Genomic DNA, 910513 nt, shown 5'->3' with positions numbered 1-910513 from the left:
CCGGTGACGATGACGCGGCCATTCTCGGCAATCGCCTCGCCGATCGCTTCGAGCGACTCCTCCTTGGCGCTGTCGAGGAAGCCGCAGGTGTTGACCAGCACGACGTCCGCGCCGGCATAGTCGGGCGACATCGCATAGCCGTCAGAACGCAGCTTCGTCAGGATCCGCTCGCTGTCGACCAGGTTCTTGGGACAGCCGAGCGACACCATGCCCACGCGGGGCGCCTCGGGGAGTTTGGTTGCCATGATTGGCGCGGCACATAGGGATTTTCGGCGAAATTGCTAGCGCGGGCTTTCCCGCCTATCTTCCTGCCTCTGCAGATTAGGGGAGGAAATCATGCATTTTCACTGGCTGGCGATCGTCGTGGCCGCATTGGCGGGGTTCATGGTGGGCGGGATCTGGTATGGTCCGCTGTTCGGCAAGGCGTGGATGAAGGCGCGCGGGCTGAGCGAGGAACAACTCAAGAGCGGCGCGAACATGCCGCTGATCTTCGGGACGACCTTCGTGCTCAACCTGGTCGCGGCGTTCATGCTCGACCATCTCTATCAGACCTATGACGCGCCGGTGGGGCTGCACCATTCGCTGGTGATCGCATCGATCATCGGCGTGGGTTTCATCGCGACGTCGATCGGGGTGAACTATCTGTTCTCACGCATGCCGCGCGCGCTGTTCCTGATCGACGCAGGCTATTGGATCGTCATCTACCTGGTGATGGGCGCGATCTTCGGGCTGCTTTCCTGACCCGTCAGGCGGGCGCGCGAAACACGAACCACGCGCCCGCCGCGATCAGCGCGAAACCGATCAAATGGTTCGTGGTGATCTTCTGCCCGAGATAGAGCACTGAGAAGCCGGCAAAGACGGTAAGGGTGATGACTTCCTGCATCGCTTTGAGCTGGGCGGCGGAATAGACGTTGCTGCCGTAGCGGTTGGCCGGAACGGCGAGGCAATATTCGAACAGCGCAATGCCCCAGCTTGCAACGATCACCAGCAGCAGCGGCGCCTGCTTGAACTTGAGGTGCCCGTACCAGGCGAAGGTCATGAAGACGTTCGAGGCGGCGAGCAGCAGGATCGGGAGGAGGCGCTCGACCATCAGCGTGCCGGCAACTGGGAGGTGGGGTCCACAGGCGTGCGGCCCTTGCGGATCTCGAAATGGAGTTCGGGCCGGTCGGCGAAGCCGGTGTTGCCGGAGAGCGCGATCTTCTGACCCTTCTTCACCGATTGGCCGCGCTGGACGAGCAGCTGGCTGGCATGGCCGTAGACGCTCGTCCAGCCATTGCCGTGGCGCAGGATGACGAGCCCGCCCAGCGCGGGCACGTCATTGCCGACATAGGCGACGACCCCGTCGGCAGCGGCGAGCACCGGCGTGGCCCGCGGCACCGCGATCTTGATCCCGTCATTGCGCTCGCCGCTCGCGCCCGCGCCGAAGCGCTTTACCACTTGCCCGCGCACCGGCCAGGCGAACTGGCCGACAAGGCGTGGCGGCGTGGCGACCGCCGCGGTGGCGGGCAGCACGCGCCTGGGCGACGCGCTGGGCTTGGCCGGTTTCTCCGTGCGGGCAAGCGCGGGCTGGCTGCCGGTCAGCAGGTCATCGATATCGATATGGAAGGCTGCGGCGCGCTCCTCGCGCGACTGGGTGGGCGAAGTGGACGAGGAGGGGATCAGCAGTCGCTGACCGGTACGCAGGATATAGGGCTCGGCGAGCGCATTGGCGGTGACGATGCGCGACCAGTCCATGCCATAAGCGCGCGCGATCGCGATACCGCTCTCGCCGGCGCGGACCAGGTGATAGCGGCCGCCGGGGATCGTCAGGCGCTGGCCGGGGAAGATGGTATGCGGCGGGACGATGCCGTTGGCGCGGGCGATCGCTTCCGATCCGGCGCCGGTCTTGTCGGCGATGCTGCGCAGCGTGTCGCCGGGCTGGACCGAATAGGTGCTCGCCGCGACCAGACGCGCGTCGGCGGTGACGCGGCGCGCCTCCCAGGCCTGGGGCGGCGCGGGGAGGACGCGGACGTCCTGCTCGGGCGGTGGGGATTGCTGCGGCTGATCCCGGGGCTGGGGAAGCGGCGCCGAAGGTGGCGGGGCAGGATCATATTCGGACCGGGCAGCGCCCGGCGGAATGCAGGCCGAAAGCCCGACAGCCATCATCAGGGCAAGCACCACCCTCGTCATTCTATTTCCCCCTGCACCCGTCTCAACGATAGGCAGCGGCGAGCATATCGAGAGATTCGCGGTGCGTCAGGTCCAGATGCAGCGGCGTGACGGTGACGAATCCCTGCTCGATCGCGTCGAGATCGGTGTCCGGCACCGGCTGGTGGGGCAGGCGGCCCATCGCCAGCCAGTAATAATCGAAGCCGCGCGGATCGGTGCGCTTGTCGAGCCCGACCCGGCCATAATCGCGCAGGCCCTGCGAGACGACACGGATGCCCTGCACCGCATCCGCTTCGACCGGCGGGAAATTGATGTTGATGAGGGTGCGCGGTGCCCATTCGAGATCGAGCAGCGGACGCAGCGTGCGCTCGCCCCAGGCCTCGGCAGTGTCGAACGGTACCTTGTCGCCCATGCCGCTCTGGGCATAACGCTGGCTGAGCGCGACCGAGCGGATTCCCGCCAGCGCGCCCTCCATCGCAGCGGAGACCGTGCCCGAATAGCTGACATCCTCGGCCAGATTGCCACCGCGGTTGACGCCGGAAAGCACGAGATCGGGCGGATTGCCCTTCATCGGCTCGGCGAGGGCGAACATCACGCAATCGGTGGGCGTGCCGCGCACGGCGTAGCGGTTCTCGCCGCGCTTCGAGACGCGGAACGGCTCGGTAAGGGTCAGCGAACGGCTCTTGCCCGATTGCTCCTCGGCCGGGGCGACGATGGTGATGTCGTCCGAGATCGTCCGCGCGATGCGTTCGAGCACGGCAAGGCCGCGGGCGTGATAGCCGTCGTCATTGGTCAGGAGGATACGCATCTGACTTAACTCCTCCCCGAGCTTATCTCGGGGAGGGGGACCGCCGGCTGCAGGCCGGTGGTGGAGGGAAGGCGGTGGAACACCGCCGTCTGCGACTGCGGCCCCTCCACCATCGCTACGCGATGGTCCCCCTCCCCCAGCGGAGCTGGGGGAGGAATGAAGGTGGCACTCAAGCCTTGGGCTCCAGGCGGTTCAACCCGCCGAGATACGCCTGCAGCACCTCCGGCACCGCGATCGAGCCGTCTTCCTGCTGATAATTTTCGACCACGGCGACCAAAGTGCGGCCGACCGCGAGGCCCGAGCCGTTGAGTGTGTGGACGAAGCGGGTGTTCTTCTCGCCCTCGGGACGGAAGCGCGCGTTCATGCGGCGCGCCTGGAAATCGCCGCAGGTCGAGCAGCTCGAGATCTCGCGATACTGGTTCTGGCCGGGCAGCCAGACTTCGAGATCATAGGTACGCGCGGCGGTGAAGCCCATGTCGCCGGTGCACAGCTTCATGCGGCGAAAGGCGAGGCCGAGTTTAGTGAGAATATCCTCGGCGCAGGCGGTCATCCGCTCATGCTCGGTCTCCGATGCCTCGGGGGCGGTGATCGAGACCATCTCGACCTTCTCGAACTGATGCTGGCGGATATAGCCGCGCGTGTCGCGGCCTGCAGCGCCGGCCTCGGAGCGAAAGCAGGCGCTCATCGCGGTCAGCCGCAGCGGCAGCACATCGGCGGAGAGGATCTTCTCGCGTACGGCGTTGGTCAGGCTGACTTCGGCGGTGGGGATCAGCCAGCGGCCGTCGGTGGTCTGGAAGCTGTCCTCGGCGAACTTGGGAAGCTGGCCGGTGCCGAACATCGTCTCGTCGCGGACGAGCAGCGGCACCACGGCTTCCTCATAGCCGTGATCGCGAGTGAGCGTATCGAGCATGAACTGGCCAAGCGCGCGGTGGAGCCGCGCGGCGGCGCCGCGGACGAAGGTGAAGCGCGAACCGGAGAGCAGGGCGCCGGTCTCGAAATCGAGGCCCAGCGCAGGCCCGATCGCGTCATGCTCCCTGGGTGCGAAACCGAAGCTGGGCTGGGCGCCGCGTTCGTGAACTAGGGCGTTGTCCTTCTCGTCTTCCCCCTGGGGCACGTCGGCGAGCGGAAGATTGGGCAATGCTGCGAGCACAGCGTTCAGCTGTTCGCCGAGCGCCTTTTCCTCGGCGTCGATCTGCGGCAGTCGCTCCTTGAGCGCGGCAACTTCGGCCATCAGGTCGGTAGGGTCGTCACGCCGCGCCTTGGCCGCGCCGATCGCCTTCGAGGCCTCGTTGCGGCGGGCCTGGACTTCCTGCACCTCGGTGATCAGCGCGCGGCGGCGCTCGTCGAGCGCGAGCAGGGCTGCGGATTGCGGTTCGAGCCCGCGCTTCGCCAGGCCGGCGTCGAAGGCTTCGGGGTTTTCGCGGATGGCGCGGATGTCGTGCATGGGCATGGCCTATGGCGAGGCCCCGGGGGCCGCGCAACCCTGAGCCGAATCCCGGCGTTATCGTTCCACGGCGAAATCCGAAGGAGACGAACGATGCAGGTCCCGCATGACGCGATGGTCGTTGTGGTCGACGGCCGGAAGATGCTGTTCTTCCGCAACGAAGGCGACGCCGCCTATCCCAACCTCCAGGTGACGAAGAAGCTGATCGACAAAGACAATCCCGATCACCACGAACAGGCGACCGATCTGGCCGGCGGATCGATGGGCACGCGGACCGCTGGTGCGCAATGGGGCTCGGGCAGCATGGACGAAGTCGATTTCCACCAGCTGGAGGAGGATCGCTTCGCGGTTGAGGCAGCGGAGCTGCTCAAGAAGCGGGCGCTCAACAATGATTTCGAATCGCTGATCATCGTCGCGCCGCCCAGAACGCTGGGCGAGCTGCGCAAGCATTATCACGTATCGGTGAGCGAGAAGCTGGCGGGCGAAATCGGCAAGGACCTGACCGGCCACACGGTGCCGCAGATCGAGGAAGCCTTGCTCAAGGCGGAGTGAGGACGCCCTTTCCGACGCGCGGAAAGGGTGTTTGCTCAGGCCTCGACGGTCTCGGCGGCCTTCTTCTTGCCGAACCGCTTGCGCGCGACCAGCGCCGCTGCGGCGCCGCCGAACAGCAGGACCATCGGCGGGGCGGGGACGGGGGCGGGGCCGCCCGACGAGCTGCCGCCGCTGGAACCGTGATGGCCGCTCGATCCGTGGCCGCTGCTGGTGCTCCAGCCGCTCGAGGTGCTCCAGCCGCTGGAATTGCTCCAGCCGCTGGAGCCGTGATGGCCGCTCGAACCCGATGAGCTGGAAGAACCGGAAGAACTACCCGAGGAGCTCGAAGAGCCCGACGAAGAGCCCGAAGAGCTGGACGAAGTCGACGATGAGACGCCGCTCGAGGTCGAGCTCGACGTGGACGACGAGACGCCGCTCGACGTGGACGACGTGCTACTGACCTGGCCGCTGGAGCTGGACGTCGACGATCCGCCGGTCGAGGAACTCGTGGACGAGCCGCCTGTCGACGAGCTGGTCGAGGAGCCGCCCGAGCTGGTGGAAGACCCGCCCGTCGACGAGGAGGTCGAACCGCCGCTGGAAGTCGACGAAATGTCGATCTTGATGCCGCCGCTGCTGCTGCCGCTGCTGGAGCTGCCCGAGCTGCCGAAGAAGCCGCCGGCGAAGAAGCCGCCCATGAAGCCGCCGCCGCCCGAGCCGCCGATGATGCCGCCGCCCGAGCCGCCGGCGGCCGCTGCCGCAACACCGGACGAAGGAGGAAGCGGGATCGGCGCGCCCTGCGCGGTCACGACGACAATTTGGGGCTGTGCCTGGGTGGTCGTGCGGGTGGTGACGACTCGGCGCACGGTGCGCACCGGCTTGCGGACGACCGTGCGGTGCACGACGCGCTTCTTGGCGACCGTCTGGTGCTGGACGACGCGCTTATGCTCGACGCGCTGCGCGACGTAGACGCCGCTGCCGCCGATGACTGCGCCGCCGCAAGCGCACGCGCAGAGTTTCGCCAAAGCCATGCGAACCGACATGATGTCCCACTCTTCCGTTGCTGGCGCTCGCTCCCCACGGGACCGTCAGCAGCTTGTGCGCCCTCAATGCGGAAAAGTGCCGAACAAACAATTAAGCGCAAGTCTATTAACCCCCGTTTACCTTCTTCTTTGCTGTTTCATGGCCTCTCGGAATCGCGTGTTATGGTTAATGTGCATCTTCGGCACAGTTTGAAGATGTTCGGAGGAGAATTTGACGAATTGGTAGCGATAGCAAGGAGCGTCATCGTCTCCCGGTTCAGCCTGCGCTAATTTCCCCTATTTTACGGGGCATTGCCGACAAGGGCTGCAAATGATGCGCTTGTTAACCCGCTCGGGCGAAAGTATAGGGCGCTCGGGCAAGTAGGCGGTCTTCCAGCGGCGTGCCACTGGGATGACCGGTGTGGAGAGTGGGGATGGCTACAGTTTTGGATCGCTACGACGAACCGGGTAAACAGCTTCCGCCAGCGGCAAATGACGGCGACGACGGCTATAAGCCGAGCAATGACGAGCCGTTCATGAACCCGCGGCAGACCGAATATTTTCGCAACAAGCTGTTGGCCTGGAAGGACGCGATCTATCGCGAGGCCGCAGACACGCTCAACCAGCTTCAATCCGATTCGCTGCGCGAAGCCGATCTGACCGATCGCGCATCGAGCGAGACGGACTGGTCGATCGAACTGCGCACGCGCGACCGCCAGCGCAAGCTGATCTCCAAGATCGACGCCGCGCTGCGCCGCATCGAAGAGGGCGAATATGGCTATTGCGAAGTGACCGGCGAGCCGATCTCGCTGGCGCGGCTCGAGGCCCGTCCGATTGCGACGATGACGGTCGAGGCGCAGGAGCGTCACGAGCGGAACGAAAAGGTCTCGCGCGAGGAATAGCCGGGTCGGCACCGGTCCGGATCGCACCAGAATGGTGTCCGGTTAACGGTTTCGATAAGGATTGCTGGTCTATAGGGCCCCACATCAATTTTGCGTTTCGGGCAGCCCGGATGGACCAGCATTCTCAAGACCCCCTGACCGCGCTCTCCGCCGATGATTTCACCGGCCAGCGTAGCGGTGCGCGCGACAGTCTGATGCTGGCGGCGCAGTTTCGCGTCGGCGACAATGCGGTCGAGACCGTGCGCGTGCGCAATCTTTCGTCGGGCGGATTGATGGCTGAATATGCCCAGCCTGTCGCGAGCAGGACTCCGGTCGCGGTGGAAGTGCGCGGCGTGGGCTGGGTGTCGGGACGGATCGCCTGGGCGGCCGAGGGCCGCGTCGGCGTCGCTTTCGATCAGGAGATCGATCCGATGCTCGCCCGCAAGCCCGTGGGTAAGGGCGGCAATACCCCGGCCTTTGCAAAGCCGCCGATTCTCCCGCGGCGCTGAGACGCGGTGCAGCCGGAATTGGGCTGTTTTTCTTTCGATGAATGCAGTTTGCGGGTGCCCGGAGCCCGGCGGCTCCGCGCACCTTCACAAAACTGTGGACAGCCGCGTCTAGCGGGCCATCTCTTCCTTGACGCGCAGCTTTTGTTTCTTCAGTTGGGCGAGCAGCATCTGATCGGGAAGGGGCCGCTGCGACTCAGTGGCGATTCGCTGGTCCAGACTCGAATGCTTGGCCGTAAGTGCCGAGAAATGCGCGTTCTGCATGGAAGCGGTCCTCCTTCGTGGATGGTAGGGGGGACAAACTAAATCATCTTTTCGCACGTCTGTCTCGCTCCGAATCGCTGCTGATCGATAGTCCGGAAAAAAGGCGCGATGGTCCGTTGCGGAGCGATCCAGGCTAGGGCAGTGTCAGCTCTTGCGGGGGTGAAAATGGACGATAGCGAGATCCTGCGGCGGCTCGAGACACTGCGATCCGAGCATCGCGATCTCGACGCGGCGATCGACGCCCTGCTCGCTACCGGATCGGCCGATCAGCTCCAGATCGCACGGCTCAAGAAGCGCAAGCTCAAGCTGCGCGACGAGATTGCGATGTTCGAGGACCAACTTATCCCCGACATTATTGCCTGACCTCTCGGATCGGGACGTAGTGAGCCCATTTTAAGCATTCCGTTGGCGACCGCGCTATGGCAGCGTTTCCGGATGCAGGGCCAAGGTACCGCACGCATCCACCGCAAACTGGTCGACTCGCTCTATGTCGAGGCGATGCTGCTGGCCGACGAGGCGCGTGCCTATTTCGACGAGATCGGACGCAACGAGCGCGACACGCTGGAGGCGCTGAACCGCGTCGCCTTCTCGTGCGAGTCGCTCAAGGTCACTACGCGGCTGATGCATGTCATCGCCTGGCTGCTCACCCAGCGCGCGGTCGATGCCGGGGAGCTGGAGCCGACCGACGCGCTCTCGCCTTCGCGCCGATTGGGGACCGCACCCGAAACCGACGAGGCGCTGCTGCTGGCGATGCCCACACAGGCGGCGTCGATCATCCAAACGAGCATCGAGTTGTATCGCCGTGTGGCGCGGCTCGATTCGTCGCTCGACCTGCCAAGCACGACGGTGAGCCCGGCGCGGCGGATGATGGAACGACTCGCCGGCGCCTTCTAGAGCGCGGCCATTGCCGATTTCGCGGCGGCATATTCCTGCTTCAACCGGTCGATCAGCGCCGCGGCGGGCTGGACCGCGGTGACGGCGCCGATGCCCTGGCCCGATCCCCAGATCTCCTTCCACGCCTTCGCTCCGCCAAAGTTCATCGCGCTGGGATCGCTTTCGGGCAGATTGTCCGGATCGAGTCCGGCATTGACGATCGACTGGCGCAGATAATTGCCGTGCACGCCGGTGAAGAGGCTCGAATAGACGATGTCGGCGGCGCTGCCCTCGACGATGCCCTGCTTATAGGTGTCGACTGCGTTGGCCTCGTCGGTGGCGATAAAGGGCGAGCCGATATAGGCGAGATCGGCGCCGAGCACCTGCGTCGCCAAGATCGAGCGCCCCGTCGAGATCGCGCCCGAGAGGATCAGCGGACCACCGAACCAGCTTCGCACTTCCTGTAAGAAGGCGAAGGGATTGAGCCGCCCGGCATGGCCGCCGGCACCCGCCGCGACGAGGATCAGCCCATCGGCGCCCTTTTCAATCGCCTTGTGCGCGAAACGGTCGTCGATCACGTCGTGGAGGGTGATGCCGCCCCAGGAATGGACGGCGTCGTTGAGCTCGGGCCGTGCACCGAGCGAAGTGATGACGATCGGCACCTTCCACTTAGCGCAGGTCGCGACATCCGCTTCGAGACGCTCGTTTGAGCGATGAACGATCTGATTGACCGCGAACGGCGCGGCGGGGGTATCCGGATGGTCGCGGTCCCAGGCCGCGAGCTCTTCGGTGATGCGGTGGAGCCACTCGTCGAGCAGGCTCTGCGGGCGGGCGTTGAGCGCCGGGAACGACCCGACGATCCCCGCCTTGCACTGCGCGATCACCAGATCGGGCACCGAGATGATGAACAGCGGCGAGCCGATGACGGGGAGCCGCAGGCGATCGAACAGCGGAGGAAGAGCCATTCGAGTTTCATAGCGAAACCGGAATGACTGTCTAGTAATGTACCCGCGGAAATCACGGCGTGGGGATTTGCGGTTGCGCGCCCCACACGATGGGCTAGGGTTCGAGTACCGCTGGCAGTTTCCGTTCGTAGGCGCCACCGGCTGAGAGACCAAAGTGCTCCCGCTTACACCTGGGAGACTTTAGCTTGGACGACACACCGGATCTCTCAGAGCCCGTGGCAAGCGAAACGGCCGAATCGCCCAATGGCGATCCGCCCAAGGCGAAATTCTTCCGCAAGAAGTTCAATGCCGTTCGGCTTCCGGCCGACAGTGCGGTGCGCCAGGGAAAAGTGGCGACGCTGGCATTCCTGAAGCTGGGACGAGAAGCGGCGACCGAATTCCTCAACACATTCGACGAAGCGCTGGGCGGCCGGCCGCTCGATCTCGCGGTGGCGAGCGACGACGGTCTGCGAGCCGTCGAACAGGCAATCGCAAAGCGCGCGGAATCGGGCGGCTGAGCATCGGCTTGCCGTTGACGCCCGCGCTGGCGGACGCACATGCTACGCTGCGCCGGGGGGCGCGCTTCCTGGGTTCAGGCCATTGCGCGGTCGAGGGGCGCTATCGGGCGAAGGTGATCGGCAACGGGCTGCGCGAGCTCGACCGGTTCCTCAACGTGTTGATCGGCGAAGTCGCGCGAAGCTGCGGTATCGCGCTCAAGCGCAGGCAGGACAATACCGCCAATCGGCTCAGGAGTCTTCGCGCGGCGATGGCGGCCGCCGACACCGACTATGCGCGGCTGCGCGCGTTCGGGCGGACGCGCGAATGCTTGTTCCACTGCGCCGGGGTCGTCGGGCGCGGGGATGCACGGGGTGGGGTAATGCTCACCACAGGCTGGCGCGACGCCGCGGGCCTGCGGCGTGTCCCGGTCGGGGACGAGTTGATCGTCAGCGCCGGAGATATTGCAGACGCGTGCACCTATTATGAAGCACTTGCGGGGCAATTGCTTGCAGAGGGCGCGCTGTACATGGCCGCCCGGAAGCAAGTGCCGCGCGCTCGCGGTCCGCGCGAGCGGGATGGCAGAACGGATTTCGGCGGGGCGCAATGGTTCGCAGCATAGAGCATCATTATTCGATCGCGATCGACCCGGCCGACATCGACGCGATGGGGCATGTGAACAATGCCAGTTACCTGCGCTGGGTGCAGGCGGCGGTGGTCAGCCATTGGGAGCATCTGGCGCCTGCGGACGCGGTGGCGGCGCATTGCTGGGTCGCGGTGCGCCACGAGATCACCTATCGCAAACCGGCGTTCCTGGGTGACGAGCTGCGCGCCGAGGTGGTGCTCGAGCGGGTGAAACGCGAGAGCGCGTTCTATGAGACGATCATCCGCCGCGGCGGCGAGACGCTGACCGAAGTGCGGTCGCGCTGGTGCTGCCTGGATGTCGAGACGCTGAAGCCGGCGCGGCTGCCCGACAGCACGATCGCGTGCTTCTTCGAGGATCAGTCGGCGAGCTTGAGCCCGGCCGCATAATCGCGCTGCTTGGCGGTGTAGATCGCGGCGGATGCCCTGAGCATCGCCTTTTGCATGTCGTCGAGCGGACGGATCGCCTTGGCGGGCGAGCCGACAATAAGGTGGCCGGCGGGGAATTCCCTGCCTTCGGTCACCAGGGCGCCGGCGCCGACCAGGCAATCCTCGCCGATCACCGCACGGTTGAGGATGGTCGCGCCCATGCCGATCAGCGTGCGGTTGCCGATCGTGCAGCCGTGCAGGATCGCGTGGTGCCCCACTGTCACGTCCTCGCCGACGGTGCAGGGCGCACCGGGATCCGAGTGGAGCATCGCCCCGTCCTGGATGTTGCTGCGTGCTCCGACGAGGATCGGCGTGTTGTCGGCGCGGATCACGGCGCCGAACCAGACGCTGGCGAGTTCGGCGAGATGGACGTCGCCGATCAGGTCGGCGCCCGGCGCGACCCAGGCGGTCTCGGCGATTTGTGGCTTATGGCCGCCGATTTCGTACAGCGGCATCAGCGTCTCAGAGAAGCGGCGAATCGAAGCCGGTGGGGAGCTGCATGTGCATGCCCAGCGCCAGCGCCAAGCCGACCGCGCCCATCAGCACCGCGAGCGTCGAGGAAAGCGAGAACAGGCCCCAGCCGACCATCGTCACCATCTGCGGATTGGAGCGCTGCTCGCGCTGGTTGCGCCGCATCGCCTGGATCACGAACATCGCGGTCATTGCGTAAACGAAAATAAAGAACTCGGTCATCGAACCCACCCGGTCATCCCCGCAGACATGGGTAGCTTGGCAAGGTTAACGCATCAATGCCGGGAAAATGCGGACTGCCGCATTGCAGCATGGTTTTATCGCGTCAAAGGGTTACGCCGCGCTTCCAGATCGCGATCTCGCGCTCGCCATTGCGCTCGGCAGCGGTCTGCTTGCCCGACGCGATCTCGGCGATCGTGCCGAGCAGCGATACCGCGGCCGCGTCCATGCCCTCTTCGAGCACCTGGCCGGCGTTGAAATCGATCCAGCCGGGCTTGCGCGCGGCGAGGTCGCTGTTCGAGGCGATCTTGATCGTCGGCACCGGGAAGCCGAGCGGCGTGCCGCGGCCGGTGGTGAAGAGGATCGCGGTGGCGCCCGCGGCGGCGAGCGCAGTCGAGGAGACGGCGTCGTTGCCGGGCGCCTCGAGCAGGGTCAGGCCGCGCTTGCGGACGCGCTCGCCATAATGGAGCACGTCGGTGACGGTGGCATGGCCCGCCTTCTGCACCGCACCCAGCGATTTCTCCTCGAGCGTGGTGATGCCGCCGGCGATGTTGCCGGGAGACGGGTTCTCTGAGACGGGTTCGCCATGGCGGGTGAAATAGGCCTTGAAGTCGTTGACCAGGTCGACGATCCCCGCGAACACCTGTTCGTCCCCGGCACGCTCCATCAGGAGCTGTTCGGCGCCGAAGATCTCGGGGATTTCGGTGAGGATCGCGGTGCCGCCCGCGGCGGTGACGGCGTCGCTCATACGGCCGACCAGCGGATTGGCGGTGAGCCCCGAAAAGCCGTCCGATCCGCCGCATTTCACGCCGAGCACGAGTTCGGACAACGGCGCGGGCGCACGTTCGGTCTTCTCGGCTTCGGCGACCAGGTCGCCGACCAGCGCCAGGCCCTCCTCAACCTCGTCGCCGGCGAGCTGGGCGCCGATCGTGCGCAGGTTCGGATTGACGATACCGGGGAGCATCCCACTCATCTGGTTGGATTCGCAGCCTAGCCCGACGATCAGCACGCCACCGGCATTGGGATGGTTGGCGAGTGCGGTGAGCAGCCTGGTGGTGCCGCTGAGATCGTCGCCCAATTGCGAACAGCCAAAGGGGTGAGCGAAGGCATGGACGCCGTCGACACGGCCCTCGTAGAGCTTCGCCGCGCGCTCGGCGATCTTCTGCGCCGTACGGCCGACGCACCCCACCGTGGGGATGATCCATATCTCGTTGCGCGTGCCGACGCGGCCGTCGGCGCGGCGATAGCCGAGGAAGCTCGGGCCCTCGGCGGGGCCGGCCGCATTGAGATGCGGGCTATAGGTATAGCTGCCGCTGGTCTCGAGCGCGGTCGAGACATTGTGGGTGTGGACATGCTCGCCCGGGGCGATGTCGTGTGTCGCGCGGCCGATCGGGAAGCCGAACTTGAGCACCGGCTCGCCCGCCCTGATCGCGCGGATCGCGACCTTGTGACCCTTCGCCACGTCCGCGGAGAGGGTCATGCCGAGCGCCGTCTCGCCGGCGGCAAGATCACGCAGCGCTGTTGCGACGCCGTCACGCGGATCGATCTGGAAGAGAGCGAGAGTCATGGGTGCGATATAGGGTGCTTCCCAGGGGAGTACAGAGTTTGGGAGCCTTTCCCAGACTCTGCGAAAAGATATCGGGGCTAGCCGGCGCGCATGGGCATCGGCACGGGATCCTTGTGGCTCGGCATCCTGGGCAGATCGGGCCAGCGGAGGCCGGTCACGAGGCTGTCGATCCGTACCGGCTGGCCAGTCTCGAAGCATTTGTCGGCGGCGATGCCGATCAGGCACGATGCGGCGCCGCCGCGTTCGTCCGCCGCGCGGAGCAGCGGGTCCTTGGGTGCGGCGGGATCGAAGATGTCGGCGAGCATCACCGCGTCACCGCCGCCATGACCCCCTGCGCCGGTCGCGGGCTCGATGGTTCGGGGTTCGCCTCGCATCGGCACGATGCGGGTGATGATCCGGTCCAGATCGCGCAGGCCGCCGGAACCGGCGACTCCGCCCTGCTCGACGACGCTATGCTCGAGCCGACCCTTGGTGCCGTTGAAGGCGATGGTATAGCCCTCCCAGGCGTTAAAGGCGTTAAGACTGTAGCTGAGGGTGGCGCCGCCGGCGTATCCGACGATCACGTTCATCGTGTCCTCGATGCTGATCTCGGGACGCCAGACGCACTGGTCGCGGTGATAGCCGTCATACTTCTCGTTATCGAGATACAGCGCCTTGAGACCGGGATCCGCAGCGAGATCGAAATAGAAGCTGCATTTGGTCTTTTCGGGGCAGGTGAGGCAGCGCTGATGCGCTCCTTCCAACCCGAAGCGCTTGGCCATGGCGGGGGTGTAGAAATCGCGCTTGCCGACCGCGTTGACGGTCACCGGCATGTCCGACAGCCACCAATTGACCAGGTCGAAATGGTGGGTTGCCTTGTGGACCATCAGGCCGCCCGAGATCGCCTTGTTCGAATGCCAGCGGCGGAAATAGTCCGCGCCATGGACGGTGTTGAGCAGCCAGTGGAAATCGACCGAGAGCACGTCGCCGATTTCGCCCGACATCAGCAGCTCCTTCACCTGGGTGCGGAACGGCGAATAGCGATAGTTGAAGGTGACGCGGATGTGGCGATTGTTGCGCTTGACCGCGTCGAGGATGCGCTGCGCCTTGCCGGCATCCGTGGTCATCGGCTTTTCGGTGATGACGTCGCAGCCCGCGTCGAGCGCCTTGACGATATAGTCGACATGGAAAGCATCGGGCACGGTGACGATCACCGCGTCGGGCTTCTGCTCGTCGAGCATCTTGTCGAAATCGGCGGCGAGATAGGGCTTGGGCGCCTTGGCGCCCGCTTGGATCGCGCGCTTGCCGAGATGGTCGAGCCGGCCGGGATTGATGTCGCAGACAGCGACCAGATCGCCATGCGGCTTGTGCGTGCCCCATAGCGCCTGCTGGTACATCCGCGCGCGGCTGCCCACGCCGACCTGGACATAGCGCTTGCGCCCCGCCGCCGCATTGGCCGTATCGACCATCGAAGCAGCCGCCGCACCCGCGGCAAGACCTTTCATCACATCCCTGCGCTGCATATCGCCTCTCCTGCCAGGCTTTACGCCCTGTTTCGGAGGCAATGGTAACCGGTTTCCCGAAGGGCGCAACCGGCTAGACCATCAGGCGATAGCCGACTCCGGGCTCGTTGCGGATCGAGGAGGGCTGGGTGGCATTGCCCTCCAGCTTCATGCGGACGCCGCGGGCGGCGACGCGGAGATATTCAACATCGGTCTCGTGCCCAGGACCCCAGACGGCACGAAGCAATTGCGGATGCGTGACGACGCGGCCGGGGTGCTTGGCGAGTTCGGCAAGGAAACCGAACTCCTTGGGGGTCAGATGCACCTCCTCGCCGGCCTTGCGCACCATCCGGTTCGACAGGTCGATTTCAACATCGCCCATGCGGACGATGGGTGCCTCGCTTTCGGCGGAGAGGCGATGGCGCAGCGCGGTACGGACCCGGGCGAGCACCTCTTCGGTGTCGAACGGCTTGGTGATGTAGTCATCGGCGCCGAGATCGAGCGCGGTGACCTTCTGCTCGGTAGCATCGCGAGCGGAGATGACCAGCAGCGCCGGGCCGGCCGCCTTGATGAGGGGCACGAGTTCGAGCCCGTCGCGATCGGGCAGGCCAAGATCGAGCAGCACCGCGTCGGGCTTGTCGATATTGAGCGCGCTCAATGCATCGCGCGCGGTCGCGGCCTCAACGACGCGGTAGCCGGCGCGCGTGAGACCGGTATTGAGCAGTCGACGGATCGCGGGTTCGTCGTCGACCACCAGCAGCTTGGGGGTATTGCTCATTCGGCTGCGGATCCCTTGATCAGCTTGGCTTCGGGGAAGCGGATCGTGAAGCTGGCGCCGCTGCGATCGGCGCGGTTGGCGGCGGAGACGGTGAGGCCCATCGCCTCGGCAAAGCCCTTGACGATGGCGAGGCCCAGACCGGTACCGCCCTTGCGGTCGGATCCTTCGATGCGCGCGAAGGTTCCGAAGATTCGCGTTTCCTCGCCAGGGGGGAGGCCGGGACCTTCATCCATTACCGCGAGCGTCATCCCGCCTATCTGGCGGCGCGCGGCGAGAGTGATCGGGGCGCCTGGATCACCATATTTGGCGGCATTCTCGATCAGGTTGATCAGACAATGGTGGAAGAGCTGCGGGTCGACCGAAACCAGGGGCAGCTCGGGCGAGACGTCGAGCTGGATCGGACGGTCGCCGAGCACACGGCGGAGATCGTGGACCGCTGAGGCGACGGCTTCAGCGAGGTCGACCGGCTCGATCGACTGATGGAGCGCACCGGATTCGATACGCACCATGTCGAGCAGGTTGGCGACGAAGCGATGAAGCCGTTCGGCCTCGCTGCGAGCGGCGATGAGCTGGCCTGACTGTTCGTCATTTGCGGGTGTCATCTCCGCCAGCATTCCCAGGATCGTCGTGAGCGGCGTGCGCAGATCATGGCTTACCGATGAGAGCAAAGCCGCGCGCAGGCGATCGCGTTCCTGGAGCTGGGTGATCGTGCTCATCTCGCGCTCGAGCGCAATGCGTTCAAGCGCGAGCGCGGCCTGATCGAGCAGGCTGAGCAGCAGCGGCAGCTGGTCCGATCGGATCGGCGCTCCAGCATCGACATTGGCGAGACCGAACACGCCAAGCGCTCGGCCGCCGGCGGCGAGCGGGTGGAACAGCCATTCGGATGCGGTAAGCGTATCCGATCCGCGTCCGGCGGGCTGGTTGTGATCGAAGGCCCAATGGGCCGCGGCCATCTCGAGCGTCTCAAGCCGATCCTCGGCGGGATAGGCGGCGCTGAGTGTGAGCTGGCCCTTCACCGGGAGGAGCAGCACGGTGTTGACGTCGAGCAAGCGGGCGATTTCGGCGCAGAGCATCTGGCCGAGCTCGTCGCGCTTGCTGACCCCCGTAAGCAGTCGCGCGAAGCCGGCGAGCGAACTATTCTGCGCTGCGCTGCTCTGGGCGAGGTCGGCCTGAGCGCGGACGCGCGCGGCGAGCTGGCTGCTGACCACCGCGACGCCCATCAGCACCAGCACGGTGATGAGGTTCTGCGGGTCCTGGATCGTGAAGGTGTGGGTCGGCGGGATGAAGAAGAAATTATAGGCGAGCGACGAGGCGAGGCCGGTGATGACGCCCGGGCGCACGCCGTAGCGCGTCGCTGCGAACATCACCGGCAGCAGATAGAGCAGGCCGATATTGGTGATGCTGCCGAACGAGAACAGGCTGGCCCCGAGCACGGTGATCAGCACGGTGAGGCCAAGCGAGACGGCATAGGCGCCGGGCGAACCCCAACCGGATCCCGGATTGCGCCGGCGCTGTGGGCGCTCGTCCTTGTCCGCGCTCATCGGCAGGACATGAATGGCAATCCCCGGCGTCTCACGGACCAGCCGATCGACCACCGATCCATGGCGCAGTTCGAACCAGCGCGAACGCGCCGACTTGCCGACGACGAGCTGGGTGGCGCGTGCTTCGGTGGTGAAGCGCTTGAGGCCCTCGAGCACCGATTGCGCAGGGACGGCGGCGACCTGGCCGCCGAGTTGGCTGACCAGGTGGAGCGTGGCGGCGAGGCGGTTGTTCTCTGCGTCGCTCAGATGCGCGGTGCGCGGCGTCTCGATGTGCACCGCGGTCCAGGGCGCGCGCATGGCGTCGGCGATGCGCTTGGTGGTGCGGACCAATTCGGCGGCGCCAGGAAGCTCGCTGATCGCGACGACGATCCGCTCGCCGCCGGCCCAGGTTCCGGCCAGGGCATGCGCCCGCAGATAGTCGAGCATCTGCGTGTCGACCGCCTGTGCGGCGCGGCGCAGCGCGAGCTCGCGCAGTGCCGAGAGATTGGACTTGGAGAAGAAATGGCCGAGCGCGCGCGTCGCTTCCTCGGGTACATAGACCTTGCCGTCCTTCAGCCGTTCGATCAGCTCGTCGGGCGGGATGTCGACGACTTCGATCTCGGCATTCTCGAGCACGCGATCGGGCAGGGTTTCGCGGACGCGGACCTTGGTGAACGAGGCGACGACGTCGTTCAGGCTCTCGATGTGCTGGATGTTGACGGTCGAATAGACGTCGATCCCGGCCACGAGCAGCTCTTCAACGTCCTGGTAGCGCTTGTCGTGGCGGCTGCCGGGCGCGTTGGTATGGGCAAGCTCGTCGACCAGAACGAGCTTGGGCTGGCGGGCAAGAACCGCGTCGAGGTCCATCTCCTCGAGCGTGCGACCCTGATATTCGACCGCTCGGCGCGGGACGATCTCGAAGCCATGGACCAACGCTTCGGTCTCGGCGCGACCATGCGTCTCGACCACGCCGATCACGGTGTCGATCCCTGCGCGGCGGCGGGCGGCGCCGTCGCTCAGCATTTCATAGGTCTTGCCGACGCCGGGCGCGGCGCCGAGGAACACCTTTAAACGGCCGCGGCCCTCCTGCGCGGCTTCACGCAGAAGGGCCTCGGGAGACGGGCGCTGCTCGGGATCGGGGTTCGAACTCACTCCTTCGCTTGTGCCTGCGTACCGCCCATCCTGTCGAGCGCGCGATTGAGTTCGAGCACATTCACACGCGGTTCACCCAGGAAGCCGAGCAGCGGACCCTGCAGATGCTGCTTGACCAGCGCACGGACGGCCTCATTGCCAAGCCCGCGCGCGGCAGCGACGCGATCGACCTGGAAAAAGGCCGCCTCGGGGCTGATATCAGGATCGAGTCCCGAGGCGGAGGTAGTCACCAGATCGGTGGGGACCGAATCTGCTGGTGATTTGCGAAGGGCCGCGATGTCCGTTTTCACACGGTCGGCAAGTGCCTGACTGGTAGGGCCCAAATTGGAACCGTAGCTGTTGTTCGCTTCGTAGCCGGCGCCTGCAGCAGAGGGGCGGGGGTGGAAATAGCGCGGCGAGGCGAAGCGCTGGGCGATCAACTCGGAGCCGACGACCTTGCCGTTCTCGCTGATCAGGCTGCCATTGGCCTGATGCGGGAAGGCCAGCTGGCCGATACCGGTGAGCGCGGCTGGATAGGCCAGGCCGAGCAGGACCGCGAACAGGATCGTGAGCACGATCGCCGGGCGGAGTGCGGTGGTGAAATCCTTGAGCATTTTTCTATCCTCAGGCGAGGTGGAGGCTGGCGACGACAACGTCGATCAGCTTGATGCCGATGAACGGAGCGACCAGGCCGCCCAGGCCGTAGATGGCGAGGTTGCGCGCAAGCAGCGGGCCGGCGCCCATCGGCGTGTATTTCACGCCCTTCAGCGCCAGCGGCACCAGCAACGGAATGATCAGCGCGTTGAAGATGATCGCCGACAGGATGGCGCTCTGGGGAGAGGCAAGACCCATGATGTTGAGCACCGCCAGCCCTGGGTAGAGCACGACGAACATCGCCGGGATGATCGCGAAATATTTGGCGACATCGTTGGCGACCGAGAAGGTGGTGAGAGCACCACGCGTCATCAGCAACTGCTTGCCGAGGCCGACGATCTCGATGAGCTTGGTCGGATCGCTGTCGAGATCGACCATGTTGCCCGCCTCGCGTGCGGCCTGGGTACCGGTGTTCATTGCGACACCGACGTCTGCCTGGGCGAGGGCGGGGGCGTCGTTGGTGCCGTCGCCGCACATCGCGACCAACCTGCCGCCCTGCTGCTCCTTGCGGATCAGCGCGAGCTTGTCCTCCGGGGTGGCCTCGGCGAGGAAATCGTCGACGCCGGCCTCGGCTGCGATGGAAGCCGCGGTGAGTGGGTTGTCGCCGGTGATCATCACGGTGCGGATGCCCATGCGGCGCAGCTCTGCGAAGCGTTCGCGGACACCGGCCTTGATGATGTCCTTGAGCGCAATCACGCCGAGCAGCCGGCCGTCCTGTGCCACGGCGAGGGGAGTCTGGCCCGAACGGGCGATCTCGTCGGTGATGCGGCGCATTTCGGTGGCAGCCGCAGTGACGCCGGCGCCGGGATTGGCGCGGAGCACGGCATCGACCGCGCCCTTCTGGATCAGGCTGCCATCCATCTTCACGCCGGAGATGCGGGTCTGGGCAGTGAAGCGGATGACCTCGGCGTCCTTGGGCAGCGCCCGGGTATCGATGCCGAACTTTTCGCGAGCAAGGACGACGACCGAACGGCCTTCGGGGGTTTCGTCGGCAAGGCTGGCGAGCAAAGCGGCACGGGCAAGCGTGTCGGTATCGACGCCGTCCAGCGTGCGGAATTCGCTGGCATGACGATCACCGATGGTGATCGTGCCGGTCTTGTCGAGCAGCAGCACGTCGATGTCGCCTGCGGCCTCGACCGCGCGGCCCGACTTGGCGAGCACGTTGAAGCGCACCAGACGGTCCATGCCCGCGATGCCGATCGCCGAAAGCAATGCGGCGATCGTGGTCGGGATCAACGTGATCAGCAGCGCCGCGAGCACCGCGACGGGGATGCCGCCGCCCGCATAGCTGGCGAAGCCGGGGATGGTCGCGACGGCGATCAGGAAGATGATCGTGAGGCCGACCAGCAGGATCGTCAGTGCGATCTCGTTTGGGGTCTTCTGGCGCTCGGCGCCTTCGACGAGCGCGATCATGCGGTCGAGAAAGCCCTGGCCGGGCTCCTGCGTCACGCGGACCTTGATCTGGTCCGAGATGACGCGGGTGCCGGCGGTGACGGCCGAACGGTCGCCACCCGCCTCGCGGATCACCGGCGCGCTTTCGCCGGTGATCGCCGATTCGTTAACCGAGGCGACGCCTTCGATGACCTCGCCGTCCGCGGGGATCAGGTCGCCGGTCTGGACCATCACGACCTGGCCCTTCTGGAGTTGCGAGGCCGGGACGATCTTGCCGTCCGGAAGCCGGGCAGTCAGCTCCGACTTGGCGGCGCGGAGCGACGCCGCCTGGGCGCGGCCGCGGCCCTCCGCCAGTGCCTCGGCGAAAGTGCCGAACAGGACGGTGAGCCAGAGCCAGACGATCAGCTGGAGCTGGAAGGGGATGGGCAGGTTCTCGCCGCCTATCGCCAGCAATGCGGTGAGGAGGAGCGCGACCACGGCGGTGGTGAAGAGCACGGGGTTCTTCACCAGCTCGCGCGGGTTGAGCTTGCGGAAGGCGTCGCCGATCGCGGGAACGACCAGCTGGGCCGAGAACATCGAGGTTGGGGTTGTCGTCATGTCAGATGCCTTCAGAAGAGCTGGCCGTTGATCATCGCGAGATGATCGGCGATCGGACCGAGCGCGAGGCTGGGGAAGAAGGTCAGGCCGCCGACGATCAGGATGATGCCGACGAGCAGCCCCACCCAGAGCGGTCCGGTGGTCGGGAACGAGCCCGCGCCGGCCGGCGTGTACTTCTTGGACGCCAGGCTGCCCGCGATCGCCAGGATCGGGACGATCATGAAGAAGCGTCCCAGCCACATCGCGACCGACAGGAGGCCGTTGTAGAAGGGCGTGCCCGAAGTGATGCCGGCAAATGCCGAGCCGTTGTTCGCAGTGCCCGAGGTGAAGGTGTAGAGGATCTCCGAGAAGCCATGCGGACCCTTGTTGAGCGGTCCGGCCAAGCCCTGCGGCAGCACCGAGGCGAGCATCGTCAGGCCGAGGATCGACAGCGGCAGGATGGCAATGGTGAGCACCGCCAGTTTCACTTCGCGGCTCTCGATCTTCTTGCCGACATATTCGGGGGTGCGGCCGACCATCAGACCGGCGACGAACACCGCGAGGATCGCGAAGATGAGAAAGCCATAGACACCCGCGCCGACGCCGCCGACGACGATTTCGCCGAGCTGCATGTTGATCATCGGGATCATGCCGCCGAGCGCGGTGAAGCTGTCATGCATCGCATTGACCGCGCCGCACGATGCCGCCGTGGTGACGACCGAGAACAGGGACGATGCGGCGATACCGAAGCGGACTTCCTTGCCCTCCATGTTGCCGCCCAGGGCGCCAAGATGATGGAGGATCGGGTTACCTGCGGATTCCTGCCAATAGACGACGGCGGTGCCGGCGAGGAACATGGTGAGCATCGCGGCCAGGATCGCCCAGCCCTGGCGGGTGTTGCCGACCGCCTTGCCGAACGTCCAGGTGAGGCCGACGCCGATCAGGAAGATCGACAGCATCTGCACCAGGTTGGTGAGCGCGCTCGGATTCTCGAACGGGTGCGCCGAATTCGCGTTGAAGAAGCCGCCACCATTGGTGCCGAGCATCTTGATCGCTTCCTGCGACGCGACAGGCCCCACCACGATCGTCTGCTTGGCGCCTTCCAGCGTGGTCGCGTCGACCGAGCTGAGGAAGGTTTGCGGTACACCGCTCGCGATCAGGAAGACCGCATAGACGACGCAGAGCGGCAGCAGCAGATAGAGGGTGATGCGGGTGCAGTCGGCCCAGAAATTGCCGATGCCCGAAGCCTGGCGCCGCGCGAAGCCGCGGAACAGCGCGAAGGCGATGGCGATGCCGGTCGCGGCGCTGAGGAAGTTGTGGATGGTCAGGCCGAGCATCTGGCTGAGATTGCTCATCGCGACCTCACCCGAATACCATTGCCAGTTGGTGTTGGTGGTGAAGCTCACCGCCGTGTTCATTGCGCCATCGGCGCCGATGGCGGCCAGCGCACGCGGGTTCATCGGCAGCACGTCCTGCAGGCGCAGGATCGCGTAGGTGAAGAGCAAAAGCGCGAGCTGGAAGAACAGCATGTGCACCGCGTAGCGGCGCCAGCCCTGCTCGGCGTTCGGGTCGATTCCCGCAAGCTTGTAGAAACCGCGCTCGACGGGGCCGAGTACGCGGTGAAGAGGGGTCTCGCGCCCTTCATAAAGCGCGAACATCCACATCCCCATCGGCTTTGCGAGCGCGATGAGGATGGCGGTGAAGACGAGGATCAGCGTCCAGCCTTGAATGGTCATGGCGACAGCCTTCAGAAGCGCTCGGGCCGCAGAAGCACGGCCACGAGATAGAGGAGGAGACCGAGCGCGGTGAGCCCGGCGAGCGCGAGGTGGAGTGTCATGCGGGCCTCCTCACGCGTTGTCGCAGAGGCGGACATAGGCGAGCGTGAGGAGGAACAGCCCCCCCAGTATCCCCAGCCAGAGAAGATCGGACATTGCTGAATTCCTCAGTTCGAAAAGGGAAGGATGGAGCGGCCCGGCACGGGGATCAGGCGGAACAGGCCCGGGCCTTCGCCGAGCAACGCCCAGCCCAGACAACCGCTGATCACCGCCAGCGCAGCGGCGGTGAATTCAAGAAGGGTACCGCTGTGATGCGGAAGCTGGTGGACCGAACGGTGCAGCCACCAGGCCGCCGCGGCGCACAGGCCGAGCAGCGCAAGGCCCGCCGAGCGGACCGCGATCTGCGCCGCCCAGCCAGGCTTGTCCGATTCAAGGCGACGCAAGATTGCGGCCACCGTTACGCTCCCGTTCTTGGATTAACGGCTGCGATGTGGGCGCTGGGGCGGTTAAGGTTCCACGGGAGAGTTGAGGCGCGGCATAAAGAAGGCGTAAAGTTTGTGGCTGGTGGCCCGCTGCGTGCATAGGTGCGCGCGATGGATGACGCAGAAGAGCCGCACGGCCATCACGACAGCCTGCCGACCTTGGCTGTCGGCGCGATCGGTGTGGTGTTCGGCGATATCGGAACCTCCCCGCTCTACGCGCTGAAGGAAAGCTTCATCGGGCATCACCCGCTCTCGGTGGACCGAGCGCATATCTTCGGGGTGCTCTCGCTGATTTTCTGGACGATGATGCTGGTCGTCACCGTCAAATATGTCTTCGTCATCCTGCGCGCCGACAACAAAGGCGAAGGAGGCAGTCTGGCGCTGCTCGCGCTGATCAACCGCAAGCTGGGACAGAATCGCTGGAGCGCGGGCATCGCGCTGCTGGGCGTAGTCGCGACCGCGCTTTTCTATGGCGATGCGATCATCACGCCGGCGATATCGGTGCTTTCGGCCGTTGAAGGACTGACGATCGTGCAGGATGGGCTTACGCCGCTGGTGCTGCCGATCGCGATCGTGATCCTGATAGGCCTCTTCGCGATCCAGGCGCGCGGAACGGCGAGCGTTGGCAAGTTGTTCGGGCCGGTGATGCTCGTCTATTTCGCGGTGCTGGCGGTGCTCGGCGTGGTCGGCATCGCGCGGGCGCCCGAGATATTGTGGGCGCTCAATCCCTGGTATGCGCTCGATTTCTTCCTGATCGACCCGAAGCTGGCCTTCCTGGCGCTCGGATCGGTAGTGCTCGCAGTAACCGGCGCGGAGGCGCTCTATGCCGATATGGGCCATTTCGGGCGCAAGGCGATCTCGATCTCGTGGCTCTATGCCGCTTTCCCGTGCCTGATGCTCAATTATCTCGGCCAGTCGGCGCTACTGCTCCACAATCCCGCTGCGGTGGAGAACCCCTTCTTCCTGATGGCGCCAGACTGGGCGCGGCTTCCGCTGGTGATCCTGGCGACGCTGGCGACCGTGATCGCCAGCCAGGCGGTGATCTCGGGCGCCTTCTCGGTGACGCAGCAGGCGGTGCAGCTGGGCTTCCTGCCGCGGCTCAAGATCCTCCACACCAGCGCCCGGGCGGCGGGGCAGATCTATGTGCCACTGGTAAACTGGGGCCTGCTCGTGCTCGTCATCCTGCTGGCGCTGGGCTTCAAGAACTCGGGCAATCTCGCTGCCGCGTACGGCATCGCGGTCACCGGCACGATGTTCATCACCGCGTGCATGCTCGGCGTGCTGACCTTCGCGGTCTGGAAATGGCCGCCGGTAGTGGCCGTGATCGTCACCGGCACCTTCCTCCTGATCGACGGGCTCTATTTCGCCTCGAACGTCACCAAGATCCCCGATGGTGGCTGGTTTCCGCTGCTGGTGGCGGCGATCGCCTTCACGCTGCTGACGACCTGGGCCACGGGACGCCGGCTGGTGCGCGAGCGGCTGCACGAGGGAGCGATACCGGTCGAGATGTTCATCCAGTCGGCCGGACAATCGGTGCAGCGGGTGTCCGGTACCGCCGTGTTCCTGGCTTCCAGGACCGACGATATCCCGCCGTCGCTGCTCCACAACCTCAAGCACAATCGCGTGCTGCACGAGCGGGTGGTGGTGCTCACCGTGGCGATCGAGCAGGTGCCGCATGTCAGCAAGGAACGGGCGACGGTGACCGATCTCGGCCAGGGCTTCTACCGGATCGTGCTGCGCTACGGCTTCATGGAGGAGATCGACATCCCCGCCGAGCTGGCCAAGGTGACCAGTGCCGGGGCGCCGTTCAAGACGATGGACACGAGCTATTTCCTCGCGCGGCAGACGCTGATCGCATCACGCCGGCCGGGAATGGCGATCTGGCGCGAGAAGCTGTTCGCCTGGATGGTACGTAACGCCGAAAGCGCGATGGAATTCTTCAAGCTACCCACCAATCGCGTGGTCGAGCTGGGCAGCCAGCTCGAGATTTGATGCGGGCCCGGCTCGGGTCGCAAATTCTCCGGGCCCGCATCGTCGTGACGGCGCTCAGGCGAGCGCCGTCACGACTTTCCGGCGCCGGAGCATACCACCAGCGAACGCGAAACCGCCGATCATCATTCCCCATGCCGCCGGCTCGGGCACGCCGCCCGGGTTTCCGGCGCCGATATCGGTGAGGAACACGCCCGATTCCGACGTCCAGCTAAGGCCGTTGGGCAGCGCATCGAAGCGGAACAGGCTGGTATGGCCGAAGTCGCAGATGCTGCCGCCGCGGCAGTCGAGGCCGAGATAGGAACCGATGCCGAGCGAGGATTCGCCAGTGGGGATCAGCAGCGTGGTGCCCATCCAGCCATCGACACCGCCATTGCCGTCGCCGGCACCGAGCGCGGTGAACCAGCGGTCCGACTGCCCGAGTGGAACCGCGCCGGTGGCCTGAGTTGTGAACATATAGGTGCCGGCCTCGTCGAACAGGCCGCTGATGACGTCGCCGACGCCGGTGCCGCTATTGGCGAAGCGGATGTTGCCACAGCTGCCGCAACCCGACAGCGCAAGGCGGACCGAACCGCCGGGATTGGCATCGCCGTTCACGTCGGTGATGTGGCCATCGAAGCTCATGAACAGCGAAAGCGAGAGGTCGCCGCCGGTCGTGTTGTTGAAATAGACGGTGTCGGCGATTCGGCTTTCGGAGAAGCCGGCCGGTGAACCGAAATTGTTGGGCCCCGTCGCCCCGACATAGCCGTGTAGCTTGCCCTGGGCGAGGCTGGCCGATGCGCCCGCTTCGGAATAGAGCGAGACATTGCCGTTGCCGCCATTCTGGTAGGCATAGACGCTGCCGTCGATGGTGCCGTTCGGCGTATGGGCGTTGCCGCCGCCGCCCGAAGTCCAGCTGTCGATGACGTTGCCATTGACCTGGTGGATGGCCGAGCCGGCGACGTTCGGCCCCTGGTGCGCGCTAGCGGCGGCAAAGACGTCGACCGTCGGACCGTAGACGACATAATGCCCCTGCGCGCTGGCGACCGCGGGCGTGATGAGCGCGAGGGTGGCCACGAATTTCAAACCGAGTGATCGCATGAACTTTCCCCTTTTCAGTGTGCTGACGAGGAGAGTGCGTGACGGCCACGGAAAGCGGGCCACGCCTTTCAGAAAAAATTTACTCAGAGGTTCGGACAGTTTCCCGCGATCAGGCCCTGGATCTTCGGAAGCTGGTGCGTCCGGTCGCGGTCGCCCAGATCGCCCCGGGCCTCGATCGCCTTCCACATCGCCTCGCCGCTGCGGGCCGCGGCGCACGCCTCGGCGCCATGGCCGGCGAGCGCCAATATGCGCGCGCTCGGCGCCAGCGCGATCGCCATGTCGCGCATACGGGCGGGATCATTGGGAGCCGCCCGCAATCGCGCGTTGCGCAGGGCGATGCTGCGTGCGTTCGGGACCAGCGCCTCGGCATAGCGTTTCTGCTGCTCGAGTACCGCGGCTTGCTGACCGTACAGGATCAGAAGTGTCTTCTCGGCTGCCCCGTCGGGGCCGGAGGCGAGCAGATGCTCGACCGTCGTGACGCCGCGCTCCGCAGCGACGAGTGCTTCGGGCAGATGGCCACCCATGTCGGCAAGCGCTGCGCTGATGTTGAACGCCTCCTGTCCCTTGGCGATGAGCAAATGGGGGAAGGGACCGCGTTGGGCCAATTGCCGGTCGATCGCTCGGTCGGCCTGCTGGTAGATCGGCAGCGAGCCCGGGATGTCGTCGGCATAATAGGTCGCGTCGCCCAGGATGTTGAGCAGCAGCACCTCGACCTTGGCGGCATCGCCGGTGAGGGGAGGAGGCCAGATCCTGGCGCGGAGATGTTGCAGGGCGGCGCGGGCGGTCGCGATCGCCTCGCGAGGCTTGTCGCCGCTATAGGTGAGCTCATAGGCGGCGATGCGCTCGGCGGCGATCGCGCCGAGCTGGATCGAGGGATTGGCAGGCGCCAGCTTCGAGGCCGCTGCGAAGGATTGCCGAGCAGCGGCGACGAGCCGGGCTGAGTGCTTGCTCCAACCTTGCAGCATCCATTGTTCGATCTGTACCCAGCCGAGCTGATCGAGCGCGTCTGCATCCTGGGGCTGCTTTGCCAGCAGGGCGCGGAGCAGCGCCTCGGCCTTGTCGAGCGAGCGCCCCGCCTGGTCGGGCCGACCCACGTTGGAAATGCCCGGCAGGCCCTGGATACCTGCCAGGCGGCGATAGGAGCGGGCGACTTCGAGATTGAGGTCGCGGGGTGTTTCGCCGGCGAGTTGGAGCCGTTCGAGGTAGCGCGAAGCGGTCTCCGCGATCTGGGCGCGCTTGGCGACGGTGCCAGGGACGCGAGCGAGTTCATCATAGAGATCGAAAAGGATGAAGTTCGAGAGCTGGCGGACTTCGGTGAAGCGTTGCTCGGCGCGAATGCGGGTGCGCTCGGCGCGGACATAGCTCGCAGTGGCGATCACCGAGATGGCGGTGAGCGCAAGCAAGGCGATGGCGGTGGCAATCACGCCAAGGCGGTGGCGGCTGATGAATTTGCGCGCGCGATAGCGCCAATCGTCCGGAACGGCAGTCACCGGCAGATGTGCCTGCCAGCGCTCGAGATCGGCAATCAGCGCGGCCACGCTGCCATAGCGCCTGTTCTCCTCAGGCGCTTTCGCCTTGGCGATGATCGCCTGCAATTCCCGGTCGCTCGTGGCGCCGACGATCATCCCCAATGTCACGCCCAGCGCATAGATGTCGTCGGCGATGCTCGAATGGCCGCCATCCTGGCGGGCTGGGCTGGCAAAGGCGCGGGTCATTGGACGGACGGCGGGCGCCTCGCCCTCGTCGTTAATCAGCCGGGCGATGCCGAAATCGAGCAGTTTTACCCTGCCCGTCGCGTCGACCATCATGTTCGACGGCTTCAGATCGGCATGAACGATGAGCTGGCCATGCGCGAACTGGACCGCGTCGGCCGCCTTGACGAATAGCCGGATCCGATCGGCGATCGGCAGGCCGGCGGCAGCCTCGTCGATCGGGCGGCCGTCGACATATTCCATGACGAGGAAGGGCGTGCCGTCGGCCGCAATGCCGCCGTCGATCAGCCGGGCGATATTGGGATGCTCGAGCCGCGCGAGAATGCGGCGCTCGGCGGCGAAGGCCGCGCCGGCGACATGGATCAGCCGGTTGCGGATGAGCTTCACCGCGACGCGCTGTTCGTACAGCCCATCGTCGCGCTGGCCGAGCCAGACATCGCCCATCCCGCCCTCACCGATCAGACGGACGAGGCGGAAAGGGCCGCACCGCTCCGGCGGAGGCAGGGCCGTGCCGATAGCGTCTCCGGCAAATTCGGTGGGGAGGATGCCGGCGGCATCGGTCAGGGCCGCCTTGAGTGCGGCAACGCGGCGGCGGACCACGTCATTTTCCCGAGCGAGCAAACGTGCCTCGAACCGCGCATCATTGGGGCGATCGGCGATGCGCTCGACCAATGCGAGCGCGCGCCGCTCGATGTCAGCTTGCGATTGCATCGGCCGGCGCGCGGAGGAAATCGTGCAGCCAGGCGCGCGCCGCCTGCCAGCGCCGCTTGACCGTGCGCTCGGGAACCCCGGTGATTCTGGTGATCTCCTCGACCGTCATGCCCAGCGAGAAGCGCATCTCGACGATGGTGGCGTGGTCGCTGGAGAATTTGTCGAGCGCGTCCAGCGCCTGATCCAGATCCTGAAGGTCGACGAGTCGGGTTTGCCGGTCGCCGGGCCAGGCGGTGAGCATTGTCGGGACGTGGCGCTTGGCTGCGCGGAGCCGCCGCGCTTCGTCGATCAGCACGCGGCGCATCGTGCGGGCAGCGAGGGCGAGAAGATGGCCCTGGGATTGGGCGGCGCCGGAAGCTTCGGAGAGGATCAGGCGTATCGCGGCTTCGTGCGCGAGATCTGTCGGCTGGAAAACGCGCCGCATGCCATCGCCAGCCAACATGTTGCGCGCGACACGACGCATATCTTCATAGCAGGATGCGAGCATCCGATCGCCGTCACTGCCCCCCGCCAGTTCCACGCCCACGACCCCCTGCAAGACGAGCCGCGATCATCTCAGTACGAGCGTGCAGGTTCAAGCCTCGATCTGGATCCAAAGCGGGACGGAGTGGATTTCAGCTGAGCAGGATGACGTGGAGATAGCGGGGGCCATGCGCGCCACGAACATATTGGCCCTCGATATCGGTCGTCCCGCTGACGCCGGTCACCCAATAATGCGCGCGGGGCAGGGGATCCGAGGGCGGGATATCCTCCAGATGCGTCACGACCGTCTCGGCGCGCAGCAGCACGATCAGATGGAGGCAGAGGAAATTGGGGAGCATCGGCGCGCTGGGGCCGGTGTCGAAGATCAGAGAGCCGGTTTCCGCGACGCCGCAACGCGCGACCGCAAGCGCGGCCGGCTCGTCGGGGGCCGAGCGATTGTGCAGGGCAAAACCGCCGCTCCAGTCGCAGGGGCCGAGTTGAGGATCGGGGGGCAGGAACAGCGCGCGGGCGAGCGCCTGTCTCGCAAGATAGCGGGCTACCGCGTCGGGCAGCTCGGCGATCGCGGCGATACGATCGTGCGTGGCGGAGACGGTTGTGCCGGACAGCGCCCGGAGGAAGATGTCGATGGTCGCGCCCTGGACGACCGGGCGCTCGACCGCCTCGACCAGGCGCCGGGCCTCGCCCTCGCGGTCGGACGAGGGGTTCGCGTTGCGCAAACGCGCCAGGATCGCGTCGCGCGCGCTCATTTGCCATGCTTTCGGGCGGCATATTGCCCCATGAAGCTGCGACCACTGGGTGCTGGAAGGTCGCGATATTTGGTCCAGCCGCCGGCGAGCGGCAGGCTTCGTATCCAGCGTCTGCGGCCGACCAGCGCTAGGACGCGCACCGCCATCGCCGTGCCGAAGCGATAGAGGCGGGGTCGTGCAGCCACCCAGGCCCAGATTCCCAGGCCGAAGCGCGTGGTCGCCGGCTCCAGCCCCTCGCGCCAACTTTTCTCGCGCCAGCCGCGCAGCAGTGTGGGAAGCGGGATTTCGACCGGGCAGACTTCCTGGCAGCGGCCGTTCATCGTGCAGGCGTGTGCCAGGTCGCGATTGGCCGAGAGACCGTCGAGCGCGGGGGTGAGCACCGCTCCCATCGGGCCGGGATAGGTGCCGCCATAGGCATGGCCGCCGATCTGGCGGAAGACGACGCAGTGGTTCATGCACGCGCCGCAGCGGATGCAGCGGAGCATCTCGGCGAGCCCGTCGGTGCGCATTTTCGAGCGGCCATTGTCGACAAGCACGATGTGCATCTCTTCGGGGCCGTCGGTATCGCCCGGTCGGCGCGGGCCGGCGTAGAAGGTGGTGTATTGGGTCAGCGCCGCGCCGGTCGCCGAGCGGGCGAGCATCCGGAGCATGTGGATCGCGTGCGGCATCGACGGCACGATCTTCTCGATACCCGCGGTGACGATATGGACGCGCGGCGGCACGAGCGATAGTTCGGCATTGCCTTCGTTAGTGACGGTGCAAATCTGGCCGCTATCGGCGATCAGGAAATTGGCGCCCGAAATACCGACATCGGCGCCGAGCATGCCGGAGCGCAGCTCATGGCGGGCGCTTTCCGCCAGTGCGGCGATGCTGTCGTCGACTTGCGGCTCGCGATGATGCGTGCGGAAGAGTTCGGCGACCTGCTCGCGCGTCTTGTGCATCGCCGGCCAGACGATGTGCGAAGGTGGATCGTTGGCGAGCTGGATGATGTGCTCGGCGAGATCGGTCTCGATCCGTTCGATCCCGGCTTCGGCAAGTGCATGAGGTAGTCCGATTTCCTCGCCGAGCATCGATTTGGAGCGCGCTACCGTTCGAGCGCCGCCCGCCTTGCAGATATCGATGACGATTCTGCACGCTTCTTCCGAAGTCTCGGCCCAGTGCACCTTGGCGCCGGCGGCGACGGCATTGGCCTCGAACATCTCGAGATAGTCGGCGAGATCGGCGATCACATGATCCTTGATCGCCGCCGCCCGTTTGCGGGCGCCTGCGAAGTCCGGAAAGGCTGCAACGGCGACGCCGCGCTTGGTCTCGGCGGTGCTCGCGGTACGCTCGATCGCGATCTTCAGGATGGGATCGGCGAGTGCGGCATCGGCGCGCTGTTTGAAGCCCGCGCTCATTCGGGTTCGCCGATCGCGGGGCCGTCGCCCATACCGGCGACCAGCTCGATCGCGTGGAAGGCGCGGACCTTCGATCTGCGGCGGTTGAGCTTGCCCGCCATGTTCATCAGGCAGCCGAGATCGCCGGCGAGCAACAGGTCAGCGCCGCTCGCCTCGATCTGGACGGCCTTTTCCTCGGTGATCGCGTTCGAGATCGCGGGGTATTTGACGCAGAAGGTGCCGCCGAAGCCGCAGCAGGTCTCGGCGCCCGCCAGCGGCTTGAGCTCCAGGCCCTCGACGGCGCCCAGCAATCGGCGCGGCTCTGCCTTGATGCCTAACTCGCGCAAGCCCGAGCAGCTGTCATGATAAGCGGCGCTGGCATGGAGTGCGGTCGCCTCTGGGCGCCAGCCGCGCACGCGATCGAGATAGGAGAGGATTTCGCTGGTCTTCGAGGCGAGGGCGCGGGCGCGCGCGTGCCATGCTGGGTCGTCGGCCAGGATCTCGGGATAGTGTGCGATGATGGTTCCAGCGCATGAGCCCGAAGGCACGATGACTGCCTCATAGGGTTCGAGCATCGCGATCGTGGTGCGCGCCATCTTTTCCGCGGTCTTGCGGTCGCCCGAATTGAGCGCGGGCTGGCCGCAACAGGTCTGGTCGGGCGGGACCACCACATCGCACCCCGCTGCCTCCAGCGCACGGATCGCGGCGAAGCCGATCCGCGGCCGCATCACATCGACCAGACAGGTGACGAACAGCGCTACTTGGGGGCGGTCCTCGCTCATGGCATGCCGTGCCGGCGCGCGAAGGTCATGAACAGTTCGGGCCAGGGCGAAGGGGTGCCGTCGGGCAGCGCGAGGCCGAAGCCGTGGCCGCCCGTCTCGAACAGGTGCATCTCGCTCGGCACCTTCGCGTTGCGGAGCGCAGCGAGCATCGCCAGGCTGTTCTCGGGCGGGACGCTGCGATCGTCGAGCGCATGGGCGAGGAAGCTGGGCGGGGTGCCGGGTGCGATGCGATTGTCCGCCGAATAGGCACGGGCGCGATCGGGTGCGGGCGCTGTGCCAAGCATCTCGTTGCGCGATCCGGTATGGATGTTGGGGCCGTCGAGCAGCACGACCGGATAGAGGAGCCCGGCGACCATCGCGCTGAGGGGCAGGGCGTCGATCGCGTCCTTCGCGAGGTAGACGGGCTTGTCCGAGGTGCTCGCCAACCGCGCCGCGAGGTGGCCGCCGGCGGAGAAGCCGATCATGCCGATCTTCACGGGATCAAAGCCGTCGGCCGCAGCGCGGCTGCGCACGATGCGGAGCGCGCGCTGTGCGTCCTGAAGCGGTGCATCGGGCCCGGCCGTCCAGCCATCGGCGGGCAGGCGATAGGCGAGGATGTAGCAATGATAGCCCGCAGCGGCGAAGCGCCGCGCGATCTCATAGCCCTCATGCCCGATCGCGACGCGACGATAGCCGCCGCCCGGGATCAGCAGCAGCGCGGCGCCATTGGGCTTGGGCGCGCGCAGCATGGTGAGGGTGGGGCGGGTGACATGGACGAAAGCGGTGTCGTCCTTGGGCGAATTGGGTGTGCGGAGCGATTCCTGCTCCTGTGCCGTCACGCCGTCGCTTCCCGGAGGCTTGCCCGGCCAGAGCGGCATGCGGACGAAATCCGCCGGCACTTCCTGCGGCACGGCGCGGGCAGCCGGGGCGAGCCCGAGGGCCGCGCCGACCGCGATCAGCGAGCGGCGATCGATCACCGGCATGCCGTCGTGCCGAGCGGCGTGGTGCGGTGAAGGTCGGGTCGGTAGGGCAGCACTTCTGCGGAGACCGGCAGCTTCAGCTTCGCCAGCCCACCCGCGACGAGATCGGCGACGCCGCGCGCGCCGAGCTCGCTGAAATGCGTGTCGTCGTCGATGCCCTTGGGGAAGGCCGCGAGATGATCCTCGACCGTGTAGTGGAGATAGAAGCGCTTCGCGTTTTCCTCGCCCGCCTGCGCGACCCAAGCGCGCGACAGCGTTTCCAGGTCGATCAGCGGCGTCCTGGTCTCCGCCGCGACGGTGCGCACCACCGCCGAATATTCGGCGAAATTGGCCTTCACCTGGCCGCCCTCGAACATGCGCTGGGCGACAGGGGTGAGCAGCACCGGTACGCCGCCCTTGCCGCGGATCGCCTCGATGAAGTGCAGCAGATTGTCGCGATAGCCGGTGCCGGGCTCGACGAAGCGCTCGGGCTTGGCGCGGTTGGCGTCGTTATGGCCGAACTGGATCAGCACGGTATCGCCCGGCTTGATGGCCGCAAGAATCGCGTCGAGCCGGCCTTCGGACATGAAGGTGCGGGTGCTGCGTCCGCCCGTCGCGCGGTTGTCCACCTGGACGTGCGACGTCAGCCCGCATTTGAGCATCATGCCCCAGCCGCTCTGCGGATAGCGCTCGGGGCCGTAATTGGCCGCGGTGGAATCGCTGGCGATGAAGATGGTCGGGCCGGATGCGGCCTGCGCCCAGGCCGGAATCTGGGGTAGAGCCGCCAGCGCCAGAGCCCATGCGAGGATACGCATCCGCCTGCTCCCAGCTATTGCAGGTTCACGAAGGCGCCGCCATCGACGAGCAAGGCTGCGCCGGTGACATATTCCGCCATGTCCGATGCCAGGAACACGATCGGGCCGATCATGTCCTCGGGCTGGCCGAGCCGGCCGAGCGGCACGCGGCCTTCCATGTATTTGCGCTTCGCCTCGTCGGCGAGATCCTCCTTGTTGATCTCGGTCAGGATCGTGCCGGGGAGCACCGAGTTGCAGCGGATGCCGTAGCGGCCCAGCGCGATCGCGGTCGACTGCATCAGTGAATGGAGCCCCGCCTTGGTGGGGGTGTAGTGCGTCTGATACTCGCCGCCGACTAGCGCCGAGATCGACGAGACCGCGACGATCGCGCCGCCATGGCCCTGCTTGACCATCTGGTTCGCCGCGGCCTGCACCATGAAATAGCCGCCGAGGAGGTTGACCTGCATCGTGCGCTGGACGGTCTCCACCGGCATGTCGAGGAAGCTGTGGAACGGGCAGATGCCGGCGTTCGAGACCATCACGTCGACCTTGCCGAATGCCTCAACTGCCTTCGCCACGAACTCGGTCGCGGTCCTGGCATCGGCGACGTCGCCCTTCACCGCCAGCCCGCGGCGGCCGGTCGCTTCGATCGCGGTGATCACCGCTTCCGCATCGTTATCGCGGCTGTGATAGTTGATCACCACGTCGGCGCCATGCTGCGCAGCGCCGATTGCGGCGGCGGCGCCGATTCCCGTCGATGCGCCCGTCACGAGCACGGTCTTGCCTTCAAGCAGCTTCACCCAATCCTCCTAAGCTAGATTATCGTCTTGTCCTGCGTGGCGGGGCGACCGATTCGGTCCAGCCCAGCTCGTGGCTGATCTTGTTCGCGGTTTCGCGCACCTCGCCGCTAAGCGCGGCCATGCGGTCGTCGTCCATATATTGCGCGGCGCTGGAGATGCTGATTGCGGCCACGATCCGGCCCGAAGCGTCGCGCACGGGCGCGGCGACGCAGCGGATCTGGTCCTCATTCTCCTCGAGGTCGAAAGCAAAGCCGGCGCCGGCATAGCCCTTCATCCGGTCGAGCCACTGGTCGTAATCGGCGGCGGGCGCACCCGCGGCGCGATCGGTTTCGAAAAGGCGGAGCCAGTCCTGCGGATCGCTGTCGAGCAACAGCGCCTTGCCGAGCCCGGTCGAGGTCAGCGGTTGACGATCACCGACACGGCTGGAGATTTCCACGCGGCGGCGACCGGGAATCTTGTCGAGATAGAGCGCCAGATCACCGTCGAGCCGGCCAAGATGCACCGTGTCCTCGGTCTGCATCGCCAACTCCTCGATGATCGGCCGGGCGATCTGGACGATGTCGGCCTGCGACTGGGCGAGGAAACCGAGCTGGAGCAGCTTCGGCCCCAATTGATAGCCGACGCGCGGCAGGAAGGTGAGAAAGCCGCGATCGATAAGGGCATTGGCGAGACGGTGCGTCGTCGAACGGGTGAGCCCCATGCGCTGCGAAAGTTCGGCGAGCTTGACCGGCCCGTCGATCACCTTGTCGAGCATGTCGAGCCCGCGCAGCAAAGTCTGGCTGCCCTGCACGGGGGGCGGAGACGGCTGCGACGGATTTTCCGATTCTTCGTTTGACGCATTCTGTCTCATCTCATAATATCCTATCCCATAAAGTGAGAAAGTAAAGCCATAGGAGTGGTGCTGCCAGCCTTTCGGCCACTGTGCGTGTGACCGATTGCCCGACGGCAGGGAAGGCGTATCACATGTTGGAACGATTTGTCCGCGATTTTGACCGGTCGCGGAGCAATGTCTGGATGTCCTCAGCGGAAAAGGGGAGTGAAGCGTGACGGTTCGGGGTCTGCCGAAGATCAAGCATGTACGCGCGTTCGTGGTGCGCGGCGGCGGCGCCGATTATCACGATCAGGGCGACGGCCATTGGATCGACGATCATATCGCCACGCCGATGGCGCGCTATCCCGAATATCGTCAGAGCCGGCAGAGCTTCGGCATCAACGTGCTCGGCACGTTGGTGGTCGAGATCGAGGCCGAGGACGGCACGATCGGCTTCGCGGTGACCACGGGCGGCGAGCCCGCAGCGTTCATCGTCGAGCGGCATCTGGCCCGCTTCCTCGAGGGGCGCGATCCGGCCGACTACGAGAAGATCTGGGACCAGATGTACTTCTCGACCCAATATTACGGGCGCAAGGGGCTGGTGGTGAACGCCATCTCGGGCGTCGACCTTGCTTTGTGGGACCTGCTCGGTCGGCTGCGGCAGGAGCCGGTCTATCACATGCTTGGCGGCGCGGTGCGCGACGAGCTGCAATTCTACGCCACCGGCGCGCGGCCCGATCTCGCCCAGGAAATGGGCTTCATCGGCGGCAAGATGCCGCTCCATCACGGCCCGGCCGAGGGCGTGGAAGGGCTGCGCAAGAACATCGCCGAGCTGGCCGAGATGCGCTCGCGCGTCGGCCCCGATTTCTGGCTGATGCTCGACTGCTGGATGGCGCTCGACGTCGACTATGCCACGCGCCTTGCGATCGCCGCGCACGAACATGGCCTGAAATGGATCGAGGAGGCGATCAGTCCCGACGATTATTGGGGCTATGCCGAGCTGAAGCGCAACGTGCCCCGCGGCATGCTGGTCACCACCGGCGAGCATGAGGCGACCCGCTGGGGCTTCCGCATGTTGATGGAGATGGATTGCTGCGACATCATCCAGCCCGATGTGGGCTGGTGCGGCGGCGTGACCGAATTGCTCAAGATCTCGGCGCTGGCCGATGCGCGCGGCAAATTGGTCGTGCCGCATGGCTCCTCGGTCTATAGCTATCATTTCGTCATCACGCGGCATAACAGCCCGTTCGCCGAATTCCTGATGATGGCGCCCAAGGCGGACAAGGTCGTGCCGATGTTCCACCCGCAGCTGATCGGCGAGCCGGTGCCGGAGAAGGGCCGCCTGCGCGCCAGTGCGCTCGATGCGCCGGGCTTCGGCGTCGAGCTGAACCGCGACATTTCCATGCATCGTCCCTACACACACTAAGCGAGACCATCCCATGAAGCTTTGCCGTTACGGCTCGCGCGGAAGCGAGAAGCCCGGACTCATCGACGCCGATGGCGTCCTTCGCGATCTTTCCGGCGAAATCGCCGACCTGACCCCCGCGGCGCTGGGCGCCGATGGCCTGGCCAAGCTGACGGCGCTCGACCCGACAGCGTTGCCGGTCGTCGAAGGCCAGCCGCGCTACGGCGTGCCGCTGAAGGGCATCGGCAAGATCGTCGCGATCGGCCTCAATTATGAGGACCATGCGATCGAATCCGGCCTACCGATCCCGACCGAGCCGATCATGTTCATGAAGGCGCTTTCGAGTCTGACTGGCCCGAACGACGAAGTGATGATCCCCCGGGATTCGACGCATAGCGACTGGGAAGTCGAGCTCGCCGTCTTCATCGGCAAGACCGCGCGCTATGTCGAGGAAGCAGACGCGCTTTCGCACGTCGCCGGCTATGCGGTCGCCAACGACGTTTCCGAACGCTTCAACCAGAAGCAGCGCGGCAGCCAGTGGAGCAAGGGCAAGGGCCACGACACCTTCTGCCCGGTCGGCCCTTGGCTGGTGACCGCCGACGAGATCGGCGATCCGCAGACGCTTGACATGTTCCTCGACGTCAACGGCGCGCGGATGCAGACCGGCAACACCAGGACGATGATCTTCAATGTCGCTGAGATCATCGCTTATGTCAGCCAGTATGTGACGCTCTATCCGGGCGACCTGCTGATCACCGGCACGCCCCCGGGCGTGGGCGAGGGCAAGAAGCCCGAAGCCGTCTATCTGAAGGCCGGCGACACGATGACGCTCGGCATCGACAGGCTGGGCACCCAGACCCAAAATGTCGTCGCGTGGCGCAACCTGGGCGACGAGGTGCTCGGATGAGCATTTATGCCGGAAGGTTTGCCGGGCGGGCGGCGATCATCACCGGTGGCGCGTCGGGCTTAGGCTATGCCGTGGCCGAACGCATCCTGGCGGAAGGCGGCACCGTGTCCGTTTGGGACATGGGCTCCAGTCTTGCCGCAGCATGCGTGCGGCTTGGCGGCGTCCATGGCGTGCAGCTCGACGTGTCGGACGCCGATGCCGTCGCGTCTGCGGCGGCAGCAAGCGCCGAGGCGCTCGGCAAGGTCGACATCCTGGTGTGCTCGGCCGGGATCACCGGCCCTACGGTGCCCGTGCACGAATTCCCGATCGACGGCTGGCTCAAGGTGGTCAACGTCAACCTGAACGGACTGTTCTACTGCAATCGCGCGGTCGTGCCGCTGATGCTCGCGAACGGTTATGGTCGCATCGTCAACGTCTCGTCGGTCGCGGGGAAGGAAGGCAATCCCAACGCCAGCGCCTATTCGGCGACCAAGGCGGGCGTGCTCGGCCTGACCAAGTCGCTCGGCAAGGAGCTCGCGGGCAAGGGCGTGATCGCCAATGCGCTGACCCCCGCCACGTTCGAGAGCCCGATCCTGGACCAGCTCCCGCCGAGCCAGGTCGAATATATGCGCTCCAAGATCCCGATGGGCCGGCTGGGCGAAGTGCATGAAAGCGCCGCGATGGTCTGCTTCATGGCGAGCGAGGAATGCAGCTTCACGACCGCATCGACCTTCGATACGTCGGGCGGCCGGACGACTTATTGAGGCCCCGCGATGCGTGACCTGCCGTTCATCGACGCCCATGTCCATCTCTGGGACCTCAAGCGGATCCGCTATCCGTGGTTGATGCCGCCCTTCAGCGATGACGGGCCGAACGGCAGCGTCGAGCCGATCGCGCACACCTATCTGCTCCCCGACTATCTTGCCGATGCGGAAGGGTGGGACGTGCGCGGGATCGTGCATGTCGATGCCGGCGCGGTGCCCGAGGCGGCGCTGGACGAGACCGACTGGCTGCAGGACATGGCCAATGCGAAGGGCATGCCCAACGCGATCATCGCCTTCGCCGCGCTCGACGACCCGAACGTCGACACGCTGCTCCAGGCGCATGCGCAGCGTCGCAACGTCCGCGGCATCCGCCACATCGTCAACTGGCACCCCGATCCGCGGCGGACTTACACGCCGCGCGACGTGACGCGGGACGATGCCTGGCAACAGGGCTTCGCCTTGCTAGCCAAGCATGGTCTGAGCTTCGATCTGCAGGCCTATCCGGGGCAGTTCGCGGCGCTCGCCAGGCTGATCGAACGACATCCCGGGATCCCGGTGATACTCAATCACTGTGGCATGATGGTGCCGAGCGATCCGCAGGGCCGGCGGGAATGGCGCGCGGGGATGACGGCGCTGGCGGCGTGCCCGAGCGTCTCGGTCAAGATCTCGGGCATCGGCTTCGCCTATCGGCCATGGGATATCGAGCAGGCGCGCGGCTATGTGCGCGACACGATCGATATCTTCGGCACGCACCGCGCGATGTTCGCGAGCGACGTGCCGACCGACAAATTGTTCGGCAGCTTCGATAGGCACCTCCAGACCTATCGCACCATCGTATCGGACATGACCACGGAAGAGCAGCGAGCGCTGTTCGCCGACAACGCCAACCGCGTCTACCGGCTCGGGATCGCGCTTTAGGGGGCCGACGCTCTTGCCGCCGTCAAGGCGTTGCGGCCGATACGCTACGCTGCGCGGCGGAAGAGCAGCCAAAGCGCCGAGGTCGCGAAGTAGAAGGCGCCGAATGCCGCATAGGGAGCGACGTCTTCGATGCCGGGCACGGTGTTTTCGAATGCCTGCTTGATGAAAATGCCACCGGCCAGCGCGGACTGCGCCCCGCTCAGGATCATGGCCCACTGCGCGCCAAAGGACTTCCATCGCCGCACGCCGGTGGAAAGCTGGAGAAGTCCAGCAAGGATGGCCCACGCTCCGAAGACGCCTAGCACGGCATTCATGTTCGCGATCACCATCGCGACGGCCACGGCGGTGATGCCGCTCACGGCGACGTTGAGCGCCTGCGGACGGTTGCGTGCCATGCCGCCGTTCCGCGACACATCGATCAGATTGGCGATCGCGTCCCAGGCCGGGTAGGCGATCAGAAGCGCCGCTGCCGCTGAAGGCGCGGCCTTTCCGAGGGTGAAGGCCGCCGCAACCCAAACCGCCGCAACGCCAGCCCGGACGAAATAATAGGTCCGCAATCCGGCGGGGCGCGGCACCGCGGCGCTCGTCTTCCGATCCCGCACGTCATGTTCGCCGACTCGAGAAATCATTGCAATTCTCCTTATCTACCATCCAGTAGGTAGATATAATTTCGGTGCTTTAGGGTGTTGCGACCCGCTTCGCAAGCGATTATCTACCTATTGGAAGGTAGAAGCCAGGATGACAGGATCGACTGCAGAGCGGATCGTCAGCGAAGGCCGACGACTGATCATGACTCGGGGCTATAATGGCTTCAGCTATGCCGATATCGCTGCGGCAATCGGCATCCGAAAGGCGAGCATCCACCACCATTTCGCGGGCAAGAACGACCTGGCGACTGCGGTTGTCGAGCAGTCGCGCGCGATCATTCGGGCGCAGGTCGAACTTTTGGCGCATGCCGAGCTCGATGCCGTCGAACAGCTGCGCGCTTATGCCGGGTATTGGGAGCGGTGCATTGCCGACGACAGTGCGCCGTTTTGCGTAGCCGCGATGCTTGCTGCCGAACTGCCGAGCCTGCCGGAGGATGTTGCCCGCTCGGTCAGGGCGCACTTCGCCGAGTTGTCGGAATGGCTTGCCCACCTCCTCGCCCTGGGCGTTCGCCAAGGAAGCGTGGCGCTGGTCGGTTCGCCGGAGAACGAGGCCGATGCCTTCATGTCGGCGATCTACGGCGCAATGTTATCCGCGCGTGCCTTTAACGATCCGGCTCGCTTCGTTTCCATCACTGAGACATTGCTTGATCGGGTCGTTCGCCTCCATTGAGCCTTCAGTCCGGAGGCAGCCAGATCGCCAACGCCCACCAGCCGACTTTCCCATCATCGTTGGCACCGCCGAAGGCGTCAGTCGCGTTTCACAGCGACGTCGTTGTTGCCCCAGAGCTGCTCGTAGCGCCAGCCGGACAGGTCCTCGACCACCTTCCGCGCCTCGGGGCTGGAAGGATTGGCCTCGCCCTGCCGCAGCCGTTCGATCTCGTGCATCAGTATCGCGTGGGTCTTCGGATTGAGGTGGAAGCGCAGCGACACGAGTACGCCGAGCGCGAGCACGCCGATCGTGCCGATGCCGAGGAGCATGGCGATCGTGTGGATCGCACCCGGCGTCTGTACCGGCGCGCCCGAGACGAACCCGCCCGCCTGCATCACGAAGCCGACGCCCGCCACTGCCGCGGCCTGGGTCGCCTTGCGGACGAAGGTCATCACCCCGGCGAAGCTGCCTTCGCGGCGCTGGCCGGTGACGATCTCGTCGACATCGGCCATGTAGTTGTAGGTCGCCCAGGGGATGTAGTTGAGCGCGCCGCGGCCCAGACCGGCGAGGATGATCGGCACCCAGATCAGCCAGCTGGTCGCGGTGGTGCCGCCGCCCCATAGCGTCAGCAATGCCACCACGCCCAGCCCGAAGCTGAGCGCGGCGATGCGATAGGCGAGGCCGGGCGAGAAGCGCAGCGCAAGGTTGATCGCGGCCATCACCGCGACGAGCTGGACGATGTAGAGCGTGCCGAGCAGCCCGGACGCGGTCGCCATCGTCCCCGCCAGCGCGAAGATCACGAAGAAGGTGAAGGCAGCGTTGAAGATGTCCTGGCTGATATAGCCACCCAGATACATGCCGAGATGGAGGCGGAAGGCGCGGATCTTCATCGTCGAAAACAGGTTGCGGTAGAGTGCCTTGAGCGCGCCCAGCGCGCCGCCGCCCGCGCCCGGGCGGGGCAGGGCTTCCTCGGGCCGGTTCCGCTCCCAGCTGAAGAGGTAGAGGAACCCGGCGGTCAGCATGAACAGCGTCGCAAAGAGGATGCCCATGTAGAAGAAGGTGTCGGCGCTGTCGCGGCCGAGCGCCTTGATCAGCCAGAGCGGCAGGAAGCCCGCCAGGATTGCCGAGACTTGGCCGCACAGGATGCGCGCGCCGGCGAACTTCGCCTTGGTCTTGTAGTCGCTCGACATTTCGGCGGCGAGTGTCTCATACGGGATGATCACCATCGCGTAGACCAGCTCGAAAGCGACATAGCTGACGAGGTAATACCAGAATTGCTGGCCCGGCAGCCACATCAGCGCGAAGCTGGGGAGGAGCGGGATCGCCGCCAGGATGAAGAAGCGGCGGCGGCCGAAGCGCTTGCCGAGCCAGGTGTGGCCGAAATTATCGGAAGTGTAGCCGATCAGCGGCGAGGCGATCGCGTCGAGGATGCGCGCGACGGCGAAGATCAGTGCTGCCTCGCCTGCGCTGAGCCCGCAGAACTGCGTGTAAAAGACCAGGACCCAGCCCGAGACCACGGCCATCGAACCTGCGCCGAGCACGTCGTTCGAGCCATAGGCGATATAGTTGATCAGCCGTACGGGCCGGGCCGGATTCGTCGCCATCAATCCCTCTCTTCCAGCCGGTTCGCTGGTGTTTCTGCCTTGGGGTATCAAGCGCGGAATCGCTTGCCACTCTTCCCAAACAGGCTCATATAGTGGTGCACCATAGCAATATATGGAATAACGGCAAGCGCCGAGGAGAGGGTCGAATGAAGATCAAGGCAGTCGCTGCGTCACTGTTGCTCACGGTTTCGTTCGTTCCGGGGACTGCCATGGTCCAGGCGCAGAATGTTGCACCGGCCGCGGCGCTGGGCCCCAAGAGCTGGGTCGATCCGCTGACGCACCACCGTGTGGTGCGGATCAGCCAGGAGGCCGGCAGCTCGAGTCTCTATTTCCACCAGAACAGCTATACGCCGCAGGGCGACAAGATGGTGATTTCCGTGCCCGAGGGTCTGGCGAGCGTCGAGCTCGCGACCTGGAAGGTGGCGACGATCGTCAAGGGCGAGGATCTCCAATTGCTCTTCACCGGCCGCAAGACGCGCTCGGTCTATTATTCGAAGCGATCCGGACCCGGCGGCGGGGCGACGATCTTCGCCGCCGATATCGACACCGGCAAGGTCCGTCAGATCGCCAAGGTCGAGCGCGGCACGATCGGATCGATCAACGCCGACGAAACCCTGCTGCTCGGCCAATGGGCGCAGGACGACAAGCCGCTTCAGCCGGGCAACTCCACCGCGCCCAAGGATCGCCAGCAGTTCGGCCAGGCGAACTACCAGGCCAACGGCCCCGACGGGAAGCCGCTGACCTTTGCCGAGGCGAAGGAAGTGCGGATGAACGACCGGCTGGAATCGCACATTCCGATGGAGATCTTCACGGTCGACATCAAGACCGGTGCGCGCAAGGTGGTGATCGCGTCCGACAAGGACTGGTTGAACCATATCCAGTTCTCGCCGACCGATCCGAACCAGATCATGTATTGCCACGAAGGCCCGTGGCACAAGATCGACCGGATCTGGACGATCCGCACCGACGGCACCGGCAACAAGCTGATCCACAACCGCGTCATGAACATGGAGATCGCCGGACACGAGTTCTTCTCGCCCGACGGCAAGTGGATCTGGTACGATCTCCAGACGCCGCGCGGCCAGGATTTCTGGGTGGCGGGCTATGAGCTGGCGACCGGCAAGCGCAAGTGGTTCCACCTCGAGCGCAACGAGTGGTCGGTGCACTATAACCTCTCGCGCGACCTGACGCATTTCTCGGGCGACGGCGGCGACAATGAGATGGTCGCGCACGCGCCCGACGGGAAATATCTCTATCTCTTCACGCCGAACGACATTCCCGACGTCGCCGGCATCCACGCGCCCGGCGCCGAGAATTTGATCTCGCCGGGATTCTTCTCGGCCGAGAAATTGGTCGACATGCGCAAGCATGACTATCGCCTCGAGCCGAACATGACCTTCACGCCCGACAACAAGTGGATCGTGTTCCGCTCGAACATGGAAGGTGCGAACCATGTCTATGCCGTCGAGATCGCCAAGGCGCAGTAAGAGGCGCGGGGCATGACGGGCTCGCTCGCGGCGCTGCTGGCGCTGGCAAATTGCGCAGGGGCGCCGCCGGGGACGGGCGGCAGCGCGCCCGCCTTCCGCGTCTTCCAGTTTCCCGCCGACGCGATCCCGCGCATCGACGGGGATACGAGCGACTGGGATATGGTCGGCAAGGACTATGCGATCACTACCGCGGCGCTCGCCGCGGACGACGGATCGGGCCGAAGGCCCGATCCGAAGAGCCTCGATGTCAATGTCCGCGTCGGCTGGGTGAAGGGGCTCAACCGGCTCTATTTCATTTACGAGGCGCGCGACGATTACTGGAACTTCGGCGCGCCGGGACTGACCAACGACATCTTCGAGCTGGTGGTCGACGGCGACCGTTCCGGCGGACCGCTGATCGGCCGCTTCCAGCCCGATCTCGCGCCCGAAGATGCCTGGTTCAACTTCCAGAACATCCACGCGCAGAACTATCATATCTTCACACCCGCCGGGGACAAGGACTGGGCGATGGCCTGGGGGCCGCAGGCGGCGTGGATCAAGCAGCTACCTTATTCCAACATCGCCTATCGCTACGGCTTCAAGCCGGGCCAGGCGGGCAAGCTGGTGGTGGAATTCTGGATCACCCCGTTCGACCGTGCCGATCCTGAGGGTCCCGCCAAGTCGGTTGAGACCCAGCTCAGCGAGGACAAGCTGATCGCGATGGCCTGGGCGGTGATCGACGACGATGGGCCGAGCGGTAAGCGCGGCTTCTGGAACCTGTCGCCGCATCACACCATGTACGGCCAGGCCTCGCAGCTCTGCCCGTTCCGGCTGATGCCGCTGGAGCCCGCGCTCCGGAAGCCGATCGCCGCCGACTGGTCGTTCCGCATCCTCGATCGCAAGCTACGCACCGTCGCTTTCCACGACGATTCCGCCGGCGCCACCGGCTGGAAATGGGATTTCGGCGACGGCCAGACCTCGACCGAGCAGCACCCGGTCCATCGTTATGCCGATGCGGGCAAGTTCGTGGTGACGCTCGCAGTGTCGGGGCCGGCGGGAACCGCAAAATTGTCCAAAGTCTGGGACGTATCTTTCACGGGGGACCCGGCGAAATGACCGACACACTCAATCGCCGCCAGACGATCGGCTGGATCGCCGCGGGGGCGGCGGGCACGCTCGCCGCGCCGGCAGCAGCTGCGGAGAAGGCACGCGTGTTCGACGTTCACGACTATGGCGCGAAGGGCGACGGAGCGACACCCGACACCGCCGCGATCCAGCGCACGATCGACGCCGCAGCGGCGGTCGGAAAGGGCGCTCGAGTACTGCTGCGCGCGGGGCGGAAATACCTGACCGGACCGGTAACGCTGAAGGGCGGGATCGACTTCCATCTCGCAGGGGACGCGGTGCTCCTCGTGAGCGTCAAGGCCGAGGACTATCCCGATCCGCTGGCGGGCGTGCTCCACGCAATGGGCGCCGACAATCTCACGATCAGCGGCACCGGCACGATCGACGGCCGCTCGCCCGAGTTCATGGCGAGCTATGATGCCGAGGGCGAATGGTGGGTGCCCAAGGACTTCCGCCCGCGGCTGGTGGTGCTGGAGAATTGCAAGGACCTGCGCATCCGCGACCTGACGCTCCGCCAGGCGCCGAGCTGGACCGTCCACCTGGTCGGCTGCCAGCGCGTGTTGATCGACCATGTCACGATCCGCAACCAGATGGACGTGCCCAATTGCGACGGCATTGACCCCGACCATTGCCAGGACGTCGAGATCCGCAACTGCCACATCGTCTGCGGCGACGACGCGATCGTGATCAAGGCGACCGCGCGCTACCCGCAATACGGTCCGTCGCGGAACATCATCGTGCGCGACTGTGTGCTCGAGACGCAGGATTCGGGGCTCAAGATCGGCACTGAGACGACGCAGGACATCCACGACGTGCTCTTCGAGCGCTGCGAGATCGTCCAGGGCTGCCGCGGCCTGTGCATCCAGCTGCGCGACCAGGGTAACGTCTACAACATCACCTTCCGCGACATCCGCTTCACCGCGCGCTATTTCTCGGCGCCGTGGTGGGGCAGGGGCGAGGCGATCTCGTTCACCGCGATCCCGCGCAATGCCGAGACCAAGCTGGGCCGGATCCACAATGTGAAGGTGCAGAATGTCCGCGGCCGTGCCGAGAACAGCATCCGGATCGACGGGCATGCGCGCGGCCATGTCAGCGACATCACGCTCGACAATGTCGATGTGACCTTCGAGCGCTGGAGCAAATATCCCGGCGGAGTCTTCGACAATCGCCCGACCAACGTGACCGAGGGGATCGAGAAGCACGGCACGCCGGGCGTCAGCGTCCGCAAGGCCGAGCGTGTCACGCTGAACAACTGCACGATCCGCTGGGGCGAGAAGCGGCCGGATTATTTCACCCACGCGCTGCATGCCGAGGACGCGCCGGGGCTGGTCAATCGCGGCTTCACCGGCGAGGCCGCGCATTCGGGCGGGCAGGCAGTGCGGATCGAGTGATAAACGAAGAAATTCAGCGGTTTCCAGTTCTTCGGCGCGGCGGAGCAATGCCGTTAGGTTGACACGGTTGACACTAGCTATGTCGAAAAATCTTCCTTCCCGGAAAATGGGTTTTTCGAGACCTCGACGATGAGAAAGAGCCGATCCTTCGATCGGCTCTCAAATCCTACATTGCAAGGTGGCTGGCTTGGGCGGCCTAACCGTCTGCGTCTCCGGTATCTTCACCGTCACCCCGGCCGCAGTGCCGGGGTCCACGATGCCGCGCTGTTTTGCCTTTAGGCTCTTGTCCGTCGATTGCCTCGCGGTGGCCCCCGGAACAAGTCCGGGGTGACGAAGAGAGTCTTAGATATACGTCCGAAGGAACTCCGCCAGCGCGACGATCGCCAGGCTCTGGCCATAGGGCATCGAGGTGAGCGGGATGTCCTTGTAGAACTGCATCGTGTCGCCCATCGCGGTGCCGAAGCTGACCTGCTTGAGTTCGCCGGTCTCGTCGATATTGGCGAGCACCGCCCGGATCGCCTTGAACGCCACCACCTCATATTCGGCGGAGATGTAGCGCTTCCGCACCGCCTTCAGGATGCCATAGGCGAAGCCGGCGGTGGCGGAGGCTTCCAGATAGCTGGTCGGGTCGACAATCAGCGTGTGCCACAGCCCGCTCTCATGCTGGTGTTCGGCAAGCGTCTTCACCTGCGCTTCGAGCGTATCGATCAGGAAGGTGCGGAACGCGTCGCCGGGCTCGAGATCGAGCATGTCGAGGATCTCGGGGATCGCGATCGTCACCCAGCAATTGCCGCGCGCCCACAGCGCACCCGCGAAATTGTGGCGGCCCTCGAAGGTCCAGCCATGGTACCAGAGCCCGGTCTGGCGATCGAAGAGATATTTGATGTGGACGAGGAACTGGCGCTTGGCTTCCTCGACATAATGCGGCCGATCGAGCAGCAGCCCGATCTTGGCGAGCGGCAGCACCGACATCATCAGCGTGTCGTCCCACAACTCGCCGGGATTCTCGTCGTTGAAGACGATGTGCTGGAAGCCGCCTTCCTCGGTCTTGGGCAGGCCGTCGGCATCCATCAGCCATTCGGCCCAGCTGTCGAGATAGGGCAGGTAGCTCTGGTCGCCGGTATCCTCGAACAGATAGGCGAGGGTCAGGAACGGCGACATGGTGTTGATGTTCTTGGTCGGCGTGCCGGCCGCGAACCGGTCGCGGAACCAGGCGAGCATCACATCGAGCGCGCGCTGGTCATTGGTCTGCTCGAAATAACGGTACATGCCGAACAGACCGATGCCGTGAGTCCATTCCCAGTCGTTCCAGCCCTTGGTGTCGATCACCCGGCCGTCGTCGAGGCGCAGCAGGAACTCGCCCGTCTCGTCCTTCAGATTGACGAGATTGTCGATCAGCTTGTCGATCGCCGCGCGAACTTCGCTGCGCGGGACGTCATGGGTGAGGGCGGCCAAAGAATGTCTCCTGGTCAAATATCTAGTCGAGATGGAAAAGCGGGACGAGCGGCCACTCCCTGGGCCGGTTGCCGGGCTCGACTTCCATCAGCGGCGCCATGTAATCCCACCAGCGCTTCATGATCGGATGCTCGGGGAGCGCGTCGCGGTTATTTTCGTCGCGCAGTTTGAGCACGGCGAACAGCGCCAGCGTCTCCTCGTCGAGGAAGATCGAATAGTCGTAGATGCCGGCGGCACTCAGCAGCTCAGCGAGCTCCGGCCAGATTTCGTCGTGACGGCGGCGATATTCCTCGACCGTGCCCGGCTTCAACTGCATGCGGAAGGCGTGTGCGGACATGCTTCCCTCCCCTGTTTATTATATGGTACCGATATCCATAATATGGATAGTTGAGGCGGGCCGCCGCGTCAAACTATTAGAGGAGCGGTAATGCTGAAACGGCGCGATTTCCTGATGCTCGCGGGCGCGGTGCCGTTTGCCGGCTGCGCCTTGGCTAGAGATTCGCGGCGCAAAATGTTCAGCGACGATTTTCAGCATGGTCTTGGGCAATGGGTGGTTGAGGCGCAGGCCCAAACGACGGTGACGGCACAGGGCGGCATACTCGACATCGACAGCGCCGAGGGCATCACGCTCTGGTTCCGTGAGCCGCTCGTCGCGCCGGTGACAATCGAATATGACGTGCTCGCCGTTTCCGAGGGCGGCCCCCACGACGCGGTGAGCGACGTCAACGCCTTCTGGATGGCGACCGATCCAGCCGCGCCCGGTGGATCGGTGCTCGCGCGCCGGCGCAGTGGCACCTTTGCCGACTATGACCTGATCCGCACCTATTACACCGGCATCGGCGGCAACCGGAACACCACGACGCGGATGCGCCGCTATATTGGGGCTGCCGGCAACCGCCCGATCCTGCCCGAGCATGACCGCAGCGACGCCGCCGCGTTGCTTGTGCCCAATCGCTGGATGCACCTGCGGCTCAATGCCGATGCGCATGGCGCGACGGTCGAGCGCGACGGTGTGCCGCTGTTCCGGTACGACGATCCCGAGCCTTACACGCATGGCCATTTCGGGCTGCGCACCACAAGGTCGCATCTGCGCGTGCGCAACTTCCGGGTGACGGAAGGCTGAGCGGATCATCGGCCGGACTCGAGCGCGTCGCCGATCAACGCGAGATTGGCGACCGCGGCCAGGCCCCATTGCGCGGTGCCGTTGGTAGAGACGCCCGCCATCTCGTCGATGGGCTTCAGCACATCGGGGCCTGAGATGCGGCGGACCCTGCCGAGAGCGGCAGTATCGTGCCCATCGTCCGATCCCAGGAATTCGCCCCAGGCGCGTTTGGCGAGCGCAGCGTCCTTCCGCTGGACGGCGGCATAGGCAGTGAAACGCGAATGCGCGGCGCGAAGGCCCCGGCCGCGGCCGGGCTGGCCGGTCTTGGCGCGGAACTCCGCGTCGCTCGCATTGTAGAAGGCGCAATAGTCGAGCCAGACTTCGCGATAGGCGGCCTCGTCGAGTAGTTCGAGCAGCTCCGCATGCATCTCGAACACGCCGAACACGCCGTTGAGATGGCTGACGCTCACCTTGTCGCCGGGGCCGAGGAACCGCCCGGTTTTGAGCTCGAACGGCGCGCCGCCGGCGAACCAGCCCTGCTTCAGGGTGGCGATCGAGCGCATGCCGGTCACGATCCGGTCGCGCCACTTGGTGTCGCGCGTGCGCTCCCATTCGGTGAGCCAGGCGGAGATCAGCGAGCCCCAGGTCGTGCCGAACTGGACGAACACCTGACCATCGGGCAGCGCTCCCGCGGCCTTGACCGCGCTGTTGCCGCCCGGCGGCGCTGAACCCGGCGCGCGCTCATCCACCTTGCGGCCGATCTCGACGCGCTGGAGCGTATAGTCGCTGTCGATCAGCGCGTGCATCAGGTCGCCGCAGCGCTCGTCGGCGGTGAGGAAATAATAGATGCGGCGATAGGCGGCGTTGGAGACACGCGGCTGCTTCGAGCTGTCGCTCCAGTGCTGCACGCCGTGGCGGGTGCCGAAGCCGCGATAGGGGCCGATATGATAGACATCGACCTCACCGGTGTGGCGCGTCATCGCCTCGGCCATGCGGAAGACGTCGGCGCGGCCGCTGCGCAGATAGGAATACCAGAGCCAGAGGTCGGTCGAGAGCTCGCTATTGTCCCAGGCATAGCCGCCGATATCGTAGCGCCAGACATGGCGATCGGTATCGTAGCTGTGCATCACGTCGCCATAGTTCCAGAAGCCGTACCAGCGGCGCTGGTCGACCTGGCCGACATAATAATCGAGCAATGCGTCGTTCTGGTCCTCGATCGCCTTGCGCGCGGCGGTCGAGCGATCGACCAGGCTCCAATCTCCGAACACGCCGGCGGCATTGATGCGGGCGGGCGCGCAAGTCAGGCGGGGCTGGCGCGAGACTTCATGCGCCATTTCGACGAGCCGTGCGCGCGGCGGGGTGGCGGGCAGCGCCCAGAGCGTGAACTCGGTGGTGCGCGCGATGCCGTGGGCGGTGCCCCAGCCTTTCTCATAGTCCTCGTAGGTGATGTCGAGGCCCTGATTCTCGGCGACATGGTCGTTCATGCCGAGACCGTCATGATACATGCGCAGATCCATCGCCGCGGCATCGGGCGCGTGGTGCCAGATCGTGAAATGGGCGAGATCGGTGGCGGCGTCGCGGACGTCGAGCCGTACCGGGCAGCGCTGCCAGAAATCCTTCATCCCGAAGGCGACGCCGCCGGAAGGGCCGCCGATAAGGCCGAGCCCCGGCGCGCGGCCGGCGGTATCTACATCGATCCAGCCATGACCGGGTTTGGTGCGTTTGGTGATCGCGAAGCCGTCGGCATTGGGCTGGGCGAGGGTGAAATCGCCCCAGGCCGGGATGTATTGAAGCGTCTCCCGCACCGGCTTTGGCAGTTCGGCGGCGGAAGGCGTGGCGATGCCCGCAACCTGCGTATCGCGGAACTGCTTGCCCGAGTCGCGCCGCAGACCGGTGAGCGGGCGGACTGCCTCCCCCCATAGCCCGCCGTCCTGGCCGGCGAATCGGACATGACGGTCATGCGGCTGATCGCGCATCGGCACCGCGCCGCTAAGGCCCAGGCCGCGGATGAAGTCCTTGTCCGGATCACCGTCGAAGATGAAGCTGTGGACGATCCGCACCGCTTGCGAGCCGGCGTGGAAATAGAGGCGGAGCGTGAAGGGCAGCCAGCCGCGCGCGCCGGCCTTGTGTGTGCCCTCCACCCGGATCACGGCACGGACGGGGCCGTTCTGCTCGATCGTCGTGGAGGTGATGTCGCTGGTGTAGCGCTCGATCGCGGCGTGCGCCCCGTCGTCACTGTCCGGGCCGTTCTGTGCCGTGGCGACCAGGCGTACGTCGCGCAGCGACTCGCGGCCGCCATTCGTGGCCGAGCGCAGGATCGCGTCGCCGCTTTTGCCGATACGCCAGGTGACGGCGCCTGTGCTCACCTCGATCGAGTCGCCGCCGGCCGTGACGCGGACCGGCTGGGCAGGGGCGGGGGATTTACCCGGCGCGACTCGCAGACCATCCGCCAGCGCTTCGCCCGCAGGAATCGCGTGCGCGGTCCATTTGATCGAACCGTCGGGCCACCAGGCGGTGGTCCAGCTCTGCACCGGCACGGACTTGCCGGTGCTCGTCGCGGCCCGGAACTGGGCGCGAGCGGGGACGGTGCCGCGCGGCCAGGGCATGCCCCAGCTCTGCCCTTCGTGAGTCGCGGGTGGGGCACCGTCGAGCCAGGCGATGTCCGCGTCCGGAGACGGCTTCTGGGTCTGAGTCGTCGCGGCGACGGCCGCATCGGTCACCATGGGCACCGCTGCTCCGGCTAGCGCCGCCTGCTTGATGAAGTCACGCCGACTCACGGGAATCTCGGTCATCCAGCCCTCTCCTCGCTCTGTTATCTGGGGCACGGTATAATTCCACCATATGGAACGGTCTACCAATATTTGACTAATGTCGGATTCGGTTGCATGTTGTGCTCGATCAAGCGGCACCAGCGTCGCGTTGCCAAAGTGCGCAGAGACGCACGTTCAGATGGGAGAGCGTAATGAAGATTTTCATCGGTCATCGGGGACGAATTCGAGTCCAAACCTGCGTCTCGATGTTCGCGATCGCGACTGCGGCGTGCTGGGCGAGCAACGCGGCCGCCCAGACCACCGAGCAGCCTGCCGCCGAGCAGGCGCAGGCGGACGACCAGGTCCAAACCGGCAACGAGATCGTCGTCACCGGCCTGCGCGGCTCGCTGGAGAGCGCGCTCAACGTCAAGCGCCAGTCGAACGACATCGTTGACGTCATCAACGCGCAGGACATGGCGGACTTCCCGGATGCGAACGTCGCGGAATCGCTGCAGCGCATTCCCGGCATCTCGATCGAGCGCGACGCCGGCGAGGGCCGCAACATCACCGTTCGCGGCCTGGGCGGCGACTTCTCGCGCGTCCGCCTCAACGGCCTGGAAGCGATCGCCGCCACCACCGGCTCGACCTTGGGCTCCACCGTCAATCGCGGCCGCGGCTTCGACTTCAGCCTGTTCGCGTCGGACCTGTTCAACTCGATCGTGGTGCGCAAGTCGCAATCGGCCGAGGTGGACGAGGGTTCGCTCGGCGCCACCGTCGATCTCACCACCGCCCGCCCGTTCGACAAGAAGGGCCTGCGCGGCGCGGTGAGCGTGCAGGGCGCCTATTACGAGATGGGAGAGCATGTTCAGCCGCGCGTCGCCGGCCTGATCAGCGACACCTTTGCCGGTGACACGATCGGCCTGCTCTTCTCCGCCGCCTATTCGAAGCGCACCGTCGAGGAAGAGGCCTATTCCAACACCGCGCTGTCGGACTATTGGGAGCAGCTCAACGGCTTCTGCCCCGTCGTCCCCGGCACCTCGGTCACGCCGATCAACACGCTGGTCACCACCGCACCGTTCACCCCGAACTGCACGCCCGCGCCGGGCGCCAATCCGGGATCGACTCCCGACGCCTATAACAAGATCGCCAAGGCCGGCGTCTTCATCCCGCGGCTTCCGGGCTATGGCCGGTTCATCAACCGCCAGGAGCGCCTGGGCCTCACCGGCGCGCTCCAGTGGCAGCCGAGCGCCTCGACGCTGCTGACGGTCGACGCGGCCTATTCGCGGTACAACCAGGACAAGAACGACCTAGCGACCAACCCGATCAGCTTCAATCGCGGTAACGGCACCGCCGCAGGCAGCCTCACCGCTGCGCAGGCGACCGGCCGTCCGAACATGAAGATCCGCGACGCCGAAGTCGATGACACTGGACTGCTGCGCTACGGCGTGTTCGACGATGTCGATTTCCGCATGACCAACGCGCGCGAGCGTTCGAAGACGACCTTCTGGCAGCTGTCGGCCAATCTGAAGCAGGACATCGGCGAGCACGGCAAGCTCAACGTCCTCTACGGCCAGTCGCGTTCGCTGTTCGAGATCCCAGAATTCACGCTGATCTCGTTCGACCGGCTCGACAGCGACGGCTTCATCTACGACACCCGCGCGGACAAGCGTCGCGGCCTCCTGAACTTCGGTTTCGATGCGTCGGACCCCGCCAACTGGGGCTTCATCAACGGCTATTCGGACATCCGCGTCCAGCGCCAGCGCGTCGACAACAAGTTCAAGAACGGCAAGGTCGACTTCCAGTGGGAGTTCAGCGACGCGATCACCGGCAAGATCGGTTATGCGTACAAGCAGTTCACGTTCCAGACGATCAGCCTGTCGCGCACCGCGTCGACGATCGTGAACGGGAACATCCCCGCGGGGACTACGCTCGCGAGCCTGAGCCAGCCCATCAACGACTTCGGCCGGCAGCTGAACCTGCCGGACGGCTCAACCACGAAGTTCATCGTGCCGAACATCGATGCGTTCGAGAAAGTCTATGACTTCAACTGTAACTGCGTGAATGCGCTCGGCGACTTCCGTATCAGCACGAGCGCGGCGCTGGGCAACAACCGGTTCGTGCGCGAGACAGACAACAGCCCCTATGCCCAGATGGATTTCAACCTGCCGCTGAACGACAATCTGCGCCTGCGCGGCAATGTCGGTGCGCGCTACGCCTGGACCAGCCAATTTTCGACCGGCTTCATCTCGGCGGCGCTGCCGGCGGTCGAGGCGCGAAGGAAATATTCGGACTTCCTGCCCGCCGCGAATCTGGGCCTGGAAGTCGGCGACAAGTTGATCTTCCGCTTCGCCGCGGCCAAGGTGCTGTCGCGCCCCGCGCTCGGCAACCTGACCCCGGGCGGTGCGGTCACCGTGACGGGCAGCAACTATTCGTCGACGGTCGGCAACCCGGAACTCGAGCCGTTTCGTGCGACCAATCTCGACGCGAGCGCCGAATGGTATTTCCAGCGTGGCGCCGTGCTGTCGGTGGCGGTCTTCCAGAAGCGGCTTCAGACCTTCGCCCAGCAGCTGCTGACCCAGACCACGATCGCCAACAGCGGCATCCCGATCTCAGCCTTCCCGGCAGGCACGGATCCCAATGCGCCGATCAACATCACCAATTTCCAGACAACGGCGGGCGGCACGATCAAGGGCCTGGAAATCAACTATCAGCAGCCCTTCACCTTCCTGCCGGGCTTCCTCAAGAATTTCGGCGCGCTGCTCAACTACACGCACATCGACTCGAAGATCACCTACTTCCTGACCGCGAATTCGGGCGGTCCGAAGCTGACCGACCAGCTGACCAACGTGTCACCGAACTCGTTCAACGCGACGCTCTATTACGACGGCGGCGGCCTGTCGGCACGCCTTTCGGGCGCTTATCGCAGCGAATATCTGCGCACGGTGCCGCTACGCGCCGGCCTTGCCGATGCGACGGGAAGCTATTCAAACTTCAACCTCGATGCCTCGATCTCGTACGACGTCACCAAGAATATCGGCATCAGCATCGACATGCTGAACCTGACCAACCAGGCGACCGATTTCTGGGACGGCAAGACGATCCGTGACCAGCAGGTCTACAGCAAGACCGGCCGCCAGTTCTTCGTCGGCGCGCGCTTCAAGTTCTGAGATCTAAGCTCATAGAGTTTCCCGGCCGGGCAAGGGCTTTGACCTAGCCGGGAAGCCTATTGAGACAATAGGAGAGAGACATGCTGAATCGCCTGATTGGCGGCGCGATGGTCGCCGCCATTGTCTGGGTTGTGCCTGCGCAAGCCAGTGACGTCGGCAAGCGTTTCGCGCCCGAGATGCGTACCGTCGTCGATCGTGTCACCGGCCGTCCGCTCAAGATCCTGACCTCGGGCGTCTCCAGCGATTCCAAGATCTACCCGACGCACCGGCAATGGACGATGGACGGCAACTGGATCGTCTTCCGCTCGTCCAACCGCGCCGCATCGGCCACGCCGCAAGCGTTCGTGGTCAACGAGATCACCGGTGACATCGTCCAGATCACCGACAGCGTGGGCGTCAACACCAGCGGGCTCAACGTCGCCAAGCTTTCGAACAAGGTTTATTACACGCGCCAACCGGGCGAGGGTGTCGGCGCCGAGCTGGTCGAGATCGATCTTGGGCCACTGCTCGAGGACTCGCTGAAGGGCCAGATGCGCGCCGGCGGCTATGAGCGGATCGTCGCGACCATGCCGAAGGATGGATCGGTCACGCAGGGCTTCGGCCTCGATGCCGACGAAAAGACTGCCTATGTCAGCTTCACCCAGCGCAAGGAGCCGCCGCGCGCGCCCGGCGCGCTGGCGCCGCAGGTGCCGAGCGGCATCCGCTCGGTGAACATCGCCACCGGCGCGACCAAGGTGATCCTGAAGACGCCCTGGCTGATCGGTCATCTCCAGGCCAATCCGCTCAAGCCCGGCGAGATCATGTATTGCCACGAGACCGGCGGCGATGCCGACCAGCGCATGTGGCTGGTCAATGGCGACGGCACCGGCAACCGCCCGGTCTATGTCGAGGGGCCGGACGATTGGGTGACGCATGAGCAGTTCGCTGATGCCGACCATGTCATCTTCAACCTGATGGGCCACACGATGAAGCTGCGCCAGCGGCCGTCGGGGATCATGGTGGTGTCGTTGCGCGACGGCCGCATCGAGAATCTCGGCCAGACCGACAGCACGACGGTCACTCGCAGCGAGCTGAAATACTTCAACAGCGTCAACATCCCGCAGGACGCCAGCAACACCGGTGGATATTGGCACAACGGCGTCACTTATGACGGGCATTGGGCCGCGGGCGACGATTTCGACGGCAATGTCCATCTGATCAACCGCCGTACCGGCAAGCGCACCTTGCTCACCGCGGGCCACCGCATGCGCCCCGATCATGCCCATCCCAGCTTCAGCCCGGATGGAACACGCGTTTTGCTCCAGTCCGGCATGATGACCGACGGCAAGACATTGTCGCTCGTGATCGCGCCGGTGCCCGACGACCGGGATCTGTAACCGAACCTCCCCCCTTGGCCGGGGACACCCCACTTCTCGGGTTAGATGGCGTGCCCCGGCTGTCCTTTTTCGAGGAGGTCAGATGTCCGACGAAATCGCATTCACACGCCGCGACGCGGTCAAGTTGACGGCGGGCGGGCTGCTCGCAGCCGGCGCGTCGCCTTCCGTGGCATCCACCGCTGGCCGCGCCGAGCCGATTGCTGTCCGCTGGCTGGGCGGCGATGCGCCGGAGGCCGATTTCGCGCTGACCTGGGGCGTCTCCTGGCCGCGCGGGACATTAAGTCAAGGGACGGCGCTCGCCGCCGGCACCGTGCCGTTGCAGAGCTGGACATTGGCCTATTGGCCGGACGGATCGGTCAAATGGACCGGCCACGCGGCATCGGGGCGCCTCCCCGCCGAGGGCCTGCGCATAGCTCCCGGCAAACCTGCGCTTCCCGCTGCATCGGTTTCGATACGCGAACGCGCCGATGTGGTCGTGATTCGCTCCGGTGCGGCAGAATATGTGATCCCCAGAAGCGGCCCCGCAGTGATCGCCAGCGCAACGCTGGCGGGGCGCGAGACGCTGCGCAACGGCCGGCTGGTGGCGCTGCGTCAGGATGCGCCGGAAGCTACGAGCACGCGAGTACAAAACTTCGAGAGCCTCGTGCAGTCGGTGGCGATCGAGCAGCGCGGGCCGGTGCGCGCGGTGGTGCGGATCGACGGCGTGCATCGCGGGGAGGGCCGGGATTGGCTGCCTTTCACACTGCGCCTCGCCGTGCATGGCGACGGCCGGATGCTGCGCATGGTCCACAGCTTCGCGTTCGATGGCGACGGCACCAAGGACTTCATTTCCGGGCTCGGCATCCGCTTCGACGTGCCGATGCGCGACGATCTCCACAATCGCCATGTCCGCTTCGTCGGGGAAGGCGAGGGGGTGTTCGGAGAGGCGGTGCGCAACCTGCCGGGCTGGCAGCCGGGGCTGTTCGCGCTCGCGGATCGGTTCAAGGACCAGCTCGACGGCAAGCCCGTTCCCGCGCTCGGCGCGATGGATGCCAAGACGCGCGAACAACTGCTCACCGTCCCGAGCTTCGGCGATTTCAAGCTGTTCCAGGGCGGATCGCGCCAGTTCGCGATCACCAAGCGACGCAAGCCCGGGCTCGCCTGGATCAAGGCCGATCATGGCGGTCGCGCGAGCGGGCTTGCCTATGTCGGCGGCATCTCCGGCGGCGTGGCGCTCGGCGCGCGCGACTTCTGGCAGCGCAGCCCTGGCGCTGTCGAGATCAACGGCGCAGATGGCTATGCTGCGACGGTGACCCTGTGGTTCTGGTCGCCCGACGGCGGCGCGATGGATTTGCGTCACTATAGCGACACGGCGCACGGACTCGACATCCAGTATGAGGATTACGAGCCCGCTTTTGCCACCGCGACGGGCATCGGGCGGACCACTGAAATATTCCTCTGGTTGCAAGACGCGACGCCAACCCGCGCGGAGCTGATAAAGGTCGCGCAAATGCTCCGCGAGCCGCCGCTGCTGGCAGCATCGCCCGAGCACCTCCATGCCACCGGCGTGTTCGGCATCTGGAGCCTGCCCGATCGCTCCACGCCGGGAAAGGCGAAGCTCGAGGATCGGTATGACCGGCTGCTGGGCTTCTACCAGCACGAGGTCGAGCAGCGCGACTGGTACGGCTTCTGGGACTATGGCGACATCATGCACAGCTATGACGACGATCGTCATGCCTGGCGCTACGATGTCGGCGGCTATGCGTGGGACAATAGCGAGATGGGGTCGGATCTCTGGCTCTGGACCGCGTTCCTGCGCTCGGGCGATGCGAAACGCTTCCGCATGGCGGAGGCGATGACGCGCCACACCAGCGAAGTCGATTTCTATCATCTGGGGCCGTACGCCAAGCTCGGCACGCGCCACGGCGTGCGCCACTGGGGCGACAGCGCCAAGGAGCCGCGGATCAGCATGGCGCCGCTGCGGCGGTTCCTCCATTATCTGACGGCGGACGAGCGCACCGGCGACCTGATGCGCTTCGTGGTCGATTCCGATCAGGTGATCGCGAAGATCAGCCCGGTGCGGAAGATCATGGAGCCGTCGCGCTACCCCGCGATCGCGCGCAGCGGCCCGGACTGGTTTGCCTTTGCCGGCAACTGGATGACCGAGTGGGAGCGGACCGGCGACATCAAGTGGCGCGACCGCATCCTGAAAGGACTGAAGGCGCTCGCCAACATGCCGGACGGGCTCTTCTCCGGCCCGCCGATGGGCTATGATCCGGCGACCGGCCAGCTCTTTGACATCGGCTATCACTTCAAGGTCTATTACCTCCTGACCATGCTGTTCGGCGGCGCGCAGGTGCTGTTCGAGCTCGATACGTTGCTGGACGTGCCCGAATGGGATGCGGCTTTGGTCCGCTTCGGCGAAAACTATAACCTGCCCGAGCCTGAGCGGGTGAAGGCATTGGGGACGGGGGCGCTCAACCCGCTGTTCGGCGCGGACAAGCTCTACACCACGGTCTGGTACGCGCGGATGACCGCCTATGCCGCCTGGAAGAAGCAGGATCCGTCGCTCGCCCGGCGCGCCTGGACCGAGCTGCTGCACGGCCGGGGCGGGACAATGACCGAGCCGCTGTTCGCCAAGCAACGCGAAGTTGCGGGTCCCACCGCGCTGGAGGCGCGGCGCGAGATCCCAGGGCTCACCACCAACAACACCGCGCAATGGTCGCTTAACTTCGTCGAGCTGCTCGCACTGGTGGGCGATTACGCGCCCGATTGAGCGCTCCTAGTGCGCCTCGATCGGCGCTGAAGGCGCCTGTTTCGGCGGGCGGCACAAAGGTACCAGCACCAGCGCGGCGACGAACAGCCAGGCCATCAGCCGGAACACGTCGTCAAAGGCGAGCGTGAGCGCCTCGCGCCCCACGACCCGCCCCATCATCGCCTGCGCAGTCAGCAGCGCGCGGGCCGGATCGGGCGTCATCTCTCCGACGTGATGGACGAGGCCGGCCATCGTGTCGGCCGCGGCGCGTGGCGCGTTGCCCAGCGCCTCGGCGAGGCGGAGCGTATGCAGGCGGCTCATGTCCTGCAGCCAGGTGGTGGTGACGGCGATGCCGATCGCACCGCCCAGGTTTCGCATCAGGTTGAACAGGCCCGAAGCGTAACGCAGCTCGGGTCCGGCAAAGATGCCCAGCGCGAGCCCGACGCTCGGCACGATGCACAGCATGATCGCGAAGCTGCGTACCAGCTGCGGCCAGAGCAAGGCCTGGAAGCCCCATTCGGGCGTCATCGCCGAGAAAAGCCAGAGGCCGAACGCGAACAGCGCCAGGCCGACGGTGATGACGATGCGCTGGTCGATGCGTTGCGAGAGGGCGGCGGCGATCGGCACACTGATCAGCTGCGAAATGCCGCCAATGAAAACGGTCGTGCCGATCTCGCTGGCATTATAGCCACGCACCCGGCCGAGGAAGAGCGGGACGAGATAGGTTCCGGCATAGAGGCCGAAGCCGATCACCAGGTTGAAGATGCAGGCAAAGGCAAAGGTCGGCTTGGCGAAGGGCGAGAGGCGGACGATCGGCGAGGACGACCGGAACGAGCGCTCGAGGAACAGCAGGAACGCGACCATGGACAACCAGGCGCCGATCGCGATGCCGCTGTCGCTGAACCAGTCGTTCTTCGGGCCTTCCTCCAGCACATATTCGAGCCCGCCCAGGAACACCGCCATCGATCCCAGATGGACCCAGTCGATCCGCTTGAGCATCGCCAGATTGGGCCGGTCGACGCGGATGACGAAGATTGCGAGCAAAGTCACGGCGGTGCCCGGCACAACGTTGACGTAGAAGACCCAGCGCCAGGTCCAGGCATCGGTGATCCAGCCACCGACGGTTGGCCCCAGAGTGGGTGCCAGTACCGAGACCATGCCCAGGATCGCGGGGATCATCGCGCGCTGTTTGCCCGAGAACATCGCGTAGCCGGTCGCGAACACGGTGGGCACCATCGCGCCGCCGACAAAGCCCTGGATCGCGCGGAAAAGGATCATCGATTCGATGCTCCAGGCGAGGCCGCACAGCGCGCTCGATAGCGTGAAAAGGCCTGCGGACAGCGCGAACAGCCAGCGGGTCGACAGCGCCTGCGCCAGGAAGGCCGCGAACGGGATCATCACCAGCTCCGCCATCAGATAGGCGGTCTGCACCCAGGAGATCTCGTCGGGTCCGGCCGAGAGTCCCGCCTGCACTTCGTTGAGCGATGCGGCGACGATCTGGATGTCGATCAGCGCCATGAACTGGCCGAACGCCATGATCCCGAAGATCAGGAACTTCGTCCGGTCGGGCAGTGCCATCGGATCGATCGGCGCAGGAGCCGCGGATTCAACCATTGAAATTCGACTCCATCGTTCTTTATATTATGTGTGTCATATAAACGGAGTCTACAAGCCCATGCGCTATGGCGAGGACCACAAGGAGCAGACGCGGGCGCGGGTTCTGAAGGAAGCCGCGCGCGAGATCCGCGCCAAGGGTCCCGACGGGATCGGGGTGGCGGCGATCATGGCGCGCGCGGGCCTTACGCATGGCGGATTCTATGCCCATTTCAAATCGAAGGATGCGCTAGTCGCCGCCGCGCTCGACACGATGTTCGACGATGCGCAGGCGCGGTTCGAGCAGCGGGCATCGGATGCGAACCCTCGCACGGCGCTGCGCTCCTATGTCGATTTCTATTTGTCGACGCTGCATCGCGATGCGCGCGACCGCGGTTGCGCGCTGCCGTCGCTCTCGGGCGACCTCGCGCGCGGCGATGCCGGTGCGCGCGCCCGGTTCGGTCAAGGCCTGGCCGGGCTCAATGGTCGCGTCGCGGAGAAGCTGCGGCTGATCGGCCATGCCGATCCCGAGCGCAGTGCCGCTTCGCTGATCGCGGAATTGGTTGGCGCTGTCGCGCTCGCCCGTGCGGTCGCCGATATCGATCAGTCGGACGCGATCCTGGCGAGCGCGCATGCGTCCATCGTGGCGCGCTTCGGCTTGGGAGACATGGCATGAGCGACCGCGAAGCACCGCTCAGCGGGATCGAGCAGGTCCGCCACATGGTGGCGACCGACGCGCAGCCGCCGATCGGGCGCACGCTCGGCATCTCGTTGGTCGAGGTCGAGGAGGGGCGCGCCGTGTTCGAAGGCGATCCCGATGCGCGCAGCCTCAATCCAATGGATACGATCCATGGCGGCTACACCGCGACCCTGCTCGATTCCGCCTGCGGTATCGCCACCCATTCGCGGCTGGCGGCGGGGCAGACCTATACCACGCTCGAGCTCAAGATCGCCTATCACCGCGCGATGACGCCCGCGACGGGCAAGGTCCGCGCGGTTGGCACCGTCCTGTCCTTCGGCCGCCGCGTCGCCTTTGCCGAGGCCAAGCTCACCGATTCCAAAGGGCGCCTGATCGCGTCCGCGACTTCAACCCTGCTGGTGATCTCCCAATGAACGCTCCCGCCATGATCCACGCCGAGACGACCACTCCGAAGCGGCGCCTCCGCATCTCGCGCAACCCGCTGATCGCGGGCATCGTCGCGGTGCTGATCGCGCTTGCCGGTGTTGCCTGGCTGCTGTCGCCGCGCTCCAGCGAGTCGACCGACAACGCCTATGTGAAGGCCGACAGCAGTACGGTCGCGCCCAAGGTTGGCGGGCTGGTGACCGATGTGCTGGTGCAGGACAATCAGCTCGTGCACGCGGGCCAGCCGCTGGTGCGGATCGATATGCGCGATTTCAACGCGCGCGTTGCCGCCGCCGAGGCCGATCTGGCCGATGCTGTCGCCGGCGTCGCGGATGCGCGCGCTGCGCTCGCCGCACTGGGCGCCGACCGGCAGCTAGCGATCGCGGGTGTGCGTGCAGTGCAGACCAATATCGGCTCGGCCGATGCCGAATATGTGCGCGCCGACGCCGATCGTGCGCGCTACGAGGCGCTCTCCGCGCAAGGCTTCGCCACGCGCCGCGATGTCGAGCGGATGCGCGCGACCGCGGTGGGTGCCGCCTCCGCGCTCGATCGCTCGCGCGCCGATCGCGATACCGCGACCCGCCAGGTCGAAGTGACGCTGGCCCGCCGCCCGGTGCTCGAGGCGCAGCTTGCCAAGGCGCAGGCCGCCGAAGCGCGCGCCCGCGCCTCGCTCGACCTTGCGCGGCAGGATCGCGACCACGCCGTGGTCCTTGCGCCGATCGACGGAATCGTCGGCAATCGCCAGGTGCAGATGGGCGACTATGTCCAACCGGGCTCGCGGCTGCTGACCCTGGTGCCCGCGACCGGCCTCTATGTCGTCGCCAATTTCAAGGAGACGCAGACGCGCAGAATGCTTCCCGGCCAGGCGGCGACGGTGTATGTCGACGCGCTGGGCGGCGAGACGCTCAAGGGCCATGTCGAGAGCTTCGCGCCGGCATCGGGCGCCGAATTCGCGCTCCTGCCGTTCGAGCCGGGATCGGGCAACTTCACCAAGATCGTTCAGCGCATGGGCGTGCGCATCCGCATCGATCCGGGCCAGCCGCTCGCCCAGCGCCTGCGTGCCGGGCTTTCGGTGACCGCAAACGTGTTGCTTCGCTGATCAGACCAGGACGCGCTGGTTGGCCGAAAGGGTCAGCTTGCGCGGCTTGCGGTCGGGGAGGGTCAGCGTGACCCGCTGACCCGCCGGCTCGATGCCTACCAGATAGGCCGGCTTGCCCGCCTTGTCGGTGACCAGCCGGGCCGCGCCGCCCTCGATCCGTCCAAGCGGCTTGCCTGCGAGTTGGAGGTCGACGCCGGTGCCGGAATAGATCATCGCCGCGCTGACGCCGTCATCGGTGCGCGTTTCGAACCGGGCACCCGCAGCAGCGGAATGGCGCGGCCGCGCGTTCCAGTGGAGCGCCTCCGCTTCCTCGCATATGCCCATCAGCCGCCAGGTATAGTCCACCATCACCAGCGCGGTCGGCGAATAGTCGGGATGATCCTCGCCATGCGTGAACACGCCGGTGCGCGGGTTCATTTCCGGGCGGAAGGTCATGTCGCGCTGAATGCCCTCGCACCACTGGTTCATCAGGATCGAGAATTCCGCCGACCGGCCATAATGATCGAACCAGCGCCCCGCGCGTAGTGCCGTCAGCCCCTGGGTTGCGCCGCCCCAGCTGTTTGCGGGAATTTCAGCGACGAACAGCGGATCGTCGAGTGCGACCGAGGGAAGCGGGAAGGGCGCCCAGAACGCCTTCGGATTATGGAGCTGGCGCCGCCAGACATGGTCGAAGGTCGACTGGTCGACGACATGCTCTCCGCAGACGCGCGAGATGATGTCGCAGCGGATGCGGACGAATTGATCCTGCGCGTCGAGATCGTAGAAAGCACCGTCTTCGGGAACATAGAGTTTCGACAGGATGAGCGCGCGAATCCTGTCCGCGCTTTCGCTCCAGCGATCCGCCTCGGCGCGCTTGCCCAACGCCCGCGCCATCTCTGCCAGCGCGCGACGGGCGCCGTAGGTGGTCGCCGAAAGATCGGGGCAGAGCCGCGGCAGCGACGCGATCGGGTGATGCGTGCGCGCATCCTTGTTGGGGCACTGGTTCGGCATGCCCGCCCAGCGCGGCGAATTGTCGTGGCCCGTGTCGTAGGTGCAGAAACCCTCGATCAGCCCGGTGCCACGTGTATTGCGATAGCGCATCAGCCAGCCGTCCCAGGCCGAGCAGGCGCGGTACGCGGCCTCGAGCAGTTCGGAGTCGCCGGTCGCGCGGGCAAGCTCCCAGGCGGTGGCGGCGATCGGCACCACCATCTGAATCTGGCCGAAGCTGGTCTCGGCCACCTTGTTGTTGGCCGGCAGCTGCCCATCAGCGCGCTGCAGCTCGAAAAAGGTCAGGTGGCTGTTGCGCGCCACGTCCGGGCGGAACTTGCGGTAGACGAGTGACTCGTGCGGACCGCATTCCTGCCAGATACCCTTGTAGACCGATCCCTCGATCAGCACCGGCTTGCTGACATAGGGCATGACCTGGACGTTGGCGGCGAGCACCGCCAATGCCTTGTCATAGGCTGCCTGCCACCGTGCGTTGCCGGTGACGAAGACGGGCGCGTTGCCGATGGCATCCTCGGCCATCGCGCGTTGGGCGTAGGGCAGGGTGGCGAGCGTCGCGGCGGTGCTCACGAGAAACGTACGGCGATCCATCAGTTGCTGCTTCCCGAACGGTCGACATGGAACCAGTCGACATCGATCGATCCGCCTTGTCCGCCGCGATTGAAGGAGAAGAGGCCGGGGCGCGAACCCTTCCACCACGAGAAGCGCGCCAGCCAGGTCGGCTCGCCGAGCGGCTTGAAGCTGCGGCCGTCGTCGAGGCTATAGGCGTAGCGCACGGTTTGGTCCTCGCCGACATCGGCGCGCAGGTCGACCATGGCGCCGGCCAGCTCGGGGCCGGGGGTCTCGACTCCCTCAGATGCGAAGGTGACGCGGGTCTTGCCCTTAACCCGTACCAGCCCGATCCAGCTCGGGCGCACGCCGAACAGGGTGAGCCCTGCGCGCTGGCCATCGGCCATACGGCTTGCGTCGATCCGCGTGGTGAAGCGCGCATACGGCCCCTGCAGGATCTGGGTCAGCGTGTTGCGCGCATTGACGAGGTGCTCGGCGGGCAGGGCGTTGAGCCGCATCCATCCGGCGCGCGCGGTCAGGCTCCAGGCGCTGTCGTCCGGATTATGGTTCCACGACCATTGCAGGCCAAGCTGCGCGTCGGCGAACTCGTCCGAATCCTGCAGCCGTTCGGTCGTCGGCGGGCTGCCCGTATCGGGAACGGGATAGGTGAGCACCGGCTGCCCCGCGAAGCGGTCCGGCATCTGGCGACCCATGATCGGCCAATCGTCCACCCATTTCACCGGCTGGAGATGGACGATGCGGCCGAACGCGCCGGTCGAGTTGAAATGCGCGAACCAACCCTGACCCGACGGGGTTTCGACCCAGCCGCCCTGGTGCGGCCCCTGGATCGGCGTGGTGCCGGGCTCAAGCACGGTACGCCATTCATAGGGCCCGGTGATTTTCCGCGCACGGCCCACCGCCTGGCTGCCGCGCTCGACGCCGCCGATCGGGGCGAAGATGTAGTACCAACCGTTGCGCTTGTAGAGCTTCGGCCCTTCCAGCACCGGCAGGTTGATCTTGTCCTCGGCGATCAGCTTGCCCTCGTCGAGGACCTTCATGCCGTCCGCCGACATGCGATGGAGGATCAGCGGGCCGGCGCCGAGCTTCGAGTGGACGAGCCAGGCGGTGCCGTCCTCGTCCCAGAAAGGGCAGGGATCCTCGAGCCCGGGACCGCCGATCAGCTGGACCGGCGCGCTCCACGGGCCCTCCGGGCGCTCGGCGGTGGCGACGAAGATGCCTTCGTCGGGCGTCGGGAAATAGACGTAGAACAGCCCGTCATGGAAGCGGATGCTCGGCGCCCAGACGCCGCTGGCATATTTGGTGCCGCCGATCGGCTTGGAGATGGTGTCGTCCAGCGTGTGCGGCCCCGGCATGTCATATTCGGGGGCGAAGGGCAGCCTTGGCAGGACATGGCCGACGATGCTCCAATGCACCAGGTCGCGCGAGTGGAGCACCGGAATGCCCGGCGAGAAGTGGAAGCTTGACGACACGAGGTAATAGTCCTTGCCGACGCGGATGATGTCGGGGTCCGAATAATCGGCGTACAGGATCGGGTTGCTATAGGTCTGCTGCGCCGCGGCCGGAGCGGCGAACGACAGGGCGGCTGCAAGAAGGAAAGCGCCGCGCATCATGCCGCAAGCATGTTGCCATAGCCGATGATCACGGTGGCGAAGACGAGCAGGCCCACGCCCGCCCATACCATCGCGCGCACCCGCGTTGCGGCGCCCTTCCATTCGAGGAAGGCGAAGCCCCAGAGCGTGCCGAAGATGATGATCGAGGCCATGTGGAGGGTCCAGGATGAGAAACCGAAGCGCCCCATTTGGCTTTCGCCCATCGTGTAGAAGAAGAACTGGAAGTACCAGAGCGTGCCGGCGATCGCGCAGAGCAGATAGTTGGCCAGCATCGGCGGCCGGCCGGCGCGTACCGGTTCGCTGCCGATATGGCCGGGCTCGAATGCCGCGGCCGCACCGGCGCCGGTGCTTTCGCTCGCCGGCGCGGTCGCACCTGCCGCAGCGCGGCCGAACCACTCGCCCGCGCTGCCATTCCTGGCGATCAGCCAGGTGCACCATACCGCGTTGGTGATCAGCCCACCGAACATGACGAGGCAGAGGATGGGTAGGCCGGACCACAAGGGGCCGGTGCCCGCGGCGGCGGAGATCGCCTTGATCGGTTCGCCCGCAGCGAGGCCGAAAGCGAAGCAGGACGACATGATGCCCGAGAAGACGGCTACGGCGACGCCCTTCCTGAAGTTGAACTCGCTGATCGCCGCAGCCTTCTGCTCCGCCGATAGCGCAGCGTCCTTGCGCGCGCCCGCCATCGCTACGACGATGATCCCTGCCAGCGTTACCGCCAGGCCGAGCAGGATTATGTTGCCGCTGGGGCTGTCGAGGAGCTTCGCGGCGAAATCGCCCTGAAAGATCGGCGGAATCAGCGTGCCGAACACGGTGCACAGCCCCAGCACCACCGCCATGCCGAGCGACAGGCCGAGATAGCGCATGGTGAGGCCATAGGTGAGCCCGCCAAAGCCCCAGAGCATGCCGAAGATCACCGGCCATATGAGCGTGGGCGTCGGCGCGCGGGAAAGCACGCCGAGCAGGTCGTTGGTCTGGATCGAGGCGAAGAACCATGGCGCCAGCAGCCAGGAGAAGATGCCGCCGGTCAGCCAGTAGATCTCCCACGACCAGCGCTTCACGCCGCGATAGGGGACATAGAAGCTGGCCGAGGCGAGGCCGCCCAGCCAATGAAAGACGACGCCCAGAAGGGGGTTGGCGGTCATTGCATCGTCTCCTCGAAGAGCTGGGTTTGACCGGTTATCGCGGTTCTGTCGTTACACGGACAGGACGGTCTTTCCGCAAGCGTCCGGCCATGCTTATTCGAGGTCGGTTGGGGCAAGCTCTTCTCTCCCAGCTCCGGCTGCTACCGGTAACATATTCAGCGATCTGGCGGTGCGAATCCTCAGCCGCAATCGGTTGAATCCCATATTGTGGGAGTAAATGGTATTTGATGAGATTGTTTTCTCAAACGATGATTGTCTGGTCAAGCGCTATGGGAGCGCTAACGCGGCAACACGTTCGAGGTCAGCGCGGCCAAGCGTCGGCTAGCAGGTTCGGCCCTTTCTATAAACCTTTGAAAATGCAAAGAATCACTCTTTGCGGGAAGAGGAGCAATTTGCAATTGACGCACCTGTTCTCACTTATTATGTATTGCTTCCAGCATGTGGAATTTATATGTCTGGAAATGTTAGCGCTAACATTTCCTGCTGTTTATGTGATCACACGCCGCAGATCGCAGCTTGAGCCCGAGGGGCAGCTGTAGAGACGGCGACTAAAGGGAGAGGATTGATGGCGAACTTCATGACGGGCCGGCGTGCGCGCTTCCTGTGCGGAACCACGCTCTTGGCACTGGGTCTCGCTTCGCAGGTGGCGCATGCGCAGACCGCCCCGCAGGCGGCCCCCGCAGCAGCAGCGCCTCAGGACGCCCCTGCAGCCGATGCGACGGACCAGGCTGCGGCCGAACCCGAAATCATCGTCACCGGTTCGCGTATCGCGCGCACCGGATTCGACGCGACGACCCCGGTGAATGTCGTTAGCCAGGACGACATCAAGCGTTCCGGTAACGTCAATATCGAGAAGACGCTGGCGCAGCTGCCCCAGGCGGTCGGGTCGCAGTTCGGCACCGCGACGTCGAACACCGTCCCCGGCGGCTTCGCCGACGTCAATCTTCGCGGCTTCGGCTCGAACCGCAATCTCGTGCTGGTCAATGGCCGCCGCTTCGCCATTTATGGCCCCGAACAGGTCGTCGATCTCAACACCATCCCGTCATCGCTGATTGCCCGTACGGAGATCGTCACCGGCGGCTCGTCGGCGGTCTATGGCTCGGATGCGATCACCGGCGTCGTCAACTTCATCATGCGCGACGATTTCGAAGGCGTCGAGGCGCGCGGCCAGGTCAATATCGACCGACCGACCGGCACGCCGGTCTACAATGTCGACCTGACCATGGGCGGCAACTTCTCGGAGGGCCGCGGCAACATCGTCGTCTCGGGCAACTATCTGAAGCGCGGTTCGATCACGCGCGGCCAGCGCGGCGACTTCGCCTATGACTCGCTGTCCGACGGGTGCATCGTACCCGGCTCGGGCAATTCCAACCATGCCGGCACGCCCTTCGCGATTCCAGCGGGCCAGACCTGCACCCAGGCCGGCGGCCAGCTCGGCTTCATCGCCAGCGGCAGCGGCGACATCCCCAATGGCCGCTTCTCGGGCATTCCGTCGGCCGGCGGCAGCAATGCGGCGCTCAACGCAGCCTATGCGGCGGCGGGCCTGGGCTCGCTCGGCTCGCGCGGCTTCACGTTCAACAATCAGGGCACCGCGGCCCGTCCGGCGCTGACCCCGCAGGACGATTTCAACCTTGGGCCCGACAACTATCTCATCCAGCCGCAGGAACGCTGGATGATCAACAGCTTCGGCCATTACGACTTTACCGATAACATCACCGGCTACATGGAGCTGCACTTCTCGCGGAACACCGTGAATGCGCGCCTGGCGCCGACGAACGTCGGCTCGCCGACGCTGTTCAACATCAACAATCCCTATCTGACGCCGCAGCTTCAGGAGGTGTTCCGGCAGCTCGATCTCGCCGAGACCGCGCCGACCACGGTTACCGCCGGCACCGCGAGCTATACCAACGCGCCGGGCGACGGCCTGGCGCTCGTCACGGCCGGCCGTCGCTATGTCGAGGTCGGTCCGCGTCTGGCCAGCGAACGCCGCAACGTGTTCCGCGGCGCCTGGGGTCTTCGCGGCGATATCGGCAGTGTGTCGGATAACGTGCTGAGCAACCTCAAGTTCGACGCGTACTACACTTATTCGCGCAGCGAAGACACGCTGCTGCTCCAGAACGCGATCTCGCGCAGCCGCCTGCAAGCGGCGCTGCTGTCGCAGAACGGCTCCCCGCCGGTCTGCAACATCTTCGGCGCAAACGTTTCCGCCGCCTGCGTGAAGGCGATCTCGATCAGCGCGACCAACTCGACGGTCGCGACGCAGCAAGTGGCGCAGGCCAGCATCACTGGCGACCTGTTCAAGCTTCCGGCCGGCCCGGTCGGTTTCTCGTTCGGCACCGAATGGCGCAAGACCAGCGCAACCTTCACGCCGGACTCGTTCCTGGCCTCGGGCGATGTCGCGGGCTTCAACCCGGGCCTGCCGACCCAGGGCAGCACGACCGTGAAGGAAGTGTTCGGCGAAGTGCGCGTGCCGCTGATCCACAACACGCCGTTCATCGACAGCCTCGTCGCAAATGGCGGCTTCCGCTATTCGGACTATAATCTGAAGGGCATCGGCGGCCAGTGGACCTATCTGGGCGGCCTGGACTGGCGCGTGAGCCCGGACATCGCGTTCCGCGCCCAGTATCAGCGCTCGATCCGCGCGCCGAACGTCAACGAGCTGTTCGGCGGCACGACCCGCGTCGTGGGTGCGGCGATCGATCCCTGCTCGAGCCGCGCCCCGGTCTCGCAGCAGACGGCGGCGGTGCGCGCCGTCTGCGTTGCCACCGGCGTTCCCGCATCGCAGGTGTTTGGCGCCGGCGTCCAGCCGAACAGCATCTTCCCGTCTGACTCGGGCGGCAATCCGAACCTGGGCGCGGAAAAGTCCAACACCTACACCGCCGGGGTGGTCTTCACGCCACGCTTCGCGCCGCGCCTCTTCGTCAGCGTGGACTATTTCAACATCAAGCTGAACGGCGCGATCGCGCAGCTCGGCGGCGGCGTCCAGAACACGCTCAACCTCTGCTATTACACCATCCAGGACGCGAACAGCGAGTTCTGCCGGGCAGTCATGCGCAGCCCGACCACCGGCGAGATCAACGATCCCTATACCGTCAAGGTGCTCAACGCGAACACCGGCGCGCTGCAGACCTCGGGCGTCGATTTCGCGGCCCGGTACCACTTCGACGTAGGCTTCGGTTTCCCGGGCCTGGCGGAGCGCAGCTCGTTCGATCTCAGCAGCAACTTCACCTATCTCTACGACTTCACCTCGACTCCGGTCGAGGCGCTGCCGAACCTCAAGAACCGTTGTGCGGGTTCGTTCGGGCCGACCTGCGGCCAGCCGCTCCCGAACTGGCGCGGCACGACCCGCGTCACCTGGAACCTGGACACCCTTAGCCTGAGCCTGCGCCACCGCTATCTCGGCGGCGTGACGACCGATCGCTACATCGTCCCGTCGCGGCAGGGTTCGGCCTCGACGCCGTCGCTGGCGAACATCGTCTATCCGAAGCTGCCCGCGCAGAACTATTTCGACCTCTCGTTCAACTATGACATGACCAAGGGCATCGAGCTGTTCGGCGGCGTCAACAACATCACCGGCAAGATGCCCCCGGTGACCACGCAGGGCCCCAACGCCAATACGTGGTCCGCGACCTACGACGTGCTCGGCAGCGAATTCTTCTTCGGCGCCACGCTCAAGTTCTAAAGAGGCGTGTCGGGGCGGGTGCGCGGCCGAAAGGTGCGCATCCGCCTTGCTCCAGCCCTGTCCCCCGATTGCGAGACCATACATGATGCTCGATCGCCGCTCGATCTTATTGGGGGGCGCGGTCGGTGCCCTAGCTCTCGGCACTGCCCCCCCCGGCTTCGCCACGGTGCTCGTGGCGCCGGAGGGTGCCGGCTGGGTCAATGTCCGCCATTTCGGCGCCAAGGGTGACGGCAAGGCGATCGACACGCCGGCGATCAATCGCGCTATCGACCATGCCGCTGCGCGCGGCGGCGGCACCGTCTATTTCCCGGCGGGCACCTATGCCTGCTATACGATCCGCCTGAAGAGCAACATCACGCTCCACCTCGACAGCGGCGCGGTGATCCTGGCGGCAGCGCCCGTCGGCACGACCGGCTACGACCTCGCCGAGCCGATCGATGCCTCATACAAGGACTTCCAGGATTTCGGTCATAGCCATTGGCAGAACAGCCTGATCTGGGGTGAGAGACTCCACGACATCGCGATCACCGGCCAAGGCCTGATCTGGGGCAAGTGGCTGGGCCGTGGCGACGGCAAGGACAATTGGCTCAAGGACCCCAACGGTCCCGGCACCGGCAACAAGGCGATCGCGCTCAAATGGTGCCGCAACGTCACGCTCCGCGACTTCAAGATCCTGGAAGGCGGCTGGTTCGCCTTGCTCGCTACCGGCGTCGACAATCTGACGATCGACAACCTGCTGGTCGATACCAACCGCGACGGCTTCGACATCGACTGCTGCAAGAATGTCCGCGTGACCAACTGCACGGTCAATTCGCCCTATGACGACGCGATCTGCCCCAAGAGCAGCTATGCGCTGGGCGAGGCGCGGGTGACCGAGAATGTGATGATCGCAAATTGCTTCGTCACCGGCAACTATCAGATCGGATCGGTGATCGACGGCACCTGGAAGAAGATGCCGGCGGACTTCGCGCCGAAGATCCACGGCCGCATCAAGTTCGGTACCGAGACCAATGGCGGCTTCCGCAACATCACCATCACCAACTGCATCTTCGAGGATAGCCGCGGGCTGGCGTTTGAGACGGTCGACGGCGCGATAATCGAGGATGTGACGGTCAGCAACCTCACGATGCGCGGGATCGTCGACGCGCCGCTGTTTCTGCGGCTCGGCAAGCGGATGCGAGGTCCCGCGGGCCGGCCGATCGGGACGATGAAACGCATCCTGATCCAGAACGTGGTCAGCTCGAACGCGACCTTGCTGCCATCGGTGATCGCGGGCCTGGTCGATCATCCGATCGAGGATGTGCGCATCTCAGATGTGTATCTCCACCATGTCGGCGGCGCGCCCGTCGCGATGGCCGCGCTGCGCCCACCCGAAAACGAGCTCGGCTATCCCGAGGCGACGATGTTCGGCGATCTGCCCGCGACCGGCTTCTTCGTCAGGCATGCCCGCGGGCTCGAGATGAGCAATGTCGAGATCGCGGTGGCGGTACCCGATCCGCGTCCGGCATTCCGGCTCGAGGATGTGGAGGATGCCGATTTCGCGCGTGTCCGCGTGCCGAAGGGTGCCAATGCCTTCGCGCTCGATCGGGTCATAGGCTTCCGCAACTCCGGAAGCCTCGGCATCAAGGATCTGCGGCTGGACGGTCCCGTTACCGGGAATTTCTAGGCCGCCGCCTCTGGTCAGGCGGGCTGCAGATTGACCGCAGTTGGTTTCGCCGGGGGCAACCCGCCGCTTTGCGCCTGCGCCGTCAGTTCCTGCTTCCGCGCCAGCATCGCGTCACGCAGCGCGACCAGGTCGACATCGGTCTTGCGGCACTGGGCGAACATGCCCTCGCTCGGCATTTCCTCCTCATGGACGTGGTGCTTGATCTCTTCGGAGAGCACTGTGACCTTGGCATCGTAGAAATCATCCTCGGGCTGCCCCGCGACGATGTCGTTGATTAGCACCTTGGCGCCGTCATGCTCGACATAGGCCTCGTCCATGAGATCGTCCTCGATCAGGCCGCGAAACGCCGGGTAGAAGATTTCTTCCTCGATCATCGTGTGGATCTTGAGCTCTGTGCAGATCTGGTTGGCGATCTTCTGTTTCGATGCCGAACTGCGCGCCCCCTCGAACTGCTCGAACAAATCCTCGACTTTGCGATGATCCGCCTTCAACAGGGCAATCGCGTCGGTATAGCTTTGTTCGGCCATGGAAATTCTCCCTGATTGCCCTCCGCTAAAGCATGAGTGGCAACCAAAGTTCCTCGGGCTAACATGGGTCAACGCGAATATTGAATTGCTGGGCAATCAGGAGCGACGATGGACACCGAACGCACTGGTCATAGGCCCTCGCTCACCAAGCAACTCGGCCCCGGGCTGATCACCGGCGCCGCCGACGACGATCCCAGCGGCATCGCCACCTATTCCCAGGCAGGGGCCCAGTTCGGCTTCCAGCTGCTGTGGACGATGATCCTCACCTATCCGCTGATGACCGCGGTGCAATTGGTGAGCGCGCGGATCGGGCGGGTGACGGGGCGCGGGCTCGCGGCGAACATGCGCCAGATCCTGCCGCGGTGGATCCTGAGCTCGCTCGTCATGCTGCTGTTCGTCGCAAACACGATCAATATCGGCGCGGACCTCGCGGCGATGGGCGACGCGGCCGAACTCGTGGCGGGCGGCGGCGGACACATCTTCACCATTGTCTTCGCGGTGGGATCGCTGCTCCTGCAGCTTTTCCTTCCGTATCACCGCTACGCCTCGATCCTCAAATGGCTGACTTTGGTGCTGCTCGCTTATGTCGCGCTGGTGCTGCTGGTACATGTCGACTGGGCGGCCGCCACAAAGGGCATGGTCGTGCCGACAATCGCGGGGGCGGGGGCCGTCACCACGATCGTCGCGATCTTCGGCACCACGATCAGCCCCTATCTCTTCTTCTGGCAGAGCAGCCAGGAAGTGGAGGAGATCGACGGCCATGATGAGGAACATGCCCTGGAAGAGGCGCCCGAACAGGCGCCCCGCGAGCTGGGCCGTATTCGCATCGACACCTTTGTCGGGATGGCGGTTTCGAACATCGTCGCGCTGACGATCATGATCGGCACCGCCGCGACGCTGAATGCCGCGGGCAAGACCGATATCGCCACCGCGGCAGATGCCGCCGAAGCGCTGAAACCGGTGGCTGGGCAATTCGCCTTCCTGCTCTTCGCGCTCGGCATTGTCGGAACCGGACTGCTGGCGGTTCCCGTGCTTGCCGGTTCCGCCGCCTATGCCACCGGCGAGGCGCAGGGATGGCGGATCGGGCTGGAGAAGAAGCCGACCGACGCGCCCGCCTTCTATGCGGTGATCGGCACGGCGATGCTGCTGGGAATCGCGATCGACTGGTCGCCGATTGATCCGATCAAGGCATTGTTCTGGAGCGCGGTGATCAACGGCGTTGTCGCGGTGCCGATCATGGCGGTGATGATGGTGGTCGTCTCGCGCAAGGCGATCATGGGCGAGTTCACCGCACCGGTGCCACTGCTGCTGTTCGGCTGGGCAGCCACCACGGTGATGGCGGCGGCCGCGGTGGCGATGGTCATCCTGTGACGATCCGGCGCCGGAAAAGCGCCGCCGCGAAGGCCAGGATGGCTGCATAGCCAAACATCGGCACGACGAATGCCCAGGCCAGCCCGATATGGTCGGCAACCTGGCCGGCGAGCAGAGGCACCACCGCGCCGGCGCCGATGGCGAGGCACAACAGGCCTGAGACCGTCGCCGGCGGCGCGTCGGACCGTTCCAGAGTGAGCGTAAAGATCGTCGGAAACATCACGGAGTTGAACAGGCCCACCGCCAACAGACACCAGGCGCCGGCCGGCCCGGGCAGGACGAGCGCTGCGGCACAAAGTGTCCCTGCGCTTGCGGCGGCTAGCAACAAAAGCCGAGTGGCGGGCACGAAGCGCAGCGCCCAGCTCCCGGCAAAGCGCCCGACCAAAGCGCCGCCCCAATAGAGATTGGCGACATAGGCTCCGGCATCGGCCAGTGGCAGGCCCAGCGTGCCCGGCGAGGCGAGATGAAGGATCAACAGGCTGCCGATCGACACTTCGGCGCCGACATAGAGCGCGATCGCCCCCGCGCCGGCCATCGCCCAGGGTGAGCGCAGCGCGTCACCTATACGACCGCCACCGGCATCGGGGATGCGCGCGTCGGTCAGCCTGTGCCGGACGAGCAAGACCAGCAGCAGCAAGACCAGCACGAGCATCGCGATGATCTGAAAGGCGTGGGTGACTGCGGCGATCCCCGCCGCCTGGCTGGCGCCCGTGCGCAGGCCTTCCTGCCCAAGGATCACCCGCGCGCCGAAATGCACGCCGCACACCATGCCGAGCGAATTGAACGAGTGCGCGAGGGTCAGACGATAATGGCTGTGCTCGTTTGGCCCCAGCGCCGCGGCGAGCGGGTTGGTGGCGACCTGCAGCGCGACGATCCCGGTCACGAGCACGAACAGCCCGGCCAGCACCATCCCGAACTGCGGCACCAAGGTAGTGAGCTGGATCAGCAGGCAACCGGCGATCATCGTCGCGAACCCCACGAGGATCGTGCGCAGCGCCCCGATCCGGGCCAACAGCGCCGCGGCGGGGAGCGACATTGTCGCGAAGGCGATGAACGAGACGATCTGCGTGAACAGCGCCTCGGTATAGCTCAGGCCGAAGATCGCGCGCATCGCCGCGATCAGCGGATCGTTGTTCGCGCAGATGAAGCCCCAGGCGAAGAATAGCGCGGTGACCGGCACGAATGCCGCATCGCTGCGTGCTGGGCGCGCGGTCATCGCACCTCGGGCCAGCGGAACGTCACGGCGGCGTTGGCGGGGAGGGTGTAGTCGAAATGGCGCCCCTCGGATTCGACCGCCATGTCCGCTGGCTGCCCGCCCGCGTTGAACGCGAGCAGCACTCGCGTGCCGTCCGGATTGCGGAAGGCGACGGTCTCGACGCCATCGGCCTTGCTGTCGGACGCGATCCGCCGGGCGCCGGGCACGACAAACTTGCTGGCATGGCCGAGCGCATAATATTCGGGGTTGCGCGACACCGCGCCGTTGGCGTTGTCGATGGTGACGACGCCGCGGCAATTGTCGCAGCCGCCGAGATGCGGGCCGAATTTCTCGTCGAGCGCGAGGTTCCAGAGGAGCACGCCACGTGCCCAATGGCGTGGCGCGCCGATCACCAAGGTGCGCACCGTCCAGGCCCAGCTGTCGGGCCAGGCCTTGGACCATTCGCCGCCCGAGCATTCGGTGAAGAACACGTCCTTGTCGGGATACCGGTCGCGCACCTGGCTCTGCGCGGCGATGTCGCCCTTGTAGCAATGCCAGGCGACGCCGGCGACATGACTGGCCGCTTGCGCATCGGCGAGAACCCACAGCGGCTGTTCGGGCAGATCCCAATTATGGTCCCAGTCGAGGATTCGCGTCACCAGACCAGCCTTGGCGAGCTCGGGCCCAAGCAATGCGATCGCCCGGGCGCGCTGCGCGGCGCTGAGGCGCATGCCCGGATAGCTGTCCGGCTCGAAATCGGGTTCGTTCTGGATGCTGAGATAGTCGACCGGGCCGACTTCTGCGGCGAAGTCCTGAACAGTTCGGCGCAGATAGGTGGCGAAGGGCAGGTAGGCGTCGTCGCGCAAGGTGCCGGTGATGAGCGAGTCGGTGGTCTTCATCCAGCCCGGCGGGCTCCAGGGCGAGACCATCAGCGCGAGTTTCGGATTGACTGCACGCGCGGCGCGGACCGTGGGCAGCACTTCCATTTTAGCCGGGGCGATCGAGAAATGCGCCAGCCCCGGATCGGTCTCGCCTTTGGGCCGGTCGTCATAGCTGTAATGGCTGCGTGAGAAGTCGGACGCGCCGATGGTGACGCGCGTGAACGACAGGCCGATGCCTTTGGGGCCGAACAATTCGGCAAGCAGCGCCTCGCGCTGCGCTGCGCTCATCCTGCGCTGGAGGAGATAGGCCGATGCGTCAGTGATCGCCGCGCCATAACCGACCATCTCCTGATAGCGCTGCGCGGGGTTGACCTTGATAGCCGTCGGGCCGCCGCTGCCGGGTTCGAGCGCAAGCGAAGGCTGCTGCGCCAGAAGCTGCGACTGGTCGGGCAGTGTGAGCCAAGCTTCGACCATCGGAGCGGCCGGCGTCGCGGCGGGGCGTCCCATCGGCGCGCAGGCGGGAAGCGCGAGTACGCACAGGCCGGCCAGGATCCGCATCTTCTCTCTCCTCAGCATATCGTCAGGAAGCTCGCCACGGTCAGGCGCCCCTTATGGACGTCGCGCGCCAGGGCGGCGGGATCAGGCAGGATCGCGCAGTGTAGCAGGTTGCTCGGATAGATGAGCGCGCGGTTGAACACTGCATCGTACCGCGCGGTTTGTTCGAAGATCGTGGTGTCACCCTGGATATAAGCGGGGAGGGGCTCGCCCTCAGCGCCGAAGTCGGCGCGCAACGCGTTTAGATACGGGCGGTGCCGTGCGGCGTCGATCGTCTCGAACCCGGTCGAGCGATGCCGATAGAAGGCAGTGCCGCCATGTGGTGCGCGCGACAGGTAATGGAGGATCGCGATCCGGCCTTCCTCGACCGTGTCGATATGCGGGATGCGCTGGGCGAGCGTGAGCTCGGCGGGCGGCGTGATCGCCAGCGAATAGAGCGCACGGTTGAACCCGATCCGCTCCTGCGCGCCGAAGACTTCGCGCATCACCGGCCCCAGCACCGCATTCAGCCCTTCGAAATAGGCAGGGGTCACCAGGGCACGAATGCCCGGATAGAATTCGCCCATCACGCTGAAGTCGAGCGTCTCGGCCTCGGCGATCAAACGATCGGGGTCCGGCGAAAAATGCTCGACCACCACCACCGGCACCTGCTCGGCGCCGACGCGGTCGACGCGGATCTGTGGTTGCTCGTTTCTCGGCTGCACTGATACGCTCCTGCGACCATGACCCCCATTCGAACCTGGCACGATGTCACGCCCGCCGGCTTTCAGGAAATCCGCGCGGCCGCCGAACCCGCGGTGCTCAAGGGCATCGCCTCCGATTGGCCGATCGTCCGCGCGGCGGATCCCGCAGCCTATCTGCGTGGGATGGCGACGGCCAACCCCGTGCCGTTCATGCGCGCGCCCGCGGACGTGGAAGGGCGGCTCCATTATGGTACTGAGATCGGCACCCGTAATTTCACAACGCAACAGGCGCCGCTCGGCGATTTTCTCGATGCGCTGGCGGGGGAGGCGGGAAAAGACCGCCCCGATGCACTCGCGTTGCAGGGATTGAGCGCGACCGATCATGTGCCCGGCTTCGCGGAAGCGAACCGGCTGGCGATACTGCCGTCCGCGATCCTGCCACGGCTGTGGATCGGCAATGCCGCCAAGGTGGCGATCCATCACGATCCGTCGGAGAACATCGCCGTCGTCGCGGCGGGCCGGCGCCGGTTCACCCTGTTCCCGCCCGAACAGGTCGGCAATCTCTACATGGGGCCTTTCAACCCCACGCCGGCGGGCGTGCAGGTGAGCATGGCGCACCTGACCGCGCCCGATCTCGCTCGCTATCCGCGCTTCGCCGACGCGCTCGAAGCCGCGCAATCCGCCGAGCTCGAGGCCGGGGACGCGCTCTACATTCCCTATCAATGGTATCACCATGTCGAGGCGCTTTCGCCGTTCAGCATGCTGGTGAACTATTGGTGGGATGCGGCGCCCGCCGGGATCGGATCGCCCTGGGATGCGATGATGTTCGGGATGATGAGCCTGCGCCTGCTGCCGCCAGATCAGCGCCGGGCCTGGCAGGCGATGTTCGATCACTATGTCTTCCTCGCCAATGGCGATCCCGGCGAACATCTGCCCACGGAAGCGCGCGGCATATTGGGCGCGACATCGCTGCAGGACGTCGCGCAGATGCGCAAGGCGCTGCTCGCCAAGCTTCAGGGCGGCTAGGCCGGGCACGTCTTGGCGACGAAATCGGCGTGCGCCGGCATCACGTCGACGCACTTGCCAATGACGTTCTCGATATTGCCGAGGAACTGCGCGACCTGCGCGTCGCTCTTGATGTCGGCCAGCGGATCATAGCCGCGCGGGATGATGCCCTGGCCCAGGAAGACCTGGATCCAGCTCTCCTCGGTGAAGAGTTCGTCGTCCTCGCGGAAAACCCGGCCATTGGCGGCGAACAGGTCGATCTTGCGCTGGAGCGTGTCCGGCACCTCCATGTCGCGGCAATAGCGCCAGAAGGGCGTGTCGTCGCGCTCGGTCGCCTTATAGTGGAGGATGATGAAGTCGCGGATCCGCTCATATTCGAAGTCGGTCTGACGATTGAATTCGGTGATCGTCGCGGGATCGAACCCGCTATCGGGCAGCAATCGCACCATCCGGATGATCGCCGACTGGATGAGGTGAAGGCTGGTGGATTCGAGCGGTTCGAGAAACCCCGAAGCGAGCCCGATCGCGACGCAGTTCTTGTTCCAGATCTTCTTCCGTTTGCCTGTGACGAAGCGGATCCGGTTGGGCTCGGCCATCTGCGCGCCGTCGAGATTGGCGAGCAGAAGCGCCTCGGCTTCGGCATCGTCCATATGAGCGCTCGAATAGACATGGCCGTTGCCGGTGCGGTGCTGGAGCGGGATGCGCCATTGCCAGCCCGCCGGTCGCGCAGTCGAGCGGGTATAGGGCGTGAACGGTTCGATACGCGCGCACGGGACTGCCATCGCCCGGTCGCACGGCAGCCAGTGCGTCCAGGTCTCGTAGCCGGTCTTCATCGCCTGCTCGATGATCAGGCCGCGGAACCCCGAGCAATCGATGAACAGGTCGGCGGCGATGACCTCGCCATCGTCCATCGTCACCGATTCGACGAAGCCATCCTCGCCGCGCAGCGTGACATCGGCGACCTTGCCCTCGCGTCGCTGGACGCCGCGCGCCTCGGCATAGCCGCGCAGAAACTTGGCATAGAGCCCGGCGTCGAAATGGAAGGCGTGGGCGATATGGCCGATCGGCGATTCCGCCAGCTTGGGATCGGCGCGCATGAATTTGTTCTTGAGCGCGGCGGCGGTGTTGATCGAGAAATTGGCGAAGTCCGAAGCACGGCCCTTCGCCCGCATCTTCAACCAATATTGGTGGCAGCGCAGCCAGCCCAGATCCTGTCCGATCACGCCAAAGCCGTGGATATAGCTTTCGCCCTGCCGCCACCAATCGACGAACTGGATGCCGAGCTTGAAGCTACCCTGGGTGCGCTGCATGAACTCGTTCTCGTCGAGCCCCAGCAGCTCGTTATATTTCTTGATCGCCGGGATCGTCGCCTCGCCGACGCCGATCGTCCCGATCTCTTCGGATTCGATCAGCTGGACCTCGTAGAGCCCCTCGAACAATCGCGAGAGCAGGGCGGCGGTCATCCACCCGGCCGACCCGCCGCCGACGATCAGGATTCGCTTGAGCTGTTGCATGCCTCTCCCCGCGCTCAACGCGCCGCGGTCTCGCAGCTCGCCGGGGCGGTGGGCGAGGGAAGCGAGCCTAGGCGCTTGTGGCGGGTGTAGCCCAATCCATAGCCGCGCGGGAACTGGAAGGTGTTGCCGGGCCCATCGCTCGTCGAACAGGCCGAGCCCGGCCAGGTGAAGGAAAGCCGCCCGGTAAAGTCATAGCGTCCGCCCAGCAGTACATCGGCGAGCCCTTCGCCTTCGGTGCCGGGCAAGAATGCCGCGACGAACGCGTCGGAAAGGTTGATCAGGTCGTTGGTGTAGGTCGGCCTGCCCGAATAGAGCACCGAGACGACGGGCACGCCCTTGCCTGAAACCGCCTGGAGCGCGGCGAGGTCGGCGGGGTAAAGCGCGCTGTGCTGGACCGGCTTGGGCGCGCGGACATCGCCATGATATTCGGCATAGGGCGCCTCGCCGAGCACGGCGACGACTGCGTCGAACCGACTGGGATCCACACCCTTGCCGTCGACCGAATAGGTGACCTTGTCCGCGCCGAGCTGCTGGCGCAACGCCGCCAGCAATGTGGTACCGGTGGCGAAATCACGGTTGCTGTTTTCGGTGCCCTGCCAGGTGAGCGACCAGCCGCCGCTCTGGTTGGAGATGCTGTCAGCGCTCGCGCCGACCACCAGCACGCGCTGGCCGGTGCGCAGCGGCAGCCCGCGATCGTTCTTGAGCAACACCGCCGATTTGCGGACCGCCTCGCGCGCCAGCGCGGACGCATCCAGCGCGTCGGCGCGACCATTATAGATGCTGGCGGACACCGGACGGTCGAACAGACCCGCGCGCATCTTCACGCGCAGGATCCGTGTCACCGCATCGTCGATCCGCGCCATCGGAATGCGGCCCTCGCGAACGTCGGCGACCGTGTTGGCGATGAAGGCTTTCCAGTCCTCGGGCACCATGATCATGTCGATGCCGGCGTTGATCGCCTGGGCGCAATGCGGCTTGGAACAGCCCGGCACCTGCTCGATGCCATTCCAGTCGGAGACGACGAGGCCGTCGAAGCCAAGTTTCCCTTTCAGGACATCGGTGATCATTTCGCGACTGCCGTGCATCTTGCCATAATCCCTGCCGGCGGCGGTGTCGTTCCAGCTGTTGTACGAGATCATCACCGTCTGCACCCCGGCCTGGAGTGCGGGATAATAGCCGGCGCCGTGGCGGGCGATCATGTCGCGCAGGCTTGCGCGATTCTCGCCCTGGTCGACGCCGTCGAAGGTGCCGCCATCGCCCATGAAGTGCTTGGCTGTGGCAACGACGTCGCCGTCCCCGGTCAGTCCACCCTGCAGGCCATGGACCATGGCGCCGCCATAGCGCGCTACGATCGCGGGATCGCTCGAATAGCTCTCATAGCTGCGGCCCCAGCGGCGGTTCTCGACCACCGCAAGTGTCGGCGCGAACACCCAGCTGATCCCGGTCGCACGGACCTGCTTCGCGGTCGCCCGGCCGATGCGCTCGATCAGCGCCGGATCATTGGCGGCGCCGAGGCCGATATTGTGCGGGAACAGCGTCGCGCCCGCGACATTGCCGTGCCCGTGTACCGCATCGGTGCCCCAGATCAGCGGGATCTGCACCTTCATGTCGGTCGCCTGCGCGGCGCGCGCGAAGCTGTCCGAAAGCGCGGTCCAGTCGCCGACCTTGGCGTTCTTGCGCATCCCCGGCCAGCTGCCGCCCCCGTTGAGGATCGAGCCGATATAATAGCGCCGCACCTCGTCGGGCGTAATGTAGCGGATCTCGGCCTGGGTCATCTGGCCGATCTTCTGCTCGAGCGTCATGCCGGCGACGATGCCGGCGATCCGTGCCTCCATCGCCGCATCACGTGGCGACGGGGAGCGGAGCGCCGGCCATTCGGTGCCCGAAGGCGCCGTGCGATCGTGCGTGGACATGCAGCTCGCGAGTAAGGGGAGGGAAAGCCACAGCCCCGCGCGAAATCTCTTCATCGGTCAAACTCGCCTGACTCGGCCGGCGGCCGGCACGATCAAAAAATTGGGGAGGCATGAGGTGATCCTCACACCTCCCCATCAGGGTTCCGGAGGGTGATCCGGAGGAGGCTAGAAGCGGTAGTTGAACCCCAGCAGGAACTGGCGGCCGTATTTCTCGTAAGTCTCGGGCAAGCTCTGGCCATCGGCGGTGTGCGTGCCACCGTCGTCGAGGCCGAGGCGGGTCCGATAGGGCGAGTCAGTCAGGTTGTTGACCTGGAACAGCACGCCGAACCCGTTGAGCGACCCCTTCTCGAAGGTGTAGCCGATCTGTGCGTCGACCTGCCTGTCCGCCAGGATCTCGGTTTGGCCGCGCGTCGCGAAGAGCTGCACCACCTCGCCCTTGAAGGCCGAACGGTATCGATAGCTGGCGCGTGCCTGGAAGCCGCCATTCTCGTAATAACCCGTGATATTGTAGACCGTCCCGGACAGGCCCGGGATGCGGACTTCCTGTCCATTGTCGGCGGGATTGAGGTCGGACTCGGTGAGCGACAGGCTGCCGATCACGCCCAGCCCCTCGAGCGGCTTGATCAGCGTCCCGAAATCGAAGGCGCCGCTGAATTCGAGGCCCTTGATCGTTCCACCATTGCCGTTCGCGGGCAGCGTGATCTGCCCGATCGGGCTTATGATCACGCCTGCCGGGATCGAACTCGCGGTGCTCGGCAGCGGGATGCCCGAGAAATCGAAGAGGTCGGAGCGCTGATAGATATAGGTGTGCAGCTTCTTGTAGAAGCCCGCGATCGAGATGTAGGTCGTGCGGTTGACGTACCATTCATAGGCCGCATCGAGTGCATCCGCACGCCACGGCTTGAGGTTCGGATTGCCGCCCGATGCCGACCAGGGATTGACGGTCTGCCCCGGCGCGCATCCGGGACCGTTGCTGCAGACCAGGGCGTTGAAGCCCGGCGTCACGTTCGCGCGCATCTCGTCCATGCGCGGGCGCGCCATAGTCTTCGATGCCGCGAAGCGGAGGCGGTGGCCGCCGCCAAGTTCCCAGATCAGGTTCAGGCTGGGCAGGACGTCGGTATAGTCCGCACCGTCGGTCCGGAGCTTCGGCACGATCGGCTGGCCGGGCTCGAGCCCGTTGATCACCACGCCGGTCGATTCCTGCTTCTGCTGGACGACCTGCACGCCAAGGTTGCCGCGCACCGGCCCGAGCTTGAAGTCAGCCTTGACGAAGCCCGTCAGCAGCTCTTCCTCGATGTCCCAATTTTTGTCGAAATAATTGGCGTCGAGGATGGGTGCGCGGTTCCAATATTTGTCGAGCGCCTTTTCGAGATCGATGCTCAGCACATTGCCGAAGCCCGTATAGCCGAGCGACGTCGGCGCGACGAGGTCGGCCTGGTCGACCAGCACCTGCTGGCGGCCGTTCTTCAGGAACAGATCGAAATCGTCGACCCGCTTGTTCTTCTCGCGGTGCGTGAAATTGAAGCCGGCGGTGAGCTTGGTCAGGAAGCCGTCGAATTCGTGATCGGCCTTGAGGTCGATCGCATAGATGCTTTCCTCGACGTCCGGGAAGCGGATGGCGCCGTCATGGCCCCAGCCGCCCCAGGGCGCGCGATCGCCGAGCGAGACATGCGCCGCGTCGGCATAGTTCAGCCCTTCACCATAGGTGGGGTAGCCGTCGTCGGGGATCTCGAAGCTGATCGTGTCGAAGGTCCGGCCCACGTCCGGCGTCGCCGGGGTGACGCCGCCCACACCCATGCCATAGCCGGCATAGGTCTCGAGGATCTGCTCCTTGCGCTTGTTCTTCGAATAGGAAAGATCGGCGATCAGATGGCTGCGATCGCCCATCTTGAATTCGTTGTTCCATCCGATCGAGAAGATCTCGTCGTCACGCTTGTTGAAGTCGTTGCGGATGATCGGCACGCCGCCGTGCAGCACGCCGCCGGTCGCGAATTTGGTTCCGCCTCGGTCTTCGGTCGTCACGCCGGTGAAGGTCGCGCCGTCAGCCCAGCCGTTTGAGAACCACTGCGCGCCACGTGTGGTCTCTTCCTGATGGAATTTGGAATAATAGATGTCGAGCGTCGAATGGACCATGTCGCTCGGCTTCCATTCCAGGATGGCGATCCCGGCGTCGCGGCGATTGAGGCGCGACGTCGCGAACACTTCCTGGCCGTTCAGCAACAGCGCATCCGCTGCGGAAGCCGGCTGCACCGTCGTCGGGCTGACCCCGCCGAACGATTCATAGCCATAGGCCTTGTAGTGCATGTTCTTCGACGGTGAATCGAGGTGCGCATAGCCTAGCGCGATGCCGAGCGTGCCGTTGGCGAACTGGTCGATATAGCTGATGCTGGCACGGCCGCCCCAACGCCGTACATCGCTGTTGAGCTTGTCGCCTTCGGTCAGCTCGCCGCGCACGTTGAGCGCGATCGCGCGCTTGCCGAAGGTGAGGGGACGCACGGTACGGAGATCGGCGGTGCCCGAAAGGCCCATGCCTGAGATCTCGGCATCGGGTGTCTTGTAGATGACGACGCTCGACAGGAGCTCCGACGGATATTGGTCGAACTCGACGGCGCGGTTGTCGCCCGAACTCGCCTGGGCGCGACCGTTGAGCAGCGTGGTGGTGAAGTCGGGCGCGAGGCCGCGGATCGAGATGACCTGCGCACGGCCGTTGACGCGCTGCGCGGCGAGGCCGGGGAGGCGCGCGATCGATTCCGCGATCGAGACGTCGGGCAGCTTGCCGATATCCTCGGCAGAAATCGCCTCGACGATCGAGGTTTCGTCGCGCTTGATGTTGATCGAGTTCTGAAGACCGGCGCGAATGCCGGTTACGACGATGTCATCCTGGCTCGCCTCAGGCGCGGCCTGGCCGTCCTGCGCGGCCGCTTCCTGCGCGAACGCCACCCCTGGCAACGCTGTCACCAATGCCAGCGCCGAAGCCGTCAAACCGAATGTCGTTTTGATTCCGCGCATGCGACGCGGCTGGCCAAACTGACCCATAATTCCTCCCCATTTATCGCGCCGTCCTTCATAGGAGAGCGTTCTGCGTTGTTATTGGCGCCCTCGTTTAGACTGGAAGCGCTTCCAATTTGCTACGGGGCATGGCGCTGGATTGTCAAACGATTTCGCCAATCAGCAGGAATTCGCGCCGCTTCAGGCGCTTGGCGGCGAGACCGATTCGCGCAACACCAAGTGGTAATCGATCTCGTCGAATCGTGTCGTCTCGCCCGTGGGCCCGCGCAGCAACGTCTCGACAAGCCGCTCCACTGCCCGCGCGGCAATGCGGCGGATCGGCTGATGCACGGTGGTTAGCGGCGGCCAGATGTGCCCGGAGATCGGCGCATCGTCGAAGCCGACGATCGATACATCGCCCGGGATGGCAAGGTTCATTCGGTGCGCGGTGAACATCGCGCCCACCGCCATATCGTCGTTCGCGCAAACAATCGCGGTTGGACCTGGTTTCGCATCGAACAATTGCTGGGCAAGCTCGACGCCCGAGCGGAAGCTGAAGTCTCCGCGCAGCGTGACGACCGCATCGGATCCGAGACCCGCATCGTCCAGCGCCTGCAGGAATCCGGCGAAGCGCTTCTCCGCGGAAAGATGTCCCTCGATCCCGAGCAGATAGCCGAAGCGGCGATGACCGTGCGAGACGACATGCTGCGCGATTTCTCGCCCCGCAGCTTCCTCGTCGAAGCCGACGCCGGGGAGAATGGCGCGCATCTCCGCACTGGGGGAGACGCAGATTGCCGGACAACCATGCTCGATCAGCCTAGCGGCGAGCCGCACATCGTCGGACAAAGGAGGGGCCAGGATCAGGCCCGCGCTGCGGCCGGATTCGAACAGCTCGATCACCTTTTCGGTGCGGCGCGGGTCGTTGACGTCGATGTTGAACGTCGAGAGTTCGAAGCCGGCGATCGCCGCTGCGCGAAGCCCGCCCAACTCGAGCGCGGCGAAATAATAGGAATTGGGCTCGGCATCGAGCGCGGCGCAATTGATCAGCGCCAGCGCATTGCTGCTCCTGCTCGCCAGGCTGCGCGCCTGGGGGTTCACGCGATAGTCGAGCGTCTCGACCGCCGCCATCACACGCGCGCGCATCTTGGCGCTGACATTGGCCTGATCGTTGAGCGCGCGCGAAACCGTCGCGCGCCCGACACCTGCCAGGGCGGCAACATCGTCGATCGTCGGCGCCTTGGCCATGGGCCGTCCTGCGCTGCCGTTCCTGGGCGTCTTGGACATGGATGTCATCGCTGCGCGCGTGCTGACACAGGGACGAACCAACCGGCAACAGCTAAATGCGAAGCCGCGCCTTACGCCCCGTGTCGCTCGAACACCGCGGCGAGCCCCTGGCCGCCGCCGATGCACATCGTCTCCAGCCCATATTGCGCGCCGCGTCGGTCCATCTCGCGCAGCAACGTCGCGAGGATGCGCCCGCCGGTGGCGCCTACCGGGTGACCCAGCGAAATGCCTGAACCGTGCACGTTCATTCGCTCGAAATCGGATGCGGTAAATTTCCATTCACGTGTGCAGGCGAGCACCTGCGCGGCGAACGCCTCGTTGAGCTCGATCAGGTCGATGTCGCCGAGACGGAGGCCGGCGCGATCGAGCGCTTTCGCGACCGAAGGAACCGGGCCGATGCCCATAGTCCGTGGCGGTACGCCTGCGATGGCCCAACTCACCAACCGCGCGAACGGCTTAAGGCCCAGCTTGGCCGCCTTCTCGACGGTGGTGACGATCGCAACCGAGGCGCCGTCATTCTGCCCACTGGCATTGCCCGCGGTGACGGTGGATCCTGGATCATTGGCAACGAGCGGCTTGAGCGACGCAAGTGCTTCCGCCGTGACCCCGCGGCGCGGATGCTCGTCGGAGTCGATCGTCACCGTCGCCCGTTTCGACCTCACGTCGATTGGCACGATTTCCTCGGCGAAGATGCCGGCGTCCTGGGCGGCGACCGCGCGGCGGTGGGACTCCGCGGCGAATGCATCCTGCTCCTCGCGCGGCACGGCATAGTCGCGGCGCAGATTCTCGGCGGTCTCGATCATCCCGCCTGGGACCGGGAAGTTGCAGCCGCCTGCGGTCACGCGGCCGCGCGTCAGCGCGTCGTCGAAGTTCATGCCCGCGGGTGGCGCCCCCCAGCGCATCTTGGTGGAATAGAAGGGCGCATTGCTCATCGATTCGGCGCCGCCGGCAAGGACGAGGTCGGACCCGCCGGTCGCCACCTGCATCACGCCATAGATCAGCGCCTGCAGTCCCGATCCGCATCGCCGGTCGATCTGCAAGCCCCCGGCCTCGACGGGCAGCCCGGCATCGAGCCCGATGACGCGGCCCAGCGCGGGTGCGTCCATCGAGGGGTAGCATTGCGCGAACAGCACATCGTCGACCTGATCGACCGGAAGGCGGGTCTTCGCGAGCAGGCCGCGGATCACCGACGCACCCAACTCGTGTGCGTGGAGCGATTTGAAGACTCCGCCGAAGCGACCCACCGGGGTCCGCAGAGGCTCGCAGATCACCACTTCGCGCACTGTCACTCTCCCGTTTTCATGGTGCCGGTCATGATCGGCACCAGCGCGCTCTGCAAGTGTGCCACATGCTCGGTTGCCAGCAATGCCCGGCGATGCGATGGCGGCAGGATCGTCTCGTCTCGGAGTCAGTCGTGAAGCTGAGATCCCTGCTCTTCGTCCCCGGCGACCGACCGGAGCGTTTCGCCAAGGCCGTAGCGAGCGGCGCCGACGCGCTGATCCTCGATCTCGAGGATTCGGTGGCTGCCGAGAAGAAGCCCGATGCGCGTGCGGCGATCGCGGCATGGCTTTCGGGCGACCGGCAGGTGCCGTGCTTTGTTCGCATCAATCCGCTCGACAGCGAACATGCCCGCGCCGATCTGGACGCGGTTTTGAGCGCACGGCCCGACGGGCTTGTGCTGCCCAAGGCTGAAGGCGCAGCCTCGGTCCGCCGGCTCGTCGAGTTGGCCGGACCGGATTGCCCGGTGATACTGCCGATCGCCAGCGAGACGCCGGCGGCGATATTCCAGCTCGGCACCTATGCTGAAGCGGCCGCACATCTCGCGGGCGTGACCTGGGGGGCGGAGGATCTGCCCGCCGCGATCGGTGCGGCCTCCTCGCGCAATGCCGACGGCAGCTACACCGCACCCTATGAGATGGTCCGCGCGCTCACCCTTTTCGGCGCACATGCGGCGGGGGTTGCGGCGATAGAGACGGTCTATCCCGATATCGCTGACACCGAAGGTCTCGCCGCCTATGTCGCACGCGGGCAGCGCGACGGGTTCACCGGCATGATGGCGATCCATCCGGCGCAGGTCGCCACGATCAATGCCGGCTTCACTCCGGACGAGGTGCAGATCGCGCATGCTCGCGCCGTGGTGCAGGCGTTTGCCGCCAATCCCGGCACGGGCGCTCTCAAGCTCGACGGCAAGATGGTCGATCGGCCGCATCTGCAGCAGGCGCGTGCGCTGCTGGCGCGGGCTGGGCTCTAGATCGAGCGCCCGGGCCATCGGTCCAAAAGCTGGCGATCAGAAGGGAAGCGAGGCTCCGAATGTCACGGCCGTGGCGCTGTGGCGGCGGCCGGAATAGTAATCGCTCCCCGGCCCGGCTCCGGAGAGGCTGGCATGCAGCTCGAGCTTGCCGAGATCGCGACCCAGCGTGGCGCGCCAGTCGTAATGTTCGCGGCGCGCATAGCGGGGTGGATCGCTGAGGTGGGTCAGGAGGCCCGCATGACCGGTGAGCCGCCATTCGGGCGCAAGATTGATCGTGCTTTCGACCTCGGCGTAGAGCGTCTCGATCCCGGGCCGAAGATAGTCGGGCGAATAATAGACGTGCGAGGATATCCCGTGTGCCGTCACGCCGAGATAGAGCTCGGTATAGTGTGTGTCGCCGGCGCCACTGGAATGGCGCGTATACCAGCTCCGGACCGCACCGGCGTCGATCGACACGGTTGGGCTGATCCGTGCCGCATATCCTGCGTTGAGCTGATAAGTGAGCAGAGCCGGATCGGACTGATCGACGCCGACGGTCGCCGAACCATTCAGATAAAGGCCCGATTCATGATCGTAACCAAGGTCGAGCGTCGCCGCAGGATCTCCGCTGCCTAGCGAATATCCCCTGAACCGCGCGTCGCTTTCTACGCTGATGCTGCCGAGTATCTGGGCTTCCGCTGGCGCGATCTGGCTTGTGCCGACGATCGCGATTGGTAGCGCGACATGACAAAGAACGCGGAGGAATTGCCTAACGGGGCTTGGCTCCGGCGACGGCGCGCTGGATAGCGCAACTGCAATTGCAGGTCGCCGATATCGGTAAAAGGGTCGCGCAGGCATCAATCGCCCCTCGCGCACCGAGCGTCGTCGCGACGCGAGGGGAAGCTGTCCTGCGCTCTTCGCGGGTCAAAGCGAGCAACCCGCTCACATGGGCGACCGCGTAGGAACTGCCGTTCACGAAATACCATTTGCCCCCGGGCTGTGTTGTCGGCACGTCGCGGCCCGGGGCACCGTACACTGTGACGGGCCGCGACGGCAAAGCCTGATCTGCAACCGCCACCACGCCTGCCTCGGAAGCGGGAAATCCTCCCTTGGGCAGGCTTGGATCATAAGCTGCTACGACAGAAACGTGGCGCGACAATGCGATCGAGACCAACCGCGCGAGCAACGGGTCGAATGGACCGCTCAGGCTGAGATTGATCACCTGGGCGTCGCTATCGATCGCGAAATGCAGAGCCTTCGCCAAGCTCAACGTGTCGCAGACCGTCCGCGGCGGTGCCGATGGTCCGGTTTGCCAGCAGGCCCGGAGCGCGAGCATTCGCGCGCCCGGCGCCACCCCGGCAATGCCCACCCCATTATCGGACTTCGCACCGATTACGCCGGCGACGCCCGTGCCATGCTGCTCGGCGGTGTCCGGATGGCCGACGACGAAATCGCGGTTCGCTGCGAACTGGCCGATCAGATCGGGATGCTTCGTCTCGACCTCGCTGTCGATCACCGCGACGGTGATTCCGCGCCCGGTCGCAACGCGGTGGAGGTCGGCGAGCCGCCAGGCACCGGCGGCGGGTTGCACGGGATAGAGCGGATCGCCTTGAGTCTGCGTGCTACCCAGTGCACGATAGAGTTGCATCGGTTGGGCCCAGAGTATCCGCGGATCGCCGGTAAGGCGTGTCACCATGGCATCGACGGTGCCGCTTTCCGGCACGCGCATCACGAAACAATCGACACCGAGCAGCGGCATCGGCCAGCTGTCGTCGATCGCCAGGCCGTTGCGGCGCGCGATCGCCTCTGCGATGCGGCGCCGCGCGCTTGCCGAAGCCTTGTCGCCATAGGCACCGGAATAGCTTTTGTTCGGGCGGAAATGGGGCGCCGGCAGCCGCAGCATGACAAGAATTTGCCGGTTCGTCGCCTGCTGCTGAATTTCCGCTTCTTGCGCACGAGCGCTACCCAGCGTCGGTAAGGCTGCCGGAGCACATAGTGCGAGGATAATTCCGAGCAGGGCGATAAGGCGTTTCACGGCTTGCTATTGCCGTCCAGCGGCTCGGCAAGGGCGATGCGCGGTGAGGCGCGGAGCTGTGCCACCGCAGCGTCGCGCCGCGCTCCGTCGACCCGCAACACCCATGCGCCGGTCGTTAGCGGCCCTTCCACTACGCGGGCCTGTGCGCCGTCCAGCAGCGTGCGGATATCGCGTTCGGCGGTTTCGGGGCGGAAGAGAACGACCAGGTTGCCGGTCTGCGCGGCGCCGGCCGAGCCGAGGGCATGATACTCGGCCACGCTTGGCGCGTCCCGAAGCGAACCGAACGCGACGAGCACGAGCGCCGCGGCGGCCGCCTGCCCGGCGATCGCCCAGCCCATGGCGACAGGACGGCGCAGGAAGGGAATGACGCGTGCCGTCGTCGGCATCGGGGCTTCCTCCACGGCCGCTTCCAGGCGTCGCCGCATCGCAGCCCATCCTTGTTCGACGTCCATCGAAAGTCCTCCGACCTGTCGACCCATCACGCTCTCGAATTGCAGTTCGCCCCGGCATTCCGCACACTCGACCAGATGCGCCTCGACCATCGCCGCCTCGGCCGTGTCGAGCGTACCGTTGACGTACCAGGGAAGCAGCGTCTGCGTCTGCTCGTGCGGATCGCCATGGAGTTTGATGACATTGCTCACAGCGATCGATCCTATATCCAATCCGCCAGGCCACCGCCCAGCTTGCGCCGAAGATGGCGCCGCGCATGAAACATGCGAGTCTTCACCGTATCCACCGGACAATCCATGATCCCCGCGATCTCACGATATCCCATCTCGTGGTAATAGGTCAGATCGACCACGGCACGGTGGTCCGGAGACAGCGTCGCCACTGCTTCGGCGAGCAGCGCCTGGCGACGTTCCTGCGCCAATTCCTCGTCGGGGCCGGCCTCCAGCGAAGCGATATTCTCGCTGCGGTCGTCCTCCATCGGTTCATCTTGCCGGCGCAGCGCCTTGGCCGCCTTTCGATAGGCAATCGTGAAGATCCAGGTCGAAAGCTTGCTCGCTCCGTTAAAGCTCCCGGCGCCCTCCCATACCACCATCATCGTGTCGTTCAGCACCTCCTCGATCACCGACGGCCGGCGCAGGAGATTGAACAGGAAGCGCGACAAGCGGCGATGATAGATGCGATAGAGTTGCTCGAACGCCTCCAGATCGCGCTCGGCCACCCGGGCGATAAGTTGCAGTTCCTCATCGTGGCCGCCGCGGGCAGCCACCCTTGCTTCATCTTCCGTCGTGCGCCGTCCTTCCAACGTGCCTTGTCCACCCCGCATGACCCGTTAGTGCGCTTGAGCGGGGGATTGGTTCAAGTGCAGGACGTGATGTTTCTCCGTGCCTGAGAGGTCCGTATCCCCAACGCTCACGGAAGTGGGGGGGACGGCAGGCGTCCGGCTAGCGGCAAGCGTCGCACACTCTGGTCAGTTTGCGCCAAGTCGTCGCACGTCCCTGCAATCAATTCGTGTCCGGGGCGGCCTAGCTGCTGCCGATCTTCCCATCCTGTGTCGGTTTAGGAGCAGGCTGATGTCAAAGGGTGCCAGCGTTCCCCTTTCCTCGTCCGGCCAGTCGTCATTGGCCAATCCTCTCCTTTGGTATTATTCGAGCGGCTGCCTGGTGATTGCGTGTCGGACCAATCCCAAGGCAATCAATCTCACAAGGGGATCGAGCGGGAGAAATTCGGTCTTGGGATGACGGCGTATCCAAACCCGATGCAGCTTTGCCAGCCCGACATGACCGGTGGAAAATGCCATGAACTTTTATGTGGTCACCCTGCCGCTCCTGGCAGCAACGAGTGCGAGCCTCCTGATCGTGCGTTCGCGCTCGGCGCCGGTCAGGCTGGCGGTGGAGATCCTGCTGCTTGTCGCAGTCGGCGCCGAGCTTCTGTGGCAGGGTATTTCTCCGCTACCACGGACAGCAGAGTTACCTTCCGGCAACGAGGCCGCCTGGCTGCGTGCGCTCGCTGTCCTGTGGTGGTTGATCGGTGCGCGGGTGGTCGTTACCGCGCTCGCCCTGCTCAAGGCGCGGGACAGCCGCGCGCGGCAAGCGCGGCTATTCTCCGACCTGCTGGCCGCCGCAATCTACCTCACGGTGGTTCTGATCGTCCTGAACTCGGTTCTGGATCTCCCGGTAAACGGCCTTCTCGCGACTTCGGGCGTCATCGCCATCGTGCTGGGTCTCGCTCTCCAGAATACTCTCGCCGATGTGTTTTCGGGTATAGCCGTCGGCGTTGAACAGCCCTTCCATGTGGGAGATCGCGTCTCGCTTGGCGATCATATCGAGGGCGTCGTCGTCCAGATGAATTGGCGCGCCATTCGCATTCAAACGGACGACAATGATCTTGCGACGATTCCCAACAGCGTCGCAGCCAAGGCGCAGATCATCAACCGGAGCGTGCCCACCGAGCGACGCACGGCCTCGGTGGAAATCACCGTTGCATCGCCATTCCCGCCGGACAGGCTGATCGAGCTCATGCGACAGGCACTTCTTCTCTGTCCCGGCATCCTGTCGGACCCCGCTCCGTGGGTCTATCTGACTCGCCTCGGGCTGCGCAGCTGCACCTATACGATTGGTTTTGTGGCGCCGGGCACGAAGGGCCTCGCGGCGACGAAGAGTCAATTGCTGCGGCAAGCACATCGTTTGCTGCACCATGCCGGAGCGGTGACGGGCGAGCCGCTTTCGCATGCGTCGTTGTTGCGCGAGCTCGCCCTGTTCGAGGGTCTGGATGCAACGCAGATCGAAAATCTTGCCGTCAGCCTGGCTAGCCGCAGGGTCGGGGCAGGGGAGCAACTGTTCGAGCAGGGTAGCAGTGGTTTGTCGTTCTTCATCGTGAAGGCGGGCGTCCTCGAAATCTCGCGAAATCGGTTCGAGGATCAATCCGAGTCGATCGGTCGGGTCGGCCCCGGCGAATATCTGGGGGAGGTCAGCGTCCTGACGGGCGAACCGCGACGTGTAACGGCGACGGCGGTGGCGGACAGCGAAGTTCTGGAACTGCCGGGCGCGGCGCTGGAGAAGTTGATCGCCGAGACTCCTGGTCTGGCCGAGATGCTGGGGCGATCGGTTCAGCGTGGACTTGCGCGCCTCGATCGCGACGAGGCTGCCCGCATCGCGCATCCGCTTGATACGAGCGGGAAGTTGTTCGAGCGTATCAAGGCCATCTTTCGACTATGAAATTCGCGACACCACAACAGGCCGCTCGCCGGGGCCTGATTTCGCTGGTGACCCCTACGGTAGCCCGGAAATCTATACAAGTATCAGAAAACACATGATATTGTTGCTAGGTCGAATCCAGATACCATCGCAAATACCATCGCTCTTATGAGATTTATTGCGTCCGATTGAGATGATGGGCCGGCGGTCGCAACCGTGCTGGACAGTGACCGAGGTTGGGTGCTTAGCTGCCATTCGGCTCGACAGCCAAGACCTCGAACCTCGCGACCTGCGTCGATCCCATTGCCTTGGCCAATTCGCGATCTTGAAAGCCTGACTGCGCACTCATCCACTCGATGAAGTTGTCCCGTCCGGCCGCCTCAAGCGGAAACATGCCAGCAGGGTCAGCTTTGTCCGAATACAGCAGGAATACGACGTCTGCCCCCCAAGGGCCGCTATCGTCGGTGGCAACTACAACCCGCCGTAGCTCATGAAGGGGCATCTTTCGTTCGGTTCCATGACCATCGCTGGTAACGATATCGCCATCAAGGAACCTGACACTCCACAACGTGAGGGGCGAGGGACTCGCGAACTTTTTGCGTAACCAGCCGAGCATGGTCCGCACCATGCACGCTAGTTGCGCTGTCCGCTATTGGGTCGTTACCCGCCTGACCGCTATCAGGCGGGCGGCAAAGGCGCCGCGACGGCTGATTTTCAGTGGAAGGCCGCCATCCGCCAATGCAAGTTTTAGAACCCGACGTTGTCAGTGAACGACCCTATGACCCCAGCTAAAACCGAAAAGCAAATTACGAAGGCGAGCGCACCGGGAAGCGAAACTGAGGCACCAGCGGCTGCGGACACCCCCACCATGATTGGGAGAACGACGAGAGCAATCACGAAATAATCGCGGCCCCTGTCCAGACTGAACCCCTTGGAAGAAGGGTTCGTTGCCGCCCTGAGCTTCTTTTTTTGTCTCTTGCCCATTATTGGCTCCGTTCGACCATTCGCGGCACGATAGTCTGTTTGCCGGAATGTCTGCAATTGGGGCGTGAGCGGGACGGCAGCTTCGGGGCATTGATGCCGCGCAAGCTGCCGTTCGCCTAAGTACAACCTGTCGTCCGCTAGCGACGCCGGAACCGCTGTCCCTCGTACGTCCGCACCGCGTTGCCACGTTCGATTTCGCGGTTCTGGTCCCACAGTGCCCGCTTGCCTCCGGCCTCGTCCGCGCGGCGCCGATCGTCGAGCAGCATCGCCAGCTTCAGCCGTGCGATTTTCTTGTTGGCGAGTTGCGAACGTTGATCCTGCGATAGCGTCGCGAGACCGGTGGGCAGATGGGTCGCGCGGACGGCGCTGTCGGTCTTGTTGACATGCTGTCCGCCCGGTCCCGAGGCGCGGAGCGTCTGATAGCGAATGTCTTCGTCGCGCAGCTCAGGCGTCTCCGCATCCGCCGAAATGCGTTGCACCCCGACAAACCAGTTGTGGCGCTTGTGCAGCGGTCGGAACGGACTGGTGCCGACCCAACGAACCGTGCCGATACAAGCCGAGGCGAACCCTTCGGCCTCCGCCCCCGATAGACGCAGCAGCGCCGATGCGACGGGCCCGGTTATTGGCTCGACCAGATCACATGCCAGCCCCGCCGCCGTACCTTCGCGGCAAAGGGCATGTGCCAATTCGGTAACCACCCATTCGCATTCCCGCGGTCCCTGCCCAGAGGACAGATGCAGAATGATTTCGGTCATGCGCGCCTCGTCTTATAGGTAAGGAGCGGGCGTAGGGTGGCGATCAGGTCGATCAGCCCCGCCTGCTCAAGATCGCGCACGACTTGGTGGATATCCTTGTACGCCTGTGGCGCCTCCTCGCAGATCACGCGACTCCCGAGCTTGGTGCGCTCCAGATCGGCGATGCTAAAGCGTCGGACAAGCTTGTCCTTAGCCTCGCTGCGGCTCCATTTGCGGCCAGCGCCGTGGGCCAGCGAATGCAGCGCCTCGTCCGCCCGCTCCAGCCGGGGACGGACGAGATAGGTCATCTCTCCGCGCGATCCGGGAACCACCACCAGCCCGTTGTCCGCCGGTGCCGCGCCCTTGCGGTGCAGCCAGCCGCCGCGATGCGGCGTGACGCTGTTGTGGCAAATGTCGAGCATCCGTTCGCCAGTGGTGCCGAGCCGATCGAGGAAGCGCTCGGCGATCAGTTCGCGGTTGAGCACGGCCCAGGCCATCGCATCGTCATGCGCGGCCAGATAGCGGGAGCACGCTTCCTCGCCGGCGATCAGACCCAAGACATTGTGCCGGGCCAGATGCCGCTCGAGGATTGCGTGGCCCAGCCCGCGCGAACCGCTGTGCACCATCAGGTAGAGCGCCGCTGGATCGACTTCCGTATCCCCGTGCAGCGTCTCGACCCGAAGCAGTTCGGCGAAATGGTTGCCACCGCCGATCGTGCCGAGCGCTTCACCGACTAGGTCGGGAGATAGTCCGGCCTCGGCCAGGCGCGCGGCATGATCGCCCAGCCAAGGCTCCTCCAAGCCCCGCAGCTTGCGCTCGGCCGCGTCCAGCCGGAACTTGCGCAGCGGTATGGCCACGCGCCACAAGCCCATCCCGCAGCCGATGTCGCTGCCGACAAGGTGCGGATAGACATGGCTGGGCGACCAGAATGCCGCGCCCACCGCGATGCCGCGGCCGGCGTGGAGGTCTGGCAGGCCGACGATGCGGTCGATGCCTTCGAGCCGCGCCGTCTGGTGGAGCTGGTCCACGGCCGCCTGCTCGATCCAGCTCTCGGGCGAGGCGACGATGTGGATGGTTGCGCCGGTCATCGTGCAGCATCCTTCCATCCGAGGTGCCGTTTGCCCGGCGCGACGATCTCGCCCTGATCGCGCCAGAACCACACGCGGTCCTTCAACACCCCGTCACGGGGATCGACATAGAATTCACGGCCACGGCAATTGCGGCGGTCGGGACGCAGAATGTGCCCCTCGCGGAGCAATTCGCCGTGCCGTCCGCGCGAGACCCCGAACAGCACGAAATCGCGCAGATGCTGGCGGACATGCATCTTCACGGTGCTGCCAGTGTCGAGATGCTCGCAGATTTCGCTGAACACATCGTCCCAGCGCCGCCCCACCCGCCGCTGGATGAAGCGGACGAGCGGCGCGAGATTCTCGTTGAGCGATTTCGTGTACGCGGCTTGCTCCTTCGCGTGCCGCTTGAGGCCGATTTGCTTGAAGTCGTTCTTGTCCTTCTTGAGTTTTACGGGAGGCGCATGCCCAGCGCCCCAGCGGGGACGCTCGACAATGATCTTGAACATGTCAGCGCGCATGGCGAACCTCCCTCAAAGTGGAAGCGCCAGTCGTCAGACGAACAATATTGGAAATTGGCGCGGCCCAACGGCCGCGAAAAAGGGTCAGGCGACCGCAGTCACCCGCAAGGGACTTGCCCATGTGATATGTTCCTGAACTCGGAAATAGGGAGTGATGACGGGTGCGGTTGCGGTTCGCATGTGCTCACTCCTTTCCTAGGTTCGAGAAACAGTGCGGTCGCCTGTATGCCAACTGCTCGCAGCAATCAATGGTCCAGCGGGAGGTCAGCTGCATCAGGCGCAATCCAGCCGAACCTGCGGCCGCTTTAGGGGAGTTACTGTGTAGTGCTTATTGGCTGCAATTGGGGCGCGAACCGGTCACCCTGGCGGTTGGTCATCGGCGCTGTAGAACATCGGGTTGTGAAGCCAGGCGCTGACCGCTGACTCACGCCAGCCGGCGCAGCGTTCGCTGATCTGGACATTCTTGGGGAACGTGCCGTTTTGCATCTTGCGGTACATCGTCGAGCGGCTGAGGCCGGTCCTTTCGAGTACCGTCTTGATCCGGAGGATACGGTCGTGGTCGGTTTGCATTGGCATCACCTTAGATCCTGTGCGTCAGCGTGGTGCTCCCCGGGGTAAGTTGGACAGAATTTCATCGGCGAGAAAAGGGCCTCTCTGGTGCCTGTAGGGGCCTGGGCGGTACTTGGCGTGTCTAGGGTAGGATTGAGTAGGAGCCCGATTTTCACGGTGTTGTCCCACGGCGTCCCACGCTTCGCGTGACCGCGCTTTAGGCCGCGAATCGCGGCCCCGAGTCGCTGCGCGACTCGGCCCATTCGGGTGACGATCGCATGACGTAGGCCCCGGCGCTGCCGGGCAGAGAACGCGATATCGGATGCGCGTGCTCTGGCCGGCTTCTGCGAAGCCGCCAGGGTCCGCAGCGCTCTTGTTTTCCGCGTGGCGCGCTCGATCCGGTCGGAGGACGCGGCGGCGGCTGGCGCACGGTTGCGCGCGCACGCCGCCGCGCCGGCCATCCGGCTTCGAGAGAGCGGCATTTGTGGGCTCCTGCGGAGCGGCACCGCTGGCGCGGTGTTGCTGCGGACGCGCCGCTACCGCGTCGCGGCGTTTTGCCTCCGGCACTCGAACTGGGTTGGGGTGGGCCTCGCTATCCGCAAATGACCTCGGGGATCGAGGCTAACTTATCCGGCGCGGATTTTCTCCAGCCGAGCGACCTCTTTTTCGACCGCTTCACGGATGAAGGATGCCCGTTTCTGTTTTCCGACCAGCGCATCGATCCGCTCGCCCAAACCTTGCGGCAGGCGAACTACCGTCGATTTCACTCCGAGTGGCGGCCGTCCCATACGCGATCCCTATCCGACGAAGAAGGGCGCGCAATCGAAACCCGAATAACCGATATCGGTTATTGACCTTGAACGATCATCTGCCTCATAACCGATATCGGTTAATGCTGGCGCGAAAGTCGACCTGCCTCTTGGCGGGTGCAGCTCCGAATCGCGACGGATGAGAAAGCGGAGATGCATATGGCCGATATCGGTTACGCCACATCGCGGCGCTCGCTGCTTAAGGTGCTCTCGGTCGCGCCGATCGCGACGTTGCCGGGAAGCATGGCCGCGTCGCCTTGGGATGCGGCCATTGCGGCTTTGCCTTATCACGACGAACCTGTCGTGCTTGGACGGACTCGTGCCGGGCGCCGCGACAGCCGGTTTCGCTATCACAACGCCGAGAGCTTCTTTTTGGGAATAGAGAAGGGGACCGTCGGGGATCAGCACGATAGGCTTTACCAGACCGGCATCGTCCTTCAGTTAGGGTTGAGTTCGCATCTGTTCGATGTCGGGTTTACCGATCAATGGTGCGCCCGCCATGTCGGCCTCAATGTCGCGAGGTCGCTCGCCTACGCCAATGCAAGCGGCTTCGGCTTCCAGTCAGCCGAGTTCGACCTGCTGGCAGCGATCCTCTCTCCGTATAGCAAGTGGCGCATCCCGCAGCGACCCGAACAGGTCGAAGACCTGCCCTTCATGCCGGAGCAAACTCGGAGCCTAACCCGCGTGTTGCTCGATCATGTGCATCATGTGACCGGCCATTCCCGCCCGCGTGGGTGGAACGCTCGGCATGCCTGACGATAAGCCAAGGCTGACGGACGACGAGCAACGTAACTACGTCGAAGCGCTCGAAACGCTTCCGCTGCTGACGCGGACAGTGTTCCTGCTCGCCAGTCGCGACAGTTTTCCATACGCCGAAATTGGTTGGCGGTGCGGGATCAGCGTTGATGAAGTGCAGGTTCGTGTCGCTGATGCGCTGCTCGGTCTCGATCGGCATATGCGGGTGCGGCCGACCTTCATCGGGCGCATCCGACGCGCGTTGCTGCCGTGGCGTGATGCCTGGGCGACAGCGCGCGCGAGGGAAGGTGATCGGCGGCTGGCGCCTTGGCTTTCGCCGCAAAAAAGGCCGGGAAGACGCAGCGCGATTGACTGGATCGCATGGGCGTTCGAACACACTCTGCGATGATCCGGTTGATTGGGGGGCGGTGTGCCCGTCGTGCGGCGCGTGAGTCAGTAACTACGTCGTATATTCGGTGGATTGCGGACCGGCGCCCTTCGGGCGCGATAGTTTGTCAGGGGACATGAACAGACTCGATTTCTAGTGTCGGTGGTTCTGCGTCGTGGAGCTTGGCATGAAGCGTCAGGTCGCTCACTTCCTCGCTCTGCGTCGTCAGGTCGATCAACAACTGCCAATAGCCACCCATCCAGCGATAAACTGCGTGATCCCATGTGGACGGGTTCAAGGGTGCCAAGCAGTCGCCGTATGCCGAGATGCTAGTGGCAATCGACTCTGCCGTTGAAGGAGCGACTGCGCTCACGCCACCAATGGCGTGATTACGCAGGAGGTAATCTCCCGCCGCGAAGGCATCGGCGATTTTGTGAAATGTGGCATGCAGCTCGGGCGGCACGGGATGCTCGTCATCGTCCTTCGCAAGCATACCCTACGTGTTCCTTCGTCAACTTTCGGCGAACGTGCATTGCCCTCTAAATGTCCGCAAGTGGGTCAGTTGCGGACCGGCGCTTCTAGGACGCGGGATCAGCGCGCGAACGTCCGTCAGTGAGTGGTCAGCCGCCGTCGCGCGCTCGGACCGGGTAGCGTGTTAGAAGCGCACGTAGGCTGTTCGCGGCAGCACCAACCCGATTATCGATCGGGACGTTGAATCCAATTTCCCCGAAATCACTATCGCGCTTGCTCCACGGTGGCAGAGCCTCAAGTGAAAATGCGATACGAACAGCTACGTCCGACACTCGCTCAAAATCGAGGTTCGGTTCAGTAAAGCCGCAAAATGCGTTTTCGACCTTGCCGGAAGACACTTGGTCGAGCCAATCAGCGAGGCGCTCCATTTCGAAGGTGGTCAAGCAGGCGTCACGAAAGGTCCACGACTTGCCATCAAGGACGGCATCGCCATTGATGATTAGCCAATTGGAATCCCAATCGTCGCCTGTGATTTCCGGAAATTGGTAGCGTTCTACGCCAATGCGCAGCGAACCCGTTGGTCCCTCGAAAGTTGCTGGTGCCTCATTCTCCACTATCGCAGCATAACCACCCACTACGATGTCCGCTACCGGGTCGTAAGCAGAACCTCCGCTTGCAGTGCCCACTATCGGCCAGGCGAACGGCGAGGAGTGGGTGGAAAGCGGATCTACGCTCGCCCTTGTGCCAGAATCGTTGAGAGCTCTACCAAGCCGGCCGGCGCGAACTCCCAAAAACCGGACATCTCAGTCGGGAAGCGGTGTTTCATATCGGTCAGGACTGGCGCAGCGTCCGGCTCTAATAAGCGCAGGAGCCAGTGATGCAGCGGCATCTTCGCTCGCGCTGCGCCACACAGCACGCTCTCCGCGTCCGTTCCGACCCAGCCTTCTTCCACCTCGGCCACGTCACTTGCGAGCGCCCACTCGAACCAAGCGTCAACGAACACTTCAATCACGCTCTGCTCAGTCGGAGCCCACGATCGCCAGTGCGCAAGCGGGAGCTTGCCCAGCACAATCTCGGGATCGTTGGAGTTGCCCGGATCAGACACCGATATGTCGAGAATGCGAGGCAGCAGATAACGAAAATCCTGCTCGTCGCCAATCGTCAGGAAGGCGCCAGACACGTAACGCCAGAGCGCCTGACCGGAAAGCTGTCGCAACGGGGTGGTAAGCAGAACATCGGTGCCGCGTGTCGATATGCAGCATGGGCAACCTCCGATCGCTCGGGGAGGCGGTAAGTCGAATGTGCGGTACACTGCCTCCAGCGCCTCCCGGACGCGATTCTCCGCTGGATATGAGGCTGTTCCGCTCATCATCCATAACTGCCCAGCAAAGCGGTCCTACGCAACTTAATCCATTGGTCGTCCGCTATCGGGGAGTAATTTGCCGCCTCATATTCGGCTAGATTTCGTCGTCGAACGCGCGCCGGCCGCGCCGCCGCCACAGCGCTAGATACTGGGTGCGCTCTCCGCTGCGCAGCTTGGCCGCAGCGTCAGCCAGTAGGCCCAACATTACGGCGCGATCATCGTCAGTGAGTTCGACCAGTCCGGCTTTGGCGACCAGACCGCCGAGTTCGATGAGGTATCGAGTCCGTTCGCGGCGCTTCACCTGCCATGCCCGTGTGTCAATTCGTGCTCGTGCCGCCAAAAGGCGGTTGCGCGCTGCCATCGCCCGCCGGAGCGCGGCGCACGTCGCCGCGATTGCGGCGCACGGCGCTCCGGCTTGCTGATTGAAAGAAGGCTGCGCCGCGCTTGCGCCAGACCTCCACAGTCGCCGCGTCTTTGGTTTCGGCCGCCGCCAACATTGCACCGGCCAGCACATCGACCGCGAGCACATCGGCGCCCGCAGCAATCACCAGTTCGCCAAGCTGGTGCAGCTTGCGTTCTTTCAGAAGTTTCGCCCGCTCGTTGAGCGCCTTCATTTCCGAATCAAAGTCGCGGGGTTTTCGCATCACTCGTCCCTCGATTGAGCATCGAAGTGGAGTCAGTTATCGGGTCTATCGATCAGGCTCAATGCCCTGAAATGTCTTGGGATTGCCCGGTCCCGAGATAGATGAAATCTTTCGAGGGCGCGCTTATACGTCGTGCCGACGTGCTCTTTTGGATGTAGATGGATTGCCGTCATGGCGATCTACCATTTCTCGGCAAAGGTCATCTCGCGCGCAGCCGGTTCGAGCGCGCTGGCGTCGGCAGCGTATCGCTCGGCGTCGCGGCTGCACGATCAGCGGCTCGACCGGCACCACGACTTCTCGAACAAGGCGGGCGTCGTTCATTCCGAAGTGATGCTGCCCGACGGCGCGCCCGAGCATCTCTCCGACCGCGAGCGGCTCTGGAACGAGGTGGAGGTAGCCGAGCTGCGCAAGGACGCGCAGCTGGCACGCGAGATCGAGTTCGCGATTCCGCGCGAGATGACCGAGGAGCAGGGCGTCGAGCTGGCCCGCGACTTTGTCCGCGACGAGTTCGTCGATCGCGGCATGATCGTCGATCTCAATGTGCATTGGGATATCGGCGCCGACGGTCAGCCCAAGCCGCACGCGCATGTAATGCTGACGATGCGGGAGGTTGGCGAGGACGGGTTCGGCGGGAAGGTCCGCGACTGGAACCGCACAGATTTGCTGGAGAAATGGCGCGAGCGCTGGGCGGAACACGCCAATCAGCGGCTTGCCGAACTCGACATCGATGCGCGGATCGATCACCGCTCGCTTGAGGCACAGGGCATTGACCTGGAGCCGCAGCACAAGATCGGCCCGGCGGCGTTGCGCATGGCTGCCCAGGGGCTGGAGTCCGAGCGGCTCATTGAGCATTTCGAAATCGCTCGCGCCAATGGCGAGAAGATCATCGCCGAGCCGCGCATTGCGCTCGACGCGATCACCCAGCAGCAGGCGACATTCACCACGCGAGATCTTGCGCGGTTCGTCCACCGGCACAGCGAAGGCAAGGAGCAGTTTGATCAGGCGATGGGCGCGGTCCGCGCATCGCCGGACCTAGTGGCGCTGGGCAAGGGCGGGCGCGGCGAAGACCGCTTCACCAGCCGCGAGATGATCGAAACCGAGCAGCGGCTTGAGCGCGCTGCTCTCCGGCTCGCGGATCGCTCGGATCATAGTCTCCCAGCAGCAGCGATAGACAGAGCCATCGATGCCGCCGGGAGTAACGGCCTTATTCTCGGGGGGGAGCAGAAGGCCGCTCTCGACCACATAACCGGACCACGCGATCTCGCGATAGTCACGGGCTACGCCGGCACCGGCAAATCAGCCATGCTGAGCGTTGCGCGCGATGCGTGGAGTCGGGCCGGCTACGAGGTTCAGGGGCTCGCCTTGTCCGGCATCGCCGCCGAGAATCTCGAAAGCGGATCGGGGATCGCATCGCGCACCATCGCGTCGATCGAGCATCAATGGGAACAGGGTCGCGACCTGCTCACATCGAACCGTGTGCTGGTGATCGACGAGGCCGGGATGATCGGCTCGCGCCAGATGGAACGGGTCATCTCAGAGGCCGAGAAGCGCGGCGCGAAGCTCGTGATAGTGGGCGATCCCGAGCAGCTCCAGGCGATCGAGGCGGGCGCCGCGTTCCGCTCGGTTGCCGAACGGCATGGCAGCGTCGAGATTACCGAGGTTCGCCGCCAGCATGAAGACTGGCAGCGCGATGCCACGCGCCAACTCGCGACCGGCCGGACCGGTGAGGCGATCCAAGTCTATCACGAGCACGATGCCGTGCATGCCGCCGCGACGCGGGACGAGGCTCGCGATGCGCTGATCGATCGCTGGGACCGCGGCCGCATTGGCGATTCGGCCGCCTCGCGCATCATCCTCACGCACACGCGCGACGAGGTGCAGGCGCTCAATGGCGCCGCCCGCGATCGGCTGCGTCCCGGCGGGGCGCTTGGCGAGGATGTCACCATCGCTACCGAGCGCGGCGCGCGCGACTTTGCGTCCGGGGACCGCGTCATGTTCCTGAAGAACGAGCGCAGCCTCGGCGTGAAGAACGGAACGCTCGGGACCGTGGAGAGCACAAGTGCGGTGCGCATGGCGGTGCAGCTCGACGATGGCCGGTCGGTCGCGTTCGATATCAAGGATTACGGGCAGATCGACCACGGCTACGCCGCCACCATCCACAAGGCGCAGGGCATGACGGTTGACCGCACGCATGTGCTGGCGACGCCGGGCATGGACAGCCATTCCGCCTATGTCGCTCTGTCCCGGCATCGCGACAGCGTCGATCTCCATTACGGGCAGGACGACTTCGCGGATCAGGGCAGGCTCGTCCGCACGCTATCGCGCGACCGCGCTAAGGACATGGCGAGCGACTATGCCCGAGAGCCAGACCGCAAGTTTGCCGAGCGCCGCGGCATCACTTTCCGGGAGCGCGTCGCCGAGTTGGTCCGCCAGGTACCGGAGAAGGTGCGCGGCATGTTCGACGGACTGCGCCTGCCGGTCGAGCGCCCGGTTGAACCGGCGAGATCACCCGAGGACGAAGCACGCCAGGCGCGCAGGAATATCGTCCAGCGGCACGCCCGCGCGGTGGTCAGCATCTTCGATAGCTTCTACAAGGGGGACGCTGCCGATCCTGGTCAGGCGCAGGAAATCCGCGAGGCCCGCAAAGACCTTAACGCGCTACGTGAGCACGCCTCGCACGACCTCGAAGCCGCCTACAAGAAGGACCCGCCGCTCGCGAGCGAAGCCGCCGGCGGCAACTTCACTCGCGCGATGCGGGCGATGCAGCTTGAAGCTGAGATTCGCACCGATCCAGCGCGTCGCGCTGATCGCTTCGTGGAGCGCTGGCACAAGCTCAGCAGCATGGCGGATCGTGCCTATGTGACCGGCGACATCGCGGGCCGGAAATCAGCCCAGAACGAGATGGCGGGGCTGGCAAAGAGCCTGGAACGGGATCCGCAGCTGGAATCCCTACTCGCCGCGCGGAAGGTCGAGCTGGGCATTTCGATCGATACCGGGCGTAGGTTGGGGGCTGAGCTTGCCTTCAATCATGGCATCGATTTCGGACGTGGCCGGGGACTTGGCCGTTGACGCTGTTGCGGTCCGCTTCGCGCACCAGTTCCCGCGCTCCGTCAGCCGCAGGTAATCCTAATTGCTGCCGTTCGCTCAATTAAGCCGAGCGTTTTGCCCATGACAAAGTGTCCGCCTATAGATCTGCCGCCATCATCGCTGCGTAGTCATCGATCACGCCGACAATTCTGTCGAGAATTGAACGCATCGCGGTGAAGTCCACGTCTTTGCGGTTCTTTTTGATCACATGCTCAGCGAAGAGCGCCTTTCCGTATTCTTTTGTGATGTCGATGTTTTTTCCAAAGTTCAGAGACTTACCGCCGAGTTGCTCGTCCCGCCATTTCGAAGGAAGAAAATCCTCGATCATCGTTGGCGCATCCGCAGCGCCCAATGGCGTTGGCACGAGATAGAGGTTCTCACCTAGGTAGTAGAAAGGTTGCTTACCATCGCAGGCCTTCTTGGTGGTTGACTTCACACATTCGTAGATGCCCTTCGCGCCGCTATCGTTATCAATCAGAAGGATCACGGGGAAACGTTCGGCGTGGGGAGCGGAAAACGACTTCAGATTCTTGCGGTAATCGTTGATCAGGCCATTAAAGTGACCTGATCCGCCAGCGATACCGAGCAGGCGCTTTGTGTGGTCTGAATAGTTGAACAGCCGTACCTTGAGTTCAACCCCATTTTCCTTCTCCACGGCCACTTTGCATAGTCGGCGACGAAGGCCTGAACCGCACATCGGACGTAGATATTGTCCGTCTTCCCTTCGCAAAGAATGACCGGCATCTGCGACGCATAGAAATGGTGGTACAGAAGGAAGCTTCTGTACAGCCGTTCGGCACCAGAACGCTTGTGATCGCGACCAATCGTCTGCTTGTGGCGCTTAACGCTATCGATGAAACTGAGCGTACCTTCGAGCTGGTCAAGGGTACCATCCAACTCCTCGATGGCGAACGTGCCGTCCTCTTTCCGCAGGAGGTGCTTCGTCTGGTATTTCCCTGTCTTGAAGAGGCGATCGCACTTGGCTCGCGCGTCGCGATAATATTCGGAGCGGATGTTGACCTTCTCGTTCACCACCAGACCGGTCACATCCTGACGGGACTGGCGCAGTTGCATCCTAGTCTTTTTTGGGTTGAGTGCGAACCCGGAACGCTGGATCGCTTTAATCAATGCGGGCCCCGCAGCCCAACCGCCCGCGCCATCATTGATCGCTATCTCAGGCGCGAATGTGCGGCTGTTGGTCGAGAACGTCAGGTCATCAGCGTAGCGCGTGTAGTAGAGCCCAAATCGGCGCGAAAGCTTGGCAAGGCGCACGTCGAGGATATGGGCGATAAGGTTGGACACGACGGGTGAGGTTGGTGCGCCTTGTGGCAAGCTGTTGTCGTCGCACACGATATGCGCGAGCACGGTAGCGGCCCGTTCATGCAGTGCGAAGTGCTTGTTCGTCATTAAGAAGCCGCGCACGCGACCGAAGTTGATGGTCCCGAAGAAATCGGCGAGATCGACGTTGAAGACGAAGCGGCGGCTGCGATGCTGATAGGCATTGGTGATAATCGAATGCCCCCGGCGAAAGCCGTGAGAAAGCTTCTCGGTCTGAGATCGCGCTTCGTTGATGTCGGCGATGCAGTCCTGAAGCAACTCGGCAAGTCGGGCTTGCACGGCTTTCAGTTTCGGTTCGGGCGCCTTGATAACCCGCATCCCGCCACGCGATTTCGGAATCTCGAAAACGCTGTATTTGGCTGGTTGCTTATAGATTACCCATGCGAAGGGTTTCGGTTGAAATCCCAGCAGCAGCGCGACATCGGAAAGCGACGTCGCCAGCTTGAGTTCGTCGATCCGTTTCACAATCCCCGCCCGTAGGTCCGTTGGCTCGCGGACACTCCTTCGCAGTCGAAAGACCCATAGGGATTGCCCGAATGGACCGCAGGAGCAATTCTCCCGCACATTCTTTTCACGTGTCGCGAAGCGCGACAAAAAATCTGTCCGCGAGCCTAATCGGAGACTTAATCTCGATGCGGCGGATGGCAACCGGAAATTCCGATCCGGCCGGCGGTAGCGGCGACGCCGATCCACAGCCTAGCAGCCAAGTGAGTGCGCTGGAGCAGCTACATGAAGAGGCGATACGGATAGACGTTTCGAGGCAGATCCGGGACGTTCGCAATCGTGCGAGCTAGTTTTTGCGAATAGCGGATGCTGACCGGCACGGGGTCGTAAAGCGCGTCGTTGTTCCAATCCATTTTAGTGAGCGCCAACGCCTCATGGGCTGTCAGCTCGAGCGGCCCGCTACCGGCGTGGCGGATCAGCTGCAGCGGCCTCGGGATGCTCTTTTTACCCTGATAGTAATCGCCCTTGGTCGAGACCTCGGGAGCATTGCCCGCCACCCACACCAGGGCAGAATTGCCTGTGCGGACAACCATCGTGCCGCGCGGGACGGGGAAGCCCGACGGCCGCGACGGCGGTTTTTCCACGCCTGACTTTATGAGCCAGACCCCCCGCCAGCACGACGCCGAACTCACCTCGACGCACTCTATTTCCGGAACGCCGGCAAGCGCGTCGAATGCGCCCTCTATTTCGCCCTCCTTAAAAGCCGTCGTCTTGTGAATGACCATGCGCTTCGGCAGGTTGCCACCGTTGCGCCCTTGATAGAGTTCCAGGCTGCGGGCGAGCACCGCGCGCATGTCGTCGCGGCTGAGAAAGGGGTTCCTGCGGGCTTCGGCGACATCGGCCACCGGGTCCCGCGCCTCGAACGCGACGAACTGCATACCTCCGCCGTCCATGTCGAAAACCTGCGAACAGCAAGTTACATAATGCGCGTCTTGCTGATCGCCGCGCAGGGCATAGGCCAACCCGATATAGGCGGTATCGGTCGGCACGCCCTTCAGCGGCGCCAGCTTCCATGGCGTGCCTGCAGCCTTCACATACAATGCGGTCGAGAGACGCCACGCAAGCGACGCCTTGTAGCTGAAGGTGAAGACGCGGTCGTTCAGGACCTGGGTTGGAATGTTATACTTGGCGCCCAGGGCCTTCAGCACGTCATGCGCGTCGAAGAATTTTCCGCGTGTCGCGGTGTCCCAGTTGTCGGGAAAATGGACGAGCACGACATCGAATTCATTGCGCACTGCGTCGAGGCGCCGAAGCGCGGCATCCATGGCAAGGTAGAGGCGGTGCTGCGCGTCGCCATCGCCCGGTAGTTGGTCGAGGCGGTCCGGCCACTTGATGTGCGCACTCGCGGGCGCGGCCTCGAGTGCCACGCGGAACAGGCGCTCGAAACCAGGATATTCCGGCACATATTCCGATCGGTCGGAAGGCCTATGCACGTTGCGCAACAGCTTCATCAGGTCACCGCGACGATGGAAGGCACTCTCCGGGCCGACCGTTGCGATGCGCACACGAGAGGTATAGCCGCTGAAGGAGCCCATCGAATATGGACCGTAATTCACCAGCCCCCGTAGCGGGTGCACATCGACTTGGGTCGCGTCGGATGGCGAAAAGGACAGGTCCGGCTCGTCCAGGAGCGTGAATGGCGGCAGCTCGCTAAGGGCTGGGTTCGCCATCATTTGCTCCTGTCGAAGTAGGCATGGTGATGCGACGGGCGGCTATACCCTGTGACGGGCGACACCTTGAACACGGCATCGAGACCGGCGCCCTCCTCAAGACCGAAGGCGCTCCGAGTGGAGCCTCCAGCTTCGGTTAGAAGCTGGGCCCAGGCTCCAATAATGCTCGCCCAATTTTTGTTATAACGCGGAGCCCAGCGTTCGCGCCGCCAATCACCGGCGGGATCACCTCGGCGCTCGGCCTGCATACCCATTTCAGCTGGGGCCTGGTCGGCGACCAAATCCTCGGCGCCTTGTGGTCGGGGGGGCTCGTGTCGCGGTAGCTGGACGAAGGTGTAGGGCTCGAAGCCGCACCACCATCTCCCGTCGACCTGTTCGAGCTTGATGTGGACACCCTCCTGAAAGGGGAAGCCAAGGTTGGGCACCGCGCCGAAGAGATTGGTCCCATAAGCTTCACGCATCCGAGAGAGGGTCTGTTGCTGGCGCCGCGTTCGCTCAGGATCATCGCCTTCGCGCGGTGCGGCGACGACGAGCGAATGACCTGAACGCCTGTAGCGCGGAATGAGCGGGCGCTGTCGGGCCAGAGACCGCACGAGCGTATCATAGAGCAAGCCCATGGCCCAGCTGTCGGCGGCCGGGTCGAGATCGATCGTTCCAGCGAGCGATGGGCCGAGCGGAGCCAAGGCGTCCAGGATTTCTTGGTCCCGCCCGAACACCGCCAGCTCCCGCCCCAGCGCGGCTGCCGTCGCTCGATAGCCCTTCGCCTTGAAGATCTCGCGCACTTCTGCCGACGTGGTCGATTGGTTCAGCCTGATGCGCCTCGCCGCTGTCGGCATCGATTGGAGCAGTATCGCCGAATAGCGCAGCACCGGAAATGCCCGGGCTTTGGCATTCAGAATTTGAACGGGTACGAGGCGTGGCGTAGGTCGCCCAGCCATCACGTTTTCGTAGAGCGCCCGCGGCAGATCCGTTGTCTTTATAATCTCGGCGACCAGCTCGTCGAACGTCGTGCATTCGACAACCGAAACATCGACTCCAGCCGCCTTCGCGCGATCCAGGAATTCGGCGACGGCGGGAAGCAGGCGGCTCGCTGATGCGGCAACCCAGTAGAGTCCGTTCGGGAACGGAGATGGCGCAGCTAGGACGTCATTCAGCGCCTCTAGGATCGAGGCATCGCGCCCGCTATAACCTACGACCAGCATTCCGAACCGCTTGCCGGCCTCGACCAGCACGTGCCGCATACGGGCATCCTGCTGCTCCAGCTCCGATCCGGTATTCTTAATCGCGATCGACTGATAATCCCCATGGAGCTTTGCAATTAACGGCCAGTCGGATTCATCGAGGCAACGCATGGCGCGATCGGCGGAATCGATCGCCGCCACCGTGGGCCGTTTCTGATCGGCGGCGGGCAGGATTGCGTTCGCGGCAAGCGCGGCATCTTCTGCAAGCGGGTCGAAATTGGTCGTGAAAACGCAGTCGACATTGCCCGCAGCCATCAGGCTCGCAAGCACCTTGTGCCCGAAGCATGGCGTGCCCTTTGCGATCGCATCCGCGATATATTGTCGACGGTGGCGGGGCTCGGGATAGACCGCCTCAAAGGCGGCGGCATATTCCGTGGGATCTCCGTCCGGCGGAAGCAGCGAGGTTCGGCGAAAGAAATCATCGATCCGCTCGATCCAGATGGAGTCCGCGGTATCGATTTCCCGCTTGGAAAGGTTCGTCTCACGGCAGAAGATTTGGGCCTTGAAGTCGCGGATCATAGCATAGCCGGTGGGAATCCCGGATGCGGCCGACGCGCCGGCGCCGAGAAACCATGCCACCAGATTTGGTCGTAGGGCGAAGGCTGTCGCAAACTGAGCGGCGGACATGGTTCGGACGGAACTGATGGGGCTCTCCTTCGACGATGCTCGGATTACAGGATACTCCAGGACTTCCAGATTCAATCAAAGTATATCGAGCGAATTGCGCTCCTCTGCGGCCTTAAAATCCATGATTAGTATGGCAGGCGAGATCAGCGGTAAATCGGCCCATACATGCCCGAATTGACCATCGCCTCGTAGATCTTCTTCATGGCCAACGCGGTGTCTTGGGTGACGAACAGCGACGATCGCGAGCCATGAGGCGAACCCAAAAGGTACGAGCGCATATTCTCCCACGTTTCCCCAACCTCAGACCACCGCCAAGCCGGCACTTCCTTCTCCAACATAAGCGGCACGGCGAGAGATTTCGGTATGGTGAAACCCTCCTCGAGGTCGGCCATCCACTCGCACTTTACGAGGATCGGCGTCGTTCCGGTCGAATAGAAGGGTGCGTCAATCGCCTCGGCGGTCACGTAAATGTCCTTGGGCCCGATAATGTCGTTCGCCGAGCGCATCACTTCTTCACCGTCCCCGTACGGACAGGTGACGAAGCCATGAGCGAAATAAACCGTGTGATCGAGGCCGCGGTATCCGCAGCGTTCGCTGGGGGTAGTGACCTGATCGCTCGCTTTTAGGGATTTTGCGACGAGGGGATGCCAACTTGGGTAGCCTCCCACCGCCGGCCCACATGTGGCGACGATTTCCGCCAAAGCATGCTCTGCCTGTTGCCTTTGGTCTGCCGTCAGGCCGCGCGGTACGAGATACCGTTTGACTCGCTCCAGGCCGACCTCGGCCGCTTCATCCGCTCGAAATGCCACCTGAACCCCTCACAAGTCAAATCGTAGCACACGGTTAACGTTTCACGCATGAGACTGCAATATCGTGCGTGGTATACGAAACTCGCGCGTGAGGGGCATGCGAAGTAGTCGGTCCGGGCACGGCCGATGAGCAGAAAGGGCCGGGTTTTTCTGTTTTTGTTCTTTTTCGTGGGAAGCGGTTGGCGGCCGCGCGTGCCACCCCTAGTGTTTCATCATGAACCGAGGTCTGCTCAACGAGCTTCGAAACAGTCTTGCCGACGTGATTGCGCGCGAGAAAGCGTACAACGTCCCCGCGCTCTGCGCGCGCCTCGGGCTGGAGCCGGGCGACGAATCGGAGGCGATGCGCAGCAAGTTCCGCTACGCCAGCGCACGGATGGCGTCGGTAGCGGGCGACCGCCTCGTCGCGATTGCGAAGCTATTGCTTGAGGAGGAGAACGACTTTGGCCTGGCCGAGCTGGTCGCGAAGGCGTCCGAGGCGGGCACGCCCGCGATCACAGAGCTAACGCGCCGACGGCTGCTCGCAGAGTTCGACAGCGAGTCGCTTTGCACCGAATATGACGAGATCGAGTTTCTCGAGACGATCTGGCCGATCGCCGCGATGCCCGGCAACCAGAATAATGTCAGCTTCGACGACATTGGCTTTCGCTCGCTGAAGGACGACATCTTCCAGCACATGCGTCGCAACGACGACTGGACCAATCGCGAGCTGCTCGAGCGGCTTGGGCTGATGACGGCGTCGCGCGCTCTGCTGTTTCGCTTCCTCGAGGCCAGCGTTCATCCGACCGCGATCGACGACGGTATACAGAAGGCCCGGGTCGAGCGGATCAATGCGCATCTCCAGCATGACGGCTACCGCCTCGCCCGCACGGGCAGCATTTCGGGCAGCGCTGTCTTCACGATCGCCGCGCACGCTGTTGGCTCGCCCGCCGATGCGGCGATCTCCTCGGCGCTCCAACGCTTCGATCCCGACCTAATTCATGGCCGCTGGAGCGCCGCGCTGGATCGACGCGCGCACGATCCGGCGGGGGCCATTACGCTCGCGCGCACCTTGCTTGAGGATGTCTGCCGCTGGCTGCTCGACGAACTCGGCGAGTCGGCGTCGGATCAGGACGACCTTCCCGCACTTTACCGCAAGCTCGCCAAGGCGCTTAAGCTCGCCCCAGACGATCATAGTGAGCAGGTGTTCAAGCAGATCCTCGGCAGCTGCCAGTCGGTGGTGGAATCGCTAGGCGCGCTGCGCAACAAGCTCGGCGACGCGCATGGTGGCGGTCGCAAGCGCGCCAAGCCCGCCGCGCGTCATGCCGAGTTGGCGGTCAACCTCTCTGGCTCGATGGCGACCTTCCTAGTCGCAACCTGGGACGCGCGGTCGACCGCGTCCGGCGCGGGGTCGGCTTCGGCTGGATAGCCGCACAACGTGAAGGCCTCGGGCGGACACCTGTACAGTAGCCTCAACGCCTCATGGGATACCCGGGTCAAATCGCAAGTTACGAGCGGCGGCTAGGGCACCGGCTATCGAATTTAGAAATTCGATCCTTCGATGAATGCCAGCGTTCGTTGCGACAGCTGATAGAACCGCAACGCATCCTCAGGCGTAGTCTGTGCACCATGTGCCGCCTGGTTTCGCATGGAGCGCATTTCCGCCAGCATCTTGTGGATGCCGACTGGCAAAACGCCACTCTGAACAAGCTGGTCGCCTATCCTACTTGGACGCGCGGGGCTATCGACTAAACCGTGATGCTTTCCTAGCTTCCTGATCTCGTTCTCTACCTCGGACCAGGTATCGAGGATCGCAGCGTTCGGCGAAATTGCGAGCAACTCGTGAAATCGTCCGCTCGGTGCTGCTGCTACAGCGGGCGTGTCCTGGCCATCCGTCGCATGGGCGAGCGCCTCGGCCTCGGTTTCGACCTTGTCCAACTTCTCGGTGAAATCGACTGCGGCCTCGCCCCACTTTAAGGTTTTGACTTTCGCAACAAGCGAACCGATCTGCTTGTGAAAGACCAGCGCAATTATGACTGCAGCAAGAGGCCACGCGAGTGAGTCAACCAGCGAGGCGATGAAATCCAACACGCCCATGCCTGTGACAGCCACTTTCTCTTTCATGGTGCTCGCCCCCAGACCAACAAAGTATCAGATTGCATCGGTCTGACAACAAGTCAGCGCATTCAAATTGCTTTATGGATAACTGTGCTGTCGCCTCGCACTCCTAACATTGTCAGGGCCAGAGCGCGCCCGTTAGACTTGAGCGAAGTTGCCTGTGAGCACCTTTGCCCCATCTCGCAGGAAGTCGAGATGATCCGACCAGTGTTGCATCATGCGAACCCGCTCATCCCAATATTCGCCGCGGGTATAGGCGCGCCGGACGGCATTAGCGTCGCAGTGCGCCAATTGGCGCTCGATCGCGTCAGCGTGCCACAAGCCCATCTCGTTAAGCAGGGTTGCAGCCATTGCGCGGAAGCCATGGCCGGTCATCTTGTCCTGCGAGTAGCCGAGGCGGCGTAGCGCCGCGTTGATGGTGTTCTCCGACATCGGTCGGTCAACCGAGGTCCGTGACGGGAACAAGTATTGGCTGTACTCTGCATCGTGCTCGATGGAGCGGACGATCGCGAGAGCCTGGGTCGAAAGCGGCACGCTGTGAGCGCGCCGCATTTTCGTCTTGTGAGGCGGTATCGTCCAGACAGCCTTCTCGAGATCGAAATCGGCCCATTCAGCGAAGCGAAGTTCTCCAGGGCGAACAAATACGTGCGGAAGCAGCCTCAGGGCAGCGTGTACCTCTGAACTCCCCTCGAACGCTTCGATAGTGCGAAGCAGCTCGCCGGCCTCCGTAGCGGTCGTAACGGCCGCGCGGTGGACGGGCTTGGGAACGATCAGGGCGCCGCGCAGGTCGGATGCGACATCACGATCAGCACGCGCCGTGGCGATGGCGTACCGGAAGATCTGCGAACTGGTGCTGCGGAGCCGCTTTGCGGTCTCGTAGCGGCCTTTGCCCTCCATCTTGCGCAACATCAGCAGCAGCTCTTGTGCCGAGATCGAGGCGACGGGGCGCTTGCCGATTGAGGCATTGATGAAGGTGAGCAGCCAGCGCAGCTTTTTCATCGTGACTGCCGAGCGGCCTTCCTTCTCGACCTTTAGCAGCCATTCGTCGGCCACGGCCTTGAAACTGTTCGAGGCCGCGACCGTGGCAGCGATCCGGTCGAGCTTCATGCGTTCAGCCGGGTCTTCGCCGCGAGCGAGCACTTTGCGCGCTGCGTCGCACTCGGCTCGCGCGTCGGCGAGGCCGGTGTCCGGCCAGACGCCGAACGCCAGCGTCTTCTGCTTGCCGAGATAGCGGTAATTCATGCGCCAGTAGCGACCGCCGGTCGGCGTCACGAGCAGGTATAGCCCGTCTCGGTCGCTCAGCTTGTATGCCGTGTCCCGATTCTCTGCGGCTTTGATCGCCACAGCCGACAACGCCATGATGGTACCTCCATCCGAGCGATCAGCGAGCTGCCATCAGAAATACCATCAGATTGCTGGTATGGAGTGGTATTCTGCCGATCCGATTGGGAAGCTTGTACCACAAAAATCCGCAGAAAACAGCCATTTACGGCACATTCTGGGATGCCTTGGGAAGGCATTTTGGTGACCCCTACGAGAATCGAACTCGTGTTTTCGCCGTGAGAGGGCGACGTCCTAACCGCTAGACGAAGGGGCCAAGCGCGGTGGAAGGCGGGCACTTAAGGGCACCCGCCTTGGCCGTCAAGCGCTCACAGTCGCATCGTCATTTCCGCCGTCACCGATCGCTGCGGGAAGGGGTGGAACAGGAAGTATTTGTCGTTGGTGAGGTTATCGACACCGACGGCGAAGCTGTAATGCTCGTTCACGCGAAAGTGCGCGCGCGCGTCGATCACGAGGTATTTGTAGAAGCCTTGCCAAGTGTTCCCGACCACGTCGCTATTGTCGAGGCTGCCCCAGTTCCGGCTGGCATAGCGCGCTGCCGCGGTAAGCGAGACGGCGTCGTCCGGCCGCCAGGTCGCCACCGCGCTGGCTTTCCAGCGGGGGACGCTCGGCAGCATCTTGCCCACCGCTGCGGGGAAAGCCGCGTCCTCGCGCGTTTCGGCATCGGTGTAGGTCACACTGCCCGCGAGATCGAAACGCGGCACCACGTCGCGGCGATCGAGCGCGAATTCCAAGCCCCGTGCGCGGGTGCGCCCGACATTCTGGACATAATTGTAGAGCGTCGCCGATCCCGGCACGAGCGGGGCGGACTGCGAGATCAGCGCATCCTCGACGCTTTCGTTGAACAGCGACAGCCGCACTGAGCCGTGGCGATCGGCATGCTCTATCGCCAGCTCCTCGGACACCGCCTGTTCGGGCCGGAGCGTCGGATCGGGTACGCTCATCGTCGGGCCGGTGGTCACCGCCTGATAGAGCTCCCCGACCGTCGGAAAGCGATAGGCCTTGCCCGCGGAGAGCCGCACCGACCAATTCTCGGCGGGCGTCCACGCGACCGTCGCCTTGGGCGAGAAGCCCTGCGCGTGGCGCTCGGGCTGGGTCACCGCCAGCGCCGGGCTCAGCGAATAATTATACCCGTCAAACGACCGCCACCATTCATAGCGCCCGCCCAAAGTGAGCGTGACCGGCCCCACATCGATCGCGTCCTGCGCCCAGAGCGCGAAGGTTTCGGTCTTGCCGCGCGACACCAGGTTCAGCTGCGCTTCGGCACCCTGGATCCAGTCGGTGGTGGTGTAGCGGTTGCTCGACAAAGTGAAGCGATCCCAATGGCCGCCGGCGCTGATCGATTGGGTGCCGGTCCGCCAGTTCGCCTTGGCATCGAGCGTGCGCCAGCCCGTACCGTCGAGCCGGACGATCTGCCCGGCGCCGCCGGCATTGGCAGCGGGCAGGGCGCCGCTCGGCGTGCGCTGCACGTCGCGGTCGAAATCGTAGAGCGATCCGATGACTTCCCAGTCCAACCCATTCGTATCGCCGCGCGCCGAAAGCGTGTGCGACCAATGCCGCGAGTCCCTGGTGTAGACGCCACCCGAAAAGGCGCTCGCGGCGATGTTGTAGGGATAGCCGCCGATGTTGAGCGAACCCGAATAGACCGGCCCGGCGCTGTTCGAGAGATAGGTCTCCGCCACGGCGTTGGTATCATCGAGGAAAAGCCCGCCGACATAGGTGACGCGGATCTCGCCGGTCACATCGAGCGCGGCCTTGAGTTTGAGCACATCCTGATGCTGCGTCTCGATCCCCGACGCGCCCAGAACCCGGATCGGCGTGCCGGTGCGGTTCAGCGCGTCATAGCCGCCGTCGGTGAGACTGCCGCCGGCGCCGGTCGCCGCCGGGCGATTGGTGGTGACGAAGCTCAGCGGCTGGCCCTTGCTTGCGGTATGCGTCGCGGCGGCAAACAATGAGAGCGGCCCGAAGCGGTCGCCCAGCGTTCCAGCGAACTGGTAGGTCGGGTACAGCGCCTTGGTGCCGTATTGGTCGTAATCCTGGAGGTTGGTCAGTGCGCTCAGCGTGCCCTCCAGCTTGTCGGGCAGTCGTGTCGTGATGTTGACCACTGCGCCGATCGAGTTGCCGGCATAGGCCGCCGAGAAGGGTCCGTAGAGGATGTCGATCCGCTCGATCTCCTCGGGCGCCACCAGGCCCCAGCGCGGGCTCGCACTGGTATTGTTGTTGCCGATCAGCGACGAGAGCAGCGCCCCGTCGGCATAGATCAGGCTGCGCGCGCTCGACCCGAGCCCCGAGGTGCGCGTCGCGAGCGGTGCCTGGGTGTCGCCGATATGGCGCTTCCGCACGACCAGGCTCGGCAGATATTTGATCGTGTCCTCGACATTGACCGCGTTGGTCGTCGTATCGATCCGCTCGGCATCGATCCGCGCGCTGGTGGAGGGGGAATTCTCGATCGTCGCGCGGCTGCGCTCGCCGGTGACGACGATCGCCGGCTTGCGGCTGCCGTCCTGATCCTCGTCCTCATTGGGCGCGGCGTAAGCGGGAAGCGCCAGCAGGGTGGCGAGTGCGAGAAGCGAAACGCGCGGCAGAAACCTGCGGCGTGGCAATGGCAAAGACATGGGTGCTCCGACTGAAAACGGGAAGATTCCGGTTCAGGCGTGGAGCGGTGGTCCTGTGGCGAAGGGAGGCGGGGCAACGAGGCCGCGGCCGGGGAAAGGAAGCAGGGCAGGGTGTGTCACCACCGCCTCGCGCGCCAAGGGGGCGAGCAGCGGGGCGGGATCGGCGTGGGCTATCGGATGCGCGGCTGCCGCAAAGGCGCAGGGCTGATCGGACGAGGGCTTGTGCTTGGGCGTTTCCTTCGCGCCGATGGCGTTGGCGATCAGCGCCTTGGCTTCGGCCGGCGCCGCATCGCCCATCCCGCTGCACCAGGCAAGCGTGACGCCCCGTGCCTGCGCATGCGCCTGCGGCATCCAGCCGGCTGGAACCGCGATCCGGAACAGCAATGCGCACGCGACGAGGAGCAGCGCAACGCGCCGCCATCCTCCGTTTCGCATGCTGGCAGTCCCGATCATCGCGCAGCCTTTCGTCCAGCCAGAAGCCGCTGGCAAGTGCGGATTCAACCGGTGACGGGCAGTCGCAAGGCGCCGTCGGGCTCGTAGTGCAGCTCGCTATAGGCAAGCACCGCGTCGAGCGGCAGCGCGCCATAGATGTGCGGGAAGAGCTGGCCGCCGCGCGACGGCTCCCATTTCACCGCATCGCCCAGCACCTCGAGATCGACCGCCGCCAACCAGAGATTCTTCTGGCCGGCGAAATGCCTGTCGAGCGTCTCGCCCAGCTGATCAGCGGTCGAGAGGTGGATATAGCCGTCCGCCAGATCGATGGGCGCGCCCGCGAACACGCCGTCAGTTTCCAGCGCCGTCATCTGATCGGCGGTGAGCACCTTAAAGGCGGTGTTCGGGGTGTCGCTCACTGGCCGTCCTCCGGCCCCTCCGCCAGATCCTCATTGGTATCGGCATCGGGCGTAGGCGCATCAACGGTCGGGCCGTCCGCCAGGTTCACTTCGGCCTCGTCTTCGGTCTCTTCGATCCGTGCCGCCGAGACGACATGCTCGTCGTCGGCGACGTCGAACAGCTTCACGCCCGCCGAGCCGCGACCGATCACGCGGGTGTCGCCCACGTTCATGCGGATCAGCTTGGCCTGGTCGGTGACGAGCATCAGCTGCTCGCCATTATGCGCCGGGAAGCTCGCGACGACGGGGCCATTGCGCTTGAGGTTGTCGATATTGGTGATGCCCTGGCCACCGCGATTGGTGCGGCGATATTCATATGCCGACGAGCGCTTGCCATAACCATTGGCGCAGACGGTGAGGATGAACTCCTCGGCCCCGGCGAATTCGGCCATGCGCGCATCGTCGAGCTTCTGTTCAGGCTCAGGCTGCCCCTCGCGCCGCTCCTTCCACGGCGCGGCGCGCAGATAATCCTCGCGCTCCTCCGTGGTCGCGGCAAAACCGCGCAGCACCGACAGCGAGATCACTTCGTCGTCGCCGTTGAGCGAGATGCCGCGCACGCCGGTCGAATTGCGGCTCTGGAACTCGCGGACATCGGTGGACGCGAAGCGGATCGCCCGGCCGCCGCGCGTCGCGAGCAGCACGTCGTCGCTCTCGTCGAGCAAAGCCACGCCGATCAGCCGGTCGTCGGCATCCTCGCCTTCGAACTTCATCGCGATCTTGCCGTTCGAGGGGACGTTGGTGAACGCGTCCATCGAGTTGCGGCGGACGCTGCCCTTGGCGGTGGCGAACATGACGTGGAGCGCGCCCCATTCGGTCTCGTCCTCCGGCAGGGGGAGCACGGTCGAGATCGTCTCGCCCGTCGCCAGCGGCAACAGGTTGATCATCGGACGACCGCGCGTCGCCGGCCCGCCCTCGGGCAGGCGCCACACCTTCATCCGATAGACCTTGCCCGCGGTCGAGAAGAATAGGACCGGCGTATGCGTGCTCGTCACGAACAGGTGCGTGACGACGTCCTCGTCCTTGGTCGCCATGCCGGCACGGCCCTTGCCGCCGCGGCGCTGGGCCCTGAAAGTCTCGAGAGGCGTGCGCTTGATATAGCCTTCCATGGTCACGGTGACGACCATGTCCTCGCGCTCGATCAGGTCCTCGTCCTCGATCCCGTCGGCGGCGGCGGCGATCTCGGTGCGACGCGGAGTCGTATAGGTATCGCGGACCAGTACCAGCTCGCCGCGCAGCACTTCGTACAGCTTGGCGCGGTTGCCGAGAATCTCGAGCAGTTCGGCGATCGATTCGGCGAGCTTGGCGAGCTCGTCGCCGATCTCGTCGCGGCCGAGCGCGGTAAGGCGGTGCAGGCGCAGGTCGAGGATCGCACGGACCTGGACGTCGCTCATGCGATAGACGTCGCCGGTCACTTCCACTTCGACCGCTTCGACCAGCCGGATATAGGACGCGATCTCGGCGATCGGCCATTCGCGCATCAGCAGTGCTTCGCGCGCCGCGGTCGGGCTGGACGAGCCGCGGATGATCTTGACGACTTCATCCAGGTTGGTGACCGCGATCACCAGGCCGAGCAAGATGTGCGCACGGTCGCGCGCCTTGGCGAGTTCGAACTTCGAGCGCCGGGTGATCACCTCCTCGCGGAAGCGGACGAACGCCTCGATGATGTCCCGCAGGTTGAGCAGTTCGGGCCGCCCGCCACGAATCGCGAGGATATTGGCCGGGAAGCTCGATTGCGCCGGCGTGTTGCGCCAGAGCTGGTTGAGCACGACTTCCGGAGTCGCGTCGCGCTTCAGGTCGATGACGATGCGGACGCCCTCGCGCGACGATTCGTCGCGGATGTCGCTGATCCCCTCGATCCGCTTTTCCTTCGCGGCTTCGGCGATCTTCTCGACCAGCGCGTTCTTGCCCTGCTGGTAGGGGATCTCGGTCAGCACGATCGAGCGGCGCTCGCCGCGCTGCTCGGTAATGTAGCGCGAGCGGACCATGATCGAGCCGCGGCCGGTCTGATATGCCGATCGGCAGCCGCTGCGGCCCAGGATCGTCGCGCCCGTCGGGAAATCCGGACCGGGCACGATCTCCATCAGCTCCTCGAGCGTGACCGCGCCATTGTCGATATAGGCCAGGCAGGCGTTGATGACCTCGCCCAGATTGTGCGGCGGAATGTTGGTCGCCATGCCGACCGCGATGCCGCCGGCGCCGTTGACCAGCAGGTTGGGGAAGCGGGCAGGGAGGACCGTCGGCTCGCTTTCGGAGCCGTCATAATTGTCCTGGAAGTCGACCGTGTCCTTGTCGATATCGTCGAGCAGCGCCGAGGCGACACGGGCGAGCCGCGCCTCGGTGTAGCGCATCGCCGCGGGCGGATCGGGATCCATGGAACCGAAGTTCCCCTGGCCATCGATCAGCGGCACCCGCATCGCCCAATCCTGGGCCATGCGCGCCATCGCGTCATAGATCGAGCTGTCGCCGTGCGGATGGTATTTACCCATCACGTCACCGACGAGGCGGGCCGATTTGCGATAGGCGCGTCCGGCGACATAGCCGCCTTCCTGCGCGGCATAGAGAATGCGGCGATGGACCGGCTTCAGGCCGTCGCGAACGTCGGGCAGCGCACGCGCCACGATCACGCTCATCGCGTAATCGAGGTACGAGGTCTTCATCTCGTCGACGATCGAGATCGGAGTAATGTCAGAGGGGTCGGCGAGGACAGTCTCGTCGGTCAAGTTATGATGCTTTCGGGTTTTGTGACGTTAAGAAGGCTCTAGCGGGGCAGAGGCTTTCTGCCAACCCCGCGCGCCCGCGCGTACGCGTACGCGCGCGAGGGTCTAAGGTCTCTCAAAAGGGCGCTGCGCCGCATGCGCGCGCCACGCTCTCGGCATTGCCCAGCGCAAGCGATGCCTTGAGTTGGTTGCCCATCGCCACGGCGAATCCGGTGTCCGACGCGATTCCATGTGCTTTGAGCGCTTCATCGGTCAGCCGGTCCGAAACCGGGGCGAGCGCGGTCTCGATCTTGTCGAGCGGTCCGGCGTCGCCGCTGTCCTCCTCGAGTTGGCTTGCCGCGCCCTTGAGCAGCGCCAGCACGCCGAAGCACATCACGTCTCGGTCGAACGGGTCGCTGGGGAGTTTGACGGTGCCGATGCGCCTTGCCAGCGGGAATCGCCGATCGCATTCCGGCATCATCGCCTTGGCGAAATCGGGAGTCTGGCTGCCGGCGGTGGCCTGGTCGGTGAGTTCGCCCACGCGATCAAGGAACGCTTTGGTGCCGGGATCGGCCTTGGCCGCCTGCATCACGAAATGGCTCACCTGCGAGGTGATTCGCATTGGACTCGCGGAGGCGTCGGCGATCGCGACCGACATCGCGCAGGTCAGCGCCGCCTTTGATGGATCGGTATCGAGCGAGGCGGTTTGCGCCAACAAGGCGAGCATGATCAGCACTATTTCCTCCCCAATCCGGTTCCGGACCCTAATCGGCAATCGCGGACAAATGCCAGCAAGGATCGATCGCGATGGATCGCCTGCATTCAATCCGCGTTCATCTATCGATTGGCAACGGCATCACTGGTGCGCTTGAATGGCGCGGGGCACGCAATTAGAGGAGCCGGGACCCCTTCTGCCCGTTCCCCCACGAGGAGAGTTCTACATGACGTTCGTATCCAAGCTTGCGCTGGCCACTGTGCTGACGCTGGGCACCACTGCCTTGGGTGCGGTGCCAGCCGCAGCGCAGAAGGCCGACAAGAAGGCTGACAAGAAGGCGGACAAGAACGCGCTCAACATCAGCGAGGAGTTCCGCAAGCCTGCAGCCCTGGCGCAAACCGCGGTCGAGGCGAAGGACTGGGCAACCGCCGAGCCGAATATCGTTGCCGCGGAAACCGTCGCCAAGAATGACGACGAACGCTATTTCGCGGCGTGGCTGCGCTTCCGCATGGATGCGACGCGCAACAACGAGGCGGGCCAGCTCAAGGCACTGACGATTCTCGTCGTCAACCCGAAGACTCCGCCGACGGACATGGCGGTCTACCAAGGCCAGTACAACTTCCTGCTCGGTCAGCAGGCTGCTTCACAGAAGAAATATGCCGAGGCGATTCCGCTGCTCCTGAAGGCGCGTGAGGTCGGCTCGAAGCAGCCCGACATCGAGATCCTGCTCGCCAACGCCTATGCGGCGACGAACAAGCCGGCGGAAGCGGTGGCTGAGGTGAGCCGGGCGATCAACGCCAACAAGGCGGCCGGCAGCAAGGCGCCCGAGGCGTGGTACCGCTTTGCGATCCCGCGCGTCTATGCGACCGGGGATCGTGCCGCTACCGCCGAGTGGCTCTCGCGCCTGCTGACCGATTATCCGACCGTGCAGAACTGGCGCTGGGGCATCCTGATCTTCCGCGAGGGTGCTGATCGCGCGGGCACGCGCTTCAACGGCACGCAGAGGATCGACCTGTACCGCCTGATGCGCGGTACCAAGGCGCTTGCGGATCTCAACGACTATCTCGAATATACGACCCTGGTCGCGCAGGCCGGCCTTCCCTGGGAAGCCGTGGCGGTGGTCACCGAAGGGCGCTCCACCGGCAAGGCTCCGGCAGGCAATGCCGATCTCGACCGGCTCTATACCGCGGCACAGGCCCGCGTGAAGGCGGAAGGCTCGCTCGACACGCTCGCGAAGCAGGCAGCCACTGCCAAGGACGGCAGCACGGCTTCGCAGACTGCCGATGCCTATTTCGCGTCGGCCAACTACGCCAAGGCACTCGAGCTCTACGACCTCGCGATCCAGAAGGGCGGCGTGAACGCCGACGAAGTGAACCTGCATCGCGGCGAGACGCTCTACTATCTCGGCCGCAAGGACGAGGCGCGCACCGCGTTCGGCCTGGTCAAGGCACCCGGCGCCGCGGATATCGCGCTGCTTTGGACGACCGCGCTGAATCTGCCGCCGCTCGCCTGAGCCGCGCAACGCGAAACCGGAAAGGGGCGGCCTCGTGCCGCCCCTTTTCACATTTCGGGGACAGGAACGCCCGGCAGCGCCTTTGACGTGCGGATCGTCAGCGACGTCTTCACATGCTCGACATTGGGCGCGGTGGTGAGCTTGGTGGTCAGGATCGTCTGGAAGCTCTGCAGATCGGGTGCGACGATCTTCAGGATGAAGTCGATCTCGCCGTTCAGCATATGGCATTCGCGCACTTCGGGGATCTCGGAGACGAGTTGCTCGAAGGCGCGCAGGTCAATATCGGCCTGGCTCTTGAGGCTGACCATCGCGAAGACGGTGAGGTTATACCCCAATGCCACCGGATCCAGGGACGCGTGATAGCCGCTGATCGCGCCTTCCTGCTCCAGCGCCCGAACCCGGCGGAGACATGGCGGCGCCGTCAACCCCACGCGTTCCGCGAGTTCGACATTGGTCATCCGGCCATTATCTTGCAGCAAACCGAGGATTCGCACGTCGATATCGTCGAATCGCATTATGATCCTCGCTCCTGCCTTGGATTCGTTCCTGAGAATGCCCGCTAGCATAATTATATTACGCTGCAACGCAATTGTCCCACATTGCGACGTGCCGAAATGGGCTGTTTCTGATGCCCGTAGCGGCGGTTAATGAATCGTTACGGTCCTCTTCATGGGGCCGGCGAACGGTGGGCCAAGCATTGCGTTTCGACGATACCCTGGAGACGGTGCTCGCTGCCGATCTGAATACGCCCTACGGGGCGCATTCGGCGTGGCGGCAGCTTGTCGACCTGATCGGCCGTCGCCGTGTGGCCGCCGATGCCAGGGCGATGGCGACGCTGCGCGCGATTCGTGCCCAGGTTCCCGCGCAGATCCGCGCCGCCAGTGCCCGCGCGCTCGAATTCGCCAATCCGCCGGCGCCGCTGGTGCGCCTGTTCGCACTCGACGATATCGCGATCGGATTGCCCGTGCTGCGCACCGCCCGGCTGGCTTCGGCCGAATGGGTGCAGCTGCTGCCCGAACTGGCGCCCGCCGCGCGTGCCGTGCTCCGAAACCGCCGGGATCTCGGTCCGGTCGTCAAGCGTGCGCTCGAAAGCTTCGGGCCGATCGATTTCGTGCTTTCCGATGAGAGCGATCCATCGGCACATATCGTTGTCGGGGTGGACCTTACGGCCGCAACGTCCGAAACGGCCGAGGATTATTCCTTCATCGCACTCGTCGGCGGCGGCCAGGCGCCCGCCAAGACCGGCCAGGACGAAATTGCGACCGGTCCGGTCCAAAGCGGGACAGTCGATGCCCCGGCGCCCACCGAAATCATTGCGCAACCCGAACAATCGGCGCAGCTTCCGAGCATGGATCAGGGCGATTTGACGGGGGTCTACGCGCCTGGGGAGGCGCTAGATCTGCCAGAACTCGATGCGGCGACTAGCGGCAACGTCTCCGGCGATGCCGAGGGCCCGTTCGAGATCGCCGAAGTGGTGGCACGGATCGACGCTTTCTGGCGCGATCGCGAGGAAACCGGGCCGCGCCCGTTCCGCGCGCCCCTCCGCGCCGAGGATTTCCGCTTCGAGACCGACGCGAAGGGCATCATTCGCTGGGTTGCCGGCGTCAGCCGCGCGCCGATCGTCGGCCTTTCGCTCGATTTCCAGGGCACGGGGGACGGCAGCAGCGTCGACGGCATCGCGTCGGGCGCTTTCCGCCGCCGCGCCAGCTTCAGCACGGCGCGGATGACGATCGACGGCGACTCGGAGGCGAGCGGCGACTGGCTGATCTCCGCGGTCCCCGTGTTTGATCCAGCTAATGGGCGCTTTACCGGCTATCGCGGCACCGCCCGGCGCCCGCGCGTCGACGAACGCGCCGAGCCGGTCCGGGCGCCCGGGCCGATGCCCGCCGATTCGCTGCGCCAGCTCGTCCATGAGCTGCGCACGCCGACCAATGCGATCGCCGGTTTTGCCGAGATGATCGAGACCCAGATGCTGGGTCCCGTCGCCGATCCCTATCGCGATCGCGCCCATGTCATCCGCAGCCAGGCCCGCGAGCTGCTCGGTGCGATCGACGATCTCGATCTCGCCGCGCGGATCGACAGCGCCGCGCTCGCGTTGGTCCCCAGCCAGGTCCATCTGCGCCCGCTGATCTCGGGCATCGCCGACGATCTCTCCCAGCTCGCCGAGCTGCGTGGCTCGATCATCTCGCTGCCGGTCGACGATCTGATCGTCGATGGCGATCGCCGCGCGGTCGAACGGCTGCTCGCGCGGCTGCTGGCGACTCTGGTCTCGGCGAGCGGCGCGGGCGAGCGGATCGGCGTCCAGCTCGCGCTCGAGAATGACGCCAAGGTCGCGATCACGATCGATCGCCCGGCTGCGCTGGCCGATTATCCCGGCGATTCGGTGCTCGGCATCGACGACGAGCGCGAGGATGCGACCTTGCTCGGCACCGGCTTCGCGCTCCGCCTCGCGCGCAATCTCGCCCGCGAACTCGGCGGTTCACTGGTAATCGCACCCGAGAGCTTGACTTTGCGGCTCCCGGCATCCGTAAACGGCCAGGTGGGACAGGCGCATCTGAGCTGATCGTGGGGCGCACACCCCCGCAAGACCAGGGGCAGGGGTATCGCGCGCCGGCACCGGCGCCCGATGCGCTGCTCGCCTGGCCCCAAGTCTTTGGCACGCGTTTCGCTGTATTTGTCGATACCGAAGAAGAATTCGACTGGGCCGCGCCATTCGACCGCGAGGCGGGTGGCACACAGGCCATCGCTGCGATGCCGGCCGCGCATGCGCGCTTTGCGGATCACGGCGTTCCGCTCACCTATCTTGTCGACTATCCGGTCGCATCGACGCCCAAGGCGGCCGAGATCCTGCGGCGCCTGATCGAGGATGGCCGTTCGGCGGTGGGCACCCAGCTCCATCCCTGGGTCAATCCACCGTTCGAGGAAGAAGTCGGCGATCTCAACAGCTTTTCCGGAAATCTTTCGCCCGAGCTTGAACGTGCGAAGCTCGCGTTGCTGACCGATACGATCGCCGCGAACTTCGGCGCGCGCCCGATCGTCTATCGCGCCGGCCGCTACGGGATCGGTCCCAACACGCTCGGACTGCTCGCCGATCTCGGCTACCGCGCCGACAGCTCGATGCGCGTGGCCTATGACTATTCGGGCGAGGGCGGTCCCGATTTCTCGCGGATCGGCAACCATGCCTTCCGGACGGGGCCGGACGGGTCGATGCTCGAACTCCCGCTCACGACCGTTTTCACCGGCATGGCCAGGGCTGCCGGTGTCAGCCTCTATCGCCGCCTCGGACGGTTCCCGCACGGCCGCGGCATCGCATCCAGGCTCGGCCTGCTCTCGCGCGTAGCGCTCACCCCCGAAGACATGCCGATCAAGGAGGCGCTGGAAGCGGTCCGCGTGGCGGTGGGCGAGGGGGTGCAGCTGCTCAACTTCAGCTTCCACTCGCCTTCGGTCGAGCCCGGGCACACGCCCTATGTGCGCGACCAGGCCGATCTGGCGGCATTCCATCACTGGTGGGATCGGATGTTCAGGCTTCTGGCCAGGCTGGACGTCGCACCGGCTTCGCTGGGCGAGATAATCGCCGCCGCCGACGCGGCTTGCGGCGCGGCCCAACCTTCCGCTAGTGCCGAGAATGCTGGGGGCCTGTAGCTCAACGGTTAGAGCTGGCCGCTCATAACGGCTAGGTTGCGGGTTCGAGTCCTGCCGGGCCCACCAGCGCCTTTTCATCCATCGAGCGGGCAACGAAAAAGGGGCGGCCCGCGGACCGCCCCTTCGTTCGTTCGATGCTTGCCGCGTTCAGGCGTAGCGGACGGTCGTCGTCACCGCCGAGCGGCGCCGGCGCATCGCGCCGCCGACCGCGCCGATGCCGAGCATCATCATCGCCCAGCTAGCGGGTTCCGGCACTGCACCGGCGGCATTCGGCGTATAGTCATAGGTGATCTTGGCCCAGCCGCCGATCTGGGTATCCATGTCGAGCGTGCCGTTGATGCCGAGCATGCCGAACAGGCTGGTCGAGACGAAGGTGAAGGCGAGCGGATCCGAACCGACGAACGCGCTCAGGTTCGACGTCAGCGTCTCGCTGTCGCTATTGGTCGCGTCATAGCTCAGGCCTACCGAGTTGTGACGCGGCACATGCACCAGATCGAGCCCGATACCGAGGCCCTGCATGAAGTTGAAGCCGTTGCCGGTCAGACCCGCGATCGCGCCCGTCGAGAGCAGATAGTTGCGCGGCAGGACGATCGAGTTGTTCGTAAGCGTACCGGACGCATCGAGAACCGACGAGAACATCAGCGTGACGCTGTTGAGCGTGCCGAGCGTCGAATCGAACTTGTCGAAGTTCACCGTCGCCACCTTGGGCGCGCTGCTCGTGACCGTAGCGGTCTGGACATAATTGTCCGCGCTGGCGGGGGCGGCAATGGCGCACGCCGCGACGGCGGCGAGAAGGAACATCTTCATATGGCTTGCATCCTGCTGAACTGAACAATTCCGTGACTGACGCAAGGCATTGCCCGCCGCAACGGGCTCGAACATGAAAAACATCCGTTAACCATAGAAAATCGCCAGGCGATTTCCCGCGCGATCGTTAATGTATCGAAATGGGGCGGCGCGCATCGGCATCCGATGCGGAATCAGGTGCCGCGACATCGTTCGTATTCGATGCTGGTCGGGAATTTCGATCGGAGGCGAATCGTCGGCAGATGCGGCAAAGCTTGTCCATACGCGATTCAATCGCTAGCACGCCCGGCGTCGGGGAGTGGCGCAGCCTGGTAGCGCATCTGGTTTGGGACCAGAGGGTCGCAGGTTCGAATCCTGTCTCCCCGACCATTCAGTCAGGATCGGCCTCCAGCGGCGCACGCGCCGGCAGCGGATCGGGCCGCCCGTTCAGCGCGCGGGCCAGTGCCTCCCGGTCGAGCGCGCCTTCCCAGCGGGCCACGACCAATGTCGCCACGGCATTGCCGACGAAATTGGTGAGACTCCGGCATTCGCTCATGAAGCGGTCGACGCCCAGGATCAGCGCCATGCCCGCCACCGGCACCTTGGGGACGATCGCCAGTGTCGCAGCGAGGGTGATGAACCCCGCACCGGTCACGCCCGCCGCGCCCTTGCTGCTCAGCATCGCAACCGCCAGCAACCCGATCTGCTCGCCCAGCGTCAGCTCGACGCCCGTCGCCTGCGCAATGAACAGCGCCGCCAGCGTCATGTAGATATTGGTGCCGTCGAGGTTGAACGAATAGCCCGCGGGTACGACCACACCCACGACTTCCTTGGCGGCGCCCGCGCGCTGCAGCTTCTCGATCAGCGCGGGCAGGGCCGCCTCGGACGAGGACGTGCCGAGCACCAGCAGCAATTCCGCCTTCAGATAGCGCAGCAGTTTGAGGATCGAGAATCCGGTAAGCGCAGCGACCGTCCCGAGCACCATCAGCACGAAAATCAGCGAAGTGAGGTAGAAGGTCCCGACCAGCGCGCCGAGGCTCCACAGCGTCCCCAGGCCATATTTGCCGATCGTGAACGCCATCGCCCCGAACGCGCCCGCCGGCGCTGCCCACATCACGATGCCGACCAGGCGGAATACCACCAGCGAGAGCCGCTCGAGCAGATCGGTCACGGGCCGCGCCGGTTCGCCGACCAGGGCAAGTGCGACGCCGAACAGCACGGCGACGAACAGGACTTGCAGGATCGATCCGCTAGTGAAGGCCGAAACCAAGGTCGTGGGGATGATCGCCACGAGGAAGCCGGTGACGCTCGTCTCGTGCGCCTTTTCCTCGAAACCGTGGACCGCCGCCGCGTTGAGCGTGCGCGGATCGATATGCATGCCCGCGCCGGGCTGGACGATATGCGAGACGACCAGCCCGACGATCAACGCCAGTGTCGAGAAGAACAGGAAATAGGCGAACGCCTTGATCGCGACGCGGCCGAGCGAGCCCAGCCCATGCGATCCGGCGATCCCCGTCACCACGGTCAGGAAGATCACCGGCGGGATGATCATCTTCACCAGCGCGATGAACGCCTCGCCCAGCGGCTGCAGGCTCGCGCCGATGCCGGGCTGGAAATAGCCGAGCGCCACGCCGGCGACGATCGCGACGAGCACCCAGAAGTAAAGCAGGTGCCAGAAGCGCGGCCGCTCCGTTGTCGCGTGTCCCTGTTTGGGTACCATGCTCATCCCCCGCTGGCCTACCCGTTGGCGCCCCAAAGGAAAAGGGCGCCCCGTGAGGGACGCCCTTCCTATCCTCAGCTTCCAGCCGTCAGGCGGCTGGTGGCCAAATCAGTTCTTGTTGGCCTGCGCAGCGTCGGCAGCGTTCTCTTCCACCGCGGCAGCGTTGTCGAGGACGTTCTCGGCAACGGCGTTGGTGGTGTTGTCAGCGGCTTCCTCGTACATCGACGCGTTCGCTTCGTGCGACGCTTCGGCGTTCTCAGCTGCCGTGTTGGTGGTGCCGCCCTCGCAAGCCGCAAGCGACATCAGGCCGGCAGCAGCAGCAACGATGAGGATCTTCTTCATATTGGTGCTCCTAGTGGAACTCAAACGTTTCGCATCCGGCCCGAATGCCATCGCGAAGCCGTTGAAATAACGGTCGTTGCGGTTGCGTCAATCGCAAATTCACCGCATCGCAAAACTATCGCCTTTTTTCTGCCCGGATGTTGCCATCCGACCGCCGCCAAATCCCTCAGCAACGATTTGGTTCCAATCGCCGCCAAGATATTGAGATCACTCGCCCTGATGCGCCGGCACCGGGCCGATATCTTCGGGCGCATTGGCGACGATCGCGAGCATTGTCGCCCAGGCTGCCACATTTTGACGCAATTGCGCTGGATCGATTTTGTCGAGCGTGTCGTCGGGCGTGTGGTGATAATCGAAATAGCGCAGCCCCGATTGCGACAAATCGACTCCGCCCACGCCGGTCTGGATCACCGGGCCCACATCGGTGCCGCCATGCGCCGCGCCGCGCCCGCGCGAAATGCCCAGCGGAGCGAGGGCTGCCGCCAGCCGGTCGGCGATGGGCTTGGCCGCGTCGGGCAGGCTGGTCTCGAACTTCCAGACGCGGTCAGCACCGAAATCGGATTCCATCGCGAGCACGTGGCGCTCGTTGGCGTGCGCCTTGGCATAGGCCTCGCCGCCGAAGCCGCCTGGCTCCTCCGCGCCGAACCAGACAACGCGGATCGTCCGCCTGGGCTGCCCGGCGGCGCGCACGCGCATCGCCGCGGCGGTCGTGATCGCCACGCCTGCGCCGTCGTCGATCGCGCCGGTGCCCAGGTCCCAGCTGTCCAGATGACCGCCAATCAGCACGATGCCTGCGCTCGGATCGCTGCCCGGCACATCGGCGATGACGTTGCCCGACTCCGCCTGGCCCTTGAACTGCGGCGTCACCAGCAGCTTGAGCCGCACAGGGCCGCGCTTGAGCAGCCGTTCGAGCTGCTCGGCATCGGGAAGGGAGAGCGCCGCGGCTGCGATCGGCTTCACGCCATCGGCCCAGTTGGTCACGCCGGTATGCGGATTGCGGTGATAGTCGGTGCCGATCGAGCGGATCAGGATCGCCACCGCGCCCTTGCTTGCCGCAAGGTTCGGCGCCGAACGGCGAACGCCGCCGTAATAGCCATATTGCGAACCGTCCTGCGTGGCGGTCATCGCGTGGCTGACGAACGCGATCTTGCCCTTCAGGCTGCCCGCGGGCGCCGCCTGCAGGTCGGCCAGCGTGGGGAAATAGGCGACTTCGGCATCGACCCCGGCGGGCCCGGTGGTGCCCGAATTGCCCAGCGCGGCGATCGTCAGCTTCTGCGCCGACGGGCCGACCACTTCGGCGGTCTCGGCACCGCGCACCCAGAGCGGCATCTTGTAGGTCTCGATATGCACGTTCTGGAAGCCGAGCGCGGTCAGCTTCTTCACCGCCCAGGCGCGTGCCCGCGCTTCCGCATCGGTCGCCGCCAGGCGCTGGCCGACTTCGGTGGTGAGCCCCTCGACAATGTCCCAGGCGGCCGTGTCGTCCTGCAGCGCCGCATCGCGGAGCTTGGCGACGTCGGGCGCGGTCTGGGCCAGGGAGGGGAGGGGAAGGGCGAGGACGGCAACGGCCGCGAGCAGCATGCGCTTGTTCATGGCTGCAGGTGCTAGCCACCCCCGAAACATTTGCCAATCGGGATGACGGTTTCCATATTGTGTCTAGCAACGGTCGCGTTGCCAATCGCCCGGCGCGTCGCTACATGCGCGGCCAAACTTCCCGCATTCAAAATACCGATCGGAGACCGCTACGTGGCCGCCCAATACGCCTTCGTCATGAAGGACATGACCAAGACCTTTCCCGGCGCGCCGAAGCCGGTACTGAGCAATATCAACCTGCAATTCTATCAGGGTGCCAAGATCGGCATCGTCGGCCCCAACGGCGCCGGCAAGTCGACGCTGATGAAGATCATGGCCGGCGTCGACAAGGATTTCACCGGCGAGGCATGGCCCGGCGAGTATATCACCGTCGGCTATCTCGAGCAGGAGCCCCAGCTCGATCCGACCAAGACTGTGCTCGAGAATGTCAAGGAAGGCGCGCGCGCGACCGCCGATCTTGTCGATCGATTCAACGCGATCTCGGCCGAGATGGGCGATCCCAAGGACGACACCGATTTCGACGCGCTGATGGAAGAGATGGGCGATCTCCAGGCCAAGATCGACGCGGTCGACGGCTGGACGCTCGACAACCAGCTCGAAGTCGCGATGGAAGCGCTGCGCTGCCCGCCGTCGGATTGGCCGGTCGCGAACCTGTCGGGCGGTGAAAAGCGTCGCATCGCGCTCACCCGGCTGCTGATCCAGAAGCCCTCGATCCTGCTGCTCGACGAACCGACCAACCATCTCGATGCCGAGAGCGTCGAATGGCTGGAGAACCATCTCAAGGAATATGCCGGCGCGGTGCTGATGATCACCCACGACCGCTATTTCCTCGACAATGTCGTCGGCTGGATCCTCGAGATCGATCGCGGCAAATATTTCCCGTACGAGGGCAATTACTCGACCTATCTCGAGAAGAAGTCCAAGCGCCTCGAGCAGGAAGAGCGCGAGGAATCCGGCCGGGCGAAGGCGATCAAGGACGAGCTGGAGTGGATCCGGCAGGGCGCCAAGGCCCGCCAGACCAAGTCCAAGGCGCGTATCGCCAAGTTCGAGCAGTTGGTCGAAGCGCAGAAGAACCGCTCGCCGGGCAAGGCCCAGATCGTCATCCAGGTGCCCGAGCGCCTGGGCGGCAAGGTGATCGAGGTCGAGAATATCTCCAAGGCCTATGGCGACAAATTGTTGTTCGAGAATCTTTCCTTCACGCTGCCGGCCGGCGGCATCGTCGGCGTGATCGGCCCCAACGGCGCCGGCAAGTCGACCTTGTTCAAGCTCATCATCGGCAGCGAGACGCCGGACACCGGCACGATCGAGAAGGGCACCACGGTGCGCCTCGGCTATGTCGACCAGAGCCGCGATCACCTCGATCCGTCGAAGAACGTCTGGGAGGAAATCTCGGACGGGCTCGATTACATGAAGGTCAACGGCTACGACCAGTCGACCCGCGCTTATGTCGGTGCGTTCAATTTCAAGGGCCAGGACCAGCAGAAGAACGTCGGCAAGCTCTCGGGCGGCGAGCGAAACCGCGTCAACATCGCCAAGATGCTCAAGCGCGGCGGCAACGTTCTGCTGCTCGACGAGCCGACCAACGATCTCGACGTCGAGACTTTGGGCGCGCTGGAGGAAGCGATCGAGAATTTCGCGGGCTGCGCCGTGGTGATCAGCCACGATCGCTTCTTCCTCGATCGTCTCGCCACGCACATCCTCGCCTTCGAGGGCAACAGCCATGTCGAATGGTTCGAGGGGAACTTCGAGGCCTATGAGGAAGACAAGCGTCGTCGCCTGGGCGATGCGGCCGATCGTCCGACCGCGCTGTCGTACAAGAAGCTGACGCGCTGATGACGAACCGGGCGCCTGCCTTCTGATGGCTCGCAAGGCGCCCGGCTTCGGCGATACGCTCGACCAATGGCTGGTCGCCGAGGGTCTGGTGCCGGACGAAGCCGGCCCCGGGGCAATCGCCGATGTAGCGCGGGTGCGTGCGATGCTGATCGCCGCCGCCCGCGAACGCCGGGCGCTCAGTTACTCCGATGCACTCGCCGGGCTGGGCCTGCGTTTCAGCCGCCCGAAGATGCGAGCATATTGCCGCACGCTCGATGCGATCGACGCGGCGGGCGCGGCCGCCGGCGAACCGGGGCTTGCGGTGCTGGTGGTCCGCGAGAGCGACCGGCTGCCGGGGCAGGGGTGGTGGAACGGCACGGCCGAGGCTTACGGCTATAAGGGCGCGTGGACCGGGCCCGACGCTGCCGCGCTGGTGAAGCGGTTGCAGGCCGAGGCGTTCGATTATTGGGCGGCGAAGCACGGCGCGGTCAGCTGAGTTTGTTGGTATCAAGCACCAGCAGCGACCCCGCCGCTTCCAGGATCAGCCGTCGCCGCCGATAGTGTCGAGCTCGGCCAGCCTCTCGTCCGGGAGCTTCAGCGCCGCCACCGCCAGATTCTCGCGCAGATGGCCCACCGACGAGGTACCCGGGATCAACAGGATGTTCGGCGAGCGATGGAGCAGCCAGGCCAGCGCCACCTGCATCGGCGTCGCGCCGAGCTTTGCCGCGACGTCCGACAAAGTCGAGGACTGGAGCGGCGAGAAGCCGCCGAGCGGGAAGAAGGGTACATAGGCGATGCCCTTGGCCGCCAGCGCGTCGATAAACGCATCGTCCTCGCGGTGGGCCAGGTTATACTGGTTTTGCACGCAGACCACCGGAGCGATCCGCAGCGCCTCTTCCAATTGCTTCGGCGTGACGTTGCTGAGTCCCAGATGGCGGATCAGTCCCTGGCGCTGCAGCGCGGCCAGCGCCTCGAACTGCTCCGCAATCGAGCCTTCGCTGGTGCCATGCGTCGTGCCGACGACCCGCAGGTTGACGACATCGAGTGTCTCGACGCCGAGATTGCGCAGATTGTCGTGCACGCCCTGGGTGAGTTCGGCCGGGGACATCGCCGGGATCCATGACGCGTCGGCGCCGCGCACCGCGCCGACCTTGGTCACGATGGTGAGCTTGTCGGGATACGGGGCCAGCGCCTCGCGGATCAGCTGGTTGGTGATGTGCGGGCCGTAGAAGTCGCTGGTGTCGATATGGTCGACGCCGCTGGCCACGGCCTCGCGCAGCACGGCAAGCGCGGCATCGCGATCCCTGGGCGGGCCGAACACGCCGGGTCCGGCCAGCTGCATCGCGCCATAGCCCAGGCGGTGCACGGTGCGATCGCCCAGCGGGAAGATGCCGGCGGCAGTGATATCGGTCATGACGGGTCTCCTTGGGAATGCTGTCCGCAAGATGGAGGTCGCCATCGAGAACGATAAGTCGTAGCAATCGGCACAGGTTGTGTGGAAATACGGACAATGGCGACCGAACTCGATGATCTATCGGCATTCGTTTCGGTGGTCCGCGCGGGCGGCTTCCGTGACGCTGCGCGTGCCGGCGGCGGCTCTGCCTCGGGCATCAGCGAGGCGGTCCGTCGGCTCGAGACGAAGCTGGGCGTGCGGCTGCTCAATCGCACCACCCGCAGCGTTGCGCCGACCGAGGCGGGCACACGGCTGTTCGAGCGGCTCGTGCCTGCGCTGGGCGAAGTCGAGGCCGCGCTCGACATCGTCAACGCCTTTCGCGACCGTCCCGCGGGAACGCTGCGGCTCAACGTGCCCGCCAGCGTGTCGAATCTGGTACTCCCGTCGATCGTCACGCCGTTCCTGAAGGCCTATCCCGAAATCCGGCTGGAAGTGACGGTGGAGGATGGGTTCGTCGATGTGCTGGCGGCGGGATGCGACGCCGGCATCCGCTATGACGAACGCCTCGAACAGGACATGATAGCGGTGCCGATCGGCCCGCGCGTGCAGCGCTTCGCCACCGCCGCTGCGCCCGCCTATCTCGACGCGCACGGCCGCCCACAGCATCCGCGTGACCTGCTCGACCATGCCTGCCTGCGTGGGCGCTTTTCGAGCGGGTCGATGCCAATCTGGGAGTTCGAACGGGAAAGCGAGATCGTACGGATCGATCCCATGGGGCCGTTGATCGTCGAGTCCGGCGCGGCGGTGGACCTGGCGGTAAGCGCCGCGATCGGCGGCCTCGGCGTAATCCATCTCTTCGAGGGCTGGCTGCGTCCGCACATCGACAGCGGCGCGTTGGAGCCGATCCTCGAGCCATGGTGGCAGGAATTCTCGGGGCCGTTCCTTTACTATCCCGGGCGGCGGCATCTGCCGGCGCCGCTGCGCGCCTTTGTCGATTTCATCAAGCGCTGAGACGGAACTCAGAACCGTCGCGCCACGCCCACATAGAGTTCGACATCGGGGCTGGCGGCATTCAACCCGGCGACCGCGCCGGTGTCGAACTGCAATCCCTTTTTCGGCTGCCATGCGAATGACAGGCTCGCCAACTCCTCGGTGCTGTGTCCGTCCGGATCCCTGTCGCGTACCGCCTGGAATTCGAGCGCGCCGCTCAATTTGGAGCTGATCGCCGCGCTCAGCCCTATCGCGCTGCCATAAGCAAGGTGGCGCCCGCGTCGGTCGCTATCGACGGCGGCATCGATCTCGGGGGTCAGGCTGATGCCGAAGACATCATTCAGGCTGTAGCTCAAGGGCAGGATCATGCCAGCCCCCCAATCTCCAGCGCCGATCGTCTCGCCGCCGACCGGCAGCGTCGCGAACGGCATCAGCGCGGCAGCAAATCCGGACCCGTCGGGGTGCGAGACATTCTGCCGGACGGCCAAAGTGACATCACCCACGCCGCTGCTCCGCATGGTCGCTCCGGTCACACGATCCCGGGTGCGCTCCGCGCCGAAGGCGGTCCAGCCGGCCTGGATCTCCATGCTGTCGGTAACGCCGACGCGGACCAGAAGATCGCCCGCCGTCCATGTGTCCGAGCGCGTGGCGCTGTCCTGCGCGCGCGTCCAGTCGAGGCCACCCAGCTCGACGATCGCATGACCCGCATCGACGGTGCATGCCGGCGTATCGAGGCCCGGCCGGTCCGCGCAGAAGGGGCGAAGCTCCTGCGCTTGCGCGGTGCCGATACCTGTCAGTGTCGCCAGGGTCAGCCCAATCAGAAATCTCGACATGCGCCCGTCCCGTCCGTGCGGCTGGCCTTCCGCCGTATTGTGCACGTAAAACACTATGGCGCGGCGCCGCAAGCGGCGATAGGAAAAGCGCCATGCCGATCCTCGCCCTGCTCGCCTTCGCCCAAGCGGCCGTGCCCGTCGTCGACGGGTCGGTGCTCAAGCCTTCTACCACCTGCTACGCGATCATGCGCGGCGATGCGGTGATGGGCGCGACCTTCCAGAAGATCAGTGCCACCACCGCCGACGGCGCGCCCGCCTGGGACGTCGTCGTCCACCAGCGCATCGGCGACGGCAAGTTCGACCTGCGCGACCATTTCCTGCTGCGCCGGTCGGATCTCCGTCCGATTGCGATGGACAGCCGCAAGTCCGGGGTCGAGCATGTCCGCGTCGCCTATGCGGCGGACAAGGCGATCACTACGCGCCCCGGCGCGGAGCCGGTCGAAACCGCGTTCGCTGGCCCGGTCTGGGACGGCAATCTCTGGGGCCTGACCTTCGCCGCCTTGCCGCTCGCCCAGGGCGCGCATTTCGAGCTGCCCTTCTACCAATATGACAAGGGGCTCGGCGACTTCACGCTCGACGTGGTCGGCAGCGAACAGGTGGATGGCCGTGACGCCTGGACGGTCGAAGTGACGACAGGCGACCAGCGCAAGATCCGCTACCAGATCGGCAAGGCCGATCGCGCCGAACTCGGCTATTATGGCGGCGGCTTCGCCCAGAAGCGCGGCGGCGATTGCAGCGCGATCCGGCCGCAATGAGGGCCGTCGCCTTCGCTGCGATTACGCTTTTCCTCGCCACGCCGGCGTCCGCACAGGATTCGCTCGAAACCTATCCCCAGCGAAGCTTTGGTGCCTGGAGCGTCTATGGCTTCCAGGGCGATTGCTGGATGGTCAATGATAGCGTGGGCGGTGCATCGGTGTCGTTCTCGACCAACCCGCGCGACACCGATCTCTATATCGCCGTGGAAAATCCGGCCTGGGGCCATATCGCCGCGGATGCGAGCCTCGAGGTGCGCCTGTCGCTCGCGGGTTCTGACGCGGTCTACGCCGCCACCGGCCTGGCGAGGAGAGGGCGGGGGTTCTCGCTGTTCCTGAAGGGCGCCGGCGATCCGCGCCTCACGCCACTCCGGGCCACGCTTGGTCTGGGCTTTGCGGCGCCGAGGATAGCCCTGGACGTGCCGCTCGCCGATGCCGGCCCGGCGTTCGACTATATGCGCCAGTGCACCGAGGAGATCCGCAAATGACGATGCTGCGTCTCCTGCTCGCGCTCCTGCTGGCCGCCCCGGCGATCGCCCACGCACAACCCGTGCCTGCTTTCGCGTCCTATACCGATGCGTTCGACCGCTTCGCTGCCGAGACTGCCACGACGGGACCGGACGAGCGCGTGAAGCTGTTCCGCGAGCGCTTCAATGCATTGGTCCCCGGCTTCTACGAGCCGCGCTACGGCGCGACCGAAGAGAAGTACAATGCCCGTGTCGCCAAGGCGCTGGCGGATTATCCCGCGACCCGCGACAAGTTCCTCGCGACGGCGCGTGATTTCTCCGCCGCCTATGCCAGCGGCACCGCGCGCTTCCGCCGCTTCTTCCCTGATTACGCCCCAACCATGCCGATCTACCTGCTCCATTCGCTCGGCGAGATGGACGGCGGCACGCGCGAATTGCGCGGCAAGACCGTCGCGGTGTTCGGCGCCGACGTGATTGCGCGCATCCACGATACCGCCACCATCGGCCCGTTCCTCGATCACGAGCTCTTCCATTTCTACCACGCCAGCTATTTCCCCGATTGCGAGGCCTTGTGGTGCTCGCTCTGGCAGGAGGGCCTGGCGGTCTATGTCGCGTCGAAGATGAACCCGGGTGCCGACGATCGCGCACTGCTGCTCACCATCCCGCGGCCGATGCGGGCGGAAGTGGAGCCGCATCTCGCGGGTGCGATCTGCCTAACCCGCGCAAAGTTCGATTCGACTTCGCAGGAGGACGCTGGAGAGTTCTTCATGGGCGGGGCAGGCGGCAAGGTCTTCCCGCCGCGCTTCGGCTATTATGTCGGCTATCGCATCGCCCAGCTGCTCGGCGAGAAGCACACTCTCCAGGAACTGGCGAAGATGCCGCCGGCCCAGGTCCGCAAGGCGATGCTCGACACGATGTCGGCGATCGCCCCGTGCGGCGGCAGCGGCTGAGCCCTACCGCACCCGCTTGACGAAAGCGCCGCCGTCACGCCGGTCGACGACGAAGCCCGGCACCGCCTCGAACAGGTCCGACAGGCGCGCGAAACCGTAATTGCGGGTGTCGAAGCTCGATCGGTTGGCGGCGCGCTGGCCCACTTCGCTCAGGCTCGCAAAGCCCTGCGGGTCGCGCTTGGCGTTCTGATAGGCGTCGATCAGCAGCTTGACGACTTCCTGGTCCACCGCGCCTGGCTTCTCCGCCGCCGCGGCGGTCGCAACGCGCGGCACTTCGGCGGCCTTGGTGGTTTCTAGCGTATCGACATCGATGAAGCGGTTGCACGCCTCGCGGAAACCCTCGGGCGTGGTCGATCGGCCGAAGCCATAGACGACCAGCCCGTCCTGCCGCAGCCGCGTGACCAGCGGCATGAAGTCGCTGTCGGACGACATGATCCCGAACCCGGTGACGCGCCCGCCCGCGAGCAGGTCCATCGCGTCGATCGTCATCTTCATGTCGGTGGCGTTCTTGCCCTTGGTCAGGTCGAACTGCTGCTGCGGCTCGAGCGCGAAGCGCAAGGCGACCTCGGTCCAGCCCTTGAGCGCGGGCTTGCTCCAATTGCCGTAGATGCGCCGGATATTGACCGTGCCCAGATCGGCGAGCGCGGTCAGCACCGGGTCGATCGACGCGGGCGATGCATTGTCCGCGTCGATCAACAGGGCGACGTTGCCGGTGGGCAGGCCGTCGATCACCTCACGCCTTGCTGCGCAGCGCGTCGGCACTCCACGCGCCACCGCCGGCAGCGGCGAGATACAGGAAGATGAAAGTATAGAGCAGAATGGTCTCCCCCTGGTTGACCAGCGGGAAGAACTTCATGCCCACGCCCGCGTGCGCCAGGAAGTAGCCGACTGCGCACATGCCCGACGCGATGAACGCCACCGGCCGGGTGAACAGCCCGAGCACGAGCAACGCGCCTCCGACGAGTTCGATCGTGCCCGCCGTGATCAGAATCGGCGGCAGCGGCGATGGAAAGGGTATCGGCGACGGAGGAAAGCCGAAAAACTTGGACAGGCCATGCTGCATGAACGCAAGTCCGGCGACGATGCGCAGCAGGCTCAGCAGTTGGGACGACCAGCTTGCTGGAATGGGCATGGATATCACTCCTGTTCGAGCACGACTGCCGTGCCGTTTCGAGAGTGGAATATGTTCATGCCCCGGCAGCTTTATCAACCCGGCGAGCTGAAACCGATCGTTTCCGTTCGCGCTAGGCCGTGAAGCGCTTGGTGAAGCCCTTGTGTGCCTTTTCCCCGTCCGCAGGGTAGTTCTCGACATGATCGACGCGTGCCAGTGGCGGACCTACGCGGCATCCCTCGACCAGCGCGTTCAGCGCTTCCTCCTCGCCCGAGACCAATATCTCGACACGCCCATCCCTCACATTGCGCACCCAGCCGGTGAGCCCGGTGCGCTGGGCGGTGCGCACCACCCAGTCGCGATAGCCCACGCCCTGCACGCGTCCAGTCACGTAAATTCGTTGTACTGTCATAGACCCCACGCTTACTCGGCCGGGAACCTCGGCCGACGCTACCTTAGCAGCTTGGCGGGCAAGGGGAGGGGGCGCCCATGCGGTTCGCCGCAGCTAAGGCAAGCTCCGTCGCGTGGCGCTCAGGGATAAGCGACGGCAATCACTTCATATTCGCGCTCGCCCCCCGGCAACGTCACGCGCCGTAGATCTCCCACCGCCGCGCCGCGCAGGGCACGGGCGAATGGTGCGCTCCAGCCGATCAGCCCCTTGCCGGCATCGGTCTCGTCGTCGCCGACCAGGGTGATCGTTCGCTCATTATCGTCTTCGTCGGCAACGGTGACGGTCGCGCCGAAATAGACCCGGCTGCGGTCCTGCTGCTGCGACGGATCGACGACCTTGGCCGCCTTCATCCGCTTCGATAGCCAGCCCAGCCGCCGGTCGATCTCGCGCAGCCGCTTGCGGCCATAGATATAGTCGCCATTCTCGGAGCGGTCGCCATTGCCGGCGGCCCAGGAGATCACCTCGACCAGCTTGGGCCGCTCGTCGCCCAGCAGCGCGTCATATTCGGCCCTGAGCACCGCATAGCCCGCGGGGGTGATATAGTTGGGACGGTCCATGAATTGGGATTAGCCCGCCACGCATCCTTCGTCACCCCGGCCGAAGTGCCGGGGTCCACGGTGCGGCTGGGAGCGCCGTTCGACCCCCCTGCTGCTCGAATGCGGATATGTGGATCCCGGCACTTCGGCCGGGATGATGGATAGAATCAACCGGGCCGGTTCTTGCCCAGATACCAGCTGAGGTTCGCCGGCCCGCGGCTGCGCGCGCGCTCGGGGTTCATCAGGTCGTAGACCACGGCGTTCTCCAGCACGCGCTGGACATAGTTCTTGGTCTCGAAGATCGGGATCTGCTCGACCCATTTGACCATGTCACCGCCCGGCAGGCGCGGATCGCCATTGGCCCGGATCCACTTGTTCACATTGCCCGGCCCGGCATTGTACGCCGCCACCGCCAGCGGATAATTGCCGCCATAATAGGTCAGCATCCGCTGGAGATAGGTCGATCCGAGCTGGATATTGTAGTCGGTATCGGCGTTGAGCGAGCCCGGATTGTAGCTCAGCCCCAACTTGCCCGCAGTCTCGCGCGCCGTGCCCGGCATCAGCTGCATCAGCCCGCGCGCGCCGGCATGGCTCACCGCGTCGCGGTTGAACTGGCTCTCCTGGCGGGCGATCGCGTGGATCATCGACCAATATTCCTGCTGCGTCGCAGGCACCGGCACCGAGGGATAGCCCGCGGCGGTATAGTCGGATAGGCCGTTCTGCAGCGCGCTCCGCCCCACCATCACGCCCAGATCGGGCCGCCCGATCGTGCGGCTCAGCTCGGCGGCCAGGATATGGTCGTTGTCGGTCTTGGCGTCCTGCGCGATCTGGCGGATGAACAGCCCCTGGTCGTCGCGATTGCCCATCGTTCCGAGCAGCTGCGCGGCGCGCACCGTCTCCTTGCGATAAAAGGCGTCGCGCGCCGCCGGATCCGCTGCCTTGCCGCTCAGCGCCGGTCCCTGGAGCGCGCGTCCCAGCCGCTCATTGGCGAGCTGGCCATAATAGAGATCGGGGAAACCCGCCGCGCGGGCGAAATAATATTGGGCGCCGGCCGTATCCCCCGCGGCGTCGGCGGCGCGGCCTGCCCAATAGAGTCCCTTGGACTGGGTCTGGGGCGAGCGCGATCCGCGCGAATAGCGGTCGAACATCGCGATCGCGTCGCGTGGCCGGGAAAGATTGTAATAGGCGGTCTGCCCTGCCAGCCACACCAGGCTGGTATAATCGTCGCGCTCGCCCAGCGGCAGCCCGCTGATGTCGGTGCCCGCGGGGAAGGCGTCATCGACCTGCGAGGCGATCTGATAGGCGAGGCTGTATTGCCCGTCCGCCGCCGCGCCGCGCGCCGCGGCGAGCAGGACTTCATACCATTTCTCACCGTCACCCGGGAAGCCGTTCATCTGGCGCGGTTGTGCGAGATATGCGCGCATCGCCGGGCTCTGGTTGCTGTCGCGCAGCCAGCGCGCGCGATCGGCGATATAACCGGGATCGTTTCGCCCCATCGTCTCGGCGGCCGCCGCCTTGATCGAAAGATCCGCTGACTTGGTCCGGTAAGCGATCCGCGCCTCGAACAGCGCACGCTTCAAGGAGGAGGTGAAGGCAAGCTGGCGCTGCGCCGCGCCGATTGCGCCCTGCCAGAGCAGCATATCCTCGCGCGCGTCATGATCCGCGGTGCCGAGCGCGCTGGAGAAGCTCCCGATCAGCCTGCTCTCGTCGCTGGCCCGGAGCTGCCCGGCCCGCCAGGCGCGCCGCGCCTGCTCGTTCGCTTCGCCCTGCCGCCCCGATGCCGAGAGCGCCTCGGCATAGCGCAACCGTCCGGCCGATGTCAGCGGCGGGAATCGCTCGAAGAAACGGATCACCAGCGCCGGCGCCCAGGTGCCGCTGTCGAGCACCGTTTCCGCTGCGGCGCGCCGACCCGTCTCGCCCGGCCAGCCCGGATGCATCAGCAGGAAATTGGCGTAATCGGAAAAGGCGTAATTGTCCGATTGCCGCAGGCGCGTCCATTCGACCAGCGCATCGGAAAGCGAATTGGTCTGCGCCTGTGCTGCCGGGACGAAGCCGCCCGTCAGTGCAGCGCGATACCCTTGCAACTGCTCCTGCGAGAGTTGCGAGGCCGCGAGCCCGGAGACTCCGGCGAGCAATAACGCGCTCTTTATCACCGATCCCAGCATGCTGGACATGATACGGCATCGGGCACTATCTGCCAGTCCCGATTTTCCCCTGGTAAGTAGAAATCCCCGCCCATGTTCTCAGGCTCCATTCCCGCGCTCGTCACGCCTTTCCGTAACGGCAGCTTCGCGGAGGAAGAATACCGCGCGCTTGTTGAATGGCAGGTTACCGAAGGCTCTGCCGCGCTCGTGCCCTGCGGCACCACCGGCGAGGCAGCGACCATGCCCGCGGAGGAGCATTTCGAAGTTGTTCGCGTCTGCGTCGATCAGGCGAAGGGCAGGGTTCCCGTGCTCGCCGGCGCGGGTTCGAACGACACCGCGGTCGCGATCGAGAATGTGAATGCAGCCAAGGCGGTCGGCGCCGATGCCGCGCTGATGGTGCCGCCTTATTACAACCGCCCAAGCCAGGACGGCATCTTCCGCCATTTCGAAGCGATCGCCGAGGCGACCGACCTGCCGATCGTGCTCTATAATGTCCCCGGCCGCACCGTGACCGACATCCAGCCGGCGACGATGGCGCGGATCGTCAAGGCGTTCCCCGGCACGTTCATCGGCGTCAAGGATGCGACCGGGCAGCTTGGCCGCGTCAGCGAGCAGCGCGCCGGCTGCGGCAGCGATTTCCTCCAGCTCTCGGGCAATGACGAGACCGCGCTCGCGTTCAACGCGATGGGCGGGGTGGGGTGCATCTCGGTCACCGCCAATGTCGCCCCGCGCCTGTGCGCCGAATTCCAGGCCGCCTGGGCGGCGGGCGACCACGCAAAGGCGCTCGAGCTCCAGGATCGACTCTATCCGCTCCACATCGCCATGTTCACCGATGCCTCGCCGGGGCCGGTGAAGTACGCGCTGACCAGGGTCCGCCCCGGCTTCCCGATCGAGCTCCGCCTGCCGATGACCGAACCGGGCGAGGCCAGCCGCAAGGCGGTCGACGCCGCGCTGGCGTATGCGGGGCTGATCTAACCGTTCGTCATCCCGGCGAAGGCCGGGATCCAGAGTCCCAGCGAAACATCCGTTTCTTGTCGCGCGTCCGTCTGCCAAGTTGGGCGCATGGAGCGGACACCCGTCGTCTATATCGTCGCGAGCCAGCGCAACGGCACCATCTACACCGGCATCTACACCGGCGTCACCTCCGACCTGGCAGGCCGCATCTATCAGCATCGGACCGGCATTCCCGAGGGGTTCACCGCGAAGCATCGCTGCAAGATCCTGGTATGGTACGAGGTCCACTCGGAGATGGAGTCGGCCATCGTTCGCGAAAAGCGAATCAAGGAATGGAAAAGGCAGTGGAAACTGCGCTTGATCGAGCAGGAAAACCCGACTTGGCGCGACCTCGCCATTGATCTTGGCTTCGAGCCTCTCGACGTGAATGGTGAGTGATCGCCGCCGGCGCATCTTGCAACTCTGGACCCCGGCCTGCGCCGGGGTGACGGGGTTAAGACAGCACTAGAGTTTCCGCCACTTCCTCCCTACATGCCCACCTCCCATGGCCCGTCCTCGCCCCGCCCCTTTCGATAAGGTAAAGACCGTCGCCGAGAACCGGCGCGCGCGGTTCGATTATTTCATCGAGCAGACCTACGAGGCCGGCCTCGCTTTGACCGGCACCGAGGTGAAGTCGCTGCGCTTCGGAGAGGGCTCGATCGCCGAGGCCTATGCCGAGGTCAACGATACCGGAGTGTGGCTGATCAACGCCAACATCCCCGAATTCAGCCACGGCAACCGATATAATCACGAGCCCAAGCGCCCCCGTAAATTGCTCCTTCATGAGCGCGAGATAAACAAGCTCCACGGCGCCGTTGCCCGTGAGGGCATGACGCTCGTTCCGCTCTCGGTCTATTTCAACGGAAGGGGCCGCGCGAAGGTCGAGTTGGCGCTGGCGAAGGGCAAGAAGACGCATGACAAGCGCGACACGATCAAGGAGCGGGATTGGAAGCGCGAGCAGGGGCGTCTGCTCCGCGACCGCGGCTGACATGCCGAGCCCGGGCCGCCTCCGCCGTCTTGCCGACAAGGCCGTGCCCAGCCGCGAATCGATCGAGGGCAATCGCTGGCTGAAGCCGGTCGCGAACCGGGTGATGCATTCGTCGCTGTGGCGCTTCACCCGCCGCTCGGTCCCGCGCGGCGTCGCGCTCGGCATGGTCACCGGCATCCTCGTTCCGATGGGGCAGATCCCGGCCTCGGCGATCCTCGCATTGCCGCTGCGCGCCAACATCCCCGCCGCCGCTGCGACCACCTTCTTCACCAATCCGCTCACCACGCCACCGCTCTGGGTCGCCGCCTATTGGCTGGGGAGCTGGATGCTCGGCCCGCGCACCGAGCAGGCGCTGGCAAAGGCACAGGCCCATGCACAGCAGGGCTGGGGGGACTGGTTCCTCCACCAGGCCGGCCCCGCCACGCTGACCGGGCTCGTCACGATCACCTTTGTGCTCACGGTCCTGGGCTATTTCGGCACCGCGCTCGCCTGGCGACTGTGGATCACGCACAAGTGGCGCAAGCGCCGCCGGGATCGGGCCGCCCGGGCCAATTGACGACCCGTATTAACGGCGTAAGACGGCGCATCCAAAATCCGTAGGGGATTCCGTCGATGCGCCTTGCCTTGCTCGCCACTACCTTCCTCGCCGCGCCGATGCTGCTTGCCGGCTGTGCCCATGATGCCGCCGTCGAGAGTGCCGCACCGGTGACCGAAGCGACTCCGGTCGCCGAAGCGGCTCCCGCGCCTGCACCCGCCCCCAAGCCGCAGATCGGCGACTATGGTTTCGACGTTGGCGGCATGGACAAGTCGATCGCCGCGGGCGACGATTTCTATAATTACGCGAACGGCACCTGGGCGAAGAACACCCCGATCCCGGCGGACAAGTCGAACTATGGCATGTTCACGGTGCTCGACGACCTTTCGCGCCAGCGCACGCACGACATTCTCGAAGGCGCGAAGGACGACGCCAATTCGAAGATCGGCACTGCCTACGCCACCTATCTCGACACCGCGGCGATCGACGCCAAGGGGCTCGCCCCGATCCAGCCCTGGTTGAACCAGATCAAGGCGGTGAAGGCCAAGTCGGGCCTGCCGGCGCTCTATGCCCAGGCCGATCGCAACGGCGTGCGCGTGCCCTTCGGCGACTATGTCGGCCAGGACGACAAGGAGCCGGAAATCTACGCGCTCAACCTGGCGCAGGCCGGGCTCGGCATGCCCGACCGCGACTATTATCTGTCGAAGGACGCCAAGCTCGTTGAGACCAAGGCGGCGTACCTCAAGCACCTGACCAACCTGCTGACCTTGGCCGGGGAGCCCAATGCCGCCGCCCGCGCCGCCGCGATCCTGGCGTTCGAGACCAAGATCGCCCAGGTCAGCTGGACCCGCGTCGAAAGCCGCGACGCCAACAAGACCTACAACAAGATGACCCTCGCCGAGCTGGCCAAGGCCGCGCCGGGCTTCGACTTCAAGGCCTATCTCGCCGGCATCGGCACGCCGGTCGACTATGTCATCGTCGCCCAGCCGAGCGCGGTCGCCGGCATCGCCAAGCTAGTCCAGACGACGCCGATCGGCGTGCTCAAGGACCAGCTCCTCGTCCGCTCGCTCCACAGCTTCTCGGATGTGCTGCCCAGCGCCTTCGACAAGGAGGATTTCGCGTTCAACGGCACCGTGCTCTCGGGCACGCCCGAGCAGGAAGTGCGCTGGAAGCGCGCGGTCGATTTCACCACGAACGCGCTCTCCGACGATGTCAGCCAGGTCTACGTCGCGAAATATTTCCCGCCGGAGACCAAGGCGGCCGCGGACAAGCTGGTCAAGAACATCATCGCCGCGATGGACGAGCGCATCGACAAGCTCGACTGGATGACGGCCGAGACCAAGGTAAAGGCGCATGCCAAGCTCGCCGCCTTCACGCCCAAGATCGGCTATCCCGATCGTTGGAAGGACTATTCGAGCCTCCAGATCGTCGCCGGCGATGCCTTCGGCAACAATCTGCGCGCCAATCAATGGGCGCATGAGGACAATATCGGCCATCTCGGCAAGCCTCTGCAGCGCTGGGAATGGGGCATGACCCCGATGGAAGTGAACGCCTATGCCAATCCGGGCATGGTCGAGATCGTCTTCCCCGCCGCGATCCTCCAGCCGCCCTTCTTCGATCCGAATGCCGATGCGGCGATCAACTATGGCGGCATCGGCGCGGTGATCGGCCACGAGCTGAGCCATCATTTCGACGATCAGGGCGCCAAGTATGACATGCACGGCCGTCTGACCGACTGGTGGACCCCGGCCGATGTCGCAGCCTTCAAGGCCCGCACCGACGCGCTGGCCGCGCAGTATGACCAGTATGAGCCGCTGCCGGGCATGCACGTCCAGGGCAAGCTGACCCTGGGCGAGAACACCGCGGATCTCGCCGGCCTCACCGTGGCCTATGACGCCTACAAGAAGTCTTTGGGCGGCCACGACGCGCCGGTACTCGACGGCACTTCGGGCGATCAGCGCTTCTATCTCGGCTGGGCACAGGTCTGGCGCCGCAACTATCGCGAGGCGAACCTCCGCCAGCGGTTGCTCACCGATCCGCACTCGCCGTCGCAGCAGCGCGCCTGGGTCGTGCGCAATCTCGATCCCTGGTATTCGGCCTTCGCGCCGGAAGCTTCGACGAAGCTGTTCCTCTCGACCGAGAAGCGCGTCCGCATCTGGTGATCCGCATTTCCCCTTCCGCTCCGGCGGGAGGGGATTCGCTTGACCCGCGCCTGACTACCGAACATCGGTAACGTCATGGCGACGCTGCCCGATTCCGCACCTCCCGCGCCCAGGACGCTGCTGCCCGCGCTGGCGGCGATCGTCGCCGGCTTCGCGGCGGGCGCGATTATCCTGCTCACGCTCGACAACCGCGCGATCGCGATCGGTTTCGTCGCGACGGGCGTGCTCGCGACAGGCGCTGCGTTCGCGCTGCGCCGGCTGCTTCGCGCCGAACCCGCCGTCGAATCGCATGTCGACTGGTCGATCGCCTACGCCCTTGCCGCCGCGAGCGACGACGCGCTCGCCGTCACCGATCGCTCGGGTAAATTGGTCTGCGCCAATAATCGCTACGAAGTGCTGTTCGCCGGCTGGCCGACGCCCCCCAATCTGCCGATCAGCGACTCTTCCGTCGACGCGCTCGGCGCCTGTGCCCGCGCCGCCTGGCGCGAGGGCGAGGCGCGCTGCGACGAGGTCCAGGCGTTCGGCGCCCCAGTCTCGGTCCGGATCGCGCGGGTAGGGGAGGAGTCGCTGGTCTGGCGCTTTATCGGCGTCCAGGCGCTCGATCTCGCCACCCAGGTCCAGGCGTTGATCGGCGGCAATACGGGCGATCGCATGGGATCGGCGGGGATCATGGCGGCGATGATCTCGCCCGACGGCCGCGTCCGCACCGCCAACCGCGTGTTCCGCGCCCGCGCGATGGGCAGCGCAGATTCGTTGGTGGAAGGCCGCGACTTCGCGCGCTTCCTCGTGACCGATTCCTCGGGCCTGGTCCGCTTCGAGCGCGAAGGTGTCGAGGGCACGCCGCTTCGGGTCCTCCAGATCCCGTTTCTCGAGGGTGAAGACGCACCCATGCTCGTCACTCTGCTCGACGAGGAACCAAGCAACGCGCCGGCGCCCGCGATCGGCGCCAGCGCATCGGCGCATGTCCGTTCGCTGATCGCGCTGCTGCCCTCAGGCCTCGCTTTGGTCGATCGCGACGGGCGCTTCGTCAGCATGAACGACGCGTTCGTCCGCGCCACCCGCGTCAATGCCGCCGCGCCGCCGCTTTATCCGGGCGACCTGGTGGTGCGCGAGGACAAGGGCGCGCTTGCCGACGCGATCCGCCGCTTCGCCGGCGGCGCGCCGCAATCGGTCGAGATGACCGTCCGACTGGTCGACGCGCCCGAGGAGCCGGTCGCGATCACCATTGCCGGCGCGCGGGGTCTCGGCGATGCGGCGGTGCTCATCAGCCTCAAGGATTCAGGCGAGGAGGGCAAGCTCAAGCGCCAGATCGCCCAAGCGACCAAGATGCAGGCGGTCGGCCAGCTCGCCGGCGGCGTCGCGCATGATTTCAACAACATCCTCACCGCGATCATCGGGCATTGTGACCTGATGCTGATGCGTCACTCGCCCGGCGACAGCGATTATGACGATATCCAGCAGATCCGCGCCAATTCGAACCGCGCCGCGTCGCTCACCCGCCAATTGCTCGCCTTTTCGCGCCAGCAGACGCTGCGCCCGCAGGTGCTCCAGCTCCCGGACGTCATTTCCGAGGTCTCGAACCTCCTGAAGCGGCTGCTGGGCGAGACGGTCCATCTCGACGTCAAGCATGGCCGCAATCTCGGGCCGGTCCGCGCCGATCCCGGCCAGCTCGAGCAGGTCGTCGTCAATCTCGCGGTCAACGCGCGCGACGCGATGCTGTCGACCAGCCCGAATGGCGGCGGCACGCTAACGATCGAGACGATGGGGGTGTCGGCCTCCGAGGTCCGCCAGATGGACGACGATGTCCTGCCCGTCGGCGACTATACCGCGCTGCGCATCTCCGATACCGGCACCGGGATCCCCCTCGAGATCATCGGCAAGATCTGGGAGCCGTTCTTCACCACCAAGGAAATCGGCAAGGGCACCGGGCTTGGCCTCTCGACCGTCTACGGCATCATCAAGCAGTCGGGCGGCTTCATCTTCGCCGAGAATGTGCCGGGGAAGGGCGCCGCCTTCACCATCTATCTGCCCGTCCACACCGCCGCCGAGACTGCGCCGCCGCCGCCCACCAAGATCCCCACGCCGGCCAAGGACAAGCAGCTCGATCTCTGGGGATCGGGCACGATCCTGCTGGTCGAGGATGAGGACATGGTCCGCGCCGTCGCCGAACGCGCGCTCACCCGGCAGGGCTATACCGTGCTCACCGCCGAGAATGGCGAAGTCGCGCTCGAACTGCTCGAGACCGCCGAAAAGCCCGACTTGCTGATCTCCGACGTCGTCATGCCGATCATGGACGGCCCGACCATGGTCCGCCAGGTCCGCAAGCGCTGGCCCGATCTGCCGATCCTGTTCATGTCGGGCTATGCCGAGGAGCAATTGCGCAAGTCGATCGATCTCGACAACGTCGCTTTCCTCCCCAAACCCTTTTCGGTTCAGCAACTTGCCGAGGCGACACGGGACGTTCTCGCTGCGAAATAAGTCCTTGGCGGGAACGAGATTTCCTGCAAAGGGGCGCGCATGCCGGGGGCCAGCAATATCCTCATCGTCGAAGACGAGCCGCTGATCGCGATGATGCTTGAGGATTTCCTTGAGGCTCTTGATCGCGGGCTCGCGGGCAGCGCCGACACTGTCTCGGCGGCGCTCGAGCTGATCGAGCAAGGCGGCGTGGACATGGCGATACTCGACGTCAATCTGCGCGGCGGCGAGCAGAGCTGGCCGGTCGCGGACCGCCTGTCCGAGCTGAACATTCCCTTCGTCATCGCCACCGGCGGCGCGGGCGACAGCATTGCCGAGGCGCATCGCGGCCGCCCGATCCTCTCCAAGCCCTTCACGATGAGCAGCGTCGAAGCCGTTCTGGACGCGCTCCAGGGCTGAGCCCCGGCGCGGGCGGAGCCGGGAATTTCACTTTCCTACATCGGCGGTGTCAGCTATGTTCGCTGAATGTTCCGGTCGGCAGCGCCTCCTCGCACCACCAGCCCGCCGCGTCTGAACGGCATTTGGCCGCGCTTCGGCGCAGCAGTGCCGTTACCTTCGTTACCTTTCGATTCGCGTGGCCATGGTATCCGATGCGCCGCCACTCCCGTGCAGCGCCGCTCGGCGAGGATCGCGCGTTCGACATCGCCAACGAAAAATTTCGTTCCGCTCTTGTTCTGGTAGAACAAATGCGATACATGCTCGTCCAACAGAGTTGAACGCGTGCATCAAACCTTCTAGCGACAGGGACTTCCAATGGCGGCATCTTTGAAGGTCATCGACAACAAAATGGCAGCTCCCAGCACCGACAAGCAGAAGGCGCTCGACGCCGCCCTCGCGCAGATCGATCGCGCCTTCGGCAAGGGCTCGGCAATGCGCCTCGGCTCGAAGGAGACGATGCAGGTCGAATCGATCTCCACCGGCTCGCTCGGGCTCGACATCGCGCTCGGCGTCGGCGGCCTGCCGCGCGGCCGCGTGATCGAAGTCTATGGTCCGGAAAGCTCGGGCAAGACCACGCTCGCGCTCCATGTCATTGCCGAGGCGCAGCGCGGCGGCGGCACCGCGGCGTTCGTCGATGCCGAGCATGCGCTCGATCCGGTCTATGCCAAGAAGCTCGGCGTCAACATCGACGAGTTGATCGTGTCGCAGCCCGATACCGGCGAGCAGGCGCTCGAGATCGTCGATACGCTGGTCCGTTCGAACGCGATCGACGTGCTGGTGGTGGACTCGGTCGCGGCGCTCGTTCCCCGCGCGGAAATCGAGGGCGAGATGGGCGACAGCCATGTCGGCCTCCAGGCCCGCCTGATGTCGCAGTCGCTGCGCAAGCTCACCGGCTCGATCAGCCGCTCGCGCTGCATGGTGATCTTCATCAACCAGCTCCGCATGAAGATCGGCGTGATGTACGGTAATCCGGAGACCACGACCGGCGGCAACGCGCTCAAATTCTACGCTTCGGTCCGCCTCGACATCCGCCGCACCGGCCAGATCAAGGATCGCGACGATATTGTCGGCAACACCACCCGGGTGAAGGTCGTCAAGAACAAGGTCGCGCCGCCGTTCAAGCAGGTCGAGTTCGACATCATGTATGGCGAAGGCATTTCGAAGATCGGCGAGATCCTCGATCTCGGCGTCAAGGCCGGACTCGTCGAGAAATCGGGCGCCTGGTTCAGCTATGACAGCGTCCGCATCGGCCAGGGCCGCGAGAATGCCAAGACCTTCCTCAAGGAGAATGCCGATCTCTGCAATCGGCTCGAGGCTGCGATCCGCAGCCGCACCGACAAGGTCGCCGAGGAAATGATGGCGGGTCCCGACGCCGAGGACGGCGACGACGATCTATAATGAAATTCAGGCCGGCCTGCCGCGTACGCGGTGGCAGTGTCGGTCACGGGCCTAGGTCCCATTGGAAGACCCGGCGCATTCCCCTGCGCCGGGTCTTTCCATTTCTTCCCGGACGCGCAATGAATTGCCAAATTTCCGGAAAATGTGAGAAGTTGAGGCGAGGAGAGGGGAGTGACCCAGCCAGCGCCAGCAGACGATCCGGACACCGGCAGACGACAGGTTGAAGGGTTCATCGACCGCTTCAGCCCCGAGATCGCCGATCGCGTTCGTGCCTGCCGGGCGGCGCTCCGTCGGCGGCTGCCGACCGCCAACGAGTTGGTCTATGACAATTACAACGCTCTCGCGATCGGCTATGCGCCCGCCGAACGCACGTCCGATGCCGTCGTGAGCCTGGCAATCTATCCTCGCGGTATTCTGCTCTATTTCATCCGGGGCGCCTCGCTGCCCGATCCCGATGGCCTGTTGAAGGGAGCCGGCAGTCGCGGCCGGCACGTTCCGATGCCCGGCCCGGAGACGCTGGACGATCCGGGTGTCGCCGCGCTGCTCGCCTCGGCGCTTGCGGAGGCGCCGCGGCCGATGCCCGAAAGCGGCGCAGGCCGCACCATCGTCAAATCCATCTCCGCCAAACAACGTCCGCGCCGTCCCGCTACGCAGGAGCCTGCATGATCATCGTCCACCATCTCGAGAATTCCCGCTCGCAGCGCGTCCTCTGGCTGCTCGAGGAACTGGGGTTTCCCTATGAGATCAAGCGCTATGAGCGGAACAAGGCGACGATGCTTGCTCCGCCCGAGCTCCGGCGCATCCATCCTCTCGGCAAGTCGCCGGTGATCGAGGACGAGGGCAGGGTGATCGCCGAGACCGGCGCGATCGTCGAATATCTGGTCGAGAAGGCCGGCGGCCGCCTCGGCGTGCCCGGGCACCGCGACGAGGCGCTGCGCTACCGCCACTTTCTCCATTATGCCGAGGGCTCGCTGATGCCGCCCTTGTTCACCAAGCTCGTGCTCAGCCGCGTTCCGCTGCTCGGCAAGATGGCGCAGAAGAAGTTTCAGCCGATGGTCGACATCCATCTCGATTATGTCGAGGGCGCGCTTGCGGAGCAGGAATGGTTCGCCGGGCCCGAATTCACCGCCGCCGATGTGATGATGAGCTTCCCGCTCGAAGCCGCGGTCGCCCGCGCCGACGCGCTGGCGGGGCGTCCGCATCTCGCCGCCTGGCTGGCAAAGATCCACGCGCGCCCCGCCTATCAGGCCGCGCTCGCGGCGGGCGGGCCTTACGCTTACGCCTGAGCTTGCTATGTAGGATTTCGCCTGCTTCGTGGACGAGCCGGTTCGTGCCGGCGGCTCTTTGCATTGTCGCGCTTGGTTAGCGAAGGGTGGCGAGGCGTGCCTCGCTTTTCCGACGTTCAGGCCATGAAAATCAGGGCGATCACCAGGACGATCGCCAGCAGCGGCAGGAGCAGCACCAGCGCTGCCGGCAACAGGCCATAGCGCCGGTACGCGGCACCGATCAGGTCGCTTCAAATCCAGTCGATGGCGATTTCGATCACCCAGCCCATCGGCGCAGAATAATGCTGGGGCACGCCCCCGCAACCCATCCCACTTGCGTGATAAGATTACGAGATGGAGCGCGTCTCGCGAACTTAGTTACTTTAAGCCCCACGTCAGCGACCGGGGTAATCCTCGAAGCTCTCGGTATCGCTCGTCGCAGCCGCACCCATCGGAATGATCTCCGGGTCGGGCGGCTGCGGTGTATCGAGTTGTCCCTCCCAGCGCGCCACCACCACGCTCGCCACGGCATTGCCGATCACGTTGGTCGCCGTCCGCCCCATATCGAGGAAGTGATCGACCGCGAGGATCAGCAATATGCCGGCCTCGGGGATGTTGAAGTGCGAGAGCGTACCGGTGATCACCACCAGGCTGGCGCGCGGCACGCCGGCGATGCCCTTGCTGGTGATCATCAGGATCAGCAGCATCTGGATCATCGTCCCCCAGTCGAGATGGATACCGTAAGCCTGGGCGATGAAGATCGACGCGAACGTCATGTACATCATCGAGCCGTCGAGATTGAACGAATAGCCCAGCGGCAGCACGAAGCTGGCGATCCGCGGCGGCACGCCGAACCGGTCGAGCGCGTCGAGCGTGCGCGGATAGGCGGCCTCGGAGGAAGCGGTCGAGAAGCCCAGCAGGATCGGATCGCGCAGATAGCGCAGCAGCGTGCCGGTGCGCGGCCCGACGATCAGGAAGCAGGCGCCGAGCAGCACCGCCCACAGCACGAAGAGGCCGATATAGAAGCTGCCCATGAAGAAGGCGAGGTCGCCGACCACGCCCAGTCCCTTGGTGGCCAGCGTCCGCGCGACGGCGCAGAACACCGCGACCGGCGCGAACAGCATCACATAGCCGGTGACGGTCAGCATCACCGAGACCAGGGCCTCGAGTCCGCCGAGCAGCGGTTTGGCCTTTTCGCCCACCGCCGCCATGCCCGCGCCGAAGAATAGCGAGAAGATGACGAGCTGAAGGATGTCGTTGGTCGCCATCGCGTCGATCGCCGATGTCGGCACGATGTGGGTGAAGAACTTGGCGACGTCGAATGCCGCGCGATCGACTCCGCTCGATGCGTTCGCAGGGGGGAGCGGAAGGTTCAGGCCCACGCCCGGCTGGAGCAGGTTCACCAGGATCAGCCCCAGCGTCAGCGAGATCAGGCTGGCGCAGACGAACCAGAAGAACGCCTTGAGCCCGACGCGCCCGACTGCCCCGCCGGTTCCCATATGGGCGATGCCGACGACCAGCGTCGAGACCACCAGCGGCGCGATGATCATCTTGATCAGATGGAGGAACATCTGGGTGGGGATGTCGAGATAGTAGGCGATGTCGGCGAGCCGATTCGCGCCTGCGCCCGAGCCGCCATCGTCATAGGCCAGGTTCAGCCCCCAGCCGAGCAGACCGCCGAGCAGCAGCCCCGCCAGAATGAACCATGTCAGTCGCTTGCCCACGAAAATCCCCTGGTGATTGCGCGGCGCAAGGAAGGGGATTGTCGCCGCCGGGTCAAGGACCGTATCGCTTGGCGCTCGATTTGGCCGGAGACCCGCATGCCCTTCCTAGCGCGCCGTCAATTGCTCACCGCCGCGGCCGCGCTGCCGCTGCTCGGCCTCCCCGGCATTCTCCGCGCCGCCGAACCCGATCTCTCCGAATTGAAGGATATCACCACCGGCGCCCAGCCGATCTCCGCCGACGAGCGCAAGGCGCGAATCGCCCGCGCGCAGAAGCTAATGGCGGCGAACGGCATCGGCGCGGTGCTGATCGAGCCGGGCTCGTCGCTCGTCTATTTCACCGGCATCCGCTGGGGCCGCAGCGAGCGGCTGACCGCGGCGATCCTGCCCGTCGAAGGCGATCCGTGCATCGTCACCCCGTTCTTCGAGGAGCCGCGCACCCGGGAGACTCTGGGCGTGCCTGCGGAAGTGCGCGTATGGCAGGAGGACGAGGATCCGCTGGTCACCGTTGCCGGCTTCCTCAAGGATCGTAAGCTCGCCGGCCGTCCGATCGGTATCGAAGAGACGGTGCGTTACTTCGCGGTCGACGGCCTCCAGCGCGCACTGCCCTCGACCCGGATCGTCTCGGCCAACCCCGTCGTGCGCGGCTGCCGGATGATCAAGACTCCGGCCGAGATCGCGCTGATGCAACTCGCCACCGACGTCACCATCGCCGCCTATCGCTGGGTCCATCCGCGCGTCGAGAAGGGGATGCGCCAGCGCGACGTATCGGCGCTGATGGACGCCGCGACGGCCAAACTGGGCGGCGATCCCGAATTCAGCCTGGTGCTGGTGGGCGAGGGTGCGGCCTATCCGCACGGCACCAAGACCCCGTCGCCGGTCGCAGAGGGCAAGATCGTGCTGATGGACTGCGGCTGCACCGTCCAGGGCTATCAGTCGGACGTGTCGCGCACCTTTGTCTACGGCACGCCGTCGGCCGAGCAGAGCAAGGTATGGGATCAGGTCGCGCACGGCCAGCAGGTCGCGTTCGAGGCGGCGAAGCTGGGCGCGCCCGCCGGCGGCGTCGATGACGCGGTCCGACGCTACTATACCGCGCTCGGCTATGGCCCGGATTACAAGCTGCCCGGCCTGTCGCACCGCACCGGCCATGGCATCGGTCTGGATGGCCATGAACCGGTCAATCTCGTCCGCGGCGAGAAGACAAAGCTCGCCCCAGGCATGTGTTTCTCCAACGAGCCCGGCATCTACATCCCCGGAAGTTTCGGCGTCCGCCTCGAGGATTGCTTCCACATGACCGAATCCGGGCCGAAATGGTTCAGCGAGCCGCCGGCCTCAATCGACCAACCGTTCCGCTAGGCCGCCGTTCGTGCGGTTGATCGCAAAGGCATTGTTTCTGATCGTCGCCGTGGTGGTGATGGCCACGCTGGGCACCGCCTTTCCCGGCGACGGCGGCTTGCTGATCCGTATTCTGTTGGTAGCGTTGCTCTCCTTCGTTGCGACATTGGTCCATGAGCTTGGCCACGCCGCGGCCGCGCAGGTGCTGGGCGGTCAGATCCGCGAGATTGTGGTGCTGCCGTTTGCTTGGCGCCCGGGCACGCGACGGCTGCGGATGAGATGGCGCGCGCCTGGCGGCGAGATTGGTGGCTACGTGGCCTACGCGCTCGATCGCATTGATGCCCGGCGCAAGCACATGCTGATCGCGCTTGCCGGGCCTGCTGCCAACTTGTTGCTCGCGGCCGTTACTGCCTTCGCCGCATCCTATCTGGCACAGGATCACGCTGCGATTGTACGGCACGCGACTGAGCCAGCTATGTTGCCAAGCGAGGCGCAAGCCCGCGCCTGGCTGGACTCCGTCCATCGCGGGCCGGAATATGGACAGATCATCGCTGTGGCGCTCGCTATCCTTTCGGGCGGGATCGGGCTGGTGAATCTCCTGCCGTTCGACGGCAGCGATGGCGCACATATCCTGCGGCGGATGCGCGCGCGTCCCGTCCGCTAGAGATGTTCGCGCCCGCGCCGCTATGCTATCCTCCGAGGCCGATCTCGGGAGATGGTCGATGCCTTGGGACAGCCTGCTTGCTGGAGCGACCGGTGGCGCGGCGATCTTCATCGTCTTCGCTATGCTGTTCGGCCAGGGTTTGATCAACTCGCTGATCAGGCTGATCGACACGCGCGCCAAGCAGATCGAGCTACGCGGGGAGTTGCTCGTCAAGGCTATGGACGGGTATGACCAGCAATTGTCGAAGACGCGCGAAGCGAAATATCTCGCGCTCTGGGCGCTCACCGCGCCTGTCCCCAAATGGCCGCGTAATCGCGAGCTGAATTTCGCTCGCCTCGAGCAGCTCACCTGCGATCTGCGGGACTGGTATTTCGGCGGCGGTGGCCTGTATCTCTCGCAGGAAGCACGCGAAGTCTATGGTGCGGCGCAAGGCGCCATCGGCGGCCAGCTTGGACCGGATAGCGAAGCCATGGTGCCCGACGAGGCCTATGATCTGATCCAGCAAACTCTTTCCCGGCTGCGCACCACGCTGACGCGGGACCTCGCCACGCGCCGCGGCATCCATGCGCTCGAAGCGATCCAGGAACATTGAGGTTCGATCGATGTGTTTCACTTGAGCGAAGCGCTCTGCGCCCTTAAGTCGCACGCATGACGTCCACGAACGATATCCGCCGCAGCTTCCTCGACTATTTCGAAGGCCAGGGGCATGCCCGCGTGCCCAGCGCCCCGCTGGTGCCGCACAACGATCCGACGCTGATGTTCGTGAACGCGGGCATGGTGCCGTTCAAGAACGTCTTCACCGGCCTCGAGACGCGCCCTTATTCGACCGCGACGAGCAGCCAGAAGTGCGTCCGCGCCGGCGGCAAGCACAATGATCTCGACAATGTCGGCTACACCGCGCGCCACCACACTTTCTTCGAGATGCTCGGCAATTTCTCGTTCGGCGATTATTTCAAGGAACAGGCGATCACCCACGCCTGGGCCCTGCTGACCAAGGTCTGGGGCATCCCTGAGCACAAACTCACCGTCACGGTCTATCACACCGACGATCAGGCGTTCGACCTGTGGAAGAAGATCGCCGGCCTGCCCGAGAGCCGCATTATCCGCATCGCCACCAAGGACAATTTCTGGGCGATGGGCGCCGACGGGCCCTGCGGGCCCTGCTCCGAGATCTTCTACGATCATGGCGACCATATCTGGGGCGGCCCGCCGGGATCGCCTGAGGAAGATGGCGATCGCTTCGTCGAGATCTGGAATCTGGTCTTCATGCAGTTCCTGCAGGAAGCCGATGTCATCGTCGGCGATCTGCCGCGTCCCTCGATCGATACCGGCATGGGGCTCGAACGTATCGCCGCAGTGCTCCAGGGCGTCCACGACAATTACGATACCGACACGTTCAAGGCGCTGATCGCCGAGAGCGGCGCGCTGACCGGCGCCTCGACCACGGGTGAGAACCAGGCGAGCCACCGCGTGATCGCCGATCACCTGCGCGCCTCCGGCTTCCTCGTCGCCGACGGCGTGTTGCCGGCCAATGAAGGGCGCGGCTATGTACTCCGTCGCATCATGCGCCGCGCGATGCGCCATGCGCACCTGCTCGGTGCCAAGGACCCGCTGATGTACCGCATGGTGCCCAGCTTGGTCGCCGAGATGGGCGCCGCTTTTCCCGAACTGGTCCGCGCGCAACCGCTGATCGAGGCGACCTTGCTCCAGGAGGAGACGCGCTTCCGCCAGACGCTCGCGAACGGCCTGCGGCTGCTCGACGAGGCCACGCACGGGCTGATGGCGGGCGATACGCTTCCCGGTGAGACCGCGTTCAAGCTCTATGACACGTTCGGTTTCCCCTATGACCTGACCGAGGACGCGCTGCGCGCCAACGGTATCGGCGTTGACCGCGCGGGCTTCGACATCGCCATGGCCGAGCAGAAGCGCGCCGCCCGTGCCGCGTGGAAGGGCTCGGGCGATAAGGCGAGCGAAGAGCTGTGGTACGATATCGCCGACGAGCTCGGCGGCACCGAATTCACCGGGTACGGCGCGACCGAAGGCGAGGGCCAGGTGGTCGCGATCATCAAGGACGGCGCACGCGTCGAAAAGGCCGGCGCAGGGGACAATGTCACCATTCTCACCAACCAGTCGCCCTTCTACGGCGAATCGGGCGGCCAGATGGGCGATGCCGGCACGATCACCAGCGACACTGTGAAGGCGGTGGTGGAAGATACTTCCAAGCCGCTCGGCCGTCTGCACGCGCACCAGGCCCGGATCGAAAGCGGCGAGCTCACGACGGGCGATTCGGTGCATCTCTCGGTCGATGCCGAACGCCGCGATCGCATCCGCGCCAATCACTCGGCCACCCACCTGTTGCACGCCGCGCTTCGCAACCGGCTCGGCGGGCACGTTTCTCAAAAGGGCAGTCTCGTCGCGCCCGATCGTCTGCGCTTCGATTTCTCGCACCCTTCGGCGCTCTCGCCGCAGGAGATCGCCGATATCGAGGCCGACGTGAACGCCCAGATCCGCCACAACGAGTCGGTCGGCACGCGGCTGATGACGCCCGAGGACGCGATCGCCGCGGGCGCGATGGCGCTGTTCGGCGAGAAATATGGCGACGAGGTCCGCGTGCTATCGATGGGCCGGGGCGACGATGCGCATTATTCGGTCGAATTGTGCGGCGGCACCCATGTCAACGCGACTGGCGACATCGCTATCTTCAAGATCATCTCCGAAAGCGCCGTCTCCTCGGGCATCCGCCGCATCGAGGCGCTGACCGGCGAGGCGGCGCGGCAATGGCTCAACGCTCGTGACGAGCGGCTGCGCGAGGCGGCCGCGACGCTCAAGTCATCGCCCGACGAAGTGCCGGCGCGTGTAGCCGCGCTGATGGAGGATCGCCGCCGGCTCGAACGCGAGCTGGCCGATGCCAAGAAGGCGCTCGCGTTGGGCGGCGGCGGTGCCGCGACTCCGGCAGGTCCGGAGCAGGTGGGCGGCATCAACTTTGTCGGCCAGGTGCTCGACGGGCTCGATCCCAAGGCACTGCGCGGCGCGGTGGACGAGGCCAAGGCGCGGATCGGCACCGGGGTGGTCGCTTTGGTCGCGGTCAACGAAGGTCGCGCCTCGGTCGCGGTGGGCGTCAGCGACGGGCTGGGGCTGAGCGCGGTCGATCTGGTCAAGACCGCGGTCGCGGTGCTCGGCGGGCAGGGCGGCGGCGGTCGTCCCGATATGGCACAGGGCGGCGGACCCGATGGCGGCAAGGGCGCCGAGGCGCTGGACGCCGTAAAAGGCGCACTGGAACAGGCCAAGGCTGCGGCCTGAGCACCCGACGGCATCGGTCGAGCAATAGCTTCCGTTATTGCCGGCGCAGACGCAATTCCAGGTTGCCATCGCCGCGCAGGGTTACCCATTCACCACGAGGGAGCTCCACCGTGTCGTTGAGCTCCACGGTCCGTGCACTTCCGCGTGATCCGCAGCGGCCCGGCGCGGGCCGAGCCCAGCGCACGGTGACGCGCACCAACGTCGCGTCCTCCCGCGTGCGCTGCGCGTTTAGTTGCACGGACAGGTTGGTCTGTTCGGATCCGCCAACATAACCCTCGTCGGGGCATGGGGTCGCGGCCGGTTCGGAGCGATCACGGCGGATGCTGGTGCTTTGATTGGTCGCGACCCGCAACGGCCCGCTCCACAGGATCTCGCTCGAGCCGCGGACCTCGACATCGACCGTGAACCGCTCTGCCGGGGCCGTAGAGATACGCGGCGCCATGTAGGGCGTTGCCATCGGAGGCGCCGGTGGTGAGCGCGGCGACTCGGGGGCGGTCTGCAACAGGAACGGAAGCATGAACGGCATAGGTTGGCCCCCAGAAGATCGGGGGCCTACCTATGGTCCAGGGGTTACGCTTCGGTGAACGGGCTGCGTTGTCTGAACGGACTGCAATCGTGGCACGTCACGGTGTCTCGAAGACGAGGTATCGTGCGAAGAAGGGGAGCATGTCGGTCGCTACGCGGCCGTCGGGCGTCCAGTGCCGCTCGCCCCATCCGCCGCGATACTCCTCCGCCTCATAGGGCACGCCGAACTCGTCGAGCACATGCGTGAACGCCTGGTTCGAATAGATATGGTCCTGGTTGGTGTCACCCCGCGCCCAATCGAACTTGAGTCCACGCAGCTTGCGCAGGTTCGCCGCATGACCAGGCACGAGCCGAGCAAGCAGGAACTGGCCGTGCAGGCGCTCGGTGACCGCCGGATCGATCACCAACTGCCCGTCAACACGCCGTGCCGGCGGATCGAAATACAGCGGCGCGCGCGCTGGATTGGGCAGATGTGCCTGGAAGATCGACGTGAAGATCAGCGAGAAACCATCACCCTTCAGGTCGTCGAGCGACTTGGCGCTGGCGAGCACCTCCCAGTTAGGACGCGACAGCATGGTCTGAAGGCCGGTGCCGGTGCCGATCGGGTGTAGCGCGTAGACCGATCCGAACACATCGGGGTGCGTCATCCCGAAGCGGATAGCGCCATACCCGCCCATCCGGTCGCCGGCCACGCCGCGCGATTCGGCGCGGGGCAGGGTGCGATACTTAGCATCCACATGCGGCACGACTTCGCGAACCACGAAGTCCTCCCAGTTGCCGGTAACCGGCGAATTGACGAACCAACTCCCGCCCATCGGCGTGCCATAATCGGCCGAGACCAGGATCATTGGCGGTATCACCCGATCGCGGATCGCCGCGTCGAGTACCGCCTGCGCACCATGATTTGCAAAGGGCGCGGTGTGGTCCTCGAAAAAGGCCGGGAGATAATAGACCACCGGGAAGCGCCGGCCTGGCGTCTCATAGCCGTCGGGCAGGTACACGCTGATCCGCCGCGCAGTGGGGATGCCGATACCGTTGCCCGCCAGGCTCTTCGCCTCGATCGTCGTCGTGACGACCTGGCTCGCCGCCGCCGGCTGGGTTTGTGTCAGCAGTAGCGCAGCGATCGCCAGCGCGAATCGGTTCCGCATCGTCGTTCTCCCTGTGCGTTACTGCCCCAGCGTGTAGCCATCCTCGGGCTTCACCCAGATGAACTTCTGGCTGAGATCAGGGCGCACGGTGCCGTCGATCGCGACTTCGTTGAACAGCTGGCCGTTCTCCGCGGGCTTGATCGTGGAGCAGGCCATCTTGCCGTCCAGTGCCGCGACTGCACCGGTGAGCTGGCTCTTCACCGCGTTCGAGGTTGCCTCGTCGGCCGGAGCATTGTTCAGGAGGACGATCGCGCCCTGGAAGTCGGTCAGCCTCACCGTCTCGCATAGCTTGCCGTCCTTGGCCGCACCCGTGGTGTGCAGCTCCATGGTGATCGGCGGTGTGGGAGCGAGGAATATCCTGGTCGTCGACTCATAGGTGTTGCCGGTGACCTTGTAGCTGGTCGTGCCGAGGCAGGTCCTTTTCTCCTCGTTCGGCACCACGCACTGATATTTGCCGGCGCGCGCCTCTGCCAGCGGATCGGCGGCCTGGCTGGCAGCGAGGAGAAGTAGAGCTCCAAACATCGTGCAGTCTCCCTGGAGAATCGGTTCAACCGGTGGCTTCGTTCCTGCGCACGCGGCGGAGCCGCGGCTCGCGTTCCATGCCCACGGCTTCCTTGATCGCCTTGCGCATCTTGTCGCGTTCCTCGTGGATCGACGCGATCACCGGCCCCACCGCGATGCCGAGATCGACCAGCAGAGCCTCGGACAATTGCAGCGAGCTTTCCAGCGTTTCGGGCACGGCATCGGTCGCACCCGCCTTGTAGAGCTCGGCAGCATGGCTCGCATCGCGCGCGCGCGTGATGATCGGCAGATCGGGCACCCAGCCGCGCACGCGCCGCGTCAGCCGGACGGTGAGCACCGGATCGTCCATCGTCAGGATCAGTGCCTTGGCGTGGCCCAAGTTCAGCGCGTCGACCAATTCGCTGCGCGTGACGTCGCCGAACAGGACCGAATAGCCTTCCTTCCGCGCGGCGTTGACGTTGTCGACATCGGCATCGACGCCGATATAGGGCAAACCGTGCCGCTTCAGCATGTCGGCAACGGTGCGTCCGACGCGCCCGAAGCCTAGCACCACCGTGCCCGGCCCCGCCGCGTCGATCACCGCCTGCGGCGCCTCGCCGGCCTCGCGTCGCTCGATCATCCGCGAGATGAACTGGCCGATCTTGGCGAGCACAGGGGTCAGCGTCAGGCCGATCGCAGTCACCGTCGTCCAGAAGGAGACGGTGGCCGGCAGGATCAGCCCGGCCGCGCCGGCGACGCCGAGCACGATCAGAGTCGTCTCGGACGGGCTCGCCATCAGGATGCCGGCCTCGGCCGAAGTGCCCATGCGCGAGCCCGAGAGCTTGAGCAGCGCCATCGTCACACCCGCCTTGACGAGCATCACGAGCATGGTCGCCCCCAGCAGCGCCGCCCAGTTGGCGAGCACGAAGCCCAGATCGAGCCGCATGCCGACGGTGATCAGGAACACACCGAGCGCGAGCCCCTTGAACGGCGCGGTGATCGCCTCGACCTCGCCATGATATTCGGTTTCGGCGATCAGCAGCCCCGCGATGAGCGCGCCGACGATGGGCGACAGGCCCGCGGCACTGGTCGCCAGGCTGGCGACGATCACCGCGAGCAGGCTCGCCGCGAGGAACAGCTCGGGGCTCTTGGTCCGCGCCGCCTGCGAGAACATGCGCGGGAGCAGCATCCGCCCGCCCAGGAACAGGATCGCGATCGTCACCAGCCCGATGACGAGCGTTCGGACAAGGCTGATCCACCCTGCATCGGCGGCGGCGGGCGCCAGCGCGCCGAGCCCGAAGATGATCGGCACCAGCGCCAGATCCTCGAACAGCAGCATCGCGAACGCCGCGCGGCCCACCGCGCTGGTCGTGCCGGCAATCGGGATCACCAGCGCGGTCGACGAGAGCGCCAATGCCAGGCCCAGCCCGATCGCGCCGCCGGTGCTGAACCCGGTCAGATAGAGCACCAGTGCCAGGATCGCGCCCGATCCGATCAATTCGGCGGCGCCGACACCGAAGACGAGCGTCCGCATCGTCCAGAGCCGTTTGAACGACAGCTCCAGCCCGATCGAGAACAGCAACAGGATGATGCCGAATTCGGCAAAGGGTTCGATCGAATGCGGATCGGAGATGGTAAGATAATAGAGCCAGGGCTGGCTCTTGATCAGCGCGCCGAGCCCGAACGGACCGACCAGCGCGCCGACCAGGATGAATCCGATCACCGGGCTGATCCGGAAGCGCGCAAAGGCGGGGATCACCAGTCCCGCCGCGCCCAGGATCACAAGGGCATCACTGAAACCGCTATTGGTGAGATTGAGCATGGGGACACTTTGGCGGCTCGATGCCGCGCTGTCACCGTCACGCTCGAACTATTTGCCCGTCACCCGGCTTTTCGCGCGGGATGACGGGCAAAGGCTTGTGTTTAGTTCCAGTCGGCCATCGCCGTTTCGAGATTGACGCGGATCGCCTCGAAGAACTGCTCGGTGGTCATCCAGGCCTGGTCCGGGCCGATCAGCAGCGCCAGGTCCTTGGTCATCTTGCCGCTCTCGACGGTCTCGATGCAGACGCGCTCGAGCGTCTCGGCGAACTTGGTGACGTCCGGCGTGTTGTCGAACTTGCCGCGGAACGACAGGCCCTGGGTCCAGGCGAAGATCGAAGCGATCGGATTGGTCGAGGTCGCCTTGCCCTGCTGGTGCATGCGATAGTGGCGGGTGACGGTGCCGTGCGCCGCCTCGGCCTCGACGGTCTTGCCGTCCGGCGAGAGCAGGACCGATGTCATCAGGCCGAGCGAGCCGAAGCCCTGCGCGACGGTGTCCGACTGGACGTCGCCGTCGTAATTCTTGCAGGCCCAGACGAACTTGCCGCTCCACTTGAGCGCCGATGCGACCATGTCGTCGATCAGGCGATGCTCGTAGATGATGCCCTTCGCCTTGAACTTGTCGGCGAATTCGGCGTCGAACACTTCCTGGAACAGGTCCTTGAAGCGGCCGTCATAGGCCTTGAGGATCGTGTTCTTGGTTGAGAGATACAGTGGCCAGCCGCGGTTGAGCGCGTAGTTCATGCTCGCATGGGCGAAGTCGCGGATCGACTGGTCGAGATTGTACATGCCCATCGCGACGCCGGCGCTGGGGAAGTCGAACACGTCGAATTCGAGCTCCTGGCCGTCGGTGCCGACCCACTTCATGGTCAGCTTGCCGGCGCCCGGCACCTTGAAATCGGTCGCGCGATACTGGTCGCCGAATGCGTGACGGCCGACGACGATCGGATCGGTCCAGCCCGGAACCAGGCGGGGAACGTTCTTGATTACGATCGGCTCGCGGAAGACGACGCCGCCCAGGATGTTGCGGATCGTGCCGTTCGGCGACTTCCACATCTTCTTGAGGCCGAACTCCTCGACGCGGGCCTCGTCCGGCGTGATCGTCGCGCACTTCACGCCGACGCCGTATTGCTGGATCGCCTTGGCCGAATCGATCGTGACCTGATCGTCGGTCGCGTCGCGATTCTCGATCGAGAGGTCGTAATATTTGAGGTCGATATCGAGATAGGGCTGGATCAGTCGCTCGCGGATCCACTGCCAGATGATCCGCGTCATTTCGTCGCCGTCGATCTCGACGACCGGCGTTGCAACCTTGATCTTCGCCATGTGCTCGCTTTCCTGAAAAGGGAGGGTTTGGCGAGCGTCTAGGAGCATGGCGGCCGGGGATCAACACCGGCCGCGCAGAGAGTCCCCCTTCAGTCCTTCCAGCAGGTCCAGATCTGGGCGGGCGGGATGTTAAGCCATTCCATGTCGTGATCGATATGCTCGAAATGGGGGCTGAGGAAGTTCTTCACCGCCGGATTATACTGGTAGACGAGGAAGGCGCCGTTCCGGCGCAGCACCTCGTGGGTCGCCTCGACGATGGCATCACCGATACCGGGCGGCAGCGTCGAGAAGGGAAGGCCTGAGGCGATGTAATCGGCCTTTTCGAAGCCGTGATCGCGGATGATCTGCTGCACGTCGGCCGCCGAGCCCAGCACCGGGAAGAGGCGTGAATCGGTGATCGTGTGCTTCAGATAGCGGATGAAATCGGGGTTGGTGTCGATCACCACCAGCTTGCCGTCGGGCGCCAGCCGATCGAGGATCGGCTGGGTGAAGGTGCCCACACCCGGGCCATATTCGACGAACAGCTTGCAATTGCTCCAGTCCACCGGCGCCAGCGTCTTGCGGATGGTCCTCCCCGAAGAAGGCGCGATCGCGCCCACCATCACCGGGTTCTTGAAGAAGCCCTTGAGGAACATCTTCCAGGGCGAGGGGATACCGGCGTCACGGCGGCTGCTGCGGTCACGTCGCTTCGCGGCTGCGGACGATGCGGGCATGGGAGTCCTTCAAACTGTTACAATACGGCGACAGCGCCTGCGCAAAAACCAACGAACATGCAAGCGCAGCGGTTGCATGTTGCGACGGGACGAGGGGCGAATGCCCGTTCGTCAGCGTCAGAGAGCGCGCCGGAAATAGACGACGCGCTCGGTTTCCGCGAAGCCGATCGCGGCGTGAAACGCATGGCTCGCCTCGTTCTCGATCAACGCATCGGAGGCGAATTCGGCGCAGCCGAACCCGCGTGCCCAGATGGCGACGCGCTCGGCAAGCGCGCGGGCGATGCCGCGCTGGCGATGGCCGGGCGCGACATAGATGCCCTCGAGGAATGCGACCGGCGAGGTGTCGCAGCCATTGACATAGTCGCGCCGGATCGATGCCTCCGCGAACCCCAGAGCCTCGCCGGTATCGGAACGGCAGAGCATCGCGAGCTTGTCATCCTCGGCCAGCATCGCCTCGGCGCCGGCGCGCAGGCGATCCTCATCGGGCCATAAGGCGCGCCGCAGCGTCGCCCAATCGTCGAGATCGCCAAGGGTGCAGACTTGGATATCCATCGGCACAGTGTAGCCTGGCGCCGATGACGCGCAACGATGCCGGAAGGCGAAACAGGCGAGTATTCCTCTGGCTGGTGCTCGCCTTGCTCGCGCTCGGCCTCGCGCTTTCCTGGTTCGCGGGAAGCGTGATGGTGGAAGCGACGCCCTCGCTGGTCGCTCCCGCCCGCCCGCCGGCGCAGGATCTGAAGATCGTCTCGACGGACGACGTGACGCTCGCGGCGAGCTATTGGCCGGGCAGGACCGCACAGGCGCCGGCGGTCCTGCTGCTCCACGGCAACGGCGCATCGCGCGCGATGATGGCGGCGAACGCGGCCTGGCTGGCGGCCGAGGGCTATGCCGCGCTGACGATCGACTTTCGCGGGCACGGCGAATCGACCGCCACGCCGCACAGCTTCGGCCTACGCGAGAGCGCGGACGTGGCGGCGGCGCTGGCCTGGCTGAAGCGCCGCCAGGGCGGCGCGCCCGTCGCAGTGATCGGCGTATCGCTGGGCGGGGCGGCGGCACTGCTCGGATCGCAGGATCCGCTGGCGGCCAATGCGCTGATCCTCCAGGCGGTGTACCCGGACATTCGCCGCGCGATCCGCAATCGCCTCGCGGCGCAGACGGGATCCGGGCCGGCATGGCTGCTTGAGCCACTGCTCAGTCTGCAGGCGTTGCCGCGCTATGGTGAATGGCCGTCACGCATCGCGCCGCTGGCCGCGCTGCGCCGCTATCATGGCCCGGTGTTCGTCATCGGCGGCGGAGCCGATCGCTACACGCCGCCGAACGAAACCCGCGAGCTGTTCGAGGCTGCGCCGGGACCGCGTGCCTTGTGGATCGTCGACGGGCTCGATCATCGCCGGGTCTCGGGGCTCACCAGCGATCTGTATCGTGCCAGGGTGCTCGCTTTCCTCCGCCGATCGATCGGTAACCCTTAACCCGCATTGTATTGACGGGGTCGCATGGCTAGACCGCACGCCATGGCATCGCTCGATAAGCCTCCTGTCGGTACCTCGACGGTGAAATGGCGTTTTCCCGACATCCACCCCGAAGGGCGCAAATATGTGCTGATCGCCGGCGCGATCGCGCTGGCCAGCCTGTTCATTTGGGATTTCATCACCTGGCCGCTGGTGTTCCTGACGATCTGCGTCGCGGCGTTCTTCCGCGATCCGGTGCGCGTCACGCCGCAGGGCGAGGGACTCATCGTCGCGCCTGCCGACGGCCTCGTCACGATGATCGAGCGTGTGCCGCTGCCGCCCGAGCTCACGGGGTCTCAGGCTCTGGGCGATCAGCCGATGATCCGCGTCTCGATCTTCATGAGCGTGTTCGACGTGCATGTGAACCGAACGCCGATCACCGGCACGGTGCGCCACGTCATCTATATTTCCGGCAAGTTCATGAACGCCGATTTCGACAAGGCGAGCGAGGAGAATGAGCGCCAGCACATTCTGGTCGAGGACCGTAATGGCCTGCGCGTCGGCTTCACCCAGATCGCCGGACTCGTCGCGCGGCGCATCGTCAGCTTCGTCAAGCCCGGCGACATGATCGTCGCGGGGCAGCGCGTCGGCCTGATCCGCTTCGGCAGCCGGCTCGATGTGTTCCTGCCCGAAACCTATGGCTGCCAGGTCGCGCTCGGTCAGCGCGCGGTGGCGGGCGAGACCGTGCTGGCGCGCAAGGGCGCACCGAACGTCGCTGGCGTCGCCCAATGAGCCTTCGGAACCCATGAGCATCCGGCCGCGCCGCGAGCGGGGCATACCGCTGCGCGCGGTCGTGCCCAACACGGTGACCGCGCTGGCGCTCTGTTCGGGCCTCACCGCGATTCGCTTCGCGATCCTCGAGAATTGGGAAGCGGCAGTGCTGATGGTGCTCGCCGCAGCGGTGCTCGACGGCATCGACGGCCGAATCGCCCGGCTGGTCCGCGCCGAAAGCCGCTTCGGCGCCGAGCTCGACAGCCTGTCCGATGCGATCTCGTTCGGCGTCGCGCCGGCGCTGATCCTCTATCTCTGGTCGCTCGAGACTCTCGGCCGCTTCGGCTGGCTGGTCGCATTGATCTATGCGCTGTTCTGCGCGCTCCGCCTCGCGCGCTTCAACGCGCAAATCGACCGCGAGCACCAGCCGCACAAATCGGCCGGCTTCCTGACGGGTGTCCCGGCGCCCGCCGGCGCGGCACTGGCGCTGGCGCCGCTCTATCTGTGGCTTTCCACCGAAGAACCGATTCTGCACCTACCGGTCATCGTGGCGATCTGGACGACGTTCATTGCGATACTGATGATCTCCAGCATCGCTACGTTCACGCCCGCGATCCGTCTGCGCAGGAATGTGCGCTTCGAAGCAATTGCCGTGCTGGTGGTGTTCGTCGCTGCCTTGGTCTCGGCGCCCTGGCCGACGCTGGCGGTGATGGCTGCGCTCTATCTCTTCTCGATACCGTTCAGCGTCCGCAGCTATCGCCGGATCAGGCAGCAGCGCGCAGCGGCAGCCGGTTCGGCAGGCGCGCCGGAACCGCGCGCACCGTGACACGACTCAGTCGTGGCGGCAGCACCGGCAGGGCGGAGGCAGGACGCAGCAGCGCGGCGAAGCGCGGCAATTGCGGACGGACGCTCGCCACCAGGGTCCAGATTGCGGCCAGGAACGCGGCGCCGAACAGCATCACAGCAAATGCACTCATCACTCTGGCTCCCAAACCGCGCCGGAACTGGCAAGAATTCAATGATTCCAACCCGCTAGCGCTGCGGAACGTTCCGTGTCCGCTTTATGCACCCTTTATGTTCCGCTAACGTTCCATCGTCAAGCGGGTTTGTTCACTTTTGTTCACTTGCATCGCGTGCCGCTTTCGATTAAGCGCGCCGCCTCAACCCACATGGGAAGCATCATAACCCGGTGCCGGACACGCTGTTCGGTTCCCGCTTCCCAGAGGATCAACCGGAAGGAGTTATCCCTATGGCGGCACCTGTCGTCTCCATGCAGCAATTGCTCGAATCGGGCGCGCACTTCGGTCACCAGACTCACCGCTGGAACCCGAAGATGAAGCCCTACATCTTCGGCGATCGCAACGGCGTTCACATCATCGACCTTTCGCAGACCGTGCCGCTCTTCGCGCGCGCGCTCGAATTCGTCTCGTCGACCGTCGCTTCGGGCGGCAAGGTCCTGTTCGTCGGCACCAAGCGCCAGGCGCAGGAGCCGATCGCCGACGCCGCACGCCGTTCGAACCAGCATTTCGTCAACCATCGCTGGCTGGGCGGCATGCTCACCAACTGGAAGACCATCTCGGGCTCGATCAAGCGCCTCAAGGCTCTGGAAGAGCAGCTTTCGGGCGACACGCACGGCCTCACCAAGAAGGAAGTGCTCCAGCTTACCCGCGAGAAGGACAAGCTCGAGCTTTCGCTCGGCGGCATCCGCGACATGGGCGGCATCCCGGACATCATGTTCGTGATCGACGCCAACAAGGAAGAGCTGGCGATCAAGGAAGCGAACACGCTCGGCATCCCCGTCGTCGCGATCCTCGATTCGAACGTCAGCCCGGACGGCATCGCCTTCCCGGTTCCGGCGAACGACGACGCCAGCCGCGCGATCCGCCTCTACTGCGAGGCGGTGGCGATCGCAGCGACCCGTGGCGGCCAGGACGCGATGCAGCGCAGCGGCATCGATTTCGGCGCCTCCGAGCGCCCGCCGGTCGAGGAAGCGCTGACCGTCGAGGCATCGCCTTCGGTTGCCGAAGACACGACACCTGCCGATATCTCGATCTCGGCGGAGGAGTTCGCCGCTCCCGCAGCGGAGCCCGAGGCCCCCGCAGCGGAGCCCGAAGCTCCCGCCGCTTCGCATGAGGCGGAAGCCGCTGCCGAGGCAGAGCGCCAGCTCGACGCGTAAAGCGCCGTCACGAACACGTAATCGGGGCGGGGCAGGGCGATACGCACTGCTCCGCCCGACTTTTGATTTGAGGAATAGAATATGGCCGAGATCACTGCCGCTTCTGTCAAGGAACTGCGCGAGCGCTCGGGCGCCGGCATGATGGATTGCAAGAAGGCGCTGACCGAGAACAACGGCGACATGGAAGCCGCCGCCGACTGGCTGCGTGCCAAGGGCCTCGCCGCCGCCGCCAAGAAGTCGAGCCGCACCGCGGCCGAGGGTCTGGTCGGCGTTGCCGTCGCCGGTACCAAGGGCGTTGCCGTCGAAGTCAATTCGCAGACCGACTTCGTCGCCAAGAACGATATCTTCCAGAACTTCGTGCGTGATGTCACCGCGATGGCTCTCGAGATCGGCGACGATATCGACGCGCTCAAGGCCGCTCCGCTGCCGACCGGCACCGTCGAGCAGGTGCTGACCGCGAACATCGCTACGATCGGCGAGAACCAGGTTCTTCGCCGCGCCAAGCGGGTCGAAGTGTCGCAGGGCGCGGTGATCCCGTACGTCCACAATGCGGCGGCCCAGGGCCTAGGCAAGATCGGCGTGCTCGTCGCGCTCGAATCGGATGCCGGCGTCGATGTGCTCGAGCCCCTCGGCAAGCAGCTGGCGATGCACATCGCCGCGGCCTTCCCGCTGGCGCTGGACGATACCGGCCTCGACCAGGACGTGCTGGAGCGCGAGCGTCAGATCGCGACCGAAAAGGCGGCCGAGAGCGGCAAGCCGGCCGACATCATCGCCAAGATGGTCGAAGGCGCGGTCAAGAAGTTCGCCAAGGAGAACGCGCTCCTCAGCCAGCTCTTCGTGATGGACGGCAAGACCCCGATCGCGGACGTCGTCGCCAAGGTGGCGAAGGATGCCGGCACCTCCATCGTGCTGAAGGACTATGTCCGCTTCCAGCTCGGCGAAGGCATCGAGAAGGAAGAGAGCGACTTCGCCGCCGAAGTGGCCGCGACCGCCGGTCTCACCAAGTAAGGTCTTCCCGGACCGATAGGGCGGGCGCGATCACCTCGGTGGCCGCGCCCGCTGTCGTTTCCACGCGCCGGAGCGTTTCCCTGGCGGGAACGGGTGCGCCTTCTGCACAGCTTCTCCGCTTGTTCGCGCGTCGCACCGCCTCTAAGGTCCGCGCCGCTCCGCTATCCGCTGCAAACCCAAGGTTCCGATGACTTCTCCCCGCTTCAATCGCATCCTTCTCAAGCTCTCGGGCGAAGTCCTGATGGGGCAGGGGCAGTTCGGCATCGATCCGGCCACCTGCGACCGCGTCGCGGCTGAGGTGAAGGACGCCAAGGAGAGCGGTCTCGAGATCTGCATGGTCGTTGGCGGCGGCAACATCTTCCGCGGCCTTGCCGGCGCGGCGCAGGGCTTTGACCGCGCCAGCGCCGATTATATGGGCATGCTCGCCACCGTGATGAACGCGCTGGCGATGCAGAATGCGATGGAAAAGATCGGCGTGCAGACGCGTGTCCAGTCGGCGATCCCCATGGCGTCGGTCTGCGAGCCCTATATCCGCCGCCGCGCCGAGCGGCACATGGAGAAGGGCCGCGTCGTGATCTTCGCCGCGGGCACCGGCCTCCCGTTCTTCACCACCGACACCACCGCCGCGCTGCGCGCCGCCGAGATGAATTGCGACGCCCTGTTCAAGGGCACCAGCGTCGACGGCGTGTACGACGCCGATCCGAAGGTGGTGCCGACCGCGAAGCGTTACGAAACGCTGAGTTACAACCGCGTCCTCGCAGATAATCTCAAGGTGATGGACGCTTCCGCCGTGGCCCTGTGCCGCGACAACAATATCCCGATCGTCGTCTTCAACATTCGCGGCGAAGGCAATCTCGCCGCCGTTCTCAGGGGCGAAGGCACCTCGACGATAGTCCAGAACGAACAGCAATACGCATAAGAGGAGCCGGCAATGGCCGCATATGACAAGGCAGACCTCGAGCGCCGCATGGCCGGCGCGGTCGAGGCGCTCAAGCACGATCTGCAGGGCCTGCGTACGGGCCGCGCATCGGTGACGCTGCTCGATCCGGTGACGGTCGAGGTGTATGGCGCGCAGATGCCGCTCAACACCATCGCCACCGTCTCGGCGCCCGAGCCGCGCATGCTGTCGGTGCAGGTATGGGACAAGACTAATGTCGGCCCGGCCGACAAGGCGATCCGGTCGGCCGGCCTCGGCCTCAATCCGATCGTCGACGGCCAGACGCTTCGCCTGCCGATCCCCGACCTCACCGAGGAGCGCCGAAAGGAGCTCGCCAAGCTCGCCGGCCAGTATGCCGAAAAGGCCCGTATCGCCGTCCGCAACGTCCGCCGCGACGGCAACGACAATCTCAAGGCCGACGAGAAGAAGGGCGTCTTCTCTGAGGACGAGCGCAAGCGCCACGAGACCGAGGTGCAGAAGCTGACCGACGCGACGATCGCCGAGCTCGACGCCGCCGCTTCGGCCAAGGAAAAGGAAATCCTGGGCAAGTGAAGCCGCTTGCCGCGCCCCGGGGAAAGTCCGGCGGGCCGCAGGCACCGCCGCCGCGCCATGTCGCCATCATCATGGACGGCAATGGTCGCTGGGCAAAGGCGCGCTTCCTGCCCCGCATTGCCGGCCACAAGCAAGGCGTCGAGGCCGTGCGCCGGGTCAGCCGCGCGGCGCGCAAGCTCGGCATCGAGGTCCTGACGCTCTACGCTTTCTCGTCGGAGAATTGGCGCCGCCCCGAAGAAGAGGTGCGCGACCTGATGGGGCTGCTGCGCCACTTCCTGGGAAGCGAGCTCGACGAGCTGGTTTCCGAGGGCGTGAAGCTGCGCGTGATCGGCGATTGGCGCCGCCTCTCGCCCGATCTGGTGGCGATGATCGACGGCGCGATCGCCCGCACCGTGAACAATCCCGGCCCGACCTTGGTGATCGCGCTCAACTATGGCGCCCAGGCGGAGATACTGGCCGCGGCGCGCACCCTCGCCGAACAGGCGCGCGACGGCACGCTCGATCCGGCCGCGATCGATGAGGCCCGGTTCGAGGCGACGCTGGAGACGGCCGATCTGCCACCGCTCGACCTGCTGATCCGCACTTCGGGGGAGCAGCGCCTGTCGAATTTCCTGCTCTGGCAGGCGGCCTATGCCGAGTTGCTGTTCGTCGATACGCTCTGGCCCGATTTCGACGAGGAAACGTTGGAGCAGGCGATCGACCAGTTCGGCCGCCGCCAGCGTCGTTTCGGAGGCTTGTGAGCAAGAATTCCGATCTCGGCACACGCCTTGTGGTTGCCATCGTACTCATCGGCCTCGCTTTCGTCGCTTTATGGGCCGGTGGCCTCGGCTTCTGGCTGGTGCTCAGCGTCGCGGGCATATTGATGATCGGCGAATGGGCGATGCTGATGGGCGCCGACGAACGCCATAAGCGGCTTGCCCAATATGCCCTGTCGGTGCCGCTCGCGATCATGGCGCCCGGCCTCGCCGCCGGCCCCGGCTTCCTGGCGCTGGGCCTGATCGTCGGTGCCGCCTTCTTCCTTGCCGCCGTGACGCGAAACCCCCGCCTTGCCGGTGGTGCGCTCTATGTCGGGCTGCCGGTGTTGGCGTTGCTGGTGCTGCGCGAACAGCCCCAGGGCCTGTTGCTCACCTTCTGGGCGATGGCGTTGGTGTGGGCCTGCGACAGCGGCGCCTTTTTCGCCGGCCGCGCGATCGGTGGGCCCAAGCTCGCGCCGGCGATCAGCCCCAACAAGACTTGGGCGGGATTCCTCGGCGGGCTGCTTGCCGCTGCCGTGTTCGCCTATATCCTGGTCGCGCTGTGCGGCCTGCCGATCCTGCTCGCGGTGGCCACGCCCGGCCTCGCCATACTCGCGCAGCTCGGCGATCTCTACGAGAGCAATCTCAAGCGCCGCGCCGGCGTGAAGGATTCGGGCAATCTGCTGCCCGGGCATGGCGGCGTCATGGATCGGCTCGACGGGCTGGTCGCGGTCGCGCCTATCGCTGCGCTGCTGGTGCTGGCGCTGCCGCGATGAAGACCGTCACCATATTGGGCGCCACCGGTTCGGTGGGCGGCTCGACGCTCGACCTGATCGAGCGTGAGCCTGAGCGCTTCGAAGTGCTGGCGCTCACCGCCAATTGCGACGTTGCCAAGCTCGCCGCCGCAGCGATCCGTACCAATGCCCGGCGCGCCGTCGTCGCCGATGTCGGCTGCCTCGCCGACCTCCGCGACGCGCTGGCGGGAAGCGGCATCGAGGCGAGGGGAGGGGCCCAGGAAATCTGCGAAGCCGCCCGGATGGGGGCCGACTGGACGATGGCCGCGATCGTCGGGCTCGCCGGTCTCGCGCCCGTCATGGCCGCGCTCGAAGGTGGCGGCACTGTGGTGCTCGCCAACAAGGAGCCGCTCGTCTCCGCCGGCGAGATCGTCCTCGCCGCCGCTGCGCAGCATGGCGCGACGCTGCTGCCCGCCGATTCCGAGCATAACGCGATCTACCAATGCTTCGATTTCGCCCGGCCCGAGCGTGTCCGGCGGATCATCCTCACCGCCAGCGGCGGGCCGTTTTGGGACCGGGACCTTGCCGCGATGCGCGGCGTCACGCCCGAACAGGCGGTGGCGCATCCCAATTGGACGATGGGCGCCAAGATCTCGGTCGATTCGGCGACGATGATGAACAAGGGGCTCGAGCTGATCGAGGCCGCCCGGCTGTTCCCAGTGGCGCACGCCGCGCTCGAGATCATTGTTCATCGTCAGTCGGTGATCCATTCGATGGTCGAATATGTCGATGGATCGATCCTCGCCCAGCTCGGTCCGTCGGACATGCGTGTCCCGATTGCGCACACTTTGGCCTGGCCGGACCGGATGGAAACGCCGATGCCGCCGCTCGATTTCGCCGCTTTGGGCCGGCTCGATTTCGCCGAACCCGATCCCGTTCGCTTCCCCGCGCTGCGCCTGGCGCGCGAGGCGCTGGACGCGGGCGGGGCGCGTCCAGCCATTCTCAATGCCGCCAACGAGGTCGCGGTCGCGGCGTTCCTTTCCGGCCGCCTCAACTTTCTTGAAATTGCCGCAATCTCTGCCGATACGCTCGAACGCTATGACCCGGCCGCCCCGGACTCGCTTGATGCCGTGCTGGCCATCGATGCGGAAGCACGGCGTTATGCGGTCGAGCGTGTGAAGGATTGCGTCGTTTGATCGAAACCCCCGGCATCCTGCTCACCATACTGGCGTTCGCGCTGGTGATCGGGCCGCTCGTTTTCCTCCATGAGCTCGGTCATTATCTCGCTGGACGCTGGTTCGGCGTGAAGGCCGAGGAATTCTCGATCGGCTTCGGCCGCGAAGTGGCGGGCTTCACCGATCGCCGCGGCACGCGCTGGAAGTTCGGCTGGCTGCCGCTGGGCGGCTATGTCCGCTTCGCCGGCGACATGAATCCGGCCAGCCAGCCTTCGCCCGAATGGCTTTCGCTCCCGGCGCATGAGCGCGCCAAGACCTTCCAGTCGAAGCCGCTTTGGCAGCGCGCGATCATCGTCGCCGCGGGCCCGATCTCGAACTTCCTCGTCGCCATCGTGATCCTTGCGGGCTTCGCGCTCGCTTATGGGCAAAACACCACGTCCGCGGTGGTCGGCAGCGTGCAGCCTGGCAGCGCCGCGGCTGCGGCCGGTCTCCAGCCCGGCGACAGGATCACCGCGCTCGGCGGTCGCGTGATCGGTGATTTCAACGATCTCAGGACCTTCACCGTGATGCGCGCGGGCGCTCCGGTGCAGGTGGATTTCGAGCGCGGCGGTCGCACCATGCATGCCGATACCGTGATCGGCACGCTGGCGGAGAAGGATCGCTTCGGAAACGTGTCGCGCCACGGCGTGCTCGGCATCGGGCCGGGGCCGCAGGTGTTCACCCCGGTAAGCTGGTGGGAAGCGCCCTTGGTCGGCGCGCGACGGACCTGGGAGATCGTCGAGACGACGGTCGACGGGCTCGGCCAGATCATCATGGGCCGCATCGCAGTCAGCGAGCTTGGCGGCCCCTTGAAGATAGCGCAGATTTCAGGTGAGAGCCTGGCGATGGGGCCGATCTATCTGGTCAACCTGATTGCGCTGGTCTCCATTAATCTCGGATTCATCAACCTGTTGCCAGTCCCGGTGCTGGATGGCGGTCATCTGCTGTTCTACGCAGTCGAGGCTATCCGGCGTCGTCCGGTCGAGCCGCGGGTAATGGAATGGGCGTTCCGCGGCGGCTTATTGGCGATTCTGGCGCTGATGCTGTTCGTGACGCTCAACGATCTCGGCGCGTTTGGCGTGTGGAGAAATCTGGCCGGGTTGATCGGCTGATGACGTTCGGGCAGGGCGATGCGCGCCGAGTAGCCGAACGGCTTAATTTGGATTCCGACTGGGGTGGGATGGTGACTGCGATCAAGGCAACGAAATTCGGCGTGCGCGCTTCGGCGACGCTTCTCGCGGGCACGGTCCTTTCGGGGATCGCGAGCGCGCAGACTGCGCCCGCACCCCAGACGGCTCCCCCGACCGCGCCCACCGCTCAGGCCACGCCTGCTCCCGCTGCTCCCGCACCCGTCACGGCGCCGCAGCAGGTCCGCACGATTCGCTCGCTGCGCGTTGAGGGTTCGCAACGCATCGAGCCGGAGACGGTGTTGTCCTACACCCGCCTGCGCGCCGGTGACACCTACACCAACGAGACCGTCGACCAGGCGATCAAGGACCTGCTCGCGTCCGATCTGCTTGCTGACGTCGCCATCGAGGGTGTCTCGACCGGTGATCTGGTGATCCGCATCCGCGAGAATCCGGTGATCAACCGCGTCGTCTTCGAAGGCAATAAGCGGCTGAAGCAGGACAAGATCGACAAGGAGATCAAGCTCAAGCCGCGCCAGATCTTCACGCGCACCGCGGTTCGCGCCGATATCGCGCGCATCGTCGAGCTCTATCGTCGCCAGGGTCGCTTCGCCGCTTCGGTCGAGCCGAAGATGGTCAGCTTGGACCAGAACCGCGTCGACGTGATCTTCGAGATCCACGAGGGCGCCAAGTCCAAGGTCCGCCAGATCAACATTATCGGCAACGAGGTGTTCTCCGACGGCAAGCTGCGCGGCGAGATGGCGACCAAGACATCCAGCCTGATGCACATCATGAGCTCGAACACGAGCTATGATCAGGATCGCCTGGCCTATGACCAACAGAAGCTGCGCCAGTTCTACCTGACCAACGGCTACGCCGATTTCCGCGTGATTTCCGCGGTCGCCGAGCTGACACCGGACAAGAAGGACTTCATCATCACCTATGTGGTGGAGGAGGGTCCTCGCTATAAATTCGGCGACGTCACCGTCGACAGCGCTATCCGAGACTTCGACGACAAGAAGCTGGCAGAGCATCTCTCGATCAAGAAGGGCGACTGGTACAACGCCAAGGCCGTCGAGGACACGGTCGAGCAGTTGAGCGAGACCGCCGGCCTGTTCGGCTACGCCTTTGCCGATGTCCGCCCCGAGTTCCAGCGTGACAAGGACACGCTGACCATGTCGATGAACTTCCGCATCGGCGAGGCGAACCGTACCTATATCGAGCGGATCGACATCACCGGCAACCGCCAGACCCAGGACAAGGTCATCCGCCGCGAAATGCGTGTGGCCGAGGGCGACGCGTTCAACACCTTCCTGGTCAAGCGTTCGCAGGACCGCATCAATTCGCTCGGCTATTTCCAGGACAAGTTCGAGATTGAGCGCAAGGACGGCTCCGCGCCGGACCGCATCGTGCTGGCCGCGAACGTCGAGGAGAAACCGAACGGCGAGCTGACGCTGTCTGCGGGCTTCTCGAGCCTCGAGCGCTTCATCCTCCAGGCATCGATCCGCCAGCGCAACTTCCGCGGCAAGGGCCAGACGGTCAGCGCCTCGGTCGATTATTCGAGCTATTCGAAATCGGTCGAGCTGGGCTTCACCGAGCCCTATCTGTTCGACCAGAATATCGCGCTCGGCGGCACGATCTTCCGCCGCGACTATAACGCGTTCAATTTTAACGGTCTCGGCGATCGCAACACGACCTACAGCCAGGTGTCGACCGGCTTCCAGCTCGTCGCTGGCGTGCCGCTCACCGAATATTGGACGCTGTCGGGCCGCTATACGCTGTCGAAAGACGATGTGACGCTCGACAGGAGCAGCTTCTACACAGATAGCAATGGCGACGGGGTGCGCGGCAACAGCCCTGGCGACACCTGCGATGCTACCCAGGCCGGCCGTTATTATTGCGAAGCGCTGGGCAATCGCCTGACTTCGCTTGTCGGCCTGTCGCTGATCTATGACAGCCTCAACAGCCGACTGCGCCCGACGCGTGGCACACGTCTGTCGGTCGGCGGCGATTTCGCCGGCCTGGGCGGCGACGTCCGCTATCTGCGCGGCCGCGTCGACGCCGACAAATATTGGAGCGTCGGCGGCGGCTTCATCTTCTCGCTCTCGGCCGAGGGCGGCTATATCCACAGCCTCGAAAAGGCCAGCGGCCCGGGGGTCGATCCGGTGCGCATCACCGATCGCTTCTATCTGGGCGAACCGCAGTTCCGCGGCTTCGACATCCGCGGCGTCGGCCCGCGGGTCCAGCGCATCGCCTATACCGGCGATCCGCTCGCCGGCACCCAGCTGCTGATCACCGACAAGGATCAGATCATTGACGACCCGCTCGGCGGCACGGCCTATTACCTGAGCAAGGCCGAACTGGAGATCCCGCTGGGCGCGGGCGCGGCCGAAATGGGCCTGCGTCCCTCGGTCTTCGTCCAGATGGGTGGCCTGTTCGGCATCAAGCGGCCGGGCAAGACGATCGACTTCAAACAGGCCACGGACAGCCAGGGCAAGCCGCTGTTCAACCAGGATGGCTCGCCGACATTGTTACAGCAGGACAATTTCCTGAAGGACGCCGCCGGCAATCAGCTTTATAGTGGCATCGATCCGACAACCGGTCTCGCGGCCGCCACGCCCTGCAAGGTCGGCTTCGGCGCGACGCCTTCCACGTGCGTGGGCACTTCGATCAATTCCCCGGTCAACAACTTCATCCCGCCCTTCTTCGAGCGCTTCCTGGGCGATTCCGCCCGGCCGCGTCTGTCGATCGGCTTCGGCGTGAACTGGAATTCGCCCTTCGGGCCGCTGCGCATCGACGTTGCCAAGGCGCTGCTCCACGAAAAGGGCGACGATACCAAGCTTGTCACATTCAACGTAGGGACTCAGTTCTAATGACTACCAAGATGCGTATTCTCGCGGCGCTGCTCGCCGCTCCCGCGGCGCTCGCCATCGCTGCTCCCGCCCATGCCCAGGTTTCGGGCATCGCCACCGCCAATCTGTCCGCCGTCGTCTACAAGTCCAAGGCGTTCACCGGCGCGCGCCAGCAGATCTCGACGACCTACAAGGCGTCGTTCGATCAGCGCGAGGCGCGCATCGCGGCGCTGCAGAAAGAGCTCGAGCCGATGCAGGCCCAGCTCCTGGCGCAGTTCGACACCAACAAGGACGGAAAGCTGAACCAGGCCGAGCAGGCCGCGCTGCAGGCTTCGAAGAGCCCGACGCTCGACAAGTTCAAGGCCGCGCAGGATGCCGCCGAGGCCGATGTCGCCAGGCTGACCAATCCCGCGGCGCGCGCGCAGCTGTTCGCGATCGAAGGGATTCTGCGCCAGTATGATGCCGCGCAGCTTCGCGTCGTCACCGCGAAGAAGGTCAACGTCGTGCTCTCGCCCGAGGTGTTTCTCTACGCTCCCGATTCGGCGGACATCACCGACGCGATCGTTGCCGACCTCGACAAGAACGCGCCGACGGTTTCGATTCAGCCGCCCGCCGACTGGCAGCCCTCGCGCGAGACGGTGAACCTGCAGCAGCAGCTCGCCCAGATCGATCAGATGCTCGCCTATCAGGCTGCCGCCCAGCGTGCGCAGCAGGGTCAGGCCGGCGCGGCCCCAGCCGCAGCCGGCACCCGTCCGGCCGCTCCGGCGCCGACGGCACCCAAGCCCGGCGCGAAGCCCGCCGAGCCGCGGTGAGCGAGGAAGCCAGCGGCACGAACATCGGCCCGCTCGATATCGGGCGGGTCCTGGCCGCGCTGCCGCATCGCTATCCGATGCTGCTGGTCGACCGTGTCGAGGAGCTGATCCTCGACAAGTCGATCGTCGCGATCAAGGCGGTGACGATCAACGAGCAATTCTTCCAGGGGCACTTTCCCGGGCGTCCGATCATGCCCGGGGTGCTCCAGGTCGAGGCGCTGGCCCAGGCGGCCGGCGTGCTCGCAGTCGAGAGCCTCGGCCTCGCCGGCTCGGGCAAGCTTGTCTATTTCATGTCGATCGACGGCGTGAAGTTCCGCAAGCCCGTCGAGCCGGGCGTATTGCTGAAGCTCGAGGTCGAGTTCATCCAGAAGCGCTCGCGCGTCTGCAAGTTCGCCGGCAAGGCAACGCTCAACGGCGAAATCGCCACCGAGTGTGAATTCACCGCGATGATCGCGGATCCGCCCACGGCGTGAGCGAATGGACACGCTGACCTGGTTCGGTCTGTTCGCGGTAACGTCCATGCTGGTCACTTACGCGCTGGAGAGCCGTTCGCACTGGTGGATCCTCGCCTTTGCCGGCGCATGTCTGCTCGGATCGGCTTATGGCTTCCTCCAGGGCGCGTGGCCGTTCGGCGTGGTGGAGGCGATCTGGGCGCTTGTCGCGCTGCGTCGCTGGTGGCGGGTCCGCACCTAGTTGCGCCTGGGGCGCGTCTCTGCTAGGCGCGCCCGTCCGCTGCTGGTCGGTAACCAGTGGCATCTCCAAGGAATTCGACGTGAAGAAGAACACTCACCCCGATTACCACATGATCAAGGTGCAGATGACCGACGGCTCGACCTACGAGACGCGCTCCACCTGGGGCAAGGAAGGCGATCTGATGCAGCTCGAGATCGATCCGCTGGCGCACCCCGCCTGGATCGGCGGCCGCGGCCAGATGCTCGACCAGGGTGGCCAGGTCGCGCGCTTCAACAAGCGTTTTGGCGGCCTCTCGCTCGGCAAGAAGTAATCCTGTGAGGGGGCGGGGGCGGCCTGCAGGGCCGTCTCCGCGCCTCCGTATTTCCCGCTCCGGCGTTTAACTCGCCATTAGTCACAGGATGTTAGCCTTTCTCCAACACTTACAGGAGAAGGCACGATGTTCGCAGCGGAGTTCGAAACGGTAGACGGCCATGGCCGCCGCCGCCGCGAACCGCGCGCATCCACCATGCTCGAAGCGGAACTCGCCATCGCCGGCGCCGGCCGCGCGGTTTGTCGTGTCCTCGACTATTCGACTAGCGGCGCCCGCCTCCAGACCTATTCGGAACTCGAGCGCGGCGCGCTGATCTGGCTTGCGTTGCCGGGTATCGGTCGCTGCGCCGCCACCGTCGTCTGGGTACGTAATTACGAGGCCGGCGTCGAGTTCCGGAAACAGCTTAGCGCCAAGGCCATGCAGACACTCACGGCACAATGAGTGTGCGCCGCGCCAGGCCGACATCATTCACGTTGCGCCACGGGGCGTAATACGGCATGATCATTGCTTCACTGGTTGGGGAACGGTGATGTTGAAAACGATATTTATCTGCGCGGTCGCCTGCAGTTCGTCCATTCCCGCCTTCGCGGGTGAGCGGAGCGTCGCTCCTCCCGGCCTCAGAGCCATTCCGCATCGAACCATCCCCGTGCGCGCCATTCCGGTCCGTCCGATTCCGCTACGGACCCTTCCGGCCGCCGAAAGCACCTCAGCGTCGGCAAATGTCCATAAGGTCAGCACCTTCGATCTGCCGCGGCGCGATCGCGCCGCCCCCGCGGTATATGATCTCGGCGCGCCAGCGGCAGCCCGGCATTTGACGGCGACCGATTATGCGCGGCCGGAAACCACCGCTGTTTCGCCCTTCGCCCTGACCGAGCCGCGGCCGCAGCCGGCATGGCGGCTTACCGACAAATTCCCGGAAGTCACCGCCCGTGCCGGCGCGCGTTACGCCGTCGGCGATACGCTGGCTGATCACCGCAGGGTAGGGCCGCCGCGCTCGGCGCTGGATACGATGCTCGTCTTCCGCATCGACGGCAGCAACGACAGCCCCCCGCTCAGCGTGGGCGGCGGAGTCGCGGGCGCGATGTGGAAGGCCGGGGTCACCCGCTAGGACCAACCGGCGCACCGTACGCCGGGCCTCTATATCCGCGTCTCGAACCTGTCTTGGTGGGCATGCCGGCGGGCGCTGCGGCAGTTTGGGGTGACAACCTGGCCGAGACCAGTTTCGCTGGCGGCCGGCAGAACGATCGGCACCGCGTTCTAGCTATCACCGCGCAGGTCGAGACCTCCCTCTGCGACCTCCTGCGGAAAACACGACCCGCCTTGGCCGGGTCCTTGTCCGCGCAGTGCGCCTCCACCATTCGCCGCGTGTCTTGCGGGGATGGGTGACATCGGGGGAGCGCGCGAAGCGCGGGCACGGCTGGGGTCGGCCTGGTATCGGCGGTAACGTCCATATCCGACGGGATTTAATGAATTTTCCCTATCGTTCGACCGAGGCTCCCCGCATCGATGATACGAAGTATCGAGCGAAATGCACAGAGTACCGGTACGACGTCCTAACCCTTAATCGCAATTGCTTGGCCATAGAAGATGGTTAACCTTTGTGACGGTCGGGCGCACCATAACTACGACAAATATTGACATGGCATACAGGCTCAACGCCGTTTGCCATCGATTATGGGAGCACCTTTCAAATGAAGAACTATATCTTGGGGATGTCTTGTGCCTGTGCGCTGACCGCGGTCCTTCCGACCGCCGTCCAGGCCCAGGGTTTCATCAATGGCGGGTTCGAAGACGGTTCGGCCACCGGCTGGACTGAAACTGGGGGTTATCGCGCCGGCTACACCAACGCAGCATTGTCGCCGACACTCTTCACCCTGCCCGGAGGGCGCTCAGCCGTGATCTCGACAGCGTATGTCGATCCCAATGTCGGCTCGGTTATCGGAACGACCGTGTATAGTGGCCAACACTCCTATCGCGTCGAGGACACTACATTCGGCGGCTATGCGTCGGTGGTGTCTCAGCAAGTCAATAACTACACCGACGCCAATATCTTCTTCGCATGGAAAGCCGTGCTCGAGGGTGCACACGGTACCAACGATGCGGCGACGATGCTGATCACGCTCACCGATCTGACCACGGGCATCGAGTTGATCCATCGCCAGTACAATGCGGCCTCGGGTGGCAGCGGCGTCGATCCGCGCTTCACGCTATCGTCGAACAATTATTACTACACGCCGCTGTGGCAGATCGAGCAGCTGGCGATCGATGCTAGCCTTTCCGGTCACAACTTCCTGCTATCGGTGCTTGGTTCCGATTGTCAGCCGACCGGCCATGCTGGCTATGTCTATCTCGACGGCTTCGGTGCGGTCACGCCGCCAGGGGGCGTTCCCGAGCCTTCAGCATGGGCAATGCTGATCGGCGGCTTCGGCCTGGCCGGTGCCGCGATGCGCCGCCGCAGGACGGCTGTCAGCTTCGCCTGACCAGTTGGTCAGGGGTTCCTGGTAATTCCCCGGAAAGGCTCGGCGATAGCGCCGGGCCTTTCTGTTGTTCGGCCTATTTGTCCTCGACGATCATGCCTGGTCAGCGAAGGCGTCAGACGGGGGCGCTGGCAAGCGGCAAGGGACCGGTCAGTTTCAGTCTCGGTGATCATGGTCCCGGTCGTGGTGATGGCCATGTCCGTGATGGTCGCTCGCGTGCCCGGGCCGGCCGTTCTGATAGCAGCCGCTCAACACGGCGCCCGCAAGCGCCAGGGCAACTATCGTTTTCATGATACGCATATTGGTTCTCCTGCGGATCAAACGAACCGCGGTGCGGCGACGTTCCGGCGAGGGCCCGCCTCTATGTGACCTGGGGGCAATAGATCAGGCATCCGCGGCAGTGGGTCGACAGCGGATGCTCTTCCGGCTTCAGAGTTCCGGTGCCAAGCGGTTCACGCGGTCCGTATCCCTATGCTCTGGAACCTCACAACGCCGGCGCCATATTGCAGCGCGATAGGGCCGTCGGAATGCGCAGTGTCCCGGGCGGAATCGACCGTCTTCCGACCGTTCAACTCGACAGAGAAGACGTCGCCGCGCGGATGTTCATGACGTTCCACCGCCCCCGCTTTGGGCATCGGGAAGACCTTGGCCACATCGACGATGGCCCCGGTGCCGTAGTCGGGATCAGGCCCGGGTGTCGAAGATGTTGACCTCGTAGGCGGTCGTGGCCGTGATGCAGATCGCGCCGTCCCTCACCGTCCGGTTGGCGTCGCCAAACTGCGTCCAGCCGTCGAGATTTTTGCCATCGAACAGGGGCCTGAACCGACCTTGGCCGAAAGCCGGTGTCGCAAGCGAGACAGCTGCGAGGCCCAGTATGAAGGTGTGCTGAGAAGGCACGGCAGCGGACTCAGGTGTGAGCGGCAGCGGAGCCGCGACGCCGCAACCCTGCCAGCACGCGACGCGGATCCGGGGAACGGACCGCCGCGAAGGGGCCATCCCCGGCAACGGCCTGAACGGCGAGAAGCGCCAACCAAACGAGCGGCAGTTCGGCTCCAGCCTTGGTGAAGAAGAAGCCGTTGCGCAGCATCCAGAAGTGGGCCGCTCCCAACATCATCGGCATTGCATAAAGGGCGACGTACCTGGTCAGGACGCCCGGGATCAGGAGCAGGGCACCGGCAAGCTCCGCGGAAAGCACGTAAGCAGGCACGAAAGCCGGATATCCAGCCCTGCGCAGGTTTCCCCACCAGGCCTCCACCCCGCCCGCAAGGATCACGAACTTCCAATAAAGATGCGCGATAAAGAGCGATCCCAGCAACAGACGGATCAGCAGCACCGCTCTTTCGGGCGCCGGCACACTGCTCCCCCGTGCATTCATCTTCCGTCCCCCGCTCGCGCTCGCGCGCTGCCACCGGACTAACTCCACTCGGGGAATGTCCGCAATGGGCGCGAAGCCGCCATAAGCTATCGAACTCGCTCATACGGCTCTTCAGCCATCACGTTTGCCACACTGGCATAGCCGCCGCGGCTTTGAGTAGGAAATGGCGGAGAGGGTGGGATTCGAACCCACGGTGAGCTTGCACCCACGGCGGTTTTCAAGACCGCTGCCTTAAACCACTCGGCCACCTCTCCGCACGCCCCCGCTATCGCCTGCGCGCGGGCGGATCAACCGGGCGATCGGGAATTTGCAGCCTGGCTGCGACTGGGCGCGGCCTGAAAACGACTCGTCGAACCTCGCAAATGTTCGTCCAGTCCGGATGCACTCTCCGTGCGGTGCGTGGCCTCATTATACTTGATCTCGATCAATAGTTTCAGGCGGTTGCTTGCACCGGCTGTGGCAATTCCACGAAAAATGGCGCCCCAAAACACGTCCCAAAAAGGAACTACCGGAATTTATGACTAAAATTCGATTAATTTGCCGTTGTCGATCGGGCGGGGGAGGCGTATGTTTCCAATAGAAGTCAGAACACCCCCTAAAGGGTGGAACGAGGGGAAAATCGATGCGTAAGTTTTTCGCGATTGCGGGCGCCGCCATGGCGCTTGCCGTAAGTCCGGCCCATGCTCAGACCTATTTCGGCCCGGCTGACATGAACATCTCGTTCGGTCCCGGTGGCACGATCTCGGCCAACTTCGGCCAGTCGGGCATCGTGTCGGGCATGTTCTGGCACATCTATCAGTTCACGCTGCCGCAGAACGGCACCGCCAGCGGTTCGCTTACGACCAGCGCGGTTCGCTTCCACGGCATCGATGACCTCGACTTCACCACGGTCTATTTCAACGGCGTCCAGCTGACCGGCATCACCGGGGCGATGAACGAAGTCGTGTTCGCCAATTCGGTTCCGATCATCGGCGGCGCGCTGAATTCGATCGAGATCAAGGGCATCTCGCGCGGCAATGGTTCGTATGGCGGCCAGGGCGTGTTCGCCCCGGTTCCCGAGCCCGCCGCCTGGGCGATGCTGATCGGCGGCTTCGGCTTCGCCGGCATGGCGCTGCGTCGCCGTGCACAGGTCAAGGTGTCCTACTCGGCCGCCTGAGTCAGTACGCATCGAAAATCGACGCCGGTGCCCTTGGGGTGCCGGCGTTTTTTCTTGTCCGCCTGCCCAAGCTGTCGATCCGACGCAATTTCGTCGTGAAAGCCGGAGACGGGGCTTCATGCCGCGCCCCGGCTGTGCCACAAAATGCCGATGCGGGGTTTGCATTGGGTACTCAGTAACGTGGCGATGCTGGCAGGCGCGGTGATCGTGGCGGCGCCGGCAGGTGCCCCGGCGGTTGCGCAGGATGAAACCGGCTTCCAGGCTTATCTCGATACGCTCGGCCGCCAGGCGCTGGCGCAGGGCGTGACGCGTCGCACCGTCGACGCGGTGATCCCCACGCTCACCCTGAATCCCCGCGTGATCGAGCTCGACCGGCAGCAGCCCGAGACCCGGCCGAACGCGCCGATCCCGGCCTTCGAGCCCTATCGCCGCCAGCACCTGAGTGCCGCGCTCATCGCGCAGGGCCGCGCCGCCTATCAGCGCGAGCGTCCGAGTCTCGCCGCGATCGAGCGCGAGACCGGCGTGCCCGAATCGATCATGGTCGCGATCTGGGGCCACGAGACCAGCTACGGCAAGGTCATGGGAGGCTTCGACCTGCCCCGCGCGCTCGCCACGCTCGCTTATGAGGGGCGGCGGCGTGACCTGTTCTCGATGGAATTCATCGCCACGCTCAAGATGATCGACCGCGGCGTACCCCGCGAGCGGCTGGTCGGCAGCTGGGCAGGGGCGTTTGGCGGCCCGCAATTCCTCCCCTCGGTCTATCTCCGCCTCGCGCGCGACGGCGACGGCGACGGCAGGGTCGATATCTGGAACAGCGAGGCGGACACGCTCGCCTCGATCGCCAATTATTTCACCAATGCCGGCTGGCGCGCCGGCCAGCCCTGGGGCTTTGCGGTGAGCGTGCCCGCGGATCTCAACCGCGCCGCGATCGCCAGCCGCACGTCCAGTCCCAGATGCCCGCGCGTCCATGACCGGCACAGTCGCTGGAAGACGATGGCGGAGTGGCGCGCGCTCGGGATCGTGCCGCTCCGGCGCGCCTGGCCGGGCGACAATGTCCAGGCGACCTTGCTCGAGCCGGACGGACCCGGAAAGACCGCCTATCTGCTCACCGGCAACTACCGCGTGATCCTCGATTATAATTGCTCGAATTTTTACGCTTTGTCGGTAGGTCTGCTTGCCGATGAAGTCGAAAACTAGCCTAGCCGCTGCCAGCCTTCTCCTCCTCGCCGGATGCGGCGGGGGAGGACATGCCGATTACGGCCCCGAAACCGCCGCGTCGCAGGCCGCGCCCGATGCGCCGCCTCCCGGGCCCGGTGCCACCTATGACACGCCGCAGGATGCCCCGCCGATGGCCGGCGATCCCACGATCGGCGCCACCGGCCCGCGCGGTTCGTCCCAGCCCGCACCCGGCGAGCGCCGCTATGACGAGGTCGGCTATGCCGGGGTCCGCAGCGTCGCCGGCGGCGGCCCGCGCGACGATGCGGTGGCCGCGGTCCATCCGAGCCTGCCCGCAAATTCCTATGTCGAGGTCACCTCGCTCGACAATGGCCGCACGATCCTGGTCGTGATCACCGGCACCGGCAGCTCGGGCCATGCGATCGATCTCTCGCCCGGCGCCGCGCGCCAGCTCGGCTATGACAAGCCCGGCGCCATGCCCGTCCGCGTCCGCGCCGTCATGGCGTCACCGCAGGACCAAGTCGCGCTCCGCTCGGGCCGCGCCGCCGACGCGCGCGCCGACGCGCCGCCCGTGCTGCTCAATGCGCTGCGCAAGCGCCTAAGCGCGCCACCGGCCATTGATCAGGCGGAGGCAGGCCCTCCGCCCACAACGCGCCCACCCGTCACCCCACGCCGTCCGGCGCCGCCGCGCGCCGCACCGCCGGCCCGCCCGGCCGCCGCGGGCCGCTATTTTGTTCAGGTTGCCGCACTTTCTGCCGCCGGACGCGCACAAGCGCTTGCCCAATCCATGGGCGGGTTCGTAAAGGCAGGGGGCGGGCTTTACCGCGTCCAGCTCGGACCCTTCGCCACCGCCGGCGAAGCCCAGGCGGCGCGGGGCAGGGCCGCCCGGGCAGGATATGGGGATGCGCGCATATTCACGGTCCGGTGAGGGTACACACCGCGTCGGGACCTGGATCATGAAGAAGTTCGCTGCCGTTTCCTTGCTGGCGCTGGCCGTCGCCACGCCGCTCACCGCCGCGAACCCGACGTTCGATACGCCCGCGCCGATCGCCTACATGGAGGATCTCTCCTCGGGCGCGGTGCTGTACGAGAAGGACGCCGATCGCCGCATCCCGCCCGCCTCGATGGCGAAGATGATGACGGTCTACGTTGCCTTCGACCTGATCAAGAAGGGTGAGCTCAAGCTCGACAAGCAGATCGAGGTGATGCCCGAGACCTGGAAGAAGTGGCATTCGCAGGGTTCGACCATGTTCCTCGCCGTCGGCGAGAAGCCGACTGTCTCCGATCTCTTGAAGGGCATCGTCACGCTCTCCGGCAATGACGCCTGCGTCGTGCTGGCCGAGGGCATCGCTGGCAATGAGGAAGGCTTTGCCAACCTCATGAATGAGCAGGCCAAGAAGCTCGGCCTCACCAACAGCAATTTCGGCAATTCGAACGGCTGGCCCGACGAAGGGCGCACCTATGTCACCGCGCGTGACCTCGCCCATCTCGCCGCCGCGACGATCCGCAACTTCCCCGACCTGTACAAGCAGTACTACTCGCTGCCGAATTTCACCTGGGGCAAGACGCTGGGCGCGGGCGCCGACATCAGCCAGTCCAATCGCGATCCGCTGCTGGGCCATGTCCAGGGCGCCGATGGCCTCAAGACCGGCCATACCGACGAGGCCGGTTATGGCTTCACCGGCTCGGCCGAGCAGGGTGGTCGCCGCCTCGTCATGGTCGTCGCCGGGCTCGACACCTATAACGGCCGCGCTGCCGAAAGCATTCGCTTCATGAACTGGGGCTTCGGCGCCTGGAAGGCCCGGCCGATCGTCTCGAAGGGCCGCAAGGTCGGCGAGGTCGCGGTCCAGGGCGGCGATGCGAGCGAAGTCGGCGTCATCGCCCCGCGCGACCTCAGCGTCACCATCCCCGCGGGCACCACACCTGCGATGCAGGGCAAGATTGTCTATCAGGGCCCGGTCAAGGCGGGCTTCAAGGCGGGCGACCATATCGCCGACCTGGTGATCGAATCGCCCGGCATGCCCGCGCAGATGCTGCCTCTGGTCGCCGAGAAGGATGTCGGCCAGGCCGGTTTCTTCCGCCGCGCCTGGCTGGGCTTCTGGTCGCTGTTCGGGGCATAATCTCTTTTCCGCCTAGGTGGCGGAGCAGGGCGGGGGCGAAGCATTGGCGGATCTGATCGGCAACATCCCCGCCCGCGAGGCGCTTGCCGCCGCGATGGCAAGCGGTTCGCTGCACCATGCCTGGCTGATCGCCGGGCCCGAAGGCGTGGGGAAGGGCCGTTTCGCCCGCATGGCCGCGTTGCGTATGCTCGCCGAGGCCGCCGAACCGGAAAAGCTTCGCCCTGGCTGGGACACACCCGAGGCCAGCCGTACCTGGCATCTCGCTCAGGCCGGCTCGCACCCCGATTTCCGCGTGCTCCAGCGTCTCCCCAAGGATCCCGAAAAGCCCGACGAGGCACTCGCCCGCTCGATCACGATCGCGCAGGTCCGCAGCCTCCAGCCGCTCTTCGCCACCAAACCCTCCTTGTCCTCGCGCCGCGTTGTCATCATCGATGCGATCGACGATCTCGAGCGCGGCGGCGCCAATGCGTTGCTCAAGAATCTCGAGGAGCCGCCCGCCGGCACAATTTTCCTGCTGGTCAGCCACGCCCCCGGCCGGCTGCTTCCCACGATTCGCTCGCGCTGCCGCCTGCTACGCTTTGAGGCGCTGCCGCCGAACGAAGTCGCCTCCGTGCTGCGCGAGGAACTGCCTCAGGCCAGCGCGGCGGAGATTGACGCGCTGGTGCGGGCGGGAGAGGGCTCGCCCGGCCGCGCCTTGGGCTTTGCCGGCCTCGACATCGCCGCGCTCGAAGTCGACATGGCCCGGCTGGCGAATGGCGGTGACCCCGACAATGCGATCCGCAGTCGCCTCGCCAAGCTGCTCGGCGCCAAGGCCGCCCAGCCGCGCTACGAGGCGTTCCTCGAGCGCGCGCCCACCTTCATCGCCGAACGCGCACGCAATCTGAGCGGCGAGGCGCTCCGCACCGCGCTCGACGCCTACACCGCCGCCCGCGAGCTCGGCAGCGCCGCGATCGGCCTGTCGCTGGACGCGGGGGCGACGGTCTTCGAGATGAGCGGCCTGATCGCGCGACTGGCGCGGTAGGGTTGACCGCGCCTTAGCGTTTTGCCGCGCAAATATGCCTCCCCCGTTCGGAAGAAGCGCAAATGCACGTCGCCAGTATTGCCGGAGCCACTGCTATCCGGTCCGCCGGCAATGTCTCGGACTTCTTTTCCGCACTCGACGCCTTCAGGAAGATCGCCGACGAAACGCCGGCGGAGCGTGCGCGCGATCAGGTGCTGGAGAAGCACGGCGTCGGCGAGGCGGGGTATGAGAAGCTCCCGCCAATGAAGCGCGAGGCGATCGATCGCGAGGTCGTCGAAGCGGTGAGGCGCGCCCTTGCGGCGGATGCGGAGTCCAGGAAGCCCCGGCGCTCGCTAACGGCCCAACTCTTCGATTGAGCTGCGGTTGCCGTCCCCAGCGCCGCGCCCTAAAGCCGCCGCATGGCCGAACCCTATTACATCACCACCGCGATCCACTATCCCAATGGCCGCCCGCATATCGGCCATGCCTATGAGATGATCGCCGCCGACGCGATCGCGCGCTTCCAGCGCCAGCAGGGCCGCGACGTCTTCTTCCAGACCGGCACCGACGAGCATGGCCTCAAGATGGTCCAGACCGCGCGCGCGCGCGACATGACCGCGTCTGAACTCGCAGACGAAATGTCGTCCTATTTCAGCGAAATGGCCGAAGAACTCCATATTTCGTGCGATCGCTTTATCCGTACCTCCGAACCCGAGCATTATGCCGCCAGCCAGGCGATTTGGCAGGCGATAGCCGATGCCGGCGACCTGTATCTTGATCGCTACGAGGGCTGGTATTCGGTGCGCGACGAGGCGTTCTATGAAGAGAAGGAACTTACCGACGGGGAAGGGGGCATCAAGCTCTCGCCCCAGGGCACGCCGGTCGAATGGACCGCCGAGGAAACCTGGTTCTTCAAGCTCTCCAAATACCAGCAGCCGCTGCTCGATCTCTACGCCGAGCAGCCTGATTTCATCCGCCCGGAATCGCGCCGCAACGAAGTGATGCGCTTCGTCGAGGGCGGGCTGGTCGATCTGTCGGTGTCGCGCACCAGCTTCGATTGGGGCGTGCCGGTGCCGGGCTCGCCGGGGCACGTCATGTATGTCTGGGTCGATGCGCTGACCAACTACATCACCGGCGCCGGCTATCCGAACGATCCCGAACGCTTCGCGCGCTACTGGCCCGCCGATCTCCACCTGATCGGCAAGGATATTGTCCGCTTCCACGCGGTCTATTGGCCTGCCTTCTTGATGTCCGCGAAGATCGCGCTGCCTAAGCAAGTGTTCGGCCACGGCTTCCTGCTCAATCGCGGGGAGAAGATGTCCAAGTCGGTCGGCAACGTCGTCGATCCGATGGCGCTGGCCAAGCTCTACGGCGTCGATGCGCTGCGCTATTTCCTGCTGCGTGACGTCAGTTTCGGCAATGACGGTACCTTCAGCGACGAGGCGATCGTCACCCGCGCCAATGCCGATCTCTCGAACAGCTTTGGCAATCTCGCCCAGCGCACGCTCGCCTTCATCGCGAAGAATCTCGATGGTGTGGTCGAAGCGGGAAGGGCGGACGCGGCCGACGATGTTCTGCTCGCCGAAGTTGACACCGCGTGCGAGGGTTTCGCCACTTCATTCGGCGACCTGGCGCTCAGCCAGGGCCTGGAGAGCTGGATGGCCGGCGTCTTCGCCTGCAACCAGTATATCGACGTCCAGGCGCCCTGGGCGCTCCGCAAGACCGATCCCGAGCGGATGCACGCCGTGCTCGGCACCTTGCTCAAGGCGATCCGCCAACTCGCGGTCACGATCCAGCCGGTTGTGCCAAGTTCGGCGGTAAAATTGCTCGAGCAGCTCGGCCCGGAAGGCGCCGCGGACTTCCGCATCGCCCCGCCGACCCCCATCTTTCCTCGACTGGAGTTGAAGGAAGAAGCGTGAGGGAAGCAGCGTGAGACTGGCCGACAGCCATTGCCATCTGATCTACAAGGGCCTGGGCGAGCAGCAGCCCGAGGTGCTTGCCCGCGCGCGCGACGCCGGCGTGGTGGCGATGCTCAACATCTCGACCCGCGAAAGCGAATGGGGTGACGTCATTCAGGTCGCCGAGCGCGAGAGCGACGTCTGGGCCAGCGTCGGCATCCATCCGCACGAGGCCGACACCCACGAACATGTCGACACCGCCAAGCTGGTCGATCGCGCCCGCCATCCGCGCGTCGTCGGCATCGGTGAGAGCGGGCTCGACTTTTACTATGATCATTCGGACCGCGACCGCCAGCGCGCCAGCTTCCGCGCGCATCTGGCGGCCTCGCGCGAGACCCAGCTGCCGATCATCGTCCATACCCGCGATGCCGAGGCCGACACCGCCGAGATCCTGCGCGACGAGATGGGGAAGGGCGCCTTTCCCGGCGTGATCCACTGCTTCACCGCCAGCGACGAATTCGCCGATATCGCGCTCGATCTTGGCTTCTACATCTCGATCTCGGGCATCGTGACCTTCAAGAATGCCCTGGCGCTCCAGGGGACTGCAGCCCGACTCCCGCTCGATCGCCTGCTGATCGAGACCGATGCCCCCTTCCTCGCCCCGGTCCCGCATCGCGGGAAGACGGGCGAGCCAGCCTTCGTCGCCGATACCTGTCGCTTCCTCGCCGGCCTGCGCGGGCAGGATCCGGACGAGTTGGCGGAAGCGACCAGGCAGAATTTCCACACGCTCTTTTCGAAGACAGTTGCGTGAAGCTTTCCACCCGTCGCCCCACCGCCGATCGTCACCCCGGCAAAAGCCGGGGCCCAGGGTCACAGGCGACACCGTTTTTGGCTCTGGGTCCCGGCTTTCGCCGGGATGACGGCACAGCAAAGCGATGAAGATCCGCATTCTCGGCTCCGGCACCTCGTCGGGCGTACCGCGGATCGGCAATGACTGGGGCGATTGCGACCCCTCCGAGCCGCGTAACCGTCGCCTGCGCGCCTCGGTGCTCGTCAGCAGCGCGACGACCAGGATCCTGGTCGATACCAGCCCGGACATGCGCGAGCAGCTGCTTGCCGCCGGCGTCAGCAATTTCGACGCGGTGTTGTGGACCCACGATCATGCCGATCATTGCCACGGCCTCGACGATCTCCGCCAGGTGATGCACGTCCGGCAAGGCGATCCGGTGCGGGGGCTCGCGCGGCCGTTCGCGATGGAGCAGCTCCAGCTGCGCTTCGCCTATGCCTTTTACGGCCGCACCGGTTATCGCGCGACCGTCGCACTCGAGGAGATGCCCGACAGCTTCCGGATCGGCGACATCCAGGTCCGCGTCGTCGATCAGCCGCACGGCGGCATAACCTCTGCCGGTCTCCGTTTTGAATGTAACGGAAAATCAATTGGTTATGCTACAGACTTCCACGAGATGACGAACGAGATGCGCGCGCTCTACCAGGGACTCGATCTCTGGGTAGTCGATGCGCTGCGCCGTGCGCCGCATCCCACGCACCCCAATCTTGATTCGGTGCTGGGCTGGATAGGGGAGCTGGCGCCGCGGCGTTCCACGCTGGTTCATATGGACAACAGCATGGATTATGCGAGGCTGGTGGCGGAACTGCCCGCGGGGGTCGAGCCGGGCTATGACGGCCTGGAGATGACGGCATGAACTCGAGCGACAGCGTCAACCTGATATGGCTGGTCGGCGCGATGGTATTGGTGGTCAGCGCGCTGTCGGTGCGGCGCATGTCGTTCGGCTTCGTCGCGCGGTCGATCGCGATCTGGGCGGTGATCATATTGGTCACCGTTGTTGCCGTCGCGCACCGGGGCCGGATCGGCGCGGTATTCGCGGCGGCGAGCGCGAGCCTGGGGCTCGACGATCAGCAGGTCCAGGGCAAGACGGTGCGCATCCGGATGAGCCCGGACGGCCATTTCTGGGCACGCGTCACGCTGAACGGTGTCGAGCGGCGGATGCTGGTCGACAGCGGTGCGACGATTACCGCGATATCGGATCGCACGGCACAGGCTGCAAACATCAGCGTCCATGATGGTTTGCCTGCAATCATCGAGACCGCGAATGGATCGGTCGCGGCGCGCCGCGGCACGATCGACGAGCTCGCCGTCGGGCCGCTCAAGACCCAGGATCTCGGCGTTGTCGTCGCGGAGAGCTTCGGCGATCTCGACGTACTCGGCATGAACTTCCTGTCGCGGCTGCACAGCTGGCGCGTCGAAGGCAATGTCCTGATCCTCGAGCCCAAGGCCCAGGCCGACGACGACGGCAGCGACGCGACCACCGATCCGGCGGGAGCCAGCCCGAACGGCCGTCCAGGCGCTCGAAAGGACCCATCCACGGGGAGAGAGGGCGCCGAACCCCGAAACCCCGATACTGAGGATGATTTTACATAATGTATATTATCGTCCTGATGGAAACCCCCTCCGCATGACTTTCGCAAACATCGAGCGTCTGGTTCGTATCATGGAGCGCCTCCGCGATCCGAAGACCGGCTGCGAATGGGATACCGTCCAGACCTTCGAGACGATCGCGCCTTACACGATCGAGGAAGCCTATGAGGTCGCCGACGCGATCCAGCGCGGCGACATGGCCGATCTCAAGGACGAGCTCGGCGACCTGCTGCTCCAGGTCATCTTCCACAGCCGCATGGCCGAGGAAGCCGGCCTGTTTGACCTGTCCGACGTCGCGGCCTCGATCAGCGACAAGATGGAGCGCCGCCACCCGCACATCTTCCTGGGCGCCACCGAGGGCGGGCATCACCTGTGGGAACAAATCAAGGCCGCAGAGCGGGGTGCCAAGGCCGGGAATACGGGCGCGCTGGATGGCGTGGCGCTCGGCCTCCCCGCCCTGCTCCGCGCCGAAAAGCTCCAGAAGCGCGCCGCGCGCACCGGCTTCGACTGGCCCGATCCCAGTGGCGCCCGCGCCAAGATCGACGAGGAGCTGGCCGAAGTCGAGGCGGCGGAGACGCCCGAGCACCGCGAAGAGGAAGTCGGCGATCTGCTCTTCGCGGTGGTCAATTGGGCGCGCAAGCTGGGCGTCGATCCCGAGGCCGCACTGCGGGCGGCTAACGCCAAGTTCGAGAGCCGTTTCAAGGCGATGGAGGCCGCAGATGGCCAATTCGCTGAGCGCAGTCTCGACGAACAGGAAATACTTTGGCGTACGGTAAAAGAGCGCAGCTAAGGGCGTTCACAAATGAAAGGTAGACTCTCATTCCGCCGGGCTGCTCGTCGGATATGAAAGCACCTAAGTCACTGCCTGTGACGCTTTATTAGAGAAATCACCATGCATCCGTTACGCAAATTGCGGGAATCCGGCAGCGCTACGCCGGCCCAGGTGAGCGTGTTGCTTGCCGAAAACGTCGTGTTCAACAGCCCGATCCTTGCGCGGTCGATCCAGGGGCGTGAAGCGATCGCGGCGATTTTTGCCCAGTCGAGCTCCACACGCGGTTCCGGTACCTACACGGCCGAATACAAGATCGATGAGCGGACCACCTTCCTACGCTGGGAGGGAACCATGGACGGCCACAAGATCGAGAGCCTGGAGATCATCGTGGATAACGAGCAGGGGCTGATAGTGGAGCGCACTATTGCCCTTCGACCATTTCCAGCGGTGAAACTGTTCCGCGACGCCATGTATGCAACGCTCAAGGACAAGCTGCCACCCGATGTCTGGGACTATCCGACGCAGGCCTGACCCTCAGATCAGCAGCGCCGGATCCTCGCCGCTGTCGAGCGAGTGCCCCGCGTCGCGCCACGATTTCATCCCCCCGTCCAGCGCCACCGCGCGCCGGAAACCGAGCTGACGCAAGGTAGCCGCCGCCAGGGTGGATATTTTGCCGAACTCGCAGACGGTCAGGATCTCCAGCGTCGGATCGGGAAAATTCTCATCGACCTTCATCTCGAGCTGACCTCGCGCCAGATGGCGGGCACCCGGAATATGCCCGCGCGCATAGGCGTCGCGCTCGCGCACGTCGAGCACCACGAAATCGTTGCGCCGTTCACCAATCCTTTCCGCCAGTTCGCTCAAAGACATGAAGGGCGTCCCTGCCGCGGCTTCCGCAAGCAGCTGGCGCACCGTCTTGCCGCCGGTCATGTTGGTGCGCAGCGCCTCGGTCAAATGCGTCGGCGCCGATAGGTTGAGGTTGCGCATCATCTCGACAAATTCGGCGCGATTGGTCTTCTGCAGCCTCGGGTTGGCGGCGAGCTCGGCCCCGATCGTCGTGCTACCCTGGCCCTTATAATCGTGCGCGGGAAAGACCTTGGTCTCGGGATCGATGCGCAGCAGCTTGCCGAACAGGCTGTCGTAGAGCTGGTCTGGATCGCCGGTCGGAAGGTCGGTCCGCCCGGTCCCGCCGATCAGCAGCGCGTCGCCGGTGAAGACGCGGTCCTCCACCTGCACCGACATCGAATCGCGGGTGTGGCCAGGCGTATGCAGCACGCGGAAGCGCAGATCGCCGACAGCAATCAGATGCCCGTCCTCGACGCGCATGTCGACATAGGGCGCGCTGCTGTCGCGGTGCATGACAATCAGCGCGCCGAGCCGTTCGCGAAGCTGCTGCGCTGCCGAGAAATGGTCCGCATGGGTATGCGTCTCGATGATGTAGCGGACCCGCAGGCCTTCGCGATTTGCGATCCCGACATAGCGGTCCGCCTGGTCGAGCGCCGGATCGATGATCACCGCGCTGCAGGTTGCTTCGCATCCCACGACATAGGATTGGCAGCCGCCGTCCGATATCTGCTGGAAGAACATCTCCACCCCCAGGGCTTGTCGCGATGTTCTCTACTCTAGCACGACCCGCTCAGGAGTTACGCATCTCGAACCGCTCGAAGTCACGTGGCGCCATCCGTACCTCGTAGACCGCGCGGTCGTCCTCGACCGACTGTTCCAGCACTTCGCCATGCTGGTGCAGCCAGGCAGCACCCGCGCCGTCCCCTGCATCCAGCTCGATCGTGTAGCGGCGATGCCCGTGGGTGAGTCGTGCCGCAACGGTGTCGATCAAGGCATCCACCCCTTCCCCGGTCACTGCGGAGATCGGCATGACGTCCTCGCGCTTGGCGGCATCATCCAGCAGCGCGGCGCGGTGGTCGTCGTCGAGCAGGTCGAGCTTGTTCCAAGCCTCGAAGCGTGGGGTCTCGGGCGCCACGCCGATTTCGCCCAGCACCTTCTCGACGTCGGCGCGCTGCGCTTCGCTGTCGGGATGCGCGATATCGCGGACATGGATGAGCAGGTCGGCCGACACGACCTCCTCCAGCGTCGCCTTGAACGCCGCGACGAGCTGGGTCGGCAGGTCTGAGACGAAACCCACCGTGTCGGACAGAATCGCCTTGTCGATTCCCGGCAGCTGGATCTGGCGGAGGGTCGGATCGAGCGTCGCGAAGAGCAGATTCTCCGCCATGACGTCAGCGCCGGTCAGGCGATTGAAAAGCGTGGACTTTCCGGCGTTGGTATAGCCGACCAGCGCGATTACCGGCCATGGCGCGCGCTGGCGTCGGTCGCGGTGCAGCGTGCGCGTGCGGCTGACCTGGTCGAGCTCCTTGCGCAGCCGGGCCATGCGGTCGCGGATCAGCCGGCGGTCGGCCTCGATCTGGGTTTCACCCGGGCCGCCGAGGAAGCCGAAGCCGCCGCGCTGCCGCTCAAGGTGGGTCCAGCTGCGCACCAGCCGGCCTGCCTGGTAATCGAGATGCGCCAGCTCGACCTGAAGCCGGCCTTCCGCAGTGCGTGCGCGCTCGCCGAATATCTCCAGGATAAGCCCGGTACGATCGATCACCTTGCAGCCGAGCGCGGTCTCGAGGTTGCGCTGCTGCACCGGAGTCAGCGCTGCGTCGAACACCGCCAGCTGGAGGTCCTCGTCGCGCACCGTCTCGGCCAGCGCCTCGACCTGCCCCGAGCCGATCAGCGTGCCTGGCTTTGGCTGGCGGAGCTTCACCGCGATCTTCTCACGAACCTCGACGCCGATCGCTGCGGCCAGGCCAGCCGTCTCCTCCAGCCGCGCTTCGGGATCGCGCGAGCTTGCGCCCATGTCCGGATAGACGACGAGCGCCCTTGCCCCGCGAGCGAATTCGTCGGGGTCGCGCTCGAAACCGGTGCTCATAAAATCACATCAATCTGCGTCGGAACCGTTGGTTTCCTCGGCGAGGTTCAGCGGGTGTGCGGGCTGGATCGTCGAGACGGCGTGCTTGTAGACGAGCTGTGCCATGCCTTCGCGCTGGAGCAGCATGCAGAACAGGTCGAACGCGGCGATATTGCCCTGGAGCATCACGCCGTTGACCAGGAACATCGTCACATTTTCCTGCGCCTTGCGCACGGCGTTGAGGAAGATTTCCTGCAATACCGGATTCTTGTGCTGATATTCTCCCGCCGCTTCGAGGAGCGCGGAGAGATCGACCGGGCCCGCCGGCATGATCGTTGAGATCGCATGCTTGTAGATGAGCTGCGACTGGCCATCGCGGCGCAGCAGCACCGAGAAATTGTCGAACCAGGTGACGATGCCCTGAAGCTTGACACCCTTGACCAGGAACATGGTCACAGGGACCTTGGAGCGACGCAGCGAATTGAGGAAAAGATCCTGAAGCGAGGTCTGCTTCTCTGCCATGCTATGGTCCTTCTATTCTTGGCGGGATCCTGTCCCGCGTCGCGCCGGTTCCCGGCGTCGGAGGCTGCACGCCACCTCGGCGTGCAGCGCGCGTTTTAAGGGTTTAGCGCGCGCCCGTCCATAGCGCCGGCTATTCGTCGCGCGTGTCGGTGATACCGAGCAGCTTGAGCTTGCGGTGCAGAGCCGAGCGCTCCATCCCGATGAAGCTCGCAGTGCGCGAGATGTTGCCCGAGAAGCGGCGGATCTGGACGCGCAGATATTCGCGCTCGAAGCTCTCCCGCGCCTCCTTGAGCGGCGATCCCATGATCGCGTTCGATCCCACGCCGCCCGCGCTCTCGTTCTGCCGGCCCAGAACCTCGGGGGGTAGCAGATCGATGTCGATCCGCCCGATCCGGTCGCCCGGCGCCAGGATCACGGTGCGCTCGACGACGTTGCGGAGCTGGCGGACATTGCCCGGCCATTCGTAGCTCTGCAGCGCGACCATCGCGTCGGGCGCGATCTCGGGCGTCGGCACGCGACGCTCGCTGGCATAATGCGCGACGAAATGCTCGACGAGCACGGGAATGTCCTCTCGCCGGTCGGTCAGCGGCGGGATCGCCACCGGGACGACGTTGAGCCGGTAGTAAAGATCCTCGCGGAAGCGCCCCGCGGCGATCTCGGCCATCAAGTCGCGCGCCGTGGCGGAGACGACGCGGACATCGACCTTGACGGTGCGCGTGCCCCCTACCCGGCTGAAGCTCTGGTCGGTCAGCACGCGCAAAATGCGCGCCTGGGTCGCCACCGGCATGTCGGCGATCTCGTCGAGAAACAAGGTGCCGCCATGCGCCTGTTCGAGCAGCCCGGTGCGGACCAGGTCGCCCCCCTCCTCGACGCCGAAGAGCTCCTCCTCGACACGCTCGGGCGTCATCCGTGCAGCGCTGACGATCACGAAGGGCGCGGTGGTGCGCTGGCTCCAGCCGTGGAGCAGCCGCGCCGCGACTTCCTTGCCCACACCCGGGCCGCCGGTGATCAGCACACGGCTACCGGTGGAGGCGACGCGCTTGAGCGTCGCGCGGACCGAATTGATCGCGCCCGAGCTGCCGGTCAGGTCGTTCTCGCGCCCCACCGAGGCGCGGAGCGACTTGACTTCCTGGCGAAGGCGATCGGTCTCGGTCGCGCGCTCGACCATCAGCAGCAGCCGTTCGGCCTCAAAGGGCTTCTCGATGAAGTCGGATGCACCGCGCCGGATCGCCGCTACCGCGGTGTCGAGATTGCCGTGCCCGGAAATCACCAGCACCGGAATCGACGAATCGCGCCGCTTGATCTCGTCGAGCAGCTCCAGCCCGTCGAGCCGCGATCCCTGGAGCCATACGTCGAGCAGCACCAGGCTCGGACGGCGCTCGGCGATGGCTTCCAGCGCCGCGGTGCTGTCGGCAGCGCCGCGGGTGGCATAGCCCTCGTCCTCGAGAACTCCCGCGACGAGCTCGCGAATGTCGCGCTCGTCGTCGACGACCAGAATATCGAGGCTCATGATGTACTTCCGGTTCGTGTAAGCGCCGCGGGCCGCGGGTCGCTGCTGTCTTGATCGGCGGTATCGGTGGCGAGGTTGTCGAGCGCCTGGGTGTCGAAGCAGATCGTCACCAGCGTGCCGCCCCCGGGCCGGTCCCCGAAGGCGATGGTGCCGAAATGCTCCTCGATGATCTTCTTGACGATCGCCAGGCCCAGCCCTGTGCCGCGGCTGCGCGTGGTCATATAAGGCTCGACGATACGGTCGCGCTCGATCGGCAGGCCCACGCCATTGTCGCCGACGGTGAGTACTACGCGGTGATCGCTTTCGGGCTCGATCGTCATGACGACATCGCCGTGCGGCAGCGCCTCCCCTTCCCCGCGCGCCTCGATCGCCTCGACCGCGTTCTTGATGACGTTGGTCAGTGCCTGGCCGATCTGGCGGCGGTCGCAAATCAGCGTCGGCGCGGGATCGGGCGCGTTGAATTCAAAGCGGATCGCCGGGTGCGCAACCTCGTGGAGGAACATTGCCTGGCGCGCGATGTCCATCAGCGACTCGCGGCGGAACAGCGGCTTCGGCATGCGCGCGAAGGACGAGAATTCGTCGACCATCCGCCTCAGGTCGCCCACCTGGCGGACGATCGTGTCGGTCAGCCGCGCGAACACCCCGTCGCTCGGGTCGATCTGCTTGCCATAACGCCGCTGGAGCCGCTCGGCGGCGAGCTGGATCGGCGTCAGCGGGTTCTTGATCTCGTGCGCGATCCGCCGCGCCACGTCGGACCAGGCGGCGCGGCGCTGGTCGAGCAATTGCTGGGTGATGTCGTCGAAGGTGAGGACCTTGCCCCCTTCGTCCGAGGTAATCTTGACCGCCAGTGTGCGTGCCTCGCCATTGGTGGTGATCTGCACCACCGCCTCGCGGTCGCTGCCGTCGAGCAAGGCATCGAGTTCGGGCGCGATCTCCGCCAGCGGCCGGCCGGCCGGATCCTCGTCGCTTCGCCGCAGCAGCGCCATCGCCGATGCGTTCATCAGCCGCACCGTATGATCGCCTGCAGTGGAGATGACGCCCGCGGATACGCCCGACATCACTGCCTCGATCAGCGCGCGGCGGCTCTCGATCTGTGCGTTGGCGCTGACCAGGGCGTTGTTCTGCGTTTCAAGGCGGGCGGTCATGAAATTGAAGGTGCTGCCGAGCGCCGCCACCTCGTCGCGCGATTTGGCCACCGGCACGCGCACCGAAAGGTCGCCGCCGGAGACCTGCCGCGCCGCCGCGACCAGCTCGTTCAACGGCCGCACAAGACGATCGGCGACCGTGATCGCAATGAAGACCACCACGCCAATCACGATCAGCGAGATCACCAGCAACGCGATGTTGAACCGGATCTGCAGCGATCGGGTACGGCTGAGCAGCGAGCCATAGTCGCTCAGCACCGCCCGCGCGCGGTCCATGCGCTGGGACATTTCCTTCGCGCCCACCTCCCGGGTGGCATAAAGGAGCAGGTCGGTCCCCAGCACGCGGGTCAGCGAATAGGTGCGCTGCGCATTGGTGCCGACCACACTTTGCGAGGTGCCCTGCAACTTGCGGATATCGCTGAATTCGATGTCCTGCATCGGATTGCGGTCCGAATTCTTGACGATCGCGATCGTGTGGATCTCGCCATTCGGAGTCACGGTGAACAACACGGCATTCGAAAGACTGCGCTGGTAGACGTCCTGCACGAAGGTCGTGGTGAATTGGGTGCTGTCTGGCTCCAAGCGATATTCGAGGAGCATGCGGCGCATGTCGTTGGCCATGGCGACATTCTCGTTGTCGACATAGCTCATCATCTGCGTGTACGATTCTTTGGCGAGCTGCTGCGAATTGTCGATCATCGCGCGCGTCCGTGGCGAGAACCAGAATTCCGCCCCATATTGGAACAGTAGCGACGCGATCACCGCGAGCAGCACCGTGGGGACGCTCGCCAGAGTCGAGAAGATCGCCACCAGCCGGACATGCAGTTGCCCCTCGCCGCCCGCGGGCGATCGCGCCGCCCTGCGCTTCGCCACGCGCCGGCCGAGCAGCACGATCAGCGCACCGCAGGCGAGTAGGTTGGCAACGAGCAGCAGCGCAACCAGCGGCGGCGTGAGCAGCCGCTCCGGCGAGTCGCGCCCACTGATCAGGAGATAAGTGCCGATGGCGATCGCGACGGCGAGCGCCAGTACGCCGAGTTCCATCGCAGGCGTGACGCCAAACCGGCGCCCAGGGGGCGTCAATTCGGCAATCGGCTCGGAAACGGCATCCATCGTTGCTGGAATACAACGCAATTGTTGCCCAGAAAACACATAATATGTGTCAATTTGTCGCTATTCGACGTCGTCCTGGCGGCTGCCCAGATCGATCCCCAGCGTATCGAGCCGCTTGCGCAGCGTATTGCGGTTGATGCCGAGCGCGCGCGCGGCGCGGAGCTGGTTGTGCTGGTGCCGTGCCAGCATCGCCTCGATCAGCGGGCGCTCCACCTCGCCAATGATGCGGTCGTAGAGCGTGCCGTCGTCGAGCGCTGCGGGTTCCTCGATCGCGATCCGCTCGAGTCGCGCGCGCACCGCGGCCTCGATCCCCGCATCGCCGACCGCGGGCATGGCGGCATTGGTCTCGCCAAGCGCCCGGCGGATCGTCGCGGCATCGATCCACTCGTCGCGCGAAAGCGCCGCGATCCGCCGCATCAGATTCTCGAGCTGGCGGACATTGCCTGGCCAGTCGAACGCCTCGAGCACCGCGACCGCGTCGCGATCAAGCTGCTTGCGGGGTAGTCCGTCCTCGGCGGCGCGATCGAGGAAATGGCGCGCCAGCAGTGCCACATCCTGGCGCCGCTCGCGCAGCGCCGGCAGCGCCACCGGCACGACGTTGAGGCGGTAGAAGAGATCCTCGCGGAACTGGCCGGCCTGGACGAGCTGGCTCAGATCCTTGTTGGTCGCGGCGACGATGCGCACGTCCGCGCGGATCGTCCGAGCACCGCCCACGGTGGTGAATTCGCCCGATTGCAGCACGCGCAGCAGCCGCGTCTGCGCGTCCATCGGCATGTCGCCGATCTCGTCGAGGAACAAAGTGCCCCCCGTCGCCTGTTCGAACTTGCCCGCCACCCGCGCCGCGGCGCCGGTAAAGGCGCCGCGCTCGTGCCCGAACAGCTCCGCCTCGATCAGCTCGCGCGGGATCGCGGCCATGTTGAGCGCCACGAACGGCGCGCGGCGGCGCGGCCCCAGTTCGTGGATCGCGCTGGCGACCAGCTCCTTGCCGGTGCCCGATTCGCCGGAGATCAGCACGGTCAGGTCGTTCGAGACGACCCGCGCGATCACGCGATAGACTTCCTGCATCGCCGGAGAGCGGCCGATCAGCGACGTGCCCGCGCCGACATCCGCCTCGGGCTGATCCATGGGCTGGCGACGCCCCTTCGCCATCGCGCCGCGCACCGCCTGGGCCAGCACGTCGAGATCGAACGGCTTAGGCAGATAGTCGAACGCGCCCACCTCGGTCGCGCGCACCGCCGTCGCCAGCGTGTTCTGCGCCGAGAAGATGATCACCGGCAGCGCCGGATGCTCGGCCATCAGCGAGGCGACGAGATCGAGCCCGTTGCCGTCGGGCAGCACCACATCGGTCACCAGCACGTCCGGGAGGCCATTCAGCAGAGCGCGCCGCAGCTCCGCGACGCTGGCGGCGGTGATCACGCGATGCCCCTCGCGCTTGAGCGCGGCGGCAACGACCGTGCGGATCGCGCTGTCGTCGTCGACGACCAGCACCGAACCGGGCGCGTTCATGCGCTGGCCCTGGGGAGCAGAATGCGGAACACCGTGACCTCCGGTTCGCGCTCGCGCGCATATTGAACGATGCCACCCATGTCGCGGACCAGCTTCTCGACCAGCGGGAGCCCCAGCCCCTGCCCCTCTGGCTTACCCGAGACGAACGGCTCGAACAGGTGCTCGGCGATGTCCTGAGGGGCACCCGGGCCGTTGTCGACAACGAGTATCTCGATCGGCAGCGGCTGGCGCGGGCGCCCGGGGGAGGTGCTGATCGACATGCCGTGGCGATAGGCGGTCGAGAGCGTGATGCGCGGCTGGGCCAGCCCTGAAAGCGCTTCGGCGGCGTTCTTGAGCAGGTTGAGCAGCACCTGGAGGAACGCGTCCGGATCGACCAGGACGGGCGGCAGCGAGGGATCGAACCTTTCCTCGATAACCATGCCGCGCGCAAACCCCGCCAGCGCCACGCGCCGGGCATGGTCGAGCAAGGGATAGACATTGGTCGGCGCCAGCTTGAGCGGCCGCGTGTCGGTGAAATCCTGCATCCGGTCGATCAGTGCGACGATGCGGTCGACCTCGGTGGTGATGAGCTCGGTCAGTTCGGCCTCGCTCTCACCGCTGCCACTGCCGAGCAGCTGGGCGGCACCGCGGATGCCCGAAAGCGGGTTCTTGATCTCGTGCGCTAGCATCGCCGCTGCGCCCACCGCGGCACGCGCGCCCGCGGTGCGGTCAGCGCCTTGCGCGATACGGCGCGACTGCGGGGCGTGGTGCAGCGTCACGATGCGCCAGCCGGGATGATCGGCGACCAGGGTTTCGACGAAATCGACGCGAATGCGCGGTCCGCGGACCGCCTCGATCTCGGTATCGAAGGCGGCGAAGCCATGGCCGTCACGCCGCTCGGCATAGTCGGCGGGTGGAGAGAGCACCGCGTCATAGGGCTGCCCGACCATCGTCTTTTCGCTATGGTTCAGCAGAATTTCGCAAGCCGCGTTCGCCCGGGCAATACGCCCATCAGGATCGATCACCAGCACCGCGACCGGCAGCGCGCCAAACAGCTCGACAAAACCGGGGCCGGTGATTGCCTCAGTCTTGGCGCGCCGCAAGGCGGCGGTCAGGCCGCCGCGCGGGAAAGCCATGGCGCGTAGAATTCGGCGAGCATGTCGAGCACGACCCTGGGGTCGGCCTGCTGGTTCACCTTGTTGCGGAACTCGGCCGAGCCGTGGATGCCCTTGGTGTACCAACCGATATGCTTGCGCATCATGTTGACGCCAACCTCGTTCCCATAATGGGTGAGAGTGTCAATATAATGCTCTGTAATTACACGATATTGGTCTTCGAGCGACGGATCGGGACGTTCGCCCTTGCCGCTCAGCCCGTCCATCATCTGCTTGAGGATCCAGGGCCGACCATAAGCGCCGCGGCCGATCATGACGCCATCGGCACCCGACTGGCGCAGCGCCTCGCGCGCGTCGTCGATCGTGCAGATGTCGCCATTGGCGATCACCGGGATCGAGACGGCTTCCTTGACGCGGGCGATGAACGCCCAGTCGGCGGAGCCCTTGTACATCTGGTTGCGGGTGCGGCCATGCACCGTGATCATCTGGGCGCCGAGATCCTGCGCGATGCGCGCAAGCTCGGGAGCGTTGAGGCTGTCATGGTCCCAGCCCATCCGCATCTTGACGGTGACTGGCACCTTGACCGCCTTGACGCACGCTTCGATCAACGCCGCGGCAACCTTGAGGTCGCGCATCAGCGCCGATCCGGCATCGCCGCTCGTCACCTTGCGAACCGGGCAGCCCATGTTGATGTCGACGATCGCGGCGCCGCGCTCTTCGCTCAGCTTCGCCGCCTCGCCCATTTCATGGGGTGTGCAGCCGACCAGCTGCATCGAGACCGGATCCTCGATCGGATCCCAGGCGAATTTCTGCATCGACTGGCGGGTTTCGCGAATGGCGGCCTGGCTCGCGACCATCTCGGTGACGTTGAGGCCCGAACCATAGCGCCGCACGACGCGACGAAACGGCAGGTCGGTCACGCCCGTCATGGGCGCGAGCAGCACCGGCTCGTCGATCCGCACCGGACCGATCTGGATGGGGGCGAGTATAGTCATGATCTGCCTGAAAAATAGGCAATGGCGCCTAGCTTCACAAGCGGCGATTGGCAAGCTGGGAGAGTTTACAGTCCCGACGCCGAAGTTGGCGATGGTTGCGGGCGGCTTGTGTCGCGACGGCCGTCCACATTCATCCAAGGTGAAGGGAGTGCCCGGCTTTTCCGCGGAGTCGGCGTAGCGCCAGCGGACGGACCATCCGCCGAAGTTGGCACCGGTTCGCGCCAGGCGTCAGGATATGATTGATATCATGCCCGAAAACATGCGCTGACTATTGCTTCTACCTTGTCAAAGAGCGGGGTCATCCATTGGGTGACGAGAAAAGGGTGATGGGGCATTTCCTACAAGTCCAGCCCTCCATTTCCCCCGTCACCCCGGCGAAAGCCGGGGCCCAGAGCCAAGCAAGGCACCGCTCGTGACTCTGGATCCCGGCTTTCGCCGGGATGACGAAGGACGGAGTGTGACGGGACGAAAGAGCGCGCGGGGCCCTACCCTGGCTCCCTCAGTTGCGGTACGCGCGCATGATGACCAAGCCGAGAACCGCCGCGCTCCTCGTCGCCGCTGGCAGCGGCACCCGTGCGGGTGGCTCGGTTCCCAAGCAGTTCGCCGCGCTCGCCGGCAAGCCGATGCTGGCGCACAGCCATGCCGCGCTGGCCGCGCATCCGGCCATCCACGAGGTTCTTGTCGTGATCGGCGAAGGCCAGGAAGCGGCGCTCGAAGCCGCGCTTGGTCCGGTGCGCTTTGTGATCGGTGGAAGCAGCCGGCGCGAGTCCGTACGCAACGGCCTGGAAGCGCTGGACGGGTTCGACCGGGTGCTGATCCACGATGCCGCGCGACCCTTCCTCAACCCCACCGTGATCGACGCGCTCTGCCGCGCGCTTGACGAGCATGAAGGTGCCCTCCCCGCCCTTCCGGTCGCCGATACGCTGGCGCGCGGTGCCGACACGCTGGGCGAGACCATGCCCCGCGACGGCTTGTTGCGGATCCAGACACCGCAAGCCTTCCGCTATGCGACGATCCTCGCAGCGCATCGCGCCTGGCCCGAGGATCGCGAGGCCACCGACGACGCGCAGATGGTCCGCGCCCTGGGCCATGACGTCGTGATCGTCCCCGGAGACCCGATGCTCGAGAAGATCACGCACCGCGCCGACTTCGCCGCCGCCGAGGCGCGCCATGCGGCGTCGCTGCGCGTCCGTACCGCCCAGGGCTTCGACGTCCACCGTTTCGCCGAGGGCGAGGAGCTGTGGCTCGGCGGCATCCGCATACCGCACTCCAAGGGGCTCTCAGGCCATAGCGACGCCGATGTCGCGCTCCACGCGATCACCGATGCCCTGCTCGGCACGATCGGCGCGGGCGATATCGGCATGCATTTCCCACCGAGCGATCCGAAATGGCGCGGCGCCGCATCGGCGCGCTTCCTCGAACATGCCGCCTCGCTGCTCGCCGCGCAGGGTGGCGCGATCGACTTCATCGACCTCACCCTGATCTGCGAGGCCCCCAAGATCGGGCCGCACCGCGAGGCGATCCGCGCCAGCGTCGCAGGCATTCTCGGCCTTCCCGAGAGCCGCATCAGCGTAAAGGCGACCACGACCGAACGCCTGGGCTTCACCGGCCGCGGCGAAGGCATGGCGGCGCAGGCGATAGCCACCGTGCGAATGCCGGAAACGAACTGACTCGCTTCGTTAACACGACGGTGGCAAACGCCCCTCCACCATGGACACGATTCTCCCGTCTGTACTGATCGAGGCAGCCCGCAAGGTGCTCGACGCCAATCGCGCCGCGGGCCGCCGCATCGCGGTGGCCGAAAGCTGCACCGGCGGGCTGGTCAGCGCGGCACTCACCGAAATCCCCGGCTCCTCCGACGTGTTCGAGGCCGGGTTCGTCACCTATTCGAACGAAGCCAAGCACGACGTGCTCAAGGTCAGCACCGACGTTCTGGAGACCTTCGGCTCGGTATCGATCGCCGTTGCCTGGAGCATGGCGCAGGGTGCGCTCCACAACACCCAGGCCGATATCGCGGTCGCGATCACCGGCATCGCCGGCCCGGACGGCGGCAGCGAGAAGAAGCCGGTCGGCACGGTGGTGTTCGCCCAGGCCGAGCGTGGCGCCGATCCGCAGCACATCGTGGCGGACGCGCGGCTGCTGGAGAATAACGGTCGCGGCGGCGTGCGCCTTCAGGCGGCTCTGTGCGCGCTCGAACTGCTGATGCCGGGCGCGCCCTCGTCGGACGATGCGGTCGAGGAATCGGCGTAGAGCTTCGCGGCGCGCTCCTCGAACGCGCCGATCATCTTCCTGAGCGCGCGATCGAACACCTGGCCGGCCAGCATCTCGAACACGCGGTTCTTGAAGGCGAAATCGACACAGAAATCGACCAGGCAGCCGCCCTTGCCGTCCGGCCGGAACTTCCAGTCATTGTTGAGGTGTTTGAGGGGGCCCTCGAGATAATCGACGCGGATATGCTCGGGCCGTACCTTCTCGACCTTCGAGGTGAAGGTCTCGCGCAGCCCCTTGAAGCCGACGATCATGTCGGCGACCATCGCGGTGTCGCTGTTCGAGCGCACCCGGATCGCGCCCACCCAGGGCAGGAATTCGGGGTAGCGCGCGACGTCCGCCACCAGATCGAACATCTGTTCGGGGGTATAAGGCAGATGCCGCGTCTCGAAATGCTTGGGCATCAGGCGGTGACGGCGGCCTTGGCCAGCTTGGCCGCGCGGGCCTCGCGCATCTTCGCGAAATCGTCGCCGGCGTGATAGCTCGACCGCGTCAGCGGCGACGAGGCGACCAGCAGGAAGCCCTTCGCGCGGGCGATCGCGCCATAGGCCTGGAAGCCTGCGGGAGGCACGAACTCCTCGACCTTGGCGTGGCGTGGGGTCGGCTGGAGATACTGGCCCATTGTCAGGAAATCGATGTCGGCCGAGCGCATGTCGTCCATCACCTGGTGCACTTCGAGCCGTTGCTCGCCCAGCCCCAGCATGATGCCCGACTTGGTGAAGATCGACGGATCGAGCTTCTTGACCGTCTCGAGCAACCGGATCGAGGCATAATAGCGCGCGCCCGGGCGGATCGTCGGATAGAGCCTCGGGACGGTCTCGAGATTGTGGTTGTAGACGTCTGGCCGTGCCGCGACGATCATCTCGACCGCCGCCTCGTGCTTGTTGCGGAAATCGGGGGTGAGGATCTCGATCGTCGTGGTCGGGTTCGACTTGCGGATCGCCTCGATCACCTTGACGAACTGCTTGGCGCCGCCATCGGGCAGATCGTCTCGGTCGACCGAGGTGACGACGATATGCTGGAGGCCCATCTGCGCCGCGGCATCGGCGACATTGTTAGGCTCCATCGGATCGACGGCGCGCGGCATGCCCGTCTTGACGTTGCAGAAGGCGCAGGCGCGCGTGCACGTGTCGCCCAGGATCATCACCGTCGCGTGCTTCTTCGACCAGCACTCGCCGATATTCGGACAGGCCGCTTCCTCGCACACCGTGGTAAGGCTTTTCGAGCGCATCAGCTCGCGCGTGGCGGCGAAGCCGGCAGAGGTTGGCGCCTTGACGCGGATCCAGTCGGGCTTGCGCTGGCGTTCCGGCCGCGGGAGCGGAGTCAGATCGTTCATAAGGGGGCAGATAGAGGCGCGCGGCGCGTTTCGCCAGCCCTGCATGCGCAACCGCGATGCCCGAAAACGAAAGAGGCGGAGCCGGCATTGCCGACCCCGCCCCTTTTCCTATCCCCGAAGGGAGCCATTCAGGCTGCGAAGGCAACCTTGGTACGGCGCGTGCGCATCGCGGCACCGGCCAGGCCGAAGCCGCCGATCAGCATGCCCCAGGCTGCCGGCTCAGGCACGCCACCCGGCGTTGCCGAGTTGATCGTGATCGCGGCGAAGGCGACCTGGTTGGCCGAACCGCCGAAATCGACCGAAAGGGCGGTACCTGCGAAGGATACGCCGATCGGCACGAACGGGCAGAAGCCGCCGCCGCCGCAAGCCGGATCACCCGGCATGCTGGGCGTCACGGGAAGGTTGAGCGTCGCCAGCAGCGTGCCGGTGCCGTTCAGGCCCGAATAAACGTTGACGAACGCGGGGTTGTTGACCGCGCTGTAGAAGAACGAGAAGCCGGTGTTGAAGCCGCCCGCGACGTTCATCGTCGATGCTGCGCCGGTGAGGAAGAACAGCAGGTTGCCGCCCGTCGGCAGGCCTCCCGAATTGCATGAACCGCCCGGCTGGACGCTGCATGCGATCGCGTTGTTCGAGAAGCTGATGCCATAGTTGGCGCCGGGACCCGAGCCGAGGCTGCCGGTGCCGCCATTATAATATTCCAGGACGAGTTCCTGGGCGTCGCCATTCAGGCCGGCGAAGTTGAGCGACTGGGCGCTCGCCGGAGCCGCAGCAGCCACGGCAAGCAGCGTGCCCGCAAGAGCAATAGCAAGTTTCATGTGAAGTCCCCTCGTTAACTTAATTCGAACTGCCCAAAAGGCAGTGGCTTTTTGCGACCAGATTCAGTGTTTTATTTTTATTGTCTCACATGTGACGATAGAAAGAATCTATCACCGCATATGTAAGAACAGGTCGTGACAAAGCCCGCGAAGTAGTCATGACGAATCAATGACAACGAAGGATAAGCCCGGCAATACTGCATTGTTTAATACATTTTTAAACATCCATAAAGATTTCATCGAGGATAAAGTCTCGATTTGACGCATGTTTTCTTGCCATGGGTCGATAGTCCGGATTCTTGTCCCGGTGCGCCCGGCCGGCGTGACAAGCGATCGGCCTGCGGCTAATTCGCCCGCATGGCAGGCTTCGACACACTTCTCTCCGGCTATCACCGCTTCCGCGAAACCGGCTGGAGCTCGCAGCGCGCGCGCTGGGCCGAACTATCCGAGGGGCAGAGCCCCCGTGCGATGGTGATCGCCTGCTCGGACAGCCGGGTCGATCCCGCGCAGATATTCGATACCTCGCCGGGCGAGATCTTCGTGGTGCGCAACGTCGCCAATCTCGTGCCGCCATTCGAGCTCGACGGGCAGCGCCACGGCGTGTCGGCTGCGCTCGAATTCGCGGTCACCCAGCTCGAGGTCAGCGATATCATCGTATTGGGGCATGGCGCGTGCGGCGGCGTCAGCGCCGCGCTGTCGCGCCGCTTCGAGGGCAAGCCGCCGGGCGCGGGCGGCTTCATCGCGCATTGGGTCGACATGCTCGACGAGGCACGCGATCGCATCGTCGCCGAGCTCGGGACCGGCCCCGAGGCGGTGCATGCGCTCGAACTCGAGACGGTGCGCGTCTCGCTCGCCAATCTGCGCACCTTCCCCTGCATCCCGGAGCGCGAGGCTGAGGGCAAGCTCAGGCTGCACGGCGCCTATTTCGCCATCGCCGACGGCCTGCTCCACGTCATGGACGAGGCGGGGAACTTCGGCCCGGCCTGAACTGGTGTCAGGCGGCGTTCCGCACGCTGGTTAGCGGCGCCATATAGGGGGCGCCCATCGGAAAGCGAGGGTCCGTCGCCGCGACGAGCGGATTGCTATCGGTGCGTCCGAGCAGTTCGCTGAGCGCGGCGGCGAGCAGCGCGCGGCTGCGGATCGCCACCAGGCGGGGACGCTCGGCGCCAAGCACCTCGCGCAGACGACGGTCATCCGCCGCGGCAGCGATCAGTGCATCGACCGCGCGTGCGGCCGCACCGCTTGGAAGATCGCGCCGGGCGGCTTGCGTCGCCGGAACCGACAGCACTAGCGCGCCGCGAAAAATCTGTGTCCGCATGACTTGCTCCTGGTCCTTGCTTGGCTGAAGCAAAGACCCGGCGCCGCCCGCACGACAATCGCGCTGCTACGAAGATGCTGCCGATGCGTCGTCCGGCACGACGAAACTGCGAAAAGTCAGCCGAGCGCCTTGCGCGCGGCCTTCTCTACCTCGGGGTCCAGCGGAGGCGCCTCCATCGGCACATGCTGCTCCAGCCGATCGGCGATCGCGGTCAGTGCGGCGATGCGCGCCGCCTTCTTGTCGTTGCCGTCGATCACGATCCAGGGCGCGGTCTTGGTATCGGTCTCGCGGAACATGTCATGCATCGCATCGAGATAGTCGGCGCGCTTCGCCCGGTTGCGATAATCCTCGAGCCCGGTCTTCCAGCGCTTCCATGGATGCTCCAGCCGGTCGCGCAGGCGCTTGTCCTGCGTCTCCTGCGTCACATGGAGGAAGACCTTGACCAGGGTGGTGGCGGTCCCCGCCTGCTGCTTCTCGAAATCGTTGATCTCAGCATAGCCGCGCTTCCACTCGGCCTCGCTGGCAAAGCCCTCGACCCGCTCGACCAGCACGCGACCGTACCAACTGCGGTCGAATACCGCGATGCTGTGCTGCGCGGGGAGCCGTCGCCAGAACCGCCAGAGAAAATGATGCGCCTTTTCCTCGTCGGTCGGAGCGGAGATCGGCCAGACCTCGAAATAGCGCGGGTCCCATTCGCCGGTGAGGCGCTTGATGACCCCGCCCTTCCCCGCCGCGTCCCAACCCTCGAACAGGATCACTGCGCGGCGCCGGTGGACGATGTGCGCGGTCTGGATGTGGCTCAGCCGCTTCTGTAGCTTGGCGAGCGCCTCGTCATAGTCGCCGTCGAAATGCGCGCCATCTTCATAGTCGCCGAGATCAATCGCCATTACCGTCTCCTTGCAGCCTCCTCCCTGCGGCCTCTCTCGCACGGCGCGTCCGCCATGGGCAATGGCGACGAGAGTGCGACGAAGGTGCGACGAGAGAAACGTGCGCTAATTGACGATAGCGTAACGATAATCTTAATCAGCACCGGTCGGCGGGGGTGCGTCGTCACCATCTGAAAACCTGGCAGGGGGATGCCGTCTCGATCGTATCGGGCGCGGGCGACTGGTCATGCCCGTCTTCCGCAGCGACGCGATGTGGCGCGCGCATCCGCCTGCTGCCCCAAGAGGAGCGCATATGAAGTCCAAATTCCTGAAAGCGTCGGCGGCAATGCTCGCCTTCGCCCTCTCCACCATCCCGGCCGATGCCGCGACCCTGCTCGGCCAGACGATCAAGGCCGGCTGGCGGCTGCCCAACGAGAATGCGCCGTTCGCCTTCGGCTTTTCGACCCCGGGCAACATCTTCACCGTCGGCAACGGGGTCGAGGGCGAGGCCCAGCTCTCCGCGATCCGCTTTCTGGTCGATTTCAGCGATCGTTCGGCGACCTTCACCTTCCTGACCAACGCGCTGTTCTCGACCTATGCGTTCAACGGCATCGTCTTCGATCAGCAGAATGGCGGGTTGTTCACCGACATCGACTCGATCACCGGTATCGCTGCAAACCGCGTGAGCAACACCGGCAATCGCCTGGCGATCAATTTCGCGGGCGCGAAGTTCAACGCGGGCGACAAGATCGTCGTCAACTTCGCTTCGGGCGTGCCCGAGCCGGCGAGCTGGGGCATGTTGCTGATCGGCGTCGGCGGACTCGGCGGCGCGATGCGGATGCGCCGCGACCGCGCCGTGCTCCAGCACGCCTGAGAGGACGTCCGTGCCCGGTCAATGCCGGGCACGGAAGGTCCTTATTGTGGGGTGACGCCCGGCGCCAGCCGGATGTGCAGCTCCTTGAGCTGCTTGTCGTTCACGAACGAGGGCGCCTGCATCATCAGGTCCTCGGCCTTCTGGGTCATCGGGAAGGTGATGACCTCGCGGATGTTCGGCTCGTCGGCCAGCAGCATCACGATGCGGTCGACGCCCGGCGCCGAGCCGCCGTGCGGCGGGGCACCGAACTTGAAGGCGTTGATCATGCCCGCGAAGTTGGTGTCGACTTCGTGCTGGGTGTAGCCGGCGATCTCGAACGCCTTGTACATGATCTCCGGACGGTGGTTCCGGATCGCGCCCGAGCTCAGCTCCACGCCGTTGCAGACGATGTCGTACTGGTAGGCCAGGATATCGAGCGGGTTCTTGCTCTCCAGCGCCTCAAGCTCGCCCTGCGGCATGCTGAAGGGGTTGTGGCTGAAATCGATCTTGCCGGTATCCTCGTCCGCCTCGAACATCGGGAAATCGACGATCCAGCAGAATTCGAAGCGCGCGCTATCGATCAGCTCGAGCTGCTCGCCTGCGCGGGTGCGCGCCAGCCCGGCGAGCTTGGCCGCCTGTGCTTCCTTGCCCGCGGCGAAGAAGATGCCGTCGTTCGGACCCAGGCCGAGCGCATCGGCGATCGCCTTCATGCCCTCCTGGCCATGGTTGTTGGCGATCGGGCCGCCGAACACGCCGTCCTTCTGCGTCGCATAGCCGAGACCGGGGAACCCCTCAGACTGCGCCCAGGCGTTCATGTCGTCGAAGAATTTCCGGCTCTTCTCGTGTGTGTTGGGCGCCGGGATCGCGCGGACCACATCGCCCGCCTCGACCATCGAGGCGAAGCGGCTGAAGCCCGAGCCCTTGAAGTGCTCGGAGACGTCGGTGATCAGGATCGGGTTGCGCAGGTCGGGCTTGTCGTTGCCGTACTTGAGCATCGATTCCCGATAGGGAATCCGCTTGAACGGCAGCGGCGAGACGCTGCGGCCCTTGCCTTCCCAGTCGGCGAATTCCTCGAACACGCCGTGGAGCACAGGCTCGATCGCCGCGAACACATCGTCTTGCGTGACGAAGCTCATCTCGAAATCGAGCTGGTAGAATTCGCCCGGCGATCGATCGGCACGCGCGTCCTCGTCGCGGAAGCAGGGCGCGATCTGGAAATATTTGTCGAAGCCCGCGACCATCAGCAGCTGCTTGAACATCTGCGGCGCCTGCGGAAGCGCGTAGAATCTGCCCGGATGGACGCGGCTGGGCACCAGATAGTCGCGCGCGCCCTCGGGGCTGGATGCGGTCAGGATCGGTGTCTGGAACTCGGTGAAGCCCTGGCCGATCATCCGGCGGCGCAGCGACGCGATGACGTTCGAGCGTAGCAGGATGTTCTTGTGGAGCCGCTCGCGGCGCAGATCGAGATAGCGGTAGCGGAGGCGGATTTCCTCCGGATATTCGGCATCGCCGAACACCGGCATCGGCAGCTCGTGCGCCGCCGACTGGACCGAGACCTGCGCCGCGCGCACTTCGATCGCGCCGGTCGGCAAGTTCGGGTTCACCGCGGCGGGATCGCGCGCAATGACGTTGCCGGTCACCGTCACCACTGACTCGCTGCGCAGCGACTCGATGGCGGCGAAGGCCGGGCCGCTGACGTCGGTGACGATCTGGGTGATGCCGTAATGGTCGCGCAGATCGATGAAGACCAGGTCGCCATGGTCGCGCTTGCGATGCACCCAGCCCGACAGGCGAACCTCCTGGCCGACATGTTCGGCACGGAGTTCTACGCAATTATGGGTACGATAGGCGTGCATGGCTTCCGACTTTTCTGAGGAGAGCCGGCAACACCCAATCACAGACCTATTGTCAAGCGGGGATGGACATGATGACATCCCGCGAGGCGCGTGGAAATCACTGGAGTCGTATCGATCGAAGGGGGCAGGAAATGACGGTCCGCATCAAAGCAAAAGCCGATCCTGACGGAATCATCCGCATAAAATGCGGCAATGATATAATCGAAATCGATTTGAGCGACGACGACTGGCCTTCCACGCCTACACCGGTGTCTCCCTCAAACCCGGCCGATGATCCTTATACCTTCTATGTCGCCGATCCTTTCGCGGCCGACGGAATCGTAAAAATCGTGGAACAACTTAATGTTGTACGTGCCGATCCCACCCAGCTCGATCCGAGGATTGTGAGCTTCGTTCCGCAAGCTGCGCTTGACGTCCATGACGTAGCGCGGCTGGTGCATGGCGTGGAGAGCGTGTTGCCGGATGCGACGCTGGCGTTCGATCTGAGCGGTGGCGGAAAATGAGCGACGGCCCCACTGGATCGAACGGGGCCGAAGCGGCGTCGGCGAACCTGCGTGAGACCGCTAAATGGCTTGTGGGCGGAGTTGTCGCCACCTCCGCCGGCGTGTTCGCCGGCAGCTCGCTGACCCGGCTGGGGTCGCTCGATTCCCCGGAAGATGTTCCACGCCTTTTGATCACGCTGACCGGAGCGCTGGTCGGATTCGCCGCGCTGGGTCTGATCATGGAATATGCGATCGCGGTCCTTCGCGTAGATCGGCTCAGCCTTCGCCAACTCGCCGAAGCCGGCGACAAGGAAGGGGACCTCGTTGCCACGCGCACCCGGATCGAGGATCTGTTCCGAGGGCGGCTGGTCGGAAAGACCACGTCGCTGGCGGAGATGACCGCTCGGATCGACGCCGCGGTGGAAACGCATGAGGATGCCGCTAGCAAGGCGTTGCTCGCCGACGCGAAAACGCGGCTGCCCCAAATCATGGGCATGGCGCAGTTCGTCCATGTACGCCGCCGGTTCGACGCGCTGGTATCGCGTCTGCGGTGGACCAGCGTCCTGGCCATTCTCGGCTTCGGTGTGTTCGCCTGGGGAGCCAACCCGCCCGAACGACCTCCGGCGGCGCGCCCGCCGCTTCTAGTCGTCAATCCACGTTAGCGCGCGGCGGCAATTGTTCCCGCCCGAAGACCGGTCTATGGGCCCTAGATGCACATACATGGCCTGATCGAGGACTCTGCCGCCCTCGCCAATCTCTGCTCCCGCTTCGCCACCAAGCCCTATATCTGCGTGGACACCGAGTTCATGCGTGAAAACAGCTATTGGCCCGAGCTCTGCCTGATCCAGATCGCCGACGATGAAGAGGCCGCCGCGATCGATCCAATGGGCGGCATCGACATGCAGCCCTTGCTCGACCTGATGGTGAACAACGAGGACGTGCTTAAGGTATTCCATGCCGGCGGGCAGGATATCGAGATCGTCTACAATCTCACCGGCAAGACCCCGCATCCGCTGTTCGACACCCAGGTCGCCGCGATGGCGCTGGGGCAAGGCGAGCAGATCGGCTATTCGAACCTGGTCGACACCTATCTCGGCATCACCGTCGACAAGGGCGCGCGCTTCACCGACTGGGCGCGCCGCCCGCTCGACAAGCGCCAGATCGACTATGCGATTTGCGACGTGACCTATCTCTCCGAAATCTTCCCGCGGATGCTCGACAAGCTCCGCAAGACCGGGCGTGGCGCCTGGCTCGACCAGGAGATGGAGCGGCTCGCCGATCCGGAGAATTACCGCAACGATCCCGATCAGGCCTGGCAGCGCGTCCGCGTCTCCAGCCGCAAGCCCGAAGTGCTCGGCCGCCTCAAGGCGCTCGCCCGCTGGCGTGAGATCGAGGCGCAGGGCAAGGATCTGCCCCGCGGCCGCATCATCAAGGACGAGACGCTCGCCGATCTTGCCGGCACGCCGCCCAAGAAACAGGCCGATCTCGGCCGGGTGCGCGGGCTATCCGCCGCCTGGGCCGGCAACGATATCGGCGGGCGGCTGATGGCGGCGCTGGAAGCCGCGACTCCGATGTCGGGCGCCGAGCTGCCCCCGCGCGACGATCGCAAGCCCTCGCTCGGCAAGGACGGGGCGCTTGTCGCGGATCTGCTCAAGCTGCTGCTCAAGATCCGCGCCAAGGAAATCAATGTCGCGGCACGCCTGCTCGCGCGCTCGGAGGATCTCGAGTTGCTCGCCGCCGGCCAGCGCGACAAATTGCCGATCCTCGAGGGCTGGCGTTACGAGCAGTTCGGACGCGACGCAGTGGCTCTGGTCGAGGGTGAACTGGGCTTTACCGTCCGCAACGGCAAGCTCAAGATGACCCGAACGGAGGAACAGCCATGATCCGCTTCGCCATTCCGCTGATCGCGCTCGCAGCGGGCGGCTGCACGCATGACGGCCGTCCCGAGATGCCCGCGCCGGGGGTCCAGTGCGACGCCAACGGCCTGGGCCGTTTCGTCGGCCAGCAGCGCGGGCCCCGGGTCGAGATGCGCGCCAAGCGCGTTTCCGGCGCGCGGACCGTCCGCTGGCTCGAGCCGGGCTCGGTCATGACGATGGATTTCCGCGCGGATCGGCTGAACATCAATGTCGACAAACGCGGCCGGATCACCGGCGCGCGCTGCGGCTAAGCCTCGAGCACCGGCGTCCTGCTGAACGCGGCGGCGAGCGCCTTGTGGCGCTTCTCCACCGCTTCGCCATACAGCGCCTCGTCGATCGGCTCGAGACACAGGGCCAGCTCATCCTCGTCGAGCCGGACATGCGAGCGTTTGAGCGGTGCCGCGACGCCGCCGCTCAACCGCTGGCCGAGCCGCATCGCGAGTCCCCACAATTTGGCGCGGTGCAGCGCCTCGGGTCCGGCAAGCCGGCTGAGCGGTTCGGGCGTCTCCATCGTCCCGCCCAGCGACGTGAACAGCGCCTGGGCGATGATCGCGCGGCCGGTCGAATCCACGCCCACCCAATTGCCGTGCAGGCCAATCTCCATGCCGCGCTCGGCCCGGAATTCCGGGTTCGCGCGCCAGCCGACATCGGCGAGCAGGCATGCCGCATGGCGCAGCCGGGCAAGCTCTTCCGTATCGTCGTCGAACAATGGCGTAACCCATGCGTCGAGCAGGTCGCCATGCTCGGCGAAGCGGCCCAGCCGCTGGCCTTCGTCGCGCGCCGCAACGATCAGCGGATCCTCCTGCCGCTGCTGGATCGACAGGCGCTGGAACAACAGCCCCTCGCGCAAGCCGTACGCCGAAACCACCGTGCCGTTGCTGCCGAGATGCTTGAGCACGCTCCCCAGCAATGCAGTCGCGTTGCCCAAGGTCGGCACGCGCGCGCTGGAGAGATCGGGGATCGACTTGAGTTCGGACTTGGAGACCAGGCCCAGCATCCGCCCCAGCTCGGCGACACGCTCCACCGAGAGCGGGTATTGATGGATGATCGGCAGCGGATAGCCCGACAGGTGCATGTCGAGCTTGGCGAGCGAGCGCCACGACCCGCCGACCAGATAGAAGGGCAGATCCTTGCCCCGCCCTCTCCAGCCCGCCTCGTCGATCAGCTTGCCCACCTGCCGATCGAGCGCGCCCTTGCCCTGGGCGCGGATTGCTTCGAGCCGCAGTACGCCGAGCGGGAACGACACGCGGCCGGTAACGGTGCCCGCCACCACGCGCACCAGCTCGAGCGAGCCGCCGCCCAGATCGCCGACGATCCCGTCGGCATCGGGGATGCCCGAAAGCACGCCCATGCCCGAAGCGGTCGCCTCTTCCTCGCCCGAGAGCAGTTCCACGTCGAGGCCCAGCGCCTCGGCGGCATCGATCAACTCAGAGCCGTTGGAGGCATCGCGCACCGCAGCGGTCGCCACCGTCCGCAGCTCGGTCACCTGCATCTCGCGGGCCAGCAGCGCGAACCGGGCGAGCGCCGCCCGCGCCATCGCGAGGCTCGCCGCCTCGATCGTGCCGGTCTCGCTCAGCCCGCGGCCGAGCCCGGCCATTACCTTTTCGTTGAACAGGATCGCCGGCAGCCGCGCCGCGCCTTCATAGACGACCAGACGCACCGAGTTGGAGCCGATATCGATGATCGCGATGCGCGGCGTGACCGGCGCACTGTCCTGCCGTGGCTTGCGGAGGAAAAGGGTCGTAGCCACCGCGTCAATTCTCCTTCTTGGGAGAACGTCGCCGGCGAAGCGATAGTTTCGGCACCGGCTTGCGCGATTCGAGCGCGGCGCCGCGGCCCGAAAGCGAAGGGTTGGTCATGAAATAGCGGTGCAGGTTGAACGCCCCGTCGGTCGGCTCGATGCGGAGGTAGCGGCCGTCGGACTGGAGCGCCCAGCTCTGCTCGTTGTCTAGCAGATTGGCGACCATCACCTGGTCGAGGATCTGGTCGTGCACCGTCTTGTTGAGGATCGGCAGCATGAACTCGACGCGGCGGTCGAAATTGCGCGGCATCCAGTCGGCCGAGGAAATGTAGAGCTTGGCGCCGTCGCTCGGCAGCCCCTTGCCGTTGCCGAATGCCCAGATGCGGCTGTGCTCGAGGAAGCGCCCGACGATCGACTTGACGCGGATATTCTCGGACATGCCGGGCACGCCGGGGCGTAGGCAGCAGATGCCGCGGATGATCATGTCGACCTCCACTCCCGCATTGCTCGCCTCGTAGAGCTTCTCGATGATCGCCGGATCGACGACCGAGTTCATCTTGGCCCAGATCGCGCCCGGGCGGCCCGCCTGGGCATGCGCGATCTCCTCGTCGATCAGCTCGACCAGGCGGTTGCGCAGGTCGCGCGGGGAGATGCCGAGCAGCTCCAGCCCATGCGGCTCGACATAGCCGGTGACGTAGTTGAAGATCTGCGCGGCATCACGGCCGATCCGCGGATCGGCGGTGAAGAAGCTCAGATCGGTATAGATGCGCGCGGTGATCGGGTGATAATTGCCCGTGCCGAAATGGCAGTAGGTGCGGAAGCCATTGCCTTCGCGCCGCACCACCATCGAGACCTTGGCATGGGTCTTCCAGTCGATGAAGCCATAGACGACCTGCACGCCGGCGCGCTCCAGCGCAGTCGCCCAATAGAGGTTCTGCTCCTCGTCGAACCGCGCCTTGAGCTCGACCACCGCCGTCACCGACTTGCCGGCCTCGGCCGCCGCGATCAGCGCGTTGATCACCGCCGGCTGCTTGCCTGCGCGATAAAGCGTCTGCTTGATTGCGACCACGTCCGGGTCGGCTGCGGCCTGGCCCAGGAACGAGAGCACGACATCGAAGCTCTCGTACGGGTGGTGGACGACGATGTCCTTGGCCTTGATCGCCGCGAAGCAATCGCCGCCATATTCGCGGATCCGCTCCGGGAAACGCGCCGAATAAGGCGGGAACTTCAGGTCGGGCCGATCCTCCTCGACCAGGGTCGCCAGATCGCCCACGCCAAGGAAGCCGCCGGTCTCGGTCAGCAGTGCCTCGCTGCCGCCCAGCTCTTCCTTGAGTACCGCCTCCAGTTCGGGGTCGATGCCGTCTTCCATCTCGAGACGGATCACCCTGCCCCGCCGGCGCCGCTTGATCGCGGAGCGGAAGGTCAGGACCAGATCCTCTGCCTCTTCCTCGATCTCGATGTCGCTGTCGCGCAGCACCCGGAACGCGGCCGATCCGAGTACGTCATAACCAGGGAACAGCACTGGCGAGAAATGCTTGAGCATCGTCTCGACGGTCACATAGCGCGCGGGCTCGCCCGGCAGCCGGACGAAACGCTTCATCGTCGTCGGCAGCAGCACCAGCTCGCGGATCGGCTCGCGGTCCGAACGACGGACCAGGTTGAAAATCACGCTCGAACCCTGGTTGGGGATGAACGGGAAGGGATGCGCGGGGTCGAGCGCCTGCGGAGTCAGGATCGGGAAGATCTGCTCGCGGAAATGGTTGGCGAGCCACTCCTCGGTCTCGCCCTCGATCGCGTCGGGCTCGAGCACGGTGATGCTGGTTTCGGCCAGTTCCGCGCGGATGTCGATCCAGACGCCCTGCTGGCTGTCCGCCAATATCTCCGCCTCGGCCGAGATCGCGGCAAGCTGTTGCGCCGGGGTCAGCCCGTCGGCCGAATGCGCTTCGATATTCTGGAGCTGCTGTCCCATCAGGCCCGCGACGCGGACCATGAAGAACTCGTCGAAATTGCTCCCCGAGATCGACAGGAAGCGTAGCCGCTCGAGCAAGGGGTGCGCGGGATTGAGCGCCTCCTCCATCACGCGGCGGTTGAAGGCGAGCCACGAAAGCTCGCGGTTGAAGAAGCGCTGGCGGGCATCCGCCGGCGCGGTGCGCGGCGTATCCTGCAATTGTCGTGGTGCGGTGGCAGCCTTGGTCATTCGATCTCGCTAGCGTCCGATTGCGTCAAAAGGCTTGCAGCCTCCAATGTGGCGCGCACCGTCGGGATCGACAAGCGTTGGGTGCCTTCGGTTTCGAGGGCGTCCGCCACCCGCAGCACTGCGATATGGCTGCGTTCGACTCGCTTGGCGATCCACGCGATCACATCGGGCTTCGCATGCAGCAGATGCCGCGCGAATGCACGCTCCAGCAATTGCGGGATGAGCGAATCGTCGGGCGGCCCGATCTCGAGCAGCGGCGATGCCGCCAGCCGCGAGCGCAGATCGGGAAGCCGCACCACCCAGGCCGGAGGCGCCGCATCGGCGACGATCAGCAGTGGGCGGTGATCGGCCTGCGCCTGGTTCCAGGCGTGAAAGATATCCGCCTCACGCATCCGTTCAGCATCGTCGATGATCGTCGCGCCGGTCTTGGCCGCGAAGATCCGCGCGAGCAGGCTCCGCCCCGATTTGCGCGGACCGACGAGCAGGGCCGCCATCACCGGCCAGGTCGCCCAGCGTTCGAGCTGTTGGACCGCGCGCAGGTTCGATTCACCGACCAGGAACTCCGTCTCGCTCGCCTCGGGCAGGCCGAGTGGCAGGCGTAGCTGCTGGGTCATTGGCCTCGGGGCGTCGCCGTTGCCCGGGGGGTCGGGCCGCTTCTTGGCGTTGCCGTCGCCTGGGGCGATGGCGTCGCGGCAGGTGCCGGCCCGCCTCTCCGGATACGAAGGACGCCGGGTCCCTCCTGCACACTCCACCCGCGCGCCTCCAGCGCCGCGCGCAGGCTGGCCTGCGATCCGTCATAGGAAACGCGCATCACCGAGATTCCGCCCAGCGCCAGGCTGGTCGTGTTGGCCGAGCGCATGCCCGGCATGCCGCGTACCGCCGATTCAGACGCGGTGAGCGATGCCGCGGTCGGCGTATCGATCTGCACGGTCAGGTTCGTCGTCGCCGCGGCCTCTGCCGTGGGTGTCGGCGTGGGCATGGCTTCCTCGGCGGTGGCCTCTTCCGCAGCCTCGGGCGAAGGCGGCCGCGTGGCGAGCAGCGAATCGGTGCGCAGCGCGCCGCTCGACAGCGCCTGCTGATAGGCCGTGTCCATCCGCTGGATACCCGCGTCGAGCAGAGTGTCGATCGCGTCGCCATTGTCGACGCGCAGCGCGAAGCTGGTCACCGGCCGCCGATCGGGCCCGTGCATCGCCGAGAAGATGCCGACGATCGGCCCGCCCGGATAGTCGCGGCGCAGCTGCACCTCGGCGACGAGCACGTCCGACGCGCCATATTGGTCGAGCACGGTGCGCCACCAGTTGCGCCCGCGTCGCAGCGTCTGCCCGGCATTGATCAGCAGCGAATCGGGGCCGGTCCCGCGCAGCCGCACATAGTCGATCGTGCTGCCGCCGGCGCGGAAGCGGTTCCACGCCCGCGACCAGGCGGTCTCCCGCTCGAATACCTGGCCAGCGCCTCCCGAAAATTGCAGCGGTACCAGAAGCATTGGCGGCGAGCGGGTGAGCGCGACCGAGACGCCGAGCATCTGTCCCGCGCGATTGCGATCAAACAGCACGCCCAGTTTGGCGATATAACGTTTCGGCCCGATCTGCTCGCGCTCGACGACGATGCCGGTGACGAGCGAATCGAGCGTCGAATCGGACAGGCTCGATTCCTTGCCGGTGAGCCGCCGGGCGAGAATCGCCCAGCCCTTGCGCTGTGCGATGCGCCAGCCGCCCAGCCGCGCGGTGTCGGCATCCTTGCCGCTGACGTCGACGGTTACGCCCGAAACCTCGAAGCTGCCCGACGCGTCGATGGGTACTGCGCTGGCGCCGTTGCCCGGCGCTTGCGCCATCACCCCGGCGACTCCGCCAAGGGCGAGCAGCGATGTGATAGCAATGGCGAGGAATGGGCGGCGGAACTGCATGCGGGGGCCCTTTTGACGAACCGGGCGTGGAAATCCAAGCGCGTTGTGGTTAGGGCCTGCGCCCATGAGCGAGAATGAACCGGGCGAAGGCCCCTACACCTATGCCCAGGCGGGCGTTTCGATTGCCGCGGGGAACGCGCTGGTGCGCGCGATCGGCCCCTTGGCGCGCTCCACCCGCCGTCCCGGCGCGGATGCCGATCTGGGCGGCTTCGGCGGCATCTTCGACCTGAAGGCGGCCGGCTTCACCGATCCGCTGCTCGTCGCCGCGAACGACGGCGTCGGCACCAAGCTCAAGCTTGCGATCGATGCCAACGCGCATGACGGCGTCGGCGTCGATCTTGTAGCGATGTGCGCGAACGACCTGGTCGTGCAGGGCGCCGAGCCGCTTTTCTTCCTCGATTATTATGCGAGCGGAAAGCTCGACAATGCGGTCGCCGAGCGCGTCATCGCCGGAATCGCCGAGGGCTGCCGCCAGGCCGGCTGCGCGCTGATCGGCGGCGAGACCGCCGAGATGCCGGGCATGTATGCCGCGGGCGACTATGATCTCGCCGGCTTCTGCGTCGGCGCGGTCGAGCGCTCGCAGCTGCTCGACGGCAGTGCGATCCGTCCCGGCGACGTAGTCCTCGGCCTCGCCTCCACCGGCGTCCATTCCAACGGTTTCTCGCTGGTCCGCCGGCTTGCCGCCGACAAGGGATGGAAGCTCGAACGTCCGGCGGTGTTCGACCAGGACGTGCTGCTGATCGACGCGCTGATGGCGCCCACCCGCATCTATGTGAAGAGCCTGCTCCCGCAGGTTCGCAAGGGCGCGATCCACGGCCTGGCGCACATCACCGGCGGTGGTCTGCTCGAGAATGTCCCGCGCGTGCTGCCCAAGGACTGCCACGCCCGCATCGAGGCCGCCGCCTGGCCGCTCCCCCGCCTGATGGCATTCCTCCAGGCCCAGGGGAATATCGAGCCCGAGGAAATGGCGCGCACCTTCAACTGCGGCGTCGGCATGGTGGCGGTGGTCGCCGCCGCGAATGCGGACGCGGTCGCGGCCGAGCTCAGCGCCGCCGGCGAAACCGTTCACCGCATCGGCACGATCGAAAGCGGCGAGCGCGGCTGCACCGTATTCGGCCCCGCCGAGACCTGGAGCGCGCGCAGCGACTGGTCCGCCACGCACAATGGCTAGGCGCCGGCTCGGAATCCTGATCTCGGGCCGCGGCACCAACATGGCCGCGCTGGTCGAGGCCTCCCGCGCCGAGGATTGCCCCTACGAGATCGCGCTCGTCGCCAGCGACAGGCCCGAAGCGCCGGGCCTGGCCTGGGCGCGCGAGCGGAAGGTGCCGGTCTTCGCCCAGTCGCCCAAGGGCATGCCCAAGCCCGATTATGAGGCCCGAATCGACGCCGCACTCCGCGAAGCCGGCGTCGAGGCCATCGCCCTTGCCGGCTATATGCGCCTCCTCTCCGACGATTTCGTGCACGCCTGGCGCGGGCGGATCGTCAATATCCACCCTTCGCTGCTGCCCAGGTACAAGGGGCTCGACACCCATGCGCGCGCGATCGAGGCCGGCGACAGCCATGCCGGCACCTCTGTCCATATCGTCAACGAGGAACTGGACGGCGGCGAAGTGTTGGGCCAGGCTGAGGTCGCCATCCTTCCCGGCGACACGCCCGAAACCCTCGCCGAACGCGTGCTGGCGGAGGAACATCGCCTCTATCCGAAGGTAATAGCGGAATGGCTGACGCGCTGAGCACCGAACCCGATAGCGCCCTTGCAAAGGTGCGCGAACTCGCGCTCGACTTGCCCGAGACCAGCGAGAAGCTGTCGCACGGCCAGCCCACCTTCTTCGTCGCGGGCAAGCAGTTCGCGCAGTTCCGCCATGACCATCATGGCGACGGCCGCACCATCGTCGCGGTCAAGACCGCCGACGAGGAGGATCTGGCGCTGATCGAGGCCGCGCCCGAACTCTATTCGCGCGTCGCCTATTTCGGTCGCGGGTGGGTCGGCCTTGCGATCGGGCTGCCCGACACCGACTGGGCGCATGCCGGAGACCGCATCGCGCGGAGCTGGGAACTCGCCGCCCCGCGCCGCCTGTTGGAGGCCGGCGGGCGCTGACCTCCCGATCTGCGGCGCATCTCCTTTTATTATTGGGGATATTTTCCCCTCTTCCCGAGTTGAGTTTCCCAAGCGTTTTGCGGCTAAAGGCGCCGCCCGACTGGGAGCGCGCGATGATGGAAGAAGAACCCTCTCCGCATCTGCCCGAAAAGCATGGTGGTGTTGCTGCGGCCGAGGAAGGCCAGGTGATCCTCGACGGGCCCAACGGGGTCGCCGTGGCGATGACTCCCGAAGCTGCCGAGGAAACCGCGCGCAGCCTGTTGTCGGCCGCCGAGGAAGCCACCCACCAGCGCGACGCCGAAGCACATCCCAGCTGAGTCGTCCCCTTGCCCGAAGGCCCAAGCGCCCGCGATAAGAGGCGCCGATGATCAAGGTCGCCAGTTACAACATGCGCAAGTCGATCGGCACCGATCGGCGCCGGCGCCCCGAGCGCACGCTCCAGGTGCTGTGCGAGATCGGCGCCGATGTCGTGGCGCTGCAGGAGGCCGATCGCCGCTTCGGCACGCGCGAGGCGGTGCTCGGCGGCCACCTCCTGGCAGAACATAGTCCGTGGAAGGCGATCCCCTTCGGCGTGCGTGCGCGGTCGATGGGCTGGCACGGCAACGCGCTCCTGGTGCGTCAGGACGCGCAGGTGCTCGATTGCGAGGCGATCCACCTGCCCGCGCTCGAGCCGCGCGGTGCCGTCATGGCGGATGTGCGCATCCACGGAGAGGTGCTACGCGTCGTTGGCATGCATCTCGATCTCTCCGGCCTCTGGCGCCGCCGCCAGGCACATGCGATCCTTGCGCATCTTGCCGCGAGCACGCGACAATATCCCACAGTGATGATGGGCGACCTCAACGAATGGAGCGCGGGCTCCGGGTGCCTGCGCGATTTCGCCGCGCACTTCCAGTTCGCCCCAACCGGCAAGAGTTTTCATGCCCGCCGTCCCGTCGCGCGGCTCGATCGCATTATGGCGTCGCACGACCTGGAGATCTCCGCCGCCGGCGTGCATGACACGCCGTCTTCGCGCACCGCCTCCGATCATCTGCCCATCTGGGCAACGGTCGCACCGCGTTGACCCAGGCCCGCGACAAGGAGCTGCGCCTCGCGCTGGTCTGCTATGGGGGCATCAGCCTCGCCGTCTACATGCATGGCATCACCAAGGAAATCTGGCGGCTGGCCCGGGCAAGCTGTGCCGCGCGCGACGGTGAAGGCCCGGGCGGAGTCTATCGCGAACTGCTCGAGGAGATCCGCGATACCGCCGGCATCAATCTGCGCGTGCTCGTCGATATCGTCTCGGGCGCCAGCGCGGGCGGGATCAACGCCGTGTTCCTCGCCCAGGCGATCGCCAGCGGCCAGTCGCTCGATCCCCTGACCAATCTGTGGATGGAGCATGCCGATGTCGAGGCACTGCTCGACCCCGGCCATGCTCCCGCGCACCGCTTCGCCAAGATCTGGGCGACCCCGATCGCCTGGTGGATGGCCAATCGCAGCAAGACGATCGACGAGACGGTCGAGGCCGGCGCCCGGGCGGAGGTCCGCCACAAGCTCGAACGCTTCGTCCGCTCGCGCTGGTTCGAGCCGCCGTTCGGGGGCAAGCGCCTGCTGGGCACGCTGTTGAATGCCTTCGACGCGATGGCCAAAGGCCCGATCGACCGCCGCCTGCTGCCCCCTGGCCAGCCGCTCGACCTGTTCGTCACCGTCACCGATTTCCGCGGCCATCCCGAAGCGCTGCGGCTCAATTCGCCGCCGCAGGTGATCGAGACCGAGCACCGCCTGGTCTTTGCCTTCACCGATCACGGACTCGAGCGGCGCGATTTCGCGCATCCGGCCGAGCTCGCCTTCTCGGCGCGCGCCACCTCGAGCTTCCCCGGCGCCTTCCCGCCGCTCACCGTCACCGAGATGGACGAGGTGCTCGCCGAGCGCGGCGACGCCTGGCCGGGCCGCGACGCGTTCCTCGAACATGTCCTGCCCCAGCAATGGGCCGACAACCGCGCCGAAAAGGCGGTGCTGATCGACGGTTCGGTCCTCGCCAACGCGCCGTTCGGCCCGGCGATGGAGGCACTCCGCGAACGTCCCGCCCGACGCCAGGTCGATCGCCGCTTCGTCTTCATCGATCCCTCGCCCGACATGCGCTTCGATTTCTACGGCCGCCCGCAGGAGATGCCCGGCTTCTTCCAGACGATCATCGGTGCGCTTTCGGAACTGCCCCGCGAACAACCGATCCGCGACAATCTGGAGGCCATCGCCCGCCGCTCGAACCGGATCGAGCGCATGCTCGCGATCGTCGCCGAGATCCGCGCCGAAGTCGAAACCCAGGTCGAGGGGCTGTTCGGCTATACGTTGTGGCTCGACTATCCGACGCCCAAGCGCATCGCCACCTGGCGTCGCCGCTCGCAGGTCGCCGCCGCCGCCAAGGCGGGCTACGGGCACACCGCTTATGGCCTGCTCAAGGTCGACGGTGCGATCGACCGCATCGCGCAATTGCTCCACACGATCGGCGACCGCCACAGTCCCGAGCGATTTCGCGAGATCCGCGAGGCGGTCGCGCAAGCCGTCCAGTCGCGCGGCGCGGACCGGTTCGGCGCGACGCTCTCCAACGGCGCATCGCCCCATACGCTCGAGTTCCTGCGCAGCCACGATCTCGGCTTCCGCATCCGGCGGCTGCGCCTGCTCGCCCGCCGCCTTACCGAGATCGATCTGCCCAGCTCGCATGCCGAGCTGATGCCGATGCGCGAGGCGATCTACGAATCGCTTGCGGCCTATCTCGAGCTCAAGCGCTCGGACACCTTCGCCGATATGCGCGACCAGATCCGCACGATGACCGACGATGCCGGACCGATCCTCGACGTCCTTGCCGAGCGGATGCGCCTGAAGGAACTCGACGGCGTCACCGATACGCGCCTGTCCCAGGGGTTCAGCGCGCTGTCCAAGGAGCTGCGCCGCCCGATGCTGCTCGCGCATCTCGGCTTCCCCTTTTTCGACATCGCCACTTTGCCCTTGCTCCAGGGCGAGGGGATGGACGAGTTCGATCCTATTCGGGTCGATCGCATCGCCCCCGACGATGCCTGCTCGATCCGCAAGGGCGGCGCCGAGGCGACGCTCAAGGGCATCCAGTTCAACAGCTTCGGCGCCTTTTTCAGCCGCGCCTATCGCGAGAACGACTATCTCTGGGGCCGCCTGCACGGTGCCGAGCGGCTGATCGACATCGTGCTTTCCACCCTGCCGCTCACCACGCGCCTCCCCGAGGAACGCGTCGCCGTGATCAAGCGCAGCGCCTTCATCGCGATCCTCGACGAAGAGGAGCCGAGCCTCAAGGCCATTCCCGGCCTGTTCCGCGAACTGCGTGCGGAAATCGGCTGAGTCTGGCAAAGCGCGCCTCGGCGGCTTAGAGTTGCCCCCGTTTGTGACGCGGAAGGGAGCGGAATGCGGTTTCTCAAGGTGCTGTTCTGGCTCCTGCTCGGCGGTCTGTTCGCCGCGTTCGTGATCTACAATGGTGACGAGCGCGTCAGCATCCAGCTCTGGGGCGGCCTGATCGCCGATTTCAGCCTGCCGCTGCTGCTCATCCTGGTCTTCCTCGCCGGCTTCCTGCCCTCGCTGATCGCCTATCAGACGCTGCGCTGGCGGATGCGGGCGCGTTTCGCGGGGCTGGAGCGCGCGCTTGCCGATCTGCGTGCGGTCAGCCAGCCCACCGGCCCCGTTTTCGAGCCGCTTCCCGCAGACGGCCCCCAGGCGCCGCCGCTGATCAGCGTACCGCAGTCATGAGCTCACGGATCTTCGTTGCGCTCGACACGCCCGACATGGAGCGTGCCAAGCTGCTCGCCAAGCGCGTCCACCACCATGTCGGCGGGATCAAGCTCGGCCTCGAATTCTTCATGGCGAACGGCCGCGCCGGCGTGCACGAAATGGCGGAGATCGGCCTGCCGATCTTCCTCGACCTGAAGTTCCACGACATCCCCAACACCGTCGCCAAGGCGGTGCAGGCGCTGCGTCCGCTCGAGCCGGCGATCATCACCGTCCATGCCGCCGGCGGCCGCGCGATGCTCGAGGACGCCAAGGCGGCCGCGCCGCTCGGTACCAAGGTCGTCGCGGTGACGATGCTTACCAGCCTCGATGACCGCGATCTCGTCTCGATCGGCCTCAGCGGCGATCCGCACGAGCAGGTGATGCGCCTGACCGAACTGGCCAAGTCGGCGGGCGTCGACGGCATCGTCTGCTCGGGCGAAGAGGTCGCCTCGGCCAAGGCGATCTGGCCGCAGGGCTTCTTCGTCGTTCCGGGCGTCCGCCCCGCCAACGGCTTTGCCGGCGATCAGAAGCGCGTCGTCACGCCGCGCGCCGCGCTCGATGCCGGCGCCTCGATCCTGGTGGTCGGCCGCCCGATCACCCAGGCCGAGGATCCCGACCAGGCCGCCCGGGCGATCGAGGCGACGCTCTAGAGACAATTCCAGCAACAGGGGGAACGGCGATGGTGCGGATTGCGGGTTTCGGTGTGCCTGCCCTGTTTCTCGCGATCTTCGGCCTCCACGCCGCCGCACCCATCCAATCGGCCAGCTTCGATTGCGCCAAAGCCAGCCACCCGCTTGAAAAGACGATCTGCGCCAGCTCGAAGCTCTCGAAGCTCGATGGCGAGGTGGCCGCGCTCTACCGCGCGCGGCTCGCGCTGATCTTCGACAAAGAAGGCTTCCGGGGCCAGCAGCGCGACTGGCAGCAGATCCTGCGTACCCGCTGCACCAGGACCTGCGACGCCAAGGCGGTCGAGGCCGACTATGTCCAGCAACGTGACTCGCTCCGCGCGCCGCTCCCGGAGAGTTACGAGGCGAGCTACAAGACCGCCGATGTCGGCACGCTGACGATCACCCATGTCGATGCGCGGCAGTTCGATTTCAGCTTCACGCGCGATCTCGAAGGCGAGACGCTCTGCAAGCTGCCGGCGAATGACAGCGAGCCCGGCGCCATCGCCACCCTCGCCTCTCCCGCCAAGGCGAGCTGGACCTCGGGCGCGTGCAAGGTCGATTTCCTGCTCGCCCGCGACAAGACCGGCCATGTGTCCCGCATCGACACGCTCGCCTCGCCGGGCTGCAAACATTACTGCAAGGCCAATCACGGCGTCAGCGACGTCTTCCTGCCCGCCAACACCTGGGTCGCGGGCAACCAGTAACATTTTTTGGTCAGCGGACGCTCAGGGATGAAATCAACGCCGTTTACGCTCGCTCGTCGCCCGTTCGACCAGCCGCGGATAATACGGCCTCTTGCGCAGCTGTTGGAGCTCGGCGCCACGAAGCGCGACGAGCTGCCGATACGCTTTCGGACAGGCGCTCGCTGGAGAGCCAAGCTGCGGAACCGCATCGGTCCAAAAGCTTTCCAGGGCAAGCGTCACCGGATGTCCGCGGTCGGCGAGTAATTTGGCAGGTCCGGGCGGCGAAGAGGAAACATATGGTTGTGTGACTCGCGCCACGTCTGCGAACTTATAATAGCCTGTCCCACGTTCGCCTCTGTCGCTCAGTAGCAGAAAAGCTTTGTCGCGGTCGGCACGCGGGACGGCCGTTCGCAGACGGCTCGCGAAACCGCTGCGAAACTCAGCGCTGCAGTCATGATTGTAGGAGTCGAGCGGCCCGCGCGTGAACCGCCCGGATATGAAATCTGAGAGCGTGTCTCCGTCGAGGCCGTCGAGCTCGCTTCCCGAGAACGCGCGTAGGAGCATCATCTCCATCGGCATGGACGGCCCATCGCCATCGCCGCCGGGCCCACAGCCGGTTTTGTCCGCATACCATTCGCGAATATTGGGAATAAGTAACACCGCCAGGCCGTTCGCGCTGTCGATCGTTCCCGCTCGAACGCCCTCACGAAATTTCTGCTGCCTGACTCGGACGGCGACGATGCGCTCCCGCTCTTTTTGCTTCTTCCGGGCCGCTACCTCCGCCTTGGTGCCACTGTAGACCGGTGCAACAACGAAGCAGGCGTTTGCGCTTGCGGGAATGAATAATGAGAAGGCGGCAACAGCAATAATCGGGTGCGCGCAGTGGCGAAATGGCAAGGCCTTGAACCAAGCCACGAGAGTTTCGGCGACAATCTACGATAGGAAGCCATGTTGCCAGCCTAGCGCGACGCTGAACCACCGCAAGTAGGTCGCTAGCGGAGATACCGCCAAGTCTCGGCAGTTGTGCCAATGCCCGAATCGATGACGCGCATATGACGGAAGATTCGACCCAATTCCCGATTGGGGACAGGCGTGTCGGGTTGCCGCTCCGTCCGGGCCATGCTGTTGCGGAAACACCTCGTTAACCAAGGATCGCCTCCATGACCCGTCTCTTCGTGCTGCTCGGCGCGCTCTTCTCGCTCGTCAGCGCCGTCCCGGCCTCGGCTGATCCGTTGCGCTACACCGTCACCGGCGCCAGCGGCGTTTTCGCGAGCTTCATGCTTGACGATCACCCCACGCCCGATCCGCTCACGCTCGAAAGCTATGCCTTCTTCCTGTTCGACGCCCCCGGCACCTATGCGGACGGTTCGACCACCGCGGGGCTGAGCTTCTATGACGATTCCGCGCTTGGCGGCATCTCGATCGTCACCTGGAACGGTCTGACGATCGATCTCACCGGTATGGCGCTTTTCACCAGCAGCACCGCGACGCCAGCCCTGTTCGCCTTCGGCCCGACCCAGTTTACCGAAGCCGGCGGCGCCACCTACACCATCTCGGCCGTAGCGGGCGTACCCGAGCCGGCAAGCTGGGCGATGCTGGTGCTCGGCACCGGCATGATCGGCGTCGGCGTCCGTCGCCGCCGCGCGCAGGCCGCGCTCATCTGACCCCAATGCGCAAGCGGAATGGAGGGGCTGCCCGGGTTCGCGCCGGCAGCCCTTTTTTGTCGCGGCCAATCCCAGTAGAGGCGCGGGCATGTCGATTACGATCCGCGTCGCCACCCGGGAGGACCTGCCCGCCCTTCACCCCGTCATCGAGCGCGCCTATCGCGGCGAGACGGCGCGACAGGGCTGGACGCACGAGGTCGACCTGAACATCGACGGGACGCGCACGGACATCCCGACCCTTGCGGCGATCGTTGACGATCCGGCGCAGCGCCTGCTGATCGCAGAAGCGGACGAGCAGCCGATCGGGTGCGTGCAGGTGAGCCACAAGGGCGACGGCCTCGCCTATCTCGGCCTGCTGTGCGTCGACCCCACGCTGCAGTCGGGTGGGCTAGGCAAGCAGCTCGTCTCGGCAGCCGAAGCGACCGCGCGCGACGCTTTCGGCGCCCGGGCCGTGGAAATGACTGTGATCGACCGTCGTGCAGAGCTGATCGCCTTCTACGAGCGCCGCGGCTATGCCGTTTCGGGCGAGAAGCGCGATTTTCCCGTCCCGCTCGATCCACCCCTGTTCATGGACGTCTTGGTCAAGCCCCTCTGATGCCCGTCACCGCCAAGATCTGTGGCCTTTCGACGCCCGAAACGCTCGACGTGGCGATCGCGGGCGGGGCGAGCCATGTCGGCTTCGTCTTCTTCCCGCCTTCGCCGCGCAATCTGGGCTTCGACCAGGCCCGCGCCCTCGTCGCGCAGGTACCGAGCCATGTCACCAAGGTCGGCGTCTTCGTCGATCCCGACGAGGCAATGTTGAACGCCGCCATCGCCACCGGCCTCGACGCGGTCCAGCTCCACAAGGTCACGCCCGAGCGCGCCGCCGCGATCCGCGCGCGCATTCCGGTGTGGGTTGCCGTCGCGGTCAAGACCAGCGCGGATCTCGCCGCTGCCCTGCCCTTTGCTGGTGCCGTCGACCGCATCCTGTTTGACGCCAAGACGCCGGACAGCGCCGCCTTGCCCGGCGGCATGGGCCTGCGCTTTGACTGGAGCCTGCTCCAGTCCTATCGCCACACCCAGCCATGGGCGCTTTCGGGCGGTCTTGACCCCATCAATGTCACCGAAGCGATCCGCGTCACCGGCGCCACTTTGGTCGACGTCTCTTCGGGAGTGGAATCCGCACCGGGCGTCAAGGATGTGGACAAGATCGCCGCATTCCTTAAAGCCGTGTCGCTCTCATGACCGCACCCAATTCCTATCGCGCCCAGCCTGACGAGCGTGGGCATTTCGGCCGGTTCGGCGGACGTTTCGTCGCCGAGACGCTGATGCCTTTGGTCCTCGATCTCGAGCGCGAATATCGCGCGGCCAAGGCCGATCCCGCCTTCAAGGCCGAGTTCGACGATCTGCTTGAACATTACGTCGGAAGGCCGTCGCCGCTCTATTACGCCGAGCGGCTGACCGAGCATTACCGCGAGGGTGCCCCGACCGGCATGGGCGCGAAGATCTATTTCAAGCGCGAGGAGCTGAACCACACCGGCGCGCACAAGATCAACAATTGCATCGGCCAGATCCTGCTCGCCCGCCGCATGGGCAAGACGCGGATCATCGCCGAGACCGGCGCCGGCCAGCACGGCGTCGCCACCGCCACCGTCGCAGCGCGTTTCGGCCTGCCCTGCACGATCTTCATGGGCGCCAAGGATGTCGAGCGGCAGAAGCCCAACGTCTTCCGCATGAAGCTGCTCGGCGCGGAGGTGACTCCGGTCACGTCGGGTGCCGAGACGCTCAAGGACGCGATGAACGAGGCGCTGCGCGACTGGGTCGCAAACGTCCACGACACCTTCTACATCATCGGCACCGCCGCAGGCCCGCATCCCTATCCCGAGCTGGTCCGCGATTTCCAGAGCGTGATCGGCATCGAGACGCGCGAACAGATCCAGAAAGCCGAGGGCCGCCTGCCCGACCTGCTGATCGCCGCGGTGGGCGGCGGATCGAACGCGATCGGCCTGTTCCACCCCTTCCTCGACGATCCGGACGTCGCGATGCTCGGCATCGAGGCAGCGGGCCACGGCATCGAGACCGGCCAGCATGCCGCGAGCCTCACCGGCGGCGCCGCGGGCATCCTTCACGGCAACCGCACCTATCTGCTCCAGAACGAGGACGGCCAGATCACTGAGGCGCATTCGATCTCGGCAGGGCTCGACTATCCGGGCATCGGCCCCGAGCATAGCTGGCTGCACGAGAGCGGCCGGGTGAAGTACGAGCCGGTGACGGACACCCAGGCGCTTGATGCGTTCCAGCTCTGCTGCAAGCTGGAGGGGATCATCCCGGCGCTGGAAAGTTCGCACGCGCTCGCAGCTTTGGAGACCAAGGCCCGGGAAATGCGCGACGACCAGATCATCGTCGTCAACGTCTCGGGCCGCGGCGACAAGGACATCTTCACCGTCGCCGAGGCTCTGGGGTTCGATCTGTGAGGGCGTTACGAACGATTGCAGGCGATTTTGCGCTGTTCTTCGGCGTCATCATCGCTGTCAAACTCTTCGATTCCTTCGTGATACATTGGACAACTTTTACCTCTGCTGCGCTGATCGACGCCTTCGTTATCTCACTTATCGTCGCGGTTGGCCGCTGGCTTGTCTTCGGTAAGCGCGCATGAGTCGCCTCTCCGCCGCCTTTCCGGCCGATCGCGCCGCGCTCGTCACCTTCGTCACCGCCGGCGACGGCCCGACCGCCGCGATCCTCGACGCGCTGGTCGAGGGCGGCGCCGATGTGATCGAGCTCGGCATGCCCTTCACCGATCCGATGGCCGACGGGCCCGCGATCCAGGCCGCCAACCTGCGCAGCCTCGGCGCCGGCACGCGCACCGCCGACGTGCTCGCCATCGCCGCCGCCTTCCGCCAGCGTCACCCTGGCGTGCCGCTGGTGCTGATGGGCTATGCCAACACGATGACGCGGCCGACACCGGAAGCCTTCGCCGCAAAGGCAGCCGATGCGGGCATCGACGGCATCATCTGCGTCGATATCCCGCCAGAAGAGGCCGACGAGCTCGCTCCCTTCGGCGCGCACGGCCTCAGCGTCATCCGCCTCGCCACCCCGACCACCGACAAGGCGCGGCTTCCCGCGGTGCTCGAAGGTGCCTCGGGCTTCCTTTATTATGTCTCGGTCGCCGGCATCACCGGTCTCCAGCAGGCCGCGCAAAGCTCGATCGAGGACGCCGTCGCGCACCTCAAAGCCGCCACCGACCTGCCCGTCGCGGTCGGCTTCGGCGTTCGCACCCCCGAACAGGCCGCCGCGATCGGCCGCGTCGCCGACGGCGTCGTGGTCGGCTCGGCGATCGTCGAGCTGGTCGGCAGGCACGGCGTGGATGCGCCCGCCGCCGTCCGCGCCTATATCCAATCCCTCTCGGCAGCCATCGCTGCCGCACGCAAGGAAGTCGCATGAGCTGGATCAGCCGCGTCCGCAACGCGCTCGCCTATGTCACCACCAAGGGGGCCGATTCCTCCGACTCGCTCTGGCACAAGTGCAAGGGCTGCGGGCAGATGGTGTTCATCAAGGAGCTGGAGGACAATCTCTACGTGTGCCCGCATTGCGAGCATCACGAGCGGATCGGCCCGGCGCTGCGCTTCCGCTATCTGTTCGACGACGGCAACCACACGCTGCTGCCGAGCCCGCGCGTGGTCGACGATCCGCTCAAGTTCCGCGACCAGAAGCCCTATCCTGCGCGCCTCAAGGCCGCCCGCGCCGCGACCGGCGAGCCCGACGCGTTCCTCAATGCCTCGGGCAACATCCTCGGCCACAAGGCGGTGGTCGGCGTCCAGGATTTCGCCTTCATGGGCGGATCGATGGGCCAGGCGGTCGGCGAGGCGTTCATCTCTGGCGTTGAAGCCGCGATCGCCGCGCGCGCACCCTATGTCGTCTTCACCGCCTCGGGCGGCGCGCGCATGCAGGAGGGCATCCTCAGCCTGATGCAGATGCCGCGCACCACCGTGGCGATCGAGATGCTCCACGATGCCGGCCTGCCCTATATCGTCGTGCTCACCGATCCGACTTCGGGGGGCGTGATGGCCGCTTATGCGATGCTGGGCGACGTCCAGATCGCCGAGCCGGGCGCGACTCTAGCCTTCACCGGCCGCCGCGTGATCGAGAACACGATCCGCGAGAAGCTGCCCGACGATTTCCAGACCTCGGAATATTATCGCGACCACGGCCTGGTCGACATGGTCACGCACCGCAAGGAACTGCGCGAGACGCTCGGCCGCTTGATCGGGCTGCTCAGCGACCGCCGGGCGGCAGCGTGAGGCATATTTAAGCCCCTCCTCTTCAGAGGAGGGGTTGGGGTGGAGGAGTCTTGGCAAGCATGGCGTGCGTGAATACTGCCCCACCCCAACCCCTCCCCTAAAGGGCAGGGGCTTCAGAGTTTAGCATGCCCGACTCCGCCTCCTCCTCCGATCCGGCCGTCCAGCGTCAGCTCGATCGCCTGACCCTGCTCTCCCCAGGCGCCGATATCCTCGGCCTGGAGCGCATCACCGAGCTGCTCGCGCGTGTCGGCGATCCGCATCTCCGCCTGCCCCCGGTGCTCCATGTCGCCGGCACCAACGGCAAGGGCTCGACCTGCGCATTCCTTCGTGCCGCGATCGAGGCGTCAGGCCTGACGACCCATGTCTATTCCAGCCCCCATCTCGTCCGCTTCAACGAGCGCATCCGCCTCGCTGGCAGGCTGATCGAGGATGCCGCGCTCGCACCCTTGCTCGAGGAGGTGCTCGATGCGGGTGGCGATATCGGCGCGAGCTTCTTCGAAGTGACCACCGCCGCCGCCTTCCTCGCCTTTGCCCGCACGCCCGCGGACGCGTGCATCGTCGAAGTCGGACTGGGCGGACGCCTCGACGCGACCAACGTGGTCATGCCCGCCGTCACGGGCATCGCCCAGCTCGGCATCGATCATCAGGCGTTCCTGGGCGACACTGCCGAGGCCATCGCCGCCGAAAAGGCCGGCATCGCCAAGCCCGGCGTGCCGCTGGTGACGATGGCCTATGCCCGGTCCATTGCCGAGGTGGTGCATAATGCCGCCACGCGGGCGGGCGCCAGCCTCCACACCGAAGGCACGGACTGGCGCTTTGCTGTGCAGGACGGCACGATCCGCTACGAGGATGCGCAAGGGAGCCTCGAACTCCCCCTCCCCACCCTCGCCGGCCCGCACCAGCCCGGCAATTTTGCCCTCGCCACCGCGATGCTCCGCCACCAGAGCGCACTCGCCATACCGCAATCCGCCCTCACCGCCGCCGCACGCAACACCCGCTGGCCCGCGCGTATGCAAAAACTCTCAGGCGGCCCGCTGCTCGATCTCCTCCCGCCGGGAAGCGAGATCTGGCTCGACGGCGGCCACAATCCCGCCGCCGCCGATGCGGTGAGCGCAACGCTCGCCCAGGTCGCACAGGGCCGTCCCGTCCAGCTCATCCTCGGCATGCTCTCCAACAAGGACGCGGCGGGCCTGCTCGCCCCCTTTGGGCCGCTTGCCACCGGCCTTCACGCCGTCCCGATCCCCGGCCATGAGCACCACGCGCCCGCGATTCTCGTGCAGACCGCGCAGAAGCTCGGCATCCCCGAGGCCGCTCCAGCGCGGGACGTCCCGCATGCCCTGGCGTCCATCGCGCAAGTGGCCGGTCCTCCCCCCGTCGTGCTGATCCTGGGCTCGCTCTACCTCGCCGGAACCGTGCTGGAAGCCAATCACGAGCTGCCCGATTAGAGCTGCGGGCGTTCCTCCAACTGTCACCCCGGACTTGTTCCGGAGCCCACTGTGTCGCGCACGAGCCGCTCCAGGCTCGGTCGCCTGGGCCAGACGCCTGGTGGTCCCCGGCACAAGGCCGGGGTGCCGGTGTGTGATGCGCCGCAAAGGCCGCAAATCACACCTGGGCTTAAACCCCACACCATCTCGTCTTATTGCGATTGACTATTAATTGCAGATTGGCACACTCGACCCGTCCTCAGGGAGAGTCGTGTCCATGCCCGTCGCCAACGCCCTCGCTAGCGCCCTTCCCGAACTCCAGCCGGAGGATCCCGGCGCGCGCCTGCTCCTCTTCGGCATCCGCCAATTGGGCGCGAACGGGCTGCACGACGCCTGCACCGCGCATGCCTTCGTCGTCGCGTTCGGCAAGGGTTTCCAGCGTCCATTGGTGCTGCTGCGCGCGCTGATGCAGGAAATGTCCGCGCTTGCCTCGGGCCCGATCCAGATCGCGCCCTGGTGCTGCCCGCGGATGACCGCTTCGGAGGCGGCCTTGCTCCAGGTCGTCGCGCGCGTCGGCTCCAATCCCCATGCGGCGCAGGTGCTGCTGGCCGATGTGCTGGGTGTCCGCGACGCGACCGGCATCCTGCCCACCGCGCATGCGCTGGCAAACGCCTTTGCCGATCTGGCGCTACCGCTCGGCGACTAGGCCGCGCGCGCGCAATTTCCCCAGCGTCTCGGTCGCCCAGCGATACATGTCGGCGTCCGCCGCCCGCTGCTGGCGGTCGAGCCGCTTCATCCGGCTTTCGACCTCCTCGAGCACCGTCATCGCCTGGCGCTCGCGGCCCTGGTCGAGGAGCAATGCGGCATAGCGGCACCGCGCCTCCTCGCCCGGCACGCGCGTGACGATATCGGCATAGATCGCCAGCGCCTCGTCCTTCTGCGCCAGATGCTCGAAGATCTTGGCGCGCAGCAGTGCCTGGCGGTCCCTGTCGCTCTGGCCGATCGGCACGGGGATCGTGTCGAGCAGCGCCAGCGCCTCGGCGCCATGCCCGGCCGCATAGAGCGACGACGCGAGCTTCATCTGGGTGCGCGCCTCGGGATCGCCCGGCGTCATCCGCAGCGCCTCGCGATAATAGGGCACTGCCTCCTCATGCCGCCCCAGCGCGGCAAAGGCGTCGGCCAGCCGCAGCCGGTTGGCGGCGGTATCGGCGAGATCGAGTGCATCGCGCGCCGCGCGCACTTCGCGATGCGGATCGAGCGTCGCCACCACCTGGGCCCGCGCGGTGCGGACGTGCCGGTTGCTGCCCATCCCCGGCAATATCTCGACGATCAGATAGGCGAGCGCGCTGATCATCGGCAGGAAGATCAAGGCGGTCAGCCACATCGGATTGCGCCCATGGCGCATCAGATGGATGATGCAGAACACCTGGATCGCGATGACGACGCCATAGGCGATCATGCCTTGGCCTCCTCGGCGCGCGCATCCCCCTCGCCCATCGTGCCGGCGGTGCCGATCGACCGGTCGACCAGCCCGGTACGCATCATCCACCAATAGATCAGCACGCCCGGCACCGCGATCGCAGTGGTGAGCAGGTAGAAGTTCACATAGCCCATCGCCTCGATCAGGCTACCCGCTGTCGTGCCCGTGACGAAACGGCCGACGATGCTAGCGCCCGCCGAGATCAGTGCATATTGCGCGGCGGTGAAGCGCAGGTCGGTCAGCGCCGAGAAATAGGCGATGACGACCACGCCGCCAAAGCCGCTCGCGATATTCTCGAAGCCGATCGATGCGGCCATGCCGAAGTTGGAATGTCCCGCCGCCGCGAGCCCGGCGAAGCTCAGATTGGACACCGCCATGAGCACCAGGCTCAGCATCACCGATCGCTTCATGCCCATCTTGGCGTAGAGCACGCCGCCGATGAACACGCCGATCATGTACGCGAAGAAGCCCAGCGAGACGTCGTAAAAGGCGATCTCGTCATTGGTGAAGCCCAGATCGTCGAACAGCAGCCGGAAGGTCAGGTTCGCCAGCGTGTCGCCGATCTTGTGGACCAGGATGAACAGCAGCACGATAAAGGCGCCCTCGCGCGCGAAGAACTGCGCGAACGGCCCCCAGATCGATTTGACGACGGTCCCCAGCCCCTTGCGCTCGGCGGGCGCGCGGTGGCGCGTCGGCTCGCCGATGATCAGCCCGGCGATGATCGCCGGCAGCGCGAACAACGCGCAGACCATATAGGCGGCTTCCCAGCCGAACCGCGCCGCGACCACCAGCGCCACCGCGCCAGCGCCGGCCGATCCGATCCGCCAGCCATATTGCGACATGCCCGAGCCGTAGCCAAGCTGCTGCGGTTCGAGGATCTCGATCCGGTAGCCGTCGATGACGATGTCATAGGTCGCGCCCGCGATGCCGACGAGAACCGCGGCGATCACCGTCGGCATGATGTTCGCCGGATCGGGATCGGTCAGCGCGAGGTTCCACACCGCCGCGACGACCAGCACGCCCGCGACGATCAGCCACGAGACGCGCTGTCCCAGCCTGCCCAGCACGGGCAAGCGGACGCCGTCGACGATCCACGCCCAGAGGAATTTGAAGTTGTAGACCAGGATCGCCAGCGTGAACGCCGTGATCGTCGATTTGGTGATGCCGTCCTGCGCCAGCCTGCTGGTCAGCGTCGCGCCGATCATCGCAAACGGAAAGCCCGAGGACAGGCCGAGCGCGAACGCCGCCAGGGGAGCATTCTCGAAATAGGGCCGCACGCCTTCGGGAAGCTCTGCGCGCCAGTCCGCGGGCGCCGCCGCGCGTCCGGTTAGGAATGCGGCCACCAGCACCGCCATGCCCAGCCAGAGGCCGATCGCGGGCGCGAAGCTCGCCGCCGCCAGTGCCTTGGGCGGCGAGAATAATGCGAACAAAACCGCGAGCAGCAGGAGCAGCACCCCCACCGCGCTTCCGCCCACGATCAGGCTGGCCCCGCCGGTGCGCCGCCACACCACGCTCATCACCAGCGTCGCGAGGAGCACCAGTAGCCCCAGGTTGAACGTCATCGACGGGCTGAGTGCCGCCGTCCCCGATTTCCAGCCCAGCGCGAGGTCGAGTCCGCGCACCGCTTCCGGCGCGCCGCCGGGCAGCGCGACCGTGATCCACGGCAGCACGAGCAGCCCCAGGGCAACCAGCAGCGCGGCTTGCGCGACCAGATAGAGCCCGGCGGGCCTGGATTGATCCTGCATTATCGTCTTGTCCCCGCGACCTTTCGGGCTGAAACTAACCAAAAATAGCGCGAAGGCCAGAGGAAGAGGATCATGAACGCCAGTCTGCCGACCGACGGCCAACTCGCTCTGGCGCGAATGCTGGCAGCCGGCGGCACGCGCGAAGGCGACGCGATCGCGCATGTCGATGCCGCTGCCTATACCAGCCCGGAACGCTTCGCCGCCGAGCAGGCGCGCATCTTCGCCCGCGCGCCCTTGGTCATCGCGCCGTCCGCGCTGCTCCCCGAACCCAATATGGCCGTGCCGCATGACGGCTTCGGCAAGCCGCTGCTGATCACCCGCGACAAGCAGGGCGAGGCGCATGTCTTCCTCAATGTCTGTCGCCATCGCGGCACAAGGCTGGTCGAGGGATGCGACGCCGTTCACGGCCCGCGCCTCGTCTGCCCCTATCATGCCTGGACCTACACGCTCGACGGCCGCCTCGCCGGCCTGCCCCGCCCCGACACCTTCCCGGGCCTCGACAAGTCCGCCCATGGCCTCAAGCGCCTGCCCACCCACGAAGCCGGCGGGCTGATCTGGTTCGCGTTCGACGATGCCGCCAATTTCGCCGAGGCGGACACGCTCGCACGCGACTTCGCCGCGTTCGATCTCGCCGGCCAATATGCCTTCCGCCATCGCACGCACCGGGTGAAAGCCAATTGGAAGCTGATCATGGATGCGTTCCTCGAGGGCTATCACATCCAGCGCCTCCACGCCGGCACGATCGCGCCTTTCTTCAAGGACGGCGTCTCCACCGCCGACGCCATCGGCCCGCACCAGCGCTCCGCCGTGGGCCGTGACGCGACGCTGGCCTCGCTCTCCTCGAAGGACTGGGCGACGCTGCGTGCGGCGATCACGTACACGTACCAGATGTTCCCCGGCACCGTGCTGGTGGTCAGCCCCGATTACATCAACCTGATGGTGCTGATGCCCCAGGCGGTCGACGAGGTGTTGGTCGAGGATTTCATGCTGATTCCCGAGGCGCCCGCTACCGAAAAGGCGCTCGCGCATTGGGAGCGGAGCTGGGAGTTGCTCGACGGCGGCGTCTTCGCGGCCGAGGATTTCCGCGCCTGCGAACTCGGCCAGCAGGGCCTCGCCTCCGGTGCGCTCGACAAGCTCACGCTAGGCACGCTCGAACTCGGCATCCGCCACTTCCACGACGCCGTCGAGGCGCGGCTACGGTAAAATCCCGATTGGGCTCACCCGGATGCGCGGTCCGCATCTCTTCCTACAATGATATCTAGGTCATTGTAGGATCGCGAACATGTCGCTGCCGCCATTGCCTCCGGAGTTTATCGAACGCGACGAGAGCCGCGCGCCGCCCGGCTTCGGCATGCTGCTCGCCTTCGCCGTATCGGCGGTGTTCTGGACGGTCGTGCTGCTCGCTGCGACCTGGCTGCGCTGAACAGCGGGATGGCAAGTCGCCGAGCCGAGGCTGGGCTGAGACGAACCGTGCTCGCACATCGGAACCGGTAGCCTGCGGTTCAGCAACTTCGACCGATAATACGCCCAAGATATTCGCAGGAGTTACCCATGTCCTCTCGCACCTCCGCTCGCGCGGTCACCTATCGCCAGTCCGCCTCAGCGGGCGAGATCGTCGCACGGCTTGCCGTCGTCGCTTCGGTCTTTTCGTGGCTCGGCGTCGTCGTCGCTTTGTTCTGGCGCTGAATGCTCAGCCGGCGGTGCCGAACAGGCTGAAGCTGCCCGGCAGCCGTCCGGGCACCTTGCGGCCTTCGATCACCGCCTCGATCGCGCCGATCGCCGCGAGCAGGTCGCGCTGCGGATAGGGCTTGGACAAGCAGCCCGCCGCCAGCGCCCGCGCCTCGCCCGGGCATTGGCCGGTGACGAACAGTACCGCGATCCCCTGGCCCCGTGCCGCCCGCGCCACTTCGACTCCGCTGCCGTCGGACAAATTGACGTCCACCAGCACCAAATCAATCTCGCCACCGCTTCCGAGTATGCCCATCGCACCCGCAACGGAATCCACCGTTGCCACGATCGCGAAACCCTCGCCGGTCAGGAAATGTTCGGTATCGAACGCGACGAGTGGCTCATCCTCAACGATCAACAGCCTTTCGATCCGACGCTTCTTCTTACCGAACAACATTCGTTTCGCATCCAACCTAACTCGTTTCGCATACGCCTAACGCGCGAAACCCCTTTCAGCGCCGCAATAATTTTTGCCCAATCCGACATAATCGCTATATCGCCGCGGTGTCCGTCTCCAAGCCCCCAAAGCCCGAAGCTGCCCTGCAGCGCATCGCCAAGCTGCTCGCCCGTGCGGGAATCGCGTCGCGCCGCGAGATCGAGCGGATGATCCTCGACGGTCGCATCGCGCTCGACGGCAAGGTCCTCGACACGCCGGCGACCGTGCTGCCTTCGCTCGACGGGGTCACCGTCGACGGCCAGCCGGTCCAGGCGCCCGCGCCCGCGCGCCTGTTCCGCTATCACAAACCCGCCGGCCTGCTCACCGCCGAGCGCGATTTCACCGGCCGGCCGACCATCTATGATCGCATGCCCCCCGGCCTGCCGCGCGTCATGCCCGTCGGTCGGCTCGACCTGAACACCGAGGGGCTGCTGCTCCTCACCACCGACGGCGAGCTCAAGCGCCAGCTCGAGCTTCCTTCGGTAGGCGTCGAACGCAGCTATCGCGCCCGCGCTTATGGCCAGGTCAGCCAGGCGCAGCTCGAGGATCTGATGCTCGGCACCGAGATCGAGGGCGTCCGCTACGGATCGATCAACGCCAATATCGAGCGGCGCACCGGCGCCAATCTCTGGATCGAGATGACGCTGACCGAGGGCAAGAACCGCGAGGTCCGCCGCGTGCTCGAGCATCTCGGCCTCCAGGTCAGCCGGTTGATCCGCACCCGCTACGGCCCCTTCCATCTGGGCGACCTGCCCGCTGGCGATGTCGACGAGATCCGCCAGAATGATCTCGCCACCTTCCGCACCGTGCTGGTGAAGCCGGGCGGCGGCAAGGCGGCGTCAAACCTCCAGTTCGCGGTGCGGCAGCGCGTCGTCGAACCCGCGCCGGCTCCCAGCACCGGACGCGAACCCGAACGCCCGAGCAATCGTCCGGCCCGGGGCCCGGCGCCGCGTCCACGCCCCGTCGGTGCCGAACCCGCACCGTTCGCACCCCGCGCGGCGCCTGGCCGCGCAGCGGAGCGCCCGGCCCGCGAAGGAGATCGCGCGCGGCCGGCTCGCGCCGCCGCGCCACGTCGCGGTCGGGACGAGCTTCCCAACGTGCCTTCCCGCTTCGCTCCGGCGCGACCGCCCGAACGTCCGGGCGAAGAAACGCGCCCGATGGGCAGGTCCGGTCGCCCGGGTCGCACCTCGGCGCCGCGCCCCGCTCGGGACGATCAACCCAAATTCACGCCACGCGTCACGCCCGGCCGTGCTCCCGAGCGCACCGGGCGCGAAGACGACCGCACCATAGCCAAGCCAGCCCGCGCCGCGCGTGCCCGTGCGCATCGCGAGACGCAGGAGCCACGCGCCGGCGAGATCGTCGATCGGCCGCGCGGCCCCCGCAAGCCCACCGCCGGCCCATCCGGAGGTCGCGGTCGCCCCGCGCGTCCGGACAAGCCCAAGCCCGGGCGGCCGCCGAGGACGCGCAAGTAATGCGGATCATCGCCGGTACCTGGCGCGGCCGCCCGATCGTCGCGCCCAAGGGCGACGCGACCCGCCCCACCGCCGATCGCACCCGCGAGGCGCTGTTCTCGATGCTCGCCAGCCGCATCGGCAGCTTCGAGGAACTGGCGGTCGCCGATCTCTTCGCCGGCTCGGGCGCGCTCGGCCTCGAAGCCTTGTCGCGCGGCGCCGCTTCGTGCCTGTTCGTCGAGCAGGACCGCGCCGCGCTCGATGCGCTCAAGGCCAATATCGCCAAATTAGGCGCCACCGGTGCTGAAGTCCGCGCGACTTCGGCGCTGGCGCTCGGCGTCGCGCCCAAGCCGCTCGACCTGATCCTGATGGACCCGCCTTATGGCACCGGCGCCGGCGCGGTCGCGCTCGACAAGCTCGGCCGCCTCGGCTGGACCAGCCCCGCCACCTGGATCAGCATCGAGACCGCCAAGGACGAAACCGTCGAGGTCGCCGGCTTCGCCACGGACGTCACTCGCGTCCATGGCAAGGCGCGCCTCACCTTGCTGCGCGCGGCCTGAGCGACAAGGCTAGAGCCAGGGTCTGAGCATGTAGCGCACCTCGCGCCGCGCGCCGCTGCTTTCGACGGTCAGCGCGACTTGCTTGCCCGGCGGGCCGTTTATCGCGCCCAGCATGGCCTCCAAATTCCCTCCGACCAGCACGTCGCCCTGTTTCAGCCCCGCGGCTACCGCCGGACTGCCGGTCCCGACCGCGCCCACGACGAGGCGCCCCTTGTTCTCGTCGATCCATATGCCGGAGAGCGGATAGCCTCCGCGTCGGGGCTTGAGACCGTTGGGCTTGCCCCATAGCGAACCGGCGCCGCTCACGTCGGTGGTCAGGTCGAGCAGCGACAGCGCCGACAGGCCGAGCAGCCCTTCCTGGTCCGCCGAAACCGTCCCGGGCTTGCTGAGCGTGATCAGCATGCCCTCGAACACGAACGGTCCCACCTGCACCTTGCTGGCGCGCACGATGCGCCCGGGGATGCTCGCGTCGCCGATACCGCCGATCCGCGTCGGCGCGAACGGCTTGCTGTCGTCCCATAGCCCGCTCTTTGCCGCTGCGCGGCCGTTCAGGCTGATGCCCGGTGCGCCGGTATCGGCCAGGAACGCGCCCGAATAGCCATCGATCGTCGCCTCGATCTGGATCCGGGGCGCCTGCCCGCCCTCCTCCTTGGTGAAGCGCCCCGGCAGCCTGGTCAGCCCGTCGAAATTCGGCCGTCCCTTTGGATAAGCGCGCCACTCGCCCTTCACGAAATCCAGGTCGCTGTCATAGGTGGTGAAGAGCCCCGCGCCGAACGCGCCCACCGCGTCCTTGCTCAGGCGCTTGCCGATGCCGGTGAACAGCATGTCGGGAAAGCGCGTGCCGCTCGCGAGCGTCACCTCCCGGGCGACATAGGCGCTATAATCGGCCACCTTGCCGCCCACGCCCGCCATCTGCTTACCGTTCACCTTCTGGAGGCCCAGCGACTTGGCGAAGCTGTCCTCGATAAAGCTGAACGTACCGCCGGTATCGACGATGAAGAAATAGGGGCCCTTCCCCTCGATCTTGGCGGCGATCCAGACGCGGCCGTCCTCCAGCGCAATATGGTTGATGACCACATCGCCGTCCGCCGCGATCGCCCGCCCCAGCGGCACGCCAGCCGCTGCTAGCGCCAGCCCGCCGCCCATCACGCTCCGCCTGTCGATACGCATGCCCAACTCCACTTTGCGAGCGTCTTGGCTATCGCGGGGAAGTTACGGAAGGAAGACGCTATTTACGCCGCAGCAGCATCAATCCCACCAGGCTCAGCAGCGCAGCGCCGGCGAGGTAGAGCCCCACCCAGCCGAGCCCACCTTGTTTCACCAGGGTCTCGGCGATCAGCGGGGTCAGCCCGCCGCCGATGATCCCGCCGATGTTGAAGGTGACCGACACGCCGGTATAGCGCACCCGCGCCGGGAACAGGCTCGGCAGCCAACCGCCCAGCGGCCCATAGACGAACCCCATCGTGAACAATGCGAAGGCCAGCCAGGTGAACACGCTGGCGAGCGACCCCGGCACCAGCAGCGCCGACATGGTCAGCCCAACCGGGATCGTCACCAGGCAGCCGAGCGTCAGGATCCTGCCGGCATTGTGCCGATCCGCGAGGAACCCCGCGGTGGCGATCCCCGCGGCCATGAACAGGATCGCGGCCAGCTCGACACCCAGGAAGAGCTCGCGGTCATAATGCAGCGCCTTGGTGCCGTATCCGATCACGAACAGCGTCGAGATGTAGAAGAGCGCGAAGCACGCGATCGTCCCCATCGTCCCGGCGACCGTCGGCAGCGCATGGTCGCGCAGCAATTCGCCGATCGGAACCGCGGGCGGCGGCGCCTTCTCGCCGGCCTCGACGAATTCGGGTGTCTCGGTGATCCTGAGGCGCACCCACAGGCCCAGCGCCACCAGCACCGCGCTCGCCAGGAACGGCAGGCGCCAGCCCCATTCGCGAAACTGTTCGTCGGTGAGCAGGGCGCCCAGCACCAGATAGAAGCCGTTGGCGAAGATGAACCCCACCGGTGCGCCCATCGGCGGAAAGCTGCCATAGCGGTTGGCCCAGCCCGGCGGGGCGTTCTCCACCGCGAGCAGGCTCGCCCCGCCCCATTCGCCGCCCAGCCCGAAACCCTGGCCAAACCGCATCAGGCACAGCAGCAGCGGCGCCACCCAGCCGATCATCGCATAGGTCGGCAGGAAGGCGATCAGCACGGTCGAGATGCCCATCAGCATCAGCGACGCGACGAGCGTCGACTTGCGCCCGAGCCGGTCGCCGAAATGGCCGAACACCAGCCCGCCCAACGGCCGCGCGAAGAACGCCACGCTGAAGCTGGCATAGGCGCCAACTTGCTGCAGCCACGGCTCCTGTGCCGGAAAGAACAGCGGCCCGAACACGAGCGCCGCCGCGGTCGCATAGATATAGAAATCGTAGAACTCGACCGAGGTGCCGACCAGGCTGGCGAACAGGATCCGGCGATGCGATGCGGCTGGTGCGGTCATTTCCTCTCCCTTTCGCACCGCTATGCGAGAAGCGCGCGCGAGGGGAAAGCCCGTTCATCGGCAGGTCAGTTTCCCGCCCGTATCGAAATGTCACCGGACCAGCGGCCAAAGGGAGATGGACGATGCGCGGACCAACAGCACGGCGCCTCTTGTTCGCGACCCTGTTCGCCCTGCTCGCCGGTCTCCTCGTCGCCTTCGCCAATCCGATGGATCATGTGAAGGCCGATCTGCGCGCCGACACCCACGGCCTCAAACACAGCCTGCGCCTCGCCGCGCACGATCTATAGGTCGCGCGGCCGGGGCTCCCTGCCGGCTAAGTCCATCCATTCTGGTCCGAGTTCGCGGAGAAAGCGGAACCTTAGAGTTCCAAGGGCGCTGTTATAATAGCGCTTTCCAATATCCTGGAATATGGCGCCTGAGAGACGGGTAAATATGCTCTCACTTAAATAGTATGGGGCGTACATACTTATGACACAGTTCAGATGGGTAAGCAAAGCCTTGCTAGGCTCCTGGAAGCCTACCGAGAGTTTAGCTCTTTTCGACGCTTTGGAACATGGCCAAGCTTCCGCAAATCCTGGCGTAGGCCGAATAATTACTTTGCGCGCTTTCGCGTCGATTGAACAGCGCGTGATCGTCAAGACATACCCCACAGGGCAGGTCGAGGCTTGCATGCCTGAAAACGCCCTACCGGGAGTCCGCTCTATATAGCGGACCTAACCCTCTTACGGACTCGCCCGTGAGAGGCATCCCGTATGAAAACCCTATCGCACCGCGATCGCATGCATGAACGCGATGCAGGCCAGCGTCGAGCTGATCGTGCGGACATGGTTCCACAGTGTCCATTCGCGGAGGTATCGCGTCCATACCATGGCGGCATCCGGTCCGCCCGCGGCGGCGGCCAGCGCGTCGTTCAGCGGCACGTTGAGAGCCATCGTCACCGCGAACATGCCGATGACATAGAACAGCCCGCCCGCGATCATCGAGATCGCCCCCGGCTCGCTCCCGTGCACCATGCCGATCACCGCCAGCGCGGCGGCGCTGAGCGTGGTGGCGAGGAACAGGGGAAGGAACACCGAACGCTGGATATCCATATTGATGGCATTCATCGCCGCGATGCCGGCGGGGTGATCGATCCGCCCAAGCGAGGTCATGATGAAGGTCGAAAAGGCGAAATAGAGCCCCCCGATCAGGCCGCAGCCTATCGCCGAGAACCACAGTAGTCCCGGGATGATGAGCGTGCGCATGGCGGTCCTCCCGTCTGAACGGCCGTCCGATGGAGCTCCGGTCGAACCGCACGCGCTTGATCTGCGCATGCCATTCGCTGCGCAAGCATCACGCCTCAGTGCAGTCCGAACGCCTTCACCGCGGTCAGCATCAGCCAATAGAGCCCGCCCGAGAGCAGCATCGCCGCGGGCAAGGTCAGCAGCCAGGCGAGCGCCAGGTTGCGCACGGTGCGCGCCTGCAGCCCCGAGCCGCTCGCGACCGACGCGCCGGCGACGCCCGAGGAGAGGATGTGCGTCGTCGAGACCGGCAGCCCGAAGCGATCCGCCATCAGGATCGTGCCCGCCGCGACCAGCTCGGCCGAAGCGCCCATGCCATAGGTCATGTGCTGCTTGCCGATCTTCTCGCCGACGGTGACGACGATCCGCTTCCAGCCGATCATCGTGCCCAGCCCCAGCGCCAGCGCCACGACGATCTTCACCCAGAGCGGAATGAAGCGCGTGCCGGCTTCGAGCCCGGCCTGGTAATCCTTCAGCGCCTTCAGCTCGGCGGGCTGATAGCCGTCGGCCTTCTTGGTCGCGAGCCGGGTGGTGTCGAGCACCAGATACATGTCGTTGCGCACGTTCGGGGTCGCCTCGGCAGGCACCTTGCTCAGCGAGCCATAGCTCGCGACGCGCTGGGTCAGGTCCGTTGACAGGCTGTCGAGCGCCGCGAACACCTGCGGCCCCTCGGCCTTGCGCTGCTGGAGCGCGCTGGTGAGGATGCCGCGCGCCTGTGCGGGGGCGATGACGATACCGCCGCTGCGCGCCTCATAGGCTGCGTTGGCCGTGTTGGCGGTCTGGACGAAGGCGGGGGTCCCGCTGCTCGGCAGCGTGCGGTTCAGCGCATAGGCCGTCGGCGCGCAGCCGATCAGGATCAGCATGATCAGCCCCATGCCCTTCTGGCCGTCGTTCGAGCCATGGCTGAACGAGACCGCGGTGCAGGTGAAGATCAGCAGCGCGCGGATGCCCCTGGGCGGTGCCGCCTCGCCTTCGGGCGGCTTGTAGAGCTTGGGGTTGCGGATCAGCATGCGCATCACGAGCAGCAGCAGCAGCGCAGCACCAAAGCCGATCAGCGGTGCCATCCAGAGGCCGGTCAGGATCTTGGTCGCCTGGCTCCAGTCGACGCCCGCGGTGCCGCCGCGCGAGCCGGCCGAGATCAGCTGGTTGGCGAAGCCGACGCCCAGCACCGAACCGATCAGCGTGTGGCTCGAACTGTTGGGCAGGCCGACATACCAGGTGCCGAGGTTCCACAGCACCGCCGCGAGCAGCAGCGCGAAGATCATCGCGAAACCCGCCGAGGATCCCACGTTGAGGATCAGGTCGACCGGCAGCAGCGTGATGATCGAATAGGCGACCGCGCCGCTCGAGAACATCACGCCCAGGAAATTGAAGAAGCCGGACCACACCACCGCCAGATGCGCGGGCATCGCATTGGTGTAGATCACGGTGGCCACCGCATTGGCGGTGTCGTGGAAGCCGTTCACGAACTCGAAGCCGAGCGCGATCAGCAGCGCCAGCGCCAGGAACGCGAACACCCCGGTGGCAAGGTTCTCGCCCACCCCCTGCGTGTCGCTCAGCACGCTCCAGCCGGCAAACGCCATTCCGCCCACCACGATCGCGGCGAACAGGAGCTTGGCCAGCGGATGCGTCTTATAGTCGAATCGCGGGCTCCGGGGCGTGTCAGCCGCCGGGGCTTGTTCCATTGCGAGTGATGCCATGATGTGCCGGGGTCTGACCGTGGCGTGTGACAATGTGATGACAATAACGTTACAACGCCGTCGAAAACACCAGCAAAAGCGTCAGTCGAAGCAGCTGATATGCGTGATCTTCACGACCTTGCCGCTCGTGTCCTTCTCCTCGTGCCGTCCGGGCACGCAGGGCGGCTTCTTGCCCACGCTGTCGCCCATCCGCCAGGCGACGAACGCGACGAACACCGCCGCCGCCAGCACCAGCGCCAGTCGCAGACGCCTGTTTCTCCAGTTCACGCTCGCGCTCCCATGATCTTGCCGCACTAGCTAGCCCGTCCCCGCGCCCGCCTCAAGCGCATCCGCCGCTTGCTCCGGACGCCCTCGTTCCCTACTTGTTCACCGATGAGTCTCCCCGCCCCCTCGCCCCAGGACGCCCCCTATCTCCAGGGCCTGAACACGCCCCAGCGCGAGGCCGTGCTCACCACCGAGGGCCCCGTGCTCGTCCTTGCCGGCGCCGGCACGGGCAAGACCGCCGCGCTCACCGCGCGCCTCGCCCACCTGCTCTGGACGCGGAAGGCCTATCCGTCCGAACTGCTCGCGGTCACCTTCACCAACAAGGCCGCGCGCGAGATGAAGGAGCGCGTCGGCCGCCTCGTCGGCGAAGCGGTCGAGGGCATGCCCTGGCTCGGCACCTTCCACGCGATCGGCGCGAAGATGCTCCGCCGCCATGCCGAGCTTGTCGGCCTGCAGTCCAACTTCACCATCCTCGACACCGACGACCAGCTCCGCCTCTTGAAGCAGCTCATCACCGCCAACGATCTCGACGAGAAGCGCTGGCCCGCCCGCCAGCTCGCCGGGTTGATCGATCAGTGGAAGAACAAGGGCCTGATCCCCGCCGACATCGACGCTGGCGAGTCCGAGCTTTACGCCAACGGCCGCGGCCAGGCGATGTACGCCCAGTATCAGGAGCGCCTGCGCACCCTAAACGCCTGCGATTTCGGCGATCTGCTCCTCCACATGCTGACGATCCTCAAGACCGATCGCGAGGTGCTCGCCCTCTACCAGCAGCGCTTCCGCTACATATTGGTCGACGAGTATCAGGACACCAACGCCGTCCAGTATCTCTGGCTCCGCCTGCTCGCGCAGGAGCGCAAGAACATCTGCTGCGTCGGCGACGACGACCAGTCGATCTACAGCTGGCGCGGCGCCCAGGTGGAGAACATCCTCAAGTTCGAGAAGGATTTCCCCGGCGCCAAGGTGATCCGCCTCGAGCAGAATTACCGCTCCACCCCGCACATCCTCGGCGCCGCTTCGGGCGTGATCGCAAACAATGGCGGCCGCCTCGGCAAGACGCTCTGGACCGAGAAGGACGCGGGCGAGAAGGTCAAGGTGCTCGGCATCTGGGACGGCCCCGAGGAAGCGCGCCGCGTCGGCGAGGAGATCGAGGGCCTCCAGCGCGGCGGCCTCAGCCTCGACGCCACCGCCATCCTCGTCCGCGCCCAGCACCAGACCCGCGAGTTCGAGGACCGCTTCATTTCGATCGGCCTCCCCTATCGCATCATCGGCGGCTTCCGCTTCTACGAGCGTCAGGAGATCCGCGACGCGCTCGCTTATCTCCGCGTCGTCGCGCAGCCGGCCGACGACCTCGCCTTCGAGCGCATCGTCAACACCCCCAAGCGCGGCCTCGGCGACAAGGCACTGGCGAAGGTCCACCAATATGCACGCGCCGCCGGCATCCCCCTCACCACCGCGGCCGCACGCATCCTCGACAGCGACGAGCTGACGCCCCAGGCCCGCCGCGCGCTCGGCAATCTGGTCGGCGACATCGCCCGCTGGCGCAGCATGGGCGACACGCTCCCCCATCCCGAGCTCGCCCGCATCATCCTCGACGAGAGCGGCTACACCGCGATGTGGCAGGCCGATCGCACCGCAGAGGCCGCCGGCCGCCTCGAGAATCTCAACGAGCTCGTCCGCGCGATGGAGGAATATGAGAGCCTCACCGCGTTCCTCGAGCATGTCAGCCTCGTCATGGACAACGAGAACAACGCGGAAGAGCCCAAGGTCACGATCATGACGATCCACGCCGCCAAGGGGCTGGAGTTCGACACGGTCTACCTGGCCGGCTGGGAGGAAGGCATCTTCCCCTCGCAGCGCGCGCTCGACGAAGGCGGCCTCGCCTCACTCGAGGAAGAGCGCCGCCTGGCCTATGTCGCGATCACCCGCGCCCGGCGCCAGGCGACCATCCTCCACGCCGCCAATCGCCGCATCTACGGGCAGTGGACGAGCAGCCTGCCCTCGCGCTTCATCGCCGAGCTGCCGGACGATCATACCGAGCAGGAAAGCACCATGTCGGGCGGCGAGAGCCTGTGGCGCGCCAACTGGTCCGAGCGCGCCGATCCCTTCGCCGACGTCCAGCGCGGCACCGGCCGCGGCCCCGGCTGGCAGCGCGCCGCGGGCGTCGATCCGAAGAACCCCGGCGGCAGCTTCACCGCCCGCACCTTCACCCGCGAACCCGCCCGCGTGCTGGAGAGCCGCGCGAGCGCGGTAAGCTTCGGCGCCAAGCCGCGCGGGGATTTGTCGCTGGGCCTGCGCGTGTTCCACCAGAAGTTCGGCTACGGCACGATCGCCGAGATCGAAGGCAACAAGCTCGAGATCGACTTCGAGAGCGCGGGGCGGAAGCGGGTGATGGATAGTTTTGTGACGGTGGGGTGAGCTAATCGCGGGCGCGCCGCCTGTATTTCAAGGAATTGATTTCGCCACAGCAGCTTGAAGTTGAATCTTCGACGCACGCTTTGCCTTGCGAAGCAGATGCTGCGCAAACACGATCAATTCCAAAGCAACATCCGGCTCTTCTACCCAGTTGAACTCGTGTGTAACAGGATTGCGAATGCCAAGCATCGCCCCGGAATAGAGGCGTTGATATCCCTTCTGCTCATCAATCTCCGATTGCGTCACTCTGCCGGACCATGACAGGATCGGAGCGTTCGGACTGAAGGCGACCTCCATAAGTTGCGTGCCAGAAACGCTGAGTGGCCCGACCTTATCAGAGATAAATTTGTCGACCGCTTTGTACGCCTCCTGAACGGCGAAAGAATAATGACCGGAGACAAACAAATCTCGCGCCACATGTTCAATCTCTTCTTCCAGTATCAGGCGCGAAAAAATATTTGGGATCTCGGCGCCTTCCCCCGAAGGAGCCGAGAGAGCCAACATGCGAGGAGCTGGGAGAGCCAACACTGATCGTGCTAAACCTACCTCGAACAGATACTCTTGGAACTTCTTGAGTCCCTCAAGAAGCGGGCGTGTCATACAGATAACGCCTCATGGCAGAGAATATAGATTCGATTTGTTCCGAACCCGCATCTGCACTGATGTGGATTTGCACGTTCACATTCAGAGGCATTATCTCGGGTCCGGTCTTACCCGAGCGATTCTCGTCTCCTCCGCTGCCACCTTTAGCGGAACTTCTTTCGCTCGCTGCGGTACGAGAAGTAGCAGGTTGCGACCGAGGCGCACTGGTGCGAGCAGCTCCCTTCTCTTGAGGCTTGCTATTCTTCACAGCAGCTTCGTTCGGAGTCGCGCTGGTCAAAAGCAGGTATGTGGCTGCCTTATTACCAGCCGCTCCCTGGCCAAGGCCCTCACGCTGAAACCAATTTACAATCTTCTGACGGTCACCCTCACCGGGCGGCGCTACGTGAAGCAGCCCTTCGGGGTAAACCGAGGAAACCAATTCCTCCACCGCCTCTGCATAGGTGTCATCAAGTTTCCATCTTTGCGCTAGAGATGTAGCCCTCCCCTCATCGGTGAGAATACCTACACTTCGAAGCTCATTGATATATGCACGCGCAGCAGCTTCCTGAACGCCAAGCTGAACGCCGAGCAGGCGATCATCGATAGTCGCATTCGGAGTACGCTGGAGAACATTTCTAACTCCCCACCAAACAGTGCTTGGAATTTGAGGGTACCGAGCTTTTTCAGCCATAGCGTGGATTCCTTCTATAGAATGGGGAATACCACACGTTCTGTATATGTTCAAATATATGTATAATTGCTATATATCAGAGATATAAGAGTAAGGTAGGGACGATGGTACCGCTCGTGTGACAACACTCACAAGTCGAGTTCTATCGAGATAGTTCGCCTGCAAAGGCATCGTCCGGTCAACAGCGTGACAGTCTCCGACTGGCCTCCGCCAAGCCGCGTCGCCGGTGAGCCGTTCACCTCTTCCAATGTAGGATTTCGTCTGGGATAGACTCGTCGATGACCGAGTCCCTTGCCGATCCCCTCGCCCTCACCCCGGTCGCCGCCCGCGCGCGCCACGATGGCTGGACCGCGCAGCGCCAGCGCGACTTCATCGCCGCGCTCGCCGAACTCGGCGTGGTCGGCACCGCCGCCAAATCGGTCGGGATGAGCCCCAAATCGGCCTATGCCCTGCGCATCCGCGCCGGCGAGGACAGCAACTTCGCAGCCGCCTGGGATGCCGCGATCGACATGGGCCGCTTCAACGCGATCGATACCGGCATCCAGCGCGCGCTTTCCGGCGTCGCGGTGCCGGTCTTCTATCGCGGCCGCCAGATCGGCGTGCGGCGCGTGTTCAACGACAGTCTGCTGATCGCCGCGCTCCGCGCGACCGATCCCGGCTTCCGCGGCGCCCCCACCGGGCCCGATGCCGAATGGAACCTCTGAGCGCCGGCCGCCGATTCCACCGCACGCCAGCCTCGCTTCGCCGACGTTTCGCCCGACATCCCCGTTACCTTCGTTACCTTTGCGGCCTAGCCGATCCCCGCCCCGGCCTCGCGCAGCACCGCCGCCGAAGCCTTGAGCGCCGCCACCTCGCCGGCATGCAGCTCGGGCACCAGCACGCGCTCCACCCCGCCCGCGCCAAGTACGCAGGGCAGGCTCAGATACACATTTTCGATCCCGAACTCGCCGGTCAGCAAGGTCGATACCGGCAGCACCGCATGCTCGTCGCGCAGGATCGCCTCGCAGATCCGCACGATCGCGGTCGCCACACCGAACGAGGTATAGCCCTTGCCGCTCACGATCCGGTACGCCGCCTCGCGCACGTCGCGCGCCAGCGCCTCGCGGTCCACCGCGTCCGGGGCAAAGGCGTCCAGCCCCATGCCGCCCACGCGCACCCCCGAAAAGGCCGCGACCTCGCTATCGCCATGCTCGCCGAGTACCTGGGCATGGATCGCCCCCGGCGCCACGCCCAGTTCTGCGGAGAGCGCCTGCCGCAACCGGCTCGAATCGAGCAGGGTCCCCGTCCCGATCACCCGCGCCGCGTCGATCCCGCAGCGGCGGAAGGCGGCATGCGCCATCAAATCGACCGGGTTGGATGCCACCAGGATGATCCCGCCGAACCCCGCCGCCATCAGCGAGTCGACGCAGTCCCCGACGATCGCTGCGCTGCGCCCGGCGACCGCGAGCCGGCTTTCGCCGCCATGTGTCGCCGCACCCGCGGTGATGACCGCGATCGCGGCACTGGCGGCGTCTTCATAGCCGCCCGCCCAGATCCGTGCCGGCCGCGCCAGCGCATTGGCGTCGCGCAAATCGGCGGCCTCGGCCTCGGCCAGCCCCGCGTCCATGTCGATCAGCACGATCTCGCGGAACAAGGCGCGCAGCATCAGCGCATAGGCGGCGGTGGCGCCGACATGGCCTGCTCCGATGATGGCGATGCGATGATGTTCGATGATGCCGCGCTCCTGCTGGTCGGCGCCTTCTATCACAGTCCGGCGTCGTCGGGGCTCACGCGATCAGCGGCGCCACCACGCAGATCACCGCCACGCACTCCACCATCCCGACCGATGCCACCCAGAACCCGCGAAGGAACGAGATCCCCAGTTCCTGCGCGAACCAGCGCGACTGGAGGATGCCGTACCAGAGCATCGCCGCGATCATCAGCGCCAGCCCGGCGATCTTGGTCCAGTCCCATTGCAGCTGGGTCGCCATCGCGCCCAGCCCCATCACCAGCGCGAACGGGCCCGCCGGATAGCATTGCGCGTAGAAGGGCGCCCGCAGCGTGTCGCGGGTCAGCTTCCAGCGCTTCTTGTGGACCAGCCGCAGCGCCATGATCAGCGGGAAGATGCTGAAGATCACCAGCCGCAGGATCAGCAGGCTGGTATCGTCGCTGATCAGCCCGGCCAGCCCCTTGTCATTGGCCACGATGCTGCTCTGGCCCACCACCGCCAGCTCTACGCCGTGGCTGAGCAGCAAGGTGACGAGCAGGAAGAGCGGCGGGGTCAGCGTGTCGGGATATTGCTTGTCCTCGCGGTCGGCGAGTTCGGCATCGGAATAGACCATCATCGCCGAAGGCCGGGTGATCGTCCGCCAGAAGGTGACCGGATAGAAGACCAGCCAGGTCATCAGCTCGTAGATCAGGTCATCGAGCGACTTCAGAAGATGCATGAAATGCACGCGCGCTGCCCCCGGTTAGGAGACAGATTTCAACATGAAAATGTCGTCTTGGCTATCCCGCTGCGGGGAAGCGGCGCGGGTTCAGGCGGCCGCGGCCGATGCGTCCGGCTCGACCGCCATCAGCGTCTCGCCCTGATATTTGTCGAGGCTGGCGTCGTACAGGCCGCTGATCGAGAAGGCGCGCTCGAGCACGGTCAGGTCCTTCAGCCCGTCGAGCTTGAAGGTGCCCATCTTCTCCTCGCGCGGCAGCATGCCCTCGCGCGAGACGACCGCGGCATCCATGTAGAGCGCGCCGTGGCGGGTGTAGAGGATGTGCGGGGCCAGGATCATCCGCGTGCGGTTATAGGTCGTGGACAGGCAGCGCTGACGCACGATTCCTTCGAGCACGGTCGGCGTGTTGTTCACAGGCGTGGGCGCGGGATCGGGGGCGAGGCTCAGCTTCATACATACAATTATGGGCATTATGCTGCGATGCAGCAAGTCCAAAAAATCGGATTAATGCACTGCAGCGCCCGGATACGGATCATTTTTCGCGCCGATCGGCTCTATTCAGCCGCCCTTCACGCGCATTGCCGGAACGTTTCAGCGCCTTTAGCCGTATCGGCAGCACCTTAAGGAGAGACACGAAATGAAGATCGTCATCGGCTTCGCCGCATTGGCCGCGAGCTGCTTCGCCATTGCCACCCCCGCCGCCGCGCAGACCGCGCAGCGCTATTCCAGCCAGTCGGACGAGGAAGCCCGGTTCGACGCCGCCCAGCGCCGCTTCGATTCCGAATATGAGGCCTATCAGGCGGCCGTCGAGCGCTATCGCGCCTCGCGGAACAGCCGCGCCGATTACGGTCCCCCGCCGCGCCCCGGCTACAATAATGGCCCCGGCTACAATGCCGGCTATGACGACGAGCGCGACGAGGGCGATTATGACGCCGCGCGCTATTATCGCTCGGGCCCCAACTATCAGGAGCGCGTGCTCGGCCCGAACGACCGCGTCTATCGCGGGCAGGACGGCCGCTATTATTGCCGCCGCAACGACGGCACGACCGGCCTGATCGTCGGCGGCGCCGCGGGCGGCCTGTTCGGCAACGCCATCTCGAACCGCCATTCGCGCACCGTCGGCACTTTGCTCGGCGCTGTCGCCGGCGCGGCGCTCGGCAGCGCGATCGACCGCAACCAGCAGCAGGTCACCTGCCGCTGATGGGTTGGGGGCCGCCCCACTGAAGGCGGCCCCCAGCAACACTTCGTTACAAACGGCCGCCTTGTACCCGTGCCGCTGCCTCACTATCCTTGAAGTGCGGACCGGGCCCCTCTGACGAGGGCTTTCTTGAAGCCCTTGTGATGTCGGACCGCATCGAGCGTGCTCGGTGCTGGACGGTGGCCCCTCCCCCTTAACCGCCCCCTCCGCCGAGCCGCTCGATCGATGCAACCATCGATGGAAAGAGGCTTATGAATACCCTGATCGAGCGGCTGATCGCCGCCCACCGCGTCCTCAACCGCGAGATCCGCCGCGAGCTCGCCCGCCGCATGCCCGATGATCTGCGCCTGCGCCGCCTCAAGAAGGAACGGCTCGCCATCAAGGACCGGCTGTTCCGCTACTTCCCCGACGCCGCCGAGATGCGCAGCGCGACCCGCCTTGCGCTGTCCCGCGCCCGTCCCGTCCGGATCTGAGGAGAACCACCCATGTTCGAACCCGCATCCTATCGCGCTCCGGCCTCCCGGCCCCAGGGCGCCGCGCTGCACGAGGGCCTGCGCACCTACATGCTCGGCATCTACCGGACGATGGCGCTGGGCCTGGCTGTCACGGGCCTCGTCGCTTTGCTCGTCTCGAGCACGCCGGCGCTATACGGTCCGATCTTCGGCACCCCGCTCAAATGGGTGGTGATGCTGGCGCCGCTCGCCTTCGTGTTCTTCTTCACCTTCCGCATCGAACGAATGACCGTAGCGACTGCGCGGGCGACATTCTTCGCCTTCGCCGCAGTGATGGGCGTGTCGATGGCCAGTATCTTTCTGGTCTTCACCGATCTCAGCATCGCCACCGCCTTCTTCGCCGCGGCGGCGTTGTTCCTCGGGCTGAGTATCTGGGGCTACACCACCAAGACCGATCTCTCGCGCTTCTCGACCTTCCTGATGATCGGCCTGTTCGCGGTCATCGCGGTGAGCCTGGTCAACCTGTTCATCGGATCGAGCCTGCTCCAGACTGCGATCTCGGTCGCCGGCGTGCTGGTGTTCACCGGCCTCACCGCCTGGGACACGCAGCGGCTGAAGAGCGAGTATCTCGCTTATGCCGGTAGCCAGAACACCGAGAAGCTCGCCGTGATGGGGGCGCTGTCGCTCTATCTCAACCTCATCAACCTGTTCCAGCTGCTGCTGCAGCTGATCGGCCAGCGCGAGGAGTAAGGGCGATGGAGACGATGAACCAGGGCATGCCCTGCCCCGTCTGCCGCTCCCAGCTGGTGGCGATGGAGCGCCAAGGCGTCGAGATCGATCACTGTCCCAATTGCCGGGGCGTATGGCTCGATCGCGGCGAGCTCGACAAGATCCTCGAGCGCAGCGCCAGCCAGGCCCAGGCCTGGCGGCCGGCTGCGCCGCAGCCCCAACCGCAGCCCGTCGGCCGCGGTTATGACGACCGGCGTCATGACGGCGACCCTCACGGCCATCCCAAGCCGCACCGCCGCAAGTCGTTCTTCGAGGAATTGTTCGATTGAATGCGAGAACCCCGCCGGAGGGTGTCCGGCGGGGTCGATGTTTCTAGTGCCAGAACAGCAGCAGCAGGATGATGATCGGGATCGGAATCCCCAGCAGCCACAACAGGATTCCCTTGCCCATTTCGATCTCTCCTAAAGCGTTGATTTCGCAAGCGTAAGAACCCGCCTACCGCGATCGGGTTCCTTGGGGCTGGAACTGTAGGCAAGTTCGGGCGATGAGCGCCCCGTGACCGACGGCCTTCCCATGCCCCGACGCCTCCGGGCGATCGCCGCAATCTCGTTCGGCACGGCGCTGGTGGTAATAGACGGCGCAATCGCGACCGTCGCTTTGCCCACCATCGCCCGCGACCTCCGTGTCGATCCGTCGGCGGCGGTCGCTGTGGTGACGATCTATCAGCTGGTGCTGGTGATGCTACTGCTTCCCTTTTCGGGGCTCGGCGACCGGATCGGCCTCAAGCGGCTTTACCAGGGCGGCCAGATTGTCTTCACGGTCGCCACCATCCTCTGTTTCTTCGCCCAGAGCCTGCCTTTCCTGCTGATCGTCCGAGCGGCACAGGCGGCGGGCGCTGCGGCGGCATTGAGCGTCTCGACGGCGCTGATCCGCCAAGTCTATCCGGCCAAGCATCTCGGCCGGGGGCTGGGTCTCAATTCGGTGGTGGTGTCGAGCGCCGCGGCACTGGCGCCCACGCTCGGCGGGCTGGTGCTCAGCGTCGGACCCTGGCCCTGGGTGTTCGCTTCGGCGGTTCCCTTTGCCCTGGTCAGCCTCGCGCTCGGCCGCGCGTTGCCCGACGTACCTCGCAGCACCGCCCCGTTCGACGTGCTCGGCGCGCTGCTCTGCGCGGCGATGTTCGGCCTGGTGATCGGCGGGCTCGAAAGCGCCGTCCATGGCGACAGCCCGGTCGTGTCCGCAGCGGTGGTCGCTGCGGGTGCGTTTATCGGCCTGCTCTTCGTCCGCCGTGAACGCCACGAACCCAAGCCGATCCTCCCTGTCGACCTGCTCGGCCGACCGGTGCTAGCGCTCTCGACGATCGGCGCCTTCACTGCCTTCATCGCGACGATGACGCTGCTGCTCTCGCTCCCTTTCCGCCTCCAGCACGGCTATGGCTTCGCGCCGTCGGAAGTCGGCGCGGTGATCGCGCCCTGGCCGCTTACCACCATGGTCGTCGCGCCGATCGCCGGAGCACTGTCGGACCGCTACCCGGCCGGCGCGCTTGGCGGGATTGGCATGGTGATCGCGGTCATCGGGCTGGTGCTGCTTTCGTTCCTCCCCATCCATCCGACCTGGATCGACGTCGCCTGGCGCATGTCGCTTACCGGCGCGGGCTTCGGCATGTTCCTCTCGCCCAATGCCCGGCTGATCATCGGCTCGGCCCCGATCGACCGCGCCGCAGCGGCGGGCGGTCTCATCTCGACGACGCGGATGGTGGGACAGACTGTCGGCGCCACGCTGGTCGCCGCGCTGCTCGCGCTCGGCATCGGATCGGGCTCGGTGCCGCCGCTGGTCGCCGCCGGGCTCTCGCTCGTCGCCGGCGCCTGCAGCCTCGCCCGCCTCAACCCCGCGATCCGCAACCCACGCGGCGCGGAGACGGATGACGTGCAGCCGGCACAGGTACGCTAGCCTTTCGACGATCACGGCCAATCTGTCGTTGCGCCCGCCGACCGAGCGCGCCAAGAGGCCGGGCATGGCCTCGCATCCGTTCGCCGTCCCCAATTTCAGAGCCTATTGGGTCGCTCGCCTCGCCGCCACACTGGGGCAGATGGCGATGGTCATCGTCATCGGCTGGCAAGTCTACGATATCGCCCGCCAGACGATGACCGTGAAGGAAGCCTCGTTCCAGCTCGGACTGATCGGCGTGGCGCAGTTCCTGCCGCTGCTCGTCCTGTCGCTGTTCGCCGGCTGGGTCGCCGATCGCATCGACCGCCGCTGGATCGCCCGCGGCGCCCTCACGCTGGAGGCGTTCTGCGCGCTCAGCCTTGCCTGGCTGACCTATAGCCATACGATCAGCCTTCCCGCTTTGTTCGGCATCGCCGCGCTGCTCGGCGTCGCCCGCGCCTTTGCCAGTCCGGCGCTCGGCGCGCTGGCGCCGAACCTCGTGCCCAAGGCAATCCTGCCCACCGCGATCGCGCTGAGCTCGCTCTCCTGGCAGGCCGGCACCGTGATCGGCCCGGCGATGGGCGGCTACCTCTATGCCGCAGCCGACTGGCTGGCCTATGCCGTTGCCGGAGCGCTGTTCCTGCTCTCGCTGCTGATGCTGATGCTGATCTCGCCGGTGCCGCGCAGCGCCCGGAAGTTCGAGGGAAGCCCCTGGGTGCAGATGGTCGACGGGCTCCATTATGTCCGCCGCAACCGGCTCGTGCTCGGAGCAATCTCGCTCGACCTGTTCGCCGTGCTGCTTGGCGGCGCGACCGCGATGCTGCCGGTCTACGCCCGCGACATCCTCCAGGTCGGCTCCGAAGGCCTCGGTCATTTGAGAGCTGCACCCGCGCTCGGAGCCGTGGTCACAGCGATCTTCTTTTCCTGGCGCCCGCTCAAGACCGAGGTCGGCAAGAAGATGCTCGCAGCGGTCGGCCTCTTCGGGGTCGCGACGGTGGTGTTCGGCCTGTCCGCACCCCTGCTAGTGCCTGCGCTCGGCCCCTCGGCGATCGGGCACGACTTTGCCCCCGCCGTGCTCCTGTCGCTCGCCGCCCTGTTCGTGCTGGGCGCAGCGGACATGGTCTCGGTCTATGTTCGCCAGTCGCTGATCCAGCTTTACACGCCGGATGAGATGCGGGGCCGGGTCGGTGCGGTCTCGACGCTGTTCATCTCGGGATCGAACGAACTGGGCGAGGCCGAGTCAGGCTTCCTCGCCGCGCTGATCGGGCCGGTGGCCGCGGTGGTCGGGGGCGGGGTCGGCGCGGTGCTTGTCACGATACTGTGGGCCAAGCTATTCCCCGAGCTAAGGCGGGCGCGCACGTTCGACCCTCCGGCCAATCTGGAAATCCCTCCCAAGGAGATGACGACATGAAGGCCAACACGATCCTCGACACGATCGGCAACACCCCGCACATCCGTGTCCAGAAGCTGTTCCCGGGCGCCGAGGTGTGGATCAAGTCCGAGCGGTCGAACCCCGGCGGCTCGATCAAGGACCGCATCGCGCTGGCGATGATCGAGGCGGCCGAGGCCTCGGGCGATCTCAAGCCGGGCGGGACGATCATCGAGCCGACCAGCGGCAACACCGGGGTCGGGCTGGCGATGGTCGCCGCGGTCAAGGGCTACAAGCTGGTCCTGGTGATGCCCGAGAGCATGTCGCTCGAGCGCCGCCGGCTGATGCTTGCCTATGGCGCCACCTTCGACCTCACACCCCGCGAAAAGGGCATGAAGGGCGCGATCGAGCGGGCAATGGAACTGGTCGAGACCACGCCTGGGGCTTGGATGCCGCAGCAGTTCGAAAACCCTGCGAACATCGATGTCCATGTCCGCACCACCGCGCAGGAAATCCTGAACGACTTCGCCGACGCACCGATCGACGTCATTATCACCGGTGTCGGCACCGGCGGCCATATCACCGGCGTCGCCGAGACGCTGAAGAAGAGCTGGCCGAACCTCAAGGTCTATGCCGTCGAGCCCGAGCTCTCGCCGGTCATCTCAGGCGGCCAGCCCGGGCCGCACCCGATCCAGGGCATCGGCGCCGGTTTCGTGCCGCGCAACCTCCACACCGACGCGATCGATGGCGTGATCAAGGTCGATGCCGGCGTCGCCAAGGACCTCGCCCGCCGCGCGGCGCGCGAGGAAGGCGTCCTCGTCGGGATCAGCTCGGGCGCGACGCTCGCGGCGATCCTCCAGAAGCTGCCCGACCTGCCCGAGGGCACCCGCGTGCTCGGCTTCAACTACGACACCGGCGAGCGCTATTTGAGCGTTCCCGATTTCCTGCCGGAAAGCTGAGCGCCAGGGCGCCGACGGGCGTCACGGTTCCAACTTGGCAAGTTCTGCGCTATGGGCGGCGACCCCGTCCATGGAGCAGATCTTGCGCTTTCATCGTGCCGCCCCTTTCCGACGCCTGCCTGCGCTGCAGGACGGCTGAGGCGCGTCCGCGAAAGCCATGCTGATGGAAACCACCCAAGCGCCTGCGCAGCGCAAGCCGCGCCTCAGCCCGGCATTGCGGCTGCTGCTCGGGATCATTGCGCTGGCAGCGATCGTTGTCCCGGTGCTGATCGTCTCGAACGCACCGCGAGTCGCTCAGCACAAGCATCCGCCGGTGGTGATCTCCAAGCGCATCGTGCCCCAGCAGGAGCTGCCGCCGGTCGAGCCGGTCGAGCTCCAGGCGCTGGCGCCCGAGGACGCCAAGGCGGTCAACGATTCGATCCCCTTCTCGCTCGCGCCCAACCCGGCGGCGCGTCCCTTCCGCGTCTCGGGGTCGGCTGATAGCCAGGCCCGGGCGATCGACTGCCTGGCCGCCTCGGTCTATTACGAGGCCGGCGACGACAGCACCGGCCAGAAGGCGGTGGCGCAGGTCATCATCAACCGGATGCGGCACCCCGCCTTCCCTAAGACGATCTGCGGCGTGGTGTTCCAGGGCTCCGAACGCAGCACCGGCTGCCAGTTCACCTTCACCTGCGACGGCGCGATGCTGCGCTACGGCCCGTCGGAAGCGGCGTGGACACGGGCGCGGCAAGTGGCGCGGATGGCGCTGAGCGGCACCGTCTACAAGCCGGTCGGCCACGCGACGCACTACCATACCGACTGGGTCGTGCCCTATTGGAGCGCGAGCCTCGACAAGATCACCGAGGTCCACACCCACCTGTTCTTCCGTTGGGCGGGCTGGTGGGGCACGCCGCCCGCGTTCAACCGCGGCTATGCCGGGGTCGAGCCCAACGTGCCGCTGATGGCACGGCTCTCCTCAGCGCATATCGGCGATGCGACCGTGGCGACGACCGCCGCGAACGATCCGGCGGGCCTGGGCGTCAATCTGGCCGCCATCCCCGACAGCGCGATCCCCGCATCGGTGGCGGGCGATCCGAACGTGTTCCTGATCACGCTTCCCAAGGGCATCGTTCCGGACAATTTCCCGGCGCTGGCGATCAAGACCTGCGGCGAGCGGCCTTATTGCAAGTTCATGTCCTGGACCGACGCCAGCAAGAAGCCGGTCAAGCTGCCCCCGACCGGCGACCAGGCCGCCGCGATGTCGTTCAGCTATCTGCGCGACGACAGTGCCGCCTACGCCAAGGCGCTGTGGAACTGCGAGCAGTTCAAGCGGCCAAGCCCGGTCCAGTGCATGCGGCGGATCACCTATGGTATGCCGGCCGTGATTCCACCGCCCGACTCCTTGCCGACGCCCCAGGTCAAGGAAGCGGGGCCGGCCGGATTGAGCGGCGTGCGCCGCAAGGGTGATCCGGCACCCGCGGCCAAGCCGCAGATCATACTCACCCTGCCGGTGGTCAAGCCGACGCCTACGCCTACGCCAAAAAACTGAGGCATTGCGCGTCCACCGGGCGCGATCGTCCAGCGGGCAAGTTGACACGGTTGACACCCGCTATGTCGAAAAACCTTCGTCCGCGAAGAACGGACTTTTCCGAAACGCCGGCGATGAGAAAGAGCCGGTCCTTTGATCGTCGCTCAAATCCTACATTGCAAGGACGAGCCCCCTCTCCGTCCAATCCCGTCATCCCGGCGAAAGCCGGGATCCAGGATTACTCAGCGTAGATCTGCTTGGCTCTGGATCCCGGCTTTCGCCGGGATGACGAGCTGGGAGTCCCCATCCTACGCCGCCCGGAACATCTCCGGGTCGAGCGCCATCACCGCGGCGCTGCCCGCTTCGATCTTGCGGCGGAGCGAGCCCGCTTCGGGCAGGAAGCGCTCGGCATAAAAGCGCGCGGTGACCAGCTTGGCCTCGAAGAACTTGGCGTCCTGTGCGCCCTCGGCCAGCGCGTCGACCGCGGCCTTGGCCATGCGCAGCCACATCAGGCCCAGCGCGACCGTGCCGGTGAGCTGCATGTACGGATAGGCACCCGCGCCCACGTCGTTGGGGTTCTTGAAGCCGTTTGCCGCGAGCCACATCGTCGCGCCCTGGAGGTGCCCCAGCGCCTTCTCCAGGCCCTCGGCGAAGCCCTTGAGCTTCTCGTCGCCCTTGGCGGCGGCGACTTCCTCGGTGACGACGCGGAAGAAGGCCTGGACGGCGCGGCCGCCGTTCATTGCAAGCTTGCGGCCGACCAGGTCCATCGCCTGGATGCCGTTGGTGCCCTCGTAGATCATCGAGATGCGGGCATCACGGACATATTGCTCCATGCCCCATTCGGCGATGTAGCCATGGCCGCCATAGACCTGCTGCGCGTCGGTCGCGATCTTGTAGCCGATATCGGTGCCGACGCCCTTGATCACCGGCGTGAGCAGCCCGATCAGGTCCTCGGCGAGCTGGCGCTCCTCCTCGCTGCCGGCGGCCTTTTCGAGATCGACCTGGAGCGCGCCCCATAGACAAAGAGCGCGAAGCCCCTCGCTCTGCGCCTTGGCCTCCATCAGCATGCGGCGGACGTCGGGGTGGACGAACAACGTGTCCGCCTTTTCCTGCGGCTCGGCCGGGCCAGTGAGCGCGCGGCCCTGACGGCGGTCATGCGCGTACTGGACGGCGTTCTGGTATGCGACCTCGGCGATGCCGAGGCCCTGGAGGCCGACGCCGAGCCGCGCGGCGTTCATCATGATGAACATCGCGGCGAGACCCTTCATCTCCTCGCCGACCAGCCAGCCCTTGGCACCGTCATAGTTCATCACGCAGGTCGAATTGGCGTGGATGCCCATCTTGTGCTCGATCGAACCGCATGAGACCCCGTTGCGCTCGCCGAGCGATCCGTCGTCACCGACCATGAACTTGGGCACGACGAACAGCGAGATGCCCTTGGTGCTCTCGGGCGCGCCGGGGGTCTTGGCGAGGACGAGGTGGATGATGTTGCTCGTCAGGTCGTGCTCGCCCGACGAGATGAAGATCTTGGTGCCGGTGATCGAATAGCTGCCGTCCGCCTGCGGCTCGGCGCGGGTGCGGATCAGGCCGAGATCGGTGCCGCACTGGGGCTCGGTCAAGTTCATCGTCCCGCCCCATTCGCCCGAGATCATCTTGGGGACATATTTGTCCTTCTGCTCCTGCGATCCCTTGACCAGCAGCGCCGCGATCGCGCCGTGGGTGAGGCCGGGATACATGGCGAAGGCCATGTTCGAGGAGATCATATATTCCTGGAACGCAGTGGAGACGATGTGCGGCATCTCCTGCCCGCCGAACTCCGCGGGCGCGCTAAGCGTGCCCCAGCCGCTCTCGACGAACTTGGCATAGGCCTGCTTGAAGCCGTCCGGCGTGGTCACGCTGCCATCGTCGTGACGGGTGCAGCCCTGCTGGTCGCCTGAATAGTTGAGCGGGAACAGCACCTCGGAGACGAAACGGCCGCCCTCTTCCAGCACCGCATCGACCACATCGGGCGTCGCATTCTGGAAGCCCGGCAGGTTCGCATAGCGATCGAGCCCGATCACGCGATCGAGGACAAAGCGCGTGTCGCGCACGGGCGGCGTATATTGCGGCATTTCAGGTTCCTCAGTGTTCGGAGTCGCTGCTCTTTAGCAGTGCGACGAATTGCTGGAGCTCGGCGATATGGGCGTCGATGTCTTGCTTCTGGTTCTCGAGCAGCTGGATGCGATCGAGGCAGCGCTCGAGCGTCACCTGGCGCTGGACGCGGCGGCCATCGCCGACATCGTAGAGATCGATCATCTCCTTGATCTCGCCCAGGCTGAAGCCGACGCGCTTGCCGCGCAGGATCCAGGCGAGTCGGGCGCGATCGCGATGCGAATAGATGCGCGCGGTGCCGCGGCGCTCGGGGGCGATCAGGCCCTCGTCTTCGTAGAAGCGGAGCGCGCGCGGGGTGACGCTGAACTCGGCGCAGAGATCGGAGATGGAAAAGGCGTCGCGGTCGGGGCGCGGCTCGATCGGCGCCAGGGCCTCGATCGGAAAGGCAGTAGCGGGCATGCCCTCTCCTTACTTTACCTTTACGTGAACGTCAACGTGACGACCGCACTCTAAAGTCGCAAAAGTCACAGGTTCCTGCGCGCGAGTCCGATGCGCGAACCTGCTCGCCGAATAAGTCGGTTTTGTTGCTCAGCCCGGCCTGCGCGCAACATCCCAGACCAAATCCTATTTTGCCAGTGTTCCGAGTAGCGCGCGACGGTCGCTTTCCTACCCCGTCACCCCGGCCGAAGTGCCGGGGCCACCCTGCGGCAAGCTGAGCCCTTCGAGCCTCTTTCGGCTCGCCCAGCGGAGGAGTGGTCCCCGGCACTTCGGCCGGGGTGACGATGACGCGATAGCGGGCTTAATTGCCGCAAAGGCGCCGGCCGGTGGCGTCGCGCATCGCCGAGGCTTCGGCGGTCGACTCGCTCAGCCGCGAGACTTCGAGCCCGGCATAGGAGGCCCGCCGCGCGCAGAACCCCGTACAGCCTTCGGGAAGCGCGCCGGGGAATTTGATGTGATCGCCGTCGAAGCGGGCGTCGAAGCTGCAGGCGTCCTTGTCGCCCAGCCGGATGTGGAGCGCCTCCCCCACCCGCGTTACGCTGCCCGCACCGCTGCAGGTGATGCGCTCGCCATAATCGACATAGGCGCCGATCCGGTATCCGTCTTTCCCGGGGACGATGCAGACGCGATCGGTGTCGCGGGCGTAAAGCCCGGCGATCTCGGTATCCTTGGGGTCGCGGACGAGACCGCGCTCGACCGCTGCGGTTTCAAGGTCCTGGGGCTGGGCCGCCTTTTGCTGCGACTGACCGCCGGAGCAGCCCGCCAACAGGACGATCAGCGCCAGCGCCGCCCTCACGCCTCGCGCACCAGTCTGCCGCCCTCGATGCGCCGATAGAAGCAACTCGGTTCGCCGGTGTGGCAGGCGGGCCCTTGCGGCTCAACGCGCAGCCACACCGCATCCTGATCGCAATCGATCCGCGCCTCGACGACGCGAAGGACATGGCCGGAGGTCTCGCCCTTCTTCCATAGCCGATTGCGGCTGCGCGACCAGAAGGTCGCCTCGCCGCTCCCGAGAGTGGCAGCCAGCGCATCGGCGTTCATGTGCGCGACCATCAGGACTTCGCCGGTGGCGGCATGGGTGGCGACGGCGGTGATCAGGCCGGCGGCATCGTATTTGGGGTCGAGCGTGGCGCCCGTCTCGCGGTCATCGGTCACGCAATTGGGTCTAGCCGACCCTCCTACTTTCGTCACCCCGGCGAAAGCCGGGGCCCAGAGCCAAGCAGGGCACTGCTTGTGACCCTGGGCCCCGGCTTTCGCCGGGGTGACGAAGAAAAAGAAGAAGAATCGAGTGGCGCAGGAAGGATCAATGGTCGCGAATCGCGTCGATCAGCTCGTCCTTGTCCATCTTCGAGCGGCCTTCGATGCCGATCTCCTTGGCTTCGTCCTGGAGTTCGTCCTTCGAGCGGCTCTCAAGCTTGCCGCCGGGATGGTCGAGCGTGCCCGCCGCCTTGGCATTGGCGATTCGGGCGGACTTCTCCTTCGAATTCCCCTCCCTGCGCAGATCCTCGTAGAGCTTGTCGTCCTTGATCTGGGGCCATGGTCGTGTCCGGGCATGGAGCGTCTCCTTTCCGCCTGAAAAACCATCAAAAAGCGCCCGGGTTCATTTCTTTGTGACGAACCGGCGACAAATGGCGATGGAGCCCCTATATGGCCTCGACGACACCGAACCCCTTGAGGGCCGATGCTTACCACGCACCCGTTTGACGATGACAAGCTGCGCGAAGAGTGCGGCATCTTTGGCGTTTCCGGAGCGGAGGGCGCAGCCGCGCTCGTCGCGCTGGGACTTCATGCACTCCAACACCGCGGCCAAGAGGCCGCCGGCATCACCAGCTGGGACGGCCATCAGTTCCACACGCACCGCGCGATGGGCCATGTCGCCGGTAATTTCGACCGCGACGAAGTGATTCGCTCGCTGGTCGGCAACACCGCCGCCGGCCATGTCCGCTATTCGACCACCGGCGAGACAGCGATTCGCAACGTCCAGCCGCTCTATGCCGAGCTGGCGAGCGGCGGCTTCGCGGTGGCGCATAACGGCAATATCTCGAACGCGATGCGCCTCAGGCGCGATCTGGTCCGCCGCGGCGCGATCTTCCAGTCGACCTCGGATACCGAGGTGATCATCCACCTCGTCGCGACCTCGCAATACCGCACCTTGATGGATCGGTTCATCGACGCGCTCAAGCGGGTCGAGGGCGCCTATTCGCTGATCGTGATGACCCCCGAGGGCATGATCGCCTGCCGCGATCCGCTGGGCATCCGCCCGCTGGTGATGGGCAAGCTCGATGATTCGGTGATCTTCGCGTCGGAGACCGTCGCCCTCGACGTGGTCGGTGCCGAATATGTCCGGGATGTCGAGCCGGGCGAGCTGGTGATCGTCAAGGGCACCGAAATCACCTCGCACAAGCCGTTTGCGCCGGTGGCGCCGCGGCCGTGCATCTTCGAATATGTCTATTTCTCACGCCCCGATTCGATTAACGAGGATCGCTCGGTCTATTCGGTGCGCAAGGCGATCGGCGCGCAACTGGCGATCGAATCGCCGGTCGACGCCGACCTCATTGTCCCGGTTCCCGATTCGGGCGTTCCCGCCGCGATCGGCTATGCCCAGCAGAGCGGCATCCCGTTCGAGCTCGGCATCATCCGCTCGCATTATGTTGGGCGCACCTTCATCCAGCCGGGCGACAAGGTTCGCCATCTCGGCGTCAAGCTGAAGCACAACGCCAATCGCGAGCTGATCAAGGGCAAGCGCGTGGTGCTGGTCGACGATTCGATCGTGCGCGGCACGACCAGCCTCAAGATCGTGCAGATGATGCACGAGGCGGGCGCGGCCGAGGTGCATATGCGCATCGCCTCGCCGCCGACGCGGCACTCATGCTTCTACGGCGTCGACACGCCCGAACGCGCCAAATTGCTCGCCGCCCAGCTCGACGTGGGCGGGATGACCGACTTCATCCATGCCAACAGCCTGGCCTTCATCTCGATCGACGGGCTCTACAAGGCGTTGGGCGAAGCGCATCGCGCCGATATCCACCCGAAATATTGCGATGCCTGCTTCACCGGCGACTATCCGACCACGCTGACCGATCAGGACGAACTCGCACCGGTTGACCAGTTCGCACTTCTGGAGGAACGGGTCGGCTGACCTGATTTCCCGGAGTTCGAATGACCGACAAGCCCTTCGCCGACCAAATCGCGCTCGTCACCGGCGCCAGCCGCGGCATCGGCGCGGCCACCGCGCTCGCGCTGGGCGCGGGCGGCGCGCATGTTATCCTCACTGCACGCACCGCGGGGGGCCTGGAGGAGGTCGAGGAAGCGATCTACGCGGCGGGCGGCTCCGCCACGATCGCCCCGATGGATCTGACCGAGAACGAAAGCATCGCGCGGCTCGCCACGGCGATCGGCGAGCGCTGGCAGGCGCTGGACATGCTGGTGCTCAACGCCGCATCGCTCGGCACACTGAGCGCCGTCGCGGCGATCGACTTCAAGGAATTCGCCAAGGTGCTGACGCTCAACGTCACCGCCCAGGCGGCGATCCTAGCGGCGTTCGACCCGATGCTGCGCAAAGCCAAGCACGCGCGCGTGATCGGCGTCACCTCCAGCGTGGGGCGGACGCCGCGCGCCTATTGGGCGGTGTACGGTTCGTCCAAGGCGGCGTTCGAGAACCTCGTCCTGAGCTATGGCGAGGAAGTGCGCCATCTGAGCGGCGTTCGCGCCGCGATCCTCGATCCGGGCCCGACGCGGACCAAGATGCGCGCACGCGCCTTTCCGGGCGAGGATCCGCAGACGCTGAAGGCGCCGGAAGCGGTGGCGGAGCGGATCGCGGCGTTGATGGCCTCGGGCTTCGAGACCGGGCATTACGAGCGGGTCGAATAGCTCGCCTTACCGTCATACCGGCGAAAGCCGGGATCCAGAGCCACGCGCGACACAGCAGAGAAACCCTGGGCCCCGGCTTTCGCCGGGGTGACGGTGACTATTTGGTGGTCGCCGTCTCGAACAGCTTGTCGAGGAAAGCGGTGCGCGCGATTCCATAGGCGTCGTCGGTGGCCTTGGCCGCGGCGGCGGAGACGACGATCACCGTCCGGGTCCTGGGATCGATGCGGATCGTCTGGCCGAAAATGCCCTGCGCGCCGAAGCGGCCCTTGGGATAGGTCCACCATTGATAGCCATAGCCGCGGCCCGGCACGCCGATATCGGCATGCGTTTTGGTCGATTCGGCGAACCAGCCGGCGGGCACCGCGCCCTTGCCGCCTTCGAGCACGAACTGCGCCATCCGGGCATAGTCGCGCAGGCTCACCGAGAGGCAGCAGCCGCTGACCTCGTGGCCCGCGGGATCGACCATCCAGAAGGCATCCTGCTCCATGCCATAGGGCTTCCAGACCTTGTCGCTGAGATAGGTCGCGAGCGGCTTGCCGGTGGCACGCATCACCAGCACGCCGATCAGATTGGTCTCGCCGGTCTTGTAGACCCATTTGCTGCCCGGCGAGGTCTCGCGCGGGAGGTTCTTCATATAGTGGACGGTGGGGTCCTCGCCCGCGGGCACGGGCTCGAGGAACATGCGCGCCACGTCCGACTTCACATCGGTATAATCCTCGTTCCACTTGACGCCTGAGGTCATGGTCAGGAGCTGCTGGATGGTGACGCCGTCATAGCCGCTGCCGGCAAGCTCCGGGATATACTTGGTGACCGGCTCCTGGACCGACTTGATATAGCCGTCCCTGATCGCGGCGCCGACCAACGTCGAGGTGAACGACTTGGCGACCGAGAAGCTGGTCCAGCGGCCTTCGGGGCCATAGCCGCGGGCATAGCGCTCCAGCACCACCTTGCCGTCCTTGAGCACGATCAGGCCGGCGACATTCTGGGTGTCGAGGAACGCTTCGATCTCGCCCTCGGCAATCGCCAGCGGCTTTCCCGCGGGTAGCGGATGGACCTTGCCGCCCGCCTTGACGATATGGCCGGGGAAGATCTTCTCCATATGCGGGAAATTGGCGTCGCGCTGGGCCTGGCTCCAGAACAGTATCTCGGCGCCGACTTTCCGGAGCCCCGCATTGTCCTGGGGATTGATCGGCACGTCAGGGGAATCGACCGCCTGCGCCATTGCCGGCCCGCTCGTCAGCAGCGCGAGCGCCGCCAGCCATGTCCTGCCCATCATCCCTCCTTGATCAGCGTCATTTGAATGACGTCTATGCCCCCGCCGCGGAAGCCGCCCTCACAATACATGAGATAGTAGCGCCACAAATCGATGAATCGCGCGTCGAATTGCGCGGGTAGCGCCCTGGCCTTGGCGGCGGCATCGAAATTCTCGCGCCAGCGCTTGAGCGTCTCGGCATAGTCCGGCCCGAAATTGACCTGGTCTCGCCATTCGAGGCCCTGCGCGGCGGTGATTGCACGGAATCGGCTCTCGGAGAGCAGTAACCCACCGGGGAAGATATAGGTCTGGATGAAGTCGACATTGGCGGCATAGCCAAGGAACATCGCGTCGTCGAAGGTGATGATCTGCAGCGCCGCCCGGCCGCCGGGCTTGAGCGCGCGGGCGATCGCGGCGGCATAGGCCTGCCAATATTCCTGCCCCACCGCCTCAGCCATCTCGATGCTGACGACCGCGTCATAGCTGTCGGTGACGTCCCGATAGTCGGTGAGCGAGAAGCGCGCGCCTTCGAAGCCGGCGGTGCGCGCCTCGGCATAGGCTTTCTGCTCGGTCGAGAGCGTGATGCCGTGGAGGCGGCGGCCCTGGCGCAGCGCCAGTTCGGCGAAGGAGCCCCAACCGCTGCCGATTTCCAGAATTGTTTCGCCCGGCGCAGTTGCCGTGCGGGCGAGCATGGCCTCCAACTTCGCTGCCTGCCCCGCTTCCAGCGATTCCGCGGGAGAGGTGAAGAGCGCGCTCGAATAGGTCATCCCCGCATCGAGCCAGGGAAGGTAGAAGTCGTTCCCCAAGTCATAATGGAATGCGATGTTTCGCCGCGCTCCGCCGCGATGGTTCCGCCGCAGCCAGTGCCAGAAGCGCCGCGCCCATAGCGAGAAGCCGGTCGCGCGGGCCTGATCGGCCAGGCTGGCGCGGTTGAGGCTGAACAGCGCGAAAAGCTGGACCGGATCGGGGCTGGCCCATTCGCCTTTCTGCCAGGCTTCATACCAGCCGCTGGAGCCACCAGTCGCGAGGCGGACCAGCGCGCGCCAGCTGCGAAGATCGACGACGGCAGCCGGACCCGGCCCGCGCTCGCCGAGCAGGCGCCCGCGACCATCCGGCGTCATGACTTCGAGACTGCCGGCATCGATCGCCCCGTCCATGCGATCGAGCTGCCGGTGGAAGAAGGGTGCGAAGAGCGCGAGAAGACCGCCGGAGCGCCCTTCCCTCTGGGTTCGATCCTGCGCCGGTGCGTTCATCGGGCCGCTACATGCACGCCCGGATTGGCCGGGCAAGCCCTAACTCGCTTCGACCGAGCGAGGCGGTCACGGCGCGCGAGCGAGATGCCGGACATCGGCGCAGAGCGCTTCCTCCCGCTGCAATATTCCCTGGCCCGCCGGATGCCAGTCGAGCGTTTCGAAATTGCTGCGATCAAGACACGCGACCGTGTCCGCGAAGGCGAAGGTCACCACCTCATAGCGCCCGTATGGAAGGCGCTCGACCACGAGGATCGCAGGGCGGCCGGGCGGTCGCGGGCGCCAGAAGTCCGTCAGTGGCATGTCCGCCGTAGCCATGAACTCGGCAGGCATGGGCTTGCCGAACAGCGTCTCCGTCCGATCGAACGATCCGATCGGTCGGGGGCACCCTTCAGGGTCGCAACCCTGGTCGAACTGCAGTGGCACGATGCCGCCCACGCCGGTGACCCGGGCGATGACAAGCGAGAAATCGCGCGGCGCTGCTTCCTGCGCCGGCGCGCCAACCGGCATTGCGAGTGCGAGCAGGGCAGCTACGCGCTGCATCAGATCGCGTGCGGTTCCTTTTCGACCATCCAGGTCTGGCCCTTGGCGACCAGCTTCTGGAGATCGGGGATCTTGCCCTCGCTCGCGGCCTTGTTCTGCGCGACGACAGCGCTTTCGAAGGTCGGCGCGGGATCATCGTAGAGCACGCCTAGCGCCATCGGGAATGGCCCGAACGGCATCTCGACCAGCATGTGCGCGACCGCGCGATTGGTGACGTTGTGGACGATCACGTTCGCGGCTTCCCAGTCGCCGTCGACGACATCAACTACCTTGAGGGTCAGCCGCTCGATATCCAGCGACAGGCCCTTGGTGCCACCGGCGAAGAGCAAAGGCTTGCCATGCTCGCACCACAGCTGGTTGGCGACCGCATTGGGCTTGGCGGTGAAGGGCTCGAAGACGTCGTCATTATAGACGATGCAGTTCTGGAAGATCTCGATGAAGGCGGCACCCTGGTGCGCGTGGGCGGCCTTGAGGACTTCGGGAAGGCGCTTGTGGACGTCGATCCCGCGCGCGACGAAACGCCCGCCCGATCCGAGCGCGAAGGCGCAGGGCTTGGCCGGATGATCGACCGAACCGAACGGCGTGGAGGGCGAACGCGTGCCCTCGCGGCTGGTCGGCGAATATTGCCCCTTGGTGAGGCCGTAAATCTCGTTGTTGAACAACAGCACCTGGCAGTTCAGATTCCGCCGCAGCAGATGCATCGTGTGGTTGCCGCCGATCGACAGCGCGTCCCCGTCACCGGTGATGATCCACACGTCGAGATCGGGATTGGCGAGCTTGACCCCCGTCGCCACCGCCGGCGCACGGCCGTGGATGGTGTGGAAACCATAGGTCTCCATGTAATAGGGGAAGCGCGACGAGCAGCCGATGCCGCTGACGAACACGGTATTCTCGGGCGTGCCGCCGATCTCCGGCATGGTGCGCTGCACCGCCTTGAGGATCGCATAGTCGCCGCAGCCTGGGCACCAGCGGACCTCCTGGTCGGTTTCCCAGTCCTTGGGGGTGCTGGGGCGGATAGTCGTCAGTTCGTTCATGGATTCACAGCCTCCGGGCTGGGCAATTGCGTATTGTCGGGGCCGATTTCCTCGGCGCCCGCGCCGGCGAGGTGGCGGGTGATCGCGGCCTCGATCTCGGCGATGGCGAAGGGCTGGCCCGACACCTTGTTGAGCGGCACCGCGTTGACCAGGAACTGGTCGCGCAGCACGGTCTTGAGCTGGCCGGTGTTCATTTCTGGTACGAGGACATGCTCGTAACTCTTGAGCAACGGCCCCAAATTCTTCGGCATCGGCCAGATGTGGCGGATATGGACATGGCTGACGTCGAGGCCCTTGTTGCGGGCGCGACGGACGGCCTGGTGGATCGGGCCGAAGGTCGATCCCCAACCCACCACGACGAGCTTGCCGCCCTCCTGGCCCATTTCGACCTTCTGATCGGGGATGTCGATGTTCGCAACCTTGTCGCGGCGGATGTCGGTCATCGCCTGGTGGTTGGCGGGCGAATAATCGATGTTGCCGCTGCCTAACGCCTTCTCGATGCCGCCGATGCGGTGGAGCAGGCCTGGCGTGCCGGGCTTGACCCAGGGGCGCTTGAGCTTCGCGTCGCGGGCATAAGGCTGGAACTTCTCGCCCTCGGCCGGAAGCTCGGTGTGGAATTCCACCGGGAAGGGCTTGTAGGTGCTCATGTCGGGCACCTTCCAGGGTTCGGCGGCATTGGCGATATAGCCGTCGGTCAGCAGCATGACCGGGGTCATGTATTGCGTGGCGATGCGCACCGCCTCGATCGCAACGTCGAAGCAGTCGGCGGCCGAGCGCGCGGCGATCACCGGCATCGGCGAGTCGCCGTTGCGGCCATAGACGGCCTGATACAGATCCGATTGCTCGGTCTTGGTGGGAAGTCCGGTCGAGGGACCGCCGCGCTGGCTGTTGACGATGATCAGCGGCAGCTCGGTCATGATCGCGAGGCCCATTGCCTCGCCCTTGAGCGCGATGCCGGGGCCGGAGGAGGATGTCACACCGAGCTGGCCGGCATAGGAAGCGCCCAGTGCGGAGGCGATCGCGGCGATCTCGTCCTCGGCCTGGAAGGTGGTGACACCATATTCCTTGTAGCGTGCCAGTGCGTGGAGGATCGCTGAGGCGGGCGTGATCGGATAGCCGCCGAAGAACATCGGCAGGCTCGCCAGCTGCGCGCCGGCGACCAGGCCGAGCGAGATCGACTCGGCGCCGGTGACGGTGCGGTACAGGCCCGGTTCGGACGGCGCTGCCGCGACATGGCGCTGCGAGATGCCCATCGCACCGAGCTCGGCGGTCTCGCCATAAGCATGGCCGGCGTTCAGTGCGGCGATATTGGCCTCGGCCAGCTCGGGCGCTTTGGCGAACTTGGTCCTGAGCCATTCGACCAGCGGCGCGCGGTCGCGATCGAACATCCAGAGCGCGAGACCCAGCGTCCACATATTCTTGCAGCGCAAAGCCTCCTTGTTGCCAAGCCCGAAGGGCTTCACGGCATCGAGGGTGAGCTGCGAGATGTTGAGCTTGAGCAGCTGCCACTTGCCAAGGCTGTCGTCCTCGAGCGGGTTCGCGGCGTATTTGGCCTTGTCGAGGTTGCGCTGGCCGAACTCGCCCTCGTCGGCGATGATCAGGCCGCCGGGCTTCAACGCCTCGACATTGGTCTTGAGCGCGGCCGGGTTCATCGCGATCAGCACGTCGGGCTGGTCGCCCGCGGTATCGATCTCGGTCGAGCCGAAATTGATCTGGAAGGCCGAGACGCCGAACAGCGTGCCCTGCGGCGCGCGGATCTCGGCGGGGAAATCGGGGAAGGTCGCGAGATCGTTGCCGGCGAGCGCGGTGGAGAGCGTGAACTGCCCGCCAGTGAGCTGCATGCCGTCGCCGGAATCTCCAGCGAAGCGGACGACGATCGTTTCTGGTGCCGGGTTCGCCGAAGCCTCTTCGGGCGTCAGCTGATGGGCGGCGGTTGCCATGGCCGGTAATTTCCTGCGGTGTTTGTCTATCGTTGCGAGCGCTCTACGCCTCACAGTCACGCAACCCAAAGTAGAAAATGCCTTTACGCATGCAAAGGCTGCTTTGCCGCCGCCAATCCCAAAGCGAGAATCGAGGCGACGTGGCGGCGCGAAACTTCAAGCGCGTCGAGGCCGTAGCCGCCGCCCAGGGCGCTCGCGAAAGGAATGCCGCGGGCCCGCAACGTGGTGGCGATCCAGGTATCGCGTGTGGTCAAGCCATCATAGCTGAGCGCGAGCCGGCCCAGCCGGTCCTCGGCGAAGGGGTCGACGCCGGCCTGGTAGAGCACGAGATCGGGGGCGAACTGGTCGATCAGCGGCGGCAGCGTCGTCGAGAGTGCTTCGAGATAGCCAGCATCATCGGTGCCGTCCGCCAGCGGCACGTCGAGCGTCGAGCGCGCCTTGCGGACCGGGAAATTCTTGTCGGCATGGATCGAATAGGTCGCGATGTCGCTCCGCCCAGCGGTGAGCGATGCGGTGCCGTCGCCCTGGTGGACGTCGCAATCGACGATCAGCACGCGTTCGACCGTCCCCTCCTCCACCAGCCGCACCGCGGCGATGGCGAGATCGTTGAACACGCAATAGCCCGCGCCGGTATCGGCGAGCGCGTGGTGGCTGCCGCCTGCGCTGTTGGCGGCATAGCCATGCTCCAGCGCCAGCAGCGCCGCGAGCCAGGTGCCGCCGGGCACGACTTGCGAGCGCGCCGCGACCTGCGGCGTAACCGGGAAACCGATCCGCCGCTCCTTGGCGGGCGGGACACGCGCCTCGATCACCTCGGCGACATAGTCAGGGTCGTGCACCGCCTCGAGCCAGCGGCGCGGCATCGGCTCGGGCTCGTGCCAGGCGAATATGCCGCCATGCTCGCGCAGCAGGTCGCGGACCAGGCCGTTCTTGTTCCACTGATACTGGCTGCGCGCCGGCGCGGGTGCGACGTAATGAGGGTGATGGACGACGGGAATCACATCCCCAAGCTAGGCGCCGCGCGCCCGCGCAGCTAGAGGGGCGGCATGACTGACATCGCTTCCCTACCCTATCGGCCTTGCGCCGGCGTGATGCTGATCAACCGCGAGGGCCGCGTGTTCGTCGGCCAGCGGCTCGATTCGACGCTGGAGGCCTGGCAGATGCCGCAGGGCGGGATCGATCCGGGCGAGGACCCGCTCGACGCCGCCTATCGCGAGCTGTGGGAGGAAACCGGCGTGGTGCGCGAACATGTCGAACTCGTCGCCGCGGCGCCCGAGGAGCTGACCTATGACCTGCCCGAGGAGCTGGTGGGCAAGATCTGGAAGGGTAAGTGGCGCGGCCAGCGTCAGCGCTGGTTCCTGTTCCGCTTCCTGGCCGAGGATGGCGACGTCGACATCGCCACCGCCGAACCAGAATTCCGCGCGTGGCGCTGGGCCGACCCCAAGGACCTTCCCGAGCTGATCGTGCCGTTCAAGCGTGAACTCTATCGCGAGGTTCTGCGGGTCTTTGCCGGGCAGCTGGCATAGCCCGGGGCTCTACGCTTGCTACAACAGGGAAACACGCTGCCCTTTTGACGCCAAAAACCTGTGGCTAAGGACCTGACGATGCGCGCCCTGCTTCTCGCCCTGCCGCTGCTCCTCGCCAATGCCGAGGATCCGACGATCCCGCCGACGATCAAGTCGATGCTGGATGCGGCGATGGAATCGGGCAGCGAGGCCGATGTCGCGGTGATCGTGAAATATGCCAAGAACGCCGATCCAGCGAGCGCCGACCTGGTGATGCGGATCGCCTCCGATTGGCGCAACGAACGGCAGCAGACCGCGCAGCGCAAGCTCCGCGAGGCGGATTTCCTCGATCTGGTCAAAGGCCATGCCGAGCTCGGCGGCTATGTCTCCACCGGCAATACGGAAAATATCGGCCTGAGCGCCGCGATCCAGCTCCGCCGCGAAGGCATCGAATGGCGGCACAAGCTGCGGTTCCAGGCCGATTACCAGGAGAGCCTGGGCGTCACCACGCAGGACCGTTACCTCGCCGCCTATGAGCCGAACTGGAAGTTCGACGATCGTGCCTATCTGTATGGCGCGGCGCAGTATGAGCGGGACCGCTTCTCGGGTTTCAACAGTCGCTTCTCGCTGTCGGCGGGCGCCGGCTACAGCGCGATCAAATCGTCCGCGATGAAGCTCGATCTCGAGCTTGGGCCGGCATTTCGTCAGACCGACTTCATCGATCAGACCGCGGAGAGCAACGTCGCCGCGCGCGGATCGCTCGATTTCGGGTGGAAGGTGTCGCGCGGAATCTCGGTGACGCAGACCGCTTCCGCCTATCTCGAGCAGTCGAACAGCACCGTTGCGACCAAATCGGCGCTGCTCACCAAGCTGATCGGGCCGCTATCGGCGCAGTTCAGCTATTCGGTGCAGTTCGAAAGCATGCCGCCGATCGGGCGCAAGACCACCGACACGACCAGCCGCGCGGCGCTCGTCGTCGACTTCTGAGCTTGCGGGGCTATGGCCGGATAAACGGGCCAGGGGTGTTCAATCCCGGTCCATCCGGGCTACCAGCCAGGGATGACCAAGCTTTCCGTAGTCGAGCAGGTGGCAGTCGAGCAGGTGCGCGATGCGCCGATGCTCGCGCGGGTCCAGGCCTGGACCGCGATCAACAGTGGCACACGCAATCTTGCCGGCCTCCGGAAGATGGCGGATGCGCTGGCGGAGGGTTTTGCGGCCCTTCCGGGCGAGCTGGCGCTGGTGGACCCGGATCCGGTGGAAACTGTCACCGGCGATGGGCGCATTGAATCGATCGGGCACGGCCGACATCTGCATTTGAAGGTAAGGCCGGAGGCTCCGGTGCAGATCCTGCTGACCGGGCATATGGATACGGTGTTCGGCGCGGATCACCCGTTCCAGCAGGGCCGCTGGCAGGATGATGGCAGTCTCAACGCGCCTGGCGCTGCCGACATGAAGGGCGGGCTTTCGCTGATGCTCGCGGCGCTGGAGGCCGTGGAGGCGAGCCCGCTTGCGGCCGGTCTCGGCTATGAGGTGCTGATCAATTCGGACGAGGAGACCGGTTCGCTTTCTTCGCGCGGGCTGATCGAGCGATCGGCGCGCGGCAAGATTGCGGCGCTCACCTATGAACCGGCACTACCCGATGGCACGTTGGCGGGCGCGCGGGGTGGCACCGGCAATTTCTCGCTGATCGTGCGCGGCAAGAGCGCGCATGCCGGGCGCAATCCGGATGAGGGCCGCAACGCGCTGGTGGCGGCCGCCGCGCTGGCGGTGCGGCTGGCCGACGCCAGGGCGCCGGGCCTTTCGGTGAACCCGGCGCGCATAGACGGGGGCGGACCCAATAATGTGGTCCCCGATCTCGCCATATTGCGCGTCAATTTCCGGCCCAAGGACGCCGACTCGATCGCGCGCGCGCAGGTCGCGCTGGACGAAGCATCGGCTGCCGTTTCCGCCGCTTACGACGTGCAGGTCGAAGTCCATGGCAGCTTCAATCGCCCACCCAAGCCGCTCGACCCGGGCGCCGAGAAATTGTTCGCGCTGGTCAAGCAGGCCGGCGCCGATCTCGGCATCCCGATCGCCTGGAAGGCAACCGGCGGCGTCTGCGACGGCAACAATATCGCTGCGTGCGGCGTCCCCGTGGTCGACACGATGGGCGCGCGGGGCGGTGCAATCCATTCCGCGGAGGAATTCCTGATCCCCGAAAGCCTGCCCGAGCGCGCCGCGCTCTCCGTAGTCACCATCCTCCGCATCGCTGAAGGGAGCTTCCGGCCATGAGCTTCCGCATCCGTGCCGCGCGCGACGAGGACCTGCAGCACCTCTACGAGATGGCGAAGCTGACCGGCGGCGGCTTCACCAATCTGCCGCCTGAGAAGGACGCGCTGCGCAACAAGCTGATCCGCAGCCACAAGGCATTCGAGCGCCCCGACGATGGCGGCGCGCATGACGATCTATATGTCCTGATTCTGGAGAATGCCGAGACGGGCGAGGTGCGGGGCACCTGCCAGATCTTCACGCGGGTCGGCCAGCACTGGCCCTTCTACAGCTATCGCATCGCCACCGAAACCAAGCATAGCCAGGAACTGGAGCGTACCTTCCGCGCCGAGATATTGAGCCTGGTCAACGATCTGGAGGGGTGCAGCGAGGTCGGCGGGCTGTTCCTTCATCCCGGCGAGCGCGCCGGCGGGCTGGGAATGCTGCTCGCGCGCAGCCGCTACATGTTCATCGCCCGCCACCGCGCGCGCTTCGCCGACCGCATTCTCGCCGAACTGCGCGGGGTGATCGACGAGGCGGGCGGATCGCCCTTCTGGGACGGCGTGGCGGGGCGCTTCTTCGGGATGAATTTCCAGCAGGCCGACGAATTCAATGCCTCGCACGGCAACCAGTTCATCGCCGACCTGATGCCCAAGCATCCGATCTACACCGCGATGCTGACCGAGCACGCCCGCTCGGTGATCGGCCTGCCCCACCCCTCGGGCCGCGCGGCGATGCGCATGCTCGAGAATGAGGGCTTCGCGTTCGAGAACTATGTCGACATCTTCGATGGCGGCCCGACGATGACCGCACGCACCGATCAGGTTCGGACGGTGCGCGATGCGGCAACGGTGAAGGTCGTGGCAATCGAGGCGGGTGGCGAGCCTGCGCTCATCGCGATCGGCCATCTTGCCGAGTTCCAGGTGACGCAGGGACGCGTGAAGGCGGTGGAAGGCGGCGTGGCAATCGACCCGGTCGCGGCGGAAACGCTGGGCGTGAACATCGGCGAAGAGGTCATGCATGTCGCGCGCTGAGCTGGTCGAGATCAATTTCGACGGCGTCATCGGGCCGAGCCATAATTATGCCGGCCTCAGCCCCGGTAACCTTGCCGCGACGAAGAACCGGGGCGAGACCGCGCATCCCCGCGCCGCGGCGCTGCAGGGGATCGCCAAGATGCGCGCGAACCTCACGCTGGGCCTGACCCAGGGCGTGCTGCTCCCCCATGCCCGGCCCGACCGGCAATGGCTGGCGGCGCTCGGAACCGGCTACGACCACGCCCCGCCGCACACCCAGGCGCAGGCGCTTTCGGCCTCGTCGATGTGGGCGGCCAATGCCGCCACGGTCTCGCCCGCGCCCGACACCCTGGATGGGCGCTGCCACCTGAGCGTCGCCAATCTCGCGACGATGCCGCATCGCAGCCACGAATGGCCCGAGACGCTGGCGCAGCTCCGCCTCGCCTTCGCCGATGCCGCGTTCGCGGTGCACGCACCGGTACCGCCGCCTTTTGGCGACGAGGGCGCCGCCAATCACATGCGGCTCGCCGCCACGCACGACGCGCCGGGGATCGAGATCTTCGTCTACGGCATCGCCGGCGGGCCCTTCCCTGCCCGGCAACATCCCGACGCAAGCGCAGCCGTCGCGCGGCGCCATGGGCTCGATCCGGCACGAACGCTGTTCGTCCAGCAGTCCGAGCAGGCGATCGCCGCGGGTGCCTTCCACAACGATGTGGTCGCGGTCGCCAACGGCAATGTCCTGTTCGCGCACGAGCAGGCGTTCGAGGACAAGGCGCACTTCTACGACTTGCTACGCCGCGCGATGCCCGAAGTCGAGATCGTCGAGGTGCCCGCGGCACGTGTAAGCTTGGCCGACGCCATCGCCTCCTATCTGTTCAACGCTCAACTGGTGACGCTTCCATCGGGGGAAATGGCGCTGATCCTGCCGAGCGAGGCCCGCGCCACGCCCAGCGTGTGGAACTGGCTGCAGGAGCATGTCGCCGGCAATGGCCCGATCCGGCAGCTCGAAGTGGTAGATGTCCGCGAATCCATGGCCAATGGCGGCGGCCCGGCATGCCTCAGGCTGCGCGTCGTCGCCGATCCGGCGACGATCGATCCGCGCTTCCTGGTGGATTATGCCAGGCTCGACCGCATTGCCCAGGTGGTCGAAGCGCATTGGCCCGAGGAGATCCCCGCCGGTGCCATTGCCGATCCGGCGCTGATCGCGCGGATCGAGGGCGCACGCCGCGCGCTGTTCGAAGCACTCGATCTCCCAGAACTGTCGAATTAACTTACAGGTAACCAAGTCCGTTAACGCGGAAAGACGCGATTCCGCCATTGGTGCGGGAATTGCTTGATGGCTAGCATGCTGTCCCGTGTCGCTAGCCTCTTCAGGATCAAGTCGAAGTTCGAGGGGTTCCTCGTGATCTTCGGTCTCGCCACCGGCGCGGCCGAGCGCGGTGTTCATTATCTCGGCCAATATCCTGGCTGGGGCGGCTGGCTGCTCTTCGCCGCCTGCCCGGTCGCGGTGTTCATGGCGGGCAGCAAGATCATCGAGAGTTTCGACATTCCCGAATGATTGTGCGAGGTTGCCCCGGCTGGAACCGTTTAGGGGCACGCAATTGTTCAGGCGCATGTTCTCGATACTCGCCGCACAGGCCTTTGTGGTCGCGCTGGCAATCGGAGGGCTGCTCTTCGGGGCTTCGCGCTATCCTGCGATCGGCACCAACCCCATCGTCATCGCCGCGATCGCCGCCTGCCTGTTCCTCGCAATGCTGTTCGTCGCCCATCTCCTCGCCAAGCGCTGGACGCGGCCACATCTGGAACTGCATCGTCTCAGCCGTGCGGCGGCCGAAGGCGATGACGAACTGACCTTCGAGGAGATCGGCCCGCCCGAGACGGTGGCGACGATGCGCAACCTCCAGTTCGCCGCCAGCCGCTTCAACCGGCTCGAAAATGCCCGGCGCACCTGGCTGGTGTCGATCTCCGACGAACTGAAGCAGCCTGCAGAGAATTTCGGCGAGCATTTCATCGCGCTGTGCGCGGTCCAGCCGCCGCTGCCGGCGCCTTTGCTCGACGCGATCGAGGAGGATGCTCGCCGGCTGATCAACATCGCCGACGACCTAGACGCAGTCGCGCTCGCCGATCTCGGGCGGTTCGCGGTCACCCCGGCCGAGATCGATGCGCGGGCGCTGGTGCACAATGCCGTGCTAAACCATCAGCCCCGCGCGCGGGCGCTGGGCGTCGAATTGCTGTCCGACGAGCTTCCGGACCATGAGATCCTGGTCGAATGGGACGCGCCCCGGATCGAGCAGGTGACCGACGCGCTCATCGAGAATGCTCTGCGCTACACGCCGCCTGGCGGCAGGATATTGATCGGATTGCGGGGCGCGCGCGACGCCTGGCGGCTGATCGTCGACGACAGCGCGCCCGGCATCGATATCGGCCTGGCGCAGAGTCTGTTCGATCCCTTCTATCGCACCGCAGATCCCGCAAGCGATGCGGGCTCTGCCTCGGCGCTAGGCCTCGCGACGGCGCGGGCGATCATCGAGGCGCATCATGGACGAGTCGAGACCAGCGGCTCACCGCTCGGCGGATTGCGCGTGACTGTGGTGCTGCCGGCCAAGCCCCCCATGGCCTGACCGGCCGACAATTTGTGCTACCGGTGTCATCGCTGCTTTGCTAAGTCCGGACGCAATCAAAAAGAGAATCGACGGAGGCGAGGAATGCGGTCGGCACTTCAAAGGGCCCTGGCTTGGCTGTTCGCGGCGCTTGCGCTGCTGGCGATGGCCCAGCCGGCAGCGGCGCAGGACAAGAAAAGGATCGAGGACACGATGAAGCGCGCGACGCGCTTCATGGTCGAGAAGGTCGCCAACAATGGCGGCTATGTCTGGTCCTATCTCCCCGACATGTCGCGCCGCTGGGGCGAGATGGAAGCCTATCCGACGATGATCTGGGTCCAGCCGCCGGGGACGGCGACGATGGGCCACCTGTTCCTCGACGCCTATCACGCGACCGGCGACGACTATTACCTCCAGGCTGCCGAAAAGGCCGCCGATGCGCTGGTCGCGATCCAGCAGGACAATGGGGGCTGGCATTATTTCGGCGATTTCGGCGGCGAGGCATCGACCAAGCGCTGGTACGAGACGATCGGCAAGAACGCTTGGCGGCTCGAGGAATTCCAGCATTACTGGGGTAACGCGACCTTCGACGATGCCGGTACGTCGGAGAGCATGCAGTTCCTGCTGCGGCTCTATGTCGAGAAGCACGATCCCCGGTATCTACCGGCGCTCAAAAAGGCGCTGAACTTCGTGCTGGAGAGCCAGTATCCGATCGGCGGCTGGCCGCAGCGCTTTCCGCTGAAGAGCGAATTCAGCCATCATGGCAAGCCGGATTACACCAGCCTCATCACCTTCAACGACGACGTCGCGGGCGAGAACATCCAGTTCCTGCTCTATTGCTACCAGGCGCTGGGCGGCGACCAGAAGGTGTATGACGCGATCATCCGCGCGATGAACGTCTTCATCGTCACGCAGCAGGCCGCGCCCCAAGCCGGCTGGGGGCTGCAATATACGCTCGATCTCAAGCCGATCGGCGCGCGCACCTATGAGCCGACCGCGCTGGTGACACACACCACCGCGTCCAACATCCGGCAGCTGATGCGCTTCTACCGGCTGACCGGCGACAAGAAGTTCCTGGCGCGCATCCCCGAGGCGCTCGACTGGCTCGAATCGGTCAAGCTGCCGGCGGACAAGGTCAAGAACGGCCGCGCCTATCCGACCTTCATCGAGATCGGCACGAACCGCCCGCTCTACGTCCATCGCCGCGGCTCGAACGTCGTCAACGGCGAATATTATGTCGATTATGATCCCGAGAAGACGATACAGCATTATGGATCGACCCGCGCGATCAACGTGCCGGCGCTGCGCAAGGAATATGAGACGCTGAAGGCATCGGATCCCGCCGTCATCGCCAAGGATTCACCGCTGACGCCCGGCCCGGCGCATGCCCTGTCCCGCTATTTCCTGGTCGAGGACTTCGCGACGTCGGATCTGAATACCGAAAAGGGCAAGCGCGACACCACGACGCTGGTGAAGACGCTCAACGCCCAAGGCTGGTGGCCGACCGAGCTCAAGGCGACGAGCAACCCCTATATCGGCGACGGCTCCGCCACGCCGCCTTCGGGCGATTTCAGCATGACCCATGTCGGCGATGCGAGCGACACCTCGCCGTACAACACCGATCACCCGGTGATCGGGATTTCCACCGGCACCTATATCGAGAATATGAAGGTTCTGATCGGGGCTTTGGGGAAGTAGATCGAAACCGTTCCCCAGCGAAAGCAGGGGTCCAGGGTAACGAACGCCCCGCTTGCGGCACTGGGCTCCTGCTTTCGCAGGAGCACTGGAAACTAGAGCGCGGCCCAGTCGATCGGGCCGTCCTTGTCGAGCGTGCGCGACTGATCGGCCATCGGGTATTTGAGGCCGGTCGCGCAGTTGAACAACACCGCGCGCTCGTCGGGCGAGACCAAGCCACGATCGACCGCCGCGCGCCATGCCGCCAGCGTCGCACCGCCTTCGGGACAGAGCAGCAGCCCGTCGTGCCGCGCGGCATCGTCGACCGCCTGGACGATCGCCGCGTCGCTCACCGCCATCGCGATGCCGCCGCTTTCGCGCACCGCATCGAGGATCAGGAAGTCGCCCACCGCCTGGGGCACGCGGATGCCCGCCGCGACGGTATGGGCATTCTCCCAGCGCGTCGCGTGGCGCTCGCCGGCTTCGAACGCTCGGACCATCGGCGCGCAGCCCTCGGCCTGCACCGCGATCATTTTCGGGCGCTTCGAGCCGATCCAGCCCAAAGCCTCCATCTCGGCAAAGGCCTTCCACATGCCAATCAGCCCGGTGCCGCCGCCGGTGGGATAGAAGATCACGTCGGGAAGCTGCCAGTCGAGCTGCTCGGCGAGCTCGAGGCCCATCGTCTTCTTGCCCTCGATTCGATAGGGTTCCTTGAGCGTCGACAGGTCGAACCATCCACGCTCCTTCGCGCCCTGCCCGACCAGCTTGCCGCAATCGTCGATCAGGCCGTTGACGCGGTAGACGCGCGCGCCCTGGGCGGCGATCTCGCGGACGTTGATCTCGGGCGTGTCGGCGGGACAGAAGATCACCGATTCGATCCCCACCCGGGTCGCATAGGCGGCCGCTGCGGCGCCAGCATTGCCGTTGGTCGGCATCGCGATCGTCGTGACGCCCAGTTCCTTGGCCATGGAGATAGCCATCACCAGCCCGCGTGCCTTGAAGGAGCCGGTGGGGAGCCGCCCCTCGTCCTTGACCAACAGATTGGCGGCGCCCTTCTCCCGACCGATCTTGTCGAGCGGGATGATCGGCGTGGCGTTCTCCCCTAGGCTGACGATGTTATGCGCGTGGCGGACCGGGAGCAGTTCGCGATAGCGCCACAGGTCGGCGGGGCGCCCTGCCAGCTTTTCCCTGGTCAGTGCGCCGCGCACGCCTTCCAGGTCGTAGCGCACCAGCAGTGGCCGCGCGACGCGCGACAGGCCGTGAAGCCGGTCGGCCTCATAGCGCTCGCCGGTCATCGAGCATTCGAGATGGGTGACGAAGGTGGACCGCTCGGCGGTGAGGTTGGCATCGTGCAGCATGCCGCCCGCCTTAGCGGGGCCACTGCAATAGCCAATCCATGTCGAAGGAAAAATTGACGCACCTGAGCCGCCCCGGTTGCGCTCATCACGCGCCTGCCGCCCGCGGTCGCGCTTCTCACGGATCCAGATAGCGAAGGCCCGGAGGAGTTCTCCTCCGGGCCTCCATTGCTCGTATCTAATTGATTAGATACTCCCTCTATCTACCTGCAATACCATGTTTGCATCGGATTGGGGGCAGGTCAGAGTTCCGTCAAGGTGCCTTTGCTACCGCCCCAACGCGATCGCCGGTCGCGCGGACATGATTGTTGATGTCGACCGGCCACCGCGCCGTCGCGATCGTCCGGCCGCTCCAGGTCGGTGCCCAATAGCCATTTGCGAAGGTAAGCCCGGAAACGATGCCGGTGCTTGCGTTCGTGCCGCCATTGAACCCGGGATCGGTAGTCCTGATCCAATGATTATTGTCGTTCGCGCCGTTGCCATTCCGGCCGAAGCCCTGTTGCGGGAAGGTGCCGGCCGACCAGGGCGAGGCGTTCGTTACCGGCATCCCGTCGTAGCTGTTGCCCTGAATGATCGAGTCACGGACGTAGAAGCCGTCGAGTCCGAATCCGGTACCGTTGCCCGTCCGGAAAACGAATTTCCCGCCCGACGAGGTGCCGGTTGCCGGATCGCCGGCGAGGATGGTCGAATTGACCACATTGAAGTTGATCGCACCGCCCTGGAACTGCGAATAAAACGCCAGGTTGCTGGTGTTCGCAATGATGGCGTTGATGATCGCCACGTCCTTGAGCGCGCCGGGAGCGAAATAGGTCGCGCTGGCGACATTGCTATCGAACGCTTCCGTGAGGGTCCCCGTGCACACGCCGAAGGTGGCGCAATCGGCCGTAGCTACACGACGATACCACAGGGGTGACGCCGCGAGCTGGATCATGTCCTTGGCCCTGATCTTCGGCATGATCAGGGTGTGCATAGTGCGGCTGGTGACGGTCCCGAGGTTTTGGCTCAGCGTCCAGTTATTCGAGAACATCTCCTGAGCGGAGACGGTGCCGGCATCCTGATCCAGCGTCCAGGTGGTGCCGCTGCCCGCCGTGATATGCAGTTCGGCGGGCGCCCCCGGATAATTGACCAACTGGCCGATCGCGAGCGCCGTTCCTGGCGTCACGCTGTTAACGGTCAGGGTCGTACCGGAAATTTGCCCGTTGAACTTCGCATAGGAGCCGTCCGAGACGGTCAGGCTAGCGGGCGCGCCCGAATAGTTGACAAGCTGCCCGATCGCGATCGTCCCGGTTATGTCCGTGACGTTCATCCGAGTGCCGTTGATATAGGCGGTCACGGTCGCGAGATCGGGCACCGAGACGGTGTAGTTGACGTCGCTGGTCGTGATCGTCCCGGCATGTGGTCGGGGGAGGTTGTTCGTCTGATTGAACATCGGCTGAAAAGTCAGCCCGACGGCCTTGTACTTATAGACGAAGACGTTTTCGTTTTGGGAAGTCAGGCTCTCGATTCCGAGCTGTTGAAAGGCGTCGGCGTGGAAGGTGAGATAGGGAAATAGCTTGTCGCCAGGGACCAGCGCGCGGAGATCGCCCAACACGGTGATCCGGCTGGCGAGCACGTCCGCGGCGCTGATGCCGACCGTCCCACCACTATTGATCGGGTAAGCGCACTGGCCTGAATCGCAGTCGGTACCGCCGCCTGCCAGCGCACCGGTCAGCACGCGCATTGAGTGGTTGGGTTGTACGGTGCCAGTGGCGAGCTGTGGCCAAATCTTGTAGTGCGCGCCGCTGATATTGCAGGACGCGGGCGTTGCCATGGTGATCGGGAGCGATCCGGGCGCGGTGGTGCCGGGAAGCGCATATTGGTTGAACAGGTTGGTGTGTTTGACAGTGTAGGTTTCGCCGACCGCGCACCCGTCCGTAAAGGTGAACCGCTGGCCGTTGACGAGTCGCGGCGCGGCACTGAAAAGCGCGCTCAGGCTCCCCGACGCCATGGTGATCGTGTCGGGCGCGGCATAGGGGGCGAGATAGATCGTGGTGCGCGAAACGCCATCCCAGACAACCGCCTGTCCGCCCGGCACGTCGGCGTTCTCTGCGACTCTGACAATCCCCTCATAAGCCTTAGCCGAATGAAATTCGGTCACCGTCTGGTCAAAAGTCAGACCGAAGACGTTCGGCGGCGATGCGGTGAAGGTAAGCCCGTCCGCGCTGTTCGTATAGCTGGAGTTGCGATACAGATTGGCGCCAGTGAAATGTGGGCCGTCACCCGTACTTTCTATGACGTTGAACTGATTGAACGGTACCACATTCGCAATAAAGAATTGCTGATTGAGCCCGTCCGGCCCGTTCGCCGACCAATAGCCAGCGCTGTACCCGTCGATGACGCGGCCGTCCAAGCCGTTGCTGTCGATGAACCGCACATGATCGAAAACGTAGTTTCCGCCATAGGGGTGATTGTTGGCGTCGCCCCCGGTGATCGCCTGAATCTTCGATTGGTCGATCGTTAGGTTGCGGAAGCGCGCATTGGCGATCCGCATGGTCCAGGTACCGAGAAAGATGCGCCGATCGCTGCGGCTGATGACAACCTGATCGGGGGTAAGGCCGTCGTCCGGTTCGACTAGCGTCATGCGGCCGGAATTGGTGAACGCGCTAGAGGTATTATCCTCGTTATAGGTCCCCGCCGCCATCTTGATGACGTAGCGGGCTGTCGGGCTAACGACCTTCGAGAACGCATAGGTGAGGGTCTGGCAACGCTGCGTCGGATTGGTGCAAGGGTTGTTCGCCGGGGCGGTGTTGCTGCCGCTCGGCGAGACATAGAGATATTGGGGAGCGTTCAGACCGTTGGTGTCGAGCGTAACGGGGAGCTTGACCAGGCGCTCATAGCCGCTGTTCGGCACGACGCGGGCATAGAGTATCGCCTCGCCGGATTTGCCGGGCGGTGCCCGTAGTCGGACGTTGTAGAGCCACATATCGAGCCGGGCATTGTACGTCGGCGCGGTCACACGCACAGTGTTGCCCTCAAGCGTGAAGTCGACATAGGCGATGCCGGTGTCGAGATACGCGCCCAAGCCGATCGTGTGATCGGTCGAGTCGATCCACATCTTCTCGGGCTCGGCGAAGCGCGCGATCGCCTTTTGCGGGAAGCTGCCGATCTGGGTCGCGCTTTCGGTCAACGGCCCGCCGCTATTGCCGCTATCCGCGACACCGGTCCAATCATTCCCAGCGACTAGCGTCATCGCTGCGGGTGCGCTGCTGCTGGCTGAGCCAATTTTGATGCGGAAATGCTGCGCCTCCACTGGGGAGGCGAAGCAAGCGAGGATAAGCAGCGCAAAGGCCGCGATCATTCGGATGGTCATGGGATGCTGCTCACATGATAATAGATCAGCGCGTCGCTCGAGCTGCCATATTCGACGAGCGTGGCGCCGGTGATGTCAGGCGTATTGGCGTAAGGATGATTCCAACTGAGTCCGACTTTTCCCTGCGAACTGCTGCCGATGCTCAACGTGCTGGCGAAACCGTAGATATAGGTCGGCGTATTGATCGTGCCGGCGTAAGTCTGGAACGCTGCCGTGCCGCCAGCGGCAGAATCGACCTCGATTCCGACCCAATAGACGCCGCGCGTGGTGATGGAGACTGCGCTGCTGAGGTTGCAGCTTTTGAAACCAACCGTGCCCGTCGAAATCGTGCAGTTGATCGATGTTCCGGTCGGCCGCCCGCCGCTTGAAGCCGACCACAGGTGGAGCCTGGCACTACCCCCGCTCGCCGCGGTTCCGAGATATACCGCAAGGTTGTCGATCGTGATCGGACGCGAAATGACGAGAGGCGAAAGGCGCAGATTTCCGACTGGCATTACCTGGCCACCGGCCACCGTCACCATCATCGACGGGTAATAATTGCTGACGGTATAGATCGGCACCGGGCTCGTGTTCGTCGCCGGTGGTTGTACGACCGTCTGGGCCGCCGCACTCAGCGGCAGCACGAATGCGAGAATTGCTAGCATGCTGCGCATGTCACGGGGTCCTTTCATTGGCGCGAGCGTTTCCGGTCGCAGTGTCCCAGATCATCCAGACTTCGCCGGTCCAATCGCTGGGGCAGATGAATTGCGCGTGGGGTGCGGTGGTCGATCCCAGCATCTCCGCCGTGAAAAGCGTCGTCGAGACGGTGGTCCCCAGATTGATCCTGGCGTTCGATGTGGAATCATTGACGATCGAACAGCCGCTGCGTGCAGCATTGGCGTTCAGCACTTTCACCGCCGATGCCGAGGCGGGCGTAGTCGTGCCCGTCCCGGTCGCGCTCTTGGACGCGACCACGGCTAGCGATCCGGAGTTGGATTTCGGGCCCAGCGAGGTCGGGAACAGCGCGTTGAGCGCAGTTTGGTTCGCGGCCGTCGCGGCGCCGGTAGGCAGGCTGATCGTCCCGCTGATGCCGCCAAGCGTCCAACTGCCCGACTGGGTGACCGCGACGGGCGTCGTATCGACCGAGGAATTGTAGATCCCCTTGAGGATCGCGACCATGCTGGCGGAGCCCGAACCGGTATACGCTCCGTCGATCGGTGTGCCGATGCCGGCTTCAAGGCCGTCGACATAGCCATTCAGCGTGTTCTGCAGCGCGGCTGAAGCATCACCGCAGCCAGAGACGCATTTCACCGGCAGGCCGTTGGTATCGCTGACCGGTGCGGCGGTATCCCCCAGATCGCCGGTCGTGATGGCAACCTGGCGGACGTTGCCGATGTTACTGATCGTTCCAGGGGATTCGGTTTGCGCGAACGCGACGTTCGGCGTCAGGCATTCGAGCGCGCACAGCAACGCCCCTGCCCTTACGAGCATCTTCATCGATCAATTCCTTTAAAAATGGACGAGCGGAATCACGCTGGCACAGCCAGAATCGGGTGAGCCGAGCGTGCCCGTCATGTGACCCTCTGATGTCAGCGCCAATGCAAACGCGACACCTTTGCGTGACGGCCTAGTGATTCCAGACTGAGCGACTGGCCGAGATCAAACGATCGAGGCGAGTTCCCACCATTTCAGGTGTGCGCATGTCATGGTGCTCTCCTTATTTTGACGCGAACCATTTCGCGAACAAAAGAAGAACATTTGAAATCCTACATTGCAAGGGATGTCTTCGGGGACTGGCTTGCGCAGCAGACGTCGAAACGTCTTCGGAGCCGAAAACATAAAAACCCCGCCAAGCCGTTGGGCCTAGCGGGGTTTTTTATTGGCGCGCCCGGAACGATTCGAACGTCCGACCCTCAGATTCGTAGTCTGATGCTCTATCCAGCTGAGCTACGGGCGCGCAATGGAGGTGGGCTCATAGAAGCGCTTGGCGGGGAGCGCAAGCCCGTTGCACCACCTTTTCCACAAGCATAGAGCAGCCGGCATGCGCAGCCTCTTTTTCGTGCCCGTGATTATCCTTGCGGGCTGCACCCAAGCCACGACCCGCTATCCCTCGCTCCTGCCCCGTCCGGTGGAGCAGACGGGGTTTACCGAGCCCGTGCGGCCGATCCCCGTGGCGACGCCCGACGCGGCGCTGGACGCGCGAATCGCAGAGATCATCACGACCCTCGACGCCGCCAATACCCGCTTCACGGCTGCTGCCCGCGATGCCGAGGCGAAGATCGCCGTCGCGCGCGGCGTGCCTGAAGGTTCAGAGCGCTGGCTCGACGCCCAGGCGGCGCTGAGCGTGCTTGACGGCTTCCGGGCGCCGCTGGCCAACGCCATCGCCGATCTCGAGGAACTCGCGATCGAACGCGGCAAGGCCGGGCAGCCGCCCTATCCCGCCGTCGATTCGGCGATCACCGCCGCCGAGGCGATGCAGGCGGCGCAAGAAGACCGTGCCAAGGGCCTGGAAGCCGCGCTCGCAGGCTAGTCGCGCTCCAGCGACGGGTGGAAGGCACGCATCACTGCCAGCACCGAGGCATAATCGTCGGTCCAACCGGTAAAGCCGGGATAGTCCGCCAGCGGCTCCCAGCCGCCGCCCCGGGCCACGAGGCGATCCAGCGTGCCCTTGTCGCGGCTGAGGGCGATCCAGTCGGAAATGCTGCCCTCGTCCTGCTCTTCGAGTGCTGACGGATGATAGACCAACCGCGCGGCATGCCAGCCGCCACCGCGCGCCGCCGCCGAGACGACCGGCCCAAGCGCGAGGAATCGGTTCGAGATATGGACCAGCAGCAAGCCGTTTGGCGCGAGCACCCGGCCATAAGTCCCGAAGGCCTGTGCGGTCATCAAATGCATCGGCACCGCGTCCGACGAGAAGGCGTCGAGCGCCAGCAGGTCGAAGCTCGCGGGTTGCATTTCGGCGAGCCGCAGCCGCGCATCGCCCACCGCGATCTCGGCCTGGGGCGCGCATTGCCGCAGGAAGGTGAATCGGCCCGAATCGCGCGAGATGTTGACCACCGCCGGATCGATCTCGAAGAAGCGCCAGGCCTGGCCCGGCTGTGCGTAGCAGGCGAGCGTCCCCGTCCCCAGGCCGACCACGCCGATCCGCGCCGCGGCTCCGTAGAATAAGGGCGCCGCCTGCATCGCGCGGCCCACGCCCGACCCGGCGACATAATAAGTGGTCGGCAGCCGCGAACGTGCGCCCTTGAGCTGGATGCCGTGGAGCGTCGTGCCGTGCGCCAGCCGGCGCTCGCTAGGGCTGTCGGTGACGGTATAGACGCCGAAATAGCTGCGCGTCCGATCGCCGGCGAGCGTCAGCTGTATCGAATTATATCCGCCGAACAGGAACAGCGCCCCGACCAGCGCAATCATATACGGCACGCGCTTGCCTGTTGCGATCAGGCCGACCGCGACGACGAACAAGAACAGGATCTGGACGTGCATCTCGCCCAGCGCGTCGCCCGGGTTGACCAGGCCGATCAGCACCAGCAGTGCGACGATCAGCGCCGTCGCCAATATCTTGATCCGCAGCACCTGGCCCGTACCGCTCCATAGCCGCGCCAGAGACGGGAACAGGAACGCCTGGGGGACCAGCGCCCCTGCCGCGAGGATCAGCAACGGATATTCATAGGTCCAGTCGAATAGGATCGGCGCGAGCAGCGCGGAGAACACGCCGCCGAGCACGCCGCCGACCGACATCGCCAGATAGAAGCCGGTCAGCCGGTCCGGCGCGGGCCGGAGCTGATACATGCGGGCATGCAGTGCCACCGCGACCATAAACAGCAGCAGCAGTCCGATCAGCGCGTTCATGTACGCGAGTTTCTGATGCCCAGCGATCAGCGTCGCGCCGAACAACAGGATCGTCACCGGCGCGAACTTGGCCAGCAGATCGGGCAGCGTGCGACTGTCGCGGAAAGCGACCGAGAAACTCAGCAGATAGAGGCCGAGCGGCAGCACCCACAGCATCGGCACCGCGACGATATCGGTGGTAAGGAAGGTCGTCGTCGCCAGCATCAGGCCTGAAGGGACGAAGGCGAGGGTCACCCAAAGCGCGACCCTGCGCCAGCCCGGCGCCGGGCTTTCGTGGCGGACATGGGGCGTACCCGCAACCTTGCGCGGCAGCATCGTCGCGCAGCCGGCGACGAGCAGCACGACGAGCACATAGCCGCCGGTCCAGAGCAGGCTCTGGCCCTTCAGCGCCAGCCAGGGCTCGACGATCAGCGGATAGGCAATGAGGCCGCCGAAGCTGCCAATGTTAGAGGCGGCATAGAGGGCATAGGGATCGCGCCCGCCGGTCGCGACGCTGTACCAACGCTGAAGCAGCGGCGCCTGGGCCGAAATCGCGAAGAACAAGGGGCCGATCGAGGCGCCGAACAGCCACGGCACCCAGATCGCGGGCTCGGCATTGGCGGGGAGTTCCATCTGCGTCAGCCCGATCGGCAGCCAGATCGCAGCGACAAGCAGCACACCGATATGGATCGCCGCCTGCATCCGGGGCGGGACACGCCCGAGCCAATGCGCATAGGCATAGCCGCCCAGCAGCAGCGCCTGATAGACGAGCATCGCCGAGTTCCACACCGCAGGCGCGCCGCCGAGCTTGGGCAATGCCATTCGCGCGACCATCGGTTGGACGAGGAACAGCAGGAACGATCCGGAAAGGATCGCAACGACGAACAGCCAGTGGCGCCCGCCTGACGGCGGCGCTTCGGCTGTCATCTCGTCCGCCATGTGCAATTCCTCCCCAGGGGCCGGCTTAGCCCGGCTTGCTTGCCGCAGGCTTAACCTCGCGGACGCGCGATACGATAAGTGATGTGTGGCCGCAGCGATTCGATCGCTTTGGGGTGGTCGAAATCGTCCTCGGGCGCGCGGACCATGCCCAGCCGCTCCATCAGCCCCCAGCTTCGCACATTGTTCGTGGTGGTGATCGCCGCGATCGCAGGCGCGTCGGTGCTCGCCCAGCCCCAGTCGAGGCTCGCCTGTGCCGCCTCGCGGGCATAGCCCCTGCCCCATTGGTCATGGGCGAGGCGCCAGCCGATCTCGATCTCGCTTTCGATCGGCGTGTCCTCGGCGCCGGGCTTGAGGCCGCAAAATCCGATGAACGCGCCGTCCTCGCGTCGTTCGACCGCCCAGAAGCAATAGCCATGGCTGTCGAGAAAGCCGTTCTGCCGGTCGATCGCCGCGTCGGTTTCCGCACGGGTCTGGAGCGGCCCCAGGAACTTCATCACGCGTGGATCGGTGCACATGGCGTGAAAGGCCTGGCGGTCGCTGTCCTTCCAGCGGCGCAAGATCAGGCGTTCGGTCTCGATCATTGCGGGCGCTCCAGTAGATACACAACCATCGCGCCGGTCATATCGTCAGCGGCATAACGCGGATGGTGAAAATCGAGATCGTCGCGGCGTTCCATGCCCAAGCGCCGCATCAGGCCCCAGGACGCCTTGTTGCGGGCCGTGGTCCAGGCGCCGATGGCGTCTGCGGCGAGATTGGCCCAGCCCCATGCGATGCTCGCCTCCGCGGCTTCGCGCGCGAAACCCTGTCCCCAATAGCGTTCGCCGACCCGCCATCCGATCTCCGGCATCCCCTCGACGGGCGCGCCGGGATAGTCGTCGGCGAGTCGGATGCCGCAGCTTCCGATAAGCGTGCCCTCCCCGCGTAGTTCGGCGGCCCAATAACAATGGCCATGGCGCGCCTGGTCGCGCAGGCGTCGCTCGAGCATCGCGTCGATCTCCGTTTCCGATCGCACGCCGCCCAAGTGCGCCGTCATGGCGGGTGTATTGACCAGGTCACCCAAAGCGCGTCGGTCGTCAGCAGTCCAGGGCCGCAGGAGCAAGCGTTCGGTCTCAATCATGCGGGTCTGTCGATCGTATAGACGATCATTGCGCCGAACGGGTCGCCCACGGGATATTCGGGGTGGTGGAAGTCGAGATCCGCGCGGCGGCGCATCCCCAATCGCTCCATCAGGCCCCAGGATCGCGCGTTGCTCGCGGTCGTCCACGCGGCGATGCGCGGGCGATCGGTGTTGGCCCAGCCCCAGGCCAGGCTGGCCTCGGCTGCTTCGCGGGCGATGCCCTGCCCCCAGTGCCTCTCACCGATCCGCCAGCCGATCTCGAGCTCCTCGGGCACCGGGGTATCGGGATGGCCGCCGATCCGCACCCCGCACACGCCGGCGAGCGCGCCGCCGTTCAGCTTCTCGACCGCCCACATGCAATGGCCGAAACGCTGCTGCTGGGCGATCTGCTTGTCGATGATCGCGTCATGCTTCGCGCGCGACACCGGGCCGCCGAAATGCTCCATCATGCGCGGCGTATTGGCGAGCGCGTGGAACGGCGGCTTGTCCGCCTCGCGCCACGGCCGCAGGATCAGGCGTTCGGTCCGGATCACGCGCCCATCAGGCGTGCGGCATGGGGCGCGTGATAGGTGAGCACGCCCGAGCAGCCTGCGCGCTTGAACGCCATCAGCGTCTCCATCACCAGCGCATCGCGATCTCCCGCCCCGGCAGCGGCGGCGGCCTCGATCATCGCATATTCGCCAGACACCTGGTACGCGAATACCGGAACTTCGAAAGCGTTCTTCACACGAAGTATGATATCGAGATAGGGCAGGCCCGGCTTGACCATCACGCTGTCCGCGCCCTCGGCGAGATCGAGCGCGACCTCGCGCAGCGCTTCCTCGGCATTGGCCGGGTCCATCTGGTAGGTCTTCTTGTCGCCCTTCAGCAGTCCGCGCGAGCCGACCGCGTCGCGGAACGGGCCGTAAAAGCCCGAGGCATATTTGGCGGCATAGGCCATGATCTGGACGTTGACGTGCCCATCGGCCTCGAGCGCGGAGCGGATCAGCCCGACGCGGCCGTCCATCATGTCGCTCGGTGCGACGATGTCGGCGCCGGCCTGCGCCTGGACCAGTGCCTGCTGGGTGAGGATCTCCGCGGTGGTGTCGTTGAGCACGTAGCCGGCACCATCGACCAGCCCGTCATGGCCATGGCTGGTATAGGGATCGAGTGCGACGTCGGTCAGCACGCCGATATCGGGAACCGCGTCCTTGATCGCGCGGATCGCGCGGCACATCAGATTGTCTGGGTTGAGCGCCTCGCGTCCATCGTCGGTGCGCAGTTCGCGCGGTGTGTTGGGGAAGAGCGCGAGGCAAGGAATGCCCAGGTCGCGGGCTTCGCGCGCCCGCTCGACGATCTGCCCCAGCGACCAGCGCGAGACGCCGGGCAGCGACGCGATCGGTTCCTCGACCTCGCTTTCGGTAACGAACAACGGCCAGATCAGGTCGGCGGGCGTGAGCACATTCTCGGCGAACATCCGCCGACTCCAGGCGGCTGCACGGGTGCGGCGGAGGCGAAGCGCGGGATACTGACTCATGGCAAAAGCTACTGCGCCATCAGCCGCTGGGCTGCAAGCGCCCCGCGGGCTCGCCGTCGGCATGGGCCTGCTCCTCGGCATCCTCGGGCTCGGGCGGCACCACCAATACTTCGCTCCGCCAGCGGCCGTAGCGATAATAGAGCGCCGCGAGGGTAAGCGAACCGGCCGAACCGATCGGGAACGCCAGCCACAGCGCATCGCTGCCGAACCATGGCTGGGCGAACACCGCGAAGCCGAAGCGGATGGGGAAGAGCGTGATTGCCAGGATCACCAGCGGCGGCACAGTCGCGCCGTTGGCACGGACGGTGGAAAACAGCACCATCGTCGCGCCGAACATCACGAAGGTCCAGCTCGAGATCAGCTGGATGTGGCGCGCGATCGGGATCGCCGGGCTTTCGCCGCCAACAAACAGCGCCATCACCGGGCGATCGAACAGGATGATCGCCGCGATCACCACCAGCGTGATCACGGTGTTGTAGATCAGTCCCGAGCGGGTGATCGCTCCCACCCGGTCCCAGCGGCCCGCACCGATATTCTGGGCCGCCATGCTCGACACGGCGACGCCGATCGCCATCGCGGGCATCTGGATATAGGTCCAGAGCTGCTGGGAGACGGCATAGGCCGCGGCGGTATCCACCCCAAGCCGATTGACCAGGCCGATCATGGTGAGGCCAGCAGTCGACATCACCAGCATCTGCGCGCCCATCGGCAGACCCTTGGCGACGATGGTGCGGATCAGCGCCTTTTCGGGGATCAGGTAGCGCAGTTCATGGCCGCGCAGCCGGATCGGCAGGTCGCGCCAATAAACATAGACCAGCAGTCCGGCCGAGGAGGCGATGCCGGCGATCAGCGTCGCCGTGGCCGAGCCCGCGATGCCCATGCGCGGGAACGGCCCGATCCCCTCGATCAGCAGGGGGTTGAGGCCAGCATCGATCGTGACGCTCAGCACCATGAACCAGAGCGGGGTGATCGAATCGCCGGTGCCGCGGAGGCTCATCTGGATCAGCACGCCGAGCATCGAGAAAGGCAGGCCGAGGAAGATCACGCGCAGATAGTCGCGCGCCATATTCTGCGCCTCGCCGGGCGTGGCGAGCAGGCGGAGGATCTGCGGTGCGAACAGCCAGCCGAGGATCGCGATCAGCACCGCGCCCGCCATGACCAGGCCGATCGCCGAGCCGAACGCGCGCCGTGCCGCCTCGATGTCGCGCCGGCCCATCGACTGGCCGATCAGGATCGTCGCCGCCATGCCGAAGCCGAACACGGCGGAGAACATCAGGAACATGATGATGTTGGCGTTCGCGGTCGCCGCCAGCGCCTGCTCGCCGAGAAAGCGGCCGACCCAGATCGAGTTGATCGAGCCGTTGAGCGATTGGAGGATGTTCGAACCGAGCGTCGGCAGCGCGAACAGAAGGAGGGTCTGGCCGATCGGACCCTGGGTCAGGTCGCGGCGCTGGGGAGGAGTTGCCATTGTCGTATCTCCCCGCTTGCTTCGTTTCTGCCCTACCCTCGCTCGTCATCCCGGCGAAAGCCGGGATCCAGAGCCAAGCAGGACATCGCTTGTGACCCTGGGCCCCGGCTTTCGCCGGGGTGACGGATTTGGCTTATCCCAACCGCGCGAGCGCCGCTGACAGCCGCTCGGCCTCGGCGGCCTTTTCGGCATGATCGGCGCGTGCCTTCTCGACCGCCTCGGGCTTCGCCCGCTCGACAAAGCTCGGATTGTTGAGGCGGCCGGCGAGACCGTCCCGCTCCTTCTCCGCCGCGCCGATCGCCTTGGTGAGGCGCGCGCGCTCGGCTTCGAGATCGATGATGCCTTCAAGGGGCAACGCAAAAGTGACGCCGTCAACGACCAACTGGGCAGCAGCTCCGGCGAGGCCTTGGTTAGTCAGCCGAATTTCCTGAACCCGCGCGAGACGTTGAAGTACTGCCGCGTTTCGTTGCAGGCGCACCCCCACTTCGGGTCCAGCATCAGCCCAAGCGACCAAGTCTACCTTCGCTCCGGGTGGCACGTTGAGTTCGGTCCGTGCCGTCCGGATCTCGCTCACCAGCCGGATCAGCCAGTCGATCTCCTGCGCCGCCGCCGGATCGAGCGCGCGCGCGTCGGCCATCGGCCATTTCGCGACGATCAGCTCATGATCGCGCGAGCCCATCTTCGACCACAATTCTTCGGTGATGAAGGGCATGAAGGGGTGGAGCATCACCAGGATCTGATCGAGCACCCAGCCCGCCACCGCACGGGTCTCGTCGGCGCCGAGGCCGGTCGCGGGCACGCCGCCCTCGCCCTGGAGCACGGGCTTGATCAGCTCGAGATACCAGTCGCAGAAGCGACTCCAGACGAACTGGTAGATCGTGTTCGCCGCCTCGTCGAAGCGCAGATCGGCCAGTGCGAGGTCGAGCGCCTGGACGGTCGCCACCGTCTCGGCGACGATCCAGCGATTGACCACGAGATCGGCCTTGGGCGGCTCGATCGTGGTGCTGGCGCCGATGCCGTTCGACTGGGCGAAGCGTGCCGCGTTCCAGAGCTTGGTCGCGAAGTTGCGATAGCCCTCGATTCGGCGCTCATCCATCTTGATGTCGCGGCCCTGGCTTTCCATCGCCGCCATGAAGAAGCGCAGCGCGTCGGCGCCGTAGCTGTCGATCAACCCAAGCGGATTGACGACATTGCCCTTGGACTTGGACATCTTCTGCCCGTCCGCGGCGCGGACAAGACCGTGGAGATACAGCGTCTTGAAAGGCACCTCTCCAAGAAAGTGCAAACCCTGCATCATCATCCGGGCATCCCAGAAGAACAGGATGTCGAAGCCCGAAATCAGCACGTCATTGGGATAGCGCCCGGCCGCCTTCACGTCCGCATCGGGCCAGCCCATCGTCGCGAACGGCCAGAGCGCTGAGGAGAACCAGGTGTCGAGGACGTCGGAGTCTTGCGTAAGGGCAACGCCCTCACCCGCTTCGGCTTGCGCCTCGGCCTCGCTCTCGGCGACGAAGATGCTGCCATCCTCGGCGAACCATGCCGGAATCCGGTGCCCCCACCACAACTGGCGCGACACGCACCAGGGCTGGATGTTCTCCATCCAGTTGAAATAGGTCTTTTCCCAGCTCTTCGGGACGATCTTGGTCGCGCCCGAGCGGACCGCCTCGATCGCCGGCTTGGCCAGCGTCGCGGCGTCGACATACCATTGATCGGTCAGCCAGGGCTCGATAACCACACCCGAACGGTCGCCATAGGGCGTCGCGATCACGCGATCTTCGACGCGGACCAGGGCGCCGTCTTCCTCCAGCATCGCGACGATACGCTGGCGCGCCTCGAACCGATCCATGCCGATCAGGTCGAGCGGGATCAGCCCGTCCGCGGTCTGTGTGATCGCCGCCTTGGCATCGAGCATGTTGAGCATCTCGCCGGCCTTGAAGCCTGCGCGCTTGCCCACCTCGAAATCGTTGAAGTCATGGCCCGGAGTGATCTTGACCGTGCCTGAGCCCAATTCGGGATCGGCATGCTCATCGGTGATGATCGGGATCAGGCGGCCGGTGATCGGAAGCTTGATCTGCTTGCCGACAAGCGCGGCGTAGCGTTCGTCGGTCGGGTGCACCGCGACCGCCATGTCGGCGAGCATCGTCTCGGGCCGCGTCGTAGCGACCTCGATGAAGCCCGAGCCGTCGGCGAGCGGGTAGCGCAGATGCCAGAACTTGCCGTTGACCTCGGTGGTCTCGACCTCAAGGTCGCTGATCGCGGTGCCCAGGCCCGGGTCCCAGTTCACCAGGCGCTTGTCCCGGTAGAGCAGTTTTTGGCGATAGAGCTCGACGAAGACCTTCAGGACCGCCTTCGAGAAGCCCGGATCCATCGTGAAGCGCTCATTGGCCCAGTCCATCGAGCAGCCGAGGCGGCGGAGCTGCTGGGTGATCTCGCCGCCGCTCTCTTCCTTCCACTCCCAGACCTTCGCGATGAATTCCTCGCGCGTGAAATCGGTGCGCTTCTGCTGCTTCGCGTTGAGCTGGCGCTCGACCACCATCTGGGTGGCAATACCGGCATGATCGGTGCCGACCACCCAACGCGCATCCTTGCCCTTCAGGCGTGCGTGGCGGACCAGGATGTCCTGCAGCGTGTTGTCGAGCGCATGGCCGATATGCAGGCTGCCGGTCACATTGGGCGGCGGGTTGACCAGGGTCCAGGGATCGGCGCCGGGGCGATCGGGCGCGAACAGACCCTTGGTCTCCCAATGGACATACCAGCGGGATTCGATTTCGGCGGGGTCGAAGGTCTTGGGAAGCTCGGACATGCGGCGGCTTTAGCGGCGGCGGCGCCGTTCGCACAACCCGAACAATCACGCGCCCCCTCACCGTCATCCCGGCGAAAGCCGGGATCCAGGAGTCACGAACGATACGGCAGAGAAACCCTGGGCCCCGGCTTTCGCCGGGGTGACGATCACTTAGTATACTTCCCCAGCCAGCCCAGCACCTCGCCATACCATTGCATCGAGTTCTTCGGCTTGAGCACCCAATGGTTTTCGTCCGGGAAGACGAGCAGCTTGGAGGGGATCTCGCGCCGCTGGAGCGCGGTGAAGGCGGCGATCCCCTGGGTATAGGGGATGCGGAAATCCTTCTCACTGGTGATGACGAGTTGCGGGGTCTTCCACGCGGTCACGTGATTGACCGGGTTCCATTTCTCGAACGCCGCGGGGTCCTCGTAATAGGGATGCCCGCCATGCTCCCATTCGTCGAACCAGAGCTCCTCGGTCTCGTAGGCCATGGCGCGGGCGTCGAAGACACCATCATGCTGGACGATGCACTTGAAGCGATCGGGCCACTGCCCTTCGATCCAGTTCATCATATAGCCGCCGTATGAGGCGCCGAGCGCGCAGGCATCGTCGGCGTCGAGCCAGGCGAACTTGTCGGTCGCGGCCTTCAGGCCTTTTTGCAGGTCCTCAAGCGGCCAGCCGCCCCAATTGTTGCGGATCGCATCGGTGAAAGCCTGGCCGTAGCCTGTGGAACCGTGGAAATCGACCGAGACCACCGCATAGCCGGCGCCCGCGAACACCGCCGGGTTCCAGCGATAGGACCAGCTATTGTTGCTCGATCCCTGTGGACCCCCATGGACGATGAAGGCGATCGGCGCCTTGCCGTCCTTCAGACTGGCGGGCTTCACCGCATAGCCCCAGACGGTGTCGTTATTGGCGCCGGTGAAGCTGAACCGCGTCACCGTCGGCAGGTCGATGCCAGCAAGCTTCTCGGCATTCACCTCAGTCAGCCGCATCGGCATCGCCTTGCCGACCAGCTTGTAGAAATCGTCGGGCGCGGTGAGGCTGTTCATCGAATAGATAACGCCGCGATTGCCGAGCGGCACGACCGCGCTGACCGCGCCCTCGCCGGTGAGGCGCACCGGGGTTCCGCCCTTCAGGTCGACGCTCCACAGCGGCACCTGCTGCGTGTCCTCGGCGGTCACGTAGATCTGCCGGCTGTCGGGCGACCAGGTGATCGAGCCCACCGAACGGTCCCACGCTTCGGTGAGGGCGCGCACTTCGCCGGTGGCGAGGTTGCGGAGCATCAACACCTGGCGATCGGCTTCGTAGGTCGGCCGCTTCATCGAGAAATAAGCAAGCCATTTCCCGTCCGGCGAAGCGGTGGGGAGATTGTCCATGCCGTCGCTGTCGGGCGTCAGGTTTGTCGGCGCCGCCGATCCGTCCGCGGGCGCCGAGAAGATGTCGAGATTGGTCGATAGCGGCTCGATCCGGCCGGCTTCACGCAATGCGAAGAAGATGGTCTTGCCGTCTGCGGACCAGCTCAGCTCCTCGCCGCCGCCATAGGGCTTGGAAGGCGTGTCGCCGACCAGACCGTGCTCGATCGGCACCGCGACCGCATTTGCCTGGCCCAGTGACACGACGAAGAGCTGCGAGCGATCGCCGTTCGCCCAGGTGTCCCAGTGGCGGATAAACATCTGGTCGAATACACGGCCCGATCCCGCGTTCGCGTCCTTCTTCTCCATGGCCGGCTCGATCGTCGGGGCACCGGGCTTGCGGTCGGCCCAGATCAGCGCCTTGGTGCCATCGGGCGAGAGCTTGAAGCCGCTGAATCCGCCCTTGGGCGTGAGCAGGACGCGCGGCGCACCGCCGGCGATGCCGACCGACTGGATGCTGTCGTCGCCACCCTTGTCCGACTGGAAGAACACGGTCTGGCTGTCGGTGCCGAAAGCCGGGCTGGTTTCGTTGACGTCGGCCTCGGCGACCAATTTCTCGGGCTTGGCGCCCGGCGTGCGCAGATCGAGCTTCCACAGGTCATAGCGACCTTTGTTGGCAGCAAGGTCGGTTTCGCGCTGCTGCCAGACGAGCCAATGGCCGTCCGGAGACACAGCGGGTGCCCCGACCCGGGAGAGCTGGGCGACGTCTGCGATGGTGAGGTCACGCGCCAGGACAGGCGCAGCGGAAAAGGCGAGCGCGACGCCCGCGAGCAGGATGTGCTTCATGCGCCGAAATAGAGCAGAAGGTCGCAAGCGTTACAATCGCCACGACATCGCTTTTGGAGCGTTATTGCCCGCCGGTGATCCGCGAAATCTCGCGGCTAACCATCGTCTCGACGATCTGCGGCAGATTGGCGTCGAGCCAGTCCCGCAACATCGGCTTGACGAGCTCGCGCACCAGCCCTTCGAGCGTGTCCGAGCCCGGCACTTCGGGCTTCACGACCATCCGCGACAGCGCCTCGAGCTGGCCTCGGCTCGCCTGGGCGGCACGATCGGACAGGATCGGATCGACGGACGGGGGCACTGCCGCCGGAGCAGCGGCCGCCTGCGCAACAGGAAGAGGGTCCTCAGGGGGCGTAACGACAGGCGACGCGGGTTTTTCGTCCGTCACGGGCTCGCTCAGCTCGAGAATCTCGTCCTCGTCCGAATCGTCGTCGTCGCCGATTTCAGGCTTGGGCGCGGGGGTGCCGCGCGGGCCACGGCGCGTACGCGTCGTGACAGCGGCGTCGCCTTCCTCGGCGATGATCCGTTTGATGGACGAGAGAATCTCCTCCATCGACGGCTCGCTGCTAATATCCCCCATCACCAGCACCTATTATGTTTGACGCCCCGTTCGCTCAATCACGGATTTGTACGTGTGGTGTCAACCTGCCGCTCGAGGATTGGATCCATGCCGCCCGGTCCCACCTCGGCGCCCTGTGCGGGCGTTCCGGTGGTCGGCGTGCCGACCGCGGTGGGTTCCTTGTCATCCGCCCAGTCGCTCCAGCGGTTGCGGACGCGCTTGTAATTCGCTTCCGGATCGTAGAGCGGCCCGTCACCCAGGTTCAGGTCCTCGGCCTCGGCGCGGCCCATCGCCGCGAGCAACGTGAAGCCGGCGACATAGGCGTCGCGCTCGGCCGTCACATACTGGACCTGCGAGTTGAGCAGTTCCTGCTCGGCGTTCAGGATGTCGAGAATCGTGCGCGTACCCACGCTATTTTCAGCACGAACACCCTCCAGGCTCAGCCGGTTGGCCTCGACCGCGACGCGCGAGGATTCGATCACGCGGAGCGACGACTGGTAGCTCGCATAAGCGGAACGGGCCTGGGCGATCACGCCGCGCTCGGTAAGAGTCACGCTCTCGATCGCGGCGGCCTGGCGCGCCTGGGCCTGGCGGACCTGCGCCGCGGGACGACCGCCCTGGAAGATCGGCACCGAGACCTGCGCACCGACCGTGGTCGCGAAACCGTCGCGTTGCAGCCCGGTCAGCGCCGCGGCCTGGCTCGATAGCGAGCCGAGATAATTATAATAGGTACCTCCAACGCCCAGGCTCACCTGCGGCAGGCGCCCGGCCTTGGCGACGTTGACATCGTAGCGGCTCGCATCCCGGGCGAGCTGCGCCGCCTCGAGGAACGGATTGTTCGCAAGCGCGGTCTGCTCGGCGGTCTGCACGTCAGACGGCAAGTTGGGTAGGTCCGGCGGCGGCGCGAGCACGCCCGGCGGCGTGCCGATGACACGGATATAGCTCTCGCGGCTGCCGATCAGCTGCGCCTCGGCGTTGCGAAGCTGGCTCTGCGCCAGCGCGAGGCGCGCCTCGGACTGGGCAACATCGGTGCGGGTCAGGTCGCCGACCTCGAACCGATCGCGGGTCGCCTGGAGGTTCACTTCTAGGACATGGACGTTCTGCTGGTTGAGTCGGACGACCGATTCATCGCGCTGCACGTTCACATAGGCAGTGACGACCTGGGTGAAGATATCCGATTCGGTGCCGCGCAGATTGGCACGGCCCGCGCTCACGCGCGTGTCGGCCGCACGCACCGAATTGCGCACCGCACCGCCGCTATAGATCGGCTGGGACAGGTTGATGCCCAAATCCATCCGGCGGCTGGGCGCAACGGTGCTCGAATCAGTGTCGTAGACGCTGTCGTTCACCGAGCCGGTCGAGGAAATGCCGGGCAATCCTTGTGAACGCGCGATCGGCACATTCTCGTCATTGGCGCGCTGATTGGCGCGTTCGCCGGCGAGATCGGGATTGGTCGCATAGGCCTGGACCATCGCGTCGCGCAGCGTCGTGGTCGGCACCGGAGCCGGAGCCGGGGTCGGCGCGGGCGTCGCGGTCTGCACCGTCAAGGTTCGGGTCGTGCCCTGGCGCGTGGTGGTGGTCTGCGCCGCCGCAGGTGTCGAAATCGCGATCAGGCTCACGCCCAGAAGCAGAGGGGAAAGTCGCATGAGCCTCATCTTTTTCAAAATTGGAATGTCTTGGGCCGGCTGAAGCCGGGAAGCTGTGCACACTCGATATCGGTAAAATCCATCAGGCCGAAGCCGCCCTCGGTACGCCGGCCTGAAGCGAGCCGGGTCACGCCGCGATCGACCACCCCGGTCAGCACCCGTCCGCCGGGCTTGACCTGGCCGATCAGCGCCTCCGGAACATGCTCCACCGCGCCGTCGATCAGCAGTACGTCATAGGGCGCGCCCTTGACCCACCCGTTGGCGAGCGGTCCCTGCACCAGCTCAACATTGGCAATGCCAGAGAGCCCACCGCGCGCGATCGCGACCAGCGAATCCTCTTCCTCCAGCGCCAACACCGATTTGGCGAGCAGCGCCAGCACTGCGGCGGAATAGCCGCCCGCCGCGCCGACGATCAGGACATGGTCGCTGGGCTGGATCTGCGCTTCAGTGATCAGCCGGCCCGTCGCGAGCGGCGAATTGTGCTGGCGACCGCCGACCAGCGGCAGCAGCGTGTCGCGATACGCGATGCCGCGATGCTCAGGCGGAAGAAATGCCTCACGCGGTACCTTCGCCATCGCTTCGACCACGCGAGCATCGCTCACGGCATTGGTCCGCAACTGGCTAACCACCATCGCATGGCGCATCGCTTCGAAACGCTGAGTCTCGACGGGCGCAGGATCGACCGAAAGGGCCATCATCACTCCGGGCTTGTTACACAACCGTGTTAGTTGCGCAATACACTTGTTAGGTACGCGGGGTTCTTATCGCGCTGCAGCGTCTCCGCCAAGTTAACCGAGTGCGATTTTGAAACTATGTTGACATGACCACACACCCCTGCGCATTTCGCGCGCCTCGCATCGGTGGCCCGATGGCGGAGTGGTGACGCAGAGGACTGCAAATCCTTGCACCCGGGTTCGATTCCCGGTCGGGCCTCCAGTTCCTGCGACGGAACGTCAATTTCCCAGCGCGGCGTCCAGACGCAGCCGGAAGGCGGCGCGTCCGGTCGGCGTGCTCGATGGAGCGGGCGGAGCGGCGATCTCGTTGCGGGTTCTTTCGCAGATTCGCGCGAGCGTCGATCGCAGGGTCTCGGAGTCGTTGTCGAAATCGCCATGATGGCGCGCGTCCGACAGCGGACTGGCGGGAGACTTGATCCAGCTGACACGATCGCCGTCCCAGAAATTCTCGATTCCGCTGGCGAAACGCTCGAGGCCGAGCAGGGGTTCGCCGACCGCACCCCAGGGAATGCGTGGCGTCGCCTCGAACGCCGCGCTCACCAGGCACAGCAGCGACTTGTTGTAGATATGGGCGCAATCGTCGGCACGTTCGGTGACGTCATCCAGTGTGTAGAGTCCGAATCGCGCGATCTTGCCGTTCTCCACCAGGCCACGATAATAATCATCGAACAGGTCCATCGTGCATGCGGGTGCGAGTAGCGAGGCGCTGTGGATCTGCACGCCGGCATCGGTGAGATAGCGCGCCAGCGGCGCCAGGAAGATCGAGCCGGCGCTGTGGCCGGCAAGGTGGATCTCGATCTTCTTGTCTTTGGCGAGATCGATGAGCAGGTCCGCGGCGAGTCGCGCGGCGCCCTTGGGCTGCTGCGTGGCGCCGAAGGCATTTTCCTTCATCTCGTCCCACATCGCCTTGCCGCCGATCACGCGTGCGACCGGTTCGAGCATGTCATCGATGCGATCGAGCAGGAAATCCTTGGCGCGATCGATCAAGCCCTCGTCGCGCCGCCGCGAAAACGCCTCCTTGAGGATGTTCGCGATGGTGCTCCACGCGTCCGATCGCCAGATGAAAGCGATCGGATAGACTTCGGCGTCGAGCGCGGACTGACGATAGTCGGCGACGGCCTGTACTGCGTTCGTCTCGGAGACGAGGCCGCCATGCGCGTAGAGGAGCACGCGCTTGGTGCCCCACTTTGCCATCCGCCCCATCATCTGGCGGGTCAATATGTCGCGCAGTCCCTCCTCGGTGAGACCATAGGCGCCCTTGAGATCCAGGATCCCGTCATTCCGGGCGGTAATGATGTGAGGTCTAAGCTGCGAGTAGACATAGGCCTGGTATGTCAGCGGCGTCGACGAACGAAGCGTCGCGGACCCCGACGGCTGTTTCAGGCTGATCGGAACGCCGAGCGAGGCGACCCACACATCCGATCCGTTCTCGAGCCAGTCATCATAGCCGATTCGGGCCAGGCCGCCCTTCCCCCAGTCTGTGCCCCAGCTATTCTGGATCCAGAATCCGACATCGTCATAGCCGACGATCGCAAAGGCGTGTCCGCCGATCTTCCGGTCCGAATAGACGATGTCGGACTTGCCGGGCGCCAGGCTCTGCCAGCCTTCGTGCACATCGGCGGTGGCGAGCAGCACGCCGACTTCGGTGATCGCGGCATGCATCGCCACCAGATCGCGATGATTGACGCGGTAATAGGCGCCGAGCGGGCGGCGGATGGCATCGGCAGCGCGCTCGTCGGGGACGGGCTCTCCGGTTAGGTCCTGCCAGAGCCGCATCGCGCAGATCCCGTGCTTATGCCAGCCCTTCATGACGCCGCGTGCGCTCGATCCGCTATAGTCCTCGCCCGGCCATTCGTCGTAACGCTTGGCCATGGCATAGAGCATCCACGCGCTTACCTCCTCCGCATCCGGATTCTTGCCCCGTGCGCGCAGTAAATAGTTGGCGATGGTGGCCAGTGCGAAGCCCGTGCAGGCACCTTCGCTGCCCTGATCGAGAACAGGAATGGCTTTCTTGCGGTATTTGGCAATATCGGAAGCGGGCGGCACCCGGATAAGCGAAGGCAGGTACATGGCGTCGCGGAAATCTACGGTATCAGGCAGAGCGTCCAATACCCTGCCGCCGACCTTCTGTGCCATTGTTCCCTCCCGGAGTCGCTCCTTGGAATTTGCACAATACACTGCCGATGTGCTCGGACCGGTCCACCTCTATTCACACCAATTTGGACGTCGGATAAGCTCGTCTTGCTCGACTCGCCCGGATTGTATCAGATTCTGGCAATTGGACACAAAGAAGAGGCGCCCGCGATCGCTCGCGGACGCCCCTGTTGCCTCCTCCTAGCTCGGATCAGCGGCGGCAGTTGCCGCCGTCGATCTCGCGGCCAGCCAGCGCGCCCGCACCCGCACCGATGATCGTACCGGTGGTGCTGCGGCCGCGATACGAGTTGCCGCGGCCGATTTCACCGCCGAGCAGGCCACCAGCGATCGCGCCAAGGATGGTGCCCGTGGTGCCGCTGCTGCAGCGCTCACCGCGATACTGGCGATAGTTGCGACGGTCGTTGCGATAATGGCGGCGGTCGCGACGGTCACCGCGATACTCGCGATAGCCACGATCCTGGCCGTAATCATAGCCACGGTCCTGATAACCGTAGCCGTAATTCTGGGCCGAAGCCGGGGCAGCGGCGCCGCCGCCGACAAGAACACTGGCGGCCATCGCCGCGGTGATAAGAAACTTCTTCATATCTACTCCTCGCGGTGGCGCTTGTGCCGCCGTCGAATCACTGGATAGGACTTGCGCTATGTTTCGACGCTGAACGCGACTGTTAGCCGCGGTTCATCGCGCGACCGGCTGTGGCTTCCGTGCAACTCATCCACAGAATACAACGCTTCGTCGGCGTTTCTGGCGGAACATAGTGGGATTCGTGGTAGTTTCGGCCCCGGTCACTGGGAGACGACGAATGTACGATTTCGGAATCCGCCAGGCGCATACCGGGTATCGCATCGCCTATCGCCAGCACGAGACGAATCATTGTCCGGGCTGTGGCAACTCGCATTGGATGATCGGACGGCTCACCGCGGAATGCGCCTTTTGCGGCACTGCGCTGCCGCTGATCGGCGGCAGTAGTTCGGGCACCGGTCTGTTCCGTCAGCGTGGGGGTTCCGCCCTTTCCCCATTGGCGGCCTGAAACGCCGGAACGCGCGTAACGGTCGGACGTTGGCCGGCTGACCCATTAGGAGCAGCCGCAATGACCGATATTTCCGTGACGTCGCCCGTGGAACGCATCGCGCGCGTCCTTGCCGCCGAGGCGCTGAGCATCAATGGCGACGGCGAGGACGCCAGCGCCGCGTCGGAAATCGACGCAGTCTGGTTCAGCCAGATCGACCGCGCGATTGCCGTTCTCAAGACACTGCGCGAGCCCACACCCGAGATGGTCCAGGCCGGCCATGAGGCGGCGGGGGATCCCGCCAAGACCTGGAACGCAATGGTCCGCGCGGCGCTGGAACAGGAAGCAACCGCTTCCTGAGACGGTTGCCCAATACGGCGCGCACGCTATGGCATGGCTATGACCGGCCTGACGCTATACAATTCGCTGACCCGCAGCCTCGAGCCCTTCGTCCCGCTCGATATCGACAAGGGCGTCCGCGTCTATTCGTGCGGACCCACGGTCTATAATTATGCCCATCTCGGCAACCTGCGCGCCTATGTCTTCACCGACACGCTGAGCCGCGTGTTGACCTGGAAGGGCTATCTTCTCACCCATGTCATCAACATCACCGATGTCGGCCATCTCACCTCGGATGCCGATGCCGGCGACGACAAGATGGAAGCCGCTGCGCGCGCGCAGGCGAAGAGCATCTGGGACATCGCCGCGCACTATACAGCCGCCTTCAAGCAGAACATTGCCGATCTCAACATCCGCCAGCCCAGCCGCTGGTCGGTCGCCACCGATCACATCGAAGAGATGATCGACTTCGCGAAGAAGATCGCGCCGGAACATTGCTACGAGCTCGATACCGGCCTCTATTTCGACAGCACCACCGTGCCCGATTACGGCAAGCTCGCCGGATCGCAGGACGATACACGCGAGGGCCGGATCGAGGCGGTGGAGGGCAAGCGCCATCCACAGGACTTCGCGATCTGGCGCAAGTCGCCGCCGGGCGAGCAGCGCCAGATGGAATGGGACAGTCCCTGGGGCATGGGCGCCCCCGGCTGGCATCTCGAATGCTCGGTGATGAGCCTCAAATATCTCGGCGCGCCGTTCGACATCCATACCGGCGGCATCGATCATCGCGAGATCCACCATCCCAACGAGATCGCCCAGAACCAGGCCTATTGCGGCTGCGCGGACACGGGCGCGCATTTCTGGTTGCACAACAACTTCCTGGTCGATCGCCAGGGCAAGATGTCGAAGTCCAAGGGCGGCTTCACCATGCTCCAGTCGCTGATCGACGCGGGCGTGCATCCCCTCGCCTATCGCCTGCTCTGCCTACAGGCGCAGTATCGCAGCGAGCTTGAGTTCAGCGCCGAGAACCTCGCCGCTGCGCTGACGAGGCTCAAACGGCTCGTGATGACCGTGACGGCGCTCAAGGCCCGTGCCGAAGGGGAAGGCACCGCGGCGGAGTCCTGGATCAAGCGGCTCGACGAGGCCGTGTCGGACGACCTCAACACGCCCAAGGCGCTACCGGTGCTCGACGAGTTGCTTGCCGAAAAGCGCCTTTCGCCGGCCGATCGCCTTGCCGCGCTGGCGGAGTTCGATGCGGTACTGGGCCTCGACCTGCTGAAGCTCAGCCGCGAAGACCTGCGCGTCCGCCCCGCCGATGCCACGTTGACGCCCGAGGAGATCGAAGACCGTCTCGTCGAGCGCAAGCAGGCGCGCGTGGTGAAGGATTTCGCCCGCTCCGACGCGATCCGCGACGAACTTGCGGCCGCCGGCATCGAAGTGATGGACGGCGATCCGCTCGGCTGGGATTGGAAGCCTCAGCTCTAGTATCCGGCGGATCCCGACGCAGGATCACCCTTGCGCCCCTGCCCCCGACTTCGCCAAAAGCACATCCAACAAGGGAGGCGCGAATGCGGGGACAGGTACTGGGCGTCGATCGTACCAGCGGTGAAGGGCAGATCTCGGGCGAGGATGGCCTGCGTTACGCATTCTCACGCCAGGATTGGAGCGGCGAAAAGGGCCCAGCAATTGGCGTGCGAGTCGATTTCGAGACGAATGGCGCACGGGCGCTTCGTATATTCCGCTTGCCCGAGGCCGAGCCTTTGCCCGCCGGCGGCCGAGCCTTGGCCGCGAACGATCGCAACAAATATGTCGCGGCCCTCCTCGCCTTCTTCTTCGGCGTGTTGGGCATCCACAGATTCTATCTGGGCCGGAACGGCACCGCGGTCGTGATGCTGGTTATTTCGGCGACGATCGTCGGATTGCTGGTCACCAGCGTCTGGGCGTTCGTCGACATGATCCGCTACCTCATCATGTCCGATGCCGAGTTCGCGCATCGTTATGCGCGCTATTATCCATGAAAGCCGTTCTCCCCGCGCTAGCCCGTCCGCTAGTCGAGCCGCACATCCCTGCCGGGCTCAACGTCCAATGGTTCACCACCCGCGAAGAGGCGATCGCAATGATCGGCGACGCCGATATCGGCTGGGTCGACATCAACAAGCCCGCCGACTGGGCCGCCGCAGTGGCGGCGGGCACGAAACTCAAATGGCTGTCCACTATCTACGCGGGCCTGGACGCGCTGGACACGCATGCACTTCGCGAACGCGGCACCCGCGTCACCAACGGCAGCGGGGTCAACGCACATACCGTCGCCGAATATGCCGTGATGGGCTGCCTCGTCGCCGCCAAGCGCTATGACGAGGTCGTACGCGCCGCCGATCGCCACGAATGGCCGCTCGAGGCGCCGGGCAAGCTGGAGCTGTTCGAAACCTCGGCGCTGGTCATCGGCTATGGCACGATCGGCAAGCTGATCGGCGAGCGGCTGGCGGGCTTCGGCGTCACGGTTACCGGCGTCACCCGCTCCGGCGCAGAGAGCACGATCGGCCCCGACGATTGGCGTCCGCGCCTTGGCGAGTTCGACTGGATCGTCCTCGCCGCTCCCGCGACCGAGCAAAGCCGCACGATGATTGGCGAGGCGGAGTTGCGCAGGATGAAACCCTCGGCCTGGATCGTCAATGTCGGCCGTGGCGAGCTGATCGACCAGGCCGCGCTGATCGAGGCGGTCACCAAGCGCCGCATCGCCGGCGCGTTTCTCGACACCGTCACGCCGGAGCCGCTTCCCGCGGATCACCCGCTGCGCACCACGCCCAACATCCTCCTGTCGATGCATCTCTCGGGCCGCAGCCAGACCCGCATGTTCCTGCGCGCCACTGCCCTGTTCGTCGAGAATCTCAAGGCCTTCCTGGAAGGCCGCCCGCTTCGTAACGAAGTCGATCTCGCCGCGGGCTATTGATAGTTTGGCAATGGACTAAGTTTTTTGCTTGCAGGTCGGGCGGCGCAGAGTTAGTTAGGATTGTGCCTAACCAATCTCCCACCGACGCCATGTTCTCCGCGCTCGCCGATCCCACCCGTCGCGCGGTGGTCGAGCGGCTCGGCGCCGGACCCGCGACCGTCACCGAACTCGCCGGTGGCTTCACCATGGCGCTGCCGAGTTTCCTCCAGCATGTGCGGCTGCTCGAAGCCTCGGGCCTGATCCATACCGAGAAGCAGGGCCGCGTGCGCACCTGCACGCTCGAGCCGCTGGCCCTTGCCGCGGTCGAGCGCTGGATCGTCGAGCGCCGCCGCGAGGCCGAGCGCCGCTACGACCGCCTCGCCGCCTATCTGAACCAGCAGGAGACTCCCGATGCCTGACACGCCTGCCGTCCACGACAAGTTCGTCATCGAACGCCGCTTTCCCCAGGCCCCGACCCGCGTGTTCGCCGCCTTCTCCACCGAGGAGGGCAAGGCGCGCTGGTTTTCCGGCCCCAACGAGCAATGGGACGCGATCGACCGGCATTTCGATTTCAGCGTTGGCGGCACCGAGCATCTGGAGGGCCGCTGGAAGAGCGGTACCGTCTCGCGGTTCGACTGCAGCTACCACGACATCGCCCAGGATTCGCGCATCGTCTATGCCTATCGAATGAAGATAGACGGCAAGCCGATCTCGGTCAGCCTAGCCTCGATCGAGTTGTTCCCCGACGGCACAGGCACCCGCCTGATCCACACCGAGCACGGGATCTATCTCGACGGCTATGAGGACAAAGGTTCGCGCCTGCACGGCACCGGCGCGCTTTACGACAAGCTCAGCGAAACCCTGCCAGCCTGAATGATTTGGTCCAGGGTCGTCGTCCCCCGACAGCGACCCTGGACCATGGCGGCGGCAAGACCGCCCGCCTCAAGCGCCGACCGCCTCCGGCGGCGCTCCGGCGCAAACTTCTCCCTTGCCCCAGATCGGCGCCGGGCGCCTTAACGTAGAGAAAGATCGTCCCGTTCAACCATGTCTTCGAATTTACCCAACAAGAGGAATTTTATCACCCGAAACTCGCAAATCGGGCAGATAATCCTTGCGCGGCGTTACCCCATCGGAATAAACGCGCCTCATGACGACTCTGGCCGGTACCAAGATCCGCCGCTTCCGAGAGGAGCGCTCCCTCACCCGCGCGGCATTTGGCGCCTGGTATGATACACCCGGATCGACGGTTCAGGGCTGGGAGAAGGACGGCAAGCGCGCCAATGCCAAGGTGATGAACCAGATCGCCGCCAACGGCATCGCCGATCATGCCGACTGGAACGTCACCGTGCGCGATACGGAGCAGGATATGGGCGCGAACTGGACCCCCGACAGCTGGACGATGGCCGAGGCGCGCCAGCTCCCGACCTATCCGGACAAGGCCGCGCTCCACGCCGCCACCACCACGCTCAGCAACTATCCGCCCTTGGTCTTCGCCGGGGAAGCGCGCGAGCTCACCTCCGAGCTCGCCAAGGTGTCGCGCGGCGAGGCGTTCCTGCTCCAGGGCGGCGACTGCGCCGAGAGCTTCGCCGAGTTCCACCCGAACAACATCCGCGACACGTTCCGCGTGCTGCTCCAGATGGCGGTGGTGCTCACCTTCGCCTCGAAGCTGCCGACGGTGAAGCTCGGCCGCATGGCCGGCCAGTTCGCCAAGCCGCGCTCGGCCGATACCGAGACGATCAACGGCGTCGAGCTGCCCAGCTATCGCGGCGACAATGTCAACGACATCGCCTTCACCCCTGAAGGCCGCACCCCCGATCCCCAGCGGATGGTCCAGGGCTATTCGCAGTCTGCCGCGACGCTCAATCTGCTGCGCGCCTTCGCGCAGGGCGGCTATGCGAACCTGCACCAGGTCCATCGCTGGACGCACGACTTCATGGGCCGCAGCCCTTGGGCAAAGCGCTATGCCGATGTCGCCAATCGCATCGGCGAGGCACTCGACTTTATGGCGGCGTGCGGCATTGATGCCGACAGCGTGCCGCAGCTCAAGGCGACGCAATTCTACACCAGCCACGAAGCATTGCTGCTTCCCTATGAGCAGGCGCTGACCCGCCAGGACAGCCTGACCGGCGACTGGTACGACACCAGCGCGCACATGCTCTGGATCGGTGATCGCACGCGCTTCGAGGGTTCGGCGCATGTCGAGTTCCTGCGCGGCATCGGCAATCCCATCGGCATGAAGTGCGGCCCGAGCCTCGAGCCCGACGCACTGCTGCGCCTGCTCGACACGCTCAACCCGTCGCGCACCGCGGGCCGCATCACGCTGATCACGCGCTATGGCCATGACAAGATCGAGAAGGGCCTGCCCGCTCTTGTCCGCGCCGTGAAGCGCGAGGGGCATCCGGTGGTGTGGAGCTGCGATCCGATGCACGGCAATGTCATCAAGGCAGCCAACGGCTACAAGACGCGCCCGTTCGAGCGCATCCTGGCCGAAGTCCGCGGCTTCTTCGCGGTTCACCGTGCGGAGGGTACCTTCGCCGGGGGCATCCATGCCGAGATGACCGGGCAGAACGTCACCGAATGCACCGGTGGCGCGGTCGACGTCACCGAGCAATCGCTGGCGGACCGCTACCACACCCATTGCGATCCGCGGCTCAACGCGGGTCAGAGCCTCGAGCTGGCGTTCCTGCTGGCGGAGATGCTCAACGCGGAGATGGCCGAAAGGCGACGCGCGGCGGCTTGATCCGGTCGGTGGCCATATGGGTCACGGCCTCGCGGGAATGTGGACAGCCGGCGTCCTCGCGAACCTACCCCTATGCTGCCAACCTACTGGAGACCCTTCATGTCGAGAACCCCTGTCCGCCCCTATCTCATCCTCAAGGACGAGGCAGGCGTGTTCCGAGTCACCGTCCGGACCACCCGCTATAATTCGCAGGGCTATCCGCTGGTGTCGTCGGAGCTGCTCGACGACGGTTTCCCTACCCAGACCGCCGCGCGCAAGTTCGTCCGCGAGACGTACAAGGGCGAGGCCGTCGACATCGCCACCAAATAGCGGGCGAGCAGGCCCGGCTTACTTCCGGGCCTTTCGCGCCGCGTAGCGCGCATCGCGCTCGGCCTTCTTCTCTTCCTCGGTGCGAACCCGCGCCTGCGCCGACTGTGCCTTGGCTTCCTCCGCCCGCGCCTTCGCCTCGCGTTCCGCGACCAGCCGTTCCGCCCTTGCCCGCTCGGCTTCCGCGCGCTTCGCACGCCTAGCCTCTATCTCCGCCGCTTCACGCGCTTCCCGCGCCGCCTTGCGTTCGGCCAGTTCGGCCTCGGTCGCTACCGGCTTGGCGCGCAGCTTCTCCAGCGCCTTCTGCTTGGCCTGGCGCGAGAGCGCGCTGCGCTCGTTAAAGTCGGGAGCTTTGTAGGCGGTCATTCGGTGAAGCACTTCCTGTGATGGTCAAAACGCAAACGGAGCGGACGCGGCCCTGCCGCATCCGCTCCGCTTTAGCAAATAAAGGCTAGATCAGACGGCCTGGAGATTGACTGCCGAGGACTTGCCCCGCTGGTCGTTCTCGACGTCGTACGAGACGCGCTGGTCGGTCGTCAGCGTCGTCATGCCGGCGCGTTCGACCGCACTGATATGGACGAAGCTGTCAGCGCCGCCGGTCTCAGGCGAGATGAAGCCATAGCCCTTGTCGATATTGAAGAATTTTACTTTGCCGATGGTCATAAGATGTTCCTTTCACGAAACATGGGTTGTCCGGGCGCAGTCGCGTCCGGAGCCAAGGAGCGTGAAATGGAAGGTTATGCCCAAGAGCGTAATTTCCGTCGCAGGCGACGATAGCCACGCTAATATGGGGAACCGTGTCCAGAATACAATGAATATTCGTCCGGAGCGACGCGATTATTTCATTTATCTCCAGCCCATCTCGGCGTCGGCAAAGCCGCGATCGGGATTTTCGCTGAACGATGGGTCGTCGTCCGACTCGAGTTCGAGCGGCAAACCGTTGTCCAGGCCGTTTTCCTGGCGGTGGAGCAGCCGCCGCTCGCGCCCCTCTGCCAACAGCGCTTCCTTGGCCCAGGCGGCGGCGGCGAGGTTCGCCACGGTCTTGACGTTGATCAGGGTCGATCCTGCGGCGAGTGCGTGCTGGCGCGCTTCCTGCGCACGGCACAATATGGATGAGGGTCGCATCGGATATACCTTTCGAACGGAACGATTGCGCCGGCGCCCGAGCCGGCTTCGCGGCTAGTCGGCGCGGCCCGCGCGCCAGGGCAGGCCGGGCAACCGCACCATGTCGCGACCGCACCGCGCGCATTTGCTGGCAAAATGCCCGCGATCCCAATGATTGCTGGCCGGATCGGCGACATGCGTGCCGAACAGTCGATGGAGCAGGTCAAACATGCGCGGTCCCCGCGCCCTGCGCGCGGCGAGCCGCCGCGATCGCGTCCTTCAGCGAGCCATAGCGATAGCCGTTCCAATGGAAATAATCGACCGGCACACGCTGGATGCCATAGGAAAGCATCGCCTGCGCTAGCGTGGCGTCGGTCTGCGGCGGACTTTCAACGATCCTGGGAATCATGTTCGTTTCCTCGTCTTTCGCGGTACGGCCCTGCCGTTGCCGAAGGGATGCGTCAGTCGGGGCTTCGCTGTTTCCATGGCTCGCGGGTGACGGCGCCGTTCAGGACGCGCGTGCCATAGGCCTGCGCCACGGCGGCAGCGCCGTCCGCGTTCATGAAGACGACTCGCGTACCCCGGGGCAGCAGCGGCTCGATCGCGCTGATCGCCGCATTGTGCTTGGCCGACATGGCGACGACCGCGTCGACCGTCGCATCGATATTCACTGCGCGGGACATGGCATTTCCTCCACGGTCGGCAGCGTGCTGCGATCGCTCACGTCGAACAGCGAGAGGATTTGCCTCCGTCGTCCGGGATCGAGCGCAGGCGCAGGCCCAGCGGCGGCCACCGCACGCGCGAGCGACAAGCGCCCTGCAGAAGGAATTTCGAAGGATCGACGCATGCACAGCTCCGCGCAAGAGCGGGAGCACAAGCATCTCTCAGTCGCGCCTTGCCCGAGAACGAAGCGACGCGATGATAAGCATATGGGGTGCAAGGACGAAGGTTACTAGGGCCGACGGAGCCGAATAGCGTGTCACTAACATGACACAGTCGGGGCAGGAACGGCGCAATGGAGTCAGTGTGTCCTTGCAATCCCGCGCAATTTTGTTTCTGACTCACTCCAGATTTGTGGATGAAATATTTCTGAGGCGTATCAGGGAGATGAAGTCATGCACGAGATCAAGCTTAGGAAAAGCGCCGGCGTAGCTATTCTTGCCCTTGCCGCGGCGCTATCGGCTCTCCCTGCACATGCGCAGGAGACGCCGGCCGCCGAGGGCGCCTCCCCGGGCGAGGACATTGTGGTCACCGGCTCGCGCATTCGGCGCAACCCGCTCGATCAGGACAAGCCCGTCGTTACCGTGGATGAAAGTGCGATCGCGCGCACGGGCCTTTCGTCGGTCGCCGACGTGCTGCAGCGCCTGCCCAGCGCCGGTGGCGGCCTCAACACCAAGGTCAACAATGCCGGCAATATCGGCGGGCCGCCCGACGGGACCGGCGTCAGCTCCGGTTCGGCCGAGATCGACCTGCGCTATCTCGCCGCCAAGCGCACGCTCGTGCTGGTCGACGGCCTGCGCTTCGTCAACGGATCGGCGGCCGGCGGCATTCCCGCCTCGGTCGATCTCAACGAGATTCCCGCCAACATGATCGAGCGCGTCGAGGTGCTCCAATCAGGCGCTTCGCCGCTCTACGGCACCGACGCGATTGCCGGCGTCGTCAACATCATCACCAAGCAGTCACAGGCAGGGTTGAGAGCGTCGGCGCAGTTCGGCACCTATCGCCAGGGCGACGGCCACACCCAGAATTACGAGGTGAGCTACGGCATCCAGTCGCCGAATACCGGAACCTCGCTCGTGTTCGGCGCCGCCTATGTGAAGCAGGAAGCGGTCCGCACCGCCGACCGGGATATCTCGCAATGGCCGACGCCCGGCGCGAACAGTTGCGCCGCAGGTGGATGTTCCAGCGCGATTCCGAACGGCCGGTTCGACGTTCTCGGCCAGAGCCTGACCTTGATCGCCCCGGTCATCGGGAGGAACCCGGTCTTCCCCACCGACTTCAAGAATTATTCCTCCACGACCGACTCGTTCAACTTCGCGCCGTACAATTATCTGCTGACTCCGTCGGAGCGCTATGGCGGCTTCATCAACTTCAAGCAGGAGCTGGGCAGCGACATCAACATGCGCGCGAAGCTGGTCTACAGCCATCGCCATTCGAGCACCCAAGCCGCATTCCTCCCGCTGTTCATCGGCCCGGACGCCGGCAACGGCAATCTGCTCGACACCATCTCGGTCGACGCGACCAACCCCTATAATCCGTTCGGTGTCACGCTCTCTTCGGGCGCCAACGGCACCCCTGCCAATTATTCGACGATCCGGCGCCGCCTGGTCGAGGCGGGGCAGCGCCAATTCACGCAGGATGTCGACACGATGTCCGCCACGGTGACCTTCGACGGCAGGTTGGAGCTGTTCGGCCACAATTGGTATTGGGACGTCAACGGCGTCTACGGGATCAACGACGCCCACCAGACCTTCACCGGCAACATCAACGCGGCGAACCTTGCCCGCGCGCTCGGCCCAGTCGCCGCGTGCACCGGCGGCTGCGTGCCGTTCAACATCTTCGGCGGCGCGGGCTCGGTGACGCAGCCGATGCTTAACTATGTGGCCTTTGACGAGCGCGACAAGAGCTCGCAGCGGCTATGGGACTTCACGGCCAACCTGTCCGGCGAGCTGTTCGACCTGCCCGGCGGGGCGGTAGGCGTCGCCATCGGCTACGAGCATCGCGACCAGCATGCCAGCTACGACCCGGATCCGACCATCGTCGCCGGCCTCGGAGCGGACGTGCCGACCAGCCCGGCGCGCGGCGGCTTCAATGTCGACGAGGTCTATGGCGAGCTTCGCGTGCCGATCCTTTCGGGCACGCCTTTCTTCGAGAAGCTCGAGGTCGACGGCGCCGTGCGGCATTCGAACTATTCCTCGTTCGGGAGCAACACGACCTTCACCGTGTCCGGCCTGTGGAAGCCGGTACGCGACCTGCTGTTCCGCGGCGGCTATGCCGAAAGCCTGCGGGCGCCGAGCATCGGCGAGCTCTATGCCGGCCTGTCGCGCACCGACCAGACGATCGACGACCCGTGCACCAGCGCACCGGGCGGCTTCTTCCAGACCAATGCCACGGTCCGGGCGAACTGCATCGCGAACGGGGTGCCGGCCAATGGCAGCTATGCCGAGCCGGTCGGCGGGCAGCTCGGCGTCTTCTCGCAGGGCAATGTCGCGCTGCTACCCGAAACGGCCGAGACCTGGACTGCGGGCGGCGTCTATAGTCCGTCCTGGGCACGCGGCGGCTGGGCGAGCGCGCTCAGCCTCGAGGTCAACTACTATAACATCAAGCTGACGAACGCGGTCGACTCGGTTCCCGCGACACTCACGCTTACCCGTTGCGCGTTCAATGCTGACCCCGTCAGCTGCGCGGCGATCTCCCGCACCGCGAATGGCAATGTCGCGGGCATCAGCGGGCGGCTGCTGAACCTCAATGGCATCAACACTGACGGAATCGACGCCTCGCTTAACTATCGCTCGCCCGAATTCCTCGGAGGGACGGTGGGGCTGATCGCCAATGCCGCCTGGCTGCTCAGATATAACGTGATTCCGCCGTCCGACCTGAACGCGCCGACGCTCGAATATGCCGGTACCGAGCGCGGCAGCCCTGACCAAGCCTATCCGAAGTTCAAGCTCAATGCGACGCTGGACTGGTCGTCGCCCGCCTATGGCGCCTCGTTCACCGGCCGCTACATCAGCAAAGTGGACGAGCGCGACGGCGTTCACACCATGGGAGCGGTGTTCTACGGCGATATCCAGGCCTATTTCTCGCCCGGCTGGATGGACCATCGCTGGCGGTTGACGCTGGGCGTCAACAATCTGTTCAATCGGACTCCACCGGCCTGCTTCACCTGCGACAGCGCGAATTTCGACCCCACGACATATGACCTGCCCGGCCAGTTCGGCTATGCGCGCCTGTCGTTCGGTTTCTGACGCTTAGCGGCTCGACAACCGCAAGGGGCCTGGCGTTGCGGCAACGCCGGGCCCCTTGATTCGATAGCCGGACACAAGCCGAAAAACCGACGAAACATCATGCCGCCAACGCCGCAAAGGGTCGCGGCGCCTTCCTCCCGTCTGCGCCCTTCCCTCGTTGACTGGTAGGGCGGTCTGCCCCGGCCGCCCTACCTTTCCCGTATCAATAGGCCATTACGCCGGACGGTGGCACACCGCCTCGATGTTCATCCCGTCGGGATCGAGCACGAACGCGCCGTAATAGTTCGGGTGATAATGCGCGCGGATGCCCGGGGCGCCGTTATCGCGCCCGCCGGCGCTGATCGCCGCCCGGTAGAACGCATCGACCTGGTCCCGCGTATCCGCGACGAAGGCGATGTGCGTGCCCTCTCCCACCCGCTCATTGTCGCCGATCCAGAAGAAGGGCTTGCCATCCCTGCCAAAACCGATCGCGGTGCCGCCCGCCTCGGTCTGCTCGGGCGTCACGGTCATCAGATTGGCGATGCCGAGCGGCGCCAGGGCGGCCTCGTAGAAGGTCTTGGACGCATCGAGATTGGTCACGGCGAATCCGACATGGTCGATCATGGGTGTTCCTCTCGTGGCAACAGCTCAGGGATATAGGTCCACGACTTCCGCCCCCTCGCCTTCGGCAGCCAGCAGGAGCGTGCGGTGGCAATGTTCGGGGTTGCGCTCGAAGCAGAGCAAAGCGCTCGGCTTCTCGGCAGCGAGCTCGCGCATCTGCGCCGCCTGCAGCTGCGCCTCGGGCAGGCCGAGCTGGGCGTCGTACACCGCCTCCAGCGTGGCGACATCGCCCTTCTTGGCGGCATCACGCCCCGCCTTGGGCGTGCCCAGCGCCTTCAAGCCGACATAGTCGATCCCCGCCTCCTTCAGGCTTGCGGCGAGGATGTTCTTGGAAAAGCCCGGCCGCCGCGACAGCGGCACCGCGCGCACATCGATGATCCGCTCCACGCCGGCCTTTTTCAACGCCGCGATGAACTCGTCCATCGTCGTCGCTTCATATCCGATCGTGAAGATCTTCATCGCCTTAGCCTCGCCAGTACCGTCACCACACCCCAAGCGATCAACGCCTGACCGGCGAAATAGGTCGGCCAGATCAGCAGCCCGGGCAGCGGCGATCCAGCAAGCGGCCCCAGCCGCGCGAAGATCAGCAGGTCAGAGAGGACGAACAACGCCGCGCCCAGCGCTGCGAGCGGAAACCGGCTAACCAGCGCGCTCCCCGCCATCGCACCCAGCCCGAGCGCGTATATCGCGATGCCGCCGGCCGCATCCCGGTCCACGGGCAGCTTCCAGGCAAGGAACGCGACGCCAAGCGCGATCGGCACCGCCAGCCAAGCCGGTCGAGCGGCATTGCGGAGATAGAGCAGCACCGCCACCAGGTGCCCCGCCAGAAACGCGAGCGCCCCGATCGTCAGTCCGTGCGTCTCGAGCAGCACGTCGCCCAGCGCCCCCAGCGCCAGCACCGCGGTGATCAGCCAGCCATCGAGACTTCGCGCCTGCAATCCCGTCCATAGCGTCAGCAGGCCCACGCCGGAGCCCTTCCAGACTATCTCCGCCGGACCGTCGATCCCGATCCAGTGATTGGCGTAGTAACTGCCGCCTGCAACAAGCGCGGCGAGGAGGACGGGAATGATGCGAGCGTTCATTGCGCGAGCATACCGAACTCGCGCCCTTTGTCATGGGCGCGTCATCGGGCTATCCGCGCCCGATGACTCACGACGTTCACATCATCGGCGGCGGCCTCGCCGGATCGGAGGCCGCCTGGCAGCTCGCCCAGGCCGGATACAAGGTATGCCTTTCCGAAATGCGCGGATCGGGCAGCATGACGCCGGCGCACCAGAGCGACCGGCTCGCCGAGCTGGTCTGCTCGAACAGCTTCCGTTCCGACGATGCCGAGCGCAACGCCGTCGGCCTACTCCATCAGGAAATGCGCGATCTCGGATCGCTGATCCTGACCCAGGGCGATATCCACAAGGTCCCCGCCGGCTCGGCGCTCGCGGTCGACCGTGACGGCTTTGCCGATGGCGTCACCGCGGCACTGGCGGCGCACCCGAACATCACGATCGTGCGCGAGCGCGTCGATCAATTGCCGTCCGAAGGCCTGGCGATCGTCGCTACCGGTCCGCTCACCGCGCCCGGGCTCGCCGAAAGCATCGGCAGCGCCACCGGCAAGGACCAACTCGCTTTCTTCGACGCGATCGCCCCGATCGTCCATTTCGAGAGCATTGATATGGAAACCGCCTGGTTCCAGTCGCGCTGGAACAAGGGTTCGGGCAAGGATTACATCAACTGCCCGATGACCAAGGACCAGTATTACGCCTTTCACGCCGGGCTGATGGGCGGCGAGAAGACCGAATTCCGCGAATGGGAGAATGTCCCCTATTTCGAAGGCTGCATGCCGATCGAAGTGATGGCGGAACGCGGGCTCGAGACCCTGCGCTTCGGGCCGATGAAGGGCGTCGGGCTGGATCAGCCGAGCACGGGGCGCTGGCCCTATGCCGTGGTGCAGCTCCGCCAGGACAACGCGTCTGGCACGCTGTGGAACATGGTCGGCTTCCAGACCAAGCTCAAATATGCCGCACAGGTCGAACTGTTCCGCACCATTCCCGGGCTGGAAAAGGCCGAGTTCGCGCGGCTGGGCGGGCTCCACCGCAACACGTTCATCAAGTCGCCCGAACTGCTGGATCCGACGCTACGGCTCAAGTCGCGGCCGAACATCCGCTTCGCCGGCCAGATCACGGGTTGCGAAGGCTATGTCGAAAGCTCGGCGATCGGCCTGCTGGCCGGGCGCTTCGCCGCAGCCGAACTGGGCGGCACTTTGCTTGCCCCGCCCCCGCGCGAGACCGCGCTGGGCGCACTGCTGGCGCATATCACCGGCGAGGCGGAGGTCGAGACCTATCAGCCGATGAACGTCAATTTCGGCCTGTTCCCGCCGATCGAGGGCCGTTCGAAAAAAGCCGACCGCAAGCTGATGTACACCAGCCGCGCGCGCGCCGCGTTCCAGGAGTGGCGCGCGGCCTAGCTTTCGTCGTCTTCCTTCGCCGGAGCGGCCGACGGACCGGGACCCGCGCAAACGCATTGCGGCCGGGTCTTGCCCCTGCCAATCGCGGGCGCTGTCGCCACGAATTCCGCGCGGGTGAGCGCGCCCGACTTGTCCTTGTCGGCGCCAACGAACTTGGTCGTGGACTTGAGCGCCCATTCCTCGAATTCGAGCTTGCCGTCACTATTGACGTCGAGCTTGGCGAAAGCCTTGCGGCGGCTGGCGAGATATTCTTCGCGCGTGACCGATGAATTCCGGTCCTTATCGTAGCGATCGAAGCGCTTCTCCTCTCGCGTGCGTGCGCTGGCACTTGGCGCCTCGGCGGGAAGCTGCGCTTCGGAGCCCATCATGGCCTCGGCCCGGGCAGCAGGCGCGCCGGGCAGTTTCACACCGGGTGAAGCCGATCCGCGAAACAGGAACATCCCCGCGAGCCCCAGCAGCAACGCCGCACCCGCCCCGACAAAATAGCGCCACATCGAACGATCTCCGACCGCCTGATCCCGGCGCGAAGGCTAGCGTCCTCCTGCGCGCTGGCAACCTATCGGCCGGTAATTCGGTGCCAAAATAGACGCATTACCCTGCGGGGGGCGCCGACCGGCGCCGGCGCGCCATGTTCCAGCGCAAGATCGAGCCTGGCGCGATGGGCGAGTGCGCCGAGCGCGCGGCCGTTGCGGCTCCATTTCCGGCTCGTCGCCGCCTCCAGCAGCGGTGCGGCAAGCGCACGGGCGCCCGCCGCCTCCTCCGCCGTGTCGAGGTTGTGCGCCAGGTCCGCGAGGGCCCAGCCCCGGCCAGCCTCGACCAGCGGATCGCCGGGGCCGGCACCCAGCGTCCTGCCCGCAGCTTCGAACAAGCTACCCCTGCCTTCGCCGAAGCGCCGCAGCGCATCCTCGCCGAGCGCGTCCTCCTCGATCAGCACTTCCCAGCCGTGCACGATGGGCACCAGCGACGCCCCCGAAATGCCGAGCGGCAGTAGATTTGCCGCCAGCCCCTGCAGCACCTGTTCGGCGGGGGGCGGCTGCGTGTCGAGCCGAGCCAGCGCCTCCCGCCACCACGCCAGGCGAAGCTGCCCCACCGCGGGCTGGGTAGTAGAGCGCAGCAGCGCCGCCAGCGCATCGTCGAGCGCCAGCAGCGCCGCCAGCGCGGCCCGGCCCTCCGCCGGCGCGTAGACCAAAATCAGCGCACGTTCGGGATCTTGCTCTTCAGTCACCGCGCACCCGCCTCCGTACGATCCCTAAAATCCCGTATTAACCAAGCCCCTTCAGCCGCGATTAGCGAGACTTGCCGCATAGCAGCCCACTGATCGGGGACCGGGGCCTGAGATATGATCGAACGCAAGCATAATTGGACCGACGCGCGAGGCTTTCTCGGCGCTCTCGCACGCGATGTGCGAGCAAACACGCTTGCGATCATGACCATGGCGCTGATTCCCCTCGCTGGCATGGTCGGCGGCGGTATCGACATCAGCCGCATGTACATCGTCAAGACGCGCCTGCAACACGCTTGCGACGCCGGCGCCCTGGCCGGCCGCAAGGCGATGGGCGGCGGCATCTGGGACCAGACTATTAACGGGACCGCCCATTACCCCAACGTATCGGCGGAAAAGTTTTTCGACGCCAATTACAACAAGGATGCCTATGGCGCGTCCGGCGTCGCGCGCAGCTTCAGCGAGGATGCCGGCAAGGTGAGCGGTACTGCATCGGCGGTCCTGCCGATGACGCTCATGAAGATCTTCGGACGCACAACCGAGACCCTTTCCGTCACCTGCGACGCCGAGATGCGGCTGCCGAATACCGACGTGATGTTCGTCCTCGACGTCACCGGCTCGATGGCCAGCAAGGCCGTCAGCACGGACGCGCAGACCAAGATCGAGGCGCTGCGGTCCTCGGTGAAGTGCTTCTACGAGATTGTCGCCCGGCTCGACACCGACGAGGTTTGCGCAGGCGGCAACCCGAGCGGAGGCGTGGGCGATCAGGTCCAGGTTCGCTTCGGCTTCGTGCCCTATGACATGAACGTCAATGTCGGCCGCCTGCTGCCCAATAGCTATTTTGCCGACAAATGGAAGTATCAGGCGCGCGAAGTAACGGCGCGATACGGACTGTGGAATCGGTGGGACAGTAGCTCGACGACCAATGCCGGTGCCTGGAGCGCATACGAGAATACCGGGGTTTCGGAGTTCAACAACAGCAACGGTAATTGCAGCGGAACCTCGGTACAGGTTCCCAGCGACACCTATACCCCGACGAGCGGCCAGCCTTATTATCCGGACTCGGGCATGGACCCGAATGCCGAGTGGCGGGCCTATGGCCCTGCCATCCAGGAGAATTTCCGTCGCCAGAGCGGCACCAGCAGCGACAAATATTGCCGCCAGCAGAAGCGGACGCGCAGCATCTATCGCAGGTCGTGGTTCACGCCGGTTTCGGAGGGCACGCCGAACGCGTTGACGTTCCCGGCATGGTCCTACAAGCAGGCGGAGATTGACATCTCCAGCCTGAAGAACGGGACCGACTATAATTCGGGCGTCACGATACCGCTCGGCAATTTCCCGACCAACGCCCCTGTCGGCACGACGCCGCCCAACGCCTCGTTCGCCTGGGATGGATGCGTCGAGGAACGCAAGACCGTGCGCGATACCACCTACAGCCCGCTCCCGGCCGATGCCTACGACCTCAACATCGATATGGTGCCGACCGCGGATGCCGATACGCAGTGGGGTCCCGTACTGCCGACATTGATCCAGCCGCGAAAGGCAAGCTTCAGCAACAGCGGATCCTACACGACCGACACCATCAATACGTTCTATCAGGGCAATTATACTGGCGAAATCTATGACTGTCCGACCGCGGCGAAGAAGCTGCAGAAGTGGCAGGACCCCTCGACGTTCGACGCTTATGTCGATTCGATCTGGGGGGGCGGCAACACCTATCACGACATCGGCCTGGTCTGGGGCTCGCGCCTGATCTCGCCGACAGGCCTGTTCCGTGCGGAGAACGAGTTCACGCCGGGCGGCGGTGAGATCCAGCGCCACCTCATCTTCATGACCGACGGTGAGGCATGTACCAACGAATACAACTACCAGGCATATGGCGTCGCCTGGTGGGATCGCCGCCAGACCGATCCGTCGACGCCACCGACCAGCGGCTGCGTCACCACCGGTACGCTGACCCAGCAGGTCAATGCGCGCACCCAGGCTCTTTGCAGCTCGATCAAGAACAAGAACGTCACCCTGTGGGTGATCTGGTTTGGCGCCTCGAACGCGACGATCGAGAACATGCTCAAGGCCTGCTCGACACCGGGTCGCTATTTCGCCGCGCGCAACCAGGCCGACCTGCAGAAGACGTTCCAGTCGATCGCGAGCGAGATCTCGCAGCTGAGGCTCACAAAGTGACGCGCTTCGCCCTCCTGCGCAGGCTGGCGCGCGAAGAGCGGGGCGCGGCCCTGGTCGAATTCGCGGTGGTGGCGCCGGTAATGGGCCTGTTGCTGCTCGGCGCCTTCGACGTCGGCCACACGCTCTACATGCGCTCCGTCCTTCAGGGCGTCGTGCAGAAGACCGCGCGCGATTCGACGCTCCAGGACGGCGGCACGCCCCAGGAGCAGCAGATGCTCGACGACCGCGTGCGCGCGCAGACGAGCGCGATCGCGAACAACGCCGAAATCAACATCACCCGCCGCTTCTACCGCACCTTCTCCGAGGCCTCGGAAGCGAAGGCCGAAGCGTGGAGCGACACAAACGGAGACGGGCGCTGCGACGACGGCGAGCCCTATGAGGACGCGAACCAGAACCAAGTCTGGGACGCGGACGGCGGCAACCAGGGCCAGGGCGGCGCCAAGGATGCGGTGCTCTACACCGTCACCGTCAAATATCCGCGCATGTTCCCGCTCTACAACCTTATCGACGGCGAACACACGACGACGATTTCGGCGGAGACCGTTCTCAAGAACCAGCCGTTCGGCGACCAGGGAAGCTATGGCGCTCCCACAGTGCGGAATTGCCCATGACCAAATCGAAGCGCCTCCTTCATTCGCTGGCGGCACTGCGCAGCAATACCAGCGGCGTGGCACTGCTCGAGTTCGCGTTCGCGCTGCCGATCCTGCTTACGATGAGCCTGACCGGCGCCGAACTGACGAACTACATCACCACCAAGATGCGGATCAGCCAGATGGCACTGCATTTGGCGGACAATGCCGCGCGCATCGGCACGGGCAGCCAGCTCCAGGCCAAGACGATCAGTGAGGCCGACATCAACGATCTGCTGACCGGCGCGCAGCTGCAATCCGGCGAGCTGGATCTGAAGACCAACGGCCGCGTCATCCTCTCCGACATCGAACCGACCGCTGCGGGCGCGACGACGTACAAGGTCGGCTGGCAGCGCTGCTATGGCAACAAGAACACCTATGTGCCGCTCTATCCGCCGGCCGGGCAGTCCAAGACCAGCATGACGGGTATCGGACCGGCCGGCCGCCAGACCATCGCCCCCGATGGCGGCGCGGCAATGTTCGTCGAGATCTATTACGAATATACGCCGCTGGTGAAGACGTCGCTCTCGCCCTCGACCAGCATGGTCGAGATCGCCTCGATGATGGTCCGCGACCGCCGCGACCTGACCCAGATCTACAACGCCGAGCACGTCATCGCTGCGACTTGCTGACGGGGCCGCCGCTGTGGGCGCGCCCCGTCGCAGGTATCAGCCCTTGTAGGTGACCTTCTTGACCGCCTCGACCACCTTGGCCGCGCTCACCAGCGCGAGCTTCTCCAGATTGGCGGCGTAAGGCAGCGGCACGTCCTCGTTGGTGACGCGCAGCACCGGGGCATCGAGATCGTCGAAGCCCTGCTCCATCGCCACCGCGACGATCTCCGACGAGATCGAGCAGGTCGGCCAGCCTTCTTCGACCACGACCATGCGATTGGTCTTCTTCAGGCTCTCGAGCACCGTCGCGGTATCGAGCGGGCGCAGCGTGCGCAGGTCGATGATCTCGGCATCGATGCCCTCGGCCGCCAGCGTCTCGGCCGCTTCGAGCGCGACGCCGACGCCGATCGAATAGGACACGATCGTCACGTCCTTGCCCTGGCGCACGATCCGCGCCTTGCCGATCGGCAGGACATAATCGTCGAGCTTCGGCACTTCGAAGTGACGGCCGTACATCAGCTCGTTCTCGAGGAACACGACCGGATCCTCGCTGCGGATCGCGGCCTTCAAGAGCCCCTTGGCATCGGCCGCGTCATAGGGCGCGATCACGATCAGACCTGGGACGCTGGCGTACCAGGGGCCGTAATTCTGCGAATGCTGTGCGCCGACGCGCGACGCCGCACCGTTCGGGCCGCGGAACACAACCGGGCAGCGCATCTGGCCACCGGACATGTAATTGGTCTTGGCGGCCGAGTTCACGATGTGGTCGATCGCCTGCATCGCGAAGTTGAACGTCATGAACTCGACGATCGGCCGCAGGCCGCCCATCGCCGCGCCCGTCCCGATGCCGGCAAAGCCATATTCGGTGATCGGCGTGTCGATCACGCGCTTCGCGCCGAACTCGTCGAGCAGGCCCTGGGTGACTTTGTAGGCGCCCTGATACTCGGCGACTTCCTCGCCCATCACGAAGATGCGCGGATCGGTGCGCATTTCCTCGGCCATCGCGTCGCGCAGCGCCTCGCGGACGGTCGTCTTGACCATCTCGGTGCCCGCGGGAATGTCTGGATCGGAAACGGTCGCGGCCTTGTCGCTGGCGAGCTGCTTGGTGCCGCTCTCGGCCTTTTTGGGCGCGCCGTCCTCATCGCCGCCTTCGGCCTTGGGCGCCTCGGCGGGGGCGGGAGCCGGCGCGGGTGTAGCAGCCGGCGTCGGAGCCGGCGTCGAGGCGTCTTCACCCTCGCCCGCGATCAGTGCGATCACGGTGCCGACCTTAACGCCGTCGGTGCCCTCGGCGACCAGGATCTTCGAGATCGTGCCTTCGTCGACCGCCTCGAACTCCATCGTCGCCTTATCGGTCTCGATCTCGGCGAGAATGTCGCCCGACTTGACCGTGTCGCCTTCCTTGACCAGCCACTTGGCGAGCGTGCCCTCTTCCATCGTGGGAGAAAGCGCCGGCATCTTCAGTTCAACGGCCATCTCAGTAGGACTCCACCAGCACGTCGGTATACAGCTCGGCCGCATCGGGCTCGGGCGTCTGCTCCGCGAAGTCCGCGGCCTCGTTCACGATCTTGCGGATCTCCGCCTCAATCGGCTTCAGATCCTCGTCCTTCATGCCCATCGTCTCGAGCTCGCGCCTGGCATGCTCGATCGGATCCGACTTGTCGCGGACCGACTGGACCTCCTCGCGGCTGCGATATTTGGCGGGATCGGACATCGAATGGCCGCGATACCGGTAGGTCTTCATTTCGAGGATGATCGGGCCCTTGCCCGCGCGGACCCAGGCGAGCGCCTCCTCGGCGGCGCCGCGGCAGGCGAGTACGTCCATGCCGTCCACCTGGATGCCGGGAATGCGGAAGCTCTCGCCGCGCTTGTAGAGCTGGTCCTCGGACGAGGAGCGATTGACCGAGGTACCCATGGCGTACTGGTTGTTCTCGATCACATAGATGATCGGCAGCTTCCACAGCTCGGCCATGTTGAAGCTCTCATACACCTGGCCCTGGTTCGACGCGCCGTCGCCGAAATAGGCCATGGCGACGCCGCCATCCTCATTATATTTGTGCGCGAACGCCAGGCCGGTGCCGAGCGAAACCTGCGCGCCGACGATGCCGTGGCCGCCGTAGAATTTCTTCTCGGTCGAGAACATGTGCATCGAACCGCCCTTGCCGCGGCTGATGCCCGCGCCGCGTCCGGTCAGCTCGGCCATGATCACCTTCGGATCGATGCCGTAAGCGAGCATGTGACCATGATCGCGATACCCGGTGATCACCGAGTCCTTCTCGCCGTCGAGCGCGGACTGCAGGCCAACCGCAACGGCTTCCTGGCCGATATAGAGGTGGCAGAAACCGCCGATGAAGCCGAGGCCGTAAAGCTGACCCGCCTTCTCCTCGAAGCGTCGGATAAGCAACATCTGCTTGTAGAATTCGAGCATCTGCTCCTTGGAGGCCTCGAACCGCTCCGGTTCGCTGGGTCGCTCACGATTGGATGCTGCAGGGGGAGTCGGTGCTTTGCGAGCCGGTGCTTTGGCCACGATCAGGAATTCCTCGTCCGGGGAGGGGTAAGGCGGGGTGCCTATAAGCGCGTTTTGACTGCCTGCGCAACTAACGCGCGGACAATGCCTGCGTTCATTCTCCGCTACGGCTCGTGCGCGGCGATCACGCCCTCGCAGAAGTCGAGCAACGCGCGCACCTTGGCGGGTACGTAGCGGCCCGACGAATGCAGCGCGTGGAGCGGATAGCGTTCGTCCGGCCAGTCCGGAAAAAGCTCGACCAGGTCACCCGAAGCCAGCAGCGGCTCGACTCCGAGCGCCAGGGTTTGCGCAATTCCCACGCCCGCCAGACAGGCTGCGAGCATCGTGCCGGCGTCCATCGTGACCAGCCCGCCGCCCACCGCGACGGGCAGTACCTCATCCCCCCGATGGAACTCCCAATCGAAGGGGCGGCCGGTCCGCGGATCGTTGAAATCAATGCAGCGGTACCGGGCCAGTTCCGACGGGTGCGTCGGCCTGCCATGCCGCGCGAGATAGGCGGGCGAGGCTACTGTCAGCACCCGCGTGTTCGCGAGCAGGCGCGTCACCATCGAAGACGTCGCAGGCGGGCCGAAGCGGATCGCGAGATCGAGGCCCTCGCGCACCAGATCATCGGGCATCTCGCGAATCAGCAACTCGAGTTGCAGGTCCGGATAGCGATCGAGGAATTCCGACAGACGAGGCGCGAGCACTGTGCGGCCGAAATGCGCGTCCATATCGACGCGCAAGCGCCCGGTGACCGCGCGGCTGCTCCCGGCAAGCGCTTCAGCCGCCTCGCCGATCCCCGCGAGCATTGGCGCCACCGAGACATGGAAACGCGCCCCTTCGTCGGTCAGGCGCATGAAGCGCGTGGTGCGATCGAACAGCCGGGCGCCGACGCGCGACTCGAGCCGCGAGATCGCGCGCGATATTGCCGAGTCGGTGAGCCCAAGCACTCGCGCGGCGCCGGTGAAGCTCCCTGCTTCGACCACCGCGACCAAAACTCGCACACCCGAGAGTAGCCGTTCGTCGAATGCCATCCGACACTCCTGCAATCGAGTCATGAATGATCTGACAATTCGGCGTTACCGGCAAGAAGCACTCCGCGCCATATTCACCCGCATTGGAAATGGAGGCCTTCATGTACGCAATCACGGGCATCACGGGTCAGGTCGGCGGTGCGGTCGCACGCACGCTGCTGGCCGCCGGCAAGCTAGTCCGCGCAGTCGCGCGCGATCCGGCAAAGGCAGCGGATTGGATCGAACAGGGCTGTAGCTTCACACGCGCCGACATGGACGATTCCGCCGCGCTCACCGCCGCCTTCTCCGGAGCGGAGGCGGTGTTCATCCTGCTGCCGCCGGTCTTCGATCCCTCGCCGGATTTTCGAGAGGCCCGGGCGGTGATCGCCGCGGTGCGCTCGGCACTGTTGGAAGCAAAACCGGACCGGGTGGTGTGCCTGTCGACGATCGGCGCCGACAGCGCGCGGCCTAACCTGCTCAACCAGCTTCGCCTGATGGAACAGGAACTGCGGACGCTGCCGATGCCCGTCGCCTTCCTGCGTGCCTGTTGGTTCATGGAGAATGCCTCGTGGGACATCGCACCGGCGCGCGAAAATGGCGTGATCCCGAGCTTCCTCCAGCCGCTCGACGGCGCGATCCCGATGATCGCCACCGATGACGTCGGCAGCACCGCGGCCGCACTGCTCCAGCGGAACTGGCAGGGCGAGCATGTCGTCGAACTGCAAGGGCCAGCGCTTGTGTCGCCATTGGACATTGCCGCCACGCTCGGCGCAATTCTCCGCAAGCCGGTACGCGCCGAGGCCGTTCCGCGCGAGGAATGGGAGGGCATGTTCCGTGCCCGCGGCATGAGCAATCCCCTGCCCCGCATGCAAATGCTCGACGGAGTCAATCAGGGCTGGATCGCCTTCGGGGCACCGGGCGCCGAGCGGCTGCGTGGCAGCACGACGCTGGAGCAAGCGCTGCGCAAGCTGGTCGAGCGCCCTACTTGTTGAGCGGGACGATCACTTCATCAGGGCGCACGACATTGAGCTGCTTGCGCGCGAGTTCTTCGACCATGTCGGGATCGGCGCCGCGCTTGGGATCGAGCAGGTCGACGCGGTTCTTGATCTCGGCGCGCTTCTTCTGGAGCGCGGCGAACTCCTGGTTCTTCTGCTCCAGATCGTGGCGCACTTCCTTGGCCGCGACGATGCCGTTCGGCCCCAAAACGGCATTGTACGCGAAGAAACAGATCGCAATCAGCACCGCGGCGGGAAGTCCCGCGCGGCGTAGAAGGGTCTGAACAGGAGAAGCGCGCTTCATGAAGTTGATTCTCGCTTAACCAAGTGCGCTAATCAAGGGCCGTATAGCTACGGAAGTGATTATTTGAGAACAGATTTCCCCGCATAGACCGCTGCGTCGCCCAGCTCTTCCTCGATGCGGATCAGCTGGTTGTACTTGGCGAGCCGGTCCGAGCGAGCCAGCGAGCCGGTCTTGATCTGTCCGCAATTGGTGGCGACCGCGAGGTCGGCGATCGTCGCGTCCTCGGTCTCGCCCGAACGGTGCGACATGACCGCGGTGTAGGACGAGCGCTGCGCCAGGCTCACCGCCTCCAGCGTCTCGGTCAGCGTGCCGATCTGGTTGACCTTCACCAGCAGCGAATTGGCATAGCCGCCGTCGATGCCCCGCTTCAGGCGAGTCGGGTCGGTGACGAACAGATCGTCACCGACCAGCTGGACCTTGGCGCCGAGCTTCTCGGTAAGCGTCTTCCAGCCGTCCCAATCGTCCTCGGCCATGCCGTCCTCGATCGAGAAGATCGGATATTTGGCGGCCAGGCCCGCGAGGAACTCGGCATTCTCGGCCGAGGAGAGGGTCTTGCCCTCGCCCACCATCTTGTAGGCGCCGTCCTTGTAATATTCGGTGGCGGCGCAATCGAGCGCGAGCATGACGTTCTCGCCCGGCTTATAGCCTGCCGCTTCGATCGAGCTCATGATGAAATCGAGCGCCTCGGTGGTGGAGGCGATGTTCGGCGCGAAGCCGCCCTCGTCGCCTACGCCGGTCGCCAAGCCTTTCTCGTGCAGCTTCTTCTTCAATGTGTGGAAGATCTCGGATCCGCAGCGCACCGCTTCGACGATGTTCTCCGCGCCCACCGGCACGATCATGAATTCCTGGAAGTCGATCGGATTGTCGGCATGCTCGCCACCATTGATGATGTTCATCATCGGCACCGGCAGGACATGCGCGTTGACGCCGCCGACATAGCGATAGAGCGGCAGGCCGCGGGCATCCGCAGCCGCCTTGGCCGCCGCTAGGCTGACGCCCAGGATCGCGTTCGCGCCCAGCCGGCCCTTGTTCGGCGTGCCGTCCAGCTCGATCATCGCGCGGTCGAGATCGGCCTGGTCCTCGGCATCGAGGCCCAGCACTTCCTCGGCGATCTCGGAATTGACCGCGTCGACCGCGCCCTGGACACCCTTGCCCAGCCAGCGCGACTTGTCGCCATCGCGCTTCTCGACTGCCTCGTGCGCCCCAGTCGACGCGCCCGACGGTACTGCGGCGCGGCCGAAGCTGCCATCCTCGAGCATCACATCGACCTCCACCGTCGGGTTGCCCCGGCTGTCGAGAATCTGGCGGGCGTGGATGTCGATGATTGCGGTCACGTAATGGTCTCCCTAATTAGGGTTGGGGCGCGGGCGTGCCTCTAACGGCTCCGGATGGAACTCGCAAACGCGGCCGTTGTTGTTTCGCACGAGACATGGGAGTTTTTTACATGGCAGACGAAACGACGGGAATCAGCGACGCGACCGATACGCTGGTGAAGGATGCCGCCGCTGAAGCGGGCGCAGCCAAGCGCAGCGCCGCCGACACGATCCGCGAGGAAGCCGGCAAGTTCACCAGCCAGGCCGCCGATCGCGCGCGTGCCTTTGCCGGCGAAGGCAAGGACAAGGCGACCAGCGCGCTCGATGAGGTCGCCAAGATGATGAAGAACGCGGCCGAGGACGTCGATTCCAAGCTCGGCGAGGATTACGGCCGATACGCCCGGTCCGCCGCCGACGGCATTTCGAACTTCGCCGAATCGCTGCGCGGCAAGGATGTCGACGACTTGCTCGCCGGCGCGACCGATTTCGTGAAGAAGAGTCCGGTGATCGCAGTCGGCACCGCCGCGGCAGTCGGCTTCGTCCTCGCGCGGCTGATCAAGTCTGGGATCGATGCGGCAGCCGATGCCGGCGAACCCAAATCCAAGCCCGACGCATAACAGGCGTCGCGGGGGGTGCCGGAGCCGGAACAGCAGGAACAGGGCATCGGCGAGCTGCTGACGCGACTCGCCGATGACGCCAAGGCGTTCGGGCAGGCCGAACTCGATTATTATTACGCGCTCGCGCGCGGCAAGCTGAGCGAGGCTAGTGCTGCTCTTTGGACGGGCGCTGTCGCAGCCGCCCTGGCATTGGCCGCGGCGGTTGCGTTGGTCGTCGGATCGGTACTTACACTGTCACCGCTCGTCGGACCGGGTTGGGCCACGTTGATCGTGGTGGCCGTGGCGCTGGGGCTAGCCGGCATCATGGCCCGGCTCGCCTGGCTCCACGTCAAGCGTGTCCTGAAGGACAAATAGTGAGCGGACCACCCGACATCGGCATCGCCGAGGCCCGAGTAAAGCTCGCCCGCGCGCGCCTCTTCGGCACGCTCGGCGAGGTGCAGACCCGCCTCAAGCCCTCGAACCTCGCGCAGGACGCCGTCGAAAGCGCCGCGCAGGGCGTCGCCTCGGTCGCGCGCAAGGGCGCCGAGGCGGTGCGTAGTCGACCGTTCGCCGTCGCCGCGATCACCGGCGCGATCGGCCTCGTCATGGCACGCGGCTGGATCGGCGACATCGTCGGCGGCCGCAAGCGCAAGCATGAAACCCCTGCCAACCCCAAGGGTTTGAAGCAGGAACACAGACCCGCGAAGACCGCGAAAGGACAATCGAAATGAGCAACGGCACCACGAGCGTCGCCCGCACGCCCGCGACGAAGAAAAGTGCAGCCACCGATACGATCGGCGACAACCCCGCCGTGCTGCTCGCCGGCGGTGTCGCACTCGGCGTCCTGATCGGCATGCTGCTCCCCCGACTCGAGCGCGAGCGTAAGGCGCTCGACCCTGTCGGCAAGAAGCTCGCCGAACGCGCAACCGCGGCTGTGAAAGCGGCCAAGGAGACCGGTCGCGAAGAGATCGATTCGCTCCTCCCAGCCCGCGACGCGACCAGAGAACGCGTCTCTGCGCTGTTCGGAAACATCATCGACGCGGCCAAGGGCGCGAACGCCAAGGTCTGAAACCGGCCTATAAAGGGTTGAGCGCCGCCGCAGACCCGCTAAGGCCTGCGGCGACCGCACCCCAGGAGGCCCAATTGAGCAAGCTTCACCTGGTCTTCGGCGGCCGTGTGGCCGATCCGCAGACTCTCGATTTCAAGGATCCGTCGCAACTCGACGTGGTCGGCATCTTCCCCGATTATGCCAGCGCCGAAAAAGCGTGGCGCAGCGCCGCGCAGCGTACCGTCGACGATGCCGAGATGCGCTATGTCGTGGTGCACCTGCACCGGCTGCTCGAGCCCGATCTGCAGGCTTGAACGCTCAGGCTTTCCGCCAACGCCACCGGAACAGCGGGCCCGCCAGCGCGAGGCCCGCGAAGAAACCGCCGATATGCGCCGCGGCGGCGATCGCCACGCCGCCCTGCAAAAACGCAGTCGCCATCAGCAGGTTGACGAGCGTCCAGGCAACGGCGAGCCACAGGATGTGGATCGCCCGCGCGGGGATCGGTCCAATCGCCTTGGCCTTGGGCTGGCCGTAGAGCAGCGAATAGGCGCCGACCACCGCCGAAGCCGCGCCACTGGCACCCACCATCGGGGTGACCGAAAGCGGGCCCGCCGCCCATTGCGCGAACGCGGCGGCATAGGCGCCGACCAGATAGAGGACGATGATGCCAACCGGCCCCAGCGCGCGCTCGGTGGCGCTGCCGGTAAAGCCGAGCATGAGCATGTTCATGCCGAGGTGGAAGAAGCCGGCATGGATCAGCGCACAGCTGAGCGGCGTCAGCCAGGCCGGAACCGCGGTCAGCCCGGGAAATACCACGGCACCGCTCAGCCGCGCGGGGATGAACCCGGCCAGCACCTGGATATCCGTGGCATAGGGAGACAGCGTCACCAGCGCGCTCACCGCGATGGTGAGCAGCACGATCGCCGTGGTCGCCGTCAGGCGGTCCATCGACATGGTCTCAGATGAATTCGATGCGCGACACCAGATAGTATCGGTCGCCCGCCGGCACCGACACTTCGACTTCCTCGTCGACCTTGCGACCAATCAGCGCGCGGCCGAGCGGCGAGTTGTACGAGATGCGGCCCTTATTGGCATCCGCCTCGGTCTGGCCGACGATCTGATACTTGATCGCCTTCTCGTCCTCGTCGCGCAGGGTCACGGTCGCGCCGAACACCACCTTGTCGCCCGACAGGTCGCGCGGATCGATGATCTGCGCGCGGCTGAGCTTGTCCTCGATATCGGCGATGCTCGCCTCAATCTGGCCCTGGCGCTCCTTGGCGGCGTGATATTCGGCGTTTTCCGACAAATCGCCGTGCGCGCGCGCTTCCTCGATTGCGTCCACAATCTGCGGCCGCTCGATTTTCAGGCGCTTCAGCTCCGCATTGAGCTTGTCATAGCCCTCAGCCAGCATCGGCATCTTTTCGACCGTCGCCATACACTCGTCCTTAAAACGCCCCGGGCCCCAAGCGTCTCACAATCGAGACGCTCGCACACTAACACCGGTTGGGGAGATCAATTGTGCGAATGCGAATAGTAAGACTGCAAAGGGCAAACATCAAGCGTCTGGCGGGAAAGCGCTTCGATGGCCCGTGCCGCAGCCACGCTCGCAGGCGCGGTCGTGAAATACGGTATCTTCTGCGACAATGCCGAGGCGCGGATGCTTGAGGAGTCCTTGAGCGACTGCCAGCCTTCGGTCGAGTTGAAGATGATGTCGACCGCGCCGTCCTGAATCCGGTCGACGATGTGCGGCCGCCCCTGCGCCACCTTGTTGACCCGCTCGACCGCGATCCCCTCGGCGATCAGATAATCCGCGGTACCTCCGGTGGCGATGATGCTGAAGCCGAGACCGGCCAAGATGCGCACGCCGGGCAACACCACGGGCTTGTCGCTGTCCTTGACGCTGACGAACAACGTGCCGGAGGCCGGCAGCACCGTGCCCGCGCCGAGCTGCGACTTGGCGAAGGCGATCGCGAAATCGCGGTCGATTCCCATCACTTCGCCCGTGGACTTCATTTCGGGTGAGAGCACTGGATCGACGCCTGGGAAGCGCGCCCAGGGGAACACCGCCTCCTTGACCGCGATATAATCGATGTTGCGGTCGATCTTCGGCAGGTTCTTGAGCTTCTCGCCCGCCATCACGCGGCTGGCGATCTTGGCGATGGGAATGCCGATCGCCTTGGCGACGAAGGGCACTGTCCGCGAAGCACGCGGGTTCACCTCGATCAGATAGACCTGGCCGTCCTTGACCGCGAACTGGATGTTCATCAGCCCCTTGACCTTGAGCGCCCGGGCCAGCGCCTCGGTCTGGCGCTCGATCTCGGCGATGATATCGGCGGGCAGGCTGTAGGGCGGGATCGAGCAGGCGCTGTCGCCCGAATGGACGCCCGCCTCCTCGATATGCTGGAGCACGCCCGCGACCACCACGTCGGTGCCGTCGGCGATCGCGTCGACATCGACTTCGATCGCGTCGCGCAGATACTGGTCGATCAGCACCGGCGAGGTGCCGGAGACCTGCACCGCGGTCTGGATATAGTCGTCGAGCTGGCCGAGGCTGTCGACGATCTCCATCGCGCGCCCGCCGAGCACGTAGCTCGGGCGCATCAGCACCGGGTAGCCGATCCGTTCGGCCACCCGCACCGCTTCGTCGCGGCTGCGGGCGATGCCGTTGGCCGGCTGGCGGAGACCCAGCTTCTGGACGAGGGCGGCAAAGCGCTCCCGGTCCTCTGCGAGGTCGATCGCATCGGGCGAGGTACCAAGGATCGGAATGCCCGCATCCTCCAGCGCCTGCGCCAGGTTGAGCGGAGTCTGGCCGCCGAACTGGACGATCACGCCGACAAGCGTACCGTTCGACTTCTCGATCTCGAGGATCTCGAGCACGTCCTCGGCGGTCAGCGGCTCGAAATAGAGGCGGTCGGACGTGTCGTAATCGGTGCTCACCGTCTCCGGATTGCAGTTGATCATGATTGTCTCATAGCCCGCCTCAGCCAGCGCGAAGCAGGCATGGCAGCAGCAATAATCGAACTCGATGCCCTGCCCGATCCGGTTCGGACCGCCGCCAAGGATCACGATCTTCTTGCGGTCGGTCGGGTTGGACTCGTTCTCGGGCTCGCCGAAGCTCGGCGCCTCATAGGTCGAGTACATGTACGGCGTCTTCGCCTCGAACTCGGCCGCGCAGGTGTCGATCCGCTTGAACACCGGGCGCACGCCCAGCCGCTGGCGCAGCGCACGCACTTCCTGCTCGGTCACGCCGCCGGTCATCGCCTTGACCACGTCGCGCACCAGGCCCGAGCCGCGGGCGATGCCGCGCTCGGTGCCCTTGGGCAAATTGGCGGACTTGAGCGAGAGATAGGCCAGGCGCTTGTCGCTGAAGCCCATCGCCTTCAACTTGCGCATCCCCGCCGCGTCCTGCGGCAGGCCATGGTCGATGATCGCCGCCTCGGCCTCGATGATCTCGCGGATGCGCTCGAGGAACCAGGGGTCGTACTGGGTCAGCGCATGGACCTCGGCGACGGTGAAGCCCTCGCGCATCGCCTGCGCCGCGGCCAGCAGCCGGTCGGGCGTCCGCGCGGCCAGCGCCGCCTCGATCACGTCGCGGCGCGCGCCGACGAGCGCATCGACATCGTTGAAGCCCGAAAGGCCCGTCTCCAGCCCGCGCAGCGCCTTTTGCATCGATTCATGGATCGAGCGGCCGATCGCCATCACCTCGCCGACCGACTTCATCGCGGTGCCCAGTACCGCTTCGGCGCCCTTGAACTTCTCGAAGGCGAAGCGGGGTATCTTGGTGACGATATAGTCGATCGTCGGCTCGAAGCTCGCCGGCGTCGCGCCGGTGATGTCGTTCTCGATCTCGTCGAGCGTATAGCCCACCGCCAATTTGGCCGCGACCTTGGCGATCGGGAAGCCCGTCGCCTTCGACGCCAGCGCCGAGGACCGCGAGACGCGCGGGTTCATCTCGATGACGATCAGCCGGCCGTCCTTCGGATTGACTGCGAACTGCACGTTCGAACCGCCGGTTTCGACGCCGATTTCCCGGAGCACCGCGATCGATGCATTGCGCATGATCTGGTATTCCTTGTCGGTCAGCGTCAGTGCCGGCGCGACGGTGATCGAATCGCCGGTGTGCGTGCCCATCGGATCGATGTTCTCAATCGAACACACGATGATGCAGTTGTCCTTGCGATCGCGGACAACCTCCATCTCATATTCCTTCCAACCGAGGAGCGATTCCTCGATCAGGACCTCGCTCGTCGGCGAGGCGTCGAGCCCCTTGCGGACGATGTCGCAGAATTCCTCGCGGTTGTACGCGATGCCGCCGCCGGTGCCGCCTAGCGTGAAGCTCGGGCGGACGATCGCGGGCAGGCCGACATGTTCGAGCCCGGCCAACGCTTCCGGCATCGAGTGTGCGATATGGCTGCGGGCGCTTTCGAGCCCGATCCTGGTCATCGCGTCCTTGAACTTCAGCCGGTCCTCGGCCTTGTCGATCGCCTCGGCGTCGGCGCCAATCATGATGCAGCCGTATTTCTCCAGCGTGCCGTCCTGCGCGAGCGCCAGCGCGGTGTTGAGCGCGGTCTGCCCGCCCATCGTCGGCAGCACCGCGTCGGGGCGCTCCTTCTCGATGATCCGCGCGACGATCGCCGGGGTGATCGGCTCGACATAGGTCGCGTCGGCCAGCTCGGGATCGGTCATAATCGTCGCCGGGTTCGAATTGACCAGGACGATGCGATAGCCCTCTTCCTTGAGCGCCTTGATCGCCTGCGTGCCCGAATAATCGAACTCGCACGCCTGGCCTATCACGATAGGCCCTGCGCCGATGACGAGGATGGAGGAGATGTCGGTGCGTTTGGGCATTAGTTTGCTCCCGGTGCCGGGATCATCATCGACTTCACTTCCAGCCTTCCAAATTCTAATGACTTTAGCCGCTTTTCTATGCCCGCCGCCGCATCGGGACTCTTTCCCTGAGTGTAAATGCGGAGAGTGAGGCGATCGCCGGTCTTCCACGGTGCCGTGATAGACCAGTACGAGGATGTGAGGGCATTTTTTACCCTGTCGAGCGCGTCCTGCTCGCCGGTGACCAGCCAACCAACCAATATCATCACCTTGCCGTCCACTGTGATGCAAGGGTCTGACTTGCAGGTCGGCTGCTCAACGGATTCAGCGCGGGCGACGACCAGAGACTGGTGAGGAATGTCAGTCAGCATAGTCACCCGTTCATCATCCCCACGAACCGCTCGAACAGATAGAAGCTGTCCTGCGGCCCTGGACTCGCCTCGGTAAGGCAGGAAATCCCCGCGCCCATTACGATCCCTTCCGCTGCACAGCACTCTGCGGAACGAGGAGCAGCGTGAAGAGCATCAACGACTCCCCTTCAGGCTGCCCACGAACTTCTCGAACAAATAGAAGCTGTCCTGCGGCCCGGGGCTCGCCTCGGGATGATATTGCACGCTGAAGGCCGGCTTGTCGGTCAGCTCGATCCCGGCATTGCTGCCGTCGAACAGCGACACATGCGTCTCGCGCGCGTTGGCGGGCAAAGTCTCGCGCTCGACCGCGAAGCCGTGGTTCATGCTGGTGATCTCGACCGCGCCGTCGCTCAGCCGCTTTACCGGGTGGTTGGCGCCGCGATGGCCCTGGAACATCTTGGTGGTCTCGGCGCCCACGGCGAGGCCCAGCAGCTGGTGCCCTAGGCAGATGCCGAACAAAGGCTTGCCGGTCTCGAGCAGTTCGCGGATCACCGGCACGGCATATTCCGCCGTCGCGGCGGGGTCGCCCGGGCCGTTCGACAGGAAGAAGCCGTCGGGCGCGAACGACATGACCTGTTCGAAGGTCGCGGTCGCCGGCAGCACGGTCACCTTGGCGCCGGCCTGGACCAGGTTGCGGAAGATGTTGCGCTTCGAGCCGTAATCGATCGCGACGACATGGGGCCTGTCATCCCCCTCCCGCAAGCGGGAGGGGTTAGGGGTGGACGCCCGCTCTCCAGCAGCGGTATCGTCCGTGAGCGTGGGCCCACCCCCTGCCCCTCCCGCAAGCGGGAGGGGAGAAGAAGAAGCCTCATAGCCAAACCCAAGCCGCCAGACGCCGCCTTCCCAGCCATAATGCGTCTCGACCGTCACCGTGATCGCCAGGTCCATGCCCTCCAGCCCCGGCCATTCGCGAGCCATCTGCAAGAGCAAAGGGATGTCGAACTCGCCGGTCGGCGAATGCGCGATCACCCCGTTGGGGGCGCCGCCGGTGCGGATGCGGCGGGTGAGCGCGCGGGTGTCGATCCCGGCCAGGCCGATCCGCGCATGCTTCTTCATCCAGCTATCGAGATGCTCGTTGCTGCGGAAATTGCTCGGCTCGGTCACGTCCTCGCGGACGATCATGCCCAGCGCGTGCGGCGTATCAGCCTCGAAATCGTCGGGATTCGCGCCGACATTGCCGATATGCGGAAAGGTGAAGTTGATGATCTGACCGGCGAAGCTCGGATCGGTCATGATCTCCTGATAGCCGGTCATCGCGGTGTGGAAGCACACCTCGCCCACTGCCTGCCCCTCGGCACCGAATCCGCGGCCCCAGACCACGTCTCCTGAAGCGAGCACCAATACGCCGGTGGCTCCTTGAGGCATGGGCATGGGTTTGGCTTCGGCCATTATGGGGTGGCGCTCCATTCAGGTTGCAGCGATGTCGCTAAGTCGCGGCGGCTAGACCCCCTGCCCCCCGCCGTCAACCTGTTCAATTTCCGCGAGCCCGGCTATCGTCGCTCGCTTATCTGCAAACCGAAAGAGAACGCATGATTCGCGACGACATCAAGGCTGCCCAGATCACCGCCATGAAGGCCGGAGACAAGGAAAGCCGGGGCGCCATCAGCCTGATCCAGTCCGCCATCAAGAACCGCGACATCGAGGCTCGCACCGGCAAGGCGCCCGAGGACGACGATGCGCTGGTGGTCGAAGTGCTCCAGAAGATGGTCAAGCAGCGCCGCGAATCGATCGAGATGTACACCAAGGGCGGCCGCCAGGAGCTCGCCGACGCCGAGGCCGCCGAGGTCGCGGTGATCGAGCGCTTCCTGCCGCAGCAGATGAGCGAGGACGAGACCAAGGCTGCGATCGAGGCGATCAAGGCCGAGCTGGGCGCTTCGGGCATGAAGGACATGGGCCGCGTGATGGCCGAGCTGAAGGGCCGCCACGCGACCACGCTCGACATGAGTAAGGCGAGCGGCCTGGTGAAGGCGGCGCTTTCGTGAGCTTCGACGTCTTCTTGCTTCCCCTCCCGCTTGCGGGAGGGGATTGAGGGGTGGGCGCCCGCTCTCCTCAAGGAGATCCGGCGGGAAAAGGCCCTTCCAATCCCGCTCGCTTCCGGCTGGACCGGCCCACGGAGCGCGCGCGCCAACTTCGCAGTGCGCCGACGGCAGCCGAGGAATTGCTCTGGTCGAAATTGCGAAAGTCGCAATTGGGAGGTCTGACTTTCACCCGCCAGCTTCCCGTCGCCGGCTATTTCGGTGACTTTGGCTGTCGCCGTGCGCGACTCATCGTGGAACTCGACGGCAGCCAGCACCTCGATTCCGCTGCCGATGCCGAGCGCACTCGCCGCATCGCGGCCGAGGGCTACCGCGTCATCCGTTTCTGGAACAACGATCTGACGAATAACCTGGACGGGGTGCTCCAGGCGATTCTCATTGCCGCTTCATCGAGCGGAGAGCGGGCGCCCACCCCCCAACCCCCTCCCGCGCGCGGGAGGGGGAGCCAATGAGCCTCACCCCGCAATTCCTCGACGAACTGCGCGCCCGCACCTTGCTGTCCGGCCTCATCGCCAAGTCGGTGAAGCTCCAGCGCGCGGGGCGGGAATTCCGTGCCTGTTGCCCGTTCCACCAGGAAAAGACGCCGAGCTTCTACGTCAACGACGAGAAGGGCTTTTACCACTGCTTCGGCTGCAGCGCGCATGGCGACGCGATCCGCTGGATGACCGACCAGCGCGGGCTGCCGTTCATCGATGCGGTGAAGGAGCTCGCCCAGGCCGCCGGGCTCGACATGCCCGAGCAGGACCGCCACGCCGCCGAAAAGGCCGAGCGCGCCAAGGGCCTGCATGAGGCGATGGCCGATGCCGCGAAGTGGTTCGGCGAGCGGCTGCAGGGCATCGAGGGCGCCGAGGCGCGCGCGGTGCTCAAGAAGCGCGGCGTGACCGAGGAAACCTCACGTGCGTTCGGCCTGGGTTTCTCGCCCGATTCGCGCGACAAGCTCAAGGAAGCGCTCAAGAGCTATGGCGATCGCATGCTGGTCGAGGCCGGGCTGTTGATCCAGGTCGAGGAAAAGGAGCCGTACGACCGCTTCCGCGGGCGTCTCATGATCCCGATCCGCGACGCGCGCGGGCGGACCATTGCCTTTGGCGGACGCATCATCGGCGACGGCGAGCCGAAATATCTCAACTCCCCGGAGACGCCGCTCTTCGACAAGGGCCGCACGCTCTACAATCTCGATCGCGCCCAGGCCGCCGCGCGCCAGGCCGGCCGGATCATCGCGGTCGAGGGCTATATGGACGTGATCGCGCTCGCCCAGGCTGGGTTCGGCGAAGCCGTCGCGCCGCTCGGCACCGCGCTGACCGAACACCAGCTCGAGCGGCTATGGCGCATCGCCGAGGTGCCCCTGCTCTGCTTCGACGGCGATTCGGCCGGCCAGAAGGCGGCGCTCAGGGCGGCGCACCGCGCCTTGCCCATGCTCCAGCCCGGCCGCAGCCTCGCCTTCGTCACTTTGCCCGACGGACTCGATCCCGACGATCTGGTCCGCGCCAAGGGGCCGCACGCCTTCGAGACACTGCTCAAGGCCCCCGAGCCGCTGGTCGATCGCCTCTGGGCCAGCGAAGTCGCCGCCGAGCCGCTTAATACCCCCGAACAGCGCGCGGGCCTCAAGCGCCGGCTCAGCGAGCTCGCGAACACGATCGCCGATGCAAATGTGAAGTCCGAATATCTGGCCGAGTTCCGCCAGCGCATCGACGTGCATTTCGGACGCGGCCCGCGTGAATTCCAGCCGCGCCAGCAACCGCAGGCCGGTAGCCGGACGGCGCGCGGCAGCCGCAATGCGCGCGGCGTCTGGCAGCCGCCCGAGGCGCCGCCGGGCGCAACGATGCGGGGCGTCGGCGCGGGCGGACTCGATCCGATCCTCGCCAAGGCGGTGCTCGCGGGACTGATCCGGCACCCGGCTGAAATCGCGCGCCATATGGAGGTTCTCGGGAGCCTGCGCAGCGCCAGCGGCGCACTGGGCAAGCTGTTCGAAGCGGTTATCAACGTCGCTTTAGAAGATCGTCAGCTTGATAGCGGCAAAGTCCTCACCATATTGGCGAAGTCCGGATTTGATCAGGTAGCCAGCGACCTGTTGAGAGCCGATACGCTCCCCTTCTCGTTCACACGGCCCAACGGGGCTGACGAGTTGAAGGCGCGCGAGGATCTGAACGAGGCCATCGCGGTGATGGTAGCGCAGCCGGTGGTGGATGCGGCGCTTGCCGAGGCGACCCAGGCGCTGAGCAGGGATGGTTCGGAGGAGGCGTTCGCCCGTCAGGTGGCGCTTTCGCGGCAGCGGCAGGAGCTCCAGGCGCGGCTTGCAAACCTAATGCTTGCGGACGACGAAGATTTTGACGATTAGGGCGGCTGTAAAATAGCCGTCATCTGGATTTCGAGGATTTTGATGGCGAAGACCAACGGTGGCGGCGCAGAGGACACGATCGAAGCGGGCGATGCGCCCCTGATCGATCTCAACGAGGGCACGCTCAAGAAGCTTGTCGCTCGCGCCAAGAAGCGCGGCTACATCACCGTCGACCAGCTCAACGAGATGCTGCCGCAGGACCAGATGTCCTCGGAGCAGATCGAGGACGTCATGTCGGCGCTCAACGACATGGGCATCAACGTCGTCGAGAACGAGGACGTTGGCGAGGACGCCGAGCCCGAGGACGACACCCCGGACGAGGTCGATGCCGCCGAGGGCAAGGACGACGAGCCCGCCTTTGAGCTCACCAAGAAGAAGGAAACCGTCGATCGCACCGACGATCCGGTCCGCATGTACCTGCGCGAGATGGGCGCGGTCGAGCTGCTCAGCCGCGAGGGCGAGATCGCCATCGCCAAGCGCATCGAGGCAGGCCGCGACACGATGATCCTCGGCCTGTGCGAATCGCCGATCACGTTCAACGCGATCATCGGCTGGTCGAACGCGCTCAACGAAGGCACGATGCAGCTGCGCGAGATCCTCGATCTCGACGCGATGCTCTCCAAGGGTCCGTCGGCCGAGCAGGTCGAGGGCGCCGAGGAAGACGATAACGGCGAGATCAGCGAGAAGACCGCCGGCGCGACCTTCAAGGAAGAGGAAGAGCCCGAGGAAGTCTCGGCCGACGAGGAGGACGAGGATTCGATGACCGAGCGCCGCACGCCGCGGCCTTCGGACGACGAAGAGGAAGACAACACCCTCAGCCTCGCCCAGATGGAAGAGCAGCTAAAGCCGCAGGCGCTCGAGCGGTTCGCCAACATCACCGCGGTCTACAAGAAGTTCTCGAAGATTCAGCAGGCCCGGCTCGACGCGATGGCGGCGGGCGGTGAACTGCCGTCGGCGCAGGAGCGCAACTATCACAAGCTGCGCGAGGAACTCACGGCCGAGGTCGAGAGCGTCCAGTTCCACAACGCCAAGATCGAATATCTCGTCGACCAGCTCTACAGCTTCAACCGGCGCCTGACAGCGCTGGGCGGCCAGATGCTGCGCCTCGCCGAGCGCCACAAGGTGCCGCGCAAGGACTTCCTCGATCGCTATGTCGATCACGAGATGGACGAGAGCTTCCTCGCCACGGTCGAGAAGCTCGACAAGAAGTGGAAGGCCTTCGCCGAGAACGAAGCCGCCGCGGTCGATCGCATCCGCATCGAGATTTCGGAGATCAGTCAGGCGACCGGCATGGCGCTCGGCGAGTTCCGTCGCATCGTCAACATGGTGCAGAAGGGCGAGCGCGAGGCGCGGATCGCCAAGAAGGAGATGGTCGAGGCCAATCTCCGCCTCGTGATCTCGATCGCCAAGAAGTACACCAACCGCGGCCTGCAGTTCCTGGATCTCATCCAGGAGGGCAATATCGGCCTGATGAAGGCGGTCGATAAGTTCGAGTATCGCCGCGGCTACAAATTCTCGACCTACGCGACCTGGTGGATCCGCCAGGCGATCACCCGCTCGATCGCCGATCAGGCGCGGACGATCCGCATCCCGGTCCACATGATCGAGACGATCAACAAGCTGGTGCGGACCAGCCGCCAGTTCCTCCACGAGCAGGGCCGCGAGCCCACGCCCGAGGAAATGGCCGAGCGGCTGAGCATGCCGCTCGAAAAGGTCCGCAAGGTGATGAAGATCGCCAAGGAGCCGATCTCCCTCGAAACGCCGATCGGCGACGAGGAGGATTCGCATCTCGGCGACTTCATCGAGGATAAGAACGCCGTCATCCCGGTGGACGCCGCGATCCAGGCGAACCTCAAGGAAACGGTCACTCGCGTCCTTGCCTCGCTCACCCCGCGCGAGGAACGCGTGCTGCGCATGCGCTTCGGCATCGGCATGAACACCGATCACACGCTCGAGGAAGTCGGTCAGCAATTCTCGGTCACGCGCGAGCGCATCCGCCAGATCGAAGCCAAGGCGCTCCGGAAGCTCAAGCATCCGAGCCGCAGTCGCAAGATGCGGAGCTTCCTCGACCAGTAAGGTCGCCGGGATCGAACAGAGAAAGGGCGGGTGTCTAGGCCGGACACCCGCCCTTTTCTGTTTGGGCTCATGCGCCGGATTTCAGGATGCTTTCCGGTTGGGGCACGGTGGTTGCGCGGCCATCGGTTACCGGGCGGATATCTCACCCGCAGAGGATTTTCTTACAGTAAATTCGCCGTCAACCACGTCTCTACGCGGTTCAGTATAACCCCTGAGGCTAGATGGACGACGCCGGCATGAACGGCGACGATCTTTGTCACTGGGGGCGAAATGCCGTTTGATTCCGTACAAATTGCGCATTTGGGTGGCGCCTGGGGTGCGATGGGTTCGCTCGCGGGCTCCGACGGCAGCGCCAACCACCCCTATCTCCGCCGCCTGATCGACGATATCGAGCCGCAGCGCGATCTGTGCGACGCGGTCCACTATATCTGCCTGCTGCACGGCCGCCATCCGGGCGTGATCGATCACGCGCTCGAGCATGCGCGCATGCCGATCGAATCGGGCTGGATCGAAGCCGCAGCCGAGGCCTTTGCCGGCGAGCGCGCCTATCTCGTCCGCCTGGTCGCCGCCGCGGGTCCGCTACCCAGCACGCCCGGCCACGCCGAATCGGAAGCCGTGACGGCGGCGCAAAGCCACGCGCTGGACATGCTCGCCCAGTCCGATCGTTCCGGCTGCGCGACGGGCGCCGCGGTCGCGCTGGCGATCGACTGGACCACGATCCGCCAGGTGCTCGATACCGCCGCGCACCGCTTCGGCATCACGCCCTTCCCCACGACACTGCCGCTGGCCGAGGAGACGGTGAGCGTCGTCGACGCGCTGGCGCGCGAATGCGCGATCGAGCGCGCGATGCTGTTCGGCGCGCAACAGGTCTATGCCCAGCATCGCGGGCTGTGGGACCTGCTCGAGGCCCGCGCCGGCGCCCGCAATCGGGGCTGACAAGCCTCTGCCATACCGCTAGTTCGAAGCCATGCGCTTCGAAGGCACCCAGAGCTATGTCGCGACCGATGACCTGAAGGTCGCGGTCAACGCCGCGGTCACGCTCCGCCGCCCCCTCCTCGTCAAGGGCGAGCCTGGCACCGGCAAGACCGTGCTGGCCTATGAGATCGCCAAGGCGGTGGGCGCGCCCTTGATCGAGTGGAACGTCAAATCGACCACCAAGGCGCAGCAGGGCCTGTACGAATATGACGCCGTCGCCCGGCTGCGCGACGGACAGCTCGGCGACGCGCGCGTCCACGACATCGCCAACTATATCCGCCGCGGCAAATTGTGGGAGGCGTTCACCGCTCCCGAAGTGCCCGTGCTGCTGATCGACGAGATCGACAAGGCCGATATCGAATTCCCGAACGACCTGCTCCAGGAGCTCGATCGCATGGAATTCCATGTCTACGAGACCAAGGAGACGATCCGCGCCGCCGAGCGACCGATCGTGGTGATCACGTCGAACAATGAGAAGGACCTGCCCGACGCGTTCCTGCGCCGCTGCTTCTTCCATTATATCAAATTCCCCGACCGCGAGACGATGCAGGCGATCGTCGACGTCCATTTCCCCGGCATCCAGAAGATCCTGGTCAGCAAGGCGATGGATATCTTCTACGACATCCGCGAGGTCCCCGGCCTCAAGAAGAAGCCTTCGACCAGCGAGCTGCTCGACTGGCTCAAGCTGCTCCTCCACGAGGAGATGCCGCTCGACGTCCTCCAGTCGCGCGATCCCACCAAGGCGATCCCGCCGCTCCACGGCGCCTTGCTCAAGAACGAGCAGGACGTGATGCTGTTCGAACGCTTGGCGTTCATGGCGCGGCGGCAGCAGGGCAAATGAGCCACAAGGCGGGGTGCTTGTGCGGCGCCGTCAAGGTCACGATCGACGCCGAGCCGTTGGGCGCGCGCCATTGCTGGTGCCGGCTCTGCCAGTATCTGAGCGCGGGCGGCGGCACGGTGAACGTGATCTTCCCCGCCGATGCGATCGCCTCCGAAGGCGAAATCCGCTGGATCGAGGGCGTCGCGGAAAGCGGCAATACGATGCGCCGCGGCTTCTGCCCGGCGTGCGGCACGCAGATCTTCAGCCAGTCGAGCGGGCGGCCGCATCTGATGATCGTCCGTGCCGGCGCGCTCGACGATCCGGGGCTCGCCGCGCCCGGATCGGTGATCTGGACGGCGGCGGCGCCCGGCTGGGCGCATTTCGATCCCGCACTGCCCCAGGTCGAGCGGCAGCCTCCGCCGATCGCCTGAACGCGCGTCGTTAACCTCTTGGTAACCATTGAAACCTAGGATTTCCGCGGGGGATCGTGGTTTCAGGGTGTGCCAATGCGCGTCTTCCTGTCCTGTCTTGCCCTCGGCCTCGCCGTCATCGCGCCGGCGCGCGCAGATTCGCTGCTCGACTATGTCGGCGAGTGCGTGCCCTTCGCCCGCGCGGCTTCGGGCATCCAGATCTATGGCGACGCATGGACCTGGTGGGACCAGGCCAAGGGACGCTACGCCCGTGGCTCGCAGCCCAGGGTCGGCGCGGTGCTCGTCTTCGCCCGGAGCCCGCGCCTGCCGCTCGGACATGTCGCGGTGGTCAGCCGCATCGTCGAGCCGCGCGTGTTGATGGTCACCCACGCAAACTGGTCGCGCCAGAATGGCGAGCGCGGCCATGCCGAGCAGGACGTGACGCTGTTTGACGTCTCGTCCGACGGCGACTGGAGTCAGGTAAAGGTCTGGTACCGCGACAATGACGGGCTCGGCGGGTCGGTCTATCCCGCCAACGGTTTCATCTACGGCACGCCCGATCCTGAGGCTTCCCACAAGGTGCGCAAGGCGCAGCCGGCTCCCGAACTCACCGGCAAGCAGCCCGATTATGTCGGATCGCTGATCGACGCATACGCGCGCTAGCTTGTGCCCAATCCGTCCGTGAAGCATGAGGCCGCCATGGAAGCGCGCGGGGGCGATCGGCATTGGTGGTGGCTGCTCGGCGCGCTGGCCGCGATCGGCTTTGCGTTGCGGCTTGCAGGCGCCCAGGGCGCGCTTTGGCTCGACGAGGCCTGGTCGGCGGTGCTGGCGCATGATGCGGGGACGCCGCTCGGCATCTTCCTCAACATCAATCACGACAATAATCACCATCTGAACTCGCTGTGGATGCAGTTCGTGGGGTTCGGCGCGCCGCCGCCGCTGGTCCGCGCGCTCTCGATCGTCACCGGGACCGCAGGGATCCTGGTCGCCGGCCTGATCGGCAAGCGCCGAAGCCCGGCACTCGGCCTGATCACCGCGACGCTGTTCGCACTCTCCCCGCTCCTCGTGACGCTCGGCTCCGAGGCGCGCGGCTATGCGCCGATGACGCTCGCGCTGCTGACCGCGATCCTGCTCACCGACCGGTGGCTCGCCGGCGAGGCGGAGCGGAGCCCGGCGACGGCGCTGGCACTCTGCTTCTTCCTCGGCGCGCTGTCGCAGCTCACCTTGTTCTTCGGCTTCTGCGCGCTCGCCGGCTGGGTGTTCTTCGCGCTGTGGAAGCGATCGACGCTCCGGCAGGCGCTGATCGATTCGCTCCGCCTGCTCCTGCCGAGCGCCATCGCGATGGCGGCCGTCGCGGGCATCGTCCTGGGTGCGGCGGCGGCGAGCAAGACCGGTTTCCAGTTCGGCCGCTACGATCCGTTCGACTGGCTGCAATATCTCCACGCGATCGTCGAGATGCTCGGCTATGCACTCGGCATTCCGGTCGTTTCGGTCTGGTGGCTCGCCTTCGCGCCGATCCTGGTCGTGCTGGCCGCAGGCGCAGGCGTCTCCCGCCTCGCCTTTCACCGGCTGGCGATCATCGGCTTCCCCGTCGCGCTCGCGGTGCTGCAATCGGGCAATGTCGGCCATCCCCGCTATTATCTGCTCGCCGGGATCGCGCTGCTGATCCTGGTCGCCGAGATGATCTGGCGCGGATGGGGCATGAACGGGTGGAAGCGCGGGCTCGCCGGCGTGGCATTCGGCGCGATCGTCATCGGCAGCCTGATCCAGGACGTCGACCTGATCCAGAACCAGCGCGGCGACCCCGGTGGCGCGATCCGCGCGCTCCAGGCCCGCGCGCCCGGCGGCACCAGCGTCATCCTCGATCGTTCGACCGGCCTCGCGATGCTCCAGGTCGCCGCCGCGCAGGACCGCTACAAGCTCGATATAATCGAGAACAGGCCCTGCGGCCCTTCCCGCTTCCTGTTCATCGATCGTTTCAAGGGCGAGACCATGCCCGGAGCCTCGATCCGCTGCGGCAAGCGCTACGCCCCGATCGCCCGCGCCTATGCCCGTGGCCTCTCCGGCACCCACTGGACGCTCTACGAGCTCCAACCCTAAAAGGGGCCATGTTCTTCTCCTTCCTCGACGAGCTGCGCGCCGCGGGCATCCCCGCCAGTCTGAAGGAGCATCTGATCCTGCTGGAAGCGCTCGATCGCGACGTGATCGATCGCACGCCCGAGGCCTTCTACTATCTCGCCCGCGCCACCTTCGTGAAGGACGAGGGGCTGCTCGATCGCTTCGACCAGGTCTTCGCCAAGGTCTTCAAGGGGATCGCGACCACCTACGGCGTCGCCCCCGCCGACATCCCCGAGGATTGGCTCAAGGCCGTCGCCGAGAAGTTCCTGACCCCCGAGGAGATGGAAGCGATCAAGGCGCTCGGCTCGTGGGATGAGATCATGGAGACGCTCAAGAAGCGGCTCGAGGAGCAGCATGGGCGCCATGAGGGCGGCAGCAAGTGGGTCGGCACCGGCGGCACCTCGCCCTATGGCAATTCGGGCTACAACCCGGAGGGCGTCCGCATCGGCGGCGAAAGCAAGCACGGCCGCGCGCTGAAAGTGTGGGAAGGCCGCGAGTTCCGGAATCTCGACAGCACCCGCGAGCTGGGCACGCGCAACATCAAGGTCGCGCTACGTCGCCTGCGCCGCTTCGCCCGCGAAGGCGCCGCCGACGAGCTCGACATCGACGCGACGATCGACGGCACCGCGCGCCAGGGCTGGCTCGACGTCCATATGCGCCCCGAGCGGCACAATGCGGTCAAGCTGCTGCTCTTCCTCGATATCGGCGGCTCGATGGATCCGTTCGTCAAGCTCTGCGAAGAGCTGTTCTCCGCGGCGACCAGCGAGTTCAAGAACCTGGAATTCTTCTATTTCCACAACTGCCTCTACGAGGGCGTGTGGAAGGACAATAAGCGCCGCTTCACCGAGCGCACGCCGACCTGGGACATCCTCCACAAATACGGCCACGACTATAAGCTGATCTTCGTCGGCGACGCTTCGATGAGCGCGTACGAGATCAGCCATCCCGGCGGTTCGGTCGAGCATTTCAACGAGGAAGCCGGCGCGGTGTGGATGCAGCGCATGACCAACACCTATCCCGCCGCGGTCTGGCTCAACGTGCTGCCAGAGGCGCAATGGGGCTATACCCAGTCGGTCCGCATCCTGCGCGAGCTGATGAACGACCGGATGTATCCGCTGACCCTGGCCGGGCTCGACGACGCGATGCGCGAGCTCAGCCGCAAGCACTAGAGCACTCAGTCCTTCGCGCCGCTGCGTTCCTTGGCATCCTTGACGATCCGGCTCGCGATCCGGCTCTTCGCGCTGATCCCGCGGGCCGTCGGCCGCGTGTCGTACAGGCCCTGCAGATAGGATCGGTCGACCGACGTCACCGAAAGCGGCGCGGTGGCGTCGGGATCGAACAATGTCAGGATCGTGTCGGTCTGGACGCCCTGCTGCGGCGGCCGGGCCCCGGCCAGCGCCCGCATCGCGGCATAATCGGCGATCTGGGTCAGCGTCTTGCCGAGCGTGGCGTCGTCATCGATCACCACCATCGAACCGATGATCGCGCGCTGGGTCGGCAATTCGATGATCGATGCGCTCTTCACGTTCAGCACATTGGCGAAGGCGCTGCCGCCCTCCGAATCCGAATGCCCCATCGCCTGGCCGTCTTCGTTGCGAAGCTCGGTAGTGTTCCAGACATGGACCGGCCCGTCCTCGAAAGCGCGCTTGAGATCGCCGTCGGCAACGCCCTCGAACAGATTGGGCGTCTTGGTGCGCATCGCCTTCACCAGCGAATCCGCGTCCTTGGCGATCATCAGCACCAGGTTCGCCCGGCATTTCTCCTTGGCGACCTTGACGCCCGCATCGGCGGCAACCGTCCGGATGCGCTGCGCGACGATCTGGTTATATTGCGGCGCGAAGCCGATCACGAGCGGGCAGACTGGCTCGCGGAACTGGGTGAGCTGCCCATCGATGCTCGAGCTGATCTGGCCGACATAGTGCTTCGCAACGGCGGGTGGCACCTCGCGCTGGCCGGTGACGACGATCCCTTCGTCCTGCGGCTTTGCCGGGGCCTCCTGTGCGCCGGCGTTCGCCGAGACCAGCAGCGCCACCACCAGGCCCGGACCAAACAAACGCGCACGCATCCACATCACTCCCCACCAGGTGAGTGATTCATATAACACACCGGCGGATTGTACAAGACGCGGGCAGCGGCTCAGAGCCGCTCGACGGCCCGTTCCAGGCGGCGGAGCACTGCGCTGTCTCCCGCGGTCGCATTGGCGGCCTCGGTGGCCAGCGCCATCAGCCGCACGGCGCCGAAGCTGGCGGCCAGTCCCTTCAGGCGCAGCGCTGCCGCAGTCCATTCCTGGGGGCCCTTCGACGCGCGCAGGCCATCCACGCCGCGCTTCACGCTCTCGAGGAAAGCCTCGCGCAGCTCGGCGATCAGCGCGGGCTCGTCGCCCACCGCCGCCGCCAGCGTCGCATCGATTGCACCAGGATCATACGCCATGCCGAAAGAGATACCCGACGGGCGTTAACCGTTCGTTTCACCACGAGTATTGGACGCGCTGACAAATGTGTTAAACATGCCGGATGATTGGGGGAAACTCGGCCGAAGCCGCGCCCGCGCCGAATGCGGCAGTCGAAGACGAACTGGTATTGGTCGATACGACCGAGCCGGTCGCTGTCATGGAGTTCGAAGACGACGAAGAAGAGGTGCCCACCCGCCGATTCGGCTGGCTGGCCCCCACCCTCGCCTTGCTCGTATCCGCTGCCTGGCTCGGCACGATGCTCTGGCTCGCTCTTCCCTCGATTCGCGCGGGCCTCGAGCCCGTAGCGCTGATCGAGCTTGTCGCCGCGCTCTGCATTCCGCCCGCGCTGATCGGCATCCTCTATCTGCTCTCGCTGCGCACCAGTGCCGCCGAGGCGCGTCGCTTCGGCATGACCGCGCGCATGATGCGGGCCGAAGCCGCCAGTCTTGAGCGCTCCGTCGCCATGCTTGCCCGCAAGATCGAAGAGAATCGCGTCGCGCTCGCCGAGCAGACCACGGTGATGATCGCGATGGGCGACCGCGCCGCCGAGCGGATCGGCCGCGTCGCGCAGGATGTCGGTGAACAGTCGCGCACGCTCGATGTGAGCACGCGCGCGCTCAACGACGCGACCTCGGAAGCCGAGCGGCGCGTCTCGATCGTGCTTTCCTCGCTGCCCAAGGCGCATGACGAGATGCGCGGCATGGCCGAGCGCGTCGATGCCGCCGGGCTACTCGCCAGCCAGCGCGCCGCCTCGCTCGACACCCAGCTTACTGCGCTCAGCGAACGCGGCCGCGAGGCCGATCAGATCGCCAGCGGCGCCGCCGAGCGCCTCGCCGCGCATATCTCGCGGATGGAAGCGACCAGCGAAACCGCCAGCTCGCGGCTCGAACAGGTCACCGGCGAGATGTCGACTGCGGTCGACAGCGTGCTCGATCGCGCCGCCGAGGCGGTGGACGAGGCCCGCAAGAGCATCGCCACGCAGGGCGAGGCGATCCTGGCGATGCTCGGCGCCAACCAGGCCGCGCTCGACCGCGCCGGCCGCGACAGCGCCGAGGCGCTGGGCGAGCGCATGGGCATGATCGAAGACGCGATCATGCGCGTCTCGATACGGCTCGAAGAGGAACAGGGCCGCGGCGACGCGTTGTTCGCCGGCCTTTCAGGCGGCGTCGACCGGCTCGACCGCGAGCTGCAGGTGCTCCACGCCTCCGGCATGGACCGCACCCAGGCGCTCTCCTCCTCGATCAGCGTGCTCCATCAGTCGATGGACGCGATGACCGAGGCGATGCGCACCGGTGAGAGTACCGCCCGCACCGTGATCGGCACGTCGGAAGACCTGCTCACCGCGCTCGACGCCTCCGCGCGCGAGATCGACGAGACGCTGCCCGAGGCGCTCGCCCGCCTCGACGCGCGCATCGCCGCCAGCCGCCAGGTCGTCGCGGGCGCCAAGCCCGAGCTGCTCGCGCTCGTCACCGCCGCCGAAAGCACGCACGAAGCGATCGAAGCGATCGCCGACGTGGTTTCGAAGCAACGCGACACGCTCGCCAAGACCCAGGCCTCGCTACTCGAGACGCTGGCGACCGGCGGCGACCAGGCCGAATCGCTCGGCCGCATCGTCGACGAGACGATCGCCACTACCCAGCGCTTCGCCGAATCGGCCGCGCCGCAGCTGGTCGAGGCGCTGGTCCGCGTCCGCGAGACGTCGGCCGCCGCCGCCGATCACGCCCGCGAGACGCTTTCGATGATCGCCCCCACCGCGGCGCGCGCGATCGAGGAAGCGAGCGGCACCGCGCTCAAGCGCGCGATCGATAGCTCGGTGCGCCGGGAAATCGCCCAACTGACTGAGACCACCGAAGCCGCGGTCAACGCCGCGACCCAGGCCTCCGAGCGACTGTCGCACCAGATGCACCTGATCGCCGAGACCACTGCCAAGGTGGAGGCCAGGATCGACGAAGCGCGCGACGAACGCGAGAAGGGCGACAGCGAATCCTTCGCCCGCCGCGTCTCGCTGTTGATCGAGGCGATGAATTCGTCGTCGATCGACATCACCAAGGCCTTCTCGACCGAAGTCAGCGACAGCGCCTGGACGGCGTATCTGAAGGGCGATCGCGGCGTCTTCACCCGCCGCGCGGTGCGGCTCCTCGATCCCGGCGAAACCCGCGAGATCGCGCGGCTCTATGACAATGACGATGATTTCCGCGAGAATGTGAACCGCTACATCCACGATTTCGAGGCGATGCTCCGCCAGATCCTGGTGCTGCGCGACGGTTCGCCGCTGGGCGTGACCCTGCTCTCATCGGACATGGGCAAGCTCTACGTGGCGCTGGCCCAGGCGATCGAGCGGCTGCGGACCTGATCCTTCCGGAGGCTGTTGTAGGCGGAAGGTCCGCTAGTGGTGGAAAGTGGTCCGGCAGTTTTTGGGGAACTGATCAAGAGCGCTTGGTGCGCCAGGCATCGACCTCGACTTGGCAAGGCAGCGACGGTAATCCCTGGGATCGCACATGTATTTCAGGAACGGCACATGATCGTACTGATGGCACTAGCGCTAAGCGCAGCATCGGCAAAGCCTGGCCCTGACGCCAGAACAAAGGCGGAGTGCGCCCTTGCGCAAGCTGTACTGGCTGATTTGGCGCCTTCCGGGGATTCGGCAGGCAATGAAATCCTAGTGGATCCGGGGGCTGAAGAGAACGGCCCATCGATCTTTACGTTGTGCCCGGACCTACTGAAATCGCTTCCCGTTCATGTGCGGACCGCATCAAGAGCTGAAATTGCCCGTAAGGCAGATTTGACTTCGATAAATCCCGTGACGATTTTCGGCTTGGATGTGCCAAAAATTTCACCGGATGGGCGAACCGCTCGGGTGTCTTACTTCTTTACCTGCAATGGTCTCTGCGGCGCGGGTTTCCAAGTGCGCTACGAACGAAAGCGTGGCATCTGGAAGCGAGTGAGTCAGCCAAAGCGGATGTGGGTTTCGTAAGCGCCACGGCGGGCAATTATGGTGAGGCGCGGAACGACCGGAACTGGATTGTTAGCTGCCATAGCCTCATTGTCACCCCGGCCTTGTGCCGGGGTCCACTGCGCAACTTGGCGAGAGGTTCAAGGCTCTAGCGGCTCGCTCACGGATGGGTGGACTCCGGTACAAGGCCGGGGTGACTGAAAGATAGAAAGGGCGTCAGACAGGCGCCGCAATTCGCAAACAGCCACAGCTTGCAATGTAGGATTTGGCCCGCAATCCTCGGCGGGCTCTTTCTCATCGCGAATATTATCCAGCTACGATGCGGCCTCGCGCGCGCGTGCGCTCGCGCGCGAGGAACCCGTGACTCTTGTGACTTTAGGGTAACCAGCTACCGCTCGACCCGCAAAATTCGGGAAGGAAGGTTTTTCGACATAGCAGGTGTCAACCGTGTCAACTTCCTTGGGCCGCAAGTGGCCGCAGATCCGGCAGATGCGCGGTCTTATCGCGGGCTCGGATGCACCCAGTCGAGCATGTCGGGCGTCACCCAGCCATAATTATAGTTCAGCGCGAAGATCGCGAAAAGCGTCGTGGCGACGATCGTCGTGCGGATCGCGATGCGCTTCATGCTGAAATTGGCTGGCGCGCTCGGCGACTGCCCCGGCACCAGAGGCACGCCCGCCTCCTCGCTGGTGCGCACCCCGAAGGGCAGCACCAGGAAGACCGAGAAGGCCCAGAACAGGACATAGATCGCGAGCGCCGACTTCCACTGCATGGCGCGGCTTTAGGCCTCGATCAGCAGCACGTCGACCACCGGCTTCTTGCCGGTGTAGCGCGTCGCGACGCGGCGCACCGCGAGGCGCAGGCTCTCGCGCAATTTCTCGCGGTCGCGGCTGTCCTTCTTGACCGCTTCGGCGGCGGCATCGGCGGCTTCGTCGAGGAAATCGTCACGATCCTCCTCCACCGGCACGCCCTCGACGCGCACGACGGGGCGCCCGATCAAATTGCCCTTGGAACTGATCGCCACCGCGACCGATATCTGGCCATAAAGTCCCAGCTTGCGCCGCTCGTTCATGGTCGCGCCGTCGGCCGGGAGGATCACGTCGCCATCGAGCACCAGCCGGCCCACGGTCGCCAGGCCGACCTTTTGCGGGCCATCGGGCGCCAGCCGGACGATGTCGCCATTCACCTGGTTAACTGCCTTGGGCACGCCCTGCGACAGCCCGAACCGCGCCTGCTCGTACATGTGACGAACCTCGCCATGGACGGGCACGAGGATCTCGGGCCGGATCCACTTGTACATCTCGGCGAGCTCGGGGCGGCCGGGATGGCCGGAGACGTGGATGAAGGCCTGGCGATCGGTAATAAGCTCGACGCCCAGCCCGGCCAGCGTGTTCATGATCTTGCCGATCGCGATCTCGTTGCCCGGGATCTGGCGCGACGAGAAGACGACGGTATCGCCCGGATGGACCTTCAGCACATGGCTGCCCTCGGCGATGCGGTTGAGCGCGGCACGCGGCTCGCCCTGCCCGCCGGTCGCGACGATCAGCACGCGCGAGGGCGGCAGCGTCATCGCGGTCTCGAAATCGATCGTCTCGGGGAAATCGCGCAGATAGCCGGTCGCCTTGGCGACGCGGATGATCCGGTCGAGCGAGCGGCCGGCGACGCAGAGCTCGCGCCCGGTATCCTGCGCCACTTCGCCCAGCGTCTGGAGCCGGGCAGCGTTGGAGGCGAAGGTCGTGACGAGCACGCGGCCCTTCGCCGCCCCGATCACCTCGTCCAGCCCCTTGCGGACCTCGGCCTCGGACCCCGAAGCCTCGGGATTGAACACATTGGTCGAATCGCAGACCAGAGCGAGGATGCCCTGGTCGCCGATAGCGGTCAGCTCCGCCGCGGTCGATGCGCCGCCCAGCGAAGGGGCCTCGTCGAGCTTCCAGTCGCCCGTGTGGAAGATCTTGCCATAGGGCGTCTCGATCAGCACCGCATTGCCCTCGGGGATCGAATGCGCCAGCGGCTTGTAGGTGATCGTGAATGGCCCGATGTCGAACGGCCCTTCCTCGTCGACCACGTTGAGCTCGATGCGCTCCTCGATGCCCTCTTCCTCGAGCTTGCCGCGGATCAGCCCGGCGGTGAACGGGGTGGCATAGAGCGGCACGTTCAGTTCGCCCGCCAGATAGGGCAAAGCGCCGATATGATCCTCATGGCCATGGGTCAGCACGATGCCGAGCAGGTCGTCTAGCCGCTCCTCGATGAACTGGAGGTCGGGCAGGATCACGTCGATGCCGGGATAGTTCGCATCGCCGAAGGTGATGCCGCAATCGACCATCAGCCACTTGCCCTTGGTGCCATAGAGATTGACGTTCATGCCGATCTCGCCCGAGCCGCCAAGCGCCAGGAAGAGGAGTTCGTTGCCAGGTTTCACAGAGTTCCTATCGAATCATGGAGAGCGCCGTCAGCGGACAGGCCGGACGGCAACAGGTAAGAAAGAAAATTGCGGCCCCGCAACAATGTGGCCATTTCTGCGCCAAAGCGGGTGCCGCGTCACGAATTGATATGGGTACGCCCCCACAGCATCGCCAGCCCCTGGATGGTCAGATCGTCCTCGATCACATCGAAGGCATCGGTCTGCTTCTCGAACAAAGTGGCGAGGCCGCCGGTCGCGATCACCTTGAGCGGGCGGCCAACCTCGGTCTTCAGCCGCGCGACCAGCCCCTCGATCATCGCGATATAGCCCCAATAGATGCCGATATGCATCTGGTCGATCGTGTTGAGGCCGATCACGCTGTTGCTCCGCGGCGCCTCGATCGCGATCCGGGGGAGTTTGGCGGCGGCGGTGACGAGCGCGTCGAGCGACAGGTTGATGCCCGGCGCGATGATCCCGCCCTTATAGGCGCCCTGATAATCGACCACGTCGAAGGTCGTCGCCGTCCCGAAATCGATGATGATCAGGTCGCCGGGATGCCGGGCATGCCCCGCGATCACGTTGAGCGCGCGGTCGGCGCCGAGATTGCCCGGCTCCTCGACATGGAGCTGGAAGCCCCATTCGGCCGCGCCCTGCCCTGCGATCACCGCCTCGGTGCCGAAATATTTGCTGCTGAGCACCTGGAGGTTGTGGAGTGCGCGCGGCACCACCGTGCCGACGATCACCGCAGTCACGTCCTGGCGCCCATAGCCCTCGAGGCTCAGCAGCTGGCTGAGCCAGACGGCATATTCGTCCGCCGTGCGGCGGGGATCGGTGGCGATCCGCCAGCGCGCGTGGATCTGGGCAGCCTGTCCCGGACTTGATCCAGGATCGACCAAAGCGAAGACGACATTGGTGTTGCCGACATCGACCGCGAGCAGCATCGGGCTTCTCCTATTCTAAAGCAGAAACACGTCACCCGCGTGAATGACACGCCGGGTGCCGTCGGCCAAGCGCAGGATGAGCGCGCCTTCGCTCGTCAGGCCATCGAACAGCCCGTCGACCGCACTGCCGTCCGCCAGGCGCGCGGTGAGCGCCGTCCCAGCCGGATGTGCATGGACAAGCCAGCGCTCGCGTACCGAGGCCAACCCCTCGCCCCGCCACCGCGCCACCCAGCGCTCGAAGCTCTCGGCCAGCGTCTCGGCGAATATCGCCGGATCGGGTGCCGGGCCATAGACGCGCATGCTCGTTGCCGCGCGGTCCAGCCCCTCCGGGCAATGCGCCAGGTTCACCCCCAGCCCGATCACGACCGCATCCTCGGTGCGCTCGAGCAATATGCCCGAAAGCTTGGCGCCCTCGACCAGCAGGTCGTTCGGCCATTTGAGCATCGCGGAAACGCCGAAGGTCCGCACCGCCTCTTCCAGCGCCACCGCCGCGACCAGCGCCAGCGTTGCCGCGGGCGGATCGCTCGGCCGCAGCCGGATCAGCGTCGAGACATAGAGATTGCCGGCGGGCGAATCCCAAGCCCGCCCCTGCCTGCCCTTGCCCGCGCTCTGCCGCTCGGCGCGCAGCCACACCCCCTCGGGCGTGCCGCTGCGCGCAAGCTCGGCCATGTCGGCATTGGTCGATCCCGTCTCGGCGACGGTCCGGATGACAGCGGTCAGAACAGCGCCTGCGCCGCGTGGGTCGTCCAGAGCTCGAGCGGACGCAGCACCAGCCAGCCGACCGGCGAGATCAGCAGGGCCGCCACGACGATCAGTCCGCCCTCGATCAGGTCGGTCTTGCCCGTAAAGGCAGGCGCCGGTTCGTCGAAGTACATCGTCTTGACGATCTTGAGATAATAAAAGGCGCCGATCGCCGATGCCGTCGCGCCCACCACAGCGAAAGCGAACAGCCCGGCATGCACCGCCGCCACGAACACCTGCAGCTTGGCGAAGAAACCGAGCAGCGGCGGGATGCCGGCAAGGCTGAACATGAAGATCGCCAGTGCCAGCGCCAGGCCTGGCCGCGTGCGCGACATGCCCGACAGGCTGGAGATCGTCTCGATCGGCTCGCCGTCCGGCCCGCGCATCTGCAGCACGACCAGGAAGCTGCCCAGCGTCATGACGATATAGACCGCCATGTAATACATCACGCTCGCCACGCCGCTCTCGCCCCCGGCCGCGAGGCCGATCAGCGCGAAGCCGACATTGTTGATCGAGGAGTAAGCGAGCAGCCGCTTGATGTTGTTCTGCCCGATCGCCGCGACCGCGCCGAAGATGATCGAGGCGAGCGCCGCGAAGATCACGATCTGGCGCCAGTCATGGATCGCCGGGCCCATCGCATCGACCGCAACGCGCACCGCGAGCGCAACCGCCGCGACCTTGGGCGCCGAGGCGAAGAACGCCGTCACCGGGGTCGGCGCGCCTTCGTAGACGTCGGGCGTCCACATGTGGAACGGCACCGCGCTCATCTTGAAGGCGAGGCCCGCGAACACGAACACCAGGCCGAACAGCAGCCCCATCGAGCGCGGCTCCGCATAGGCCTGGGCAATGCCGCCGAAATCGGTGGTGCCGCTGAAGCCGTATACCAGGCTGATGCCGTAGAGCAGGATGCCCGATGCCAGGGCGCCCAGTACGAAATATTTCAGACCCGCCTCGGCGGAGCGCGTATCGCGCCGCATGAAGCTGGCGAGCACATAGGCCGCAAGGCTCTGCAGCTCGAGACCCACATAGAGGCTCAGCAGGTCGCCCGCCGAGACCATCATGCCCATGCCGCAGACGGCGAGCAGGATCAGCACCGGATATTCGGGGCGCAGATCGTCGCCCGAGGTCCGCTCGAAGAATTTGGGCGCGATCAGGATCGCCACCGCGGCGGCGCCGAAGATCAGCGCCTTGGCGAACGCCGCGAACATGTCGGCCTTGTACAGCCCGCCAAACGCGTCACCGCCGGTCGACGACGGCCCAAGCAGCGCGATCCCCGCGCCCGCCAGCACCGCGATCGAAACCCAGCTCACCAGCTTGGCCGATTGCTGACCGCCCCATGCGGCGACCAACATCAGCACGATGGCGCCCAGGCCCAGCACTACCTCCGGCAGCGTCATCAGCAATTGCATCGAATAGTTCATCAGTGCGCCCCCCCGTGCGCAACGGCTTCGGCGGGCTCATGGCATGCAGCTTCGCCATGATGGCAAAGTTTACCGGGCGTCGGCAGCGAGTCACCGGCGGGCGCGGCACGGTGCACACGATCGACCAGCCGCACGACATCGGCACGCATCGGCTTCACGAAGCTCTCGGGATAGACGCCCATCCACAGCACCACCGCCGCGATCGGCGCCAGCAGCCAAAGCTCGCGGCCCTCGAGGTCCGGCATCGCCTTGACGTCGTCCTTGGTCAGATCCCCGAACGCCACGCGGCGATAGAGATAGAGCATATAGGCGGCGCCCAGGATGATGCCGGTCGTGCCGAGCAGCGCGAAGAGCGTCGAGACCTTGTAGGTGCCGGTCAGCGACAGGAACTCGCCGACAAAGCCACTGGTCCCGGGCAGCCCGATCGAGGCCATGGTGAAGAACAGGAACAGCGCGGCATAGCGCGGCATGTTGATCGCCAGCCCGCCATACCGGTCGATTTCGCGGGTGTGCAGCCGGTCATAGATCACGCCGACGCAAAGGAAGAGCGCGCCGGAGACCAGGCCGTGGCTCAGCATCACCAGCATCGCGCCTTCGATGCCCTGCTGGTTGAAGGTGAACAGGCCGAAGGTCACGATCGCCATGTGCGCGACCGAGGAATAGGCGATCAGCTTCTTCATGTCGCTCTGCACCAGCGCCACCAGCGAGGTGTAGATCACCGCGATCGCCGACAGGCCGAACACCAGCCAGATCAACTGCGCCGAGGCTTCGGGGAACATCGGCAGCGAGAAGCGGAGAAAGCCGTATCCGCCGAGCTTCAGCAGCACGCCCGCCAGGATCACCGAACCGGCGGTCGGCGCCTGCACGTGCGCATCGGGAAGCCAGGTATGGACCGGCCACATCGGCATCTTGACGGCGAACGAGCAAAAGAAGGCCAGCCACAAATAGGTCTGGATATGCGCCGGGAAGTCATACGCCATCAGCGCCGGGATGCTCGACGTGCCCGCGGTCAGCGCCATGTAGAGCATGGCGATCAGCATCACGAGGCTGCCGAGCAGCGTGTAGAGGAAGAATTTGTACGACGCGTAGATGCGGTTGGCGCCGCCCCAGATGCCGATGATCAGGAACATCGGGATCAGGCCACCTTCGAAGAAGATGTAGAACAGGAACAGGTCCTGTGCCGCGAAGGTACCGACCATCAGCAGTTCGGTGGCGAGGAACGCCGCCATATATTCGGGCACGCGCGTCTGGATCGCCTTCCAGCTGGCGCCGATGCAGATCGGCATCAGGAAGACCGAGAGCATGATCAGCATCAGCGCAAAGCCGTCGATGCCCAGCGCCCAGGATAGCGTCACGCCGCCGGGCTTGCCGAAGATCAGGACGTTCTCGACGAACTGCCATTGCGGCGCGCCGGCGCCGGTCTGGAAACTGCCCCACAGCCAGACGCCGAGCGCGAAGTCCACCAGGGTCGCGGCGAGCGCGATCCAGCGGGCGTTTTGCGCGCTCGAGAATAGGCACAGCACCGCGGCGGCCGCAGGCACGGCGAGCATGACGGAAAGGATCGGGAAGCCGGTCATCGCGCCATTACCTCGTGATGACCCAGGTGAGCGCGGCGGTGAGCCCGATCAGCATGACGAAGGCATAGGTATAGAGATATCCCGATTGAAGCCTGACCGCGCCCGCGCTGCCGATCTGGACAAGCCGCGCCGCGCCATTGGGGCCGAAGCGATCGATGGTCTTCTCGTCGCCGCGCTTCCAGAAGAACCGGCCGATGGCGAACGCCGGACGGACGAACAGGAAGTTGTACAGCTCGTCGAAATACCATTTGTTGAGCAGGAAGACGTAGACCGGACGGAATGCGTCGGCGAACTTGGCCGGGAATTCCGGATAGCGGATATAGGCCAGCCAGCCGATCAGCAGCCCGCTGAGCATCGCCACCGTCGCCGACAGCTTCACCCACAGCGGCACGAGATGCATGTTGTGCATCAGATGCTCGTTGAAGGCGACGCTGCCCTTCCAGAACTTCTCGCCCGCTTCCGGCTCGATGAAGAAGCCGTGGAAGAAGAAGCCCGCGAAGATCGCACCGACCGACAGCAGCAGCAGCGGCACCAGCATCGACCAGGGGCTTTCATGCGGATGATAGCCACCGGTTCCCGTCGCGGGCCCATGGTCGTGCGCGCTATGGCCGGCATCTCCCGCCGCGTGATCGTCGTGATGGTCATGCGCGTCGTGGAGTGCATGCTGGATATTTTCCGAAGCGGCCCAGCGCGGCTTGCCGTAGAAAGTCAGGAACACGACGCGCCAGGAATAGAAGCTCGTCAGCAGCGCTACGAACACACCGATCCAGAAGGCGCTCGGCACGCCCGCGGCCCAGCTTGCCTCGATGATGGCGTCCTTCGAATGGAAGCCCGCGAAACCGAACGCCAGCGGATTGCCGAACACGGCCGGCAGTCCCACGCCGGTGATTGCGAGCGTGCCCGCCAGCATCGTCCAGAAGGTGATCGGGATGTGCTTACGCAGGCCGCCATAATAACGCATGTCCTGCTCGTGGTGCATCGCGTGGATCACCGAGCCCGCGCCAAGGAACAGCAACGCCTTGAAGAAGGCGTGCGTGAACAAATGGAACATCGCCGCGCCATAGGCGCCGACGCCCGCCGCGAAGAACATGTAACCGAGCTGCGAGCAGGTCGAATAGGCGATCACGCGCTTGATATCGGTCTGCACCGTGCCGACGGTCGCGGCGAACAGGCAGGTCGCGGCCCCAACAAAGGTGACCACGCCCATCGCCACCGGGCTCATGTTGAACATCGGCGACATGCGGCAGACCATGAACACGCCCGCGGTGACCATCGTCGCCGCATGGATCAGCGCGGAGACCGGAGTCGGGCCTTCCATCGCGTCCGGCAACCAGGTGTGGAGCCCGAGCTGCGCCGACTTGCCCATCGCGCCGACGAACAGCAGCAGGCAGAGCACCGTCATCGTGTCGAAGCGGTGGCCGAGAAAGCCGATCGTCGATCCGGCCATGTGCGGCGCGGCCGCCAGGATCTCGGGGATCGAGATCGTGCCGAACACCAGGAAGGTGCCGAACATGCCGAGCATGAAGCCGAAGTCGCCGACGCGGTTCACCACGAACGCCTTGATCGCGGCGGCATTGGCGCTGGGCTTCTTGAACCAGAAGCCGATCAGCAGATAGGACGCCAGGCCCACGCCTTCCCAGCCGAAGAACATCTGGACCAGGTTGTCGGCCGTCACGAGCATCAGCATCGCGAAGGTGAAGAGCGAGAGATAGGCGAAGAAGCGCGGCTGGTCCGCGTCGTCGTCCATATAGCCCCAGCTATAGAGGTGGACGAGCGCCGAGACGCTGGTGACCACCACCAGCATCACCGCGGTCAGCGCATCGACGCGCAGCGCCCATTCGACGTGCATGTCACCGCTGGTGAACCAGGTGAACACCGGCGCCACGCTCGGCTCCGCCGTTCCCGCCATGTAGGACAGGAAGATCGGCCAGGAGAGCGCGCACGCCGCGAACAGCGACAAAGTCGTCACCGCCTTGGGCATCAGGCTGCCAAACGCCTTGTTCGAGAAGCCCGCTACCACCGCCGCTAACAGCGGCAGAAATACGATGAAATGAATCGCCGACATCAGCCCTTCATCCGATTGACGTCGTCGACCGAGATTGTGCCCCGGCTACGGAAGTAGATTACGAGAATGGCGAGCCCGATCGCGGCCTCGCCGGCGGCGACGGTCAGCACGAACATCGCGAAGACCTGGCCCACCAGATCGCCGAGGAAGTTCGAGAACGCCACCAGGTTGAGGTTCACCGCGAGCAGGATCAGCTCGATCGCCATCAGGATGATGATCAGGTTCTTGCGGTTCATGAAGATGCCCAGCACCCCCAGCGTGAACAGGATCGCAGAGACGACGAGATAATGGGTTATGGAGATCACAGCTCCACCCCCTGCCCAACCGGCGGATTCATGTTGCGGGTCGCATCCTTCGAGCGGCGATTGATCTGGCGCGAGACGTTCTGCGGGCGCAGGTCGCTGCGCTTGCGATAGGTGAGCACGATCGCGCCGATCATCGCCACCAGCAGCACCAGCCCCGCGCCTTCGAACACGAACAAATAGCGCGTGTAGAGCAGGTGCCCGACCGCCTCGATATTGGGCACCGCCGCGTCGATCGGCGCCGCGCGGCGGGCAAGCTGCAGCCCGCCGGCGCTCCACGCCTTCACCGCGACGATGATCTCGGCGATCAAGGCGATCGCCAGCAACACACCCACCGCGGCATAGTGCATGATGCCCGCGCGCAGCTCGGCGAAATCGATGTTGAGCATCATCACGACGAACAGGAAGAGCACCGCGACCGCGCCGACATAGACGATCACCAGCAGCATCGCGATGAACTCGGCGCCGGCGAGCACCATCAGCCCCGCGGCGTTGAAGAACGCCAGGATGAGCCAGAGCACCGAATGCACCGGATTGCGCGACAGGATCGTCATCGCCCCGGAGGCGATCACGACGACGGCGAACAGATAAAAGGCGAGAAGCTGGATCATCGCACAGCCTCCGTCATCCCGGCGAAAGCCGGGATCCAGAGCCGCGAACCGTGTCCTGTGTGACCCTGGGCCCCGGCTTTCGCCGGGGTGACGGTCAGAGCGTGAATCATCATGCGTCCCACTGTTGGCGCGCGCTTAACGGTACGGTGCATCGGCGGCAAGGTTCGCGGCGATCGCGCGCTCCCAGCGATCGCCATTGGCGAGCAGCTTGTCCTTGTCGTAGATCAGCTCCTCGCGGCTCTCGGTCGAGAATTCGAAGTTCGGCCCCTCGACGATCGCGTCCACCGGGCACGCCTCCTGGCACAGCCCGCAATAGATGCACTTGGTCATGTCGATGTCGTAGCGCGTGGTGCGGCGGCTGCCGTCCTCGCGCGGCTCGGCCTCGATCGTGATCGCCAGCGCCGGGCACACCGCCTCGCACAGCTTGCACGCGATGCAGCGCTCCTCGCCATTGGGATAGCGGCGCAGCGCATGCTCGCCGCGGAAGCGGGGCGAGATCGGGTTCTTCTCGTACGGATAGTTGATCGTCGCCTTGGCCTTGAAGAAATACCGCAAGGTCAGCCAGTGCGCCTTGAGGAACTCCCACAAGGTGTAGGATCGGATGATCTGGGCGACGGTCATGCGGACAATCCCACCCGGGTAAACATCAGGAACCCGGAAACGAGGAACACGAAGAACAGCGAAAGCGGCAGGAATATCTTCCAGCCCAGGCGCATCAGCTGGTCGTAGCGATAGCGCGGGACGGTCGCCTTCACCCAGCTGAACACGAAGAAGAAGAACAGGATCTTGGCGAACAGCCAGAGGATGCCCGGCACCAGATAGAGCGGCGCCCAGTCGAACGGCGGCAGATAGCCGCCCCAGAAGAGCGTCGCGTTGAGCGTGCACATCAGCAGCACGTTCGCATATTCGCCCAGCCAGTAGAGCGCGAACGCCATCGACGAATATTCGGTCTGGTAGCCCGCGACGAGCTCGCTCTCGGCCTCGGCCAGGTCGAACGGCGCGCGCTGCGTCTCGGCGAGCGACGAGATGAAGAACACCACCGCCATCGGGAAGAGCAGCACGTTGAAGCCGAAGCCGTTGATCGGGAGGAACGGATAGATCGCCTTCTGCGCCTCGACGATGCCGCCCAGGTTGAAGGTGCCGGCCCACAGCACCACCGCGATCAGCACGAAGCCGATCGAGACTTCGTAGCTCACCATCTGCGCCGCGGCGCGGATCGCCGAATAGAACGGGTATTTCGAGTTGGAAGACCAGCCGGCCAGGATGATGCCGTAGACGCCGAGCGACGATGCCGCGAGCACGTAGAGCAGGCCGACATTGATGTTGGACAGCGCCACACCCGCCTGGAACGGAATCACCGCCCACACGATCTGCGCGACCGTGAAGGTGATGATCGGCGCGATCAGGAACAGGGTCTTGTTCGCGCTCGACGGGATGATCGTCTCCTGCAGGAAGACCTTCAGGCCGTCCGCAAAGCTCTGCAGCAACCCGAGCGGGCCGACCACGTTGGGGCCGCGGCGCAGCGCCATCGCCGCCCAGATCTTGCGATCGGCATAGATGATCATCGCCACCGCCAGCATCAGCGGCAGCGCGATCACGAGGATATCGATGATCGTGGCGATGAACCACGCCCAGCCGAACGGCAGGCCGAGATAGGTGAACCAGGAGGTCATTCCGCTGCCTCCGCGAAATCTTCGCCATGGACCAGTTCGGCCGAGCAGCGCTGCATCGTCGGCGACGCGCGGCAGATGGCGTTGGTGAGGTAGAAATCGGCGATCGGATGGCCGACCGGGCCCGATGCGGACGCGGCAAGCGCCGGCGGCGCCCACTCGTAGCGGACTAGGCCTTCCTCGCCCAAAGCCGGCACTTCATTGGCCATCGCCGCGCGCAGCTCGTCGAAATTGTCGAACGGCAGCGTGTGGCCGAGCTTCTCCGACAGCGCGCGCAGGATCGTCCAGTCCTCGCGCGCGTCGCCGGGGGCGAACACCGCGCGGTCGGCGCGCTGCACCCGGCCCTCGAGGTTCACATAGGTGCCCGGCTTCTCGGCATAGGTCGCGCCAGGCAGGACGACGTCGGCATGGTGTGCCCCCTTGTCGCCATGATGGCCGATATAGACCTTGAAGCTCTTGTCGAACTTCGAGAAATCCACTTCGTCGGCGCCGAGGAAGAAAGCCAGCTTCGGCGCCGCGGCAACCACATCGGCGATGCCGCCCTTCTGCGCGTAGCCGAGCATCAGCCCGCCCATCCGCGCCGCGGCGGTGTGGACGACGTTGAAACCGTTCCAGCCCTGCTTGACCGCATTCAGTGACTTGGCGAGCGCCAGCGCCGGGCCATGCCCGTCCTTGAGCGCGCCGGGCCCGACGATCACGACCGGGCGCTCGGCCTTGGCGAACGCCTCGGCCGCCGCGTCCGGCAGCTTGCCCAGCAGCGCCAGGTCATTGCCCAGCCATTCGAGCTTGTAGGTCAGGTCGACCTCGGGGCCGATGCCGAAGACCTTGGCGCCCTTCTTGATCGCCTTGCGCACGCGCGTATTCACCAGCGGTGCTTCCCAGCGCAGGTTCGAACCCAACAGAAGGATCGCGTCGGCATTCTCGATTTCGGCGATCGTGGTGTTGAACGCCACCGCGCCCAGGTTGGTCACGTCATAGGCCATGCCGGTCTGGCGGCCTTCGAGCAGGTTCGAGCCGAGCGACTTCACCAGCGCCTTGGCGGCGTACATCGTCTCGCAATCGAGCAGGTCGCCGGCGATCGCCGCGACGCTCGAGCCGGCCTTGACCGCGGCGATCGCGTCGAACGCCTCGTCCCAGCTCGCCTCGACCAATTTGCCGCCCTTGCGGATGAACGGGCGATCGAGCCGCCGGCGCACCAGGCCGTCGACATGGTAGCGCGTCTTGTCGTGCGCCCATTCCTCGTTGACGTCTTCGTTGATCCGCGGAAGCACGCGCATCACCTGGCGGCCGCGCGCATCGAGGCGGATATTGGTGCCGACCGCATCCATCACGTCGATCGACAGGTTCCGCTTGAGCTCCCAGGGGCGGTATTCGAATGCCACCGGCTTGTGGGTGAGCGCGCCGACCGGGCAGAGATCGACGACATTGCCCGAAAGCTCGCTCTTGAAAGCCTTTTCGAGATAGGTCGTGATCTGCATGTCCTCGCCGCGATAGATCGCGCCGATATCCTCCACACCGGCCACTTCCTCGCCGAAACGGACGCAGCGGGTGCACTGGATGCAGCGGGTCATGACCGTCTTGACGATCGGCCCCATATATTTCTCGGTCACAGCCCGCTTGTTCTCGGTGTAGCGGCTGTGCCCGCGACCATAAGCCAGGCTCTGGTCCTGCAGGTCGCATTCGCCACCCTGGTCGCAGATCGGGCAGTCGAGCGGGTGGTTGATCAGCAGGAATTCCATCACGCCTTCGCGCGCGGCCTTCACCATCTGGCTGTCGGTGCGGATTTCCTGGTTGTCGGCGGCGGGCAGCGCGCAGCTCGCCTGCGGCTTGGGCGGCCCCGGCTTCACCTCGACCAGGCACATGCGGCAATTGCCGGCGATCGACAGGCGTTCGTGATAACAGAAGCGCGGAATCTCCTTCCCCGCGGCCTCGCAGGCCTGGAGTACCGTGGCGCCCGCGGGCACCTCCACTTCGATTCCGTCTACTTTGAGTTTGGGCATTACTTGACTCTCGAAGGTTCAGAGGCAGCCGCGCGCTTGTAAAGCGCTTCGGCCAGCACCCCTTGCAGCACTGCTCGACTGAATCTTACTTGGTTTGTTGGCGCCACGCAGCCGCCAAGCGACGGACCAAGGCGCGTAATCGCACTACGCTCCGCCTGTGTCGCAGCAGTGGCCAGGACAAGCGCCTGCGCGTCGGCCGGGTCGGCGCGGACGACGCAATCGCCGAATCTCTGAAGCAAATTCATCGGTGTCGTTGCGGCTGCCTCTGCGGCAGCATCCTTGCCCTGCATCCCAATCGTGGCCGGCGCCTGCGATACCTGACCGAAATCACGGATGTAGAGCGCCCGATACACTGCGCCGCGGAAGAGCGACCGCGACATCGTCAACTCGCCGCTCCCGAGGCATTCGTCGATTGCGATCTTCGCCAGAGCGCTATCGATAGCCTGGTCCGTAGGCTGCGATAGCGCGCGCTTGACCGCAACACTCTTCACCTTGACGACGCAAACGCCATAGCGATTCATGGTATCGCGGGCCTGATCCGCTGCCGACACGTCGCGAGTGGAAGCCTCCGCGGCGTGGTCAACGATGATGTGGCCGGTTTGCTGCGCCTGTGCGGCAGGAGCGCCCAGGACGAGGCACGCACCGACAAGCAGCGCATTGAACGAAGTCGACATCGTCATTCCGTCGCCTCCTGCATCCCAATGCGCATTGCCGGACCGGCAACGCCTATCAAGGCTGTCCCTCGCATCATTGCGCTGGAGTCTCGCCGCGCAGCTTGAACAACCCCTCGGCGACCAGCGCGTGAAGCTGGTCGCGATTGAAGCCGAGCTTCGCGCCCTGCGGCGTGCAACGGCCGACCGCAGGGACGACGCGCGCCAGCGCGGCCTTCTCCTCCGCCGTACCCGCAGCGGCGCGGATCAGCATGTCGGCCGCCGCCGGATCGCGCGACGCGGCGCAGCGGGTGACGTCGTACATCGCCTGTGTCGCATCGCCGCTGCCCTGGAAAGGCGCGGGCTCGCCGGTCAGCGCGGCCGGCGGCGTGGCATAGGTATCGAGATAGAGCCGCTCGGCGATCGCGCCGCGCACCTCAGGCTCGCCGGGACGCTTGATCACGCTGCCGCATGCGCCCTTCTTGTCGGCGAGCCGCTTGGCCGCATTCTTCGATTCGGCGCTGCCCGGCGCCAGCGTGAGCAGCGCCCGCGCACCGGCGGCATCGGCGCCGACCGTGCAGCGCGCGAACTGATCGATCGGCTTCTCCGCATCCTGCGCCGCGGCGGGCAGCGCAGCGATCAAGGCACTGAAGGAAATCGCGGCGAGTGCCAAACGCATCATTCCGCTGCCTCCATCATCGGTGCTTCGCCGTTACCGCCGCGCTCGTTGATGCGGCGCTCAAGTTCGGGGCGGAAATGCCGGATCAGGCCCTGGATCGGCCATGCCGCCGCGTCGCCGAGCGCGCAGATGGTGTGGCCTTCGACCTGCTTGGTGACCTGCTGCAGCGTGTCGATCTCGCTGATATCGGCGTCGCCAGTGCGCAGCCGCTCCATCACGCGCCACATCCAGCCGGTGCCCTCGCGGCACGGCGTGCACTGGCCGCAGCTCTCATGCTTGTAGAAATAGCTGATCCGCGAGATCGCGCGGACGATGTCGGTGGACTTGTCCATCACGATCACCGCCGCGGTGCCCAGGCCCGAGCCCAGCGCGCGCAGCCCGTCGAAATCCATTGGGCAATCCATGATTTGCGCCGCCGGCACCAGCGGCACCGAGGAGCCGCCCGGGATCACCGCGAGCAGATTGTCCCAGCCGCCGCGAATGCCGCCGCAATGCTTCTCGATCAGCTCGCGGAACGGGATGCTCATCGCTTCCTCGACCACGCAAGGCTTTTCGACATGGCCCGAGATCTGGAAGAGCTTGGTGCCGCGGTTGTTCTCGGCGCCGAACGACGAGAACCACTCCGGCCCGCGCCGCAGGATCGTCGGCGCGACAGCGATCGACTCGACATTGTTCACCGTGGTCGGGCAGCCATAGAGGCCCGCACCCGCCGGGAACGGCGGCTTGAGGCGCGGCTGGCCCTTCTTGCCCTCCAGGCTCTCGAGCATCGCGGTCTCTTCGCCGCAGATATAGGCGCCGGCGCCGCGATGGACGAAGACGTCGAAGTCATAGCCCGAACCACAGGCATTCTTGCCGATCAGCCCGGCCGAATAGGCCTCGGCCACGGCGGCGAACAGCGTCTCGGCCTCGCGGATATATTCGCCGCGGATATAGATATACGCCGCTCGCGCGCGCATCGCGAAGCCCGCGACCAGCGCTCCTTCGAGCAGCACATGCGGATCGTGGCGGATGATCTCGCGGTCCTTGCACGAGCCCGGCTCGGATTCGTCGGCGTTGATCACCAGGAAGTTGGGGCGATCGGCGCGCGGTTCCTTGGGCATGAAGCTCCACTTCATGCCGGTCGGGAAGCCCGCCCCGCCGCGGCCGCGCAGGCCCGAAGCCTTCATCTTGTCGATGATGACGTCCGCGCCCAGCTCGAGCAGCGCCTTGGTATTGTCCCAGGTGCCGCGCTTGCGCGCAGCATCGAGGTTCCACGGCTGGTAGCCGTAGAGATTGGTGAAGATGCGGTCCTTGTCGGCGAGCATTAGCGGCCCTTCCCCACCATCTTCTGCAAAAGCATATAGGCCGCCACTGCGAGCCCGACCACGATCACGACACCGATCAGCTTGAACGCGACCTTCAGCAGGAAGCCCAGCACGACGATGCCGCCGATGATCGCCAGGATCACGAAGAGGATATTGTCGTTCTTCACGCCCATTCTCCCCGATAGTCGTGGTTTTCCGTGACCATCGCGGTCAGCGTGGTCGGACCGCCGCTCGGCTCCACGGTGTGGCGGCCGGGCTCCTGCGTGCCCGTCTTGGGGCTCTCGCCCCGGGCCAACGCATCGAGGATCGCGATCGTGCGATCGTAGTCCAGATCCTCGTAATTGTCGTCGTTGATCTGGACCATCGGCGCCGAGGAGCAATTGCCCATGCACTCAACCTCGGTGAGCGTGAACAGCCCGTCCTCGGTGGTGTGGCCCTTCTTCATGCCGCGGCTCTTGCATGCCGCCATCACGTCGTCCGAACCGCGCAGCATGCACGGCGTGGTGCCACAGACCTGCACGTGGAAGCGGCCCGTCGGCACCATGTTGAACATGGTGTAGAAGGTCACGACCTCGAACACGCGGATATAGGGCAGCGAAAGCTCGCGCGCGACAAACTCGATCACCGGCACGGGCAGCCAGCCCTGGGTATTGGTCTCCGCACCGACCTGGCGCTGGGCGAGATCGAGGAACGGCAAGGTGCACGACATCTGCCGGCCCGCCGGATAGCGGCTCAGGATTTCCTTCGCCTTCTCGGCATTCTCCGCGGTCCAGGCAAAATTGCCCCAGCGCGCGCGGGTCTCGGCTTCATCGGGGAGTTGGGGTGCGTTAGCCATTTCGAAGTCCAGCGTGTTCTTTGAATCGGCGCAGCCACAGCTGCCTGCCGAACAGAGCAAGGTTTAAGACGCCCAGCACGCCAAGAACGACGGGCATCCATGAGGGCATGTTCACCCCCCTCAACAGCAGCAGCAACGCTGCGCCGATCAGGACGAAGCCAACGACCCCCAACGTCATCGCGGCGCTGTTCCGTGCGTCTTGGCTCACCGGTCGCACTCCCCGAACACAATATCCATCGCGCCCAGAATGGCGGTGATGTCGGCAAGCATGTGGCCCTTGGCCATGAAATCCATCGCCTGGAGGTGGCTGAACGCGGTCGGGCGGACCTTGCAGCGGTACGGCTTGTTGGTGCCGTCGCTCACCAGATACACGCCGAACTCGCCCTTGGGGCTCTCGGTCGCGACGTAAACCTCGCCCGCGGGGACGTGATAGCCTTCGGTGAACAGCTTGAAGTGATGGATCAAAGCTTCCATCGAGTGCTTCATCTCGCCGCGGCTGGGCGGCGCGACCTTGCGGTCGAGCGTCAGCACCGGGCCTTCGGGCATTTCGTTCAGGCACTGCTTCATGATCCGCGCCGACTGGCGGACCTCCTCCACCCGCACCATGAACCGGTCGTAGCAGTCGCCGCGCGTACCCACCGGGATGTCGAACTCCATCCGGTCATACACGTCATAGGGCTGCGAGCGGCGGATATCCCAGGGGATGCCCGCGGCGCGGATCATCGGGCCGGAAAAGCCCCATTTGATCGCGTCGTCACGGCTCACCACGGCGATGTCGACGTTGCGCTGCTTGAAGATGCGGTTCTCGGCGACCAGGCTGATCGCGTCCTCGAACAGCCGCGGCAGCCGCGTATCGAGCCATTCCGCGATATCGGTCAGCAGCTTGAGCGGCACGTCCTGGCGCACCCCGCCGACGCGGAACCAGTTGGAGTGCATGCGTGCGCCCGACGCCCGCTCGAAGAAGTTGAGGCAATCCTCGCGCAGCTCGAACATCCACAGGTTCGGCGTCATCGCGCCGACGTCCATCACGTGCGAACCAAGGTTCAGCAGATGGTTCGAGATGCGGGTCAGCTCGGCGAAGAACACGCGCATATATTGCCCACGCAGCGGCACTTCGAGGTCGAGCAGCTTCTCCACCGCGAGTACGAAGCTGTGCTCCATACCGAGCGGCGAGCAATAGTCGAACCGGTCGAAATAGGGCAGCGCCTGGGTATAGGTCTTGTACTCGATCAGTTTCTCGGTGCCGCGGTGGAGCAGGCCCACATGCGGATCGATACGCTCGATGATCTCGCCATCCAGCTCGGTGACGAGGCGCAGCACGCCGTGCGCCGCCGGGTGCTGCGGGCCGAAATTGATCGTGTAGTTGGCGATTGCGATGTCGCCCGGCTCCGGCTTGCCGCCGTCCGTGCGGCCCTCAATCTCGTCGAGATACTCAGCCATCCGGGTTTGCCTTCTTCGCGCGCGATGCTCGCGGCTTCTTCACGACATCGGGATCGGCGGGCTTCGGACCCGCATCGGGACCGGGCTTGCCCGCGCCGCTCTCGGCCGTACTGTCGGTGGTCTTGGGCTTGCTGACGCGCGGCTTGGTCGTCTTGGCCGCCGGCGCATCGGCCTTGACGATTTCGTCGGCGGTCAGCGGCGTCGGCGCGCCCTTCGCCTCGGGCTGCGCAGCAACGGGGCCCGGCGTAGGCGCCGGAGCGGGAGCAGGTGCCGGCGCGGGAGGCGGAGGCGGCGGCGCGGCCGCCTTCTCGTCGCCCGGCAGCACATATTTCGCGCCTTCCCAGGGGCTCATGAAGTCGAACGTGCGGAAATCCTGCGCGAGCCGCACCGGCTCGTACACGACGCGCTTGGCCTCTTCCGAATAGCGCAGCTCGACATAGCCGGTCTGCGGAAAGTCCTTGCGCAGCGGATGCCCGACGAAACCATAGTCGGTCAGGATGCGGCGCAGGTCGACATTGCCGTCGAACAGCACGCCGTACATGTCGTACACTTCGCGCTCGAGCCAGCCAGCGACCGGCCAGATGCCCGTCACCGAGGGGACCGGCTTTTCCTCGTCGGTCATCACGCGGACGCGGATCCGGTGGTTCCGGGTGAACGACAGCAGCTGATAGACCACGTCGAAACGCTCGGCCCGATCGGGATAATCGGCACCGGCAATCTCGCTGAGCTGCTGATATTCGAGGCCCGGCGTGTCGCGCAGCGCCAGCATCGCCTCGACCAGGCGCTCGCGCGCCACGGTTAGCGAAACTTCGCCCACGGCGTCCTTGCTCTCCACGAGGCTGTCGCCGAGCACGGCCTCGGCCAGCTCGATCACGCCGTCATTGGCGGCATAGCGGGGTGCAGGCGCCCTCACCGCTCGATCGTCCCCGAACGGCGGATCTTCCGCTGGAGCTGCATCACGCCATAGAGCAGAGCCTCGGCGGTCGGCGGGCAGCCGGGAACGTAGATGTCCACCGGCACGATCCGGTCGCAGCCGCGCACGACGCTGTAGCTATAGTGATAATAGCCGCCGCCGTTCGCGCACGAACCCATCGAGATCACATATTTGGGCTCGGACATCTGGTCGTACACGCGGCGCAGCGCAGGGGCCATCTTGTTGCACAAAGTACCGGCGACGATCATCACGTCCGACTGGCGCGGAGACGCGCGCGGCGCGGCGCCGAAGCGCTCCATGTCGTAGCGTGGCATGTTGACGTGAATCATTTCGACCGCGCAGCACGCCAGGCCGAAGGTCATCCACCACAGCGAGCCGGTGCGCGCCCATTGGAACAGCTCCTCGGTCGAGGTGACCAGGAAGCCCTTGTCGCCGATCTCGGCATTGATGTCGTTGAGGAAACCGACATTCGGCAGCGTGCCCGGGGGTGGCGGCACGGAAAGCTCTACTCCCATTCCAGCGCTCCCTTCTTCCAAGCATAGACAAGGCCGAGCGCCAGCTCGACGATGAAGATCATCATAGAGAACCAAGCGGTCCATCCGGCGGCGACACCCATCTTGAAGACGGTGACGGCCCAGGGAAAGAGGAACGCTGCCTCGAGATCGAAGATGATGAACAGGATCGCGACCAGATAGAATCGGACGTCGAACTGGCTGCGCGAATCTTCGAACGCGGGGAAGCCGCATTCATATTCGGTGAGCTTTTCCGGAGTCGGCTGGTGCGAGCCGGTGAGGCGCGACACGGCCATGGGCAGGAACACGAAGGCGCTCGAAAGCACCAGGGCTACGCCGAGGAACAAAAGGATCGGCAGATATTGCGATAGATCGACCAAGATGCCTTCTCGCAGATGCGGAATTTGAGGGGCTTCTAGGACGGTGGAGGGGGTGCGGCAAGGGTTTGAACCCCTGAGAATCACTCGCAATTAGCCGGCGTTCAGCGCGGGGTCGCGCTGGCCTGAATCGCTACGATCGGTGTCGGCTTCTGCACGCCTGAAACCTTGCCGTCCTTGTCGGGCGAATAGGCGCTCCACTGCGAGTCCGCGACGATCAGCAGCTTGTCGCCGGCGCGGGCGATCTGGGTGGGATCGACGATCGCCCCGCCCTGCGCCGCCACTTCAAGCCTGGTCACATGATTGTCGGCGGAGATACGGAAACGCCACGCTTTTCCCGGTATGCTGGCGTTGCGCACGCCGACGAAACCGTCGCCATCGGCCACCATGCCGTCCACGCCCGGCAGCAGCGATCCGTCCTCGAGCGGCACCGGCGTTTCGGCCAATGTCGCCAGGTCCACGCTGATCAGCCCGCGCCCATAGTCCGCGACGAGCAGCCGCTTGCCGCCGTCATAGACCACCGTGCCCTGCGCACTGCCCTTCTGGCGCGGCGCGATCACGACCGTCAGCTCGCGGCAATCGCCCCGACAGCGATAGACCGCGCCATTGGCGCCGTCGCTGACGAACACCTGGTCGCGCCACACCGAAACATCGCCGGGCGTGAACGGCGTGTCCCCCGCGGGGCGAAGGCTGGCGCGCGGCTTTCCCGACCGGTCGATCGCCACCAACCCCGTCCGGCAATCGGCGAGCTTCAGCACGTCGGGGCAATTGGCGGCGACCCACAGCCAGCCGCGGCCGGCATCCCAGGCGATGCCCAGCGGCGCGCCCTCGCCTTTCGGCATCGGCACCGCGCGGAAGCGACGCTTGCGATATTCGACGATCATCCGATCGAGGATGCTGCTCAGCCAGACGGTCTCCCCGTCCGAGGCGACGCCCTCGATCAGCCGGTATTGGGCGGGAACCGCGAATTCGACGGCAGGCGGCGCGTCCTGGGCCAGCAGCCCGAACAGCGCCGCGGGGATCATCTGAGCGCGTTCCCGACCAGCTTGTGGAGCTTGGAGTGGAGCACGTCGTTCGCCGCGAGGAACTGGTTGCGCTGCATGGCGAGGTCCTGCCCGCGGAAATCGGTAATGAAGCCGCCGGCTTCCTTGATCAGGATATAGCCCGCCGCGACGTCCCAGGGCTGGAGGTCCGATTCCCAGAAGCCGTCGAAGCGGCCCGCTGCGACCCATGCCAAATCGAGCGACGCCGCGCCGAGCCGGCGGATGCCCGCCACTTCAGGCGCCACCGCGCCGAAAATGCGGCTCCACTGCGCGAAATTGCCATGGCCGAGGAACGGGATGCCGGTCGCGATCAGTGCGTCTGCCAGGTCGCGCCGCGCCGAGACGCGCAGCCTTTGATCGGTCAGCCACGCGCCGCGGCCCTTCTCGGCCCAGAAGCTCTCGTCGGTCAGCGGCTGGTAGATCAGCCCGTGGGTGATCTCGGGCTTGCCCTGGCTGCCGTGCGGATCTTCGACCGCGATCGAGATCGCGAAATGCGGGATGCCGTGCAGGAAATTGCTCGTGCCATCGAGCGGATCGACGATCCAGCGCGGCTTGTCGGGATCGCCTTTGATCTCCCCGCCTTCCTCGGCAAGGATGCTCCAGTCGGGCCGCGCCTTGCGCAATTCCTCGACGATCGTCTCCTCGGCGCGCTTGTCGGCCATCGAGACGAAGTCGGCGGGCCCCTTGCGGCTCACCTGGAGGTGCTGGACCTCGTTGAAGTCGCGACGCAGGCGCGGCGCCGCCTTGCGGGCAGCGCGCTCCATGACAGTGAGAAGGCCGGAATGGGCAACCAAATCTACTCTCCTCCCCTCCCGCTTGCGGGAGGGGTCGGGGGTGGGCGCCCGCCATCCGCGAGCGTTGAATCATGAGGCGGGCGAGGGCCCACCCCTAACCCCTCCCGCAAGCGGGAGGGGAATGAGAAGATCAATCCGCGCGCTTCACGTAGGTCTGCTCGTAGACATCGACCACGATCCGGGTCCCGGCCGCAATGTGCGGCGGCACCATGATGCGCACGCCATTGTCGAGCACCGCAGGCTTGTAGCTGGAAGACGCCGTCTGGCCCTTCACCACCGCATCGGCCTCGACGATCGTCGCTTCGATCGTGTCCGGCAGCTGCACGCTGATCGGGCGCTCGTCGTAAAGCTCCATCACCACGTCCATGCCGTCCTGCAGGAAGGCCGCGGCATCGCCCAGGATGCCTGCGTCGAGCGTGATCTGCTCATAAGTGACCTTGTCCATGAAGGTCAGCGCATCGCCGTCGCGGAAGAGGAACTGGAAGTCGGTGGTGTCGAGGCGCACGCGCTCGACCGTTTCCGCCGAGCGGAAGCGGACATTGTTCTTGCGGCCGTCGATGAGGTTCTTCATCTCGACCTGCATATAGGCGCCGCCCTTGCCGGGCTGGGTGTGCTGAATCTTGACGGCGCGCCAGATGCCGCCTTCATATTCGATGATGTTGCCGGGACGGATGTCCACGCCACTGATCTTCATGATCGAGACCTGTACCTGAGAAAGAGCGAGCGCGCGCTTTAGCGGGGGAAGGCCATGCGGGCAACACCCCTGCTTCCAAGCCGTCACCCCGGCGAAAGCCGGGGCCCAGGATTTCTCTGACCCGCCGCGTATGGCTCTGGATCCCGGCTTGCGCCGGGATGACGAGGTGAAATCTAACGCACACCCGCAAGCAGCGGGTACGGATTGACGTTGGTCCCCTGCCACCAGGCCTCGCCGGGTTGCATGATCTTGATTTCGAAATGGAGATGCGGCGCGCCGCCGGCGGCGCTGCCGGTATTGCCGACCGTGGCGATCTGCTGGCCCTGCTGCACCACCTGCTTCTCGGCCACGCCGTAGGTGTCGAGATGCGCGTAATAGTGGATGGTGCCGCCATCGGGCGTCCGGACATAGATTGTGTGGCCCCCATTCACGCTCTCGAAGATCTTCTCGACCGTGCCGCCCGCGGCGGCGAGCACCGGCGTTCCCTGTGGCGCCATGATGTCGATCGCATGGTGCTCGCGGGTGCCGCCGCCGCGGCTCTGGCCCCAGGTGTCGCTGAGCTGGTTCGCGCGCACGCCCTGCACCGGAATGATCAGCGACGTGTCCGCGAAGCCCGGCGCGGCGGATTGCTCGCGCACGGCCTGCGCCGGAGGATCGAAGCGGATGCGCACCATCGAGGCGAAGGCAATCGCGAGCACGAGCAGAAACAGCCCGAGTCCCCATCCAACGCGCTTGGCCAGCGTCATGCCGTCACTCCTGGAAGATCACCGGCGTCCCCGGTTTGATCATCAGCGCCAGCCGCGCCGCGTCCCAATTGGTGAGCCTTATGCAGCCATGGCTCTCGCTACGCCCGATATTCTGCGGCTCGGGCGTGCCATGGATACCGTAATGCTCCTTCGAAAGGTCAAGCCACACCACCCCCACCGGTCCATTCGGCCCCGGCGGCAGCATCGCCGGATCGGAATCCTTCTTGGCATCCCAGAACAGTTCCGGATTGTAGTGGAATTTGGGGTTGGTGTCGGCACCGTTGATCTTCCAGCTGCCGACCGGCAGCGGATCATGGCCACTGCCCATCGTCGCGCTGAACTGCGCCACCAGCCGGTCCGCCTTGTCGAAGACCTTGAGCACCTTCTCGGACTTGTCGACGACGAGATGGTCGGCCTCGGGCACGTTCGCCTCGACATTGAGGTCGTTGAGCGTCTTGCGCCAATCGGGTTTGATGTCCGCCGGATAGTCGCGCGACGCGGGCAGCGCGTTCGGGAACGTGAACTCCGCGCCCACGCCGATACCCTTTCCGCCTGGATTGAGCTCGACCAGCACCTCGGGCGTGGTGTGGAACATTTCGGCCAGCTTCTCCAGCGGCCGGCTATAGCCGAGCGACGGCAGCTTGGCCTGTTCCTCAGGATCCTTGGGCATCGGGCTCACATAGGGCCCAGCCAGCGTGTCGGCGGTAAGGCGAAGCTGCCTGACCGGGCGCAGCGACCGATAGGGCTGCAGCGCGCCGAGCGTTCGAGCGTCGAGCTTGCCCGTGGTCGCCAAGCCCCGCGAAGTCTGGAACCCCTTCAGCGCGGCCACCAGCGACTGGCCTTCGCGCCCGTCGAGGATCCCCGGCGAAAATCCGAGATGGTCGAGGATCACCTGCGCATGGAGGATCGTATAGTCGATCGGCGGGCGGGCTTTGGTTCCGTTCCCCTGCGCCAGTGCGGGACCGGCCGAGGCACAAGCGAGGCAAGCGGCAATGATTAGCTTTTTCCGCACCGATTCAATCTCCTGACCAACAATGGTTCGCCAGGAGAACGAGTTAGCGCGCCAGTAGGTCCGTGAACGCCTTTACCGCCGCTGCTTCGTCCTCGCCCCACACCGCATTGGACACCGCGAGGAAGTCCGCGCCGGCCGCCACCAAAGGCGCGGCATTGGCCGGCGTGATTCCACCGATCGCGACGCACGGTATCTCGAACAAGGTCGACCACCACGACAGGATCGCCAGTTCGGGGCGGTGCCGCGTTTCCTTGGTGGCCGTCGGGTAGAAGGCGCCGAACGCAACATAGTCCGCCCCGCCTTCGCCCGCTTCCATCGCCAGATGCCGGCTGTCGTGGCAGGTCACGCCGATCTGGGCGTTCGGCCCCAACACCGATCGCGCCTCGCGCGGATCGCCGTCGCCCTGCCCCAGATGAACGCCGTCGGCGCCCAGTCGCTTGGCCAGGCTGATGCTGTCATTGACGATGAACGCCACCTCGGCATCGGCGCAGATCCGCTGGAGCGGCTCGGCAAGCCGCACCGCCTCATGCTGGTCGACGCCCTTCACCCGGAACTGGAACGCCGCGACGGGCCCTGCCTCCAGTGCGCGCTTGAGACGGTCCGGAAACCCGCCGTCCACCTCGAGCGGCGAGATCAGATAGAGCTGGCACGGCGGCCGGCGGATATCGCGCACGAAATTCTCGGCGAAGCCCTCCAGCGAGACTTCGCTATCCTGTTCGTCGTCTTCGATACCGTTCATGCTCTGCTCCGCCATCCGCGGGGCCTTTCACCCAGCGGCGCGCGCCGTCAAGCGCCGCCTCACGAGAGCGGCGTCCGGTTCAGCGTGTGGATGGCGCGCAACTGGATCTGCGCGAGCGCGCGTTCTAACCCGGCGAACCGCCCGATGATCGCCGTCAATTCCGTTGCCGTGGGCGTTCCGCGCCGAAGGCTATTCGATGTCTCCCGCAGGGCCGCCGCCACCGCCTCGCCCTGCGGGAAGAGGTCGCGCGCGCCGACTTGGATGCGCTGAACCAGATCCAGCCCGCTGGTATCCGCTCCCCTCGCCCGCGCATCGGTGATTTGGCTATCCCCGAGCGAGATTGCGGACTCCAGCAACGGCCGCTCGCGCCCCAGCAGCAATTCCAGCTCGGCGGCAAGTTGGTCCAGGTCGCCGGAGACCTTGCTGTCGGCCACCAAGCCTGCCGGCGTCGCGATCCGCAACATCTGGCGCTGGCCACGGTAGATAATCGCGACGACCTCGAAAAAGACACGGTCCGCGACATGATCGTGCGAGGCAACGGCACGCGCCTTGGTGAGCAGAATCAGCAGGTCGAGTTGCTGTCCGCCCGCGGCCAGCAGCTGCACATTCGCCCGGAGCGCGGCCGGCAAGTCACGCTGCTGAAGCGCCTTCAGGAGATCCTCCATGGCGTCGATCATCTTGGTCCGATTGGCGTTGAGCGTCAGCACGCCGCTCTGGATCGCCGCCGCGCTGAGATCGGATGGAAGGTGCAACTGCTCGAAGGCCGGCGCCTTCAATGCGCTCACCACTGCACTCGATCTCCGGAGCGCGGATCGGGCATTGGCAAGTGCCGCGCGCGCCTCCGCCGTCGCCGCGGGCGCTCCCTTGCTGTTGAGCGCGGCCGCCAGCTTGGGCTGGATCGCCTCGACCGACGCCTGCCCCATCTGGAAGGCCGCCCCCATCTGTTCGATCCAGTTGCTATAGGCCTGGAGCTGATCGCCCGGGGCCGCGTCGCGCTCCGTCACGATGGCCGGTGCCGATTGCGGCACCTGCGCCATCGCAGGCGCCGCCGCCACGATGGAAATAACCGCGCAATAGTGCTTGAGACGCATCGTAAAAATCCCCCGCGTTGATTTCAGCAGAAGGCGCGCCACGTGTCGAGCGTCGGGATTCAGCCTTGAACCACCGCCAGCAGGAACCCGTCCCATTTCTTGGTGCCCACGGTTTGTACCGCGGTCGCGCTCAGCCTGGGCTCGGCGGCGACCGCCTCGAACAGCGCGCGCGTACCGTCGATCCGGGGATCGCCCGACCTGGCATCGAGGATGCCGCCCTCACGCACGACATTGTCCACCACGATCGTACTGCCCGGCTGGGTCAGCGCCAGCGCGGCCTCGAGGTAGGCGACGTTCGAGGGCTTGTCGGCATCGATGAATACCAGGTCGAACGGCGCTTCGCCCGCCGCGATCATCGCCTCCAGGCTCGCGACCGCAGGACCGACGCGCACCTCCACCCGTTCCGCCAGTCCGGCCCGCGCGATGTTCGCGCGCGCCACTGCGGCATGGTGCGGCTCGAGCTCCAGCGTCACCAGCCGCCCGTGCTCGGGCAGCGCCCGCGCCAGCCAGATCGTCGAATAGCCGCCCAGCGTCCCCACTTCGAGGATGCGCCGCGCGCCGCACATCTTCGCGAAAAGATGGAGCATCTTGCCCTGCGCCGCGGAGACGTCGATCGCGGGAAGCCCGCCCACCGCGTTCGCGGCGAGCGCGGCGTCGAGCACCGGATCATCGCCCAGGAGATGCGCGGCGATATAGTCGTCGACCTGTTCCCACTCGGTCGTCATCCGGCACCTCCCCGACGCGTCACGCCTTGATGAAGCTCGCCTCCGATACCGGCCGAGTCTCGGCGCTCATCTCGAAGCCCGCGATCAGCGGACGGCCCTTGGCGATCGCCGCCTTCACCGCCGGAAGCGCAAGCGAGGCGTCATGGCTCGCCTTCCGGTCCCAGATCTCGGTGATCCAGATCACATCTGGCTCCTTGGCGTCCTCGGCGATCAGATAGGCGAGGCAGCCCGGCATGTCGCCGGTGCCCGCCCCCAGTATCTCGATCAGCTCGGCGCGCTTGCCGGGCTGCGCCTTCATCTTGCCGATCATGCCGTAAGGCCCCGACTCGTCTTCCATCGCCGTCCCTTTCGCCAGCGCAGCCCCGCCCAGCAGCGCGAGCGCAAGGCCAGCCAGCACGGGACGGCGCGGGATCATTCCTCGTTCTTGTAGATTCGCACCAGCTTGTCGAGCATCGCCATCGCGTCCTCACGCTTGCGCTGGAAGGTATTGCGCCCGATGATCGAGCCATTGCCGCCGCCGTCGCGAATGTCGCGCGCGTCCTGGTAGACCGCGTCCTCGCCCTTGGCCGCACCGCCCGAGAAGACGACGATCCGGCGCCCGGCGAAGCAGCTCTGCACGACATGGCGGACGCGATCGGACTGCTTCGACCAGTCCGTGCCCTCATAGGCCGGAATGGCTTCCTTCTGCTCGATATGGTCGTTCGGCAGCTTGACCTTGATGATGTGTGCGCCGAGCAAAGCCGCCATGTGCGCGGCATAGGCGCCGACGTCGAGCGCCAGCTCGCCCGACTTGGGCAGCTTGCCGCCGCGCGGGTACGACCAGATCACCGTCGCAATGCCGACCGACTTGGCTTCTGCGGAGAGCTCCTTGATCTGCTCGATCATGCTGAACAGATCGTCGCTGCCCGGATAGATGGTAAAGCCGATCGCCGAGCAACCGAGCCGCAGCGCATCGTCGACGCCGCCGGTCACCGCCTGGTTGGCGCCGGTAGCCCAGCTGTTCGACGAATTGACCTTGAGGATCGTCGGGATCTGCCCGGCGAAAGTGCCAGCACCGGTCTCGATCATCCCCAGCGGCGCGGCAAAAGCGCTCAGCCCCGCGTCGATCGCGAGCTGGAAGTGATAATGGGGGTCATAGGCGTCGGGGTTCACCGCGAAGCTGCGCGCCGGGCCATGCTCGAAGCCCTGGTCGACCGGCAGGATGACCAGCTTGCCCGTGCCGCCGAGCCGGCCCTGCATCAGGATGCGCGCCAGATTGGCCTTCACGCCCGGATTGTCGGACTCATACTTGTCGAGAATGGCTTTGACCGCGGGCGTGATCTGCATGTTGCTTCCCTGATTCGTGTCGCTCGCAGGCGCTCTAACCCAGCGCCTCGAACCGAGAAACCGCTGACAACGCTGACCAGTCCGAAGAAACCTGGCCGCACGCCGAAACGAGGCGCGAATATCGCCGAGCCGTGGGCGCAAAAAAAGGAGGGTGGATTTCTCCACCCTCCCCGCTCTTGGGCCGCTGGAGTTCCGGACCAGCGTCCCGGGAGTATCCCGTCTGGCCGCATCGCTTCTGCGGGCGGCCGAATCAAATTCCTATCGTCCTGCCGAACCACGGCAAGCCAGGAGGATTTGCGAAGCAAGGATCGGAGAATGGGCGCGCTGCGGTCATGAGACCCGCATGCAATGGCCATTTATGCCACGCCTACAAACCGACCGATTCTTCCCCCCAAATCGTCACGAACGTTATCCCATGCTCGCTGGCACAGGCACAAGCCTAAATATCGACAACGTGAATATTTTCCGAATTGTTTCTGTCACGCGAGTGCCGTTTTGGGAATCGAGGTCCCAATAACCGATATCAGGCGAGCATGCGTACCTTGGGCTCGCGATCCCAATATCGCTTTCCGGCCGCTTCCACGAACGCCTTGTCGGCGGCCACCACGCCGGCGTCGGGCACCACACCGGCCTTGTCGAGCAGCGGCTGCGCCTCTGGGCTATGCGCGATCGCCTTGCAATGGCCGAATGCATCCATGACGAACTGGGTGGCGGCGGCCTCGCCCAGCAACGCAGCGCAGCCCTTGTCGGAAACCAGCACCACCACGGCATCGAACAGTACCGACGGCCCACCCGCCAGCTGGAGGTCGGCCTTCTGCACCGATCCGTCGGAAAGTTTGGCGCCGCCCACCTTGGGCGCGACGATCACCGCACGCGCACCGCCGCCTGCAATGGCGCCGGTCAACGCCTTCAAAGCGACCGCATCCGTTCCGTCGGCGATCAGGACGCCGATCGAGCGGCCCTTGATCGTCGCAAGATCGAACGGCCCCTCGATGATCCGCAGCGCGGGCGACGGGTCCAGATCCTGCACCGGCGCCGCGCTGGGCGATGCCTTGGGCAGCGGCATTGCCAGCCCGTTGGCGACGCGTTTCGCCAGATCCGGATCGACGTTGACGAGGTTCGACATCATCCGCACCCGGACATGCTCGAGGCCGACCTTCGACAGTTCGAAGACGATTGCCGACGCCAGATGTGCCTGCTCCGGCACCGCGAGCGAGCGGAAGAACATCCGCGCCTGGCTGTAATGGTCGGCGAAACTCTCGGGCCGAATGCGGAGCTTGTCGCCCTGCTCGTCCTCAGCATCTCGCCCCGGAAACGTGGTGAAGCCCTTGGCCGGGCATTCGCGCGGCCCGCCTTCCTCGCCAGCCTCGCTCAGCGAGTTGGGTTCGTAATTGGCGCGACCCTTGGGCACCGCCATCTGCATGTGCCCGTCGCGCTGGAAGTTCATCACCGGGCATTTCGCCGCATTGATCGGCAGCTGGTGGAAATTGGTCGATCCCAGCCGCTTGAGCTGGGTGTCGAGATAGGAGAACAACCGGCCCTGGAGCAAAGGATCGTTGGTGAAGTCGATCCCCGGCACCACGTTCGCCGGGCAATAGGCGACCTGCTCGGTCTCGGCGAAGAAATTGTCGGGATAGCGGTCGAGCACCATTCGCCCGATCAGCCGCACCGGCAGCACTTCCTCGGGGATGATCTTTGTCGGATCGAGCACGTCGAATGGCAGCGAGTCCGCGAATGCCTCGTCGAACGCCTGGATGCCCAGCTCCCATTCGGGGAAGTCGCCGCGGTCGATCGCCTCGAACAGGTCACGGCGCTGGAAATCGGGATCGGCGCCGGCGATCTTCACCGCCTCGTCCCAGCAGGTCGATGCCACTCCCTGCTTGGGCTTCCAGTGGAACTTGACGAAGGTCGACTTGCCCTTCGCGTTGACCATGCGGAAAGTGTGGATGCCGAAGCCCTCCATCGTCCGCAGTGAGCGCGGAATCGTCCGGTCCGACATCGCCCACATGATCATGTGGGTGGATTCGGGCATCAGCGAGATGAAATCCCAAAACGTGTCATGCGCAGATGCCGCCTGGGGATAGCCCTTATCGGCTTCCATCTTCACCGAATGGATCAGGTCGGGGAATTTGATCGCGTCCTGGATGAAGAACACGGGGATATTGTTGCCCACCAGATCCCAATTGCCTTCCTGCGTATAGAATTTGACCGCGAAGCCACGCACGTCGCGCGGCGTGTCGACCGATCCCGCACCGCCCGCGACGGTCGAGAAGCGCGTGAACAGCGGCGTACGCTTGCCCTTCTCGCTGAACAGGTCCGCCCGGGTGATGTCCGACAGATCCTCGTAGGATTCGAAAAAGCCATGCGCCGCGGACCCGCGCGCATGGACGATCCGCTCGGGAATCCGTTCGTGATCGAAGTGGAAGATCTTCTCGCGCAGCACGAAATCCTCGAGCAGCACCGGCCCGCGCGCACCCGCCTTGAGCTGGTTCTGATTATCGGAAACCGGAATGCCCTGATTGGTCGTCAGGCGATCGCCGTCGTCGGACGTCGTTTGATGGGTCTCGCCGCCATTGCCGGTCTCGAGCTTCTTGGTCGCCATGTCGAAATTCCCTCTGAAGTCGGGGGCTTAACCGCCCGCGCGCGCCGAAGGTCCGCGTCTTGATTAAGGTTATGTCGATTAGGGCGATCGGCATGCCGATGCGGACGCAGGATTGTCCGGCATGCACTCGGCTCATACCAAGATAGCGCTTGCGTCGATACCGCGCGCCGGGCTTTGGGCGCGCATGAGCCATCCGGACAGCCATGACATCACCCCTGCCCTCACCCTGCTGATGGCGGTGGGCTGCGGGATGATGGTCGCCAATATCTATTACGCCCAGACGCTGATCGACACGATCGCTCCCGCTATCGGGATGAGCCCCTGGGCGGCCGGCGCGATCGTTACCCTCACCCAGCTCGGCTACGGCCTCGGCCTGGCCCTGATCGTGCCGCTGTCCGACCTGTTCGAGAACCGCCGGCTGACGCTGATCGCCACCGCCGGCACCGTGATCGGCTGCATCGGCGTGGCGCTCTCGCAGAACGCCCCGCTGTTCCTCGCCGCGTCGTTGGTGATGGGAATCTGCTCGGTCGGCGCACAGATCCTGGTGCCGCTCGCCGCACACCTCTCGTCGCATGCGCGCCAGGGCCGCACGATCGGGCTGGTGATGAGCGGGCTGCTAACCGGCATCATGCTCGCCCGCCCGATCGCGAGCTTCGTCGCCGAGATCGCCGGTTGGCGCGCGGTATTCTTCGTTTCCGCGGGCATGATGACCGCCATCGGCCTGACGCTCGCTCTGTGGCTTCCCGAGCGGCGGCCGGAAACGCGGCTCGGCTACGGCGCGATCCTCGCCTCGATGTTCGAGATGGTCCGCACGCACCGGGCGCTGCGCCTGCGCGCCGCCTACCAGTCGCTGCTGTTCGCCGCGTTCAACCTGTTCTGGACCGCTGCGCCGCTGGCGCTGATCCACCGCTTCCATTTCAGCCACGGCCAGGTCGGGCTGTTCGCGCTCGCCGGCGCAGGCGGTGCGCTGGCGGCACCGATCGCGGGCCAGCTCGCCGACAAGGGCAAGATGCGCGCCACGACGCTCTTCGCGCTGGCGCTGGTGACCTTGTCGTTCCTCGCCGCGGGCTGGGCGGTGGCGCTCGGCAGCGTGATCGCCTTCACCGTCACTGCGGTGCTGATCGACGCTGGGGTCCAGCTCAACCAGATCTCGGGCCAGCGCATCATCTTCGGCCTGTCGAGCGAGGCACGCGGCCGGATCAATGCCGCGTACCTCACGATCATGTTCGTCGTCGGCGCAAGTGGGTCGCTGATCGGCTCGGCCGCCTATCAATATGGCGGTTGGACGCTCGCCGCGTCGATCGGCGCCGGCATGGGCGCCGTCCTGCTGCTCCTGTTCATGCTGTTCGACCGCAAGGCCTAGCGCGCGAGCGCCGAGACCCCCGGCAGTTCCTTGCCTTCCATCCATTCCAGGAAGGCGCCACCCGCGGTCGAGACGAAGGTGAAATCGTCCGCCACGCCGGCCTGGTTGAGCGCGGCGACGGTGTCCCCACCCCCCGCCACCGAAACCAGCGAGCCTTCGCGGGTCAGCGCCGCGGCGGTCTTGGCCAGCGCGACGGTCGCGGTATCGAACGGCGGCGTCTCGAACGCGCCGAGCGGCCCGTTCCAGACAAGCGTGCGGCAATTCTTGAGCACATCGGCGAGCGCCTCGGTCGCTGCCGGTCCCACGTCGAGGATCATCTCGTCGGCCGCCACTTCATGGACATTGACCGTCCGTGTCGCCGGGTTCGGCTTGAATTCCTTCGCCACCACTACGTCGTAGGGCAGATGGACGATGCAATGCGCCTTGTCCGCCGCGTCCATGATCTCCTCGGCAATGCCGGTCAGGTCATGCTCGCACAGGCTCTTGCCGACATCGACACCGCGCGCCGCGAGGAAGGTGTTGGCCATGCCGCCGCCGATGATCAGGTGATCGACCTTCTCGACCAGGTGCCGGAGCACATCGAGCTTGGACGAGACCTTCGCGCCACCCACGACTGCCGCAACCGGATGCTCGGGATTGCCCAGCGCCTTGTCGAGCGCGTCAAGCTCGGCTTCCATCTGCCGTCCGGCGAACGCCGGCAACCTGTGCGCCAGCCCCTCGGTCGAGGCATGCGCGCGATGCGCGGCGGAGAAGGCGTCATTGACGTAGAGATCGCCCAGCGCGGCGAGGCGCTCGACCGCCTCGGGCGCGTTCTTCTCCTCGCCCGGATCGAAGCGGGTATTCTCGAGAATGCCGATCTCGCCGTCCGCCATCTTGTGGATGACGTCGCCGGCCTGCTGGTCGTCGATGAAGCGCACCGGCCGCCCCAGCACCTGCTCGAACGGCTTGGTGACCAGCGCCAGGCTCATCTCCGGATTACGCACGCCCTTGGGACGCCCGAAATGCGCGAGCACGATCACCTTGGCGCCGCGGTCGGCCAGTTCGGCGACCGTCTGCATCGCGGCGCGCAGCCGCGTGTCGTCGGTCACCGCGCCGTCCGCCATCGGCACGTTCAGGTCCTCACGAACAAGTACCCGCTTGCCGGCGATCTCGCCCATGTCGTCGAGCGTCTTGAAGTTGCGCGCCATTATTCACTCCCCTTCCCGTTCCCCTGCGAACGCAGGGGCCCAGGGTCACAAGCGATGTCCTGCGTGGCTCTGGGCTCCTGCTTTCGCAGGAGCACCGGACTTAGAGTCGAGCCATCGCCGTGGCCGTATCGACCATGCGGTTGGAGAAGCCCCATTCATTGTCGTACCAGCTGACGACGCGCACCAGCTTGCCGTCGATCACCGCGGTCTCGAGGCTGTCGACCGTCGAGCTCTGCGGCGTGTGGACGATGTCGACCGAGACCAAAGGCTCGTCCGAATAGACCAGGATGCCCTTGAGCGGACCGCTTTCGGACGCCGCCTTGAGGATCGCGTTGACCTCTTCCTTGGTGGTGTCGCGCTTCGGCGTGAAGGTCAGGTCGACAAGGCTGCCGTCCGGCACCGGGACGCGGATCGCCGAGCCGTCCAGCTTGCCCTTCAGCTCGGGCAGCACCTCGCCCACGGCGCGCGCGGCGCCAGTGGTGGTCGGGATGATCGACATCGCGGCGGCACGCGCGCGGCGCAGGTCCGGATGGATCTGGTCGAGGATCTTCTGGTCGTTGGTATAAGCGTGGACCGTGGTCATCAGCCCACGCTCGATGCCGATCGAGTCGTTCATCACCTTGGCGACGGGCGCCAGGCAGTTTGTCGTGCACGACGCGTTCGAGACGATCGTGTGCCCCGCCTCGAGCTTCTCGTGGTTGACGCCATAGACGACGGTCAGGTCGACATTCTTGCCCGGCGCCGAGATCAGCACCTTCTTGGCGCCCGCATCGATATGCTTCTGGGCCGAAGCGCGGTCGGTGAAGAAGCCGGTGCATTCCAGCACGAGCTCGACGCCGTTCGCGGCGTGCGGCAGGTTCGCCGGATCCCGCTCGGCGGTGACGTGGATGCGCTTGCCGTCGATCACCAGGTCGTTGCCGTCGGCCTGGACGGTGCCGGGATACTTGCCGTGGACGCTGTCGCGCGAGAACAGCCAGGCATTGGATTTGGCGTCGGCAAGGTCGTTGATCGTGACCAGCTCGAGCCCGCAATCGGGACGCTCGAGGATCGCGCGCGCCACCAGCCGGCCAATCCGCCCGAAACCGTTGATCGCAACCTTCGTCATGCCTGTTCTCCGTTCAGTCTCTCGATGATCCGCGGCACGATGGCTCCCGCGGTGAGCCCGTAATGTTCGTAGAGCCTCAGATAGGGACCCGACGCGCCGAAAACATCCACCCCGAAACGCAATCCGTCGCCGGTGTAGCGCTCCCAGCCCAGGGTCGCGCCCGCCTCAATCGAGACCTTGAGCGCGTGGTGCGGCAGCACGTCCTTCTTGTACTGCGCGTCCTGCGCCTCGAACCGTTCCCAGCACGGCATCGAGACGACATCGGCGCCGATCCCCTGCGCCTCCAGTTCCTCGCGCACCGCGACGGCGATCTCTACCTCGGAGCCCGTGGCGATCAGCACGACCTGGCGCACCGCCTCCGCCTCGATCAGGCAATAAGCACCACGGCCGGTGAGATTCTCCGGAGCGCTCGTACGCAGTTGTGGCAGGTTCTGCCGACTGAGTGCGAGCAGCGACGGCCCGTCGGTCCGCGTCAGCGCCAGCGCCCAGGCCTCGGCGGTCTCGACCGTGTCGCACGGGCGATAGACGTGGAGATTGGGGATGAGTCGCAGGCTCATCAGATGCTCGATCGGTTGATGCGTCGGCCCATCCTCGCCGAGCCCGATCGAATCGTGCGTCATCACATAGACGACGCGCGCCTCCTGCAGCGCCGAGAGACGGATCGCCCCGCGGGCATAGTCGGAAAAGACCAGGAAGGTGCCGCCATAGGGAATCACGCCGCCGTGCAGCGCCATGCCGTTCATCGCCGCCGACATGCCGAACTCGCGGATGCCGTAATAGACGTAGCGCCCGGCATAATCCTCGGCGGTGAGCGCCTTCAGGCCCTTGGTCAGCGTATTGTTCGAGCCGGTGAGGTCGGCCGAGCCTCCGAGCGTCTCGGGCAGGATCGCGTTGATCGCTTCCAGTGCCATTTCGGAAGCTTTTCGGGTCGCAACCTTTTGCGGGTTGGTGATCAGATCGGCGATGTACGATTCGAGGATGGTCTCCTGCACGTCGCCGCGACGCTCATAGCCGATCCGGTCGGGATCCGCCGCCAGCCGCGCCGTCCATTCGGCGTGCGGCTTGGCGCCGCGCGCGCCGGCTTCGAGCCAGGCGTTACGGATGTCATCGGGAATCTCGAACGCGGGATAATCCCAGCCCAGCGCCTTGCGCGCGTCCTCGATCTCGTCCTTGCCCAGCGGCGATCCGTGCGCCTTGGAGGTGCCCGCCTTGGTCGGCGCGCCCTTGCCGATGATCGTGCGGCAGCGGACCAAGGTCGGCAACGCGCTCGCCAGCGCCTCGTCGAACGCGCGGACGATGTCCTTCTCGTCATGCCCGTCGCACGCAACAACGTGCCAGCCCGATGCACGGTAGCGCGCGGGAATATCCTCGCTCGACGACAGCGAGACCGCGCCGTCGATCGTGATCCTGTTGTCGTCCCACAAAACGATCAGCCGGCCGAGCTTGAGATGCCCGGCCAGGCCCACCGCCTCATGGTTGATGCCTTCCATCAGGCAGCCGTCGCCGGCGATCACCCAGGTCCTGTGGTCGACGAGCTGGTCGCCGAACTCGGCATTCAGGTGCCGCTCGGCCATCGCCATGCCCACCGCCATCGCCAGGCCCTGGCCCAGCGGCCCGGTGGTCGCCTCGACTCCGGCGAGCTCGAAATTCTCGGGGTGCCCCGCGCACGGGCTGCCGACCTGGCGGAAGGTCTTGATGTCCTCCAGCGTAGGGCGCGCATAACCGGTCAGATGCAGTGCTGCGTAGAGCAGCATCGATCCATGGCCGGCGGAAAGCACGAAGCGGTCGCGGTCAGGCCAATAGGGATCGGCCGGATCGAACTTCAGATAGCGCTGGAACAGGACGGTCGCGACGTCGGCCATGCCCATCGGCATGCCGGGATGCCCAGAATTCGCGGCCTCCACCGCGTCCATCGCGAGCGCGCGGATCGCATTGGCGCAATCGGTGAAGGATGTCGTCACTGGGGCTCCCCAAAAATGCAAGTGGCTCTAGTGCGGCACGCCTTTGGGGGGACAGCGCCCTCGCGTCAACCGGCTGGTGGCACCCTCGGGGGAAACAGGGGTTGCCGCGGGGCCCCCGCATGGTATCGCCTGTAATATCATGGCTGACAGAGCAGACCGCATCGAGCAGGCGCTCGCCCGGATCGAGGCAGCGGCCACCGCCCGCGCCTATGCCAGCGCCCGTCTCGCGCGCCGCCATGCGGTGCTGCGCCAGCGCATGGAGGAAGCCGTCGCGGCGATCGACGCGCTGATCGCCGCCGAAGCCGATCAGCCGGAGGAGGAGTGATGGCCGATATCACGCTCGTCATCGCCGGCCGCAGCTATTCGATCGCCGCGCGAGAGGGCGAGGAGGCGCATCTGCGCAACCTCGAGGCGCTGATCGCCCGCCACGCCGAGACCGCCCACCAGGCCTCGGGCGGGATCAATTCCGAGCGCATGCTGGTCTATCTCGCGCTGATCCTCGCCGATCTGCTCGACGAGGCCGAGCGCAATCCGTCCTCGGGCGTCTCCCCCGTCCTGCTCGATCGCATCGCCGATCGTCTCGAAGCCGTCGCGGCAGCCCTTGAGGAAGACGCACAGGACGGCTGAGGGTCCATTGCCAGCGGCGGGTACACACCCTAGATAGGGAATTGGCGGGCACTGCCCGGTACGAGCCTTGGCATTATCCCTGAGGCTATTCATCATCCATGGGAGCTGTCCCTGTGCAGATCCTGGTCTGCTGCATATGGTTCCCACCTGACGTACCGCGCGTCAGAGGATATTCTGGCAAACGGCCACGGCGGTCCCGCCACCCCGCCCGCAACGCATGATTCTGGATAAACCCGCCCTGCGGGCGCGCTTGCGCGCCGATCGCGACCAGTTCGCCGCCGAATCGAGCACTGCGATCACGGCCCCCGAGGCCTATGTCGCGCGTTTGCGCCCCGGCATGATCGTCGCCACCTATCATCCGATCGGCAGCGAGGCCGATCCCACCCAGCTCGCCGCCGCAGCCGCGGAGCGGGGCTGCCGCCTCGCCTTGCCCCATGTCGTCGATCGGACCGCGCCGATCCGCTTCCTCGCCTGGGATCCCGTCGTGCCGCTCGTCACTGGCCCCTTCAACCTGCGCCAGCCCGACGCCGACAGCCCCGAGGTCGCGCCCGACGTGATTCTCACGCCGTTGGTCGGCTTCGATCGCCGCCTCAATCGGCTGGGCCAGGGCGCCGGGCATTACGATCGCGCTTTCGCGCGCTATGAGGCCGCATGGCGAGTCGGCGTCGCCTGGTCGGTGCAGGAAGTTCCTGCCATACCCGCCGATATCTGGGACGTGCCGCTGAACGCCGTCATCACCGAGGAGGCCATGCTGTGCCACGAGGAAGCGTAGAACCGAGCTGGCGCAAGCCCGCAGGCGCGCTGGGAATCGTCCTGCTCGTGCTGGTATGGGTGGTCGTCGTCGCGACCTTTTCGGCCGAGATCGGCGCATTGCCGGTCATCGCCCAGCTGCCGCTCTATGTGGTGCTCGGCATCCTCTGGATCGCGCCGTTGAAGCCGCTGCTCCGCTGGATGGAGACCGGCCGCTGGCGGGGGTGAACTGGGCGCTCCTATTTCTTCGTCACTTATTTCTTCGTCATCCCGGCGAAAGCCGGGACCCAGGGTTACTCAGCGTAGACCTGCTTGGCTCTGGGCCCCGGCTTTCGCCGGGGTGACGTGAACGAGACGGGGATGACGTTGGAACGAATCGTCACACTTTCTTGACCGGCCCTCCACCGGCATCGTCCTTCTTCGCCGCGTCCCCCTTGTCTTTCCCCTTCCCGAAGGTCCTGACCGCGATCCACACGCCGCCCAGCGCGACGACCACCGCAGCCAACGCGATCAGCCATTTCTCCAGCGCGCCCATCACGCCGGTTCCGCGGCGCAATTTGTCCTCCAGCGCCTTGGCGCGCGCGTCGCGGCGCTGGGCGTCGGTCACCGCCACGTTGATGTCGATCGGCTTCCGCGCCAGATCGTAGCGCGATCGCGAACCGTCGGCCGCGGTCGCATCGACCGAGATGGTGAGCAGCAGCTTTTGCGGCCCCGCCTCCTTCGCGGTGATCCGCCATTGCCAGACCTCGCTGCGATCGGCGGCCAGCGTCTTGGGCTGCGGTCCTGCCGGAGTGATGTCGAACCCGCCGCCGCTCAAAGTCGCGGTCATGAGGTGCCCGATCGGGGTCCGCACCTCGACATGCTGCGTCGCATTGCCGCCAACCGATTCGTGCACTTCGGCGGCATCGGCCTTCTTGCCTACGCCCAGCACCAGGTCACGGCTCTCGCCGACCACCATTTCGCTGGGCGCGTTGAACACGCCCAGCCCCGCCTCCAGCGTCGCTTTTTCTTCGGTGAAGCGGCGGCACTGCGCCGCGCTCGTCGCATAGTCGACTGCGGGGCAATAGGCGTCTTCTCCCGCCGTCGGCGTGCCGGTGCTGCCGTTCTCGATTCCGGCATCGTTCACCGTATCGTCGACCGTCGCGACCGTGTTTTCAGTCGCCCCGCCCGCGGCGCCATCGGCGTTCTTGGAGGTCGGGCTGGGCGGCGCGCCGCAGCCCGAAACCAGTGTCAGCGCCAGCATGGGCAGCAGGACAAGACGTCGCATCGCTTCCTCCCCTGGGAGCAAAGTTCATGCGACCGCGAATATGATTTCCGCTGTGAAGGGAGGCTATGCCCGACCGCGTCCGAGTGCAATCCTCGGCGCGTGGCGCGAGTGACGGGGCTCGAACCCGCGACCTCCGGCGTGACAGGCCGGCGCTCTAACCAACTGAGCTACACCCGCTCATTCCAAGCGAGGAGGCGGCCACTAGCCGCCGGATTCGGGGGTGTCAACCGGATTGGTCGCGGCTAGCGCGACGATGCGGCCGCGCCTCCTCGGGATCGCTCACCAGCGTGCCGTGCTCGAACAGGAATCCCGCGATATCCGGCTTGCCGGCGGCGTTGAGCACCGTCTGGATGATAATCAGCAGCGGCACCGCGAGCAGCGCGCCTGTGGTGCCCCACACCCAACCCCAGAAGCTCAGCGAGATCAGGATCATGATCGGATTGATCGTCAGGCGGTGCCCGACGATCAGCGGGGTCACGAAATTGGCTTCGATCAGGTGCGCGCCGATCATGATCGCCGGCGGTACCATCGCCCAGCCGATATCGGCGAAGCTCATCAGCCCGCCCACAGCCAGCAACACCGCGGCGATCACCGGCCCGATATAGGGAATGTAATTGAACAGCGCGACGATGCCGCCCCACATCAGCGGCGTCGGCATGCCGAGCAGCCACAGTGCGCCCGCGACGATCAGCCCCAACGTCATGTTGATCAATGTGATCGTGCCCAGATAGGCCGAGGTGTCGTCGACCACGTCCTGGATCACCCGCGCGGTCGCCATCGCGCCGCCGAAGCTCGAGCGCGAAGTGATCGCGCCGCGCCGCAGCCGGGTCCAGCCCGAGAGGAAGAAATAGATCACCAGGATCGCGAAGAACATCTCGATCAGCGCCGACGGCGCCGAGGTGGCGAACAGATCGAGCAGCGAGCGCGGCGGCGGCGCCTGCACCGTGGTCGGCTGGCGGATCGGCGCGGCGGCGAAGTTGGTCAGCGTCTTGTTCACGAACTGCTCGAGATTCGCATAGAAGCGAATCAGCGGCTCGAGATTGTGCTGGATCTGCGGGATGCTCTCGGGCAGCCGCCGGATCCATTGCCAGGCCGGCACCACGATCGACGCCAGCGCGACGTTCGCCGCGACCAGGAACAGCAATACGCAGGTGAGCGCGGCAAGCGGCGCCGGCATGCGGTGCCGCTCGAGCCATTCGAGTAAGGGCACCAGCGCGATCGCGATCACCAGCGCTGCGGTGAGCGGCAGGAAGAAGGGCGATCCCGCCTGGAGCGCGAAGGGCAAGGCGAGCAGCAGCCCGATCCCGGCGATCAGCGTCAGCGCCGCCATCAGCCGGTCGCGTTTCAGCCCATTGCCGATGCTCTCCTGGAATTCAGCCGCACCGCGCGACGCACGTTCACCACCCGAAGGGATCCCGTCGTCCAAGGGCTCGCCGCCTATCGTTCCGGGTATGTCGTCCACTTGTGCCCTTTCGTTCCGGCCACCCTAGGGGTCCCCGCGACTCGGAGCAACGCCCCGGTTCCCCAAGTCTTCAATCCCCGCTAGCCTCCCCGAATGGCAGAAAAGATCCTCGTCATCGACGAAGGCACCACCTCGACGCGCGCGATGCTGTTCGCCGCGGGCGGCAAATGCCTGGCTTCGCGTTCCGCCGAACTCACCCAGCATTATCCCGGCCCCGGCCTGGTCGAGCACGACGCCAGCGAAATCTGGCGCCGCAGCCTCCAATGCGCGCATGCCATGGTGCTGGAGGCCGGCGGTGCCGACCAGATTGCCGCGATCGGCATCACCAACCAGCGCGAGACGATCGTCTTTTGGGACAAGGCGACCGGCGAGCCGCTCGCGCCCGCGATCGTCTGGCAGGACCGCCGCAGCGCGCCGCTCTGCCGCAAGCTGCGCGAAGCCGGCGAGGAGCCAGGCGTCCAGGCGCGCACCGGACTGCTGCTCGATCCCTATTTCTCGGGCACCAAGATCGCCTGGGCGATGGAGCACTGGCCGCAACTGAAGGGCGCGGGCGATCGGCTGGCGATCGGCACGATCGAAAGCTGGCTGGTGTGGAAGCTCACCGGCGGCCTGCACATCACCGACGCCACCAATGCCTCGCGCACCTTGCTGATGGGCCTGGGCAGCGGCGGCTGGAGCGACGGGCTGCTCGACATGTTCCACGCGCCGCGCGAGGCGCTGCCGGAGATCGTCGATTGCGCCGGGAAGTTCGGCACCACGAAATTGTTCGGCGGCGAGATCCCGATCTGCGGCATGGCGGGCGACCAGCAGTCCGCGACGATCGGCCAGGCCTGCCTGGAGCGCGGCGAGACCAAGGCGACCTATGGCACCGGCGCTTTCGTCCTCACCAATGCCGGCACCATCCCGCCCAGCTCGAAGCACCGCCTGCTCTCCACCGTGCTGTGGCAGCTGAACGGCCGCCGCACCTATGCGCTCGAAGGCTCGGTGTTCGTCGCGGGCAGCCTGGTCCAGTGGCTGCGGGACTCGATCCGCCTGATCGAGACCGCCGGGGAGACCGAGGCGCTCGCCCGCTCGGTCCCCGACAATGGGGGCGTCTATCTCGTCCCCGCATTGAGCGGCCTTGGCGCGCCCTGGTGGGAGCCCGATGCCCGCGCGTCCCTCTCCGGTCTCACCTTCTCCGCCACCCGCGCGCATATCGTCCGCGCCGCGCTGGAGGCGATGGCGCACCAGAGCCACGACCTCAAGACCGCCTTCGCCGCCGATGGTGCCGATTGGGCGCGGCTCCGCGTCGACGGCGGCATGGTCACCAACGACTGGATCGCGCAGGACCTCGCCGACATCCTCGCTTTGCCCGTCGACCGCCCCGATTTCGCGGAAACTACCGCGCTCGGCGCGGCGATGCTGGCAGGCGTGGGCTGCGGGATGTTCGCGGGGCTGGAGGAAGCGGCAAAGATGCGCGGGGCCGGGTTGACGTTCGAGCCAAAGCTGGATGCCGACGCCCGTGCAGCCCGGCTGGCGGGATGGGACCGGGCTGTCGCCTCTATCGTGACGCCGCGGGTCTAGCCAGCAACGGCGACACCCGCGCCACATTCGCCCGGTTCGCCTGCTCGAAACCCGCCGCCAGTTGCAGGCAGGCCAGCTCCCCATGAACCGGCGCGATGATCTGCACCCCGATCGGCAGCCCGCTCGCGCCAAACCCGGCTGGCGCCGCCAGCGACGGACAACCGGAAAGGGTCACCAGGCAAACCGCCTGCATCCACTCGTGATAGGTCCGCATCTCGCGCCCCGCGACCCGCGCCGGCCAACGCATCTCCCGGTCGAAGGGAAACAGCTGCGCCGTCGGAACGATCCAATAGTCGTATTGCTTGAACAACGCCCTCACCGCCCGCCCCCATTCGCTCCGGATCACCGAATTGGCGCTGACATCGAACCCCGAAAGCGCACGCCCCTGCTCGACCTCGTAGACCGCCTCGGGCTTGAGCATCGCGCGCTTCGCCGGGTCGTTGTAGACGTCCAGCAGCGCCCCGCCCTGCTGCCAGCCGCGCAGTTTGACGAAGGCCTGCCACGCCTTTTCAACCGGATAATCGGGCACCGCTTCCTCGACGGTGCAGCCTATCGCCTCGAACGACTTTAGCGCCTTCCGGCAGACCTCCAGCACTTCGGGCTCGAACGGCACCGCGCCTTTGAAATCCCCTGACCAGGCAATCCGGACGCCCTTGAAGTCTCGCTTCGGGCGCTGACGATATTGCGCCCCATCGCTCTCCATCGCCAGCGGCGCGCTCGGATCGAACCCTGCCTGCACAGACAGCAGCAGCGCGAGATCGGCGACGTTGCCCGCCATCGGGCCAGCGACTCCCATCGAGGGCAGCCATTCGTCCCCCCCGCGCCCCGGCACCCGGCCGATGCTGGTGCGGAAGCCATAGACATTGTTCCAGCCGGCCGGGTTGCGGAGACTCCCGCCATAATCGCTGCCGTCCGCAAGCGGCACCATCTTCAGCGCCAGCGCGACCGCAGCCCCACCGCTGCTTCCGCCGGCCGATTTGGACAGGTCGAACGGGTTGCGCGTCGCGCCATAGACCGGGTTGAAGGTGTGCGAGCCCAGGCCGAACTCCGGCGTATTGGTCTTGCCGATAATGATCGCACCGGCCTTGCGGAGGCGTTCGACCTGGAGCGCGTCGGCCTGGGCAACGAAATCGCGGAAGATCGGCGAGCCCTGGGTGAAGCGCATGCCCTTGACTGGCATCAGGTCCTTCACGGCATGCGGAAAGCCGTGGAGCACGCCGACCGGCTCCTTCGCTGCCAGCTGCGCGTCGCACCGCTGCGCCTGCGCGATCAGCTCGCCGCGGCCCTGCAGCGCGACGATCGCGTTGACCTTCGGGTTGAGCCTGTCGATCCGGTCGAGATAGGCGGTCATCACCTCGACGCACGAAACCGCGCGCGTCCGGATCGCCCCGGAAAGCTGAACGGCGCCCGTGTCCGCGATCTGTGCAGGAAGGCCGGCGGCGAACGCGCGCGCGCCGAACACCGCACCTCCCGCGGCCAGAGCGGCAAGACCCATGAAGTGCCGCCGCGGAATGCTCGGCTGCGAAACGTCTGTCGTGAAGATCATCCCGCCGCCCCCGGCTATTTGCCTAAGCCGCCGCCTCCCCCACGAACAGCGCCTTCAGATCCTTCTTCAATATCTTCCCGTTCGCATTCCGCGGCAGCACCTCCTCAACGAAGCGCACCGCCACCGGCACCTTGAACCCGGCCAGCCGCTCGCGGACCCAGGCCTGCAGCTCGGCCTCACTCGCCTCCATGCCGCGTGCGAGCTGGACCACCGCGACTGGCTCCTCGCCCAGCGTGCGGTGCGGCACGCCGATCAGTGCCGCGTCGCACACCGCCGGATGCGCGTAGAGCACGTCCTCCACCTCGGACGAATAGATGTTCTCGCCACCGCGGATGATGATGTCCTTGGCCCGGTCGACGATATAGACGAACCCGTCCTCGTCGAGCCGCGCCAGGTCGCCGGTCTTGACCCAGCCGTCACGGAAGGTCTCGGCGGTCGCCTCGGGCTTGGCCCAATAACCCTTCACGATCATCGGCCCGCGCGCCCAGAGCTCACCCACTTCACCCAGCGGCAGCTCGGTCTCGCCCTCCAGGTCCATGATCTTGAGGTCGGCCACCGCCACCGGCGGCCCCGCGCTGGTCGGCTTGGAGAGATAATCCTCGGCGCCATGGCTGGTCACCGTCGCCATCGTCTCGGTCATGCCCCAGCCGTTCGAGGGCAAAGCCCCGAATTCCTCATAGATCCGCCGCACCAGCTCGGGCGCCGAGGGCGCGCCGCCATAGGCGATCGTCTCCAGGCTGGAGAGGTCATGGTTCGCCCGCTCGGGATGCTCGAGCAACTGCCATGCGATCGTCGGCACGCCGCCGGTCATGTTGATCTTCTCGCGCTCGATCAGCCCCATCGCCAGCACCGGGTCCCAGCGTCGCATGAAGACGATCGTCGCCCCCGCCGCCATCATCCCCATCAGTCCCGCGCTGCACGCGGTGACGTGAAACAGCGGAATCACCAACAGGCTCACCTTGTGGTCGGGCACCGCCGGCGGGATCTCGCCACGGCGGAGCAGGGTCCGCGCCGCCGAATAGCCGCCCGACAATATGTTGGTCATGATGTTGCGGTGCGTGCCCAGCGCGCCCTTGGGGCTACCGGTCGTGCCGCTGGTGTAGAAGATCGTCGCGTCGTCCTCGGGCGCGATCTCGACCTCGGGAAAGCGAATATCGGGCAGCGAGGCCCATTCGGCCGGGCTGCCGATCAGCCCCTCCAGGCTCGTCGCCGGCATGTCCAGCGCGGTCCTGGCGCGGCTGACCACCACCGTCTCCAGGTCGGGCAGCACGCCATAACATTGCTTCAGCCGCTCGTGCCGCTCGGCATCGACAAACAGGATCTTCGACCCCGAATCCTTCAGCCCATATTCGAGCTCGCCGCCGGTCCACCACGCATTCAGCGGCACCAGGATCGCGCCGATGCTCGTCGCCGCGAAGAAGATCACCGGCCATTCGGGCAGGTTGCGCATCGCCAGCGCCACCCGGTCGCCCTTGACCACGCCCAATGCCTGCAGCTTCGCCGCAAGATGGCAGACCGCGCGGTAATTCGCTTCGTAGGTTACGCGCTCGTCCTCATAGATGGTGAAGACCCGATCGCCATAGGCGCGGACCAATCGCTGCAGAACGGCAAGCGACGGCGGCGCGTTCTTCCACACCCGCGTCGGCACGCCGCGGATCGTCACCGTCTCCATTTCGAAGCGCGCGCCCGGCGCGGTCAGTGCGGCCTTGGCGTCTTCGAGCGACATCTTGGGCCAGGTCGGGTCCAGCGGCACGATCGGTTCGAGGGACAAGCGCGATCTCTCCAAATCTGAATGTTGGGTTTGGCGGGGAAGCCGTACCGTCCGGAACGTTAGTGTTGATTCGTGTCGCGCTCAAGGCAATAGGAGTCGTGCGCACGCAAGAAGGCGCAAGTCCGAAGATTCGAACAAGAGGTATGCCCGCAGCATGAAGATCGCCAGCCCCGAGAGCGAGGGATTCGACAGCGACAGGCTCGCGCGGATCGACGCTTTCGTGAAGGAACGCTATCTCGATTCGGGCAGGCTTCCGCACGCCCAGCTTCTGATCGCACGCAGCGGGCGGATCGTCCATTTCTCGCACCAGGGGCCTGCCCGCGAGGGCGGCGCGCCGGTCGATCACACCACCCTGTTCCGCATCGCCTCGATGACCAAGCCGGTCACTAGTCTCGCCTTCATGATGCTGCTCGAGGCGGGCAAGGTCGCGCTCGACACGCCGGTCCATCACGTCCTGCCCGAACTGAAGGGCGTCGGCGTCTATGCCGGCGGCGGTGGCGGCGTCGCGTTCGAGACCCGGCCGACCGCGAGCCCAATGCGGATGATCGATCTGCTGCGCCACACTTCGGGCCTCACCTATGGCTTCCAGGACCGCACCCCCATCGACGCCGCCTATCGCGAGTCGAAGATGGAAAACTGGCACGGCAATCTGACGCTCGACGAATTCGTCGCCGCGCTCGGCAAGCTCCCGCTCGAATTCTCGCCCGGCGACGAGTGGAATTATTCGGTGTCGACCGACGTGCTCGGCGCGGTAGTCGAGCGCGTCTCGGGCCAGTCGCTCGACCGCTTCTTCGCCGAGCGCATCCTCGCCCCGCTTGGCATGCACGACACCTTCTTCCAGGTGCCCGAGGACAAGATCGATCGCCTCGCCGATTGCTGGACGCTCGCCCCCGGCGGCGCCCGGGTGATGTACGATCGCGGCGCGGCTTCGGCCTGGTCCCGCTTCCCCCGATTGGTCTCGGGCGGCGGCGGCCTCGTCTCCTCGGCGCTCGACTATCACCGCTTCAACACCTTCTTCCTGAACGGCGGCGAGCTCGAAGGCACGCGCCTTGTCAGCCGCAAGACCGTCGATCTGATGACGATGAACCACCTGCCCGGCGGTTCGGACCTCACCCATATGTCGCGCTCGCTGTTCAGCGAGACGACCAACGCCGGCACCGGCTTCGGCCTGGGCTTCGCCATCAATATGGACGTCGCCAAGTCGATGCTTCCCGGTTCGTCGGGCGAATATTATTGGGGCGGGATGTTCTCGACTGCCTTCTTCATCGATCCGATCGAACGGATCACGATGGTCTTCATGACGCAATTCTCGCCGTCCACAACCTACCCGATCCGCCGCGAGCTCAAGACGATGATCTATTCGGCGCTGACCTGACCGTGCTCCTGCGAAAGCAGGAGCCCAGGGCCATGAACGGCCCGCTTGGAACCCTGGACCCCTGCTTTCGCAGGGGAACATGAACGGAGAAAGAAATGACCGGACCCATCACCACCAGCCGCCAGGGCGACGTCCTGATCCTCACCTCGGACAATCCGCCGGTGAACGCGCTCGGCGCCGCGGTCCGCCAGGGCCTCCAGGCCGGGATCGAGGAAGCCAGGAACGACGCGAGCATCAAGGCGGTCGTCATCACCTGCGCCGGCAAGACCTTCTTTGCGGGTGCCGACATCACCGAATTCGGCAAGCCGATGCAGGAGCCGTCGCTCCCGGTGCTGGTCGATGCGATCGAGGCGCTCGATAAGCCGGTGATCGCCGCGGTCCACGGCACCGCGCTCGGCGGCGGCTGCGAAGTCGCGCTGGCCAGCCATTATCGCATCGCCGTCCCCTCGGCGAAGTTCGGACTGCCCGAGGTGAAGCTCGGCATCCTGCCCGGCGCGGGCGGCACCCAGCGCCTGCCGCGCGTCGCTGGGGTCGAGTTCGCGCTCGAGCTCGCCGCCAAGGGCGATCCCGTCTCCGCCGCCCAGGCCCAGCAGGCCGGGCTGGTCGATCGCCTCGCCGGCGAGAACAGCCTGCTCGCCGATGCGGTCGCCTTCGCCAACGAAGTCATCGGCAAGCCGGTCTCGCGCTCCAGCGAGCGTCCGGTCACCGTCGATCCGGCGGTGTTCGAGACTTTCCGCAAGACCAACGCCAAGCGCTTCCGCGGCTTCGAGGCGCCCGCGACGATCATCGACCTGATCGAGAAGACCGCCGGCACCCCCTATGCCGAGGGCGTCCAGCAGGAGCGGATGGGCTTCATGAAGCTCATCATGGGCACCCAGTCGGCGGCGCTGCGCCACATCTTCTTCGCCGAGCGCAAGGCATCGAAGATCGACGGCATCCCCGAGGACATCAAGCTGCGCGACATCAAGCGCGTCGGCGTGATCGGCGCCGGTACGATGGGCGGCGGCATCTCGATGAACTTCCTCTCGGCCGGCGTCCCGGTCACCATCGTCGAGATGGCGCAGGAAGCGCTCGATCGCGGCACCGGCACGATCCGCAAGAATTACGAGGCGACCGCCGCCAAGGGCCGGATGACCGCCGAGCAGGTCGAGGGCGCGATGGGGCTGCTCAAGCCGACGCTCAACTTCGACGATCTCGCCGAATGCGACCTGATCATCGAAGCGGTCTATGAGAGCATGGACGTCAAGAAGGAGGTGTTCGGCCGGCTCGACAAGATCGCCAAGCCCGGCGCGATCCTTGCCTCCAACACCAGCTACCTCAACATCGACGAGATCGCGGCGAGCACCTCGCGGCCGCAGGACGTGCTCGGCCTGCACTTCTTCTCGCCGGCCAATGTCATGAAGCTGCTCGAGATCGTCCGCGGCGCCAAGACCGCCGACGACGTGCTCGCCACCGCCATGGCGGTCTCGAAGAAGATCAAGAAAGTCGCCGTGGTCGCGGGCGTCTGTTACGGCTTTATCGGCAACCGCATGCTGATGCCGCGCCAGGTCGAGGCGATGAAGCTCCTCATGGAAGGCGCCACGCCAGAGCAGATCGATCGCGTCCATGTCGCGTTCGGTATGCCGATGGGGCCGTTCCAGATGAGCGATCTCGCCGGCGTCGATATCGGCTGGCATCGCGACCCGACCCGCATCGAGAATATCCGCGACGCCCTCGCCGCCGAGGGTCGTTGGGGCCAGAAGACCAGCAAGGGCTTCTACGACTATGACGAGAAACGGAACCCGTCGAACAGCCCGCGCGTCGCCGAGATCATCGAGGATTTCCGCAAGAAGACCGGCGCGGCGCAGCACGAGGTCACCGATGAGGAGATCGTCGAACGCACCCTCTATCCGATGGTCAACGAAGGTGCGCTGATCCTCGCCGAGGGCATGGCCCAGCGCGCGTCCGACATCGATGTGGTGTGGATCTATGGCTATGGCTGGCCAGTCTATCGCGGCGGCCCGATGTTCTGGGCCGACACCGAAGGCCTCAAGAAGATCGTCGCCGGCCTCGAGAAGCACGGCTTCGAGGTCGCGCCCCTGCTCCGTGAAAAGGCGGAGAAGGGCGAGAAGTTCAACAAGTGACCCACCCGCGCCGCCTGCACCCTTTCGTCACCCCGGCGAAAGCCGGGGCCCAGGGTCACGGGCGGCGCACTTTGTGACTCTGGATCCCGGCTTTCGCCGGGATGACGGATGAAGAGCTATGGAAGACCTCACCCAATTCCGCCTCGAAACCCGCGCCTGGCTGGAGGAAAACTGCCCACCCGCGATGCGCACGCCCGCACGCGGCGAGAAGGACGCCACCTGGGGCGGCCGCAACCCCGTCTACGCGCACCCCGACCAGAAAGTCTGGATGGACCGCATGGGCGCGCGCGGCTGGACCGTCCCCGATTGGCCGAGAGCCTATGGCGGCGGCGGCCTCAGCCCGGCCGAGACCAAGATCCTGCGCGAGGAGATGGCCCGCCTCCAGTGCCGCAATCCGCTCAACAGCTTCGGCATCTCGATGCTCGGACCGGCATTGCTCAAATACGGCACCGAGGAACAGAAGCTCGAACATCTCCCGAAGATCGCCCGCGGCGAGATCCGCTGGTGCCAGGGCTATTCCGAGCCCAATGCCGGCTCTGATCTCGCCGGCCTGCAAACCTCGGCGGAAGACAAAGGCGATCACTTCCTCGTCAACGGCCAGAAGGTCTGGACCAGCTATGCCGACCAGGCCGACTGGATCTTCTGCCTCGTCCGCACCGACAAGAGCACCAAGCAGGGCGGCATCAGCTTCCTGCTGTTCGACATGGCCAGCGAAGGCGTCTCGACCAAGCCGATCCTGCTGATCTCGGGCTATTCGCCGTTCTGCGAGACCTTTTTCGACAATGTGAAGGTGCCCAAGGCGAATTTGCTCGGCGAACTCAACAAGGGCTGGGACGTCGCCAAATATCTGCTCGGCCATGAGCGCGAGATGATCTCGGGCATGGGCCTGGGCGGTGGCGGCGGCAATGTGCTGGTCGAGGATGCTCTCGCCGCGATCGGCCGCGACGCGCAAGGGCGCCTCGCCGATCCGCTACTCCGGGCGAACATTGCGGTCTTCGAAGTTCGCGCCCGCGCCTTCGCCGCAATGTCCGAGCGCTTCATCGACGAGCTCAAGGCCGGTCGCGCGCACCCCGCCCAGCCGAGCATGATGAAATATTACGGCACCGAGCTGAACAAGGCGCGCCACGAGCTGGTCATGGCCGCGGGCGGCTCCGATGCGCTCGAATGGGAGAGCACTGCGTCGCAGGGCGGTGCCAAGCCGAGGGCCTGGCTGCGCACCAAGGCCAATTCGATCGAAGGCGGCACCTCCGAGATCCAGCTCAACATCATCGCCAAGCGTATCCTGGATTTGCCCTCATAATCGTCATCCCGGCGAAAGCCGGGATCCAGAGCCACAAGCGGCGCACTCCGGGCCCTGGATCCCGGCTTTCGCCGGGATGACGAAAAGAGAGAAAAATGCCCCTCTACCTAACCGACGACCAGACCCTGCTCCAGGAAACCGCCCGCGATTTCATCGCCGAGCACGCGCCGGTCAGCCAGCTGCGCCAACTTCGCGATCAAAAGGATCCGACCGGTTTCAGCCGCGACCTGTGGAAGCAGTTCGCCGAGCTCGGCCTCACCGGCATCCTGATCCCGGAAGGCGATGGCGGCCTGGGCCTCGGCCATGTCGAAGCGGGCGTCGTGCTCGAGGAAATCGGCAGGAATCTCAGTCCCTCCCCCTTCCTCACCACTGCCGTCGCCGCGGTCGAGGCGCTCAAGGGCACCGCCCATGCCGCGCGCTGGTTCCCCGGCATCCTCGCCGGCGAGACGGTGATCGCGGTCGCGACGGACGAGACGCCGAAGTTCACAGATGCCGTGGCGCTCAAGGCGGAGCGTTCGGGCAACGGCTTCCGCCTGTCCGGCACCAAGCAGTTCGTCCAACACGCCCACACCGCCGATCTCATCCTGGTAACCGCGCGAACTTCGGGCTCCACAACGGACAGTTCGGGAATCACCCTTTTTGCGATCGATCCGAAATCCGCGGGTCTGACCCTCGATCCCCAGCGCCTGGCCGACTCCAGCATCGCCTCCCGCGCTACTTTCGACAACGTAAGCGTAAACTCCGATACGGTCGTCGGCGAGGTCGATGCCGGCTCCGATCCCCTCTCCCGCCTGCTCCGCGCCGCCCGCACCGGCGCCTCGGCCGAATTGCTCGGCGTCGGCGGCGGCGCAATGGCGATGACGGTGAATTATCTCAAGGATCGCAAGCAGTTCGGGGTGCCGATCGGCTCGTTCCAGGCGCTCCAGCACCGCGCCGCGCACCTCTATTCCGAGCTGGAGGTCGCCCGCGCCGCCGTCCTCAAGGCGCAGCAGCTCCTCGACGCCGGCCAGGACGCGACAGAGGCCGTCGCAGTCGCCAAAGCGATGACCGGCCTCGCCACCACGCTCGCGGTGCAGGAGGGAATCCAGATGCATGGGGGCATCGGCATGACCGACGAATATGATATCGGCTTCTTCATGAAGCGCGCCCGCGTCCTGGCCGAATTGTTCGGCGACACCAATTTCCACGCCAATGCGCTGGCCGAAGCTGCAGGTTATTGATGTCAGACGAAGAATCCCAACGCGCCACGACGCCTGAGGGCCTTGTCGAGCAGCTCATCACGCTGCTCGACGTCGAGGAGATCGACACCGATCTCTATCGCGGCCCGCGCCAGCCCGGCGGCGTCGGCCGCGTGTTCGGCGGTCAGGTGATCGGTCAGGCACTCCAGGCCGCCCAGCGCTCGGTCGATGACGGCAAGGCCGCCCACTCGCTCCATGCTTATTTCATGCGCGCGGGCGACGAGAACCACCCCATCATCTACCGCGTCGTCCGCGATTTCGAAGGGCGCAGCTTCGCCAATCGCCGCGTGATCGCGATGCAGAAAGGTCAGCCGATCCTCAACATGACGGCCTCGTTCCAGCTGCCTGCCGAGGGGCTGCACCATCAGGAATCGATGCCCGACGTGCCGCCTCCCGAAGCGCTGCGCTCCGAGCGCGAGCTGCGCGACGAGATCCAGGAGCAGGTGCCCGAAAAGCTCCGTCGCTTCTTCCTGCGCGCCCGCCCGATCGAGATCCGTCCGGTCTCTCCCCGCAACTGGTTCCGCCCCGAGCCGACCGAGTCCGTCCAGCACAGCTGGTTCAAGGTCGCGGCGCCCCTGCCCGACGATCCCGCGCTCCACCGCGCGATGCTCGTTTATGCCACCGACATGACGTTGCTCGGCACGTGCATGCTGCCGCACGGCGTGAGCTGGATGCAGGGCAATATCCAGACCGCGAGCCTCGATCATGCAGTGTGGCTGCACGAGCCGTTCCGCTTCGACGAATGGCTGCTCTACACCACCGACAGCCCCTGGTCGGGCCATGCGCGGGGCTTCAACCGCGGCCGCATCTATTCCCGCAACGGGCGGCTGGTGGCCAGCGCCGCGCAGGAGGGGTTGATCCGGGTCAAAGGCTGAGCGCGTTTACTCGCCGTCGCTCGGCTCGGGATGATCCTTGTTCGGCATCACGAAGCGGACGATATCCACGCACCCGCTGCGCCCGGCCTGCGAAGGCGCTTGGCGGGCATCGGCGACGATCGAGCGCGCCTCCTCGCCGAACATGTCGGCCGGCTCCGCGGCCAGCACGCGGACATTGCCTGTCGCGCCCCAGGGCGCGATGTCATAGCCGATGATTGCCCAGCCCTCGATCGACCGGCCCTGAAAACCCTGCGGGAAACGCAGCGCCGGCATGCTCGTCCAGGTGGTCTGGTCCGCGGGACATTTCGCATCGGCCGGCGCGAAGCTCGCGACGTCGGGCGATTTGGGCGCCTCCAGCGGCTCCTTGTGGCGCCGGTAATAGGGATAGGTGCAGCCATGCTTGGCCGAGGGCCCGAAGCGCGAGCGCTGGACCGCGTCGATGGTCGCACGCTCCAGTGCGGTGTTGCCGTCGGAATCGACGATGCGCACGTTGATCGGCTTGCCGTTCGCGTCGATGTCGAAACCCGCCATCGCATAGGACCAGGTACCTGGCGCCTGCGGGATCGTCTCAAACGCAGGAAATGCCCGCAACCGAATCTCCGGGCTGTTCATGCCGATGCAATCCGAGTCCGCGGGATGCATCCGCTTGAAAAGCTGATTTTCCTGGGGACCGCGCGTATGCGGAGACACGAAATAGCGCCGCACCAGCGGCAGCGGCGCGTCGGTCGTCGACATGCCCCTCGCCTCGAAGGTGACGCGGCACTTCGCCTGCGGGCTTCCGGGGGCAAAGCGCCACGTGGCGAAAGCGGGCGCGACATCGCCGTTCTGGACATAGGCGCGCAGGCCCGTTTCGGGCTTGGCGGGTTCGCGTGTGATGCCCAGCGGCCTTCCACTCGCATCGATCCGGAAGGTGAACGTGATCGGGGCGGCAGCCGCGCCCGGTTCAGCGAAGCCGGTCGCGGGAAAGGGCCGCTCCGCCGAACGCGGCGTCACCGTCGCGCCCGCGCATTCCACGCGGCCCGGCACATAATCGAACAACTGGCTGCTCGTCAGCTGCCTCGGCGCAGGCGGAATCACCACGACAGGCGGCGGCGGTGGTGCAGGCATGTGATCCTGCGCCCAGGCGGCGGTGGTGACGGTGCCGCAGCATGCGGCGGCAAGAAGGACGAGGCGCGATTTCATGGTACCCTCGCTGCCGCAGCTTCGTGACAAGCTCAAGACTGCACTTCAACCATTTCAGTTCTTTGGACGAACCACCATATTATACGGCACGTAGAGAAACACGTCGGTCAGCCCGGCACGGGTCCATTCGACCGGTCGGTCGAGCCCCTTGATCTCGACGCCATAGTCCGGCCCCAGCCGCGCGGCGACGCTCTTTGCGTCTCCGGTCACGATATCGAGGATCTCGCCGCGAAACTTGTCCGGGCCGACGATCGAGAGCGTCAGGTCGTCGGAGGAGCCGCGGATCTCGGCGCGCCCCACCACTGGCACCGCCTTAATGAACTTGTTGATCCGATCGCGCGCGGTGACGCCGTCTACACCCGAGCCGAGGTGTACCTTCACCAGGAAACTCGTGCGATCGGTATCGGGGCGGTTGTCGTTCGTAAGGCCCAGGTTGCGATAATTGTCGAGCGTCAGCGGCTCGACCACCTCGTTCCCCGTCGCCAGATCGACGCCATATTTGGGCGCGATGCCGATCGCGCCCTTCACCATGTCGAAAATCTCGCTCCGGCGCTTGGCCTGGTCGCGGGTGTCGCCCGCGATGGTCACGCTGACGATCGCGAAGTCGGCGGCGCGGCGCAGCCCCACCACCGGCCGCGTATCGACGAAATCGCGCGACTCGCGCCGCGATGCCGTGACGACGATCTCGGCCGACGCATAATCCTGTGCGAACGCCTCGACCGGCACCGAAAGCAACGCAATCGGCAGCAACTTCGACAACAGCTTCATGATCCGCTCCCCCTTTGGGAGAGGCTGTCTCCGCCGGCCGACCGAGTCAATCTAGAAGGCAGGCTTGCCGAATTCCTGTCGCGTCACCGGATGGCTCGACGAAAGCCCGCCATCCACGACCCAGGCCTGGCCGTTGACATAGCTCGCCTCGTCGCTGGCGAGGAACAGCGCCACGCGTGCGATCTCGTCGGGCACGCCGGCGCGGCGCAAGGGATTGAGCTGGCCGAGCTTGTCCTCCTTGCCCCGTTCGCGCGCATAATCGAACGCGCGCTGGGTCATGCCGGTCTCGATCAGCCCCGGGCAGATCGCATTGACCCGCACGTTCGAGGTGGAGAGCTGCTGCGCCGCGGTCTGCACCAGGTTGATCACGCCCGCCTTGCTCGCCGAATAGGCCGCCCCGCCCGCGCCCGATCGCAGCCCGGCAACGCTCGCGGTGCAGACGATCGCGCCGCCGCCGCGATCGACGATCTTCGGCGCGCCATGCTTGATCGCCAGGAAGGGCCCGATCAAATTGACCCGAAGCACCTCGGTCCACAGCTCGACCGAGGAATCGAAAATGCCCTCGGCGCCTCCCGAAATCCCCGCATTGGCGTAGAAGATATCGAGCCCGCCGAACCGCTCGCAGGCGGTCGCCACCAGCCGCTCGACATCGCCTTCGTCGCCCGCGTCCATCTGCACCGCGACGGTGCTGTCTATCGCCGCGATGCCGAGCCCTGCGACCGTCTCGTGCACGGCCTCGCTCACATCGGCGGCGACCACCTGCGCGCCCTCCGCCGCGAATGCCCGGGCGGTCGCCCGGCCGATGCCCGAACCCGCGCCGGTGACGATCGCTACCTTTCCCGAAAACCGCATCAGATCGTCACTCCGCCGTCGATCACCATCGCCTGTCCCGTCATGAAGGCACTGGCCCTGCTCGCCAGATACACCACCGCGCCGGCAATCTCCTCCGGCTCACCGATCCGGCGGAGCGGCGTGGTCGAATTGGTCGCCTTGATCCGCTCGGGATCCTCCCACAAAGCGCGGGCGAAATCGGTCTTGATCAGCCCCGGCGCGATGCAATTGACCCGCACATTGTCCGGCCCGAACTCGACCGCATAGTTGCGCGCCAGCTGGAAATCCGCCGCCTTGGAGACATTGTACGCACCGATCACCGGCGATCCGCGCAGGCCGCCGATCGACGATATGATGATGATCGATCCCTCGCACCGCGCCCGCATCTCTGGCGCCACCATCTGGATCAGCCAGTGGTTGGAGACGATATTGTTGTCGAGGATCTTGCGGAACTGCTCGTCGGCAATGTCCTCGAGCGGCCCGTAACAGGGATTGGACGCCGCGTTGCAGACCAGCACGTCGATCCGACCGAATGCGCGCCGCGTCTGATCCACCAAATTCTGGAGCGCCGCCTTGTCCGAGATGCTCGCCGCGATCGCGATCGCCGTGCCGTCGCCGAAGCGCGCGTTGATTTCGCCCGCGGCCTCGTCGCACGCATCCTGCTTGCGGCTGGAAATGGCGACCTTCGCGCCATGCTCCGCCAGCGCCTCGGCCGCCGCGCGCCCGATCCCGCGCGTGGACCCGGTGACGATGGCTACCTTGTCGGTCAGGTCGAACAAGCTCATCGTTTCATTCCTCTATCGTTCGTGCTGAGCTTGTCGAAGCACGCTCCGCCACAGGCCCTCCGCTGCCGGGCAGCCGCCCCTCGACAAGCTCAGGGCGAACGGACGGGGAGAATTCATTCACGCGCCGGCCTCCTCCGCAAAATGCCAGGCGGAAGCGACCAGCCCGGGCATCCGCTCGACCGTCGCCGCGGCCTGTGCGCTCGAGGCATTGCCGTCGATAATCCGCTTCTTGATCCCTTGGACGATGCCGGCGAGCCGGAAGAGATTATACGCGAAATACCAGTTGAGATCGGGCACCCCGTCCCGCTTCGTCGCCGCGCAGTAGCGCACAACCACATCCTCTATGGTCGGAATGCCGGTGTGCTGCCCGGTCAGCCCCTTCACGCCCGAACGCCCCTCGGGCTGCGTCACCCAGCTCATCAGGAAATAGGAAAAGTCCGCCAGCGGATCGCCGAGCGTCGACAGCTCCCAGTCGAGCACAGCAAGGATGCGCGGCTCGCTGGGATGGAAGATCATGTTGTCGATCCGGAAATCGCCATGGACGATGCTGGTGCGCGTCTGCTCTGGCACGGTGCGCGGCAGCCATTCGATCAGCCGCTCCATCTCGGGCAAATCGTCGGTCTGGCTCATCCGGTATTGTTTCGACCAGCGCGCCACCTGCCGCTCGAAATAATTGCCCGGCTTGCCGTAATCACCCAGCCCCACCGCCTCGACGTCGATCGAGTGCAGGGCTGCCAGCGTGTCGACAATCGCCTCGTAATGCGCGGTCCGCTGCTCTGCCGTCATCCCCGGCAGGGAGCCATCCCACAAGGTCCGCCCCTCGACCATCTCCATGATGTAGAAGGGCGCGCCGAGCACCTCCGCATCCTCGCAGAGCCCATAAGGCCGGGCAACCGGAAAGCCCGTGGGATGCAGAGCGGCGATGAGCTGATATTCGCGCTCCACCGCGTGCGCCGAAGGCAGGATCGGCCCGAACGGCTTGCGCCGCAGCACGTAAGAGCCGCTCGCCGCGTCGATCCGATAGGTCGGATTGCTCTGCCCACCCGCGAACTTCTCGACCGTGAACGGCCCCTCGAACCCGGTGACGGTTGCGCCAAGCCAATCGCCCAGCCGCACTTCATCCAGGTCGCTCATGCGAACTCGATCACTGAACGCACGCTATGCCCCTGACGAAGCTTCTCCAGCGCGTCGTTGACGTCCTCCAGCCGGATCCGCTCGGCCACCATCGTGTCGAGATCGAGCAGTCCATCGAGATACATCTGCACCAGCCGGGGCATGTCGATCGGGAAGCGCGTCGAACCCAGCAGCGATCCCTGGATCTTCCGGCCTGTGAGGAAGGTGGGCCCGGGCAGACTCACATTGTTCCCCGGTGCGATCATCCCCAGAATCGTCGCGGTGCCGCCGCGGCGCAGGATGTTCCAGGCGAGCTCGGCGGTGTTCGATCGCCCCACCGCCTCGATCGCATAATGCACGCCACCGTTGGTCAGCTTGAGCACGTCCTTGACGATCGTCTCGGAGCTCGGATCGAGCGCTTGCGTCGCTCCCAGCTTGAGCGCCAGCTCGCGCTTCTCGGGCATCGGATCGATCGCCAGGATCGCGCCCGCGCCGGCAATCTTCGCCGCGTTGATCGCCGCTAGGCCGATCCCGCCGGCGCCGATAACCGCGACGCTCTCACCCGGCCGCACCCGGCTGTCGTTGAACACCGCGCCGGCACCGGTGATCACGGCGCAGCCGAGCAAAGCCGCCCGATCGAGCGGCATCTCCTTGGAGATCGCCACGCACGCATTCTCGTGCACCAGCATCATCTCGGCAAAGGCGGAAAGGTTGAGGAACGGCGCCAGCGGACGTCCATCCGCGAGGCTCAGCCGCGGCTCGGCATCGGCCGGGCGCCGCGTCGACGGATCGATGCACAAGGAAGGCCGCCCGGTGACGCACATCTCGCAGCTGCCGCAGAACACCGTGAAGAAGGTGATGACGTGATCGCCGGGCTTCAGATGCGCGACGTCGCTCCCGACCGCCTCGATCACCCCCGCCGCCTCGTGGCCCGGCACGGTCGGCACCGGGTGCGGGAAGGCGCCATCGACAAAATGGAGATCGGAGCGGCATACGCCCACCGCAGCGGTGCGGATCAGCACCTCGCGCGGCCCCGGCTTGGAGACCATAACCTCCTCGATCTGGAGCGGCGACCTGGCTTCGAAAAGTACGGCTGCTTTCATTCTCTCTCCCACCTCCAGTGCTCCCGCGAAAGCAGGAGCCCAGAGTCACAAGGGCATCGCTCCGTTACCCTGGGCTCCCGCTTCCGCAGGAGCACGGCTAACGCGAAACGCCCAGGTCCGCCGAGGACGGCCGATCCGCCTTATAGTCCCCATATTTGCCGAACTCGGCCCGTGCGATCGCCCGGTTGTGCACCTCGTCCGGCCCGTCGGCCAGCCGCAGCGTGCGGATGCCGGCCCAGTCATGCGCGAGATGAAAGTCACTCGACACGCCGGCGCCGCCATGCGCCTGGATCGCGTCGTCGATGATTTGCAGCGCCATGGTGGGCGCCTGTACCTTGATCATCGCGATCTCGAGTTGGGCGGCCTTGTTGCCGGCCTTGTCCATCATGTCGGCCGCCTTCAGGCACAATAACCGGGTCATCTCGATGTCGATCCGCGCCCGGGCGATCCGCTGCTCCCAGATCGAATGGTCCGAGATGCGCTTGCCGAACGCGACGCGGCTGACGAGCCGCTTGGCCATCGCCTCGATCGCTTCCTCCGCCACGCCGATGGTGCGCATGCAATGGTGGATGCGCCCCGGCCCGAGGCGGCCCTGCGCGATCTCGAACCCGCGTCCTTCCCCCAACAGGACATTCTCGGCCGGCACGCGCACATTCTCGAGCAGGACTTCGCCGTGCCCGTGCGGCGCATGATCATACCCGAAAACCGAAAGCATCCGCTCGATCTTCACGCCCGGCGCATCGAGCGGTACCAGGACCTGGCTCTGCTGGGCATGGCGGGCGGCGTCGGGATTGGTCTTGCCCATCACGATCGCGATCGCACAGCGCGGATCACCGGTACCCGACGACCACCATTTGCGGCCGTTGATCACATAGTCGTCGCCGTCACGCTCGATCCGCGTCTCGATATTGGTTGCGTCGGACGATGCCACTGCCGGCTCGGTCATCAGGAAGGCAGAGCGGATCTCGCCCTCCATCAGCGGCTTGAGCCAGCGGTCCTTCTGCGCGCGGGTGCCGTAGCGATGCAGCACTTCCATATTGCCCGTATCGGGCGCCGAGCAGTTGAACACCTCGGAAGCCCAGCCGACACGGCCCATCTCTTCGGCGCACAGCGCATATTCGAGGTTGGTGAGCTGGGTGCCTTCGAACGCGAAGCTGTCGTCGACATGGGCATGACCCGAATGCGGCGGCATGAAGAAATTCCACAGCCCCTCGGCCTTGGCCTGGGCCTTCACTTCCTCCAGCACCCCGTTTACCTTCCACCGGTCGCCTTTATCCGCCTCGGCGCGATACTCGGCGCCGCGAGGCCGGATCCGCGTGTCGATGAATGTCTTCACGCGATCGCGGAAATAGGTCTCGCGCTCGGTCAGCGTGAAGTCCATGGCATCCTCCCGATTAACTGTCGTATCCGGGTCTAGAGCGTACCGGATATTCGGTAAAGGGGATTGGGCATGTGCGGGGGCACAGTATCACCCATGTTCCTTCGCCATGCCTGAGTCCCAAAAAACCATTTTGGCTTCGATCTTAAATGAGTAAGTTGCATGATATGAATGCGCCGGAGACAATCGCCCAGGAATCAGAGGCCAGTGCGCCCGAAAAGGGCACCAAACGCTTCCAGGCGAAGCGCGACGCGATCCTGTCCGCCGCTGCCGATGCGATCAACGAACAGAGCGCGAAGGGCATGACCTTCGCCGATGTGGCGCGGCGTGTCGGGCTCAATACCACCAGCGTCACCTATTATTTCAAGCGCAAGGAAGATCTCGCCGCCGCCGCGTTCGAGCAGACGCTCGAGCGGCTCGACGAGATGCTAGACCAGGCGCTGACCGAACCGACGCCCGAAACGCGCGTCGCGCGCTTCCTCAACATCAACATGGAACGCCTCGCCCGCATCCAGCGCGGCGAGGAACAGGCCTTCGCCATCCTCTCGGACCTCCGCGCGATGGAAGAGCCCATGAAGAGCCAGCTGCTCACCGGCTGGCGCAACATCTTCCGCAAGACGCGCAGCCTCTGGGGCGCCGAGGGCACCCGCGCCGAAACCGACCTGCGCGGCGCGCGCGCGCATGTCGTGCTCGAAAACACTTTCTGGCTCACCGCCTGGCTGACGCGATACGAGATCGACGAATATCCCCGCGTCGAGCAAAGGCTGATGGACGTGTTCCGCCACGGCATCGCCGGACCGGGCCAGAAATGGCAGCCCGAACTGCTCGACCTGGAGCATGAGGAGCCGGAGCTCGGCCGCGACGCCTTTCTGCTGGCTGCCACGAGGCTGATCAACGAACTCGGCTATCGCGGTGCATCGGTCCAGCGGATCGCCTCGGAGCTCAATGTCACCAAGGGCAGCTTCTACCACCATCTCGACGCCAAGGACGAGCTGGTCACCGCCTGCTACAAGCGCAGCTTCGACATCATCGCCGATGCCCAGCGCCTCGCCGAAGGCCATCGTGGCTCGCACTGGGAGCGGCTGGAAAGCACGATTGCAACCCTGCTCGACGTGCAATTCTCCGAGCGCGGTCCCCTGCTGCGCACCACCGCCCTCTCCGGCTTGCCGCCGCGCGTCCGTAATACGATGATCGACCGCTCGAACCGCATCGCCCGCCGCTTCGCGGGCATGCTTTCGGACGGTATCGCGGAAGGCTCGATCCGCCCGATCGACCCGCTGGTCGCCAGCCAGGCATTGATGGCGCTCCAGAACGCCGCCTTCGACATGCGCAAATGGGCGAGCACGATGCCGCGCGAGAAAGCGGTCGCCTTTTATGCCTCCACGCTCGCGTTCGGGCTGTTCGACGATAGTGTGCTAGGCGCCTGACGGACTAACCCGTCGCGGCGGCGCGGTTCAGTTGGCCTGCTTCACCCGCGTATAGGGGACGAAGTCGCCAAGGATCACAAATCCATGCTGAAACCTGGAGAATCGATCGATCAGCTTGACTGAGTCGATGCTGCAAAGCTGGCTACCGTACGTCTTGGTCACCAGGATATCGTCAGAATCGAGGGTGTCCGCACCCGAGCGGGGCTCGTTGACATAGAGCGTGCCCCCGACGCGATACACGATCGCCTTGCCGTCGATGATCTGGCTCGACGTCGCCGAAGCCAGACTGATGCAGTTTGTCGGCTTTCCGGCCACTCGCCCCGTCAAGAGACGGTCGAGCTTCTCCTGGGGCGTCTTTTGATCGGCAGCGCTGGCGGGCACTGCAAATGCAGTGGCGGCCAGAAACAGACTCGCAAGGATCTTACGCATGATCACTGTGTACCACAGATCGCCTGAACCACAGCTGACCATTGAGCAAAAAAAACGGGCCCGCGGTTTCCCGCGAGCCCGTCCTCCACCTCCCCAGGTGATTCAGAAGCGCGAACGCAGTGTCACGCCATAGGTCCGCGGCTCGGACAGAAAGGAGGAGAATATCTGCGATCCGCCCGGATAGCCCGCCGTCGGCGTGGTGCTCACCGCCTGGAACGGCGAGCTGAACCCGACTTGCATGTAATTCGCCTTGGTCAGGTTCTGGCCCCAGACTTCGAGCGACCAGAGCTGGTTCTCGCTGCTGATGCCGATGCGGCCGTTGACCACCACGAAGCTGTCCTGCTCCTTCTGCGGGAACAGGTCCGAGCCGGTGTTGTAGTCGTCCGAGAGACGCGCATCGATATAGGCCAGGCCGCGCAGGCCGCGCCCGATCGACGGCGTCCACGCAAGCGAGCTGGTCACCACGAACTGCGGCGCGTTCGACATATTGTCGCCGGGCAGAAGCCGCAGCGCGGGATCGAGCGGCGCCCCGCTCCGCGATCCCACCAGGTTGTTGGCATAGCGCGTATCGGCATAGGTCATGCCGAAATTGGCGTGGATGTCGCGTACCGGCGTCATCCCCATCTCGATCTCGATACCCTTGGAGACCACGCCCGGCTTGATCTTGCCGGTGCAGGCACCAGTGGCAGCGCTCGTGTCACGGTCGCCACCGTTGAGATTGTCGGCGCAGCCATTGATGTTCTGCACCAGATAGACGGTGCCGTTGAACGTGTTGAGCTGGAAGTTGCTGAATTCCTGACGGAACAGCGCGAGATTCAGGTTGAAGCCGCGCGTGCTGTACTTGGCGCCGATCTCATAGGCGTTGACGGTCTCCTCGTCGAACTGGAGCACGTCGGAATAATAGCCGGCATTGGCCGCGCTGATCGGGAAGATCGGCAGCGGCTGGGTCGCACTCGGATTCTTGAACGCCGAGCGATCGAGGTTGAAGCCGCCGGCCTTGTAGCCGCGCGAATAGCTTCCATAGATCAGCAGGTCGTCGATCGGCTTCCACGAGAGCACCGCGGTGCCCGTGAACCTGTCCTCCTTGCGCTCGTCGTCGAGCGTCAGCGCGTTGAGCGCCGAGGACGATCCACCCTGGCACGAGAGCGTGATGATGCCGCCGGCAAGCGGCGCCAGGCTCGGAATGCCCATGAACGGCAGCAGCGCCGCTTGTTGTGCCGGGCATATCGTGTTGGTGTTGCGGAAGTCGGCGCCCAGCTTCTTGGTCTCATTGGTGTACCGCAGGCCCAGGGTCAGATCGATGGTCTTGGTCAGGTGGATGATGTTGTGCGTGAAGAAGGCGAAATTGTCGCTGGTCTGATCGAAGTTCGCGGTGTCGTCACCGACGTCGCGCACCGTGTCGAGCCGCTGCAGTCCGCCGACCATCGCCGCGCCCGCCGCGCCCAGCGGACCCGCCGGATTGCTGAGGAACGCCACGCCGGTCGGGCTGAGGCAGCCGACCTGGCTCGGCGAATAGAACGGATTGAACGAACCATAGACGATGCGGCAGCTCGCGAACCGGCCATATTGCGATCCGAACTTGAGTTGCGCCTTGGTCGTCAGATCCTCATGCGCGTAATAGCCGCCGACCAGCCAGTCGAGCCGGTCGCCGAACGCCTTGCCCTGGAAACGCAGCTCCTGGCTGAAGGTCTTGAACTCGCGGCCGCTGTCGGGGCCGAAATAGAGGATATCGGCCAGGCCGTAATCCGCGTCCGCCGCCTGGTACGAGGTGTATTTCCGATAGGCAGTGATCGACGTCATGTCGACGCCGCCCAGATTCCAGTCGACCTGGCCCGAAAAGCCGTAATCCTTGGTCGTGCCCGCATAGCTGCGGTTGGGCGAGACCGCGATGCGGCGCGAATAGCCGTCGTTCGCCGCCGGGAAATATTGCGCGAAGGTCGTGCCGGTGATGCCGGTCAGCACGGTGGCGACCGAGCTGGTCGGCGTGATCAGGCCCCGGTTGGCGGGCGACACATCGGCGGTGGCATAGACCGCCCCGCAGCAATCCTCCTTGCGGTGGCTGTAATCGGCGATCAGCCGCACCGAGATATCGGCGTTCGGCTGGTACAGCGCCTGTGCGCGGATCAGGTAGCGATCGCGGTTGTTGACGTCGTACCCGGTGTTGACGTCCTTATAGTAGCCGTCGCGCTTGGCATAGAGCCCGTCGAGGCGCAGCGCGAGCTGCTCGGTCACCGGCCCGGTCACCGCGCCCTGGAAGCGCAGATAGTCGTAATTGCCATAGGTCGCCTCGGCCATGCCGCCGAACTCGAACTGGGGCTGCTTGGTGACGATGTTCAGCAGGCCCGCCGATGCGTTGCGGCCGAACAGCGTGCCCTGCGGCCCGCGCAGCACCTCGACGCGCTCGATCTCGCCCAGGTCGTTCAGGCCCAGGCCGGTGCGCGAGCGATAGACGCCGTCGATGAAGGTCGCGACCGAGCTTTCGAGGCCCGGATTGTCGCCCACCGTGCCGACGCCGCGAATGCGCGCCGAGGCATTGGCCTCGCTGCCGGTCGAGGAGACGAGCAGCGAAGGTGCAACTTGATTGAGCTGGCGGATATCGGTTGCGCCGGTGCGCTCCAGCGTTTCGGCGCTCACCGCCGAAATCGCGAGCGGCACGTCTGACAATATCTGCGCGCGTCCCTGCGCGGTGACGACGATGTCGTTGGGGTCGGTGACCTCGTTCTGATCGTCGCTGGTTTGCGTCTGCGTCTGGCTGTTCTGCGCATAGGCGGGCGCTGCGAGCGCCACGATCATCGCCGGCACCGCGCAGGCCGACATAAGGCGTAACCGCATCATCATCTCATCTCCCATAAGGCCGGAACACTTGGCGGTTCCATACCCTATCCTCGAATACAGCTTTTTCCCCGAGAGCCGTCAAGCAGAACAAGAGTTGCAAAGCGGGACTGGCTTGAGGGTGTTGCGCAAATACCATAGCTGTTGCCACGACGCGGGCACACGGAACCGATCTTCGAATCTCGAAGTTGTCGGGGCCTCGAGGGCTTTGGAGGCGTGCTCAGTAGCCGTTCAGCCGCGCGAAGCGCTCGCGATGCCAGGCAGCGTTGCCCCACATCGCCTCGAGCACCCTTGCGCGCTTGAGGTAGAAGCCCGCATCATGCTCATCGGTCATGCCGATGCCGCCGTGGAGCTGGACCATCTCTCGGCTGACCAGCTGCAATGTCTCGCCGGCGACTGCCTTGGCAAGGCTCACCGCCTGGCTGACGTCGCGATCGGCATCGATCGCCTCGAACGCGCCCTCCACCACCGACCGCATCAACTCGAGCTCGGTGAACATCTTTGCCATGCGATGCTGCAGCGCCTGGAACGATGCGAGCACCTGGCCAAACTGGACGCGCGTCTTCAGATAGTCGTTGGTCTGCGCGAAAGCAGCCTCGGCCATGCCCAGCATCTCGGCACAGGACGCCGCGGCGGCACGATCGGTCACCGCGGTGAGCAGGTCGGCGCGGCCTTCCAGTTTCTCGGCGGGCGCGCCGTCGAAGCGCACCTGCGCATGGCTACGGGAATCGGCGAGCCTGCGCGGCGATCGCGTCACGCCTTCCTCGCCCGAGACGAGATAGAGGCCGTCCTTGGCCGCCACGACGAAAAGCTGCGCGCTGTCGCCCTCGGCGACGAATTCCTTGGTGCCGGTGATGCGGCCGTTGCTGGCTTCGGTCGCAATGCGATCGGGCGCGAAGCGCGGGCCTTCGTCGACCGCCAGCGTCGTAACGACTTCGCCCGTGGCCAGGCGTGGCAGCCATTCCGCCTGCTGCTTCTCCGAACCGCCGAGCAGGATCGCGCTGATCGCCGCCGCTGTCGCCGCCAGCGGCGTGGCGGTCAGCGTGCGGCCGAGCTGCTCGAGCACCAGCCCGAGCGAGAGAATGCCCATCCCCACGCCGCCCTGCGCCTCGGGCACCAATATGCCGGCCCAGCCCATCTCGGCCTGCGCGCGCCATGCCTCGGCGTCGTAGAAGTCCGCGGGCGCGGCATCGCGCATCCTGCGGAACGCGGTGACGGGCGATTCATTGTCCGCCCATTCGCGCGCCATGTCGCGCAGCATCGTCTGTTCTTCGGTTAGGATTGCCATCTTCTTCTTCCTTCCCCCTCTCCCGCCTGCGGGAGAGGGTCGGGGTGAGGGTGTGTCGTACAAACTTCAGCGGCGCACGCGGGGCCAGGACTCACCCTCACCCCAGCCCTCTCCCGCAAGCGGGAGAGGAAGCAGTCATTGGTGATCCAGCATCCCCAGGATGCGCTTGGCGATCACGTTGTTCTGGATTTCGGTCGACCCGCCATAGATCGACACCGCCTTACCGAAGAGCCATGTGCGCACGTCGCGCAGCTCCTCGTCGCTGAAGCCCTCGCCTTCCCAGCCAAGCCCCGCGAGCCCGCGTATCTCGATCAGCAGTTCGGATCGTTCCTGCATGATCCGCGCGCCGACATTCTTCATGATCGAGGTCGCGGCCGAAGGACCCTGGTTCGACTTCGCCTCCATCGCCGCACGCCTGAGCGTCAACATGAAGGCGCGCAGATCCATCTCGTGCCGCACGATCCGCGCGCGCAGGTCGGCGTCGGCGATCCGGCCCTGTTCGTCCGTGCCGACATACTTCTTGGCGATCTGTCCGAGCGACGCCCCGGCGAACATCCGTCCTGCCGTCGATCCGCCGCCCGACAGGCTGTTGCGCTCGTGCTGGAGCAGCCGCTTGCCGATCGTCCAGCCCTGTCCCTCTTCGCCGACCCGATTGGCCTTGGGCACTTTCACGTCGGTGAAGAAGGTCTCGCAAAAGGGCGAGGAGCCCGAGATCAGCCGGATCGGCTTCACTTCCACTCCCGGGCTGTCCATGTCGCAGAGCAGGAAGGTGATGCCCTCATGCTTCTTCGACTTGTCCGTGCGGACGAGCATGAAGCATTTGTCGGCCCATTGCCCGCCGCTGGTCCAGGTCTTCTGGCCGTTGACGACATAATGGTCGCCTCTGTCCTCCGCGAAGGCCTGGAGGCTCGCCAGGTCCGATCCCGCGCCGGGCTCCGAATAGCCCTGGCACCAGCGCACCGTCCCCTGCGCGATCGCCGGGATATGCTCGTGCTTCTGCGCCTCGCTGCCATATTCGAGCAGCGTAGGCCCGAACATCATCACGCCCATGCCGCCGATCGGATTCCAGGCACCGATCCGCGCCATCTCTTCCTGCAGCAGGCGCGCCTCGGAGCGGGAAAGGCCACCGCCGCCATATTCGCTGGGCCAGGTCGGCACGCCCCAACCCTTCTCGCCCATCGCCTTCTGCCAGGCATCCTCCTCGGGCGAATTCTCGTGCGGTCCCTCGACCGCGGACATCGCATTGTCCTTGCCCTTCAGGCTGGGCGGGAAATTTGCCGCGAGCCATTCGCGGGTCTCGGTGCGGAACGCGTCCAGCGGGTTCGCCGCCGCTTCGATTTCGGATGCTGTCGCCATTTACCTCTCCTGCGCCTTTCCAACGCTTGTTTCGAAATTGCGGTATGGACAAGCGAGCGTCAAGCGCTCGGTGTAAGAAATCCCTTTTCCATATGCCGCGCCTGTGCAGTGTTCCCTTATTGTTCCAATCGTGGTAGAGCCCAACTCGTTCGTCACCCCGGCACTTCGGCCGGGGTGACGATAGAAGGGTGGTCGCCACAATCGAAGCCGGACTCAAAACACCGCGGGCGTTGACCCACGTGAGGAGTGCGACTTTTGTGGCTTTTGGAACGGACGCAATCGGTTAAAACATCGCCGAACTTGGGGACGACAGATGCAATTCCACCATCGCGCGGTGCCGATCGTGCTGTCCGCCGTGCTGATCGATTCGATCGGTTTCGGCATCGTCCTCCCCGTCCTTCCCCGGCTGGTCGTCGAACTCGCGCATGTCGGGCTGGCCGACGCGACGCGGATCGGCGGCTATATGCTCGTCGCCTTCGCGCTGGCGCAGTTCTTCGCCGGGCCCATCCTCGGGAGCCTGGGCGACAGTATCGGACGGCGCCCGGTGCTTTTGTTCTCGATGCTCGCTTTCGCTGCCGACTATGCGCTGATGGCCGCCGCGCCGACGATCGGGTGGCTGTTCGTCGGGCGTGTCGTCGCTGGCATAGCCGGGGCGGTCTATGGACCGGCAAACGCCGTGCTTGCCGACGTCACCCCGCCCGAGAAGCGCGGCGCCACCTTCGGCCTGATGGGCGCGGCATTCGGCATCGGCTTCATCCTCGGACCGGCTTTGGGCGGGCTGCTCGCCTCGTTCGGCCCGCGCGCCCCGTTCATCGCCGCCGCCGTGCTCGCCGGGCTCAACGCGCTGTGGATCCTGATCGTGATGCCGGAGACGATGACGCCCGATCGCCGCCGCCCGTTCGACCTGCGCCAGGCGCATATCTTCGCGGCGTTCAAGCCGCTGTTCCACGCCGGCAACGCCAAATGGCTGCTGCTCGCCGCCTTCCTCTGGCAGTTCGCGCACATGGTCTATCCCGCCACCTGGGCCTTTTTCGCCGAGCTGGCGCTGGGCTGGAACGAACAGGCGATCGGCTGGTCGCTGGCGGCCTCGGGGCTGGCGATGGCCACCGTCCAGATGCTCGTCACGGGCAAGGCGATCGCCCGCTATGGCGAGGAGCGCACCGTGGTGTTCGGCATGCTTATCGGAGGTTCGGTGTTCGCCTGCTATTCCTTCGTGCGGGAGGGCTGGATGATTTATTGCCTGATCGCGGCGGGCGCGCTGCAGGCGCTCGCCTGGCCCTCGATCAACGCCCTGCTCTCGCGCATCACCGACGCCTCGCACCAGGGCGCGCTGCAGGGCGGCATGGCCAGCCTCAACAGCGTTGCCTTGATCTTCGCGCCGTTGGTGCTCAGCCAGACGCTGGCGTTCGGATCGGAGCGCGGCTTCACCGGCGGCAATTTCGTGCTGGCCGCAGCGCTCGCTTTCTCCGCACTGCTGATCGTCGCGATCAAGGTGGTCCCGCGGGTCAAATCCGCGCCCGCGACGGTTGCGTAACGAGGAGCCGCCACCCATCTCCCGCGCCTGTCCAAAGGCGGAGATTTACCCGATGATCGAGCTCTATTACTGGCCCACCCCGAACGGCCACAAGATCACGCTGTTCCTCGAAGAAGCCGGGCTCGATTACGAAATACATCCGGTGAACATCGGCATCGGCGACCAGTTCAAGCCCGAGTTCCTGAAGTTCTCGCCCAACAATCGCATGCCCGCGATCATCGATCGCGCGCCCGCCGATGGCGGCGAGCCGATCAGCGTGTTCGAAAGCGGCGCGATCCTCATCTACCTCGCGCTGAAGGCCGGCAAATTCTACGGCGAGACGCCGCGCGAGCGCACCGAGATCCTGCAATGGCTGATGTGGCAGGTGGGTGGCCTCGGCCCGATGGCCGGGCAGAACGGCCATTTCGGCGTCTACGCGCCCGAGAAGATCGAATATGCAATCAACCGCTATGTCAATGAGACCAACCGGCTCTACGGCGTTCTGAACAAGCGCCTCGAGGGGCGCGACTTCATCGCCGGCGATTACTCGATCGCCGACATGGCCTGCTATCCGTGGATCGTCCCGCACGAGGCGCATCAGCAGAATCTCGACGATTTCCCCAACCTCAAGCGCTGGTTCGAGAGCATAGCCGCGCGCCCCGCGACGATCCGCGCCTACGAGAAGGGCGGCGAGGTCCGTTCCTATGCCACCCCGATGACCGATGAACAGCGCGCGGTGCTGTTCGGCCAGACCGCGGCGAGCACGCAAGAGGCCTGACCGCGCATTTTTCGAATTTTGCGTATGGCATTCGTCGCGGCGCTCGCTTAGCTCTCCGCTCATGGGCGAGACACCTGCAAGCGCCGCGACGATGCTGGCCAGCGACTTCGCGACGCTGCCCGATCTTATCGCCGCGCATGCCCGCGAACGGGGCGACAAAACCGCACTGGTCGTTGGCCACGCGGCACTCAACTTCGTGCAGCTGGACCGCGGCATGGACCGCGTCGCAGCAGCGCTCCAGCGCGACGGCGTTCCCCCAGGCGCCGCGGTGGCGATCCTCGCGCCCAGCTCGATCGACTATGCGCTGGTGTTCCTCGGAGCCCTGCGCGCCGGCTGCGTCGCCGCCCCGCTCGCGCCTTCGGCCACCCCCGAGCAGCTTACCGCGATGATCGCCGATTGCGGCGCGCCGATCCTGTTCCACGATGCCGCGCATGCCGGCCTCGACGTCGCCGCCCGGAAGGTCGCCATGGAGCGGCTCGACGACTGGCTCGCCCCCGAGGATGCTCGCCCAGAAGCCGTCACCCGCACCTCCGACGACGCCTTCAACATCATCTATTCCTCGGGCACCACCGGCACGCCCAAGGGCATCGTTCAGCCGCATGCGATGCGCTGGACCCATATCAGCCGCGCGCCCGCCGGCTTCGGCGATGCCGTTACGATGGTCGCGACCCCGCTCTATTCGAACACCACTTTGGTCAGCTTCCTGCCCACCCTCGCCTGGGGCGGCACGGCGGTGCTGATGCCCAAGTTCGATGCCGCCGAATTCGTCCGCCTCGCCGAAAGGCACCGCGCGACGCATGCCATGCTGGTCCCGGTCCAGTATCAGCGGATCATGGCGCTCCCCGATTTCGACGCGCACGATTTGTCGAGCTTCCGCTTCAAGACCTGCACCAGCGCGCCCTTCTCCGCCGCGCTCAAGGCCGATGTCGTCGCGCGCTGGCCGGGGCTGCTCGTCGAATATTACGGCATGACCGAAGGCGGCGGCACCTGCGCATTGGTCTGCAATGCCCATCCGACCAAGCTCCACACCGTCGGCCAGCCGCTTCCGGGCAACGACATCCGCCTGATCGACGAAGAAGGCAACGAGGTTGCGCGCGGCGAGATGGGCGAGGTCGTCGGCCGCTCGCCTGCGATGATGACCGGCTATCACGGCCGCAAGGATGCGACCGGCGCCGCAACCTGGCACGATGCGGAGGGCAACCACTTCATCCGCCACGGCGATGTCGGCCGGTTCGACGAGGACGGCTTCCTGATCCTGATGGACCGCAAGAAGGACCTGATCATCTCGGGCGGGTTCAACATCTATCCGTCGGACCTGGAAGCCGTGCTCGCCGAGCATCCGCAAGTCAACGATTGCAGCGTCGTCGGCGTGCCCTCGGAGGAGTGGGGCGAGACGCCGGTCGGCTTCTATGTCGGTACGGGCGAGCCCGGTGACATCCTCGCCTGGTTCAACGCGCGTGTCGGCAAGACCCAACGCCTCTCCACGCTCGAGAAGGTCGACGAACTGCCGCGCAACACGATCGGCAAGGTGCTCAAACGCGAGCTTCGCGACCGTTATCTCGTCCGATGACGCCGATCGCCGACATATTGGCGAGCGCCGCGCGCACCGAGGCCGGCTTCACCTGCACCGTCCCCGGCGACTGGATGCAGGGCCGCACCGCCTATGGCGGGCTCTCGGCGGCGCTGGCGCTGCAGGCGGCGCTCGAATGCGAACCCGATCTGCCGCCACTGCGTTCGGCGCAGGTCGCATTCATCGGCCCGCTCGCCGGCGGGGTCACCGTCACCGCCACAAAGCTGCGCCGGGGCCGCAACGCCGCCTTCCTCCAGGCCGATGTAGCGTGCGAGGCCGGACTCGGCCTGCGCGCCACCTTCGTCTTCATGGCGCCGCTCAGCTCGGCCGTGGCGCACGACACGGCGCCCCGCGCGCCGATCGCGCCGCCCGCGCCGAACGCCGAAATCTACACCGGCCCGGACGACAGCTTCTTCACCAGCAATTTCAATTTCCACGATCCCAAGGCGGCGCCCGGCCCGGCCGAATGGCTGCGCTGGGCCCGGCTGCGCGGCCGCGACAATCTCCACCCGATGGTCGAGCTGATGGCGATCGGCGACGCGCTCCCGCCCGCCGCGTTCAAGCTGATCGAGGATCGCCGCGCGCCGCTCAGCTCGCTCAACTGGCAGATCAATTTCGTCGCGGCCCAGCCCGCGACCGAGGACGGCTGGTGGCTGCTCGCCTCCGCCGCGGATATTGCGAAGAACGGCTATTCCAGCCAGCGTATGACCGTGTGGAACGCCACTGGGGACCTGATCGCCGAGGCGATGCAGGGTGTCGCAATCTTCGCGTGAAATCCTGGCCTGCGACAATTTGCGACACATTACCCAGATCGTGACAAACCGCTGAGACAGGCGCCCGCCAAAAGGTTGTCACGGCGAGAGTGTCCCCCTCCTCTCGCCGGCAAGTTCCCCCGGCGAGGGTGTCCCCCCTCCCCTCGCCGGGCAAGTCTTCCCCGGAGTATCGCGTAATGAAGCAGCTGATCCCCGCCGCCGCGCTGTGCGCCACGCTAGTCGCCGGCAGCGCGCTTGCCGCCCAGGATCATCAGCGCCGCGATCCCCTTGCCCGCGCCGACGCCAATGGCGACGGCATAGTCACTCGCGAAGAGATGCTCGCCGATGTCGACGCGCGCTTCGCCAAACTCGATGCCAACAAGGACGGCAAGGTCACCGCCGACGAGCGCAAGGTGTTCGCCGAAGGCACCCGCCCCCGCATGATGGGCCGCACTGATGCGAATGGCGACGGCGCGGTCACGCTCGAAGAGCAGCGCGCCCAGGCCAACAAGCGCTTCGACCGGATCGATACCAATCATGACGGCAAGATCGACCAGTCCGAGCGCGACGCCGTGATGCAGCGGATGATGTCGATGCGCGGCGGCCATGACCAAGCGATGCCCGCCCCCGGCAGCGCTCCCCAGACCCCGCCGGCTGACCCGCCTTCCGCCCCCGACGGCAATTGAAGGTCAGCCGGAACTTGCCGGGCGGGCTTCCCGCCTCCTCGCCCGCCCGGCACTTCCTTCTCGCGTGCGAATTGGTACGCTGATCCCATGTCCGAGATTCCGCACCTCCTCCTGGTCGATGACGAACGATCGATCCGCGAGCCCCTCGCCCAATATTTGACCAAGCAAGGCTTCCGCGTGACGCAGGCCGGCGATGCCGAGGGCGCACGCGCCCGCATGGCTGCCTATGCGATCGATCTCGTCATCCTCGATATCATGATGCCGGGCGAAGACGGGCTCAGCCTGTGCCGCCACATCCGCGAGACCAGCGATACGCCCGTGATCCTGCTCACCGCGCGCAGCGAGGAGACCGATCGCATCGTCGGGTTGGAGATGGGCGCGGACGATTATGTCGTGAAACCCTTCTCGCCCCGCGAGCTCTCGGCGCGAATCAAGGTTGTGCTGCGCCGTTGGTCGGCCGGCGGATCGAAGCAGCATGCGCCCGAAAGCGGCAGCTTCGCCTTTGCCGGCTGGGTGCTCAAGACCGGCGAGCGCACTTTGGTCGACCGCGAAGGCGTGTCGGTCCCGCTTTCGACCGGCGAATATAATCTCCTCCACACGCTGGTGACGCGCCCGCGCCAGGTGCTCACCCGCGATCAATTGCTCGACCTGACCCAGGGCCGCGAGGCCGCCGCCTTCGATCGCGCGATCGACAATCAGGTCAGCCGACTGCGCAAGAAGATCGAGCCCGATCCCAAGAATCCCGGGCTGATCAAGACGGTCTGGGGCGGCGGCTATACGCTCGCCGCCGAAGTGACTCGCCTGTGACACGTCAGGCGGCGATGGCCGTATGAAGGCGCTGTCGCGTTTCTACCCGAAGAGCCTGGCAGGCCAGATCGCGCTGCTGGTTGGCGTCGCCTTGTTCGTCGCGCAGGCGATCAATTTCGGGCTGCTGCTGCGCGAGCGCCAGGCCGCGCGCTTCGCCCAGGTGATCGTACCCACCGTCACGCGCCTCACCGACGCATCCGATCGGCTGCTGGCGACGCGCTCGGCGCTACCCGATGCGATCCGGATCCCACGGGGCGGCTACCTCACCGACCCGCGAACGCGCGTGCAATTGCACGCGACCAATCCGCTCGATGCCAATGCCGGTCGCCGCGCCGATCTGGAGGCCAGCATTCGCAGGGGCCTCGAAGAGGGCGGTACCCATGTCGGCCAGCTCGTCGCGATCGTCCGGCCGTTCAAGCTCGACGAACGGGTGCTGAAGGAGCTCGGGCCGCGCCGCGTCGAACGATTGCAGCGCATGGGGGCCGAGCTGGTCGTCGCGGTCGAGCTGCCGGGCAAGGGCTGGCTTGCGCTCGGATCGCCCTGGCCGCGTACCGAGCTGGCGCTGATCTGGCAGCTGATCGCGCAGACGCTGATCCTCTACATCGTCGTGCTGGTGCCGGTGCTGCTCGCCGGGCGCCGCATCGCCATGCCGCTGCGCACCCTCGCCCAGGCCGCGCGCAGCTTCAAGCCCGGCGACGGCACCCCGCCGCTCGAAGAACAGGGATCGGGCGAGGTCCGCGCGGTGATCGGCGCGTACAATGCGCTCAGCCGCCGCGTGAACGGCATGCTGGACGAGAAGGACCGCATGCTCGGCGCGATCGGCCACGATCTGCGCACGCCCCTCCAGGCGCTGCGCGTTCGCATCGAATCGGTCGAGGACGAGGACGATCGCGCGCGGATGGCCGACACGATCGACGAGATGAGCCGCACGCTGGACGACATCCTCTCGCTCGCGCGTCTAGGCCGCCCCAGCGAGAAGATGACCGATGTCGATCTTTCTGCGCTGGTCGATGCGGTGGTGGAGGATTTCCGCGATCTCGATCACGACGTCACCTTCGAGGAAACGCCGCGCCTGGCGATGCACCTGCGGCCCACGCTGATGCGCCGTGCGGTCCGCAACCTGATCGAGAATGCCGTCAAATATGGCGGCGGCGCCGAAGTCTTCCTGGTACCCCGCGAACATTCGGTCGAGGTGCAGGTGTGCGATCGCGGCCCGGGCATCCCGCCCGACAAGATCGACGCGGTGTTCGATCCGTTCATGCGGCTCGAGGAATCGCGCAATCGCGATACCGGCGGAATCGGTCTGGGATTGGCGCTCGCCCGCGCGATCGTCCACGATGCCGGCGGCACGATCTCGCTGGCGAACCGCGACGGCGGCGGGTTGATCGCGACGATCGCCTTGCCGCGTTAAAGCCGTTCGGACCGCTACCTTCGTCTGAAACACATGCGGCACAAGCCGCGAGATCGCGCAGTCCATTACCGGCGGAAAGCCAACGCGCACCGCATCATATCTGCACATTGCCCGACTAGAGCGGCCACCCGGTTTCAGCGATCCCGCTGAAGGCGCAAAGCTCTGGATCGGGCATCATGACCGCTTGCAAACATCTCGTTCGAGCCGCGATATTTCTGCTGCTTTTGCTGAGCCCGGTCGGTGCACCGGTCGTAGGTGCTTTCATCGGCCACATGTGTCCCATCGACTATTCGGTGGCACCCGACGGACCTTTCGCCCTGAGCACATCGTCCTGCGGAATAAATCGTCAGGCGGAGTATCTGTATCAGGGGGCTGTGATGCTCTCGTTCATGCCAGTGGTTTTTGCGGGACCGCTTGTGGGCGGATTGTGGTCCCTGGCATGGTGGCTGCTCGGCCTTTGGGCTGCATCGGCTTGTGTTTGGCACCTGTGCCGCGCCTTGGCGGCGGTGACCCTGGAACGCCTGTAAAATCGACCGTTTTTCGGGGCTGGCAGCAACCTTCACCACGCAGCCGGTTCGCAGACGAAAAAGGGCCGGGACCCAAGGCCCCGACCCTTCAAATCCACGCCTGCGCCCTTCCATACGGACGGGCCAGCAGCCGGATCAGCCGACGATTTCTTCCGGCTTGAAGAAAAAGGCGATCTCGATCGCTGCATTCTCTTCGCTGTCCGAACCATGGACCGAGTTCGCCTCGATCGATTCGGCCAGCTCCTTGCGGATCGTGCCGGCATCGGCATTGGCCGGGTTGGTCGCGCCCATGATGTCGCGGTTCGCCTGCACGGCGTTCTCGCCCTCAAGTACCTGCACGACAACCGGCCCCGAGATCATGAACGTGACCAGATCGTTGAAGAAGGGACGCTCGCGGTGGACGCCGTAAAAGCCCTCGGCCTGCTCGCGGGTCATCTGGATGCGCTTGGAGGCGACGACGCGCAGGCCGGCTTCCTCGAGCATCTTGGTGACCGCACCGGTCAGGTTGCGGCGGGTGGCATCGGGCTTGATGATCGAAAAGGTCCGGGTCGCGGCCATGGCCGTGCGGCTCCTGTGTCTTGGGGTTGTGGAAAAGTCGCGGCTCTCTAGTCCCGGGACGGGGCCGATGCAAGCCGAAGCACGGGCTGGCCCAGAACGATCGTCGCCTTCACCGATCATCCCGCCCGCCTTGCAATGTAGGATTTCAGGGCCGATCGAGAATCCGCTCTTTCTCATCGTCGAAGCACGCCCGACGCGCCGAGCGCGCGCGAAAATGGCGCTTTTTCCGGGAAGGAAGATTTTTCGACATAGCGGGTGTCAACCGTGTCAACCTAGCGCCATCGCTCGATCCTGCGCCGGCATCGGGAAAACCGCAGATTTCCGCCGTTCAGGCCACCTGTTCCCAGCGCCCCGCGTCATTCTGCTTCCAATAGCGCCGCTCTACGCTCTCGTGGTCCCCAAGCGCACTCCACGCCGCCCGCGCTTCCACGATCCGCTCCTCGTCGAAGAAATGGAAGGCGCGATCGAAGCCGAGCGCCTCCGCGCGCCACATCCCGTCCGCCAGAGCGATGTTGCGCGCGCCGTTCGATGCCTCCACCGCGCTGCCGATCAATACGGGCTGCAGCGCGTCGTCCCCGCCGCCCGCCTGCGCATGCGCGAGGAAACTGTCGGGGGCATAGCTCCATAGCAGTAGATCGATCCTGGAGCGCTGATCCGTATCGTCCGAAATCACCAGCAACCGCCCCCCGCCCGCCAACACCTTCTCGGCGATCTGCGGGAGGACGCGCTCCAGCGGGGCGCGCGTCAGATGATAGAAATCGACCTGCATTGGCCCCCGATAGCCGGTCCGGGCGTTCGGGCCAACGCACGTAACATTGCGATGCCGCAACCGCTGCGATAGGGCGGAAGGTGCCGCGTGCCCGGGAGTAGAGATAAAAGGTGGGAAAATTCGTGACGCGCAAGGGCCTGCTGCTCTCGGCTGCGCTGGGTTTGTGCCTGACGGCGCAGGCGCATGCGCAGGAGACTGCCGATCCGCGCGAGACGCCGGCGGACCCGTCTGCCCGTCAGGAAGTGCCTGCCGCGAACCTCCAGGATCGCCCGACCGAGGCGCCGCCGCTCTTGCCGACCGGCGTGATCGACGATCCCGAGCAGATCCAGTTCACCTCGGACGTGCTCGAATATGATTCGGAAGGCGATATCGTTACCGCCACCGGCGATGTCCGCCTCTACCGCCGCAGCCAAAGGTTGCGCGCCGACAAGGTCGTGTGGAACCGCAAGACGGGTCAGGTCACCGCCGAGGGCAATGTCGTCGTCGCCAATCCCCAGGGCGACACCGCCTATGGCGACCGGATCGAGCTGACCGACACGCTGCGCGACGGCGTCGTCGAGAATATGCTGGTCGTACTCGACGCGGGTGGCCGCATCGCCTCCGAGCGCGGGCGGCGCGACGAGAGCGGCATCATCACGGTCGAGAATGCCGCCTACACGCCTTGCTCGGTCTCCGATTCGGCGGGCTGTCCGAAGGAGCCGTCCTGGAAGATCACGGCGGACCGCGTCGTCTACAATCCGCAGAAGAAGCGCATCCGCTATACCGGCGCACGCATTTCAGTATTCGGCTTCGCGACGATCCCGCTGCCGGCTTTCTCGCACCCGGCCGGCGGGCAAAGCGACGACGGCTTCCTGACGCCCGACATCCGCTACAACCGCACCAATGGCCTGCAGATCGCGCTGCCCTATTTCTTCAGCCTGGCGCCCAATCGCGATCTGACCGTCACGCCGCGCGTGTTCACCAATACGCTGCCGATGCTCCAGGCCGATTATCGCGAGATCAACAGCCTGGGCGCGTACCGCGTCAGCGCCTATGGCACCTATAGTCGTCGCGCCGACGATCTGAGCATCCCGATCACCGATGCGACCTCGAAGAATGATTTTCGCGGCTATCTCGACGCGGTCGGCACCCTCCAGCTCGATCCGAACTGGAGCGCGAGCGCCTCGTTCCGCCTTTCGACCGACCGCACCTTCCTGCGCCGCTACGATATTTCGCGCGACGATCGGCTGCGCAACAATCTGCGCCTCGAGCGGATCGATCAGGACAGCTATTTCTCGATCAATGCCTGGGTGGTGCAGACGCTGCGCGTCGGCGAGCGCCAGGGGCTCCAGCCGTTCGCACTGCCCGAGATCGACTATCGCCGCCGCATGGATGACGGCGTCATCGGCGGCCGCTTCGAATTCGAAGTCAATTCGCTCGCGATCGGGCGTTCGGACGGCCAGGATTCGCAGCGCGCCTTCGCCAGCGCACGCTGGGACCTGCGCAAGCTGACCGCCTGGGGCCAGGAGATCACGCTCACCGCCTATACCCGCGGCGATGTCTACCACGCCTCCGATACGCTGCTGACCACGGTGGCCAGCTATCGCGGCGAAGACGGTTTCCACTTCCGCGGAATCGCGTCGGCAGCGCTCGACATGAAATGGCCGCTGGTTGGCGAGCTATTCGGCGGCACCCAGCGCATCACCCCCCACCTCCAGTTCGTCGCCTCGCCCAAGATCGAGAATCTGCAGGTCCCCAACGAAGACGCGCGTGCCGTCGATCTTGAGGATTCCAACCTCTTCGCGCTCAATCGCTTCCCTGGCTACGACCGCGTCGAGGATTCGAGCCGCTTCACCTGGGGCGTCGACTACGCGCTCTATCTGCCCGGCTTCAGCATCGATTCGAATATCGGACAGAGCTATCGCATCAGCCGGCGCCCGACGCTCTTCCCCGACGGTACCGGCCTCACCGATCGCGTGTCCGACATTGTCGGTCGCACCGTGATCCGCTTCCGCGACTTTATCTCGTTCACGCACCGCTACCGGCTCGACAAGGACGGTCTCGCCATTCGCCGCAACGAGATCGACACGACGGTCGGGTCGCGCAGCACCTATGCCACGATCGGCTATCTGCGCCTCAACCGTAATATCGGCCCCGCGCTCGAGGATCTCCAGGACCGCGAGGAGCTTCGCCTCGGCGCCCGTATCCAGCTCGCGCGCTTCTGGTCGGTATCTGGGTCGACCCTGATCGACTTGACCAACCGCGACGAAGATCCGCTCTCGCAGGCGGACGGCTTCGAGCCGGTTCGCCACCGAATGGGCATCACCTATGAGGACGATTGCCTCCGTCTCGGCCTCACCTGGAAGCGCGATTATGAGACAACCGGCGATGCCCAGGCCGGCAATACCTTCCTGCTGACCCTCGCTTTCAAGAATCTCGGGCGCTAAGCTCTCGCCATATCGGCGCCTGCCGCCGCAAAGACCGAATCGTCGCTCAGCCTTGGTTCAGGCACAATTACGCACTAAGCGCGGCGATCCGGACATGGGATGAGGGTACGGCTTCACGTGAAGATGAGTGTTGCAAAGACGGTCCGCGCTGGCCGCAAGATGGTTCTGGCGTTGGGCGTTGCAGGATTGGCCACGATCGCGGGTGCGCAAACCGTTCCCGATCAGTCGGTGCCATCGACCGGTCTCGATCTGCCTTCGAACCTTCAGATTTTCGGCAAGGCGGATCCCAATATCCGTAAGCCCACGGCTATCGTGAATGACGTCGTGATCACCGGCACCGACGTCGATCAGCGCGTTGCTATGATCGTGGGGCTGCAGAAGCTCAACATGACCAACCTCAAGCCGGAGGAACGCGACCAGCTGCGCCTCGCGATGCTCCGCCAGCTGATCGACGAGACGCTCCAGATCCAGGAGGCCAAGGCCAACGAAATCACCGTGGAGCCGAAGGAGATCGAGCAGGGCTTCAACCGCGTCTCGAAGAATTTCAGTCGGACGCCGGAGGAAATGCGCACCTGGCTCAAGGCGAACGGCTCTTCCGAGCGTTCGGTCAAGCGCCAGATCGAGGCCGAAATGGCCTGGAGCCGCCTGCTCCGCCGCCGCGTCAACATCAATGTCGGCGAAGCCGAGGTTCAGGCGATGATCGATCGCATGAAGGCGGCCAAGGGCAGCGACGAGTTCCACGTCTACGAAATCTACCAGAACGCCACGTCGGATCGCTCGCAGGAAGTCTTCGCGGGCATGCAGAAGATGATCCAGCAGATGCGTGACGGCGCGCCGTTCGATTATCTCGCGCGCACCTATTCGGAAAGCTCGACCAAGGCGCAGGGCGGCGATCTCGGCTGGGTGCGCCCCGCGATGCTCCCCGATGCGCTCGCCAAGGCGGCGCAGGAGATGAGCCCCGGCCAGGTCGCGGGCCCGATCGAGCTGCCGACCGGCTTCTCGATCCTCTATCTCGCCGAGAAGCGCCAGGTGCTGATGCCCAATCCGCTCGACGCGACGCTCAGTCTACGCCAGCTTACGATCAACTTCGCCCCTGGCACGACCGAGGCACAGGCGACCGCCCGCGCCGGCGCGTTCGCCACGGCGACCCAGGCGATCAAGGGCTGCGGCGACGTCGCCAAGGTCGCGGGCGCCGAGAATGCAGAAGTGGTCGACAAGGACGGGATCGTGCTGCGCGATTTGCCGCCTGCGCTTCAGAACATCGTCATGCCGCTCCAGATCGGCCAGGTGACCCAGCCCTTCGGCACGATCCAGGACGGCGTTCGCGTGCTCGTGATCTGCGGCCGCGACGAGCCGAAGATGGCCAATATGCCCACGGCCGAGCAGCTTCAGGAGCAGATCGAGGATCAGCGCGTCAATCTGCGCGCCCAGCGCATGCTGCGCGATCTGCGCCGCGACGCGCTGGTCGAATATCGATGATGCCGGCGGGCGAGCGGAGATGATTCCCCCGCTCGCCATTGCCATGGGCGACTCGGCCGGGGTCGGTCCCGAAATTACTGCAAAGGCCTGGAAGGCACGCGAGCTGCATTCGCTCGCGCCCTTCTTCGCCGTGGGCGACATCCGCGCGGTCGAGCGCGTGTGGGACGGCCCGATCACGCGCATTTACAGCCCGGAGGAAGCGTTCGAGGCGTTTCCGGCGGCACTACCGGTGCTCTCGATCAACGAGGCCGGCACCGTGACGCCGGGTACCCCCGACGTCGACAGCGCCCGCTGCGCGCTCCAGTCGCTCGAGATCGCGGTCGGGCTCGCCAGCGCGGGCGCGGCCGGGGCGGTCGTCACCGGGCCTGTCTCCAAGGCGCAGCTCTATCGCATCGGCTTCACCCATCCCGGCCAGACCGAGTTCGTCGCCGAGCGTTGCGGCGTCTCGGGCGAGAATGCGGTGATGATGCTCGCTGGCCCAACGCTCCGGGTTGTGCCGATCACCGTCCATGTGCCCCTCGCCGAGGTGCCGCAGCTGCTTTCGCAGGAGTTGATCCTTGCCAAGGCGCGCGTCACTGCTCGTGGGCTGCTGCGCAATTTCGGGATCGAGCGGCCGCGGCTCGCTTTTGCCGGGATCAATCCGCACGCCGGCGAAAGTGGCGCGATCGGGCGCGAGGAGATCGACATATTGATGCCGGCGATCGCGCAGCTCCGCGAGGAGGGCATCGACGCGGTCGGCCCGTTCGCCGCCGACACGATGTTTCACCCGCGCGCGCGCGCCGGCTATGACGCCGCGCTCTGCGCCTATCACGATCAGGCGCTGATCCCGATCAAGACGCTCCATTTCGACGAGGGCGTGAACATCACGCTCGGCTTGCCGATCGTCCGCACCTCGCCCGATCACGGTACCGCGTTCGGCATCGCTGGTCGCGACGAGGCCAATCCAGGCGCGATGATCGCCGCTATCCGCATGGCCGCCAGCGCCGCCCAGCGCCGCGCCGAAACCACCGCCGCGGGAGTCCCGTGAGCGAACTTCCTCCGCTTCGCGACGTCATCCGCCGGCATGGTCTCAGCGCGAGCAAGGCGCTGGGGCAGAACTTCCTGTTCGACGGGCAACTGCTCGCGCGCATCGCCCGCGTGCCGGGCGAACTTGCCGACGCCGAAGTGTTCGAGGTCGGCCCGGGACCCGGCGGCCTGACGCGCGCGCTGCTTGAGGCCGGCGCGGGCGTCGTCGCGGTGGAGCGCGACCGCCGCTGTATCCCCGCATTGGCGGAGCTCGGTGACTTCTTCCCCGGCAAGCTGCGGGTGATCGAAGGCGACGCGCTCGAAGTCGATGCGCCTGCGCTGTTCGCCGGCAAGCCCCATATCGTTGCCAACCTGCCCTACAATGTCGGCACGGCCCTGCTGGTCGGCTGGCTCTCGGCGGCGTGGCAGCCCTGGTGGGCAAGCCTGACACTGATGTTCCAGAAGGAAGTCGCCGAGCGGATCGTCGCCGCGCCCGGGACCGACCATTATGGCCGGCTCGCCGTGCTCGCTCAGTGGCGCTCGACCCCGAAGATCGCGATGACGGTGCACCGTTCGGCCTTCACGCCGCCGCCCAAGGTCATGTCGGCGGTGGTCCATATCGTGCCCGCCGAACCACCCGGGGGGGTCCGCCTGCCCGTGCTCGAAGCCGTCACCGGCGCCGCGTTCGGCCAGCGGCGCAAGATGCTGCGGCAGAGCCTGAAGGGCGTTCCCGGCGCGCTGGCGGCGCTCGAAGCGCTCGGCATCGACTCTAGCCGCCGCGCCGAAACCGTGACGATCGAGGAATTCGTCTCGATCGCCCGGGTGCTGGGTTAGGGCTTCGCGGTAACCGGCTTGGCCGGCTCTTCCGCCTGCGCGGTCGCAGTCACCGGCGGACCCTTGGCGATCACCGCTGCGAGCACCGTGGCGTCGTTGCAGGCGGTGGTGCAGATCGTCTTGATCTTGGCGAGATTCTCCTTGGCGCGCTCGACTGCGCCCTTGGCGACCATTGCCTCGCCCTGGCCGCGCAGCGCCGACAGGTCGTTGGGCTCGAGGGTCAGCGCTTCGCGGTAGAGGCGGATCGCCTTGCCCGGCAGGCCGCTGCCGCGCGCGATCTCGGCGAGCACGACGAACGCCTCGCGATTGCGCGGATCGACTGCAAGCGCGCTCTCCAGCGCGTCGTTGGCGCCCTGGATGTTGCCCGCCGCCTTGGCCGCACGGCCCTGTTGCAGCAGCGCGAGTGACTTGGAATCGATCTGGTCGTCGGGCCGCTGGGCGTGAAGTCCGGTGGACACCGTCAGCACCACCAGCGCAAGCGCTGCCGAGATCGCCGTGATCCGCATTGAAATCTCCGAAATTGAGGGCTTTGTCGCTATCATGGCATTGTCATCTTCGCGACAAAAAAGCCGTCGGTCGAGTCCTTGAATGGCGTGAGCCGCAATCCGGGCCCGCGGGGCGTGCCTGCATGTAGGTTCGGCTCAGCCGCTTTCCAGCCCGGATGCGCATCCAGAAAGCGCTGCGCCTGGTCCGCCCCTTCGGCGTCGAGCAGCGAGCACACGATATAGACGATCGACCCGCCCGGCTTCACCAGGCCCGCCGCGAGATCGAGCAACATCGCCTGGGTCGCCGCCAGTTTTGACAGGCGATCGGGCGTCAGTCGCCACCGCGCCTCGGGATTGCGCCGCCAGGTGCCGGTGCCCGAACACGGCGCGTCGATCAGGACGATATCGGCCTGCCCCGCCTGGTCGGCGAGTATTTCCGCCTCACGGTGGGGATCGAGCAATCGCGTCTCGGCGATCGTCACCCCTGCTCGCGTCGCGCGCATCGGCAGGCGCGACAGGCGCCCGCGGTCGATATCGCAGGCGAGGATCGTGCCCTGGTTCGCCATCGCCGCCGCCAGCGCCAGCGTCTTGCCGCCGCCGCCCGCGCAGAGATCGATGACGTGCATGCCGGGCGCCGCGCCCGCCGCCAGCGTCACCAACTGGCTGCCAGCATCCTGCACTTCGACACGGCCTTCATTATAGGCCGGCAAACGCTCGACCTGCGTGTCGCCGGGCAGGCGTAGGCCATCGGGAAGGAATGAAATCACCGTGGCATCGGCTATCTCCGCCGCCACCGCCGCAGGATCTGCCTTCAGCGTATTGACCCGCACATCGAGGGGAGCCCGTTCGAGCAACGCCGCCTGCTCTTCTGTGCCAAGCCCCAAATTCTCGAATGCTGCAGCCAACCACGCCGGCAAATACCCTGTCCCCGCAACCGGTTCACCGGGCGCGATCACGGCAGGGCCATAGCCCGATCCGTCGAACGCCGCCGCCAGCTCGGGCCGCACCGTCACCAGCGCCAGCATCGCCGCGCGCCCGCTCTCAGGGCGTTCGCCGCACAGGCGGATTGCGTCATACACCAGCTCGCGGATCGCCCGGCGATCCTTGGACCCCGCATAGCGCCGCTCGACGAACCACTTCGCGATCAAGGTATCGGCAGCCGCGCCTTGGTCGCGCGCGGCGCCGATGATCCCGTCGAGCAGGTCGATCGCCGCCTGAACGCGTGCGGCGGGCGTCATGGATATGCTCCGCGGTAGCTAAGCTGACAAAGTTGACACCCACATTGTCGAAAAAAAATCCCAGCCTGCGCACGACCGGAAAATCGGACGGCGAGCGAAGGAAAAGGCTGGAATGCGCGCATCATCGCCGCAGCCAAGCAGGGCAAATCCTACATTGAAAGCAGCGATTTGCGCGCGTTGGCGCTTTCCGCATCGTCCGATCAGCGCGTGGGATAGTTTGGCGCCTCTCGGGTGATCGTCACGTCGTGGACGTGGCTCTCGCGCAGGCCCGCGCCGGTGATCCGCACGAACCGCGCCTTTTCCTGAAATTCGGGGATCGTGCCCGCACCGACATAGCCCATCGCCGCCTTCACGCCGCCTACCATCTGGTGGATGATGTCCTTGGCCGGGCCCTTGAACGGCACCTGGCCCTCGATACCCTCGGGCACGAGCTTGAGCTGATCCTTGATGTCCTGCTGGAAATAGCGATCGGCCGAACCCTTGGCCATCGCCCCCACCGAACCCATGCCGCGATAGGATTTATAGGCGCGGCCCTGGTACAGGAAGGTCTCGCCCGGTGCTTCCTCGGTGCCCGCTAGCAGCGATCCGACCATCACTGCCGACGCGCCCGCCGCGATCGCCTTGGCGATGTCGCCCGAGGTGCGGATGCCGCCATCGGCGATCACCGGGACGCCCGACTTCATTGCTTCGCTTGCCGCGTCGAGGACCGCGGTCAGCTGCGGTACGCCCACGCCCGCAACCACACGCGTGGTGCAGATCGAGCCCGGGCCGATGCCAACCTTCACGCCGTCCGCGCCCGCGCCGATCAGTGCCTTGGCCGCCTCGGCGGTGGCGATGTTGCCGGCGACCACCTGGACGCTGTTGGAGAGCATCTTCACGCGCTCCACGGCGCGGCTGACGTCCTTGTTGTGGCCATGCGCGGTGTCGATCACCACGAGGTCGACCCCGGCGTCGACCAAAGCCTCGGTCCGCGCAAAGCCCTTGTCGCCCACCGTCGTCGCCGCAGCGACGCACAGCCGCCCGGCCGCATCCTTGGTCGCGTTGGGCGACGTTACGGCTTTTTCGATATCCTTGACCGTGATCAGGCCGACGCAGCGATAATCCTTGTCGACGACGATCAATTTCTCGATCCGGCGCTGGTGGAGCAGCCGCTTCGCATCGTCCTTGGCGAAATCGACGGGCACGGTGGCGAGATTCTCGTGCGTCATCAGCTCGGAAACCGGCTGGTCGAGGTTCTCGGCGAAGCGCACGTCGCGATTGGTGAGGATGCCGACCAGTCTGCCGCCATTCTCTATGATCGGGATGCCGCTGATCCGGTGCTGCAGCATCAGCGCCCGGGCTTCGGCCAGCGTGCCATCGGGCCGCATCGTGATCGGATTGACCACCATCCCGCTCTCGAAGCGCTTGACCTGGCGGATCGCCTCGACCTGCTCCTCGACTTCGAGATTGCGGTGGATCACGCCGATACCGCCCAATTGCGCCATGACGATCGCCATGGCGGCTTCGGTGACGGTATCCATCGCCGAGGAGAGCATCGGAATGTTGAGCGCAAGCCCGCGCGTCACGTGCGTCCGGGTATCGGCCATGCTCGGCACGATCTCGGACTCGCCCGGATAGAGGAGTACGTCGTCGAAGGTTAAGCCGAGGGGTATATCCATGAGGGCGCCAGCAGTCCTGAGTCGGAGGTTGGCGGCCCATGTAAACGCGAGGATAGGATTCCGCTAGGGGGCCAGCGCGAGCCAGGGATAGAGGATCGGTTTCTGGGCGGCGACCTTAGCGCGTACCGCTTTGCGCAGCCCGACGCATGCCTCGCAATAGCCCTGCCAGTCGCGCTCCACCGCCGCCGGCGCCCAGGCACCGACATGCGCGGTGTAATGCGCGCGCACCACCATGCTCCGCTCGCGCTCGGCCCGGGCGATCTCGGCCTTCTCGCCGCCCTGCGCGATGACGTCGAGCAGCAGCGCATCAACGAGCTTGCGTCGCGAGACGATGGCGCGCGCGATCCGGTAGCGCAGGTTCGATAGCAGTTTCAGGTCGCACGCCGGCTGGGCAGTCATAACCTCGAGCTCGGCGATCGCCGCCAGCAATTGCTCGTCCAGGGTACGCAAGTCAGACATGGGATTCATATAGCGCGACGGCGGACCGCACGTTGCGCCCGCATCACATTTCGCGCGCTAAAGCAGATCGACATTTGAAGAGAATTGCATTTTCCTCGTCACCCCGGACTTGTTCCCGAGTCCACTGATCCTCATCCGCTGAGCAAGAGCCCCTTGCCCATCATTGGCCTCCCGGTGGTCCGCGGAACACGTCCGGGGTGACAAAGCTGCGTGGGCAAGCCGAACGAACAAAATCTCAAATGTCGATCCGCCCTAACCCTGCGTAGAGCGCGCAATCAGCGCTCGCGCCTGCTCGACATGCATCGTCTCGATCATCCGGTCGCGAAAGCGCTCAGCGCCACCGCTTGCCGCCGCGATCAGCGCGCGGGCATCGGCCAGTTCCGCCTCGCTCGGTCCGAAGGCGCGCGCGGCCACCGCGATCTGCCCGGGGTGGATCAGCGACTTGCCGTCGAACCCCAGTGCGCGTCCATGCCGGCATTCCGCTGCCAGCCCCTCGGCATCGTCGAGCGCGTTGAACACGCCGTCCAGCGCCCAGACCTCGCTCGCCCGCGCCGCCAGCACGACCGTCTGGAGCGACAGCGACAGCCCCTCGCGCCCTGCGCCCGCCGGTATCCCCAGCGACACGCGCAGATCATTGACCCCGGCGATCAGCCCGCTGACACCCGGCACCGCCGCAATGTCTGACGCGGCGAGCACGCCCTGCGCCGTCTCGATCATCGCCAGCAGCGGCTTACCGCAGGCCTTCGTCACCCTCGCCGCGTCCTCCGCGCGCTCGACCTTGGGCAGCACGACGAAGTCGCTGGCCGAGCCGGCGACCGCCGCCACATCGGCGCCGTGCTCCGCCGCATCGATCCCGTTCACCCGGATCACGCAGAACCGGTCCCCGAACCCCTCGCCCGCCGCGATCACCGCCGCCGCGCGCGCCGCATCCTTGACGTCGGGCTTCACGGCATCCTCCAGGTCTAGGATGATCATATCGGCATCCAGCCCGCGCGCCTTCTCGATCGCGCGGGGGTTGGAAGCGGGGAGGAACAGCGCCGTCCGGGGCGCCAAGCGGGCTGTGGTCATGGGCCCTCTCTATGCTAGCAAGGGTGTCAATTGCGAGTGGAGTCGGGGGAATGGAAGTGCTGAATATCTTTCTGATCGTCCTGGTGGCCGTCGTGCTGCTCTACCTATTTTCCAGCGTGAAGATCGTGACGCAGGGCTATCAATACACCATCGAATATTTCGGCCGCTTCACCGCCGTGGCCTCGCCAGGCCTCAATTTCTACCCAGCCTTCTTTTACCGTGTCGGCCGCAAGGTGAACATGATGGAGCAGGTGATCGACATTCCAGGGCAGGAGATCATCACCAAGGACAATGCGATGATCTCCACCGACGGCGTGGTGTTCTTCCAGGTCCTCGATGCCGCCAAGGCCGCCTATGAAGTCTCGGACCTGTATTTGGCACTGCTCCAGCTCACCACGACCAATTTGCGCACGGTGATGGGATCGATGGACCTGGACGAGACGCTGTCGAAGCGCGACGAGATCAACGCGCGGCTGCTCAACGTCGTCGATCACGCGACTACTCCCTGGGGCGTCAAGATCACCCGCGTCGAGATCAAGGACATCCGCCCGCCCGCCGATATCGTCAACGCGATGGGCCGCCAGATGAAGGCCGAGCGCGAGAAGCGCGCCAACATCCTCGAGGCCGAGGGCATGCGCGCCTCCGAAATCCTGCGCGCCGAGGGCCAGAAACAGTCGCAGATCCTCGAGGCCGAGGGCCGCCGCGAAGCCGCCTTCCGCGACGCCGAGGCGCGCGAACGCTCCGCCGAGGCCGAAGCCACCGCGACCAAGGCGGTGTCCGAGGCGATCGAACAGGGCAGCACCCAGGCGATCAACTATTTCATCGCCCAGAAATATGTCGAGGCGATCGGCAAGTTCGCCACCTCGCCCAATGCCAAGACGATCCTGTTCCCGGTCGAGGCGACCCAGCTGATGGGCACCTTGGGCGGCATCGGCGAGCTCGCCAGGGAAGCGATCGGGGGTGGCAATAGCGGCGGCGGCGCGCCCAAGCCGCCCACGCCGCCGCGCCCGCGGCCTTCGCCCTTCACACCGCAGCAGGAGGGATAATATGCACGCGCTCCTCGCCATGCCGGGGCTGTCCTGGCTGATCCTCGCCGCGGTGCTCGCATTGGTCGAGCTGATGGTGCCGGGCATCTTCCTGGTCTTCGTGGCGGCGGGCGCGGCAATCACCGGCGTAGTGACGCTGATCATCCCCGATTTCGCCCTCACCTTTCAGGTGATGGTGTTCGTCGTCGCATCGGCGGCGGCGGTGGCGGTGGGCCGCAACTGGTACATCAACAATCCCGTGCCGAGCTCGGACCCGCTGCTCAACGATCGCGTCGCGCGGTTGGTCGGCGAAGTCGTCACCGTGGTCGAGCCGATCGAGGCGGGTCAGGGGCGCGTCCGCGTCGGCGACGGCGAATGGCTCGCGCATGGCCCGGATACGCCGGCCGGCGCGAAGGTGCGCATTATAGGCGCGCGCGGCCTGTCGCTCGACGTCGAACCCGCCTGAACCTGTCCAAGCCAGAGTCTCCCGAGGAAGTCCCCATGCGTACCGATCGCCGCCAAATCCTGCTCGGCGCAGGCGCCACGCTCGCGCTCACCGCCCTCCCCGCCCGCGCCCTCTCCGGCACCGCCGATGCCGCCGCCGAGGCGCTGATCGGCCGCGTTGCCGAGACCTTCCTCGCCGACTATCCCGAGACCGCGACGACGCTCGGCATCGACAAGGACAAGCGCGCGCAGCTCAAGCACCAGCTCGCCGATCGATCGATCAAGGGCCAGCGCAAGATCGCCCAGCATCTCCGCCAGGCGCTGGCCGATATCGCCAAGCTGGACGTGACATCGCTCAGCCCCACGATGCGCACCCATATCGACGTTATCCAGGCCTGCTTCACCAATTCGCTGGACGGCTTCGCCTTCGGCTATGGCGATGTCGCCGTGGGCGGCTGGCGCAACTCGCCCTATGCCGTTGTCCAGAATGTCGGCGCGTTCCTCGACGTCCCCCGTATGCTCGACAGCGATCATCAGATCGCGACGCCGGAGGATGGCGAGGCCTATCTCGATCGCCTCGAATCCTATGCCGAACAGTTGGACGGCGAGACCGAGCGGCTCAAACTTGCCGCGGCCAAGGGGGTGATCGCTCCCGATTTCCTGCTCGACAAGTGCCTGAAGCAGATCAAGCTCGCGCGCGGCGGCAATCCCGCGGGCTGGGGGCTGGTGACGTCGGTCGCCAATCGCACCCCGGGCATGGACGGCGATTTCGGCGAGCGCGCCTGGATGCTCGCCAAGGACAAGGTCGGTCCCGCGCTCGACAGGCAGATCGCCGAGCTGGAGCGCCACCGCGCTCGCGCCAGGCCCGAGGCGGGGGTCTGGAAGTTCAACGACGGCGACGCCTATTATGCCTGGGCGCTTCGGGCGGGCACCACCACGACGATGACTCCGCAAGAGGTCCATCAGATGGGTCTCGACCAGCTCGCGAAGATCCAGTCCGAGATGGACGCCATCCTCAAGAAGGAAGGCTATTCGCAGGGCTCGGTCGGCGCACGGATGGAGGCGCTGGCCAAGGACAAGCGCTTCGCCTTCCCCGAGGGCGATCCCGGCCGCGCCGAGATCATGAAGTTCCTCAACGAGCGCATCACCGACATCCGCAGCCGCATGCCCCAGGCGTTCAACACGCTGGTGAAGGGCAATGTCGAAGTGAAGCGCCTGCCCCCCGAGGAGGAGCCCGGCGCGCCCGGCGCCTATGGCGGGGCCGGGTCGATCGACGGGACTGTCCCCGGCAAATTCTGGATCAACCTGCGCACGACCAGCCTGCACACGCGCTTCAGCCTGCCCGATCTCGCTTATCACGAATCGATCCCGGGCCATGTCTGGCAGGGTGAATATGCCAACCGGATGCCGCTGATTCGCTCGATCCTGGCGTTCAACGCCTATTCGGAAGGCTGGGCGCTCTATGCCGAGCAGCTCGCCGACGAGCTCGGCGTCTATGCCCAGAACCCAGCGGAGAAGCTCGGCTATCTCCAGTCGCTGGGCTTCCGCGCCTGCCGGCTGGTGGTCGATACCGGCCTCCACGCCAAGCGCTGGACGCGGCAACAGGCAATCGACTGGTTCGTCCAGGCCAACGGCTCCTCGGTCGAGGAAGTTTCGGGCGAAGTCGACCGCTATTGCTCGTGGCCGGGCCAGGCGTGCGGCTACAAGGTCGGCCATAGCGAGATCAATCGCCTGCGTGCCAGGGCACAGGCGGCGCTCGGCAACCGCTACGACTTCAAGGCGTTCAACGACGCAGTGGTGCTGGGCGGCAATGTGCCGATGACCGTGCTCGGCCATATCGTCGACCGCTATATCGCGGAGAGGAAGGCATGATCCTGCGACGCTGGAAGGGATTGATCCGCACCGCAGAGCGCGACGCCTATGCCGCGTATATCCGCGACACCGGCGGCACCGACTATACCTCGACGCCCGGCAATCTGGGCTTCCAGATGCTGTTTCGCGACCTGGGCGACGGCACCAGCGAGGTGACGACGCTCAGCTGGTGGCGCGACCTCGCCGACATAAAGGCCTTCGCGGGCGAGGATATCACGCTCGCCCGCTACTATCCCGAGGACGATCACTACCTCCTCGATCGCCCGCTGAACGTCGAGCATCACGAGGTGGTAGAGAACAGCCTGCCGCTGCAGGGGTAATCCCTCGCCACCCCGGCGAAAGCCGGGGTCCAAGGTCACAATCGATGCGCTGTTTGGCTCTGGATCCCGGCTTCCGCCAGGATGACGGAAGGAGTCCGCCGACTCAGGCGCTCTGCTTCCCGCCGAACAGCCCCGATGCCATGCCGGCGATGTCGTTGATCGGATTGCCGTCGCCATCCTTGTCGAGCATGCCGGTCACCTTGCCCAGGATGCCGCCCTGGCCCTGGAGGAGCGAGGCGAACTGGCCGAGCGCGCCTTCGCCGCCGATATGCGTGATCATCTCCTGGAGCTTTTCCAGCGGCAGTCCGGTCTGGGCCGCAGCGGTTTCGGCAGTATCGCTGTCGAGCGGATGCGCCTGCGCGAGCGCCTGCACTGCCGATTCGGTGTGCTCGGGCGAAAGGCCCAGCTTCGCGGCGAGATTGGCGATGTCCACGTTCTGAGTGACTTGACCCAGGATCCCATCGAGCATGCTCATCGTACGATACCTTTCACGCTGGTCGTTAGGCCCAAAGGCTAGCACGAGCCGGGAAGCGGGGCGAGGTCCGGCGCCACGAAAGCGCGCCGCGCGGGCACCGAAAAGAGCAGCTCGCGGCTGTAGAAGCGCAGGGGCCAGTCGCGCCGGCCCATCGGCGCCAGCAGCAGCGCGTTCACCCGCTCGCACAAGCCCTTCTCGTCCGTTTCTGCCAGGAACAGCCGCACCCCCTCGACATAGGCGCGGGTGATCGTGTCGTGATAGCCTTGGCTGTCGTCATTCACCCCGCCGACGCTCTCGTTGAAGCGCGAGATGAGCCCGGCGATCTCGGCATCCACATCCACGTCTGGCCGGCGCGTCAGCAGATAGAGGCAGGCGGCAAGGTGCGCCTCATGCGTCCAGTCCTCACGGACGAGCGCGCAGGCGAGCAGCCCTTCGCCGAGACGGACGATCTCGGCGTCGGTGGCAAATAATCGGGGTTCGTAGTCGGTCATTCGATCGGGCTCCATTGGGGCGCCCGATCGAGGACCGGGCAGATTACGCGGCGGCTCGGGCCGTTTGGGCATGGGGTGCAGCTTGCCTCACCCCTTCGTCGACGTGATCCGCGAATTCCGCGAAATTATCGACGAACTGGTCGACGAGCCGGGCGGCGGTGGCGTCATATTCGGCCTTGTTCGCCCAGGTTTCGCGTGGATCGAGGATGCCCGCGTCCACGCCGGGCGCGCTGGTCGGGACCATGAAGCCGAAATTCGGATCCCTGCGAAACGCGACCGAATTCAGGCTGCCGTCGAGCGCGGCGTTGAGCAAAGCGCGGGTCGCCTTGATCGGCATGCGCCTGCCGACACCGTACTTGCCACCGGTCCAGCCGGTGTTGACCAGCCAGCAGGTCACCCCGCCCTTTGCGATCCGCTCCTTGAGGAGATTGCCATAAACCGACGGATGACGCGGCATGAACGGCGCGCCGAAGCAGGTCGAGAAAGTCGCTGAGGGCTCGGTCACGCCGATCTCGGTGCCGGCAACGCGCGCCGTGTAGCCCGAGAGGAAGTGGTACATCGCCTGCTCTGGCGTCAGCCTGGCGATCGGCGGGAGCACGCCATAGGCGTCCGCGGTCAGGAAGATGACGGTCTGCGGCACCGGCCCCATATTCTTCTCGGAGGCATTGGGGATGAAGTCGATCGGGTACGAGCCGCGGCTATTCTCGGCCAGGCTATTGTCGTCGAAATCGAGCTCACGGGTCTCGGGGTCCATCACGACATTCTCGAGCACGGTGCCGAAGCGCTTCGAGGTGGCGAAGATCTCGGGCTCGGCCTCGGCCGAGAGGTTGATCATCTTGGCGTAGCAGCCGCCTTCGAAGTTGAAGACCGCGGTGTCCGACCAGCCATGCTCGTCGTCGCCGATCAGCGTGCGGCTGGCATCGGCGGAGAGTGTGGTCTTGCCGGTGCCGGACAGACCGAAGAACACGGCGGTGTCGCCCTTGGGGCCGATATTGGCCGAGCAGTGCATCGGCATGATGCCCTCGCTGGGAAGCAGATAGTTGAGCAGGCCGAACACGCTCTTCTTCATCTCGCCGGCATAGGCGGTGCCGCCGATCAGGATCAGCTTCTCGGTGAAGTTGACCGCGATCACCGTCTCGGTGCGCGTGCCGTGGCGCTCGGGATCGGCGCGGAAGCTCGGCAGGTCGATGATCGTGTATTCGGGCACGAAATCGGCGAGCTCGCTCCGCTCGGGCCGCACCAGCAATGTGCGGATGAAGAGGTTGTGCCAGGCGAGCTCGTTGATCACGCGGACTTTTACCCGGTGCTCGGGCTGCGAGCCGCCGAACAGGTCCTGGACGAACAATTCGTCACGCGCGCCGACCTCGGCGAGGAAATCGGCCTTGAGCGCGGCGAAATGCGCCGGGCTCATGCCCTTGTTGGTCTTGCCCCACCAGACATTGCTTTCGGTCTCGGCGTCGCGGACGATGAACTTGTCCTGCGCGCTGCGGCCGGTGTGCTTGCCGGTGGCGACCACGAGCGGGCCGTCCTTGGCGAGCTTGCCTTCGCCGCGGCGAATGGCGTGCTCGACCAGCGGTGCCGTGATCAGGTTCCAATGGATTGTGGCCCCAGTCCCGATGCCTTGCGCATCGAGGCCGTGGCGCGGCTTCATGTCAGTCACCCAGTGCCTCCATATATGACCCTACTCTTCGCAGGGCTTGCCCGCGCGCATTTTTGCACGTCGAGCAATATTATTGCTTTGCAGTGGCATGGAGCCCGGAGGCGGGTCAATCCGGGTAAACGTTGTCAGCTTGTTGAGACCAAAAGAACTTTGGGCTACCCATGAGGGTGATGTTTTTGAGCCACTTCCAGGCCGCCCGATGAGCGCTACGATCGCGCTGGTCGACGACGACCGCAATATCCTGACCTCGGTCTCGATCGCCCTCCAGACCGAGGGGTTCCTGACCCGCGTCTATTCCGATGGCGAAAGCGCGCTGAAGGCGCTGATCGACAATCCGCCCGACCTGGCGGTGCTCGACATCAAGATGCCCAAGATGGACGGACTCGAGCTTTTGCGCCGTTTGCGCGAGAAGAGCGCGATCCCCGTCATCTTCCTGACCAGCAAGGACGACGAGCTCGACGAGGCGCTCGGGCTGGCGATGGGCGCGGACGATTACATCGCCAAGCCGTTCAGCCAGCGACTGCTGATCGCCCGCATCCGCGCGATCCTGCGCCGCACCGAACCAATCCAGCTCACAGCGGAGGGTGCCGAATCGGAACCCGCCGAGATCCTGGTCCGCGGCCGGCTGAGCATGGACCCCGCCCGCCATCGGGTGACCTGGAATGGGACGAACGTGACGCTCACCGTCACCGAGTTCCTGATTCTCGAGACGCTGGCGCAGCGCCCGGGCATCGTGAAGACCCGCAACCAGCTGATGGATGCCGCCTATCAGGACGACATCTATGTCGACGACCGGACGATCGACAGCCACATCAAGCGCGTCCGCCGCAAATTCCGGCAAGTCGATCCGGAATTCGATGCTATCGAAACGCTCTATGGCGCGGGATATCGTTTCTCGGACGAATGAAGAGCGCGATCTCGCGCTCAAATGGTCGAACCGCGTCAGCCTCACCCCGAGGATTCTCGCGGTCAACATCTTCGCGCTCGCGCTGCTGGGCGGCGGCTTCTCCTACCTCGATTCCTATCGCAGCCGCATCGTCGACAGCCGGGTGGAGCAAGCGAGCCGCGAGGTAAGGCTGATCGCCCAGGCGCTGGCATCGGCCACCGACAAGCGCCGCGACCTGCTCGTGCTCAGCCTGGCACGCGACATGGGCACGCGGATCCGCCTTTATGGCGAAAACGGCAAGATGATCGCCGACAGCCGCGAGCTGGGCCTGCGCAACGTTGTGCTGCGCGATCCGGACAAGGATCCCTGGGGGCAGACCGCGGCGCGCTTCCTCGATGCCGTGATCGACACGGTCGCCGGCGCCGACCGCGCACCGCTCTATCGGGAGCGCGCCCGTGACCAGGGGCTCGATTGGCCCGATGTCCGCACCGCGCAATCGACCCATGGCGGTGCGGCGACCGTCTGGCGCGCGCCGGACCGGACCCCGGTGATCACCGCCGCCGCGCCGATCACCGATCTCGGCGTGGTGATGACCACCTCCAACGCCCGCGACATCACCCAGACGGTGCGCTCCGAGCGCTACCGGTTGAGCGTGGTGCTGGCGATCGTCTCTTTGGTCTCGATCCTGCTCTCGCTGTTCCTGGCGCGAACGATCGTCCGGCCGCTGCGCCGTCTCGCCCGCGCCGCGGTGCGGGTCCGACTGGGCCGAGCCCGCGAGGTGGTGGTGCCGCGCCTGCCCGAACGCAGCGACGAGATCGGCATGCTCGCGCGCGCGCTTTCGGACATGAGCCAGGCGCTCCGGGCCCGCATCGACGCGACCGAGAGCTTCGCCGCCGATGTGACGCACGAGCTCAAGAACCCGCTCGCCTCGCTGCGCTCCGCGGTCGACGGGCTCGCCAGCGTCAAGGATCCCGAGCTCCAGGCGCGGCTGCTGGCGATCGTCCAGGACGATGTGCATCGGCTCGACCGGCTGATCAGCGACATCTCGGAGGCGTCGCGGCTCGACGCCCAGCTGAGCCGCGCAACCTTCGAGCCCGTCGATATCGGCCAGATGATCCAGGCATTGCTCGATCAGCGCGAGGCGCGCGGGCTTCCAAACGGCATCCGCATCGTCTTCGACCGCAGGGCGGAACCGCTACGCGTGCTCGGCGAAGGCGCGCGGCTCGAGCGCGTGTTCGACAATCTGATCGAGAATGCGATCTCCTTCTCTCCCGAGAACGGCCTCGTCACCATCTCGGCTTCGAACGAGCGGCATGTGCTCGTCGTCCGAGTCGCCGACGAAGGCCCGGGCGTGCCCGAAGAGGCGTATGAAGCCATATTCCGCCGCTTTCATTCGGTGCGCCCCGCGGCTGAAGCATTTGGTCAGCATTCGGGACTAGGACTTGCCATCGCGAGGACGATTGTCGAAGGCCATCAGGGGAGCATATCGGTGGAAGCGCGGGAGGATAGGTTGAGCGGAGCGCGATTCGTGGTTCGACTGCCCATGGCGGTGCGCGACTGATGCCCGAGCCCCGCATCCCGGAGGTCTCGACCGAAACCGTGCAGACCGCGTGCGTGGCGGTGAACGGTCGCGCGGTGCTGATCGAGAGCCGGTCCGACGAGGCACGCACCGACCTCACGCTGCGGATGATCGACCGCAACGCCGTGCTCGTCGCCGACGACTGCACGATCTGCCAGCGCCAGGACGGCGCGCTGCTCGCCCGCGCCCCCGAGGCAAGCCGCGGGAAGATCGACGTGCGCGGCCTGGGCATTGTCGAGCTGTCCTATGCGGAGCGCGTACCCGTGGACTTGCTCGTCGTGATCCTCGATTCGCCGCCGCGCGTTCCCGAAGACCAGCGCAAGCGCCGCATCGCGGGCATCGACGTACCGGTACTGGCGCTCTCCGCGCACGATCCCGCCGCGCCGATCAAGGTGGAGCTGGCCGTCGGGCGATTCGGCCGATGAGCCGCAAGCGGCCCAAGAACATCCTGCTCGTCACCGGCATGTCCGGCGCGGGCAAGTCGACCGTGCTGCGCACGCTCGAGGATCTGGGCTGGGAGACGGTCGACAATTTGCCCCTGCTCCTGCTCAATCGCCTGCTCGACACCGCGCCGGGCGAAGGCGCGGACGGTGACGACGATCGGCCGCTGGCGGTCGGTATCGGCACCCAGACGCGCGGCTTCGACGCCGAGAGTATCGTGCGGCGCATCAAGAAATTACGCGAGGATCACGGCCATGACGTCGGCACGCTGTTCCTCGAATGCGCGGGATCGGAGCTCGAACGGCGCTATTCGGAGACCCGGCGGCGGCATCCGCTGGCGCAGGACCGGCCGGCCAGCGACGGCATCGCCCGCGAACGCGAGCTGCTCGGGCCGCTCCGGCGCTGGTCGAACCGGCTGATCGACACCACCAGCCTTACCTCTAACGAGCTCGCCCAGCAGATTCGCTCGACCTTCTCGGGCGGCGGGCTTGGCCAGACGACGCTGTCGATCATGTCGTTCGGCTTCGCCCGCGGGTTGCCGCGCGACGCCGATCTGGTGTTCGACATGCGATTCCTACGCAATCCGCACTGGGAATCGACGCTCCGTCCCGGGACGGGCAAGGATGCCAACGTCTCCTCCTATATCGCCGACGATCCCGCTTATGGACAGGCGATGGCCCAGATCGAGGCGCTGCTGCTCCTGCTTTTGCCCCGCTATCAGGCTGAAGGAAAAGCATATGTCACCGTCGCGTTCGGCTGTACGGGGGGGCGGCACCGCTCGGTCCATGTCGCCGAGCGGATGGCCCGCCGGTTGCGCGAGGAAGGATTTTCGCCCACGGTGACCCATCGCGATTTGCAGACGGCACCGCAGGACTCGCTAGAAGGCGCGCCGGTGGCCATATAAGGGGTCGGAGTACACGATGATCGGTCTGGTACTCGTGACGCACGGGCGGCTCGCGGAGGAGTTCGTCGTCGCGATGGAGCATGTAGTGGGCAAGCAGGAACGGATCGCTCCGATCTGCATCGGCCCCGACGACGATATGGAAAGTCGCCGCGCGGACATCGCCGAGGCGATCAAGAGCGTCGATTCGGGACGCGGCGTGATCGTGCTGAGCGACCTGTTCGGTGGCACCCCGTCGAATCTGGCGATCTCGCTGATGGAAGCGGGCCGGATCGAGGTGATCGCGGGCATCAACTTGCCGATGCTGATCCGCCTGGGCAGCGCCCGCAAGACGATGAAGGTGACCGATGCGGTTGCGGCGGCGCGTGATGCCGGCCGCAAGTACATCACGGTCGCCTCGGAGGTTCTGGGAGAAGCCGCCGCGTGAGCCGTTCCAGTCATACCGTCACCATCGAGAATCGCCGGGGCCTCCACGCCCGCGCCAGCATGGCCTTCGTCACCCTCGCCACGAGCCAGCCTGTCGAGCTCGTCGTCGAGAAGGACGGATCGACCGCCGCCGGCACGTCGATCCTCGACCTGATGATGCTCGGCGCCGCCAAGGGCGACAGCATCACGATCAGCGCCGAGGGCGACGGCGCCGAAAGCGCGGTCCAGGCGCTGGTCGCGCTGGTCGAGGCGCGCTTCGGCGAAGAGTGAGCCGTTCGACAAGCCGGCCCTGCTCGGTCTAGGGGCTGAGATCATGCCCCGCGAAATCACCGCTTTTTCCAACCCCCTCATCAAGCGTGTCCGCAATCTGCGCGACAAGAGGCATCGCCGCGAAGAAGGCCTGTTCCTCGCCGAGGGGCTGCGCATCCTGACCGAGGCACGCGAGGCGGGGCGGCTGCCCGAATATCTGTTCTTCGCCCGCGACATGGCGAGCCATTCGCTGGTGCGGACCTTGGTCGCGGCGACCGAGGCGGCGGGCGGCGAGGCGATCGAGACCAATGCCGACATTCTCTCCAAGCTTTCGGGCAAGGACAATCCCGGCGCGGTGGTGGGTGTCTATCCCGAGTTCGGCGTCGGGCTCGACGCGCTCGATCGCAGCAAAGCGCCGATCTGGCTGGTCGCCGAGCGGCTCCGCGATCCAGGCAATCTGGGCACCATCCTGCGCACCGCCGACGCAATCGGCGCAGGCGGGCTGATCCTGGTCGACGAATGCGTGGATCCCTTCTCGGTGGAGGCGGTGCGCGCCAGCATGGGGGCGCTGTTCACCGTGCCGGTGGCGCATGCCGGCTGGGCCGAGTTCCTCGCCTGGCTGCGATCGGGGCCGGGCCAGCTTGTCGGGCTGAGCCTCGACACCGAATTCGACTATCAGGCGCCGCGCTATCAAGCTCCTACCTTCCTGCTGACCGGCAACGAGGCGCAGGGCATGCCCGATTTCATGGCCGCCGAGTGCGACCTGCTGGTCAAGATTCCGATGCTCGGCAAGGCCGACAGTCTCAATGCCGCTGTGGCGACGGCGGTTATGGCGTATGAAGTGCTGAACCAGCGCCGCGCCGGCTGAGGCAATCCGCCGTTCAGGCGCCTGAGCACATTTCGAGTGGCGAAGGGAGAGAGACAATGCGCGTTTCCGCCATTTCCGCGATCGGCCTGCTGGCCCTCGCCGCCTGCATGCCCGCCAATGCCAGCGCGCAGAGCGCCGCGCAGCCCTATCACGGCCTGGGCACCGAGCCCTTCTGGTCGGTCACGCTCGACGGCCAGACGATCCACTACGAGCCCGCCAACGGCCCGGCGGTCAGCGTTCCCAGCCCGCGGCCGATCGTCGGCTTCAACGGCGAGCGCTACGAGACGCGCCGCCTGACCGTCGACATCACCCATGTGAAGTGCAGCGACGGGATGAGCGACCGCATCTATCACGACACGGTGGTGCTGACGGTCGACGGCAAGACGCTGCGCGGCTGCGGCGGCGAGACGGCGACCTCCCCCGCCACGGCACCCTCGACATTGCTGGAAGGCGCATGGTCGATCCAGTCGATCGCCGGCCGGCGGCCCGTGGCGGGCACGCGCCCCGATGTGCGGTTCCAGGGGACGCGGATTAGCGGCAGCACCGGGTGCAATAGCTTCGGCGGCGCCTTCCGCTTCGATCGCGGACATCTGACCACCGGCCCGCTGATTACCACCCGCCGCGCCTGCGCGCGCCCGGCCAATGCGCAGGAGCAGAATGTGCTGAAGCTCCTCGGCCAGCGGCTAAGCGTCAGCCGCAACCGCGCCGGCAAGCTGGTGATGACCGGACACGGACAGACCTTGGTACTGGTGCGGACCGGCGGGCGCTAAGCGCCGCGCGCGGTTTCGACGACCGAAAACAGCGCCGCTTTCGAGCCCGGTTTCGCGCCCCGCACGACCCGCGACGCCTCCTCCTCATGATCCTGGGCTGCACCGAGATGCTGGCCGACCGTCCGGCCGTCCTCGCGATAGCTGTTGCGGAAGAGGAAGCTCAGTATCTCGTGGAACCAGACGCGGCGGCCCATGCGATAATACCAGCGGATCGCATGGCGGATCTTCGGGTCCGGGTGCCAGGCCCAGCGCATCAAGGCGCGCGGGCGTAGCTGCGCGGATGCCTCGATCAGCTTGACCCACAGAAACAGGCGCCACGGCGGCATCCGCGACATGCTCAGCACCTGATGCTTATAGTCCCATTTGGTCTTGTCCGGCTGGACGACGGGCCGGTCCTCCGCGAGCCGGTAATAGGGCGTCCAGCGGTGCGGCGTGACATAGAGCGCCTGGATCTGATCGGCGTCGTACGAGATAAGCTGGCGCAGGCCGCGGAACAGATCGGCGTCGGTTTGGTCGGCGAATCCGGCTACCCAGGTCACCATCGACAGGATGCCATGCCGGCGCAGCAGCCGGATCGCCTCGCGGTCGCTCGCGATCGCGCCGCCCTTGCGGATCAGCTTCAGCGTAGCCTCGTCGGTATTCTCCATGCCCATCAGGAAGCGCTCGAACCCCGCCTGCTTGTACAAATGGAGGATATCGGCATCGCGGACGATGTCGTCGGCACGGGTCGATCCGACCAGGGTGACCGACACCTGCTCGGCGATCAGCGCCTCGAGAAAGGCGCGCCAGGGCTTGCGGCCGGCGCTGGGATTCTCGTCGGCGAAGTTGAACACCTCGACGCCATGCTCGCGGTGCAGCTGTGCGATCTCCCGGGCCAGCCGGACGGGATCGCGGTGGCGCCAGCGCGTCCAGAAGCCGCGCTGGCCGCAATAATTGCACAGATGCGGGCAGCCGCGGGAAAACTGGATCACGACCGCGCGCTTCCCGCCCCAATAGCTGTAGCGGCGAAAGTCGATAAGCTCCCAGCCGATCCGATAGGCATCGAGATCGGTGATGACACCCGCGGCGGGGGTGCCGACCATTTGTCCGTCGCGGCGAAAGGCGATGCCCGGAACGTCTTCGAGCGGGTCGCCGCGCTCGAGCGCACGCATCAGGCGCCGCGCCGTCTCCTCGCCCTCGCCGCGGACGATCGCCGTGACGTGCGGTTCGTCGCGGAGGATCTCCCGCCAGAAATAGGTCGGATGCACCCCGCCATAGACGATGCGCGCGGACGGAAGCGCCTGAGCGACGGCGGCGGCGACACGGCTGACGATGGGTTGGGCGGAGGAGGATCCCGAATGCCCGAAAAGCACCGCGTCGGGCGCGCGCCGGACGATCTCCTCGACGAGTGCAGCGATCGGGATCGGCCCGAACTCGCCGTCGATCAGCGACACCTCGTGTCCGTCGTCGATCAGCGGTCCGCCGACGCTGAGCAGGCCAAGCGGCGGCAATTGTTCCTTGGGAATGCGGCTGCCGATCGCCGGATGTGGCACGTTGACGAGCAGAATGCGCAATGAGTCGCTCCCTCCGTTGAGGGCCGGCTTTTCGCAGGCTGTCGTCGAGGAAGGATGGCCGGGGCGAGGAGATATGGTGCAGGAGATCGCATCGACTGCGGCGCACGGCCCAGTGTCGTCGAAGCGAGGTGCATGGAGCTTCGGCGACTCAGGAACCGAGGAGTGGACCCCGGCACAAGGCCGGGGTGACGAAATTAGCCCTTTGTCTCGCTCGCTCCCGCGCTCCGATCGATCAGCGCACGACGAGCTTGGTGTAGAGATGCCAGGTCGCGTAGCCGAGCACCGGGAGGACCACCGCCAGGCCGACGAAGAACGGGATCGATCCCACGACCAGCAGCGCCGCGACGATAAGCCCCCACCGGATCATCATCCCCTTGTTGACGGCGACGGCGCGCACCGAGGTGCCGATCGCGGTCCGCGCATCGACATCCTTGTCGACCAGCATCGGCATCGACACGACACTGAGCGTCAAGACCAACCCGGCGAAGAAGAGGCCGGCGAGATTGCCCAGCACGATCAACGTCCAGCCCTGCGGCGTCGTAAACAGCTGGGTCATGAAGGTGCCCAGCGTTTCCGGCGCCACGCCCATCAGTCCGAAATAGAGGATACCGGCGATGGCGATCCAGCTGAGGAAGACCGCCACCAGCAGCCCCATCACAATGGAGATCGAGTCGATCGAGGGGCGTTTGGCGAAGCCGAAGAAATGCGACCAGCTCGAAGGCCGGCCTTCTTCGCGGCGCCGCGCGAGCTCGTAGAAGCCCACGGCCACTGCGGGCCCCAGCAGCGAGACCCCGGCGCTGAGCGGGAAGAAATAGGGGATGAGCGAGCCCTGGAGCGCCACGATCGCGGCAATCAGGCCGACCGCCGGATAGATGAACCCGACGAAGATGAGATCGCCGCGCCATTCCAGGAAATCGGACCAGCCCTGTCGGAGCGCATCCCGGAGATCCGCGGCGCCAATGGTGCGGATCTCATACGTCTCCGCGGGACGTTCAACGCCTTCGAGTTGAGCGACTGCCATGACGCGCTCCTTCCATTCCCCGGCGGGCGGATCATACGCTTCCGGCGGCCCGATCGCAACGCGCCGGGATCGATCGGCAGGCACAAGGGCTCAGCTCGATTTCTTCTTCCGCGCTTCCTGTTGGTCGCGGACATATTTGAGTTCGTGCGCGACCTTCTCGTCGTCAGGCGTCAGCTCCAGGCATTTGACGAGAATCGCTTCGGCCTCGTCCAGCCGGTCCAGCTCGATCAGCTCGAAACCCATGCCGAACCAGGCGGTGCGCAGCGCACGCGTGCGCGCGTCGCCCTCGAGGCGTTCCGCGAGATCGGCGGCGCGCGTGTAGCTGGCAAGCGCATCGTCGGGCCGCTTGAGCATCTGATAGGTGTAGCCGAGCTCGGAATGGAATTGCGCGCGCATCGGCCACATCGCCACCGCACGTTCCAGAAACTTCACCGCTTCGTCGAGCCGATCGAGGTCGATCAGCGCGAACCCCTTGGCCCAGAGCGCGAAGCACCAGGTCGTGCCGATAGCGATCGCCCTGCCCTTGTTGGCCACGCTATGCGTGGCAAGTTCCTGGAGCGATTCCTCCGGCGAACTGGCGCAGAATATCCGGCCCTTCTCGCCCGCATAATCCGCCTCATAGTCGCGGATGATCTGATCGAGCTCGGCCAGCCCTGCTTCGGGCTGCCCGGCCTTGATCAGCGCCAGGGCCTTGTCGACTCGCGCGCTGCGCGCCGTCTCGACACTCTCGCGGGATGTGCTGGCAGGAGCAGACTGCGCCACCGCCAAGGGCACCCAGAAAACCGACAACAACGCCAAGCCGTACCGCATCCGCGCTCCCCCTTGCAGCGATGCGAGGCTAGCATCGCGATCGGGCCGGCGTCATCCCCCGCCGACGGAGCGAGCAACGGCTATTCCGCGGCCTGCGCCGGCGCTTCCAGCTCGGGCACCTCGGCCTCGCCGGCATGGCTGGCGAGCAGCTCGACCGGCGGGATGCTTTCGATCTCGCGCGCGCCGGGCTCGATGTTGAGATCGCGCAGCTTGCGTGCCGAGACCAAAGCGCGCGTCTCCAGGCTGTTCGCGAAGGTGTTGAAATTCTTGACCGCGGTGTTGAGACCGCTGCCGACGACGCGCAGGTCGCCGAGCGCCTTGGCGAGGCGGTCGTAGAGCTCCTTGCCGAGCTCGCCGATCTGGCGGGCCTCTTTCGCCAGCTTCTCCTGCCGCCAGACCGCCGAGACCGTCCGCGCGATCGCGATCAGGTTGGTCGGGGTGGCGAGCAGCACGCGCTTGTCGAAGGCGAAGTCCCACAGCGTGGGATCGTGCTCGAGCGCGGCGGAGAGGAAATGCTCGCCGGGGACGAACATGATCACATAGTCCGGCGCGTCCTCGAACTGGCTCCAATAGGCCTTGTTGCCCAGGCTGTTGATATGGGCGCGCATCGAATCGGCGTGCGCCTTGAGCCCTGCGAAGCGCTCAATATCGTCGACTGCGCCGAATGCGTCCTGATAGGCGTTGAGCGAGACCTTGGCGTCAATCACCAGAGCGCGGCCGCCGGGCACGCGGACGATCGCGTCGGGACGCAACCGCCCGCCATCCTCGCCGGCGACATTCACTTCGGTCTCGAAATCGGTATGTTCGGAGAGCCCGCAGGTCTCGAGCACGTTCTTGAGCTGCTGCTCGCCCCAGCGACCGCGCGACTTGGGCGCGTTGCGCAGCGAATTGACCAGCTTGGCGGCCTCGGTACTGACGCGCTCGGTGCCGATGCGCATCTGCTCGATCTGGCCCTTGAGCTCGCCGAAGGCGTCGCGGCGCTCGGCTTCGACCTTGGCGACACCCTCCTCGTAGCGCTGGAGGCGTTCGCTGACCGGCTGGAGCATCGACTTGAGGTTGGCGCCGGCAAGCGCTTCGGATTCCTTGAAGCGGGCCGCTGCGCGCTCGAGAAATTTCTCCTGCGCCTTGTCGAGCGCAGTGCCGGCCAGATCGCCGAACTGTGCGGCCATGGCTTCCTTGGTTTCGCGCAATTCCGCGTGTCGTGCCTCGAACGCCTCGGCCTTGACGCGCAGTTCGGTGAGCTGGAGGCGGGCGATGTCGCGCTCGTCGCGGATCGCGGCCAACTCCTCGCGGAGCGCCGGCACCGGGCTGGCGCGTTCCTCCGCCATGGCGAGATCGGAGATCGCCGCCTTGAAATCATCCTCGCGGCGCTGGGCCTCGGCGCGCGCCTCACCAACGCCGCGCGAGCCGAGGAACCAGCCCAATCCGACCCCGACGACGAGCGCCGCGATCACGAGGACAAGAGCTACCGGATCCAAATTCGCCTCCCGAGGAACAGAAAGCGAACCTAGACAGGTCCGGGACTCAGGGCAAGCAGATCGCGATCGGTCGTGCGGAGGCTCAGGCGGCCTTGCGGGCCTTGTTGAGCTTTTTCATGATCATGTCGCGCTTCAGGCGCGAGAGATGGTCGATGAAGACGATCCCCTCAAGATGGTCCATCTCGTGCTGGATGCAGGTGGCGAGCAGGCCTTCGAACTGCTCGTCATGGGACTTGCCCTGCTCGTCGAGCCACTTGACGCGACAGCGCGCGGGGCGCTCGACATCGGCGAACTGATCGGGGACCGACAGGCAGCCCTCGGTATAGATGGAATGCTCCTCGGCGGGTTCGAGGATCTCGGGGTTGATGAAGACGCGGGGCTCGCGGATCGGCTTGCCCTCCTCGTCCTCCTGCTCCTGCAGGTCCATGACGATGACGCGCTTGGGCACGCCGACCTGGATCGCGGCGAGGCCGATGCCGGGAGCGTCGTACATCGTATCGAACATGTCGGCGATCAGATCGCGCAATTCGTCATCGACCGTGTCGACAGGAGTAGACACGAGACGCAGGCGCGGATCGGGAACTTCGATAATCGTACGTAAAGCCATGAGGGAAATTTAGGAGGCCGGGGGTGCGGGGTCAAGCAACCGGGCGCCGCGCGCGCAGCGCCTGGGCCAAGGTTCCCTCGTCGAGATAGTCGAGCTCGCCCCCCACCGGCAGGCCATGGGCGAGCTGGGTGACGCGTACGGGATAGGTCTCGATCCGCTCGGCGATGTAGTGCGCGGTGGTCTGCCCCTCGAGCGTTGCGTTCATCGCGAGCACCACTTCGTCGATGCCGCCGGCGGCGATGCGGCGGACCAGGCTGTCGACGCGCAGGTCCTCGGGACGAATGCCTTCGAGCGCCGAGAGGCGGCCGCCCAGGACGTGGAACTTGCCTGGGAAGAGCCGCGAGCGATCGAGCGCCCAGAGGTCGGCAACCTCCTCGACGACGCAGAGCGAGCGCTGGTCGCGGCGGGGATCGGCGCAGATCACGCAAGGATCGACCGTGTCGACATTGCCGCAGATCGAGCAGGTGCTGAGATGCTTGCTGACCGCGCCCAGCGCTGCGAGCAGCGGATCGAGCGCGGTCTCGCGCTTCTTAAGGAGATGCAGCACCGCGCGGCGGGCCGAGCGCGGGCCGAGACCGGGCAGCCGCGACAGGGCCTGGGTGAGCGCTTCGATTTCGGGAGAAGCCATGGCTGCAGACATAGGGGCTTGCGCATGTCTCTGCCAAGCAGTTGAGAGGACATATGCGGATCGTCTTCATGGGAACGCCCGAATTTGCCGTGCCGGTGCTCGATGCGCTGGTCGCGGCGGGGCATGATGTGGTTGCGGCGTACAGCCAACCGCCACGGCGCGCCGGGCGCGGCAAGAGCCTGACGCCGTCACCAGTGCAGGCGCGGGCCGAGGCGCTGGGAATCGCGGTGCGCACGCCGCTGTCGTTCCGGAAGGAGCCCGAGGCGATCGAGGCGTTTGTAGCGCTGGAGGCCGATGTGGCTGTGGTTGCCGCCTATGGGCTGATCCTGCCCCAGGCGGTGCTCGATGCGCCGCGGTTGGGGTGCCTCAACGTCCATGGCTCGCTGCTTCCACGGTGGCGGGGCGCCGCGCCGATCCAGCGGGCGATCCTGGCGGGCGATACCGAGACCGGCGTCGGGATCATGCAGATGGAGGCCGGGCTCGACACCGGGCCGGTGCGACTGGAGGGGCGGACGCCGATCCTTGGCAAGACTGCCGGTGAGCTGAGTGCCGAGCTGAGCGCGATGGGCGCGCGGCTGATGGTGGCGGTGCTGGACGATGTCGACGCGCATCCGGCAGTGGCGCAGCCCGAGGCGGGCGTGACCTATGCGCCGAAGGTCGACAAGGCCGAGGCTCGGCTGGATTTTTCGCGCAGCGCGGTGGAAGTCGAGCGTCAGGTAAGGGCGTTCAATCCGGCGCCGGGGGCGTTCTTCGAGTTCCAGGGCGAGCGGGTGCGAGTGCATTCGGCTCTCGTCCGTCACCCCGGTGAAAGCCGGGATGACGGTGTTGTTCTGGATGATGCCCTGACGATCGCCTGCGACGAGGGCGCGATTCGACCGCTCCTCGTCCAACGTGCGGGCCGAGGCGTCATGACGGCAGAGGAACTGCTGCGTGGGTTCCCCATACCGGTGGGAACCCAGCTTTGACGCGGTTCGCATTGACGGTGGAATATGACGGGCGGCCGTTCATGGGGTGGCAGCGCCAGGACCATGGCCCCAGCGTGCAGCAGGCGATCGAGGAAGCTGCGCTTGCCGTGACCGGTGAGACGGTGGCGGTCCACGCCGCGGGGCGGACCGATGCGGGGGTGCATGCGCTGGGGATGCGTGCGCATCTGGATATCGAGCGCAGGATCACGCCGTTCCGGCTGATGGAGGCGCTCAACGCGCTGCTCCGGCCAGCACCGGTGGCGGTGCTCGATTGTGTAGAAGTCGCGGACGACTGGCACGCGCGATTCTCGTGCTTTAGCCGCCACTATGAATATCGAATCGTAACAAGAAGGGCACCGCTGACCTGGGAGAAGGGGCTGGCCTGGCGCGTGCCCCAGCCGCTCGACGTCAGCGCGATGCAGGCCGGCGCGGCGCGGCTGGTGGGGCGGCACGACTTCACCACCTTCCGCTCGGCGCATTGCCAGGCGGACAGCCCCTCGCGGACGCTCGACCGGCTCGACGTGGTGGCGGAGGGCGAGCGGATCAGCGTGTTCGCCTCGGCGCGGTCGTTCCTGCACCACCAGGTGCGCTCGATGGTCGGCTGCCTGGGGCTGGTCGGCCAGGGGAAATGGTCGCCGGACGACATGAGCGCAGCGCTGGAGGCGCGCGACCGCACGCGTCTGGGGCTCAACGCGCCGCCGGACGGCCTGTTCTTCCTGCGCGCGGATTATCCGGGGAAGGATAGGGTGGAATGATCTGGTTCTCGATGGCTGCCCTCGCGCTTGCGGCTCTCTACTGCGTTGTCCGAAGCGTCCTTGATCTTCGGCAAAAGCGGTACGTCGGGGGCATCCTGGGCTTATTGGCAGCAGCAGCGATCGTAACGACGCCGGTTCCGACGCATGCCGTGAAGGTCGTGCTTCCCTACGCGCCACCCGCGCACTAGCGCGACATCAACGGCTGAACTTCGCCGCCAGCTCGACATGGGTCGACCAGCGGAACTGCCCCACCGGCTGGATCCAATCGAGGCGATACCCGCCTTGAGACAAGGTCTCGGCATCGCGCGCAAAGGTGCTCGGATTGCACGATACATATGCGATCAATGGGACCTTGGACGCGGCCAGTTCGATTGTCTGTTCACGGGCGCCGGCGCGGGGCGGATCAAGGACGACCGCATCGAACTTGTCGAGGTCCGCAGCCGTGACCGGGCGGCGGAACAGGTCGCGGTGATCGGCGAAGACCTGAAGCTGGCGACTGCCGGAAGCGGCCTTGAGCGCGAAGATCGGATCGCGCGCGGCCTCGGCGGCATAGACCCGGGCATTGGGAAAGGCGAAGGTGAAGGTGCCCAGGCCGGCAAACAGATCGGCGACGGTGCTCGCACCACCAACCGCTTCACGCACAGCGGCGACCAGGGCTGCCTCGCCCTCGGGCGTCGCCTGGAGGAAACTGCCGCTGGGAAACGGCACCGGGACGCCGCCCAGCGTGATCGTCACCGGATCGGGCTCCCAGCGGGCGGTGGGGCCGAAGCCCTCGTCCAATGCAAGGCGCGCGAGCTTGTGCCGCCCGGCAAAGGCGGTGATCGCCTCGGCTGCCGCGAGTCCCTCGGCTTCCATGCCGTCGATCAGCACATCCGGCCCCTGATCGGTGATCGCGAGATGGACATTGACGCGACGCGCGCCGGGCAGGAGCGCCGAGAGCAAGCCACGCAGCGGGTTGAGCAGCGCGAACAGCGCCGGATCGAGGATCCAGCATTCCTCGAGGTCGATCAGCTTGTGGCTGCCCGGCTCGGTAAAGCCGAGGCGGAGTTGGCGGCCGCGACGCTCGGCGTGGAGCGTCGCGCGGCGGCGCGTCCGCTCGGGCGAGAGCATGGGCGCCCGGATCTCGGTCTTCAGGCCGTGCGCGGCCAAAGCGGCGGTGACGCGATCGGTGATGAAGCCGGCCCAGCTGGCATCGTCGAGATGCTGGAGCTGGCAGCCGCCGCATTCGGGGAAATGCCGGCACGGAGGCTGCTGGTGGTGCGGACCGGGGATGACCAAGCCTTCAGGGGTGAGGTGATCCCCCGGCGCGGCGAACGCCGCGTGGCGGCCATCGGCGGTGACGCCATCGCCACGCGCGGCAACGCGAACGATTTCGTCTTCGATTACAGGCATTCGGCGATGGCCTCTGGGATTCGGTCGATCAGCCCATCGGCGATGAAGGCGGGACCTGCAAGCTGTGCCGCCCGACCGTGAAGCCATGACGCCGCTTCGGCGGGACCGACGCCCTTCCCGCCCCCGGCGACCTGCGCCGCGACCAGGCCGGCAAGGACGTCGCCGGTGCCCGCGGTGGAGAGCCAGGACGAAGCGCGGGCAAGCACGCGAACCTCGCCTTTGGGATCGGCGATCACGGTGTCGGAGCCCTTGTGGAGGATCGTCGCGCGGGTGGCGGCAGCGGCGGCGAGCGTGCGATCGATCTTGCTCCCCTCGCCTTCGAACATGCGGTCGAACTCGCCCGAATGCGGGGTGAGCCAGGTGGGCGCGGTGCGGGCCTGGAGGCTGCGCGTCGCGCCGGAGGCGAGCAGGCTCAGTGCATCGCCATCGAGCACCAGCGGCTTGTCGCAGGCGAAGGCGGCGCGGACATAGGCTTCGGCCCGGCGGTCGCGGCCCAGCCCGGGCCCGAGCACCACCGCGTCGATCCGGTCCCAGGCAAGGAACTCGGCAAGATCCTCGGCGGTGGCGATGCCCCGGCGGACAAGCGCGTCCGGGCCGCCATTCCAGGGATCGACGCCGGCGAGGACGACATAGCCCGCTCCCCCCGCCATCGCGGCGCGCGCTGCGAGGCGCGCAGCGCCAGGCATGCTGCCTTCGACCACGGCGACGAGGCCGCGGGTATATTTATGGCTGTTGGGGCCCGGCGCAGCCAGAATGGGCCGCGCAACACTGCGCCAGTGCGTATCGACCGGAATGCCGATATCGGCGAGCAGGACGTGGCCACAGGCTTCCAGGCCATAATCGAGCAGATGCGCGGGCTTGAGCGCGCCCAGCGCCAGTGTAGCGCCGATCCCGTGCGGCGCCCCGAGATTGGCGCCGGTGTCGGTGTCGATGCCGGAGGGGACGTCGATCGAGAGGGTGAAATCCGCGCCGCGACAGAGCTCGGTGAAGACCGCCGCAAGACCACGCTCGAGTGGACGCGTCATCCCGGTGCCGAACAGGCCGTCGACCAGCAGTGGTCGCGGGCGGGCGGCGTAGAGCGAGCTGGTCGGCCCGTCCCATTGGGCGTGCATGCGCTGTGCCGCGCCCGGTTTGGGCTCGCCCGTCGCGACCAAAGTGACCTCATGTCCCTCGGCCTTGAGCAGGCGCGCGGCGACATAGGCGTCGCCACCATTGTTACCCGGGCCGGCGAGGATCAGGATCGGCCTGCCCATTGCGAAGCGCGCCGCCTCGCGGGCGACGGCTTCCCCTGCCCGCTCCATCAGCGCGTCCTGCGAGACGCCGGTGCGGAACACCGCTTCCTCTACCGTGCGCATCTGCGCGGCGGTGACGATCGGCGCACCGGCGGGGATGGTCACTTGCCGGCTCCACGCACCGTGGCGGGGAGCCGGTAGCGCGAGCCGCCGATCGCGACTTCGATGCGGTTGGGCGGGAGCGGCATCACCACCGCCTGCTCGGCGCCGTCGGCGGCGATCACGCCGCGCCCGTCGGTGGTGACTAGCAGACGGCGGAACCCGCCATCGGGCTGGCGCACGGTGAGGAACAGTCCGTCCTGCGACTGGACGCGATCGATTGCGCAGACATAAGCGAACTGCTCGGCGCCCTCGGGCGCGCATTCGATGCGGCCCTCGGCATGCTCGATCGCCTTTTCATGGCTTTGCGCCTTGGCCTCGGTCGCCTTGTCGCGGACCTGGACGCCGCAGGCGGTGAGGCTCAGCGCAAGGAGCATCACACAGACTCTCCCTCTCCCGCCTGCGGGAGAGGGCCGGGGTGAGGGTGTGTGCGGTCCACGAGCTTTATGCATGAGGCCACGACTCACCCTCACCCGGCCTCGCGTTGCTCGGCCACCCTCTCCCGCGAGCGGGAGAGGGCATTCAGATCAGATGTCCGCGTAGACATGGCGTTCGGCGCTGGCTCCCGGGTGTGTCACCGCGCCCTTATAGGCGGGGCCGACGGTACGGGAATAGCGCCAGAGCGCGCCGGACTGATAGTCGTTCACCCGCGGCTCCCAGCGGGCGAGACGTTCGGAGAGGACCTCCTGTGCCACTTCGAGATCGATCGTGCCGGCTTCGGCGTCGATCGTGATGATGTCGCCATTCTCGACCAGCGCGATCGGGCCGCCTTCGGCAGCCTCGGGGCCGACATGGCCGATGCAGAAGCCGCGAGTCGCGCCCGAGAAGCGGCCATCGGTGATCAAGGCGACCTTCTCGCCCATGCCGAGGCCATAGAGTGCGGCGGTAGTGGAGAGCATCTCACGCATCCCGGGACCGCCCTTGGGCCCCTCGTAACGGATGATGAGGACCTCGCCTTCCTTGATCTCGCGATTCTCGACTGCCTGGAAGCATTCCTCCTCGCAATCGAACACGCGCGCCGGGCCGGTGAACCGGAGGCGCTGCATGCCCGCGACCTTCACGATCGCGCCCTCGGGTGCCAGCGTGCCGCGCAGGCCGACGACACCGCCGGTGGGCGAAAGTGGCGTCTTGACGTCATAGATGACCTTCTGGTCGGGGTTCCACGTCACCTGATCGATATTCTCGCCCAGCGTCTTACCCGTCACCGTCATGCAATTGCCGTCGAGGAAGCCGCCCGCGAGCATCGTCTTCATCAGCATGTAGACGCCGCCGGCTTCGTGCATGTCCTTGGCAACATACCTACCACCCGGTTTCAGATCGGCGATGTAAGGTGTTGATTTGAAGGCATCGGCGACGTCGTGCAGATCGAAATCGATCCCCGCCTCATTGGCCATCGCAGGCAAATGCAGCGCGCCGTTGGTCGAGCCGCCGGTGGCGGCGACGACGCGGGCAGCGTTGATGAACGCCTCGCGGGTGCAGATGTCGCGCGGGCGGAGATTCATCGCCAGCAGCTCCATCACCTGCGCGCCCGCCGCGATCGCGATCTGCTCGCGCGACTTGTAGGGCGCGGGCACCATGTTCGAATTGGGCAGCGACAGGCCGATCGCCTCGCCGACGCAGGCCATGGTGTTGGCGGTGAACTGGCCGCCGCACGCGCCATGGCCCGGACAGGCGACCTTCTCCAGCGCGGTCAGCTCGGAGAGCGGGCAATTGCCGGCGGCATATTGGCCGACCGCCTCGAACACGTCGACCACGGTGACGTCGCGATCGTGGAAGCGACCGGGCAGGATCGAGCCGCCATAGACGAAGATGGAAGGCACGTTGAGGCGGAGCATCGCCATCATCATGCCGGGGAGCGACTTGTCGCAGCCGGCGAAGGCCACCAGCGCGTCATAGCAATGCCCGCGCACCGAGAGCTCGACCGAATCCGCGATCACCTCGCGGCTGACCAGCGAGGACTTCATCCCCTGATGACCCATCGCGATGCCGTCGGTGACCGTGATCGTGTTGAAGCGGCGCGGCATGCCGCCGCCGGCGATCACGCCCTCGCGTGCGGCATCGGCCTGGAAATCGAGCGTGGTGTTGCACGGCGCGCTGTCGTTGCCGGCGCTGGCGAGCGCGACGAAGGGCTTGGCGATATCCTCCTCGGCTATGCCCATGGCGTAATAATAGCTGCGGTGGGGAGAACGCTCAGGCCCGACGGAAACGTGGCGGCTGGGCAGGCGGGACTTGTCGAATCGGCTGGTCATGACGCGCAAGCCTATGTCGCGGGAGATGCGTTCTACGCAAGATGATTGCGCAAAGAATTTGTAAGGCCGGCCAAAATCTGGCTCCATCGCTCCACGCCCGCCGGATCGCGGATCAGGTCGTTGCGGATCTCGATCGCGACCGAAGGGATGCCCTGCCCTTCGGCATGGCGATTGAGCGTCGCGTTGAGCAGGCGGCCCGAATAGGGCTCGTTGTCGCCGGTGATCAGGCCCTGGTCGCGGAAGAATTGGACCGCGGGCAGCGCGGCGCGGGTGTCGCGATTATAGAGCACCCCGACCTCCCAGGGGCGCGGGGTGCCGCCATGTTCGAGACAGGGCGTGAAGCTGTGGATCGAGAGGATGAGCTTCGGGCGCCGGGCGCGGATGCGGGCGCGGATCAGGCGGTGATAGGGCGCGTGGAAGCGGGCGATGCGCGCCTGGCGGTCGGCACCTTCATTGCCCGGGATCAGATGGCCATCGCTCCGATGCGGGATCAGGCCGACATGATCGGGCTCGCGGTGGAGATCGATGACGAGGCGCGAGACGGTGGCGAGGATCGCAGACGCACCGAGGCTCGCCGCCAGCGCACGGGTGACCGCGGCGGCACCGATGTCGATCGCGATGTGGAGATCGAGCAGCTCGGGAGCGATGCCGAGATCCACGTCGTCGGGCACGGCATTGGAGGCGTGATCGCAGAGCAGGAGGACGTCCTGCGCGCTGCCCTCGAGGATTTCCGCGGCGGGCTGCATCAATAGACCGGCTTGCGGCGCGCACCGAAGGCGGCGAGGCCCTCGGCGAACTCAGCGCTACCGAACGCATCGTCAAAAGCCTGGTCGAGATCGGCGGCGGGGCCATTCAGCGCGCGCTTGAGCTGGCGGACGGCTTCGGGAGCATTGCCGGCGATGGTCTGGGCGATCGCGAGCGCGGTTTCGGCCGCCTTTTTGGCGCGGATATCGACCAGGCGGATCGCCTTGGCCTCATCGGCTTTCACCCAGTCGCCGGTGAACAGCATCATCGACGCCACGCCTTTGCCCACCTGCGCGTGGAGGCGAGCCACATCGTCCTGCGGATAGCCCAGGCCCAGTCGTGCGGGCGTGGTGGCGAACTCGGCGCGGTCGCCGGCGATGCGGATATCGGCGGCGAGGATCAAAGCGACCGCGGCGCCAAAGCAGCCGCCCTCGATCGCGGCGATCACCGGGATGGGCAAAGCGGCAATCGCCTCAATCCCCTCGCGCATCGCCTCGCGGAATTGCGCACGGAGTCTCGGCTCGCCTTGGAGCTGCTCGAACTCGCGGACATCGGCGCCGGCGGAAAAGATGCCGACCACGTCGGAGCGCAGGATCACGACGCGGGCGTCACTGACTTCCCGCGCGGCGGCTGCGATCGCCTGCCAGGCGGCGATCGGGAGTGCGTTCTTGGCTTCGGGACGCGCCAACGCGATTGTGGCCACGGGTCCGTCTCGGCTGATCTGGATCATGGGGCGCGGCTCTGCCCGATCCGGGAGCCGCTGTCACGGGGATGGCGCGCGGGCGGGGCTTTCACCCGGCACCGCGAGCCACCAGCGAACGTCCCGCGCCGGGCTGATCCGCTGGTGACAATATGCGCACGCGAATGCGAACAGCGGCTTTAGGGGATTGGTAAACGGCTCAGACGAGGCGGGTTTCGAGATGCCACCAGCCTTGGGGCACCCCTGCGGCCGCGGCGGCGCGCGCGGCTTTGCTGTCAAACAATGCGAAACAGGTGGCGCCCGAACCCGACATGCGGGCGAGCGTGACGCCCTTCTGCGCATCGAGCCACGCCATCACGGTTTCGATCACCGGTGCCACCAGCCGCGCCGGAGCGTAGAGGTCGTTGCGGCCGAGCATCGGATCGGGCGTCAGCGGTCCGCGATCGATCCCGTCCCAGCGGGTGAAAACTTCTGCTGTCGATACCGCGACGTCCGGATTGACCAGCAGCACCGGCATCCCGGGCAGTCCGGGCACAGGCTCCAGCCGCTCGCCCCTGCCCCGCCCGATCGCCGTCTCGCCAAGCAGGCAGGCGGGGACGTCCGAACCGAGCGCGGCGGCGATGTCGAACATCTCGCCGAGCGGAACGCCGTGCAGCCGCCCCAGCGCGCGAAGCGTGGCGCCGGCGTCGGCCGATCCGCCGCCGATGCCCGAGGCGACCGGCAGGCGCTTGTCGAGCGTGATGGCATGGCCGCCGCCGCCGAACGCCTCGCGGAAGCGCGTGGCGGCGCGGGTGACGAGATTGTCGGCCTCCCCCGCCAGCGCGGCGGCGAAGGGCCCGGTCAGCGCGAAGCTATCGGTATCGGCGGGCTCGACCTGCAGCACATCACCGTCCTCGACGAACGCGAACAGGGTCTCGAGCTCGTGATAGCCATCGGGCCGGCGGGCGCGGACATGGAGCGCCAGGTTGAGCTTGGCGCGCGCAATCTCGGTGATCATGGCTTCAATTGGCGGCGAGCGTGAGCCCGCGGGCGAGCTTGCCCGCGATGCGGCCCGCGGCAGCGGGATCGGCATAGACCGCCGCGGCGCGCCAGGCATAGCGCGCCTCGTAATGCCGGCCGAGCCGCCAATAGGCGTCCCCCAGATGCTCGTTGGCACGGGCGCCACCGGGATCGACGCGCGCCGCTTTCTCGAGCAGGGGAAGCGCGCGGGCCACGTCGCCTTGCTGGTAATAGGCCCAACCGAGCGAATCGGCGATGCCGGGATCGTTGGGTCGCAGCGCCTGGGCGCGGACGAGCAAAGCCTCGGCATCGGTCAGATTCTCTCCGCGCTCGACCTGGGCATAGCCAAGATATTCGAGCGCCTGGGGCTCCATCGGCGCAAGCTGCACGGCGCGGCGGAGCGCGGGCAGCGCCTCGTCCCAGCGACCGGCGCGATCGAGCGCGGTGCCGCGGAGATAGTGGAGCAACCATTCCTCACCGACCTGCTGGCGATCGAGCCCGGCGGCATAGGCCGCGGCGGCGGCGTCATATTGCGCATCGTCGGCAAGGAGATCGCCATAGGTCTGCGCATCGGCACCGGTGGCATGCCTGTCGTGCGCCATCGCCCTTGCGGCAGCCAGCGCCTCGGCGCCGCGTCCGGCGCGACGAAGCGCGGCTACGCGACCGGCGGCGGCACCACGCGCGAAGGGGCCCTTGCGGTTCACTTCCTTCAGTACGGCGAGTGCAAGATCGGAGGAGCCGCCCTCCGACAAGGCCTCGGCAAGGTAGAGCCGGGCGCGGTCGTCCTCGGGATCGAGCAGCAGCGCCGATCGGGTGAGCAACACCGTGAGCGGCTGCATGTCCTCCTTGGCGATATCCTGGGCGAGGCCGAGGAACAGCCGCGAGGCGCCGAACGCCGCGTCTGCCTTGCCACTCTTGCCCATCCGCTTGCGCAGCACCACGATCTCGGGACGATCGCCGTCGAGGAGCCGGCGCGCCCTGTCGCGCTCGCCAGTCGCGGCGAGGAGCCGGGCGGCATCGATGCGCAGATCCTCGTCGTCGTCGGGGTTTATCATCAGCGGCAGCAGCGAGACCATCGCCTCGTCGGTGCGGCGAGCGGCGAGCAGCAGCAGCGCGCGGTGACGGCTGGTGTAGCGCCGCGAGAGGCCGCTGCCGCCGGCCTTGTCGAGCGACGCCACCCCGTCCTCGCCGCGATCGAAGGCGAGCCAGGCGCCGAGCACGGGTGCGAGGAAATCGAGCGGGCCGCCGGCCATACGCTGGATCGCGGTCTGCGCGCCCAGCCGGTCGCCATTGTGGAGCGCAATCGAAAAGGCGAGCACGGCAGTGTCGGGCGGCGCGACGCCTTTGCGCACCATCACCGCCGCGGCCTTGCTGGCGAGGCTGTAATCGCCCGCCGAGAGCGCCTGGCGATAGGCGCGCAGCGCGATCACCTCGTCGTCGGGCGAGGCGGCCAGCGCCTTGGCATAGCCGGCGGCGGCGATCGCCGCGGCGCCCTGGGCATCCGCCGCCCGGGCGCGGACATAGTCGGCCGGATCCTGCTGCGCCACCGCGGGCAGCGCCGCGAGCAGAGCGAGAGCCGTTATTAGTCCCGCACCGGCGCGCTCCCCCACCCGGCCACCCATAGGATATTGGCGCTGGGTGGCCGGGTGGGGGAGCGGGCCGGTGCCGCGTTCAGCGTCTGCTGAACCAAAAAGGCGCTTACATGTTCGGATAATTGGGGCCGCCCCCTCCTTCGGGAACCACCCAGTTGATGTTCTGCGTGGGGTCCTTGATGTCGCAGGTCTTGCAGTGCACGCAATTCTGCGCGTTGATCTGGAACCGCAGATCATCGCCTTCCCCCACTACCTCATACACGCCGGCCGGACAGTAACGCTGCGCGGGCTCGGCGTACACCGGAAGATTGTAATCAATGGGGATTTCCGGATCCTTGAGCGTCAAATGGACCGGCTGGTCCTCCTCGTGGTTGGTGTTCGAGACGAACACCGAGGTGAGTCGGTCGAACGTCAGCACGCCATCGGGCTTGGGATATTCGATCGGCTTCGACTGATCGGCGCGGCGCAGGCTTTCATTGTCGGGATGGAGCTTCATCGTGAAGGGCCAGCGCAGGCCGAGCAGCTCCATCCACATCGCAGTGCCTGCCAGCAAAGTGCCCCAGACATCGCCGAACTTCTTGACCAGAGGCGCGACGTTGCGGACGCCGCGCAGCTCCTTGTAGACCCAGCTGGCCTCATAGGCCTCGGTATAGGCAGTAAGCTCGTCAGCGCTGCGGCCGGCCTGGAGCGCGGCGAAGGCGGCCTCGGCGGCCATCATCGCGCTCTTCATCGAGGTGTGGCTGCCCTTGATCCGCGGCACGTTGAGGAAGCCGGCGGAATCCCCGACCAGCGCCGCGCCGGGCGCGGTGAGCTTGGGCACCGCCTGCCAGCCGCCGTCCGAGATCGCGCGGGCGCCGTAGGAGACGCGCTTGCCACCCTGGAGCATCTCCGCGATCGCCGGGTGCGTCTTCCAGCGCTGCATTTCGTGGAAGGGCGAGAGATAGGGGTTCCGGTAGTTCAGCCAGACGACGAAGCCGAGTGCGACCTGGCCGTCGGCCTGGTGATAGAGGAAGCCGCCGCCATTGGCGTCGTCGTCGAGCGGCCAGCCCTGGGTGTGGACTACCTTGCCCGGCACATGTTTCGCGGGGTCGATATCCCACAATTCCTTGATGCCGATGCCGTAGATCTGGGGCTGGCTGTCCTTGGCGAGATCGAAGTTGCGGATGAGCTGCTTGGTCAGATGCCCACGACAGCCTTCGGCGAAGAAGGTGTATTTCGCGTGGAGCTCGAGGCCGGGCGCATAGTCCGGCTTGTGGTGCCCGTCGCGCGCCACGCCCATGTCGCCGGTCGCGACGCCCTTCACCGATCCGTCTTCGTTGTAGAGGATTTCGGCGGCGGCAAAGCCGGGGAATATCTCGACGCCCAGTTCCTCGGCCTTGCCGGCAAGCCAGCGGCAGAGATTGCCGAGCGAGCCGGTATAGGTGCCCTTGTTGTGGAGATAGGGCGGCATCATGATTGCGGGGAACGCCGACTTGCCCTTCGCGCTCAGGAACCAGTGATGATTCTCGGTTACGGGGGTGCGCGCGAGCGGGCAATCCTGGTCGCGCCAGTCGGGGATCAGCTCGTCGAGGCCCTTGGGATCAACGACCGCGCCCGACATGATATGCGCGCCGACCTCAGAGCCCTTTTCCAGCACGCAGACCGACAGCTCGGCGCCCGCTTCGTTCGCCAGCTGCTTGAGCCGGATCGCCGCGGAAAGCCCGGCAGGCCCCGCGCCGACGATCACGACGTCAAAGGGCATCGACTCCCGTTCGTTCATCCCAAATCCCCTAGTCTTTCCTCGTTCCGGACGCGCTGGCCGCTTGTCGTCGCACCCTCGCCACGTCCTGTCCCTCTCGCGATGGAGCCAGATTGACCGCGACGTCAACAGGGATTCAAAGCATTGGTATGGGGGTGGAAACGGTTCAGGACTGGCGCAGGACGCTCAGCAGCGCACTCGAATGGTGGCAGGATGCCGGCGTCGACGTGCTGGTGGACGAGGAGCCGCGCGACTGGCTGGCGCGCCGCGCGCCGCCCGCCGAAGCCATGCCGAGCCCGGATGCCGTAGCGGCGCCGGTCGAGACGCTTCCCGATACGCTGGACGCTTTCATCGCGTGGCGGATGAGCGAGGCCGCACCTGAATATGGTTGGATGACGCCGTGCGTTCGACCCGCAGGATCGCCCGATGCGGAATGGGCGATTTTCACCGACATGCCCGAGCCCGACGACACGGACGCACTGCTGACGGGTCCATCGGGGCGGCTGCTCGACCGGATGCTCGCCGCAGTCGGCCTCTCCCGCGACTCCGTCTATATCGCCTCGCTCGCCACGGCGCGGCCGCTGACCGGGCGCATTCCCTCCGAGCAGCAGGCCCGCTTGGTCGCGCTGGCGCGCCATCATCTGGGCCTGATCGCGCCGAAGAAGTTGCTGATCCTGGGGCAGGCGACGAGTTGTGTGCTGGACGAGACGAGCGACGCCGCCGGCTTCAATCGTATACACGAGATTAACCATTCGGGCGTCACTATGCGGGTGTTGGCGACATATCATCCACGCTGGTTGTTGGATCATGCTGCCGCCAAACAGATTGTCTGGAAGCATTTGCTTCCGTTCAGCCGGGAAACCAGCGAGTGACACTGCGTATCATCCTAGCCGCGGCGCTGACCGCGGCCCCGGCAATTGCCCATGCCGACGACCTGAACACGCCCGGCGATCATACCGTCACCCAGCCTTTGGCTGTCCCTGCCCCGATCCGCGACGGCGACGGCATTCCAGACCAGCTCGATAGCGATCAGCGCGCCGGCTATCGCGCGGTCTTCGCGGCGATCCGCGCCGGCCGATGGTCCGACGCGCAGATCCAGCTCGATTCGATGAAGCCCGGCCCGCTGCACGCGATCGCGCGCGCCGAGCTCTACACCGCCAAGAATTCGCCGCGGGTCGAGATGACGCCGTTGCTCGCGCTCCTCGCCGAGGCGCCCGAACTGCCCGAAGCCGAGCAGATCGCCCGCATGGCCAGGACGCGCGGCGCAGTCGATCTTCCGGTGCTGCCCGTCGCACAACGGCTCGTTTGGTTCGATGCGGCGCCGGTGCGCCAGCGCGCGCGCTCGGTGAAGAGCGATGCCGCGGCGACCGAGATCGCGCTGGCGATTCAGCCCTATGTGAAGAGCGACAACGGGCCGGAAGCCGAGGCTTTGCTCGACCGATTCTCCCCCGATTTGACGCCCGAGGCGCTGACCGAATGGCAGCAGAAGGTCGCGTGGATCTACTACATCGCCGGCGACGACGCGAATGCACGCCGCGTCGCGGCCAAGGCGCAGGACGGTGCCGGCACCTGGGCGCCCCAGGCCGATTGGGTCCAGGGCCTGGCGGCATGGCGCCAGCAGGATTGCGAGACCGCCGATGCGGCGTTCGAGCGCGTTGCAACGCGCGCCGCCGATACCGAGATGCGCTCCGCCGGCCTCTATTGGGGGTCGCGCGCCGAAATGGCGTGCGGCCGGCCCGACCGCGTCGCCGCCAAGCTCAAGGCCGCGAGCCAGTATAACGAGACCTTCTATGGTCTCCTCGCCCGCTCCGCGCTGGGCGTGGAAGACAAGTCGAGCAAAAGCGAGGACTTCGTCACCGAGGACTGGAAGACGCTGCGGCTCCGACCGAACGTCCGCGTCGCCGCGGCGCTGGTCGAGATCGGCGAGAATGCACTGGCCGACGAAGTGCTGCGCCACCAGGCCAAGTTCTGCAATCCGGGTGAACATGGCGCGCTCATCCGCGTGGCCGGACTGCTGAGCCTCCCCTCGACCCAGCTCTGGCTGTCGCATAACGGCCCCGCCGGTGCGCATCCACTGATGGAGGCGCGCTATCCGGCGCCCAACTGGACGCCCGACGGCGGCTGGCGAGTCGACAAGGCGCTGGTATTCGCCCACACGCTCCAGGAATCGCGCTTCAACGCCGAGATCCGCAGCGCCGCGGGCGCGATGGGCCTGATGCAGGTCAAGACCGGTGCCGCGATCGATGTGGGTCGCAAGCGCGGCGTGACCTATGCCGCGTCCGATCTCACCAAGCCGTCAGTCAACATGGAGATCGGCCAGTCCTATCTCGAGCAGCTGCGCGACCAGCCCTTCACCCAGGGGCTGCTGCCCAAGGTGATCGCCGCGTACAATGCGGGCCCCTCGCCGGTGCAGCTGTGGAACAGCATGTCCCGCGACGGTGGCGATCCGCTTCTCTATATCGAGAGCATCCCTTATTGGGAGACGCGCGGCTATGTGATGACGGTGCTGCGCAACTATTGGATGTACGAGCAGAAGGACGGCCGCAAATCGGTGAGCCGCGCCGCGCTCGCGCAGGGGCTGTGGCCCAAATTCCCGGGAATGCCGGGCTCGTCTTCGATCAAGCTCCAGACGCGCCGCGCACCCGCGTTCGTGCCCCCTGCTCCCGTGCTGCGCGCCGAACCGGTGCCCGGTGACGAAGCTCCCGCGGTAACGCTGAGCGCGCGCGCGGTGCCGGCGCAGGTCGCCGGTGGCAATTGACGAGAGCATTGCGTTCCGCCCGGTGCGGATCGCGGTGCTGACGGTTTCGGATACACGAACCCTGGCCGACGACAGCTCCGGCGACCGGCTGGTCGAGCGGTTGACTGGCGCGGGGCACGAACTCGCCGAGCGGGCGATCGTGAAGGACGATCCCGAATCCATCGTCGCACGACTCCATGCCTGGATCGACGATCCGGAGGTCGACGTCATCCTCACCACCGGCGGCACCGGCGTGACCGGCCGCGACGTGACGCCCGAGGCGTTGGCCCGTGTCTGGGACAAGGAAATCCCGGGCTTTGGCGAGCTGTTCCGCTGGCTGAGCTACCAGACGATCGGCACCTCGACGATCCAGTCGCGCGCAACTGGGGGCGTTGCGCGCGGCACCTATATCTTCGCGCTGCCCGGCTCGACCGGCGCGGTCACCGATGCCTGGGACGGCATCCTCGCGACCCAGCTCGACATCCGCCACAAGCCCTGCAACTTCGTCGAGCTGATGCCGCGCCTGATGGAGCGCTGAGCCCTATTCCGGCTCGTTGACGAAAACGCCCAGCTCGTTGCCGTCGGGATCACGGAAGTGGAAGCGGCGGCCACCGGGAAAGGCGAAGATCGGGACGGTGATCGTGCCGCCCGCCGCCGTTACGCTGGCGAGCGCGGCTTCCAGATCCTCCACCTCGACGATCGGCAGCAGTTGCGCGATCGCATGATCGGTGCTGCCGTTCAGCCCCAGATCGACGTCCCCGCTGGTGGTCGCCGCATATTCGGGACCGAAATCGGTGAAACCCCAGCCGAACGCCTGGGCATAGAAATCGCGCACCCCCGCGACATTCTTCACGGGCAGTTCGACATAGCTGATCCGGGCCATCATATCCTCCAATGTTCTTGCTATGTTCTATCCGAGCGCCTAGACTTTGGCAATGGCAAAGACTCGCCCCGTCCGTGGCGCGACCCTCAATATCGAGAGCCGGCGCTTCAACCTGCCCGAACGCGAAGCCGATGGCGACTGGCTGGATGCACGCGAGGAGGTGGACGGCGAGGCGCCCAAGCTGCGCACTACGGTGACGGTGGAGAAACCCAAGACGATCATCACCCGCAACAACTCGCCAGACATCGCCTTCGATCGATCGGTGAACCCGTATCGCGGCTGCGAGCATGGCTGCATCTATTGCTTCGCGCGACCGACCCACGCCTATCACGATTTGTCGCCGGGGCTCGATTTCGAGACCAAGCTGTTCGCCAAGCCCGACGCCCCTGCCCTGCTGCGCGTCGAACTGGGCAAGCGCGGCTATGTGTGCCGGCCGATCGCGTTCGGGACCAACACCGATCCCTATCAGCCGATCGAGGCGATCTGGCGGATCACCCGCGGCTGCATCGAGGTGCTCGCCGAGTGCAACCATCCGATCACGATCACGACCAAGTCCGATCGGGTGACGCGCGACATCGACCTGCTCGCGCCGATGGCAGCCAAGGGGCTGGCGGCGGTGATGGTGTCGGTCACCTCGCTCGATCCGAAGATCGCGATGACGGTGGAGCCGCGCGCGCCGCATCCGGAGAAAAGGCTCAAGGCGGTCCGCATGCTCACCGACGCGGGCATTCCCACCTTCGTCTCGCTCGCGCCGGTGATCCCGCAGGTGACCGATCACGAGATGGAGCATATTCTCGAGCGCGCGGCCGAAGCTGGGGCACGGGCGGCGTTCTTCCTGCCGGTGCGGCTGCCCCATGAAGTCGCGCCTTTGTTCCGCGCCTGGCTCGACACGCATTTCCCCGATCGCGCGGCCAAGGTGATGGCGACGATCCAATCGATCCGCGGCGGCAAGGACAATGACGGCAATTTCCACACGCGCTTCCGCGGGCAAGGGCCCTGGGCGGAACTGCTGCGGACGCGCTTCATGAAAGCAGCGCGGAAATATGGGCTGGACGGCGAGAGGCTACGGCTGCGAACGGACCTGTTCCGCCCGCCCGCCGGTCCGCAGGGCGAGCTGTTCTAGCATGGATCTCGGAAAGCGGAGGCAGCGCCAGCCCTGCCCTCTGCCCTGAATAAGGATGCGTCGACGAATATTCGGGCCTGAACGATCTTGCGTTCGCGCGCGCAGAGGTTGATCCTCCCGGCCCCAGCACGCCATTTCCAGCAAGGAATACAGGCAGGCGGGAGGAGAGCGATATGGATGGGACTGTCCACGGCGCCAGAGCCGTCGCGATCGTCGGACCCGCCGGCACGGGCAAGACGAGCCTCGCCGAGGCCATGCTGTTCGCGGCAGGCGCCTGCCCCAGGGTGGGCGCGGTCGATGCCGGCAGCAGCGTGGGCGACGCGAGCCCGGAAGCACGTGCGCGATGTGGCTCGACCGAGCTCAATCTGATGCGCTTCGAGTGGATGAAGGAAGGCTATGCGCTGATCGATGCGCCCGGCTCGGCGGGCTTCGCGGCGGATGCGGAGATGGCGCTGGCCGTGGCCGATCTGGCCCTGGTCGTGATCGATCCCGATCCGGCGCGTGCGCCTTTGGTCGAGCCGACCTTGCGACGTCTGGAAGCGCTCGGCCTGCCGCACGCGCTTTTCGTCAACAAGATCGATCAGGCGCGCGGCAGTATCGAGGATCTGCTTGCCGCCCTCCAGCCATTGAGCGCCGCGGCGCTTGTGGCGCGGCAGATTCCGATCCGGGCCGGCGAGCGCGTCGCCGGCTTTGTCGATCTCGCGCTGGAGCGCGCCTATCATTATCAGCCCGGGCGCCGCTCGGAACAGGTGCCGCTGGCCGCCCATCTCCGCAACGACGAGACCGGCGCGCGCTTCCACATGCTCGAGCAGCTGGCGGATCATGACGACACGCTGCTCGAGCAGTTGCTGAACGACGAGGCGCCGAGCTTCGACACCATCTTCGGAGATCTCAAGCGCGAAACCGCGGCGGGGCTTATCGTCCCCATGCTGTTCGGATCGGCGCTCAACGGCTTCGGCATCCGCCGGCTGCTCAAGATGCTGCGTCACGACACGCCCGTCGCGGCGCTGACCGCGGATCGGCTCGGTATCGAGGGTGCCGCGGCGCAGGTCTTCAAGATCGCGCATGGCAGCGCCGTCGGCCGGCTGGCGCTCGCGCGCATCTTCGGCGCACCGCTCGCGGAAGGGGCAGAACTGTGCGGCGCCGACGGAAAGCCGACGCGCACCGGATCCTTGTTCGCGCTGCAGGGCGCGGCAACGACCAAGATCGTTCGCGCCGAACCGGGCGACATTGTCGGCATTGCCAAGGTGGATGCCGTCCAGGCGGGCGATCGGCTTGGCACGGCAGGTCGGGCGCATGCCGCCGCGCCCTCGATGCGGCGGCCGGTGACCAATTGCGCGCTGGCGATCGCCGTCGAGGACCATAAGGACGAGGTGCGCCTGTCGACCGCGCTCAACCGGCTGGTGGAGGAGGACCCCGCTTTGCATTGGGGGCTCGACGAAGCGACGCGCGAGACGCTGCTTCATGGCCTCAATGACGAGCATCTGGCCGTCGTGCAGGCTCGATTGAAGCGCCGTTATGGCGTCGCGATATCGGTGCGCCCGCCTGCGATCGCCTATAAGGAAACGATCCGAAAGGCAGTGACGCAGCACGGCCGCCACAAGAAGCAATCCGGCGGGCACGGCCAGTTCGGCGACGTCATCATCGAGATCCGCCCGGTGGAGCGTGGCGAGGGCTTCCGCTTCGAAGAGAAGATCACGGGCGGCGCCATTCCCCGGCAATGGATTCCGGCGGTCGAGCAGGGGGTGCGCGATGCGATGATGCGCGGGCCGTTCGGCTTTCCGGTTGTCGATGTCGCGGTCGCGCTGATCGATGGTTCCTATCACAGCGTCGACAGCTCGGAACTCGCCTTTCGCACCGCCGGCCGGATAGCGATGGCGGAAGCCCTGGCTGCAGCCGCTCCCTATCTGCTCGAACCGGTTGCGCACGTGACCATCCACGCGCCGGGCAGTGCCGTGTCGCGGATCACGTCGGCGGCGACCAGCCGGCGCGGCCAGGTGCTAGGAATAGCGCCTCTGGAGGGCTGGTCCCGCTGGGATGTCATCGAGCTGCTGCTGCCCGAGGCGGAACTTCCCGGACTGGAACCGGAACTGCGTTCGCTGAGCCAGGGCATGGCGCATCATGAGGCGCGCTTTGACCATCTTGCCGAGCTCAGCGTAAAGCTTGCGAGCGGGATGATCCAGCGCACGCCCGTGCCGGCCTGACCCGAACGAAGCAGCTTGCCCGCCTCAGCGCAGCAGCGCGAGCGGCACCGCCCCCGCCATCGCCTGATAGCCGGTGATCGAAGGATGCAGGCCGTCGCTGTCATAGTCCTTGCGCAGCCTGGTCGGCTGGGCGGGATCGCGCATCGCCGCGTCGAAATCCACCACCCCGTCGAAATTGCCGGGGGTGCGGATCCATTTGTTGACCGCCTGACGATCGGCCTCGTTCTGCGCATCGGGGTGATAATAAGCAGAGGCGCCATAAGGCAGGATCGTCGCGCCGATCGCCTTGATGCCGTGCGCACGGGCGCGGGCGACCATCTGGCGATAGGCGCCGATCATCCGCTCGACGAGCGCGGCATGCGCTTCGGGCGATACCGGCGCATCGCGGGTGAGCGTGCCCAGATCGTTGACGCCTTCGAGGATGATCAGATGCGTCACGCCCGGCGGCGAGAGCACGTCGCGGTCGAACCGGGCGAGCACGTTGGGGCCGAGCCCGTCGTTGAGCAGGCGGTTGCCGCCCAGGCCCGCGTTGAGCACCGCCATGCCCTGGAGCCCCGGCGCCGCGCGCAGCCGGAGCTGGAGCCCGTCGGTCCAGCGCTTGTTGGTATCGGGCTGGACGCCCGAGCCGTCGGTGATCGAATCGCCGAGCACCACCACCGCCGATCCGCGTGCCGAGACGGTCTCGATCCCGGCGAGCTGGTACCAGTGGACTGCGGTCTTGGCGCCGGTGAGTTCGGCATCGCCGGTATGATCGCCATGCAGCGTATAGGAGGTGGCGCGCGAGCCCGGATGGCCGGTCTGCTGCGCAGGCGCGTCGGGCAGATGGATCGAGATGGCGAGATCGGCGCCGGCGGGAACCGGCAGGTCGACAGCATCGGACCAATAGTCGGCACCCGCGGGGATGATCACCGCCGCCGCACCGCCGAAGCGCAGCGTCTTCACGCTGGCGGCATCCACCCGCGAGGTCGTCGGATCGGCGGATCGCGCGATCGTCGCGGCATCGATCCGGAGCGGCGCGGTGCCGAACGCATTGGAGAAGCGCACGCGCAGCTTGCCCGCCGGAACCTGGATGCGGACGATCTGGCGCAATGTCGCGTCGGTCAGGTCTTCCTTCGGCAGCGCATTGGCAGTTTCGGGAATCTGCTGCGAGGTGCCCCAGGCCGCGACCCAGCGCTCGCCCGGTTTGGCCTCGGCCGCGGCGCCGATCAGCAGGACCAGCGCCAGCCAGCGGAACAATCGAGCCATTATCCTCTCCCCTTGATACCGCTACCATAACTCGGACAGTTGGAAGGGCAAGCGGCTGGGGTTCAAAACCCCAGCCGCCCCGTGCCACCGGGCTTGGCGTCGGCCTCGGCAGCGAGCCTGGCGAGGATGAACGCCGCATCGCCGCCGCTGAAGCGAAGCTGGCGCTTCACCACGGCGAAGTCGCCCGGCGTCAGGCCTGCGATCTCGGCCAGGCCGGCGGGTGCCGGCAGGGCGAAGAACCGCTCGAACGCCGCCGCCGCGCGCGCACGGCCGAGCGGCTGCAGGTCCAGCTTGAACACGAAGCGCCGAAGCGCCGCGGGATCGAGCCGCCCGACATGGTTGGTCGCCGCGACGAAGGGCAAAGGATGTCGGTCGAGCCAGCTCAGCAGTTCGTTGACCTGCCCCACTTCCCACCTCGCTCGCGCGGTGCTGCGGTCGAAGAGGAGCGAATCCGCCTCGTCGAACAACAGCACCCCACCCTGCCGCTCCGCCTCGCGGAACGCCTCGGCGATGTTCGCCTCGGTCTCGCCGACCCACTTCGACAGCAGGTCCGACGCGCGCCGGGCCAGCAGCGGCCGGTCGAGCAGCCGGGCGAGATGGTGCGCGAGCCCCGTCTTGCCCGTCCCCGGCGGACCGGTGAGCAGCAGCGAGATGTCCGTCGGCGCGCCGGGCGCGGCGATCCGGTCGAACAGCGTCGGCAGGTCGCGATCCGCCTCGAACAGGCCGAGGTCGATCTCGCCTTCCGCAAGAGGCGCCGGAACGCCCCGTCGGAGCGCGAGGACGAGCGACTGCGCGGCGCGGCCGATCTCCTCGGCCCCGCCGGCAAGCTGCCCCGAGCGCGCCGCGACGCGCAGCACCGACGCCGCTTCCGGCACCGTGCCGACGAGCGCCCGCACGGAGTCTGGGAAAGCGACGCCCTCCTCGCGCGCGATGCGGTCGACCATGCCGAGCCCGGCCGCCCGCGAAGGCGGCCCGAGATGCAGCACGAAGCTCATCCGCCGGACGATCGCCGGATCGAGGTTGCCGATCGCGTTGGTCGTCCACACAACCGGGACCGGATTGGTCTCGATCATCCGGTTGACCCAGAGCTTCGACCCCTGGCGCCCGCGCATCCAGTCGCCCTCGCCCGGCTGGGCGTCGCCGATCATGTCCTCCATCTCGTCGAACAACAGGATCGCGTCGCCGCGCTCGCCGAGCATGCGATGCGCGAGTTTGAGCGCGTTTACCCGCTCCCACCGGTTGGGCTCGTCGCCTTCATCGTCGGTCTCGCCCACGCTGAAGAGCTGCACCCCCGCGCTCTCGGCCAGCGTGCGCGCGAGCTCGGTCTTGCCGGTGCCCGGAGGCCCGTGGATCAGCACGTTGACGCCGGGCGCACGTTGCCGAACCGCGCCACCGAGCAGGCGGGCGAGAAATTCGGCATCGGCTTCGTGCCCGACGAAATCGGCGAGCGCGAGCCGCGCCCGCTGGCGCGGGCCGACGGCGATCTCAAGCAATTCCTCCGCGTTCGCATTGGGGCGATCGAGCAGCCGGTCGAGCGTCCAGCCAAGGTCGATCTCGACGCCGCCCCCACGCCGGGCGAAGGGACGCACGAGACCGAGCCGCACCGGCTGGCTCCGGCGCAGCGCGTGCGGCTCGATCCCCGCCGCATCGGCGAGCAGGAGCGTCAGATCGAACTCCTGATCGATCAGCAGGCGCGACAAGGCACGCGCCCGCGGACCGCGGTCGATAGCCACTGCCGCCACCAGGACGCGCGTATCCGCCTCGTCGAAGCGCAGTGCCTCGGCGAGCCGCGTCGCGATCTCGAGCTGGCTCCCCGGCGCCTCTTCGCGCACGTCGAGCGCCTCGAGGCCGATACGCAGCTCGCGCCAGCCGACCGCCCGCTTCTTCGGACGCTCGCCCAGCAACCACCCCGCGTGCGGCCTTGCCCAACCGAGCACCGCCTTGGCCAGCGGCGCCGTGCCGGGCGTATCCCGGCCGATCCGGAGCAGCATCGCCCGGACCACATCATGTTCGTGCATCATAACCCATCCCGGGCCCGGCGACGGCGTGCAGACGCAGCTGTCCCCTGGGCGGATATCAGTGTTTCTGGGATTTTCGCGGGGGTATCCTCACCCACCGCGGCGCCTGGGAAGGCGCTTTACGGAAGGGTGCGGACGGTTCCCGGGGCGATCCCCAATAGGAATTTGCGGTCCAGCAATTCACTTCTCCGTGGCGCGCAAGCATGGGGCCTGCGGCGGAGCGGGCGGTTAGCGGATTCGTTGCGGATGCGCAAGGTTCACGTGACGATCCGGCCACAATGGAACGGCATCCCGTGCACTGCTGTTGCAACACAGCAGTTCAGGCCATAGGCAGTGCACTCCCTACAGGAAGTCTCGATGCGCCTTTTCCCTGCCGCGCTCTGCGCTCTGCTCGTTCCCGTCGCCGCCCTCGCCCAGGAAGCTTTGCCCGCCGGCAAGCTGCCCGACATGGTGGCGCCGATCGCCTATCGGCTCGACATGACGGTGGTGCCCGAGAAGGAACGCTTCAGCGGCCATACCGAGATCGACATCCAGCTGAAGAAGTCCGCGGCATCGGTCTTCATGCATGGGCGCGACCTGCACGTGACCAAGGCAGTGGCGAAGATCGGCCGCAGGGAGATTCCGGTCACCTTCACCCAGAAGAGCCCGACCGGGCTGGCGCAACTCGATTTCGGCCGGACGGTGCCCGCGGGCAAGCTGACGCTCAAGTTCGACTATGACGCCGCGTTCGGCGACGGCCCGTCCGGACTATACCGGATCAAGGTGGGCGACGACTGGTACATCTGGTCGCAGTTCGAATCGATCGATGCACGCGCCGCCTTCCCCTCGTTCGACCAGCCGGGGTACAAGACACCCTTCACCGTATCGATCACCACCAAGCCCGGCCTCCTGGCCGTCAGCAACGCGCCGGAAGTCGGCACCAGCAAGGCCGGCGAGTTGGTGAAGCATCGTTTCGCGGCGACCAAGCCGCTGCCGACCTATCTGGTCGCGCTCGTCACCGGTCCCTTCAACCGGGTCACCGGCATGATCCCGCCGACCCCTGAGCGCAAAAATCCGCTGCCGCTGGGCGTGGTCGCCACCAAGCCCAATGCCGGCCAGATGCAATATGCGCTCGATGAATCGGGCAAGATCGTAGCGCTGCTCGAACATTATTTCGGCCAGAGCTTTCCCTATCCGAAGCTCGATCAGATCGGCTCGCCGGTGATGCCGGGCGCGATGGAGAATGCCGGCGCCGACATCTATGGCGACGGCATCCTGTTCCTCGACGAGAGTGCGTCGATCGGCGACAAGCAGACCTTCGGCATGGTCGTCGCGCACGAGCTGTCGCACCAATGGTTCGGCGATCTGGTGACCCCGGCCTGGTGGGACGACATCTGGCTCAACGAAAGCTTCGCCAACTGGATGGGATATCGCATCGGCAACGAATGGCGGCCCGACCTGAACATCGGCGTCGACGCGATCGGCGAAGGCTTCGACGCGATGGAGCTCGACGCGCTCTCCGCCGGCCGTCCGATCCACCAGCGCATCGAGAAGGACGCCGATATCGACGCTGCCTTCGACCAGATCACCTATGGCAAGGGCGGCCAGGTGGTCGGGATGATCGCCGGCTATATGGGCGACGAGAAATTCCGCGACGGCGTGCGGCTGCACATGAGCCGGCACACTTATGGCAATGCCACGACGGACGAGTTCTTCGGCTCGCTGGCCGATGCGGCGAAGGACCCGCGCGTGCTGGAATCGCTCCGCAGCTTCGTCGACCAGCAGGGCGTGCCCGTGGTGACCTTGCATCGCGAGGGCGATGCGCTGACCGCGGGCCAGTCGCGCTACGCCTATTTCGGCAGCAACCTGCCGGCGCAGCAATGGATCATCCCGCTGTGCATCCGTCGTGACACCACCAAGAGCTGCACCCTGCTCGACAAGCCGAGCCAGCCGGTCGAGGCCAAGGGCGACGGCGTGATCGTCCCCAATGCAGGTGGCTGGGGCTATTACCGCTTCGATCTCGATCCCGCGGACTGGGACGCGTTGATCGCCACCGGCCCCACGCTGCCCCAGGGCGAGGCGCTGGCGCTGGACGACAGCCTGTGGGCGAGCTTCTATGCCGGCAAGATGGGTGTCGCCCGCCCGATCGCGCTGGCGCGCGCGATGGCCGCCTATCCCGCCAGCAAGATCATGTTCGACAATGCCAACCGGCTGCGCGAGCTCGAGCGGCGCGGGCTGGTGACCGACGCGGCGCTCCCCGCCTTCCGCAAGCTGATCGCCGACACCTATGGCCCGCTGCTCGACAAGCTGGGCTTCGATCCTGCCACCGGCGCCTACGCCAAGGAAACCGCCGATCAGCGCGAGCTGCGGCAGGACCTTGTCGACCTAGTCGCGGTGAGCGGACACAATGCCACGATCCGTGCCAAGCTGGTCGCAGCGCTCGATGCGTATCTGGCGGGCGACGCCAAGGCGCTCGATCCCGGCTATGTAAAGGCTGCCGCTACGGTCGCGCTCAACGAACGCGGCGCCGCATTCGCGAAGACGCTCGCCGACAAGGCGCTGGCCGGCAACGATCCTCTCCTCCGCCAGGCAGCGAATCAGGGCATTGGCGGCTCGGCCAATGCCGAGGTCGCGCGCTGGTTCCTGAACGACTTCCAGGACGCGCGGCTACCGCTCCGCCAGCGGCTGTTCACCGTCTCGGCGCTGCTCAAATCGCCCTATACGCGCGACGTCGCCGTCGATTTCATGCTCACCCATTTCGACGAGTTCGTGAAGAATGGCGGCGGCGGCGGCATCTTCTCGGGACGCGCGGCGCAGATGTTCAACGTGCTCTGCGCGAACGACCAGGCCGACGCGGTCAACGCCAAGCTGCGCGCGCAGAACGGCAATGGCAGCACGCTCAACATCGAGCGCTCGGTGGAGGCGATCCGCAACTGCGCGCGCTTCCGTGACGCCAAGCAGGCGGAAGTGAGCGCAGCGATCATCGCGGCGAAGTGAACCAACCCGGCCCTCTCCCGCAAGCGGGAGAGGGCTACGCCGCCGCGAGCTTGAAGTCCTTGTACTGCGCGCGGATCGCGGTCTTGAGCAGTTTGCCGGTCGCGGTGTGCGGCAGGCTTTCGACGAAATGGATCTCGTCGGGCAGCCACCATTTGGCAACGTGCAGTGCCAAATGCGCCTGGATCTGCTCGGGGGTGACGTCGCATTCGGGCTTGCGCACCACCAGCAGGATCGGGCGTTCCTCCCAGCGCGGATGATGGACGCCGATCGCGGCGGCCTCGGCCACGCCGGCGCAACCGACCGCCGCATTTTCCAGCTCGACCGAGCTGATCCATTCGCCGCCCGATTTGATCACGTCCTTGGCGCGATCGGTGATCTGCATCGTGCCGTTGGGATGCAGTACCGCAACGTCGCCGGTATCGAACCAGTTTTCGGCATCGATGGCGGGAGCTTCTTCGCGAAAATATTGCTGGATCACCCAGGGCCCGCGCACCTGGAGCCGGCCCGAGCTCTTGCCGTCGCGTGGCTGGACCACGCCCTCGTCATCGACGACGCGCAGCTCGACGCCGAACGGCACCTTGCCCTGCATCGAGACCTGGGTGACTTGCTGGTCGAAACCCAAATCGTCCCAATCGGCCGAGGGGGCGCCCATCGTGCCGATCGGCGAAGTCTCGGTCATGCCCCAGGCGTGATTGACGCGGATGCCCATTTTCATCAGCCGCTCGATCATCGCGCGCGGCGCAGCCGAGCCGCCGATGGTGACGATCTGCAGGTGCTCGGGCACGATGCCGGTCTCGTCCATGTGCTGGAACATGCTGAACCAGACGGTGGGCACGCCGGCGGAATGCGTCACCTTCTCGCGGTTCATCAGGTCGCACAGGATCTTGGGTTCGTTGACCGCCGAGAAAACGAACTTGATGCCCACTGCGGCGCCCGCCCAGGGCAGGCCCCAGCCGACCGCATGGAACATCGGCACGATCGGCATCGCCACCGACTGAGTCGAGAGATCGAACTCCGCCGGCTGCAATTCGGTGATCGCGTGGAGCACGGTGGAGCGGTGGCTATAGACCACGCCCTTGGGATTGCCGGTGGTGCCACTGGTGTAGCAAAGCATCATCGGCTCGCGCTCGTCGCCCGTCACCCAGGCATAGTCACCGTCCTCGCGGCCGATCCAGGCCTCGAAGCCGTTGGGGCCAGGATCGTCGAAGCAGACATAATGCTCGATTGTCGCCCAGTGCGACTTCACGCGTTCGACGATTGGGGCAAAGGCCTTGTCGTAGAGCAGCACCCGGTCTTCGGCATGGTTGCCGATAAAGGCGAGCTGATCGTCGAACAGCCTTGGATTGATCGTGTGGACCAGCCCACCCATGCCGGTGATGCCATACCAGGCGACGAGGTGGCGCGCGTGGTTCATCGCCAGCGTCGCGACGCGATCGCCCTTGCGGATGCCGAGCCGCTCCAGTGCCTGGGCGAGCCTGCGCGCGTCGCGCGCGACGCCGGCCCAGTCGGTGCGGGTCTCGCTGCCATCGGCCCAGCGGGTGACGATCTCGCGAGAGCCATGCTCGCGCGCGGCATGATCGATCAGCGTCGATACCCGCAGTTCGAAATCCTGCATTCCGCCCAGCATTTCCGTCTCCCCGGTCTATTTTCCCAGGAAGGTACCCCTCGATCGGTTCGCGAGTCGAGGGCTATGCCGCCGCCGCCAGCCTCTGGCTCTCCGCGGTCCTGAGCGCGGCGCGGCGGATGCCGGGCAGGCCCTCGATCTTCTGCGCGAGTTCGCCGTCGAGACGGAAGTTGCGGCCGAGCACCACCTTGGCCTCACCATCGGCGAACGGCGCCTGGACGACGATCTCCCCTCGCCCGCCGCGCTGGTCCGCGACGATGCCCGCGAGCACGGGCAGGACCTGCGGGTCGTCGATCGCGACTTCGAGGACGAGCTGGGCGGTGTTGGCCAGGCTCTCGAACAGCTGGACGCGCTTCACCGTGACGCGCGGGCTATCCTCGCCCGGTCGCTTGTCGAGCTCGACGGTGAGCACCGCGCAGCCGCCGGTGCGCGACGCCTCCTCCATGTCCTTGGCGACCATCTCGTCGAAGCAGGTTGTCGGTGTCTGGGCGCTGGTATCCGAGATCGTCGCCATCAGATAGCGGTTGCCGCGCGCCGAGGTGCGCCAGCGCGCATCCTCGATCAAAGCGGCGATCGTGGCGCCTACCCGGGCGCCTTCGGGCACCGGGATCTCGCCGAGCGACGCGATCGCCCGCGCACCGTGGACGCGGGCGAGATGCTGATAGCGATCGAGCGGGTGCGCCGAGAAATAATAGCCGAATGCTTCCTTCTCGGCATTGATGCGCTCGGCCAGCGACCAGTGCGCGCTGCGAGGCAACGCGATCGCGCCGCCGCCGGCCTCGGACTCGCCGAACAGGCCGCCCTGCCCGCTGGCACGGCTCTCATGCGTGCGCTGCGCGACCGCGAGCACGGTCTCCGCGGCGGCATACATGCCCGCGCGATTGGGCTCGATCGCGTCGAACGCGCCCGCCGCGGCGAGCGTCTCGACCTGGCGCTTGTTGAGCAGGCGCGGATCGACGCGGCGCGCGAAGTCGTCGAGGGAGACGAAGCGGCCATTGCTCTCGCGCTCCTCGACCAGCAACTCCATCGCACGCTCGCCCACGCCCTTGAGCGCGCCCAAGGCATAGCGCACCGCTAGCCCCTCGCCCGCCTTTTCGACGTTGAAATCGGCGAGACTGGCGTTGATGTCCGGTGACAGGCACTCGATGCCGAGCTTGCGCATGTCGTCGGCGAAGATCGCGAGCTTGTCGGTCTGGTGAATGTCGTACGCCATCGACGCGGCGAAGAATTCGTGCGGATGGTGCGTCTTCAGCCACGCGGTCTGATAGGCGAGCAGCGCATAGGCGGCGGCGTGCGACTTGTTGAAGCCATAGCCGGCGAACTTGTCGATCAAGTCGAACAGCTCGTTGGCCTTGGTTTCCTTGATGCCGTTCACCTTGGCGCAGCCCTCGACGAAGATCGCGCGCTGGGCGTCCATCTCCGACTTGATCTTCTTGCCCATGGCGCGGCGGAGCATGTCCGCGCCGCCGAGCGAATAGCCCGCCAGGATCTGCGCGGCCTGCATCACCTGTTCCTGGTAGACGAAGATGCCATAGGTCTCGCCGAGCACCGTCTCGAGCAGCGGATGCGGATAGGCGATTTCCTCGCGCCCGTTCTTGCGCGCGCCGAACATCGGGATGTTGTCCATCGGGCCCGGGCGATAGAGCGAGACGAGCGCGATGATGTCGCCGAAATTGCTTGGGCGCACAGCGGATAGCGTGCGGCGCATGCCTTCCGATTCCAGCTGGAACACGCCGACCGTGTCGCCGCGCTGGAGCAGTTCATAGACTTCGGGATCATCCCAGCCGAGCGTGTCGAGATCGACGTCGAGCCCGCGATCGGCGAGCAGCTCGACCGCTTTCTTGAGCACCGACAGCGTCTTGAGGCCGAGAAAGTCGAACTTCACCAGCCCGGCGGCCTCGACATATTTCATGTCGAACTGGGTGACCGGCATGTCCGAGCGCGGATCGCGGTAAAGCGGGACCAGTTCGGCGAGCGGACGGTCGCCGATTACCACGCCGGCGGCGTGGGTCGACGAGTGACGCGGCAGCCCCTCCAGCCGCATCGACAGGTCGACCAGATGCCGCACCTCACGCTGGCTCTTATATTCTGCGTGGAACTCGCTGATTCCGTTCAGCGTGCGCTCGAGTGTCCAGGGGTCGGTCGGGTGATTGGGGATCTGCTTGGCGAGGCGATCGACCTGGCCATAGCTCATCTGGAGCACGCGGCCGACATCCTTGAGCACCGCGCGCGCCTTCATCGTACCGAAGGTGATGATCTGCGCGACGTGATCGCGGCCGTATTTCTCCTGGACGTAGCGGATCACCTCGCCGCGCCTTGTTTCGCAGAAATCGATGTCGAAGTCGGGCATCGACACGCGTTCCGGATTGAGGAAGCGTTCGAACAGCAGGCCGAGCTTGAGCGGATCGAGATCGGTGATCGTCAGCGCCCAGGCGACGACCGAGCCCGCGCCCGAACCGCGGCCCGGGCCGACCGGGATGTCATGCGCCTTCGCCCATTGGATGAAGTCCGCGACGATCAGGAAATAGCCCGGAAAGCCCATGTTGATGATGACTTCGAGCTCGAAATCGAGCCGGTCGGCGTAGGTCTTGCGCGCTTCCGCGTCGGTGATCCCAGCCTTTTCGAGCCGGCGATCGAGCCCGGCGTGCGCCTGATCGCGCAGCATCGCGGATTCTCCCTCGCGGTCGCCGGCGAGGCTGGGCAGGATCGGCTTGCGCTTGGGCGCGGCGAAGGCGCAGCGCTGGGCGACGACGAGCGTGTTCGCGATGCCTTCGGGCAGGTCCGCGAACAGCGACTTCATGTCGTTCGCGGGCTTCATCCAGGCATCGGGCGAGCTGCGCGGGCGATCGTCGCTGGCGATGTAGCTGGAATTGGCGATGCACAGCATCGCGTCATGCGCCTCGTGAAAGCTTTCGTCGGCGAAGCTGCTCGGATTGGTCGCGACCAAAGGCAGATCACGGGCATAGGCGTAGTCGAGCAGCCTGGGCTCGGCCTTGCCCTCGATTTCGTTCAGGCGGCGGACGATCTCGATATAGAGCCGGCCCGGGAACAGCGCCTCGAGGCGCTCGGCATAAGCCTCGGCCGCCGAATCCTGCCCTTCGGCGTAGAGGCGCGCCAGCCCGCCCTCTCCGCCCGCGGTCAGGGCGATCAGACCATCCGTACGGCCGTCCAGCGCTTCGAACGGGACATGCGCTTCCTCCTCGATCGGGCGATCGAGATGCGCCATCGAGACGAGGTCGCAGAGATTTTCGTAGCCCGCTTTGTCCTGCGCATAGAGCGCGAGCCAATCGATCGGCGCGGTCACGCCGTCGGGCATGTTCGGGCGCTTGACCGCGAGCAAAGTGCCGACGATCGGCTGCACGCCGGCCTTCATGCACGCTTCAGAGAAGGACATCGCCGCGTAAAGACCGTTGCGATCGCAAAGAGCAACGGCGGGGAAACCCAGCTCTTTCGCGCGCTTGGCGATCGCCTTGGGCTCGATCGCGCCTTCCAGCATCGTGTAGCAGGAGAAGACCCGGAGCGGAACGAAACCCGAATGCGCCATGCCGAACCCTAGGGCGCGCGCGCGTGATTCGCCACCCGTGCGGAGGCGCTATCCACAGCTTTCGCAGGACGTGGTTAACGAGACGGTAACCGGTGGCTCCGGACCTGCCCTTAGCGCGCGGATGCGGATGGGAAGCACCCTGAATAGCGACTCGCAAGGTGTTGCGCGACAACGTGGTTAACGGGGCGGCAACCATGAAGGCACGCCAAACCAGATCGCGGAACGTGAGGGTCGCCCGACCCGCAAAATCACGGTCCCATGCACAATTCGAACAATGCGCCGCCTTGCGGCCACAGAGAAGTGAGTTTGCAGCCGATGACCTCCCTCTTCCATGGCAGCGCGATTTGCGACGTCGATGCGGAAGGCAATGTCACGGTTCCCGAATTTCTCGCCGACGCCCTTGCCGCCGATAACGCCGATCTCGTGGTCGCCAAGCATGACACCGATGCGTGCCTGGTCGGCTATGGCCGCGAACGGCTGAGCGAATTGCATGCACGCACCGAGCGCCGCCGTCAGGCCGAAGAGGATCGCGGCGAGGACGCCCGCAAACATTATCACCGCATGCGCCGCACCTTCGGCCTCGCCGACCGGATGCCGCATGGCGACAACAAGATCCGCATTCCTGCCGTGATGCGCCATCTCGGCAAGATCGACCGTCTCGCGCTGTTCGTAGGCGCCGGCGACAGCTTCGAAATCTGGAACCCCGATCTCGCGCTGCAGAGCGACGACGCGATGTTCCGCGAGCTTGCCGCATTCCGCCTTCGGGCGCGGCGTGACAACCACAACACCAAGGGAGTGCAGTAGTGACGTTGCTTTGCTCGATCGCCGGCCATTCGGCACAGACCACGCATCGCCGGAATCAGGGTCTCGATTTCAGCATCTGCCATCATTGCGGCTGCGATCTGATCCGCACGGCGCTTGGCGACTGGACCCAGGTGCCCAAGGGAATGCGCGTGGTATGGCGCGAGCCGGCCCGTTTCGCCGACGGCCCTTCGGTGCGCGACCGGTTCGACGCGATGGGCCGCCCGCCGCGCCGCCGCGCGCCACGCAATGCCCGCCCTGCCCCGCGCCGCGATCCGCGCGGACGCCCATTGGAAGGCGTGACCGCGATGTTCGGCATTCTCGCCAATCTGGGCCGGTTCGTAGGCGGCGACATTCCCGAAGACGTGCAGGGCGCGGCTTCACGCGGCAAGCCCATCCATCTCCCCGGCTCGCTTCACTGAGATACGGCGGCCGCTCCAACGGGGCTCGGAGCGGTCGTCAAGGCGCGGTGACGGGTTCCTCCTCCCCGTCACTGCGCCCGAATTCACAACAGCTTCTCGATCGCGCCTTCGATATCCTTCGGCGCAGTGGTCGGCGCATAGCGATCAACCACCTTGCCCGAACGATCGACCAGGAACTTGGTGAAATTCCACTTGATCGCCTTGGAGCCCAGCAGGCCCGGCGCTTCCTTCTTCAGATATTCGAACAGCGGCGCCGCATCGTCGCCATTGACGTCGATCTTGGCGAAGACCGGGAAGCTCACATCATAGGTCAGCGAGCAGAAGTTCGCGATTTCCTCCGCATCTCCCGGCTCTTGGCCACCGAATTGGTTGCAAGGGAAGCCGAGGACCGCGAACCCCTGGTCCTTGTGGGCGCGATAGAGTTCTTCCAATCCGGCATATTGCGGGGTGAAGCCGCATTTGGAGGCAGTGTTGACGATCAGCATCACCTGGCCGTCATAGCCCGAGAGATCGGTCTGGTTGCCGTCGGCGGTGCGGATGGGAATTTCGGTGATCTTCGTCATGCGCCGTCTCCGTCATATCTGGCCATCAGCCGGTCAAGGTTGCGCCGCACGCCCGGCCATTCGTGCGCAAGGATGCTGTAGACGACGCTGTCGCGCAAATGCTCGCCCAGGATCAGGTGGCCGCGCAGCACGCCGTCCATCCGCGCGCCGAGCCGCTCGATCGCGCGGCGCGAGGCGAAGTTGAGGAAATCGGTGCGGAGCTGGACGCAATTGCAGCCAAGCACATCGAAGGCATGGCCGAGCATCAAGCGCTTCGCTTCGGTGTTGAGGCCGGTGCGCTGGACGCGTTTGGCATAGACGGTGCCGCCGATCTCGACGCGGCGATGCGTCGGGCTCATCCGCATGAAGCGGGTGACGCCGGATATGCGGCCATCGGCATCGAGCACGGTGAACGGCAGCACGCGCCCCGCGGCATGCTCGCCCTCGAGCCGATCGTACCAGCGGTCGATTGTCGCTGCGGTTGGAACAGTGGTGGTGAACAGATCCTCCAGCCCGAGAAACGCCTCGACGATCGCGTCGCGATCGGCCCGGGCCATCGGACGCAGCGTGACGTGGCGTCCGGCGAGCGTTGGCACCTCAGCCCAGACATTCACTCCAGCCGGCCCTCGTGCAGCCGCACCACGCGGTCCATCCGCGCGGCGAGCCGTTCATTGTGCGTGGCGATCAGTGCGGCGGAGCCTTCGCCGCGGACCAGGGTCAGCAACTCGTCGAACACCCTGTCGGCGGTCGTTTCGTCGAGATTGCCCGTAGGCTCGTCCGCGAGCACCAGTGCGGGCCGATTGGCCAGCGCGCGGGCGACCGCGACGCGCTGCTGCTCGCCGCCGGAAAGCTGGTTCGGCCGATGCGTCAGGCGCTGGCCCAGGCCCAGCACGGTCAGGAGATGCTCAGCGCGGGCGTTGGCGTCGCTGCGCGTGGCGCCGTGGATCATCTGCGGCAGCACGACATTCTCGAGCGCGTTGAAATCGGGCAGCAAATGGTGAAACTGATAGACGAAGCCCAGGCTGTCTCGGCGCACTTCGGTGCGCCCGCCGGATGGGAGCTGCGACGCTTCCTTGCCAGCGACGCGGATCGATCCCTGGAAGCCGCCTTCGAGCAGGCCGACCGCCTGAAGCAGGGTCGACTTGCCCGACCCCGAGGGTCCGAGCAAAGCGACGATCTCGCCGGGCTGGACGTCGAGATCGACGCCGCGCAGCACCTCGATCACCGCTTCGCCCTGCTTGAAGCTGCGCTTGAGACCGCGCGTCTGGAGGACGGGCCCAGCGCCGTTTACGGCGCGTTCCTCAAAGCTATTCATAACGCAGCACCTGGACGGGGTCGGTGCTCGCCGCCTTCCACGCCGGATAGAGCGTGGCGAGGAACGCGAAGAGCAGGGCCATCGCGCAGATCGCGAAGGTCTGGAACGGATCGGTCTTGGCGGGAAGCTCGGTCAGGAAGCGCATCTCTGGGTCCCATACCTTCTGGCCGGTGACCGCGCCGATGAACCACACCACCTGCATGCGGAAGGTGATGAAGAAGAAGGCGAGTATGCCTCCCGCCCCCACGCCCAGCGCCCCGATCGTCGTGCCGACGGTCACGAAGATCCGCATCAGCCCGCCGCGCGTCGCCCCCATCGTCCGCAGCACCGCGATATCGCGGGTCTTGGCGCGGACCAGCATGATCAGCGACGAGACGATGTTGAACGAGGCGACCAGCAGGATGATCGAGAGGATCGTGAACGAGACGATGCGATCGACCGAAAGCGCCTCGAACAGCTCGCGGTTCATCTGGCGCCAGTCGGTGATCTGGCCCTTGTCGTTGACCTTGTCCTCCAGCGGGGCGAGGATCTCGCCCACCTTGTCCGGGTTTACGGTGTCGATGCGGATCATACCCACCGCGTCGCCCAGCAGCAGCAGCGTCTGGGCATCCTCCATCGGCATGATGATGAACGCCTTGTCATAGTCATAGACGCCGACTTCGAAGATCGCGGCGATGCGATACTTCACGATCCGCATATTGGTGCCGAACGGCGTCGCGACGCCTTGTGGATTGATGATTGCGATCTCGCTGCCGATCGTCGCACCCAGCGATTCGGCGAGCCGCGATCCAATCGCGATCTGCTCGCTGCCCGGCGTCAGCCGCTTGAACGAACCGACGACCTCCTTGCCCTTGAGCGTGGGATTGTCGCGGATGTCCTCGACCCGCATACCGCGGACCAAAGCGAATTCGACGCGGCCGTTGAAGCTGGCGAACAAGGGCTGCTCGATCAGCGGCGTGGCGCTGGTGACACCCGGAGTCTTCTTGACCTCGTCCAGCACGTTGCGCCAGTCGCGCACCTGGCCGCCATAGCCGTTGATCACGGCATGACCGTTCAGTCCCGAGATCTTGTCGAACAGCTCGGCGCGGAAGCCGTTCATCACGCTCATCACCACGATCAGCGCGGCAACCCCGAGCATGACCGCGACCAGGCTGAACCCGGCGACGACGGCGATAAAGGCTTCACTGCGGCCCGGCAGCAGGTAGCGGCGGGCGATCATCCGCTCGTAGCGCGAGAGTAGCATGGCAGCGCTCTAGGCCAGCAAGGCACCGGCTGGCAATGCGGAGACACCCAATTCCCAGTGACTAACGAGATGTTGCCGATTCAACACAGGGTGCGACCAATCTGTTCAAGGTGGATGCAAACCCGATGACAAAAGCTGCGTGCGGACGTAGCAAACCGGTGTCGAAGCGCAGGCAGCAAAACGGCCGTGGTTCGGGGAGGGTCTCAGCCCCGCTTGCAGGCAAGTGCAAGCGTGCGGGCGAGGCCTTACAAAGGGGGCTGACGAGCATTCGTCACGCAGGCGGCCGGGCTGGAAACAGTCCGGCCGTTTCGCGTTTCAGCACCCCCTCCAAAAGGAAGAGGGAGGCGGAACGGGCGCCGCCTCCCTCCCCTAACCTCCCCCGGCCATGGCGAGAGGCTAGCCTGTCTTGCTGGTTAGAACGATTTGCTGATCGTGAGTCCGTAGGTCCTCGGATCGCCGGGCTGACCGACGATCAGCCCGGTGCTGCCCGACTGGGTCGAGAGCAGTTCGAAATAATGCTGGTCGAACGCGTTGCGGACCCAGGCGTAGACGTTGAGGTCGTCGCGGCGCCAGCCGGCGCGCACGTTGCTGAGCGAATAGCCGTCGATCCAGGTGTAGGCCGATGGCGACGGGTTGGACGAGAATTTGGAGCGCCAGCTACCGTCATAGCCAAGATAGGCCTGACCGGAACCGACCGGCACATTGACCTCACCGCCCCAGGCGAACGCCCATTTGGAGATGCCTGGTAACACCTGGCCCGAGATGTCGCAGACCAGCGGGCTCAGGCCCGGCGTTCCTGCCGGGGCGGGTGTCGCGCCGTTGAGCGCCGGGTTGCCCCCCGAAAGCTCGGGAGGGCACGGCGCGTTGACGAAGCGCTTATACTTGGCATCGGTGTAGGCGCCATTGACGTAGAGGTTCAGCCGCTGGCTCGGGCGGAATGAGGAGTCGAACTCGACACCGCGCACGCGTACTTTGTCGGCGTTCGCCAGATAGCCACGGATCACTGTGGTCTGGCCGTTGTTCACCGTCGCCTGGTAGTTGCTGATCTCGGTCCAGAAGCCGGCGATGTTGAAAGTCACCCGCCGATCAAGGAACTGGGTCTTCAGCCCCAGCTCGAAATGATCGACCTTCTCGGGCTTCACTGTCTCCTTGGTCAGGTCGACCGCGGTATTGGTGCTGTTGAGCGGCAGGCCCGATAGGTTGATGCCGCCGGATTTGAAGCTGCGCGCATAGGTGGCGTAGCCGTGCACGTCGCGCGCGAAATCATAGGAGACGGTGAGATCTCCCGAGACGTTCCAGGCGCTGAACTCGGGATCATAGCATTGCGGCGCCAGGGTGTTGAGCTGGTCGGCGTTCAACGTGGTCGGGTTTGCGCAGGTCGCCACCTTGTTGGGATAGGTCGCGTTGTTGATGCTGACCGTCGCGATATAGGAGCCGCTCTTGCGGTCATAGTTGAGCCTCAGGCCCGGCTGGATATGCAGGCCTTTCAGCGCCTCCCAGTTCAGCTTTCCGAACAGCGCGAAGCTGTCGTTCTTGAAATGAATGTCGTTGGTGCTGGTGAGACCGTTCAACGTGTCCGGGTTTCTGCCGCCCGCGCTGGTCGGATTGAGCAGCCAGGCGCTTGCGGCCGAGCCCTGCACCTGCGAGCCCTGGGTATCGATCTTCTGATGAAAGAAGAAGGCGCCCAGCGTATACTCCAACCGGCTCGAACCGTTCGAGGTGAGGCGCAATTCCTGCGAGACCTGCTGCTGCTGCGACGGATTCTGCGAGACGGTGGTGATCGGCAGGCCGATGAAGTCGCGGTCGTTCGCCGGCTGCCAATCCCAATAGCGCCACGCCGTGACCGAGGTCAGTGTCGCCGGTCCGAGGTCCCAATTGGCGACCAGCGAAGCGCCACCGATCTCCTGGCGCGAATTGATCCGTGCATCGAGATCGGTCACGCGATCGAACGGATCGGTGCTCGGCGGCGTGTAGCCGGCCGCCGCGGCGAGCCCCGCGTATTGTCGGTTGAGCGCCCGCTGGGTCGCGCCGGTGCGTGCGTAGATCTGCACGCAGCACAGCGGGTTCTGCTGGTTGAAGTCGCCCGCCAGCGTCAGGTCGAGATTGGCGCTGGGCTTCCAGAGCAACTGTCCGCGAAAGCCCAGCGTGCTCTGACGATGCAGATACTCGTCGGTGCGGACATTGTAGATCGTGCCGCCGCGGCTGGTGATCGAACTCGATATGCGCAGCGCGACCTTGTCGCTGAGCGGACCCGACAGGGACGCCTTCGCCTGGATGAAATCATAGTTGCCGCCGCTCAGCTCGACTTTCGATTCGGGCGTGAAGCTCGGTGCGCGGGTGGTGATGTTGACGGCGCCCGCGGTGGTGTTCTTGCCATAGAGGGTGCCTTGCGGGCCACGCAGCACCTCGACGCGATCGACATCGACGAAGTCGAAGGTCGAAGCGCCGACACGACCAATATAGACCTGGTCGACATAGAAGCCGACGCCCTGCTCGATGCCGTCGTTGGTCAAGCCGAACGGCGCACCCAGACCGCGAATGTTGATCGCCGAATTGCGCGGGTTGCTCGAATAGAATTGCAGCGCGGGCTGGGATTGCTGGAGCCGATTGAGGTTGTATGTGCCGGTCTTCTCCAGCTCGTCGCCGCCGACCACCGTGAGAGCGATGGGCACCTCCTGGATGCGCTCCGCGCGGCGGCGCGCGGTGACGACGATCTCGCCACTGTCCTGCACGTCCGGGCGCGCCTGCGTGTCCTTGGCGGCAGGATCTTCCTTGGCGGGAGGGTCTTCCTTGGCGACGACGACAGGCGGGTCCTCGGGCGCGGAAATCGGCGCAGCGGCGAGCGGCGAGGTGCCGGCCATCAGCAGCAGCGCGAGCGAAGACAGGCTCATCAATATCCCCTTTTTAGTTTTGTCTTCGCTAATCTCCACTTATTTGGTGTGAATTAGCGAGCAAGGAGATGTTTAGGAAGCCGTAGCTCCGGTTGCCGGGCGCAATCGGCGCGCGTTTCGCCGCACTTGAAACGCGAATTCCGCCACCCAGATTGGGTTGGCGCGGCGCCATTAGGGCCGTGCACCGCGGCGCCGCGGAAGTCCGGGCGCCCAGGCAAGACGTTCAATTTGCTCATTGGAGGCTTTGAAAATGCGTCAGTTCGACTTTACCCCCTTCCGCCGCTCCGCCATCGGCTTCGACCGCCTGTTCGACTTGCTCGAAGCAAGCGCGCGCCAGGCCGGCAGCGAGAATTATCCGCCCTTCAATCTCGAGCGCGTCGCCGACGACCGCTACCGCATCACGATCGCCGTCGCCGGCTTCAAGAGCGACGAGATCGACATCACCGCGCAGCAGAACCTGCTGCTTGTGAGCGGCAAGAAGGGCAATGAAAACGAGAACAACCAGGGCTCGTATTTGCATCTCGGCATCGCCAACCGCAGCTTCGAGCGCCGTTTCGAACTCGCCGACTTCGTTCGGGTCGAGAGCGCGAACCTGGCCGACGGCCTGCTGACCATCGAGCTGGTCCGTGAGGTTCCCGAGGCGATGAAGCCGAAGAAGATCGCCGTGAATACCGACAGCCAGCCGAGCGCGATTCCGCATCGCGACGCCGAGGCCGCGTAACCACGGCAGCACTCGCGGCGCCTTCCTCCCTTTGGGTGCCGCTGCAGCAGGGGCGTCCGGATTTCGGTCCGGGCGCCTTTTGCTTATGCGCCGGCCAACGAAAAAGAGGAGAGGGGTTGCCCCCTCTCCTCTCTTCGTGCTCGCAATACTAATCTAGATCAAATTTCGCTGTATCAGTATCTTCCAGCGTATATTTATCACATCCGCGGTGGACCTATCAGCCAGGGCTTCACGCGTCCCGTCGGCCGCGCCACCCCGTCCAGCCGCTCGGCGCGGAGGATGCGCACCGGCTGAAGGATCATCTGCCCCTTCATCGCCTCGCGCCCGCCGCCGGTGGCCATCGCCAGGATGCGCTTAACCGTGTCCATCCCCGACACCACCCGCCCGAAAGCGGCAAAGCCTCGAGAGCTGCCATGGGCGTCGAGCGAAGGATTGGCGCCGACCATGATCGAGAAATTGCCGTTCGCCGCATCGGCGTTGGGCCCGTGCGCCATGGAGATGGCACCATCGAGATGCTTGATACCGGTCTGGTTGGTCTGTTCGAGCGGCAGCGGCTCGAGCATCCGGCGGGCATCGGTGCCGATGCCGCCCTGGATGAAGCCCAGCTTGGGATCGCCCTTTCGCCGCGCTGAGCGGTAGAAGAGCGTGCCCTCGAACCGGCCGTCATCGACATAAGCGAGGAAATTGGCGGTCGTCTTGGGCGCGCGCTTCGCATCGAGCGCCAGCACGATCGGCCCTACCGAGGTCACCAGCCGCACCCTGACCATGCCGGGGATCGCCCCGCCTTGCCGCGCCGGCGCGGCGCTGGACGCGAGGAACAGCGCGAGCAAAGCCAGAACCATCGCACGCATGAAATCAGACCAGACGCGAGTGCTTGACTGCAGCCTCAATGAAGCTGGCAAACAGCGGGTGCGGATCGAAGGGCTTGGACTTGAGCTCGGGATGGAACTGCACCCCGACGAACCAGGGATGATCCGGCCGCTCGACGATCTCGGGCAGCGTCCCGTCGGGCGACATGCCCGAGAAGACCAGCCCGCCCTGCTCCAGCACGCCCTTGTAGTGGGTGTTCACTTCGTAGCGGTGGCGGTGGCGCTCGCTGATCGAATCAGAGCCGTAGATCGAGGCGACTACGCTGTTGCCCGAAAGCTTCGCCGGATAGGCGCCGAGCCGCATCGTGCCGCCCAGATCGCCGCCGGCCTCGCGCTTCTGGATGCCCTCGGCGGTCATCCACTCGGTGATCATGCCGACCACGGGCTCTTCGGTCGGGCCGAACTCCGTGGTCGATGCGTCCTTCACGCCCTGTTCGCGCGCGCCCTCGATACAGGCCATCTGCATGCCCAGGCAAATGCCGAAAAATGGCACGTTGCGCTCGCGGGCGAAGCGGACGCCGGCAATCTTGCCTTCGCTACCGCGCTCGCCGAAGCCGCCGGGCACCAGGATGCCATGCATCGGCTCAAGCCGCGACGTGATCTCCGCCTCGTCTTGCTCGAACAGCTCGGCGTCGAGCCAGCGGATGTTGACCTTCACGCGATTGGCGATGCCGCCATGGACCAGCGCCTCGTGCAGCGACTTATAGGCGTCGGGGACGCCCATATATTTGCCGACCACGCCGATCGTGACCTCGCCCTCGGGATTGTCGAGGCGGGTCATGATATCTTCCCAGCGATCGAGCCGGGGCGGTTCGCCCGGATCGATCCCGAAGGCGCGCAGCACCTCCGAATCCAGGCCTTCGCGGTGATACTGCATCGGTACCGCATAGATGCTCTTGGCATCGAGCGCCGGGATCACCGCGGCGGTGGGCACGTTGCAGAACTGGGCGATCTTGGCGCGCTCGCTCGCGGGAAGCTCACGTTCGGAGCGGCAGACCAGCACGTCGGGCTGGACACCCAAGGAAGCAAGCTCGCGCACGCTGTGCTGGGTCGGCTTGGTCTTGAGCTCGCCGGCGGCCGAGATGAATGGCACCAGCGTCACGTGGATGCTGACCGTGTTGCCGCGGCCGAGATCGTTGCGAAGCTGGCGAATCGCCTCGATGAACGGCAGCGATTCGATGTCGCCCACCGTGCCGCCGATCTCGCACAGCACGAAGTCGAGATCGTCGATCTCGTCCTGCGCGAACGCCTTGATCGCGTCGGTCACGTGCGGAATCACCTGGACGGTGGCGCCCAGATAGTCGCCGCGCCGCTCGCGCTCGATGATCGTCTTGTAGATCCGGCCCGACGTGACGTTGTCCGACTGGCGCGACGCGACACCGGTGAAGCGCTCATAATGCCCCAGATCCAGATCGGTCTCCGCGCCATCGTCGGTCACATAGACCTCACCATGCTGGTGCGGCGACATCGTGCCGGGATCGACGTTGAGATAGGGATCGAACTTGCGGATGCGGACCCGATAGCCTCGTGCCTGGAGCAACGCCGCGAGGCTTGCCGCCATAAGACCCTTGCCGAGCGAGGAGACCACGCCGCCGGTGATGAAGATATACCGCGCCATGGGAGAAAACGCCTAACGTGAATGGACATACACCGGCAAGCGCTCGAATCCGCGCCGGCGCATTATTTTTTCGTTTTGCTGCTTTCCAGGAGGGAAAGCGGCGAACGATTACTGGCTGAAAGGAACCTGCGAGTTGCCCGGCGCCGAGCTGTTCGCGGGCGCTGCGGCCCCTGCGGGAGCCGCCGGCGCGGCGCTATTGCCGGTCGCACCGAACGGCACCTGGCCCGGTGCGGTCGTCGACAGCGGAGCCGCCGGGGCCGCTTTGCGCTGGAGCGAGGTGTCGATCGTCGCCGAATGGCGAGTCGCGGCGATCACCGCCAGCGAGATGCTCATCAGGATGAACAGCCCGCCCAGGATCGACGTCGCCCGCGTCAGGAAGTCCGCGGCGCCGCGCGCCGACATCAGGCCCGAGGGGCTGCCGCCCGTGGTCAGACCGCCGCCTTCCGAGCGCTGCATGAGAATCACCGTCACCAGCAAAGCGGCGATGATGGCTTGGACGACGAGCAGGAAAGTGAACATGAAGGACCGGGACCTGTTGCGGAAAGGCGCGACATAGGGGAGCAGCCCGGGAGGATCAACCTATGGATCCGGCCCGAACCCGCGAATCTGCGGCCCCAATGCCACATATAGCCCTCACAACCGAAACATTTCGCCATCGCACTGAAACCTAGCGCCGAGACGGGCGTTACTGCTGTGGATCCCTTGGCGTATCGGGGTCGTAACGTGTGAGTAGAAGCCGTGAACGCTATGGCCGACCAGTCCTTATCTTCATGGAAGAACACGCTGATCGACTATGTTCGTTCAGGTGAGCCCGATCTGACCAATCGGCAGATGGCGCTTTTGATGCTGGTCTATCTGGATCCGGGTCCGCATACGGTACGCGGCCTGGCGCGTGCATTGAACGTCTCGAAGCCCGTAGTTACCCGAGCCTTGAACAGACTGGGCACGCTCGGCTATCTGCGCCGCCAGCGCGACGATAGCGACAAACGAAATATCTTCGTGGCGCGTACCGCTGAAGGGGCAGATTTTCTTGCAGAGTTCGGGCACTTCCTCGCGGGCGACCACATCCAGCCCGTCGCCCGCAGGGCCAACGCGTAAGCGCTTCTCTCTCAAGGGACGTTCGATCGCCGTGGACCCGCGGGTCGACGCCGTTCGTCGCGATTTGGCCGATGTACGTCTGGCGGATCGTGTCTTCGCTCCCCATTATGCAGCGCCTATGCCCAGGACGCTTTCCGCCGCCATCTCGCTTCGCGCCGCTTCGGCGGCCGATTCGGAGATTCTCGCCCAGCTCCCGCAAGGTGATGTCTTCGAAGTGCTGGAGCTTGCCGGCGGCAATGCCTGGGGCGTCGCGCGCGGACCCGGCCTCGTCGGCTATATCGATGCTGGCGCGCTGGGGGATCCGGCGTGAGCGTCCGGGTCTTTATCGACGGCGCAGCGGGAACGACGGGCCTTGAGATTCGCGAGCGGCTCGCCGGCCGCAGCGAAATCGACCTGCTCATGCTCGACGGTACGGAGCGCAAGGATCCGGCGAAGCGGGACGAAGCGCTCAATTCGGCCGATTTCGTGATCATGTGCCTGCCCGACGACGCCGCGCGCGAGGCCGTGGCGATGATTCGCAGCGAACGGACACGCGTGATCGACGCATCGACCGCGCACCGCGTCGCGCCCGACTGGGTCTATGGCTTTGCCGAGCTCGAACCCGGCCAGGCGACCGCGATCGCCGAAGCGGCACGGGTGAGCAATCCCGGCTGCTATCCCACCGGTTTCCTGGCGCTGGTCCGCCCGCTGATCCGCGCCGGTCTGATTCCGCACGACTTCACGCTCACCGCCAACGCCGTGTCGGGCTATTCGGGTGGCGGCAAATCGATGATCGCCGAGTTCGAGGACAAGGGTTCAGCCGGATACACCGAGACCGCGTTCCGCGCCTATGGCCTACCGCTGGCGCACAAGCATGTCGCCGAGATGCAGAAGCATGCGCGGATCGAGCATCCACCGATCTTCTTGCCCTCGGTCGTGCGCACCTATCGCGGCATGGTGGTAGAAGTGCCCCTGCCCCTTCATGCCTTCACGCGCCGCCCGTCGATCGAGGCGTGCGAGAACGCGCTGCGCGAGGCCTATAAGGATTCGCCGGTGGTGCGCGTGCTGTCCGCCGACGCCCCGACGGTGACGATCGAGGAGGACGCGGGCACCGATCGGCTTTCGCTCCGGGTCTTCGGCAATGTCGAGACCGGTCAGGCGCGGCTGATCGCCACGCTCGACAATCTCGGCAAGGGCGCCGCCGGCGCCGCGGTGCAGAACCTCAACATCATGGCGGGGCTCGATCCAGTCGCGGGGCTGGTTCTCTAGACAAGCGAGCATACGTATGCCGCGCGCGGCGGCTTGATCTTTGCCGCCCGTTGGTGTCGAGCGTTCGCAGAACAACGACGAGAGGCAATCGATGCATCAGGCCGTGGGCAAATTGCTGCTGTTCGGAGCGACCGGCGATCTCGCCCAGCGGATGCTGCTCCCCTCGCTATACGCGCTCCACGCCGACGGGCTGCTGCCCGCCGGGTTGACGATCACCGGCACCGCGCGCTCGGAGCATGACGATGCAGGCTATCGCGACTTCGCCCGCAAGGCGCTCGACGAATTCCTTCCCGCCGACCGCAAGGATGACAGCGCTGTCGGCAGCTTCCTGGAACGCCTGAACTATCAGCCGCTCGACGCAGCGAAGACCGACGGCTTCGCGGCGCTCAAGGACAAGGTCGGCGATATCTCGGGTGGGCTCGCCATCTTCCTGTCGACCGCACCCTGGCTGTTCGGCCCGACGATCAAGGGACTCGAAGCCGCCGGCCTAGCCTGCAGCAACGTCCGCATCGGCCTCGAAAAGCCGCTGGGCCGCGATCTGCAATCTAGCCGCGAGATCAACGACATCGTCGCCGGGGCCTTTCCCGAGGACCGCACCTTCCGCATCGATCACTATCTCGGCAAGGAGACAGTGCAGAACATCCTCGCGCTGCGCTTCGGCAATTCGCTGTTCGAGCCGGTGTGGAACGCGCAGGGCATCGACCATGTCCAGATCACTGTTTCGGAGACCGTCGGCCTGGAAGGCCGCGCCGGCTTCTATGACGAGACTGGCGCACTGCGCGACATGGTGCAGAATCACATGCTCCAGCTCCTCGCGCTGATCGCGATGGAGCCCCCCGCCCGCTTCGACGGTACCGCGATCCGCGACGAGAAGGTCAAGGTGTTCCGCTCGTTGCGCAAGATCAGCTCGCAGGAAGCGACGCACCTCACCGTCACCGGCCAATATGGCGGTGGCGCGGTGAAGGGCGAGATCGTCCGCGACTATGCCACCGACCTCGAAAAGCCTTCGAACACCGAGACCTTCGTCGCGATCAAGGCGCATGTCGACAATTGGCGCTGGCAGGGCGTGCCCTTCTATCTGCGTACCGGAAAACGGCTAGGCGAGCGCCGCTCGGAGATCGTGATCCAGTTCAAGCCGGTACCGCACTCGATCTTCGCCGATCGCGGCGGCATGCTGCAGCCCAACGCCCTGATCATCCGCCTCCAGCCGGAGGAATATGTCCGCTTGCTGGTGATGGCCAAGCAGCCCGGGCTCGACCGCGAGGGCGTCCGCCTGCGTGAGGTTCCGCTCAACCTGAGCCTCGATACCGAATTCGCAGGCACCCGCCGCCGCATCGCCTATGAGCGGCTGCTGCTCGATCTGATCGAAGGCGACCCCACCTTGTTTGTCCGCCGCGACGAAGTCGAAGCCCAGTGGGAATGGATCGACGGCATCCGCGCCGGCTGGGACGCGAACGACATGAAGCCCAAGCCCTATGCATCGGGAAGCTGGGGGCCGTCGGCATCGGTGGCGCTCACCGAGCGCGACGGCGTGACGTGGCACGAATAAGCGACCGGCCCCATATGAAGGCGGGCGCCCCACCAAATACCAAGGAGCAAGCATGACGACCGAGATCGAGTGGTGGGAATATGATGACGCCGGCGAGATGGGCGAGGCGCTGGCCGGCGACATACAGTTCATCATCGAAAGCGCGATCGACGCGCGTGGCGGCGCCGTCGTCGCGCTGCCCGGCGGCCGCACGCCGGGGCCGATCTATGCCAAGCTGAGCAAGGCGAAGCTGGACTGGAAGCGCGTCACGATCGTCCCCACCGACGATCGCATCGTGCCGATGGGCGATCCGATGTCGAACGTAACCGGCATCGCCAAGATCTTCCTGCCGCTCGGCGCGCGCGTGATCCCGCTCGTCAGCGACAAGGCACCCGATTACAAGGCCGCCGGCCGGGCCGCCGATGCGCGCCTGCTCGATTTTCACTGGCCGCTCGATCTGTGCGTGCTCGGCATGGGCGCGGACGGCCATACCGCCTCGATCTTCCCTGGCCCGGATCTCACCGAAGCACTGACCGGCCCCAAGGAGCGCCGCGCCCTCGGCGTGATGCCCGAGCCGCTGCCGCCCGAGGCGCCCGTCGCGCGAGTCACGCTGTCGCTCGCCGCGATCGTCGCCGCGCGTGCGCTGATGATCGCGATCACCGGCCAGGAGAAGCGCGACGTGCTGGAGCGCGCCATCACCGAGGGCGCGGGCTCCACCCTTCCGATCGGCCGCGTGCTCGCCGAAGCGGAACTGCCGGTAGACGTGCACTGGAGCGTCTGATGGCCAGCCTGCATTCCGAAATCGCCGCCGTCACCGACCGCGTCATCACCCGCTCGAAGGAGCGGCGCGCGGCCTATCTCGCGCTGATCGATCGCGAGCGCGAATCGGGCAATGATCGTCCCAAGCTGGGCTGCGCCAACCTCGCCCATGCCTATGCCGGCACCGACGAGCAGCGCGAGCAGCTCACCGCCGGGCGCTCGATGAACATCGGCATCGTCACGTCGTACAACGACATGCTCTCGGCGCACGCGGTCTATTATCGCTACCCCGAGCAGATGAAGGTCTGGGCGCTCGAGGCCGGTGCCACCGCGCAGGTGGCGGGCGGCGTCCCCGCAATGTGCGACGGCGTGACCCAGGGCTATCAGGGCATGGAGCTGTCGCTGTTCAGCCGCGACACGATCGCGCTCTCCACCGCGATCGCGCTCAGCCACCGCACCTTCGAGGGCGCGGCACTACTCGGCATCTGCGACAAGATCGTCCCCGGCCTGCTGATCGGTGCCTTGCGCTTCGGCCACCTGCCGATGGTGCTGATCCCGGGCGGGCCGATGCGATCGGGCCTGCCCAACAAGGAGAAGGCCGCGGTCCGCGAGCGCTATGCCGACGGCAAGGCAAGTCGCGAGGAACTGCTCGAGGCGGAGATCGCCGCCTATCACGGCAAGGGCACCTGCACCTTTTACGGCACGGCGAATTCGAACCAGATGATGATGGAGGCAATGGGCCTCCATATGCCCGGCGCCGCCTTCGCGAACCCCGGTACCAAGCTGCGCCAGGAACTGACCCGCGCCGCAGTCCACCGGCTCGCCGAGATCGGTTGGAACGGCAACGATTATCGCCCGATCGGCCATGTCGTCGACGAGAAGGCGATCGTGAATGCCGCGATCGTGCTGCTCGCGACCGGCGGCTCGACCAACCATCTGATCCATCTCCCGGCCATCGCGCGCGCGGCCGGGATCGTGATCGACTGGGACGATTTCGATCGCCTCTCACGCATCGTGCCGCTGCTGACCCGCGTCTATCCGAACGGCTCGGCGGACGTGAACGGCTTCGAGGATGCCGGCGGCCCGGCCTTCGTGATCCGCGAACTGCTCAAGGGCGGGCTGATGCATGGCGACACGGTGACGGTCGGTTCAGACGGCATGACAGCTTATGGCCGCAAACCAGTGATCGAGGACGACAAGCTCGTCTGGCACGACCTGCCCGAGAAGAGCGGAGACGAGACGATCATCCGGACGATCGATGCCCCCTTCTCCGACGAAGGCGGCTTCCGCATCCTCAAGGGCAATCTGGGGCGCGCCTGCATCAAGGTGAGCGCGGTCGAGCGCGACCGCTGGACGATCGAGGCCCCCGCCCGGGTCTTTTCGGACCAGAGCGAAGTCCAGACCGCGTTCAAGGCCGGCGAGCTCGACCGCGACGTGGTCGTGGTGGTGCGCTTCCAGGGTCCCAAGGCCAACGGCATGCCCGAGCTCCACAAGCTCACACCGCCGCTCGGCGTGCTCCAGAATCGCGGATTCCGCGTCGCTTTGGTCACTGACGGGCGCATGTCGGGCGCGTCGGGCAAGGTGCCATGCGCGATCCATCTTTCGCCCGAGGCCTTGGGCGGCGGACCGATCGGCAAGGTGCGCGACGGCGACATAATCCGGCTTTGTGCCGAGGAAGGCGTGCTCCAGGCGCTGGTCGACCCCGCCGAATGGGATGCGCGCGAGCACTGCGTCCCGCCGCCGCCCGCGCAGGGCACCGGCCGCGAGCTGTTCGCGATGCTGCGTACGCATTGCGACGAGGCGGAACTGGGCGGCTCGGCCATGCTCGCCGAGGCCGGACTCTAGGGGAAAATAGCCCTCTCATCGCGCTCCCCTTTACTTATTCGCGAAGCGCGGGAAGAAGAGCACCGCATCGACTGCCAACGTTGACAGGGCATCGAGCCGGCAGAGGATCAAAAGCCACATGGAAGTCGTCGCGGTCGATATCGGAGGGACGCACGCCCGCTTTGCCGTAGCGGAAGTAGCGGAGGGCCGGGTCGTCTCGATAAGCGAGCCAATGACCCAGAAGGTCGCCGAGCATCCGAGCCTCCAGCTTGCCTGGCGGGCTTATGGCGAAGCGCTGGGTCGGCCTCTGCCCAAGGCGGCGGCGATCGCGGTCGCCTCGCCGATCAACAGCGAACTTATCAAGCTCACCAACAATCCCTGGATCATCCGCCCGCAACTGATCCCCGAGCGGCTGGGCGCCGACACCTGGACTTTGGTCAATGATTTCGAGGCGATCGGCCATGCCGTGGGCCAGTTCGGCGAGGATGCGTTCGTGCATCTCTGCGGTCCCGAGGAGCCTCTGCCCGCGCTCGGTTCGATCACCGTGTGCGGTCCGGGCACCGGCCTGGGCGTCGCGCAGGTCTTCCGCCACAAGGCGGGCTATAATGTTATCGCCACCGAGGGTGGCCATTCGGACTTCGCCCCGCTCGATCCGATCGAGGACGCGTTGGTGAAGCGGCTGCGCAAGACCTATAACCGCGTCTCCAAGGAGCGCGTGGTCGCGGGTCCGGCGATCGTCTCGATCTACGAAACATTGGCCGAGCTGGAAGGTCGCCCGGTGCAACGGCTCGACGACAAGCAGATCTGGGCGATGGCGCTGGAGGGGAAAGATAGCATTGCCGTCGCCGCGCTCGACCGCTTCTGCCTGAGCCTGGGCGCGGTCGCCGGCGACCTCGCGCTGTCGCACGGCCCCACCGGCGTGGTAATCGCGGGCGGTCTGGGCTTGCGTTTGAAGGACCAGTTGCTGCAATCGGGCTTTGGCGAGCGTTTCGTTGCCAAGGGTCGCTTCCGCAACCTGATGGCCTCGATCCCCGTCAAGCTGATCACCCATCCCCAACCGGGCCTGTATGGCGCAGCCGCCGCCTTCGCCCAGGAGCATGCGCTGTGAGTGACATCGAGACGATCATGCGCACCAGCCCGGTGATTCCGGTGCTGGTGATCGAGGACGCCGCCACCGCGCGACCGCTGGCCGAAGCGTTGGTGAAGGGCGGGCTACGCGTGCTCGAAGTGACGATGCGCACCTCCGCGGCGCTCGATGCAATCCGCGAGATGAAGCAGGTGCCGGGCGCGATCGTCGGCGCCGGCACGGTGGTGAACACCGACCAGTTCGAGCAAGTGATGAAGGCCGATGCCGAATTCATCGTTTCCCCCGGCCTCACCGAGCGGCTGGGCGACGCGATCACCGGCAGCGGCGTGCCCTTCCTGCCGGGTATCGCCACCGCGGGCGATCTGATGCGCGGGCTCGACATGGGCCTCACCCATTTCAAATTCTTCCCGGCCGAGACTTCGGGCGGGCTCAAGGCGCTCAAGGCGCTCGCCGCGCCCTTCTACCAGGCGAAATTCTGCCCGACCGGCGGCATCACCCTGGCGAGCGCGCCGGAATGGCTGGCGTTCGGCCCGGTGCTCTGCGTCGGCGGCAGCTGGATCACGCCCAAGGGCGCGAGCATGGAGCAGGTCGAGGCCCTGGCCCGCGAGGCGGCGGCGCTGGCTCGCTGACGGCGTATTTTACGTCTCCGTCACCCCGGACTTGTTCCGGGGCCCACGGTGCCGCACACGCTGGCCTGTAAGTTCGATCGTCTCGCCCAGACCTGGTGGACCCGGAACAAGTCCGGGGTGACGGGTAGGGGCGTCAGGAGCCCGCAGTCGCCGCGATCTCCAGGCTCCGCACCTCGCAATCCGTGCAGTTCTCCGCCTTCAGCACGAGCCGGTTATTGCCCTGAAGTAGTTTGAGCCCGGAAAAGCGCAGCGCCTGCCAGTCCGACCCCGGCGCCAGCGGCAGGGTGACCGGCGCGCCGCCGTTGAGGCGCAGCGAGAGAGTGCCGCCCTGCGCACCGCGCACCGAAACCAACAGCATTCGCGTGCCCGCCGCTTCGGCATCAAGCGTGTACTGCATCCACTCGCCCAACTGGAAGCTGGCGACATAGGGCCGGCCCTGCGGGTCGCGCACCACGTCGACGCCGTCGTTGCGATAGGTCAGTCCGCTATTCCAGGTCACGCGCTTGCCGCCGGTCGCGATATGGTAGTTGGCGTCCTCGCGGTCGGCATAGGCGCGGCCCGCAGGGCCGAGGTCGAAATCGACCGCAGCGATCGTCGCGGCACCGCGCCCGACCCGGTTTGGCTTGAACGGGCGCGTCTCGTCCGCATGCGGCTGGCGGAGCATCGCGTCGATCACGTCGGGGTGGAAGATGTTGCTCTCGAAACGCACGTCATGCGTCGCGAGCCGCATCAGCGCCGCCTCGGCGGCCTTGGCATCGGGCTTTGGCCCCTTGCCCAGCCACCAGGCGACGAGCGCGTCCCAGCCGGGATTGGCATCGATCTGGAGCGGATTGTTGTAGCGGATCTTCTTGAGCGGCCAGAACGCCCAGCCGATGTCATGCCCCTCGACCAGCCGGATCGCGTCGCGGAACCAGACGTTCGAATTCTCGCCCGACTCGCCGAGCCATAAGGGCACGCCCAATTTGTCGCGCAGCGCCAGAGGCTGCGCGATCGAGGCCTCGTCGTTGCGGTTCCAATATTTGTGGAAACTGAGCGTCAGATTGGCATCGGGCGCCTTCTCCAGCCCGCCATAATTATTCCCCCAGCAATTGCCCTCGATCACGATCATGTGGCGCTTGTCGACCGACCGGACCGCCGCGATCAGCTCGCCGTAAAAGGCCCAGAGCGGCGCGTTCCTGGTCGATTTGCAGCCATGGCCGTCCGTCGGGCCGTCGAAATCCCAATTGGGCTCGTGATCAGGTCATAGGCACCGATGCCGGGCTCGTCCGCATAGCGCTCGGCCAGCCGCTTCCACAGCGCCACCGTCTTGCGGCGATTCTCGGCACTGTCCCAGAGCGAAGGCTTGGTCGGATCGCGATCGGCGATCGGCAGGTCGTTGCCCTGCCCACCCGGCGCGGCGTGCAGGTCGAGAATCAAATACATACCGTTGGCGCGGGTCCATTCGAGCAGCCGGTCGATACGCTCGAACCCGCTCTCCAGCCAGGTGTCCTTGCCCGGCACCGGCTCCTTCTCGATCGGGAGCGTGAGGAGGTTGTAGTGCATCGGCAGGCGGACCGAGTTGAACCCCCAGCCCGCCATCGCGTCCATGTCTGCCTTGGTGACGAAATTGTCGAGCCAGGCCCGGTAGAAGCGCTCGGCGCCTTCCTCGCCGATCGTTTCGGCGATGCGCCGGCGGATGACGTGCTGCTGGCCCTTCTCCAGATCGCCCAAGTTCAGCATATAGCCTTCCTGCAGCATCCAGCCGCCCAGCCCCATGCCGCGCAACAGCACCGGCCGGCCCTCGCCATCAACGACGCGTGTGCCTTGGCTGTGGAGAAAGTCCTGCCCCTGGGCGTGGCATGCCGGGCCTACGGCCAGAAAACTCGCCGCTATCCCGGCAGCGATCCCGCGCAAGCGCTTCATCCTCATCCCCTCGGCCGACATTTTTGAGAACGTTATCAACCGCGGGAATGCGCGTCCATCGCGGATGCGCGGACGGGCTACATCTCGCCGCGCGCTTTCCTCAGCGCATACCATTTCTGGACGTTGGCGTTGTGCTGCTCGAGCGTGTCGGCGAACACGTGGCCGCCGGTGCCGTCCGCGACGAAATAGAGGGCGCTCGACGACGCCGGATCGAGCACCGCGTCGATCGAGGCGCGGCCGGGATTGGCGATCGGACCAATCGGCAGACCGGTCATCGCATAGGTGTTATAGTCGTTCCGGGCGTGCAGTTCGGACTGCAGGATCCGCCGGCCGAGCGGCTTGCCCTTGGTGATCGGGTAGATGATCGTCGGATCGGCCTGGAGCGGCATGCCCCGCTTCAGCCGGTTGCCATAGACCGTGGCGACCGTACGCCGTTCCGCGGGCTTGCCGGTCTCCTTTTCGACGATCGAGGCCAGGATCAGCGCGTCGCGCGGATTGCTCACCGCGATGCCGGGCTTGCGCGCTTCCCAGGCCCTGGCGAGATAATTGACCATCGCCTTCTGCATCCGGTCGAGTACCGCCTGGCGCGTGTCGCCGCGATTATAGGCGTAGCTGTCCGGCAACACCGTGCCTTCCACCGGTACGGCGAGTGGCCCCGAAAGCTCGGGCGCCTTCATCAGCGTTTCGTAGACGATGATCGAGGGCGTGCCCTCGGGCACCGTCACGAAGCGCTGGAGCGTCTTGCCGCCCTGGAGCATCTTGAGGATGTCCGACTGGCTGAGCCGGGCAGGCACGCGATACTCGCCCGCCTTGATCGGGCTGCTGCCGCCCAGCACCTTGGAGAACAGCACGAAGGCGCGCGCCGAACGGATCGCGCCGGCCTTTTCCAGCTCGGTCGCCGCCCGGGAGAGCGTCGCGCCCTGCGGGATCAGCACCGAGATATTCTGCTTCGCCGGCCCAGCCCCGCCCCACATCTGGAGGAGGAAGAAGCCCACCGCCACGATCGCGAGGATCGCCACCAGTGCCGCACAGCCGCCCCGCCGCCGGCGCAGGCCGGCAGCGGACGCCGGTCCGGGCTGCGGCTCGGGCGCCGGCGGTGGCGTTTCGTCAGACAGCGCGCATCACCAGGCTGGCATTGGTGCCGCCGAAGCCGAACGAATTGTTCAGCACGGCCTTCACCTTCCGCTCCTTGGCGACATGCGGCACCAGATCGATGCCCGCGCAATTCTCGCTCGGATTGTCGAGGTTGAGCGTCGGCGGGACGATCTGGTCGCGCAGTGCGAGGATGCAGAAGATGCTCTCCACCGCGCCCGCGCCGCCCAGCAGATGGCCGATCGCCGACTTGGTCGAACTCATCGACATATGGCCGATATTGTTGCCGAACAGCCGGCGCACCGCGCCCAGCTCGAGCTCGTCGCCGAGCGGCGTCGAGGTGCCGTGTGCGTTGACATAGTCGATGTCGGACATGCTGAGGCCCGACTTCTTCATCGCCATCTGCATCGATCGGAACGCGCCCGAGCCTTCGGGATGCGGCGCAGTCACGTGATAGGCATCGCCCGACAGGCCATAGCCGATCACTTCGGCATAGATCTTCGCGCCGCGCTTCTTGGCATGCTCATATTCCTCGAGCACGACCACGCCGGCGCCCTCGCCCATGACGAAGCCGTCGCGCGCCTCGTCCCAGGGACGGCTGCCGCGCCACGGCTCGTCGCGGAAATTGGTCGACAGCGCCCGGGCCTGGCCGAAGCCGGCGATGCCGATCGGGCAGATCGCGCCCTCGGCGCCGCCCGCCAGCATCACATCGGCATCATCCATCGCGATCATCCGCGCGGCGTCACCGATCGAATGCGCGCCGGTCGAGCAGGCGGTGACCACCGCATGGTTCGGGCCCATAAGCCCGTATTTGATCGAGACCTGGCCCGAGATCAGGTTGATCAGGCGGCCATGGACGAAGTGCGGGCTGACGCGCTTCGGGCCCTTCTCGGCCAGCACCAGCGATTCGCTCTCGATGCCCGGCAGGCCGCCGATGCCCGAACCGATCGAGCAACCGGCGCGGAAGCGCTCTTCCTCGGTCATGTCGAGCAGGCCGGCATCCTCGATCGCCTGGCCGGCAGCGTCGATACCGAAGATGATGAACGGATCGACCTGGCGCTGCACCTTGTGATCGACGCGCCTGCCAGGATCGAAGCCATATTCATGGTCGGCCGGCTTCACTTCGCAGGCATAGTTGCTGTGGAAATCGGTGGCATCGAAGCGCGTGATCGTCGCCGCGCCCGATTTAGCGGCGATGATGTTCTTCCAGGCCGTTTCGACATCGGCACCCAGAGGGGTGACGAGCCCAAGGCCGGTAACGACTACACGGCGCATGGCATTTCTCCGTCAGGGTTCAATTTTGTGGCGGCAGGCAGATAAACGAGCCTGTTGTAAAACAAAACGGCTCCCCGTCCGCTCTCGAAGAGCCCGGGACGGGAAGCCGCTGATATGCATTGCCGGCCCATCAGGGCGCGAGCCTAAGGGCTTCAGCCCTCCTGATGCTCGCTGATGTACGACACGGCGTCGCCCACGGTCATGATCTTCTCGGCAGCGTCGTCGGGGATCTCAACTCCGAACTCTTCCTCGAAGGCCATCACCAGCTCGACGATGTCGAGACTGTCCGCGCCGAGGTCGTCGATGAAGCTAGCGGTCGGAACCACTTCCTTCGCGTCGACGCCGAGATGGTCGACGACGAGGGCCTGGACGCGGGTGGTGATCTCTTCCTGGTTGGCCATGGTCCCTGTTTTCCTTTGTGACTGGGGCTCTGATTTCGTGACAAACGCACCTAGTTCGCGTGCGGTGCCGTGGCAAGGGGGTGCACTGTCCCAGTTGAACGCTCATGCTACCGAAAAATCATGCGCCGCATACTGGATCGTGCTGAGGAACGCGAAGAATTCGGCGAGAAGCTCTGCATTCTCGCGAGTCTGCTTCGCTTCGTCGGTCACCGCCGCCTTGATCAATTCCTGGTTCTCGGCCGCGGTGAGCGGGCGATCGCGCGTCTCCTCGGGCAGCGCCTGGAACTGGTCTTCGAGCGCCGCGGCGTCGAATCCCTTCTCTCCCACCACACGCTGCGCGGTCGGCATGCCGATCTTGGCCAGCGCATAGATGCCCGCCGCCTTGGTCGCGGCGGGAGACCAATTATTGTCCTTGGCACAGGCAGTGGCGGCGTCGTTCAGGCCGCGACTGACGCTGGGATCATAGGTTGGCCGCTTGCCGGCCTCGCCCAGATTGCGCGCCGCATCGGCCTCGAGCTGGGCCTTGATCGCGGCATCGAGTTTGGTGCTGACGCAGTCGATCGTCGCGAGATCGGCGGCATAAGCAGGTGCCGAGATCGCGCCGACGGCAAAAAGGGCAGGCATTAGGATACGCATAGCATTCACTCCTGCCCCCAGGATTCGCATCAAAGCATCGCCATCCCGCCATTCACATGCAAGGTCTGGCCGGTGACATAGCCTGCTTCCCTGCTGGCAAGATAGACCACCGCCGCACCGATATCCTCGCCGGTGCCGAGATCGCCGGCCGGAATGCGCGTGAGCAGAGCGGTCTTCTGTGCCTCGGGCAGCACATCGGTCATCGCCGAGCGGATGAAGCCCGGGGCGACGCAATTGACCGTGACGTTGCGGCTCGCGAGTTCCTGCGCGACCGCCTTGGACATGCCGACCAGCCCCGCCTTGGACGCGGCGTAATTGGCCTGGCCCGGATTGCCCGTGGCGCCGACGACCGACGTGATCGAGACGATCCGGCCGAAACGCGCCTTCATCATCGGTTTGGAAGCCGCACGGATCAGGCGGAACGCGGCCTCCAGATTCACCGTGATAACCTGGTCCCATTCCTCGTCCTTCATCCGCATCGTCAGATTGTCGCGGGTGACGCCGGCATTGTTGACCAGGATATCGAGCTTGCCGAGTGCCTCGACCGCCTGCGGCACCAACGCGTCGACCGCTGCGGCGTCCGAAAGATTGCACGGCAAAGCGACGTGATCGCCGCCCAGCTCGGCGCGGAACGCCTCGAGCTTCTCGGCATTCGAGCCGGAAACCACGAGCCGCGCGCCCTGCGCGGCCAAAGCCTTGGCGATCGCGGAGCCGATGCCGCCGGAAGCGCCGGTCACCAGCGCGGTCATGCCTGTTAGGTCGAACATGTTCTTCTCCTTCAAAGCCCTCTCCCGCCTGCGGGAGAGGGTTGGGTGAGGGTGAGTCCGGCACGGCGAGCGCTGCGTTCGCGGCTCACTGACCCTCACCCCGGCCCTCTCCCGCGAGCGGGAGAGGGAGAAATTACAGCGCCTTCGCCAGCGCCTCGATATCATCCATCGTCGCCACGCTGATCGGGTTCGCATCGGGTGCGATACGCTTGACCATGCCGCCCAGCACCTTGCCGCCCAGCTCGATGAAATCCGTGACACCCGCCGCCTGCATCGCCAGCACCGATTCGCGCCAGCGCACCATGCCGGTCACCTGCTCGACGAGCAGCATTCGGATGGTCGCGGGATCGCTCACCGGCGCGGCGGTGACATTGGCATAGACCGGCACCAAAGGTGCCTGGATCGCGACCGCCGCCAGCGCCTTCTCCATCGCATCGGCGGCGGGCTGCATCAGCGGGCAGTGGAACGGCGCCGAAACCGGCAGCAGCAGCGCGCGCTTGGCGCCATGATCCTTGGCGATGGCGACCGCGCGCTCGATCGCGCCCCGGGCGCCCGAGATCACGACCTGGGTCGGATCATTGTCGTTCGCGACGGTGCAGATCTCGCCCTCGGCCGCGGCGTCGGCGATCGCCTGCGCCTTGACCAGGTCGGCGCCGAGCAGGGCAGCCATCGCCCCCTGCCCCACCGGCACCGCCGCTTGCATCGCCTCGCCACGCAGGCGCAGCAGCCGCGCGGCGGTCGAGAGGTCGAACGCGCCCGCCGCGCACAGGGCAGTATATTCGCCCAGGCTGTGGCCCGCGACGAAATCCGCCTTGTCGGCCAAGCGGATGCCGCCCTCCTTCTCCAGCACGCGCAGCACCGCGATCGCATTCGCCATGATCGCCGGCTGGGCGTTGGCGGTGAGCTGCAGCTCGTCCTCGGGCCCTTCGACCATCAGGCGGAACAGGCTCTGGCCCAGCGCTTCGTCGACTTCCTGGAAAACCTCGCGTGCGGCCAAGCTCGCGTCGGCAAGCGCCTTGCCCATGCCCACCGCCTGGCTCCCCTGGCCGGGGAATATGAATGCGCGCACGTGCCTCTCCTTAAAGCTGTGGGGCCGCGCGTTAGAACCGTTCCGGCCTGCCACGCAACCCCAACACCCTGCCCAACGCGCCAGCGACAAATTGCGACCAAATTCCTTCGTGCCGGGAAATGCCTGCGACACGTAGCCCCCAGATAGGGAGCAACGCCACACAAGGCGTTGGGTTAAGAGGAGTAGCGATCATGAAGAAGTTTTTCCTGGCGGCGGTCGCCGCGACACTGGTGGCCTCGCCTGCGCTCGCCGCGGCACCGCAGCAGCATGACCGTCACGGCCAGCAGCGCGTAGTGGTCAAGCAGGTCTACAAGCCGGCTCCGGTCGTGAAGTACAAGAGCTGGAAGAAGGGTCAGCGTTTCGACAGCCGCTATGCCCGCAACTACCACCAGATCGACTATCGCCGCTACCACCGCCTGAAGGCACCGCCGCGCGGCTATCGCTATGTCCAGTCGGGCAACGACGCGCTGCTGGTCGGCGTCACCAGCGGGATCATCGCAGCGGTGATTGCAAACGCGATCAACTAAGTCTCTGCATGGGAAACGAAAGCGCGGGCCGGCAGCGGTCCGCGCTTTTTCGTCTTTGTATCAACATGATACAGATACCCGACAATACCCCAGAATAGCTAGCGATAACCCGGAAACATCCATTTCAACGCGAAGATACGAAGCGCATGTTCACATCCGCAATGGGGACTAAATCCATCGGGAGGGAACATGCATAAATTCACATTCCAGGCGGCTGCCCTGGCACTTGGCGTTTTTCCGCTTGCCGCGCAGGCCGGGCCTATCGTCGCGGCAAGCTGCAATTCGGTGGCGAGCCCGGCAGGTTGCCTGTTCCAGGGCAATATCAACAGCAATCCGAACCCGGCGAACGTCAACGGCTACAAGAATGCCGAGGCGCTCTACAATCTGTTCAACGACACGCATCCCAGCGCAGGCCCCGACATCACGCTGAACTATCTGTTCGACACCGATACGACGGCGGGCCTGATCACCGGCGTGGGGAGCGCGGCGGGCACCTGGTCGATCCCCGGTTATTACGTCAACTTCTTCGCCGTGAAGGCGGGGCCCAGTTTCGTGCTCTACAAGATCGCCCAAGCGACGTCGGGCACCTGGGACACGTTCGACATCCCGCATGGCGCCAATCCGCGCGAGCTTTCGCACATCGTGTTCTTCGGCGGGGCCGTGCCCGAGCCGGCGGCCTGGGGCATGATGATCGGTGGCTTCGGCCTGGCGGGCGCGGCGGTGCGCCGCCGCAAGGCCAAGGTTCAGACCAAGCTCGCCTGAACAGCCTGCTGCCGGTCCTTCCGGTTTTAAGCGGCTCGCTTCCCACCCTGGGAAGCGGGCCGTCTTGCAATGTAGGGTTTCAGGGGCGATCGAGCAGCCCGCTCTTTCTCATCGTCGGACCCTCGCAATGCTCATTTTTGGGGAAGGAAGGATTTTCCACATAGTAGGTGTCAACCGTGTCAACTGGTCTGGTCGGCGGATCGCGCCTGAAAATCCGTAAAATGCGTGAGATTCAGCAGGTTTTCCATTTTCGATCGATCCCAACGGGAAACTCCTGGCTCCGCCGTCTTGCCAATGGCGCCCCGATACGCTAGGGGCGCGCCTTCGCGAGTGGAGAGCCCTGCGCTTTCCGCTCGTGTTGCATTCGAGACGACAGCCGGAGGGGCGATGCGCGTGGTGCGCACGTCAGCGATCGGCCAACAGTGAGAAGAACCATGGCTCTGTACGAGCACGTGTTCCTTGCGCGCCAGGATCTGGCACAGGCGCAGGTGGATACCCTGGCGGAAACCGCCACTAAGATTATCGAGGACAATAAGGGCAAGGTCGTCAAGACCGAGACCTGGGGGCTTCGCAGCCTCGCCTATCGCATCGCGAAGAACCGCAAGGCGCATTACGTGATGCTCGAGATCGACGCGCCCGCAGGCGTGGTCGCCGAGCTGGAGCGCCAGACGCAGATCAACGAAGACGTGATCCGCTACATGACCGTCAAGGTTGACGGCCATGAAGAGGGTCCTTCGGTGATGATGCGCAAGGGCGATCGCGGCGAGCGCCGTGGCCGTCGCGAGCGCGACGATTCCGGCTTTGGCGGCGAATAAGGAGTTATAGACCATGGCACGCCCATTTTTCCGCCGCCGCAAGAGCTGCCCCTTCTCCGCGAAGGACGCGCCCCGGATCGATTACAAGGACGTCCGTCTGCTCCAGGGCTTCGTGTCCGAGCGCGGCAAGATCGTCCCCTCGCGCATCACTTCGGTGAGCGCGAAGAAGCAGCGCGAGCTGGCCCAGGCCATCAAGCGCGCCCGTCACCTGGGCCTGCTGCCCTACATCGTTAAGTAAGGAGCGCGGGACATGGAAGTCATCCTGCTTGAGCGCGTCGAGAAGCTCGGCCATATCGGCGATGTCGTGAAGGTGAAGGACGGGTTCGCCCGCAATTTCCTTCTGCCGAACAAGAAGGCGCTCCGTTCGAACGCCGCCAACCGCAAGGTCTTCGAGGCCAATCGCGCGCGCATCGAGGCCGACAACGCTTCGCGCCGTGGCGATGCCGAGAAGGAAGCCGGCAGCTTCAAGGATGCAGCGGTCACGCTGATCCGTCAGGCGTCGAACACCGGCCAGCTTTATGGTTCGGTCGCGGCGCGTGACCTGGTCGAGGCGCTCGTCGCCGACGGCCACAAGGTCAACAAGGCACAGGTCGTTCTCGACAAGCCGATCAAGGCGATCGGCGTCTACGAGGTCAAGATCGCGCTGCACCCCGAAGTCGCGGTGACCGTCAAGGTCAACGTCGCGCGTTCGCCGGAAGAGGCCGATATGCAGGCCCAGGGCGTCGATGTGATGTCCGCGATGTTCGAGAAGGAAGAGAGCGGCTTCACCGAGGACTACGATCCCAACGCCGAGCCCGGCGAGATCGCAGCCCCGGCTGCTGCTCCTGCCGAAGAAGAGACCAGCGAGGGCTGATCGGCTCCGCGCAAAGAATCAAGGGCCGTCCCGGGCAATCGGGGCGGCCCTTTTCGTTCGAAGCCTATTCGCAAATAAAAAGGGCCACGCGAGTGGTGCGCAGCCCGGGAATGCAGGAATTTCTAGGCTGGAATTCCGTCAGGGACAGGAAACGCAGGCGCTGATGACTGCGGCCAGGGGGATCAGCGCAAACAATACCGGAACGAACTTGTGCATCTGGAACCCTGACCCTGCCTGTTTATTCCCCGCTAGAACGAGCGGTGATGATTTAGGTTGCACGTGACTGAACATCCCGTTCGGATGCCGTTCACATGTCTCTAATAGGGACGCCAGATGCTCCTGCCGATCGCTCTCCTGGCCGTATTCCCACCGCCGCAGACCGCGCTCGAGCGCGACGTGATCGCCCAAATCAATTTCGCGCGTACCCAGCCACGCGAATATGCCGAATGGTTGCGGGAGTATCGCGCGCGGTTTCGCGGCAAGGTGGTGCGCTATCCCGGCAATCCTTCGGGCCTACTGACCAAGGAAGGAACCCGCGCCGTCGACGAGGCGATCGATTTCCTCGAAAGGCAGACGCCGCTTCCGCCCATCGCCTTCGCCCCGCTCCTCGCCCGGGCCGCCGATGATCATGTCGCCGACCAGGGGCCGCGCGGCGCCACCGGCCATCTTTCGCGGGACGGTTCAGACCCGCGCGACCGCGTTCAGCGCCGGGGCGGCGGCGCCTATGTCGCGGAAGTGATCACTTACGGTCCGCCGACCGGGCCCGAGGTCGTCCGCCAGTTCATCGTCGACGATGCCGTCCCCGGCCGCGGCCACCGCAAGACGGTGTTCGCCGGCGAGATGCGCTTCGCCGGCGTCGGGTGCGGCACGCACAGGATCTATCGGACGATGTGCGTGGTCGAGTTCGGGCGCACCGAAACGGGCGCCTATTGAGTATCGGCGCCTTCGGTTAATTCCGGAGTGTCCTCTTGCCTTCTCATAGGTTTAAGAAGAGGCTTCTATCCTGAGCGATGGGGACCGTGCGGTGGGGCACGGTCGGGTTCCCGGGGGAGTTTCGTGACTGGATTTGGCCGTTTCGCCGCCATTGCGCTTGGAGCGTGCTGGATCGTGATTACCGGTGCCAGCGATCGTCCGTCGTTGGAAGCACAGGTGCTCGACCGGATCAATTTCGTGCGTCAGCACCCCCGCGAATATGCCGACGAGTTGCGCGAATATCGCCGCTATTTCGAGGGCCGACTGCTGTATCTCCCCGGCGACGATAATGGCGTCATCACCAACGAGGGCGTCGACGCGGTCGATGACGCGATCGACTTTCTCGAGCGACAGACGCCCCTGCCCCCGCTGCGCCGCGGCGACCTTCTGGAGCTCGCCGCACGCGACTACGCTGACGAGCAAGGCTCGATCGGCACGAGCGGCCACCTCTCCTCCGATGGCGCCTCGCCCGGCGACCGCGTCCGCCGGTTGGGCGGCGACATCTATGTCGGCGAAGGCATTTCCTATGGCCTCGACCGGGCCGATGCGATCGTCCGCCAGCTGATCATCGACGACGGCGTGCGGGGGCGCGGCCATCGTGCGCTGCTGTTCAATGCCGGCTACCGCTATGCCGGCGTGGGCTGTGGCGGCCATCGCCGCTTCGGCTATATGTGCGTGGTCGATATGAGCGGCACAATCAACGGCAGCCCCGCGCTACCGCAATGGGCGGGCAAGCGCGACGCCCAACCCTTCGGGATGTCGCATTCGAAGCGCTAGTGTGAGCCGCTGCCGGCCAGGCAGCGGAAAGACTATACAATTACCAGGCCGTCGCGGCTGATGTTGTTCGGCCGCCTGTTTCGCATTGCCGCATGGCCCTTGTCGTTCACGTCCGCGAGTTCGCCCCATTCTTTCTTGGTGAGGCAAATCGACTTCGCCATGATCGATCCGGTCGGCACTATAAGGCATTAAATCAAGCCGGAATCTGCGCGATCAGCGATCGCCCAGTGTCCGAACATCTAGGTGGCGCGAACGCCTTTCCTCGACCTCTCTGTTGCCCTTTTCGTTCTCCGAGTTGAATGCGCCCCACTCCGTCTTGGTCAAGCACATGTTCCGCGAGAACATCGTGCCAGTGGGTACCACGCGGCGACAGATTTTCTTTTCCGCCACCGACGTCGGTGACGGCGATTGGGTATCTTGCACCACCGCAGGTTCGCCCGCCGCGGTGAAAACCATGATCGCTAGAATTACATGCATCCCCGATTCCCCCGTTATGCAAAGGTCAGTATAACACTCAGTTAAATCGGGGTATAGTTCCATTGTGCTTCTGCGGCGCGTTACTTTCGCCCGAACAACTTTTCGATATCGCCATGCGCCAGCTTCACCCAGGTGGGACGCCCATGATTGCACTGACCAGAATGGGGCGTGACCTCCATCTCGCGGAGCAGCGCGTTCATTTCGGCGACCGAGAGCACGCGGCCGGCACGGACCGAGCCGTGACAGGCCATGGTCGCCGCGACATGATCGAGCTTCTCCTTGAGCGACAGCGCCTCGTCAAAGCTGGCGAGCTCGTCGGCAAGATCGGTGACGAGACCATGGACGTCGCCAGTGCCGAGTGCCGCAGGCACTGCGCGGACCAGCATCGCGCGGGGGCCGAAGCGCTCGAGTTCCAGGCCGAATTGCGCAAGTTCCTCGACACGCGCTTCAAGCCGGTCGCAACCGGGTTCGTCCAGCTCCACCACTTCGGCAAGGAGCAGCGCCTGGCTGGCGACGCCACCATTGGCCATCGCGCGGCGCATCCGTTCCAGCACTAGCCGCTCGTGCGCGGCGTGCTGATCGACCAGAACAAGGCCATCCTCGGCCTCGGCGACGATGTAGGTCTTGGCGACCTGGCCGCGGGCGACACCGAGCGGGAAGTGGATCGTCTCCGGGACCGGGGCATAGGCCGGCTCGGCGCGCGCCTGGGGTGGCGGCGTAAGGAAAGTCGGACGGCGATCGTGCACTACAGCACCGCCGCTGCCGACTGACGGGGATGCCTCGCGATAGTCCCAAAGCTGCTGCGGCCGCGCCTCCGGCTCGCTCTGCCACATGCCCAAAGCCGCCTCGCTCGGCCGCTGGACGCTGCGATGCCCTGCCTCGTCGAGCGCGCGGCGTAGGCCGCTGACGATCAGACCGCGCGCCAGTGCCGGATCGCGGAAGCGGACCTCGGTCTTGGCCGGGTGGACATTCACGTCGACAGCGTCGGTCGGCACATCGAGGAACAAGGCCACCACCGGGTGACGATCGCGCGCGAGCATCTCGGCATAGGCCCCGCGCACTGCACCGGCGAGCAGGCGGTCCTTCACGGGACGGCCATTGACGAAGAGATATTGGTGGTCAGCGACGCCGCGATTGAAGGTCGGCAATCCGGCGACGCCGCCGAGCACCAGTCCCTCGCGCTCGAAATCGATCGCGACGCTGTTGTCGAACAGCGCGCGATCGGTGAGCGCCGCGACGCGCTCCGGGCGGGTCTCGCCGCCCTGTACCGCAAGCACGCGGCGCCCATCATGTTCCACCGAAAAGGCGATGTCGGGCCGCGCCATAGCGAGGCGCTTTACGACGTCGAGACACGCGCCATATTCGGCGCGCGCCGAGCGCAGGAACTTGCGGCGCGCCGGCACGCGGGCAAACAGATCCTCGACCAGCACGCGCGTGCCAGGCGGCAGTGCCGCGGGTCCTTCGGCGACCCGCTCGCCATTATCGACGGTCAGCGCCCAGCCTTCTGTGCCGCGCACCCGGCTCTCGATCGTCAGCCGCGCCACGCTGGCGATCGAGGGCAGCGCTTCGCCGCGAAAACCCAACGTCGTGACCTGATCGATTGCGTCGTCGGGCAGCTTCGAAGTTGCATGGCGCTCCAGCGCCAGTGCCATTTCGGACGGCGCCATGCCGCATCCGTCGTCGATCACCTCGATCCGTTCGGTACCGCCCGCCTGCAGGCGCACCGCGATCCGCGCGGCGCCGGCATCGACGGCGTTTTCGACCAATTCTTTCAGCGCACTGGCGGGGCGCTCGACCACTTCTCCGGCAGCGATACGGTTGACAAGATGTTCGGGCAGACGGCGTATTGACATGGCAATCGCTGTAGCCCAAGCGACGGCATCCCGCGACCCGCATCCGCATGGCACCAGGCCGGATTTCTTGTCCGTCCCGGAGGGTCCCGGGCTAAAAATTTGCGCGAACAAGCCGGCGGCGGGCGCCCGCAAGGCAGGACGGATTAATCGATGGCTTTTTCCCGTTTTTTCAAATTCATGTCCCACGACATGGCGATCGACCTGGGTACCGCGAACACCGTCGTTTATCTTCGCGGCAGAGGCGTCGTACTTAATGAACCTTCGGTTGTGGCGGTCGAGACGCTGAACGGGGTCAAGCGGGTCAAGGCAGTCGGCGACGACGCCAAGCTGATGATGGGCAAGACTCCCGGCACGATCGAGGCGATTCGTCCGCTGCGCGACGGCGTCATTGCAGACATTGATGTTGCTGAGCAGATGATCAAGCACTTCATCCAGAAGGTGCATGGCCAGCGGCGCTTCATGCGTTGGCCGCAGATCGTGATTTGCGTCCCCTCGGGCTCCACGTCGGTCGAACGCCGCGCGATCCGCGATGCCGCGTCGAACGCCGGTGCCAGCCAGGTCTGGCTGATCGAAGAGCCGATGGCGGCCGCGATCGGCGCTGACATGCCGGTGACCGAGCCGATCGGCTCGATGGTAGTCGATATTGGCGGCGGCACGACCGAAGTCGCGGTGCTCTCGCTGCGCGGCCTGGCCTATTCCACGAGCGTGCGCGTCGGCGGCGACAAGATGGACGAGGCGATCGTCTCCTATGTCCGCCGCAACCACAACCTGCTGATCGGCGAAGCCACCGCCGAGCGCATCAAGCAGGAGGTCGGCGTCGCCAAGCCGCCCGCGGACGGCATCGGCAAGACGATCCACATCAAGGGCCGCGACCTGGTCAACGGCGTGCCTAAGGAAATCCAGATCAACCAGGGCCAGATCGCCGAGGCGTTGAGCGAGCCGGTCAACACGATCGTCGAGGGCGTCCGCATCGCGCTGGAAAACACCGCGCCGGAGCTCGCCGCCGATATCGTCGACCAGGGTATCGTGCTCACCGGCGGGGGCGCGCTGCTCCAGGGCCTGGACGAAGTGCTGCGCGACGAGACCGGCCTTCCGGTGACGGTTGCCGAGGATCCGCTGACCTGCGTCGCGCTCGGCACCGGCCGCGCGCTCGAAGATCCAGTGTTCCGCGGCGTCCTCATCCAGGTTTAAGGGTCTGTACTCGATACCGGAGATGGTCGTGACGGTTCGGATTTTGTCGTCTGGCGAGGAGCTAGGAGGGAGCGATGCAGCGCATCGTGACCGACGAAGCGACGCGGCCAGGCGGCAAAAGACGGGCCGCCGCTTCGCGGTCACCGGTATCGAGTACAGACCCTAGTAGGGGCAAGGAGATGGCGCCGCCACGCAACCGGCGCCCGGGATTTTCGCGGCGGGCGCAATACGGGCTCTTCCTGGCGTATGTGGGCGCGGTCGGCGGTTTGCTGGTCGGCGCGATATTGCTGCTGCTTTCCACCTTCAATCCCCCCGCCTTTGCAGCGGTGCGCAGCACCTTGTCGGAGATCACCACTCCGGTATCCTCGGCATTCGATTGGGCGCGCCGGGGCATCGCCGGTGTCCCAGGGGGAGTAGCGAGCTATTTCGGCGTGCGTTCCGAGAATGCGCGCCTCAAGCAGCAAATCGACAACGACAAGAGGCTGGTCGCCGAGGCGCGCACGCTGGGTCAGGAAAATCATAGCCTGCGTGAGATGCTCAAGTTGCGCGACGTGGCGACCGACGCGGTGGTCATCGCGCGGCTGGTCAATTCCACGTCGTCCAGCACGCGCCGCTACGCCACACTCAACGCGGGATCGTGGCAGGGCGTGAAGCATGGCCAGCCCGTCCGTGAGCCCGACGGGCTGATCGGCCAGGTAATCGAGACCAGCCCCAACACCTCGCGCGTGCTGCTGGTGGTCGACGCAGAGAGCATCGTGCCTGTCCGACGCATCCGTGACGGCATGCCGGCGATCGCATCGGGCCGCGGCGACGGACTGATCGAAGTCCGCTCGGCCAATGTCGCCAATATGCTGTTCCAGCCTGGCGACACCTTCGTCACCTCGGGCACCGGCGGGGTGTTCCCGCCCAATATCCCAGTCGCGCGGGTAATCAAGACTGCGCGCGACGTCGCCACCGCCGAGCCTAGCGCCAACCCGGACTCGCTCGATTTCGCGCTGGTCCAGCAGGTCTTCCTGCCCGAGCCGCCGCCCGCGCCGACGCCCACGCCCACCGCCAAACCCAAGGCCAAGAAGTGAGCCCGATGGAATTCGTGCCGCTGGGCCAGAGCGAGCGCAAGCCGCGCGCACGATGGCTCGCGCCGCTTTCGGTCATGCTCGGATCGCTGGTGACGCTGATTCCGGTGATCGCGGTCGTTCCCTTCCTACCGCCGTTCGGGCTGATGCTGCTGCTCGGCTGGCGCACGCTGCGACCCGACGCGATGCGCGTCTGGGCGCCCGTCCCGCTCGGTTTCTTCGACGATCTGGTGAGCGGGCAGCCGCTTGGATCGGCGATGCTGCTCTGGACGCTGTGCGGACTGATGATCGACGTGATAGACACCCGCCTTGTGTGGCGCGATTTCTGGCAGGATTGGCTGATCGCGTCCGGCGCCATCGGCTTCTGCCTGATTGCCGGACGGCTGGTTGCCGCGCCGTTCAGCGCGCATGTCGATACCGCGATGCTGCTCCAGATTCTCATCTCGGCCCTGCTCTTCCCGCTGATCGCCCGGCTCTGCGCCTGGCTCGATCGCGACGCGCGAAGGACCTGAGCGATGGTCCGTGTCACCGAAGCCACCCAAGCCTATAGCTTTTCGCGCCGCGCGCTGGTGCTCGGCGCCGCGCAGGGCGCCGTTGCGATGGTGCTCGCCGGGCGCATGACCTGGCTCTCGGTGTTCGAAAATGAGCGCTACCGGCTGATGGCGGAGAGCAACCGCGTGAACCTGACGCTCACGCCGCCGCGGCGCGGCTGGATCGTCGATCGCAAGGGCATGCCGCTCGCCAACAACCGTACCGATTTCCGCGTCGATTTGATCCCCGATCGAATCGAGGACAAGGAGAAGGTGCTGGGCACCCTCACCCAAATTCTGAGCCTGACGCCAGAGGATCTCGCCCGCATCGATACCGATCTCAAGCGTGCCGCCGGCTTCCAACCCGTCCAGGTGTTGGAGAATCTCGACTGGGATCGCTTCGCTGCGGTCAGCGTGCGGCTGCCCGAATTGCCCGGGGTCGCGCCCACCCGCGGCTATGCGCGCAACTATCCGCTCGGCGCCGCGATCGGCCATCTCGTCGGCTATGTCGGCGCCGCTTCGGCGGAGCAGTTCAAGAAGGAAAAGTATCCCCTGCTCGTCACCCCCGGCTTCAAGCTGGGCAAGGACGCGCTGGAGAAGACGCTGGAGGCGCAGCTTCGCGGCGCGCCCGGTGCCAAGCGCGTCGAAGTCACCGCGCATGGCCGTTTGGTCCGCGAGCTCGAGACTCGCGCCGACAAGCCCGGCGCAAACGTCCGGCTGACGATCGACGCGGGGCTTCAGGAATATGCGGCGCGACGGCTGGGCACGAATTCCGGTTCGGCGATCGTCATCGACGTCGAGAATGGTGACATCCTCGCGATGGTCTCGATGCCGTCCTACGATCCCAACAGCTTTTCCGATGGCATCAGCCAGAGCGAGTGGAAGATGCTGTCGGAAGACGATCACGTCCCCTTGATGAACAAGGTGCTGCAGGGGCTCTATCCGCCCGGTTCCACCGTCAAGCCGATGAACGGCCTCGCACTTATGCATGCCGGTGTCGATCCGCATGCACGGGTGAGCTGCTCGGGTTCGATGCGGGTGGGCAATGGCGTGTTCCATTGCCACAAGCGCGGCGGCCATGGTGCGCTCGATCTCAAGAACGCGATCATGCAGAGCTGCGACATCTATTTCTACGAGATGGTGCGGCGCGTCGGCTATGACGCCGTGGCGCCGATCGCGCGGTCGCTCGGGCTGGGGCAGAAATTCGATTTGCCGTTCGGCACCCAGCGCTACGGCACGGTTCCGGACAGTGCATGGAAGCTCAAGCGTTACAAGGCGAATTGGACCGTCGCGGATTCGCTCAACGCATCGATCGGACAGGGCTATGTCCTCGCCAATCCGCTCCAGCTTGCGGTCATGGCGAGCCGCATCGCGTCGGGCCGCGCGCTGACCCCCCGACTACTGGCCGGAGCACCGATGCAGCCCGCGCCGTTGCTCGCCGCCACGCCGGAGCAACTCGCGATCGTCCGCGATGCCATGTTCGGCGTGGTCAACTCGGGCGGCACCGGCGGCGCGGCGCGCATCCAGGTGCCGGGCGTTACCTTGGGCGCCAAAACGGGAACCGCGCAGGTGCGCCGCATCACCATGGCCGAGCGGCGATCCGGCGTGCTCAAGAACGCCTCGCTGCCGTTCAAGCTGCGCGATCACGCATTGTTCGTCTGCTTCGCGCCGGTCGAGAATCCCAAATATGCCGCCGCGATTGTCCTCGAGCATAACGGCCATACCGTTCGCAACCTCGACACGCCGATGATCGGCCGCGACATCATGACCTTTCTGTTCGACCGTGACCGCGCGATCAAATCGCTCCATGAGGTCGAACCGACCTGGGGCGGCGACTATCGCGCGCGCGCCGCGGCACAGGCCGAGGCCTTCAAGGCGACGCAGAACGCCCCGCCCCCGCCCGCGCCCGAGGACGCGGCCGAGGCCGCAAGCAATGTCGCCTCCGAGGCCGCCAACGCCACCACCAACACCACCGACAGCAACGTGGCGCCTGCGGGCAGCGCGGACACCGATTGATGGCCAGGATCGGCTCAGGCATCGTTCCCCAGCCGCTGGCGCAGCTGCCCTGGCGCGTCATCCTGCTGGTGCTCGCGATCGGCTGCTTCGGGCTGGTCGTGCTCTATTCGGCGGCCGGCGGACATGTGCAGCCCTGGGCCTTTTCGCAGGGCCTGCGGTTCTTCGCCTTTCTCGGCATGGCGGTCCTGTTGTCGCGCGTGCCAGAGAGTTTCTGGGCGCTAAGCGCCTTTCCGATCTATGGCGTCATTGTGCTGATGCTGATCAGCGTCGAGGCGCTGGGCGCCGTAGCGGGCGGCAGCCAGCGCTGGCTCGATCTCGGTATCATACGCCTCCAGCCCTCGGAGCTGATGAAACCCGCGATCGTGCTTACCATGGCGCGTTTCTACGAGATCCTGCCGGCGGCCGAGATACGCAAATTCGGCGCGATCTGGCCCGCTGCGGTGCTGATCGGCGTGCCCGCCGCACTCGTGATGCTCCAGCCCGATCTCGGCACCGCGCTGATGATCACCGGATGCGGCTTGATGGTAGTGTTCCTGGCCGGCGTGCCACTTCGTCTCTTTATCGGCGGCGGGCTGGCGCTCGCGGTGTCGGCGCCGCTCGCGGTCAATTTCCTGCTCCACGACTATCAGCGCAATCGCGTGTTGATCTTCATGAACCCGGAGAGCGACCCGCTCGGCACCGGCTATCACATCACCCAGTCGAAGATCGCGATCGGATCGGGCGGCATCTTCGGCAAGGGCTTTCTCAACGGCACCCAGAGCCATCTCGACTATCTGCCCGAGGGCCAGACCGATTTCGCCCTCGCGACGATGATGGAGGAATGGGGGCTGATGGGCGGCGTGTTCCTGATCCTCGCCTTCGGCGCGCTGATCTGGTGGGGCATCAGCGTGAGCCTGCGCGCCAAGAGCCGTTTCGGGCGACTGACCGCGGCGGGCCTCTCCGCGACGATCTTCCTCTATGTCTCGATCAACATGGCGATGGTGATGGGGCTGGCGCCGGTGGTCGGCGTGCCGCTGCCGCTGATCAGCTTCGGCGGGACCGCCGTGATGACCTTCATGATCTGTCTGGGGATCCTGATGTCGATCGATCGCGAGAGCCGCCGCATCCAGCGCTGGTGAGATTTAGACGATTTTGGGGTTTACAATGCGGAGAAGCGGGTGCTAACGGCGCCCCTCCAATCGCGGCGGCGCCCTACCAAAGGCGCCTCTTTCGCCCGGAATGGACGCATAGCTCAGTTGGTAGAGCAGCTGACTCTTAATCAGCGGGTCCTTGGTTCGAGCCCAAGTGCGTCCACCACCGAAACCCTTTAAACCTAACACTTTTCCCGACGGGGAAGGTGCGCCTTCCGACATTCGTTCCGACAGGCATTCCGACAAATGGCTGACGCTGCCATGCACGGCGTGCGCTCATACCGGGCAATAGGCGCCGTGGCCGCGCAGGTTCAGCACGAGGTGAATCGCCTCGCCGCTGAACCCGCCCGGGCAGTTGCTGCCGTCGTATTCATCCCAGAGCGCCTTGAGCTCGTCTAGCGGCACGCCGTGGAGGTTCCACACGTCGCGATACATCCATTCCGGCATGTGGCATGTCTGAATAGGCTCGGGCCGCATCATGCCCAAAGACCCGCGAACAACTCAGTCGGCGCCGATTCGGCGGGGATTGGTCCGCGCGCGGACGTCATATTCGGCGAAGGGGGTTTTTCGCCAGATGTGCCGGTTGGCCCATCTCTGAACCTGGCCGAGCAGCTTCGGCGTCCAGTCATGACGCACCCATGGCCTTTTCTCACGGGCGTTGAGCTTCATGACGGGTTGAACATATGGCTCTGCGCCCGTGTCGATCACGCATTGGATGCGCCGCGTAGCTGTTGGGCGCATGGCGGTATAAATCATTGCGTAACGGCCACCGCACCGAGATCGGGGTATGCCCGGGCCCGGGATAGAGAAGTGGCACCGGCAGTTTTGAGAGATTTCGTCGATGCCGTAACCTCCGCGGAGGCCATCCATTGCCGCCGCAGCCAAGAGGCTTTTGCATTGGTTCGCCTGTCGCAAATTTCAATTGATGTAAGCGGTTACAATCTCCAATGGGAGCAAAAATCAGGAGGGAACCGGGATGCCCGATCGCCGTCAATTGCTCGCCGGTGCGGCTGTAATTGCCGCCGCCACCGCTGCGAAACCCGCAAGCGCTGCCGGCACGCCCAACTTCAAGATCGCGCATGTTCTCGACGATGGGATCGTGCTTGCCGATGGCCGCACGGTCCGCCGCGGTGAGAGCGCCGGCGACTGGACTCTGGTGGAGATCGCCAAGGGCTTTGCGGTGCTTGAGAATTTCGCGCACCGCGAGGGCGACATGGTCTTCGCCGATGCCGACGATGCCTGGCAGGTCTTTCCCAAGACCGCGGAATTCACCGGCGCCAAGGGCAGCTTCCTCGGCCACAGTAAGGAAGAGGTGTTCGCCAGCCCCTCCGATCTGCTGGGCAACCAGATCCTCGCGCGGCCGGGCGACCCCAATTACGACGAGATCGCGACGGCGTTCCCACCGATCCGCCAGGTCTGGCTGGAGACCTATAACTGGATCGGGACGCCGGAGACGCAGGACAAGATCTGGTTCTCCTATGGCGGGCGCTCACCCAATTTCGACCCGGCGGTCTATCAGCCTTCGGTTGATGCGATCCGCAAGGCGGGCCAGGTCTGGGACGGACTGCTCGGCGGCTGGCTGCCGGTGCTGCGCTTTGTCTACCCTGAGGCGAATGGCGACTGGACCGAGCTGCTCGCCTTCGCGCCCTTCCGCATCGACAATGGCAATCCGCGGATCCAGCCGGTCTGGTACCGCGTCGCGCGGGTCGAGGGCGGCAAGCTCAAATGGCTCCGCCACGTCGATTCCTACCTGCCTTATCCGCCGCGCACCGCCGACGATCCGAAGAGTTTCTATGCCGAGCTGTTGGATCTCCAGGCGGGATGGAACGAACGGTTGCGCGGCGCGATGGCGGTCGAGCTTCCCGACGATCGCATGTCCGATATGGCGCGCTTCAGCCTGGTCCGCGCGATGATGACCCGATCGGCGGGTTTTCCCAAATATGGCGCGGTCGACAAGAACTACGCCAACAACGAACATGACGGCTTTCCCGACACCTTCACGGTCGAGACGGAGGCCATGCTCGAATGGGGCCTGATCGAGCGCGCCGGGGCCTATATCGACAATTATTTCGGGCAGTTCGTCCGCGACAACGGCACCTTGCTCTATCGCGGCCCGGAGACCGGGCAGTTCGGCCGGATGCTCACCGTGCTGGCCGCCTATGTCGAGCGCGGCGGCGATCCCGCGCTGCTGGTCAAATATCGCAAGCGCATCGACGCCGTTACCGACATCCTGCTGACCATGCGGGCCAAGGCACTCGAACTGCCTGCTGGCAATCCGGCGCGGGGCATGCTGGTCGGCTGGAGCGAGGCCGACGCGGTGCTTGAAACCGATCCCCAACGCTACATGCAGGCCTATTTCTCGAACTCGACCGAGGCGGCACGCGGCTTTGCCGATCTCGGGCGCGTGTGGGTGAGGCTCGGCGAACGCGGGCAAGGTCAACGCCTTGTCCAGGAAGCGACCGCCCTGAACGCAGATATCCGGCACGCGATCAAGCTGTCGACGCTGACCGTCGATAACGAGACCACCTTCCCCACCATTGCCGGTGCGAAGGAGCCCTTCCATGTCGTACTCCAGCGCGACAAGTCCGATCCGCAATGGCGCAGCTATCGTTCGTGGATGGAGATGCTCCATTCGGGTAATCTCGCGCCCGATCAGGTCGCGAGCATCGTCGACTATCGCGCGCGGCATCACGACACCGTGCTCGGCCTGCCGATGGCCTATGGCTACAAGACCGGCGAGAGCGCCGGCTTCCTGAGCTACGGTCATGGCTATGGCCTGATCCAGATCGACCGCATCCGCGAAGCGCTGCTGATGACCTATGCCCATATGGCGCATCAATATACGCGCGGCATGTGGATGGCACCCGAGACGCGCAAGCTGCTCACCGACGATTGGTCCGCGCCCTATTGCAGCCCGGCGACGCTCGTCCAGCCGATGATGCTGCGCTGGCTTCTCGTCTTCGAGGAGCCGGTGAAGGACGAACTCTGGCTCGCCAAGGGATGCCCCCGCGCCTGGCTGGAAGCGGGCAAGCGGATCGCCGTGAAGAGCGCGCCGACGCGGTGGGGTCGGGTGAGCTACGCGATCGAGGCGAAGCGCGGCCGCATCGAGGCCGAGGTGGACTTGCCAGAGGCCATGCCCGCCGAAGTTCGTCTCAGTCTCCGCGCGCCGCTCCCTCTCCGCGCCCTCACCGTCAATGGCAAGGGCGCAAAAGCCGAAGGCGACACGATCCTGCTCCGGCCGGGTCGCAGCGTGGTCGTTGCGAGAACCTAGGCGACCCGCAGCTTTTGAGAACCGAAGGGCTGATGGCTGCCGTTCCGGATCGGAGGTCGGAATTGGCAGCTAACGCCCAGTAGCTGCCCCCCCCCCCGGTGGGCAACAGACCATGCTCATTGCAACCATGGGGAAAGGTGCCTAATCGCTGTTCACCACCCCGAGGGAGCGAGATGAACAAGACTTGCGGGAAGTGCGGCGGCACCATGGCTGTGGGCGTCATCGTCGATCATAGCCACGGCGCGAGTTACCCCGAACGGTGGCAGAAAGGCGAGGCGAGCGTCAGTAAGTTGTGGGGCTTGCGAGTAGATAAGAAAGCGCAGTTGGACGTCCAAACGTGGCGTTGCAGCCGATGCGGATTTCTTGAAAGCTATGCGCCTGGCGTGCCGTAGTCGAAAGATGCTCGACTAAGCGGAATATCCGTTTCCCACCAGTTCGGTCGCTCAGCTCGCCTGGCTGGGATCCCGAAAGCTGCCGTGCGCGCGACGGAGCCGCTGCGTGTCCGCTGATGATGGTAGGCGCCAGACCCAGCCCGTCCCCGGCCGGAAAGACCCGGTAAAAAAAAGCCCGGCCGGGTGACCCCCGCCGGGCTTTGAAGTGAAAAGATCCCCCCGTTCAAAAGGAATCTTTCGGGTCGCCTGACCTGGATAGCGCAATTTATGACTAAGGGATTGTAAATTAGTTACATTTTGCGCAGCTATTTTGGGGAAGGCAGGGGCCGATTGGACAACTAATGACCGTCTCTAGTGATCGAAACAGTCGATGCTAGGTGCGCATTTCCGCTGACTATCCGACAAGCCTAGCGTGCCGTGCGCGCGTTTCATACTCGCGGGGAAAGCTCAAGAAGCGGCCCGTAAGACCGCAGATCGCTGGTATTTTCCACATTTCCGCGCTCCTCGCGTGAGCGCCGCGTGAGATAATTCATGGCGGGTTGGTCGGGCATCGAGACTTCACACTCGCCTCCCGCCCGAATAAATGCGCGACCGTGCATATGGTTCATCGCGGGACTCCGTAGCCCACGAGCTAAACAACGCCGCTTCGGCGAGCGGCCAAATCAATTGAGATCTCGCGCGAATTGCGAAACTGCCGCGCCTCCGGGCGGATCATTTCGCCTCGCTAGGCGAATGTCCTTTTGGTCCATACCGAAAGGCCGATTTCGCGTTGCCGCCCTTAAGTCCATATTGGATGACAGGCCCCGACGGGATTACCTGCGGGACTTAGGGCTGGGCGATCAGGCCCCCCTCTCCTCGCTCAGCCCGCCGCGCTGCAGGCGCTGTCGGGCCTTCTCGTTCGAACCAATAGGGTCGCGCGGGCGCTCCGAAACGTGATCGAACGTGAGGGCGGTACACTGAAGGGCCGTTAGTGGCTCGCCACCGCCCAGTCGAGCGAGCTGCCAGTGAACGGCTGCTTCGCGCCCATTGTCGCCGTTCACGCCAAATCGCGTTATGCCGCGAAAGCGGACATTGGATCGACGCCCTGCTGGAGGAGGCAAATATGACCGACAAGGACGAAATCGCATCGCTCAAGTCCAAAGTTGTGGTCCTTGAGGCGAACATGGCTCAGCTCCAGCGGCAGGTAAACGACATCGCCCGCAAGACTGGCTCGCCGGAAATGCAACTCCGAAAGCCCGCAGTCCGCTCAATGCTGACGGAGTAACCAGCGTTGTGCAGGCTGTGCAAAGAACGGACGCGGCGAAGCCGGGAATGGCGGAAGGCCGCTCGGCAAGGCCGGTCTTAGACTCTGGAGCTGCCGCATGCCAGGATACGACATCGAGCTTCGGCCCCAAGATCGCGTCAGGGAACCTTCGCCGTGAAGGATGATCACTCGCCGCTGACCGCGATATTCACCTAGGCTACCGCCGAGCAATGTTAACCAATTCGGGACAGGGTCAAGCGATGTCGACTCTCTCCAAGGTAATTGCCGTCGTATCGACCAGTCGGCGCCTGAACAACGCTGTGCTGAATCACGTTCTTGTCGGGGCGTTCCTAGTCGCGCTGGCGGGCTGCGCGCTACTCGTCAATGCGCTGGTCGGCCGGATGAATGACAATGCCGGGATCGCGCTTCGCGCGACAGTCGCCGGCGCGGTCCAGGCGAGGCTGGCATCGATCGAGCAGACCACCTTCAGCACGTCGCACTGGAACGATGCCGCCGCCAAGCTCTATGGTGCGCTCGACGAGCCTTGGGCCGTCTCCAATATCGCAATGAATGCGGCGCGGCCGGAACATATCTACGTCATCGACGAGCGCGGCATGTCGCTGTTCGCGCGGCGATGGGACCGGCGGGCGACACCGCTGCTAGCGAAGGCCGCGCCGGTCGCGACCAAGGCCTTGCTGGCGCGGCTGCCGCACGACGCGGCTGCACTGGCGGCGCTCCATCGGGGCGTTGGGATGATCGCGCGCTATGACGGGCGCGTGGCGATCATCGCAGCATCGACCATTTTACCTGAATCGTCGAAGCTCGCATTGCCGGCGGGCGGGTTTCGCTACTTGGTCAGCGTGCGTGAGATCGATTCCGGTTTGCTGCAGGAGTGGGAACGGACATTCGGGATTACCGGGCTCTCATGGCGCGGCGCCCCCGCCTACGATGCCGGCGAATCGAACCTCGCGGTCGATCCCGGCGGTTCGCCGGCCTTGGGATATCTTGCCTGGCAGACGCCGGCACCCGGCCGCGACGCGATCGCCCAGCTATGGCCTATGGTCGTGGTAGTGACATCGCTATTCGGGCTTGCCGCGACGATGTCCACGCTGCTGGTGGCGCGGAACCGCGATGGCTTGGAAGCAAGCGGCCGCGCCGCACGGGAAAGCATGCGAGTGGCGGAGGAGGCGCGGCAGCGCGCCGACGTTGCCCTCGCCCGGTCACATGAAGATCGCAAACTGGCGGCGCATCTGGCGGCCCGGGAGGTTGACGAGCAGATCCACCATCGCGGTCAGCTCCGCGACTCCAACGCGCGCACTGCCGACCAGATTGAACAGATGGTGTCGACGCTGACCGGCGACCTGACTAACGCGGCGCGCAACCTGGAGGCGAGCGCCGGTCGCACGCTCGGCAGCGTTCAGTCGCAGCACGGCCATGCGCTACGCATCACTAATAGCTCGCGGGCCGCGGCGACCGCGATCGGTGCCGTAATGAACAGCGTGAGGACCATGAGCGACATGCTGGGCAATGTCAGTGCGGAAACGGCGCGAACGCGAGACTCGATCCAGGATTCGGCCGACCGGTCAGCGGTGGCGCGCAATGCCAATCAGGCGATGTGCGATCAGGTCGAAATGATCGGGGAGGCCGCGAGGCAGATCGCGTCGATCACGGCGCGTACCCGGTTGCTGGCGCTCAACGCCACGATCGAAGCGGCGCGCGCGGGGGAGGCGGGGCGTGGTTTTGCGGTCGTGGCGGACGAGGTGAAGGCGCTCGCCACCCAGACAAATCAGCTCAATGCCACCGTCGGGGTGAGCGTTTCGAAGATGGGGCTCGCGGCGCGAGCGAGCTCCGATCTGAGCGATGGCGTTCGCCTGTCGCTCGAGGCGCTGGCGCAATCGGCGGGGGTCACCCTGCGGATTGTCAACGACCAGTGCGCGCTGACCGACGATGTCGACCGGAATTCGCGCAGCGTGGACGAACAGGCGGAGACCGTGATCCAGGGCGCGGGCGCATTCAGCACGGCGCTCGACGATATTGGCGAGCAGGCCGAACTGACCCGCCGCAATGCCGGCCTGGTGCGGGACGGCGCCGAACAACTGACCGTGACGTTGACGCGGTTCGTGGCGACATTGCGCGCGGCGTGACGCCATAGACCTTGCGTTCAGAGCCGTCGCTCATGTCTGAGCATATCGGTCGCGATGAGCTGGCCGCGATTGACCTCAGCCCGCTCCCAGCGCCGATCGGTCGAAGCCGGCCCGAACGCTCGCAATTGGACGCATGCTGCCGCGACCGTCTTTGAGCCCATTCCAGACTGGCCGCTTTCGGGTCAACATCAGCGAAAGCAGACGCTTCAATCTGCAACGCCAGTAAGACACGGAGCGAGACTGCCGGTCGCGAGTGGATTCAATGACAGCGCAGGCTCGATCCGGTATGGCAGTATCCATGCTGCGCCGTTGGGGACTCTTTTTGCTAGGCCTACTCGCCTGTTCGCTGGTGGCGACGGCGACGGTGCATGCGCGTGAGGCGCTGGGCGCACCCGCAATCTCGTGCAGCGGAGAGGCGCATTCCGAGGGCGACCTTGATCAAGTACCGGCCGATGCCGATCAGGACGTCCCGCATCATCACGGAACCTGCCACGGCCACGCCTTCGCGGTGGAGACGGACGCCCAGTCGGCAGTGAAGCAGCAGCGAATCTCCAGCCAAGTCTTCGCGCGACGCGGGCAGAGCCTCGCATCGCTTTCGGTCGATCCAGTCCTGAGGCCGCCAAGGGCCTGAGACGCGCTCGCGCGCCCTCCGCCCCCTTGAACGCTATGCCCGGTGCCGCCCTGTCGCGGACCCGGCCGAGGAAATCGACCGATGAAACCGATAATCGCGGCCCTGCCGCTTGCGCTGCTGCTCGCCGCCTGTGGTGGCGCAGGCCCGCCCAACCAGAACCATGCCGAGGCCGAAGCCGGACAAGGCGAAGGCATCGTGACCCTCACGTCTCAACAGATCACCACTGCGGATATCGAAGTCGTCAGTCCGACGATCGGCGGCAATGGCGGCGCGATCGAGCTTCCGGCAACGCTGGAAAGCGACCCGCAGTCGACGCGGATCGTCGCCGCCACCGTGCCCGGTCGCGTCGTCGAACTCCGCCGCAATCTCGGCGACAGCGTGAAGCGTGGCGAAACGCTGGCAGTGCTGGAAAGCCGCGAGGCGGCAAGTCTGCAGGCCGAAGTGCAGCGCGCCGCTGCCGGCGCCGAGCTAGCGCGGACGACCCTTGCGCGCGACGAGGCACTCTACGCCAAGGGTTTCCGGCCCCTGCGCGAAGTCGAGATATCGCATGCCGCCGCCAAGCAGGCCAATGTGGCGCTGCGGCTGGCGCGCGAGCAAGTCGCCGCCAGCGGGGGGCGAGGCGGCAGCTATAACCGCATCGTGATCGCGGCGCCGATCTCCGGCCGGGTCATCGTGCGCAAGGCGGTGCTGGGCCAGCATTTCGCGGCCGACGCCGCCGACACCGAGCTGTTCCGCATCGCCCAACTCGACCGACTGAGCGTTACGCTGTCGCTGTCCCCCGGCGATGCCGGGCGCGTTCGGCCAGGAATGGCGATGCAGATCACCGCGCCTGGGCGCAGCCAGACAGCCAGGATCAGCTTCGTCTCACCGGCGCTCGATGCCGAGACGCGCCAGGTGCCCGCCATCGCGATACTCGACAATCGCAACGGACAGTGGCGCGCGGGCGAGCCGGTCACGGCTTCGATCCAGCTTGCCGGTTCGAACGACGGCACAATCCGCGTGCCATTGACCGCCGTGCAGACGGTACAAGCCAGAACGGTCGTATTCGTGCGCACCGACAGCGGCTTCCGCGCGGTTCCGGTCACGCTCGGTCGGCAGGACGGGGCGATGGTCGTGGTGACCAGCGGGCTCACCGGCCGCGAGCGGATCGCCGCGACCAATAGCTTCACGCTGAAGTCCGCGCTCGGCGCAGCCGAAGCCGGGCATGAGGACTGAGCCATGATCGAACACATCGTCACATGGGCCGTGGAGCGACGCTGGCTGGTCCTGCTGCTCACCGCTATCGCCGCGACCATCGGCAGCATCTCTCTCGCGCGCCTGCCGATCGACGCCGTGCCCGACATCACCAACAATCAGGTGCAGGTGAACGTCGTCGCGCCCGCGCTGTCGCCTGAGCTGATCGAGAAGCAGGTGGCCTTCACGATCGAGACCGCGCTCGCCGGAATCAAGGGGCTGGAGAGCACACGCTCGCTCAGCCGCAACGGCTTTGCGCAGATCACGGCGATCTTCTCGGATTCGACCGACATCTATTTCGCGCGCGCACAGGTGCAGGAGCGGCTGACGGCGGCGCAGGAAGCACTACCCGCCGGCGTGCGGCCGGAAAAGGGGCCGATCGCCACCGGCCTGGGCGAGGTCTATATCTGGACCTTGCGCTATGCCGAACGCAGCCATGAGCAGCACCGCCCTGGCGAGCCCGGACTGCAGCCGGACGGCAGCTACATCACGCCCGAAGGTGACCGGCTGGCGAGCGAGGCCGACAAGGCGACTTATCTCCACACCGTCCAGGACTGGATCGTCGCGCCGCAGATCAAGGCGGTCGAGGGCGTCGCGGGGATCGATTCGCTGGGCGGTTACGAGAAGGAATATCTCGTCGTCCCCGACATGCAGCGCCTGGCAGCACTAAAGCTGTCGCTGGCCGATCTCGCGCGCGCGCTCGAGCGCAACAATGTAGCGACCGGCGGCGGCACGGTGAACCGCAATGGCGAGGGTCTCGCGGTCCGCGCCGATGCGCGCATCCGCAGCCTCGCCCAGCTGCGCGGCACGGTGATCGCGACACGCGAAGGCGTGCCGATCACGCTCGGCCAGGTTGCCCAAGCACGGCTCGGCCAGGGCGTCCGTATGGGCGCCGGATCGGAGAATGGTCGAGAGGTGGTCACCGGCACCGCGATAATGCGGATCGGCGAGAACAGCCGCACCGTCTCCTCGGGCGTCGATGCCAAGCTCAAGGCCATCGCCCCTTCCCTGCCCCGCGACATTGTGATCGAGCCGGTGCTCGACCGCACGAAACTGGTCAACGCGACGATCTCGACGGTGGCGAAGAACTTGGCCGAAGGCGCATTGCTCGTCATCGTCGTGCTGTTCCTGCTGCTCGGCAATTTCCGGGCGGCGCTGATCGCGGCGCTGGTGATCCCGATCACCATGTTGCTCACCGGCTTCGGCATGCTCCAGACAGGAGTATCGGCAAACTTGATGAGCCTGGGCGCGCTCGATTTCGGGCTGATCGTCGACGGCGCGGTGATCATCGTCGAGAACGCACTGCGCCGCATCGCCGAGCGCCAGTACGCCGAGGAACGGACTCTGACCTTGCCGGAGCGGCTCGGCGTCGTCGCTGCTGCGGCGCGCGAGATGATCCGGCCCTCCGTTTATGGGCAGGCGATCATCATCCTCGTCTATGTGCCGCTGCTCACCCTGACCGGCATCGAGGGCAAGACGTTCGAGCCGATGGCGCTCACCGTCATCATGGCACTGGTCTTCGCCTTCGTCCTCTCGCTCACCTTCGTGCCCGCGGCGATCGCGATCGCGCTGTCGCGGCCCGTGGCGGAGAAGGAAGGGCGCGTGCTGGGCTGGCTGCGGCAGCGCTACGAACCGGGCCTGGACCGCGCCATCAAGCGGCCGAGCCTGACGATCGGCGGAGCACTGGGCGCGCTCGCGCTGGCGGCGGGCGCCTATACCACGCTCGGTCAGGAGTTCCTGCCTCAGCTCGACGAGGGCGATGTTCTGGTCTCGGCCTTCCGCGTTCCGGGCACCTCGGTCGAGCAAAGCCAGAAGATGCAGGCGCAGATCGAGCATGCGATGCAAGGCATGCCCGAGATCCGCACCGTCTTCTCGCGCACCGGCACTGCCGAGGTCGCATCCGATCCGATGCCGCCCAACGCCACCGATACTTTCATCATGCTCAAGGATCGTAGGGAATGGCCCAATCCGTCCGAGGAGAAGGCGGCCGTGGTCGAGCGGATCGAGGCGCGGTTAGCACAGGTGCCCGGCCATGCCTATGAGGTCACCCAGCCGATCCAGATGCGGTTCAACGAGCTGATCGCCGGTGTGCGTTCGGACGTGGCGGTAAAGGTCTTCGGCGAGGACTTTGCCGAGATGAACGCGACCGCTGCCCGGATCGCCGGCGTGCTCCGCCGCACTACCGGTGCCGAGGACGTCAAGGTCGAGCAGAGCGAAGGCCTGCCGATGCTCGACATCGCCTATGCGCAGGATCGTGCTTCGCGGCTCGGGGTCACCGCGCAGGATGTCACCGACACGGTCGCCACCGCGGTGGGCGGACGCGAGGCGGGCCGGATCTTCGAGGGCGACCGCAGCTTCCCCGTCGTCATCCGTCTCGCGGACGCCGCCCGGGCCGATCTGGAGACGCTCGGCCAGACGCCGGTGCCGACGCCGGGCGGCAGCTTCGTGCCGCTCGCATCGGTCGCCGACATTCGCGTGGTCGATGGACCGAATCAGATCAGCCGCGAGAACGGCAAGCGCCGCGTTGTAGTGCAGGCCAATGTCCGCGGCCGCGACGTGGCAAGCGTCGTCGCCGATGCAAAGGCGGCGATCGCGAAGGAGGTCCAGCTTCCGGCCGGCACCTGGCTGGAATGGGGTGGCCAGTTCGAGAACCTGGCTTCCGCGCGCGACCGGCTAACCCTGGTGGTGCCGGCCTGCTTTGCGCTGATCATGCTGCTGTTGTTCGGCGCGCTCGGCAACCTTCGCGATGCCGCGATCGTGTTCACCGGAGTGCCGCTCGCGCTGGTCGGCGGCGTGCTCGCGCTGCTGCTGCGCGGCATGCCTTTCTCGATTTCGGCGGCGGTCGGGTTCATCGCGCTGTCGGGCATCGCCGTGCTCAACGGGCTGGTGATGCTGACTTCGATCCAGCAGCTCGTGGCCGAGGGGCGCGACCGCGTGATAGCGGCGCGGGAGGGCGCACTTGCCCGCCTGCGTCCGGTGGCGATGACGGCACTCGTGGCAAGCCTGGGCTTCGTGCCGATGGCGCTCGGCCACGGCGCCGGCGCCGAGGTACAGAAGCCGCTGGCAACGGTGGTGATCGGCGGACTGATCAGCGCTACGCTGCTCACGCTGTTCGTCTTGCCGACACTCTACGCTCGCTTCGGCAGTACTAACCGAGGGCGATCCGTGTTGTAGCCCGGGCGAATCTCGGGCGCCCGGCACAATTGTGTTCCCAGCGTCCGGTCTCGGATTGTTGAACCCCCAGGCGGAATGACCGCATGGACGCAGAGCCGCCCGTGGTCAAACGTCTGTAATTGGGGTCGCTAGCGGTCGTTCGCTTTATGGGTTCACGAGCTAGATCACGCGCTCCGCCGCGAGTTCCCAATCTGACGGATCGGGCACCCGCCCAGGACGTGACCGCAAATGCGCTTCGGCCATGACCAGCCGTTCAACCGCCCGGTCAAGCTCGGTTTCGGGCAAGGTGAATGGCAGGCGGACGAAACGCTCGAACGCGCCGTTGACCCCGAAGCGCGGGCCGGGCGTGATGCGCAGCGACAGACTTCGCGCCATCGCTGCCAGCGCAGAGGCTTCGGGTCGCGGCATTTCCGCCCAAAGCATGAAGCCCCCGGACGGCACTGGCACTCGCCAGTGCGGCAACGCGTCGGCGAGCCGCGTGATCAGATGGTCGCGGCGTGCGCGAATATCGATGCCGACGCCCTCCCCTTTGAGGCTGCCGTCGAGCAGCGCCGCAGTCGCCAGTTGCTCCATGATCGGGGTTGCGACGTCGAGCGTCTCGCGGAGGCGACCCAGCGCGACGATCGTCTGCGCGTCGGCGCGTATCCAGCCGATCCGCAGCCCGCCCCAAAAGCTTTTGCTGACCGATCCGATGCTGATCACCGTGTCGCCCTGCAGGTCATGCGCAGCCACGGGCGGCGGCGCGGGCGCGTCAAGCGCGGTCGCCGCCATCGTCTCGTCGATCACCAGCGGCGTATGGGTAGCGCGTGCCGTACCCACAAGCGCGGCGCGCGTCTCGGAATCCATCATGCGGCCGGTTGGATTGTGGAAATCGGCGATGACATAGGCGAAGCGCGGGCCGGTCTGGCGGAACGCGGCACGGACCGCGTCGATGTCCCATCCCGTGTCAGGCAATCCCACCGGCACGGCGACGCAGCTATGCTTGCGGATCGCGGCGATCGCATTGTGATAGGTCGGGTGGTCGATGACGACGCGATCGCCCGGCCCGGCCAGCAGATGCAGCAGCAGCGACAGGCCCTGTTGCGCCCCGCTGGTCACGAAGATCTGGTCGGGCGTCGTCGGGCAGCCGCGCGCGCAATAGTCCGCGGCGATCGCGGACCTGAGGCGCGGCACGCCGAACACCTCGTATCCGAAGCCGGAGAGATAGGCGGGCATCTGGCCGAGCGCCTGCTCATAGGCATGCCAGATAGTCTGTGGTGCCGGCAGTACGGCTTTGGTCCAGTCGACGACATCGGCCCCCGCTTCCTCGGCCTCGTCGGTCGCGGCGGGCGGGCTGCCCTGTCCCACGCCCGGCAAACGGGTCACGCTACCCGATCCCTGGCGGCTCAGCAGATAGTCTTCGTCGCGTAGCAGGTCGAAGGCGGCGCTGACCGTGGTGCGGCTAACCCCCAGTGCCCGTGCCAGATCGCGCTCGCCGGCGATCCGCACGCCCAGACCGATCCGGCCATCAAGGATCAACAGGCGCAGCGCTCGTGCAAGCTGGCGATAGGCGGCCCCGCCTCCGGCGCTGCCGCGCCATGTCCCGAGCTGACGCGTGAGCGAGGCCGGGCTGAGGGTGTTCATTTCCATAAGGCCAATATCTTGCGATTGGCCCTCAAAAACAATGCCGTTTATGCCTATTGGCTTTCACCATGATCACACGACGCCTCATCCAGCTCCTCTGGGGCCTAGCGCTCTACGGCATCTCGATGGCCTTGATGCTTCGCGCCAATCTCGGTCTCGACCCCTGGGATGTGCTCCATCAGGGGCTCGCGCCGCGCATCGGTCTCAGCTTCGGCATGACGGTGAACCTGCTAGGGCTGATCGTGCTGTTGCTGTGGATTCCGCTGCGCCAGCGCCCCGGTATCGGCACGGTGCTCAACATCCTTATCATCGGAACGGTAGTCGACTTGTCGCTTCCGCTACTGCCGGCGCCGGAGGGCTATCCCCTGCGCTTCGCGTTCCTGATCGGAGGGATCGTGCTCAACGGGATTGCCGGTGGTGCCTATATCGGTGCCGGCCTCGGGCCCGGGCCGCGCGACGGACTGATGACCGGCATATCCGGTCGTACCAGCTGGCCGATCAAGCTCGTCCGGACGGCAATCGAACTCAGCGTGCTTGCGACCGGCTGGCTGATGGGCGGCACCGTCGGCGTCGGCACCGTGCTGTACGCGCTGACCATCGGCTGGGTGGTGCACTACGCCCTGCCGTTCTTTACGCTGGGCCGCAAACAGGCGCTCGCCGTGGACCCTGCCCCCTGTTCAGGGTGACACTGGACCGCGAGACTACAAGCCGCCGATACTTGCCCGGTTGGACGGCCCCGGCCTAGCTAACGCGCGGCCTCACAGTGCGGTTCGGGACCCTGCAGCACGACCTGCGACCTTTCCCGCCGGACCTAGAGGCCGAACGCGCCCGCCAGGGCGTCTGCGAGCGCATCCGGATCGCCGACCTTCAAGCCACCCGTGACCTTCAACGCGCCGAGCGCCGGATCGGCGAGCGCGATATGCCGCGCCGAATAGCGATTGGCGGTGGCGATCACCTCGCGCAGTGGCGCCCCATCGAAGCCGATCATTCCCGCGGCCCAGCCGAGCTCGCCCGGCTTCGAAGGACGCGGTACGGCGCGCGAAGCACCCGGTTCGAGGGCAAGGCTCTGCCCCGCTGCAAGATGGACAAGCACTGGGGCCGGTGCGGACTCCGCGCGCATGCCACGAATATCGACCTTGCCCTTGAGCAAGGCGATCTCGATCCGACCATCAACCAGGCAGACATCGAAGGTCGTACCCGTCGCCACGACCTCGCGATCGCCGGCAGCGACGACGAACGGGCGCGCGGCGTCGTGCATGACCTCGAAGCGCGCCCTGCCCGCCTGCAACTGGATCCGCCGCTGGCCGGACGCGAAGCGCACAGCGAGCCGTGTTCCAGCGTCGAGCGTGACCAACGTGCCATCCTCGAGCCGAACCTGGCGGATGCCGCCCTTCAGTAGCGATGACAGCGTCACGAGCGCCCAAATTTTGCTGCGCGGGACCGGCGGCGAGGTGAGAATGCAAGTGGAATTGCGAGCAATTTTCGCAAATATTACAACCGTTATGGTCTTAATATTGCGCAAATCTTAGCCAAATTATCGTAATATCGCGAAATATTTACTGAGATATCGTGAAAATTGGGTCGCGGGTAGATCTTGGGTAAAGTGTGCTTGTCGCTTACGCCAAAGGGAAATCAGCCTATATTTCTATAAACTATTTGGATTTTATGCCAATTGTAGTAGGAATAAAAACAGGGGAAGCGGTGTCGAGAGCTATTGCCATGCCAATTCCGCAAACGAACCCAAGCTGATGGCAACCTTCCTTATCGTGGACGACGATCAGTTTGTGAGCCAAAGCGTTGAGTGGCTTGTAAGAGACATGGGCCACTACACGTTGCTGGCGACGGACCTCGCTGGCGCACTTCTGCATCTCAAGAATTCTCCGGCCATAGACGCCCTTATGATCGATATCCGGCTCGGGGCGCTGGCGTCTGGCGGCTACGATGTTGCCGATCATGCAATCAGTCTCAGGCCCGCGTTGCGTGTGCTGTACATGTCCGGAACCCCCCTGACGCCCGAGATGGCGACGCACTTTGTGCGCGGCGGCCAGTTTCTCGAAAAACCCTATTCGGTTCAGCGCCTTGAACGTTCCGTCAACGAGCTCCTTCACTGACATTTACCAGCTGCGGTCTTAGTCGGTCTCGCGGTTGACGCTCCAGACAGGATAGTGCCAATCCCCCATTCTCAGGCCGATCCGATTTTTACGACAGAAGCGAAAGCAGAGGGTTCGCTCTCGCCGGGTACAACGCGCTTGGCGCGCGGCCAGACTAGGGATTCTGCACTCAAGGCGGATGCGCTGCAGAACGCGATCTTCAAAAGCGCGAACTTTTCGAGCATCGCCACCGATGCGAGCGGTGTGATTCAGATCTTCAACGTCGGCGCAGAGCGCATGCTGGGCTACACGGCCGCTGAGGTGATGAATACGATCACACCCGCCGATATCTCCGATCCGCAAGAGTTGATCGCGCGTGCCCAAGCGCTGAGCGAGGAACTCTCGACGAAGATCACGCCAGGCTTCGAGGCATTGGTGTTCAAGGCGTCGCGCGGAATCGAAGATATTTACGAACTGACCTACATTCGTAAGGATGGGACGCGGTTTCCGGCTGTTGTCTCGGTGACTGCGTTGCGCGATGCGCAGGACGCAATCATCGGATACCTGCTGATCGGCACCGACAACACCGCTCGGAAGCAGGCCGAGGAAGCGCTTCTCCAGGCTGGCGCCCTGCAGAGTGCGATTTTCAACAGCGCCAATTTCTCGAGTATCGCTACCGACGCCCAAGGTGTGATCCAGATCTTCAATGTCGGGGCCGAGCGCATGCTGGGCTACACCGCCGCGGACGTCGTGAACACGATCACCCCGGCGGACATATCCGATCCCCAGGAACTGATTGCACGCGCCAAGGCCCTGAGCGCCGAACTCGGCGCCGATATCACGCCGGGCTTCGAGGCCCTGGTGTTCAAGGCATCGCGCGGGATCGAAGACATCTATGAGCTGACCTATGTCCGCAAAGACGGCACAAGGCTTCCGGCTGTCGTCTCGGTGACGGCGTTGCGCGATGCCTTGGGCGCCATCATCGGCTATCTCTTGATCGGCACCGACAACACGGCCCGCAAGCTGGTCGAGGAGGAGCAGAAGAAGTCGGACCAACGACTTCGCGACCAGCAATTCTATACGCGCTCGCTGATCGAATCCAACATTGACGCGCTGATGACGACCGACGCTTTCGGCATCATCACCGACGTCAACAAGCAGATGGAGGCACTGACCGGCAGTACCCGCGACGAGCTGATCGGGGCGCCGTTCAAGGATTGCTTCACCGATCCTGACCGGGCCGAAGCCGGCATCAAGCGCGTGTTGGGGGAGAAATCGATCACCGACTATGAGCTGACGGCACGTGCCCGGGACGGGAAGCAGACGGTCGTCTCGTATAACGCGACGACCTTCTACGACAGGAATCGCACGCTCCAGGGCGTTTTCGCTGCAGCGCGCGACGTGACCGAGCGCAAGCGCGTGGAAGGAGAACTGCAGCAGGCCAAGGCGGCCGCCGAGAGCGCGAGTCGCACCAAATCCGATTTTCTGGCCAGCATGAGCCATGAGATTCGGACCCCCATGAACGCTATCATGGGGATCGCCGACCTGCTCGCCAAAACGCCCCTCAATCCTGAACAGGACAAATATGTTCAGATCTTTCGGCGTTCCGGCGACAATCTGCTCAACCTCATCAATGATATCCTTGATCTCTCCAAGGTCGAGGCATCGCAGCTGGATCTGGAGCGCACCGGCTTCTCGCTGAACGATCACCTTGAAAAAGTGCTCGAAATGGTCGCTTCGCGCACCCAGGAAAAAGGCCTCGCCCTGGAATGCGAAATCGACCCTCTCGTGCCCAACGATCTGGTTGGCGACCCCACCCGGCTGCGGCAGGTCCTCCTCAATCTGCTCGGAAACGCGATCAAATTCACCGCCCGCGGAGGCGTCTCTCTGAAAGTGGAACCGGACATGGATAGCGCGGTGCCGACGGCCTTGCGCTTCACGGTTTCGGATACCGGTATCGGGATCGCAAATGACAAGCTGGTTCGTGTTTTCGAGCGCTTCATCCAGGCTGATTCCTCCACGACGCGCAGGTTCGGCGGATCGGGCCTGGGGCTGACAATCTCTAAGCGCCTGGTCGAACTGATGGGAGGCCGCATCTGGGTGACGAGCGAAATCGAGAAAGGAAGCGTGTTCGCCTTTGCCGTCCCGTTCGAGGTCTGGGCAGCCGGCAATCGGCCGACCAGCGCCCCGGCCGACGCCGACTCTATTACCCCGATGCGCCCACTACGCATCCTGATGGCAGAGGATTCGCCGGACAATTGTACCATCACCCTGGCCGATCTTGAGGACACGCCTTACCAGATCGACGTCGCCGAGACCGGGCTGATCGCTTGCGATATGTTCAAGGCTGGACGGTACGACCTGGTGCTGATGGACCGGCAAATGCCGGTCATGGATGGATTGACCGCAACGAGGACCCTTCGAGCTTGGGAGAGTGCTCACGGTCGTGCACCGACCCCGATCATCGCGCTGACCGCTTCGGCCCTCAAGGGCGATCGCGAGACCTGCCTGGCAGCTGGCTGCACGGCCTATCTGACGAAACCCATCAAGCAGGAGGTCCTGCGCCAGGCGATTATGGACCATTCCGCCGGATCACTGGCGTCTGCCGAGCATAACGGGTCGCAGGTCAGGGCGATACGGGCGACGGAACGATTGGCCGAAATGGTGCCCGCCTATCTGGAAAGCTGCCGGCACGATATCAGTGTCATGTGGGATGCGCTGGGTCGCGATGACTTTGAAGCGGTCTCGATCTTTGGTCATAATCTGCGCGGATCGGGCGGTGGGTTCGGCTTTCAATCGATTACTGATCTAGGGGCGGAGCTCGAGCAGGCGTGCAGCGATTCCGACCTTGACGCAGCACGCGCCCTGTTGCCGCGATTGACCGCCATTCTGGATCATCTGGCGCAACAAAATTGATCTGAGAGACGTCCGGGCAGCTTCCGGCCGTGTCTCAGAAAATATCGGTGCCCGCGAATGCTCCGAGCGTGTTTAGCCCAGTGAGTATCACCGCCTGATCGACCACATGATCCCCGTTGGCGTCCCAGAACAGCCATCCGTCAGTCGCGCCCGCGACGAACACGACCTGCGCACCGCCGTTCGCGAGCGCCTGCGCGGCGGCCAAACCGTCGGCATAAGCTGACGTCGCGACCGCGGTTTCGGCATAGCCGGCCGGCGACCCGCTGAAGATGTCGATGTCGATACGATCGACGCCGGTGGCGAAGTCGGCGATCGTGTCAGTGTTGCCCGCATTGGCGGAGGTGTCGCCAAACGCGAAGACGAAGACGTCGGCATCGGCGCCGCCGGTCAGCAGGTCTTTACCCTTGCCGCCGACGAGCGTGTCCGTGCCCGCCTGGCCACGCAGCGTGTCATTCGAATCGCCGCCGTCGAGCCAGTCATTGCCGACGCCGCCGTCGAGCACGTCGACCTGCGCCCCGCCGAACAGCGTATCGTTGCCGATATTGCCAGTGAGCGTGTCGTTGCCGTCGCCGCCTTCGAGAATGTCGTCGCCCGATCCGCCGTCCAGATTGTCGTCGCCGGCGAGGCCCCAAAGATGATTGGCCGCGCCGTTGCCGACCATGATGTTGCCGACCGTGTTGCCAGTTCCGTCGATCGCGCCGCTGCCGGTTAGCACCAGCTTCTCGACCTCACTGGCAAGCGTGTAGGTGACCGAGGCATTGACGAGATCAATACCTCCCCCCGCAAGCTCGACGACCAGATCGTCGTTGCTGCTGTTGCCGTCGTTCGACCAGGTATCGACGAAATAGGTGTCGTTCTCGGTTCCGCCCTCCATACGGTCGGCACCGGTGCCGCCGTCGAGCGAATCGCTGCCCGCACCGCCCTGCAGCAGATCGTTCCCGGCATTGCCGGTGAGCACGTCGGTGCCTGCGCCGCCAATGACCGTGTCGCTGCCGTCGCCACCCGAGATGATATCGTTGCCATTGCCGCCGTCGAGCAGGTTGTCGCCGATATTGCCGGTGAGGGTGTTGCCGAGATCGTTGCCCCAGCCGGCGATGCTCGCGATGCCGGTCAGCGTCAGATTCTCGACATTGTCGGCCAGGCGATAGCTGGTCGAGGCGAACACCTGGTCGGTGCCCGCCCCCGCCGCCTCGATCACCTGGTCGTCGTCGGGCGCCCAGCCATTGTCGGACCAGGTATCGACATAATAGGTGTCGTTGCCGACCCCGCCGTCCATGTAATCGGCGCCCGCGCCGCCATCGATGCTGTCGTTACCCCCTTTGGCGGAGATCGTGTCGTTGAGCGCGGTGGTCTGATAGGCGATCGCAGCGGTCGGCGAGAAAGTCTCGTTGGCGCCATTGCCGTTCAGCGTGCGACCGATCTCGTTGACGTCGCCGATCGAGACCGCAAGCGCCTGCTGATCCACGAACGTCCCGTCGGTCGCGGACACGATCACGTCATAGACATTGTTGGCGCCGACATCGAGCGGATGCTCGTAATCGGGGGCGTTGACGAAGCGGAGCACGCCGGTCAGCGCATCGATCGTGAACAAGGCCGCATCGGCACCGCCGGCAATCCCGTAGCTGAGCGGCGGGCCGTCGGGATCGGTCGCGCTCACGGTGGTCACGAGCGTACCATTCTCGAGCACCGACTGCGAAGCGGTGGCGCCGCCACCGTTCGAGCCGATCACCGGCGCAGTGTCGTTGAGATCGAGCACGGTCAAGCTTAGCGCCTGGTTCGTCGTGGCGACGCCGTCGCTGACACCCACCGTGACCAAATAGACATTGTCGCCATTGGCATCGGCCGGCGCCTCGCGATCGGGCGCGGTCACGAAGCGCAGCGCTCCGGTAGCCGAATCGATCGAGAACAGCGCCGCGTCGTCGCCGCCGGTGATCAGATAGGTGAGCGGGCTGCCATCGGCATCCGTCGCGGTGACGGTCGTCACCGCCGTCGAATTCTCGTTGATCGTTGCCGCCGCGGTGGCACCGCCGCCGTTCGACGTGAGCACCGGCGCATTGTCGTTGGTATTGGCGACCGACACCGACAGCGTCTGCCAGAAGGAATTCACGCCGTCGCTGGCCGATACGATCACCTGATAGACATTGTCATGATTGGCATCGGTCGGCGCTTCGTAATCAGGCGCCGAGACAAAGGACAAAACCCCGGTCGCGGTATCGATGGCGAAGCGCCCGCCGTCGGCGCCGCCAACGATCGCATAGGTCGGCGTGTCGCCGTCGGGATCGGTCGCGCTGATCGTCGTGACGACCAAGCCGTTCTCGTCGATCGCGGCACTGGCCGTGCGCCCGCCGGCGATCACCGGCGCATTGCCGTCTGCAAGGTCGCCGACCGTGATGGTCAGCAATTGCTGCCCGATTCCGCCCGCGCCGTCATCTGCCGCAACCAGGACGACATAGCTGTTGTCGCCATTGGCATCGACGGCGTTCTCGAAGTCCGGTGCTGCCCGGAAGGTCAGCGCGCCCGTGACGCCGTCGATCGCGAAGAACGCCGCATCGTCGCCGCCCAGGATGCGATAGGTCATCGACTGGCCGACATCCGGATCAGTGGCCTGCACGACCGCGACCGGCAGCAGGCCGTTCTCGTCATAACTCACCGCCGCAGTCGCGCCGCCGCCATTCGAGACGATGGTGGGCGGGATGCTGAGATGCGTCGCGTCGATCAGCATGTCGGCGAACTGGAAGAACTCGACATTCTTGAGCGTGTCGGACCCATCGGGGCCACCGGCGCGCTGGTCGGTGAGTGTAACGCTCCCATCGACGTTGGTGCGCAACAGATAGTCGGCGCGATTGCCGCTGAAGATGACCGTGTCGGTCTCGGTGCCGCCATCGATCGTGTCATCGCCCGCGCCCGCGACGATCGTGTCGTTCCCGGCCTCGCCAGCCACAGAATCGCGACCGGTTCCGCCATCGAGAAAATCGTCATCGGCGTTGCCATGAAGCTCGTCGTTCCCGCTCATGCCATAGAGCTGGTCATTGCCGGCGCCGCCCTGCAGCTTGTCGTTGCCGGTGTTATTGGCGTCGTCGCCATAGAGGATGTCGTTGCCCGATCCGCCGAGCAGCGCATCGTTGCCCTCGCCGCCGTAGAGCTGGTCATTGTCGTCGCCGCCGTCGAGCGTGTCGTCGCGGCCGCCGCCATAGAGGATGTCGTCGCCCTTCTGGCCGTACAGCGTGTCGTAGCTGCGGCTGCCGTCAGCGCCGAAATCGTCCCCATAGATGCGGTCGTTGCCGTCGCCGCCCTGGATCGTGTCGGCGCCCGCGAAGCCGACGATCAGGTCGTCGCCCGCCTCGCCATAGAACACGTCGGCGCCCGCGCCACCGATCAGCGTGTCGTTGCCGTCGCCTGCATAGATCTTCATGTCCTTGGCATAGGCAACGCCGCCGGGGCCGTGCGCGGTGAGATCGACGATGTCGTCGCCGCCGCCCATGTACATCAGCTGGATACCCTGGAAGCCGCCCAGGCCGTCGTTGAAGCCGCCATTATTGTAGGCAACGAAGTCGTTGCCGTTCGACCCATAGATCGCATCGAACTTGTCGCCGATGATCAGATCCATCGACCCGTTCACGTTCGTGCCGGTGAGCTGGAAGATCGCGCCCGTGGCGGTGTGCAGCGAGGTGTTCCAGACAAAGCTGGCGAACAAGATGTCCACCCGCAGGTCGTTCGGATTTGCGCTCTTGTTGAACAGGTAAAAGCTGTCCGCTCCGCTGGTTCCGCCGAGTGTCTGGCTACCGAGCACGTTATAATAACTTGCCATTTTAACCCCGCCACGATCACCGTATCAATCCGGGACTCTAATTCATCGGTCTGGTGATGGCATCCCGCCCTCACGGATGGCGCCCCGTCCTTGCGGCTGTGCCCAAATGGCCGGATCTTCGACGAATAATCCCGGGGATTGTCCAAGAGGACAGGTCCGTGCGACCCCGCGCAGGCCGGTCGTATCCGTTGGACCTTCGCCCGCGCTCAATGCTCGCGGAAAGAGGACCAGAACGCGCCGATCAGCGGCTCGAACGCATAGTCCAACGCGGTACGCTTGCGCAGCGGGATCAGGACCTGCACAGGCATGCCGGCGCGAAGTTCGAAATCATAGCTGCGATACTTGTCGAGCACACGCAATTGCTCGGGCGGCACGGTCACCTCGCCGGTGAAATAGCTCTGGCCGCTTTTCTCGTCGACGAAGCTGTCTGCGGAGAGCCGGGTCAACGTGCCCGCGATATCGGGCAGACGCCGATCGTGCAGGCCGGGAAATTTGACGCGTGCCTGTTGGCCGACCCGCAGATCGTCGGCGTCATCGGGCGAGATCCGTGCCTGGATCCGCAGCGGCGAACTTTCGGGCACGATGTCCATCAGCTTCTGGCCGGGCGCGATCACCCCGCCCGGCGTGAAGATCGACAGGCCCACCACCGCGCCCGTCGCCGGCGCCCGGATCTCGGTTCTTGCCAGCTGGTCGCGTGCGGCGGCGAGCTTGGGCAGGGTCTCGCCGAGCTGATTCTCGACCAGGCGCAGATCGGAGGCGGTGCGTTCGTGGAAGGTACGATCGGCCTCGATCATCTGGAGCTGGCTCTCGCGTGCCGCGCCCATTGTCTGCGCAATCCCGGCCGAATACTGCCCGCGCTGGCCCTGGAGCTCCGCCCGGGCCCGCTCGAGCGCCCGGATTCGGGTCTTGGAGACAAACCCCTTTTCGGCGAGCGGCGCTAGCGCACGAATCTCCTCGTCGATGAGGCGCAGCTGTTCCCTGGCCGACACCACCTGGTCGCCGAAGCCGCGCCCCTGTGCGCTCGACTGAACGGTGCGCTGCGCGAGTGCATCGCGCTGCGACGACAAGGTTGCCAGGCGGGCGCTGAGCTCAATCTGCTGGAGCTTGAGCGCGATCGACGCCTCCAGCCGGTCTTCCGCGCTGAGCGATGCGAACTCCGCTGGCGGCTTGATCTGCGCTTCGCCGAGCTGCTCGGCCTGCAACCGCGCACGCTGGGCAAGCAGGCGTATCGCCTCTGTGGCCAGGGCACGCTCCTGCGCCCTGACCTCGGCGGCGGCGAGACTCAGCAGCAACTGGCCGCGTTCGACGCGTTGGCCCTCGCGGACGAGGATCTCGCCGACCACGCCGCCGTCGCGATGCTGGACCGACTGGCGCTGCCCTGACACGACCAGCGTGCCCGGCGCATAGGCTGCCGCGTCGAGACGGGCGAACGCCGCCCAGCCCCCGAACACGAGGAAGAACAGCGCGGCGATGAGGGTGCCGACACGAATGTCGCGGCGCGGGCTGGCGAAGGTCACCATCGTCGGAACGACGTCGACGGTGGTGGGCAGGAGCGCGGGGACGTTCATCCGGTTACCCCTGCGGCGGATCGCGGCATCTGCCTGACATTGGCCGGCCGGATCTTGGGCAGAATCTCGTCGCGCGGCCCGAACAGCTCCATGCGGCCGTCGCGCAACACCAGCATCTTGTCGACCACGGGCAGGATGCTGAGCTTGTGCGAGACGATCAGGATCGTGCGCCCCTCCGCCTTGAGCCGGGTCAGCGCTGCGATGAGCGCGCTGTCTCCCTCCGCATCGAGATGCGCGTTGGGCTCGTCAAGGACCAGCAGCGCCGGATCGCCATAAACGGCGCGGGCCAGCGCGATACGCTGGGCCTGCCCTGCTGAAATGCCGCGACCACCGAGCTGGAGCTGATGGTCATAGCCGTTGGACAGCCGCTTGATCAGTTCTTGGGCGCCAACCTTCGCCGCGGCGGCGACCACGGCTTCGTCGATCACTGCGATGTCGGTCTCGAGCTCCAGCGCGAAACGGCAGATATTCTCCTTCACCGTGCCGGCGAACAATGCCGAATCCTGGGGCAGGTAGCCGATATGCGTCGCCAGCCGCTCCGGATCCCAGTCGCGAGCATCGGCGCCGTCGATCCGGATGGTCCCACGATCAGCAAGCAGCGCGCCGGCGATCACGCGGATCAGTGTCGACTTGCCCGCACCGCTGGGACCGACGATCGCGACGACCTCGCCCGGCTCGACCCGGAACGACACGCCACCCACGATTGCACCGTCACGCGTATCGTTCAGGACCGTCACGTTTTCGACGCGCAACGCGCCCTTGGGCGCGGGGAGGCGCGTCGGCTGGATGCCCGACAAGGTGCCGTCGAGCAGGGCGCCGAGATTGCGGTAGCTCGTTCGCGCCTGGATGATCGACCTCCAGGTGCTGATCAGCATCTCGATCGGGGCGAGCGACCGCGTGATCAGGAACGCGGCGGCGAAGATTGCGCCGCCCGATATCTTGTCGTCGATCGCGAGCAGCGCACCCAGGCCGAGCGCCAGCGATTGCAGCGCGAGGCGGGCGAACTTGCTTGTGGTGACATGTCCGCCGGCGGCAAAGCTCGCCTCGGTCTGGAGCTGCAGTGCCGACTGTCGCTGCCGCAACTGCCGGGAGACCAGCGCTCGACGCATGCCAAGCGCCCGCACCGCATCCGCCGATCCCAATATGGCATCCTGGCTGGCATAACTCCCGACGGCGACGGTCTGGGCCTGATCGAGCTTCTTGCGCGTCGCACGCTCGTTGCGCCACGCGATGACGGGCAGAAGGACGGCGGCGAACAGCGCGAGCAGCCCCAGCCAAGGATGGACCAGGAAGCAGAGCAGGACATAGATCGGCGTCCAGGGCGCGTCGAACAGCGCGATGATCGCCGGGCCGCTCAGCATGGCGCGCAACGCATCGAACTCCCGCAATGCCTGGCGCGAGATCGGTAGCTCAGGCCGGCCGAGCGTCGCGTCGAGCAGCAGGGGCGCCAGCATCGTGTCGAGCGCCACCCCGGCGCGCACCAGGAGGCGCGCGCGAATGCGGTCGAGCATCGACAGCGTGACGAGCGCGAACAGCAGCACCAGGGTCAGGAACAGCAATGTCTGCACGCCGCGGGTCGGGACCACCCGATCATAGACCTGCAGCATGTACAAAGTCGGCGCGATGTAGAGCAGATTGACGAGCGCGCTGAACCAGGCGGCCGCAACAAAATGGCGGCGGCAACGGACCAGCGCGCCGCGCAACACTCCCGATGCGACAGGATCGCTCACCTGCGCGGACTCGAACGACAGGCGACCGCCGTGCGGCCCGATCGAACCGCGCGGCGGCGAGCAGGTGCGGAGAAACCGCGATGCATTTTTACGTCCCAGATGCTGTGGAGGCCATCCTGTGATGTAGTTCGCAGACGGGCAAGTCGCTCAAAAGGTGCTACCCACATGGTCGAGCACGGATTTTGGTCGCTTTAGCGCGATTTTGAGGAGCTCGATCTCCTAGAGCGGTTTTCGATCTTCAACCTAACCGTCGGGGGCGAGGTAGTTGTGCATGACCACCGCGGCGGCCCGGCAGGTTCATTCGCCAATCCCGGTACCCCATGCTCCGCCGATGTGATGATGGCTACCGGCACCAGGTAACCCGAGACATCATCCGATTGGCTGTCGGCTAACCCCGATGCGCATGCCCGTTTCGAGGCTCCTTAACGTATGGTTCGTGACCAGACGGACGTGTTTTGGGGCTTTCCGGGAGGGTTAAATGCAAGTTGTGCTCCTCGCTGGCGGACTAGGGTCCCGGCTATCGGAGGAAACGGTAAGCATACCGAAACCTATGGTCGAGGTTTACGGACGTCCAATCATTCTACACGTCATGGATATATACAGTCATTGGGGTCACAATGATTTTGTGGTCGCCTGTGGCTACAAATCGATGATGATGAAGAAATTTTTTCATGATCTATATTTCATGAACAACGATTTTACTGTTGCGGTTCAGGACGGCAATTGCGCGCTCCGCCCGAACCGGCCGATGGACTGGAATGTCTCGGTCGTCGACACGGGTCAGCACACCATGACGGGCGGCCGCCTGCGGCGCCTTCGCGAATGGCTTGGAAACGAGACGTTCATGGTCACCTATTCGGATGGTGTCGGCAATATCGACATCGAGGCGCTCGTCGCCTTCCACCGGTCGCATGGCGGCCTGGCGACGGTAACGGCGGTTCAGCCGCCCGCGCGCTTCGGCAATCTGGAGCTGGTGGACAACCAAGTGGTCGAGTTCACCGAGAAGGTGCTGAAGCAGGAGACGTGGATCAACGGCGGCTTCTTCGTCTTCGAACCCGAGGTCCTCGATTATCTCTCTGGAGACGACGAGCCGCTGGAGCAAGCGCCACTCGCCGCTCTCGCGCGTGACGGCGAGCTGTTCGCATACAAGCACACCGGCTTCTGGCATCCGATGGACACGGTGCGTGACCGCGATCACCTCAATCAACTATGTGCATCCGGCGACGTCCCTTGGATGAAGATGCCCTCCCCCGGGGCAGTCGGCCAACTGCCCCAGGCATTCGCGACCAATGTCTGATGCAGCACTAGACGAAGGCCGGATGAGCCAGGCGCTGGCGGGCCGTCGCATCTTGTTGACCGGCCATACCGGCTTCAAGGGTGGCTGGCTGGCACTCTGGCTCCGGCGACTGGGCGCCGACACAACGGCCGTCGCATTACCCCTCGGCGGCGGCCGACCCAGCCTCTTCGACGCGCTCGATGTCGCGTCGATGGTGCGCCATCGTGTTGCGGACATCCGCTCCGTCGAGCAATTCGACGCCGCCGTGGCCGATCTCGACGCCGATATCGTGATCCACATGGCGGCACAGTCCCTCGTCCGTCGCTCCTATGCCGATCCGATCGAGACCTTCCACACCAATGTGGTGGGGACCGCTGTCGTGCTCGACGCGGCGCGGCGTATGCCGAGCTTGCGAGGGGTCGTCGTGGTGACCAGCGACAAATGCTATTCGAACCGGGAATGGCCCTGGGGGTATCGCGAGATCGACCGGCTGGGCGGCGCCGACCCCTATAGTGCCTCCAAGGGATGCGCTGAACTGGTCGTGGACGCATATCGCAATTCGTTCTTCCGGGAACCCGGCGGTCCAATCATCGCCTCTGCCCGCGCCGGCAATGTTTTCGGCGGTGGTGATTGGTCGGAGGACCGTCTGGTGCCCGATGTGGTCCGCGCGGTGACGGCTGGTCAGCCGATAAGCGTTCGCAACCCGCGCAGCGTCCGGCCATGGCAGCACGTGCTCGAGCCGCTCGCCGGGTATCTCATGTTGGCCGCTGGCATGATGGAGGGCAACCGCGCGATCGACAGCGCATGGAATTTCGGGCCCGACAGCGCCGGCGTGGTCGATGTCGAGACCCTGGTGAGCGCATTTCGCGAAGCGTGGAAGCCCCGCGCGCTCGAAGTGCAGTTCGATCGCAGCGATACCAGCCGCCCCGAGGCTGGTCTTCTGAGCCTCGACAGCAGCAAGGCGAAACTAGGGCTCGGTTGGCATCCAAGGCTCACGATGGAGCAGGCGGTGACGCTCACGGTCGACTGGTACCGCGCGCATCTCGACCATGCCGAGATGCGGGCGTTCAGCGAACGCCAGATCGAACAGTATGTCGCGGCAACGGCAGACCCGGTGGCGACAGTGACGGACTTCACCCGGGAGGCGACGAAGCTATGCGCGTGAACTACGGCCAGACAGTCCATGGCGAAGACGAGATCGAGGCCGTGGTTGCGGTCCTGCGGGGTTCGACCCAGATGGGCGACCGCGTCCGCGAGATGCAGAGCCGCGTCGCCGCACTGTTCGCCAAGCAGCACGGGATCATGGTAAACTCCGGTTCGTCGGCGAACTATCTCGCAGTCGAGCTGCTGGATCTTCCCCGCGGCAGCGAGGTCATCACCCCTGCCCTCACCTTCGCCACGACGGTCGCACCGATCGTTCGCAATGGGCTCGTGCCCGCCTTTGTCGATGTGCGCCCCGGAACCTACAATATCGACGAAGACGCGATCGAATCCATGATCACCAGCCAGACGCGGGCGATGATGATCCCGTCGCTGATCGGCAATCTTCCCGACTGGGACCGGATTCGCGATATCGCCGATCGGCATGGCCTGCTGGTGATCGAGGACAGCGCCGACACGCTGGGCGCGACGCTTCGCGGTACCAGCACCGGCAGAAGGTCCGACATCAGCACGACGAGCTTCTACGGCTCGCACGTCATCAATGCGGCAGGCAATGGCGGCATGCTGTGCCTGAATGACGAGGCGATGGCCCGTCGCGGCATTCTGCTGCGGTCCTGGGGTCGGTCATCCTCGCTTTTCGTCGACTCCGAGTCGGTGGAGCGGCGGTTCGACGTGGAATTGCAGGGCATTCCCTACGACGCCAAGTTCGTCTTCGAGGAACTCGGCTACAATCTGGAGCCGTCCGAAATCGGTGCGGCGTTCGGCCTGATCCAGCTGACCAAGCTCAACCACAACATTGTCGCCCGGGAACGCAATTTCGCCCGGCACTTGGCCTTTTTCTCGCGATACCAGGACTGGCTGACATTGCCGCGACAGCTGCCCGAGACGCGGACCGGCTGGCTTGCCTTCCCGCTGACGCTTCGCCCGGAAGCGCCGTTCAATCGGCGCGATCTCCAGATCTTCCTCGAGAAGTGCGACATTCAGACCCGCGTCGTGTTCACCGGCAACATCCTGCGCCAGCCGGCCATGGCGAACGTAGCGGTACGGGTCCGCGACGAAGGCTATCCGGAGGCCGACGCCGTGATGAAGGGCGGCATTCTGCTGGCCTGCCACCACGGGCTGGAAGAGGCCCAGATCGATCATATTCACCAGAGCTTCGAACGGTTCGCCGAAAGCGTCACCGGAAAGAGCGAACCCCTGCGCGACTGCGCCTAGCCTGAAAGGCCGAACGATGGAGCGACTTGAGCATTGCCGTGCCTGTCTGGCACCGCAGCCCTATCTCTTTCTCGCAATGGGCGATCATCCGCCCGCCAATATGTTCGTCCGCCCGAATGAGGTTGACGAGATCCAGCCGAGCTTCTCGCTGAACACCCAGGCCTGCCTCCATTGCGGGCTGATCCAGATCGCCGACCAGATCCCGGCGGATTTCTTCCGGCACTATCTCTACGTCCCGTCGGGCGCCACCACGATGCACCGGCATTTCGGCGAGCTCGCGGAGACGCTGCAGCAGCGCGCCGGGGACGGGCTCATCATCGATATCGGCTGCAATGACGGCCTGCTTCTCAAGGCCTGCAACGAGCTCGGCTGCAAGACGCTGGGGATCGATCCCGCCGCGAACCTGGCCGAGTTGGCCAACGAGCGGGGCGTGGAGGTGCATGTCGCTTATTTCGATCCGCCGACCGCCCGGACGCTGCGCGAGGATCGCGGCACGGCAAAGGTCATCGTCACGACCAACACCTTCAATCATATCGGCGATCTCCACTATTTCATGGCCGGGGTCGTGGAGCTTCTCGACGAAGAGGGTACGTTCGTCGTCGAGGTGCCCCGGGCCAGCGAATTGCTCGCGCGCAACGAATTCGACACGGTTTACCAGGAGCATGTCTCCGAATTCAGCCTCTTGTCGATGGTCCGGCTTGGCGAATTCTTCGACCTCGAGGTGGTCGACGTTCATACATTGCCGATCCATGGCGGATCGATGCGGGTCTTCTTCCAGCGGAAGGGGAAGGCAAAGGCCACGCCCGCGGTGCAGGAGATGCTCGACGACGAGCTCGGAGCCGGCATGCTCAAGGCGAAGACCTATGATGATTTCGCCGATCGTATCGAAGAGATCCGCCGCGACCTGATCAGCATGCTGGCCGACCTGAAGGGGCAAGGCTTGAAGATCGCCGGCTATGGCGCTCCCGCAAAGGGCAATACCTTGCTCAACTATTTCAGCGTCGGACCCGACGATCTCGACTTTCTGGTCGATCGCAATCCGCTCAAACAGGGTCTTTTTTCACCCGGAATGAAGATCGAGGTGCGGTCGCCCGACGCGATCGAGACCGAGCGACCCGACATCCTGATGGTTCTCGCGTGGAATTTCTTCGACGAGATCCGGGAGCAGCAAACCGAGTTCACCTCACGCGGCGGACGTTTCCTCGTGCCGCTGCCGCGGCCGGTCCTGACGAACTGACCAACAGGAGAGGAAGCGTCGGCAATGTCGGAATGTGTTCTGATCACAGGCGGCGCCGGCTTTATCGGATCGAAGCTGGCGGCAGCGCACGCTGCCGCCGGCGACGAAGTGCATATCATCGTCCGGCCGCGGGGCCATATCAGCTCCAACCGCACGGCGCGGGGGGTGGACGTCGCACGCGTGCATCTCGAGGATGTCGAAGCGCTGTCGGACTATCTGTCGAAAGTGCGACCCACCATCATTTACCATCTGGCGAGTTGCACCGGCCGCGGCCCCGGCATGGTCCACCCGCTCGACCTGCGCGGGTTGACCGGCGATCTGCACAATTTCCTGGCCTTGCTGACTGCGGCTCGAACCGCGGCGCCAAAGGTGCTGGTGCGGTCCGGATCGCTGGCCGAATATGGCAATGGCGTCACCCCAGCACGCGAGAGCCAGCGTGAGCAACCCTTGTCAACCTATACCACGGCCATGGTAGCCGGAGCGCATTTCGCGGCACTGCTCCAGCCGACGCTCCCCTTCCCGGTGCTCACCGCACGGCTCGCCCTCACCTATGGCGAAGACCAGTCCGATACCTTCCTGCTTCCCCGCCTCATCCAGCGGTGCCTTGCGGGCGTTGCCTGCGACGTGGCGCATCCCAATCGACGGCGCGACTTGATACATGTCGACGACGTCGTGGAGGGCCTGCGCACGCTTGCCCGATCCGACCTGCCTGGCGGATCGATCGTCAACCTGTGCACCGGCATCGCACCAACGATGGGCGAGGTCGCCGAGCGCATCCTCGACCTTACCGGCGCGGATCCCGCGCTGATCACGGTCGGAAACGATACGGAGACGGGGACGGAAATCAGTACCGTTCTCGGCTCGCCCGATCTTGCGCTCGCGCTGATGGGATGGAGCGCGCGGATACCGCTTGAGGAAGGACTGGCGCGCACGATAGCGGGCGCGAAACAGAGGGTATACGCATGACCGGCCGAAGCGACACCCTGGTTTCGGTGCTGGTGCCGGTGCTGAACGAAGCCGCGAACGTCGGGCGCGCCTATGCCGAGATCACGCGCGTATTCGACAATCTCCCCGGCTATGCCTGCGAGATTATCTTCACCGACAATCACTCGACGGACGCGACCTTCAGCCTGTTGCGCGCCATCGCCCACACCGATCCGCGCGTCCGCGTCATTCGTTTCGCCCGAAATATCGGATACCAGCGATCGCTGCTCGTCGCCTATCAGAACGCGCGCGGCGCCTGTTCCATCCAGATCGATTGTGACCTCCAGGATCCGCCGAACCTGATCCCGCGCATGCTGGCGATGTGGCGCGAGGGCCATCAGGTCGTCTATGGCGTGCGGCGCTCGCTCGCCGAGAGCCGGGTCAAGGCAACGATGCGGCGCTGGTTCTATTACGGCATCAACGCATTGAGCGAAGACGATCTGCCGTTGAATGCCGGCGAATTCAGGCTGGTCGACGGTCGTTTGCTCGAGGAGCTACGGACCGTCCAGGACACCAGCCCTTATCTGCGCGGGCTCATCAGTTCGATGGGTTTCTCGCAAGTGGGCTTTGAATATGATCGCGGCGCGCGCATCGCAGGCGAAAGCAAGTTTCCGCTGGGCAAGATGCTGGGTCTCGCCGCGGACGGCATTCTCAATCACTCGCTTGTTCCATTGCGCGTGGCCTCTGCGGTGGGCCTGGTAGTCGGCACGTCGACGACCTTGCTCATCGTGATCTATCTGGCGGGGCGTCTGGCCTTCGGACAGCAATGGCCCGCGGGTTTCGCGACGACGACCATGCTCCTCTTGCTGAGCATCACGCTCAACGCACTCTTTCTGGGCGTGATCGGCGAATATCTTGGCCGAATATTCATGCAGGTAAAGCGCCGGCCCGTGCCGATCATCGAAGCCCGACTCAACGACATTCCCGCGCCGGTGTCGCCGGCGCGGCCAAGGCCCCGAGCGGTGCCGCGCAACCCAAAGCGGGAGGAGCAGGTGGAGGCGGCCGAGTAAACAGAACCATGTCGCGAGCGGCGCCGCCCCGCCCGATCCGAACGGGGTGCGCAACATAGCCGTGCGCAATGGCAAAGGCCGAAAGCGGCGCATCAAGTGCCCCCTCCTGCCCCGTCAGGATCGCCGTCGGGGGCACGTTTTCTAGCATGGCCCCAACGCTCGCAGGCGAGGTCAGGGACCGATAGTGCCTCCGGTCTTCCGGCGATATCCACGCACTGGCCCGGTACACGAACGGCCCCATCGCGAGGGCCGGATAGACCTTCAGATGACCCTCGAGCGCATAGACTGGCGACAAGGTGGCCATCGAACTGCCCTCGCCCTCCAGGCGCGCGATCTTGGCCATTCGGACCGCATCACGATGGACCTGAAACCCTGTCCAGTGCGCGACATCGATAATCCTGGGCGCCGTGGAAAGCAGGATGGGCGTGCCGATGAAAGCTGCCAGGGCGAGCGCCGCGATCAGGAACGGGCGTGCCATGCCCTGCTCCGGGGCATCGAGCGAACCGTGCAGAAGCGCGATCAGCATGAGCGCGAAGGGGATCGGTATCGTGAAATATTGCGGGAATGCCGGGGTCGGAAGGAACGATACTGCCGCCGCGAGCGCGGTGATGCTCATCAGCAGCAGGATCGGCCAACGCGCACGCCAATCGAACCAGGAGCGGCCACGTCCGCCGCGAAAGCCCAGCGCCGTATAGAAAGCCAGCGCCAGCAGCACGATCAGATTCGCCGCATTTAACCAGGATCGTTGTGCCATGATCACCTTGGCCGGCAGGCTGATCGCCTTGGGGTCCAGGGGATCGGGGTTCGTCCCCCAGTAACCAAGCTGGGGACCGCGATGAAAACGCACGACATGCGCGAGGAAGCCCGACGGGTCCTGTGCCAGAAAGTACAAGGTCGGCGCCCCGCCGATGATCCCCCCCACTAGCAGCGGCAGCGTGACCTGCGTCAGTCGAGCACGTATCGGGAGGTGCGGCGGGACCACGATGGCGGCGATTGCGACAGGCGGGAGGAGTATGGCGTAGTTCGCCTTGAACCCGACCGCGACGGCAAGCAGAAAGCCAGCGAGCGCCGCGAGCCTGCGGGAAGGCAATGGCCGAGTGGCCGCTTCGATGAAGCATAGCAGGCCGAACAATGCGAAGGGCGTCGCGATAAAATTGTTGGTGACCGCCATGCCCGTCGCGTCGAGCAGCGCGGGATTGGCGACCAGCAGCGCGACCAGGACAGCCGCAACCATATCGCTCTTCGCGTGCCGGCGGCCGATCAGCACGAGGGCGGCGATCGCCAGAAGCCATGAAAGGAAGATCACGAGCCTTCCGGCCAGGACATAGTGCCCACCGGCAACTGCGGACACGCCGGAAAGCAGGATCGGCAGGTTCGGCAAATGGCTGAAGCCGAAATCTGGATATAGCCGGTCGAACGAGAAGAGAACCGCGGCGGGGACGTAGAAATGCTCGTCGTGCTGCAACGGGTAGGTCATGATCCGGACGAACAAGCCCAGCAGGAAGAGCGCCAACACGAACCAGACCAGGCCGGTTCGCTTCGATCGGGAGGCGCTTGTTTCCTCGCTCCTGCTGCCGCCCGGTGCGACCTGCGCGCGCACGTTCATCTGCATCCGCCCCTTGCTCCCTCGTGAAAGGGCAGAATAGGTCCATCAGCCCCGCATTCGCCGTGCGCAGGGGGAGTAGTCCGTTGTCGAACGCGGCGAAGATTGTCGCCGCTGCTATCATCCCGGTGCTCCAGACGGAGCGGCCTCGGCGCTTCACCAGGCAATGGGCGAACCGTGCAAACCGCATCCAAGTTCTTCTCCGCAGACCCCCGCAGCGTGACCGCACGCGACGAAGCGCGGTTCTTCGGCGGGCTGCGCACGGGCAACTTCACTTTCAAGCGGACGGGCGAGGGCCGGCTGCGCGTCATGGATCGCGCGCTGATCGAATGGCTCGATCGGGCAACGGCCAGGATCGACACAGTACTCGATCTAGGCATCTCGTCAGGCGTCACCACCGCCGAGCTGGCGGAGGCGATCGCGCAATCGGGTCGTTCCGTCAGGATGACCGGGACCGACCGCGGGCTCGCCGCGCGGATCGTCGATCTCCCGATGGGTTGCCGGGCGCTGGTCGAACCGACCGGCCATGTTCTGCAATATGAGATACTGGGGCGGGCGATGCGTCCCTGGACGCGCCGGTTGGATTATCTGACCGGGATGGCCGTCGCCCAGAAGGTCGTGAACCGTACCCTGGGGCCACTTGCGCGTGCGCTGGGCGCTTCCCCGCATACCGGCGATCCCGTCGCGCTCGTCAGCCGGCGGCTGGCGCAATCGGATGCGATGCGGCTGATCGAGGACGACGTCACCATCCGTAACCCCGCTTTGACGGGCGGTTTCGACCTGATCCGCGCCGCAAACATTCTCAATCGCCATTATTTCGAGCCGGCGGAACTGCAACGCGCCGTCGACAATGTGCGATCCTATCTGCGCGGGCCTGGAGCCTGGCTGCTGGTGTTGCGTACCCATGGCGATGCCGAGCATCGCGGCACGCTGTTCCGAATGGCCGATGACGGAGCCCTTGACGTCGTTGAGCGCTGGGGCGGCGGATCCGAGATCGAGGAGATGTTCCTGCGAATGCCGGTCCTTCAGAGCGGCTGACGCCCCGCCATGCGCTGGTTGTGCGCATAATGCAGGAATTCTTCGAGATTGGCCCAGCCATTGCCATTGGCATCCTGCCACGCATCATTGCGGCGCGGATCGCATCCGTTCGCCATTTCCCAGCGATCCGACATCCCGTCGCCGTCGCTGTCCTTGTAGGGCGTGCCGTTGGCGATCGGTGGGAGCACGCGATTGGGCCGGCCGATCGCCCCCGTTCGCGCGCGCACCTCGCCGACGATCCGCGCATCGACCTGATCGCGCGGAAATGCGCCCGCACCGGCAAGCACCGCCGCATAGGTGTTCTTGCCGGGTCTCGGCTTCACCGTGAGCGGGCAGACCGGGGCCGGGACCAACGCCTCGCGCGCCGCCGGCGCTATGATGATACCTTTACCGTCGACAACATTGTCGTGGCTGTAGATGCGCGCGGGACCAGTCGAGGCCACCAGCGGCCGATCGATCCCGAAAGCGAGCCGCGGCGTGTTGGGGCCGCGGCGATAGTAGTTGCCGACAAGGTTCACCGGCGTTCCCCCATAGCTTTCCCAGATTTCGGTGAACTGCACCTGCGCGTTGTAGAGGACGTTGTTGACCACCTCGACGCACGAGCCGGGCGGGAAGTTGACGTCCGGGTTGCGGTCGCCATTGTGCGCGCAGAGGTTGTGGAGGAAGCTCAGCCGCTGCGGCCCCGTCGGGTCGCTCGACAGCAGCGCGCATTTGTCGTGGCGCGGGACACCCTCGGCGAAGATCGACCAGGATACGGTGATGGCATCGTTGCCCGCATAGCCGCCGAAATTCTCGTCACGCGCCCAGGAACCGCTGACATGGTCGAGAATGACGTTGCGGCTGCTCTCGATGATGAAGGCGCTGTCGGCACGCCGTTGTTCCCCGAAGCGATCGAGCCGCACGCGAATATCTCGGACGATCACGTCATGGGTATTCTTGATGACGAACGGCGTGAACGCGCCCTTTCCCCCCGCATGAGTAATCAGGATCCCACCGCCAGGCGCCGTCTCCCCGGCAATCGTCAGGTACGGGTTGCGGATATCCGGGCGCATCGTCGTATACCGGATGACGCCTCCGACGCGGAAGATACAGACCCGCGGGCCGGCCGCGTCGATGCAGGCGCGAAGCGACCCTGGGCCAGCATCCGCAAGCGTGGTCACCGCGATGATGCGGCCGCCGCGCCCGCCCTGCGACATCCGGCCAAAGCCCTCCGCTCCGGGGAATGCCGGGCGCAGGGGCGCCGGCCGCTCCGCACCCAAAACCACGGCAGAGACCAACGTCGCCCCGGCAGCGAGACAGGTAACCAACCGGATAGTCCGGCGAGCCTTGAGACGGGTCATGTCCTTCGCCTTCTCGTCAAAACCGGATTCGTACGCCCAACTCGACAGTCGCGCGGGTGAACCGGTCAGTAACGAGATCTGCGTCGCGACGCGCAAATCCGACCGCAACGAACGGGGCCAGGACGCGATTGGCAAGATAGCGCGCTTCGCCGCGTAGCTGGAATGTCTGCTGACTGCGGGGAACGATCCCGCGATACTGGGTGTCGAGCCACGAAATCTCGGCCGAGAGCAGGAAATTGTGCCGCGCCTCCTGATCGATGCGCAGCCCGATCTGCGTGTCCGTGCGATTGGTGGCGCCGGAGCGCACGGTCGCCACATCCCCGCGCGAAACCTGCGCGGTCAGCGCCGTTCGTGGGCGTGGAGACCAGGTCAGCTGGCCATTCGCGGCGAAACCCGTGAAGCCCGACAGCGCCGGATCGTCCGGATCAAACCGGAAGACGCCGACGCCGAGCCGCCCCCGCAACTTGCTCGACACGTCGCGGCTGACGCCGGCCAGCACGCCCAGCGTCGTCGCGTCGCGATTGATGCCGTTGATGTCGACGCTCGTGATGAAGTCCCGACGCGTCGCGAAACCTTCGACGAAGAGCGAGATCGGCGCCGACGGCTTCCATGCGATGCCGGCCGAGCCCCGATAAATCCGTAGGTTGCGGTCCCGCTCGCCCGCGTCGCGGTAGAAGAATTGCTGGTATCCGCCATTGAGCGACAGCCCGATCTGGGCGCCACGAAAGCCATAGCCGAGATCGCCTCCCAATATATCGATCCGGCGGGGTGGCTGGTTGAGGTTGCGTCGTGTCTCGGGATCGGCGCGGCTTTCGATCGCGTGATCGTACCGAGCGGCAAGCGACAGCGTCTGTCGGAGACCCGGAACGAGTTCGGCCGACGCCGCGGCGCCGTAGCTCGCCGCACTCTCGCGCCCGACGGAGGTATGCTCGCGAATCTGTGCATAGATCTCGCTGTGGAGGCGCATGTTGGTGGAGTTGCGATCGACCTCCACCCGCGGCCGCACCACGGCAATCAAGTCATCCTGAGGCCTGGTCGAGGTGGCGTAGACATTGGAATCGTACAGCGCCGACGCCTCGACCTCGAGCCTGACCGCGGTCTGCCCGATCAGGATCGGCCGCGGCTCATAGCCTGGCCGGGGCAGGTCGAGCGGCGACAAGGGGCGCGGCTGATCTTGCGCCGCGACGGGCATCGCGGCGATGCATGCCAGCAGATAGACGAGCGGTGTCGCCACGCCGCGACGGCAGGACCGGTGGTCCAAATTCCGCCGCGACCGTGCGCTTCTCAGAACCATGCTTCCGGCACCATGAGCGTGTCGCCGGGCAGAACCCGTGCATCGGCACTGGCTCGTGCCCTGTATGAAACGCGCTTACGGGTCCGGACGAGTTCGGTATCGTGCTTGTTCGCACGGAAAGTATAGCCACCGGCGATCGACACGGCCGTCAGGACCGTCATGCCGGGAACATAGGGATATTGGCCGGGTCGCTGCACCTCGCCCAAGATGTAGAAGGGCCGGAATTTCTGCACCTGGACGCTGACGCTGGGCCGGGGAGCGAGATCGCGAGTCCGCAACTCCCCACCGATCGCCGTCTCCAGCTCGGCGGTAGACAATCCTTCGACTTCGAGGGTCGAAATGAGCGGCAGGGAAATCGTGCCGGCGTCGCTGACCGTATAGGCGTTGGTCATCGAGTCGAAGCCGTACACCATGACCCGTATTTCATCGCCTGGGCCAAGCCGATACGTCTGATCGGAGACAGTCTCCACTGCCGGAAGTTGTGCGACGCTGCTGGCGCAGCCACCGAGCGACAGCAGCGCGGCTGCCAAAATCCGTCGAGGCATCGGGTCGTCCCCCTATAACGCTGCAAGAACCCGATACAGACTACGCTCTTTACCCCAAGCCGGGCCGGGCCATTCGGGTCGGCGGCGTGTCCAAAGGAGGTACGCCGGGGCGGCGCGCGCGCAGTGCGGGCGCCAGGATGAGAGCCATGGAGGCGAACAGCGGAACGCCCCAGCTGCGTGAATACATGTGCGGGGCAGCCATCGAGAACATGAAGAACGACGCGAAAACGGCCAGCCCAAGCCCGGCGGCGAGCCGGTCGCGCGCCAACATCCTGATCCCCAGCGCGATGGGGACCAACATCATCGTGATCCAGCCGAACATCGCCAACAGGCCGCCTTCGGCCCAGAGCAAAAGGAATATGTTGTGCACGGGCGCGCGCGTGCGGCTGACCTCCCGATACTGGTCGACGCCGATCCCGACCACGCTGGTTTCATCGATGATCGTCCAGGCCTCCTTCACCAGATTGAGCCTGCCCGAATAGGTGCCGGCCTGGTTCAAATCCTGATTCTGCAACGCTCCGACGACGCGTTTCTCGAAGGCGGATGGGAGCGCTACGCCCGAGACAACGATGGCGGAGCTGATCGCGACAAGTGCCAGTATCAACTGGAGCGAGCGCCAATTCCCGCAGATCAGAAAGAACAGCCCGACGCTTACCACCGTTGCGGTGAATCCGGTGAAGGAGCCGGTGAACAACAGCGCGACCAACAGAATGGCGAGCGACACGACACCAATCACCGAGCCGATACGGCGTGTGCGCTGGAGGTAGAAAACCAGCGGGACCGTCATCGCGATGACCGCGGCATTCCAATTCGCATCCGCCATGAATGCGCCGAGACGATGCTCGCCCGTGATGAACTCCGGGCCGAAGCGCTTTGCCGCCTCGTAAGAACCGGCCAGGTAATAATAGACGCTGATTCCAAACAACTCCATGACCACGACGCCGGCGAGTACCGCCTTGGCCTGGCGGATCGCCGTTTCGCGCGTGACCGCGATCATCAGGATCGGAACCAGCGCAAATGCGAAGGCATATTGCGCACCGACGACGATCCATCGCGCCGGATCTCCATTGGCTACGCTGCCGATCAACAGGCCTATAAGGAGCATGGCGAGCCCGAAGAACCAGATCGGCGTCAGGTCGCCGAGCGGTCGAAAACTCAGCCGCCGTCCGGCGAAGTAGAACAGCGCTCCCAGGCAGAAAAGCGCATCGCTGGCCGTAAACAGAATGCCCGCCATCACGCGCCATGTTGTGTACGGCGCCAGGAACGCCGCGAGGAGCACTATCGTCTCGCCGATCGACCCGTACACGCGAGCGTTCGACGGCGGCGCGTTGGCGAAGTAAAGCGGCTTGGCAGGTGAGGCCGTCATCGGCCCGGTCGCGCCGCGTCGCTCCAGGCGCTCAGGTCTCGCCCGAGAAGACGCTCCAGTTGTGCAACATCATCCGCATAATAATCTTTCAGCCGCATGCGCAGGTCGGCGGTCAGGAGCGGATACTCGACCGGGCGGGCGAAGAGCCGGCGCGTCGCTTCGAACGCCGGATTGCCACGGAGCGGCGCAACCAGATTCTTGACCGATTGCGGCAGGCGGCGCAGCGGCCGGGGCACCAGCGGCGCCTCGCTGTCATTGCTGCGTCGTCCGATGAGTTCCGCATCGATCGCCGGCGGCAGGTGCAGCGTATGACATATATCGGCCAGGACACGCTCGGGCTCGGCGCGAATATCGTCATAGAGAATGATTTTCAGGCGATTCTCTGGGAAATGATCACGCCACCGAGCGATGTGACGGGCGTAGAGCCCGCTTTGCAGGAAGCGCGGGGTCTCGGGTCTCGCACCGAGATACCGTTCCACGTCGCCCCCGACATAGCCCCGTCTAAAGTGCATGCAATAATCGGAATAGGCACGATCGACGGGGTTGCGAAGCTGTGCGATCAGCATCGCATTGGGCAGGAGCGCAGCGGTCCGCACGGGGGCCTCGCCGTCCGCGAGATAGTCGGCGGATTTCTCTCCAATCAGTTGGCCAATACGCGCTTCGGCGAATAGCGATGCGTACCAATTCTCGCCGCGATCATAGGCGCGGCTGAAATAGTGCGGCTCGGGTCCGGGCAGGAACACATCGTCACGGGCGCGAAGCTGATCCGCGATCCAGGTCGTCGCCGCCTTTACCGCTCCGATGATCAGGAATTGCGGAAGGTGCCGCTGCGTCATGTCTGTCCCCGGTCAATAACTAGCTTTCGAGATGACCGACACGATGGTCCGCGCCATTCGCTCGACATCCGCGACGCCAAGTGTCTGATCGCAAGGGAGCATCAGGCTTGTCTCGCCCAGCATCTTCGAAACGCGCAGCCGCGCCAGTGGTGCAGACGGAGTACCGACAAAGGCCTCCTCGCGATAGATTTCGGGGCAGCTTCCGGTTCCCGCGGGAATGCCGCAGGCAATCAGCGTGCCCACGATCCGATCTCGAGACCAACCTTGCCGCAGCCGATCAGGCCGGATGAATGCGTAATATTTGTAATAGGCATGAAGGGTGGAGGGTGCCGGCTGCGCGGTACGAATGGCGGGCAACGCGACGAGATGGCGGTTGAGGATCGCTGCGTTGCGGTTCCTGTCCGCGATCCAGCGATCCAGCTTGCCGAGCTGCAGCAGACCGATGCCGGCCTGCATCTCGGTCATGCGGTAATTGCTGCCGACCGATTGGTGAAGCCAGCGGAATCGCCCATTATTCGGCGGCGCAGGCTCCTCTGGAGGCGATTTGCCGTGATCCTTGAACGCCCACGCACATTTCCAGACTTCGCTGTCCCGCACGACGAGCAGCCCGCCTTCGCCTCCCGTCGAGATGATCTTGTCGGTGCAGAAGGAGAACGCCGCAGCATCCCCGAAACTCCCGACCGGATGCCCGTTCCACATCGCGCCGTGCGCCTGGGCGCAGTCCTCCACCACGGCGAGGCCCAACGCATCGGCCAGGGTCATGATCTCGTCCATCGGTGCCGGCCAGCCAGCCAAGTGCACGACGATGATTGCGCGGGTCCGCGGGGTGAACGCCGCTGCGATCGTGGCAGCGTTGACCGTCTGACTGTCAGGATCGACATCGGCGAAGATCGGCGTGGCACCGACCGTCACGACGCAACTGGCGCTCGCCACGAAACTGCGTGCCGGAACGATCACCTCGTCGCCCGCACCGACTCCCAGGGCGCGCAATGCTAGTTCGAGTGCCAGGGTGCCGTTGGCCACCGCGATGGCGTGTGTTCGTTCGCAACGCGCGGCGAAGGCCGCTTCGAAAGCGCGACACCGTTCGCCATGATGCAGCGCGTTGACGCGGCCAGACCGGAGGATGTCGGCAACCTCCGCAATCTCGTCCTCGGCATAGGTCGGCCAGGTCGAGCGGATCGGCTTCGCGTCGACCGGTATCGGAGCAACCCTCGCGCGGGGGCGCATGTCCGGCTTCAGAACGGCTACCTTGCTTATGTTGGTGTTCGGCAAGAGCTCCTCCCGGTTAGCCGAGGTGGGCGACCAGTTGGGGTCGCTCGATCTGGGGTTCGCTGCGACGCCGAGCCGGGGTCGCTTCGCGCGACAGCAGGGCCCGAGCGGTGGTGCGGCAGGCCGCGTCGTCGCCGCGGTTGGCAGCAGCCTCCAGCTGGTCGAAGGCGCGCTGTAGGATGGGAAGCGGCACAACGTGAGACACGGCTTCGAAGACGCCCTGCATGCCCGACGGGAATTGTTTTTCCTTGCTGTCGAAGAGTTCTTCGAAGAGCTTTTCGCCGGGGCGGAGGCCGACGATCTCGATATTGACGTCGAGGTCCGGCTCAAGCCCGGCGAGACGGATCATACGCCGCGCCACGTCCATGATGCGGACCGGCGCCCCCATGTCGAGCACGTGGATCCGCCCGCGGCTATCCTCATTGTACAAGCCGCGCGCCGCGCTATGGAGCACCAGTTGCACGGCCTCGTGGACGGTCATGAAGAACCGTTCGATATCCTTGTGGGTCACCGTCAACGGGCCACCGCGACTAAGCTGTCGCTGGAACAACGGGATGAGCGATCCACTCGATCCCAGCACGTTGCCGAACCGGACGGTCATGAACCGTGGTGCGTCGACCGTGTCGACACCGGCCAAGTCCAACGCCTGGCAGTAAAGCTCGCCCAGGCGCTTGGTCACCCCCATGAAACCGACTGGATTGACTGCCTTGTCCGTCGAGACCTGCACCATCGCCAGCGCGCCGTAGCGCATGACCGCATCGGCGACATTCCGGGTGCCGAGTATGTTCGTCTGCACGCCGGCCGTCGGATGCTCCTCGACCAAGGGCACGTGCTTCAAAGCTGCGGCGTGGAAAACCAGTTCCGGCCGATGTTCTGCGAAGACGCGCATCAGTTGTTCACGCTGACGGATCGAACAGAGGACCGGCGTACGCGACACGCGCGGGTGGTTCTCGCACATCTCGAGGTCGATTTCGTAAAGGTTGAACTCGCACGCATCGAGAAGGATGAGACGCTCGGGTTCGAAGGCCGCGATCTGCCGGACCAACTCTCGGCCGATGGTGCCACCCGCGCCTGTCACCAGCACGCGACGTCCGTGGATCGCAGCTTGGAGGGACTTGCTGTCGAGCCCGATCTGCGGTCGACCGAGCAACTCGGCAATGTCGATGAAGCGCAGATCGAGCTTCTCGCTCGAGTTCGGCCTGTAGGTGATAAGACCGGGAAGGTACGCTACGTCGAGGTTCAGACTCTGCGCCTCGGCCGCGATACCCACGGTCGCGCTGCCGCGAAGCTGGTCGGGATGGCTGGCGAACAACAGGCATTGGGGCCGCTGATCGCTTGCCTCCAGTCGCTCGACGACCCTGCTCAATTCGCATGTTGAGCCAAGGATCGGAACGCCACGTACCTGCATCGTGCCGCGGACGCCGACCGTATCTAGAATGCCGATCGGGTGGAGTCCGGTGTCGCCTTCGCGCTCGATGTAGCGCAGCAGTCGTTCTACCCGGTCGCTCGATCCGACAAGCAGCACCCGGCGCGAACGACCAACCGGAGAGAGGATTGGTTGTGGTGGATTAACGGCGCCGCTCAGATACTCCGCAACCAGGCGGCGAATGACGCGCGCACCACCCATCATCGCGATCTGGACGAGCCACAGTATCGCAGGGATCGACCGCGGCATCCATGCGAGGTGACCGGTCAGGAGCAGCAGAAGGAGATAAACTGAGATCGCCAGGGTCGTACCCTTGGCGATCTCGACCAAATCGCCGACCGACACGAAGCGCCAGAGCCGACGATATGTCCTCATTGTCCAGAATGTCGCCATTGCAACGACAAGGAACAGAGGCGCCGAAAATGGAACCTCATTGAGAATCTCGTCAGCACGCCCGCTTCCAACGCGAAGTATCAGTGCGATGGGAAGGCTTATCGAAGATACGAGCGCGTCAATCAGGAAAATTACTGTCGAATGGCCGGAAGGCAATGCTTGAGTAAGCTTAGTATATTTTGACATTATTAAGCTCCACCCATGGATCATAATTATGTTTTCAAGCATATTCTCCTAACCGCACTGGCATTTTTGGTGCCAGATCGGTGACGACCCTTCGCTTATTCCTGTATCTTAAGCGGTTCAGAATCGTACGGAAGTCGACCAGAAGGTTCTGACCTTTCGGACAGCAAGGCTGGTCGATTGGGGGGGCTCCCGGCGCAAGATCAGCGCAATGGACTAGCTATAGCGTCTCGCCGCCGCGATCACTTCGAGAACAAGGCCACGCCGGCGCTTCTGCATACCCCATAAGGGGATGGCCGGATTAGCAAGCCCGCCCTGCCCCACGCCCGCGTAGATTTCCTGCAACCGGCTTGAGTCCGGAGACGCAGGGGCACGGTAACCGCATGAGTAGTACAGCGATACCAACGGCCGAACGGCGGGGGGAAACCGCACCAATTTCCGCAGTCGAGCCTGGCGGCCCAAGGGTGCTGTTCGCCGCCTCCTACCAATGGACCGCAACGCCCGGCCAGCCAAGCGGACCCGCGCGTCTCACCGGGGCGCGCCACATCTGGCACCGTCGCGGCAACCCCCGTGCGAGAGGGTTGCGGTACCTCGCACCGTTCCCGGCGCACCGTATGATCTGCGTTTCCCGTTTTGCCACGCCGTCACCCGGCTTTCTTTCCGCAAACCGGAAAAGCTCGGTCGTGTTCAGCCCGTTCGATACCGCGCTCCGAGACACCGAAACCGGCATCCCGGCGCCGCCGGACCAGCCCGCGGAATTTGCGGCGCGGATCGAGCAATTGATGCGCGACAGCGGCCACGTTCATTCGATGCCGAAGCGTGCACGGGACGAGGCGCGCGCGCGCTTCGGCATCTACCGTCATGTTCAGGCAATCGCCGCCATCTACCGCGAGAGCCTGGCATGAAGATGCTGCACGCCACGCGTCCGCCGATCGCGGTCGAGCATATCACGACCAGCCTCGACATGGGCGGCGCGCAGGCGATGCTGGTCAAGCTCATCGAGGCCGGCGCGGGCTGCGATCGCAATGCTTCCAGCGTGATGTCGCTGATGCGGCCGGGCGTCATGCTGCCCGCGCTGCGCGAGGCCGGATGCCCGGTCTATTCCTTGAACATGCGGCGCGGGCTGGTTGGGCCGCTCGGGGTGGTTCGATTGCTGCGCGTCACCGCTCGGGTAAGCCCGGACGTGATCCAGGGATGGATGTATCACGGCAATTTCGCCGCAAGCGTCGCCGGCTTTGCCCAGGGACCGCACGTGCCGGTAGTCTGGAACGTCCGCCATTCCCTCAGCGACCCCCTGCTAGAGACACGAACGACCCGGCGTCTTCTGGCCCTGAGCGCGCGCATGTCGCGCTCCGTCGCGGCGATTATCTACAACTCCCAAGCGGCGGCTCGCGAGCATGAAGCGATCGGCTTTGCGAGCGGTCGTGCGACCTACATCCCCAATGGGTTCGACTGCGATCACTACCGGCCCGACCGGGATCGGCGCGCCTATTTGCGGACGCTGTTCGGCATCCCCGAAGATGCCATCGTCGTCGCGCTCGTCGCGCGCCTTCACCCGATGAAGGACCACGCGATGCTTGTCGGCGCCGTCGCCCGTGCACGCGCCGCCGGGTGCAAACTGCATCTGCTGATGGTGGGCACGGGTCTGGACAATCCTCCACCAGCGCTTGCCAAGCTTATCGCCGAGTCTCTGCCGGAGGACTGCGTGACGCTGGCAAGTGAGCGTACCGACGTCGCCGATTGGCTGCCGGGCATCGACATCCTCGCCTTGTCGTCGGCATGGGGCGAGGCCTTTCCCAACATCCTCGGCGAGGCGATGGCCTGTGGCATTCCCTGCGTCGCTACCGATATCGGCGATTGCAGGTCGATCCTTGGCGAAACCGGGCTGACTGTGCCCGCGCGCAACGTTGAAGCGATGGCCGCGGCCCTGGGCCTAATCACGGCACTCGGTGAAGCCGGACGGGCGAGCATGGGTGCCGCCGCGCGGGAACGCGTCGTTACCCTGTTCGAGCTTCGTCAGGTCGTGCTGCAATATCGTCGCCTGTACGCCGCCGTGCTCGATCAGACATTCGCACCGACCATAGACCGGAGCGGACCCGATGTGCGCGGCGCGGGGGCCCGGCCGGCATGAAGGTCATCATCCTCGCCAGCCTCTCCTATTCACTGATCAATTTCCGGGGGGCGCTGATCTCCGCCATCATCGCGGAGGGACATGAGGTCGTCGCGTGCGCGCCCGACGACGATCCGGAAACCGCCGCCGCGCTTTCGGCGATGGGCGCGCGATATCGCCGGATTCCAATGGACCGTACCGGCGTCAACCCGCTCCGGGATCTCGCCACCCTGCGCCGCCTGGTTCGTCTGATCCGAACCGAGGTGCCGGAGGTGGTCCTCGCTTATACCCAGAAGCCGATCATCTATGGCGGGCTGGCGACCAGGATCGCGGGCGGACAGGCGCGTTTCCACGCGATGGTAAGCGGCCTGGGCCATGTCTACAGCGACATCCCCGGTCTGCGCCACGCTCTGCTGCGCCGCCTGGTTTCGCTGCTCTACCGCATCGCCATCGCGCGTGCGTCGGCGGTCATCGTGTTCAACCGGGACGACGATGCCGAGATGCGCCGCCATGATATCCTGCGGCCGAACCACAATGTGGTGCAGGTCGCCGGCTCCGGCGTCGACATCGCCAGGTTCAGCCCCTCCCCCGCAACCGGCGGCCCGCCGGCCTTCCTGATGATCGCGCGGCTGATGCGCGATAAGGGCCTGCTCGAATTCGTCGAGGCCGCGAGACTGGTGCGCGCGCGCTTCCCGGATTCCCGCTTCCGCATCCTCGGACCGCTCGATACCAATCCGACGGGCATCACGCTCGCCGAGATCCGCGACTGGGAGGCCGTGGGTGACATCGAGTATCTCGGCGAAACGCGAAACGTCCTGCCGCACCTCGCAGACGCCAGCGTGTTCGTATTGCCGACCTATTATCGTGAAGGCCTGCCGCGGACGATCCTCGAGGCGATGGCGTGCGGCAATCCCGTGATCACGACCGACACTCCGGGCTGCAGGGATGCCGTTACGCACGGTCGGGACGGATTTCTCGTACCACCCCGCGATGCACCGGCGCTGGCCGAGGCGATGGTTCGCTTCATTGAAAGCCCCGAGCTTACCACCCGAATGGGCGGCCGCGCGCGGGAAACGGCATGCCGGCGCTTCGACGTCACCCTGGTCAATGCGCACCTCCTCGCCGTAATGGGACTGGACAAGGACAGGGACGGCCCCAGAACTAATCGACCGCGCCGCGCAATCGGCGATTTCGCGCCGTTGCAGGTCTCTATCGCCGCCCTGGCCGCGCTGGGGACGCTGCCTCTCATGGCGATCGTCGCGGTGGTCGTGCTGTCGACATTGGGCACGCCGATCCTGTTCAGGCAGCACCGGGCAGGCGCCGGGGGGCGCGTCTTCGTGCTGGCAAAATTTCGCACCATGCGGACTGCGAACGATATCGAGGGGCGACCACTGCCTGACGCGGCGCGCCTCACCGCCACCAGTCGCGTGCTTCGCCGCGCGCGGCTGGACGAATTGCCTGGCCTCTGGAACGTCATCCGGGGCCAGATGAACCTTGTCGGCCCGCGGCCTTTGCTGCCGGAAACCGTGGTTGACCTGGGCGAAGGCGGCACGGCGCGGGGCAAGGTCAAACCCGGGCTCACTGGGTGGGCGCAAGTCAACGGGAACGCGCTCCTGAGCGACAAGGACAAGCTCGCGCTCGACCTCTGGTACATCGAACATCGCAGCGTCCGGCTGGATCTCGAGATCCTGGTCCGGACTGTGGCGATGCTGGTCGGCGGTGAGCGCATCAACACTCTCAATATCGAGCGGGGCTATGCGGGCACTCTTGATCGGCGCCGTTGAGAGCACCCGGATCGCGGCAGACGCGATCTCGTGCTCGCCGGGCTGGACCCTGGCGGCGATCGCAACATTGCCGCCGCATCTCGCACACCGGCATTCGGATTTCGTCGATCTTACCGAACCGGCGGCTGTTGCGAAGGCCCCGCTCCTGTACGTGCCCAATATCAACAGCGACGAGTTCCTGTCGCAGATGAACGCGCTCGCCCCCGACATCACCTTCGTGATCGGCTGGTCGCAATTGTGCGGCGACGCCTTTCGCAATGCCGCGCGAGGGTGGGTCCTGGGCTACCATCCGGCGGCGTTGCCCCGGCTGCGAGGCCGGGGCGTCATCCCTTGGACCATCCTGCTCGACGAGAAGATCACGGCGTCGACGCTCTTCTGGATCGACGAAGGAACGGACAGCGGGCCCATCGTGGCGCAGCGGTACATGCACGTCGCGCCCGATGAGACAGCCGGCTCGCTTTACGCCAAGCACATGGCAGCGCTGGGCGATCTGCTGGTCGACACCCTGCCGAGGCTATTCGCCGGCGATCGCGCGGGCGAGCCGCAGGACGAGATTTTCGCGACCTGGGCCGCGCGCCGACGACCGGACGATGGCAGGATCGACTGGACTCGTACGGCGGCGGACGTGGAACGGCTGGTCCGCGCGGTCGGGCGCCCCTATCCGGGCGCCTTTGCCGGCGACGGCGATCGGCGCGTGACGATCTGGTCGGCCGAACGACAGGAAAACCGAGCCAGCCACCATGCGCTGCCCGGCCAAGTAATCGGGCGCGCGGACGACAGCTTTGTCGTCCACTGCGGTGATGAAGCGTCCATTTTCGTGTCTGACTTTGCAGCGCCCGGCGGTAAGCCCCCGCCCCTGCACAGCATGGTTGGAGCCTGATCGATGGACGGCTTCCCTCGCGCCGCCGGACGCGTCCTGGTCATCGCGCCGCATCCCGATGACGAGGTTCTGGGTTGCGGCGGCACCATGGCGCGACTCGCCGAGATGGGCTCCAGCGTCGAGGTCGCGATCGTGACCGAAGGCAAACCGCCGAGATACGATCGGGACGGGGTCGAGAAAGTGCGCGCCGAAGCTGCCGCGGCACACGCGCTGCTCGGTGTCCGCTCCACCCATTATCTTGATCTCCCCGCGGCTGAGCTCGACGGCATTCGGCATGCCGATCTCAACGCGGCGATGGGCGCCCTGATCGACGCGACGATGCCCGATACGATCTTCGTGCCGTTCGTCGGCGATATCCATCTCGACCACCAATTGGTGTTCCGCTCCGCGATGGTCGCCGCACGGCCGCGTCAGGCGACCTACCCACGCACAATCCTCGCGTACGAGACCCTGTCGGAAACGAACTGGTCTGCGCCCTATATCGAGCCGATTTTCGCGCCGACCCTCTATGTCGATATCGCGTCGACGCTGGATCGCAAGCTGGCGGCTTTCATCGCCTATGAATCGCAGTGTTGCGTCTTTCCGAACGAGCGATCGCCCGAGGCGATCCGCGCGCTGGCCGCGCTGCGCGGTGCGACGGTTCACCGTCACGCGGCCGAGGCTTTCGTATTGGTGCGGGAGGTAATCTGACATGCTGACACAGATCGGAATCCACGACTTGGCAATCGACCGGACGAAAGCATCCGGCGAACAAAAGCACCTGACCATGCTCGTCACATCGGCCGGGCGGCGCGTCGCCTTGCTGCAGGCGTTTCGCCGCGGCGCCGAAGCGCTGGGTGTCGAGCTCGACCTGCTGGCGTGCGATCTGGAACCCGAACTGAGCGCGGCGTGCCATGTCGCCGATGCCGCGTTTGCTGTTCCACCCGTGACCGATGACAATTATGTGGAAGCGATCCTGGCGATATGCCGCGACAGCAACGTCCAGCTCATCGTACCGACAATCGATCCCGAACTCGCACCGCTCGCCAGCGCGCATGATCGATTCGCTGCGCTGGGCGCCCACGTCTCTGCCAGCGCGCCGGCCGTGATCGACATCGCGCGCGACAAGCTTAAAACCGCCGGATTCTTTGCCGCGCACGACATACCGACCCCACGCACCGCGACATTGGCGGAAGTTCGAGACAACCCTGAAAGCTGGATTTGGCCCGTGCTTCTCAAGCCGCGCCACGGGAGCTCCGGGCGATCGGTGTCGATCGTCGAGAGCCCGGCCGGCCTACCGTTGCACGAGGACGAACCCATGATCGTCCAGGCGCTGCTGCGCGGCGAGGAATGGACCGTCAACATCTATATCGACGATGCGGGTCGCCTACGGGCGGTCGTGCCGCATCGCCGGATCAAGGTCCGCGCCGGTGAAGTCGAGAAAGGCGTGACACGCCGTGCACCGCGCCTGATCGAGATCGGCGAGCGGATCGCCGCCAGTCTTCCCGGCGCCCGCGGTGTCCTTTGCTATCAAGCGATGGTCTCTCCCGACGGGGAGGCGAATGTTTTCGAAATCAATGCGCGCTTCGGTGGCGGATACCCATTGGCCGACCATGCCGGCGCGGCCTTTGCCCGTTGGCTGATCGAGGCTCGGCTGGGCATGCCGAGCAGCGCCGGCAACGATTGGGCAGAGGACGTTGTCATGCTTCGCTACGATGCTGCGGTGTTCGTCCAGCCATGACCATCGCGATCGTCCTGGATCTCGACGATACTCTCTACCTTGAAGAAACCTATGTCCGTAGCGGCATTGCCTGGATATCGAACTGGCTTGAGCAGAAGACAGGCCTCGCAGGTTTTCAGGCCGAGGCCGAGGCCCTTCGCGAGATCGGCGTACGCGACCGCCTGTTCGATCGGACTCTGGTTCGTCTCGGCATCGTGCCTGATCCGGCCTTTGTCGGTATCCTGGTCGCGAAATACAGGTCACATCCCCCGTCGATCGCACTCGCCGCCGACGCCGAGGCATTTCTGGCTGCCGACCATGGCTTTGCGCTTGCACTCATCACCGATGGATATGCCGTTGCCCAGCGAGCCAAGATCGCGGCCCTCGGGCTCGACCGCTTCGCGATTCACCCGATGATCTGCACCGACGAATGGGGCGCTGACTATTGGAAACCGCATATCCGGGCCTTTGAGGCGGTCGAAGCGTATCGCCCGGGCGGGTGCGATGCTTTCGTCTATGTTGCGGACAATCCCGCGAAGGACTTTCTCGCGCCGCGCAAGCTTGGCTGGCGAACTGTCCAGATTGATCGGCCGGGGGCGATCCATCCTCGCCTTCACCCTATCGCCAGCCACCATGCCGACGCGCGCATCCGTTCTTTCGACGAACTCACCTGGTCGCTTGTCGAACAACTGCCCTGCCGTGCGAGAATGGCCGGATAAAAGTGCGTATTGCCTTCATTCTTGCGGCATTGGACGCAGGTGGCGCAGAGCGGATCATTGATCTCTTGTCGCGCGCCGCCGTGGCGGAGGGTTGGGACGTAACGATCGTCACGTTCGACCGGCCGAGCGACAGGATCTTCCATCGATATGATGAGCAGGTCCACTTGCGGCGGCTCGCCCTGCCGATCGCCGCGAAAAGATCGGCGCGCCTGCTCTCGATGATCCGGCGCGTCTGGGCGCTGCGCAGGCTCCTGCGCGAGGAACGCTTCGACGTCGCCGTGTCGTTTTTGACGAAGATCAACGCGCTTGCGCTGCTCGCCGGGATCGGCAGCGGAACGCCGATAATCGTCTCGGAGCGCAACAACCCGCTTCGACAGCGGTCGAATGCCATCTGGAGGATCCTGCTGCATCGACTGTATCCAACCGCCGCCGCGATCGTCATGCAGACCGAACGCAGCAAGATCTGCCTTCCGTATACGCAACGCGCTCGGGCTATAGTTATTCCCAATCCCATGCTCGCCCCGTCAGCCGAACCGCGTTCTCCAGCGCCGCCCACGATGATCGCGGTGGGGCGCCTGAACGAACAGAAGGGTTTCGACCTGTTGCTGGACGCCTTTGCCGGGATCGCCGACAAGGTGCCTGATTGGCGCTTGGTGATTTTCGGAGAGGGGCCGGAGCGCGCTTCACTGGAACGTCAGGTTCGCCAGCTTGGCCTGGCTGGTCGCGCTTTTCTGCCTGGGGCGAGCGCCACGCCGGGTGCATGGATAACCGCCTGCGACATATTCGTGTTGTCGTCCCGCTATGAGGGTTTCCCAAACGTCCTTGCGGAAGCGATGGGTTCGGGCCTGGCCGTCGTCGCGTTCGATTGTGACTACGGCCCCGGCGAGATGATTACCGACAATGTCGACGGGCTACTCGTTCCGCCCGAGAACATTGACTCGCTCGCCGCGGCCATGTTGCGCCTCGCGACCGACAAAAATCTTTGCCAACGCCTGGGTGCCGCGGCCGCAGCGGGAGCGTACCGTTTCGATTTACAGCGGGTAAACAAGAGTTGGATTGATCTGATTATGAAATGCACCGGCCCGCAGTGAACCAGCCACCGACATCTGCCCAGACGCGACCTTGGGCTTGTCGAGCAGGTCGATGACCTGATTCGCAGCGACACCGCCCTCAGGCTTTCGAGACGGCATGCATCGCTATCACAACGGGATCTGTTCTAGCGGCCTGCTCTTGCCGTTTAGCTTTGCCCGAACGCCTCTAATACCAACCGGTGCGATCGAATCTCAAACGCGCCTGCGGTTCCACTGGTTCGGCGGACAGACCTTCCAACCGGCGCCGATTTGACCAAATGAAGTGCGCTGTTGTGAAAACCTCTCGATATGCAATTCTTGAATCGGCACTTTTCGTTATTCCACCCAATATTTCATAATTAACACATGTTAAGTTTTGGAAAGATTGCAGTTTCATTCTTCGTATGCCGCAAGACATAACCAATTCTTATTTGCCCGTTTGGACAGGTGCATGCTACCCCTACTGTGGATTGCTCGGAGTTATTTCTGCACTTTGGCAATTATAACTATAGCTTTTTTGATCCAAATCGGACACATTGGGTAATGAACACAGGGCCGGAATCAAAATCAAAAAAAAGGAGTCGCATTCCTAACAAAACGGGGTGTCGATATGTCAGACTTGATGCATGTTTCGATCTTGGGGAAGAGTGAGATCATCCGCGAGGGGTTGAGGCGAATCCTGATCGATCAGGGTTTCGTAGTGGACGCAGCGGAATCGAACTACTGCGACTTCGGGCAGTTGGATTGCGATGTCATCATCGTAGACACGCACTCTCTAGACGATGGTCTTCAATCCTGCCGCGAGCTGCGCGAACGCTACCCCAACAGCCGCATCGTGCTGATGATGGATCAATATTATATCGAGGATGTGGCGCACGCGTTCGCATCGGGAGCGGTCGATGGCTACCTCGTCAAGGCCATATCCTGCGCGCCACTGGCCGGCGCGCTGCGCCTTATCGCAATGGGAGAAAAGGTCCTTCCATCGGAGGTCGCCGAGTCCCTGACCCATTCCATTCCGCAGATAATGTGGAGCGGGCGGGAAACCGGCCTCACCGGCCTTCCGCTGTCGAACCGCGAGATCGAGATCTTGAGGTGTCTGCTCGATGGGGATCCCAACAAGGTCATTTCCCGTCGCCTGGGTATCGCCGACGCGACGGTCAAGGTTCACATCAAGGCGATCCTGCGCAAGTTGCGCGTACAGAACCGCACTCAGGCGGCAATCTGGGCAGCAAACCGCGGGCTCACCTTGTCGACGGCGACGGATCCAGTGCAGCTCGTCGCAGCGAGCGCGTAAACAGGATAGCGGATGCCGGTAGCCAGATCGCATTGAAAGCGATGTGCGCGAATCCGGCACCCACTACCCCCAGTCGCGGCACAGCAGTGAACAGGACGGCGTAGAAAGCGATCGCCGAGACGATCACGGCTGGCATCATCTTCGCCTGCAAGCCCATAGACGCGAGGCCGGGCCGCAATGCGCTGCCCGAAAGGAACAGCAACGCGGCGAAGGACTGAACGATCAGTGGATTCGTGGCATCCTCGAACCCCGATCCGGCGATGATACGGATGATCTGGTCCCCAGCCAGCACTATGATACCGACAAGCGCGAATCCGAACGCGACCGTCACCGCTTCGACTTGCCGGATCGTCGTTGCAAACGACGCAAGGTCGCGCCGCGCCCAGAGCCGGGCAAGGTCGGGGTAAACGACCTGTTGTGTCATCGCCCCGGCTTTGGTCGCGGCCAGCGTGAACTTGCGAACGACATGGTAGATGCCCGCGCCGGCCGGGCCGGCGATCGCCGCAACGGCCAGAAGATCGATCTCCTGCGTGCTCTTGCGCACCAGGAGGGTGCCGTTCGCAGCCAGGATGAAGCCCCAGATACCCGGGAAGCGATCACCCGGATGCGCGAGCGGCGCGGCGAGGAAGTCGCCATAGCCCTGCACCTTCAATTCACGCCAGGCCAACCAACCGAGCAGCAGACGCTGCGCGCATTGGACGACGATACCAAGGAGCAGAAGGGCCCAGATCGAGCCGTCCAGGATCCAGATCACCGCGACGCCGACGAGACGGATCGCGGCGAGGCCAGGCTCGAGCCAGGCTATGGCAGCAAAGCGGTTGAATAGCCGGAGGACCCCGATCGGGGTCGAGGAAATTCCGAAGAGCACCGCGATGCAATAGACACGCGCCATCATGCTGGTGGCCGAGTCCCAATTGAGCCAGTGTGCTGCCAGCGGAATCACGATAAACGCTACAGCCGCGGAGAGCGAAGCACCGACAATATCCATGATCACGCCGAGCTTGACGAGCGCTCGAAACCGCTCGCCATCCCGTTTCTCGAGCGCGTCGGCCCCGTATCGGATCAACGCCTGCCACGTCTCCAGCCTGACAATCTGGTCGACCATGCGGCCATAGCCTTCGATGGTCGCAAGAATGCCCAGTAGCGCGGGACCCAGCATCTGCGCGCTGAGCCCCAAGGTAATCATGCCGAGCACGACTGCCGATGCATTACCGCTGACGATATGAAAGGCGTTGCGCGCAAACCGCATCAGCGTTCCACTTCGTGGCGAGCCCCCCGGCACGGCCGCGGCGACCGACGGATCCGGCGGCATCGTGCTCATGACGACGGTCGACGGCGATTTGGGATCTTGGCAATCATGAAAGTCCTTCCGCGCTGGCCAAAGGACATGCCACTCCGCCGGTAAATCGCCGATTCCGATATCGAGATACCCCGGAAGAGGTAGCGCGGCCCATATCGCGTCATCCATCTGGTGGTAGGCAGATCCACCACGATGGACCGGAGTTCTCTCTCCCCTATCCTTCATTGCCGCTGCGACACCGAACGCCGCAGCCTACAAGCTTATCTGGGGCGTACATCACAGGATGAGCATGCGCGCCGCCACAGGATGAACAGCATGAACATGCATGAGCCCGTCCTACAGGACCATCGAGGCCTCGATTCCCGTCACGGTGACACGTCCGTCGGCACCGATTTTCTGCGCGTGCTCCGGCGCCGGTATCGCGGGCTTCTCGCGACCATGGTCCTGGTGCTGGGCATTGCGGTGATCGCGCTGCTGGTCATCGAACCCCGCTATCAGGCAACGGCGGTGATGCGGGTCGATACGGATGATCTCGACCTGAGCGGCGACGACGCGGCGACGCCGACATCCATTCGCGACCTGGAATTGCGGCGCACGCATCAGATCGAAACGCAGATCCAGCTTTTGAACTCGCGATCGGTCGCGCGCCAGGTTGTGCGCGATCTGGCGCTCTTCGACGATCCCGAATTCAATCCCAACGCCGGAAAGTCCCTGGCGAATGCGGCGAAGTCGGGGCCCGCTTCAAAATCGGCGGGAACGGGAAACAAGCCCCTCGCAGTGCCGCCCCAATTGATCGAAAAGGTCACCGACCGCCTGCAGGCGGCGGTCAAAGTCGATCAGGACGGCCAGACCAGCTTCATCAACGTCACCGCGACTTCGGCCAGCCCCGCCAAGGCTGCGCGGATCGCGAACAAGATCACGGCGTCGTACATCGACATCCAGATTACCGAGCGCCGCGCCGCGCAGCGCCGCGTGGCCGAGGCACTGAGCCGCCGCGTGGAGGAACTGCGCCAGCAACTTCTCGCCACGAACTGGTCGATCGCGTCCTATCGCAGCAAGCACAATATCGACCCCGGGCCCGGCAATGATGCCAATTCGGCCCAGATGAGCCGGCTGGCATCCGAACTCGCTGCGGCGCGGGCCGCACGCGCCGAGGCCGGCGCGCGCAGCGGTGGCTCGGGCGCGGGAGGGCTGCTAATGTCCGGCCTGCTTACGGATTTGCGTACTCAAGAGAGCGCCACCAACCAGCGCCTGGCACAGTTGTTGACTCTATACGGCCGTGCGCATCCCGATGTGCAGAAGGCCGAGGCCGAGCTCGCCCAGGTCCGTCGCGGAATCGCGGCCGAGACCGATCGGCTTCGGCAACAGTTCAGCAATGACGTCACCGCCCAGCAGGCCCGCGAATCCACCCTGTCCGGCGACCTGGGCAGTATGCGTTCGCAATCGCTCGATCGTGGCATGCTGAGCGTGCCCCTGCTCGATCTCGAGCGAGACGCGACGGCGACGCAGGCGGTCTACCTGTCGCTCCTGTCGCGACTGAAACAAACGCTGCGACAGGGCGATCTCGTCAAGGCAGACTCGACCGTCGCTTCCCTGGCGCTGATGCCGACCCAGCCCAGCTTCCCGCGCCCAGTGCCGATTCTGGGGGCAGCGCTTGCCGCAACAATGATCCTCGGTCTCATCTACGTGCTCGTTGCGGAAGCGACCGACAATCATGTGCGCACCGCCGCGCAAATCCACGCGCTCACCGGTCTTCCCACCTTCGGACTCATCCCGGAGGTTCCACAACGGAAACGAATCCCGACCGATGTCGCCGTGATCTCGCGACCCTATTCGGTCTTTGCCGAGGCGATCCGAACGATGGAAGGCAAGCTGTCTCGGCTGCTGCCGAACCCGACCGGCAACATCGTCGTCGTGACCTCTCCATTGCCCGACGATGGAAAGACGACCATTTCGATTGCGCTCGCCGCCGCTGCGGTCGCAACCTTCCGATCGGCGATCGTAGTCGATTTCGATCTGAGACGACCTGGGCTCGACGGCCTCATCGATCCGACGGGAGATGAAAAAGACCTGCTCGATTATCTTCGTGGCAACGCGACGATCGATGAAATCATCGCAGCGAGCGCGGCCTCGCCCGGTTTGAAGGCAATCTTCGTTCGCAAGCCGTGCGCGGATCCAGGCGCTGTCCTGGCCTCGCCACAAATCAAGACCCTGCTGGACGAGCTGCGTACACGCTTCGACCAGATCATCCTCATCACGCCACCCATTCTCGCAGTCGGCGATGCGCGCTCCGTATCGCGCTATGCCGATGCCGTGCTGCTGGTTCTGAGATGGGGCAAAACCACGCCGGATCTGGTGCAATCGACGCTGATGCAATTCGACGGCGATGTGACCGGGGTCGTGTTCAACCGCGTCAGCTACACCAAGCACGCACGGATGGCCGGCGGCGACGGCCTGCGATATTACAGCAAGTTCAAGGCATATTATGACATTCGCCCTGCCGGCACCTTGCCCAGCATCGCGCAGTCATGATTCCCGCCCTCGCGACCCCTCCTTTGCGTTCGCGCCCATAATGCTGATGTCCAGAACAGATCAGCCGTCGGACACCGGCAGTGGGAATATTCTCACTCTTCCCAGGCGTCGTACGAGACCGACTCCTCCGACGGGTGGCGCTGGGTCCAAGGCTCGGCTGCTCATTGTCGATCCGCGATCGCTCACCCGGGATTGCTTGGTCGCGGCGTTGAGCGATGCGTCTGACGTGGCATCGGCTATCGCGGTCGCCAATCTTGAGGAAGCCGTCGCCTTCACCGCAAAAAACCGCATCGACGCCGTCATCGTCAATCTCGCGGCCGATCCGTTCAGCGAGGCGGATTTGGCCAATATCGTGACGACGTTGTGCAGCTTGGGCGGGCTGAGCGTAGTCATCGTGCTAACGAACACGATCGATCCGCCTCATGCGGCAGCGGCCCTTCGGCAGGGCATTCGTGTATATCTTAGCAGCGACACCCCTTTCGATCGGATCATTGAGGCGATCCGCTTCGCGTGCGCTGGCTGGATAATCTATCCCGCTTTCGACTTCTCGCTTCTGACACCATACGACTCGGGCATCTTCCCCGCCTCGGAGCGCGTCACCGAATTCGTGTGTACGCCACGACAGTTGCAGGTGCTGGACGGGCTCGAACGCGGACTGACCAACAAGAGCATTGCCTTGGCGCTCGGGGTCAGCGAGCGCACCGTCAAGGCGCACGTCAAGGAGTTGATGCGCCGGCTGAAAGCCAGCAACCGGACGCAAGTAGTTGCACTCGCGTCGCACATTCCACGGGCTCGGTCGACGATTCCACCTCCCCGCTACTGAAAACGGCGCTCGGAAATAGCTTCATTGGCAATTAAGGACCTGTCCTTTCGGACATGATCTTCAGGCCGGATAGCTATTTTGGGGTATTTTCTCGATACCCGCAGCAAGGTCGCCCATCGTCGGCGGCCCGAATCCTATGAATCGGGGCGCTGTTCGGCATGCGTATGCTTGCAAGAATTACAAGATAATCATCTCGTTCCATCGGCCCCGGACGACAGATGACGAGTATTGTGATGAGTATTTTTCGCGGCCAATACAAATACATCATTGGCATTCTGGCATTGATCAGTATTGTCTTGGTGTTCGGGGCGCGCGCCGCGCCCGTCCAGCTGGGCTCGCAGGTGACGCTGACCAGCAAGCTGCGAATCATGCAGAGCGATCTTACGACTGGCGTCGGCACCCAGGAGGCCGGCGCGAAGGGCACCGTGATCGGCGGGCCAGTCAAGCAGGGCAAGAAGATCTGGTGGCTCGTCGACTTCGCAAACGGCGCGGACGGCTGGGTTTTCCAGGATGTGCTTTCGGTGGACGGCAATGTGCCGACGGTCCAGCTGACCGCCACGCCCGCCACGATCGCGCCCGGAGGGTCCGCTACCCTGACATGGTCCAGCACGAACGCCACGAGCTGCACCGCCTCGGGCAACCCGGCGTTTACCGGCGCGAAGAATATCAGCGGGACAGCGGCCGTATCGCTTACCCAAACGACCGCCTTCACCATGACGTGCGCGAGTAGCGCCGGCAGCGGTAGCGCCCAGGCGACCGTCACCGTCTCGGCGCCCAGCGCGATCAGTTTCACCGCCGAGCCTGCGGCAATCTCGGCGGGCGGCTCGAGCACATTGCGTTGGACCGCGACCGGTGCCTCGACCTGCACGGCAAGCGGCGATTCCTCCTTCACCGGAGCAAAGCCAGTCAGCGGCACCGCCGTCGTCAAGCCGACGCAGTCGACGCAATACCAGCTGAGCTGCATCATCTCCGGTGCGGCGCAGAATGCGTCGACGACGGTATCCGTCGCGCCCGTAGGCGGCGGCGCGGGCTCGGCCTTCGCCAATCCGGACGACGGCGCCATTCCCGATCGCGCGCAGCATCCGATTGCCTTCCCCACCGCGACCGGTTTCGGCAAGTTCACCAGCGTGCGCAGCCCGGATGCGGTCGTCTACAAGATCAATACGCTCGAGGATGTCGAGGCGCCAGCGGACGGCAAGATCAGCTACCGCGAATGCGCGCTCGCTCGGGCCGTGACCACCCCCTACGCCATTCCCGCCAATCGGCCGCGCTACTGCGTTTTCGATGTCGCGGGTGCGATCGTCCTGCAGTCCTCGGCTTTCATCACCGTGCCGAAGATCTACATCGCGGGACAGACCTCCCCGGGCGGCATCGAGTTCAGGCTGGGCGCCAACTACAATCCCGTTGATTCGCTGGTCGATACCCGCAAGGGCGGGAACGACATGATCCTCCGCCACGTCCGGACGCGCACCGGCCCGCATGTCGGGCGGACGTCCGAAAATGGCGATCCGATCCGGATGTCGGGCACGAACAACCAGATCCTCGATCACGTATCGACGATGTTCGGGACCGACGAGAGCCTCGACATGGCGTGCACGAACTGCACCGTGCAATGGTCGATCATCGGACCCAATATCTGTCTGAACGCGGGCCACACCTCGTCGCTGCACTGCAAGACCTTCTTCCTGAAGCCCGCCTCGTCGGTCACGGTTGCGCACAATTTGTCGCAGCATGGCGAGCAGCGCGGCCTCAACATCTCGGTCGGGATTGCCCTGCCGCCGGCGGGGAATACGGGTCAGGCCGATATCTTCAACAACGTGCTCTACGATTTTATCGCCGAGACAGGCCTGATCTCGAACCAGTTCGGCAGCGTCTATGCGAACTGGATGGGCAATGTCGCGCTCAGAGGACCCAAGTATAATGCCAGCGACGGCAACTATCTGATCGGCTTGTACAGCAACGGCGCGCAGCAGCCGTTCGGTTTCGCGATCTACTCGAACGGCAATGTCACGCCGCGGACCCGCATCGCCGGCCAGTTCGGCAGCACGATCACCGATCCCTACCTCAACAGCGCGGGGTTCATCGCACATGTCGTACCGTCGACGGTCTGCGGGGTGACGCCGGCGGGGCTTCAGGACTGCAGCCGCAACGGCTTCGCCGTGATCCAGAACACGGCCTACGTCCTGCGTCCCGGCGCGAGTGCACAGACCTTCTATCCCTGGCAGGTGACCACCGCCGAGCAGGCGATGCGGGACGTGCTCGCTTTCGCCGGTGCGGACATGTGCCGCGATGGGCCGTGCCGCGACAATGTCGACGCGATGTACATTGACGATGTGCGCACCTGTGACTCGGCCCCCTATCTGTTCGAGTCCAAATGGCCCTCCACCGTCGCCGAAGCCGGCGGCTGGGCGCAGATCACGCCGGGTGCGGCAAAGGCCGACAGCGACAATGACGGCATGCCCGACGAGTGGGAACGCCGGTTCACCAACACCAATCCGAACGTCTGGGACGCCAATGCCGACGCGGACGGCGACGGCTATCCCAATATCGAGGAATATCTGAACGCGATGGCGCGCGACGACGTGCGCTATGGCACCCAGATCGGCGGCGGCACCGGCCGGGTGCCGGCATATAATTGCGGTCGCGCGATGTATTGAGACGAAGCCAGGCGGCGCGGGACGATCCACCCGCGCCGTCCTTAGAACCGACGCTCCTCCCCGAGACTACCCCCAAGCCTCTTGGGTAGTACGCAGGAATGGCAAGCCGTCCACCGGGCAACCTGTGCCATCCTCGCACTCGCGCACCACTGGTCGGTGCCGAGTTCGGGATGTCCATGGCACGTAGCCTCACACAGATTGAGCGGCTGGAAGCCGAGAGCATCCACATCATGCGGGAGGTCGTCGCAGAGGCGCAGCGACCCGTGATGCTATATTCGGCGGGCAAGGATTCGGCAGTCATGCTGCATCTCGCGCGCAAGGCCTTTTACCCCTCCACCCCTCCCTTTCCGCTGCTGCACGTCGATACGATGTGGAAATTCCGCGACATGTATCGCATCCGCGATGCTGCGGCCGCTGACGCGGGGATGGAGCTGATCGTCCATCGCAACCCCGAAGCGCTCGCACGCGGCATCAATCCCTTCGACCACGGTGCGCTGCACACCGACATGTGGAAGACCGAGGGCCTGAAACAGGCAATCGACCAGCACCGCTTCGATGCTGCCATCTGCGGTGCGCGACGCGACGAGGAGAAATCGCGGGCCAAGGAACGCGTGTTCAGCTTCCGCACGGCCAACCATCGCTGGGATCCCAGGAAACAGCGTGCGGAATTGTGGAACCTCTACAATGTCCGGAAAGCGGAGGGTGAAACCTTCCGCGTCTTCCCGCTCTCCAACTGGACCGAGCTGGAAATATGGCAATATATCCATCTCGAGCGCATCGTGATCGCGCCGCTCTATTTCAGCGCATCCAGACCGACGGTGAAGCGGAACGGCACGATCCTGATGGTCGACGACGATCGTTTTCGCTTTGCCGCCGGAGACGAGGTTGTCGACCGGCAGATTCGGTTCCGGACGCTCGGCTGTTATCCGCTGACCGGTGCGATCGAGAGCCGCGCGACGACGCTTCCGCAGATCATCGCCGAGATGCTCGTCAGCACCGTTTCCGAACGCCATAGCCGGGTGATCGATCACGATCCCGCCGCGAGCATGGAGAAGAAGAAGGCGGAGGGGTATTTCTGATGGATGGTGACCTCCCTCCCCGGGCTTTCCCGGACGGTGACACAATCCCGCGGATCGCGCCGGAGGTCGATGTCCCCAAAAACGACGCCGATATCGAGGCCTATCTGGCCCAGCACCAGAACAAAACGCTGCTGCGCTTCATCACATGCGGGTCCGTCGACGACGGCAAATCGACCCTGATCGGTCGGCTGCTGTACGACACCAAGACGATCTTTGAGGATCAGTTGGCAACGCTTGCGGACGACTCCCGACTGACCGGCACCCGAAGCAAGGCGATCGATTTCGCCCTGCTGCTCGATGGCCTGTCGGCGGAGCGCGAGCAGGGCATCACGATCGACGTCGCCTATCGCTTCTTCGCGACCGAGCGGCGGAAATTCATCGTCGCCGATACGCCGGGCCATGAGCAATATACCCGCAACATGGTGACGGGCGCTTCGACCGCCGATCTCGCCATCATCCTTATCGATGCCCGGAAGGGCGTATTGACGCAGACGCGCCGCCACACTTGCCTCGTCCACCTGCTCGGCGTCCGCAACATCGTGCTGGCCGTGAACAAGATGGACCTTGTCGGGTTCGATCGGGCGACCTTCGACAAGATCGTGGCGGACTATCGCGACTTCGCCACCACTGCCGGAATCGAGGCGTTTACAGCGATCCCGGTATGCGCGTTAGGCGGCGACAACATCGCGACCCGATCGATGCGCTTGCCCTGGTACGACGGCCCGACGCTCCTCGATCATCTGGAAAGCGTGCCGCTCGACGCGGAAGCGGATCAGGGGCGGCCGTTCTGCATGCCCGTCCAATGGGTCAACCGCGCCAATCTCGACTTTCGCGGCTTTGCCGGACTGATTGTCAGCGGCGAGGTACGCCCTGGCGATACGGTTCGGGTGCTGCCCGCGGGGCGCACATCCTCCGTTGCGCGCATCGTGACTGCCGACGGCGATCTCGATGCGGCGGTGGCGGGCCAGGCGGTGACGCTCACCTTGACCGACGAAGTCGACTGCCCGCGCGGCGGGGCCATTTGCGCCGCGAACGATCCGCCGCAATGCGCGGATCAGTTCGAAGCGAAACTGTTCTGGATGGACGAGGCGCCGATGGTGCCCGGCCGGTCCTACTGGCTCAAATGCGGGCCCCAGCTGGTCTCGGCTACCGTGCAGCCGCCCAAATATCAGCTGAGCGTCAACACCATGGAGCATATCGCCGCGAAATCGCTGGAATTGAACGCGATCGGCGTGGCCGAAATGGCGACCGACCGGCCAATAATCTTTGCGCCCTATTCCGAGAACAAGGCTCTGGGCGGGTTCATCCTGATCGACAAGATCACCAACGCCACCATCGGCGCCGGTGTCCTCAATTTCGCCCTGCGGCGCGCGCAGAACACGCACCGCCAGCATTTCGACGTCGATCGCGAACAGCGGATGCGCCTCAAGAACCAGACGCCGATGGTGCTATGGTTCACTGGCCTCTCTGGCGCGGGAAAGTCGACGATCGCCAACAAGGTCGAGCAGCGGCTGTGCCGCATGCACCGTCACACCTTCCTGCTCGATGGCGACAATATCCGCCAGGGGCTGAACCGCGACCTGGGATTCACCGAGGTGGACCGGATCGAGAATCTGCGCCGCGTCGGCGAGGTTGCGCGCCTGATGACCGATGCCGGGCTGATCGTGATCGCGGCCTTCATCTCCCCCTTCCGCACCGAACGCGAGATGGTGCGCAACCTGATCGGCGACAGCCAGTTCGTCGAGATTTTCGTGGATACGCCCCTCGCCGTCGCAGAGGCGCGTGACGTGAAAGGGCTCTATGCCAAGGCTCGCAGCGGCGCCCTGACCAATTTCACCGGCATCGACAGCCGCTACGAAACGCCTGTCGCCCCCGATATCCGCATCGACACAACGCAGATGAACGCCGACGAGGCCGCCGAACTCATCGTCTCCAGCATTATTCCGTGATCCTGTCCCTCGCGCGGCAATAGCCGCTGGTTATTGCCGTCGAATCCCTATCCCATGGACACAGGCGCGAAGCGCCCTACTTTCCCCCCGGGGCAAAACAGCTGGGGGTGCCGATGCTTAACCGTCGTTCCTTCCTGCTGGGCTCGACAGCGGCGTTTGTGGCCAGCTCCGCCCCCGCGGCGACACTGCTGAATTGGGGCGGGGCGGCGATTGCCAGACCGCAGCGAGTCCAGGGCCTCGGCGCACCCATCACGATCGTTGACGATGTTTTCGGCACCCCGCATGTCCGCGCGACCTCGATCCCGGACGCGTTTTTCGGACAGGGCTATGTCGTCGCGCGGGATCGCCTGTTTCAGATCGACCTTGCGCATCGCAGCGACCTGGGGCGGCTTGCGGAGGTATTCGGGCCCCGCTTTGTCGAGCATGACGCAAACGCACGCCTTTTCCACTATCGCGGCGACCTGGATGCCGAGCTGCGCCGCGCGCCGCCGAACGTGCTGGCCTGCGCGCGCGCCTATGTCGCGGGGATCAACGCGCGTATCGACGAGGTGATTGCCAATCCCGCGCTGCTTCCGCTCGAATACAGGATCCTTGGCATCGCGCCGATCACATGGGACGTCCGCGACCTGGTGCTCGCGCGCGATGGCTCGATCGGCAATGTCGACGACGAGATACGCCGGGCCCAGCTCGCGGCGATCGGGCTGCTCGAGCTGGACGCCATCGTCGCACCGCTCCGCCCGGCATGGACCATGCGCGTGCCGGAGGGGCTAGATGTCGCGGGGGTGGGCCCCGCGGATCTGGGCGTCCTGCGGCTCGGTGGGCTGCCCTTCGGACCCGACCAGCCCGTTCCGGATCCCGCCGAGGGTGCGAATGCCGGGAGCAATGCCTGGACGGTCGCGCCGTCGCGTACTGCAACGGGGCGCACGATCCTGGCGAACGACCCGCACCTGGGAATCGGCGGCTTCGGCCCGCGCCATGTCGCGCATCTGAGCGCGCCCGGACTCGACGTGATCGGCGCTGGCGCCCCAGGGCTGCCGGGCATCATGCAGGGGCACACCGATCGGTTCGCGTTCGGCCGCACCAATTTCCACATCGACCAGAACGACCTGTTCGTGCTGGAGCTCCATCCCGACGATCCCGAGCTTTACCGCCACAAGGGAGGCTGGAAACGCTTCGAGCGCGTAGAGGAGTTGATCCCGATCATGGGCACAGCGCCCGAGCGAGTGGCGCTGCGCTATGCGGAACAGGGGCCGGTGATCTCGCACGATCCGGCGCGACGCCGCGCGACGGCACTCGCTGCGATCTCGATGCAGCCGGGCGGCCACGGCGTCTTCGCGATGATCGCGATCAACCTGGCGAAGGACTGGGCGGGCCTGCGCAAGGCCTTCCCGCTGCATCCGTCGCCCACCAATTTCCACTATGCCGACGTCAAGGGAAACACCGGCTGGCAGGTCATCGGCTTCGCACCGGTACGCAAGCAAGGGGACGGCCTGCTGCCCGTGCCCGGCGACGGACGGTACGACTGGACGGGCACACGCGATTTCGCATCGCTCCCGAGCGAATATAACCCAGCCAAGGGCTGGTTCGCTTCGGCCAACCAGAACAACCTGCCCGCGGACTGGCCCCGCGATCGCATCCCGGCCTTCTCCTTCCGGGACCCCTATCGCTACGAGCGCATCGCCGACGTGCTGGCGAGCCAGGACAAGCATCGCCTGGCCGACAGCGTCGCCCTGCAGCACGACACGCTTTCGACCCCCGCGCGCCAGTTCCTGGCGCTCCTTCCGCAACACCCGTCCGATGCCGCCAGGCCGGCCGTGGACATGCTGCGTGGCTGGGACGCGCGGATCGCGGTGGACAGCGGCGCTGCGGCGTTGTTCGAGATGACATGGCGCGACATCAGCAAGCGCATGCTCGCCGCGATCGTGCCCGCGCGGGCAAAGCCGCTGGTGAAGGTGATCGCACCGTCGGTTCTGCTCGACCTGCTTGTGCATCCGGACAAGCGGCTCGGCGCCGATCCGCAGGCCGCGCGCGATGCGATGCTCGATGCAGCACTGGCATCCGCCTGGACCTCGGCACGCGAGCGGCTCGGCGCCGATCCCGCGGCATGGCGTTACGGCTCCCTCCATCAGATACGGATCCGGCATCCCCTCTCGGCCATCCCCGCGATCGCCGCCGCCTTTCCGGCGATCGAGGGCGAGGGCTCGGGCGGCGACGGTTATACCGTCATGGCGCGCTGGCTCGGGTCCGGCCCGGGCTGGGGGGTCGGCGGCGGCGCCAGCTATCTGCAGGTGATCGACGTCGGCGCCTGGGACAATTCGCTGATGCTCAACCTGCCCGGCCAATCGATCGATCCCCGCTCGCCGCACTATCGCGACCAGTATTGGCCCTGGGCCGCCGGGGTGATGCAGCCGATGCCCTTCAGCCGTGCTGCGGTCGACGCGAAGGCCGCGGCGCGAACGACTCTGCAACCGCTTTGAAATCCGGACCATGTCGGGAAGCGCGCGGCCACTAAGACATTTGCCGCCGCACGATTGTGTCCCATAGAAGAGAGAATGGCGAAGAAAACAGCACCCAAGAATGACGAGATCCCCGTACCGGGGACGAGACTGAAGATGCAGGACATCGCTCGGCTGGCGGAGGTCTCGACGCCAACCGTGTCCCGCGTTCTCAACGGCAGCCCGCTGGTGACCGAGGAAACGCGCGAGCGCGTGTTGGCGGTGGCGCGCAGCCATGGCTATGCGGTGAACCGCAACGCGGCGAAGCTGCGGCAGGCGCGCACCAATACCGTGGCCGTGATGCTCGACTTCGGCTCCCACCATCATGGCGCGATCGGAGATCCGTTCATCTTTGAGCTGTTGGCTGGCGTGTCGGAAGCCCTCTCGATCCGCAACCAGGACCTGCTGCTGTCGCCGCCGGGCCTCGACGATGCACGCGCCTTTCGCGACTTCCACCGCGCGCGGGGCGCGGACGGGTTCATCGTGCTCGGACAGGGGACGCGCGACGTTATGCTGCGTGCCCTTGGTCGTGAGGATGTGCCGCTGGTCGTCTGGGGCGCTGTCGCCGCGGATGCGGGTTATTGCGCCGTGGGCAGCGACAATTTCCGCGGCGGTCAGCTGGCCGGCAGGCATTTCCTGGCTGCCGGACGCAAGCGCTGGCTATTCGTCGGCGATATCCGTCACGAGGAATTGCGCCTGCGCTTCGAAGGCCTGCGCGCCATCGGCGAGGAGCATGACGACGTCGTCATCGATTTCCTTCCGATCGCGTCGATGGCGTTCAACACGACCGCGGAGACCATCTCGGCCTATCTCGCCGCGGGGCGCCAGCCCGACGCGGTCTTCACCTTTTCGGACACCGCCGCGATGGCCGCGATAGGCTCTTTCAAGGAGCGCGGGCTGAACGCCTCGCGCGATTTCTCGCTGGTCGGGTACAACAACATCCCGCCGACCGCACATTTCAGCCCGGCGATCACCACGATCAACCAGAAGACCGATGTCGCCGGTGCGCTGCTCGTCGAGAAGCTAATGCAGCAGATCGACGGCGGCCGCGCGCGCTCGACCACGCTTCCCACCGAGATCGTCGTTCGAGACACCTGATCCTTTATCCTTGAAAACGATATCAAAGACCCTGTATCGCTGCTCGTCATAAGGTTGGGGAGCGGTTGCTTGGCGCGCGTATCGGACGGCTTGGAAGACGGCTTGCTGTTCGCGGAGGATGGCTGGGCGCTGGAGGTGATCGGCGACGATCCTGCCCGCGAAGGCTGGGCGGCGACGATCCTGGCGCTTTCCAACGGCGCGATCGGGGTGCGCGGCGCGATCGAAGAGCGCGCGAGCGCGACCACCTTCCTCGCCCGGGCCTATGAACAGGCACCGATCCATTATCACGAGCGGCTGCACGGCTTTGCTGCAAGCTCCGATTCGCGCGTGCCGGTCGCCGAGGCGCTCGGGCTCGCGGTGCGGATCGATGGCGCGGCGATAGACTTGACGGCGGCCACCTCCGCTACGCGGCGCGTGCTCGACCTGCGGCAAGGTGTGCTCCGCCGCGAGACGCGCTGGACCCTCGCCGATGGCCGCATCCTGACGGTCCATGCCGAACGGCTCGTGCCACTCGATGGCCGCGCCGCGCTGGTTCGCCGGCTGCGCGCCGAAGTCGACGGCGCCACTGCGACGCTGCATCCCTATCTTGCGCCCGCGCCCAAGGCTGCCGCCCAGAGCGACGATCCGCGAATCGGCGTGAATCTCGCGTCGCGCGGCTTCGAGATCGAGCGCAGCGAGGAAGTGCTGGTGGTCGAGCGCCTGCCCGGCAGCGGCATCGGCGTCGCGGCGGTCCAGCGCCAGCGCGAAGAAGACGGCTGGCTGCTGGTCGCAACCGGGTTCGCGGCAGGCCGCGATCCGTCGGACGTGCTGGTGGCCGAGGCACAGGCGCTCGCCGATACGGCGCTGGCGGATGGCTTCGGCCGCGCGGTGGAGGCGCAGCGCGCATTGCTCGACGCCTTCTGGGCGGGCGCCGATCTCGACGTCGCCGGGCAACCGCGCCTCACCGCGACGCTGCGCGCCAACCTGTTCCACCTCTTCGCCTCAGCGGGCCGCGACGGGCGCTCGAGCGCAGCCGCCAAGGGGCTGACAGGCGAAGGCTATGAGGGCCATTATTTCTGGGACACCGAGGCATTCATGCTGCCGGTGCTCGCGGTGCTCGCGCCCGACATCGCAAGAGCGATGCTGGTCTATCGCTCGGCGACGCTCGATGCAGCCTTCGCCAATGCGCGAGCGCTCGATCATCCCCGCGGCGCGCTCTACGCCTGGCGGACGATCGAGGGTCGCGAATGCTCGGCGCATTACCCGAGCGGCTCGGCGCAATATCACATCAACGCGGCGATCGCCTTTGCCATCGGCTGCTATGTCGACGCGACCGGCGACGAGGCGTTCCTGGTCGAGCATGGCGCGCGGATGCTGATCGAGACCGCCCGATTATGGCTGGTGCTGGGCGATTGGGCGGGCGGCGCCTTCCACCTGCGCGGCGTGACCGGGCCGGACGAATATACCGCGCTGATCGACGATAATTGGTACACCAACCGGATGGCGCAGAAGCATTTGCGCCTCGCGGTTTCGGCGGCGGCGCGTGTCGCGGAGAGTGCGCCGGAAGCCTGGACGGCGCTGGCCGCGCAGATGGCGCTGGGCGCTGACGAGCTCGCCGAATTCACCCGCACCGCCGATGCGATGCACCTGCCCTATGACGCCGAACGCGATCTCGACGCGCAGGACGCGAGTTTCCTCGACAAGCCGCGCTGGGATGTAGCCAATACCCCGGCGTCGCAGCTGCCGCTGCTGCTCCATTTTCACCCGATGACGCTCTATCGGCACCAGGTCTCGAAACAGGCCGATATCGTGCTCGGCATGGTGCTGGGCGGGGAGCAAGTTTCGCTCGAACGGAAGCGCCGCGTCTTCGACCACTACGAACCCGTCACCACCCACGATTCGACGCTTTCCGCTGCCACTTTCTCGATCCTCGCCAGCGAAGTGGGGCATGAGGTCGCGGCGCTGCGCTTCTTCGCAGACACCAGCCTGGTCGATATCGACGACCGCCACGGCAACACCGGCCACGGCGTCCACATGGCCGCGATGGCCGGGTCCTGGATGGCATTGGTCTGGGGGTTCGCGGGTTTCCGTCCCCATGGTCCCGAACTTCGCTTCCGCCCAACCCGCCCGGCCGAGTGGAAGGGCTATGGCTTCGGCCTCACCTGGCGCGGCACGCTGGTGCGGGTCGAGGTGCAGGGCGGCGGCATCACCTATCGCGCGGTCTCAGGCCCCGACATCGTGATCGGCCACCACGACGCCGAGATCCGCCTCGCCGCCGGCCAAAGCTGGACGGGAGCGCTCGGCGCATGACCGCGAAGCGCCGGCTTGCGGGCGTCGCCTTCGACCTCGACGGCGTGCTGACCGACACGGCGCGCGCGCATTATCGAGCATGGAAGAAGATGGCCGATACCCTGGGCATTCCTTTCGACGAGGAGGCGAACGAAGCGCTGAAGGGTGTCGACCGGATGGGCAGCCTGGCGCTGATCCTGGGCGATCGGCCAGGCTATGACTCCACGGAGCGCGAGCGCCTCGCCGCGCAGAAGAACGACTGGTATCTCGAGGAAATCGCCCATTTCGGCCCCGAGGACCTGTTCCCGGGTGCCCGCGAGGCGCTCGACCAATGCAGGACAGCCGGGCTCAGGCTGGCGCTCGCCTCGGCAAGCCGCAACGCGCCGCTGCTGCTCGCGCGAATGCAGATCGACACCCTGTTCGACGCGGTGATCGATCCCGCCAGCGTCGCCGCCGGCAAGCCCGCGCCTGATATCTTCCTCGCCGCCGCGCGCGCCATCGGCGCCGAGCCGGCGCAGGTGCTGGGCGTCGAGGATGCCGCGGCGGGCATCCAGGCGATCCGCGCGGCGGGCATGCCCGCGCTCGGTGTCGGCGATCCCGCGGCGCTGCCCGGCGCGGACTGGGTGATACCGGTGATCGCCGACTTCGACCTGGCCGATTATTCCGCGGGCTGAGCCCTCGCGGTCAGCCGCTCGAGCCGCACCAGCGCCACCGCGATCAGCGCCAGCGGCACCAGCACCAGATAGAAGGCGGTCTGGCCGGAGAAGCGGTCGAACACCAAGCCGGTGATCATCGATCCGATGGTGCCGCCCAGCGCCGAGAAGATCACCATCAGCCCGACCATCGCGGCATGGCGCTCGCGCGGCAACGCGCTCAGCACCACCGAAGAGACGATCGGATAGATCGGCGCCATGAACACCCCGATCAGCGGGAAGATATAGGCGGCGATCGGCGCGTCGAACCAGCCCACGTCCGGGCGTAGGGTAAGGCCGCGCGTAGTCGGCAGCGTCAGCAGCACCAGCAGCGCGACCAGTGCGAGGCAGCCGAGCAGCAGCCGCAGCCAGCCCAGCCGCGCGACGAGCCCGCTCGCGCTCAACCGGCCGACCGCGAGCGCGGCGACGAAGATGCTCGACGCCTGGACGCTCATCGCGCTCGGCAGATGGAGCACCTGATTGTTGAAGGTCGGCAGCCAGGTGCCGACGCCCTGCTCGATCAGCACATAGAGGAAGATCGCCGCGAGGAAGGCGATGGTGGAGGGCAGGACGAGCAGTGCCAGCGCGTCGCGATAGCCGGTTGCAGGCGCGCCCTTCGCGGCACGCGTGCCGCTCTCGTCGAGGTCGGTGAACCACCAGAGCAAAGCCGCCGCCGCCGCGAGCACCGCGATCACACGATAGACGCCCAGCCAGTCATGCCCGGTCGTGTCGCGCCCGATGAACCAGCCGAACAGCCAGATGCCAGCCAGAATGCCGACCATGAACACGCCTTCGATCAGCGAAGTCAGGCTGGCATGCTGCACGCGATCAGGCCGGATCAGCCCGATCGAGGCATAGGTGGCGACCTTGGCTATGCCGAAACAGAGCCCGACGAGCACGAAGAAGAGCTGCATCGTCCAGAAGCTGTTGGCGAAAGAGATCGCCAGCGCGCCGAGCGCGATGGCGATCATCACCAGGATCTGGGCGCGACGGAACCCGAAGCGGGGCAGCGTGGTTGCGAACAGGAAGGACGCGACGACAACCGACAGATCCTTGCACGCCTCGAGAGTCGCCGCCTGGGGCTTGGAGACGCCGTAATGCGCGATCGACTGGAGGATCACAGTGCCGACGCTGTTCATGAGCAACCCGAGCAGGGCGTAGCTGATGATCAGGGCGGCGATCGCCATGAATGCGCGCTTCACGTCTTGGTTCAACAGCTCTCTCCCTCTCGCTTCCGGACCGGTCGGCGCCGGCCTTCCGGCCTGTGTTGCACGTCGGCACCAGCTACGGCAAATTCCGCGTGATTCTTGCAGAAAACGATTTCACAATCATCGGACCGCGTCTAGTTGGGCGGGTATTCAGCTGGGCAATCCGGCGAGACACTCGGTTGGGGAGGTTATATGTTGTTTTCCGTTCGCGCTGGCATCCGGGTCGCGCTGCTGGCCAGCGCTGCCACATTGCCGCTCGCGCCTGCCTTCGCGCAGACCACGCCCAGCGATACGGCCACGCCAGCCGCGCAGGACCCCACCGCGCAGAACGATACTGCCGACACGACCGAAATCGTCGTCACCGGCCAGACCACGCCCAACCGTCCGCTGATCACCTCGTCGGCCGACATCACCCTCGCCAATCGCGAGCTGATCGACCAGAAGGCTCCGCGCTCCACCGCCGACCTTCTCGAGCTGGTCCCGGGCATCTTCGTCGAGGCGACCGCCGGTCAGATCTCGAACAATTATTCGGTGCGCGGCCTACAGGGCGGCGGCCAGCGCTTCGTCCAGCTCGAAGAGGACGGCATGCCGATCCTCTATGGCGGCGGCGGCGCGGACTTCTTCTTCGACCAGGATCTGACGATCGACCGCCTCGAAGCGGTCAAGGGCGGCTCCTCGGGCGTACTGACCGTCAACGGCGCAGGCGCGACGATCAATTTCATCTCGAAGACGCCGAACTTCGACAAGCCCGAGGGCATCGCCCGCGTCACCGCGTATAATTATGGGCTGAAGCGCGGCGATTTCTACTATTCGCAGCCGATCACCGACAAGCTCGCCTTCAACGTCGGCGGCTATATCCAGTCGAGCCCCGGCGTGCGCGACAATCCGTTCGACTATCAGGGTTGGCGCGTGAAGGGCATGCTCGAATACAAGTTCGACGATGGCGGCTATATCCGCCTGTCGGGCAAGGGCGGCAATGTCGAGAACGCCTATTATGCCGATCAGCCCTATCGCTTCGACAACGGCAAGCCGACGGGAATCCCCGGCCTCGACACCCAGTTCGGCAATGTCGGCGGCGACGCCTTCTCGAACATCGCGGTGCCGGTTTCGACCAACGCGCATTCCAGCGGTTTCCGCGAGTTCAAGTATCGCGACGGCGTGGTCGCCAAGACCTGGCAGGCCCGCCTCGACTTCGAGAAGCCGGTCGGCGATTCGCTAACGCTGTTCGGCCATGGCCGCTATCTCGATTATTCGTATGATTTCAATGGCCTGTTCCCCGGATCGGGCACCGGTAACGCCGGCCTGACCAGCGCGTCGACCTATCTCGATCCGACCCGCACGCTAAACGCGGGCGGCGACCCGGCCAATTGCGGCAACTACAGCTATGTGTCGCCGGTCGGACAGGTACTTTGCCTCGGCGGCCAAGCCTATCCGACCGCCACCCGTTTCGGCATCAAGAATCTGCGTACCGGCGTGGTGCTGGGCTCCGACCAGACCGCGGCGCTCAATGCGCTCAACGGCAACGGCTTCCTGCAGCGCACCACACTCAACCACGACGCCATCGACGCCTATGATTTCGGCATGAATGTCGGCGGTCGCTGGGATTTCGAGAGCGGCGACATCAAGAACTCGCTGACCGCCGGCGTGATGTACTACAAGACCAAGCGCGACCAGGACCAGTCGGCGACGGCGAGCGTGGTCAACGACGTGCGCACCAACAGCGACATCTACGACGTGGTCGCGCTCGATGCGAACAACAACGTCATTGGCACGCTCTCGGACAACGGCCTGGTTTCCTATGGCGACTGGGGCGCGGGCATCCGCTCGCGCGAGGACTCGAGCCTCTCGCTCTACGTCAATGACGAGTTCTCGATCGGCAACCTGCACGTCGACGCGGGTGTGCGCTGGGAGCGTGACAAGGCGACTGCGCTCGACGGCAACCAGGCCGCGGTCAACCAGCCGGTCCAGCCCGGCGTGGTGGGCGTGATCCGCGATGTCGGCGCGACCTGGGACGGCACCTATGCGACGCGCAAGGCTACCAAGAAGGCCGTGGCCTACACCGTCGGCGCCAACTATCTGATCACGCCGAACCTCTCGATCTATGCGCGCTACGCCAACGGCTTCCAGATGAACAATGTCGACCCGATCACCGGGATCGAGCTCTATGAAGCCGGTGTGCGCTATCAATATGGCCGCATCTTCTCGGGCTCGGCGACGGTGTTCCGCACCAACTTCCAAAACCAGAACTATAATTTCGCCGATCCGCTGAATCCATCGCAGCAGAGCAACATCAATGCCGATCTACGCACCAACGGCGTCGAGCTCGACATGAACCTGCGCCCGATCGAGTGGTTCTCGATCGATTTCCAGGGCGTCTTCCAGGATCCGAAGCTCGTCAACCTGGCGATCAACGGTGCCAACCAGGCGGGCTTCGAGGGCAACCGGCCCGAGCGCACGCCAGCCCGGCTGTTCACGATCACCCCGACCGTCAAGCTCCCGAACGGACTGGGCGAGGTCTATGGCCGCTACAAATATATCGGCAAGATCTACGCCGATGCCGGCAACGGCGTGGCGCTGCCCAGCTATGGCGTGACCAGCGTGGGCGCGTCGTTCAACCTGAGCGAGCGGCTCCAGCTGAGCGTCAATGCCGACAACATCTTCGACGTCGTCGGCCTCACCGAGGGCAATCCGCGCCAAGGCCAGACGCAGGCGATCACTGACGGCTATTTCTACGCCCGCGGCATCGTCGGCCCGACCTATGGCGGATCGATCACGTTCAAGTTCTGATCGCCTCAAGGGGCGTAAAAGGGGGGCGCGGCAGCTAAGGTTCGCCGCGCCTTTCCTGTATCTGGGAAAAAGAGGAGATAGCGGATGCGGGGTTCGATGCGCATGGTCCTGGCGGGCGGATTGCTGTTCGCCGGCGCGGCCGCGATGGCACAGCAGCGTGCCGCGAAGACGCCGGAACTGGCCTACGGCCTGACCGAGGGGCAGAATCTCAACGCCTTCGTGCGCGAGGGCAAGGTCGCCGCGCATCTGCTGCTGCGCAATGGATCGGACCCGCGCATCCTGGTCGCCTTCCCCGCCGGCAACAGCGGGGTCGGTCTGTGGTTCCAGCCGCTCGCGAAGGCTGCGACCTGGCGGCTCGATCAGGCGCCGCGTCCCCTTTCACTCGTCGACGGCAAGGGGCGTCCGCTCCACGGAATCGACGCGATCGCGACGATCGATGCGCCGCGCCTTGCGCTCAAACAAGCGGTGCTTTCGAACGTCCGTTTCCTGCGTGACTATCAGGCCGTCGGCCGCTTTCCGACCGAGGTCGCAACCGAGGCGCAGATTTCGGGCAACCGCATCCTCTATGCCCGCGACCGCGTCGACGGGGCGCCGGGCTATCGGCTCGAACTGCAGGTGCTGGGCGGCCGCATCGCGAACAATGTGGTCATTGCGGACGCCAATGGTCGCATCCGCCTGCGCATCATTGCGGCGACCGGCGACACGCCGCTCACAGGACTGACCAAGGCCGAACTGCTCAACGCCAACGCCGCGAAGGACCCCGCCGCGCGCAACGCGCTCGCCTTCCTCAGCTATCGCGAGAAATTCCTCGCAGGCTCCTGGCGCTTCGACACCTATTTCGGGCGCGACACGCTGATGTCGGTGCGGCTGCTGATGCCGGCATTGCGCGGCGAAGCGGTCGAGGCCGGGCTCGGCGCGGTGCTTGCCCGGCTCAATCCCCAGGGCGAAGTCGCGCACGAGGAGGGACTCTCCGAATTCGCGCTGATCGATCATGCGCAGCACCACCAACCCGGCGGGGCGGCGGCGACGCTGGATTACGGCATGATCGACGATGATTACATGCTCGGGCCCGTAGCGGCAGACTATCTGCTCGGTCCTGCGACACGGTCCGCGGCGCAAACTTTCCTGTCCAAAAAGATACAAAGTGAAGCAAACCCCGGTGGCGCCGAGCCGGCCGGAATTCTTCTCGTGCGCAACCTTCGCTACGTTATCGATCAAGTCCGTCCATTCGCCAGGGATCCGCGCTGGAGCAACCTGGTCGAGATCCACAAGGGCCGCATGACCGGCCAGTGGCGCGACAGCGAGGAAGGGATCGGCCGCGGCCGATATCCGTACGACGTCAACGCGGTCTTCGTGCCCGCCGCGCTGGAGGCGGCCGACAAGCTGCTGCGCGCCGGGCTGCTCGATCCCTATCTAACCCCCGCGGACCGCGTTGCGTTCGCGCACGCCGGCGCGATGGCTGGGATCTGGCGTGCCCAGGCGCCCGCGCTGTTCGTGGCCGAAACGCCCGCCGCCGAGGCCGCCGTGCAGGTGAAGGCCTATGCCGGGCGCGTCGGCGTGCCCGCCGCCCCGGCGCTCGCCGCCCTTCACGGCCAGGCGCTACGCTACCACGCCATCTCGCTCGATGCCGAGGGCAAGACGGTGCCGATCATCAATTCGGACGAGGGCTTCGAGCTGTTGTTCGGCCATCCGAGCGCAGCCGATCTCCAGACCTATGTCGGCGCGCTGGGCCGGCCCTTCCCGGCCGGGCTGATGACCGATATCGGCCTGCTCGTCGCCAATCCGGCGCTCGCCAGCCGCGAGGTGCAGGACCGCTTCACTCCCGCCGCCTATCACGGGGCGGTGGTCTGGTCGTGGCAGCAGGCGCTGTTCGCCGCCGGCCTCGAGCGCCAACTCGCCCGGAAGGATTTGCCACCCGCCACCCGCGCGGTGCTGCGCGACGCCCAGACGAAGCTGTGGCGCGCGATCCAGGCGACACGGGCGACGCAGAGTTCCGAGCTCTGGTCCTGGGCCTTCGAGAATGGCCGCTACCATGTCGTGCCGTTCGGCGCGGGCAAGCAGGATGTCGACGAATCCAACGCGGCGCAGCTGTGGAGTACCGTCTATCTCGCGGTACAGCCGCCCCGCGCGCCTACACCGTCGAAAGGAAAGCGGTGACGGTCAGCCGACCGGTGCTGGGATCGGCATCGAGCGGCGCGTCGGGCGCGATCGCGCCGCTGTGGAGCAGCGCGCTGCGATAGATCACCGCGCGATTGTAGCGCGCCTCAACATGGGCGATCCGCTCGAACAGCGGCGTGTCGCCGAACGGATAGGCTTGCGGCGGCGCCTCGGCGCCCACCTCCGCGTTGAGGCTTGCCAGATAGTCGGGCGAACGTGCCGCATCGATCGCCTCGAAGCCGGTCGCGCGGTGGCGGAAAAATGCGGTGCCGTCGCCGCCCTCGGGCGCGAGGTAATGGACCAAAGCGATCCGCCCCGGCTGCACCGCGTCCACATGCGGCAGACGCTGTACGACGGTGAGCTCGGCCGGCGGCGTCGTCACGATCGAGAAACTCGCATCGAGCAGCTCAATACCCCCCGCATGCCCGAACACCTCCCGCAGCACCGGAACGAGCGCAGGGCGCACCAGCGCGAAATAATCGATCGGCAAGGTCGCGCGGATGCCCGGATAATGGTGCCGCCCCGGTTCGAACACCGCCCCCGCCGCAGCGGCACGCAACGCGTCCGGATCGGAATGGAAGCCGTCGACGATCGCGATCGGCTGGCCTTCCGCGCCGATCCGCCGCGCGACGATATCGGGACGGATCACCCTTGCCCCATCGCCGCCGCAAGCGCTTCGTCATGCATCGGCAGCGTCGGCGCGGCGCGCTGGATCACGTCGGCAACTTGGCGAACCTGCGCGAGATTGGTTGCGGAATCCAGCACGTCGGCGAGAGGATTATAGTCCCGGGCAACCACACCTTGGCCGTTCAGCACAGCCAACCAGCTCGCGTCGCGGAACAGCTCTTCGCTGCCCAGCATCAGCCGGCCCGAGCGGCGATATTGCTCCTCGCGCGCGACCAGGGTCTCGGGCAGTTTCATCTCCCGGCGCTCGACCCAGAAGGGCTCGGTCCTGCCCTCGTTCGCATGGTAATGGAGGATCAGAAAGTCTTTGATGATGTCCATATCGGCGTTGAGCAGCGCATTGTACCGCTCGGCCAGCATCGGATCCATGTCGCGTGTCGGGAAGAGCGTCAGCAGCTTGGCGATGCCGCTCTGGATCAGGTGGATGCTGGTCGATTCGAGCGGCTCGAGAAAGCCCGACGAGAGCCCGATCGCCACGACATTGCCGATCCATGCCCGCCGCCGCGTGCCCGCGGTGAAGCGCAGCGTCCGCGGTTCGGCCAGCGCCTCGCCGTCGAGATTGGCCATCAGCATCGCCGTGGCTTCGTCCTCGCTCATGAAACGGCTGGAAAAGACATGGCCGTTGCCGATGCGGTGCTGGAGCGGGATGCGCCACTGCCACCCCGCGGGCTTCGCGGTGGAGCGCGTGAAAGGCGTGGTCTCGCTGAGCCGGGTGCAGGGCACCGCGACCGCGCGATCGCAGGGCAGCCAGTGCGACCAGTCCTCGAACCCGGCCTCCCTCCCGTCGATCAGCAGCGCGCGGAAGCCCGAGCAGTCGATGAAGAGATCGCCCGCCAGCCGCTCGCCGCGCTGGGTGGTGAGCGCCGTGACCAGCCCCGTCTGAGGATCGCGCTCCACGTCCTGCAGCCGTCCCTCGACGCGGGTGACGCCCGCCCGCTCGGCAAGGCCGCGTAGGTGCCTCGCGTAAAGGCTGGCGTCAAAATGATAAGCATAGCCCAAGGTCGAGAGGATCGATCGCGCATCGCCGCTCGGCTTGGCGAAGCGGCTCTGCCCGGCAAGCTCGGTCGCCAGCGAGAAAGCAGAGAGCGGCAGATCGAGCCCTTCGGCGCGCGCCTTCTTCCAGCGATGGTGGAAGGCAACGCCAGGGAAGCGCACGCCATATTCGCCGAACGGGTGGAAATAGCGATGCCCCGGCCGCACCCAGTCGACAAACTCGATGCCGAGCTTGAAGCTGGCCTTGGTCTCGCGCAGGAACTCGGCCTCGTCGAGCCCGATCAGCTCGTTGAACCAGTGGATGGTCGGGATCGTCGCCTCTCCGACGCCGACCGTGCCGATCTCCTCGGATTCGAGCAAAGCGATGTCGAGCGCCCGCCCGAACGAGCGCGCGAGCGCGGTCGCCGTCATCCAGCCCGCGGTGCCGCCGCCCAGGACGACCACCGAGCGCACCCGGCGCGGATCGCGCGCGCCATTCTCGCTTCGCTCGCTGGCCAGCGCCATCAACCCATCTCTCCGTTTCGGTAATCGTCCGGCCGGATTAGCGACCATGCTCCGTCAAGGCCATGGCTCTCACGCAAGGCCGAGATCACAAGCTTGATGCGAAGCCCTGGCTTCTTCCTCGCGCGTCACCGCAACCGATATATCTTGTCGATATGCATGTGGGTTGCGCGATGTTCGCTCATTGCCGATCCATAACCCCGAGCAGGTCGTCGACGTCACCCACCGCGAATGCCGTATATTCATCTCCGATCGCATAGGGCAGCAGGATGCGGCGCTTATGGAGTAGCGCGCCGCAGCTATAGGTGACGTTAGGGACGTAGCCGCCCCGCTGTTCGGCACCGGGGAACAACAGCGGGGACGAGGTGCGGGCGAGCACCTTTGACGGATCCTCCTTGTCGAGCAAACACGCACCCACGCAATACCCGCGCACCATGCCGACGCCGTGGGTGAACACCAACCAACCTTCTTCGATCTCGATCGGTGAGCCGCAATTGCCGATCTGCACGAATTCCCATGGATATTCGGGACCCATGAATCGGTCACCCGTCTCCCAGTTGAAGAGATCGTCCGAGTAGAGCAGCCACAGATTCTCGTTGTCCTGCCGTCCGATCATCGCGAAGCGCCCGTCAATCTGGCGCGGGAACAGAGCCATACCCTTATAACCTGACATGGCGCCGGTCAGCGCGCGCATCTCGTAGGTGCGCGCATCAATGCCGCGGAGTAGCTCGGCACGCGCGGTCATCCCGTCGAATGCGGTATAGGTGCCGATCACACTCTCGACACCGTTCTCGTCGGTGAAGTGGACGAGACGCAAATCCTCCACACCTTGACGTTGGCTGGGCAAGATGGGGAAGATCACCGTTTCCGAGATATTCTGGCTGTCGTCGGAGCGCATGCGCACCCAGCCCTCGTTGTCGCTCTCGATTCGGGGCGGAACGCCGTGCAGGCTGGGCGGGTCAACGACAAGGCCGTCGCCTGCGTCCCACGTACCGGTGCGGAAGGTGACCGACGAGATGTGCCCCTCGCCCACCCCGCGCAACGAGAGGATGAAGCGGATGTTGTCGTCGTCAGGATCCTGGTCGGGGACGGAGACGATGCTGGGATTGAACAGAGCCGCCGACTCAAAGGCATATTCCTGGCTGAAGTAAGCGCCGATCAGGAGCCGATCACGCGCCTCTTCGATCACCGCGCTGCCGAGTTCGCCCTTCACCTCCTCGAAACGCCGCAGAAACACGTCGTCGACATTGTGGTGCCGCTTCTCCATGGCTTCCTGAAGTAGGTACAGCATCCGCTCGCGCATTGCCGGGTCGAGCGCCATGACGCGGCCGGCTACTTCCTCGGACCTTGTCGGCCGCCCTTCCGCGAAGGCGGCGGGGTAGCCAAAGCTGAACGGACGGATGACCGTGCGCGACGGATCGGGCTTCAGTTCGATCCCGAGCTTGGTAAATACTTCGGCCGCCTTCATTCGCTGGAACCCCCGGTGAATTCTCCACATAGGCTACCGGAGTGCAAAGCGAAATCGCGGGTCTTTGATCCACAGCGAGCCAATACCGGTCGGAATTTTCTCGATCCGAAGACTGTCGCCCTGCGGCGCCGCAAGGGCGCGCGGCGCCGCGCCCAGTGCGTCACCGATCAGCGAGAAAAAGGCCCTGCCCGCCGCGCTCGCATCGACATTCCATTCGGGATGCCATTGCACCGCGACCACGGGCGCACCGCAAGGAGATGCGGAAAAGGCTTCCACGAGCCCGTCGTCCGTTGCGATCGCTTCGATCGCAAGGCCGGTTCCGAGCCGATCGATGCCCTGCTCGTGCACCGAATTGACCCTCAGCCGCGTGGCGCCGGTGGCCGCGGCGAGTATCCCGTCCTCCGCCAGCGTCACGTCATGCTCGTGATCGAACAGCGCATCGAATGCGAGGCCGGGCCCGCGCCGATGGTGTGCCGCAAGATCGTGCGTGAGAGTCCCGCCGAACAGCACATTCAGTTCCTGCAGGCCACGACAAATGCCAAATACCGGCTTACCCCGCTCGATCATATGTGCGCCCAGCGTGAGCGCGACCTCATCGCGCTGCACGTCCAGCCGGTCCTGATCGGAAGTTCGCCCGCCATAACGGGATGCTGCGACGTTCGAGCGCGAACCCGTCAGCAGCAGGCCGTCCAGCCGCTCCCCCAGCGCTTGGGCGTCCAGCGCGTCGGACAACGCCGGCACGAGCAGCACGGTGGCGCCGGAGAGGCGTCGCAAGGGTTCGATGAACCGACTGGCAACCGCCTGAACCGGTCGTTCGGCGAACTCGTTGCAGCACAGGACGCCGATGACCGGCTTGGGCACGGCATCGGGCGCAGGACGATGGAAGAAGGACACGGTCATGCCGCGCCGCCTCGCAGCTCAGCGGCCATTTCCCGTGCCCGCAGCCGATCGAGCAGTTCCGCCTCGGCCTGGACGACGACGCCGCCCGCAGGCACGTCGCGCAGCAACCAGACATTGCCGCCGATCGTGCTGCCGCGGCCAATAGTGACGCGGCCCAGGATCGTCGCGCCTGCATAGATGATGACGTCGTCCTCAACGATCGGATGCCGCGCAAACCGGTCGCGCGGCCCCACTTGCGCAAGCCCCAGTGGCGTTCGCGCGCCGAGAGTCACATGCTGGTAGAGACGTACATTAGCACCGATGATCGCGGTCTCGCCGATCACCACGCCGGTGCCGTGGTCGATGAAGAATCGCGGACCGATCGTCGCGCCTGGGTGGATGTCGATGCCGGTGCGCGCATTGGCGAGCTCGGAGATGATGCGTGCGACGATCACTGCGCCCAACCCGAACAAGGGATGCGCGAGCCGGTGATGCAGGATCGCAAGTGCACCGGGATAGGCGATCAGGATCTCGTCGACGCTGCGCGCCGCGGGATCACCGATGAAGCCCGCCTCGATATCGCTGTCGATCAGCGCGCGTATCTCGGCCATGGCCGCAGCGAAGTGGCGCACGATCGTGTCTGCATGATCGGGCTCGAACGCGTCACGGGACTGCGCCTGCCAATAATCGAACTCGCTAGCCACTTGTTCGCGCAGAATGGCGAGGCCGCGCGTAAGTTGCTCGGCAACGAAATCATCCTCGCGGGCCGCCCCGCCCCGAAAGCCGCCGAGCCGCACCGGGAACAAAGCCGCCGCGAGATGCTCGATTGCCTTGGCGAGCGCCGTCGGCGACGGAAAGTGCGCGACCTCATGGCGCTCGGCCTGGTTCCCCCTCCAGGCCGAGCGCGCCGCATTGAGCCGGGAAACCGCTTGCGCGATCTCCGCCGTAAACGGCTCGGCAAGAATTGCCGGCACGGGCTCAGCCTGCGGTTTCGGGTTGCGGGACCTTGCGCAGATACGAGGTCTGCTCGTCCCATCCAGCGGGAAACAGCGCCTTCGCTTCCTCGTTCCCCAGCGAAGGCAAGATGATGACGTCTTCGCCTTGCCGCCAATCGGCAGGCGTCGCCACCTTGTGGCGGTCGGTGAGCGGAAGGCTGTCGATGGCGCGCAGGATCTCGGCGAAGTTGCGCCCGGTCGAGGCTGGATAGGTAAGGGTCAGTCGAACCCGCTTGGCGGAGTCGATGATGAACAAGCTGCGCACTGTGTTGGTGTCCGAAGCGTTCGGGTAGATCAAGCCCAGGAGAAGCGCGATCCGGCGATCGACATCGGCGATCAGCGGATAGTTGAGTGCGGCGCCTTGGGTCCGCTCGATGTCCTGCGCCCATTGCAAGTGCCGGTCGACCGGATCGACCGAGAGACCGATGATCTTGACGCCGCGCCGATCGAACTCGGGCTTGAGCTTGGCGACCGCGCCCAGCTCGGTGGTGCAGACGGGCGTGAAGTCCTTGGGATGCGAGAACAACAACACCCAGTGCTGACCGGCCCAGTCATAGAAGTTGAGCGGTCCATCGGTCGATTCCTGAGTGAAGTCGGGAACGGTATCGAACAGGTTGAGCGACATGATATGCCTTTCGCTTGGTGGGGTCAGGCCGGAACGGAGGCGAGCGCGGCGTCACGGCCACGGAAGCGCTCGAGATCGAGGATGCCCGCGCGCTTTGCGACAATGGTCGGCACGAGCGCCTGGCCGGCGACGTTGACCGCCGTGCGGCCCATATCGAGGATCGGGTCGATCGCCAGCAGCAGTCCGACGCCTTCGAGCGGCAGGTGGAGCGTGGAAAGAGTGAGGGTCAGCATCACGGTGGCGCCGGTCAGACCGGCGGTGGCGGCCGAGCCGATCACCGAGACAAAGGCGATCAAGACGTAATCGGTCAGATGCAGCGGCAGGCCATAGAATTGTGCAACGAAAATCGCCGCGATCGCCGGGTAGATCGCCGCGCATCCGTCCATCTTGGTGGTGGCACCGAGCGGCACCGCAAACGCAGCATAGGCGCGCGGCACGCCGAGCCCGCATTCGGTGACTTCCTCGGTCACCGGCAAGGTGCCGACCGACGAGCGCGACACGAAACCGAGCTGGATCGCCGGCCAGGCCGCGGCGAAGAAGCGTAGCGGATTGAGGCCGTTGGCCGCGAGCAGGAGCGGATAGACGACCAGCAGGACAAGGCCCAACCCGATATAGATCGCCGCCGCGAACGATCCGAGCGCGGAGAGCGCGTCCCAGCCGTAACGGATGACCGCATCCCCGATCAGCGCGGCACTGCCGATCGGGGTGAGCGCGATCACCCAGCGCAGCAACCGGCGGAAGATGGCGAGCGCGGAGGTGTTGAATGACAGGAAGGCCTCGCCGGCGCTCCCGACCCGCACCGCCGCAGCGCCGATCGCGATGGCCGCGACGATGATCTGCAGGATGTTGAACGACAGCGCAGTCTTTGCCGCGCCCGCCTCGATGCTGGTGGACGCGGTCAGCCCCAGGAAATTGGCCGGCACGATCCCTTTCAGGAAATCGAGCCACGAACCGCTGCTCGACGGCGCCTTCGCGGCTGCCATATCGACGCCGGCATGGAGGCCGGGCTGAATCAGCAGGCCGAGCGCGATGCCGATCAGCACCGCGATCAACGCGGTCACCGCGAACCAGGCCAGGGTGTGCGTGACCAGCTTTGCGGCATTCTCCAGATCCCGCAGCGCCGCGATCGAAGCAACGATAGCGGTGAACACCAGCGGCGGCACCAGTGCCTTGAGCAGCTGGACGAATATCTGCCCAAACGTGTGCAGCGTTTCGCCCAGCGCGGGCGTGCCCGCCGCGCGTCCGATCACGCCCAGCGCCAGGCCGATGCCCATGCCGACGAACACCTGGACGCCGAAGGATGGCCAGCGACCACGGGAGCCCGGGCTGAAGCTGCTATCCGCCATCGCCTGCGCTCCGCTCACCAGCTCAGCCCGGCGCGGACGTAAAGATAGCGTCCGCCAAAGCCGAAGGGGGAGTAATAAGGAAAGCCGACCACACCGGTGCTGTTGTTCACCGCCGCCGTCTCATCGGGATAGATGTCGAATAGATTGTTCACCCCGAGCGCGAACTGGCCGCCCTTCACCGGCTGGTAGCGCAGCTCGAGGTCGGTGATCGCGTGCGTGCCGGTGTTGATGTCTGCCGATCCGTTGGCGGCGGTGCCGGGCTGGTTGACGTTGCCGTAATAGCTGACCCGCGCAGTGACGCCGATCTTGTCGAGCGACCAGTCGATCGTGCCCGTAACCTTCTCGCCCGGCGTGCCCTCCTCGATCGTGAGGATGCGGCTACGCGCGAACAGCACCGGCGCCGGGTTGATCGTCGCGGTCGAGGTCGGCACGCGCGTCACAACCGACTGGTTGAGATTGCCCGCGACCGTGAAGTCGAACTTGCCGGCATCGGCGGCGTCGAGCCGATAATGCGCGACCGCGTCGATGCCGCGCACCCGCGAGCGCAGGCCGTTGATGAAGAAGCGCGCCGAAGGGACGTTGAATGGCGCCAGGATCGCCGCGACCTGCGGGCTGAACGAGGACTGGATGTTCTCGGACAGCGCGAGCTGGTCACGCAGGCGGATCTGATAGGCGTCGACGGTCAGGTCGAACCCGCCCGCGCGGATCACCGTGCCGGCGGAGAAGTTGGTCGATTTCTCGGGCTGCAGCGGACGCCCGCCGAGCGCGGCGGCGACCGGGCTGGTCGAGGGGAAGGTGCCGGTGAGCACCGGCGCACCGTTCTGGATCACCGAGGCGACGGAGGTGAAATATTGCTGCTGCAGGCTCGGCGCGCGGAAGCCGGTCGATGCCGTGCCGCGCAGCGCGAACCAGTGGGCGAAATCGTAGCGCAGCGAGACCTTGCCGGTGCCGGTGTCGCCGAAATCGGTATAGTGCTCGCCGCGCGCGGCAAGGCCGACCAGAAGCTTGTCGGTGACCTGGGCTTCCAGATCGACATAGCCCGAGACGTTCTTGCGGCTCCGCTCGATCGCGTTGAGCGGCGAGAAGCCGCCAAAGCCCTGCGCGCCCGGCGCCTGGCCGGCGATCGCGCCGCTCGCCGGATAGTCATAGGAGGCGCGCTCGCCCGGCGTGATCTTGAAGCCCTCGCGCCGCCCCTCTACGCCGAACGCGACGTTCAAGGACTGGAATAGGTCGAAGCTGCGCGTCACGTCGAGCCCGACGACTAGCTGGTCGTAAATCAGCGCGCCGTCGTAGAAACTGGTCGGCGACGCGTTGCCATAGGCATAGTTGGCCGAATTGAGCGTGCGGTACTCGATCTTGTTGCGGCCATAAGCGACATTGAGATCGACGTTCCAACCGGCGAGATCGCCCTTCAGGCCGAGCGCGCCATTGGCGTTGGTCGACTTGGTGTTGATGATCGGCAGGAAGCCGTTGGGATAGATGCCCGACACTGCGCCGGCGGCGCTCGGCAGACGCGGAAAAGCGGCGCTGCGGGTGTCGCGGTCCTGATAGCCGGCCCAGCCATAGAGCTTCCAATCGGGGGCGATGCTAGTGCCCGCGTTGATATAGCCGGTATATTGCTCGACTTCGGGATCGCCGAAGCGACCGGTGACAGCGTTGGCGGTGACGCGCGGATCATAATCGGCGCGATTGGTCGGATCCCGCTTCAGATACTCGGCCGAGATCGTGACGTAACCGTCCTCGCCGAAGCTCAGCCCCTGCCAGGCCGATGCCGTCACGGCGTGCTCGCCGGTCGTGTGGCGGCTGCCCCGCGCGGTGTCGATATCGGTGTCGTAGAAGCCGTAGGTCACGCTGGCGCCGCCGCCGGTGCGCGCCTCGCGCAGGCGGACATTGATCACGCCGGCGATCGCGTCCGAGCCATATTGCGCCGAAGCGCCGTCGCGCAGCACCTCGATCCGGTCGAGCGCCACGGTCGGAATCGTGTTGAGATCGACCGCCGCCGATCCGCGGCCGACCGATCCATTGATGTTGAGCAGCGCCGAGCTGTTGGCGCGGATGCCGTTGATGAGCACCAGTGTCTGATCGGGCGAAAGCCCCCGCAGCGTCGCCGGGCGGATCGCGTCGGTGCCGTCCACCGCGGAAGGACGCGGAAAATCGATCGAAGGTGCGACCGACGCGAGCGCCGAGCCGAGCTCGGTCGTGCCCTGTTGGCGCAGCGCGTTGCCGCTTAGGACGTCGACCGGAGAGGCAGTGTCGAGCCGCGAGCGGCCCTGCGCGCGCGTGCCTGTGACGACGATCTCTTCACCGGCGGGAGCGTCCTCTGCACGCGCGACGTTCTGGGAAGGATCTTGCTCGGGCGTTTCCTGGGCGCATGCGGGCGCTGCCTGAACAAGTGCGAGTCCGGCAACCGAGAACAGAAAAACCGAGCGAATACGCATGATTGAACCCCTTTGTGACTTCAGGCGTTCAATATCCTCCGATTTAGTGGGAATTTCAGAGGAAGAAAAATTATCGCCGGGCCAAGCCGATGCTTTCCAAGGGCACACCGGACGCGGGCGGCACGTAACCTTCACTCAAGGAGACCGAGAATGTCGCCCTATCACGGTCATCACGGGAACGCTGGTGAAAGAACCAGCTGGCGAGACGACGACGAGATCCAATACTGGATGGAGCGATATCACCTCAGGAGCGCACCAGAACCCATACGGCGCGCCGACACTCCGATCACGCAACGCAGTCGTCGCGAATAGAGTTTTGGCCCGTCGGCCTGCGGTTGGCCGATGGCTGGCCCTTGATCTGGAAAATTTGCTATCGGCCAAAGAGACTGGCCGAAACGCGCGCGGACGGCCATGAGCGCCCCGACCGAATGTTTGCCGGGAGCACCCTGATGGCCGAACGCACCGAGGCCGAGCACACCGCCAAGATGGCGAAGATCAAGGCCGTCCGCGATCGGATGGTTGCCGAAAAGCAGGTCGAGAAGGGCCTGGTGATCGTCCATACCGGCAAGGGCAAGGGCAAGACCACCGCAGCGCTCGGCATGGTCGTGCGCGCGATCGGACACGGGATGAAGATCGGCGTCGTCCAGTTCGTGAAGGGCGCGATGACGTCCGGCGAAAAAGCCGTGTTCGATGCGTTCCCCGGCCAGGTCGAGTTCAAGCCGATGGGCGAAGGCTTCACCTGGAATACCCAGGACCGCGCGCGCGATATCGCCGTCACGCGGGAGGCATGGGAGGAGGTCAAGCGCATGATCGCCGACCCGTCCTATCAAATGGTCGTCGCTGACGAACTCAACATCGTGCTCCGCTACGATTACCTCCCACTCGGCGAAGTGTTGGAGGCGCTCGCCGCCAAGCCCGAGATGACACACGTCGTCATCACCGGCCGCAACGCGCCCGAGGGACTGATCGAAGCCGCCGATCTCGTCACCGAGATGACCCAAGTGAAGCACCCCTTTCGCGAGCAGGGCGTGAAGGCGCAGACGGGCATCGAATTCTGATGGCCGCGATCGGCCGCGGACTGATGATCGCAGCGGCGCGATCGGGCGCAGGCAAAACCATGCTGACGATCGGGCTGCAACGTGCGCTGACCCGATCGGGGCTCATCATAAGCGGCGCCAAGGCGGGGCCCGACTATATCGATCCAGGCTTTCATGCCGTCGCCACTGGCCGCAGCTCGATCAACCTGGACGGTTTCGCGTTCGACCCGGCGACGTTGCTGGCGATGGCGGCGCAGGCGGCGCGCGGCACCGATCTGGTCGTCGCCGAGGGGGCGATGGGGCTGTATGACGGTCTGAGCGCGGACGATCGGGGCGGCGCCAGTGCGAGCGTCGCGGCGGCATTGGGCTGGCCGGTCATTTTGGTGCTCGATGCCGCCGGCAGCGCCCAGTCGGTCGCAGCGGTGGCGCACGGCCTGGCGAATTTTCCCGGAGCGCCGGCCATCGCCGGCGCGATTGTCAACCGCGTCGCGAGCCCGCGCCATCGCCGGATGATCCAAGCAGGCTTCGCGCGGATCGCGATCCCACTGCTTGGCGCGGTGCCGGTCGATGAACGGCTCGCGATGCCATCGCGTCATCTAGGGCTGGTCCAGGCCTGTGAGGATGCGGAGCTCGGCGCGCGGATCGAGGCGATGGCGGATGTCGTCGCCGAGCATTGCGATCTCGCCGCGATCGCGGCGGCGGGCGGCGTGACCCAGGATGCCGCGTTGCCGAAGCTTAGGCTGCGCCCGCCCGGCCAGCGAATCGCGATCGCGCGCGACGATGCCTTCGCGTTCCTTTACCCGCATCTCGTCACGGCCTGGCGCCAGGCGGGTGCGGAGTTGGTCTGGTTTTCACCGCTCGCCGACCAATCTCCACCCCAGGAGTGCGACGCGTGCTGGTTGCCCGGCGGTTATCCGGAACTGCACTTGGGACGGCTGGCGGCCAATCGTGGTTTTCTCGACGGGCTGAGAAACTTCGCGGCGACCCGGCCAGTCCATGGCGAGTGCGGCGGCTATATGGTGCTCGGCCGCACCCTGGAGGATGCCAACGGCCAGACCCACGCCATGGCCGGATTGCTGCCCGTCGATACGAGCTTCGCGCGGCGCAAGCTGCATCTCGGCTATCGCCGGGCGACATGGCGACGCGACGTCGGCTTCGCGCGCCGGGGCGAAACCAGCTGGGGACATGAATATCATCATTCGACCCTGGTCGAGACCGATGACGCCACGCTTGCCGACATGGCCGATGGCGAGAGCAATCCGCTTCCGCCGGCAGGGCACGCCATAGGGCTCGTCACGGGCACTTATTTCCACACGATTGCTTGACGCACTGCACAGTGATTGACGCTGGCCCTGTGATCGTCCTATTCGGGCGCCGCGACAGGTTCCCCGGAGACGGGGATGAAAATGGGAACGGGGTTCGAGACCCCGGCTGCCCCTGCAACTGTGAGCGGCGAGCCATCGGGCCACATGCCATTGGGATCTTCGGATCCTGAGAAGGCGGCCCGAACCGGCGTTGACCCGCAAGCCAGGAGACCTGCCCGTCGCGGTCGTCCTTCGTCCGGCCAGGGTGCGCCGAGCGGACGGGTTGAACCCGAGCGACGACATGTCTGGTCCGCGTTTCGCGGAGCGATGTCGTGCGCCCGACGGGCTTTCTACATCGCTTCGGGAGATGCGGCCGCTGTCAGAAGGGTCGCTCGATGTTCAAGTCCGTTTCTCTGGTTTCTCTTGTTCCTCTATTTGTCCTTGCTCCGCTGGCGCATGCGCAAGAAGCGCCCGCTCCCGATGCCGCCGGCGATGCGGATTCCGACGCGATTGTCGTCACCGCCACGCGCCTGCCCACCCGCACCGACCAGGTCAGCGCCTCGGTCACCGTGCTCGACAAGGCGGCGATCGACCGGTCGCAGGATATCGGCGTCTCCGAGCTCCTGCTCCGCACGCCCGGCGTCAGCCTATCGCGCAACGGCGGCTATGGCACCGCCACGTCGCTGCGCATCCGCGGCGCCGAGCCCGACCAGACCGTGGTCGTTGTCGACGGCGTCAAGCTCAACGATCCTTCCTCGGCGGGCGGCGGCTATAATTTCGCCAACATGCTTGTCGGCGACGCCTCGCGCATCGAGGTACTGCGCGGCCCGCAATCAATCCTGTGGGGCAGCCAGGCGATCGGCGGTGTCGTCAACATCGTCACCGCGCTTCCCGAAAAGGCCCTCGAAGGCAGCTTCGATTTCGAAGCCGGATCGCGCGAGACGGCGAGCGCGCGCGCGGCGATCGGCGGCAGGAACGGTCCGGTCACGTGGCGCCTGGGCGGCCAGGCCTTCACCACCGGCGGAATCTCGGCGCTGGCCCCGGCCTTCGGCGGCAAGGAGGCCGATGCCTATACCAACACCAGCGTGTCCGGCCGCATCGAAATCGCGCTCGCCAAGGGCGTTACCGCCGATCTGCGCTCCTACTATTCGGCCAGCCGCACCGACATCGATTCGACCACCGCGGATACACCCGAATATGCGCTCAACCGCGAATTCGTCGGCTATGCGGGCGTCAACATAGACCTGCTGGACGGCCGGTTCCGCAACCGCTTCGGCTACGGCTATACCGACACCAACCGCGACAATTACAACCCCACCCGCGCCCGCGCACAGACGTTCGATTCCGCCGGGCGCAACGAGCGGTTCGAATATCAGGGCAGCTTCGCGATCGCGCCGGGCTGGACCTTGCTGGCCGGCGCGGAGAATGAGCGCTCGCGGTTCCGCAGCGTCTCGCCGCCGGCCTCGCTCGCCGCGCCCGTGCCTGCCCCGGCGATCGGCAAGGCCGAGATCACGAGCTTCTACGGACAATTAAGCGCGCAACCGTTCAAGGCGCTGACGCTGACCGGCGGCATCCGCAACGACGATCACGACCGCTTCGGCGGCAAGACGCTGTTCGCGGCGGGCAGTGTGCTCCGGCTGCCGACCGGTACGATCCTGCGCGCCAATTACGGCGAGGGCTTCAAGGCGCCGACGCTCTACCAACTCTTCTCGGAGTTCGGGAACACCACGCTCAATCCGGAACAGGCACATGGCTGGGAAGCGGGTGCGGAACAGCACCTGTTCGGCGGCGCGGTCAGCCTGGGCGGCACCTATTTCGAGCGCACCACGACCGATCAGATCATCTTCAACAGCTGCGCAGCAACCTCGACGCTGCCGCTCTGCTTCCGTCCAGGTACGACGATCCGGCGCTCGGGCTATTACCAGAATGTCTCGCGCGCCGAAGCGCATGGCGTGGAGTTGCAGGGCGTCGCCAATGTCGGCCATCTCACCCTCGACGGCAATTACAGCTGGACGGTGGCCGAGGACCGCTCGCCGGCCGCCGCCACGTTCGGTAAATGGCTCCCGCGCCGGCCGCGCGACGCCGCGAACGGCTCGGTCAGCTATTCCTGGCCGTTCGGGCTGACCACGGGCGCGGCAGTGCGCTGGTCTGGCAAGAGCTTCGATAATGCCTCCAACGCGCAGGTGCTCAACGCCTATACGCTGGTCGATCTGCGCGCCGAGTTCGCGGTTTCGAAGCAACTGCGCGTGTTCGCCCGCGCCGAGAACTTGTTCGACGAGCAATATATGACCGCGTTCCGCTTCGGCACGCTCGGCCGCAGCATCTATGCCGGCGTCCGGGGCCGCTTCTGATGCCCGCGCCACTTCCCGCATGACCCGCCTGAACCCGATGGAGACCGCCATGACCGGACTTGTTTCGACTGCCCGAGCATCGACGCTTTGGATCGTGCTGCTCACCGTGGCGAGCACCCTGACCACCCTGATCTTCGCGTGCGCAACGCCCTTCCCTGCGCTCGCCGCACTGGCCGCGCTTCACATGCGCCAGCGTGACGGTCTGATCCTGATGCTGCTTTCCTGGTTCGTCAGTCAGGTGGTCGGCTTCGGCCTGCTCGGCTATCCGCGCGAGCTTGAGACGCTGGCATTTGCCATGGATCTGCTCACCGCGGCATTGGGCTCGGCGCTCGCGGCTTACGCGGTGCTGCGGCGGATGTGCAGCGCGGCTTTCGCAATGCGGTTGATCGCCAGCTATGTCGCCGCGTTCGTCGCGTTCAAGCTGGTGGCCCTGGTTTGGGCGTTCTTCCTCGGTGGGATCGAGGCGGCCTATTCGGTCGAGGTGCTCATGCGCCAGTTCGCCCGGAACGGCGCGATCCTGCTCGGCCTGCTCGCGCTCTATCATCTGCTGGTCCGGATCGGCCTGCCCGCCGCGCCGGTCCAGGCACGCATCCAGAGGGCATGATGCTTGCGCGCGTCGCGAACGGGCCAGCGGTGGTCGCGTGCAATACCTGTCGCTACTCGGCTGACACGCGCCAGGACGCCAACGGCATGCGCGGCGGTCAGCGCCTAATCGCCGCACTCCGGGCGATCCAGGCCGGCGACGGCCGCTATGCTGGCATCGCGGTGCAGGAGATGCCGTGCCTGTTCGCCTGCGAACAATATTGCACGGTGCATCTGCGCGCGCCCGACAAGGTCGGCTATGTGCTCGGCCGATTCACGCCCGAAGAGGATTCCGCCCGTGCCATTCTGGACTATGCCGTCGAATATGCCGCCAGCGCGCATGGCCGCGTGCCCTTCGCGAAATGGCCGCACGGCGTGAAGGGACATTTCATCACCCGCACCCCGCCGCCCGGGTTCGTCGCGGAATGAGCGGCTTCACTTCTCCTGCAGACTTCGCGCGCGCGCTCGAGGCGCTGCCCGCGCCCGATGAGGCGGCGATCGCCGCCGCCCGCGCACGGCAAGGCCAGCTCACCAAGCCGGCAGGGTCGCTCGGCCGGCTCGAAGAGATCGCGATATTCCTCGCGGGCTGGCAGGCGCGTCCGATCCCGGCGCTTGATCGCGCTCGCGTTGTGGTCTTTGCCGGCAATCACGGCGTCACGGTGCACGGCGTCAGCGCCTTCCCCGCCGCCGTCACCGCCGAGATGGTCCGCAACTTCGAGCGTGGCGGCGCCGCGATCAACGCGCTCGCGGGCGCGGCTGGAATGGAGTTGAAGGTCGTCGCGCTCGAACTCAACCGACCGACCGCGGACTTCACCGTGGCGCCGGCGATGACCGAGCACGAATGCCTGGCCGCGATCAACGCCGGCGCGGCGGCGGTCGATGCGGATCTCGATCTGCTGGCCGTCGGCGAGATGGGCATTGGCAATTCGACCGCCGCCGCCGCACTCTGCGCACGCAGCTTCGGCGGCGGCGCATCCGACTGGGTCGGGCCGGGCACCGGCATCGATGCCGCCGGCATCGCCCACAAGACCGAGGTGGTGGAGCGCGGCCTGGCATTTCACGCGGACGCGCCGGCCACGCCGTTCGAGACCCTCCGCCGGCTCGGCGGCCGCGAGATCGCGGCGATCGCCGGTGCCGTGGTGCGCGCACGGCAGCTCGGCGTGCCCGTAATACTCGACGGCTTCATCAGCTGTGCGAGCGTCGCGCCGCTGTCGGCAGCGTTCCCGGCGATCACCGATCATTGCATCGCCGGCCATGTCTCGGCCGAACCGGGCCATGCCCGGCTGCTCGACCGGCTGGGGCTCGTCCCGCTATTGTCGCTCGGCATGCGGCTGGGCGAAGCCAGTGGCGCGGCGGTCGCCACCTGCGTGATCCGAGCGGCCGTCGCGGCGCACGCTGAGATGGCGACCTTCGCCGAGGCCGGGGTCTCGGAAGCCGGATGACGGACTTCGCGCTCCATCTGCTGCGGCACGGAGCGCCGGAGATCGCCGGGCGAATGCTCGGCCGTACTGATATCGCGTCCACGGCCGGGGGAATCGCCGCCTGCGTCGAGCAGGCAGGCGCGCTAGGTATACAAGCGATCGTCACGTCGGACCTTCGTCGCGCAAGTTCCGCAGCCGAGGCGATCGGCGCGGCGCTGGCTCTGTCGGTCACTGTCGACGCGCGCTGGCGCGAGCTCGATTTTGGAGACTGGGACGGACTCGCCAGCAACGAGATCGATGCAGAAGCGCTCGGCCGCTTCTGGAACGACCCTGACGCCTTCCCCGCGCCGAACGGCGAGCGCTGGTCGGCGTTGGTTGCGCGCGTATCGGCAGCAATCGCCGATCTGACGCCGCGCCCCACGCTGGTCGTCACACATGGCGGCGCGATGCGCGCGGCGCTCGCCACGCTGTGCGGGTTCGATCAGCGCCAGCTCTGGGCGTTCGAGCTGCCTTATGCCGCATTGCTGTCGCTCCGCGTCTGGCCGGGCGAGCCGCGCTCGGCGCAGATTGCCGGGCTCTGGCCGTGAAGGGCTTGATCCTCGCGCTGCAGTTCCTCACGCGCCTGCCGATGCCACGCGTGCGCGCCGACGAGGCGGATTTCGCTCGGTCGATGCGCTGGTTTCCCGCCGGGGGACTGGTCATCGGGATCATCATCGCTGGTTCGGCGTGGGCCTGTGCGAGGCTCGATCCCTGGACGGGTGCACTCACGGGCCTCGTCGCCTGGGTCGCGGTGACCGGCGCGCTGCACCTCGACGGGCTCTCCGACCTCGCCGACGCGAGCGGCGCCGCACACAAGGATCGCGACCGCATGCTCACCGTGATGGCCGATCCGCATGTCGGCAGCTTCGGTGTGGTCGCGATCGCGCTCCAGCTGATCGCCAAGCTGGTGCTGCTGCACGAACTGGTCGAAGCGAAGCTGTTCCTCCCGCTCATCCTCGTCCCCTTCGCCGCGCGCATCGGACCGCTCGTCTGGACCCGCTGGCTGCCGCCGCTGCACAACGGGCTCGCGGCGCGCTTTGCGTCCGTGGTCCGCATCCTGGACATCGGTGGGTGGCTCGCCCTGCTAGCCGCCAGCGCGTTCCTCGCCCCCGCAATCCTCGCCGCGCCGCTGCTGATCGCCGTCTGGTGGCTATGGCTGCGCCGGCGGATCGGCGGCGTGACAGGCGATTGCCACGGCGCCGGGATCGAACTGGTCGAGACCGGGCTGCTGCTCGCGCTGCTAGTCGCGAGCCACTTCTGACAAAGCGAGCAGCCCCTCCACATCGAGATGCTCCTCCAGCGCCGCTGCAATCTCGTCGAGCGCGGTATCGACCGAGGCGCGATAGTCGCGCCCACCACCCACAGCCCCGATCCGCGCGAGCAGCGCCGTCCGCTGCGCCGGATCCGACAGCAGCCCATGGACATAGCTGCCCATCACGCTCCCGTCGGCGCTGATCGCACCGTCCTGCCGCCCATCGTCGAACACCGCCAGAGGCCGCGCGGTATCCTGCCCTCGCGTCTCGCCCATATGCATCTCATAACCGTCGAACCGCGCCCCCAGCGCCGTACCCGCCACCCGCCGCAGCGCCTTTTCGGGGGTTAGTACCGTCTCGACATCGAGCAGCCCCAGCCCCTCGACGCTTCCCGCTTCGCCCTCGATCCCATGCGGATCGGACAGCCGCTTGCCGAGCATCTGGTAGCCGCCGCACAGCCCGAGCACCGCGCCGCCGCGCCGGTGGTGCGCGCGGATGTCCACGTCCCAGCCTTCGGCGCGCAGCGCCGCGAGATCGGCGATCGTCGCCTTCGATCCGGCGAGCACCACCAGCGCCGCCTCGGCCGGGATCGGCCGGCCTGGCGGGATCATCCTGAGCGAAACGCCGGGCTCGAGCTTGAGCGGGTCGAGATCGTCGAAATTGGAGATGCGCGGCAGGATCGGGCAGGCGATCACCAGCCTCTCGCCCTCGCCCGCCATCGGCCGCTCGAGGATCACCGCGTCCTCGCTGGGCAGCCGCGCGGTTGCCGACAGCCACGGTGCCACACCGAACCCGCGCCAACCCGAAAGCGCCTCGATCTGGGCATAGCCGTCAGCGAACAGCGCCGGATCGCCGCGGAACTTGTTGATGAGGAAGCCGCTGATCATCGCGGCATCCTCGGGATCGATCACCGTCCGCGTGCCGACGATCGCCGCGATCACGCCGCCGCGGTCGATATCGCCGACCAGCACCACAGGCACCCCGGCGGCCCGGGCAAACCCCATATTGGCGATGTCGCCAGCGCGCAGGTTGATCTCCGCAGGTGATCCCGCGCCCTCGACCACCACCACGTCGCACGCCGCGCGGAGCCGGGCATAGCTCTCCAGCACTTCGCCGAGCAGCGCGCCCCTCGCCGCGCGGAAATTGCCGGCGCCCAGCGTTCCGCGCACCTTGCCATGCACGACGAGCTGCGACGTCCGATCGGCCTGGGGCTTGAGCAGCACCGGGTTCATGTCGGTATGCGGTTCCACCCGGCAGGCGATCGCCTGGAGCGCCTGGGCGCGGCCGATCTCGCCGCCATCGGCGGTGACCGCGGCATTGTTCGACATGTTCTGCGGCTTGAACGGCAGCACGCGCAGGCCGCGATTGGCGAGCGCGCGGCACAGCCCGGCGACGAGCACCGACTTGCCGACGTCCGACCCTGTCCCCTGCAGCATCAGAGCGCCCAAGCGGCACCTCCGGCGATCAGCCACAGCAGCAGGCACGCGCGGATATAGACGCCAAGCGCGCGGCGGATATCGGCGGCGCGAGCATCGAGCCGGCCGCTGCCGATCCAGGTTTTGTCACGCATCGCGCCGTCATAGGCGACCGGCCCCGCCAGCTTAAGCCCCAACACGCCCGCCATCGCCGCCTCGGGCCAACCGGCATTGGGTGAGGCATGCTTGCCCGCATCGCGCCACATTGTCGCGAACCCGCCCACGCCGGCGATGCAGACCGCCAACCCCGCGATCCGCGCCGGCACCAGATTGGCGAGATCGTCGGTCCGCGCCGCCGCCCAGCCGAACGCCCGCCACCGTTCCTCGCGGTGGCCGATCAGGCTGTCGGCGGTGTTGATCGCCTTGTACGCCCAGATGCCGGGGAGGCCGAGCAGCAGCAGCCAGAACAAAGGCGCAGCGACGCCGTCGCAGAAGCTTTCGGCAAGGCTCTCGATCGCCGCGCGGCTGATACCCGCTTCGTCGAGCGCGGCGGTATCGCGTCCGACGATCCGACCAACCGCGCTCCCCGCTCCCACCAGGTCGCCGGCCTCGAGCGCCCGCGCCACCGGCACGACATGATCGTACAGGCTGCGCTGCGCCAGACCCGGCGCGGCGAGCAGGGCGATCAGCGGCCATGCCCATGCGCCCAGTGCCGAAGCCAGCGCATATTGGATCGCAAAGCCTCCCCCGCCTGCGACCAGCAGCAGAAGCAAGACCGTGGCGATGCCCGCTAGCCTGCGGACAAGATCCGAATGCGACGCCCGGTTCCAGCGGCGCTCGCTGGCGTCGATCAGTCGCGCGAACCCGCCGACCGGATGCCCGATCCGCGCATAGAGCGCGCCAGGCCAGCCGATCGCCGCATCCAGTGCCAGCGCGAGCAGCGCCACCGGTTCAGCCATCCGCCAGCGCCTGACCGAGCCGCGCCAATGCTGCGTCGCTCCCCGGCAGGCCTAGCCGGAGCCAGGTCGGGGCATAGTCGAACGGCCGAGTCAGGATGCCCCGCTGCGCCAGCCGGTCGAACAGCGCCATGCCGTCGCGCAGCGCGATGACGCGGAACAGCGGGCATTCGCCGATCGGGTCGCAGCCGTGCCGGGCCAGCACCGCGTCGAAGGCCGCAGCGTCCGCCACCAGCCGGTCGCGCATTGCGGCGATCCAGCCGGCGTCGCGATAGGCGCCAATCCCGATCCGGATCGCTGCGGACGAAACCGGCCAGCTTCCCAGCTTCTGGCGGAGCGCCGCGATCATCGGCTCCGGCCCGATTGCAAAGCCCAGCCGCACCCCGGCCAGCCCGAAGAACTTGCCGAACGACCGCAGGACCAGCACCCGCGCGTCTGCGTCAAGATGCGGCACCACACTGACTTCCGGTAAGGCATCGGCAAAGGCCTCGTCGACAATGAGCCATCCGCTCGAAGCTTCTGCGCGCCGCACCAGTTCCTTCGCCGCGAAGAGATGGCCGTCGGGATTGTTCGGATTGGCGAGCAGCACCGTGCCCCCCTCCGCCAGCTCGTCCGCAAGCGCATGCCGGTCGATCGCCGTGCTTTGGGCAAAGGCTTCGCCATGTGTCCGGTACCCCGGCGCGACATGCCGGACCGGTTCGGGCAGCCCGAGCCCGCCCAGCAACCGCAATCCGATCTCGGTGCCGGGCAAGGCGCAGACCCGCTCCGGCGCGGTTCCGAAATAGCCGGCCGCCGCCCGCTCCAACTCGGCAAGCTCGCCGGCATCGGGCAGCGCCCGCCAGTCGACCTCGATCGAAGCCGCGCCCGGCCAAGCATGCGGATTGATCCCCGTCGACAGATCGAGCCACGGCTTCGGTGCATCCGCATAAGCGCGCTGCGCCTCGCTCAGCCTCCCGCCATGAAATGTCCAGCCGTGCACCCGTCGTCCTTCCCCTCGCATCCCACCCCGTCCGTCTGTTAGGGCGGCGCGATGCAATCCGGTTCGCACTCCAGCCTGTTGGTTCTCGGCGGCGCCCGATCCGGCAAGAGCCGCTATGCGCAGCAACGCGCCGAGGCGCTACCCGGCGAAGCGATTTTCGTGGCCACCGCACAGGCGCTGGACGACGAGATGGCGGCGCGCATCGCCCGCCACCGCGCCGATCGCGGCGAACGCTGGCGGACGATCGAGGCATGGATCGACATTGCCGCCGTCATCCGAGCGGAAGCCGGACCGGATCGCGTGCTGCTGGTCGATTGCCTGACGCTCTGGGCGTCCAACCTGATGTTCGCCGAACGCGACCATCGCGAACACGCTCTTGACCTCGCAAAGGCGATCCGGAGTGCGACCGGACCGGTCATCCTCGTCGCCAACGAAGTCGGCCTCGGGATCGTGCCCGACAACGCCCTTGCCCGCCGCTTCCGCGACGTGGCGGGCGAGATCAACCAAATCGTCGCCGCCTCGGTCGACGAAGCCGTCTTCATGGCCGCCGGGCTCCCGCTCAAACTGAAATGACCTGCGAGAAATAAAAAACGACAGAAACGCGCGGGTTTTGCGAATTTCGGGCACGCGCAAAGTTGACACGGTTGACACCTGCTATGTCTAAAAACCTTCCTCCCCGGAAAATGTGTTTTCGAGACCCCAACGATGCGAAAAAGCGGGCCCCTGGATCGCCCCTGAAATCCTACATTGCAAGGCTCCGAGTTGCGCTTCGGGCGACCCCGTGCCACAGGCGCCGCCCCGTCGCCGGGCGGGGCCCAGACCATCGGAGATCCTCATGCACAGCGGTGCGGGCCCGGCCCTCGGGCTCGATTTCGGCACGACCAACAGCGTCGTCTCGCGCGCCGACGGCGGCGGCGCGTCCGAGCTGGTGCCGTTCGTCGGCGAGCATGCCACCGGCGCGGTGTTCCGCTCGGCGCTGTGCTTCTGGCACGACGAGGCGGTGCGCGGCGGCGTGGCGCATGAGGCCGGACCCTGGGCGATCGCCGAGTATCTCGAATGGCCGCACGACAGCCGCTTCATCCAGTCGTTCAAAAGTGTCGCGGCGAGCCCATTATTCGAGCATGCGACGGTGTTCGAGAAGCGCTACCGGTTCGAGCAACTCGGCCAGATCTTCCTCGCGCGGCTGGTGGCGCATGCCGGCGGCGGGCTGGATGACCGGCCGGCGCAGATCGTCGTCGGGCGGCCGGTGGAATATGCCGGCGCCCGCCCCGATCCGGCGCTCGCCCGCCAGCGCTATGACAAGATGTTCGAGGGCTTCGGCGCGCAGATCCATTATGTCTACGAGCCGCTGGGCGCCGCCTACAGCTATGCCTCGCGCCTGACCGAGCCCGCCACGATCCTGGTCGCCGATTTCGGCGGCGGCACTAGCGACTTCTCGATCGTCCGCGTCGCCGAGCCGGGCGCAGCGCGGCGCTGCGTGCCGCTCGGATCGGCGGGCATCGGTATCGCCGGCGACCGGTTCGACTATCGCATCGTCGACCGGCTGATTTTGCCGCTGCTGGGCAAGGGCGGGCTTTACCGCTCGTTCGACAAGATCCTGGAAATCCCGCGCAGCTATTTCGCCGATTTCGCCGACTGGTCGCGGCTCGCGCTGATGCGCAATCGGCGGACGATGGACGAGCTCGGCCGGTTGCAACGCAGCGCGGTGGAGCCCGATGCGATCGGCCGGATGATCGCGCTGATCGACAACGAGCTCGGCTATCCGCTCTACGATGCGGTCGGCCAGCTCAAGCGCACTTTGTCGAGCGAGGACCATGCCGGGTTCCGTTTCAGCGGCGCCGGGCTGGAGATCGAGGCGGGGGTCAGCCGCACCGAATTCGAGACCTGGATCGCGGAAGACCTGACGCGGATCGCGCAGACGATCGACACCGCGCTCGCCAAGGCCGGTGTGGACGCGGCCGCGATCGACCGCGTCTTCCTCACTGGCGGCTCATCGCTGATCCCCGCGATCCGCGCGATGTTTGCAGAACGGTTCGGCGAGGCGCGGATCGCCAGCGGCGGCGAGCTCACCTCGATCGCGCACGGGCTGGCACTGATCGGCGGCGAGGCCAATGTCGCCGAATGGGCCGCGTGACGCTACGAGTCGAGCGCCGCTTCCTTCGCGATGATCTCCAGGAAATTGCGGCACGGCAGGCTGGCGCCTTCGCGCAGATGGACCAGCCATATCGCGGTGGTCGATTCAGGATCGGCCAGCGGGCGATAGACCAGCTTCGCCGATTGCAGCGCACACATCGATTCCGCGATCACGCACAGGCCGATCCCGGCCGCGGCCAGCCCGAACAATGTCGAGATCTCGCGGACCTCGTGCGCCACCATCGGTTCGACGCCCGCACCGCGCAGCATCGCGAACAGCTCCTCGGTGAAGACTGCGCAATGCTCGCGCTTGTAGATCAGCAGCGGTTCGCCGGCGAGATCGCTGAGATTCAGCTCGTTGCGCCGGGCGAGCCGATGGTCGGGTCGAAGCGCCACGAACAGCCGTTCGCGCAGGATCGGCGCCACCTCGATAGCGTCGCACAGGTCCGGCCGCCGGCTGCCCCGCACGAAACATACGTCCAGGGCATGATCGACCAGCTCGGCTGCCTGCGTGCGTCCGCCGACTTCGGTGAGGTTAAGCTTCACGTCGGGCCAGGTCTGGCGAAAGGCGTAGATCGACCGAGCGATCGTCGGCACGAACGGCGCCGATGCGTTGAATCCGATGTTGAGCTCACCCAGTTCGCCCCGTGACGCGCGATGCGCCACATTGACCGCGCGACTCGCCTTCTCGAGCGTCGCGCGCGCCTCCGGCAGGAACGCGGTGCCCGCGCTCGTCAGCTTCACGCTGCGACTCGTCCGGTCGAAGAGCTTCACCCCCAGTTCGGCTTCGAGCTGATGGATCTGCTGGCTGAGCGGCGGCTGCGAGATGCCCAGGCGGGTCGCTGCACGTGCGAAGTGCAATTCCTCAGCAACACCGATGAAATAGCGAAGGTGGCGTAGTTCCATGATTGAGACGTTATACGTATCAATCATGCCGTAAACAATATTGGACGCGGATGATTGACCGCGCGCAAGGGAAATTTTGCTGCGGTAGCGAGCTGGGGAGTGACGCTACAAACCTTCGTATGGAGTTGTTGCCGATGCCCCTCCTCCCCACTTACGCCACCGTCTGCCTTGACCGGAGCCGCCGCCCTTGATCGGAATCGTCCGGACCGCGCTGGCGCGTCCGCTTACCTTCATCGTCATGGCCATTTTGATCCTGATCCTCGGCATTCTCGCCGCGATCCGGACGCCAGTGGACATCTTCCCCGATATCCGCGTGCCGGTGATCGCCACCGCATGGCAGTATAGCGGCCTCTCGCCCGACGAGATGTCGGGCCGGATCATCACGCCGTTCGAGCGCGTGCTGACCACCACGGTCAACGACATCGATCATATCGAGAGCCAGTCGATGCCCGGCATCGGCGTGGTGAAGATCTATTTCCAGCCGGGCGCAGACATCCGCGTCGCCACCGCCCAGGTCACGTCGATTTCGCAAACGGCGCTGCGCCAGCTTCCCCCCGGAACACAACCGCCGCTGATCCTCAACTACAACGCCTCGACCGTGCCGATCATCCAGCTCGCGCTGTCGGGCCGGGGCATGTCCGAAGGCCAATTGTTCGATCTCGCGCAGAACACGGTCCGCACCAGCCTCGTCACCATACCGGGCGCCGCGGTCCCCTATCCTTCCGGCGGCAAGCAGCGCCAGGTTCAGATCGATCTCGATCCGCAGGCGCTCCAGTCGAAGGGCCTGTCTGCGCAGGACGTGGGCAACGCTATCGCCGCGCAGAACCAGATCAACCCCGCCGGCTTCGCCAAGATCGGCGGGTACCAATACAGCATCAAGCTCAACAACGCGCCGGGATCGATCGACGAGCTGAACGCGCTGCCGGTGAAGACCGTCAACGGCGCCACCATCTATATGCGCGACGTGGCCCATGTCCGCGACGGATCGGCGCCGCAGACCAACGTCGTCCATGTCGACGGCGCGCGCTCGGTGCTGATGACGATCCTCAAGAACGGCGCGACCTCGACGCTGGCGATCGTCCAGGGCGTCAAGGACGCGCTGCCCAAGATCCAGGAGAACGTGCCCGCCGCGCTCAAGATCGTGCCGATCGGGGACCAGTCGCTGTTCGTGAAGGCGGCGGTCGAGGGCGTGGTCAAGGAAGGCGCGATCGCCGCAGCGCTCACCTCGCTGATGATCCTCCTGTTCCTCGGCTCGTGGCGCTCGACCGTGATCATCGCGATCTCGATCCCGCTCGCCATCCTCGCCGCGATCACTGCGCTGTCGGCGACCGGCAACACGCTCAACATCATGACGCTGGGCGGCCTCAGCCTCGCGGTCGGCATCCTGGTTGACGACGCGACGGTGACGATCGAGAACATCAACTGGCACCTCGAACAGGGCAAGCCGGTCCGCCAGGCGATCCTGGACGGCGCGCAGCAGATCGTGACGCCAGCCTTCGTCTCCCTGCTCTGCATCTGCATCGTGTTCGTGCCGATGTTCTTCCTGCCGGGTGTCGCGGGCTTCCTGTTCGTGCCGCTCGCGCTGGCCGTGGTGTTCGCGATGATCGCGTCGTTCGTCCTGTCGCGCACCTTGGTGCCGACGATGGCGATGTACCTGCTCAAGCCGCACGCGCCGGGGCATCTGCACGAGGCGGGCAAGCCCGGTTCGCGCAATCCCCTCGTCCGTATTCAGCGCGGCTTCGAGCATCGCTTCGAGCGGATCCGCACCGGCTATGGCGGGCTCCTCGAAAAGGCGCTGACAGTGCCGCGGCCGTTCATCCTCAGCTTCATTCTGGCGGTGGCGGTTTCGTTTTTCCTGGTGCCTTATCTCGGCCAGAATTTTTTCCCGTCGGTGGATGCCGGCGCAATGGCGATCCATGTCCGCGCGCCGGTGGGCTCGCGCATCGAGGATACGTCGGCGCAATTCGACCGGATCGCCCGGCGCATCCGCCAGGTGATCCCGGCGAACGAACTGGTTTCGGTGGTCGACAATATCGGCCTGCCGGTGAGCGCCATCAACACGACCTACAACAATTCGGGCACGATCGGCCCGCAGGACGGCGACATATTGATCCAGCTTTCCAAGGATCACGCGCCGACCGCCGGCTATGTCGAAAAATTGCGCGAGGAACTGCCCAAGGCGTTCCCCGGGTCGACCTTCTCGTTCCTGCCGGCCGACATCACCAGCCAGATCCTGAACTTCGGCGCGCCCGCGCCGATCGACATCCAGGTCGCAGGCCGCGATTCCGATGCCAACGCCGTTTATGCGCGGAAAATCCTGCGGCGGATCACTGCGATCCCCGGCGTCGCCGATGCGCGCATCCAGCAATCGTCGCGTTATCCGCAGCTCAACGTGAACATCGATCGCAGCCGGATCGGCCAGCTCGGGCTGACCGAGCGCGACGTGACCACCAGCGTCGCCAGCTCGCTCGCCGGCACCTCGCAGACCGCCCCGGTCTTCTACCTCAACCCCGATAACGGCGTGTCCTATGCGGTGGTCGCACAGACCCCCGAATATCGCGTCGGATCGATCAGCGACCTGTCCAACATCCCCGTGACCGGCACCGGCAGTGGCGAAGACCAGGTACTCGGCGGCATCGGCACGATCACGCGCAGCAATGCCTCGGCGGTGGTCTCGCACTACAATATCGCGCCAGTGATCGATATCTTCGCGACGCCGAACGGACGTGACCTGGGCGCGGTCTCGGGCGACATCAACAAGGTGCTCGAGCAGCTCAAGGCCGAGGCGCCCAAAGGCGTCACCGTCACGATGCGCGGCCAATATGCCACGATGAACAACGCCTTTTCCGGCCTCGCCTTCGGCCTGATCGGCGCGATCGTGCTGATCTATCTGCTGATCGTCGTGAACTTCCAGAGCTGGCTCGATCCGTTCGTGATCATCACGGCGCTGCCCGGCGCGCTGGCCGGCATCATCTGGATGCTGTTCACCACCGGCACGACGCTGTCGGTGCCCGCGCTCACCGGCGCGATCATGTGCATGGGCGTGGCGACCGCCAACTCGATCCTGGTGGTCAGCTTCGCCCGCGAGCGGCTCGCCGAGCTCGGCGACTCCACCGCGGCGGCGCTGGAGGCGGGCCTGGTCCGCTTCCGCCCGGTGCTGATGACCGCGCTCGCGATGATCATCGGCATGCTGCCCATGGCATTGGGCTTCGGCGAGGGCGGCGAACAGAACGCCCCGCTCGGCCGCGCCGTGATCGGCGGGCTGATCGTCGCCACCTTCGCCACCCTGATGTTCGTCCCCGTCATCTTTAGCCTCGTCCACAAGCGCAAGGCCGGCACGGCCGGCGCGGACCGGCCCATCCCATTGGAGGAAGCACATGCCTGAGAACGGCAACAGCCGGCTCAAAATCGGCGGCGGCATCGCCGCGGTCGTCGCGATCGGCGTCGTCGCAGCCGGGATCGCCACACGCGCCGGTTCAGAGCAGCGCCTGGCTTCGTGGACCGCCGAACAGGCCGTCCCGAACGTCACCGTGATCCACGCCACTCCCGCTGCGGCGAGCGACGCGTTGCGCCTGCCCGCCAATCTCCAGGCGCTCAACAGCGCGCCGATCTATGCGCGCACCACCGGCTATGTCCGGCGCTGGTTGGTCGATCTCGGCGATCCGGTGCGGCGCGGGCAGGTGCTCGCGATCCTCGATGCGCCCGATGTCGACCAGCAGCTCGCCGCCGCGCGCGCCGACCTGCAGACCGCGCGCGCCAACCAGGCGCTCGCCGAGACCACCGCGACGCGCTGGAGCACCATGCTCGCCAAGGACGCGGTGTCGAAGCAGGAGACCGACGAGAAGCAGGGCGATCTCGCCGCCAAGTCCGCCGTCACCAACGCCGCGCGCGCCAATGTCGCGCGGCTCCAGGCACTGACCGGCTTCACCCGGCTCGTGGCCCCGTTCGACGGCGTCGTCACCAGCCGCTCGACCGAAATCGGCGCGCTGGTTGTCTCCGGCAATGCCAGCTCGACGCCGCTGTTCACCGTTTCCGATGTCAGCCGCATCCGGGCCTATGTGAAGGTGCCCCAGGCCTATTCCGGCCAGATCCATCCGGGCATGGAAGTGAGCCTCGCACTTCCCGAATATGCCGGCCGGACTTTCACCGCGACGCTGACACGCACCGCGGGCGCGGTCGATCCGGGTTCGGGTACCGTGCTCGTCGAGCTCCAGGCACCTAATGGCGACCGCGCGCTCAAGCCCGGCTCCTATGCCCAGGCGAGCTTCCCGCTCCACGGCGCGGGCAGCACCGTGACTCTGCCGCCGAGCGCATTGGTCATCGGCACTAAGGGTACCCAGGTCGCGGTGATCGGGCCCGACGGCAAGGCGCTGCTGCGCACCGTCACGATCGGCAACGATCAGGGCAAGGTGGTCGAGATCACCGCCGGCCTCTCGGCGAACGACCGCGTGATCGACAACCCGCCTGACTCGCTCCAGACCGGCGACGCGGTGAAGGTGCTCCCCAATGCGGGCAAATAAGCTTGCCCTGATCGCCTCGACCGCGCTGGCGCTGGCGGGCTGCTCGATGGCGCCCGACTATCACCGGCCCGAGGTAACGACCGCACCCGCCTATAAGGAAGGCGGGCCGTGGCAGACCGCGGGAACCAACGTTCCTGCCGCCGGCAAATGGTGGGAGATATTCGGCGACTCCACACTGAGCGGGCTCGAGGAGCGAATCGAGGCGGGCAGCCCCAGCCTTGCCGCCGCCGCCGCGCGCTATGAGCAGGCGGCCGCGCTCGTCCGCCGCACCCGCGCGGACCTGCTGCCCGAAGTCGATATCGGCGGGAGCACGCAGCGCGACCGCGTCTCGGCCGGGCGCCCGCTCTCGCCGGGAAGCGCTGCGACCTACACCAACAGCCAGATCGGCGCGTCGCTCAGCTACGAGCTCGACCTGTTCGGCCGCGTCCGCAATTCGGTGAAGGCCAGCCAAGCCAATGCCCAGGCGAGCGAATCCGATCTCGCCGGCGTGCGGCTCGGCCTCCAGGCCCAGCTCGCCGCCGCCTATTTCGACATGCGCGGGCTCGACGCGCGAATCATGCTGCTTCGCCAGACGGTGGAGGCCTTTCAGCGCGCCTATGACCTGACCGATACCCGCCATTCGGGCGGCATCGCATCGGGCATCGACGTCAGCCGCGCGCAGAGCCAGCTTTCCAGCGCCAAGGCCGAGCTCGACTCCGTCGCCGCCGATCGCGCGCGCGACGAGCATGCCATTGCCGTGCTGATCGGCGAGACCCCCTCGACCTTCTCGATTCCCGTCGCCGACACGCAGATCGCCCCGCCGGCGATCCCCGCGGCCTTGCCCTCGACCCTGCTCGAGCGCCGTCCCGACATCGCCGCCGCCGAGCGCCGCGTCGCTGCGGCGAATTCTCAGATCGGCGTCGCCAGGGCGGCCTTGTTCCCGAGCATCACGCTCGGCGCTGCGGGCGGGTTCGAGGCTTCGAGCGGCAAGCTGCTGAGCACCGCCAACAGCTTCTGGGCGCTGGGGCCGCTCTCGGCCGCGTTGGCGATCTTCGACGGCGGCGCGCGCCGCGCCAATGTCCGCATCTCGCGCGCCCAATATGACGAGGCGGCCGCCAACTATCGCGAGACGGTGCTCACCGCGTTCCGCGAAGTCGAGGACGATCTCGCCGCCGGGCGTCACCTGATCGACCAGGAGCGCAACCAGCGCGATGCCGTCGCCGCCGCGGAGAAGACGCGCGACCTGGCACTCACCCGCTACCGCGACGGCGCGGCGGACTATCTGGAAGTGACGATCGCGCAGACCGCCGCGCTCGATGCCGAACGCGCATTGCTCGACACGCGCTCGCGCCAGCTCGGCATCGCGACCGACACGGTCCGGGCTCTGGGCGGGCTTTACTAATATCCCGGCGGACGATCGTCCGCCGGGACCAAAGCATTCAGAACTTGTAGTTGAGCGACACCGTATAGCGGCGTCCCAGCAGATCGTAGGCCGATACCGCGTCATACGGGAATGGCGGCGGCGTATCGAACAGGTTGGTGACGGTGAGGCGCATCGTCGCCTTGTCGAGGATCCGCTGCGACAGGCCCAGGTTGAACAGCCACTGGCTGTCCAGCTCCAATATGTCGCGGCTGTCGGCGTTGAACAGGATGTCGTACTTCGCCTTGCCGGTATAGTTGGCCTGGACGGTCATCCCGAAGCCACCGTCGCTGCTGAAGGCGAGGTTTGCCTGGCCGCTATATTTGGGCGTCCCGATCTCGCCGGCCATCGGATCGACCGTCACGCCGTTGTTCGATGAGCGCAGCGTGTCGAGGTAGAAGAAAGACCCGCTGAAATTGAGCCGCCCGCCCACACCGATGCCGTCGAGCGGGAGCATATAGTCGACCTGCGCGGTCAGCCCCTTGAACTCGATGAAGTCGCCATTGACGAAGCCGGTACGAATGCCGGGATTGGCGGGATCGCTGGCGATCTGGCCGTTGACGTTCGGATCGCTGCTATGGACGCGGGTGAACTGGCTGCAGAAGCTGTTGCCCGCATCCGGATTGCTCAGATCGAAATCCGGATTGTCGTAACAGCCCTCGGCGATGTTCGCCGCGGTCAGCGAGGCGATGTTGCCGGTCACCTTGATCCGGTTCCAGTCGACCGCCGCCTGGAAGCGCGGGATGAAGCGCGGCCGCAGCACCACGCCGAACGTGTAGCTGTCCGCGACCTCGTTCTGCAGGTTCGGGTTGCCGCCGGTCCGTCCGGGTACCGCCGAGGTGCGCGCCAGCGAGCTGAAGGTCTTAGGATCGACGCCATAGGCCTTGTAGAAGGCGTCGCAGTTGCGCTGCCGGACGCTCGGGTTCGAACCGCTGCCGATATTGGCGATGTCGCACGGATCGGGGAAGAACGACCCGGCATTGGTCTGCGGCGTGAACAATTCGACGATCGACGGCGCGCGGAGCGAGCGGGTGAAGTTGCCGCGGAACTCGATGTCCTTGATCGGGCGGTAGCGGCCGCCATAGGTGTAGGTCCAGAACCCGCCATTGACCGAATTGTCGACGTAGCGGCCCCGGCCCTCGACGGTCAGGCTGTCGATCAGCGGCACATGATTGTCCGGCGAAATCAGCGGAATCAGAACTTCGCCGAAGACCTCGTTGGTATGGAAGCCGCCCTGGTTGCCCGCGATCGCGGCGCCGCGTCCGCGCCCTGCCACCTGGAAGGGATCGGGGGTGAACTGGCCATATTCGCGGCGATGCTCGAAGCCGATGTTGAAGCCGACCGGCCCCGACCACAAGGTGACCAGATCGGACGAGCCGAAGTTGATGTTGTACACCTCCTGCTCGATCACCGACCGGGCCGTCGACTTGTAGTTCACATAGGCGACCGCCCCCGGGCTGAGCCGGCCCGGACCGAACGGATCGAGCGCGACGCAGGCGCTGTCGGCGACCGGCGTGACCCCGCCCGGCGCCGCGTTGACGATCGGGTTGGGATTGCAGTTGTTGATCGCATTCACGAACTTTTGCTGATCGAGCAGGATCTGGTGGAAGAACCCCTCGGTGCGGCCGTAATTGGCCGAGGCCTCGAAGGTGAAGGTCTTGCCGAACGCGTGGAAGTCGCCGGTCAGCCCCGCCACGCCGCGATAGACATCGGTCTCGGACGACGCCGCGCCGTTGGTGATGTCGACGAAATCGCGCGAGAGGTAGAAATTGTTGACGCCATAGCCCGCGAGCACGCTCTTGGCCTGGGCGTTGAGCCGGGGATCGTTGATGTTGAACAGCAAGGCGCTGTTCACGCCGCCGGGGAAGAGCGGTGAGTTGTACACCGGCTGGTCGATCACCTCGCGGCCGATGCCGTGATAATAGGTGCCCTCGAAGAACGCCTTGATGTCGGAGGTGATCTCGTAATCGGCGTTCAGATTGGCGGTGTAGCGCTCGAGATCGTTGGTGAGCGGGCGCGTGTCCGCCAGGTTGAAGCCGTCGCCGCCGCTGCCATAGGTGTTGCCGAACGGCATGCCGGGATTGAACGGCACGATATTGCCGCTCGGATCGAACTGGATCCGGTTGAGGCCGCCCGCGCCGAAGCCCGCGGTGCTGCCGTCGGTGGGATTATAGGTCTGGAAATTGGCGGGGGTCGATCCGTTCGCCGGGATGTAGGGCAGGATCAGGCCCCAGGTGGATTCGGTGAAGATGCGCGTGTTGCCGATCAGCACCGTGTTGGGGATGCCGTCGCTGGACCCGCCATTGTACGGAACCCCGGTGTTGATGCGTCCGTCGGTCCCCGGCGTGCGGCCGGGGATGCGCGTCTGGGCCGAGCCGGCGGTCGGGTTGGTCTGGAAGGTCAGCCCGGCGGCGGCGCGAGCGCGGTCGACCGCGCGCAGGCCGTCGCTCCGGTCCCAGGAGCCGCCGATCATCACATGGCCCCGGCCCTCGGGTCCGAACTTGAAGCCGGCGATGCCCGAGAGATTGGCGCGGAAATTGTCGCCGCGATCGCTGATGCCGCTCAGGCCCTGGAGCTCGACGCCCTCATAGTCCTGCTTCAGGATCACGTTGATCGTGCCGGCGATCGCGTCCGAGCCGTAGATCGGCGCGCCGCCGATCGCGACATTCTCGATCCGCTCGATCATCAGCGGGTTGATCACGTTGAGATCGACCTGGAGACCGGCGGGGTTGCCGAGTACGGTCGGCGCGTTGGTCGAGACGAAGCGGCGGCCGTTGACCAGGGTCAGCGTGCGCGCGGTGCCTAGGCCGAACTTGTTCACGAAATTCTGGCTGACGCCGTAGCTGCTCTGGCCGCCTTCGGCATTTTGCGGGACGCCGAAGCCGGGCTGCTCGTTGAGCGCGTCGGCGACGTTGGTGAGGCCGCGGGCGTTGAGATATTCGTTCGAGACCACCGTGACCGGCTCGAGCGAGTCGAACTCGGCGCGCTTGATGCGCGAACCGGTGATGACGATCTCGCCGCCGTCCTGGACTTCGCCCGCGCTCGGCGTGTCGGTGACCAGCGAACCGTCGGATTGCGGCGCCTGGGATTCCGGGGAAGCTGTCTGCGCCCAGCTTACGGACGGCATCAGCAACGCCAGAGTGAGAACGCTTGCCGAGATCAATCGGGTCTTCATCGCTTATCCCCTGTTTTGTTTCCACTCCCTGCCTGCGTCCGGTCCCCGCGCCTGTTTGCGACCCGTGGGGTTCTTATTTGTATAGACAATTCGTAACTCGCGTTTCACCGCGTTGCAACATTGAATTTGCGCGATGTGGCAAGATATTTCATCCCGTGGGACACAAGACGCTGAAAAAGATTGTCAAATGCGGCAAATCAGCAACAATCTTGCCCTCCGAAAGCCAAGAATGCGGCGTCGCACCATTTTTTTGTATAGACATTTAACCGCGGCCATAGGAGATTAAACGCTGCGGGGCGGGACGCTCCGGGCACGAGGGGAGCGCAACGATGATCCTGAATCACAAGACGACCAGCCGATTCGCCGCGCGGCACGCATGGGCGTGCTTGTTGCTGGCCGGCGCCGCGATCGCCTCGCCGGCAGCCGCGCAAACCGCCGCCCCAGCCGCATCGCAAAGCGCGACCAGCCCCTCCCCCGCCGTGCTGGCGGGCTTCCCGATGAACGATGAGATCCGCACCAAGGTGCGCGCGATGCGCGGCCTGGCGGTCTCGCCCGATGGCAAATCGGTGCTCGCCGGGATCACCGACACCACGGCGGAGGGCGGCCTGCCGCATCTCTGGCTGCTCGGCCCGGACGCCAAGCCGCGCCAGCTCACCTTCACGCGCTCCGGCGACCGCGGCGGCGAGACCAGCGCGCAATTCTCGCCGGACGGCAAATCGATATTGTTCCTCGCCACGCGCGACGGCGCGCGCTCGCTGTTCCGCTTGCCGCAATCGGGCGGCGAACCCGAGCGGTTCCAGATCACCAAGAGCCAGAAGGGCGAAGTCGCCGGCGGCTGGGGCGGTGCGCTCAAGAAGGACAATCTGGTCGCGCCCGGCGGCTATGCCTTCTCGCCCGACGGCAAATATCTGGCACTGTGGGGCGACGATCCCGAGGACCCCGCGATCAAGGCACGCAAGGAGCGCAAGGACGACGGCTACAATCATGAGGAGCCGGAGGCGCACACCTTCCTCTACATGGTCGACATCGCCAGCGGGGCGACGCGCCCGGTCAAGCTCGACGGCAAGTTCAACGACCTGGAATGGTCCTATGACAGCGTCGACATGATCGTGACCACCGATCCGCGCTCGGACCTGACCGGCCCGGACAGCAGCTTCTGGCAGGTCAACCCGGACACGCTCGCCGCGACGAAGCTCGATCTGCCCAAGACCGCCGGCGGCGTGGCGTTCCTCCCCGGGCGCAAGCGGATGGTCTTCACCAACCAGTGCCTCGAGGACGCGCCGCCGCGCTGCAACGACCTCTACGTCAAGGATCTCGCCACCGGCCAGGTGAAGAACCTCACCCCCGGCTTCGACGGCGACATCCCGGAAAACTACACGGTGTTGCCGAACGGCGATCTCGCGCTGACGATCTCGACGCATATGCGCTCCCGCCTCGCGACCCTGTCGACGACGACCGGCGCAGTCACCTGGCACGATTTCGGCCTGCCCGTCGCGAGCCCGGTTTCCACCAACGGCAAGCTCTCGGCCTGGGCGTTCATCGGCACCGGCCCGACCGATCCGAGCACGGTGTTCCTCGCCTCCAAATGGGGCGCCAAGCCGGTCACGCTCGAAGCGCCCGCATTGATGCCGTCGACCTGGGCCAAGGTGCCGTCCAAGCTCGTCACCTGGCAGAATGAGGGGCTGACGATCGAGGGCATGCTCTATCTGCCGCCGAACATCGCCCCGGGTACCAAGATCCCGCTGGTGATGAGCATCCATGGCGGCCCCGCCGGGCGCTTCCAGGACGATTATTCCGCCGCGATCCAGATGCTCGTCGCCGAAGGCTGGGCGGTGATGCAGCCCAATATCCGTGGCTCGACCGGCTATGGCGCCAAGTTCCTCGGCGCCAACAAGAACGACCTGGGCGGCGCCGATTATCGCGACGTCATGGCGGGCGTCGACATGCTGCTGAAGAACTATCCGATCGACGAGTCCAAGATGGCGCTGATCGGCTATTCGTACGGCGGCGAGATGGCCGGCTTCGTCGTCGGCAAGACCGATCGCTTCAAGGCGATCGTCTCGGGCGCGCCCGTCATCAACCAGTTCAGCGAGTACGGCACCGAGCGCGGCACCTTCTACGATCGCTGGTATTATGGCCGGCCCTGGGACCATTTCGCCGATGTCTGGCGCCAGAGCCCGATCTCGACGGTGATGCACGCCAAGACGCCGTTCCTGTTGCTCCAGGGCGAGGAGGACGTCACCGATCCGCTCGGCCAGTCGCTCGAAATGTGGCGCGCGCTCAAGCAATATGGCGCACCGGTCGCGCTGATCGTCTATCCGCGCGAGGGCCATGGCGAGACCGGCGGCAGCTTCCGCTCGCTGGTCAGCATGGAGCCGTGGCACGGCATCGACCTGCGCCGCCGCATGTTCGGCTTCCTGCGCGCCGCCTTCGCGGGCGAGCCCGATCCGCTCGCCATCGCCCGCAAGGACGTGCCGACGCCCTGATCGCCTTGCCCTCCCTGTCCGCTGCAGGGAGGTGGGATGGATGCTTCCCGCACCGGAATCCCGCGGGAAGCATCCATTCCTTCTAATGATCGAGATTGGTGGTTAGCAGGCGTTCGGCCTGCGCCGCCGAATGGCATCTGTTGGGCGGAAGCTGCTTGTCCGCTTTTCCGATCAAGAGCCAATAAAACAGACATTGGTCGCTGCATTGCGCGTAATTGCCGCAGCTCCAAGATTCCTGCGCATCCGTTGCGGTCTTACGTCCGGGGTGTGTTCGCGCCGGCCAACCGCTGCTATCGTCGCCTTGCAATCAAGTTGCTGGCTTCGTGCAGGAGACACACCGTGAGCCTACGCCTTCTGGCGCTCATTTTCGGATGTATTGTCGGGCTGGCGCTGTCCGTGGCGCATGCGACGCCTTCCGACGATCCGGTCCTGGGGACCTGGCGGCTGAATGTGGCCAAGTCGCAATTCACCCCCGGTCCGGGGTGGCAGAGCCAGATCCGGGTATACCAGGCCATTCCGGAAGGGGTTGCGGTCACCTGGACGGGCGTTGATGCCAAAGGCGAGAAGATGCAGGTCAGCTACACCTATGCGTATGACGGGCGCGATTATCCGATGCTCGGCTCGGCAAGCTACGACACGCTGAACGCCGTGCGCATTGATGCACGGACGGTGAGATCAGAGGAAAAGAGGGACGGCAAAACGGTGGGCGTTGCCATGCGAACGGTCTCGCCGGATGGAAAAGTCCTGATCATCACGGACGAGGGCACGACCAGAAAAGGTCAGAGGTTCTCACAGCTACTGGTGTTCGACAGGCAGTGACGCCTTTCAGCCCGCATGACGGCCGACGCATCATGAACGGCTCGGTTTGGGCGCTTAGCGGTCGTTCACCCTCCGACCTTTGAACGGCGGCAATGGCGCGCTGTTGCCGAGATCGCTTCCGGCCCATAAACGCCACGAGGTTGGTCGCGAGCGGAACTATCGCTATTCGCCAGCAGCGGCGTGGAGGGGGCACTTCATGGGCATGTTCGAATATGTCGTCGTTCTGACCGGTGTCGTGATCGGGCTTGCGCTTACGCACCTGATGCAAGGCGTCGCGAGAATCATCGAACAACCCGATCGGGTGCGCGTGTGGTGGGTCCACCTTGGCTGGGTCGGCTATATGTTCGTCAACGCGGTATTTTGGTGGTGGTGGGAGTTCCGCCTGCGCCTGATCGTGAGCTGGTCGTTTCAGCTTTACGCCTTCGTCCTGGGTTATGCCTTCCTCGTTTATCTGATTTGCGCAGTGCTCTTTCCCAGCGATGTTGCGGCATTCCGGGGCTACAAAGAGTATTTCATCGCACGCCGGCGGTGGTTCTTCGGCATGCTGATCGCATGGCTGGCAATCGATCTTCTCGACACCTGGGCGAAGGGTTCGACCTATTTCGCATCGCTCGGAATCGAGTATCCGATTGCTCAGGCCGGCCTTGCGCTGGTTTGCCTTCTCGGCTTCCTCAGCCCGCGGGAACGCGTCCAGATCCTGGTCCTGTTGCTCGTCATTGCCTATCAAGCTTCGCGGATCGTGCGTTTTTTTGACGTCGTGCAATAAGCCGCTTGGTCGTCGTGCTTGGTCCCATACGCTGCCGCCTCAACCTGTAGGCGAAAGCGGCCACGCCGCCGATCACTCGCCGAAAACATCCCCATCGGTCCGGGTCTGCGAGACGAAGCGCGCGGTCAGGTCGAAATTGTCGCCGTGGAAAACCATGCGGACATAGGTGATCGATTCCTTCTCGCGCCACGTCCAGCGCTCAAGCACCAGGCAGGGCTTGTCCTGCCGCACCTTGAGCAGGGCCGCCTGCTCGCCCGCCGCCGCCGCGGTGATGCGGTGTTCGGCCTCGGTCCAGGGCACATGCGCGAGCAGCCAGCTTCCCGGCGGCGTCTCCGAGAAATCGGCATCGGCGGCTGACGGCACTGCGCTCAGGTTTATCAGGCGGTCCTCGGTCGCATAGGGCTTGCCGTCGGCCAGGTGGAGGCAGTGCAGCGACAGGAGCTTGCCGTGGTGCGGGATCTTCATCGTCGCGCCGCCGGCCGTGTCGGCGCCGAGCACCGCCTGGCCGATCAGCTCGAGCCGATAGACATGGCCGCGCTTCTCGATCTCCTCGCGGATATCGGGGATCTCCAGCGCCGCCATATGGATGCGCGGGCGGGTGACGAACGAGCCACGCCGCCGCTGGCGCGAGATGAGCCCCGCGGCGGCGAGCGCCGACAGCGCCTTGTTCACGGTCATCCGCGAACAACCATAGCGCTCCATCAGCTCATGCTCGAACGGGATGCGATCGCCCGGCCGGAGCACCCCCGACATGATCTGGCTTTCGATCGCGACGCGTATTCTCTGGTAGAGCGGCCCGGTCTCGACCTCGGGGCGTCTAGGCTTGATCATCGGCGAATCCGATCGTCATCCAAGCCCGTGCGAAATCGCAATATCATCTAGCCCCCGAACCGATGGTCGACATGTAGTGGAAAGCAGCCGGCAACATAGGTCAAGCGTTCTCGGTCAGGCTGCGCAGCGCCGAACCATAGCGGCGCGTCACCGCATCGCGCGCGATGTGCCGCCCGCCCCGCACCCATTGCCGCCCGCCGCGCCACACCCCGTCGATCATCCCGCGGCTGTCGGCGAACAGGAACGCATCGAGGATCGCGTCGTCCGAGCGTCCAGCCAGCGTTGGATGAGAAGCGTCGAGCGTGAAGAAATCCGCACGCCCGCCCGGCGCCAGGCCCAGCCCGTCCACGCCCAGCGCCTGCGCGCCGCCGCGTGCTGCCCGATCGAACAGCAGGCGCCCGGTCGACGGGCAATCGTCGGTCGACAGCAGGTTGCGCCCGCGCTCGGCCAGCCGCTGCGAATATTCGAGGCTGCGCAGTTCCTGCGCAAGATCGATCAGCACGTTCGAATCCGATCCCACGCCGAACCGCCCGCCGGCCTCGAGGAAGGCGCGCGCCGGAAATATCCCGTCGCCCAGGTTCGCCTCGGTGATCGGGCAGAGCCCCGCCACCGCGCCGCTGCGCGCGATGCCGCTCAGCTCCTCGGACGTGACGTGGGTGGCGTGCACCAGGCACCAGCGCGCATCGACCGGTGCATGCGCTAGCAGCCATTCGACGGGCCGTTGCGCGGTAAAGGCCAGACAATCGTCCACCTCGCCGGTCTGCTCGGCGATATGGATATGGATCGGCCCGTCGGCGCCGATCGCAACCGCCGCCGCCAGCAATTCGGGCGGTGCCGCGCGCAGGCTGTGCGGCGCGACGCCGACGATCCCACCGATCGGCGCCACCGCGCGCCGCGATGCCTCGACCAGCCGCGCATAGCCGTCGGCGTCGTTCACAAAGCGTCGCTGCTCCGGCTTGGGAGGCGTGCCGCCGAACCCGGAAGCAGCATACAGCACCGGCAGCAGCGTCAGCCCGATCCCGGTCTCCGCTGCCGCCGCCGCCAGACGCCCACCCATCTCCGCCCGATCGGCGAACGGGGTGCCGCCCCGGTCGTGATGGACATAGTGGAACTCGCCGACCTGGACGAACCCCGCCTCCAACATCTCGACATAAGCGAGCGCGGCGATCGCCTCGATCTCGTCGGGGCCGATCGTGTTGGCGAATCGGTACATGATGTCGCGCCAGGTCCAGAAACTGTCGGCGCTCGAACCGCGATGCTCGGCCATCCCCGCCATGCCGCGCTGAAAGGCATGACTATGGAGATTCGCCACGCCCGGAAGCGCGATGCCGTACCGCTCGTCGCCCGGCTCCGGATCGGCGCCGGCCACGATCTCGTCGATGCGTCCGCCCTCGACGGACATGCGGACCCTGTCGGCCCAGGCCCCTTGCAACAACGCCGTTTCGAACCAGAAATGCCGCATCGAATCCAACCTCAAACCGCCGTTCCAACGGATATCGAACAATAAATGTATAGACATTTTCGCCCGATATCCTAGAGCAGGGATATCAGGTTCTTGGGGGTCATGCGTGCAGGTCGAACGTCTCTGGAGCAACGCCAGACTCGCTACGCTGCGCGCCGATCTGCCCGGGCTCGGAACGATCGAGGACGGCGTGATCGCCTGCTCCGGCGACCGCATACTTTATGCCGGGTCGCGCGCCGATGCCCCCGCTTTCGATGCCGAGGCCGAATGGGATCTGGAGGGCCGCTGGGTCACGCCGGGGCTGGTCGATTGCCACACCCACTTGGTCTATGCCGGCAACCGCGCGCGCGAATTCGAGCTGCGCCTCGCCGGCGCCAGCTATGAGGAGATCGCCCGCGCCGGCGGCGGCATCGTCTCGACCATGACCGCCACCCGCGCCGCCAGCCGCGACGAACTGATCGAGGCCGCCCTGCCCCGGCTCGACACGATGCTGGGCGAAGGCGTGACGACGGTCGAGATCAAGTCGGGCTATGGCCTGTCCGAGGTCGACGAGATCAAGATGCTCTCGGCCGCGCGCACGCTGCCGACGCTGCGTTCTGTCCGCATCGCCACGACCTTTCTCGGTGCGCACGCGCTGCCCAGCGAGTTCAAGGGCAATCCCGAGGCCTATATCGACCTGGTCTGCGCCCGGATGATCCCCGGCATCGCCGCGGCCGGGCTCGCCGATGCGGTCGATGCGTTCTGCGAAGGCATCGGCTTCACGCCCGCCCAGGTCCGGCGCGTCTTCGAGGCGGCCAAGGCGAATGGCCTGGACGTGAAGCTCCACGCCGAACAGCTCTCCAACCTTAACGGCGCCGCGCTCGCCGCCGAGTTCGGCGCGCTGTCCGCCGATCATCTCGAGCATCTCAACGAAGCCGGCGTCGCCGCGATGGCCGAAGCGGGCACGGTCGCGGTGCTGCTGCCCGGCGCCTTCTATTTCACCCGCGAGCATCTGCACCCGCCGGTGGATTTGCTGCGCAAGGCAGGCGTCCCGATCGCGATCGCCACCGATTGCAACCCCGGTACCTCGCCGCTCACCTCGCCGCTGCTCGCGATGAACATGGCCGCGACCCTCTTCCGCCTGACCGTCGACGAATGCATCGCCGGCATGACCCGAGAGGCCGCCCGCGCGCTCGGGTTGCTCGGCGAAATCGGCACGCTCGAGGCGGGCAAGGCTTGCGACCTCGCGATCTGGGACGTCGAGGAGCCGGCGGAGCTGGTCTATCGCATGGGGTTCAATCCCCTGCATGCGCGCATCTGGGGAGGCCAGGCATGACGATAACACTCGAACCCGGCGCGGTCCCGCTCGCGGACTGGCACGCCATCTATCGCGGCGCTTCCGCCACGCTGAGTCCGTCCTGCCGCGCAGCCGTTCAGCGAAGCGCGGATGTCGTCGCGCGCATCGCCGCGCAGGACAAGGCGGTCTACGGCGTCAATACCGGCTTCGGCCTGCTCGCCAGCATCCGTATCGCGCCCGCCGATCTGGAGACGCTCCAGCGCAACCTGGTGATCTCGCACGCCGCGGGCGTGGGCGATCCGATGCCGCGCAATGTGCTGCGCCTGATGATGGCGTTGAAGCTCGCCAGCCTGGGCCGCGGCGCGTCTGGCGTACGGCTCGAAACGCTCGACCTGCTCGGCGCGATGCTGGAGCGTGGCCTGCTGCCGGTCGTCCCCGCGCAGGGCTCGGTGGGTGCCTCGGGCGATCTCGCCCCCCTCGCGCACATGACCGCCGCGATGATCGGTGTCGGCGAGATTGACGCTGGCTCCGGGGCCCGCCCAGCCGCCGAAGTGTTGAACGAGGCCGGCCTGACACCACTCACGCTCGGTGCGAAGGAAGGCCTCGCCCTTCTCAACGGCACCCAATTCTCCACGGCCTATGCGCTTGCCGGCCTGTTCGAGGCCGAGAATTTGTTCGCCGCCGCGCTCACCACTGGCGCGCTGTCGACCGAGGCGGCCAAGGGCTCCGACACGCCCTTCGACCCGCGCATCCACGCGCTGCGCGGGCACCGCGGCCAGGCCGAGGTCGCCGCGATGCTGCTCGCGATGATGCAGGATTCCGCGATCCGCGCCTCGCACCGCGAGGACGACAAGCGCGTGCAGGACCCGTACTGCCTGCGCTGCCAGCCCCAGGTGATGGGCGCGGCTCTCGATCTGCTCCGCCAGGCCGCGACTACGCTCGCAATCGAGGCGAACAGCGTCTCGGACAACCCGCTCGTCATGGCGGAGGATGGCGAGGTCCTGTCCGGCGGCAATTTCCACGCCGAGCCCGTCGCCTTTGCCGCCGACATGATCGCGATGGCTTTATGCGAGATCGGCTCGCTGTCCGAGCGCCGGCTGGCGATGCTGGTCGATCCCGCGCTCTCCGGCCTGCCCGCGTTCCTCACGCCGCGCCCCGGCCTCAACTCGGGCTTCATGATCCCGCAAGTCACCGCCGCCGCCTTGGTCTCCGAGAACAAGCAGCGCGCCTATCCGGCCAGCGTCGATTCGATCCCGACATCGGCCAATCAGGAAGACCATGTCTCGATGGCCGCGCATGGAGCGCGCCGCTTGATGGCCATGGCCGAGAACACCGGCAACGTCATTGCGATCGAGCTGCTCGCCGGCGCCCAGGGCTGGGACTTCCATGCGCCGCTCGCCGGCAGCCCCGCCGCCCAGGCGGTGCACCGCGAGATCCGTGCATTGGTGCCCGGGCTGGTCGAGGACCGCTATTTCCACCCCGACATCGCCGCCGCCGGCGCGATCGTCCGCTCGGGCCGTCTCGGCGAGATCGTGACCGCCAACGGGGTGGCAATCCCCTCGGTGCTCCATGTCTGACGACTGGCTCGTCGTTCGCCGCGGCGATGCGCCGCTGGTGCTCGGCATGCCGCATACCGGCACGGACATTCCGCACGCGCTTGCCGATCGCTTCGTCTCGCCCTGGCTGGCGCGCAAGGACGCCGACTGGTGGATCGACCGGCTCTACGACTTCGCCGAAGCGCTCGACGCGACGATCGTCCGCACCCGCATCTCGCGCAGCGTGATCGATGTGAACCGCGATCCCAGCGGCGCCTCGCTCTATCCGGGTCAGGCGACCACCGAGCTCTGCCCCACCACCACCTTCGACGGCGAGCCACTCTATCTGCGCGGGCAGGAACCGGACGAAGCCGAGATCGCCGATCGCACCGCGCACTGGTTCGATCCCTATCATGCCGCGCTGCAGGCCGAACTCGATCGCCTGCGCGCGAAGCATGGCCGCGTCGTGCTCTACGATTGCCATTCGATCCGGAGCAATGTGCCGCGCCTGTTCGAAGGCGAGCTGCCGCAGTTCAACATCGGCACCAACAACGGCGCCACCTGCGACGCCGAGCTGGAAGCAGCAGTCGAGCGCCAATGCGCCGCCTCCGGCCTGTCGCTGGTCGTCAACGGCCGCTTCCGCGGTGGCTATACCACCCGCCATTACGGCCAGCCGCAGGACGGCGTGCACGCGATCCAGATGGAGCTGGCCTGCCGCGGCTATATCGACGAGCCGGACGAGACCACCGAGTTCAACTGGCCAACTTCGTTCGATCGCCAGCGCGCCGCGCCGCTGGTCGCGCACCTCACCAAGATCCTCACCGCCGCCCGCGACTGGGCATCCGCACAAGAGAAAGACCGCATGACCACTCGCCTCGACAACAGCCGTATCATCCGAGCACCGCGAGGCACCGAGATCAGTGCGAAGAGCTGGCTCACCGAGGCGCCACTGCGCATGCTGATGAACAATCTCGATCCCGAGGTTGCGGAGAAGCCCGAGGAACTGATCGTCTATGGCGGCATCGGCCGCGCCGCCCGCGACTGGGAGAGCTATGACGCGATCGTCGCCGCCCTCCGCCGCCTCGAAAGCGACCAGACGCTGCTGATCCAGTCGGGCAAGCCGGTCGGCGTCTTCCGCACCCATGCCGACGCGCCGCGCGTGCTGCTCGCCAACTCGAACCTCGTGCCGCACTGGGCGAACTGGGAGCATTTCAACGAGCTCGATCGCAAGGGGCTCATGATGTACGGCCAGATGACCGCCGGCAGCTGGATCTATATCGGCTCGCAGGGCATCGTTCAGGGCACCTACGAGACCTTTGTCGAAATGGGCCGCCAGCATTTCGGCGGCAGCCTGATGGGTCGCTGGATCCTCACCGCAGGCCTCGGCGGCATGGGCGGCGCGCAGCCGCTCGCGGCGGTCATGGCCGGCGCCTCGTGCATCGCGGTCGAATGCCAGCCCTCGCGGATCGAGATGCGGCTCAAGACCGGTTATCTCGATCGCCAGGCGGCGACGATCGAGGAGGCGCTGGCGATCGTCGAGGAAGCACATGCCGCCGGCAAGCCGGTCTCGGTCGGCCTGCTCGGTAATGCCGCCGACATCTATCCCGAGATGGTCCGCCGCGGCATCCGCCCTGACGCGGTGACCGACCAGACTTCCGCGCACGATCCGCGCAACGGCTATCTCCCGCTCGGTTGGTCGCTCGATCAGTGGGACCGGATGCGCGCCAGCGAACCCGAAGCGGTCGACAAGGCCGCGCGCGCGTCGATGGCGGTACATGTCCGCGCGATGCTCGACTTCCACAAGCTGGGCATCCCCGTCGTCGATTACGGCAACAACATCCGCCAGATGGCGTTCGAGGAAGGCGTCACCGACGCGTTCGATTTTCCCGGCTTCGTCCCCGCCTATATCCGCCCGCTCTTCTGCCGCGGCGTCGGCCCGTTCCGCTGGGTCGCGCTGTCGGGCGATCCGGAGGACATCTACAAGACCGACGCCAAGGTTAAGGAGCTGCTGCCGGACAACAAGCATCTCCACAACTGGCTCGACATGGCGCGCGAGCGCATCCACTTCCAGGGCCTGCCCGCGCGCATCTGCTGGGTCGGCCTGGGCGACCGCGACCGGCTGGGCCTCGCCTTCAACGAGATGGTGGCCAAAGGCGAACTCAAGGCCCCGATCGTCATCGGCCGCGACCATCTCGACAGCGGTTCGGTCGCCTCGCCCAATCGCGAGACCGAGAGCATGCGCGACGGCTCGGACGCCGTCTCCGACTGGCCTTTGCTCAACGCTTTGCTCAACACCGCGAGCGGCGCGACCTGGGTGTCGCTGCATCACGGTGGCGGCGTCGGCATGGGCTTCTCGCAGCATTCGGGCATGGTCGTAGTGTGCGATGGCAGCGAAGATGCTGCGCGGCGCGTCGGGCGTGTGCTATGGAATGATCCCGCCACCGGCGTGATGCGCCATGCCGATGCCGGCTATGAGATCGCCATCGACTGCGCGCGAGAGAAAGGCCTCGATTTGCCCGGTATCCTCGGCTGATGCGTCTGCTCCGCGCCGGTTCACGTACTGCAGTGCCATGGCGGAATGGGGGCGGAATGACGACCGGGGTCGCCGCCTGGCCGGTGGGTGCGTTCCTCGATGGTTTCGATTGGCGGATCAGCCTGGCGCGGGTCGATCGCGACGGTCCCTTTTCGACCTTTCTGGGCGTTACCCGCACGCAATTGCTGCTCTCGGGCGGCCCGATCACGCTGGTCGGCCCGAACTGGAAGGCGGAACTCGCCGAGGGCTCCGATCCGGTGACCTTCGATGGCCGTGACGCCGTCGAGGCCAGCGCCCGGAGTCCGGCGACGGTGCTCAACGTCATGACGCGCCGCGCCGTTTACACCCATTCGCTGCAATCGCTGGAACTGGCCGAACCCGTCGACATCGCGGCGGAAGCGGCGGAGCATGTGCTCATTGCCCTGGATGACGGCGTCACTACCGACGCACTGACGCTTGGCGTGCTCGATGCGCTGTGGCTCTCGCCGGGCGACACGGTGACGCTCGCCCCCATCGCCCCAGCCCGCATCCTCTCGATCACGCTGTGCCCGACGAGCTGACGCGACCCTTTGGCCTAGCCAGCGAGCGAGATCCGTTCGAACCAGGGGAAGAGGCGTTCGCATGCCGCTTCGATACGGTCCGTCGACACGGCGAAGCTGAGGCGGATGAAGCGATGGCCGTCGACGGGATCGAAATCGATCCCGGGCGCGGTCGCGACGGCGGTTTCCTCCAACAGCTTCATGCAAAAGCCGAAGCTGTCGTTCGTCAGATGCCCGATATCGGCATAGATGTAGAAGGCGCCGTCGGGCGGCGCGATCCGCCGCAATCCCATCCTTGGCAGCGCCTCGAGTAATATCGCGCGATTGCGGCGATAGGTGGCGAGATGGCCTTCCAGCACTTCCCTTTCATCGAACGCGATTAGCCCGGCGTGCTGCGCCAGGCTAGGCGGCGTCAGGAACAGGGCACCCATGCGCGCCCGGGCCGCATCGATCTGGTCGGGCGGAACGACCACCCAGCCCAGTCGCCAGCCCGCCATGCTGTAATATTTGGAGAAGCTGTTGATCACGAATGCCGCGGGATCCTCCTGCAGCATCGAGCGTGCTGGCGCGACATAGGACAGCCCGTGATAGATCTCGTCGGAGATGATGCGGATACCGCGCCGCCGGCATACCGCCGCGATCGCCGCCAGCTCGGCATCCTCGATGATCGTGCCGGTAGGATTGGCCGGGCTCGCCACGATCAGCCCATCGGGCGCGAGTTCGATCGCCGCGACGGCATCGGCGGTTAGCTGGAAGCGTTCCGCCTCGCCGCAGCCGATCTCGATCGGCACCATGTGCAGCGCCTTCAGCGTGTTGCGATAGGCGACATAGCCGGGCCGGGCGAGCGCCACCCGTGCACCCGGCGCGAAGGCGCAGGACAAGGCCAACACGAAGGCCGGAGACGCGCCGCACAACAGGATCACCTGCTCGGGATCGACCTGTACGCCGTAGCTTTCGTGATAGTGGCGGGCGATGCGCTCCTTGAGCGCCGGGCTCTCCCAATAACCCATCCCGTCGGAATCGAGCACATGATGCGCGCGGGCGATCGCTGCCGGCGGGGCCCCGGTCGAAGGCTGGCCGAACTCCATGTGGATCACCGGCTCGCCCGCCGCCGCCATGCGATGCGCGAGGCGGCTGATGGCGATGGCATGGAAGGGATCAATCGTCGCGGTCATCGCACCGCGATGGCCCGACACCGCCAATATCTCAAGGCCCGGTGGTGCGAATTCGGGGGCGCCCTCACGGCGCCCCCGTCATCGTCTCAATGCGCGTACATCAGGTTGAACAGCAGCTTGTAGTTGCCGTGCGACTGGCCGCGCCATTGCGGCTCGAAGCCGTAGAGGTAGATCTTGCCCTTGCCATACGGCACTTCCATCGCCGCGGCCTTGCCCTGGATCTTCTCCGGGTGGAGCAGCACGCCGCTGCGCAGCGGATTGCCGCTCGCCGCATAGGACGCCAGGATCTTGCCGTTGAACCCGGCCTTGGGCGTAAAGGCCGGGCTGCGCTCGAACATCACGATCGGATTCGCCGGCATTCCCGCCGTCGCTGCCGTGGCCGGATCGAGCACGAGCTGGAGCAGCGCGCCAGAACAGAAGAACTCGTCGCTCTTCACACCCTTCAGGATGTTGGTCACCGGCAGGTCGAACAGGTCGATCACCGCGTCCGAGGCGTTGTTCATCGCGATCAGCGTACCGCCGTCCGAAACGAACTTCTTGAGCGCCGCGCCGCCATCCTCGCCGATGCCACCGGCATAAGGCGCGGGCACGTCCTTCACGTCATAGCCGTTGACCAGCGAGCCCACCGGACCGCGCCGCACCGGCGCCGCGCCCGATACCGGCGCCGTCGTCGCCGCCGCCACCTGGCGGCCACCGCTGATGTCCGGCAGCACGATCGTGTCATACTTGCCGGCAAGCCCCGCCTTCACATCGGCGTTGTAGACGCTCTTCGCGCCAAAGCCGTATTGCTCGAAGATCCAGCGCGTCCAGCCCTCGTCGATGTTCGAGCCCCAGGGGCGATAGAGCCCGACGCGCGCCTTGGTGACCTTCGTCCCCATCGGCGCCTGGCCGACCGCGGTAGCAGTCACGCCCAGTGGTGCGACGATCTTCTCGAGCTTTGAGCGGTCGATCCCCGAGACCACGATCGAATCGTCCGATCCGGTCGAGAAGCTCGCCTTGCCGCCGGCCGCGAGCACGGCGTTCAGCACCTTGAAGCTGCCATTGACCTTGCGGCTGAGCACATAGCTGCCCCCCTGCCCGGTCACGCCGCCCGCCGGCGCATCGGCCTTGGCGACCTTGACCAGCGCATCGGCAAGCCCGGCATCGAGCGGCGTCTTCACCGCATCGACCTTGACGCCCATCTGCATCGGCAGCGTCCAGCCGGTCACGTCATAGGGCAGATCCACAGGCTTGCCGTCGCCGTCCAGGATCGCGTCGGGATATTTCTGCGGCTCGAACAGCTCCTTGGCGAGCCCCGCAAAGGGCTGCGCCATCAGCACCACGAACGAACCCGCCGGATAGCTGGTCCCGCCGATCGTCGCCGGGCTCTTGAGCTGGTGCACGTCGAGCCCATGGCTGATCATCAACTGCGCGAGCGACGCCGCCTCGGGCATGTCGGTCTGGCCCGAAGGAATGACGTACGCGAACGGCCCTTCGGTCGAATAGAGCTTCATCGCATCGCGGCCCGCCTGGTAGCGGTTGTACAGCAGCGTCTCGCGATATTTCTGCGCGGTCTCGAGCACCGACATCGACGCGGTGACCATATAGTCGACCGAATCCTTCAGGTGCCACTCACCACCCTTCCAGGGGTCCGGATACCAGATCTGCGCCTTCAGATCTTTCATGTTGTCCGGGAAGTCCTTGACGTCGTACGTCTTGGGCGTGGCGCTGTCGTGCGCGGTCTCGGTGAAGAACGAGATCGTGTTGCGGAAGACATGGATGTAATCGAGGAAACCCGGATACCAATTGTCGAACCGCGCCATCGCGATCGCGCCCGGCTTCTGCTCCTTCTGGAAGCGGGCCATCATGTTGGTGCCGATCGCATTGGTCCAGATGCGCATGTACGGGCTGATGTTCGACGAGATCGGATCGGCGAAGGGCGGCATCCAGATGCGCGCGGGGAACGGCGCGGTCTGGTGCTGCGAATACCAGATGACCGGCGAATATTCCTGCTCGGCCGTGTTCACCGCGCGGCTCTCGATCATGTTGAGCATATAGCCGTCGCGGTTGTTGTCGTGCCCGACATACTCCTGGTACAGCCACGGCATCCGGCTCGTCTCATAGGGCGTGCCGAGATATTTCCGGTACCAGTCGACGATCATGTCCTGGCCGTCCGGGTTGAGCGTCGGCCACAGCACCAGGATCACGTCGTCCAGGATCTTGTCGATCTCGGCGTCGTTCTTGGCGGAGAGCAATTTATAGGCGAGCGCGATCGGCAGCTGGTGATCGGCCACTTCGGACGCGTGCATGCCGCCGTCGATATGGACGATGATCTTGCTGTCCTTGGCCAGCGCCTTGGCCTCTACGTCGCTCAGCCCGCGCGGATCGCCCAGGCGGCGCGACACTTCCTTGTAATGCTCGAACTTGGCGACATTCTCGGGCGACGAGATCACCGCATATTCGAAGGTCTTGCCCTGCGTCGTCTTGCCCGCAGTGAACATCTTGATGCGATCGCTCGACGCGGCAAGCTTGTGGAAATAGGCGACCTCTTCCTCGTAGCGCGCGAGATAGCGATCCTCGCCCACATCATGGCCCAGCACCGCTTTCGGCGTCGGCACTTCCTGCGCGACGGCGATGCCGACGCTCATGGTCATGGCGATGGCGAGAATGGCGACCCCAGTCTTCAACTTGCGCATTTGCTCTGTCTCCCTTTGCCCGTGGATCCCCTGCGCATGCGCAAGATCTTGTCCGATGCGGCACCGGGCCTTGCGGGAGAACCGCACGGCCCGGTTACACGGCGATCTTTTCGCTCATGCAGCATCCTAGCCGCGCAATTTGTATATACAAGAAGGAAAATCGAGGATCGATTATATCAATGCGGAGATGCTCATCCGCCCACCAGCACGGCGAGATCGATCAGCGCGCGGGGCGCAGAGAGCCCCGGCGAGGTGCCGATATAGCGCGGCACCCAGGTGGGTCCGAATTTCGACTTGAACGCGCGTAGGCCCGAAAAGCCGTAGAGGCGCTCGCCATGGCCATAGACCGCCGCGCCCAGCCGCGACCAGATCGGCGCCAGCGGCCCGCCGATCAGCCCCGACAGCGGCGCCAGCCCCAGGTTGAAGCGCGCATAGCCCTGCTCGGCGCCGTACTGGAGCAGCCGCACGAACAGGAAGTCCATCGTGCCGTTGGGCGTCTCGGGGAGATGCCGCATCATGTCGATCGACAGTTCCTCGCGGCTCGGCGTCGCCCAGATATTGGCGAAGGCGACGATCGCGCCGTCCTGCCGCAGCACCGCGCAATCCGAACGCGAAAGATAATCAATATCAAAGCGTCCCAGGCTGAATCCCTTCTCCGCTCCCGGCTTGCGCGCCAGCCAGGCGTCGGAAACGCGCTGGAGCTCGGCGGCATGGTCGCGCACCTGCTCCGCCGGGATAACCTCGAAGCTGATCCCGGAGGCCAAAGCCTTGTTCACCGAATGCCGTAGCGACTTGTACGCTGCGCCCGCGAGCGCATACCCGGCGCGCAGGTCGACCACCGCCTCCTCGCCATATTTCATCGGCTGGAGCCCCAGCTCGACGACGAGCGGCAGCATGTCGATGCTCACCTGGAACAGGCACAATCGCCCGCGTGCGGCATCGCAGCGGCGGCGCAGCTCCCAGATCAGCTCGGGCCAGGCCGCCGCCGGCCCCACCGGATCGCCCATCACGATCCAGGTGCGCCCCTGCACGCGATACATCAGGAAGGCGTCGCCGCAGGTCGAGACCAGAAAGTCCTTGTCGCCGGTGAAGGCGAGCATCGCGTCCGCCCGGGGGGATGCCGCGATCGCGCGCTCGGCCACGTCCTCGGGCAGCGTCTCGCCGCGCGCGTTGGAGGGCGAGGCCGACATCAGCCGCCAGAACGCCCATACGCCCACCAGCATCGTCGCGCCCAGCGATGCGCGCAGGAAGCGCGGCGCATTGCCCCGCCACGCGAAATCCCACCACAAGGCATCCGAATAGGGCACGTGCTTATAGGCGAAGAAACCGGCCCAGATGCTCAGCGCCAGAGCGATCAGCGCCGCCGCCCACCACCAGCGCGCCAGCGGCGCGGCGCCGATCCCGGTCGTCCGGTAAAAGGCCGGCCGGCTATATTGCAGTAGCCCGGCGACGGTCAGCAGCACGATCGCCTCTTCGTAATCGAAGCCCTTGAGCAGCGAGAACAAGGCGCCCGCGAGCAGCAGTGCCCGCCCCGCCAGAAACCCGCTCCGGAGGCGCGCCTGCAGCGCCGGTGCGGTCAGCAGCAGCGCCGTCCCCACCAGGCTCGCCACGAAGTGCGATCCCTCGACAAAGGGCAGCGGCAGCAGTTCCTCGAGCGAGAGCATGCGGCCATGCACGCCGGGCAGCGCGCCCGAGACGAGCAGCACGATCCCCCCGCCGAACACGAGCAAGGCCGCCAGCGAGGGCGCCAGCGCCTGCCCCACGCTCTGCGCCGCCGAAAGTCCGGCCACGAGCGGGTGCCGCAGCCGATGCCCCTCGAGCCCGACCATGATCCCGCCGGCCACGCCGAGCGGCAGCAAATAGTAGATGACGCGGTAGAGCAGCAAAGCCGCGAACAGGTCGCTGTTCGCCAGCGGCACCAGCGCCAGGATCGTCGCCTCGAACACGCCGACGCCGCCCGGTACATGGGTGATCATCGCGACGATCACCGCCAGCGCATAGGCAAGGAAGAAGGTGCCGAACAAGGCCGGATCGGCATGCGGCACCAGCACGAACAGCGCGCCCGAGGCACAAGCGAGGTCGAACGCCGCCACCGCGATCTGCGCCAGCATCGTGCGCGCGCCCGGCAGCGGCATGGTCGCGCTGCCGACCCGCAACTCGCGCAAACCCCGCGCCCGGAGCGTGATGACTAGGCCGATCCCCGCGACGAACAGGGCACCCAGCACGTGCTGGGCCGCCCGCCCGATCGTGAATACGCCGATGTCGATCGGGCTGTGCGCCAGCATCAGCGCGACCGAGGTGACCGCGAAAATGCCCGCCCAGAACGTCCCCGACGCGATCAGCGTGATCCGTGCGACATCGGCGAATTCGAGCCCCGCCGCCGAATAGGCGCGCAACCGCGCCGAACCGCCGGTGAACAGCGACAACCCCAGATTGTGGCTGAGCGTATAGCTGGTGAACGAAGCGAGCGCCGCCGTCCGCCATTTGAGCCGCTTGCCGATCGTCCGCACCGCAAACCAGTCGTACAGCGTCAGCGCGAGATAGCTGCACCCAGTCAGCCCCAGCGCGATCGCGATCCGGTCGAAGCCGATCGCATGCAGCGCGTGGCGTACATCCTTCAGATGCACTTCGGCCAGGATCGTGCGCAGTGCCTCGAATCCCAGCAGCGCGACCGCCAGGATCGCCAGCCCGATCAGCAGACGGCGGTTGCGCTTGGCAAAGGCGGCGATGCGGCCGCCGGGACGGGCGGCTGCACCGGTCAGAGCCGTGTCCAGTCCTGAGACTTGCATAGGAACCCGGCGATCAGGCAGCCCGAGATGCGCAACGTGTTCGGCGCGGGCTGGACGATATGCGAAGAGAAGCTGCGGCCCATGTCGGGCACATAGACCGTGCCGGACCAGTGGCCCTGGCCCGTCGGCCGATAGTCGCGCAGCAATTCGGTGCCGATCAGATTGGTCACGCCGGCGTCGCGCGCGTCCGCCAGCGCCTCGGGCGTGGCGGAGACGATCTTCCCGCACAGCTCGCCGCCGCATTGCTCTACGCGCACCGCGATCGTGCGCTTCGGATTTTGCCAGGTGCCGATCGGCGTCGCGACCGTCGGCGGTGCGGCATAGGCGGCCGTTGCGGCGCATATCAGCAGGAACGGCAGGGCGAATGCTCTCATTGGGATGGCTCCATCGGGGCTGGAATCAAGGTGCCGAGCGAAGCGAAGATCGTTCGCACGAGCAAGTCATGGTCGTTCTGCAGGAAATGCCCGCCGGGGAGCGGAATCCGCCGCACATTGGGGCTCAGCAGCAAGGGACACAAGCTGTCCGTCTCCGCTTTTCCCCAGATGCAGGTGAGCGGCACCCAGTCGAGCTTGCGCGCACTCGATGCGTCGGCATCGGGCGTGCCCGTATAGGCGATGTTCGTGGGGTCGGCCCGGAAATAGGCGGTCTCGCCGGGCACGACGAGCACGACCGCGACAACCCGCGCGCGCAGGTCCGCGGGCAGCGACACCAAGCCGACCCGCACCATGTCGGCGCCGAAGGACTGGCCGAGCACGATGATCTTCTCCGCGCCGGTGCGCATCAGCGTGTCGCGGATCGCGTTGGCGACGATCGCATCGACTTCCTCGCGGCTGCGGTGCCGCGCAAAGGCGGTCGACGAGCTCACGCCCAGCACCGGCACGCCAGCCTTGGCCAGCGCACCCGCGACATAGGGGCCCATGCCGAAGCGCAGCCCCATGTCGCCGGAGAAATAGACGGCGGCGACCGGCTTGCTGCCGTCCTCCATGCCGAACAGATGGACGGGGTCACGGTCGAAAAAGCCGGCGACCGCATAGAGGATCAGGATCGCGCCGGCCAGGAAAGCAACGACCAGCGCCGTCCGCCCCTTCCATCCCCGCGGCAGGATTCTTAGACGGCGCGGCGCCTGGGCATTTCGAATCATCGCTTCGTCCTCACTAGGCGCGTCGGAAACAATATTGATCCCGCATGTCCGCTCGGTTTCGCTCCTCGATCGCGCGCGCTACCCCTCCCCACATGAACGGTTGATAGACGAACGCCATGGCAGCGAACATGTGTGGAGCGATGGTCTGTTACAGTCACACCTTAGGATAATGGCCACGCGGCGGGATGCGCTTAGGACGGAGGAAACCAGAGGGAGAGTTCATAATGCGCCTGATCCTGTCGGCAATTCTCGCCTCCCTGTTCGCGACGATGCCCGCCCTCTCCCAGAATTTCGATTTTCCTCCGGGCTTCAAGACGCAGGACATCGCCACCAACGGCGCGACGATCCATGTCCGCAGCGGAGGCAAGGGGCCGGCGGTGGTACTGCTCCACGGCTATGGCGAGACCGGCGACATGTGGATCCCGATGGCCAGGGATCTGGCGCGCGATCACTTCGTCATCGTCCCCGATCTGCGCGGCCTCGGCCTCTCCTCGAAGCCCGCGGGCGGCTTCGACAAGAAGACCCAGGCGGGCGACCTCGCCGGCGTGCTCGCCGCGCTGCACGTCACCCGGATCGATCTGGTCACGCACGACATCGGCAACATGGTCGGCTTCGCCTTCGCCACCCAGCATCCGGAGCAGGTCCGCGCCTTCGCATTGATCGATGCGCCGATACCGGGCGTCGGTCCGTGGGAGGAAGTCCTCAAGAACCCGTTGGTCTGGCACTTCCGCTTCGGCGGGCCGGACATGGAGCGCCTCGTGGCGGGCCGCGAGCGCATCTATCTCGATCGCTTCTGGAACGAATTCTCGGCCGTTCCCGCCCACTTCCCCGAAGCCGACCGCCAGCATTATGCCGCGCTCTACGCGATGCCCGGCGCAATGCATTCGGGCTTCTCCCAATTCGGAGCCTTCGATCAGGACGTGATCGACAATCGTGCCTGGCTCGCCACCGGTGCGCGGCTTCCCATGCCCGTGCTCGCGGTCGGCGGCGAGACGTCGTTCGGCCCGTTCATGGCCGTGATCATGCGCGCCGCCGCAACCAACGTGCAGGAGGCGGTCGTCCATAATTCGGGCCACTGGATCATGGAGGAGAACCCGACCGAGACGGTGAATCTCGTCCGCGCCTTCCTCGAGTCCGTCAAATGAGGGTACGCGTCGGGCTCGCCGGGCTCGCCACGCTCTTGTTTGCGGTGATCGTCCAGGCGGCGATCAGGCCCGAGCAGCTGCGCCTCACCTTCCGCGATACGCATTATGTCGAAGCGCGCGCCACGCCCCGTTGAACTGTCCGTGCGTCCCGCCCACCTGGGCTCGCGCAGCACTGACGGAGAAGCAATATGCGGCTAGGATTTCTGGGGCTCGGACAGATGGGCGCCGGCATCGCCGCCAACCTGCTCAAGGCGGGGCATGAACTTCGCGTCTGGAACCGCTCGCCGCAAAAGGCCGAGGAGTTGGTCACGCAAGGCGCCGTGCTTGCCGCCACGCCCCGCGAAGCAGCCGAAGGTGCGGATGCAGTCTTCACCATGCTCGCCGATGACGACGCGCTGTTGAGCGTCCTCGAAGGCGAAGAAGGCATCCTCGCGGGTCTGCCCGTCGGCGCGCTCCACATCTCGCACAGCACGATCTCGGTCGCCGCCTCGGAGCGCATCGCCGGCCTCCACGCCGATCGCGGCCAGCGCTTCGTCTCCGCACCCGTCTTCGGTCGCCCCGCCGTCGCCGAGGCGGGCCAGCTCTGGATCGTCGCCGCCGGCGCGCCCGATGCGCTCGATGCCGCGCAGCCCTTGTTCGATGTGATCGGCCGCACCGTGTTCCGCGTCGGCGAAGCGCCCTCCGCCGCCAACCTCGTCAAGCTCGCCGGCAACTTCATGATCATGTCGACCGTCGAGGCCTATGGCGAGGCGATGGCGCTGGCCGAGCGCGGCGGCGTCGCGCGTGCGCAGATGCTCGAGGTCCTGTCCGGCACCCTGTTCGACGGCACGATCCACAAGATCTACGGCCCACCGATCGCCGAGCAGCGCCACCGCCCCGCCGGCTTCGCCGCGCCGCTCGGCCTCAAGGACATGCGCCTCGCCGGCGAGGCCGCGGCGACACTGGGCCAGCCCATGCCGCTGCTCGACCTGCTGAAGGCGCACCTCGCCGAAACGGTCGCGACCGAAGGTGAGGATGTCGACGTGACGGCGATGGCCGCCACAATCGCCAAGCTCGGTTAGTCGTCGATGCTCCGCCGGAAGGTCTCCGGCAGCAGGAACACTCCGATCAGCACCGTCGCCGCGGCCACCACCACGGGATACCAGAGCCCGTAATAGATATCCCCGGTGGCCGCGACCATCGCGAAGGCGGTCGCGGGCAGGAAGCCGCCGAACCAGCCATTGCCGATATGGTAGGGCAGGCTCATCGAGGTGTAGCGGATGCGGCTGGGGAAGAGCTCGACCAGCATCGCCGCGATCGGGCCATAGACCATCGTCACCATCAGGATCAGCGCGGTCAGGATCGCGATCACCAGCGGCTTGTTGACGCGCGCCGGATCGGCCTGGGCAGGATAGCCCGCCTCGACCAGCGCGGCGTGCATCATGGCCTGGTATCTGGCGACCACCGCCTTGCGCGTCTCGGGATCGATCAGGGTGCCGTCGTCCATCTCGAGCGCCACCCGGTTGCCGATCTGCAATTGGGTCCGCGACGGCGGCGCGCCCGCGTCCGGATCTTTCGCCCAGTGCGTGATCCTATAGGGTACGCCCGACTTGGCCAGATACGCCCTGGCGACGTCGCAGGACTTGGAATCGAACTTGTTCCGGCCGATCGGGTCGAACTGGACCGAGCAATGCCCGGGGTCCAGGACCAGATGCACCGGCGCGGTGCGCTGCGCAGCGGCGAGCGCGGGATTGGCCGCCTCGGTCAGCATCCCGAACAGCGGGAAATAGGTGATCGCCGCCAGCGCGCAGCCGGTCAGGATGATCGGCTTGCGTCCGATCTTGTCGCTCAGCCAGCCGAACAGCACGAAGAACGGGGTCCCGATCACCAGCGCGACTGCGATCATCATGTTGGTGGTGACGCCGTCGACCTTCAGCGTCTTCTCGAGGAAGAACAGCGCATAGAACTGCCCGGCATACCAGACCACCGCCTGCCCCATCACCGCGCCGAACAACGCGACCAGCACAAGTTTGAGGTTGCCCCATTTGGCGAAGGACTCGGTCAGCGGCGCCTTCGACGTCGTCCCCTCGTCCTTCATCTTCTGGAACACCGGGCTCTCGGCGAGCTGGAAGCGGATCCACATCGAGACGGCGAGCAGCGCGATCGAGACGAGGAACGGCACGCGCCAGCCCCAGTCGGCGAAGGCCGCCTCGCCCAGCGCCGCGCGTGTCCCGATCACCACCAGCAGCGCGGCGAACAGCCCCAGGGTCGCGGTCGTCTGGATCCAGCTCGTATAGAGCCCGCGCTTCCCCTCGGGTGCATGCTCGGCGACATAGGTCGCAGCACCACCATATTCACCGCCCAGCGCGAGGCCCTGGAGCAGCCGGAGCGCGATCAGGATGAGCGGTGCGGCGAGCCCGATCATGTCGAATCCCGGCAGCAGGCCAACGCAGAAGGTCGAGAGGCCCATGATTCCCATGGTGACGAGGAAGGTGTTCTTGCGCCCCACCAGATCGCCGATTCGCCCGAACACCAGCGCGCCGAACGGCCGGACCGCGAATCCGGCGGCGAACACCGCGAGCGCGAAGATGAACCCGGTCGTGTCGTTGAGCCCGGTCAGGAAGTGCGCGCTGATGTTGGTGACGAGCAGGCCATAGAGGTAAAAATCGTACCATTCGAACACGGTACCCAGCGAGGAAGCGGCGATCACCAGCTTCTCGCTTTGCGTCGCGCGGTGATGCTTCGGCAGCGCGTCCACGGTCGTCTCTACGGCCATTCCCTCTTCCCTCTACATGTTATCGGTAACCAACCACAGCAGGGCGCAACTGCAAAGCCTGAAAGGGTTCACAGGAGCCCGCTCCCGGCGTAATCAGCGCGCATGATCGACCGTATCTTCCTCTCCCACCCGCGCAGCGTCGGCGAGACCTATGGCGAGCATGCCGCGACCGCGGCGCGCTTCGGCTTCACGATGATGATCGGGGGTGCCGCGTGCATCCTCCACGCCTTCATTCCCGCCATCTTCCCGCGCACCGCCAGCGATCGCGTCAAGCAGCTCTACACCCAGATGAAGGCGCGCCAGCCCGCTTTCGCCCAGACTCGCCCGGCGTTCCAGGAACCCGAGTGGCAGATCGAGTACGAAATCTGATCGATCACGTCGCCATTATCGGCGCGGGCTTTTCGGGTACGTTGCAGGCGATCAACCTGCTCCGTCATGACGGCCCCCGCGCCACGCTGATCGAGCGCGCGCCCGTGGCCGGCACCGGCCTCGCTTATGGCGCCGCGCATCCGAGTCACGTCCTCAACGTCCGCGCCGCCAACATGAGCGCCTTTCCGGACGATCCCGGCCATTTCGTCCACTGGCTGGAGGCGCGCGGCGTGCCCGATGCCGCCACCGCCTTCATCCCACGCGTCACCTTCGGGGAATATCTGCGCGAGCTGCTCGAAAACGCGCTGCGCACCTCGAACGGCCGACTGACCCTGGTCCGCGGCGAAGTCGTCGACCTCGAAGCTGGCGACGGCGTCCGTGTCCAGCTCAAGGACCGCGTGATCGAAGCCGATGCCGCCGTGCTCGCGGTCGGCAATCTGCCGCCGCACACGCCGCCCGGCCTCGATCCCGACCTGTTGTCACCCGCTCGCTACAAGGGCGATCCCTGGGATCCCAGCGTTCCCGAGAATCTCTCCGGCGACGATACCGTGCTCGTCATCGGCACCGGGCTGACGATGGTCGACGTCGTCCTGCTGCTCGATGCGCGCGGCTTCCGGGGCAAGATCGTCGCGCTCTCCCGCCGTGGCCTGCTCCCGCGCCCGCACGCGGCCGGGTCCAACTGGCAGAAGATCGTCGAACGCCCCGCGCTAGCCGCCTCCGACTTGCTCCATGCCGTGCGCCGCCGCGGCAGCGTCATCGGCTGGCGCAATGCCGTCGATGAACTCCGCCCCTTCACCCAGTCGATGTGGGGCAATGCCAGCGAGGACGAGCGCGCCCGCTTCCTCCGCCATCTGCGCCCCTGGTGGGATGTCCACCGCCACCGGCTCGCGCCCGAAGTCCATGCCCGCCTCCAGGCGATCATCGATCGCGGCCAGCTCGAAGTGATCGCCGGCAAGACGCTGGGCTTCGAGGAACAGGCAGACGGCATCGAAGTGGCATTCCGCCGCCGCGGCCAGGACGCGTCCGAGACGCTCCTCGCCCAGCGCATCGTCAACTGCACCGGCCCGCTCGGCGACCTCGAGCGTACCGAGGAACCGCTGCTCCAGCGCCTCGCCGCGCGCGGGCTGATCCGTCCGGATGCCGGCCATCTCGGCATCGATGTCGACAATCAGGGCCAGACCATCGCCGCCGACGGCAGCCCCAACCGCGACCTCTACGCGCTCGGCCCGATGACTCGCGGCGCCTTCTGGGAGATCGTTGCGGTGCCCGACATCCGCACCCAGACCTGGAACGTCGCCCGCCGCCTCTCCAACGCGCACTGGGTGGGCGGCGAAGGCCTCTGAACCCCTCCCGTTCGGGTCGATGAGTGCATTTCTTGAGGCAGAGAGCAACTAGTATCAATTGACACTAACTGCCCTCTGGAGTAGCGCGCATCCATGATCGATCCCGCGAATCCCCTCGGCCTCAACGGCTTCGAGTTCGTTGAATTCACCTCGCCCGATCCGCTGGCGATGGCGCGTCAGTTCGAGCAGCTCGGCTTCGTGCCGACGCACCGGCACCTCACCAAGAACATCACCCGCTACAAGCAGGGCCGCATCAACCTGATGCTCAACCGCGACGCCGATGGCCGCGTCGCGCAGTTCCGCAACGAACATGGCGCCTCGGCCAGCGCGATGGCGTTCCGCGTCGCCGATCCGGAAGCCGCCATGAAGTGGGCGCTGGAAAACGGCGCCAAGCGGACGATCGAGGACGACACCGTTATCGAGGGTATCGGCGGCTCGTACCTTTATTTCATCCAGGACGGCATCGACCTCTACGCCGACTGGGCCGAGATCCCCGGCTGGCAGGAAGCCGAGGCGAAGAACAATGTCGGCCTCGACCTGCTCGATCACCTCACCCACAATGTCCGGCGCGGCCAGATGCGGGTGTGGTCGGAATTCTACAAGACGCTCTTCGGCTTCGAGGAGCAGAAATATTTCGACATCAAGGGCCAGGCGACCGGCCTGTTCAGCCAGGCGATGATCGCGCCCGACAAGGCGATCCGCATCCCGCTCAACGAGAGCCAGGACGACAAGAGCCAGATCGAGGAATTCATCCGCGAATATCATGGCGAGGGCATCCAGCACCTCGCTTTGACCACGCCGGACATCTTCGACACGGTCGAGCGCCTGCGCGCCCGCGGCGTCCGCCTGCAGGACACGATCGAGACCTATTACGAGCTCGTCGACAAGCGCGTGCCCGGCCATGGCGAGGATCTCGAGCGCCTGCGCCGTAACCGCATCCTGATCGACGGCAATGTCGGCGACGAAGGCATATTGCTCCAGATCTTTACCGAAAACATGTTTGGCCCGATCTTCTTCGAGATCATCCAGCGCAAGGGCAATGAAGGCTTCGGCAACGGCAATTTCCAGGCGCTGTTCGAGTCTATCGAGCTGGACCAGATCCGCAGGGGCGTGATTAAAGTCGACGCCTGACTAGTTTGGAGGGGAGAGCCGGGACCAACCTGGCCCCAAATTTTCCCTCTCTCCGAAAAGGGAGAGGGAACCGCAGGAGGATGAGGGGGATCGACGCACATGCGCGCCTCCTCATCCAACTTCTCCGACAGGCGAAGAAGGATTAGGAAGCGGTCCATGCCCGACTATTTCCCCGGCTTCGGCAATCACATCTCCACCGAAGCGGTCCCGGGCGCCCTGCCCGTCGGCCGCAACTCGCCGCAAAAGCCTGCCTTCGGCCTCTATGCCGAGCAGCTCTCGGGCACCGCCTTCACCGCGCCGCGCCACGAGAATCGCCGCTCCTGGCTCTATCGCCTGCGCCCCACGGCCGAGCATCCGCCCTTCACGCGCTATCAGGGGGCCGGCAACTTCGCCCCCGGCACGGTGGACGCCCCTCTGCCGCCCAATCGCCTGCGCTGGGATCCGATCCCCGACCCGTCCACGCCCACCGATCTGATCGACGGCATGACGACGATGCTCGCCAATCGCGATCCGGCAGACCTGGAGGGCGTTGCCGTCCATCTGTATGCCGCCAACAAGGATATGGACGCGCGGGTCTTCGTCGATGCCGATGGCGAGCTGCTGTTCATTCCCCAGGCCGGCCGCCTGACGCTCCTCACCGAGCTCGGTCGTATCGACATCGCTCCCGGCCAGGTCGCGCTCGTCCCCCGCGGCGTGAAGTTCCGTGCGCTGCTCCCCGATGGCGAAGCCCGCGGCTATGTCGCGGAGAACCATGGCGCGCTGTTTCGCCTGCCCGATCTCGGCCCGATCGGCGCCAACGGCCTCGCCAATTCGCGCGATTTCGAAACCCCCGCCGCCTGGTTCGAGGATCGCGACGAGCCCTGCGAGATCGTCCAGAAATACCTGGGCAGCCTGTGGTCGACGACGCTCGACCATTCGCCGCTCGACGTCGTTGCGTGGCACGGCAATCTGGCGCCCTGGCGCTATGATCTCGCTCGGTTCAACACGATGAACACGGTCAGCTTCGACCATCCCGATCCCTCGATCTTCACCGTGCTGACCTCGCCGAGCGACGTACCCGGCCGCGCCAATGCCGATTTCGTGATCTTCCCGCCGCGCTGGATGGTGGCGGAGGACACGTTCCGCCCACCCTGGTTCCACCGCAACGTGATGAGCGAGGCGATGGGCCTGATCCACGGCGCGTACGACGCCAAGGCGGAGGGCTTCGCCCCCGGCGGCCTCTCGCTTCACAACCTCATGTCCGGCCACGGCCCCGACGTGGCGAGCTGGCAGGGCGCGAGCAACGCCGATCTCAAGCCGCACAAGATCGAGGGCACGATGGCGTTCATGGTCGAGACCTGCTGGCCGTATAAGCCCACGCAATTCGCGCTCGATCGCGCCCAGCCCGATTACGACGCGGCGTGGGCCGGATTTCCCAAGGCGCAGTTGCCGTGACGGTCCTCCCCGAGCTTGCTCGGGGAGGGGGACCATTCGCGCAGCGAATGGTGGAGGGGCCGCCGTCGCAGACGGCGGTGTTCCACCGCCGCCCCTCCACCACCGCCTTCGGCGGCGGTCCCCCTCCCCCGGCAAGCTGGGGGAGGATCTAGTGGAACACCTCACCTCCACTCCCCCCAACGTCACCCTCGGTCCCCTCACCCTCATCCCCGACGGCAAGGCCCGCAACTTCGTCCTCGAGATGCGCGCAGGCCGCTTTCACGGCTTCGTCGTCCGCAAGGGCGACACGGTCCACGGCTATGTCGATCGCTGCGCGCACATGGCGCTGCCGCTCGCGCAACAGCTTGACGAGTATCTCACGCCCGACGGCAACCTCATCCAGTGCAGCTGGCACGGCGCGCTCTACCGGATCGAGGACGGCCTGTGCGTTGGCGGCCCCTGCACCGGCGCGCGGCTACAGCCCTGGCCGGTGACCGTGCACGAGGGATCGATCGTCACTGCCTAGTCCCCTTGCCGCGCGTGGTGAAATGCGGGAAAAGGACAGTAATAGGACAGTAATACTGACACGCTTGGAGAGGCGCTATGGACCCCACTTTGGATTTCGGCCTCGGCGAGAATGCCGACATGATCCGCGAGACGACGCAGCGTTTCGCCAAGGAGCAGATCGAGCCGCTCGCCGCGAAGATCGACGCCGAGGACTGGTTCCCGCGCGAGCTATGGCCGGCGATGGGCGAGCTCGGCCTGCACGGCATCACCGTCGAGGAGGAATATGGCGGGCTGAACCTCGGTTATCTCGAGCATGTCATCGCTTGCGAGGAAGTCAGCCGCGCGTCTGCCTCGATCGGCCTCAGCTACGGCGCGCACTCCAATCTCTGCGTCAACCAGATCCGCCGCTGGGCCTCCCCCGAGCAGAAGGCGAAATATCTGCCCAAGCTCGTCTCGGGCGAGCATGTCGGCAGCCTCGCCATGTCCGAAGCCGGCGCCGGCTCCGACGTCGTCTCGATGAAGCTCCGCGCCGAGAAGACCGCCAATGGCTATCGCCTCAACGGCACCAAATTCTGGATCACCAACGCGGCCTATGCCGACACGCTTGTCGTCTACGCCAAGACCGGCGAAGGCTCGCGCGGCATCACCACCTTCCTGATCGAGAAGGACATGCCCGGCTTCTCGATCGGCCAGAAGATCGACAAGATGGGCATGCGCGGCTCGCCCACCGCCGAGCTTGTGTTCGACGATTGCGAGGTGCCCGACGAGAATGTGATGGGCCCGCTCAACGGCGGCGTCGGCGTGCTGATGTCGGGGCTCGATTATGAGCGCACCGTCCTCGCCGGCATCCAGCTCGGCATCATGCAGGCGTGCCTGGACGTCGTGCTCCCCTATCTGCGCGAGCGGAAGCAGTTCGGCCAGCCGATCGGCCATTTCCAGCTGATGCAGGCCAAGGTGGCGGACATGTATGTCGCGCTCAATTCGGCGCGCGCCTATGTCTATACCGTCGCCAAGAGCTGCGACGCCGGCCGCACCACCCGCTTCGACGCGGCGGGCGCGATCCTGCTAGCATCCGAGAACGCCTTCCGCGTCGCCGGCGAAGCCGTGCAGGCGCTGGGCGGCGCCGGCTATACCAAGGACTGGCCGGTCGAGCGCTTCCTGCGCGACGCCAAGCTGCTCGACATCGGCGCGGGGACGAACGAGATCAGGCGGATGCTCATCGGGCGCGAACTGATCGGGGCGGTTTGATCAAAATCCTCCCCGAGCTAGTCTCGGGGAGGGGGACCATGCGAAGCATGGTGGAGGGGCGGCGGTGGGACACCGCCGTCTTCGCGGCGCCCCTCCACCCCGCCGCTTTGCGTCGCGGTCCCCCTCCCCCAGCAAGCTGGGGGAGGATTTAAACCCTCACCACACCTTCACGCGCTTGTCGGGCGCCAGATACAGCTTCTGCCCCGGCTGCACGCCGAACGCGCCGTACCAGGCATCCAAGTTGCGCACCGTCAGCGCGCGCCAGCGGCCCGGTGCATGGGCGTCGGTCGCTACTTCCGCGCGCAGCGCCAGCTCGCGCTGCTTCTCGCGCCAGCTCTGCGCGAAGGCCAGGAAGAAGCGCTGGTCGCCGGTCAGCCCGCCGATCACCGGTGCCTCCTTGCCGCCCAGCGAGGCATGATAGGCCTCATAGGCCGCGGTCAGCCCCGCCACATCGGCGATGTTCTCGGCCAGCACCTGCTTGCCGTTGAGGAACAGTCCCGGCAGCACCTCATAGCCGCTATACTGCGCCGCGAGCGCCGCGCCAGCTTCCTGGAAATGCTTGAGATCCTCGGGTGTCCACCAGTTGCGTAGCTTGCCCTCGCTGTCGAAGCTCGATCCCGTATTGTCAAAGCTGTGGCTGATCTCGTGGCCGATCGTCGCGCCGATCGAGCCATAGTTCGCCGCGGCGTCCGACTTGGGATCGTAAAAGGGCGCCTGCAGGATCGCCGCCGGGAAATTGAGCGCGTTCTGCAGCGGCAGGTTGACCGCATTGACGGTCTGCGGCGTCATCCACCATTCGCCCTTGTCCGGCGCCTTGCCGATCTTGGCGAGCTGGTACTTCGTCTCGAACAACTCGGCGCGGCGGTAATTGCCGACCGGATCGTCGGCCTTCACCTCGAGGCTCGAATAATTGCGCCAGGTTTCGGGATAGCCGACGCCGACCTGCATCGTCTCGATTTTCTTGCGCGCCTCGGCCTTGGTCGCCGGCGCCATCCAGGTGAGCCCGGCAACGCGCTTGTCGAACGCTGCCTTGATGCCCGTCACCATGTTCTGGATGTCGGTCTTGGACGAGGCCGGGAAATAGTCCTTCACATAGAGCTGGCCCACCGCGTCGCCGAGCCAGTTGTTGATGCTGGCGATGGCGCGCTTGTCGCGCGGGCGCGGCTTCTGTTGGCCGTTCAGCTGCTTCGAGAAGAAGTCGAACCGCGCCTGGTCGAACGCTGTCGGCAGCAACCCGGTCACTTCGTTGATGCGGTGGAAGGCCAGCCAGTCCTGCCAGGCCTCGATCGGCTCGTTCGCGACCAGTTGGGCCAGCGCCACCGTGGTTGCGGGGTGCCAGACGATGAAGTCGTTCTGGTTGCCCAAGCCAGCGGCCGCCCAGAAGGCGTCCCAGTCGATTCCCGGCGCCTTCTTGGCGAAATCGGCCTTGGTCCAGGGATTGTCGGCCTTGTGGACGTCCTGGCTGGCGACGATGTCGGTATGCGCCTTGGCGATCTTGGTCTCGAGATCGAAGACTCGCGCGGCGCGGGCCGCGGGATCGCTCATGCCGGCAAGCGTGAAGATCTTGACCAGATAGGCCTTGTAGCCCTCGCGCGCCTTGGCCATCTCCGGCGTCGTTGAGAGATAATAGTCGCGGTCGGCCAGACCGAGTCCGCCCTGCAGCACATAGGGCACGGTCGTTTCGGGCTTGTCGAGCGCCTGGCTCACCCACAGGCCGAACAGATTCTCGGTCTGGAAATTCGTGGAGTTGAGCGGATCGACATCGACGCGGACATTGCCGCCCAGCATCGCCGACAGCGCTTTCCTGTCCTTGAGCGCGGCGATCGCGTCCAGCTCGGGCTTGAGCGGGGCCAGGCCACGCTGCTCGATGGCGGCGGTGTCAGTATAGGCCTTGTACCAGTCGGCGATGCGGCGCTGGTCGGTGCCCGTCGCGGCATCGGCTTTGATCGCCGCGTCGATGATCGCCTTGTTGTTCGCCTCCGCTTTTTCGAACACGGTGAGGAACATGCCCGTCACGACGCGGTCGGCCGGAATCTCGGTCTTCGCGCGCCATCCGCCATTGGCATATTCCTCGAAATCGTCGCCGGGCTTCACCGCCTTGTCGAGGCCTGCGGTGTCCACGCCGATCGCCGTGCCGGTCTCGACCGCCGCGGTCGTGTTGCCATTGGAGCCGCCGGGGGTGCAGGCCGTGCTCGCCAGCAACGCGGCCAGCAGGATGGTGCTACGCTTCATGAAACGACCCTCTCTCTGATTTGCTGTATGACCACAGGGCTACACCGCCGCGCGCGACGATTCCAGTGCCTTCCCAAGCGCCTCCGCACCGTTTATGGGTGACAAAAATAGGTAAGGAAGGATGCCCCATCGCCATGAGCGGGCCGGTGCTCGACAGCAGGTTTTCCCTCGATAGCGAGGGCGCCCGTGCCAATGCCGCGCACAACCGTGCGCTTGCCGAACGGCTCCGCGCCGATGTCGCCAGGGCCGCGCTCGGTGGCTCCGAATCCTCCCGCGAGCGCCACACCTCGCGCGGCAAGCTCCTCCCCCGCGACCGAGTCGAGCGCCTGCTCGATCCCGGCGCGCCCTTCCTCGAGATCGGCCAGCTCGTCGCCTGCGACATGTATGAGGGCGAGGTCCCGGGCGCGGGCATGATCGCCGGCGTCGGCCGCGTCTCGGGTCGCACCGTCATGATCGTCTGCAACGACGCGACGGTGAAGGGCGGCACCTATTACCCCATGACGGTCAAGAAGCATCTCCGCGCCCAGGAGATCGCCGAGCAGAACCGCCTGCCCTGCATCTATCTGGTCGATTCGGGCGGCGCCAATCTGCCCCACCAGGCCGAGGTCTTCCCCGATCGCGAGCATTTCGGCCGCATCTTCTTCAACCAAGCGACCATGTCCGCCAAGGGCATCCCGCAGATCGCCTGCGTGATGGGAAGCTGCACCGCGGGCGGCGCCTATGTCCCCGCGATGAGCGACGAGAGCATCATCGTCCGCAATCAAGGCACCATCTTCCTCGCCGGCCCCCCGCTGGTGAAGGCCGCGACCGGGGAGGTCATCACCGCCGAGGATCTCGGCGGCGGAGATCTCCACGCGCGCAAGTCCGGCGTGGTCGATCACCTCGCCGAGAATGACGAGCATGCGCTGACCATCGTCCGCGACATCGTCAGCCACCTCCCTGCCGACGCCACCCCCGACATCAAGCTGCTGGACCCCCGCCCGCCCAAATATGACGCGAACGACCTTTACGGCATTGTCCCACAGGACGTCCGCGCGCCCTATGATGTCCACGAGGTCATTGCCCGGCTGGTCGACGGCAGCGAGTTCCACGAGTTCAAGGCGCTCTACGGCACGTCCTTGGTCTGCGGCTTCGCGCATATCTGGGGCATTCCCGTCGGCATCATCGCCAACAACGGCATCCTCTTCTCGGAAAGCGCGCAGAAGGGCGCGCATTTCATCGAGCTCGCCTGCCAGCGCCGCATCCCACTGCTGTTCCTCCAGAACATCTCGGGCTTCATGGTCGGCGGCAAATACGAGGCCGAAGGCATCGCCAAGCACGGCGCCAAGCTCGTGACCGCGGTCGCCACCGCGACCGTGCCCAAGATCACCGTGTTGATCGGCGGCAGCTTCGGCGCCGGCAATTACGGCATGTGCGGCCGCGCTTATTCGCCCCGCTTCCTGTTCACCTGGCCCAACAGCCGCATCTCGGTGATGGGTGGCGAGCAGGCCGCGAGCGTGCTGGCGACAGTCCACCGCGACGCTGAGAAATGGACACCCGAGGAGGCCGAGGCCTTCAAGGCGCCGATCCGCCAGCGTTACGAGGACGAGGGCAATCCCTGGCACGCCACCGCGCGGCTGTGGGACGACGGCATCATCGATCCGGCGCAGACCCGCGACGTCCTCGGCCTCGCCTTCGCCGCGACGCTCAACGCCCCGATCCCGGAGCGACCCGCGTTCGGCGTGTTCCGGATGTGATGGTAGGAGATGGCCTAAAATTCCTCCCCCAACGGGGGAGGGGGACCATCCGAAGGATGGTGGAGGGGCGCGCGCTTGCGCGCGTGCTCGCTAACCGATCGAACCACTCCCTCGAGATTCCTCAGAACCTCCGCAGCGGGAATTCGCAGCGTCATGATGCCGTTCGCCGCCAGCCAGGCATCGCGTCGCGCATCCCGCTCCGGACGGTCGCTCCGCTCATGCGCTTCGCCATCGACTTCCACGCAAAGCTTGGCGGCATCGCAATAGAAATCAAGCGAGTAAGGCCCGGCCGGGTGCTGGTTGCGCCAATGATGCCCAGTGGCATGTCGGCGAAGCCGCTGCCACAAAAGCACTTCGGGAAGCGTAAGCTCGCGGCGCAATCGTTTCGATTGCCGATACGCTTTCCCAGTGCCTTTCAGCATGTGGCTGGCTCCGTCACGCGCTTCGCGCGCCCCTCCACCGTCCTTCGGACGGTCCCCCTCCCCGAGACTAGCTCGGGGAGGAATGATAAGGAACCCGCCATGCGTCTTCCTATTCTCCTCGCCCTCGCCCTCCTCGCCCCGCTCCCGGCGCTCGCCCAGAAGACGCCGGTCGCCCCCATCGAGAAGGGCACCGCGCTCCCGCCTCCGGGCGCGGAAGAAGCCGCCGTGATCACCCCGATCAACGCGCTCTTCGCCAGCCTGGCCGCGCGCGACGGCACCACCGTGGCCGCCAGCGTGGTCCCCGAAGGCCGCGCCACCGGGGTCGCCACCAAGCCCGACGGCAGCCAGACCGTCCGCTCGCTGAGCTGGACCGAATTCGCCGCCAATCTGAAGCCCGGCCCCGAACGCTATGAGGAGCGCATCACCAATCCCGCGATCGAGATCGACGGCGATATCGCAATGGTCTGGGCGCCCTACACCTTCCTGATCGACGGCAAGATCCATCATTGCGGCGTGGATCATTTCGACCTGGTCCGCACAAGCGGCGGTTGGAAGATCCTCAACGCGACCTGGAGCTCGCGCACGACGGGGTGCCAATGAGCCGAGACACGCTCTTCCTGCTCGACCACGAGTTCGCCGATCCGGCGCTCGGCGGCGAGCGCGTCTTCTACTGCAAGGACTGCATGACGATCGAGGGCCTGCTCGCGACGTTCCCCGATCGCGCGGCGAACCTCGACGTGGTCCGCGTGCCCTGGCCGCGCCCCCGCGCGCAGGTCGTCGCGATGATCGGCGAGGAGAACCAGAATCTGCCCGCACTCGTCTGGGACGGGGGTTTCACCAACGAAATCGAAGCGCTGCTCGCCGCCCTCCATACCCGCCACGGCTTTCCGGAGCGCCACCCGTGATCGAATCCCTGCTCATCGCCAATCGCGGCGAGATCGCTTGCCGCATCATCCGCACCGCGCGGGCGATGGGCATTCGCACGGTCGCGGTCTATTCGGATGCAGACGCCAACGCGCTCCACGTCCGCCAGGCCGACGAGGCAGTGCATATCGGCCCCTCCCCGGCGCGCGAATCCTATCTGGTCGGCGACAAGATCATCGCTGCAGCAAAATCGACCGGCGCCGCAGCAATCCACCCCGGCTATGGCTTCCTTTCGGAGAATGCCGACTTCGCTCAGGCTGTGATCGACGCCGGGCTGGTATGGGTCGGACCCAACTCTGACAGCATTCGCGCGATGGGCCTGAAGGATGCGGCAAAGGCGCGGATGATCGCCGCCGGAGTCCCCGTCACCCCCGGCTATCTCGGTGAGGACCAGTCGCCAGAACGCCTCCAGGCCGAAGCCGATGCGATCGGCTATCCGGTGCTGATCAAGGCGGTGGCGGGCGGCGGCGGCAAGGGCATGCGGCGTGTCGATGCTGCGCAGCAATTCCCCGAAATGCTGCAGTCCTGCAAACGCGAGGCAGCCTCGTCGTTCGGCGACGATCGCGTGCTGATCGAGAAATACATCCTCTCGCCGCGCCACATCGAAGTGCAGGTGTTCGGCGACACGCACGGCAATGTCGTCCACCTGTTCGAGCGCGACTGCTCGCTCCAGCGCCGCCACCAGAAGGTGATCGAGGAGGCCCCCGCGCCGGGCATGGACGAGCCAACCCGTGAGGCGATCTGCGCCGCCGCGGTGCGCGCAGCAAAGGCGGTCGACTATGTCGGCGCCGGCACGATCGAGTTCATCGCCGACGCCAGCGAGGGCCTCCGCGCCGACCGCATCTGGTTCATGGAAATGAACACGCGGCTGCAGGTCGAGCATCCGGTGACCGAGGAGATCACCGGGCAGGACCTGGTCGAGTGGCAGCTTCGCGTGGCGAGCGGGGAGCCGTTGCCCCTCCGGCAGGACGAACTCGCGATCAACGGCTGGGCAATGGAGGCCCGGCTCTATGCGGAGGATCCGACCAATTTTCTGCCTTCCACGGGCAAGCTTGAGCTTTTTGGCCTTGATGGTCACGGTCAAGTGCGGATCGATGCCGGCTTCGAACCAGGCGACGTAGTGACCCCCTTCTACGATCCGATGATTGCCAAGCTGATAGCGTGGGCACCTGAGCGCGAGGAGGCGATAAGCACGCTCGAACGAACGCTCGATGCTGCCGAAGCTTGGCCCATCAAGATCAACGCACCGTTCCTCTCCTTTTGCCTCAGCCGTGACGGTTTCCTGGCCGGTGACGTCACGACCTCATTCATTGAGCAACATCTTCCCGATTTCGAGCTACCTGAAACGACGCCTGATTTTGCGTGGGAAGACGCCGCTGCATATTTGCGGCTCCAGGCATCGCAAGAGGATTGCGAGGACGCGCTGACCGGCTTCCGTCTCAACGCGCCAAGTCAAAGCAAGGTTTGGCTCAGCGACGGCAGACAAACGCGCGTCGCATCAACTTCGCGAGAGACACGTCAGGATGTGGTCCGCTGGCATGGCGAAGATGCCGTTTGGCTCACTTACGCCGGCAAGACATATCGACTTGGCGTGCCACGTGGTCGGGATGTTGCTGGCGCTGAGGGAGGTACCGCCGCCGACGGCGCTATCCTCTCCCCCATGCCCGGCCGCGTCACCGCTGTCGATATCACCCCCGGCGCCACCGTCGCGAAGGGCCAGCGCCTCGTCACGCTGGAGGCGATGAAGATGGAGCACAGCCTCACCGCCCCGTTCGACGGCACCGTCGCCGAGCTTAACGCCGAAGCCGGCGCGCAGGTCAGCGAAGGCATGCTGCTGGTGAAGGTGGAACGCAACGAACAAACCAACCCGTCACCCTGAACTCGTTTCAGGGTCCACCCTTCCGCAGGCGGCATCGCTTGTGGCGCGGTGGATGCTGAAACAAGTTCAGCATGACGAAGAGAGGCGAAGCGAATGGCGGGCAGATTCTACGAGGAATGGCAGGTAGGCGACCGGATCGAGCATGATCTGCGCCGCACCGTGACGGAGACCGACAATCTCCTCTTCTCCACCCTCACCCACAACACCCAGCCACTGCACATCGACGCGGAGGCCGCCCGCGCGTCCGAGTTCGGCCAAATCCTCGTCAACGGCACCTTCACGTTCAGCCTGATGGTCGGCATCACCGTGGGCGACACCACCGCCGGCACGCTTGTCGCCAATCTCGGCTATGACAAGCTCGTCATGCCCAAGCCGGTCTTTATCGGCGACACGCTGCGCGCCTCCAGCGAGGTGATCGAGCTGCGCCCGAGCAAGTCGCGCCCCGGCCAGGGCATCGTCACCTGGCGCCACCAGATGCACAATCAACGCGGCGAACTGGTCTGCGGATGCCTCAGATCGGCTTTGTTACGGAGCCGTTCGGCCTGACGCGCGTTGGGCGCCGCATGAGCGAGTGGGACATCGTCGTCATCGGCGGCGGCGCGGCAGGCGTCGCGGCCATGCGCACTTTGGCGGATGCCGGCAAGAAGGCACTGCTGGTCGAGGCGAGCGACCGCCTCGGCGGCCGCGCCTGCACCCTCCATGTCTCGGGCATGCCGCTCGACATGGGCGCGGGCTGGCTCCATTCCGCCCAGCACAATCCCTGGGTCGAGATCGCCGAGAAGAGCGGCTTCACGGTCGACCGCACCCTGCCCCGCTGGCGCGAGCAATGGCACGAACTCGGCTTCTCCAAGGCGGAGCAGCAGGCCGCGCGCAACGCCTATATCGCATTCGACCAGCGCATGCGCACGAGCCCGCCCGCCAACGACCGCGCGTCGCACGCGCTCGATCCGGATGGCGAATGGAACGCCTATCTCGAAGCGCTCAGCGGCTTCATCAACAGCTGCGGCAACAGCGAAGTCTCGGTTGCCGATTATCTCGCTTATGAGGATGCCGCCACCGAGACCGATTGGCGTTGCGAACAGGGCTATGGCGCGCTGATCTCGCGCCACGCCGCCGGATTGCCGGTCGCGCTTGCCACGCCGGTCACGGCGATCGACCGATCGAACAAGCACCTCCGCATCGAGACCCCGCACGGCACGATCACCGCCGGCCAGGCGATCGTCACCGTTTCCACCAATGTCCTCGCCAGCGACGCCATCGCGATGCGTGGCATGGACGACATCTATCACGCCGCCGTCTGCCTCCCGCTCGGCGTCGCCGACAAGCTCTTCCTCGCCCTCGACGGCGGGGAGGACATCGATGCGGACGCGCATCTGTTGGGCGATCCCCGCAACGCGATCACTGCCGCCTATACGCTGCGGCCGTTCGGCCGGCCGGTCGTCGAATGCCTGTTCGGCGGTGAAGGCGCGCGCGAGATGGAAGCGCGCGGGCTGGACGGCGCCGCCGATTTCGCGATCGAGGAGCTTTGCGGCCTGCTCGGTAGCCAGTGGCGCAAGCGGTTGCGTCTGATCGCCGGATCGGCCTGGGGCCGCACCGACTATATCCTCGGCGGCTACAGCCACGCCCTTCCCGGCCGCGCGGCGGAGCGCAAGAAGCTCGCCACGCCGATCGACGAACGCATCCGCTTCGCGGGCGAGGCGGTGTCCGAAGCCGAATTCTCGACCGCGCACGGCGCCTACAAGACCGGCGTCGCGGCCGCCCAGGCGCTGATCAGCTAGCCCGGCGCGACAGGCCTGCACAGACCCGCCGCGTCAAGCCACGGATTATCGAAAGCCGGTCCTCACGGGCATTTGGTGAACTGCCCTTTCTTCGGACCCGAAGCCACCTGGCAACGGCCGTTTGCGAGCTTGGTAACGCCTGACGCGTGCGCGGCGGTCGGGCACTTCACGAATTTGCCCTTGGCGTCCTTGCAGGGTGATGCAGCGGCCGGATTGATGAGAAGTGCGGCGGCTGCAAAGGCGACGGAAAGACGAAGCATGACAATACTCCACTAACGCCCCCGAAAGGCATCATGGACCCGGCGATGCAGGAAGCAAGCGCGGAGATCCGGTCCGCTCCCCGATCGTCCTAGGCCGCCTTGCGCCCCGCCGGCACCGGATTGGAGAACTCCATCTCCTGGTCCAGCCCGCCATATTTGAGCGCCATCAGGTCGCGCGTATAGCTCTGGTCGACCCGCCATGGCGCGCGCGTGCCGCGGCGCGGGAATTTCTCCATCGCCCGCTGGACATAGCCCGAGGTGAAGTCGAGGAACGGCGCCTCCTCGATCGGCGCGCCCACCCGCGGCGTCACCTGGCGCATCCCGCGCTTCCGCATCGCGTTCAGGAGCCGCGTCACATAGTTGGCGGTCAGGTCCGCCTTCAGCGTCCAGGACGCGTTGGTATAGCCGAACGACATCGCCATGTTCGGCACGTCGGAGAACATCATGCCCTTGTAGCTGAAATGCTGCTTCCACTCGACCGGGCGCCCGTCCACGCTGAACGGAATGTCGCTCACCAGTTGGATCTCGAGCCCGGTCGCGGTCACCACCAGATCTGCTTCCAGCTCCCGGCCGGAATTCAGCTTGATCCCGGTCGGCGTGAAATGGGCGATCGTATCGGTCACCACATCCGCCTTGCCCTCGCGGATCACCGCGAACAGATCGGCGTCCGGCACCAGGCATAGGCGCTGGTCCCAGGGATTATAGCTCGGCGTGAAATGGGTGCCGACGTCATAGTCCGGGCCCAGCTCGCCACGGACCATCTCGATGATCTTTTCCTTGGCTTTTTCCGGATATTTGCGCGCAGCGCGGAAGAAATATTGCTGAAGCAGCACGTTCTTCCAGCGTGTGATCGCATAGGCGGTCTTGGACGGGAGCTTGCGCCGCAGCCAGTTGGCGATCCCGTCTTCCGAAGGCCGCGCGACGATATAGGTCGGCGAGCGCTGCAGCATCGTCACGCTGGCCGCTTCGCGGGCGATCTCGGGAACCAGCGTCACCGCGGTCGCCCCGCTGCCGATCACGACGACGCGCTTGCCCTTATAGTCGATATCCGGCGTCCAGAATTGCGGGTGGACGATCCGTCCCTGGAAGTCCTCGGCGCCGGCGAATTCGGGCGAATAGCCTCGCGTGTAATTATAATAGCCGGTGCACATGAACAGGAAGCCGCAGGTGAAGACACGCTCCTCGCCGTCCTGCTCCGCTGTCACCGTCCACAGCGCGTCGGCGCTCGACCAGGATGCGCTCTTCACCCGGTGGCGGTAGCGGATGTGCTTGTCGATCCTGAACTCGCGCGCGGTCTCGTCCAGATAGTTGAGGATCGCCGGGCCGTCGGCGATCGCCTTGGCCTCGGTCCAGGGCCGGAACGAGAAGCCCAAAGTGAACATGTCCGAGTCGGATCGGATGCCGGGATAGCGGAACAGGTCCCAGGTTCCCCCCAGTCGCTCGCGCCCCTCCAGGATCACATAGCTGCGCTCGGGGCTGTTGGCCTGCAGGTGATGGCCCGCGCCCACGCCGGATATGCCGGCACCCACCACCACTACGTCGAAATGTTCTGTCATCGGCCTCTCCCCGGCCATGCTTACAACACTGTAAATAGCGCGGCCAGCGTCTAATAGTCCTTCGAATAGCGCAGGCTCACGCTCGACCCGCCGAACGACCCGGTCTGGGAGAGGAGGCTCAGCGCCCGGCCCAGCGATATCTCGAGCTGCGTTGCCGTGAAGCCGCGCGCATCGGTGATGATCTCCACATAGATGTCGTTGGTGATGTACTTGCCCGCCGCCAGCGAGGTGCCGCGCCCGGTAGTGTCGTCGGCGCCCAGGATGCGCAGGCGGTCGATGCCCGTGGCGGACTTTAGCTGGCCGAGCGGGTTGAGCCCGCCGCCCGATGCGCGGAGCGAGTTGAGCGCCGCGGCGAGCTGGATCGCCTCGGTCGCCGACAGGTTGGTCACGTTGGTCCCGAAGAACAGCCGCGACAACACCTCCTCCTGCGGCAGGCTGGGCGAGGAGGTGAAGGCGATCTGCGGCAGCAGCGCGGTGCCGCCGATGTTGAGGATCGCGGTGACGCCCTCGGCGGTGGTGTTGGCCGAGATGTCGATGCTGGGATTGGCCAGCGTCGATCCCTGGAAGCGGATGAAGCCGCGGCTGATCTCGAAGCGGCGGCTGGCAAAGCTGTAAGTGCCGCGCACGATTTCCATGGTCCCGCGGATATCCGGCTTCGTGGTGGTGCCGCCGACATTGACGCGCGCGCTCCATTCGGATTCGAGCCCCATGCCCGACACGAAGAGCTGGTTGTCGGCGCGGATCCTGAGGTCGAGGTCGAAATTGCTGAACGCTCGGTGCGGCTTGACCTGCGGCTCGCCATTCGCCGCCATCTCGCTCTTGCGGCGCACGCCGGTCAATTCGGGCACCTCGGCGGCGCCCTGACGAATGATCTCGTAGTTCGCCTTGGGAATCGTCAGCTGGCCCTCGATCTTCTGCACGTCGGGGGTCTTGGTGATGGTGATCTTGCCCGTCGCCGTCGCCCCCAGCGACTCGCTGCGCGCCAGCCGGGCATTGGCGAAGGTCGCGTTGATCAGCATCGGGAAGTCGTTCTCGGCCGACAGGCCCACCCGGCCCGTCGCGGTCACCGTTCCGTCGCCCGCCGTCGCGCTCGCCTGGTCGAGGACGAACTCGTCGTTCGAGAAGTGCCCGTCGATCTTGAGCTTGGTCAGCCGCGTGCCATAGGTCTCGTTGTCATAGGTGAGGTTCTCGCCGCGCACGACTCCGGTCAGCACCGGCGCGCGCACCTGTCCCGCGAAGTCGGCGGCGATGCCGATCGGCCCGGCGAGCTGCTGGTTCGAGAGGCCGGCCAGCGAGAAGGGCAGAGCGGCGGGTCCGTTGTAGCGGATACCGCCCGAAAGCGGCGCCGCGGACAGCCGCTCGGTCCAGCTCCCGGCCCCCGGCCCCAGCGGCCGGAGCGTCGCCACCATCCGTCCGATCGTCGATCCGCCGCGCTTGATCAGCGCGCGCATGTCTCCGCCATCGGGCAGCAGCTTGCCGACGAAACTGATGTTCACCGGGGTCGAGACGGTCGCCAGGCTCGATCGCGTGAAATCGGTGATCTCCAGCCGCGCATCGGCGCTGGGGAAGGCGCTGGGGCTCGCCTGCGCGAAATCCAAGCTGCCCGAAGCGTTTCCGCCCACGCCGATATCCGGCACGAAGCCGTTGATCACCGCCAGGTCGAGCTTGTCGAGCCGCACCTGCAGCACCGTGCCGTCGCCATAGCTGCCGGCGATCCGCGCGCTTCCCTGGTCGAAATCGACCTGGGTCGGGAGCAACTGATAGGTCTTGCCCCGTATCGCGATCCGCGCCGGGTTCACCGTCTGGAAGTTGATCCCGCTCCCCTGCCCCTTCAGCGCGACCAGCCACTGCTCGGGCGAGAGCTTGGCGTTGGCAGCGATCTGGAACGGCACGCCGGTCGAGCCCGTGGCGACCGCCTGGGCGGTGCCGCTGCCGCCTTGATAGTCGATCTTCGCCCGCGCGGTCTTGAGCACGAAACGGCCGCTGCGCAGGTTCGCGATCTGGACGTCGGCGACGATCTGCGGCGTATCGGTCATGACGATGCTCGCGGTCGCCAGCGCCCGTCCGATCGTCAGCCCGGCATTGCCCGGGATCACGGCATTGATCGCGCTCGCCTTCACATCGGCACGCTGGACGTCACCTTGCGCCGCGAGCTCGGCGCTGCCGGTCACGCCCGATCCCTGGAAGCTCAGCCGCCCGGCAAAGGGGCCTGCCGCGGTCTGCTGAAGCTGTCCGGTGACATCCATGCCCGCGAACCGACCGCTCTGGATGTCGAGCGCCAGAACATTGCCGGTCTTCACCAGCACGTTGGCGCTGAACGGCCCATAATCGGTCCCGCCGGTCGCCTCCACGGCGTAGGAATTGCCCTGCCCGCGTATCTTCGCTTCGAGATCGACCAGCCCGACGCCCAGCCCGGGCTTGGGCGCGCGCAGCAGCACCTGCGGCGCATTGAGTGTCCCGGTCACGTGCGCCGTCAGCGGCCCGTACTTGGTGGAAACGCCCTCGGCGTCGATCAGGATCGGCCCCGCCGGATCGTAGCGCCCCGAGCCGCGGGTGATCCGGAATTCCGGCGCCTTCATCCTGAGGTCGGTTACCGCCACGATCCCGCGCGGATCGAGCACCAGCCGCGCCGATGCCACCGCGTTGCCGCCCAGGAACTGGCGCGCGCCGTCGCTGAAGATCTTGCGGCTCTCGCCCGCAATCGTCCCCTTGATCCCCCAGCCGCCACCCGGGGCAGCATAGAGTTGCGCGTCGGTCCGGAGATCGACCACGCCGACGCCGTTGATCACATAATTGTTCACGCGACCCTTGAGCGCGCCGGTGTACCGCCCCCTGGCAACGTCGGCCGCGATGATCGCCGTCGCGTCGATGCGATCAGACTTGATCCTGAGATTGTCCGAAAGGATCTGGCTGCCCGAAATGGCGAGGTCGCCGTTCAGCGTCAGGTTGTTCACCAGCCCGCCCACCGCGGCGTTCAGCCCCGATACGCGCGCAGCCTTCGCGCGCACCGGCACGAGAATATGGTCCGCGTCCACCCGTGCCCGGCCCTCGGCATAGACCTGCTCGGCCACCGTCTCGCCGAAACCGAGCGCCGCCGCCTGGAGCTTATAGTCCACCACCGGCGAATTGAACGGCCCATTGAGCACCAGCGCCGCGCGGACCGATCGCCCGCGCAGGTTCGGCGCGATCGCGCCCGGCGTAAGAAGCAGCGCGTCGACGCGCAGATTGCCGAAACTGTTGTTGCCCAGGTTGATCGACCCCGTGCTCTCCACAGACAGCGCCTTGGAGCGCAGCTTAAGCGTCCCTTCCGCCTTGCGGTCGGTCCATTTCGCGTCCAGCGCCACGTCGAGCTGCGGCGCCGCGAGCCGCTCGACCGGCCCCTTCATGTAGAGCCCGGGATGCGTCGGCCCGCGCAGCTGGAAGCGCCCGTCCTGGGCAAGGATGGTCAGATTGGCGAGTTCCTTGCCGCCCAGCGTCCCCTGCGCCCTGCCCTGCCAGTTCTTCCAATTGCCCCGGCCGCCGACAGTCAGCGTCAAGGGCGCGTCCACGCCGGTGAGCCCCGCCACCAGCCCCTTGGCCGGAGCGTCGAGCACCATGTCGATGTCGAGCTTGTCGCGGTCAGGCACCGCGTCGAGCTTGAGTCGCAGCCGGTCGCCACCCGCCACGCCCGGCGCAACGATCGTGGCGGCATCCGCCATGATCCGCGCCCGCCCGTCGGAGAGATGCGCGCTGCCGCTCAGTCGCCCGATATGCCGCCGGCCGTCGACCGCCGGATCGATGTCGATCCGCGTCACGGTCAGCTGGGCGATGTCGAGATTGATGTTAGGCAGGATCGGCGCATTGGGATCGCCCGAAGGCTTGAGCGCCGGCAGCCGCATCAGCCGAACCTCGGGGCTCGCCAGGTTGCGGATGTCGATCCGATTTCGGAGATAGCTGAACGGTCGCCAGTCGAGCGCGATCTCGGGCGAGGTGGCGAACACGCCCTTGATGTCGCGCACCTGCACGTCGTGCAGCACCATCGCGCCGTAGATCGATCCCTCGATCCGGCCGACGCGGATATTGAGCCCGGAGGAGAGCGTCAGATTGCTGATCTTCTGCGCCACGAAGCGGCGCCCGGGATCGGTGTTGAGCCCGACGATCGCCAGCCCCAGCAGCGCCGCCACCGCAACCATGGCGATGACCACCCATTTGATCAGCCGTTGCCAGAGCGGCGGCCGTACGATCACCCGCTCCACCGGCTCGGGCGGCGTCTCGATCTCGGGGGGCTGGCCGGCCATCAGAAGGCCTGCCCGATCGAGATGTAGAGCGCGATCTTGGATTCGCCGGGCTTGCGCGCGATCGGCGTCGCCACGTCGACGCGGATCGGCCCGAAATTGGTGTAGAGCCGTCCGCCGATGCCCGCGCCGAAGCGGAGATCCTGCGCGGTAGGATAGATGCCCTCATAGACCTGCCCCGCATCGACGAACGGCACGATCCCGAAATTGCCGAAACGATAGCGCGCCTCGATCGCGAATTCGTTGAACGCGCGCCCGCCCACCGGCCTGCCGTCGGGCGAGCGGGGCCCGAGCTCCTGATAGCCGAAACCGCGCACCGAGCCGCCGCCGCCGGCATAATAACGCCGCGACGGCGGCAGGTCATTGCGCGCGATCCCCGCGATCGATCCCGCCCGCGCGCGGCCGGCAATCACGATATTGCCCGACACCGGATAGTAAGCGGTGCCCTCCAGCATGAACCGCTCATAGGGCCGCGCCGAGACGCGCACCGACGTCTCCGGGCTGATATTGGCCTTTATCCGGAAACCCTTGGTCGGGTTCAGCAGATTGTCGGTGCTGTCATAGCCGCCATACATCGGCAACGCCGCGATCAGCCAGGTGCCGCGGTCGCGCTGGCCGAGATTGAAGTTGTAGCGGTCCTCGTTCGTGCCGAGCAGCTCCAGCCCGTAATAATAGGTCCAGCGCTTCTGCCAGATCGGCGTCGAATCGCGCGACATGCGCGCGGAGATCGATCCGGTATAGGATTTGAACGCGTTGTAGGTCTTGTGGTTGACCCCCGCCTGGAGCTGGAAGGTGCGATCGCGCAGCCCGGCATTGGATCGGCGGAACGTCCCCGTCACGCCCTGTTCCTGCGTGCCCAGAACGCCGCTGGCGATCAGCGCGCCTTCGGGTGGGAACAGGTTGCGGTGCGTCCAGCTGCCCTCCAGCCTTATCCCTTGGCCGGTGCTGTAGCCAAGCTCGGCGGCGATCGTCCGCGGCCGCCCGGCAGCCTGCTTGACGAGCAGGTCGACGACCTCGGTCCCGTCCGGGCCCGGCTGCCCGGTCTTTTGCGGCTCCACCGAGATGGTCGAGAACAGGCTGGTTGCGATCAGCGCCTCGCGCAGATCGTCCACTGCGCGACTGTCGTAGATTTGCCCGGGCTTATAGCGCTTGAGCAGCTCGATATGGTCGGCGCCGAATGCCTTGCGCCGCCCCTCGGTGACGATCTTGCCGAAGCTCGCGCGCGGACCCAGCGTCACCGGCAGCGTATAATCGCCGATATGGGTTTCCTCATCGAGCAATATGTCGCGCTCGCCGAGCTCGGTGAAGGGGTAACCTTGCTGCGGCAGCCTGAGGCTCACATTGGCCTCGGCGCCCTGCACGCGGTCGGCCTGGATGGGGTCGCCCGGGTTGAGGTTCAGCTCGCGGTCGAGCAGCCCGGGCGGCACGGTCGGGCCGCTGACGATCGTGATCGTCCCGAGCCGGTAGATCGACCCAGGCGAGGCGGCGACCGTCGCGCGGAGATTGCCCGAATTCTTCGGGTTCTGCTCGATCGTCGAAACAGCGGTACCGTCATAATAGCCGAGCGACTGCATCAGCCGCACCGCCAGCTTCTCGTCCTCGCGCGCGCGCGCCGACACCATCGCTGCGTTCACCGCCTTGCCGTCGCCATTCTCCAGTGCCGAGAGCGCGCGGAAGCGATCGTCGAGCCGCACCTTGTCCAGCCCCTCGATCACGGTGGTATAGCGGATCGTCGGCGTCTTCTCGTTGCTGGTGTCGTCGGCACTGGCGGGCTCGACCTTGAATGCCGACAGCGGCTGGAGCGGCTCCGCGAATTCGGGGGACTCGGCTGCGGCCGGCGCGAAGCTCTCGATCTCCTGCGTGACGGTCGGCACGGTCGGCGGCGTCGACGGGCCAGGCGCAGGCGTGGGTGCCGCCTTCGCAGGCTCCTGCGCCTGGAAATCCTTTATCGGCTCCAGCGGCGCGTTGATATCGTCGCTCAGCTTGGGCAGCGCCGCCTCGAATTCGGCATCTGGAACGATCGGCTCTTCCTGCGTGGAAACCCGGGGCACGGGATCGGGAAGCGCGGGCACCGGGGCACCCTGGCCGGTCTTGGGGTCGGAAATCTGGGCATGCGCCAGCCCCGGCAGGGCAGCAGCGCCCGCCATTGCGACAATCCAGACCCCCCTTACCCCTATCCGCACGCTACTCCTCCGGGAGCCGCGATACATCCGGCCCTCACGCATGCGTAACAACCAAAATCGGCTTTGGCTCCCCCTGTCGATGATCTTCCAGCGAAATCAGCGACTAAGCGCCTTGGCCCGGGCCCTGAAGCGATGCAGCAGGGGTTCGGTATAACCATTGGGCTGGGTCAGCCCCTCGAACACCAGCGCCCGTGCCGCCTGGAAGGCCAGGCTGCTCGCCTCGTTGCCCGCCATCGGCCGATAGAGCGGATCGCCCGCATTCTGCGCGTCCACCTTCGCCGCCATCCGCTTGAGCGCCGCATCGATCTCCTCGGCGCTCGCCACGCCGTGGAGCAGCCAGTTGGCCAAATGCTGCGACGAGATCCGCAAGGTCGCGCGGTCCTCCATCAGACCGACGTCATGGATGTCGGGCACCTTCGAGCAGCCCACGCCCTGGTCGATCCAGCGCACGACATAACCCAATATGCCCTGGGCATTATTGTCGAGTTCGCGCGCGATCTCCTCCGCGCTCCAATTGCGTCCCTTGGAGACCGGCACCGTCAGCAGGTCGGCGACCACCGGCGTGCCGGGCGCGATATCGCCTTGGCGCTTGAACACGTCGACCTGGTGATAGTGCAGCGCATGCAAGGTCGCCGCGGTCGGGCTCGGCACCCAGGCGGTGTTCGCCCCGCTCAGCGGATGGTTGACCTTCTGCTCGATCATGTCCGCCATGCGGTCAGGCGCCGCCCACATGCCCTTGCCGATCTGCGCCTTGCCCGAGAAACCGCAATCGAGCCCGATACGGACGTTGCGCGCCTCATAGGCCGAGAGCCAGCGCGACGATTTCATCTCGCCCTTGGGCACCATCGGCCCGGCGCGCATGCTGGTGTGGATCTCGTCACCGGTGCGATCGAGGAAGCCGGTGTTGATGAAGAAGATACGGTCCTTCACCTGGTAGATGCACGCCGCGAGATTGGCCGAGGTCCGCCGCTCCTCGTCCATCATGCCGATCTTGATCGTGTTGCGCTCGACGCCCAGCAGGTCCTCGACCGCGTCGAACAGCCGATTGGCAAATGCGGCCTCGTCGGGCCCGTGCATCTTGGGCTTGACGATATAGACCGACCCAGCCCGGCTGTTGCGATACTTGCCCAGCCCGCGCAGGTCGTAGAGCGCGATCAGGCTGGTCACGATCGCGTCGAGCACGCCCTCGGGCGCCTTCTGCCCGTCCGCCAGCAGCACCGCCGGATTGGTCATCAAATGCCCGACATTGCGAATCAATAGCAGCGCGCGGCCGTGCAAAATCAGGTCGGAACCGAGTGGTACCGCGAAGCTCCGGTCCCCCTCCAGCCGCCGCGTCAACCGCTTGCCGCCCTTGTCGAAGCTCTCCTCCAGGTCGCCCTGCATCAGCCCCAGCCAATTGGCATAGGCGGCGACCTTGTCCTCGGCATCGACCGCGGCAATCGAATCCTCGAGGTCGACAATCGTGCTCAGCGCCGATTCCAACACCACATCGGCGATCCCCGCCGGATCGTTCCGGCCGATCTGATGCGCACGGTCGATCACCACTTCGATGTGCAGCCCATGATGGCGGAACAGCATGGATTCGCCGCGATGGCCGACGAACTGGCCGGGATCGGAAAGCGGCAGGTCTCCGGAGGTGAAGTCCGCCCAGAACATGCCCTCCAGCGGCACCGCCGAATCGAGGAACGCCTTGGCCCGCGCGATCACCGCCGCACCGCGCTCGGCATCATAGCCGCCCGGCTTCGCGCTGCCGGGCAGCGCATCGGTCCCGTACAGCGCGTCGTACAGGCTCCCCCAGCGCGCATTGGCGGCGTTGAGCACGAACCGCGCATTGAGCACCGGCACCACCAGCTGCGGGCCAGCCATCCGCGCGATCTCGTCATCGACATTCGCCGTGCCGATCGCGAACGGCGCCGGTTCGTCCACCAGGTAACCGATCCCGCGCAGCCAGGCCTCGTCCGCCGCCTCGCCGCTCGCCAGTCGCGCATCGATCAGGGCCTGGAACTCGTCGCGCCGCGCCAGCAGCGCGCGGTTCTCCGGAGCGAACCGGGCGAAGATGTCCGCCGCCCCCGTCCAGAATCCGTCCGCCGCGATACCCAGCCCGGGCAGCACCCGCTCCTCGACGAAGCGTGCAAGCGACTCGGCGACCTTCAGCCCGGCGCGGTCGGTATAAGCGGTCATGATTCCTCCTGGGCTGATGATCGATCGCCTGGGGAGGGCGTCAGGGCGATTAGAGCAGCCGGACGACTGGGATCAAGCCCTGTCGAGCGCACCCGCCGCGGCTTCGAGCCGCTCGAGCATCGCACCAAGCTGATCGCGCTCTTCCTGCGAGAAGCCGGCGAAGATGCACCGCTCCAGCTCGATCGCCTGGGGCGCGATCTGCTCGTAGAGCGCCCAGCCCTGCTTGCTCAGCGTCAACAGGTGCGAGCGCTGGTCCTCGGGATTGCTCGCTCGCTCCACCAGCCCGCGATCGACCAGCGCAATCGCCGCGCGGCTCACGGTCACCTTGTCCATCCGCGTCCGCCCGCACAGCGCCTGCTGGCTCATCGCCCCGCCCTCGGCCAGCACCGCCACCAGCCGCCATTCGGGAATGCGCAGCCCGAACAAAGTGCGATAGGCCGTCGCCACCGCGTCCGACACCGCGTTGGACGCGATCGACAGGCGATAGGGCAGAAACTGGTCGAGCTTCAGCGCAGTCATGGGGTCAAGTCTCTCTCCAACTACCAGATCTGCAAGTGACAACGTTGTACGATTGCATTTTTTGCAATGCTACCGGTAACATTTCGCACTTGCAGCAAATGCCGCCGCGATGCACAAAGAGCGTGCCTTTCAGGCATCCTCTCCTAAAACTTTCCAAAGGCCGTCCTTCGGGGCGGCCTCTTTTTTTGCCCGAAGCCGAGCGTCAACCCTTCATCTGCGCCGAATCGTCGCCCAGGTCGCCTTGCCATAAGGCGGTTTCATACCCGCCAGCTTCGCCACGTCGATTCGCGATTGCTTGAAGACCGCGCGCGCATGGCTGAACGTCTTGAAGCCGATTTCGCCGTGATAGGCGCCCATCCCCGACGGCCCGACCCCGCCGAACGGCAATTCTTCCTGGCTGACATGGAAGATCACATCGTTCAGCGTCACCCCGCCCGATATCGTCCGGTCCATCACCCGCCGCCGCTCGCCGGCATCGCTGCCGAAATGATAGAGCGCCAGCGGCCGGTCGCGCCGATTGACCTCGCCGATCGCCGCGTCCACGTCACGATAGCTGCGCACCGGCAGGATCGGGCCGAAGATCTCCTCCTGCATCACCTTCATGTCGTCGGTCGGGTTGCGGACGATGTGGAGCGGCATTTTCCGGGAATTGGACGCGCCGAAATCCTCGTTCGCCGGATTGACCGCGATCACGTCACCCCCTTTGGCGCGGGCGTCGTCGATCCATTCGGTCAGCCGGGCATGGTGCCGGTCGTTGATGATCGCGGTGTAGTCGGGATTGTCGAGCAGGGTGGGATACATGCGCGTCGCCGCAGCGGTCAGCCCGGCAACCACGTCCTCCTCCCTTTCCTCGGGCACCAGCATGTAATCGGGCGCGAGGCAGATCTGTCCGGCGTTCATCATCTTGCCCATCACCACCCGCTCGGTGGTCCGCGCGATGTCCGCCGATCGCCCGACCAGCACCGGCGACTTGCCGCCCAGCTCGAGCGTCACCGGCACCAGATTGTCCGCCGCCGCGTGGAGGATGTGCCGCCCGATCCCCGTCGCGCCGGTGAAGAGCAGATGGTCGAACGGCAGTTCGGAGAATGCCTTGCCCACCTCCGGCCCGCCGCTGACGAACGCCAGCTCCTCGGGCGCGAAATACTTCGCGCTCAGTTCCTCGAACAAAGCCGCCACCACCGGCGTATATTCGCTGGTCTTTACCATCGCCCGGTTGCCCGCCGCGAGCACGCCGGCAAGCGGCCCCATCACCAGGTTCACCGGGAAATTCCACGGCGCGATCACGCCCACCACGCCCTTGGGCTGATATTCGATCCAGGCCCTGGCCCCCAGCAGCCCGAGCGGGAACATCGTCGGCTTGCGTTCCGCCCGCGACCAGCGTTCGACATGCTTGAGCGCATGGCGAAGCGGCCCCACCGAGGCGGCGATGTCGGTGATCATCGATTGCTCGCGGCTGCGATGCCCGAAATCCTCGCTCAGCGCGTCGCAGAAGCGGTCCGCATTCTCGGCGATCATCGCGATCGCGCGCTTGAGGCGGTCCTTGCGCACATCGATCGATACCGGAAGCTCGGCCATGAAGGCGGCACGCTGGCGTTCGAGAATGTCGCGCACCCCGGTTCCTCTCATTTTATTGCGATACTGACACCAATGTTATCACGGTTCCCGCCGGATAGGAGGGGGTAGTCGCAATCACCAGCCAGACCGCGAATCCGCCTATCGCCAGCAACACGCCGAACGGTAGGCGCGTCGCTGCATCCACGCGGCGCCCGGCCAACAGCAGCGCCGCCACCACGGCCAGCCCTGTCAGGCACGCCACCAGCAACACGATCGGCAGCATGTTCCAGCCCAGCCATAGCCCGATCGCGCCCAGCATCTTGGGATCGCCGCCGCCGAGGCCATGCCTCTTCCGCACCGCGCGATAGAGCGTCGCGACCAGCCACAGCCCGCCAAAGCCCAGCGCCCAGCCCAGCAGCCGGTCGTTCAACCCGGGCGGGAAATCGGTGAGCAGGCCGACTGCGAACCCCGCGAGCGCCAATGTGCCCGTCAGCAGGTTCGGCAGCCAGAACGCCGCCAGGTCGAGAGCTGCCAATGCGAGCAGCAACCAACCGAACACTGCGCCGGCGGCCCCCTCGAGCCCCGGCGCCACCAGCCCCGCACCCACGCCGATCACCATGCCGAGCAATTCGGTAACGAGATGGCTCGGCCGGATCACCGCCCCGCATCCCCGGCACCTTCCGCGCTGAAGCACATAGCTCAGCACCGGCACCAGCTCGCGCGCCGTCAACGCCTTCCCACACGAATCGCATTCCGATCGGCCCTGCGAGACGGATCGTTCCTGCGGCCAGCGGATCGCCAGCGTCGCGATGAAGCTGCCGAAGACCAGCCCCAACACCCCCAGCAATAGCGGCCAGCCCCAGACCTCAATCGTCATCGCGCGGCTTTCGCTTGCGGATCAGGTAGCGATAGACGCCAAAGCAGTTGATCCCGAACAGCACCATGTTCTGCGTCCAGAGCGGCTCGTCCTTGGTCATCAGCGCGCCAGTGATCCAGCAGATGCTCGACCCGACGAACAGCACGAATCCCCATCCAATGATCCGCCGTCCCAGATCGAGCGAGACCATCAGGCACGCGATGATCCCGCTGATCGACGCGGACCATTTGAGGATGTCGATCAGGATCATTTCGCACTTTCCTTGGAGGGGCGACGCGGCTTTTGCAAACAGAGCCCCGGCGCACTAGATCGCGCACAACAATCGAGAGGATCGCTTATGTCCGCCGACGATGTCGTCATCGCCTCCTATGCCCGCACGCCGATGGGCAGCTTCCAGGGTGTCCTGACCGACGCGCCCGCCACCGAACTGGGCGCAGCCGCCGTCGGCGCCGCGGTCCAGCGCGCCGGGCTCCACGGCGATGCGATCGAGCGCATCTATATGGGCTGCGTCCTCCCCGCGGGCCTCGGCCAAGCGCCTGCGCGCCAGGCGGCGCTCAAGGCGGGCCTGCCCAACCATATCGAGGCCACCACGGTGAACAAGATGTGCGGATCGGGCATGCAGGCCGCGATCATGGCCGCCGATGCGCTCGCCGCCGGCTCGGTCGACCTGCTCATCGCCGGCGGCATGGAGAGCATGACCAACTCGCCCTATCTGTCGCTCCGGCACCGCGGCGGCGCCCGGATCGGCCATGATCGGCTGATGGATCATATGTATCTCGACGGGCTCGAGGATGCATACGAGCCCGGCAAGCTGATGGGCAATTTCGCCGAGGAGGTGGCGCAGGAATATCAGTTCACCCGTGCCGCACAGGACGCATTCGCCATCGAATCGCTCGAGCGCGCGCAAAAGGCACAGCAGTCGGGCGCGTTCGATCGCGAGATCGTCCCTGTCGAGGTCAAGGGCCGCAAGGGCGTGACCGTGATCAGCGCCGACGAGCAGCCCGCCAAGGCCGATCCCGCCAAGATCCCGACGCTCAAGCCCGCTTTCTCGAAGGATGGCACGATCACCGCCGCCAACGCCTCGTCGATCTCGGACGGTGCTGCCGCGCTGGTGATGACCCGGATGAGCGTCGCCGAGAAACTCGGCCTCACCCCCGTCGCCCGCATCGTCGCGCATGCCGGCCATGCGCATGCCCCGGCGCGCTTCACCACCGCCCCGGTCTTCGCGATGAAGAAGGCGCTGGAAAAGGCCGGCTGGAGCACCGCCGATGTCGACCTGTTCGAGGTCAACGAGGCGTTCGCCTGCGTCGCGATGATCGCGATGAAGGAGCTCGGCATCGCCCGCGACGTCATCAATGTGAACGGCGGCGCCTGCGCGCTCGGTCACCCGATCGGCGCCAGCGGCGCGCGCATCCTCGCCACCTTGCTCTCAGCGCTCGAGACCAACGGCCAGAAGCGCGGCCTCGCCTCGCTCTGCATCGGCGGCGGCGAAGCGACCGCGATGGCGGTGGAACTGCTGAACTAACATCGGAAAGCTATGTGCTCCTGCTTCCGCAGGATCACGGGCGTTCTAAACCCGCCGATACTGGACGAACGCAATCACGTTCCCGTCGGGATCGCGGACATGGAAGTCGGTGCCACCCCAGGCCTGCTTGACCAGGCCTTGCGCGAACTCGACGCCCGCGGCCTTGTACTCTTCGAACAGCGCCTTGACGTTGCCCGTCTCGATCGTCGCGAGGATCAGCGATCCCTCGCGTGCCGCCAGCTCGGTGAAATTGGGCTGCCCCACGAAGCGCAGGTGCAGGCAGGCCGCATCGCGCGAGACCGAACCGTAAAAGGCCGGCTTGCCGTGCAGGAAGTCGATCGCGAAGCCGAGCTTCTCCGAATAGAAGGCGGCCGCAGCGGTCACGTCGCGCACGAACAGGATCGGCACCGCTGCCGCCAACACCGGAGCCTTTTCGGGCGAAGGCCCCGCCGCATTGCCCGCACCAGCCTTCAGCGCGGCCCAATCCGCGAACCCGGCCTCGACCGCCACGATCTCCTGTGCGAGCGTCAACGGCAGTGCCATGTCGAGCGCCTCGCGGTCGGTCACGTCCTGGAAGCGGTCGAGCATCCGCAGCTTGCCGCCGACCGAATAATTGCCCTCGCGGTGCCAGCGCACCAGCAATTTGGCCTGTTTGCGATAGGTCTCGATCATCGGCATGCACACGCTCCTGCTGAGAATTTCAGCGGGCGGGCCTAGCCCTTTCGGCGCCATGCCGATGCACCCCGGGTGAGCTGCTGCAGAATGCGCAAACCACGCTCGGCGTGTCAATCGCGCGTGTCAGGGAACAGTCTCGCCCGGGTCCGTTCCCCAGATGTGCGACTGCTCGACATAGCCGCCGCGGCCATGGACGTCGAACCAGCACCAGCCGCTCGCGCAGCGGTTGATCGTGCCGACCACGCCCGGCTCGGCACGCCACGCCACCCGCGCGCTCAGGTTCGGCGCCGCACGCATCTCGATGATCGTGCCCATCACCATCGCGGTGCGGACATCGTCGAGCAGGTTCGCCTGCATCCAGCCCTGGGTGCCGTCGGGATCCTCGACCTTGCGCCACTCGCCATAGATGTCGACCACCTTCACCGGCAGTCCCTTGCGCTTGTAGAGCCAGCTCGCCGGATAGTTGCGGCCCGGCCCGGCGCGCATCTTGGCCTCGCTGGCCTTGATCGACAGGAAATAGGGCGGCTTGCGCTGCGCCCAGGCAGGCTCCGTCGCGGCGAGCACCGTCGCGCCCGCCAGCAGCCACACCCAAGTCCGCATGCGCCCCCCAATCATTTCCGACATGTATCCCGAGCGCCCTGTTCGCTTCAACCCGTTGACTGGCGCGGCGGCTCCCGCCAAGCCGGTCGTTATGGCACAGGCGCTTCGTCCCTCACGCCCTCGGGTGACCATCACCCGCGCGCTCCCGCAGGCGGTCGAGACGCGCATGGCCGAATTGTTCGACGCCGTCACCAATTCCGATGACCGCCCGATGGATAGGCGCGCGCTGGCCGCGGCGATGGCGGATACCGACGTTTTCGTCCCCACCGTCACCGACCGGATCGACGGCGATCTGATCCATGCCGCGCCCGAGCGGCTCCGCCTGATCGCCAATTACGGCAATGGCGTCGGCCATATCGATCTCAAGGCTGCCCGCGAGCGCGGCATCGTCGTCACCAACACGCCGGGCGTGCTCACCGAAGACACCGCCGACATGGCGATGGCGCTGATCCTCGCCGCGCCGCGCCGGCTGGTCGAGGGCGACAAACTCCTCCGCTCAGGCGCCTGGACCGGCTGGTCGCCCACCGGCATGCGCGGCCACCGCATCGGCGGCAAGAAGCTCGGCATCCTCGGATTGGGCCGCATCGGCCAGGCGGTGGCGATGCGCGCCCGCGCCTTCGGGCTCCAGATCCATTATCACGGTCGCCACCGCGTTCCCGAGGTGCTCGAGGCCCAATTGGGCGCGACCTTCCACGCCGATCTCGATTCGATGCTGTCGGCGATCGACATCTTGACGATCCACACCCCGCACACCGCGAGCACCGCCGGCCTGATCGACGCCCGCCGGCTCGATCTGCTCGGCAAAGGCGGCTGGCTGATCAACACCGCGCGCGGCGAGATCGTCGATCCCGAGGCTTTGGTGACCGCGCTCACCACCGGCCGCATCGCCGGCGCGGCGCTCGACGTCTATGTCGGCGAGCCGCTGGTCGATCCCCGGCTGATCGCGCTGGAGAATGTCGTCCTCCTCCCCCATCTTGGCTCGGCCACCTTCGAGGGCCGCGAGGCGATGGGGCTGAAGGTCATCGCCAATATCCGCTCCTGGTCCGACGGCCACCGCCCGCCCGATCAGGTGCTCGAGGGCTGGCTCTAGGAAGCCAGACACGAAAACGCCGCCGATCCGAGGACCGACGGCGCTTTCCCCCCGGATAGGATCAGGCGACGCTGAGCGCGCTTTGACCGCGACGGCGGCGCATCGCGCCACCGGCCAAGCCGAAACCGCCGATCAGCATGCCCCAGGCTGCCGGCTCGGGAACGCCCGCGACCGACACATTGTCGATGAACGACGTGCGGTCCTCGTTGGACAGGCCCGCGAAGGTCAGCGTGTAGGTGCCGGCGTCGAGCGTGAAAATGCCCGACTTCGCCTGCCAGTCGGCATGATCGGTGGTGAAGGTGCCGAGCGTGATCGGCGAAGCGCCACCCGTGATCGACACGGTGTAGGACTGCGGGCCGCCATTGTTGGTGCGGCCGGCATCGAACCAGCTCAGCTCGAAGCTGCCGCCCGTCGCGAGCGAGAAGATCTGCGACATGGCCTGGGTGCCCTGCACGAACGCGAAATAGTCGCCGCTCTGCGAAGCCGTGCCACCCCACGGGCCGTTGCCCGAAGCGATACCGCCCGAACCGTTCCATGCGCTGCCGGGAGTGCAGACGCCGTCGCCATAGTTGCCGCTGTCATAGCAATAGCCGGTGACGGGCGAGCCGCCATTCTGGATCGTGCCGGCCTGGCCCTTGGCCTCGAAGCCGCCATCGACGATCTGCGCATGCGCTGCCAGCGGCGCGAAGGCCAGGACACCGGCCGCAATGAATTTGGTTAACGCCACGCCACTTACTCCCCAAGGAAAATCTTCTGTACGCCAATGCGCTAGAGGGGAAACGTGCCGGTCACAAACGAAACTGATGGTTAAACGAGTCCCGTTTCGGTGCAGTCTCAAAGCTTCCGTTTCTCGACGAAGCTCAGCTTGCCGTTGCGTTCGATGCGCACCATCGCAATCGGGTCGAGCGACTCATAGCCGCGCTCGCGCAGATCCTCTTCCAGGTCGTGCATCGTCAAATGCTCGTCGCGCATGGCCGCCTCGTCGACCACCCCGTCGCACACCAGCACGCGGTTGCGTCCCTTCACGAGCAGGCCGATCCCGCGCGAACGCATCGCGCCAAGCGAGAACAGCCAGTGCAGCGCGATCAGCGTCGCGATCGCGGCGAGCGACGGCAGGATCGGCGATCCGCCGAGGATCGCCCGTGCCGCGATCGAACCGATCACAATCGCGATCACTACGTCGAACGGCGTGCCGCGCCCCAGGAAGCGCTTCTTGCCCAGCCGGATCAGCGTGAGCGTCGCGACATAGAGGAGCGCCGCCCGCGCCGCGGCCTGCCACGGGTCGATCTGCGCCGTCCCGCCGCTCACGCCGAACGCTGCCGTCCAGATTTCGTGGAACCTCATGCCGCCGGGCATAAACCAGCCGTCCGAACCGTCAACGCCGGAAGGATCGACAACTAGAGGCTTGGTCGAGACCAGGCGGTGTGCCTGGCTCTTTTCGTCACCCCGGCCGAAGTGCCGGGGTCCACCGCGCGGCTGGGAGAGGCGCTGGAGCCTCTAACCGCTCGCTCGCCGACAAGTGGACCCCGGCACTTCGGCCGGGGTGACGGTGAAGAGAAGAGCCGAGATCAGCGAAGCACAAATGGGATCGATGCTAGTCTCAATCCCCCGTCAGGATCCGGTCGACCAGCTGCTTCACCGTCGGCACGAACCCGTTCGAATAGAAGGGATCGCGCTTGAAGTTGTAGGCGCCATGCCCGGCGAACATCAGGTTCTGCTCCACCGGACCGCCATGGGCGATGTCCTGCAGCGTCTTCTGGATGCAGAAGCTGCGCGGATCGGCCAGCCGGCCGGTCGAATTGGTCTCGCTGTCCGCCCAGCTCGAGAACTGGCACTGGCTGAGGCAGCCCATGCAATCGGCCTGGTCCTTGCGGATGATGCCCTGTTCCTCGGGTGTCACGAAGACGAGCGTGTTGTCGGGCGTCTTGAGCGCGGCGGTGAAGCCCCGGCCATGCCATTCGCGCGCGCGCAACAGGTCGTTGCGCGTCACCCAGAAATTCTTGCCCTTCACGCCCACGTCGAGCTGGAAGATATGGTCGCCGGCATGCTCGGTCGAATAGGCGATCTGCCGCTCCGAGCGCGCCTCGAGGTTGCGCAGGAACGGATTGCGCACCGCCGAAGAATAGAAGCCGGTCGGCGAGAAGCGGTGCAGCAGCACTTCGCCTTCCTCGATCGTGGTCAGCCGCGCCTTCCACTCCTCCGGGATCGGGCTTTCCTTGGTGAGCAGCGGGCGTGTCCCGAATTGGAACGCGATCTTGCCGAGCTCGGGATTGTCGATCCAGTCGCTCCAGTCGCGCAGGAACCAGACGCCGCCGGCCATCACGATCGGCACATCGTCCGAAATGCCGCCCTCGCGCATGACCTCGCGCAATTCCTTGACGCGCGGATAGGGATCCTGCGGCTTCAGCGGATCCTCGGCGTTCGACAGGCCGTTATGGCCGCCCGCCAGCCACGGATCCTCATAGACCACCGCCGCCAGCCATTCCGAAGCCTTGGAGTAAGCGCGCTTCCACAGTGCGCGGAACGCACGGCCCGAACTCACGATCGGCAGATAATTGACGTTGTACGACGCCGCGATCTCGCTGAGCTTGTAGGGCATGCCCGCGCCGCAGGTGACACCCGCCACCATGCCGCGGGTGCGCTCGAGCACGCCGTGCAGCACACGCTGCGCGCCGCCCATTTCCCAGAGCACGTTGATGTTGATCGCGCCCTTGCCGTTGGCGATCTCGAACGCCTTCTTGACCTGGGTCACGGCGCCTTCGATCGCGTACTGAATCAGTTCCTCATGGCGCTCGCGGCGGGTGAGCGCGCGATAGATCTGGGGGATGATCTTGCCTTCGGCGTCGTAGCTGTCGGCATTCACTGCCGAAACGGTGCCGATCCCGCCAGCCGCGGCCCAGGCGCCGGCGCTGGCATGATTGGTGGCGGCAACGCCCTTCCCACCCTCGACCAGCGGCCAGACCTCGCGGCCGTTATAGTTGATGGGAGAAAGACCCTTGAACACATTACCTCCAGAAAAATTCCGAGCGACGCTAGCGGGAAGCGTCGCCACAAGCGAGTAACATTTGTCAGCCGAGCGCGCCCGGCCGGCCCATCGCCTCGCTGTAGAGCCGTGCATAGGCCCCGACCATTTCGGCCTCGTCAAACAACGCGCGAGCGCGCTCCCGGTTCGCCTGCCCGATATGCCGCGCCCCGTCCGGGTGCTTGGCAAGCGTGTCGAGCCGGTCGCGGATCGCCACTTCGGTCCGCTCCGGCGCAAGATAATCCAGATTAAGTTCCGACACCATCGCCGGGATATCCCCCACCCGCGGCGTGACGATCGGCAGCCCCGCCGCCATCGCCTCGATCACCGAGATCGGCGCCTGCTCGCTCTTGGACGAGAGCGCGAAAATATCGAACAGGCCCAGATAGCGGTGCGGCTCGGGCAGGAATCCGGGCAGGATCACCTGGTCCTCGATCGCCATCGCCTCGGCCGCGTCGAGGATCGCCTGGCGCTCGGGCCCTTCGCCGATGATCACCAGCTTGAACCGCGCGCTCATTCCCGCCGCTGCGCGTACCAGCATCGGCAGATCCTTGACCGGCCTGAGGCCCGCCAGCGCGCAGATGAATGCCTCGCCGGGCCGCCGGTTCTGCAGCTCGGGAATCAGCGATGCATCGGGCTTCTGCGCATAGAGCGCGGTCGGCACGCCATTGGCGATCCGCCGCAGCCGTTCGGGCGGCTGTTTCCAATATTTGAGCGCCACCCGCTCGAGCGCCGTCGACGGCACCACGAGCGCATTAGCGGCGGGCAAGGCGATCCGGCGATACATGTTGCGCACCGGGCTCAGCCGCTCGGACTCGTCAGCATTGAACCCGTCCTCATGATGCACGACCGGCGGCAGCCCCTTGCCGAACACCCGCGCCGCCATCACCCCGTCGATCGCGCCCCAATTATAGGTCAGCACCAGGTCGAACCGACGCATGAACCGCGCGATCGCCTCGTAGCGCTTGACCGAAGGCTTGCCGGAGAGCGGCGGCGGATCGAGCGCGATCTCGTACTTGATCCCCTTGGCGATCGAATCGCGCGCGCCAAGCTGGTCGGGCATCGCCGACACGATCGTGTGCCGCGCCTTGTCGCCGAACGCGTTCATCAGCTGAACCGCGCGCGCTTCCTTGCCGCCCAGCCCGAAGGTCGAATGGAGATGGAGGATATGGATCGACATGGAGGCGCGACTTAGCCGTCTCTTGCGCCTGCGTCACCCGGTGATGGAAGCGCGACCATTCTACGCTAGGACGGCCCAGATCGAGCGGGGGAAAGACATGCAAAGAGATTTTCGTGTGATCGCGTGCGCTGCGATGGCCTGTTGCGCGACGCTGCCTGCCACCGCTCAAACCAGTGCGTCAGCCACGGGCGAATGCCCGATCGCCGCGACAAAGAATATCGGCGAATTGCAGGCTTTACTTAGCCGCCGCGCCGTCGAGATTATCGAGCGGGCAAGCGCTTCCGGCTGGAAGAGCGATGCGCACCTACGCGCGCTGCTCGTGCCGGGGGCTGAATTCGACCTGGGCTCGGGCGACGTGGGCCGACCCATGGGCACCGGGGCCGCCGGAGCGCATGCGCTTGCCGCTGATATGAAAGCGGACTCGTTCCGCTATCTCAGCTGGAGCGGTATTCCGATGAACGTAGAGCCCTGCGGCGAACAGAAAGTGCGGGTCGAGTTCATAAAGACCGGCGCCGGTGAACTCGCAGCCGTCGAATTCACCTACCAAGCCGGTCTGCTCGTGTCCGCCAAAGGCTGGTCCCAGTGGTTCGTCGCCGGATCGCTAAGCGCTGATTCACAACGCTGATCAGGCGGCCATTTTCGCCAGCAGCTGCTCGATTCCCGCTGCCATGGCGCACTCAGAGCGCTGCCTGCCAGGCTGAAGGACGCCGGTGGCTACCGTTCGCGGCCGGTCTAGATCAGCGGTTGGCGAGATGCGGCGCGCGCCGTTCGGCAGACAAACGTACGGGCCCTGTCATCGCGAGCCTCAGTCCAAGACATCTACGTGCGGTTTCGTTCGCGTAATGTGCCGCGGTCGCCGGGCTAGCGGCGATCTCGCGGGCGATTGCTCCGGCGTGTTCGAGCAATTCCATCGGCGGCACGATCTCGTCGACGAGACCGATCCCATGGGCGTCATAGGCACTGAGCGTTTCGTGCCTGATCGGCCATTCTTCCATCTCGGACAGGTCAAATCGCGCTGTGTCGGTGGCGATGCGGCAGGTGCAGGCCATGGCAATCTCGCACCCGTAGCTGGGGGACACGCCGTCGATCGCCAGGACGACAGGCTTTCCGATACTCTTGATAAGGCCAACGAGCGTCCGCATCGGCCCCTTCGTTCCACGCGCCGGCAGCGCGCGCGGATCGCTCGGCTGCTGAAGATCCGGCTGGACCGACGACCCGTCGCCTATGCCGGTCAGGACGACCGCCCGCACCTCTTCGTCATCTCGCAGGGCAGTAAACGCCAAGCGTATCTCCACGCGCAGCGACGCGTCGGCTGCATCCTGCAAATCGTGCGAATCGATTGTGACATAGGCGACGTCGCCGTGCCTCTCGTAGACCAGATGGTCGCACCGGAACATATTCGAGCCGGCGAGCATGACACTTCTCCCAGTCAAAAAGACAAGGACGGCCCTGCAACTGATCCAGCCTCGCCGTCAGACCACCGCAAGCATTGCGGGCTCCACACCGGACTGATTGTTCTTTGCGGATCTTGCTCCGTTCCTGTCTCACGCTTCAATCGAGACGTGATGAAATCAGAAAGCGCGGTCCTGATCGATTGCACGAAAGTATTCCCGATACCTTCGTATATCTGTCACGTGGAGAGATTCGCGGCTTAGTGCGCCGTTGCCGACGTGCCCGACCGCAGCCGCCTCGCCACGCGCTTGCAATGAAGGATTTGATCCGCAATCCTCCGCGGGCTCTTTCTCATCGCGAATATTATCCAGCTACGATGCGGCCCCGCGCGCGTGAACCCGCGACTCTTGTGACTTTAGGGTATCCGGCTACCGCCCGAGCGGCAAAATTCGGGAAAGAATGTTTTTCCGCATAGCAGGTGTCAACCGTGTCAACCTGACGATGCCCTTGACCTGCTCAGGCAGCCACCTTCGCCAGCAGCCGCTCGATCCCCGCCATCGCCTCGGGCTCTTCCAGCGTCGGCGCATGGCCCACGCCCGGCACCGTCACCAGTTCGGCACCCGGCACCCGGGCGATCATCTTCTCTGCCGTCGCGGCGCCCAGAATGTCGGAATGCTCGCCGCGCACCACCAGCAGCGGCCGCCCGGCCAGCGCGTCGATCGTCGGCCACATGTCCGGCCCGGCCTCGTTGCCCGGCACGCGGAACGGTTCGGCGATCTTCATGTCATAGTCGAGCACGATCCGCCCCGAGCTGTTCACCCGGTAGAGCCTTTTGGCCATCCGCAGCCAGTCCTCGACGCCGTAATCGGGATAGACCTCGCTATTGCCTTCGGCCAGGCCGCGCGCCGCATGCATCCAGGTCGGGTACCACACCGACTTGCCGACATAGGTGCGGATCCGCGCCAGCCCCGCCGGATCGAGCTCGGGACCCACGTCGTTCAGCACCACGCCCGCCAGCTTGCCGCCGTCGGTCGCCGCCAGCAGCATCGTCACGATCCCGCCCAGCGAGGTTCCCACCGCGACGAACCTGGTGATGTTCAGTTCGGTAAGCAGTGCCTCGACGTCCTGGAGATAGACCAGGGGGACATAGGTCATCGGGTCCTTGGTATAGGCGCTCTCGCCACGCCCGCGGAATTCGACCGCGATCACCCGCCACCGGCCCGCAAGCCGCTCCGCCAGCGCCTCGTAATCACGCGCGTTGCGGGTCAGACCGGGAAAGCAGAGCAAAGGCGGCCTGTCCGCCGGCCCCGCATAATCGCGATAGTGCAGCCTCAGGCCGTCCTTGGACCACCAATAGCCGTCCGAATAGTTGCGCCGCTCACCCATCGACCCCCATATCGCCGTATGGCCTTCTTACCGCAACAGGCGATCCTCGAACTGGGCGATGCCTTCTATGATCCGGTCCACGCCGCCCGCTTCCCGAAGCAGATCCTGCGCTTCCGCAACGATCGTGCCGCCGCGAGCCTGGGCCTAGACGGCCTGAGCGACACAGAGTGGCTCGCTTATTTCGCCGGGTTCGAGCCGCTCGCTGGCAGCCTCGAACAGCCATTGGCGCTGCGCTATCACGGCCATCAGTTCCGCGTGTACAATCCCGAGATCGGTGACGGCCGAGGCTTCCTGTTCGCCCAGATGACCGACTCTGCCGGCCGTCTGATGGACTTGGGCACCAAGGGCTCGGGCCAGACGCCCTATAGCCGCTTCGGCGACGGCCGGCTGACGCTCAAGGGCGGCGTCCGCGAGATCCTCGCCACCGAGATGCTCGAGGCGCTGGGCGTCAATACCTCGCGCTCCTTCTCGCTGGTCGAGACCGGCGAGGAGCTCCACCGCGGTGACGAGCCCTCGCCCACCCGCTCTGCGGTGCTCGTCCGCCTCAGTCACGGCCATATCCGCATCGGCACCTTCCAGCGCCTCGCCCATCTCGGCGAGACCGAGGCGATGGCGAAGCTCGCGGCCTATGTGCTGCGCCATTACTATGACGAGGAACCTGGGGAAGACGCCCCCGCCCGCCTGCTGTCACATGTCGTGGCCCGGACCGCGCGGTTGGCGGCGCAGTACATGGCCGCCGGCTTCGTCCACGGCGTGCTCAACAGCGACAATATCAACGTCACCGGCGAGAGCTTCGATTACGGCCCCTGGCGCTTCACGCCGACCTGGGCGCCCCGCTTCACCGCCGCCTATTTCGATCATGCCGGCCTCTACGCCTATGCCCGCCAGCCCGAGGCGATCTATTGGGACGCCGCCCAGCTCGCGACCTCCCTGTCACTGATTGCGGAGGAAAATGCGCTGGTCACGGCGCTCGACGGCTTCCCCGAGGCCTATCATCGCGAATCGGCCACCGCGATCCTCTGGCGGCTGGGGGTCGTCCCCCGCGATCCCGAGCAGGACCGCGCGCTCGCCCAGTCGGTCGAGCAGGTCCTCGCCGCGACCGACACGCCGACCGACCGATTCTATTTCGACTCCTTCGGTGGAAAGCTGCCCGAGCGCTATGGCGAGCCCTTCGCGGCGCTGCGTGAGCAATTGACCGCTTATGCTCCGCGCAAGCCCCGCCAGCACCCCTATTGGTCCGACTCGGAGCCCTGTTCGATGCTGATCGACGAAGTCGAGGCGATCTGGGCGCAAATCGCCGAAAAGGACGACTGGTCCGCACTCGATGCCAAGGTCGCTGCCATCCGCCGGATGGGCGAGGCTCTGGTCTAGCTTTTCAATTTCGTGCAAGAGCGCTCAAACCATCTTCCCTAGGGTCGCCAAGCCAGAACCGAATGCCCGGACAGGAAATCATCTCTACCGAACCCGCGACCGGCGCAGTCCTGTGGCGCCAGATGTCGGGGGATGCCGACACCGAAGTCGGTATCGCACGGCGCAGTTGGGCCGAATGGGCGGCGCGCCCGCTTGCCTACAGGATCGAGGCGCTGCGCCGCTTCGCGAATGTCGTGCGCCAGAAGTCCGACGCCTTCACCGATCTCATCGCGCGTGAGACCGGCAAGCCGATCTGGGAAGCGCGGACCGAAGTCGAGACGGTAATCGCCAAGGTCGATATCTCGGTCACTGCCTATTCCGAGCGCACCGGCCAGCGCCGCGTCGACGCGCAAATGAACACCCGTCTCGCGCTCCGGCACAAGCCGCACGGCGTCCTCGCGGTGCTCGGCCCCTATAATTTCCCGGCGCACCTGCCCAACGGGCACATCGTCCCGGCGCTGCTCGCCGGCAATGCCGTGGTTTTCAAGCCGTCGGAAAAGACCCCCGCGTCGGGCGCCTTCCTCGTCGATTGCCTTCACGCCGCCGGCATTCCCGAAGGCTGTGTACGCCTGCTGATCGGCGGGCCCGATCAGGGCAAGGCGCTCGCCGGCCATCCCGATATCGACGGGCTGCTGTTCACTGGATCGGCCACGACCGGCATTGCGCTCAATCGTCAATTCGCCGCCCAGCCGGACAAGATCCTCGCGCTCGAGATGGGCGGCAACAATCCCATAGTCGTGTGGAACACGCCTGATCTGTATTCGGCTGCCGTCCTCGTCGTGCAGTCGGCCTTCACTTCGGCCGGCCAGCGCTGCACCGCCGCGCGGCGCCTGATCGTCGATCAGCAATTGTTCGATCCGTTGATGGCCGAGATCGACAAGCTTGTCAGTCGCCTGATCATCGGTGAGCCCCATGCCGATCCGGCCCCCTTCATGGGCCCCGTGATCGACAACAACGCTGCCGACATGCTCACCGAGAGCTTCGTCTCTCTGCTCACGCTCGGCGGGCGCCCGCTGCGCCACATGGAGCGGCCGATCGAGAGCCGTCCCTTCCTCACGCCTGGCATGATCGACATGACCAACGCCACCGAAAAGCCCGATGTCGAGCTGTTCGGTCCGGTCCTCCAGGTCTATCGCTGCGACACGTTCGAGGCCGCGATCGCCGAGGCCAATGATACGCGCTTCGGCCTCTCCGCCAGCCTGATCAGCCAGGATCCGCGGCTCTACGACCAGTTCTGGGCCAATATCCGCGCCGGGATCGTGAATTGGAACCGTCCTACCAACGGCGCCTCTTCTGCGGCCCCGTTCGGTGGTGTTGGCTGGTCGGGCAATCATCGCCCCAGCGCCTATTATGCCGCGGATTACTGCGCCTATCCGGTGGTCAGCTCCGAATCCGATCAGGCGCGCGCCGCGATGGGCGTGGGGCTGCGCGACGCCTAGATGCAGCGGGTGAAGCCCGGCGCGGATCCGGCAGTCGCCCGTTGAGAAACAGCGAAAGCAGGGGCGACCGCTCGACCACGCCGAAGTGCAGCGCGTAGCAGAGGATCGCGGTGACGGTCACCGCGCCGGCATATTGAAGATAGGGGCTCCAATCCAACGGCGCGGCCGCGACGTTGATCGCGATCAGGATCGGATAGTGCAGCATGTAGATCGTGAACGACGCGGCGCACAGACGGTCCACTACGGGGCGCACATTCCGGATGCTCATCGCCGAGCGCAGGATCAGCACGATCGCCGCGGGCGGACAGACCGCCTCGATCACCCACCGCAAAGTGCCGCCCCAATGGCTCGCGATCCGCGGATCGGCGCCTGGCTCCAACACCTGATACCAGAGCAGCCCGCCGATCGCCGCCACCACCAGCGTTATGATCGGCGCGGTCGCACCGCTCAGCATCGCAACGCGGAACGCGCGCGAAAGCCCCAGCGCAAAACCGAAGAAATAGAGCGGCGTATAGCCCAGGATCAGTCGAAGCTGCAGCAGCATCGGCCAGTAGCGCTGGGGCGCTAGCTCGAACGTCGCCGTCAGCGCCACGCCGATCAATATCAGCGAGACCGCACCGATCGCCACGAGCACGCGGACCTGCCCCTCGGCACGCAGTCTCTGCACCAACCGCACGAAGCGGCGGCGATCGAACCGGGTGAACAGCCAATATACGATCGGCTGATAGGCCAGCAGCGCAAAAAGGAACCACAAATGGTGCCAGTCCAGCAGTGCGATCCCCGCGACATACGCTGGATCGGCCCCGCTGCGCATGATGAGCGAGATGATCGGACACAGCACCAGCACACCGAACAGCGCCGGTACGCCGATCCGCACGCTCTGCTTGCCGAACCAGTCGATCGGTCGGCGGCGCGTCATCACCAGCGCGGCGAGCATGCCCGATATCGCGAAGAACGCGCCCATCCGGAACGCTCCCGAGACCAGCTCGATGCCGTCGAACAGCGCCAGATCGTCGGCTAGCACTGATCCATGGACCAGCAGCCCGCCGAGCATCAGCATCGCCCGCCACGCGTTCAGGCCCTCGATCCGCCCCCTGACGATGAATCCCCCCTGCGCCATCTCAGGTCTTTTCGCGCTTGACCGCGCCGCAGCGGCGCAGGGTTTCAATGGGCACCGCGTGCGGCAGTTCGGCGCGTATCGCGGTCGCCCATAGCGCATAGCCGGCCGCGTTCATGTGGATCCCGTCCTTGACATAGAAGGGCCCGGGCCGGCCGTTGATGAGCAGCTTCGGCACGATGTCGATATAGTCCACATCGTCCTGGTCGTCGGCGATCCGGTGCGCTGCGGCGTTGAATTCTTGTTGCGCCGTCCGGAAGTTCCAGCGGGTTGGGCTCGGCTTGAGCGATATCACAAGCAGCGGCACATTCCCCAACCGGCGGCGCTTGGCCTCGATGAATTTGCCCAGCTTGTCGATCGCCTCCCCTGCGGGAATGCCAAAGGCGATATCGTTCTCGCCGGCATAATAGATGATCGCGCGCGGTGCGGGGCCCGGCTCGTCGTTGCCGAAGCGCATCGTGATCTCGTCCATCGTCGCGCCGCCGATGCCGCGATTGCGCGCGTCCCACGGCGCCATGTCGCGATCGAGCGTTTTCCAATTGTGCATCGAGGAACTGCCGACGAACCAGATCATGCAGGCTTGGCGGCTGCCGCTGGTCTCGGGAAGCGGCGAATGGGCGATCCTGTCCGCCTCACGCACGCTGCTGGCGTAGAGAAACGCCAGCCAACCGCCGAATACCGCGACGAATACCGCGATTCCGACAAGCAGTTTGCTCCCGGAGGACCCATCAAAGGTCTTGTTTTTCGGTGCCACGGCGCTCCCTTCTTCAGGAGATGCTATCCACCGACAGCGGCTAAGACTGGCTTAACACAGGTCGGTTCGCGGCGAGCGTATCAGAGATGCGCCGAAATATTGTCCGATACCGAGGAAAGCGTCCAGAACGCTGCAGTCGCGCTGATATCGGCACGTCGTGCGTCAGAAGCAGCATCCCCCGGCTCGATGCGTTGCGCACACACACGTCCATCGCCGGTCCGCCGGCTCGCATCCGGGCGCGGATCCGCACCGAATGGCGGACCTCGCGTGGTTTGAGCATGTTACGTGCCTTTGCTTCGAAGCCGTAGCAACGCGGAACGCGCCAAATGATTACGCATCGGCATTAGGCGCCGCGCCGGTTCCTGATTTTCGGCCTGCCGATAGCTCGGCTACATCCCGCCCAAGCAACCGTCCGTTGCCCGGCGCGCCGCCACGGCCCATTTGCGCCGCATGGCTTCTCTACTCGATCCTTCGTCACGCGGACGCGTAATCCTGGTCGGCGCGGGACCGGGCGATCCCGGTCTGCTCACCGTTCGCGCCGTCGAGGCGTTGCGCCAGGCCGATGTCGTCGTCCATGACGGGCTGGTAGATCCGCGCGTGCTCGATCTTGCTCCCCAGGCCCATCGCATCTCGGTCGCCAAGAGCCGCGCGCGCCACACGCTGCCTCAGGACGCGATCAACGCGCTGATCATCGCGCATGTGAAGACCGGCGCGATCGTCGTGCGGCTGAAGGGCGGCGATCCCTTCATCTTCGGCCGCGGCGGCGAAGAGGTCGAGGCCGTGCGCGAAGCCGGCCTGCCCGTCGAAGTCATTCCCGGCATCTCCGCCGCGCTCGGCGCCGCTGCCGAAGCGATGCTGCCGCTCACCCATCGTGACTGGTCGAGCGCGGTCAGCTTCGTCGCCGGCCAGTGCAAGGGCCTGACCGAGCAGGATTGGTCGGGCCTCGCCGGCAAGGGCCGGACGCTTGTCATCTATATGGGCGTCGCGACCTGCCCGGAGATCAGTGAGAAGCTGATGAACGACGGCGTTGCCCCCGACACGCCCGTCGCCGTGCTCGAACGCGGCACGCTGGAGGGTTCGCGGGCACTCCGCACCCTGCTTGCCGATCTCGGTCCGATGGTGAAGCGCGAGAAGGTCCGGAGCCCGGCGATCATCGTGGTCGGCGAAGTCGTAATGCTCGCCGATGCGCAGGACAAGCTCGCCGCCTGGGCAAGCGCCGCGGAGGCGCTGGCGTGAAGCTTCTGACCGGCAACGATCTCGCCACCGGCGACGTCACCTGGTGGACCGGCTCGGGCTGGTCGCGCCATGTCGAGGATGCCGTGGACGTCGGCGAATTGGGTGAGGCGATCGCACACGCCGAGGAAGGCACGCGCCGGGTCAACGCGCCCTATGTCATCGATGCGACCGAAACCCCCCAAGGCCCCCGCCCTGCGCATATCAAGGACCGCGTCCGCGCGCTCGGCCCCACCGTGCGGCCCGACCTGACCCTCAAGCCCGCCGACCCCAATGCCGGCTCCTGGGTGATCTGACATGTACAAATACGACAGCTACGACCAGTCGATCGTCGACGCCCGCGTCGAGGAATTCCGCGACCAGGTGAACCGCCGCCTGGCCGGCCAGATCACCGAGGACCAGTTCAAGCCGCTGCGGCTGATGAACGGCCTCTATCTCCAGCTCCACGCGTACATGCTGCGCGTCGCGATCCCTTATGGCACGCTAGACAGCCGCCAGATGCGGATGCTCGGCCATATCGCGCGCAAATATGATCGCGGCTATGGCCATTTCACCACGCGCCAGAACCTCCAGTACAACTGGATCAAGCTCGCCGACGCGCCCGACATCCTCGCCGATCTCGCCACGGTCGAGATGCACGCGATTCAGACCAGCGGGAACTGCATTCGCAACATCAGCTCGGACCAGTTCGCCGGCGCCGCCGCCGACGAAGTTGCCGATCCGCGCCCCTGGGCCGAACTGCTCCGTCAGTGGAGCACCTTCCACCCAGAATTCAGCTACCTGCCGCGCAAGTTCAAGATCGCCGTGATCGCCTCGGACGAGGATCGCGCCGCGATGCGCCTCCACGATATCGGCATCCAGCTGGTCGAGAAGGACGGCGTGCTCGGCGGCCGCGTCTTCGTCGGCGGCGGCATGGGCCGCACCCCGATGATCGCCCCTGAAATACGTGATTTCGTCACCGCGGACGACCTGCTCAGCTATGTCGAGGCCTGCCTGCGCGTCTACAATCGCTACGGACGGCGCGACAATATCTACAAGGCGCGGATCAAGATCCTGGTCCACGAGATCGGCGCCGACGAATATCGCCGCCAGGTCGAGGAGGAATTCCTCGAGGTGAAGAAGCTCGGGCTGGATCCGCCCCAGGCGGAATTCGACCGGATCTCGGCTTTCTTCGCCCCGCCCGCCTTCGATGCGGACGCGAGCGACGAAATCGACCGCAGCGATCCCGATTTCGCCGTCTGGATCGATCAGAACGTTTCGGCGCACAAGGCGCCCGGCTATGCGGTCGTCACGATCAGCCTCAAGCCGCAGGGCGGCATCCCCGGCGATGCCTCGGCCGACCAGATCGACCTGATGGCCGATCTCGCCGAGCGCTACAGCTTCGACGAGCTGCGTGTCACCCACGCGCAGAACATCGTCCTGCCGCACGTCCGCAAGGCCGATCTCCACGCTTTGTGGAGCGCGCTGCGCGACGCCGGCCTGGCCGAGCCCAATCTCGATCTGATCAGCGACATCATCGCCTGCCCGGGCCTGGACTATTGCAGCCTCGCCAATGCCCGCTCGATTCCCGTCGCGCAGAAGATCGCGACGCGCTTCGCCGATCTCGGCCGCCAGCGCGAGCTGGGCGAATTGAAGCTCAAGATCAGCGGCTGCATCAACGCCTGCGGCCACCATCACGCCGGTCACATCGGCATCCTCGGCGTAGACCGTAAGGGCACGGAGAATTATCAGCTTCTGCTCGGCGGATCGGGCGCGGAGGACGTCAGCCTCGCCAAGATCACCGGTCCGGGCTTCGACGAGGACGGCATCGTCGACGCCGTCGAGACCGCGACCAACGTCTATCTGCGCGAGCGGACCGAGGGCGAGCGCTTCCTCGACACCTATCGCCGCATCGGCATGGAGCCGTTCAAGGAGGCGCTCTATGGCTGATTCGGTGTCTCTGCCGGCGAGCGCTGATGGGCTCCTCCGCTATCGCGACGATGCGATTCACGAAGAACCTGCCGTCACGCTCGACAGCTTTCTAGGCCAGTCCAACGCCACCGCCGTGCGCATCGAGGCGGGAGACGATGCGCGCGTCCTCCTTCCCTATCTCGACCGCCTTGCGCTGGTGGAAGTCAGCTTCCCCAAGTTCCGCGACGGCCGCGGCTATTCCAGCGGCCGCATCCTGCGCGAGGCCGGCTATACCGGCGAGCTCCGCGCCCAGGGCGACGTGCTGGTCGATCAGGTCCCGCTGATGCGCCGCTGCGGCTTCGACAGCTTCGCGCCTGAGGCTCCGGTGGATGAAGCGGTGCTCGAAGCTGCGCTCGCCCGTTACGATCATGTCTATCAGGCCGCCGCGGATGCCGCCGTGCCGGTGTGGAAACTACGGCATGGCTGAGCTCGCCCGCAAGATCGACCGGATCGATCTCGCCCCACGCTTTACCGCGCACGAGGCGATCCGGCTCAACAATATGTTCCGCGGCGTGGGTACCGACGAGTTGCTGCGTACCGTGCTGGGCGAGCATATGCTCGGCGACATCGCCCTGGTCTCCTCCTTCGGCGCCGAGAGCGCCGCCCTGCTCCACCTCGTCGCCACGGTCGATCCGACGGTCCCGGTGCTGTTCCTCGATACCGGCAAGCATTTCCCGGAAACGCTCGCCTATCGCGACACACTGATCGAGCGTCTTGGCCTCACCGACCTGCGCACCCTGACGCCCGATCCCGAAACCCTCGCCAAGCGCGACGAAACGGGCCTGCGTTGGTCCTACGATCCCGACGGATGTTGCGACATCCGCAAGGTCGCCCCCCTCGCCAAGGGACTGGAGGGCTTCGACGCCAGCATCACCGGCCGCAAGGCGTTCCAGGCGAGCACCCGCAATGCGCTGCCCCGCTTCGAGATCGACACTTCCGATGCCGTGGGCCGGATGAAGTTCAATCCGCTGGCCGATTGGACCAAGGACGACATCGCCGTCTATTTCGACGCGCACGACCTGCCCCGCCATCCGCTGGAGGCGCAGGGCTATCTCTCGATCGGCTGCGCGCCCTGCACGAGCGTGGTCAAGCCGGGCGAAGACCCCCGCTCGGGCCGCTGGCGGGGCTGGGACAAGACCGAATGCGGCATCCACACCCCCGTGGACGATGGCGACCCCAATCTGCCTGTCTTCTGAACTGCCCCGCTAAAGCGCATTGACGCGCCTCGCTTTCGTCCTAGCCTGTTAGATACGCGCCCAGAGGCGGCAGGAGCACGGATCAACCGCGCCCGCCGCCGGCTCATATGGGGTGGGCGAGACGCGGTGGAGATGAGGATGGACCGGAACCAGAAAGAGCAGGCGATCAAGCTTCATGATTGCCTCGATTATATCGGCCTGCGCGCCCAGGCGACTTCGGTCGGACTGCTGCAGCTCTGCGCCGAGCTCGTCGCGGTCGGCATATTGGACGATGCCGCGGTCGAGCGGATCAAGAACGCGATCCAGCACGACATCACCGTGTCGCGCCCGCGCAAGCACGGCCAGGCCGATTTCGAGACCTTGCTGCGCAAACGCCTGGATGCCGTGTTTCCCAGCGCCTGCGATCCCCGCATCGGCATGCGCGTCGGCACGGCCCAAGCCATGCAGGACGCGCTGACACCGGGCGGATCGGAACTGGCAGGCGGATAGATTTTTTCGGCGATTCAAAGCCCGCCCGCCCCGCCAAGCGAGGGCGGGCTCCCTGATGGAGAATGTTGAATGCGATCGGCTGTGCTCGGGCTTGCTCTATCGACCTTGCTGTGGACGATCCCGGCTCTCGCACAGCCTCATCTGGAGAAACAGGGCACTGCGACCCAGCTCGTCGTAGACGGCAAGCCCATGCTCCTGCTCGGAGGCGAGCTCGGCAATTCGAGCGCCTCCAGCGCCGCCTATATGGCGGATCACTGGCCCAGGCTGAAGGCGATGAACCTCAACACGGTCCTCGCGCCGGTGGCGTGGGAAATGATCGAGCCGGTGGAGGGGAAGTTCGACTGGTCTTCTATCGACCAGCTGATCCGTGACGCCCGCGCGCACGACATGAAACTGGTGCTGCTGTGGTTCGGCGCCTGGAAGAACAGCATGTCGACCTATGTCCCGGCATGGGTGAAGCGCGATCAGGCCCGTTTTCCCCGCGCGCGGCTGCCCAATGGCCAGGCGGTCGAAATCCTCTCGGCATTCGCGCCCGAGACGCTGAAGGCCGATCAGCGCGCCTTTGCCGCCTTGCTCGCCCATCTCAAGGCGTTCGACGGCACGCAGAACACCGTCCTGATGGTCCAGGTGGAAAACGAGATCGGCATGATCCCCGCCGCGCGCGACTATGGCCCGCAGGCCGAGGCCGCGTTCCGCCAGCCGGTGCCGCCGGAACTCACCGCCTATCTGGTCCGCAACCGCGACCGTCTCGAACCCGAGCTCAAGACGCTTTGGGAAGAGCATGGCGCAAAGACCGAGGGCGGCTGGACCGATCTATTCGGTCAGGGCGACACCGCCGCAGAAATCTTCACCGCCTGGCATTATGCGCGCTTCGCCGATGCGCTCGCGGCATCGGGCAAGGCGGCTTATGCGCTGCCGATGTACGTCAATGTGGCGCTCAATCGCCCCGGCCGCGCGCCGGGCGAATATCCTTCCGGCGGCCCGCTTCCCCATCTGCTCGATATCTGGAAGACGGGTGGTCCGGCGCTCGATCTCCTCGCGCCCGATATCTATTTCCCCAACTTCACCGACCTCGCAAACCGCTACAAGCGCGCCGACAATCCGCTGTTCGTTCCCGAGGCCCACAACGCCGACAGGCCGGAATCGCCCGCAAACGCCTTCTATGCATTCGGCCAGCTCGATGCGATCGGCTACAGCCCCTTCTCGGTCGAATCGATCGACGACAAGCCCGGCAATCCGCTCGCCCAGGCCTATGGCGTCCTGCGCCAGCTCCAGCCACAGATCCTTGCGGCACAGGGCACCGGACGCATGGCCGGATTCAAGCCGCGTATCCTCTATGACGAGACTATCGTCTACGAACCCATCACCCGGCGGATCGGCGACTATCGTTTCACTGTCGCCTTTGCTGACATCCGCGCGCCCCAGGCCTCGCCGGGAATCGGCGGCTATGGCGGCATCATCATCCAGACCGGACCCGAGGAATATCTGATCGCCGGCCAGGGCATCACCGTGACGATGGCCCCGGTAGGCGATGGCCCGCCGCTCGCAGGCATCGAGAGCGCCTGGGAGGGCCATTACGACGCAAAAGGGCAATGGGTGCCGGGACGGCTACTCAACGGCGACCAGACGCACCAGGGACGTCATATCCGCCTCGGGCCCGGCGATTTCACCGTCCAGCGCGTCCGGCTCTACCGATACGGTCAATAGCCCGCTGGCGCCAGGTCGCTGAACTTGGTGAACTGTCGGTCGAAACGCAGGTCGACATGGCCCGTCGCGCCGTGGCGCTGCTTGGCGATGATCACCGTCGCCCGGTTGGCAACCCGCAGCTGCTCTTCCTGCCAGGTCTGGTATTTCTGGATCTCGTCGGCCGAGCTGCTGCCGTCCGGTGCCTTGGGCGCCTTGAAATCGTGATAATATTCGTCGCGATAGACGAACAGCACGATGTCCGCGTCCTGCTCGATCGATCCCGATTCGCGCAGGTCCGAAAGCTGCGGCCTTTTGTCCTCGCGGCTCTCCACCGCGCGGCTGAGCTGTGACAGCGCCAGCACCGGCACGTTGAGCTCCTTGGCCAACGTCTTCAGGCCGCGGCTGATCTCGGAGATTTCCTGCACGCGGCCGTCGCCCTGGCTGCGGCTGGAGCCGGTCAGCAGTTGGAGATAGTCGACCACGACCATGCCGATCTTGTGCTGGCGCTTCAGCCGTCGCGCACGGGTGCGGAGCGCGGCGATCGTCAGGCCGGGTGTATCGTCGATGTACAGCGGCAATCGCTCGAGATCGCTCGCCGCCCGCGCGAACTTCATGAATTCGCTCGACGAGATGTTGCCGGTGCGCAGTTTCTCCGAAACGATCTCCGACTGTTCCGACAGGATACGCATCGCGAGCTGGTCCGACGACATTTCGAGGCTGAAGAACGCGACCGGCGCGCCGATCGACTTCTCCTCGGGAATCCCGGCTTCCTGGTCGTCGAGCCAGCGCTTGGCGGCGTTGAACGCCATGTTGGTGGCGAGCGATGTCTTGCCCATGCCGGGGCGCCCGGCGAGGATCAGCAGGTCCGATCGGTTGAGACCGCCGGTCATCGCGTTGAAATCGGCAAGGCCCGAGGTGACGCCCGAGACACTGCCGCCCGAATTCATCGCGCGCTCGGTCTGCTTCACCGCCAGCGTCGCGGCGCGGATGAAGCTGCGCGCGCCAGTTTCCTCGCCGCCCTTCTCGGCGACTTCGTAGAGCTTGAGTTCGGCCTGCTCGATCTGTTTCGAGGGATTGATGTCCTTGCTGGTGTCGAGCGCCTCGGTCACCAGATCGCGGCCCACTCTCACCAGCGCGCGCAGAATCGCCAGGTCGTAGACCTGGTCGGCGAACGCCTTGGCACCGATCAGGCTGGCCGGATTGCCGGTGAGCTGCGCCAGATAGGCCGGCCCGCCCAGCTCCTTCATCGCCGGATCGGCGGCGAACAACGGCCGCAGCGTCACCGGCGTCGCCAGCCGGTTGTCGCCCACCATCATCGCGATCGCGTCATAGATCCGGCCGTGCAGCGGCTCGAAGAAATGCTCGGCGCGCAGCCGCTGGAGCGCGTCCTCGGCGACGCGGTTGTCGATCATCATCGCGCCGAGCAAAGCGGCTTCCGCCTCGATGTTCGCGGGCAGGGTTGTGCCTTCGGGGGTCTCGGGTGCGGGAAAGGGGATCGGTTGCGCCATCCGATCCTCTTCCCCCAATGCTGCCGCCACGGCAACCGCGCAGCTTGTGGAAAACGATGATTACCCCCAAAGCAAGGCGAACATGGGCGACCCGCGGATCATCGACATATCGCTGGACGAGCGCACGATCCTGTGGCGCTCGGCCGATATCGAGCAGGAACGCCGCATCGCGATCTTCGATCTGCTCGAGGAAAATCACTTCGCCCCCCAGCGCGAGCACGGCGATGGCTATACCGGCCCCTACAAGTTGCACCTCAGCGTCGAAGAAGGCCGGCTGGCGCTGGAGATCCGCCGCGGCGACGGATCGCCCCTCGAAACCCTGGTGCTTGGCCTCGCCCGTTTCCGCCGGCCGATCCGCGATTATTTCGCGATCTGCGACAGCTATTATCAGGCGATCCGCAACGCCACGCCCGCCCAGATCGAGACCGTCGACATGGCCCGGCGCGGCATCCACAACGAAGCCGCCGAGCTGCTGCGCGAGCGGCTGGAGGGCAAGATCACCGTCGATTTCGATACCGCCCGCCGCCTCTTCACGCTGATCTGCGTGCTCCATATCAAGGGCTGACTATGGTTGAACCGGATCCCAGGGCATTGATCGACGCCGCCCGCGCCGCCGCGCGCAATGCCTATGCCCCCTATTCGAACTTCGCGGTGGGCGCCGCGGTGCTGCTCTCGGACGGCAGCATCGTCACCGGCGCCAATTTCGAAAATGCCAGCTACGGCCTATCGCTTTGCGCGGAGACGGTGGCGCTGGCCACGACCAGCGCCCAGGGGCGCTTGCGCGACGTGGTGGCGATCGGCGTGATCGGCGGGCTGATGCAGGACGGCATCGCGCGCGGCACCGCGCCGGTCGGCCCGTGCGGCCGCTGCCGCCAGGTGATCAACGAAGCCGCCCAGCTCGGCGGCCGCGACATCCCCGTCTATTGCGGCGGCGCCGAGGGCGACGAGATCGCCACTTATCGCCTGTCCGAGCTGCTGCCCCACGCCTTTGGCCCCAAGGATCTAGGGTTGGCATAGCGGGAGCCCGCCGACAGGTTGACACGGTTGACACCTGCTATGTCGAAAAAACTTCCTCTCCGAAATTCCGCGCCTTTGGACGTTTTGACAATCTCGAGCAGGACACCGGAAGCGGTATCCTGCTACCCGTAGTTGATGAGTTTGCTCCTAACGCACTCGTGCCGGCGCGCGAGACAGCGATCATCTTCTGAATGAGAAAGAGCAATGCCCTGGATTTCATGCGAAATCCTACATTGCAAACATGCCGTCATCCCGCCGAAAGCCGGGATCGAGAGCCAAGCACCGCGTCGCCCGAGACCCTGGGCCCTCGGCGTTCGCCGGGGTGACGAGAAATAGAATCACGGTCGCGCTAGCCTCTTGCAGCCGGCCCGCTTAGCCGCGACAAACGCGGCGCAATCACGGAGTGACGATGTCCATCCTTTCCGACCGCTGGATTCGCGAACAGGCGCAGAAGCACGGCATGATCGAGCCTTTCGTGGAGGCGCAGCGGCGCGAGGGCTGCATCAGCTACGGCCTCTCCTCCTACGGCTATGACGCGCGCGTCGCCGACGAGTTCAAGATCTTCACCAATGTCGATTCGGCGATCGTCGATCCCAAGAATTTCGACTCCAACAGCTTCGTCGATCGCAAGACCGATTGCTGCGTGATCCCGCCCAACAGCTTTGCGCTGGCGCGCACGGTCGAATATTTCCGGGTGCCGCGCGACGTGCTCGTCATCTGCCTCGGCAAGTCGACCTATGCCCGGTGCGGGATCATCGTCAACGTGACCCCGCTCGAGCCCGAATGGGAAGGCCATGTCACGCTCGAATTCTCGAACACGACGCCGCTGCCCGCCAAGATCTACGCCAATGAAGGCGCCTGCCAGTTCCTGTTCCTAAAGGGCGAGCAGCCTTGCGAGACCAGCTATGCCGATCGCGCGGGCAAATATATGGGCCAGCGGGGCGTCACCCTGCCGCGGCTTTGACGAGGAGAACAAGGTGATGCGGGCCGGCCGGACGATCGACACCAATGCCCTGCCCTATGCTGCGGGCGCGATCGGCCTGGCGGTGATCACCTTCCTCTATCGCGACTTCGCGCTGCAATGGCAGCCGGTGCCGGCGGGCATCCCGCGGCGCGAGACGCTGGTGCTGGTCAGCGCCGCGCTGCTCGGGTTGGGCGGATTGCTTGCCTTGCTGCCCCGCGCCGGGTTCCTGCGGCTGCTCCTCCCCCTTCAATACCTGGTCTGGGCGCTCGCGCTGCACGTGCCGGTGGTTGTCGCCAAGCCCGCGGTCGGGGCCCTGCTGGGATTTGCCGAGACTTTCGCGCTGGCGACCGGCGGAATGGCGCTCTTCCTGGGCAGACGGCCCGGAAACATGCGCACCGTGCTGCGCATTCTGTTCGGCCTGTGCCCGATCGTCTTCGGGATCAGCCATCTCGCCTATGCCGATTTCACGGCTTCGATGGTGCCCGCCTGGCTGCCGCACCGGCTTTACTGGGCTTATTTCACCGGCGGCGCGCATATCGCGGCGGGGCTGGCGATCGTATCGGGCGTCGCCGCGCCGCTGGCGGCGACCTTGCTCGCGGTGATGTGTGGAGGGTTCGTGGTACTGCTGCATGCGCCGCGGGTTGTCGCGGCGCCTTCCAGCCGGCTGGAATGGACGATGCTGCTGATCGCTTTGTCGATCACCGGCGCCGCCTGGCTCGCGCGCGGCCTGACCCAGGCCGGCCGCGCGCGTCCGTTCAGCGGGCGCTGAACTGCACGGTTTCGATGCGCTTGAGCCCGTTCTGGGCGACCGCATGCGAACCGACGGTGCGTTCCGCGCGAAGATCCATCAATACGTCATCCTGCGCCAGAACCCGCGTATACAAAGCGCGCGCTTCAGCGTCGCGGCCGGTCTGCACATAGACGGCGGCGAGATTGAGCAGCAGCTCGGGCCGGTTGGGGTGGATGCGAAGCTCGGCGAGCAGCTTTTGCTCCGCCTTGTCATACGCGCCGCTGAAGATCTGGGCGCTGGCTACGGCGCTGTCCTGCGCCTGCGCGGGAATCGCAATGAGGGTGAGCGGCGCGATGGCCGCAGCGACAAGCCCCATACGCATCGGGCATCTCCTAATGTTACATCAAGTTTACGACTTGGTGTCACTTGAATGACTCTTATGTGACACTTTCGTTGCAAGCGTGCAATCAGGAAAAATGCTTAAAAAAAAGAGGCGGCCCCGAAGGACCGCCTCTCTAATTTCCCGGCACGGGACGCGCCCGGCCGATCAGAAGTCGTTGCGATACTGCTCGTTGCCGACAAAGCCGAGCTTGGTCACGTTCGCACGCTTGACGATCGCGAGCACGCGATCGACCACGTCGTAGCGCGCCTGCGGATCGGGCTGGAAGTGCAGCTCGGGCTCCGGATCGCGCTGGAGCGACGCGTCGAGATACTGGCGCAGCGTCACGTCGTCGATCTGCACGCTGTTCCAGTACACGCGGCCTTCGGCATCGATGTAGAGCTTGTTCTTTTCAGGCTCGATCGGCGTGGCGTTCTGCGGCGAATTCTGCGGCAGATCGACCTTCACTGCGTGAGTCTGAATGGGGATGGTGATGATGAACATGATGAGGAGCACGAGCATGACGTCGATCAACGGCGTCGTGTTCAGTTCCATCATCGGCTGACCATCGTCCCGGCCACCGCTCATTGCCATTTTCGTAACTCCTTTAAACGGTGATCGTCACATGCGGACGGTGGTGGCGCCGGGCTCAGGCTCTGAGATGAAGCCGACCTTCACGAAACCAGCCATCTGCATCGTATAGATCGTGCCACCGATACACCGATACGGAGTGCCCACGTCGCCGCGAATATGCACTTCGGGAAGCTCGAGGCCGGCAGCGTTGGGACCACCCTGACGCGCGATCTCGTCCTCCAGCTTCTTCACCGCTCGCTGAAGCAACTCCTCATGGGTCACCGGGGTCATGCCCCAATAGACCTTGCACTGGCCGCCCGCGCCCGTCACCGAAAGCGCGACGTTCTCGGGCTTGGTGACCGTCGGCTCGAACTGCACCTTCGGCAAGTCCATCTTGATCGTCTGGATCACCACTGGAACCGCAATCAGGAAGATGATCAGAAGCACCAGCATCACGTCCACCATGGGCGTGGTGTTGATGTCCGACATCGGTGCGTCGTCGCCGCTATCGCCTACGCTCATCGCCATTGGGCGCTATCCTATCCTTCAAATGCCGCTGCCGGCCGGGGGCCTGGCAGCGGGAGCCGCGCACGGCGCGCGGCTCCCTGTAGGTCGTGGTATTTTACGGGCGGGTCGGCACGCCACCGGTCTGGCCGGCAGTCGTGGTGGGAGCCGCCGGCTTGGCCGGGCTCTTCTTTGCCGTGGTCGGGCGAACGCGGCCGTCCGAAGCCAGATAGCCCAGCACGTCGTTCGAGAAGGCGTTCAGCGATTCCGCAATCGCCTTGTTGCGGCGCTGCAGGAAGTTGTAGCCGAGCACCGCGGGAACCGCGACGACCAGACCGAGCGCGGTCATGATGAGTGCCTCACCGACCGGGCCGGCGACGGCGTCGATCGAAGCCTGACCTGCCGAGCCGATCTTGATCAGCGCGCGGTAGATGCCGATGACGGTACCGAACAGACCGATGAACGGCGCGGTCGCGCCGGTCGAGGCGAGGAACGCCAGGCCGCCGTTGAGTGCCGAATTGATCGTCGCTTCCGAGCGGGCGAGCGAGCCGTGCAGCCAGTCATGGGCCTCGACCGGATCGGTGAGTTCCTTGTACTGCTCCTGCGCTTCGAGACCATCGTCGACGATCTGGCGATAGGCCGAGTTCTTCTCGAGCTTGGCAGCGCCTTCGCGCAGGCTGTTGGCGCTCCAGAAGCTGGCGCGGACGCGCTTTGCCTGGTTGATGATCTTCTGCTGTTCGAAGATCTTGGTGAAGAAGATGTAGAGCGAAACGAAGAGCATCAGCACCAGCAGACCGAAAACGGTCTGCGAGATCAGGCCGCCCTCACGGAGCGCGGGGATGAGGCCGTAGGGGTTGCCGCCCTTGGCTGCCGCGGACCCGGCGGCGAGAATGGTCGTGAGCATTGTCGGTTCTTTCCTCTAATAAGTATCGCGTTTTTCCACACTCCGGCGCGCCGCCATCGGCACGCCGGCCACTCAATCAGTTCTTGGGCAGCTCCCAGCGGAAGCGGCTCGACCACGCGGCCGGGATCTTGTTGCCACCTGCATCCTCGGCCGGGGAGAACCGGGCGCGGCGCTTGAGCAACGAGCAAGCCGTGTTGTCCAGCAGTGCGGAACCGCTCGACGAAGTGATCGTGCAGTCCGTCACCTTGCCGGAGGCGTCGACGCTGAGACGGAAACCCGTCGAACCCTGCTGCTCGGCGCGCAGCGCGGCAGAAGGATAATCGTCGTTCGTCACCCAGCCTTGCGGCGGACTCTTGGGCTTGAGCGCCTTTGCGATCCGCGGCGGTGCCGGCGGTTGCGGAGGCGCAGGAGGAGCGGGCGGCGCCGGCGGCGTGAGCGGCGGCGGCGGCGGAATGATCGCCGTCGTCTGGATCGGCGGCGACGGCGACACCGTCTGCACGATGGCCGGCGGCGTCACGACCTGGGTCGGCGGCGGCGGCACGGGCGTGTCAGGCGGCGGCGGCGGTGGCGGCACCTCCTCCGGCGGGGGCGGCGGCTCTTCGACCTCGAAGGTCTTCAGCTCTTCCGCTTTCTTCTTGATATATTGGTATGCCAGACCTGTGACGAAGGCATATCCCATGCCAGCCACGATCAGTGCGACCAGTACGATCGCAACGACGCGGCTGCCACTTACATTCCGGTCAGCGTAAGCCATTCGGCAACGTCACTCCTCTAATCCTGCTTGCGAAACTGAGCGCGGGTTAACCCGCTGCACAGATCCGCCCGCCGTGCGCTCTGTGCGTCCGTTCGGCAGAGCGCGAGTCTCTATCGTGGCGTCCCGGGGGACGCAAACCCTTTGTCGGACAAACTGGCCCTACAGGCGCCGCATGGCAGAATTATTTCTGTATAAGAACGGCACAATCGGGTAACGCGAATGGCATGATCCGTATCCCTGTATTAGCGTTTTGTTGCGTTGCAGCACAAGTCGTCGCTATCCAAGCCGCGGCACAACCCACACAAAACACGGCACAAGCCGACCCTGTCTTACCAAGCTATGCCACCCTCGCCGGCGACGTCGTGGGTGCGCCTTTGATCATTGATGCGCGCATTGCCGAGGTCAGTCCGATCAAATCGGCGGATGCACCAAATGTTAAGCCGGGCCGAGGACGCGTATATATAGAAGCCGATGTGCTGGCGCTGATTCGCGGCACGAACGCGCTTCCCGCGCGCATCTCTTACGTCGCCGAGATTCCGCTGAACGCGCGCGGCAAGCTGCCCAAGCTCAAGAAGCAGCGGGTCGTGCTGTTCGCCGGCCCCGTTGCGGCGCGCGCCGATCAGATCCAACTCACCGGCCTTGACGGCCAACTCGCCTGGTCCGCCGATCTTGATGCGCAGGTGCGCGGCATCACCAAGGATGTGCTCGCCGCCGATGCGCCACCCGCGATCACCGGCATCGGCAACACATTCCACGTTCCGGGGTCGCTGCCCGGCGAGGGCGAAACGCAGGTCTTCCTGCAGACCTCGACCGGCACGCCGGTGTCGCTCCAGATTCTCCGCCGCCCCGGCGAGCAGACGCGCTGGTCGGTATCGCTTGGCGACATTGTCGATAATGGCGCCGGCCCGCCCAAGCCCGCGACCTTGCTCTGGTATCGCCTGGCATGCGGCCTGCCCCGCGAGATTCCGGCGGAAAGCCTGTCGGCGGAGGAGCCCGCCAACGCTGCGGCCGCGCGCGCGGACTATGCGCTCGTGCTCCGCGAGCTGGGGCCCTGCACGTAATATATAATGCGGCGGCCTTCAGCGCCGGTTGCGGACCAATGTGATCCCGATCGATTCGCCATTCTCGGCGATCGCCAGCTTGACGATTCGCACCTCGACGCGGCGCACCCGCGAATCGGAGACGAGGATCGTCTCGCAGATATGCTCGGCCACGCCTTCAATCAGGGTGAAATGCACGCCCTGCGGCAGCGCGCCCGTCGCCGCGTGCTTCAGGTCGATATAGCTTTTGGAGGCGCTGAGCGGCGTATCGGGCGCGAATCGCTCGGGCAGATCGATATCGGCAGTGATCGAGATGCGCAGCGGCTGCGGCAGGTGAGTCTCTTCGGAATAGATGCCGGTCAGGACATCGACCTGGAGGTCGTGCACCTGCAACTGGAGTAGGTCGGGCAATCAAGCGCCTTTCATGCGAACTGGCCGGCGCAATAGCAGATGCCGCGATGGTGGAAAGGCCCGTGCCCCAAAGAGAGGCGGCCGCGAAACGATTCGCCCTTGCACCTGCGCGCATCGGCGCTAAAGCGCGCGGCCCGAATGCCCCCCGTTCGGGCTTCATGCGTAAGGATGTACGAGGTGATCGCACTGGTGCCGCTCGGTTCCGTTGACTCCCAGGCAGTCGAGGCCCTTCTCGACAGTGCCTTCGGAACCGATCGCCGCACGCGCACTGCCTATCGCATCCGCACCGGAATCTCTCCGATTCCCGAACTGAGCTTTGCCGCGATCCAGGATGATGGCGCACTGGCGGGCTCGATCCAGTGCTGGCCGGTCGAGCTGGCATGCGATGGCGGGCGCGCTGTGCCCATGATCATGGTCGGCCCCGTCGCGGTCGATCCGCGCTGGCAGCAGGGGGGAATCGGTCGCGCGCTGATGGATCGGATGCTCGAGGCGGTGCCCGGCTCGGGCGTGGCCGGGGCCGACGCGCTGATGCTGGTCGGCGATCCCGAATATTATGGCCGCTTCTTCGGCTTCACCGCCGAGCATACCACTGGCTGGCGCCTGCCGGGACCGTTCGAGGCGCGCCGCCTGCTCGCGCGCGGGTCTGCGGTGCCCGATTGCGCCGGGGCGCTCGGACCCCGGGTGCGCCAGGCGGCCTGATCGCGCGGGGCCGCGACGTCAGCCTTCGACAAGGACGATCGGAACGGTCTAAGGGAAATATCCCATGCCAACCCCACCACCCGATTTCGCCGCCCTTTCGCTCACCGAGATCGCGCGGCTCGCGGAGGAGAATCGTCTTCCGCCGGTGGAAAGCTGGAATCCCGATCATTGCGGGCACAGCGAGATGCGAATCGCCTCCGACGGCACCTGGTTTCATCAGGGCTCGCCGATCGGTCGAACGGCGATGGTGCGGCTCTTCTCCACGATCCTGCGCCGCGAGAGCGATGGCCGTTTCGTCCTGGTCACGCCGGTCGAGAAACTCGACATCGATGTCGAAGATGCTCCTTTCATGGCGGTGGAGCTGAAAACAGACGGCGAAGGCCGCAATGCGAAGCTCGCCTTCCGCCTCAACACCGGCGACCTGGTTGTCGCCGGCCCCGAACACGCACTGCGATTCGAGGAACGCGAGGAAGGCCCGCGCCCCTATCTCCATGTCCGCGCCGGGCTCGATGCGCTGATCGCGCGCAGCGTCTATTACGAACTGGCCGAAATCGCGCTCGCCAATGGCAGCACACCATCAGGCGTGTGGAGCGATGGCGCCTTCTTCGCACTCCAGCCGGGCGAAACGACGCTATGACGCTCGCGGAACGCCTGCGCATCGCGCTGGAGGCGACCCATGACGAGGGACCGATCCTGCTCGCGGGCGACCATTATGATTTCGATCCCGGTACCGCCGGCAGCCCCGCCGCCGTGCTGGTCGCCGTCACCGATCGCGACGACCCCGGCGTGATCCTCACCCAGCGTACCGATACGCTGCGCCGCCATGCCGGCCAGATCGCCTTTCCCGGGGGCCGGATCGATCCCGAGGACGACGGCCCGATCGCCGCCGCGCTTCGCGAGGCCGAGGAGGAGATCGCCCTGCCCCGGTCGAGCGTCGACGTGATCGGCATCGCCGATCGCTACCGCACCGTCACCGGCTATGACGTGACGCCCGTGATCGGCGTGGTCCCGCCAGCGCTGACGCTCGTTCCTGCCGAGGCCGAAGTCGCCGACGTGTTCGAAGTCCCGCTCGGCTTCCTGCTCGATCACGCCAATCACACCGAAGCGCGCACCACGTATCAGGGCCATGAGCGGCGCTATTACGAAATCCTTTGGAGCGATCGCCGCATCTGGGGGGCGACCGCCGCGATGATCGTCAATCTCTCACGGCGGCTCAGATGGACGGCATGATCCTCCCCAATGCCGATTGGCGGCACCGCGACGGGCTCGACCGGCTGGGCGAGGTGCTCGGTGCGGACAAGGGCTTGTCGCGCTTCGTCGGCGGTGCGGTGCGTGACGCGCTGCTCGAACTGCCGGTCGCCGACATCGACATTGCCACGCGTCATCAACCCGAGGACGTTATCGACCTGCTGCGCCGCGCCGGCATCCGCGCCGTCCCGACGGGCCTGGCGCACGGCACGATCACCGCGGTGCTCGAGAGCGGCCCGGTCGAAGTCACGACGCTGCGCCGCGACGTCTCTACCGACGGCCGACGCGCCACGGTCGCCTTCACCGACGATTGGCGCGAGGATGCCGCGCGGCGCGATTTCACGATGAACGCGCTCTATGCCGATCCGCGCACCGGCGAGCTGTTCGACTATTTCGGCGGGCTCGCCGATCTTGAGGCCCGCCGTGTCCGCTTCATCGGCGACCCGTTGCAGCGAATCGCCGAGGATCATCTGCGCATCCTCCGCTTCTTTCGCTTCCTTGCCCGATTCGGCGACGTGCCCGATCCGGCGGGGCTCGAAGCCTGCACCGCCCGCGCGAAGGACCTGATGGCATTGTCGCGCGAGCGCATTGCCGATGAGCTGCTCAAGCTGCTGGTCGCCAAACACGCCGCGCGCGTCGTCCGCCTGATGGTCGATCGCGGCATCTTCCTGCCGGTGCTGCCCGAGATCGCCGCCGAAGGCGTGGAGCGGCTTGATGGCCTGGCCACCAGTGAATCTGCCGCGGGCGAGACGCCGGACGCGATCCGCCGTCTCGCCGCGCTGCTGCCGCCCGATCCCGCCACGGCCGATTCGGTCGGCGCGCGGCTCAAGCTCTCGAATGCGCAACGCAGGCGGCTGATCACCGCAGTATCGCCCTTCCCGCCTGGCACGCCCCAGGCACTCGCTTATCGCCTCGGCACCGAAAGCGGGGTGGATATCCTCCTGCTCGGCGGACGGATCGAGGACGCGGCGTCGGTCCGCGACTGGCCCGTGCCGCGGATTCCGCTCACTGGCGGCGCGCTCGTCGAGCGCGGTCTGTCCAAGGGTCCGGAAGTCGCCCGCGCGCTCCGCACCGTAGAGGATCGCTGGATCGCCGAGGGCTTTCCGGACGCCGCCCGCATCGAAGTGATCGCCGACGAAGTCGTCGCTCAGGCGTTGCGTTCGGTCAAAAGCTGAAAGGCCTGATCCGCTTCGAGCGGACGGGCATAGAGATAGCCCTGGCCATAGGTGCAGCCGAGCGCGGCGAGCGTCTGCGCGAGTTCGTTGGTCTCGATGCCCTCGGCGGTGGTCTGCATCCCCAGCGCCTGCGCCAGGCTCAGGATCGCGCGGACGATCGCGATCTTATCGCGGTCGGCGAGCATGCCGGTGACGAAGCTGCGGTCGATCTTGAGCAGGTCGATCGGCAGCTTCTGGAGGTAGGCAAGGTTCGAATAGCCGGTGCCGAAATCGTCCATCGCCAGCGTCGCGCCCAGATCCTTCAGCGCCTTCATCGTCTGGGCAATGCGATCGGGATCGGTGACGATCGCGCTTTCGGTCAGTTCCAGCGTGAGCCGCGAGCCGCAGATGCCGTGGCGGTCGAGCGCGCCCTTCACCATCGCCGGTATCTGGTCGCGCTGGAGCTGGATCGCGGAGAGATTGACCGCGACCTTCACGTCCCCGGCACCGCCGGCCTGCGCGTCCCAGATCGCCAGAGTCCGCGCTGCTTCTTCCATCGCCCAGCGGCCGAGCGGCACGATCAGCCCCGATTCCTCCGCGACCGGGATGAAGTCGTTGGGCGAAAGCTTGACGCCGTCCTCGGTCGTCCAGCGCGCAAGCGCCTCGAACGACGTGATCCGGCCCGATGCCAGGTCGCAGATCGGCTGGAAGCTCAGCGTCATCTGACCATTCTCGATCGCGCGACGCAGCTCGGTCTCGATGCCGAACTGTTCGCGGGCGATGTCGAAGGCGCGGGTGTGATAGACTTCGGTGCGACCGCTCTTCTTGGCACGCTTCACCGCGAACTGGGCGTTGCGGATCAGGTCCTCCGGATCGCCGTCATTGTCGGCGCCCATCGCGATGCCGATCGCGCAGTCGACGCGGATCTCGAAATCGGAAAGCCGGAACGGATTGGCGAGCGCGGCGTGCACGCGCTTGGCGACATGGAGCGCGTCATTGGGTCCGTCGTCGAGCACGAGCAGCACGCCGAACTCGTCGCCGCCCATCCGCGCCAGGACGTCGCGACCCCTAAGCGCACCCTTCAGGCGGCGCGCGACCGAGATCAGCAATTCGTCACCGGCCAGGCCACCCATACAGGCATTGACCCGGCTGAACCGATCGAGGTTGATCACCAGCACCGCATGGCCGGCGCGGTCGTCCGGCCCGATCGCGTTCTCCAGCTCGTCACTGAACCCGGTGCGGTTGGGCAGGCCGGTGAGGCTGTCGGTCGCCATCTCGCGGCGCAGGCTGTATTCGGTGCGCAGCTCCGATGTCTGGTCGACCAACGTGACCAGGCAGCGCATCTGGGCCCGGTTCGCGGCGCGGCGCGCGAACATCACGCGAAAATAGCGGCAATCGACTTCGTCGCCGAACTGCCAGGCGATCTCCAGGTGCGTCTCGTTTGATTCGAGGAAATTGCGGATGCGCATGCCGAGCAGCCGGACCACCGGCGAATCCATGGCAACGGTGCCCAGGCCCGCCATGCGGAAAGGTCGGTTGAGCGCCTCGAAATGGAACTTGCCGCCCCGGATTTCGACGATCACCGCGGGCACCGGTAGCAGGTCGAGTACCATGCTGGATTCACGCGGGCCGTGGACAAGTTCATCCAGCACCAGTGGAGCGGGCTCCACGGTCTCGGCGAAAACAGGCTTGGCCCTACGGAATGCCATCACATCAGGCGCTAACCGGAATTGATTAAGACCGCCTGAAGCAAGGGAAATCCCCTAGGCGAACGTTCTCAGAAGCGGTTGTCGCGAGGGAACCCGGTCGGCGGCATCCGTCCCGCCGCACCGCGCGCCGCGCGCCAGGGCGTGAGATCCGCCTCGGTCCGGGTGCGGCCGGTGTCGCCGCCCATCGCCCAGCTGAGGCCGTCCGCCATCTTGAAGGTGCGGACATCGGAGAGCCCGCCGTCGCGGTAGCGCTGGAGCTGCACGCCCTGCCCGCGGCCCAGCTCGGCCACTTCGGAAAGCGGGAAGACCAGCAGCTTGCGGTTGTCGCCGATCGCGGCGACAGCATCGTCCTCGCTCGCGATCGGCCGGACGATCCTCAGCTGCGCGCCGGTCCGCGGCGTCATCACCTGCTTGCCCTTGCGCGTCTCGGCGATCACATCCTCGGCCTTGACCACGAAGCCGCGCCCGTCGCTCGCCGCGACCAGCAGCTTCGGCGAAGCACTTGCCGGCATCAGCGCGACGATGCTGCGCTCGCCTTCCAGGTCGATCATCAGCCGCACCGGCTCACCGAAGCCGCGCCCGCCGGGCAGCCGGTCCGCCGCCAGCGTGTAGAACCTGCCATTGTCGGCCGCGAGCAGCAGCTTGTCAGTGGTCTGGGCGTGGAAGGCGAGGAAGGGTCCGTCGCCTTCCTTGAACTTCAAGGCATCACCGGACATGTCGTCGACATGCCCCTTCATCGCGCGGATCCAGCCGCGCTGGGAGAGAATCACGGTGATCGGCTCGCGCTCGATCATGGCCTCGAGCGGGATTTCGCGCGTCGGCCCGGCTTCCTCGATCAAGGTCCGCCGCGCGCCCAGCACTGTCTCCAGGCTGTAGCGCTCGAGCAGCTTGCCGAGGTCACGCTTCATCCGCGTGCGCTGGCGCGCGTCGGACGAGAGCAGCAGCTCGAGTTCGGCCTTTTCCTTCTCCAGCCCCGCCTGCTCGCGCTTCAGCTCCATCTCTTCCAGCTTGCGCAGCGAACGCAGCCGCATGTTGAGAATCGCCTCGGCCTGGCGGTCGGTGAGCTGGAACTCGGCGATCATCACCGGCTTGGGTTCGTCCTCGGTGCGGATGATGTGGATCACGCGGTCGAGGTTGAGGAAGGCGATGATATAGCCCGCGACCAGCTCCAGCCGGTCGGCGATCTTGTTCAGCCGGTGCTCGGACTTGCGGCGGAGCACGACGAACTGGTGTTCGAGCCACTGCGACAGCGCCTCGTGCAGGCTCATCACCCGCGGCGTGTGACGCGCGTCGAGCACGTTGAGGTTGAGCGGTACGCGAACTTCGAGATCGGAGAGGCGATACATGCTCTCCATCAGCGTATCGGCATCGACGGTGCGGCTGCGCGGCTCGAGCACGATACGGACGTCATCGGCCGATTCGTCACGGACATCGCCCAGGATCGGCAGCTTCTTCTCGTTGATCAGCTCGGCGATCGCCTCGATCAGCTTCCCCTTCTGGACGCCGTACGGCATCTCGGAGACGATGAGGTGCCAGCCCCCGCCCTTCTCAGTCACCTTCTCGATCTTGGCGCGCACCCGGAAGCTGCCGCGCCCGGTGGAATAGGCCTCGCGGATCGCCGCGGCGCTGTCGACCACCTTGCCGCCGGTCGGGAAATCGGGCCCGCGGACATAATCGAGGACATCGGCCTGCGGATTGTCGATCAGCGCCACGGCCGCGCTGATCAGCTCGGCGGCGTTGTGCGGCGGGATCGAGGTCGCCATGCCCACCGCGATACCGGCCGCACCGTTCGCCAGTAGATTGGGGAACAGGCCCGGGAAAAGCTCGGGCTCCTCGTCTTCCCCGTTATAGGTTGCTCGGAAATCGACGGCATTTTCGTCGAGCCCGTCCATCAGGTCGATCGCGACCTGGGTCAGCCGGGCTTCGGTGTACCGATAGGCGGCGGCGTTATCGCCGTCGATATTGCCGAAATTGCCCTGTCCGTCGACGAGCGGGTAGCGCAGCGCGAAGGTCTGCGCGAGGCGGACCATCGCGTCATAGACCGACTGGTCGCCATGCGGGTGGTATTTACCGATCACGTCGCCGACGACGCGCGCGCATTTCTTGTAGCCGCTCGCCGGATCGAGCCGGAGCAGCCGCATCGCCCAGAGCAGGCGGCGGTGGACGGGTTTCAGGCCGTCGCGGACATCGGGCAGCGAGCGCGCCGTGATCGTCGACAGCGCATAGACGAGGTAACGTTCGGAAAGCGCGCTGTCGAAGGGGACGTCGGTGGGCCCGGTCGGGTCGATAATATCGGTGTCGAGGGTCATGTTGCGACCCGGATAGCAGGCGTCCGTGCGGGACGCCAACTGCGCCGATCACGATTTACCGGATGGGCTCCCCGTTTCGCAAAGAGGCGCCGGACTCCGCCCGACGCCCCTCCGTTTCGCTGGCCGATCAGCCCTGGTCCGCGCGGCTCACGCCGGCGCCGTCCAAATTCTGCGCGACGAATTCCCAGTTGATCAGATTGGCCGAAACCGCGTCCAGATAGGCCGGGCGCGCATTGCGGTAGTCGATATAATAAGCGTGTTCCCACACGTCGATCGTCAGCAGCGGCTGCATGCCGTCATAGACCACCGGCGTATCGGCGTCGTGCAGCGACGTCACCTTCAGCTTACCGCCGTCGAGCACCAGCCAGCCCCAGCCGCTGGCGAAGTGGTTGGTCGATTCGGTCACCAGCGCCTTCACCAGCGCCTCGGCCGAGCCGAAGCCTTCGGTGATCAGCTCGGCGAGCTTGCCGGTCGGCGCCTGCTTCTCGGGGCTGAGGCACTGCCAGAAGAAGCTGTGGTTCCAGATCTGGGCGGAGTTGTTGAACAGACCCTTGTCGTTCGTTTCCTTGGCCTTCTTGATCACCTCGGAAAGCTTCAACCCATCCAGGCCCTTTTCGGTCACGAAGCCGTTGGTCTTGTCGACATAGGCCTTGTGGTGCTTGCCGTGGTGGAATTCGAGCGTTTCGGCCGACATGTGCGGGGCGAGCGCGCCCTTGTCGTAAGGCAGCGCGGGAAGTTCGAAAGCCATGGGGATACTCCGTTCGAAAGGGGCTCGCGCGCCCAACGAACGGACGCGCGAAGCGCTCCCCCCTAGACGCTAAAAAGCGCGGCTGTCCTCCAGAAATCGTTCCATGTGACAAACGAAAACTGGAGGCGTACGTTTCGCCATCGCAACGGCCGCGGGGCAAGCCGGCCGAAGCCGTATAGGGGAGCACATCGATGGATAAATTCTTCGGCAATCTCCACGCCGTTCTGGCGGTGGGCGTGTTGCTCGCGGTCGCCTTGATCTTCGAACCGTCGTTTCGGCCCGCGATGGGCACGCTCAACGGCATCTTCCAGTGGCTCCACGTGTTTTTCGGGATCACCTGGCTCGGGCTGCTTTACTATTTCAACTTCGTCCAGATCCCGACCATGCCGACGATTCCTGCCGAGCTGAAGCCCGGCGTCTCCAAATATATCGCCCCGAAAGCGCTGTTCTTCTTCCGCTGGGCCGCCGCGCTCACGGTGTTGACCGGGCTGATCCTCGCCTATCTCTACAATGAGCTGGTCGAGGCGCTGACGCTCCAGGAAAGCGCCCGGCTGATCGGCATCGGCATGTGGATCGCGCTGATCATGGCATTCAACGTGTGGTTCATCATCTGGCCGAACCAGAAAAAGGCGCTGGGCCTGGTCCCCGCCGAGGATGCCGCGAAGGCCAAGGCCGCCAGGATCGCGATGATCACCTCGCGGATCAACACGATGCTGTCGATCCCGATGCTGCTGGCGATGACCAACATGCATTGAGGTCGTCCCGCGTGGCTTACCTTAACCGTCACCCCGGCCTTGCGCCGGGGTCCACTCATCTGCTCGCGAGCCCATTGAGGCTCAAGCGGCTCGCTTAGACGCCCCGTGGACCCCGGCACTTCGGCCGCGGTGACGGAAAGAACGCATACCCGGGAAAAGCCTTACCCTCCCGCCCCCAGCAGCTCGTGCCGCTTGAGCGCATGGCGAAGCTGGTCATAGGTCAGCCCCAGCGCTTCGGCGGTCGAGCGCTGGTTGAAGCGGTGCTCGGCCAGCGAGCGCGACAGCAATTCGCGCTCGAACCGTGCCACCCGCGTCTTGAAATCCGCAGCGCCATCGAATGCAGGCATCGGCGGCGGCGCCTCGATCTCCGGCTGCGAGGGAGCGCTTGCTGTGGGAGTCATCGCAATTTGCGCCGCCCGCGGGCGATAGGGCGACTGGAACGGATCGATCTCGATCGCGTCGATCGGCCCGTCATGCTCCCAGCGATAGACTGCGCGCTCCACCACGTTGCGCAGTTCGCGGACATTGCCCGGCCAGTCGTAATTCTGGAGGATATCGAGCGCGTTGGGGCCCCAGCCCGGCCAGTCATCGACTCGGCCGATCTCGGATGCCATGCGCCGCCCATAGAAATCGGCGAGCACCTCGACATCGCCCGGGCGATGCCGCAGCGGCGGCAGCGTCACCACCTCAAAGCTCAGCCGATCGAGCAGATCGGCGCGGAAATTGCCCTTGTCCACGCGCTCGGGCAAATGTTCGTTGGTCGCCGCGACGATGCGCACGTCGACATTGATCGGCCGCGACGATCCGATGCGGGTCACCTCGCCATATTCCACCGCGCGCAGCAGCCGCTCCTGCGCGCCCATCGAAAGCGTGCCGAGCTCGTCGAGGAACAGCGTGCCCTTGTCCGCCTCCTCGAACCGACCGACACGCGCCTTGGTCGCACCGGTAAAGGCGCCCGCCTCATGCCCGAACAGTTCGGCCTCGATCAGCGTCTCGGGCAGCGCCGCGCAGTTCATCACCACCAGCGGCTGGTCCCATCGGGGCGACAGGCGGTGGAGGCGTTCCGCCACCAGCTCCTTGCCGGTCCCGCGCTCGCCAATGACGAGCACAGGCCGGTCGAGCGCCGCCGCCCGGCTGGCGCGTTCGAGCGCGTCGAGAAAGGCCGGCGACTGGCCGATGACATGCGTTGTGCGTTCCACACCAAATCCTTGGCGAATTTTCCCAATTGTTGGCAAGGAAATTTTGCGACCGTCATGTCTGAAAAGCTCGAAAATGGCGGAAAAGCGTGCGTTTCAAAAACTGGCACGGCTTCTGCAAAGATCTTGGCAAGCCCGACAACGGGCCACCGAAACAACGCCAAGGTTCAGGAACAAGACCATGACTTACCAAGCAGCCACGCTTCGCAATGCCTTTGTCGCAGTCGCCTTCACCTTCCTCGCCAGCGCCATCTTTATGGCCGGTGCGGTTGGCCCGGCGATCGCCTGAGGCACCAAAGAGGTCTCCCCGCTCGCCCGCCCCGGCGAGAAGGGTCCCGCCGGAAGGGGTACCCCCTAGCCCCTTCCGGCGGTAACAAAATAAACGAAGGAGTTTTCGAAATGGGCATTTTCTCCCGCACCCGAGACATCATCGCCGCCAACGTCACCGATCTTCTCGACAAGGCGGAAGATCCCGCCAAGATGATCCGCATGATCATCCTCGAGATGGAGGAGACCCTGGTCGAGGTCCGCGCCAGCGCGGCGCGCACCATCGCCGATCAGAAGGAAATGCGCCGCCACATCGCCAAGCTCGAGAAGCTCCAGGAGAGCTGGACCGAAAAGGCCGAGCTGGCGCTGTCGAAGGGCCGCGAGGACCTCGCCAAGGCCGCCCTGGTCGAAAAGCAGAAGGCCGGCGACATGTGCGACCAGCTCGCCCAGGAGATCACGGTGCTCGACGAGACGCTCCGCGCTTCGGAAGAGGACATCACCAAGCTTCAGAACAAGCTGCGTGAAGCCCGCACCCGCCAGAATTCGATCGTCGCCCGGCTGGAGAGCGCCAACAACCGCGTCCGCCTGCGGGAGATGACCAACGGCTCGAAGATGCAGGACGCTTTCTCGCGCTTCGACGTCCTCGAACGCCGGGTCGATTTCGCCGAGGGCCGCGCCGAAGCAGCCGGTTTTGGCGGCGAGCCCAAGAGCCTCGAGGAGGAAATCGCCGAGCTCCGTTCCGCGGAGAAGGTCGATGCCGAGCTCGAAGCACTGAAGGCACGCCTGGGCAAGGGAGCCTGATCCCATGGACGATGGCGCAATCATCATCGTGCCGATCGTCATGGGCACGCTCTTCATCGGGCTGCCGTGGCTGGTCTTCCACTACATCACCAGGTGGAAGCAGGCCGCGTCGCTGACCGGGGAAGACGAAAAGCTCCTCGACGAATTGCACTACACCGCGCGCCGGCTGGAAGAGCGCCTCATGACGATCGAGCGGATCATCGCCGCCGATAATCCTGACTTCCGCCCCAGCCAGCCCGCACAAGCTTCGCCCTACGACCTCAGCAGGAGGAACTAAGATGTCCGCCGTCCGCACCAAATATTATCTCGACAAGCAGAATGCCAAATGGTCGGGTGTGTGTGCCGGTATCGCCGACTATACCGGGATCGACGTCACCTGGGTCCGCGTGGGAGCCGTGCTCCTCACCCTGGTCGGCGGCTTCCCCTGGACGGTGATCGCCTACTTCCTGGTCGCCTGGATGGCCAATCCGAAGCCGGTGGGTCTCTACGACACGCCCGAGGATGCCAAGTTCTGGCAGGGCGTGCGATCGAACCCCAAGCGCTCGGCGCATGCGGTCCGCTCGACCTTCCGCGACATCGATCGCCGGCTCGCCGACATCGAGATGTACTATACGAGCCGCAACACGCGTCTCGCCGACGAGATCGACAGCCTGCGCTGAGGCGCAGGCTATCAAGAGGGAGGAAGAACCATGGATGGACCGGTTTTCGTAGTAGTCCTGGTCGCGATTTCGACCGTGGGCTGGCTGCTCAACAACTGGATCCGTGCCCGCCACGGCTATCCGGTGGAGAATGAGTGGAAGGGCCAGACGGCCAAGAGCGATCCCGCCGCGGAACGCCAGATCGAGCTCCTCTCCTCGGAGAATGAGCGGCTCACCGGGCAGATCTCGCGCCTCGAGGAACGGCTCTCGGTCCTGGAGCGGATCGCTACCGACCCCGCCGAGCGCACCGCCCGCGAAATCGACGCGCTGCGCTGAGACAAGGAGTTCGACATGATCAACCCTCTGCTCATCCCGATCCTGGGCATCTGCTGCGGACTGCTCGCCATCATCGGCGGCGTATTCCTCAAGCCCTGGTTCGCGCTCCAGCATCGCAAGATGGAGCTAGAAGCCCAGATGGTTGCCGAAAAGGCCGCCCAATATGCTGCCCAGACCGAACGTCTCGAACAGCGGGTCCGGGTCCTCGAAAGAATAGTGACCGACCGCGGCATCGCCGTCGCGGATGAAATCGAAAAGCTGCGCGACGCGCCGCTCAACTAAGGACAGATAAAATGATCATCGTTGTGTTCGCAGTGCTGACGGCACTGTGCGGGGGAGCTATTGCCCTTGCAGAAAGCCGCGATCGCCCCCGCCGCCGCGCCGAGCGTGCAGCCCAGCTCGCAGCCCAGCAACTGAACTGAGCGCCACGGCGCTCTCCAAGAGGGAGTAGATGCAATGAACGGTCCTGAGATGGTTCTTGGCATCATCATCGTGGTCACCATCGGCAGCGTCCTAAAGGCGCGCTACGGACTCCACCGGAACAAGGGCAGGCATGCCGCCTACCAGGCCGATCCGGTCGATACCGCCGAGAATGCCCGCCTCCGCGACGAGGTCCGCTCGCTCAAGGAGCGCGTCCAGGTGCTGGAACGGGTGATCACCGACAACAACAGCAGCCTGCGTCTCGATGCCGAGATCGAAAAGCTGCGCGACAACAACCGCGTCTGAAAGCGCGCCTGACAGGGAAACATGGCAATGACCAACGATCCCAATCTCTATCTGACCCTCGCCGTCTCGGGCCTTGCCGGCCTCAGCATGGTCACGGCGGCGGCGCTTTCGGGTTGGCGCGGCTGGCTCGCGCTGAAGCACCAGGAACTGGTCTCCGGTCGCCAGGCCGCTGCCAGCGCCGAAGCGGCGCAGATGCCCGGACCTTCGGCTGCCTCGCGCATCGAAGTCGCGGACCTCAAGGAGCGCATCCGCAAGCTCGAAGCGATCGCAGCGGGCGTGGATCTGTAGAATGCCGTCATCCCGGCGAAAGCCGGGACCCAGGGTCACAAGCGACGTCCTGTTTGGCTCTGGGGCCCCGGCTTTCGCCGGGGTGACGATGGAGAGGCAGTGGAATTGTCGAGGGCCGGCGCTATAGCCCGCCTCATGCCGAGCCTCGCCGAACTCCAGGACGAATATGAATTCCTCGAAGCCGATGACCGTTATCGGCTGCTGATCGATCTGGGCCGCAGCCTCGAAGCGATGCCCGAAGCACTCAAGACCGATGCGACTTTGGTGCGGGGCTGTTCGGCGGCGGTGTGGGTCTATCCCACCCGCCGCGACGACGGCCGGCTCCATTTCCTCGCCGATTCGAACGCCGCGATCACCAAGGGCATCATCGCGCTCATCCTGCTCACCGTGCAGGACCGCACGCCCGACGAGATCATCGCCACCGATATCGAGGCGGCGCTTGCGCCTTTCGACCTGCGCAACCAGCTCAGCTCGAACCGGACCCAGGGCATCCCCAACATGATCGCGCTCGTCCGCGAAACCGCGGTACGATACGCCTGAGCCAAGCTTATTTCGCGAACGCCTTCAAGCCGAACGCACAGCTTCCCTCGCACGCCGTCATCGTCACGCGCGCGGTGTAGGGGCCTGATGCGAGCGCCCCGACGATCGGAAAATCGTCGTCCTCCACATCCTTGTCGACCTCCTTGCCGTTCGCATCGAGCAGCTGGATGTCGAGATTCTTGCAGTCCGTGTCGCATACGCCGATGAGCTGGTAGCTCGCGGCGCCGCTCAGCGTGACCTGGATGAGCTGTTCCTTGCCCTGCGCCAGCTCGCCGCGGCGCTCCCAGCCGGTGCCGGTATAGCCCTTCTCGGTGTAGATTTCGTCGGCCTTGTCGAAGAGCTGCCCGATCGTGTCCTGGGCGCTCGACGCGGCGGTCGGAACGACAACGGCGGTGAAGGCCGCAAGGCCCAGTCCGACTTGGAGCAACATCGATCTTCCCCCGTTTTGTTTCAGGCAGGTGTCCGCTCGGCATGCTGCCAAGTCAAGCATCGAGCCCCAGCTCGCGCGCCACTTCCGCCATGTCGGCGCCCTCGCACACCAGCAGCCAATCGCGCGAGGCCGCGCCGTTGACCACCGTCACCGCGCCGCGCGGGCACACGCCCAGGCACTTCACTTCGACGATCCCCGCGCCCGCCTTGCGGCCCTTCTTCAGCCCCAGATGCTTGCGCAGGGCCTTGGCCAGCGGCGCCTTGCCCCTGGGGCCGAAACCGCCATGGAGCTTCTTCGAGCATTTAGAGCAGACGAGAACGGCATTCGCCCAGTTCGAGCGGATGTGCTGCTTCAATCGGGCTTCCAGGTGCGGCGCTCTTCCGCCGCCTTCAGCACTTCGTACGCCGCCTGGATTGCCTGGAAGCGCTTCGCGGCATCGGCATCGCCGGGCTTCACGTCGGGATGGTTCGCCTTGGCGTGCCGCCGCCAGGCCAGCCGTACCGCATCGAAATCGCTATCGACTTCGAGATCGAGCACTTCCAGCGCGCGCATCTCGTCGCGCGAGCGGCTGCCATCGCCCGGCCCGGCCCAGCCATTATACTTGGCTTCGGTATAGCCCGACGTATCGCGCCGCTCCTCAGCCTCGCGCTGGGCGGCCTCCTCGGCGGTCAGGCCTTCGAAGTAGTTCCAGTTACGGTTGTACTCGCCGGCATGCGTTTCGCAGAAATACCAGCGCTCGGGGCTGTTGGGCGATTTGGGTGCGGGGCGGTCGCCCGGCTCCTCGCAGCCGTGCCGGTCGCATAACCGCACCTTCACGGCCTCGCGCTCGGCGCCATAACTGCGCCAACGCGGGAAGCCCCAGTCTTGAGATCGTGTCTGACGTGCCATTATGTCCCGCAGATAGGAGGGCTCGGCTCTATACGCCAGCGCGATGACGGAAATATGCCAGAGGGTCTGTAAGCCGGGTTCTGTCCACCCTCGAAAGGGCTGTGCGGCCATTCCTCTAGGCGGCGGATCGCTCCGCCGCTCAAGCAACCAACCCGGACGACGCGCCGGAACGAGGCGCATATGCCGTCCCTATTCGGTCTTGCTCCCGGTGGGGTTTGCCGTGCCGCTTCCGTTGCCGGTCGCGCGGTGCGCTCTTGCCGCACCCTTTCACCCTTGCCCTTTGCCCCGGATCTAGTCCGGGGCCAGTGGGCGGTCTGCTCTCTGTGGCACTTTCCCTGGGGTCGCCCCCGCCGGGCATTACCCGGCACCGTCGTTTCCGTGGAGCCCGGACTTTCCTCGCGTGCTTGCGCACCCGCGGCCGCCCAACCCTCTGGCAATCCCTGCTCTAGCGGAGCGCCCGCTTACTGCAAGCGGTCAATCGCCTTCGCGCTCCTCGGCCTCGGGCGCCGCGTCTTCCTCCACGGTGGCGACGGCCATGCCCCAGGCCTGGACCTCGATCCGCCACAGCGACTGCAGCGGCCCCGCGGCGATCGCGGCGCGGCGATAGTCGGATGCGACGTTGATCACGCCCTCGGCACCGCTGACCTGCGCGACGCGGTTGAGCGCGGCGACCGCTTCCGCAGCGTTGGGCGCGTTGACCGAAGCAGTCTCGCGCCCTTCGGAATCGCCCTTCACCACGCCCAGCAGGCGCACGCGCACCGGGCCGATCGGCATCATCGAGGGGCGGATTCCATTGGCGTTCACGGTACAAACCTCCGCCTCATCCTATACCCCTCCTTTACCTGCGAGTGGGTGAAGAAGCGTGTTGAATGGCGCGGAAACCGTTTCGGACGCGTTCAGTCCTCGCCCTGCGGCTTGGGCAGCAACAGCGCCAGCAGGATGCAGCGGCATTCGCCGTCGACCTCGCCGTCGATCAGCTCGGGGCGAAAGCGCCGCTGGAACGCGGTCACCGCCGCCTCGCCATCCTCGACATTATAGCCGAAGCGTTCGAGCGCCAGCATGAACCCCGCATCGGGCCAGCCGGGATCGACCAGGTTGCGGGTCGGCCGCGGCAACGCAAGCCGCAGCCGGGCCAGCGCGTGCCAGTTGAACAGCTCGCCGGGATCCTGCTTGCGCGCGGGCGCCACGTCCGAATGCCCTACGACATTGCCGCGGGTGATGGCGTGACGCGCCTTGATGTCGGCGACGAGCGGGATCAGCGCGCCCATCTGCGCATCGGTGAAGTTGTGATAGCCGAACTCGTGTCCCGGATTGACGATCTCGATCCCGATCGAAGCCGAGTTGACGTCGGTGATCCCGCGCCAGTGCGAACGGCCCGCGTGCCAGGCGCGCTTGTCCTCGTCGACGAGCTGCAGGATGCTGCCATCCTCGTCGACGACATAATGGGCCGAGACCTTGGCCTCCGGATCGCGCAGCCGCGCGATCGCCGCCTCGGCGCTCTCCATGCCCGTATAGTGGAGCACGATCATCGTGATCGGCAGCGCCCGCGCGTCGAAATTCGGCGAGGGCGCTTGCGTGATGGCGAGACCGCTGGACATCGCCGCTAGTTAGGGCGCGTCGGGCTCGCCCCGCAAGCGGTTCAGCCTGTAGCGGCGAAGGATCCCTGCGCGCAGCTCCCCATCGCCTTGTAGAAACCGCGATATTCCTCGCTTGGCGCAAAATGCTCGGTCTGGCCGATCACGGTCTCGCCCGCGCCCAGCGCCAGCAGCCCGCCCGGGCGGATCGCCGATGCCAGCGTGTCGAACACCTGGCGGCGGAGCGGCAGCGAGAAATAGAGCATCACGTTGCGGCACAGGATGATGTCGAAGCGTCCGGGAGGCGCCGGATCGGCGGTCAGATTGTGTTGGCGGAACTGCACCTTGCGGACCAGCTCCTGCTTGGCCACCCAGTCGCCGCCGACGGTGTCGAACCAGGTCATCATCCGCCGCACCGGCAGTCCACGCTGGATCTCGAATTGCGAGAAGCGGCCGCTGCGCGCGCGGGTCAGCGCCGCGGGCGAGATGTCGGTCGCGATGATCTCGGGCATATGGCCGCCCAGCGCCTCGATCTGTTCGGAGAAGAGCATCGCCAGCGACAGCGGCTCCTGCCCCGTCGAGCATCCGGCGGACCAGACCCGCAGCCGCCGACCGGGCGCCTCGGCGTATAGCGCGCGCGCGGCGTCGGCGATCATGTCGAGCACCGCCACGTCGCGGAAGAAGCTGGTTTCCTGGTTGAGGAGCGCATCGACCACCTTGTCGGCGAGCTCCCCCGTCCGCGCCGCAATCAGCTGCGCCACCAGTTCGTCGAGCGTGGCGAGACCGCGTTCGCGCAGCACCGGCTTCAGCGCCGTCTCGATGCGCCAGGCGCGATTGGCCGCGATCTGCTGCCCCGTCCGCTGTTCCAGCAGCGCGGCGATCATCGTCATCGTGCTCGAGGCGCCGGGCACCATCTGGCCGGGAACGTGCATCATGCCCCCGCCCTTCCGCGACCAATCAGCCGGCCGATCTCGGCGGGCGGCAGCACCGCGCTCGCACGGCCGGCATTCGCCACCGCGCCGGGCATGCCCCACACCACCGAGCTCTCGCGATCCTGCACCAGCACGCGCGCGCCGACGTCGGCCAAATGCCTTGCGCCCTCGCAGCCGTCGCGCCCCATGCCGCTCAGCACCACGCCGAGCGCGCGGCTGCCATAAACGTCCGCCACCGTCTCGAACATCGGATCGACCGAGGGCATGCAGCCGCTCAGCGATTTCTCGTCGGTCAGGCGGATAGAGGCGCCTTCGGACATGCGGACGACGCGCATATGCGCGTCGCCCGGCGCGACGATGATCCGGCCCGGTCGGATCCGCATGTGATTGACCGCGACCTCGCACGGCCGGCCGCCGAGCACCGCGAGCTGGGTTGCGAAATAGCCCATGAAGGAAGCCGGCAGGTGCTGCGTCACCAGGATCGGCACCTGGAAGCTCGCTGGGATCGCGCGGAGCAGCTGGCTCAGCGCGTGGATGCCGCCGGTCGAGGCGCCGATCGCGACCAGATCGAATTCGTCGGGCGCGGTCGAGGCCGGGATCGCGCGGGTGACGTGCGGCACATGATCGTGCGGCGCGTCGAACAGCTTGGCCAGCCGCTCCTCCAGCACTTCGGCGAAGCGCCCGCCGAATGCGCCGATGCCGGGCTTCACCAGCGTGTCCGCCGCGCCGAGCGCCAGCGCCTGGATGGTCACCGCCGCGCCTTCGTCGGCGCTGGAGGACACGATCAGCACCTTGGCGCCCTTGCCCGCCGCGACCACGTCCGGGAGCGCGGTCAGCCCGTCGATGCCGGGCATCTGGATGTCGAGCAGGATGATGTCGACGCTGTTGGTCTTGAGATAATCGAGCGCGGCGCGGACATCGCTCAGCGCCGCCGCGACGCGGAAGCGCTTGGTGCCTTCCACCATCCGCCCGAGCACCGAGCGTGCGACGACCGAATCGTCGACGATCAGCACCTGCGCCGGGCCGGCGGCTGCGCCGCCATAGGCCGCGCCCGCTAAAGGATGGGGGTTCAGCACCCTTCTATCTCCACGGCGCGGCCGTCAGGCCACGCCGACGATCTGCAGCTTGCTTTCCAGCGTCTCGCGGTCGAACGGCTTCATGACATATTCGTCGGCGCCGGCTTCGATCGCGGCGCGGATATAGGCCATGCCGTTCTCGGTGGTGCAGAACACCACCTTGGGGCGGATCGGCAGTCCCGAATCCTTCAGCGCGCGCAGGAAGTCCATGCCGCTCATCACGGGCATGTTCCAGTCGAGCAGGATCACATCGGGCGGAGTCGCAAGGCAGGAATCGAGTGCCTCGCGACCGTCGCCGGCCTCGCGCACTTCGAAATCGAGCGTCTCGAGAATATGTCGGGCGACCTTCCGGATCACCTTCGAGTCGTCGACGACGAGACAAGTCTTCATTGTGCCCTGTTCCCCGTTGGCAGGTGTCATTGAGCTGCCGTTGTGCCTCAAAGGCGTAAGCGTCGCGTTAATCTGACAAAATCATTGTAGAGCGGTCGAGCTGGGAACTAGCGACGCAAGGTCGATTGCCAGGATCGGTTCGCCTTCGCGCTCGACAATTCCCCGCCCCGCGCTTCGCCATGCCGAATCGAGCGCCACGCCGCCGGCGAGCGGCAGCAGGTCGAACGGCGCGACGTCGTCGAGCGAATCGACCAGCAGCGCGTAGTGATGTCCCTCGACGCGCGTGATCACCGCGCGCTTGGCATTGCTGCCCGTGTCGAGCCCCAGTGCCGATTGCGTATCGACCACCGTCACCACGCGGCTGCGCAGCGCCGCCAGTCCGCGGACATGCGCGGATGCGCGCGGCACCGCCGTCACCTCGCCGATATCGACCACCGATTCGACCTGGTCCGAATCGATCGCCACGGCGCGTCCTGCGATCTGCGCGATGAGGTAGAGATGCGCCACTTAACGGCCAGCCTTTCCGGCCACCCGGGCCTCGAGCGCGGAAAGGAGCCCCGCGCGGTCATAGCGATAAATGCTGTCGTCGCCCGCCTTGGCCGCGCGGCGGCGGCGCAGGCGCACCACCGGCGCGCTGGCATCGGCCGGCGTCGGGGCGTCCTCGGAAGAGAGCACCACCGCGGCCGTCTCGCCGGCAGCGAGATGCGCGGTCACGCGATATCCTGCCGATTCGAGCAGCGGCCGCACGAACGAAGCCATCCATCCATCCTGGTCCCCGGAGATCAGGCAGAGCGGCGCATCGTCCTCGACTTCGCGATCGGCATGCTCATCGAACACCCAGAGCACGTCGAGCAGTTCGACCTGCTCGCCATCGATCAGCATCACGCCCGCCACCGGACCCGCCTCGCGCGCCGGGGAAATGTCACGCGGCAGGATGATGATGTCGAGCGCCTCGTCGATCGCGTAGCTGACTTCGGCCATGTCGTCCTTCAGGCGCAGCACGTTGAGCCTGTGCCGCCCCTCGATCTCGCCCTGCGCCGCCAGCGGCAGGATGCGACCGTCGATCGCGAGCCGGAAACGGCCCGCGGCAAAGCGCACCTGCTCGCCGCTCACCTGCTCGACCCGGTCGACCGCGGCTAGCGGCACGGCGCGGCGCATCCCGTCTAGGTCGTTGAACAGCAAAGCCGGCACGCCCGGGGCCTCGGCGGCCTCTTCGGCCTCGTCGAAGCCCTGGCCCGCGTCGCGGTTAAAGTTGAGCCCGGCCACGCTCGCCATGCCGGCGCAATCGAGCAGTAGCATGGGGAGGCCGGAATCGGGCAGCGTCTGGCCGGCATAAAGGCCGGTGGTCATCACCGCCGGAGACGCCGGCTTGATCACCAGCTCCTCATTGTCGAGCACGGTATCGACGGCGAGGGCGTAGCTGCCCTCGCTCACGCCGACGATCACCAGCATCTGGCTGCCGCCATGCTGGTCGGAGCGCGGGCCGCGCTCGATCCCCAGCAGGTTCGCCAGGGCGAGCAGCGGCATCCGCCGCTCGCGCACCGTCGCAACCTGGGTTCCGCCGAGCACGTCGATGCGGATCGCCTCGCCGCGCTCGGTCACGATTTCCTCGATCGACTGGCGCGGGATCGCGAAGCGTTGCTTGCCCGATCCCACGACGATCGCCGAAATGATCGACAGGGTCAGCGGCACATGGATCGCGATGCGCAGCCCCTTGCCGGGCGCATTGTCGAGCTCGACGCGGCCGCCGATCTGCTCGATCGAGGCGCGGACCACGTCCATGCCCACGCCGCGGCCCGAAATCTCGGAAACCTCGTCCTTGCTGGTGAGGCCCGGCTGGAAGATCAGATCGAGCTTCGCGCGCGGCGAAAGCGCCATCAGCGCAACCACTGCAACCGGGAAGATACGCCGCATTCTTTGGTCTCCATTCGATCGAAACCGAAGGATGGACGAACAAAGCGGCGCTATTCAACCAAAACAGTTCTCGCGATCCGGCGCGCGGCGCTCACCCGACCTTGAACTGCGCCCCAAACAGCAGCACTTCGGAATCGGGCGGGCTCACCTGCAGCTCGCCGCCGCCCTGAGTCACCAGCGCATGCGCCAGGTAGGCCGCCGCCGCGCGCGGCGTGATCGGCAGTTCGTCCTTGCCGCCGGCAAGCGCGCTGCGAAGCTCGGGATCGAGCACGATGCGCGGCCCATCTGCGCGCACGACAATCTCGATCTGGCCCTCGTGGATCTCGGCGCCGATATCGAGCTGGCCGCCGCGGATTAGCGCGTCGCCGCCGATCAGCGCCAGGTTGAGCAGCACCTTGATCGCCTGTTTGGGGAGCACCGGATCCTCGACCATCCAGCCGATCTTCACCCGGTGATTGTCGCCGAACAGCCCCTCGATCGCGGCCTGCGCCTCGCGCGTGTCGACGGTCTCGCCAAATCCTCCGGCCGCGCCGAACGCCAGACGGAAGAACTTCAGCTTGTTGGCCGAAGCCTTGGCGCTCTCGCTCAACAGTTCCAGGCAGCGCGCGCGCATCTCGGGATCATGCTCGTCGGCGAGCAGTTCAAGCCCGTTATTGAGCGCACCCACCGGGCTCAACAGGTCGTGACAGAGCCTTGAACAGAGAAGGCTCGCGAATTCTGTCGGGCTGATGTTCAAGGATATGGCTCCAGCTTCCCCGCAGGCTTCTTAGGCGTAGCCACGCCGATGCTGCAAGCTACGCCTAATGCAGGGGAAACGAGCCGCTATACTACGCGGCGCCCACTGAAAAGCTGGATCAGCCCTACGACGAGCGCGACCACCAGCAGAATGTGGATCAACCCCGCGCCGATATGGAGCGAGAAACCGAGCAGCCACAGCACAAGCAGGATGACGACGATGGTCCACAACATGGCATTCCCTCCAAGATCAGATGGAATGCCAACGTGTTGCGGGGCCGGAACGTTCCCTTCACACCTCCGCAGTGAGTTCGATCTCCCGGAATCGTCCATGTGCGCCGGTCTCACCCGCTTTCCACGCCGTCACCGCCTCTCCCGTCACGATCACCCACAGCTTCCCGTCCGGCGCGGCCATCGTGGCGTCGGTCGCGGACGGCGTCGCGTCGCCGCTTGGATGCGAGTGCCAATATCCTGCGATTTTCGGCCCGCCCGCCCGCTCGGCCTTCAGCGCCGCGAACAGCGCGCGCGGGTCGATCTCGAACCGGATTTCCGGCGTTTCCGCAACATTTTCAGTCGCTTGAAACCCGGTGATCGCGTCCCCCTCGCCAAACAGCAGTCCGCACGCCTCTTTGGGCGCCGCATCGGCGGAAAACCGTCGAATACCGATCAGTACAGATCTTGAAATGGCTATCCGCATACCCATTTATGTTAAAACATGAATCAGGGGGTTTCCATCATCGAAGCGCGCATCGCAGAGGCGGCCAATGGCTGGCGCCTCGACCGCGCGCTGGCGGACGCGGTGCCGACGCTCTCGCGGGAGCGGCTGAAGGCACTGATCTCGTCCGGCCAGGTGACGGGCCCCGACGGCCTCGCCCGCGATCCCGCGCGCAAGGCCCAGGGTGGCGCGCTGTTCAGCGTCGCGGTGCCCGAGCCAGAGCCCGCGCACAACGAGGCGCAGGACATCGCGCTCGACGTGGTGTTCGAGGACGAGCATCTGATCGTGATCGACAAGCCGGCGGGCCTGGTAGTCCATCCGGCGGCGGGTAATCTCGACGGAACCTTGGTCAACGCGTTGCTCCATCATTGTCACGGAAGTTTGTCGGGCATCGGCGGCGTCGCCCGCCCCGGCATCGTCCACCGGATCGACAAGGATACGTCGGGCTTGCTTGTGGCCGCCAAGACCGATCGCGCGCATATCGGCCTCGCCGCGCAGTTCAAGGCGCACTCGATCGATCGGCGCTACCACGCGATCGTATCGGGCCGCGTGCTAACTTCGGCGGGGACAGTGGATGCACCACTCGCCCGCTCGCCCCAGAATCGCAAGAAGATTGCGATAGTTAAGGGCAATGGCGGCAAGCACGCGATCACGCATTGGCGCAAACTTCGCGAACTTCGCGATGCAGCGCTTCTCGAATGTAAACTCGAAACCGGACGGACACATCAGGTTCGCGTCCATATGGCTTCGATCGGGCACGCATTGCTCGGAGATCCGGTCTATGGCAGTTCACGATCGCATCGCGCACTTTTGGCAACCTTGAATTTCCATCGCCAAGCCTTGCATGCGGCTCATCTGGGGTTCATCCACCCCGTGAAAAGCCACGCTTTGGCGTTTGACAGCCAAATGCCGACTGACATGCAGGAATTGCTCACTAAGCTTTTCGTATGATTTTCGGCGCATCGCCTCTGTGGCATTGCGTCTGTGTTGAAGGGAGATTGGATCATGGCTAGCGGCACAAACGTCCCGGCGACGATCCCCGCACTTGGCGGTGAGGCGAGCCTCAACCGCTATCTCGCAGAGATCAAGAAATTCCCCATCCTGGCGCCCGAGCAGGAATATATGCTCGCCAAGCGCTTCCAGGAGCATGGCGATACCGAGGCTGCGGCGCAGCTCGTGACCTCGCACCTGCGCCTCGTTGCCAAGATCGCGATGGGCTATCGCGGCTATGGCCTGCCGGTCAGCGAGCTGATCTCCGAGGGAAATATCGGCCTGATGCAGGGCGTGAAGAAGTTCGAGCCCGATCGGGGCTTCCGCCTCGCCACCTATGCGATGTGGTGGATCCGCGCCTCGATCCAGGAATTCATCCTGCGCTCGTGGAGCCTCGTGAAGATGGGCACCACCGCCGCGCAAAAGAAGCTGTTCTTCAACCTGCGCCGGATGAAGGCCAAGCTCGACGCGTTCGAGGATGGTGATCTCAGCCCCGAACATCTCACCAAGATCGCCACCGATTTGGGCGTGACCGAGGAAGAGGTCACCTCGATGAACCGCCGCATGGCGATGGGCGGGGATACCTCGCTCAACGTGCCGATGCGCGAGGATGGCGAGAGCCAGTGGCAGGATTGGCTAGCCGACGAAGGCCCGCTCCAGGACGAGGCGGTCGCCGAGGCCCAGGAAGCGGACGTGCGCCACTCGATGCTCACCGAGGCCATGGACGACCTCAACGAGCGTGAGAAGCACATCCTCACCGAGCGTCGCCTGACCGACGATCCCAAGACGCTCGAGGAACTGAGCCAGGTCTATGGCGTATCGCGCGAGCGCGTCCGCCAGATTGAGGTCCGCGCCTTCGAGAAGCTGCAAAAGGCGATGATGCGCCTGGCCGGCGACAAGCGGCTTCTCGCACACGCCTGAGGCCCAACTGGACTTGCGGGGCGGCGGGGCATAGCCTTGCCGCCGCGTCGGTTGGAAGGGGGCTGCCATGTGGAAGTGGATCAAGGTTCCCAAGATCGTCGCGCTCCTGGCGTTTATCCTTCCCTGGATGACGGTGTCCTGTTCGGGCACCAAGCTGATCTCCGCCACCGGCTTCGGCCTAGCCTTTGGCCGCTACACGGCCGAGGTATCGAGCGAGCGTATCGCGACCGCATCCAGCAACGCGGTGATGAACCCATGGCTGATCCTCGCGCTCGTCGCGATCGTTGTGGGGCTGATCGTGTCGCTCCGCTCCTCGAGCAAAGCTAGCGCGCTTTTCCTGACCGCGGCGAGCTCCGCCGGGGTGGCGCTGATCTGGCTCCGCACGATGCGCTATAGCAAGACCACAATTCTCGCCGAGGCCGCCAAGCGAGGCCGCCGCGCCACCGGCTTCGACCCCTTCAGCGACGGCGTGGATCGCACCGCGGCATCGCTGATCCATATCGAATGGCATTTCGGCTTCTATCTCGCCGTGCTCACCTTGGTAGCGGCTGGCGTGATGGCATGGCTCACCAATAGCGGCCGCGATGCCGCGCTCGAACGGTCGGTCCGCGATACGATGGCCAAGCCGGCAGCCCCCGTCGAGCACGAACCTGCGATCACATGCCCCACTTGCGGCCGATCCCATCCTGCGGGTACGCGCTTCTGTCCCGACGATGGCACCGCCCTGAGTTGAGCATCCCATTCAAGTGACCGATCCCGATAGTGACGCAAGCGTACCCCCGCCCGAGCCCGTGGCAGCACCCATCGCGCCGGAGCCCGAACCCGTGAAATCCCGCTCGGCCAAGCCGCTGTGGCGCCGCCTGCTCGTCCTGCTGTTGAAGGTTGTTGGCGGCTTCCTGCTGCTGTCGGTGCTGTGGGTCGCGATCCTGCGCTTCATCGCCCCGCCGATCACCTTCACGATGATCGGCGACATGGTCGGCGGACACGGCGCCGCGCGGCAATGGATGCCGCTCAGCCGCATCGATCCCAGCATGGCCCGCGCCGCGATCGCCGCTGAGGATTCGCGCTTCTGCCTGCATCACGGCTTCGACCTGAAGGCGATCGAGCAGGCCTATGCCCGCAACCAGAAGGGCGGCCGCATCCGCGGCGGCTCCACGATCAGCCAGCAGACCGCGAAGAACGTCTTCCTCTGGCAGGGCGGTGGCTATGTCCGCAAAGCGCTGGAGGCCTATTTCACGGTCCTGATCGAAAATATCTGGGGCAAGCGCCGGATCATGGAAGTGTATCTGAACGTCGCCGAAACCGGTATCGGAACGTACGGCGTCAACGCGGGGTCGATGCGCTATTTCCGGCACGACGCCTCGCAGCTCTCGGCGCGAGAAGCGGCCCAGATCGCCGCAGTCCTACCGCTTCCCAAGAAGCGCGCCGCGATCGACCCCAGGGGCTATACCCGCCGCTACGGCAACAGGATCACGGCACGGATCAATGTTGTCGCGGGCGACGGGCTGGATAGCTGCCTGCGTTAGGGCTTGGTTGCTTCCTTGGCGGCGTCGCCCACGTCCTTGGCGGCATCACCGACCTTCCCGGCCGCCTGCTGCACCGCATCGGTCTTCTGATTCTCGCGGGCGTTCTGATTGTAGAGATAGACGGCGCCAACGATCGCGAGGATCAGGATCGCCAATCCGATCAGAATACCCGCGCCGCTGCCGCGCCGTTCGATCACGGTGGTCCCGCCACCGGTTTCGGTCACGCGCTCGGCAGTCACGCCGTCAGTACGCTCGGTTATGCGATCGGCCATAACAAGTCCTCCTCTGTGTGCGATTGCCAACAGAGGAGCGCCAACGATGGTTCCGCCGGCCTTGATCCAGATCAGAAGGGCAGCTTGAAGCCCGGCGGCAGCGGAAGACCGCTGGTCATCTTGCTCATCGCTTCCTGCGAGGCCGCGTCCGCCTTGGCGCGCGCGTCGTTGAACGCGGCAGCGAGCAGGTCCTCGAGCATGCCCTTCTCGCTCGGGTTCATCAGCGAATCGTCGATGTGCAGGCCGATGATCCGGCCCTTGGCGGAAGCCTTGACCGTCACCAGCCCGCCGCCCGAGGCGCCCTCGACCTCGATCGTGTCGAGATTGGCCTGGGCCTTGGTCAGCTCCTCCTGGACGTTCTGCGCCATGGCCATGATGTCTTCGAGGCTCTTCATGCCTGATTACTCCGTGTCTTGGTCCAGCCGATCAGCTCGGCATCGGGAAAGGCTTCCATCGCGGCGGCGACCACCGGCGAGCGGAGCACCGCTTCGCGCTCGACCGCCTCGTTCGCCGCCTGCTGCTCGCGCAGCGTGGGCGCCGTGGCGCCTTCGGAGACCCTTAGCCGCCAATTGACGCCGGTGATATCCTTGAGTGCGGCGCCCAAGTCCTTGATGAAATCATGTGGCAGCGGCCTGGCCGCACCGAACTCGATCTCCGTCCCCTCGAAACGCACCGGCCGCAGATAGTCTCCCACCTGCGTGGCGAGTTGAAGGCGCTTTGCCGCCTTCAGATGATCGGCCAGCTCGGCCATCGTCGCCGGCATTGCCGCCTGCGAAGCCGTAACGGCAGGGGTGGGCGCCGAGATCGTGCCGTTCGCGATCTGCCGCGCCAGCTCGCCCGGATCGGGAAGGTGCGAGGCGTGGATCACCCGCAGCAGCGCCATCTCGCATGCCTCGATCGGCAGCACCGCCCGCGCCACCTCGTCATGGCCGCGCAGCAGCAACTGCCACAGCCGGTGCAGCGCCGCGAAGGACAGCCCCGCCGCCCAATTCTCCAGCGCCTTCACTTCCTCAGCCGATTGCCCGGCCACCGCAGCGGTGCCGAGCTTGGTAAGCGTCACGCCGTGGACGGTCTCCAGCAGCGTGCGGAGCACCGCCTGCGGATCGACGCCCAGATCATATTGCCCGCGCAGCGAAGCGAGCGCGCCCGGTGCGTCGCCTTCGAGCAGCAGCCCGAACAGCGCCCGGATCGCGCCGCGGTCCGAAAGCCCGAGCATAGCCCGCACCGCGTCGGCCTTGACCCCCTCGCCCTCCAGCCCCGCATGCGCGATCGCCTGGTCGAGGATCGAAAGCCCGTCGCGCGCCGATCCCTCCGCCGCACGTGCGATCATCGCCAGCGCCTCGGGCTCGGCCTCGACGCCTTCCTTCTCGGAGACCATCGCGAAATGCGCGGTCAGCGCTTCTGCCGATATCCGCCGCAGGTCGAAGCGCTGACAGCGCGACAGCACCGTCACCGGCACCTTGTTCACCTCTGTCGTGGCGAACAGGAACTTCACATGCGCCGGCGGCTCCTCGAGCGTCTTCAGCAGACCGTTGAACGCGGCCTTGGACAGCATATGGACTTCGTCAATGATGTAGATCTTGTAGCGCGCGGAGACCGCCGAATAGCGCGACGCCTCGATGATCTCGCGGATGTCGTCGATGCCGGTATGGCTGGCGGCGTCCATCTCGATCACGTCGATATGCCGCCCCTCGGCGATCGCCCGGCACGGCTCGCAGATGCCGCAGGGATCGATCGTCGGCCCGCCCAGCCCGTCCGGCCCGATGCAGTTCAATGCCTTGGCGATCAGCCGCGCAGTGGAGGTCTTGCCCACGCCCCGCACGCCGGTCAGCAGGAAAGCGTGCGCCAGCCGGTCGCGCTTGATCGCGTTGCCCAGCGTGGTGACCATCGCATCCTGCCCGATCAGCTCGGAAAAGGTCTGCGGCCGGTATTTGCGTGCAAGGACGCGATACGCCTCCTGCCGGGGCTGGGGCGGTTCGTCGAGGCCAAGAAGGGAATCGGACATTGCCACCTATCTAGGTGGCGGCGCGGCGTTTGTCGAAGCCGGTGGCCAACACATCCGACAAATCGGATAAGATGAGGTGGGAGCCGGAACGACCCGATACGAAATCGTTGCGGCTGCTTCCTTCCGGACCTGACCGGGTTGGCGACGGCATCGTCCGCCCGACTCCCGCGGCGCATATGGGGGAAGCTGTTCGACGAAGCAAGGGTCGGGAGCGCCCGGGTCGGGGGCGCTCCCTCACGCTCGGCTTAACGCCAGGCGCGAACCTTGCGGCAGACGCGGACGCGGTGATGGTTTCGCCATTTGTTGGTGCACACCTTGCGCCAATAGGATTTCCGGCCGTGATGGTGCCGCTGGCCATGCGCGACAGTGGTGGTGCTGCGCGTCACCGTCCGATGTGATTCTTGTGCAGCCACGGGCGCGGCGGATGCGGGAATGGCGAGGGCAGCGGCCGCCGCCGCCGCGAGAAGCGCGATCATCTTCATTCAGACTCTCCTTTTGCAGGACTCCCTGCGTCAGGCGCAATCGTTACGGGTGGTGTCTGGTTCCATGGCAATGCCGCCGATTTGAAGGCGCGTGCGATTTGGACTCACGGCCCTACTCAAAGGCTCAGCGCCCCTGCATGTCGCGGTGCTGCGGCGGCATCCGCACGGTCAGCCCATCCAGCTCCGGCGTAAGCAATATCTGACAAGCGAGCCGGCTGGTCCGCGAGGCGCCGATCGCGAGGTCGAGCATATCCTCTTCTTCCTCGCTCGCCTTGGGCAATCGCGCGAAATCCTCGGCCGCGACGATCACATGACAGGTCGAGCAGGCCATCTGCCCCTCGCACGTCCCCTCCAGCGGCTGGCCGTCATTCTGCGCGACCTCAAGCAGCCGATGGCCTTCGGGCGCTGCGACTTCGCGGGTTTCGCTACCATCGGCACTGACGAAACGGACTCGTATCACGCAGCCACCTTCTGCGCGCGCGCGGCAGCGGTGATGCGTGTCAGCGCGGTCATCAATTCCTCTTCGGTCGTGTAGCGGCCGAAGCCCAGCCGGATGCTCGACTTCGCCTCGGCATCGCTCAGCCCGATCGCGCGCAGCACGTGGCTGGGCCGCCCCGACCCGCTCGCACAGGCCGATCCCGCGGAAAAGGCGATATCGCGCAAGTCGCTGATCAGCCGCGCGACGTCGAGGCCAGCGCGGCGGATGTTGATATTGCCGTGATAGCGCTCGCCCAGCGAGCCGTTGAGCGTCCAGTCCGCGCCCATATGCGCCAGCGCCGCGCGGAAGAGCTGCTGCACATGCGCATGATCAGCGCCGAAACGCTGCTTGGCGAGCAGAGCCGCCGCCCCGAACCCGGCGCAGAGTGCGGGTGAAAGCGTCCCCGATCGACCGGCAGGCTCCTGCCCGCCGCCATGCATCAAGGGTTCCAACGTCACGCCCTCGCGGATCCACAGCCCGCCCACGCCCTTGGGTCCGTGGATCTTGTGCGCCGAGACCGCGATCAGGTCGCAATCCTCGGGGATGCGCACCCGGCCATAACCCTGCACCGCGTCGCACAGGAACAGCGCCCCCGCCGCACGCGCCAATCGCGCAATCTCCTCGACCGGATGGAGCACGCCGATTTCGTTGTTGACCAGCATCGCCGCGACCAGCCCGGTACCCGGCACGATCGCCGCGCGAGCCGCCGCCAGATCGGGAAGCCCGTCCGACTCCACCGGCACCACCGTCACCTGCCGCCCCTTGCGCGCCTCGGCCTCGACCGTGTCGAGCACCGCGGCGTGCTCGGTCGCGAAGGTCACGATTCCGCCGGTCGAGCCCTTGATCGCCCAGTTGAGCGCCTCGGTCGCGCCGCTGGTGAAGGAGAGGGTCCCGCCATGCGGCAGCAGCGCCGCGATCTGTTCGCGTGCAGCCTCCACCACGGCCTTCGCGGCCCGCCCCGGCGCATGGGGCGAATGTGGGTTGGCATGCTGGCTCTCCAGCCCGGGCAGCATCGCCTGCAATGCTTCGGGCGCGAGCGGCGTCGTCGCCTGATAGTCGAGATAGATCATGCCGCGCGTGCCCGCGCTTCGGCGGCGATGGTCCGCCACAAATCGGCAAAGGCATCCACCTCCGCCTCGCTCGTCGTCCGACCGAAGCTCACCCGCACTACCTCGCGCAATTCGGGCTCGCTCCAGCCCATCGCCATCAGCACATGGCTCGGCCGCATGCTCCCTGAGGAGCAGGCACTTCCCGCTGACACCGAGATCCCGGCCATGTCGAAGCGGATGAGCTGCGCTGCCGAAGAGACGCCAGGCATCCGATAGGCGCCGATCGTCGGCGTCCGGGCGCTGGCTTCCGCCACCACCTCGCCGCCCGCATCGCGAATCATCCTGTCGAGCCGCGCCCGCAGTTCCGACAGCCGCCTTATGTCCTCCGGAATCGCCACCGCCGCGGCATAGCCGAGCGCGCCCGGCAGATTCTCGGTCCCGGCCCGATAGCCCTTCTCCTGCCCGCCCATTGGCAGCAACACGCCGAAGTCGCGCACCAGCAGCGCGCCGATCCCCGGCGGCCCGCCCCGCTTGTGCGCTGACACTGCGACCAGATCGGCATGGCGGATCACCGCATCGTCGGCCCGAGCCGACATCTGCGCCGCATCGACCAGCAGGATGCCGCCGGCCGCGTGGACGATCTCCGCGATTCTCCCGATCGGCTGGCGCACGCCGGTCTCGCTGTTCGCCCATTGCACGCAGACCAGCGTCCGCCCACCCGCGGCCAGTGCCGCGCGCAGGGCGTCGAGATCAAGAATCCCGTCCGCGCCCACCGGCAGCATCGCCGCACCTTCGGCGTGCCGCAGCACCGAATCATGCTCTACCGCGGTGATCAGCCGTCGCTCCGCCATCGATCGCGTCAGCGCCATATGGAGCGATTCGCTCGCTCCGCTGGTCAGCACCAGCTCATGCGGCCAGCCATAGGCCGCCGCGATCCGCGCCCGCGCGTTCTCCAGCGCCGCCCGCGCCGCGCGTCCCTCGGCATGCGGCGAGGAGGGGTTCGCCCAGTGGCGCATGCCCTCCGCCACGGCGGCCAAAGCTTCGTCGAGCATCGGCGTCGTTGCGGCGTGATCCAGATAGATGCGTGCAGCCAAGTCCGTTCCAATTGCGAAAGAAAGCGCGTTGCCTATATAGCGACCAACTTACCGCGCTCCACATGCGCCTTCCTAATTCAGCAGGACACGCCTTGCCCGAAGTCATTTTCCCCGGTCCCGAAGGCCGCCTCGAAGGCCGTTTCGCCCCCGCTCCGCGACCGCGCGCACCGGTTGCGATGATTCTCCATCCCCATCCCCAGGCGATGGGCACGATGAACAACCGCATCGTGCAGGAGCTCTACAAGACCTTCCAGCGCCGCGGCTTCGCGACGTTGCGCTTCAATTTCCGCGGCGTCGGCAAGAGCCAGGGCGTGTTCGACAATGGCGTCGGCGAGCTTTCGGACGCTGCCAGCGCGCTCGACTGGGTGCAGAGCTTCCATCCCGAAGCCTCGACCACCTGGATCGCGGGCGTTAGCTTCGGCGCGTGGATCGGCATGCAACTGCTGATGCGCCGCCCCGAGATTCGCGGCTTCATCTCGGTCGCCCCGCCGGCGAACATGTACGATTTCACCTTCCTGGCGCCGTGCCCCAGCTCGGGCATCATCATCCAGGGCGAGGCGGACGAAGTCGTGACGCCCAGCGCGGTGCAGAAGCTGGTCGACAAGCTGCGCACCCAGAAGCACATCACCATCCATCACGACACGATCCCGGGCGCGAACCATTTCTTCGAGCACGAGATGCCGCAGCTGATGAACAGCGTGGACAATTATCTGGACATGCGACTGGATCCGAACTCACCGATCCGTTGAAAATCGCTGGCCGGCACCCCGGCGAAAGCCGGGGTCCAGAATCACCCAGGACACCGCTTGGAGCTCCTGGATCCCGGCTTTCGCCGGGACGACGGACTAGACCCTGGGGAGGTTCCGCGCGCCGCGGGCCAGCATCGCTGCACTCGCTTGCTCGGCGCCGCGATAGGCCTCTTGGTGCTCGGCGCTCCAATATTTCAGCTCCTCGATCGCGATGCGTTCGCCGGTCACCGCGCACAGCACGTAGCGGCCGGCGCGGAGCATCTCATAATCGGGGGTGTCGTAGCGGAGCTCCGCGGGGATGGCTGAGTCAAGCATCGCGGCCTTCTAGCGATTGCGCGCTTGTCGTCCAGATCGGGAGATATTCTCGGATGACGCTGCCTTGCCCTTCGGCGGCCTGGCACCCAGGAGTTCGCTTGCGGTGAAAACTGACATAGCCCCACCGTCACCCCGACCTTGTGCCGGGGTCCACTGCGCAACATGGCGAGAAGCTCAAGGCTCTAGCAGCTTGCTCGCGGATGGGTGGCCCCCTGCACAAGGCCAGAGTGACCGGTGGGTAAAAGGGCCAGCTAAAGCGTCCAGATCAGCAAATTCCCCAGCAGCACCGCCGCGGCGATCACCATCAGCACGCCCTTCTGCCGGTCGCCCTTCCGCCAGATCACCACGCCGCCCCAGACGAGCGCGAACATCGCCAGCACGGCGATGCTCTGCAGGATAGGATTGAGCCTGGGATCGACCATCAGAGCAGCCAGTTGATGCCGTAGATCAGCGCGGCAATCACCAGCCCGGCGAACACGAAATAGGCGATCGCGCGCGGGTCGCGGCGATAGACCACCATCAGGATGCCGAAGATGATGTAGCCCAGCGGCCGCAGCACGAAGCTGAGCGCATTTGCCGCCACGGCACCCAATCGATTCGCCATTCCTAGTCCTTAGATGCCAGCACCGCCGCATAGGCGTCCGGATCGGCATTGCCCCCGGAAAGGATCACCAGCAACCCCGGCTCGAGATCGACCTTGCCGGCGAGCACCGCGGCCAGCGCCACCGCCCCGCCCGGCTCCAGCACGATCCTGAGCTTTGCCGCCGCCCAGCGCTGCGCCTCGCGGATCTCGGTCTCGCTCACCGCCACGCCGATGGCACCGCGCCGCGACAGCACATCGAACGTCAGCGGAGAGACTTCCTTGGTCTGCAGCGCGTCGCAGGCCGTCGGCGGCGGATTGTCGCCGACCGGTTCGATCCACCCCGCCTCCAGGCTGCGCCGCATATCATCCCAGCCCTCGGGCTCGACCACGATGATCTGGCTGTCGGGCAGCGCCAGCGTGATGCCCGCAGCCAGCCCGCCGCCGCCGCATGGGATCACGACGCGCGCCGGGTCGGGCAGCTTCATCTCCACCATCTGGGTCATCGCCTCGATGCCCGCGCTGCCCTGCCCCTCGATGATCCAGGGATCGTCGAAGCTCGGCACCAGCGCAGCGCCGCGGGCATGCGCCAGATGCGCGGCGATCTTCTCGCGGTTCTCGGTCGCACGGTCGTAGCGGACCACTTCGGCGCCCATCGCCAGCGTCGCGTCGATCTTCACCCTGGGCGCGTCGGACGGCATCACGATCACCGCGGGGATACCGAGTCGTTTCGCTGCCCAGGCGATTCCCTGCGCATGATTGCCCGAAGAGAAGGCCACCACGCCCTTTTCGCGCGCAGCATCGTCCAACGCGGTGAGCCGGTGCCAGGCGCCGCGAATTTTAAACGCGCCGATCGGCTGCAGACTCTCGGCCTTGAAGTGCACCGGAGCGCCACGAATTTCCGCTGTGAATAGAGGTGTTTGCGGAAGGATCGCGGCAATCTTCGCCGCGGCGTCCCGCACCCCTGCCCGCGTTGGCTGTCGCACAATTGTCACATTCTGCCCCGTCGTAAAATTCCGGACCCTCGAATCACTTTACACACCCCCCCATCGTCCTTATGTGCCGCCTTCCGCTGCCCCATGGGACTTCCAACCGCAAGGCAGCTTTCGTCAATGTTTGCCGTAAGGCATTTGGAGGTCCCTTGAGTTGCACAAGCATCATAGCGCGCTGGGGTTAGCTGGCACCCTCAACGGCAACGCCCGCGTTGTCGATATTGCCAAGCTTCGTCCGGTCCAACCGGTCACGCTCGTTCGTCCGCACGCCGCATCGCGTGCCGCCCGATTCTTCGCAGAGAAGTTTCCGGGCCGCTCGATGTATGCGGTAAAGGCGAATCCCTCTCCCGATCTCCTGCAGATTCTGTGGGATAGCGGAATCACGCACTACGACGTCGCCTCGATCGCCGAGGTGCGGCTGGTCGCGTCCACCCTGCCCGAAGCCACCCTGTGCTTCATGCACCCGGTAAAGGCCCAGGAGGCCATCACCGAGGCGTATTTCGAGCATGGCGTGCGCGTGTTCAGCCTCGACAGCCTCGAGGAGCTCGACAAGATCGTCCGCGCCACCAAGGGCGCGACCGACCTGACGCTCTGCGTGCGGCTGCGCGTGTCCTCGGATCACTCGAAGCTCAGCCTCGCGTCGAAGTTCGGCGCCGGTCCGGGCGAGACCAAGCCGCTGCTGATGGCTGCTCGCCAGGTCGCCGATGCGCTGGGCATCTGCTTCCATGTCGGCAGCCAGGCGATGTCGCCCGAAGCCTATGCGAACGCGATGGAGCGCGTCCGCATCGCGATCGTCGAGGCAGGCGTCACCGTCGACGTGGTCGACGTCGGCGGCGGGTTTCCTTCGTCCTATCCGGGCATGGAGCCGCCCCCGCTCGAGCGCTATTTCGCGACGATCCACCGCGCGTTCGAGAGCCTGCCGGTCTCCTATTCGTCCGAGCTGTGGTGCGAGCCCGGCCGTGCATTGTGCGCCGAGTACAGCTCGATCATCGTGCGCGTCGAGCGGCGCCGCGGCGATGAGCTCTACATCAACGACGGCGCCTATGGCGCTTTGTTCGATGCGGCGCATATCGGCTGGCGCTTCCCGGTCCAGCTCCTGCGCGAGCCGGATTCGAACGCACGCGACATCCCGTTCAGCTTCTACGGGCCGACCTGCGACGATCTCGACCATATGGCGGGCCCGTTCCTGCTGCCCGCCGATATCCAGGCGGGCGATTATATCGAGATCGGCATGCTCGGCGCCTATGGCTCGGCGATGCGGACCGCGTTCAACGGCTTCGGATCGGACCAGACGGTGATCGTCGACGACGAGCCGATGACCTCGCTCTATGTCGCCGCCGACGAGGAACGGGCGCTGCCCTCGAACGTCGTAAAGCTGTAACGACACAGTCCTAGCGAATTGGGAAGGCGGATGCTTCGGCATCCGCCTCCTTACGGGTTTCCGCGTCCCCAAATGACGGCGGCACTGTGAAGATGGGGAATCCCATGACCGACACCCTGACCAAGACCGCCGCGGCCAACGCGCCGATCAACGACACCCGCAAGGCGGAGCTGCTCTCGAAGCAGGTCAAGCATATCGACATTACGAGCTTCGACGCGCGCCCGATCGTCGATGCGATGGCCGATATGAGCTTCACCAGCCGCGATCTCGGCCGCGCGACCAAGATCTACAACGACATGCTGGCCGACAAGGACTGCACGGTCTGCCTCGTGATCGCGGGCTCGACCTCGGCCGGCGGCTGCATGGACCTCTATGCCGAGCTGGTGCGCAACAACATGGTCGACGTGATCGTCGCCACCGGCGCCACCATCGTCGACATGGATTTCTTCGAGGGCCTCGGCCACAAGCACTATCAGGCGCTCGAGATCCCCGACGACGACACGCTGCGCTCGCTCTATATCGACCGCATCTACGACACCTATATCGACGAGGAAGCGCTCCAGAACGTCGACCATACGGTCTTCGAGATCGCCGAGACGCTCGAGGCCAAGCCCTATTCGAGCCGCGCGTTTATTCGCGAGATGGGCAAATATCTGGTCGAGCATGGCAAGAAGGACAACAGCCTGGTCAAGCTCGCCTACGAGCATGACGTGCCGATCTTCTGCCCGGCGTTCGTCGACTCCTCGGCCGGCTTCGGCCTGGTCAAGCACCAGGTGGATCGCGCCAAGGCCGGCAAGCCGTACCTTGTGCTCGACGCCATCGCGGACTTCCGCGAGCTCACCGAGATCAAGATCCAGGCCGGCACCACCGGCCTGCTGATGATCGGCGGCGGCGTGCCCAAGAACTTCATCCAGGACACCGTCGTCTGCGCCGAGATCCTCGGCCACGAGGACGTGGAAGTGCACAAGTACGCCGTCCAGATCACCGTCGCCGATGTCCGCGACGGCGCCTGCTCGTCCTCGACGCTGCAGGAGGCTGCGAGCTGGGGCAAGGTCAACACCGGCATCGAGCAGATGGTGTTCGCCGAGGCCGGCTCGGTGATGCCGCTCCTCGCGAGCGACGCCTATCATCGCGGCCATTGGAAGGACCGCGCCAAGCGCGGTTGGGCGAAGCTCTTCGCCTGAGCTTTCGCTTCCTTTCGGAAACAGTAAAGGGCCCGCGCATCGCGCGGGCCCTTTCTTTTTGGCCAAAGGCTCAGACCAATTTGGCGGGCTTGAGCAGGTCGGACAGGCCCACCCGGTGCAGCATCTCGGCACGCAGCCGGTCGAGCACGGTGAAGCCGACATCGGCGCCGTCCTGCGTCGGATCATAGTGCACGCGGAACGGACGCTTGCCGAAGGGCATGTCGACGATCTCGACGATCGCGTCGGCGACACCCGCGACATCCGCATCCTCGGGCACGATCTCAGCGAACGCCTTCTGCACCTGCTCGCCGAACCCGGCATAGGGACCCGCTTCATATTCGGCGAGGCGCGCCGCGTCGGCGGGGCGACCCGAATGGGCGAAGTGATTGGTGCCCTTGGTGAAGGCGCCCGGCACGACGATCGAGGTCTCGATCCCCCAGCGGGCCAGCTCGCGGGCATATTGCACCGCCAGCGCATCCATCGCCGCCTTCGCCGCGAAATAGGGCGAGAGATAGGGCGGCGTGCCACCCGCCGAGCTGCTGCTCGAGACCCACACGAGCAGCCCCTGCTTGGCAGCACGCATGTGCGGCAGCGCGGCGCGGTTTACCCGCTGCGTGCCCAGCACGTTGACGTCGTATTGCTGGGCGAACTGCTCGGGCGTGAAGCTCTCCGCCGGGCCGAACATCATGTGCCCGGCATTGTGCACCACCACATCGATGCGGCCGCTCTCGGCGATGATCTGCTCGACCGCTTCATTGGCCGAAGCGTCCGACTGCACGTCGAGCTCGATCGGGCGAAGGTCGACGTCTTCGATTTCCGCCATCTCGGCGGCGTTCCCGGCATTGCGCCCGGCGACGTCGCGCATCGAGGCGTAGACGGTGTGCCCGTCCCTCGCGAGGGCTTCGGCAGTGATGCGGCCGAAGCCGCTGGAGGCGCCGGTGATGAGGATGATCTTCTTGGACATGGTGAATTCCTTTCGAAACTGGTCCGCACCTCAGGGCGGAAACCGGGAGGGGATTGAGGGTTGAATGATCAGATGATCCCGCCGTTTGCGCGCAGGACCTGGCCGTTGATCCAGGCTCCGTCGGGCCCGGCGAGGAAGGCAACCGCGGACGCGATGTCTTCCGGCTGGCCCAGCCGCTCGAGCGGAGCGAGCTTGGTCAGGGTGTCGATCACGCTCTGCGGCTTGCCGTCGAGGAACAAAGCCGTCGCGGTGGGTCCGGGAGCGATCGCGTTGACCGTGATGTTGCGACCGCGCAGTTCCTTGACCATGACATGCGTCATCGCTTCGACGCCCGCCTTGGTCGCCGCATAGACCGCATAGCCCGGCTGGTAGAGACCAACCACGCTCGACGACAGGTTGATGATGCGCCCGCCTTCGCGCAGCCGCTTGGCCGCTTCGCGCAGCGTGTTGAAGCTGCCCTTCAGATTGACCGCGATCTGGCTGTCGAACAGCGCATCGTCGCTCTCGGCGATCGTCGCCAGCTTCATGATGCCGGCATTGTTGACCAGCACGTCCACGCCGCCGAACGCCGTCTGCGCCGCGTCGAACATGCGGGCGACCGCCGCTGCGTCGCTGACATCGGCCTGCGCCGCGATTGCCTTGCCGCCCTTCGCCTCGATGCGGCCGACCACGGCCTCTGCCTCGGCGGCGCTGCCGGCATAGTTGACGACGACGGTGAAGCCGTCGCCGGCCAGCCGCTCGGCGATCGCAGCGCCGATACCGCGGGCGGCACCGGTGACGATCGCGACCTTGTTCGTGTCTCCGTTCATGATGGATCTCCTTGTTCGCGCCGCCCGGCATTGGGCCGACACGCACTAGATGCGCCCTGGCGCGCCAAAGATAATCATCCTAAACACGGCATGACTGTTCGCATTTATAGAATAATGGAGACCCAATGGACCGGTTCGATGCGATGCGCCTGTTCACCCGCGTGGTGGACCGTCGCAGCTTCACCCAGGCCGCGCACGACCTCGAACTGCCGCGCTCCACCGCCACCCAGGTCATCCAGCAGCTCGAACAACGCCTCGGCGTCCGCCTGCTCCAGCGCACCACCCGCACCGTCCGCCCCACCCTCGACGGCGAGGCCTATTATCGTCGCTGCCTCGCGATCCTCGACGATATCGAGGATGCCGAGGGCGCGTTCAGTGGTGCGGTCCCCCGCGGAATGCTCCGGATCGAGGTTCAGGGGACGATCGCCCGCCATTTCGTGCTGCCCGGCCTGCCCCGCTTCCTCGAACTTTATCCCGAGATCGAGATCGCGATGAGCGAGAGCGACCGCTGGGTCGATATCGTCCGCGAGGGCGTGGATTGCGTGCTCCGTTACGGCGCGTTGCCCGACAGCGATCTGGTCGCACGCACGGTGACCACCCTCGAGCGGGTTACCTGCGCGGCGCCCGCCTATCTCGACCGATTCGGACGCCCCCGGACGCTCGACGACCTTGCCGGCCATCACGCCGTCGGTCTGCGCTCGCTCACGACCGGCGCCCTCGCTCCATTCGAGTTCGGGCTGGGTGACCAGATGGTGCGGATGGATTTGCCCGCGCCGCTTTCGGTCACCGGCACCGAAAGCTTCCTGGACGGGGTCTGCCTGGGGCTCGGGCTCGCCCAGATGCCGGTCTTCCATGTCGCCCGGGGCCTGGCCGAGGGCCGCCTCGAACGCGTGCTGGCGGACTATCCCCTCCCGCCTGGGCCAGTGTCGATCCTCTACCCGCGCAACCGCCAGCTCTCACCGCGCGTGCGCGTCTTCATCGACTGGATCGTGCAGCAATTCGCCACGGCGGCGATGGTCGATCACGCGGGCTAGAATCCGCCGGCACATCGGCTAGGCTCCCCAAAACAGAAGGAGAGAGTCATGCCGATCACTCGCCGCACGCTTATCGGAGGAGCCGCCGCCCTGACTCTCGCTTCCGCCGCCCGGGCACAGAACACACCCGGCCCCAGCCCCTACAAGTCCGGCGCCTCCGGCCCGGTCTGGCCTGCGCGCGAGCAGTTCAAGCTCTGGCCCGGCCTGCCGCCCGGCTCCCCGGTCTCGCTCCCCAAGCCCGACAACACGATGAACGGCCCCGCCGATCGCCGCGAGCTCTGGCTGCGCGGCGTCGCCGAGCCAGTCGTCGCGGTCTATCGCCCGAAAAAGCCCGATGGCCGCGCGGTGCTGTCGATCCCCGGCGGTGGATATCAATTCGTCTCCATCGAGAATGAAGGGATGGACGTCGCCAGGACGCTCACGCCGCACGGCATCACCGTATTCGTCCTCGCCTACCGCCTGCCCGGCGAAGGCTGGGCCATGCGCGCCGACGTGCCACTGCAGGACGCGCAGCGCGCAATGCGCCTGATCCGCGCCCGCGCCGCGACCTGGGGGATCGACGCTGCCAAACTGGGCCTGGTCGGCTTCTCCGCTGGCGGTCACCTGGGTGCGATGCTGGCGGTCGGGCATGCGGACAAGGTCTACGCGCCGATCGATGCCGCCGATGCGCTCTCTGCCCGTCCTACGTATGCCGGGCTCGTCTATCCCGCGGTCTCGTTCAACTCGGCGGGCTTCGAGGAGCGCAAGGAAAACGGCCTGTGGGGCGATTCGACCGATCCCGCGACCGCCGCGCGCTACAATGCGCTCGACCGCGTCACGTCCGAAACCCCGCCGATCTTCCTGGTCCATGCGATGAACGACGGCACCGTGCCGATCCAGCAGAGCCTGGCGATGATCGACGCCTGCCGCCGCGCCAAGGTGCCGGTGGAGGCGCATCTGCTCGAGAGCGGCGGCCACGGCTTCGGCGCGATGCACCTGCCCCTCGTCGCGCCGGGACGGCTCTGGCCCGAGGTCTTCGCGCGCTGGACCGCGAAGCACTAGGCAGCAACGGCGCGCATGCCGGATGCGCGCCGCCGCAGTCCGGTTAGCGAAGCGACTTGAACGACGCGCGCATCTCGCTGGTGAACGAAGCAGGCTGTTCCCAGGCCGCGAAATGCCCGCCCTTGGGCTGCTTGTTGTAGTGGATGAGCTTGGGATAGGCGCGTTCGGTCCAGCTCTTCGGCGCCTGATACAGCTCGTCCGGATAGGCGGTGACCGCGACCGGCAGCTTTATGCCCTTGGGCGCGAAGAAGGCCAGTTTGCTTTCCCAGTAGAGCCTGGCCGAGGACACCGCGGTATTGGTCAGCCAATAGAGCGCGACATTGTCGATCAGGTCTTCCTTGGAGAGGCCCTCCTGGCCGCCCTCGAACACCCGGGTGATCAGCTCCATGCTGCGCGCATCATGGTCGAACATCCAGGCGGCGAGGCCCATCGGCGAGTCCGCCAGCGCGTAGAGCGTCTGCGGGCGGTGGGCCATCTCGTTCGCGTACCCCAGCCCGTTCTTGTAGAAGAAGTCGAGCTGGTCATAGGCGTGCTTCTCATCGGCCGAGAGACCCGCGGGCGCCGCGCCGCCTGCCGCCAGCGCCTTGGAAATCTCGTCGGGCACGGTGGCGGGCATGTTGGTGTGGATGCCGATCAGCCCCGCCGGCTCGAGCAGTGCCAGCTGTTCGGTGACCGCATTACCCCAGTCGCCGCCCTGCGCGACATAGCGCTTATAGCCCAGTCGCTGCATCAGCACGGCCCAGGCCTTGGCGATGCGGATCGGATCCCAGCCGAGCTCCCGGGGCTTGCCCGAGAAGCCGTAACCGGGAAGCGACGGGATCACGACGTCGAAGGCGTCCGCCGCCGTGCCGCCATGCGCCGTCGGATCGGTCAGCGGACCGATGATCTTGAGCTGTTCGATGATCGAGCCCGGCCAGCCATGGGTGATGAGGATCGGCAGCGCGTTGGCGTGCTTCGACTTCACCTGGATGAAGTGGATGTCGACCCCATCGATCTCGGTGAGGAAGTTGGGCAGGTTGTTGATATAGTCTTCGCAGGTGCGCCACTTGTATTCGTTCGCCCAGTAGCTGGCGGCCGCCTTCATCGTCGCGAGCTTCAGGCCCTGCGTCGTGTCGCCGACGGTCTCCGGATCCGGCCAGCGCGTCGCCAGGATGCGGCGGCGCAGATCGTCGAGATCGGCGTCCGAGGCGTGGAACTTGAAGGGACGGATATCGTCCCCGCCCGCGGCGAGGACCCTGCCGGCCGCGCCGGACGTCGCGAGCAGGATGCCTCCACCACCAACGGCCGATTTGGCGAGCATGGCGCGGCGAGTCATACGCGATGAGAACCTGGTCATGGCTTTTCTCCGGTTGAAGTTGGCGGGGTCGGGCTGGTGCCAGGCCTCGGTTTTGGGAGATGGTGCCCTGCCCGACGCGTGCCCAGCTAGATGGCGTTATTCGGTGTTAGATGATGCGAGCGCGGATCCGACCCACACGGCCCATCTCGGACGTCTCCCGCCACGCGGTCGAGCCGTGGATAAGTTGCATTCGCGAACTCACTGATGCAGCCTTTCCGTTTCTGGGGAGGAAAACATGCACAGCCAAATTCTCGCGCCCGTCGTAACGCTTGTCGCCTGGACGATCATCATGTGCGTCTGGATGATGGCCATCCGGCTACCCGCACTGAAAAAGGCGGGGATCGACATGTCGAAGGCGCGCGGCGGGCGGCCCGGCATTCTCGACGGCATGATCGACGAGCGCGCGCAATGGCCGGCGCACAACTACAACCATCTCATGGAACAACCGACTTTGTTCTACGCGATCGCGCTGGCGCTTGCGCTGCTGGGCTCCGGCAATGGCATGAATGCGTGGATCGCCTGGGCCTATATCGGTCTGCGCATCGCCCACAGCATCGTGCAGGCGACCTTCAACAAGATCTCGGTCCGCTTCCCTTTGTTCGTGCTGTCGACGGTCGCGCTGGCTGCGCTGACGCTGCATGCGGGATTGGCGCTTCTGCACGGGGCCTAGGCGGTATCGGTGCGTCACGTTACGACAAGCGACACACAAAGGGGTACGATGCGCTTGGGGAGCATAAGACGGCTGGTCGTGAGCGCTTTGACGCTGGCGCTGGCGGCGTGCGGAGACGGGAAAAACGCCCAGCCGTCCGCCACCCCCGCGGGTGTTGCGAAATTCACCACCATCGACTTCGCAAACGTCGCCGATTATTCCGCGCCGACGCTTCCCGCCTATTTCGATCAGACGGTGAAGGCGCTGGACCACAGCCCAGCGTCCAACGCCGTCAATGATCGGGTCGCGACACTCGGACGGGTGCTGTTCTACGACCTGCGGCTGAGCACCAATGACAAGGCCTCCTGCGCCTCCTGTCATCGGCAGGCGCTCGGCTTTACCGACTCGATGCGGTTCAGCAACGGGATCAGCAACGCGGCCACCACCGACTTCCACGCGATGCGGCTCGGCAATCTACGTTACTGGCAGCCCGGCTCCACCTTTTGGGATCGGCGCGCGCCCAGCGTGGAGGCGCAGGCGAGCATCCCGCTTCACAGTCTGGTCGAAATGGGATGGGGCGGGGCCGCGGGCGGCTTTGACGCGCTGACCCGGAAGATGGGCGCGACGACCTATTATCCGGATCTGTTCGCCTGGGCGTTCGGCAGCCCCATAATCACCGAACCGCGCATCCAGCAGGCGCTCGCCCAGTTCGTGCGCGCGATGGTCTCGAGCTCGAGCCGGTGGGATACCGGCTATGCGCAGGTCTTCTCGCCCACCGCGCCAGACCGCGCGCTGAACCTCGACCTGCCCAACTTCACGCCCCAGGAAAATCGGGGCCGACACTTGTTCATGACGGGTGTCGGACAGGGAGGCGCCGGCTGCTCCTCCTGCCACCTTCCCCCGACCTTCGCCCTGGCCGCCAACGCGCGAAGCAACGGCCTGGACGCCGGCGAGACGCGCCTGTTCAAGGCGCCATCGCTGCGCAGCGTCGGACTGACGGGGCCGTATATGCACGACGGCCGCTTCGCGACCCTGGCGGAGGTCGTCGACTTCTACGACCACGGCATCCAGGCGAGCGCCGCGATCGACAATCGCCTGCGGCAGGGTCGCGGGCCACAGCGCCTGAACCTCAGTGCGGCGGATCGGGCAGCGCTGGTTGCCTTCCTGATGACGCTGAGCGACCCGGTTCTCACGAAGGATGCGCGCTTCAGCGACCCGTTTCGTCGGTGAGGGCGTCTCCTGAACGGGTCGCCGAAGGCATTACCGCCGTTCGACCAGGCCAATCCTAGCTGGCGCGGATCGAATACAGGGTCGCGTTGCTGATCGCGTAGACGGCACCATCGGCGCCCACCAAGGTCGGCGTATAGGCCTGGCCGAGTCCGGAGTTGAGCCGCACGCTCTGCGACAGCGTGTTCGTCACGAGGTCCCAACGATACAATATGCCGTCCTCGTTGTTCGCGAGGATCGACTTGCGCGCTGGGTCCGCGGCCATCGTGTTGATGCACCATTCGCGCCGCGCCGTGGCCGAACCGGCGTCCAGCGTCGGCCCGAGGATCGTCAGCACTTCGCGCATCACCTGCACGCTCGGCACGATGGTATCGGCCTGGCTGGTCTTCGGGTCGAGTATGGCGAGCCGATTGAGCCCGTTGCCCGTGCCCACGCCGTTATAATTGTTGTACTTCTGCGCGAGCAGATAGGTCGACGTGCCAGCATAGGACGGCACCATCGACGCGGGAATCACGCTGGGCGACACGTCCCAGCCGAAACTGCCCGGCACACCCACCGGATTGAGCAAGGCATCGAACTGCAGCAGCCAGCCCCGCGCGTTGTGGGTCGGGAACTGCGCTTCCAGCACACCGTAGAACACGCGGCCGTCAGGGCCGACCACCGGCGAGGCCGTGCCGTCGTCGCTGAGGCGTGCGGGGGCAAGCAGGTTCGGATCGATCAACGCGACCCTGGCGCGGGTCGCGAGCGTGGTGCTGTCGAGCGCGAGCAGGAAGCCCGTCTGTGTCGCATTCGTCGAGCCCCTGTTCACCGCGATATAGACCGTGCCGCCATCGATCGAGATCGCCGGCGCGCAGTTCATCACGGGCTTCTGGATCGAGGGGTCGACGGCTGCCGTGGCGGCGCTCACCCAGATGCCCGTGCCGTCGGGCGAGACCCGGGCGATGCCGCTGACCAGCCCCGCCGGGTTCGCGCCGGTCACCTGGAAGCCGAAGAAGAGGTTGCCCTGCGCATCGGCCGTCAGCGGCGTGTTGATGAACACGGTGCTGTCGAACGCGGCGGGATTGGCGTTGTACACAGCCGCACCGTAGAACAGCTGCGCTGCGAATGTGCCGTTGGCCGCGTCCGCGTCGGCGCGGATCAGCAGCTTGCCGCCCGCACCCGGCGCATAGAGGCGGCCCTGCTGCGTGAGCAGCAGGTTGTAGGGCGGCAGCCAGTTGCGCGGGGGCATGACATAGTCGGTGGTGGCCGACCACAAGAGTGCGCCGGTCGCTCCGTCGCGGCCTTCGACGCGATAGCCGCCGGTGGCGGTGGTCTTCACCGGGATTACCACGGTGTTGTGCGTCGTCACGACCGGCGAGCCATAGTGCGTGAGCAGCGCGCCGGACGGGGTATATTGCGGGGCAAGGTCGACGGCGGAGGTCCAGGCGATGTGCCCGAGATCCTGCGATGCGATCGCGCTCACCGCCGTGTGCTGTGCATCATGGCCGTAGCTGAACCATGCAGGCCCCGTCACCGGCGTCGGGGTGGGCGTAGGCGTGGGTACCGGGGTCGGCGCCGGCGTGGGCGTCGGGGACGGCGTGGGCGACCCGCCGCCGCTGCTGCTGCATGCGGCAAGCACGGCGGTCGACGACAGCATCACCAGCGTGCTGCGGCGCGAAACGAGCGTGGGGGAAACGGGAGCGGGGGGGATACGAAAGTGGCTCATAGTACCGCCAGCATACTCTTTCGTTGGATTAATGCACCACGTCGTGTCCCCGGTGGATCTTCAGCTTGGCTCAAAGCGCGTAACGCCCAGCGCGATGCCGCAATCCACCAAGAGCAGACGTCACCAACATCACCCGAACAGCCGCGCAAGGCTGCGTTCCAGCATCAGCAGCTGCCATAAGGTGCGGCCATGCTCGGCACGGCCGGCGCGGTGGTCATCGGCGAGCCTTGCGATCGTCTTCGCGTCGAACCAGCCGGTCCCCACCAGCACTGGCGATTGCGCCAGTCCCGCCGCCTCCTCGGCCAGACCCTTGCGGAACCACGCGCTCACTGGCGTCACGAACCCCATTTTGGGGCGATAGAGGATCTCCTTGGGCAGCCAGGGCTCCAGTGCCTTCTTCATCAGCCACTTGCCCTGCCCCGCCCGGATGCGGAGCGATGGCGGCAGCGTCGCGGCGAACTGAACGAAGCGATAGTCGAGCAGCGGCTCGCGCGCCTCCAGGCTCACCGCCATGCTCGCGCGATCCACCTTGGTCAGGATGTCGCCCGGCAGCCAGTGCTTGATATCGGCATATTGCGCGCGGTCGAGCCCGTCGCGCGCCGGCGCGCGGCGCATCGTATCGACATAGCGCTGCTCGGCGCTGTGCCCGTTCAGTGCCTTGATCGCCTCCAGGCTATAGAGCTTGCGGCGCAGCGCCGGGCCGGTGACGCCCACCGCCTTGGGATAGGCAAACTCACCCCCTTCGGCGAGCGCGAGCAAGGTCGTCTTGGCGCGAAACGGGCGCGGCGCCCAATCGGCCTTGGGGTAGAGCCGGCCGAGCGTGCCGAACACGCTCGAGCGGAATTGCTGCGGCAGCAGCGCGCGCATCCGCTCCTCGGCCGCGAAGAACTTGTAGCGGCGATAGCCCGCCATCGCCTCGTCCGCGCCATCGCCCGACAGCGCCACCGTGACGGTCTCGCGAGCGAGCTGACAGACACGATAGGTCGGCAGGGCGGACGCATCGGCAAAGGGCTCGTCGAACGCCGCAACCAGCGTGTCGATCAGCCCGAAATCGTCCGAATCCACGGTGCGGATATTGTGGCTGGTCGCGAAACGGTCGGCGACGATCTGCGCGTGCGAGGTCTCGTCATGATCGGCCTCGTCGAAGCCGATCGTACAGGTCTTGACCGCGGCGCGGCTCGCCTCGGCCATCAGCGCGACCACCGCCGAACTGTCGACCCCGCCCGAGAGGAACGCACCCAGCGGCACGTCGGCGATCATCCGCGAGCGCACCGCGGCGCGCATATGCTCGACCAGTTCGGCTTCGAGATCGCGTACCTTGCCGGTCGCACGCTTGGAGAAGTCGATATCCCACCAGCGCACCGGATCGGGCACCGGTCGGCCACGCTCGATCAGCAGAAAATGCCCGGCAGGAAGCTTCTTCACCCCCGCGAGCATCGACGCATCGTCGGGTACGTAACCGAGACCCAGATAATCCTCGACTGCGCGAAAATCGGGCGTGCGACGGAACAAAGGATGCGCGAGCAGCCCCTTCAGCTCGGACGCGAAGGCCACCGCGCCGTCCGAAAGCTCGACATAATGGAGCGGCTTCACGCCGAACCGGTCGCGCGCCAGGAACAGGCTTCGCCGCCCGGCATCGTAGAGCGCGAAGGCGAACATGCCATTCAGCCGGTCGAGCATGTCCGGGCCCCAGGCGCGCCAGCCATGGAGCAGCACTTCGGTATCGCTGTCGGTCTGAAAACGCGCGCCCAGTCTCTCCAGCTCGGCGCGGACCTCCTGGAAATTGTAGATCTCGCCATTGTAGGTGACGACCACTTGGCTGTCAGGTGTCGCCATCGGCTGGACACCGCCTTCCAGGTCGATGATCGCAAGCCGGCGATGCCCCAGTCCGACTCCCGGCGCCGTCCACACGCCCGACCCGTCGGGGCCGCGATGCGCCAGAGCGTCGGTCATCGTCACGATGCGCGCGGGATCGACCGGCTTGGCGATGGCGGGGTAGTACAAGCCAGCGATGCCGCACATTACCGGACATCCTCCCCATACATCGTCATCCCCGCGAACGCGGGGACCCAGCTCCTTTGCTGGTCGGTGGAGCATCCCGTCGGCTTACAGTGTGGCACGTGCACAAGTTGGGTCCCCGCTTTCGCGGGGATGACGAAGTTGGACACGGTCAGCGCGTGCCGGCCATGCGGTCGGCGAGCCTCTCCACCGGGCCCAGCGCCTTCAGGAACGCCTGGATACTGTCACGCGCAGCGGCGTCGTCGGTCTGTTCGGCGGATACCAGCACCGCCACGGCGGCCTGGTTGCCGCCCAGCAGCTTGGCCTTCAATGTTTCCAGCTTCACGCGCTTGTCGCTCCCGGTCAGTACGTCACCGAGCCGGTACCAAGTCACAACCTCGCGTTCTACCCTCCCCGGCCCCGTCATGCGCATCGCCGCACCCCGCGCAAAGCCCGGTTCGTCTTCTATCCGCACCCAGCGGTCATTTTCACGGATCGCGCCGATGCCGAACCCGACCAGCTCCTTGCCCTCGTGCTGCGTGCCATAGACCGCAACGGCGAGGTCGACCGCCCTGCCCTGGCCATCGGCATAGCGCCCGATCAGGAAATGATCGGCGCCGGGATAATGGGGCGACCAGGGCGCGCTAGTGCTCATCGCCACGCGCTGCCAGCCCGGCACCTGCGGCAGCTCGACGCGCGCGGGAAGCGGCGCGGCGCGCGCGGCGATCAGGCTCGACCAGCCGAGGAACAGGCTCGCAACGGTCAACACCAGCAAGGCTCCGATCGGTGCTTCGATCTTCCGCCCAACGGGCGCCTGGAGCTTCGCCGGATCGAACCACGCCGCATCGGGATCGCGATCGAACCATTTCCAGCCGATCGCCAGCACCGCCGCCATCACCAGCCCGAAGAACACCCAGCCATAGACGATATGATCCAGCCCCGTGGCGCGCTCGACCGAGGTCCACCAGGCGACATAGATAGTCCCGAACGCGCGCAGCCCGTTGGCGATGATCGGCACGACGATCGCCATCGCCATGAACGCCGCGCGGCGCGGCCAGGCGACGTAACAGACGTTCGCGACGAGCACCCCATAGGCGACCATCGCGATGAGGAACTTGGCGCCGGAACAGGCCTCGGCGATCTCGAAATTGCCATTCGGGGTCGTGATCAGCACGCCGTCCACCGTCGCCGGCACCCCGAAAACGTGCAGCAGCGGCATCACCATCGCGATCGTGATGTCCTGTAGCGGCCCCTCGAGGAACTCGCCGAAGGGCACCAGGAAGAGCATATACGTCAGCGGAAACAGGAGTGCTCGGCTCACGTTCAGCCCCAGCACCGTCACCGCCGCGCCCTGGAGCATCACGATCAGCCCGGCGTGGCGGAACAGCGCCACGCTCGATGCGTCACCGACGATCCAGCTCAATCCACCCGCCGCGACCAAAGCCAGCCCGGGCCACCATCCCTGCGGCGTCACCAGCGCCAGCTCGCGCCGCCGCTGCCAGACCAGCCAGGCGATCACCGGCGCCACGAACAGGCAGTGGCCGAAGGTCGTGTTGGTCCAGTAGATCGTCGCGAGATCGCCGGTGTCGTGGCGGAACAGCAGCAGCAGCGCCACCCATGCACTCGCCAGGATCGCAGCATGTCGCTTCCAGTTTGCGTCGAACCGCGTGTGCGCCGGAGACATCGCCTGCGCGGGGATCGCTGCCGTCATGCCGCCGTCCTCCGCGCCATGCGCTCGGCCTTGGCCGCGCGCAGCGGCAGGCCCAATACCGCGTCGAGCGGCGCCAGGCGGGCCTCCCAACTATAGCGTTCGATCACCTGCCGGCGGGCCACAGCGCCGAGTTCCGCTGCCTCGGCGGGGCGTGAAAGCAGGTCATTCACCGCATCGGCGATCTCGGCGACGCTCGATCCCACGCGGATCGTTCCTCCATGATCGAGCCCTTCGGCCGCCGCGCTCGACGCGACCACCGGCCGCGCCATCGCCATGCCTTCGAGGACCTTGTTCTGGATGCCCCGCGCCATCTTGAGCGGCGCGACCACCACCGAAGCCGCCGCCAGCCAGCCGCGTACGTCGTTCACAGGTCCGGTCACCGTCACGCCCGGCAATTTGGCGAGCGCCTTCACCGCATCGCTCGGCGCGCGGCCGACGATCGCGAAGCGCGCCTCGGGATGGACCAGCCGGATGTGCGGAAAGATCGCCTCGGCGAACCAGGTCACCGCCTCGATATTGGGGCGGTAGTCCATCTGGCCGGTGAACACGACCAGTGGGTCCATCGTCTCGATCCGGCGGAATTCGGCGGTGGGATCATAATATTCGGTGTCGATGCCATTCTCGATCACATGGACGCAGTCCGCGCCGGTGCGGTCGCGAAACAGCTGCGCCTCGGCCTCGCTCACGAACAGGCTGGCATCCGCACGCGCCGCGACATGCTTCTCGAACTGCTGGAGCAAATTCGCCTCGCGGCGATGCACCCACGACATCGGCCAGCGGGTAGTCTTCGAATAGGCGGCGAACTTGGCCGAATCCATGTCGACGAAATCCATGATGACGCGCTGGCGCGGCCGCGCCGGCAGATACTGCGCCATCTGCCCGGAGAAGATGAAGATCGTGTCGATCGCGTGCCGCGCGAGGATATTCTCGACCGACAGCCGCAGCGCCGCATTGTCGAACGCAACCACCGATATCGGCCGCCGCGAGGCCAGCGCGCGCAGGCCGGCGACGACGCCCGCCTTCGATCGCCACACGATCGAGCGGTTGCCGGTATAGCGCTTCAGCCCGTCCTTCTGGCGAAGATCCGCCGGATCATCGGCAAAGGCGATCAGGTGCACGCGCTTCTTGGTCGAGAGATATTTGAGCAGGTGGAAGCCACGGATCTTGTCCCCGCGGTTCGGCGGATAGGGCACCCGGTGCGCGAGGAACAATATGTCGCCCATCACCCCAGCCCCTGCGAGATCCACGGACCGACGCGATTGGCCAGCCACAGCGGCAGCTTCTTCCAGGTCTCGACCTGGAGCCGGTATTTGGGATCGAGCGGATTGACGCTGCGCGGTGGCGCGCCATCGGTGGTGCGCGCGAAATAGGTCAGCGGCTCGGGCTCGAAGCCCCAATTCTTCTTGAATGCGGCGGCGCCGGTCCCGGCCTTCGAGCGCCCGAAATCGAACTTCGTGCAACCCCGCTCGCGCGCATGCCCCATCAGCGCGAAATACATGGCATCGTTGGCGCGCAGCGTCCGCGCCGCGGCGGTGCCTCCACCCCAGTAAGGATAGACCGTGCCGTTCCAATAGAGGCTCAACACGCTCGCCACTGCCACCCCCCGGTGCCGGACCAAAAGCAGATCCGCAGCACTATCAAATTCGCGCAGAACTTCGGAAAAAAGATTCAGGGGAAATACGGGCGTGCCGAGATTGCGGACGCTCTCGGCATAAACGGCATAATGCGCGCGCACATCGCCCAGGTGACGCCCGGCGAGCACCTCCAGATCGTTGCCCAGCGTACGCCGGACCTCGGCGCGCTGCTTGCGCGGGATCGCGAGCAATTCGGCCTCGTCGTCGACCGCAAGGTCCCGGACAAAGCCCAGATAGGTCGTGTCGTCGATATGCCAGGCCTCGCCGGGCCGCGCGCCGCCACGCAGCTCGACCCTCGGGCAGCAGAGCCGGGCCGCCAGCGCCCAGGCCGCTTCACCCAGTTCGACCACCGCCGCCGGCGTATCGGCCAATATGCCGCCGCCCACGCCGAACCCGGTCGAAACCAGCGCCCGGCCGAACAAAGGCGAATGCATCTCGGTGAGTGGCAGCACCCCGACGATCTCGCTTTTGCCGCGCTCGGCGATCAGATAATGGCTGCGCTGGCGGCATCCGCGCGCCACCGCCACGCTCCACGCGGGCAAATGAAACGGCGTCCCCTGCGCATGATCCTGCACCCAGGCGCCGATCCGCGCACCATCGATCGCATCCCCCAGATCGGCGAGCCGCACGCCGATCGGTCGCTTCAGCATCGGCGCGTTCATTGCGGCCGCCGCATCGCCTCGGCCGCGACCTGGTCGATCCGGCCCCAGCGATGCCCGGCGATCAGCTTTTCGAGCTTGCCCGCCATCGCGCCCAGCCGCGAATAATGCCGCAGCCTGGATTTGAACGGCGCATCGGTCACGCGCGGCTGGCCGGGATCGATCTCCCAGGGGTGGAAATAGAAGATCGCCGCGCGGTTGAGATGATTGGCCCGGCGGACCGCGCGATGCGTGACCCCCGACGGCAACAGGCGGAAGAAGCCGCCGCCCGCGGTGATTTCCTTGCCCAGGAAGCGCGCGATCGTGATCGGCAGCTCGATCAGCTCGGATCCGCACACCGGCTGGTGCGCGCCACGCGGCGCGTCGGGCCAGCCATAATGGTCGTGCCGGATCGGCGCGATGCTCGACGAATAGAGATAGCCCTCGTCCGCGAGCACCTCGTGCGCCCAGGGCGTGCGGGTGTCGATCGAGAAGCTAGGCGCGCGATAGCCGGTGACGGCGACGCCCGCGGCATCCTCCAGCGCGGTGCGTGCCGCGGCCAGATCGGCGCGGAATTGCTCGGGCCCCATGGTGAAGACGCGACGATGGTCCCAGCCATGGCTGGCGACTTCATGCCCTGCCTCGGCGATGCGCCGGATCAGCGCCGGATAGCGCTCCGCCACCCATCCCAGGGTGAAGAAGGTCGCCTTGACCCCGCCGGCGTCGAACAGCGCCAGCACCTTGTCGGTATTGGCCTCGACGCGATGCTCGAGCGAATCCCAGTCGTCGCGCGAGATCGTGTTCTCGAACGCGCCGACCTGAAACCAGTCCTCGACGTCGACCGAGAGCCCGTTGGTGATCATGTCCTCAGACCGTGGTTCGGCGCAGCGCGGAAATGTCCGGCCGCTCGCCCTCGCCATTCTCTACCCAATCGACCAGCAACGCCAGCACGCGCCGCAGCGCCTCGTCCTGCTGGCGCACCTGCGCCTCGAGCTGCGCGACGCGCTGCTCGACATCGCCGCCTTCCGCCACCGCATCGGTCTTCCGCCGACGCGGCTGAACGGGTTCGGGCGGTACCGGGGTGCCCATCGGCATCGGCGCCGGGGTGCGGTTCGGGAAGGCCTCGGCGATGCGGCTGTGCGCGCGGCCCGGCGTGTCATTGTCGAGGTCCGCGATCACCGCGCCGACCTCATGCCCACCGAAGCTGTCGATCTGCTCGACCGCGCCAAACAGCAATACGCGGCTGGCAAGCTGGTTCACCCGACGCGGAATGCCGCCCGACCAGCGATAGATCGCCTCGATGCCGTCATTGGTGAAGCGCGGGCGGCCGCGCCAACCGACGCAGGAAAGCCGATGGATCAGATAGGGCTCGACCTCGTCGGCATCCATCGGCGCCAGATGATGCATCGCGATCACGCGCTGGCGCAATTGCTCGAACTGCGTCTCATGCAGCGTCAGGCGGAACTCGGGCTGGCCGAGCAGGAAGATCTGAAGCAGCGGATAGCCGCCGGCCTGGAAGTTGGAGAGCATGCGCAGCTCTTCCAGGCTCTCAAACGGCAGCGCCTGCGCCTCGTCGACCACCAGAAGGGTACGCTTGCCGTTGCGCGCCATCGTATGCAGCCCGCGCTCGATCGCCGCGAGCATCGTCGCCTTGGAAAGCTCCGAGGCATCGACCTGGAGACCGGCGCAGACCAGCCGCAGCAGCTCGTCGGGCTCGAGCTGCGCGGAGACGATCTTGATGACGTTCAGCCGCTCGCTGTCGATCTCGGCGAGCAGATGGCCCATCAGCGTGGTCTTGCCCGCGCCGGGATCGCCGGTAATCACGACAAAGCCCTCGCCCTGGCTCAGGCCATAGCCGAGATAGGCCATCGCCTTGCGGTGCGTGGCCGTATCGAACCAGAAATTGGGATCGGGCGTCAGCTGGAACGGCCGGCCGCTCAATCCGTAATGGTCGTCGTACATCGTCATTCACTCCGCGAGAGCAACGCTCCCTTTAGAATCCGTAACGCATTGCGAGCAGCGCCTGGGCCGATGTGCTGCTGTCGCCGTCGCGATCGAAGCCGAATATGCCCGCCGAAATTGTTGCCCCCAAATGTCCGAAGCTATGCGTATACGCAGTATTCGCGCCCCAGCCGAGGATGCCGTCATTGCCCGGCAGATCGGTGTTGTAATAGCTGGCGAACACGCTGCTGCTCAGCTGGCCGTTGCGGCCGATATCGGTCGACGCGAAGAACTGGCCATAGATGCTCTCGTCCTCGATGCCGTTCAGCGTGAAGGCACCGGGTATGTTGGGCGCGATGAAGGTGCGCCTGGCATAGCCGCCGCCGATGCCGAACCGGGTGTTGCCGCGGTTGAGCACCGCCACGCCGGCGACGCCGCGCGCGCGATAGGCGGAGGTCACCGCGGAGGCGAAGATGCTGTTCAGGCACCCGCCGGTCGCGCTGCCCACGGTGCCGTAGATGCAGCCGCTGAACTGGTTGCCGAACGGATCGGTGGTGGTGACGAACGCGGTCGGCAGCGTCGACAGGCTGCCGTTCAGCTGCTGGCCGAAGCTCTCGACGCTGTCATAGACGCCGATCTGCACGCCGCTGCCCGGGCCCATCTGATAGCTGAACGAGCCGGTATAGCTCATCGAGCCATAGCGGCGGCCCACGCGCGCTTCCAGGAAGGTGCGCGTGCTCGGGCGCCAGATCACGCCGGCATCCCAGAAGACGCCGCTCAGGTCATAGGCGATCCGGCGCGGCGAAGACTTGTCGGTGACGAAGCGGCCATGCGAATCGAGCACCGGATCGCCGATGCCGTTCAGCACCGGATCGCGCTGGCTGATCTGGATCTGCTCATAGCCGACGCCCGCGGTGAGCGCGACGCCACGCGCGACCGGCAGCACCACGTCGCCGCGGCCATATTTGCCCTCGAAGCGCTGGTCGAGCTGGCCGGCATCCTCACGCGTGAACGATCCGCTCGCGGTGATCCCGACCGGTAGCACCGTGCCCGACTTCACGCCAACACTGGCGGTCGCCACATGCACCTTCGAATCGTCGTAATAGTCGAGCCGCGGCTGGTTGGCCGGCACCCCCGTATCGCCCGGCGCCTCGACCTTGGTATAGCCGAAGCGATAGGCCGCGTTGATAAACATGTGGCCGAGATTCGTCGCCAGGCTCGGCCCGGCATATGCCGAATAGACCTGGCTCACATTGCGTGTGTTGCCGGCGAAACTCTGCGGCGCATCGCCCCGGATATCCGCGCGGGTGCGCGTCGCGATCGCGCCGCCTTCGATGGTCAGTCCCGGAGCAACCACCGCCTTGGCGCGGGCAAGGCCGCTATGCGTGTGATCGTCGGTCAGATTGTCGTCGTAGGAGAAGCGATGCTCATACTGGTAGCTGATCTGCACCTCGACGCGGCGCGTATGCACCGATGCGTCGATGCCGGCGCTCAGCGTCGAATAGGTGAGCACGTCGCCGCCGCTCCCCAGATCGGCAGCGAGCACCTGGCTCGCCTCGATATAGGGCGTCACCTGGACGCGGCGCTGTGCGTTCACGGGCTGGATCGCGAGCGCCAGGATGCCGGCGGCGATGCCGAAGCGGATCACTTTCCCGTCTCCTCGTAATAGCTGCCGAAGCGGCGGCCGGCGGGCTGGAACGACACCGAGTTGAGGACGAGCTGGATATGCTCGCAGCCGTCGAGCGCGGCGACGGTGGCGCGCAGGTCGCTCTCGCTGGTGCGGTCGGCGCGGACGACGAGCATCACCTGCCCGGCATGGAGCGCCAGCACCGATGCCGGCGAGGCCGCGAGCGCGGGAGGCGAATCGAAGATCACGATGCGGCGCGGATTGGCCGCGGCCAGCTTGTCGAGAATGCGACGCGCCTTGTCGCTGGCCAGCAATTCGGTGTCGCTGACGCTGCGCGTGCCGGCGGGGAGAACCGACAGCTGGGGAACGTCGGTGTCCAGGATGCAGTCCTCGACATCCACGTCGCCGGTCAGTGCGTCGAGCAGGCCCGGGCCCTGTGGCAGGCCCAGCCGCTCAAGGATGTCGGGCTTGGCGAAATCGGCATCGACCAGCAGGATCTCGACGTCCTTCTCGGCCGACATCGAGAGTGCGAGGTTGATCGCGCAGAAGGTCTTGCCCTCGTCGGGCTGCGCCGAGCAGACCAGGATCATCCGTGCGCGATCGGCATCCGCCCCCGCCACGGCGCGGGCGGTGAGCAGAAGCTGGCGCTTCACCATGCGGAATTCCTCCGCCAGCGGAGTGATCGGCCCGCCCGGGACGAGCATCCCCGCCTCGGCCAGGGCATCGCGGTCGATCGGCGCCGAGCGGCGGACGCCGGGCTGCACCATCGCCGACGCCGGACGGATGAGGGGTTCGGCAACCGGCGCGGGCGCCGACGCAATCACCGGCTCGGGCGCGGGCGTCTCGACTTCATGGCCGCGGCGCAGCAGAGGACCCTCGCGCTCCTGCGCGGCAGGCGCCTGGACCGGCTGCGCCGGAGGAGCATGCTGCGGAGCCGGCGCCGGTTCAGGTACGGCGAAGGTCGGCTGGTTGCCGGTGCCCGGAACCGCGAACTGGTTCTGCGCCGCCGCCCGTTCGAGCAGCGATCCGCGATAGCGGCGGGGGGTATGTTCGTTCATCGGCTCAGGCCCCCATGCCGCGCTGGACGAATTCGACGCCGACCAGCCCTAGATAGGCCAGGCCCAGCGCGCCCAGCCCGCCCGCGAACAAGGTCAGTCGCTGGCGGCGGAGCGCCACCTGCGCGGCGGTCACGACTTCGCCGATCGATCCGATCACCGGCAGCCCGCTCGCCTTTTCCAGCCGCGCCGCGGTGTCGAACGTACTGCGAAGCTTGCCGAGCGCGAACGCCGCGGCCACGCCGGCGCCCAGGCCCGCGATCAGCACTGCAGTCAGCAGCAGCGGCCGATTGGGCGCGGTCGGCGCGCGCGGCTGGGTGGGTGGATCGATGACACTAAACTTGACCGCGTCGGTCTCGGTCTGCGCCTGGCTGTTGATCCGCACCTGCTCGCGGTCGGTGAGCAATTTGTCATACTGGTCCTTGAGCACGCTGTATTCGCGCTCGATCTGACCCTGCTCGGCGGCAACGCCCGGCGAATCGGCGATCTTGGCGTTGAGCGCGGCGAGATCGCCCTCGATCTGCGCCTTGCGCTGGTTGAGCGCCGCGACCTGCGAAGCCTTGTCGGCCTGCATTGAGCGCAGGCTCAGATACAGCGGGTTGCCGGTGGCGCCGCCGCCATTGCTGATCACGGGCTCGCTGCGCGCCGCGGCCGTGGCCGCCGAAAGCTGGCTCTTGAGCGCGATCACGTCGGGATGATTGTCGGTCCAGCCCTTGGCCCGCGCATCGGCGAGCTGGCCCTGGATCGCCGCCAGCCTTGCACGGGCAGGTCCCGCCATCGCGGTACCGGCGGCGCCCGGCACATTGGCCGCGGTCCCCGCCATCTGCCCGTTGATCGCGGCGAGGCTGCTCTGTGCCGCCGCCAGGTCGGACTGGATCTGCGCCAGCTGCGTCCGCGCTGCGCCGATCCGGTCGTCGAGCGATCCGGTACCCGGCAGCGCGCCCAGATAGCGCGACTGGAAGTCCGCCTTCTTGGCCTCGGCCTCCTGCAGCGCCTTCTGGCGCACGTCGAGCTGCTGGTCGAGGAAGCGCAGCGACTGGCTGGTCTGGTCCCGATTGTCGGCCAGATTGTCCTCGACGAAGATGTCGATCAATTTCTGCGCGATCTGGCGCGCCATCTTGCCGTTCGGACCGGTCACCGCGATCTCGAACAGATTGTCCTGCTGCGCGGTGAGCTTGATCGCCTTTTGCAGCCCGGCCACCCGGTCTGCGACGTCGCGGTCGGTCGCAACGGTCTTCGCCATGTCGGTGCCGCGCACGACCTTCTCCAGGTTCACCGCGCTGGTCAGCGTCTGGCGGATCCGGTCGATGTCCTTCTGCTGCTCCAGCGCAACATTGCCGGTCTGGGTCGGCAGGATCTGGCGGAGCTGCACGAAGACGCGCGCCCGCGATTCATATTGGTTGGGCATCTGCGACACGACCATCCAGCCGGCCACGCAGATCGCCCAGGCCACCGCCAGCGCCACCCAGCGCTTCATCCACACCGCATGCAGCGCGGCGCGCACTTCGTCGTAAAGGCTACCCACCCGCGCGGCCCCTTAGAACATGCTCTGGGGGATGATCACGACGTCGCCCGGCTCGAGCTTGACGTTGGCCGAGGTATCGCCGTCCTTGAGCAGGTCGGCCAGGCGCAGGCGGAATTCGGTCTGCTTGCCGGTCTGCTTGTCGTAGCGGATAAGCCGCGCGCGGTTGCCCGAGGCGAATTCCGAAAGCCCACCGACCGAGATCATCGCGTCGAGGATCGTCATATTGGCGCGGTACGGCAGCGAAGCCGGCTTCTCGGTCGCGCCGACGACGCGGACCTGCTGGCTGTAGGTGCCCGAGAAATTCTCGACGATCACCGATACGATCGGGTCCTTGATATACTCGCCGAGTGCGATCTTGAGGTCGTCCGCCAGCATCGCCGGGGTCTTGCCGACCGCGGGCATGTCGCTGATCAGCGGCGTGGTGATGCGGCCGTCGGGACGCACCTGGACCTTGGCCGAGAGCTCGGGATTGCGCCACACGAAGACGTTGAGCTGGTCCAGCGGCCCGATGACATATTGGTCGCTCGGCGCCTCGCGGCCGGCGACGAAGGCGGCTGCCGGCAATTCGGGCCGGCCCCCGCTGCTGCAACCCGAAAGCAGCACGGCACCCAGCACCGGCACCGCGATTCCCCTGGTCACTGACGAAAAAAACATGCTCGAGCTCCCCGTCCGCGCGGGGGGAGGCGGCGCCAACGTCTCGGCAGCCAACCCGCGCAGGATCAGCCGCAGCTATGCGCGGGAGAGGTAAAGATAGCGTTAGGCGCTAAATGGCGCGGAAACCGGACAAAACGTCAGGCGGAGTTGAGGCGAGCCCGCACTTCATCATCAAGTTCTTTCACGTCCTGATGTTCTTTGTTGATGAAATAGATTCGGGTCCCGTCGCGAAGCGGTCCGACAAGCGGGCCCTCGGTAGGCACCGGAGAAAATTTCAGTATCTCCGCCGTATTGATCGAAACCGGAGAATCGTCGGGGCGCGTGAATTTAACAAATGCCATCTTTCCTCTCCCAATTGCGGGAAAGAAGAATGGCCCAAATTCTCACCAACGCAAGTAATCGCCACTCTATTCGATCAGGAACTCTTCCGCCGGCGGATGCCCAAGAAACGCCGAAGGACTCGCCGTCGCGCCATAGGCCCCGGAGGCGAAGATCGCGATCAGATCGCCCACCTGCGCCTGTGGCAGCGCCACCCGATCCGCCAACCGATCCAGTGGCGTACAGAGCGGCCCGACCACGCTCACCACTTCCTCGGCCGCATCTTGCATCCGGTGCGCCAAGGCGACCGGATAGTTGCGGCGCACCACGGTGCCGAAATTGCCCGTCGCGGCGAGATGGTGGTTGAGCCCGCCGTCGACGACCAGGAAGGTCTCGCTTTGGCTCACCTTGCGATCGACGACGCGCGCCAGATAGACGCCCGCCTCGCCGACCAGCCAGCGCCCCAGCTCGATCGCGAACGCCGATCCGGACAGCACGCCCGGCAGCGCCGCCAGTGCCTCGCCCAGCGCGGCGCCGATCGCCTCGACGTCCACCGGCGCGTCGCCGGGAAAATAGGGAATGCCGAACCCACCTCCCAGATTGACCAGCGGCGGCGGCGCGCCGCACGCCTCGGCCAGCCGCGCGGCCAGATCGATCGTCGCCGCCTGCGTCGCGATGATCGCGTCGGTATCGAGCGATTGCGACCCCGCGAAGATGTGCAGCCCGCGCCATTCGGCGCCCTCGCCGAGGATCCGCTCGACGAGCACAGGCACATGCGCGCTCTCGATCCCGAAGGGCGATGCGCGCCCGCCCATCTTCATCCCCGATCCGCGCAGTTCGAAATCGGGGTTCACGCGCACTGCCAGCCTTGGCCGCACGCCCAGCGCCTTGCCGATCGCCAGCGCACGCTGTCCCTCGGCGATCGATTCCAAGTTGATCGTCACCCCCGCGCGGACCGCCGCATCGAGTTCCTCGTCGCGCTTGCCCGGCCCGGCAAAGCTGATCGCGTCCGCCGTCATGACGTCAAGCGCCCGTGCCATCTCTCCTGCTGAAGCTACGTCCAGCCCGTCGACCAGCGGCGCGATCGCGGCGAGCAGCGGCGGGAACGGATTCGCCTTGATCGCATAGTGCACCGCGACACGCTCCGGCAGCGCCGCCCGAAGCCGCGCCACGCGCGCCCGTGTCACCGCGAAATCATAGACATAGGCCGGCGTCGCCACGTCCAGCCAGGGCAGCGCATCCAGCCCGGCGAACTCGGGAGGGATCGGACCGAAGGGCTTGGGATTGCTCATGCCAGCCCCGCCTTCAGCGCCGCGCGGTCGAGCTTGCCATTGGCGTTGCGCGGCAATTCGTCGCGCCATTCGTAGCGCGCCGGCTGCATGAAGCTCGGCAGCTCGCGCCGCAGCCGCTCGCGCAGGTCGTGCTCGCGCGCGCCATCGCCCCGCGCCACCACCACGATCGCCTGGCCCAGGCGGGTGTCCGCCACGCCGAACGCCGCCGCCTCTGCGGTCTCGTCGCCCGAGAGCACCGCTTCCTCCACCTCGGTCGGGCTGATCCGGTTGCCGGCAGACTTGATCATCTCGTCGTCGCGCCCGACGAAGCGCAGCAGTCCGTCTTCGCCCTCGATCACCGTATCTCCGGACCACACCGCCATGCCCCCGCTTGTGGCGAAGTTCGGCGCCGGACGGAAGCGCTGCGCGGTCCGCTCGGAATCGCGCCAATAGCCCTGCGCCACCAACGGCCCGGCATGGACAAGTTCGCCCTGTCTGGCACGCCGCCCCTCGCCATCGACCACGAGGATCTCCGCGAACGGGATCGCCCGCCCGATCGAATCCGGGTTCGCATCCACAAGCGACGGATCGAGATAGGTCGAGCGGAACGCCTCGGTCAGGCCGTACATCGGATAGAGCCGGGCCTGGGGGAACCGCTCGCGCAGCCCCTTCACCATCGCCCGGGTCAGCGCTCCGCCCGAATTGGTCAGCCGCTTGAGCCGTGCAGCCGTCGCCGCCGGCCATTCGGCTTCGAGCAGCTGCACCCACAGCGGCGGTACCCCCGCCAGCGTCGTGACCGCGAAGCGCTCGACCGCCTTCACCACGTCGCGGGCGGTCAGATAGTCGAGCGGCACCACCCGCGCGCCCGCGGCCCAGGTCGAGAAGAGCTGGTTCTGCCCATAATCGAAGCTCAGCGGCAACACGCCCAGCACGCGATCCTCAGATTCTATCTGAAGATAATGCGCCACGCTAATGGCACCCAGCCATAAATTGGCGTGGCTAAGCATCACGCCCTTGGGCCGCCCCGTCGATCCCGAAGTGTAGAGGATGGCCGCCAGCGCGTCGGTGTCAGCGCGCGAAGGCGGCAGGACATCGCTCGAGATCAATTCCTCCTCGGCCACGATCCGACAGTCCGCGGGCACATCGCCGGGCTCCAGCGCCGGGAACCGCGCGCCTTGCGTCACCAGCACCCGCGCGCCGCTATCGGCCAGGATATGCGCCACCTGCGCGCGCTTGAGCACCGGATTGACCGGCACATGGATCAGCCTTGCGCGCGGCGCCGCCAGCGGCATCATGCAGGCGGTCCGCGTCTTGGGCAGCCAGGTCGCCACCCGCTCGCCAGGCGCCAGCCCTAGCCCGCTCAGCCAGTGCGCCATGCCGCCCACTGCCGCCTCGAGCGCGGCGTAGGTGAGCGTCCCGCCCTTGTCCTCCAGCGCCACCGCATCGGGCTGCCCACGCAACGGCAGCGTGTCGATCGGGTGCGGAACGGGGTCGAGCGCGATCATCCGTGCCACCCTTAGGGTCCGCGCTCGGTACCGGCAACGGAGGCTCCCCTTGGCAGCGCCTCCGCCAACCCTTACGGAGCCGAAAAAACACCGCTAGGGGACAGGCCTTGCAACCCGATGGGTCGCCGATAGTCGAAAACACCGTCCGCGACGTGCTGCGCGACGTGCTGGGATTAAGCGAGGAGCGCGCTGCCGCGTTCCGCGAGGACACGCCGTTATTCGGCGCGCTGCCCGAACTCGATTCGCTCGCCGTGGCGGGCGTGCTCACCGAGATCGAGGACCGGCTCGGCATCCTGATCGAGGATGACGAGGTCGATGGCGAGATGCTCGAGACCTTCGGCGCCCTCACCCGCTTCGCCGCCGCCAAGGCCTTGGGGTGATCGAAACCTATGACTGGGCCGGCGGCCGCGAGGCGATGCTTCGCTTCGGCCCGCCGGAAGGCCCGGTCGTAGTCGCAGCGCTGCCGCTGCTTGAGGAAGCCAATCGCACTCGCACTTTTGTGGTCACGATCCTGCGCGCGCTGGCGGAGCGCGGGATTGCCGGCGCTCTGCCGGACTTGCCGGGGCAAGGGGACAGCGTCGTCCCCACCCACCAGATTGCGATCGCCAATCTTCGCTCCGCCTTCGCCGACACCGCCCGCGCCACCGGCCGCCGAGCCTATTCGATCGCCATTCGCAGCGGCGCGCTGCTCGACAGCAAGGCGATCCTCGCGGGTCGCTGGCACTTCAGCCCGCAGACCGGGCCGGAGTTGCTCCGTGAGCTCAGCCGCGTCCGGCAAGCCGGCGGCGGCGATGATTTTGCGGGAAACAGCCTGTCTTCGGCCTTCCTCACCGAGCTCGGCAATGCCGGTCTGGAAGCGGCCCGCACGATCCGCCTCGATTCCGATCCGAAGAACGCCGATGCGCGCTTTGCCGGCGCCCCGCTCTGGCGCCGCGCCGAACCCGACAACGATCCCGCGCTCGCCGCCCTGTTCGCCGACGATATCGCCGCCTGGGTCCACGCATGCGAAGCCTGATCGCCTTCCCCTGTGCCGGCGAAACACTGCTCGGCACGCTCGACGGGACACCCGGCCCCACCGGCCTCCTGATCGTCTCGGGCGGCAACGAGATCCGCATCGGCGCACATCGCGGCATGGCATTGCTTGCCCAGCGCGTCGCAGAGGCGGGGCATTCCGTGTTTCGCTTCGATCGCCGCGGCATCGGCGATTCCACCGGCGAGAATCGCGGCTATGAAAGCAGCGCGGACGACATCGTCGCCGCTGCCGCCACGTTCCGCGCCGAAACCGGCGTCACCCGGATCGTCGCCTATGGCAATTGCGACGCCGCCACCGCGCTCGCCTTCTTCCACAAGCCGGCCGGCATCGATGCGTTGCTGCTCGCCAATCCCTGGGTGATCGAACCGACCGACGATCTGCCCCCCGCCGCCGCGATCCGCTCGCATTACGCGCAGAAGCTGCGCGACCCGCGCGAGTGGCTCCGCTTGCTCCGTGGTGGAGTGAATATCGCCAAACTGTTCAAGGGCCTGATCAAGGTTTCCCAAAAACAATCTGAAGTCCCGGACGGCATTCCTGCTCGCCTCGCCCGGACGCTCGCATCGGCGCAAGTACCGATCACCGTCCTGCTGGCCAAAGGCGATAACACTGCGATCGCCTTCGCCGATGCGTACAAGTCACCGGCGTTCGAACCCGGCCGTCCGCGCATCCGCATCGAGCAGCTCGACAGCGCCAGCCACAGCTTCGCCTCGGCCACCGACAAGGACTGGCTGTTCGCGAAGGTGCTGGCGGCGCTCGCCTGAACCACCACCCATCCGTCACCCCGGCCGAAGTGCCGGGGTCCACCCATCGTCGAGGCGAGATGTAGAGCCTGAAAGGGCTCGCGCCCGGCACAATGGACCCCGGCACAAGGCCGGGGTGACGAAGGGGATTTCACCCGACGCCGCCGGCCTACAGCAATCTTGCGATGTAGGATTTCACCTGCAATCCCGTGCAGGCTCTTTCTCATCCTGAATATAGTCCGCTCGCGCGCAGGCGCGCAGCCACGGGGAATCTGCGACATTTGCGACTTTAGGGTAATATACTACCGCTCGGAGGCCTGTTTCTGCGGCAAGGAGATTTTCCACATAGCAGGTGTCAACCGTGTCAACTTACTCCGCCGCCTGCGCCACCGTCTCGAAGTCCGCTTCGGCCAGGAAGCGCTCCGAATCGAGCGCCGCCATGCAGCCCGTTCCCGCCGCGGTCACCGCCTGGCGGTAATGCTTGTCCATCACGTCGCCGCACGCGAACACGCCGGGAACACTGGTCTTGGTGGTGCCCTTCTCGACGACGATATAGCCGTCCGAATCGAGTTCGATATGGCCGCGGAACAGCTCGGTCGCCGGGTGGTGGCCGATCGCGACGAAGCCGCCATCGACTTCGACCGTCGAAAGCTCGCCGGTCACCGTGTCCTTGAGCTCGATGCCCACCAGGCCCTCGGGCTGGCCGCCGCCGACGAAACGCTCGACCTTCTTGTTCCACATCACGTTGATCTTCTCGTTCGCGAACAGGCGATCCTGCAGGATCTTCTCGGCCCGGAAGGAATCGCGGCGGTGGATCAGGGTCACGTCATGGCTGTGGTTGGTGAGGTAGAGCGCCTCCTCCACCGCGGTATTGCCGCCGCCGATCACCGCCACCTTCTTGCCGCGGAAGAAGAAGCCGTCGCAGGTCGCGCAGGCGCTGACGCCCTTGCCCTTCAGCAGCTCTTCCGAATCGAGCCCCAGCCAGCGCGCCTGGGCACCGGTGGCGATCACCAGCACGTCGCCCAGATAGACGGTCCCGCCATCGCCCACCATGCGGAACGGGCGCTGGGAGACGTCGACCTCGACGATCGTATCCCACATCATCTGCGCGCCGACATGCTCGGCCTGCGCCTGCATCTCCTGCATCAGCCACGGCCCCTGGATGACGTCGCGGAAGCCGGGATAATTCTCGACATCGGTGGTGGTCATCAGCTGGCCGCCGGGCTGGATGCCCTGGACGACGATCGGCGCGAGACCGGCGCGCGCGCCATAGATGGCGGCAGACAGGCCGGCGGGCCCCGATCCGAGGATCAGCATGCGAGTGGAGTGCGTGGCGGTCATCAATGTCTTCCGAATCTGGGATGCCGCTTCTAGGGGGAGCGCATCGTCGGAAGCAACATGGCGCGGACATGCCGCCATGCAATGGCTGTGGACGACAGCATTGCTGCGCATGCCCCAAGCCGCGATTTGCGTCCGCTCAGGCGAGCAGGATGAAGACGATGCCCCAGAACAGCGCGCTCGCCCCGACCACGATCAGCAACAGGCTGGATCGTGTGTCCCCGTCCCGCTCGAGCAGTTCGGACGTGCTTTCACGTTCGATCGTCATGCCGGTCCCCACCGTTCCTGCCGTTGGATCATGGTTTACTTCCAATTCGGAATTAAAACCGTTCCGGTAAGATGCGTAGCGGTACATCCACTATGGCGGATTTTTTCGCAGCAGCTTTAGGGCGATCTGGAGCCCTTGCTCGCGGCAGCTAATGGTTACCGGTGGTAGCGGAGGGGGATCCAAACGCCTCCATCAATGTGTCGAGTTATACACTCGGGATATGATGTCCCCTCGATGCCCTGAAACCGGTCATTCCGAATTTGACTGAGCCTGAACCGAGTCTGTCACATTCTCAGCCTACCGGAACCCGGTCTCACCACTGACCTTAACTCGCGCCGGTCGGTTCGCGACGGCTCAACAAGAGTTTGGGTTATTCCAAGGGTAGCTGATGCGCGCGATCGACCGGGAACGGACGCGATGGTTCCTTCGCAACATTCTGCCGCATGAGCCGGCGCTGCGGACCTGGCTCGCGCGCCGGCAGCCGCTGGGACTCGAAGCCGACGACATCATCCAGGAAGCCTATGCCATCCTCGCCGACCTTGAGACCGTGGACGGAATTCGCTACCCGCGCGCCTATCTTTTCCAGGTCGCGCGGTCGGTCATCGCGAAGCACGTGCGGCGGGCCCGGGTGGTTTCCATCCACGCGGTCGAGGACCTCACGCAGTTCCAGCATGCAGACGACAGCCCGTCACCCGAGCAGGTTACCATCGATCGCGACGAATTGGGGCGGCTGGCCAGCGCGATCGGCGCCATGCCGAACAAGACGCAGCAGGCTTTCATACTTCGCCGGGTGGAGGGCCTCTCGCAGCGCGAGATCGCGACGCGCATGGCGATTTCCGAGAATACGGTCGAAAAACACATCTCCCGCGGGCTCCGTTTTCTGATGGATTGGTTTGGCCATGGCGGAAAAGCTCTGGCAGAGGTCTCTAGGGAAACGGAGTTGGAGATTGTCTCCCAAGATGGCCGAACGAGAAACCAGTCGATACATTGACGAGAAGGCTGCCGACTGGATCGCGCGGCTCGACCGCGGACAGCTCTCGGGGGAGGAATCGCAAGCGCTGGAGGCATGGCTGCGCGGCGATCCGCGCCGGCGCGGTGCACTGCTGCGCGCCGACGCGTTGTCGATGCTCGGCGAATCCGCGCGCGCGCTCGGGCCCGATTTCGATCCTCAGCGTTTCGCCGGTCCCGCGGTGTCTGCGCCGCCCGCGGTGTCCAGACGCAAGGTGCTGGCCTGGGCCGGCGTAGGGGGACTGGCGGCGGCATCGATCGTTGCGCTGGGAATCAGCCTGCCGGCCGCCGGAGCGATCACCACCGGGCTTGGCGAAGTGCGCCTGGTCACACTCGACGACGGCTCGACCGTCATGCTGAATACGCAGACCCGCGTGCAGGTCGACTACGGGTCCGGCGAACGCCGCATCGAGCTGCTCGATGGTGAGGCCTATTTCACGATCGTCCGTGATCAGCGACCATTCCTCGTCGATGTCGGCGGCACGCGCCTGCGCGGCACCCAAGCGACGTTCCGCGTCCGCAAGCTCGGCGCGACGCCCGTCGATATTCTGGTGGATCGCGGCGGAGTCGTGCTCGCCAGAGCGGGAATGTCGGCGCCTGTGGTCATGCAGGCAAATACCCGCCTCGTTATTCCACCAGCCCCAGCCCGCGGCGCATTGCCGTCACCGCAATCAATCACGCCCGACCTACTCTCGCGGGAGCTCGCATGGCGGGATGGCAAGATCGCGTTCGAAGGCGAACGGCTCGACCAGGCGGTGACCGAATTCGCGCGCTACAGCAACACGCGTATCGAGATTCGGGATCCGGCGCTGGCCGGCGAACCGGTCACGGGGCTTTTCTCGGCCAGCGATCCGGCGGGCTTCGGCCGCGCGGTCGCGGCCATCTTCGGCGCGCGGGTCGAACAGCGCGACAATGCCGTGATTCTCAGCCGCGGTACGGAGCCGCGATAAAATAACGTTTCGGGAATGGCGGAAAGGACCGCCTGAAGACTCTCAGCCTCCAAACGGGCGGTGCCGCCGCCCGCATAAGGGGGTCTCAGAGCATGATTTCACGTAATTCCGTCCTGTCGAGTACTGCCATCATCGTCGCGCTCGCGGCATCGGCGCCCGCGCATGCCGAAGCGCGTACGTTCGACATTCCCGCCCAGCTCGCTGTCAGGGCAATCCCCGAACTCGCCCGCCAGGCGCGGATCCAGATCGTTGCATCGGCGCGCGACCTGCACGGCGTGCGCACCCCGGCGATCAAGGGCACGATGGATGCGCGCGAGGCGCTGCGCCGCCTGATCGTGGGTACGCCACTTCAGATCGTCAGCGATGACGGACAGGTGGTGACGCTGCGCTCGCGCCGCACTTCGCAAACGTCGCAATCGGAGCAGGTCGCCGGCAAGGGGGCGATCTCCGGCCAGGTCATCGATCCCGCGACCAAGGAATATCTGCGCGACGCGATCGTCGAAGTGACCACGGCGGACGGCGAGAAAAGGAAGATCACGACCGGCGAAGGCGGCGAATATCGATTGGCCGACGTGCCCGCCGGGACGGCCGAGATCATTGTCCGGTACACGGGCTATGCCGACCAGAATGCCAGCATCCGGGTTTCCGCCGGACAGACCGCGCAGCAGGACTTCGCGCTGTCGCGCCGCGGCGAAACCGCCGGCGAGGACGCCGAGATCGTCGTGGTCGGCGTGGTCGAGGGCGATGCGCGCGCGATCATGAGCCAGCGCAAGTCGATGGACATCAAGAACAGCCTGTCGGCCGAATCTTATGGCGACATCTCCGACGGCAATCCGGGCGAGTTCATCAAATACATGCCCGGCGTCGACACCGACGCCGATGGCGATGGCGACGGCACGGTGCGCAACATCAAGCTGCGCGGGCTTCCGTCGGAATATACCGCCGTCACGCTGAACGGCGTAGGCCTGTCGGGCATCGACGCGAGCGGCGGTGCCGGGGGCTCGCGCACGTTCAGCTTCGAGCAGCTGTCGCTCAGTTCGATCGATTCGATCGAGATCTCGAAGACGATCAGCGCCGATGTCGATGCGAACGCGCCCGCCGGCACGATCAACATCAAGACCAAGCGCGCGTTCGATCGCAAGGGGCGCCGCATCGTGCTCCAGGCCGGCGCCAGCACCCATGCCGATCTCTGGGACGACAAGAAGCGGACCGGACCGGGCGAAGGCGGCTATGGCAGCAAGAAGTTCCTGCCCAACTGGCAGGTGGAATATTCGGACGTGCTGTTCGGCCGCCGCCTCGGCGTGGTCGCCAGCGTGAGCCAATCGACCCTCTATCTCGAGCATGAGCAGACGACGCTCGGCCGCAGCGGCGCGCCCACCGCCATTAGCCCCGAGCCGCTGGCGATCACCACGATCGAGACGCAGATGGACACGCGCGAGATCTCGCGCCTCTCCGCGTCGCTCAACCTGGATTTCAAGGCCAGCGACAAGCTCGTCCTGTCGGTCGCGTCGATCTACAACAAGTCCGGCATCTGGACGGGCTCGACCGCCTACAAGTTCACCACCGGCGCGCGCACGCGCGGGGTGATCGGCGATCCGGTGTTCGACATCACCACCCAGCAGGCGGCGACCGCCGCGACGGTCTCGATGCAGAACTCGCTCAACGTCAAGGACAGCAATGGCAAGACGATCATCCCCAGCTTCTCCTATGAGAACGGCCGGCTGACGATCGAAGGCAATGGCTTCTACTCGGACTCGGTCAGCACCTACGACCCGCAGGGCAAGAAGGATTCGGCATATGTGCTGAGCGCGCTGACCGCCCGGGGCAATTTCTCCGCGCGGCGCGAGCCGGGCAACCTCCTCGGCGAGGCGTGGCAGATCCAGCAGATCAGCGGCGGCGACTGGACCGATCCGGCGAGCTTCTCCGCGCCCAATCCTCTGATCCTTCGGCTCAACGACGGGCCCTATGCGAAGCAGACCCTGCGCGGCGGCGCCTTGAACGTGACCTATCGGGTGGACTTCGGCTCCGTGCCAGTGACTTTTAAGACGGGCGTCAAGAACCAGCGCACCGAGTGGCTTTACAAGGACGACACCGATCTCAGCCGCTACAAATATGTCGGTCCGCTTTCGACCGCCGAGCTGCTGGCGCGGATCCAGAGCTCCAACCAGGTCTCCTTCGCGGACAGCGGCATCAGCATCCATTCGATCAGCGGCAGCGAAAACCTGTACATGCCCAGCGACTACAAGCTGCTGCAGCTGTATCGCGAGCATCCGGAATATTGGACCGCGACGACCGCGACGACGCCGACCGAATGGTACGGCGTCCATGTCGGCAACAACCGGCAGTTCAGCGAAGAGACCAATGCCGCATATTTCATGGCCACCGCCGAGCCGACCGACAAGCTGAAGGTGCGGGCAGGCCTGCGTTGGGAGCGGACCCAGACCTCCGCGCTCGAAGTGGATGCGCTTTCCGCACAGGAAGTGGCGGCCGCCGGCTTCCCGGTCTCCGCCTCGACCGGCCAGGCAACCACCATCCCGGGCCTGGAATATCAGTATCTGTCGCGGCCTAAGGTCGAACGGAAGGGCCAGTACGACCATTTATTCCCCAGTGCCTCGATCAAATATTCCTTCACGCGCAACACCGACCTGCAGATCGGCTACAGCCGGACGATCCGCCGGCCCGAGGTCGCCGACCTGACCGGAATCTGGTCGATCGACGATTTGAACAAGGTCATCCGCGCGCCCAATCCGGGCCTGAAGCCCGAGATGTCGGACAATATCTCGGTCCGCCTGGCGCAATATTTCGAGCCGGTTGGGCTGGTGGCGATCAACTATTACCAGAACCGGGTGAAGGGCCTGTTCCAGGCGCAGGAGCTGACCGCGGAGGAGTTCGGCAATACCGACCCGACCTATGCCGACTATACCTTCCGCACGACCACGACCGTGGGCGGCCAGGCGATCAACATCCGCGGCTGGGAATTCGAGTTCAACCACGCGCTGAGCTATCTGCCGTCGCCGCTCGACGGGCTGTCGGTGCGCGGCTCGCTCAGCATGAACTATCCCGACGTGCCGATCGTGGGCGTCGCCGACAAGATGGGGAGCCTGTCGCTTTCCTATCGCAAGGGGCCCGTGAAGCTCTTTCTCAACTCGGCCTGGACGGGCAAGAAATACCGCAGCACCACGCCCTCTTATTATGACGAGTTCTGGGACGTCAGCCTTTCGGGCAGCGTGGCGGTTCGGCGGAACATCGAATCCTTCTTCTCGATCCGCAACCTGCTGAACAGCGCGCGCAACGTCATCGTGGACGGATCGACGGTCACCTCCGGTCCGGTCGGCGACTATAGCGCGGTCTATCTCAAGGCGGGCGTGAGCGGGACCATCGGCCTGCGCGCACGCTTCTAACCACCCGCCCCCAGTCTGGAGAGAAATCGAATGAACACGCTCGTCCTCGATCGCCGCAAGCTGCTCGTCGGCGCCGGTGGCCTGGCCCTGTTCGCGGGGCTCGGGCCCGTGGCGTGGGCCGCGCCGAAGTTCACTCGATACCCCTTCTCCCTGGGGATCGCGTCCGGTGATCCTTGGCCGGACGGCTTCGTGATCTGGACCCGCCTGGCGCCGGAGCCGCTGGCGGAGCATGGCGGCATGCCGATGGCGGCCGTTGCGGTGCGCTGGCAAGTCTCGGAAGACGATCGCTTCACCAGGATAGTCCAGTCGGGCGAGGCGGTTGCCCGGCCCGAGCTGGGGCATTCCGTGCACGTCGAGGTCGGCGGCCTGAAGCCGCGCCGGCCCTATTGGTATCGCTTCTTGGTGGACGGCGCCGAGGCCAGTCCCGTCGGGGTTGCCCGCACCGCGCCCGCCGCGAATAGTCCGGTGGACCGCCTCCGGCTGGCGGTGGCCGGGTGCCAGGCCCTTCCGCATGGCTGGTACGAAGCCTGGCGCCACCTGAGCGACGAGCCCGATCTCGACGCCGTCTTCCATTATGGCGATTATATCTACGAGACCGGCAACCACCCAGCGCCCAAGAACCTGCTGATCCGCGATGCGAGCGGCAATCTCGTCGACCGCACCCATTTCGGCGACGAGATCTACAGCGTCGACGATTATCGGCGCCGCTACGCCCAGTATAAGAGCGACCCGCACCTTCAGGCCGCCCACGCCGCGGCGGCGTTCGTCATGTCGTTCGACGATCACGAGGTCGACAATAATTGGGCGAGCAAGTTCGACCAGGACGGCACCCCGCCCGAGGCCTTCCTCCTGCGCCGCTACGCCGCGATGCAGGCCTGGTACGAGCATATGCCGGTGCGCCGCGCCCAGCTTCCGGGGCCGGGCGGGATCACCATGTACCGGCGGCTGGACTTCGGTTCGCTGCTGCGCATGCATGTGCTCGATACGCGCAGCTACCGCGACGATCAGCCGTGCGAGAAGCCGGGCGAGACGGCGTGCCGCACGACCAACGGTCCCGAGACGACGATCATGGGCGCCGCGCAGGAAGCCTGGCTTGACGACGGCTTCCGCAATTCGGCGCACTGGAACCTCATCGCACAGCAGGTCTTCGTGATGCCGCTCTACCAAATCGGATCCGACGGAACCCGGCAGCTCCGGCCCGGACCTGACGCCTGGAGCGGCTATCCGGCCGCGCGTGCGCGCCTGGCCAGGTCCATCGCCGAGCACAAACTGACCAATGTCATCATCGCCACCGGCGATGCGCATATCAACGCCGTGGGGACAGTTCCCATGCGCGATAACGAGCCCGATGGCCCGGCGGCCGCGACCGAGTTCCTCGCGACCTCGATCACCTCCGGCGGGGACGGGTCTGCGGACGAACTCCCCCGACACAAGGCGCTCAAGGCGGCCAGCCCCAATATCGCGCTGCTCAACAACCAGCGCGGGTACCAGACCTACGACATCACCGCGAAGGAGTGGCGCACCGACGTGAAGGTGATAGATCGCGTCCAGTCGCCCGGCGGCAAGCTCAGCACGCTGGCGCGGTTTGCCGTTACCCCCGACAAGGCCGCGCTGCACAGGGTTTAGGGCGGGCGATGCCGACCCGGGCTGGCAACCCCCTAGGGTCGCCTTCTCCATCCTATTCACCCGGAAGCGGCGGGCCCGCTTCCGGCCACTTCCTGCGGTTCAGCCCGGTTCCGGACAAGCCTGAAAGCGGCCGTTCATTCAAATGATTGCGGGATGGCGGCTAACGACCCGGTTGGGGACGTTCGACGCGTTGATTCCTCAAAGCAACAATGGCGTGAAATTCGGATGGTCGGTGCATGCCGGAATGAACGTCACCCGCCATTTAGCACGCAGCAATTTCATCCGGCGATATCGCGCTTTATCGGAGGAAACAGGCTCAGCGCTGCGCTGGCGGAGATCGGTCCGCTGAACAGGCCGCCTTGCCCCTGCTCGCAGCCGCTGTCGATCAGCGAACTTTCCTGGTCGCTAGCGTCGATGCCTTCGGCGGCAATGGTGAGGCCGAGACCGTGGCCAAGGCCCACAAGCGCGCTGACAATGCTCGCGCTTTCCCGCTCGGACGCCATCGCATGGATGAAGCTGGAGTCGATCTTGACCTTATCGATCTTGAAGTTGCGCAGATGATAGAGGCTCGAATAACCGGTCCCGAAATTGTCGAGCGCGATCCGGACTCCCGCGGCCCGCAACGCGCCCAGTACGACCTGGGCATTCTCCATGTCAGCTACCAACGCGCTCTCGGTGATTTCGAGCTCGAGCCGATCGGGCGCTAGCCCGGTCTCGGCCAGGATCCGCACGATGCGCGCGGGCAGGAGCGCGTCCTTGAGCTGGCTTGGATAGATATCGGCTGAGAGCATGACTCGCTTTGGCCAGCTGCGGGCTGCCTCGCATGCCTGGCGCAGGATGCGCTCGGCCAGAACGTGGATCAGACCAACCTCCTCGGCGATCGCAACGAAGCGCTCCAGTGCGACCTCTCCCTGCTCGGGATCGATCCAGCGCGGCGCCACCTCGAAGCCGATCACCTCCTGGGACTTGAGATTGATGGTGGGCAGATACATCGTCTCGATGCGGTCCGCGTCGATTGCGTCGCGCAGTTTTCGCTCCATGGCATCACGCTCGCGGACCCGCGCGTCCATCTCGGGCTCGAAGAAGCGCAGTGCCGAGCGACGCTCCGCCTTGGCGCGGTAAAGCGCGACATCGGCCTTGCGGAGCGCCTCCTCGATCGTATTCGCATCGCCTGGCACGAGCGCGATGCCAACGCCGACGCCGACCCGGTGGAGCGCGCCACCGGCGGTAATCGCGGGATCGAGCGTCTCGATGACGCGGAGCGCGACATTGGTCGCGGCCTCGGGACCGGCAAGGTGGGTGGCGAGGATGGCAAACTCGTCGCCGCCGAAGCGCGCGACCATATCGCCCTCACGCATCGCGGCAGACAGCCGTTGGGCGACGACGATCAGCACTTCGTCACCGATGCCATGCCCGTGGACGTCGTTGATCTGTTTGAACCCGTTCAGATCGATCAAGAATATCGCGTGCGCTGCGCCAGCACGCGGCGGCGCGGAGATGGCTGCTTGCAGAGCATCCTCATACTGACGGCGATTGGGCAGTCCAGTCAGACCGTCCTGATAGGCGAGTTCGCGTGCATGCCGTTCGGCGGCGATGCGGCGTGCCATCTCGCGCTTCTGCTTCGCATAATGGTACGCGCCGAAGGACAGCAGGACCAACCCGAGCACCACGCCGATGAGCAGGGCCTCGTCGAGCTCAATCTCGGCCAGTTGCAGGCTGATCTGACCTTCCGTCTCGAACAGATCGATCGCGAAGGCGCCGTAGAACGCAACCAGCGTGCCTAGGAGCAGCAGCGACCAGTTCCGAATGGCGAACCTGTGAAGAACGATAACCCTCCAGATCTGGGCAAAATCCATGTGTTCCTCGCGACCGGCCTACCCAAGCACCCAAATGATTGAAAACTTGTGTAGAATTGCGGAGCGACGTCTGAAGCGGACGGCGCGGCCGTCGCAAGCACGAAGGCCGGGGCACCGCCATCGGCCATCTTCAAAAGGCGGAAGGGCAAGTGAGTGCAATGTCCTCGGCTCGGAGACACGGCACGTAGCAGACGACCGGCGGCGCGGCCGGATCTCAGGCAGGATCGGGACGGCCGGGGAGGACGAGGCGCAGCATGATCCTGGTCGAGCGAAGCGCGGCGCGCAGCGCCCCGGCAAGGGCCGGACGTACGCCGACCGATGTCGGTTGGTCGTCATGGTCGAGCAGGTAAAGCAGGCGCTCCTCATCGTCAGTCAGTTCGCCATCGCACGGATCGCCCGCATCGAATCGGCGCCGAAACGTGGCCTCGAACAGTGTCAGAAGACCATCGATAGCCGGGGCAAGAACCCCGGCGCCAGGATTCGGAAAACTGGACGCAAGGATCGGTTGAACGGGCTCGCCGAGATCGCGGGCACGGCGCCAGCAGCGCGCGCCGTCAATGAGAGTCGAAGCTGCCGGCGAAGCGAGCGCAAGGCGCATGGCGAGTCCTTCCTGACACCATCCCCTTCCTCCTGACTTCCCGTTTCGAGAATGTCGCTTAGGACGGTAGGCCAGCCCCATTGCAGCGGCAAGACAGGTATGGCTCGATCCGTCGCATCGGACAACGCCCCCATCCCGCCTAGGCTCGGCGTAAGGGTGATACGCCGATGGACATTTGCCAAGACCACCGCCTGCTCCGCAGCAGGTGCGGTACCTTCCGCACGCCAGCAGCGCCATGAAGCGTTACGCGCCGCTGTGCGATCGCCCGGATTTCGACGACGATGTGATGAAGGCCCAGGCCTGTGAGCGCGTTGGGCTCGATGAACTCGATGCAGATCGGCTCGCCGCCGCGCGGATGCACTTGTGGCATTCAGCGCGGATTTCACGCCACGCTAACGAGGGATGGGAGTTCGACAGGAAGTTCGCGCTCATAGCAAAGACGAACGAGGCACGCTGAATCGAGAAGCACCGCTCGGTTCGTGACGTGGAACTGCGAACATGGGAGCGTTGCTCCGTGAGCTTTCATTCTGGGCCACGGCCGACTGACAGCGTTCAGCGAGCCTATTTGCTTCATGGAGGCCGGCAGTCTGACGGCGTGGTGGCAGGGGAGATCAGGCAGGCAAACCAGACATAGTCCCAATCTGTCCAGCTTCACACCAGTAAGGCGTAGCTCCGAATTGCCCGGCCAGCGGCAAGGGAACCAGCGGCGGCGGCTTGCGCAAGTGGTAGCCAAAGCGATGGCAAGGAAAGGTGCAGAGCGTGGGAGAGCGCCGGACGAAAATCTGCTTCCCATTTTGCGGAGATCTGGTTGGCGGCAGCCATATCTCGGTGCTTGGACTATTGCGCAATCTCGACCGGCGGCGTTTCGACCCGGTGGTGCTGGTCGAGGCGCCGGAAGGTGAGATCGCGCGGCTGATGCGCGGCGCCGATGTCGACATCGCCACGGCCGGCCCCTTGCCCGCATTGCGGCACGGCGAACGTGCCGGTCTGCGCCATGCGATCGGCATTGCCCGGGCGTCGGGAGCGTTGGCCCGGCTGCTGCGCGAGCGCGCGATCGACATCGTGCACAGCAATGACGGCCGCACACACGCGATCTGGGCGCTGCCCGCCAAGCTCGCCGGCGCCAAGCTGGTCTGGCATCACCGCGGCGCGCCCGATGCCCGCGGGCTCCGCTTCGTCGCGCCGCGCATCGCCGATGCGGTGGTCTCCGTCTCGGGTTTCGCCCTCGGCAAGGCAGGAATGCGGAGCCGGCGCGCGCGGGTGATTCACAGCCCTTTCGACACCGATGTCCGCGTCGATCGCGAAGCGCTGCACGCCGCGCTGCTCGACGAGCTCGGCTGCAGCGAGGGCACGCGGCTGATCGGATTCTTTGGCGTGCTGATCTCGCGCAAGCGGCCGCTGCTGTTCGTCGAGGCGATCGCCGCACTACGGCGGCGTGCGCCCGACCTGCCCGTGCGAGGGCTAGTGTTCGGCACGCCGCTAGAGATCGACGAGGCCATGGTTCGCGCACATGCCGAGCGCCACGGCGTCGCCGATGCGATCCAGCTGATGGGCTTCCGCTATCCCGGTGCCGACTGGATCGCGGCGTGCGACCTGCTGATGGTGCCCGCGGTCGACGAGCCGTTCGGGCGCACGTTGATCGAATCGATGCTCGTCGGCACGCCAATCGTCGCAACCCGTTCGGGCGGCAATATCGAGGCGCTACAGGACGGCCGGCTCGGCACGTTGGTCGCCCCCGAGGACCCAAATGCGCTGGCCGCGGGCGCACTCGAGCTTTTGCGCGACGAAAACCGATCCAGCGCGCTGGCCGCGGCGGCGCGGACCCATGCGTCCAGCCATTTCGGCGAGGACCGTCATGCCGAGGCGGTGATGGCGCTGTATGACGAGCTCGTGCCCCGCGCCGCGCCGGGAAACCGCGAGCGCTGGTCCACGGCTTCCGCTTCGGTCCCACAGCCATGAGCGACCTCGCCACGCTGCGCAGGCGCTTCGGTGCCCCGTTGTCACTACAGCCCTATGTCACCAACCCGGAACACCTGATTAATGGCGGACGGCTCATCGTCTCCGTCTTCGCCGTCGCCGCGATCTATATCGACCCGACCCAGCCGGCCAATCTGCTCGATGAAGCCTATTGGATTCTCGGCGGCTATGCCTTCTATGCCTTCGTCCTGCTGTTCGTGCGGCCCCCCGCCCCGCTCGAGGACGCCTTCAACGTCATCACGATCATGGTCGACGTTCTCGTCGTCGCGGTGCTGATCTACATCACCGGCGAACTCGAAAGCCCCTTTTTCGTCTTCTACACGTTCGTCCTGATCGCCGCCGCGATCCGCTGGGAGTGGACCGGCACCATCGCCACCGCGCTCGCGCTGCAGGCGATCCTGATCTTCGTCGGCGTGCCCGATGTTGAGGACGGCGAGTCCGAACTCAACTTCCTGATCCTGCGCTCTGTATTCTGCTGGGTGACGGTGATCATGCTCGGCTATTTTGGCAGCTATCGCAGCCGCAGCAACGCCCGCCTTCGCGAGCTCGCCTCGTGGCCGCATGACATCGTGCCGGAAGAGGACCGGCCCTGGCTGTCCTCCTCGCTGCGCCATGCGTCGAAGGTGCTCGGTGCCGACCGCATCCTCGTATTGTGGCGCGACCAGGACAAGGCTGCCGTACATGCCGCGATCTGGAGCGACGAGAGCGTTCGCTTCATCGACCATATCGCGCTGTCCGACGCGGCGCTGATCAGCCCGGGCCCGGGGTCCACGGTCGAACTCACCGGAGGAGAGCAGCGCAACATGCTGCAAACGCTGGTCGGAACGGATTGGCACTGTGCTTATGCCACGGGTTTCGGCACGATCCGCTATCGCGGCAGCGTGATCGTGATCGACCCGGCGTTCCGCGATCGCGACGTCATGCTGCTCGGTCAGATCGTCGCTTCGCGCATCGCAATGGAGCTCGAACAGTTCTCGCTTGTACGCGAATATGTCTCGGCCGCCGGCCTCGGGGAGCGCGTGCGCCTCGCCCGTGACCTGCATGACAGTGTCCTCCAGGATCTCACCGCTGCGGTGCTCCAGCTCAATGCCGCCGAGCGCACGGTGTCCCAGCCGACGAGCGGGACGCTGGTGCAGATCCGCGACACGTTGCAGGGCCATCAGGCGCGCATCCGACATTTCATCGGCGAGGCACGCACCGGATCGAACCGCAAGCGCTGTCTCGCGGACCAACTCCAGATGTTTGTCGAGCCGCTCGGCTCGCAATGGGACTGCCGCGTGGCGATCCGCATCGATCCGCCCGGGCTCGAGGTAAGCGACCGCGTCGCCACGGAGTTGTGCCTCGCGCTCTCGGAGGCGACCGCCAACGCCGTTCGCCACGGTGCCGCCAAGGAAGTGACGATCGCGATCCAACGCCGCAGCAAGTTGCTCCTGGTGACGATCCGCGATGATGGTAGCGGCAGCAATCTGCACGGTATTCCGCGTTCCACATCACTCAGCGACCGGATCGAGAATTTGGGGGGCAACATGGCGGTCTCGCTGGAGGATCTCCAATTGTGCGTACGCATGGAGATCCCTCTCGAGCGCGCCGCGTCATGACTTCGCTCGTCCTTTGCGACGACCATCCATTGATCTTGCGTGGGCTGGCCAACCTGATCGCGGCCGACACCGATATCGATATCGTCGCCACCTGCGGTGACGGTCAGCAGGCGATCGACGCGATCCTGGAGCACATGCCCGATGTGGCTGTGCTTGACATCTCGATGCCGCATCGTGACGGGATCGAGGTACTCAGGCAGGTCGCGCGCGAGCAGTGGCCGGTACGCGTCGTGTTCCTCACGGGCTGCATCACTGACGAGCAGGTCATCCAGGCGATCGCCGCCGGGGCCTACGGCATCGTGCTCAAGGAGAGTGCCGCGGCGAGCCTGGTCGATTGCCTGGGCCACGTCGCTGAAGGCCGGAAATGGCTGCCGTCGAGCATCGTCCAGCCGGCGATCAGCCGAGCTTCGGCCGCCGCGCGCCGCACCTCGCCCTTTGCGTTGCTGACACGGCGCGAGAAGGAGGTCGCGCGGTTGATCGCCGACGGGCTCTCGAACAAGGATGTCGCGGTGCGGCTTGCACTGTCCGAAGGGACCGTGAAGATCCACCTGCACACCATCTATTCGAAGCTTGGCGTGGACAATCGCACCGCAGTGGCGATCCTGTTCACCCGCGACCAGATGCAATAGTTTGCTCGCGCCTTAGCCGCGGGACTACCCACAAAGACGTAATGCGCGCCACCGTTCGACGTATATCGACCGGCAGATTTCAGTAGCGCGAAATTCTCTAAAACTTTTGCTGCACGTCGGCGTCCAGCCGCCGCGCCTGTGTCAGGAGCAAGCATGCTGGTGGATCTCGATCTGCTCGAACCGCTGCTCTGCTGTCCGCGCACCCGCGTCCCGCTGGTTCGCGACGGTGTCGCGTTGCGCTGCGTCGACGACGATCGCTGTAGCTATGCCGCGGTCCAGGGCGCACCGGTGCTGGTCGATTTCGCCCGATCGATTCTGTCCCTGGAGCAAATCACCGAAAACGACGTCGGCAGCCCGGTTCGGCGCCGCGCGACGCGAGGGATCAAGCGCACGGTCAAGCGCGTCCTCTCACCGGAGAAGAAGAGTACGCGCCGCAACATCGACCGACTCATCGCCGCGCTGCCCCGTGACCACGAGGCGCTGGTGCTGATCATCGGCGGCGGAACGGTCGGCCAGGGTATCGGGGCGCTCTATGACCATCCCAATCTGGGTATCGCGGCATTCGACATCTATTACTCGCCCAACATCCAGTTCATCGCGGACGCGCACAGCATCCCCCTGCGCGACAGATCGGTCGATGCCGTGGTGATCCAGGCGGTGCTCGAACATGTGCTCGACCCGCAGCAGGTGGTCGACGAGATCTGGCGCGTGCTCAAGCCCGATGGCTTGGTCTACGCCGAGACTCCGTTCCTCCAGCATGTGCACGAGGGCGCCTATGACTTCACCCGCTTCACCGAAAGCGGGCACCGCTTCCTCTTCCGCCGCTTCGAGCTGGTCGATTCGGGCATCAGCGGCGGACCGGGAACACAGCTCATCTGGTCGATCGACTATTTCGCGAGGGCCCTGTTCCGCTCGCGGCTGGCCGGAAAGATGTTCAAACTCGCCTTCAGCTGGCTCCAGCTATTCGATGCCATTGTGCCATCCTCCTATGCCTCGGACGCCGCTAGCGGGGTCTATTTCCTCGGGCGCCGGTCGAACCGAACGGTTTCGCCGCAGGAAATCATCGCCTTCTATCGCGGCGCGCAAGCCATAGGACCGGTGTGAGGCCTGCTCTTGCTGGAATAAATGGAGACGCCTTGAGGTGAGGTAACTCCAAATAGGCAATGGCGGGAAAATCATCCGGGGCTATCGAAGAATTCGTGCGACGATGAACGGGCGTCAAACAATGTCGATTCTGCTATTGGATAAAGGCGCCGGGAGAGTGGATCGACCATGTGCAGGCGCGTTCGCATGAAAAGAGCCACATTTGCAGTTTCGGTGGTCCTACTTTCATGCTCCCCTTCGCCGGACAAGGGAATTCCAATGGCCCAGCCTGGGCAATATGTAGGAATGCCATTCTCTCACCTGGTTGGTGAAAGACACGAATTTCTCGTCCGTGACCGCGCCCTCAACCGCGATGCACTGGGTGTGTATTCCGAAGCAGATGGAATTGAAATTCCCGGCGAGATTCGGAAAATCAACGGACGGAATATCCTCTTATTCTTCACGTGTAAGAAGGATAGGTGCTCGCTCGTGTCGAACATCATCCTGGTCGACTTGGAGAACCAGGCCATGCATGTCGTCAACTGGACCGACAAAGGGTTGAGCGTTGTCGTGGATGGCCCGCCTTATATGGCGGAATTCGCCCGCAAGCATTGCAGGGCCACCTCATGTGATTGACGCCTTCCATGCACGTGACCGCCGCCGCAGAGAAAGCGGCGCATCAGCACGGGGTTCAGTGGCCCCACCGACCTATCGCGCGCGCCAAGCCGCACGGTAGTTCTGTACTCTCGGCCAATTCCCGCCATTCACACCATCGTGGCTTCGTGTGACCAGTTTTGGCCGTTTGCTGGCCAGTATCTTTAGGCAGCCGCGTGCGAAAAGCCGATACTCGCTTTTGGTTCGAGCAGAATGTCCGCTGCCGATCCGGTAGCGGACATTAGAACCGAAATGTGCTCCAGACCACGCAAGCAAACCAGACTGGTGCTGCCCGCGATCACAGCGACGATATACCGGTGCCGCGGCGGCACAGCGCAGTGAAGCCTGTCGCCCCTGCCTTGCGCACGATCGGGGCTACCCATGGGCCCGACATTGCTGTTCATATATGCGCCGAGGGCCGATGATCACGGCAAGACCGTCACGACGCCCTGCGATAAATCTTTACGGGATGAGGAGCCTGCCGCGTCTAATGGGTCGGGAGGATCGTGCATGCCAGAAGCCGAAAGGCGCGCAGGGCTCGATGAGGTAGCCGCGCAATATAACACGCCGCTGCTACGCTTCTTCCAACGCCGCGTGGATCGCCCCGAAGACGCCGACGATCTCGTCCAGGATGTCTTCAGCCGCCTGGCCGCGCAGGACCTGGCGTCGATCGCGAATATCCAGGGCTATGTGTTTCAGGTCGCCGCAAATGTGCTGCGCGACAAGGCTCGTCGCGCCAGCGTCCGCAGCATCATCACCTCCACGCCGGACGGCTTCGACGTCGAGGACGAGGCCAGCTTCACACCGGAACGCATCATGCAGAGCCGGGAGGCGCTGCAGATGATGATCGCGGCGCTGTACGAGCTCCCCCAGATCGTGCGCATGACGTTCAGCCTTTATCATTTCGACGGCGTGGCGCAGGTCGAGATCTCGCGCCGCCTGGGCCTTTCGCTCAGCACCGTCGAGAAGCACATGGCGAAGGCGAACAGCCATCTCCTCTACCGTCTGCGGAAGGTCCGATGAGCAAGTGTCTCGACAGGACCGAGGATGAAGCGGCGGGTTGGGACGCGCGCCTGCGCGGCGCCAAGTCCACCTTCAGGGATCGGCGGGAGCACCAGCTCTGGCTGCGCGAGGCGCCACTCCACCAGGAAACCCATGATCGGCTGCAGGCGATGCTGTTCGCCTTGCGGGCCGGTTCGGCGCTGCCCGAGCTGAGCGCGCTGCGCGATGAGGCGCGCGGCGGCGTCGAGGAAAGCCGGCGCCGCCGGCGCAGTATCTTCGCGGCGATCGCGGCAGCCATTGTCCTTGCCGTGATGGTCGTCCTCGGAGTGGAGACCGACGGCCGCACCGAGATCTCGGCGAAAAAGCAGGGCGGCACGATTTACGCGACGTCGCCAGACGAACGCACCAAGGTCACACTGGCGGACGGCTCGGTGATAACTCTGGATGCTGCCACGCGAGTTTCGGTCCTTTTAGGCAAGGCGCGCCGCGACATTACCCTGCTTGCCGGCCGTGCGCTGTTCCAGGTCGCCAAGGACCGGACGCGGCCCTTCGTCGTCAAGGCGGGCGACCGGACGATCACGGCGCTCGGCACGGTGTTCGATGTCCGCCTCTCTGCCAAGGAGCTGCGTGTCACGCTCGCGGAGGGCACGGTGGCGGTCCGCCCGGTTGGCTATCGCCCCGGTTTGGCGGAGCAGATCATGAAGCCGCACCAGCAGCTGGTCGAGGCCCTGGGAGCGATTTCGCCCGAACTGCGAACCATCGATTCTGAGAAAGCAATCAGCTGGGCCGACGGGCAGGTCTTTTTCGAGAATGAACCGTTGAGCAGCGCCGTCGTCGAGATGAACGAATATTCGCGCCTGAAGATCGTTGTCGATCCTGCGGTGGCGGACCTGCGGATCAACGGGATGTTCCGCACGAGCAACCAGGCGGGTTTCCTCGAGGCGCTCCAGGTCACCTTGCCGGTGGACGTGCATAGCGACGGGAATGGCCAGCTAATCATCTCCAGGCGACCAGACCCGGCCGCCGAATAGCCAAAGGGGAAACAATGCGACTCCAGTCTCTCGCCCTCGCAGCCGTTCTGCTGCCCGCCGCCGCCTCCGCCCAGGACAAACCCGATCCCGCCCGGCTCAAGGCCGATGTCGAAAAGCTGGTCAGCTTCGGCACGCGGCACACCCTGTCCGACCCGAACAATCCGACGCGGGGCATCGGCGCGGCACGGCGCTGGTTCGCGGACGAGATGAAGCGCACGAGTGCGCGGTGCGGCGGCTGCCTCCAGGTCTCGACGGTCGAGCGCATCTTCACGGGCGAGCGTGCGCCGGGTGGCGTCAACGTGGTCGACGTCCTCGCCGTCCAGCCCGGCAGCGATCCAAACCGCGTCGTGATCGTCCAGGGTCATATCGACAGCCGCGTCACCAATGTGATGGACAGCACCAGGGACGCCCCCGGGGCGAACGACGATGCCTCGGGCGTGGCCCTGGTGCTCGAAGCGGCGCGACTTCTGTCCAAGAAGAAATTCAAGGCCACGATCATCTACGCCGCGCTGTCGGGCGAGGAGCAGGGCCTGTTCGGCGGGCAGCTCTTGGCCGACACCGCCAAGGAACGCGGCTGGCAGGTCGCGGCCGTGCTCAACAACGATATCGTGGGCAACACGCTCGGCCAGAACGGCCAGCGCGTGGCCGATCGGGTGCGCGTCTTCTCCGAAGGCATCCGCGCGTCGGAGGACCTGCCCGCGCAACTGGCGCGCCGCGTGAATGGCGGAGAAGATGACGGCCCGAGCCGCGCCCTGGCCAAGGCGATCGACCATGTCGCAACCGGCATCCCGGGCGGGCTGGACGTGTTCGTCGATCGCCGCAACGACCGGTTCGGCCGCGGCGGCGACCATGAGCCGTTCCTGAAGCTCGGCTATCCCGCGGTGCGCTTCTCGGTCGCGATCGAGAACTACAACCAGCAGCATCAGGATCTGCGCACCGAGAACGGCATCGAATATGGCGACACCGTCGACAAGATGGACTTTCCCTATCTCGCCAAGGTGACCGCGATCAACGCGGCCACGATCGCACGGCTCGCGGCCGCGCCTGCCGCGCCGGCGGAGGTGAGCCTGAACGGCGCGCTGGGAATGAACACGACCGTGACCTGGGCGCCGGTGCCCGGCGCGGCCGGCTATCGCGTCCGCTGGCGCCGCAACGACAAGCAGGACTGGACCGACAGCCGCGACGTGCCGGGCACGGCCAGCGAAGCGGTGCTGAAGGACGTGATCGTCGATGATGTGTTCATCGGTGTCTCCGCTCTGTCGGCGGACGGCACGGAAAGCCTGGTGACTTTCGGCGGCCGGGCGCCCAGGCGCGCTCCACGCTGACGCAGCGCGGGAACCGACTGACAAAAAAAGGGGGGCCGCAACCTGGGCGTGGGTTGCGGCCCTTTTTGTCGGCTTATCGTATCTTTTCGGCCGCTCGCCATCCCGGTCCATGTCGGGATGGCGAGCGGAGCCTGGCCGCGTCTAGAACTTGAAGCGGAACCCCAGACGATAGCTCCGGCCGAGCAGATCATAAGGCGCCGAAGTGCCGAACGAGGTGCCGCTGCTCGGGATCGGCTCGGGCTTGCGATCGAATAGATTCTCGACCACTCCGAACACGGTCACCTTCTCGCCGCCGACGTTGATGTCGTAATTCTCGGCAAGCTCGAAATACCAGACCGGATCGACATGGTTGAACGCTTCGGGAATGCCCGTGCGGCTCGTCTCCGGCTGGTTCGTGATCTTGCCCGATCCCAGATACCGCGTCGTCAGGGTCGTACGGCTCGGGCCGACGGCATACGATGCGGTCATCAGGCCGCGCCATTTGAGACTGGCGAAGGTGCCCAGCGTTGGCGGCGCCGAATCGCCCGGCAGGTTGGTCTCGTCCTTCAGCCGCTGCGAGACCAGCACCCGCAGGTTGATCGCCCCCGGCAGGCTTCCCGAGATGTCGCTGAGGTTTGCGCGATAGCTCGCCTCATAGTCGATGCCTTCCACGGCCACGTTCTGCGCGTTGATGCCGCTGGTATAGATGGTGGCGTTGACCAGGTTGGTGGCCCCGGGCGCCAGCACGATGGAACTGCAGGCCGCCGGGTTCACCGGGCGGTTGAAGCCATAGCACATATCGATGATCTGCTGGGCGCCGACGGCGGTGATCGCGTCCTTGATGTCGATTTTGTACCAGTCGACCGAGAAGCTGAAGCCGGGCAGCCAGCGGGGGGCATAGACGCCGCCCGCCGTCCAGGTGTCGGCGATTTCCGGGGTCAGGTTGGGATTGCCACCGCTCAGGGTGATGTTGGGCACCTGCGGGCTGCCCGGCTGGGTGCGATCGAGATAGGCGTTCACGAACTGGCTGGAGGGCGCGAACAGGTCATTGAGGTTTGGTGCGCGGATGTCGCGCGAGCGGGTGCCCCGGAGGCGCAGACCGTCAAAGACTTCCCAGCCGATGCCCGCCTTCCACGTCGTCACCGCGCCGCTGGTCGAATAGTCGGTCCGCCGGACCGCGCCGTTGAGCTCGAGATTCTTCGCCACGACCGAGTCCTTCAGCAGCGGCACCAGGACCTCGCCGAAGAACTCCTTCACATTATATCCGTTGCTGCCCCCCTTGAAGTTGCCCACGTTCCACTGTGAGGCCAGGGAAAGCGCGTCGGCGGTCGCGGAGAAGGACTCCTTGCGATACTCGAAGCCCGCAGCGATCGAGACCGGTCCGGCCCAGGTCGAGAAGGGATTGTACTGGGCGTCGATCGACCAGACGTCCTGATAGAAATCGAGATCCTGGCGCGTCCGCAGTCCCTCGGAGGCGCCCGTGACCCAGGCGACCGAGGCGGCGCCCAGCGATCCTTCGCCGAACACGTTCATCGGCACGCAGCCGTTGGTTGGATTGGTGAGCGTCGACCGGCAGACCGGCGCTCCCACCGCCACCCCTGCCACGCCGCCGGCCGCCGGATTGCCGGTCACGTCGATGGCCTGGTTGAAGCGGCTGAGGATGATGTTGTTGTCGCGGGTGTACCACACCTTGCTGTGGCCGCGCTGGTAATAGGCGCGCCAACGGCCGCTGCCGAGGAAGCTGCCTTCCAGCGCCAGCAGGATACGGTCCTGGCGCCGGTTATACCCCGCCTCGCCGATATGCGTGCCCGGCTCGTTGATCATGTCGTAGAACAGGCGGCTCATCTGGAACGACGTGACGTGCGCTGTGTCCATCGCCTGTTGCACGGTCACGGGGATAAACGGGTTATCCCGGTTGATGACGAGATTGGTCGCGCCCTGGCGGTTGTAGACCGCTGACCAGTTGATGGTGTCGTTCCCGGCATAGCTGCCTTCGACGATCGCGTTGATATCGTCGGTGAGCTCGTAGCTGACCCGGCCGTAGATGCTCCAATGCTCGTCGTCGGGCATCAGCGCGCCGCGGATGGGCATCGACTCGATCGTGCCGCCGGCCTGCACTTGGCCCTGCTGGATCGGCCCGTAGGTGAAGGTGCCAATCGATCCGCCTGGACCGAACGATATCCCCTTCAGCGGCCCCGATGCGATAACGCCGCCCGGCGTGCTGTTATAGCCAGCATCGGTGCGCACGATCGTGCCGGGCTGGCCGTTGGTCGCGGTCCAGTCTGGATTGTTCAGCAGGCGAAGGCCTGGCTCGAACCAGTCGCGCGTATGCTTGTAAAAGTCGATCCGGTCTCCCTTGTAATAGGTGCCGCTCAACAGGACATGGCCGCGGCCGCCCCCGAACTTCGCACCCCAGGCCAGGTCGCCCGTGACGACCCTGCCGTCGGAATAGTCGGTCTGGCTGAAGTTGAAGCCGCCCTTCAGGCCCGTGAACTTGGTGTCGAGAATGAAGTTGACGACACCGGCGACCGCATCCGAGCCATAGGCGGCCGAGGCACCGCCGGTCACGACATCGACGCGCTGCACGAGATTCTGCGGCAGCATGTTGATGTCGACCGCGGGCGACATGCCGGAGCCGACGACGCGGCGGCCGTCGAGCAGCACGAGCGTGCGCGTGACGCCGAGATCGCGGGCGCTGAGCTGGTTCGCGCCGCCGGTGGCATTGGCGAACAGGGTCGTCGTGCGCGGTGTGTTGCCGGTTCCCATCGAGGGCAGCTGGTTGACATAGTCGGCGATGTTGGTCGGGTTGCGCTCCGCAATTTCCTCGGCGCTGAGGACCGTAGTGGGAGTCGGTGCATCATTTCCGTTGCGGACGATGCGCGAGCCGGTGACGACGAGTTCCTCGTTCGCTGGCGAGGCGCTTTCCTGCGGCTCGGCAGCGTTGTCCGGATCGGGGGTGCCGGTACGATCCTGACCGGGAACCGCGCGGGTCGCGGCGGGCGAGACGCTATCGTAGTTTACGGGCTGGCGCCGCGGGGGAGTCACCTTGGACTCCGTCGCCATGCGCAGTGTGAGCACGCTGCCGCCATCGGCGCGTAGCCCCGTTCCCTCGAGCAGTACTTGCAACGCGGCATAGGGCGCCAGGCTGCCGTGGATCCCCTTGGTCCGTTTGCCGGCGACCAAGGCGCTTGAGAAGATTATCTCCTGGTTCGCCTGCCGTGCAAAGGCATTGAGGGCGTTTCCGAGATCGCCGGCGGCGATGTTGAAATTCCGAGTCTGCTGGGCCGCCGCTGCAGGCGTGGCCGCTAGCCATAGCGCCGTCGCGACCGCAGTACTGCAGCCATAGATCGAGAAATGCCCCCTGTTCTGCATGTAGACCCTCCCTGCCGCGTCCATTGCGGTTCCGCTTTGTGAGACGCAGGGGAATCGCGATCCCGCCAAAAAAATGTCACGAAAGGGTCGCAACCGAATTCCGGATGCGCGAACGCGAAGCCTCGCCGTGGGTGGTTGGAAATGGGTAAGGGGCCTTCCCAGCCGCCTGGTCGAATTAAGACCCCGGGTCCTGGTCCCTGGTAATGAAGCCCGTAATGACAACTCCGCCAGAACCAATACACCGACGGAGCGGCAGCAGGGCGTCCCGGGCGCTGTGGCTCGCCCTAGGCTGGATCCTGGTTTCGCTCGGCATCATCGGCGCCTTCCTGCCGTTGATGCCGACGACGATCTTCCTGATCCTGGCGGCCGGCTGCTTCGCGCGCTCCTCGCCGAGGCTCGAGGCCCGGCTCCTCGAACACCCACGCTTCGGCTCGGCACTGCGCGCATGGCGCGCGGGTGGCGCCATTTCGCGGAAAGCGAAGTATCTGGCCTGTGCGGGCATGATGCTCGGCTATGCGATCTTCTGGTGGACCGTCCGCCCCGGCCTCGCGCTCGATCTGACCGTCGCCGGTCTGTTGGTCGCCTGCGCGGCGTTCGTCGTGAGTAGGCCCGTTCCACGACAGCACTGACCGGATAGCCTGCCGATGGCCGGAGCGGGCTCCCCGGAACCTCGCCGGCCATATCTGGAAGGCATCTCACGCGTCGAGGCGATTGGATTTTACATTCGCGCGAGACTGTAACGTTCACCGTCCGCCTTGCGGCAGTAGCGGCTGTGGGGCCACGGCGAGTCGACAAGCTCTATGATGCGCACATCGCCTGCCTGAGGCTGGTGGATGAGGGTCTGGGAGCGGATCGGGCAGTTGCCGCGTTAACGAGGTGTGATCCGTACGATTTCTCCGGATTTGGTCAATTGCGCCCTGTTGCGAGGAGGCTGAAAATTGGCAGGAATAGACGGCAAGGTAATCGTGATAACCGGCGCAAGCAGCGGTATCGGCCGCGCGGCGGCGCGCTTGCTGGCGGAGCGTGGCGCAAAGGTCGTGCTCGGCGCGCGACGAGCCGACGCATTGGAAACGGTCGCGCTCGAAATCCGAACGTCGGGAGGCGAAGCGGCTTGCCAACTGACCGACGTATCGAACCGTGACGATATGGCCTCGCTCTGCCGCTTGGCGTCCGATCGCTATGGCAAGCTCGACGTTCTCATCAGCAACGCCGGAATCGGCCCAATTTCAAAATTCGAGGAGCTGCGCGTCGGCGACTGGGAAGCGATGATCGATGTCAACGTCAAGGGTCTGCTGTACGGGATTGCGGCCGCGCTGCCCATTTTCCGCCGACAGGGCTTTGGGCACTTTGTGAACACGATCTCAACCGCCGGTATCCAAATGAGCCCGTCGATGGGCGTGTATGCCGCGACCAAAAACGCGGTGCGCACCCTAGGCGAGGGACTGCGTATCGAATCCGAAGGCAAGTATCGCGTGACCGGCATCTCGCCCGGATTCGTCGGGACCAGCTTTGCCGATTCCATGACCGACCCAGCGGTCAAGGCGCAAATCCAGCAGCGCATGGACGAGATCGCACTGGAGCCTGAAGCAGTCGCACGGGCGATGGCCTTTGCGATCGAGCAGCCGGACGATGTGGACGTCGGCGATATCGTCGTCCGTCCCGCTGTGCAGGGTTGAGCGACCGGAACGCGAGGACATCCCGAATCGCGACAGCTACACACTCCGCATGGCCGGCCAGGCCGAGATGGACCAGGGTGGCGAGGTCGCTCCGCCATTTTCGGACATCCGCACCGCGGAGTTCCTCGGGCGCCGCGTCGCGGAAGTTGCACAGGAGCTTTCGGCAGGACGCGCCGCGCTCAACCGGCGGCCGGTGCGCGGCATACCAGGCGGCGCTGACGGTCAGGATCCTGAGAGGCGCGGCGTGGCCCACCGCGAAGATATCGAGGCGATCGCATCGACCACCGCCTGAACCCGATTGTCTGCCTTGCTTCGCCCTCGAGAGAAGCTTATCCACCGCCTGTCGCGAAAAACGACGGCCAGACCTCGATATCTTGTCCGGCAGCCCGTCGAATACACGTCAATCGCGCTTCGCGCGGTTCGGCCAGCGTCTCCGAAAGTAACCGCCTGACACTTGTCAGGCCAATGGCGGCTTGCATCGCCCCTGGGCGCTGACGACGCCAACAGGAGCGCGAACATGCGGAATCCGATTACTATCATTGGCGCTGGACTCGGTGGCCTCACGCTGGCCCGCGTCCTCCATCGCCACGGTGTAGAGGCGACCATCTACGAGGCGGAGGCGTCAGCGGACGAGAGAGCGCAGGGCGGCCTGCTCGACATCCATGAGCACAATGGTCAGATCGCCCTCAAGGCCGCAGGGCTATTCGAGCCCTTCCTGAAGATCGTCCGGCCCGGCGAGGATGCGAAGCGCGTTGTCGATCGGGGCGGAAACGTGCTGTTCGACAAGCCGGGCAGCCACACTGGCGAGCGACCCGAAGTTGATCGAGGAGATCTGCGGCGGCTGCTCATCGGTTCGATCCCCGCTGAAGCGATTCGATGGGATCACAAGGTCATGTCGATCGAAGCGGCAAGGGACGCAGGATACCGGATCGCCTTCGCCAACGGCACCATGGTCACCTCCCACGTGATCGTCGGCGCCGATGGCGCATGGTCAAAGGTCCGCCCGCTCCTGTCGTCCTCGAAACCCGAATACGTCGGCACCTGCTTCGTCGAGATATGCATCTTTGACGGCGACACTCGCCACGAGGCGAGCGCCAAAGCGATCGGTAGCGGGACGCTCATGGCCGTCGCGCCAGGCAAGGGCATCCTCGTGCATCGCTACGCGGACGGTACGCTGCGGGGCTACGTGGCCTTGAACAAATCTGAAGCCTGGATCGCTTCGATCGACTTCAGCGACCCCTCGGCCGGTCTCCGCCGGATCGCCGAGCAGTTCGAAGGATGGGCGCCCGAACTGACGAATTTCATTACGGCGAGCGAGATCGAACCCGTGCTTCGCCCGATCTACGCGCTACCGATCGGATTTCGGTGGGACAGGGTATCGGGACTCACTCTGCTCGGCGATGCCGCGCACCTGATGTCTCCGTTCGCCGGCGAAGGTGCCAACCTTGCAATGTATGACGGTGCCGAGCTCGCTCAAGCGCTTCTGACCAACCCCGACGACGTCGAAGCAGCGCTTAGCGCTTTCGAGATCGGCCTCTTCCCGCGAAGCACCGAAACCGCCCTCGAATCCGCGCGGAATCTGACGCGCTTCTTCGGCGACGAGGCGCCACAGAGCGTGGTCGAGCTCTTTGGCGGCCCCCTGGCCACTGCGACATAACGGTCCGCGCGAGGGTCGGAGATGCGCGCCCACGCCTTCGCTTGGGTCAGCCTTTCCCAATTTCGATCCGCAAATCCGGCCGTCGATTATCGAGAGGTGTTGCTGGACGGGAGGCGGGCCCGCGCGGGCGGCCCTGGAGACGGGCTTCGACGACCGAACACGAACAACGAGATCGCTGCGCGCGATCGTAGACGCAGCAATTCCAATGCGGCCATCGCAAACTCGCATCATAATTGACGGCTATGCGCCCAAAAACAGTCGTTGGATGCGATCTACATCGTATCTGGAAGCGGTCGTTCAGACAGCGCGGGCGCGACTTCCGCGTCAGCGGAGTGCGAAGCCCCGTCTTTGCAGGATGCTCTTCAAACGGTCGCGGCCGGCCATCGATTCCGGTCCGGCGGTTCGGCGAAGTGCCAAGGCGGTCCAGTCGATTTCCGGCAGCGCTTCCTGGCGCTGAAAGGCGCGGAGGCGGGCATTATACTGCTCCGCGGCGTCGTGGCTCGCTTCCCCCCAATTGTAGCACTCGCGGTACAGGACTGAGGATTGAGGCAGGCGCGGCTTGATCGATGCGGCGCGGGCGGGGTCGGGCTTGCCCACCGCCAGTCCGACGAGGGGAAAGACCCGTGGCGGCAGGCCGAGCTCTTCGGCGACTTCCGCCGGATGGTTGCGGATGCCGCCGATATAGACCGAGCCAAGCCCCAGGGATTCGAGCGCCACGACGGCATTCTGCGCTGCCAGTGCCGTGTCCACGGCACCGAGCAGGAAGGTCTCGGTGTAGTCGAGGGCATGCGGTGCCCGCCCGGCGACCTTGCCGAGCTGTGTGAGGCGATCGAAGTCGATCAGCCAGACCAGCAGCAGCGGCGCCTCGACGATGTGCTTCTGGTTGCCGGCGAGCGCCGCCAATCGGGCCTTGCGGTCCTGCTCCTCGACAGCGACCACGCTCCACACCTGGAGGTTCGACGAGGATGGCGCGGATTGGGCGGCGGCGACCAGCGTCTCGATCGTACCCTCCGGCAACGGCTCGGGCAGATAGGCGCGCACCGATCGATGGGCGAGCAGACCGTCGATCACCGCATTGGCGCGCAGCTCCAGGCCCTCGGCGGCGCGATAGCGTTCGACCACGCTCATGCGCCGGTCGCCGCTTCGGGTACGGCGTCGCGGTTGCGCAGGCCCGCGCCGCTCGTCGGGCGTGCCAGTCCCAGATTCTCGCGCAGCGTGCGGCCCTCATATTCCTCGCGGAACAGGCCCCGGCGCTGGAGAATCGGCACCACTTCGTCGACGAATTCGATCAGCCCGCTCGGCAGGATCGGCGGCATTACGTTGAAGCCGTCGGCTGCGCCTTGCTTGAACCAAGTCTGGATGACGTCGGCGACCTGCTCGGGCGTCCCGACGGTGGTGAGGTGGCCGCGCGCCGTGGAGACCTCGCGATAGAGCTGGCGCAGCGTCGGCCGCTCGCGCTCGACCAAGTCCGATACCAGTTTGAGGCGGCTCTTGCTGCCATTGGTGTCGCGCGGCAGCGGCGGGGCGATGTCGTCGAGCGAATAGCCGGACAGATCGATGCCTTGATAGTGGCGCCGCAGGATGCTCCAGGCCACTGCCGGATGGACCAGCGCCTGCAGCTCCTCGTAGCGACTGCGCGCTTCGGCCTCGGTGCCACCGAGGACGGCGAAGACTCCCGGCATTACCAGCAGATCCTCGGCGCGGCGGCCATATTTCGCCAGCCGCCCCTTCACGTCGGCGTAGAATTCCTGCGCGTCGCCAAGCACCAAGTTTGCGGTGAAGATCACCTCGGCGGTCCGAGCGGCCAGCTCCCGGCCAGGCTCGGAGGCGCCCGCCTGGACGATCACCGGATAGCCCTGGGGCGGCCGGGCGATGTTCAGCGGACCGCGCACCTGGAAGTGCGGGCCGACATGGTTCAGGACATGGAACCTGTCGAGGTCGAGATAGACGCCGCTCGCCCGATCGCGGACAAAGGCGTCGTCGTCATAACTGTCCCACAGCCCCTTCACGACATCGATATATTCCTCAGCCCGTTCGTAACGCTTCGAATGCTCGAGATGCTCGGTGCGGCTGAAGTTCGCGGAGACGTCGGCCCCCGTCGTGACGACGTTCCAGGCCGCACGTCCGCCGCTCACCCAATCGAGCGAGGCGAATTTCCGCGCGGTGGTGTACGGGTCCTCGTACGTGGTGGTCGAGGTCGCGACGAAGCCGATGCGTTCGGTCACCTGCGCCAGCGCGGCCCAGAGCGTCACCGGCTCGAAATGCGCCGCCTTGGCATTCTGCTGGAAGGTTTCGGCGTCGGTGAAATCGGCATAGCCGCCCGGGCTGTCGGCGACGAAGACCAGGTCGAACTTGCCGCGTTCGGCGGTCCGGGCCAGCGCCTTGTAATGGTCGAGATTGTGACCCGCATCGGCCTGGGCGTCGGGATGCAGCCAAGCGGAGACATGATGTCCGGTCGCCTGCAAAAAGGCTCCCAGACGCAGCTTGCGTTCGGTCATGCGACGTTCCTTTCCTTCGCGTGGTGGGCAAGCGCGGGATCGTCATCGATCCCGAACAGCGCCAGGAGTTCATGCTGAAGAGCGGCGAACCGCTCGCGCCGGATCGGGCCTTCGAGCGGCAGTGCGACCCTGACGTCGCGAATGATCCGCCCCTCCTCCAGGATGACGATGCGATCGGCGAGTTCGATCGCCTCGGCGACGTCGTGCGTGACCAGCAGCACGGCGGGCCGGTGCGTCTCGGAAAGGCGGCGCAGGAGCGCGTGCATCCGGATGCGGGTGAGTGCATCGAGCGCACCGAACGGTTCGTCGGCGAGCAGCAGTTGCGGCTCGCGGACCAGCGAGCGGGCCAGCGCCACGCGCTGCTGCTCGCCACCCGATAGCTCGTGCGGCCAGGAGCGTTCGCGGCCGGAAAGCTCGACTTCGGCGAGCGCCTGGCGGCCGCGCGCCCGGGCATCGCGTACGCCTAGGCCCAGCACGACATTCTCCAGCACCCGCTTCCAAGGCAACAGGCGAGCGTCCTGGAACACCACCGAGATGCGCTCGGGCACGCGGATTTCGCCAGTGCCTTGGGCCTCGTGATCGAGATTGGCGAGCGCGCGCAGCAAGGTGCTCTTGCCCGAGCCGCTGCGGCCGAGCAGCGCGACGAACTCGCCGGGCGCGATGTCGAGGTTGACGCCCTCGAGCACGCCCTTGGCGGTGAAGCGGCGGGTGAGGCCGCGGATTCGGACCGCCGCGCTCATCCGGCCAGCGTCCTGCGCCAGCTGAGCGCCCGGGCTTGGAAGAGGCGCACCACCGCGTCCGAGGCGAGGCCGAGCAGCGCGTACACGACGAGCCCGACCAGCATCACATCGGTCTGGGCATAGTTGCGCGCCAGCGTGACCATATAGCCGATGCCGCTGGTGGCATTGAGCTGCTCGACCACCACCAGCGCCAGCCACGACGCCGTCACGCCGAAGCGCAGCCCTAGCAGGAGCCCCGGCAGGGCGCCCGGCAGCACGACGTGGCGGATGAACTGCACATGGCTCAGCCCGAGCGTCTCCGCCAGCTCCACCTGCCGTATGTCGATAGCGCGCAGCGCATTGTGGGTGTGGAGATAGATCGGCACGAAGACCGTGATCGCGATCACGCTGATCTTCATCGTCTCGCCGACGCCAAACCACAGCACCATGAACGGGATCAGCGCTAGCACCGGGACACCGCGTTTCAGCTGCACCAAGCCATCGATCACATAGCCGCCGAGCAGGCTCAGGCCGGAGAGTAAAGCGAGGGCGATACCCGCGACGGTGCCGAGCACCAGTCCCTGTGCGGCGCGCCACGCGGAGACGGCGAGATGCTCCTGCAGCCGGCCCGTACGGACAAGTTCGATCGCGGTCTCGACGGCCACCCAGGGCGAGGGCAGAATCCGACTGTCGAGAAAGCCGGTCTCGGACAGGACCGCCCAGTAGAGCAGCAGCAGGAACGGTCCCAGCGTCCAGCCCCAGCGCGCCGGCTTGTCGAGGCCCAGTCGGATACGGTGGCCCGAGGCCAGGGGCATTGGCCGCCCGGCCTCAGGGATCGTGGCGCCTGCCGGCTCCAGCGCAATCGCGCCGCTCCGGCCGGCGGTGTCGAGAAAGCTATGGGCGTTCATGGCATCGCCTCCTCAGCGCCGGGCAAGCGGCGGACGTACCGTCGCCAGCGGTTCGAAACGGGGATCGAAGAGCGTGGTGGCGTCGAAGCGCGGCCGCCCGGTCTCGGCGGAGAGCAGGTCGATCGCGGCCTGCTGATAGGCACGCGCGTCGTTCCAGTCGGCGGGCAGCGCGATGTCTCCGGCGGCGTCGACGATCAGCTTGGCGTCGGCCGCGTTTAAGCCCTGTTGTTGCTGGTAATAACCACGCGCCAGCTCGGCCTTGTGATCCTGCTGCCACTGCTGCGCCTTGACCCACCAGCCTATGTAGAGCTTCAGCGCGGCTGCCTTGCCGGGGTCCTCCAGCGTGGTGACCGGCACATAGGAGAGCACGAGATCGTCGCGGAACGGCGGATGACGGAGCACCCGGGCGCCGTCGCGGCCGAACTTGCGCAGGTAGCGTTCGGCGACGATCCCACCGCCGATCGGGGCCGCATCGACGACCTTGCTCGCGAGCGCGCTGGTGTAGACGTCGCCACCGATCGAGGAGGGCAGCTCCACCAGCTTCACGTCCTTGGTCGACAGCCCGACCGCCTTCAGCGTCTGGACGACGATCTGGCTCTGCACCTGGCTCGGGCTGAACGCGATCCGCCTGCCCTTCAGGTCCTCGAACCGGGTGATGCCGGAACCGGGTGCGATGCCCCAAACGAAGGACGGGGTGGCGACGGGATCGCGGCGCTGGCGGATCGCGATGATCTTGACCGGCAGCCCGACCCATATCGCGTGGATCGGCGGGACATTGGCGCCAACGCCGACGTCCAGCGCTCTCGCGTGAAACGCTTCGGTCACATCGGGCCCGCCGGTGATCTGCGCCCAGCGGATGCGGAAGGGCAGTTGCTTGTCCCAGCCGTTGTGCTCGAACACCCACTGCGTGACCGGATCGCCGACGACCAGCACCGTGTCCTTGCCGACGCGGTCAGGCAACGGCGCGCTGAGCGCCAGCCCGCCGCCCGCCGGCTCGGCATTCACCGCGCGGTTGGGCGCGAACGCAAACAGGAGGGCGACGCTGACCGCCACGAAGGCGGTCAGGCCGTAGAGCCCCCAGGGCGTGCGCTTGCGCCCGCGCGGCATCAGCCGAGCACGTTGAACAAGTCGCCCTCGAGCGGGCGGCTGCGGAAGCCGTCCGGACCCTCGGGCAAATCGCCGGCCACGGTGATGCGGCGCACCGCGCGCGGCAGGTCGAAGTGCGAATAGTCGATCGGCCCGGCATGGGCGACCGCCTGGTTGTCCCAGACCACCAGAGACTTGGGCCGCCAGTGGAAGCGGACCTGATATTCGGGCCGCGTCGCCTCGTAGAACAGCAGGTCGAGCAGCGCCTGGCTCTCGCGCTCCTTCAGCCCGACGATGTGGCTCACCGTGCCGGGATTGAGGAACAGCAGCTTCTCGCCCGTCTCGGGGTGGATCCGCACCAGCGGGTGAAGCGAGACGAACGGGCCCGTCGAGCGGCCGTCGCGGCGCGGCTTGCGACCTTCATTGTCATAGCCGCTGGTGCGATGCACCGCCTGCAGCCCATCGATCAGCTTCTGGATGCTGGGCGACAGCCCGCGATAGGCCTCGATCAGATTGGTGAACAGCGTGTCGCCGCCATAGGGCGGGATCTCCACGCCGTAGAGGATCGAGTAGCGGTTGGGATTGGCGACGAAGGTGATGTCGATGTGCCAGCCCTTATAATCTCGCGGCGGTTCGCGGCCCGGTGGCAGTGCGTCGTTGCGCTGTCGGCGGGTGCGATATTCGTCGACCGTGCGCTCCCAGATCTCGGGATGGTCTTCCAGCCCCTCGGCGATCGGATGTGCCGGGGTAAGCGGGCCGAAGGCACGGCCGAATGCCTTGAGCTGGTCGTTGTCGATATGCTGGTCGCGGAAGAAGACGACGCGCCAGTCGTGCAGCGCCTTCTGGATGTCGGCGGCAAGCTCCGGGCCGATCGGCTTGCTGAGATCGACGCTACCGATCTCGGCGCCGATCGTGGGCGTGACCGGCTCGACGGTGATATGGTCATAGGTGAAGCGATCACGCGCATCGTCTGCGCGCAGTGCGGTAATGGTCATCCCAATTCTCCTCAGGCAGCGACGGGTTCGGGTGGCACCTGGGCCAGGCGATCGGCCGGATAGCGCGTGCCGACGGTCGAGCCGCGGACATAGACGGCCTCCAGCTCGGCCAGCGTCGCCGCGTCGAGCTCGATCTCGTTGGCCGCCCAATTGGCTTTCAGGTGATGAATGTGCCGGGTGCCCGGGATCGGTACGACGCCCTTCGACAGCAGCCAGGCGAGCGCGATCTGCGCATTGCTGGCGCCGAGCCGTTCCGCGACTTGTTCGATCGCTTCGCGCCGTGCGGCATTGGCGGCGATCGCTTCGGGCTGGAAGCGTGGGTGCTGGCGTCGAACGTCGTTTGCGTCGGAAACCTCGGCACCGGCAAGGAATCCGCGGCCGAGCGGGCTATAGGCGACAAAGCCGATGCCGAGCTCGCGGACGGTAGGCAGGATCTCGACCTCGACGTCACGAGTCCAGAGCGAATATTCGCTCTGCAGCGCGGTCAGCGGAAAGGCGGCGTGCGCGCGGCGGATCTGCTCGGCGCTCGCTTCCGAAACGCCGACCGCGCCGATCTTCCCTTCCTCGACGAGACGGCCGAGCGCCCCCACCGATTCCTCGATCGGGATCTCCTTGTCGACGCGGTGGAGATAATAGAGGTCGATATGATCGACGCCGAGCCGCTCGAGGCTCGCTTCCACCGCCTCGCGCGGCTGGACCACCGCGCCGTCGGGCCCGTCGGGGCGGTGGATGAACTTGCTGGCGATCACCAGCGGGTCGCGCCTCGCGCCGATGGCGCTGCCGAGCAGCTGCTCGTTATGGCCTTTGCCATAGCCAGTGGCGGTGTCGAAGAAGGTGATCCCCAGATCGATCGCGCGATGCAGCGTCTCGATCGAATGCGCGTCCTCCGCACGGCCATAGCTGTGCGACAGGCCCATTGCGCCGAAGCCCTGCGGGCTGACTGTCAGTTTTCCGATTTGCGGCATGCTTAGCTCCCGATGCCGCGGCGCCGTTGGAGGCGACCGCGAACACAAGGCTGCGCGCAAGCCAGGCGATCGGGGAACGTAGAAAAACTATGCCGATCGCCAGAATCCCTATCATTTGAGTAGGAATTGGGATTTCGCCATCCTGCCGACGCATTGGTGGAGGGTCTGGCACGGATCCTGCTATAATATCAGCCGAATTTCTCCGACCTGCGCCTCGCGGACTTCCCCCGATTACCGTCTCCAATAGAAATGCTTGGGGCATTGGGAGGCTTAATTCCCATTGACTCGATAGGAATTTGCCGAGAGCTTCCAGCCCGTTGGTGCATCGCAGCATGCGAGGCGTAATTCGGAGCGGCGGGCAGCTTCGATGCGCGCCGGCACCGCAATCTTTTTTCGTTTCTTGGGGATGGGTTCGATGAAGAACACCTATCGGGTTGCACTGCTGCTTTCGTCCGTCATCGCCTTCGCGAGCCCCGCTCTCGCCAGGGAAGACCGCCATCCCGCACCGGACCCCGAGACTCCCGTGCGCGACGACAAGCGCGACGAGACAAGCGACGGATCGGTGGAGGACAATCCGGAGATCACCGTCACCGCCCGCCGCCTGCAGGAGCGCGCGCAGGACGTGCCGATCGCGCTCTCGGTGGTCAGCGGCGATGCGCTCGAGCGGAGCGGCGGCTATACCCTTCCCGACATCCAGGCGCGGACGCCCAGCCTCACCGCCTTCAATTCAAACCCGCGCAATTCCTCGGTCGGCATCCGCGGCATCGGCGTCTCCTCGGCATCGGACGGCCTCGACACGTCGGTCGGCGTCTATATCGACAATGTCTATCTCGGCCGGCCAGGCATGGCGCTCGCCGACCTGATCGATGTCGACCGGGTGGAGGTGCTGCGCGGCCCGCAGGGCACGCTGTTCGGCCGCAACAACTCCGCTGGCGTGCTCAACATCACCACGCGCCGGCCGGAGTTCGAGTTCGGCGGAACGGCCGAGCTGTCGGTGGGCAATTATGGCTATAACCAGGAGCGCGTCAGCCTCACCGGTCCGATCGTGAAGGACCTGCTCGCCTTCCGTGTCACCGGGTTCAACACGCATCGCGGCGGAGTCCTGGATAACATCAAGACTGGCGTCGACGCGAACAGCGTGGGCCGCTCGGGCTTCCGTGCCCAGCTGCTGTTCACCCCCACTGCTGATCTGACCATCCGGCTGATCGGCGATTACAGCCAGGAGGACGATACCTGCTGCGTCAGCGCGACCAAGCTGGTGCTGCCCGCCACCCTGAGCGCCACGACGGGCCGCACGCTCGCGGCGCTCGCCATGCTCGGCTATGTGCCGACCGGCGACCGCAACGACACCAGCAACAATTCGACCCAGAACATGCTGACCGACCAGAAGGGCGTGTCGCTACAAGCCGACTGGAATCTCGGCTTCGCGACGCTGACCTCGATCTCGGCCTGGCGCTATTGGCATTTCAGCCCGCTCCAGGACAGTGACGGGACGCCGCTCGACATCATCCAGGTCAACGTCGCGCAGACCAAGACCGATCAATATTCGCAGGAGCTGCGGCTGTCCTCCGGGCCTGGCCGGTTCAACTGGCAGATCGGTGGGTTCCTGTTTCACAGCGACCTTACCGACCATTTCATCCTGAACCAGTTCGGCTTCGACGCCAGCAATTTCTACACCACCTATGCCAGGCTCGCGAACCCGAACGCCGCGGCGATCAATATCGCCCCGGGCTCGCAATATCTCGACGATGTCAGAACCAGCGTCGACAGCATCGCCGGCTTCGGCCAGGCGAATTTCGAAGTGACGCCGCGCCTGACCCTGACCGCCGGCGTCCGCTACACCAGCGACAAGCGCTGGGGGCGATCGGATACCTCGACGGTGGGCACGCCCAATCCGGGCACCTCAATCCCGTTCCACTACAATGTCTCGGTGAAGGACGACAATCTGTCCTACCTGTTGAGCGCGTCGTACAAGGTCGCGCCCGACGTCCTGCTCTACGCCTCCTATTCGACCGGCTACAAAGGCTCGGGGCTCAACCTCAATTCGGCGGTCTCCGCGGGCACGCCGCTGGTCCTCGATCCGGAGAAAGTGCGCAACTGGGAGACCGGCCTGAAGTCCGAGCTGTTCGACCGGCGCCTGGTATTCAACGTCAGCGCCTTCTGGACCGAGCTGGAGGGATTGCAGGCGAACATCGTTCCCACGAACGGCAATCGCTCCTATCTCGCCAATGTCGGCGACGTGCGCTCGCGCGGCATCGAGGTGGATGCCAGCTGGCGCGCCGCGGAGGTGCTGACCCTCACCGCCAACGGATCGTATAACGACGCGATCTACACCAGCTATCCGAATGCGCCCTGCCCGGTCGGCGTGACCGGCGTCTGCAACCTCACCGGCCGTCCGCTCTGGCAGGCGCCGACCTGGATCGGCAACGCAATCGTCGACCTGCACACCGATCTCGGCAAGGGCGTGAAGGGCTATGCGATCGGCCAGGTCAGCTATCGGTCAAGCACTTATGGAGCCGCCGATGACGGGCCTTACAGCAGGATTGACGGCTATGCGGTGGCGAATTTCAGGCTGGGCGCAAGCTTCGCGAGCGGCCGATACGACCTGTCCGCCTGGGTGAATAACCTGTTCGACAAGCGCTATTTCCAGAATCTCAGCACCAGCCAGATCGTCGGGGCCACCGCGTTTGCCTATGCCGGTCAGCTCGGCACACCCCGGACCGCGGGTGCCACGCTGCGGGCCCTGTTCTAGCCTGCGCTCCCAGATTGGCGCAGTTTGCGACCTGGTCAGCGGTTCTTCGCCAGGCAAGATCTTCTTACTTCGGCATCCCGCTCAATCCGCTAGCTGCCCGTAACTCCGCGCCCTTCAGTCGGTAGCCATCCAGAAACACCAACTCCACGTGCCGCAAATTGGTAATGTCCTTCGACACATCGCCGTCGACCAGGATGATGTCTGCGTTCTTGCCCTTGGCGATCGAGCCGGCAATGCCGTCCATGCCAGTGATCCGCGCCGGGATGATCGTCGCGGTCTGCAGTGCCTCGGCGTTGGTCAGGCCGGCCTCCTGATACAGCTCGAGTTCGCGGACCAGCTCTAGGCCATAGCCATCAGTGCCCGCGACGATGCGCACGCCGGCATCATGCAGCCGCCCGACCACGTCGACCATCTTGCGGAAGCTCTTGCGGTAATCGTCGCGCGTCAGGCCTTCGGAGAGCGGATAGCCGGCGATCTTCCACCCGCGCACCACCGAGGGCGGCGCGACATCGGCGAACGGCGAATATTCGGGCGAGATGGCGGTGCCGTCCGATGTCATCAGCGGCTCCCACACCGTCAGCGTCGGGTCGATCACGGTGCCGCGCTTGGCGAGCTCGGCATAGAACGCCTTCATCGCAGGCGAATCGAGATCGACATCCTTGCCGTAGCGCGCCGGTCCCTCCAGCCGCGCCGCGGTGTTGGCCTTGTCGACCACGTCCTGGGGCATCGCCTGCATCATGATGAAATTGATGTGGGTGACTTCGTCATAGCCGGCGCGGACCGCATCGAGCGGGCGCATGCCGGCCGGAACGTGGCCATGGACCCACAGGCCGAGCCTGTGCGCCTCGGCGGCGGCGGGCGCGATCCACGCCGGGTTCATCGACGTGTAGAACTTGACGCCCCACATCCCCGCCGCCTTGACCTTGCGGACCGCCTCGATCGCCTCGACTTCGGACGAGACGGTAAGCGCGCCTTGCGCGGCGAGCGGGTCCTTGCGGTCGATGATCACGGAGATCTTGCCGTCGGGCGCGAGCAGGTCGCCGGCGGCGCGGCGCTTGTAGATATCCTGTCCCTCGTCGATCAGCGTGCCGGGGCTGCGATAATTGGTCATGCCGGTGGCGAGGTTCTGGAGCAGGTTCCAGTCGCCGCCGACATGCTGGTGCGCGTCCCACAGACCCGGCAGGAGGGTCTTGCCGCGGCCATCGACCGTGGTTGCGCCCGCCGGGGCCTTGATCGAGCCCGCCCCGCCGACAGCAGCGACCTTGCCGTCGGCGATCAGCACGGCGCGGTTGGGCAAATATTTGCCCGCGACCGAATCGAACAACAGGACATTGTCGACCAGCGTCGGCGAATGGTTGCCCGCGCTCAGGAAACGATGCGCGATGTCGCGTACCATCTCGGCGGTGGCCTTTTCCTGGATCTCCTTGAGCTTCGGACCTGCCGCCTCGAAGCCTTCTGGCAGCAGCGAGATGCCACCGGCATTGCCGAAATAGCGATCATTCTGGTCGAGCCACACCGGCGAAGGCGAGAAGCCATAGCCGGTGATGAAGGCGAGCTTGAGCGTCTTGGCGCCACCGGGGCCGTCGATTTGGACAGACTTGCCGATGGCGATGCTGGCATGGCCGGTAGGGAGCAGGTCGATGCCAGCCGGCCCCGCCGCGACCAGCGCCTCGATATCCTTCTCGCCGGCAAGCCACGGGCCGCCATAGCTATTGTAGCGCTTGCCGGCGGCGGGTGCCGAGCCTGAATCGACCGAGGTCTTCCAATGGCCCACGCCGCCGGCATCCATGCTGAAATTCTCGTCCGCGCCGCCCACATCGGTGAAGCCGCGGATCGCGATCGCGATCGCGCGCTGCTGGGCGTCCAGCGTTGTCACCTGGTCGGTCTCGGTCACCCAGCCGCGCAGCGACATCGACATGCGATAGGCAACGCGCCCGTCCGGCAGCGTCCACGACCAGACATCCCCATGCTTCCCAGCCGTCGAGCTGATCGTGTAATGACGCGCGCCGGCCGGCGCGGTCATTAGTTGCTCCTTGGGCGTCTGCGCCAAGGCGGCGATCGGCGCAGTGGCGGCTAGCAGGGCAGCGAGAATCAGTCGGCGCATGAGGACCCCCTTGGCGATCGCCCACACTCGCAAGGCGGCCGCCCTCGTGCAACGATCAATCTTGTGCAGGCTTCACCATAGATCGGTTGCGGAGGAGGCTCAGGCGCCGTTTCCCCGCGGAACGGTCGCGGTTGCTCGAAGCTCCGCCGTGCTTGCCTGCCCTAGGTTGTGCGCGATCAGTCATTTCCGAAACCGGACGAGCATTCGGTGCGGCGGGTTCACGGCGTTCCGTCCGATGTCGGCTTTTCAAAGCGGCCTCCAAAAGCCGACAGTCAGCTAGAGGCCAACCTCGGCCAGACGCTTTGGCGGGCTCAACGTCCGCAATTGGGGCGCAGTCAGATGTTGCTCGCAACAATGCATCTGCCCAATTTTGACTTCTCGAAGATGTCTCTTGACCGAAGGACGTCCATTGACAGGCGTATTAATGCCATAATACACTCGGATCGATTTGGCTTAGTCGAAAGAGCGAGACGATGCGAACGGCACTAGGGCTCGCACTGGCATGCGCGTTGACGACCCTGGCTGTGCCTGCGCAGGCCGGGAATGGGCCGATCGTGGCAACCGAAGGCGGCAGGCTTGAGGGCGTGGTCGATCCCGGCGCGTCGTCCATTCGCATCTTCCGCGGCATCCCGTTCGCCGCCCCGCCCCTGGGCGACCTGCGCTGGCGGGAACCGCAGCCCGCTTTGCCATGGTCGGGCGTCCGCCAGGCAAGTGCATTCGGTCCGCGCTGCATGCAGCAGCCGCTTTACTCCGACATGATGTTTCGGTCACCGGGAACGAGCGAAGACTGCCTCTACCTCAACGTATGGACGCCGGCGAAGCTGGATCGCCCGCCCGGGCGCAAGTTGCCTGTATTGGTCTACATCTATGGCGGCGGCTTCATGGCGGGCGACAGCTCGGAGAAGCGTTATGACGGTGCCGCGCTGGCTAGGCGCGGCATCGTCGTCGTCACGATGAATTACCGCCTCGGGATCTTCGGCTTCTTTTCTCATCCCGAGCTCACCGCGAGCTCGCCCCATCATGCGTCGGGCAATTACGGACTGCTCGATCAGGTTGCAGCGCTTGGCTGGGTCAAGCGCAATATCGCCGCATTTGGTGGCGACCGTGACCATATCACGATCGGCGGAGAGTCCGCGGGATCCATGGCAGTGAGTGCGCTGATGGCCTCGCCCTTGTCGCGCGGCGACATCGCCGGTGCGATCGGCGAGAGCGGCGCGATGATGCAGAAATGGACGCCGCCTGCGGGCGCGGAGGTCGAGAAGAAAGGAGCGGCGTTCGCGCAAAGCCTCGGCGCGCCGACGATCGCGGCGCTACGCGCGATGCCGGCGGAAAAGCTTCTCGGGACGCAGGGCAATGCCAGGGACATGCCATTCGACGCCGTGATCGACGGATACTTCCTGACCGAAGCGCCATCGGTGACCTTCTCCAATGGCAAGGCCGCCCGCGTCCCGCTCCTGGTCGGCTCCAATTCCCAGGAGGCGCCCGGCTCGGCGGTATTCGGAGAACGCGTCCCGACCCTGGCCAGCTATCGCGCCGGCCTGACCCGGACGTTGGGCGACAATGCGGATGTCATTTTCAACCTCTATCCGGCGAAGACCGACGCCGAGGTGCTGCCGGCCGCGACAGCGGTCGCCAGCGACGACTTTCTCGCGCTGCCGACCTGGAAATGGTTCGACCTGCAGCGCCAGACCGGCGCGCCGACCTATTATTATTACTATGCTCATGTCCGCCCTCGTTTCGTGACGGACACATCGGGCAACCCGCTGCCATGGGGCGCCGTGCACAGCGCCGAGATCGAATACGCGCTCGGCAATCTCGACGCCAATCCGCTTTACGCCTGGACCGAGGGCGACCGGAAGGTGTCGGCAACCATGAGCGGCTATTTCGCCAATTTCATCAAGACCGGGGACCCTAACGGCGGAAGCTTGCCACTTTGGTCGAAGGCGTCCCTCGATCCAGCCAACATCTGGCGCCAGACTATCGACGTCGACACCCGCAGCGTACCGTTCCCAGAACAGCGCCGTTACATCAGCGCTGATCCGCTGCTCTACATGCGTTGAGCTGATCGTCGATCTGCAGGAATGCGCCGGGATACCACTCGGGCGTCAGCTTTCGGAAGACCCTATTTGGCTCCAAGTGACCGAATTGAGCGCAAGGCTGTACTTCCGGAAATGGCCGCTAGCGGTCCGGCAGCTTTCAGGACCAGATCGGCGGAAGCTGCCGTTCATTCATATTGTGCATCCGACTGTTAATCGAATAGCGGAGTTTGGCCGATTCCGGACCGGCGGTTTTTCCGGTTTCGAACGAGTAAAAGGTCCGTTGCCAACTTTATGTGCTCAATCTTCCGGAAGCGGAGTGACTGGTCCCGCAAGTTCGGCGCGAGGAACAAAGCTTTCAGGATTCCGGGCATAGGCTCGCAGAAAAAGCATCGCGGCACGGTGGGCCTGGGCATCCTTTACCTGGTTGCTCGGCTGCACGCTGAGGCCCCACATCCGCTCGAAATGCATCTCCGCGCCGCTGAGCGTGACGAGATCGATGCCTGCCTGCCTGAAGTCGGTCGTCCAGAGGATGTCGGCGAAATTCTCGCGCAGATATTCGCCGATGAGGCGCTGGGTCTCGCGCGGCCCGCGCTCGTAGAAGATTTTGCCCAGGTCCGGCCGCCGATCGGCGATCGGGCCGATCAGTCGGAACATCCCGACGGCCAGGGGTGAAACCGCGCGATCGATGATCGAGCGGCACAGGCGCGTCAGTCGCTCGAGCGGATCGCCCTCACCGACGGGCATATCGATCTGCGCGCGGATGCCCGAAGCGGTGTCGAGCACGACCGCCCCGAACAGCTCCTCCTTGTCGGAGAAGTGGCTCCACAGCGTGCGCTTCGAGCCGCCAAGCTGCGCGGCGATCGCCGACATGCTGGTGTTGTCGAAGCCGTGCTCGAAGAAATGCTGGCGGGCAACCGCGATGATCTGAGCCCGTTTCTCAAAGCGCTGGCTCTCGCGCTTACCGATCTGCATAGTGATCCTATGGTACGGGTTGGGTGCATATTCAAGATGTTTCAGCACCGCGATTCGCGGCAGAGGTGTGGCTATAAACGGTACCACACAGTATGCATTTTTGTCGCATTTTAATCTTACTGGCATTTAACTTATTGATATTAATGTGTAAATTAGTGGTACTAAAAGGTACCATTTAAATTGACAAGCATCTGCAAGAATCGCAAATAGTACAGGTACTCAACAGTACCTTAAAAAAGGATCTTGCATATGTCTGTCACCCGCAATCGCGGGCTGGCCTTGCTGTTGGCCGGCTCCGCGACACTATCCGCTTGCGCCTCGATCCCTGACCTCGGCACGCGTCCTGAGGTTCGTCCCGCCGGGCAGATCGCCTCCACTGAAAGCCTGCGCGGCCCTGTAGCCGAATGGCCGGCCCAGGGCTGGTGGAAATCCTATGGCGATCCGCAACTCGACCAGCTGATGGCGGAAGCCATCGCCGGATCGCCCGACCTCAAGGCGGCCGCCGCACGGCTGCGCACCGCGCAGGGCTATGCCCAGCAGGCCGGCGCGGCATTGCTGCCGTCGGTCGATGCCTCGGCCAGCATCGGTCTTGTCCAGCAGAGCGAGAATGAAGGCGTGCCCGCCGCCTTCGTGCCCAAGGGATGGCAAGACAGCGGCAAGCTGGGTCTCGGCTTCTCGTTCGATCTCGATCTCTGGGGCAAAAACCGCGCGGCGCTCGCCGCCGCCAGGCTGGATGCCGAGGCGGCGCGCTTCGAAGCGGAGGAGGCGCAGCTCGCGTTGACCACCAGCATCGCCGCCGCCTATGCCGATCTTGCCAAGCTCCACGCCCAGCGCGACGTGGTTGCCGCGATCGTCACCAACCGGAACGAAACGCTGCGGCTTGTCGCCGGGCGGACTCAGGCGGGGCTCGATAACCAAGCCGCGCTGAAACAGGCGCAGTCGCGCGTTCCGGCGGCGCGGGCCGAACTCGCCGCCGCCGACGAAGCGATCGCGCTGACCCGCAACGCCATCGCCGCGCTAACCGGCGCCGGCCCCGACCGCGCGCTTGCGATCACCCGGCCGAGCGTGTCGCTTGGCGGCGTCCGCGGCGTGCCAGCCGATGCGTCGATCGACCTGATCGGGCGGCGGCCGGACATCGCCGCGGCCCGTGCCGGCGTCGAAGCCTCGGCCAGCCGCATCAAGGTGGCGCGGGCGAGCTTCTATCCGGACATCAGCATTTCCGGACTGATCGGCCTGCAGGCGCTAGGCGTCGGCAATCTGCTGAAGGGCGGATCGACCTACGGCAATGTCGGCCCTGCGGTGAGCCTGCCGATCTTCCATGGTGGCGCGCTCGCCGGCCAGTATCGCGGAGCCCGCGGCCAATATGACGAGGCGGTCGCACGCTATGATGGCATCGTCGTGCAGGCCCTGCGCGAGGTCTCCGACGCGCTGGTCAGCCGCAACATGCTCGCCGTCCGCCTGGACGAATCGCGGCAGGCGCTGCGCGACGCGGAAGCGGCCTATGCGCTGGCCCGCACGCGCTACGGGCAGGGCTTGTCGAGCTATCTCGACGTGCTCAGCACCGAGGAGAATGTCCTCCAGGCCCGCAGCTCGGTCGCCGAGCTCGAGGTCCGCGCCTTCACCCTCGACATCGCCATGATCCGCTCGCTCGGCGGCGGTTTCGTCCGCGCCTGAGCCCAACCCCAACCCTGAAAGGAATCGACCATGTTCTCTTCCAAGCGCGCCGGATGGCGCGGCGTGCTGCGCTTCTTCGCGCTCAGCCTGTTCCTCAAAGTCGCATTCATCAGCGCCGCATTCCTGTTCGCGGCGGACCGGATCAGCGCGTTCCACCCGCTTTGATTTGAAACAACCAATTACGGATGAGGGATATTTCCAATGACCGAAGTTGCATTCCAGGATACCGAGACCGTCAAGCACATCGAATTCCCCCGCCCCGGGCGACCAGACCTCCGCGCGCGACGCAAGAGGCTGTTCCTCGGGCTGGGCGCCGCGCTCGCGGTTGCCGGAGCCGCTTATTGGGCGCTGGCCGATGGCGATCATGTCGCTACCGACAATGCCTATGTGAACGCCGATGCCGCCCAGGTCACGCCGCTGGTGGCGGGACCCGTGGCGTCGGTCGTGGTAGTCAACACCCAGACGGTCCGGCGCGGCGATATTCTGCTCCGCCTCGACGATACCGACGCCCGGCTCGCGCTGGCGCGCGCCGAAGCCGAATATCAGCGCGTGCGTCGGCAATTCGGCCAGGCGACCGCGACCAGTGGCGCGCTCGCATCGCAGGTCATGGCAGGCGAGGCCGACATCGCCCGGGCGCGCGCCCAGGTCGATATCGCGTCCTCTGCGCTGACCAAGGCACGGGTCGATCTCGATCGCCGCGCATCGGTTGCCGACAGCGGTGCCGTCTCGGGCGAGGAACTGACCTCCGCGCGCAACGGCTTTACGACCGCACAAGGCAATCTCGCCCAGGCACGGGCGGGACTCGCCCAGGCGCTGGCCGCGCGCGGCGCGGCTCAGGGCTCGCTGGCGGCGAACAATGCACTGATCACCGGCGCCTCGGTCGACACGCATCCGGACGTGCTCGCCGCCAAGGCGAAGCTCGATCAGGCGCGGATCGATCTTGCCCGCACCGTGATCCGCGCGCCGATCGACGGCGTCGTCACCAATCGCCAGGTGCAGATCGGCCAGCGGATCAATGCCGGCGCGGCGGTGATGACGATCGTCCCGGTCCGTGCGGTCTATGTCGACGCCAATTTCAAGGAGGGCCAGCTCGGCCGCGTCCGCGCTGGCCAGCCAGTCACGCTGACTTCAGATCTCCATGGTGCGGGCGTCGTCTATCATGGCCGCGTCGCCGGCTTCTCGGGCGGCACCGGTTCGGCCTTCTCGTTGATCCCGGCGCAGAACGCGACCGGCAACTGGATCAAGGTGGTCCAGCGTCTGCCGGTGCGCATCACGCTCGATCCCGCGGAGCTCGCCGCGCATCCGCTGCGCGTCGGCCTCTCGATGGAGGCCGAGATCGATGTCGCGGGCAAGGAGTGAGGCGGCCATGACCACGCATGCATCCGCACCTCAGCCGCTTACCGGCACCACCCTGGTGCTCGCCGGCGTGGTGCTGGCGGTGACCAACTTCATGGTGGTGCTCGACACCACCATCGCCAATGTCTCGGTCGCCCATATCGCCGGCGGGCTGGGCATCTCGTCCAGCGAAGGCACCTGGGTCATCACCTCCTATGCGGTGGCGGAGGCGATCTGCGTGCCGCTCACCGGGTGGCTCTCCAAGCGCTTCGGCACGGTGCGGGTCTTCGCGGGCGGGATGATGGGCTTCGGCGTCTTCTCGTTCCTGTGCGGAACTGCGACCAGCCTGACCGCGCTGGTCGCCTTCCGGATCGGACAGGGGATCTGCGGTGGCCCGCTGATGGCGCTGTCGCAGACCTTGCTGCTGCGGGTATTCCCCAAGGACAAGCACGCCATGACCATGGGCATCTGGGCGATGACCACCCTAACTGCGCCGATCTTCGGCCCGATCCTGGGCGGCACGATCAGCGACAGCTGGGGCTGGCACTGGATCTTCTTCATCAACGTCCCGGTGGCGATCGCCTGCTCTTTGACCGCCTGGGTGGTGCTGCGCCGCGCCGAGACCGACCGGGTGAAGGAACGGATCGACGGCGTCGGTCTCTGCCTGCTCCTCCTCTGGGTGGGCGCGCTGCAGCTGATGCTCGACCTTGGCCGCGAGCATGACTGGTTCGGGTCGACGATGATTACGCACCTCGCGATTGTCGCTGCGGTGGGCTTCGTCATCTTCCTGATCTGGGAGCTTACCGAGCGGCAACCTGTGGTCGACCTGCGCCCCTTCCGTCATCGCGGTTTCACCGTCGCGGTCACGGCCCTGGTCTTCGCTTATGGTACCTTCTTCGCCAGCCTGGTGGTGATCCCGCAATGGCTGCAGGGCGCGATGGGGTACACCGCGACCTGGGCGGGCTATGCCACCGCCTTCAACGGCGTCGCGGCGGTGATCATGGCCCCGGTCGTTGCCAAGCGCATGGTCACGGTCGATCCGCGCCGGTTGGTGTTCGTCGGCATCCTCTGGCTGGGAGGGACCTCGCTGCTTCGCGTCTTCTGGTGGAACAGCGGTTCGGACTTCTGGACGCTGGCGCTACCCCAGTTGATCCAGGGCGCGGGGATGCCCTTCTTCTTCGTACCGCTAACCACCATCGCGCTGGGAGCTGTCGACGAGGAGGAGACAGCGTCGGCGGCGGGCGTCATGAACTTCCTGCGCACCATGGCCGGCGCGGTGGCCGTCGCGATCTCCACCACGCTCTGGTATGACGGCGCGCAGGAGAAGCGCGCGTCGCTGTCGGGCATGCTCAACGGCGCACAAGCGACGATAGACCAGTTCGTGGCGCGCGGCTTCAGTGTCGAACAGGCGCGGCTGATCGTCAGCCAGACGGTCGACAAGGAGAGCGTTGCGCTCGCGACGGGCCAGACATTCGTGCTGGCGTCCGGCATCTTCGTGATCGCCGCGCTGATCATCTGGCTGGCGCCGCGACCGACACGTGCCGTCGACACAAGCGCTGCGCACTGATCGATTGCGAACGTTCTGCTTTCCAGGCGAGCATAGCCCGCCTGGAAAGTTCAAATCTCGGAACGGAGCAGAAGGTGGCTGCAGACTTCTTGCGGTCATTCATGCTCCGCGACGCGGCCTGGATCACCGGGCCGCAGCGGACATTCGCGAATAGCTGCGAGCGCCACCTCGGGATATTTGCCGAAGCTGAGGAGCTTCTCCTTGCCGTCGAATCGATATTTGAGTCGCCACAATTTCGGTCCGTTGGGCTGGACGAGGAGGTACAGGCCGCCGCCGTCCGACAGCTTGAAGGGCCGCTGCCGGCGCTGGGTGTATCTGACCTCGAGTTCCTTCAACGGCACGTGGGGGTATCGCCCGCTTTATCGAACAAGCAAAAAGTACCCCCAATGGTACCCCCCAATTCAAATCGACGTGGCGAAATCGAGTGGGACCCACACGGACGGCGCCGATCGCGATCGGACGCCAGAAATACTTGAATTAAAAGAGAAAAAACATGTCACCGGATGAAATGGGACGATGCTGGACCAAGGGACGGTATGAGTCCCTTGGTAGCGGAGGAGGGACTTGAACCCCCGACCCCAGGATTATGATTCCCGTGCTCTAACCAACTGAGCTACTCCGCCCCGCATAGGGCTCGCCGAAGCGAGGGGGCCACATAGGTCCGGCCCACGCGCCGGTCAAGCGAACATATGCCGCGAATGCGCCTCCCACGGCCCGCCGCGATACCACCAGCTCGCCAGCCCCGCGATCCGCAGCGGCCGGGGTGCGAATCCGGGGCGCAGCGCGTCGAGCAACGCCTTGGCGTCGCGCCGTTCGACCTTGTTCTGGATGGTGACGTGCGGCCGCCAGCCCGCGCGGTCCAGCGGCATCAGCATCGGTGCGAATGCCTCGGCGAGATCGGCGCGCAGCGCCTCCAGCTCCTCCGACACGATCCGGAACGCCGCGCCCGCTCCCAGGTCGATCACCCCCGCCATGGCCGCGGACGGGGCGCGCTGGCCCCGTGTCGCCGCCGACAGCCGCTGCTTGAGCTCGCCCGCCAGTTGCGGAGAGAGGTGATGGAACAACGTGCAATGGGCCGGCACCTGGTTGCGCTCGGCCGGATAGTGCCGACGCCTGAGGCCGTCGAGAAAGGCGAAATCCTCCGCCCCGAACAGCGCCGTCACGATCAGCGGTGCAGGCGGCGGGGCGGACGCGGTCAAATCTCGACCTGGCTCCCCAGCTCGACCACGCGGTTGGTCGGCAGGCGGAAGAATTCCATCGCGCTTTCGGCGTTCCTCAGCATCCAGGCGAACAGCTTCTCCCGCCAGATCATCATCCCCGGCCGCGACGATGCGAGCAACGTCTGGCGCGCCAGGAAGAAGCTGGTCTCCATCATCTTGAACTCGGCGCCGCAGCCGCTGACCTGCTTGAGCGCGGCCGGCACGTCCGCCTCCTGCATGAAGCCATAATACAGCACCATGCGGTGGAAGCCGCGCCCGAGGTCCTCGAGCTTGAGCCGCTTCTCCTCGGGCACATAGGGCACGTCGGCAATCTTCACCGTCAGCAGCACCACGCGCTCGTGCAGCACCTTGTTGTGCTTGAGGTTGTGGAGCAGCGCATGCGGCACGCCGTCGGGCGTCGAGGTCATAAACACCGCCGTGCCAGGCACGCGCGTCGCCGAGGTCGCGGCCGAATCGATGAAGATCTTGATCGGCATCGCGCTCTCGCGCAGCCGCGCGATCATCAGCTTGCGGCCCTTCGACCAGGTGGTGAGCAGGGTGAAGATCACCAGCCCGACCAGCAGCGGGAACCAGCCGCCATCGGGCACCTTGGTCAGGTTCGCCGCGAAATAGGCGAGGTCGACCGTGAAGAACAATGCGAGCAGCGGGATCGCGTAACGCTTCTTCCAGTTCCACAGGTTGAACAGCACCACCGCCAGCAGGCAGTTGTCGATCAGCATCGCGCCGGTGACGGCGATGCCATAGGCCGCGGTCAGGTTCGACGAGGTCTGGAAGGTCAGGACGAGCAGGATGACCATCGTCATCAGCGCCCAGTTGACCAGCGGGATGTAGATCTGCCCGGCGGTCGACGCGCTGGTATGGTCGATGCGCAGCCGCGGCACGAAGCCCAGCTGGATCGCCTGCTGCGTCACCGAGAAGGCGCCGGAAATGACGGCCTGCGACGCGATGATCGCCGCCATGGTCGCCAGCACCACCAGCGGAAGCTGGAGCGCGTCCGGCGCCAGCAGATAGAAGGGGCTGGTGATCGCCGCATGCCCCTCGCGCATCAGCAACGCGCCCTGCCCCATATAGTTGAGGATCAGGGCGGGGAGCACGAAGAACAGCCACGAGATACGGATCGGATTGCGCCCGAAATGGCCCATGTCCGCATAAAGCGCTTCCGCACCGGTCACGGCCAGCACGACCGATCCCAGCGCCAGGAACGCCGGCAGCGGATCCCGGGCGAAGAACTCGACCGCGTGCAGCGGCGATAGCGCCCATAGCACCGTCGGGCTCTGGACGATGCTGAGCACGCCCAAGGTCGCGATCACCGCGAAATAAAGTAGCATGATCGGACCGAAGAGCAGGCCGACGCGCGCCGTGCCAGTACTCTGGATCGAGAAGAGCATCACCAGGATCACTACCGCGATCGGCACCACCAGGCCGCCAAAGCCTGGCGCGGCGACCGCAAGGCCTTCTACCGCCGACAGCACCGACACCGCCGGGGTGATCATCGAATCGCCATAAAAGAGCGCGGTCGCGAACACGCCGAGCAGCACGATCCCCGCCGTCCAGCGCTTCTGCCCGCCGGAGCGGCCCGAGATCAGCGCGAGCAGCGCCAGGCTGCCGCCCTCGCCCTTGTTGTCGGCGCGCATGATCACGCTGACATATTTCAGCGTCACCACCGCCATCATCGACCAGAACATCAGGCTGATCACGCCCATGATGTTCGCTTCGTCGAGCGTCAGGTGATGGTGGCCGTGGAACGTCTCACGGAATGCGTAGAGCGGGCTCGTGCCGATATCGCCGAAGACGATGCCGATCGCGCCGAGCGCGAGCTTCCACGTGGCGTCCTTGGCATGACCATGGCCGTCATGCAGATCGTGCTGGGCGGGAAGCGCATCTGCGCTTCCGCTTGCGGGGATGTTCACTGGCGCGGCGTTCGCGCGCTGGAGGTAACGGACCTGGTCATGGCGACCTGATTTCTTGTCCTGCTCAAAGTCCGCGCGCCGTTAGCACGTGCAACATTGGCTAGCAACGCGCATCGTTACGGCAGACGCGCGACCGGCGTCTGGGTTCCACTATAAGATAGTTATCGCGCACCGCTAAACAATGCATCGGCCTCGCTGCGCGTCGGCACTTCGCGCAGCACGAAACTGCTGTTGATCGTTACAACTCCCGGCAAACGGCCCAGATGTTCACGGTGCAGCCGCTCGTAATCATCGAGGTCGCGGCACAGGATCTTGAGCCGATAATCCTGTCCGCCCGAGACCAGCGCGCACTCGACCACGCCGTCGATCGCTCCGACCGCTGTCTCAAAATGAGCAAGATCCTCTTCCACCTGCGTGCCCAGCGTGATGTCGACCAGCGCCGTCACGCGGAACCCGAGCCGCCGATGGCCGAGTCGCGCGCCGTAGCCGAGTACCTGCCCCGACGCCTCCAGCGCTTGGATCCGTCGCGTGCAGGCCGATTGCGAAAGCCCGGCATACGCGGCGATCTGGCTCACCGAAGCCCTTGCGTCGGCGGCCAGCGCCTTAAGGATTGTCGCATCGATTCTGTCCACGACGCATGAATATCCCGTCCCAATGCCGCTGTCCGCATATTTATGCGTTTTATCCCGCGCCGCCGCCAAACTTTGCAAGGATTCGCGCTGGCCCGTTCGGATAGGATATGTCCAGACAACTTCCAGGAGAGTCCCCATGCGCGTCGGCGTTCCCAAGGAAATCAAGAATCACGAATATCGCGTCGGCCTGACGCCCGCCTCGGTCGCCGAGCTGGTCCATGCCGGCCACGAAGTGCTGGTCGAGACCAAGGCCGGCATGGGCATCGATTTTGACGACGAGGCCTATACCAAGGTCGGCGCCAGGATCGCGCCCGACGCGGCGTCGGTGTTCGCCGGCTCGGACATGATCGTGAAGGTCAAGGAGCCGCAGCCGCAGGAAATCGCGATGCTCGAGCCGCGCCACCTGCTCTTCACCTATCTACACCTCGCCGCCGACAAGCCCCAAGCCGAGGGTCTGATGGCATCGGGTGCGACCTGCATCGCCTATGAGACGGTGACCTCGAACTCGGGCGCCCTGCCCCTGCTGAAGCCGATGAGCGAAGTCGCCGGCCGCATGTCTATCCAGGTCGCCTCGCATTATCTCGAAAAGGAACAGGGCGGCCGCGGCGAACTGCTCGGCGGCGTACCCGGCGTGGCGCCCTGCAAGGTCGCGATCCTCGGCGGCGGCGTCTCGGGCATCAACGCGGCGCAGATGGCAACCGGGCAGCGCGCCGACGTGACGATCTATGATATCAGCAACGAGCGCCTTGCCGAGCTCGACATGCATTTCGGCAGCCAGATCAAGACTGCCTATGCCAGCAAGGCCGCGATCGCCGAGGCAGTGGCCCGCAGCCAAGTCGTGATCGGCGCTGTGCTCGTTCCCGGCGCGGCGGCGCCCAAGCTCGTCACCCGCGACATGCTCAAGACGATGATGCGCGGATCGGTGCTGGTCGATATCGCGATCGACCAGGGCGGCTGCTTCGAGACCAGCCACGCCACCACGCACGACAATCCGGTCTATGAGATCGACGGTATCATCCATTATTGCGTGGCGAACATGCCCGGCGCGGTCGCCCGCACCTCGGCCTTCGCGCTTAACAACGCGACGCTGCCGTTCGTGCTGAAGCTGGCGAACCTCGGCGCCGAGGCGGCGATGAAGGCCGACAAGCACCTTGCCAACGGCCTCAACGTCTACAAGGGCAAGATCGCGTTCAAGGCGGTCGCCGACGATCTCGACCTGCCGTACGAGGCCTGGGCCTAAGGTTTGGCCGGGGTGGGCGCGGGCTGCGGCCCCGCCTGCCCTGCCTTCGCCGCCAGCAGCCGATCAAGCAGGAATAGCCGGAGGACCAGCTCGCCCCGATAGCTCGCCTTTTCCGACGTGAGCTGCACCGCCTTGAGCCAGAACGTCCGCGCCTCGGCATATTTGCCCTCGCGGATCAGCGCCAGCCCATAGAAAAAGGGCGGCCCGGGGTGCTGCGGCCATAGCGTCATCGCCCGTTCGAAAGCGAAGCGCGACGCGGGCGAGACCTGGTTGCCATCATGCTCGGCCAGCGCCAGGCCATACCCGCTCCACAGCGCGACATCGTTCGGCATCTTGCGCACCGCGCCCTGCCAAACCGCAATGGCGAGATCGGGCTTGCCCGAAAGCGTCATCCGATCCGCCGCCATGGCGTAGGACCAGGCATTGGTGCCGAACTTGCCGAAGATCGCCTCTCGCAGCGCAACGAGATCAGGATCGAGCTGGCCCGCTTGTGCTTCCGCCGCCACCGGATGGCCGGCCAATCCGGGGCTCCCCTGCCAGGCATAGCCCGCCGCGCCCAGCATCAGCGCGGTGGCCGGAATCGTCCACAGCTTGCGCGGATAGCCGGTGCGCCACAGCACCAGAACCGTGACCAGCGCGATCGCTAGGAGTAGCAGCCAGCCCATCATGCCCTCCGCCTGCGGAACAGCCGCCGCGCAAGGAACAGCCCCGCCACGATCAGCACGATCGGGGTCAGCCAGAGCGGCGCCGTCACCCAGCTCAGCGGCGGATCATAGGTGACATAGTCGCCATAGCGCTGGACCAGCCATTTGCGGATCGCCTCGGGCTTCTCGCCCTTGGCCACGCGCTCGCGCACCAGTGCGCGCATGTCGCCCGCCATCTCGGCGTCACTGTCGGCGATCGATTGGCCCTGGCACACGAGGCAGCGCAAAGTCTCCATCAGCGCCTTGGCCTTGGCCTCCTGCACCGGATCGGGAAGCTGGCTGTAGGAAAGTGGCGACGGCGGCAGCTTCGAATCCGCCAGCACAGGCGTTGCCGCCAGCAGTGCCAGGCCAAGCGCGAGCAGCCTCACTTCGCCTTCTCCAGCTCGGCGAGCAGCTCGGGCACATTCTCTTCGCGGACGTCGCCGATATGCTGATAGGCGATCCTGCCCCGCGCATCGATCACGAAGGTCTCCGGCACGCCCGACGATCCGAGCGCGAGCTGCGCCGCGCTCGCCTTGTCGTCGCCGATCCGTGTGTAGGGATCGCCGTTCTGCTTCAGGAATGCCTGCACCGCTTCGCCCGTGTCGCGAATGGCGATCGCGTCGATCTCGGCCCCCGCCGCCTTGAGCTTCATCAGCTGCGGCGCCTCGGCGATACACGGGATGCACCAGCTCGCGAAGACGTTGAGCAGCCGCGGCTTGCCCTTGCCGAAATCCATGGTGGCGATGCCGGCCTTACCCGGTACCAGCGCCGGAAGGTTCATCGCCGGCATCGGCTTGCCGACCATTGCCGAATGCACCATCCGCTCGCCCGGCTTCACGAGCCCGCTCGTCACCAGCGCGAAGATCAGCGCGAACAGCGCCAGCGGCAGCCAGATCAACACCCGCCTCATGCGTAATGCTCCGCATGGGCGTCGCGCATCTCGCGGCGCACTCGGCCGATCAGCGCCAGCGCACCGCCCAGTGCGATCAACGCGCCCCCGCCCCAGATCAAGGTCACGAAAGGCTTCCACCAAAGGCGAAGCTGCCAGCGCCCCCCGCCGTCGCCGGCGCCCAGCACAGTGTATAGCTGCCCGTCGAGCAGGGTGCTGATCGCCGCTTCGCTCGTATTGGTCGGCGGATTGGCGAAGAAGCGCTGCTGCGGCATCAGCTCGAACGGCGTGCCATCCCCGCGCTGTACCTTCAGCCGCGCCTCCAGCGCCGACCAGTTCGGTCCAACGATCGGCCGCACTTCGACCAGAGTCACCCGGAACGGCCCCACCGCCAGATTGTCGCCGACATGCACTGCCGCGAGCCGCTCGGTCTTGAACGCGCTATCCGCCGCCATGCCGCACAGGCTCACCGCCACGCCCAGATGCGCGATCACCATGCCCCAGACATGCAGCGGCGTGCGCTTGAGGTTGCGCTTCCACAGCGGCGCCACGCTCGCCGCCGCCAGACCGGCCGCAAAGGCGATCCCGAACACCGAGAGCAGCGACGTGCCGCCCGCCAGCACGAACACCAGCGCGAAGCTGATTCCCGCCACCGCCACGGGGATCGTCACGCGACCGAGCAGCGCATTGAGATTGTCGCGCCGCCAGCGCAGCAGCGGCCCCGCGCCGGTCGCCGCGACCAGCAGCAGCGCGACCGGCCCCACCGCTTTGTCGAAGAACGGCGCGCCGATCGAAAGCTGCACGCCCGCCGCCTGCGCGATCAACGGATAAAGCGTCCCGATAAAGACCACCCCGAGGATAACCGTCAGCAGCAGGTTGTTGAGCACCAGCGCGCCCTCGCGGCTGACGATCTCGAAGGTCGATCCCTGCTTCACCGTGCCCACGCGCGCGCCGAACAGCGCAAGCGCGCCGCCGATATAGATGCCCAGCAGCGCGAGGATGAAGGTGCCGCGCGTCGGATCGACCGCAAAGGCATGGACGCTGACCAGAATGCCCGAGCGCACCAGGAACGTCCCGATCATCGACATTGAGAAGGCGACTACCGCCAGCATCAATGTCCAGGCGCGCAGCCCGTCGCGGGTTGCCAGCACCGTCACCGAATGGAGCAGGGCCGTCGCCGCCAGCCAGGGCATCAGCGATGCGTTCTCGACCGGATCCCAGAACCACCAGCCGCCCCAGCCGAGCTCGTAATAGGCCCAGTAGCTGCCCGCGGTGATCCCGATCGTCAGGAAGATCCACGCCGCCAGCACCCAGGGCCGCATCGCGCGAGCAAAGGCCGGCCCGACGTCGCGCATGAGGAGCGCGCCCACCGCAAAGCTGAAGGCAACCGACAGCCCGACATAGCCGAGGTAGAGCGTCGGCGGATGGAAGGCCAGGCCGGGGTCCTGGAGCAACGGATTGAGCCCCTGCCCATCCGCCGGCGCCGGATTGACGCGCACGAACGGGTTCGAAGCAAAGGCGAGAAAGGCATAGAAGCCCAGCCCGATCGCAGCCTGCGCGCCCAAAGTCGCTGCCAGCGTTCCCGCTGCCAGCCGTCGCTCGAACAGCGCCACGCCCGCCCCGGCAATCGCCAGCACGGTGACCCAGAGCAGCATCGAGCCCTCATGGTTTCCCCAGGTACCCGAGATCTTGTAGAGCAAGGGCTTCATCGAATGGCTGTTCTCGACGACGAGCAGCACGGACATGTCGCTGCGCACGAACACCGCGATCAGCAGTCCGAATGCCAGCACCGCCAACAACCCCTGGACGAGTGCGGTGCGCCTGAGCGCCACCATCAGCTCCTCGCCCCGGCCGACCGCCGCGCCCTTGGCCGCACCCCAGGCGAGCAGGATCTGCACGACCGCGAATGCGCTCGCCATCCAGAGCGCGGCAAGACCCGCCTCGGCGATCATCGTTCGAGCGTCTCGGTCTTGTGCATCTTGCCAGCCATTTGCGGCGGCATGTAGCGCTCGTCATGCTTGGCGAGCAGATTGTCGGCCGCGAAGCTGCCGTCGGGATTGAACTTGCCCTCGGCCACCACGCCCGATCCCTCGCGGAACAGGTCCGGGGTCACGCCGCGAAACGCCACCGGTACCTTGGCTTGGCCGTCGGTGACGGTGAAATGGATCGAGACCCCATCCGCCTCGCGCTTGAGCGATCCGGTCTCGACCATGCCGCCGAGCCGCACGGCCTTGCCCAGAGGCAGCGGCTTCCCGGCCACATCGCCCGGCGCATAGAAGAACGCCGCCTGATCCTTGAGCGCCGACAAGGCGAGCAATCCGGCGCCGACAATCGCGGCGAGCGCGAGCAGGCCCAGCACGAGCCGTTGGTGCTTTGCCTTCACTTGTCGCGCCTCAGCGAATCCGCCGTGGCTTCAGCGCGGCGCATCGCCACGAAGCTCAGCAGCGCCAGCCCGCCCGTGCCGAGCACGGTAACCACATAAGCGGCCGCCACGAACGCCCAATGGTTCATTGCGCCGCCATCCGGCGCATTCGCGCCTCGACCTTCTGCGTCGCGAGCATCGCCCGCATCCGCATCAGCACCACACCCGCGAACAACAGGCTGAACCCACCCAGCGTGAAGAAGAGCGGCCACAGCATCGACTTGTCGATCGACGAGCTGGTGAGGCCGATGCTCTGCCCCTGATGCAGCGTGTTCCACCAGATCACCGAATAGCGGATGATCGGCAGCAGCACCGTCCCCGCGACCCCGAATAGCGCCGGGATTCGGCCGTCGCCGCCGCGATCCGCATCGGCACGGGCGAGCGCGATATAGGCGATATAGACAAAGAACAGCAGCAGCATGCTGGTCAACCGCCCGTCCCATTCCCACCAGGTGCCCCAGGTCGGACGCCCCCAGATCGAACCGGTGATCAGGCAGAGCGCCGCGAACACCGCGCCCGCCGGCGCGATCGCGCGCGCGGCGATGTTCGCAAGCGGATGCCGCCAGACGAGATAGCCCAGACTGGATGCGGCCAGCGCGCTCCATCCGCCCATCCCCAGCCAGGCGGCGGGAACATGGATATAGAGGATCCGCACCGTCTCCTTCTGGAGATAGTCGGGCGGCGTCAGCGTCAGCCCCGCCCAGCCACCGAACACGGCCAGCGCGAGCCCGACCCAGAACAGGATCGGCGTCAGCGGTCGCGCGATCTTCAGGAAGCGCGCGGGATTGGCGAGAGCGTGGAGCACGGGCACGGCGGGGGATTAGCGGGGTTCTTCCGAGGAATCCATGGTGCGGGCGTAACCGTTGTCGCTTGGTCGAATCCTGCTCTCAAAAATCCGATACCTTCTCGTCACCCCGGCACTGCGGCCGGGGTGACGAACGATTAATGTGGCCGCAAATGCTCAAGCTTGTCGGGATTGCGCATCACATAGATCGCCTCGATCCCGTCCTCGCCAATCGCCAGCGCGGTGGTCTGGAGGACGCCGCCCGGCTCGATCGTCACGAAGCCCGGCAACCCGTTGATCATGCCATAGCGCACCACCTGCGACATATCTTTGACGAAGAAGCGCGCGAGCGAGGCGTGGAGCTTGATCATGTCGTCGATGCCGTAGATCGGCTTGAGCCCGGCATGGACCTTGCCGCCGCCGTCCGAATAGAGCGAGACGTCCGCCGCGAGCAGCGAGCGCAGCCCGCCCATGTCCCCGCTGCGCGACGCCGCGAAGAAGGCCTCGGCGATCTCCAGCCCCTTCTCTTTCGAGACCTCGAAGCGCGGCCGCGCACCACGGACATGGCTGCGCGCCCGGCTCGCGAGCTGGCGGCACGCTGCCGGATCGCGCTGGATCGTCTCGGCGATCTCGTCGAAGCTCACCCCGAATACGTCGTGGAGCAGGAAAGCCGCGCGCTCGAGCGGCGAGAGTCGTTCGAGCGCAAGCATCAGCGGCAGCGTGACGTCGTCCGCTTCCTCTTCCTCCTCGACGATCGGCTCGGGCAACCAGGGGCCGACATAGGTCTCGCGACGCGCCCGCGCTGACTTGATCTGGTCAAGACAAAGGCGGGTCACCACGCGGCGCAGGAACGCCTCGGGCTCGCGCACGGCAGTGCGATCGGTGCCCATCCAGCGGACGAACGCCTCCTGCACCACATCCTCCGCATCCGCGACCGAGCCGAGCATGCGATAGGCGATGCGGGTTAGCCGCGGACGCAGCGGATCGAAGCTCGCCGCTGCGTCCTCGGCACTCATGCCGCCTCGCGCACCGGGGCGCGGACGGCGCCATAGAACAGGTCGAAACCCACCGCGAGGCGGTTCCAGCCGTTGATGGCGTTGATCAGCAGCGTCAGTTCCACCTGCTCCTCGTCGGTGAATTCGGCCTTCAGCGCAGCATAAACTGATTCCGGTGCCCGTGCCGTAGAAACCAGCGTCAGCGCATCGGTCCATGCCAGCGCTGCGCGCTCGCGAGCCGAAAATCCGGGCGCGTCCTGCCAGGCGCTCAGCAGATAGATGCGCTGCTCGCTCTCGCCCTCCTTGCGCGCATCGGCGGTGTGCATGTTCAGGCAATTGGCGCAGCCGTTGATCTGCGAGGCGCGGATCTTCACCAGCTCCTTCAGGCTGGTTTCGAGCGACGGGCCGAAAGCGGTGGTCGCGTCGGTCCAGAGCTTCATCTGAGCGGGAGCGGCTTTGAACGGGTCGAGTCGTGCAGTCATTGTCTTCATCCTTTCAAGGGGTTCGATGACATGACGAGGCGCGCACGGCGGATGTGACATGATCCGCAAAATTAATTCGAAAAATCGCGGATAGCGCCGACGCGGCTCCCGTAAGGGAAGCCGCGCCAGTAGTTCTCAGGCGATCGTCGGAACAATCCCGCCTTCTGCCCTAAGCGCCGCGCCGTTGGTCACCGCCGCGAGCGGGCTGGCGAGGAACGCCACCATCGACGCGATTTCCTCGGCTTCGATCAGGCGGCGGATCAGCGATAGCGGCCGCAGCTTGTTGAAGAATTCGGACTCGCGCTCGGCTTCGGGCGCATTCTTGTTGTCCACCACTGAACGGATGAATTCGACGATACCTTCCGAACGGGTCGGCCCCGGCAGGACCGAATTGACGGTGACGCCGGTGCCGCGCGTCTGCTCGGCCATACCGCGCGCGATCGAGAGCTGGGCGGTCTTCGTCATGCCGTAATGGACCATCTCGCCCGGGATCAGCAGCGCGCTCTCGCTCGCGATGAATATCACGCGGCCCCAATTCGCTTCGAGCATCTTGGGAAAATAGTGCCGCGACAGGCGGATACCGCTCATCACATTGGTCTCGAAGAAGCGGAACCAGTCCTCGTCGGTGATCTCGGTGAACGGCTTGGCTTCGTAGATGCCGAGATTGTTCACCAGGATATCGATTGCCGGCACCGCCTCGATCAGCGTGGCCGTGCCTTGCGCCGTGGCCGGATCCGCCAAGGCCGCGCGCACGCGCCCGGCCTTGCCCACCTGGGTGGCGGCGGCGTCGAGCTTGTCCTGGCTGCGGCCGGTGATGACGACTTCCACGCCTTCGGCGGCAAGCCGCTCGGCGATCGCCAGCCCGATGCCGGCGGTCGAGCCCGTGACCAGCGCGGTCTTTCCCTTGAGTTGCAGATCCATTTTCGAAACCTCCTGTTCGTGTTCGAAGGGAGATAAGCGCAGCGGATATTGATGATTAGAGCGCATTCCTGCACAATAGAAGTGATCTACAATCACGAATGGCGCGGCATGGACAATCGCATCGGCGACATGGAGACCTTTCTCGCGGTGACGAAAGGCGGAAGCTTCGCCGCCGCTGCGAAGACGCTGCGGCTCACGCCTTCCGCCGTGAGCCGCAGCATCGCCCGGCTCGAGGCCCGGCTGGGCGTGCGGCTCATCCAGCGCACGACACGCTCGCTCTCGCTCACGCCGGAAGGCGAATCCTATCGCGACCGCATTTCGGGGCTGCTCGCCGAAGTCGATGCGGTGGAGCAAAGCCTGGGGCGCGAACATCGCGGCCCGCGCGGCACGCTGAGGATCAATTCATCGGTGCCCTTTGGCATGCAGTATCTTGTGCCGATCCTGCCACGCTTCCTCGAGGCAAATCGCGCTGTCACGGTCGAGCTCTCGCTTTCGGACGCGCTGGTGGACCTTATCGAGGAGCGCGCCGACATCGCGATCCGGATCGGCCCGCTGCGCGACACGCGGTTGCGCGCGAAGAAACTCGGCCGCAGCGCGATGGCGCTGGTCGCCAGTCCCGACTATCTCGCCAGGCACGGCATGCCGGCCGAACCGGGCGACCTTGCGCGCCATATCTGCCTGCAGTTCAGCTTCCGCCGCAGCGTCGACAGCTGGCCGTTCCGCATCGGCAGCCGCATCGTCCAGCGCCCGGTCGATGGGCCCTTTCTGGGCAATTCGGGCGAGGTTGTCCGGCTGATGGCGGCATCGGGCGGCGGCATCGCCCGACTCGGCCGGTTTCATGTCGCCGCGGATCTCGCGGCCGGCCGGCTGGTCGAGATACTCGCGCCTTTCAACCCCGGCGACGGCGAGGATATCCACGCCTTGTACGACGGCCATGAACGCCTGGCGCTGAGGGTGCGGGCTTTCCTGGACTTTCTGGACGCCAACCTCGTCCTGGCGAGTTGACCTCAGCCCCGCCCGATCAGCCGCTGCGCGATCCGGTCCGCGACCTCGCTCTCGGGATCGCCGGTGCGGTCGCTCTCGTCCCATACCTCGATCAGCCGTAACGGGATCTTGTCGACGCGCGCCATGACCTCGGCCATATTGCCTTGGCCCAGATATTCGAGGCCGACATTGATGATCCCGCCCGCGTTGATCACGTAGTCAGGGGCGTAGAGGATGCCGCGGTCGTGCAGCCGCTGGCCGTCCGCCCGCGTCGCGAGCTGGTTGTTGGCGCCGCCCGCCACGACCTTGCACTTCAGCTCCGCGATCGACTGTTCAGTCAGGATCGCGCCTAGCGCGTTCGGGCTGAACAGATCGGTTTCCTGGGTCAGGATCGCATCGGCGGCGACTGCCTCCGCGCCTAGCTCGGCTGCCAGCGCCTTGGCGCGCTCGGCGTTGACGTCGGCCAGCACCAGCTTCGCGCCGTCCTTGGCGAGCAGCCGCGCGACACCGCCGCCGACCGAGCCCACGCCCTGGATCGCGACGCGCACGCCGGCCATCGATTCGGTCCCCAGCCCGCGCTTCGCCGCCGCCTTGACGCCCAGATAGACGCCGCGCGCGGTCACCGGACCCGGATCGCCCCCGGCACCGCCCGCCGCGACCGGAAGGCCGGAAACATGACGGGTCTGGGTCGCGACCACCTTCATCCGCGCCTCGGACATGCCGACATCCTCGGCCGTCACATAGCGCCCGCCAAGCGATTCGACCGCGCGGCCGAACGCCTCGAGCTGCGCGGTGGTGATCTCGGCGCCCGGCTCGCTCGCTAGCACCACGCCCTTGCCACCGCCGAGCGGCAGATTGGCCATGGCATTCTTGTAGCTCATGCCGCGCGACAGGCGTAGCGCATCGGTGATCGCCGCACGATGATCGGCATAGTGCCAGAAGCGCACGCCACCTGCCGCCGGGCCGAGCTTGCTCGAGTGAACCGCGATGATCGCGCTCAGACCCGATTCGCGGTCGCTGAACAGATGGACGCCCTCATGGTCGTCGAAATCGGGGAAGCCCCAGTCGGTGATCATGGATGGGTCCGCGCTAGAAAAAATGGGGCGACCGACGGGACTTGAACCCGCAACATCCGGCATCACAAGCCGACGCTCTAACCAATTGAACTACGATCGCCGCGAAGCAGGCCGCTTAGCGGTGGTCGGCGGCGAGCGCAAGATAGTTGCGAGCCCTTATCCGCGCGAAATACGCACCGCCTCTTCGGGGGTCGTCACGCCCTCGCGAACCAGTGCGCGCGCGGCCGATCCGAGGTTCGGCGCGCGGACATAGGCGTGGCTGGCCAGGATCGCCTCGTCGCCGCCGTCGTTGATCAGCCTGCGCATCGCCGGATCGGCATGGATCGCCTCGAACACGGCGATTTGCCCGGCATAGCCGCTATCGCTGCACGAGGCGCAGCCGCTCGGCGCGTAGACGATCGCGCCGCGATCGAAGCCGAGCAGCGCGGAGACCGAACCCTGCGCCTGGACAGGCTCGCGGCACTCCGGGCAAAGTCGCCGGACGAGCCGCTGGGCCAGCACTGCGTTCAGCGTCGAAGCGAGCTGGAACGGCTCGATCCGCCATTCGCGCATCCGCCGAATCGCCCCGACCGCGTCGCCCGCGGGAACCGCCGCAAGCACCAGCAACCCTCGCTGCGCCGCCTCGACCGCGGCAGCGGCGGCAGCGCGGTCATCCAGCGCATCGACCATCACGACATCGACATCGTGGCGGAGCGAAGCGCGCAATATATCGGCCATCGTGCACTGCATGCTGGCTTCCACCTGGATCGCGCCCGGCATCGGCGATCCGGCCACCTGCTCCGCCAGCATCAGCCGCCGCGCCTTGCTCCCGGCATGATCGAGCAGCGCGCGCAATGTCGTGCTGCGCCCCGAACCCGGCGGACCGGCCACCAGCACCAGCCCGCTCGCCAGCGCCGGCCGCAGCGCAGCGACCAGGCCTTGGCGCATGCCGAGTGCTTCCAGCCGCCGATCGCGACGGTCGCCGGCATCGAGCTTGAACACCAGCGAGACACCGCCCGTTACGAGAAGCATGGCAACAGCCACGTCGCTGCCCGACCATTGCACGCTGCCATGCTGGGGGCGGTCCCCTGGTGGACCGAGATCGGATACGGCGCAAAGCTCTGCAACAAGCTCGTCCAGCGCCTGCGGGGTTAGCAGGCCACCATCGGCTATCTGTCCGCCGATCCGCAGCGCAATGCCGGCCCCGTGCGGATTCGGATCGACGTGAACATCCGTCGCGCGCCGGCGCGTCGCCTCGGAAAGAAGCGCATGCAAGGGCCCCTGGGCAGCGGAAACGCGCGCCGTTAAGGGCTTGGACTGTGAAGGTCCGGCCGGCAGCACTTCGGCAACCAGGTTCATGCGCCCCCCTTTTTTGCGGACGCGAGATGGCTAGGCAGCGAATGTGACGCCATCCTTGCAATTGTATGACATTTAAATTGCAGACGCTCTCGCGCTGGAAACCGCGCACCGGATTTGGCAAAAGGCGGCATGCAAGAAGCCACCGTCTCCGCCCTGCCCACGGTCCCCGATTTCGGCTCGGGCTACCCCATCGAACCCGTGATCGACCACATCCTGCGCCAGCCTGGAATCCAGCGCGTGCCCAGCCCCAAGGTCGCGCTGTTCATCGCGAAGAATTTCCTGGAGCCCGAGCTTTGCCAGGCGCTGATGCGGCAGATCGACACGCAGCGCCGTCCCTCGACGATCGCCGATCCCAATGACGACTATGCCTTCCGCACCAGCGAGACCTGCGACTTCGATCCGGACCTGCCGACAGTGGCCGACCTCAAGCGCCGCATCATCGCGCTCACCGGGCTTGACCCATCCCGGGGCGAGCCGATGCAGGGCCAGCGCTATGCGGTGGGGCAGGAATTCAAGGCGCACACCGATTATTTCGAGCCGAACGGCGGCGATTTCGAGAAATATTGCAGCGTCTCGGGCCAACGCACCTGGACGGTGATGGTCTATCTCAACGAAGTCGAAGCCGGGGGCGCAACCCGGTTCAAGGCGATCGACAAGATCGTCCAGCCCGAAGTCGGCAAGGTGCTCGCCTGGTCGAACATGCGGCCCGACGGTACGTGCAACCCGTCGACCATCCATCACGCGATGAAGGTGCGCGCCGGCACCAAATACGTCGTCACCCAGTGGTTCCGCGAACGGCCCTGGGGCTGGTGAAATAGAAAGGGCCCCGGGGCCTGTTGGCGCGCCGGAGCCCGATCCCCCTTTTGACCGATTAGAAGGTCGCCGAAATCGACAAGTTGAAGGTCGTGCCGTTCGAATAACGGTTGTAGATTACTGTGTTCGTTCCGTTCGACTGCGTTTCCTTGTACTTCCGGTTGGTAATGTTGCGCGCTTCAGCCTTCAGGTCGAATTGCTGCCCCATCACCGAGATGCCCTGACGCACCACGAAATCCAGGTTGATACCGGGATATTCGTAGACGTCCGGCTGGTTCTGGTTGGCGAGACCGCGGCTCGTGACACGCTTGCTCGCATAGGAAAGAATGAGCGTCTGCTGCGAGAGCTTGGCCCGCTCCTCCACACCCAGCTGAAGATTTACGAGGTGATCCGACTGGCCGGTGAGCGGCGAACCGTCGCGGAAGAAGTCGGTGGCAAGCGTGGACGACGACCCGAACACCGAGACGGGGTCGTTCGCGCTCACCTTCAGCTTGGAATGCGTATAGGTGTAGTTCGCAATCACGATCACGCTGCGATCCGCGAAGAAGCCCGCGTCGAGCCACTCGGACATCGGGAACTTCTTTTGAACCTCGGCTTCGGCACCATACAGATCGGCCTTGGGCGCATTGGCGAAGCTGGTGACGAAATCGCTGCCCGAGATGAAGGTCTCGATCGGATTGTCGATGCGTTTGTAGAAGCCCGCCACCGCGAACCGCTGATCGGGCGCGAAATACCATTCGTAGCGCGCTTCCGCGTTGAACAGCTTGCTGTCCTGAAGGAAGGGATTGCCGCGATACTGACGGTTGGTCTCGGGATCGAAGTAGAACTGGAAGACCAGTTCGCGGAACTGCGGACGGGCAATGGTCTTCGACGCATTGATGCGAAGCTGCATTTCCGGCTGGAACTGCCAGGTCAGCGTCGCCGCGGGCAGCCAGTAATCATTGTCGAGATTGGTCACCGCGGTGCTGGACCCAGGCGTGCTGAAGACCCGGGCGGGCGTCACGGTTTCCTTTGCCGTCTCGTAACGAACACCGGCATCGAGCGAGAGCTCGGGCGTGATCTGATAGTTCACGCGGCCATAGCCGGCATGATTGAGCAGCTTGGCATTGAACGCCGGAGCGCCTTCGTTCGTTTCGATGAGGTTGATATTGAAATAATCGATGATCGCGGTTCCGAGCAGCAGATCGGGCCGCAGCATTGCGACACCGCCGGGGAAGTCGCTCGGCGCGGTGAACTGGAAGTCGCGGCGCGAACTGAACCGGCCCTGGTTCAGGAAGGCATAGCCGGCCGACAGGCTCAGGCCCTGGATCGGACGGAAGGTGAGGTCGGCGCCAGCGGACCACAGATTCTCGTTCAGATAGGAATAGCTGACCGTGGCGTCGCCGCCGTTACCGTTGTTCAGGCGGTTGAGGAAGTAATTGCCGTACGGATCGGCCGCGGCATTGGTGCGGACATATTCGTACGCGAACTCGTCCGGTGCCTCGCGCTTCGAATTGGCATAGCCGCCGCGCAGATCGATGCTCCATTCCGGGCTGAGCTTCAACTCGGCGACCAGCTGGGTGTCGATGAGCTGACGCTCATACCAGGCAGTGTCCTGCTGCAGAAAATCGGTGTTCGTACCGCCACGCTGGCCAAGGCTGAGGCGCGCGCGCTTGAGTGTGTCGCGGACATAGAGGTTGGTCCAGCGGATCTTGCTGTCGCCAAGCTCGAGACCCAGGCCGAGCAAGCCGTTGACGACGATCCGATTATCGGTCGACACGCGCTCGAAGCTGCTCTCCAGCTGGGAAAGGTCGGGCGTCAGCGAGGTCTGCTGGGTCGTGTCGCGGGTCGTCCACTTGTTGGAATAGCCGAGCGTGGCGATCACGCCGAGCGTACCACCGGCGACGTCCTCCGCGGAGGCACCGCCGGAAAGCGTGGCCGACCAGTTCGGACCGATATTCTTCTGCCGCTGAACGAGCGAGTTGTTGCCGTTGACGAGCTGGCCGGCGATCACCTGCGTGTCGACATTGCCCGAGCTGATCCGGTCCCCGCTCGCGAAGAACGCGGCAAGCGCGGGAGCATAATTGCGCGTGCCGTCGTCGAAGCCGGTCCAGTCATGGCCGCCGCCGGCATAGACATAGCCGAAATGACCGGTGGTTACCGTGTTCGCGCCGATGCCGCCGCTGGCGGTGAGGAAGGCTTCCTTCGGCAGCGAATTGGTCGTCAGGTTGATGACGCCGCCGCCGAACTCGCCAGGATAATTGACGGAATAGCTCTTCTGCACCAGCGACGAGGAAACGACGTTGGTCGGAAAGATATCGAGCGGAACGACGCGCTTTAGCGGTTCGGGGCTCGGCAAGGGCGAACCGTTGAGTAGCGCGAGCGAATAGCGGTCGCCCAGGCCGCGGACATACACATAACCGTTGCCCACCACGCTCAGACCGGTCACGCGGCCCAGCGCGCCGGCAATATTGCCGTCGCCCGTACGCGCGATATCCGCGGTGGACAGCACTGACACAACCTGCGCCGTATCGCGCGTTACGTTCACGTGCCGGCCGACCACGACGATGTCGTTGGCACCCGGAGCGGAGATGTCGGGCACCTCTTCCTGCACGTCGGCAGCCTGGTCCTGCGGTGCAGCTGCAGCCGGATCCTGGGGTACGGTCGTGGCTTGGTCCTGCGGTGCGCCGGCAGCGGTGGCCGGGTCCGGCGTCGGAGCGGACGGCTCGGGTGTCGAAGGTGCCGTCTGGGCGCGCACCACGGAAGGCGCGACAAGCGCGGAAGTGAATAGCAACAGGCTCGCAAGCCCCAACGGCTTCGTCATCATGAACCCCTAATACAAATCCTAAGAGGGCGGAGCGCCGTCGGATAGACGCCCCGCCCCCAATCAGGTCAGGCTAGGCCTCAGTTCGTCGGGAGCGAGGTGCAGCTGCGGCTGCTGCCCGAACCGTCGAACGTGATGTAGCCGGAATTGCAGGTCCAACCCTTGTACCAATTGTCGTTCGCATCCTTGACCGCACCCGCGTAGGTGGTGGTGTCGAAGAAGGCGCTGAGCGTCTTGGCATCGAAAGCGGTGATCGCGGTCTCGCTGGCGCCGTTCACGAACGTCGCGGTCAGCGTGTTGGTGAAGGCGTCGTTGTTGCCGTTCGCACCGGTGCCGAATGCCGTCGCGACCTGAGCGGCCGTGTAGCTGCCCGTGCCGATATACTTGGTCGCGTTGCACTGCAGAGCGACCGCGCGCGCCACCAGCGAAGCCGTCGCCGAACCGCCCGAGCTCGAACCATTCATGCGCAGGCACTCGTTGTTCGGGCTGATGACGAGGCCGTTGGCGAGCGTCAGATCGGCGTTGCCGCGCAGCAGGATAGAGGCCTGGTCATTGGCTTCGTTGTTGCTGCTCACCTGGCCCTGGAGGGCAGTGAAGTTGACCACCGCAGTCTTCTGGCGCGGCGTATCGGCTTCGAAGCCGTTGCTGTCGACTTCCATCAGAGCGTCGCCCTGACCCGGACGCTGCACCAGCAAGACGTACTGGAAGAAGCCCTGCAGGCCGGTGTCGATGTCGAGGCTGTCGTCGTCAGCGCCGGTGGAGATATAGTGCTTGAACTGCACGGTGCCGCCGAAGAATTCTGCGCCGTCGTCCGAGCTGTTGTGGCTCTGGACATAGTCAAGCGCGGTTCCGCTGCCGATACCTTCGGTCGTCAGGCCCTGAAGCTCGACGTTCGCACCGAGCACATAGCCCGAATAGCGGATCTGCACATATTTGAACGTGCCGGCGTTGTAGGCATCGTCGGTGCCGCCAAAGGTCGCGGGATCCGCCGAACCTTCGGTCTGACGCTCGCAGGTGCCGGCGCCGGTCGAACCAGTGGTGCAATCGGTGATCTTGGCGCGGCCCATCAGCACGACGCCGCCCCACTGGCCGATCGACGCGTCATTGTTCAGGCCGAGGACGTTGTCCTTGCTGGTGAAGACGATCGGCTGCGTAGCGGTGCCGACGGCGTTGATCTTGTTGCCGCGATTGACCGCCAGCCAGGCCGTGCCGGTGTAGCCGGCGATGATCACGCCCGGATCGATCGTTAGCGTGACGGCGGTGTCGGCGGTGAGCTGGCCGGCGCCGTTGAGCGTGATGCCGTTCGCGGCGGTGCACGACACGGTGCTGCTCGCGCGGGGTGCGGCGGCAGTCGGTGCGGTGATGCCGCCGTCACAGCCAACATCGACGCGGCCGTTGAGCGAATAGATGAGGCCGGGGATCTTGGTCAGCGTCATCGACTTGTTGACCATCGCCGGCAGCTGGCAGACGCGCCACGAACCGATCGGGGTCGCCTGGGTCACGCCCGCGTCCACAAAACCGTTGGCGCCGGCGGGCACCGAGGGGCAGCCCGCGGCCGGAGTCACCAGCGCGGCGGTCGGCGTCGGGGTCGGCGTCGGCGCCGGGGCTGCAGGCGGATTGATGATCACATTGCCGCCGGTGCCCGGCGATGCGATGTCGTTGGCGCCGTCGCAAGCCGAGAGGGCAGCGCCCGCGCAGGTGGTCATCAAGATGAGGCTGAGGCGTTTAAAGCTGGCCATATATTCTCCGTTCCGGGCAAAATGCCGGGTTAGCGCGGGTTCGAAACTGTGCGGGATCGACTCGGCTTTCCCCCCGTCGGCCGCATCGCCGCGCTAGGAGGCCCACGTGACGCGATGGTGGGATTTTGGAGAAAATTCAGAGACTCTATCGTGACGCGATTATGACAATCACTGCCATGCTCAGCGCGTGCGGACGATTTTGCCGCCCTGCATCACGAAGCGGATTCGCCGAAGCGTGGCGATTTCCGCGACGGGATCCCCATCGACCGCCACCAGGTCGGCAATCCGGCCGGGTGCGATAGATCCGATCCGATCTTCCATGCCCAGGATGCGCGCATTGCCGATCGTTGCCGCCAGCAGCGCGTCCGCCGGCGCCAGGCCCCAGGCGGCCATGAGTTCGATCTCACGCGCGTTCTCGCCGTGCGCGAAGACGCCGGTGTCCCCGCCGACGCAAAGTGTGACACCCGATTTGAGCGCCGCGGCATAGCTCGCCCGCTTGCTGCGAATCGTCTCGGTCTCGGGTACCGCGCTGGTCCAGCCACCATAGCGGGTGATCGCATCGGTCGCGGCGAGCGTGGGGCAGAAGGCCACGCCCCGCGCCTTCATCAGCGCGAATAGCTCGGGCGTGCCGTCATTGCCGTGCTCGATCGTATCGGCTCCAGCCAGGATCGCGCGGTGCATGCCCTCGGGCGTGCTGGCATGCACCGCCACCTTGCGCCCGGCATCATGGGCCGCGGCCACACCGGCCTTCAGCTCCTCCAGGCTGAACGTGGCCCGGCTTGGCTCGCCCGGTCCCCAGCGATAATCGGCATAGAATTTCACCCAGTCCGCGCCACGGGCGATCTGGCGACGTACCGCCGCGACCACCTCCTCGCCGCTCACCTCCTCCGCACCCTGCGGGACGTCATAGGCATAGCCCTTGGGCCCATAGGCCCCGGTCGCCACCAGCGCGCGATTGGCGATAAGCAGTCGCGGGCCCGGCACGATCCCCTGCCGGATCGCCGCCTTGAGTCCGGCATCGGCGTCCCCCGCACCTTCGGTGCCCAGGTCGCGCACCGTGGTGAAGCCCGCCATCAGCGTCGCGCGCGCATGGGCCACGGCGCGCACGATACGCAGCGACAGCGGTTCCCGCATCACTTGATCGTCCCAACTCGTCTCGTTGTACGGGTGCAGGAACAGATGGACGTGGAGGTCGATCAGTCCGGGAAGCAGCGTGGTGCCCGGCAGCGCGATCGTCTCGGCGCCCGCCGGAGCCGAAACCTCAGGGCCGACGGCAACGATATGGTCGCCTTGGACCAACACCTTCCAACCGGGATGAACCGTACGATCGGCTGCGGTGAAGACCCGGTCCGGGAGTAGCAGGATTGCCGATGGCGAAGGCTGGGCATGTACCACCACCGCCGCGCAGAAATAGAGGATCGCGAAAAGTCGGAGGCTCAATCTAGCCAATGCCAAGGTTCCTTCAACGCTGCCCCATCCGGCGCTTCCCTGCCCCGGCGCTCCAGAAAGATATGCGCTGAGAATAGGTCCTGAATCGAATTCGAGTAGGCTGTTTTGCCAAAGCTTTCGGCCCAGGGCCGCAATGCGTGGGCCAGGCGCCGCCCTCCCATCACCTTCGAGATTTCGCGCATCGCGGGATAGGCGTGTTGCGCATACTCGGCTGGCATATCCACAGCGACCGCAAGCAGAAAACTGGCGGGAGCCGATCCCCCGCTCCCGAACGCGGCTTCATTCTCCATCCTGATATGGACGTCTGGCGCAATGCGCCGCCGCTCACATTCACTCCAGCTGGGCGCCCAGATCTCGGTGCTCATAAAGGAAGCGACGTCGCTCCTTCCGGCGTGCACCCATTTGGCATGCCCCGCGGGATTCCATCCGATCCTGCCGAATTTCAATTCGCGCTGATTTGCGGACATGGGTTCCGAGCCGACCTGACTCGAACGGACCGCCGCCTTGCCACTCGCGGCCAAAACAAGGGGATCTAGCGCGGCCGCTACCGAACTCCATTGCGGCTCGGCCCATGGCGCGCGGCCGTCGCCGCCGCCAAATGCCGCATACACATGGTATTTGCGATCAAAGAACGCCACGCATTCTCCGTGAGCTTAGCCCGCGAAAAAGCCCGCCGGTCGCGGGACAGGCGGGCTATTCCATGGTGGGCGCGGTAGGGATTGAACCTACGACCCCACCCGTGTGAAGGGTGTGCTCTACCACTGAGCTACGCGCCCATTGGCTTTTTCAGCCGAAACGGGAAGCGGGCCTTTAGGCATTGCGGGGTGCGCTGTCCAGCCCCGGCCCGCGTTCGAATCAGGTCAGTTGACCGAATCCTTGAGGCCCTTGCCCGCCTTGAACTTGGGCTGGTTCGACGCCTTGATCGTCATCTCCTCGCCCGTGCGTGGATTGCGGCCGGTCGATGCCTTGCGCTTGCTGACCGAGAAGGTCCCAAAGCCGACCAGGCGAACCTCGTCGCCCTTCTTGAGCGCCGCCGAAATGGCATCGAAAACGGCCTCTACGGCCTTGCTGGCATCGCCCTTGCCCAGGCCCGAAGTGTCGGCGACCTGTCCGATCAGCTCCTGCTTGTTCATTTCTTCGGTTTCCCCCTTAGTCGTGCAAATCAATAAATTGAGTCGCGGCTTGAAAAAGCCGGTGCGCCAGTCAGCACGCACCAGCCATCGCTGTCAAAACCTTTCAGCCGGTTTTCCGGCCTGTGCGACGAAACGGTTACACTCCGTCAGTGATGCACAGCGTCCCCAATTGGGGCAATTCCGACCGGCGGCTGCGCCGCCAACTCGTCCGCATCGGTCCAGTCGATCGCGGTAAGCGGCTCGGTCAGCGCGAGCCGCAGCACTTCATCGACATGCTTGACCGGGATGATCTCCAGGCCCTCGCGGATGTTTGCCGGGATCTCGGCCAGGTCCTTCTCGTTCTCGTCGGGAATGAGCACGGTTTTGATCCCGCCGCGCAGCGCCGCGAGCAGCTTCTCCTTGAGACCACCGATCGGCAGCACGCGGCCACGCAGCGTCACTTCGCCGGTCATCGCGATGTCGCGGCGTACTGGGACCCCGGTCATCGTCGAGACGATCGCCGTCACCAGGCCGATGCCTGCCGACGGTCCGTCCTTGGGCACCGCGCCCTCGGGCAGGTGGACATGGACGTCCTTGCGCTGGAACAGGCTCGGCTTGATGCCATAGGTCGGCGCGCGCGCCTTGACGAAGCTGAACGCGGCCTCGACCGATTCCTTCATCACATCGCCCAGCTTGCCGGTCGTCTTGATCGCGCCTTTCCCTTGCACGGTCACGCTCTCGATCGTCAGCAATTCGCCGCCGACCTCGGTCCAGGCGAGCCCGGTGACCGCACCGATCTGGTTCTCCTCTTCGCCCAGGCCGTGGCGATACTTCTGCACGCCCGCGAACTCGGCGAGATTGTCGGGCGTGATCGTCACGCTCTCGGCCTTGCCCTCCAGGATTTTCCGTAGCGCCTTGCGCGCCAGCCTGGCGATCTCGCGCTCGAGCGTGCGGACGCCCGCTTCGCGCGTGTATTTCTGGATCAGCGCGCGCAGGCCCTCGGTGGTGAGGGTGAACTCGCCCTCCTTCAGCCCGTGCGCCTCGACCTGCTTGGCGACCAGATGGCGCTCGGCGATCTCGACCTTCTCGTCCTCGGTGTACCCCTCGAGACGGATGATCTCCATGCGGTCGAGCAAAGGCTGCGGCAGGTTCAGCGTGTTCGCGGTAGTCACGAACATCACGTCCGAGAGATCGATGTCGATCTCCAGATAGTGATCGTTGAACTTGTTGTTCTGCTCCGGGTCCAGAACCTCGAGCAAAGCCGATGCGGGATCGCCGCGGAAATCCTGGCCGAGCTTGTCGATCTCGTCGAGCAGGAACAGCGGGTTCGACGTGCCGGCCTTTTTGAGGTTCGACACGATCTTGCCCGGCAGCGACCCGATATAGGTGCGGCGATGGCCGCGGATCTCGGCCTCGTCGCGCACGCCGCCCAGCGACTGGCGGATGAACTCGCGCCCGGTCGCCTTAGCGATGCTCTTGCCGAGCGAGGTCTTGCCCACGCCGGGAGGGCCGACGAGGCACAGGATCGGCCCCTTCAGCTTGTTGGTGCGCGCCTGGACCGCGAGATATTCGACGATCCGGTCCTTCACCTTCTCCAGCGCATAATGGTCTTGATCGAGGACCGACTGCGCCTCGGCGATGTCCTTCTTGAGCTTCGACTTCTTGCCCCAGGGCAGGCCCAGCAGCACGTCGAGATAGTTGCGCACGACCGTCGCCTCGGCGCTCATCGGCGCCATGGTCTTGAGCTTCTTGAGCTCGCCCTGCGCCTTGGTGCGCGCTTCCTTGGAAAGCTTGAGCGTGGCAATCTTCTGGGTCAGCTCGGCGATCTCGTCGCCATCGCCTTCCTCGCCCTCATTGCCCAGTTCGCGCTGGATCGCCTTCAACTGCTCGTTGAGGTAATATTCGCGCTGGGTCTTCTCCATCTGGCGCTTCACGCGGCTGCGGATCTTCTTCTCGACCTGCAGCACGCCCAGCTCGCCCTCCATGAAGGCGAACACCATCTCGAGGCGCTTCTGGGGATCCTTCTCGACCAGCAGCGACTGCTTGTCGGCGACCTTGACGGCGATGTTGGCGGCGACCGCGTCGGCCAGGCGCGACGCATCCTCCAGCTCGGCGAGCTGCACCGCGGTCTCGGCCGGCAGCTTGCGGTTGAGCTTGGCGTAATTCTCGAACTGATCGATCACCGAGCGCATCAGCGCCTGGAGCTCGGGACTGTCGATCTCCTCTTCCGCGACCGGGCTTACGGTCGCGGTGAGATAGGCGCCGGTCTCCTCGACGGTGTCGAGCGTACCACGCTCCTTGCCTGCCACCAGCACGCGCACGGTGCCGTCGGGCAGCTTCAGCAGCTGGAGCACTTCGGCGGAAACGCCGGTATCGTACAGATCCTCGCGGCCGGGATCATCCTCGGCGGGATCGAGCTGCGCGACGAGGAAAATCTCCTTGTCGTCGGCCATCGCGGCTTCCAGCGCCGCCACCGACTTGTCGCGGCCGACGAACAGCGGCACGATCATGTGCGGAAAGACGACAATGTCGCGAAGCGGCAGGACGGGATAAGACTGCTTCATGAATACTCCGGGTCGGCCCTGCGGGGCCCTTGTTTCCACTATATATGGGGCCTGCGCCAGCCGCATCAATCGTCGCATCCATTTCCCGCATTTGACCGTGACCGACCGGTCACAGGCCGCGTCCGTAACAATCCCCGATCTCGCCTGAAGGAGGCTCCTATCACCCCTCGCCTGCTCCTTGCCGCATCCGTGCTGGCGCTCGCCGCTTCCCCCACGCTCGCGCAGGTCAAGCGCGGCGAGCCACCGATCACGGCGATCACCCAGACCTCGGGTGGCCCGATCGAGCCCGCGCGGGCGGCGCTGCACCTCGAGCATGTCGATCTAGCGATCGAGGTCTTTCCCGACACCAATCGGCTGGAGGGGACCGCGACGCTCACGCTGACCACGTCGGACCCGCAGACCCAGCTCCTGATCGATCTCGACAAGAACCTGCCGGTCTCCGCGCTCAGCGTGGACGGCAAGGCGCTCAGGCCAGGCCAATGGTCCAATCCCGAAGGCCGCCTGGCGATCACTCTGCCCCGCCCGCTCAAGGCCGGCGGGCGGGCGGAAGTCCGCATCGTCTATGGCGGTACGCCGCACGTCGCGGTGCGCGCGCCCTGGGACGACGGCATTGTCTGGGCGAAGACGCCAGGCGAGCGCAAGCCCTGGGTCGCGACCACGGCGGAAGGCTATGGCTGCGACCTGTTCTGGCCGTGTCTCGATTTCCCTAAGGGCGAACCCGACACCGTCGACCTGCACATCACCGTGCCCGCCGGGTTGAAGGCGCCCGCCAACGGCACACTCAAAGGGATCGAAAAGCTGGCCGACGGCCGCACCACCTGGAACTGGCACGCGCGCAGCCCGAATCCCTATTCGGTGGCGATCGACGTCGCGCCCTATGAGGAAGTCTCGGGCATCTATCTCAGCCGCTTCGGCCCCAAGATCCCGATGAATTACTGGTACCTGCCGGGCCGCGAGGCCAAGGCCACCGCGCTGTTCCAGGAATTCGCGCCGACCATGGATTTCTACGAAAGCGTGATCGGGCCCTATCCCTGGTACGACGAGAAGGTCGGCGTGGTCGAGACGCCGCATCTCGGCATGGAGCACCAGACGATCAACGCCTATGGCAACAACTACAAGAAGACGCCGAGCGGGTTCGACGAGATCTTCCAGCACGAGCTGGGCCATGAATGGTTCGGCAACCAGATGTCGGCCGCCAACTGGGACGATTACTGGCTCCACGAAGGCTATGCGCAGTACATGCAGCCGCTCTACGGCCGCTGGCGCGAGGGCGAGGCCCGCTACGCCACGATGATGGACGAGTTCCGCCTCCAGATCCGCAACAGCGCCCCGATCGTCTCGGGCCGGATCATGACCGAGGAGGAAGTGTATGAGGAGGCCAATGGCGGCCCCGGCCAGGACATCTACGTCAAGGGCGCCTGGGTGCTCCACACGCTCAGGAACCTGATCGGCGACGACAAGTTCTTCGAGGTCACCCGCCGGCTGGTCTATGGCCGGCCCGATCCCAAGCCGGGCAATTTCAAGCCGCGCTTCAGCTCGACGCCCGAATATATCCAGATCGTCAACCAGGTGACCGGCAAGGACATGAACTGGTTCTTCGATATCTATCTGAAGGAAGCCGCGCTTCCCGAGCTTATCGAGACTCGCACCGGCGACACGCTGTCGCTCAAGTGGAAGACCCCGCACGACAAGCCCTTCCCGCTGCCGATCGAAGTGCAGGTCGACGGCAAGACGCGGTTGGTCGCGATGACCGGGGGCACGGCGACGCTCAACGTCCCTGCCGCCGCGCATGTCGTGGTCGATCCGGACTCGCGCGTGCTCCGGCGCTCCGAGGTGGTCGAGGCGTTCCAGAAACAATCGATGAGGATGTGACGATGATCGCGTTGATCGACCCCCAGCCGACGAGCGTCCTCGCCGTCGGCGCGCTTTTCACCAGCTTGTTCGTCTGGGCGGCCGCCTTGCTCGTGGCGCGGTCCCGGCGCGGCGGGACGAAAGAAGTGGGCGCGCAGCGCGATTCAGGCTCGATGGCCGGCGTGGCGGTTCAGGCGCTCGGTTTCCTCGCAGTGGGTTTCGGCCCGCTCAACCTGATACTCGGCGCGCCCGGCCCATTCGCGATCGGACAATTGATCGCGGTTTTGGCGCTGATGGCGGCGACGATCGGCCTGTTTGTCGCTTCCGCGCGTGCAATGGGCCGCAATTGGGCGATCGTCGCGCGCACCCGCGAAGATCATCAGCTCGTCACTTGGGGACCCTTTGCGACAATCCGGAACCCGATCTACACGGCGCTCTTCATCTGGATACTCACGATGGCGCTCGCGCTGGGCCATTGGCGCGGGCTGATCCTGGGCGTGCCGCTCTACTGGATCGGCACCTGGATGCGGGTCACCCGCGAAGAAAAGCTGCTCCGCGCGCAGTTCGGCGCCGCGTACGACGCTTATGCTGCGCGCGTGAAGCGCTTCGTGCCGGGCCTGATCTAACCCTAGCCGTCGGGCCTGAGCACCTTCGCCATCACATAGGCAAAGGCGATCTGCCAGGGCGTGTAGATCTTGAGCAGCTGCATCAGCGCACTGATGAACGTATCGCCCCGCGCGCCTGTCGTGAGGTAAAGATAGACGCCCAGGCCACCGACCAGCGAGAGAAGCACGGCACCGAACAGTGCGAAGATCAGCGTCGCCGCGCCGGGCCGCATCAGCCCGAACACCGCGCACAACCCCATCGACACGACCGCGCCGACTGCGCCGCCGACAAAACCCGGCAGCAAGGAAGGCTCGGTGAGTAAACCCTGAGATTCCTGCGCGGATGCGGCAGCCTGCATGCCCAGATAGTGCGCAACCGTGACGCCCACGATCAACGCCAACACCTTCGGCCAGAGCCGATGCCCCCGCCCCTTCCAGACGAGAGGGGCGGCGAACAGCGGCGTCATCCAGATGACGCCGTTCGGGATCTTCAGGAAAAATGCCACCGCCAGGCCGACCACATACACGATGTGACCAAGCACCAGCCATTTGAAAGCTTCTAACGCGGCCCAATCGAGTGCGATGTCGAAGGGCGAATGAAATTCGCGGGGATCTTCGTCCGCGAGGATCGCATCATCAGACATAGGTCATCCCCTAATCCGATTACTGCGACCATCGTGCGCCTCTGCGGTGCCTTGGTCAACCAAAACAGGGCCATCTCGGCCCGAACGGGACGAATCGATGCCCGGAGGCAACACTCCGGACCGTTTCCGTTATAACAGGAGCCTAGCGCGCATAGCTCGCGCGCTAGTTGGTAGCCGCGACGCCCCCGGCGGGATCCCATCCCGACCGGGCCGCCGTAGCGCTTCAGGCGGCGCCGCCGCCCGCCTTTTCCTTCTTCGCATAGACGCGCACGGGATCCTTGCGGCCCTCGACCACGTCCTTGTCGATCATCACTTCGTCGACGCCGTCCATGCCGGGCAGGTCGAACATCGTGTCGAGCAATATGCCTTCCAGGATCGAGCGGAGGCCACGCGCGCCGGTCTTGCGTTCGATCGCCTTCTTGGAGATCGAGACGAGCGCCTCCTCGTTGAAGCCGAGCTTCACCGCCTCCATGTCGAACAGCTTCTGATACTGCTTGACCAGCGCGTTCTTCGGCTCGGTGAGGATCTTGATCAGCGCCGTGACGTCGAGATCCTCGAGCGTCGCGATCACCGGCAGACGGCCGACGAATTCGGGGATCAGGCCGAACTTGAGCAGATCCTCCGGCTCGGTCTGGCGCAGCAGCTCGCCGGTGCGGCGCTCCTCCGGAGCCGCCACATAGGCGCCGAAGCCGATCGACTTGCCCTGCAGGCGATCGCCGATGATCTTCTCGAGGCCGCTGAACGCGCCGCCGCAGATGAACAGGATGTTGGTCGTGTCGACCTGCAGGAATTCCTGCTGCGGATGCTTGCGGCCGCCCTGCGGGGGCACCGAAGCGGTGGTGCCTTCCATCAGCTTGAGCAGCGCCTGCTGCACGCCCTCGCCCGAAACGTCGCGCGTGATCGAGGGATTCTCGGCCTTGCGGCTGATCTTGTCGATCTCGTCGATATAGACGATGCCGCGCTGCGCCCGCTCGACATTATAGTCCGAGGCCTGGAGCAGCTTCAGAATGATGTTCTCGACATCCTCGCCGACATAGCCCGCTTCGGTGAGCGTCGTCGCATCGGCCATCGTGAAGGGCACGTCGAGGATGCGCGCCAGCGTCTGGGCCAGCAGCGTCTTGCCGCAGCCGGTGGGGCCGACGAGCAAGATGTTCGACTTGGCGAGCTCGACGTCCGCGCCCTTGGCGCCGTGGTTGAGCCGCTTGTAATGGTTGTGCACCGCGACCGAGAGGACGCGCTTGGCCTGCTTCTGCCCAATCACATAGTCATCAAGGACGTTGCAGATCTCCTGCGGTGTGGGGACACCGCCGTCCTTCTTGCTGACCAGCGACGACTTGGTCTCTTCGCGGATGATGTCGTTGCACAGCTCGACGCATTCATCGCAGATGAACACGGTCGGCCCGGCAATGAGCTTGCGCACCTCATGCTGCGACTTCCCGCAGAAGGAGCAATAGAGCGTGCTCTTCGAGTCGCCGCCGCTGAGTTTGGTCATTAGTCACTACCTCTTGTCCCGGCTGCGAGGGAAAACCGCCATCGCTGCGGGGCCGTTACGAATTACTCGGCGTCCAATCGCCAAAAAGCGGAGCCGTGTCCCACCGAAGCGCAATATGTCTATCTCGGCGAATGGAAACAAGCCGTTGAGATGCGCAAAGGTAGTTTCCGGAGCCAGGCTCAGGGCACATGCGGCATTTGCTGCCCTGCCGGGCTCCCGATCTTCGCCGCCTTCACACGTCATATAGACCATCTGGGCAGCGAGCAGCCAGACATGCCGACTGACAAATACCGAGATCGGCGCACGGGCAAAACAAGCCGATCATACCGCCTGCGCGGGCAATCGCACATCTATCGAAACCCCGGCGATGCCTCGGGGATATACGTCAGGGCCTGTCCGGCGGTCGTTCGCCGGACAGGCCCAATCATTGCTTACGCGGTAGCGCCGTCTTCGCTCGGCATCGGCCGCTTGTCATACACTTCGTCGACCAAGCCGAATTCCTTGGCCTCGTTGGCCTCGAGGAACGTGTCGCGATCCATCGCCCGCTCGATCCGCTCCAGCGGCTGGCCGGTATATTGCGCATAGAGATCGTTCATCCGCGCGCGGATGCGCAGGATTTCCTTGGCCTGGATCTCGATGTCCGAAGCCATGCCCTGCGCACCGCCCGAAGGCTGGTGGATCATGATCCGGGCATTGGTGAGCGCCACGCGCAGGCCCGGCTCGCCCGATGCCAGCAGGAAGCTGCCCATCGAAGCCGCCTGGCCGACGCAGACCGTGCCGACGCGCGGACGAATATACTGCATGGTGTCGTGGATCGCCATGCCGGCGGTCACCACGCCACCCGGCGAATTGATGTACATCCAGATGTCCTTCTTCGGGTTCTCGGACTCGAGGAAGAGCAGCTGGGCGGTGATCAGCGAGGCCATATGGTCCTCGACACCGCCAGTCACGAAGATGATGCGCTCACGCAGCAGGCGCGAGAAAATGTCGAAGCTGCGCTCGCCGCGGCTCGATTGTTCGATAACGATGGGGACCAGGCCACCGGTGACGGGGTCGATGGTCATCTGATCGGAAAGCGGATGCATGTTCGGGATTCTCTGATTGTTGTGTTTGCCCAGCGCTCAACATCGGCGCTCGGATTGACTGGCGCAAGGGGGCAACACAGTGAACGCTTAGGGTTCGGACCCGAACCCTGGCATTGAAGCGCGGCGGCAAAGCGCCCACAACGTTACGATGGCGACACATACCATTCTGGTCACGGGCGGCTCGGGCTTTGTCGGCGGCCATGTGATCCTCCAGCTCCTGGCGCAGGGCCATCAGGTCCGCACCACCGTCCGCAACCTCAGCCGCGAAGCGGAGGTGCGCGAGACGCTGCGCCGCGCCGGCGCCGATCCGGGGGACCGCCTCAGTTTCTTCGCCGCCGATCTGGAGAAGGACGATGGCTGGGCGCAAGCCGCGCAGGGCTGCGATTACGTCCAGCACGTCGCCTCCCCCTTCCCGCCCGCCCAGCCCAAGGACGAGGACGAACTGATTCGCCCGGCGCGCGAGGGAACGCTGCGCGTGCTGCGCGCCGCGCGCGACGCCCGGGCGAAGCGCGTCGTGGTCACGTCATCGTTCGCTGCGGTCGGCTATGGCCATGGCCAGCGGGCTACACCCTATACCGAGCTGGACTGGACCGATCCCGAGGGTCCCGCCGTCCAGCCCTATATGAAATCCAAGACGCTCGCCGAGCGCGCCGCCTGGGATTTCATCGCGCGCGAAGGCGGCGATCTCGAGCTCGTGGTGGTCAATCCAGTCGGCATCTTCGGGCCCGCGCTCAACGAAGACCTCTCGACGTCGATCTGGCTGATCAAGTCGATGCTCGAAGGCAAGATGCCCGGTACTCCGCGCCTCTATCTCGGCGCGGTCGATGTCCGTGACGTCGCCGATCTCCAGCTTCGCGCGATGACCGATCCGAGGGCCAAAGGCGAACGTTTCCTCGCGGTGGCAGGAGACTCCCTGTCGTTCCACGAAATGGCGATGATACTCCGCGACAATCTGGGGGCTGCCGCGGCGAAGGTGCCCAAGCGCCAGCTTCCCGATCTGCTGATCCGGGCGCTCGCCCTCTTCAATCCGCTGGCGCGCGAGGCGGTGCCCCGGCTTGGCATCAAGGCAAGCGCGAGCAACGAAAAGGCACGCACCGTTCTCGGCTGGACGCCGCGCTCGAACGACGAAGCGATCCTCGCCACCGCGAGGAGCCTATTCGACCTGAAACTGGTCGCCTGAAGGGCGCGAGGCACGCGCATCCGCGAGCGGTAATTTGCCCTTTGACGAAACGCGATCGTTCCGGCGATCATGCGAAAGTCATTTGGGGAAATGAATACAATGCGTAATTTGGGACTGCTGACACTTATCGTGTCGGTGATGGTGGTGATCGACGCGCTTCCAGCGCCATTGATGCTGTTGTCCGTGGTGCTGTTTCCCGAAGCGACTGCAGCAGTGGTCGGGCCTTATTCGGGTGAGATCGACGCCAGCACCGTGGTTTTCAAGTTCATGACGATGATCGTCTTCGCGCGCTGGATCTACTTGGCCGGCAAGAATCTGCTGGACGCCGGTTTCACCGATCTTGAGTTCACTCCTGGGTGGCGGATCTGGTGGTTTGCAGTGCCGATCGCGTGCCTATTCAAGCCGTTTCAAGGCATGCGGGAGCTATGGAATGCGAGCCACTGCAATGAAGCCTATGATCAAGGCAACGGCCTGGTCGCAACCTGGTGGGGCCTTTGGCTGCTCAGCCGGATCGTAGGCTCGCTTGCCGCCGCGGCGTCGAGCGGTCCCGAAGGCGCGAGGATGGCGTTGCTGGTGCAAGGCGTGGTCGACATTGCGCTGGTCGCAGTCGTCATCACGATGATCCGTCGCATCGCGGCTGCGCAGAACCAAATGTCCGGCCCTGCGCTGGAAGAGGTATTCGCCTGAACTTGAACCCTCCGCCGCGATTCCGCGGCGGAGGGTAAAGTCAGGTTCAGGCCTCGGTCTTCTTCTTGGCCGGTGCCTTCTTGGCGGGCTTGGCCTCGCCTTCGTCTGCGGTCTCTGCCTTCGCCGGCGCCTTCTTGGTCGCGGCCTTCTTCACCGGCTCCTCGGCCAGCTCTTCGGCCGGCTTGTCGGCCTTAGACGGTGCTTTCTTGGTCGCGGCCTTCTTGGCCGGCTCCTCGCCCTTGGCTTCTTCGGCGCCCTTCTTGGCCGCCTTCTTCGCCTTGGGCTTGTGGTTGTCGTGATCGTGGCTGTGCGTGCCGGTCGAGAAGCCCTCGTCGCTCTCGATCGCGGCTTCCAGCTCCTCGCGGGTCACTTCGCGCTCGCTGATCTCTGCCTTGTCGAACAGGAAGTCGACGACCTTGTCCTCGAACAGCGGCGCGCGGAGCTGCGCGGCGGCCATCGGCTCGGACTGCAGATACTGGACGAAACGCTGGCGATCCTCGGGGCCGTATTGCTGCGAGGCTTGCGCCACGAGCCGGTTCATTTCCTGCTGCGTCACTTCGATGCCGCTGGCGGTGCCGATCTCGGAGAGCAGCAGGCCCAGGCGCACGCGGCGCTCGGCGATCTTCAGATAGTCCTCGCGCTCGCTCTCGAGCTCGGCCAGCGCCGCGGCAGGATCGGCCTCATGCTCGGTCTCGTGGACGAGCTGGTGCCAGATCTGCTGGAATTCGGCATCGACCATCGACGGCGGCACCGGGAAGTCATGGCCCGCGGCGAGCTGGTCGAGCAGCTTGCGCTTCATATAGGTGCGGGTCAGGCCGTTGAGCTGCTGCTCGATCTGGCCCTTGAGCAAGCCATTGAGCTGCTCGAGGCTCTGCAGGCCCAGTGCCTTGGCGAAATCGTCGTCGATCTTGGTCTCGCCGGCAGTCTTCACCGCGGTGATCTTGAGGTCGAAGGTCGCAGGCTGGCCGGCCAGATCCTTGGCGCCGTAATCGTGCGGGAAGGTGACGTTGATCGTCTTCTCGTCGCCCGCCTTCACGCCGACGAGCTGGTCCTCGAAACCCGGGATCAGACGGCCGGTGCCGATCTCGACCACCATGTCGGTGCCGGTGCCGCCCTCGAATGCGACGCCGTCGGCAGTCTTGCCGACAAAGTCCATCGTCACCTGGTCACCGGTGGCGGCCTTGTGCTTGGCTGGGGCGTCTTCCCAGCTCTTCTGCTGGCTGGCGAGCTGCTGGAGCTGCTCGTTGACAGCTGCGTCATCGGCGGGAACGGTCAGGCGCTCCAGCTTCAGCCCCTCGATCGACGGGGTCGGCACGTCGGGGAGCACTTCCAGCTCGATCTTGATCTCGGCGTCCTTGCCGACTTCATATTCGCCTTCCAGACTCACCGAAGGCTGCATCGCCGGACGCAGCTTGTGCTCGGTCATGAGCTGCTGGATGCCTTCCTGGATCGTGGTGTTGAGCGCATCCTGCGCCAGCGCCTCGCCGTGCATCTTGCGCACGAGGTTGGTGGGCACCTTGCCGGGACGGAAGCCGGGCATCTTCACCTGCGGCGCGACGCGCTTCACTTCGGCATCGACTCGCGAATCGATATCCTTTGCGGTGATCTTCAGCGTGTAGGCGCGCTTCAGGCCCTCGTTCAACGTCTCGACAGTCTGCATTCCAAAGGCCTTCTACAAGAATCGGAAACCGCGGTGTTCCGCACCTCAGCCATAACGAGACTGGTGCGGGCGAAGGGACTCGAACCCCCACATCTTGCGATGCCAGAACCTAAATCTGGTGCGTCTACCAATTTCGCCACGCCCGCAGGGGACACCGCCGGTCGGCGGGCTCTATAGCAGCAAGGGTCCCGGGGGCAAGACCACAAGCAACTTGGACAGCCGATCCAGCGTTAACGCACGGACAAGGAGACATTCATGCCCGTCGAACCCCCGATCCAGCCGACCGTCCCGCCCCCAGAGACGACGCCCGCGCCCTCGCCCGGTCAGCCCGTGGCGCCGCCGCCGGAGGTCCATCCGCCTATGCCGGATATCGACGTGCCCGCTCCCCAGCCAGGCGATCCCGGCATCGCGCCTGGACAACCAATGGCCTGAACAGGCCAAGACAAGAATCGGGCCGGGACGCAGCAAATAAACGGAACATCGACCGTTGCGGACCGGCTGTGCTAACAGCGGGAAGCGGGCGTTTGTATTGTTCGCCGCATTGAGGGCCGATGATCGGGAAACATTTATCGAAGCTTCGTCTGCGCGACGAGATCAACGCGGAAGAGGAAGAGGCAATTCGCAGCTGCATCAGCGAGATTGTCGATTACCCTGCGGATCAGACCATCGTCCATCGCGGCGAGGAACTACATTATTCGACGCTGGTGCTCGAGGGGTTCATCTGCCGCTACAAGGATCTGAGCGACGGTCAGCGCCAGATCACCCATATCCATGTCCCCGGCGATTTCGCCGATCTGCACGGCTTCACGCTCAAGCACCTCGACCATTCGATAATGACGCTCACGCCCTGCAAGATCGCCAAGGCGCCGCACGAGCGTATTCTCAAGATCACCGAGAAATATCCGCACCTCACCCGGGTCTTCTGGTTCTCGACCAATCTCGACGCGTGCATCCATCGCGAATGGGAAGTGTCGCTCGGCCGCCGCCGGGCGCTCGAACGCACCGCGCACCTGTTCTGCGAGCTCCAGGTGCGGCTCCAGATCGTCGGCATGGCCGACGAGACCGGCTATGCCTTTCCGCTCACCCAGACCGAACTGGCCGAATGCCTGGGTCTCACCTCGGTCCATGTGAACCGGGTGCTGCGCGAACTGCGCGAGCGCGGCATGATCGAGTTCCGCGGCGGCCGCGTCTCGATCACCGATTTCAAGGCGCTGAAGGCCGTGGCAGAGTTCGACCCCGCCTATCTCTATATGGAGTTGCGCGACCGCTGAGCGTGCCCACCCGTCGGGCCCCGAACTCATGCAACCACCTAGTGCTCAGCTCGGCACCCGAAAATCATAAATCCGGTAGGCGTCACTTCCCGAACGAAGAACAAATCCATACTCGCCAGGCTTGAGCGCTTCGATCGGCGAGACCGCAAAGACACCGTCGCCAATTTCTTCGACAGAGAATTGAATAGCATCCTTGGGGTCGATTCCAATGCTGCCGCTGAACAGTTTCTGTTTCGCGACAACCATTTCGCGCTGCCCATTCTTCTCCTTAAATCGCATAAGACTGAATTCGGTTGGAGATTGCGCCGAGACCGTGGCCGAGGTGCCGAAATCGCCAACTCTGGGATCGTCCGTTTCGAAATAGAAATAGAATCTTGGACGCGATGCGGTCGCTGCCGTTTGCGCGGAGACACGTGGAATTCCCAGCTTCAACCGGAAAGGAAAGAGCAGGCTGCCATTACCGGTTGTTCGTCCGCCACTAGCGGTAGTCGGACGAATTTTTACCAACTGGTGCGCCGGACCGGAGCCCAGATCGATATACAAGCCCGCGCTCCGCTTCGAAGCCGGATCTGAACCGATGCCGGTCGCGCCCTGCGCTTTCGAAGCGCCTACGCAACGCTCAACCATGGCGGCGATTACCGCATCGGCGACACCGGCGTCCTTCAAGGCAAGGATGCTGGTTGTGGACACATCGTAAGAGCATGGCAGACTTGCGATCTTCGCGAGCAAGACGCTTGGACCGACACCCGCCTTGGTCAGCGTGACAACACCTTGATTTCCGAAATCCTGCGCAAAGGCTGGAGCGGCGCAAAGAAGGGCGAGCCCCACTGCGATGAGCTTGCGTAAGTTCATAGTGTCCCCAGCAATCGATCTCGTCGCCAAGCCCCTGCTCGGCCCGATCCGACTGTCCCCGCGCGAAACTAGCCAACCACTACGGGGCCGCAAGGAATTAGTAGGGATATATCCAATGCGGTTGATTTACCTGGAACCTGTCGGTCCATGCCGAACCGGGGCCCTAGGAAATAACGCGTCGTGCGGTCAGTATCTTCACCGGCGCCACCGGGATCTCGCCCTTGAAGGCGCCCTGCACCGTCTTGTCGGGCGAGACCGGCGCGTCGAAGATCTTGAGGATCACGTCCATCCCCTCGACGACACGGCCGAACGCGGCATAGCCGAGATTGTCGCCCGGCTTGGTGGGATCGGCATCGAACGACGGCTGGTCACCGACGCTGACGGTGAACTCACCCCGCGCGCTGCCCGGGGCGAAGCGCGCGGTCGAGATCGTGCCGTCGAGATGCTTCAGGCCGGTCTGGGTCGTCGGCTCATGCTTGATCGGCGGATAGATTCGTGCCGGTGCGTTCTGCACGCCGAACTGCACGAAGCCGAAATGATCGGCGACCTTCACGGTGCGATAGAATTGCATGCCGTCGAGTCGCTTCGCGTCGACATAGCGCAGGAAATTGCGCGCGGTGATCGGCGCCTTGGCCGTCTCCACCTCGATCACGATCCGGCCCGCATTGGTCTCCAGCGCGACGCGGACGGTAGCCGGTGGCGTGGTAGTCTGCGCTGCAGCAGGGATCGCCAGCAGGCTGAGCAGGAACATAGCTAACCAGCGCATCTTCACACTCCCAAGTCGTCATCCCGGCGAAAGCCGGGATCCAGAGCCAAGAACGGTACCGCCGGTGAACCCGAATCCCGGCCTTCGCCGGAATGATGGCAATCCTAGCCCAGCGCCTTCTTCAGCAGCTCGTTGACCACCGCCGGATTGGCCTTGCCCGCCATCGCCTTCATCGTCTGGCCGACGAAGAACCCGAACAATGCCTCCTTGCCGCCGCGATACTGCTCGAGCTGGTTCGGGTTCTTCGCCAGGACCTCAGCGATCACCGCCTCGATCTCGCCGGTGTCGCTGGTCTGCTTGAGCCCGCGGTCCTCGACGATCTTGGGCGCACTGTCGCCGGTCTCTAGCATGATCTCGAACACCTGCTTGGCGAGCGGGCCCGAAAGCGTGCCATCCGCGGCGAGCGCGAGCAGTTCGGCGCCCTGGATCGGACTCACCGGGCTCTCGTTCACGTCCTTGCCCAGGCGGTTGAGCGCGCCATAAAGGTCGGAGATCAGCCAGTTGGCGGCGGCTCGGGCGACTTCATTCTCACCCCTGGCCTGAACCCGGGCGCTTTCCGCCAGCAGCGCCTCGAACCACCGCGCCGTCTCCACATCCGCGGTCAACACCGCGGCATTGTAGGCGCTCAATCCTAGATCGGTCTCGTAGCGGCGGCGCTTGGCATCGGGCAGTTCGGGCAGGCTCGCTTCGCATGCATCCAGGAAAGCGTCGTCCAGCTCGAGCGGCAACAGGTCGGGATCGGGGAAATAACGATAGTCGTGCGCATCCTCCTTGGAGCGCATCGACCGCGTCTCGTTCCTGTCGGGATCGTAGAGCCGGGTCTCCTGAACGATCTTGCCGCCACTCTCGAGCACCTCGACCTGGCGCCGCGCCTCGATCTCGACGGTCTGCATCACGAAACGCACCGAATTGACGTTCTTGGTCTCGGTCCGCGTGCCGAACTCGTCGCCCGGCTTGCGCACGCTGACATTCACGTCGGCGCGCATCGAGCCCTCTTCCATATTGCCGTCGCACGACCCGACATAGCGCAGAATCGAACGCAGCTTCTTGACGTAAGCCCCTGCTTCGGCGGGAGAACGCATATCCGGGCGGCTGACGATCTCCATCAGCGCCACGCCCGCGCGATTGAGATCGACGTACGAACGCGTCGGATGCTGGTCGTGCATCAGCTTGCCGGCGTCCTGCTCGACATGGATGCGCTCGATGCCGATCGTCTTCACATCGGCGTCGGGATCCTTCTCGTCCAGGCTGATCTCGATCCGTCCTTCGCCCACCAGCGGGTGGTAGAGCTGGCTGATCTGATAGCCCTGCGGCAGATCGGCGTAGAAATAATTCTTGCGGTCGAACCGCGACCATTTGTTGATCACCGCGCCGATCGCCATGCCGGTGCGTACCGCCTGGCGGATGCATTCCCGGTTGGGCGTGGGCAGCATGCCGGGCATCGCCGCGTCGATCAGCGAGACCTGGCTGTTGGGCTCGGCGCCGAACTCGGTCGAGGCGCCGGAGAACAGCTTGGCGTTGGAGGTGACCTGGGCATGCACCTCGAGGCCGATCACGACCTCCCATTCGCCGGTGTCGCCCTGGATGCGGTAGCTGGAGCTAGAAGTTGTCGCCATTGCTCTTCACAAAGATATTGGAACTGGATCGCATTCGCCTATCGCGCGTCGCTCGGGCAAGGTCCAGCGGGCAAATCGGCCCGGACGCCCGCAACCGTTCGTCGTTGCGCAACATCATGGCGTCGATTAGGTCGATTGCCACCTCGGCGCGTTGCCGAAGGCTGGGGGCCGTGAATGTCAGCCGAAGCATTGTCGTTCCTGGACAAGCTCGCATCCTTGCGCATCGCGGTATTGCTGCCCTGCTATAACGAGGAAGTCGCGATCGCGCGCACCGTCGCTGCGTTCCGCGAAAGCCTGCCGAACGCCACCATCTACGTCTATGACAACAATAGCCGCGACGCGACGATCACGGTCGCCCGCGAGGCCGGCGCCGTGGTCCGTTCCGAGCGGATGCAGGGCAAGGGCAATGTCGTCCGCCGCATGTTCGCCGATGTCGATGCCGATATCTATGTCCTGTCCGACGGCGACCTGACCTATGACGCCACCGTCGCCCCCGCGCTGATCCAGCGCCTGCTCGACGAGCAGCTCGACATGGTCGTCGGCGCACGCAAGTCCGAGGTCGAGCTCGCCTATCGCCGCGGCCATCGCTTCGGCAACCGCATGCTCACCGGCATGCTGGCGCGGCTGTTCGGGCGCAGCTTCAGCGACATATTGTCGGGCTATCGCGTCTTCTCGCGCCGCTTCGTCAAGAGCTTCCCGGTGCTCTCCTCGGGCTTCGAGATCGAGACCGAGATCAGCATCCACGCGCTCGAGCTGCGCATGCCGGTGGCGGAGGTGGTCACCGCCTATGCCGCGCGCCCGGAGGGTTCGACCTCGAAGCTCTCCACCTATAGCGACGGCTGGCGGATCCTCAGGACGATCGTCAACCTGTTCCGGCTCGAGCGGCCGATCCTGTTCTTCGGCAGCATCGGCGTGTTCGCGCTGCTGGTCGCGATCATCCTCGCGATCCCGCTGGCGATCACCTACGCGCATACCGGGCTGGTCCCGCGCCTGCCCACCGCGGTGCTGATCACCGGCCTCGGCATCGGCGCGATGCTCTGCTTCTTCACCGGGCTGATTCTCGACACCGTCGTGCGCGGCCGCCGCGAAGTGCGGCGCCTTGCCTATCTGGGCATCCCGATCCTCGCGATGGACGTCGCGGCCGACTGAGGCTCGATTCTGGTCGCCGCAGATTGCGGTTACGACGGTTCGGCTCCGTCCCATGCTAGGTTGCGACACCTGAACTTGCAGCTTTGATTGGGTACGACTAGCAGGATCGCTTCGTTCGACCGGCATGGGGACCGCTATCCGCGGCGCCGGAAGAAGGAGGCGTTACCGCTTGTTGCGGACAGTGCGCACGGCGTGCGCATCTGAGGAGTATTTGATGGACGGCGAAATTGGGCTCTTGAGCGGTGGCGTCCGTAATCTGATCGCAGCCACCGCGACGCCCTCGCTACAGCTCACGGTTATCATCCCGACTTTCAACGAGGCCGAAAACGTCGCGCCTTTGGCTGCCAAGCTCGACAAGGCGCTGTCGGGTCTCAATTGGGAAGCCGTGTATGTCGACGACGATTCGGCCGACGGCACATCCGATCGGGTACGCGAGCTCGCCCGGGTCGACCGGCGCATCCGCGTGATCCAGCGCGTCGGCCGCCGCGGCCTTTCATCGGCGGTGGTCGAAGGCATGCTGAGCAGCGCCGCGCCCGTCGTGGCGGTGATCGATGGCGACATGCAGCATGACGAAACCGTGCTGGTGAAGCTTTACGCCGCGATCGCCGACGAAGGAAACGACCTCGCGATCGGCACGCGCTATACCGAAGGCGGCTCGACCGGCGAATGGGACGAGTCGCGCGTCAAGATCAGTCGGCTCGCCACGCGCCTCTCCAACCTGCTTCTCAAGAACGACGTGAAGGATCCGATGAGCGGCTTCTTCGCGGTGAAGCGCGAAGTGTTCGTCGAGGCGCTGCCGAACCTCTCGATGGTCGGCTTCAAGATCCTGCTCGACATGGTCGCCTCGGTCCCGCGCAAGCTCAGGATCGCTGAGATACCCTACACCTTCCGCTCGCGCATCGCGGGCGAGAGCAAGCTCGACAGCAAGGTGGCGCAGGAATTCGGTGCGCTGCTGCTCGAGAAGATGTTCGGACACATCGTGCCGGTGCGTCTGCTGATGTTCGCGGCGGTCGGCGGGCTCGGCCTGCTCGTCCATCTCGCCACGCTAGGCGCAATCGTGCGCGTGCTCGATATCGATTTCCGCATCGGCCAGTCGATCGCGGTGTTCACCGCGATGACGTTCAATTATATCCTCAACAACAGCTTCACCTATCGCGACATGCGCCTGCGCGGCGCCCGGTTCGTGCGCGGCCTGTTCACTTTCTACGCGGTCTGTCTGATCGGCGCGATCGGCAACATCGGCGTCGGCGAGTTCATCTACAACATGCACTATCGCTGGTGGCTAGCCGGAATCGCGGGCGCGGTCGTAGGCGTCGTCTGGAATTACGCCGCCTCGGCGATGTTCACCTGGAACAGGAAATAGGCTCGCCGGAGCGCCCCGCCTCCCGCGCGGCGCTCCCCGAAATCCGCTAGCGCCGGCTCACCACCAGGCGTCAGGACGCGCCTTGAAGCTGGCACGCTCCTCGATCGCCAGGCCGGCGTTGAGCACGCCCTGCTCGTCGAACGGCTTGCCGATGATCTGGAGGCCCAGCGGCAGCCCGCTCTTGTCGAGCCCGCCCGGCACCGACATCGCCGGAAGCCCTGCGAGCGAGCTCGGCACCGTGAAGACGTCGTTCAGATACATTGCGAGCGGATCGTCGCTCTTCTCGCCGAGCGCGAACGCCGCGCTCGGCGCGGTCGGCGTCAGCAGCAGGTCGCAATAGTCCCACACGCGCTCGAAATCCCGCGCGATCAGCGTCCGCACCTTCTGCGCCTGGGTGTAATAGGCGTCGTAAAAGCCCGCCGAAAGCACATAGGTGCCGATCAGGATGCGCCGCTTCACTTCGTCGCCGAAACCCGCGGCGCGGGTCGCGGCATACATGTCCTGCAGGTTCTGGCCCTCGGCCAGCTCGCGCAGCCCGTAGCGCACGCCGTCATAGCGCGCGAGGTTCGATGAAGCCTCGGCCGGCGCGATGATGTAATAGGCGGGCAGCGCGTATTTGGTGTGCGGCAGCGATACCTCGACGATCTCGGCGCCGGCGTCCTTCACCCAGTCGATACCCTGCTGCCACAAGGCCGCGATCTCGGGCGGCGTGCCTTCCATCAGATATTCGGCGGGAATGCCGATCTTCTTGCCGCGCAGGTCACCCGACAGGCTGTGCTCCCATTTGGGTACCGCCATGTCGAGCGAGGTCGAATCCTTCGGATCGAAGCCCGCCATGTTCTCGAGCAGGATCGCGCAATCGCGCACGTCGCGCGCCATCGGCCCGGCCTGGTCGAGCGACGAGGCAAAGGCCACCACGCCCCAGCGCGAGCAGCGGCCATAGGTCGGCTTGATGCCCGAAATGCCGGTAAAGGCGGCGGGCTGGCGGATCGAACCACCGGTGTCGGTGCCCGTCGCGCCCGGCACGATCCGCGCCGCAATCGCCGCCGAGCTGCCGCCGGACGAGCCGCCCGGCGCCAGCGGGGCATTGTCGCCCGGCCCGCGCCGCCACGGCGAGATCACATTACCGAAATAGCTGGTCTCGTTGGACGAGCCCATCGCGAACTGGTCCATGTTGAGCTTGCCGAGCATGCCCGCGCCCGCGTCCCACAATTTCTGCGAGACGGTCGATTCATAGACCGGCTTGAAGCCCTCCAGGATGTGGCTGGCGGCAGTGGTCTGTACGCCCTTGGTGGCGAACAGGTCCTTCATCCCGATCGGCACGCCGGCGAGCGGCTTGAGCGTCTCGCCCGCCGCGCGGGCGGCATCGGCCTCCTTGGCGGCCGCGATGGCATGGTCGGGCGTCTCGACGATGAACGCGTTGAGCGCCTTGGCGCGGCTCACCTTGACGATGAATGCGTCCGCCACTTCGCGCGCGGAAAAACTGCCCGCGCGAATGCCGTCGCGCAGCGCCGCGATGCCCAGATCGGTGACGTCGGTCATTCGACCACCTTCGGCACGGTGAAGAAGCCATGGTCGCCCTGCGGTGCGTTCGCCAGGATCGCGTCGCGCTGGCCGCCCTCGGTCACCACGTCTTCCCGCAGCCGGAGCGTGTTCGGGATGACGGCGGTCATCGGCTCGACCGACGAAGTGTCGACCTCGCCGAGCTGCTCGATCCAGCCGAGGATGTTGTTGAGCTCAGGGACGAGGCGCTCGGCATCACTATCGCTGATCGCGATGCGCGCCAGGCTCGCCACCTTCTTCACGGTTGCGGTATCTACGGACATGAGGCGCGGCTAGCACCCCGCCGCCGCAGCGCGCAACGCTAATCCGTACATCGCCGACATAGACGGTTGCGTCATCGACAATCGTGCCCCACGGGAACGCGATTGCAACATTGCGGTTTTATGCTGCATTGCACAATGGAGATCGGGATTGGCCCGGAAATTCCTCTATGTCTTTGCGGTTCTGATCATGCTCGCGGTTGCCGCCATGTTTGCGTACCGGTTGTATGGCATCCAGTTGATGCGCCAGTTCATGGTGCCGTCGGCCAATGTCGAATCGCTGCCGCCGCCTGACGCCCTGGCCTATGCCCATGCCGATATGTGGATCGCCCGGCCGGACAAGGCGGACAATCCCGCTCTTTGGACCCCGACCGGCTTCGCGCCCGCCGCCAAGCCCAGGGCTGCGCTCTTCTTCATCCATCCGACCTCGTTCCTCGACACGCATCGCTGGAACGCCCCGCTCGACAATGCCGATGCCAACAACCGCGCCGCTTTGTTCCTCCGCGGCCAGGCGAGCGCGTTCAACGGCGCCGCCGCGATCTGGTCACCGCGCTATCGCCAGGCAACATTCGGCGCCTTTCTGACCAACAGGAAGCAGGCGCAGCAGGCGCTCGACTTCGCTTATCGCGACGTGCTCGCCGCGTTCGACCAGTTCCTGAAGGAAGCCGGCGACCGCCCAATCATCCTCGCCGGGCACAGCCAGGGCGCGCTCCACCTCTCGCGCCTGCTGGTCGATCGAGTCGCCGGCACGCCGCTCGCGAAGCGAGTCGTCGCGGCCTATGTCGTCGGCTGGCCGGTCTCGATCACCGCCGACCTGCCCAAGATGGGCCTGCCCGCCTGTTCCGGCCCGGACCAGACCGGCTGCATCCTTTCTTGGCAGAGCTTTGCGGAGCCCGCCGATCCGTCACTGATCATCGACACGTTCGACGCAACCACCGGCTTCACCGGCAAGCCGCGCGCCGACACCCCGATGATCTGCACCAATCCGATCACCGGCAAGCCCAACGATTCGGCGCCCGCCTCCGCCAATCTCGGCACGCTGATCCCGGACGCGAGCTTCCAGACGGCGCGGATGGAGATCGGCCGCGTGCCCGCCCGCTGCGACGGCCGCGGCTTCCTGATGATCGGCTCGACCCCGCCCGATTTCGGCCAGTACGTCCTGCCCGGGAACAATTATCACGTGTTCGACTACAGCCTGTTCTGGGCGAATGTCCGACGCGACGTCGAACGGCGCACCGCGGCGTTCGCCAAGTCCCGGGTGCTGGCGTTCCTGCGCTGAAGGCTTTCGCCGGGCCGCCTGTTGCAGCTAGAGGAGCGGGGTGATCACCACCGCGCCTTCCGATTTTCGTACCGCACTTCCTTCGGGCGGCCGCCTGCTCGGGCTCGATGTCGGCACCAAGACGATCGGCACGGCCTTGTGCGACGCGGGCTGGAGCTTCGCCAGCCCCGCCCTGCTCGTCCGCCGCACCAAATTTTCCAAGGACAAGGCCGCGCTCGCCACGCTCATCGCCGAGCAGCAGGTGAAGGGCCTGGTCATCGGCCTGCCGCTCAATCTCGACGGCACCGATAGTCCGCGCACCCAATCCACCCGCGCCTTTGCCCGCAACCTGGAGGACATGGCCCTTCCCATTCTCCTCTGGGACGAGCGTTGGTCGACCGTCGCGGTCGAGCGCATAATGATCGAGCAGGATCTCAGTCGCGCCAAACGCTCCGAGCGGATCGACAACATGGCCGCCGCGCACATCCTTCAGGCCGGGATCGACGCCCTGGTCGCCGCCTGACAAGAAAAGGGCGTCCCCAGCCGGAGCCGGGAGCGCCCAAGTTGCGGAAACTTATAAGTTCAGGCGAAGCTGACCGCCGCGCGGCGGCGGCGGATCGTCGCGCCGATCGCGCCGAAGCCGAGCATCAGCATCGCCCAGCTCATCGGCTCGGGCACGCCCGGCGTGGGCGTGATGCGCGGCGTGTACGGCGTCTGGCCGGTCACGTTCGCGTCGCCGATGTTGATATAGCCGTTGACCAGGTTCGATCCGGTCGGGAAGCCGTGCGGATCGAAGCCGTTGGCGATCCCGTCGAGCAGACGGACCTTCAGGCTGCCGCCCTGCAGCGCGAGCTGGTACCAGGAGCCATTATACTGGAAGTCGCCGTTGAAGACGAAACCGTTGAAATGGCCGTTATTGTACTGGATGCCCAGGTTCACCAGCGAGTCGAGATTGTCGCCCGCGTTGAAGCTGAACGGGCCGAAATTGAAGCTGAAGGCGTCGGCATCGGGGATGTTGGCGATATCAGCGAAGTTCGACTGGAAGATGTTCACGAAGCCCGAGCCCGAAGCCGGGATCAGCGCGTTGCTGAACACGAAGCTGCCGGAAAAGGTCATGCCCGGGAACAATCCGCTGCCGACGAAAGGCGCCTTCACATTGGCGTTGCCGCCGTTGATGCCGCCCGAAAAATTGGCTTGGGTGTAAGGCTGTGCGGCTGCGGGCATGGCGCCCAGCGCCAGCGTGAAAACGGCTGCAATGGCCGTCAAAAAGCTACGAATCATGATACTCCCCCTTAAGAAATATTTAACTTTGATTAAGAGCCCCCTACGCTGCGTTTGCGACAAATTGAAGATAAAGCTTTCGCACAGATGCACCGCTTCGGGACAGGGCGGCGGGCTTCCGAGGTGCGATGCACGAGCGATCCCGCGCCCGACCGGCTGGTCGGGCGCGGAATGTTTATCGCAGGCGTCAGAAGCGGTCGGCGCGCTGGCCGAGCAACGTCACTTCGACGCGCCGGTTGAGGCGCATTCCCTGCTGGGTACCGTTGCTGGCGACCGGTTCGCGCTCGCCATGGCCTTCGACACGGAAGCGGGCGCGCGTCACGCCCATATCCTCCAGCGCCGCACGCACGCTCTCGGCGCGCTGTTCCGACAGGGCCTGGTTGTGCGCGTCGGTCCCGCGTGAATCGGTGAAGCCGATGATCGCTACGCGGACGCCTGCATTGTCGCGCAGATATCCGACCAGCGGCCGCAGCTTGTCGAGCGCGCGCGGGAACAGTTCCGCGCTGTCGGTGCGGAACAGCACGTCCTCCTGCAAGGTCAGCGTCGCGCCGAGCTTCGTCTGGCGAAAATGATAGTCGCGCATCGCCTGGCGGTCCCAGCCACCCGCTGCCGCCCCGGGCCGAGCGCCATGATCGCGCGCGTCCCAGTCGAAGCGGTCGCGCCGTGCGCCGGCGATCCCGGCAAAAGCGCGGTTCGCAGCCTCCGCCTCGCGAGGGCTGATCCGGCCATTCTGGTCGCGATCGAAATTGCGAAGTACGAAAGCGCGTCCGCGATTGGTACCGCGCAACTCGGGAAATAACAGGCGCACGCCGGGCCCGAACAGCTGGTATTCGCGCTCACCAGGACGGCCGCCACCCCAGTCCCAACGATCCTGCGCCATTGCCGGACCGGCGCCTGCTGCGATCAGCGTCGCGATCGTCGCCAGATATATCTTGTTCTTACGGGCTATCATCACCGATTTTCTCCTTTGTTTCTTTCCTGGCTCGTCGATGACCTCCGCCGTTTGAACCCTTGGTGACCCGTGCCGACAGGCTGTGTTCACTGTTGGCAAGCGCCTGCGCTATTGCCGAGCGTTCCGCCCGCCGCTAGGCCGCAGCTTTAATGCAAACCTCAGATCATCGCCCCGGTGCCCAGATAAAGGGCAGCGCCGTTTTCCCGCACCGGCATCTGACCGGCATTGCGGGACTTCAGCCGCATGAGATCATGTTCCTGCTCGACGAGTCCGAGCAATGGGTCGAGGCCAACCGCACCCGCGCCAAGAGCGACAAGCGCCTCGAGGGTCTGACCCAGATCAACGCCTTCTTCGAGAATTCGACCCGCACGCTCCTCTCGTTCGAGATCGCGGGCAAGCGCCTCGGCGCCGACGTGGTCAACATGCACGCCGCGCAATCGAGCGTGAAGAAGGGCGAGACGCTGATCGACACCGCGGTCACGCTCAACGCGATGCGCGCCGACGTGATCGTCATCCGCCACGGGAGCTCGGGTGCCGTCGATCTGATCGCCCAGAAGGTCGATTGCCCGGTGCTCAACGCCGGCGATGGCTGGCATGAGCACCCCACCCAGGCGCTGCTCGATGCGCTTACCATCCGCCGCCGCCGCGGCTCGGTCGCGGGCCAACGCGTGGTGATCTGCGGCGATCTGCTCCACAGCCGCGTCGCGCGCTCGAACATGCTGGCGCTGACCGCGCTCGCCGCCGAGGTTCGCGTTGTCGCCCCCTCGACACTGATGCCCGCTGCGATCGAGCGGATGTATGTTCAGCCCTTCACCGATTTCGACGCCGCATTGGACGGCGCCGACGTCGTCATGATGCTCCGCGTCCAGAACGAGCGGATGGACGGCGGCTACATTCCCTCCACCCGCGAATTCCATATGCGCTACGGACTCACCCCCGAGCGGCTCGCCCGCGCCAAGCCCGATGCGCTGGTGATGCATCCCGGCCCGATGAACCGCGGCGTCGAGATCGATTCGATCGTCGCCGACGATCCCGAGCGCTCGGCGATCACCGAACAGGTCGAGATGGGCGTGGCGGTGCGCATGGCCTGTCTCGATGTGCTGACCCGAAGAGCGCGCGGTGTGGAGGGTTGGGCATGACCATCGCCTTCACCAACGCCCGGCTCGTCTGCCCCAAGGGCGGCGTTTCCGAGGGCAACCTGCTCGTCCGGGGCGATACGATCGCGGCTATCGGTGCGATCGACGTGCCCGAAGGCGCCGAAGTCGTGGATCTCGGCGGCAAGATGCTGGCCCCTGCCCTGATCGATCTGGGCGTGTTCGCGGTCGACAAGAAAGCGTGCCGCTTCGGCGGCGTCGCGCGCGTCGGGCTGATGCCCGATCAGTCGCCCGTGCTCGACGATCCCGGCATCGTCCGCCGCGCAGCGCTGTCGGGTAAGCCCGAGCTCTGGGTCCATCCGCTCGCAGCCGCTACGCGCGGGCTGCAGGGCAATGATCTGGGCGAGATCGCGATCAATGCCTCGGCCGGCGCCCGCGCCGTCGCCACTGGCCGCCGCTGGATCGCTTCGGCGGGCATCATGCGCAAGCTGCTGCTCTACGCGCGCGACCTGGACCTTGTCGTGGTCACGCACGCCGAGGATGGCGGGCTTTCCGACGGCACCGTCGCCACCAGCGGCGAGACCGCGACTCGCCTGGGCCTTCCCGCCGCGCCCGCAATCGCCGAGCCGCTTGCCATCGCCCGCGACCTGATGCTCGCCGAAGAAGCCGGCGCCCGCATCCATATCCGCCAGGTGACCACCGCCGCGGGGTTCGACCTGGTCCGCGCCGCCAAGCGCCGCGGCGTCCCGGTCACCTGCGGCATCACCCCCGCGCACCTGTTCCTGTCCGACATCGCGACAAACGACTTCCGCACCTTCGCCCGCCTCTCTCCGCCGCTCCGCGACGAAAGCGACCGCCAGGCGGCGCTTCAGGCGGTGGCAGACGGCACGATCGACGTGATTGCGTCGGGCCACGATCCGCGCGGGCCCGAGGCCAAGCGCCTCCCCTTCGCCGATGCCGAGCCCGGCATGGCCGGCGCCGAGACCTTGCTCGCGCTGTCGCTGGGCCTCGTCCGCGACGGCCAGATCCCGATCGAACGCCTCTTCGCGCTGCTCGCCGCCAATCCCGCCAGGATCCTCGGGCTGGAAACGGGCGCGCTGGCGCCCGGCCTGCCCGCCGACCTGATCGTCCTCGACGCCGATACGCCCTGGCAGATCGACGCCCGCAGGATGAGCGCGCGCGCCGGCAATACGCCGTTCGATGGCCTGCCGGTCCAGGGCAAGGTGCTGCGCCTGTTCAAGGGCGGCACGCCGGTAGAATAAGCAAGAAGAAGGCGCGATTATATCGATCGCAAATGCGATCCTCGAGCGCCGGCCAAAGGTGCGAAAGCGGACCTAAGCTCGCACGCGACGATAGACCCCGTTAAACCGGACATTCGTGCCACCGCACATGTCATTGTCGCTGGCGATCAGAATGTCGCCGATCAGGGCGAGATCAATCTTGCAATAATCCTGATCATGGCGAGCGCGGTTACCGAGCAGCGTGAGTTTGCCGTCAATTTCTCCAGAATGACGGGGGGGCAAGTCTTTCGCGGGTTCTGGCTGCGGCCAATACGCTTCGCCCACCACGTGTAAGGCCCCTCGCTTATCCGAGAGGCGCACGGTCGGATTTCCTTCATCCGACCACCGCCCAAACCAGGAAGAACGCGCTGGCCTGCTAGCGATCGTGAGCGAGCGAAGCCTGGACTTGTCCACCCACCCCGCCGATCCACCGTATCGGAAAAAATAGACGCAAACGTAGTTACCCCTTGTGCGGCCAGTGACGACCCGGTCTCCCGATAAAATGTGACTTGCCCCCTCTTTTTTGCAGTGGGAGGTGTTGGAACAACTGTCCAAGTCGTAAAGATAAGCGCGACTTGCGCCCTTGATCACGGCCAAACCGAAGTCTGTTTTTTGACTTGAAAAGCTGCCGTTGCGACAGTCTCCCGCATCAGCTGCGGCTGAAGCTGGCACAGCAACTAGGAACGCGAGAACAATGGGTAGGCTCGTGAAGACGCGATCTCTCATTTGTGGAACGTAACTGACTCCAGCTGTTGTCTGCAATTGGGTCGTTAGCGGCCGCTCGATCGATTCCGCGCGCATACGCCCGAAAATAGTCGATTAGCGGTTCGGCCCGCGCCGCTGCACGACAGCTCCGGTCGCAAGCCGTCCGTCCGCTTCCAGATGGGATTCGGGCAGCTGAAAGATTGCCGGGACCTAATCCAGGTTGTGGCGAAGCAATTCTGAAGAAACATATTCATGGTTATGAAGTGCTCCGAGCCGGGGGCCGTTTGGAGGCTATCGTGCCAACCGAAGACGACAGGACCTATTTCGAGCGTCGCGCGCGGCAGGAGCGCGCCAGGGCCGAACAGGCGAGCAACCCCATTTCCTACAAGCTGCACACCGAAATGGCGCGCCGATATGAGCAGCGTCTGGAATCGGAAATGCGGCTGCAGGCGTGAGCATTATTGCTGGATTGTTTCTGAAATAGGTCCATAATGGATGGTGAAAGCCCCGACCATTTAGCTCCGGGACTTCCTGGCTGAGCGCTCATACCCCGACAGCTGTGAGCGCTCAGCTACCTGCTAGGCGACACGCGGCGGCGGGAAACCTCCCCGACCACCACGCAACGGCAATAACCGCTGGCAATGTAGGATTTGGCCCGCCAGCCTCCGCCGGCTCTTTCTCATCACTGCTTGCCCAAGACGCTTCGAAATGGGAGCCTAGGATTTTCGACATAGCAGGTGTCAACCGTGTCAACTTCGACCGGTCGCTGGCGGCCCTAGTCGCGGAGCGCGTCGCAATCGCATCGTCGCAAAAAAGAAGGGCCGGGTATCGCTCCCCGGCCCTTCGGTATTAGCATCGATGGGAGTGATGCTTTAGCGTGAAGCCATCTGCATTTCGCGCTTGCTGGCCCAGCTGGCGACGGCATCGCCGGCCTGGGCGCGGACGAAGCACACACCGCCGCCTGCGCGCACCTGGCGGCAGAGCGAATTGGCGTCGCTGCGGGCGAAACCGCCGACCGACAGGCGATAGAAATTGCCGGCCTTGGTCGAGAATTTGGCGCCCTGCGGTGCGTAGCCTGAGAGCTTGGGCAGACGACGCGCGACGCGCGCCCATGAATCCTTGGCCACCGCGGCGCTGTCGAACGCACCGAGCTGGACATAATAATTGCCGCTGACGAGCTTGGCCGATGGCGTAGCTGCCTTGGTCACCGGCTTGGCCGCGGGCTTCACCGATGCGACGCGAACCGGCGCGGGAGCCGGCTTGGCAGAGACCGAGAATGCCTGGACGACTTCAGCACTCGGGCCGAACACGACCTGCGGGCCGGTGACGGCCACCTGCTGCACTACGGGAGCAGCGTCCGGAGCGGCCACGGGTGCGACAGGCGCAGGCGCCGCATCGGCGACCGCCGGGGCGGCTGCCGCCGGACCCGGCATATAGGCATCGACCGGATCGGCGGCGGGCGCGGGCGCCGGAGCAGTGGCAGCAACCGCCACGTTCGGCTGCTGCGCGAGCGCGAGCGCGATCGGCTGGCCGCCATCCTGCACGGCGCGCACGCCGAGCAGCGAGGCGACCTGGTCATAAGCATTGGTCGGGCGCGAGAAGCTCGCCCATTGCATGATCCGCGCATCAAGCTGGTCGGGCGAGACATCGGTCGCGGCAACCGCGCGCGCTTCCGACCAACGGCCGGCGAGCGCGAGGCTCAGCGCCAGGTTCTGGCGGGTCTTGGCATTGGCGGTCGGCTCGCGCACCGCGGGGGTCAGGATCTCGACCGCGGTCACCGGATCGCCGGCCAGCGCGAAGGCCAGGCCGCGATCGCTCGAGGGAATATGGTCGGCATGCGTCTGCAGCGTCGAGCGCGCGCCGGCCCAGTCGCCCTGGGCGATCTTGGCGAGCACGAGGTTCAGCGCGACGCGGCCGTCCTCGGGATTGAGCGTCAGCGAATCGTTCAGCGCCTGGCCCGCCGAGGTGAAGCGGCCCGAAAGCAGATAGGCCTGGCCCAGGATCGAGCGATATTCGGCGTTCTGGGGATCGTTGGCGACGGCCAGTTCGGCGTGCTGCACGGCCTTGTCCGCCTTGCGCTTGGCGATCGCCTTGCGCGCGGCGTCGGCTTCGGAAGCCGCCTTCTTGGCGTTGGGCGCGGACGTCGCAAAGGCATGGCCCTGCGTGACGATCCCGGTGACGGCGGTACCGCCGACCGCGAAGACTGCGGCGCCGATCGAGAGCATGATACGGGCGTTCATGGTCATTCCTTCACCCACGGTCCTTGGAACCGACCTGCCGCGCGAGCGCATCGACTTCGGTCAGCGTATCGAGAAAGGCATCCAGCGCCTCGGTAACCAGCAGCTGCGCCGATCGGTTGGTCAGCGCCGACGCGAGGCGAAGACGCAGGTGACGATCGTGATCGAGGCGCAGCGTGAATGCGGCCTTGCCCTTCTTGTCGATGGCCTCGCGCGCGGCACGGGCAACCATGGCCTTCGCGACCGGCCTGGCCGGGGCGGGCGCGGCAACGGGCGCCGGCGCTTCGGCCAGGTCCTGGGCTTCGGCCTTGGGCTGGCGCACTGCCAGCGGTGACTTTTGGTCGCCGGTCGGCTCGGAAATGGCTTCAGGCTCGGGCTTGGGCTCGGCGATCTGCTGGTCGAGCTCTTCGCGCTGGCGCAGCACCATCGGCTTGGGCACCGGATGCTGGACCTGGACCGGTGCCGGCAAAGGCTGGGGACGCGGTGCGTCCTCACCCATGTCGTTCCAGCCGAGATCGTCATGCGTGGTCGCCGGCGACAGGCCGACGAAACCCTGCGGACGCATGGCCGGACGCGCCTGGCCCTTGCGGGCGAGCAGGTTCGACGAAAGCGAAGCGGTGGGCTTGGGAGTTCCGATCATCGGGCGCCCCTCAGCTCACGACGCGACGGCCAAAGCCGCCAGCTTGCCGGGCGGCGCCGAACTGGCTCGCAGCGACGGCGGGCGCAGTGAACACGGTACGGCGGAAATTCTTCTCCAGCCGATCGGAGATATAGCTCCACAGCGCGACCACTTCGCCGGCAGACCGGCCGCCGGGATCGACTTCCATCACCGTGCGCCCGTCGATCATCGACGAGGCGAAATCGGTGCGCTGGTGAATGGTGATCGGGGCCACCGTGCCGTGCTGCGACAGCGCGACCGCGGCTTCGGAGGTGATCCGCGCCTTGGGCGTGGCGGCGTTGACGACGAAGATCAGCGGCTTGCCGGCGCGCTCGCACAGATCGACCGTGGCGCCGACGGCACGCAAGTCGTGCGGGCTCGGCCGGGTCGGGATCACGATCAACTCGGCGACCTGGATCACGCTCTGGATCGCCATGGTGATGGCGGGCGGCGTATCGATCACCGCCAGGCGGAAGCCCTGCTGACGCAGCACTTCGAGATCCGAGGCGAGCCGCGCCACAGTGGTCTGCGCAAAGGCCGGATATTCGGTCGAGCGCTCATTCCACCAATCCGACAGGGAACCCTGCGGATCGATGTCGATCAGGACGACGGGACCCATACCAGCCAGCTGCGCCTGCACCGCGAGGTGCCCGGACAGCGTGGTCTTGCCGGACCCGCCTTTCTGCGATGCCATCGCCAGGACGCGCATGAACCCCCTCAAACTCAGATAATTAGAGCTGAAGGGATGGCACGGACCGGGATAAGAACAGGTTAACGGCGCGCGAGCTTCGTGATCGACCGGAGCCGGACGTAAGGATTTGTTTCCCAATCGATGGTTAATTGGCATTTATCCATTGGGTCGGGTGCGGAGTCTTTGTCGGATGAAGTCGTTATGGATCGCTGTCGCCACCGGTGCTGCGCTGCTGATGGCGCCCGCATGGGCGCAGCACGCCCCGGCAAAGGAAGACCCGGTCAAGGTCGGCGTCGAAGCCTATGAGCGCGGCGACTATAAGACGGCGGTCGACCTCTGGCGCTCCGCCGCGATCAAGGGCAATGCCGACGCGCAATTCAATCTCGGCCAGGCCTATAAGATGGGCCGCGGCGTTCCTACCGACCTGAAACAGGCCGAGGAATGGTACCGCAAGGCCGCCGCGCAGGGCCATGAGGAGGGCGAGGCCAATTACGGCCTCGCGCTGTTCGAGAATGGCAAGCGTGCCGAGGCGGCGCCGTGGCTCGAGCGCGGCGTCGCACGCGGCAATCCGCGCACTCAATATGTCCTCGGCATCATGCTGTTCAACGCGGACGGCGTCGCGAAGGACTGGGTCCGCGCCTATGCGCTGATGGTCCGCGCCTCGTCGACCGGCCTCGAAGCCGCGACCAAGGCGCTCGCCCAGATGGACCAGTATATCTCGGTCAAGGACCGTCAGGACGGCCTCGCGCTCGCCCGCAAATATGAAGCCGACTATAATCGCGGTGCCGTGCCGGCGGCGCCCGTCGCAGTTGCGTCCGCCAAGCCGAAGTCGACTCCTGCACCTCCCCACACCAAGGCCGCCGCTCCGGCCACGACCGCTCCCGCGCCCGCGCGAGACGGCGGCTGGCGCGTCCAGCTCGGCGCGTTCGGCGACCCCGCCAATGCCCGCAAGCTCTGGGGCCAGGTCGGTGGCCGTTTCCCGGGCCGCCAGCCTTATTATGTAAAGTCCGGCAGCCTCACCAGGCTGCTGGTCGGCCCATTCGGCTCGAAGGCGGAGGCAGCCAAGGCGTGCGGCGGCGTCAACCCCTGCGTGCCGGTCGCGAAGTAAGGCGTTAGCCGACCACCCACTCCGCCCGCGTGATCCCCTGCGCATGAAGCAGCGCCGTCAGGTCGGTATGGTCCACCCGAGCCCCCGCCGCGGCCGCTACGATCGGCTTGGCGCGATAGGCGACGCCCAGCCCAGCCTTGCGGATCATCGCCAGGTCATTGGCGCCATCGCCCACCGCCAGCGACTGTTCCGCCGCCAGTCCGCGCTCGGCGAGCGCGTCCAAAAGCGTCGACTCCTTGGTGGAGCTGTCGACGATCGGCTTGGTCACCGTGCCGGTCAGCTTGGCCTCCGCGATTTCCAGCCGGTTGGCAATCACCCGGTCGAATCCCAGCATTTCGCCCACCGGCTCGGCGAAGCGCGTGAACCCGCCCGAGACGAGGATGGTCAGCGCGCCCCGCGCGCGCATCGTCTTGACCAGCGTCTCGGCACCCGGCGACAGGCGCACGCGCTCGGCCAGGCAGCGGTCGATCGCGCTTTCCTCGAGTCCCTTGAGCAGCGCCACCCGCGCATCCAGCGCCGAAGCGAAATCGAGTTCGCCGCGCATCGCGCGTTCAGTCACTTCGGCAATCTGGGCCTTGATCCCGGCATAATCGGCCAGTTCGTCGATGCATTCGACGGTGATCATCGTCGAATCCATGTCGGCGACGAGCAGCTTCTTCTCGCGCCCCGCCTCGGGCTGGACGATGATGTCGATCCCCGGGAACTCGCTCTCGAGCACCGCGCGTGCATTGCCAGGGTCGTTCGAGAAGGAAATGTCGGCCGCCTTGCCTTCTTCGAGCCAACGCCAGCGATAGTCCGCGCCGCACGCGGTCGTCCGATCTAGCACATCATATGCCTGGTCGAGGTGCCCGTCGGTGAGTCCTTCTGCTATAAGTGTCGCGATGAACATGGGATCCTCTGCCAGCCCGCTTGAACGCCCGAAGGTGGCGCTCATCGCAGGGCCGACCGCGAGCGGCAAGTCCGCGCTCGCGCTGATGCTGGCCGAGAAGCATTGCGGCACCGTGATCAACGCCGACTCGATGCAGGTCTATGCCGATCTGCGTATCCTCACCGCGCGTCCGACCGTGGAGGAGGAAAGCCGCGCGCCGCACCGCCTGTTCGGCCATGTCGACGGTGCCGACGCCTATTCCGCCGCGCGCTGGGCAACCGAGGCACGGGCGGCGATCGCCGAGGCGCATGAAGAGGATCGCTTGCCCATCCTCGTCGGCGGCACCGGCATGTATCTGCGCACGCTGCTGGAAGGCATCGCGCCCGTTCCTGAAGTCGATCCAGAGGTCCGCGCGGCGGTGCGCGCGATGCCGGTCGCCGAGGCCCATGCCGAGCTCGCCCGGCTCGATGCACTTGCCGGTGCGAAGCTCAATCCCACCGACGGCAGCCGCGTCGCCCGCGCGCTGGAGGTGGTTCTCTCCACCGGCCGCACTCTCTCCGAATGGCAGGAGGAACGCCATGGCGGCATCGAGGATGAAATCGAGCTGATCGCCCTGATCCTCCTCCCTGACCGCGCCTGGCTGGGTGAGCGCATCCACCGCCGCTTCGGCCATATGATCCATGTCGCACAGGATGAAGTCGCGGCGTTGCTTGCCCGTACCGACATCCCGGCCGACGCCCCGGTGCTCCGCGCGATCGGGGTGCGCGAGCTGGGCATGGTGCTTCAGGGCGAAAGCGATGTCGCCGCGGCGCATGAGCTGGGCTCGCTGGCGACGCGGCAATATGCCAAGCGGCAGTACACTTGGTTCCGCCGTCAGCCTCCGGGGGGCTGGGAGCGGACGGCGGAGACAGATACATACGTCAATCATGATAAATTTGAAACAAAATTATTATAATGGTGCTTGACGCAGCATTTTCGTACGATTAGCAGCGCCGCTCCGGCAATGCTATCGCACTGCAGCAAGGAGAAAGATCGTGACCGAGAAGAGCGGAGCAGACATCCTGATCGAGGCGTTGACCGACCTCGGTGTGGAGGTCGTGTTCGGCTATCCGGGCGGCGCGGTGCTCCCCATTTACGATGCCTTGTTCAAGCAGGACCGGATCAAGCACATCCTCGTCCGCCACGAGCAGGCGGCGACGCACGCCGCGGAGGGCTACGCCCGCTCGACCGGCAAGCCAGGCGTCGTGCTCGTCACATCGGGCCCCGGCGCGACCAATGCGGTCACCGGCATTACCGACGCGCTGATGGATTCGATCCCGATGGTCGTCATCACCGGGCAGGTCCCCACCGGGCTGATCGGCACCGACGCTTTCCAAGAAGCGGACACGGTCGGCATCACGCGCCACTGCTCCAAGCATAATTATCTGGTGAAGGATCCCGCGCGCCTGTCGAGCGTGATCCACGAGGCCTTCTACATCGCCACCTCGGGCCGCCCCGGCCCGGTCGTGGTCGACATCCCCAAGGACGTCCAGGTCGCCACTGCGCGCTACGAGACGCCCGGTCCGATCCAGCACAAGACCTATCGCCCGCAGACCCAGCCCGATGCGGCGAAGATACAGGAAGCGGTCGACATGCTCGCCGCGGCCGAGCGTCCGATCTTCTATACCGGCGGCGGGATCATCAATTCGGGGCCCGAGGCCTCGCGCCTGCTGCGCGAGCTGGCCGAGCTCACCGGCGCGCCGGTCACGTCGACGCTGATGGGCTTGGGCGCCTTCCCGGCTTCCTCCGAGCGGTGGCTGGGCATGCTTGGCATGCACGGCACCTATGAAGCCAATTGGGCGATGAACCAGGCCGACCTGATCATCGCGCTCGGCGCGCGGTTCGACGACCGCGTCACCGGCCGCCTCGATGCCTTCGCGCCGAACGCCCGCAAGGTGCATATCGATATCGACCGGTCGAGCGTGAACAAGGTCGTCCGCGTCGACCTGCCTATTATAGCTGATGTCGGTATCGCGCTGGCCGAGATGGTCGCGAGCTGGAAGAGCCGCGGCCATCCCCGCCCCGATCTCTCGGAATGGAATGCCCGGATCGAGGGCTGGCGCGCCACGCGCTGCCTCGATTTCCCGGACATGCAGGACGCGATCATGCCCCAGCGTGCGATCCGCGCGCTGTACGACGCGACCAAGGCCCGCGACCCGATCATCACGACCGAAGTGGGTCAGCACCAGATGTGGGCGGCCCAGCATTTCCACTTCGAGGCGCCAAACAAATGGCTGACCTCGGGCGGTCTCGGCACGATGGGCTATGGCCTGCCCGCCGCGATCGGCGCGCAGCTCGGCAATCCGGACGCGCTGGTGATCGACATCGCCGGCGAGGCCTCGATCCAGATGAACATCCAGGAGCTGGCGACGGCGACCCAATATCGCCTGCCGGTCAAGATCTTCATCTTGAACAACGAATATATGGGCATGGTCCGCCAATGGCAGGAGCTGACCTATCAGTCGCGCTATTCAGAGAGCTATAGCGACGCCCTGCCCGATTTCGTGAAGCTCGGCGAAGCCTATGGCTGGAAGGGCATCCGCATCGACAAGCGCGGCGATCTGGAAGACGGCATCCAGGCGATGCTGGCGCATGACGGCCCGGTGATCGTCGATTGCCGCGTGGCCAAGCTCGCCAATTGCTTCCCGATGATTCCGTCCGGTGCCGCCCATACCGATATGATCCTCCAGGCGAACGAAGTCTCGGGCGAGATGGACGACGAAGCCAAGGCACTGGTCTGATCCCATGCACATCAAGGAAGAGCTTCAGGAGCGGCACACGCTCGCCGTGATCGTCGACAACGAGCCGGGTATCCTGGCGCGAATCGCCGGCCTGTTCACCGCGCGCGGCTATAACATCGAGAGTCTGACGGTGAGCGAGATCACCGACGACAATCTGATCAGCCGCATCACAATCGTCACTTCGGCCTCGGCCCCAGTGATGGAGCAGATCATTTCGCAGCTCGAGCGGCTGGTGCCGGTCCACAAGGTGACCGATCTCACCGCCTTCGGTCCGCATGTGGAACGCGAGCTGGCGCTGGTGAAGGTCAAGGGCACGGGCGATCACCGGATCGAGGCGCTGCGCCTCGCCGAGGTGTACCGCGCGCGGGTGGTCGACGCGACGATCGCCAGCTTCGTGTTCGAAGTGACCGGCGGATCCGAAAAGATCGACAAGTTCGTCGAACTCATGCGCGAACTCGGCCTGGTCGAAGTCGCGCGCACGGGAATCGTGGCAATTTCGCGGGGCGCCGAGGCGGCCTGAGACTGAACTAACCAACCACCGTCACCCTGAACTTGTTTCAGGGTCCATCTCTCCACCGGCGATGGCGCCGCTTGTTGCACGTTGGATGCTGAAACAAGTTCAGCATGACGATCAGAAAGGAAAGACGAGAACAATGCGTGTCTATTACGATCGCGACGCCGATCTGAACCTGATCACCGGCAAGAAGATCGCTATCCTCGGCTATGGTTCGCAGGGCCATGCGCATGCGCAGAACCTGCGCGATTCGGGCGTCAAGGATGTCGCGATCGCGCTCCGCGAGGGTTCAGCCACGACGAAGAAGGCGATCGATGCCGGCTTCAAGGTGCTGAGCAACAAGGAAGCGGCACAGTGGGCCGATATCCTGATGATCCTCGCTCCCGACGAGCATCAGGCCGCGATCTGGGAGAGCGATCTCAAGGGCAATATGAAGCCCGGCGCCGCGCTCGCCTTCGCGCACGGCCTCAATGTCCATTTCGGCCTGATCGAGCCCCCCGCGGACATCGACGTGATCATGATCGCGCCCAAGGGCCCGGGCCATACCGTGCGCAGCGAATATGTCCGCGGCGGCGGCGTGCCCTGCCTAATCGCGATCCACCAGGACGCATCGGGCAATGCGCACGACGTCGCGCTCGCTTATGCCTCGGGCGTCGGCGGCGGCCGTTCGGGCATCATCGAGACCAATTTCAAGGAAGAGTGCGAGACCGATCTGTTCGGCGAGCAGGCGGTGCTGTGCGGCGGCATCACCCATCTGATCCAGGCAGGCTTCGAGACTTTGGTGGAGGCCGGCTATGCGCCGGAGATGGCCTATTTCGAATGCCTCCACGAGACCAAGCTGATCGTCGACCTGCTCTATGAGGGCGGCATCGCCAACATGCGCTATTCGATCTCGAACACCGCCGAATATGGTGACATCAAAACCGGCCCGCGCATCATCACCGACGAGACCAAGGCCGAGATGAAGCGCGTCCTCGCGGACATCCAGTCGGGCCGTTTCGTCAAGGATTTCGTGCTCGACAACCGCGCCGGCCAGCCCGAGCTCAAGGCCTCGCGCAAGGCCGCCGCGGCGCACCCGATCGAGCAGGTCGGCACCGAGCTGCGCGCGATGATGCCCTGGATCGGCGCCAACAAGCTGGTCGACAAGGAGCGCAACTGAGCTCGGTCGCCCGGCTTCAATAGGGGCCGGGCGACAATCGCTGCGACAGCCACCAGATATTGCCGGCGGGATCGGCGAGGCCCCCCTGCCGGTCGCCATAGTCGCGGTCGCCGATCTCGCCGAGCTGCGTGCCGCCCGCCGCGACTCCGCGCGCCATCGCCGCGTCGGCATTCGCAACATAGAGATAATAGGTGCCGCGCGTGGCCTCACGCCCCTCGCCCGCCTCGCTCACCATGATCGTCGTGTCTCCGAAGCGCACCTGCGCGTTGCGCACGATGCCGTCCGGCGACGCGTGCACGCCGGCGATTTCGCCGCCCAGCCCATCCGCCAGGAAATCGAGATAGGCGCGCGCGCCATCGACGAAGAAATAGGGGAAGAGCGTCGTGAAGCCCGGCGGGATGTGCATGGCGACCTCGCTTGTGCCGCGTTTCTCCAGGCTAAGCTTCCTGGCCCTCGCAGGGAAGGGTTTTGACGGAATGATTCGTCCCCGCCACAGTCCGCCGAAAAGGGGAAGCACATGAGCGAAGAAACCGAAGGCCGTGGCGGCGTCACCCGGGTCGAGGCATTCTCGGATGGCGTGATCGCGATCATCATCACGATCATGGTGCTGGAGATGCACGCGCCCAAAGAGCCGGGCCTCGCGCATCTCTGGGCGCTCTGGCCGGTCTTCACCGCCTATGCGCTCAGCTTCGCCTATGTGGCGATCTACTGGGTCAATCATCACCGGATGTTCCATTTCGCCAGCCGCGTCACCAACGGTCTGGTCTGGTCGAACATCCTGCTCCTCTTCGCATTGTCGCTGGTGCCTTTCGCCACCGCCTATCTCGGTGAGCACGCCTTCAGCGCCGAGGCGACGCTCCTCTATATGTGCGTGATGATGCTGCCGGCCTGCGCCTATCTCTGGCTGCAGAGCGAGGTGCGCACGACCGGCCGGCAGGACTCGGTCGCGCAGGACTATCACAGGCGCATGTTCCGCAAGGGCGTGGCGACTTCGGCGATCTACGCCGTCGGCATTCCCCTGACCTTTTTGTCCCCCTGGCTCGGCCTCGCCTGCGCGGCGCTCGTCGCCATATTGTGGTTCCTGCCCAAGAGCCCACTCGACGCGCTGTTCGGGACCTGATCGGAGCGCGACCGCTCCCGGAGGAACGAAAAGGGGCGCCCCGGGTGGTCCGGGACGCCCCTTTCAACTCTATCGTAGACCTTAGAAGCCGAAGCGCGCCCGCACGCCGTAGAAGCGCGGATAGCCCGGATAGCCGGCATAATTGCCCGTCTGCTCGGGCACCGCGAAGCCGGTGATGTTGTAATATTGGTTGGTCAGGTTCTCGACGTAGAACTCGCCCTTGATCTTGCCGTCCGCGGTCTGCAGGCCGACGCGCGCGTTGATCAGCGGATAACCAGGATTGCGGACGATCCCGCGGCCCGGAACGGTGCTGGTGCCGGCGATCTCGGTCGCGCTGTTGTAGCGCATGTCGACATGGACCAGGCCCTTCAGATTGTCGGTGACATTGGGCTCCCACGTCACCGCGCTGTTGATCACATGGCGCGGCTGGTTCTGGATCTGCTGGCCTTCCAGCCCCGCCAGCGGCGTGCCGGTGAAGTTGTTCGAGTCGTCATATTTCGCGTCGAGATAGGTGTAGCCGAACCGCACGGTGAAATCCTGCGCCGGGCGGATGATCGCCTCGGCCTCGACGCCTTTCGAAGTCGATGAATCGATGTTCTGCACGACGAAGTTGTTGCCGCTGAACACCAGGTTCTGCAGATCGTGATACTTGCCGTAGAAGCCTGCGATGTTGAACGTGAATTCGCGGCTTGGGCTGAACTTCACGCCCACTTCGTACGAGTCCACCGTCTCGGATCCGAACGCCAGGTCACTGCCCTGCGCGCCGTTGCCGCCGAGCAGCACCGAATCGAAGGTCGCCTGGTCAAGATTGTAGCCGCCCGACTTGTAGCCGCGATCATAGCTTCCATAGACGAGCAAGCGATCGGAGGCCTTGTAGGCGAGCTTCACCGTGCCGGTGATCTTGTCCTCGCTCTGCTTGTGCGCATAGCTGCCGTTGAACTCGGTGTTCACCGCCGGGTTGCAGCTCAACAGGAAGAGGTTGTTGAACAGGCCAGCCTGTTTCAGATAAAAGGCATAGGTTGCCGCCGCCGGATTGCCCGCGCGCACCTGGTTGAAGAAGGCGCAGCTACCCAGATTGTTGTTGATCGTGGCATCGAGCTTCTTCGATTCATGATTCCAACGCGCGCCGAGCGTGAGCGAGAGCCGGTCGGTCACGTGGATGATGTTGTGCGTGAAGAGCGCGAACGCATCGGTCTTGACGCGGAAATCGTCCGGATTGTTGCCCTGGCCGGGTATCGCGCCCGGGAGCGGGCTGGTCACCAGCGCCGCCAATCCCGGCACCGGCGCAGACGGGACGCCGGGGATGACGCAGAGCGACGATGGCGCCACGCCGACATTCGCGCGGAAACAGCCGACCAGCGGCCCGAGCGACGCGCCATAGGCCGCCCGCAGCGCCGCCAGCGAGTTCGGAACCGCCGGATTGAGCAAGGCTGCACCGAACAGCGGGACGCTCGGTCCAAGCGAACCGTAGAATTGCAGCGGCGTTCCGAACCCCGCTGGCGGCGGAGCGCCGAGCGCGCCTGCGAACACCGTGTCGACATAGCGGTTGCCGTCATTGCCGATCTTCACCGTGTCGCGCAGCTTCAGCGTCTCGTTCAGGTAGAAGCCGCCGACGAGCCAATCGAGCTTGTCGTTGAATGCAGAACCCTGGAAGCGCAGTTCCTGGGTGAAATCGGTGAGGTCGGTACGGTAGCCGCTGCGATAGGCGCGGTCGATGCCCGAGAAATCGATGTCCTGGTCGCGGATCGCGCGCCATTTGCGGTACGCGGTGATCGACGTCATCTTGACGTCGCCCAGATCCCAATTGAGCTCGCCCGAGACGCCGTAATCGCGGACCTTCTCCAGATAGTCGCGATTGGGCGATATCGCCTGGATGCGATCCGACGCAGGGCCGGTGTAAAGGCCGGTCAGCCCCTGCGCCGACGCGATCGATGTGATCGCTCCCGTCAGCGGACCTCGCGCAATGCTCACCGCGCCGCAGCAAGCTTCCTTGGTTTCGGCATAGTCCGCGATCAGTCGGAAGGTGATGTCGCCGGTGTCGAGCAGCGCCTGGCCGCGCAGATTATAGCGATCGATATTGTTGATCGAGCGATCGCTGTTGGCGTCCTGGATATATCCGTCGCGCTTGCGATAGCCCCCGTCGAAGCGCAGTGCGAGCTTCTCGCTCACCGGCCCGGTGATCGCGCCTTCGATCTCATAGGCGTTATAATTGCCGTAGCTGCCCTCGATATAGCCGCCCAGCTTGTCGAACTGCGGCAGCGCCGTGAAGATCGACAGCGCGCCCGCGGAGGTGTTGCGTCCGAACAGCGTGCCCTGCGGGCCACGCAGGATCTCGACGCGCTCCAGCTCGGGGAGTTCGGAGAGCGCGACACCCGCACGGGGCCGGAAAACGCCGTCGATGAAGACGCCCACGGCCGGCTCGAAGCCCGGATTGTCGCCTGCGGTGCCGATGCCGCGGATCGACAGCGACGATCCCGTCGCTGCGGACTGGCCGGTCGTGGTCTGAAGGCTCGGCGCGAGCTGCTCGAGCCCGCGGATATCTTGCACGCCGGCATTTTCGAGAAGCTCGGCGCCCACCGCAGTGATCGCGATCGGCACGTCCTGCACCGTCTCGTTGCGGCGGGTGGCCGTGACGACGATGTCGTTCGCCGATTGATAGTCCTGCGAATTGGTATCGGGTTCGCTGGCCCGCGCGGCGTCCTGCGCATAGGCGGGGGCCGCAAGGAACAGCGTAAGTGCCGTTGCCGCGAGCAACTCGAGCTTCTTCATAGGATTCCCCTCTCCTGGCGCCGCGCCGATCTTATGCCGATCGCGGCGTTGCTTTTATAACGGACGCAACTAACGCTGCATTTTTCGAGCCGTCAACGGGAATGAAGGGCGGAACTCCGCGGTTTTGGGCCGATTTTTTCAGGTCCGCGCAGTCGCCCTTTCCCCCTTGTGCCGGCAAAGTGCGGATGCCGTAGCGTAAATGCTTGAAAGGCGAGGAAGGACGAGCGGATGAGCGGATTTCACGGCGACCCTGAGGACGGCGATATCGTTGCGCCGCTGCCCAAGATTCCCGTGCCCGAAGACGTCGCCGAGGCGGTCCGCACGCTGATCCGCTGGGCCGGCGACGACCCCGATCGCGAGGGGCTCCTCGACACCCCGCAGCGCGTCGCCCGCGCCTGGAAGGAATATTGCAGCGGCTATGGCGAGAATCCCGCTCATCATCTCAGCCGGGTGTTCGAGGAAGTCGGGGGCTATGATGATATCGTCCTGTTGAACGGCATCCCGTTCCAGTCGCATTGCGAGCATCACATGGCGCCGATCACCGGCAAGGCCTCGATCGCCTATCTGCCCAAGGACCGCGTCGTTGGCATCTCGAAGCTCGCGCGCGTCCTCCACGGCTTCGCGCGCCGCCTCCAGGTTCAGGAACGCCTCACCGCGCAGATCGCCGACTGCATCTGGGAACAGCTCAAGCCGCAGGGCGTCGCAGTGGTGATCGACGCGACTCATGCCTGCATGACCGCGCGCGGCGTGCGCACGCCAGGTGTCGGCATGGTCACCAGCCGCATGATGGGCGTGTTCCGCGACGACGAGCGCAGCCGGCAGGAAGTGCTCAAACTGATGGGCTATTGATGCGCGTCCTGGTGACCGGCGGAGCACGGCGGATCGGCGCGGGCATCGCGCGCCGCCTGGCCTTGCGCGGCCATGGCGTGGCGATCCATCACCACCATGCCCCCGAGGACGCGGAAGCCCTGCGGCAGACGATCGCCGCGGCGGGTGGCCGCGCCTGTGTCGTTTGCGGCGAGCTTGCCGATCCGGCGACGGCGCCCGCGCTGATCGATGCGGCACGCGAGGGGCTTGGCGGGCCGGTGACCGGACTGGTCAACAACGCCTCGCAATTCGCCTTCGACGCGCTGCCGCTCACCGATTTCGCGCTGCTCGACCAGCATATGCGCGTGAACCTGGGCGCGCCGGTAGCACTGGCCTCCGCGATGGCAGCGCAGGACGATCTCGAGGACGGCGCCGTGGTCAACCTGCTCGACCAGAAGCTCGCTAATCTGAACCCCGATTTCTTCACCTATACCTGCAGCAAGGCCGCGCTCGCCGCCGCGACCGAGATGATGGCGCGCGCACTGGCCCCGAAGATCCGCGTCAACGCGGTCTCCCCCGGCCTCACCCTCCCCAGCCTCGACCAGAGCGAGCAGGAATTCGCCGAGCATGCGCGCCGGAACCTGCTCCAGCACCCGGTCGCGCTCGACGACATCGCCGCGACGGTAGAGCATCTGCTGACCAGCCGCAGCATCACCGGCCAGAACATCTTCGTCGACTGCGGCCAGCGCTTCCTGCCGCGCGACGGCGACGTGATGTTCGAAGGGCGTGGGCGTCCCCATGATTGAATATACGATCCTGCTCGAAGGGCTGGAGGTGACGATGGGCCTCGGCATCCACGCATCCGAGCGCGCCGCCCCACAACGCGTCCGCCTCGATGTCGCGATGGACTGCGCCTACGACCGCGTGCCCGAGGATCGGATCGGCGAAGTGGTAGATTATGATTTTCTGCGAGAGAATATCCGCAAGCTTGTGGAATCACGTCATTTCGAGCTTCAGGAAACGCTCTGCGACGCCGTCGCCGCACTCGCGCTCGCCAATATCGGCGTCCGGAAGGTCCGTGTTCGCTCGATGAAGCTCGACATCTATCCCGATGCCCGAGTCGGCTGCGAAATCGTCCGAGCGCGCGCCTAGATCAACGCCATCGATCGCCCGGCGCGATCAAATAGTTCGCAACGACATAGCGCCACGGCACCCCCAGCCCGCCACCATCACCAGATATATCGCGCAGCAGGTACAGCGCCACAGCGGCACTTCGGTCTTTACGGCTCTCCCTCCGGGGAGAATTCGAGCAGGTCGCCCGGCTGGCATTCGAGCGCCTCGCAGATCGCCTCAAGCGTTGAGAAGCGGATTGCGCGCGCCTTGCCCGTCTTGAGGATCGAAAGATTGGCGAGCGCGATCCCGATCCGGTCGGCCAGTTCGGTGAGCGTCATGCGTCGGTCGTGAAGCACGGCGTCGAGGTTGACGATGATCGCCACGGTCACACCGTCCCTTCGAGGTCATCGCGCATCCGCGCGCCCTCGGCGAAGACCTGGGCGAGGACGAAGAGCAGCAGCACCGCGAGCAGCCCGATCGGCGAGAAGCTCCAGCCGATGTCGATCGGGCTGGCGGCGGAAACCGCGCCGACCAACAGGTGCATCCCCTCAAGTCCGAGCACCGTCCAGGCGCACGCCCTCAGGCGCTCCGCATTGCGCGAGACGAAGGGGTCGCCCGAACCCACCGTGCCGACGATCCCCAGCAGCCGGGTCAGCAGGATGTGCGCGAGCGGGACCGAGGCGAGCCCGATCGCCATGATCAGCCGTCCGCCGAGGATCGGCGCGGGACCGCCGTCGGCGCGCTGCATGCCGAGCCCCTGCACGAAGAAGGGCTCGGCGACGAAACTGGTGACCAGCAGCCCCAGAATGAAGACACCGGCCAGCAGGTTTAGTGCGATGAGAGCGCGCAAAAGGCCGTGCGAAACGGCAAGCATGGGAGGGGCAGATCGAGGCATGACATGTCCTTGAGTCGTGATTGATCACGACTTTCGATATGTCATATATCGATAAACGTCAAATAAATTTATCGATAATCGATAATCAGGCCCGATTCGCTGCACTGAGCACCGCCCGCACCGAAGCGGTCGCGATGTCCGCATCGATGCCCACGCCGAACACCGTGCGCCCGTCGTTCGTCCGGCACTCGACATAGGCCGCCGCCTGCGCATCGGCGCCATGCCCGATCGCGTGCTCGCTGTAATCGACCACGTCGAGCGTCGGCCCGGTCGTGCCGGAAAGCGCGTCGATCACGCCCGAGATCAGGCCGTTGCCGCGCCCGGAGATCGACCGCGTCTCGCCGTCCACCGCGATGCGGCCGACGAAGACGCGGCTCCCAGCGGCGCCGCTCTCTTCATAATCGACCAATGCGATCCGGGCATCGCTGCCGGGCAGGTACGTCCGGTCGAACAGCGCGCCGATATCGGCGGCGTTGAGCTCGCGGCTGGTCTCGTCGGCGAGCGCCTGGACGTGCCGGCTGAAGTCCGCCTGCATCCGCTTGGGAAGCTTGAGGCCCCGGTCCTGCTCGAGCACCCAGGCGATCCCGCCCTTGCCCGACTGCGAGTTGACGCGGATCACCGCTTCGTAATCACGGCCCAGATCCTTGGGATCGATCGGCAGATAGGGCACGTCCCAGAGCTGGTCGTTGCGCGCTTCCTGCGCCGCGAAGCCCTTCTTGATCGCGTCCTGATGGCTGCCCGAAAAGGCCGTGAACACCAGCTCGCCCGCATAGGGATGGCGCGGATGGACCGGCAGCTGGTTACAATATTCGACGGTCTGGATGACCTGGTCGATGTCGGAAAAATTCAATCCCGGATCAACACCTTGCGTGTACATGTTGAGCGCGAGTGTCACGAGATCGACGTTGCCCGTGCGCTCGCCATTGCCGAACAGGCAGCCCTCGACCCGATCCGCGCCGGCAAGCAGCCCCAGCTCGGACGCGGCGACGCCGGTGCCGCGGTCGTTGTGTGTGTGCAGGCTGATCACCACGCAATCCCGGTTGCGGATGTTCCGCCCGAACCATTCGATCTGATCGGCATAGATGTTCGGCGTCGCCGCCTCGACGGTCGCCGGCAGGTTGAGGATCAGCGGACGCTCCGGCGTCGGGCGCAATATCTCCATCACCGCCTCGCAGACCTCGACCGAGAAATCGAGCTCGGCGGTCGAGAAGGTCTCCGGCGAATATTCGAAATGCCAGTCGGTATCAGGCTGCTTCGCCGCCTCGTCGCGCAGCACCTTGGCGCCGGCCACCGCGATCTCGCGGATCTCGTCGCGACTCATCCCGAACACGATCCGCCGCCATGCGGGCGAGACCGCGTTGTAGAGGTGAACGATCGCCTGCCTCGCGCCCTTCAGCGACTGGAAGCTCGTCTCGATCAGATCCCGGCGTGACTGGGTGAGCACCTGAACGATCACGTCGTCGGGGACCTTCCCCCCGCGCACCAGGCCCGAGATGAAGTCGAACTCTGTCGCGCCCGCGCTCGGGAAACCGACCTCGATCTCCTTGACACCCACCTTCACCAGCAGATCGAAGAAGCGCTGCTTCTTCTCGCTGTCCATCGGATCGATCAGCGCCTGGTTGCCGTCGCGCATGTCGGTCGACAGCCAGCGCGGCGGCTTGGTGATCGTTCGGCTCGGCCATTGCCGGTCGGGCAGATCGACCTGGGGAAAGGGACGGTATTTTACACTCGGATCGCGCAACATCAGCGTATCTCTCAAGGGTTCGCGGGCGGCGCATAGCCAAGCCCGGTGGAGCAAAGAAGGTCCGTAAAGCCCTTAGGGGGACGCGCGCGCAGCGACACCTGCCCCTAAGGGCGGATAAGTCGCAGGATAAGGCTGGCGGCGATCGTCACGCCGGCAATCTTGGCCGAACGCCGCGGATTTGTCCACCAAAGACCGATCTCGGAAAACGCGTCGCCATTCCCATCCTATAGACGAAAATGGCGCGGCTCGGCCGCTAGTTGGCGTTTTCGGCTACCGCGGTATCGATATTCGGAACCGCCGCATCGTCCTCGACGACATTGGCGGCCGTGACCTCCTCGCTGGCAGAAGCCTTGGGGCTCGGCGTCGCGACGATCTCGGCCATCGGGGGCGGATCGGAATAATTGGTGCCGGTCGTCCCGCCACCTCCGCAGCCGCTCAGCACCACCAGTCCCGCCAGCACCAGCACCCGCATCGCGCTCTCCCGTGTCCCAACTGCGACGACAGCATGGCGCGGCCCGCCGGATACGCAACCATTTTGCCGGCGCGGCGCTGAAGGACCATGGCGAAGGCCCTCAAAAGTGACAATCATGTTAACTGAAAATCGTACGGAACCGTCGTTCCCGGTCACGTCGTCTCTAGACAGACGCACGATACCAAGATCAAAGGGCATCAGGTGCGTGCATCCGGGCACGAACCACAGTACATCGTCGAGAGCGACAACGGGGGGAGAGCCTCTCAAAATCCCGAGGCGCTGACGAAGGAATAGCCCGAAAAAGGGCACGAACAGGAGAACAGAATATGGCCGAGACGAAAGCACGCGGCGGCATCGCCAAGCCGGTCACTCCTTCGCCTGAATTGGCGAAGATCACCGGCTCCGCCGCGCTTCCGCGGAGCGAGGTTGTCAGCAAGATGTGGGAATACATCAAGAAGAACAACCTCCAGAACCCTGCAAACAAGCGGGAAATTATTGCGGACGCCACGCTTAAGCCGATCTTCGGCGTCGATAAGTGCACCATGTTCGAGATGAACAAGCTTCTCTCGAAGCACATGAGCTAAGCACCTGGGCCGGCACCTGCCGGCCTAGTAGCTGCAAACAAATGGGGCGGGCTTCGCAAGAGGCCCGCCCCATTCGCTTTTGCAGGTTCGCTGGCAGTTTCAGTTGCGCGACTCGGGCATGACTTGTCCAAGACTCGCGGATGCCGGGCTCACGCCGTCGGCTGCCATCCCCCGCCCAGAGCGCGGAACAGATCGACCTGGACGTCGGAGATCTGGGCATCGGCGGTCGCCAGATCGGCTTGCGCATCGGCAAAGGTGCGCTCGGCGTCGAGCAGCGCCAGGGAATCGATGTCCCCCTCGCGCTGGCGGGCACGGGCAATGTTCACCGCCGCCTGGGCCTCGTTGAGCGCCGCCTGCAGCGCCGTGCGCCGATCGAGCGCATGGGCATAGGCCGAAAGCGCCGTCTCGGTCTCCTGCAGCGCGCGCAATACCGTCCCGTCGAACGTCGCCAGCGCTTCCTGGCTGCCGGCCTCGGCCGCCGCGATCCGCGCCCGCGCCGGCTCGGGGTTGATGTTCCAGCTGATCAGTCCGCCGAGCAGCCAGCGCAGCGGTCCCGCGCCGAAAATGTCGCCGAAACCGGTGCCGGTGGAGCCGCCCGATCCGCCCAACGTGATCCGCGGATAGAGATCGGCGGTCGCCACGCCGATCCGCGCCGTCGCGGCCCCAAGCCTGCGCTCGGCCGCGCGCACGTCGGGCCGCCGCGCGAGCAAGGCCGCGCCATCGCCCACCGGAATCGGCTGATCGAGCCGCAGCGTCGTCGTGCGCTCGCGCACCTCGGCGGGGAGATCCGCCGGCGTGCGCCCGGTCAGCGTCGCGATCCGGAACAGCGCCGCGTCGCGCTCGGCGGCAAGCGCGGGCACCTCGGCCTGGCGCTGATTGCGCAGCGCGCCGATCCGCGCGGTGTCGAGCCGCGTGGCGAGGCCCACGGTGCGCCGCCGCTCGGTCAGGTCGATCGACTTGTCGAGCAAGGCGACGATGCGCTGCGCGACGCCAAGCCGCTCGGCCGCCGATACGGCATCGGCATAAGCCTGTGCCGTATCCGCCGCGACGATCACGCGCACTGCGTCGGCATCCGCCTCCGCCGCGCCCAGATCGCCCCGCGCCGCCTCGACGCCGCGGCTCACCCGGCCGAACAGGTCGACTTCGTAGCTGACGTTGAGCCCGGCATCGACCTGCCAGTCCTCACGGTCGGCGCCGGGAGCACGCTGGCTCGCCGGCAGCCGGCCGTAATTGGCGCTCGCGCCCAGGTCCGCCTGGGGCAGCCGGTCGGCGCGTGCGCCGCGCAGGCTGGCCCGCGCCTTGGCGATCCGCGCCACCGCCGCTCGAACATCGGTGTTGGCGGCCAGCGCATCGGTGACGAGCTTGTCGAGCACGGGATCGTTGTAGAGTCGCCACCAATCGCCCTTGATCGGCTCGGGCGTCACCGCCGCGCTGGTCGAGATGAACGATCCCGATGCCGTTTGCGGGTGCGGCGGCGATACATAGTCCGGCCCCGTGGCACAGGCGGCGAGCGCCAGCGCGGAGGCGGTGCTTAGGAAGATACGCATGTGCGTTTGTCCTTATTCAGCGGGCTGGAGCTGCGTCTGCGGCTCCCCGCCCCGGCCCCGCCGCAGGCGGGAGATACGATCTCCCAGCGCGCGGCAGACGACATAGAAGGTCGGCGTGAAGAGCAGGCCGAACGCGGTGACGCCCATCATTCCGAAGAACACGGCCGTACCCAGCGCCTGGCGGAGCTCCGAGCCTGCCCCGGACGCGATCAGCAGCGGCACGGCGCCGAGGATGAACGCGAACGAGGTCATCAGGATCGGCCGCAGGCGGTCGCGGGCGGCGCGAACCGCGGCTTCCACCGGCGACAGGCCGTCCTGATCTTCCGCCTGCCTGGCGAACTCGACCACCAGGATCGCGTTCTTGGCAGCCAGCGCGATCAGCACGACCAGGCCGATCTGGGTCAGGACGTTGTTGTCCATCCCCCTCAGGTTCACGCCCGCCATGGCAGCCAGCAGACACATCGGCACGATCAGGATGATCGCCAGCGGCATCGTCAGGCTCTCATATTGCGCCGCCAGCACCAGGAAGACGAACACCACGGCCAGCGCGAACACCAGTCCGGCGGTGCTGCCGGCGGCCTTTTGCTGATAGGCGATGCCGGTCCATTCGGCGCCGTACCCGGCCGGCAATGTGCTGGCGAGCTTCTCCATCGAGTCCAGCGATTGGCCGGACGAGTATCCGGGCGCCGTGTCGCCATCGACTTCGACCGCGGGGAACAGGTTGTAGCGCACCACGCGATACGGACCCGTCTTGTCCTGGAAGGTCGCGACCGAGCCGAGCGGCACCATCGCTCCCGAATTGGACCGCGTCTTGAGGT

857 protein-coding genes, 12 tRNA genes, 2 other RNA genes, 1 pseudogene and 1 riboswitch (2 of these 873 cut by a window edge) are annotated in these 910513 nt (G+C 65.5%); of the genes and pseudogenes, 412 read left to right on the top strand and 460 right to left on the bottom strand.

The window, feature by feature from the left end:
• Positions 1–245, bottom strand: partial view of a 30S ribosomal protein S12 methylthiotransferase RimO gene (gene rimO / locus IAG41_RS05930; RefSeq protein WP_187727591.1) — the 5' end (the start) only. Its footprint begins 1084 nt before the window's first position; 245 of the gene's 1329 nt are visible here — the first part of the coding sequence; the start codon lies at positions 243–245; its stop codon lies beyond the left edge, outside the window.
• Between the two features lie 91 nt (positions 246–336).
• Here rimO and IAG41_RS05925 point away from each other — a divergent pair, with 91 nt between their 5' ends.
• Positions 337–741 (top strand): DUF1761 domain-containing protein, encoded by a 405-nt coding sequence (locus IAG41_RS05925; protein ID WP_222950479.1) that lies wholly within the window; start codon positions 337–339, stop codon positions 739–741.
• A gap of 4 nt (positions 742–745) precedes the next feature.
• On the opposite strand, the gene IAG41_RS05920 is transcribed toward IAG41_RS05925, so the two are convergent.
• The 4 genes from IAG41_RS05920 to serS all read right to left on the bottom strand — a co-directional run bounded on the left by IAG41_RS05920 (position 746) and on the right by serS (position 4400).
• Positions 746–1090 carry a DMT family protein gene (locus tag IAG41_RS05920; protein WP_222950478.1) on the bottom strand — a complete coding sequence of 115 codons (345 nt, stop codon included), beginning with the start codon at positions 1088–1090 and terminating at the stop codon, positions 746–748.
• Positions 1090–2169 (bottom strand): M23 family metallopeptidase, encoded by a 1080-nt coding sequence (locus tag IAG41_RS05915; protein WP_187727590.1) that lies wholly within the window; start codon positions 2167–2169, stop codon positions 1090–1092. Before IAG41_RS05915 ends, IAG41_RS05920 begins: the two co-directional genes overlap by 1 nt.
• A 22-nt stretch (positions 2170–2191) precedes the next feature.
• Positions 2192–2956, bottom strand: coding sequence for a 5'/3'-nucleotidase SurE (gene surE, locus IAG41_RS05910; RefSeq protein WP_187727589.1), 765 nt, complete (start codon positions 2954–2956; stop codon positions 2192–2194).
• Positions 2957–3125: 169 nt separating this feature from the next.
• The gene (serS, locus tag IAG41_RS05905; protein ID WP_187727588.1) at positions 3126–4400 is read right to left on the bottom strand and encodes a serine--tRNA ligase; all 1275 of its coding nucleotides are present in this window, start codon (positions 4398–4400) and stop codon (positions 3126–3128) included.
• A 93-nt stretch (positions 4401–4493) separates the two neighbouring features.
• Between serS and IAG41_RS05900 the strand changes: the two genes are divergently transcribed.
• On the top strand, positions 4494–4952 hold the full coding sequence (locus tag IAG41_RS05900; RefSeq protein WP_187727587.1) for a host attachment family protein: 459 nt from the start codon (positions 4494–4496) through the stop codon (positions 4950–4952).
• A 35-nt stretch (positions 4953–4987) separates the two neighbouring features.
• Here the strand turns inward: IAG41_RS05900 and IAG41_RS05895 are convergent, their stop codons facing one another.
• Positions 4988–5971 (bottom strand): hypothetical protein, encoded by a 984-nt coding sequence (locus IAG41_RS05895; RefSeq protein ID WP_187727586.1) that lies wholly within the window; start codon positions 5969–5971, stop codon positions 4988–4990.
• A 413-nt stretch (positions 5972–6384) separates the two neighbouring features.
• Between IAG41_RS05895 and dksA the strand changes: the two genes are divergently transcribed.
• Both dksA and IAG41_RS05885 read left to right on the top strand, forming a co-directional pair.
• Positions 6385–6852 (top strand): RNA polymerase-binding protein DksA, encoded by a 468-nt coding sequence (gene dksA, locus IAG41_RS05890; RefSeq protein ID WP_187727585.1) that lies wholly within the window; start codon positions 6385–6387, stop codon positions 6850–6852.
• Between the two features lie 110 nt (positions 6853–6962).
• Positions 6963–7340, top strand: a complete 378-nt coding sequence (locus tag IAG41_RS05885; RefSeq protein ID WP_187727584.1) for a PilZ domain-containing protein — start codon at positions 6963–6965, stop codon at positions 7338–7340.
• A gap of 108 nt (positions 7341–7448) precedes the next feature.
• Here the strand turns inward: IAG41_RS05885 and IAG41_RS05880 are convergent, their stop codons facing one another.
• Positions 7449–7601 carry a YdcH family protein gene (locus IAG41_RS05880; RefSeq protein WP_187727583.1) on the bottom strand — a complete coding sequence of 51 codons (153 nt, stop codon included), beginning with the start codon at positions 7599–7601 and terminating at the stop codon, positions 7449–7451.
• Between the two features lie 165 nt (positions 7602–7766).
• Here IAG41_RS05880 and IAG41_RS05875 point away from each other — a divergent pair, with 165 nt between their 5' ends.
• Positions 7767–7964: a YdcH family protein gene (locus IAG41_RS05875; RefSeq protein WP_187727582.1), complete on the top strand. Its 198-nt coding sequence runs from the start codon at positions 7767–7769 to the stop codon at positions 7962–7964.
• 72 nt (positions 7965–8036) lie between these two features.
• Positions 8037–8495: a DUF1465 family protein gene (locus tag IAG41_RS05870; RefSeq protein WP_187727581.1), complete on the top strand. Its 459-nt coding sequence runs from the start codon at positions 8037–8039 to the stop codon at positions 8493–8495.
• Here IAG41_RS05870 and IAG41_RS05865 read toward each other — a convergent pair.
• Positions 8492–9439 (bottom strand): NAD(P)H-dependent flavin oxidoreductase, encoded by a 948-nt coding sequence (locus IAG41_RS05865; protein WP_187727580.1) that lies wholly within the window; start codon positions 9437–9439, stop codon positions 8492–8494. The two genes, IAG41_RS05870 and IAG41_RS05865, sit on opposite strands and share 4 nt — an antisense overlap.
• A 185-nt stretch (positions 9440–9624) precedes the next feature.
• Here IAG41_RS05865 and IAG41_RS05860 point away from each other — a divergent pair, with 185 nt between their 5' ends.
• The 3 genes from IAG41_RS05860 to IAG41_RS05850 are packed head-to-tail and all read left to right on the top strand — an operon-like array spanning position 9625 to position 10945.
• The gene (locus IAG41_RS05860; RefSeq protein WP_187727579.1) at positions 9625–9936 is read left to right on the top strand and encodes an antitoxin Xre/MbcA/ParS toxin-binding domain-containing protein; all 312 of its coding nucleotides are present in this window, start codon (positions 9625–9627) and stop codon (positions 9934–9936) included.
• A gap of 8 nt (positions 9937–9944) precedes the next feature.
• A complete protein-coding gene (locus IAG41_RS05855) occupies positions 9945–10535 on the top strand; it encodes a hypothetical protein (RefSeq protein WP_187727578.1) in 591 nt (196 codons plus the stop codon).
• On the top strand, positions 10520–10945 hold the full coding sequence (locus tag IAG41_RS05850) for an acyl-CoA thioesterase (RefSeq protein WP_187727577.1): 426 nt from the start codon (positions 10520–10522) through the stop codon (positions 10943–10945). Before IAG41_RS05855 ends, IAG41_RS05850 begins: the two co-directional genes overlap by 16 nt.
• On the opposite strand, the gene IAG41_RS05845 is transcribed toward IAG41_RS05850, so the two are convergent.
• The 11 genes from IAG41_RS05845 to IAG41_RS05795 all read right to left on the bottom strand — a co-directional run bounded on the left by IAG41_RS05845 (position 10915) and on the right by IAG41_RS05795 (position 23003).
• Positions 10915–11439 carry a gamma carbonic anhydrase family protein gene (locus tag IAG41_RS05845; protein WP_187727576.1) on the bottom strand — a complete coding sequence of 175 codons (525 nt, stop codon included), beginning with the start codon at positions 11437–11439 and terminating at the stop codon, positions 10915–10917. The two genes, IAG41_RS05850 and IAG41_RS05845, sit on opposite strands and share 31 nt — an antisense overlap.
• A 7-nt stretch (positions 11440–11446) precedes the next feature.
• Positions 11447–11677: a hypothetical protein gene (locus tag IAG41_RS05840; RefSeq protein ID WP_187727575.1), complete on the bottom strand. Its 231-nt coding sequence runs from the start codon at positions 11675–11677 to the stop codon at positions 11447–11449.
• A 103-nt stretch (positions 11678–11780) separates the two neighbouring features.
• The gene (locus tag IAG41_RS05835) at positions 11781–13241 is read right to left on the bottom strand and encodes a UxaA family hydrolase (protein WP_187727574.1); all 1461 of its coding nucleotides are present in this window, start codon (positions 13239–13241) and stop codon (positions 11781–11783) included.
• Positions 13242–13318: 77 nt separating this feature from the next.
• On the bottom strand, positions 13319–14743 hold the full coding sequence (locus tag IAG41_RS05830) for a Gfo/Idh/MocA family protein (RefSeq protein ID WP_187727573.1): 1425 nt from the start codon (positions 14741–14743) through the stop codon (positions 13319–13321).
• A gap of 73 nt (positions 14744–14816) precedes the next feature.
• Entirely contained in the window at positions 14817–15500 is a 684-nt protein-coding gene (locus IAG41_RS05825; RefSeq protein ID WP_187727572.1) for a response regulator, read from the bottom strand.
• Complete coding sequence (locus IAG41_RS05820; protein ID WP_187727571.1) at positions 15497–18172, bottom strand: DUF4118 domain-containing protein; 2676 nt, start codon at positions 18170–18172, stop codon at positions 15497–15499. Before IAG41_RS05820 ends, IAG41_RS05825 begins: the two co-directional genes overlap by 4 nt.
• Positions 18169–18765 (bottom strand): potassium-transporting ATPase subunit KdpC, encoded by a 597-nt coding sequence (kdpC, locus tag IAG41_RS05815; protein WP_187727570.1) that lies wholly within the window; start codon positions 18763–18765, stop codon positions 18169–18171. Before kdpC ends, IAG41_RS05820 begins: the two co-directional genes overlap by 4 nt.
• Positions 18766–18775: 10 nt before the next feature.
• On the bottom strand, positions 18776–20794 hold the full coding sequence (gene kdpB / locus IAG41_RS05810; protein ID WP_262408464.1) for a potassium-transporting ATPase subunit KdpB: 2019 nt from the start codon (positions 20792–20794) through the stop codon (positions 18776–18778).
• An 11-nt stretch (positions 20795–20805) separates the two neighbouring features.
• The gene (kdpA, locus tag IAG41_RS05805) at positions 20806–22509 is read right to left on the bottom strand and encodes a potassium-transporting ATPase subunit KdpA (protein WP_187727569.1); all 1704 of its coding nucleotides are present in this window, start codon (positions 22507–22509) and stop codon (positions 20806–20808) included.
• A gap of 11 nt (positions 22510–22520) precedes the next feature.
• Positions 22521–22610 carry a K(+)-transporting ATPase subunit F gene (gene kdpF, locus IAG41_RS05800; RefSeq protein WP_187727568.1) on the bottom strand — a complete coding sequence of 30 codons (90 nt, stop codon included), beginning with the start codon at positions 22608–22610 and terminating at the stop codon, positions 22521–22523.
• Positions 22611–22715: 105 nt separating this feature from the next.
• Entirely contained in the window at positions 22716–23003 is a 288-nt protein-coding gene (locus IAG41_RS05795) for a hypothetical protein (RefSeq protein WP_187727567.1), read from the bottom strand.
• A gap of 138 nt (positions 23004–23141) precedes the next feature.
• On the opposite strand from IAG41_RS05795, the gene IAG41_RS05790 reads away from it, so the two are divergent.
• A complete protein-coding gene (locus tag IAG41_RS05790) occupies positions 23142–25022 on the top strand; it encodes a potassium transporter Kup (RefSeq protein WP_187727566.1) in 1881 nt (626 codons plus the stop codon).
• 54 nt (positions 25023–25076) lie between these two features.
• Here IAG41_RS05790 and IAG41_RS23120 read toward each other — a convergent pair whose 3' ends face one another.
• The 10 genes from IAG41_RS23120 to IAG41_RS05740 all read right to left on the bottom strand — a co-directional run bounded on the left by IAG41_RS23120 (position 25077) and on the right by IAG41_RS05740 (position 35291).
• Entirely contained in the window at positions 25077–26099 is a 1023-nt protein-coding gene (locus IAG41_RS23120; RefSeq protein ID WP_187727565.1) for a PEPxxWA-CTERM sorting domain-containing protein, read from the bottom strand.
• An 83-nt stretch (positions 26100–26182) separates the two neighbouring features.
• Positions 26183–28522 carry a serine/threonine-protein kinase gene (locus tag IAG41_RS05780; RefSeq protein WP_187727564.1) on the bottom strand — a complete coding sequence of 780 codons (2340 nt, stop codon included), beginning with the start codon at positions 28520–28522 and terminating at the stop codon, positions 26183–26185.
• Positions 28506–29009 carry an ECF-type sigma factor gene (locus tag IAG41_RS05775; protein ID WP_262408525.1) on the bottom strand — a complete coding sequence of 168 codons (504 nt, stop codon included), beginning with the start codon at positions 29007–29009 and terminating at the stop codon, positions 28506–28508. The genes IAG41_RS05780 and IAG41_RS05775 overlap by 17 nt, the downstream gene beginning before the upstream one ends.
• 127 nt (positions 29010–29136) lie before the next feature.
• A complete protein-coding gene (locus tag IAG41_RS05770) occupies positions 29137–29751 on the bottom strand; it encodes a lactate utilization protein C (protein WP_187727562.1) in 615 nt (204 codons plus the stop codon).
• On the bottom strand, positions 29748–31148 hold the full coding sequence (locus tag IAG41_RS05765; RefSeq protein ID WP_187727561.1) for a lactate utilization protein B: 1401 nt from the start codon (positions 31146–31148) through the stop codon (positions 29748–29750). Before IAG41_RS05765 ends, IAG41_RS05770 begins: the two co-directional genes overlap by 4 nt.
• Positions 31145–31909, bottom strand: a complete 765-nt coding sequence (locus tag IAG41_RS05760; RefSeq protein ID WP_187727560.1) for a (Fe-S)-binding protein — start codon at positions 31907–31909, stop codon at positions 31145–31147. Before IAG41_RS05760 ends, IAG41_RS05765 begins: the two co-directional genes overlap by 4 nt.
• The gene (locus tag IAG41_RS05755; RefSeq protein WP_187727559.1) at positions 31906–32871 is read right to left on the bottom strand and encodes an alpha/beta hydrolase; all 966 of its coding nucleotides are present in this window, start codon (positions 32869–32871) and stop codon (positions 31906–31908) included. Before IAG41_RS05755 ends, IAG41_RS05760 begins: the two co-directional genes overlap by 4 nt.
• Positions 32862–33662 carry a rhamnogalacturonan acetylesterase gene (locus IAG41_RS05750; RefSeq protein WP_187727558.1) on the bottom strand — a complete coding sequence of 267 codons (801 nt, stop codon included), beginning with the start codon at positions 33660–33662 and terminating at the stop codon, positions 32862–32864. Before IAG41_RS05750 ends, IAG41_RS05755 begins: the two co-directional genes overlap by 10 nt.
• A 14-nt stretch (positions 33663–33676) precedes the next feature.
• Positions 33677–34441, bottom strand: a complete 765-nt coding sequence (locus IAG41_RS05745) for an SDR family NAD(P)-dependent oxidoreductase (protein ID WP_187727557.1) — start codon at positions 34439–34441, stop codon at positions 33677–33679.
• A gap of 19 nt (positions 34442–34460) precedes the next feature.
• The gene (locus tag IAG41_RS05740) at positions 34461–35291 is read right to left on the bottom strand and encodes an IclR family transcriptional regulator (protein ID WP_187727556.1); all 831 of its coding nucleotides are present in this window, start codon (positions 35289–35291) and stop codon (positions 34461–34463) included.
• A 193-nt stretch (positions 35292–35484) separates the two neighbouring features.
• On the opposite strand from IAG41_RS05740, the gene rhmD reads away from it, so the two are divergent.
• The 4 genes from rhmD to IAG41_RS05720 are packed head-to-tail and all read left to right on the top strand — an operon-like array spanning position 35485 to position 39225.
• Positions 35485–36678, top strand: a complete 1194-nt coding sequence (rhmD, locus tag IAG41_RS05735; protein WP_187727555.1) for an L-rhamnonate dehydratase — start codon at positions 35485–35487, stop codon at positions 36676–36678.
• A 13-nt stretch (positions 36679–36691) separates the two neighbouring features.
• Positions 36692–37564 carry a fumarylacetoacetate hydrolase family protein gene (locus IAG41_RS05730; RefSeq protein WP_187727554.1) on the top strand — a complete coding sequence of 291 codons (873 nt, stop codon included), beginning with the start codon at positions 36692–36694 and terminating at the stop codon, positions 37562–37564.
• Positions 37561–38307, top strand: a complete 747-nt coding sequence (locus tag IAG41_RS05725) for an SDR family NAD(P)-dependent oxidoreductase (protein ID WP_187727553.1) — start codon at positions 37561–37563, stop codon at positions 38305–38307. Before IAG41_RS05730 ends, IAG41_RS05725 begins: the two co-directional genes overlap by 4 nt.
• 9 nt (positions 38308–38316) lie before the next feature.
• Positions 38317–39225: an amidohydrolase family protein gene (locus IAG41_RS05720; protein WP_187727552.1), complete on the top strand. Its 909-nt coding sequence runs from the start codon at positions 38317–38319 to the stop codon at positions 39223–39225.
• A gap of 44 nt (positions 39226–39269) precedes the next feature.
• Here the strand turns inward: IAG41_RS05720 and IAG41_RS05715 are convergent, their stop codons facing one another.
• Positions 39270–39800 (bottom strand): DUF308 domain-containing protein, encoded by a 531-nt coding sequence (locus IAG41_RS05715; protein WP_187727551.1) that lies wholly within the window; start codon positions 39798–39800, stop codon positions 39270–39272.
• A 163-nt stretch (positions 39801–39963) separates the two neighbouring features.
• Between IAG41_RS05715 and IAG41_RS05710 the strand changes: the two genes are divergently transcribed.
• Positions 39964–40542 carry a TetR/AcrR family transcriptional regulator gene (locus tag IAG41_RS05710; protein WP_187727550.1) on the top strand — a complete coding sequence of 193 codons (579 nt, stop codon included), beginning with the start codon at positions 39964–39966 and terminating at the stop codon, positions 40540–40542.
• A 77-nt stretch (positions 40543–40619) separates the two neighbouring features.
• Here the strand turns inward: IAG41_RS05710 and IAG41_RS05705 are convergent, their stop codons facing one another.
• Positions 40620–42125 (bottom strand): MFS transporter, encoded by a 1506-nt coding sequence (locus IAG41_RS05705; protein ID WP_187727549.1) that lies wholly within the window; start codon positions 42123–42125, stop codon positions 40620–40622.
• Between the two features lie 146 nt (positions 42126–42271).
• Between IAG41_RS05705 and IAG41_RS05700 the strand changes: the two genes are divergently transcribed.
• Genes IAG41_RS05700 through IAG41_RS05690 form a run of 3 tightly spaced genes read left to right on the top strand, consistent with a single transcriptional unit; the run spans position 42272 to position 46107 of the window.
• Positions 42272–43612, top strand: a complete 1341-nt coding sequence (locus IAG41_RS05700; protein ID WP_187727548.1) for an oligogalacturonate lyase family protein — start codon at positions 42272–42274, stop codon at positions 43610–43612.
• Positions 43613–43624: 12 nt separating this feature from the next.
• Positions 43625–44707 carry a PKD domain-containing protein gene (locus IAG41_RS05695; RefSeq protein ID WP_187727547.1) on the top strand — a complete coding sequence of 361 codons (1083 nt, stop codon included), beginning with the start codon at positions 43625–43627 and terminating at the stop codon, positions 44705–44707.
• Positions 44704–46107, top strand: a complete 1404-nt coding sequence (locus IAG41_RS05690) for a glycoside hydrolase family 28 protein (protein WP_187727546.1) — start codon at positions 44704–44706, stop codon at positions 46105–46107. Before IAG41_RS05695 ends, IAG41_RS05690 begins: the two co-directional genes overlap by 4 nt.
• Positions 46108–46449: 342 nt before the next feature.
• Here IAG41_RS05690 and IAG41_RS05685 read toward each other — a convergent pair whose 3' ends face one another.
• Both IAG41_RS05685 and IAG41_RS05680 read right to left on the bottom strand, forming a co-directional pair.
• Positions 46450–47562 (bottom strand): glycoside hydrolase family 105 protein, encoded by a 1113-nt coding sequence (locus IAG41_RS05685; RefSeq protein WP_187727545.1) that lies wholly within the window; start codon positions 47560–47562, stop codon positions 46450–46452.
• 22 nt (positions 47563–47584) lie between these two features.
• Complete coding sequence (locus tag IAG41_RS05680; protein ID WP_187727544.1) at positions 47585–47899, bottom strand: L-rhamnose mutarotase; 315 nt, start codon at positions 47897–47899, stop codon at positions 47585–47587.
• 90 nt (positions 47900–47989) lie between these two features.
• On the opposite strand from IAG41_RS05680, the gene IAG41_RS05675 reads away from it, so the two are divergent.
• The gene (locus tag IAG41_RS05675) at positions 47990–48685 is read left to right on the top strand and encodes a DUF1080 domain-containing protein (protein ID WP_262408463.1); all 696 of its coding nucleotides are present in this window, start codon (positions 47990–47992) and stop codon (positions 48683–48685) included.
• 5 nt (positions 48686–48690) lie between these two features.
• On the opposite strand, the gene IAG41_RS05670 is transcribed toward IAG41_RS05675, so the two are convergent.
• Positions 48691–51456, bottom strand: a complete 2766-nt coding sequence (locus IAG41_RS05670; protein WP_187727543.1) for a twin-arginine translocation signal domain-containing protein — start codon at positions 51454–51456, stop codon at positions 48691–48693.
• A gap of 170 nt (positions 51457–51626) precedes the next feature.
• On the opposite strand from IAG41_RS05670, the gene IAG41_RS05665 reads away from it, so the two are divergent.
• The 3 genes from IAG41_RS05665 to IAG41_RS05655 all read left to right on the top strand — a co-directional run bounded on the left by IAG41_RS05665 (position 51627) and on the right by IAG41_RS05655 (position 58712).
• Positions 51627–54581, top strand: a complete 2955-nt coding sequence (locus IAG41_RS05665; RefSeq protein ID WP_187727542.1) for a TonB-dependent receptor — start codon at positions 51627–51629, stop codon at positions 54579–54581.
• An 80-nt stretch (positions 54582–54661) separates the two neighbouring features.
• Positions 54662–55957: an oligogalacturonate lyase family protein gene (locus IAG41_RS05660; RefSeq protein WP_222950477.1), complete on the top strand. Its 1296-nt coding sequence runs from the start codon at positions 54662–54664 to the stop codon at positions 55955–55957.
• Positions 55958–56039: 82 nt separating this feature from the next.
• Positions 56040–58712 (top strand): Tat pathway signal sequence domain protein, encoded by a 2673-nt coding sequence (locus IAG41_RS05655; protein WP_222950476.1) that lies wholly within the window; start codon positions 56040–56042, stop codon positions 58710–58712.
• A 6-nt stretch (positions 58713–58718) separates the two neighbouring features.
• Here IAG41_RS05655 and IAG41_RS05650 read toward each other — a convergent pair whose 3' ends face one another.
• Positions 58719–60305, bottom strand: a complete 1587-nt coding sequence (locus IAG41_RS05650; RefSeq protein ID WP_187727541.1) for a DHA2 family efflux MFS transporter permease subunit — start codon at positions 60303–60305, stop codon at positions 58719–58721.
• Positions 60306–60366: 61 nt separating this feature from the next.
• On the opposite strand from IAG41_RS05650, the gene IAG41_RS05645 reads away from it, so the two are divergent.
• The 3 genes from IAG41_RS05645 to IAG41_RS05635 are packed head-to-tail and all read left to right on the top strand — an operon-like array spanning position 60367 to position 62506.
• Entirely contained in the window at positions 60367–60960 is a 594-nt protein-coding gene (locus IAG41_RS05645) for a TetR/AcrR family transcriptional regulator (protein WP_187727540.1), read from the top strand.
• Positions 60957–61397 carry a PaaI family thioesterase gene (locus IAG41_RS05640; protein ID WP_187727539.1) on the top strand — a complete coding sequence of 147 codons (441 nt, stop codon included), beginning with the start codon at positions 60957–60959 and terminating at the stop codon, positions 61395–61397. The genes IAG41_RS05645 and IAG41_RS05640 overlap by 4 nt, the downstream gene beginning before the upstream one ends.
• Positions 61394–62506, top strand: coding sequence for an HlyD family secretion protein (locus IAG41_RS05635; RefSeq protein WP_187727538.1), 1113 nt, complete (start codon positions 61394–61396; stop codon positions 62504–62506). Before IAG41_RS05640 ends, IAG41_RS05635 begins: the two co-directional genes overlap by 4 nt.
• Here the strand turns inward: IAG41_RS05635 and IAG41_RS05630 are convergent, their stop codons facing one another.
• The 3 genes from IAG41_RS05630 to rhaT are packed head-to-tail and all read right to left on the bottom strand — an operon-like array spanning position 62507 to position 66815.
• Positions 62507–64081, bottom strand: coding sequence for an MGH1-like glycoside hydrolase domain-containing protein (locus tag IAG41_RS05630; RefSeq protein ID WP_187727537.1), 1575 nt, complete (start codon positions 64079–64081; stop codon positions 62507–62509).
• Positions 64081–65670, bottom strand: coding sequence for a glycoside hydrolase 43 family protein (locus tag IAG41_RS05625; protein WP_222950475.1), 1590 nt, complete (start codon positions 65668–65670; stop codon positions 64081–64083). The genes IAG41_RS05630 and IAG41_RS05625 overlap by 1 nt, the downstream gene beginning before the upstream one ends.
• Positions 65667–66815, bottom strand: coding sequence for an L-rhamnose/proton symporter RhaT (gene rhaT, locus IAG41_RS05620; protein ID WP_187727536.1), 1149 nt, complete (start codon positions 66813–66815; stop codon positions 65667–65669). Before rhaT ends, IAG41_RS05625 begins: the two co-directional genes overlap by 4 nt.
• A 565-nt stretch (positions 66816–67380) precedes the next feature.
• Between rhaT and IAG41_RS05615 the strand changes: the two genes are divergently transcribed.
• On the top strand, positions 67381–70497 hold the full coding sequence (locus IAG41_RS05615) for a TonB-dependent receptor domain-containing protein (RefSeq protein WP_262408462.1): 3117 nt from the start codon (positions 67381–67383) through the stop codon (positions 70495–70497).
• Between the two features lie 82 nt (positions 70498–70579).
• Complete coding sequence (locus IAG41_RS05610) at positions 70580–72163, top strand: glycoside hydrolase family 28 protein (protein ID WP_187727535.1); 1584 nt, start codon at positions 70580–70582, stop codon at positions 72161–72163.
• Between the two features lie 14 nt (positions 72164–72177).
• Here IAG41_RS05610 and IAG41_RS05605 read toward each other — a convergent pair whose 3' ends face one another.
• Positions 72178–72690 carry a hemerythrin domain-containing protein gene (locus IAG41_RS05605; protein ID WP_187727534.1) on the bottom strand — a complete coding sequence of 171 codons (513 nt, stop codon included), beginning with the start codon at positions 72688–72690 and terminating at the stop codon, positions 72178–72180.
• Positions 72691–72798: 108 nt separating this feature from the next.
• Between IAG41_RS05605 and IAG41_RS05600 the strand changes: the two genes are divergently transcribed.
• On the top strand, positions 72799–74061 hold the full coding sequence (locus tag IAG41_RS05600) for an Nramp family divalent metal transporter (protein ID WP_187727533.1): 1263 nt from the start codon (positions 72799–72801) through the stop codon (positions 74059–74061).
• On the opposite strand, the gene IAG41_RS05595 is transcribed toward IAG41_RS05600, so the two are convergent.
• From IAG41_RS05595 to IAG41_RS05585, 3 genes are read right to left on the bottom strand one after another with little or no spacing between them, the layout of a single operon-like run.
• The gene (locus IAG41_RS05595; RefSeq protein ID WP_187727532.1) at positions 74051–75277 is read right to left on the bottom strand and encodes an MFS transporter; all 1227 of its coding nucleotides are present in this window, start codon (positions 75275–75277) and stop codon (positions 74051–74053) included. The genes IAG41_RS05600 and IAG41_RS05595 overlap by 11 nt on opposite strands.
• On the bottom strand, positions 75274–76695 hold the full coding sequence (locus IAG41_RS05590; protein ID WP_222950474.1) for a glycoside hydrolase family 30 protein: 1422 nt from the start codon (positions 76693–76695) through the stop codon (positions 75274–75276). The genes IAG41_RS05595 and IAG41_RS05590 overlap by 4 nt, the downstream gene beginning before the upstream one ends.
• Before the next feature lie 11 nt (positions 76696–76706).
• On the bottom strand, positions 76707–77396 hold the full coding sequence (locus IAG41_RS05585; RefSeq protein ID WP_316251087.1) for a DUF6445 family protein: 690 nt from the start codon (positions 77394–77396) through the stop codon (positions 76707–76709).
• A gap of 18 nt (positions 77397–77414) precedes the next feature.
• Here IAG41_RS05585 and IAG41_RS05580 point away from each other — a divergent pair, with 18 nt between their 5' ends.
• The gene (locus IAG41_RS05580) at positions 77415–78401 is read left to right on the top strand and encodes a cupin-like domain-containing protein (RefSeq protein ID WP_187727531.1); all 987 of its coding nucleotides are present in this window, start codon (positions 77415–77417) and stop codon (positions 78399–78401) included.
• Here IAG41_RS05580 and IAG41_RS05575 read toward each other — a convergent pair.
• The 5 genes from IAG41_RS05575 to IAG41_RS05555 form a co-directional block, all read right to left on the bottom strand.
• The gene (locus tag IAG41_RS05575) at positions 78398–79894 is read right to left on the bottom strand and encodes a tryptophan halogenase family protein (protein ID WP_187727530.1); all 1497 of its coding nucleotides are present in this window, start codon (positions 79892–79894) and stop codon (positions 78398–78400) included. The two genes, IAG41_RS05580 and IAG41_RS05575, sit on opposite strands and share 4 nt — an antisense overlap.
• Before the next feature lie 14 nt (positions 79895–79908).
• Complete coding sequence (locus IAG41_RS05570) at positions 79909–81861, bottom strand: glycoside hydrolase family 3 protein (protein WP_187727529.1); 1953 nt, start codon at positions 81859–81861, stop codon at positions 79909–79911.
• A gap of 111 nt (positions 81862–81972) precedes the next feature.
• Positions 81973–84816 carry a TonB-dependent receptor gene (locus IAG41_RS05565; protein WP_187727528.1) on the bottom strand — a complete coding sequence of 948 codons (2844 nt, stop codon included), beginning with the start codon at positions 84814–84816 and terminating at the stop codon, positions 81973–81975.
• Between the two features lie 180 nt (positions 84817–84996).
• Entirely contained in the window at positions 84997–86040 is a 1044-nt protein-coding gene (locus IAG41_RS05560; RefSeq protein WP_187727898.1) for a LacI family DNA-binding transcriptional regulator, read from the bottom strand.
• 110 nt (positions 86041–86150) lie between these two features.
• Positions 86151–87362: an acetyl-CoA C-acetyltransferase gene (locus tag IAG41_RS05555; protein ID WP_187727527.1), complete on the bottom strand. Its 1212-nt coding sequence runs from the start codon at positions 87360–87362 to the stop codon at positions 86151–86153.
• 131 nt (positions 87363–87493) lie between these two features.
• Here IAG41_RS05555 and IAG41_RS05550 point away from each other — a divergent pair, with 131 nt between their 5' ends.
• Positions 87494–88330 carry an HpcH/HpaI aldolase/citrate lyase family protein gene (locus IAG41_RS05550; protein WP_187727526.1) on the top strand — a complete coding sequence of 279 codons (837 nt, stop codon included), beginning with the start codon at positions 87494–87496 and terminating at the stop codon, positions 88328–88330.
• 36 nt (positions 88331–88366) lie between these two features.
• Here IAG41_RS05550 and IAG41_RS05545 read toward each other — a convergent pair whose 3' ends face one another.
• The 4 genes from IAG41_RS05545 to IAG41_RS05530 form a co-directional block, all read right to left on the bottom strand.
• Positions 88367–89167, bottom strand: a complete 801-nt coding sequence (locus tag IAG41_RS05545) for a TorF family putative porin (protein WP_187727525.1) — start codon at positions 89165–89167, stop codon at positions 88367–88369.
• Positions 89079–90212: a S8 family peptidase gene (locus tag IAG41_RS05540; RefSeq protein WP_262408461.1), complete on the bottom strand. Its 1134-nt coding sequence runs from the start codon at positions 90210–90212 to the stop codon at positions 89079–89081. Before IAG41_RS05540 ends, IAG41_RS05545 begins: the two co-directional genes overlap by 89 nt.
• Positions 90213–90340: 128 nt before the next feature.
• A complete protein-coding gene (locus IAG41_RS05535; protein ID WP_187727523.1) occupies positions 90341–90985 on the bottom strand; it encodes a zf-HC2 domain-containing protein in 645 nt (214 codons plus the stop codon).
• A gap of 11 nt (positions 90986–90996) precedes the next feature.
• Positions 90997–91596: an RNA polymerase sigma factor gene (locus tag IAG41_RS05530; RefSeq protein ID WP_262408459.1), complete on the bottom strand. Its 600-nt coding sequence runs from the start codon at positions 91594–91596 to the stop codon at positions 90997–90999.
• 493 nt (positions 91597–92089) lie between these two features.
• On the opposite strand from IAG41_RS05530, the gene IAG41_RS05525 reads away from it, so the two are divergent.
• Positions 92090–93508, top strand: a complete 1419-nt coding sequence (locus IAG41_RS05525; protein ID WP_187727521.1) for a cyclic nucleotide-binding domain-containing protein — start codon at positions 92090–92092, stop codon at positions 93506–93508.
• Between the two features lie 223 nt (positions 93509–93731).
• Here the strand turns inward: IAG41_RS05525 and IAG41_RS05520 are convergent, their stop codons facing one another.
• The 5 genes from IAG41_RS05520 to IAG41_RS05500 all read right to left on the bottom strand — a co-directional run bounded on the left by IAG41_RS05520 (position 93732) and on the right by IAG41_RS05500 (position 97363).
• Positions 93732–94103 carry a hypothetical protein gene (locus IAG41_RS05520; protein ID WP_187727897.1) on the bottom strand — a complete coding sequence of 124 codons (372 nt, stop codon included), beginning with the start codon at positions 94101–94103 and terminating at the stop codon, positions 93732–93734.
• Between the two features lie 505 nt (positions 94104–94608).
• A complete protein-coding gene (gene prfH / locus IAG41_RS05515; protein ID WP_187727520.1) occupies positions 94609–95226 on the bottom strand; it encodes a peptide chain release factor H in 618 nt (205 codons plus the stop codon).
• Positions 95223–96293 (bottom strand): RNA ligase RtcB family protein, encoded by a 1071-nt coding sequence (locus IAG41_RS05510; RefSeq protein ID WP_187727519.1) that lies wholly within the window; start codon positions 96291–96293, stop codon positions 95223–95225. Before IAG41_RS05510 ends, prfH begins: the two co-directional genes overlap by 4 nt.
• Complete coding sequence (locus IAG41_RS05505) at positions 96290–96793, bottom strand: hypothetical protein (RefSeq protein WP_187727518.1); 504 nt, start codon at positions 96791–96793, stop codon at positions 96290–96292. The genes IAG41_RS05510 and IAG41_RS05505 overlap by 4 nt, the downstream gene beginning before the upstream one ends.
• A gap of 357 nt (positions 96794–97150) precedes the next feature.
• Positions 97151–97363, bottom strand: a complete 213-nt coding sequence (locus tag IAG41_RS05500) for a helix-turn-helix transcriptional regulator (RefSeq protein ID WP_187727517.1) — start codon at positions 97361–97363, stop codon at positions 97151–97153.
• Positions 97364–97944: 581 nt separating this feature from the next.
• Between IAG41_RS05500 and IAG41_RS05495 the strand changes: the two genes are divergently transcribed.
• The 3 genes from IAG41_RS05495 (at position 97945) to IAG41_RS05485 (ending at position 99295) form a co-directional block, all read left to right on the top strand.
• Positions 97945–98196 (top strand): hypothetical protein, encoded by a 252-nt coding sequence (locus IAG41_RS05495; RefSeq protein ID WP_187727516.1) that lies wholly within the window; start codon positions 97945–97947, stop codon positions 98194–98196.
• Between the two features lie 114 nt (positions 98197–98310).
• The gene (locus tag IAG41_RS05490) at positions 98311–98907 is read left to right on the top strand and encodes a hypothetical protein (protein WP_262408458.1); all 597 of its coding nucleotides are present in this window, start codon (positions 98311–98313) and stop codon (positions 98905–98907) included.
• Positions 98900–99295, top strand: coding sequence for a sigma factor-like helix-turn-helix DNA-binding protein (locus IAG41_RS05485; protein ID WP_187727514.1), 396 nt, complete (start codon positions 98900–98902; stop codon positions 99293–99295). The genes IAG41_RS05490 and IAG41_RS05485 overlap by 8 nt, the downstream gene beginning before the upstream one ends.
• Before the next feature lie 106 nt (positions 99296–99401).
• Here the strand turns inward: IAG41_RS05485 and IAG41_RS05480 are convergent, their stop codons facing one another.
• The 5 genes from IAG41_RS05480 to IAG41_RS05460 all read right to left on the bottom strand — a co-directional run bounded on the left by IAG41_RS05480 (position 99402) and on the right by IAG41_RS05460 (position 101722).
• Positions 99402–99767 (bottom strand): hypothetical protein, encoded by a 366-nt coding sequence (locus tag IAG41_RS05480; RefSeq protein ID WP_187727513.1) that lies wholly within the window; start codon positions 99765–99767, stop codon positions 99402–99404.
• 127 nt (positions 99768–99894) lie between these two features.
• Positions 99895–100380 carry a hypothetical protein gene (locus IAG41_RS05475; RefSeq protein WP_187727512.1) on the bottom strand — a complete coding sequence of 162 codons (486 nt, stop codon included), beginning with the start codon at positions 100378–100380 and terminating at the stop codon, positions 99895–99897.
• Between the two features lie 92 nt (positions 100381–100472).
• Positions 100473–100925, bottom strand: coding sequence for a hypothetical protein (locus IAG41_RS05470; protein ID WP_187727511.1), 453 nt, complete (start codon positions 100923–100925; stop codon positions 100473–100475).
• A gap of 277 nt (positions 100926–101202) precedes the next feature.
• Positions 101203–101409, bottom strand: a complete 207-nt coding sequence (locus IAG41_RS05465; RefSeq protein ID WP_316251085.1) for a conjugal transfer protein TraD — start codon at positions 101407–101409, stop codon at positions 101203–101205.
• Positions 101410–101425: 16 nt separating this feature from the next.
• Positions 101426–101722 carry a conjugal transfer protein TraD gene (locus IAG41_RS05460; RefSeq protein WP_410468064.1) on the bottom strand — a complete coding sequence of 99 codons (297 nt, stop codon included), beginning with the start codon at positions 101720–101722 and terminating at the stop codon, positions 101426–101428.
• 201 nt (positions 101723–101923) lie between these two features.
• On the opposite strand from IAG41_RS05460, the gene traA reads away from it, so the two are divergent.
• On the top strand, positions 101924–104821 hold the full coding sequence (gene traA, locus IAG41_RS05455) for a Ti-type conjugative transfer relaxase TraA (RefSeq protein ID WP_187727508.1): 2898 nt from the start codon (positions 101924–101926) through the stop codon (positions 104819–104821).
• Positions 104822–104936: 115 nt separating this feature from the next.
• Here the strand turns inward: traA and IAG41_RS05450 are convergent, their stop codons facing one another.
• From IAG41_RS05450 to IAG41_RS05430, 5 genes are all read right to left on the bottom strand, one after another.
• Entirely contained in the window at positions 104937–105326 is a 390-nt protein-coding gene (locus IAG41_RS05450; protein ID WP_187727507.1) for a hypothetical protein, read from the bottom strand.
• 59 nt (positions 105327–105385) lie between these two features.
• A complete protein-coding gene (locus IAG41_RS05445) occupies positions 105386–106642 on the bottom strand; it encodes a retron Ec67 family RNA-directed DNA polymerase/endonuclease (protein WP_187727506.1) in 1257 nt (418 codons plus the stop codon).
• 260 nt (positions 106643–106902) lie between these two features.
• Entirely contained in the window at positions 106903–108351 is a 1449-nt protein-coding gene (locus IAG41_RS05440) for an argonaute/piwi family protein (RefSeq protein WP_187727505.1), read from the bottom strand.
• The gene (locus tag IAG41_RS05435; protein WP_222950471.1) at positions 108351–110171 is read right to left on the bottom strand and encodes an SIR2 family protein; all 1821 of its coding nucleotides are present in this window, start codon (positions 110169–110171) and stop codon (positions 108351–108353) included. Before IAG41_RS05435 ends, IAG41_RS05440 begins: the two co-directional genes overlap by 1 nt.
• 191 nt (positions 110172–110362) lie before the next feature.
• Positions 110363–111028 (bottom strand): hypothetical protein, encoded by a 666-nt coding sequence (locus IAG41_RS05430; protein ID WP_187727504.1) that lies wholly within the window; start codon positions 111026–111028, stop codon positions 110363–110365.
• A gap of 214 nt (positions 111029–111242) precedes the next feature.
• On the opposite strand from IAG41_RS05430, the gene IAG41_RS05425 reads away from it, so the two are divergent.
• Positions 111243–112433 carry an abortive infection family protein gene (locus IAG41_RS05425; protein WP_187727503.1) on the top strand — a complete coding sequence of 397 codons (1191 nt, stop codon included), beginning with the start codon at positions 111243–111245 and terminating at the stop codon, positions 112431–112433.
• A gap of 113 nt (positions 112434–112546) precedes the next feature.
• On the opposite strand, the gene IAG41_RS05420 is transcribed toward IAG41_RS05425, so the two are convergent.
• From IAG41_RS05420 to IAG41_RS05385, 8 genes are all read right to left on the bottom strand, one after another.
• Complete coding sequence (locus tag IAG41_RS05420; RefSeq protein WP_187727502.1) at positions 112547–113128, bottom strand: hypothetical protein; 582 nt, start codon at positions 113126–113128, stop codon at positions 112547–112549.
• A 132-nt stretch (positions 113129–113260) separates the two neighbouring features.
• Positions 113261–114481, bottom strand: coding sequence for a tyrosine-type recombinase/integrase (locus IAG41_RS05415; RefSeq protein ID WP_187727501.1), 1221 nt, complete (start codon positions 114479–114481; stop codon positions 113261–113263).
• Between the two features lie 163 nt (positions 114482–114644).
• Positions 114645–114719, bottom strand: a tRNA-Glu gene (locus IAG41_RS05410).
• A gap of 52 nt (positions 114720–114771) precedes the next feature.
• Positions 114772–117078 carry a TonB-dependent receptor gene (locus tag IAG41_RS05405; protein ID WP_187727500.1) on the bottom strand — a complete coding sequence of 769 codons (2307 nt, stop codon included), beginning with the start codon at positions 117076–117078 and terminating at the stop codon, positions 114772–114774.
• A gap of 33 nt (positions 117079–117111) precedes the next feature.
• Entirely contained in the window at positions 117112–117513 is a 402-nt protein-coding gene (locus tag IAG41_RS05400) for a hypothetical protein (RefSeq protein WP_187727499.1), read from the bottom strand.
• 62 nt (positions 117514–117575) lie between these two features.
• On the bottom strand, positions 117576–117929 hold the full coding sequence (locus IAG41_RS05395; protein ID WP_187727498.1) for a DUF952 domain-containing protein: 354 nt from the start codon (positions 117927–117929) through the stop codon (positions 117576–117578).
• A complete protein-coding gene (gene gyrA / locus IAG41_RS05390) occupies positions 117926–120688 on the bottom strand; it encodes a DNA gyrase subunit A (protein WP_187727497.1) in 2763 nt (920 codons plus the stop codon). Before gyrA ends, IAG41_RS05395 begins: the two co-directional genes overlap by 4 nt.
• A 112-nt stretch (positions 120689–120800) precedes the next feature.
• Entirely contained in the window at positions 120801–121400 is a 600-nt protein-coding gene (locus tag IAG41_RS05385) for a hypothetical protein (protein WP_187727496.1), read from the bottom strand.
• Between the two features lie 205 nt (positions 121401–121605).
• Here IAG41_RS05385 and IAG41_RS05380 point away from each other — a divergent pair, with 205 nt between their 5' ends.
• On the top strand, positions 121606–122892 hold the full coding sequence (locus tag IAG41_RS05380; protein ID WP_187727495.1) for a tetratricopeptide repeat protein: 1287 nt from the start codon (positions 121606–121608) through the stop codon (positions 122890–122892).
• A gap of 47 nt (positions 122893–122939) precedes the next feature.
• On the opposite strand, the gene IAG41_RS05375 is transcribed toward IAG41_RS05380, so the two are convergent.
• Positions 122940–123407 (bottom strand): Lrp/AsnC family transcriptional regulator, encoded by a 468-nt coding sequence (locus IAG41_RS05375; protein ID WP_187727494.1) that lies wholly within the window; start codon positions 123405–123407, stop codon positions 122940–122942.
• 170 nt (positions 123408–123577) lie between these two features.
• Between IAG41_RS05375 and IAG41_RS05370 the strand changes: the two genes are divergently transcribed.
• From IAG41_RS05370 to IAG41_RS05360, 3 genes are all read left to right on the top strand, one after another.
• A complete protein-coding gene (locus IAG41_RS05370; protein WP_316251084.1) occupies positions 123578–125455 on the top strand; it encodes a HAMP domain-containing sensor histidine kinase in 1878 nt (625 codons plus the stop codon).
• Between the two features lie 2 nt (positions 125456–125457).
• Positions 125458–126534 carry a polysaccharide deacetylase family protein gene (locus tag IAG41_RS05365; protein ID WP_316251083.1) on the top strand — a complete coding sequence of 359 codons (1077 nt, stop codon included), beginning with the start codon at positions 125458–125460 and terminating at the stop codon, positions 126532–126534.
• Positions 126525–126600 (top strand) — tRNA-Ile (locus tag IAG41_RS05360). The genes IAG41_RS05365 and IAG41_RS05360 overlap by 10 nt, the downstream gene beginning before the upstream one ends.
• Before the next feature lie 81 nt (positions 126601–126681).
• On the opposite strand, the gene IAG41_RS23115 is transcribed toward IAG41_RS05360, so the two are convergent.
• Positions 126682–127341 (bottom strand): choice-of-anchor E domain-containing protein, encoded by a 660-nt coding sequence (locus IAG41_RS23115; RefSeq protein WP_262408456.1) that lies wholly within the window; start codon positions 127339–127341, stop codon positions 126682–126684.
• A gap of 292 nt (positions 127342–127633) precedes the next feature.
• On the opposite strand from IAG41_RS23115, the gene IAG41_RS05350 reads away from it, so the two are divergent.
• Positions 127634–127710, top strand: a tRNA-Pro gene (locus tag IAG41_RS05350).
• 1 nt (position 127711) lies between these two features.
• Here IAG41_RS05350 and IAG41_RS05345 read toward each other — a convergent pair.
• From IAG41_RS05345 to IAG41_RS05335, 3 genes are all read right to left on the bottom strand, one after another.
• Positions 127712–129040: a dicarboxylate/amino acid:cation symporter gene (locus IAG41_RS05345; protein WP_262408455.1), complete on the bottom strand. Its 1329-nt coding sequence runs from the start codon at positions 129038–129040 to the stop codon at positions 127712–127714.
• 108 nt (positions 129041–129148) lie between these two features.
• Complete coding sequence (locus IAG41_RS05340) at positions 129149–129382, bottom strand: hypothetical protein (RefSeq protein WP_187727491.1); 234 nt, start codon at positions 129380–129382, stop codon at positions 129149–129151.
• Positions 129383–129589: 207 nt separating this feature from the next.
• Positions 129590–130972 carry a M20/M25/M40 family metallo-hydrolase gene (locus IAG41_RS05335; RefSeq protein WP_187727490.1) on the bottom strand — a complete coding sequence of 461 codons (1383 nt, stop codon included), beginning with the start codon at positions 130970–130972 and terminating at the stop codon, positions 129590–129592.
• Between the two features lie 153 nt (positions 130973–131125).
• Between IAG41_RS05335 and ettA the strand changes: the two genes are divergently transcribed.
• Positions 131126–132805: an energy-dependent translational throttle protein EttA gene (ettA, locus tag IAG41_RS05330; protein ID WP_187727489.1), complete on the top strand. Its 1680-nt coding sequence runs from the start codon at positions 131126–131128 to the stop codon at positions 132803–132805.
• 25 nt (positions 132806–132830) lie between these two features.
• Positions 132831–133280: a ribose-phosphate pyrophosphokinase gene (locus IAG41_RS05325; protein ID WP_316251082.1), complete on the top strand. Its 450-nt coding sequence runs from the start codon at positions 132831–132833 to the stop codon at positions 133278–133280.
• A 45-nt stretch (positions 133281–133325) separates the two neighbouring features.
• Here the strand turns inward: IAG41_RS05325 and IAG41_RS05320 are convergent, their stop codons facing one another.
• Entirely contained in the window at positions 133326–134198 is an 873-nt protein-coding gene (locus IAG41_RS05320) for an aldo/keto reductase family oxidoreductase (RefSeq protein WP_187727488.1), read from the bottom strand.
• A gap of 96 nt (positions 134199–134294) precedes the next feature.
• Here IAG41_RS05320 and IAG41_RS05315 point away from each other — a divergent pair, with 96 nt between their 5' ends.
• A complete protein-coding gene (locus IAG41_RS05315) occupies positions 134295–135188 on the top strand; it encodes a LysR family transcriptional regulator (protein ID WP_187727487.1) in 894 nt (297 codons plus the stop codon).
• Positions 135189–135196: 8 nt separating this feature from the next.
• Here the strand turns inward: IAG41_RS05315 and IAG41_RS05310 are convergent, their stop codons facing one another.
• A complete protein-coding gene (locus IAG41_RS05310; protein WP_187727486.1) occupies positions 135197–136000 on the bottom strand; it encodes a transporter in 804 nt (267 codons plus the stop codon).
• A 92-nt stretch (positions 136001–136092) separates the two neighbouring features.
• Between IAG41_RS05310 and IAG41_RS05305 the strand changes: the two genes are divergently transcribed.
• The 3 genes from IAG41_RS05305 to IAG41_RS05295 are packed head-to-tail and all read left to right on the top strand — an operon-like array spanning position 136093 to position 138169.
• Complete coding sequence (locus tag IAG41_RS05305; RefSeq protein ID WP_187727485.1) at positions 136093–136755, top strand: hypothetical protein; 663 nt, start codon at positions 136093–136095, stop codon at positions 136753–136755.
• Complete coding sequence (locus tag IAG41_RS05300) at positions 136752–137240, top strand: hypothetical protein (protein WP_187727484.1); 489 nt, start codon at positions 136752–136754, stop codon at positions 137238–137240. Before IAG41_RS05305 ends, IAG41_RS05300 begins: the two co-directional genes overlap by 4 nt.
• A complete protein-coding gene (locus IAG41_RS05295) occupies positions 137237–138169 on the top strand; it encodes a hypothetical protein (protein ID WP_187727483.1) in 933 nt (310 codons plus the stop codon). The genes IAG41_RS05300 and IAG41_RS05295 overlap by 4 nt, the downstream gene beginning before the upstream one ends.
• 3 nt (positions 138170–138172) lie before the next feature.
• Here the strand turns inward: IAG41_RS05295 and IAG41_RS05290 are convergent, their stop codons facing one another.
• The 5 genes from IAG41_RS05290 to IAG41_RS05270 all read right to left on the bottom strand — a co-directional run bounded on the left by IAG41_RS05290 (position 138173) and on the right by IAG41_RS05270 (position 142432).
• The gene (locus IAG41_RS05290) at positions 138173–138901 is read right to left on the bottom strand and encodes an NYN domain-containing protein (RefSeq protein WP_187727892.1); all 729 of its coding nucleotides are present in this window, start codon (positions 138899–138901) and stop codon (positions 138173–138175) included.
• Position 138902: 1 nt separating this feature from the next.
• The gene (locus IAG41_RS05285; RefSeq protein ID WP_187727482.1) at positions 138903–139301 is read right to left on the bottom strand and encodes a DoxX family protein; all 399 of its coding nucleotides are present in this window, start codon (positions 139299–139301) and stop codon (positions 138903–138905) included.
• A 112-nt stretch (positions 139302–139413) separates the two neighbouring features.
• Entirely contained in the window at positions 139414–139671 is a 258-nt protein-coding gene (locus tag IAG41_RS05280; protein ID WP_316251081.1) for an acylphosphatase, read from the bottom strand.
• A gap of 140 nt (positions 139672–139811) precedes the next feature.
• Positions 139812–140288 (bottom strand): transcription elongation factor GreB, encoded by a 477-nt coding sequence (greB, locus tag IAG41_RS05275; protein WP_187727480.1) that lies wholly within the window; start codon positions 140286–140288, stop codon positions 139812–139814.
• Positions 140289–140434: 146 nt separating this feature from the next.
• Positions 140435–142432 (bottom strand): lytic transglycosylase domain-containing protein, encoded by a 1998-nt coding sequence (locus tag IAG41_RS05270; protein WP_187727891.1) that lies wholly within the window; start codon positions 142430–142432, stop codon positions 140435–140437.
• A gap of 72 nt (positions 142433–142504) precedes the next feature.
• Here IAG41_RS05270 and dapA point away from each other — a divergent pair, with 72 nt between their 5' ends.
• From dapA to IAG41_RS05220, 10 genes are all read left to right on the top strand, one after another.
• Entirely contained in the window at positions 142505–143386 is an 882-nt protein-coding gene (gene dapA / locus IAG41_RS05265; RefSeq protein ID WP_187727479.1) for a 4-hydroxy-tetrahydrodipicolinate synthase, read from the top strand.
• A gap of 87 nt (positions 143387–143473) precedes the next feature.
• Positions 143474–143803 carry a GIY-YIG nuclease family protein gene (locus tag IAG41_RS05260; RefSeq protein WP_187727478.1) on the top strand — a complete coding sequence of 110 codons (330 nt, stop codon included), beginning with the start codon at positions 143474–143476 and terminating at the stop codon, positions 143801–143803.
• A gap of 106 nt (positions 143804–143909) precedes the next feature.
• Positions 143910–144392: an SsrA-binding protein SmpB gene (gene smpB, locus IAG41_RS05255; protein WP_187727477.1), complete on the top strand. Its 483-nt coding sequence runs from the start codon at positions 143910–143912 to the stop codon at positions 144390–144392.
• Position 144393: 1 nt separating this feature from the next.
• A complete protein-coding gene (locus tag IAG41_RS05250; RefSeq protein ID WP_187727476.1) occupies positions 144394–144948 on the top strand; it encodes a DUF2062 domain-containing protein in 555 nt (184 codons plus the stop codon).
• Between the two features lie 98 nt (positions 144949–145046).
• A complete protein-coding gene (locus IAG41_RS05245) occupies positions 145047–147089 on the top strand; it encodes a M13 family metallopeptidase (protein ID WP_187727890.1) in 2043 nt (680 codons plus the stop codon).
• Positions 147090–147164: 75 nt separating this feature from the next.
• Positions 147165–149567: a response regulator gene (locus IAG41_RS05240; protein WP_187727475.1), complete on the top strand. Its 2403-nt coding sequence runs from the start codon at positions 147165–147167 to the stop codon at positions 149565–149567.
• Positions 149568–149606: 39 nt separating this feature from the next.
• The gene (locus tag IAG41_RS05235) at positions 149607–149963 is read left to right on the top strand and encodes a response regulator (protein WP_187727474.1); all 357 of its coding nucleotides are present in this window, start codon (positions 149607–149609) and stop codon (positions 149961–149963) included.
• A gap of 354 nt (positions 149964–150317) precedes the next feature.
• On the top strand, positions 150318–151400 hold the full coding sequence (gene recA, locus IAG41_RS05230; RefSeq protein WP_187727473.1) for a recombinase RecA: 1083 nt from the start codon (positions 150318–150320) through the stop codon (positions 151398–151400).
• Between the two features lie 171 nt (positions 151401–151571).
• On the top strand, positions 151572–152066 hold the full coding sequence (locus IAG41_RS05225) for a hypothetical protein (protein ID WP_187727472.1): 495 nt from the start codon (positions 151572–151574) through the stop codon (positions 152064–152066).
• Complete coding sequence (locus tag IAG41_RS05220; RefSeq protein ID WP_187727471.1) at positions 152063–152686, top strand: glutathione S-transferase family protein; 624 nt, start codon at positions 152063–152065, stop codon at positions 152684–152686. The genes IAG41_RS05225 and IAG41_RS05220 overlap by 4 nt, the downstream gene beginning before the upstream one ends.
• Before the next feature lie 374 nt (positions 152687–153060).
• Here the strand turns inward: IAG41_RS05220 and IAG41_RS05215 are convergent, their stop codons facing one another.
• Complete coding sequence (locus tag IAG41_RS05215) at positions 153061–154389, bottom strand: dicarboxylate/amino acid:cation symporter (protein ID WP_187727470.1); 1329 nt, start codon at positions 154387–154389, stop codon at positions 153061–153063.
• A 96-nt stretch (positions 154390–154485) separates the two neighbouring features.
• Between IAG41_RS05215 and IAG41_RS05210 the strand changes: the two genes are divergently transcribed.
• Genes IAG41_RS05210 through alaS form a run of 4 tightly spaced genes read left to right on the top strand, consistent with a single transcriptional unit; the run spans position 154486 to position 159685 of the window.
• Positions 154486–155742, top strand: a complete 1257-nt coding sequence (locus IAG41_RS05210) for a M24 family metallopeptidase (protein WP_187727469.1) — start codon at positions 154486–154488, stop codon at positions 155740–155742.
• 10 nt (positions 155743–155752) lie between these two features.
• A complete protein-coding gene (locus IAG41_RS05205) occupies positions 155753–156385 on the top strand; it encodes a site-2 protease family protein (protein WP_187727468.1) in 633 nt (210 codons plus the stop codon).
• A 58-nt stretch (positions 156386–156443) separates the two neighbouring features.
• Positions 156444–156977, top strand: a complete 534-nt coding sequence (locus tag IAG41_RS05200) for a hypothetical protein (RefSeq protein ID WP_187727467.1) — start codon at positions 156444–156446, stop codon at positions 156975–156977.
• Positions 156978–157033: 56 nt separating this feature from the next.
• Positions 157034–159685 carry an alanine--tRNA ligase gene (gene alaS, locus IAG41_RS05195; RefSeq protein ID WP_187727466.1) on the top strand — a complete coding sequence of 884 codons (2652 nt, stop codon included), beginning with the start codon at positions 157034–157036 and terminating at the stop codon, positions 159683–159685.
• Between the two features lie 34 nt (positions 159686–159719).
• Here the strand turns inward: alaS and IAG41_RS05190 are convergent, their stop codons facing one another.
• The 7 genes from IAG41_RS05190 to aac(6') form a co-directional block, all read right to left on the bottom strand.
• On the bottom strand, positions 159720–160211 hold the full coding sequence (locus IAG41_RS05190) for a hypothetical protein (RefSeq protein ID WP_187727465.1): 492 nt from the start codon (positions 160209–160211) through the stop codon (positions 159720–159722).
• Positions 160212–160308: 97 nt separating this feature from the next.
• Entirely contained in the window at positions 160309–161358 is a 1050-nt protein-coding gene (locus IAG41_RS05185) for an alpha/beta hydrolase-fold protein (protein WP_187727464.1), read from the bottom strand.
• An 18-nt stretch (positions 161359–161376) separates the two neighbouring features.
• Positions 161377–161880 (bottom strand): hypothetical protein, encoded by a 504-nt coding sequence (locus tag IAG41_RS05180; RefSeq protein ID WP_187727463.1) that lies wholly within the window; start codon positions 161878–161880, stop codon positions 161377–161379.
• 25 nt (positions 161881–161905) lie between these two features.
• Complete coding sequence (locus IAG41_RS05175) at positions 161906–163681, bottom strand: cation:proton antiporter (RefSeq protein WP_187727462.1); 1776 nt, start codon at positions 163679–163681, stop codon at positions 161906–161908.
• 101 nt (positions 163682–163782) lie between these two features.
• Positions 163783–165003, bottom strand: a complete 1221-nt coding sequence (locus IAG41_RS05170; RefSeq protein WP_187727461.1) for an NADP-dependent isocitrate dehydrogenase — start codon at positions 165001–165003, stop codon at positions 163783–163785.
• Between the two features lie 89 nt (positions 165004–165092).
• Positions 165093–165716, bottom strand: a complete 624-nt coding sequence (locus tag IAG41_RS05165) for a class I SAM-dependent methyltransferase (protein ID WP_187727460.1) — start codon at positions 165714–165716, stop codon at positions 165093–165095.
• 117 nt (positions 165717–165833) lie between these two features.
• Positions 165834–166268, bottom strand: coding sequence for an aminoglycoside 6'-N-acetyltransferase (gene aac(6'), locus IAG41_RS05160; protein WP_187727459.1), 435 nt, complete (start codon positions 166266–166268; stop codon positions 165834–165836).
• 23 nt (positions 166269–166291) lie between these two features.
• On the opposite strand from aac(6'), the gene IAG41_RS05155 reads away from it, so the two are divergent.
• From IAG41_RS05155 to pssA, 3 genes are read left to right on the top strand one after another with little or no spacing between them, the layout of a single operon-like run.
• The gene (locus tag IAG41_RS05155; protein ID WP_187727458.1) at positions 166292–167185 is read left to right on the top strand and encodes an alpha/beta hydrolase; all 894 of its coding nucleotides are present in this window, start codon (positions 166292–166294) and stop codon (positions 167183–167185) included.
• 42 nt (positions 167186–167227) lie between these two features.
• On the top strand, positions 167228–167956 hold the full coding sequence (locus tag IAG41_RS05150; RefSeq protein ID WP_187727889.1) for a phosphatidylserine decarboxylase: 729 nt from the start codon (positions 167228–167230) through the stop codon (positions 167954–167956).
• Positions 167957–167969: 13 nt separating this feature from the next.
• A complete protein-coding gene (pssA, locus tag IAG41_RS05145; RefSeq protein WP_187727457.1) occupies positions 167970–168761 on the top strand; it encodes a CDP-diacylglycerol--serine O-phosphatidyltransferase in 792 nt (263 codons plus the stop codon).
• Here pssA and IAG41_RS05140 read toward each other — a convergent pair.
• The gene (locus tag IAG41_RS05140; RefSeq protein WP_187727456.1) at positions 168700–168912 is read right to left on the bottom strand and encodes a hypothetical protein; all 213 of its coding nucleotides are present in this window, start codon (positions 168910–168912) and stop codon (positions 168700–168702) included. The genes pssA and IAG41_RS05140 overlap by 62 nt on opposite strands.
• Before the next feature lie 272 nt (positions 168913–169184).
• Here IAG41_RS05140 and rpsB point away from each other — a divergent pair, with 272 nt between their 5' ends.
• The 16 genes from rpsB (at position 169185) to IAG41_RS23110 (ending at position 183564) form a co-directional block, all read left to right on the top strand.
• The gene (gene rpsB / locus IAG41_RS05135) at positions 169185–170111 is read left to right on the top strand and encodes a 30S ribosomal protein S2 (RefSeq protein ID WP_187727455.1); all 927 of its coding nucleotides are present in this window, start codon (positions 169185–169187) and stop codon (positions 170109–170111) included.
• A gap of 81 nt (positions 170112–170192) precedes the next feature.
• Positions 170193–171119 carry a translation elongation factor Ts gene (gene tsf, locus IAG41_RS05130; RefSeq protein ID WP_187727454.1) on the top strand — a complete coding sequence of 309 codons (927 nt, stop codon included), beginning with the start codon at positions 170193–170195 and terminating at the stop codon, positions 171117–171119.
• A 187-nt stretch (positions 171120–171306) separates the two neighbouring features.
• Positions 171307–172038 (top strand): UMP kinase, encoded by a 732-nt coding sequence (gene pyrH / locus IAG41_RS05125; protein ID WP_187727453.1) that lies wholly within the window; start codon positions 171307–171309, stop codon positions 172036–172038.
• Between the two features lie 12 nt (positions 172039–172050).
• Positions 172051–172608 (top strand): ribosome recycling factor, encoded by a 558-nt coding sequence (gene frr, locus IAG41_RS05120; RefSeq protein ID WP_187727452.1) that lies wholly within the window; start codon positions 172051–172053, stop codon positions 172606–172608.
• Positions 172605–173348 (top strand): isoprenyl transferase, encoded by a 744-nt coding sequence (locus IAG41_RS05115; protein WP_410468063.1) that lies wholly within the window; start codon positions 172605–172607, stop codon positions 173346–173348. Before frr ends, IAG41_RS05115 begins: the two co-directional genes overlap by 4 nt.
• Positions 173345–174118 (top strand): phosphatidate cytidylyltransferase, encoded by a 774-nt coding sequence (locus IAG41_RS05110; protein WP_187727451.1) that lies wholly within the window; start codon positions 173345–173347, stop codon positions 174116–174118. The genes IAG41_RS05115 and IAG41_RS05110 overlap by 4 nt, the downstream gene beginning before the upstream one ends.
• A complete protein-coding gene (dxr, locus tag IAG41_RS05105; RefSeq protein ID WP_187727450.1) occupies positions 174115–175272 on the top strand; it encodes a 1-deoxy-D-xylulose-5-phosphate reductoisomerase in 1158 nt (385 codons plus the stop codon). Before IAG41_RS05110 ends, dxr begins: the two co-directional genes overlap by 4 nt.
• The gene (locus IAG41_RS05100) at positions 175269–176402 is read left to right on the top strand and encodes a M50 family metallopeptidase (protein WP_187727449.1); all 1134 of its coding nucleotides are present in this window, start codon (positions 175269–175271) and stop codon (positions 176400–176402) included. Before dxr ends, IAG41_RS05100 begins: the two co-directional genes overlap by 4 nt.
• A gap of 68 nt (positions 176403–176470) precedes the next feature.
• The gene (bamA, locus tag IAG41_RS05095) at positions 176471–179290 is read left to right on the top strand and encodes an outer membrane protein assembly factor BamA (RefSeq protein WP_187727887.1); all 2820 of its coding nucleotides are present in this window, start codon (positions 176471–176473) and stop codon (positions 179288–179290) included.
• Positions 179290–180081 (top strand): OmpH family outer membrane protein, encoded by a 792-nt coding sequence (locus IAG41_RS05090; protein ID WP_187727448.1) that lies wholly within the window; start codon positions 179290–179292, stop codon positions 180079–180081. The genes bamA and IAG41_RS05090 overlap by 1 nt, the downstream gene beginning before the upstream one ends.
• Positions 180078–180554 (top strand): 3-hydroxyacyl-ACP dehydratase FabZ, encoded by a 477-nt coding sequence (fabZ, locus tag IAG41_RS05085; protein ID WP_316251080.1) that lies wholly within the window; start codon positions 180078–180080, stop codon positions 180552–180554. Before IAG41_RS05090 ends, fabZ begins: the two co-directional genes overlap by 4 nt.
• A gap of 4 nt (positions 180555–180558) precedes the next feature.
• On the top strand, positions 180559–180774 hold the full coding sequence (locus IAG41_RS05080) for a hypothetical protein (RefSeq protein WP_187727447.1): 216 nt from the start codon (positions 180559–180561) through the stop codon (positions 180772–180774).
• A gap of 79 nt (positions 180775–180853) precedes the next feature.
• Positions 180854–181084 carry a 50S ribosomal protein L31 gene (rpmE, locus tag IAG41_RS05075; RefSeq protein WP_187727446.1) on the top strand — a complete coding sequence of 77 codons (231 nt, stop codon included), beginning with the start codon at positions 180854–180856 and terminating at the stop codon, positions 181082–181084.
• 126 nt (positions 181085–181210) lie between these two features.
• A complete protein-coding gene (locus IAG41_RS05070; protein ID WP_187727445.1) occupies positions 181211–181525 on the top strand; it encodes a PilZ domain-containing protein in 315 nt (104 codons plus the stop codon).
• Positions 181526–181613: 88 nt separating this feature from the next.
• Positions 181614–182192: a hypothetical protein gene (locus tag IAG41_RS05065; RefSeq protein WP_187727444.1), complete on the top strand. Its 579-nt coding sequence runs from the start codon at positions 181614–181616 to the stop codon at positions 182190–182192.
• A 583-nt stretch (positions 182193–182775) separates the two neighbouring features.
• On the top strand, positions 182776–183564 hold the full coding sequence (locus tag IAG41_RS23110) for a PEPxxWA-CTERM sorting domain-containing protein (protein WP_262408451.1): 789 nt from the start codon (positions 182776–182778) through the stop codon (positions 183562–183564).
• A 153-nt stretch (positions 183565–183717) separates the two neighbouring features.
• Here IAG41_RS23110 and IAG41_RS05055 read toward each other — a convergent pair whose 3' ends face one another.
• The 4 genes from IAG41_RS05055 to IAG41_RS05040 form a co-directional block, all read right to left on the bottom strand.
• Complete coding sequence (locus IAG41_RS05055) at positions 183718–183861, bottom strand: hypothetical protein (RefSeq protein WP_187727443.1); 144 nt, start codon at positions 183859–183861, stop codon at positions 183718–183720.
• A 384-nt stretch (positions 183862–184245) separates the two neighbouring features.
• Positions 184246–184458, bottom strand: coding sequence for a hypothetical protein (locus IAG41_RS05050; RefSeq protein ID WP_187727442.1), 213 nt, complete (start codon positions 184456–184458; stop codon positions 184246–184248).
• 10 nt (positions 184459–184468) lie between these two features.
• Positions 184469–184894: a DoxX family protein gene (locus IAG41_RS05045; protein ID WP_222950470.1), complete on the bottom strand. Its 426-nt coding sequence runs from the start codon at positions 184892–184894 to the stop codon at positions 184469–184471.
• 206 nt (positions 184895–185100) lie between these two features.
• A tRNA-Ser gene (locus tag IAG41_RS05040) sits at positions 185101–185190 on the bottom strand.
• Between the two features lie 368 nt (positions 185191–185558).
• Here IAG41_RS05040 and IAG41_RS05035 point away from each other — a divergent pair.
• The 12 genes from IAG41_RS05035 (at position 185559) to IAG41_RS04980 (ending at position 196026) form a co-directional block, all read left to right on the top strand.
• The gene (locus IAG41_RS05035; RefSeq protein ID WP_187727440.1) at positions 185559–186092 is read left to right on the top strand and encodes an FxDxF family PEP-CTERM protein; all 534 of its coding nucleotides are present in this window, start codon (positions 185559–185561) and stop codon (positions 186090–186092) included.
• A gap of 186 nt (positions 186093–186278) precedes the next feature.
• On the top strand, positions 186279–187289 hold the full coding sequence (locus IAG41_RS05030; protein WP_262408520.1) for a lytic transglycosylase domain-containing protein: 1011 nt from the start codon (positions 186279–186281) through the stop codon (positions 187287–187289).
• Positions 187273–188196 carry an SPOR domain-containing protein gene (locus IAG41_RS05025; protein ID WP_262408450.1) on the top strand — a complete coding sequence of 308 codons (924 nt, stop codon included), beginning with the start codon at positions 187273–187275 and terminating at the stop codon, positions 188194–188196. The genes IAG41_RS05030 and IAG41_RS05025 overlap by 17 nt, the downstream gene beginning before the upstream one ends.
• Positions 188197–188224: 28 nt before the next feature.
• On the top strand, positions 188225–189388 hold the full coding sequence (locus tag IAG41_RS05020; RefSeq protein ID WP_187727438.1) for a D-alanyl-D-alanine carboxypeptidase family protein: 1164 nt from the start codon (positions 188225–188227) through the stop codon (positions 189386–189388).
• Between the two features lie 43 nt (positions 189389–189431).
• Positions 189432–190409 (top strand): DNA polymerase III subunit delta', encoded by a 978-nt coding sequence (locus IAG41_RS05015; protein ID WP_187727437.1) that lies wholly within the window; start codon positions 189432–189434, stop codon positions 190407–190409.
• A gap of 62 nt (positions 190410–190471) precedes the next feature.
• Positions 190472–190765 carry a hypothetical protein gene (locus tag IAG41_RS05010; protein WP_187727436.1) on the top strand — a complete coding sequence of 98 codons (294 nt, stop codon included), beginning with the start codon at positions 190472–190474 and terminating at the stop codon, positions 190763–190765.
• A gap of 42 nt (positions 190766–190807) precedes the next feature.
• Entirely contained in the window at positions 190808–192307 is a 1500-nt protein-coding gene (gene metG, locus IAG41_RS05005; RefSeq protein WP_187727435.1) for a methionine--tRNA ligase, read from the top strand.
• A 10-nt stretch (positions 192308–192317) separates the two neighbouring features.
• Complete coding sequence (locus IAG41_RS05000) at positions 192318–193097, top strand: TatD family hydrolase (RefSeq protein ID WP_187727434.1); 780 nt, start codon at positions 192318–192320, stop codon at positions 193095–193097.
• A gap of 124 nt (positions 193098–193221) precedes the next feature.
• Positions 193222–193989 (top strand): MBL fold metallo-hydrolase, encoded by a 768-nt coding sequence (locus IAG41_RS04995; protein ID WP_187727433.1) that lies wholly within the window; start codon positions 193222–193224, stop codon positions 193987–193989.
• Positions 193986–194726: a TIGR02281 family clan AA aspartic protease gene (locus tag IAG41_RS04990; RefSeq protein ID WP_187727432.1), complete on the top strand. Its 741-nt coding sequence runs from the start codon at positions 193986–193988 to the stop codon at positions 194724–194726. Before IAG41_RS04995 ends, IAG41_RS04990 begins: the two co-directional genes overlap by 4 nt.
• 34 nt (positions 194727–194760) lie before the next feature.
• Positions 194761–195513, top strand: a complete 753-nt coding sequence (mazG, locus tag IAG41_RS04985) for a nucleoside triphosphate pyrophosphohydrolase (RefSeq protein ID WP_187727431.1) — start codon at positions 194761–194763, stop codon at positions 195511–195513.
• Positions 195514–195615: 102 nt separating this feature from the next.
• Positions 195616–196026, top strand: a complete 411-nt coding sequence (locus tag IAG41_RS04980) for a hypothetical protein (RefSeq protein ID WP_187727430.1) — start codon at positions 195616–195618, stop codon at positions 196024–196026.
• A 3-nt stretch (positions 196027–196029) separates the two neighbouring features.
• On the opposite strand, the gene IAG41_RS04975 is transcribed toward IAG41_RS04980, so the two are convergent.
• From IAG41_RS04975 to dusB, 8 genes are all read right to left on the bottom strand, one after another.
• Positions 196030–197082 carry an MBL fold metallo-hydrolase gene (locus tag IAG41_RS04975; protein WP_187727429.1) on the bottom strand — a complete coding sequence of 351 codons (1053 nt, stop codon included), beginning with the start codon at positions 197080–197082 and terminating at the stop codon, positions 196030–196032.
• Positions 197083–197131: 49 nt separating this feature from the next.
• Positions 197132–198424, bottom strand: a complete 1293-nt coding sequence (gene hflX / locus IAG41_RS04970; protein ID WP_187727428.1) for a GTPase HflX — start codon at positions 198422–198424, stop codon at positions 197132–197134.
• A 9-nt stretch (positions 198425–198433) separates the two neighbouring features.
• A complete protein-coding gene (gene hfq / locus IAG41_RS04965) occupies positions 198434–198925 on the bottom strand; it encodes an RNA chaperone Hfq (protein WP_187727427.1) in 492 nt (163 codons plus the stop codon).
• 130 nt (positions 198926–199055) lie between these two features.
• Positions 199056–200435, bottom strand: coding sequence for a sigma-54-dependent transcriptional regulator (locus tag IAG41_RS04960; protein ID WP_187727426.1), 1380 nt, complete (start codon positions 200433–200435; stop codon positions 199056–199058).
• A complete protein-coding gene (locus IAG41_RS04955; RefSeq protein WP_262408449.1) occupies positions 200432–202621 on the bottom strand; it encodes a sensor histidine kinase NtrY-like in 2190 nt (729 codons plus the stop codon). Before IAG41_RS04955 ends, IAG41_RS04960 begins: the two co-directional genes overlap by 4 nt.
• Before the next feature lie 129 nt (positions 202622–202750).
• Positions 202751–204196: a nitrogen regulation protein NR(I) gene (gene ntrC / locus IAG41_RS04950; RefSeq protein WP_187727425.1), complete on the bottom strand. Its 1446-nt coding sequence runs from the start codon at positions 204194–204196 to the stop codon at positions 202751–202753.
• Entirely contained in the window at positions 204193–205311 is a 1119-nt protein-coding gene (locus IAG41_RS04945; RefSeq protein ID WP_187727424.1) for a two-component system sensor histidine kinase NtrB, read from the bottom strand. The genes ntrC and IAG41_RS04945 overlap by 4 nt, the downstream gene beginning before the upstream one ends.
• The gene (gene dusB, locus IAG41_RS04940) at positions 205287–206285 is read right to left on the bottom strand and encodes a tRNA dihydrouridine synthase DusB (RefSeq protein ID WP_187727423.1); all 999 of its coding nucleotides are present in this window, start codon (positions 206283–206285) and stop codon (positions 205287–205289) included. Before dusB ends, IAG41_RS04945 begins: the two co-directional genes overlap by 25 nt.
• 521 nt (positions 206286–206806) lie before the next feature.
• Between dusB and IAG41_RS04935 the strand changes: the two genes are divergently transcribed.
• Both IAG41_RS04935 and IAG41_RS04930 read left to right on the top strand, forming a co-directional pair.
• On the top strand, positions 206807–207955 hold the full coding sequence (locus IAG41_RS04935; RefSeq protein ID WP_187727422.1) for a bifunctional 2-C-methyl-D-erythritol 4-phosphate cytidylyltransferase/2-C-methyl-D-erythritol 2,4-cyclodiphosphate synthase: 1149 nt from the start codon (positions 206807–206809) through the stop codon (positions 207953–207955).
• Between the two features lie 40 nt (positions 207956–207995).
• The gene (locus IAG41_RS04930; protein ID WP_187727421.1) at positions 207996–208535 is read left to right on the top strand and encodes a CinA family protein; all 540 of its coding nucleotides are present in this window, start codon (positions 207996–207998) and stop codon (positions 208533–208535) included.
• On the opposite strand, the gene IAG41_RS04925 is transcribed toward IAG41_RS04930, so the two are convergent.
• The 3 genes from IAG41_RS04925 to IAG41_RS23105 form a co-directional block, all read right to left on the bottom strand.
• Positions 208457–208957: a type II toxin-antitoxin system RatA family toxin gene (locus IAG41_RS04925; RefSeq protein WP_187727420.1), complete on the bottom strand. Its 501-nt coding sequence runs from the start codon at positions 208955–208957 to the stop codon at positions 208457–208459. The two genes, IAG41_RS04930 and IAG41_RS04925, sit on opposite strands and share 79 nt — an antisense overlap.
• Positions 208957–209889, bottom strand: coding sequence for a lipoyl synthase (lipA, locus tag IAG41_RS04920; protein ID WP_187727419.1), 933 nt, complete (start codon positions 209887–209889; stop codon positions 208957–208959). The genes IAG41_RS04925 and lipA overlap by 1 nt, the downstream gene beginning before the upstream one ends.
• Positions 209890–210017: 128 nt before the next feature.
• The gene (locus IAG41_RS23105; RefSeq protein ID WP_262408448.1) at positions 210018–210704 is read right to left on the bottom strand and encodes a PEPxxWA-CTERM sorting domain-containing protein; all 687 of its coding nucleotides are present in this window, start codon (positions 210702–210704) and stop codon (positions 210018–210020) included.
• A 357-nt stretch (positions 210705–211061) separates the two neighbouring features.
• Here IAG41_RS23105 and IAG41_RS04910 point away from each other — a divergent pair, with 357 nt between their 5' ends.
• A complete protein-coding gene (locus IAG41_RS04910; protein ID WP_187727418.1) occupies positions 211062–211691 on the top strand; it encodes a carbonic anhydrase in 630 nt (209 codons plus the stop codon).
• Positions 211692–211698: 7 nt separating this feature from the next.
• On the opposite strand, the gene IAG41_RS04905 is transcribed toward IAG41_RS04910, so the two are convergent.
• Positions 211699–212022, bottom strand: a complete 324-nt coding sequence (locus IAG41_RS04905; RefSeq protein WP_187727417.1) for a hypothetical protein — start codon at positions 212020–212022, stop codon at positions 211699–211701.
• A 116-nt stretch (positions 212023–212138) separates the two neighbouring features.
• Positions 212139–212909 carry a polyphosphate kinase 2 family protein gene (locus IAG41_RS04900; RefSeq protein ID WP_187727416.1) on the bottom strand — a complete coding sequence of 257 codons (771 nt, stop codon included), beginning with the start codon at positions 212907–212909 and terminating at the stop codon, positions 212139–212141.
• A 292-nt stretch (positions 212910–213201) separates the two neighbouring features.
• On the opposite strand from IAG41_RS04900, the gene IAG41_RS04895 reads away from it, so the two are divergent.
• Positions 213202–213762: a PEP-CTERM sorting domain-containing protein gene (locus IAG41_RS04895; protein ID WP_187727415.1), complete on the top strand. Its 561-nt coding sequence runs from the start codon at positions 213202–213204 to the stop codon at positions 213760–213762.
• Between the two features lie 41 nt (positions 213763–213803).
• On the opposite strand, the gene aspS is transcribed toward IAG41_RS04895, so the two are convergent.
• A complete protein-coding gene (gene aspS, locus IAG41_RS04890; RefSeq protein WP_187727414.1) occupies positions 213804–215597 on the bottom strand; it encodes an aspartate--tRNA ligase in 1794 nt (597 codons plus the stop codon).
• 131 nt (positions 215598–215728) lie between these two features.
• Here aspS and IAG41_RS04885 point away from each other — a divergent pair, with 131 nt between their 5' ends.
• From IAG41_RS04885 to IAG41_RS04870, 4 genes are read left to right on the top strand one after another with little or no spacing between them, the layout of a single operon-like run.
• Positions 215729–216100, top strand: coding sequence for a hypothetical protein (locus tag IAG41_RS04885; protein WP_187727413.1), 372 nt, complete (start codon positions 215729–215731; stop codon positions 216098–216100).
• On the top strand, positions 216097–216741 hold the full coding sequence (locus IAG41_RS04880) for a hypothetical protein (protein WP_187727412.1): 645 nt from the start codon (positions 216097–216099) through the stop codon (positions 216739–216741). Before IAG41_RS04885 ends, IAG41_RS04880 begins: the two co-directional genes overlap by 4 nt.
• Before the next feature lie 48 nt (positions 216742–216789).
• Positions 216790–217962, top strand: coding sequence for a ribonuclease D (rnd, locus tag IAG41_RS04875; protein WP_187727411.1), 1173 nt, complete (start codon positions 216790–216792; stop codon positions 217960–217962).
• Positions 217959–218246, top strand: a complete 288-nt coding sequence (locus IAG41_RS04870; protein ID WP_187727410.1) for an I78 family peptidase inhibitor — start codon at positions 217959–217961, stop codon at positions 218244–218246. The genes rnd and IAG41_RS04870 overlap by 4 nt, the downstream gene beginning before the upstream one ends.
• Here the strand turns inward: IAG41_RS04870 and IAG41_RS04865 are convergent.
• Genes IAG41_RS04865 through IAG41_RS04850 form a run of 4 tightly spaced genes read right to left on the bottom strand, consistent with a single transcriptional unit; the run spans position 218243 to position 223836 of the window.
• Entirely contained in the window at positions 218243–219745 is a 1503-nt protein-coding gene (locus IAG41_RS04865; RefSeq protein ID WP_187727409.1) for a Ppx/GppA family phosphatase, read from the bottom strand. The two genes, IAG41_RS04870 and IAG41_RS04865, sit on opposite strands and share 4 nt — an antisense overlap.
• A 4-nt stretch (positions 219746–219749) precedes the next feature.
• A complete protein-coding gene (locus tag IAG41_RS04860; protein WP_187727408.1) occupies positions 219750–221933 on the bottom strand; it encodes an RNA degradosome polyphosphate kinase in 2184 nt (727 codons plus the stop codon).
• Positions 221930–222547 (bottom strand): DnaA ATPase domain-containing protein, encoded by a 618-nt coding sequence (locus tag IAG41_RS04855; RefSeq protein ID WP_187727407.1) that lies wholly within the window; start codon positions 222545–222547, stop codon positions 221930–221932. The genes IAG41_RS04860 and IAG41_RS04855 overlap by 4 nt, the downstream gene beginning before the upstream one ends.
• Positions 222544–223836 (bottom strand): heavy-metal-associated domain-containing protein, encoded by a 1293-nt coding sequence (locus tag IAG41_RS04850; RefSeq protein WP_262408446.1) that lies wholly within the window; start codon positions 223834–223836, stop codon positions 222544–222546. The genes IAG41_RS04855 and IAG41_RS04850 overlap by 4 nt, the downstream gene beginning before the upstream one ends.
• 64 nt (positions 223837–223900) lie before the next feature.
• On the opposite strand from IAG41_RS04850, the gene purM reads away from it, so the two are divergent.
• The 9 genes from purM (at position 223901) to IAG41_RS04805 (ending at position 231074) form a co-directional block, all read left to right on the top strand.
• The gene (gene purM / locus IAG41_RS04845) at positions 223901–225007 is read left to right on the top strand and encodes a phosphoribosylformylglycinamidine cyclo-ligase (RefSeq protein ID WP_187727405.1); all 1107 of its coding nucleotides are present in this window, start codon (positions 223901–223903) and stop codon (positions 225005–225007) included.
• A complete protein-coding gene (gene purN / locus IAG41_RS04840; RefSeq protein ID WP_187727404.1) occupies positions 225000–225569 on the top strand; it encodes a phosphoribosylglycinamide formyltransferase in 570 nt (189 codons plus the stop codon). Before purM ends, purN begins: the two co-directional genes overlap by 8 nt.
• Complete coding sequence (locus tag IAG41_RS04835) at positions 225554–225934, top strand: MmcQ/YjbR family DNA-binding protein (RefSeq protein ID WP_262408445.1); 381 nt, start codon at positions 225554–225556, stop codon at positions 225932–225934. The genes purN and IAG41_RS04835 overlap by 16 nt, the downstream gene beginning before the upstream one ends.
• Positions 225935–226047: 113 nt before the next feature.
• Positions 226048–226251 carry a hypothetical protein gene (locus tag IAG41_RS04830; protein ID WP_410468062.1) on the top strand — a complete coding sequence of 68 codons (204 nt, stop codon included), beginning with the start codon at positions 226048–226050 and terminating at the stop codon, positions 226249–226251.
• Between the two features lie 47 nt (positions 226252–226298).
• Positions 226299–226994 (top strand): endonuclease/exonuclease/phosphatase family protein, encoded by a 696-nt coding sequence (locus tag IAG41_RS04825; protein WP_187727403.1) that lies wholly within the window; start codon positions 226299–226301, stop codon positions 226992–226994.
• Complete coding sequence (locus IAG41_RS04820) at positions 226991–229279, top strand: patatin-like protein (protein ID WP_187727402.1); 2289 nt, start codon at positions 226991–226993, stop codon at positions 229277–229279. Before IAG41_RS04825 ends, IAG41_RS04820 begins: the two co-directional genes overlap by 4 nt.
• 63 nt (positions 229280–229342) lie before the next feature.
• The gene (locus IAG41_RS04815; protein ID WP_262408444.1) at positions 229343–229681 is read left to right on the top strand and encodes a LapA family protein; all 339 of its coding nucleotides are present in this window, start codon (positions 229343–229345) and stop codon (positions 229679–229681) included.
• On the top strand, positions 229678–230352 hold the full coding sequence (pyrF, locus tag IAG41_RS04810) for an orotidine-5'-phosphate decarboxylase (protein ID WP_187727401.1): 675 nt from the start codon (positions 229678–229680) through the stop codon (positions 230350–230352). Before IAG41_RS04815 ends, pyrF begins: the two co-directional genes overlap by 4 nt.
• A 29-nt stretch (positions 230353–230381) precedes the next feature.
• Positions 230382–231074, top strand: coding sequence for a lysozyme inhibitor LprI family protein (locus IAG41_RS04805; protein WP_187727400.1), 693 nt, complete (start codon positions 230382–230384; stop codon positions 231072–231074).
• A 33-nt stretch (positions 231075–231107) separates the two neighbouring features.
• On the opposite strand, the gene IAG41_RS04800 is transcribed toward IAG41_RS04805, so the two are convergent.
• Positions 231108–231968, bottom strand: a complete 861-nt coding sequence (locus IAG41_RS04800; RefSeq protein ID WP_187727399.1) for a hypothetical protein — start codon at positions 231966–231968, stop codon at positions 231108–231110.
• A gap of 245 nt (positions 231969–232213) precedes the next feature.
• Here IAG41_RS04800 and IAG41_RS04795 point away from each other — a divergent pair, with 245 nt between their 5' ends.
• The 9 genes from IAG41_RS04795 (at position 232214) to IAG41_RS04755 (ending at position 239124) form a co-directional block, all read left to right on the top strand.
• On the top strand, positions 232214–232717 hold the full coding sequence (locus IAG41_RS04795) for a PEPxxWA-CTERM sorting domain-containing protein (RefSeq protein WP_262408443.1): 504 nt from the start codon (positions 232214–232216) through the stop codon (positions 232715–232717).
• A gap of 88 nt (positions 232718–232805) precedes the next feature.
• Positions 232806–233312, top strand: a complete 507-nt coding sequence (locus IAG41_RS04790; RefSeq protein ID WP_187727398.1) for a GNAT family N-acetyltransferase — start codon at positions 232806–232808, stop codon at positions 233310–233312.
• On the top strand, positions 233312–233941 hold the full coding sequence (locus IAG41_RS04785; protein ID WP_187727397.1) for a phosphoribosylanthranilate isomerase: 630 nt from the start codon (positions 233312–233314) through the stop codon (positions 233939–233941). The genes IAG41_RS04790 and IAG41_RS04785 overlap by 1 nt, the downstream gene beginning before the upstream one ends.
• Complete coding sequence (trpB, locus tag IAG41_RS04780; protein ID WP_187727396.1) at positions 233938–235170, top strand: tryptophan synthase subunit beta; 1233 nt, start codon at positions 233938–233940, stop codon at positions 235168–235170. Before IAG41_RS04785 ends, trpB begins: the two co-directional genes overlap by 4 nt.
• Positions 235167–235352: a hypothetical protein gene (locus IAG41_RS04775; RefSeq protein ID WP_187727395.1), complete on the top strand. Its 186-nt coding sequence runs from the start codon at positions 235167–235169 to the stop codon at positions 235350–235352. The genes trpB and IAG41_RS04775 overlap by 4 nt, the downstream gene beginning before the upstream one ends.
• Complete coding sequence (gene trpA / locus IAG41_RS04770) at positions 235349–236137, top strand: tryptophan synthase subunit alpha (protein WP_187727394.1); 789 nt, start codon at positions 235349–235351, stop codon at positions 236135–236137. The genes IAG41_RS04775 and trpA overlap by 4 nt, the downstream gene beginning before the upstream one ends.
• Positions 236134–236994, top strand: a complete 861-nt coding sequence (accD, locus tag IAG41_RS04765) for an acetyl-CoA carboxylase, carboxyltransferase subunit beta (RefSeq protein ID WP_187727393.1) — start codon at positions 236134–236136, stop codon at positions 236992–236994. The genes trpA and accD overlap by 4 nt, the downstream gene beginning before the upstream one ends.
• A 125-nt stretch (positions 236995–237119) precedes the next feature.
• A complete protein-coding gene (locus IAG41_RS04760; protein WP_187727392.1) occupies positions 237120–238439 on the top strand; it encodes a bifunctional folylpolyglutamate synthase/dihydrofolate synthase in 1320 nt (439 codons plus the stop codon).
• Positions 238440–238695: 256 nt separating this feature from the next.
• Positions 238696–239124, top strand: a complete 429-nt coding sequence (locus IAG41_RS04755; protein ID WP_187727391.1) for a DUF6628 family protein — start codon at positions 238696–238698, stop codon at positions 239122–239124.
• Here IAG41_RS04755 and IAG41_RS04750 read toward each other — a convergent pair.
• Entirely contained in the window at positions 239107–239877 is a 771-nt protein-coding gene (locus tag IAG41_RS04750; RefSeq protein WP_187727390.1) for a tetratricopeptide repeat protein, read from the bottom strand. The genes IAG41_RS04755 and IAG41_RS04750 overlap by 18 nt on opposite strands.
• Complete coding sequence (locus tag IAG41_RS04745; RefSeq protein ID WP_187727878.1) at positions 239874–241253, bottom strand: AmpG family muropeptide MFS transporter; 1380 nt, start codon at positions 241251–241253, stop codon at positions 239874–239876. The genes IAG41_RS04750 and IAG41_RS04745 overlap by 4 nt, the downstream gene beginning before the upstream one ends.
• A gap of 462 nt (positions 241254–241715) precedes the next feature.
• On the opposite strand from IAG41_RS04745, the gene IAG41_RS04740 reads away from it, so the two are divergent.
• The 3 genes from IAG41_RS04740 (at position 241716) to IAG41_RS23100 (ending at position 243329) form a co-directional block, all read left to right on the top strand.
• A complete protein-coding gene (locus IAG41_RS04740; RefSeq protein WP_187727389.1) occupies positions 241716–242846 on the top strand; it encodes an aromatic ring-hydroxylating oxygenase subunit alpha in 1131 nt (376 codons plus the stop codon).
• A 79-nt stretch (positions 242847–242925) separates the two neighbouring features.
• The gene (locus IAG41_RS04735) at positions 242926–243066 is read left to right on the top strand and encodes a hypothetical protein (protein ID WP_187727388.1); all 141 of its coding nucleotides are present in this window, start codon (positions 242926–242928) and stop codon (positions 243064–243066) included.
• Between the two features lie 128 nt (positions 243067–243194).
• A complete protein-coding gene (locus tag IAG41_RS23100) occupies positions 243195–243329 on the top strand; it encodes a hypothetical protein (RefSeq protein ID WP_262408442.1) in 135 nt (44 codons plus the stop codon).
• Positions 243330–243333: 4 nt separating this feature from the next.
• On the opposite strand, the gene IAG41_RS04730 is transcribed toward IAG41_RS23100, so the two are convergent.
• Positions 243334–243768, bottom strand: coding sequence for a response regulator (locus IAG41_RS04730; protein WP_187727387.1), 435 nt, complete (start codon positions 243766–243768; stop codon positions 243334–243336).
• Between the two features lie 107 nt (positions 243769–243875).
• On the opposite strand from IAG41_RS04730, the gene IAG41_RS04725 reads away from it, so the two are divergent.
• A complete protein-coding gene (locus tag IAG41_RS04725; protein ID WP_316251079.1) occupies positions 243876–245279 on the top strand; it encodes a pseudouridine synthase in 1404 nt (467 codons plus the stop codon).
• Positions 245279–245818, top strand: coding sequence for a 16S rRNA (guanine(966)-N(2))-methyltransferase RsmD (rsmD, locus tag IAG41_RS04720; protein ID WP_187727386.1), 540 nt, complete (start codon positions 245279–245281; stop codon positions 245816–245818). The genes IAG41_RS04725 and rsmD overlap by 1 nt, the downstream gene beginning before the upstream one ends.
• A gap of 9 nt (positions 245819–245827) precedes the next feature.
• On the opposite strand, the gene IAG41_RS04715 is transcribed toward rsmD, so the two are convergent.
• Together IAG41_RS04715 and IAG41_RS04710 are read right to left on the bottom strand one after the other, a co-directional pair.
• On the bottom strand, positions 245828–246988 hold the full coding sequence (locus tag IAG41_RS04715; RefSeq protein ID WP_187727385.1) for an aspartyl protease family protein: 1161 nt from the start codon (positions 246986–246988) through the stop codon (positions 245828–245830).
• Between the two features lie 58 nt (positions 246989–247046).
• The gene (locus IAG41_RS04710) at positions 247047–248303 is read right to left on the bottom strand and encodes an MFS transporter (RefSeq protein WP_187727384.1); all 1257 of its coding nucleotides are present in this window, start codon (positions 248301–248303) and stop codon (positions 247047–247049) included.
• A gap of 122 nt (positions 248304–248425) precedes the next feature.
• On the opposite strand from IAG41_RS04710, the gene IAG41_RS04705 reads away from it, so the two are divergent.
• On the top strand, positions 248426–248590 hold the full coding sequence (locus IAG41_RS04705; protein WP_187727383.1) for a hypothetical protein: 165 nt from the start codon (positions 248426–248428) through the stop codon (positions 248588–248590).
• A gap of 474 nt (positions 248591–249064) precedes the next feature.
• Here the strand turns inward: IAG41_RS04705 and IAG41_RS04700 are convergent, their stop codons facing one another.
• The 3 genes from IAG41_RS04700 to IAG41_RS04690 all read right to left on the bottom strand — a co-directional run bounded on the left by IAG41_RS04700 (position 249065) and on the right by IAG41_RS04690 (position 251550).
• Positions 249065–249547, bottom strand: coding sequence for a DUF1772 domain-containing protein (locus tag IAG41_RS04700; RefSeq protein ID WP_187727382.1), 483 nt, complete (start codon positions 249545–249547; stop codon positions 249065–249067).
• 95 nt (positions 249548–249642) lie between these two features.
• Entirely contained in the window at positions 249643–251268 is a 1626-nt protein-coding gene (locus IAG41_RS04695) for an inorganic phosphate transporter (protein WP_222950469.1), read from the bottom strand.
• A gap of 96 nt (positions 251269–251364) precedes the next feature.
• Positions 251365–251550, bottom strand: a complete 186-nt coding sequence (locus IAG41_RS04690) for a hypothetical protein (protein ID WP_187727380.1) — start codon at positions 251548–251550, stop codon at positions 251365–251367.
• Between the two features lie 105 nt (positions 251551–251655).
• Between IAG41_RS04690 and IAG41_RS04685 the strand changes: the two genes are divergently transcribed.
• Entirely contained in the window at positions 251656–253965 is a 2310-nt protein-coding gene (locus IAG41_RS04685) for an ATP-dependent helicase (protein ID WP_187727379.1), read from the top strand.
• A 27-nt stretch (positions 253966–253992) separates the two neighbouring features.
• Here the strand turns inward: IAG41_RS04685 and IAG41_RS04680 are convergent, their stop codons facing one another.
• Together IAG41_RS04680 and IAG41_RS04675 are read right to left on the bottom strand one after the other, a co-directional pair.
• The gene (locus tag IAG41_RS04680) at positions 253993–254562 is read right to left on the bottom strand and encodes a TIGR02391 family protein (protein WP_187727378.1); all 570 of its coding nucleotides are present in this window, start codon (positions 254560–254562) and stop codon (positions 253993–253995) included.
• Positions 254543–255235, bottom strand: coding sequence for a DUF5343 domain-containing protein (locus IAG41_RS04675; RefSeq protein WP_187727377.1), 693 nt, complete (start codon positions 255233–255235; stop codon positions 254543–254545). Before IAG41_RS04675 ends, IAG41_RS04680 begins: the two co-directional genes overlap by 20 nt.
• A 278-nt stretch (positions 255236–255513) precedes the next feature.
• On the opposite strand from IAG41_RS04675, the gene IAG41_RS04670 reads away from it, so the two are divergent.
• A complete protein-coding gene (locus IAG41_RS04670; RefSeq protein ID WP_187727376.1) occupies positions 255514–255939 on the top strand; it encodes a hypothetical protein in 426 nt (141 codons plus the stop codon).
• An 86-nt stretch (positions 255940–256025) separates the two neighbouring features.
• Here IAG41_RS04670 and IAG41_RS04665 read toward each other — a convergent pair whose 3' ends face one another.
• The 3 genes from IAG41_RS04665 to IAG41_RS04655 all read right to left on the bottom strand — a co-directional run bounded on the left by IAG41_RS04665 (position 256026) and on the right by IAG41_RS04655 (position 258114).
• Entirely contained in the window at positions 256026–256982 is a 957-nt protein-coding gene (locus IAG41_RS04665; protein ID WP_316251078.1) for an L-lactate dehydrogenase, read from the bottom strand.
• Between the two features lie 19 nt (positions 256983–257001).
• Entirely contained in the window at positions 257002–257661 is a 660-nt protein-coding gene (locus IAG41_RS04660) for a hypothetical protein (protein ID WP_187727375.1), read from the bottom strand.
• Positions 257662–257751: 90 nt separating this feature from the next.
• Positions 257752–258114 carry a WYL domain-containing protein gene (locus IAG41_RS04655; protein WP_187727374.1) on the bottom strand — a complete coding sequence of 121 codons (363 nt, stop codon included), beginning with the start codon at positions 258112–258114 and terminating at the stop codon, positions 257752–257754.
• A gap of 184 nt (positions 258115–258298) precedes the next feature.
• Here IAG41_RS04655 and IAG41_RS04650 point away from each other — a divergent pair, with 184 nt between their 5' ends.
• From IAG41_RS04650 to IAG41_RS04615, 8 genes are all read left to right on the top strand, one after another.
• Positions 258299–258862: a glycine zipper 2TM domain-containing protein gene (locus IAG41_RS04650; RefSeq protein WP_187727373.1), complete on the top strand. Its 564-nt coding sequence runs from the start codon at positions 258299–258301 to the stop codon at positions 258860–258862.
• 248 nt (positions 258863–259110) lie between these two features.
• Positions 259111–259332 carry a YdcH family protein gene (locus tag IAG41_RS04645; RefSeq protein ID WP_187727372.1) on the top strand — a complete coding sequence of 74 codons (222 nt, stop codon included), beginning with the start codon at positions 259111–259113 and terminating at the stop codon, positions 259330–259332.
• A gap of 12 nt (positions 259333–259344) precedes the next feature.
• Entirely contained in the window at positions 259345–260061 is a 717-nt protein-coding gene (locus IAG41_RS04640) for a Bax inhibitor-1/YccA family protein (protein ID WP_410468061.1), read from the top strand.
• A gap of 5 nt (positions 260062–260066) precedes the next feature.
• A complete protein-coding gene (locus IAG41_RS04635) occupies positions 260067–260369 on the top strand; it encodes a zf-TFIIB domain-containing protein (protein ID WP_187727371.1) in 303 nt (100 codons plus the stop codon).
• A gap of 226 nt (positions 260370–260595) precedes the next feature.
• Complete coding sequence (locus IAG41_RS04630) at positions 260596–261987, top strand: MFS transporter (RefSeq protein ID WP_316251077.1); 1392 nt, start codon at positions 260596–260598, stop codon at positions 261985–261987.
• A gap of 64 nt (positions 261988–262051) precedes the next feature.
• Entirely contained in the window at positions 262052–263374 is a 1323-nt protein-coding gene (locus IAG41_RS04625; protein WP_187727370.1) for an MFS transporter, read from the top strand.
• Entirely contained in the window at positions 263371–264291 is a 921-nt protein-coding gene (gene cysK, locus IAG41_RS04620) for a cysteine synthase A (protein ID WP_187727369.1), read from the top strand. The genes IAG41_RS04625 and cysK overlap by 4 nt, the downstream gene beginning before the upstream one ends.
• Positions 264292–264454: 163 nt before the next feature.
• Complete coding sequence (locus IAG41_RS04615; protein ID WP_187727368.1) at positions 264455–265819, top strand: cell wall hydrolase; 1365 nt, start codon at positions 264455–264457, stop codon at positions 265817–265819.
• A 287-nt stretch (positions 265820–266106) separates the two neighbouring features.
• On the opposite strand, the gene IAG41_RS04610 is transcribed toward IAG41_RS04615, so the two are convergent.
• From IAG41_RS04610 to IAG41_RS23425, 5 genes are all read right to left on the bottom strand, one after another.
• A complete protein-coding gene (locus IAG41_RS04610) occupies positions 266107–267909 on the bottom strand; it encodes an acyl-CoA dehydrogenase C-terminal domain-containing protein (RefSeq protein ID WP_187727367.1) in 1803 nt (600 codons plus the stop codon).
• Positions 267910–267919: 10 nt separating this feature from the next.
• On the bottom strand, positions 267920–268348 hold the full coding sequence (locus IAG41_RS04605; RefSeq protein ID WP_187727366.1) for a MerR family transcriptional regulator: 429 nt from the start codon (positions 268346–268348) through the stop codon (positions 267920–267922).
• Between the two features lie 340 nt (positions 268349–268688).
• A complete protein-coding gene (locus IAG41_RS04600; protein WP_187727365.1) occupies positions 268689–269183 on the bottom strand; it encodes a hypothetical protein in 495 nt (164 codons plus the stop codon).
• Positions 269180–269542 (bottom strand): phosphoribosyl-AMP cyclohydrolase, encoded by a 363-nt coding sequence (gene hisI, locus IAG41_RS04595; protein ID WP_187727364.1) that lies wholly within the window; start codon positions 269540–269542, stop codon positions 269180–269182. Before hisI ends, IAG41_RS04600 begins: the two co-directional genes overlap by 4 nt.
• A gap of 148 nt (positions 269543–269690) precedes the next feature.
• Positions 269691–269750 carry a hypothetical protein gene (locus IAG41_RS23425; protein WP_316251101.1) on the bottom strand — a complete coding sequence of 20 codons (60 nt, stop codon included), beginning with the start codon at positions 269748–269750 and terminating at the stop codon, positions 269691–269693.
• A 318-nt stretch (positions 269751–270068) separates the two neighbouring features.
• Here IAG41_RS23425 and purF point away from each other — a divergent pair, with 318 nt between their 5' ends.
• Both purF and IAG41_RS04580 read left to right on the top strand, forming a co-directional pair.
• Positions 270069–271526 (top strand): amidophosphoribosyltransferase, encoded by a 1458-nt coding sequence (gene purF, locus IAG41_RS04585; protein ID WP_187727363.1) that lies wholly within the window; start codon positions 270069–270071, stop codon positions 271524–271526.
• 20 nt (positions 271527–271546) lie between these two features.
• A complete protein-coding gene (locus tag IAG41_RS04580; RefSeq protein WP_187727362.1) occupies positions 271547–272257 on the top strand; it encodes an SDR family NAD(P)-dependent oxidoreductase in 711 nt (236 codons plus the stop codon).
• 97 nt (positions 272258–272354) lie between these two features.
• On the opposite strand, the gene IAG41_RS04575 is transcribed toward IAG41_RS04580, so the two are convergent.
• The 6 genes from IAG41_RS04575 to IAG41_RS04550 form a co-directional block, all read right to left on the bottom strand.
• Entirely contained in the window at positions 272355–273530 is a 1176-nt protein-coding gene (locus tag IAG41_RS04575) for a serine hydrolase domain-containing protein (protein ID WP_262408441.1), read from the bottom strand.
• Positions 273530–274762, bottom strand: a complete 1233-nt coding sequence (locus IAG41_RS04570; protein WP_187727361.1) for an SAM-dependent methyltransferase — start codon at positions 274760–274762, stop codon at positions 273530–273532. Before IAG41_RS04570 ends, IAG41_RS04575 begins: the two co-directional genes overlap by 1 nt.
• 66 nt (positions 274763–274828) lie before the next feature.
• The gene (locus IAG41_RS04565) at positions 274829–275302 is read right to left on the bottom strand and encodes a hypothetical protein (RefSeq protein WP_187727360.1); all 474 of its coding nucleotides are present in this window, start codon (positions 275300–275302) and stop codon (positions 274829–274831) included.
• Positions 275302–276336: a 2-oxoacid:ferredoxin oxidoreductase subunit beta gene (locus IAG41_RS04560; RefSeq protein ID WP_187727359.1), complete on the bottom strand. Its 1035-nt coding sequence runs from the start codon at positions 276334–276336 to the stop codon at positions 275302–275304. The genes IAG41_RS04565 and IAG41_RS04560 overlap by 1 nt, the downstream gene beginning before the upstream one ends.
• Positions 276333–278276 carry a 2-oxoacid:acceptor oxidoreductase subunit alpha gene (locus IAG41_RS04555; RefSeq protein WP_187727358.1) on the bottom strand — a complete coding sequence of 648 codons (1944 nt, stop codon included), beginning with the start codon at positions 278274–278276 and terminating at the stop codon, positions 276333–276335. Before IAG41_RS04555 ends, IAG41_RS04560 begins: the two co-directional genes overlap by 4 nt.
• Before the next feature lie 83 nt (positions 278277–278359).
• A complete protein-coding gene (locus IAG41_RS04550; protein WP_187727357.1) occupies positions 278360–279274 on the bottom strand; it encodes a histone deacetylase in 915 nt (304 codons plus the stop codon).
• 45 nt (positions 279275–279319) lie between these two features.
• Here IAG41_RS04550 and IAG41_RS04545 point away from each other — a divergent pair, with 45 nt between their 5' ends.
• The 8 genes from IAG41_RS04545 to IAG41_RS04510 all read left to right on the top strand — a co-directional run bounded on the left by IAG41_RS04545 (position 279320) and on the right by IAG41_RS04510 (position 287336).
• Entirely contained in the window at positions 279320–279799 is a 480-nt protein-coding gene (locus IAG41_RS04545) for an RNA pyrophosphohydrolase (RefSeq protein ID WP_187727356.1), read from the top strand.
• A 78-nt stretch (positions 279800–279877) separates the two neighbouring features.
• Positions 279878–280765, top strand: coding sequence for a YdiY family protein (locus IAG41_RS04540; RefSeq protein ID WP_187727355.1), 888 nt, complete (start codon positions 279878–279880; stop codon positions 280763–280765).
• Between the two features lie 72 nt (positions 280766–280837).
• Positions 280838–282049: a hydrolase gene (locus tag IAG41_RS04535; protein WP_187727354.1), complete on the top strand. Its 1212-nt coding sequence runs from the start codon at positions 280838–280840 to the stop codon at positions 282047–282049.
• Positions 282046–283059 (top strand): arginine N-succinyltransferase, encoded by a 1014-nt coding sequence (locus tag IAG41_RS04530; RefSeq protein ID WP_187727353.1) that lies wholly within the window; start codon positions 282046–282048, stop codon positions 283057–283059. The genes IAG41_RS04535 and IAG41_RS04530 overlap by 4 nt, the downstream gene beginning before the upstream one ends.
• Positions 283046–284308 carry an N-succinylarginine dihydrolase gene (locus IAG41_RS04525; protein WP_187727352.1) on the top strand — a complete coding sequence of 421 codons (1263 nt, stop codon included), beginning with the start codon at positions 283046–283048 and terminating at the stop codon, positions 284306–284308. Before IAG41_RS04530 ends, IAG41_RS04525 begins: the two co-directional genes overlap by 14 nt.
• 75 nt (positions 284309–284383) lie before the next feature.
• Complete coding sequence (locus IAG41_RS04520; protein ID WP_187727871.1) at positions 284384–284596, top strand: hypothetical protein; 213 nt, start codon at positions 284384–284386, stop codon at positions 284594–284596.
• Between the two features lie 43 nt (positions 284597–284639).
• Positions 284640–285659, top strand: a complete 1020-nt coding sequence (locus tag IAG41_RS04515; protein WP_187727351.1) for a sensor histidine kinase — start codon at positions 284640–284642, stop codon at positions 285657–285659.
• An 84-nt stretch (positions 285660–285743) separates the two neighbouring features.
• Positions 285744–287336: a pectate lyase gene (locus tag IAG41_RS04510; RefSeq protein ID WP_187727350.1), complete on the top strand. Its 1593-nt coding sequence runs from the start codon at positions 285744–285746 to the stop codon at positions 287334–287336.
• A gap of 92 nt (positions 287337–287428) precedes the next feature.
• Here IAG41_RS04510 and IAG41_RS04505 read toward each other — a convergent pair whose 3' ends face one another.
• From IAG41_RS04505 to IAG41_RS04485, 5 genes are all read right to left on the bottom strand, one after another.
• Positions 287429–288670 carry a threonine synthase gene (locus tag IAG41_RS04505; protein ID WP_187727349.1) on the bottom strand — a complete coding sequence of 414 codons (1242 nt, stop codon included), beginning with the start codon at positions 288668–288670 and terminating at the stop codon, positions 287429–287431.
• A 250-nt stretch (positions 288671–288920) separates the two neighbouring features.
• A complete protein-coding gene (locus tag IAG41_RS04500) occupies positions 288921–292016 on the bottom strand; it encodes a hypothetical protein (protein WP_187727348.1) in 3096 nt (1031 codons plus the stop codon).
• Positions 292013–292669: a hypothetical protein gene (locus IAG41_RS04495; protein WP_187727347.1), complete on the bottom strand. Its 657-nt coding sequence runs from the start codon at positions 292667–292669 to the stop codon at positions 292013–292015. The genes IAG41_RS04500 and IAG41_RS04495 overlap by 4 nt, the downstream gene beginning before the upstream one ends.
• Before the next feature lies 1 nt (position 292670).
• Complete coding sequence (locus IAG41_RS04490) at positions 292671–293492, bottom strand: hypothetical protein (protein WP_187727346.1); 822 nt, start codon at positions 293490–293492, stop codon at positions 292671–292673.
• Between the two features lie 383 nt (positions 293493–293875).
• Positions 293876–293952, bottom strand: a tRNA-Arg gene (locus tag IAG41_RS04485).
• A gap of 84 nt (positions 293953–294036) precedes the next feature.
• Between IAG41_RS04485 and IAG41_RS04480 the strand changes: the two genes are divergently transcribed.
• On the top strand, positions 294037–294525 hold the full coding sequence (locus IAG41_RS04480) for a hypothetical protein (protein WP_187727345.1): 489 nt from the start codon (positions 294037–294039) through the stop codon (positions 294523–294525).
• On the opposite strand, the gene IAG41_RS04475 is transcribed toward IAG41_RS04480, so the two are convergent.
• The 11 genes from IAG41_RS04475 to IAG41_RS04425 all read right to left on the bottom strand — a co-directional run bounded on the left by IAG41_RS04475 (position 294522) and on the right by IAG41_RS04425 (position 308743).
• The gene (locus IAG41_RS04475; protein ID WP_262408440.1) at positions 294522–296762 is read right to left on the bottom strand and encodes a fused MFS/spermidine synthase; all 2241 of its coding nucleotides are present in this window, start codon (positions 296760–296762) and stop codon (positions 294522–294524) included. The genes IAG41_RS04480 and IAG41_RS04475 overlap by 4 nt on opposite strands.
• 50 nt (positions 296763–296812) lie before the next feature.
• Positions 296813–297343 (bottom strand): GNAT family N-acetyltransferase, encoded by a 531-nt coding sequence (locus IAG41_RS04470; RefSeq protein ID WP_187727344.1) that lies wholly within the window; start codon positions 297341–297343, stop codon positions 296813–296815.
• Complete coding sequence (locus IAG41_RS04465; protein ID WP_187727343.1) at positions 297340–297879, bottom strand: GNAT family N-acetyltransferase; 540 nt, start codon at positions 297877–297879, stop codon at positions 297340–297342. Before IAG41_RS04465 ends, IAG41_RS04470 begins: the two co-directional genes overlap by 4 nt.
• On the bottom strand, positions 297876–298412 hold the full coding sequence (locus IAG41_RS04460) for a GNAT family N-acetyltransferase (protein WP_187727342.1): 537 nt from the start codon (positions 298410–298412) through the stop codon (positions 297876–297878). The genes IAG41_RS04465 and IAG41_RS04460 overlap by 4 nt, the downstream gene beginning before the upstream one ends.
• Positions 298409–299395, bottom strand: a complete 987-nt coding sequence (gene hemB / locus IAG41_RS04455; protein WP_187727341.1) for a porphobilinogen synthase — start codon at positions 299393–299395, stop codon at positions 298409–298411. Before hemB ends, IAG41_RS04460 begins: the two co-directional genes overlap by 4 nt.
• A gap of 19 nt (positions 299396–299414) precedes the next feature.
• Positions 299415–300863: an MATE family efflux transporter gene (locus tag IAG41_RS04450; protein ID WP_187727340.1), complete on the bottom strand. Its 1449-nt coding sequence runs from the start codon at positions 300861–300863 to the stop codon at positions 299415–299417.
• A 133-nt stretch (positions 300864–300996) separates the two neighbouring features.
• On the bottom strand, positions 300997–303666 hold the full coding sequence (locus IAG41_RS04445) for a valine--tRNA ligase (RefSeq protein ID WP_187727339.1): 2670 nt from the start codon (positions 303664–303666) through the stop codon (positions 300997–300999).
• A 146-nt stretch (positions 303667–303812) separates the two neighbouring features.
• On the bottom strand, positions 303813–305846 hold the full coding sequence (locus tag IAG41_RS04440) for an alpha/beta hydrolase family protein (protein WP_187727338.1): 2034 nt from the start codon (positions 305844–305846) through the stop codon (positions 303813–303815).
• A 61-nt stretch (positions 305847–305907) separates the two neighbouring features.
• Positions 305908–306423 carry a DUF2497 domain-containing protein gene (locus IAG41_RS04435; protein WP_187727337.1) on the bottom strand — a complete coding sequence of 172 codons (516 nt, stop codon included), beginning with the start codon at positions 306421–306423 and terminating at the stop codon, positions 305908–305910.
• A gap of 38 nt (positions 306424–306461) precedes the next feature.
• Entirely contained in the window at positions 306462–308048 is a 1587-nt protein-coding gene (locus tag IAG41_RS04430; protein ID WP_187727336.1) for a TolC family outer membrane protein, read from the bottom strand.
• Between the two features lie 14 nt (positions 308049–308062).
• Entirely contained in the window at positions 308063–308743 is a 681-nt protein-coding gene (locus IAG41_RS04425; protein WP_410468060.1) for a protein-L-isoaspartate O-methyltransferase family protein, read from the bottom strand.
• 167 nt (positions 308744–308910) lie between these two features.
• On the opposite strand from IAG41_RS04425, the gene IAG41_RS04420 reads away from it, so the two are divergent.
• Positions 308911–308984: transfer RNA gene (locus IAG41_RS04420), tRNA-Cys, on the top strand.
• A gap of 17 nt (positions 308985–309001) precedes the next feature.
• On the opposite strand, the gene IAG41_RS04415 is transcribed toward IAG41_RS04420, so the two are convergent.
• Complete coding sequence (locus tag IAG41_RS04415) at positions 309002–310918, bottom strand: C1 family peptidase (protein ID WP_187727335.1); 1917 nt, start codon at positions 310916–310918, stop codon at positions 309002–309004.
• A gap of 208 nt (positions 310919–311126) precedes the next feature.
• The gene (locus IAG41_RS04410) at positions 311127–311519 is read right to left on the bottom strand and encodes a glycine zipper 2TM domain-containing protein (protein WP_187727334.1); all 393 of its coding nucleotides are present in this window, start codon (positions 311517–311519) and stop codon (positions 311127–311129) included.
• 217 nt (positions 311520–311736) lie between these two features.
• On the opposite strand from IAG41_RS04410, the gene IAG41_RS04405 reads away from it, so the two are divergent.
• The 9 genes from IAG41_RS04405 (at position 311737) to IAG41_RS04365 (ending at position 318260) form a co-directional block, all read left to right on the top strand.
• Entirely contained in the window at positions 311737–311964 is a 228-nt protein-coding gene (locus IAG41_RS04405; protein WP_187727932.1) for a hypothetical protein, read from the top strand.
• A gap of 60 nt (positions 311965–312024) precedes the next feature.
• Positions 312025–312303 (top strand): hypothetical protein, encoded by a 279-nt coding sequence (locus IAG41_RS04400; RefSeq protein ID WP_187727333.1) that lies wholly within the window; start codon positions 312025–312027, stop codon positions 312301–312303.
• Between the two features lie 33 nt (positions 312304–312336).
• The gene (gene cysS / locus IAG41_RS04395; RefSeq protein ID WP_187727332.1) at positions 312337–313767 is read left to right on the top strand and encodes a cysteine--tRNA ligase; all 1431 of its coding nucleotides are present in this window, start codon (positions 312337–312339) and stop codon (positions 313765–313767) included.
• An 83-nt stretch (positions 313768–313850) separates the two neighbouring features.
• Positions 313851–314300 (top strand): TM2 domain-containing protein, encoded by a 450-nt coding sequence (locus IAG41_RS04390; protein WP_187727331.1) that lies wholly within the window; start codon positions 313851–313853, stop codon positions 314298–314300.
• Positions 314297–315232, top strand: coding sequence for a D-2-hydroxyacid dehydrogenase (locus IAG41_RS04385; protein WP_187727330.1), 936 nt, complete (start codon positions 314297–314299; stop codon positions 315230–315232). The genes IAG41_RS04390 and IAG41_RS04385 overlap by 4 nt, the downstream gene beginning before the upstream one ends.
• A 62-nt stretch (positions 315233–315294) precedes the next feature.
• A complete protein-coding gene (locus IAG41_RS04380) occupies positions 315295–315630 on the top strand; it encodes a metalloregulator ArsR/SmtB family transcription factor (protein ID WP_316251076.1) in 336 nt (111 codons plus the stop codon).
• The gene (locus tag IAG41_RS04375; protein ID WP_187727329.1) at positions 315623–316084 is read left to right on the top strand and encodes an SRPBCC family protein; all 462 of its coding nucleotides are present in this window, start codon (positions 315623–315625) and stop codon (positions 316082–316084) included. The genes IAG41_RS04380 and IAG41_RS04375 overlap by 8 nt, the downstream gene beginning before the upstream one ends.
• Before the next feature lie 493 nt (positions 316085–316577).
• Complete coding sequence (locus IAG41_RS04370; protein ID WP_187727867.1) at positions 316578–317951, top strand: class II 3-deoxy-7-phosphoheptulonate synthase; 1374 nt, start codon at positions 316578–316580, stop codon at positions 317949–317951.
• A 99-nt stretch (positions 317952–318050) separates the two neighbouring features.
• Positions 318051–318260 (top strand): hypothetical protein, encoded by a 210-nt coding sequence (locus IAG41_RS04365; RefSeq protein ID WP_187727328.1) that lies wholly within the window; start codon positions 318051–318053, stop codon positions 318258–318260.
• 18 nt (positions 318261–318278) lie between these two features.
• Here IAG41_RS04365 and IAG41_RS04360 read toward each other — a convergent pair whose 3' ends face one another.
• The 6 genes from IAG41_RS04360 to IAG41_RS04335 form a co-directional block, all read right to left on the bottom strand.
• Positions 318279–318623 (bottom strand): DUF6481 family protein, encoded by a 345-nt coding sequence (locus IAG41_RS04360; protein ID WP_187727327.1) that lies wholly within the window; start codon positions 318621–318623, stop codon positions 318279–318281.
• A gap of 90 nt (positions 318624–318713) precedes the next feature.
• On the bottom strand, positions 318714–318920 hold the full coding sequence (locus IAG41_RS04355; RefSeq protein WP_187727326.1) for a cold-shock protein: 207 nt from the start codon (positions 318918–318920) through the stop codon (positions 318714–318716).
• 183 nt (positions 318921–319103) lie between these two features.
• Positions 319104–319382, bottom strand: coding sequence for a hypothetical protein (locus tag IAG41_RS04350; RefSeq protein ID WP_187727325.1), 279 nt, complete (start codon positions 319380–319382; stop codon positions 319104–319106).
• A gap of 54 nt (positions 319383–319436) precedes the next feature.
• A complete protein-coding gene (locus IAG41_RS04345) occupies positions 319437–319592 on the bottom strand; it encodes a hypothetical protein (RefSeq protein ID WP_187727324.1) in 156 nt (51 codons plus the stop codon).
• Positions 319585–319770 carry a hypothetical protein gene (locus tag IAG41_RS04340; RefSeq protein WP_187727323.1) on the bottom strand — a complete coding sequence of 62 codons (186 nt, stop codon included), beginning with the start codon at positions 319768–319770 and terminating at the stop codon, positions 319585–319587. Before IAG41_RS04340 ends, IAG41_RS04345 begins: the two co-directional genes overlap by 8 nt.
• Before the next feature lie 52 nt (positions 319771–319822).
• Positions 319823–320044 (bottom strand): hypothetical protein, encoded by a 222-nt coding sequence (locus tag IAG41_RS04335; protein ID WP_187727322.1) that lies wholly within the window; start codon positions 320042–320044, stop codon positions 319823–319825.
• Positions 320045–320476: 432 nt separating this feature from the next.
• On the opposite strand from IAG41_RS04335, the gene IAG41_RS04330 reads away from it, so the two are divergent.
• Positions 320477–323329: a TonB-dependent receptor domain-containing protein gene (locus IAG41_RS04330; protein WP_187727321.1), complete on the top strand. Its 2853-nt coding sequence runs from the start codon at positions 320477–320479 to the stop codon at positions 323327–323329.
• A gap of 213 nt (positions 323330–323542) precedes the next feature.
• Here IAG41_RS04330 and IAG41_RS04325 read toward each other — a convergent pair whose 3' ends face one another.
• Genes IAG41_RS04325 through IAG41_RS04315 form a run of 3 tightly spaced genes read right to left on the bottom strand, consistent with a single transcriptional unit; the run spans position 323543 to position 325011 of the window.
• On the bottom strand, positions 323543–323932 hold the full coding sequence (locus IAG41_RS04325; RefSeq protein WP_187727320.1) for a VOC family protein: 390 nt from the start codon (positions 323930–323932) through the stop codon (positions 323543–323545).
• 24 nt (positions 323933–323956) lie between these two features.
• Positions 323957–324388 (bottom strand): DUF488 family protein, encoded by a 432-nt coding sequence (locus tag IAG41_RS04320; protein ID WP_187727319.1) that lies wholly within the window; start codon positions 324386–324388, stop codon positions 323957–323959.
• Positions 324385–325011: a lysoplasmalogenase family protein gene (locus IAG41_RS04315; RefSeq protein WP_187727318.1), complete on the bottom strand. Its 627-nt coding sequence runs from the start codon at positions 325009–325011 to the stop codon at positions 324385–324387. The genes IAG41_RS04320 and IAG41_RS04315 overlap by 4 nt, the downstream gene beginning before the upstream one ends.
• 62 nt (positions 325012–325073) lie before the next feature.
• Between IAG41_RS04315 and trmFO the strand changes: the two genes are divergently transcribed.
• Positions 325074–326387 carry a methylenetetrahydrofolate--tRNA-(uracil(54)-C(5))-methyltransferase (FADH(2)-oxidizing) TrmFO gene (trmFO, locus tag IAG41_RS04310; protein ID WP_187727866.1) on the top strand — a complete coding sequence of 438 codons (1314 nt, stop codon included), beginning with the start codon at positions 325074–325076 and terminating at the stop codon, positions 326385–326387.
• Here trmFO and IAG41_RS04305 read toward each other — a convergent pair.
• Together IAG41_RS04305 and IAG41_RS04300 are read right to left on the bottom strand one after the other, a co-directional pair.
• Positions 326384–326881, bottom strand: coding sequence for an EF-hand domain-containing protein (locus tag IAG41_RS04305; protein WP_187727317.1), 498 nt, complete (start codon positions 326879–326881; stop codon positions 326384–326386). The genes trmFO and IAG41_RS04305 overlap by 4 nt on opposite strands.
• A gap of 62 nt (positions 326882–326943) precedes the next feature.
• A complete protein-coding gene (locus IAG41_RS04300; RefSeq protein ID WP_187727316.1) occupies positions 326944–327612 on the bottom strand; it encodes a squalene/phytoene synthase family protein in 669 nt (222 codons plus the stop codon).
• A gap of 114 nt (positions 327613–327726) precedes the next feature.
• Between IAG41_RS04300 and IAG41_RS04295 the strand changes: the two genes are divergently transcribed.
• The 3 genes from IAG41_RS04295 to IAG41_RS04285 are packed head-to-tail and all read left to right on the top strand — an operon-like array spanning position 327727 to position 331051.
• Positions 327727–329790, top strand: coding sequence for a TadE/TadG family type IV pilus assembly protein (locus IAG41_RS04295; protein WP_187727315.1), 2064 nt, complete (start codon positions 327727–327729; stop codon positions 329788–329790).
• Positions 329787–330401 (top strand): TadE/TadG family type IV pilus assembly protein, encoded by a 615-nt coding sequence (locus IAG41_RS04290; protein ID WP_187727314.1) that lies wholly within the window; start codon positions 329787–329789, stop codon positions 330399–330401. The genes IAG41_RS04295 and IAG41_RS04290 overlap by 4 nt, the downstream gene beginning before the upstream one ends.
• The gene (locus IAG41_RS04285; protein ID WP_187727313.1) at positions 330398–331051 is read left to right on the top strand and encodes a TadE/TadG family type IV pilus assembly protein; all 654 of its coding nucleotides are present in this window, start codon (positions 330398–330400) and stop codon (positions 331049–331051) included. Before IAG41_RS04290 ends, IAG41_RS04285 begins: the two co-directional genes overlap by 4 nt.
• Positions 331052–331087: 36 nt before the next feature.
• Here the strand turns inward: IAG41_RS04285 and IAG41_RS04280 are convergent, their stop codons facing one another.
• The 3 genes from IAG41_RS04280 to IAG41_RS04270 all read right to left on the bottom strand — a co-directional run bounded on the left by IAG41_RS04280 (position 331088) and on the right by IAG41_RS04270 (position 334570).
• On the bottom strand, positions 331088–332503 hold the full coding sequence (locus tag IAG41_RS04280) for a pyruvate dehydrogenase complex E1 component subunit beta (protein ID WP_187727312.1): 1416 nt from the start codon (positions 332501–332503) through the stop codon (positions 331088–331090).
• Position 332504: 1 nt separating this feature from the next.
• A complete protein-coding gene (gene pdhA, locus IAG41_RS04275) occupies positions 332505–333554 on the bottom strand; it encodes a pyruvate dehydrogenase (acetyl-transferring) E1 component subunit alpha (protein ID WP_187727311.1) in 1050 nt (349 codons plus the stop codon).
• Positions 333555–333658: 104 nt separating this feature from the next.
• Positions 333659–334570, bottom strand: a complete 912-nt coding sequence (locus tag IAG41_RS04270; RefSeq protein WP_187727310.1) for a LysR family transcriptional regulator — start codon at positions 334568–334570, stop codon at positions 333659–333661.
• A 101-nt stretch (positions 334571–334671) separates the two neighbouring features.
• Here IAG41_RS04270 and IAG41_RS04265 point away from each other — a divergent pair, with 101 nt between their 5' ends.
• On the top strand, positions 334672–335541 hold the full coding sequence (locus IAG41_RS04265; RefSeq protein ID WP_187727309.1) for an NmrA family NAD(P)-binding protein: 870 nt from the start codon (positions 334672–334674) through the stop codon (positions 335539–335541).
• Here the strand turns inward: IAG41_RS04265 and IAG41_RS04260 are convergent.
• Together IAG41_RS04260 and eno are read right to left on the bottom strand one after the other, a co-directional pair.
• Positions 335531–335848, bottom strand: coding sequence for an FtsB family cell division protein (locus IAG41_RS04260; protein ID WP_187727308.1), 318 nt, complete (start codon positions 335846–335848; stop codon positions 335531–335533). The genes IAG41_RS04265 and IAG41_RS04260 overlap by 11 nt on opposite strands.
• A gap of 59 nt (positions 335849–335907) precedes the next feature.
• Positions 335908–337182 (bottom strand): phosphopyruvate hydratase, encoded by a 1275-nt coding sequence (gene eno, locus IAG41_RS04255; RefSeq protein WP_187727307.1) that lies wholly within the window; start codon positions 337180–337182, stop codon positions 335908–335910.
• Positions 337183–337292: 110 nt separating this feature from the next.
• Between eno and IAG41_RS04250 the strand changes: the two genes are divergently transcribed.
• The 5 genes from IAG41_RS04250 (at position 337293) to IAG41_RS04230 (ending at position 339119) form a co-directional block, all read left to right on the top strand.
• A complete protein-coding gene (locus IAG41_RS04250; protein ID WP_262408438.1) occupies positions 337293–337778 on the top strand; it encodes a hypothetical protein in 486 nt (161 codons plus the stop codon).
• Between the two features lie 15 nt (positions 337779–337793).
• The gene (locus IAG41_RS04245; protein WP_187727306.1) at positions 337794–338132 is read left to right on the top strand and encodes a phage holin family protein; all 339 of its coding nucleotides are present in this window, start codon (positions 337794–337796) and stop codon (positions 338130–338132) included.
• Positions 338132–338488: a DUF3618 domain-containing protein gene (locus IAG41_RS04240; protein ID WP_187727305.1), complete on the top strand. Its 357-nt coding sequence runs from the start codon at positions 338132–338134 to the stop codon at positions 338486–338488. Before IAG41_RS04245 ends, IAG41_RS04240 begins: the two co-directional genes overlap by 1 nt.
• The gene (locus IAG41_RS04235; protein ID WP_187727304.1) at positions 338485–338826 is read left to right on the top strand and encodes a hypothetical protein; all 342 of its coding nucleotides are present in this window, start codon (positions 338485–338487) and stop codon (positions 338824–338826) included. Before IAG41_RS04240 ends, IAG41_RS04235 begins: the two co-directional genes overlap by 4 nt.
• A gap of 74 nt (positions 338827–338900) precedes the next feature.
• Positions 338901–339119, top strand: coding sequence for a DUF4170 domain-containing protein (locus tag IAG41_RS04230; protein ID WP_187727303.1), 219 nt, complete (start codon positions 338901–338903; stop codon positions 339117–339119).
• Between the two features lie 4 nt (positions 339120–339123).
• Here IAG41_RS04230 and IAG41_RS04225 read toward each other — a convergent pair whose 3' ends face one another.
• From IAG41_RS04225 to carA, 5 genes are all read right to left on the bottom strand, one after another.
• Positions 339124–339753, bottom strand: coding sequence for a rhomboid family intramembrane serine protease (locus IAG41_RS04225; RefSeq protein WP_187727302.1), 630 nt, complete (start codon positions 339751–339753; stop codon positions 339124–339126).
• 10 nt (positions 339754–339763) lie between these two features.
• Positions 339764–340240 (bottom strand): transcription elongation factor GreA, encoded by a 477-nt coding sequence (greA, locus tag IAG41_RS04220; protein ID WP_187727301.1) that lies wholly within the window; start codon positions 340238–340240, stop codon positions 339764–339766.
• 77 nt (positions 340241–340317) lie between these two features.
• The gene (carB, locus tag IAG41_RS04215) at positions 340318–343653 is read right to left on the bottom strand and encodes a carbamoyl-phosphate synthase large subunit (RefSeq protein WP_187727300.1); all 3336 of its coding nucleotides are present in this window, start codon (positions 343651–343653) and stop codon (positions 340318–340320) included.
• Positions 343653–344003 carry a hypothetical protein gene (locus IAG41_RS04210; RefSeq protein ID WP_187727299.1) on the bottom strand — a complete coding sequence of 117 codons (351 nt, stop codon included), beginning with the start codon at positions 344001–344003 and terminating at the stop codon, positions 343653–343655. The genes carB and IAG41_RS04210 overlap by 1 nt, the downstream gene beginning before the upstream one ends.
• A gap of 153 nt (positions 344004–344156) precedes the next feature.
• Complete coding sequence (gene carA / locus IAG41_RS04205) at positions 344157–345431, bottom strand: glutamine-hydrolyzing carbamoyl-phosphate synthase small subunit (RefSeq protein WP_187727298.1); 1275 nt, start codon at positions 345429–345431, stop codon at positions 344157–344159.
• 140 nt (positions 345432–345571) lie between these two features.
• Between carA and IAG41_RS04200 the strand changes: the two genes are divergently transcribed.
• From IAG41_RS04200 to IAG41_RS04155, 10 genes are all read left to right on the top strand, one after another.
• A complete protein-coding gene (locus IAG41_RS04200) occupies positions 345572–346024 on the top strand; it encodes a GatB/YqeY domain-containing protein (RefSeq protein ID WP_187727297.1) in 453 nt (150 codons plus the stop codon).
• A gap of 50 nt (positions 346025–346074) precedes the next feature.
• The gene (locus IAG41_RS04195) at positions 346075–346530 is read left to right on the top strand and encodes an endonuclease domain-containing protein (protein WP_187727296.1); all 456 of its coding nucleotides are present in this window, start codon (positions 346075–346077) and stop codon (positions 346528–346530) included.
• Positions 346527–348413 carry a DNA primase gene (dnaG, locus tag IAG41_RS04190; RefSeq protein WP_187727295.1) on the top strand — a complete coding sequence of 629 codons (1887 nt, stop codon included), beginning with the start codon at positions 346527–346529 and terminating at the stop codon, positions 348411–348413. The genes IAG41_RS04195 and dnaG overlap by 4 nt, the downstream gene beginning before the upstream one ends.
• A gap of 42 nt (positions 348414–348455) precedes the next feature.
• Positions 348456–350489 carry an RNA polymerase sigma factor RpoD gene (rpoD, locus tag IAG41_RS04185; protein ID WP_187727294.1) on the top strand — a complete coding sequence of 678 codons (2034 nt, stop codon included), beginning with the start codon at positions 348456–348458 and terminating at the stop codon, positions 350487–350489.
• 270 nt (positions 350490–350759) lie between these two features.
• Entirely contained in the window at positions 350760–351425 is a 666-nt protein-coding gene (locus IAG41_RS04180; RefSeq protein ID WP_187727293.1) for a DUF6975 family protein, read from the top strand.
• Positions 351426–351456: 31 nt separating this feature from the next.
• Positions 351457–352305 (top strand): AAA family ATPase, encoded by an 849-nt coding sequence (locus IAG41_RS04175; RefSeq protein ID WP_187727292.1) that lies wholly within the window; start codon positions 351457–351459, stop codon positions 352303–352305.
• The gene (locus tag IAG41_RS04170) at positions 352302–352715 is read left to right on the top strand and encodes a GFA family protein (protein WP_187727291.1); all 414 of its coding nucleotides are present in this window, start codon (positions 352302–352304) and stop codon (positions 352713–352715) included. Before IAG41_RS04175 ends, IAG41_RS04170 begins: the two co-directional genes overlap by 4 nt.
• Positions 352716–352790: 75 nt before the next feature.
• Positions 352791–353357 carry a CHAP domain-containing protein gene (locus IAG41_RS04165; RefSeq protein ID WP_187727290.1) on the top strand — a complete coding sequence of 189 codons (567 nt, stop codon included), beginning with the start codon at positions 352791–352793 and terminating at the stop codon, positions 353355–353357.
• A 36-nt stretch (positions 353358–353393) separates the two neighbouring features.
• Complete coding sequence (locus IAG41_RS04160; protein ID WP_187727289.1) at positions 353394–354794, top strand: hypothetical protein; 1401 nt, start codon at positions 353394–353396, stop codon at positions 354792–354794.
• 8 nt (positions 354795–354802) lie between these two features.
• Complete coding sequence (locus IAG41_RS04155) at positions 354803–355981, top strand: vWA domain-containing protein (protein WP_187727288.1); 1179 nt, start codon at positions 354803–354805, stop codon at positions 355979–355981.
• A 5-nt stretch (positions 355982–355986) separates the two neighbouring features.
• Here the strand turns inward: IAG41_RS04155 and IAG41_RS04150 are convergent, their stop codons facing one another.
• Both IAG41_RS04150 and IAG41_RS04145 read right to left on the bottom strand, forming a co-directional pair.
• Complete coding sequence (locus tag IAG41_RS04150; protein ID WP_187727287.1) at positions 355987–356877, bottom strand: hypothetical protein; 891 nt, start codon at positions 356875–356877, stop codon at positions 355987–355989.
• Positions 356878–356948: 71 nt separating this feature from the next.
• Positions 356949–357242: an Hpt domain-containing protein gene (locus IAG41_RS04145; RefSeq protein WP_187727286.1), complete on the bottom strand. Its 294-nt coding sequence runs from the start codon at positions 357240–357242 to the stop codon at positions 356949–356951.
• An 83-nt stretch (positions 357243–357325) separates the two neighbouring features.
• On the opposite strand from IAG41_RS04145, the gene IAG41_RS04140 reads away from it, so the two are divergent.
• Together IAG41_RS04140 and IAG41_RS04135 are read left to right on the top strand one after the other, a co-directional pair.
• Positions 357326–359617 carry a hypothetical protein gene (locus IAG41_RS04140; RefSeq protein ID WP_187727285.1) on the top strand — a complete coding sequence of 764 codons (2292 nt, stop codon included), beginning with the start codon at positions 357326–357328 and terminating at the stop codon, positions 359615–359617.
• Between the two features lie 165 nt (positions 359618–359782).
• The gene (locus IAG41_RS04135; protein ID WP_187727284.1) at positions 359783–360238 is read left to right on the top strand and encodes a hypothetical protein; all 456 of its coding nucleotides are present in this window, start codon (positions 359783–359785) and stop codon (positions 360236–360238) included.
• 478 nt (positions 360239–360716) lie between these two features.
• Here the strand turns inward: IAG41_RS04135 and IAG41_RS04130 are convergent, their stop codons facing one another.
• The 33 genes from IAG41_RS04130 to IAG41_RS03970 all read right to left on the bottom strand — a co-directional run bounded on the left by IAG41_RS04130 (position 360717) and on the right by IAG41_RS03970 (position 391449).
• The gene (locus IAG41_RS04130; RefSeq protein ID WP_187727283.1) at positions 360717–360989 is read right to left on the bottom strand and encodes a DUF1467 family protein; all 273 of its coding nucleotides are present in this window, start codon (positions 360987–360989) and stop codon (positions 360717–360719) included.
• A 9-nt stretch (positions 360990–360998) separates the two neighbouring features.
• Positions 360999–362636: a ribonuclease J gene (locus IAG41_RS04125; protein ID WP_187727282.1), complete on the bottom strand. Its 1638-nt coding sequence runs from the start codon at positions 362634–362636 to the stop codon at positions 360999–361001.
• 119 nt (positions 362637–362755) lie between these two features.
• Entirely contained in the window at positions 362756–363559 is an 804-nt protein-coding gene (locus tag IAG41_RS04120; protein ID WP_187727281.1) for a type III pantothenate kinase, read from the bottom strand.
• 15 nt (positions 363560–363574) lie between these two features.
• Positions 363575–364228, bottom strand: a complete 654-nt coding sequence (locus IAG41_RS04115; protein WP_410468059.1) for a biotin--[acetyl-CoA-carboxylase] ligase — start codon at positions 364226–364228, stop codon at positions 363575–363577.
• Between the two features lie 47 nt (positions 364229–364275).
• Positions 364276–365721 (bottom strand): NADH-quinone oxidoreductase subunit NuoN, encoded by a 1446-nt coding sequence (gene nuoN, locus IAG41_RS04110; protein WP_187727280.1) that lies wholly within the window; start codon positions 365719–365721, stop codon positions 364276–364278.
• Positions 365721–367298, bottom strand: coding sequence for an NADH-quinone oxidoreductase subunit M (locus IAG41_RS04105; RefSeq protein ID WP_187727279.1), 1578 nt, complete (start codon positions 367296–367298; stop codon positions 365721–365723). Before IAG41_RS04105 ends, nuoN begins: the two co-directional genes overlap by 1 nt.
• 7 nt (positions 367299–367305) lie before the next feature.
• Positions 367306–369363 carry an NADH-quinone oxidoreductase subunit L gene (gene nuoL / locus IAG41_RS04100; RefSeq protein WP_187727278.1) on the bottom strand — a complete coding sequence of 686 codons (2058 nt, stop codon included), beginning with the start codon at positions 369361–369363 and terminating at the stop codon, positions 367306–367308.
• Positions 369363–369668, bottom strand: a complete 306-nt coding sequence (gene nuoK / locus IAG41_RS04095; protein ID WP_187727277.1) for an NADH-quinone oxidoreductase subunit NuoK — start codon at positions 369666–369668, stop codon at positions 369363–369365. The genes nuoL and nuoK overlap by 1 nt, the downstream gene beginning before the upstream one ends.
• Positions 369665–370276 carry an NADH-quinone oxidoreductase subunit J gene (locus tag IAG41_RS04090; RefSeq protein WP_187727276.1) on the bottom strand — a complete coding sequence of 204 codons (612 nt, stop codon included), beginning with the start codon at positions 370274–370276 and terminating at the stop codon, positions 369665–369667. Before IAG41_RS04090 ends, nuoK begins: the two co-directional genes overlap by 4 nt.
• A 135-nt stretch (positions 370277–370411) precedes the next feature.
• Positions 370412–370897: an NADH-quinone oxidoreductase subunit NuoI gene (gene nuoI / locus IAG41_RS04085; protein ID WP_187727275.1), complete on the bottom strand. Its 486-nt coding sequence runs from the start codon at positions 370895–370897 to the stop codon at positions 370412–370414.
• A complete protein-coding gene (gene nuoH / locus IAG41_RS04080) occupies positions 370894–371949 on the bottom strand; it encodes an NADH-quinone oxidoreductase subunit NuoH (RefSeq protein ID WP_187727274.1) in 1056 nt (351 codons plus the stop codon). Before nuoH ends, nuoI begins: the two co-directional genes overlap by 4 nt.
• The gene (gene nuoG, locus IAG41_RS04075) at positions 371946–373946 is read right to left on the bottom strand and encodes an NADH-quinone oxidoreductase subunit NuoG (RefSeq protein ID WP_187727273.1); all 2001 of its coding nucleotides are present in this window, start codon (positions 373944–373946) and stop codon (positions 371946–371948) included. Before nuoG ends, nuoH begins: the two co-directional genes overlap by 4 nt.
• Positions 373946–374626 carry a hypothetical protein gene (locus IAG41_RS04070; RefSeq protein WP_187727272.1) on the bottom strand — a complete coding sequence of 227 codons (681 nt, stop codon included), beginning with the start codon at positions 374624–374626 and terminating at the stop codon, positions 373946–373948. The genes nuoG and IAG41_RS04070 overlap by 1 nt, the downstream gene beginning before the upstream one ends.
• 67 nt (positions 374627–374693) lie before the next feature.
• Positions 374694–375278 (bottom strand): hypothetical protein, encoded by a 585-nt coding sequence (locus IAG41_RS04065; protein ID WP_187727271.1) that lies wholly within the window; start codon positions 375276–375278, stop codon positions 374694–374696.
• Entirely contained in the window at positions 375275–376579 is a 1305-nt protein-coding gene (gene nuoF, locus IAG41_RS04060) for an NADH-quinone oxidoreductase subunit NuoF (protein WP_187727270.1), read from the bottom strand. Before nuoF ends, IAG41_RS04065 begins: the two co-directional genes overlap by 4 nt.
• Entirely contained in the window at positions 376579–376746 is a 168-nt protein-coding gene (locus IAG41_RS04055) for a hypothetical protein (RefSeq protein ID WP_187727269.1), read from the bottom strand. Before IAG41_RS04055 ends, nuoF begins: the two co-directional genes overlap by 1 nt.
• Positions 376743–377414: a complex I 24 kDa subunit family protein gene (locus tag IAG41_RS04050; RefSeq protein ID WP_187727268.1), complete on the bottom strand. Its 672-nt coding sequence runs from the start codon at positions 377412–377414 to the stop codon at positions 376743–376745. The genes IAG41_RS04055 and IAG41_RS04050 overlap by 4 nt, the downstream gene beginning before the upstream one ends.
• Positions 377407–377622, bottom strand: a complete 216-nt coding sequence (locus tag IAG41_RS04045) for a hypothetical protein (protein WP_187727267.1) — start codon at positions 377620–377622, stop codon at positions 377407–377409. Before IAG41_RS04045 ends, IAG41_RS04050 begins: the two co-directional genes overlap by 8 nt.
• Complete coding sequence (locus tag IAG41_RS04040; RefSeq protein ID WP_187727266.1) at positions 377619–378854, bottom strand: NADH-quinone oxidoreductase subunit D; 1236 nt, start codon at positions 378852–378854, stop codon at positions 377619–377621. The genes IAG41_RS04045 and IAG41_RS04040 overlap by 4 nt, the downstream gene beginning before the upstream one ends.
• Positions 378847–379767: an NADH-quinone oxidoreductase subunit C gene (locus IAG41_RS04035; RefSeq protein ID WP_187727265.1), complete on the bottom strand. Its 921-nt coding sequence runs from the start codon at positions 379765–379767 to the stop codon at positions 378847–378849. Before IAG41_RS04035 ends, IAG41_RS04040 begins: the two co-directional genes overlap by 8 nt.
• Complete coding sequence (locus tag IAG41_RS04030) at positions 379764–380303, bottom strand: NuoB/complex I 20 kDa subunit family protein (protein WP_187727264.1); 540 nt, start codon at positions 380301–380303, stop codon at positions 379764–379766. The genes IAG41_RS04035 and IAG41_RS04030 overlap by 4 nt, the downstream gene beginning before the upstream one ends.
• Positions 380294–380680: an NADH-quinone oxidoreductase subunit A gene (ndhC, locus tag IAG41_RS04025; RefSeq protein WP_187727263.1), complete on the bottom strand. Its 387-nt coding sequence runs from the start codon at positions 380678–380680 to the stop codon at positions 380294–380296. Before ndhC ends, IAG41_RS04030 begins: the two co-directional genes overlap by 10 nt.
• A gap of 101 nt (positions 380681–380781) precedes the next feature.
• On the bottom strand, positions 380782–381702 hold the full coding sequence (locus IAG41_RS04020; RefSeq protein WP_187727262.1) for a hypothetical protein: 921 nt from the start codon (positions 381700–381702) through the stop codon (positions 380782–380784).
• On the bottom strand, positions 381699–382514 hold the full coding sequence (locus tag IAG41_RS04015) for an inositol monophosphatase family protein (protein WP_187727261.1): 816 nt from the start codon (positions 382512–382514) through the stop codon (positions 381699–381701). The genes IAG41_RS04020 and IAG41_RS04015 overlap by 4 nt, the downstream gene beginning before the upstream one ends.
• Positions 382515–382644: 130 nt before the next feature.
• Complete coding sequence (efp, locus tag IAG41_RS04010) at positions 382645–383208, bottom strand: elongation factor P (RefSeq protein WP_187727260.1); 564 nt, start codon at positions 383206–383208, stop codon at positions 382645–382647.
• Between the two features lie 173 nt (positions 383209–383381).
• The gene (locus IAG41_RS04005; RefSeq protein WP_187727259.1) at positions 383382–383954 is read right to left on the bottom strand and encodes a M23 family metallopeptidase; all 573 of its coding nucleotides are present in this window, start codon (positions 383952–383954) and stop codon (positions 383382–383384) included.
• A gap of 4 nt (positions 383955–383958) precedes the next feature.
• Positions 383959–384966, bottom strand: a complete 1008-nt coding sequence (locus tag IAG41_RS04000) for a L,D-transpeptidase (RefSeq protein WP_410468058.1) — start codon at positions 384964–384966, stop codon at positions 383959–383961.
• Positions 384967–385009: 43 nt separating this feature from the next.
• The gene (gene thiE, locus IAG41_RS03995; protein WP_187727258.1) at positions 385010–385705 is read right to left on the bottom strand and encodes a thiamine phosphate synthase; all 696 of its coding nucleotides are present in this window, start codon (positions 385703–385705) and stop codon (positions 385010–385012) included.
• Between the two features lie 59 nt (positions 385706–385764).
• Complete coding sequence (locus IAG41_RS03990) at positions 385765–386796, bottom strand: hypothetical protein (protein ID WP_187727257.1); 1032 nt, start codon at positions 386794–386796, stop codon at positions 385765–385767.
• 59 nt (positions 386797–386855) lie between these two features.
• Positions 386856–387521, bottom strand: a complete 666-nt coding sequence (locus IAG41_RS03985) for an O-methyltransferase (protein WP_187727256.1) — start codon at positions 387519–387521, stop codon at positions 386856–386858.
• Between the two features lie 19 nt (positions 387522–387540).
• Positions 387541–387936, bottom strand: a complete 396-nt coding sequence (locus tag IAG41_RS03980) for a putative quinol monooxygenase (protein ID WP_187727255.1) — start codon at positions 387934–387936, stop codon at positions 387541–387543.
• Positions 387933–388847, bottom strand: a complete 915-nt coding sequence (locus IAG41_RS03975) for a class I fructose-bisphosphate aldolase (RefSeq protein WP_187727254.1) — start codon at positions 388845–388847, stop codon at positions 387933–387935. The genes IAG41_RS03980 and IAG41_RS03975 overlap by 4 nt, the downstream gene beginning before the upstream one ends.
• A gap of 523 nt (positions 388848–389370) precedes the next feature.
• Positions 389371–391449 carry a catalase gene (locus tag IAG41_RS03970; RefSeq protein ID WP_187727253.1) on the bottom strand — a complete coding sequence of 693 codons (2079 nt, stop codon included), beginning with the start codon at positions 391447–391449 and terminating at the stop codon, positions 389371–389373.
• Between the two features lie 121 nt (positions 391450–391570).
• Here IAG41_RS03970 and IAG41_RS03965 point away from each other — a divergent pair, with 121 nt between their 5' ends.
• Complete coding sequence (locus IAG41_RS03965) at positions 391571–392812, top strand: MFS transporter (RefSeq protein ID WP_262408437.1); 1242 nt, start codon at positions 391571–391573, stop codon at positions 392810–392812.
• Here IAG41_RS03965 and IAG41_RS03960 read toward each other — a convergent pair.
• From IAG41_RS03960 to tkt, 3 genes are all read right to left on the bottom strand, one after another.
• Positions 392809–393999, bottom strand: coding sequence for a phosphoglycerate kinase (locus IAG41_RS03960; RefSeq protein ID WP_187727252.1), 1191 nt, complete (start codon positions 393997–393999; stop codon positions 392809–392811). The genes IAG41_RS03965 and IAG41_RS03960 overlap by 4 nt on opposite strands.
• Before the next feature lie 100 nt (positions 394000–394099).
• Positions 394100–395104 carry a type I glyceraldehyde-3-phosphate dehydrogenase gene (gene gap / locus IAG41_RS03955; RefSeq protein ID WP_187727251.1) on the bottom strand — a complete coding sequence of 335 codons (1005 nt, stop codon included), beginning with the start codon at positions 395102–395104 and terminating at the stop codon, positions 394100–394102.
• Positions 395101–397065, bottom strand: a complete 1965-nt coding sequence (tkt, locus tag IAG41_RS03950; protein ID WP_187727250.1) for a transketolase — start codon at positions 397063–397065, stop codon at positions 395101–395103. Before tkt ends, gap begins: the two co-directional genes overlap by 4 nt.
• 139 nt (positions 397066–397204) lie before the next feature.
• Between tkt and IAG41_RS03945 the strand changes: the two genes are divergently transcribed.
• The 4 genes from IAG41_RS03945 to IAG41_RS03930 all read left to right on the top strand — a co-directional run bounded on the left by IAG41_RS03945 (position 397205) and on the right by IAG41_RS03930 (position 398670).
• Positions 397205–397390 (top strand): hypothetical protein, encoded by a 186-nt coding sequence (locus tag IAG41_RS03945; protein ID WP_187727249.1) that lies wholly within the window; start codon positions 397205–397207, stop codon positions 397388–397390.
• A complete protein-coding gene (locus tag IAG41_RS03940; RefSeq protein WP_187727248.1) occupies positions 397390–397692 on the top strand; it encodes a cell division protein ZapA in 303 nt (100 codons plus the stop codon). The genes IAG41_RS03945 and IAG41_RS03940 overlap by 1 nt, the downstream gene beginning before the upstream one ends.
• Positions 397693–397909: 217 nt before the next feature.
• Positions 397910–398464, top strand: coding sequence for a 5-formyltetrahydrofolate cyclo-ligase (locus IAG41_RS03935; RefSeq protein ID WP_187727247.1), 555 nt, complete (start codon positions 397910–397912; stop codon positions 398462–398464).
• A complete protein-coding gene (locus tag IAG41_RS03930; RefSeq protein WP_187727931.1) occupies positions 398446–398670 on the top strand; it encodes a DUF2842 domain-containing protein in 225 nt (74 codons plus the stop codon). The genes IAG41_RS03935 and IAG41_RS03930 overlap by 19 nt, the downstream gene beginning before the upstream one ends.
• A 151-nt stretch (positions 398671–398821) precedes the next feature.
• Here the strand turns inward: IAG41_RS03930 and IAG41_RS03925 are convergent, their stop codons facing one another.
• The 3 genes from IAG41_RS03925 to IAG41_RS03915 form a co-directional block, all read right to left on the bottom strand.
• Complete coding sequence (locus IAG41_RS03925; protein WP_187727246.1) at positions 398822–399709, bottom strand: hypothetical protein; 888 nt, start codon at positions 399707–399709, stop codon at positions 398822–398824.
• Between the two features lie 100 nt (positions 399710–399809).
• Positions 399810–399886, bottom strand: a tRNA-Asp gene (locus tag IAG41_RS03920).
• Between the two features lie 46 nt (positions 399887–399932).
• Positions 399933–401039 (bottom strand): AI-2E family transporter, encoded by a 1107-nt coding sequence (locus tag IAG41_RS03915; protein WP_187727862.1) that lies wholly within the window; start codon positions 401037–401039, stop codon positions 399933–399935.
• Positions 401040–401264: 225 nt separating this feature from the next.
• Between IAG41_RS03915 and IAG41_RS03910 the strand changes: the two genes are divergently transcribed.
• A complete protein-coding gene (locus IAG41_RS03910; RefSeq protein ID WP_187727245.1) occupies positions 401265–402734 on the top strand; it encodes an FGGY family carbohydrate kinase in 1470 nt (489 codons plus the stop codon).
• On the opposite strand, the gene IAG41_RS03905 is transcribed toward IAG41_RS03910, so the two are convergent.
• Both IAG41_RS03905 and IAG41_RS03900 read right to left on the bottom strand, forming a co-directional pair.
• Positions 402712–404280 carry an amidase gene (locus IAG41_RS03905; protein ID WP_262408435.1) on the bottom strand — a complete coding sequence of 523 codons (1569 nt, stop codon included), beginning with the start codon at positions 404278–404280 and terminating at the stop codon, positions 402712–402714. The genes IAG41_RS03910 and IAG41_RS03905 overlap by 23 nt on opposite strands.
• A 22-nt stretch (positions 404281–404302) precedes the next feature.
• Entirely contained in the window at positions 404303–406006 is a 1704-nt protein-coding gene (locus IAG41_RS03900) for a class I adenylate-forming enzyme family protein (RefSeq protein ID WP_187727860.1), read from the bottom strand.
• 199 nt (positions 406007–406205) lie between these two features.
• On the opposite strand from IAG41_RS03900, the gene IAG41_RS03895 reads away from it, so the two are divergent.
• From IAG41_RS03895 to IAG41_RS03875, 5 genes are all read left to right on the top strand, one after another.
• Positions 406206–407426, top strand: coding sequence for a serine hydrolase domain-containing protein (locus IAG41_RS03895; RefSeq protein ID WP_187727244.1), 1221 nt, complete (start codon positions 406206–406208; stop codon positions 407424–407426).
• Positions 407427–407521: 95 nt separating this feature from the next.
• A complete protein-coding gene (locus IAG41_RS03890; RefSeq protein ID WP_187727243.1) occupies positions 407522–409549 on the top strand; it encodes a 3-hydroxyacyl-CoA dehydrogenase NAD-binding domain-containing protein in 2028 nt (675 codons plus the stop codon).
• A gap of 118 nt (positions 409550–409667) precedes the next feature.
• On the top strand, positions 409668–410849 hold the full coding sequence (locus tag IAG41_RS03885) for an acyl-CoA dehydrogenase family protein (RefSeq protein WP_187727242.1): 1182 nt from the start codon (positions 409668–409670) through the stop codon (positions 410847–410849).
• Between the two features lie 95 nt (positions 410850–410944).
• Entirely contained in the window at positions 410945–412069 is a 1125-nt protein-coding gene (locus IAG41_RS03880; RefSeq protein ID WP_187727241.1) for an acyl-CoA dehydrogenase family protein, read from the top strand.
• Positions 412069–412962: an acyl-CoA thioesterase gene (locus IAG41_RS03875; RefSeq protein WP_187727240.1), complete on the top strand. Its 894-nt coding sequence runs from the start codon at positions 412069–412071 to the stop codon at positions 412960–412962. The genes IAG41_RS03880 and IAG41_RS03875 overlap by 1 nt, the downstream gene beginning before the upstream one ends.
• Before the next feature lie 6 nt (positions 412963–412968).
• Here the strand turns inward: IAG41_RS03875 and IAG41_RS03870 are convergent, their stop codons facing one another.
• The 7 genes from IAG41_RS03870 to IAG41_RS03840 all read right to left on the bottom strand — a co-directional run bounded on the left by IAG41_RS03870 (position 412969) and on the right by IAG41_RS03840 (position 420125).
• Positions 412969–414144, bottom strand: a complete 1176-nt coding sequence (locus IAG41_RS03870) for an energy transducer TonB (RefSeq protein ID WP_187727239.1) — start codon at positions 414142–414144, stop codon at positions 412969–412971.
• Between the two features lie 54 nt (positions 414145–414198).
• Complete coding sequence (locus tag IAG41_RS03865) at positions 414199–414912, bottom strand: TonB-dependent receptor (protein ID WP_187727238.1); 714 nt, start codon at positions 414910–414912, stop codon at positions 414199–414201.
• Between the two features lie 51 nt (positions 414913–414963).
• Positions 414964–415764, bottom strand: a complete 801-nt coding sequence (locus tag IAG41_RS03860) for an SDR family NAD(P)-dependent oxidoreductase (protein WP_187727237.1) — start codon at positions 415762–415764, stop codon at positions 414964–414966.
• Positions 415764–416528: an SDR family oxidoreductase gene (locus IAG41_RS03855; protein ID WP_187727236.1), complete on the bottom strand. Its 765-nt coding sequence runs from the start codon at positions 416526–416528 to the stop codon at positions 415764–415766. Before IAG41_RS03855 ends, IAG41_RS03860 begins: the two co-directional genes overlap by 1 nt.
• A gap of 117 nt (positions 416529–416645) precedes the next feature.
• Positions 416646–417662: a phosphotransferase family protein gene (locus tag IAG41_RS03850; protein ID WP_187727235.1), complete on the bottom strand. Its 1017-nt coding sequence runs from the start codon at positions 417660–417662 to the stop codon at positions 416646–416648.
• Entirely contained in the window at positions 417659–418744 is a 1086-nt protein-coding gene (locus IAG41_RS03845; protein ID WP_187727234.1) for a Zn-dependent alcohol dehydrogenase, read from the bottom strand. Before IAG41_RS03845 ends, IAG41_RS03850 begins: the two co-directional genes overlap by 4 nt.
• Positions 418745–418841: 97 nt before the next feature.
• Positions 418842–420125, bottom strand: coding sequence for an acyl-CoA dehydrogenase family protein (locus tag IAG41_RS03840; RefSeq protein ID WP_187727233.1), 1284 nt, complete (start codon positions 420123–420125; stop codon positions 418842–418844).
• A 164-nt stretch (positions 420126–420289) separates the two neighbouring features.
• On the opposite strand from IAG41_RS03840, the gene IAG41_RS03835 reads away from it, so the two are divergent.
• On the top strand, positions 420290–421549 hold the full coding sequence (locus IAG41_RS03835) for a TetR/AcrR family transcriptional regulator (RefSeq protein WP_187727859.1): 1260 nt from the start codon (positions 420290–420292) through the stop codon (positions 421547–421549).
• A 27-nt stretch (positions 421550–421576) separates the two neighbouring features.
• Here IAG41_RS03835 and IAG41_RS03830 read toward each other — a convergent pair whose 3' ends face one another.
• From IAG41_RS03830 to IAG41_RS03815, 4 genes are all read right to left on the bottom strand, one after another.
• A complete protein-coding gene (locus tag IAG41_RS03830) occupies positions 421577–421978 on the bottom strand; it encodes a hypothetical protein (protein ID WP_187727232.1) in 402 nt (133 codons plus the stop codon).
• A gap of 102 nt (positions 421979–422080) precedes the next feature.
• Positions 422081–424810: a TonB-dependent receptor gene (locus tag IAG41_RS03825; protein WP_187727231.1), complete on the bottom strand. Its 2730-nt coding sequence runs from the start codon at positions 424808–424810 to the stop codon at positions 422081–422083.
• 220 nt (positions 424811–425030) lie between these two features.
• A complete protein-coding gene (locus IAG41_RS03820) occupies positions 425031–426098 on the bottom strand; it encodes an acyl-CoA dehydrogenase family protein (protein ID WP_187727230.1) in 1068 nt (355 codons plus the stop codon).
• A gap of 135 nt (positions 426099–426233) precedes the next feature.
• Positions 426234–427454 carry an acyl-CoA dehydrogenase family protein gene (locus IAG41_RS03815; protein WP_187727229.1) on the bottom strand — a complete coding sequence of 407 codons (1221 nt, stop codon included), beginning with the start codon at positions 427452–427454 and terminating at the stop codon, positions 426234–426236.
• A 313-nt stretch (positions 427455–427767) separates the two neighbouring features.
• On the opposite strand from IAG41_RS03815, the gene IAG41_RS03810 reads away from it, so the two are divergent.
• From IAG41_RS03810 to IAG41_RS03780, 7 genes are all read left to right on the top strand, one after another.
• On the top strand, positions 427768–428988 hold the full coding sequence (locus IAG41_RS03810; RefSeq protein WP_187727228.1) for an MFS transporter: 1221 nt from the start codon (positions 427768–427770) through the stop codon (positions 428986–428988).
• A gap of 52 nt (positions 428989–429040) precedes the next feature.
• Positions 429041–429745 carry a glutathione binding-like protein gene (locus tag IAG41_RS03805; RefSeq protein WP_187727227.1) on the top strand — a complete coding sequence of 235 codons (705 nt, stop codon included), beginning with the start codon at positions 429041–429043 and terminating at the stop codon, positions 429743–429745.
• Between the two features lie 61 nt (positions 429746–429806).
• On the top strand, positions 429807–431315 hold the full coding sequence (locus IAG41_RS03800) for a class I adenylate-forming enzyme family protein (RefSeq protein WP_187727226.1): 1509 nt from the start codon (positions 429807–429809) through the stop codon (positions 431313–431315).
• Positions 431312–432088, top strand: coding sequence for a thioesterase family protein (locus tag IAG41_RS03795; RefSeq protein ID WP_187727225.1), 777 nt, complete (start codon positions 431312–431314; stop codon positions 432086–432088). The genes IAG41_RS03800 and IAG41_RS03795 overlap by 4 nt, the downstream gene beginning before the upstream one ends.
• 176 nt (positions 432089–432264) lie before the next feature.
• Positions 432265–432753: an EF-hand domain-containing protein gene (locus IAG41_RS03790; protein WP_187727224.1), complete on the top strand. Its 489-nt coding sequence runs from the start codon at positions 432265–432267 to the stop codon at positions 432751–432753.
• A gap of 87 nt (positions 432754–432840) precedes the next feature.
• Positions 432841–433560 carry a response regulator gene (locus tag IAG41_RS03785; protein WP_187727223.1) on the top strand — a complete coding sequence of 240 codons (720 nt, stop codon included), beginning with the start codon at positions 432841–432843 and terminating at the stop codon, positions 433558–433560.
• A gap of 22 nt (positions 433561–433582) precedes the next feature.
• On the top strand, positions 433583–434971 hold the full coding sequence (locus IAG41_RS03780) for a sensor histidine kinase (RefSeq protein WP_187727222.1): 1389 nt from the start codon (positions 433583–433585) through the stop codon (positions 434969–434971).
• Between the two features lie 662 nt (positions 434972–435633).
• On the opposite strand, the gene ndk is transcribed toward IAG41_RS03780, so the two are convergent.
• Both ndk and IAG41_RS03770 read right to left on the bottom strand, forming a co-directional pair.
• A complete protein-coding gene (gene ndk, locus IAG41_RS03775; RefSeq protein WP_187727221.1) occupies positions 435634–436056 on the bottom strand; it encodes a nucleoside-diphosphate kinase in 423 nt (140 codons plus the stop codon).
• 328 nt (positions 436057–436384) lie between these two features.
• Positions 436385–436825, bottom strand: coding sequence for a DNA polymerase III subunit chi (locus IAG41_RS03770; protein ID WP_187727220.1), 441 nt, complete (start codon positions 436823–436825; stop codon positions 436385–436387).
• Positions 436826–436935: 110 nt separating this feature from the next.
• Here IAG41_RS03770 and IAG41_RS03765 point away from each other — a divergent pair, with 110 nt between their 5' ends.
• From IAG41_RS03765 to rsmA, 4 genes are all read left to right on the top strand, one after another.
• The gene (locus IAG41_RS03765) at positions 436936–439251 is read left to right on the top strand and encodes an LPS-assembly protein LptD (RefSeq protein WP_187727219.1); all 2316 of its coding nucleotides are present in this window, start codon (positions 436936–436938) and stop codon (positions 439249–439251) included.
• A 123-nt stretch (positions 439252–439374) separates the two neighbouring features.
• On the top strand, positions 439375–440730 hold the full coding sequence (locus IAG41_RS03760) for a peptidylprolyl isomerase (RefSeq protein ID WP_187727858.1): 1356 nt from the start codon (positions 439375–439377) through the stop codon (positions 440728–440730).
• A 19-nt stretch (positions 440731–440749) separates the two neighbouring features.
• Complete coding sequence (gene pdxA, locus IAG41_RS03755) at positions 440750–441757, top strand: 4-hydroxythreonine-4-phosphate dehydrogenase PdxA (RefSeq protein WP_187727218.1); 1008 nt, start codon at positions 440750–440752, stop codon at positions 441755–441757.
• Positions 441754–442569 carry a 16S rRNA (adenine(1518)-N(6)/adenine(1519)-N(6))-dimethyltransferase RsmA gene (rsmA, locus tag IAG41_RS03750; RefSeq protein WP_187727217.1) on the top strand — a complete coding sequence of 272 codons (816 nt, stop codon included), beginning with the start codon at positions 441754–441756 and terminating at the stop codon, positions 442567–442569. The genes pdxA and rsmA overlap by 4 nt, the downstream gene beginning before the upstream one ends.
• Here the strand turns inward: rsmA and IAG41_RS03745 are convergent.
• The 5 genes from IAG41_RS03745 to IAG41_RS03725 form a co-directional block, all read right to left on the bottom strand.
• Positions 442566–443075 (bottom strand): tetratricopeptide repeat protein, encoded by a 510-nt coding sequence (locus IAG41_RS03745; protein WP_187727216.1) that lies wholly within the window; start codon positions 443073–443075, stop codon positions 442566–442568. The two genes, rsmA and IAG41_RS03745, sit on opposite strands and share 4 nt — an antisense overlap.
• A gap of 32 nt (positions 443076–443107) precedes the next feature.
• A complete protein-coding gene (locus IAG41_RS03740; protein ID WP_187727215.1) occupies positions 443108–444292 on the bottom strand; it encodes an RsmB/NOP family class I SAM-dependent RNA methyltransferase in 1185 nt (394 codons plus the stop codon).
• Positions 444293–444492: 200 nt separating this feature from the next.
• The gene (guaB, locus tag IAG41_RS03735; protein WP_187727214.1) at positions 444493–445950 is read right to left on the bottom strand and encodes an IMP dehydrogenase; all 1458 of its coding nucleotides are present in this window, start codon (positions 445948–445950) and stop codon (positions 444493–444495) included.
• A gap of 63 nt (positions 445951–446013) precedes the next feature.
• The gene (locus IAG41_RS03730; protein ID WP_187727213.1) at positions 446014–446409 is read right to left on the bottom strand and encodes a hypothetical protein; all 396 of its coding nucleotides are present in this window, start codon (positions 446407–446409) and stop codon (positions 446014–446016) included.
• A gap of 252 nt (positions 446410–446661) precedes the next feature.
• Positions 446662–447477 (bottom strand): HpcH/HpaI aldolase/citrate lyase family protein, encoded by an 816-nt coding sequence (locus IAG41_RS03725; protein WP_187727212.1) that lies wholly within the window; start codon positions 447475–447477, stop codon positions 446662–446664.
• Positions 447478–447527: 50 nt separating this feature from the next.
• Between IAG41_RS03725 and IAG41_RS03720 the strand changes: the two genes are divergently transcribed.
• From IAG41_RS03720 to IAG41_RS03705, 4 genes are read left to right on the top strand one after another with little or no spacing between them, the layout of a single operon-like run.
• Positions 447528–448523 (top strand): SPFH domain-containing protein, encoded by a 996-nt coding sequence (locus IAG41_RS03720; protein WP_187727211.1) that lies wholly within the window; start codon positions 447528–447530, stop codon positions 448521–448523.
• Between the two features lies 1 nt (position 448524).
• The gene (locus IAG41_RS03715) at positions 448525–448968 is read left to right on the top strand and encodes an NfeD family protein (RefSeq protein WP_187727210.1); all 444 of its coding nucleotides are present in this window, start codon (positions 448525–448527) and stop codon (positions 448966–448968) included.
• A 35-nt stretch (positions 448969–449003) separates the two neighbouring features.
• Complete coding sequence (locus tag IAG41_RS03710; protein WP_187727209.1) at positions 449004–450818, top strand: DUF885 domain-containing protein; 1815 nt, start codon at positions 449004–449006, stop codon at positions 450816–450818.
• Positions 450815–451138, top strand: a complete 324-nt coding sequence (locus IAG41_RS03705; RefSeq protein ID WP_187727208.1) for a hypothetical protein — start codon at positions 450815–450817, stop codon at positions 451136–451138. The genes IAG41_RS03710 and IAG41_RS03705 overlap by 4 nt, the downstream gene beginning before the upstream one ends.
• 103 nt (positions 451139–451241) lie before the next feature.
• On the opposite strand, the gene IAG41_RS03700 is transcribed toward IAG41_RS03705, so the two are convergent.
• From IAG41_RS03700 to IAG41_RS03690, 3 genes are read right to left on the bottom strand one after another with little or no spacing between them, the layout of a single operon-like run.
• Positions 451242–451613, bottom strand: a complete 372-nt coding sequence (locus tag IAG41_RS03700; protein ID WP_187727207.1) for a hypothetical protein — start codon at positions 451611–451613, stop codon at positions 451242–451244.
• 38 nt (positions 451614–451651) lie between these two features.
• Positions 451652–452104 carry a hypothetical protein gene (locus IAG41_RS03695; RefSeq protein ID WP_187727206.1) on the bottom strand — a complete coding sequence of 151 codons (453 nt, stop codon included), beginning with the start codon at positions 452102–452104 and terminating at the stop codon, positions 451652–451654.
• A gap of 43 nt (positions 452105–452147) precedes the next feature.
• Entirely contained in the window at positions 452148–453755 is a 1608-nt protein-coding gene (locus IAG41_RS03690) for a phosphoenolpyruvate carboxykinase (protein WP_187727857.1), read from the bottom strand.
• Positions 453756–453963: 208 nt separating this feature from the next.
• Here IAG41_RS03690 and IAG41_RS03685 point away from each other — a divergent pair, with 208 nt between their 5' ends.
• The 8 genes from IAG41_RS03685 to IAG41_RS03650 are packed head-to-tail and all read left to right on the top strand — an operon-like array spanning position 453964 to position 459884.
• Positions 453964–454671: a response regulator transcription factor gene (locus tag IAG41_RS03685; protein ID WP_187727205.1), complete on the top strand. Its 708-nt coding sequence runs from the start codon at positions 453964–453966 to the stop codon at positions 454669–454671.
• The gene (locus IAG41_RS03680) at positions 454640–456211 is read left to right on the top strand and encodes a stimulus-sensing domain-containing protein (protein WP_187727204.1); all 1572 of its coding nucleotides are present in this window, start codon (positions 454640–454642) and stop codon (positions 456209–456211) included. The genes IAG41_RS03685 and IAG41_RS03680 overlap by 32 nt, the downstream gene beginning before the upstream one ends.
• A complete protein-coding gene (locus IAG41_RS03675) occupies positions 456211–456654 on the top strand; it encodes an HPr kinase/phosphorylase (RefSeq protein WP_187727203.1) in 444 nt (147 codons plus the stop codon). The genes IAG41_RS03680 and IAG41_RS03675 overlap by 1 nt, the downstream gene beginning before the upstream one ends.
• Positions 456651–457574 carry an RNase adapter RapZ gene (gene rapZ / locus IAG41_RS03670; protein WP_187727202.1) on the top strand — a complete coding sequence of 308 codons (924 nt, stop codon included), beginning with the start codon at positions 456651–456653 and terminating at the stop codon, positions 457572–457574. The genes IAG41_RS03675 and rapZ overlap by 4 nt, the downstream gene beginning before the upstream one ends.
• A gap of 16 nt (positions 457575–457590) precedes the next feature.
• Positions 457591–457998: a PTS sugar transporter subunit IIA gene (locus IAG41_RS03665; RefSeq protein WP_187727201.1), complete on the top strand. Its 408-nt coding sequence runs from the start codon at positions 457591–457593 to the stop codon at positions 457996–457998.
• Positions 457995–458267, top strand: a complete 273-nt coding sequence (locus IAG41_RS03660) for an HPr family phosphocarrier protein (RefSeq protein WP_187727200.1) — start codon at positions 457995–457997, stop codon at positions 458265–458267. The genes IAG41_RS03665 and IAG41_RS03660 overlap by 4 nt, the downstream gene beginning before the upstream one ends.
• 43 nt (positions 458268–458310) lie before the next feature.
• Complete coding sequence (locus IAG41_RS03655; RefSeq protein ID WP_187727199.1) at positions 458311–459114, top strand: TrmH family RNA methyltransferase; 804 nt, start codon at positions 458311–458313, stop codon at positions 459112–459114.
• A gap of 56 nt (positions 459115–459170) precedes the next feature.
• Complete coding sequence (locus tag IAG41_RS03650) at positions 459171–459884, top strand: META domain-containing protein (RefSeq protein WP_187727198.1); 714 nt, start codon at positions 459171–459173, stop codon at positions 459882–459884.
• On the opposite strand, the gene bchE is transcribed toward IAG41_RS03650, so the two are convergent.
• The 6 genes from bchE to recR form a co-directional block, all read right to left on the bottom strand.
• Entirely contained in the window at positions 459881–461437 is a 1557-nt protein-coding gene (gene bchE / locus IAG41_RS03645) for a magnesium-protoporphyrin IX monomethyl ester anaerobic oxidative cyclase (RefSeq protein ID WP_187727197.1), read from the bottom strand. The two genes, IAG41_RS03650 and bchE, sit on opposite strands and share 4 nt — an antisense overlap.
• Before the next feature lie 232 nt (positions 461438–461669).
• The gene (locus IAG41_RS03640) at positions 461670–462458 is read right to left on the bottom strand and encodes a DUF2189 domain-containing protein (protein WP_187727196.1); all 789 of its coding nucleotides are present in this window, start codon (positions 462456–462458) and stop codon (positions 461670–461672) included.
• 90 nt (positions 462459–462548) lie between these two features.
• The gene (locus IAG41_RS03635) at positions 462549–463268 is read right to left on the bottom strand and encodes a tetratricopeptide repeat protein (RefSeq protein ID WP_187727195.1); all 720 of its coding nucleotides are present in this window, start codon (positions 463266–463268) and stop codon (positions 462549–462551) included.
• Positions 463269–463348: 80 nt separating this feature from the next.
• A complete protein-coding gene (gene rmuC, locus IAG41_RS03630; RefSeq protein WP_187727194.1) occupies positions 463349–464746 on the bottom strand; it encodes a DNA recombination protein RmuC in 1398 nt (465 codons plus the stop codon).
• 82 nt (positions 464747–464828) lie between these two features.
• On the bottom strand, positions 464829–465353 hold the full coding sequence (def, locus tag IAG41_RS03625; RefSeq protein ID WP_187727193.1) for a peptide deformylase: 525 nt from the start codon (positions 465351–465353) through the stop codon (positions 464829–464831).
• A gap of 31 nt (positions 465354–465384) precedes the next feature.
• A complete protein-coding gene (gene recR, locus IAG41_RS03620) occupies positions 465385–465981 on the bottom strand; it encodes a recombination mediator RecR (protein WP_187727192.1) in 597 nt (198 codons plus the stop codon).
• A gap of 53 nt (positions 465982–466034) precedes the next feature.
• On the opposite strand from recR, the gene fmt reads away from it, so the two are divergent.
• On the top strand, positions 466035–466946 hold the full coding sequence (gene fmt, locus IAG41_RS03615; RefSeq protein WP_187727191.1) for a methionyl-tRNA formyltransferase: 912 nt from the start codon (positions 466035–466037) through the stop codon (positions 466944–466946).
• Entirely contained in the window at positions 466943–467701 is a 759-nt protein-coding gene (gene truA, locus IAG41_RS03610; RefSeq protein ID WP_187727190.1) for a tRNA pseudouridine(38-40) synthase TruA, read from the top strand. The genes fmt and truA overlap by 4 nt, the downstream gene beginning before the upstream one ends.
• Before the next feature lie 195 nt (positions 467702–467896).
• Here the strand turns inward: truA and IAG41_RS03605 are convergent, their stop codons facing one another.
• The 9 genes from IAG41_RS03605 to IAG41_RS03565 all read right to left on the bottom strand — a co-directional run bounded on the left by IAG41_RS03605 (position 467897) and on the right by IAG41_RS03565 (position 478527).
• On the bottom strand, positions 467897–469093 hold the full coding sequence (locus IAG41_RS03605; protein WP_187727189.1) for a class I SAM-dependent RNA methyltransferase: 1197 nt from the start codon (positions 469091–469093) through the stop codon (positions 467897–467899).
• A complete protein-coding gene (locus IAG41_RS03600) occupies positions 469084–470490 on the bottom strand; it encodes an NAD(P)H-hydrate dehydratase (RefSeq protein WP_187727188.1) in 1407 nt (468 codons plus the stop codon). Before IAG41_RS03600 ends, IAG41_RS03605 begins: the two co-directional genes overlap by 10 nt.
• Positions 470487–470861: a hypothetical protein gene (locus tag IAG41_RS03595; protein WP_222950541.1), complete on the bottom strand. Its 375-nt coding sequence runs from the start codon at positions 470859–470861 to the stop codon at positions 470487–470489. The genes IAG41_RS03600 and IAG41_RS03595 overlap by 4 nt, the downstream gene beginning before the upstream one ends.
• A gap of 150 nt (positions 470862–471011) precedes the next feature.
• Positions 471012–472733: a dihydroxy-acid dehydratase gene (ilvD, locus tag IAG41_RS03590; RefSeq protein ID WP_187727187.1), complete on the bottom strand. Its 1722-nt coding sequence runs from the start codon at positions 472731–472733 to the stop codon at positions 471012–471014.
• A gap of 32 nt (positions 472734–472765) precedes the next feature.
• Positions 472766–473479 (bottom strand): N-formylglutamate amidohydrolase, encoded by a 714-nt coding sequence (locus IAG41_RS03585; RefSeq protein ID WP_187727186.1) that lies wholly within the window; start codon positions 473477–473479, stop codon positions 472766–472768.
• Entirely contained in the window at positions 473479–474207 is a 729-nt protein-coding gene (locus IAG41_RS03580; RefSeq protein WP_187727185.1) for an enoyl-CoA hydratase/isomerase family protein, read from the bottom strand. Before IAG41_RS03580 ends, IAG41_RS03585 begins: the two co-directional genes overlap by 1 nt.
• A 169-nt stretch (positions 474208–474376) precedes the next feature.
• Positions 474377–475174 carry a 4-(cytidine 5'-diphospho)-2-C-methyl-D-erythritol kinase gene (locus IAG41_RS03575; protein WP_187727184.1) on the bottom strand — a complete coding sequence of 266 codons (798 nt, stop codon included), beginning with the start codon at positions 475172–475174 and terminating at the stop codon, positions 474377–474379.
• A 4-nt stretch (positions 475175–475178) separates the two neighbouring features.
• Positions 475179–476786: a tetratricopeptide repeat protein gene (locus IAG41_RS03570; RefSeq protein ID WP_316251075.1), complete on the bottom strand. Its 1608-nt coding sequence runs from the start codon at positions 476784–476786 to the stop codon at positions 475179–475181.
• 88 nt (positions 476787–476874) lie between these two features.
• Positions 476875–478527 carry an electron transfer flavoprotein-ubiquinone oxidoreductase gene (locus IAG41_RS03565; RefSeq protein WP_187727182.1) on the bottom strand — a complete coding sequence of 551 codons (1653 nt, stop codon included), beginning with the start codon at positions 478525–478527 and terminating at the stop codon, positions 476875–476877.
• A gap of 128 nt (positions 478528–478655) precedes the next feature.
• Here IAG41_RS03565 and IAG41_RS03560 point away from each other — a divergent pair, with 128 nt between their 5' ends.
• Genes IAG41_RS03560 through moaB form a run of 3 tightly spaced genes read left to right on the top strand, consistent with a single transcriptional unit; the run spans position 478656 to position 481781 of the window.
• Positions 478656–479378, top strand: a complete 723-nt coding sequence (locus IAG41_RS03560) for a uracil-DNA glycosylase family protein (protein ID WP_187727181.1) — start codon at positions 478656–478658, stop codon at positions 479376–479378.
• Positions 479375–481264, top strand: coding sequence for a transglycosylase SLT domain-containing protein (locus IAG41_RS03555; RefSeq protein WP_187727180.1), 1890 nt, complete (start codon positions 479375–479377; stop codon positions 481262–481264). The genes IAG41_RS03560 and IAG41_RS03555 overlap by 4 nt, the downstream gene beginning before the upstream one ends.
• Complete coding sequence (moaB, locus tag IAG41_RS03550) at positions 481254–481781, top strand: molybdenum cofactor biosynthesis protein B (RefSeq protein ID WP_187727179.1); 528 nt, start codon at positions 481254–481256, stop codon at positions 481779–481781. Before IAG41_RS03555 ends, moaB begins: the two co-directional genes overlap by 11 nt.
• Positions 481782–481784: 3 nt before the next feature.
• On the opposite strand, the gene IAG41_RS03545 is transcribed toward moaB, so the two are convergent.
• A complete protein-coding gene (locus IAG41_RS03545; protein WP_187727178.1) occupies positions 481785–482126 on the bottom strand; it encodes a VOC family protein in 342 nt (113 codons plus the stop codon).
• Positions 482127–482178: 52 nt separating this feature from the next.
• On the opposite strand from IAG41_RS03545, the gene IAG41_RS03540 reads away from it, so the two are divergent.
• Together IAG41_RS03540 and IAG41_RS03535 are read left to right on the top strand one after the other, a co-directional pair.
• Positions 482179–483249, top strand: coding sequence for a PA0069 family radical SAM protein (locus IAG41_RS03540; protein WP_187727177.1), 1071 nt, complete (start codon positions 482179–482181; stop codon positions 483247–483249).
• Between the two features lie 173 nt (positions 483250–483422).
• Entirely contained in the window at positions 483423–485453 is a 2031-nt protein-coding gene (locus tag IAG41_RS03535; RefSeq protein ID WP_187727176.1) for an elongation factor G, read from the top strand.
• 24 nt (positions 485454–485477) lie between these two features.
• On the opposite strand, the gene IAG41_RS03530 is transcribed toward IAG41_RS03535, so the two are convergent.
• Complete coding sequence (locus tag IAG41_RS03530) at positions 485478–486698, bottom strand: SGNH/GDSL hydrolase family protein (RefSeq protein WP_187727175.1); 1221 nt, start codon at positions 486696–486698, stop codon at positions 485478–485480.
• Positions 486699–486760: 62 nt separating this feature from the next.
• The gene (locus IAG41_RS03525) at positions 486761–488716 is read right to left on the bottom strand and encodes an AAA family ATPase (RefSeq protein WP_187727174.1); all 1956 of its coding nucleotides are present in this window, start codon (positions 488714–488716) and stop codon (positions 486761–486763) included.
• Positions 488717–489073: 357 nt separating this feature from the next.
• Here IAG41_RS03525 and IAG41_RS03520 point away from each other — a divergent pair, with 357 nt between their 5' ends.
• Entirely contained in the window at positions 489074–491692 is a 2619-nt protein-coding gene (locus IAG41_RS03520; protein WP_187727173.1) for a M1 family metallopeptidase, read from the top strand.
• Positions 491693–491726: 34 nt separating this feature from the next.
• Here IAG41_RS03520 and IAG41_RS03515 read toward each other — a convergent pair whose 3' ends face one another.
• A complete protein-coding gene (locus IAG41_RS03515; RefSeq protein ID WP_187727172.1) occupies positions 491727–493319 on the bottom strand; it encodes a long-chain fatty acid--CoA ligase in 1593 nt (530 codons plus the stop codon).
• Positions 493320–493380: 61 nt separating this feature from the next.
• On the bottom strand, positions 493381–496860 hold the full coding sequence (gene dnaE / locus IAG41_RS03510; protein ID WP_187727171.1) for a DNA polymerase III subunit alpha: 3480 nt from the start codon (positions 496858–496860) through the stop codon (positions 493381–493383).
• 315 nt (positions 496861–497175) lie between these two features.
• Between dnaE and IAG41_RS03505 the strand changes: the two genes are divergently transcribed.
• Both IAG41_RS03505 and IAG41_RS03500 read left to right on the top strand, forming a co-directional pair.
• The gene (locus tag IAG41_RS03505; protein WP_187727170.1) at positions 497176–497664 is read left to right on the top strand and encodes a hypothetical protein; all 489 of its coding nucleotides are present in this window, start codon (positions 497176–497178) and stop codon (positions 497662–497664) included.
• Positions 497664–498083 carry a hypothetical protein gene (locus IAG41_RS03500; RefSeq protein WP_187727169.1) on the top strand — a complete coding sequence of 140 codons (420 nt, stop codon included), beginning with the start codon at positions 497664–497666 and terminating at the stop codon, positions 498081–498083. The genes IAG41_RS03505 and IAG41_RS03500 overlap by 1 nt, the downstream gene beginning before the upstream one ends.
• A gap of 83 nt (positions 498084–498166) precedes the next feature.
• Here the strand turns inward: IAG41_RS03500 and IAG41_RS03495 are convergent, their stop codons facing one another.
• The 5 genes from IAG41_RS03495 to IAG41_RS03475 all read right to left on the bottom strand — a co-directional run bounded on the left by IAG41_RS03495 (position 498167) and on the right by IAG41_RS03475 (position 504074).
• Positions 498167–498646, bottom strand: coding sequence for a glutathione peroxidase (locus IAG41_RS03495; protein ID WP_187727168.1), 480 nt, complete (start codon positions 498644–498646; stop codon positions 498167–498169).
• Positions 498643–499239, bottom strand: a complete 597-nt coding sequence (locus IAG41_RS03490) for a GNAT family protein (RefSeq protein ID WP_316251074.1) — start codon at positions 499237–499239, stop codon at positions 498643–498645. Before IAG41_RS03490 ends, IAG41_RS03495 begins: the two co-directional genes overlap by 4 nt.
• Positions 499236–499940 carry an ABC transporter ATP-binding protein gene (locus IAG41_RS03485; RefSeq protein WP_187727167.1) on the bottom strand — a complete coding sequence of 235 codons (705 nt, stop codon included), beginning with the start codon at positions 499938–499940 and terminating at the stop codon, positions 499236–499238. The genes IAG41_RS03490 and IAG41_RS03485 overlap by 4 nt, the downstream gene beginning before the upstream one ends.
• On the bottom strand, positions 499933–501183 hold the full coding sequence (locus IAG41_RS03480) for a lipoprotein-releasing ABC transporter permease subunit (RefSeq protein WP_187727166.1): 1251 nt from the start codon (positions 501181–501183) through the stop codon (positions 499933–499935). The genes IAG41_RS03485 and IAG41_RS03480 overlap by 8 nt, the downstream gene beginning before the upstream one ends.
• 413 nt (positions 501184–501596) lie before the next feature.
• Positions 501597–504074, bottom strand: coding sequence for a TonB-dependent receptor (locus IAG41_RS03475; RefSeq protein WP_187727165.1), 2478 nt, complete (start codon positions 504072–504074; stop codon positions 501597–501599).
• Between the two features lie 250 nt (positions 504075–504324).
• Between IAG41_RS03475 and IAG41_RS03470 the strand changes: the two genes are divergently transcribed.
• Positions 504325–504795, top strand: coding sequence for an Hsp20 family protein (locus IAG41_RS03470; RefSeq protein ID WP_187727164.1), 471 nt, complete (start codon positions 504325–504327; stop codon positions 504793–504795).
• A gap of 197 nt (positions 504796–504992) precedes the next feature.
• On the opposite strand, the gene IAG41_RS03465 is transcribed toward IAG41_RS03470, so the two are convergent.
• From IAG41_RS03465 to secG, 3 genes are all read right to left on the bottom strand, one after another.
• The gene (locus IAG41_RS03465) at positions 504993–505646 is read right to left on the bottom strand and encodes a peptidylprolyl isomerase (RefSeq protein ID WP_187727163.1); all 654 of its coding nucleotides are present in this window, start codon (positions 505644–505646) and stop codon (positions 504993–504995) included.
• A 4-nt stretch (positions 505647–505650) separates the two neighbouring features.
• Positions 505651–507282: a CTP synthase gene (locus tag IAG41_RS03460; RefSeq protein WP_187727162.1), complete on the bottom strand. Its 1632-nt coding sequence runs from the start codon at positions 507280–507282 to the stop codon at positions 505651–505653.
• A gap of 108 nt (positions 507283–507390) precedes the next feature.
• On the bottom strand, positions 507391–507801 hold the full coding sequence (secG, locus tag IAG41_RS03455) for a preprotein translocase subunit SecG (protein ID WP_187727161.1): 411 nt from the start codon (positions 507799–507801) through the stop codon (positions 507391–507393).
• Between the two features lie 228 nt (positions 507802–508029).
• Here secG and IAG41_RS03450 point away from each other — a divergent pair, with 228 nt between their 5' ends.
• The 8 genes from IAG41_RS03450 to eda all read left to right on the top strand — a co-directional run bounded on the left by IAG41_RS03450 (position 508030) and on the right by eda (position 515455).
• Positions 508030–508380, top strand: a complete 351-nt coding sequence (locus IAG41_RS03450; RefSeq protein WP_187727160.1) for a MarR family transcriptional regulator — start codon at positions 508030–508032, stop codon at positions 508378–508380.
• A 118-nt stretch (positions 508381–508498) separates the two neighbouring features.
• Positions 508499–508690, top strand: coding sequence for an SH3 domain-containing protein (locus IAG41_RS03445; RefSeq protein ID WP_316251073.1), 192 nt, complete (start codon positions 508499–508501; stop codon positions 508688–508690).
• Entirely contained in the window at positions 508687–509628 is a 942-nt protein-coding gene (gene argC, locus IAG41_RS03440) for an N-acetyl-gamma-glutamyl-phosphate reductase (protein WP_187727158.1), read from the top strand. Before IAG41_RS03445 ends, argC begins: the two co-directional genes overlap by 4 nt.
• Before the next feature lie 91 nt (positions 509629–509719).
• Complete coding sequence (zwf, locus tag IAG41_RS03435; protein ID WP_187727157.1) at positions 509720–511177, top strand: glucose-6-phosphate dehydrogenase; 1458 nt, start codon at positions 509720–509722, stop codon at positions 511175–511177.
• Between the two features lie 52 nt (positions 511178–511229).
• The gene (pgl, locus tag IAG41_RS03430; RefSeq protein ID WP_187727156.1) at positions 511230–511937 is read left to right on the top strand and encodes a 6-phosphogluconolactonase; all 708 of its coding nucleotides are present in this window, start codon (positions 511230–511232) and stop codon (positions 511935–511937) included.
• Positions 511937–513760, top strand: a complete 1824-nt coding sequence (edd, locus tag IAG41_RS03425; RefSeq protein WP_187727155.1) for a phosphogluconate dehydratase — start codon at positions 511937–511939, stop codon at positions 513758–513760. The genes pgl and edd overlap by 1 nt, the downstream gene beginning before the upstream one ends.
• 118 nt (positions 513761–513878) lie before the next feature.
• A complete protein-coding gene (gene glk, locus IAG41_RS03420; protein ID WP_187727154.1) occupies positions 513879–514847 on the top strand; it encodes a glucokinase in 969 nt (322 codons plus the stop codon).
• Between the two features lie 17 nt (positions 514848–514864).
• A complete protein-coding gene (eda, locus tag IAG41_RS03415) occupies positions 514865–515455 on the top strand; it encodes a bifunctional 4-hydroxy-2-oxoglutarate aldolase/2-dehydro-3-deoxy-phosphogluconate aldolase (RefSeq protein ID WP_187727854.1) in 591 nt (196 codons plus the stop codon).
• 133 nt (positions 515456–515588) lie between these two features.
• Here the strand turns inward: eda and IAG41_RS22920 are convergent, their stop codons facing one another.
• The 8 genes from IAG41_RS22920 to fabD form a co-directional block, all read right to left on the bottom strand.
• A complete protein-coding gene (locus tag IAG41_RS22920; RefSeq protein ID WP_410468057.1) occupies positions 515589–516563 on the bottom strand; it encodes a hypothetical protein in 975 nt (324 codons plus the stop codon).
• A 32-nt stretch (positions 516564–516595) separates the two neighbouring features.
• The gene (locus IAG41_RS22915) at positions 516596–517357 is read right to left on the bottom strand and encodes a glycoside hydrolase family 5 protein (protein WP_222950466.1); all 762 of its coding nucleotides are present in this window, start codon (positions 517355–517357) and stop codon (positions 516596–516598) included.
• A gap of 77 nt (positions 517358–517434) precedes the next feature.
• Complete coding sequence (gene mltG, locus IAG41_RS03405; RefSeq protein WP_410468072.1) at positions 517435–518370, bottom strand: endolytic transglycosylase MltG; 936 nt, start codon at positions 518368–518370, stop codon at positions 517435–517437.
• Positions 518371–518464: 94 nt separating this feature from the next.
• The gene (gene fabF, locus IAG41_RS03400) at positions 518465–519724 is read right to left on the bottom strand and encodes a beta-ketoacyl-ACP synthase II (protein ID WP_187727153.1); all 1260 of its coding nucleotides are present in this window, start codon (positions 519722–519724) and stop codon (positions 518465–518467) included.
• A gap of 152 nt (positions 519725–519876) precedes the next feature.
• A complete protein-coding gene (locus IAG41_RS03395) occupies positions 519877–520125 on the bottom strand; it encodes an acyl carrier protein (RefSeq protein ID WP_187727152.1) in 249 nt (82 codons plus the stop codon).
• A 102-nt stretch (positions 520126–520227) separates the two neighbouring features.
• The gene (locus tag IAG41_RS03390; RefSeq protein ID WP_187727151.1) at positions 520228–520761 is read right to left on the bottom strand and encodes a hypothetical protein; all 534 of its coding nucleotides are present in this window, start codon (positions 520759–520761) and stop codon (positions 520228–520230) included.
• A 29-nt stretch (positions 520762–520790) separates the two neighbouring features.
• Positions 520791–521528, bottom strand: coding sequence for a 3-oxoacyl-[acyl-carrier-protein] reductase (gene fabG, locus IAG41_RS03385; protein ID WP_187727150.1), 738 nt, complete (start codon positions 521526–521528; stop codon positions 520791–520793).
• A 133-nt stretch (positions 521529–521661) separates the two neighbouring features.
• Complete coding sequence (gene fabD / locus IAG41_RS03380; protein ID WP_187727149.1) at positions 521662–522597, bottom strand: ACP S-malonyltransferase; 936 nt, start codon at positions 522595–522597, stop codon at positions 521662–521664.
• Between the two features lie 188 nt (positions 522598–522785).
• On the opposite strand from fabD, the gene IAG41_RS03375 reads away from it, so the two are divergent.
• From IAG41_RS03375 to IAG41_RS03345, 7 genes are all read left to right on the top strand, one after another.
• Entirely contained in the window at positions 522786–523124 is a 339-nt protein-coding gene (locus IAG41_RS03375; protein ID WP_410468071.1) for an RcnB family protein, read from the top strand.
• Between the two features lie 189 nt (positions 523125–523313).
• Entirely contained in the window at positions 523314–523886 is a 573-nt protein-coding gene (locus IAG41_RS03370; protein ID WP_187727147.1) for a PEPxxWA-CTERM sorting domain-containing protein, read from the top strand.
• Between the two features lie 434 nt (positions 523887–524320).
• Positions 524321–524701: a 30S ribosomal protein S6 gene (rpsF, locus tag IAG41_RS03365; protein ID WP_187727146.1), complete on the top strand. Its 381-nt coding sequence runs from the start codon at positions 524321–524323 to the stop codon at positions 524699–524701.
• Positions 524702–524714: 13 nt separating this feature from the next.
• On the top strand, positions 524715–524939 hold the full coding sequence (gene rpsR / locus IAG41_RS03360; RefSeq protein WP_010543816.1) for a 30S ribosomal protein S18: 225 nt from the start codon (positions 524715–524717) through the stop codon (positions 524937–524939).
• A 12-nt stretch (positions 524940–524951) separates the two neighbouring features.
• Entirely contained in the window at positions 524952–525554 is a 603-nt protein-coding gene (gene rplI, locus IAG41_RS03355) for a 50S ribosomal protein L9 (RefSeq protein WP_187727145.1), read from the top strand.
• Positions 525555–525887: 333 nt separating this feature from the next.
• Complete coding sequence (locus IAG41_RS03350) at positions 525888–526487, top strand: CAP domain-containing protein (RefSeq protein ID WP_187727144.1); 600 nt, start codon at positions 525888–525890, stop codon at positions 526485–526487.
• 123 nt (positions 526488–526610) lie between these two features.
• Complete coding sequence (locus IAG41_RS03345) at positions 526611–527303, top strand: CAP domain-containing protein (RefSeq protein ID WP_187727143.1); 693 nt, start codon at positions 526611–526613, stop codon at positions 527301–527303.
• A 32-nt stretch (positions 527304–527335) separates the two neighbouring features.
• Here the strand turns inward: IAG41_RS03345 and IAG41_RS23095 are convergent, their stop codons facing one another.
• Together IAG41_RS23095 and mutL are read right to left on the bottom strand one after the other, a co-directional pair.
• Positions 527336–527464 carry a hypothetical protein gene (locus tag IAG41_RS23095; protein ID WP_262408433.1) on the bottom strand — a complete coding sequence of 43 codons (129 nt, stop codon included), beginning with the start codon at positions 527462–527464 and terminating at the stop codon, positions 527336–527338.
• Positions 527465–527860: 396 nt separating this feature from the next.
• Positions 527861–529633 (bottom strand): DNA mismatch repair endonuclease MutL, encoded by a 1773-nt coding sequence (mutL, locus tag IAG41_RS03340; protein ID WP_187727142.1) that lies wholly within the window; start codon positions 529631–529633, stop codon positions 527861–527863.
• Positions 529634–529783: 150 nt separating this feature from the next.
• Between mutL and IAG41_RS03335 the strand changes: the two genes are divergently transcribed.
• The 6 genes from IAG41_RS03335 (at position 529784) to IAG41_RS03310 (ending at position 535739) form a co-directional block, all read left to right on the top strand.
• Entirely contained in the window at positions 529784–530824 is a 1041-nt protein-coding gene (locus IAG41_RS03335) for a rod shape-determining protein (RefSeq protein WP_187727141.1), read from the top strand.
• A gap of 179 nt (positions 530825–531003) precedes the next feature.
• Entirely contained in the window at positions 531004–531900 is an 897-nt protein-coding gene (gene mreC / locus IAG41_RS03330; protein WP_187727140.1) for a rod shape-determining protein MreC, read from the top strand.
• A 5-nt stretch (positions 531901–531905) separates the two neighbouring features.
• On the top strand, positions 531906–532409 hold the full coding sequence (gene mreD, locus IAG41_RS03325) for a rod shape-determining protein MreD (RefSeq protein ID WP_187727139.1): 504 nt from the start codon (positions 531906–531908) through the stop codon (positions 532407–532409).
• A gap of 3 nt (positions 532410–532412) precedes the next feature.
• A complete protein-coding gene (mrdA, locus tag IAG41_RS03320; RefSeq protein WP_187727138.1) occupies positions 532413–534443 on the top strand; it encodes a penicillin-binding protein 2 in 2031 nt (676 codons plus the stop codon).
• Positions 534443–535561 carry a rod shape-determining protein RodA gene (gene rodA / locus IAG41_RS03315; RefSeq protein ID WP_187727137.1) on the top strand — a complete coding sequence of 373 codons (1119 nt, stop codon included), beginning with the start codon at positions 534443–534445 and terminating at the stop codon, positions 535559–535561. Before mrdA ends, rodA begins: the two co-directional genes overlap by 1 nt.
• A 102-nt stretch (positions 535562–535663) precedes the next feature.
• Positions 535664–535739 (top strand) — tRNA-Lys (locus IAG41_RS03310).
• A gap of 110 nt (positions 535740–535849) precedes the next feature.
• Here the strand turns inward: IAG41_RS03310 and IAG41_RS03305 are convergent.
• The gene (locus IAG41_RS03305) at positions 535850–536020 is read right to left on the bottom strand and encodes a hypothetical protein (protein WP_187727136.1); all 171 of its coding nucleotides are present in this window, start codon (positions 536018–536020) and stop codon (positions 535850–535852) included.
• 54 nt (positions 536021–536074) lie between these two features.
• Positions 536075–536329: a hypothetical protein gene (locus IAG41_RS03300; protein ID WP_187727135.1), complete on the bottom strand. Its 255-nt coding sequence runs from the start codon at positions 536327–536329 to the stop codon at positions 536075–536077.
• 220 nt (positions 536330–536549) lie between these two features.
• Between IAG41_RS03300 and IAG41_RS03295 the strand changes: the two genes are divergently transcribed.
• The 6 genes from IAG41_RS03295 (at position 536550) to IAG41_RS03270 (ending at position 547661) form a co-directional block, all read left to right on the top strand.
• Positions 536550–538844, top strand: a complete 2295-nt coding sequence (locus IAG41_RS03295; protein ID WP_187727134.1) for a hypothetical protein — start codon at positions 536550–536552, stop codon at positions 538842–538844.
• Between the two features lie 1494 nt (positions 538845–540338).
• Positions 540339–540500 carry a hypothetical protein gene (locus IAG41_RS03290; protein WP_187727133.1) on the top strand — a complete coding sequence of 54 codons (162 nt, stop codon included), beginning with the start codon at positions 540339–540341 and terminating at the stop codon, positions 540498–540500.
• 239 nt (positions 540501–540739) lie between these two features.
• Positions 540740–542623 carry a methyl-accepting chemotaxis protein gene (locus IAG41_RS03285; RefSeq protein WP_187727132.1) on the top strand — a complete coding sequence of 628 codons (1884 nt, stop codon included), beginning with the start codon at positions 540740–540742 and terminating at the stop codon, positions 542621–542623.
• 322 nt (positions 542624–542945) lie between these two features.
• Complete coding sequence (locus IAG41_RS03280; protein ID WP_187727131.1) at positions 542946–543254, top strand: hypothetical protein; 309 nt, start codon at positions 542946–542948, stop codon at positions 543252–543254.
• An 81-nt stretch (positions 543255–543335) separates the two neighbouring features.
• Positions 543336–544469: an efflux RND transporter periplasmic adaptor subunit gene (locus IAG41_RS03275; RefSeq protein ID WP_187727130.1), complete on the top strand. Its 1134-nt coding sequence runs from the start codon at positions 543336–543338 to the stop codon at positions 544467–544469.
• Between the two features lie 3 nt (positions 544470–544472).
• On the top strand, positions 544473–547661 hold the full coding sequence (locus tag IAG41_RS03270) for an efflux RND transporter permease subunit (protein ID WP_187727129.1): 3189 nt from the start codon (positions 544473–544475) through the stop codon (positions 547659–547661).
• Positions 547662–547820: 159 nt separating this feature from the next.
• On the opposite strand, the gene IAG41_RS03265 is transcribed toward IAG41_RS03270, so the two are convergent.
• On the bottom strand, positions 547821–549290 hold the full coding sequence (locus IAG41_RS03265) for a PLP-dependent aminotransferase family protein (RefSeq protein WP_187727128.1): 1470 nt from the start codon (positions 549288–549290) through the stop codon (positions 547821–547823).
• A gap of 62 nt (positions 549291–549352) precedes the next feature.
• Between IAG41_RS03265 and IAG41_RS03260 the strand changes: the two genes are divergently transcribed.
• Entirely contained in the window at positions 549353–549970 is a 618-nt protein-coding gene (locus IAG41_RS03260) for a YczE/YyaS/YitT family protein (RefSeq protein WP_187727127.1), read from the top strand.
• Between the two features lie 125 nt (positions 549971–550095).
• On the opposite strand, the gene IAG41_RS03255 is transcribed toward IAG41_RS03260, so the two are convergent.
• Positions 550096–550698: a FecR family protein gene (locus IAG41_RS03255; RefSeq protein WP_187727126.1), complete on the bottom strand. Its 603-nt coding sequence runs from the start codon at positions 550696–550698 to the stop codon at positions 550096–550098.
• A 334-nt stretch (positions 550699–551032) separates the two neighbouring features.
• Here IAG41_RS03255 and IAG41_RS03250 point away from each other — a divergent pair, with 334 nt between their 5' ends.
• Both IAG41_RS03250 and IAG41_RS03245 read left to right on the top strand, forming a co-directional pair.
• Positions 551033–551395 carry a response regulator gene (locus IAG41_RS03250; protein WP_187727125.1) on the top strand — a complete coding sequence of 121 codons (363 nt, stop codon included), beginning with the start codon at positions 551033–551035 and terminating at the stop codon, positions 551393–551395.
• Between the two features lie 54 nt (positions 551396–551449).
• A complete protein-coding gene (locus IAG41_RS03245) occupies positions 551450–554290 on the top strand; it encodes a PAS domain S-box protein (RefSeq protein WP_222950465.1) in 2841 nt (946 codons plus the stop codon).
• A gap of 34 nt (positions 554291–554324) precedes the next feature.
• On the opposite strand, the gene IAG41_RS03240 is transcribed toward IAG41_RS03245, so the two are convergent.
• The 3 genes from IAG41_RS03240 to IAG41_RS03230 all read right to left on the bottom strand — a co-directional run bounded on the left by IAG41_RS03240 (position 554325) and on the right by IAG41_RS03230 (position 561396).
• Positions 554325–558098: a cadherin domain-containing protein gene (locus IAG41_RS03240; RefSeq protein WP_187727124.1), complete on the bottom strand. Its 3774-nt coding sequence runs from the start codon at positions 558096–558098 to the stop codon at positions 554325–554327.
• 206 nt (positions 558099–558304) lie between these two features.
• Positions 558305–559666 (bottom strand): HlyD family type I secretion periplasmic adaptor subunit, encoded by a 1362-nt coding sequence (locus tag IAG41_RS03235; RefSeq protein WP_187727123.1) that lies wholly within the window; start codon positions 559664–559666, stop codon positions 558305–558307.
• Entirely contained in the window at positions 559663–561396 is a 1734-nt protein-coding gene (locus IAG41_RS03230) for a type I secretion system permease/ATPase (RefSeq protein ID WP_316251072.1), read from the bottom strand. Before IAG41_RS03230 ends, IAG41_RS03235 begins: the two co-directional genes overlap by 4 nt.
• A gap of 478 nt (positions 561397–561874) precedes the next feature.
• Between IAG41_RS03230 and rfbF the strand changes: the two genes are divergently transcribed.
• From rfbF to IAG41_RS03200, 6 genes are read left to right on the top strand one after another with little or no spacing between them, the layout of a single operon-like run.
• Complete coding sequence (rfbF, locus tag IAG41_RS03225; RefSeq protein ID WP_187727122.1) at positions 561875–562693, top strand: glucose-1-phosphate cytidylyltransferase; 819 nt, start codon at positions 561875–561877, stop codon at positions 562691–562693.
• On the top strand, positions 562686–563837 hold the full coding sequence (gene rfbG / locus IAG41_RS03220; RefSeq protein ID WP_187727121.1) for a CDP-glucose 4,6-dehydratase: 1152 nt from the start codon (positions 562686–562688) through the stop codon (positions 563835–563837). Before rfbF ends, rfbG begins: the two co-directional genes overlap by 8 nt.
• The gene (locus IAG41_RS03215) at positions 563828–565048 is read left to right on the top strand and encodes a DegT/DnrJ/EryC1/StrS family aminotransferase (RefSeq protein WP_187727120.1); all 1221 of its coding nucleotides are present in this window, start codon (positions 563828–563830) and stop codon (positions 565046–565048) included. Before rfbG ends, IAG41_RS03215 begins: the two co-directional genes overlap by 10 nt.
• Before the next feature lie 16 nt (positions 565049–565064).
• Positions 565065–566285, top strand: coding sequence for a class I SAM-dependent methyltransferase (locus tag IAG41_RS03210; protein ID WP_187727119.1), 1221 nt, complete (start codon positions 565065–565067; stop codon positions 566283–566285).
• Between the two features lie 24 nt (positions 566286–566309).
• On the top strand, positions 566310–567251 hold the full coding sequence (locus IAG41_RS03205) for an NAD-dependent epimerase/dehydratase family protein (RefSeq protein WP_187727118.1): 942 nt from the start codon (positions 566310–566312) through the stop codon (positions 567249–567251).
• Complete coding sequence (locus IAG41_RS03200) at positions 567248–568279, top strand: glycosyltransferase family 2 protein (protein WP_187727117.1); 1032 nt, start codon at positions 567248–567250, stop codon at positions 568277–568279. The genes IAG41_RS03205 and IAG41_RS03200 overlap by 4 nt, the downstream gene beginning before the upstream one ends.
• On the opposite strand, the gene IAG41_RS03195 is transcribed toward IAG41_RS03200, so the two are convergent.
• Positions 568182–569891 carry a hypothetical protein gene (locus tag IAG41_RS03195; protein ID WP_187727116.1) on the bottom strand — a complete coding sequence of 570 codons (1710 nt, stop codon included), beginning with the start codon at positions 569889–569891 and terminating at the stop codon, positions 568182–568184. The genes IAG41_RS03200 and IAG41_RS03195 overlap by 98 nt on opposite strands.
• Positions 569892–570059: 168 nt before the next feature.
• On the opposite strand from IAG41_RS03195, the gene IAG41_RS03190 reads away from it, so the two are divergent.
• A complete protein-coding gene (locus IAG41_RS03190) occupies positions 570060–570920 on the top strand; it encodes a hypothetical protein (RefSeq protein WP_187727115.1) in 861 nt (286 codons plus the stop codon).
• On the opposite strand, the gene IAG41_RS03185 is transcribed toward IAG41_RS03190, so the two are convergent.
• The 7 genes from IAG41_RS03185 to IAG41_RS03155 all read right to left on the bottom strand — a co-directional run bounded on the left by IAG41_RS03185 (position 570908) and on the right by IAG41_RS03155 (position 579575).
• Positions 570908–572260 carry a pectate lyase gene (locus tag IAG41_RS03185; protein WP_262408432.1) on the bottom strand — a complete coding sequence of 451 codons (1353 nt, stop codon included), beginning with the start codon at positions 572258–572260 and terminating at the stop codon, positions 570908–570910. The two genes, IAG41_RS03190 and IAG41_RS03185, sit on opposite strands and share 13 nt — an antisense overlap.
• A 16-nt stretch (positions 572261–572276) precedes the next feature.
• Positions 572277–573494, bottom strand: coding sequence for an outer membrane beta-barrel protein (locus tag IAG41_RS03180; protein WP_187727114.1), 1218 nt, complete (start codon positions 573492–573494; stop codon positions 572277–572279).
• Positions 573495–573544: 50 nt separating this feature from the next.
• Positions 573545–574099, bottom strand: coding sequence for a polysaccharide biosynthesis/export family protein (locus IAG41_RS03175; RefSeq protein WP_187727113.1), 555 nt, complete (start codon positions 574097–574099; stop codon positions 573545–573547).
• 49 nt (positions 574100–574148) lie between these two features.
• Positions 574149–575378: an O-antigen ligase family protein gene (locus IAG41_RS23420; protein WP_187727112.1), complete on the bottom strand. Its 1230-nt coding sequence runs from the start codon at positions 575376–575378 to the stop codon at positions 574149–574151.
• An 83-nt stretch (positions 575379–575461) separates the two neighbouring features.
• The gene (locus tag IAG41_RS03165; protein ID WP_187727111.1) at positions 575462–576301 is read right to left on the bottom strand and encodes a sulfotransferase family protein; all 840 of its coding nucleotides are present in this window, start codon (positions 576299–576301) and stop codon (positions 575462–575464) included.
• 12 nt (positions 576302–576313) lie between these two features.
• Positions 576314–577528, bottom strand: a complete 1215-nt coding sequence (locus IAG41_RS03160) for a DegT/DnrJ/EryC1/StrS family aminotransferase (protein ID WP_187727110.1) — start codon at positions 577526–577528, stop codon at positions 576314–576316.
• A gap of 58 nt (positions 577529–577586) precedes the next feature.
• Positions 577587–579575, bottom strand: coding sequence for a nucleoside-diphosphate sugar epimerase/dehydratase (locus IAG41_RS03155; RefSeq protein WP_187727109.1), 1989 nt, complete (start codon positions 579573–579575; stop codon positions 577587–577589).
• A gap of 461 nt (positions 579576–580036) precedes the next feature.
• Here IAG41_RS03155 and IAG41_RS03150 point away from each other — a divergent pair, with 461 nt between their 5' ends.
• The 9 genes from IAG41_RS03150 to IAG41_RS03110 all read left to right on the top strand — a co-directional run bounded on the left by IAG41_RS03150 (position 580037) and on the right by IAG41_RS03110 (position 589128).
• The gene (locus tag IAG41_RS03150) at positions 580037–580477 is read left to right on the top strand and encodes a glycosyltransferase (protein ID WP_187727108.1); all 441 of its coding nucleotides are present in this window, start codon (positions 580037–580039) and stop codon (positions 580475–580477) included.
• Positions 580474–581703, top strand: a complete 1230-nt coding sequence (locus IAG41_RS03145) for a glycosyltransferase (protein WP_187727107.1) — start codon at positions 580474–580476, stop codon at positions 581701–581703. Before IAG41_RS03150 ends, IAG41_RS03145 begins: the two co-directional genes overlap by 4 nt.
• Positions 581700–583466, top strand: coding sequence for a sugar transferase (locus IAG41_RS03140; protein WP_187727106.1), 1767 nt, complete (start codon positions 581700–581702; stop codon positions 583464–583466). The genes IAG41_RS03145 and IAG41_RS03140 overlap by 4 nt, the downstream gene beginning before the upstream one ends.
• Positions 583438–584346, top strand: coding sequence for a methionyl-tRNA formyltransferase (locus IAG41_RS03135; RefSeq protein WP_187727105.1), 909 nt, complete (start codon positions 583438–583440; stop codon positions 584344–584346). The genes IAG41_RS03140 and IAG41_RS03135 overlap by 29 nt, the downstream gene beginning before the upstream one ends.
• A gap of 3 nt (positions 584347–584349) precedes the next feature.
• Positions 584350–585036, top strand: a complete 687-nt coding sequence (locus tag IAG41_RS03130; RefSeq protein WP_187727104.1) for a PIG-L deacetylase family protein — start codon at positions 584350–584352, stop codon at positions 585034–585036.
• Between the two features lies 1 nt (position 585037).
• Complete coding sequence (locus IAG41_RS03125) at positions 585038–586066, top strand: ATP-grasp domain-containing protein (protein WP_262408431.1); 1029 nt, start codon at positions 585038–585040, stop codon at positions 586064–586066.
• Complete coding sequence (locus IAG41_RS03120) at positions 586063–586764, top strand: HAD family hydrolase (protein ID WP_187727103.1); 702 nt, start codon at positions 586063–586065, stop codon at positions 586762–586764. The genes IAG41_RS03125 and IAG41_RS03120 overlap by 4 nt, the downstream gene beginning before the upstream one ends.
• Positions 586765–586766: 2 nt before the next feature.
• Positions 586767–587855, top strand: coding sequence for a glycosyltransferase family 4 protein (locus tag IAG41_RS03115; protein ID WP_187727102.1), 1089 nt, complete (start codon positions 586767–586769; stop codon positions 587853–587855).
• Between the two features lie 589 nt (positions 587856–588444).
• On the top strand, positions 588445–589128 hold the full coding sequence (locus IAG41_RS03110) for a LuxR C-terminal-related transcriptional regulator (RefSeq protein WP_187727101.1): 684 nt from the start codon (positions 588445–588447) through the stop codon (positions 589126–589128).
• Here IAG41_RS03110 and IAG41_RS03105 read toward each other — a convergent pair.
• Positions 589076–590596 carry a lipopolysaccharide biosynthesis protein gene (locus IAG41_RS03105; protein WP_187727100.1) on the bottom strand — a complete coding sequence of 507 codons (1521 nt, stop codon included), beginning with the start codon at positions 590594–590596 and terminating at the stop codon, positions 589076–589078. The genes IAG41_RS03110 and IAG41_RS03105 overlap by 53 nt on opposite strands.
• Positions 590597–590620: 24 nt before the next feature.
• Between IAG41_RS03105 and IAG41_RS03100 the strand changes: the two genes are divergently transcribed.
• From IAG41_RS03100 to pgmB, 9 genes are all read left to right on the top strand, one after another.
• Positions 590621–592960 (top strand): GumC family protein, encoded by a 2340-nt coding sequence (locus IAG41_RS03100; RefSeq protein ID WP_187727099.1) that lies wholly within the window; start codon positions 590621–590623, stop codon positions 592958–592960.
• 226 nt (positions 592961–593186) lie between these two features.
• Positions 593187–593783 (top strand): DNA-binding response regulator, encoded by a 597-nt coding sequence (locus tag IAG41_RS03095; RefSeq protein ID WP_222950464.1) that lies wholly within the window; start codon positions 593187–593189, stop codon positions 593781–593783.
• A 233-nt stretch (positions 593784–594016) separates the two neighbouring features.
• Entirely contained in the window at positions 594017–596440 is a 2424-nt protein-coding gene (locus IAG41_RS03090; RefSeq protein ID WP_187727097.1) for a hypothetical protein, read from the top strand.
• Positions 596441–596616: 176 nt separating this feature from the next.
• Positions 596617–597519 carry a sulfate adenylyltransferase subunit CysD gene (gene cysD / locus IAG41_RS03085; RefSeq protein WP_187727096.1) on the top strand — a complete coding sequence of 301 codons (903 nt, stop codon included), beginning with the start codon at positions 596617–596619 and terminating at the stop codon, positions 597517–597519.
• A complete protein-coding gene (cysN, locus tag IAG41_RS03080) occupies positions 597519–599468 on the top strand; it encodes a sulfate adenylyltransferase subunit CysN (RefSeq protein ID WP_187727095.1) in 1950 nt (649 codons plus the stop codon). Before cysD ends, cysN begins: the two co-directional genes overlap by 1 nt.
• A gap of 113 nt (positions 599469–599581) precedes the next feature.
• The gene (locus tag IAG41_RS03075; protein WP_187727094.1) at positions 599582–601945 is read left to right on the top strand and encodes a penicillin acylase family protein; all 2364 of its coding nucleotides are present in this window, start codon (positions 599582–599584) and stop codon (positions 601943–601945) included.
• 75 nt (positions 601946–602020) lie between these two features.
• Positions 602021–603061, top strand: coding sequence for a LacI family DNA-binding transcriptional regulator (locus tag IAG41_RS03070; protein ID WP_187727093.1), 1041 nt, complete (start codon positions 602021–602023; stop codon positions 603059–603061).
• A gap of 69 nt (positions 603062–603130) precedes the next feature.
• Entirely contained in the window at positions 603131–605350 is a 2220-nt protein-coding gene (locus IAG41_RS03065) for a glycoside hydrolase family 65 protein (RefSeq protein ID WP_187727092.1), read from the top strand.
• A complete protein-coding gene (pgmB, locus tag IAG41_RS03060; protein WP_187727091.1) occupies positions 605347–606003 on the top strand; it encodes a beta-phosphoglucomutase in 657 nt (218 codons plus the stop codon). Before IAG41_RS03065 ends, pgmB begins: the two co-directional genes overlap by 4 nt.
• Here the strand turns inward: pgmB and IAG41_RS03055 are convergent.
• The gene (locus IAG41_RS03055) at positions 605988–607235 is read right to left on the bottom strand and encodes an MFS transporter (RefSeq protein WP_262408430.1); all 1248 of its coding nucleotides are present in this window, start codon (positions 607233–607235) and stop codon (positions 605988–605990) included. The two genes, pgmB and IAG41_RS03055, sit on opposite strands and share 16 nt — an antisense overlap.
• A gap of 186 nt (positions 607236–607421) precedes the next feature.
• Here IAG41_RS03055 and IAG41_RS03050 point away from each other — a divergent pair, with 186 nt between their 5' ends.
• Both IAG41_RS03050 and IAG41_RS03045 read left to right on the top strand, forming a co-directional pair.
• Complete coding sequence (locus tag IAG41_RS03050; protein WP_187727090.1) at positions 607422–610016, top strand: TonB-dependent siderophore receptor; 2595 nt, start codon at positions 607422–607424, stop codon at positions 610014–610016.
• An 84-nt stretch (positions 610017–610100) separates the two neighbouring features.
• Positions 610101–612173: a hypothetical protein gene (locus tag IAG41_RS03045; protein WP_262408429.1), complete on the top strand. Its 2073-nt coding sequence runs from the start codon at positions 610101–610103 to the stop codon at positions 612171–612173.
• On the opposite strand, the gene IAG41_RS03040 is transcribed toward IAG41_RS03045, so the two are convergent.
• The 8 genes from IAG41_RS03040 to IAG41_RS03005 form a co-directional block, all read right to left on the bottom strand.
• A complete protein-coding gene (locus IAG41_RS03040) occupies positions 612148–612822 on the bottom strand; it encodes a DUF6445 family protein (RefSeq protein WP_187727089.1) in 675 nt (224 codons plus the stop codon). The two genes, IAG41_RS03045 and IAG41_RS03040, sit on opposite strands and share 26 nt — an antisense overlap.
• Positions 612819–614354 carry a tryptophan halogenase family protein gene (locus tag IAG41_RS03035; protein ID WP_187727088.1) on the bottom strand — a complete coding sequence of 512 codons (1536 nt, stop codon included), beginning with the start codon at positions 614352–614354 and terminating at the stop codon, positions 612819–612821. Before IAG41_RS03035 ends, IAG41_RS03040 begins: the two co-directional genes overlap by 4 nt.
• A gap of 178 nt (positions 614355–614532) precedes the next feature.
• Positions 614533–615819, bottom strand: a complete 1287-nt coding sequence (locus tag IAG41_RS03030) for a glycoside hydrolase family 130 protein (RefSeq protein ID WP_187727087.1) — start codon at positions 615817–615819, stop codon at positions 614533–614535.
• A 33-nt stretch (positions 615820–615852) separates the two neighbouring features.
• Positions 615853–616719, bottom strand: a complete 867-nt coding sequence (locus IAG41_RS03025; RefSeq protein WP_187727086.1) for a gamma-glutamyl-gamma-aminobutyrate hydrolase family protein — start codon at positions 616717–616719, stop codon at positions 615853–615855.
• Positions 616716–617672 carry a serine O-acetyltransferase EpsC gene (gene epsC / locus IAG41_RS03020; protein WP_187727085.1) on the bottom strand — a complete coding sequence of 319 codons (957 nt, stop codon included), beginning with the start codon at positions 617670–617672 and terminating at the stop codon, positions 616716–616718. Before epsC ends, IAG41_RS03025 begins: the two co-directional genes overlap by 4 nt.
• A gap of 4 nt (positions 617673–617676) precedes the next feature.
• On the bottom strand, positions 617677–618318 hold the full coding sequence (locus tag IAG41_RS03015; RefSeq protein ID WP_187727084.1) for a peroxiredoxin: 642 nt from the start codon (positions 618316–618318) through the stop codon (positions 617677–617679).
• Positions 618319–618341: 23 nt separating this feature from the next.
• Complete coding sequence (locus IAG41_RS03010) at positions 618342–619664, bottom strand: dicarboxylate/amino acid:cation symporter (RefSeq protein ID WP_187727083.1); 1323 nt, start codon at positions 619662–619664, stop codon at positions 618342–618344.
• A gap of 14 nt (positions 619665–619678) precedes the next feature.
• On the bottom strand, positions 619679–622102 hold the full coding sequence (locus IAG41_RS03005; protein ID WP_187727082.1) for a TonB-dependent receptor plug domain-containing protein: 2424 nt from the start codon (positions 622100–622102) through the stop codon (positions 619679–619681).
• Positions 622103–622551: 449 nt separating this feature from the next.
• Between IAG41_RS03005 and cobO the strand changes: the two genes are divergently transcribed.
• The 8 genes from cobO to cobS all read left to right on the top strand — a co-directional run bounded on the left by cobO (position 622552) and on the right by cobS (position 630097).
• Positions 622552–623160, top strand: a complete 609-nt coding sequence (cobO, locus tag IAG41_RS03000) for a cob(I)yrinic acid a,c-diamide adenosyltransferase (protein WP_187727081.1) — start codon at positions 622552–622554, stop codon at positions 623158–623160.
• Complete coding sequence (locus IAG41_RS02995; RefSeq protein ID WP_187727080.1) at positions 623160–624464, top strand: cobyrinate a,c-diamide synthase; 1305 nt, start codon at positions 623160–623162, stop codon at positions 624462–624464. Before cobO ends, IAG41_RS02995 begins: the two co-directional genes overlap by 1 nt.
• 39 nt (positions 624465–624503) lie before the next feature.
• Positions 624504–624698, top strand: a riboswitch (cobalamin riboswitch).
• A gap of 140 nt (positions 624699–624838) precedes the next feature.
• Entirely contained in the window at positions 624839–626794 is a 1956-nt protein-coding gene (locus IAG41_RS02990; RefSeq protein WP_187727079.1) for a TonB-dependent receptor plug domain-containing protein, read from the top strand.
• Between the two features lie 49 nt (positions 626795–626843).
• Positions 626844–627398, top strand: coding sequence for a hypothetical protein (locus IAG41_RS02985; protein ID WP_187727078.1), 555 nt, complete (start codon positions 626844–626846; stop codon positions 627396–627398).
• On the top strand, positions 627398–627805 hold the full coding sequence (locus IAG41_RS02980; protein WP_187727077.1) for a DUF1636 domain-containing protein: 408 nt from the start codon (positions 627398–627400) through the stop codon (positions 627803–627805). Before IAG41_RS02985 ends, IAG41_RS02980 begins: the two co-directional genes overlap by 1 nt.
• Complete coding sequence (gene cobT, locus IAG41_RS02975; protein ID WP_187727076.1) at positions 627802–628818, top strand: nicotinate-nucleotide--dimethylbenzimidazole phosphoribosyltransferase; 1017 nt, start codon at positions 627802–627804, stop codon at positions 628816–628818. Before IAG41_RS02980 ends, cobT begins: the two co-directional genes overlap by 4 nt.
• Complete coding sequence (locus IAG41_RS02970; protein WP_187727075.1) at positions 628815–629384, top strand: histidine phosphatase family protein; 570 nt, start codon at positions 628815–628817, stop codon at positions 629382–629384. Before cobT ends, IAG41_RS02970 begins: the two co-directional genes overlap by 4 nt.
• The gene (cobS, locus tag IAG41_RS02965) at positions 629381–630097 is read left to right on the top strand and encodes an adenosylcobinamide-GDP ribazoletransferase (RefSeq protein ID WP_187727074.1); all 717 of its coding nucleotides are present in this window, start codon (positions 629381–629383) and stop codon (positions 630095–630097) included. Before IAG41_RS02970 ends, cobS begins: the two co-directional genes overlap by 4 nt.
• Here cobS and IAG41_RS02960 read toward each other — a convergent pair.
• The 3 genes from IAG41_RS02960 to IAG41_RS02950 are packed head-to-tail and all read right to left on the bottom strand — an operon-like array spanning position 630077 to position 633439.
• Positions 630077–631537 carry a cobyric acid synthase gene (locus IAG41_RS02960; RefSeq protein ID WP_187727073.1) on the bottom strand — a complete coding sequence of 487 codons (1461 nt, stop codon included), beginning with the start codon at positions 631535–631537 and terminating at the stop codon, positions 630077–630079. The two genes, cobS and IAG41_RS02960, sit on opposite strands and share 21 nt — an antisense overlap.
• The gene (cbiB, locus tag IAG41_RS02955; RefSeq protein ID WP_187727072.1) at positions 631525–632463 is read right to left on the bottom strand and encodes an adenosylcobinamide-phosphate synthase CbiB; all 939 of its coding nucleotides are present in this window, start codon (positions 632461–632463) and stop codon (positions 631525–631527) included. The genes IAG41_RS02960 and cbiB overlap by 13 nt, the downstream gene beginning before the upstream one ends.
• Positions 632456–633439, bottom strand: a complete 984-nt coding sequence (locus IAG41_RS02950) for a threonine-phosphate decarboxylase (protein ID WP_316251071.1) — start codon at positions 633437–633439, stop codon at positions 632456–632458. Before IAG41_RS02950 ends, cbiB begins: the two co-directional genes overlap by 8 nt.
• Before the next feature lie 51 nt (positions 633440–633490).
• Here IAG41_RS02950 and cobU point away from each other — a divergent pair, with 51 nt between their 5' ends.
• Both cobU and IAG41_RS02940 read left to right on the top strand, forming a co-directional pair.
• Entirely contained in the window at positions 633491–634012 is a 522-nt protein-coding gene (cobU, locus tag IAG41_RS02945; protein WP_187727070.1) for a bifunctional adenosylcobinamide kinase/adenosylcobinamide-phosphate guanylyltransferase, read from the top strand.
• A 262-nt stretch (positions 634013–634274) separates the two neighbouring features.
• Entirely contained in the window at positions 634275–635573 is a 1299-nt protein-coding gene (locus tag IAG41_RS02940) for an Hsp70 family protein (protein ID WP_187727069.1), read from the top strand.
• Between the two features lie 2 nt (positions 635574–635575).
• On the opposite strand, the gene IAG41_RS02935 is transcribed toward IAG41_RS02940, so the two are convergent.
• Positions 635576–636478 (bottom strand): LysR family transcriptional regulator, encoded by a 903-nt coding sequence (locus IAG41_RS02935; RefSeq protein WP_187727068.1) that lies wholly within the window; start codon positions 636476–636478, stop codon positions 635576–635578.
• Positions 636479–636665: 187 nt separating this feature from the next.
• Between IAG41_RS02935 and IAG41_RS02930 the strand changes: the two genes are divergently transcribed.
• The 3 genes from IAG41_RS02930 to IAG41_RS02920 are packed head-to-tail and all read left to right on the top strand — an operon-like array spanning position 636666 to position 642379.
• Entirely contained in the window at positions 636666–639863 is a 3198-nt protein-coding gene (locus tag IAG41_RS02930) for an efflux RND transporter permease subunit (RefSeq protein ID WP_187727067.1), read from the top strand.
• The gene (locus tag IAG41_RS02925; RefSeq protein WP_187727066.1) at positions 639856–640998 is read left to right on the top strand and encodes an efflux RND transporter periplasmic adaptor subunit; all 1143 of its coding nucleotides are present in this window, start codon (positions 639856–639858) and stop codon (positions 640996–640998) included. Before IAG41_RS02930 ends, IAG41_RS02925 begins: the two co-directional genes overlap by 8 nt.
• The gene (locus tag IAG41_RS02920) at positions 640985–642379 is read left to right on the top strand and encodes an efflux transporter outer membrane subunit (RefSeq protein WP_187727065.1); all 1395 of its coding nucleotides are present in this window, start codon (positions 640985–640987) and stop codon (positions 642377–642379) included. Before IAG41_RS02925 ends, IAG41_RS02920 begins: the two co-directional genes overlap by 14 nt.
• 37 nt (positions 642380–642416) lie before the next feature.
• Here IAG41_RS02920 and IAG41_RS02915 read toward each other — a convergent pair whose 3' ends face one another.
• On the bottom strand, positions 642417–645572 hold the full coding sequence (locus tag IAG41_RS02915) for a TonB-dependent receptor domain-containing protein (RefSeq protein WP_187727064.1): 3156 nt from the start codon (positions 645570–645572) through the stop codon (positions 642417–642419).
• A 329-nt stretch (positions 645573–645901) separates the two neighbouring features.
• Here IAG41_RS02915 and IAG41_RS02910 point away from each other — a divergent pair, with 329 nt between their 5' ends.
• The 3 genes from IAG41_RS02910 to IAG41_RS02900 all read left to right on the top strand — a co-directional run bounded on the left by IAG41_RS02910 (position 645902) and on the right by IAG41_RS02900 (position 649643).
• Entirely contained in the window at positions 645902–648058 is a 2157-nt protein-coding gene (locus IAG41_RS02910; protein ID WP_187727063.1) for an alpha/beta hydrolase family protein, read from the top strand.
• A gap of 339 nt (positions 648059–648397) precedes the next feature.
• Entirely contained in the window at positions 648398–648877 is a 480-nt protein-coding gene (locus tag IAG41_RS02905; protein ID WP_187727062.1) for a hypothetical protein, read from the top strand.
• 196 nt (positions 648878–649073) lie between these two features.
• Positions 649074–649643: a hypothetical protein gene (locus IAG41_RS02900; protein ID WP_187727061.1), complete on the top strand. Its 570-nt coding sequence runs from the start codon at positions 649074–649076 to the stop codon at positions 649641–649643.
• 72 nt (positions 649644–649715) lie between these two features.
• Here IAG41_RS02900 and hutC read toward each other — a convergent pair whose 3' ends face one another.
• Together hutC and IAG41_RS02890 are read right to left on the bottom strand one after the other, a co-directional pair.
• Positions 649716–650474, bottom strand: a complete 759-nt coding sequence (gene hutC / locus IAG41_RS02895) for a histidine utilization repressor (RefSeq protein ID WP_187727060.1) — start codon at positions 650472–650474, stop codon at positions 649716–649718.
• Positions 650475–650574: 100 nt separating this feature from the next.
• A complete protein-coding gene (locus IAG41_RS02890) occupies positions 650575–651936 on the bottom strand; it encodes a formimidoylglutamate deiminase (RefSeq protein ID WP_187727846.1) in 1362 nt (453 codons plus the stop codon).
• A 106-nt stretch (positions 651937–652042) separates the two neighbouring features.
• Here IAG41_RS02890 and hutI point away from each other — a divergent pair, with 106 nt between their 5' ends.
• From hutI to IAG41_RS02870, 5 genes and pseudogenes are all read left to right on the top strand, one after another.
• Positions 652043–653251 (top strand): imidazolonepropionase, encoded by a 1209-nt coding sequence (gene hutI / locus IAG41_RS02885; protein WP_187727059.1) that lies wholly within the window; start codon positions 652043–652045, stop codon positions 653249–653251.
• Positions 653248–654789 carry a histidine ammonia-lyase gene (hutH, locus tag IAG41_RS02880; RefSeq protein WP_187727058.1) on the top strand — a complete coding sequence of 514 codons (1542 nt, stop codon included), beginning with the start codon at positions 653248–653250 and terminating at the stop codon, positions 654787–654789. The genes hutI and hutH overlap by 4 nt, the downstream gene beginning before the upstream one ends.
• A pseudogene (hutG, locus tag IAG41_RS22910) lies at positions 654782–655588 on the top strand (N-formylglutamate deformylase); the annotation flags it as partial. The gene hutH and the pseudogene hutG, both read left to right, overlap by 8 nt.
• Before the next feature lie 21 nt (positions 655589–655609).
• Positions 655610–657280 (top strand): urocanate hydratase, encoded by a 1671-nt coding sequence (gene hutU, locus IAG41_RS02875; RefSeq protein ID WP_222950533.1) that lies wholly within the window; start codon positions 655610–655612, stop codon positions 657278–657280.
• Positions 657280–657840 carry a HutD family protein gene (locus IAG41_RS02870; protein ID WP_262408428.1) on the top strand — a complete coding sequence of 187 codons (561 nt, stop codon included), beginning with the start codon at positions 657280–657282 and terminating at the stop codon, positions 657838–657840. The genes hutU and IAG41_RS02870 overlap by 1 nt, the downstream gene beginning before the upstream one ends.
• 14 nt (positions 657841–657854) lie before the next feature.
• Here the strand turns inward: IAG41_RS02870 and IAG41_RS02865 are convergent, their stop codons facing one another.
• The 5 genes from IAG41_RS02865 to IAG41_RS02845 all read right to left on the bottom strand — a co-directional run bounded on the left by IAG41_RS02865 (position 657855) and on the right by IAG41_RS02845 (position 665599).
• Positions 657855–658994, bottom strand: coding sequence for a pyridoxal phosphate-dependent aminotransferase (locus IAG41_RS02865; RefSeq protein WP_187727845.1), 1140 nt, complete (start codon positions 658992–658994; stop codon positions 657855–657857).
• 86 nt (positions 658995–659080) lie between these two features.
• On the bottom strand, positions 659081–661669 hold the full coding sequence (locus IAG41_RS02860) for a M14 metallopeptidase family protein (RefSeq protein ID WP_187727055.1): 2589 nt from the start codon (positions 661667–661669) through the stop codon (positions 659081–659083).
• Positions 661670–661860: 191 nt separating this feature from the next.
• Positions 661861–664458 carry a bifunctional lysylphosphatidylglycerol flippase/synthetase MprF gene (gene mprF / locus IAG41_RS02855; protein ID WP_187727054.1) on the bottom strand — a complete coding sequence of 866 codons (2598 nt, stop codon included), beginning with the start codon at positions 664456–664458 and terminating at the stop codon, positions 661861–661863.
• The gene (locus IAG41_RS02850; protein WP_187727053.1) at positions 664428–664832 is read right to left on the bottom strand and encodes a DUF2147 domain-containing protein; all 405 of its coding nucleotides are present in this window, start codon (positions 664830–664832) and stop codon (positions 664428–664430) included. The genes mprF and IAG41_RS02850 overlap by 31 nt, the downstream gene beginning before the upstream one ends.
• Positions 664829–665599, bottom strand: coding sequence for an AcvB/VirJ family lysyl-phosphatidylglycerol hydrolase (locus IAG41_RS02845; RefSeq protein ID WP_187727052.1), 771 nt, complete (start codon positions 665597–665599; stop codon positions 664829–664831). Before IAG41_RS02845 ends, IAG41_RS02850 begins: the two co-directional genes overlap by 4 nt.
• 224 nt (positions 665600–665823) lie before the next feature.
• On the opposite strand from IAG41_RS02845, the gene IAG41_RS02840 reads away from it, so the two are divergent.
• The 3 genes from IAG41_RS02840 to IAG41_RS02830 are packed head-to-tail and all read left to right on the top strand — an operon-like array spanning position 665824 to position 667805.
• Positions 665824–666744, top strand: coding sequence for an alpha/beta fold hydrolase (locus IAG41_RS02840; RefSeq protein ID WP_187727051.1), 921 nt, complete (start codon positions 665824–665826; stop codon positions 666742–666744).
• The gene (locus IAG41_RS02835) at positions 666741–666878 is read left to right on the top strand and encodes a hypothetical protein (RefSeq protein ID WP_187727050.1); all 138 of its coding nucleotides are present in this window, start codon (positions 666741–666743) and stop codon (positions 666876–666878) included. The genes IAG41_RS02840 and IAG41_RS02835 overlap by 4 nt, the downstream gene beginning before the upstream one ends.
• Before the next feature lie 54 nt (positions 666879–666932).
• Complete coding sequence (locus tag IAG41_RS02830) at positions 666933–667805, top strand: NAD(P)-dependent oxidoreductase (RefSeq protein WP_187727049.1); 873 nt, start codon at positions 666933–666935, stop codon at positions 667803–667805.
• Here IAG41_RS02830 and IAG41_RS02825 read toward each other — a convergent pair.
• On the bottom strand, positions 667802–669499 hold the full coding sequence (locus tag IAG41_RS02825) for an MFS transporter (RefSeq protein WP_187727048.1): 1698 nt from the start codon (positions 669497–669499) through the stop codon (positions 667802–667804). The genes IAG41_RS02830 and IAG41_RS02825 overlap by 4 nt on opposite strands.
• Before the next feature lie 102 nt (positions 669500–669601).
• Here IAG41_RS02825 and IAG41_RS02820 point away from each other — a divergent pair, with 102 nt between their 5' ends.
• From IAG41_RS02820 to IAG41_RS02795, 6 genes are all read left to right on the top strand, one after another.
• Positions 669602–669868, top strand: coding sequence for a DUF6356 family protein (locus IAG41_RS02820; RefSeq protein ID WP_187727047.1), 267 nt, complete (start codon positions 669602–669604; stop codon positions 669866–669868).
• Positions 669865–671211 carry an FAD/NAD(P)-binding protein gene (locus IAG41_RS02815; protein ID WP_187727844.1) on the top strand — a complete coding sequence of 449 codons (1347 nt, stop codon included), beginning with the start codon at positions 669865–669867 and terminating at the stop codon, positions 671209–671211. The genes IAG41_RS02820 and IAG41_RS02815 overlap by 4 nt, the downstream gene beginning before the upstream one ends.
• Before the next feature lie 93 nt (positions 671212–671304).
• Entirely contained in the window at positions 671305–672342 is a 1038-nt protein-coding gene (gene hppD, locus IAG41_RS02810) for a 4-hydroxyphenylpyruvate dioxygenase (protein ID WP_187727046.1), read from the top strand.
• Positions 672343–672498: 156 nt separating this feature from the next.
• Positions 672499–673776, top strand: a complete 1278-nt coding sequence (gene hmgA, locus IAG41_RS02805; protein ID WP_187727045.1) for a homogentisate 1,2-dioxygenase — start codon at positions 672499–672501, stop codon at positions 673774–673776.
• A gap of 151 nt (positions 673777–673927) precedes the next feature.
• The gene (locus tag IAG41_RS02800) at positions 673928–674281 is read left to right on the top strand and encodes a Rieske (2Fe-2S) protein (protein WP_316251070.1); all 354 of its coding nucleotides are present in this window, start codon (positions 673928–673930) and stop codon (positions 674279–674281) included.
• A 77-nt stretch (positions 674282–674358) separates the two neighbouring features.
• Positions 674359–675510 carry an isovaleryl-CoA dehydrogenase gene (locus IAG41_RS02795; RefSeq protein ID WP_187727044.1) on the top strand — a complete coding sequence of 384 codons (1152 nt, stop codon included), beginning with the start codon at positions 674359–674361 and terminating at the stop codon, positions 675508–675510.
• Positions 675511–675666: 156 nt separating this feature from the next.
• On the opposite strand, the gene IAG41_RS02790 is transcribed toward IAG41_RS02795, so the two are convergent.
• Positions 675667–677742 carry a M13 family metallopeptidase gene (locus IAG41_RS02790; RefSeq protein WP_187727043.1) on the bottom strand — a complete coding sequence of 692 codons (2076 nt, stop codon included), beginning with the start codon at positions 677740–677742 and terminating at the stop codon, positions 675667–675669.
• Positions 677743–677876: 134 nt separating this feature from the next.
• On the opposite strand from IAG41_RS02790, the gene IAG41_RS02785 reads away from it, so the two are divergent.
• A complete protein-coding gene (locus IAG41_RS02785; RefSeq protein ID WP_187727042.1) occupies positions 677877–679478 on the top strand; it encodes a carboxyl transferase domain-containing protein in 1602 nt (533 codons plus the stop codon).
• Positions 679479–679492: 14 nt separating this feature from the next.
• Here the strand turns inward: IAG41_RS02785 and IAG41_RS02780 are convergent, their stop codons facing one another.
• Positions 679493–679900: an endonuclease domain-containing protein gene (locus IAG41_RS02780; protein WP_187727041.1), complete on the bottom strand. Its 408-nt coding sequence runs from the start codon at positions 679898–679900 to the stop codon at positions 679493–679495.
• A gap of 99 nt (positions 679901–679999) precedes the next feature.
• On the opposite strand from IAG41_RS02780, the gene IAG41_RS02775 reads away from it, so the two are divergent.
• The 5 genes from IAG41_RS02775 to IAG41_RS02755 all read left to right on the top strand — a co-directional run bounded on the left by IAG41_RS02775 (position 680000) and on the right by IAG41_RS02755 (position 684481).
• Positions 680000–680500: a nuclear transport factor 2 family protein gene (locus IAG41_RS02775; RefSeq protein WP_187727040.1), complete on the top strand. Its 501-nt coding sequence runs from the start codon at positions 680000–680002 to the stop codon at positions 680498–680500.
• Positions 680497–680805, top strand: coding sequence for a DUF3088 family protein (locus IAG41_RS02770; protein ID WP_187727039.1), 309 nt, complete (start codon positions 680497–680499; stop codon positions 680803–680805). The genes IAG41_RS02775 and IAG41_RS02770 overlap by 4 nt, the downstream gene beginning before the upstream one ends.
• Positions 680802–682703 carry an acetyl/propionyl/methylcrotonyl-CoA carboxylase subunit alpha gene (locus tag IAG41_RS02765; RefSeq protein WP_187727038.1) on the top strand — a complete coding sequence of 634 codons (1902 nt, stop codon included), beginning with the start codon at positions 680802–680804 and terminating at the stop codon, positions 682701–682703. The genes IAG41_RS02770 and IAG41_RS02765 overlap by 4 nt, the downstream gene beginning before the upstream one ends.
• A gap of 93 nt (positions 682704–682796) precedes the next feature.
• Positions 682797–683249: a MaoC family dehydratase gene (locus IAG41_RS02760; RefSeq protein WP_187727037.1), complete on the top strand. Its 453-nt coding sequence runs from the start codon at positions 682797–682799 to the stop codon at positions 683247–683249.
• A gap of 17 nt (positions 683250–683266) precedes the next feature.
• Positions 683267–684481, top strand: a complete 1215-nt coding sequence (locus tag IAG41_RS02755; protein WP_187727036.1) for a flavin monoamine oxidase family protein — start codon at positions 683267–683269, stop codon at positions 684479–684481.
• Positions 684482–684543: 62 nt separating this feature from the next.
• Here IAG41_RS02755 and IAG41_RS02750 read toward each other — a convergent pair whose 3' ends face one another.
• The 9 genes from IAG41_RS02750 to IAG41_RS02710 form a co-directional block, all read right to left on the bottom strand.
• Positions 684544–684741: a hypothetical protein gene (locus tag IAG41_RS02750; protein ID WP_187727035.1), complete on the bottom strand. Its 198-nt coding sequence runs from the start codon at positions 684739–684741 to the stop codon at positions 684544–684546.
• Between the two features lie 89 nt (positions 684742–684830).
• Positions 684831–686297, bottom strand: a complete 1467-nt coding sequence (locus tag IAG41_RS02745; protein WP_187727034.1) for a flavin-containing monooxygenase — start codon at positions 686295–686297, stop codon at positions 684831–684833.
• A gap of 50 nt (positions 686298–686347) precedes the next feature.
• Positions 686348–690574, bottom strand: coding sequence for a translocation/assembly module TamB domain-containing protein (locus IAG41_RS02740; protein WP_187727033.1), 4227 nt, complete (start codon positions 690572–690574; stop codon positions 686348–686350).
• Positions 690574–692718, bottom strand: coding sequence for an autotransporter assembly complex protein TamA (locus tag IAG41_RS02735; RefSeq protein ID WP_187727032.1), 2145 nt, complete (start codon positions 692716–692718; stop codon positions 690574–690576). Before IAG41_RS02735 ends, IAG41_RS02740 begins: the two co-directional genes overlap by 1 nt.
• A 132-nt stretch (positions 692719–692850) precedes the next feature.
• On the bottom strand, positions 692851–694935 hold the full coding sequence (locus IAG41_RS02730) for a malate synthase G (RefSeq protein WP_187727031.1): 2085 nt from the start codon (positions 694933–694935) through the stop codon (positions 692851–692853).
• A gap of 72 nt (positions 694936–695007) precedes the next feature.
• Positions 695008–695454 (bottom strand): MarR family winged helix-turn-helix transcriptional regulator, encoded by a 447-nt coding sequence (locus IAG41_RS02725; protein ID WP_187727030.1) that lies wholly within the window; start codon positions 695452–695454, stop codon positions 695008–695010.
• Positions 695455–695664: 210 nt separating this feature from the next.
• Positions 695665–697080: a coniferyl aldehyde dehydrogenase gene (locus tag IAG41_RS02720; protein WP_187727029.1), complete on the bottom strand. Its 1416-nt coding sequence runs from the start codon at positions 697078–697080 to the stop codon at positions 695665–695667.
• A gap of 1 nt (position 697081) precedes the next feature.
• Complete coding sequence (locus IAG41_RS02715) at positions 697082–697885, bottom strand: prepilin peptidase (protein ID WP_187727028.1); 804 nt, start codon at positions 697883–697885, stop codon at positions 697082–697084.
• A complete protein-coding gene (locus IAG41_RS02710; RefSeq protein ID WP_187727027.1) occupies positions 697875–698135 on the bottom strand; it encodes a hypothetical protein in 261 nt (86 codons plus the stop codon). Before IAG41_RS02710 ends, IAG41_RS02715 begins: the two co-directional genes overlap by 11 nt.
• An 87-nt stretch (positions 698136–698222) precedes the next feature.
• Here IAG41_RS02710 and IAG41_RS02705 point away from each other — a divergent pair, with 87 nt between their 5' ends.
• On the top strand, positions 698223–699410 hold the full coding sequence (locus IAG41_RS02705) for an acetyl-CoA C-acyltransferase (RefSeq protein WP_187727026.1): 1188 nt from the start codon (positions 698223–698225) through the stop codon (positions 699408–699410).
• A 45-nt stretch (positions 699411–699455) separates the two neighbouring features.
• Here the strand turns inward: IAG41_RS02705 and IAG41_RS02700 are convergent, their stop codons facing one another.
• Positions 699456–700088: a glyoxalase superfamily protein gene (locus IAG41_RS02700; RefSeq protein WP_187727025.1), complete on the bottom strand. Its 633-nt coding sequence runs from the start codon at positions 700086–700088 to the stop codon at positions 699456–699458.
• 120 nt (positions 700089–700208) lie between these two features.
• The gene (locus IAG41_RS02695) at positions 700209–700685 is read right to left on the bottom strand and encodes an SH3 domain-containing protein (RefSeq protein WP_187727024.1); all 477 of its coding nucleotides are present in this window, start codon (positions 700683–700685) and stop codon (positions 700209–700211) included.
• 91 nt (positions 700686–700776) lie between these two features.
• On the opposite strand from IAG41_RS02695, the gene IAG41_RS02690 reads away from it, so the two are divergent.
• Positions 700777–701775, top strand: coding sequence for a 2-hydroxyacid dehydrogenase (locus IAG41_RS02690; RefSeq protein ID WP_187727842.1), 999 nt, complete (start codon positions 700777–700779; stop codon positions 701773–701775).
• Positions 701776–701836: 61 nt separating this feature from the next.
• Here the strand turns inward: IAG41_RS02690 and IAG41_RS02685 are convergent, their stop codons facing one another.
• The 4 genes from IAG41_RS02685 to IAG41_RS02670 form a co-directional block, all read right to left on the bottom strand.
• On the bottom strand, positions 701837–702502 hold the full coding sequence (locus IAG41_RS02685) for an FxDxF family PEP-CTERM protein (RefSeq protein ID WP_187727023.1): 666 nt from the start codon (positions 702500–702502) through the stop codon (positions 701837–701839).
• A 107-nt stretch (positions 702503–702609) separates the two neighbouring features.
• Complete coding sequence (locus IAG41_RS02680; RefSeq protein ID WP_187727022.1) at positions 702610–703119, bottom strand: DUF421 domain-containing protein; 510 nt, start codon at positions 703117–703119, stop codon at positions 702610–702612.
• A gap of 256 nt (positions 703120–703375) precedes the next feature.
• Positions 703376–704779 (bottom strand): NAD(P)H-dependent flavin oxidoreductase, encoded by a 1404-nt coding sequence (locus IAG41_RS02675; protein ID WP_187727021.1) that lies wholly within the window; start codon positions 704777–704779, stop codon positions 703376–703378.
• Positions 704780–704843: 64 nt separating this feature from the next.
• On the bottom strand, positions 704844–705977 hold the full coding sequence (locus IAG41_RS02670; protein ID WP_187727020.1) for a glycosyltransferase family 4 protein: 1134 nt from the start codon (positions 705975–705977) through the stop codon (positions 704844–704846).
• A 97-nt stretch (positions 705978–706074) separates the two neighbouring features.
• Between IAG41_RS02670 and IAG41_RS02665 the strand changes: the two genes are divergently transcribed.
• Positions 706075–706602 carry a hypothetical protein gene (locus IAG41_RS02665; RefSeq protein ID WP_187727019.1) on the top strand — a complete coding sequence of 176 codons (528 nt, stop codon included), beginning with the start codon at positions 706075–706077 and terminating at the stop codon, positions 706600–706602.
• A 112-nt stretch (positions 706603–706714) separates the two neighbouring features.
• On the opposite strand, the gene IAG41_RS02660 is transcribed toward IAG41_RS02665, so the two are convergent.
• Together IAG41_RS02660 and IAG41_RS02655 are read right to left on the bottom strand one after the other, a co-directional pair.
• Positions 706715–707392 (bottom strand): enoyl-CoA hydratase/isomerase family protein, encoded by a 678-nt coding sequence (locus IAG41_RS02660; protein WP_187727018.1) that lies wholly within the window; start codon positions 707390–707392, stop codon positions 706715–706717.
• 493 nt (positions 707393–707885) lie between these two features.
• A complete protein-coding gene (locus IAG41_RS02655) occupies positions 707886–708755 on the bottom strand; it encodes an alpha/beta fold hydrolase (protein ID WP_187727017.1) in 870 nt (289 codons plus the stop codon).
• Positions 708756–708773: 18 nt separating this feature from the next.
• On the opposite strand from IAG41_RS02655, the gene IAG41_RS02650 reads away from it, so the two are divergent.
• Positions 708774–710126: a protein adenylyltransferase SelO family protein gene (locus tag IAG41_RS02650; protein ID WP_187727016.1), complete on the top strand. Its 1353-nt coding sequence runs from the start codon at positions 708774–708776 to the stop codon at positions 710124–710126.
• Positions 710127–710188: 62 nt separating this feature from the next.
• Positions 710189–711604: a succinylglutamate-semialdehyde dehydrogenase gene (gene astD, locus IAG41_RS02645; RefSeq protein ID WP_187727015.1), complete on the top strand. Its 1416-nt coding sequence runs from the start codon at positions 710189–710191 to the stop codon at positions 711602–711604.
• Here the strand turns inward: astD and IAG41_RS02640 are convergent.
• Together IAG41_RS02640 and IAG41_RS02635 are read right to left on the bottom strand one after the other, a co-directional pair.
• Positions 711546–712724 (bottom strand): acyltransferase family protein, encoded by a 1179-nt coding sequence (locus IAG41_RS02640; RefSeq protein ID WP_187727014.1) that lies wholly within the window; start codon positions 712722–712724, stop codon positions 711546–711548. The two genes, astD and IAG41_RS02640, sit on opposite strands and share 59 nt — an antisense overlap.
• Position 712725: 1 nt before the next feature.
• Positions 712726–713475, bottom strand: coding sequence for a GDSL-type esterase/lipase family protein (locus IAG41_RS02635; RefSeq protein WP_187727013.1), 750 nt, complete (start codon positions 713473–713475; stop codon positions 712726–712728).
• A gap of 450 nt (positions 713476–713925) precedes the next feature.
• On the opposite strand from IAG41_RS02635, the gene cobA reads away from it, so the two are divergent.
• The 7 genes from cobA (at position 713926) to IAG41_RS02600 (ending at position 720050) form a co-directional block, all read left to right on the top strand.
• A complete protein-coding gene (gene cobA / locus IAG41_RS02630; RefSeq protein ID WP_187727012.1) occupies positions 713926–714711 on the top strand; it encodes a uroporphyrinogen-III C-methyltransferase in 786 nt (261 codons plus the stop codon).
• Positions 714708–715004, top strand: a complete 297-nt coding sequence (locus IAG41_RS02625; protein WP_187727011.1) for a DUF2849 domain-containing protein — start codon at positions 714708–714710, stop codon at positions 715002–715004. Before cobA ends, IAG41_RS02625 begins: the two co-directional genes overlap by 4 nt.
• Before the next feature lies 1 nt (position 715005).
• Positions 715006–716637, top strand: a complete 1632-nt coding sequence (locus IAG41_RS02620; RefSeq protein ID WP_187727010.1) for a nitrite/sulfite reductase — start codon at positions 715006–715008, stop codon at positions 716635–716637.
• Positions 716630–717085, top strand: coding sequence for a DUF934 domain-containing protein (locus IAG41_RS02615; protein WP_187727009.1), 456 nt, complete (start codon positions 716630–716632; stop codon positions 717083–717085). Before IAG41_RS02620 ends, IAG41_RS02615 begins: the two co-directional genes overlap by 8 nt.
• Positions 717078–717854, top strand: coding sequence for a phosphoadenylyl-sulfate reductase (locus IAG41_RS02610; protein WP_187727008.1), 777 nt, complete (start codon positions 717078–717080; stop codon positions 717852–717854). The genes IAG41_RS02615 and IAG41_RS02610 overlap by 8 nt, the downstream gene beginning before the upstream one ends.
• 138 nt (positions 717855–717992) lie before the next feature.
• Positions 717993–718343: a hypothetical protein gene (locus tag IAG41_RS02605; protein WP_187727007.1), complete on the top strand. Its 351-nt coding sequence runs from the start codon at positions 717993–717995 to the stop codon at positions 718341–718343.
• Between the two features lie 69 nt (positions 718344–718412).
• Positions 718413–720050: a DUF5597 domain-containing protein gene (locus IAG41_RS02600; RefSeq protein ID WP_187727006.1), complete on the top strand. Its 1638-nt coding sequence runs from the start codon at positions 718413–718415 to the stop codon at positions 720048–720050.
• Here IAG41_RS02600 and IAG41_RS02595 read toward each other — a convergent pair.
• A complete protein-coding gene (locus IAG41_RS02595) occupies positions 720044–721537 on the bottom strand; it encodes a replicative DNA helicase (protein WP_187727005.1) in 1494 nt (497 codons plus the stop codon). The two genes, IAG41_RS02600 and IAG41_RS02595, sit on opposite strands and share 7 nt — an antisense overlap.
• 82 nt (positions 721538–721619) lie before the next feature.
• On the opposite strand from IAG41_RS02595, the gene IAG41_RS02590 reads away from it, so the two are divergent.
• The 4 genes from IAG41_RS02590 (at position 721620) to IAG41_RS02575 (ending at position 724287) form a co-directional block, all read left to right on the top strand.
• Positions 721620–722102: a UPF0262 family protein gene (locus IAG41_RS02590; RefSeq protein ID WP_187727004.1), complete on the top strand. Its 483-nt coding sequence runs from the start codon at positions 721620–721622 to the stop codon at positions 722100–722102.
• A gap of 2 nt (positions 722103–722104) precedes the next feature.
• A complete protein-coding gene (cdd, locus tag IAG41_RS02585) occupies positions 722105–722554 on the top strand; it encodes a cytidine deaminase (RefSeq protein ID WP_187727003.1) in 450 nt (149 codons plus the stop codon).
• Positions 722555–722963: 409 nt separating this feature from the next.
• Positions 722964–723518: a dCTP deaminase gene (gene dcd, locus IAG41_RS02580; protein ID WP_187727002.1), complete on the top strand. Its 555-nt coding sequence runs from the start codon at positions 722964–722966 to the stop codon at positions 723516–723518.
• Between the two features lie 16 nt (positions 723519–723534).
• The gene (locus tag IAG41_RS02575; RefSeq protein WP_262408495.1) at positions 723535–724287 is read left to right on the top strand and encodes a DoxX family membrane protein; all 753 of its coding nucleotides are present in this window, start codon (positions 723535–723537) and stop codon (positions 724285–724287) included.
• Here IAG41_RS02575 and IAG41_RS02570 read toward each other — a convergent pair.
• The 5 genes from IAG41_RS02570 to IAG41_RS02550 all read right to left on the bottom strand — a co-directional run bounded on the left by IAG41_RS02570 (position 724274) and on the right by IAG41_RS02550 (position 727362).
• Positions 724274–724630, bottom strand: a complete 357-nt coding sequence (locus IAG41_RS02570; protein ID WP_187727000.1) for a tetratricopeptide repeat protein — start codon at positions 724628–724630, stop codon at positions 724274–724276. The two genes, IAG41_RS02575 and IAG41_RS02570, sit on opposite strands and share 14 nt — an antisense overlap.
• Before the next feature lie 165 nt (positions 724631–724795).
• Positions 724796–725221 (bottom strand): ExbD/TolR family protein, encoded by a 426-nt coding sequence (locus IAG41_RS02565; RefSeq protein ID WP_187726999.1) that lies wholly within the window; start codon positions 725219–725221, stop codon positions 724796–724798.
• A 27-nt stretch (positions 725222–725248) separates the two neighbouring features.
• On the bottom strand, positions 725249–725728 hold the full coding sequence (locus IAG41_RS02560) for an ExbD/TolR family protein (protein WP_187726998.1): 480 nt from the start codon (positions 725726–725728) through the stop codon (positions 725249–725251).
• Positions 725729–725822: 94 nt separating this feature from the next.
• Entirely contained in the window at positions 725823–726608 is a 786-nt protein-coding gene (locus IAG41_RS02555; protein ID WP_187726997.1) for a MotA/TolQ/ExbB proton channel family protein, read from the bottom strand.
• A gap of 76 nt (positions 726609–726684) precedes the next feature.
• Positions 726685–727362, bottom strand: coding sequence for an energy transducer TonB (locus IAG41_RS02550; protein WP_187726996.1), 678 nt, complete (start codon positions 727360–727362; stop codon positions 726685–726687).
• Positions 727363–727835: 473 nt separating this feature from the next.
• On the opposite strand from IAG41_RS02550, the gene IAG41_RS02545 reads away from it, so the two are divergent.
• Positions 727836–728423 carry a hypothetical protein gene (locus IAG41_RS02545; protein ID WP_316251069.1) on the top strand — a complete coding sequence of 196 codons (588 nt, stop codon included), beginning with the start codon at positions 727836–727838 and terminating at the stop codon, positions 728421–728423.
• A gap of 18 nt (positions 728424–728441) precedes the next feature.
• On the opposite strand, the gene IAG41_RS02540 is transcribed toward IAG41_RS02545, so the two are convergent.
• Positions 728442–728813: a dihydroneopterin aldolase gene (locus tag IAG41_RS02540; protein ID WP_187726994.1), complete on the bottom strand. Its 372-nt coding sequence runs from the start codon at positions 728811–728813 to the stop codon at positions 728442–728444.
• 177 nt (positions 728814–728990) lie between these two features.
• Here IAG41_RS02540 and IAG41_RS02535 point away from each other — a divergent pair, with 177 nt between their 5' ends.
• The 4 genes from IAG41_RS02535 to IAG41_RS02520 all read left to right on the top strand — a co-directional run bounded on the left by IAG41_RS02535 (position 728991) and on the right by IAG41_RS02520 (position 731935).
• Entirely contained in the window at positions 728991–729512 is a 522-nt protein-coding gene (locus IAG41_RS02535; protein ID WP_187727841.1) for a GNAT family N-acetyltransferase, read from the top strand.
• A gap of 64 nt (positions 729513–729576) precedes the next feature.
• Positions 729577–730149, top strand: coding sequence for a DUF1285 domain-containing protein (locus IAG41_RS02530; RefSeq protein WP_187726993.1), 573 nt, complete (start codon positions 729577–729579; stop codon positions 730147–730149).
• Positions 730146–730742, top strand: a complete 597-nt coding sequence (locus IAG41_RS02525) for a CoA pyrophosphatase (protein WP_187726992.1) — start codon at positions 730146–730148, stop codon at positions 730740–730742. Before IAG41_RS02530 ends, IAG41_RS02525 begins: the two co-directional genes overlap by 4 nt.
• Positions 730730–731935, top strand: a complete 1206-nt coding sequence (locus IAG41_RS02520) for a CCA tRNA nucleotidyltransferase (RefSeq protein ID WP_187726991.1) — start codon at positions 730730–730732, stop codon at positions 731933–731935. Before IAG41_RS02525 ends, IAG41_RS02520 begins: the two co-directional genes overlap by 13 nt.
• Here the strand turns inward: IAG41_RS02520 and IAG41_RS02515 are convergent.
• The 3 genes from IAG41_RS02515 to IAG41_RS02505 all read right to left on the bottom strand — a co-directional run bounded on the left by IAG41_RS02515 (position 731908) and on the right by IAG41_RS02505 (position 736680).
• On the bottom strand, positions 731908–733527 hold the full coding sequence (locus IAG41_RS02515) for a putative bifunctional diguanylate cyclase/phosphodiesterase (RefSeq protein ID WP_187727840.1): 1620 nt from the start codon (positions 733525–733527) through the stop codon (positions 731908–731910). The two genes, IAG41_RS02520 and IAG41_RS02515, sit on opposite strands and share 28 nt — an antisense overlap.
• Before the next feature lie 164 nt (positions 733528–733691).
• Complete coding sequence (gene parC, locus IAG41_RS02510) at positions 733692–735932, bottom strand: DNA topoisomerase IV subunit A (RefSeq protein ID WP_187726990.1); 2241 nt, start codon at positions 735930–735932, stop codon at positions 733692–733694.
• A 127-nt stretch (positions 735933–736059) separates the two neighbouring features.
• Positions 736060–736680 (bottom strand): superoxide dismutase, encoded by a 621-nt coding sequence (locus tag IAG41_RS02505; RefSeq protein WP_187726989.1) that lies wholly within the window; start codon positions 736678–736680, stop codon positions 736060–736062.
• A 191-nt stretch (positions 736681–736871) separates the two neighbouring features.
• Here IAG41_RS02505 and IAG41_RS02500 point away from each other — a divergent pair, with 191 nt between their 5' ends.
• Positions 736872–737435 carry a urate hydroxylase PuuD gene (locus IAG41_RS02500; RefSeq protein ID WP_187726988.1) on the top strand — a complete coding sequence of 188 codons (564 nt, stop codon included), beginning with the start codon at positions 736872–736874 and terminating at the stop codon, positions 737433–737435.
• A 161-nt stretch (positions 737436–737596) separates the two neighbouring features.
• Here the strand turns inward: IAG41_RS02500 and pspF are convergent, their stop codons facing one another.
• Positions 737597–738634 (bottom strand): phage shock protein operon transcriptional activator, encoded by a 1038-nt coding sequence (gene pspF / locus IAG41_RS02495; RefSeq protein WP_187726987.1) that lies wholly within the window; start codon positions 738632–738634, stop codon positions 737597–737599.
• A 396-nt stretch (positions 738635–739030) separates the two neighbouring features.
• Here pspF and pspA point away from each other — a divergent pair, with 396 nt between their 5' ends.
• From pspA to IAG41_RS02455, 9 genes are all read left to right on the top strand, one after another.
• Complete coding sequence (pspA, locus tag IAG41_RS02490; protein ID WP_187726986.1) at positions 739031–739699, top strand: phage shock protein PspA; 669 nt, start codon at positions 739031–739033, stop codon at positions 739697–739699.
• 4 nt (positions 739700–739703) lie between these two features.
• Positions 739704–739976 carry an envelope stress response membrane protein PspB gene (gene pspB / locus IAG41_RS02485; protein ID WP_187726985.1) on the top strand — a complete coding sequence of 91 codons (273 nt, stop codon included), beginning with the start codon at positions 739704–739706 and terminating at the stop codon, positions 739974–739976.
• Position 739977: 1 nt separating this feature from the next.
• Positions 739978–740358: an envelope stress response membrane protein PspC gene (gene pspC, locus IAG41_RS02480; RefSeq protein WP_187726984.1), complete on the top strand. Its 381-nt coding sequence runs from the start codon at positions 739978–739980 to the stop codon at positions 740356–740358.
• Positions 740359–740388: 30 nt separating this feature from the next.
• Positions 740389–740673, top strand: a complete 285-nt coding sequence (locus IAG41_RS02475) for a hypothetical protein (protein WP_187726983.1) — start codon at positions 740389–740391, stop codon at positions 740671–740673.
• Between the two features lie 15 nt (positions 740674–740688).
• Entirely contained in the window at positions 740689–740955 is a 267-nt protein-coding gene (locus tag IAG41_RS02470) for a hypothetical protein (protein ID WP_187726982.1), read from the top strand.
• An 11-nt stretch (positions 740956–740966) separates the two neighbouring features.
• Complete coding sequence (locus IAG41_RS23085; protein WP_262408427.1) at positions 740967–741095, top strand: hypothetical protein; 129 nt, start codon at positions 740967–740969, stop codon at positions 741093–741095.
• A 34-nt stretch (positions 741096–741129) separates the two neighbouring features.
• Entirely contained in the window at positions 741130–741399 is a 270-nt protein-coding gene (locus tag IAG41_RS02465; RefSeq protein ID WP_187726981.1) for a hypothetical protein, read from the top strand.
• 27 nt (positions 741400–741426) lie between these two features.
• Positions 741427–741687 (top strand): hypothetical protein, encoded by a 261-nt coding sequence (locus tag IAG41_RS02460; protein ID WP_187726980.1) that lies wholly within the window; start codon positions 741427–741429, stop codon positions 741685–741687.
• A 135-nt stretch (positions 741688–741822) separates the two neighbouring features.
• Positions 741823–742227, top strand: a complete 405-nt coding sequence (locus IAG41_RS02455; protein ID WP_187727839.1) for a SufE family protein — start codon at positions 741823–741825, stop codon at positions 742225–742227.
• A 7-nt stretch (positions 742228–742234) separates the two neighbouring features.
• Here the strand turns inward: IAG41_RS02455 and IAG41_RS02450 are convergent, their stop codons facing one another.
• From IAG41_RS02450 to IAG41_RS02385, 14 genes are all read right to left on the bottom strand, one after another.
• Entirely contained in the window at positions 742235–742657 is a 423-nt protein-coding gene (locus tag IAG41_RS02450; RefSeq protein WP_187726979.1) for a hypothetical protein, read from the bottom strand.
• A 52-nt stretch (positions 742658–742709) separates the two neighbouring features.
• Entirely contained in the window at positions 742710–743012 is a 303-nt protein-coding gene (locus IAG41_RS02445) for a (2Fe-2S) ferredoxin domain-containing protein (protein ID WP_187726978.1), read from the bottom strand.
• On the bottom strand, positions 743009–743545 hold the full coding sequence (locus tag IAG41_RS02440; RefSeq protein ID WP_187726977.1) for a J domain-containing protein: 537 nt from the start codon (positions 743543–743545) through the stop codon (positions 743009–743011). The genes IAG41_RS02445 and IAG41_RS02440 overlap by 4 nt, the downstream gene beginning before the upstream one ends.
• A 53-nt stretch (positions 743546–743598) precedes the next feature.
• Positions 743599–743979: RNase P RNA component class A (gene rnpB / locus IAG41_RS02435), an RNA gene on the bottom strand.
• Between the two features lie 40 nt (positions 743980–744019).
• Positions 744020–744349 carry a hypothetical protein gene (locus IAG41_RS02430; protein WP_187726976.1) on the bottom strand — a complete coding sequence of 110 codons (330 nt, stop codon included), beginning with the start codon at positions 744347–744349 and terminating at the stop codon, positions 744020–744022.
• A 92-nt stretch (positions 744350–744441) separates the two neighbouring features.
• The gene (locus tag IAG41_RS02425; RefSeq protein WP_187726975.1) at positions 744442–745143 is read right to left on the bottom strand and encodes an N-acetylmuramoyl-L-alanine amidase; all 702 of its coding nucleotides are present in this window, start codon (positions 745141–745143) and stop codon (positions 744442–744444) included.
• 41 nt (positions 745144–745184) lie between these two features.
• A complete protein-coding gene (locus tag IAG41_RS02420; protein WP_262408493.1) occupies positions 745185–746051 on the bottom strand; it encodes a CheR family methyltransferase in 867 nt (288 codons plus the stop codon).
• Positions 746051–747016 carry a chemotaxis protein CheB gene (locus IAG41_RS02415; RefSeq protein WP_410468070.1) on the bottom strand — a complete coding sequence of 322 codons (966 nt, stop codon included), beginning with the start codon at positions 747014–747016 and terminating at the stop codon, positions 746051–746053. The genes IAG41_RS02420 and IAG41_RS02415 overlap by 1 nt, the downstream gene beginning before the upstream one ends.
• Before the next feature lie 135 nt (positions 747017–747151).
• Complete coding sequence (locus tag IAG41_RS02410; protein WP_187726974.1) at positions 747152–747517, bottom strand: response regulator; 366 nt, start codon at positions 747515–747517, stop codon at positions 747152–747154.
• A gap of 81 nt (positions 747518–747598) precedes the next feature.
• Complete coding sequence (locus IAG41_RS02405) at positions 747599–748024, bottom strand: chemotaxis protein CheW (protein ID WP_187726973.1); 426 nt, start codon at positions 748022–748024, stop codon at positions 747599–747601.
• Entirely contained in the window at positions 748025–749431 is a 1407-nt protein-coding gene (locus IAG41_RS02400) for a chemotaxis protein CheW (protein WP_187726972.1), read from the bottom strand.
• A gap of 91 nt (positions 749432–749522) precedes the next feature.
• Positions 749523–750167, bottom strand: a complete 645-nt coding sequence (locus IAG41_RS02395; protein ID WP_187726971.1) for a histidine phosphotransferase family protein — start codon at positions 750165–750167, stop codon at positions 749523–749525.
• An 86-nt stretch (positions 750168–750253) separates the two neighbouring features.
• Complete coding sequence (locus tag IAG41_RS02390) at positions 750254–750400, bottom strand: lmo0937 family membrane protein (RefSeq protein WP_187726970.1); 147 nt, start codon at positions 750398–750400, stop codon at positions 750254–750256.
• 58 nt (positions 750401–750458) lie between these two features.
• Positions 750459–750863, bottom strand: coding sequence for a Mov34/MPN/PAD-1 family protein (locus IAG41_RS02385; protein ID WP_187726969.1), 405 nt, complete (start codon positions 750861–750863; stop codon positions 750459–750461).
• Between the two features lie 18 nt (positions 750864–750881).
• On the opposite strand from IAG41_RS02385, the gene IAG41_RS02380 reads away from it, so the two are divergent.
• The 4 genes from IAG41_RS02380 to mtgA all read left to right on the top strand — a co-directional run bounded on the left by IAG41_RS02380 (position 750882) and on the right by mtgA (position 754318).
• Positions 750882–751832, top strand: a complete 951-nt coding sequence (locus tag IAG41_RS02380; protein WP_187726968.1) for an RluA family pseudouridine synthase — start codon at positions 750882–750884, stop codon at positions 751830–751832.
• Positions 751833–751886: 54 nt separating this feature from the next.
• Positions 751887–752792, top strand: a complete 906-nt coding sequence (gene rpoH / locus IAG41_RS02375) for an RNA polymerase sigma factor RpoH (RefSeq protein ID WP_187726967.1) — start codon at positions 751887–751889, stop codon at positions 752790–752792.
• A 67-nt stretch (positions 752793–752859) separates the two neighbouring features.
• Positions 752860–753525: a zinc ribbon domain-containing protein gene (locus IAG41_RS02370; protein ID WP_187726966.1), complete on the top strand. Its 666-nt coding sequence runs from the start codon at positions 752860–752862 to the stop codon at positions 753523–753525.
• 91 nt (positions 753526–753616) lie between these two features.
• A complete protein-coding gene (mtgA, locus tag IAG41_RS02365) occupies positions 753617–754318 on the top strand; it encodes a monofunctional biosynthetic peptidoglycan transglycosylase (protein WP_187726965.1) in 702 nt (233 codons plus the stop codon).
• Here mtgA and IAG41_RS02360 read toward each other — a convergent pair.
• The 8 genes from IAG41_RS02360 to IAG41_RS02325 form a co-directional block, all read right to left on the bottom strand.
• Positions 754315–754590, bottom strand: coding sequence for a hypothetical protein (locus IAG41_RS02360; RefSeq protein WP_187726964.1), 276 nt, complete (start codon positions 754588–754590; stop codon positions 754315–754317). The two genes, mtgA and IAG41_RS02360, sit on opposite strands and share 4 nt — an antisense overlap.
• 71 nt (positions 754591–754661) lie before the next feature.
• A complete protein-coding gene (locus IAG41_RS02355; RefSeq protein ID WP_187726963.1) occupies positions 754662–754985 on the bottom strand; it encodes a YbaB/EbfC family nucleoid-associated protein in 324 nt (107 codons plus the stop codon).
• Positions 754982–756595, bottom strand: a complete 1614-nt coding sequence (locus tag IAG41_RS02350; protein ID WP_187726962.1) for a DNA polymerase III subunit gamma/tau — start codon at positions 756593–756595, stop codon at positions 754982–754984. Before IAG41_RS02350 ends, IAG41_RS02355 begins: the two co-directional genes overlap by 4 nt.
• A gap of 72 nt (positions 756596–756667) precedes the next feature.
• Positions 756668–756765: signal recognition particle sRNA small type (gene ffs / locus IAG41_RS02345), an RNA gene on the bottom strand.
• A gap of 75 nt (positions 756766–756840) precedes the next feature.
• A complete protein-coding gene (locus IAG41_RS02340; RefSeq protein ID WP_187726961.1) occupies positions 756841–757077 on the bottom strand; it encodes a hypothetical protein in 237 nt (78 codons plus the stop codon).
• Between the two features lie 124 nt (positions 757078–757201).
• Entirely contained in the window at positions 757202–757537 is a 336-nt protein-coding gene (locus IAG41_RS02335; protein WP_187726960.1) for a 2Fe-2S iron-sulfur cluster-binding protein, read from the bottom strand.
• Positions 757534–758625 carry a cysteine desulfurase family protein gene (locus IAG41_RS23080; RefSeq protein WP_187726959.1) on the bottom strand — a complete coding sequence of 364 codons (1092 nt, stop codon included), beginning with the start codon at positions 758623–758625 and terminating at the stop codon, positions 757534–757536. Before IAG41_RS23080 ends, IAG41_RS02335 begins: the two co-directional genes overlap by 4 nt.
• On the bottom strand, positions 758622–759698 hold the full coding sequence (locus tag IAG41_RS02325) for a cysteine desulfurase family protein (RefSeq protein WP_187726958.1): 1077 nt from the start codon (positions 759696–759698) through the stop codon (positions 758622–758624). The genes IAG41_RS23080 and IAG41_RS02325 overlap by 4 nt, the downstream gene beginning before the upstream one ends.
• 92 nt (positions 759699–759790) lie before the next feature.
• On the opposite strand from IAG41_RS02325, the gene IAG41_RS02320 reads away from it, so the two are divergent.
• Positions 759791–760447: an alpha/beta hydrolase gene (locus IAG41_RS02320; protein ID WP_187726957.1), complete on the top strand. Its 657-nt coding sequence runs from the start codon at positions 759791–759793 to the stop codon at positions 760445–760447.
• Positions 760448–760543: 96 nt separating this feature from the next.
• Here the strand turns inward: IAG41_RS02320 and IAG41_RS02315 are convergent, their stop codons facing one another.
• The 4 genes from IAG41_RS02315 to IAG41_RS02300 all read right to left on the bottom strand — a co-directional run bounded on the left by IAG41_RS02315 (position 760544) and on the right by IAG41_RS02300 (position 762337).
• On the bottom strand, positions 760544–760762 hold the full coding sequence (locus tag IAG41_RS02315) for a DUF2093 domain-containing protein (RefSeq protein WP_187726956.1): 219 nt from the start codon (positions 760760–760762) through the stop codon (positions 760544–760546).
• A gap of 251 nt (positions 760763–761013) precedes the next feature.
• Entirely contained in the window at positions 761014–761184 is a 171-nt protein-coding gene (locus IAG41_RS02310; protein ID WP_187726955.1) for a hypothetical protein, read from the bottom strand.
• A complete protein-coding gene (locus tag IAG41_RS02305; protein ID WP_187726954.1) occupies positions 761184–761366 on the bottom strand; it encodes a hypothetical protein in 183 nt (60 codons plus the stop codon). Before IAG41_RS02305 ends, IAG41_RS02310 begins: the two co-directional genes overlap by 1 nt.
• Positions 761367–761368: 2 nt before the next feature.
• Positions 761369–762337: a threonine/serine dehydratase gene (locus IAG41_RS02300; protein ID WP_187726953.1), complete on the bottom strand. Its 969-nt coding sequence runs from the start codon at positions 762335–762337 to the stop codon at positions 761369–761371.
• Between the two features lie 151 nt (positions 762338–762488).
• Here IAG41_RS02300 and IAG41_RS02295 point away from each other — a divergent pair, with 151 nt between their 5' ends.
• Both IAG41_RS02295 and IAG41_RS02290 read left to right on the top strand, forming a co-directional pair.
• The gene (locus IAG41_RS02295; protein ID WP_187726952.1) at positions 762489–763715 is read left to right on the top strand and encodes a type III PLP-dependent enzyme; all 1227 of its coding nucleotides are present in this window, start codon (positions 762489–762491) and stop codon (positions 763713–763715) included.
• A 104-nt stretch (positions 763716–763819) separates the two neighbouring features.
• Positions 763820–764899 carry a 1,9-bis(guanidino)-5-aza-nonane synthase gene (locus tag IAG41_RS02290; protein ID WP_187726951.1) on the top strand — a complete coding sequence of 360 codons (1080 nt, stop codon included), beginning with the start codon at positions 763820–763822 and terminating at the stop codon, positions 764897–764899.
• Between the two features lie 70 nt (positions 764900–764969).
• Here the strand turns inward: IAG41_RS02290 and IAG41_RS02285 are convergent, their stop codons facing one another.
• Together IAG41_RS02285 and IAG41_RS02280 are read right to left on the bottom strand one after the other, a co-directional pair.
• Complete coding sequence (locus IAG41_RS02285; protein WP_187726950.1) at positions 764970–765863, bottom strand: SDR family oxidoreductase; 894 nt, start codon at positions 765861–765863, stop codon at positions 764970–764972.
• Between the two features lie 68 nt (positions 765864–765931).
• Positions 765932–766672: an SDR family oxidoreductase gene (locus IAG41_RS02280; protein ID WP_187726949.1), complete on the bottom strand. Its 741-nt coding sequence runs from the start codon at positions 766670–766672 to the stop codon at positions 765932–765934.
• 125 nt (positions 766673–766797) lie between these two features.
• Between IAG41_RS02280 and IAG41_RS02275 the strand changes: the two genes are divergently transcribed.
• Together IAG41_RS02275 and IAG41_RS02270 are read left to right on the top strand one after the other, a co-directional pair.
• Complete coding sequence (locus IAG41_RS02275) at positions 766798–767706, top strand: LysR family transcriptional regulator (protein WP_187726948.1); 909 nt, start codon at positions 766798–766800, stop codon at positions 767704–767706.
• A gap of 48 nt (positions 767707–767754) precedes the next feature.
• Entirely contained in the window at positions 767755–768747 is a 993-nt protein-coding gene (locus IAG41_RS02270) for an alpha/beta hydrolase (RefSeq protein ID WP_187726947.1), read from the top strand.
• Positions 768748–768790: 43 nt separating this feature from the next.
• Here the strand turns inward: IAG41_RS02270 and IAG41_RS02265 are convergent, their stop codons facing one another.
• Positions 768791–770083, bottom strand: coding sequence for an epoxide hydrolase family protein (locus IAG41_RS02265; protein ID WP_187726946.1), 1293 nt, complete (start codon positions 770081–770083; stop codon positions 768791–768793).
• Positions 770084–770318: 235 nt separating this feature from the next.
• Here IAG41_RS02265 and IAG41_RS02260 point away from each other — a divergent pair, with 235 nt between their 5' ends.
• Both IAG41_RS02260 and IAG41_RS02255 read left to right on the top strand, forming a co-directional pair.
• Positions 770319–770753: an MAPEG family protein gene (locus IAG41_RS02260; RefSeq protein WP_187726945.1), complete on the top strand. Its 435-nt coding sequence runs from the start codon at positions 770319–770321 to the stop codon at positions 770751–770753.
• Between the two features lie 87 nt (positions 770754–770840).
• Positions 770841–771962: a cytochrome-c peroxidase gene (locus IAG41_RS02255; RefSeq protein ID WP_187726944.1), complete on the top strand. Its 1122-nt coding sequence runs from the start codon at positions 770841–770843 to the stop codon at positions 771960–771962.
• A 55-nt stretch (positions 771963–772017) separates the two neighbouring features.
• Here IAG41_RS02255 and IAG41_RS02250 read toward each other — a convergent pair whose 3' ends face one another.
• The 14 genes from IAG41_RS02250 to IAG41_RS02185 all read right to left on the bottom strand — a co-directional run bounded on the left by IAG41_RS02250 (position 772018) and on the right by IAG41_RS02185 (position 789541).
• Positions 772018–773664: a hypothetical protein gene (locus IAG41_RS02250; RefSeq protein ID WP_187726943.1), complete on the bottom strand. Its 1647-nt coding sequence runs from the start codon at positions 773662–773664 to the stop codon at positions 772018–772020.
• A gap of 129 nt (positions 773665–773793) precedes the next feature.
• Positions 773794–775686, bottom strand: a complete 1893-nt coding sequence (locus tag IAG41_RS02245; protein WP_187726942.1) for an XrtA/PEP-CTERM system amidotransferase — start codon at positions 775684–775686, stop codon at positions 773794–773796.
• Between the two features lie 148 nt (positions 775687–775834).
• Positions 775835–777373: an exosortase A gene (gene xrtA / locus IAG41_RS02240; protein WP_187726941.1), complete on the bottom strand. Its 1539-nt coding sequence runs from the start codon at positions 777371–777373 to the stop codon at positions 775835–775837.
• Positions 777370–778596, bottom strand: coding sequence for a TIGR03087 family PEP-CTERM/XrtA system glycosyltransferase (locus IAG41_RS02235; protein ID WP_187726940.1), 1227 nt, complete (start codon positions 778594–778596; stop codon positions 777370–777372). Before IAG41_RS02235 ends, xrtA begins: the two co-directional genes overlap by 4 nt.
• Positions 778596–779669, bottom strand: a complete 1074-nt coding sequence (locus IAG41_RS02230) for a FemAB family XrtA/PEP-CTERM system-associated protein (RefSeq protein WP_187726939.1) — start codon at positions 779667–779669, stop codon at positions 778596–778598. Before IAG41_RS02230 ends, IAG41_RS02235 begins: the two co-directional genes overlap by 1 nt.
• Positions 779666–780508 (bottom strand): XrtA system polysaccharide deacetylase, encoded by an 843-nt coding sequence (locus IAG41_RS02225; protein ID WP_187726938.1) that lies wholly within the window; start codon positions 780506–780508, stop codon positions 779666–779668. The genes IAG41_RS02230 and IAG41_RS02225 overlap by 4 nt, the downstream gene beginning before the upstream one ends.
• Positions 780509–780512: 4 nt before the next feature.
• Entirely contained in the window at positions 780513–781607 is a 1095-nt protein-coding gene (locus tag IAG41_RS02220; protein ID WP_187727836.1) for an ExeA family protein, read from the bottom strand.
• A 31-nt stretch (positions 781608–781638) separates the two neighbouring features.
• Positions 781639–783234 (bottom strand): hypothetical protein, encoded by a 1596-nt coding sequence (locus IAG41_RS02215; protein WP_316251068.1) that lies wholly within the window; start codon positions 783232–783234, stop codon positions 781639–781641.
• A complete protein-coding gene (locus IAG41_RS02210) occupies positions 783231–784271 on the bottom strand; it encodes an AAA family ATPase (protein ID WP_187726937.1) in 1041 nt (346 codons plus the stop codon). The genes IAG41_RS02215 and IAG41_RS02210 overlap by 4 nt, the downstream gene beginning before the upstream one ends.
• A 4-nt stretch (positions 784272–784275) precedes the next feature.
• Positions 784276–785793, bottom strand: a complete 1518-nt coding sequence (locus tag IAG41_RS02205) for an XrtA system polysaccharide chain length determinant (protein ID WP_187726936.1) — start codon at positions 785791–785793, stop codon at positions 784276–784278.
• 12 nt (positions 785794–785805) lie between these two features.
• On the bottom strand, positions 785806–786447 hold the full coding sequence (locus tag IAG41_RS02200) for an XrtA/PEP-CTERM system exopolysaccharide export protein (protein WP_187726935.1): 642 nt from the start codon (positions 786445–786447) through the stop codon (positions 785806–785808).
• A gap of 137 nt (positions 786448–786584) precedes the next feature.
• A complete protein-coding gene (locus IAG41_RS02195; RefSeq protein ID WP_187726934.1) occupies positions 786585–786788 on the bottom strand; it encodes a hypothetical protein in 204 nt (67 codons plus the stop codon).
• A 66-nt stretch (positions 786789–786854) separates the two neighbouring features.
• Positions 786855–788057 (bottom strand): pyridoxal-dependent decarboxylase, exosortase A system-associated, encoded by a 1203-nt coding sequence (locus tag IAG41_RS02190; RefSeq protein WP_187726933.1) that lies wholly within the window; start codon positions 788055–788057, stop codon positions 786855–786857.
• Positions 788054–789541, bottom strand: a complete 1488-nt coding sequence (locus IAG41_RS02185; RefSeq protein WP_187726932.1) for an acyl-CoA ligase (AMP-forming), exosortase A system-associated — start codon at positions 789539–789541, stop codon at positions 788054–788056. The genes IAG41_RS02190 and IAG41_RS02185 overlap by 4 nt, the downstream gene beginning before the upstream one ends.
• A 107-nt stretch (positions 789542–789648) precedes the next feature.
• On the opposite strand from IAG41_RS02185, the gene IAG41_RS02180 reads away from it, so the two are divergent.
• Genes IAG41_RS02180 through IAG41_RS02170 form a run of 3 tightly spaced genes read left to right on the top strand, consistent with a single transcriptional unit; the run spans position 789649 to position 791335 of the window.
• Positions 789649–789921 carry an acyl carrier protein gene (locus IAG41_RS02180; RefSeq protein WP_187726931.1) on the top strand — a complete coding sequence of 91 codons (273 nt, stop codon included), beginning with the start codon at positions 789649–789651 and terminating at the stop codon, positions 789919–789921.
• Complete coding sequence (locus IAG41_RS02175; protein ID WP_187726930.1) at positions 789918–790556, top strand: hypothetical protein; 639 nt, start codon at positions 789918–789920, stop codon at positions 790554–790556. The genes IAG41_RS02180 and IAG41_RS02175 overlap by 4 nt, the downstream gene beginning before the upstream one ends.
• The gene (locus IAG41_RS02170) at positions 790544–791335 is read left to right on the top strand and encodes a hydrolase 1, exosortase A system-associated (protein WP_187726929.1); all 792 of its coding nucleotides are present in this window, start codon (positions 790544–790546) and stop codon (positions 791333–791335) included. The genes IAG41_RS02175 and IAG41_RS02170 overlap by 13 nt, the downstream gene beginning before the upstream one ends.
• Positions 791336–791683: 348 nt before the next feature.
• On the opposite strand, the gene trxB is transcribed toward IAG41_RS02170, so the two are convergent.
• Positions 791684–792655, bottom strand: coding sequence for a thioredoxin-disulfide reductase (trxB, locus tag IAG41_RS02165; RefSeq protein WP_187726928.1), 972 nt, complete (start codon positions 792653–792655; stop codon positions 791684–791686).
• A gap of 136 nt (positions 792656–792791) precedes the next feature.
• Positions 792792–792920, bottom strand: a complete 129-nt coding sequence (locus IAG41_RS23075) for a hypothetical protein (RefSeq protein WP_262408426.1) — start codon at positions 792918–792920, stop codon at positions 792792–792794.
• A 388-nt stretch (positions 792921–793308) separates the two neighbouring features.
• Here IAG41_RS23075 and IAG41_RS02160 point away from each other — a divergent pair, with 388 nt between their 5' ends.
• The 4 genes from IAG41_RS02160 to IAG41_RS02145 all read left to right on the top strand — a co-directional run bounded on the left by IAG41_RS02160 (position 793309) and on the right by IAG41_RS02145 (position 799905).
• Entirely contained in the window at positions 793309–793911 is a 603-nt protein-coding gene (locus IAG41_RS02160; RefSeq protein WP_187726927.1) for an RNA polymerase sigma factor, read from the top strand.
• Positions 793868–794878: a FecR family protein gene (locus IAG41_RS02155; RefSeq protein ID WP_262408425.1), complete on the top strand. Its 1011-nt coding sequence runs from the start codon at positions 793868–793870 to the stop codon at positions 794876–794878. The genes IAG41_RS02160 and IAG41_RS02155 overlap by 44 nt, the downstream gene beginning before the upstream one ends.
• Before the next feature lie 92 nt (positions 794879–794970).
• On the top strand, positions 794971–798279 hold the full coding sequence (locus IAG41_RS02150; RefSeq protein ID WP_187726926.1) for a TonB-dependent receptor domain-containing protein: 3309 nt from the start codon (positions 794971–794973) through the stop codon (positions 798277–798279).
• Between the two features lie 30 nt (positions 798280–798309).
• Positions 798310–799905 carry an alkaline phosphatase D family protein gene (locus tag IAG41_RS02145; RefSeq protein WP_187726925.1) on the top strand — a complete coding sequence of 532 codons (1596 nt, stop codon included), beginning with the start codon at positions 798310–798312 and terminating at the stop codon, positions 799903–799905.
• Between the two features lie 278 nt (positions 799906–800183).
• Here IAG41_RS02145 and IAG41_RS02140 read toward each other — a convergent pair whose 3' ends face one another.
• Both IAG41_RS02140 and IAG41_RS02135 read right to left on the bottom strand, forming a co-directional pair.
• Positions 800184–801761, bottom strand: coding sequence for a putative bifunctional diguanylate cyclase/phosphodiesterase (locus IAG41_RS02140; RefSeq protein ID WP_187726924.1), 1578 nt, complete (start codon positions 801759–801761; stop codon positions 800184–800186).
• Positions 801762–801975: 214 nt separating this feature from the next.
• Positions 801976–802359, bottom strand: a complete 384-nt coding sequence (locus IAG41_RS02135) for a hypothetical protein (RefSeq protein WP_187726923.1) — start codon at positions 802357–802359, stop codon at positions 801976–801978.
• A gap of 235 nt (positions 802360–802594) precedes the next feature.
• Here IAG41_RS02135 and IAG41_RS02130 point away from each other — a divergent pair, with 235 nt between their 5' ends.
• The 9 genes from IAG41_RS02130 (at position 802595) to IAG41_RS02090 (ending at position 811658) form a co-directional block, all read left to right on the top strand.
• Complete coding sequence (locus tag IAG41_RS02130) at positions 802595–802816, top strand: hypothetical protein (RefSeq protein ID WP_187726922.1); 222 nt, start codon at positions 802595–802597, stop codon at positions 802814–802816.
• A gap of 293 nt (positions 802817–803109) precedes the next feature.
• Entirely contained in the window at positions 803110–804318 is a 1209-nt protein-coding gene (locus IAG41_RS02125; protein WP_187726921.1) for a glycosyltransferase family 4 protein, read from the top strand.
• Complete coding sequence (locus IAG41_RS02120) at positions 804315–805934, top strand: sensor histidine kinase (RefSeq protein ID WP_187726920.1); 1620 nt, start codon at positions 804315–804317, stop codon at positions 805932–805934. Before IAG41_RS02125 ends, IAG41_RS02120 begins: the two co-directional genes overlap by 4 nt.
• On the top strand, positions 805931–806563 hold the full coding sequence (locus tag IAG41_RS02115; protein WP_187726919.1) for a response regulator: 633 nt from the start codon (positions 805931–805933) through the stop codon (positions 806561–806563). Before IAG41_RS02120 ends, IAG41_RS02115 begins: the two co-directional genes overlap by 4 nt.
• A gap of 153 nt (positions 806564–806716) precedes the next feature.
• Positions 806717–807667, top strand: coding sequence for a class I SAM-dependent methyltransferase (locus IAG41_RS02110; protein ID WP_187726918.1), 951 nt, complete (start codon positions 806717–806719; stop codon positions 807665–807667).
• Positions 807668–807853: 186 nt separating this feature from the next.
• Positions 807854–808282 carry a hypothetical protein gene (locus tag IAG41_RS02105; protein ID WP_187726917.1) on the top strand — a complete coding sequence of 143 codons (429 nt, stop codon included), beginning with the start codon at positions 807854–807856 and terminating at the stop codon, positions 808280–808282.
• Between the two features lie 528 nt (positions 808283–808810).
• A complete protein-coding gene (locus IAG41_RS02100; protein WP_187726916.1) occupies positions 808811–809323 on the top strand; it encodes an RNA polymerase sigma factor in 513 nt (170 codons plus the stop codon).
• Positions 809320–810333: a FecR family protein gene (locus IAG41_RS02095; protein WP_187726915.1), complete on the top strand. Its 1014-nt coding sequence runs from the start codon at positions 809320–809322 to the stop codon at positions 810331–810333. Before IAG41_RS02100 ends, IAG41_RS02095 begins: the two co-directional genes overlap by 4 nt.
• Before the next feature lie 14 nt (positions 810334–810347).
• Positions 810348–811658 (top strand): M20/M25/M40 family metallo-hydrolase, encoded by a 1311-nt coding sequence (locus IAG41_RS02090; protein ID WP_187726914.1) that lies wholly within the window; start codon positions 810348–810350, stop codon positions 811656–811658.
• A 141-nt stretch (positions 811659–811799) separates the two neighbouring features.
• On the opposite strand, the gene IAG41_RS02085 is transcribed toward IAG41_RS02090, so the two are convergent.
• Positions 811800–815009 carry a TonB-dependent receptor gene (locus IAG41_RS02085; RefSeq protein WP_187726913.1) on the bottom strand — a complete coding sequence of 1070 codons (3210 nt, stop codon included), beginning with the start codon at positions 815007–815009 and terminating at the stop codon, positions 811800–811802.
• Between the two features lie 215 nt (positions 815010–815224).
• Between IAG41_RS02085 and IAG41_RS02080 the strand changes: the two genes are divergently transcribed.
• The 4 genes from IAG41_RS02080 (at position 815225) to IAG41_RS02065 (ending at position 818342) form a co-directional block, all read left to right on the top strand.
• The gene (locus IAG41_RS02080) at positions 815225–815638 is read left to right on the top strand and encodes a YbaN family protein (RefSeq protein ID WP_187726912.1); all 414 of its coding nucleotides are present in this window, start codon (positions 815225–815227) and stop codon (positions 815636–815638) included.
• 309 nt (positions 815639–815947) lie between these two features.
• The gene (locus IAG41_RS02075; RefSeq protein ID WP_187726911.1) at positions 815948–816685 is read left to right on the top strand and encodes an SDR family oxidoreductase; all 738 of its coding nucleotides are present in this window, start codon (positions 815948–815950) and stop codon (positions 816683–816685) included.
• A 49-nt stretch (positions 816686–816734) separates the two neighbouring features.
• Positions 816735–816977 carry a hypothetical protein gene (locus tag IAG41_RS02070; RefSeq protein WP_187726910.1) on the top strand — a complete coding sequence of 81 codons (243 nt, stop codon included), beginning with the start codon at positions 816735–816737 and terminating at the stop codon, positions 816975–816977.
• A gap of 225 nt (positions 816978–817202) precedes the next feature.
• Positions 817203–818342: an FAD-dependent oxidoreductase gene (locus IAG41_RS02065; protein ID WP_187726909.1), complete on the top strand. Its 1140-nt coding sequence runs from the start codon at positions 817203–817205 to the stop codon at positions 818340–818342.
• 324 nt (positions 818343–818666) lie between these two features.
• On the opposite strand, the gene IAG41_RS02060 is transcribed toward IAG41_RS02065, so the two are convergent.
• Genes IAG41_RS02060 through IAG41_RS02030 form a run of 7 tightly spaced genes read right to left on the bottom strand, consistent with a single transcriptional unit; the run spans position 818667 to position 825513 of the window.
• Entirely contained in the window at positions 818667–819470 is an 804-nt protein-coding gene (locus IAG41_RS02060) for an NADPH-dependent oxidoreductase (protein ID WP_187726908.1), read from the bottom strand.
• A complete protein-coding gene (locus IAG41_RS02055) occupies positions 819467–820840 on the bottom strand; it encodes an LLM class flavin-dependent oxidoreductase (RefSeq protein ID WP_187726907.1) in 1374 nt (457 codons plus the stop codon). The genes IAG41_RS02060 and IAG41_RS02055 overlap by 4 nt, the downstream gene beginning before the upstream one ends.
• Entirely contained in the window at positions 820837–821580 is a 744-nt protein-coding gene (locus tag IAG41_RS02050; RefSeq protein ID WP_187726906.1) for an ABC transporter ATP-binding protein, read from the bottom strand. The genes IAG41_RS02055 and IAG41_RS02050 overlap by 4 nt, the downstream gene beginning before the upstream one ends.
• On the bottom strand, positions 821577–822467 hold the full coding sequence (locus tag IAG41_RS02045; RefSeq protein WP_187726905.1) for an ABC transporter permease: 891 nt from the start codon (positions 822465–822467) through the stop codon (positions 821577–821579). Before IAG41_RS02045 ends, IAG41_RS02050 begins: the two co-directional genes overlap by 4 nt.
• 12 nt (positions 822468–822479) lie before the next feature.
• Positions 822480–823574, bottom strand: coding sequence for an ABC transporter substrate-binding protein (locus IAG41_RS02040; protein WP_187726904.1), 1095 nt, complete (start codon positions 823572–823574; stop codon positions 822480–822482).
• On the bottom strand, positions 823574–824548 hold the full coding sequence (locus IAG41_RS02035; protein WP_187726903.1) for a TauD/TfdA dioxygenase family protein: 975 nt from the start codon (positions 824546–824548) through the stop codon (positions 823574–823576). The genes IAG41_RS02040 and IAG41_RS02035 overlap by 1 nt, the downstream gene beginning before the upstream one ends.
• An 11-nt stretch (positions 824549–824559) precedes the next feature.
• Entirely contained in the window at positions 824560–825513 is a 954-nt protein-coding gene (locus tag IAG41_RS02030) for an aldo/keto reductase (RefSeq protein WP_187726902.1), read from the bottom strand.
• A gap of 415 nt (positions 825514–825928) precedes the next feature.
• Here IAG41_RS02030 and IAG41_RS02025 point away from each other — a divergent pair, with 415 nt between their 5' ends.
• A complete protein-coding gene (locus tag IAG41_RS02025) occupies positions 825929–828265 on the top strand; it encodes a TonB-dependent receptor (RefSeq protein WP_187726901.1) in 2337 nt (778 codons plus the stop codon).
• A gap of 64 nt (positions 828266–828329) precedes the next feature.
• On the opposite strand, the gene IAG41_RS02020 is transcribed toward IAG41_RS02025, so the two are convergent.
• On the bottom strand, positions 828330–830369 hold the full coding sequence (locus tag IAG41_RS02020) for an amidohydrolase family protein (RefSeq protein WP_187726900.1): 2040 nt from the start codon (positions 830367–830369) through the stop codon (positions 828330–828332).
• A gap of 473 nt (positions 830370–830842) precedes the next feature.
• On the opposite strand from IAG41_RS02020, the gene IAG41_RS02015 reads away from it, so the two are divergent.
• On the top strand, positions 830843–832429 hold the full coding sequence (locus IAG41_RS02015) for a carboxylesterase/lipase family protein (RefSeq protein ID WP_187726899.1): 1587 nt from the start codon (positions 830843–830845) through the stop codon (positions 832427–832429).
• A gap of 276 nt (positions 832430–832705) precedes the next feature.
• Here IAG41_RS02015 and IAG41_RS02010 read toward each other — a convergent pair whose 3' ends face one another.
• Positions 832706–833380: a TetR/AcrR family transcriptional regulator gene (locus IAG41_RS02010; RefSeq protein WP_187726898.1), complete on the bottom strand. Its 675-nt coding sequence runs from the start codon at positions 833378–833380 to the stop codon at positions 832706–832708.
• Between the two features lie 249 nt (positions 833381–833629).
• On the opposite strand from IAG41_RS02010, the gene IAG41_RS02005 reads away from it, so the two are divergent.
• The 4 genes from IAG41_RS02005 to IAG41_RS01995 are packed head-to-tail and all read left to right on the top strand — an operon-like array spanning position 833630 to position 837956.
• Positions 833630–835054: an efflux transporter outer membrane subunit gene (locus tag IAG41_RS02005; RefSeq protein WP_187726897.1), complete on the top strand. Its 1425-nt coding sequence runs from the start codon at positions 833630–833632 to the stop codon at positions 835052–835054.
• Between the two features lie 30 nt (positions 835055–835084).
• Entirely contained in the window at positions 835085–835219 is a 135-nt protein-coding gene (locus IAG41_RS23070) for a hypothetical protein (protein ID WP_262408424.1), read from the top strand.
• Positions 835220–835255: 36 nt separating this feature from the next.
• A complete protein-coding gene (locus IAG41_RS02000) occupies positions 835256–836413 on the top strand; it encodes an HlyD family efflux transporter periplasmic adaptor subunit (protein ID WP_187726896.1) in 1158 nt (385 codons plus the stop codon).
• Between the two features lie 7 nt (positions 836414–836420).
• Positions 836421–837956: a DHA2 family efflux MFS transporter permease subunit gene (locus IAG41_RS01995; protein ID WP_187726895.1), complete on the top strand. Its 1536-nt coding sequence runs from the start codon at positions 836421–836423 to the stop codon at positions 837954–837956.
• 95 nt (positions 837957–838051) lie between these two features.
• Here the strand turns inward: IAG41_RS01995 and IAG41_RS01990 are convergent, their stop codons facing one another.
• The 5 genes from IAG41_RS01990 to IAG41_RS01970 all read right to left on the bottom strand — a co-directional run bounded on the left by IAG41_RS01990 (position 838052) and on the right by IAG41_RS01970 (position 841718).
• Complete coding sequence (locus tag IAG41_RS01990) at positions 838052–838297, bottom strand: Arm DNA-binding domain-containing protein (RefSeq protein WP_187726894.1); 246 nt, start codon at positions 838295–838297, stop codon at positions 838052–838054.
• A gap of 205 nt (positions 838298–838502) precedes the next feature.
• Positions 838503–838579, bottom strand: a tRNA-Met gene (locus IAG41_RS01985).
• A gap of 54 nt (positions 838580–838633) precedes the next feature.
• Entirely contained in the window at positions 838634–839155 is a 522-nt protein-coding gene (locus IAG41_RS01980) for a 2'-5' RNA ligase family protein (RefSeq protein ID WP_187726893.1), read from the bottom strand.
• Positions 839152–841080 carry a potassium transporter Kup gene (locus IAG41_RS01975; RefSeq protein ID WP_187727833.1) on the bottom strand — a complete coding sequence of 643 codons (1929 nt, stop codon included), beginning with the start codon at positions 841078–841080 and terminating at the stop codon, positions 839152–839154. The genes IAG41_RS01980 and IAG41_RS01975 overlap by 4 nt, the downstream gene beginning before the upstream one ends.
• A gap of 167 nt (positions 841081–841247) precedes the next feature.
• On the bottom strand, positions 841248–841718 hold the full coding sequence (locus tag IAG41_RS01970) for an Lrp/AsnC family transcriptional regulator (protein WP_316251067.1): 471 nt from the start codon (positions 841716–841718) through the stop codon (positions 841248–841250).
• A 136-nt stretch (positions 841719–841854) separates the two neighbouring features.
• On the opposite strand from IAG41_RS01970, the gene ald reads away from it, so the two are divergent.
• Positions 841855–842958 (top strand): alanine dehydrogenase, encoded by a 1104-nt coding sequence (gene ald / locus IAG41_RS01965; RefSeq protein ID WP_187726891.1) that lies wholly within the window; start codon positions 841855–841857, stop codon positions 842956–842958.
• Here ald and IAG41_RS01960 read toward each other — a convergent pair.
• From IAG41_RS01960 to IAG41_RS01925, 10 genes are all read right to left on the bottom strand, one after another.
• Complete coding sequence (locus IAG41_RS01960) at positions 842955–843626, bottom strand: tetratricopeptide repeat protein (protein ID WP_262408423.1); 672 nt, start codon at positions 843624–843626, stop codon at positions 842955–842957. The genes ald and IAG41_RS01960 overlap by 4 nt on opposite strands.
• Positions 843623–844030: a cytochrome c-type biogenesis protein CcmH gene (locus tag IAG41_RS01955; protein WP_187726890.1), complete on the bottom strand. Its 408-nt coding sequence runs from the start codon at positions 844028–844030 to the stop codon at positions 843623–843625. The genes IAG41_RS01960 and IAG41_RS01955 overlap by 4 nt, the downstream gene beginning before the upstream one ends.
• The gene (locus IAG41_RS01950; RefSeq protein WP_187726889.1) at positions 844027–844554 is read right to left on the bottom strand and encodes a DsbE family thiol:disulfide interchange protein; all 528 of its coding nucleotides are present in this window, start codon (positions 844552–844554) and stop codon (positions 844027–844029) included. The genes IAG41_RS01955 and IAG41_RS01950 overlap by 4 nt, the downstream gene beginning before the upstream one ends.
• Positions 844551–846485: a heme lyase CcmF/NrfE family subunit gene (locus IAG41_RS01945; protein WP_187726888.1), complete on the bottom strand. Its 1935-nt coding sequence runs from the start codon at positions 846483–846485 to the stop codon at positions 844551–844553. The genes IAG41_RS01950 and IAG41_RS01945 overlap by 4 nt, the downstream gene beginning before the upstream one ends.
• The gene (gene ccmE, locus IAG41_RS01940; RefSeq protein WP_187726887.1) at positions 846482–846916 is read right to left on the bottom strand and encodes a cytochrome c maturation protein CcmE; all 435 of its coding nucleotides are present in this window, start codon (positions 846914–846916) and stop codon (positions 846482–846484) included. The genes IAG41_RS01945 and ccmE overlap by 4 nt, the downstream gene beginning before the upstream one ends.
• Positions 846913–847044 carry a hypothetical protein gene (locus IAG41_RS23065; protein WP_262408422.1) on the bottom strand — a complete coding sequence of 44 codons (132 nt, stop codon included), beginning with the start codon at positions 847042–847044 and terminating at the stop codon, positions 846913–846915. Before IAG41_RS23065 ends, ccmE begins: the two co-directional genes overlap by 4 nt.
• Entirely contained in the window at positions 847041–847766 is a 726-nt protein-coding gene (gene ccmC, locus IAG41_RS01935) for a heme ABC transporter permease CcmC (RefSeq protein ID WP_187726886.1), read from the bottom strand. The genes IAG41_RS23065 and ccmC overlap by 4 nt, the downstream gene beginning before the upstream one ends.
• A gap of 131 nt (positions 847767–847897) precedes the next feature.
• Positions 847898–848755, bottom strand: a complete 858-nt coding sequence (locus tag IAG41_RS01930) for a sigma-70 family RNA polymerase sigma factor (protein ID WP_222950458.1) — start codon at positions 848753–848755, stop codon at positions 847898–847900.
• Positions 848752–849216, bottom strand: a complete 465-nt coding sequence (locus IAG41_RS22905; protein WP_222950457.1) for a carboxymuconolactone decarboxylase family protein — start codon at positions 849214–849216, stop codon at positions 848752–848754. The genes IAG41_RS01930 and IAG41_RS22905 overlap by 4 nt, the downstream gene beginning before the upstream one ends.
• A 135-nt stretch (positions 849217–849351) precedes the next feature.
• Complete coding sequence (locus IAG41_RS01925) at positions 849352–850137, bottom strand: SDR family NAD(P)-dependent oxidoreductase (protein ID WP_187726884.1); 786 nt, start codon at positions 850135–850137, stop codon at positions 849352–849354.
• A 108-nt stretch (positions 850138–850245) separates the two neighbouring features.
• Between IAG41_RS01925 and IAG41_RS01920 the strand changes: the two genes are divergently transcribed.
• Positions 850246–851142, top strand: coding sequence for a LysR family transcriptional regulator (locus IAG41_RS01920; RefSeq protein WP_187727831.1), 897 nt, complete (start codon positions 850246–850248; stop codon positions 851140–851142).
• 2 nt (positions 851143–851144) lie between these two features.
• On the opposite strand, the gene IAG41_RS01915 is transcribed toward IAG41_RS01920, so the two are convergent.
• The 3 genes from IAG41_RS01915 to IAG41_RS01905 all read right to left on the bottom strand — a co-directional run bounded on the left by IAG41_RS01915 (position 851145) and on the right by IAG41_RS01905 (position 853535).
• Positions 851145–852197, bottom strand: a complete 1053-nt coding sequence (locus tag IAG41_RS01915; RefSeq protein ID WP_187726883.1) for a Leu/Phe/Val dehydrogenase — start codon at positions 852195–852197, stop codon at positions 851145–851147.
• 23 nt (positions 852198–852220) lie between these two features.
• Positions 852221–852297: transfer RNA gene (locus IAG41_RS01910), tRNA-His, on the bottom strand.
• Positions 852298–852353: 56 nt separating this feature from the next.
• Positions 852354–853535, bottom strand: coding sequence for a GspE/PulE family protein (locus IAG41_RS01905; RefSeq protein WP_187726882.1), 1182 nt, complete (start codon positions 853533–853535; stop codon positions 852354–852356).
• A gap of 129 nt (positions 853536–853664) precedes the next feature.
• Here IAG41_RS01905 and IAG41_RS01900 point away from each other — a divergent pair, with 129 nt between their 5' ends.
• Positions 853665–854348 (top strand): prolyl hydroxylase family protein, encoded by a 684-nt coding sequence (locus tag IAG41_RS01900; RefSeq protein WP_187726881.1) that lies wholly within the window; start codon positions 853665–853667, stop codon positions 854346–854348.
• A gap of 58 nt (positions 854349–854406) precedes the next feature.
• Here IAG41_RS01900 and IAG41_RS01895 read toward each other — a convergent pair whose 3' ends face one another.
• From IAG41_RS01895 to lon, 7 genes are all read right to left on the bottom strand, one after another.
• Positions 854407–857151 (bottom strand): TonB-dependent receptor domain-containing protein, encoded by a 2745-nt coding sequence (locus IAG41_RS01895; protein ID WP_187726880.1) that lies wholly within the window; start codon positions 857149–857151, stop codon positions 854407–854409.
• An 80-nt stretch (positions 857152–857231) separates the two neighbouring features.
• A complete protein-coding gene (locus tag IAG41_RS01890) occupies positions 857232–858890 on the bottom strand; it encodes a hypothetical protein (RefSeq protein WP_187726879.1) in 1659 nt (552 codons plus the stop codon).
• Between the two features lie 180 nt (positions 858891–859070).
• Positions 859071–860339, bottom strand: coding sequence for an amidohydrolase family protein (locus IAG41_RS01885; RefSeq protein ID WP_410468056.1), 1269 nt, complete (start codon positions 860337–860339; stop codon positions 859071–859073).
• Entirely contained in the window at positions 860327–860977 is a 651-nt protein-coding gene (locus tag IAG41_RS01880) for a hypothetical protein (protein WP_187726878.1), read from the bottom strand. Before IAG41_RS01880 ends, IAG41_RS01885 begins: the two co-directional genes overlap by 13 nt.
• A gap of 63 nt (positions 860978–861040) precedes the next feature.
• Positions 861041–861115, bottom strand: a tRNA-Val gene (locus tag IAG41_RS01875).
• Between the two features lie 84 nt (positions 861116–861199).
• Positions 861200–861472 carry an HU family DNA-binding protein gene (locus tag IAG41_RS01870; RefSeq protein WP_187726877.1) on the bottom strand — a complete coding sequence of 91 codons (273 nt, stop codon included), beginning with the start codon at positions 861470–861472 and terminating at the stop codon, positions 861200–861202.
• A 146-nt stretch (positions 861473–861618) separates the two neighbouring features.
• Positions 861619–864015 (bottom strand): endopeptidase La, encoded by a 2397-nt coding sequence (lon, locus tag IAG41_RS01865; RefSeq protein WP_187726876.1) that lies wholly within the window; start codon positions 864013–864015, stop codon positions 861619–861621.
• A 189-nt stretch (positions 864016–864204) separates the two neighbouring features.
• On the opposite strand from lon, the gene IAG41_RS01860 reads away from it, so the two are divergent.
• Both IAG41_RS01860 and IAG41_RS01855 read left to right on the top strand, forming a co-directional pair.
• Positions 864205–865887, top strand: a complete 1683-nt coding sequence (locus IAG41_RS01860; protein WP_187726875.1) for a M1 family metallopeptidase — start codon at positions 864205–864207, stop codon at positions 865885–865887.
• A gap of 2 nt (positions 865888–865889) precedes the next feature.
• Positions 865890–866492 (top strand): methyltransferase family protein, encoded by a 603-nt coding sequence (locus tag IAG41_RS01855; RefSeq protein ID WP_187726874.1) that lies wholly within the window; start codon positions 865890–865892, stop codon positions 866490–866492.
• 2 nt (positions 866493–866494) lie between these two features.
• Here IAG41_RS01855 and IAG41_RS01850 read toward each other — a convergent pair whose 3' ends face one another.
• From IAG41_RS01850 to IAG41_RS01840, 3 genes are all read right to left on the bottom strand, one after another.
• The gene (locus IAG41_RS01850; protein WP_187726873.1) at positions 866495–867115 is read right to left on the bottom strand and encodes a hypothetical protein; all 621 of its coding nucleotides are present in this window, start codon (positions 867113–867115) and stop codon (positions 866495–866497) included.
• Between the two features lie 223 nt (positions 867116–867338).
• Positions 867339–868607 carry an ATP-dependent Clp protease ATP-binding subunit ClpX gene (clpX, locus tag IAG41_RS01845; RefSeq protein WP_187726872.1) on the bottom strand — a complete coding sequence of 423 codons (1269 nt, stop codon included), beginning with the start codon at positions 868605–868607 and terminating at the stop codon, positions 867339–867341.
• 431 nt (positions 868608–869038) lie between these two features.
• A complete protein-coding gene (locus tag IAG41_RS01840; protein ID WP_316251066.1) occupies positions 869039–869692 on the bottom strand; it encodes an ATP-dependent Clp protease proteolytic subunit in 654 nt (217 codons plus the stop codon).
• 148 nt (positions 869693–869840) lie between these two features.
• Here IAG41_RS01840 and IAG41_RS01835 point away from each other — a divergent pair, with 148 nt between their 5' ends.
• Positions 869841–870872: an SDR family oxidoreductase gene (locus IAG41_RS01835; RefSeq protein WP_187726871.1), complete on the top strand. Its 1032-nt coding sequence runs from the start codon at positions 869841–869843 to the stop codon at positions 870870–870872.
• Between the two features lie 138 nt (positions 870873–871010).
• The gene (locus IAG41_RS01830) at positions 871011–871559 is read left to right on the top strand and encodes a DUF4328 domain-containing protein (protein WP_262408490.1); all 549 of its coding nucleotides are present in this window, start codon (positions 871011–871013) and stop codon (positions 871557–871559) included.
• A 46-nt stretch (positions 871560–871605) separates the two neighbouring features.
• Here IAG41_RS01830 and tig read toward each other — a convergent pair whose 3' ends face one another.
• Together tig and IAG41_RS01820 are read right to left on the bottom strand one after the other, a co-directional pair.
• Complete coding sequence (tig, locus tag IAG41_RS01825) at positions 871606–873219, bottom strand: trigger factor (protein ID WP_187726869.1); 1614 nt, start codon at positions 873217–873219, stop codon at positions 871606–871608.
• A gap of 61 nt (positions 873220–873280) precedes the next feature.
• Positions 873281–873365: transfer RNA gene (locus IAG41_RS01820), tRNA-Leu, on the bottom strand.
• A gap of 109 nt (positions 873366–873474) precedes the next feature.
• On the opposite strand from IAG41_RS01820, the gene IAG41_RS01815 reads away from it, so the two are divergent.
• On the top strand, positions 873475–873651 hold the full coding sequence (locus tag IAG41_RS01815) for a hypothetical protein (protein WP_187726868.1): 177 nt from the start codon (positions 873475–873477) through the stop codon (positions 873649–873651).
• Positions 873652–873770: 119 nt separating this feature from the next.
• Positions 873771–874490 (top strand): Crp/Fnr family transcriptional regulator, encoded by a 720-nt coding sequence (locus IAG41_RS01810; RefSeq protein WP_187726867.1) that lies wholly within the window; start codon positions 873771–873773, stop codon positions 874488–874490.
• 45 nt (positions 874491–874535) lie between these two features.
• Here IAG41_RS01810 and IAG41_RS01805 read toward each other — a convergent pair whose 3' ends face one another.
• From IAG41_RS01805 to gatB, 3 genes are all read right to left on the bottom strand, one after another.
• Positions 874536–875342 carry a hypothetical protein gene (locus IAG41_RS01805; RefSeq protein WP_187726866.1) on the bottom strand — a complete coding sequence of 269 codons (807 nt, stop codon included), beginning with the start codon at positions 875340–875342 and terminating at the stop codon, positions 874536–874538.
• Between the two features lie 163 nt (positions 875343–875505).
• A complete protein-coding gene (locus tag IAG41_RS01800; protein WP_187726865.1) occupies positions 875506–876108 on the bottom strand; it encodes a peptidylprolyl isomerase in 603 nt (200 codons plus the stop codon).
• A 104-nt stretch (positions 876109–876212) separates the two neighbouring features.
• Entirely contained in the window at positions 876213–877724 is a 1512-nt protein-coding gene (gene gatB / locus IAG41_RS01795; RefSeq protein WP_187726864.1) for an Asp-tRNA(Asn)/Glu-tRNA(Gln) amidotransferase subunit GatB, read from the bottom strand.
• 174 nt (positions 877725–877898) lie between these two features.
• Here gatB and IAG41_RS01790 point away from each other — a divergent pair, with 174 nt between their 5' ends.
• Both IAG41_RS01790 and IAG41_RS01785 read left to right on the top strand, forming a co-directional pair.
• Positions 877899–878873, top strand: a complete 975-nt coding sequence (locus IAG41_RS01790; protein WP_187726863.1) for a glycosyltransferase family 2 protein — start codon at positions 877899–877901, stop codon at positions 878871–878873.
• A gap of 214 nt (positions 878874–879087) precedes the next feature.
• The gene (locus tag IAG41_RS01785) at positions 879088–880236 is read left to right on the top strand and encodes a glycosyltransferase (protein WP_187726862.1); all 1149 of its coding nucleotides are present in this window, start codon (positions 879088–879090) and stop codon (positions 880234–880236) included.
• Between the two features lie 57 nt (positions 880237–880293).
• Here the strand turns inward: IAG41_RS01785 and gatA are convergent, their stop codons facing one another.
• Positions 880294–881778 (bottom strand): Asp-tRNA(Asn)/Glu-tRNA(Gln) amidotransferase subunit GatA, encoded by a 1485-nt coding sequence (gatA, locus tag IAG41_RS01780; protein ID WP_187726861.1) that lies wholly within the window; start codon positions 881776–881778, stop codon positions 880294–880296.
• Positions 881775–882062: an Asp-tRNA(Asn)/Glu-tRNA(Gln) amidotransferase subunit GatC gene (gene gatC / locus IAG41_RS01775; RefSeq protein WP_187726860.1), complete on the bottom strand. Its 288-nt coding sequence runs from the start codon at positions 882060–882062 to the stop codon at positions 881775–881777. Before gatC ends, gatA begins: the two co-directional genes overlap by 4 nt.
• 148 nt (positions 882063–882210) lie before the next feature.
• On the opposite strand from gatC, the gene IAG41_RS01770 reads away from it, so the two are divergent.
• Positions 882211–883338 (top strand): DUF3089 domain-containing protein, encoded by a 1128-nt coding sequence (locus IAG41_RS01770; protein WP_187726859.1) that lies wholly within the window; start codon positions 882211–882213, stop codon positions 883336–883338.
• Between the two features lie 40 nt (positions 883339–883378).
• Positions 883379–883840: a Holliday junction resolvase RuvX gene (gene ruvX / locus IAG41_RS01765; RefSeq protein ID WP_187726858.1), complete on the top strand. Its 462-nt coding sequence runs from the start codon at positions 883379–883381 to the stop codon at positions 883838–883840.
• Between the two features lie 59 nt (positions 883841–883899).
• On the opposite strand, the gene IAG41_RS01760 is transcribed toward ruvX, so the two are convergent.
• Complete coding sequence (locus tag IAG41_RS01760) at positions 883900–884598, bottom strand: PEPxxWA-CTERM sorting domain-containing protein (RefSeq protein WP_187726857.1); 699 nt, start codon at positions 884596–884598, stop codon at positions 883900–883902.
• 187 nt (positions 884599–884785) lie between these two features.
• Entirely contained in the window at positions 884786–885550 is a 765-nt protein-coding gene (locus IAG41_RS01755; RefSeq protein WP_187727828.1) for an OmpA family protein, read from the bottom strand.
• Between the two features lie 149 nt (positions 885551–885699).
• On the opposite strand from IAG41_RS01755, the gene IAG41_RS01750 reads away from it, so the two are divergent.
• A complete protein-coding gene (locus tag IAG41_RS01750) occupies positions 885700–886689 on the top strand; it encodes an aspartate carbamoyltransferase catalytic subunit (protein WP_187726856.1) in 990 nt (329 codons plus the stop codon).
• Positions 886686–887906 (top strand): dihydroorotase, encoded by a 1221-nt coding sequence (locus tag IAG41_RS01745; RefSeq protein ID WP_187726855.1) that lies wholly within the window; start codon positions 886686–886688, stop codon positions 887904–887906. The genes IAG41_RS01750 and IAG41_RS01745 overlap by 4 nt, the downstream gene beginning before the upstream one ends.
• Before the next feature lie 72 nt (positions 887907–887978).
• On the opposite strand, the gene IAG41_RS01740 is transcribed toward IAG41_RS01745, so the two are convergent.
• Positions 887979–888212, bottom strand: coding sequence for a hypothetical protein (locus IAG41_RS01740; RefSeq protein ID WP_187726854.1), 234 nt, complete (start codon positions 888210–888212; stop codon positions 887979–887981).
• 713 nt (positions 888213–888925) lie between these two features.
• Between IAG41_RS01740 and IAG41_RS01735 the strand changes: the two genes are divergently transcribed.
• Entirely contained in the window at positions 888926–889084 is a 159-nt protein-coding gene (locus tag IAG41_RS01735) for a hypothetical protein (protein ID WP_187726853.1), read from the top strand.
• A 417-nt stretch (positions 889085–889501) separates the two neighbouring features.
• Here the strand turns inward: IAG41_RS01735 and IAG41_RS01730 are convergent, their stop codons facing one another.
• Genes IAG41_RS01730 through IAG41_RS01720 form a run of 3 tightly spaced genes read right to left on the bottom strand, consistent with a single transcriptional unit; the run spans position 889502 to position 892233 of the window.
• Positions 889502–890869, bottom strand: coding sequence for a tetratricopeptide repeat protein (locus IAG41_RS01730; RefSeq protein ID WP_262408421.1), 1368 nt, complete (start codon positions 890867–890869; stop codon positions 889502–889504).
• A 10-nt stretch (positions 890870–890879) separates the two neighbouring features.
• The gene (locus IAG41_RS01725) at positions 890880–891506 is read right to left on the bottom strand and encodes a hypothetical protein (RefSeq protein ID WP_222950455.1); all 627 of its coding nucleotides are present in this window, start codon (positions 891504–891506) and stop codon (positions 890880–890882) included.
• A gap of 10 nt (positions 891507–891516) precedes the next feature.
• Positions 891517–892233, bottom strand: a complete 717-nt coding sequence (locus tag IAG41_RS01720) for a ParA family protein (RefSeq protein ID WP_187726851.1) — start codon at positions 892231–892233, stop codon at positions 891517–891519.
• Positions 892234–892405: 172 nt separating this feature from the next.
• Between IAG41_RS01720 and IAG41_RS01715 the strand changes: the two genes are divergently transcribed.
• The gene (locus tag IAG41_RS01715) at positions 892406–893323 is read left to right on the top strand and encodes an SPOR domain-containing protein (protein WP_187726850.1); all 918 of its coding nucleotides are present in this window, start codon (positions 892406–892408) and stop codon (positions 893321–893323) included.
• Positions 893324–893327: 4 nt separating this feature from the next.
• On the opposite strand, the gene serB is transcribed toward IAG41_RS01715, so the two are convergent.
• Complete coding sequence (serB, locus tag IAG41_RS01710) at positions 893328–894212, bottom strand: phosphoserine phosphatase SerB (RefSeq protein WP_187726849.1); 885 nt, start codon at positions 894210–894212, stop codon at positions 893328–893330.
• Here serB and miaA point away from each other — a divergent pair.
• The 4 genes from miaA to ilvC all read left to right on the top strand — a co-directional run bounded on the left by miaA (position 894211) and on the right by ilvC (position 898644).
• Positions 894211–895146: a tRNA (adenosine(37)-N6)-dimethylallyltransferase MiaA gene (gene miaA, locus IAG41_RS01705; RefSeq protein WP_187727826.1), complete on the top strand. Its 936-nt coding sequence runs from the start codon at positions 894211–894213 to the stop codon at positions 895144–895146. The genes serB and miaA overlap by 2 nt on opposite strands.
• A gap of 79 nt (positions 895147–895225) precedes the next feature.
• Positions 895226–896971, top strand: a complete 1746-nt coding sequence (locus IAG41_RS01700; RefSeq protein ID WP_187726848.1) for an acetolactate synthase 3 large subunit — start codon at positions 895226–895228, stop codon at positions 896969–896971.
• 4 nt (positions 896972–896975) lie between these two features.
• Positions 896976–897491, top strand: a complete 516-nt coding sequence (ilvN, locus tag IAG41_RS01695) for an acetolactate synthase small subunit (protein WP_187726847.1) — start codon at positions 896976–896978, stop codon at positions 897489–897491.
• A 133-nt stretch (positions 897492–897624) separates the two neighbouring features.
• The gene (gene ilvC, locus IAG41_RS01690) at positions 897625–898644 is read left to right on the top strand and encodes a ketol-acid reductoisomerase (protein ID WP_187726846.1); all 1020 of its coding nucleotides are present in this window, start codon (positions 897625–897627) and stop codon (positions 898642–898644) included.
• Positions 898645–898660: 16 nt separating this feature from the next.
• On the opposite strand, the gene IAG41_RS01685 is transcribed toward ilvC, so the two are convergent.
• The gene (locus IAG41_RS01685; RefSeq protein ID WP_187726845.1) at positions 898661–899050 is read right to left on the bottom strand and encodes a VOC family protein; all 390 of its coding nucleotides are present in this window, start codon (positions 899048–899050) and stop codon (positions 898661–898663) included.
• A gap of 111 nt (positions 899051–899161) precedes the next feature.
• On the opposite strand from IAG41_RS01685, the gene IAG41_RS01680 reads away from it, so the two are divergent.
• A complete protein-coding gene (locus tag IAG41_RS01680; RefSeq protein ID WP_187726844.1) occupies positions 899162–899764 on the top strand; it encodes a TMEM175 family protein in 603 nt (200 codons plus the stop codon).
• An 81-nt stretch (positions 899765–899845) separates the two neighbouring features.
• Here the strand turns inward: IAG41_RS01680 and IAG41_RS01675 are convergent, their stop codons facing one another.
• Positions 899846–902533: a TonB-dependent receptor gene (locus tag IAG41_RS01675; protein WP_187726843.1), complete on the bottom strand. Its 2688-nt coding sequence runs from the start codon at positions 902531–902533 to the stop codon at positions 899846–899848.
• 228 nt (positions 902534–902761) lie between these two features.
• Between IAG41_RS01675 and folE the strand changes: the two genes are divergently transcribed.
• Genes folE through IAG41_RS01660 form a run of 3 tightly spaced genes read left to right on the top strand, consistent with a single transcriptional unit; the run spans position 902762 to position 904492 of the window.
• Positions 902762–903382, top strand: a complete 621-nt coding sequence (gene folE, locus IAG41_RS01670; RefSeq protein ID WP_187726842.1) for a GTP cyclohydrolase I FolE — start codon at positions 902762–902764, stop codon at positions 903380–903382.
• On the top strand, positions 903382–904146 hold the full coding sequence (locus tag IAG41_RS01665) for an SDR family NAD(P)-dependent oxidoreductase (RefSeq protein ID WP_187726841.1): 765 nt from the start codon (positions 903382–903384) through the stop codon (positions 904144–904146). Before folE ends, IAG41_RS01665 begins: the two co-directional genes overlap by 1 nt.
• Complete coding sequence (locus IAG41_RS01660; protein WP_187726840.1) at positions 904139–904492, top strand: dihydroneopterin aldolase; 354 nt, start codon at positions 904139–904141, stop codon at positions 904490–904492. Before IAG41_RS01665 ends, IAG41_RS01660 begins: the two co-directional genes overlap by 8 nt.
• A 128-nt stretch (positions 904493–904620) precedes the next feature.
• Here the strand turns inward: IAG41_RS01660 and IAG41_RS01655 are convergent, their stop codons facing one another.
• The 4 genes from IAG41_RS01655 to IAG41_RS01640 all read right to left on the bottom strand — a co-directional run bounded on the left by IAG41_RS01655 (position 904621) and on the right by IAG41_RS01640 (position 907564).
• Positions 904621–904836: a helix-turn-helix domain-containing protein gene (locus IAG41_RS01655; protein ID WP_187727825.1), complete on the bottom strand. Its 216-nt coding sequence runs from the start codon at positions 904834–904836 to the stop codon at positions 904621–904623.
• A gap of 2 nt (positions 904837–904838) precedes the next feature.
• Complete coding sequence (locus IAG41_RS01650) at positions 904839–905303, bottom strand: DUF2975 domain-containing protein (RefSeq protein WP_187726839.1); 465 nt, start codon at positions 905301–905303, stop codon at positions 904839–904841.
• 130 nt (positions 905304–905433) lie between these two features.
• On the bottom strand, positions 905434–907092 hold the full coding sequence (leuA, locus tag IAG41_RS01645; RefSeq protein WP_187726838.1) for a 2-isopropylmalate synthase: 1659 nt from the start codon (positions 907090–907092) through the stop codon (positions 905434–905436).
• Between the two features lie 253 nt (positions 907093–907345).
• Positions 907346–907564, bottom strand: coding sequence for a hypothetical protein (locus tag IAG41_RS01640; RefSeq protein ID WP_187726837.1), 219 nt, complete (start codon positions 907562–907564; stop codon positions 907346–907348).
• Positions 907565–907765: 201 nt separating this feature from the next.
• Here IAG41_RS01640 and IAG41_RS23060 point away from each other — a divergent pair, with 201 nt between their 5' ends.
• Positions 907766–907858 carry a hypothetical protein gene (locus tag IAG41_RS23060; RefSeq protein ID WP_316251065.1) on the top strand — a complete coding sequence of 31 codons (93 nt, stop codon included), beginning with the start codon at positions 907766–907768 and terminating at the stop codon, positions 907856–907858.
• A gap of 32 nt (positions 907859–907890) precedes the next feature.
• Positions 907891–908148: an SWIB/MDM2 domain-containing protein gene (locus IAG41_RS01630; RefSeq protein ID WP_187726836.1), complete on the top strand. Its 258-nt coding sequence runs from the start codon at positions 907891–907893 to the stop codon at positions 908146–908148.
• Positions 908149–908297: 149 nt separating this feature from the next.
• Here IAG41_RS01630 and IAG41_RS01625 read toward each other — a convergent pair whose 3' ends face one another.
• A complete protein-coding gene (locus tag IAG41_RS01625; protein WP_187726835.1) occupies positions 908298–909695 on the bottom strand; it encodes an efflux transporter outer membrane subunit in 1398 nt (465 codons plus the stop codon).
• A gap of 12 nt (positions 909696–909707) precedes the next feature.
• On the bottom strand, positions 909708–910513 hold the final stretch of the coding sequence (locus IAG41_RS01620; RefSeq protein WP_187726834.1) for an efflux RND transporter permease subunit. Its footprint extends 2380 nt past the window's final position; only the last 806 of its 3186 coding nucleotides appear in the window; its start codon lies beyond the right edge, outside the window; the stop codon is at positions 909708–909710.

Origin of the sequence: Sphingomonas sp. JC676 (assembly GCF_014489075.1) — a bacterium.
In the GTDB taxonomy this organism is placed as follows: domain Bacteria; phylum Pseudomonadota; class Alphaproteobacteria; order Sphingomonadales; family Sphingomonadaceae; genus Sphingomonas.
The sequence above is the reverse complement of the archived record's forward strand: the minus strand, read 5'-3'. Positions and strand labels throughout refer to the sequence as shown.

Excerpts from the sequence above, each read along its gene's own strand:
- IAG41_RS02650 (WP_187727016.1), top strand. The coding sequence starts at position 708,774 with ATGGCCTTCTTACCGCAACAGGCGATCCTCGAACTGGGCGATGCCTTC.
- trmFO (WP_187727866.1), top strand. The coding sequence starts at position 325,074 with ATGACTCACGACGTTCACATCATCGGCGGCGGCCTCGCCGGATCGGAG.
- IAG41_RS04250 (WP_262408438.1), top strand. The coding sequence starts at position 337,293 with ATGGCAGACGAAACGACGGGAATCAGCGACGCGACCGATACGCTGGTG.
- IAG41_RS02035 (WP_187726903.1), bottom strand. The coding sequence starts at position 824,548 with ATGACCATTACCGCACTGCGCGCAGACGATGCGCGTGATCGCTTCACC.
- IAG41_RS03495 (WP_187727168.1), bottom strand. The coding sequence starts at position 498,646 with ATGACGAAGATCACCGAAATTCCCATCCGCACCGCCGACGGCAACCAG.
- IAG41_RS04175 (WP_187727292.1), top strand. The coding sequence starts at position 351,457 with ATGCGCTTCGAAGGCACCCAGAGCTATGTCGCGACCGATGACCTGAAG.
- dksA (WP_187727585.1), top strand. The coding sequence starts at position 6,385 with ATGGCTACAGTTTTGGATCGCTACGACGAACCGGGTAAACAGCTTCCG.
- IAG41_RS04130 (WP_187727283.1), bottom strand. The coding sequence starts at position 360,989 with ATGCAGTGGAAGTCGGCGCTCGCGATCTATGTCCTGTTCTGGGCCTTC.
- IAG41_RS05645 (WP_187727540.1), top strand. The coding sequence starts at position 60,367 with ATGCGCTATGGCGAGGACCACAAGGAGCAGACGCGGGCGCGGGTTCTG.
- IAG41_RS05750 (WP_187727558.1), bottom strand. The coding sequence starts at position 33,662 with ATGCGTATCCTCGCATGGGCTCTGGCGCTGGCGGCTCTACCCCAGATT.
- IAG41_RS01630 (WP_187726836.1), top strand. The coding sequence starts at position 907,891 with ATGGCCGAGACGAAAGCACGCGGCGGCATCGCCAAGCCGGTCACTCCT.
- IAG41_RS04200 (WP_187727297.1), top strand. The coding sequence starts at position 345,572 with ATGATTCGCGACGACATCAAGGCTGCCCAGATCACCGCCATGAAGGCC.
- IAG41_RS03900 (WP_187727860.1), bottom strand. The coding sequence starts at position 406,006 with ATGTCGCTCGAAGACGCCAAGGCCGCACTGACCGCGCCGGGCGCGCGC.
- IAG41_RS02695 (WP_187727024.1), bottom strand. The coding sequence starts at position 700,685 with ATGCGGACTTGGGTGTGGCTGCTGGCGGGCGCGACGGTGCTCGCCGCG.
- IAG41_RS04400 (WP_187727333.1), top strand. The coding sequence starts at position 312,025 with ATGACCGATATTTCCGTGACGTCGCCCGTGGAACGCATCGCGCGCGTC.
- IAG41_RS03805 (WP_187727227.1), top strand. The coding sequence starts at position 429,041 with ATGATCGAGCTCTATTACTGGCCCACCCCGAACGGCCACAAGATCACG.
- IAG41_RS04755 (WP_187727391.1), top strand. The coding sequence starts at position 238,696 with ATGCCCGTCGCCAACGCCCTCGCTAGCGCCCTTCCCGAACTCCAGCCG.
- rfbG (WP_187727121.1), top strand. The coding sequence starts at position 562,686 with ATGTCTGATGCAGCACTAGACGAAGGCCGGATGAGCCAGGCGCTGGCG.
- fabF (WP_187727153.1), bottom strand. The coding sequence starts at position 519,724 with ATGCGCCGTGTAGTCGTTACCGGCCTTGGGCTCGTCACCCCTCTGGGT.
- cbiB (WP_187727072.1), bottom strand. The coding sequence starts at position 632,463 with ATGGCTGAACCGGTGGCGCTGCTCGCGCTGGCACTGGATGCGGCGATC.
- IAG41_RS05700 (WP_187727548.1), top strand. The coding sequence starts at position 42,272 with ATGAAGATCAAGGCAGTCGCTGCGTCACTGTTGCTCACGGTTTCGTTC.
- IAG41_RS01945 (WP_187726888.1), bottom strand. The coding sequence starts at position 846,485 with ATGATCGCCGAGGCGGGTCTTGCCGCGCTCTGGATGGCGAGCGCATTC.
- IAG41_RS02550 (WP_187726996.1), bottom strand. The coding sequence starts at position 727,362 with ATGGCTTACGCTGACCGGAATGTAAGTGGCAGCCGCGTCGTTGCGATC.
- IAG41_RS04535 (WP_187727354.1), top strand. The coding sequence starts at position 280,838 with ATGACCAAGCTTTCCGTAGTCGAGCAGGTGGCAGTCGAGCAGGTGCGC.
- IAG41_RS02715 (WP_187727028.1), bottom strand. The coding sequence starts at position 697,885 with ATGACGATTGAGGTCTGGGGCTGGCCGCTATTGCTGGGGGTGTTGGGG.
- IAG41_RS05170 (WP_187727461.1), bottom strand. The coding sequence starts at position 165,003 with ATGGCGAAGATCAAGGTTGCAACGCCGGTCGTCGAGATCGACGGCGAC.
- IAG41_RS02040 (WP_187726904.1), bottom strand. The coding sequence starts at position 823,574 with ATGCCGCGCGGGCGCAAGCGCACGCCCTGGGGGCTCTACGGCCTGACC.
- IAG41_RS03480 (WP_187727166.1), bottom strand. The coding sequence starts at position 501,183 with ATGCTACTCTCGCGCTACGAGCGGATGATCGCCCGCCGCTACCTGCTG.
- IAG41_RS23095 (WP_262408433.1), bottom strand. The coding sequence starts at position 527,464 with ATGGCGAAGTCGATTTGCCTCACCAAGAAAGAATGGGGCGAACTCGCG.
- IAG41_RS01905 (WP_187726882.1), bottom strand. The coding sequence starts at position 853,535 with ATGAACCTGGTTGCCGAAGTGCTGCCGGCCGGACCTTCACAGTCCAAG.
- IAG41_RS04785 (WP_187727397.1), top strand. The coding sequence starts at position 233,312 with ATGCCCGTCACCGCCAAGATCTGTGGCCTTTCGACGCCCGAAACGCTC.
- IAG41_RS03575 (WP_187727184.1), bottom strand. The coding sequence starts at position 475,174 with ATGATCACCGAGATTGCGCGCGCCAAGCTCAACCTGGCGCTCCATGTC.
- IAG41_RS02820 (WP_187727047.1), top strand. The coding sequence starts at position 669,602 with ATGATCGACCGTATCTTCCTCTCCCACCCGCGCAGCGTCGGCGAGACC.
- nuoI (WP_187727275.1), bottom strand. The coding sequence starts at position 370,897 with ATGACCGTCGCCCAGATCATCCGATCCTACACCTTGTGGGAGTTCCTC.
- IAG41_RS05610 (WP_187727535.1), top strand. The coding sequence starts at position 70,580 with ATGATGCTCGATCGCCGCTCGATCTTATTGGGGGGCGCGGTCGGTGCC.
- IAG41_RS05065 (WP_187727444.1), top strand. The coding sequence starts at position 181,614 with ATGTTGAAAACGATATTTATCTGCGCGGTCGCCTGCAGTTCGTCCATT.
- IAG41_RS05340 (WP_187727491.1), bottom strand. The coding sequence starts at position 129,382 with ATGAAGAAGATCCTCATCGTTGCTGCTGCTGCCGGCCTGATGTCGCTT.
- IAG41_RS02010 (WP_187726898.1), bottom strand. The coding sequence starts at position 833,380 with ATGCAGATCGGTAAGCGCGAGAGCCAGCGCTTTGAGAAACGGGCTCAG.
- IAG41_RS03585 (WP_187727186.1), bottom strand. The coding sequence starts at position 473,479 with ATGCAGCCCGCCGCGGAAATCCTCGAGGGCAGCGCGCAGGACGTCCTC.
- IAG41_RS02555 (WP_187726997.1), bottom strand. The coding sequence starts at position 726,608 with ATGCTCACGACCATTCTCGCCGCCGGGTCCGCGGCAGCCAAGGGCGGC.
- IAG41_RS03640 (WP_187727196.1), bottom strand. The coding sequence starts at position 462,458 with ATGGCAGTCGCTCAACTCGAAGGCGTTGAACGTCCCGCGGAGACGTAT.
- IAG41_RS02590 (WP_187727004.1), top strand. The coding sequence starts at position 721,620 with ATGGGCGACCCGCGGATCATCGACATATCGCTGGACGAGCGCACGATC.
- IAG41_RS05155 (WP_187727458.1), top strand. The coding sequence starts at position 166,292 with ATGACGCGCAACGATGCCGGAAGGCGAAACAGGCGAGTATTCCTCTGG.
- IAG41_RS05025 (WP_262408450.1), top strand. The coding sequence starts at position 187,273 with ATGAAGTCGAAAACTAGCCTAGCCGCTGCCAGCCTTCTCCTCCTCGCC.
- IAG41_RS02850 (WP_187727053.1), bottom strand. The coding sequence starts at position 664,832 with ATGAGAGCATTCGCCCTGCCGTTCCTGCTGATATGCGCCGCAACGGCC.
- IAG41_RS05635 (WP_187727538.1), top strand. The coding sequence starts at position 61,394 with ATGAACGCTCCCGCCATGATCCACGCCGAGACGACCACTCCGAAGCGG.
- IAG41_RS03075 (WP_187727094.1), top strand. The coding sequence starts at position 599,582 with ATGCTTAACCGTCGTTCCTTCCTGCTGGGCTCGACAGCGGCGTTTGTG.
- IAG41_RS04605 (WP_187727366.1), bottom strand. The coding sequence starts at position 268,348 with ATGCCCGCTACTGCCTTTCCGATCGAGGCCCTGGCGCCGATCGAGCCG.
- IAG41_RS02030 (WP_187726902.1), bottom strand. The coding sequence starts at position 825,513 with ATGCCGCAAATCGGAAAACTGACAGTCAGCCCGCAGGGCTTCGGCGCA.
- IAG41_RS03985 (WP_187727256.1), bottom strand. The coding sequence starts at position 387,521 with ATGACGACCGAGTGGGAACAGGTCGACGACTATATCGCCGCGCATCTC.
- IAG41_RS02455 (WP_187727839.1), top strand. The coding sequence starts at position 741,823 with ATGCCGAGCCTCGCCGAACTCCAGGACGAATATGAATTCCTCGAAGCC.
- IAG41_RS05525 (WP_187727521.1), top strand. The coding sequence starts at position 92,090 with ATGAACTTTTATGTGGTCACCCTGCCGCTCCTGGCAGCAACGAGTGCG.
- IAG41_RS03875 (WP_187727240.1), top strand. The coding sequence starts at position 412,069 with ATGTCAGACGAAGAATCCCAACGCGCCACGACGCCTGAGGGCCTTGTC.
- IAG41_RS03015 (WP_187727084.1), bottom strand. The coding sequence starts at position 618,318 with ATGTCGCTCAACCTGTTCGATACCGTTCCCGACTTCACTCAGGAATCG.
- frr (WP_187727452.1), top strand. The coding sequence starts at position 172,051 with ATGGCCGCATATGACAAGGCAGACCTCGAGCGCCGCATGGCCGGCGCG.
- IAG41_RS04575 (WP_262408441.1), bottom strand. The coding sequence starts at position 273,530 with ATGGGCAGGACATGGCTGGCGGCGCTCGCGCTGCTGACGAGCGGGCCG.
- IAG41_RS02920 (WP_187727065.1), top strand. The coding sequence starts at position 640,985 with ATGCGGGCAAATAAGCTTGCCCTGATCGCCTCGACCGCGCTGGCGCTG.
- IAG41_RS03905 (WP_262408435.1), bottom strand. The coding sequence starts at position 404,280 with ATGATCTTCACGACAGACGTTTCGCAGCCGAGCATTCCGCGGCGGCAC.
- IAG41_RS05245 (WP_187727890.1), top strand. The coding sequence starts at position 145,047 with ATGCTGCTTGCCGGCTGTGCCCATGATGCCGCCGTCGAGAGTGCCGCA.
- IAG41_RS01920 (WP_187727831.1), top strand. The coding sequence starts at position 850,246 with ATGGACAATCGCATCGGCGACATGGAGACCTTTCTCGCGGTGACGAAA.
- IAG41_RS04180 (WP_187727293.1), top strand. The coding sequence starts at position 350,760 with ATGCCGTTTGATTCCGTACAAATTGCGCATTTGGGTGGCGCCTGGGGT.
- IAG41_RS01810 (WP_187726867.1), top strand. The coding sequence starts at position 873,771 with ATGATCGGGAAACATTTATCGAAGCTTCGTCTGCGCGACGAGATCAAC.
- IAG41_RS02600 (WP_187727006.1), top strand. The coding sequence starts at position 718,413 with ATGCGATCGGCTGTGCTCGGGCTTGCTCTATCGACCTTGCTGTGGACG.
- IAG41_RS04850 (WP_262408446.1), bottom strand. The coding sequence starts at position 223,836 with ATGCAGTTCCGCCGCCCATTCCTCGCCATTGCTATCACATCGCTGCTC.
- IAG41_RS02190 (WP_187726933.1), bottom strand. The coding sequence starts at position 788,057 with ATGAGCAATCCCAAGCCCTTCGGTCCGATCCCTCCCGAGTTCGCCGGG.
- IAG41_RS04070 (WP_187727272.1), bottom strand. The coding sequence starts at position 374,626 with ATGACGATGTCGACTTCGTTCAATGCGCTGCTTGTCGGTGCGTGCCTC.
- IAG41_RS04270 (WP_187727310.1), bottom strand. The coding sequence starts at position 334,570 with ATGGCATTCGACGAACGGCTACTCTCGGGTGTGCGAGTTTTGGTCGCG.
- IAG41_RS02100 (WP_187726916.1), top strand. The coding sequence starts at position 808,811 with ATGCCAGAAGCCGAAAGGCGCGCAGGGCTCGATGAGGTAGCCGCGCAA.
- rodA (WP_187727137.1), top strand. The coding sequence starts at position 534,443 with ATGGCCAGGATCGGCTCAGGCATCGTTCCCCAGCCGCTGGCGCAGCTG.
- IAG41_RS05090 (WP_187727448.1), top strand. The coding sequence starts at position 179,290 with ATGACTACCAAGATGCGTATTCTCGCGGCGCTGCTCGCCGCTCCCGCG.
- IAG41_RS02270 (WP_187726947.1), top strand. The coding sequence starts at position 767,755 with ATGCCGATCACTCGCCGCACGCTTATCGGAGGAGCCGCCGCCCTGACT.
- IAG41_RS02910 (WP_187727063.1), top strand. The coding sequence starts at position 645,902 with ATGATCCTGAATCACAAGACGACCAGCCGATTCGCCGCGCGGCACGCA.
- rpsB (WP_187727455.1), top strand. The coding sequence starts at position 169,185 with ATGGCGGCACCTGTCGTCTCCATGCAGCAATTGCTCGAATCGGGCGCG.
- dnaG (WP_187727295.1), top strand. The coding sequence starts at position 346,527 with ATGAGCCTCACCCCGCAATTCCTCGACGAACTGCGCGCCCGCACCTTG.
- IAG41_RS03155 (WP_187727109.1), bottom strand. The coding sequence starts at position 579,575 with ATGTCAAAATATACTAAGCTTACTCAAGCATTGCCTTCCGGCCATTCG.
- IAG41_RS04040 (WP_187727266.1), bottom strand. The coding sequence starts at position 378,854 with ATGGCTGAGTATCTCGACGAGATTGAGGGCCGCACGGACGGCGGCAAG.
- hmgA (WP_187727045.1), top strand. The coding sequence starts at position 672,499 with ATGCCCGACTATTTCCCCGGCTTCGGCAATCACATCTCCACCGAAGCG.
- ntrC (WP_187727425.1), bottom strand. The coding sequence starts at position 204,196 with ATGAACGCGCCCGGTTCGGTGCTGGTCGTCGACGACGACAGCGCGATC.
- IAG41_RS01720 (WP_187726851.1), bottom strand. The coding sequence starts at position 892,233 with ATGCGCGTCCTGGCGATGGCATCGCAGAAAGGCGGGTCCGGCAAGACC.
- IAG41_RS02275 (WP_187726948.1), top strand. The coding sequence starts at position 766,798 with ATGGACCGGTTCGATGCGATGCGCCTGTTCACCCGCGTGGTGGACCGT.
- IAG41_RS03815 (WP_187727229.1), bottom strand. The coding sequence starts at position 427,454 with ATGGCGACAGCATCCGAAATCGAAGCGGCGGCGAACCCGCTGGACGCG.
- cysD (WP_187727096.1), top strand. The coding sequence starts at position 596,617 with ATGGCACGTAGCCTCACACAGATTGAGCGGCTGGAAGCCGAGAGCATC.
- IAG41_RS01685 (WP_187726845.1), bottom strand. The coding sequence starts at position 899,050 with ATGCACATCCCGCCGGGCTTCACGACGCTCTTCCCCTATTTCTTCGTC.
- IAG41_RS05790 (WP_187727566.1), top strand. The coding sequence starts at position 23,142 with ATGGATGACGCAGAAGAGCCGCACGGCCATCACGACAGCCTGCCGACC.
- IAG41_RS04315 (WP_187727318.1), bottom strand. The coding sequence starts at position 325,011 with ATGAACGCTCGCATCATTCCCGTCCTCCTCGCCGCGCTTGTTGCAGGC.
- guaB (WP_187727214.1), bottom strand. The coding sequence starts at position 445,950 with ATGGATATACCCCTCGGCTTAACCTTCGACGACGTACTCCTCTATCCG.
- IAG41_RS02460 (WP_187726980.1), top strand. The coding sequence starts at position 741,427 with ATGACCAACGATCCCAATCTCTATCTGACCCTCGCCGTCTCGGGCCTT.
- IAG41_RS03960 (WP_187727252.1), bottom strand. The coding sequence starts at position 393,999 with ATGGCGCGCAACTTCAAGACGCTCGACGACATGGGCGAGATCGCCGGC.
- IAG41_RS04730 (WP_187727387.1), bottom strand. The coding sequence starts at position 243,768 with ATGTTGTTCGGTAAGAAGAAGCGTCGGATCGAAAGGCTGTTGATCGTT.
- IAG41_RS05670 (WP_187727543.1), bottom strand. The coding sequence starts at position 51,456 with ATGACCGAGATTCCCGTGAGTCGGCGTGACTTCATCAAGCAGGCGGCG.
- IAG41_RS01640 (WP_187726837.1), bottom strand. The coding sequence starts at position 907,564 with ATGCGGGTGCTGGTGCTGGCGGGACTGGTGGTGCTGAGCGGCTGCGGA.
- IAG41_RS05565 (WP_187727528.1), bottom strand. The coding sequence starts at position 84,816 with ATGCGCGGAATCAAAACGACATTCGGTTTGACGGCTTCGGCGCTGGCA.
- purF (WP_187727363.1), top strand. The coding sequence starts at position 270,069 with ATGCTTACCACGCACCCGTTTGACGATGACAAGCTGCGCGAAGAGTGC.
- IAG41_RS04990 (WP_187727432.1), top strand. The coding sequence starts at position 193,986 with ATGAACTCGAGCGACAGCGTCAACCTGATATGGCTGGTCGGCGCGATG.
- IAG41_RS05660 (WP_222950477.1), top strand. The coding sequence starts at position 54,662 with ATGCTGAATCGCCTGATTGGCGGCGCGATGGTCGCCGCCATTGTCTGG.
- IAG41_RS04825 (WP_187727403.1), top strand. The coding sequence starts at position 226,299 with ATGATCAAGGTCGCCAGTTACAACATGCGCAAGTCGATCGGCACCGAT.
- IAG41_RS04145 (WP_187727286.1), bottom strand. The coding sequence starts at position 357,242 with ATGGCGTATGATCCTGGTGCAATCGATGCGACGCTGGCGGCGGCGGTG.
- IAG41_RS03940 (WP_187727248.1), top strand. The coding sequence starts at position 397,390 with ATGGCCGATATCACGCTCGTCATCGCCGGCCGCAGCTATTCGATCGCC.
- IAG41_RS03860 (WP_187727237.1), bottom strand. The coding sequence starts at position 415,764 with ATGCGGTTTTCGGGAAAGGTAGCGATCGTCACCGGCGCGGGTTCGGGC.
- IAG41_RS05920 (WP_222950478.1), bottom strand. The coding sequence starts at position 1,090 with ATGGTCGAGCGCCTCCTCCCGATCCTGCTGCTCGCCGCCTCGAACGTC.
- IAG41_RS03730 (WP_187727213.1), bottom strand. The coding sequence starts at position 446,409 with ATGTCTGACTTGCGTACCCTGGACGAGCAATTGCTGGCGGCGATCGCC.
- IAG41_RS04450 (WP_187727340.1), bottom strand. The coding sequence starts at position 300,863 with ATGGCAACTCCTCCCCAGCGCCGCGACCTGACCCAGGGTCCGATCGGC.
- IAG41_RS05605 (WP_187727534.1), bottom strand. The coding sequence starts at position 72,690 with ATGGCCGAACAAAGCTATACCGACGCGATTGCCCTGTTGAAGGCGGAT.
- IAG41_RS04880 (WP_187727412.1), top strand. The coding sequence starts at position 216,097 with ATGAGCGACGGCCCCACTGGATCGAACGGGGCCGAAGCGGCGTCGGCG.
- IAG41_RS02135 (WP_187726923.1), bottom strand. The coding sequence starts at position 802,359 with ATGCGCCTTGCGCTCGCTTCGCCGGCAGCTTCGACTCTCATTGACGGC.
- rpoD (WP_187727294.1), top strand. The coding sequence starts at position 348,456 with ATGGCGAAGACCAACGGTGGCGGCGCAGAGGACACGATCGAAGCGGGC.
- IAG41_RS03265 (WP_187727128.1), bottom strand. The coding sequence starts at position 549,290 with ATGGAAATGAACACCCTCAGCCCGGCCTCGCTCACGCGTCAGCTCGGG.
- IAG41_RS04565 (WP_187727360.1), bottom strand. The coding sequence starts at position 275,302 with ATGCAGCGCGTAGCTGCCCTGCTCGCACTCGCAATGCCGGTTGGCGCG.
- IAG41_RS04135 (WP_187727284.1), top strand. The coding sequence starts at position 359,783 with ATGATCGTACTGATGGCACTAGCGCTAAGCGCAGCATCGGCAAAGCCT.
- IAG41_RS04355 (WP_187727326.1), bottom strand. The coding sequence starts at position 318,920 with ATGACCATCGGCAAAGTAAAATTCTTCAATATCGACAAGGGCTATGGC.
- IAG41_RS05775 (WP_262408525.1), bottom strand. The coding sequence starts at position 29,009 with ATGCTCGCATCCTGCTATGAAGATATGCGTCGTGTCGCGCGCAACATG.
- IAG41_RS03105 (WP_187727100.1), bottom strand. The coding sequence starts at position 590,596 with ATGGATGACGCGATATGGGCCGCGCTACCTCTTCCGGGGTATCTCGAT.
- IAG41_RS03605 (WP_187727189.1), bottom strand. The coding sequence starts at position 469,093 with ATGCCTGTAATCGAAGACGAAATCGTTCGCGTTGCCGCGCGTGGCGAT.
- IAG41_RS02130 (WP_187726922.1), top strand. The coding sequence starts at position 802,595 with ATGAAGCGTTACGCGCCGCTGTGCGATCGCCCGGATTTCGACGACGAT.
- IAG41_RS05520 (WP_187727897.1), bottom strand. The coding sequence starts at position 94,103 with ATGCTCGGCTGGTTACGCAAAAAGTTCGCGAGTCCCTCGCCCCTCACG.
- IAG41_RS03740 (WP_187727215.1), bottom strand. The coding sequence starts at position 444,292 with ATGACGCCCGCCGCACGCGTTCAGGCGGCGATCGACCTGCTCGACGGG.
- IAG41_RS04745 (WP_187727878.1), bottom strand. The coding sequence starts at position 241,253 with ATGGCGGTGCTGGTGGCCGCATTCCTAACCGGACGCGCGGCGGCGCCC.
- IAG41_RS02185 (WP_187726932.1), bottom strand. The coding sequence starts at position 789,541 with ATGATCGCGCTCGACCCCGTTCCGCACCCGATCGACACGCTGCCGTTG.
- folE (WP_187726842.1), top strand. The coding sequence starts at position 902,762 with ATGAGCGGATTTCACGGCGACCCTGAGGACGGCGATATCGTTGCGCCG.
- IAG41_RS23065 (WP_262408422.1), bottom strand. The coding sequence starts at position 847,044 with ATGAACCATTGGGCGTTCGTGGCGGCCGCTTATGTGGTTACCGTGCTC.
- IAG41_RS04545 (WP_187727356.1), top strand. The coding sequence starts at position 279,320 with ATGACTGACATCGCTTCCCTACCCTATCGGCCTTGCGCCGGCGTGATG.
- IAG41_RS05400 (WP_187727499.1), bottom strand. The coding sequence starts at position 117,513 with ATGCGAAACGGAGGATGGCGGCGCGTTGCGCTGCTCCTCGTCGCGTGC.
- IAG41_RS03925 (WP_187727246.1), bottom strand. The coding sequence starts at position 399,709 with ATGCGACGTCTTGTCCTGCTGCCCATGCTGGCGCTGACACTGGTTTCG.
- IAG41_RS04020 (WP_187727262.1), bottom strand. The coding sequence starts at position 381,702 with ATGATCCCCGCGGCGCTGTTCGGGCTGCTGGCCCAGGACGCGCCGCCT.
- IAG41_RS05200 (WP_187727467.1), top strand. The coding sequence starts at position 156,444 with ATGCCTTGGGACAGCCTGCTTGCTGGAGCGACCGGTGGCGCGGCGATC.
- IAG41_RS05335 (WP_187727490.1), bottom strand. The coding sequence starts at position 130,972 with ATGAACAAGCGCATGCTGCTCGCGGCCGTTGCCGTCCTCGCCCTTCCC.
- IAG41_RS03165 (WP_187727111.1), bottom strand. The coding sequence starts at position 576,301 with ATGACGCAGCGGCACCTTCCGCAATTCCTGATCATCGGAGCGGTAAAG.
- IAG41_RS05190 (WP_187727465.1), bottom strand. The coding sequence starts at position 160,211 with ATGCCGTTCATGCTTCCGTTCCTGTTGCAGACCGCCCCCGAGTCGCCG.
- IAG41_RS03525 (WP_187727174.1), bottom strand. The coding sequence starts at position 488,716 with ATGCACGAACATGATGTGGTCCGGGCGATGCTGCTCCGGATCGGCCGG.
- IAG41_RS03720 (WP_187727211.1), top strand. The coding sequence starts at position 447,528 with ATGGAAGTGCTGAATATCTTTCTGATCGTCCTGGTGGCCGTCGTGCTG.
- IAG41_RS02505 (WP_187726989.1), bottom strand. The coding sequence starts at position 736,680 with ATGGCTTTCGAACTTCCCGCGCTGCCTTACGACAAGGGCGCGCTCGCC.
- IAG41_RS05070 (WP_187727445.1), top strand. The coding sequence starts at position 181,211 with ATGTTCGCAGCGGAGTTCGAAACGGTAGACGGCCATGGCCGCCGCCGC.
- ilvD (WP_187727187.1), bottom strand. The coding sequence starts at position 472,733 with ATGACCAGCCGATTCGACAAGTCCCGCCTGCCCAGCCGCCACGTTTCC.
- IAG41_RS05325 (WP_316251082.1), top strand. The coding sequence starts at position 132,831 with ATGGCTCGCAAGGCGCCCGGCTTCGGCGATACGCTCGACCAATGGCTG.
- IAG41_RS23110 (WP_262408451.1), top strand. The coding sequence starts at position 182,776 with ATGAAGAACTATATCTTGGGGATGTCTTGTGCCTGTGCGCTGACCGCG.
- IAG41_RS04320 (WP_187727319.1), bottom strand. The coding sequence starts at position 324,388 with ATGAAGATCTTCACGATCGGATATGAAGCGACGACGATGGACGAGTTC.
- IAG41_RS01895 (WP_187726880.1), bottom strand. The coding sequence starts at position 857,151 with ATGACGAAGCCGTTGGGGCTTGCGAGCCTGTTGCTATTCACTTCCGCG.
- IAG41_RS05780 (WP_187727564.1), bottom strand. The coding sequence starts at position 28,522 with ATGCAATCGCAAGCTGACATCGAGCGGCGCGCGCTCGCATTGGTCGAG.
- greB (WP_187727480.1), bottom strand. The coding sequence starts at position 140,288 with ATGGACCGTCCCAACTATATCACCCCCGCGGGCTATGCGGTGCTCAGG.
- IAG41_RS04860 (WP_187727408.1), bottom strand. The coding sequence starts at position 221,933 with ATGACCAAGGCTGCCACCGCACCACGACAATTGCAGGATACGCCGCGC.
- pyrF (WP_187727401.1), top strand. The coding sequence starts at position 229,678 with ATGAGCTCACGGATCTTCGTTGCGCTCGACACGCCCGACATGGAGCGT.
- dcd (WP_187727002.1), top strand. The coding sequence starts at position 722,964 with ATGTCCATCCTTTCCGACCGCTGGATTCGCGAACAGGCGCAGAAGCAC.
- IAG41_RS02385 (WP_187726969.1), bottom strand. The coding sequence starts at position 750,863 with ATGCGGATAGCCATTTCAAGATCTGTACTGATCGGTATTCGACGGTTT.
- IAG41_RS02230 (WP_187726939.1), bottom strand. The coding sequence starts at position 779,669 with ATGAACGCGCCGATGCTGAAGCGACCGATCGGCGTGCGGCTCGCCGAT.
- IAG41_RS04610 (WP_187727367.1), bottom strand. The coding sequence starts at position 267,909 with ATGCCGCAATATACGCCGCCCGTGCGCGACACGCGCTTTGTCCTCGAT.
- IAG41_RS01745 (WP_187726855.1), top strand. The coding sequence starts at position 886,686 with ATGACCATCGCCTTCACCAACGCCCGGCTCGTCTGCCCCAAGGGCGGC.
- IAG41_RS04570 (WP_187727361.1), bottom strand. The coding sequence starts at position 274,762 with ATGAACGCACCGGCGCAGGATCGAACCCAGAGGGAAGGGCGCTCCGGC.
- rnd (WP_187727411.1), top strand. The coding sequence starts at position 216,790 with ATGCACATACATGGCCTGATCGAGGACTCTGCCGCCCTCGCCAATCTC.
- IAG41_RS05755 (WP_187727559.1), bottom strand. The coding sequence starts at position 32,871 with ATGCCGGTGATCGATCGCCGCTCGCTGATCGCGGTCGGCGCGGCCCTC.
- IAG41_RS03580 (WP_187727185.1), bottom strand. The coding sequence starts at position 474,207 with ATGATCCAGATCAGCCGAGACGGACCCGTGGCCACAATCGCGTTGGCG.
- hemB (WP_187727341.1), bottom strand. The coding sequence starts at position 299,395 with ATGAGTCAGTATCCCGCGCTTCGCCTCCGCCGCACCCGTGCAGCCGCC.
- IAG41_RS04805 (WP_187727400.1), top strand. The coding sequence starts at position 230,382 with ATGGTGCGGATTGCGGGTTTCGGTGTGCCTGCCCTGTTTCTCGCGATC.
- IAG41_RS04705 (WP_187727383.1), top strand. The coding sequence starts at position 248,426 with ATGCGCGGACCAACAGCACGGCGCCTCTTGTTCGCGACCCTGTTCGCC.
- IAG41_RS02305 (WP_187726954.1), bottom strand. The coding sequence starts at position 761,366 with ATGGCGAATCGATTGGGTGCCGTGGCGGCAAATGCGCTCAGCTTCGTG.
- IAG41_RS03745 (WP_187727216.1), bottom strand. The coding sequence starts at position 443,075 with ATGCGGATCACGGCGATCTCGGCAGCGCTTGCGCTGGTGGTGCTGACG.
- IAG41_RS05210 (WP_187727469.1), top strand. The coding sequence starts at position 154,486 with ATGCCCTTCCTAGCGCGCCGTCAATTGCTCACCGCCGCGGCCGCGCTG.
- IAG41_RS01675 (WP_187726843.1), bottom strand. The coding sequence starts at position 902,533 with ATGAAGAAGCTCGAGTTGCTCGCGGCAACGGCACTTACGCTGTTCCTT.
- IAG41_RS03335 (WP_187727141.1), top strand. The coding sequence starts at position 529,784 with ATGGCTTTTTCCCGTTTTTTCAAATTCATGTCCCACGACATGGCGATC.
- IAG41_RS02350 (WP_187726962.1), bottom strand. The coding sequence starts at position 756,595 with ATGTCCGATTCCCTTCTTGGCCTCGACGAACCGCCCCAGCCCCGGCAG.
- IAG41_RS05680 (WP_187727544.1), bottom strand. The coding sequence starts at position 47,899 with ATGTCCGCACACGCCTTCCGCATGCAGTTGAAGCCGGGCACGGTCGAG.
- zwf (WP_187727157.1), top strand. The coding sequence starts at position 509,720 with ATGCATCAGGCCGTGGGCAAATTGCTGCTGTTCGGAGCGACCGGCGAT.
- IAG41_RS04490 (WP_187727346.1), bottom strand. The coding sequence starts at position 293,492 with ATGAAGATGCTCGTAAGGGCAGGGGCGTTGCTGTGCGCGCTCGAATGC.
- IAG41_RS04265 (WP_187727309.1), top strand. The coding sequence starts at position 334,672 with ATGTACGCAATCACGGGCATCACGGGTCAGGTCGGCGGTGCGGTCGCA.
- IAG41_RS02830 (WP_187727049.1), top strand. The coding sequence starts at position 666,933 with ATGCGGCTAGGATTTCTGGGGCTCGGACAGATGGGCGCCGGCATCGCC.
- IAG41_RS04495 (WP_187727347.1), bottom strand. The coding sequence starts at position 292,669 with ATGCGCAGCATGCTAGCAATTCTCGCATTCGTGCTGCCGCTGAGTGCG.
- IAG41_RS04645 (WP_187727372.1), top strand. The coding sequence starts at position 259,111 with ATGAATACCCTGATCGAGCGGCTGATCGCCGCCCACCGCGTCCTCAAC.
- IAG41_RS04225 (WP_187727302.1), bottom strand. The coding sequence starts at position 339,753 with ATGGACCGCCTGACGGCGACCACGGCGATCGTGCTGCTCACCATCGCG.
- IAG41_RS05560 (WP_187727898.1), bottom strand. The coding sequence starts at position 86,040 with ATGGCCAAGGCGCCGACGATCGACGATGTTGCCGCCCTGGCAGGTGTC.
- serB (WP_187726849.1), bottom strand. The coding sequence starts at position 894,212 with ATGTTCATCGCGACACTTATAGCAGAAGGACTCACCGACGGGCACCTC.
- IAG41_RS04105 (WP_187727279.1), bottom strand. The coding sequence starts at position 367,298 with ATGACCGGCTTCCCGATCCTTTCCGTCATGCTCGCCGTGCCTGCGGCC.
- IAG41_RS05760 (WP_187727560.1), bottom strand. The coding sequence starts at position 31,909 with ATGAGCGAGGACCGCCCCCAAGTAGCGCTGTTCGTCACCTGTCTGGTC.
- IAG41_RS03240 (WP_187727124.1), bottom strand. The coding sequence starts at position 558,098 with ATGGCAAGTTATTATAACGTGCTCGGTAGCCAGACACTCGGCGGAACC.
- IAG41_RS02995 (WP_187727080.1), top strand. The coding sequence starts at position 623,160 with ATGGCCGCGATCGGCCGCGGACTGATGATCGCAGCGGCGCGATCGGGC.
- IAG41_RS05295 (WP_187727483.1), top strand. The coding sequence starts at position 137,237 with ATGACGATGCTGCGTCTCCTGCTCGCGCTCCTGCTGGCCGCCCCGGCG.
- fmt (WP_187727191.1), top strand. The coding sequence starts at position 466,035 with ATGCGGATCGTCTTCATGGGAACGCCCGAATTTGCCGTGCCGGTGCTC.
- serS (WP_187727588.1), bottom strand. The coding sequence starts at position 4,400 with ATGCACGACATCCGCGCCATCCGCGAAAACCCCGAAGCCTTCGACGCC.
- IAG41_RS02705 (WP_187727026.1), top strand. The coding sequence starts at position 698,223 with ATGTCCGCCGACGATGTCGTCATCGCCTCCTATGCCCGCACGCCGATG.
- IAG41_RS04530 (WP_187727353.1), top strand. The coding sequence starts at position 282,046 with ATGAGCTTCCGCATCCGTGCCGCGCGCGACGAGGACCTGCAGCACCTC.
- IAG41_RS04935 (WP_187727422.1), top strand. The coding sequence starts at position 206,807 with ATGACCAAGCCGAGAACCGCCGCGCTCCTCGTCGCCGCTGGCAGCGGC.
- IAG41_RS03175 (WP_187727113.1), bottom strand. The coding sequence starts at position 574,099 with ATGCCTCGACGGATTTTGGCAGCCGCGCTGCTGTCGCTCGGTGGCTGC.
- IAG41_RS05880 (WP_187727583.1), bottom strand. The coding sequence starts at position 7,601 with ATGCAGAACGCGCATTTCTCGGCACTTACGGCCAAGCATTCGAGTCTG.
- IAG41_RS01995 (WP_187726895.1), top strand. The coding sequence starts at position 836,421 with ATGACCACGCATGCATCCGCACCTCAGCCGCTTACCGGCACCACCCTG.
- IAG41_RS04090 (WP_187727276.1), bottom strand. The coding sequence starts at position 370,276 with ATGATCCAGCTTCTCGCCTTTTATCTGTTCGCCGTCGTCGTGATCGCC.
- IAG41_RS04580 (WP_187727362.1), top strand. The coding sequence starts at position 271,547 with ATGACCGACAAGCCCTTCGCCGACCAAATCGCGCTCGTCACCGGCGCC.
- IAG41_RS05055 (WP_187727443.1), bottom strand. The coding sequence starts at position 183,861 with ATGCGTATCATGAAAACGATAGTTGCCCTGGCGCTTGCGGGCGCCGTG.
- IAG41_RS03275 (WP_187727130.1), top strand. The coding sequence starts at position 543,336 with ATGAAACCGATAATCGCGGCCCTGCCGCTTGCGCTGCTGCTCGCCGCC.
- IAG41_RS03560 (WP_187727181.1), top strand. The coding sequence starts at position 478,656 with ATGGGGGTGGAAACGGTTCAGGACTGGCGCAGGACGCTCAGCAGCGCA.
- IAG41_RS04120 (WP_187727281.1), bottom strand. The coding sequence starts at position 363,559 with ATGCTGCTCGCGGTCGATGTCGGCAACACCAATGTCGTCTTCGCTTTG.
- IAG41_RS03545 (WP_187727178.1), bottom strand. The coding sequence starts at position 482,126 with ATGGCCCGGATCAGCTATGTCGAACTGCCCGTGAAGAATGTCGCGGGG.
- IAG41_RS04925 (WP_187727420.1), bottom strand. The coding sequence starts at position 208,957 with ATGCCCAAGCATTTCGAGACGCGGCATCTGCCTTATACCCCCGAACAG.
- IAG41_RS04345 (WP_187727324.1), bottom strand. The coding sequence starts at position 319,592 with ATGTTTGACCTGCTCCATCGACTGTTCGGCACGCATGTCGCCGATCCG.
- IAG41_RS02425 (WP_187726975.1), bottom strand. The coding sequence starts at position 745,143 with ATGTCCAGCGGTCTCGCCATCACGCAAGCGCCCTCGCCGAATTTCGAC.
- dusB (WP_187727423.1), bottom strand. The coding sequence starts at position 206,285 with ATGACTATACTCGCCCCCATCCAGATCGGTCCGGTGCGGATCGACGAG.
- IAG41_RS03260 (WP_187727127.1), top strand. The coding sequence starts at position 549,353 with ATGATCACACGACGCCTCATCCAGCTCCTCTGGGGCCTAGCGCTCTAC.
- IAG41_RS04670 (WP_187727376.1), top strand. The coding sequence starts at position 255,514 with ATGACCGAGTCCCTTGCCGATCCCCTCGCCCTCACCCCGGTCGCCGCC.
- IAG41_RS04930 (WP_187727421.1), top strand. The coding sequence starts at position 207,996 with ATGGACACGATTCTCCCGTCTGTACTGATCGAGGCAGCCCGCAAGGTG.
- IAG41_RS05600 (WP_187727533.1), top strand. The coding sequence starts at position 72,799 with ATGGACACCGAACGCACTGGTCATAGGCCCTCGCTCACCAAGCAACTC.
- mreD (WP_187727139.1), top strand. The coding sequence starts at position 531,906 with ATGGAATTCGTGCCGCTGGGCCAGAGCGAGCGCAAGCCGCGCGCACGA.
- cobO (WP_187727081.1), top strand. The coding sequence starts at position 622,552 with ATGGCCGAACGCACCGAGGCCGAGCACACCGCCAAGATGGCGAAGATC.
- IAG41_RS04870 (WP_187727410.1), top strand. The coding sequence starts at position 217,959 with ATGATCCGCTTCGCCATTCCGCTGATCGCGCTCGCAGCGGGCGGCTGC.
- cdd (WP_187727003.1), top strand. The coding sequence starts at position 722,105 with ATGGTTGAACCGGATCCCAGGGCATTGATCGACGCCGCCCGCGCCGCC.
- prfH (WP_187727520.1), bottom strand. The coding sequence starts at position 95,226 with ATGACCGAAATCATTCTGCATCTGTCCTCTGGGCAGGGACCGCGGGAA.
- IAG41_RS01725 (WP_222950455.1), bottom strand. The coding sequence starts at position 891,506 with ATGATCGGAACTCCCAAGCCCACCGCTTCGCTTTCGTCGAACCTGCTC.
- IAG41_RS03675 (WP_187727203.1), top strand. The coding sequence starts at position 456,211 with ATGCCCGAGCCCCGCATCCCGGAGGTCTCGACCGAAACCGTGCAGACC.
- IAG41_RS05900 (WP_187727587.1), top strand. The coding sequence starts at position 4,494 with ATGCAGGTCCCGCATGACGCGATGGTCGTTGTGGTCGACGGCCGGAAG.
- IAG41_RS02900 (WP_187727061.1), top strand. The coding sequence starts at position 649,074 with ATGGGCATGTTCGAATATGTCGTCGTTCTGACCGGTGTCGTGATCGGG.
- rplI (WP_187727145.1), top strand. The coding sequence starts at position 524,952 with ATGGAAGTCATCCTGCTTGAGCGCGTCGAGAAGCTCGGCCATATCGGC.
- gatB (WP_187726864.1), bottom strand. The coding sequence starts at position 877,724 with ATGGCGACAACTTCTAGCTCCAGCTACCGCATCCAGGGCGACACCGGC.
- IAG41_RS03395 (WP_187727152.1), bottom strand. The coding sequence starts at position 520,125 with ATGGCCAACCAGGAAGAGATCACCACCCGCGTCCAGGCCCTCGTCGTC.
- IAG41_RS04855 (WP_187727407.1), bottom strand. The coding sequence starts at position 222,547 with ATGACCCAGCAGCTACGCCTGCCACTCGGCCTGCCCGAGGCGAGCGAG.
- pspA (WP_187726986.1), top strand. The coding sequence starts at position 739,031 with ATGGGCATTTTCTCCCGCACCCGAGACATCATCGCCGCCAACGTCACC.
- IAG41_RS03790 (WP_187727224.1), top strand. The coding sequence starts at position 432,265 with ATGAAGCAGCTGATCCCCGCCGCCGCGCTGTGCGCCACGCTAGTCGCC.
- cobT (WP_187727076.1), top strand. The coding sequence starts at position 627,802 with ATGAGCGGCTTCACTTCTCCTGCAGACTTCGCGCGCGCGCTCGAGGCG.
- IAG41_RS03450 (WP_187727160.1), top strand. The coding sequence starts at position 508,030 with ATGGCCGACCAGTCCTTATCTTCATGGAAGAACACGCTGATCGACTAT.
- rpsF (WP_187727146.1), top strand. The coding sequence starts at position 524,321 with ATGGCTCTGTACGAGCACGTGTTCCTTGCGCGCCAGGATCTGGCACAG.
- IAG41_RS04660 (WP_187727375.1), bottom strand. The coding sequence starts at position 257,661 with ATGCATCTTCTGAAGTCGCTCGATGACCTGATCTACGAGCTGATGACC.
- IAG41_RS03235 (WP_187727123.1), bottom strand. The coding sequence starts at position 559,666 with ATGAACGTCCCCGCGCTCCTGCCCACCACCGTCGACGTCGTTCCGACG.
- IAG41_RS02780 (WP_187727041.1), bottom strand. The coding sequence starts at position 679,900 with ATGCTGAAAGGCACTGGGAAAGCGTATCGGCAATCGAAACGATTGCGC.
- IAG41_RS03475 (WP_187727165.1), bottom strand. The coding sequence starts at position 504,074 with ATGAGCCTGTCTTCGCTCGCGCTGCTGCTGATGGCCGGCACCTCGCCG.
- IAG41_RS03795 (WP_187727225.1), top strand. The coding sequence starts at position 431,312 with ATGACGCCGATCGCCGACATATTGGCGAGCGCCGCGCGCACCGAGGCC.
- IAG41_RS04005 (WP_187727259.1), bottom strand. The coding sequence starts at position 383,954 with ATGACGCTGGCCAAGCGCGTTGGATGGGGACTCGGGCTGTTTCTGCTC.
- IAG41_RS04555 (WP_187727358.1), bottom strand. The coding sequence starts at position 278,276 with ATGGCAACCGCCGCCCATCAGCTGACGCCCGAAGAGGCTTCGGCGAAC.
- IAG41_RS02110 (WP_187726918.1), top strand. The coding sequence starts at position 806,717 with ATGCTGGTGGATCTCGATCTGCTCGAACCGCTGCTCTGCTGTCCGCGC.
- IAG41_RS04445 (WP_187727339.1), bottom strand. The coding sequence starts at position 303,666 with ATGTCCGAGCTTCCCAAGACCTTCGACCCCGCCGAAATCGAATCCCGC.
- IAG41_RS05300 (WP_187727484.1), top strand. The coding sequence starts at position 136,752 with ATGAGGGCCGTCGCCTTCGCTGCGATTACGCTTTTCCTCGCCACGCCG.
- IAG41_RS01960 (WP_262408423.1), bottom strand. The coding sequence starts at position 843,626 with ATGATGGGCTGGCTGCTACTCCTAGCGATCGCGCTGGTCACGGTTCTG.
- IAG41_RS02265 (WP_187726946.1), bottom strand. The coding sequence starts at position 770,083 with ATGACCAGGTTCTCATCGCGTATGACTCGCCGCGCCATGCTCGCCAAA.
- IAG41_RS02825 (WP_187727048.1), bottom strand. The coding sequence starts at position 669,499 with ATGGCCGTAGAGACGACCGTGGACGCGCTGCCGAAGCATCACCGCGCG.
- IAG41_RS03370 (WP_187727147.1), top strand. The coding sequence starts at position 523,314 with ATGCATAAATTCACATTCCAGGCGGCTGCCCTGGCACTTGGCGTTTTT.
- IAG41_RS03780 (WP_187727222.1), top strand. The coding sequence starts at position 433,583 with ATGAAGGCGCTGTCGCGTTTCTACCCGAAGAGCCTGGCAGGCCAGATC.
- IAG41_RS02790 (WP_187727043.1), bottom strand. The coding sequence starts at position 677,742 with ATGAAGCGTAGCACCATCCTGCTGGCCGCGTTGCTGGCGAGCACGGCC.
- IAG41_RS02725 (WP_187727030.1), bottom strand. The coding sequence starts at position 695,454 with ATGACTGCGCTGAAGCTCGACCAGTTTCTGCCCTATCGCCTGTCGATC.
- IAG41_RS03865 (WP_187727238.1), bottom strand. The coding sequence starts at position 414,912 with ATGAAGCTGTTGTCGAAGTTGCTGCCGATTGCGTTGCTTTCGGTGCCG.
- IAG41_RS03270 (WP_187727129.1), top strand. The coding sequence starts at position 544,473 with ATGATCGAACACATCGTCACATGGGCCGTGGAGCGACGCTGGCTGGTC.
- IAG41_RS02150 (WP_187726926.1), top strand. The coding sequence starts at position 794,971 with ATGATTTCACGTAATTCCGTCCTGTCGAGTACTGCCATCATCGTCGCG.
- IAG41_RS02340 (WP_187726961.1), bottom strand. The coding sequence starts at position 757,077 with ATGAAGATGATCGCGCTTCTCGCGGCGGCGGCGGCCGCTGCCCTCGCC.
- IAG41_RS04335 (WP_187727322.1), bottom strand. The coding sequence starts at position 320,044 with ATGTCCCGCGCAGTGAATATCGATGCGACGGTCGACGCGGTCGTCGCC.
- kdpA (WP_187727569.1), bottom strand. The coding sequence starts at position 22,509 with ATGACCATTCAAGGCTGGACGCTGATCCTCGTCTTCACCGCCATCCTC.
- clpX (WP_187726872.1), bottom strand. The coding sequence starts at position 868,607 with ATGACCAAACTCAGCGGCGGCGACTCGAAGAGCACGCTCTATTGCTCC.
- IAG41_RS03470 (WP_187727164.1), top strand. The coding sequence starts at position 504,325 with ATGCGTCAGTTCGACTTTACCCCCTTCCGCCGCTCCGCCATCGGCTTC.
- IAG41_RS05035 (WP_187727440.1), top strand. The coding sequence starts at position 185,559 with ATGCGTAAGTTTTTCGCGATTGCGGGCGCCGCCATGGCGCTTGCCGTA.
- IAG41_RS05695 (WP_187727547.1), top strand. The coding sequence starts at position 43,625 with ATGACGGGCTCGCTCGCGGCGCTGCTGGCGCTGGCAAATTGCGCAGGG.
- IAG41_RS05285 (WP_187727482.1), bottom strand. The coding sequence starts at position 139,301 with ATGCCCATTCCAGCAAGCTGGTCGTCCCAACTGCTGAGCCTGCTGCGC.
- IAG41_RS04410 (WP_187727334.1), bottom strand. The coding sequence starts at position 311,519 with ATGAAGAAGTTTCTTATCACCGCGGCGATGGCCGCCAGTGTTCTTGTC.
- IAG41_RS04740 (WP_187727389.1), top strand. The coding sequence starts at position 241,716 with ATGAACGCCAGTCTGCCGACCGACGGCCAACTCGCTCTGGCGCGAATG.
- IAG41_RS03820 (WP_187727230.1), bottom strand. The coding sequence starts at position 426,098 with ATGGCAATCCTAACCGAAGAACAGACGATGCTGCGCGACATGGCGCGC.
- IAG41_RS04405 (WP_187727932.1), top strand. The coding sequence starts at position 311,737 with ATGTACGATTTCGGAATCCGCCAGGCGCATACCGGGTATCGCATCGCC.
- carB (WP_187727300.1), bottom strand. The coding sequence starts at position 343,653 with ATGCCCAAACGCACCGACATCTCCTCCATCCTCGTCATCGGCGCAGGG.
- IAG41_RS03680 (WP_187727204.1), top strand. The coding sequence starts at position 454,640 with ATGGCGCGGGATATCGTTTCTCGGACGAATGAAGAGCGCGATCTCGCG.
- IAG41_RS02280 (WP_187726949.1), bottom strand. The coding sequence starts at position 766,672 with ATGAACGGAGACACGAACAAGGTCGCGATCGTCACCGGTGCCGCCCGC.
- IAG41_RS04170 (WP_187727291.1), top strand. The coding sequence starts at position 352,302 with ATGAGCCACAAGGCGGGGTGCTTGTGCGGCGCCGTCAAGGTCACGATC.
- IAG41_RS01855 (WP_187726874.1), top strand. The coding sequence starts at position 865,890 with ATGATCGCGTTGATCGACCCCCAGCCGACGAGCGTCCTCGCCGTCGGC.
- tig (WP_187726869.1), bottom strand. The coding sequence starts at position 873,219 with ATGCAGACTGTCGAGACGTTGAACGAGGGCCTGAAGCGCGCCTACACG.
- parC (WP_187726990.1), bottom strand. The coding sequence starts at position 735,932 with ATGACCCTCGACACCGATATTATCGACCCGACCGGGCCCACCGACGTC.
- IAG41_RS04900 (WP_187727416.1), bottom strand. The coding sequence starts at position 212,909 with ATGGCGATTGATCTCGGCGACTATGAAGATGGCGCGCATTTCGACGGC.
- IAG41_RS02740 (WP_187727033.1), bottom strand. The coding sequence starts at position 690,574 with ATGGCCGGCCAGCCCCCCGAGATCGAGACGCCGCCCGAGCCGGTGGAG.
- IAG41_RS05765 (WP_187727561.1), bottom strand. The coding sequence starts at position 31,148 with ATGAGCGCGGGCTTCAAACAGCGCGCCGATGCCGCACTCGCCGATCCC.
- IAG41_RS01755 (WP_187727828.1), bottom strand. The coding sequence starts at position 885,550 with ATGATAGCCCGTAAGAACAAGATATATCTGGCGACGATCGCGACGCTG.
- nuoH (WP_187727274.1), bottom strand. The coding sequence starts at position 371,949 with ATGACCTCCTGGTTCACCTATCTCGGCCTGCCGTTCGGCTGGGCGTGG.
- traA (WP_187727508.1), top strand. The coding sequence starts at position 101,924 with ATGGCGATCTACCATTTCTCGGCAAAGGTCATCTCGCGCGCAGCCGGT.
- IAG41_RS02250 (WP_187726943.1), bottom strand. The coding sequence starts at position 773,664 with ATGAGCCACTTTCGTATCCCCCCCGCTCCCGTTTCCCCCACGCTCGTT.
- IAG41_RS22915 (WP_222950466.1), bottom strand. The coding sequence starts at position 517,357 with ATGAAGCGCTTGCGCGGGATCGCTGCCGGGATAGCGGCGAGTTTTCTG.
- IAG41_RS03810 (WP_187727228.1), top strand. The coding sequence starts at position 427,768 with ATGCAATTCCACCATCGCGCGGTGCCGATCGTGCTGTCCGCCGTGCTG.
- miaA (WP_187727826.1), top strand. The coding sequence starts at position 894,211 with ATGGGATCCTCTGCCAGCCCGCTTGAACGCCCGAAGGTGGCGCTCATC.
- IAG41_RS02515 (WP_187727840.1), bottom strand. The coding sequence starts at position 733,527 with ATGGTACTCGACCTGCTACCGGTGCCCGCGGTGATCGTCGAAATCCGG.
- IAG41_RS04715 (WP_187727385.1), bottom strand. The coding sequence starts at position 246,988 with ATGCGTATCGACAGGCGGAGCGTGATGGGCGGCGGGCTGGCGCTAGCA.
- IAG41_RS02470 (WP_187726982.1), top strand. The coding sequence starts at position 740,689 with ATGATCAACCCTCTGCTCATCCCGATCCTGGGCATCTGCTGCGGACTG.
- IAG41_RS01785 (WP_187726862.1), top strand. The coding sequence starts at position 879,088 with ATGGACGGCGAAATTGGGCTCTTGAGCGGTGGCGTCCGTAATCTGATC.
- rpoH (WP_187726967.1), top strand. The coding sequence starts at position 751,887 with ATGGCTAGCGGCACAAACGTCCCGGCGACGATCCCCGCACTTGGCGGT.
- IAG41_RS05175 (WP_187727462.1), bottom strand. The coding sequence starts at position 163,681 with ATGCTCAATCTCACCAATAGCGGTTTCAGTGATGCCCTTGTGATCCTG.
- ilvN (WP_187726847.1), top strand. The coding sequence starts at position 896,976 with ATGCACATCAAGGAAGAGCTTCAGGAGCGGCACACGCTCGCCGTGATC.
- mutL (WP_187727142.1), bottom strand. The coding sequence starts at position 529,633 with ATGTCAATACGCCGTCTGCCCGAACATCTTGTCAACCGTATCGCTGCC.
- IAG41_RS02890 (WP_187727846.1), bottom strand. The coding sequence starts at position 651,936 with ATGCGGCATTTCTGGTTCGAAACGGCGTTGTTGCAAGGGGCCTGGGCC.
- IAG41_RS03485 (WP_187727167.1), bottom strand. The coding sequence starts at position 499,940 with ATGAATAGCTTTGAGGAACGCGCCGTAAACGGCGCTGGGCCCGTCCTC.
- IAG41_RS04305 (WP_187727317.1), bottom strand. The coding sequence starts at position 326,881 with ATGTGGCGCTATTTTGTCGGGGCGGGTGCGGCGTTGCTGCTGGGGCTC.
- IAG41_RS04830 (WP_410468062.1), top strand. The coding sequence starts at position 226,048 with ATGATGGAAGAAGAACCCTCTCCGCATCTGCCCGAAAAGCATGGTGGT.
- IAG41_RS04475 (WP_262408440.1), bottom strand. The coding sequence starts at position 296,762 with ATGGCGGACGAGATGACAGCCGAAGCGCCGCCGTCAGGCGGGCGCCAC.
- IAG41_RS04700 (WP_187727382.1), bottom strand. The coding sequence starts at position 249,547 with ATGCGCACGCTCATCATCCCGGGACTACTGTGGTTCTCGGCGATAGGC.
- IAG41_RS03215 (WP_187727120.1), top strand. The coding sequence starts at position 563,828 with ATGCGCGTGAACTACGGCCAGACAGTCCATGGCGAAGACGAGATCGAG.
- IAG41_RS02020 (WP_187726900.1), bottom strand. The coding sequence starts at position 830,369 with ATGCGCCGACTGATTCTCGCTGCCCTGCTAGCCGCCACTGCGCCGATC.
- IAG41_RS04520 (WP_187727871.1), top strand. The coding sequence starts at position 284,384 with ATGCTGTCCCGTGTCGCTAGCCTCTTCAGGATCAAGTCGAAGTTCGAG.
- IAG41_RS03945 (WP_187727249.1), top strand. The coding sequence starts at position 397,205 with ATGGCTGACAGAGCAGACCGCATCGAGCAGGCGCTCGCCCGGATCGAG.
- pspC (WP_187726984.1), top strand. The coding sequence starts at position 739,978 with ATGTCCGCCGTCCGCACCAAATATTATCTCGACAAGCAGAATGCCAAA.
- IAG41_RS04905 (WP_187727417.1), bottom strand. The coding sequence starts at position 212,022 with ATGCGGACACAGATTTTTCGCGGCGCGCTAGTGCTGTCGGTTCCGGCG.
- recR (WP_187727192.1), bottom strand. The coding sequence starts at position 465,981 with ATGGCTTCTCCCGAAATCGAAGCGCTCACCCAGGCCCTGTCGCGGCTG.
- IAG41_RS01660 (WP_187726840.1), top strand. The coding sequence starts at position 904,139 with ATGATTGAATATACGATCCTGCTCGAAGGGCTGGAGGTGACGATGGGC.
- IAG41_RS05165 (WP_187727460.1), bottom strand. The coding sequence starts at position 165,716 with ATGCCCGCATCGTCCGCAGCCGCGAAGCGACGTGACCGCAGCAGCCGC.
- IAG41_RS02115 (WP_187726919.1), top strand. The coding sequence starts at position 805,931 with ATGACTTCGCTCGTCCTTTGCGACGACCATCCATTGATCTTGCGTGGG.
- IAG41_RS02200 (WP_187726935.1), bottom strand. The coding sequence starts at position 786,447 with ATGTTTTTTTCGTCAGTGACCAGGGGAATCGCGGTGCCGGTGCTGGGT.
- IAG41_RS05505 (WP_187727518.1), bottom strand. The coding sequence starts at position 96,793 with ATGCGCGCTGACATGTTCAAGATCATTGTCGAGCGTCCCCGCTGGGGC.
- IAG41_RS03980 (WP_187727255.1), bottom strand. The coding sequence starts at position 387,936 with ATGATCCCGCGCCGTCCCGTGCTGGCTGGCCTTGCGCTCGCGCTGCTG.
- IAG41_RS04280 (WP_187727312.1), bottom strand. The coding sequence starts at position 332,503 with ATGGCCGTTGAACTGAAGATGCCGGCGCTTTCTCCCACGATGGAAGAG.
- trpB (WP_187727396.1), top strand. The coding sequence starts at position 233,938 with ATGACCGCACCCAATTCCTATCGCGCCCAGCCTGACGAGCGTGGGCAT.
- IAG41_RS23115 (WP_262408456.1), bottom strand. The coding sequence starts at position 127,341 with ATGAAGATGTTCCTTCTCGCCGCCGTCGCGGCGTGCGCCATTGCCGCC.
- IAG41_RS02000 (WP_187726896.1), top strand. The coding sequence starts at position 835,256 with ATGACCGAAGTTGCATTCCAGGATACCGAGACCGTCAAGCACATCGAA.
- IAG41_RS05260 (WP_187727478.1), top strand. The coding sequence starts at position 143,474 with ATGGAGCGGACACCCGTCGTCTATATCGTCGCGAGCCAGCGCAACGGC.
- IAG41_RS05140 (WP_187727456.1), bottom strand. The coding sequence starts at position 168,912 with ATGAGTGCATTTGCTGTGATGCTGTTCGGCGCCGCGTTCCTGGCCGCA.
- IAG41_RS05405 (WP_187727500.1), bottom strand. The coding sequence starts at position 117,078 with ATGTCTTTGCCATTGCCACGCCGCAGGTTTCTGCCGCGCGTTTCGCTT.
- pssA (WP_187727457.1), top strand. The coding sequence starts at position 167,970 with ATGAGCATCCGGCCGCGCCGCGAGCGGGGCATACCGCTGCGCGCGGTC.
- IAG41_RS02935 (WP_187727068.1), bottom strand. The coding sequence starts at position 636,478 with ATGGAACTACGCCACCTTCGCTATTTCATCGGTGTTGCTGAGGAATTG.
- IAG41_RS02640 (WP_187727014.1), bottom strand. The coding sequence starts at position 712,724 with ATGGCGCAGGGGGGATTCATCGTCAGGGGGCGGATCGAGGGCCTGAAC.
- eda (WP_187727854.1), top strand. The coding sequence starts at position 514,865 with ATGCGCACCAGCCCGGTGATTCCGGTGCTGGTGATCGAGGACGCCGCC.
- trxB (WP_187726928.1), bottom strand. The coding sequence starts at position 792,655 with ATGACCGCCACGCACTCCACTCGCATGCTGATCCTCGGATCGGGGCCC.
- IAG41_RS05540 (WP_262408461.1), bottom strand. The coding sequence starts at position 90,212 with ATGCTGCGGCTGCCGGCGCCCCATTTCCGCCCGAACAAAAGCTATTCC.
- IAG41_RS01800 (WP_187726865.1), bottom strand. The coding sequence starts at position 876,108 with ATGCGCTGGTTAGCTATGTTCCTGCTCAGCCTGCTGGCGATCCCTGCT.
- IAG41_RS02720 (WP_187727029.1), bottom strand. The coding sequence starts at position 697,080 with ATGAGAGGAACCGGGGTGCGCGACATTCTCGAACGCCAGCGTGCCGCC.
- IAG41_RS02315 (WP_187726956.1), bottom strand. The coding sequence starts at position 760,762 with ATGCTTGACTCAGCCATCCCCGCGGAGCTCCGCTACGACACCCCCGAT.
- IAG41_RS05825 (WP_187727572.1), bottom strand. The coding sequence starts at position 15,500 with ATGAGCAATACCCCCAAGCTGCTGGTGGTCGACGACGAACCCGCGATC.
- IAG41_RS04235 (WP_187727304.1), top strand. The coding sequence starts at position 338,485 with ATGAGCAACGGCACCACGAGCGTCGCCCGCACGCCCGCGACGAAGAAA.
- nuoF (WP_187727270.1), bottom strand. The coding sequence starts at position 376,579 with ATGCTCGCCGACAAGGACCGCATCTTCACCAATCTCTACGGCTACCAG.
- IAG41_RS04050 (WP_187727268.1), bottom strand. The coding sequence starts at position 377,414 with ATGGCTAACGCACCCCAACTCCCCGATGAAGCCGAGACCCGCGCGCGC.
- IAG41_RS04500 (WP_187727348.1), bottom strand. The coding sequence starts at position 292,016 with ATGACCATCCGAATGATCGCGGCCTTTGCGCTGCTTATCCTCGCTTGC.
- IAG41_RS04815 (WP_262408444.1), top strand. The coding sequence starts at position 229,343 with ATGCGGTTTCTCAAGGTGCTGTTCTGGCTCCTGCTCGGCGGTCTGTTC.
- IAG41_RS04510 (WP_187727350.1), top strand. The coding sequence starts at position 285,744 with ATGCGGTCGGCACTTCAAAGGGCCCTGGCTTGGCTGTTCGCGGCGCTT.
- IAG41_RS05235 (WP_187727474.1), top strand. The coding sequence starts at position 149,607 with ATGCCGGGGGCCAGCAATATCCTCATCGTCGAAGACGAGCCGCTGATC.
- IAG41_RS04390 (WP_187727331.1), top strand. The coding sequence starts at position 313,851 with ATGCGGGGACAGGTACTGGGCGTCGATCGTACCAGCGGTGAAGGGCAG.
- IAG41_RS02140 (WP_187726924.1), bottom strand. The coding sequence starts at position 801,761 with ATGGATTTTGCCCAGATCTGGAGGGTTATCGTTCTTCACAGGTTCGCC.
- IAG41_RS02575 (WP_262408495.1), top strand. The coding sequence starts at position 723,535 with ATGCGGGCCGGCCGGACGATCGACACCAATGCCCTGCCCTATGCTGCG.
- IAG41_RS05030 (WP_262408520.1), top strand. The coding sequence starts at position 186,279 with ATGCTGGCAGGCGCGGTGATCGTGGCGGCGCCGGCAGGTGCCCCGGCG.
- IAG41_RS23075 (WP_262408426.1), bottom strand. The coding sequence starts at position 792,920 with ATGACGATCGAACGTGAAAGCACGTCCGAACTGCTCGAGCGGGACGGG.
- IAG41_RS04615 (WP_187727368.1), top strand. The coding sequence starts at position 264,455 with ATGGAAACCACCCAAGCGCCTGCGCAGCGCAAGCCGCGCCTCAGCCCG.
- IAG41_RS02085 (WP_187726913.1), bottom strand. The coding sequence starts at position 815,009 with ATGCAGAACAGGGGGCATTTCTCGATCTATGGCTGCAGTACTGCGGTC.
- IAG41_RS04260 (WP_187727308.1), bottom strand. The coding sequence starts at position 335,848 with ATGAAGCGCGCTTCTCCTGTTCAGACCCTTCTACGCCGCGCGGGACTT.
- IAG41_RS02570 (WP_187727000.1), bottom strand. The coding sequence starts at position 724,630 with ATGCGTATGGGGCTTGTCGCTGCGGCCATCGCGCCGCTCACCCTCATT.
- IAG41_RS03760 (WP_187727858.1), top strand. The coding sequence starts at position 439,375 with ATGAGTGTTGCAAAGACGGTCCGCGCTGGCCGCAAGATGGTTCTGGCG.
- IAG41_RS01870 (WP_187726877.1), bottom strand. The coding sequence starts at position 861,472 with ATGAACAAGCAGGAGCTGATCGGACAGGTCGCCGACACTTCGGGCCTG.
- gatC (WP_187726860.1), bottom strand. The coding sequence starts at position 882,062 with ATGTCCGTAGATACCGCAACCGTGAAGAAGGTGGCGAGCCTGGCGCGC.
- IAG41_RS23085 (WP_262408427.1), top strand. The coding sequence starts at position 740,967 with ATGATCATCGTTGTGTTCGCAGTGCTGACGGCACTGTGCGGGGGAGCT.
- alaS (WP_187727466.1), top strand. The coding sequence starts at position 157,034 with ATGACGTCCACGAACGATATCCGCCGCAGCTTCCTCGACTATTTCGAA.
- IAG41_RS05590 (WP_222950474.1), bottom strand. The coding sequence starts at position 76,695 with ATGCGGATCCTGGCCGGCCTGTGCGTACTCGCGCTTCCCGCCTGCGCG.
- IAG41_RS01830 (WP_262408490.1), top strand. The coding sequence starts at position 871,011 with ATGGTGGTGATCGACGCGCTTCCAGCGCCATTGATGCTGTTGTCCGTG.
- IAG41_RS05730 (WP_187727554.1), top strand. The coding sequence starts at position 36,692 with ATGAAGCTTTGCCGTTACGGCTCGCGCGGAAGCGAGAAGCCCGGACTC.
- IAG41_RS01900 (WP_187726881.1), top strand. The coding sequence starts at position 853,665 with ATGCAAGAAGCCACCGTCTCCGCCCTGCCCACGGTCCCCGATTTCGGC.
- IAG41_RS03990 (WP_187727257.1), bottom strand. The coding sequence starts at position 386,796 with ATGCGTCTCAAGCACTATTGCGCGGTTATTTCCATCGTGGCGGCGGCG.
- IAG41_RS05250 (WP_187727476.1), top strand. The coding sequence starts at position 144,394 with ATGCCGAGCCCGGGCCGCCTCCGCCGTCTTGCCGACAAGGCCGTGCCC.
- IAG41_RS02745 (WP_187727034.1), bottom strand. The coding sequence starts at position 686,297 with ATGACAGAACATTTCGACGTAGTGGTGGTGGGTGCCGGCATATCCGGC.
- lon (WP_187726876.1), bottom strand. The coding sequence starts at position 864,015 with ATGAAGCAGTCTTATCCCGTCCTGCCGCTTCGCGACATTGTCGTCTTT.
- IAG41_RS05480 (WP_187727513.1), bottom strand. The coding sequence starts at position 99,767 with ATGCTTGCGAAGGACGATGACGAGCATCCCGTGCCGCCCGAGCTGCAT.
- IAG41_RS04790 (WP_187727398.1), top strand. The coding sequence starts at position 232,806 with ATGTCGATTACGATCCGCGTCGCCACCCGGGAGGACCTGCCCGCCCTT.
- hutU (WP_222950533.1), top strand. The coding sequence starts at position 655,610 with ATGACCACTCGCCTCGACAACAGCCGTATCATCCGAGCACCGCGAGGC.
- IAG41_RS04685 (WP_187727379.1), top strand. The coding sequence starts at position 251,656 with ATGAGTCTCCCCGCCCCCTCGCCCCAGGACGCCCCCTATCTCCAGGGC.
- IAG41_RS02755 (WP_187727036.1), top strand. The coding sequence starts at position 683,267 with ATGAGCGAGTGGGACATCGTCGTCATCGGCGGCGGCGCGGCAGGCGTC.
- IAG41_RS05740 (WP_187727556.1), bottom strand. The coding sequence starts at position 35,291 with ATGAGACAGAATGCGTCAAACGAAGAATCGGAAAATCCGTCGCAGCCG.
- mrdA (WP_187727138.1), top strand. The coding sequence starts at position 532,413 with ATGGTCCGTGTCACCGAAGCCACCCAAGCCTATAGCTTTTCGCGCCGC.
- IAG41_RS04980 (WP_187727430.1), top strand. The coding sequence starts at position 195,616 with ATGCATCCGTTACGCAAATTGCGGGAATCCGGCAGCGCTACGCCGGCC.
- hppD (WP_187727046.1), top strand. The coding sequence starts at position 671,305 with ATGATCGATCCCGCGAATCCCCTCGGCCTCAACGGCTTCGAGTTCGTT.
- IAG41_RS05420 (WP_187727502.1), bottom strand. The coding sequence starts at position 113,128 with ATGAAAGAGAAAGTGGCTGTCACAGGCATGGGCGTGTTGGATTTCATC.
- IAG41_RS05595 (WP_187727532.1), bottom strand. The coding sequence starts at position 75,277 with ATGACCGCGCGCCCAGCACGCAGCGATGCGGCATTCGTGCCGGTCACC.
- rapZ (WP_187727202.1), top strand. The coding sequence starts at position 456,651 with ATGAGCCGCAAGCGGCCCAAGAACATCCTGCTCGTCACCGGCATGTCC.
- ndk (WP_187727221.1), bottom strand. The coding sequence starts at position 436,056 with ATGGCCGCGACCCGGACCTTTTCGATCATCAAGCCCGATGCCACCCGC.
- IAG41_RS04430 (WP_187727336.1), bottom strand. The coding sequence starts at position 308,048 with ATGCGACTTTCCCCTCTGCTTCTGGGCGTGAGCCTGATCGCGATTTCG.
- IAG41_RS04165 (WP_187727290.1), top strand. The coding sequence starts at position 352,791 with ATGCGCGTCTTCCTGTCCTGTCTTGCCCTCGGCCTCGCCGTCATCGCG.
- IAG41_RS04385 (WP_187727330.1), top strand. The coding sequence starts at position 314,297 with ATGAAAGCCGTTCTCCCCGCGCTAGCCCGTCCGCTAGTCGAGCCGCAC.
- glk (WP_187727154.1), top strand. The coding sequence starts at position 513,879 with ATGGAAGTCGTCGCGGTCGATATCGGAGGGACGCACGCCCGCTTTGCC.
- IAG41_RS05840 (WP_187727575.1), bottom strand. The coding sequence starts at position 11,677 with ATGACCGAGTTCTTTATTTTCGTTTACGCAATGACCGCGATGTTCGTG.
- IAG41_RS04885 (WP_187727413.1), top strand. The coding sequence starts at position 215,729 with ATGACGGTCCGCATCAAAGCAAAAGCCGATCCTGACGGAATCATCCGC.
- IAG41_RS05010 (WP_187727436.1), top strand. The coding sequence starts at position 190,472 with ATGCACGTCGCCAGTATTGCCGGAGCCACTGCTATCCGGTCCGCCGGC.
- IAG41_RS02225 (WP_187726938.1), bottom strand. The coding sequence starts at position 780,508 with ATGATCACCAACGGGCTCTCGGTCGACGTCGAGGACTGGTTTCAGGTC.
- pdxA (WP_187727218.1), top strand. The coding sequence starts at position 440,750 with ATGATTCCCCCGCTCGCCATTGCCATGGGCGACTCGGCCGGGGTCGGT.
- lipA (WP_187727419.1), bottom strand. The coding sequence starts at position 209,889 with ATGAACGATCTGACTCCGCTCCCGCGGCCGGAACGCCAGCGCAAGCCC.
- IAG41_RS03655 (WP_187727199.1), top strand. The coding sequence starts at position 458,311 with ATGCCCCGCGAAATCACCGCTTTTTCCAACCCCCTCATCAAGCGTGTC.
- IAG41_RS02210 (WP_187726937.1), bottom strand. The coding sequence starts at position 784,271 with ATGAACGAACATACCCCCCGCCGCTATCGCGGATCGCTGCTCGAACGG.
- IAG41_RS03140 (WP_187727106.1), top strand. The coding sequence starts at position 581,700 with ATGAAGGTCATCATCCTCGCCAGCCTCTCCTATTCACTGATCAATTTC.
- IAG41_RS04795 (WP_262408443.1), top strand. The coding sequence starts at position 232,214 with ATGACCCGTCTCTTCGTGCTGCTCGGCGCGCTCTTCTCGCTCGTCAGC.
- IAG41_RS04375 (WP_187727329.1), top strand. The coding sequence starts at position 315,623 with ATGCCTGACACGCCTGCCGTCCACGACAAGTTCGTCATCGAACGCCGC.
- IAG41_RS02465 (WP_187726981.1), top strand. The coding sequence starts at position 741,130 with ATGAACGGTCCTGAGATGGTTCTTGGCATCATCATCGTGGTCACCATC.
- IAG41_RS03540 (WP_187727177.1), top strand. The coding sequence starts at position 482,179 with ATGGCAAAGACTCGCCCCGTCCGTGGCGCGACCCTCAATATCGAGAGC.
- IAG41_RS02655 (WP_187727017.1), bottom strand. The coding sequence starts at position 708,755 with ATGGGTGAGCGGCGCAACTATTCGGACGGCTATTGGTGGTCCAAGGAC.
- IAG41_RS03665 (WP_187727201.1), top strand. The coding sequence starts at position 457,591 with ATGATCGGTCTGGTACTCGTGACGCACGGGCGGCTCGCGGAGGAGTTC.
- IAG41_RS04465 (WP_187727343.1), bottom strand. The coding sequence starts at position 297,879 with ATGATTGAGACCGAACGCTTGCTCCTGCGGCCCTGGACTGCTGACGAC.
- IAG41_RS22920 (WP_410468057.1), bottom strand. The coding sequence starts at position 516,563 with ATGATCGTGATCGAGGGCAATTGCTGGGGGAATAATTATGGCGGGCTG.
- dnaE (WP_187727171.1), bottom strand. The coding sequence starts at position 496,860 with ATGGCGCATTCGGGTTTCGTTCCGCTCCGGGTCTTCTCCTGCTACACG.
- IAG41_RS03595 (WP_222950541.1), bottom strand. The coding sequence starts at position 470,861 with ATGCTCCTTGCGCTGAGCCTCACCGCCTGCGGCGTCCAGGTCCGCGAC.
- IAG41_RS04640 (WP_410468061.1), top strand. The coding sequence starts at position 259,345 with ATGTTCGAACCCGCATCCTATCGCGCTCCGGCCTCCCGGCCCCAGGGC.
- IAG41_RS02025 (WP_187726901.1), top strand. The coding sequence starts at position 825,929 with ATGAAGAACACCTATCGGGTTGCACTGCTGCTTTCGTCCGTCATCGCC.
- IAG41_RS05545 (WP_187727525.1), bottom strand. The coding sequence starts at position 89,167 with ATGCCTGCGCGACCCTTTTACCGATATCGGCGACCTGCAATTGCAGTT.
- IAG41_RS05440 (WP_187727505.1), bottom strand. The coding sequence starts at position 108,351 with ATGGCGAACCCAGCCCTTAGCGAGCTGCCGCCATTCACGCTCCTGGAC.
- IAG41_RS03100 (WP_187727099.1), top strand. The coding sequence starts at position 590,621 with ATGGACCGGAGTTCTCTCTCCCCTATCCTTCATTGCCGCTGCGACACC.
- IAG41_RS01930 (WP_222950458.1), bottom strand. The coding sequence starts at position 848,755 with ATGAGTGCCGAGGACGCAGCGGCGAGCTTCGATCCGCTGCGTCCGCGG.
- IAG41_RS02940 (WP_187727069.1), top strand. The coding sequence starts at position 634,275 with ATGCACAGCGGTGCGGGCCCGGCCCTCGGGCTCGATTTCGGCACGACC.
- IAG41_RS05310 (WP_187727486.1), bottom strand. The coding sequence starts at position 136,000 with ATGTCGAGATTTCTGATTGGGCTGACCCTGGCGACACTGACAGGTATC.
- IAG41_RS03515 (WP_187727172.1), bottom strand. The coding sequence starts at position 493,319 with ATGCTGGGCGGAATGCAGGATTTCGAACTGCGGGTATCGACGCTGATC.
- greA (WP_187727301.1), bottom strand. The coding sequence starts at position 340,240 with ATGGCGACGGTCGAAAAGATGCCGATGCTGGCTGAGGGCTATGACAAG.
- IAG41_RS03120 (WP_187727103.1), top strand. The coding sequence starts at position 586,063 with ATGACCATCGCGATCGTCCTGGATCTCGACGATACTCTCTACCTTGAA.
- IAG41_RS02595 (WP_187727005.1), bottom strand. The coding sequence starts at position 721,537 with ATGGCGCAACCGATCCCCTTTCCCGCACCCGAGACCCCCGAAGGCACA.
- nuoL (WP_187727278.1), bottom strand. The coding sequence starts at position 369,363 with ATGTCGGCGATTCATTTCATCGTATTTCTGCCGCTGTTAGCGGCGGTG.
- IAG41_RS04540 (WP_187727355.1), top strand. The coding sequence starts at position 279,878 with ATGCGCGCCCTGCTTCTCGCCCTGCCGCTGCTCCTCGCCAATGCCGAG.
- IAG41_RS05580 (WP_187727531.1), top strand. The coding sequence starts at position 77,415 with ATGACCCCCATTCGAACCTGGCACGATGTCACGCCCGCCGGCTTTCAG.
- IAG41_RS03305 (WP_187727136.1), bottom strand. The coding sequence starts at position 536,020 with ATGCCGGAATGGATGTATCGCGACGTGTGGAACCTCCACGGCGTGCCG.
- IAG41_RS05320 (WP_187727488.1), bottom strand. The coding sequence starts at position 134,198 with ATGACCGATATCACTGCCGCCGGCATCTTCCCGCTGGGCGATCGCACC.
- IAG41_RS04285 (WP_187727313.1), top strand. The coding sequence starts at position 330,398 with ATGACCAAATCGAAGCGCCTCCTTCATTCGCTGGCGGCACTGCGCAGC.
- IAG41_RS03935 (WP_187727247.1), top strand. The coding sequence starts at position 397,910 with ATGATTCTGGATAAACCCGCCCTGCGGGCGCGCTTGCGCGCCGATCGC.
- IAG41_RS01680 (WP_187726844.1), top strand. The coding sequence starts at position 899,162 with ATGAGCGAAGAAACCGAAGGCCGTGGCGGCGTCACCCGGGTCGAGGCA.
- IAG41_RS05305 (WP_187727485.1), top strand. The coding sequence starts at position 136,093 with ATGCCGATCCTCGCCCTGCTCGCCTTCGCCCAAGCGGCCGTGCCCGTC.
- IAG41_RS02525 (WP_187726992.1), top strand. The coding sequence starts at position 730,146 with ATGACGCTCGCGGAACGCCTGCGCATCGCGCTGGAGGCGACCCATGAC.
- IAG41_RS04835 (WP_262408445.1), top strand. The coding sequence starts at position 225,554 with ATGGCTGACGCGCTGAGCACCGAACCCGATAGCGCCCTTGCAAAGGTG.
- IAG41_RS02050 (WP_187726906.1), bottom strand. The coding sequence starts at position 821,580 with ATGAGCGCGGCGGTCCGAATCCGCGGCCTCACCCGCCGCTTCACCGCC.
- IAG41_RS01750 (WP_187726856.1), top strand. The coding sequence starts at position 885,700 with ATGCAAACCTCAGATCATCGCCCCGGTGCCCAGATAAAGGGCAGCGCC.
- gap (WP_187727251.1), bottom strand. The coding sequence starts at position 395,104 with ATGACGAAGGTTGCGATCAACGGTTTCGGGCGGATTGGCCGGCTGGTG.
- IAG41_RS02450 (WP_187726979.1), bottom strand. The coding sequence starts at position 742,657 with ATGTTGCTCCAAGTCGGACTGGGCCTTGCGGCCTTCACCGCCGTTGTC.
- IAG41_RS01835 (WP_187726871.1), top strand. The coding sequence starts at position 869,841 with ATGGCGACACATACCATTCTGGTCACGGGCGGCTCGGGCTTTGTCGGC.
- IAG41_RS02070 (WP_187726910.1), top strand. The coding sequence starts at position 816,735 with ATGGCCGGCCAGGCCGAGATGGACCAGGGTGGCGAGGTCGCTCCGCCA.
- IAG41_RS05485 (WP_187727514.1), top strand. The coding sequence starts at position 98,900 with ATGCCTGACGATAAGCCAAGGCTGACGGACGACGAGCAACGTAACTAC.
- pgmB (WP_187727091.1), top strand. The coding sequence starts at position 605,347 with ATGACCGCGAAGCGCCGGCTTGCGGGCGTCGCCTTCGACCTCGACGGC.
- IAG41_RS03695 (WP_187727206.1), bottom strand. The coding sequence starts at position 452,104 with ATGACCGACTACGAACCCCGATTATTTGCCACCGACGCCGAGATCGTC.
- IAG41_RS03205 (WP_187727118.1), top strand. The coding sequence starts at position 566,310 with ATGTCGGAATGTGTTCTGATCACAGGCGGCGCCGGCTTTATCGGATCG.
- IAG41_RS05510 (WP_187727519.1), bottom strand. The coding sequence starts at position 96,293 with ATGACCGGCGCAACCATCCACATCGTCGCCTCGCCCGAGAGCTGGATC.
- IAG41_RS02980 (WP_187727077.1), top strand. The coding sequence starts at position 627,398 with ATGCTTGCGCGCGTCGCGAACGGGCCAGCGGTGGTCGCGTGCAATACC.
- mprF (WP_187727054.1), bottom strand. The coding sequence starts at position 664,458 with ATGCAAGTCTCAGGACTGGACACGGCTCTGACCGGTGCAGCCGCCCGT.
- IAG41_RS05655 (WP_222950476.1), top strand. The coding sequence starts at position 56,040 with ATGTCCGACGAAATCGCATTCACACGCCGCGACGCGGTCAAGTTGACG.
- IAG41_RS04360 (WP_187727327.1), bottom strand. The coding sequence starts at position 318,623 with ATGACCGCCTACAAAGCTCCCGACTTTAACGAGCGCAGCGCGCTCTCG.
- IAG41_RS04330 (WP_187727321.1), top strand. The coding sequence starts at position 320,477 with ATGCACGAGATCAAGCTTAGGAAAAGCGCCGGCGTAGCTATTCTTGCC.
- IAG41_RS02360 (WP_187726964.1), bottom strand. The coding sequence starts at position 754,590 with ATGGCCGATCGCATAACCGAGCGTACTGACGGCGTGACTGCCGAGCGC.
- IAG41_RS03160 (WP_187727110.1), bottom strand. The coding sequence starts at position 577,528 with ATGCGCCCCCGCGCGAGGGTTGCTCCGATACCGGTCGACGCGAAGCCG.
- IAG41_RS03390 (WP_187727151.1), bottom strand. The coding sequence starts at position 520,761 with ATGCGTATCCTAATGCCTGCCCTTTTTGCCGTCGGCGCGATCTCGGCA.
- IAG41_RS05710 (WP_187727550.1), top strand. The coding sequence starts at position 39,964 with ATGACAGGATCGACTGCAGAGCGGATCGTCAGCGAAGGCCGACGACTG.
- cobU (WP_187727070.1), top strand. The coding sequence starts at position 633,491 with ATGCAATCCGGTTCGCACTCCAGCCTGTTGGTTCTCGGCGGCGCCCGA.
- IAG41_RS02310 (WP_187726955.1), bottom strand. The coding sequence starts at position 761,184 with ATGGTCGATCCCAGGCTCAATCCTATCCTGCAGAGCATCGCCGTGCTG.
- IAG41_RS04150 (WP_187727287.1), bottom strand. The coding sequence starts at position 356,877 with ATGCGTGCGCGTTTGTTTGGTCCGGGCCTGGTGGTGGCGCTGCTGGTC.
- IAG41_RS02970 (WP_187727075.1), top strand. The coding sequence starts at position 628,815 with ATGACGGACTTCGCGCTCCATCTGCTGCGGCACGGAGCGCCGGAGATC.
- IAG41_RS03535 (WP_187727176.1), top strand. The coding sequence starts at position 483,423 with ATGGATGGGACTGTCCACGGCGCCAGAGCCGTCGCGATCGTCGGACCC.
- IAG41_RS05220 (WP_187727471.1), top strand. The coding sequence starts at position 152,063 with ATGATCATCGTCCACCATCTCGAGAATTCCCGCTCGCAGCGCGTCCTC.
- IAG41_RS03110 (WP_187727101.1), top strand. The coding sequence starts at position 588,445 with ATGTCAGACTTGATGCATGTTTCGATCTTGGGGAAGAGTGAGATCATC.
- IAG41_RS03705 (WP_187727208.1), top strand. The coding sequence starts at position 450,815 with ATGATCCTGCGACGCTGGAAGGGATTGATCCGCACCGCAGAGCGCGAC.
- IAG41_RS04960 (WP_187727426.1), bottom strand. The coding sequence starts at position 200,435 with ATGAGCCTCGATATTCTGGTCGTCGACGACGAGCGCGACATTCGCGAG.
- xrtA (WP_187726941.1), bottom strand. The coding sequence starts at position 777,373 with ATGACGGCAGCGATCCCCGCGCAGGCGATGTCTCCGGCGCACACGCGG.
- IAG41_RS02420 (WP_262408493.1), bottom strand. The coding sequence starts at position 746,051 with ATGCACGTTCCCGGCCAGATGGTGCCCGGCGCCTCGAGCACGATGACG.
- IAG41_RS02785 (WP_187727042.1), top strand. The coding sequence starts at position 677,877 with ATGAGCGGGCCGGTGCTCGACAGCAGGTTTTCCCTCGATAGCGAGGGC.
- trpA (WP_187727394.1), top strand. The coding sequence starts at position 235,349 with ATGAGTCGCCTCTCCGCCGCCTTTCCGGCCGATCGCGCCGCGCTCGTC.
- IAG41_RS01890 (WP_187726879.1), bottom strand. The coding sequence starts at position 858,890 with ATGGCCAGCTTTAAACGCCTCAGCCTCATCTTGATGACCACCTGCGCG.
- IAG41_RS05885 (WP_187727584.1), top strand. The coding sequence starts at position 6,963 with ATGGACCAGCATTCTCAAGACCCCCTGACCGCGCTCTCCGCCGATGAT.
- aspS (WP_187727414.1), bottom strand. The coding sequence starts at position 215,597 with ATGCACGCCTATCGTACCCATAATTGCGTAGAACTCCGTGCCGAACAT.
- IAG41_RS01715 (WP_187726850.1), top strand. The coding sequence starts at position 892,406 with ATGAAGTCGTTATGGATCGCTGTCGCCACCGGTGCTGCGCTGCTGATG.
- IAG41_RS02990 (WP_187727079.1), top strand. The coding sequence starts at position 624,839 with ATGTTCAAGTCCGTTTCTCTGGTTTCTCTTGTTCCTCTATTTGTCCTT.
- IAG41_RS03290 (WP_187727133.1), top strand. The coding sequence starts at position 540,339 with ATGACCGACAAGGACGAAATCGCATCGCTCAAGTCCAAAGTTGTGGTC.
- cobA (WP_187727012.1), top strand. The coding sequence starts at position 713,926 with ATGGCTTCTCTACTCGATCCTTCGTCACGCGGACGCGTAATCCTGGTC.
- IAG41_RS02370 (WP_187726966.1), top strand. The coding sequence starts at position 752,860 with ATGTGGAAGTGGATCAAGGTTCCCAAGATCGTCGCGCTCCTGGCGTTT.
- leuA (WP_187726838.1), bottom strand. The coding sequence starts at position 907,092 with ATGTTGCGCGATCCGAGTGTAAAATACCGTCCCTTTCCCCAGGTCGAT.
- IAG41_RS04440 (WP_187727338.1), bottom strand. The coding sequence starts at position 305,846 with ATGAAGCACATCCTGCTCGCGGGCGTCGCGCTCGCCTTTTCCGCTGCG.
- IAG41_RS03830 (WP_187727232.1), bottom strand. The coding sequence starts at position 421,978 with ATGCGTAAGATCCTTGCGAGTCTGTTTCTGGCCGCCACTGCATTTGCA.
- IAG41_RS02045 (WP_187726905.1), bottom strand. The coding sequence starts at position 822,467 with ATGAACGCCCATAGCTTTCTCGACACCGCCGGCCGGAGCGGCGCGATT.
- tsf (WP_187727454.1), top strand. The coding sequence starts at position 170,193 with ATGGCCGAGATCACTGCCGCTTCTGTCAAGGAACTGCGCGAGCGCTCG.
- IAG41_RS04625 (WP_187727370.1), top strand. The coding sequence starts at position 262,052 with ATGGCCTCGCATCCGTTCGCCGTCCCCAATTTCAGAGCCTATTGGGTC.
- IAG41_RS05830 (WP_187727573.1), bottom strand. The coding sequence starts at position 14,743 with ATGCAGCGCAGGGATGTGATGAAAGGTCTTGCCGCGGGTGCGGCGGCT.
- IAG41_RS03845 (WP_187727234.1), bottom strand. The coding sequence starts at position 418,744 with ATGAAAGCAGCCGTACTTTTCGAAGCCAGGTCGCCGCTCCAGATCGAG.
- rsmD (WP_187727386.1), top strand. The coding sequence starts at position 245,279 with ATGCGGATCATCGCCGGTACCTGGCGCGGCCGCCCGATCGTCGCGCCC.
- IAG41_RS03975 (WP_187727254.1), bottom strand. The coding sequence starts at position 388,847 with ATGCAGATCACGCCCGCGGTCAAAGCCATTCTCGACAAGTATGAGTCC.
- IAG41_RS05375 (WP_187727494.1), bottom strand. The coding sequence starts at position 123,407 with ATGCGATTCGACGATATCGACGTGCGAATCCTCGGTTTGCTGCAAGAT.
- IAG41_RS02055 (WP_187726907.1), bottom strand. The coding sequence starts at position 820,840 with ATGACCGAACGCAAGCTGCGTCTGGGAGCCTTTTTGCAGGCGACCGGA.
- IAG41_RS03885 (WP_187727242.1), top strand. The coding sequence starts at position 409,668 with ATGGAAGACCTCACCCAATTCCGCCTCGAAACCCGCGCCTGGCTGGAG.
- IAG41_RS23100 (WP_262408442.1), top strand. The coding sequence starts at position 243,195 with ATGTCCTCTCGCACCTCCGCTCGCGCGGTCACCTATCGCCAGTCCGCC.
- IAG41_RS02285 (WP_187726950.1), bottom strand. The coding sequence starts at position 765,863 with ATGTCCAAGAAGATCATCCTCATCACCGGCGCCTCCAGCGGCTTCGGC.
- IAG41_RS03685 (WP_187727205.1), top strand. The coding sequence starts at position 453,964 with ATGAGCGCTACGATCGCGCTGGTCGACGACGACCGCAATATCCTGACC.
- IAG41_RS05850 (WP_187727577.1), top strand. The coding sequence starts at position 10,520 with ATGGTTCGCAGCATAGAGCATCATTATTCGATCGCGATCGACCCGGCC.
- pspB (WP_187726985.1), top strand. The coding sequence starts at position 739,704 with ATGGACGATGGCGCAATCATCATCGTGCCGATCGTCATGGGCACGCTC.
- IAG41_RS05625 (WP_222950475.1), bottom strand. The coding sequence starts at position 65,670 with ATGATGCGCGGCGCTTTCCTTCTTGCAGCCGCCCTGTCGTTCGCCGCT.
- IAG41_RS04680 (WP_187727378.1), bottom strand. The coding sequence starts at position 254,562 with ATGACACGCCCGCTTCTTGAGGGACTCAAGAAGTTCCAAGAGTATCTG.
- IAG41_RS03850 (WP_187727235.1), bottom strand. The coding sequence starts at position 417,662 with ATGAGCGACCTGGATGAAGTGCGGCTGGGCGATTGGCTTGGCGCAACC.
- IAG41_RS04505 (WP_187727349.1), bottom strand. The coding sequence starts at position 288,670 with ATGCTGCACGATGCCAACCTCACCGCCGAGCGGTCCACCTTCGTCACC.
- IAG41_RS22905 (WP_222950457.1), bottom strand. The coding sequence starts at position 849,216 with ATGACTGCACGACTCGACCCGTTCAAAGCCGCTCCCGCTCAGATGAAG.
- IAG41_RS02530 (WP_187726993.1), top strand. The coding sequence starts at position 729,577 with ATGCCAACCCCACCACCCGATTTCGCCGCCCTTTCGCTCACCGAGATC.
- IAG41_RS05080 (WP_187727447.1), top strand. The coding sequence starts at position 180,559 with ATGGACACGCTGACCTGGTTCGGTCTGTTCGCGGTAACGTCCATGCTG.
- rhaT (WP_187727536.1), bottom strand. The coding sequence starts at position 66,815 with ATGACCGCCAACCCCCTTCTGGGCGTCGTCTTTCATTGGCTGGGCGGC.
- IAG41_RS04710 (WP_187727384.1), bottom strand. The coding sequence starts at position 248,303 with ATGACCGCACCAGCCGCATCGCATCGCCGGATCCTGTTCGCCAGCCTG.
- pgl (WP_187727156.1), top strand. The coding sequence starts at position 511,230 with ATGACGACCGAGATCGAGTGGTGGGAATATGATGACGCCGGCGAGATG.
- IAG41_RS05570 (WP_187727529.1), bottom strand. The coding sequence starts at position 81,861 with ATGAAGAGATTTCGCGCGGGGCTGTGGCTTTCCCTCCCCTTACTCGCG.
- IAG41_RS05495 (WP_187727516.1), top strand. The coding sequence starts at position 97,945 with ATGACCTCGGGGATCGAGGCTAACTTATCCGGCGCGGATTTTCTCCAG.
- IAG41_RS04030 (WP_187727264.1), bottom strand. The coding sequence starts at position 380,303 with ATGGGAGTAGAGCTTTCCGTGCCGCCACCCCCGGGCACGCTGCCGAAT.
- IAG41_RS04470 (WP_187727344.1), bottom strand. The coding sequence starts at position 297,343 with ATGATCGAGACCGAACGCCTGATCTTGCGCCGCTGGAAGGACAGCGAC.
- IAG41_RS05185 (WP_187727464.1), bottom strand. The coding sequence starts at position 161,358 with ATGCGGAACCGATTCGCGCTGGCGATCGCTGCGCTACTGCTGACACAA.
- bamA (WP_187727887.1), top strand. The coding sequence starts at position 176,471 with ATGGTGACTGCGATCAAGGCAACGAAATTCGGCGTGCGCGCTTCGGCG.
- IAG41_RS03880 (WP_187727241.1), top strand. The coding sequence starts at position 410,945 with ATGCCCCTCTACCTAACCGACGACCAGACCCTGCTCCAGGAAACCGCC.
- IAG41_RS02415 (WP_410468070.1), bottom strand. The coding sequence starts at position 747,016 with ATGGTGGAAGGCACCAAGCGCTTCCGCGTCGCGGCGGCGCTGAGCGAT.
- IAG41_RS05725 (WP_187727553.1), top strand. The coding sequence starts at position 37,561 with ATGAGCATTTATGCCGGAAGGTTTGCCGGGCGGGCGGCGATCATCACC.
- IAG41_RS02565 (WP_187726999.1), bottom strand. The coding sequence starts at position 725,221 with ATGGCAATGAGCGGTGGCCGGGACGATGGTCAGCCGATGATGGAACTG.
- IAG41_RS03050 (WP_187727090.1), top strand. The coding sequence starts at position 607,422 with ATGTTGTTTTCCGTTCGCGCTGGCATCCGGGTCGCGCTGCTGGCCAGC.
- IAG41_RS03565 (WP_187727182.1), bottom strand. The coding sequence starts at position 478,527 with ATGAACGAACGGGAGTCGATGCCCTTTGACGTCGTGATCGTCGGCGCG.
- IAG41_RS04160 (WP_187727289.1), top strand. The coding sequence starts at position 353,394 with ATGGAAGCGCGCGGGGGCGATCGGCATTGGTGGTGGCTGCTCGGCGCG.
- kdpF (WP_187727568.1), bottom strand. The coding sequence starts at position 22,610 with ATGACACTCCACCTCGCGCTCGCCGGGCTCACCGCGCTCGGTCTCCTC.
- IAG41_RS04365 (WP_187727328.1), top strand. The coding sequence starts at position 318,051 with ATGTCGAGAACCCCTGTCCGCCCCTATCTCATCCTCAAGGACGAGGCA.
- IAG41_RS04525 (WP_187727352.1), top strand. The coding sequence starts at position 283,046 with ATGTCGCGCGCTGAGCTGGTCGAGATCAATTTCGACGGCGTCATCGGG.
- surE (WP_187727589.1), bottom strand. The coding sequence starts at position 2,956 with ATGCGTATCCTCCTGACCAATGACGACGGCTATCACGCCCGCGGCCTT.
- IAG41_RS05425 (WP_187727503.1), top strand. The coding sequence starts at position 111,243 with ATGAACCGAGGTCTGCTCAACGAGCTTCGAAACAGTCTTGCCGACGTG.
- IAG41_RS05865 (WP_187727580.1), bottom strand. The coding sequence starts at position 9,439 with ATGGCTCTTCCTCCGCTGTTCGATCGCCTGCGGCTCCCCGTCATCGGC.
- IAG41_RS02520 (WP_187726991.1), top strand. The coding sequence starts at position 730,730 with ATGGACGGCATGATCCTCCCCAATGCCGATTGGCGGCACCGCGACGGG.
- IAG41_RS03970 (WP_187727253.1), bottom strand. The coding sequence starts at position 391,449 with ATGGCGACCAAGAAGCTCGAGACCGGCAATGGCGGCGAGACCCATCAA.
- IAG41_RS05690 (WP_187727546.1), top strand. The coding sequence starts at position 44,704 with ATGACCGACACACTCAATCGCCGCCAGACGATCGGCTGGATCGCCGCG.
- thiE (WP_187727258.1), bottom strand. The coding sequence starts at position 385,705 with ATGAACGGTATCGAAGACGACGAACAGGATAGCGAAGTCTCGCTGGAG.
- IAG41_RS02160 (WP_187726927.1), top strand. The coding sequence starts at position 793,309 with ATGCGCGCGATCGACCGGGAACGGACGCGATGGTTCCTTCGCAACATT.
- IAG41_RS02835 (WP_187727050.1), top strand. The coding sequence starts at position 666,741 with ATGAGGGTACGCGTCGGGCTCGCCGGGCTCGCCACGCTCTTGTTTGCG.
- IAG41_RS03465 (WP_187727163.1), bottom strand. The coding sequence starts at position 505,646 with ATGCGTGCGATGGTTCTGGCTTTGCTCGCGCTGTTCCTCGCGTCCAGC.
- IAG41_RS03690 (WP_187727857.1), bottom strand. The coding sequence starts at position 453,755 with ATGAAGCCGCGCCACGGCCTCGATGCGCAAGGCATCGGGACTGGGGCC.
- cysK (WP_187727369.1), top strand. The coding sequence starts at position 263,371 with ATGAAGGCCAACACGATCCTCGACACGATCGGCAACACCCCGCACATC.
- IAG41_RS02860 (WP_187727055.1), bottom strand. The coding sequence starts at position 661,669 with ATGCGCAAGTTGAAGACTGGGGTCGCCATTCTCGCCATCGCCATGACC.
- IAG41_RS02615 (WP_187727009.1), top strand. The coding sequence starts at position 716,630 with ATGGCTGATTCGGTGTCTCTGCCGGCGAGCGCTGATGGGCTCCTCCGC.
- IAG41_RS02440 (WP_187726977.1), bottom strand. The coding sequence starts at position 743,545 with ATGGCACGTCAGACACGATCTCAAGACTGGGGCTTCCCGCGTTGGCGC.
- IAG41_RS02475 (WP_187726983.1), top strand. The coding sequence starts at position 740,389 with ATGGATGGACCGGTTTTCGTAGTAGTCCTGGTCGCGATTTCGACCGTG.
- nuoN (WP_187727280.1), bottom strand. The coding sequence starts at position 365,721 with ATGAACTATTCGATGCAATTGCTGATGACGCTGCCGGAGGTAGTGCTG.
- IAG41_RS04415 (WP_187727335.1), bottom strand. The coding sequence starts at position 310,918 with ATGGCACAGAAGGTCGGCGGCAGGGTATTGGACGCTCTGCCTGATACC.
- IAG41_RS03855 (WP_187727236.1), bottom strand. The coding sequence starts at position 416,528 with ATGAGCTTGTTCGACCTGACCGACAAGGTAGCCATCGTCACCGGGTCC.
- IAG41_RS03130 (WP_187727104.1), top strand. The coding sequence starts at position 584,350 with ATGGACGGCTTCCCTCGCGCCGCCGGACGCGTCCTGGTCATCGCGCCG.
- IAG41_RS02380 (WP_187726968.1), top strand. The coding sequence starts at position 750,882 with ATGAATCAGGGGGTTTCCATCATCGAAGCGCGCATCGCAGAGGCGGCC.
- IAG41_RS02170 (WP_187726929.1), top strand. The coding sequence starts at position 790,544 with ATGCGAAGCCTGATCGCCTTCCCCTGTGCCGGCGAAACACTGCTCGGC.
- IAG41_RS05770 (WP_187727562.1), bottom strand. The coding sequence starts at position 29,751 with ATGAGCGCGCGCGACGCGATCCTGGCGCGTTTGCGCAACGCGAACCCC.
- IAG41_RS02610 (WP_187727008.1), top strand. The coding sequence starts at position 717,078 with ATGGCTGAGCTCGCCCGCAAGATCGACCGGATCGATCTCGCCCCACGC.
- IAG41_RS03725 (WP_187727212.1), bottom strand. The coding sequence starts at position 447,477 with ATGACCACAGCCCGCTTGGCGCCCCGGACGGCGCTGTTCCTCCCCGCT.
- IAG41_RS02770 (WP_187727039.1), top strand. The coding sequence starts at position 680,497 with ATGAGCCGAGACACGCTCTTCCTGCTCGACCACGAGTTCGCCGATCCG.
- IAG41_RS02410 (WP_187726974.1), bottom strand. The coding sequence starts at position 747,517 with ATGAAGACTTGTCTCGTCGTCGACGACTCGAAGGTGATCCGGAAGGTC.
- IAG41_RS05490 (WP_262408458.1), top strand. The coding sequence starts at position 98,311 with ATGGCCGATATCGGTTACGCCACATCGCGGCGCTCGCTGCTTAAGGTG.
- IAG41_RS02095 (WP_187726915.1), top strand. The coding sequence starts at position 809,320 with ATGAGCAAGTGTCTCGACAGGACCGAGGATGAAGCGGCGGGTTGGGAC.
- IAG41_RS02015 (WP_187726899.1), top strand. The coding sequence starts at position 830,843 with ATGCGAACGGCACTAGGGCTCGCACTGGCATGCGCGTTGACGACCCTG.
- IAG41_RS02060 (WP_187726908.1), bottom strand. The coding sequence starts at position 819,470 with ATGAGCGTGGTCGAACGCTATCGCGCCGCCGAGGGCCTGGAGCTGCGC.
- IAG41_RS05020 (WP_187727438.1), top strand. The coding sequence starts at position 188,225 with ATGAAGAAGTTCGCTGCCGTTTCCTTGCTGGCGCTGGCCGTCGCCACG.
- IAG41_RS03650 (WP_187727198.1), top strand. The coding sequence starts at position 459,171 with ATGCGCGTTTCCGCCATTTCCGCGATCGGCCTGCTGGCCCTCGCCGCC.
- IAG41_RS05380 (WP_187727495.1), top strand. The coding sequence starts at position 121,606 with ATGACGTTCGTATCCAAGCTTGCGCTGGCCACTGTGCTGACGCTGGGC.
- IAG41_RS04560 (WP_187727359.1), bottom strand. The coding sequence starts at position 276,336 with ATGAACGAACTGACGACTATCCGCCCCAGCACCCCCAAGGACTGGGAA.
- IAG41_RS05500 (WP_187727517.1), bottom strand. The coding sequence starts at position 97,363 with ATGCAAACCGACCACGACCGTATCCTCCGGATCAAGACGGTACTCGAA.
- IAG41_RS04435 (WP_187727337.1), bottom strand. The coding sequence starts at position 306,423 with ATGGGGGATATTAGCAGCGAGCCGTCGATGGAGGAGATTCTCTCGTCC.
- IAG41_RS02670 (WP_187727020.1), bottom strand. The coding sequence starts at position 705,977 with ATGTCGATCCATATCCTCCATCTCCATTCGACCTTCGGGCTGGGCGGC.
- IAG41_RS03840 (WP_187727233.1), bottom strand. The coding sequence starts at position 420,125 with ATGGACTTCACGCTGACCGAGCGCGAGACCTATTTCCGCGATCGCGTG.
- IAG41_RS04955 (WP_262408449.1), bottom strand. The coding sequence starts at position 202,621 with ATGGAACTCGGCGTACTGGCGCTCGCCGTCGCGATCGCCATCGGCACT.
- IAG41_RS02245 (WP_187726942.1), bottom strand. The coding sequence starts at position 775,686 with ATGTGCGGCATCGCTGGCTTGTACTACCCCGCCATCGCCAAGCCGGTC.
- mazG (WP_187727431.1), top strand. The coding sequence starts at position 194,761 with ATGACTTTCGCAAACATCGAGCGTCTGGTTCGTATCATGGAGCGCCTC.
- IAG41_RS01815 (WP_187726868.1), top strand. The coding sequence starts at position 873,475 with ATGCCCGTCGAACCCCCGATCCAGCCGACCGTCCCGCCCCCAGAGACG.
- IAG41_RS04295 (WP_187727315.1), top strand. The coding sequence starts at position 327,727 with ATGATCGAACGCAAGCATAATTGGACCGACGCGCGAGGCTTTCTCGGC.
- IAG41_RS03505 (WP_187727170.1), top strand. The coding sequence starts at position 497,176 with ATGACCTCCCTCTTCCATGGCAGCGCGATTTGCGACGTCGATGCGGAA.
- IAG41_RS02145 (WP_187726925.1), top strand. The coding sequence starts at position 798,310 with ATGAACACGCTCGTCCTCGATCGCCGCAAGCTGCTCGTCGGCGCCGGT.
- IAG41_RS02735 (WP_187727032.1), bottom strand. The coding sequence starts at position 692,718 with ATGGCGGGCGCTGCTGCCCTGCCGGGGCTGGCGCATGCCCAGATTTCC.
- IAG41_RS03135 (WP_187727105.1), top strand. The coding sequence starts at position 583,438 with ATGCGGGCACTCTTGATCGGCGCCGTTGAGAGCACCCGGATCGCGGCA.
- hfq (WP_187727427.1), bottom strand. The coding sequence starts at position 198,925 with ATGGCAGAGAAGCAGACCTCGCTTCAGGATCTTTTCCTCAATTCGCTG.
- IAG41_RS02355 (WP_187726963.1), bottom strand. The coding sequence starts at position 754,985 with ATGAAGAGCCTCGAAGACATCATGGCCATGGCGCAGAACGTCCAGGAG.
- IAG41_RS23070 (WP_262408424.1), top strand. The coding sequence starts at position 835,085 with ATGTTCTCTTCCAAGCGCGCCGGATGGCGCGGCGTGCTGCGCTTCTTC.
- IAG41_RS01925 (WP_187726884.1), bottom strand. The coding sequence starts at position 850,137 with ATGGATCTGCAACTCAAGGGAAAGACCGCGCTGGTCACGGGCTCGACC.
- IAG41_RS04350 (WP_187727325.1), bottom strand. The coding sequence starts at position 319,382 with ATGCGACCCTCATCCATATTGTGCCGTGCGCAGGAAGCGCGCCAGCAC.
- IAG41_RS03890 (WP_187727243.1), top strand. The coding sequence starts at position 407,522 with ATGACCGGACCCATCACCACCAGCCGCCAGGGCGACGTCCTGATCCTC.
- IAG41_RS01760 (WP_187726857.1), bottom strand. The coding sequence starts at position 884,598 with ATGATTCGTAGCTTTTTGACGGCCATTGCAGCCGTTTTCACGCTGGCG.
- edd (WP_187727155.1), top strand. The coding sequence starts at position 511,937 with ATGGCCAGCCTGCATTCCGAAATCGCCGCCGTCACCGACCGCGTCATC.
- carA (WP_187727298.1), bottom strand. The coding sequence starts at position 345,431 with ATGGCCGAAGCCAAACCCATGCCCATGCCTCAAGGAGCCACCGGCGTA.
- mreC (WP_187727140.1), top strand. The coding sequence starts at position 531,004 with ATGGCGCCGCCACGCAACCGGCGCCCGGGATTTTCGCGGCGGGCGCAA.
- IAG41_RS03895 (WP_187727244.1), top strand. The coding sequence starts at position 406,206 with ATGAAGATCGCCAGCCCCGAGAGCGAGGGATTCGACAGCGACAGGCTC.
- secG (WP_187727161.1), bottom strand. The coding sequence starts at position 507,801 with ATGTTCACTTTCCTGCTCGTCGTCCAAGCCATCATCGCCGCTTTGCTG.
- efp (WP_187727260.1), bottom strand. The coding sequence starts at position 383,208 with ATGAAGATCAGTGGCGTGGACATCCGTCCCGGCAACATCATCGAATAT.
- IAG41_RS05270 (WP_187727891.1), bottom strand. The coding sequence starts at position 142,432 with ATGCTGGGATCGGTGATAAAGAGCGCGTTATTGCTCGCCGGAGTCTCC.
- IAG41_RS02775 (WP_187727040.1), top strand. The coding sequence starts at position 680,000 with ATGCGTCTTCCTATTCTCCTCGCCCTCGCCCTCCTCGCCCCGCTCCCG.
- IAG41_RS04735 (WP_187727388.1), top strand. The coding sequence starts at position 242,926 with ATGTCGCTGCCGCCATTGCCTCCGGAGTTTATCGAACGCGACGAGAGC.
- IAG41_RS02840 (WP_187727051.1), top strand. The coding sequence starts at position 665,824 with ATGCGCCTGATCCTGTCGGCAATTCTCGCCTCCCTGTTCGCGACGATG.
- def (WP_187727193.1), bottom strand. The coding sequence starts at position 465,353 with ATGGCTTTACGTACGATTATCGAAGTTCCCGATCCGCGCCTGCGTCTC.
- IAG41_RS03635 (WP_187727195.1), bottom strand. The coding sequence starts at position 463,268 with ATGCGGTACGGCTTGGCGTTGTTGTCGGTTTTCTGGGTGCCCTTGGCG.
- IAG41_RS03195 (WP_187727116.1), bottom strand. The coding sequence starts at position 569,891 with ATGCAGATGAACGTGCGCGCGCAGGTCGCACCGGGCGGCAGCAGGAGC.
- IAG41_RS03785 (WP_187727223.1), top strand. The coding sequence starts at position 432,841 with ATGTCCGAGATTCCGCACCTCCTCCTGGTCGATGACGAACGATCGATC.
- IAG41_RS04655 (WP_187727374.1), bottom strand. The coding sequence starts at position 258,114 with ATGAAGCTGAGCCTCGCCCCCGATCCCGCGCCCACGCCTGTGAACAAC.
- IAG41_RS05615 (WP_262408462.1), top strand. The coding sequence starts at position 67,381 with ATGGCGAACTTCATGACGGGCCGGCGTGCGCGCTTCCTGTGCGGAACC.
- recA (WP_187727473.1), top strand. The coding sequence starts at position 150,318 with ATGGCGGCATCTTTGAAGGTCATCGACAACAAAATGGCAGCTCCCAGC.
- IAG41_RS05895 (WP_187727586.1), bottom strand. The coding sequence starts at position 5,971 with ATGTCGGTTCGCATGGCTTTGGCGAAACTCTGCGCGTGCGCTTGCGGC.
- IAG41_RS02700 (WP_187727025.1), bottom strand. The coding sequence starts at position 700,088 with ATGCCGATGATCGAGACCTATCGCAAACAGGCCAAATTGCTGGTGCGC.
- IAG41_RS05150 (WP_187727889.1), top strand. The coding sequence starts at position 167,228 with ATGGCATCGCTCGATAAGCCTCCTGTCGGTACCTCGACGGTGAAATGG.
- smpB (WP_187727477.1), top strand. The coding sequence starts at position 143,910 with ATGGCCCGTCCTCGCCCCGCCCCTTTCGATAAGGTAAAGACCGTCGCC.
- IAG41_RS01665 (WP_187726841.1), top strand. The coding sequence starts at position 903,382 with ATGCGCGTCCTGGTGACCGGCGGAGCACGGCGGATCGGCGCGGGCATC.
- cysS (WP_187727332.1), top strand. The coding sequence starts at position 312,337 with ATGGCTATGACCGGCCTGACGCTATACAATTCGCTGACCCGCAGCCTC.
- IAG41_RS03090 (WP_187727097.1), top strand. The coding sequence starts at position 594,017 with ATGAGTATTTTTCGCGGCCAATACAAATACATCATTGGCATTCTGGCA.
- IAG41_RS04325 (WP_187727320.1), bottom strand. The coding sequence starts at position 323,932 with ATGATCGACCATGTCGGATTCGCCGTGACCAATCTCGATGCGTCCAAG.
- IAG41_RS01950 (WP_187726889.1), bottom strand. The coding sequence starts at position 844,554 with ATGAGGCGGGTGTTGATCTGGCTGCCGCTGGCGCTGTTCGCGCTGATC.
- IAG41_RS03710 (WP_187727209.1), top strand. The coding sequence starts at position 449,004 with ATGCGTACCGATCGCCGCCAAATCCTGCTCGGCGCAGGCGCCACGCTC.
- IAG41_RS02985 (WP_187727078.1), top strand. The coding sequence starts at position 626,844 with ATGACCGGACTTGTTTCGACTGCCCGAGCATCGACGCTTTGGATCGTG.
- purN (WP_187727404.1), top strand. The coding sequence starts at position 225,000 with ATGGCTAGGCGCCGGCTCGGAATCCTGATCTCGGGCCGCGGCACCAAC.
- accD (WP_187727393.1), top strand. The coding sequence starts at position 236,134 with ATGAGCTGGATCAGCCGCGTCCGCAACGCGCTCGCCTATGTCACCACC.
- IAG41_RS04650 (WP_187727373.1), top strand. The coding sequence starts at position 258,299 with ATGAAGATCGTCATCGGCTTCGCCGCATTGGCCGCGAGCTGCTTCGCC.
- IAG41_RS05640 (WP_187727539.1), top strand. The coding sequence starts at position 60,957 with ATGAGCGACCGCGAAGCACCGCTCAGCGGGATCGAGCAGGTCCGCCAC.
- IAG41_RS03835 (WP_187727859.1), top strand. The coding sequence starts at position 420,290 with ATGAATGCGCCGGAGACAATCGCCCAGGAATCAGAGGCCAGTGCGCCC.
- IAG41_RS04975 (WP_187727429.1), bottom strand. The coding sequence starts at position 197,082 with ATGTTCTTCCAGCAGATATCGGACGGCGGCTGCCAATCCTATGTCGTG.
- IAG41_RS05240 (WP_187727475.1), top strand. The coding sequence starts at position 147,165 with ATGGCGACGCTGCCCGATTCCGCACCTCCCGCGCCCAGGACGCTGCTG.
- IAG41_RS04425 (WP_410468060.1), bottom strand. The coding sequence starts at position 308,743 with ATGGCCCTTTCGGTCGATCCTGCGCCCGTCGAGACTCAGCGTTTCGAA.
- IAG41_RS04945 (WP_187727424.1), bottom strand. The coding sequence starts at position 205,311 with ATGGCTTTCCCGCGCGGCGGCCTGACCGCCGCCTTGCGGCGCGCCAAG.
- IAG41_RS02845 (WP_187727052.1), bottom strand. The coding sequence starts at position 665,599 with ATGATTCGAAATGCCCAGGCGCCGCGCCGTCTAAGAATCCTGCCGCGG.
- IAG41_RS02235 (WP_187726940.1), bottom strand. The coding sequence starts at position 778,596 with ATGGGCGACATATTGTTCCTCGCGCACCGGGTGCCCTATCCGCCGAAC.
- IAG41_RS02005 (WP_187726897.1), top strand. The coding sequence starts at position 833,630 with ATGTCTGTCACCCGCAATCGCGGGCTGGCCTTGCTGTTGGCCGGCTCC.
- IAG41_RS02080 (WP_187726912.1), top strand. The coding sequence starts at position 815,225 with ATGACAACTCCGCCAGAACCAATACACCGACGGAGCGGCAGCAGGGCG.
- IAG41_RS03035 (WP_187727088.1), bottom strand. The coding sequence starts at position 614,354 with ATGGCGCTGGCCAGCGAGCGAAGCGAGAATGGCGCGCGCGATCCGCGC.
- IAG41_RS02870 (WP_262408428.1), top strand. The coding sequence starts at position 657,280 with ATGCGTCTGCTCCGCGCCGGTTCACGTACTGCAGTGCCATGGCGGAAT.
- IAG41_RS03800 (WP_187727226.1), top strand. The coding sequence starts at position 429,807 with ATGGGCGAGACACCTGCAAGCGCCGCGACGATGCTGGCCAGCGACTTC.
- IAG41_RS03250 (WP_187727125.1), top strand. The coding sequence starts at position 551,033 with ATGGCAACCTTCCTTATCGTGGACGACGATCAGTTTGTGAGCCAAAGC.
- IAG41_RS02605 (WP_187727007.1), top strand. The coding sequence starts at position 717,993 with ATGGACCGGAACCAGAAAGAGCAGGCGATCAAGCTTCATGATTGCCTC.
- IAG41_RS03210 (WP_187727119.1), top strand. The coding sequence starts at position 565,065 with ATGGAGCGACTTGAGCATTGCCGTGCCTGTCTGGCACCGCAGCCCTAT.
- IAG41_RS04675 (WP_187727377.1), bottom strand. The coding sequence starts at position 255,235 with ATGGCTGAAAAAGCTCGGTACCCTCAAATTCCAAGCACTGTTTGGTGG.
- IAG41_RS04155 (WP_187727288.1), top strand. The coding sequence starts at position 354,803 with ATGTTCTTCTCCTTCCTCGACGAGCTGCGCGCCGCGGGCATCCCCGCC.
- kdpC (WP_187727570.1), bottom strand. The coding sequence starts at position 18,765 with ATGCTCAAGGATTTCACCACCGCACTCCGCCCGGCGATCGTGCTCACG.
- IAG41_RS02400 (WP_187726972.1), bottom strand. The coding sequence starts at position 749,431 with ATGCGGCGTATCTTCCCGGTTGCAGTGGTTGCGCTGATGGCGCTTTCG.
- nuoG (WP_187727273.1), bottom strand. The coding sequence starts at position 373,946 with ATGCCCAAACTCAAAGTAGACGGAATCGAAGTGGAGGTGCCCGCGGGC.
- IAG41_RS05180 (WP_187727463.1), bottom strand. The coding sequence starts at position 161,880 with ATGTTTGGAGCTCTACTTCTCCTCGCTGCCAGCCAGGCCGCCGATCCG.
- IAG41_RS04115 (WP_410468059.1), bottom strand. The coding sequence starts at position 364,228 with ATGGCCGAGCTTGCGCGCAGCGGCACGCCCGAGGGGGTGTGGCTGCGC.
- hutH (WP_187727058.1), top strand. The coding sequence starts at position 653,248 with ATGACGATAACACTCGAACCCGGCGCGGTCCCGCTCGCGGACTGGCAC.
- IAG41_RS02620 (WP_187727010.1), top strand. The coding sequence starts at position 715,006 with ATGTACAAATACGACAGCTACGACCAGTCGATCGTCGACGCCCGCGTC.
- IAG41_RS03010 (WP_187727083.1), bottom strand. The coding sequence starts at position 619,664 with ATGGCGGATAGCAGCTTCAGCCCGGGCTCCCGTGGTCGCTGGCCATCC.
- IAG41_RS05345 (WP_262408455.1), bottom strand. The coding sequence starts at position 129,040 with ATGGTACCCAAACAGGGACACGCGACAACGGAGCGGCCGCGCTTCTGG.
- rfbF (WP_187727122.1), top strand. The coding sequence starts at position 561,875 with ATGCAAGTTGTGCTCCTCGCTGGCGGACTAGGGTCCCGGCTATCGGAG.
- rpsR (WP_010543816.1), top strand. The coding sequence starts at position 524,715 with ATGGCACGCCCATTTTTCCGCCGCCGCAAGAGCTGCCCCTTCTCCGCG.
- IAG41_RS03825 (WP_187727231.1), bottom strand. The coding sequence starts at position 424,810 with ATGCGGTTACGCCTTATGTCGGCCTGCGCGGTGCCGGCGATGATCGTG.
- IAG41_RS03145 (WP_187727107.1), top strand. The coding sequence starts at position 580,474 with ATGAAGATGCTGCACGCCACGCGTCCGCCGATCGCGGTCGAGCATATC.
- IAG41_RS04895 (WP_187727415.1), top strand. The coding sequence starts at position 213,202 with ATGAAGTCCAAATTCCTGAAAGCGTCGGCGGCAATGCTCGCCTTCGCC.
- IAG41_RS05675 (WP_262408463.1), top strand. The coding sequence starts at position 47,990 with ATGCTGAAACGGCGCGATTTCCTGATGCTCGCGGGCGCGGTGCCGTTT.
- IAG41_RS04065 (WP_187727271.1), bottom strand. The coding sequence starts at position 375,278 with ATGATGCGTTTGGCACTCGCCGCGATTTCCTTCAGTGCCTTGATCGCT.
- IAG41_RS02260 (WP_187726945.1), top strand. The coding sequence starts at position 770,319 with ATGCACAGCCAAATTCTCGCGCCCGTCGTAACGCTTGTCGCCTGGACG.
- IAG41_RS02290 (WP_187726951.1), top strand. The coding sequence starts at position 763,820 with ATGACCGACACCCTGACCAAGACCGCCGCGGCCAACGCGCCGATCAAC.
- IAG41_RS02390 (WP_187726970.1), bottom strand. The coding sequence starts at position 750,400 with ATGTTGTGGACCATCGTCGTCATCCTGCTTGTGCTGTGGCTGCTCGGT.
- IAG41_RS02750 (WP_187727035.1), bottom strand. The coding sequence starts at position 684,741 with ATGCTTCGTCTTTCCGTCGCCTTTGCAGCCGCCGCACTTCTCATCAAT.
- IAG41_RS02090 (WP_187726914.1), top strand. The coding sequence starts at position 810,348 with ATGCGACTCCAGTCTCTCGCCCTCGCAGCCGTTCTGCTGCCCGCCGCC.
- IAG41_RS03285 (WP_187727132.1), top strand. The coding sequence starts at position 540,740 with ATGTCGACTCTCTCCAAGGTAATTGCCGTCGTATCGACCAGTCGGCGC.
- IAG41_RS03025 (WP_187727086.1), bottom strand. The coding sequence starts at position 616,719 with ATGACCGTGTCCTTCTTCCATCGTCCTGCGCCCGATGCCGTGCCCAAG.
- hflX (WP_187727428.1), bottom strand. The coding sequence starts at position 198,424 with ATGAGCACCGGTTTCGAGCGCGACCCCGACGAATTCGCTCGCGGGGCA.
- IAG41_RS04750 (WP_187727390.1), bottom strand. The coding sequence starts at position 239,877 with ATGATCGCCTATGGCGTCGTCATCGCGATCCAGGTGTTCTGCATCATC.
- IAG41_RS03910 (WP_187727245.1), top strand. The coding sequence starts at position 401,265 with ATGGCAGAAAAGATCCTCGTCATCGACGAAGGCACCACCTCGACGCGC.
- IAG41_RS02690 (WP_187727842.1), top strand. The coding sequence starts at position 700,777 with ATGGCACAGGCGCTTCGTCCCTCACGCCCTCGGGTGACCATCACCCGC.
- IAG41_RS01915 (WP_187726883.1), bottom strand. The coding sequence starts at position 852,197 with ATGATCACCGACTGGGGCTTCCCCGATTTCGACGACCATGAGGGCGTC.
- IAG41_RS02105 (WP_187726917.1), top strand. The coding sequence starts at position 807,854 with ATGAAAAGAGCCACATTTGCAGTTTCGGTGGTCCTACTTTCATGCTCC.
- IAG41_RS05720 (WP_187727552.1), top strand. The coding sequence starts at position 38,317 with ATGCGTGACCTGCCGTTCATCGACGCCCATGTCCATCTCTGGGACCTC.
- IAG41_RS02760 (WP_187727037.1), top strand. The coding sequence starts at position 682,797 with ATGGCGGGCAGATTCTACGAGGAATGGCAGGTAGGCGACCGGATCGAG.
- IAG41_RS05575 (WP_187727530.1), bottom strand. The coding sequence starts at position 79,894 with ATGCAACAGCTCAAGCGAATCCTGATCGTCGGCGGCGGGTCGGCCGGG.
- IAG41_RS03870 (WP_187727239.1), bottom strand. The coding sequence starts at position 414,144 with ATGAAATCGCGCCTCGTCCTTCTTGCCGCCGCATGCTGCGGCACCGTC.
- ilvC (WP_187726846.1), top strand. The coding sequence starts at position 897,625 with ATGCGTGTCTATTACGATCGCGACGCCGATCTGAACCTGATCACCGGC.
- IAG41_RS05875 (WP_187727582.1), top strand. The coding sequence starts at position 7,767 with ATGGACGATAGCGAGATCCTGCGGCGGCTCGAGACACTGCGATCCGAG.
- IAG41_RS01730 (WP_262408421.1), bottom strand. The coding sequence starts at position 890,869 with ATGAACGCCCGTATCATGCTCTCGATCGGCGCCGCAGTCTTCGCGGTC.
- IAG41_RS04995 (WP_187727433.1), top strand. The coding sequence starts at position 193,222 with ATGAAGATCCGCATTCTCGGCTCCGGCACCTCGTCGGGCGTACCGCGG.
- IAG41_RS02730 (WP_187727031.1), bottom strand. The coding sequence starts at position 694,935 with ATGACCGCTTATACCGACCGCGCCGGGCTGAAGGTCGCCGAGTCGCTT.
- IAG41_RS05845 (WP_187727576.1), bottom strand. The coding sequence starts at position 11,439 with ATGCCGCTGTACGAAATCGGCGGCCATAAGCCACAAATCGCCGAGACC.
- IAG41_RS03030 (WP_187727087.1), bottom strand. The coding sequence starts at position 615,819 with ATGAAGGCGGCCGAAGTATTTACCAAGCTCGGGATCGAACTGAAGCCC.
- IAG41_RS03350 (WP_187727144.1), top strand. The coding sequence starts at position 525,888 with ATGCTCCTGCCGATCGCTCTCCTGGCCGTATTCCCACCGCCGCAGACC.
- IAG41_RS02120 (WP_187726920.1), top strand. The coding sequence starts at position 804,315 with ATGAGCGACCTCGCCACGCTGCGCAGGCGCTTCGGTGCCCCGTTGTCA.
- IAG41_RS05925 (WP_222950479.1), top strand. The coding sequence starts at position 337 with ATGCATTTTCACTGGCTGGCGATCGTCGTGGCCGCATTGGCGGGGTTC.
- IAG41_RS03965 (WP_262408437.1), top strand. The coding sequence starts at position 391,571 with ATGCACTCGGCTCATACCAAGATAGCGCTTGCGTCGATACCGCGCGCC.
- IAG41_RS03045 (WP_262408429.1), top strand. The coding sequence starts at position 610,101 with ATGCGGGGTTCGATGCGCATGGTCCTGGCGGGCGGATTGCTGTTCGCC.
- IAG41_RS01840 (WP_316251066.1), bottom strand. The coding sequence starts at position 869,692 with ATGCATCCGCTTTCCGATCAGATGACCATCGACCCCGTCACCGGTGGC.
- IAG41_RS02660 (WP_187727018.1), bottom strand. The coding sequence starts at position 707,392 with ATGCTCGCCGGCTCGAATATGTTCCGGTGCGACCATCTGGTCTACGAG.
- IAG41_RS02195 (WP_187726934.1), bottom strand. The coding sequence starts at position 786,788 with ATGGCATTTGTTAAATTCACGCGCCCCGACGATTCTCCGGTTTCGATC.
- IAG41_RS04635 (WP_187727371.1), top strand. The coding sequence starts at position 260,067 with ATGGAGACGATGAACCAGGGCATGCCCTGCCCCGTCTGCCGCTCCCAG.
- IAG41_RS02710 (WP_187727027.1), bottom strand. The coding sequence starts at position 698,135 with ATGATCCTGATCGACATCCTCAAATGGTCCGCGTCGATCAGCGGGATC.
- IAG41_RS05650 (WP_187727541.1), bottom strand. The coding sequence starts at position 60,305 with ATGGTTGAATCCGCGGCTCCTGCGCCGATCGATCCGATGGCACTGCCC.
- IAG41_RS02065 (WP_187726909.1), top strand. The coding sequence starts at position 817,203 with ATGCGGAATCCGATTACTATCATTGGCGCTGGACTCGGTGGCCTCACG.
- IAG41_RS03715 (WP_187727210.1), top strand. The coding sequence starts at position 448,525 with ATGCACGCGCTCCTCGCCATGCCGGGGCTGTCCTGGCTGATCCTCGCC.
- dxr (WP_187727450.1), top strand. The coding sequence starts at position 174,115 with ATGAAGACCGTCACCATATTGGGCGCCACCGGTTCGGTGGGCGGCTCG.
- astD (WP_187727015.1), top strand. The coding sequence starts at position 710,189 with ATGCCCGGACAGGAAATCATCTCTACCGAACCCGCGACCGGCGCAGTC.
- kdpB (WP_262408464.1), bottom strand. The coding sequence starts at position 20,794 with ATGACGACAACCCCAACCTCGATGTTCTCGGCCCAGCTGGTCGTTCCC.
- IAG41_RS02220 (WP_187727836.1), bottom strand. The coding sequence starts at position 781,607 with ATGTACGACGACCATTACGGATTGAGCGGCCGGCCGTTCCAGCTGACG.
- IAG41_RS03125 (WP_262408431.1), top strand. The coding sequence starts at position 585,038 with ATGCTGACACAGATCGGAATCCACGACTTGGCAATCGACCGGACGAAA.
- IAG41_RS01850 (WP_187726873.1), bottom strand. The coding sequence starts at position 867,115 with ATGTCTGATGATGCGATCCTCGCGGACGAAGATCCCCGCGAATTTCAT.
- fabG (WP_187727150.1), bottom strand. The coding sequence starts at position 521,528 with ATGTTCGACCTAACAGGCATGACCGCGCTGGTGACCGGCGCTTCCGGC.
- IAG41_RS03070 (WP_187727093.1), top strand. The coding sequence starts at position 602,021 with ATGGCGAAGAAAACAGCACCCAAGAATGACGAGATCCCCGTACCGGGG.
- IAG41_RS05835 (WP_187727574.1), bottom strand. The coding sequence starts at position 13,241 with ATGACTCTCGCTCTCTTCCAGATCGATCCGCGTGACGGCGTCGCAACA.
- IAG41_RS03185 (WP_262408432.1), bottom strand. The coding sequence starts at position 572,260 with ATGACCCGTCTCAAGGCTCGCCGGACTATCCGGTTGGTTACCTGTCTC.
- cysN (WP_187727095.1), top strand. The coding sequence starts at position 597,519 with ATGGATGGTGACCTCCCTCCCCGGGCTTTCCCGGACGGTGACACAATC.
- IAG41_RS03460 (WP_187727162.1), bottom strand. The coding sequence starts at position 507,282 with ATGGCGCGGTATATCTTCATCACCGGCGGCGTGGTCTCCTCGCTCGGC.
- IAG41_RS03770 (WP_187727220.1), bottom strand. The coding sequence starts at position 436,825 with ATGCAGGTCGATTTCTATCATCTGACGCGCGCCCCGCTGGAGCGCGTC.
- IAG41_RS05915 (WP_187727590.1), bottom strand. The coding sequence starts at position 2,169 with ATGACGAGGGTGGTGCTTGCCCTGATGATGGCTGTCGGGCTTTCGGCC.
- IAG41_RS03915 (WP_187727862.1), bottom strand. The coding sequence starts at position 401,039 with ATGGCGGCGCTGACGCTGATCGCCGGGATCGGGCTGCTGCTCGCCTTG.
- IAG41_RS03520 (WP_187727173.1), top strand. The coding sequence starts at position 489,074 with ATGCGCCTTTTCCCTGCCGCGCTCTGCGCTCTGCTCGTTCCCGTCGCC.
- IAG41_RS03700 (WP_187727207.1), bottom strand. The coding sequence starts at position 451,613 with ATGAGCATGCTCGATGGGATCCTGGGTCAAGTCACTCAGAACGTGGAC.
- IAG41_RS05870 (WP_187727581.1), top strand. The coding sequence starts at position 8,037 with ATGCAGGGCCAAGGTACCGCACGCATCCACCGCAAACTGGTCGACTCG.
- IAG41_RS03530 (WP_187727175.1), bottom strand. The coding sequence starts at position 486,698 with ATGGCTCGATTGTTCCGCTGGCTGGCGCTGGTCCTGCTGATCGGCGCC.
- IAG41_RS05460 (WP_410468064.1), bottom strand. The coding sequence starts at position 101,722 with ATGAAGGCGCTCAACGAGCGGGCGAAACTTCTGAAAGAACGCAAGCTG.
- IAG41_RS03300 (WP_187727135.1), bottom strand. The coding sequence starts at position 536,329 with ATGATTTATACCGCCATGCGCCCAACAGCTACGCGGCGCATCCAATGC.
- IAG41_RS23105 (WP_262408448.1), bottom strand. The coding sequence starts at position 210,704 with ATGAAACTTGCTATTGCTCTTGCGGGCACGCTGCTTGCCGTGGCTGCT.
- IAG41_RS02865 (WP_187727845.1), bottom strand. The coding sequence starts at position 658,994 with ATGACCGCGACGATTGATCCCTTCCATGCCATCGCCATCAGCCGCCTC.
- IAG41_RS01625 (WP_187726835.1), bottom strand. The coding sequence starts at position 909,695 with ATGCGTATCTTCCTAAGCACCGCCTCCGCGCTGGCGCTCGCCGCCTGT.
- IAG41_RS04370 (WP_187727867.1), top strand. The coding sequence starts at position 316,578 with ATGGGCGCGAACTGGACCCCCGACAGCTGGACGATGGCCGAGGCGCGC.
- pyrH (WP_187727453.1), top strand. The coding sequence starts at position 171,307 with ATGACTTCTCCCCGCTTCAATCGCATCCTTCTCAAGCTCTCGGGCGAA.
- metG (WP_187727435.1), top strand. The coding sequence starts at position 190,808 with ATGGCCGAACCCTATTACATCACCACCGCGATCCACTATCCCAATGGC.
- IAG41_RS05665 (WP_187727542.1), top strand. The coding sequence starts at position 51,627 with ATGAAGATTTTCATCGGTCATCGGGGACGAATTCGAGTCCAAACCTGC.
- dapA (WP_187727479.1), top strand. The coding sequence starts at position 142,505 with ATGTTCTCAGGCTCCATTCCCGCGCTCGTCACGCCTTTCCGTAACGGC.
- gatA (WP_187726861.1), bottom strand. The coding sequence starts at position 881,778 with ATGACCGACGTCACCGATCTGGGCATCGCGGCGCTGCGCGACGGCATT.
- IAG41_RS04480 (WP_187727345.1), top strand. The coding sequence starts at position 294,037 with ATGCGCAGCCTCTTTTTCGTGCCCGTGATTATCCTTGCGGGCTGCACC.
- IAG41_RS05415 (WP_187727501.1), bottom strand. The coding sequence starts at position 114,481 with ATGGCGTTGTCGGCTGTGGCGATCAAAGCCGCAGAGAATCGGGACACG.
- IAG41_RS04340 (WP_187727323.1), bottom strand. The coding sequence starts at position 319,770 with ATGATTCCCAGGATCGTTGAAAGTCCGCCGCAGACCGACGCCACGCTA.
- IAG41_RS23120 (WP_187727565.1), bottom strand. The coding sequence starts at position 26,099 with ATGCGATCACTCGGTTTGAAATTCGTGGCCACCCTCGCGCTCATCACG.
- IAG41_RS02925 (WP_187727066.1), top strand. The coding sequence starts at position 639,856 with ATGCCTGAGAACGGCAACAGCCGGCTCAAAATCGGCGGCGGCATCGCC.
- IAG41_RS01790 (WP_187726863.1), top strand. The coding sequence starts at position 877,899 with ATGTCAGCCGAAGCATTGTCGTTCCTGGACAAGCTCGCATCCTTGCGC.
- IAG41_RS04140 (WP_187727285.1), top strand. The coding sequence starts at position 357,326 with ATGATTGGGGGAAACTCGGCCGAAGCCGCGCCCGCGCCGAATGCGGCA.
- IAG41_RS03005 (WP_187727082.1), bottom strand. The coding sequence starts at position 622,102 with ATGCGTATTCGCTCGGTTTTTCTGTTCTCGGTTGCCGGACTCGCACTT.
- IAG41_RS04210 (WP_187727299.1), bottom strand. The coding sequence starts at position 344,003 with ATGCTGACTGACATTCCTCACCAGTCTCTGGTCGTCGCCCGCGCTGAA.
- purM (WP_187727405.1), top strand. The coding sequence starts at position 223,901 with ATGAGCGAGAATGAACCGGGCGAAGGCCCCTACACCTATGCCCAGGCG.
- IAG41_RS02915 (WP_187727064.1), bottom strand. The coding sequence starts at position 645,572 with ATGAAGACCCGATTGATCTCGGCAAGCGTTCTCACTCTGGCGTTGCTG.
- IAG41_RS03295 (WP_187727134.1), top strand. The coding sequence starts at position 536,550 with ATGCCCGATCGCCGTCAATTGCTCGCCGGTGCGGCTGTAATTGCCGCC.
- ald (WP_187726891.1), top strand. The coding sequence starts at position 841,855 with ATGCGCGTCGGCGTTCCCAAGGAAATCAAGAATCACGAATATCGCGTC.
- IAG41_RS02795 (WP_187727044.1), top strand. The coding sequence starts at position 674,359 with ATGGACCCCACTTTGGATTTCGGCCTCGGCGAGAATGCCGACATGATC.
- IAG41_RS01805 (WP_187726866.1), bottom strand. The coding sequence starts at position 875,342 with ATGAACTTACGCAAGCTCATCGCAGTGGGGCTCGCCCTTCTTTGCGCC.
- IAG41_RS05705 (WP_187727549.1), bottom strand. The coding sequence starts at position 42,125 with ATGGCGACGAATCCGGCCCGGCCCGTACGGCTGATCAACTATATCGCC.
- IAG41_RS05630 (WP_187727537.1), bottom strand. The coding sequence starts at position 64,081 with ATGGATCGCCGTACGTTTCTCGTGAGCACCGCCGCGACGCTCGCCACC.
- IAG41_RS02560 (WP_187726998.1), bottom strand. The coding sequence starts at position 725,728 with ATGGCGATGAGCGTAGGCGATAGCGGCGACGACGCACCGATGTCGGAC.
- IAG41_RS02680 (WP_187727022.1), bottom strand. The coding sequence starts at position 703,119 with ATGAGGTTCCACGAAATCTGGACGGCAGCGTTCGGCGTGAGCGGCGGG.
- IAG41_RS04910 (WP_187727418.1), top strand. The coding sequence starts at position 211,062 with ATGGCAGGCTTCGACACACTTCTCTCCGGCTATCACCGCTTCCGCGAA.
- IAG41_RS23080 (WP_187726959.1), bottom strand. The coding sequence starts at position 758,625 with ATGATCTATCTCGACTATCAGGCGACGACGCCGCTCGCGCCCGAAGCA.
- IAG41_RS05315 (WP_187727487.1), top strand. The coding sequence starts at position 134,295 with ATGGCGACCGAACTCGATGATCTATCGGCATTCGTTTCGGTGGTCCGC.
- IAG41_RS04760 (WP_187727392.1), top strand. The coding sequence starts at position 237,120 with ATGCCCGACTCCGCCTCCTCCTCCGATCCGGCCGTCCAGCGTCAGCTC.
- hutC (WP_187727060.1), bottom strand. The coding sequence starts at position 650,474 with ATGATCAAGCCTAGACGCCCCGAGGTCGAGACCGGGCCGCTCTACCAG.
- IAG41_RS02500 (WP_187726988.1), top strand. The coding sequence starts at position 736,872 with ATGGATAAATTCTTCGGCAATCTCCACGCCGTTCTGGCGGTGGGCGTG.
- IAG41_RS03445 (WP_316251073.1), top strand. The coding sequence starts at position 508,499 with ATGCCCAGGACGCTTTCCGCCGCCATCTCGCTTCGCGCCGCTTCGGCG.
- IAG41_RS03200 (WP_187727117.1), top strand. The coding sequence starts at position 567,248 with ATGACCGGCCGAAGCGACACCCTGGTTTCGGTGCTGGTGCCGGTGCTG.
- IAG41_RS02665 (WP_187727019.1), top strand. The coding sequence starts at position 706,075 with ATGCAAAGAGATTTTCGTGTGATCGCGTGCGCTGCGATGGCCTGTTGC.
- IAG41_RS04695 (WP_222950469.1), bottom strand. The coding sequence starts at position 251,268 with ATGGAACAAGCCCCGGCGGCTGACACGCCCCGGAGCCCGCGATTCGAC.